This is a genomic window from Nocardia panacis (assembly GCF_003598715.1).
GTDB classification, from domain to species: Bacteria; Actinomycetota; Actinomycetes; order Mycobacteriales; family Mycobacteriaceae; genus Nocardia; species Nocardia panacis.
Window position 1 is genome coordinate 1 of record NZ_QZFU01000016.1, and the last position, 922746, is coordinate 922746.

At 67.3% G+C, this 922746-nt stretch carries 833 protein-coding genes, 7 tRNA genes, 5 pseudogenes and 2 riboswitches (1 of these 847 only partly in view); of the genes and pseudogenes, 371 read left to right on the forward strand and 474 right to left on the reverse strand.

Annotation, left to right across the window (positions count from 1 at the left end; genetic code table 11):
* Positions 1–204: 204 nt before the first annotated feature.
* Positions 205–1248 (reverse strand): alpha/beta hydrolase, encoded by a 1044-nt coding sequence (locus D5S18_RS08235; RefSeq protein WP_120039257.1) that lies wholly within the window; start codon positions 1246–1248, stop codon positions 205–207.
* Positions 1249–1822: 574 nt separating this feature from the next.
* On the opposite strand from D5S18_RS08235, the gene D5S18_RS08240 reads away from it, so the two are divergent.
* Positions 1823–2470 carry a hypothetical protein gene (locus D5S18_RS08240; RefSeq protein WP_120039258.1) on the forward strand — a complete coding sequence of 216 codons (648 nt, stop codon included), beginning with the start codon at positions 1823–1825 and terminating at the stop codon, positions 2468–2470.
* 18 nt (positions 2471–2488) lie between these two features.
* On the opposite strand, the gene D5S18_RS08245 is transcribed toward D5S18_RS08240, so the two are convergent.
* The 4 genes from D5S18_RS08245 to D5S18_RS08260 form a co-directional block, all read right to left on the reverse strand.
* Entirely contained in the window at positions 2489–3175 is a 687-nt protein-coding gene (locus D5S18_RS08245) for a nucleoside triphosphate pyrophosphohydrolase (protein WP_120039259.1), read from the reverse strand.
* Positions 3172–6834 carry a transcription-repair coupling factor gene (gene mfd, locus D5S18_RS08250; protein WP_239003624.1) on the reverse strand — a complete coding sequence of 1221 codons (3663 nt, stop codon included), beginning with the start codon at positions 6832–6834 and terminating at the stop codon, positions 3172–3174. The genes D5S18_RS08245 and mfd overlap by 4 nt, the downstream gene beginning before the upstream one ends.
* Positions 6835–6935: 101 nt before the next feature.
* Entirely contained in the window at positions 6936–7583 is a 648-nt protein-coding gene (locus tag D5S18_RS08255) for a TetR family transcriptional regulator (RefSeq protein WP_120039260.1), read from the reverse strand.
* 181 nt (positions 7584–7764) lie between these two features.
* Positions 7765–8382, reverse strand: coding sequence for a TetR/AcrR family transcriptional regulator (locus D5S18_RS08260; protein WP_239003625.1), 618 nt, complete (start codon positions 8380–8382; stop codon positions 7765–7767).
* A gap of 292 nt (positions 8383–8674) precedes the next feature.
* Here D5S18_RS08260 and D5S18_RS08265 point away from each other — a divergent pair.
* From D5S18_RS08265 to D5S18_RS08290, 6 genes are all read left to right on the forward strand, one after another.
* Positions 8675–8745, forward strand: a tRNA-Gln gene (locus D5S18_RS08265).
* An 80-nt stretch (positions 8746–8825) separates the two neighbouring features.
* The gene (gene glmU / locus D5S18_RS08270; protein ID WP_120039262.1) at positions 8826–10313 is read left to right on the forward strand and encodes a bifunctional UDP-N-acetylglucosamine diphosphorylase/glucosamine-1-phosphate N-acetyltransferase GlmU; all 1488 of its coding nucleotides are present in this window, start codon (positions 8826–8828) and stop codon (positions 10311–10313) included.
* Complete coding sequence (locus D5S18_RS08275) at positions 10313–11293, forward strand: ribose-phosphate diphosphokinase (RefSeq protein WP_120039263.1); 981 nt, start codon at positions 10313–10315, stop codon at positions 11291–11293. Before glmU ends, D5S18_RS08275 begins: the two co-directional genes overlap by 1 nt.
* 124 nt (positions 11294–11417) lie before the next feature.
* The gene (locus D5S18_RS08280; protein WP_120039264.1) at positions 11418–11666 is read left to right on the forward strand and encodes a hypothetical protein; all 249 of its coding nucleotides are present in this window, start codon (positions 11418–11420) and stop codon (positions 11664–11666) included.
* 55 nt (positions 11667–11721) lie between these two features.
* Positions 11722–12042: a hypothetical protein gene (locus D5S18_RS08285; protein WP_120039265.1), complete on the forward strand. Its 321-nt coding sequence runs from the start codon at positions 11722–11724 to the stop codon at positions 12040–12042.
* Entirely contained in the window at positions 12039–12671 is a 633-nt protein-coding gene (locus D5S18_RS08290) for a DUF2461 domain-containing protein (protein WP_120039266.1), read from the forward strand. The genes D5S18_RS08285 and D5S18_RS08290 overlap by 4 nt, the downstream gene beginning before the upstream one ends.
* Before the next feature lie 3 nt (positions 12672–12674).
* Here the strand turns inward: D5S18_RS08290 and egtD are convergent, their stop codons facing one another.
* The 4 genes from egtD to egtA form a co-directional block, all read right to left on the reverse strand.
* The gene (gene egtD / locus D5S18_RS08295) at positions 12675–13643 is read right to left on the reverse strand and encodes an L-histidine N(alpha)-methyltransferase (protein WP_120039267.1); all 969 of its coding nucleotides are present in this window, start codon (positions 13641–13643) and stop codon (positions 12675–12677) included.
* Entirely contained in the window at positions 13640–14530 is an 891-nt protein-coding gene (gene egtC / locus D5S18_RS08300) for an ergothioneine biosynthesis protein EgtC (RefSeq protein WP_120039268.1), read from the reverse strand. The genes egtD and egtC overlap by 4 nt, the downstream gene beginning before the upstream one ends.
* Positions 14530–15867: an ergothioneine biosynthesis protein EgtB gene (egtB, locus tag D5S18_RS08305; protein ID WP_120039269.1), complete on the reverse strand. Its 1338-nt coding sequence runs from the start codon at positions 15865–15867 to the stop codon at positions 14530–14532. The genes egtC and egtB overlap by 1 nt, the downstream gene beginning before the upstream one ends.
* 90 nt (positions 15868–15957) lie before the next feature.
* Complete coding sequence (egtA, locus tag D5S18_RS08310; RefSeq protein WP_120040362.1) at positions 15958–17280, reverse strand: ergothioneine biosynthesis glutamate--cysteine ligase EgtA; 1323 nt, start codon at positions 17278–17280, stop codon at positions 15958–15960.
* Positions 17281–17423: 143 nt separating this feature from the next.
* Here egtA and D5S18_RS08315 point away from each other — a divergent pair, with 143 nt between their 5' ends.
* Entirely contained in the window at positions 17424–18593 is a 1170-nt protein-coding gene (locus D5S18_RS08315) for an aminotransferase class V-fold PLP-dependent enzyme (protein WP_120039270.1), read from the forward strand.
* 63 nt (positions 18594–18656) lie between these two features.
* Here D5S18_RS08315 and miaB read toward each other — a convergent pair whose 3' ends face one another.
* A complete protein-coding gene (gene miaB, locus D5S18_RS08320) occupies positions 18657–20159 on the reverse strand; it encodes a tRNA (N6-isopentenyl adenosine(37)-C2)-methylthiotransferase MiaB (RefSeq protein ID WP_120039271.1) in 1503 nt (500 codons plus the stop codon).
* Positions 20160–20452: 293 nt separating this feature from the next.
* Complete coding sequence (locus D5S18_RS34410) at positions 20453–20944, reverse strand: hypothetical protein (protein ID WP_147403906.1); 492 nt, start codon at positions 20942–20944, stop codon at positions 20453–20455.
* A 237-nt stretch (positions 20945–21181) separates the two neighbouring features.
* Here D5S18_RS34410 and D5S18_RS08325 point away from each other — a divergent pair, with 237 nt between their 5' ends.
* Together D5S18_RS08325 and D5S18_RS08330 are read left to right on the forward strand one after the other, a co-directional pair.
* Positions 21182–22828, forward strand: a complete 1647-nt coding sequence (locus D5S18_RS08325) for a fatty acyl-AMP ligase (protein WP_120039272.1) — start codon at positions 21182–21184, stop codon at positions 22826–22828.
* A 98-nt stretch (positions 22829–22926) separates the two neighbouring features.
* Positions 22927–23433 carry a pyridoxamine 5'-phosphate oxidase family protein gene (locus D5S18_RS08330; RefSeq protein WP_120039273.1) on the forward strand — a complete coding sequence of 169 codons (507 nt, stop codon included), beginning with the start codon at positions 22927–22929 and terminating at the stop codon, positions 23431–23433.
* Positions 23434–23462: 29 nt separating this feature from the next.
* On the opposite strand, the gene pth is transcribed toward D5S18_RS08330, so the two are convergent.
* Both pth and D5S18_RS08340 read right to left on the reverse strand, forming a co-directional pair.
* Positions 23463–24038, reverse strand: coding sequence for an aminoacyl-tRNA hydrolase (gene pth, locus D5S18_RS08335; RefSeq protein WP_120039274.1), 576 nt, complete (start codon positions 24036–24038; stop codon positions 23463–23465).
* Between the two features lie 85 nt (positions 24039–24123).
* Positions 24124–24708 (reverse strand): 50S ribosomal protein L25/general stress protein Ctc, encoded by a 585-nt coding sequence (locus D5S18_RS08340; protein WP_120039275.1) that lies wholly within the window; start codon positions 24706–24708, stop codon positions 24124–24126.
* A 324-nt stretch (positions 24709–25032) separates the two neighbouring features.
* Here D5S18_RS08340 and D5S18_RS08345 point away from each other — a divergent pair, with 324 nt between their 5' ends.
* Positions 25033–26688: a peptide chain release factor 3 gene (locus tag D5S18_RS08345; protein WP_439651094.1), complete on the forward strand. Its 1656-nt coding sequence runs from the start codon at positions 25033–25035 to the stop codon at positions 26686–26688.
* Here the strand turns inward: D5S18_RS08345 and D5S18_RS08350 are convergent.
* Both D5S18_RS08350 and D5S18_RS35610 read right to left on the reverse strand, forming a co-directional pair.
* Positions 26685–27200: pseudogene (locus D5S18_RS08350) on the reverse strand (nuclear transport factor 2 family protein); the annotation flags it as partial. The gene D5S18_RS08345 and the pseudogene D5S18_RS08350 sit on opposite strands and share 4 nt — an antisense overlap.
* A 281-nt stretch (positions 27201–27481) precedes the next feature.
* Complete coding sequence (locus D5S18_RS35610; RefSeq protein WP_120039276.1) at positions 27482–28351, reverse strand: Abi-alpha family protein; 870 nt, start codon at positions 28349–28351, stop codon at positions 27482–27484.
* Positions 28352–28661: 310 nt separating this feature from the next.
* On the opposite strand from D5S18_RS35610, the gene D5S18_RS08360 reads away from it, so the two are divergent.
* Positions 28662–29972 carry a DUF445 domain-containing protein gene (locus D5S18_RS08360; RefSeq protein ID WP_162500972.1) on the forward strand — a complete coding sequence of 437 codons (1311 nt, stop codon included), beginning with the start codon at positions 28662–28664 and terminating at the stop codon, positions 29970–29972.
* Positions 29963–30871, forward strand: coding sequence for an Abi-alpha family protein (locus D5S18_RS08365; RefSeq protein ID WP_120039277.1), 909 nt, complete (start codon positions 29963–29965; stop codon positions 30869–30871). The genes D5S18_RS08360 and D5S18_RS08365 overlap by 10 nt, the downstream gene beginning before the upstream one ends.
* 4 nt (positions 30872–30875) lie before the next feature.
* Here D5S18_RS08365 and D5S18_RS08370 read toward each other — a convergent pair whose 3' ends face one another.
* Both D5S18_RS08370 and D5S18_RS08375 read right to left on the reverse strand, forming a co-directional pair.
* The gene (locus D5S18_RS08370) at positions 30876–31631 is read right to left on the reverse strand and encodes a DsbA family protein (RefSeq protein WP_120040370.1); all 756 of its coding nucleotides are present in this window, start codon (positions 31629–31631) and stop codon (positions 30876–30878) included.
* A gap of 66 nt (positions 31632–31697) precedes the next feature.
* Positions 31698–33497 carry an ABC-F family ATP-binding cassette domain-containing protein gene (locus D5S18_RS08375; protein ID WP_120039278.1) on the reverse strand — a complete coding sequence of 600 codons (1800 nt, stop codon included), beginning with the start codon at positions 33495–33497 and terminating at the stop codon, positions 31698–31700.
* 178 nt (positions 33498–33675) lie between these two features.
* Here D5S18_RS08375 and D5S18_RS08380 point away from each other — a divergent pair, with 178 nt between their 5' ends.
* Together D5S18_RS08380 and D5S18_RS08385 are read left to right on the forward strand one after the other, a co-directional pair.
* Entirely contained in the window at positions 33676–33942 is a 267-nt protein-coding gene (locus D5S18_RS08380) for a Txe/YoeB family addiction module toxin (protein ID WP_120039279.1), read from the forward strand.
* A gap of 226 nt (positions 33943–34168) precedes the next feature.
* Positions 34169–35017 (forward strand): LLM class flavin-dependent oxidoreductase, encoded by an 849-nt coding sequence (locus D5S18_RS08385; protein WP_120039280.1) that lies wholly within the window; start codon positions 34169–34171, stop codon positions 35015–35017.
* 1 nt (position 35018) lies between these two features.
* Here the strand turns inward: D5S18_RS08385 and D5S18_RS08390 are convergent, their stop codons facing one another.
* Positions 35019–35945, reverse strand: coding sequence for a 4-(cytidine 5'-diphospho)-2-C-methyl-D-erythritol kinase (locus tag D5S18_RS08390; protein ID WP_120040372.1), 927 nt, complete (start codon positions 35943–35945; stop codon positions 35019–35021).
* A 166-nt stretch (positions 35946–36111) separates the two neighbouring features.
* On the opposite strand from D5S18_RS08390, the gene D5S18_RS08395 reads away from it, so the two are divergent.
* Genes D5S18_RS08395 through D5S18_RS08405 form a run of 3 tightly spaced genes read left to right on the forward strand, consistent with a single transcriptional unit; the run spans position 36112 to position 39415 of the window.
* On the forward strand, positions 36112–36318 hold the full coding sequence (locus D5S18_RS08395) for a heavy-metal-associated domain-containing protein (protein ID WP_120040374.1): 207 nt from the start codon (positions 36112–36114) through the stop codon (positions 36316–36318).
* On the forward strand, positions 36318–37214 hold the full coding sequence (locus D5S18_RS08400) for a DUF8832 domain-containing protein (RefSeq protein ID WP_120039281.1): 897 nt from the start codon (positions 36318–36320) through the stop codon (positions 37212–37214). The genes D5S18_RS08395 and D5S18_RS08400 overlap by 1 nt, the downstream gene beginning before the upstream one ends.
* A complete protein-coding gene (locus tag D5S18_RS08405) occupies positions 37214–39415 on the forward strand; it encodes a heavy metal translocating P-type ATPase (protein ID WP_120039282.1) in 2202 nt (733 codons plus the stop codon). Before D5S18_RS08400 ends, D5S18_RS08405 begins: the two co-directional genes overlap by 1 nt.
* A 15-nt stretch (positions 39416–39430) precedes the next feature.
* Here D5S18_RS08405 and rsmA read toward each other — a convergent pair whose 3' ends face one another.
* The 4 genes from rsmA to D5S18_RS08425 form a co-directional block, all read right to left on the reverse strand.
* Positions 39431–40312, reverse strand: coding sequence for a 16S rRNA (adenine(1518)-N(6)/adenine(1519)-N(6))-dimethyltransferase RsmA (rsmA, locus tag D5S18_RS08410; protein ID WP_120039283.1), 882 nt, complete (start codon positions 40310–40312; stop codon positions 39431–39433).
* A gap of 16 nt (positions 40313–40328) precedes the next feature.
* On the reverse strand, positions 40329–41516 hold the full coding sequence (locus D5S18_RS08415) for an alpha/beta fold hydrolase (protein WP_239003626.1): 1188 nt from the start codon (positions 41514–41516) through the stop codon (positions 40329–40331).
* A 184-nt stretch (positions 41517–41700) separates the two neighbouring features.
* Entirely contained in the window at positions 41701–42834 is a 1134-nt protein-coding gene (locus D5S18_RS08420; RefSeq protein ID WP_120039284.1) for a resuscitation-promoting factor, read from the reverse strand.
* Positions 42835–43032: 198 nt separating this feature from the next.
* Positions 43033–43860, reverse strand: coding sequence for a TatD family hydrolase (locus D5S18_RS08425; protein ID WP_120039285.1), 828 nt, complete (start codon positions 43858–43860; stop codon positions 43033–43035).
* 84 nt (positions 43861–43944) lie between these two features.
* Between D5S18_RS08425 and metG the strand changes: the two genes are divergently transcribed.
* Complete coding sequence (gene metG, locus D5S18_RS08430) at positions 43945–45504, forward strand: methionine--tRNA ligase (protein ID WP_120039286.1); 1560 nt, start codon at positions 43945–43947, stop codon at positions 45502–45504.
* Positions 45505–45558: 54 nt separating this feature from the next.
* Here metG and D5S18_RS08435 read toward each other — a convergent pair whose 3' ends face one another.
* Entirely contained in the window at positions 45559–46308 is a 750-nt protein-coding gene (locus tag D5S18_RS08435) for an isocitrate lyase/PEP mutase family protein (RefSeq protein WP_120040378.1), read from the reverse strand.
* 123 nt (positions 46309–46431) lie between these two features.
* Positions 46432–47358: a 16S rRNA (cytidine(1402)-2'-O)-methyltransferase gene (gene rsmI, locus D5S18_RS08440; protein WP_120039287.1), complete on the reverse strand. Its 927-nt coding sequence runs from the start codon at positions 47356–47358 to the stop codon at positions 46432–46434.
* Positions 47359–47412: 54 nt separating this feature from the next.
* Here rsmI and D5S18_RS08445 point away from each other — a divergent pair, with 54 nt between their 5' ends.
* Entirely contained in the window at positions 47413–49017 is a 1605-nt protein-coding gene (locus D5S18_RS08445; protein ID WP_239003627.1) for a dolichyl-phosphate-mannose--protein mannosyltransferase, read from the forward strand.
* A gap of 55 nt (positions 49018–49072) precedes the next feature.
* Here the strand turns inward: D5S18_RS08445 and D5S18_RS08450 are convergent, their stop codons facing one another.
* On the reverse strand, positions 49073–49432 hold the full coding sequence (locus D5S18_RS08450; protein WP_120039289.1) for a GntR family transcriptional regulator: 360 nt from the start codon (positions 49430–49432) through the stop codon (positions 49073–49075).
* A gap of 8 nt (positions 49433–49440) precedes the next feature.
* Entirely contained in the window at positions 49441–50745 is a 1305-nt protein-coding gene (arcA, locus tag D5S18_RS08455; RefSeq protein WP_120039290.1) for an arginine deiminase, read from the reverse strand.
* Between the two features lie 155 nt (positions 50746–50900).
* Here arcA and soxR point away from each other — a divergent pair, with 155 nt between their 5' ends.
* Complete coding sequence (gene soxR / locus D5S18_RS08460) at positions 50901–51386, forward strand: redox-sensitive transcriptional activator SoxR (RefSeq protein ID WP_120040380.1); 486 nt, start codon at positions 50901–50903, stop codon at positions 51384–51386.
* Positions 51387–51454: 68 nt separating this feature from the next.
* Positions 51455–51904 carry a GNAT family N-acetyltransferase gene (locus D5S18_RS08465; protein ID WP_239003628.1) on the forward strand — a complete coding sequence of 150 codons (450 nt, stop codon included), beginning with the start codon at positions 51455–51457 and terminating at the stop codon, positions 51902–51904.
* 44 nt (positions 51905–51948) lie between these two features.
* On the opposite strand, the gene D5S18_RS08470 is transcribed toward D5S18_RS08465, so the two are convergent.
* From D5S18_RS08470 to D5S18_RS08490, 5 genes are all read right to left on the reverse strand, one after another.
* Positions 51949–53076, reverse strand: coding sequence for a glycosyltransferase (locus D5S18_RS08470; protein ID WP_120039292.1), 1128 nt, complete (start codon positions 53074–53076; stop codon positions 51949–51951).
* Between the two features lie 133 nt (positions 53077–53209).
* Positions 53210–54208 (reverse strand): GAF domain-containing protein, encoded by a 999-nt coding sequence (locus D5S18_RS08475; RefSeq protein WP_120039293.1) that lies wholly within the window; start codon positions 54206–54208, stop codon positions 53210–53212.
* A 13-nt stretch (positions 54209–54221) separates the two neighbouring features.
* The gene (locus D5S18_RS08480) at positions 54222–56102 is read right to left on the reverse strand and encodes a putative bifunctional diguanylate cyclase/phosphodiesterase (RefSeq protein ID WP_120039294.1); all 1881 of its coding nucleotides are present in this window, start codon (positions 56100–56102) and stop codon (positions 54222–54224) included.
* 533 nt (positions 56103–56635) lie between these two features.
* Complete coding sequence (locus D5S18_RS08485) at positions 56636–57070, reverse strand: effector binding domain-containing protein (RefSeq protein WP_120039295.1); 435 nt, start codon at positions 57068–57070, stop codon at positions 56636–56638.
* Complete coding sequence (locus D5S18_RS08490; RefSeq protein ID WP_120040382.1) at positions 57067–57510, reverse strand: GyrI-like domain-containing protein; 444 nt, start codon at positions 57508–57510, stop codon at positions 57067–57069. The genes D5S18_RS08485 and D5S18_RS08490 overlap by 4 nt, the downstream gene beginning before the upstream one ends.
* 289 nt (positions 57511–57799) lie before the next feature.
* Here D5S18_RS08490 and D5S18_RS08495 point away from each other — a divergent pair, with 289 nt between their 5' ends.
* Positions 57800–58552 carry a uracil-DNA glycosylase gene (locus tag D5S18_RS08495; protein ID WP_120040385.1) on the forward strand — a complete coding sequence of 251 codons (753 nt, stop codon included), beginning with the start codon at positions 57800–57802 and terminating at the stop codon, positions 58550–58552.
* Positions 58553–58561: 9 nt separating this feature from the next.
* Here the strand turns inward: D5S18_RS08495 and D5S18_RS08500 are convergent, their stop codons facing one another.
* The 3 genes from D5S18_RS08500 to D5S18_RS08510 form a co-directional block, all read right to left on the reverse strand.
* Positions 58562–60049, reverse strand: coding sequence for a DUF4246 domain-containing protein (locus D5S18_RS08500; RefSeq protein ID WP_120039296.1), 1488 nt, complete (start codon positions 60047–60049; stop codon positions 58562–58564).
* A gap of 116 nt (positions 60050–60165) precedes the next feature.
* A complete protein-coding gene (locus D5S18_RS08505; protein ID WP_120039297.1) occupies positions 60166–60846 on the reverse strand; it encodes a GAP family protein in 681 nt (226 codons plus the stop codon).
* 31 nt (positions 60847–60877) lie between these two features.
* Positions 60878–61711: an SAM-dependent methyltransferase gene (locus D5S18_RS08510; RefSeq protein ID WP_120039298.1), complete on the reverse strand. Its 834-nt coding sequence runs from the start codon at positions 61709–61711 to the stop codon at positions 60878–60880.
* A 188-nt stretch (positions 61712–61899) separates the two neighbouring features.
* On the opposite strand from D5S18_RS08510, the gene D5S18_RS08515 reads away from it, so the two are divergent.
* The gene (locus tag D5S18_RS08515) at positions 61900–62424 is read left to right on the forward strand and encodes a DUF2165 domain-containing protein (RefSeq protein ID WP_120039299.1); all 525 of its coding nucleotides are present in this window, start codon (positions 61900–61902) and stop codon (positions 62422–62424) included.
* Here the strand turns inward: D5S18_RS08515 and D5S18_RS08520 are convergent.
* Together D5S18_RS08520 and D5S18_RS08525 are read right to left on the reverse strand one after the other, a co-directional pair.
* Positions 62421–63560, reverse strand: a complete 1140-nt coding sequence (locus D5S18_RS08520; RefSeq protein ID WP_120039300.1) for a lipase family protein — start codon at positions 63558–63560, stop codon at positions 62421–62423. The two genes, D5S18_RS08515 and D5S18_RS08520, sit on opposite strands and share 4 nt — an antisense overlap.
* Before the next feature lie 257 nt (positions 63561–63817).
* Positions 63818–64903: an S-(hydroxymethyl)mycothiol dehydrogenase gene (locus D5S18_RS08525; protein ID WP_120039301.1), complete on the reverse strand. Its 1086-nt coding sequence runs from the start codon at positions 64901–64903 to the stop codon at positions 63818–63820.
* Between the two features lie 171 nt (positions 64904–65074).
* On the opposite strand from D5S18_RS08525, the gene D5S18_RS08530 reads away from it, so the two are divergent.
* Positions 65075–65890, forward strand: a complete 816-nt coding sequence (locus D5S18_RS08530) for a tryptophan 2,3-dioxygenase (RefSeq protein ID WP_120039302.1) — start codon at positions 65075–65077, stop codon at positions 65888–65890.
* Positions 65887–67080: a kynureninase/PvdN C-terminal domain-containing protein gene (locus tag D5S18_RS08535; RefSeq protein WP_120039303.1), complete on the forward strand. Its 1194-nt coding sequence runs from the start codon at positions 65887–65889 to the stop codon at positions 67078–67080. Before D5S18_RS08530 ends, D5S18_RS08535 begins: the two co-directional genes overlap by 4 nt.
* A 34-nt stretch (positions 67081–67114) precedes the next feature.
* Here D5S18_RS08535 and D5S18_RS08540 read toward each other — a convergent pair whose 3' ends face one another.
* The 3 genes from D5S18_RS08540 to D5S18_RS08550 all read right to left on the reverse strand — a co-directional run bounded on the left by D5S18_RS08540 (position 67115) and on the right by D5S18_RS08550 (position 69622).
* The gene (locus D5S18_RS08540; protein ID WP_120039304.1) at positions 67115–68158 is read right to left on the reverse strand and encodes a hypothetical protein; all 1044 of its coding nucleotides are present in this window, start codon (positions 68156–68158) and stop codon (positions 67115–67117) included.
* A gap of 88 nt (positions 68159–68246) precedes the next feature.
* Positions 68247–68558, reverse strand: a complete 312-nt coding sequence (locus D5S18_RS08545) for a hypothetical protein (RefSeq protein WP_120039305.1) — start codon at positions 68556–68558, stop codon at positions 68247–68249.
* A 71-nt stretch (positions 68559–68629) separates the two neighbouring features.
* Positions 68630–69622: a helix-turn-helix transcriptional regulator gene (locus tag D5S18_RS08550; protein ID WP_158607840.1), complete on the reverse strand. Its 993-nt coding sequence runs from the start codon at positions 69620–69622 to the stop codon at positions 68630–68632.
* Between the two features lie 118 nt (positions 69623–69740).
* Here D5S18_RS08550 and D5S18_RS08555 point away from each other — a divergent pair, with 118 nt between their 5' ends.
* From D5S18_RS08555 to D5S18_RS08565, 3 genes are all read left to right on the forward strand, one after another.
* Entirely contained in the window at positions 69741–71165 is a 1425-nt protein-coding gene (locus D5S18_RS08555) for an amidase (protein WP_120040387.1), read from the forward strand.
* 223 nt (positions 71166–71388) lie between these two features.
* Positions 71389–71706, forward strand: coding sequence for a hypothetical protein (locus tag D5S18_RS08560; RefSeq protein ID WP_120039307.1), 318 nt, complete (start codon positions 71389–71391; stop codon positions 71704–71706).
* A 106-nt stretch (positions 71707–71812) separates the two neighbouring features.
* Entirely contained in the window at positions 71813–72970 is a 1158-nt protein-coding gene (locus tag D5S18_RS08565; protein WP_120039308.1) for a permease, read from the forward strand.
* 42 nt (positions 72971–73012) lie between these two features.
* On the opposite strand, the gene D5S18_RS08570 is transcribed toward D5S18_RS08565, so the two are convergent.
* Together D5S18_RS08570 and D5S18_RS08575 are read right to left on the reverse strand one after the other, a co-directional pair.
* The gene (locus D5S18_RS08570) at positions 73013–73861 is read right to left on the reverse strand and encodes a GNAT family N-acetyltransferase (RefSeq protein WP_120040389.1); all 849 of its coding nucleotides are present in this window, start codon (positions 73859–73861) and stop codon (positions 73013–73015) included.
* A 52-nt stretch (positions 73862–73913) separates the two neighbouring features.
* The gene (locus D5S18_RS08575; protein WP_203236659.1) at positions 73914–75335 is read right to left on the reverse strand and encodes an MDR family MFS transporter; all 1422 of its coding nucleotides are present in this window, start codon (positions 75333–75335) and stop codon (positions 73914–73916) included.
* Positions 75336–75434: 99 nt separating this feature from the next.
* Between D5S18_RS08575 and D5S18_RS08580 the strand changes: the two genes are divergently transcribed.
* Complete coding sequence (locus tag D5S18_RS08580; RefSeq protein WP_120039309.1) at positions 75435–76079, forward strand: TetR/AcrR family transcriptional regulator; 645 nt, start codon at positions 75435–75437, stop codon at positions 76077–76079.
* Between the two features lie 3 nt (positions 76080–76082).
* Here the strand turns inward: D5S18_RS08580 and D5S18_RS08585 are convergent, their stop codons facing one another.
* From D5S18_RS08585 to D5S18_RS08595, 3 genes are all read right to left on the reverse strand, one after another.
* A complete protein-coding gene (locus D5S18_RS08585) occupies positions 76083–76478 on the reverse strand; it encodes a DUF4440 domain-containing protein (RefSeq protein WP_120039310.1) in 396 nt (131 codons plus the stop codon).
* A 602-nt stretch (positions 76479–77080) separates the two neighbouring features.
* Positions 77081–77494, reverse strand: coding sequence for a VOC family protein (locus D5S18_RS08590; RefSeq protein ID WP_120040393.1), 414 nt, complete (start codon positions 77492–77494; stop codon positions 77081–77083).
* 89 nt (positions 77495–77583) lie between these two features.
* A complete protein-coding gene (locus D5S18_RS08595) occupies positions 77584–78237 on the reverse strand; it encodes an alpha/beta fold hydrolase (protein WP_239003629.1) in 654 nt (217 codons plus the stop codon).
* On the opposite strand from D5S18_RS08595, the gene D5S18_RS35290 reads away from it, so the two are divergent.
* Positions 78227–78409: a hypothetical protein gene (locus D5S18_RS35290; RefSeq protein WP_203236716.1), complete on the forward strand. Its 183-nt coding sequence runs from the start codon at positions 78227–78229 to the stop codon at positions 78407–78409. The two genes, D5S18_RS08595 and D5S18_RS35290, sit on opposite strands and share 11 nt — an antisense overlap.
* Before the next feature lie 24 nt (positions 78410–78433).
* Here the strand turns inward: D5S18_RS35290 and D5S18_RS08600 are convergent, their stop codons facing one another.
* Positions 78434–79078 (reverse strand): dihydrofolate reductase family protein, encoded by a 645-nt coding sequence (locus D5S18_RS08600; protein WP_203236661.1) that lies wholly within the window; start codon positions 79076–79078, stop codon positions 78434–78436.
* Between the two features lie 204 nt (positions 79079–79282).
* Here D5S18_RS08600 and D5S18_RS08605 point away from each other — a divergent pair, with 204 nt between their 5' ends.
* Entirely contained in the window at positions 79283–79534 is a 252-nt protein-coding gene (locus D5S18_RS08605; protein WP_147403907.1) for a type II toxin-antitoxin system Phd/YefM family antitoxin, read from the forward strand.
* Positions 79535–79753: 219 nt separating this feature from the next.
* On the opposite strand, the gene D5S18_RS08615 is transcribed toward D5S18_RS08605, so the two are convergent.
* Together D5S18_RS08615 and D5S18_RS08620 are read right to left on the reverse strand one after the other, a co-directional pair.
* Entirely contained in the window at positions 79754–80269 is a 516-nt protein-coding gene (locus tag D5S18_RS08615; protein ID WP_147403908.1) for a hypothetical protein, read from the reverse strand.
* 192 nt (positions 80270–80461) lie between these two features.
* Complete coding sequence (locus tag D5S18_RS08620; RefSeq protein WP_203236662.1) at positions 80462–81598, reverse strand: MFS transporter; 1137 nt, start codon at positions 81596–81598, stop codon at positions 80462–80464.
* Between the two features lie 158 nt (positions 81599–81756).
* Here D5S18_RS08620 and D5S18_RS08625 point away from each other — a divergent pair, with 158 nt between their 5' ends.
* Positions 81757–82362, forward strand: coding sequence for a TetR/AcrR family transcriptional regulator (locus tag D5S18_RS08625; RefSeq protein ID WP_120039313.1), 606 nt, complete (start codon positions 81757–81759; stop codon positions 82360–82362).
* A gap of 381 nt (positions 82363–82743) precedes the next feature.
* Positions 82744–83007: a hypothetical protein gene (locus D5S18_RS08635; protein ID WP_120039315.1), complete on the forward strand. Its 264-nt coding sequence runs from the start codon at positions 82744–82746 to the stop codon at positions 83005–83007.
* 176 nt (positions 83008–83183) lie between these two features.
* Here D5S18_RS08635 and D5S18_RS08640 read toward each other — a convergent pair.
* The 5 genes from D5S18_RS08640 to D5S18_RS08660 all read right to left on the reverse strand — a co-directional run bounded on the left by D5S18_RS08640 (position 83184) and on the right by D5S18_RS08660 (position 87853).
* Positions 83184–83256: transfer RNA gene (locus tag D5S18_RS08640), tRNA-Ala, on the reverse strand.
* 101 nt (positions 83257–83357) lie between these two features.
* Positions 83358–84608, reverse strand: coding sequence for a divisome protein SepX/GlpR (gene sepX / locus D5S18_RS08645; RefSeq protein ID WP_120039316.1), 1251 nt, complete (start codon positions 84606–84608; stop codon positions 83358–83360).
* Between the two features lie 239 nt (positions 84609–84847).
* Positions 84848–85498, reverse strand: coding sequence for a GNAT family N-acetyltransferase (locus D5S18_RS08650; protein WP_120040400.1), 651 nt, complete (start codon positions 85496–85498; stop codon positions 84848–84850).
* Positions 85499–85510: 12 nt separating this feature from the next.
* Positions 85511–86767 carry a molybdotransferase-like divisome protein Glp gene (gene glp / locus D5S18_RS08655; RefSeq protein WP_120039317.1) on the reverse strand — a complete coding sequence of 419 codons (1257 nt, stop codon included), beginning with the start codon at positions 86765–86767 and terminating at the stop codon, positions 85511–85513.
* A 96-nt stretch (positions 86768–86863) separates the two neighbouring features.
* Positions 86864–87853 (reverse strand): UTP--glucose-1-phosphate uridylyltransferase, encoded by a 990-nt coding sequence (locus tag D5S18_RS08660; RefSeq protein ID WP_239003630.1) that lies wholly within the window; start codon positions 87851–87853, stop codon positions 86864–86866.
* 89 nt (positions 87854–87942) lie between these two features.
* On the opposite strand from D5S18_RS08660, the gene D5S18_RS08665 reads away from it, so the two are divergent.
* The 4 genes from D5S18_RS08665 to mscL (D5S18_RS08680) all read left to right on the forward strand — a co-directional run bounded on the left by D5S18_RS08665 (position 87943) and on the right by mscL (D5S18_RS08680) (position 90332).
* Positions 87943–88554: a 5-formyltetrahydrofolate cyclo-ligase gene (locus D5S18_RS08665; protein ID WP_120039318.1), complete on the forward strand. Its 612-nt coding sequence runs from the start codon at positions 87943–87945 to the stop codon at positions 88552–88554.
* A gap of 96 nt (positions 88555–88650) precedes the next feature.
* Entirely contained in the window at positions 88651–88968 is a 318-nt protein-coding gene (locus D5S18_RS08670) for an FmdB family zinc ribbon protein (RefSeq protein WP_120039319.1), read from the forward strand.
* 86 nt (positions 88969–89054) lie between these two features.
* Positions 89055–89714, forward strand: coding sequence for an SAF domain-containing protein (locus D5S18_RS08675; RefSeq protein ID WP_120039320.1), 660 nt, complete (start codon positions 89055–89057; stop codon positions 89712–89714).
* Between the two features lie 210 nt (positions 89715–89924).
* Positions 89925–90332, forward strand: coding sequence for a large conductance mechanosensitive channel protein MscL (mscL, locus tag D5S18_RS08680; RefSeq protein WP_120039321.1), 408 nt, complete (start codon positions 89925–89927; stop codon positions 90330–90332).
* A 147-nt stretch (positions 90333–90479) separates the two neighbouring features.
* On the opposite strand, the gene D5S18_RS08685 is transcribed toward mscL (D5S18_RS08680), so the two are convergent.
* The 8 genes from D5S18_RS08685 to D5S18_RS08725 all read right to left on the reverse strand — a co-directional run bounded on the left by D5S18_RS08685 (position 90480) and on the right by D5S18_RS08725 (position 99063).
* Positions 90480–91160 carry an MspA family porin gene (locus D5S18_RS08685; RefSeq protein ID WP_120039322.1) on the reverse strand — a complete coding sequence of 227 codons (681 nt, stop codon included), beginning with the start codon at positions 91158–91160 and terminating at the stop codon, positions 90480–90482.
* A 64-nt stretch (positions 91161–91224) separates the two neighbouring features.
* Entirely contained in the window at positions 91225–91899 is a 675-nt protein-coding gene (locus tag D5S18_RS08690; protein WP_120039323.1) for an MspA family porin, read from the reverse strand.
* Between the two features lie 448 nt (positions 91900–92347).
* A complete protein-coding gene (locus tag D5S18_RS08695; protein ID WP_120039324.1) occupies positions 92348–93028 on the reverse strand; it encodes an MspA family porin in 681 nt (226 codons plus the stop codon).
* Between the two features lie 100 nt (positions 93029–93128).
* The gene (locus D5S18_RS08700; protein WP_120039325.1) at positions 93129–93803 is read right to left on the reverse strand and encodes an MspA family porin; all 675 of its coding nucleotides are present in this window, start codon (positions 93801–93803) and stop codon (positions 93129–93131) included.
* A 692-nt stretch (positions 93804–94495) separates the two neighbouring features.
* Positions 94496–95065 (reverse strand): MogA/MoaB family molybdenum cofactor biosynthesis protein, encoded by a 570-nt coding sequence (locus tag D5S18_RS08710; RefSeq protein ID WP_439651095.1) that lies wholly within the window; start codon positions 95063–95065, stop codon positions 94496–94498.
* Positions 95062–96615 carry a S1C family serine protease gene (locus D5S18_RS08715; protein WP_120039326.1) on the reverse strand — a complete coding sequence of 518 codons (1554 nt, stop codon included), beginning with the start codon at positions 96613–96615 and terminating at the stop codon, positions 95062–95064. Before D5S18_RS08715 ends, D5S18_RS08710 begins: the two co-directional genes overlap by 4 nt.
* A gap of 284 nt (positions 96616–96899) precedes the next feature.
* The gene (locus tag D5S18_RS08720; RefSeq protein ID WP_120039327.1) at positions 96900–98369 is read right to left on the reverse strand and encodes a HAMP domain-containing sensor histidine kinase; all 1470 of its coding nucleotides are present in this window, start codon (positions 98367–98369) and stop codon (positions 96900–96902) included.
* Positions 98370–98376: 7 nt separating this feature from the next.
* Positions 98377–99063 (reverse strand): response regulator transcription factor, encoded by a 687-nt coding sequence (locus tag D5S18_RS08725; RefSeq protein WP_120039328.1) that lies wholly within the window; start codon positions 99061–99063, stop codon positions 98377–98379.
* Between the two features lie 333 nt (positions 99064–99396).
* Between D5S18_RS08725 and D5S18_RS08730 the strand changes: the two genes are divergently transcribed.
* The 5 genes from D5S18_RS08730 to D5S18_RS08750 all read left to right on the forward strand — a co-directional run bounded on the left by D5S18_RS08730 (position 99397) and on the right by D5S18_RS08750 (position 104475).
* Entirely contained in the window at positions 99397–102468 is a 3072-nt protein-coding gene (locus tag D5S18_RS08730) for an ATP-binding protein (protein ID WP_120040408.1), read from the forward strand.
* Positions 102465–102869 (forward strand): roadblock/LC7 domain-containing protein, encoded by a 405-nt coding sequence (locus D5S18_RS08735; RefSeq protein WP_120039329.1) that lies wholly within the window; start codon positions 102465–102467, stop codon positions 102867–102869. Before D5S18_RS08730 ends, D5S18_RS08735 begins: the two co-directional genes overlap by 4 nt.
* A 9-nt stretch (positions 102870–102878) precedes the next feature.
* On the forward strand, positions 102879–103253 hold the full coding sequence (locus D5S18_RS08740) for a DUF742 domain-containing protein (protein WP_120039330.1): 375 nt from the start codon (positions 102879–102881) through the stop codon (positions 103251–103253).
* Complete coding sequence (locus D5S18_RS08745) at positions 103243–103875, forward strand: GTP-binding protein (RefSeq protein WP_239003631.1); 633 nt, start codon at positions 103243–103245, stop codon at positions 103873–103875. The genes D5S18_RS08740 and D5S18_RS08745 overlap by 11 nt, the downstream gene beginning before the upstream one ends.
* 168 nt (positions 103876–104043) lie before the next feature.
* Complete coding sequence (locus tag D5S18_RS08750; RefSeq protein WP_147403909.1) at positions 104044–104475, forward strand: hypothetical protein; 432 nt, start codon at positions 104044–104046, stop codon at positions 104473–104475.
* A gap of 513 nt (positions 104476–104988) precedes the next feature.
* On the opposite strand, the gene rpmF is transcribed toward D5S18_RS08750, so the two are convergent.
* Genes rpmF through mrf form a run of 3 tightly spaced genes read right to left on the reverse strand, consistent with a single transcriptional unit; the run spans position 104989 to position 106773 of the window.
* Positions 104989–105162: a 50S ribosomal protein L32 gene (rpmF, locus tag D5S18_RS08755; RefSeq protein WP_120039333.1), complete on the reverse strand. Its 174-nt coding sequence runs from the start codon at positions 105160–105162 to the stop codon at positions 104989–104991.
* 1 nt (position 105163) lies between these two features.
* Positions 105164–105430 (reverse strand): type B 50S ribosomal protein L31, encoded by a 267-nt coding sequence (locus D5S18_RS08760; RefSeq protein WP_120039334.1) that lies wholly within the window; start codon positions 105428–105430, stop codon positions 105164–105166.
* Entirely contained in the window at positions 105427–106773 is a 1347-nt protein-coding gene (gene mrf, locus D5S18_RS08765) for a ribosome hibernation factor-recruiting GTPase MRF (protein ID WP_120039335.1), read from the reverse strand. The genes D5S18_RS08760 and mrf overlap by 4 nt, the downstream gene beginning before the upstream one ends.
* 76 nt (positions 106774–106849) lie before the next feature.
* On the opposite strand from mrf, the gene rpmB reads away from it, so the two are divergent.
* Genes rpmB through rpsR (D5S18_RS08785) form a run of 4 tightly spaced genes read left to right on the forward strand, consistent with a single transcriptional unit; the run spans position 106850 to position 107908 of the window.
* Positions 106850–107086, forward strand: a complete 237-nt coding sequence (gene rpmB / locus D5S18_RS08770) for a 50S ribosomal protein L28 (RefSeq protein WP_120039336.1) — start codon at positions 106850–106852, stop codon at positions 107084–107086.
* Positions 107087–107101: 15 nt separating this feature from the next.
* Positions 107102–107272, forward strand: a complete 171-nt coding sequence (rpmG, locus tag D5S18_RS08775; RefSeq protein ID WP_120039337.1) for a 50S ribosomal protein L33 — start codon at positions 107102–107104, stop codon at positions 107270–107272.
* A 41-nt stretch (positions 107273–107313) separates the two neighbouring features.
* On the forward strand, positions 107314–107619 hold the full coding sequence (gene rpsN / locus D5S18_RS08780) for a 30S ribosomal protein S14 (RefSeq protein WP_120039338.1): 306 nt from the start codon (positions 107314–107316) through the stop codon (positions 107617–107619).
* Between the two features lie 34 nt (positions 107620–107653).
* Entirely contained in the window at positions 107654–107908 is a 255-nt protein-coding gene (rpsR, locus tag D5S18_RS08785) for a 30S ribosomal protein S18 (protein WP_040695439.1), read from the forward strand.
* A gap of 76 nt (positions 107909–107984) precedes the next feature.
* Here the strand turns inward: rpsR (D5S18_RS08785) and D5S18_RS08790 are convergent, their stop codons facing one another.
* Positions 107985–108551 carry a LysM peptidoglycan-binding domain-containing protein gene (locus tag D5S18_RS08790; protein ID WP_120039339.1) on the reverse strand — a complete coding sequence of 189 codons (567 nt, stop codon included), beginning with the start codon at positions 108549–108551 and terminating at the stop codon, positions 107985–107987.
* 248 nt (positions 108552–108799) lie between these two features.
* Between D5S18_RS08790 and D5S18_RS08795 the strand changes: the two genes are divergently transcribed.
* Entirely contained in the window at positions 108800–109261 is a 462-nt protein-coding gene (locus tag D5S18_RS08795; RefSeq protein ID WP_203236664.1) for a hypothetical protein, read from the forward strand.
* Between the two features lie 59 nt (positions 109262–109320).
* Here the strand turns inward: D5S18_RS08795 and purH are convergent, their stop codons facing one another.
* From purH to D5S18_RS08820, 5 genes are all read right to left on the reverse strand, one after another.
* The gene (purH, locus tag D5S18_RS08800; protein ID WP_120040412.1) at positions 109321–110901 is read right to left on the reverse strand and encodes a bifunctional phosphoribosylaminoimidazolecarboxamide formyltransferase/IMP cyclohydrolase; all 1581 of its coding nucleotides are present in this window, start codon (positions 110899–110901) and stop codon (positions 109321–109323) included.
* Positions 110892–111506, reverse strand: coding sequence for a phosphoribosylglycinamide formyltransferase (gene purN / locus D5S18_RS08805; RefSeq protein ID WP_120039340.1), 615 nt, complete (start codon positions 111504–111506; stop codon positions 110892–110894). The genes purH and purN overlap by 10 nt, the downstream gene beginning before the upstream one ends.
* A gap of 289 nt (positions 111507–111795) precedes the next feature.
* A complete protein-coding gene (locus D5S18_RS08810) occupies positions 111796–113382 on the reverse strand; it encodes a cell division protein PerM (protein ID WP_120039341.1) in 1587 nt (528 codons plus the stop codon).
* 61 nt (positions 113383–113443) lie between these two features.
* Entirely contained in the window at positions 113444–114451 is a 1008-nt protein-coding gene (locus tag D5S18_RS08815; protein ID WP_120039342.1) for a DUF5336 domain-containing protein, read from the reverse strand.
* 133 nt (positions 114452–114584) lie between these two features.
* Complete coding sequence (locus tag D5S18_RS08820) at positions 114585–117428, reverse strand: ATP-binding protein (protein WP_120039343.1); 2844 nt, start codon at positions 117426–117428, stop codon at positions 114585–114587.
* A gap of 138 nt (positions 117429–117566) precedes the next feature.
* Between D5S18_RS08820 and D5S18_RS08825 the strand changes: the two genes are divergently transcribed.
* On the forward strand, positions 117567–118517 hold the full coding sequence (locus D5S18_RS08825) for an undecaprenyl-diphosphate phosphatase (RefSeq protein WP_120039344.1): 951 nt from the start codon (positions 117567–117569) through the stop codon (positions 118515–118517).
* A gap of 85 nt (positions 118518–118602) precedes the next feature.
* Here the strand turns inward: D5S18_RS08825 and sucD are convergent, their stop codons facing one another.
* On the reverse strand, positions 118603–119517 hold the full coding sequence (gene sucD / locus D5S18_RS08830; RefSeq protein WP_120039345.1) for a succinate--CoA ligase subunit alpha: 915 nt from the start codon (positions 119515–119517) through the stop codon (positions 118603–118605).
* Positions 119518–119543: 26 nt separating this feature from the next.
* On the reverse strand, positions 119544–120710 hold the full coding sequence (gene sucC / locus D5S18_RS08835) for an ADP-forming succinate--CoA ligase subunit beta (protein WP_120039346.1): 1167 nt from the start codon (positions 120708–120710) through the stop codon (positions 119544–119546).
* Positions 120711–121258: 548 nt separating this feature from the next.
* On the opposite strand from sucC, the gene D5S18_RS08840 reads away from it, so the two are divergent.
* Together D5S18_RS08840 and D5S18_RS08845 are read left to right on the forward strand one after the other, a co-directional pair.
* On the forward strand, positions 121259–122314 hold the full coding sequence (locus D5S18_RS08840) for a M23 family metallopeptidase (RefSeq protein WP_203236665.1): 1056 nt from the start codon (positions 121259–121261) through the stop codon (positions 122312–122314).
* A gap of 153 nt (positions 122315–122467) precedes the next feature.
* The gene (locus tag D5S18_RS08845; RefSeq protein ID WP_120039347.1) at positions 122468–123673 is read left to right on the forward strand and encodes a M23 family metallopeptidase; all 1206 of its coding nucleotides are present in this window, start codon (positions 122468–122470) and stop codon (positions 123671–123673) included.
* A gap of 47 nt (positions 123674–123720) precedes the next feature.
* Here D5S18_RS08845 and D5S18_RS08850 read toward each other — a convergent pair whose 3' ends face one another.
* Entirely contained in the window at positions 123721–126270 is a 2550-nt protein-coding gene (locus D5S18_RS08850; protein ID WP_239003632.1) for a UvrD-helicase domain-containing protein, read from the reverse strand.
* Between the two features lie 413 nt (positions 126271–126683).
* Between D5S18_RS08850 and D5S18_RS08855 the strand changes: the two genes are divergently transcribed.
* Positions 126684–126977 carry a chorismate mutase gene (locus tag D5S18_RS08855; protein WP_120039349.1) on the forward strand — a complete coding sequence of 98 codons (294 nt, stop codon included), beginning with the start codon at positions 126684–126686 and terminating at the stop codon, positions 126975–126977.
* A gap of 142 nt (positions 126978–127119) precedes the next feature.
* Here D5S18_RS08855 and D5S18_RS08860 read toward each other — a convergent pair whose 3' ends face one another.
* Positions 127120–128574, reverse strand: coding sequence for an NAD-dependent succinate-semialdehyde dehydrogenase (locus tag D5S18_RS08860; RefSeq protein WP_120039350.1), 1455 nt, complete (start codon positions 128572–128574; stop codon positions 127120–127122).
* A gap of 237 nt (positions 128575–128811) precedes the next feature.
* Between D5S18_RS08860 and pgi the strand changes: the two genes are divergently transcribed.
* Positions 128812–130449 carry a glucose-6-phosphate isomerase gene (pgi, locus tag D5S18_RS08865; RefSeq protein ID WP_120039351.1) on the forward strand — a complete coding sequence of 546 codons (1638 nt, stop codon included), beginning with the start codon at positions 128812–128814 and terminating at the stop codon, positions 130447–130449.
* A gap of 18 nt (positions 130450–130467) precedes the next feature.
* On the opposite strand, the gene D5S18_RS08870 is transcribed toward pgi, so the two are convergent.
* The 3 genes from D5S18_RS08870 to D5S18_RS08880 form a co-directional block, all read right to left on the reverse strand.
* A complete protein-coding gene (locus D5S18_RS08870; protein ID WP_120039352.1) occupies positions 130468–131235 on the reverse strand; it encodes a nucleoside/nucleotide kinase family protein in 768 nt (255 codons plus the stop codon).
* Positions 131236–131331: 96 nt separating this feature from the next.
* Positions 131332–132954 carry an acyl-CoA dehydrogenase family protein gene (locus D5S18_RS08875; RefSeq protein ID WP_120039353.1) on the reverse strand — a complete coding sequence of 541 codons (1623 nt, stop codon included), beginning with the start codon at positions 132952–132954 and terminating at the stop codon, positions 131332–131334.
* Positions 132941–133591, reverse strand: coding sequence for a TetR/AcrR family transcriptional regulator (locus D5S18_RS08880; protein ID WP_120040418.1), 651 nt, complete (start codon positions 133589–133591; stop codon positions 132941–132943). The genes D5S18_RS08875 and D5S18_RS08880 overlap by 14 nt, the downstream gene beginning before the upstream one ends.
* A gap of 122 nt (positions 133592–133713) precedes the next feature.
* On the opposite strand from D5S18_RS08880, the gene D5S18_RS08885 reads away from it, so the two are divergent.
* On the forward strand, positions 133714–134496 hold the full coding sequence (locus D5S18_RS08885; RefSeq protein ID WP_239003633.1) for a crotonase/enoyl-CoA hydratase family protein: 783 nt from the start codon (positions 133714–133716) through the stop codon (positions 134494–134496).
* A gap of 108 nt (positions 134497–134604) precedes the next feature.
* Here D5S18_RS08885 and D5S18_RS08890 read toward each other — a convergent pair whose 3' ends face one another.
* Entirely contained in the window at positions 134605–135282 is a 678-nt protein-coding gene (locus D5S18_RS08890; RefSeq protein ID WP_120039354.1) for a pyridoxamine 5'-phosphate oxidase family protein, read from the reverse strand.
* A gap of 79 nt (positions 135283–135361) precedes the next feature.
* On the opposite strand from D5S18_RS08890, the gene pdxR reads away from it, so the two are divergent.
* Genes pdxR through D5S18_RS08910 form a run of 4 tightly spaced genes read left to right on the forward strand, consistent with a single transcriptional unit; the run spans position 135362 to position 140010 of the window.
* Positions 135362–136738, forward strand: a complete 1377-nt coding sequence (pdxR, locus tag D5S18_RS08895; RefSeq protein WP_120039355.1) for a MocR-like pyridoxine biosynthesis transcription factor PdxR — start codon at positions 135362–135364, stop codon at positions 136736–136738.
* Positions 136739–136748: 10 nt separating this feature from the next.
* A complete protein-coding gene (locus D5S18_RS08900; RefSeq protein WP_120040422.1) occupies positions 136749–136994 on the forward strand; it encodes a DUF2630 family protein in 246 nt (81 codons plus the stop codon).
* A complete protein-coding gene (locus D5S18_RS08905; RefSeq protein WP_439651096.1) occupies positions 136994–138457 on the forward strand; it encodes a dihydrolipoyl dehydrogenase family protein in 1464 nt (487 codons plus the stop codon). The genes D5S18_RS08900 and D5S18_RS08905 overlap by 1 nt, the downstream gene beginning before the upstream one ends.
* A gap of 38 nt (positions 138458–138495) precedes the next feature.
* Complete coding sequence (locus tag D5S18_RS08910; RefSeq protein WP_120039356.1) at positions 138496–140010, forward strand: carboxylesterase/lipase family protein; 1515 nt, start codon at positions 138496–138498, stop codon at positions 140008–140010.
* On the opposite strand, the gene D5S18_RS08915 is transcribed toward D5S18_RS08910, so the two are convergent.
* From D5S18_RS08915 to cobF, 3 genes are all read right to left on the reverse strand, one after another.
* Entirely contained in the window at positions 140011–140877 is an 867-nt protein-coding gene (locus tag D5S18_RS08915; RefSeq protein WP_120039357.1) for an Fpg/Nei family DNA glycosylase, read from the reverse strand. It abuts the gene before it with no gap.
* Between the two features lie 43 nt (positions 140878–140920).
* Complete coding sequence (locus tag D5S18_RS08920; RefSeq protein ID WP_158607841.1) at positions 140921–141511, reverse strand: Uma2 family endonuclease; 591 nt, start codon at positions 141509–141511, stop codon at positions 140921–140923.
* Positions 141512–141591: 80 nt separating this feature from the next.
* Positions 141592–142332 (reverse strand): precorrin-6A synthase (deacetylating), encoded by a 741-nt coding sequence (gene cobF, locus D5S18_RS08925; protein ID WP_120039359.1) that lies wholly within the window; start codon positions 142330–142332, stop codon positions 141592–141594.
* 15 nt (positions 142333–142347) lie between these two features.
* Between cobF and D5S18_RS08930 the strand changes: the two genes are divergently transcribed.
* The 5 genes from D5S18_RS08930 (at position 142348) to D5S18_RS08950 (ending at position 146138) form a co-directional block, all read left to right on the forward strand.
* Positions 142348–143178, forward strand: a complete 831-nt coding sequence (locus D5S18_RS08930; RefSeq protein ID WP_120039360.1) for a thymidylate synthase — start codon at positions 142348–142350, stop codon at positions 143176–143178.
* Positions 143175–143663, forward strand: a complete 489-nt coding sequence (locus D5S18_RS08935; RefSeq protein ID WP_120039361.1) for a dihydrofolate reductase — start codon at positions 143175–143177, stop codon at positions 143661–143663. Before D5S18_RS08930 ends, D5S18_RS08935 begins: the two co-directional genes overlap by 4 nt.
* A gap of 281 nt (positions 143664–143944) precedes the next feature.
* Positions 143945–144274 carry a cupin domain-containing protein gene (locus D5S18_RS08940; RefSeq protein WP_120039362.1) on the forward strand — a complete coding sequence of 110 codons (330 nt, stop codon included), beginning with the start codon at positions 143945–143947 and terminating at the stop codon, positions 144272–144274.
* A 47-nt stretch (positions 144275–144321) separates the two neighbouring features.
* Positions 144322–145341 (forward strand): Dyp-type peroxidase, encoded by a 1020-nt coding sequence (locus D5S18_RS08945; protein WP_120039363.1) that lies wholly within the window; start codon positions 144322–144324, stop codon positions 145339–145341.
* Positions 145338–146138 carry a family 1 encapsulin nanocompartment shell protein gene (locus D5S18_RS08950; RefSeq protein ID WP_120039364.1) on the forward strand — a complete coding sequence of 267 codons (801 nt, stop codon included), beginning with the start codon at positions 145338–145340 and terminating at the stop codon, positions 146136–146138. The genes D5S18_RS08945 and D5S18_RS08950 overlap by 4 nt, the downstream gene beginning before the upstream one ends.
* Positions 146139–146146: 8 nt before the next feature.
* Here the strand turns inward: D5S18_RS08950 and D5S18_RS08955 are convergent, their stop codons facing one another.
* Entirely contained in the window at positions 146147–146770 is a 624-nt protein-coding gene (locus D5S18_RS08955; protein WP_158607842.1) for a LysE family translocator, read from the reverse strand.
* A 108-nt stretch (positions 146771–146878) separates the two neighbouring features.
* Between D5S18_RS08955 and D5S18_RS08960 the strand changes: the two genes are divergently transcribed.
* The 3 genes from D5S18_RS08960 to D5S18_RS08970 all read left to right on the forward strand — a co-directional run bounded on the left by D5S18_RS08960 (position 146879) and on the right by D5S18_RS08970 (position 148230).
* A complete protein-coding gene (locus D5S18_RS08960; protein WP_120040426.1) occupies positions 146879–147145 on the forward strand; it encodes a GlsB/YeaQ/YmgE family stress response membrane protein in 267 nt (88 codons plus the stop codon).
* Between the two features lie 127 nt (positions 147146–147272).
* Positions 147273–147509 carry a hypothetical protein gene (locus D5S18_RS08965; RefSeq protein ID WP_147403910.1) on the forward strand — a complete coding sequence of 79 codons (237 nt, stop codon included), beginning with the start codon at positions 147273–147275 and terminating at the stop codon, positions 147507–147509.
* A gap of 187 nt (positions 147510–147696) precedes the next feature.
* Positions 147697–148230, forward strand: a complete 534-nt coding sequence (locus D5S18_RS08970; RefSeq protein WP_120039367.1) for a hypothetical protein — start codon at positions 147697–147699, stop codon at positions 148228–148230.
* A 33-nt stretch (positions 148231–148263) separates the two neighbouring features.
* On the opposite strand, the gene D5S18_RS08975 is transcribed toward D5S18_RS08970, so the two are convergent.
* From D5S18_RS08975 to D5S18_RS09005, 7 genes are all read right to left on the reverse strand, one after another.
* Entirely contained in the window at positions 148264–148863 is a 600-nt protein-coding gene (locus D5S18_RS08975; protein WP_239003634.1) for a Uma2 family endonuclease, read from the reverse strand.
* Positions 148864–148976: 113 nt separating this feature from the next.
* Positions 148977–149555, reverse strand: a complete 579-nt coding sequence (locus D5S18_RS08980) for a Uma2 family endonuclease (RefSeq protein WP_120039369.1) — start codon at positions 149553–149555, stop codon at positions 148977–148979.
* A 367-nt stretch (positions 149556–149922) separates the two neighbouring features.
* On the reverse strand, positions 149923–193608 hold the full coding sequence (locus D5S18_RS08985; RefSeq protein ID WP_120039370.1) for a non-ribosomal peptide synthase/polyketide synthase: 43686 nt from the start codon (positions 193606–193608) through the stop codon (positions 149923–149925).
* Positions 193609–193960: 352 nt separating this feature from the next.
* Positions 193961–194710: a precorrin-4 C(11)-methyltransferase gene (gene cobM, locus D5S18_RS08990; protein ID WP_120039371.1), complete on the reverse strand. Its 750-nt coding sequence runs from the start codon at positions 194708–194710 to the stop codon at positions 193961–193963.
* Between the two features lie 72 nt (positions 194711–194782).
* A complete protein-coding gene (locus D5S18_RS08995) occupies positions 194783–195217 on the reverse strand; it encodes a PPOX class F420-dependent oxidoreductase (protein ID WP_120039372.1) in 435 nt (144 codons plus the stop codon).
* Positions 195218–195531: 314 nt separating this feature from the next.
* Positions 195532–196149, reverse strand: coding sequence for a LuxR C-terminal-related transcriptional regulator (locus D5S18_RS09000; protein WP_120039373.1), 618 nt, complete (start codon positions 196147–196149; stop codon positions 195532–195534).
* The gene (locus tag D5S18_RS09005; protein ID WP_120039374.1) at positions 196146–197327 is read right to left on the reverse strand and encodes a sensor histidine kinase; all 1182 of its coding nucleotides are present in this window, start codon (positions 197325–197327) and stop codon (positions 196146–196148) included. Before D5S18_RS09005 ends, D5S18_RS09000 begins: the two co-directional genes overlap by 4 nt.
* Positions 197328–197457: 130 nt before the next feature.
* Between D5S18_RS09005 and D5S18_RS09010 the strand changes: the two genes are divergently transcribed.
* Positions 197458–198504, forward strand: coding sequence for an FtsX-like permease family protein (locus D5S18_RS09010; RefSeq protein WP_120039375.1), 1047 nt, complete (start codon positions 197458–197460; stop codon positions 198502–198504).
* 15 nt (positions 198505–198519) lie between these two features.
* Positions 198520–199236 (forward strand): ABC transporter ATP-binding protein, encoded by a 717-nt coding sequence (locus D5S18_RS09015; protein WP_120039376.1) that lies wholly within the window; start codon positions 198520–198522, stop codon positions 199234–199236.
* Here D5S18_RS09015 and D5S18_RS09020 read toward each other — a convergent pair.
* Positions 199233–200156: a LysR family transcriptional regulator gene (locus D5S18_RS09020; protein WP_120039377.1), complete on the reverse strand. Its 924-nt coding sequence runs from the start codon at positions 200154–200156 to the stop codon at positions 199233–199235. The genes D5S18_RS09015 and D5S18_RS09020 overlap by 4 nt on opposite strands.
* A gap of 141 nt (positions 200157–200297) precedes the next feature.
* Between D5S18_RS09020 and D5S18_RS09025 the strand changes: the two genes are divergently transcribed.
* Both D5S18_RS09025 and D5S18_RS09030 read left to right on the forward strand, forming a co-directional pair.
* Positions 200298–201665, forward strand: a complete 1368-nt coding sequence (locus tag D5S18_RS09025; RefSeq protein WP_120039378.1) for an MFS transporter — start codon at positions 200298–200300, stop codon at positions 201663–201665.
* Entirely contained in the window at positions 201662–202408 is a 747-nt protein-coding gene (locus tag D5S18_RS09030; RefSeq protein WP_120039379.1) for a 3-hydroxybutyrate dehydrogenase, read from the forward strand. The genes D5S18_RS09025 and D5S18_RS09030 overlap by 4 nt, the downstream gene beginning before the upstream one ends.
* On the opposite strand, the gene D5S18_RS09035 is transcribed toward D5S18_RS09030, so the two are convergent.
* Entirely contained in the window at positions 202405–202956 is a 552-nt protein-coding gene (locus D5S18_RS09035; protein ID WP_120040428.1) for an SACE_7040 family transcriptional regulator, read from the reverse strand. The genes D5S18_RS09030 and D5S18_RS09035 overlap by 4 nt on opposite strands.
* A 212-nt stretch (positions 202957–203168) precedes the next feature.
* Here D5S18_RS09035 and D5S18_RS09040 point away from each other — a divergent pair, with 212 nt between their 5' ends.
* The 6 genes from D5S18_RS09040 to D5S18_RS09065 are packed head-to-tail and all read left to right on the forward strand — an operon-like array spanning position 203169 to position 211199.
* The gene (locus D5S18_RS09040; RefSeq protein ID WP_120039380.1) at positions 203169–204752 is read left to right on the forward strand and encodes a carboxyl transferase domain-containing protein; all 1584 of its coding nucleotides are present in this window, start codon (positions 203169–203171) and stop codon (positions 204750–204752) included.
* A gap of 5 nt (positions 204753–204757) precedes the next feature.
* The gene (locus D5S18_RS09045; protein ID WP_120040430.1) at positions 204758–206806 is read left to right on the forward strand and encodes an acetyl/propionyl/methylcrotonyl-CoA carboxylase subunit alpha; all 2049 of its coding nucleotides are present in this window, start codon (positions 204758–204760) and stop codon (positions 206804–206806) included.
* Positions 206803–207963: an acyl-CoA dehydrogenase family protein gene (locus tag D5S18_RS09050; RefSeq protein ID WP_120039381.1), complete on the forward strand. Its 1161-nt coding sequence runs from the start codon at positions 206803–206805 to the stop codon at positions 207961–207963. The genes D5S18_RS09045 and D5S18_RS09050 overlap by 4 nt, the downstream gene beginning before the upstream one ends.
* Positions 207960–208430: a MaoC family dehydratase gene (locus D5S18_RS09055; RefSeq protein WP_120039382.1), complete on the forward strand. Its 471-nt coding sequence runs from the start codon at positions 207960–207962 to the stop codon at positions 208428–208430. Before D5S18_RS09050 ends, D5S18_RS09055 begins: the two co-directional genes overlap by 4 nt.
* Complete coding sequence (locus tag D5S18_RS09060; protein WP_120039383.1) at positions 208427–209248, forward strand: HpcH/HpaI aldolase/citrate lyase family protein; 822 nt, start codon at positions 208427–208429, stop codon at positions 209246–209248. The genes D5S18_RS09055 and D5S18_RS09060 overlap by 4 nt, the downstream gene beginning before the upstream one ends.
* Before the next feature lie 16 nt (positions 209249–209264).
* On the forward strand, positions 209265–211199 hold the full coding sequence (locus tag D5S18_RS09065) for an acetoacetate--CoA ligase (RefSeq protein WP_120039384.1): 1935 nt from the start codon (positions 209265–209267) through the stop codon (positions 211197–211199).
* A 56-nt stretch (positions 211200–211255) separates the two neighbouring features.
* Here D5S18_RS09065 and D5S18_RS09070 read toward each other — a convergent pair whose 3' ends face one another.
* Both D5S18_RS09070 and D5S18_RS09075 read right to left on the reverse strand, forming a co-directional pair.
* The gene (locus D5S18_RS09070; RefSeq protein ID WP_120039385.1) at positions 211256–212281 is read right to left on the reverse strand and encodes an alpha/beta hydrolase; all 1026 of its coding nucleotides are present in this window, start codon (positions 212279–212281) and stop codon (positions 211256–211258) included.
* Between the two features lie 468 nt (positions 212282–212749).
* Positions 212750–214555, reverse strand: a complete 1806-nt coding sequence (locus D5S18_RS09075) for a serine/threonine-protein kinase (protein ID WP_282434838.1) — start codon at positions 214553–214555, stop codon at positions 212750–212752.
* Positions 214556–214800: 245 nt separating this feature from the next.
* Between D5S18_RS09075 and D5S18_RS09080 the strand changes: the two genes are divergently transcribed.
* Positions 214801–216048, forward strand: a complete 1248-nt coding sequence (locus D5S18_RS09080; protein ID WP_120039387.1) for a TetR/AcrR family transcriptional regulator — start codon at positions 214801–214803, stop codon at positions 216046–216048.
* Between the two features lie 276 nt (positions 216049–216324).
* On the opposite strand, the gene D5S18_RS09085 is transcribed toward D5S18_RS09080, so the two are convergent.
* Complete coding sequence (locus tag D5S18_RS09085; RefSeq protein WP_120039388.1) at positions 216325–217437, reverse strand: serine hydrolase domain-containing protein; 1113 nt, start codon at positions 217435–217437, stop codon at positions 216325–216327.
* 190 nt (positions 217438–217627) lie between these two features.
* Between D5S18_RS09085 and D5S18_RS09090 the strand changes: the two genes are divergently transcribed.
* On the forward strand, positions 217628–218044 hold the full coding sequence (locus D5S18_RS09090) for a subtilase-type protease inhibitor (RefSeq protein WP_158607843.1): 417 nt from the start codon (positions 217628–217630) through the stop codon (positions 218042–218044).
* Positions 218045–218200: 156 nt separating this feature from the next.
* Here the strand turns inward: D5S18_RS09090 and D5S18_RS09095 are convergent, their stop codons facing one another.
* Entirely contained in the window at positions 218201–218386 is a 186-nt protein-coding gene (locus D5S18_RS09095) for a hypothetical protein (RefSeq protein ID WP_120039390.1), read from the reverse strand.
* A gap of 153 nt (positions 218387–218539) precedes the next feature.
* Here D5S18_RS09095 and D5S18_RS09100 point away from each other — a divergent pair, with 153 nt between their 5' ends.
* Entirely contained in the window at positions 218540–219823 is a 1284-nt protein-coding gene (locus D5S18_RS09100; protein WP_120039391.1) for a helix-turn-helix domain-containing protein, read from the forward strand.
* 158 nt (positions 219824–219981) lie between these two features.
* Here the strand turns inward: D5S18_RS09100 and mftG are convergent, their stop codons facing one another.
* The 4 genes from mftG to mftA all read right to left on the reverse strand — a co-directional run bounded on the left by mftG (position 219982) and on the right by mftA (position 224660).
* Positions 219982–221415 carry a mycofactocin dehydrogenase MftG gene (gene mftG, locus D5S18_RS09105; protein WP_120040432.1) on the reverse strand — a complete coding sequence of 478 codons (1434 nt, stop codon included), beginning with the start codon at positions 221413–221415 and terminating at the stop codon, positions 219982–219984.
* Positions 221416–221448: 33 nt separating this feature from the next.
* On the reverse strand, positions 221449–222849 hold the full coding sequence (gene mftF / locus D5S18_RS09110) for a mycofactocin biosynthesis glycosyltransferase MftF (RefSeq protein WP_120039392.1): 1401 nt from the start codon (positions 222847–222849) through the stop codon (positions 221449–221451).
* Positions 222850–223044: 195 nt separating this feature from the next.
* Complete coding sequence (mftC, locus tag D5S18_RS09115; protein WP_120040434.1) at positions 223045–224535, reverse strand: mycofactocin radical SAM maturase; 1491 nt, start codon at positions 224533–224535, stop codon at positions 223045–223047.
* Between the two features lie 17 nt (positions 224536–224552).
* The gene (mftA, locus tag D5S18_RS09120) at positions 224553–224660 is read right to left on the reverse strand and encodes a mycofactocin precursor MftA (RefSeq protein WP_120039393.1); all 108 of its coding nucleotides are present in this window, start codon (positions 224658–224660) and stop codon (positions 224553–224555) included.
* Between the two features lie 223 nt (positions 224661–224883).
* On the opposite strand from mftA, the gene mftR2 reads away from it, so the two are divergent.
* Entirely contained in the window at positions 224884–225573 is a 690-nt protein-coding gene (gene mftR2, locus D5S18_RS09125) for a mycofactocin system transcriptional regulator MftR2 (RefSeq protein ID WP_120039394.1), read from the forward strand.
* Positions 225574–225643: 70 nt separating this feature from the next.
* A complete protein-coding gene (locus tag D5S18_RS09130; protein ID WP_120039395.1) occupies positions 225644–226699 on the forward strand; it encodes a ferredoxin--NADP reductase in 1056 nt (351 codons plus the stop codon).
* Here the strand turns inward: D5S18_RS09130 and D5S18_RS09135 are convergent.
* The 3 genes from D5S18_RS09135 to D5S18_RS09145 all read right to left on the reverse strand — a co-directional run bounded on the left by D5S18_RS09135 (position 226696) and on the right by D5S18_RS09145 (position 229470).
* Complete coding sequence (locus tag D5S18_RS09135) at positions 226696–227427, reverse strand: DNA alkylation repair protein (protein ID WP_345789706.1); 732 nt, start codon at positions 227425–227427, stop codon at positions 226696–226698. The two genes, D5S18_RS09130 and D5S18_RS09135, sit on opposite strands and share 4 nt — an antisense overlap.
* Positions 227424–228194 (reverse strand): glutamate racemase, encoded by a 771-nt coding sequence (locus tag D5S18_RS09140; protein ID WP_120039396.1) that lies wholly within the window; start codon positions 228192–228194, stop codon positions 227424–227426. Before D5S18_RS09140 ends, D5S18_RS09135 begins: the two co-directional genes overlap by 4 nt.
* A 67-nt stretch (positions 228195–228261) precedes the next feature.
* The gene (locus D5S18_RS09145; protein ID WP_239003635.1) at positions 228262–229470 is read right to left on the reverse strand and encodes an NAD(P)/FAD-dependent oxidoreductase; all 1209 of its coding nucleotides are present in this window, start codon (positions 229468–229470) and stop codon (positions 228262–228264) included.
* Between the two features lie 162 nt (positions 229471–229632).
* Between D5S18_RS09145 and D5S18_RS09150 the strand changes: the two genes are divergently transcribed.
* Together D5S18_RS09150 and D5S18_RS09155 are read left to right on the forward strand one after the other, a co-directional pair.
* Positions 229633–229992 carry an SPW repeat domain-containing protein gene (locus D5S18_RS09150; RefSeq protein WP_120040441.1) on the forward strand — a complete coding sequence of 120 codons (360 nt, stop codon included), beginning with the start codon at positions 229633–229635 and terminating at the stop codon, positions 229990–229992.
* A 5-nt stretch (positions 229993–229997) separates the two neighbouring features.
* A complete protein-coding gene (locus D5S18_RS09155) occupies positions 229998–230645 on the forward strand; it encodes a TetR/AcrR family transcriptional regulator (RefSeq protein ID WP_120039397.1) in 648 nt (215 codons plus the stop codon).
* Here D5S18_RS09155 and D5S18_RS09160 read toward each other — a convergent pair whose 3' ends face one another.
* Positions 230646–231464 carry an alpha/beta fold hydrolase gene (locus D5S18_RS09160; RefSeq protein WP_120039398.1) on the reverse strand — a complete coding sequence of 273 codons (819 nt, stop codon included), beginning with the start codon at positions 231462–231464 and terminating at the stop codon, positions 230646–230648.
* 137 nt (positions 231465–231601) lie between these two features.
* On the opposite strand from D5S18_RS09160, the gene D5S18_RS09165 reads away from it, so the two are divergent.
* The 4 genes from D5S18_RS09165 to D5S18_RS09180 all read left to right on the forward strand — a co-directional run bounded on the left by D5S18_RS09165 (position 231602) and on the right by D5S18_RS09180 (position 233729).
* Positions 231602–232219, forward strand: coding sequence for a DUF4232 domain-containing protein (locus tag D5S18_RS09165; protein ID WP_158607844.1), 618 nt, complete (start codon positions 231602–231604; stop codon positions 232217–232219).
* A gap of 105 nt (positions 232220–232324) precedes the next feature.
* Positions 232325–233086 carry an SDR family oxidoreductase gene (locus D5S18_RS09170; RefSeq protein WP_120039400.1) on the forward strand — a complete coding sequence of 254 codons (762 nt, stop codon included), beginning with the start codon at positions 232325–232327 and terminating at the stop codon, positions 233084–233086.
* A 27-nt stretch (positions 233087–233113) separates the two neighbouring features.
* Positions 233114–233332 carry a hypothetical protein gene (locus D5S18_RS09175; protein ID WP_120039401.1) on the forward strand — a complete coding sequence of 73 codons (219 nt, stop codon included), beginning with the start codon at positions 233114–233116 and terminating at the stop codon, positions 233330–233332.
* Positions 233319–233729: a type II toxin-antitoxin system VapC family toxin gene (locus tag D5S18_RS09180; RefSeq protein ID WP_120039402.1), complete on the forward strand. Its 411-nt coding sequence runs from the start codon at positions 233319–233321 to the stop codon at positions 233727–233729. The genes D5S18_RS09175 and D5S18_RS09180 overlap by 14 nt, the downstream gene beginning before the upstream one ends.
* 173 nt (positions 233730–233902) lie before the next feature.
* Here the strand turns inward: D5S18_RS09180 and D5S18_RS09185 are convergent, their stop codons facing one another.
* The 8 genes from D5S18_RS09185 to hppD form a co-directional block, all read right to left on the reverse strand.
* Positions 233903–234376 (reverse strand): hypothetical protein, encoded by a 474-nt coding sequence (locus D5S18_RS09185; RefSeq protein WP_120040443.1) that lies wholly within the window; start codon positions 234374–234376, stop codon positions 233903–233905.
* Between the two features lie 145 nt (positions 234377–234521).
* Positions 234522–235712 carry an elongation factor Tu gene (tuf, locus tag D5S18_RS09190; protein ID WP_120039403.1) on the reverse strand — a complete coding sequence of 397 codons (1191 nt, stop codon included), beginning with the start codon at positions 235710–235712 and terminating at the stop codon, positions 234522–234524.
* Positions 235713–235830: 118 nt separating this feature from the next.
* A complete protein-coding gene (fusA, locus tag D5S18_RS09195; protein WP_120039404.1) occupies positions 235831–237933 on the reverse strand; it encodes an elongation factor G in 2103 nt (700 codons plus the stop codon).
* 150 nt (positions 237934–238083) lie between these two features.
* Positions 238084–238554 (reverse strand): 30S ribosomal protein S7, encoded by a 471-nt coding sequence (gene rpsG, locus D5S18_RS09200; protein ID WP_120039405.1) that lies wholly within the window; start codon positions 238552–238554, stop codon positions 238084–238086.
* Positions 238554–238928 (reverse strand): 30S ribosomal protein S12, encoded by a 375-nt coding sequence (gene rpsL / locus D5S18_RS09205; protein WP_014353064.1) that lies wholly within the window; start codon positions 238926–238928, stop codon positions 238554–238556. The genes rpsG and rpsL overlap by 1 nt, the downstream gene beginning before the upstream one ends.
* A gap of 332 nt (positions 238929–239260) precedes the next feature.
* A complete protein-coding gene (locus D5S18_RS09210) occupies positions 239261–239809 on the reverse strand; it encodes a DUF3558 domain-containing protein (protein ID WP_120040445.1) in 549 nt (182 codons plus the stop codon).
* Positions 239810–239840: 31 nt separating this feature from the next.
* The gene (locus D5S18_RS09215) at positions 239841–240365 is read right to left on the reverse strand and encodes a DUF3558 domain-containing protein (protein ID WP_120039406.1); all 525 of its coding nucleotides are present in this window, start codon (positions 240363–240365) and stop codon (positions 239841–239843) included.
* Between the two features lie 113 nt (positions 240366–240478).
* On the reverse strand, positions 240479–241657 hold the full coding sequence (hppD, locus tag D5S18_RS09220; RefSeq protein ID WP_120039407.1) for a 4-hydroxyphenylpyruvate dioxygenase: 1179 nt from the start codon (positions 241655–241657) through the stop codon (positions 240479–240481).
* A 139-nt stretch (positions 241658–241796) separates the two neighbouring features.
* Between hppD and D5S18_RS09225 the strand changes: the two genes are divergently transcribed.
* Entirely contained in the window at positions 241797–242321 is a 525-nt protein-coding gene (locus tag D5S18_RS09225) for an Lrp/AsnC family transcriptional regulator (RefSeq protein WP_120039408.1), read from the forward strand.
* Between the two features lie 6 nt (positions 242322–242327).
* Here the strand turns inward: D5S18_RS09225 and D5S18_RS09230 are convergent, their stop codons facing one another.
* Positions 242328–243302, reverse strand: coding sequence for an NADPH:quinone oxidoreductase family protein (locus D5S18_RS09230; protein WP_120039409.1), 975 nt, complete (start codon positions 243300–243302; stop codon positions 242328–242330).
* 165 nt (positions 243303–243467) lie between these two features.
* Here D5S18_RS09230 and D5S18_RS09235 point away from each other — a divergent pair, with 165 nt between their 5' ends.
* The 3 genes from D5S18_RS09235 to D5S18_RS09245 all read left to right on the forward strand — a co-directional run bounded on the left by D5S18_RS09235 (position 243468) and on the right by D5S18_RS09245 (position 245864).
* Positions 243468–243785 (forward strand): type VII secretion target, encoded by a 318-nt coding sequence (locus D5S18_RS09235; protein WP_120039410.1) that lies wholly within the window; start codon positions 243468–243470, stop codon positions 243783–243785.
* The gene (locus D5S18_RS09240) at positions 243785–244903 is read left to right on the forward strand and encodes a transglycosylase SLT domain-containing protein (protein ID WP_120039411.1); all 1119 of its coding nucleotides are present in this window, start codon (positions 243785–243787) and stop codon (positions 244901–244903) included. Before D5S18_RS09235 ends, D5S18_RS09240 begins: the two co-directional genes overlap by 1 nt.
* A gap of 187 nt (positions 244904–245090) precedes the next feature.
* The gene (locus D5S18_RS09245; RefSeq protein ID WP_203236667.1) at positions 245091–245864 is read left to right on the forward strand and encodes an acyl-[acyl-carrier-protein] thioesterase; all 774 of its coding nucleotides are present in this window, start codon (positions 245091–245093) and stop codon (positions 245862–245864) included.
* A gap of 49 nt (positions 245865–245913) precedes the next feature.
* On the opposite strand, the gene D5S18_RS09250 is transcribed toward D5S18_RS09245, so the two are convergent.
* Positions 245914–247584 (reverse strand): FAD-dependent oxidoreductase, encoded by a 1671-nt coding sequence (locus D5S18_RS09250; RefSeq protein WP_120039413.1) that lies wholly within the window; start codon positions 247582–247584, stop codon positions 245914–245916.
* Positions 247585–247745: 161 nt separating this feature from the next.
* Here D5S18_RS09250 and D5S18_RS09255 point away from each other — a divergent pair, with 161 nt between their 5' ends.
* Complete coding sequence (locus D5S18_RS09255) at positions 247746–248237, forward strand: SixA phosphatase family protein (RefSeq protein WP_120039414.1); 492 nt, start codon at positions 247746–247748, stop codon at positions 248235–248237.
* Between the two features lie 10 nt (positions 248238–248247).
* Here the strand turns inward: D5S18_RS09255 and D5S18_RS09260 are convergent, their stop codons facing one another.
* Positions 248248–248451, reverse strand: coding sequence for a hypothetical protein (locus tag D5S18_RS09260; protein ID WP_120039415.1), 204 nt, complete (start codon positions 248449–248451; stop codon positions 248248–248250).
* 36 nt (positions 248452–248487) lie between these two features.
* The gene (locus D5S18_RS09265) at positions 248488–248658 is read right to left on the reverse strand and encodes a hypothetical protein (RefSeq protein WP_203236668.1); all 171 of its coding nucleotides are present in this window, start codon (positions 248656–248658) and stop codon (positions 248488–248490) included.
* A 154-nt stretch (positions 248659–248812) separates the two neighbouring features.
* Here D5S18_RS09265 and D5S18_RS09270 point away from each other — a divergent pair, with 154 nt between their 5' ends.
* Together D5S18_RS09270 and D5S18_RS09275 are read left to right on the forward strand one after the other, a co-directional pair.
* On the forward strand, positions 248813–249121 hold the full coding sequence (locus tag D5S18_RS09270) for a GNAT family N-acetyltransferase (RefSeq protein WP_120039417.1): 309 nt from the start codon (positions 248813–248815) through the stop codon (positions 249119–249121).
* Positions 249118–250107, forward strand: a complete 990-nt coding sequence (locus D5S18_RS09275) for a pirin family protein (RefSeq protein WP_120039418.1) — start codon at positions 249118–249120, stop codon at positions 250105–250107. Before D5S18_RS09270 ends, D5S18_RS09275 begins: the two co-directional genes overlap by 4 nt.
* A gap of 27 nt (positions 250108–250134) precedes the next feature.
* On the opposite strand, the gene D5S18_RS09280 is transcribed toward D5S18_RS09275, so the two are convergent.
* Positions 250135–250995 carry a helix-turn-helix transcriptional regulator gene (locus tag D5S18_RS09280; RefSeq protein WP_120039419.1) on the reverse strand — a complete coding sequence of 287 codons (861 nt, stop codon included), beginning with the start codon at positions 250993–250995 and terminating at the stop codon, positions 250135–250137.
* A gap of 102 nt (positions 250996–251097) precedes the next feature.
* Here D5S18_RS09280 and D5S18_RS09285 point away from each other — a divergent pair, with 102 nt between their 5' ends.
* Positions 251098–252105: an aldo/keto reductase gene (locus tag D5S18_RS09285; protein WP_120039420.1), complete on the forward strand. Its 1008-nt coding sequence runs from the start codon at positions 251098–251100 to the stop codon at positions 252103–252105.
* A gap of 365 nt (positions 252106–252470) precedes the next feature.
* On the opposite strand, the gene D5S18_RS09290 is transcribed toward D5S18_RS09285, so the two are convergent.
* From D5S18_RS09290 to rplJ, 16 genes are all read right to left on the reverse strand, one after another.
* Complete coding sequence (locus D5S18_RS09290; protein ID WP_120039421.1) at positions 252471–252899, reverse strand: CD225/dispanin family protein; 429 nt, start codon at positions 252897–252899, stop codon at positions 252471–252473.
* A 258-nt stretch (positions 252900–253157) separates the two neighbouring features.
* A complete protein-coding gene (locus D5S18_RS09295) occupies positions 253158–257111 on the reverse strand; it encodes a DNA-directed RNA polymerase subunit beta' (protein ID WP_120039422.1) in 3954 nt (1317 codons plus the stop codon).
* Between the two features lie 104 nt (positions 257112–257215).
* Complete coding sequence (gene rpoB, locus D5S18_RS09300; protein ID WP_120039423.1) at positions 257216–260707, reverse strand: DNA-directed RNA polymerase subunit beta; 3492 nt, start codon at positions 260705–260707, stop codon at positions 257216–257218.
* Positions 260708–261123: 416 nt separating this feature from the next.
* On the reverse strand, positions 261124–261786 hold the full coding sequence (locus D5S18_RS09305; protein ID WP_120039424.1) for a hypothetical protein: 663 nt from the start codon (positions 261784–261786) through the stop codon (positions 261124–261126).
* A gap of 13 nt (positions 261787–261799) precedes the next feature.
* Positions 261800–262504 carry a hypothetical protein gene (locus D5S18_RS09310; protein ID WP_147403912.1) on the reverse strand — a complete coding sequence of 235 codons (705 nt, stop codon included), beginning with the start codon at positions 262502–262504 and terminating at the stop codon, positions 261800–261802.
* 28 nt (positions 262505–262532) lie between these two features.
* Positions 262533–263774, reverse strand: a complete 1242-nt coding sequence (locus D5S18_RS09315; protein WP_120039426.1) for an MCE family protein — start codon at positions 263772–263774, stop codon at positions 262533–262535.
* Positions 263771–265003 (reverse strand): MCE family protein, encoded by a 1233-nt coding sequence (locus D5S18_RS09320; RefSeq protein WP_120039427.1) that lies wholly within the window; start codon positions 265001–265003, stop codon positions 263771–263773. Before D5S18_RS09320 ends, D5S18_RS09315 begins: the two co-directional genes overlap by 4 nt.
* A complete protein-coding gene (locus tag D5S18_RS09325; protein ID WP_439651097.1) occupies positions 265004–266269 on the reverse strand; it encodes an MCE family protein in 1266 nt (421 codons plus the stop codon). It lies immediately after the preceding gene.
* A 1-nt stretch (position 266270) separates the two neighbouring features.
* The gene (locus D5S18_RS09330; RefSeq protein ID WP_203236669.1) at positions 266271–267281 is read right to left on the reverse strand and encodes an MCE family protein; all 1011 of its coding nucleotides are present in this window, start codon (positions 267279–267281) and stop codon (positions 266271–266273) included.
* A complete protein-coding gene (locus tag D5S18_RS09335; RefSeq protein WP_203236670.1) occupies positions 267282–268361 on the reverse strand; it encodes an MCE family protein in 1080 nt (359 codons plus the stop codon).
* Positions 268358–269698, reverse strand: a complete 1341-nt coding sequence (locus D5S18_RS09340; RefSeq protein ID WP_120039428.1) for an MCE family protein — start codon at positions 269696–269698, stop codon at positions 268358–268360. Before D5S18_RS09340 ends, D5S18_RS09335 begins: the two co-directional genes overlap by 4 nt.
* Positions 269695–270459: an MlaE family ABC transporter permease gene (locus D5S18_RS09345; RefSeq protein ID WP_239003718.1), complete on the reverse strand. Its 765-nt coding sequence runs from the start codon at positions 270457–270459 to the stop codon at positions 269695–269697. Before D5S18_RS09345 ends, D5S18_RS09340 begins: the two co-directional genes overlap by 4 nt.
* A gap of 101 nt (positions 270460–270560) precedes the next feature.
* Positions 270561–271355, reverse strand: a complete 795-nt coding sequence (locus D5S18_RS09350) for an MlaE family ABC transporter permease (protein WP_120039429.1) — start codon at positions 271353–271355, stop codon at positions 270561–270563.
* 11 nt (positions 271356–271366) lie between these two features.
* Positions 271367–272431 (reverse strand): ABC transporter ATP-binding protein, encoded by a 1065-nt coding sequence (locus D5S18_RS09355; protein ID WP_203236671.1) that lies wholly within the window; start codon positions 272429–272431, stop codon positions 271367–271369.
* A 252-nt stretch (positions 272432–272683) separates the two neighbouring features.
* The gene (gene rplL / locus D5S18_RS09360; RefSeq protein WP_120039431.1) at positions 272684–273058 is read right to left on the reverse strand and encodes a 50S ribosomal protein L7/L12; all 375 of its coding nucleotides are present in this window, start codon (positions 273056–273058) and stop codon (positions 272684–272686) included.
* 48 nt (positions 273059–273106) lie between these two features.
* Positions 273107–273637, reverse strand: coding sequence for a 50S ribosomal protein L10 (gene rplJ / locus D5S18_RS09365; protein WP_120039432.1), 531 nt, complete (start codon positions 273635–273637; stop codon positions 273107–273109).
* A 433-nt stretch (positions 273638–274070) separates the two neighbouring features.
* Between rplJ and D5S18_RS09370 the strand changes: the two genes are divergently transcribed.
* A complete protein-coding gene (locus D5S18_RS09370) occupies positions 274071–275675 on the forward strand; it encodes a DHA2 family efflux MFS transporter permease subunit (protein WP_120039433.1) in 1605 nt (534 codons plus the stop codon).
* A 33-nt stretch (positions 275676–275708) separates the two neighbouring features.
* Here the strand turns inward: D5S18_RS09370 and D5S18_RS09375 are convergent, their stop codons facing one another.
* The 12 genes from D5S18_RS09375 to D5S18_RS09430 form a co-directional block, all read right to left on the reverse strand.
* The gene (locus tag D5S18_RS09375; protein WP_120039434.1) at positions 275709–275933 is read right to left on the reverse strand and encodes a type II toxin-antitoxin system HicA family toxin; all 225 of its coding nucleotides are present in this window, start codon (positions 275931–275933) and stop codon (positions 275709–275711) included.
* A gap of 32 nt (positions 275934–275965) precedes the next feature.
* Positions 275966–276175: a hypothetical protein gene (locus D5S18_RS09380; protein ID WP_120039435.1), complete on the reverse strand. Its 210-nt coding sequence runs from the start codon at positions 276173–276175 to the stop codon at positions 275966–275968.
* A gap of 277 nt (positions 276176–276452) precedes the next feature.
* Positions 276453–277166 carry a 50S ribosomal protein L1 gene (gene rplA, locus D5S18_RS09385; protein WP_120039436.1) on the reverse strand — a complete coding sequence of 238 codons (714 nt, stop codon included), beginning with the start codon at positions 277164–277166 and terminating at the stop codon, positions 276453–276455.
* A gap of 82 nt (positions 277167–277248) precedes the next feature.
* Complete coding sequence (rplK, locus tag D5S18_RS09390) at positions 277249–277683, reverse strand: 50S ribosomal protein L11 (protein WP_120039437.1); 435 nt, start codon at positions 277681–277683, stop codon at positions 277249–277251.
* Between the two features lie 43 nt (positions 277684–277726).
* A complete protein-coding gene (gene nusG / locus D5S18_RS09395; RefSeq protein ID WP_203236698.1) occupies positions 277727–278569 on the reverse strand; it encodes a transcription termination/antitermination protein NusG in 843 nt (280 codons plus the stop codon).
* A 115-nt stretch (positions 278570–278684) separates the two neighbouring features.
* Positions 278685–279089: a preprotein translocase subunit SecE gene (gene secE / locus D5S18_RS09400; RefSeq protein ID WP_120039439.1), complete on the reverse strand. Its 405-nt coding sequence runs from the start codon at positions 279087–279089 to the stop codon at positions 278685–278687.
* Positions 279090–279182: 93 nt separating this feature from the next.
* Positions 279183–279255, reverse strand: a tRNA-Trp gene (locus D5S18_RS09405).
* Between the two features lie 240 nt (positions 279256–279495).
* Positions 279496–280569 (reverse strand): fused (3R)-hydroxyacyl-ACP dehydratase subunits HadA/HadB, encoded by a 1074-nt coding sequence (locus D5S18_RS09410; RefSeq protein WP_120040454.1) that lies wholly within the window; start codon positions 280567–280569, stop codon positions 279496–279498.
* Positions 280570–280695: 126 nt separating this feature from the next.
* Entirely contained in the window at positions 280696–280866 is a 171-nt protein-coding gene (gene rpmG / locus D5S18_RS09415) for a 50S ribosomal protein L33 (RefSeq protein ID WP_011211653.1), read from the reverse strand.
* 41 nt (positions 280867–280907) lie between these two features.
* A tRNA-Met gene (locus tag D5S18_RS09420) sits at positions 280908–280983 on the reverse strand.
* 76 nt (positions 280984–281059) lie between these two features.
* Positions 281060–281132 (reverse strand) — tRNA-Thr (locus D5S18_RS09425).
* A 199-nt stretch (positions 281133–281331) separates the two neighbouring features.
* The gene (locus D5S18_RS09430; RefSeq protein WP_120039441.1) at positions 281332–281823 is read right to left on the reverse strand and encodes a YajQ family cyclic di-GMP-binding protein; all 492 of its coding nucleotides are present in this window, start codon (positions 281821–281823) and stop codon (positions 281332–281334) included.
* Positions 281824–282000: 177 nt separating this feature from the next.
* Between D5S18_RS09430 and D5S18_RS09435 the strand changes: the two genes are divergently transcribed.
* A tRNA-Tyr gene (locus tag D5S18_RS09435) sits at positions 282001–282083 on the forward strand.
* Between the two features lie 121 nt (positions 282084–282204).
* Here D5S18_RS09435 and htpX read toward each other — a convergent pair.
* Positions 282205–283086, reverse strand: a complete 882-nt coding sequence (htpX, locus tag D5S18_RS09440; RefSeq protein ID WP_120039442.1) for a zinc metalloprotease HtpX — start codon at positions 283084–283086, stop codon at positions 282205–282207.
* A 127-nt stretch (positions 283087–283213) separates the two neighbouring features.
* Positions 283214–284236, reverse strand: a complete 1023-nt coding sequence (locus D5S18_RS09445; RefSeq protein WP_120039443.1) for a polyprenyl synthetase family protein — start codon at positions 284234–284236, stop codon at positions 283214–283216.
* Between the two features lie 108 nt (positions 284237–284344).
* On the opposite strand from D5S18_RS09445, the gene D5S18_RS09450 reads away from it, so the two are divergent.
* The 7 genes from D5S18_RS09450 to D5S18_RS09480 all read left to right on the forward strand — a co-directional run bounded on the left by D5S18_RS09450 (position 284345) and on the right by D5S18_RS09480 (position 292992).
* Complete coding sequence (locus D5S18_RS09450; RefSeq protein ID WP_120040456.1) at positions 284345–285604, forward strand: geranylgeranyl reductase family protein; 1260 nt, start codon at positions 284345–284347, stop codon at positions 285602–285604.
* A gap of 107 nt (positions 285605–285711) precedes the next feature.
* A complete protein-coding gene (locus D5S18_RS09455; RefSeq protein ID WP_203236700.1) occupies positions 285712–286173 on the forward strand; it encodes a DUF3592 domain-containing protein in 462 nt (153 codons plus the stop codon).
* A 122-nt stretch (positions 286174–286295) separates the two neighbouring features.
* On the forward strand, positions 286296–287435 hold the full coding sequence (locus D5S18_RS09460) for a glycosyltransferase family 4 protein (protein WP_120039444.1): 1140 nt from the start codon (positions 286296–286298) through the stop codon (positions 287433–287435).
* A 59-nt stretch (positions 287436–287494) separates the two neighbouring features.
* Complete coding sequence (locus D5S18_RS09465) at positions 287495–288199, forward strand: demethylmenaquinone methyltransferase (protein WP_120039445.1); 705 nt, start codon at positions 287495–287497, stop codon at positions 288197–288199.
* Between the two features lie 100 nt (positions 288200–288299).
* A complete protein-coding gene (locus tag D5S18_RS09470; protein ID WP_120040462.1) occupies positions 288300–292406 on the forward strand; it encodes a bifunctional nitrate reductase/sulfite reductase flavoprotein subunit alpha in 4107 nt (1368 codons plus the stop codon).
* A gap of 62 nt (positions 292407–292468) precedes the next feature.
* The gene (locus D5S18_RS09475; RefSeq protein WP_120039446.1) at positions 292469–292705 is read left to right on the forward strand and encodes a DUF8836 family protein; all 237 of its coding nucleotides are present in this window, start codon (positions 292469–292471) and stop codon (positions 292703–292705) included.
* A 74-nt stretch (positions 292706–292779) separates the two neighbouring features.
* Positions 292780–292992, forward strand: a complete 213-nt coding sequence (locus D5S18_RS09480; RefSeq protein WP_120039447.1) for an Rv3202a family protein — start codon at positions 292780–292782, stop codon at positions 292990–292992.
* An 86-nt stretch (positions 292993–293078) separates the two neighbouring features.
* Here the strand turns inward: D5S18_RS09480 and menD are convergent, their stop codons facing one another.
* The gene (gene menD / locus D5S18_RS09485) at positions 293079–294722 is read right to left on the reverse strand and encodes a 2-succinyl-5-enolpyruvyl-6-hydroxy-3-cyclohexene-1-carboxylic-acid synthase (protein ID WP_120040464.1); all 1644 of its coding nucleotides are present in this window, start codon (positions 294720–294722) and stop codon (positions 293079–293081) included.
* Between the two features lie 187 nt (positions 294723–294909).
* Positions 294910–295356: a DUF6918 family protein gene (locus D5S18_RS09490; protein ID WP_120039448.1), complete on the reverse strand. Its 447-nt coding sequence runs from the start codon at positions 295354–295356 to the stop codon at positions 294910–294912.
* 274 nt (positions 295357–295630) lie between these two features.
* Between D5S18_RS09490 and D5S18_RS09495 the strand changes: the two genes are divergently transcribed.
* The 5 genes from D5S18_RS09495 (at position 295631) to D5S18_RS09515 (ending at position 300660) form a co-directional block, all read left to right on the forward strand.
* On the forward strand, positions 295631–296524 hold the full coding sequence (locus D5S18_RS09495) for a 1,4-dihydroxy-2-naphthoyl-CoA synthase (RefSeq protein WP_120039449.1): 894 nt from the start codon (positions 295631–295633) through the stop codon (positions 296522–296524).
* Positions 296525–296540: 16 nt separating this feature from the next.
* Positions 296541–296933 (forward strand): VOC family protein, encoded by a 393-nt coding sequence (locus D5S18_RS09500; RefSeq protein ID WP_120039450.1) that lies wholly within the window; start codon positions 296541–296543, stop codon positions 296931–296933.
* 316 nt (positions 296934–297249) lie between these two features.
* Positions 297250–298383, forward strand: coding sequence for an o-succinylbenzoate--CoA ligase (menE, locus tag D5S18_RS09505; RefSeq protein ID WP_120039451.1), 1134 nt, complete (start codon positions 297250–297252; stop codon positions 298381–298383).
* 146 nt (positions 298384–298529) lie between these two features.
* Entirely contained in the window at positions 298530–299516 is a 987-nt protein-coding gene (locus tag D5S18_RS09510; protein WP_120039452.1) for an ATP-binding cassette domain-containing protein, read from the forward strand.
* Positions 299517–299820: 304 nt separating this feature from the next.
* Positions 299821–300660, forward strand: coding sequence for an ABC transporter permease (locus D5S18_RS09515; RefSeq protein WP_120039453.1), 840 nt, complete (start codon positions 299821–299823; stop codon positions 300658–300660).
* Positions 300661–300918: 258 nt separating this feature from the next.
* Here D5S18_RS09515 and D5S18_RS09520 read toward each other — a convergent pair whose 3' ends face one another.
* Positions 300919–304371, reverse strand: a complete 3453-nt coding sequence (locus D5S18_RS09520) for an AfsR/SARP family transcriptional regulator (protein ID WP_239003636.1) — start codon at positions 304369–304371, stop codon at positions 300919–300921.
* 43 nt (positions 304372–304414) lie between these two features.
* Between D5S18_RS09520 and D5S18_RS09525 the strand changes: the two genes are divergently transcribed.
* Both D5S18_RS09525 and D5S18_RS09530 read left to right on the forward strand, forming a co-directional pair.
* Positions 304415–304870 (forward strand): SRPBCC family protein, encoded by a 456-nt coding sequence (locus tag D5S18_RS09525; RefSeq protein ID WP_120039454.1) that lies wholly within the window; start codon positions 304415–304417, stop codon positions 304868–304870.
* A 37-nt stretch (positions 304871–304907) separates the two neighbouring features.
* Positions 304908–305780, forward strand: a complete 873-nt coding sequence (locus tag D5S18_RS09530) for a 1,4-dihydroxy-2-naphthoate polyprenyltransferase (RefSeq protein ID WP_120039455.1) — start codon at positions 304908–304910, stop codon at positions 305778–305780.
* A 5-nt stretch (positions 305781–305785) separates the two neighbouring features.
* Here D5S18_RS09530 and D5S18_RS09535 read toward each other — a convergent pair whose 3' ends face one another.
* The 5 genes from D5S18_RS09535 to D5S18_RS09555 form a co-directional block, all read right to left on the reverse strand.
* Complete coding sequence (locus D5S18_RS09535; RefSeq protein WP_120039456.1) at positions 305786–306175, reverse strand: phage holin family protein; 390 nt, start codon at positions 306173–306175, stop codon at positions 305786–305788.
* A 76-nt stretch (positions 306176–306251) separates the two neighbouring features.
* Positions 306252–306848 (reverse strand): Clp protease N-terminal domain-containing protein, encoded by a 597-nt coding sequence (locus D5S18_RS09540; RefSeq protein WP_120039457.1) that lies wholly within the window; start codon positions 306846–306848, stop codon positions 306252–306254.
* Complete coding sequence (locus tag D5S18_RS09545) at positions 306848–307069, reverse strand: helix-turn-helix domain-containing protein (protein ID WP_120039458.1); 222 nt, start codon at positions 307067–307069, stop codon at positions 306848–306850. Before D5S18_RS09545 ends, D5S18_RS09540 begins: the two co-directional genes overlap by 1 nt.
* 133 nt (positions 307070–307202) lie before the next feature.
* Entirely contained in the window at positions 307203–308288 is a 1086-nt protein-coding gene (cds1, locus tag D5S18_RS09550) for an L-cysteine desulfhydrase Cds1 (RefSeq protein WP_120039459.1), read from the reverse strand.
* Entirely contained in the window at positions 308285–308620 is a 336-nt protein-coding gene (locus tag D5S18_RS09555) for a DUF4229 domain-containing protein (protein ID WP_120039460.1), read from the reverse strand. The genes cds1 and D5S18_RS09555 overlap by 4 nt, the downstream gene beginning before the upstream one ends.
* A 181-nt stretch (positions 308621–308801) precedes the next feature.
* Between D5S18_RS09555 and D5S18_RS09560 the strand changes: the two genes are divergently transcribed.
* The 5 genes from D5S18_RS09560 to D5S18_RS09580 all read left to right on the forward strand — a co-directional run bounded on the left by D5S18_RS09560 (position 308802) and on the right by D5S18_RS09580 (position 313081).
* On the forward strand, positions 308802–309011 hold the full coding sequence (locus D5S18_RS09560; RefSeq protein ID WP_120039461.1) for a BldC family transcriptional regulator: 210 nt from the start codon (positions 308802–308804) through the stop codon (positions 309009–309011).
* Between the two features lie 112 nt (positions 309012–309123).
* Positions 309124–309324, forward strand: coding sequence for a hypothetical protein (locus D5S18_RS09565; protein WP_120040468.1), 201 nt, complete (start codon positions 309124–309126; stop codon positions 309322–309324).
* A 291-nt stretch (positions 309325–309615) separates the two neighbouring features.
* On the forward strand, positions 309616–309966 hold the full coding sequence (locus tag D5S18_RS09570; protein WP_120039462.1) for a type VII secretion target: 351 nt from the start codon (positions 309616–309618) through the stop codon (positions 309964–309966).
* Positions 309963–312287: a TPR repeat domain-containing protein gene (locus D5S18_RS09575; protein WP_120039463.1), complete on the forward strand. Its 2325-nt coding sequence runs from the start codon at positions 309963–309965 to the stop codon at positions 312285–312287. Before D5S18_RS09570 ends, D5S18_RS09575 begins: the two co-directional genes overlap by 4 nt.
* Positions 312288–312316: 29 nt before the next feature.
* Positions 312317–313081, forward strand: coding sequence for a hypothetical protein (locus D5S18_RS09580; RefSeq protein ID WP_147403913.1), 765 nt, complete (start codon positions 312317–312319; stop codon positions 313079–313081).
* Between the two features lie 16 nt (positions 313082–313097).
* Here D5S18_RS09580 and D5S18_RS09585 read toward each other — a convergent pair whose 3' ends face one another.
* The 7 genes from D5S18_RS09585 to hemL form a co-directional block, all read right to left on the reverse strand.
* A complete protein-coding gene (locus D5S18_RS09585) occupies positions 313098–313292 on the reverse strand; it encodes a hypothetical protein (protein ID WP_120039465.1) in 195 nt (64 codons plus the stop codon).
* 109 nt (positions 313293–313401) lie between these two features.
* Positions 313402–314370 carry a c-type cytochrome biogenesis protein CcsB gene (gene ccsB / locus D5S18_RS09590; RefSeq protein WP_120039466.1) on the reverse strand — a complete coding sequence of 323 codons (969 nt, stop codon included), beginning with the start codon at positions 314368–314370 and terminating at the stop codon, positions 313402–313404.
* 2 nt (positions 314371–314372) lie between these two features.
* Positions 314373–316004, reverse strand: coding sequence for a cytochrome c biogenesis protein ResB (gene resB, locus D5S18_RS09595; RefSeq protein WP_120039467.1), 1632 nt, complete (start codon positions 316002–316004; stop codon positions 314373–314375).
* Entirely contained in the window at positions 316001–316795 is a 795-nt protein-coding gene (locus D5S18_RS09600; protein WP_120039468.1) for a cytochrome c biogenesis CcdA family protein, read from the reverse strand. The genes resB and D5S18_RS09600 overlap by 4 nt, the downstream gene beginning before the upstream one ends.
* Entirely contained in the window at positions 316792–317397 is a 606-nt protein-coding gene (locus D5S18_RS09605) for a TlpA disulfide reductase family protein (RefSeq protein ID WP_120039469.1), read from the reverse strand. Before D5S18_RS09605 ends, D5S18_RS09600 begins: the two co-directional genes overlap by 4 nt.
* On the reverse strand, positions 317394–318071 hold the full coding sequence (locus tag D5S18_RS09610) for a histidine phosphatase family protein (protein ID WP_158607862.1): 678 nt from the start codon (positions 318069–318071) through the stop codon (positions 317394–317396). The genes D5S18_RS09605 and D5S18_RS09610 overlap by 4 nt, the downstream gene beginning before the upstream one ends.
* A gap of 101 nt (positions 318072–318172) precedes the next feature.
* On the reverse strand, positions 318173–319489 hold the full coding sequence (gene hemL / locus D5S18_RS09615) for a glutamate-1-semialdehyde 2,1-aminomutase (protein WP_439651098.1): 1317 nt from the start codon (positions 319487–319489) through the stop codon (positions 318173–318175).
* Between the two features lie 185 nt (positions 319490–319674).
* Between hemL and D5S18_RS09620 the strand changes: the two genes are divergently transcribed.
* Entirely contained in the window at positions 319675–320055 is a 381-nt protein-coding gene (locus tag D5S18_RS09620; protein ID WP_120040472.1) for a hypothetical protein, read from the forward strand.
* Positions 320056–320095: 40 nt separating this feature from the next.
* Here D5S18_RS09620 and D5S18_RS09625 read toward each other — a convergent pair whose 3' ends face one another.
* The 4 genes from D5S18_RS09625 to hemB form a co-directional block, all read right to left on the reverse strand.
* A complete protein-coding gene (locus D5S18_RS09625; protein WP_120039471.1) occupies positions 320096–320356 on the reverse strand; it encodes a hypothetical protein in 261 nt (86 codons plus the stop codon).
* 300 nt (positions 320357–320656) lie between these two features.
* On the reverse strand, positions 320657–320902 hold the full coding sequence (locus D5S18_RS09630) for a hypothetical protein (RefSeq protein ID WP_120039472.1): 246 nt from the start codon (positions 320900–320902) through the stop codon (positions 320657–320659).
* The gene (gene mce1N / locus D5S18_RS09635) at positions 320902–321402 is read right to left on the reverse strand and encodes a transport-regulating membrane protein Mce1N (protein WP_120039473.1); all 501 of its coding nucleotides are present in this window, start codon (positions 321400–321402) and stop codon (positions 320902–320904) included. Before mce1N ends, D5S18_RS09630 begins: the two co-directional genes overlap by 1 nt.
* A gap of 262 nt (positions 321403–321664) precedes the next feature.
* Entirely contained in the window at positions 321665–322642 is a 978-nt protein-coding gene (gene hemB, locus D5S18_RS09640) for a porphobilinogen synthase (protein WP_120039474.1), read from the reverse strand.
* Positions 322643–322802: 160 nt separating this feature from the next.
* On the opposite strand from hemB, the gene D5S18_RS09645 reads away from it, so the two are divergent.
* From D5S18_RS09645 to D5S18_RS09655, 3 genes are all read left to right on the forward strand, one after another.
* Positions 322803–323591, forward strand: a complete 789-nt coding sequence (locus D5S18_RS09645; RefSeq protein ID WP_120039475.1) for a hypothetical protein — start codon at positions 322803–322805, stop codon at positions 323589–323591.
* Positions 323592–323722: 131 nt separating this feature from the next.
* Positions 323723–326386, forward strand: coding sequence for a hypothetical protein (locus D5S18_RS09650; RefSeq protein ID WP_120039476.1), 2664 nt, complete (start codon positions 323723–323725; stop codon positions 326384–326386).
* Between the two features lie 86 nt (positions 326387–326472).
* On the forward strand, positions 326473–326745 hold the full coding sequence (locus tag D5S18_RS09655; protein ID WP_120039477.1) for a hypothetical protein: 273 nt from the start codon (positions 326473–326475) through the stop codon (positions 326743–326745).
* A 175-nt stretch (positions 326746–326920) separates the two neighbouring features.
* Here D5S18_RS09655 and D5S18_RS09660 read toward each other — a convergent pair whose 3' ends face one another.
* From D5S18_RS09660 to D5S18_RS09680, 5 genes are all read right to left on the reverse strand, one after another.
* A complete protein-coding gene (locus D5S18_RS09660) occupies positions 326921–328483 on the reverse strand; it encodes a bifunctional uroporphyrinogen-III C-methyltransferase/uroporphyrinogen-III synthase (RefSeq protein ID WP_120039478.1) in 1563 nt (520 codons plus the stop codon).
* 73 nt (positions 328484–328556) lie between these two features.
* The gene (gene hemC / locus D5S18_RS09665) at positions 328557–329588 is read right to left on the reverse strand and encodes a hydroxymethylbilane synthase (RefSeq protein WP_120039479.1); all 1032 of its coding nucleotides are present in this window, start codon (positions 329586–329588) and stop codon (positions 328557–328559) included.
* Positions 329585–330976, reverse strand: coding sequence for a glutamyl-tRNA reductase (locus tag D5S18_RS09670; RefSeq protein ID WP_120039480.1), 1392 nt, complete (start codon positions 330974–330976; stop codon positions 329585–329587). The genes hemC and D5S18_RS09670 overlap by 4 nt, the downstream gene beginning before the upstream one ends.
* 3 nt (positions 330977–330979) lie before the next feature.
* Complete coding sequence (locus tag D5S18_RS09675; RefSeq protein ID WP_120039481.1) at positions 330980–331834, reverse strand: redox-sensing transcriptional repressor Rex; 855 nt, start codon at positions 331832–331834, stop codon at positions 330980–330982.
* Positions 331835–332306: 472 nt separating this feature from the next.
* A complete protein-coding gene (locus D5S18_RS09680) occupies positions 332307–332564 on the reverse strand; it encodes a glutaredoxin family protein (RefSeq protein WP_120040474.1) in 258 nt (85 codons plus the stop codon).
* Between the two features lie 353 nt (positions 332565–332917).
* Between D5S18_RS09680 and D5S18_RS09685 the strand changes: the two genes are divergently transcribed.
* Positions 332918–333865, forward strand: coding sequence for an HAD family hydrolase (locus tag D5S18_RS09685; protein WP_239003720.1), 948 nt, complete (start codon positions 332918–332920; stop codon positions 333863–333865).
* Here the strand turns inward: D5S18_RS09685 and D5S18_RS09690 are convergent.
* The 8 genes and pseudogenes from D5S18_RS09690 to D5S18_RS09725 form a co-directional block, all read right to left on the reverse strand.
* Positions 333862–334875 (reverse strand): lysophospholipid acyltransferase family protein, encoded by a 1014-nt coding sequence (locus D5S18_RS09690; protein ID WP_120039482.1) that lies wholly within the window; start codon positions 334873–334875, stop codon positions 333862–333864. The genes D5S18_RS09685 and D5S18_RS09690 overlap by 4 nt on opposite strands.
* On the reverse strand, positions 334872–335963 hold the full coding sequence (locus tag D5S18_RS09695) for an NAD-dependent epimerase/dehydratase family protein (protein ID WP_439651099.1): 1092 nt from the start codon (positions 335961–335963) through the stop codon (positions 334872–334874). The genes D5S18_RS09690 and D5S18_RS09695 overlap by 4 nt, the downstream gene beginning before the upstream one ends.
* A gap of 265 nt (positions 335964–336228) precedes the next feature.
* Entirely contained in the window at positions 336229–336330 is a 102-nt protein-coding gene (locus tag D5S18_RS09700; protein ID WP_003402602.1) for a 30S ribosomal protein bS22, read from the reverse strand.
* A gap of 226 nt (positions 336331–336556) precedes the next feature.
* On the reverse strand, positions 336557–336808 hold the full coding sequence (locus D5S18_RS09705; protein WP_120039483.1) for a helix-turn-helix domain-containing protein: 252 nt from the start codon (positions 336806–336808) through the stop codon (positions 336557–336559).
* A 358-nt stretch (positions 336809–337166) separates the two neighbouring features.
* Positions 337167–338009: a pyrroline-5-carboxylate reductase gene (gene proC / locus D5S18_RS09710; protein WP_120039484.1), complete on the reverse strand. Its 843-nt coding sequence runs from the start codon at positions 338007–338009 to the stop codon at positions 337167–337169.
* 110 nt (positions 338010–338119) lie between these two features.
* Complete coding sequence (locus D5S18_RS09715; protein WP_120040480.1) at positions 338120–339001, reverse strand: sugar phosphate isomerase/epimerase family protein; 882 nt, start codon at positions 338999–339001, stop codon at positions 338120–338122.
* A 77-nt stretch (positions 339002–339078) separates the two neighbouring features.
* Positions 339079–339321: pseudogene (locus D5S18_RS36580) on the reverse strand (Rv0497 family membrane protein); the annotation flags it as partial.
* 1634 nt (positions 339322–340955) lie between these two features.
* Positions 340956–341987, reverse strand: coding sequence for a Ppx/GppA family phosphatase (locus D5S18_RS09725; RefSeq protein ID WP_239003639.1), 1032 nt, complete (start codon positions 341985–341987; stop codon positions 340956–340958).
* A 119-nt stretch (positions 341988–342106) separates the two neighbouring features.
* Here D5S18_RS09725 and D5S18_RS09730 point away from each other — a divergent pair, with 119 nt between their 5' ends.
* Both D5S18_RS09730 and D5S18_RS09735 read left to right on the forward strand, forming a co-directional pair.
* Entirely contained in the window at positions 342107–342922 is an 816-nt protein-coding gene (locus tag D5S18_RS09730; RefSeq protein WP_120040484.1) for a DUF3109 family protein, read from the forward strand.
* A 175-nt stretch (positions 342923–343097) separates the two neighbouring features.
* Positions 343098–343427 (forward strand): hypothetical protein, encoded by a 330-nt coding sequence (locus tag D5S18_RS09735; RefSeq protein WP_120039485.1) that lies wholly within the window; start codon positions 343098–343100, stop codon positions 343425–343427.
* 262 nt (positions 343428–343689) lie between these two features.
* Here D5S18_RS09735 and D5S18_RS09740 read toward each other — a convergent pair whose 3' ends face one another.
* From D5S18_RS09740 to D5S18_RS09750, 3 genes are all read right to left on the reverse strand, one after another.
* Entirely contained in the window at positions 343690–344379 is a 690-nt protein-coding gene (locus D5S18_RS09740; RefSeq protein ID WP_120039486.1) for a response regulator, read from the reverse strand.
* On the reverse strand, positions 344376–345611 hold the full coding sequence (locus tag D5S18_RS09745; RefSeq protein WP_120039487.1) for a sensor histidine kinase: 1236 nt from the start codon (positions 345609–345611) through the stop codon (positions 344376–344378). Before D5S18_RS09745 ends, D5S18_RS09740 begins: the two co-directional genes overlap by 4 nt.
* 418 nt (positions 345612–346029) lie before the next feature.
* The gene (locus D5S18_RS09750; RefSeq protein ID WP_120039488.1) at positions 346030–346452 is read right to left on the reverse strand and encodes a winged helix-turn-helix transcriptional regulator; all 423 of its coding nucleotides are present in this window, start codon (positions 346450–346452) and stop codon (positions 346030–346032) included.
* Positions 346453–346543: 91 nt separating this feature from the next.
* Here D5S18_RS09750 and D5S18_RS09755 point away from each other — a divergent pair, with 91 nt between their 5' ends.
* A complete protein-coding gene (locus D5S18_RS09755) occupies positions 346544–347203 on the forward strand; it encodes an NADPH-dependent F420 reductase (protein ID WP_120039489.1) in 660 nt (219 codons plus the stop codon).
* An 83-nt stretch (positions 347204–347286) separates the two neighbouring features.
* Here D5S18_RS09755 and D5S18_RS09760 read toward each other — a convergent pair whose 3' ends face one another.
* The 7 genes from D5S18_RS09760 to D5S18_RS09790 all read right to left on the reverse strand — a co-directional run bounded on the left by D5S18_RS09760 (position 347287) and on the right by D5S18_RS09790 (position 354986).
* A complete protein-coding gene (locus D5S18_RS09760; protein WP_120039490.1) occupies positions 347287–349383 on the reverse strand; it encodes a CocE/NonD family hydrolase in 2097 nt (698 codons plus the stop codon).
* 96 nt (positions 349384–349479) lie between these two features.
* Positions 349480–350199, reverse strand: a complete 720-nt coding sequence (locus D5S18_RS09765) for a S1 family peptidase (RefSeq protein WP_120039491.1) — start codon at positions 350197–350199, stop codon at positions 349480–349482.
* 276 nt (positions 350200–350475) lie between these two features.
* On the reverse strand, positions 350476–351216 hold the full coding sequence (locus tag D5S18_RS09770) for a phosphoglyceromutase (RefSeq protein ID WP_120040486.1): 741 nt from the start codon (positions 351214–351216) through the stop codon (positions 350476–350478).
* Between the two features lie 71 nt (positions 351217–351287).
* Positions 351288–352172, reverse strand: coding sequence for an ROK family protein (locus tag D5S18_RS09775; protein WP_120039492.1), 885 nt, complete (start codon positions 352170–352172; stop codon positions 351288–351290).
* Between the two features lie 11 nt (positions 352173–352183).
* Positions 352184–352666 carry a type III secretion system chaperone family protein gene (locus D5S18_RS09780; RefSeq protein WP_203236701.1) on the reverse strand — a complete coding sequence of 161 codons (483 nt, stop codon included), beginning with the start codon at positions 352664–352666 and terminating at the stop codon, positions 352184–352186.
* 5 nt (positions 352667–352671) lie between these two features.
* Entirely contained in the window at positions 352672–354042 is a 1371-nt protein-coding gene (gene mshA / locus D5S18_RS09785) for a D-inositol-3-phosphate glycosyltransferase (RefSeq protein WP_120039493.1), read from the reverse strand.
* A 122-nt stretch (positions 354043–354164) separates the two neighbouring features.
* Entirely contained in the window at positions 354165–354986 is an 822-nt protein-coding gene (locus D5S18_RS09790) for an alpha/beta fold hydrolase (RefSeq protein ID WP_120039494.1), read from the reverse strand.
* 89 nt (positions 354987–355075) lie between these two features.
* On the opposite strand from D5S18_RS09790, the gene D5S18_RS09795 reads away from it, so the two are divergent.
* Together D5S18_RS09795 and mscL (D5S18_RS09800) are read left to right on the forward strand one after the other, a co-directional pair.
* Entirely contained in the window at positions 355076–355810 is a 735-nt protein-coding gene (locus D5S18_RS09795; protein WP_120039495.1) for an SDR family NAD(P)-dependent oxidoreductase, read from the forward strand.
* A gap of 130 nt (positions 355811–355940) precedes the next feature.
* Positions 355941–356354, forward strand: a complete 414-nt coding sequence (gene mscL / locus D5S18_RS09800) for a large conductance mechanosensitive channel protein MscL (protein ID WP_120039496.1) — start codon at positions 355941–355943, stop codon at positions 356352–356354.
* Positions 356355–356413: 59 nt separating this feature from the next.
* On the opposite strand, the gene D5S18_RS09805 is transcribed toward mscL (D5S18_RS09800), so the two are convergent.
* Entirely contained in the window at positions 356414–357604 is a 1191-nt protein-coding gene (locus D5S18_RS09805) for a L,D-transpeptidase (protein WP_120039497.1), read from the reverse strand.
* Positions 357605–357662: 58 nt separating this feature from the next.
* The gene (locus D5S18_RS09810; protein WP_120039498.1) at positions 357663–358754 is read right to left on the reverse strand and encodes a UDP-N-acetylmuramate dehydrogenase; all 1092 of its coding nucleotides are present in this window, start codon (positions 358752–358754) and stop codon (positions 357663–357665) included.
* A gap of 39 nt (positions 358755–358793) precedes the next feature.
* On the opposite strand from D5S18_RS09810, the gene D5S18_RS09815 reads away from it, so the two are divergent.
* Genes D5S18_RS09815 through D5S18_RS09825 form a run of 3 tightly spaced genes read left to right on the forward strand, consistent with a single transcriptional unit; the run spans position 358794 to position 360625 of the window.
* Complete coding sequence (locus D5S18_RS09815) at positions 358794–359279, forward strand: DUF2505 domain-containing protein (protein ID WP_120039499.1); 486 nt, start codon at positions 358794–358796, stop codon at positions 359277–359279.
* A gap of 54 nt (positions 359280–359333) precedes the next feature.
* Entirely contained in the window at positions 359334–359852 is a 519-nt protein-coding gene (locus D5S18_RS09820; RefSeq protein WP_120039500.1) for a DUF2505 domain-containing protein, read from the forward strand.
* Positions 359822–360625: a class I SAM-dependent methyltransferase gene (locus D5S18_RS09825; protein ID WP_120039501.1), complete on the forward strand. Its 804-nt coding sequence runs from the start codon at positions 359822–359824 to the stop codon at positions 360623–360625. The genes D5S18_RS09820 and D5S18_RS09825 overlap by 31 nt, the downstream gene beginning before the upstream one ends.
* A 16-nt stretch (positions 360626–360641) precedes the next feature.
* Here D5S18_RS09825 and D5S18_RS09830 read toward each other — a convergent pair whose 3' ends face one another.
* Entirely contained in the window at positions 360642–361217 is a 576-nt protein-coding gene (locus D5S18_RS09830; RefSeq protein WP_120039502.1) for a type IV toxin-antitoxin system AbiEi family antitoxin domain-containing protein, read from the reverse strand.
* Between the two features lie 99 nt (positions 361218–361316).
* Here D5S18_RS09830 and D5S18_RS09835 point away from each other — a divergent pair, with 99 nt between their 5' ends.
* Positions 361317–362081 carry an LmeA family phospholipid-binding protein gene (locus tag D5S18_RS09835; RefSeq protein ID WP_120039503.1) on the forward strand — a complete coding sequence of 255 codons (765 nt, stop codon included), beginning with the start codon at positions 361317–361319 and terminating at the stop codon, positions 362079–362081.
* Between the two features lie 98 nt (positions 362082–362179).
* Here the strand turns inward: D5S18_RS09835 and deoC are convergent, their stop codons facing one another.
* Complete coding sequence (gene deoC / locus D5S18_RS09840) at positions 362180–362860, reverse strand: deoxyribose-phosphate aldolase (protein ID WP_120039504.1); 681 nt, start codon at positions 362858–362860, stop codon at positions 362180–362182.
* A 185-nt stretch (positions 362861–363045) separates the two neighbouring features.
* Here deoC and D5S18_RS09845 point away from each other — a divergent pair, with 185 nt between their 5' ends.
* Together D5S18_RS09845 and purU are read left to right on the forward strand one after the other, a co-directional pair.
* Complete coding sequence (locus D5S18_RS09845) at positions 363046–363585, forward strand: GNAT family N-acetyltransferase (RefSeq protein ID WP_120039505.1); 540 nt, start codon at positions 363046–363048, stop codon at positions 363583–363585.
* A gap of 58 nt (positions 363586–363643) precedes the next feature.
* On the forward strand, positions 363644–364525 hold the full coding sequence (gene purU, locus D5S18_RS09850) for a formyltetrahydrofolate deformylase (RefSeq protein WP_120039506.1): 882 nt from the start codon (positions 363644–363646) through the stop codon (positions 364523–364525).
* A gap of 53 nt (positions 364526–364578) precedes the next feature.
* Here purU and D5S18_RS09855 read toward each other — a convergent pair whose 3' ends face one another.
* The 5 genes from D5S18_RS09855 to D5S18_RS09875 all read right to left on the reverse strand — a co-directional run bounded on the left by D5S18_RS09855 (position 364579) and on the right by D5S18_RS09875 (position 368597).
* The gene (locus tag D5S18_RS09855; RefSeq protein WP_120039507.1) at positions 364579–365598 is read right to left on the reverse strand and encodes an alpha/beta fold hydrolase; all 1020 of its coding nucleotides are present in this window, start codon (positions 365596–365598) and stop codon (positions 364579–364581) included.
* 94 nt (positions 365599–365692) lie between these two features.
* Positions 365693–366007: a DUF2516 family protein gene (locus D5S18_RS09860; protein WP_120039508.1), complete on the reverse strand. Its 315-nt coding sequence runs from the start codon at positions 366005–366007 to the stop codon at positions 365693–365695.
* Positions 366008–366071: 64 nt separating this feature from the next.
* Positions 366072–366734, reverse strand: a complete 663-nt coding sequence (locus tag D5S18_RS09865) for a heparin-binding hemagglutinin (RefSeq protein ID WP_120039509.1) — start codon at positions 366732–366734, stop codon at positions 366072–366074.
* Positions 366731–367276: a helix-turn-helix domain-containing protein gene (locus D5S18_RS09870; protein WP_120039510.1), complete on the reverse strand. Its 546-nt coding sequence runs from the start codon at positions 367274–367276 to the stop codon at positions 366731–366733. The genes D5S18_RS09865 and D5S18_RS09870 overlap by 4 nt, the downstream gene beginning before the upstream one ends.
* Positions 367277–367379: 103 nt before the next feature.
* Entirely contained in the window at positions 367380–368597 is a 1218-nt protein-coding gene (locus tag D5S18_RS09875) for a DUF445 domain-containing protein (RefSeq protein ID WP_239003722.1), read from the reverse strand.
* Between the two features lie 452 nt (positions 368598–369049).
* On the opposite strand from D5S18_RS09875, the gene D5S18_RS09880 reads away from it, so the two are divergent.
* The 3 genes from D5S18_RS09880 (at position 369050) to D5S18_RS09890 (ending at position 372588) form a co-directional block, all read left to right on the forward strand.
* A complete protein-coding gene (locus tag D5S18_RS09880) occupies positions 369050–369736 on the forward strand; it encodes a TetR/AcrR family transcriptional regulator (RefSeq protein WP_120039511.1) in 687 nt (228 codons plus the stop codon).
* Positions 369737–369876: 140 nt separating this feature from the next.
* Positions 369877–371313, forward strand: coding sequence for an ABC1 kinase family protein (locus tag D5S18_RS09885; protein WP_120040492.1), 1437 nt, complete (start codon positions 369877–369879; stop codon positions 371311–371313).
* Between the two features lie 15 nt (positions 371314–371328).
* Positions 371329–372588, forward strand: coding sequence for a saccharopine dehydrogenase family protein (locus D5S18_RS09890; RefSeq protein ID WP_120039512.1), 1260 nt, complete (start codon positions 371329–371331; stop codon positions 372586–372588).
* A gap of 73 nt (positions 372589–372661) precedes the next feature.
* Here the strand turns inward: D5S18_RS09890 and D5S18_RS09895 are convergent, their stop codons facing one another.
* Entirely contained in the window at positions 372662–373384 is a 723-nt protein-coding gene (locus D5S18_RS09895) for a GntR family transcriptional regulator (protein WP_158607845.1), read from the reverse strand.
* 168 nt (positions 373385–373552) lie between these two features.
* Between D5S18_RS09895 and D5S18_RS09900 the strand changes: the two genes are divergently transcribed.
* From D5S18_RS09900 to D5S18_RS09925, 6 genes are all read left to right on the forward strand, one after another.
* Positions 373553–373945, forward strand: a complete 393-nt coding sequence (locus tag D5S18_RS09900) for a hypothetical protein (protein ID WP_120039514.1) — start codon at positions 373553–373555, stop codon at positions 373943–373945.
* Positions 373942–374628, forward strand: a complete 687-nt coding sequence (locus D5S18_RS09905; RefSeq protein ID WP_239003640.1) for a hypothetical protein — start codon at positions 373942–373944, stop codon at positions 374626–374628. Before D5S18_RS09900 ends, D5S18_RS09905 begins: the two co-directional genes overlap by 4 nt.
* A complete protein-coding gene (locus tag D5S18_RS09910) occupies positions 374625–375347 on the forward strand; it encodes an ESX secretion-associated protein EspG (protein ID WP_120039515.1) in 723 nt (240 codons plus the stop codon). Before D5S18_RS09905 ends, D5S18_RS09910 begins: the two co-directional genes overlap by 4 nt.
* Before the next feature lie 87 nt (positions 375348–375434).
* A complete protein-coding gene (locus D5S18_RS09915) occupies positions 375435–376280 on the forward strand; it encodes a PPK2 family polyphosphate kinase (RefSeq protein ID WP_120039516.1) in 846 nt (281 codons plus the stop codon).
* A gap of 103 nt (positions 376281–376383) precedes the next feature.
* Complete coding sequence (locus D5S18_RS09920) at positions 376384–377157, forward strand: DsbA family protein (RefSeq protein WP_120039517.1); 774 nt, start codon at positions 376384–376386, stop codon at positions 377155–377157.
* Positions 377158–377176: 19 nt separating this feature from the next.
* Positions 377177–377743: a vitamin K epoxide reductase family protein gene (locus tag D5S18_RS09925; RefSeq protein WP_239003641.1), complete on the forward strand. Its 567-nt coding sequence runs from the start codon at positions 377177–377179 to the stop codon at positions 377741–377743.
* A 13-nt stretch (positions 377744–377756) separates the two neighbouring features.
* On the opposite strand, the gene D5S18_RS09930 is transcribed toward D5S18_RS09925, so the two are convergent.
* Positions 377757–378893 (reverse strand): S1C family serine protease, encoded by a 1137-nt coding sequence (locus tag D5S18_RS09930; RefSeq protein ID WP_239003642.1) that lies wholly within the window; start codon positions 378891–378893, stop codon positions 377757–377759.
* 133 nt (positions 378894–379026) lie between these two features.
* On the opposite strand from D5S18_RS09930, the gene D5S18_RS09935 reads away from it, so the two are divergent.
* Positions 379027–380079, forward strand: coding sequence for an NAD(P)-dependent alcohol dehydrogenase (locus tag D5S18_RS09935; RefSeq protein ID WP_120039519.1), 1053 nt, complete (start codon positions 379027–379029; stop codon positions 380077–380079).
* A gap of 118 nt (positions 380080–380197) precedes the next feature.
* Here D5S18_RS09935 and D5S18_RS09940 read toward each other — a convergent pair whose 3' ends face one another.
* Complete coding sequence (locus tag D5S18_RS09940; RefSeq protein ID WP_158607846.1) at positions 380198–381532, reverse strand: phthiocerol/phthiodiolone dimycocerosyl transferase family protein; 1335 nt, start codon at positions 381530–381532, stop codon at positions 380198–380200.
* A 92-nt stretch (positions 381533–381624) separates the two neighbouring features.
* Between D5S18_RS09940 and D5S18_RS09945 the strand changes: the two genes are divergently transcribed.
* Positions 381625–382209 carry a TetR/AcrR family transcriptional regulator gene (locus tag D5S18_RS09945; RefSeq protein ID WP_120039521.1) on the forward strand — a complete coding sequence of 195 codons (585 nt, stop codon included), beginning with the start codon at positions 381625–381627 and terminating at the stop codon, positions 382207–382209.
* 42 nt (positions 382210–382251) lie between these two features.
* Here the strand turns inward: D5S18_RS09945 and metE are convergent, their stop codons facing one another.
* From metE to D5S18_RS35620, 4 genes are all read right to left on the reverse strand, one after another.
* The gene (gene metE, locus D5S18_RS09950; protein WP_120040499.1) at positions 382252–384552 is read right to left on the reverse strand and encodes a 5-methyltetrahydropteroyltriglutamate--homocysteine S-methyltransferase; all 2301 of its coding nucleotides are present in this window, start codon (positions 384550–384552) and stop codon (positions 382252–382254) included.
* Positions 384553–384805: 253 nt separating this feature from the next.
* The gene (locus D5S18_RS09955; protein WP_120039522.1) at positions 384806–385702 is read right to left on the reverse strand and encodes a 3-hydroxybutyryl-CoA dehydrogenase; all 897 of its coding nucleotides are present in this window, start codon (positions 385700–385702) and stop codon (positions 384806–384808) included.
* A gap of 256 nt (positions 385703–385958) precedes the next feature.
* Positions 385959–387245 carry an isocitrate lyase gene (gene aceA, locus D5S18_RS09960; RefSeq protein WP_120039523.1) on the reverse strand — a complete coding sequence of 429 codons (1287 nt, stop codon included), beginning with the start codon at positions 387243–387245 and terminating at the stop codon, positions 385959–385961.
* A gap of 528 nt (positions 387246–387773) precedes the next feature.
* On the reverse strand, positions 387774–388082 hold the full coding sequence (locus D5S18_RS35620) for a hypothetical protein (protein ID WP_239003643.1): 309 nt from the start codon (positions 388080–388082) through the stop codon (positions 387774–387776).
* A 380-nt stretch (positions 388083–388462) separates the two neighbouring features.
* Here D5S18_RS35620 and D5S18_RS09970 point away from each other — a divergent pair, with 380 nt between their 5' ends.
* Together D5S18_RS09970 and D5S18_RS09975 are read left to right on the forward strand one after the other, a co-directional pair.
* Entirely contained in the window at positions 388463–389059 is a 597-nt protein-coding gene (locus D5S18_RS09970; RefSeq protein ID WP_120039525.1) for a nucleotidyltransferase family protein, read from the forward strand.
* A 15-nt stretch (positions 389060–389074) separates the two neighbouring features.
* Positions 389075–390097 (forward strand): XdhC family protein, encoded by a 1023-nt coding sequence (locus D5S18_RS09975; RefSeq protein WP_120039526.1) that lies wholly within the window; start codon positions 389075–389077, stop codon positions 390095–390097.
* 9 nt (positions 390098–390106) lie between these two features.
* Here D5S18_RS09975 and D5S18_RS09980 read toward each other — a convergent pair whose 3' ends face one another.
* From D5S18_RS09980 to D5S18_RS09995, 4 genes are all read right to left on the reverse strand, one after another.
* Positions 390107–391180, reverse strand: coding sequence for an ABC transporter substrate-binding protein (locus D5S18_RS09980; protein WP_120039527.1), 1074 nt, complete (start codon positions 391178–391180; stop codon positions 390107–390109).
* Between the two features lie 78 nt (positions 391181–391258).
* On the reverse strand, positions 391259–392053 hold the full coding sequence (locus D5S18_RS09985) for an ABC transporter permease (protein ID WP_120039528.1): 795 nt from the start codon (positions 392051–392053) through the stop codon (positions 391259–391261).
* Between the two features lie 145 nt (positions 392054–392198).
* Complete coding sequence (locus D5S18_RS09990; protein WP_120039529.1) at positions 392199–392942, reverse strand: ABC transporter permease; 744 nt, start codon at positions 392940–392942, stop codon at positions 392199–392201.
* The gene (locus D5S18_RS09995) at positions 392939–393778 is read right to left on the reverse strand and encodes an ABC transporter ATP-binding protein (RefSeq protein WP_120039530.1); all 840 of its coding nucleotides are present in this window, start codon (positions 393776–393778) and stop codon (positions 392939–392941) included. The genes D5S18_RS09990 and D5S18_RS09995 overlap by 4 nt, the downstream gene beginning before the upstream one ends.
* A 403-nt stretch (positions 393779–394181) precedes the next feature.
* Between D5S18_RS09995 and pnuC the strand changes: the two genes are divergently transcribed.
* The 3 genes from pnuC (at position 394182) to D5S18_RS34815 (ending at position 396123) form a co-directional block, all read left to right on the forward strand.
* Positions 394182–394889, forward strand: coding sequence for a nicotinamide riboside transporter PnuC (pnuC, locus tag D5S18_RS10000; protein WP_120040501.1), 708 nt, complete (start codon positions 394182–394184; stop codon positions 394887–394889).
* Between the two features lie 122 nt (positions 394890–395011).
* A complete protein-coding gene (locus D5S18_RS10005; RefSeq protein ID WP_147403915.1) occupies positions 395012–395395 on the forward strand; it encodes a hypothetical protein in 384 nt (127 codons plus the stop codon).
* A gap of 11 nt (positions 395396–395406) precedes the next feature.
* Positions 395407–396123 carry a hypothetical protein gene (locus D5S18_RS34815; RefSeq protein ID WP_158607847.1) on the forward strand — a complete coding sequence of 239 codons (717 nt, stop codon included), beginning with the start codon at positions 395407–395409 and terminating at the stop codon, positions 396121–396123.
* A 42-nt stretch (positions 396124–396165) separates the two neighbouring features.
* Here the strand turns inward: D5S18_RS34815 and D5S18_RS10015 are convergent, their stop codons facing one another.
* The 5 genes from D5S18_RS10015 to D5S18_RS10035 form a co-directional block, all read right to left on the reverse strand.
* On the reverse strand, positions 396166–396957 hold the full coding sequence (locus D5S18_RS10015) for a DeoR/GlpR family DNA-binding transcription regulator (protein WP_203236673.1): 792 nt from the start codon (positions 396955–396957) through the stop codon (positions 396166–396168).
* Between the two features lie 111 nt (positions 396958–397068).
* On the reverse strand, positions 397069–397722 hold the full coding sequence (locus tag D5S18_RS10020; protein WP_120039533.1) for a TetR/AcrR family transcriptional regulator: 654 nt from the start codon (positions 397720–397722) through the stop codon (positions 397069–397071).
* A gap of 120 nt (positions 397723–397842) precedes the next feature.
* On the reverse strand, positions 397843–398709 hold the full coding sequence (locus D5S18_RS10025; RefSeq protein WP_120039534.1) for a carbohydrate ABC transporter permease: 867 nt from the start codon (positions 398707–398709) through the stop codon (positions 397843–397845).
* On the reverse strand, positions 398706–399590 hold the full coding sequence (locus tag D5S18_RS10030; RefSeq protein WP_239003644.1) for a carbohydrate ABC transporter permease: 885 nt from the start codon (positions 399588–399590) through the stop codon (positions 398706–398708). The genes D5S18_RS10025 and D5S18_RS10030 overlap by 4 nt, the downstream gene beginning before the upstream one ends.
* A gap of 1 nt (position 399591) precedes the next feature.
* Positions 399592–400842 carry an extracellular solute-binding protein gene (locus tag D5S18_RS10035; protein ID WP_239003645.1) on the reverse strand — a complete coding sequence of 417 codons (1251 nt, stop codon included), beginning with the start codon at positions 400840–400842 and terminating at the stop codon, positions 399592–399594.
* 158 nt (positions 400843–401000) lie between these two features.
* Here D5S18_RS10035 and D5S18_RS10040 point away from each other — a divergent pair, with 158 nt between their 5' ends.
* The 5 genes from D5S18_RS10040 (at position 401001) to D5S18_RS10060 (ending at position 406110) form a co-directional block, all read left to right on the forward strand.
* Complete coding sequence (locus tag D5S18_RS10040) at positions 401001–401903, forward strand: SIS domain-containing protein (protein WP_239003646.1); 903 nt, start codon at positions 401001–401003, stop codon at positions 401901–401903.
* Positions 401904–402001: 98 nt separating this feature from the next.
* Complete coding sequence (locus D5S18_RS10045) at positions 402002–402967, forward strand: ROK family protein (RefSeq protein ID WP_120040509.1); 966 nt, start codon at positions 402002–402004, stop codon at positions 402965–402967.
* A gap of 212 nt (positions 402968–403179) precedes the next feature.
* On the forward strand, positions 403180–404331 hold the full coding sequence (locus D5S18_RS10050; RefSeq protein WP_120039536.1) for an N-acetylglucosamine-6-phosphate deacetylase: 1152 nt from the start codon (positions 403180–403182) through the stop codon (positions 404329–404331).
* Positions 404328–405260, forward strand: coding sequence for a 1-phosphofructokinase (locus D5S18_RS10055; protein ID WP_120039537.1), 933 nt, complete (start codon positions 404328–404330; stop codon positions 405258–405260). The genes D5S18_RS10050 and D5S18_RS10055 overlap by 4 nt, the downstream gene beginning before the upstream one ends.
* 19 nt (positions 405261–405279) lie before the next feature.
* Entirely contained in the window at positions 405280–406110 is an 831-nt protein-coding gene (locus D5S18_RS10060) for a class II fructose-bisphosphate aldolase (protein ID WP_120039538.1), read from the forward strand.
* A gap of 7 nt (positions 406111–406117) precedes the next feature.
* On the opposite strand, the gene D5S18_RS10065 is transcribed toward D5S18_RS10060, so the two are convergent.
* From D5S18_RS10065 to D5S18_RS10085, 5 genes are all read right to left on the reverse strand, one after another.
* Positions 406118–406402 (reverse strand): DUF3349 domain-containing protein, encoded by a 285-nt coding sequence (locus tag D5S18_RS10065; protein ID WP_120039539.1) that lies wholly within the window; start codon positions 406400–406402, stop codon positions 406118–406120.
* Positions 406403–406417: 15 nt separating this feature from the next.
* Positions 406418–406768, reverse strand: coding sequence for a DUF3349 domain-containing protein (locus D5S18_RS10070; protein WP_203236674.1), 351 nt, complete (start codon positions 406766–406768; stop codon positions 406418–406420).
* A 10-nt stretch (positions 406769–406778) separates the two neighbouring features.
* Positions 406779–407033 (reverse strand): hypothetical protein, encoded by a 255-nt coding sequence (locus tag D5S18_RS10075; protein ID WP_120039540.1) that lies wholly within the window; start codon positions 407031–407033, stop codon positions 406779–406781.
* 8 nt (positions 407034–407041) lie between these two features.
* On the reverse strand, positions 407042–408214 hold the full coding sequence (locus D5S18_RS10080; protein ID WP_120040514.1) for an inorganic phosphate transporter: 1173 nt from the start codon (positions 408212–408214) through the stop codon (positions 407042–407044).
* Positions 408215–408320: 106 nt separating this feature from the next.
* Complete coding sequence (locus D5S18_RS10085; RefSeq protein ID WP_120039541.1) at positions 408321–409844, reverse strand: ATP-dependent DNA ligase; 1524 nt, start codon at positions 409842–409844, stop codon at positions 408321–408323.
* Between the two features lie 95 nt (positions 409845–409939).
* On the opposite strand from D5S18_RS10085, the gene ramB reads away from it, so the two are divergent.
* Positions 409940–411346, forward strand: coding sequence for an acetate metabolism transcriptional regulator RamB (gene ramB / locus D5S18_RS10090; RefSeq protein ID WP_120039542.1), 1407 nt, complete (start codon positions 409940–409942; stop codon positions 411344–411346).
* Here the strand turns inward: ramB and D5S18_RS10095 are convergent, their stop codons facing one another.
* The 3 genes from D5S18_RS10095 to D5S18_RS10105 form a co-directional block, all read right to left on the reverse strand.
* Positions 411347–411775, reverse strand: a complete 429-nt coding sequence (locus tag D5S18_RS10095) for a DUF4254 domain-containing protein (protein WP_120040516.1) — start codon at positions 411773–411775, stop codon at positions 411347–411349. It abuts the gene before it with no gap.
* A gap of 95 nt (positions 411776–411870) precedes the next feature.
* Complete coding sequence (locus D5S18_RS10100; RefSeq protein WP_147403917.1) at positions 411871–412167, reverse strand: hypothetical protein; 297 nt, start codon at positions 412165–412167, stop codon at positions 411871–411873.
* Positions 412168–412588: 421 nt separating this feature from the next.
* Positions 412589–413812 (reverse strand): MFS transporter, encoded by a 1224-nt coding sequence (locus tag D5S18_RS10105; protein WP_120039544.1) that lies wholly within the window; start codon positions 413810–413812, stop codon positions 412589–412591.
* A 74-nt stretch (positions 413813–413886) separates the two neighbouring features.
* On the opposite strand from D5S18_RS10105, the gene D5S18_RS10110 reads away from it, so the two are divergent.
* On the forward strand, positions 413887–414771 hold the full coding sequence (locus tag D5S18_RS10110; RefSeq protein WP_120039545.1) for a TetR/AcrR family transcriptional regulator: 885 nt from the start codon (positions 413887–413889) through the stop codon (positions 414769–414771).
* Between the two features lie 18 nt (positions 414772–414789).
* On the opposite strand, the gene D5S18_RS10115 is transcribed toward D5S18_RS10110, so the two are convergent.
* A complete protein-coding gene (locus D5S18_RS10115) occupies positions 414790–416619 on the reverse strand; it encodes an acyl-CoA dehydrogenase (RefSeq protein ID WP_120039546.1) in 1830 nt (609 codons plus the stop codon).
* Positions 416620–416991: 372 nt separating this feature from the next.
* Here D5S18_RS10115 and D5S18_RS10120 point away from each other — a divergent pair.
* Positions 416992–417325, forward strand: a pseudogene (locus D5S18_RS10120) (transporter substrate-binding protein); the annotation flags it as partial.
* A 58-nt stretch (positions 417326–417383) separates the two neighbouring features.
* Here the strand turns inward: D5S18_RS10120 and D5S18_RS10125 are convergent.
* Positions 417384–418271, reverse strand: coding sequence for an NERD domain-containing protein (locus D5S18_RS10125; RefSeq protein WP_120039547.1), 888 nt, complete (start codon positions 418269–418271; stop codon positions 417384–417386).
* 382 nt (positions 418272–418653) lie between these two features.
* Here D5S18_RS10125 and D5S18_RS10130 point away from each other — a divergent pair, with 382 nt between their 5' ends.
* On the forward strand, positions 418654–419187 hold the full coding sequence (locus tag D5S18_RS10130) for a carboxymuconolactone decarboxylase family protein (RefSeq protein ID WP_120040518.1): 534 nt from the start codon (positions 418654–418656) through the stop codon (positions 419185–419187).
* Between the two features lie 187 nt (positions 419188–419374).
* On the opposite strand, the gene D5S18_RS10135 is transcribed toward D5S18_RS10130, so the two are convergent.
* Complete coding sequence (locus D5S18_RS10135; protein ID WP_120039548.1) at positions 419375–420229, reverse strand: SDR family oxidoreductase; 855 nt, start codon at positions 420227–420229, stop codon at positions 419375–419377.
* Positions 420230–420329: 100 nt separating this feature from the next.
* On the opposite strand from D5S18_RS10135, the gene D5S18_RS10140 reads away from it, so the two are divergent.
* On the forward strand, positions 420330–420740 hold the full coding sequence (locus tag D5S18_RS10140; protein WP_120039549.1) for a winged helix-turn-helix transcriptional regulator: 411 nt from the start codon (positions 420330–420332) through the stop codon (positions 420738–420740).
* Positions 420741–420780: 40 nt separating this feature from the next.
* Positions 420781–421911 carry a heparan-alpha-glucosaminide N-acetyltransferase domain-containing protein gene (locus tag D5S18_RS10145; protein ID WP_120039550.1) on the forward strand — a complete coding sequence of 377 codons (1131 nt, stop codon included), beginning with the start codon at positions 420781–420783 and terminating at the stop codon, positions 421909–421911.
* A 53-nt stretch (positions 421912–421964) separates the two neighbouring features.
* Here D5S18_RS10145 and lpdA read toward each other — a convergent pair whose 3' ends face one another.
* The 12 genes from lpdA to D5S18_RS10205 all read right to left on the reverse strand — a co-directional run bounded on the left by lpdA (position 421965) and on the right by D5S18_RS10205 (position 430630).
* A complete protein-coding gene (gene lpdA / locus D5S18_RS10150) occupies positions 421965–423365 on the reverse strand; it encodes a dihydrolipoyl dehydrogenase (RefSeq protein WP_120039551.1) in 1401 nt (466 codons plus the stop codon).
* Between the two features lie 66 nt (positions 423366–423431).
* Positions 423432–424229: an ESX secretion-associated protein EspG gene (locus D5S18_RS10155; RefSeq protein ID WP_120039552.1), complete on the reverse strand. Its 798-nt coding sequence runs from the start codon at positions 424227–424229 to the stop codon at positions 423432–423434.
* Entirely contained in the window at positions 424198–425394 is a 1197-nt protein-coding gene (locus D5S18_RS10160; protein ID WP_147403918.1) for a hypothetical protein, read from the reverse strand. Before D5S18_RS10160 ends, D5S18_RS10155 begins: the two co-directional genes overlap by 32 nt.
* Positions 425395–425424: 30 nt before the next feature.
* Entirely contained in the window at positions 425425–425856 is a 432-nt protein-coding gene (locus tag D5S18_RS10165) for a hypothetical protein (protein WP_120039554.1), read from the reverse strand.
* A gap of 38 nt (positions 425857–425894) precedes the next feature.
* Positions 425895–426449 (reverse strand): DUF3558 domain-containing protein, encoded by a 555-nt coding sequence (locus D5S18_RS10170; RefSeq protein ID WP_120039555.1) that lies wholly within the window; start codon positions 426447–426449, stop codon positions 425895–425897.
* Positions 426450–426917: 468 nt separating this feature from the next.
* Positions 426918–427181: a hypothetical protein gene (locus D5S18_RS10175; protein ID WP_147403919.1), complete on the reverse strand. Its 264-nt coding sequence runs from the start codon at positions 427179–427181 to the stop codon at positions 426918–426920.
* A gap of 171 nt (positions 427182–427352) precedes the next feature.
* On the reverse strand, positions 427353–427568 hold the full coding sequence (locus D5S18_RS10180) for a hypothetical protein (protein ID WP_120039557.1): 216 nt from the start codon (positions 427566–427568) through the stop codon (positions 427353–427355).
* 74 nt (positions 427569–427642) lie between these two features.
* Positions 427643–427876, reverse strand: a complete 234-nt coding sequence (locus D5S18_RS10185; RefSeq protein WP_120039558.1) for a hypothetical protein — start codon at positions 427874–427876, stop codon at positions 427643–427645.
* 15 nt (positions 427877–427891) lie between these two features.
* The gene (locus D5S18_RS10190; RefSeq protein WP_120039559.1) at positions 427892–429391 is read right to left on the reverse strand and encodes an ADP-ribosyltransferase; all 1500 of its coding nucleotides are present in this window, start codon (positions 429389–429391) and stop codon (positions 427892–427894) included.
* A complete protein-coding gene (locus D5S18_RS10195; protein ID WP_120039560.1) occupies positions 429388–429690 on the reverse strand; it encodes a WXG100 family type VII secretion target in 303 nt (100 codons plus the stop codon). Before D5S18_RS10195 ends, D5S18_RS10190 begins: the two co-directional genes overlap by 4 nt.
* Positions 429687–430013: a WXG100 family type VII secretion target gene (locus D5S18_RS34820; RefSeq protein WP_158607849.1), complete on the reverse strand. Its 327-nt coding sequence runs from the start codon at positions 430011–430013 to the stop codon at positions 429687–429689. Before D5S18_RS34820 ends, D5S18_RS10195 begins: the two co-directional genes overlap by 4 nt.
* 182 nt (positions 430014–430195) lie before the next feature.
* Positions 430196–430630, reverse strand: a complete 435-nt coding sequence (locus D5S18_RS10205) for a hypothetical protein (RefSeq protein WP_120039562.1) — start codon at positions 430628–430630, stop codon at positions 430196–430198.
* 287 nt (positions 430631–430917) lie between these two features.
* Here D5S18_RS10205 and D5S18_RS10210 point away from each other — a divergent pair, with 287 nt between their 5' ends.
* Entirely contained in the window at positions 430918–432963 is a 2046-nt protein-coding gene (locus D5S18_RS10210) for a prolyl oligopeptidase family serine peptidase (protein ID WP_120039563.1), read from the forward strand.
* On the opposite strand, the gene D5S18_RS10215 is transcribed toward D5S18_RS10210, so the two are convergent.
* The 11 genes from D5S18_RS10215 to D5S18_RS10265 form a co-directional block, all read right to left on the reverse strand.
* Complete coding sequence (locus D5S18_RS10215) at positions 432964–433824, reverse strand: alpha/beta hydrolase family protein (RefSeq protein ID WP_120039564.1); 861 nt, start codon at positions 433822–433824, stop codon at positions 432964–432966.
* A 31-nt stretch (positions 433825–433855) separates the two neighbouring features.
* Complete coding sequence (locus tag D5S18_RS10220; protein ID WP_239003648.1) at positions 433856–434488, reverse strand: TetR/AcrR family transcriptional regulator; 633 nt, start codon at positions 434486–434488, stop codon at positions 433856–433858.
* A gap of 292 nt (positions 434489–434780) precedes the next feature.
* A complete protein-coding gene (locus D5S18_RS10225) occupies positions 434781–434981 on the reverse strand; it encodes a hypothetical protein (protein WP_147403920.1) in 201 nt (66 codons plus the stop codon).
* Between the two features lie 44 nt (positions 434982–435025).
* A complete protein-coding gene (locus D5S18_RS10230; RefSeq protein WP_120039567.1) occupies positions 435026–435619 on the reverse strand; it encodes an alkylhydroperoxidase domain protein in 594 nt (197 codons plus the stop codon).
* Positions 435616–436041 carry a hypothetical protein gene (locus D5S18_RS10235; protein WP_147403921.1) on the reverse strand — a complete coding sequence of 142 codons (426 nt, stop codon included), beginning with the start codon at positions 436039–436041 and terminating at the stop codon, positions 435616–435618. Before D5S18_RS10235 ends, D5S18_RS10230 begins: the two co-directional genes overlap by 4 nt.
* Positions 436042–436043: 2 nt before the next feature.
* Positions 436044–437048 carry an LLM class flavin-dependent oxidoreductase gene (locus D5S18_RS10240; protein WP_120039569.1) on the reverse strand — a complete coding sequence of 335 codons (1005 nt, stop codon included), beginning with the start codon at positions 437046–437048 and terminating at the stop codon, positions 436044–436046.
* Positions 437045–437779, reverse strand: a complete 735-nt coding sequence (locus tag D5S18_RS10245; protein ID WP_120039570.1) for an ABC transporter ATP-binding protein — start codon at positions 437777–437779, stop codon at positions 437045–437047. The genes D5S18_RS10240 and D5S18_RS10245 overlap by 4 nt, the downstream gene beginning before the upstream one ends.
* Positions 437772–438647 (reverse strand): ABC transporter ATP-binding protein, encoded by an 876-nt coding sequence (locus tag D5S18_RS10250; RefSeq protein WP_120039571.1) that lies wholly within the window; start codon positions 438645–438647, stop codon positions 437772–437774. The genes D5S18_RS10245 and D5S18_RS10250 overlap by 8 nt, the downstream gene beginning before the upstream one ends.
* Positions 438628–440463: an ABC transporter permease gene (locus tag D5S18_RS10255; RefSeq protein ID WP_120039572.1), complete on the reverse strand. Its 1836-nt coding sequence runs from the start codon at positions 440461–440463 to the stop codon at positions 438628–438630. The genes D5S18_RS10250 and D5S18_RS10255 overlap by 20 nt, the downstream gene beginning before the upstream one ends.
* Positions 440463–441614, reverse strand: coding sequence for an ABC transporter substrate-binding protein (locus D5S18_RS10260; protein ID WP_120039573.1), 1152 nt, complete (start codon positions 441612–441614; stop codon positions 440463–440465). Before D5S18_RS10260 ends, D5S18_RS10255 begins: the two co-directional genes overlap by 1 nt.
* A gap of 103 nt (positions 441615–441717) precedes the next feature.
* Complete coding sequence (locus tag D5S18_RS10265; protein ID WP_120039574.1) at positions 441718–442173, reverse strand: MarR family winged helix-turn-helix transcriptional regulator; 456 nt, start codon at positions 442171–442173, stop codon at positions 441718–441720.
* Positions 442174–442305: 132 nt separating this feature from the next.
* On the opposite strand from D5S18_RS10265, the gene D5S18_RS10270 reads away from it, so the two are divergent.
* Positions 442306–443304 carry an SMP-30/gluconolactonase/LRE family protein gene (locus D5S18_RS10270; RefSeq protein WP_120039575.1) on the forward strand — a complete coding sequence of 333 codons (999 nt, stop codon included), beginning with the start codon at positions 442306–442308 and terminating at the stop codon, positions 443302–443304.
* A 79-nt stretch (positions 443305–443383) separates the two neighbouring features.
* Here D5S18_RS10270 and groL read toward each other — a convergent pair whose 3' ends face one another.
* Both groL and D5S18_RS10280 read right to left on the reverse strand, forming a co-directional pair.
* A complete protein-coding gene (gene groL, locus D5S18_RS10275) occupies positions 443384–445009 on the reverse strand; it encodes a chaperonin GroEL (protein WP_120040520.1) in 1626 nt (541 codons plus the stop codon).
* A 263-nt stretch (positions 445010–445272) separates the two neighbouring features.
* Entirely contained in the window at positions 445273–445572 is a 300-nt protein-coding gene (locus D5S18_RS10280) for a DUF222 domain-containing protein (RefSeq protein WP_120039576.1), read from the reverse strand.
* A gap of 135 nt (positions 445573–445707) precedes the next feature.
* Between D5S18_RS10280 and D5S18_RS10285 the strand changes: the two genes are divergently transcribed.
* Both D5S18_RS10285 and D5S18_RS10290 read left to right on the forward strand, forming a co-directional pair.
* Positions 445708–447756, forward strand: coding sequence for an NAD(+) synthase (locus D5S18_RS10285; RefSeq protein WP_120039577.1), 2049 nt, complete (start codon positions 445708–445710; stop codon positions 447754–447756).
* Between the two features lie 33 nt (positions 447757–447789).
* Positions 447790–448464 carry a suppressor of fused domain protein gene (locus tag D5S18_RS10290; protein WP_120039578.1) on the forward strand — a complete coding sequence of 225 codons (675 nt, stop codon included), beginning with the start codon at positions 447790–447792 and terminating at the stop codon, positions 448462–448464.
* On the opposite strand, the gene D5S18_RS10295 is transcribed toward D5S18_RS10290, so the two are convergent.
* From D5S18_RS10295 to D5S18_RS10305, 3 genes are all read right to left on the reverse strand, one after another.
* A complete protein-coding gene (locus D5S18_RS10295) occupies positions 448465–449181 on the reverse strand; it encodes a Clp protease N-terminal domain-containing protein (RefSeq protein ID WP_120039579.1) in 717 nt (238 codons plus the stop codon).
* A gap of 250 nt (positions 449182–449431) precedes the next feature.
* Positions 449432–450322, reverse strand: coding sequence for a CDP-alcohol phosphatidyltransferase family protein (locus D5S18_RS10300; protein ID WP_120039580.1), 891 nt, complete (start codon positions 450320–450322; stop codon positions 449432–449434).
* Positions 450319–451032, reverse strand: a complete 714-nt coding sequence (locus tag D5S18_RS10305) for a phosphatidylserine decarboxylase (RefSeq protein ID WP_120039581.1) — start codon at positions 451030–451032, stop codon at positions 450319–450321. The genes D5S18_RS10300 and D5S18_RS10305 overlap by 4 nt, the downstream gene beginning before the upstream one ends.
* A gap of 347 nt (positions 451033–451379) precedes the next feature.
* Here D5S18_RS10305 and D5S18_RS10310 point away from each other — a divergent pair, with 347 nt between their 5' ends.
* Positions 451380–452408 (forward strand): beta-ketoacyl-ACP synthase III, encoded by a 1029-nt coding sequence (locus D5S18_RS10310; protein ID WP_120039582.1) that lies wholly within the window; start codon positions 451380–451382, stop codon positions 452406–452408.
* A gap of 3 nt (positions 452409–452411) precedes the next feature.
* On the opposite strand, the gene D5S18_RS10315 is transcribed toward D5S18_RS10310, so the two are convergent.
* Both D5S18_RS10315 and D5S18_RS10320 read right to left on the reverse strand, forming a co-directional pair.
* Positions 452412–453119 (reverse strand): SIMPL domain-containing protein, encoded by a 708-nt coding sequence (locus D5S18_RS10315; protein ID WP_120039583.1) that lies wholly within the window; start codon positions 453117–453119, stop codon positions 452412–452414.
* 36 nt (positions 453120–453155) lie between these two features.
* Positions 453156–453611, reverse strand: a complete 456-nt coding sequence (locus D5S18_RS10320; protein WP_120040522.1) for an SRPBCC family protein — start codon at positions 453609–453611, stop codon at positions 453156–453158.
* A gap of 172 nt (positions 453612–453783) precedes the next feature.
* On the opposite strand from D5S18_RS10320, the gene D5S18_RS10325 reads away from it, so the two are divergent.
* The 13 genes from D5S18_RS10325 to mnhG all read left to right on the forward strand — a co-directional run bounded on the left by D5S18_RS10325 (position 453784) and on the right by mnhG (position 467777).
* Complete coding sequence (locus D5S18_RS10325) at positions 453784–453987, forward strand: hypothetical protein (RefSeq protein ID WP_120039584.1); 204 nt, start codon at positions 453784–453786, stop codon at positions 453985–453987.
* Between the two features lie 43 nt (positions 453988–454030).
* Positions 454031–455698 (forward strand): NAD(P)/FAD-dependent oxidoreductase, encoded by a 1668-nt coding sequence (locus D5S18_RS10330; protein ID WP_120039585.1) that lies wholly within the window; start codon positions 454031–454033, stop codon positions 455696–455698.
* A 25-nt stretch (positions 455699–455723) separates the two neighbouring features.
* Positions 455724–457205, forward strand: a complete 1482-nt coding sequence (locus D5S18_RS10335; protein WP_120039586.1) for an ATP-binding protein — start codon at positions 455724–455726, stop codon at positions 457203–457205.
* Complete coding sequence (locus tag D5S18_RS10340; RefSeq protein ID WP_120039587.1) at positions 457202–457555, forward strand: UBP-type zinc finger domain-containing protein; 354 nt, start codon at positions 457202–457204, stop codon at positions 457553–457555. The genes D5S18_RS10335 and D5S18_RS10340 overlap by 4 nt, the downstream gene beginning before the upstream one ends.
* A gap of 116 nt (positions 457556–457671) precedes the next feature.
* Positions 457672–458040, forward strand: coding sequence for a hypothetical protein (locus D5S18_RS10345; RefSeq protein ID WP_120039588.1), 369 nt, complete (start codon positions 457672–457674; stop codon positions 458038–458040).
* A 97-nt stretch (positions 458041–458137) separates the two neighbouring features.
* Positions 458138–460354 carry an AAA family ATPase gene (locus D5S18_RS10350; RefSeq protein WP_120039589.1) on the forward strand — a complete coding sequence of 739 codons (2217 nt, stop codon included), beginning with the start codon at positions 458138–458140 and terminating at the stop codon, positions 460352–460354.
* A 48-nt stretch (positions 460355–460402) separates the two neighbouring features.
* Positions 460403–461707, forward strand: a complete 1305-nt coding sequence (locus D5S18_RS10355; protein WP_120039590.1) for a hypothetical protein — start codon at positions 460403–460405, stop codon at positions 461705–461707.
* 111 nt (positions 461708–461818) lie between these two features.
* Complete coding sequence (locus tag D5S18_RS10360; RefSeq protein ID WP_120039591.1) at positions 461819–464677, forward strand: Na+/H+ antiporter subunit A; 2859 nt, start codon at positions 461819–461821, stop codon at positions 464675–464677.
* On the forward strand, positions 464674–465057 hold the full coding sequence (locus tag D5S18_RS10365) for a Na(+)/H(+) antiporter subunit C (RefSeq protein WP_120039592.1): 384 nt from the start codon (positions 464674–464676) through the stop codon (positions 465055–465057). Before D5S18_RS10360 ends, D5S18_RS10365 begins: the two co-directional genes overlap by 4 nt.
* 8 nt (positions 465058–465065) lie before the next feature.
* Positions 465066–466637, forward strand: coding sequence for a Na+/H+ antiporter subunit D (locus tag D5S18_RS10370; protein WP_120040524.1), 1572 nt, complete (start codon positions 465066–465068; stop codon positions 466635–466637).
* The gene (locus D5S18_RS10375; RefSeq protein ID WP_120039593.1) at positions 466634–467191 is read left to right on the forward strand and encodes a Na+/H+ antiporter subunit E; all 558 of its coding nucleotides are present in this window, start codon (positions 466634–466636) and stop codon (positions 467189–467191) included. The genes D5S18_RS10370 and D5S18_RS10375 overlap by 4 nt, the downstream gene beginning before the upstream one ends.
* Complete coding sequence (locus D5S18_RS10380) at positions 467188–467448, forward strand: monovalent cation/H+ antiporter complex subunit F (RefSeq protein WP_120039594.1); 261 nt, start codon at positions 467188–467190, stop codon at positions 467446–467448. Before D5S18_RS10375 ends, D5S18_RS10380 begins: the two co-directional genes overlap by 4 nt.
* Positions 467445–467777 (forward strand): monovalent cation/H(+) antiporter subunit G, encoded by a 333-nt coding sequence (gene mnhG / locus D5S18_RS10385; RefSeq protein ID WP_120039595.1) that lies wholly within the window; start codon positions 467445–467447, stop codon positions 467775–467777. Before D5S18_RS10380 ends, mnhG begins: the two co-directional genes overlap by 4 nt.
* Before the next feature lie 162 nt (positions 467778–467939).
* On the opposite strand, the gene D5S18_RS10390 is transcribed toward mnhG, so the two are convergent.
* The 5 genes from D5S18_RS10390 to napA form a co-directional block, all read right to left on the reverse strand.
* Positions 467940–469241, reverse strand: coding sequence for a phosphatase PAP2 family protein (locus D5S18_RS10390; RefSeq protein WP_239003724.1), 1302 nt, complete (start codon positions 469239–469241; stop codon positions 467940–467942).
* Between the two features lie 124 nt (positions 469242–469365).
* Positions 469366–470511: a glutamate--cysteine ligase gene (locus tag D5S18_RS10395; RefSeq protein ID WP_120039597.1), complete on the reverse strand. Its 1146-nt coding sequence runs from the start codon at positions 470509–470511 to the stop codon at positions 469366–469368.
* Positions 470512–470519: 8 nt separating this feature from the next.
* Complete coding sequence (sodC, locus tag D5S18_RS10400; protein ID WP_120039598.1) at positions 470520–471206, reverse strand: superoxide dismutase[Cu-Zn]; 687 nt, start codon at positions 471204–471206, stop codon at positions 470520–470522.
* A 160-nt stretch (positions 471207–471366) separates the two neighbouring features.
* Complete coding sequence (locus D5S18_RS10405; protein WP_120039599.1) at positions 471367–471936, reverse strand: LytR C-terminal domain-containing protein; 570 nt, start codon at positions 471934–471936, stop codon at positions 471367–471369.
* Positions 471937–471957: 21 nt separating this feature from the next.
* Positions 471958–472299 carry a nucleoid-associated protein NapA gene (gene napA / locus D5S18_RS10410; protein ID WP_120039600.1) on the reverse strand — a complete coding sequence of 114 codons (342 nt, stop codon included), beginning with the start codon at positions 472297–472299 and terminating at the stop codon, positions 471958–471960.
* Between the two features lie 237 nt (positions 472300–472536).
* On the opposite strand from napA, the gene D5S18_RS10415 reads away from it, so the two are divergent.
* The 5 genes from D5S18_RS10415 to D5S18_RS10435 all read left to right on the forward strand — a co-directional run bounded on the left by D5S18_RS10415 (position 472537) and on the right by D5S18_RS10435 (position 476398).
* Positions 472537–473127, forward strand: a complete 591-nt coding sequence (locus tag D5S18_RS10415) for a peptide deformylase (RefSeq protein WP_120039601.1) — start codon at positions 472537–472539, stop codon at positions 473125–473127.
* Positions 473117–474082 (forward strand): N-acetylglutamate synthase, CG3035 family, encoded by a 966-nt coding sequence (locus D5S18_RS10420; protein WP_120039602.1) that lies wholly within the window; start codon positions 473117–473119, stop codon positions 474080–474082. Before D5S18_RS10415 ends, D5S18_RS10420 begins: the two co-directional genes overlap by 11 nt.
* Positions 474083–474103: 21 nt before the next feature.
* On the forward strand, positions 474104–474919 hold the full coding sequence (locus D5S18_RS10425) for an exodeoxyribonuclease III (protein WP_120039603.1): 816 nt from the start codon (positions 474104–474106) through the stop codon (positions 474917–474919).
* A 93-nt stretch (positions 474920–475012) separates the two neighbouring features.
* Positions 475013–475657, forward strand: a complete 645-nt coding sequence (locus D5S18_RS10430; protein WP_120039604.1) for a Uma2 family endonuclease — start codon at positions 475013–475015, stop codon at positions 475655–475657.
* Positions 475658–475777: 120 nt separating this feature from the next.
* Positions 475778–476398 (forward strand): TetR/AcrR family transcriptional regulator, encoded by a 621-nt coding sequence (locus tag D5S18_RS10435; protein ID WP_120039605.1) that lies wholly within the window; start codon positions 475778–475780, stop codon positions 476396–476398.
* A 40-nt stretch (positions 476399–476438) separates the two neighbouring features.
* Here D5S18_RS10435 and thiC read toward each other — a convergent pair whose 3' ends face one another.
* The gene (gene thiC / locus D5S18_RS10440; protein WP_239003649.1) at positions 476439–478145 is read right to left on the reverse strand and encodes a phosphomethylpyrimidine synthase ThiC; all 1707 of its coding nucleotides are present in this window, start codon (positions 478143–478145) and stop codon (positions 476439–476441) included.
* Positions 478136–478246: riboswitch (TPP riboswitch) on the reverse strand. Its footprint overlaps the gene before it by 10 nt.
* 140 nt (positions 478247–478386) lie before the next feature.
* Here thiC and D5S18_RS10445 point away from each other — a divergent pair.
* Entirely contained in the window at positions 478387–479169 is a 783-nt protein-coding gene (locus D5S18_RS10445) for a thioesterase family protein (protein ID WP_120039606.1), read from the forward strand.
* A 234-nt stretch (positions 479170–479403) separates the two neighbouring features.
* Here the strand turns inward: D5S18_RS10445 and D5S18_RS10450 are convergent, their stop codons facing one another.
* From D5S18_RS10450 to D5S18_RS10470, 5 genes are read right to left on the reverse strand one after another with little or no spacing between them, the layout of a single operon-like run.
* A complete protein-coding gene (locus tag D5S18_RS10450; RefSeq protein ID WP_120040529.1) occupies positions 479404–480543 on the reverse strand; it encodes a GTP-binding protein in 1140 nt (379 codons plus the stop codon).
* Between the two features lie 48 nt (positions 480544–480591).
* The gene (locus D5S18_RS10455; protein WP_120039607.1) at positions 480592–481362 is read right to left on the reverse strand and encodes an ABC transporter ATP-binding protein; all 771 of its coding nucleotides are present in this window, start codon (positions 481360–481362) and stop codon (positions 480592–480594) included.
* A complete protein-coding gene (locus tag D5S18_RS10460) occupies positions 481349–482389 on the reverse strand; it encodes a taurine ABC transporter substrate-binding protein (protein ID WP_120039608.1) in 1041 nt (346 codons plus the stop codon). The genes D5S18_RS10455 and D5S18_RS10460 overlap by 14 nt, the downstream gene beginning before the upstream one ends.
* Positions 482386–483171, reverse strand: coding sequence for an ABC transporter permease (locus D5S18_RS10465; RefSeq protein ID WP_120040531.1), 786 nt, complete (start codon positions 483169–483171; stop codon positions 482386–482388). Before D5S18_RS10465 ends, D5S18_RS10460 begins: the two co-directional genes overlap by 4 nt.
* Before the next feature lie 2 nt (positions 483172–483173).
* On the reverse strand, positions 483174–484313 hold the full coding sequence (locus tag D5S18_RS10470; RefSeq protein WP_120039609.1) for an LLM class flavin-dependent oxidoreductase: 1140 nt from the start codon (positions 484311–484313) through the stop codon (positions 483174–483176).
* Between the two features lie 103 nt (positions 484314–484416).
* On the opposite strand from D5S18_RS10470, the gene thiD reads away from it, so the two are divergent.
* Positions 484417–485256: a bifunctional hydroxymethylpyrimidine kinase/phosphomethylpyrimidine kinase gene (gene thiD / locus D5S18_RS10475; RefSeq protein WP_120039610.1), complete on the forward strand. Its 840-nt coding sequence runs from the start codon at positions 484417–484419 to the stop codon at positions 485254–485256.
* A 79-nt stretch (positions 485257–485335) separates the two neighbouring features.
* Here thiD and D5S18_RS10480 read toward each other — a convergent pair whose 3' ends face one another.
* Positions 485336–486061, reverse strand: coding sequence for a TetR/AcrR family transcriptional regulator (locus tag D5S18_RS10480; protein WP_120040533.1), 726 nt, complete (start codon positions 486059–486061; stop codon positions 485336–485338).
* A 220-nt stretch (positions 486062–486281) separates the two neighbouring features.
* On the opposite strand from D5S18_RS10480, the gene D5S18_RS10485 reads away from it, so the two are divergent.
* The 5 genes from D5S18_RS10485 to D5S18_RS34420 all read left to right on the forward strand — a co-directional run bounded on the left by D5S18_RS10485 (position 486282) and on the right by D5S18_RS34420 (position 490075).
* Entirely contained in the window at positions 486282–486806 is a 525-nt protein-coding gene (locus D5S18_RS10485) for a DUF3558 domain-containing protein (RefSeq protein WP_239003650.1), read from the forward strand.
* Between the two features lie 28 nt (positions 486807–486834).
* Positions 486835–487248 carry a hypothetical protein gene (locus D5S18_RS10490; RefSeq protein ID WP_147403922.1) on the forward strand — a complete coding sequence of 138 codons (414 nt, stop codon included), beginning with the start codon at positions 486835–486837 and terminating at the stop codon, positions 487246–487248.
* A gap of 30 nt (positions 487249–487278) precedes the next feature.
* The gene (locus D5S18_RS34415; RefSeq protein ID WP_147403923.1) at positions 487279–488490 is read left to right on the forward strand and encodes a hypothetical protein; all 1212 of its coding nucleotides are present in this window, start codon (positions 487279–487281) and stop codon (positions 488488–488490) included.
* On the forward strand, positions 488480–489253 hold the full coding sequence (locus D5S18_RS10495; protein ID WP_120039612.1) for an ESX secretion-associated protein EspG: 774 nt from the start codon (positions 488480–488482) through the stop codon (positions 489251–489253). Before D5S18_RS34415 ends, D5S18_RS10495 begins: the two co-directional genes overlap by 11 nt.
* 105 nt (positions 489254–489358) lie before the next feature.
* Positions 489359–490075: a PDDEXK family nuclease gene (locus D5S18_RS34420; RefSeq protein WP_147403924.1), complete on the forward strand. Its 717-nt coding sequence runs from the start codon at positions 489359–489361 to the stop codon at positions 490073–490075.
* A gap of 115 nt (positions 490076–490190) precedes the next feature.
* On the opposite strand, the gene D5S18_RS10500 is transcribed toward D5S18_RS34420, so the two are convergent.
* Complete coding sequence (locus tag D5S18_RS10500) at positions 490191–491276, reverse strand: DNA cytosine methyltransferase (protein ID WP_120039613.1); 1086 nt, start codon at positions 491274–491276, stop codon at positions 490191–490193.
* A 504-nt stretch (positions 491277–491780) separates the two neighbouring features.
* Entirely contained in the window at positions 491781–491909 is a 129-nt protein-coding gene (locus D5S18_RS36090; RefSeq protein ID WP_282434841.1) for a hypothetical protein, read from the reverse strand.
* A 262-nt stretch (positions 491910–492171) separates the two neighbouring features.
* On the opposite strand from D5S18_RS36090, the gene D5S18_RS10505 reads away from it, so the two are divergent.
* The 3 genes from D5S18_RS10505 to D5S18_RS10515 all read left to right on the forward strand — a co-directional run bounded on the left by D5S18_RS10505 (position 492172) and on the right by D5S18_RS10515 (position 495766).
* On the forward strand, positions 492172–493407 hold the full coding sequence (locus D5S18_RS10505) for a bifunctional glycosyltransferase family 2/GtrA family protein (RefSeq protein ID WP_120039614.1): 1236 nt from the start codon (positions 492172–492174) through the stop codon (positions 493405–493407).
* Complete coding sequence (locus D5S18_RS10510; protein ID WP_120039615.1) at positions 493404–495422, forward strand: glycosyltransferase family 39 protein; 2019 nt, start codon at positions 493404–493406, stop codon at positions 495420–495422. Before D5S18_RS10505 ends, D5S18_RS10510 begins: the two co-directional genes overlap by 4 nt.
* A 158-nt stretch (positions 495423–495580) precedes the next feature.
* Positions 495581–495766, forward strand: a complete 186-nt coding sequence (locus D5S18_RS10515) for a hypothetical protein (protein WP_120039616.1) — start codon at positions 495581–495583, stop codon at positions 495764–495766.
* 127 nt (positions 495767–495893) lie between these two features.
* Here the strand turns inward: D5S18_RS10515 and D5S18_RS10520 are convergent, their stop codons facing one another.
* Positions 495894–497234: a family 1 glycosylhydrolase gene (locus tag D5S18_RS10520; RefSeq protein WP_120039617.1), complete on the reverse strand. Its 1341-nt coding sequence runs from the start codon at positions 497232–497234 to the stop codon at positions 495894–495896.
* Between the two features lie 145 nt (positions 497235–497379).
* Between D5S18_RS10520 and D5S18_RS10525 the strand changes: the two genes are divergently transcribed.
* The gene (locus D5S18_RS10525) at positions 497380–498405 is read left to right on the forward strand and encodes a hypothetical protein (RefSeq protein WP_120039618.1); all 1026 of its coding nucleotides are present in this window, start codon (positions 497380–497382) and stop codon (positions 498403–498405) included.
* Position 498406: 1 nt separating this feature from the next.
* Here the strand turns inward: D5S18_RS10525 and D5S18_RS10530 are convergent, their stop codons facing one another.
* From D5S18_RS10530 to D5S18_RS10560, 7 genes are read right to left on the reverse strand one after another with little or no spacing between them, the layout of a single operon-like run.
* Positions 498407–499021: a TetR/AcrR family transcriptional regulator gene (locus tag D5S18_RS10530; RefSeq protein WP_120039619.1), complete on the reverse strand. Its 615-nt coding sequence runs from the start codon at positions 499019–499021 to the stop codon at positions 498407–498409.
* Positions 499022–499025: 4 nt separating this feature from the next.
* A complete protein-coding gene (locus D5S18_RS10535; RefSeq protein ID WP_120039620.1) occupies positions 499026–499850 on the reverse strand; it encodes an enoyl-CoA hydratase family protein in 825 nt (274 codons plus the stop codon).
* A 9-nt stretch (positions 499851–499859) separates the two neighbouring features.
* Positions 499860–501020, reverse strand: coding sequence for an acyl-CoA dehydrogenase family protein (locus D5S18_RS10540; RefSeq protein WP_120040537.1), 1161 nt, complete (start codon positions 501018–501020; stop codon positions 499860–499862).
* Positions 501021–501025: 5 nt separating this feature from the next.
* Positions 501026–503083 carry an ATP-binding protein gene (locus D5S18_RS10545; RefSeq protein WP_120039621.1) on the reverse strand — a complete coding sequence of 686 codons (2058 nt, stop codon included), beginning with the start codon at positions 503081–503083 and terminating at the stop codon, positions 501026–501028.
* An 8-nt stretch (positions 503084–503091) separates the two neighbouring features.
* Positions 503092–504690, reverse strand: a complete 1599-nt coding sequence (locus tag D5S18_RS10550; protein WP_120039622.1) for an acyl-CoA carboxylase subunit beta — start codon at positions 504688–504690, stop codon at positions 503092–503094.
* A complete protein-coding gene (locus D5S18_RS10555; RefSeq protein WP_120039623.1) occupies positions 504687–505838 on the reverse strand; it encodes an acyl-CoA dehydrogenase family protein in 1152 nt (383 codons plus the stop codon). Before D5S18_RS10555 ends, D5S18_RS10550 begins: the two co-directional genes overlap by 4 nt.
* Positions 505835–507550 carry an acyclic terpene utilization AtuA family protein gene (locus tag D5S18_RS10560; protein WP_120039624.1) on the reverse strand — a complete coding sequence of 572 codons (1716 nt, stop codon included), beginning with the start codon at positions 507548–507550 and terminating at the stop codon, positions 505835–505837. Before D5S18_RS10560 ends, D5S18_RS10555 begins: the two co-directional genes overlap by 4 nt.
* 174 nt (positions 507551–507724) lie before the next feature.
* Between D5S18_RS10560 and D5S18_RS35295 the strand changes: the two genes are divergently transcribed.
* Positions 507725–507874: a CG2302 family histidine operon protein gene (locus D5S18_RS35295; RefSeq protein WP_203236675.1), complete on the forward strand. Its 150-nt coding sequence runs from the start codon at positions 507725–507727 to the stop codon at positions 507872–507874.
* On the opposite strand, the gene D5S18_RS10565 is transcribed toward D5S18_RS35295, so the two are convergent.
* From D5S18_RS10565 to thiO, 6 genes are all read right to left on the reverse strand, one after another.
* Complete coding sequence (locus D5S18_RS10565) at positions 507875–508627, reverse strand: adenylate/guanylate cyclase domain-containing protein (protein WP_120040540.1); 753 nt, start codon at positions 508625–508627, stop codon at positions 507875–507877.
* A 489-nt stretch (positions 508628–509116) separates the two neighbouring features.
* Entirely contained in the window at positions 509117–509920 is an 804-nt protein-coding gene (locus D5S18_RS10570; protein WP_120039625.1) for an ABC transporter permease, read from the reverse strand.
* Positions 509920–510864 (reverse strand): ABC transporter ATP-binding protein, encoded by a 945-nt coding sequence (locus tag D5S18_RS10575; protein WP_120040542.1) that lies wholly within the window; start codon positions 510862–510864, stop codon positions 509920–509922. Before D5S18_RS10575 ends, D5S18_RS10570 begins: the two co-directional genes overlap by 1 nt.
* 162 nt (positions 510865–511026) lie before the next feature.
* Positions 511027–511785 (reverse strand): thiazole synthase, encoded by a 759-nt coding sequence (locus D5S18_RS10580; RefSeq protein WP_120039626.1) that lies wholly within the window; start codon positions 511783–511785, stop codon positions 511027–511029.
* The gene (gene thiS, locus D5S18_RS10585; protein WP_120039627.1) at positions 511778–511987 is read right to left on the reverse strand and encodes a sulfur carrier protein ThiS; all 210 of its coding nucleotides are present in this window, start codon (positions 511985–511987) and stop codon (positions 511778–511780) included. The genes D5S18_RS10580 and thiS overlap by 8 nt, the downstream gene beginning before the upstream one ends.
* Positions 511984–513054 carry a glycine oxidase ThiO gene (gene thiO / locus D5S18_RS10590; RefSeq protein WP_120039628.1) on the reverse strand — a complete coding sequence of 357 codons (1071 nt, stop codon included), beginning with the start codon at positions 513052–513054 and terminating at the stop codon, positions 511984–511986. The genes thiS and thiO overlap by 4 nt, the downstream gene beginning before the upstream one ends.
* A 121-nt stretch (positions 513055–513175) precedes the next feature.
* Here thiO and thiE point away from each other — a divergent pair, with 121 nt between their 5' ends.
* Positions 513176–513871: a thiamine phosphate synthase gene (thiE, locus tag D5S18_RS10595; RefSeq protein WP_239003651.1), complete on the forward strand. Its 696-nt coding sequence runs from the start codon at positions 513176–513178 to the stop codon at positions 513869–513871.
* A gap of 1 nt (position 513872) precedes the next feature.
* Here thiE and D5S18_RS10600 read toward each other — a convergent pair whose 3' ends face one another.
* Positions 513873–514535 carry an NUDIX hydrolase gene (locus D5S18_RS10600; RefSeq protein ID WP_120040544.1) on the reverse strand — a complete coding sequence of 221 codons (663 nt, stop codon included), beginning with the start codon at positions 514533–514535 and terminating at the stop codon, positions 513873–513875.
* Positions 514536–514721: 186 nt separating this feature from the next.
* Between D5S18_RS10600 and D5S18_RS10605 the strand changes: the two genes are divergently transcribed.
* From D5S18_RS10605 to D5S18_RS10615, 3 genes are read left to right on the forward strand one after another with little or no spacing between them, the layout of a single operon-like run.
* Positions 514722–516068, forward strand: coding sequence for a GlnX family signal transduction membrane protein (locus tag D5S18_RS10605; RefSeq protein ID WP_239003726.1), 1347 nt, complete (start codon positions 514722–514724; stop codon positions 516066–516068).
* On the forward strand, positions 516065–517033 hold the full coding sequence (locus D5S18_RS10610; protein WP_120039630.1) for a glutamate ABC transporter substrate-binding protein: 969 nt from the start codon (positions 516065–516067) through the stop codon (positions 517031–517033). Before D5S18_RS10605 ends, D5S18_RS10610 begins: the two co-directional genes overlap by 4 nt.
* Positions 517034–517038: 5 nt before the next feature.
* Positions 517039–519327, forward strand: coding sequence for a serine/threonine-protein kinase (locus D5S18_RS10615; RefSeq protein WP_120039631.1), 2289 nt, complete (start codon positions 517039–517041; stop codon positions 519325–519327).
* Positions 519328–519572: 245 nt separating this feature from the next.
* Here the strand turns inward: D5S18_RS10615 and D5S18_RS10620 are convergent, their stop codons facing one another.
* Positions 519573–520781: an acetate kinase gene (locus D5S18_RS10620; protein ID WP_120040546.1), complete on the reverse strand. Its 1209-nt coding sequence runs from the start codon at positions 520779–520781 to the stop codon at positions 519573–519575.
* Between the two features lie 105 nt (positions 520782–520886).
* Positions 520887–522959 (reverse strand): phosphate acetyltransferase, encoded by a 2073-nt coding sequence (gene pta / locus D5S18_RS10625; RefSeq protein WP_120039632.1) that lies wholly within the window; start codon positions 522957–522959, stop codon positions 520887–520889.
* 145 nt (positions 522960–523104) lie between these two features.
* Between pta and D5S18_RS10630 the strand changes: the two genes are divergently transcribed.
* On the forward strand, positions 523105–523650 hold the full coding sequence (locus tag D5S18_RS10630) for a nitroreductase family deazaflavin-dependent oxidoreductase (RefSeq protein ID WP_120039633.1): 546 nt from the start codon (positions 523105–523107) through the stop codon (positions 523648–523650).
* Positions 523651–523707: 57 nt separating this feature from the next.
* On the opposite strand, the gene fgd is transcribed toward D5S18_RS10630, so the two are convergent.
* On the reverse strand, positions 523708–524718 hold the full coding sequence (gene fgd, locus D5S18_RS10635) for a glucose-6-phosphate dehydrogenase (coenzyme-F420) (protein WP_120039634.1): 1011 nt from the start codon (positions 524716–524718) through the stop codon (positions 523708–523710).
* A 220-nt stretch (positions 524719–524938) separates the two neighbouring features.
* Between fgd and D5S18_RS10640 the strand changes: the two genes are divergently transcribed.
* Entirely contained in the window at positions 524939–525751 is an 813-nt protein-coding gene (locus D5S18_RS10640; protein WP_120039635.1) for an HAD-IIA family hydrolase, read from the forward strand.
* Between the two features lie 8 nt (positions 525752–525759).
* Here D5S18_RS10640 and D5S18_RS10645 read toward each other — a convergent pair whose 3' ends face one another.
* From D5S18_RS10645 to D5S18_RS10665, 5 genes are all read right to left on the reverse strand, one after another.
* The gene (locus D5S18_RS10645; RefSeq protein WP_120039636.1) at positions 525760–526029 is read right to left on the reverse strand and encodes a Txe/YoeB family addiction module toxin; all 270 of its coding nucleotides are present in this window, start codon (positions 526027–526029) and stop codon (positions 525760–525762) included.
* A gap of 3 nt (positions 526030–526032) precedes the next feature.
* Positions 526033–526296 carry a type II toxin-antitoxin system Phd/YefM family antitoxin gene (locus D5S18_RS10650; protein WP_120039637.1) on the reverse strand — a complete coding sequence of 88 codons (264 nt, stop codon included), beginning with the start codon at positions 526294–526296 and terminating at the stop codon, positions 526033–526035.
* Between the two features lie 138 nt (positions 526297–526434).
* Positions 526435–527649, reverse strand: coding sequence for an O-succinylhomoserine sulfhydrylase (locus D5S18_RS10655; protein ID WP_120039638.1), 1215 nt, complete (start codon positions 527647–527649; stop codon positions 526435–526437).
* A gap of 67 nt (positions 527650–527716) precedes the next feature.
* The gene (locus D5S18_RS10660; protein WP_120040547.1) at positions 527717–528133 is read right to left on the reverse strand and encodes a rhodanese-like domain-containing protein; all 417 of its coding nucleotides are present in this window, start codon (positions 528131–528133) and stop codon (positions 527717–527719) included.
* A gap of 14 nt (positions 528134–528147) precedes the next feature.
* A riboswitch (SAM riboswitch) is annotated at positions 528148–528264 on the reverse strand.
* Between the two features lie 34 nt (positions 528265–528298).
* Positions 528299–528742, reverse strand: coding sequence for an Rv0361 family membrane protein (locus D5S18_RS10665; RefSeq protein WP_147403925.1), 444 nt, complete (start codon positions 528740–528742; stop codon positions 528299–528301).
* Between the two features lie 325 nt (positions 528743–529067).
* Here D5S18_RS10665 and D5S18_RS10670 point away from each other — a divergent pair, with 325 nt between their 5' ends.
* The 3 genes from D5S18_RS10670 (at position 529068) to D5S18_RS10680 (ending at position 532581) form a co-directional block, all read left to right on the forward strand.
* Entirely contained in the window at positions 529068–530465 is a 1398-nt protein-coding gene (locus D5S18_RS10670) for an FAD-dependent oxidoreductase (protein WP_120039640.1), read from the forward strand.
* A gap of 51 nt (positions 530466–530516) precedes the next feature.
* Complete coding sequence (locus tag D5S18_RS10675) at positions 530517–531383, forward strand: amidohydrolase family protein (RefSeq protein WP_120039641.1); 867 nt, start codon at positions 530517–530519, stop codon at positions 531381–531383.
* 100 nt (positions 531384–531483) lie between these two features.
* Entirely contained in the window at positions 531484–532581 is a 1098-nt protein-coding gene (locus D5S18_RS10680) for a CaiB/BaiF CoA transferase family protein (protein ID WP_120039642.1), read from the forward strand.
* A gap of 4 nt (positions 532582–532585) precedes the next feature.
* Here D5S18_RS10680 and yczR read toward each other — a convergent pair whose 3' ends face one another.
* Positions 532586–534082: a MocR-like transcription factor YczR gene (gene yczR, locus D5S18_RS10685; RefSeq protein ID WP_120039643.1), complete on the reverse strand. Its 1497-nt coding sequence runs from the start codon at positions 534080–534082 to the stop codon at positions 532586–532588.
* 62 nt (positions 534083–534144) lie between these two features.
* On the opposite strand from yczR, the gene D5S18_RS10690 reads away from it, so the two are divergent.
* Both D5S18_RS10690 and D5S18_RS10695 read left to right on the forward strand, forming a co-directional pair.
* On the forward strand, positions 534145–534399 hold the full coding sequence (locus D5S18_RS10690; protein ID WP_120039644.1) for a hypothetical protein: 255 nt from the start codon (positions 534145–534147) through the stop codon (positions 534397–534399).
* A 67-nt stretch (positions 534400–534466) separates the two neighbouring features.
* Positions 534467–535009 carry a methylated-DNA--[protein]-cysteine S-methyltransferase gene (locus tag D5S18_RS10695; protein WP_120039645.1) on the forward strand — a complete coding sequence of 181 codons (543 nt, stop codon included), beginning with the start codon at positions 534467–534469 and terminating at the stop codon, positions 535007–535009.
* 3 nt (positions 535010–535012) lie between these two features.
* Here D5S18_RS10695 and D5S18_RS10700 read toward each other — a convergent pair whose 3' ends face one another.
* The gene (locus D5S18_RS10700) at positions 535013–537613 is read right to left on the reverse strand and encodes a helix-turn-helix transcriptional regulator (RefSeq protein ID WP_120039646.1); all 2601 of its coding nucleotides are present in this window, start codon (positions 537611–537613) and stop codon (positions 535013–535015) included.
* A gap of 120 nt (positions 537614–537733) precedes the next feature.
* Positions 537734–539023: an adenylosuccinate synthase gene (locus D5S18_RS10705; RefSeq protein WP_120039647.1), complete on the reverse strand. Its 1290-nt coding sequence runs from the start codon at positions 539021–539023 to the stop codon at positions 537734–537736.
* A 314-nt stretch (positions 539024–539337) separates the two neighbouring features.
* Between D5S18_RS10705 and D5S18_RS10710 the strand changes: the two genes are divergently transcribed.
* The 3 genes from D5S18_RS10710 to D5S18_RS10720 all read left to right on the forward strand — a co-directional run bounded on the left by D5S18_RS10710 (position 539338) and on the right by D5S18_RS10720 (position 541948).
* Positions 539338–539994: a hypothetical protein gene (locus tag D5S18_RS10710; protein ID WP_239003652.1), complete on the forward strand. Its 657-nt coding sequence runs from the start codon at positions 539338–539340 to the stop codon at positions 539992–539994.
* Positions 539991–540776 (forward strand): site-2 protease family protein, encoded by a 786-nt coding sequence (locus tag D5S18_RS10715; protein WP_120039649.1) that lies wholly within the window; start codon positions 539991–539993, stop codon positions 540774–540776. Before D5S18_RS10710 ends, D5S18_RS10715 begins: the two co-directional genes overlap by 4 nt.
* Before the next feature lie 326 nt (positions 540777–541102).
* A complete protein-coding gene (locus D5S18_RS10720) occupies positions 541103–541948 on the forward strand; it encodes a glycosyltransferase family 2 protein (protein ID WP_120039650.1) in 846 nt (281 codons plus the stop codon).
* A gap of 257 nt (positions 541949–542205) precedes the next feature.
* Here the strand turns inward: D5S18_RS10720 and D5S18_RS10725 are convergent, their stop codons facing one another.
* The 4 genes from D5S18_RS10725 to D5S18_RS34825 form a co-directional block, all read right to left on the reverse strand.
* Positions 542206–543354, reverse strand: a complete 1149-nt coding sequence (locus tag D5S18_RS10725; RefSeq protein WP_203236676.1) for an FUSC family protein — start codon at positions 543352–543354, stop codon at positions 542206–542208.
* A gap of 3 nt (positions 543355–543357) precedes the next feature.
* Positions 543358–543801 (reverse strand): DUF3151 domain-containing protein, encoded by a 444-nt coding sequence (locus D5S18_RS10730; RefSeq protein WP_120040551.1) that lies wholly within the window; start codon positions 543799–543801, stop codon positions 543358–543360.
* A 1684-nt stretch (positions 543802–545485) separates the two neighbouring features.
* On the reverse strand, positions 545486–545731 hold the full coding sequence (locus tag D5S18_RS34425) for a hypothetical protein (RefSeq protein WP_147403926.1): 246 nt from the start codon (positions 545729–545731) through the stop codon (positions 545486–545488).
* A gap of 2050 nt (positions 545732–547781) precedes the next feature.
* Positions 547782–547928: a hypothetical protein gene (locus D5S18_RS34825; RefSeq protein WP_158607850.1), complete on the reverse strand. Its 147-nt coding sequence runs from the start codon at positions 547926–547928 to the stop codon at positions 547782–547784.
* A gap of 18 nt (positions 547929–547946) precedes the next feature.
* Here D5S18_RS34825 and D5S18_RS10745 point away from each other — a divergent pair, with 18 nt between their 5' ends.
* The gene (locus D5S18_RS10745) at positions 547947–548450 is read left to right on the forward strand and encodes an Rv0361 family membrane protein (RefSeq protein WP_120039653.1); all 504 of its coding nucleotides are present in this window, start codon (positions 547947–547949) and stop codon (positions 548448–548450) included.
* Between the two features lie 106 nt (positions 548451–548556).
* Complete coding sequence (locus tag D5S18_RS10750) at positions 548557–549600, forward strand: fused (3R)-hydroxyacyl-ACP dehydratase subunits HadA/HadB (protein ID WP_239003653.1); 1044 nt, start codon at positions 548557–548559, stop codon at positions 549598–549600.
* A 24-nt stretch (positions 549601–549624) separates the two neighbouring features.
* On the opposite strand, the gene D5S18_RS10755 is transcribed toward D5S18_RS10750, so the two are convergent.
* The gene (locus D5S18_RS10755; protein WP_120039655.1) at positions 549625–551085 is read right to left on the reverse strand and encodes a DUF4185 domain-containing protein; all 1461 of its coding nucleotides are present in this window, start codon (positions 551083–551085) and stop codon (positions 549625–549627) included.
* Positions 551086–551229: 144 nt separating this feature from the next.
* Here D5S18_RS10755 and D5S18_RS10760 point away from each other — a divergent pair, with 144 nt between their 5' ends.
* On the forward strand, positions 551230–551535 hold the full coding sequence (locus D5S18_RS10760; RefSeq protein WP_158607851.1) for an excalibur calcium-binding domain-containing protein: 306 nt from the start codon (positions 551230–551232) through the stop codon (positions 551533–551535).
* Positions 551536–551541: 6 nt separating this feature from the next.
* Here D5S18_RS10760 and D5S18_RS10765 read toward each other — a convergent pair whose 3' ends face one another.
* Both D5S18_RS10765 and fbaA read right to left on the reverse strand, forming a co-directional pair.
* Entirely contained in the window at positions 551542–552663 is a 1122-nt protein-coding gene (locus D5S18_RS10765; protein WP_120039657.1) for a BTAD domain-containing putative transcriptional regulator, read from the reverse strand.
* 27 nt (positions 552664–552690) lie between these two features.
* Complete coding sequence (gene fbaA / locus D5S18_RS10770; RefSeq protein WP_120039658.1) at positions 552691–553725, reverse strand: class II fructose-bisphosphate aldolase; 1035 nt, start codon at positions 553723–553725, stop codon at positions 552691–552693.
* Positions 553726–553916: 191 nt separating this feature from the next.
* On the opposite strand from fbaA, the gene D5S18_RS10775 reads away from it, so the two are divergent.
* Together D5S18_RS10775 and D5S18_RS10780 are read left to right on the forward strand one after the other, a co-directional pair.
* Entirely contained in the window at positions 553917–554564 is a 648-nt protein-coding gene (locus D5S18_RS10775) for a DedA family protein (protein ID WP_120040553.1), read from the forward strand.
* A 14-nt stretch (positions 554565–554578) separates the two neighbouring features.
* Complete coding sequence (locus D5S18_RS10780; protein WP_239003654.1) at positions 554579–555262, forward strand: DedA family protein; 684 nt, start codon at positions 554579–554581, stop codon at positions 555260–555262.
* Between the two features lie 28 nt (positions 555263–555290).
* Here the strand turns inward: D5S18_RS10780 and D5S18_RS10785 are convergent, their stop codons facing one another.
* Together D5S18_RS10785 and D5S18_RS10790 are read right to left on the reverse strand one after the other, a co-directional pair.
* The gene (locus D5S18_RS10785; protein WP_120040555.1) at positions 555291–556379 is read right to left on the reverse strand and encodes a glycoside hydrolase family 76 protein; all 1089 of its coding nucleotides are present in this window, start codon (positions 556377–556379) and stop codon (positions 555291–555293) included.
* Between the two features lie 541 nt (positions 556380–556920).
* Positions 556921–557622: a TrmH family RNA methyltransferase gene (locus tag D5S18_RS10790; protein ID WP_239003655.1), complete on the reverse strand. Its 702-nt coding sequence runs from the start codon at positions 557620–557622 to the stop codon at positions 556921–556923.
* Positions 557623–557770: 148 nt separating this feature from the next.
* Here D5S18_RS10790 and D5S18_RS10795 point away from each other — a divergent pair, with 148 nt between their 5' ends.
* From D5S18_RS10795 to D5S18_RS10805, 3 genes are read left to right on the forward strand one after another with little or no spacing between them, the layout of a single operon-like run.
* Entirely contained in the window at positions 557771–559126 is a 1356-nt protein-coding gene (locus tag D5S18_RS10795) for a sensor histidine kinase (protein WP_239003656.1), read from the forward strand.
* Entirely contained in the window at positions 559123–559773 is a 651-nt protein-coding gene (locus tag D5S18_RS10800) for a LuxR C-terminal-related transcriptional regulator (RefSeq protein WP_120039661.1), read from the forward strand. The genes D5S18_RS10795 and D5S18_RS10800 overlap by 4 nt, the downstream gene beginning before the upstream one ends.
* Before the next feature lie 45 nt (positions 559774–559818).
* Entirely contained in the window at positions 559819–560265 is a 447-nt protein-coding gene (locus D5S18_RS10805; protein ID WP_120039662.1) for a hypothetical protein, read from the forward strand.
* Here the strand turns inward: D5S18_RS10805 and D5S18_RS10810 are convergent.
* From D5S18_RS10810 to clpB, 7 genes are all read right to left on the reverse strand, one after another.
* A complete protein-coding gene (locus tag D5S18_RS10810; RefSeq protein ID WP_439651102.1) occupies positions 560249–560977 on the reverse strand; it encodes a lysoplasmalogenase in 729 nt (242 codons plus the stop codon). The two genes, D5S18_RS10805 and D5S18_RS10810, sit on opposite strands and share 17 nt — an antisense overlap.
* On the reverse strand, positions 560970–562034 hold the full coding sequence (locus D5S18_RS10815; RefSeq protein WP_120039664.1) for a beta-ketoacyl-ACP synthase 3: 1065 nt from the start codon (positions 562032–562034) through the stop codon (positions 560970–560972). Before D5S18_RS10815 ends, D5S18_RS10810 begins: the two co-directional genes overlap by 8 nt.
* A 77-nt stretch (positions 562035–562111) precedes the next feature.
* A complete protein-coding gene (gene pyrE, locus D5S18_RS10820) occupies positions 562112–562687 on the reverse strand; it encodes an orotate phosphoribosyltransferase (protein ID WP_120039665.1) in 576 nt (191 codons plus the stop codon).
* Between the two features lie 2 nt (positions 562688–562689).
* Positions 562690–563496 carry an SDR family NAD(P)-dependent oxidoreductase gene (locus D5S18_RS10825; protein ID WP_120039666.1) on the reverse strand — a complete coding sequence of 269 codons (807 nt, stop codon included), beginning with the start codon at positions 563494–563496 and terminating at the stop codon, positions 562690–562692.
* Between the two features lie 106 nt (positions 563497–563602).
* Positions 563603–564778 (reverse strand): TtfA family protein, encoded by a 1176-nt coding sequence (locus D5S18_RS10830; RefSeq protein ID WP_239003657.1) that lies wholly within the window; start codon positions 564776–564778, stop codon positions 563603–563605.
* Between the two features lie 47 nt (positions 564779–564825).
* Complete coding sequence (locus D5S18_RS10835) at positions 564826–565596, reverse strand: DUF5666 domain-containing protein (RefSeq protein ID WP_120039668.1); 771 nt, start codon at positions 565594–565596, stop codon at positions 564826–564828.
* Between the two features lie 104 nt (positions 565597–565700).
* Positions 565701–568256 carry an ATP-dependent chaperone ClpB gene (clpB, locus tag D5S18_RS10840; protein ID WP_120039669.1) on the reverse strand — a complete coding sequence of 852 codons (2556 nt, stop codon included), beginning with the start codon at positions 568254–568256 and terminating at the stop codon, positions 565701–565703.
* Positions 568257–568477: 221 nt separating this feature from the next.
* Between clpB and D5S18_RS10845 the strand changes: the two genes are divergently transcribed.
* From D5S18_RS10845 to D5S18_RS10855, 3 genes are all read left to right on the forward strand, one after another.
* Positions 568478–569413 (forward strand): NADP-dependent oxidoreductase, encoded by a 936-nt coding sequence (locus D5S18_RS10845; RefSeq protein WP_120040560.1) that lies wholly within the window; start codon positions 568478–568480, stop codon positions 569411–569413.
* Positions 569414–569563: 150 nt separating this feature from the next.
* Positions 569564–570724, forward strand: a complete 1161-nt coding sequence (locus D5S18_RS10850; RefSeq protein ID WP_120039670.1) for an FAD-binding oxidoreductase — start codon at positions 569564–569566, stop codon at positions 570722–570724.
* Positions 570725–570761: 37 nt separating this feature from the next.
* A complete protein-coding gene (locus D5S18_RS10855; protein WP_120039671.1) occupies positions 570762–571544 on the forward strand; it encodes an FAD-binding oxidoreductase in 783 nt (260 codons plus the stop codon).
* On the opposite strand, the gene D5S18_RS10860 is transcribed toward D5S18_RS10855, so the two are convergent.
* The 8 genes from D5S18_RS10860 to D5S18_RS10895 all read right to left on the reverse strand — a co-directional run bounded on the left by D5S18_RS10860 (position 571541) and on the right by D5S18_RS10895 (position 583058).
* Complete coding sequence (locus D5S18_RS10860) at positions 571541–572710, reverse strand: FAD-binding oxidoreductase (RefSeq protein WP_120039672.1); 1170 nt, start codon at positions 572708–572710, stop codon at positions 571541–571543. The two genes, D5S18_RS10855 and D5S18_RS10860, sit on opposite strands and share 4 nt — an antisense overlap.
* A 600-nt stretch (positions 572711–573310) precedes the next feature.
* Entirely contained in the window at positions 573311–573706 is a 396-nt protein-coding gene (locus D5S18_RS10865) for a heat shock protein transcriptional repressor HspR (RefSeq protein ID WP_120039673.1), read from the reverse strand.
* A complete protein-coding gene (gene dnaJ, locus D5S18_RS10870; protein ID WP_120039674.1) occupies positions 573706–574869 on the reverse strand; it encodes a molecular chaperone DnaJ in 1164 nt (387 codons plus the stop codon). The genes D5S18_RS10865 and dnaJ overlap by 1 nt, the downstream gene beginning before the upstream one ends.
* A gap of 30 nt (positions 574870–574899) precedes the next feature.
* Positions 574900–575526: a nucleotide exchange factor GrpE gene (grpE, locus tag D5S18_RS10875; protein WP_120039675.1), complete on the reverse strand. Its 627-nt coding sequence runs from the start codon at positions 575524–575526 to the stop codon at positions 574900–574902.
* Positions 575523–577373, reverse strand: a complete 1851-nt coding sequence (gene dnaK / locus D5S18_RS10880; RefSeq protein WP_120039676.1) for a molecular chaperone DnaK — start codon at positions 577371–577373, stop codon at positions 575523–575525. The genes grpE and dnaK overlap by 4 nt, the downstream gene beginning before the upstream one ends.
* A gap of 235 nt (positions 577374–577608) precedes the next feature.
* Entirely contained in the window at positions 577609–579108 is a 1500-nt protein-coding gene (locus tag D5S18_RS10885) for a dynamin family protein (protein ID WP_120039677.1), read from the reverse strand.
* Positions 579109–579126: 18 nt separating this feature from the next.
* Complete coding sequence (locus D5S18_RS10890; protein ID WP_120040562.1) at positions 579127–581187, reverse strand: dynamin family protein; 2061 nt, start codon at positions 581185–581187, stop codon at positions 579127–579129.
* 119 nt (positions 581188–581306) lie between these two features.
* Positions 581307–583058 (reverse strand): IniB N-terminal domain-containing protein, encoded by a 1752-nt coding sequence (locus tag D5S18_RS10895; protein WP_120039678.1) that lies wholly within the window; start codon positions 583056–583058, stop codon positions 581307–581309.
* A 291-nt stretch (positions 583059–583349) separates the two neighbouring features.
* Between D5S18_RS10895 and D5S18_RS36095 the strand changes: the two genes are divergently transcribed.
* The 6 genes from D5S18_RS36095 to D5S18_RS10925 all read left to right on the forward strand — a co-directional run bounded on the left by D5S18_RS36095 (position 583350) and on the right by D5S18_RS10925 (position 593107).
* Entirely contained in the window at positions 583350–585125 is a 1776-nt protein-coding gene (locus D5S18_RS36095; protein WP_158607852.1) for an Hsp70 family protein, read from the forward strand.
* Positions 585118–588060, forward strand: coding sequence for a LuxR C-terminal-related transcriptional regulator (locus D5S18_RS35630; protein ID WP_239003659.1), 2943 nt, complete (start codon positions 585118–585120; stop codon positions 588058–588060). The genes D5S18_RS36095 and D5S18_RS35630 overlap by 8 nt, the downstream gene beginning before the upstream one ends.
* Before the next feature lie 35 nt (positions 588061–588095).
* Positions 588096–589268 (forward strand): hypothetical protein, encoded by a 1173-nt coding sequence (locus D5S18_RS10910; RefSeq protein WP_120039680.1) that lies wholly within the window; start codon positions 588096–588098, stop codon positions 589266–589268.
* 81 nt (positions 589269–589349) lie between these two features.
* Positions 589350–590708, forward strand: a complete 1359-nt coding sequence (locus tag D5S18_RS10915) for a S1 family peptidase (RefSeq protein ID WP_120039681.1) — start codon at positions 589350–589352, stop codon at positions 590706–590708.
* Positions 590709–590795: 87 nt separating this feature from the next.
* Complete coding sequence (locus D5S18_RS10920; RefSeq protein ID WP_120039682.1) at positions 590796–592121, forward strand: S1 family peptidase; 1326 nt, start codon at positions 590796–590798, stop codon at positions 592119–592121.
* A gap of 110 nt (positions 592122–592231) precedes the next feature.
* Complete coding sequence (locus tag D5S18_RS10925; protein ID WP_120039683.1) at positions 592232–593107, forward strand: NRDE family protein; 876 nt, start codon at positions 592232–592234, stop codon at positions 593105–593107.
* Between the two features lie 47 nt (positions 593108–593154).
* Here D5S18_RS10925 and D5S18_RS10930 read toward each other — a convergent pair whose 3' ends face one another.
* On the reverse strand, positions 593155–593895 hold the full coding sequence (locus D5S18_RS10930; RefSeq protein ID WP_120039684.1) for a DUF8020 domain-containing protein: 741 nt from the start codon (positions 593893–593895) through the stop codon (positions 593155–593157).
* 459 nt (positions 593896–594354) lie between these two features.
* On the opposite strand from D5S18_RS10930, the gene D5S18_RS10935 reads away from it, so the two are divergent.
* Entirely contained in the window at positions 594355–597405 is a 3051-nt protein-coding gene (locus tag D5S18_RS10935) for a (Fe-S)-binding protein (RefSeq protein WP_120039685.1), read from the forward strand.
* Positions 597406–597708: 303 nt separating this feature from the next.
* Here D5S18_RS10935 and D5S18_RS10940 read toward each other — a convergent pair whose 3' ends face one another.
* Positions 597709–598068, reverse strand: a complete 360-nt coding sequence (locus tag D5S18_RS10940) for a hypothetical protein (RefSeq protein WP_120039686.1) — start codon at positions 598066–598068, stop codon at positions 597709–597711.
* Positions 598065–598532, reverse strand: coding sequence for a hypothetical protein (locus D5S18_RS10945; RefSeq protein ID WP_147403927.1), 468 nt, complete (start codon positions 598530–598532; stop codon positions 598065–598067). The genes D5S18_RS10940 and D5S18_RS10945 overlap by 4 nt, the downstream gene beginning before the upstream one ends.
* Before the next feature lie 187 nt (positions 598533–598719).
* On the opposite strand from D5S18_RS10945, the gene D5S18_RS10950 reads away from it, so the two are divergent.
* Together D5S18_RS10950 and D5S18_RS10955 are read left to right on the forward strand one after the other, a co-directional pair.
* Complete coding sequence (locus tag D5S18_RS10950) at positions 598720–600039, forward strand: UDP-glucose dehydrogenase family protein (RefSeq protein WP_120040566.1); 1320 nt, start codon at positions 598720–598722, stop codon at positions 600037–600039.
* Between the two features lie 114 nt (positions 600040–600153).
* Entirely contained in the window at positions 600154–601479 is a 1326-nt protein-coding gene (locus D5S18_RS10955) for a DUF7159 family protein (RefSeq protein ID WP_239003660.1), read from the forward strand.
* An 85-nt stretch (positions 601480–601564) separates the two neighbouring features.
* Here D5S18_RS10955 and D5S18_RS10960 read toward each other — a convergent pair whose 3' ends face one another.
* The 4 genes from D5S18_RS10960 to D5S18_RS10975 form a co-directional block, all read right to left on the reverse strand.
* Positions 601565–602833, reverse strand: a complete 1269-nt coding sequence (locus D5S18_RS10960) for a YibE/F family protein (protein ID WP_120040568.1) — start codon at positions 602831–602833, stop codon at positions 601565–601567.
* Between the two features lie 382 nt (positions 602834–603215).
* Entirely contained in the window at positions 603216–604472 is a 1257-nt protein-coding gene (locus D5S18_RS10965) for a pyridoxal phosphate-dependent aminotransferase (protein WP_120039689.1), read from the reverse strand.
* A 62-nt stretch (positions 604473–604534) separates the two neighbouring features.
* A complete protein-coding gene (locus D5S18_RS10970; RefSeq protein ID WP_203236678.1) occupies positions 604535–605236 on the reverse strand; it encodes an HAD family hydrolase in 702 nt (233 codons plus the stop codon).
* A gap of 73 nt (positions 605237–605309) precedes the next feature.
* On the reverse strand, positions 605310–606647 hold the full coding sequence (locus D5S18_RS10975) for a helix-turn-helix domain-containing protein (RefSeq protein WP_120039690.1): 1338 nt from the start codon (positions 606645–606647) through the stop codon (positions 605310–605312).
* A 283-nt stretch (positions 606648–606930) separates the two neighbouring features.
* On the opposite strand from D5S18_RS10975, the gene D5S18_RS10980 reads away from it, so the two are divergent.
* Complete coding sequence (locus D5S18_RS10980; protein WP_120040572.1) at positions 606931–607380, forward strand: hypothetical protein; 450 nt, start codon at positions 606931–606933, stop codon at positions 607378–607380.
* 124 nt (positions 607381–607504) lie between these two features.
* Here the strand turns inward: D5S18_RS10980 and dcd are convergent, their stop codons facing one another.
* The 3 genes from dcd to D5S18_RS10995 form a co-directional block, all read right to left on the reverse strand.
* A complete protein-coding gene (dcd, locus tag D5S18_RS10985) occupies positions 607505–608104 on the reverse strand; it encodes a dCTP deaminase (protein WP_120039691.1) in 600 nt (199 codons plus the stop codon).
* A gap of 33 nt (positions 608105–608137) precedes the next feature.
* Positions 608138–608686 carry a riboflavin biosynthesis intermediates N-glycosidase gene (gene ybiA, locus D5S18_RS10990; protein WP_120039692.1) on the reverse strand — a complete coding sequence of 183 codons (549 nt, stop codon included), beginning with the start codon at positions 608684–608686 and terminating at the stop codon, positions 608138–608140.
* 87 nt (positions 608687–608773) lie between these two features.
* Entirely contained in the window at positions 608774–609169 is a 396-nt protein-coding gene (locus D5S18_RS10995) for a hypothetical protein (protein ID WP_120039693.1), read from the reverse strand.
* A 555-nt stretch (positions 609170–609724) separates the two neighbouring features.
* On the opposite strand from D5S18_RS10995, the gene D5S18_RS11000 reads away from it, so the two are divergent.
* Together D5S18_RS11000 and D5S18_RS11005 are read left to right on the forward strand one after the other, a co-directional pair.
* Positions 609725–610222, forward strand: a complete 498-nt coding sequence (locus D5S18_RS11000) for a hypothetical protein (protein WP_147403928.1) — start codon at positions 609725–609727, stop codon at positions 610220–610222.
* Positions 610223–610830: 608 nt separating this feature from the next.
* Positions 610831–611919 carry an isopenicillin N synthase family dioxygenase gene (locus D5S18_RS11005; RefSeq protein WP_158607853.1) on the forward strand — a complete coding sequence of 363 codons (1089 nt, stop codon included), beginning with the start codon at positions 610831–610833 and terminating at the stop codon, positions 611917–611919.
* A 132-nt stretch (positions 611920–612051) separates the two neighbouring features.
* Here the strand turns inward: D5S18_RS11005 and D5S18_RS34430 are convergent, their stop codons facing one another.
* Positions 612052–612606 carry a hypothetical protein gene (locus D5S18_RS34430; RefSeq protein WP_147403930.1) on the reverse strand — a complete coding sequence of 185 codons (555 nt, stop codon included), beginning with the start codon at positions 612604–612606 and terminating at the stop codon, positions 612052–612054.
* Between the two features lie 99 nt (positions 612607–612705).
* On the opposite strand from D5S18_RS34430, the gene D5S18_RS11010 reads away from it, so the two are divergent.
* The 3 genes from D5S18_RS11010 to D5S18_RS11020 are packed head-to-tail and all read left to right on the forward strand — an operon-like array spanning position 612706 to position 615397.
* A complete protein-coding gene (locus D5S18_RS11010; protein WP_120039696.1) occupies positions 612706–613023 on the forward strand; it encodes a hypothetical protein in 318 nt (105 codons plus the stop codon).
* Positions 613020–614777, forward strand: coding sequence for an alpha/beta hydrolase (locus D5S18_RS11015; protein WP_120039697.1), 1758 nt, complete (start codon positions 613020–613022; stop codon positions 614775–614777). The genes D5S18_RS11010 and D5S18_RS11015 overlap by 4 nt, the downstream gene beginning before the upstream one ends.
* Positions 614774–615397 (forward strand): LppA family lipoprotein, encoded by a 624-nt coding sequence (locus tag D5S18_RS11020; protein WP_120039698.1) that lies wholly within the window; start codon positions 614774–614776, stop codon positions 615395–615397. Before D5S18_RS11015 ends, D5S18_RS11020 begins: the two co-directional genes overlap by 4 nt.
* Before the next feature lie 164 nt (positions 615398–615561).
* Here the strand turns inward: D5S18_RS11020 and D5S18_RS11025 are convergent, their stop codons facing one another.
* Entirely contained in the window at positions 615562–616065 is a 504-nt protein-coding gene (locus D5S18_RS11025; RefSeq protein WP_120039699.1) for a hypothetical protein, read from the reverse strand.
* A gap of 482 nt (positions 616066–616547) precedes the next feature.
* On the opposite strand from D5S18_RS11025, the gene D5S18_RS11030 reads away from it, so the two are divergent.
* Positions 616548–616621: transfer RNA gene (locus D5S18_RS11030), tRNA-Gly, on the forward strand.
* Positions 616622–617083: 462 nt separating this feature from the next.
* On the opposite strand, the gene dprE1 is transcribed toward D5S18_RS11030, so the two are convergent.
* Both dprE1 and D5S18_RS11040 read right to left on the reverse strand, forming a co-directional pair.
* Positions 617084–618502, reverse strand: coding sequence for a decaprenylphosphoryl-beta-D-ribose oxidase (gene dprE1, locus D5S18_RS11035; RefSeq protein ID WP_239003663.1), 1419 nt, complete (start codon positions 618500–618502; stop codon positions 617084–617086).
* A gap of 326 nt (positions 618503–618828) precedes the next feature.
* The gene (locus tag D5S18_RS11040) at positions 618829–619068 is read right to left on the reverse strand and encodes a hypothetical protein (protein ID WP_120039700.1); all 240 of its coding nucleotides are present in this window, start codon (positions 619066–619068) and stop codon (positions 618829–618831) included.
* 373 nt (positions 619069–619441) lie between these two features.
* Here D5S18_RS11040 and D5S18_RS11045 point away from each other — a divergent pair, with 373 nt between their 5' ends.
* Positions 619442–620035, forward strand: coding sequence for a hypothetical protein (locus D5S18_RS11045; protein WP_120039701.1), 594 nt, complete (start codon positions 619442–619444; stop codon positions 620033–620035).
* 6 nt (positions 620036–620041) lie between these two features.
* Here D5S18_RS11045 and D5S18_RS34830 read toward each other — a convergent pair whose 3' ends face one another.
* Positions 620042–620731, reverse strand: coding sequence for an ROK family protein (locus tag D5S18_RS34830; protein WP_158607854.1), 690 nt, complete (start codon positions 620729–620731; stop codon positions 620042–620044).
* A 517-nt stretch (positions 620732–621248) separates the two neighbouring features.
* On the reverse strand, positions 621249–621599 hold the full coding sequence (locus tag D5S18_RS11055; protein WP_120040578.1) for a hypothetical protein: 351 nt from the start codon (positions 621597–621599) through the stop codon (positions 621249–621251).
* A 124-nt stretch (positions 621600–621723) separates the two neighbouring features.
* Here D5S18_RS11055 and D5S18_RS11060 point away from each other — a divergent pair, with 124 nt between their 5' ends.
* Positions 621724–623160, forward strand: coding sequence for an alpha/beta hydrolase (locus tag D5S18_RS11060; protein WP_120039702.1), 1437 nt, complete (start codon positions 621724–621726; stop codon positions 623158–623160).
* Between the two features lie 14 nt (positions 623161–623174).
* On the opposite strand, the gene D5S18_RS11065 is transcribed toward D5S18_RS11060, so the two are convergent.
* From D5S18_RS11065 to D5S18_RS11085, 5 genes are all read right to left on the reverse strand, one after another.
* Entirely contained in the window at positions 623175–624269 is a 1095-nt protein-coding gene (locus D5S18_RS11065; protein WP_120040580.1) for a methyltransferase, read from the reverse strand.
* Between the two features lie 422 nt (positions 624270–624691).
* Positions 624692–625210, reverse strand: a complete 519-nt coding sequence (locus D5S18_RS11070) for a flavin reductase family protein (RefSeq protein ID WP_120039703.1) — start codon at positions 625208–625210, stop codon at positions 624692–624694.
* Positions 625203–625721: an NADPH-dependent FMN reductase gene (locus D5S18_RS11075; protein ID WP_120040582.1), complete on the reverse strand. Its 519-nt coding sequence runs from the start codon at positions 625719–625721 to the stop codon at positions 625203–625205. The genes D5S18_RS11070 and D5S18_RS11075 overlap by 8 nt, the downstream gene beginning before the upstream one ends.
* A gap of 45 nt (positions 625722–625766) precedes the next feature.
* On the reverse strand, positions 625767–627023 hold the full coding sequence (locus D5S18_RS11080) for an SfnB family sulfur acquisition oxidoreductase (protein ID WP_120039704.1): 1257 nt from the start codon (positions 627021–627023) through the stop codon (positions 625767–625769).
* Between the two features lie 86 nt (positions 627024–627109).
* Positions 627110–628492, reverse strand: a complete 1383-nt coding sequence (locus D5S18_RS11085) for a styrene monooxygenase/indole monooxygenase family protein (RefSeq protein ID WP_120040584.1) — start codon at positions 628490–628492, stop codon at positions 627110–627112.
* A 96-nt stretch (positions 628493–628588) separates the two neighbouring features.
* Here D5S18_RS11085 and D5S18_RS11090 point away from each other — a divergent pair, with 96 nt between their 5' ends.
* Positions 628589–629077 (forward strand): free L-methionine (R)-S-oxide reductase MsrC, encoded by a 489-nt coding sequence (locus tag D5S18_RS11090; RefSeq protein WP_120039705.1) that lies wholly within the window; start codon positions 628589–628591, stop codon positions 629075–629077.
* Here the strand turns inward: D5S18_RS11090 and D5S18_RS11095 are convergent.
* Both D5S18_RS11095 and D5S18_RS11100 read right to left on the reverse strand, forming a co-directional pair.
* On the reverse strand, positions 629074–630483 hold the full coding sequence (locus D5S18_RS11095) for an LLM class flavin-dependent oxidoreductase (protein WP_120040586.1): 1410 nt from the start codon (positions 630481–630483) through the stop codon (positions 629074–629076). The two genes, D5S18_RS11090 and D5S18_RS11095, sit on opposite strands and share 4 nt — an antisense overlap.
* Positions 630480–631697 (reverse strand): acyl-CoA dehydrogenase family protein, encoded by a 1218-nt coding sequence (locus D5S18_RS11100; RefSeq protein WP_120039706.1) that lies wholly within the window; start codon positions 631695–631697, stop codon positions 630480–630482. The genes D5S18_RS11095 and D5S18_RS11100 overlap by 4 nt, the downstream gene beginning before the upstream one ends.
* A gap of 91 nt (positions 631698–631788) precedes the next feature.
* Between D5S18_RS11100 and D5S18_RS11105 the strand changes: the two genes are divergently transcribed.
* Positions 631789–632088 (forward strand): DUF1905 domain-containing protein, encoded by a 300-nt coding sequence (locus D5S18_RS11105; protein WP_120039707.1) that lies wholly within the window; start codon positions 631789–631791, stop codon positions 632086–632088.
* Between the two features lie 24 nt (positions 632089–632112).
* Here the strand turns inward: D5S18_RS11105 and D5S18_RS11110 are convergent, their stop codons facing one another.
* From D5S18_RS11110 to D5S18_RS11120, 3 genes are all read right to left on the reverse strand, one after another.
* Positions 632113–632463: a hypothetical protein gene (locus tag D5S18_RS11110; protein ID WP_239003664.1), complete on the reverse strand. Its 351-nt coding sequence runs from the start codon at positions 632461–632463 to the stop codon at positions 632113–632115.
* Between the two features lie 195 nt (positions 632464–632658).
* Positions 632659–632955 carry a hypothetical protein gene (locus D5S18_RS11115; RefSeq protein ID WP_120039708.1) on the reverse strand — a complete coding sequence of 99 codons (297 nt, stop codon included), beginning with the start codon at positions 632953–632955 and terminating at the stop codon, positions 632659–632661.
* Entirely contained in the window at positions 632942–633166 is a 225-nt protein-coding gene (locus D5S18_RS11120) for a hypothetical protein (protein WP_120039709.1), read from the reverse strand. Before D5S18_RS11120 ends, D5S18_RS11115 begins: the two co-directional genes overlap by 14 nt.
* A 224-nt stretch (positions 633167–633390) precedes the next feature.
* On the opposite strand from D5S18_RS11120, the gene D5S18_RS11125 reads away from it, so the two are divergent.
* The gene (locus tag D5S18_RS11125; RefSeq protein ID WP_120040591.1) at positions 633391–634170 is read left to right on the forward strand and encodes an alpha/beta fold hydrolase; all 780 of its coding nucleotides are present in this window, start codon (positions 633391–633393) and stop codon (positions 634168–634170) included.
* Between the two features lie 119 nt (positions 634171–634289).
* Here D5S18_RS11125 and D5S18_RS11130 read toward each other — a convergent pair whose 3' ends face one another.
* From D5S18_RS11130 to D5S18_RS11145, 3 genes are all read right to left on the reverse strand, one after another.
* Positions 634290–635075: a TetR/AcrR family transcriptional regulator gene (locus D5S18_RS11130; RefSeq protein ID WP_239003665.1), complete on the reverse strand. Its 786-nt coding sequence runs from the start codon at positions 635073–635075 to the stop codon at positions 634290–634292.
* Positions 635076–635179: 104 nt separating this feature from the next.
* On the reverse strand, positions 635180–635941 hold the full coding sequence (locus D5S18_RS11140) for a crotonase/enoyl-CoA hydratase family protein (protein WP_120039712.1): 762 nt from the start codon (positions 635939–635941) through the stop codon (positions 635180–635182).
* A gap of 17 nt (positions 635942–635958) precedes the next feature.
* Positions 635959–637473 (reverse strand): acetyl-CoA acetyltransferase, encoded by a 1515-nt coding sequence (locus tag D5S18_RS11145; protein WP_120040593.1) that lies wholly within the window; start codon positions 637471–637473, stop codon positions 635959–635961.
* Between the two features lie 310 nt (positions 637474–637783).
* On the opposite strand from D5S18_RS11145, the gene D5S18_RS11150 reads away from it, so the two are divergent.
* Together D5S18_RS11150 and D5S18_RS11155 are read left to right on the forward strand one after the other, a co-directional pair.
* A complete protein-coding gene (locus D5S18_RS11150) occupies positions 637784–638893 on the forward strand; it encodes a glycoside hydrolase family 183 protein (RefSeq protein ID WP_439651103.1) in 1110 nt (369 codons plus the stop codon).
* Positions 638894–638959: 66 nt separating this feature from the next.
* A complete protein-coding gene (locus D5S18_RS11155) occupies positions 638960–639604 on the forward strand; it encodes a class I SAM-dependent methyltransferase (protein WP_120039713.1) in 645 nt (214 codons plus the stop codon).
* 18 nt (positions 639605–639622) lie between these two features.
* On the opposite strand, the gene D5S18_RS11160 is transcribed toward D5S18_RS11155, so the two are convergent.
* Positions 639623–640216 (reverse strand): alpha/beta hydrolase family protein, encoded by a 594-nt coding sequence (locus tag D5S18_RS11160; RefSeq protein ID WP_120039714.1) that lies wholly within the window; start codon positions 640214–640216, stop codon positions 639623–639625.
* A 290-nt stretch (positions 640217–640506) separates the two neighbouring features.
* Here D5S18_RS11160 and D5S18_RS11165 point away from each other — a divergent pair, with 290 nt between their 5' ends.
* Both D5S18_RS11165 and D5S18_RS11170 read left to right on the forward strand, forming a co-directional pair.
* Positions 640507–642342 (forward strand): acyl-CoA dehydrogenase, encoded by a 1836-nt coding sequence (locus tag D5S18_RS11165; RefSeq protein ID WP_120039715.1) that lies wholly within the window; start codon positions 640507–640509, stop codon positions 642340–642342.
* Positions 642343–642512: 170 nt separating this feature from the next.
* A complete protein-coding gene (locus D5S18_RS11170) occupies positions 642513–643592 on the forward strand; it encodes a glycoside hydrolase family 183 protein (protein ID WP_239003666.1) in 1080 nt (359 codons plus the stop codon).
* 54 nt (positions 643593–643646) lie between these two features.
* Here the strand turns inward: D5S18_RS11170 and D5S18_RS11175 are convergent, their stop codons facing one another.
* The 3 genes from D5S18_RS11175 to D5S18_RS11185 form a co-directional block, all read right to left on the reverse strand.
* Positions 643647–643880 carry a hypothetical protein gene (locus D5S18_RS11175; RefSeq protein ID WP_120039716.1) on the reverse strand — a complete coding sequence of 78 codons (234 nt, stop codon included), beginning with the start codon at positions 643878–643880 and terminating at the stop codon, positions 643647–643649.
* A gap of 443 nt (positions 643881–644323) precedes the next feature.
* On the reverse strand, positions 644324–644551 hold the full coding sequence (locus D5S18_RS11180; RefSeq protein ID WP_120039717.1) for a hypothetical protein: 228 nt from the start codon (positions 644549–644551) through the stop codon (positions 644324–644326).
* A gap of 484 nt (positions 644552–645035) precedes the next feature.
* Positions 645036–645794 (reverse strand): alpha/beta fold hydrolase, encoded by a 759-nt coding sequence (locus tag D5S18_RS11185; protein WP_120039718.1) that lies wholly within the window; start codon positions 645792–645794, stop codon positions 645036–645038.
* Positions 645795–645988: 194 nt separating this feature from the next.
* Between D5S18_RS11185 and D5S18_RS11190 the strand changes: the two genes are divergently transcribed.
* Positions 645989–646135: a helix-turn-helix domain-containing protein gene (locus D5S18_RS11190; protein WP_120039719.1), complete on the forward strand. Its 147-nt coding sequence runs from the start codon at positions 645989–645991 to the stop codon at positions 646133–646135.
* A gap of 77 nt (positions 646136–646212) precedes the next feature.
* Here the strand turns inward: D5S18_RS11190 and D5S18_RS11195 are convergent, their stop codons facing one another.
* A complete protein-coding gene (locus D5S18_RS11195; protein WP_239003667.1) occupies positions 646213–649218 on the reverse strand; it encodes a VanW family protein in 3006 nt (1001 codons plus the stop codon).
* 1829 nt (positions 649219–651047) lie between these two features.
* Here D5S18_RS11195 and gnd point away from each other — a divergent pair.
* Complete coding sequence (gene gnd / locus D5S18_RS11200; protein ID WP_120040601.1) at positions 651048–652076, forward strand: phosphogluconate dehydrogenase (NAD(+)-dependent, decarboxylating); 1029 nt, start codon at positions 651048–651050, stop codon at positions 652074–652076.
* Positions 652077–652124: 48 nt separating this feature from the next.
* Here gnd and D5S18_RS11205 read toward each other — a convergent pair whose 3' ends face one another.
* Together D5S18_RS11205 and D5S18_RS11210 are read right to left on the reverse strand one after the other, a co-directional pair.
* Positions 652125–653447, reverse strand: coding sequence for a lipase family protein (locus tag D5S18_RS11205; protein WP_120039720.1), 1323 nt, complete (start codon positions 653445–653447; stop codon positions 652125–652127).
* Between the two features lies 1 nt (position 653448).
* On the reverse strand, positions 653449–654699 hold the full coding sequence (locus D5S18_RS11210) for a hypothetical protein (protein WP_120039721.1): 1251 nt from the start codon (positions 654697–654699) through the stop codon (positions 653449–653451).
* A 596-nt stretch (positions 654700–655295) separates the two neighbouring features.
* Between D5S18_RS11210 and D5S18_RS36100 the strand changes: the two genes are divergently transcribed.
* The 4 genes from D5S18_RS36100 (at position 655296) to D5S18_RS11225 (ending at position 657814) form a co-directional block, all read left to right on the forward strand.
* Positions 655296–655427, forward strand: coding sequence for a hypothetical protein (locus tag D5S18_RS36100; protein ID WP_282434842.1), 132 nt, complete (start codon positions 655296–655298; stop codon positions 655425–655427).
* A gap of 80 nt (positions 655428–655507) precedes the next feature.
* On the forward strand, positions 655508–656209 hold the full coding sequence (locus D5S18_RS11215) for a DUF3558 family protein (protein ID WP_120039722.1): 702 nt from the start codon (positions 655508–655510) through the stop codon (positions 656207–656209).
* Positions 656210–656401: 192 nt separating this feature from the next.
* Positions 656402–657013, forward strand: a complete 612-nt coding sequence (locus tag D5S18_RS11220) for a DUF3558 family protein (protein WP_239003728.1) — start codon at positions 656402–656404, stop codon at positions 657011–657013.
* Between the two features lie 144 nt (positions 657014–657157).
* Complete coding sequence (locus D5S18_RS11225; protein ID WP_120039724.1) at positions 657158–657814, forward strand: DUF3558 family protein; 657 nt, start codon at positions 657158–657160, stop codon at positions 657812–657814.
* Positions 657815–657875: 61 nt separating this feature from the next.
* Here the strand turns inward: D5S18_RS11225 and D5S18_RS11230 are convergent, their stop codons facing one another.
* Entirely contained in the window at positions 657876–659210 is a 1335-nt protein-coding gene (locus D5S18_RS11230; RefSeq protein ID WP_203236706.1) for an acetyl-CoA C-acetyltransferase, read from the reverse strand.
* Positions 659211–659380: 170 nt separating this feature from the next.
* Here D5S18_RS11230 and D5S18_RS11235 point away from each other — a divergent pair, with 170 nt between their 5' ends.
* Both D5S18_RS11235 and D5S18_RS11240 read left to right on the forward strand, forming a co-directional pair.
* Positions 659381–660739 carry a 3-oxoacyl-ACP reductase gene (locus D5S18_RS11235; RefSeq protein WP_120039725.1) on the forward strand — a complete coding sequence of 453 codons (1359 nt, stop codon included), beginning with the start codon at positions 659381–659383 and terminating at the stop codon, positions 660737–660739.
* Positions 660739–661605 carry a MaoC family dehydratase gene (locus tag D5S18_RS11240; protein ID WP_120040605.1) on the forward strand — a complete coding sequence of 289 codons (867 nt, stop codon included), beginning with the start codon at positions 660739–660741 and terminating at the stop codon, positions 661603–661605. Before D5S18_RS11235 ends, D5S18_RS11240 begins: the two co-directional genes overlap by 1 nt.
* A 136-nt stretch (positions 661606–661741) precedes the next feature.
* On the opposite strand, the gene D5S18_RS11245 is transcribed toward D5S18_RS11240, so the two are convergent.
* The gene (locus D5S18_RS11245; protein ID WP_120039726.1) at positions 661742–662341 is read right to left on the reverse strand and encodes a TetR/AcrR family transcriptional regulator; all 600 of its coding nucleotides are present in this window, start codon (positions 662339–662341) and stop codon (positions 661742–661744) included.
* Between the two features lie 67 nt (positions 662342–662408).
* A complete protein-coding gene (locus D5S18_RS11250) occupies positions 662409–663569 on the reverse strand; it encodes a glycoside hydrolase family 3 N-terminal domain-containing protein (protein WP_120039727.1) in 1161 nt (386 codons plus the stop codon).
* A 264-nt stretch (positions 663570–663833) separates the two neighbouring features.
* Between D5S18_RS11250 and D5S18_RS11255 the strand changes: the two genes are divergently transcribed.
* The 4 genes from D5S18_RS11255 (at position 663834) to D5S18_RS11270 (ending at position 670152) form a co-directional block, all read left to right on the forward strand.
* A complete protein-coding gene (locus tag D5S18_RS11255; protein ID WP_120039728.1) occupies positions 663834–664301 on the forward strand; it encodes a universal stress protein in 468 nt (155 codons plus the stop codon).
* Positions 664302–664353: 52 nt separating this feature from the next.
* On the forward strand, positions 664354–665445 hold the full coding sequence (locus D5S18_RS11260) for an isochorismate synthase (protein ID WP_120039729.1): 1092 nt from the start codon (positions 664354–664356) through the stop codon (positions 665443–665445).
* Between the two features lie 100 nt (positions 665446–665545).
* Positions 665546–665716 (forward strand): DUF2613 domain-containing protein, encoded by a 171-nt coding sequence (locus tag D5S18_RS11265; RefSeq protein WP_120039730.1) that lies wholly within the window; start codon positions 665546–665548, stop codon positions 665714–665716.
* Positions 665716–670152: a DUF3367 domain-containing protein gene (locus tag D5S18_RS11270; protein WP_203236707.1), complete on the forward strand. Its 4437-nt coding sequence runs from the start codon at positions 665716–665718 to the stop codon at positions 670150–670152. The genes D5S18_RS11265 and D5S18_RS11270 overlap by 1 nt, the downstream gene beginning before the upstream one ends.
* On the opposite strand, the gene D5S18_RS11275 is transcribed toward D5S18_RS11270, so the two are convergent.
* Positions 670132–671304: an acyltransferase family protein gene (locus D5S18_RS11275; protein ID WP_120039732.1), complete on the reverse strand. Its 1173-nt coding sequence runs from the start codon at positions 671302–671304 to the stop codon at positions 670132–670134. The genes D5S18_RS11270 and D5S18_RS11275 overlap by 21 nt on opposite strands.
* Positions 671305–671547: 243 nt before the next feature.
* Between D5S18_RS11275 and pgfA the strand changes: the two genes are divergently transcribed.
* Positions 671548–672690, forward strand: coding sequence for a cell envelope lipid trafficking protein PgfA (gene pgfA / locus D5S18_RS11280; RefSeq protein ID WP_120039733.1), 1143 nt, complete (start codon positions 671548–671550; stop codon positions 672688–672690).
* Between the two features lie 65 nt (positions 672691–672755).
* Here pgfA and D5S18_RS11285 read toward each other — a convergent pair whose 3' ends face one another.
* The 3 genes from D5S18_RS11285 to D5S18_RS11295 form a co-directional block, all read right to left on the reverse strand.
* Positions 672756–673958 (reverse strand): ABC transporter permease, encoded by a 1203-nt coding sequence (locus D5S18_RS11285; protein ID WP_120039734.1) that lies wholly within the window; start codon positions 673956–673958, stop codon positions 672756–672758.
* Complete coding sequence (locus D5S18_RS11290) at positions 673955–674851, reverse strand: ABC transporter ATP-binding protein (protein ID WP_120039735.1); 897 nt, start codon at positions 674849–674851, stop codon at positions 673955–673957. The genes D5S18_RS11285 and D5S18_RS11290 overlap by 4 nt, the downstream gene beginning before the upstream one ends.
* 170 nt (positions 674852–675021) lie before the next feature.
* Positions 675022–676425: a polysaccharide biosynthesis protein gene (locus D5S18_RS11295; RefSeq protein ID WP_439651104.1), complete on the reverse strand. Its 1404-nt coding sequence runs from the start codon at positions 676423–676425 to the stop codon at positions 675022–675024.
* Positions 676426–676562: 137 nt separating this feature from the next.
* Between D5S18_RS11295 and D5S18_RS35300 the strand changes: the two genes are divergently transcribed.
* The gene (locus tag D5S18_RS35300; RefSeq protein ID WP_203236680.1) at positions 676563–678590 is read left to right on the forward strand and encodes an MmpA family trehalose lipid delivery protein; all 2028 of its coding nucleotides are present in this window, start codon (positions 676563–676565) and stop codon (positions 678588–678590) included.
* Here the strand turns inward: D5S18_RS35300 and D5S18_RS11305 are convergent.
* Complete coding sequence (locus D5S18_RS11305) at positions 678587–679753, reverse strand: glycosyltransferase family 4 protein (protein ID WP_120039736.1); 1167 nt, start codon at positions 679751–679753, stop codon at positions 678587–678589. The two genes, D5S18_RS35300 and D5S18_RS11305, sit on opposite strands and share 4 nt — an antisense overlap.
* Before the next feature lie 139 nt (positions 679754–679892).
* Between D5S18_RS11305 and D5S18_RS11310 the strand changes: the two genes are divergently transcribed.
* Complete coding sequence (locus D5S18_RS11310) at positions 679893–680663, forward strand: class I SAM-dependent methyltransferase (RefSeq protein ID WP_120039737.1); 771 nt, start codon at positions 679893–679895, stop codon at positions 680661–680663.
* Here D5S18_RS11310 and D5S18_RS11315 read toward each other — a convergent pair whose 3' ends face one another.
* Positions 680664–680960, reverse strand: coding sequence for a hypothetical protein (locus tag D5S18_RS11315; RefSeq protein ID WP_120039738.1), 297 nt, complete (start codon positions 680958–680960; stop codon positions 680664–680666).
* Between the two features lie 205 nt (positions 680961–681165).
* Between D5S18_RS11315 and D5S18_RS11320 the strand changes: the two genes are divergently transcribed.
* Complete coding sequence (locus D5S18_RS11320) at positions 681166–682611, forward strand: aldehyde dehydrogenase (RefSeq protein ID WP_120039739.1); 1446 nt, start codon at positions 681166–681168, stop codon at positions 682609–682611.
* Here the strand turns inward: D5S18_RS11320 and D5S18_RS11325 are convergent.
* From D5S18_RS11325 to D5S18_RS11350, 6 genes and pseudogenes are all read right to left on the reverse strand, one after another.
* Positions 682608–682811 carry a hypothetical protein gene (locus D5S18_RS11325; protein ID WP_120039740.1) on the reverse strand — a complete coding sequence of 68 codons (204 nt, stop codon included), beginning with the start codon at positions 682809–682811 and terminating at the stop codon, positions 682608–682610. The genes D5S18_RS11320 and D5S18_RS11325 overlap by 4 nt on opposite strands.
* Positions 682812–683153: 342 nt before the next feature.
* Positions 683154–684323 carry a lipase gene (locus tag D5S18_RS11330; protein ID WP_147403932.1) on the reverse strand — a complete coding sequence of 390 codons (1170 nt, stop codon included), beginning with the start codon at positions 684321–684323 and terminating at the stop codon, positions 683154–683156.
* A 191-nt stretch (positions 684324–684514) separates the two neighbouring features.
* Positions 684515–686341, reverse strand: a complete 1827-nt coding sequence (locus D5S18_RS11335) for a phosphoenolpyruvate carboxykinase (GTP) (protein ID WP_120039742.1) — start codon at positions 686339–686341, stop codon at positions 684515–684517.
* Positions 686342–686573: 232 nt separating this feature from the next.
* Complete coding sequence (locus D5S18_RS11340) at positions 686574–688250, reverse strand: hypothetical protein (protein ID WP_239003669.1); 1677 nt, start codon at positions 688248–688250, stop codon at positions 686574–686576.
* Positions 688237–689373 carry a P-loop NTPase family protein gene (locus D5S18_RS11345; protein ID WP_239003670.1) on the reverse strand — a complete coding sequence of 379 codons (1137 nt, stop codon included), beginning with the start codon at positions 689371–689373 and terminating at the stop codon, positions 688237–688239. The genes D5S18_RS11340 and D5S18_RS11345 overlap by 14 nt, the downstream gene beginning before the upstream one ends.
* 95 nt (positions 689374–689468) lie before the next feature.
* Positions 689469–689760, reverse strand: a pseudogene (locus D5S18_RS11350) (SDR family NAD(P)-dependent oxidoreductase); the annotation flags it as partial.
* A gap of 172 nt (positions 689761–689932) precedes the next feature.
* Here D5S18_RS11350 and D5S18_RS11355 point away from each other — a divergent pair.
* From D5S18_RS11355 to D5S18_RS34835, 6 genes and pseudogenes are all read left to right on the forward strand, one after another.
* The gene (locus tag D5S18_RS11355) at positions 689933–691249 is read left to right on the forward strand and encodes a lipase family protein (RefSeq protein ID WP_120039743.1); all 1317 of its coding nucleotides are present in this window, start codon (positions 689933–689935) and stop codon (positions 691247–691249) included.
* Positions 691250–691308: 59 nt separating this feature from the next.
* Positions 691309–692121: a tRNA (guanosine(46)-N7)-methyltransferase TrmB gene (gene trmB / locus D5S18_RS11360; RefSeq protein WP_120039744.1), complete on the forward strand. Its 813-nt coding sequence runs from the start codon at positions 691309–691311 to the stop codon at positions 692119–692121.
* Entirely contained in the window at positions 692118–692831 is a 714-nt protein-coding gene (locus tag D5S18_RS11365; protein ID WP_203236681.1) for an NYN domain-containing protein, read from the forward strand. The genes trmB and D5S18_RS11365 overlap by 4 nt, the downstream gene beginning before the upstream one ends.
* An 11-nt stretch (positions 692832–692842) precedes the next feature.
* Positions 692843–695245, forward strand: a pseudogene (locus D5S18_RS11370) (MMPL family transporter); the annotation flags it as partial.
* Between the two features lie 1590 nt (positions 695246–696835).
* The gene (locus D5S18_RS11375) at positions 696836–697306 is read left to right on the forward strand and encodes an excisionase family DNA-binding protein (RefSeq protein ID WP_239003671.1); all 471 of its coding nucleotides are present in this window, start codon (positions 696836–696838) and stop codon (positions 697304–697306) included.
* A 1-nt stretch (position 697307) separates the two neighbouring features.
* Positions 697308–697472, forward strand: coding sequence for a hypothetical protein (locus tag D5S18_RS34835; RefSeq protein ID WP_158607855.1), 165 nt, complete (start codon positions 697308–697310; stop codon positions 697470–697472).
* A gap of 42 nt (positions 697473–697514) precedes the next feature.
* Here the strand turns inward: D5S18_RS34835 and D5S18_RS11380 are convergent, their stop codons facing one another.
* Both D5S18_RS11380 and D5S18_RS11385 read right to left on the reverse strand, forming a co-directional pair.
* Complete coding sequence (locus D5S18_RS11380; RefSeq protein WP_239003672.1) at positions 697515–697823, reverse strand: type II toxin-antitoxin system Phd/YefM family antitoxin; 309 nt, start codon at positions 697821–697823, stop codon at positions 697515–697517.
* A 43-nt stretch (positions 697824–697866) separates the two neighbouring features.
* Complete coding sequence (locus D5S18_RS11385) at positions 697867–698325, reverse strand: hypothetical protein (protein WP_120039747.1); 459 nt, start codon at positions 698323–698325, stop codon at positions 697867–697869.
* A 202-nt stretch (positions 698326–698527) separates the two neighbouring features.
* On the opposite strand from D5S18_RS11385, the gene D5S18_RS11390 reads away from it, so the two are divergent.
* Positions 698528–699721: a helix-turn-helix domain-containing protein gene (locus D5S18_RS11390; RefSeq protein ID WP_120039748.1), complete on the forward strand. Its 1194-nt coding sequence runs from the start codon at positions 698528–698530 to the stop codon at positions 699719–699721.
* Here D5S18_RS11390 and D5S18_RS11395 read toward each other — a convergent pair.
* From D5S18_RS11395 to D5S18_RS11410, 4 genes are all read right to left on the reverse strand, one after another.
* Positions 699718–700383, reverse strand: coding sequence for a DUF1707 SHOCT-like domain-containing protein (locus D5S18_RS11395; protein WP_120040616.1), 666 nt, complete (start codon positions 700381–700383; stop codon positions 699718–699720). The two genes, D5S18_RS11390 and D5S18_RS11395, sit on opposite strands and share 4 nt — an antisense overlap.
* Positions 700384–700463: 80 nt before the next feature.
* Positions 700464–701087 (reverse strand): response regulator, encoded by a 624-nt coding sequence (locus D5S18_RS11400; RefSeq protein ID WP_239003730.1) that lies wholly within the window; start codon positions 701085–701087, stop codon positions 700464–700466.
* A 49-nt stretch (positions 701088–701136) separates the two neighbouring features.
* Positions 701137–702303, reverse strand: a complete 1167-nt coding sequence (gene macS, locus D5S18_RS11405) for a MacS family sensor histidine kinase (protein WP_120040618.1) — start codon at positions 702301–702303, stop codon at positions 701137–701139.
* Positions 702281–703591 (reverse strand): AI-2E family transporter, encoded by a 1311-nt coding sequence (locus D5S18_RS11410; protein WP_439651105.1) that lies wholly within the window; start codon positions 703589–703591, stop codon positions 702281–702283. Before D5S18_RS11410 ends, macS begins: the two co-directional genes overlap by 23 nt.
* 284 nt (positions 703592–703875) lie before the next feature.
* Between D5S18_RS11410 and D5S18_RS11420 the strand changes: the two genes are divergently transcribed.
* From D5S18_RS11420 to D5S18_RS11430, 3 genes are all read left to right on the forward strand, one after another.
* Positions 703876–705402: an adenylate/guanylate cyclase domain-containing protein gene (locus D5S18_RS11420; protein WP_239003731.1), complete on the forward strand. Its 1527-nt coding sequence runs from the start codon at positions 703876–703878 to the stop codon at positions 705400–705402.
* Positions 705403–705471: 69 nt separating this feature from the next.
* Positions 705472–706518: a lysylphosphatidylglycerol synthase transmembrane domain-containing protein gene (locus D5S18_RS11425; protein WP_120039751.1), complete on the forward strand. Its 1047-nt coding sequence runs from the start codon at positions 705472–705474 to the stop codon at positions 706516–706518.
* Positions 706519–706636: 118 nt separating this feature from the next.
* Positions 706637–706984: a DUF3054 domain-containing protein gene (locus D5S18_RS11430; RefSeq protein ID WP_120039752.1), complete on the forward strand. Its 348-nt coding sequence runs from the start codon at positions 706637–706639 to the stop codon at positions 706982–706984.
* A gap of 6 nt (positions 706985–706990) precedes the next feature.
* On the opposite strand, the gene D5S18_RS11435 is transcribed toward D5S18_RS11430, so the two are convergent.
* On the reverse strand, positions 706991–708676 hold the full coding sequence (locus tag D5S18_RS11435; RefSeq protein WP_239003673.1) for an NTF2-like N-terminal transpeptidase domain-containing protein: 1686 nt from the start codon (positions 708674–708676) through the stop codon (positions 706991–706993).
* A 372-nt stretch (positions 708677–709048) separates the two neighbouring features.
* On the opposite strand from D5S18_RS11435, the gene abmR reads away from it, so the two are divergent.
* Complete coding sequence (gene abmR / locus D5S18_RS11440; protein ID WP_120039753.1) at positions 709049–709648, forward strand: ATP-binding transcription factor AbmR; 600 nt, start codon at positions 709049–709051, stop codon at positions 709646–709648.
* Between the two features lie 26 nt (positions 709649–709674).
* Entirely contained in the window at positions 709675–710115 is a 441-nt protein-coding gene (gene aroQ, locus D5S18_RS11445) for a type II 3-dehydroquinate dehydratase (RefSeq protein ID WP_120039754.1), read from the forward strand.
* A gap of 1 nt (position 710116) precedes the next feature.
* Here aroQ and D5S18_RS11450 read toward each other — a convergent pair whose 3' ends face one another.
* Positions 710117–710578: a nitroreductase/quinone reductase family protein gene (locus D5S18_RS11450; protein ID WP_120039755.1), complete on the reverse strand. Its 462-nt coding sequence runs from the start codon at positions 710576–710578 to the stop codon at positions 710117–710119.
* Positions 710579–710754: 176 nt separating this feature from the next.
* On the opposite strand from D5S18_RS11450, the gene D5S18_RS11455 reads away from it, so the two are divergent.
* From D5S18_RS11455 to D5S18_RS11465, 3 genes are read left to right on the forward strand one after another with little or no spacing between them, the layout of a single operon-like run.
* The gene (locus tag D5S18_RS11455) at positions 710755–711681 is read left to right on the forward strand and encodes an ABC transporter ATP-binding protein (protein ID WP_120039756.1); all 927 of its coding nucleotides are present in this window, start codon (positions 710755–710757) and stop codon (positions 711679–711681) included.
* Positions 711678–712529, forward strand: coding sequence for an ABC transporter permease (locus tag D5S18_RS11460; protein WP_120039757.1), 852 nt, complete (start codon positions 711678–711680; stop codon positions 712527–712529). The genes D5S18_RS11455 and D5S18_RS11460 overlap by 4 nt, the downstream gene beginning before the upstream one ends.
* A complete protein-coding gene (locus tag D5S18_RS11465) occupies positions 712519–712761 on the forward strand; it encodes a helix-turn-helix transcriptional regulator (protein ID WP_239003674.1) in 243 nt (80 codons plus the stop codon). The genes D5S18_RS11460 and D5S18_RS11465 overlap by 11 nt, the downstream gene beginning before the upstream one ends.
* A gap of 26 nt (positions 712762–712787) precedes the next feature.
* On the opposite strand, the gene D5S18_RS11470 is transcribed toward D5S18_RS11465, so the two are convergent.
* Complete coding sequence (locus tag D5S18_RS11470) at positions 712788–713732, reverse strand: NAD(P)-dependent oxidoreductase (protein ID WP_345789758.1); 945 nt, start codon at positions 713730–713732, stop codon at positions 712788–712790.
* Between the two features lie 88 nt (positions 713733–713820).
* Here D5S18_RS11470 and D5S18_RS11475 point away from each other — a divergent pair, with 88 nt between their 5' ends.
* On the forward strand, positions 713821–714171 hold the full coding sequence (locus D5S18_RS11475) for a winged helix-turn-helix transcriptional regulator (protein WP_120039759.1): 351 nt from the start codon (positions 713821–713823) through the stop codon (positions 714169–714171).
* 78 nt (positions 714172–714249) lie between these two features.
* Here D5S18_RS11475 and D5S18_RS11480 read toward each other — a convergent pair whose 3' ends face one another.
* Positions 714250–715365, reverse strand: coding sequence for a glycerate kinase (locus D5S18_RS11480; protein WP_203236683.1), 1116 nt, complete (start codon positions 715363–715365; stop codon positions 714250–714252).
* Positions 715366–715442: 77 nt separating this feature from the next.
* Entirely contained in the window at positions 715443–717014 is a 1572-nt protein-coding gene (locus D5S18_RS11485; protein WP_120040630.1) for an alpha/beta hydrolase, read from the reverse strand.
* Positions 717015–717167: 153 nt separating this feature from the next.
* Between D5S18_RS11485 and D5S18_RS11490 the strand changes: the two genes are divergently transcribed.
* Complete coding sequence (locus D5S18_RS11490; protein WP_120039760.1) at positions 717168–717473, forward strand: GNAT family N-acetyltransferase; 306 nt, start codon at positions 717168–717170, stop codon at positions 717471–717473.
* A gap of 24 nt (positions 717474–717497) precedes the next feature.
* Here the strand turns inward: D5S18_RS11490 and D5S18_RS11495 are convergent, their stop codons facing one another.
* Positions 717498–718259 (reverse strand): lysophospholipid acyltransferase family protein, encoded by a 762-nt coding sequence (locus tag D5S18_RS11495; protein ID WP_120039761.1) that lies wholly within the window; start codon positions 718257–718259, stop codon positions 717498–717500.
* Between the two features lie 87 nt (positions 718260–718346).
* On the opposite strand from D5S18_RS11495, the gene D5S18_RS11500 reads away from it, so the two are divergent.
* The 3 genes from D5S18_RS11500 to D5S18_RS11510 are packed head-to-tail and all read left to right on the forward strand — an operon-like array spanning position 718347 to position 720265.
* Positions 718347–718991 carry a YqgE/AlgH family protein gene (locus tag D5S18_RS11500; protein WP_120039762.1) on the forward strand — a complete coding sequence of 215 codons (645 nt, stop codon included), beginning with the start codon at positions 718347–718349 and terminating at the stop codon, positions 718989–718991.
* Between the two features lie 51 nt (positions 718992–719042).
* Complete coding sequence (locus D5S18_RS11505; protein ID WP_120039763.1) at positions 719043–719555, forward strand: sigma-70 family RNA polymerase sigma factor; 513 nt, start codon at positions 719043–719045, stop codon at positions 719553–719555.
* Positions 719552–720265 (forward strand): anti-sigma factor family protein, encoded by a 714-nt coding sequence (locus D5S18_RS11510; RefSeq protein ID WP_120039764.1) that lies wholly within the window; start codon positions 719552–719554, stop codon positions 720263–720265. The genes D5S18_RS11505 and D5S18_RS11510 overlap by 4 nt, the downstream gene beginning before the upstream one ends.
* Before the next feature lie 51 nt (positions 720266–720316).
* Here the strand turns inward: D5S18_RS11510 and D5S18_RS11515 are convergent, their stop codons facing one another.
* From D5S18_RS11515 to D5S18_RS11525, 3 genes are all read right to left on the reverse strand, one after another.
* Positions 720317–721087, reverse strand: coding sequence for an ABC transporter permease (locus D5S18_RS11515; protein ID WP_120039765.1), 771 nt, complete (start codon positions 721085–721087; stop codon positions 720317–720319).
* Positions 721084–722073 carry an ATP-binding cassette domain-containing protein gene (locus tag D5S18_RS11520; RefSeq protein WP_120040632.1) on the reverse strand — a complete coding sequence of 330 codons (990 nt, stop codon included), beginning with the start codon at positions 722071–722073 and terminating at the stop codon, positions 721084–721086. Before D5S18_RS11520 ends, D5S18_RS11515 begins: the two co-directional genes overlap by 4 nt.
* 130 nt (positions 722074–722203) lie before the next feature.
* Positions 722204–722737, reverse strand: a complete 534-nt coding sequence (locus D5S18_RS11525; protein WP_120039766.1) for an EXLDI protein — start codon at positions 722735–722737, stop codon at positions 722204–722206.
* A gap of 180 nt (positions 722738–722917) precedes the next feature.
* Between D5S18_RS11525 and D5S18_RS11530 the strand changes: the two genes are divergently transcribed.
* Genes D5S18_RS11530 through D5S18_RS11545 form a run of 4 tightly spaced genes read left to right on the forward strand, consistent with a single transcriptional unit; the run spans position 722918 to position 727322 of the window.
* On the forward strand, positions 722918–724588 hold the full coding sequence (locus tag D5S18_RS11530) for a thiamine pyrophosphate-binding protein (RefSeq protein WP_120040634.1): 1671 nt from the start codon (positions 722918–722920) through the stop codon (positions 724586–724588).
* A 21-nt stretch (positions 724589–724609) separates the two neighbouring features.
* On the forward strand, positions 724610–725272 hold the full coding sequence (locus tag D5S18_RS11535) for an SRPBCC family protein (RefSeq protein WP_120039767.1): 663 nt from the start codon (positions 724610–724612) through the stop codon (positions 725270–725272).
* Entirely contained in the window at positions 725269–726288 is a 1020-nt protein-coding gene (locus D5S18_RS11540) for a 3-oxoacyl-ACP synthase III family protein (protein ID WP_120039768.1), read from the forward strand. The genes D5S18_RS11535 and D5S18_RS11540 overlap by 4 nt, the downstream gene beginning before the upstream one ends.
* Positions 726285–727322, forward strand: a complete 1038-nt coding sequence (locus tag D5S18_RS11545; RefSeq protein ID WP_120039769.1) for an aminotransferase class I/II-fold pyridoxal phosphate-dependent enzyme — start codon at positions 726285–726287, stop codon at positions 727320–727322. The genes D5S18_RS11540 and D5S18_RS11545 overlap by 4 nt, the downstream gene beginning before the upstream one ends.
* Positions 727323–727335: 13 nt before the next feature.
* Here the strand turns inward: D5S18_RS11545 and D5S18_RS11550 are convergent, their stop codons facing one another.
* Together D5S18_RS11550 and D5S18_RS11555 are read right to left on the reverse strand one after the other, a co-directional pair.
* The gene (locus D5S18_RS11550; protein ID WP_120039770.1) at positions 727336–728325 is read right to left on the reverse strand and encodes a bile acid:sodium symporter family protein; all 990 of its coding nucleotides are present in this window, start codon (positions 728323–728325) and stop codon (positions 727336–727338) included.
* Between the two features lie 176 nt (positions 728326–728501).
* Complete coding sequence (locus D5S18_RS11555) at positions 728502–728903, reverse strand: SdpI family protein (RefSeq protein ID WP_120039771.1); 402 nt, start codon at positions 728901–728903, stop codon at positions 728502–728504.
* 239 nt (positions 728904–729142) lie between these two features.
* On the opposite strand from D5S18_RS11555, the gene leuS reads away from it, so the two are divergent.
* Positions 729143–731986 carry a leucine--tRNA ligase gene (leuS, locus tag D5S18_RS11560; protein ID WP_120039772.1) on the forward strand — a complete coding sequence of 948 codons (2844 nt, stop codon included), beginning with the start codon at positions 729143–729145 and terminating at the stop codon, positions 731984–731986.
* A gap of 37 nt (positions 731987–732023) precedes the next feature.
* Here the strand turns inward: leuS and D5S18_RS11565 are convergent, their stop codons facing one another.
* The 3 genes from D5S18_RS11565 to D5S18_RS11575 all read right to left on the reverse strand — a co-directional run bounded on the left by D5S18_RS11565 (position 732024) and on the right by D5S18_RS11575 (position 734500).
* The gene (locus D5S18_RS11565) at positions 732024–732818 is read right to left on the reverse strand and encodes a polysaccharide deacetylase family protein (RefSeq protein ID WP_239003676.1); all 795 of its coding nucleotides are present in this window, start codon (positions 732816–732818) and stop codon (positions 732024–732026) included.
* Positions 732819–732864: 46 nt separating this feature from the next.
* Entirely contained in the window at positions 732865–733491 is a 627-nt protein-coding gene (locus D5S18_RS11570; RefSeq protein ID WP_239003677.1) for a polysaccharide deacetylase family protein, read from the reverse strand.
* Positions 733492–733816: 325 nt separating this feature from the next.
* Positions 733817–734500 (reverse strand): SDR family oxidoreductase, encoded by a 684-nt coding sequence (locus tag D5S18_RS11575; protein WP_120039773.1) that lies wholly within the window; start codon positions 734498–734500, stop codon positions 733817–733819.
* Between the two features lie 162 nt (positions 734501–734662).
* On the opposite strand from D5S18_RS11575, the gene ggh reads away from it, so the two are divergent.
* Both ggh and D5S18_RS11585 read left to right on the forward strand, forming a co-directional pair.
* Complete coding sequence (ggh, locus tag D5S18_RS11580; protein ID WP_120039775.1) at positions 734663–736000, forward strand: glucosylglycerate hydrolase; 1338 nt, start codon at positions 734663–734665, stop codon at positions 735998–736000.
* Positions 736001–736070: 70 nt separating this feature from the next.
* On the forward strand, positions 736071–736796 hold the full coding sequence (locus D5S18_RS11585; protein ID WP_120039777.1) for a glycoside hydrolase family 25 protein: 726 nt from the start codon (positions 736071–736073) through the stop codon (positions 736794–736796).
* A gap of 43 nt (positions 736797–736839) precedes the next feature.
* On the opposite strand, the gene D5S18_RS11590 is transcribed toward D5S18_RS11585, so the two are convergent.
* Together D5S18_RS11590 and D5S18_RS11595 are read right to left on the reverse strand one after the other, a co-directional pair.
* A complete protein-coding gene (locus D5S18_RS11590) occupies positions 736840–737640 on the reverse strand; it encodes a hypothetical protein (protein ID WP_120039780.1) in 801 nt (266 codons plus the stop codon).
* 3 nt (positions 737641–737643) lie between these two features.
* Complete coding sequence (locus D5S18_RS11595; RefSeq protein ID WP_120039782.1) at positions 737644–738207, reverse strand: lipoprotein LpqH; 564 nt, start codon at positions 738205–738207, stop codon at positions 737644–737646.
* Between the two features lie 113 nt (positions 738208–738320).
* Between D5S18_RS11595 and D5S18_RS35640 the strand changes: the two genes are divergently transcribed.
* The 4 genes from D5S18_RS35640 to D5S18_RS11615 are packed head-to-tail and all read left to right on the forward strand — an operon-like array spanning position 738321 to position 744011.
* On the forward strand, positions 738321–739853 hold the full coding sequence (locus D5S18_RS35640) for a hypothetical protein (protein WP_239003678.1): 1533 nt from the start codon (positions 738321–738323) through the stop codon (positions 739851–739853).
* On the forward strand, positions 739850–741025 hold the full coding sequence (locus tag D5S18_RS11605) for a proline dehydrogenase family protein (RefSeq protein ID WP_120039785.1): 1176 nt from the start codon (positions 739850–739852) through the stop codon (positions 741023–741025). The genes D5S18_RS35640 and D5S18_RS11605 overlap by 4 nt, the downstream gene beginning before the upstream one ends.
* Before the next feature lie 2 nt (positions 741026–741027).
* Positions 741028–742761, forward strand: a complete 1734-nt coding sequence (locus D5S18_RS11610; RefSeq protein ID WP_120039787.1) for a hypothetical protein — start codon at positions 741028–741030, stop codon at positions 742759–742761.
* Complete coding sequence (locus D5S18_RS11615; RefSeq protein ID WP_120039789.1) at positions 742758–744011, forward strand: CHAT domain-containing protein; 1254 nt, start codon at positions 742758–742760, stop codon at positions 744009–744011. Before D5S18_RS11610 ends, D5S18_RS11615 begins: the two co-directional genes overlap by 4 nt.
* Before the next feature lie 8 nt (positions 744012–744019).
* Here D5S18_RS11615 and D5S18_RS11620 read toward each other — a convergent pair whose 3' ends face one another.
* A complete protein-coding gene (locus D5S18_RS11620) occupies positions 744020–744895 on the reverse strand; it encodes a TIGR03564 family F420-dependent LLM class oxidoreductase (protein ID WP_120039792.1) in 876 nt (291 codons plus the stop codon).
* Positions 744896–744974: 79 nt separating this feature from the next.
* On the opposite strand from D5S18_RS11620, the gene D5S18_RS11625 reads away from it, so the two are divergent.
* Positions 744975–745535 (forward strand): TetR/AcrR family transcriptional regulator, encoded by a 561-nt coding sequence (locus D5S18_RS11625; RefSeq protein WP_203236684.1) that lies wholly within the window; start codon positions 744975–744977, stop codon positions 745533–745535.
* Here D5S18_RS11625 and D5S18_RS11630 read toward each other — a convergent pair.
* The 5 genes from D5S18_RS11630 to D5S18_RS11650 form a co-directional block, all read right to left on the reverse strand.
* Entirely contained in the window at positions 745504–746343 is an 840-nt protein-coding gene (locus tag D5S18_RS11630; RefSeq protein ID WP_120039794.1) for an alpha/beta fold hydrolase, read from the reverse strand. The genes D5S18_RS11625 and D5S18_RS11630 overlap by 32 nt on opposite strands.
* A 47-nt stretch (positions 746344–746390) precedes the next feature.
* On the reverse strand, positions 746391–746687 hold the full coding sequence (locus D5S18_RS11635; RefSeq protein ID WP_120039796.1) for a hypothetical protein: 297 nt from the start codon (positions 746685–746687) through the stop codon (positions 746391–746393).
* A gap of 126 nt (positions 746688–746813) precedes the next feature.
* Positions 746814–747539 carry an amino acid ABC transporter ATP-binding protein gene (locus tag D5S18_RS11640; protein WP_120039799.1) on the reverse strand — a complete coding sequence of 242 codons (726 nt, stop codon included), beginning with the start codon at positions 747537–747539 and terminating at the stop codon, positions 746814–746816.
* Position 747540: 1 nt separating this feature from the next.
* On the reverse strand, positions 747541–749316 hold the full coding sequence (locus D5S18_RS11645) for an ABC transporter substrate-binding protein/permease (RefSeq protein ID WP_120039801.1): 1776 nt from the start codon (positions 749314–749316) through the stop codon (positions 747541–747543).
* A 153-nt stretch (positions 749317–749469) separates the two neighbouring features.
* On the reverse strand, positions 749470–750264 hold the full coding sequence (locus tag D5S18_RS11650) for an LLM class F420-dependent oxidoreductase (RefSeq protein ID WP_120039803.1): 795 nt from the start codon (positions 750262–750264) through the stop codon (positions 749470–749472).
* A 191-nt stretch (positions 750265–750455) separates the two neighbouring features.
* On the opposite strand from D5S18_RS11650, the gene D5S18_RS11655 reads away from it, so the two are divergent.
* The gene (locus tag D5S18_RS11655; RefSeq protein WP_120039805.1) at positions 750456–751532 is read left to right on the forward strand and encodes an ABC transporter ATP-binding protein; all 1077 of its coding nucleotides are present in this window, start codon (positions 750456–750458) and stop codon (positions 751530–751532) included.
* Positions 751533–751573: 41 nt separating this feature from the next.
* On the opposite strand, the gene D5S18_RS11660 is transcribed toward D5S18_RS11655, so the two are convergent.
* On the reverse strand, positions 751574–752089 hold the full coding sequence (locus tag D5S18_RS11660; protein ID WP_203236686.1) for a winged helix-turn-helix transcriptional regulator: 516 nt from the start codon (positions 752087–752089) through the stop codon (positions 751574–751576).
* A gap of 101 nt (positions 752090–752190) precedes the next feature.
* On the opposite strand from D5S18_RS11660, the gene D5S18_RS11665 reads away from it, so the two are divergent.
* Both D5S18_RS11665 and D5S18_RS11670 read left to right on the forward strand, forming a co-directional pair.
* The gene (locus D5S18_RS11665; protein WP_120039809.1) at positions 752191–753360 is read left to right on the forward strand and encodes a thiolase family protein; all 1170 of its coding nucleotides are present in this window, start codon (positions 752191–752193) and stop codon (positions 753358–753360) included.
* A gap of 68 nt (positions 753361–753428) precedes the next feature.
* Positions 753429–754406, forward strand: coding sequence for an o-succinylbenzoate synthase (locus D5S18_RS11670; protein ID WP_120039811.1), 978 nt, complete (start codon positions 753429–753431; stop codon positions 754404–754406).
* 111 nt (positions 754407–754517) lie between these two features.
* On the opposite strand, the gene D5S18_RS11675 is transcribed toward D5S18_RS11670, so the two are convergent.
* Both D5S18_RS11675 and D5S18_RS11680 read right to left on the reverse strand, forming a co-directional pair.
* Positions 754518–755036, reverse strand: a complete 519-nt coding sequence (locus D5S18_RS11675) for a TIGR04338 family metallohydrolase (protein ID WP_120039813.1) — start codon at positions 755034–755036, stop codon at positions 754518–754520.
* Positions 755023–755874: a DUF2786 domain-containing protein gene (locus D5S18_RS11680; protein ID WP_120039815.1), complete on the reverse strand. Its 852-nt coding sequence runs from the start codon at positions 755872–755874 to the stop codon at positions 755023–755025. Before D5S18_RS11680 ends, D5S18_RS11675 begins: the two co-directional genes overlap by 14 nt.
* A gap of 122 nt (positions 755875–755996) precedes the next feature.
* Here D5S18_RS11680 and D5S18_RS11685 point away from each other — a divergent pair, with 122 nt between their 5' ends.
* The 6 genes from D5S18_RS11685 to D5S18_RS11710 all read left to right on the forward strand — a co-directional run bounded on the left by D5S18_RS11685 (position 755997) and on the right by D5S18_RS11710 (position 762808).
* Positions 755997–757289, forward strand: a complete 1293-nt coding sequence (locus D5S18_RS11685; protein ID WP_120039817.1) for an ABC transporter substrate-binding protein — start codon at positions 755997–755999, stop codon at positions 757287–757289.
* Positions 757290–757339: 50 nt separating this feature from the next.
* Positions 757340–758323: a carbohydrate ABC transporter permease gene (locus D5S18_RS11690; protein ID WP_120040642.1), complete on the forward strand. Its 984-nt coding sequence runs from the start codon at positions 757340–757342 to the stop codon at positions 758321–758323.
* Positions 758323–759192, forward strand: coding sequence for a carbohydrate ABC transporter permease (locus tag D5S18_RS11695; RefSeq protein WP_120039819.1), 870 nt, complete (start codon positions 758323–758325; stop codon positions 759190–759192). The genes D5S18_RS11690 and D5S18_RS11695 overlap by 1 nt, the downstream gene beginning before the upstream one ends.
* A gap of 173 nt (positions 759193–759365) precedes the next feature.
* Positions 759366–761675 carry a transglycosylase domain-containing protein gene (locus D5S18_RS11700; RefSeq protein WP_120039821.1) on the forward strand — a complete coding sequence of 770 codons (2310 nt, stop codon included), beginning with the start codon at positions 759366–759368 and terminating at the stop codon, positions 761673–761675.
* Between the two features lie 234 nt (positions 761676–761909).
* Positions 761910–762368, forward strand: a complete 459-nt coding sequence (locus D5S18_RS11705) for a GyrI-like domain-containing protein (RefSeq protein ID WP_120039823.1) — start codon at positions 761910–761912, stop codon at positions 762366–762368.
* An 11-nt stretch (positions 762369–762379) separates the two neighbouring features.
* Entirely contained in the window at positions 762380–762808 is a 429-nt protein-coding gene (locus D5S18_RS11710) for a GyrI-like domain-containing protein (RefSeq protein ID WP_239003679.1), read from the forward strand.
* A gap of 55 nt (positions 762809–762863) precedes the next feature.
* Here the strand turns inward: D5S18_RS11710 and D5S18_RS11715 are convergent, their stop codons facing one another.
* Together D5S18_RS11715 and D5S18_RS11720 are read right to left on the reverse strand one after the other, a co-directional pair.
* Positions 762864–763955 carry an inositol-3-phosphate synthase gene (locus tag D5S18_RS11715; RefSeq protein WP_120039827.1) on the reverse strand — a complete coding sequence of 364 codons (1092 nt, stop codon included), beginning with the start codon at positions 763953–763955 and terminating at the stop codon, positions 762864–762866.
* Positions 763952–764506 (reverse strand): PadR family transcriptional regulator, encoded by a 555-nt coding sequence (locus D5S18_RS11720; RefSeq protein ID WP_120039829.1) that lies wholly within the window; start codon positions 764504–764506, stop codon positions 763952–763954. Before D5S18_RS11720 ends, D5S18_RS11715 begins: the two co-directional genes overlap by 4 nt.
* Before the next feature lie 180 nt (positions 764507–764686).
* Here D5S18_RS11720 and D5S18_RS11725 point away from each other — a divergent pair, with 180 nt between their 5' ends.
* From D5S18_RS11725 to D5S18_RS11745, 5 genes are all read left to right on the forward strand, one after another.
* Positions 764687–765106 (forward strand): DUF5318 domain-containing protein, encoded by a 420-nt coding sequence (locus D5S18_RS11725; protein ID WP_120039832.1) that lies wholly within the window; start codon positions 764687–764689, stop codon positions 765104–765106.
* A 187-nt stretch (positions 765107–765293) separates the two neighbouring features.
* Positions 765294–767963, forward strand: a complete 2670-nt coding sequence (locus tag D5S18_RS11730; protein WP_239003680.1) for a transglycosylase domain-containing protein — start codon at positions 765294–765296, stop codon at positions 767961–767963.
* Positions 767964–768047: 84 nt separating this feature from the next.
* Positions 768048–769769 carry a glycosyltransferase family 87 protein gene (locus D5S18_RS11735; RefSeq protein WP_239003681.1) on the forward strand — a complete coding sequence of 574 codons (1722 nt, stop codon included), beginning with the start codon at positions 768048–768050 and terminating at the stop codon, positions 769767–769769.
* Between the two features lie 191 nt (positions 769770–769960).
* The gene (locus D5S18_RS11740; RefSeq protein ID WP_120039839.1) at positions 769961–771331 is read left to right on the forward strand and encodes a TerD family protein; all 1371 of its coding nucleotides are present in this window, start codon (positions 769961–769963) and stop codon (positions 771329–771331) included.
* Positions 771332–771362: 31 nt separating this feature from the next.
* Positions 771363–772943, forward strand: coding sequence for a TerD family protein (locus D5S18_RS11745; RefSeq protein ID WP_120039841.1), 1581 nt, complete (start codon positions 771363–771365; stop codon positions 772941–772943).
* 261 nt (positions 772944–773204) lie between these two features.
* Here the strand turns inward: D5S18_RS11745 and D5S18_RS11750 are convergent, their stop codons facing one another.
* From D5S18_RS11750 to D5S18_RS11765, 4 genes are read right to left on the reverse strand one after another with little or no spacing between them, the layout of a single operon-like run.
* Positions 773205–773984 carry an HAD family hydrolase gene (locus tag D5S18_RS11750; protein ID WP_120039843.1) on the reverse strand — a complete coding sequence of 260 codons (780 nt, stop codon included), beginning with the start codon at positions 773982–773984 and terminating at the stop codon, positions 773205–773207.
* A 44-nt stretch (positions 773985–774028) separates the two neighbouring features.
* Positions 774029–776434: a phosphoribosyltransferase gene (locus tag D5S18_RS11755; protein WP_120039845.1), complete on the reverse strand. Its 2406-nt coding sequence runs from the start codon at positions 776432–776434 to the stop codon at positions 774029–774031.
* Complete coding sequence (locus tag D5S18_RS11760; RefSeq protein ID WP_120039847.1) at positions 776431–777567, reverse strand: HpcH/HpaI aldolase/citrate lyase family protein; 1137 nt, start codon at positions 777565–777567, stop codon at positions 776431–776433. Before D5S18_RS11760 ends, D5S18_RS11755 begins: the two co-directional genes overlap by 4 nt.
* 13 nt (positions 777568–777580) lie before the next feature.
* Positions 777581–778780 (reverse strand): hypothetical protein, encoded by a 1200-nt coding sequence (locus tag D5S18_RS11765; RefSeq protein WP_120039849.1) that lies wholly within the window; start codon positions 778778–778780, stop codon positions 777581–777583.
* Between the two features lie 142 nt (positions 778781–778922).
* On the opposite strand from D5S18_RS11765, the gene D5S18_RS11770 reads away from it, so the two are divergent.
* The 5 genes from D5S18_RS11770 to D5S18_RS11790 all read left to right on the forward strand — a co-directional run bounded on the left by D5S18_RS11770 (position 778923) and on the right by D5S18_RS11790 (position 782864).
* Positions 778923–779498: a TerD family protein gene (locus tag D5S18_RS11770; RefSeq protein ID WP_120039851.1), complete on the forward strand. Its 576-nt coding sequence runs from the start codon at positions 778923–778925 to the stop codon at positions 779496–779498.
* Between the two features lie 65 nt (positions 779499–779563).
* Complete coding sequence (locus D5S18_RS11775; protein WP_120039853.1) at positions 779564–780637, forward strand: DUF475 domain-containing protein; 1074 nt, start codon at positions 779564–779566, stop codon at positions 780635–780637.
* Positions 780638–780712: 75 nt separating this feature from the next.
* Positions 780713–781300, forward strand: coding sequence for a Tellurium resistance (locus tag D5S18_RS11780; RefSeq protein ID WP_239003682.1), 588 nt, complete (start codon positions 780713–780715; stop codon positions 781298–781300).
* Between the two features lie 101 nt (positions 781301–781401).
* The gene (locus D5S18_RS36255) at positions 781402–781521 is read left to right on the forward strand and encodes a CGNR zinc finger domain-containing protein (protein ID WP_120039855.1); all 120 of its coding nucleotides are present in this window, start codon (positions 781402–781404) and stop codon (positions 781519–781521) included.
* A 122-nt stretch (positions 781522–781643) separates the two neighbouring features.
* Entirely contained in the window at positions 781644–782864 is a 1221-nt protein-coding gene (locus D5S18_RS11790) for a DNA cytosine methyltransferase (protein ID WP_120039857.1), read from the forward strand.
* A 4-nt stretch (positions 782865–782868) separates the two neighbouring features.
* On the opposite strand, the gene dnaB is transcribed toward D5S18_RS11790, so the two are convergent.
* The 5 genes from dnaB to rpsF form a co-directional block, all read right to left on the reverse strand.
* Positions 782869–785145, reverse strand: coding sequence for a replicative DNA helicase (gene dnaB, locus D5S18_RS11795; protein WP_239003683.1), 2277 nt, complete (start codon positions 785143–785145; stop codon positions 782869–782871).
* A gap of 617 nt (positions 785146–785762) precedes the next feature.
* Entirely contained in the window at positions 785763–786218 is a 456-nt protein-coding gene (gene rplI / locus D5S18_RS11800) for a 50S ribosomal protein L9 (protein WP_120039859.1), read from the reverse strand.
* Positions 786219–786238: 20 nt separating this feature from the next.
* Entirely contained in the window at positions 786239–786490 is a 252-nt protein-coding gene (gene rpsR, locus D5S18_RS11805; protein WP_120039862.1) for a 30S ribosomal protein S18, read from the reverse strand.
* Between the two features lie 57 nt (positions 786491–786547).
* Positions 786548–787090, reverse strand: coding sequence for a single-stranded DNA-binding protein (locus D5S18_RS11810; RefSeq protein WP_120039864.1), 543 nt, complete (start codon positions 787088–787090; stop codon positions 786548–786550).
* 97 nt (positions 787091–787187) lie between these two features.
* Complete coding sequence (rpsF, locus tag D5S18_RS11815) at positions 787188–787475, reverse strand: 30S ribosomal protein S6 (protein ID WP_120039865.1); 288 nt, start codon at positions 787473–787475, stop codon at positions 787188–787190.
* Positions 787476–787701: 226 nt separating this feature from the next.
* On the opposite strand from rpsF, the gene D5S18_RS11825 reads away from it, so the two are divergent.
* The 4 genes from D5S18_RS11825 (at position 787702) to D5S18_RS11840 (ending at position 791532) form a co-directional block, all read left to right on the forward strand.
* Complete coding sequence (locus D5S18_RS11825) at positions 787702–789066, forward strand: glycosyltransferase family protein (RefSeq protein WP_120039867.1); 1365 nt, start codon at positions 787702–787704, stop codon at positions 789064–789066.
* A gap of 81 nt (positions 789067–789147) precedes the next feature.
* The gene (locus tag D5S18_RS11830; RefSeq protein WP_147403933.1) at positions 789148–789654 is read left to right on the forward strand and encodes a hypothetical protein; all 507 of its coding nucleotides are present in this window, start codon (positions 789148–789150) and stop codon (positions 789652–789654) included.
* 26 nt (positions 789655–789680) lie between these two features.
* Entirely contained in the window at positions 789681–790799 is a 1119-nt protein-coding gene (locus D5S18_RS11835; RefSeq protein WP_147403934.1) for a sensor histidine kinase, read from the forward strand.
* 76 nt (positions 790800–790875) lie between these two features.
* Positions 790876–791532: a response regulator gene (locus tag D5S18_RS11840; RefSeq protein WP_120039874.1), complete on the forward strand. Its 657-nt coding sequence runs from the start codon at positions 790876–790878 to the stop codon at positions 791530–791532.
* Positions 791533–791725: 193 nt separating this feature from the next.
* Here D5S18_RS11840 and D5S18_RS34435 read toward each other — a convergent pair whose 3' ends face one another.
* Genes D5S18_RS34435 through D5S18_RS11860 form a run of 4 tightly spaced genes read right to left on the reverse strand, consistent with a single transcriptional unit; the run spans position 791726 to position 794619 of the window.
* Positions 791726–792109, reverse strand: a complete 384-nt coding sequence (locus tag D5S18_RS34435) for a hypothetical protein (protein WP_147403935.1) — start codon at positions 792107–792109, stop codon at positions 791726–791728.
* A 34-nt stretch (positions 792110–792143) separates the two neighbouring features.
* Positions 792144–792659 (reverse strand): hypothetical protein, encoded by a 516-nt coding sequence (locus tag D5S18_RS11850; protein WP_147403936.1) that lies wholly within the window; start codon positions 792657–792659, stop codon positions 792144–792146.
* 41 nt (positions 792660–792700) lie between these two features.
* Positions 792701–794323 carry an alpha/beta hydrolase gene (locus tag D5S18_RS11855; protein WP_120039881.1) on the reverse strand — a complete coding sequence of 541 codons (1623 nt, stop codon included), beginning with the start codon at positions 794321–794323 and terminating at the stop codon, positions 792701–792703.
* On the reverse strand, positions 794320–794619 hold the full coding sequence (locus D5S18_RS11860; RefSeq protein ID WP_120039883.1) for a hypothetical protein: 300 nt from the start codon (positions 794617–794619) through the stop codon (positions 794320–794322). The genes D5S18_RS11855 and D5S18_RS11860 overlap by 4 nt, the downstream gene beginning before the upstream one ends.
* A gap of 780 nt (positions 794620–795399) precedes the next feature.
* On the opposite strand from D5S18_RS11860, the gene D5S18_RS11865 reads away from it, so the two are divergent.
* Positions 795400–797139: a cutinase family protein gene (locus D5S18_RS11865; RefSeq protein WP_120039885.1), complete on the forward strand. Its 1740-nt coding sequence runs from the start codon at positions 795400–795402 to the stop codon at positions 797137–797139.
* Between the two features lie 173 nt (positions 797140–797312).
* On the opposite strand, the gene D5S18_RS11870 is transcribed toward D5S18_RS11865, so the two are convergent.
* On the reverse strand, positions 797313–798563 hold the full coding sequence (locus D5S18_RS11870; RefSeq protein ID WP_120039887.1) for a cytochrome P450: 1251 nt from the start codon (positions 798561–798563) through the stop codon (positions 797313–797315).
* A 222-nt stretch (positions 798564–798785) separates the two neighbouring features.
* Between D5S18_RS11870 and D5S18_RS11875 the strand changes: the two genes are divergently transcribed.
* From D5S18_RS11875 to D5S18_RS11885, 3 genes are all read left to right on the forward strand, one after another.
* Complete coding sequence (locus tag D5S18_RS11875; RefSeq protein WP_120039889.1) at positions 798786–799670, forward strand: DMT family transporter; 885 nt, start codon at positions 798786–798788, stop codon at positions 799668–799670.
* A gap of 49 nt (positions 799671–799719) precedes the next feature.
* On the forward strand, positions 799720–800343 hold the full coding sequence (locus D5S18_RS11880) for a class I SAM-dependent DNA methyltransferase (protein WP_239003684.1): 624 nt from the start codon (positions 799720–799722) through the stop codon (positions 800341–800343).
* Positions 800344–800478: 135 nt separating this feature from the next.
* Complete coding sequence (locus tag D5S18_RS11885; protein WP_120039891.1) at positions 800479–801813, forward strand: WS/DGAT/MGAT family O-acyltransferase; 1335 nt, start codon at positions 800479–800481, stop codon at positions 801811–801813.
* 66 nt (positions 801814–801879) lie between these two features.
* Here D5S18_RS11885 and D5S18_RS11890 read toward each other — a convergent pair whose 3' ends face one another.
* The 4 genes from D5S18_RS11890 to D5S18_RS11905 all read right to left on the reverse strand — a co-directional run bounded on the left by D5S18_RS11890 (position 801880) and on the right by D5S18_RS11905 (position 806829).
* On the reverse strand, positions 801880–802431 hold the full coding sequence (locus tag D5S18_RS11890; RefSeq protein WP_120039893.1) for a TetR/AcrR family transcriptional regulator: 552 nt from the start codon (positions 802429–802431) through the stop codon (positions 801880–801882).
* A gap of 205 nt (positions 802432–802636) precedes the next feature.
* Entirely contained in the window at positions 802637–805009 is a 2373-nt protein-coding gene (locus D5S18_RS11895) for a lysylphosphatidylglycerol synthase transmembrane domain-containing protein (protein WP_120039895.1), read from the reverse strand.
* A 202-nt stretch (positions 805010–805211) separates the two neighbouring features.
* Entirely contained in the window at positions 805212–805976 is a 765-nt protein-coding gene (locus D5S18_RS11900; protein ID WP_120039897.1) for an SDR family NAD(P)-dependent oxidoreductase, read from the reverse strand.
* Positions 805954–806829 carry a 2OG-Fe(II) oxygenase gene (locus D5S18_RS11905; protein ID WP_239003685.1) on the reverse strand — a complete coding sequence of 292 codons (876 nt, stop codon included), beginning with the start codon at positions 806827–806829 and terminating at the stop codon, positions 805954–805956. The genes D5S18_RS11900 and D5S18_RS11905 overlap by 23 nt, the downstream gene beginning before the upstream one ends.
* Positions 806830–807335: 506 nt before the next feature.
* Here D5S18_RS11905 and D5S18_RS11910 point away from each other — a divergent pair.
* A complete protein-coding gene (locus D5S18_RS11910; protein WP_120040652.1) occupies positions 807336–808079 on the forward strand; it encodes a GntR family transcriptional regulator in 744 nt (247 codons plus the stop codon).
* Positions 808080–808122: 43 nt separating this feature from the next.
* Here the strand turns inward: D5S18_RS11910 and D5S18_RS34840 are convergent, their stop codons facing one another.
* The 5 genes from D5S18_RS34840 to D5S18_RS11930 all read right to left on the reverse strand — a co-directional run bounded on the left by D5S18_RS34840 (position 808123) and on the right by D5S18_RS11930 (position 813096).
* Entirely contained in the window at positions 808123–808299 is a 177-nt protein-coding gene (locus D5S18_RS34840) for a hypothetical protein (RefSeq protein ID WP_158607856.1), read from the reverse strand.
* A gap of 118 nt (positions 808300–808417) precedes the next feature.
* On the reverse strand, positions 808418–809536 hold the full coding sequence (locus tag D5S18_RS11915) for an NAD(P)H-dependent flavin oxidoreductase (protein ID WP_120039899.1): 1119 nt from the start codon (positions 809534–809536) through the stop codon (positions 808418–808420).
* Between the two features lie 175 nt (positions 809537–809711).
* Positions 809712–810326, reverse strand: coding sequence for a cysteine hydrolase family protein (locus tag D5S18_RS11920; protein ID WP_120039901.1), 615 nt, complete (start codon positions 810324–810326; stop codon positions 809712–809714).
* A 28-nt stretch (positions 810327–810354) separates the two neighbouring features.
* Positions 810355–811926 carry a fatty-acid--CoA ligase FadD5 gene (gene fadD5, locus D5S18_RS11925; RefSeq protein WP_120039903.1) on the reverse strand — a complete coding sequence of 524 codons (1572 nt, stop codon included), beginning with the start codon at positions 811924–811926 and terminating at the stop codon, positions 810355–810357.
* 192 nt (positions 811927–812118) lie between these two features.
* Positions 812119–813096 (reverse strand): MBL fold metallo-hydrolase, encoded by a 978-nt coding sequence (locus tag D5S18_RS11930; protein WP_203236687.1) that lies wholly within the window; start codon positions 813094–813096, stop codon positions 812119–812121.
* A 364-nt stretch (positions 813097–813460) separates the two neighbouring features.
* Between D5S18_RS11930 and D5S18_RS11935 the strand changes: the two genes are divergently transcribed.
* The 3 genes from D5S18_RS11935 to D5S18_RS11945 are packed head-to-tail and all read left to right on the forward strand — an operon-like array spanning position 813461 to position 819985.
* Positions 813461–818398: a type I polyketide synthase gene (locus D5S18_RS11935; RefSeq protein ID WP_120039905.1), complete on the forward strand. Its 4938-nt coding sequence runs from the start codon at positions 813461–813463 to the stop codon at positions 818396–818398.
* A gap of 7 nt (positions 818399–818405) precedes the next feature.
* Positions 818406–818795 carry a hypothetical protein gene (locus D5S18_RS11940; protein ID WP_120039907.1) on the forward strand — a complete coding sequence of 130 codons (390 nt, stop codon included), beginning with the start codon at positions 818406–818408 and terminating at the stop codon, positions 818793–818795.
* Entirely contained in the window at positions 818792–819985 is a 1194-nt protein-coding gene (locus tag D5S18_RS11945; RefSeq protein ID WP_120039909.1) for a cation:proton antiporter, read from the forward strand. The genes D5S18_RS11940 and D5S18_RS11945 overlap by 4 nt, the downstream gene beginning before the upstream one ends.
* Here the strand turns inward: D5S18_RS11945 and D5S18_RS11950 are convergent.
* From D5S18_RS11950 to D5S18_RS11960, 3 genes are all read right to left on the reverse strand, one after another.
* On the reverse strand, positions 819982–820377 hold the full coding sequence (locus D5S18_RS11950; RefSeq protein ID WP_120039911.1) for an RNA-binding S4 domain-containing protein: 396 nt from the start codon (positions 820375–820377) through the stop codon (positions 819982–819984). The genes D5S18_RS11945 and D5S18_RS11950 overlap by 4 nt on opposite strands.
* Before the next feature lie 3 nt (positions 820378–820380).
* On the reverse strand, positions 820381–820956 hold the full coding sequence (locus tag D5S18_RS11955) for a C40 family peptidase (RefSeq protein ID WP_120040657.1): 576 nt from the start codon (positions 820954–820956) through the stop codon (positions 820381–820383).
* Positions 820957–821403: 447 nt separating this feature from the next.
* Positions 821404–821688, reverse strand: a complete 285-nt coding sequence (locus D5S18_RS11960) for a hypothetical protein (protein ID WP_120039913.1) — start codon at positions 821686–821688, stop codon at positions 821404–821406.
* A 174-nt stretch (positions 821689–821862) separates the two neighbouring features.
* Between D5S18_RS11960 and D5S18_RS11965 the strand changes: the two genes are divergently transcribed.
* The 7 genes from D5S18_RS11965 (at position 821863) to D5S18_RS11995 (ending at position 830895) form a co-directional block, all read left to right on the forward strand.
* Positions 821863–823047, forward strand: a complete 1185-nt coding sequence (locus D5S18_RS11965) for a DUF8462 domain-containing protein (protein WP_120039916.1) — start codon at positions 821863–821865, stop codon at positions 823045–823047.
* A gap of 126 nt (positions 823048–823173) precedes the next feature.
* Positions 823174–825129 (forward strand): acyl-CoA dehydrogenase family protein, encoded by a 1956-nt coding sequence (locus D5S18_RS11970; protein ID WP_120040659.1) that lies wholly within the window; start codon positions 823174–823176, stop codon positions 825127–825129.
* Positions 825130–825289: 160 nt separating this feature from the next.
* Positions 825290–826240 carry an alpha/beta fold hydrolase gene (locus tag D5S18_RS11975; RefSeq protein ID WP_120039918.1) on the forward strand — a complete coding sequence of 317 codons (951 nt, stop codon included), beginning with the start codon at positions 825290–825292 and terminating at the stop codon, positions 826238–826240.
* Between the two features lie 229 nt (positions 826241–826469).
* A complete protein-coding gene (locus D5S18_RS11980) occupies positions 826470–826757 on the forward strand; it encodes an Rv0250c family protein (RefSeq protein ID WP_120039920.1) in 288 nt (95 codons plus the stop codon).
* A 593-nt stretch (positions 826758–827350) separates the two neighbouring features.
* The gene (gene sdhC, locus D5S18_RS11985; protein ID WP_120039922.1) at positions 827351–828181 is read left to right on the forward strand and encodes a succinate dehydrogenase subunit SdhC; all 831 of its coding nucleotides are present in this window, start codon (positions 827351–827353) and stop codon (positions 828179–828181) included.
* A 30-nt stretch (positions 828182–828211) separates the two neighbouring features.
* Positions 828212–830143: a fumarate reductase/succinate dehydrogenase flavoprotein subunit gene (locus tag D5S18_RS11990; protein WP_120039924.1), complete on the forward strand. Its 1932-nt coding sequence runs from the start codon at positions 828212–828214 to the stop codon at positions 830141–830143.
* A 2-nt stretch (positions 830144–830145) separates the two neighbouring features.
* The gene (locus tag D5S18_RS11995; RefSeq protein WP_120039926.1) at positions 830146–830895 is read left to right on the forward strand and encodes a succinate dehydrogenase/fumarate reductase iron-sulfur subunit; all 750 of its coding nucleotides are present in this window, start codon (positions 830146–830148) and stop codon (positions 830893–830895) included.
* 58 nt (positions 830896–830953) lie between these two features.
* Here the strand turns inward: D5S18_RS11995 and D5S18_RS12000 are convergent, their stop codons facing one another.
* From D5S18_RS12000 to D5S18_RS12015, 4 genes are all read right to left on the reverse strand, one after another.
* Positions 830954–831091 carry a hypothetical protein gene (locus tag D5S18_RS12000; RefSeq protein ID WP_239003688.1) on the reverse strand — a complete coding sequence of 46 codons (138 nt, stop codon included), beginning with the start codon at positions 831089–831091 and terminating at the stop codon, positions 830954–830956.
* A 202-nt stretch (positions 831092–831293) separates the two neighbouring features.
* Positions 831294–831518 (reverse strand): DUF397 domain-containing protein, encoded by a 225-nt coding sequence (locus tag D5S18_RS12005; protein ID WP_120039930.1) that lies wholly within the window; start codon positions 831516–831518, stop codon positions 831294–831296.
* A 15-nt stretch (positions 831519–831533) separates the two neighbouring features.
* Entirely contained in the window at positions 831534–831731 is a 198-nt protein-coding gene (locus tag D5S18_RS12010; RefSeq protein WP_120039932.1) for a DUF397 domain-containing protein, read from the reverse strand.
* Positions 831724–832647, reverse strand: a complete 924-nt coding sequence (locus tag D5S18_RS12015; protein ID WP_239003689.1) for a helix-turn-helix domain-containing protein — start codon at positions 832645–832647, stop codon at positions 831724–831726. Before D5S18_RS12015 ends, D5S18_RS12010 begins: the two co-directional genes overlap by 8 nt.
* Before the next feature lie 515 nt (positions 832648–833162).
* On the opposite strand from D5S18_RS12015, the gene D5S18_RS12020 reads away from it, so the two are divergent.
* On the forward strand, positions 833163–833360 hold the full coding sequence (locus D5S18_RS12020; protein ID WP_120039936.1) for a hypothetical protein: 198 nt from the start codon (positions 833163–833165) through the stop codon (positions 833358–833360).
* Between the two features lie 238 nt (positions 833361–833598).
* On the opposite strand, the gene D5S18_RS12025 is transcribed toward D5S18_RS12020, so the two are convergent.
* Both D5S18_RS12025 and D5S18_RS12030 read right to left on the reverse strand, forming a co-directional pair.
* Positions 833599–834531 carry a DNA-3-methyladenine glycosylase family protein gene (locus D5S18_RS12025; protein WP_120040661.1) on the reverse strand — a complete coding sequence of 311 codons (933 nt, stop codon included), beginning with the start codon at positions 834529–834531 and terminating at the stop codon, positions 833599–833601.
* Between the two features lie 404 nt (positions 834532–834935).
* A complete protein-coding gene (locus D5S18_RS12030; RefSeq protein ID WP_239003690.1) occupies positions 834936–837686 on the reverse strand; it encodes an FAD-binding and (Fe-S)-binding domain-containing protein in 2751 nt (916 codons plus the stop codon).
* A gap of 118 nt (positions 837687–837804) precedes the next feature.
* On the opposite strand from D5S18_RS12030, the gene D5S18_RS12035 reads away from it, so the two are divergent.
* Complete coding sequence (locus D5S18_RS12035; protein ID WP_120039938.1) at positions 837805–839685, forward strand: ABC transporter ATP-binding protein; 1881 nt, start codon at positions 837805–837807, stop codon at positions 839683–839685.
* Positions 839686–839701: 16 nt separating this feature from the next.
* Here the strand turns inward: D5S18_RS12035 and D5S18_RS12040 are convergent, their stop codons facing one another.
* Both D5S18_RS12040 and D5S18_RS12045 read right to left on the reverse strand, forming a co-directional pair.
* Positions 839702–840697 carry an acrylyl-CoA reductase family protein gene (locus tag D5S18_RS12040; protein ID WP_120039940.1) on the reverse strand — a complete coding sequence of 332 codons (996 nt, stop codon included), beginning with the start codon at positions 840695–840697 and terminating at the stop codon, positions 839702–839704.
* Positions 840698–840721: 24 nt separating this feature from the next.
* Positions 840722–841786, reverse strand: a complete 1065-nt coding sequence (locus tag D5S18_RS12045; RefSeq protein WP_120039942.1) for a DNA polymerase IV — start codon at positions 841784–841786, stop codon at positions 840722–840724.
* A 91-nt stretch (positions 841787–841877) separates the two neighbouring features.
* On the opposite strand from D5S18_RS12045, the gene D5S18_RS12050 reads away from it, so the two are divergent.
* A complete protein-coding gene (locus D5S18_RS12050; RefSeq protein ID WP_120039944.1) occupies positions 841878–842489 on the forward strand; it encodes a DUF1707 domain-containing protein in 612 nt (203 codons plus the stop codon).
* Here the strand turns inward: D5S18_RS12050 and D5S18_RS12055 are convergent.
* Positions 842486–844261 (reverse strand): FAD-dependent monooxygenase, encoded by a 1776-nt coding sequence (locus D5S18_RS12055; protein WP_120039946.1) that lies wholly within the window; start codon positions 844259–844261, stop codon positions 842486–842488. The two genes, D5S18_RS12050 and D5S18_RS12055, sit on opposite strands and share 4 nt — an antisense overlap.
* Before the next feature lie 199 nt (positions 844262–844460).
* Here D5S18_RS12055 and D5S18_RS12060 point away from each other — a divergent pair, with 199 nt between their 5' ends.
* Positions 844461–845624 (forward strand): glycosyltransferase 87 family protein, encoded by a 1164-nt coding sequence (locus tag D5S18_RS12060; protein ID WP_120040665.1) that lies wholly within the window; start codon positions 844461–844463, stop codon positions 845622–845624.
* Here the strand turns inward: D5S18_RS12060 and lon are convergent, their stop codons facing one another.
* Entirely contained in the window at positions 845625–847934 is a 2310-nt protein-coding gene (gene lon, locus D5S18_RS12065) for an endopeptidase La (protein ID WP_439651113.1), read from the reverse strand.
* A gap of 180 nt (positions 847935–848114) precedes the next feature.
* Here lon and D5S18_RS12070 point away from each other — a divergent pair, with 180 nt between their 5' ends.
* From D5S18_RS12070 to D5S18_RS12105, 8 genes are all read left to right on the forward strand, one after another.
* Positions 848115–848636, forward strand: a complete 522-nt coding sequence (locus D5S18_RS12070) for a hypothetical protein (protein ID WP_158607857.1) — start codon at positions 848115–848117, stop codon at positions 848634–848636.
* Positions 848633–849694 (forward strand): PrsW family intramembrane metalloprotease, encoded by a 1062-nt coding sequence (locus D5S18_RS12075; RefSeq protein WP_120039952.1) that lies wholly within the window; start codon positions 848633–848635, stop codon positions 849692–849694. Before D5S18_RS12070 ends, D5S18_RS12075 begins: the two co-directional genes overlap by 4 nt.
* A gap of 64 nt (positions 849695–849758) precedes the next feature.
* Positions 849759–851117 (forward strand): DUF445 domain-containing protein, encoded by a 1359-nt coding sequence (locus D5S18_RS12080; RefSeq protein ID WP_120039955.1) that lies wholly within the window; start codon positions 849759–849761, stop codon positions 851115–851117.
* 51 nt (positions 851118–851168) lie between these two features.
* Positions 851169–851963: a TIGR03084 family metal-binding protein gene (locus D5S18_RS12085; RefSeq protein ID WP_120039958.1), complete on the forward strand. Its 795-nt coding sequence runs from the start codon at positions 851169–851171 to the stop codon at positions 851961–851963.
* 407 nt (positions 851964–852370) lie between these two features.
* Complete coding sequence (locus D5S18_RS12090; protein ID WP_147403937.1) at positions 852371–853054, forward strand: hypothetical protein; 684 nt, start codon at positions 852371–852373, stop codon at positions 853052–853054.
* A 58-nt stretch (positions 853055–853112) separates the two neighbouring features.
* Complete coding sequence (gene lhgD, locus D5S18_RS12095; RefSeq protein WP_120039962.1) at positions 853113–854321, forward strand: L-2-hydroxyglutarate dehydrogenase; 1209 nt, start codon at positions 853113–853115, stop codon at positions 854319–854321.
* A gap of 101 nt (positions 854322–854422) precedes the next feature.
* Positions 854423–854893 carry an SRPBCC family protein gene (locus tag D5S18_RS12100; protein ID WP_120039964.1) on the forward strand — a complete coding sequence of 157 codons (471 nt, stop codon included), beginning with the start codon at positions 854423–854425 and terminating at the stop codon, positions 854891–854893.
* A 10-nt stretch (positions 854894–854903) separates the two neighbouring features.
* Positions 854904–855458 (forward strand): ribonuclease H family protein, encoded by a 555-nt coding sequence (locus D5S18_RS12105; RefSeq protein WP_120040667.1) that lies wholly within the window; start codon positions 854904–854906, stop codon positions 855456–855458.
* Between the two features lie 117 nt (positions 855459–855575).
* Here the strand turns inward: D5S18_RS12105 and D5S18_RS12110 are convergent, their stop codons facing one another.
* From D5S18_RS12110 to D5S18_RS12150, 9 genes are all read right to left on the reverse strand, one after another.
* Positions 855576–856910: a hypothetical protein gene (locus tag D5S18_RS12110; protein ID WP_147403938.1), complete on the reverse strand. Its 1335-nt coding sequence runs from the start codon at positions 856908–856910 to the stop codon at positions 855576–855578.
* 130 nt (positions 856911–857040) lie between these two features.
* Positions 857041–858213, reverse strand: a complete 1173-nt coding sequence (locus D5S18_RS12115) for an MlaD family protein (protein WP_439651114.1) — start codon at positions 858211–858213, stop codon at positions 857041–857043.
* Between the two features lie 5 nt (positions 858214–858218).
* A complete protein-coding gene (locus D5S18_RS12120) occupies positions 858219–859304 on the reverse strand; it encodes an MCE family protein (protein ID WP_239003692.1) in 1086 nt (361 codons plus the stop codon).
* Positions 859301–860392 carry an MlaD family protein gene (locus D5S18_RS12125; RefSeq protein ID WP_120039970.1) on the reverse strand — a complete coding sequence of 364 codons (1092 nt, stop codon included), beginning with the start codon at positions 860390–860392 and terminating at the stop codon, positions 859301–859303. Before D5S18_RS12125 ends, D5S18_RS12120 begins: the two co-directional genes overlap by 4 nt.
* Positions 860389–861387, reverse strand: coding sequence for an MCE family protein (locus D5S18_RS12130; protein WP_120039972.1), 999 nt, complete (start codon positions 861385–861387; stop codon positions 860389–860391). Before D5S18_RS12130 ends, D5S18_RS12125 begins: the two co-directional genes overlap by 4 nt.
* The gene (locus D5S18_RS12135; protein ID WP_120039974.1) at positions 861387–862430 is read right to left on the reverse strand and encodes an MCE family protein; all 1044 of its coding nucleotides are present in this window, start codon (positions 862428–862430) and stop codon (positions 861387–861389) included. Before D5S18_RS12135 ends, D5S18_RS12130 begins: the two co-directional genes overlap by 1 nt.
* Positions 862427–863920: an MlaD family protein gene (locus tag D5S18_RS12140; protein ID WP_120039977.1), complete on the reverse strand. Its 1494-nt coding sequence runs from the start codon at positions 863918–863920 to the stop codon at positions 862427–862429. The genes D5S18_RS12135 and D5S18_RS12140 overlap by 4 nt, the downstream gene beginning before the upstream one ends.
* 3 nt (positions 863921–863923) lie before the next feature.
* Positions 863924–864787 (reverse strand): ABC transporter permease, encoded by an 864-nt coding sequence (locus D5S18_RS12145; protein WP_120039979.1) that lies wholly within the window; start codon positions 864785–864787, stop codon positions 863924–863926.
* A gap of 3 nt (positions 864788–864790) precedes the next feature.
* Positions 864791–865645: an MlaE family ABC transporter permease gene (locus tag D5S18_RS12150; RefSeq protein WP_120039981.1), complete on the reverse strand. Its 855-nt coding sequence runs from the start codon at positions 865643–865645 to the stop codon at positions 864791–864793.
* A gap of 454 nt (positions 865646–866099) precedes the next feature.
* Between D5S18_RS12150 and D5S18_RS12155 the strand changes: the two genes are divergently transcribed.
* Positions 866100–866762 (forward strand): S1 family peptidase, encoded by a 663-nt coding sequence (locus D5S18_RS12155; RefSeq protein WP_120039983.1) that lies wholly within the window; start codon positions 866100–866102, stop codon positions 866760–866762.
* Positions 866763–866816: 54 nt separating this feature from the next.
* On the opposite strand, the gene D5S18_RS12160 is transcribed toward D5S18_RS12155, so the two are convergent.
* Both D5S18_RS12160 and lppU read right to left on the reverse strand, forming a co-directional pair.
* On the reverse strand, positions 866817–868280 hold the full coding sequence (locus tag D5S18_RS12160) for an MFS transporter (protein WP_120039985.1): 1464 nt from the start codon (positions 868278–868280) through the stop codon (positions 866817–866819).
* 111 nt (positions 868281–868391) lie between these two features.
* Positions 868392–869000: an LppU family putative lipoprotein gene (gene lppU / locus D5S18_RS12165; RefSeq protein ID WP_239003693.1), complete on the reverse strand. Its 609-nt coding sequence runs from the start codon at positions 868998–869000 to the stop codon at positions 868392–868394.
* Between the two features lie 167 nt (positions 869001–869167).
* Between lppU and D5S18_RS12170 the strand changes: the two genes are divergently transcribed.
* The 7 genes from D5S18_RS12170 (at position 869168) to D5S18_RS12200 (ending at position 876977) form a co-directional block, all read left to right on the forward strand.
* The gene (locus tag D5S18_RS12170) at positions 869168–869773 is read left to right on the forward strand and encodes a DUF6764 family protein (RefSeq protein WP_120039988.1); all 606 of its coding nucleotides are present in this window, start codon (positions 869168–869170) and stop codon (positions 869771–869773) included.
* 186 nt (positions 869774–869959) lie between these two features.
* Complete coding sequence (locus D5S18_RS12175) at positions 869960–871135, forward strand: serine hydrolase domain-containing protein (RefSeq protein WP_120040673.1); 1176 nt, start codon at positions 869960–869962, stop codon at positions 871133–871135.
* Positions 871136–871451: 316 nt separating this feature from the next.
* Positions 871452–872375, forward strand: coding sequence for a L,D-transpeptidase (locus tag D5S18_RS12180; protein WP_120039990.1), 924 nt, complete (start codon positions 871452–871454; stop codon positions 872373–872375).
* A 337-nt stretch (positions 872376–872712) separates the two neighbouring features.
* Positions 872713–873642 (forward strand): carbohydrate ABC transporter permease, encoded by a 930-nt coding sequence (locus D5S18_RS12185; protein ID WP_203236688.1) that lies wholly within the window; start codon positions 872713–872715, stop codon positions 873640–873642.
* An 86-nt stretch (positions 873643–873728) separates the two neighbouring features.
* Complete coding sequence (locus tag D5S18_RS12190; protein ID WP_239003736.1) at positions 873729–874520, forward strand: carbohydrate ABC transporter permease; 792 nt, start codon at positions 873729–873731, stop codon at positions 874518–874520.
* A 13-nt stretch (positions 874521–874533) separates the two neighbouring features.
* Entirely contained in the window at positions 874534–875862 is a 1329-nt protein-coding gene (locus tag D5S18_RS12195) for an ABC transporter substrate-binding protein (RefSeq protein WP_120039996.1), read from the forward strand.
* 35 nt (positions 875863–875897) lie between these two features.
* Entirely contained in the window at positions 875898–876977 is a 1080-nt protein-coding gene (locus tag D5S18_RS12200) for an ABC transporter ATP-binding protein (RefSeq protein ID WP_120039998.1), read from the forward strand.
* A 227-nt stretch (positions 876978–877204) separates the two neighbouring features.
* Here D5S18_RS12200 and D5S18_RS12205 read toward each other — a convergent pair whose 3' ends face one another.
* Both D5S18_RS12205 and D5S18_RS12210 read right to left on the reverse strand, forming a co-directional pair.
* The gene (locus D5S18_RS12205) at positions 877205–879229 is read right to left on the reverse strand and encodes a M13 family metallopeptidase (RefSeq protein WP_439651115.1); all 2025 of its coding nucleotides are present in this window, start codon (positions 879227–879229) and stop codon (positions 877205–877207) included.
* Positions 879230–879311: 82 nt separating this feature from the next.
* Positions 879312–880079, reverse strand: a complete 768-nt coding sequence (locus tag D5S18_RS12210; RefSeq protein WP_120040002.1) for a helix-turn-helix transcriptional regulator — start codon at positions 880077–880079, stop codon at positions 879312–879314.
* Positions 880080–880104: 25 nt separating this feature from the next.
* Here D5S18_RS12210 and D5S18_RS12215 point away from each other — a divergent pair, with 25 nt between their 5' ends.
* Entirely contained in the window at positions 880105–881838 is a 1734-nt protein-coding gene (locus D5S18_RS12215; protein ID WP_120040004.1) for a recombinase family protein, read from the forward strand.
* Positions 881839–881849: 11 nt separating this feature from the next.
* On the opposite strand, the gene D5S18_RS12220 is transcribed toward D5S18_RS12215, so the two are convergent.
* Complete coding sequence (locus tag D5S18_RS12220; protein WP_120040006.1) at positions 881850–882191, reverse strand: hypothetical protein; 342 nt, start codon at positions 882189–882191, stop codon at positions 881850–881852.
* A gap of 826 nt (positions 882192–883017) precedes the next feature.
* Here D5S18_RS12220 and D5S18_RS12225 point away from each other — a divergent pair.
* The gene (locus D5S18_RS12225; protein WP_120040007.1) at positions 883018–883326 is read left to right on the forward strand and encodes a putative quinol monooxygenase; all 309 of its coding nucleotides are present in this window, start codon (positions 883018–883020) and stop codon (positions 883324–883326) included.
* 5 nt (positions 883327–883331) lie between these two features.
* On the opposite strand, the gene D5S18_RS12230 is transcribed toward D5S18_RS12225, so the two are convergent.
* Positions 883332–884546: a helix-turn-helix domain-containing protein gene (locus tag D5S18_RS12230; protein WP_120040009.1), complete on the reverse strand. Its 1215-nt coding sequence runs from the start codon at positions 884544–884546 to the stop codon at positions 883332–883334.
* Positions 884547–884930: 384 nt separating this feature from the next.
* On the opposite strand from D5S18_RS12230, the gene D5S18_RS12235 reads away from it, so the two are divergent.
* The 7 genes from D5S18_RS12235 (at position 884931) to D5S18_RS12270 (ending at position 888255) form a co-directional block, all read left to right on the forward strand.
* Positions 884931–885224: a hypothetical protein gene (locus D5S18_RS12235; RefSeq protein ID WP_147403939.1), complete on the forward strand. Its 294-nt coding sequence runs from the start codon at positions 884931–884933 to the stop codon at positions 885222–885224.
* Positions 885221–885568, forward strand: a complete 348-nt coding sequence (locus tag D5S18_RS12240; RefSeq protein WP_147403940.1) for a hypothetical protein — start codon at positions 885221–885223, stop codon at positions 885566–885568. Before D5S18_RS12235 ends, D5S18_RS12240 begins: the two co-directional genes overlap by 4 nt.
* The gene (locus D5S18_RS12245; RefSeq protein WP_120040014.1) at positions 885565–885867 is read left to right on the forward strand and encodes a hypothetical protein; all 303 of its coding nucleotides are present in this window, start codon (positions 885565–885567) and stop codon (positions 885865–885867) included. Before D5S18_RS12240 ends, D5S18_RS12245 begins: the two co-directional genes overlap by 4 nt.
* A gap of 121 nt (positions 885868–885988) precedes the next feature.
* On the forward strand, positions 885989–886561 hold the full coding sequence (locus tag D5S18_RS12250; protein WP_120040016.1) for a hypothetical protein: 573 nt from the start codon (positions 885989–885991) through the stop codon (positions 886559–886561).
* A gap of 126 nt (positions 886562–886687) precedes the next feature.
* Positions 886688–887143, forward strand: coding sequence for a hypothetical protein (locus D5S18_RS12255; protein ID WP_120040018.1), 456 nt, complete (start codon positions 886688–886690; stop codon positions 887141–887143).
* Positions 887144–887177: 34 nt separating this feature from the next.
* On the forward strand, positions 887178–887489 hold the full coding sequence (locus tag D5S18_RS12260) for a hypothetical protein (protein WP_120040020.1): 312 nt from the start codon (positions 887178–887180) through the stop codon (positions 887487–887489).
* A gap of 466 nt (positions 887490–887955) precedes the next feature.
* Positions 887956–888255, forward strand: a complete 300-nt coding sequence (locus D5S18_RS12270) for a putative quinol monooxygenase (RefSeq protein WP_120040022.1) — start codon at positions 887956–887958, stop codon at positions 888253–888255.
* Positions 888256–888299: 44 nt separating this feature from the next.
* Here D5S18_RS12270 and D5S18_RS12275 read toward each other — a convergent pair whose 3' ends face one another.
* Both D5S18_RS12275 and D5S18_RS12280 read right to left on the reverse strand, forming a co-directional pair.
* Positions 888300–888653 carry a DUF397 domain-containing protein gene (locus tag D5S18_RS12275; protein ID WP_120040025.1) on the reverse strand — a complete coding sequence of 118 codons (354 nt, stop codon included), beginning with the start codon at positions 888651–888653 and terminating at the stop codon, positions 888300–888302.
* Positions 888654–888662: 9 nt separating this feature from the next.
* The gene (locus tag D5S18_RS12280) at positions 888663–889514 is read right to left on the reverse strand and encodes a helix-turn-helix domain-containing protein (protein ID WP_120040027.1); all 852 of its coding nucleotides are present in this window, start codon (positions 889512–889514) and stop codon (positions 888663–888665) included.
* Between the two features lie 187 nt (positions 889515–889701).
* On the opposite strand from D5S18_RS12280, the gene D5S18_RS12285 reads away from it, so the two are divergent.
* Positions 889702–890301 carry a hypothetical protein gene (locus tag D5S18_RS12285; RefSeq protein WP_345789757.1) on the forward strand — a complete coding sequence of 200 codons (600 nt, stop codon included), beginning with the start codon at positions 889702–889704 and terminating at the stop codon, positions 890299–890301.
* Here the strand turns inward: D5S18_RS12285 and D5S18_RS12290 are convergent.
* Together D5S18_RS12290 and D5S18_RS35655 are read right to left on the reverse strand one after the other, a co-directional pair.
* Entirely contained in the window at positions 890276–890836 is a 561-nt protein-coding gene (locus D5S18_RS12290; protein ID WP_120040029.1) for a DUF4190 domain-containing protein, read from the reverse strand. The genes D5S18_RS12285 and D5S18_RS12290 overlap by 26 nt on opposite strands.
* Positions 890837–890972: 136 nt before the next feature.
* The gene (locus D5S18_RS35655; RefSeq protein ID WP_239003695.1) at positions 890973–891926 is read right to left on the reverse strand and encodes a pirin family protein; all 954 of its coding nucleotides are present in this window, start codon (positions 891924–891926) and stop codon (positions 890973–890975) included.
* Between the two features lie 504 nt (positions 891927–892430).
* Between D5S18_RS35655 and D5S18_RS12305 the strand changes: the two genes are divergently transcribed.
* Both D5S18_RS12305 and D5S18_RS12310 read left to right on the forward strand, forming a co-directional pair.
* The gene (locus tag D5S18_RS12305) at positions 892431–893762 is read left to right on the forward strand and encodes an MFS transporter (protein ID WP_439651108.1); all 1332 of its coding nucleotides are present in this window, start codon (positions 892431–892433) and stop codon (positions 893760–893762) included.
* A 99-nt stretch (positions 893763–893861) separates the two neighbouring features.
* The gene (locus D5S18_RS12310; protein WP_120040031.1) at positions 893862–895433 is read left to right on the forward strand and encodes a glycoside hydrolase family 183 protein; all 1572 of its coding nucleotides are present in this window, start codon (positions 893862–893864) and stop codon (positions 895431–895433) included.
* Positions 895434–895440: 7 nt separating this feature from the next.
* Here the strand turns inward: D5S18_RS12310 and D5S18_RS12315 are convergent, their stop codons facing one another.
* The 9 genes from D5S18_RS12315 to D5S18_RS12350 all read right to left on the reverse strand — a co-directional run bounded on the left by D5S18_RS12315 (position 895441) and on the right by D5S18_RS12350 (position 902043).
* Positions 895441–896298 carry a 5-oxoprolinase subunit C family protein gene (locus D5S18_RS12315; protein ID WP_120040033.1) on the reverse strand — a complete coding sequence of 286 codons (858 nt, stop codon included), beginning with the start codon at positions 896296–896298 and terminating at the stop codon, positions 895441–895443.
* A complete protein-coding gene (locus D5S18_RS12320; protein WP_120040035.1) occupies positions 896295–896945 on the reverse strand; it encodes a 5-oxoprolinase subunit B family protein in 651 nt (216 codons plus the stop codon). Before D5S18_RS12320 ends, D5S18_RS12315 begins: the two co-directional genes overlap by 4 nt.
* Positions 896942–897697 (reverse strand): LamB/YcsF family protein, encoded by a 756-nt coding sequence (locus tag D5S18_RS12325; protein ID WP_120040037.1) that lies wholly within the window; start codon positions 897695–897697, stop codon positions 896942–896944. The genes D5S18_RS12320 and D5S18_RS12325 overlap by 4 nt, the downstream gene beginning before the upstream one ends.
* A gap of 257 nt (positions 897698–897954) precedes the next feature.
* Positions 897955–898992 (reverse strand): sulfate/molybdate ABC transporter ATP-binding protein, encoded by a 1038-nt coding sequence (locus D5S18_RS12330; protein ID WP_239003696.1) that lies wholly within the window; start codon positions 898990–898992, stop codon positions 897955–897957.
* A 110-nt stretch (positions 898993–899102) separates the two neighbouring features.
* Complete coding sequence (locus tag D5S18_RS36105; RefSeq protein ID WP_282434843.1) at positions 899103–899237, reverse strand: hypothetical protein; 135 nt, start codon at positions 899235–899237, stop codon at positions 899103–899105.
* A gap of 146 nt (positions 899238–899383) precedes the next feature.
* Positions 899384–900256 carry an ABC transporter permease gene (locus D5S18_RS12335; RefSeq protein WP_120040680.1) on the reverse strand — a complete coding sequence of 291 codons (873 nt, stop codon included), beginning with the start codon at positions 900254–900256 and terminating at the stop codon, positions 899384–899386.
* Positions 900241–900963, reverse strand: coding sequence for a molybdate ABC transporter substrate-binding protein (gene modA / locus D5S18_RS12340; protein ID WP_239003698.1), 723 nt, complete (start codon positions 900961–900963; stop codon positions 900241–900243). Before modA ends, D5S18_RS12335 begins: the two co-directional genes overlap by 16 nt.
* Before the next feature lie 20 nt (positions 900964–900983).
* Positions 900984–901388 (reverse strand): TOBE domain-containing protein, encoded by a 405-nt coding sequence (locus D5S18_RS12345; RefSeq protein ID WP_120040040.1) that lies wholly within the window; start codon positions 901386–901388, stop codon positions 900984–900986.
* Between the two features lie 94 nt (positions 901389–901482).
* The gene (locus D5S18_RS12350; RefSeq protein WP_120040042.1) at positions 901483–902043 is read right to left on the reverse strand and encodes a TetR/AcrR family transcriptional regulator; all 561 of its coding nucleotides are present in this window, start codon (positions 902041–902043) and stop codon (positions 901483–901485) included.
* A gap of 77 nt (positions 902044–902120) precedes the next feature.
* Between D5S18_RS12350 and D5S18_RS12355 the strand changes: the two genes are divergently transcribed.
* Positions 902121–903035, forward strand: coding sequence for a zinc-binding dehydrogenase (locus D5S18_RS12355; protein WP_120040044.1), 915 nt, complete (start codon positions 902121–902123; stop codon positions 903033–903035).
* 15 nt (positions 903036–903050) lie between these two features.
* On the opposite strand, the gene D5S18_RS12360 is transcribed toward D5S18_RS12355, so the two are convergent.
* Entirely contained in the window at positions 903051–904529 is a 1479-nt protein-coding gene (locus tag D5S18_RS12360) for a CCA tRNA nucleotidyltransferase (protein WP_120040046.1), read from the reverse strand.
* Positions 904530–904616: 87 nt separating this feature from the next.
* On the opposite strand from D5S18_RS12360, the gene D5S18_RS12365 reads away from it, so the two are divergent.
* The gene (locus D5S18_RS12365) at positions 904617–905153 is read left to right on the forward strand and encodes an NUDIX hydrolase (RefSeq protein ID WP_120040048.1); all 537 of its coding nucleotides are present in this window, start codon (positions 904617–904619) and stop codon (positions 905151–905153) included.
* On the forward strand, positions 905150–907804 hold the full coding sequence (locus tag D5S18_RS12370) for a DUF6049 family protein (RefSeq protein ID WP_239003699.1): 2655 nt from the start codon (positions 905150–905152) through the stop codon (positions 907802–907804). The genes D5S18_RS12365 and D5S18_RS12370 overlap by 4 nt, the downstream gene beginning before the upstream one ends.
* 25 nt (positions 907805–907829) lie before the next feature.
* Here the strand turns inward: D5S18_RS12370 and D5S18_RS35305 are convergent, their stop codons facing one another.
* A complete protein-coding gene (locus D5S18_RS35305) occupies positions 907830–908306 on the reverse strand; it encodes a hypothetical protein (protein ID WP_203236689.1) in 477 nt (158 codons plus the stop codon).
* Between the two features lie 145 nt (positions 908307–908451).
* On the opposite strand from D5S18_RS35305, the gene D5S18_RS12380 reads away from it, so the two are divergent.
* From D5S18_RS12380 to D5S18_RS12405, 6 genes are all read left to right on the forward strand, one after another.
* Positions 908452–912267 carry a murein biosynthesis integral membrane protein MurJ gene (locus D5S18_RS12380; RefSeq protein ID WP_120040051.1) on the forward strand — a complete coding sequence of 1272 codons (3816 nt, stop codon included), beginning with the start codon at positions 908452–908454 and terminating at the stop codon, positions 912265–912267.
* A gap of 457 nt (positions 912268–912724) precedes the next feature.
* Positions 912725–913285 carry an RNA polymerase sigma factor SigM gene (gene sigM / locus D5S18_RS12385; protein WP_120040684.1) on the forward strand — a complete coding sequence of 187 codons (561 nt, stop codon included), beginning with the start codon at positions 912725–912727 and terminating at the stop codon, positions 913283–913285.
* 118 nt (positions 913286–913403) lie between these two features.
* Positions 913404–914204, forward strand: coding sequence for an RsmA family anti-sigma factor (locus D5S18_RS34845; protein ID WP_158607859.1), 801 nt, complete (start codon positions 913404–913406; stop codon positions 914202–914204).
* A gap of 83 nt (positions 914205–914287) precedes the next feature.
* Positions 914288–915274, forward strand: a complete 987-nt coding sequence (gene trxB, locus D5S18_RS12395; RefSeq protein ID WP_120040055.1) for a thioredoxin-disulfide reductase — start codon at positions 914288–914290, stop codon at positions 915272–915274.
* A 25-nt stretch (positions 915275–915299) separates the two neighbouring features.
* Entirely contained in the window at positions 915300–915641 is a 342-nt protein-coding gene (trxA, locus tag D5S18_RS12400) for a thioredoxin (RefSeq protein ID WP_120040057.1), read from the forward strand.
* Between the two features lie 202 nt (positions 915642–915843).
* A complete protein-coding gene (locus tag D5S18_RS12405) occupies positions 915844–917031 on the forward strand; it encodes an N-acetylmuramoyl-L-alanine amidase (protein ID WP_120040059.1) in 1188 nt (395 codons plus the stop codon).
* Between the two features lie 61 nt (positions 917032–917092).
* Here the strand turns inward: D5S18_RS12405 and D5S18_RS12410 are convergent, their stop codons facing one another.
* The 7 genes from D5S18_RS12410 to yidC all read right to left on the reverse strand — a co-directional run.
* A complete protein-coding gene (locus tag D5S18_RS12410) occupies positions 917093–917824 on the reverse strand; it encodes a GNAT family N-acetyltransferase (protein WP_120040061.1) in 732 nt (243 codons plus the stop codon).
* Positions 917825–918150: 326 nt separating this feature from the next.
* Positions 918151–919170 carry a ParB/RepB/Spo0J family partition protein gene (locus D5S18_RS12415; protein WP_120040064.1) on the reverse strand — a complete coding sequence of 340 codons (1020 nt, stop codon included), beginning with the start codon at positions 919168–919170 and terminating at the stop codon, positions 918151–918153.
* A 47-nt stretch (positions 919171–919217) separates the two neighbouring features.
* Positions 919218–920171 (reverse strand): ParA family protein, encoded by a 954-nt coding sequence (locus tag D5S18_RS12420; RefSeq protein WP_239003701.1) that lies wholly within the window; start codon positions 920169–920171, stop codon positions 919218–919220.
* Positions 920172–920506: 335 nt separating this feature from the next.
* Complete coding sequence (locus D5S18_RS12425; RefSeq protein ID WP_120040068.1) at positions 920507–920707, reverse strand: hypothetical protein; 201 nt, start codon at positions 920705–920707, stop codon at positions 920507–920509.
* A 398-nt stretch (positions 920708–921105) separates the two neighbouring features.
* Positions 921106–921834, reverse strand: a complete 729-nt coding sequence (rsmG, locus tag D5S18_RS12430; protein WP_120040070.1) for a 16S rRNA (guanine(527)-N(7))-methyltransferase RsmG — start codon at positions 921832–921834, stop codon at positions 921106–921108.
* A 98-nt stretch (positions 921835–921932) separates the two neighbouring features.
* On the reverse strand, positions 921933–922493 hold the full coding sequence (locus D5S18_RS12435; protein WP_439651109.1) for a Jag family protein: 561 nt from the start codon (positions 922491–922493) through the stop codon (positions 921933–921935).
* A gap of 66 nt (positions 922494–922559) precedes the next feature.
* On the reverse strand, positions 922560–922746 hold the 3' end of the coding sequence (yidC, locus tag D5S18_RS12440; RefSeq protein ID WP_120040074.1) for a membrane protein insertase YidC. 926 nt of this gene lie beyond the right edge of the window; the window shows 187 of its 1113 coding nt (coding positions 927–1113); its start codon lies off the right edge, out of view — the gene reads right to left on this strand; its stop codon occupies positions 922560–922562.

Sequence of the window (922746 nt, forward strand, 5' to 3'; positions counted from 1 at the left end):
TGAGCGGTTTGTCTTGGCGGACAAGATCTCTCTACCAGTAGTTCCGCTGTCCTACTCTCATGCCCCCACGCGCACGACAACACGATCCACTTGACACCCAGCCCAACCCACTAACTGAGCGGCATTGGGACTAGGGCCTGAGTCGAAGGGTCTAGCCGAGAACCGCACCGGCGCAACCGACCACCACGCCCGCGAGTCGTTTACCTATGGCGCGGAGTACAGCCCCTGCGCCAGCACCGGCCACGAAGTGTGCAGGTCGTCCTGCCAGTAGCCCCACGAGTGTGTGCCGGTATCGCGGTAGACGAAGGTGGCCGGAATGTTCAACTCGTTCAACCGCTGCTGCATATTGTGGGTGGACCAGTTGACACCCGCCTCGATCACCGCGCCGACCACGACGGTCGTTGGCGTGTCCTCCGGGTCCTCCATGCGGAATTTATTGCCCGGAATATCGTACGCACCCGGAATTCCGGTGCCGGTGGAGATGAAAAGGTTGGTGCCGCGCAGTTTTTCGGCCTGCAGCAGCGGATCGTTGGCCCGCCAGAGCGGACTGTCGTTCGGCCCCCACATATTCCGGGTGTCCCCACCACCCCAGGTTTCCACGGTCAACTTGACCATGCGCTGACCGATGGGATCGCTGACCTGCGCGATACCGCTGTATACCGCGACGCTGCGCCATTTGCCCGGATAGTCGATGGCGAAATTGAGCACCGAGGTTCCCGACATCGAAAGGCCCGCCATGGAATTGACGCCATTGGCGCCGAGTTGGGCATCGATCAGCGGCGGAAGCTCCTCGGCGATATAGGTTTTCCACTTGTTCGGGCCGAGCACCGGATCATCGCGTTGCCAGTCGGTGTAGAAGCTCCACTGGCCGCCGATCGGCTGGACAACATTGACGTCCTTGTCCGAAAGGAACTGCATGGCATCGGTATTGCGCTGCCAGGTCGCGTCGTCCTCGCCGCCGCCCGCGCCGTTGAGCAAATACAGCGTGGGGCGCGGGACCGAAGTGTCGGCGGGACGCAGTACATCGACCGGGATGAAGGCGTCCATGGCCGCGGAGCCGATATAGATCCGCCAATTGCGCTGGTCCTTGACCTCCACCTTCGCGACATACGACCCGTCGGGCGACTTCACCGTGGTCGGCACCGGGTTCGGGTCCGCGGCAGCGCTATCGACTCCCGTACCGATAGACAGTGCGGCCAGTACGGACGCCAGCGCGATACGCGCCCAGGTCCGAGGTTGTACGCCCATCCCCGCTCCTCTCTTCCGCCGAATCGTAGCGGTCCCGGCCGAGGATCCAAACTCCGTCCCAACCCTGGGGATATATCCGGTTCGAGGCGTAATTCTGTGTCGCACTGTGGGTTTGATTGAAATTCGGGCGGCGACCCGTTTTTCGAGGAATTCTGCCCGGGTGCGTCACCCCTCGGTCTCGAAGCTCAGGTTCGCCCCTTCCCGATATGCGCCCCGCCTTGCCCCGAAAGTAGCCCCGTTCTACGCGAGAGTGACAGTCAGTCCTTCGGGAAGCCCACCACGAAGCCGTAGGCGATCAGCACCGCGCTGACGACGCCGATGACCGGGATGATCCACATGAGGTCCATGGCGCGCAGCGTACGCGGCAGGCACCCGTCCGATCCGACGTTCGCGAGATTTTCCCGACCGGGAACCGTTCCGGTTGCGCGCGCGTCTAAACCCTGAAACGCTCGCATACTCCGAACGGAGCGCAGATGGACGAATGTACCAGGGGCGCGGGAGATTTCGTGGCACATGCCACCCGCGCAGCGAACTTGCAGCGATCAATCTCCCACCGGCACCGGAGATTTCGGTGATGCGGCGGCTACTGACGGCAGCGCTGCTCGCCTGCCTGTTGGCGAGCAGCGGATGCGCGGCAGGGAAATCCGATCCGGCCCGATTCGAGGGCATGGCGAAATCCTGTGTGGCACTGACCTATCCGGTCGAGGCGGCGGTCCGGGAATTCGCGGGCAAACTCTATTCGGCCGAGGTGAGCTTCGAGGATGTCGGCGCGCGATACGCGGCGGTCGGCACCGATGCGGCGGGAACCACCTGCTTCGCGAGCTATCCGGGCCGGGCGCAACCGTACCAACCGATCGAGATCGGCGAACCGCGCAGGCGCAAACTCTCGCTGACCTTCAAGATGCTGCTGGGTCCGGATCCGGTCGCCGCGGTCAGGCGCTATTTCGAGGTCAGCCGCGAGCACGACGGCGGCACCCAGGAGGCGGGAATCGGTGAGCAGTCCTATTCGGCGACCAGGGTCACCAATGAGCTGGGTGAGGTGGTCACGGCCTTCCGGATCAGCAATTTCTTCGTCGCCGTCTCCGCGCTGGGCGACAACAACGGCAGCAGGGGCGGGGCCAACTACAAATCGCCGGTCCTGTTCCAGAACTTGAAGTCCGGATCGGAACTGGTCGCCAAGGCATTGGCCACCCATGTGGACGCGGTGGTCGCGGGCCGCTGAGACTCGCGCACGGCGAGTTCAGGCCCAGTACGCACGCCAGTCGGCGGGCGCCAAGGGGATGCGCGCGCCGCGCGCGGCTTCGGCCGCGTCCTCGGCAGCGCGAATGGCAGCGGCGAAAGCCAAGGTGGCCTTGCGCAACCGCTCCTCGGCGCTGTCCGTCCCGCCGAGAACCACGGTGTGCAGGGCCTCGGGAATCAGGTCCTCGGGCAGGCCCGCCTTGGCGCTGCGGGTGCGCACCTTCTCGGCGAGAGCGAGGGCGGGCTGCGCCATGGCGATACCGTCCAGACAGGAGCGGCGCGCCTTCTCCTCGGATTTGCGCTGCTCCCAAGCGCGTTCCTGCGCGGCGATCTTCTCCGCGCGGGAGGCGGCGGCGGGAGGCCGCGGATCCGACAGGTGCGGGCTGCGGTTGACCAATTTGGCCACCAGCGCGGCCGCGACCTCGCCGACGGTGAATTCCCCTGCCGCCTCGGCGATTCGGGAGTGGAACAGCACCTGCAGCAGCAGGTCGCCCAACTCCTCCTTGATGGTCTCGACCTCGCCATGCTGGATGGCGTCGAGCAGTTCGTAGGTCTCCTCGAGCAGATAGGGACGCAGCGAGTCGTGGGTTTGGGTGACCTCCCAGCCGCCGAAGCGCCACAGCCGATCCATTACCTCGACGGCCTCGGACAGATCTGCGGTCAGGCGCGCGAGGGCGTCGTCGCTCATCGGGCCGCCGCGACCTCGGTGGGCACCCGAAGATCCACCGCGCCCTGCGCTTTGCCGTCCAGGGCCAGCAGCAGATCCGCGACGTACTGCAGCAGCACCACATCGCGCACCCGGTCGGCCCCGACGCTGTCGCGCACCCGTGGCAGCGGCAACTGCACGACCCCGCTGGCCGCCTTGTACGCGGCGCTCGGGTAGATGCGCTTGAGCCGCAACTGTTTGGAGTCGGGCAGGTTCAGCAGCGGGGAGATCTTCAACGTCGTTCCGGTGACGGTGATCTCGGTGACACCGTATTCGCGGGCCAGCAGCCGCAGCCTGGCCACCGACACCAGGCGGCCCACCTCGACGGGCAGCGGACCGTAGCGGTCCACCAACTCCTCCAGCACGGCGGCGAGCGCCGAATCGTCCTGCGCGGAGGCGAGTTTGCGGTACGCCTCCAGCCGCAGCCTGTCGCTGGCGATGTAGTCGGGCGGGATGTGCGCGTCCACCGGCAGGTCGATGCGCACCTCCTTCGGCTCCTCGACGGTGATCGGTTTGCCGTCGGCGGCGGCGCGATAAGCCTCCACCGCCTCGCCGACCAGTCGCACATACAGATCGAATCCGACGCCTGCGACATGGCCGGACTGCTCGGCCCCGAGCACATTTCCCGCGCCGCGGATCTCGAGATCCTTCATGGCCACCGCCATACCCGCCCCGAGATCGGAGTTCTGCGAGATGGTGGCGAGCCGGTCGTAGGCGGTCTCGGTGAGCGGCTTCTCCGGCGGGTACAGGAAGTAGGCGTACCCGCGCTCGCGACTGCGCCCGACTCGACCGCGCAACTGATGCAGCTGCGAAAGACCAAGGGCGTCGGCGCGTTCGACGATGAGGGTGTTGGCATTGGAGATGTCCAGACCGGTCTCGATGATGGTGGTGCATACCAGCACATCGAATTCGCGCTCCCAGAAGCCCTGCACAGTCTGTTCGAGCATGTCCTCGTGCATCTGGCCGTGCGCGACCACCACCCGCGCCTCGGGCACCAGATCGCGAATGCGCTTGGCCGCCTTGTCGATCGAGGACACCCGGTTGTGCACGTAGAAGACCTGGCCGTCGCGCAGCAGTTCGCGGCGGATCGCCGCGGTGACCTGCTTGTCGTTGTACCCGCCTACGTAGGTGAGCACCGGGTGGCGCTCCTCGGGCGGGGTCAGGATGGTCGACATCTCCCGAATGCCCGCCAGGCTCATCTCCAGGGTGCGCGGAATCGGCGTGGCGGACATGGTCAGCACGTCGACGTGGGTGCGCAATGCCTTGATGTGCTCCTTGTGCTCGACGCCGAAACGCTGCTCCTCGTCGACCACGACCAGTCCGAGATCCTTCCAGCGGACACCGGTCTGCAACAGGCGGTGGGTGCCGACGACGATATCGACCGAACCGTCGGCCATTCCCGCCATCACCTCGCGCGACTCCGCCGGATCGGTGAACCGGGACAACCCCTTGACGGTGACCGGGAAGCCCGCGACCCGTTCGGTGAAGGTCTGCAAATGCTGTTGCGCCAGCAGGGTTGTCGGCACCAGCACCACGACCTGCTTGCCGTCCTGCACCGCCTTGAAGGCGGCGCGCACCGCGATCTCGGTCTTGCCGTAGCCGACATCGCCGCAGACCACCCGGTCCATCGGGACCGGCTTCTCCATATCGGATTTGACCTCGGCGATGGCCGTCATCTGATCGACGGTCTCGGTGAAGACGAAGGCGTCCTCCATCTCCTGCTGCCAGGGGGTGTCCGCGCCGAAGGCGTGGCCCGGCGCGGCCTGCCTGGCCGCGTAGAGCTGCACCAGCTCGCCCGCGATCTCGCGAACGGCCTTGCGCGCCTTGCGTTTCGTATTCGCCCAGTCGGAACCGCCGAGTTTGGACAGGCTGGGCAGTTCGCCGCCGACGTAGCGGGACAGCTGATCCAGCGACTCCATCGGGACGAACAGGCGGTCCCCCGGCTGGCCGCGTTTGCCCGGCGCGTATTCGATAACCAGGTATTCGCGGCGCGCGCCGCCCACCGTGCGCTCGATCATCTCCACGAAGCGGCCGATGCCGTGCTGATCGTGCACGACCATATCGCCCGCCGTCAGGGCCAGCGGGTCCACCTGGTTGCGCCGCTTGGCGGGCAGCCGTTTGCCCTCGCCCGGCGCGGTGACCCGGTTGCCGGTGAGATCGGATTCGGCGACGACCACCAGACCCGCGTCATCGAAGATCACGCCGTCGTGCAGGGAACCGCACAGCACCCCGACCAGACCCGGCTGGGGTGCTGCGCCTGCCGCCAGCGCGGCGGCGGGCACGTCGGCATCGCCGAGACGCTCCAGAATGCGTTGCGCCGTACCGTGTCCCGCGACGACCACCACCGCGCGGCCGCCGGTGGCGACATGCGCGCGCAGCGAGGCGAAGATGGTGGCGACCAGTTCCTCGGAGCCGCGCGCGGCCGGACCGGCCAGCACCGGCAGCACCACCTCGGCCGGATCGCCGGAGGTGAGCGGGCTCAGCGTCCACCACGGCAGTCCGTTGCGGTTCGCGGCGGCGTGGATATCGGGCAGCGGGCGGTAGGAGGAGGCCGCGAGATCGAGTCCGTGGCCGCCGAGCGGGGCCGCGCCGCCGAAAGAGGCAGCGGTCCAAGAGGCTTCGAGGAATTCCGCGCCGGTGCGCACCAGATCGGCGGCGCGGGTGCGGATCTTCTCCGGGTCGCACAGCAGGATGTGCGCACCCTCGGGCAGCAGGTCGGTGAGGAGTTTGAGCTCGCCGGGCCGCAGCACCGGCAGCAGCGCCTCCATCCCCTCCACCGGCAGACCCTCGGCGATCTTGTCCAGCATCTCGACCAGCGCGGCGTCGGCGGCGTTCTGCACCGCCAGCTCCGCCGCCCGCGCCCGCACGGCGGGGGTGAGCAGCAGCTCCCGGCACGGTGTGGCGAGCACCGCACCCACCTCGAGTTCGGGCAGCGAGCGCTGATCGGCCACCGCGAACGGACGCAGTTCGGTGATCTCCTCGCCCCAGAACTCCACGCGCACCGGATGATCCGAGGTGGGCGGGAACAGATCGAGAATGCCGCCGCGCACCGCGAATTCGCCGCGCTTGCCGACCATGTCGACCCTGGTGTACGCGAATTCGACCAGGCGGGTGAGCAATTGGTCGAAATCGAATCGGGCGCCGACGCGCAGCACGATCGGTTCGATATCGCCGAGGCCGCGGGCCATGGGCTGCATGAGCGAGCGCACCGTGGTGACCACGACCCGCAGCGGCTCCGGAAATACCTCGTCGTGGGGGTGGGCCAGTCGGCGCAGGACGGCGAGCCTGCGTCCGACGGTATCCGCGCCCGGTGAGAGCCGCTCGTGCGGCAGCGTCTCCCAGGAGGGGAACTGCGCGACCGCCCCGCCGAGGATCTCCTGGAGTTCGACCGTGAGATCGTCGGCCTCGCGACCGGTGGCTGTCACCACCACCAGGGGCCGCTTCGCGGCGACGATATCGGCGACGAACGGGCGCACCGCCGACGGAGCCACCAACTCCACGGGTGATTTGCCGAGGAGGCTGTCCACGGTGCGCAGCGCCGAGTCGGCCGCGGCGGCGGCCGCCAAGCCGGCCAGGGGCGGGCGACCGGATTCCGGCGCCGACGGCTTGCCAGGCTCCGCCTGCGAGGGACTATGAGGCATGGGAACGACTCCTGAGCACGGCGTTTCGAGCGGCGAGTCGAGTCTAGTCATTCGGACCGACCGCCCCGACAACCGCCCGGCGCCGAACCGCTACAGGTTGCTCAGGGCACGTAGCGGCGCAGTCGCCGCGCCGCGAATTCGCGGAAGTAGGGCAGTTTCTCGCCGGGCACCAGCGAGGGCAGCAGGAAGTGCCAGGCCCGCTCCATCCTGGTGGCCATCTGCTCCATGGATTCGGTGCCGACCGCGACGATGTGCACGCCGGAGGTGACCTCCTGCAGCAGTACGCCGACGACCTCGGGATCGAGATCGTCCTGCAGATCGCCCTGGGCGATGGCGCGCTCGGCCAGCAGCCGATAGGTATCGCCCCAGGTCTTGGTGATGTTCTCGCCCTGAGCGCCCCGATAGTCGCCGATTTGGTGGGTGAGTTTGAGCATCGCGCCGACCATCGGATCGTTCATCGACAGGTCGGCCACCACGTAGGTGATGCCGATGCAGGCTTCCAGGGCGGGCACCCGAGGGTCGAAAAAGCCCTGGCAGGAGCCGACCAGCCGCTCATTGCCCTGATCGACCACGGCGCGGGCCAACTCCTCCTTCGAGCCGAAGTGGAAGTAGAGGGCGCCCTTGGTCACGTTGGACTGCGAAATGATCTCGCTCAGGCTCGCGTTCGCATACCCCAGCCGCAGAAAGACGTCGGCCGCGCCCGCGAGGACGGAGTCGCGGGTGATCTCCGCGCGCGCTTGCCTAGCCATCAGATCCGCCTGTCATCCAAAAACCAGCCATCCTGAAGTAGACCGACATCCCGGAGTTGACCTACATACCACCCGAACAGCACCCAGAGGATGCGTGAACCGTACCACCAGCCGCCCGCCCACCCGGCAATTCGAGCATTCGGCCCGAGCCCGATAGCAATTCACTGGTTAACACGCGTGGTCAGTCCGAGGAACCGGTCCGCCATTCCGAACTGATGAGCTGGGGGTCGGCCTCCAGATGCTGCAAACCGTTCCAGCACAGATTGACCAGATGCGCCGCCACCACCTCCTTCGGCGGTTGACGTTCGTCCAGCCACCAGGTAGCAGCCGTGGAAACCATGCCGACCAGTCCCTGCGCGTAGAGGGTGGCCAGGCCGGCATCGAAGCCGCGACGCCCGAAATCCCCGGCCAGAATGTGGGCGACCTGGTTCACCGCCTCATTGAGCAGACTCGAGTAGCGCCCCTCGGAGGCGGATGCGGGCTGATCGCGGACCAGGATGCGGAAACCGTCCGTGCGCTCCTCGATATAGGTCAGCAGCGCCAGCGCCACCTGTTCGAGCCGCACCCTGGAGCGATTCTGGGTCAGCGAGGAGGCGATCATGTCCAGCAGCATGGACATCTCCCGGTCCACCACCACCGCGTACAGCCCCTCCTTCCCGCCGAAGTGTTCGTACACAACGGGTTTGGAGACCTGGGCACGCTGGGCGATCTCCTCGATCGAGGTGGCGTCGTAGCCGCGCTCGGCGAACAGCGCCCGGCCGATCTCGATCAGCTGCTGCCGCCGCTGTGTGCCCGTCATACGCGGTCTCGGCGCCCGCGCCTCACCCGAAGACCGCATCTCACCTGAGGACAAAGATCCGCCCCTCTTCCTGCCGGCCCAACTGCATCGTCGCCGTCAACTCTGGCAGACAGACCGATCGGTCGCCCAATGACCCCGAGACCCGCGCAGGCCCAGTTCGCGGGTGCGCGATGGCGGATTCCGGCAGGCGGTTCGACGTAAGGGAGGTAGTCGTGCGAGGATTCATGCCGTGCCTCGGCACAGCGGCGGCTCGGGTCCTCGTCCAGCAGAGCCAGATCCGCCGGTGTGACAATCCGCCGTAGTGTAATGGCAGCACCTCTGATTTTGGTTCAGATAGTTCAGGTTCGAGTCCTGGCGGCGGAGCACACGGCACGCTGAACCACGCACAGCGAACTCAGACCGACCGCGCAGCCCGCTCGATGACAGGCAGCCGAGGGAGATCCATGCCACAGCAGACCGCCGTCGTCGTTCTCGCAGCCGGTGCCGGGACACGAATGCGGTCGAAGACCCCCAAGGTTCTGCATTCATTGGCCGGCCGGAGCATGCTGGCGCACGCGCTGCATGCGGCCGCCGAGATCGACCCCACCCACCTCATCACCGTGATCGGCCACGATCGCGACCAGGTCGGAGCGGCGGTCGCCGAGGTGGGGCACGAACTCGACCGCGAGATCGAATGCACGGTCCAGGAGCGACAATTGGGCACCGGACACGCGGTGCGGTGCGCGCTGGACGCGCTGCCCGCCGAGTTCTCCGGCGACCTGGTCGTCACCTCCGCCGACGTGCCCCTGCTCGACGGGCACACCCTTTCCGCACTCCTCGACGAACACCGCAGTTATCCCGAGCGATCGGCGGTCACCGTGCTCACCTTCGTCCCCGAGGATCCCAACGGCTACGGCCGGATCGTGCGCGACGCCCACGGCCATGTCGTCGCCATCGTCGAACATGCCGACGCCACCCCGCAGCAGGCCGCGATCAACGAGGTCAATTCCGGCGTCTACGTGTTCGACGCCCAGGTGCTGCGCACCATGGTGGCCCGCCTGTCCACCGCCAACGCCCAGCACGAGCTGTACCTCACCGATGTGCTGCGGCTGGCGCACGAGGCCGGACATCCGGTGCACGGCGCGCGCCTGGTCGACGCCGCCAAGGTCACCGGCGTCAACGACCGGGTCCAAATGGCCCATGCCGCAGCCACTCTCAACCGCTACCTGCTCGAGCGCCATATGCGTGCGGGAGTCACCGTCATCGACCCGGCGACCACCTGGGTGGACGCGGATGTGCAGATCGGCCGCGATGTCGTCCTGCGGCCCGGCGTCCAACTGCTCGGCGGCACCGTCATCGGCGAGGACGCCGAGATCGGCCCGGACTGCACCCTGACCGATGTGGTGGTGGGCGAGCGCGCGCAGGTGGTGCGCACCCACGGCACCGGCGCGACCATCGGCGCGGACGCCACCGTCGGCCCGTTCACCTATCTGCGGCCCGGCACCGTGGTCGGCACGTCGGGGAAGCTGGGCGCGTTCGTCGAGACCAAGAACGCCAGCATCGGCGCGCACTCCAAGGTTCCGCATCTGACCTATGTCGGCGATGCCACCATCGGCGAGTACAGCAACATCGGCGCATCCAGTGTTTTCGTCAACTACGACGGGGTGCGCAAACAGCACACCACGGTGGGGTCGCATGTGCGCACCGGAAGCGACACAATGTTCATCGCACCGGTGACCGTGGGTGACGGAGCTTATACCGGAGCGGGTACTGTACTGCGCAGAAACGTTCCACCGGGGGCACTCGCGGTATCCGGTGGACCACAAAAAAACATCGAGGGCTGGGTGCAGCGATTCCGTCCGGGAACGGAGTCGGCACGCGCGGCGGCGGAAGCCATCGCGGCCAATGAGGTATCGAGCAAGGCAATCGAGCAAAAGGATGGCAAACAGTAGTGACCGCGTCATGGATCGATAACCAGAAGAACTTGATGCTCTTCGCGGGACGCGCTCATCCTGAGCTGGCCGAACAGGTCGCCAAGGAACTGGATGTCCACGTCACCCCCCAGACCGCGCGCGATTTCGCCAATGGCGAGATCTTCGTCCGGTTCGAGGAGTCGGTGCGTGGCTCGGACGCCTTCGTCCTACAGAGCTTTCCGGCGCCGCTGAATCAGTGGCTGATGGAGCAGTTGATCATGATCGACGCGCTCAAGCGCGGTTCGGCCAAGCGGATCACCGCCGTACTGCCCTTCTACCCCTACGCCCGCCAGGACAAGAAGCACCGCGGCCGCGAGCCCATCTCCGCGCGTCTGGTCGCCGATCTGCTCAAGACCGCGGGCGCGGACCGCATCATCACCGTCGACCTGCACACCGATCAGATCCAGGGCTTCTTCGACGGCCCGGTCGATCACATGCACGCGCTCATCCAGCTCTCGGAGTACGTCCGCAACAACTACAGCCTCGAGCACATCACCGTGGTCTCCCCCGACGCGGGCCGGGTGAAGGTCGCCGAGAAGTGGGCCGATTCGCTGGGTGGTTCGCCACTGGCCTTCATCCACAAGACCCGCGACCCGCTGGTGCCCAACCAGATCGTGGCCAACCGCGTGGTCGGCGATGTCGACGGCCGCACCTGCATCCTGATCGACGACATGATCGACACCGGCGGCACCATCGCGGGCGCGGTCAAGGTGCTCAAGGAGGCAGGCGCGGGCGATGTCGTCATCGCCGCCACCCACGGCGTGCTGTCGGATCCGGCCGCCGAGCGCCTCGCCAACAGCGGGGCCAAGGAGGTCGTGGTCACCAACACCCTGCCGATCAGCGAGGAGAAGAAGTTCCCGCAGCTGACGGTGCTGTCCATCGCGCCGCTGCTGGCCCGCACCATTCGCGAGGTCTTCGAGAACGGCTCGGTGACGGGGCTTTTCAACGGCAACGCCTGATCGGCCGTAGCTGTCACGGCGGTCGGGACCACGGTCCCGACCGCCGTTTCCTTTATGACCGCCGGTCCGTCTTTTCGATACCCACCTGTCTGATTTCGCGGGCCGGGCGAGGGATACTTGCGGCATGGACACCGATCCCCTCGACATGGATATGGGTGACGACGAGCAGGCCGACGAGATCAGGGAGTACGAGCGCTACATCGAGGATCCACCGCACGACCTGGATATCGCCGACCGGGAAGACCAGGACGAGGGCCGCCTCGGCATCGAGGAGGAACTCGAACAGGAGTGGACCGAGCGCGACGGCGAGGTCGAGGACAATCGTCCCGCCGAGGTCGCGGCCGTGGAGATCGTGAACGACGACCAGCTCTGAGGCGCGCTCGGTGCGCCGTGGTACCCATGTGGTGAACGCACGACAAGGAGATGCCATGAGCACGCCGTCCGGCGCGGAACGCCCACCCGACGACGATCTCTACCCGCCCGACGAGGGTCCGCTGCGGCGGCTCGGCAGGCAGACCATGTCGTTGACCGCCTTCGGGTGCGCCGCGCTGGCCCTGCTGTTCTGCCCGCTGCTGTTCGGACCGGCCGGGATACTGTTCGGCTGGCTCGGACACCACCGGGGCGAATCGCTGGGCAAGTGGGCCGCCCTCACCTCCGTGCTCGCACTGGTGGGCGGCACGGTGCTCGGCCTGCTCTACTACCACTCCGAGCTGCGCGACGGCGGTACCGGAGTAGGTTTCCGGGTATGACGGAATTCCGCGGTTTCCCCTTGGCCGGCCTGGACTTCTACGAGGATCTCGAGGCCGACAATTCCAAGACCTTCTGGACCGCGCACAAGCATGTCTACGACGAATCCGTCCTCGCGCCGATGAAGGCGCTGGCCGCCGATCTGGAGGCGGATTTCGGCACCGCCAAGATCTTCCGCCCCTATCGTGACGTGCGCTTCGCCAAGGACAAGTCGCCGTACAAGACCGCGCAGGGCGCGGTGGTCGGCACCGCGCCGGGCTGCGGCTGGTATGTGCAGCTCGGCGCGGGCGGCCTGTACGTGGGCGGCGGCTTCTACCAGGGTTCGCCCGAGCAGATCGCCCGCTTCCGCACCACCGTGGCCGAGCAGGCGCGCGGCGCCGAACTCGAGACCATCCTGGCCGGTTTGCGCAAGGCCGGGTTCGACGTCGACGGCGAACAACTCAAGACCAAACCCAAGGGCTACGACGCGGACCACCCGCGCATCGACCTGCTCCGACACAAGTCCCTCACCGCGGGCAAGAGCTTCGGCGGCCCCGACTGGGTGGCGACGCCGCGCGCGGGCAAGGAGGTCCGCAAGGCGTGGGAGTCCATGCGGCCCTTCATCGATTGGTTGTCCGCCGTCGTCGGTTAGAACTCAAGCCCTGGCTAGGAGCAGTGCGAAGCGGTGGTCCGGGTCGGTCCAGACGTGGTCGGTGGCGAAGCCCGCCGCGGCGAGTTCCTTCGCCAGGCCGTCGAGGTGGAATTTGGCCGAGATCTCGGTGCGCAGTTGTTCGCCCGCGGCGAAGTGGACGGTCAGGTCCAGCTCGCGCAGGTGGACGGTCATCTCCTCCGTCGCGACCAAACGCATTTCGATCCACAGTCGTTCGGGATCCCAGACCGCGACGTGCTCGAAGCGCTCCGGGCGGAAGTCCGCGCCGAGGCGGGTATTGAGCACGTGCAGCACATTGCGGTTGAATTCGGCGGTCACACCCGCCGCGTCGTCGTAGGCGGGGACGAGCACATTCGGGTCGATCACCAGGCCCGCGCCGAGCAGCAGCAGTTCGCCGGGTTCGAGCACATCCCTTATGCCCGCGAGGAATTCGGCGCGTTCGGCCGGGACCAGGTTGCCGATGGTCCCGCCGAGGAAGGCGATCATGCGGCGGCCGCCGCCGGGCAGGTTGCGCAGGGTGTCGGTGAAATCGCTGACCACGCCCCGCACCGCGAGGCCGGGAAACTCCGCGGCGATCTGCTCGGCCGCGTCGTGCAGGGCGCTGGACGAGACATCCTGCGGCACATATGTTTTCAATGAACCACCGGCGGTGAGCGCGGACAGCAGCAGCCGGGTCTTGGCCGCCGAACCCGCACCCAGCTCCACCAGCGCGTCGACCCTGGCGAGTCGCGCGATCTCCCCCACCACCCGCTCCAGCAGGGCGCGCTCGGTGCGCGTCGGATAGTACTCCGGCAGTTCGGTGATCATCTCGAACAGCTCGCTACCGCGCGCATCGTAGAACCACTTGGGCGGCAACCACTTCGGGCTGGCGGTGAGACCGGTTCTCGCATCGTCGCGCAGCGCGGCGGTGAGGTCCGCGTCGGTCAGGTGGATATCCAGGGTAGGTGCGGTCATTGCGCTTGCCCCTTTCGGAGGACGGAATCGCGCTGGGCGGCCGGATCATTCGGCTCCGCCGCGAGCGGTGTGCTGGACAGCTCGCCCGGTCGGGCGCACACGAGCTGTCTGTCTTCGATGGGTAGCCAGGCGGGATCGTCGTCGTAGGGTTCGGAGGACAGGATGGCCGATTCGGGGGTGAGGAGTGCGTAGAGCGAATGGTGCACCGTTGTGGCCCAGAGGGTTTCGCCGTCGCTGAGCAGGAAGTTCAACCGCGAGGTCGGCGCGTGCGCGAGGATGGCCGCGCACAGCAGCCGCAGCGCCTCGGCCGGTCCCGCGACGAATTCGGCGCGCAGCAGCCGCGCGAGCAGGGTCCACACCGTCGCGGAATCGGTCGGCGATTCGGCGGTGAGCAGTAATTCGGCGGCGAACAGTCCGGCCGAGCCCGCCCGCAGCGCCAGCGCGTCCAGGTCGGCGCAGACCGCGGTGAGCACCGCCCGCCAGTCGGGGACGTGGCCGTTGTGGCTGAAGGCCCACACGCCGTCCACGAATGGCGCGCAGGCCGCGCGCTCCACCGGCATGCCCGAGGTCGCGGAGCGGATCGCGCCGAGTATCCCGCGCGAGACCAACTGCACCAGAACCTCGTCCACCGCCGGATCGGTCCAGATCGGCGCGGCATTGCGATACCGGGCAGCCACCACACGCGGGTGGCCATTGCGCTGCCCCTGCGAACCGGCGCCACCGGAGGCCGGATGCCACCAGGCCGCGCCGAATCCGTCGGCATTCACCCGCGCCCTGCTGCGCATCTCGGCGGGTGCGTAGGACTGCACGCGCAGGGAATGCGTTCCGCGCGTGAGGATTTCCCCGACCGGCAGCGGTGCACCGACGTATCCGATATGGCGGCACATCAGCGCTCACCCGCCCGCAGGTCGCGCGCGAGTCGGAAACCCGCGAAGATCTGGCGGCGGATCGGATGGTCCCAATTGCGGAAGGTGCCTCGGCAGGCGACCGGGTCGGTGCCGAACGAACCACCGCGCAGCACCCGATAGTCCCCGCCGAAGAAGACCTCCGAATATTCCCGATAGGGGAAGACACGGAAGCCCGGATAGGGCTCGAATCCCGAGGCGGTCCACTCCCAGACATCGCCGATGAGTTGGTGCACACCGGCAGGGGAGGCACCCGCCGGATACGCCCCGACCTCGGCCGGTTCCAGGTGGCGCTGACCGAGATTCGCGGTCGCGGCATCGGGTTCGGCCGCACCCCAAGGGAATCGGCGCGACGCCCCGGTCGCGGGATCGAAGCGCGCCGCCTTCTCCCACTCCGCCTCGGTGGGCAGCCGCTTGCCCGCCCACTTGGCGTACGCCTCCGCCTCGAACCAGCAGACATGCAGCACAGGCTGTTTCGGCCGCAGCGGGTGCACGACACCGAAGGCCCGCCGCCACCACTGACCGTCCGAGTCGCGCTCCCAGAACTGCGGGGCGACCAGACCGGCCTCCTGCCGATGCGCCCAACCGCGCTGCGACCAGAGTTCGGACCGCTCGTAGCCGCCGTCGGCCATGAAGGCCAGATACTGCGCATTGGTGATCGGGGCCGCATCGATGGCGTAGGCGGGCAGGTCGACCCGATGCGCGGGTCGCTCATTGTCCAGCGCCCACGGATCGGTCGAGGTGCCCATGGTGAATTCGCCTGCGGGAATGATGATCTCACCGCCGACCGGCATCGAGGCGGTCGGCGGCGGGGCGGCGGCGAGCACGGCGGCGCCGGTCCGCAACTGGTGGGTGGCCAGCATGGTCTCGTCGTGCTGCTGTTCGTGCTGGGCGATCATGCCGAAGGCGAAACCGCCATCGAGCAGCGCCGCGCCGCGCAGCGCACTGGCCCCCAGCACATCCCACACCTTCTCCCGCACCGTCGCGACATAGCCGCGGGCCTGGCCGGGATCGAGCAGCGGCAGCGCCGGACGATCCGCGCGCGCGTGCCGGAAGGCATCGTAGAGATGGTCGATATCGTCGCGAACGGGTTCGCGGCCGCCGACATCGCGAACCAACCACAGTTCCTCTTGATTGCCGATATGCGCGAGATCCCAAACCAGAGGACTCATCAGGCGGGAGTGCTGGGCGAGCAGTTCGGCCTCGTCCAGACAATCGGTGAGGGTGGCGGTGCGGCGGCGGGCTCGGGCGAGCACCTCGGCGATCTCGGCGCGCAGGCGCTCGGTCGCGGCATGGTCGGTGGCGGAGGGGATGGTCATGGCGGAGCTCTTTCCGGGCTGGGGATCGGCCGCGACGCGGCGGTAGCGGAAGCAGAACCTATGCGGCTCCCGGTGGTCCGGGGCCGCAGGTCACGGGCCGCCCGTTCCGTTACCGGATCCGGCGCGACACAGGGCGAACTCCTCGCGCGGCGTGCGGCCGCGGCGACATCGGTGCACGGCGGCGTCCAGTTCCGCCGCGGCGGCCCGCGAGCGCGCATGCCCGGCCGCGAGTTCCAGCAGCGCGACCGCGACCGCGCGAATCTCCGGATCGGCCAGACCGTTTCGGGCCGCGTCCAACCAGCGCCCGGCGACCGGCGCGGCCACCGCCGTCGCCCGCGCCACCAGTTCGGGCGAGGCGAGCAGGGCGTCGAAGAGATGGATCGGCACCGTCCACGCCCCGCCCGGCTGGGCGTCCAGATAGCGGACCTCCAGGTGGCCCGCGGCGCGGACCGGTGGGAAAAGCGTCGTCAGGTGATAGTCGAGATCGTCGCTGTCGGGGCGGCGGCCCACCTCGTCGTCCAGTGCGCCGGAGAGCCAGTCGGCGAAGGTCGCGCCGGGCGGGGCCGCCCAGTCGGACCCGCCATCCGGGCCGCGCACGCACAGCAGCGGCACATCCAGCGCCCAGCGGCCGTAGGAGGCGACCGGATCGGTCCAGTCCTGGACCGGTGGGCGGGTACGGGCAGTGTCCAACCGCAGCCACGCCCGCATGCGCTGCGAGGCCCAAGCGCCCGCGGGCGCACCGCGCAGCGCGGGTGAGCAGGCGAAGGCGGCCACCAACGCCGGACCCATGGCGTAGAGGGCGATCCAGCGGGCCGCGACCTCGGCGCGATCACCGCCCGCGTCCACGCTGACCTGGGTGGCGGCGGTATTGCACATCATCAGCTTGCCGAAGGGGCCGATACCGGCGAAGGAGCGCTCCATCGCGCCGTAGCGCGGCAGGCGAAGCAGGCGTTTGGCGCGGCGATCGGCGTCGGCGGCGGCCGAGACGGTGCGAATGGCGCGGGAATCGAGCAGCACCCGCAGCATGCGGGCGTCGGAGCCGAGTGCGTCGCACAATTGGGACGCGGTGGCGTAGGGGGAGCTCGAGAGTTCGATCTGACCGCCGGGTTCGATGGTGACCCGGCTGCCACCCGGCAGCGGAAGTGCCGGAGATTCGGGGGCGATGGACCTCGGTGCGTACGGTCCGAGAGCGTCCGCCAGGGCGGTGAGCTGGGGACGGGGGGCGGCCGATGGGCCTGCGGCGGAACACTCACCCTGCACCGTGAGCCACTCCAGTTCCGCGCCGATGAGTCGCGGTGGCCCCTGTTTGAAACAGATCTTGCCGATATAGGCCTCGGCGGCGGCGCGGCTGGACAGCTCGCCCGAAGCCGCCGCGCCCGCGACGGGCTGTTGATGTTCGAGCGTGACGGACATGTCGACCTCCATCATGGTGCGCGTCCAATCAGGGTAGCCAGACAGACCGACAAGAAACCGTCAGAGATTTGTGACGGGATGCTTAACAGATATCCCCAAAAGATGGGACGACTGCGCACCTGGCAGGCGGTACGGTCAGCCGCATGCTGGATGAGGTACAGGTGCGCGCCGAGACGCCAGGCGTCGGCGCAGGGCTGGTTTTCCTGGATAGTGCGGGGTCCTCGCTGCCCCCGCGAATCGTCACCGAGACGGTTGTCACCCACTTGCGAAGAGAGGCCGAGGTCGGCGGATATCGCGCCGCGCAGGAGCGGCTCGACGCGCTCGACGGCGTCAAAGCCGCCATCGGCAGGCTCATCAATGCCGCGCCGGCGAGTATCGCCCTGAACGACAGCGCCACCAGGGCGTGGACCGACTTCTTCTACGCGGTGCCGCTGCGGGAGGGCGACCGGATCCTCATCTCCGGCGCGGACTACGCCGCCAATGCCATTGCCGCGCTGCACCGCGCCCGCGCCACCGGCGCGACGGTCGAACCGATCCCGGACGATCCCAGCGGGCAACTCGACCTCGACGCACTCGCGGCCATGATCGACGAACGCGTGAAACTGGTTTCGCTGCTGCATGTTCCGACCAATGGCGGTCTGGTCAATCCCGTCGCCGAGGCCACCCGCATCGCGCACCGCGTCGGCGCGCTGGTGCTGCTCGACGCCTGCCAGTCCACCGGACAGTTGGCCATCGATGTCGCCGAACTCGGCGTCGACGCGCTCTCGGCCACCGGACGCAAATGGCTGCGCGGGCCGCGCGGCACCGGATTCCTCTATGTGCGACCGGATCTGGCGCTGGAACCGCAGCGACTCGACCTGCACAGCGCGACCTGGACCGCACCGCAGGAGTACCGCATCGCCGAGGACGCGACCCGATTCGAATTCTGGGAGTCCGATATCGCCGGACGGCTCGGACTCGGTGCGGCGGTGGAGTATCTGCTCGAGCTGGGACCGGAGCAGGTCTACGCCGCCATCGCCGCGCGGGCGGAGTATCTGCGAAAAGCCTTGCCGGAGATAGCCGGTGTGACGGTGCGCGACCTGGGCGCCCGGCGGGCAGGCATCGTGTCGTTCACGGTGGATGGGCTCGAGTCGACTCGGGTGCGGGATCGATTGGCGGAGCAGGAGATAACCCTCACGGTCAGTCATGCGAGTTCGACACTGCTGGATATGAATAGACGCGGATTGGCCTCGGTGCTGCGGGCCTCGCCGCACGCGTTCGTCAGCTACCCGGAGTTGGATCGGTTCGTCGCGGCGGTGGCCGCGCTGCGGTGAGAGTGGTTGCCGCCGCACGCGATAGGGTGGATCGCGTGCGGCGGCAAGCCATTTCGGTCGCGGTCAGGAGCAGCCGGTTCCGCAGACCGGCGCGGGTTCCGACGCGGGTGCGCCGATACCCGGCAGGCCGAGACCCACACCGATGGGGGCGGTCTTGGGCTTGAGACCCGCCTCGTGCGCATCGCCGGCACGGGTGCGGCGATGCCCGCGCAGCGGGTTGTCCGCGATGAGGTGGTGCGGTGCGGCGGCGGTGATGTCGGCGGTGACGATATCACCGGGGCGCACCGCGTTCTCGCCCGCGCGGAAGTGGACCAGCCTGCCGTCGCGGGCACGACCGCTCATGCGGGCGGTGACGGCGTTCTTCTTCCCGCCGTCGACCACCAGCAGTTCGACTTCGGCGCCGACCAGGGCCTCGTTGTTCTCCAGCGAGATCTGTTCCTGCAGGGCGAGCAGCCGCTCATACCGTTGCTGGACCACCTTCTTCGGGATCTGGTCGGGCATGATCGCGGCGGGTGTGCCCGGCCGGGTCGAGTACTGGAAGGTGTAGGCGCTGGTGAATCGCGCCTGCCGGACCACCTCCAGTGTCTGCTCGAAATCCGCCTCGGTCTCGCCCGGAAATCCGACGATGATGTCGGTGGTGATGGCCGCGTCGGGCATGAGCGCGCGGGCCTTGGCGATGATGTCGAGGTAGCGGGTCTGCCGGTAGGACCGCCGCATCGCCTTGAGGATCCGGTCGGAGCCGGATTGCAGCGGCATATGCAACTGCGGGCACACGTTCGGCGTCTCGGCCATCGCTTCCAGCACATCGTCGGTGAACTCGGCCGGATGCGGGGAGGTGAACCGCACTCGCTCCAAGCCTTCGATGCCGCCGCAGGCCCGCAGCAGTTTCGCGAAGGCGGAGCGATCGCGCTCGATGGTGGGATCGGCGAAGTTGACGCCGTAGGCGTTGACGTTCTGCCCCAGCAGGGTGACTTCGAGGACGCCCTGGTCGACCAGGGCCTGAGCCTCGGCGAGGATATCGCCGGGCCTGCGATCGATCTCCTTGCCGCGCAAGGCGGGCACGATGCAGAAGGTGCAGGTGTTGTTGCAGCCGACGGCGATGGACACCCAGCCGGAGTAGGCGGAGTCCCGCTTGGCGGGCAGCGTGGACGGGAACGCCGACAGCGATTCCAGAATCTCGATCTGGGCGGACTTGTTGTGCCGGGCGCGTTCCAGTAGCACCGGAAGCGCGGCGAGATTGTGCGTGCCGAAGACGACATCGACCCAGGGCGCCTTGCCGAGGACGGTTTCGCGATCCTTCTGCGCCAGACACCCGCCGACGGCGATCTGCATACCGGGCCGGTCCGACTTGACCGGGGCCAGGTGAGCGAGAGTTCCGTAGAGTTTATTGTCCGCGTTCTCCCGGACCGCACAGGTATTGAAAACCACCAGATCCGCGACCGCGCCCGGTTCGGCGGCCACATATCCGGCGTCTTCCAATAGTCCCGACAGTCTTTCGGAATCGTGGACATTCATTTGGCAACCGTAGGTACGGACCTCAAAAGTGCGCGAGCCCATACTCCGCATACTAACCGGTCTCCTGCCATTTGCGCGAGACCGGAAAATTCGTGGCAATTCACCTACCGATGATGAGGCAAACATCGGTACAACACGGGGCATCCTGTGGGTGACAGGCACCGGAGTCACCGAATGTTCACTGGCATAGCACTTTTCGGCCACCGCAATCGTCTACCGGCTTCGATTCCGAGGCTTGCGCGCGCACTATAGGCTATTCCCAGAATTGGCGATATGCAAAGTTCATCGGATCGATTTCTGTTTCCCCTCTTGCGTGGTCGGCAATCGATCCGATACCGTATGGTTCATACCCGGAAGGGAACAAAAACTTCAGAAGCGGCGAGAACTTCGAAAGAGTTGCGAGCGGATTCAAAATTCGCGAACGGGCTCGAATCGGGGCCGGATTCAAAATCCGAGAAATCGCGGCGCGGACTGAAAATCCGATAGCCGAATGCGATGGACGCCGCACCACAACTTGATAGCGGCGATGACTTCGAGCGGCGGACGATCTCAAAAATCGTGACCGCACGCTTCGGGGGCGGATTCAAAATCCGTTGATCCGGCCCGGACTCAAAATCCGGCTGCCCAACCTTCGCCGCACAGAACTCGAGATGGTGGCGAGAGCCTCGATCCCGGTGCCGAGCGATCTGAAAAGTCGCCAACGAACCAGGTCGGGGCACGGACTCAAAATCCGAAGCACCGAGGCCCGGACTCAAAATCCGGTCACCACGGCCACTCGCGAAGTGCGCCCTGACGAGACGAGCGATCTGAAAAGTCGCGATCGAATCGTGGGGCACGGACTCAAAATCCGTCGCACCACCGGCACGGACTCTAAATCCGCGAGCCGGTGCACCCACCACGCCAGGCCCCTCGGCAGCAGCCGAGGGGCCTGGCGGTGCTTCCAGGACTGAACCGCGACCGCCACCCGTACGTGTACGCAGCACCGGCCCTAGCGAAAAGGGGGTTAACACACGGCGGCCGGGCCGGGATAGTGGGAGGGGCCGGGTTGTGTCGGCAAGGTGAGGAGTGCGCAGTTGAGCAGGTTTACCGACGAGATGTACGCGACGGCCCGCACGTCGACGAGGGGTTTGGTGACGGGCGAACCGACCGCGCCGCTGCGCCGGGATTGGGGCGAGATCCATCGCATCGCGCGGCGCATGGCGGGCGCACTGGCCGCGGCCGGAGTCGGCCACGGGGATGCGATCGGGGTGCTCGCGGGACTGCCCTTCGATATCGCGCCCGCCTGCCAGGCCATCTGGATGCGCGGCGCGTCCATCACCATGCTGCATCAGCCGACCCCGCGCACCGATCTGCTGGTGTGGGCGCGCGACACCGAGACGGTGCTGCACATGATCCAGGCGCGGGCCGTGGTGCTCGGGACTCCGTTCGAGGCGGCCGAACAGGTGCTGCGCGAACGCGGGATCACCGTGGTGCGCGTCGACCGACTCGCCGAGGGCGCGGACACCGATCCGCTCCCGACCGCGGAATCCGATATCGCGTTGCAGCAGTTGACCTCCGGTTCCACCGGCTCGCCCAAGGCGGTGCGCATCACGCACGCCAATTTTCACGTCAACGCGCACGCCATGTTCGACCGGGTGAAGTTCCAGACCGCCGACGATGTGATGGTGAGCTGGCTGCCGCTGTTCCACGATATGGGTATGGTCGGATTCCTCAGTGTCCCCATGCAATTCGGTGCCGAGGTGGTGTGCGTGACGCCGCTGGAGTTCCTCACCCGACCGCTGCTGTGGGCGGAGTTGATCCACAAGTATCGCGGAACCGTCACCGCCGCACCGAATTTCGCGTACTCGCTGCTGGCCCGCCGATTGGAGCAGGCCGAGCAGGGCTCGCTCGATCTGAGCTGTGTGCGCTACATGTGGAACGGCGCGGAACCCGTCGACCCGGACACCATGGATCGCCTCGCCGTGGCAGGCGCGCGTTTCGGACTCGGCCCCGCCGCCCTCACGCCGGTCTATGGCATGGCGGAAACCACGCTGGCCGTATCCATTCCGGATCCCGGCCACGGCCAGGTCCTCGACCTGGTGGACGGCGAACTGCTCGAGGCGCTGGGCAAGGCCGTTCCGGTGCAGATCGAGCACCAGCACCAGGGCACGGTGCGCAGACTCCCGACACTGGGCTACCTGGTGGACAATCTGGAGGGCCGAGTGGTCGACGCCGAACGCGGTCCGCTGCCCGTCCGCACCGTAGGGGTCATCGAATTGCGCGGTCCCGCAGTGACTTCCGGATATGTGACGGTCGACGGTTTCCGCGCGGCGCAGGACGCGGACGGCTGGCTCGACACCGGGGATATCGGCTACTTCACCGAGGAGGGCCTGATCGTGGTGTGCGGGCGGATCAAGGACGTCATCATCATGGGCGGCCGCAATATCTACCCCACCGATATCGAGCGGGCCGCCCAGCGGGTGGCGGGCGTGCGGCCGGGCAACGCGGTGGCCGTGCGACTCGACGCCGGGCAGAAGCGGGAGAGTTTCGCGGTGGTGGTGGAGAGCAACGACCATCAGGATCCGGTGGCGGTGCGGCGGATAGAGCACGATATCGTGCACACCGTATTCGCCGAGGTCGGGGTGCGGCCGCGCACCGTGGCGGTGCTCGGACCCGGCGCGTTGCCCAAGACCTCCTCGGGCAAGCTGCGCCGCGCGGCCACCGCCGTACATCTGGGGTGAGCCCGGCATCTGGGTTCACCCGTTTCGCACACCGATGAATTCGCCTAGCACGCGCGGTCTACATCACCGAGACGACCGCGCACCCGAAGGAGCGACCCATGCCCAAACCCGAACTCGATCAGCGCTACAGCTCCCCCGGCGCGCGGCCACCCAAGTGGTCCGAGGTCGAGGCCGTGCTGGTGGCGGCCGAGATGTTCTGGCTGTCCACCGTGCGCGGGGATGGTCGCCCGCACGTCACCCCGCTGCCCGCCATCTGGTACGCCGGTCGCCTGCACATCGCCACCGGCCACGGCGAGCAGAAGGCGAAAAACCTGGCGGCCCAACCGCACTGCGTTCTCACCACCGGCACCGACCTGATGAACAGCGGCCTGGATGTGGTGGTGGAGGGCGCCGCGACTCGGGTCACCGACACCGAGACGCTGAACGCGCTCGCCCAACTGTGGAAGACCAAGTTGAACTGGGACTATCGAGTCGGCGACGGCGAATTCGTCATGGCCGGTGATGTCGTCGCGGGCGTCTATGGCATTACGCCACACAAGGTTCTGGCCTTCGGAAAGGGAGAACCATTCACCCAGACCCGGTTCCGCTTCGAGTCGAGCGAATAGGCGTACTGCTGAACGTAATCGAGCGCCGCTCAGTGCAGCTGGTTCTGCGCGGCCTCGAGGCCGACGCGCAGGACCAACTCGACGGCGTCGGCAGCCTGTTCGACGATCACCGGAACCTCTTTGCGCTCCGGCGTCGCGAACGGCTTCAACACGAAATCCGCCGGATCCTGGCGGCCCGGCGGGCGGCCGATGCCGATGCGGGCGCGGACATAATCCTTGGTGGTGAGCGCCGCGGAAATGGAGCGCAGGCCATTGTGCCCGCCCTCGCCGCCGCCGCGCTTGAGCTTGACGGCCCCGAACGGCAGATCGAGTTCGTCGTGCACCACGATCACCTCGGTCGGGGGCACGGAGAAGAATTTGGCCAGCGCGGCCACCGGCCGCCCGGACAGATTCATATAGGACCGCGGCTTGGCGATCAGCACCTGGCGGCCGTCCAGCCGGGCCTGTAACAGGTCCGCACCGGACTTCTTGTGCACGGCGAACCGGCCGCCGACGCGCTCGGCGAGCACATCGGCGACCAGGAAACCGACATTGTGGCGGGTGCGCTCGTACTCCGAGCCCGGATTCCCGAGTCCGATCACGAGCGCGGGTCCACCCGGGGTCACGCCACCAGGGTTTCCAGCCGGCACTCCTTTGGAGTTTCCAGGCAGCGCGGCGTTCACTCGACCTCCGTGGTTGTGCCGCAGGAGATTATTCGGCGCTCTCGGCCGGGGCCGCTTCCGCCTCGGCGGCCGGGGAAGCGATGACGTTGAAGATCAGGATCTCGGCATCGGTGGCCAGGGTGACGCCCGCGGGCAGCGTGATGGCGCCCGCGGTGATCTGGGTGCCCGCCTCGATACCCTCGACGGAGACCTCGATGGCCTCGGGCAGGTGCAGCGCGTCGGCCTCGATGGACAGGGTGGTCGACTCCTGGGTGATCAGGGTGCCCGCAGCGGCCTCGCCGACCAGGGTGACCGGCACGTCGGCGGTGACCTTCTCGCCGCGCTTGATGATCAGCAGGTCGGCGTGCTCGATGTAGCGCCGGATCGGGTGCACGACAACGGACTTGGTGAGGGCGAGCTGCTGCTTGCCCTCGATGACGAGGTTCAGCACCGCGTTGGTGCCGTGCTCGCGCAGGATCGCCGCGAACTCCTGGGCGTTCACCGAGAGGTGCTGCGGGTCGGCGGCGTGGCCGTAGAGAACGGCGGGCACATTGCCCGAACGGCGGGTGCGGCGCGCGGCGCCCTTGCCGAATTCGGTGCGGACGGTGGCCTCGAGAACGTTCACATCGGACATGGCTGGATCTACTCCTCCGGCTTGCGGCTGTCAGCGGGTGGCGGTAAGGAAAGGGTGGAATTCCCGAACCGCATTGGTCTGCTCGTCGGGCGAAGACCGCGCGGGGACGGCACGAAGCCGGGCCGCGTCGATCACGGTGTCGCAAGGTTGCGAATCACCCTCGCCGAGACAACCCGACCACCATACCGCAAGGACATCGCGCACCCGGAATCGGCACACCACCTGCGTCGAGAGAGTTAGGGGCGGGTGGGGGAAGAGGCACAGGGCGGGTGGGGGGAAGAGGCACAGCGGCGCGAGCCGGGCCGGTCACGTACCCTGGACAGGTTGCCGATCGCTCGTCCCGCCGAAAGGGTGTTGCAGTTGACCGCCTCCAGCCAGGGCGTCGCCGCCGAGGTCGCGCGCAGACGCACCTTCGCGGTGATCTCCCACCCCGACGCGGGCAAGTCGACGCTCACCGAGGCCCTCGCCCTGCACGCCAGGATGATCTCCGAGGCAGGCGCCATTCACGGCAAAGCGGGCCGCAGATCCACCGTCTCGGACTGGATGGAGATGGAGAAGGCGCGCGGTATCTCGGTCAGCTCCACCGCCCTGCAGTTCAACTACCGCGCGGCGGGCTCGGACCAGGACAGTGTCATCAATCTGGTGGACACCCCCGGTCACTCGGATTTCTCCGAGGACACCTACCGGGTGCTCACCGCGGTCGACGCCGCGGTCATGCTCATCGATGCCGCGAAGGGTCTGGAACCGCAGACGCTCAAACTGTTCCAGGTGTGCCGCCACCGCGGCATCCCGGTCATCACGGTGATCAATAAGTGGGACCGGCCGGGTCAGGCCCCGCTGGAACTGCTCGACGAGATCGCCGAGCGCATCGGGCTCACCCCTACTCCCCTATTCCTGCCGGTCGGTATCGCGGGCGATTTCCGCGGCCTGCTGCGGCGCGGTCCCGAGGGCGAGGCGCGCGAGTACATCCGCTTCACCCGCACCGCCGGTGGCGCGACCATCGCCCCCGAAGAGTCACTGACGCCCGAGCAGGCCGCCGCACGCGAGGGCGAGGCGTGGTCCACCGCCGTCGAGGAGAGCGAACTACTCGCGGCCACCGGTCAGGATCACGACCAGGAGATGTTCCTCGCGGGCCAGACCTCACCGGTCATCTACGCCTCGGCCATGCTGAATTTCGGTGTGCGCCAACTGCTGGAGACGCTGGTCGCGCTGGCCCCCGCCCCGGCGGCGCGCGCCGATATCAACGGCAATGCCCGCACCACCACCGATCCGTTCAGCGCGGTCGTGTTCAAGGTGCAGGCGGGTATGGACGCCGCGCACCGCGACAGGTTGGCGTTCATGCGGATCGTGTCGGGCGAGTTCGAGCGCGGCATGGTGGTGACGCACGCGCAGACGGGTCGGCCCTTCGCCACCAAGTACGCGCTCACCGTCTTCGGCCGCGAGCGTTCGACGGTGGACACCGCCTATCCGGGCGATGTGGTGGGTTTGGTCAATGCCACCGCATTGGCACCGGGGCACACGCTGTTCGTGGACAAGAAGGTGGAGTTCCCGCCCATCCCGTCCTTCGCCCCTGAACATTTCGCGGTGCTGCGCGCCAAGAGCGCGGGCAAGTACAAGCAGTTCCGCAAGGCCATCGATCAGCTCGACTCCGAGGGCGTGGTCCAGGTGCTGCGCAACGACATTCGCGGCGACGCGTCCCCGGTGCTGGCCGCGGTGGGTCCGATGCAGTTCGAGGTGGTCACCGCGCGCATGCAGGCCGAGTTCACGGTGGAGACCCAGATGGAGCATCTGGGTTATTCGCTGGCCCGACGCACCGATGCCGCCTCGGCCGACGAATTGGGCAGGCAGCGCGGCGTCGAGGTGTTCACCCGCAGCGACGGGGTGCTGCTCGCGCTGTTCAGCGACAAGTGGCGACTGCAGTACATCGAGAAGGAGCATCCGAAGCTCACCCTCGAACCGCTGGTCGCCACCGCCGACTAGCGCGGTTCGGGAGCGCGCGGCGGCTCCGAACCCGGTTCGCGTTCGACCGAGGCGATACCGTCCTCGCGCGCGATCAAACCCCATCTGCTCGAGGTCAACCGCAGGCTGGGCAGATCGCTGAGCGAGAGCACCACCTCGTAGGTGCGCTCGTAGCCGGTGTGCGCGATCCGCCAGCGGCCGTCGGCGCAGCGCACATAGCGGTCGGTATAGAAGGCCGCGCCCCGCAGCAGCATATTGTGGCCGGGAATCAGCACCGTATCGGCGAGATACCAAGTGCCGCTGGCGGTATCGCCGTCCACATCGATCTCGGGATGATCACAGCGGTGTTCGGTGATGACATGGGGCCCCAGCGTATTGCGCATGAAAGCCAGGAAGGCGTCGCGGGATTCGAATTGCAGGTACTCGCTGTAGGTCGCCGTGGCCTCGGGAATCATGGTGTCGGCGAACTCTTCCCACGATTTGGTGTCGAGCGTGCGCAGATAGCGGAACTTCAGCCTGCTGATGGCGGATAGGTCGGCCCATGTGGGATCGGTGTGCGGACCGGCCTCGCGCCGATCCGCCTCGGCCTGCTCCTCCTGTGTGGCCTGCGACTGAGTCAGCCCGATCGCGTCAGGCGATGTCGCGGCCTGCGCATACCTCGGATCCCGCTCCCCGGACTCGGTCCCGCCGCTTCCCTGATCCATATCTCAACAATCCCATCCGTCGCGCGCCGCCCTAGCCGGATTGCTCGATTTGTATCAGATTGCTATGACAAACGGACGGAAAATCGCCAGGAAAAGCGGTGGCACCCGGGTCAGAGAGTGAAACAGGTACGGCAGAAGTCGGCGCCGAATTCGGTGAGCCGCAGGCTCTTGCGCACGATCTTGGGCGCGCGACCCGCCTTCTTCAGCGCGGCCTCCACCACGGGTTGCACCTCCAGGACCATGTAGCGGCTGAGCACCACCGGATCCTCGGAGGTATGGGTGAGGCCCAGACGGTTCAGGTTGATCAGGTACATGCGGGAGCGATCCGGATAGCGCACCCCGGCCTGTTCGGGCACCGAGGTCAGATCGCCCTGCACCAGCTCCGATCCGATGCCGAGCGGACGATTGGTGCGCACGTCGACCGAGGGTTGCGCACCGTTCTGCGACATGAAACGCAGGATGCGCGCCTCGTCGGGGGCCAACTCGTCGAGGATGCGGTCGTAGGCGGGATGCACGTCCTCGGTGAAGTAGACATCGGCCGAACGGGCCAGCAGCGAATCCCCGCGCCTGCGCAACTCCTCGCCGTTGGCCGAGCGGACCCGCCCGCCCGGCAGCGGGTGCGGCCCGCCGGTGCCATTGGAAGTCGGTACGTAGCTGACGATTTCGCGCACCGAACCCTCGGTGACGCCCAGTGCGCTGCGGGCGATCGAACGCAGCGCGTTACCGGTGCGCTCGGCCAGATCGGTCGAGGATTCGCCGTCCAGCGCGGCCTGGGTGATCTCGCGGGTCACCTCGAAGGTGGTCTCGACGGCCCAGCGACTGCCGCGCACCGCAGAGCCCGCGGCCATCCCGGCGGCGCGGAACACGCCGCGAATGAGCCTGGCCTCATTGCTGATCTGCCGCGATTCGGCATCCGAGCTACGCTCCACGGCGCGGGAACCGGCCCTGGCCACATCCTGTCCGGCCCTGTCGTCTGTCACGTCCTACTCCGATGCCCAAGTGAACGAATCCGTTCACAGAGTATTGCCTGATGGCCGGTCCGGTATGTCGAACCCCCGACCCGCGCCGACCTGCCGCTCACTGTGGTCGCCGTCATTCTCGCCGCCCGTCGAGACCGGTGCGACATTCCGGGGAGCCACTGTGACCGATATCTCCGACACGCGGGCCGTGACTGCGACCATAGGACTGTCTGGGTCGATCGGCGCAGCACACCGGGTCGACCGGTTGACGTAGTGCTACCTTGGGGTGCCGGTGAGGCGGCGATCACCGGTTTATCGGCAGGAGGGTGTCGTGCTAGAGAGCGGGTCCGGAATCCTGCTGGAGTTGGGGACGATCCCGCTGTTCACCGGCATCATCGGCTATATCACCAACTGGACCGGCATCCTGATGCTGTTCCGGCCACTGCGCTTCCACGGTGTGCGGGTGCCCGGCCTGCGGTGGCTGTTTCCCTTCCTGCCCAAGCGAATTCAGGTACTGCCCCTGTTGAGCTACGACGGCCGCCTCGGCTGGCAGGGCATCGTGCCGTCGCGGGCGGACAAGATGGCCAGCATCGCGGTGGACAAGGGCCTGGCCAAACTCGGCAGCGTCGCCGACTTCTACCGCGAGATCGAACCCGACCGCCTCGCCGAACATTTGGCCAGGGTCGCCGACAATCGCATCCACGACATCGTCGAGGAGATCCTGCGCCGCGAACATCCGCAACTCTGGTACAACCTGCCGGTCCAGGTGCGAGATATGGTGCACGCCAGGGTAAGTCAGCAACTGCCCGAGATCCTGCGCGAACTCACCGAGGAACTGGGCAACAACATCGATCAACTGCTCGACGTCAAGCAGATGGTCATCCGCTACTTCCAGGCCCGACCCCAACTGCTCAACCAGTTGTTCCAGGTGCTCGGCGCGAAGGAACTGCGGTTCATGCAGAATTTCGGCTTCTACTTCGGCGCGCCCATGGGTGTCGCGCTGGTCGGCCTGCTGCACGTGACGCACTGGCCCGTCCTGGCGGTGCTGCCGATCGGCGGCATCGTCATCGGCTGGGTGGTCAACTGGGTCGGCATCAATATGATCTTCGCCCCCGCCTACCCGAAGTGGTGGTGCCCGTGGCGGCAGGGCCTGCTCATCAAGCGACAGGACGAGATCACCGCGGGCTACGCCGAATTGGTGTCCTCCGAGGTGATCACGGTGGCCAATATCGGCGACGAACTGCTCAACGGACCGCGCTCGGACCGCACCCAGCAGATGCTCGAGGAGATCCTGCGCCCTGCCGCCGATCGCGCCCTCGGCCCGGCAAGGGGGGCGGTCAAATTCGTGCTCGGCGGCCGCGAATACGACCAATTGTCCGCGACACTGACCAGCGAGGCCATGTCCATCGCGCCGATCGCCTTCGCGGATCCGGAATTCAATGTCCAGCAGGGCAAACAGGTCAACGAGTACATCGCCAAACAGATGGCGGCGCTGAGCCCGCCCGACTTCGTGGAGATGCTGCGCGCGGCGATAAAGCAGGACGAGTGGTTGCTTTTCCTGCATGGCGGTGTGCTGGGCCTGATGGCCGGATACGCTCACATTCTGGTCTTCGGAACGGAAGTGGCAACGGCATGGTGGTAGGCGAATCCGCCGGGGGCGGCGGTGAATCCGCAGATCGTGGCGGTGAATCCGCGGAGCGCGGCGGCGATCTCGAAGCGGCGGATCGCGCGCGGGCGTCATCGCGGGAACTGGTCCGACAGCCCGACCCGACCGCCCCGTCCGGGTCCGGCGGTCCGCTGCGCACGGTGCGCGGCGCGACGGGCGTGGCGCGGGTGGCCTGGAGCGCCGCCTCCGGCGTCACCGCCTGGGGGATCGATACCGCGCTGGGTGTGGCGGGCACGGTGGTCAAGAGCAGTATGGCGGGGACGCCGCCGCGTGAGGTCTTCGCCGAGGCGCAGGCCGAGGTGCGCGAGGCGGTGCGCCGCGCACTCGGCATCGCGGCGCCCGCGGCGGATTCGGATGCCACCGCGGTGCCCACCCTGCGCGAACAGGGGGCGGCGCTACTGCGCAAATCGGCCAATCCGCACGGGGAGCAACTGGATTCGCATCCGGCCTTCGCGAGCATGCTCAGCGAACTGACTCCCGACGAGGCCCGCATCCTGCGTTTCCTGCGCCTCGACGGCGCGCAACCCGCCATCGATATCCGACTCGGTCGACCGAGGGCGCTGGGCGCGGAGCGAATCGTGGCGGGGCTCAACCTGATCGGCGAACACGCCGGATTGCGCTTCCCGAACCGCATCCAGCAGTACCTGACCAACCTGCGGCGGCTCGGACTCATCGAATTCCATCGGGATCCGGTGGACGACCCGCACCGCTATCAGGTGTTGGAGGCGCAGTCGCCGGTGCGAGAGGTGCTCAAGCGCTCCGGATTCGGGACCAAGGTGTACTACCGCAGTATCGCGCTCACCGGATTCGGCGGCGATTTCGTGCAGACCTGTCTGCCGGTGGTGCAGGACGGCCGGGCCTCGGGCACGCAGTGACTTCTCAGCGGGCGGCGGCGATCATCGCGCGCAGGCTGCTCGCCGACAGGTCCCTATTGGGGATCTGCTTGTCGTTGACGAAGACGGTCGGCGTCGCGTTGACGCCGGTCGCGAAGACCTGTTTGGTGTTCTCGCGCAGCGGTTTATCGTATTTGCGGTCGGTGATGCACTGCGCCACAGCGGGATCGGTGTAGCCCGCGGACTTGGCGATCTCGATGAGCGTGGCATCGGGCAGACCCGCGCCGCCCTCGGCGGGCTGCTTGCCGAACAAGCTCTCCAACCATTGCTGATAGTGGCCGGTGCCGGAGCTCGCCACGCAGTAGGAGGCATTGCCCGCGCGGGAGGAGTACTGGTCGGTGGAGGCACGGTCCAGGAAGGTGATGATGTTGTACTCGACGGCGGTCGATCCCTCCTTGACCGCGTCCATCAGGACCTGGCCCGCGTCGCGCTCGAATGCCTTGCAGGCCGGGCATTGCAGGTCCGCCACCAGGCGCACCGTCACCTTGGCGGCGGCCGGGCCGACGCGCACCGCGCCATTGAGTCCGAAGGACCCGCCACCGGCGCTCGCACCGCCCGTCTCGGCGGCTTGGGCGACACCCGCGACGCGGGTGCCGCGCAAGTGCACCAGCGCGCCGACACCGATCGCCCCGACCGCGACCAGCACCGCCACCACCGCGAGCACGATCAACCGCCGATCGCGGCCGGGCCGCGGCGGCGGGGTCGCCTGGTTCGGATAGTCCGCCGGGTTCGGATCAGACACGGACACCACTCCTCGGTCGCCGGATATCTCGCCGGCCAACGATAGCGGTTCGGCCCCTGATCGGTGTCAGACGCCGTCGGCCAATTCCAGCCAGCGCTCCTCCGCCGCCTCTTTCTCGGCGATGAGCTGCTTGAGCTCGGCCCCCAGGGTGATGAGCCGGTCCGGGTCCGTCGCGGCGTCGACGAGTGCGGCGTGCAGCTTGCGCTCCCGCTCGTCGAATTTCGCGATGGCGCGCTCCAGGCGGGTCAATTCTTTGCGGGCGGCGCGGTAAGCGGCGGAATCGGTGGCGGCCGCGGACTTCTGCTCGGTCCGGCGGGTCGGGGCAACGCTCAGCGCGGCGCGGCGCTTCAGATATTCCTCGATGCCGCCGGGCAGGTTGGTGAGGCGGCCGTCGCCGAACAGCGCCCAGGTCGAATCGCAGATGCGCTCGACCAGGTAGCGGTCGTGGCTGATGACGACCAGGGTGCCCGCCCAGTTGTCGAGCAGATCCTCCAACTGCTGCAGGGTATCGATATCGAGATCGTTGGTCGGCTCGTCCAGCAGTAGGACATTGGGCTCCGCCATCAGGATGCGGGTCAACTGCAACCTGCGGCGCTCGCCGCCGGACAGATCGCCCACCGGGGTGCGCTGGCGGGCCGGGGTGAAGCCGAGCCGCTCGGCCAGCTGGCCTGCGGAGATCTCCTTGTCGCCCAGCATGATCCGCTGCGCCACCTGCTGCACGGCCTCCAGGACGCGCAGGTCGGTCGGCAGGTCGTCCAGTTCCTGGCGCAGCCAACCGATCTGGACGGTCTGCCCCTGGATTCGCTTGCCCGAGACCGGATTCCCCTCGCCCGCGAGGGCGCGCAGCAGGGTGGTCTTGCCCGAACCGTTCACACCGACCAGACCGACACGCTCACCCGGCGCGAGCCGCCAGGTCAACTCGTGCACCAACTCTCGGCCGTCGGGCGTGGCCAGGGTGGTGTCCTCGAGTTCGATCACCACGCGCCCCAGCCGCTTTCGCGCGAACGCGGCCAGCGAGACGCTGTCGCGCGGGGCGGGCACATCGGCGATGAGCGCCTCGGCCGCCTCCACCCGGTAGCGCGGTTTGGAGGTGCGGGCCTGCGGACCCCGACGCAACCAGGCCAGTTCCTTGCGGGCCAGATTGCGGCGACGGGCCTCGGAGGCATCGGACTGCCTGGCCCGCTCGGCGCGGGCAAAGATCCAGTCGCCGTAGCCGCCCTCATAGGTCTCGACCTTGCCGCCGACGACCTCCCACGTCCGGGTGGCGATGGTGTCGAGGAACCAGCGATCGTGCGTGACGACCACCAGGGCGCTGCGCCGGGCCAGCAGGTGGGCGGCCAACCACTGCACGCCCTCGACATCGAGATGGTTGGTGGGCTCGTCGAGCACCAGCAGATCCAGGTCGCGCACCAGCGCTGCGGCCAGCGCGACCCGCCTGCGCTCACCACCGGACAGATTGTCCACAATGGTGTCCAGGCCCAGGCCCGCGATACCGATTCCCTCGAGCACGGTGCGGATGCGCGGATTGGCGGCCCACTCGTGCTCGGCCACCTCGTGGTCGGCGAGCGGATCGCGCCCCGGCTCGTCGGCCAGACCGGCCAGCACCACCGATCCCACGCTCGCCCCCTCGGGCAGCACCCCGCGCTGGGTCACCACGGCCATCCGCAGTCCGCCGACCCGGCTGACCCGCCCGCTGTCGGGTTCCTCCAGCCCGGTCAGCACCTCGAGCAGCGTCGTCTTGCCGCCACCGTTGAGCCCGACCACCCCGATCCGCTCACCCTCGTGCACACCGAGCGACACATCCTCGAGCAGCGGTGCGATACCGAAGCTCTTGTGCACCTGCTCCAGGTTGATCAGGTTGGCCATGGATCCTTCCGATTACCTCTAGAAAACGCGCCGCGAACCACACTGGGATGCGTCGCTACCCCCGCGTCAGCGTACCTAGGCGTACCTCCGCCTTCGCTGCGGCCATGCGCAGGGCGTCGGTCAGGACCTCGGCGCTGAGCATCTCGGTCGCCTCGTAATTGTACGTAATCATGTACAACTGCGAGGACGAGCGCGACGGAACCACAGCGGATGGGCCGACTACTTGTGGTGGCAGACCCAGGACCGCGAAGTTCTGAAGCGGATCAACAAACTGATCGAGGACATCACCCGCAATGGGCACGACGGCATCGGCAAACCGGAGCCGCTGCGCCAGAACCTGGCAGGCTACTGGTCGCGCCGGATCACCCAGGAGCATCGGCTCACCTACGCCATCGAAAATGATGATTCAGCCGTCATCATCGCGTGCCGCCACCACTACGAATGATGCGCTACCACCGCAAACCTCCGGAAGCCCTGCAAGGCAAGGATATACGGGTAGATCCGGTGGCCGGTCGGGCGCTATTCGGTTGCGGCGGTTCAGGCACGGCGGATAGGGTGGGGGCACTCTGAAACGGGGCTCTCCGAGAAGTACTGCCGCAGAATGGGAGCCCTACCTCGATGAGGTCTGAGGGGGCGGCGCGATTTGTCGACCCCTTTTTCTCGGAGGAATCATGTATTACGGTGTTGGGCTGCCGATTTCGGATCCGGCGCGGCTGGTCGAGTGGGCGCGGCGGGCGGAGGCGGGACCGTTTCGGACCGTCGGGCTGCTCGATCGGCTGGTGTACGACAATCCGGAACCGCTGATCGCGCTGGCCGTACTGGCGGGGGCGACAGAGCGTATCCGGGTGCAGACGGAGGTGCTGCTGCCGCCGCTGCGCGATGCGGCGCTACTGGCCAAGCAGGTCGCCACCCTCGATCGAATGTCGGGTGGGCGGTTCGTCCTCGGCGTCGGCGTCGGCGGGCGGGCGGACGACCATCTCGCCTCGGGCACGGACCTGCGCACGCGGGGCAAGCGGCTCGATGAGCAGATCGGCCTGATGCGCAAGCTGTGGGCGGGCGAACCGTTCGGCGCCGACTGCGGCCCGATCGGTCCGGCGCCGCTGCGACCCGAAGGTCCGGAAATCCTCATCGGCGCATTCCAACCCGCCGCGCTGGCGCGGATCGGGCGCTGGGGCGCGGGCTTCCTCTGCGCCGCCCCGCCCGCGTGGGCGGGTGGATTATTCGATCGGGCGCGCGAATCGTGGCGCGAATACGGTCGCGCGGGCGAGCCGCGCATCGTCGCGCAGGTCAACGCGGTCCTCGGCGACGATGCGCTGATCGCCGAGGCGCGCGCGGCCATGGGCGGGTACTACGCCCTCAGCGGGCGGGCGGAGTACATGGTCGAGGGCATGCTCACCACACCCGAGCAAGTCCGTGCCGCGGCAAGCCAATTCGCGGATCTTGGGGCGGATGAGCTGATGTTCTACTGCTACGGGAGCGCATCCGAACAGGTGGACCGCCTGGCCGACGCGCTCGGCTGATTCAGCGCCCCGGCGCGTCGACGACGCGCGCGCCGGGGACCGGCCCGGCGGCGGTGCGGATGCTACGGCATACGCCCGCCCCGGCCAGTTCGGCGGCCACCGAGACGGCGGCCTCCTCGCTCTCGCACAGGAATGCGCAGGTGGGGCCGGATCCGGAGACCAGGCCGGCGAGCGCTCCCGCCGTGACACCCGCGCGCAGCGTCCGGCGCAGTTCGGGTTTCAGGGACAGCGCGGCGGCTTGCAGATCATTGCCGAGCAGGGGGGCGAGCCGGCGCGGGTCGCCGGAGGCCAGAGCCTGCATCAGGCCCTGTGGTTCGCCGAGGCGGGGCGGTGTCCCGTTGGCGCGCAGGCGATCCAGTTCGGCGTAGACGGCCGGGGTGGACAGTCCGCCTTTGGCCAGCGCGATCACCCAGTGAAAGGTGTTGCGGGACAACACCGGCAGCAGCCGCTCGCCGCGACCGGTGCCCAGCGCCGTCCCACCCTGCAACGCGAAGGGCACATCGCTGCCGAGTTCGGCGGCGAGCGTGGACAATTCGTCGCGGCCGAGTCCGAGATCCCACAGCTCGTTGAGCCCGACGAGCGCCGCGGCGGCATCGGCGCTGCCGCCCGCCATACCGCCCGCCACCGGAATGCCCTTGTTGATGGCGATCTCCACCAGCGGCGCGCGCCTCGCCAGGTGGGCCAGCCGCACGGCCGCCTTCCACACCAGGTTGGTCCGGTCGGTGGGCACCTGGGCCGCGCCCTCCCCCGTCACCCGCACCGCGAGGGTGGCGGCCGGGGTCAGTTCCAGGTCGTCCCCGAGGGATAGCGCCTGGAAGACCGTGGTCAGGTCGTGGTATCCGTCGGCCCGCAGCTCACCGACGCCGAGGTGCAGATTCACCTTCGACGGCGCGCGCACGGTCACGGGGCTTGGCACAACTGACAACACGAGTTTCAAGAATAATGGGCGCGGTCGGTCGAGGTCGCCCGAAGACCCTGCGCGATCGATCCCGGTGCGGGACACCACTTGCCATCAAATACCTATAGGGGGTATGTTCCGAGTTGTCGGGAACATACCCCCACACCGTATGATCATCGCGAACGAAGGAGCGGACATGTCCACCAGCACCTACACCGTCACCGGAATGACCTGCGGCCACTGCGTCGGCTCGGTCAAGACGGAAATCGGCAAGATCGACGGCGTCACCTCGGTCGATGTCGACCTGGCCACCGGCGCGGTGCACGTCCAGAGCGCCGCCCCGCTGGCCGATGCCGATATCGTCGCGGCGGTCGACGAAGCAGGCTACGAGGTCGCCGTCTGATGCAGGAACGACTCAAGCTCGCCGCGTTCGGCGGCGGGCTGGTCGTGCTGTTCGGCGCGGCACTCGGGATCGGCGCACTGGTAGGCGAGCCCGAGTCCGCGCCGGAACACGACATGGCCACCCACGAAACCCACACCGCGCCCAGCGACGAGACCGGACTGGCGGATTCCCGCTCCGGCTACACCCTCACCGACCTGACCGCACCGACCGCCCCCAATCAGGCCGGGCCGCTACGCTTCCGGATACTCGGCCCCGACGGCGCGGCCGTCACCGCCTTCACCCCGCAGCACGAGAAGAAGCTGCATCTCATCGTCGCCCGCACCGATACCACCGGCTACCGCCACGTCCATCCGGTCATGGACGACGCGGGCGCCTGGTCCATCGACTGGAACTGGTCCGCGCCCGGCTCCTATCGGGTCTTCGCCGATTTCGCGCCGGAGACCAAGTCGGGTCCGCTCCCGCTCACCCTCAGCCGCACCGTCACGGTGGCCGGTCCGGTCGACCTCCAGCCGCTGCCCCCGCCGGTCCGCACGGCGAATGTGGACGGCTACCAGGTGCGCATGGCCGGTGACCTGAGCACCGCGGGCAGTGAACTGCGTTTCACCGTCACCAAGGACGGCGCGCCCGTCACCGACCTCGATCCGTACCTCGGGGCGTACGGTCACCTCGTGGCCCTGCGCGGCAGCGACCTCGCCTACCTGCACGTCCATCCCGAGGGCGAGATCGGCCGCACCCCGCCGGGTCCCGAGATCGCCTTCCACGCGCAGGCCCCGAGCACGGGTCAGTATCGACTGTTCCTCGACTTCTCACACAGGGGCAAGGTGCGCACCGCGGAATTCACCGCCGAGGTGACGGGCGCGCCCGCCGCCGCAGGCGCGCACGGACACGGCCACTGATGTCCGCACCCGCCGAACCGCGCACGATCGAACTGGCCATCGGCGGGATGACCTGCGCCGCCTGCGCGGCGCGGGTCGAGAAGAAGTTGAATCGGATCGAAGGTGTGGCGGCCACGGTCAACTACGCCACCGAGAAGGCGAAGGTCAGTTTCCCGCAATCGGTTTCGCCGGAACGCCTGATCGAGCAGGTGGTCGGCGCGGGCTACACCGCCCGACTGCCCGAGCCGACCGAGGCCGCCGAACAGCCACTGCCCCTGCGGCGGTTGGTGTTCAGCGTCGTCGCGGCGGTGCCGATCATCGCCGTCGCCATGGTGGGGTGGCTCCAGTTCCCCGGCTGGCAATGGGTTTCGCTGCTGCTCGCCGTGCCGGTGGTGTTCTGGGGCGGAGCGGGCTTCCATCGCGCCGCCTACCGCAACGCCCGACACGGTGCGGCCACCATGGACACGCTCATCTCGGTCGGGACCCTGGCCGCCTTCGCCTGGTCGGTGTACGCGCTGTTCGCCGGGCCGGGCGGCGGATCGACCGCCGAGATGTCGGGTATGGGCGGGCTCACGACCGATGGCACGGCGCACGTCTACTTCGAGGTGGCCGCCGGGATCATCGTATTCCTGCTCGCCGGAAAGTATTTCGAGGCCCGCGCCAAATACCGGGCCGGTTCGGCACTGCGCGCACTGCTCGAACTCGGTGCGAAAGAGGTCTCGGTCCTGCGCGAGGATCGCGAAATCCGCGTCCCCATCGCAGAATTGGGCGTCGGCGAGTTGTTCCTGGTTCGCCCCGGCGAGAAGGTGGCCACGGACGGCACTGTGGTGGCAGGGTATTCGGCACTCGACCGCAGCCTGCTGACCGGTGAGTCCCGACCCGTCGACGTCGCGCCCGGCGATACCGTGACCGGCGCGACGGTGAATTCCGGCGGCCTGCTCACCGTGCGCGCCACCGTCATCGGCGCCGAGACCCAACTCGCGCGGATGGCGGCACTGGTCGAGCAGGCGCAGACCGGCAAGGCCCCGGTACAGCGGATGGCCGACGAGGTGGCGGGCATCTTCGTCCCCGTCGTCTTCGCCATCGCCCTGCTCACCCTGAACTTCTGGATCGCGAGCGGCGCGGGCGCGGCCGCCGCGGTCGGTGCCGGGGTGGCCGTGTTGATCATCGCCTGCCCCTGCGCGCTCGGGTTGGCCACGCCGACGGCACTGCTCGTCGGCACCGGACGCGGCGCTCAACTCGGCATCCTCATCACCGGTCCGCAGGTGCTGGAATCCACTCGCCGCATCGATACCGTCGTACTCGACAAGACCGGCACCCTCACCACCGGCGAATTGGCGCTCACCGGAATCGTTCGCGGTGGCGCTGTCGACGACGAGAAGCTACTCGCCCTCGCGGCGTCGGTGGAGTACGGATCACAGCATCCGGTCGCGCGCGCCATCGTCGCGGCAGCGGACGAACATGGGATCGAGCGAACGGCCTTGACGCGGTTCATCGACCATCACGGCCGAGGCGTCCGCGGGCACGTCGACGGGCACGAGGTAGTCGTCGGACGCGCGGCACTGCTCGCGGAGAATTCGATCGAAGTCTGCGACCATCTCGTCGCGGCGAAAGCCGATGCCGAGGCGGCGGGCGATACCGCCGTATTCGTGGCGTGGGACGGCCGCGCCCACGGCGTCCTGACCGTCGCGGACACCCTCAAACCCACCAGTGCCGCAGCCATTTCGGAGCTGCACGCCCTCGGACTGCGGACGGTCCTGCTCACCGGCGACAATGCCGAGTCGGCCCGTGCGGTCGCCGCCCGCGTCGGCATCGACTCCGTCATCGCCGATGTCCTCCCCGAGCAGAAACTGGCCGCCATACAGGATCTCCAGCACCAGGGCCGCACCGTCGCCATGGTCGGTGACGGCAGCAATGACGCCGCCGCCCTCGCCCAATCGGACCTCGGCATCGCCATGGGCACCGGCACCGATGTGGCCATCGAGGCGGGCGATATCACCTTGGTCGCGGGCGACCTGCGCGCCGTGGGCACCGCGATCCGCCTGTCCCGCAAAACGCTGCGCACCATCAAGGGCAACCTCTGCTGGGCCTTCGGCTACAACATCGCCGCCATCCCCATCGCGGCCCTCGGCCTGCTCAACCCCATGCTCGCCGGGGCCGCCATGGCCCTGTCCAGTGTCTTCGTGGTCAGTAATAGCCTGCGCCTGCGCAACTTCCGCTGACGCGCACCGGGACAGTCAGCCCTGTGCCGCCAAGCGGACGAAGGCGGCGGTATCGAGAGTCTCGCCGCGGGCGGTCGGATCGATACCGGCGGCGCGGAGCCGACGCTCCGCCTCGACAGCGGAGCCCGCCCACCCCGCCAACGCCGCCCGCAGCGTCTTGCGGCGCTGCGCGAAGGCGGCATCGATGACCTCGAAGACCCGACCGCGGTGCGCGGCATCCATGGACCACGGCGCTTCGGCATAGCGCTCGATGCGAACCAAACCGGAGTCGACGCGCGGAACCGGCCAGAAGACCTGGGTGCCGATCGCGCCCGCGCGACGCACCGTCCCGAAGAATCCGGCCTTGGCGCTGGGGACGCCGTAGGTGCGGTTGCCGGGTTCGGCGGCCAAGCGGTCGGCGACCTCCGCCTGAACCATGACCAAGGTGGTGGCGATGCTGGGCAGTTCGGCCAGCAGGTGCAGCAGGACCGGGACCGCGACGTTGTAGGGCAGATTGGCCACCAGTGCCGTCGGGGCGGCAGGCAGCTGGGCCGCCGCGACCCGCATGGCATCGGCCCGCACAACCGTGAGCCGATCGGCCAGCGCGGGCGCGCGATCGGTGACCGTCTCCGGAAGGTGCTGTGCCAGTACGGGATCGATCTCGACGGCGATCACCGCCGCCACCACGTCGAGCAGGGCCAGGGTCAGCGAGCCGAGCCCCGGCCCGACCTCGAGGACCGTGTCCGCGCGCCCCACCCCGGCGGCGGCCACGATGCGACGCACCGTATTCCCGTCGTGCACGAAGTTCTGCCCGAGCTGTTTGGTCGGCCGCACCCCGAACCGCTCGGCGAGCACCCGCACCTCGGCGGGTCCGAGCAGTGCGGCGCTGCCGCGCGCGGCGATCTCAGGTTCGGACACCGGAAGAACCTACCAACTACCCGACCTTGGTCAGGAACGCGTCCAGCGCGGCCCACATCCGGTCGTTGAGCTGGGTGTGACGGCCGGTGCCCGGCACGGTGCGGAAGTCGACGCCATTGGCGGCGAACTGGGCGGCCAGCGCGGCATGCAGCGGCGAGGGCACGGTGACATCGGTGATATTGACCAGCAGCAGGATCGGCCGGTCGTATCCGCTCGTGGGGACGGTCAGATAGTCGGTGTAGGCGGTGCGGATCGGCTCCTCCGCCAGCGGACGGGCCAGGATGTCGCCGACGCCGAGCCCTTTGACCCGCCCGATGATCCCGTCGAGGCATTTGGCGCCGACCTCGTCGAGCACCGATTTGCCGAGCGGGGTCAGGTACTGGTCGACATTCACGTCGGGGCGGGCGGCGCGCAGCCCGGCCAGGATGCTCACGAAGAAGCTCATCGCGCCATCGGTATTGGGCAGCACCGGGAAGCCCGGCCCGGTAATGGGGAGCACCTTCTCCACATCGGATTCCGGATCGATGGCGACGGTGCCGCGAAAATCCAACTCGGGCGCGTAGGTCCGCTGCAGGTGACCGGTGCCGAGCGCGGCCTGACCGCCCTGCGAGGCGCCCACCACACCCCAGGTGCGCGACAGTTCGGGATGCGTGGTGCGCGCGGCGCGCAGCAGATCGAGGGTGGCCGTCGCCTCGGTGCGCAGTTCCAGGTACGGGTGCGGGCCGGTATCGAAGGCGCCCAGACCGAGGTAGTCGGGGGCCACCACCGCGAAGCCCCGGTCGACCATGTGCTTGATCAGCTCGTCCTCTTTGTCGAGGATGCCCCGGTACGGATGGCTCGCGGGTTCGGCCTGTCCGCCGCAGCCCGCGCCGAGGCCGCTGGTGCCGTGGTCGTAGGCCATGATCGGCCAGCCGCCCTCCGGTGCGGGACCGGACGGCAGATACAGCGCGCCGCTGGCCGGGAGCGGGGCGCCCGCGGAATTCGTGGTCCAGTATTCGATGACGGATCCGCCGGACATACCGTGCCACCCGTCCGGACGCGCCGTCGCCGAGATCGGCGTCCCGGCGGCCGCGGCGGATGCGGGAATCGACTTGCCCGGCACGGGAACCGGTCCGGCGTGCGCGGGAATCACCTGCGACACAATCGCGCCCGCCGTCAATACCGCACAGGCCACCGTCGCCCGCAACCTCCGAACACCTCGCACCGCACACCTCGCCACTTCGGATCCGACACTGTCCAAACCCGGCGAGTGTACTGATCAACCAGGGCCAGCAACCATTCAGCCACTCTGAAGAGATCTCGATTGTCCGAAAACCGCCGGGGCACATCCGGTTCGCGCGACAAGAACGCGCCGTGCGAGCAAACCGAGCGCACTACCGCGTCGGAACTCAGTCGCCGATCCCGAGCCGACTGGTGCAGGCGGGCCACGCGCCCCACCCCTGCCGCGCCCTGGTGACTTCGGCGATGGCGATCTGCTCCTCCCTGGTCGCCATGTCGGCGCGCGGCGCGTATTTGGTTCCGCCCTGCCGCTCCCAGGTGCCCTGATCGAATTGGATGCCACCGAAATAGCCATTGCCGGAGTCGATACCCCAGTTGCCATTGGATTCGCAACGGGCCAACGCGTCCCAGATCGGACCGTCCTGGACCGCAGGCACCTCGGTGCCGGGTTTGACGCCCTTGCGCACCGTCCTGGGCTTCGCCGTCACCGTGACATTCGAGGAGATCGGTTGGCGGTCCACCTCTTTGCCATTGACCATGGTGACCGCGAAGGTGACGTCCTGAACGCCGGGTGCGCCCGCCGCTTCCACCACCGACCGGCTCATATTCATGGTCGGATCCTCGATGATCGAATCCGGCGGCTCGAGCCGAAGCCCCTTCTCCACCTTGGTCTCGACGCGTTTGCGCGTCACCACGACGCGCATATCGTCGGCGATCGGGGTGTTCGCGGCCGGCTCGACGCTGTCCTGTTCGATGAGCGGAATCCCCGCGGCGGCGAGGAATTCGCCGACGGTGGGCGCGGCGAGGCGGACATCGACCGGATTGCCGAGGCCGTCGAGCAGCGACACATTGTGCGGACCGACGACCCGCACGACCGCCCCGGATATGGGCAGCCTGTCGTCGCGGGCCGCGACGTACATATCCTTGGCGACATTCAACTGCGCGGCCGCCTCCCCCGCCGTGAGGCCCGTGGTCCACACCTTCTCGGGCGCTTTGCCCTCGATGGCCAACTCCACCTGTCTGGCGCGATTCAGCGTGATGATCCCGCCATTGCTGATGGCGGCGGCCAGCGCGGGCACCACCTTGTCGCGGTCGGACACTTCCAGGCCCGCCGCCTTCAGCACACCCCTGACATTGCGCGACATGGTGGTGAACAGCGCCCTCTGCCCGTCGACCACCACCGTCACCGTTTTGCGATTCAGGATCGCCAGGCTCGCGCCGACGATCAGCGTCACCAGCAACGCCGCGATCGCCGCGTACAGCAGCGGCGAGCGGGACTGGTTGATCCGCACGAAGGGGGACATGGTCACAGGACGATAACGAAGGAATCGGCGGTCGACAACAGTCACGTGCGGAGCTGGGCCTTTCGCGATCACGATCGGATATAGACGACGCAGGTAAATCACGAATCAGGACATGCCATGTGACCTGGACCACATCTGATTGTCCAGACCCCCTACCCGGCGCGTCGGATGCGCCGGGTGTGTCGAAGTGCGGAGGTTTCAGATTCCGTAGACGCGGCGCGCGTTCGCGGTACTCAGTTCGGCCAGCTCGACCGGATCCCGATCGCGCAGCTCGGCCAGCGCCCGCATGGTGTACGGCAGGCAGTACGGCTCATTCGGCGCACCGCGGAACGGGTGCGGGGTCAGATAGGGCGCGTCGGTCTCCACCAGGAACTGGTCATCGGGCACCAGCTTGGCCGCCTCGCGCAACTCGTGCGCGTTCTTGAAGCTCACCGTGCCCGAGAAGCTGAGGAGGTACCCCTCCGCGACGCACGCCAGCGCCATCTCGGCGCCCGAGGAAAAGCAGTGGAAGATCACGGTTTCCGGCGCACCCTCGTCGAGCAGCACGGTGAGCAGATCGTGATCGGCCTCACGATTGTGGATCATCAGCGGTTTGCCCACCTGCTTGGCCAACTCGATATGCCAGCGGAAACCCTCGATCTGGGTCTCGATATCCGCGCAGCCCTCCAGCTTTCCCGGCCAGTAGTAGTCGAGTCCGGTCTCACCGATCGCGACCACGCGGGGGTCGGCGGCCAGGCGGGTCAGCTCGGTGCGCGCGGCCTCGTCCAGGGCATCGGCGCGGGTCGGATGCAGCGCGACGGCAGCGAACACCCGATCGTCCCAATGCGCGGCTCGGACGGCCCACTGGGCGGCGGCCAGATCGTCGGCCACGGTGACCACTCGACCGACGCCCACCGCCGCGGCGCGATCCACCATGGCGCGCACCGACTCGGCGTCCTTCGCCCCGCACGCGTCGAGGTGGGTATGCGCATCGACCAGCGGCGCAAGGGGTTGCGGCGGTTCAGGCGCCGGACGCAGCTTGCTCATCGACGGGCTCCCATCGACAGCGCGGTCACTGGGCGGATATTCACGCGGAGCGAGACTGGCACGCGCATTACAGTAGAGGCCACCATGAATGCCGCCGAACGCCCCGCCTTCTACCTGACCACGGCCATCGCCTACCCGAACGGCGCGCCGCACATCGGCCACGCCTACGAGTACATCTCGGCCGATGCCATCGCCCGCTTCAAGCGGCTCGACGGATACGACGTCTTCTTCATGACGGGCACCGACGAACACGGTCAGAAGATGCAGCAGACCGCGCAGGCCGAGGGCATTCCGGTGGCCGAGCTCGCGGCCCGCAACTCCGATGTCTTCGAGGCGCTGGACAAGAAGCTCGATATCTCCTTCGACCGGTTCATCCGCACCACCGACGCCGACCACGAAGTGTCCAGCGTCGCCATCTGGGAGCGCATGCTCGCCAATGGCGATATCTACCTGGACAACTACTCCGGTTGGTATTCGGTGCGCGACGAGGCGTTCTACACCGAGGAGGAGACGACCCTCCGCGCGGACGGCTCCCGCGTGTCCACCACCACCAACACCCCGGTCACCTGGACCGAGGAGTCGAACTACTTCTTCCGCCTGTCGGCGTATCAGGATCGGCTGCTCGCGCTGTACGACGAGCGCCCCGAGTTCATCGCGCCCGCCTCGGCGCGCAACGAGATCGTCAATTACGTCAAGGCCGGGCTGAAGGATCTGTCCGTCTCGCGCACCACCTTCGACTGGGGTATTCCGGTGCCGGGCCATCCGGACCACGTGATGTACGTCTGGGTCGACGCGCTCACCAACTACCTCACCGGCGTGGGCTTCCCGGATACCGAATCGGCCGCCTACCAGCGGTTCTGGCCCGCGAACCTGCACATCATCGGTAAGGACATCACCCGGTTCCACACCGTGTACTGGCCCGCGTTCCTCATCTCGGCCGGGCTCGAGCCGCCGCAGCGGGTCTTCGCGCACGGCTTCCTCTACAACAAGGGCGAGAAGATGTCCAAGTCGGTCGGCAATGTGGTCGACCCCCTGGCCATCGTGGACGAATACGGCCTGGACCAGGTGCGCTTCTTCATGCTGCGCGAGATCTCCTACGGACAGGACGGCAGCTACAGCCACGAGGCCATCGTCGCGCGCGTCAATGCCGACCTGGCCAACGAATTCGGCAACCTGGTGCAGCGCAGCCTGAAAATGGTGGCGCGCGACTGCGGCGCGGCCATACCGACACCGGGCCAATTCACCGCCGAGGACCAGGCGATGCTGGACCGCGCCGCCGAACTGCTGGACCGGTGCCGCACTGAATTCGACGCCCAGCAAATGCATTTGGCGCTGGAAGCGATCTGGCTGACCCTCGGTGAGGCCAATCGCTACTTCTCGGCGCAGGCCCCGTGGACACTGGCCAAATCCGGCACCCCCGAGGATCTGGCCCGCGAGGCCACCGTGCTCTATGTGACGCTCGAGGTCGTGCGCATCGTGGCGCTGCTGGTACAGCCGGTCATGCCGGGTTCGGCGAGCAAGATCCTGGACCTGCTGGCGCAGCAGGGTCGCACCTTCGCCGATATCGGCACCCCGCTGGTGCCGGGTGTGGCGCTGCCGGAGCCGCAGGCGGTCTTCCCGCGCTACATCGAACCGAAGAACTGAGCTTCGGAAGGGCCTGCGGCGCAGGCCCTTCCGAAACCCCTCCAAGGCCCTTCGCTAGCTCCAGCGGGCCAACAAACGCTGCGTCTCGGCCGTCAATGTCCGCTGCAAATACGGCCCGAAGCTGATTCGGCCCACACCCGCCTCGGCCAATTTCGCCTTGTCCGCGACGCCCGGCTGGGCCGCCACGCTGATCGGCAGCGGCAATTCGCCGGTGAGACGGCGCAATTCGGATTCCGGTGCGCCTGCGGGGAACAGCGAATCCGCACCAGCCTCGGCGGCCAAACGCAACCGCTCGATGGCGCGATCGGTGCGGTCTTCCTCCGCGCCGACCCCGCGAATGAACAGGTCGGTGCGCGCATTGATCACGACGTGCACCCCGGCCGCATCGGCGAACTGCCGCAGCGCGCCCACGAAATCCGCGTGCTCCTGCGCCGACCGCAGCCGACCGCCCTCGCGGTGCACCGTGTCCTCGATATTGAGGCCGATCGCGCCTATCTCGAGCAGACCCTCGATCAGTTGCGCCGGTTCCAGCCCGTACCCGGATTCGATATCCACCGACACCGGGACCTCGACCGATTCGACCACCTGCCGCGACCTGGTCAGCACCTCGGCGAAACTCATCCCCTCCTGATCCTTGCGGCCGATCGAATCGGCCATCGGATGACTGCCGATGGTCAGCGCCGAGAACCCGGCCGCCACCGCGACATTCGCCGACCACGCATCCCACACCGTCGGGAATACGCCGGGATCGCCCGGCCTGTGCAGCGCGAGGAACGCCTTGGCCTTACTTTCCAAAGAGGTCATGGAAACGATCATCCTCTCGCCCCGGCGTGAACGTCAGTTCGTCGGCTGCCCCCGACTTGTCCACACAACCCAGTGAGCGCCGCAATCGGACACAGACGTGAACGTCAGTTCGTCGGCTGCCGATCACACGGTCTCTTCGCGCCGCGCTTCCAGCACCGCGTCGTACAGTTCCCGCCGCGAGACCCCCGCCTCGGCGGCGACCGCACCGCAGGCGTCCTTGAGCCGCATCCCGCCGTCGGTGAGCGCGGTGACCTCGGCGACCAGGTCGTGCGGATCGACCGATCTCGGCTGCGCCCCCGCGAGCACCACGGTGATCTCGCCGCGCGCGCCATCGACCGCCCAGGCCGCCAGTTCGGCCAGGGTGCCGCGCACGACCTCCTCGTAGGTTTTGGTCAGCTCCCGGCAGACCGCGGCCCTGCGGTCCGGACCGAGCACCCGCACCGCATCGGCCAGGCAGTCGGCCAATCGGTGCGGCGCCTCGAAGAAGACGCAGGCCCGCGGTTCGGTCAGCAGGGTGCGCAGCCATTCGCGGCGCGCCCCGGATTTGCGCGGTGCGAAACCGTCGAAGCAGAACCGCTCCACCGGCAGGGCCGAAAGGGCCAGGGCCGTCGTGACGGCGGACGGTCCGGGCAAACACGTGATCGACAGTCCGCGTTCGGCGCAGGCCGCGACCATCCGGTAGCCCGGATCGCTCACCGAGGGCATGCCCGCGTCGGTGACCAGCAGCACGGTGCGCCCGTCCTCGATCTCGCCGAGCAGCATCGGAATCCGCGCCGTCTCGACATGGTCGTAGAAACTCACCACCCGACCGGTGATCTCGACACCGAGCGCCTTGGCCAACGCGCGGGTGCGCCGGGTGTCCTCGGCGGCCACGATATCGGCCGTGCCCAGCGCCTCGCGCAGGCGCTGCGAGGCATCGCCGATCTCCCCCATCGGGGTCGCCGCGAGCACCAATCTGCCCGCAGTCCGCTCCACCACCCGCGCTCCCGTCTCACCGCCTGGTATTTCCGGCCATAGCTTAGGCCCTGTGCGCGGCGACCTCGCCGACATGCGCCGTCCTCACCGATGCGCGACCGGCTCCCCGCGACCGCATACCATCGGGGCGTGACCCAGGTGACCGACCAGCGCGCGACCGCACCGTTCGGGGCCGTGCCCGCCAGGTCGAGCCCCGCGCCACTGCGGCCGATCCCGGACTTCGGCCCCACCGATACGCTGCGCGGCTGGCTGGTGACGGCCTTCCTCACCGCCATCGCCGCCGTGACGCGCTTCACTCTGCTCGACTACCCCACCGACGCGCGCACCCCGGTATTCGACGAGAAGCACTACGCGCCGCAGGCGTGGCAGATGCTCACCGGCGGCTGGGTCGAGGACAATCCCGGCTACGGGTTGGTGGTGCATCCGCCGATCGGCAAACAGTTGATCGCGCTCGGTGAGTACCTGTTCGGCTATTCCGGTGCGGGATGGCGTTTCTCGGCGGCCCTCGCGGGAACGATCCTGGTGCTGCTGGTGATTCGGATCGCGCGGCGGTTGGCGCGGTCGACGCTGATCGGCGCCATCGCCGGAATCCTGCTCATCGCCGATGGTTTGACCTTCGTCTCCTCGCGCATCGGCATGCTGGATATCTTCCTGGCGCTGTTCGTCACCGCCGCGTTCGGCTGTGTCATCGTCGATCGCGATCGGATGCGGGCCGCGATGGCGCGGGTCGACGCGGAGGGACGGATCGGACAGACCCCGTGGGGTCCGCGCTTGGGCGTGCGGTGGTGGCGCTTCGGCGCGGGCGTGCTGCTCGGATTGGCCTGCGGCACCAAATGGTCCGGCGCGTATTTCGCGGTCGCGTTCCTGCTGCTGTCGCTCCTGTTCGACTGGTCGGCGCGGCGGGCGTACGGGGTGCGACGACCGTGGGCCGGCATCGTGGTGCGCGACGCGATTCCCGCGCTCTACGGGTTGATCGCGATCCCCATGGCGATCTATCTCGGCAGCTATTGGGCCTGGTACACCAGCGAGACCGGTATCGACCGCTACGCGGTGGGCAATCAGGTGGGCCGCGGCGGCTTGTTCCACCTCGTGCCCGACGCGCTGCGCTCGCTCTGGTACTACCACGGCGAGGCACTGAAATTCCATGAGGGACTGACCAATTCGGCGGGCAACCATCATCCGTGGGAATCCAAGCCGTGGACCTGGCCGATGGGCCTGCGGCCGATGCTGTACTACTACGCCGACGGGGGCGTCACCGGTTGCGGTCAGTCCACCTGCGTCAAGGCGGTCATGCTCATCGGCACCCCTGCCATCTGGTGGGTGGCTTTGCCGGCGCTGGCGTGGATGCTGTGGCGCACCATCGTGCGCCGGGACTGGCGCTACGGCGCGGTGCTGGTCGCGTACGGCGCGGGCATCCTGCCCTGGTTCCTCACGCTGGACCGGCAGATGTACTACTTCTACGCGGTGCCGCTGGCCCCGTTCCTGGCCCTCGGGGTCGCGCTGGTGCTCGGGGATGTGCTCGGTCCGGCCCGACGCGCCGGTGTGCCGCGCAGTCCCACCGGCACCTTCGTTCCGGTCGCGCCCAACGAGCGCTACACGCTCGGCCTGGTCGCGGTCTGCCTCTACCTCGGCTTGGTGATCGCGAATTTCGTTTGGCTGTGGCCGATCCTGACCGCGCTCCCCATCTCGCCCGCGAGCTGGCACGACCACCTGTGGTTGCCCAGCTGGCGCTGAACGGCGCAGCCGCCCGAGATCCCGCGCACGGCCGAAGCGAAAACCCGGACCTGATTCACGATTCGAGCGCGACGGTGATGTAGCGCAGCGCGCTCGCATCGTCCAAACCCAAGCGCCGCACCACCGACACGTACTCGGTGGCGGCCCGCCCGGCCAGGTCGCGAGTCGGATCGCCCGAGGAGGCGATGAACGAACCCTGCCTGCCCCTGGTCTCCACCACCCCGTCGGCCTCCAGTTCGCGATAGGCGCGGGCCACGGTGTTCGGTGCGAGACCGAGTTCGGCGGCCAGCGCTCGGACGGTGGGGATCTTGGTGCCCGCGGCCAGTTCACCGGAGCGGACCTGCCCGATGATCCCGAGCCGCAACTGCTCATAGGGCGGCACCGGCGACTCGTGCGAGACGGTGATGTGGAACATGATCTCTCCTACGCTCCGTCCGGCCCGGACGGATGATCGACCTCGGCGCGGGACAACGGACAGGACAGGCAGCGCGGACCCCCGCGCCCGGATCCGATCTCCGATCCGGGAATGCGTAGCACCTCGATGCCCGCGTCCTCCAGTCGGCCATTGGTCATCTCGTTGCGCTCGTAGGCCACGACCACGCCCGGCGCGAGGGCCAGGGTGTTGTTGCCGTCGTCCCACTGCTCGCGCTCGGCGGTGACGCCGTCCAACCCGGTATCGATGACCCGCAGCTTGCCGATGCCCATCGCCTCGGCCGCCGCGGGCAGGAACGGATCGGGACCACGCATCCCGACCGCACCGTGCCCGGCCCGACCGGCATAATCATCGGTGCGCTGAATCGTGAACGCGCACAGCGAATCCCGCACCGCCGGATACATCACCACGGCATCGGTGTCGACCATGGTGCACACCGTGTCCAGGTGCATGGTGGCCCGATTCTGCGCGATGGGCACCACCAGGACGGTGTGCGCCAGGTCGTCGTCGAAAAGGCTGCGCGCCAACGCTTCCGCACCCGCCGGGGTGGTGCGCTCGCCGACGCCCACCGCCACCACACCGGGCGCGAGCAGCAGCACATCGCCGCCCTCGATGGGGGCGGTGTGCGACTCGTAGGCCCGCCGCACGCCGAGGAAGCGGGGATGGAAGGCGTAGATCAGGTCGGTGAGGGAGGTCTCGCGGGTGCGGGCGGGCAGCGCCAGCGAGGTGATGGCCACCCTCGGCCCGACCCAGAACGAGGAGTCCCTGGTGAACATGAGATTGGGCAGCGGGTCGATGACGAAATCATTGCCATGGTGCATGCGGCGCACCAGCGAGGCCGCGTCCGGACCGAAGGGCAGTTCGTCGAAGGTCATGCCCGCCATGAGGATATCGGCCAACTCGGCGGCGGGGACGCCGCGCAGGTAGGCCGCCAACTCCTCGGCCAGGGCATGGCCGAGGCGGCGCGGATCGACCGCGCCGGTGATGCCCTGCACCCGCGCCGCGCCGCTGGCGGCGAGGGTCTCGGCGAGTAGGTCGGCCAGCAGCAGCACCTCTACGCCGCGCGAGCGCAGGACTCCCGCGAAGGTGTCGTGCTCCTGTTGGGCGCGCTCCACCCACGGGATGCCGTCGAAGAGCAATTGATCGGCATTGCGCGGGGTGAGTCTGCGCAATTCGTCGCCAGGCCGGTGCAGCAGGACCGTACGCAACGCGCCGACCTCGGAGGTCACCGACAGGCCGGGGCGCGACTCGGGGGATACGCGCCGGGCGGTGCCGTCGGCGGGATCGTCTGCCATGCTCCGACCGTAGTGTCCCGCGCCCGCTCGAGCACGGAAATCCCCCCGTTCGGAGCATCGGCCCTGCCTCGGCGTCCCGTGACCGGGCCTGAGTCCGAATCGCACCCGAGCGCACCCTAACCTGAAGTATGGTTGAGATGAATGGAGGAGTGCGCATGTCTACGGCCGATTGGCGAGCGAAGGAACTGACACCCGGTCAGTTGTCCGAGCGTAGCGGAGTCGCGGTGTCCGCGTTGCACTTCTACGAACGCGAGGGCCTCATCTCCAGCCGCCGCACCAGCGGCAATCAGCGCCGCTACACCCGCGAGACGCTGCGCCGGGTCGCCTTCATCCGCATCTCCCAGCGGGTCGGCATCCCGCTCAGCGAGATTCGCTCCGCACTCGACCGACTCCCCGAGGGCCGCACCCCCACTCGACGCGACTGGGAGACGCTATCCACCACCTGGCGCGCCGACCTCGACGACCGCATCGACCAACTGATCCGCCTGCGCGACAACCTCACCGGCTGCATCGGCTGCGGCTGCCTCTCACTGGGCAGCTGCAAACTGGTCAACGAGCGCGACCGCCTCGGCACCGACGGCCCCGGCGCGCGGGTGCTCGACACCCACCTCAACTGCCCGGAGAAGCCCGAAGCCTGCTGAAGCAATCGCTCGCGCGGAACAGGTCATCGCGGCGGACCACCGGGTGCTCGGTCCGGCAGAATGATGTGATGAATGACGTTTCGGCTCTGACCGCCCGCCCGATGACCAGACCGGACTGGACCTGGGTGCAGGAGTGGTTCGAGGACGAGACGCTGAATCGGGAACTGGGTCCCCTCGATACGGAGTGGCTCGACTACGTCCTCGCCGAGACCGAGGGTGCGCAACTGGTGATCGTCGATGGTGACGACAGTCCGGTCGCACTGGTGGGTTGCGCCTGGGACTCGGACCGAAAAGCACACGGCATCACCGATATCGCGGTCGACCCGCGCCGCCGTCGCTCCTCCCTCGGCAGGCACGGACTCGACTGCGCGATACGCTGGTCGGGCCATCCGCCCGCTGCGGGCTGGGTCGCCTTCGTCCATCCGGACAACGCCCCGGCGTTCCGGTTCTTCACCTCGATCGGGTGGAAATACGAGGGTCTCGACGACTCAATGCACCGTTTCTCGTCCCCGAGCTAGGGCCTGTGTCGAATCAACAACTGACACAGCGATATTCGCTGCCCTCAGCGCTCCAGGACTGCGAGCATCCCTTCGACGGCGCGATGCCAGGTGAACTCCTCGGCGCGAATGCGGGCGGCGCGGCGGCGGCCCGCGGTCGGCAGGGCGAGCACCTCCGTCACGGCGGCGGCGAAGGCGGCGGGGTGATCGGCGGCTATCGCTCCGCAGTCGGCGGTGACGATATCGGCGAGGGCCGAGGAGCGGCTGGCCACCACGGGGGTGCCCGCCGCCAGTGCCTCCAAAGCGGCGAGGCCGAAGGTTTCGTGCGGGCCGGGGGCGAGCGAAACATCGGCGGTAGCAAGGAGTTTCGCGACTTCGGTGCGATCGGAGATGAAGCCGGTGAAGTGTACGGCGGGTCGTCCGCCCGGTAGCGGGGACAGGGTGCGGGCGCGGCGTTCCAGGGCTTCGCGGCGGGGACCGTCGCCCGCCACCACGAGACGCACGTCGGTCCCCGCGCGGCGCAGGGCGGCGACCGCCTCGATACTGCGGTCGGCCCGCTTCTCCACCGACAATCGCCCGCAGTGCACCAGGAGGGGTTGGTCCATCGCGCCCAGATCGGCCCGCAGCCGGTCGTCGCGCCTACGCGGGCTGAACAGATCGAGATCCACACCCAGCGGGACCAACTCCACATTGCGCGCGCCGATGCGCTGGAATTCGGCGCGCGCGAATTCCGTTGTGCAGACCACGATGTCGTAGTCCGCGGCGGTGCGTCGATTGGCCACATCGGCGCAGCGGCGGGCCAGCGGACCGGGCAGCGCCTGGCCGAGCAGCCGATCCAGCCGCTCGTGCGAGATCATCACCCCGGCCACCCCGCGCCGCCGCGACCAGCGGCCGAATCCGCGCAGCGTCAACCGATCCGACACCTCGAGCACATCGGGTCGCAGCCCGCTCAACACATCGGCCACCCGATAGGGATCGGCCGCCCGATATCCGCCTGTCCAGGGAATCGCCAAGGCGGGCAGCGTGATCCGCAACGCCCCCGTGGGCAGCACCTCCTCCGCGCGCCTGCTGCCGGGAACAATGAGCACCACCTCGTGGCCCGCCCCCACATATCCTGCGCCGAGGTGATGCAGCGCGGTGCGCAGCCCGCCGGATCGCGGACCGTAGAAGTTCGCCAACTGAACGATGCGCACCTTCGGATCGTCCAGCGATCCGGGTTACCCACGGAACCGTCGCGTACAACGGCCCGTGAACAGCAGTGAAAGAACCACCGAACGGACCGGTCGGGGGCATCTCCGCACCCCGGTGCGGTCGACCCGGCCGGAACTACTCGGCGGCCTCGGGCCAAACCCGCAGCAACCCGTGCCCGGTGATACCCGGCTGCCCGGACCGATTGTGCACCAACTCCGCGCACGCCTCGATCCAGTCGGTTCCGGCGAAGCGAAGACGCAACCGCAACCGGTGCGCCTCGTCGGTGGTGAACTCCGGATCGTCCTTCAGCATCCGACCGCAGACCGCAAGGAAGGCGGCGGCATCGTCGGGGTGCAGGTCGGGGCGTTCGGTGGCCCAGCGTTCCAGCGGCGGGGGCGGTGGTTTGGGCCATTCGTAGATCAGGCCGAAACCCAGTTCCACGAAACCGATTCCGGTGCGCGCGCGGCGGGAGACGGCCCGCATCATGGACAGCGCCGGATCCGGTCGGGGTTCGCGCACATCGGTGACCTCGTGCACGAGGCCCTGGGTGCGCCGCGCCACCGGGTTGGCCCTGGCGATCATCTGGAACCGGCGCACCCGGTCGTCGTCGCCGAGCATGTCGACCTCACCCTGCCAGCGCCCGTCCACCTTCATCTCCCGGACCATGGCCATGTAGTCGATTCGACCGTCGAAGCCGACCATGGTGCCGAAGACCTCCGGCGGCGTGCGGGTGACGCGGACCTCGGCCGGGGCGCGCCGCCAGGCCAGTTCCTCCAAACCCGGCCCGTGCTTCGCCATTTGGGTATCGGCGTCCCAATCCCATGCCGCCGCGCCGCGTCTCGGCGGCGGCGTGGCATCGGCCGCGCCGACCCACACCTGAACGCCGTGCACCGCGCCGAACGCGCAGCGGACCGGAATGCCGAGCACCACCGACTCCTCGGTGGAACACGTTGCAGCGGAGACCGTTTCGACGCAGCGCCGGACGACTTCGAGGATCCGACGGCCCACGTCACCCGGTTCGCGCTGCGCCCGCAGCGGATTCGCCCAGTCGCGCACCCTGACGCCGTCGGCGACCAGCGTGGGTCGCCGCTCATAGCCGAGGGTTTCGATCAGCAGCCAATCATCGTGGGACATGGGCGAAGTCGCCTCACCGAGCGGTTTGGCCGCGACCCACCCTCGGCAGATCGAGTTCCAGCGGGATGCGCCCGACCGACAGGTGCGCCTCCACCTCGTCGGCGGGCATCGGCCTGGCGATGAGGAAGCCCTGCGCGCGGTAGCAGCCGAGGCCGACCAGGGTGCGCGCCGCGACGGGCGTCTCCACGCCCTCGCCGACCACCCCGAGTCCGAACGAACCGGCAAGGCCGATAATGGATTTCACAATGGCCAGATCGTCGGTGCTGGCACCGAGGCGCTGTACGAATCCGCGGTCGATCTTCACCGCGTCGACGGGGAGCGCCTTGAGGTGCGAGAGCGAACTGTAGCCGGTGCCGAAATCGTCGATGGCGATCTGCACGCCCATCCGCTTGAGTCCGCGCAACGTGACCTGGGTCCTGGCCAGATCCTGCACCACGACGTGTTCGGTGATCTCCAGGCAGACCGAACTGCCGTCGATGCCGAACAGCCGCAGGATATCCTCGATCCGCTCGACGAAATCCAGGCTCACCAACTGCACCGGCGAGACATTGATCCGCATCACCACATTGCCCGCCAGGCCGCGCCTGCGCCATTCGGCGAATTGGGCGCAGGCCGAGCGAATCACCCAGCGCCCCAACTCACCCGCGAGGTTGGTGGCCTCGGCCACGGTGACGAACGCGGCGGGCGGCAGCAGACCCCTGGTGGGATGCATCCAGCGGACCAGCGCCTCCAGCGCGACGATCCGGCCGGTGCGCAGATCCACCTCGGGCTGGTAGTGCAGCAGCATGGATCCGTCGGCGACCGCGCCGCGCAGGTTCAACTCCACATCGTCCTGGAGTTCGAATTGGGCGCGCATGGCATCGGTGAATACCGCGACCCCGTTGCCGCCACCGGATTTCGCCGACAGCAGTGCGTGATCGGCGCCGCGCAGCAGATCGGCCACCGTGGTCTCGCCCGGCATGCCGACCGCGACGCCGACGCTGGCCCGCCTGCTCACCGATTCGCCGCCGACGACCACGCGCCTGCCGATGAGCTGCTGAATGCGCACGGCCTCCAGTTCGGCGGCGACGGCGTCCATGGGTTTGGCGGGCACGATGACGAATTCGTCGCCGCCGAGGCGGGCGATCATGTCGTGCGGGTCGAGATGTTCGCGCAGCCGTCCGGACAGGGTGCGGATGAAGTTGTCACCGGCCGTGTGACCCAGGAAGTCGTTGAGCGCCTTGAGGCGATCGAGATCGAGGAAGAAGGTGGCCACCGGACCCGGACTGCCCGGTCGGAGCCGGTCCTCCATATGTTCCAGCAGTGCCCGGCGGTTGGCCAGGCCGGTCAGGTCGTCGTGCAGGGCGATGTAGCGGAGTTGTTCCTCGGCCACCACCCGCGCCTGGAGTTGGGCGAACAGCGCGGCGATGGCCTTGAGGACATTGATCTCCCTGGTGCTCCAATCCCGTTCGCCCGCTTTGACGAAGCCGAGTAGGCCGGTGGGTTCGCCGCGCGAGACCAGCGGGACGGCGGCCGAGGTCAGGTGGGATATCTCCCGGTCCCAGCCGAAGGCTTCGCGCATGGCCGCGCACATGGGCATGGGGCCGGTGAGGATCGGTTCGGTCGCGTGCTCGATCTCGCCGAACAGGAAATGCGGCCGGTCGAAGGAGACCGTGTGCATCGGGTCCGGATTCGGAATCGGTGCGCGCCGCGGCCATTCGGCCATCAGAATGGTTGCGCGTAGTTCGCGATCGGTATGACGCACATAGGCGTAGTCGACATCGAAATGGTCGATCAGTCGGGCCAGCACATCCTCGGTTGCCGCCACCATCGTGGTGGCATCGACACCCATCAGCTCAGAGGCGACCTGGGTCACCAGCGAGTCGAGCGTCCGCCGAGGCACCTTATCTCCCATCGCGCTAACTACGAGTGTCCGCGCCCGACGCCGGAGGCCGCCGATCACGGGCAGTGGCAGCTACCGCTGAGCTCAGGCGCGGCACCACCGTCATGGTCTCATGTCCGGGCGCCACCGGTAAGTCCAGGAAGCGACTCGCGAGTCCGGCCAGTGTATCCGCGAATGTCCGCTGCGGCGGCTGGGTCACCGCGCGAACCGCCGCGCCGGGGGTGCGTCACCGGGCCGCGCTGCTGCGGCGGGCCGCGCCGGGATGGCGGCGCTCGCTGCGAAGGTCATGGTCTTTCCACTCCATTACTGCGCGTCTGGCGCGGTTACGGGCCGTGCGGCTCACGCGTCGTAGCCGGGTGAGCCGCGAGCGGGGCCGGGTGCCTAGGGCAGTATCGTTCATCGGGCAGGAATTGAACAGATATCCGGCAAATATTCCGAAACCCGATGGCGCGCCCCGTTATTTCCCCAGGTCAAAAGGTTGCCAATGGGTAGCGGACAAAACGTGACGACTGGTTTGTTCTACATGAGCAAATGCTCAGCAATGGTCAGACAAGGATCGAAATGAACAATTCGACCGAATCCGGACCGCGCCAAACCTCGACCTCCTCGCGATAAGCCCTGGTGATCTCGGCCGAGGCCGTCGCATCGTCGACCTGCGCCCACACATCCTCCACCGGATCGTGGTAGTCGCCATTCGGGGCAAAGCGCGCGTAAACGCCTTTAGGCACCCGCACCAGCACATCACCGATCGGCACGGCAGCCGGATCCGGATATTCGAAACAGACCAGAGCATTGCAATTGCCCGCCGGATCCGGGACGTACACCGTATGCAGTCGATGCTCGTCACCCGCCCGATCGCGCAGCCGATCCTTCAGGAATTCGATGAGGTCGCTATTGCTCACCTTGAAGCTGGGACGCACCCGCGGCACCACCAAGCCACCGTAGGTGGCCTCGCCCCGCACCACAATCGTGTATGTCATCGCTCCGCTACCGCCAGGTATAGCTCGATCTTGTACGCGTGCGGATAGCACTCGAAATCCCCCGTATGGGTGCGCCGGATCTGATTGTGCTCCTCGGCGTAGGCGATCTGGGTCCACAGGTCGGTCATGACCTGCGGGAAATTGCCGACCGAGGAGAAACGGGCATAGGTGCCGCGCGGCAGGCGCGCCACCAGATGACCGCGGGTGACCTCGGCGAACGAATCGCACTGGTAGCCGACGATCTGCGTGTTGTAGGTGCCCAGGTCAACGGAGAAGTCGGTGTAGGCACTGGCCAGGGGGCCGCCCAGATCCTGGTGCAGCACCGCCGCCCAGGCGGCCTCCAGGTCATGGTCACGCAGTTCCCCGAGCGCACGCTTCGGGCTGCGCACCGGTAGCCCGGCAACCCACGTCTCGTCCCGCTCGACGATGTCAAACTGCATGGAAGGAACTCTCTCGAGGCGAATCCACCGGACCCGCGGCAGGCTGCGCGGTGCATCCGGATCGGTCGGAAAGGCCATGTTATCAACCTCGGCCTGGTCCGAGAGATCACTATTTGTCCTCGATGTTCGACTCTGCGGAATTGGCGTTCCGGCCCTGGACGTCATCCGATTCGAGGGATGATTCGATGCGGCGACGCCGTCCGCGCCGGTGCGGGATGTGTTCGAGAGCACACTCCGGATGGATACTCGGAGCGATTCGCGGACGGCAGCGGCAACGAACGGAGGTCCGATGGAGCAGGCAAGCGCGCGGCCCCTGGTCGTCGCGGGATACCCGGACACCCACTGCCGGACCGTCGCCGAGTTGGACGCGGCCGTCGCCGAATGCCGGGCCTGTCCCCGGCTGGTCGCCTGGCGGGAGAAAATCGCCAGGGACAAGCGCGCCGCATTCCGGGACGAAACCTATTGGGGCCGACCCGTCCCCGGATTCGGACCCCCCGACGCCCGCCTACTCCTCGTCGGCCTGGCCCCGGCGGCGCACGGCGGCAACCGCACCGGTCGTATGTTCACCGGAGACCGCAGCGGCGATGTGCTCTTCGCGGCGCTGCACGCCGTCGGCCTGGCCAATCAGCCCACCGCCACCCACCGCGACGACGGCCTGCGCCTGCGCGGCGTGCGCATCACCGCCCCCGTGCACTGCGCCCCACCCGATAACAAGCCCGCCCCCGACGAGCGCGACCGCTGCCGCCACTGGCTGCGCACCGAACTCGCGCTGCTGGCCCCCACCCTGCGCGTCATCGTGGTGCTCGGCGCGTTCGGCTGGCAGGCTCTGCTCCCGGCACTGGGTGAATCGGGCTGGGAAATCCCCCGTCCCCGACCGAGATTCGCCCACGCCGCCCACCTACTACTCTCCTCGCCGACCCGAAATCCCGTGCACCTGTTCGGTTGCTACCACGTGAGTCAGCAGAATACGTTCACGGGCAGACTCACCCCGGCGATGCTCGAATCCGTACTGACCGATGCGAAGATCGCGGCGGGACTCTGACGCAGCGGTTCAGTGTTCGCAGAGGGAGAATTCCCGTTCGTACATCTCCTCATTGTGTTCGTCGAGGAAGAATTTCCGCTCGCGCATCAGTTGCTCGCGGTATTCCTCGGCCTGGTCGAGGGTCATGGTGGTGGTCGGCGACCAGGGCTGCTGGGGCGGTATGTCGGAGGTCGAGACGATCGGAATCGAGGGTTCGACGAGGAAGAACGCCAGGATCTTTCGATGCCCCGGTCGCGTCGGGTCCGCGAGGCGGAACGGCGCGACGCGGTGCTGGAGGACATTCGGGAAGGCCAGGCAGCGTCCCGCATCGGTGCGCACCGAGCCGAGCAACTGATTCATTTGGTCTTCGTCATCGATGCCGTAGACCTCGCGCACACCGTTGTCGTCGTTCTGTTCGTAGTCCGGATCTTCGATGGCCGCCCGGAAACCGAGCGCGCTGTCGGTGATATTCGCGCTGTCCCAGTAGTAGATGCCGGTCGAGACAATGCGCTCGTTCAGCATGCCCTCGACATGCCAACTCCCGCCGGGATATTCGGGACTCTCGGGAGTGAGGTGAATATTGGCGAGTTTGACGATGACCTGGATTCGATTGCCGCGCAGATCCACCCGAGTATCCGGGCGTGCGGGCGGGCTGAAGGTGGGAGCGTCCGGGACCATCGGGCGACGGGTCTCCTCCCACTCCTCCCAGGCGCTTTCGTACTCGGCCACCGCCGCCTTGTCGTCCCCATCCGAGGGATAGACCGGCTCGTCGGCTTCGTCGTACCAGGAATAGGGATCGACCTCGATGCGCACCGGACGCGGCTGCCGCAGGTCGGTGAGCACCTTCTCGAACAGCGGACGCAGCCGCGCGAAGACCTCGGGCACAACGGCGGCGAGTTCGCGGTGGTCCTCGGGGTGGACATTGTTGATGTAGGAAAGGAAATCGACCGAACCGTCCGCGCCGATCTCGACATCGGTGGGCAACCACTGGAACTTCTCCGACACCGCGTACTGCGCATTTCGGGGCTTCTTCGGCCACGCCGACTCGTCCGTGCCGCTCACCCCGCGCACCCGGCAGAACAGCGACGGATGAACCAGATCCAGCACCTGCCCATTCGAGCCGGGATGCCAGTCCCGCTCCGCCTCGGGCACCTGCTCCAGCACCCGAACCGCCTCCCGCAGCCGGGATCTCAATTCGTCATCGATCAGGCTGTCCGACTGCCACACCCCATCGACCGCGGATACCTCGATACCCGTTCGCTCGTCGCGCAGCTCGGCGTAGTACGCCAATTCGTCCAGCACATAGCGAATCTGCGCCTCGGTCAGACCCTGTTCCGCCGCTTCCCGCGTCCACCTGGCGACGATCTCGGCGTCGTCCTTCTTCACGAACCACTGCGCCTTGGCCCGAATATGCGCGCTCAACCGCATCATTTGCAGTTCCCGCAGCGTGCGCGCCGGGGCGACCGGCAGCCTGTCTGATCCGAAAAAGGGCAGTGGATAAGCAGATCGGTCAGTCATTGTCTCGAATCTCTCATGGTTCCCCGGCGACACCGGGAATACTCGGCTGGGTCGACCGAGACGCGACTCTACGGTCCCGCGCCGACAAGTCCGGAATCGGTTGCCCGCCAATCCGATCAGAAGACGTTCGAGTAATGGATCAGTGCGTCGACGATCAGACCGACACCCACGATCGCGAACAGAATGCGAACCGAGGGCGGACCGTACCGGGCCAACCCGCGGACCAGAAACCGATAGACGCGGCGAGCGCGCAAGGACTTTCGCGTCGCGAGAGCCAGGACAACAACCGGCGGAAACAGGGCCAAGGCGCAATAGGCAACGACTATCAGCGGCCAAATCGCGGGTCGGGGGTCATAGGCCGACAGCATGGCCAACCCGGCCAGATAGGGCACGGCGGTCGGCGTCTTGCCGAGCCCGATCCCGATCCCGGCCAACCCGAGCAGCCACGGGCGGCGGCGCAGTGCCAGCGCCCACGGCGGCGTCGCCGATTCGGCGGGTGGACGCAGCAGCGCCAGCGGGAGCAGCACCAGACCGACCAGCAGTTCGCCGCGATAGCGGATGCCGGGGGTGATCCGGAAATCGAACATATCGGTCAGGAAGTTCAACCCGAGCACGGTCAGCAGCCCGAAGACGGTGGTCACCAGGAAAACGCCGCCGATGAAGCTCAAGCCGCCGGGCACCGGGGAGCGGCGACCGAGACGACTGTCGTACACGACGGCGGTGGTGACGCCGACTACCAGGACATCGAGGGCGTCGAGCAGCGCGAATCCGGTGAGCGCCAGGAGAAGTGTCAGCATCCCCACCGAACCTACTGGACGGTTGCTGAGACTATTTCTTGCGCCCGACACCGCCGACGATGCACTGCCGCACGGGGATCAGCGGGGACAGTCGCGGACCATCCGGCCACCAGTCATCGCACAGCACCAAACCGGGTTCGATCATCTCCAGGGTGCCGAACATGGCCCGGATCTCATCCCCGGTGCGGAATCGACCACTGCCCATCGGGCTGTGCACGAACTTGTCCTCCATCTTCTGGGCCAGTTCGCTCAACTCGGGGGTCTGCGGATCGTAGAAGTGCGCGATGGCGACGAAGGAGCCCGACGGCAGCGCATCGATATAGGTCTGCATGAGCGCGGCCGCGTCCTCGCCGAGGTAGTGGTGCAGCGTGCCGATCTGGAACAGCGCGATCGGCTTCTTGAAATCCAGGTGCTCGCGCACCGTCGGCTCCTTGAGCACCTCGAGCGGCTGGAAGATATCGGCGGTGGCGATGCAGGTGCGGCGGTTGTTGGCCAGCAGCGCCCTGGCGTGCGCGAGCACCATCGGATCGTTGTCCACATAGACCACGGTCGATTCCGGATCGACCCGCTGCACCACCTGGTGGGTGTTCTCGGCCGTCGGCAGTCCCGATCCCAGATCCAGATACTGGGTGATCCCTGCCTCCTTGGCGAGGAAGCGGCAGGCGCGAATGAGAAAATCCCGGTTGGCCCAGGCCAATTCGGCGACGGCCGGGGCGACGGCGCGCACCTGGTCCAGCACCAGGCGGTCCACCTCGAAATTGTCCTTGCCGTTCAGCGCCGCATCGTAGACACGCGCGATGCTCGCGCGGGTGGTGTCGACCCCGACCGGCACCGCGCTCGGATAGGCGGCGAAGGACTCAGACATCGAAAACTCCCCTACGCGTAGGCAATCATCGGCATGTCGAGTCTCCCGCACACCGGCGCTGCGCGGAGGGTTACCCCCACAACCGACGAATCGCCAGGCACACCAAGGCAATTCGACACGAAGACGCGACATCCCCCGTACCATACCGACCATCAGGCCACCTGCGGAATGCCAGATCGGAGCCCGATATGCCCCGTGTGACCCGAATCCTGGACACGGTGGGCAGCCGCCGGATAGCGGTGGCGACACTCACCGCGATCACCGGCGTCTACTACACCTTCGTCGCCTTCACCAACTGCGTGGACACCGACACCAATCGGCGCGGCGTGGCGGCGGTGCTGTCCATGCGCGGCACCATCCACCACGCGGGCGTCGACTGGCGGGCGATCACCGACAGCACTGTCGTCTGGGTCGCCTATGTACTGATCGTCGTCTGGGAATGGCTCATCGCGCTCGTGCTGCTGGCCGCGACGGTGGGGTGGGTGCGCGCCTTCGCCGGGCGTTCGGCGCGGCAGGCCGCCAAGCTGTCCGGTCTGGGCTGGACCATGGCGATACTGCTTTTCGCGGGCGGGTTCCTCACCGTCGGCGGCGAATGGTTCCGCATGTGGGCGAACAAGGAGGTCAACGCCACCGCGGCCGCACTACAGAACTTCCTCGTCGCCTCGGTCGGGCTGATCCTGCTGCATATGCCCGAACGAGCCAAATGGTTCTAGCGACTGCGATTCAGGAAGTCGTCGATCGCAGACCACATCGCCGAATTCAATTGGGTGTGCCTGCCCGCACCGAGGACGGTGCGGAAATCGACGCCGCCCGCGACGAATTGCGCGGCCAGGGTGGCATGCAGCGGGGAGGGGACCATGGTGTCGGTGACATTGGCCAACAGCAGGATCGGTTTGCCGTAACCACTGGTCGGCACCGTCATATAGCAGTTGTAGGCGGCGCGGATCCGACTGTCGGACAGCGATTTCGAGAGCAGATCGCCGATACCGAGATTCGCCACCCGCGCATCGATCGCGGGCTGGCACATGACGCCGATGGAATCGATGATCTCGCGACCGAGGGGACTCAGATAGTCGTCGACCGCCGCGTCCGGCCGGGCCGCACGCAATCCGGCGAGGATATCGGCGAAGAATCCGGCGGTGCCATCCAAACCGGAAATAGCGGGAATGCCGGGTCCTGCGATCGGCAACGCCTTCTCCACATCGGATTCCGGATCGATGGCGATAATGCCTCGGAAATCCAGGTCCGGCGCGTAGGTCTGCTGTACATAGCCGGTGCCGAGCGCGGCCTGCCCGCCCTGCGACGGACCCATCGACACCCAGGTGCGCGACAGTTCAGGATGCGCGGAGCGGGCCGCGCGCACCAGATCAATGGTCGCGGTGGCCTCGGTGCGCAATTCGAGATAGGGATGCGGGCCGGTATCGAACAGGCCGAGGCCCAGGTAGTCCGGCGCGACGACGGCGAAGCCCTGATTCACCAAATGCTGCATCATGCCGTCTTCCTCGGCGGTGAACACCGTATTCGGCGCGGTGGCCGGATCGGATTTCCCGCCGCAGCCCCGGCCGAGTCCGGTGGTGCCGTGATCGAAGGCCGCGATCGGCCAACCGCCGGGCGGCGGCGTACCCGCCGGGACGAACAGCGCGCCACTGACCGGACGCGGCGCACCATCGGAACCCTCGGTCCAGTAGGTGAGCACCGATCCGCCGGACATCCCGTGCCATCCGTCGGGTTGCGCGGATTCGGTCCCGAGCGTTCCCGGCGCGTCCGCCGCGGCCCGACCGCCGCCGACAACAAGGGCCGCACCGGCGGCCACCGCTACCGCGATCCGGCAACCACGGAAAATACCCATCGCTGACCCCTTCGATTCGAATCGGATCGTGCAGGTTCGCACCGCAGCCTAATGGGCGCCGCCTGCGAAGCAGTCCTCAGACATGCGCATGGCCGGAGCGAAGGCGGAGGTACGCCTAATGGGCGCTGCCTGCGAAGCAGTCCTCAAACATGCGCATGGCCGGAGCGAAGGCGGAGGTACGCCTATGCGGGCGACTCAGAATCAATGATCCGAAATCGAAGTGTCAGCGAATCAGCGGCAATTCATGCCGGTTACTTTCAGAGAATGACCACCGAGCGCAGCACGTCCCCGGAATACATGGTGTGGAATGCCTTTTCCACCTCGTCCAAGGTGATGCGCTCGCTGACGAAACGATCCAATGGCAGCCTGCCCTGCAGGTAGAGGTCGATGAAGGTGGGGAAATCCCGCTCCGGCAGGCAGTCGCCGTACCAGGCGGATTTCAGCGCGCCGCCGTGGGAGAAGAAATCGAGCATCGGCATCTCGAGGCGCATATCCGGGGTGGGGACGCCGACGAGCACCACTGTGCCCGCCAGATCACGGGCGTAGAACGCCTGCTCCCACGTGCTCGGATTGCCGACCGCGTCGATCACCACATCCGCGCCGAAGCCGCCGGTCAGTGCCCGCACCGCCGCGACCGGATCCTCGGCCGTGGCGTCGATGACGTGGGTCGCGCCGAGTTCGGCAGCCCACCGCAGCTTTCGCGGATCGCGATCGATGCCGATGATGGTGCGCGCACCCACCAGTCGCGCGCCCGCTATGGCCGCGTTGCCTACGCCGCCGCAGCCGATCACGGCCACCGAGTCGTCGCGCCCGACACCGCCGGTATTGAGCGCCGCGCCCAGACCGGCCATCACACCGCAACCGAGCAGTCCGGCCACCGCCGGGTCGGCGGCCGGATCGACCTTGGTGCACTGTCCGGCGTGTACCAGCGTCTTGTCGGCGAAGGCGCCGATCCCGAGGGCCGGGGTGAGTTCGGTGCCGTCGGTGAGGGTCATCTTCTGGGTGGCGTTGAAGGTGCTGAAGCAGTACTGCGGCCGCCCGCGCCGACACGCGCGACAGGTGCCGCACACGGCCCGCCAGTTCAGGATCACGAAATCACCCGGCGCGACGGATCGCACTGCGGGACCGACACTTTCGACGGTGCCCGCCGCCTCGTGGCCGAGCAGGAAGGGGAATTCGTCATTGATCCCGCCCTCCCGGTAGGTCAGATCGGTATGGCAGACCCCGCAGGCGGCGATCGAGACCACCACCTCCTCGGGACCCGGCTCCGGGATCACGATGGTGGTCAACTCGACCGGCGCGCCCGCCGATCGTGCGATGACACCCCGAACCTGTTGCGACATAAGACCTCCTGTGCATGGATCGCGATGCGCGCATGCGATCGATCTGGCTACGACCGTACGCGAGATGTCCGATCCGGCGGCGCGCGACCGGACCGGACGGCACTTTCGAGACACCGCCCAGCAACCGCGAAACCTCGACACCCGACCGGACCGTCACGCATGATCGAACGTATGGCGCACAATGCTGATCTGTCCCGCTCCACCGAATCCCCGGCTCTCACCTATGGTGCCTACCTGGCGCTGGATGAACTGCTGAATGCGCAGAAACCCCGCTCGGAAGAGCACGACGAGATGCTGTTCATCGTCATCCACCAGGTCTACGAACTGTGGTTCAAACAACTGCTGCACGAACTCGGCCGCCTGCAGAACAAGCTGGAGGCGGGCGACACCCCGCACGCGCTGCACACCCTGCGCCGAATATTGAGCGTGTTCAAGGTCATCGTCGCGCAGATCGACGTACTCGAGACCATGACCCCGCGCCAGTTCACCAGCTTCCGCGCCCGGCTCGACGCGTCCAGCGGCTTCCAATCCGCGCAGTTCCGCGAACTCGAGGCGGTGCTCGGCCGCCGCGATCCGGCGGCGTACGCGCACTATCCGGCCGCGAGCGCGGGCCGCGCCCGCATCGAGGCCGCGATGGCGCGGCCGTCGCTGTACGACTCGTTCCTGCACTATCTGGCCAAACAGGGCTACGCGGTGCCCGCGGAATTGCTGGAGCGGGCGGTGGCGAGTCCCGCCGAGCCCTCACCGGAGATGCAGCGAATCCTGTTGAGCGTCTACACCGATGACGGTGCGGCGGCGCAGGTGGCCGAACGCATCGTCGACCTCGACGAGGGGATGCAGGAGTGGCGCTACCGCCACGTCATGATGGTGCGGCGCACCATCGGCGACAAACCCGGCACCGGCGGTTCCTCCGGGGCGGATTACCTGCGCGACACCCTGTTCCGACCGATCTTCGCCGATCTGTGGGCAGTGCGGAGCCAACTGTGACCACCGTCGAGGAATTGAGCGCTACCCCGAATGCCTTGGCCGCGCACTACTCTCGCTTCCGCGTCGCCGAAAGGCTGCTGCTGACCGGACATTCGCATCAGGCGTGGCCGGATGTCGCGCTGCGCGGTCAAATCGAGGCCTTCTACGATGCCGCCGAGTCGGTGGACCGCAAGTGGGATCGCGCCTTCCGCAAGGCGGACGCGGTACGCGCCGGATTCCGGCGGTTCCTAGCCGATCCCGGTGCCGAATTGGCCCTCGGCGCGAATACGCACGAGTTGGTTGTGCGTTTCCTGTCCGCGCTCGACCTGCGCGCCCGACCCCGCCTCGTCACCACCGATGGTGAATTCCACAGTGTGCGCAGACAATTAGCGCGCATCGCCGAAGCGGACATCGAGGTGGTCCGGGTACCGGCCGCTCCCGTCGATACGCTGGCGCAACGCCTTGCCGCAGCCACCGACGATCGAACAGCCGCCGTCCTGGTGTCGGCGGTGCTGTTCGAAACCTCCCGTATCGTGCCCGGTCTCGACACGTTGGCCACCGCCTGCGCGCGGGTCGGCACCGAGCTGCTGGTGGACGCGTATCACGCCGTTGGCGCGATCCCCTTCCCCCTTTCCGAACTCGGGCTCGACGCTGCCTGGCTGGTCGCGGGCGGCTACAAATACCTGCAACTCGGCGAGGGCAACTGTGTGCTCCGGATCCCGCCGCACGGCCTGGCGCTGCGCCCGGTGATCACCGGCTGGTACGCCGAATTCGGCGAACTATCCGCCGAGAAGGCCTCCGACACAGTGCCATACGCCGCAGGCGCGAACCGCTTCGCCGGCGCCACCTACGATCCAACCAGCCACTACCGCGCCGCGCATGTCTTCGACTTCTTCACCGACCACGACCTGACCCCCGAGTTCCTGCGCCGAATCTCCCTGCACCAGACCGGACTACTGGCCGACCTCTGTGACAAACTCGACGCACCCCCGTCCCTACTCGACCGAGATCGCGCTCCGCGCACCGAATTCGGCGGCTTCCTCACCCTCCACTCCCCCCAGGCCGCCCGCATCCAACGCCGCCTCACCGAGCACGGCGTCCACACCGACAGCCGAGGCCCCCACCTCCGCCTCGGCCCCGCCCCCTACCTCAGCGACACCCAAATCGAATCCGCGGTGGCAGCACTCGGCGAGGTGCTGCGCGAATTCTGAACCAGCTCGCGCCCCAACGGTATTGGCCTTCGGGTTAGTACCAGTTGGGGCTGCGAGAAAGCCAGGTGCTGTAGGCATTGGCAGGTGAGCCGTAGCGCGACTTGATGTAGTTGCACATCCACAGCGCCTGCTCGGCCGGACTGCCCGAATTGGCCGCACGCGCTTGATCGGCAGTCAGACCGTAGCCGCCGTACTGGTTCCCCAAGCTGCCGGCCGTATTCGATTCGCCGTGCCCCAGCGCCTGCGCCAACCCGAGCGCACCGGACGAGGGATTGCGCGCCCTCGGATCGAATCCCGCTTCGCCCATTTCCAGGTGGGCCAGGGCCTCCCATTGCGCGCCGGTCCACCCGAACTGCGCGGCCACCTGCTGCAATGCGGAGCGTGCGTCGCCGCCGACGCCCGCGACACCGGCGGAAAGGAAGTCGGCCGACCCGCCACCGAAATCCGAACCGCCACCGGTCGATCCGCCACCACCCGAGTAGCCGCCACCACCTGAATAGCCACCGCCACCCGTGCCACCACCCCCGCCGGAACCGCCCTTCGGCCTGTGCGGTTTCGATCCATCGATACCGGCTGCGTGCCCGTTGATCTCCGTGCGCGCATCATCGACCGTGTCGCGAACCAATTTCTGGGCATGATTCAGAGCCTCGAAATAGACGGCCTCCTGGCTGGCTGTCAGGGTGTTGCGATCCTTCGGCGGTGACTGCTCGATCGCGAGCGCCTTCTGCAACTTCTTCACCTGTGGATCGATGACTTCCCTGGTCTTCTGGGTGAGTTCGCGGGTCTTCGCCGTGAGTTGTTCGACCTTTGCGTTCTGACGCTGCAATTGCGCGCCGAGCTTTTCGAGATCGCCCGCCTTGTTGTTGTAGGCATCGGTCGATTCCGAACTGTCGACACTGTCACCGAGACCGAGGTCGCGCAGTTGCTTCCCGAAGTCGGGAACGTCCTCGGGTAGACCCTTGCCGAGTGCGGCGCGGGATAACCGGAGGAAATCCTCGACACTCTTGACATAGTCGCTCAGGCCGGCGTTCGCGTATTTGGGCACCTCGAGGGTGATCAGTTCCTCGCTAGATGCCATCTGAGATCACCGCCGCCTAACTCGTTCGGTCCGACAATCCCGAGTATCCCCGACTCCCAACCTCGGAAATACGCCGCGCCGAAGCGGGTCAGCTCGTCGCGCAGGCCCAACCGTTGACCTCCAGCGGCAGCGCTGCCTCGCCCACCGGCATTCCACCATTGCCCGCGCAACGGATGGTGGAGTTGTCACGGCCCGCGATGGTGAAATCACCGACGATGAAGCCCATGGCGGGCGCACCGCCGTCGACCGCGACGCAGTTGCCCATTCCGAGGGCGCGTCCACCGCTGACCTGCGCGGAATCGCAAATGTACTGTTGGGAGTCGTCGGCCGCGGCCACGCCGCTGCCCGCCAGGACGCCCGCTACGGCAATGCCGCATAGTCCGATCGTTCGCAAACGCATGGCATACCTCGCTCTCCGGTATACCCGACCCACCCCTGAACTTACTCCGACCGGCCCGTCTTATTAAGGCGTCAGTAGCAGGCGGCGGGCGGTTCGCCGTCGACGCAGACCAAGAGGCCCTCGTGCACTGCGCGCACCGCCAGTTCGGTGCGGGAACGAACCTGCACCTTGGTGAGGATCCGCTCGACATGGGTGGTGACCGTGCGGACCGACGCGCCGAGGGTCTGCGCGACGCGGCGATTGTCGTAGCCGCGCGCGATGAGCGTGACCACCTCGAGTTCGCGCCAGGTCAGGCGATAGGGCTGCGGTGCGGGGGTGACCACGGCGATCGAGCGGCAGGCCAGGCCGAGTTCGGCGGTCGGGGCGAGCATGCGCACCCGCTCCCAACCGCCGGACTCGTCGCGCCAGCGGAATTCGGCCTGATCGACACCGTTGGCGACCAACCGAATCAGCTGTTCCCGCAGGGAATTCCGCCCCAGCAACGAACCGCCGTCGAGTCTGCGCGCCGCGCTCTGGGTGATCGCCCACAGTTGTCCCGCGCCGAAGGATTCCGCCAATCGGCCCACCGGATCGAGCAGCGCCGCGAGCGTCGGGCCGAGCAGTTCGCTCAGATCGCGCTGTCGGACCGAGGGATAGCGGACATCGACCGTGCTCAGGGTGAGGATTCCGACGCGGCGGCCGTCCGGGGCGAGCAGCGCCAGCCCCAGCCCCTCCCGATATCCGGCGGGCGCGACCAATTCCTGAAAGGTGCGCAGGTCACGACCGCGTCCCGGCACATCGCGAAAACGCAGCGCCTTCGGTTCGTCGAGCAATCCGAGCCTGCGGTATTCGTCCAGGTAGCGGTGGGTGTGCAGGGTCGAAAAGGTGGGGGCGTCGTAGCCGATATTGACCACCGGTCGATACGTCTCGCCGATCGGATCCCACGCGGACAGGCCGCCACCCGCATAGGGCACCAACCCGTGCATGGCCGCCAGCACCGACCGCGCCCGCTCAACCGCCGACAGCGGCTGGGCCGCCTTCGCGGCGATCTCGGCGAGTATGCCGAGGTCCTGGAGCTGCCTCATCGTCACCTCGGAGCCGACCATAGCATCGGGGGCGATGTTTCGGGTACGTCACATTGCGTATGGTTTGCCGACCGCCGAACTCGGAATATGGGATCTGTTCAATTCGAGAGGAAATCCCATGTCCGACAACGAAGAACTGTGCTGGCTGCCCGCGACGGAGCTGTCTCGGCGCATCGCGGCCCGTGAGCTGACGCCACTCGACATCACCGAAGCGGTGCTCGACCGGATCGACCGGATCGATCCCGATCTCAACGCCTACGTCTACCTGCGACCCGATGCGGCGCGCGCCGAAGCCCGGCAGCGCACCGAGGAGATGGCGGGCGGCGCGAAACTCGGTGCACTGCACGGCATCCCGTACAGCGTCAAGGAGGCGCTGCACGTCGAGGGCACCCCGATCACCCACGGGATCGTGGCCAACCGCGCGATGGTCGCCGATCACGACGAACCGGTAGCGGCACGGTTGCGCGAAGCGGGCGGCATCTTCCTCGGCAAGACCAACCTGCCGGAGGGCGGCTACTGCGCCAACTCCACCAACCACCTCTACGGCGCGACCCACAATCCGTGGCAGCACGGCATCACGGCGGGCGGATCCAGCAGCGGGGCGGGCGCGGCCGTCGCGGCCGGACTCGGCCCGATCGCGCACGCCGCCGACGGCGGCGGTTCGATCCGCATTCCCGCCGCGATCAACGGGGTCGTCGGATTCAAACCCTCGCTGGGGCGCGTACCCATCCTCGCCATGCCGAATCGGTTCCTCACCTTCGCCTTCCACGGTCCGATCGCGCGCACCGTCGGCGACGCGGCGCTGATGCTCAATGTCATGGCGGGCTACGACCCGGCCGACCCGCTGTCGCTGCCCACCGAGGAGGTCGACTATCTGGCCGCCTGCGACCGCCGCATCGCGGGCGCGCGCATCGCCTGGTCGCCGGATCTCGGCATCGCCGAGGTCGATCCGGAGATTCGCGCCATTTGCGAGCAGGCCGTCTCGGCGTTCACCGAGATCGGGTGCGCGGTCGAGAGTGCCGCGCCCCAATGGTCGGATCCCGCGCGGGTCATGTGGGAGGCCGTATGGACACCCACCTACTCGGCCATGCTGGACGCCACCGACTGGGACGCGCAGGCGGGTCAGGTGGACGAGCAGTTCGTCGAGGTCATGCGGGCAGGTGAGCGGCTGACCGTCAGGCAGGTGCAGCGGGCCGATGCCGAGCGCGGGCGGATGGTCGACCAGTTCAACGCCTTCATGGGCGATTTCGACTTCCTGATCACCCCGACGACCACCATGCCCTCGCATCCGGTGCACGAATTCTGTCCGGCCCCGCTGCGCGAGGCGCCCCTGCGCGAGCAACTTCTGGGCTGGTTGCTCACCTATCCGTTCAATCTCGTTCCCGCGCCCGCGATCACGGTGCCTGCGGGCTTCACCTCGGCCGGACTTCCGGTCGGTCTGCAAATCGTCGGCAGGATGCGCGCCGACGCCGATGTGCTCGCCGCCGCGGCGGCCTTCGAGCGGCTGCGGCCGTGGGCGCAGCATCGCCCGGTTCTCGCATAGGGCCTTTCTCGGACCGAGCGCAGATGTTCGGCTGCCCCGCAGCCGAATCCCGGCAATGGGCAGTGTGTCGGCGCACTGCCCGATTGGTGCCTTTTCCCGGAGTTCCGGAAAGGGCACCGAAAGGGCATTGGGAAGGCGGCGCGGTCGCGTCACCCTCGAAAGCGGTAAGAGATACCGACTACGCGATCAGGGGTATGGCCCAATGCTCGCAACTACTTTCGCCATGACCATGGTTCTTCTCGCGGTGCCATTCGCGCTCTGGATGGCCGTACGGGTCGGCCGCGCCGATCCCTGCGGCGCGGTGACCACGCACCTATTGGACCTGTTCGAATCCGAACGCGCGCTACGCGGGGACCCGTGGCAACTCGAACCCTCGCACCGCGCTCCCTCCCGCCCGCTCACCCCGGAGCAGGCGCACTGGGAGATGCAGCGCCACCGCACCTGCGGCACCGACCTGTGCCCCATGAAGCACGCCGCCTTCTGGACACTGGTCGACGCCGGACAGACCATTCCGGACCCACGGGCCAGCCGAATCGTCTGAGCGATCCGCGCCGCGACACTCGTCCGCCCGGCTAGAATTCGCCCGAATTGGTCAGCACCCGGTTCGACCGCACGTGAATTCCGCCCCGAGCGAGAAGCGAGGTCGAATGGCCGCCATCGGGCACGCCTTGGCACTCACCGGATCGATGACGTGGGAGATCCTGTGGGCGTTGATCCTCGGGTTCGCGCTCTCCGCGGTCGTGCAGGCGGTGGTGCGCAAAGCCACCATCGCCCGGCTCATGGGCGACGACCGTCCGCGCACCCTGGCCCTCGCGGCCGTCTTGGGCGCGGCGTCGTCGTCCTGCTCGTACGCGGCGGTGGCGCTGGCCCGTTCCCTGTTCCGCAAGGGCGCGAACTTCACCGCCGCCATGGCCTTCCAGATCGGCTCCACCAATCTGGTCGTCGAACTCGGCATCATCCTGGCGCTGCTGATGGGTTGGCAGTTCACGGCGGCCGAGTTCGTCGGAGGGCCGATCATGATCATGCTGCTCGCGGTCCAGTTCCGGATATTCGTGCGGCCCCGGCTGGTCGCGGCGGCTCGACGGCAGGCCGAACGCGGGCTGGCCGGATCCATGGAGGGGCACGCGGCCATGGATATGTCGGTGCCGACCGAGGGCTCCTTCCTGCGGCGACTACTGTCGCCACCGGGGTTGACGGCCGTATCGCGGGTATTCGTGATGGAGTGGGCCGCCATCCTGCGCGATCTGATCCTCGGACTGTTCATCGCGGGCGCGATCGGCGCATGGGTGCCGAATACGTTCTGGCAGGGCTTCTTTCTCTCCGACCATCCGGTGCTCTCCGCACTGTGGGGTCCCTTGATCGGGCCGCTGGTCGCGATCCTGTCATTCGTGTGCTCAATCGGGAATGTGCCGCTGGCCGCCGTCCTATGGAACGGCGGTATCAGTTTCGGCGGCGTGATCGCCTTCATCTACGCCGACCTGCTGATCCTGCCGATCCTGGCCATCTATCGCAGGTACTACGGCACCCGCATGACCATCGTCGTATTCGGCACCTTCTATGCCGCCATGGTCGGTGCCGGATACACGGTCGAAATCCTCTTCGGCACAGCGGGACTCATCCCCACCGAACGCAACGCGACGGTGATGGAAGCCGGAATCCACTGGAACTACACCACCTGGCTCAATATCGTCTTCCTGATCCTCGCCGCCGCTCTGGTGCTCCGCTTCCTCCGCACGGGCGGAATCCCCATGCTGCGCATGATGGGTGGTGCGCCCGATACGAATCACCTTGGGACACAGCCCTAGGCCGGTCTTCCTCGGTGAGTCACCGGCCCCCGACCAAGCCGACTACCGGATCGTCTCGACTTCCCGCACGAGAACCGCCCGCACGTAGAGCAATTGGAAGCCCAGCTTCTGCACATTCTGCTGAGAGGTGGAACCGGGGAGAGTCACCACGACGGCGAGATCACAGCCCGCGGCGGTGGCAGCGTCGATACGGTGGGCCAGCAGGGTGCCCTGTACGCCACGTCGACGGAACTCCGGAAGTGTTGAGGCGCCGCTGAATTGGGCGATACCCTCATAGAGGCGCCGGATCGCGCCACCGGCCGGGACACCGTCGATGGTGGCCAGCGAGGGGACGAATCCACTGGCAGCGCTGGTATCGCTGATCGCGGACCTGGCGGCATCGCGCGAATGTTCCTCGTGCGCGGCCACGCCTCGAATATCCGGTGCGCCGAAACCGTCGGCGACGACATCCAGCCAGGACTCCAGCCCGTCCGAGGCGACATCGGCGACTTCCACGCCCGCCGCCCTCGGCCGCGACTGCCCGTCCAGCCGCAGACCGAGCACGTTCTCGAAACCGACGAGCGCGTAACCGCGCCGGGTCAGCCTGGTCACCAGTTCCGGATCGGCGAGGGTGGACACCTCGAAATTCACCGCCGAATTCCGTTCGGCGAAGGCATTTTCCACCTCGTCGAGCAGCGCGTCCGGGAAGTCGTTGCCCAGCACGCCGACCACCTTGTTCAGCGGAGAACCGGGGCCGACCCAGAGCGCGCGTCCGCTGTCGATCTCGCTGATGACTACCTGATCCGCACGCGTCGCCACCGACCGCGCGGCCTCCTCGAGCAGCGAGCGCTCGGCCCGCTCGATGCGCGTCGCGAGATCGATTCCGACAAAGAGACCAGGGGAATATGACATGTCGACCACCCTGCCATTCCCCTTCGAGAGCGCAACCGATTTTCCGGCCGCGTCACTGTGTCGCGCGGGCCGACCGTTCGAACAGCACCATCGCGATCGTCGGCAGCGCGGCAAGGACGGCCGCGGCCAGCACCCAGGCGAAAGTCGTTGCGAAAGCCGCGGATTGGGCGTGGTCGGCGGTGGGCAGACGACGTTGCAGCACCATCACGAACGCGGCGGTGCCCATCGATCCGCCAACGCGCTGCATGATGTTGAGCTGCGGTGTGGCGTCGGCCAACTGGTCCGGGCGCAATGTCTTCATGGCTGCGGTCATGGCGGGCATGACGGCCAGGCCGATACCGAGTCCGCGCACCACCATGGCGGCGGCCAACAGCCAATAGGACGTGTCGGCGGTGATCAACATGAACGGCACGGTGGCGACGATGCCGACCACACCGCCGAGCACACAGGTGAGACTGCCGACCCGCTCGTAGAGCTTGGTGGACAACACCATGGCGATGGCCGCGCCGACGCCCTGCGGTGCGAGCAGCAGGCCGGTATGCGCCGCATCCTGATGACGCACGATCTGGAAGTACAAGGGCAGCAACACCATCGCGCCGAAAGTGACCGCGCCGAAAGTGAAGGTGGCCAGCGCTGCCGAACTGTAGACGCGATCGGCGTAGAGCCGCAGATCCAGGATCGGCGCGGCGACCCGCAGTGCGTGCCACACGAATATCGCGACGAGTAACGCGCCGCCGATCAGCGGCACGATCACCACCGGGTCACCGATCCCGCGCGAACCCGCCTGCGCCAAACCGTAGGTGACCCCCACCAACCCCATCGAAATCAGCGTCAGACCGCGCACATCGAACGGACCGGCCTGCTCCTCGAAGGTGTCGGCGGGCAGCAACCGCACCGCCAGCACCAACCCGAGGATCCCGATCGGTGCGTTGATCAAGAAGATCCACTGCCACCCCGCGTACTCCAGCAGCAGGCCACCTATGGTCGGGCCGATGATCGGCGTCAACACCATGGGGATACCGGCCGCCACCATCGCGCGCGCCATCCCGCGCCGACCGGCGGTGCGCACCAGGATCAGCTGACCCGCCGGAATCATCAGACCACCGCCGACGCCCTGCACCACCCGCGCCGCGATCAGCACCCACACGTTGCCCGCGAGACCGCAGGCGACCGAGGCGATCGTGAACAGCAGCAGCGCACCGATATACAGCCGTTTGGCCCCGATTCGGCGAGCCGCCCATCCGGTGGCGGGCAACACCGCGGCCTGCGTCAGCAGGTACACGGTGACGATCCACTGCACCGTATCCAGTCCGGTGTCGAACGCGCCGACCAGCGAGTTCAGCGCGACATTGACGACGGTGGCGTCCAGGAAGGCCAGGACCGCGCCGAGGAGCACCACGATGACGGCCCGACGCGCTTGCGGGCTCAGCCCTGGACGCTCGTCGACGTCGGGGGCGGCGTTGGAAGTAGTCACCGCACTATTGTCATCTGATCAGATACTTCAGTCAACCAGTGGGTTGATAAACTCGACAAGCCAGCTGAATCAGTCATCCCAGACAGCTAGACTTCGGTGATGAGCGATACCCAGGAGGACCCCACCGCCCGCCGACCCCGGCGCGCACCGAGCGGCGATCAGCGGCGCCGCGATGCCGAACGCTCCCGTCGAGCGCTGCTACAGGCCGCCCTGGACGAATTCGCCGACAACGGCTTCGATCGAACCCGAATTCAGGACATCGCGGCCCGCGCGGGCGTCAACAAGCAGCTCATCGCCTATTACTTCGGTGGCAAGGAGGGCCTGTACCGGGAGATTCAAACCGACTGGCCCACAAGCGAATCCACCCACAAGGATCCCGAAGCCCCCTTGGCCGAGACGGCCGCCAACTACCTGGCCGCCACCCTGCGCGACCCGCGCCCGGCCCGCCTGCTGATCTGGCGCGGCCTCACCGGCGACGGCATCGAAGACGATTACCTGGACGATGCCGCCACCGTCGAGGCCGACCTGGCCGACCTGCGCGCCGCACAGGCACGCGGCGAGATCGCCCCCGACCTCGACCCGGCCTTCGTCAGAATGGCGCTGATCGCCATCAATCTCGCCCCCGTCTTCCTGCCCCGCTCCACCCTCGAATCTCTCGGGGCAACCCCCGAATCACCGGAATTCCCGGACTATCTCCGCACCCAACTCCAGGCATTGGTCCGCCACCTGGCCGCGCCGGAGTAGTCCTCAGCTATCGGCGAAGGTCTCGTGCAGGTGCCGCCAGAGCACCCGACCCTCGGCACGCACGAAGTAGGCCGTCGATCGGCGCAATATCGCATCGGTGCCTGCGCGCTGAAATTCCGCGTAGCGCACCAGCCCGGACGTCGCCGTGGTCGCGATGGGCACGATCTCGGTGATATCGATGACCAGATCGGGCGTCTTGCCGAATCCGTCCTGGAACAGATTCCGCAGGCCCGCTTTGGTCAGCACCCCACCCACCGGCGTGATCATGGTGAATTCCGGATCGAATCTGTCCAGCAGTGCATCGACCGCGCCCGCTCGATCCGGCGCAGTTCCCGCGAACAGTTCGGTCACCGCGACATGGAAGTCGATGATCTCATCGATGAATCCCTGCGTTTCCATTCCTATTTCCCTCACTATGAGACGCCGACCGGCGTGCCATGCGGGAGATCCTGCCACCCTGTTCCACCAGCCGCGAGAGCCCGATGAGCAGCGCGGACCTCTGGAAATCTCGAGCGCGGTGCGGATCCACTCCAGGCACCCGGCAGCCGGGCGGATACTGTTGGCCGCCAAGGGTTTCGGCCCGACGGGTCTCGGCTTGGAGGTTCGAGTGTCGGTCCAGGGGTTCGTCGAGCGCGGATCGATGTCGACGCACAGCTGGTCCGCGCGACCGTCGCGACCAGAGACGCGGGCCGGGGCCGCACTCCGTTGAGAACCCGCCGCGCGATCGGCGGCGCCAAAGCGGCCACTCACACCACGGACTGAGTGCCTCTAGTGCGGCAATGCCGCCGAGCCGAGGCAAGACATTGCGCTCCCACACGACCGTAGCGATTCAAGCACCGAACCCCGGCTCGCCCACAAGCCCACGCCGGCGAACTGGAGGGTGTCTCTCCCAGCCGACCGGTGGCGATGCGTTCATGAGGTGGCGCACAAAGAAGTAATGGCTCGACCGAATCTTCAACCGCCCGGAATCCTTGAATCCCGATGCATAGTCACTCTGAAGACTATTTGGGCGCAACCAGTTCCAGCGCGATGTTGTCCGGATCGCGGAACTCCAAGATATAGCTGACGCCAATATCCTTGATACCGCCGTGCGCTACACCGCAGGCATCCAGATGCGCTGCGGCAGCTTCCAATTCGGCGAGTGACGCAACGGGGAAAGCGAGATGGTCGAGGCCGACCCGGTTCTCGTCGAATCGGTCGGCACCGACAGGCCGCAGTCCGATCAAACCATGCTCCAGCCGGTAGATCACCCCGCCGTAGAGAAAACTGAGGCGCTCGCGCGTCTCCTGATCCGCGTCGGCCGGGACCTCCAGCGCCACAGGCCAGTCGAAAACCTGCTCGTAGAACGCCCGCGAACGATCGATATCGCACACCGTGAGACGGACGTGAGCAACAGATCCCGTAGCAATCGCCATATCGATCATGCTCGCAGACCGCTTTCCCTACCCGCAGGTTCGTAGCGAACGACCGGCCTGTGGCGCCTCGGCCCCGCAGTATCAACCCGCTAGTCGGCGGTGAAGAAATCCAGCAGGCTGGGAGCCAACGCGTCCGGCTGATGCAGGATGCTGTGGTCTTGGCCGGGAATGGTGCGATGGTCGGCATGCGGGATGGTGTCGCCGAGCTCGGCCGCGGTGGCACGAATCCACGGCTCGCCTAATTGACCGGCAATGATCAAGCTGGGCACCGAGATACGGGCCAAACGGTCGGAGGGAAAGGTCAACTGCGGACCGCAGACAGCCATGTCGTAGGGCAGGCTGTCCGCTTGTGCGGACATGAACGACCACACCGGCGCGGCTTGCATGCCCGCGACCATCTCCGGCGGTACACCAACCTGTTCGGTGAGAAACAGAGCCGTCGCCCCGTCCCGATCGCCCAATGCGATGAGGGCACGCACACGATCGGGCACGTCGGCAGCGGGAAGCGGGCGCGAATCATCGGAGATGTAGGTCGCCTCATAGACCGCCACCCGATCGATCGGCAATCCGCGCATCGCGGCTTCCAGCGCGAGCACACCGCCCGAGGAGTGACCGAAGACTCCGGCCCGACCGCCGACATGCGCGATAACCGCAGCCAGATCGGCGATTTCGTCCTCGACGACGTAGTTGCGGCTGTTGTCCCCGCTTTCACCCCGGCCGCGGCGATCATAGATGACGGCCATCACGTCACTGGCCATAGACTCGGCCAACCCGGTAACAGTGGAGCGGTCGTTGAAGGCCCCCCCCGATGAGGATGACCGGCGCGCCCGCACCGATCGTGTCGACGGCGATCTTGCTTCCATCAGCGGAAGTGACGGTGTGGTGCTCAAAGGTATTGACGGCGTTCATAATTGACTCCTTGATCGGTACGGGTTGTGGTCAGTGCAAACGGAAGGCCAGATGGGTGACCTCCGGCGAATCGATGACATGCAGCCTGCGCAGTTCGATCATCTTGTCGGGCAGGTTGTCGAACAGCCGGGTCCCCTGCCCGAGCAGCACCGGGGCGATGTGCAGGTGCAGTTCGTCCACCATGTCCGCGGCAATGGCCTGAGAGACGATGGAAGCACCCCCGCTGATATGCACACCGAGCGATGTCGAATGGTCATTCCGCTCAGCACATGCTTTTCGGGCCGCTTCGACGGCGACCGCGACGGAATCGACGAAGTAGAAGGTGGTCCCGCCCTCGCGGTGCAGCGGCGACCGGGGACGGTTGGTGACAACGAAAACCGGCGCGTGAAACGGCGGTTCGTCACCCCACGGCTCTTCGCCCGAGTCGAACATGCGCCTGCCCATCACGTAAGCGCCTGCGCGAGCGAACTTGTCGGCAATCAGCGCATCGTCGGCATCCACCAGCCCGCCCTCCATACCGGCCCGCTCGCGCCAGGCGGCGCGCTTGACCGCCCAACTGGTGATACGAAAGAAGCCGTCATCCAGATACGGCGGTTGCTGGGCTCTCAGTCCACAGACGAACCCATCCAATGACAGGGTCATGTCGGTCGTGACGTCGAGTTGGGCGATGGTCATCGCGATGACTCCTCACACTGGGTTGTCAGTTCCTACACCCAGCAGTCGGAGCCGATCCCGAGATTTGAACATCGCTACTTCCTCGGCATGCCCAACCGGGCTTCTGCACCGCAACCGCCGTGCACGATTCCTGCGGCGCAGCCTCATGCATGCTCGAACGCACCACAGCCAGCGACAATCAGAAAGTCTGATTCTATGATTTCCATGACTGCGACCGAGACTGCGCGGAGCATTTCCGCAGTCCTCGATATGGCCGGACAGGGCGAGACAATCCAGGTCACCCGCGGCGGCGAACTCGTCGCGTCGATCGTCCCGCCGCACCGCCCAAACGGGTCCGCCATACTCGACGCCTATGCCGCTATCGAACCCGATCCGGACTTCGCCGCGGAATACGAAGCCGACCACCGACGAATCAACGCACCGATGGAGGCGCGCGACCCGTGGGGCGACGACTGATCCTCGATACAGGCGTGCAGGTGACACCCGAGCGCGGCCGCATCGTGATGCGCAACATCATCGACGCTGACGATGACACCGCATTGTCGGCGACCTCCCCGGCGTGCAGGCACTCGAGCTCTGAAGGTCACCTCGTCTCGACCCCGAATCGACCACAGCTAGCCGAGTTCCACCAGAATGTGACGGCAACCGGCCGATTCCAGCCGATGAACGCCCTATCTACCTGGAACGCTCGGCAATAATCTCAATGCCCTCCGCATCCAAATGGAGCAGGCAAGGCACCAACTCGGAGCTCGTATCCGGCGAGCCGAGCACAGCTTCCCTGATCTGCTCCGCCTGCCCCGAACCTGCCGCCGCGAAGTAGACGTGATCCGGACTGACCAGCCCCACCACCAGCCGATCGGCACCCACCTGCGCGGCAGCCTTCTCATGGAAATCATTGAGCAGGATCACCCCGAAGGCGCCTGGGCCGTCCCGCTCGACAGACACCAGGGTCCCGAGCTCATCATCCCGAAACCCCTTGAAGTTGAGCCCGGACATGAGGTTGTCGAGCGACTCCACAACCAGCTCCTTCAGCTCCTCCTCCCCCATCTTGTCGAATTTGCTCCGCATCAAGTGGGACATGCCGATCCGACCATTCGGCATGGTCGCGACCCTGGCGAACCCGACGTACAGCCTGCCCTCCACCACCGGCAACGTGGCCGTAAGAGGCAACGGCTCGGCTTCCGCTGTCAAACGCCGAGCGTCCTCGGTCCTATCCCGTTCCACGGGCCGCGACAGTACACGTGCGGGCGCACCGATCGAAGATCTCGGTATTCCCCCCGCTGCCACCCAAATCCCCCATCCACGGCGGCACTCGCTCAGAACGGGGAACCGCTCCCGCGCGAGAGCGATTCTCCGTCAGTGGGTCCAGGTTCCCGTCCGATGCTAGTCCTCGGTTTCCGGGACACTCGCGAGGGCGCCGCGGCCGGACCAGACAGCGAGGGTGGCCAAGGCCAGCAGCACTCCGGCGAATATCAGGACCGCTTGCAGTGAGACAGCGTTGACGACCGCGCCGCCCGCCAGTGCGCCGAGGCCAATCGCCAGGTTGAACACCGCGACCCACAGGGCAGAGGCCGCTTCCACCGCATTGGGAGCCGCCGTGATCATCCATGTCTGCAGGCTCACCGACACCCCACCGAAGATCAAGCCCCATCCGATCAGCAGTATCACGGCGCCGATCGGGCCGTGACCGAGCAGCGGGTAGAGCAGTACCAGCACGGTCAGGCCTGCGGCGATACCGAGCACGGTTCGGTGCAGGGCTCGTCCGAGTGTCGCGCCCGCGAGGAAGTTTCCGACGATGCCCGCCGCGCCGAATCCCAGCAGCAGGGGGCCGACGAACGCGGCATCGATGCCGGCTAGCTGTTGCAGGATCGGCCCGACGAAGGTGTAGGCGGCGAAGTGCCCGGTTACGAGGAGGAAGGTGGCCAGGATGCCTGCTCGTGCGCCGGGGTTGCGGAGTTGGTCGGCGAGCTGACGCGGTCCGACCGGTTGCGTGGCGACGAGGGGTGGCAGGACCGCGACCAGGACGAGGCACACCACCAGAGCCAGAATGCTCAGTGCCACGAATGCGAGCCGCCATCCCGCGAATCCACCGAGCGCCGTGCCGAGTGGCACGCCGAGCACGTTCGCGGCCCCGACCCCGCCGAAGATGAGTGCGGTGGCTTTCGACACGGCCTTGTCGGTCACCAGCCGCACGGCCAAGCCCGCGGCGACTGCCCAGAACCCGCCGATGGCGATGCCGACCAGCACCCGAGACGCGAGCAGAATCGCGAAGTTCGGCGCCACCGCGGAGATCGCGTTGGCGGCGGTCATCAGTCCCATCAGCACGACCAGCAACACCCGCCGATCGAGCCGGCCGATGACCAGCGGAACCGCCGGCGCCGCGAGGGCCGCCACGATACTGGCTCCGGTCATCATCAACCCGGCCGTACCCTCCGAGATCCGCAGCTCCGAGCCGACCGGGGACAGCAGTCCGATCGGTAGCTGTTCGGCCGTCACCAACAGGAACGTCCCGACCGCCACTGCGGCCACTGCAGGCCAGCGATTTGTTTGCGGGGCAACGGAATTGGTTGAGTCTTGCGTCGTGGTCAAAGCCACTCCTCCAGTTTGGTAGCGATCGTTCCCATATGGGGCAGCGTAATATGGGAACGGTCGCTCCACAACTGTGGTAGGTTGACGACGTGGCACGCCCGCGGGAGTTCGACGAGCAGGAGGTGGTCGCCAAGGCGACCGCGCTGTTCCGACGGCGCGGCTACCACGCCACCTCGGTCCGGGACCTGGGCGACGAGCTGGATCTCAAGCCGAGCAGCCTGTACCGAACATTCACCGACAAGCACACCCTGTTCCTACGGGCGCTGGACTACTACCGCGCGCACGACTCGGCCGAAGCCAAACGCCGCCTCGAAGCGTCGGGTTCGTGTCGGGAAGCGTTGCGGGACTGGATGATCTGGATGATCAGCGACGCACCCCACGACAATGTCGCCGACGGATGCTTCGTGGTCAACACCGCAACCGAACTCGGCACCACCGACAATGCTGTGCGGGAACGAATCGAGTCCGCTTTCGACGTCACCCGCGACACCCTCGAAGCGGTGCTGCGCCGCGGCCACGCCGCAGGCGAACTGGCACCCGATCTCGATATCGACGCGGCAGTCGAATCCTTATTCACCACGGTTCTGGGCCTGCGAGTCAGAGAACGCGCCCGCCACGAACCCGCCCGACTGCTCGCCGCGATCGACTTCGCCATCCACTCACTCGGCCCGGAACCCAAGCGCCACCGATCCTGAGCTTCCGCACAACGAAGCACAACACGCCCGCGCTACAGCGACGGGTTCCCGCTCGAGGACATCGGGGCGCTGCTCGACGCCGAACCGGACCAGGACGCCCGACAGGAACAGCGACGCGAGGAAGCCTTCGCGACCATGAGCCCAGCCGAACGTAACCGTCTGCATGCCCAATATGAATGGCATGGCCCCACCCGGCAATACCAACGAATCGGATATTCCGAACAGTCGACCTCACGTATCCGAATGGTAAAGATCAACAATCTTCCGCCATCCGCGAATTAGGCTTTACCGGCCGCATTCGTCGCCGAGAGGTCCTGGCTGCGCAGGAACCGATTCGGCATCAATTCGAAGATTCCTCTCGAACAGCACTAAGGGGAAACTATGAACCACAGAACACTCTCCCGCCTTTTCGTCGCCCTCGCGGCCTGCTCGATAATCGCGGCTCCGGTGGCACAGTCCGCCGTCGCAGCCGCGGTCCCGATGCACCATCAGCCACCGCCGGGGTCCGCAGGCCCGCGCGATGACCGCGACTGGCGCGAAGGCGGCCCACCCGACCGGGACCGTCACTGCGACCACAACGGCTACTGGCACAACGACGACAATGACCCGTTCGGACATCACGATGATCGGTGCCCCTCCTGGTAGGCACGCAACCTCGCAGCCCGACCGGCCCCTGAAGGTAACCGGCAGGGGCCGGTCGGCCAGGCAATCCGACAGCGAGTGGTACCTATCACCGCCCGATACGCCGGTGGTGTGCCGTCGATAGGGTTGCCGGCACATGAAAAAGCCCTTCACCTACATCGCGAGTGAAGGGCCTTCGGTGGAGCTAAGGGGAATCGAACCCCTGACCTTCTCGATGCGAACGAGACGCGCTACCAACTGCGCTATAGCCCCGTGCGGCCCCAGGAGGAACCGCGCTGTGCAACTGTAGCAGGGTGGTGGAGCAGATTCCGAATCGGGTGGTTTAGCTGGGGGTTTGGGGGGGGGGGGGGGGATCAGGCACCGCGTCGGAGATCGCCGGAGCGGCCGCGCAGGGCGCGGGCGGCGGCGGGATCGAAGGGGTCGAGGTGTTCGAAGGTGGGGTCCTCGTCGTCGGCGTCGAGGAGGGTGGAGCGGCGGCGCAGGGCGCGGGCGGTGTCGCGATCCATGGTGTCGGCGGCGCGGCGGTCGGGCTGGGAGCCGACGGTCTGCTGGGCGCGGGGGAGGCGGGCGGCGCGGCGGCGGCGGATGTCCTCCTCCATGCGGACCTGTTTGCGGAGGTAGGCGAGGTAACCGATGAGGATGAGGGTGGTCGCGCCGCAGGCCCACCACAGCAGCGGGTTGAGGGCGACGGCGACGCCGCCGAAGATGAGTGCGCTCAGGATCAGACCGAGGACGGCGCGCTGCCGGAAGGTGTAGCGGGCGGCGCGGGCGATGGCGTCGGCCTCGGGGTCGAAGCCGCCGCGGCCGCGTCGGTTGGGCACGAAATCGTCGGGATCCGAGGCGGGAGAATCGGATTCGTCCTCGTCGCGAATGCGGGCCGGTGCGGCGGAACGGACCGGAGGGATGCGGGCTTGGACGGCGGTGGCGGACTCATCCGCCGGTTTCGCGTCATCGGTCGGATGATCGCCGTTGGCTGCGCCACTGTCCTCGGCCGTACAAGGGGCAGCGATCGCACGATCATCTTTGTGCGCACGAACGTCGGCGGTCGCGTGATCGTCGGCGATCGCACGACTGCGCGCAATCACGCGACCACTGCCGGTCGCAGCACCGTCGTCGTTCGCCGCACCGTCCGTCTGGTCGGGATGATCGTCCGTTGAGACGGTCTTGTCGGCCTCGTCCGAGGCGGCGAGCTCCGCTGCGACACCTTGGCGACCCGTATCGACGGCGCGCCGGACCGACTCACGCGAGGTCACGCCCGCGTCGCCGGAGCCCGGCGACGCCACCGCCGCGTCTTCGGCGACCGAAGTGGTCTGCTTGTCCGCCTCGGTGACGGGCTCATCGGCCGATAGCGTCATCCGATCCTCCGCATCATCGCTATGGGTAAACCTTCTCTGCGCGCGGATCGGCTGGTAGTCCGGGTCGCTGTCGTGCCCGGTGGCCGGTCCTTTCTTGGCACGCCGCTTGGATCCGCCGCGATGCAGGACGCGGGTGGCCAGGGCGGCGTCGGTGGTCTGCCGGATCCGCGGATGCCGGTCGGCGAGGATGGGAAACAGGACGAAGACCCAGAGCACGACCAGGCCGATCCACAGGATCGAATTAGGCATCGTCTCCGCACCTCCGTCCCCGCCTGGTTTGTCCGTGCGGCCCGAGTGTCGATCGTGTTCCGTCCTCGGAGCGTCGCTCGGGTCGCCGTCTTTTACCACAGCGTCGACGGTGCAGGACGCACCACCGACGTCCGTAGGTTAGTTCGGCGTGGCGGCAAGTTCCGCCAGGCGCGCCGTGCTCATGCGCCACACCTGTCACACTCCCACCATAAACGCGGCGCGCCGCGGTGTCCGGCGCGTCAGGGCAGGGCGGCCCGCCCCTCTCGAATCAGTCTGTCCAGCACGGTGCCGACGACCTCCTCCACCGTCATACCGACAAGCAGATGATCGCGCCACGCGCCGTCCACATCCAGATAGCGCCGCAGCAACCCCTCCTCGCGGAAACCGACATTGCGCAGCACCGCCTGGCTGGCCAGATTCTCCGGCCGCACGGTCGCCTCGACCCGATGCAATCCGACCTGACCGAAGCAATGGTCCAGGCCGAGCGCCAGCGCCGCCGTCGCGACTCCCCCGCCGCCGAGATCCTTTGTCACCCAATATCCGATCCACGCCGAACGCAACGCCCCCCGCACGATATTCCCGATGGTCAGCTGCCCGGCGAACGCACCGTCCACCTCGATCACCAGCGGGATCATCGCCCCGCGCCGCGCCTCGGCTTTCAGGCTCGACCACAGCGACGGCCAGTTCGACACGTGATTGCGCGCCTCCCACGCACCGCGACCGGTGGGCTCCCAACGTTCGAGATGTTCCCTGTCGCGCAGGCGAGTTCGGCTCCACGCCGCAGCATCGCGCAGCCGCACCGGCCGCAAGCTCACCTCGCCCGCCGCCACCCGGACCGGACCGAGCCGCGCGGGCCATCCCGGATGCTGACCTGCCCGGAAAACGCCCATGGTGTCCACGCCTCAGCCGCGCTGCGACAGGAACGCGACGCGGACCTCGTCGCCGGTGCGGATCTCGGTGTCGTCCGGGTCGATCAGGATCAGGCTGTTCGCCTCGGCCAGGGTGGCCAGCAGATGCGCGGAGCTCGCGCCCGCCCCCAGCGGCTGCACCAGATATTCGCCGGTGGTCTCGTCGCGCATGAGTTGCGCCCGCAGATAGCCCTTGCGTCCGGCCATGGAGCTGATGGGGGTGATGGTCCTGGCCGGGATGATGCGGCGCATGGGATGCCTGCGGCCCAGCGCGATCCGGATCAGTGGTCGCACCATGACCTCGAAGACCACCAGCGCGCCAACGGGATTGGAGGGCAGCAGGAAGGTGGGCACCTCGTCGCGACCGAGGCGACCGAAGCCCTGGACCGACCCCGGATGCATGGCCACCCTGGCGATCTCGAGTTCGCCGAGCCCTTCCAGCGCCTCCTTGACCTGCTCGGAGGCCCACCCGCCGACCGCGCCCGCGATCACCACCACCTCGGAGCGGACCAACTGCCCCTCGACCACATCGCGCAATCGTCGCGGATCGGCGCTGACTATGCCGACCCGATTGACATCCGCGCCCGCGTCGCGCGCCGCGGCGGCCAGCGCATAGGAATTGACGTCGTAGACCTGGCCCGGCCCCGGCGTCCGATCGATATCGATGAGTTCGCCGCCCACCGAGATCACCGACAGTCGCGGACGCGGATGCACCAGCACCTTGTCCTGGCCGACGGCTGCGAGCAGGCCGACCTGCGCCGGGCCGATGATGGTGCCCGCGCGCACCGCGATATCGCCGGGCTGCACATCATCGCCGATGCGGCGCACATAGTCGCCGGAGCGCACCGGCTCGTACACCTTGATCCTGGCTCGGCCACCGTCGGTGAAGTCGACCGGCAGCACCGCGTCGGCCAGGGTCGGCAGCGGCGCGCCGGTGTCGACCCGGACCGTCTGACGCGGCTGCAACCGAATGGGTTGGCGCGAACCCGCGCTCACCTCGCCGACCACCGGCAGCGTCAGATCGACGAGTTCGCCCTCCTCGTTGCGGATTTCGGAACCCGCGGCCGCCACATCGACACTGCGCACGGCATAACCGTCGATGGCGGCCTGATCGAATCCGGGCAGCGGGCGTTCGGTGACGACGTCCTCGGCGCACAGCAGACCCTGGGCCTCGGAGATGGCGACCCGAACCGGCCGGGGCGCGACCGCGGCGGCGGTCACCTTGATCTGCTGATCCTCAACAGAACGCATCCAGCCCTTCCCTGCTTCTCTCGGCACACCCCGGCGGGTGTCCGACGGTGGCTCTCATTCGTACCCGACGGTCCACCGCGCGCGAAAGCCGACGCGTCAGTCGGTCGCCGTCAGCTGCGGATCCCAATCCGGACCGAGCCGATGATGCAGCCACTCCCGCAGGGCGGGGCCGTATTCCTCTCGTTCCAAAGCGAAATCGACCGCAGCACGAAGATAACCGCCGGGGTTGCCCAGATCGTGGCGCGACCCACGGTGGACCACGACATGCACCGGATGCCCCTCGGCGATGAGCAGCGCGATGGCGTCGGTGAGCTGCAATTCGCCGCCCGCGCCCGGTTCGATCCGGCGCAGCGCGTCGAAGATGGCGCGGTCCAACAGGTATCGGCCCGCGGCGGCGAAAGTGGACGGCGCGTCGGCCAGCGCGGGCTTCTCCACCATTCCGTTGACCCGCAACACATTCGGGTTCACCGCGTCCGGGACGGGCGCGACATCGAATACTCCGTACGCGCTCACCTCGTCCTTCGGTACGTCGATCGCGCACAGCACGCTGCCGCCGCGCTTGCGACGCACCCGGCTCATGACATCGAGCACCCCGCAGGGCAGCACCAGGTCGTCGGGCAGCAGGACGGCGATGGCGTCCTCGTCGTCGTCGAGCACCGATTCGACCTGCGCGACGGCGTGGCCGAGTCCGAGCGGCTCCTCCTGCACGACGGAGGCGACATCGAGCAGCGCCTGCGCCTTGCGCACCTTCTCCAGCAGGTGGAATTTGCCGCGCTCGGCGAGGGTGCCCTCGAGCACCAGATCCTCGACGAAATGCGCGACCACACCGTCTTTGCCCGGCGAGGTGACGATCACCAACCGCTGCGCACCGGAATCGGCGGCCTCGGTGGCGACCAGTTCGATTCCGGGGGTGTCGACCACCGGAAGCAATTCCTTCGGCACGGTTTTCGTCGCGGGGAGGAATCGCGTGCCCAGCCCCGCCGCGGGTACGACCGCCGTGCGGAAGCACGACCCTGCGGTGTCCCTCGCGGATCGCGCGGCTTTCGCGACCTTCCCGCCCTGCACCTCATCGGCCTGTGCTGTCATTTGCGTACCCTATCCATCCTCGTTGTTGGATCAGCTTTCTCGAGATCAGCGTCGCCGACGTGGCTCACGCTGAGCTTAAGGTGAACCCTGTGAATGTGCCCGGTGACGGCGGCAAGTACGCGTGGCGGACCGAGATCCGGACCCGACGGCTCGCGGTGCCGCGCGAGGAGCGCGAGCGGGAGGCCGAAGCCCTGGCCGAGGGGGTCGCCGCGCTGAACGCGCACAAGTGGGTGTGCGCGTATATGCCGGTGGGTGCCGAACCGGGTTCGATCGCGATGTTGGACGCGCTGCGCGCGGTCGGCGCGCGGGTGCTGCTGCCGATCACTGCGGCCGCCGGTCCCCTGCTGTGGGCGGAGTACACCGATCGGGACAGCTTGCAGCGGGCCAGGTTCGGTTTGCTGGAACCGACGGGCGCGACCCTGCCCGCCGCGGCGATCGGCTGGGCGGAACTGGTCCTGGTCCCGGCGATGGCGGTGGACCGGCGCGGGGTGCGGCTCGGTCGCGGCGCGGGCTATTACGACCGCACCCTCACCGCCGCTCGGGAGGACGCGCGGTTGGTCGCGGTCGTACGTGACGAAGAACTCGTCGAGCGATTGCCCGAGGAACCGCACGATCAGCGGATGGGGTGGGCGATGACGCCGTTCGGCGGGCTGCGCCGACTGGGCGGGACCGAGGCCGAGGAGAGCTCGAGCGCGGGTTGATCGGCGGCCGACCGTTCCAAGGAATGAAACACCGATTGGCGGTGTTGGCACTGTCGGCGGTAGAGTGCCAGATCGACGACCCAGCGGAGGAACGAAGTGCCTACTTACTCGTACGCGTGCACCCAGTGCGACAACCGCTTCGATATCGTGCAGTCCTTCGCGGATGAGGCGTTGAGCGTCTGCTCGGAGTGCTCCGGGAAGCTGCGCAAGCTGTTCAACTCGGTGGGCATCGTCTTCAAGGGCAGCGGCTTCTACCGCACCGACAGCCGCGGCGGCGGTTCGACCGCCAGCGAACCGGCCAAGTCGTCGGATTCCAGCTCCGCGTCCACCGGCTCCACCGCTGCGGGCAGTTCGGACTCCAGCTCGTCGAGCAGCAGTAGCTCCGCGCCCGCGAGCACCGCCGTGGCCAGCTGATACTCCGGTTTTCCACAGGCTTTTCGCCATCCACATCCGGCCTTTTCCCGGCCGCTGAGGCGTCGCCCGAACCATAGGCTTCGGGCATGACCCGCTCGCTCACCGATCTCGGCCGCACCCTCACCCGCTGGCCCCGTCCGCCATGGGCCGACGCGCTGTTCGTCCGTCGCATCGCCGCCGCGGCCCTGGCCCTGCTGGCGCTCTCCCTCTTTATTCGAGGCAACCCCGCCGCCGAACATGCCGAAGTCGTGGTGGCCGCGCGCGATCTGGCCCCCGGCCACCTCCTCGAGGGGGGCGATCTGAAACTCACCGCACACGCCGCGGGCGCGCTGCCCAGCGGCGCGTCCAGGGAATCCACTCCCCTTCTCGGCGCGACGCTGACCGGAGCGATGCGCGCGGGCGAGATATTCACCGACCTGCGGGTGGTCGGCCCGCGCCTGGCAGGCGTCGCGACCGGGGCGAAGGATGCGCGCATCGTCCCGATCCGGCTGGCCGACAATGCGGTCGCCGAGATCCTGCGGCCCGGCGACAGGGTGGATGTCGTCGCCGCCGAGGACAGTTCCGGTCTCGGCGCCAGACCCACCCGAACATTGGCCACCGACGCGGCCGTGGTCCTGATTTCGGCCGGTGAGCCGAGGAGCCGGGCCGCGCCCGAGCGCATCGTGCTGGTCGCATTGGATGCCGAGCGGGCGACGGTGGTCGCGGGCGCTTCGCTTCGCACCGCGCTGACGGTGGTCTTCCACTGAGACCTCGTCGCCGGTCACGATCGCGAACAGCGCCGACACGTGACGAACGGCGCGGCGCGATCCGATCGGGGTCGCACTTCGACGCGCGACGCCAACCCGGCCGCGATAGTTGCCGAGCATTTGCCTCAGTGGTCAACTAGCATCACAGTTCACCGGCGCGAAACAGCCGAGCACGACTGGTCAACTCCATCGACAGAGGAGATATCGGCAATGCTCAAGGGTTTCAAGGATTTCCTACTTCGCGGAAATGTGGTCGATCTGGCGGTGGCGGTCGTCATCGGCACCGCATTCGTCGCCATCGTCACCGCATTCACCAACGGCATCATCAACCCGATTCTGGCCGTATTCGGCGGCACCGATTCCCTCGGACTCGGATTCCGGCTGGTCTCCGATAAACCGGCCACCTTCATCCAGGTCGGGCCGATCATTACCGCAGCGATCAATTTCGTCATTATCGCGGCGGTCCTCTACTTCATACTGGTTCTGCCCGCGATCGCGGCGCGTAAACGCTTCGTCGCCAAGGACGACTCCGAGCTCACCGATTCGGAGGTGCTGCGCCAAATTCGGGATCTACTGGCCCAGGGGCAGAGCAGCGCGGGCGGGCGGCACGAATCCTGAATCGCGGCGCGGTCCCGGTAGTCGCGGCGTGGCAGTATCGGTGCCGCGCAGCAAATATCGGAAAAGGCCAGAAAATGGCGAGCGGGTCCGGTGCGTATCGCACCGGACCCGACTCACCTATCCGATCGGTAGTCCCCTCCGAACGGATCAGCCGAGGCTGAAGGGCTGACCCCACAGCGTGACCCAGGTGATGACGTTGGCGGTCTCCACCTCCACGCTGACGAAGGCGCGAGCCTGGGCGTAGCCGCCGCAGCCGCTGAGACCGATGGTCTCGTCGGCCCAGGTGACCGAGCCGCTGTTGCCCTTGAACCTATTGCGCTTCTTGTGCGATTCCTGGCCGTAGTCGTCGGCGGTTTCCTGGTCCAGCACGTAGAAGGACTTGGCCTGGCCGGGGCCGAGGCTCAGGTTGCCACCGGTGTTGGCGCTGACATTCGGCTTGACGTTCTGACCGTTGCTGTAGTCGACGGTGCCACCCGCGCCGCCGTTCACGCCGCCGCCCGCGATATTCACCTGGCAACCCACGGTGTAACCGGGGAAGATCTTTCCACCGGCGGCGGAGGAGCCGTCGGAGATGGTGGCGGAAGCGGAACCGGAAACCCAGGCATTGCGGTGCACCGGGGTGGCACCCATGGACGGGCTGATGTTGGCCGACTCGCCGGTGAGGCGGACGGTGACGACGGTGCCATCGGACAGGGTCTTGACGATTTCGCCGCCCGGCAGCGGCACGAAGGTGTCGGCGTTGGCCGCACCGGTGGAGAGCAGGCCAAGGGCCACCGTGGCGGCGGCGCCGAACCCGGCGACTTTCGCCACATTCTTACGGTTGATCATTTGGTATATCCCTCTAGGGTTCGAGTTCGATTCGGCGAGAAGGGTTTTCGATGACAAGGACACGTCAGCCGATGCTGAACGGCATCCCGTAGAGGGTTGTCTTCGAGTAGTCGTTGCCGATGATCTCGACGACGGTGTAGGAACGCGCCTGGGCGTAGCCACCGCAGCCCTGGACCTCGACCTGGAAGTCCTGGTACTCGACGGAGTAGGTGCCGGGCTTGGTGATGTCCTTGGCGTCGATCTGGACGAACTTCACCTGGCCGGGGCCGAGCGACAGACCGAGACCACCGCTGACGCCCGCGGCGGTCAGGCTGGCGTTACCGGAGAGGCTGGCAGAGATCGCGTTATCCGCGATGGACACCTGGCAGCCGATGATGTAGCCGGTGTTGAGCTGCGAAACTCCGTGGGTCGAGGAGTTGTTGGTGCCCGGATCGCCCTTGGGACCATTGGCCGGACCGGCCTTGCCCTCGGGGGTGGCGGTGATATCGGCGACGGCGTTGCCGGAGAGCCAGGCCACGCGGCCCGCGCCATTGGCGGACAGTGATGGCGAGATTACGGCGTGCTCGCCATTGCGGGTGATGGTCACACCCGGGCCGATCTTCTGGCCGTCCGGCAACGGCACGAAAGTATCGGCGTTTGCGGCACCGGTCGAGAACAGGCCCATGGCCACGGTAGCGGCGGCAGCCACTCCCGCGATCTGGACACCGCGGCGCAGACCGGCGGTGCGGTTGTTGCTCATACTTCCCCTCATCAGGTTCTAGCGGCCGGTCACGGTGGGTTCGCCGTGACCGATTGTCCCTTTCAGGTCGACTTGACCCGCTTGGAATGTACTGTCCAGCAAGGAATCATGCCGACCATCTCGTCGAACAACGATCTTGGGTCGCGCCCATCCTAAGGGTTTCCAAGGAAAATCTCAGGATTTTCGCTCGGGTAAAGCCGAAACCCGTGCTATCTCGTGACGATCCCGAAACGATGGCGAACGACGACCGGTGGCATAACGAATCGGCCGCGCTGACCGGGCAACGGACTCGTTAAGTTTGCTGGGATTCGCAGGTTCGTCCACCGTCGGGACGATGGACGAACCACGATCGATGTGGCGTATCTCTCATTTCCGGCGAGCTAACTATCAGCACGACGGGGCCGGTCCACGTCGGTGGCCCGCGATATCCGGGCCACCGATGGGCCGCTCAGCCCAGGCTGAAGGGCTGTCCCCACAGCGTGGTCCAGGTGACAACGCTGTCGGTCTCGAGTTCGACGCTGATGAAGGCGCGAGCCTGTGCGTAACCGCCGCAGCCGCTCAGACCGATGGTCTCGTCGGCCCAAGTGACCGATCCGCTATGCCCGTCGATCTTGTTGCGATGCCGGTGCGCCTCCCGGCCGTAATCGTCGGCCTTCTCCACATCGAGCACCCAGAACGAGGTGGCCTGTCCGGGTCCGAGACTCAGATTGCCGCCGGTATTGGCGCTGACATTCGGCTTGACATTCTGACCGTCGCTGTAATCGACGGTGCCACCCACGCCGCCGTTCACACCGCCGCCCGCGATATTGACCTGGCAGGCGACTGTGTAACCGGGAAACAGCAGCACACTGGGGGCGCTGGAATTATCGGATACCTGTACCGACGCGGTACCGGATACCCACGCATTGCGGTGCACCGGAGTGGCACCCATGGACGGACTGATATTCGCCGATTCATCGGTCAGGCGCACGGTGATCACCGTGCCGTCGGAGAGCGTTTTGGTGAGTTCGCCGCCCGGCAGCGGCACGAAGGTGTCGGCGTTGGCCGCACCGATGGACAGCAGTCCGAGGGCGGCGCTCACGGCGGCGGCGCAGCCCGCGATACGGACGACATGCTTGCGGTTGATCATGTTCGATCACCCCTCTGGGGTTGAGTTCGCCTCAGCGATAAGGCTTTTCGATGAGTTCTTGGACGGCGTGCGGCCGCGCGGACGGGCCGCGGCGGACGGCTCAGCCGATGCTGAACGGCATCCCGTAGAGGGTGGTTTTGTAATGGTGCAGGCCGATGATCTCGACGACGGTGTAGGCGCGTGCCTGGGCGTAGCCCGCGCAACCCTGGATGCCGATTTCGGTGTCCTGGTACTCGATGGAGTAGACGCCCGGCTTGGTGATGTCCTTGGAGTCGATCTGCACCCATTTGATCTGGCCGGGGGCGAGGTCGATCCCGATGGTCGCGCTGACGCCCGCGGATTCCAGGTCGGCATTGGCCGAACCGCCGAGGGATATCGCCGTGTCGGAGATGGAGACCTGGCAGCCGACAATGTATCCGGTATTGACCTGCGAGACACCGCTGGTGGATGAATTGTTCGTGCCCGGCTCACCCAGCGGGCCATTGCCGGGACCGGACTTTCCCTCCGGGGTTTCGGTGACATCGGCTATCGCATTTCCGCTGACCCAGACGACGCGGCCTGCGCCATTGGCGGCCATCGAAGGCGAGATCAACGCGTGTTCGCCATTGCGGGTAATGGTCGCGGCGGGACCGACCCGTTGACCATCCGGTAGTGGCACGAAGGTGTCCGCGTTGGCGGCACCCGTGGAAAGCAGACCCAGAACGACGGCCGTCGCAGCTCCGATACCCGCTATGCGGGCACCGCTGCGCAGACCGTCGGTGCGGTTCGCGCTCATTACTTCCCCTCATCAGGTAAAACTGCCGACCTCGCCCATCGAGGTCGAAGGTGGTCCCTCACGGGCCGACCAGGTTTGCCGCCGCTATGTAGCCGGTTGGTGGCCGGCCTTTTATTTCGGCGCAACGACGTCAGCTGGAAACGGAACCGAGCCGGGTTCCGTCGAGTCGGCGAAAGTGCTTGCCGCCCCGTGCCCGCGGGGTCCCAGTAGTCGAAGGCTCGTGGCGAACATTAAACCGCCGGTAATTGGGCCGCAATGCATGCTTCGGCAAACGTTTGCATGTGATCTGGATCACATCCGAGAGGAGCTATTAATGGGCGGCGTGCATAAATGGCAACAAGAATACCGACCGAAAGGTATTTATCGAGCCGAGAACGACCCGGAAAGGTCGCCGCGCCATACGCGCCGGCATCGTAAATTTATCGCCGAAATCGGCGGCATTTCGCGCATATCACAGCGCTATGAAAAATCCGCTACGGAAATAGCCCGTAGCACGGCGCGCGGTCAACCGTGGTGCGGTGGCACCTGGGAGCGCAGCCATTCATCGGAGGAACCGGCGGTACCGGATTCCGGATCGCGCTCGTCGCGCGTGGTGTCGGGCAGGGCGTCGCCGAAGATCCGCGCCAGCAGCGCGGCCTGCCTCGCCCGGCGCTGCGCCGGGCGAGGATCCTCGGAATGCGGTGCGGTGGAAATCAGTCGTCCAATCCGGACAGCTCGCCGATCACGCGGCTCGCCAGCGGCCCGAGAGTTGCCATACCGTCGCGAACGGCAGCGCGGGTGCCCGGCAAATTCACCACCAGGGTGCTGCCGGAAACCCCGGCCAAACCGCGTGAGAGACCCGCGTCCAGCGAGCCTGCCACCCGGCCGGAGGAACGCAGCGCCTCACTGATGCCGGGCAGCTCCCGATCCAACACCTGGGAGGTGGCCTCCGGGGTGACATCGCGCGGGGACATTCCGGTGCCACCCACCGAGATCACCAGATCGACACCGCCGATGACGGCGGTGTTGAGCGCATTGCGGATCTCCACCTCGTCGGCCCGCACGGAGACCGACGCGTCCACCAGGAAGCCCGCCTCGGTGAGCAATTCGGTGACCAGCGGGCCGAGCGAATCCTCACCCCCATGCGCCGTTCGATCGTCGACGACCACAACCAGTGCGCGCCCCGCGACGGGAGCATCGATGTCCATGGTCCTCACCGTAGCGCCTGGCGCCGACGGCACTTCGCCCGCGCCGAGATGGCGCAGGCCCGTACCCCGCGTCATCGGCCACCGTCCGCGGGCGCTCCCGCGAGGGTCACCTCGACGGTCTTGGGATTGTTGCCCTGGCCGTCGGTGTAGGTGATCTTCACCTTGTCGCCGGGCTGATGCGAGCGCACGCCCGCGGTGAGCGCGTTCCCCGAATCGATCGGGCGATTGTCGAGCCTGGTGACGACGGAACCCGCCGGAATACCCGCCTTGGCGGCCGGGCTGTCCGGGGCGACATCGCGAACCAGCGCGCCCGCCACCTGCTGCGCGCCCTCCGGCGTGCGGGCCACCGTGACACCCAACTGGGCGTAGGTCGCGTGACCGGATTTGATCAACTGGTCGGCCACCCGGCGAGCCTGATCGACCGGGATGGCGAAGCCGAGACCGATGGAGCCGCTCTGCTGCGCGCCCGTATCGCCCGAGCCCATGGTGGCGATGGCGGTATTGATCCCGATGAGTTTGCCCGAGCCGTCGACCAGGGCGCCGCCGGAGTTGCCCGGATTGATGGCGGCATCGGTTTGGATGGCGTCGATCACCGGATTCGCCGCCGGATTCTGCGGACCGCCCTCACCCTGGGTGGAGACGGGGCGGTTCAGCGCGGAGACGATGCCGGTGGTGACGGTGCCGGACAGACCGAGCGGCGCGCCGACCGCGACGACGGACTGGCCGACCTGCAGGTTGCCCGATGAGCCGAGTTCGATCGGCGTCAGGTTGGTCCGGCCTGCGACCCTGATCACGGCGAGATCGGAAACCGGGTCCGCGCCAACCAGATTGGCGCCTGCGCTGGTGCCGTCGGAGAACACCACCGCCATCTTGGCATTGCCGCCCGCTCCGGAGGCGACGTGGTTGTTGGTCAGGATGAGTCCGTCCGAGGAGAGCACGACACCCGAACCTTCGCCGCCCTCGCCCCGATTGCCCGCCACCTTGATGGTGACCACGCTCGGCAACACCTTCTGCGCGACCGCCTGCACCGAACCGGCCGGGGCGGCGGAGGTATTGCTGATATTGGGGCCGGGCGCGTCGAGCGCATTGGTGACCGGCGCGCGATGGTCGTCGCGGGTGACCAGCGCCCCGACCGCGCCGCCGACACCGCCGCTCAGCAGTGCCAGCGCCACCGCACCCGCGACCAGCACGCTGCGGACCGGACGCCGCGGCGGCTGCGCGCCGAAGGCCGCACCCGGCGGCGGGGCGAGCGGGTCGAAGGACATCGGGGCGTACTCCGGACCGGGAAACGGCTGCGTCGGATGATTCGGCGGCCCGTACTGCGGCGACGCGCCCTGCTCCGGACCCGGTGCCGCCCCCGACTGCGGCATCGGACCCGACTGCGGAGGACCGGAAGCAGCCCACGACCCCGACTGCTGGATCGACCCCGGCTGCATCGGATCCGACGGCGGACCCGGCTGCGGTGCGGCGCCCGACTGCTGCGTCAGCGGCCGCGCCCACGGCGGCCGCGCCCCGGCCTGCGGCCCGCCTGCCTGCGGCACACTCTGCGCGGGCAACTGTTCGGTGGGCGACTGATCCGGCGCGCCCGATGGCGTGGACTCCCGGTCCTTCGCATCCTCGGTCATGGACTCCTCGTTTCTCCCTGTCTCCGCCATAGTCTGCTGAGGGCGGCTGAGAGCGGACTGAGACGCGTCTTGCAGTTCTCCGTGACATCGGAGCAACGGACCCGGTCTCGCGCACATCCGGCCGAGAGCACCGGATACATCGTGGACGCTACCACTTTTCCGAATGAAAGTTATTGTTCAGCAAATGAAATCGCTCCCACCCCTGACAAGCCCCCTATGGGCGATTAGATCGGTGCCAGAACGTTTCATCACAGCATTTTTCCAGGTAAGCAGCAATTGTCTAGCTATGATTCCGGCGTCTGGTCGACGGGTGCGGCCGCCTCGCCGGGCAGCACGATCCGCACCTGCGCGCCGCCGCGCGGGGAGGTGTCGATGGTGATGGTGCCGCCGTGCTTGGTCACCACCTGTTTGACGATGGCAAGGCCCAGGCCCGAACCCGGCATCGAGCGCGAGGCCGTCACCCGATAGAACCGCTCGAACACCAACTCCCGCTCGCCGGGCGGAATTCCGGGACCCGCATCGTCGACGGACAGTTCGAGCAAGCCGCGCCCGGTTTCACGCATGGCGACCCGCACCTGCGCACCCGCCGGACTCCATTTGGCGGCATTGTCGAGCACATTGAGCACGGCCCGCTCCAAACCCGCCTCGTGGCCGTAGACGAACCACGGTCGCAATTCGGCGACGAATTCGATGGATCCGCGCCTGCGCCGGGCGCGTTCGAGTGCCCGCTCGGTGACCTCGCCCAGGTCGACCCGCTCGTAGACGTCCTCGGGGGCGTCCTCGCGCGCCAGATCGACCAGGTCGCCGACCAGGGTGGACAACTCCTCGATCTGCGCCATCACATCCGAGCGCAGTTCGGCCATCTCCTCCTCGGGGATGCGGGGCGCGCCGGGGCGGCTGGAGGCGATGAGCAGTTCCATATTGGTGCGCAGCGAGGTCAGCGGCGTGCGCAGTTCGTGGCCCGCGTCGGCCACCAATCTGCGCTGCCGGTCCCTGGATTCGGCCAGCGCCCGCAGCATGGTGTTGAAACTCTCGGTGAGTCTTGCCAGTTCGTCGTCACCCGCGACCGGGATCGGTGTCAGGTCGTCGGTTCTGGCGATGCGCTCGGTGGCCGCGGTGAGGCGAGCGATCGGCCGCAATCCGGTGCGCGCCACCGCCGTTCCCAATGCGGCGGCCAGCACCACACCGCTGCCGCCGACCACGAACAGCAGCCAGGCCAATCGGTCCAGCACCTCCCTGGTCGGCTCGAGTCGCTGCGAGATAACCAGCGTGGATCCGGAATTCAATCGGCGGGCCAATACGCGTTGATTGTCGGCGGTGCGCAGCGAGGAGTTCAGATCGCCGCGCGCGACCGCCAATTCGGGCGTGCCGAGCGGCGGATTGGTTCGCTGCGGCGGAATATAGAGCCGCAGATTCGGGAAGATGAGCGCGACGCCGATATCGTTGGAATACAGCGCGCCAACCAGCAAACCCTGGGGAAAGTCGTAGCGCTCGACATCGTGATCGATCATCGTGGCCGCACGCGTCTCCAATTGCGAATCCACCGACGCGTAGAGCGATCTCGCGACCATGGCGTAGGCGGCGATGGAGGTGCAGGCCACGGCGATGGCCACCAGCGAGGCGGCCAGCAGCGTCACCCGCCAGCGCAGCGAGACCGAGCGGGTCAGCGGCATGGGCGGGCGCAATTCGGCCGGTTCCGGCCGCTGCTGCCCGAGTTCGGCGACCACGGGGCGCCGGGGGTTGGTGCGTGCCATCGCCGACCTACGGCGGGGTCTCGCGCAGCACATAGCCGACGCCGCGCACGGTGTGGATCAGGCGAACCTCGCCCTCGGCCTCGGTTTTGCGGCGCAGATATCCGATATAGACCTCGAGGGCGTTGCCGGAGGTCGGGAAATCGTAACCCCAGACCTCCTCGAGAATGCGGCTACGGGTCAGCACGCGACGCGGGTTCGCCATCAGCATTTCCAGCAGTGAGAATTCGGTGCGGGTCAGGCTGATGGCGCGGGCGCCGCGCGACACCTCGCGGGTGACCGGATCCAGCGACAGATCAGCGAACTTCATCGCCTCCGAGGTCTCGGCCGCGTCGACGGTGGTCCTGCGCAGCAGCGCGCGCAGCCGGGCCAGCAACTCCTCCAGCGCGAAGGGTTTGGGCAGGTAGTCGTCCGCGCCCGCATCGAGTCCGGCCACCCGCTCGGAGACCGAATCGCGCGCGGTCAGGACCAGGATCGGCAGGTCGTCGCCGGTGCTGCGCAGCCGCCTGCACACCTCCAGCCCGTCCAGTCGCGGCATCATCACGTCGAGGACGAGCGCGTCGGGTCGCTGGGCGGTTGCCTTCTCCAAGGCGTCGACGCCGTCCACCGCGAGGTCGACGGAGTAACCATTGAAGGTCAGCGACCTGCGCAGCGATTCCCGGACGGCGCGATCGTCGTCGACTACCAGAATGCGCATGCCACCAGTTTGACCGGCTCGACTGAGAGGCGACTGAGAGGTCCGCTTCGACACGCCGCCCGCGGGCCGAGAGGCGTGACCAGCACGTTTTGCGGGAGCCTTGCGGGGACCCTCGCGGACCATCCATGATTAGGGCGCGAAACTCCTTCTGCCCAGCCAAATTCGAGCAATTGCGGGGCACGAACCCCAGATTGCCGCGGAACGCTCTGGACGGTATGTTCCGTGCGGTAAAAAGAAGACCTCGAGTTGGTTCTGCCGGTTGAATCCAAACACGAACAGCCACATGCGAACCGGGGGGTCACCGGCGATGCGGAGGCGAGGCGACTGAAGCGGATGGAAGCTGCACCGCGATCCTGGCAACTGAGCCTGTCCAACTGGTCGGTCACCCGGAAGGTGGGCATCGTCCTCGTCCTGCCCGTGTTGCTGGCCACCGTGTTCGCCGTGCTGCGCATCAACAACGAGCTGCGGGTCATGAGCCAGCTCGACATCGCCACCGAGCAGGCGGGCATCGTCAGGCCCATCGTCAAATTCAATACCGCCGCCGAACAACTCGCCGTCACCGCGACCGCGTCCTGGGGCAACACCGCCGATCCGCAGACCGATACCGCGCTCGGCAAATTCGATCAGTCACTGGCCGATCTGGAAACCGCGATCCGCAATACCCGCCTGTCGGCCAAGGCGAATCAGGAATTGGCCTCGGCCATCGCCACCGGCACCACCATGCGCAACAGCCTGCGCAACGGCTCACCCGCCATGGTCGGCGAGCAGGCCGATGAGATCGCCGCGCGCGCGGGCAACGCGCTGGCCCTCTCGCCCGCCGTCGACGATCTGACCGTGCAGCGCTACTTCCTGCAGCTGGGCGCGATCCAGACCGCGCGACGCACGCTGACCCAGCAGCGCTTGCTCATCGGCTCGCCGGGCGCGGGCAGCAACCCGAGCGTGCGCCCCCGTGTGCTCACCGCCGCGGGCGCGGAGATGACCGTCATCGGCACGTATTCGATGATCCAGCCGGAGAATTCGAACTACCTGCGCCCGCTGATGGACGCGGTGCAGATCCGGTTGGCCGCCTTCAGCCAGAACATCGGCGACCCGACCGCCAACCCCGCCGTGCTGGAATCGCTGCAGACCAGCGCCGACACCTACGACAAGACCACCGACCAGCTGACCGGTCTGATCGATAAGGCGCTGGCCGAGAGCACCTCCGAAGCGCAGGGCACCGCGCTGCGGGAGACGGCGGTGGTCATCGGCATGCTGCTCGCCGGTCTGGCGCTAGCGCTCGCGGTGGCGCGCACCCTGGTGGTCCCAGTGCGCAGGCTGCGCCGCGACGCGCTCGAGGTGGCGCATGTCAAACTGCCCGAGGAACTCGAGGTCGTCCGCGCGGGCGGCACCACCCCGCAGATCGAGCCGGTGGCCGTCGGCGGGGCCGACGAGATCGGTCAGCTCGCCCGCGCCGTGGACGAAATGCACGAGCGGGCCTTGAATCTCGCCGCCGAACAGGCTCGGCTGCGATTGCAGATCGGCAGCATGTTCGAAACCCTCTCCCGCCGCAGCCAGTCGCTGGTGGAGCAGCAGTTGGCGCTGATCGAGGACCTCGAACGCGACGAGGACAACACCGACCGTCTGCAAACCCTGTTCCGCCTGGACCACCTGGCCACCCGCATGCGCCGCAACGGCGACAACCTGCTGGTGCTGGCCGGAACCGCGCTGCGCCGCGGTCAACTCCAACCGGTGCGCCTGTCGGACATGCTCTGGAGCGCGGTTTCCCAGGTGGAGGACTACCAGCGGGTCGAGATCGGCGCGGTGCCCGACGGTATCGTCTCCGGCGAGCCCGCCGTCGATATCGAACATCTGCTCGCGGAGCTCATCGATAACGCGCTGCGCTACTCCCCGCCGACCACTCCGGTCGCGGTGACGGTGGCGCGGGCGGTGGACGGCGGCTACCTGATCGAGATCACCGACCGCGGTCTCGGCATGGCCGAGGACGATCTGCACACCACCAACGAGCGACTCGCCTCCGGCGGTGAGGTCACCGTCGAAACCGCCCGGCGCATGGGCCTTTACGTGGTGGGCCGCCTGGCCAAACGGCACAGCATCACCGTCGGCCTGCGCCGCACCTCGAATACCGTCCAGCAGTCCGGGATCACCGCGGGCGTGCATCTGCCGGGGGTGCTCGTCGCCACGCAACTCGCGGAAGCCGATCACCCGACCGGCATCCTGCCACCGGTGCTGATCGATACGCCGCGTCCCGAAGCGGCCGGGTCCGACAGCGTTTCGGGGACCCAGCCGAGGACATTGGTTCCGGTGCCCAATCTGCCGTCCAGCGGTCCGGTGCCACTGGCGAGCGGTCCGATCCCGATCGTGACGCCGACCGGCGCGACGGTGTCGGGTGGGGCAGCGCCCCTCGCCGACGTCAGCGGACCGGTGCCGATCGGAACGACTCCCAGTGGCACGCTCTCCCTTTCCGGGAGCGGACCGGTGCCGATCGGTACGACTCCGAGTGGCACGGTGCCTCTTTCCGGCAGTGAGCCGGAGAAGACCGGCTCCGCCACGACCTCCGAGTCGAATTGGTCGATACCGATCGGCGGCGGTGCGGCATCGGCCGGTCCGGTGCCCGCCTCGCCCCTCGCCTCGATTCCGGGGATCGGCGCGACCCGTTCCGGATCGGAGCCGACCAATTCCCCCGCGAGCGGGTCGATTCCGGTGGTTACCGGCCCACCGCGACCGGACTCCGATGCGACGCCATCGCACGGTGGCGAACCCGGCCGCGACGAGGCTCCCTTCGGCCGCACCAGTTCCGGTCTGCCGCAGCGCAGGCCGGCCCGATCGGCCGAGACATCCGGCAGTCCCACCTCCTTCGCGGCCTCGGATGCCGACCCGATGCCGACGGATGTGTGGGCCGAGATCACCGACGAACAGCCGACCGGCCCGCCCCTGTATCGCGCGCGACCGGAAACCCAGTCATCCGAACCGATCTCACCGCGACCGGTGCCGACGCTGAATCGCGGACCGGGTTCGGAACCGGATGATCCGACCCAACCCACCACCGGCACCCGGTTGCAACCGGTGGCCGGGTCCTCGCCGACCCCGATCTATCAGCGCATGGTCTCGGAGTGGCTGGTCGAGCCCGCCGCCACGCAGCGACCCGCCGACACGTGGCGCTCACCCGCCGACGCGGGCTGGATCGCCGCGGCGGACGCGAGTCATCCGACCGCGACCGGGCGCACCGTCGGCGGACTTCCGATCCGGAAACCTGGCGCGCAACTCGTGCCCGGCGGCGTGGATCAGGCCGCGCCCTCGGGCAGCATCCGCGACCCGGAAGAGATCCGCAACAACCTGACCAGGCATCTGAGCGGGGTCCGCAGCGGGCGGGCCAGCGCGCAGTACAACGACGGAGGGCATGCATGACCAACGCCAACAGCACGGATGAAAACCTGAACTGGCTCGTCGCCCGCTTCACCCGTGACGTGCCGGGGGTTTCCCATGCTGTCCTGGTTTCCGCGGACGGCCTGCTGCAGGCCACCAGCCCGCATCTGCCCGCCGATCGGGCCGAGCAACTCGCCGCCGTCACGGCCGGACTGGCCAGCCTGGCGGCGGGCGCGGCGGGACTGTTCGACGGCGGCAAGGTGATGCAGTCCATCGTGGAGATGCAGCGCGGCTACCTGCTGGTCATGAGTGTCGGCAACGGCTCGCATTTGGCGGTGCTGGCCAACAAGTCGCACGATATCGGCCGCATCGGCTATGAGATGGCGCTGCTTGTCGATCGGGTGGGGTCGGTGGTCACAGCCACCGCCCGCACCGCCGTCTGAGCGCGAAAGATGGTCAACCAGTACGGTTCCGGACACCACCGACCAACCACTCGCGTCCGGCCGTACGCCCTCACCTCCGGGCGTACCGAACCTGCGGTAGACCTCCCGCTGGAAGCGGTCATCGAGACCGTCGCCCACGGTGCTCACATCGACTGGCCCCTCGGCGATATCCGAACCGAGATCATTCGACTGGCCGCGCATCGGTTGTCCGTGGCCGAGATCGCGGCACACCTGAATCGACCTTTGGGCATGGTTCGGGTGATGATCGGTGATCTCGTGGTCGACGGCGCGCTGCGCGTGCATTCGACCCTGACCGAACAAGCAAGCTTCGACGAGCGTCGTTCCCTGATGGAGAGGACTTTGCGTGGACTCCGTGCCTTATAGGACGTTAGGGCCCAACGGAACATCCAAGAATGAGGATTCGGACACCAGGGTCGCCTCGACCAAGATCGTGGTGGCCGGTGGGTTCGGCGTCGGCAAGACCACTTTCGTCGGCTCGGTCTCGGAGATCGTGCCGCTGCGCACCGAGGCGATGGTGACGCGCTACTCCGACGGCGTCGACGATCTGGCCGATACCCCGGAGAAGGAAACCACCACGGTCGCCATGGATTTCGGCCGGATCATCCTGCCGGGCAACCTGGTGCTGTACCTGTTCGGCACGCCGGGGCAGCGGCGGTTCTGGTTCATGTGGGACGACCTGATCCGCGGCGCGATCGGCGCGGTGGTGCTGGTCGATACCCGCAGGCTGGAGGACAGCTTCGCGGCGGTCGACTTCTTCGAGGCGCGCAAACTGCCGTTCGTGATCGCGGTGAATCGTTTTCCCGATGCCCCGCGCTTCCCCATCCCCGAACTGCGCGAGGCGCTTTCGGTGCGCGATGGGGTGCCGATCATGGATCTGGACGCGCGCAATGCCAACGAGGTGCGTCAGGCACTGGCCGCCGTGACCGAGTACGCGATCGCGCAGTTGAAGTCGCTGGAGTTCGAGGGTTCGGCCCGAAAGGGCTGAACCGGGTGCGATATTCGGCGCCGATCGAATGCGGGCGCGCGCGATCGCCTCGGGTTCGCCGATGCGGGCATGTCGCGCGCGGGACCGACTTACAGTGGGAGACATGCGTTTCGGGTCACGGCCGGAACGAGACCGGTTGGTTGGGCCAGTAGCAGGGAAGGACCGGACGTGACGCCCGAGCAAGAGGAAGTGCTGCGTGACATCCAGGAGCAGTTGCACGGGCCGGGGCTGCGGGGTTGGCCGCAGTTGGGTACGGATGCCGACGGGCACCACCGCACCCTGGTCGACGGTTTGGCGCTGGCCTTGGATCGGATCGATCGGCTGACCGAGGAGTCGGCGGCGCTGCGCGATCAGGTGGTCGAATTGCGCAGGGAGATCGGCGATTTAGAGATGACGACGGCCGATCTGGATGCGGAGGTCCAGCGGTTGAGCGGGCGCGCGCTGCCGTGGCCGCTGTCGCTGCTCGCGGGTCCGGCGGCGCTGGTCGGCGAGCAGCTGGCCCGATTGGAGGCGGTGCTGGCGGATCTGTCGAATTCCGCTGGGCCGCCGCGGGGTTCCGGCAACGGCACGGCGGCGCCGCTGCCTCGGGCTCGGAGCTAGGGCGGCGAACGTTGATCGACGTGGGCTGCTCGACATAGGCGATCGCACACAGGGTGAACGCGCTGTGTCGTTCCGGCCCGAGCCGGCTTCAACGCGGAATATCCACTGCGGTAAGAGAATTGGATTCGGCGATGTGCCGAGATTTGGCGATGAGCGGGTTCTCACCGGAACCGGGAGAACCCGCCCTCCCGGATGAGACTACCGGCGCACGGTTGCGTTCGCATCTCGGCATGGAGACTTTTCTGGCCGCCAAAAACCAACTCCCAGTAGGTAATTCACGGCGCAGCAATCCTGCCGCAATCGACCGGATCGAAGCGCGCCTTGTGACCGCGAACACATTGATAGCTCGCACATTGCCGATCTCGGCGCACTGACCACTTTGCGTCAGCGCACCGAATCGGTCGATTCGGAGTTGACCTGGCGCGAAATAGTCGCTCTCGAAGCCGATCGGTCGCCACCGGGAGAGTCGCCCGGCACCGATCGGCTTCGAGCCGGTTTGCCCCGGAACCCGATTCAGAGTCGAGTCGGATCGACGACCCCGCGCCGAATCGCCGCGACCAGTCGGCGCGGCACCCGGTATTCGACTCCCGCGACCGTGATCGGCACCAGATCGACCGGTGCGGCCTTCCACTGCGCACGCCTGCTGCGGGTATTCGCGCGCGACATCCTCCGCTTGGGAACCGCCATGTCAGCCCTCCCTGCCGGGCCGCACCCGGCGGCCGTACCTGCGCTCGAACTTCTCCACCCGGCCCTGACTGTCCAGTACGCGATGCGCGCCGGTCCAGAACGGATGCGAATCGGATGTCACATCGACCACGATCAGCGGGTAGGTGTGGCCGTCGGACCACGCCACGCTGCGCTCACCGGTCGCGGTGGACCGGGTCAGGAACCGCTTGCCGGTGCCGGAGTCCTCGAACACCACCGGGTGGTAGTCGGGGTGGATGCCGGATCTCACTTCGCCTCTCCTCTCGAGTTGTACTGTTGCGCGGCACTGTCTTCCAGGGTTTCCCCGGAGTCCGCGCACGGGTCGGCGTGCCATTCGCCGAACGGATCGGGCCAGTGCGCCACCCGTTCGGGCGCGCGCTCTACCAGGCGCAACTCGTCGTCCTCCACCAGCGCCCAGTGCAGGGCGGTCCGGATATCGGCGGGATCGGCGTCGTGCACCAGGACGACCAGCGAGGTATCGCGGTCGCCGAAGGTGTCGTCCCAGCGCAGCGCGGCCAGTGCCCGCCGGTCCGGATCCGCCTGCGCCAGTTCGTCGGGTTCCATGGCGGCCAGCCAGCGGCCCGCCCCGCCGACGCGCAAACCGCCACCCGCCGATTCCAACCAGAGCACCTCATCGGGCTGGGTGGCCAGCCAGATCCGACCACGCGCGGTGACCACCCCGTCGAACAGCACATCCAGCGCCGAGTGCAGGCGTTCGGGATGGAAGGGGCGGCTCGCCGCGAACTCCAGGATCTCGACGCCGAAATCGCTTGTCAGCGGCGGTTGTCCGCGCAACAGCGGGGCGTGGGCATCGAAGACGCGGCCGCGGCGGGCGCGAGTTGGGATGCGGGCGAGCAGGTCCGAGACATGGTCACCCGCGAGGTGGGCGGGATGGTCGAACCAGGCCACCGGCGCATCCGGATTCAGTCGGGTCAGCACGGCGGCGAGTCGACCGCGGTCGGTCGGGTCCGCGGCAGGGCCGAAAGCCAGGACGGCATCGGCGAAATCGACCTGTCCGACGGCTACCTGAGCGACGGTGCGGTCGTCATCGGCGCGTGCCGCACCGCGTTCGGCCAGGGTGTCCTCGCCGGTGGCGTCGGCGAGCCAACTCTCGGCATCCAGGCAGGTCAATACCGCCTCGACGCGAATATCGCGCCCGGCGGGTCCGTCGACTCGGCCGAGTACGCCGGTGACCACCACATTCTCGACGGCCCGGCAGATGGCCTCCGCCTCGAAGGCCGGATCGAGTTCCAGCACTACCCGGCGCACCGAATCGCGGGTGGCGAGCAGGCACAGCAGCGGCAAGAGATCGATGCGCAGCGTGCACGAGGCACAGCCGTGGGCCAGTTCCAACACGGTCTCGATCTCCCGGTCGCCCTCGCGCACGGTGCGGCGCACGATGCCCTCCGACAGTGCGCCGAGATCATGGCGCACCACGACGGTGCCCGGCGTCTGCCCGAGCAGCGCGGCGGTGCGGGCGAGTCCGGCGGCGGCGGGTCCGGAGAACCCGGCGATCAGCACCAGGGGCTTGCGCCGGTCGCCCCCGGACGGGATGGGATCAGGCACGATACCCCTTTCGACAATGGTTTTCATTTACTGGAGCCACACGCTACAGTGTCGAACGACCATTGTCGAAAACGACTATCATCTTCGAAAGGAGGTCGCCGCCATGTCGGCCCACTGCCAGGTCACCGGACGCAAACCCGGCTTCGGCAAATCCGTCTCGCATTCACACCGGCGGACCAGCCGCCGCTGGAACCCGAATATCCAGCGCAAGACCTACTACCTGCCCAGCGAGGACCGCCGCGTCACGCTCACCGTCTCGACCAAGGGCATCAAGACCATCGATCGCGACGGCATCGAAGCCGTCGTGGCGCGGCTGCGCGCCCGCGGCGAAAAGATCTGAGAGAGGACGGTTCCCATGGCATCCAAGGCGACCGAGGTGCGGCCGATCATCAAACTCAAGTCGACGGCGGGCACCGGCTACACCTATGTCACCCGCAAGAACCGGCGCAATGATCCGGACCGGATGGTGTTGCGCAAGTACGACCCGGTCGTACGCAAGCACGTTGATTTTCGAGAGGAACGCTGATGGCAGCGGCATCCGAGAGCAGCCTTCGGGAGGAGCGCTGAATGGCCAAGAAGTCCAAAATCATTCGCAATGACCAGCGTCGCGAGATCGTGGCCCGCTTCGCCGCCCGCCGCGCCGAACTGAAGGAACTCATCGGCAAACCCGCCACCCCGCAGGCACAACGCCTCGCCGCGCAGGCCGAGCTACGCCGCCAGCCCCGCGATGCCAGTCCGGTACGATTGCGCAATCGGGACGCCGCGGATGGAAGACCGCGCGGACATCTGCGCAAGTTCGGCCTCTCCCGTGTACGTGTGCGCGAGATGGCGCATCGGGGCGAATTGCCCGGTGTGCGCAAATCGAGCTGGTAGGCAACCACTGATCTCCTGAGAAGGAACCCGTCATATGGCAGTCAAGCGAGCACCGTCGAAGAAGGTTCGCGCTGAGCAGGCCCGGCGCCCGAAGAAGAACCCGCTCATCGCCGCGGGTGTCGAAACGGTCGACTACAAGGACGTGAACCTGCTGCGCACGTTCATCTCCGACCGAGGCAAGATCCGCAGCCGCCGCGTCACCGGGCTCACCCCGCAGCAGCAGCGGCAGGTCGCCGTCGCGGTCAAGAACGCGCGCGAGATGGCCCTGCTGCCGTTCACCAGCCGCTGACCCCCAAGCGGAAAAGACCCCCGATGGTTCAAACCACCGGGGGTCTTTTTCTCTTGGCACCGAAGGGGTTTCGACCCTACGGGATGGTCAGCACCTGGCCCGGATTGATCAGGTCCGGGTTGTCGATGCCGCTGGCGGCGGCGATCTCCTGGTAGCGGTTGCCGTCGCCGTAGAAGCGCTCGGCGATGGCCCACAGGGTGTCGCCCGGCTCTACGGTGTAGGTCTGGGCGGCGGGCGGCGGCGGAACCTCCTCGGCGGCCGGCTCGGCCACCGGCGCGGCCGGGGCGGGCTCCGGCGCGGGCAGCGGGGTGTCGGTGTTGGTCTCCGAGGCCCACAGCGCGCCACCGTCGGTGCCGTAGAGCACGACATTGCGGTCGGGCTGTACGACCAGACGATCGGCCGAGCGGCCGTTGGTCTCGGTGGACCAGGCCGCGCCGTCACCCTTGTAGAGAACGAAGTTGCCGTCCTCCTGCAGCACCGCGCGCTCGACGCCCTGATTGTGCGTCAGGGTGGACCACACGACATTCCCACCCGGCTCCGACAGCACCAGGTTTCCGTCGGCCTGCAGCGTCAGGGTGTACGCACCGCCGGTGAGGGACTGCCCGAGTCCCAGCTGTTCTCCTACGCGCAGCGTGTCGCCCACGTTGTTCCTTTCGAGAGTTACTGTGCAGAGCATCGAATCCGATACCGCCCGAAGAGCCCTGGCGCGCATCAGGTCCTAAGCTAACGCGAGTGCCGCCGTTGCGGGAGGATTACGCGCAGGGTTCGCGGAAAGTTCACTGTGTGGCGTTCGCTACTGTGTTCGCTTGGCGCACAGACCGGCCGGTGCCCGTGCGGGTTTGCTGCGGGGTCGGCCGAGCGGTGCGGGCAGGCTGGATTAGGGTGGCCCCCATGCAACGGATCTCGCCCGCGCGCGCCGCGGCGCTGTTCGCCACCGCACTGCTCGGCCTCGCCGCCGCAGGTTGCTCCGGCTCGGATAGCGGTGCCGCACAGGGGAATACCGGATCGGCGCGCAGTTCCGCGCCGAGCACCCCGGTCCAGGACACCGGTGCGGGTCTCGGCCGCGACTTCACCGCCGATCCCACAATCGTTGGCGCGCACGCCATTTCCTTCCCGTCGTGGCGAAAGGTGGCCGAGGACAGGATCGCGGTGAACTTCCAGTCGGGCGCGCCGGAATGCTACGGCGTCGACGCCTCGGTCACCGAGACCGACAAATCCGTCACCGTGGAACTGCGCTCGGGCACCCGCCCCGCGGCCGTCGGCCGCATGTGCACCATGGTCGCGGTCTTCGGCACCCTGGAGGTGCCGCTGAAATCCCCGCTCGGACAGCGCCAGGTGCTCAGCGCCGCATAGGACCGAACGAAAACGAGCCCGGCCCAGTGGTTTCCGGGCCGGGCTCGCGACGGCGCGAATCAGTGCGCGAAGTGGCGCGAACCGGTGAGGTAGAGGGTCACGCCCGCCTCGCGGCACAGCTCGATGGTGTCCTTGTCGCGAATGGAACCGCCGGGATGCACAATGGCGCGCACACCCGCGCCGACCAGGATCTGCGGACCGTCGGAGAAGGGGAAGAAGGCGTCCGAGGCCGCGACCGCACCCTTGGCCCGCTCACCCGCCCGCTCCACCGCGAGCTTGCACGAGTCGACCCGGTTGACCTGCCCCATACCCACACCGACCGCCGCGCCGTCGTCGGCGAGCAGGATCGCATTGGATTTGACGGCACGGCAGGCGCGCCAGGCGAATTCGAGATCGCGCAGGGTCGCCGCGTCGGCCGGCTCGCCCGCCGCCAGCGTCCACGCCGACGGGTCGTCGCCCGCCGCGTCCAGGATGTCGCGCTCCTGCAGCAGCGCACCACCGCTGACCGGACGCAGCTCGGCGCCCTTGCGCACGGCGGGATCGGCGATCAGGACCCGCACATTCTTCTTGCGTCCCAAGACCTCCACCGCGCCATCGGCGTAGCCGGGGGCCACGATGACCTCGGTGAAGATCTCGGCCACCTGCTCGGCCATCTCCACCGAGACCTCGCGATTGGCCGCGATGACACCGCCGTAGGCCGAGACCGGATCGGTGGCGTGCGCCTTGCGGTGCGCCTCGGCGATATCCGCGCCCACCGCGATACCGCACGGATTGGCATGTTTGATCACGGCGACGGCAGGCGCGTCGAAATCATAGGCGGCCCGCCAGGCGGCATCGGCATCGGTGTAGTTGTTGTACGACATCTCCTTGCCGTGCAACTGCTTTGCCTGCGCCAGCCCGCGCGCACCGCTACCGGTGTACAGCGCCGCGCCCTGGTGCGGGTTCTCGCCGTAGCGCAGCACCGATTCGCGCTGCCACGTGGCACCGATCCACTCCGGGAACTGCAGCGGCCCTTCCGATTCCGCGCCCGAAGCGGGCACGGCCACATTCGTCATCCAGCTCGCGACCGCGACATCGTAGGTGGCGGTGTGCTGGAAAGCCTTGGCGGCCAAGGCGGTCCGCTCGGCCAGGGTGAAACCGCCGAGGCGCACCGACTCCAGCACGCTGTCGTAGTCGCCGGTCGAGACGACCACCGCGACCGAGGGGTGGTTCTTGGCCGCCGCCCGCACCATGGACGGCCCGCCGATATCGATCTGCTCAACGCACTCGTCGACACTGGCACCGCCGGCCACCGTCTCGGTGAACGGGTACAGATTCACCACCACGAGCTCGAACGCCTCGACGCCGAGTTCGACCAACTGGTCGACGTGCTCCTGCTTGCGCGAATCGGCGAGGATGCCCGCGTGCACCCGCGGATGCAGCGTCTTGACCCGGCCGTCCAGCGTCTCGGGGAAGCCGGTCAGATCCTCCACCTTCGTCACCGGGATGCCCGCGTCGGCGATCCGGCCCGCGGTGGATCCGGTCGAGACCAACTCGACACCGGCGGCGTGCAATCCGCTCGCCAACTCGATCAACCCGGTCTTGTCGTAGACGCTCACCAAAGCCCTGCTGATCGGCCTGCGTTCGCTGGTCACGGAAATACTGCCTTTCGTCCGTCGGAGACAATGCCGCGCGTCGCGACGGCGGCGACAACCTCCGCCAGCAACCGTCGCTCGACAACCTTGATGCGCTCGTGCAGACCGGCCTCGTCGTCGTCGGGCCGCACCGACACCGCCTCCTGCGCGAGGATCGGCCCGGTGTCCACACCCGCGTCCACGAGGTGCACGGTCGAACCGGTGACCTTCACGCCGTAGGCCAGCGCGTCGCGCACCCCGTGCGCGCCGGGAAACGACGGCAGCAGCGCGGGATGGGTATTCAGAATGCGGCCGCCGAAGCGCTCCAGGAACGCCGGGCCGAGGATTTTCATGAATCCGGCCGAGACCACCAAATCGGGCGAGTAGGCGGCGACGACGTCCGCGAGCGCGACATCCCATGCGGCGCGATCGGGAAAGTCGGTGAGCGCCACCCGGAAATGCGGGACGCCCGCCTGTTCGGCGTGTGCGGTGGCCGGGCAATCCCGGTCCACGCCCACCGCCGCGATACGGGCCGGGTAGCCGGGCGCGGCCGCGGCGTCGAGCAGGGAGCGCAGCAGGGATCCGGTGCCCGAGGCGAGCACGACGACAGCGGCCGGTACCGAGGCGGGCACCCTGGTGACATGCGGGGTCGTCAGCGCACTACTCCTGCGTGTAGGTCGAACGGCGGACGAGTACCGCCGCGACTAGGGCCTGTGTCGAAGTCTCATTCGGATGCATCCGTGGCTCAGCTCGTCGCCTGGCAAGGCGGAGGAGTTCCCGATACCGGTGTTGTATCGGGGACGACGACAACGCGGCCAGGCGGCGAGCTGGGCCGCGGAGGCGCCGGATGAGACTTCGACACAGGCCCTAGCGTAGTAGGCCCGCCGGGCGCGATCGTTCCCAGCCCGGCACTGCCCGAATTCAGTGCCGAGCGGCGGGTCCGCTCTCGGGCTGATCGGGCTCGACCACCTCCGCGTCCACAATGTCGGGGGCCTGCTCGGGCGCCGCCCGGGTGCTCAGCGCGGGCTGGTCCGCCACGACTTCGGCGTCGACCAATTCGGCATCGATGAGTTCGGCATCGATGAGTTCATCGTCGCGTTCGTCCTCGGGATCGGGTCCCTCGTGGTCGGGATAGTCGTCGTAGCGGTCGTCCGCGTCGTAGTGGTCGTCCGGGTGATAGTCGTCGTAATCGTCGGCGTAGTAATCCAATTCGTCGTCGGGCTCCGGATCGTAGCGATCGTCGGCCTGCGCGTATCTGTCCGCCAGCGGCGTTACCGGCACCACGAACCAGCGGGCGATCACCAACCCGATATAGCCGGGAACGGCAAGGCAGACGAAGGTCAGCAGCACGAAGAAGGGCAGGTCCGGACCGACCCGGCCGAAATTGCCGAGTTCGCCCCCTGCCGCTTGCGCGCCCACCGCCAACAGCAGCGCCGCCAATGCCGAGGACAGCAGGGTGGCCCACGGGGCGGTGACCCGGTCGTGCGAGGTGCGCGCGCAGTCGAGTCCGCCGAGCGCGCCGACGCCCACCGGAACCACCAGCAGCACCGCCCACCAGCCCGAAGCCGGTCCTTCGGGCAGGACCGCCATGATCGGCACCGCCGGAATCGGCCCGCCGACAACGGAGAACAGCCCGATCGAAGCGGTACCGAACTGCGCGGTCGAACCCACCAGCACCCCCACCGCGAGCAGCACCGCATTCGGCAGATAGCCCAGTGCGAGCACGCTCAGACCGATCGCCCCGGCGGCATTCCCCGCCGACCGGTACATCTCGCCGAGACGCGACCAGTGCGCGAGGAAGGAAAGCACGGTCACGGCCGCCGCACCGGCGAGCAGCCGCAGCGCGGTGCGCCCCGCGAAGTGCGCCCCGACCAGCACCCAGTCGGGCAGCAGCGCGGGCGCGGTCCGCTGCCGCAGGACCCGACCGGCGATACCGACCACTGCCGCGACCAGATGCAGTCCGCCGACCCAGCCGAAGGCGGCCAGTGAATTGGGCGGTTGCAGCGCGACCACGCCGGAAGCGTCCTCGGCGACGGCAAGACAGACCGCAGTGATCAGCAGCGGTCCGGCCAGGGACGCACCGAGAATCCAGCCCAGATCGCGTCGGGTCGCGCCCGACTCCACCGCGCGGGCGCATTCGCGGGCCGCCGCCCACAGCAGCAGCCCCGTCGGCAGCAGGGGCAGCAGGCCGAGCGTCGTCTTCCCGATGACCAGCGGAATCTGATGCGTGGCGAACCAACTCGCCGCGAGCGCGGCCGAGACGCCGCCCATGCCCCCGCCGGAGGTGAGCAGCGCGGCGAGCACCAGGACCGCGAGACCGATGACCGCGAAAGCCGAGGGACGCGCCGCGACGAGCAGCAGCGCCCGGCCCCGCTCGGGGGTCAGCGACAGAAATCCCGGCTCGTCGGCGTCCTCACGCGGGCGCTGTCGCGGCGGCGGACGTAGGGGCGCTCTCGCCGCTCGTGCTTCCTCGGTGCGGCGCACGACCGAATTCCTCTGGGAGCTCATGACATTTCAGCGTGGCAGTTCGCCGGACGCGCCACGGGAGGCGCGCCGCCACCTGATTCGACTACTTGTTCTCGTCGGTGGGACGGAACTGGTGCGTCGCGTCCGCCGCCGGATCGGCACTCTGCTCGGTGCCGAACGGCTGCCCCGACTGCGCGGGCTGCTGAGTCGAACCCTGTTGCGCCTGACCGAAATTCAGCGATCCATACGGCTGCTGCTGACCCGGCTGCGCGGCGCCGTAGTGCTGGCCCGCGGCGGGCTCGGACGGCTGGGCCTGCTGCGGCGCGACACCGTAACCGGCGGGGTAGCCCGCAGGCTGGCCGTAGGGCGACTGCTGGCCCTGGTACTGCTGGGTCGGCGGGGCGTAGCCGGGCTGCTGGGCCTGACCGTACGGGTTCTGCGGCTGCGCCTGCTGCGCGTAACCGGGCTGAGCGTAGGGCTGCTGCTGGCCGTACGGCGACTGCTGGGCGGCGTAGGTCTGCTGGGGCTGCTGGGTCTGGCCGTAGCCCTGCTGACCATAGGACTGCTGACCGTAGCCCGCGCCGTAACCGGCGGGCGCGGCGGGTTTCGGCGCAGGCGCGGTCAGAATGCCCGCCTCGAACAGCAGCGTCGCCACCGCCAGCGCGGCCTGCACGAACACCAGGAACAGCACGACGTACGCGCCCCACTCGAGCTTCACCGCGTCGCCGAGTTTGAAGGACTGGAACAGCAGGCCGAGGAAGCCCGCCACCGACAGCGCCGCCGCGACACCCGTCCAATCCTGTTTGGGCAGCAGCGACAATCCCGCGAGCACGCCGGCCGCGAGCACGATGGTCAGCAGCGGGGAGCCGAAGCCGATGCCGCCGTCGAACAGGCTGACGGTCTTGCTGGTCCGCAGCACGCTGCTGGTGGCGTACGGGAGGAAGCCGAGCAGGAAGTTGATCACGCCGAGCGCGAGCACGCCGATCGTCAGGAAATACGGCAGACCTTTGCCGGTCGCGCTCGATCCGGTACTGGCGCCGCCGAAGGCGGGCTGGGCGGCGGGCGTCGGCGCGGGTGCGTTGTACCCGGAGCCCCCGGTCGGGTATGACATGTCGTCGTCTCCTAGGTCGAGTCGTGCTCTGGCTGATCTTCACGGTCTGGTCTTCGCGACGTCTATCTCGTTCCGACGCTACTGCACTGTTGGCCTCCGGTCATCCTCGACCGACCCGCTTCGCGACCGCGACTCACCTGTTCGGGACCAGGATTCGGTCCGCGTAGCGATGCCAGCCGAATCCGGTCGCGACGAACTCCGCCCGCAGCGTCGCGGCCAACTCCGCCGCCCCGATCGCGTCGCCGCGCGCCGCGCGCAACGAGGTCTCCACGGCCCGCGCGGCCAGCAGCGGAATGCCGTACGCCCTCCCGCGCAAACCGTCGAGCAAGGTCGCGGCCTCCGCCCACTCCCCCTTGACGATGAGCACGTCGGCCAAGTCGACGCGGGCCATGCCCGTGGTCGCGCCCTCGTGTTCGAACGCGGCGCGGCAATAGGATTCGGCCGCGTCGAGCTCACCCGCGGCGCGGGCGACGGCGGCCCTGGTCAGATCGTTGAGCGGCAGGATCTGGCGGTCGTCGAGTCGGCGGGCGTAGCGGTCGGACTGTTCCACCGCCGCCAGCGCGGCGGCGGTGTCGCCGAGGTCGAGCAGCGCCTTGGCCTCATTGCTCAGCCCTCGGGACAGACCGTGCTCGTCATTGGCGGCCTTGTCGAATTCCGCCGAGCGCCGGTAGGCGGCCAGCGCGCCGACGGCGTCGCCCGAATAGAGCAGCGCGGTGCCGAGCGCGTCGGCGAAGGAGGCGGCCTGACTGTCGCGCTCGGCCAGTGCCTCACCGGTGCGCAGGTGTTCGATCGCGGTGCTCAGCCGCGCCCGTTCGATATCGACGATGCCCTGGTAGTAGCGCACCGTCTGCCCCGGTTCGGCGTCACCGAGCGGTGCGGCCACCTCGGCGGCGCGCGCGAGCAGATCGGCGGCCCGCTCCAGTGCTCCGCCCATGAGTTCGTGGAATCCGTAGTGGCTCAGGGCCTGCGCGAGTTCCGCCGGGGGCAGGTCGATGGCGTCCACCACCAAAGCGGAGAAGTGTTTGCGGGCCTCCGGGAACCAGGCCCGCGCCAGCCACGGCACATGCATGGCATTGGCCAGTCGCAGCCCGTCGGCGGCGCGCGGGGTGCCCGGCGCGTGCTCGAGCGCGGCGAGGATATTCGGCCATTCGGCGAATACCGAGGCCACCGCCTCGGCGGCGGCGAAATCGTCCGGCGCGCCCGCGACGGCGACCAAGTCCCGGCACCATGACAGGTGGGCCGCGCGCAGCGCCTCGAGCTCGCCCGCCTCGGCCGCACGGGACAGCGCATAGTCGCGCACCGTTTCCAACAGTGTGAATCGCCTTGTGCCGCTGTCGGATTGGACGGACACCAGGCTGCGGTTCACCAGATCCGCCAGTGCGGGCGCGATATCGCCGACCTCCATGGCGATCCCACCTCCCGGATCGGGCAGCACCGCCTCGGCGGCCTCGAGCGTGCAACCGCCCGCGAAAACACCGAGCCGGCGCAGAACCGCGCGCTCCCGATCCGCGAGCAGTTCATGACTCCAGTCCAAGGCGACGCGCAAGCTGGTGTGTCGCCCGCCGCCCGCGTTGCGCGCCCCGCCGACCAGCAGGCGGACCCGGTCATCGATGCGGGTGGCCAACTGGGCGATGGTGAGCGTCCTGGTCAGTCCGGCCGCCAACTCGATGCCGAGCGGCAGCCAGTCGAGGGCCGCGCAGATACGCACCACGTCTTCGCGTTCGGCGGCGGTGACCAGTCCGCCGAGTCCGGCCCGCTCGGTGAACAGGGCCACCGCGACACCGCGATCCAAGGGACCGAGCGGATACACCGACTCCCCCGGCGCGCCCAGCGGGGCCTGCGAGGTCACCAGAACGCTGGAACCCGTTGCCGTCCGGATGAATTCACGCACACCGCGACGCACATGCTCGGCATTGTCCAGGATCAGCAGCACCTGCGGACCGAACGCGGCCACCGGATCGTCGGTCCCGTCGAGCAGTCCGGCGGATTCCAGCGCGGCCATCCCGGCGGGCGCCACATCGTCGTCCCCGGTGAGCGGGGCCAATTCGACATGAACCACCCGCCGACCGGAATTCGCGGCGGCCCTGGCCAATTCGATCGCGAGCCGCGACTTCCCACTGCCCGCCACTCCGGTCACCGTGATCAGGCCCGGCCGGGCCGAACGCGCACTGAGTGCGGCGAATTCGCGCCCACGTCCGAGAAAGCTGGTGACAGGACCGGTCACCGGCGCTTCCGTCGCCACGCTCCCCGCTGAAACCGGTGCGTCCATGAATAATTCGACACTCGCCGCCGCGCGCAGCGCCGGATCGTGATCCAGGATGCGCATTTCCAGCCTCGCGGTATCCGGCGCCGGATCGACCCCCAGTTCCTCGGCCAAAACCCGACGCAACCGGGCCAGCCGCTCCAGCGCCGCACCCTGCCGACCGCTGCGATACAGCGCCAACGCCAGCAGACAACCCAGCGGTTCGTGCAGCGGATATCGGGCCACCAGAGCGGCCAACTCGGTCACCACCTCGTCCGGCGCGCCGAGTTCCAGATTCGCCTGCAACCCGGCCACGGTGAGCATCAGCCGCCAGTCGTCGAGTCGTTCGCCCTCGATCCTGGCGAACGGGATGGCCCGCAGATCGGCCAGCGCCTCACCGCGCCACAGCGACAGCGCCGCCCGCGCCGACTCCGCGATGACGGGCCAGTCGCCGCCGCGCTGCGCGGTGTGCATGCGCTGGGCGGCCGCCTCGGCGGCGAGCAGATCGGCGACCACCGCCGAGGTCTGATAGCCGGCGGGGGTCCGCGCGATCACCCCGGCGTGCGCGCCGAGCGTGGCCCGCAGCCGCGACACCACCACCCGCAACCGCTGCACCGGGCGCTCGATCTCGGCGCCCCACAGATCCCTGGCCAGCCGCGCATCGGGCACCGCGACCCGATTGGCCAGCGCCAACCGCACCAGTACGGCCCGCTCCAGCGGGCGGTCGATGGCCACGGCCCTACCCTCGGCCCACACTTGCACTGGACCCAACCCCAGTACGTCCACGCCCAAAGCATGGCACGCGGAAAGGGTTGTCGCGGTTGACCTCACCCGGTGGGCGCGACGGCGCGCGACATGCGAGGCTGTTGCACGATGCTGACCTACACCCAAGCCGTGATCATCGGCCTACTTCAAGGCGTAACCGAACTCTTCCCCATCTCGAGTCTTGGCCATTCGGTGCTGGTCCCGGCCTGGATCGGCGGATCGTGGAGCCAACTGGTCACCCAGGGCGACTCCGACAAGGGCACCCCCTACCTTGCCTTCGTGGTCGGCCTGCACGTGGCCACGGCCATCGCGCTGCTCGGATTCTATTGGCGCGACTGGATCAATATCATCGTCGGCTTCTGCACCACGCTGCGCACCCGCCGGATCGAGACCTCGAGTCAGCGGCTGGCCTGGCTGATCATCCTGGCCACGGTGCCGGTCGGTGTGCTCGGTCTGGCACTGGAGCATCCGCTGCGGACACTGTTCGCCAAACCCGTCTCGGCCGGAATCTTCCTGACGCTCAATGGCTTCGTCCTCATCGGCGGCGAGGTGCTGCGCCGCCGCAGCCAGCCGTCGCTGGCCGACTACGGCCGCGCCTTCGCCGAGGCCGAGGCCCGCCACCACGACGAGTCGCGCGGCCTGCCGGTCGATCCGGAGCCCGACAGCGAGACCAGGCTGGCGCGCCTCTCGGTGAAGGATGCGCTCGGCATCGGGGTGGCGCAGACCGGTGCGCTGTTCGCGGGCATCAGCCGCTCGGGCATGACCATGGTCGGCGGACTGCTGCGCGGACTCGATCACGAGGATTCGGCGAAGTTCGCCTTCCTGCTGGCCACCCCGGTCATCCTGGCCGCGGGTGTGCTCAAGCTGCCGACGCTGGCTGGTCCGCAGGGCGAGGGCATCCTGGGTCAGGTGCTGGTCGGCTCGATCGTGGCCGGTGCGGCGGCCTGGTTCGCGGTGAAATTCCTCGAGCGCTACTTCAAATCCAATTCGCTGCTGCCGTTCGCGGTGTACAGCCTGGCCTTCGGACTGGCCTCGGTCATTCGGTTCACACTGTTCTGAGACCGGCACGAATAAGGCCGCCCACCGAATCCGGTGGGCGGCCTTATTGTTTCGCGCGTGGATCAGGCTGTTTCCCGACCGCGGCTCAGGCGGTGATCGAAGCCTTTTCCAGGATCTCGCGGGCCAACGCGGCGGTCTCGGACGGCGTCTTGCCGACCTTCACACCCGCGGCCTCCAGCGCCTCCTTCTTCGCCTGGGCGGTGCCCGACGAACCGGAGACAATGGCGCCCGCGTGGCCCATGGTCTTGCCCTCGGGGGCGGTGAAGCCCGCCACGTAGCCGACGACCGGCTTGGTGACATTGGCCTTGATGTACTCTGCGGCGCGCTCCTCGGCGTCGCCGCCGATCTCGCCGATCATCACGATGAGCTTGGTCTCGGGATCCTGCTCGAACGCCGCGATGGCGTCGATGTGGGTGGTGCCGATGACCGGGTCGCCACCGATGCCGATGGAGGTGGAGAAACCGAAATCGCGCAGTTCGTACATCATCTGGTAGGTCAGCGTGCCCGACTTGGACACCAGGCCGACCGGACCCTTGCCGGTGATATTGGCCGGGGTGATGCCGACCAGCGACTCACCGGGGGTGATGATGCCGGGGCAGTTCGGGCCGATGATGCGGGTCTTGTTGCCCTTTTCCAGGTTGTAGGCCCACGCGTAGGCGGTGTCCTGCACCGGGATGCCCTCGGTGATGACCACCAGCAGCGGGATCTCCGCATCGATGGCCTCGATGATGGCGTCCTTGGCGAACTTCGGCGGCACGAAGGCGATCGAGACGTCCGCGCCGGTCTCCTTGATGGCCTCGGCCACCGTGCCGAATACCGGCAGTTCGACGGCCGAACCGTCCTTCGCGGTGTGCGCGACGGTGGTGCCCGCCTTGCGCGCATTCACACCGCCGACCACCTGCGTGCCCGCCTTCAGCATCAGCGCGGTGTGCTTGGTGCCCTCGCCGCCGGTGATGCCCTGGACGATGACCTTGGAATCCTTGTTCAGGAAGATAGACATGAGTTTTCGTCCCTTACTCGGCCGTCTTATCGGGCGGCAGCCAGTTCGGCGGCCTTGTCGGCGCCTTCGTCCATTGTCTGCGCCAGCGTCACCAGCGGGTGCGCGGCCTCGGCGAGGATCTTGCGACCCTCTTCGACGCGGTTGCCGTCCAGGCGGACGACCAGCGGCTTGGTGGCGGTCGCGCCCAGGATCTCCAGGGCCTTGACGATGCCATTGGCCACCGCGTCACAGGCGGTGATACCGCCGAACACATTCACGAAGACGCTCTTGACCTGCGCGTCGCCCAGGATGACATCCAGGCCCGCCGCCATGACCTCGGCCGAGGCGCCGCCGCCGATATCGAGGAAGTTGGCGGGCTTCACGCCGCCGTGGTTCGCACCGGCGTAGGCGACCACGTCGAGGGTGGACATGACCAGGCCCGCGCCATTGCCGATGATGCCGACCGACCCGTCGAGCTTGACGTAGTTGAGGTCGTTCTCCTTGGCCTTGAGCTCCAGCGGGTCCGTGGCCTCCTTGTCGGCGAAGGCCGCGTGATCGGGATGGCGGAACTCGGCGTTCTCATCCAGGGTGACCTTGCCGTCGAGGGCGAGGATCTCGTTGTCCGGGGTGCGGACCAGCGGGTTGACCTCGACCAGGGTGGCATCCTCGGCGATGAAGACCTCCCAGAGCTTCTGGATGGTCACGGCCGCGGCGTCGAGCACATCGGCGGGCAGGTGGCCCTGCTCGGCGATGGACCGGGCGAAGGCCAGGTCGACACCCTTCACGGCGTCGACGGGCACCTTGGCCAGCCGCTCGGGCTTGGTGGCGGCCACCTCCTCGATTTCCATACCGCCCTCGACCGAGCACATGGCCAGGTAGGTGCGGTTGGCGCGGTCGAGCAGGAAGGAGATGTAGTACTCCTCCGCGATGTCCTTGGCCTCGGCGACCAGGAGCTTCTTCACGATGTGGCCCTTGATGTCCAGGCCGAGGATGTTCTGCGCGTGGGTGAGCGCGTCATCGGGGCCGGCCGCGTACTTCACGCCGCCCGCCTTGCCGCGGCCACCGGTCTTCACCTGGGCCTTGATCATCACGGGCTTGCCGATTTCGACCGCGATGGCGCGGGCTTCCTCGGCCGTATCCGTGACGCGGCCCTCGGACGAGGGAACTCCGTGCTTAACGAAGAGCTCCTTCGCCTGATATTCGAAGAGATCCATGTACTCACCATCTCGTCTGCGTTGCGATGACAACGTCTTTGGTTGGCGGCCCGACGTCGGAAGCGGGTCTGGATCGGACTTTAATCAGTCACATGGACGGCCCAACGGCCACGTACATCCTAAGTGGCGCAGGTCACCGGCTTTTACGCGGATCGGCAAAACCGCTGGACAAGGCTACTCACGAGTAGGAAAAGCGCCCGCGCGGACCGCACGGCAGGTAGAGCGGCCCATGCCCGGACCGAAGCCGGTCAACTACACGCCGTCGTTGTGAACGCGCATCGAATCCCGCGCCGGATCATGGGATATTCCGGTGCGTTACCGTGATCAATCTCACATGTTCCGCCAGATTATCCGGAGCGCTTGCAGACCTCGCAATCGTTTCGTTACCGTTGAGGCGGTCGATGTCACAGCAAGGTCACGACTAGGAGGACGGCAAGCTTGACGCAGCACCCCGCTCCGCAGACGCACCGCCGCAGCCCCGGTGACAAGATAGCCGGCCCTGATGACAAGACGATCGCTACCACTCGCTCTACAAGGTGGCGCACCCGATGAACCCTCGCTCGACCTATGCCCCCGAGCCCACGCATACCGAATTCCGGTACCGCGACGCATATCCCGCCGACGAAGGCGATCCCTATAGTCCCTCGTACTCCGAGGGCGGCGCGCCGGATCAAGCCTGGCCGGTGGCCGACGCCTGGCCGGCCCGCGGCGACTGGCCGGAGGAGTCCTGGGAGGCCGAGGACGACTGGTCCGGAGATTCCTGGAATGCCGAGGATTGGTCCACCGAATCGGCTTCCGACCAACCCTGGACCGACGAGGGTCGCGAAATCGCCACCCCCACTGTGCTTCCCGGCACCCGCCCCGCCCGCCGCGGCGGCGCGCACCGGATGCCCGCCCCGCCCACCGCCCTCAAGGGTCGGGCCGCGGTCGCGGCCGTCGCCGCGGGCGCTTTCGTCGCCGCGGGCCAGGCCGCTATGGCCGCACCGGGCCAGTCCGCGCAGCCGGTCGACTATCAGGCGGGCGGCCAACTCCACGAGATCGCCAACCAATCCGTCAGTACCGTCGATCCGACCGCGAACGCGGAATCGCCGCAGGTACTGAATGTCTCGGCCCCGGCCAATCTCGAACAGTTCAACGACATCCTGCAAAAGGGTCAGAAGTTCGCGCAGGACCTCGCCGCCCAGGAGGCCGCGAAACTGCGCCCGCTGTTCACCCATTTCGCCGCGGGCACGTTTACCTCCGGCTTCGGCGCACGCTGGGGCGTACAGCATCTGGGCGTGGATGTGGCCGCGCCCATCGGCACCCCCATCTACTCCGTCGCCGACGGCACCATCATCGAGGCGGGGCCTGCCGCCGGATTCGGGATGTGGGTGCGCGTCCTGCACGACGACGGCACCGTCACCATCTACGGCCATGTCGACACCACCACGGTGTCGCAGGGTCAGCGCGTCACGGCGGGCGACCAGATCGCCACCGTCGGCAATCGCGGGTTCTCCACCGGACCGCACTGTCATTTCGAAGTGTGGCTCAACGGGGTCGACAAGGTGGATCCGCTGCCCTGGTTGGCTACTCGCGGTATCAGTCTCGGCATCGAGCGCGCCTGATACCCTTCAGACTTCCGAGCGCCGGACAATGCGGTCCGCTCCGCCGTCCCTGCTCAGAGATGTTCGCCCCGACCGACTATCCACACGGCTGCCCGACCGGAGGATGAAAAGCTCTATGCACGTCCAGAATTCCCGCATGGTCCGGTCCCCCCTATGAGCAGAACACGCACCCGCCGCACCGACGGCGGTCAGATCCGGGCGAAGGATCTGATCAGCAGCCTGCAAACCTCCGACGATTGGGCCGCCGAGGAGCCTTGGCCGCGTGCGGATTCCGAACGCGACGAATACGGGTGGCGATCCGGTCGCGAATCCGACTGGGGCGCGGCCGATTCCGAATGGAATGCCGACCAGGGTTTCGGTTGGGAATCCGACCGGTGGTCCGGTCCCGCCGACGCGGGCAGCACCGGCTATTCGGCGTATTCACCTCGGCCCCAAGCATTTTCACACAATACCGGATGGGACGACGATCCCGAACCGTGGTCGGATCCGCAGCATCCGCAGCAGTGGTCGGACCAGCCGGACGATTCGCGAGAGCAGACGCAGGACGCGCCCGAAGACCCGCTGCGCCGGGCCACCAGGGCCTTCATCCCCTCCCGATCCAGACAGGTCGTGCAGCCGCGCAAGGGTGGGGCGCATCGGGTCCCCGCACCGCCCACCGCGCTCAAAGGGCGCGCCGCCGTCGTGGCCGTGGCCGCGGGCGCGGTCGTCGCCGCAGGTCAGAATGCTTTCGCCGGGGTGGGCACCACCTCCGATTCCACCGTCGAATATCAAGCGGTCGGGCAGTCGCGGTCACTCGCGCCGGTCGGCGACAACAATGTCGCACCCGCCCCCAATACCGATGCGCCACAACTGCTCAGCACCGCGAGCCCGGCGAATATCGGCCAATTCAATGACATGCTCGGCAATGGCGCCGCCTTCGCCGAGGAATTGGCCGCCGAGGCACAGGCCAAGCTGCGGCCGCTGTTCATGAAGTTCACCTCCGGCACCTTCACCTCTCCATACGGCCAGCGCTGGGGCGTACTGCATCCCGGCGTCGATATGGCCGCACCGATCGGCACCCCGATCGTCGCGGTCGAGGACGGCACCATTATCGATGCGGGTCCGGCCGCCGGATTCGGCATGTGGGTGCGGGTGCTCGGCGACGACGGCACCGTCACCGTCTACGGCCACATCAACACCGCGACCGTCTCGGTGGGGCAGCGCGTCCTCGCGGGCGATCAGATCGCCACCGTCGGCAATCGCGGCGAATCCACCGGCCCGCACTGCCATTTCGAGGTGTGGCTCAATGGCACCAACCGTATAGACCCGATGCCCTGGCTCGCCACCCGAGGCATCAGCCTCGGACCCGAACGCGACTGAACCTCGGCGAGGGCTCGGGAATTCCGAGCTGACATTCCGCGGCGAGCCTAGAGCTTGACCAGTGTCCGGCTGTACTGCGGAATCAATCGGATCTTGCCCGCCGTACCGAAATCGATGGTGACCGTGGCGAGCGGGCCGAAACCCTCCGCGGCGATCACCCGCCCGAGTCCGTACTTGTCGTCGCTGACCCGATCGCCCACCGCGAGAACGAGATTCGTATTGTTGCGGGCCGCGCCACCGGGGGCGGGCCTGCGCGGGCCGCGCTCGCGCAGACCGGGCCTGGCCTCGGACCAGCCCTCGCCGCGCGTCCAGTCGCGCTCCCCGCCCTCGTCCTGGCCGCGCAGCCCGCGACCGGCGCGGGATCCGGCAGGCTCGAGTCGCCGCCACTGCAGCAGATGCCCCGGAATCTCCTGGAGGAAGCGGGATTCCGGATTGGACACTGGCTGACCCCAACCCGAGCGGACCACCGCGCGGCTGAGGTAGAGGCGCTGCCGGGCACGGGTGATACCGACGTAGGCGAGGCGGCGCTCCTCGGCCAGTTCGGTGGGATCGCCGAGCGCCCGCATATGCGGGAACTGGCCGTCCTCCCAGCCGGTGACGAAGACGACCGGGAATTCCAGCCCCTTGGCCGTGTGCAGCGTCATCATGGTGACCACGCCCGACTCCTCGTCGGGAATCTGGTCCGCGTCGGCCACCAGGGAGACTCGCTCCAGGAAGGCGGCCAGCGAACCCGGATCCGGTGCACCTTCGGCGGCATCGGGCAGCAGGCCCTCGCCGGGGTCCGGCAGCAGACCTTCGGCCCGCGCGGCCTGCGCGTTGTTGTGCGCCTCGGCGCTGAACTCGCGGGCGACACTGACCAATTCGTTCAGGTTGTCCAGGCGCGCGCCGTCCTGCGGGTCGTCGGAGTTCTCCAGTTCGGCGCGGTAGCCGGTGCGCTCCAGCACGGCCTCCACCACACTGCCGACATCCGGATAGTCCGAATCCTCCTGGACACCGGCGGCCCTGATCTCGGCCAACAGTTCCAGGAAGCCCGCGATGGCCCGCTGCGCGCGCGTATTGAGCAGCGCCACCTTGCCTGCGGCGGCATCGCGCAGCGCGGCCGCGAATCCGATACCGCGCTGATCGGCATGGACCGCGACACACGCCTCGGCCCGGTCGCCGATGCCGCGCCGGGGCGTATTGAGGATGCGGCGCATACTCACCGCGTCCTCGGGATTGTCGAGCACCCGCAGGTAGGCGACGATATCGCGCACCTCCTTGCGCTCGTAGAAGCGGACGCCGCCCACCACCCGGTAGGGCAGACCCATCCGGATGAAGATCTCCTCCAGTGCGCGGGAGTTGTTGTTGGTGCGGTAGAACACCGCCACATCGCCGTAGCGGGCCTCGCCCTGATCAACGAGGCGGTCGATCTCGCGGGCCACGAACGACGCCTCGTCGTGCTCGTTGTCGGCGACGTAGCCGACGATCAACTCCCCCGCGCCGGAATCGGTCCACAGCTTCTTGTCGCGGCGGTTCTCATTGCGCGCGATGACCGCGTTGGCGGCCGAGAGAATGTGCTGGGTCGAGCGGTAATTCTGTTCCAGCAGAATGGTTTCCGCATCCGGGAAGTCGCGCTCGAACTCCTCGATATTGCGAATCGTCGCGCCGCGGAAGGCGTAGATGGACTGGTCGGCGTCGCCGACCACGCACAACTCGCTCGGCTCGACCGAGTCGGCCCCCTCGGCGTGGTGACCGACCAATTCGCGCACCAGTATGTACTGGGCGTGGTTGGTGTCCTGATACTCGTCGACCATGACGTGCCGGAAGCGCCGCCGGTAGTACTCGGCGACCTGCGGATGCCGCTGCAGCAGGGCCACCGTCTCGCCGATCAGGTCGTCGAAATCCATGGCGTTGGCCGCACGCAGGCGGCGCTGGTACTCGGCGTAGACGCGGGCCACGAGGGCGGGCAGCTCGGTCTCGTCGGATTCGGCGTCGGCGGCGGCGCGCACCGGATCGATGAGTTCGTTCTTGAGATTGGAAATCGCGGTGGACAGCAATCGCGCCGAATATTTTTTGGTATCGATGTCGAAATCCCGACTGATCATCGTCAGTAATCGGCGGGAATCGTCGGCATCGTAGATGGAGAAATTGGAATTCAAACCCGGCAACAGCGCGGCCTGCGCGCGCAGGATACGCACACAGCTCGAATGGAAGGTGGATACCCACATATTCGTGGCACGCGGACCGACCAGTCCGATAACTCGCTCGCGCATCTCCGCGGCGGCCTTATTGGTGAAGGTGATGGCCAACACCTGGCCGGGGGTGACCCCGCGCGCGGCCAGCAGGTAGGCGATGCGGCGGGTGAGCACCGCCGTCTTGCCCGAGCCCGCGCCCGCCACGATCAGCAGGGGCGCGCCGGTGTGCACGACGGCGGCACGCTGCTGCGGGTTGAGACCATCCAATAGGCGCTCGGCCTCCTCGGCCTTGGCCGCCTCGCGTTCGGCGCGGCGGCGCGCGACCTCCGCGCCGTACGCGGCCGAACCTTCCGCCGCGTACGACGAATCGGACCCGCCGAGAGTCCGGCTCTGGTCCGTCGTGGCCTGGTTCTGGTCCGTCATGCTGTGGGGAGCCACCGTGATGTCCATCGTCCATCCACGCTACCGTCGCGCACCGACAGAGTTGAAGTCCCGTAGGCTGGTTCGCGGTTCGCCCCGCCTCCGCTCCCCGCACGGGCCGCCGGAACGGATGCCGAGAGCGGACCCGCAGGACCCGCCGTTCAGCTGATTTCTAAATAGAAGTGTTTTGCATAGCTACCAGCCCGTGGCAGACTGGCCACATGATCAGCGCTCCATCGAGACACCGGTTGTGGTTATCCCCCGGATATCCCGATCACCGACCTTGTCCCTGAGCGCAAACCATTCTGGGGGAAGTGCGAAACGGCCCGCCAGGTCTTGTTTTATGGTGAAAGAACCGGTCGGTAACGCGTTCGGCTCGTCCGCCGATGCCTGTTCTGACACGAGGAGATGAATAGATGGGCAACCCTGCCACAACGACTGGGTCGGACTCGGCGCTGCCGCAGTCCGAGGCCGAGATCGATAACCTCCGCAAGGAGATCGACCGTCTCGATGCCGAGATCCTCGCCGCTATCAAGCGGCGCACCGAGGTCTCCCGGATCATTGGTCGCACCCGGATGGCCTCCGGCGGTCCGCGTCTGGTGCACAGTCGTGAGATGAAGGTCCTGGAGCGCTTCAGCGAATTGGGCCAGGAGGGCCACACCCTGGCCATGTTGCTGCTTCGCCTCGGCCGTGGCCGCCTCGGTCACTGAATTGCCTTGGCCCGCGCCATTTCGCGCGCGCCGACCCGAGCCGCGGCGCTGACCCGCCGCAACCCGAAAGGCCGCCCCAGGGTGTTCGCACCCCCTGGGGCGGTCGCTTCTTCTCAGGGCCTGCTTCGCAGGATCTCGGCTCTCAGGTGAGGGCGATGTACTTGGTGCTGAGGTACTCCTCGATACCTTCGATTCCGCCTTCGCGCCCGAAACCCGAGGCCTTCACCCCGCCGAACGGAGCGGCCGGATCGGAGATGACGCCCCGGTTGACCCCGACCATGCCCGACTCCAACCCCTCGGCGATGCGCAGCGCGCGATCCAGGTCGCGCGTGTAAACGTAGGAGACCAAACCGAATTCGGTGTCATTGGCGGCGGACAGGCCCTCGGCCTCGGTCTCGAAGCCGATGATCGGGGCGACCGGCCCGAACACCTCCTCGCGCAGGATCCTGGCCTGCGGCGGCACCTCGCTCAGCACGGTGGCCGGATAGAACCAGCCGGGTCCGCCGGGCGCCTTGCCGCCGAGCCGCACCCGAGCACCGGCCGACACCGCGTCCTCGACCAGTTCGGTGACGATGTCGAGTTGCTGCTCATTGATCAGCGGGCCGAGGGTGGTGGCCGGATCCGCGCCGGGACCCATGGTCACCGTGCTCGCCATGGCATCCACCAGCTTGGCGGTGAACTCCTCGCGGACGCTCTCGTGCACGTGGAAGCGATTGGCCGCGGTGCACGCCTCGCCGCCATTGCGCAGCTTCGCCAGCAGCGCGCCCTCGACGGCGGCATCGATATCGGCGTCGTCGAACACCACGAACGGCGCGTTGCCGCCGAGTTCCATCGAGGTGCGCAGCAGGCCGTGCGCCGACTGGGCCACCAGTTTCCGGCCGACCTCGGTGGATCCGGTGAAGGTGAGTTTGCGCAGCCGGGGATCGTTGAGCAGCGGCCCGGTGACCGCGCCGGACCGGCTGGTGGTGATGACGGAGAGCACCCCGTCCGGCAGGCCCGCCTCCTGACAGAGTTGAGCCAGCAGCAGCATGGTCAGCGGCGTCTCCCCGGCCGGTTTGACGATCATGGTGCAGCCCGCGGCCAGGGCCGGACCGACCTTGCGGGTGCCCATGGCCAGCGGGAAGTTCCACGGTGTGATGGCCAAGCACGGACCCACCGGCTGTTTGTGCACCATGATGCGGCCGGTCCCCGACGGCGCGTGCAGGTAGCGGCCGTGCACCCGGACCGCCTCCTCGCTGAACCAGCGGAAGAACTCGGCGCCGTAGCGCACCTCATTGCGGCTCTCGGGCAGCGCCTTACCCATCTCGAGGGTCATCAGCAGCGCGAATTCCTCTGTGCGCTCGATGATCCGCTCATACACGGCGCGCAGGATCTCCGCGCGCGCTCTGGCGGGGGTCGCGGCCCATTCGGCCTGGACGGCGACCGCCGCGTCGAGCGCGCGCACCGCATCCTCCGGGGCGGCGTCGGCGACTTCGGCGAGGACCTCGCCGGTGGCCGGATCGCGCACCGGGAAGGTCGCACCGCCGGTGGCCGCGACCGGCCCACCGATCCACAGTCGCGTCGGGACGGATTCGAGAACTTCGCGTTCGGACACCATGGGGTCAGCCTAGGCCGCCACCCGACCCGCGCGGCCGCCTCGCAGTCGACATCTGTGTGCTGTGTGCGTACTCGTCGCGACTGTGCACAAGTACGGCCATACGAAGCCGCGATAGTACTCCGGCGGACCCCGTTGCGGCACATCGGAAATCTCACCGGGCGCATCGGCCGACGTCGCCGGAAACACGGGTGCGACATATCGTGCGGGGGCTCGGGTCGGTGAGTAATCTCGGCGGACGTGACCAGCGACATCACCGAAGCGGCGGCTTGGCGGAAACTGCACGAGCACCACGGCGCGATCGCCGGACGACATCTGCGCGAATACTTCGCCGAGGATCCCGAGCGCGGGCGCGACCTCGTCATCGAGGTGGGCGATCTGCGCATCGACTACTCCAAGCACCGCGTCACCAGGGAGACGCTCGCGCTGCTGGTCGAGTTGGCGCGCGAGGCCGAGGTGCCCGCCCGGCGCGAGGCGATGTTCCGGGGCGAGCACATCAACACCTCCGAGAACCGGGCTGTCGAGCATATCGCGCTGCGCCTGCCCGCAGGGGAGTCGCTGATGGTCGACGGCGCCGACGCCGGGGCCGAGGTGCACGAGGTGCTGCGCCGGATGGGCGTGTTCACCGACGCGCTGCGCTCGGGCCAATGGCGCGGGGCCACCGGGGAGCGCATCACGACAGTGGTCAATATCGGGATCGGCGGGTCGGATCTGGGTCCGGTGATGGTGCACCGGGCGCTGCGCCACTACGCCGACGCGGGGATCGAGGCGCGCTTCGTCTCCAATGTGGACCCGGCCGACATGGTGGCGGCGCTGCGCGGACTCGATCCGGCGCGCACGCTGTTCATCGTTGCCTCCAAGACGTTTTCGACGCTGGAGACGCTCACCAATGCCACGGCGGCCCGGCGCTGGCTGGTGGCCGCGCTGGGCGAGGCGGCGGTGGCCAAGCATTTCGTCGCGGTCTCCACCAATGCCGAGCGGGTGGCCGCCTTCGGTATCGACACCGCGAATATGTTCGGCTTCTGGGATTGGGTCGGCGGCCGGTACTCGGTGGACTCGGCCATCGGCCTGTCGGTGATGGCCACCGTCGGCAAGGAGCGCTTCGCCGAATTCCTGGCCGGAATGCACACCGTGGACCGGCATTTCGCCACCGCGCCGCTCGAGGCCAACGCCCCGGTGCTGCTCGGTCTGCTCGGTGTCTGGTACTCGAACTTCTTCGGCGCGCAATCGCGTGCGGTACTGCCGTATTCGAATGATCTGGCGCGCTTCCCGGCCTACCTGCAACAACTCACCATGGAATCCAACGGCAAGTCGGTGCGTGCCGATGGCTCACCGGTGCGCACCTCGACGGGTGAGATCTTCTGGGGTGAGCCCGGCACCAATGGTCAGCACGCGTTCTACCAACTGCTGCACCAGGGGACCTGGTTGGTGCCCGCCGATTTCCTCGGATTCGCCGCGCCCACCGATGATCTGCCCACCGCCGACGGCACCGGCAGCATGCACGATCTGCTGATGAGCAATCTGTTCGCCCAGACGAAGGTGCTGGCCTTCGGCAAGACGGCCGAGGAGATCGCCGCCGAGGGCACCGATCCGAAACTGGTGCCGCACAAGGTGATGCCGGGCAATCGCCCGAGCACCACCATTCTCGCGCCCAAGCTCACGCCCTCGGTCGTCGGCCAGCTCATCGCACTCTACGAACATCAGGTGTTCGTGGAAGGCGCGATCTGGGGTATCGACAGCTTCGATCAGTGGGGTGTCGAGCTGGGCAAGCAGCAGGCGCTGGCACTGGCCCCGCTGCTCACCTCGGCGGAAGATCCCGCGCCACTGGACGATTCGTCCACCGACGCGCTCATTCGCTGGTATCGCGCGCACCGCTGAGTGCGACGGACCGGCGCGCTATCGCTCGGCGAGCTGTTCGGCCGCGGCGGTGAAGTGGTGTCCGTTCGCCGCGACGGTGAAGTAGCGGCCGTCCTCGACACACAGCACCAGGTCGGCCCGGACACTGGTGGCGGCGACGAGGTCGGCATTGCGCAGGTCGCTGTCGTCGACCTTGACGCGCGCCTGGTCGAGGGTGCGGCCGCCGCGCAGGTGCCGGTCGAGCAGTCGGGTGGCGAGCAGGTCGCGGGGAGCGTCGAGGTACCAGCACTCGTCCAGGTGCTCGCGCACCGACGACCACGGGGCGAGGTGCGGATCACCGGTGAGTTCGGCATCGAGGAGCAGGTAGTTGCCCTCGGTGATGGCCACGATGTGCTCGGTGAACACGACGCCGCCGGGGACCGGCTCCTCGATGGCTCGGTCGAAGGTGGGCCACGGCACCTCGGCGCCCAGCGGGGCGCGGCGCAGTGCGTCGAGGGCCGCCACATAACCCGCCGCGTCGAAGGTGTCCGGCTCGCCCTTGCGGGCAAGGGCGCCACCCGCGCGCAGTGCCGCGTTCGACAGGTGGAATCCATCCATCGGCGCGATCTCGGCGATCGGCGCGCGGGTATCGAGTGCGTCGCGCTCAGTGGCATTGAGCGCATCGCGCAGTGCCAGGGAAAGGGTGGATTTGCCCGCGCCCGGCGGACCGGCGATACCGAGCAGATAGCGTCCGGGACGCGCGTGCGCCCGCGCCCGCACGCGCTTCGCGAGGACGCTCAGCGGAACTTCGACGTGTGCCTCGGCCACTGAAGCGACTCTACCTGTGTGATGTCGGCACCCCTGCGGTGCGCGGTCTTCCTCGAATAATCGCGCGGGCGCGGTGCGACGCAACGCTGCGCGGGCTCAGGATACGAAGCCGCGCTCGATGATCGGGCCGGTGTTCACCCCGGTCGGTAGCGTGCCGAGCGCGATACCCCAATCGTCGCCGAGCCGGGAGGCGCAGAAGGCGTCGGCGACGGCGGGATGACCGTGCCGGACCAACTGTGCGCCTTGGAGCACCAGTGCCATGAGTTCGACCACCCGACGCGCGCGGTATTCGATGTCGTTCAGATCCGACAGTTCCTTGCCGACGCGGGCAATGGCATCGTCCAGACGCGGATTCGCGCCCTTGGCGAGGGAGACCTCGTTGAAGAACGCCTCGACGGTCTCGGGCTGTCGCCCCATGGCGCGCAGCGCGTCCAACGCCGCGACATTGCCCGACCCCTCCCAAATCGACATGAGCGGAGCTTCCCGATACAGCCTGGGCATGCCGGATTCCTCGGCGTAGCCATTGCCGCCCAGACATTCCAATGCCTCGGCGACCTGGACGGGCGCGCGCTTGCAGACCCAGTACTTGGTGACCGCGAGCGCGATCCGGCGCAGCGCGGCCTCGGCCGGATCGGAGCCGGCCCGGTCGGTGGCGCCCGCGAGGCGCAGCATCACGGTGGTGGCGGCGTCGGATTCGATGACCAGGTCGGCCAGCACATTGCGCATGGCGGGCTGGTCGATCAGCTTCGCGCCGAAGGCTTCCCGATGCCTGGCGTGGTGCACGGCGAGGACGGCGGCGGCACGCATCCCGGTCGCCGAGCCGATGACGCAGTCCAGCCGGGTCATATTGACCATTTCGATAATGGTCTTGACGCCCGCGCCCTCCGCGCCGACGAGCATGCCGGTGGCGTTCTCGTATTCGATCTCGGAGGAGGCATTGGACTTATTGCCCAGTTTGTCCTTGAGCCGCTGGATGCGAATCGGATTGCGGGTGTCGTCGGGCAGTACGCGCGGCAGCAGGAAACAGGACAGTCCGCCGGGGGCCTGGGCCAGGGTCAGGAACATATCCGACATCGGGGCCGAGGTGAACCACTTGTGCCCGACGATGCGGTAGCTGCCGTCCGGCTGCGGGGTCGCGGTGGTGGTGTTGGCCCGCACGTCGGAACCGCCCTGCTTCTCCGTCATCGACATGCCCGCGATCAGACCGGCTTTGGTCGATGGTTCGCGCAGTCCGAATTCGTAGATTCGCGATCCGAGCAGCGACTCGTATCGGGCCGCCAATTCGGGATTGTGGCGCAGCGCGGGCACCACGGCGTAGGTCATGGAGATGGGGCACATATGGCCCGCGTCGGCGGCGCCCCAGGTGTAGAACTTGGCGGCGCGGGCCACATGCGCGCCGGGGCGGTCGTCGAGCCAGGCCGAGCCGTGCAGGCCGTGCGCGACGGCCACTCGCATCAGGTCGTGCCAGTGCGGATGGAATTCCACCTCGTCGACGCGGTTGCCCCAGCGGTCGTGGGTGTGCAGGACGGGCGGATACTCATTGGCCAGTCGGCCCCATTCCTGCGCCGGGAAATCGCCCGCGAGCCGACCCAATTCGCGCACCTCGTCCTCGGCCCAGCCCGCGCCCTCGCGACGCAGGCCCTCGAGCAGCGCGGGGTTGCGCGACATGTCGAACGGCACGATATTGGGCGCCTGGTTGAAGACTTCATGCGTCGGCATCGGACACTCCTGATTCCTGGTGCGCGCCTTGGGCGCTCGATGTTGTGTGCGCGCCGAGGGCGCGCAGGGCGAAGGTGACCAACTGCGGCACAACCGATTCCCCGTGCGGCGCGGCGACCAGCGGACCGACCAGGACCTCTCCGATCGCCCCCACCAGCGCGGCCGCGCTGGTGGCCGGATCCTGTGCGGGCAACTCTCCGCGCGAAACCCCGTCGCGCACTGCCGCTTCGAAAGCGGCGGCGAAGGCGCGACGGAAGTGCAGCCGCTGCGCGTCGACCACGGTGTCCACCGGTTCGACCAGCAGGACATAGGCCAGTTTGGGATTCTTCAAGGCGCGGCCCGCGAAGGTCTCGACCGCCGCGCTGACCCTGGCGACGGCGTCGCCGGTGCGCGCAGCGTCGGTGACCGCGGCGACTTCGCGGGCCACCACCTTGCGGAAGACGGCGGTGACCAGTTCGGCCTTGCCCGCGAAATGTTTGTACACGGTGCCGGTGGCTACTCCGGCTTCGGTCGCGACCGCCGCCATGGACAGGCCCGCGTAACCACCCTCGGCCAGGAGTTTGGTCGCGACCTGCACGATCAACCCGGTCTGGGCATCCAGCCTGGCCTGCACGGCCGGGGTTCTGCGATATGCCACCCAAGAAGTGAAACACGGATTCACTTCTTCACACAAGGGGTGCTCGGGCCGTATGGTCGAGCCGTGACAGCGCCATATGATCGAGCGCCGACAACGCCGCGCCCGGCGAGGAGGACACTCTGGTGAGCGAGCAAACGTCGAATACGATCCCGGCCGTTCGAGTCGAACATTCGGGACCGGTGACCACGGTGATCCTGTACCGCCCCGCCGCCCGCAATGCCGTCGACGGGGCCACCGCGCAGGCACTGGCCGACGCCTTCCGCGCCTTCGACGCCGACCCGGACGCCGCCGTCGCGGTGCTGTGGGGCGAGGGCGGCACCTTCTGCTCCGGCGCCGATCTCAAGGCCATCGGCACCGAACGCTCCAATCGCACCACCGAAAACGGCGACGGGCCAATGGGTCCCACCAGAATGCGACTGTCCAAACCGGTTATCGCGGCGGTCTCCGGCTACGCGGTGGCGGGCGGATTGGAACTGGCCCTGTGGTGCGATCTGCGAATCGCCGAGCAGGACAGCATCTTCGGCGTCTTCTGCCGCCGCTGGGGCGTCCCGCTCATCGACGGCGGCACGGTGCGGCTCCCCCGCATCATCGGCGCCGGTCGCGCCATGGACATGGTGCTCACCGGTCGCCCCGTCGGCGCACCGGAGGCGCTGCAGATGGGGCTGGTCAGCCGGGTCGTCCCGACCGGCGAATCCCGCAGTGCCGCCGAGGAATTGGCCGCAGAACTGGCCGCGCTTCCCCAGACCTGTCTGCGCACCGATCGGATGTCGATGCTGGAGCAGGACGGGCTGGACGAACAAGCCGCGCTGCGCAACGAGTTTCGACACGGGATCACCGCTTTGACGAATGGTGCGGTGGCCGGGGCGCAGCGGTTCGCCGCAGGGGCGGGTCGGCACGGGGCATAAAGTCCAGACCCGCGCATGGCCGGAGCGAAGGCGGAGGTACGCCAACGAACACTGCCGGCGAAGCCGTCCACAGACCTGCGCATAGCCGGAGCGAAGGCGGAGGTACGCCTAGTCGATCCGACTGAGCGGGGTCCGCTGCGCGACCTCGGACGGTGCCGCGATGCCCGGATCGAGGTCGGCCGAGTCGATCGGCGTACCCCACTCCTGGCGCAATGGCAGCACACCCGCCCACACACCGCCTGCCGCGATGTCCTCCGGTTCGTCGTTGGGCCCGCCCGCGCGCACCTTCACCGAAGCCTCGGTCAGATCCAGCGCGAGGACCGCGGTGGCGGCCAACTCCTTCCTGTTGGGGTGGCGCACCCGCGCCCACGCGCCGGGCGCGGTGTGCTCGGTGATGACGCGCAGGCCGTGCAGTCTGTCGGCCGGGTCGGTGAGTTCGGTCGGGCGGCCCCGGACCACCGCCGAGTGGTAGTTCATCGAGAAGTGGAAGGCCGAGCGGGCATAGACCACGCCGTGCACATGGGTGACCGCCACCGAGACCTCCTCGCGCATCGCGGCCCGCAGATTGCCCGCGCCGGTGGATCCGTGCAGGTAGAGGGTGTCCCCATCGCGACCGTAGACGGTGGGGATGACCACCGGGCTGCCCTCGAGCACCACACCGAGGTGGCACAGGACGCCCACGTCGAGCACGGCGTCCAGGACCGCGCGATCTAGGACGGCTTTGGACCGATCGCGGGTCAGGGTGCTGCGGGGTGTCGGTGAGAGCGGGAGGCGTTGGTCGTCCATACTTCCAGATTCGCGACCGGAGTGGCATTCTGAAATAGCCAATTCGTAGCCAAATCAGCAGACCACTTTCGGGGGAACCGTGACCAATCGCTTCGAGGAACTGCCGATCGAACTCGACCGCTCCGGCCTCACGCCGCTGTCGGTACAGGTCGCCGCCGGGCTGCGATCCGCGGCCGCGAGCGGGACGCTGCGGCTGGGGGATCGACTGCCCTCCTCGCGCTCGCTGGCCGATCAGCTCTCGGTGAGCCGGACCGTCGTCGCTGCCGCCTACGACCAACTGCATGCCGAGGGCTGGATCGACGGACGCACCGGTTCCGGCACGTATCTGCTTGCCGCACCGGAGATTACCGAACCGCGACCCACCGCGCCGAAACCGGTCGACACCACCGCCGAGCTGCTCGACCTCGGTCCCGGCGCGCCCTGCGCGGAGATGATCGATCGGGCCGCGTGGCGGCGGGCCTGGCGTGCCGCCGCGGACCGACCACCCCGCACCCGCAAGGATCGCGCGGGCGAACCGGAATTCCGCGACGCCGTCGCCGAACATCTGCTGCGCCATCGCGGACTCAGCGCGGGCGGTGCCACCGTCGTACTCGCCACCTCGGGAAGCAGCGCCGCCGTCACCGAATTCGCCTGCGCCGTACTGCGACCCGGCGATCGGGTCGCCATGGAGGATCCCGGATATCGGCGGGCGGCGCGCGGATTTCGCGAGGCGGGCATGCGGGTGGCGCCGGTGCCCGTCGACGCCGAGGGTCTGCGGGTCGACCGGGTGCCCGAGGATGTCAAGGTGGTGTATTGCACTCCGGCGCACCAGTATCCGCTCGGCGGTCGGATGCCCGCCGCGCGGCGGGTCCGGTTGATCGAATTCGCCAGGCGGCACGGAATACTCGTCATCGAGGACGACTACGACGGCGAATTGCGCTACGACACGGCACCTTTGCCGCTGCTCGCGGCACTCGCACCGGATGTGGTGGTGCACCTGGGCACCACGAGCAAGATCCTGTCCCCCAGCCTCGGCGCCGGCTGGCTGGTCGCGGCCCCCGGTGTCGCCCAGACCATCCTCGACTACCGCAGGCGCACCGGCACCGGGCCGACGCCCGCGGGTCAGTTGGTGCTCGCCGAACTGGCCCGCCACGGCGATCTGGCCCGGCACCTGCGCAAACTGCGCCGCGAGCTGCCGCCGCGGCGCGCACTGCTGGTCGAGGAACTGCGGCGACGCGGACTCGAGGTGCGCGGCGACGACGCGGGTTCGCACGTCGTGGTGCCGCTCGACTCCGCCGCCGACGAGGCGCGCGTCATCGCGGCCGCCCGCAGGCGCGGGGTCTACCTGGTCGGACTCGCGGACCACTACATCGGCGACCCGCACAGCTTCGGCATCGCCCTGGGCTATTCGGCACTGCCCGAATCGGCGCTGGGTACGGCCGCGCGAATCGCGGGCTACTGCCTGGCGCGGTCGTAGCATGGTCGACATGACCGAACAGGACATCCTGGCCCGCATCAAGGAATTGGTCGATCACGAACACACCCTGCGCTCGCAGGCCACCCGAGGTGATCTCGACCCCAAGACCGAACGTCAGCAGCTGGCCGAACTCGAGGTCATGCTCGACCAGTGCTGGGATCTGCTGCGCCAGCGCCGTGCCCGACTGGACGTGGGCCAGCCCCCCGAGAACGCGCAGGCGAATACCGCCAAGCAGGTCGAAGGCTACCTCCAATAGTGGACGAATACGACGTCATCGTGCTCGGCGGCGGCCCGGCCGGGGAGAATGCCGCCGCCTACGCCATCGCGGGGAGTACCCGCACCGCGGCCATAGTGGAGCGGGAACTCGTCGGCGGCGAATGCTCCTACTGGGCCTGCATCCCCAGCAAGGCGCTGCTGCGACCCGGACATGTGCTGGCCCAGGCGCGGGCCATGGACGGGGTCACCGCATCCGGATTGGACGTGGCGCCGGTGCTGCGCAGGCGCGATGCCTTCGTGCACGACCACGACGACACCTCCCAGGTCGGGTGGGCGCACGACAATCGGATCGAGGTCATCCGCGGCACCGGACGGCTGAGCGGACCGCGCCGGGTCGAGGTCGATGGGCGCGAACTGCGGGCGCGGCACGCGGTGATCCTCGCGACCGGGACCACCGCCGTGATACCCGATATCGCGGGTCTGCGCGCAGCACTGCCCTGGATCTCGCGCGATGCCACGAATCTGCACGAGGTGCCGGGTCGGGTCGTTGTCGTCGGCGGGGGTGTGGTCGCGTGTGAGGCCGCGACCTGGTTGTCGGCGCTGGGAGCCGAGGTGACCATGCTGGTGCGTGGCACCTCGCTGCTGGGTGCGAGCGAACCGTTCGCGCGGGATGCGGTGGCCGCCGGGTTGGTCGAGGCCGGAGTGCGGGTGCTGTTCGAGACCGAGCCGGTTCGGGTCGATCGGGCCGAGGTTCGCGATACCGGCGAGGGATGGATTCATGGCGGACCGGTGACGGTTGCGGTGCGGCGCGGCGGCTCGGCTCCTGACGACCGCGCGAGCGACGCGGACGCGGCGGAAATCGTCGCCGACGAGATTCTGGTCGCCGCCGGACGACGGCCCGCGACGGCGGGACTCGGACTGGACAATGTCGGGCTGCCGGAAGGCTATGTCGCCGTCGACGATCAACTCACGGCCGTAGGGGTCGATGGGGATTGGTTGTACGCGGTCGGCGATGTGAATCATCGGGTGGCGCTCACACATATGGGGAAGTACCAGGGGCGGGTGTGCGGTGATGTGATCGCGGCGCGGGCCGAGGGACAGCCGACGACCGGGTCGCGATATGCCGCGAGCGCGGATCACGGGCAGGTGCCGCAGGTGGTGTTCACCGAACCGGAGGTTGCCTCGATCGGATTGACCGAGGCGGCGGCGCGGACGGCCGGATATGCGGTGCGCACCATCGAGCAGGAGATCGGTGTCGCCGGAACCTCGCTGGCGCGCAATGATTTTCGTGGCAGGGCCAAACTCGTGATCGATACCGCGAGTCGGACCATCCTCGGCGCGACCTTGGTCGGACCGGATATGGGCGAGCAACTGCATGCGGCCACCATCGCCGTGGTCGGGCGGGTGCCTTTGGATACGCTGTGGCACGCCGTTCCGGCCTTCCCCGCGGCCGCCGAGTTCTGGCTGCGGCTGCTGGAAGGGCTGCGGTTACCGGAAGGCTGAGGCTGTCGGAAGGGTGAGCGGCTGACTACTATGCGGTAATGGCGGCTCGAACAGATATCGAGACCGCGGCGGGTGTCGTGCGCGGTCATCAGGGGCAGCGCACGCTGCGCTGGCGGTCCATCCCCTACGCCGCACCGCCCGTGGGCGAGCTGCGGTTTCGCGCGCCCCAGCCCGTGGCGAAGTGGGCGGGCGTGCGGGCCGCCACCGAATTCGGTTACGCCGCAATGCAGCATCGCTCCGGGGCGCGGATCGGCCCGCGCACCTTTCAGCCAACCAGCGAGGACGCACTGACGCTGAATGTCGTCGCCCCCGTCGCGCCCGCCGAATCACCCCGCCCCGTCATGGTTTTCATTCATGGCGGCGCGTACCTGATCGGAACATCCGCGCTGGGACTCTATTCCGGCGCGCGACTGGTCGAACGCGGCGATGTCGTCGTGGTGTCGATCAACTACCGGCTGGGCGCCTTCGGCTATGTCGATTTCAGCGAATACTCCAGCGCCGACCGGATTTTCGACTCGAACCTGGGCCTGCGCGATCAAGTCGCCGCGCTCGAGTGGGTGCGGGAGAATATCGCGGCCTTCGGCGGCGATCCCGACAATGTCACCCTCTTCGGCGAATCGGCGGGCGCGCACGCGGTGCTCAGCCTGTTCGCCACCCCGGCGGCGCGGGGCCTGTTCCACCGGGGCATCGCGCAGAGTCCCCCGGCCGACTGGTCGCTCAATGCCGAGGACGCCCGCCTCTTCGCCCGACGCTGCCGCACCGAACTCGGTGTCGCCCCCGAAGCCGCCTCCGATGCGCTGATCCGGGCCGACGCCAACGCGATTCGCCGCGCGGTCGACCGGGCCAATACGGCGGTGAGCCGCGAGCGGCGCGGCGTCTTCCCGCTCGCGCCGCAGGTGGATGGGGTCTTCCTGCCGCGAGCGCCGATCGACGCATTGGTCGCGGGCGCCGCGCACCGACTGCCACTGATCATCGGCACCAATCGGGACGAGGGCACCCTGTTCGACCGGTTCGCCGACGGCCTGCTCACCAAACCCCACCGGTTGCGCGCCGCCATCGGCTCGGACGGCGAATCACGCATCGCCACTGCCTATCCCGGATATCCCGAACATCGGGTCGCGGTGCGCGCGGGCGGCGACTACACCTTCTGGCGGCCCAGTGTCGCGATCATGGAAGGGCACAGTCGCCACGCGCCCACCTACGCGTACCGCTACGATTTCGCGCCGCGCGCACTGCGGCTCGCCCGTCTCGGCGCGACCCACGCCACCGATCTGATCCCGGTATTCGGTGCGACCGACGACGTGTTCGGACGGGCGCTCACCGCACTGGGCGGGCGGCGCGGGCTACGCGCGGTAACCCGCCAGTTCCAGGACAATTGGCTGGAATTCGCGCGGCACGGCGCGCCACTGCCGTCCTGGCCCGCCTATACCGAGCAGCGGCGCACCACGCTGATCATCGACGCGCCCGCGCGCCTGGTAGACGATCCAGAACAGGCGAAACGCCTTGCCTGGCAGGGTGTATCGGCCCCTAGGCTGGCGCAGGCCCTGGCCTAGCTATTTCAGCAGCCTGGACATGCGCCGGTCGGCGAGGATCTTGCCGCCGGTCTGGCAGGTGGGGCAGTACTGGAAGGAGCGCTCGGCGTAGGACACCTCGCGGACGGTGTCGCCGCAGACCGGGCAGGTTTCGCCGGTGCGGGCATGCACCCGCATGCCGGAACGCTTCTCACCCTTGAGTCGGGCCGCGTCCTGGCCGACCGAGCGCGTCACCGCATCGGTCAATACCGTGCGCATCGCACCGTACAGTTCCGAAACCTTCTCCTCCGACAGGGTTTTCGTATTCGCGAACGGCGAAATCCTGGCGGTGTGCAGGATTTCGTCGGAATAGGCATTGCCGATTCCGGCGAGCAGACTCTGATCCACGATCGCCGTCTTGATCCGCTGGGAGGCGCCGCGCAGAATCTCCGCGAACTCGGGCTCCCCCACCTCGAGTGCGTCCGGACCCAATCGCGCGATGCCCGGCACCGCTTTCGGGTCCGTCACCACGTAGACCGCCAACCGCTTCTTCGTCCCCGCCTCGGTCAAATCGAATGCGGGCGTGGCCCCCTCCGGTGTGAAGAAATGCACCCGCAATGCCAACGGCCCTTTTCCCGGTTTCGGCGGCGTGGCGCTCGGCTCATCGATCCACCGCAACCACCCGGCCCGCGACAGATGGGTGATCAGCCACAACTCCCCGGCCTGCATCCCCAAGAATTTCCCCCACCGCCCCGCCCCGGTGACATCGCGCCCCGAAAGCGCCGTCACCGCAGGCTCGAACGTCTTCACCGCACTCAGTGCCGCCACATCGACACGCCCCACCACCGCGCCGACCGCATGCTCCCGCAGGAACTGCGCCAACGCCTCCACTTCCGGCAGCTCAGGCACCCACCCAGCCTACCCACCACCCCTGACGACCACCTCGCGAAGCTCAGCGCCGCACCGACCGCTGCCCGACGATCGCGTTCAGATCCAGCTTCAACGGGAAAGGCTCGGACACCACCACCGTGCCGGAGAGCCGAGGTCCGTAGGTGTATTTGCCGGGCTCTTCCAACGTGTAGATGGTCAACCCCACTTCGTCGCCGTCGACGTCCAGGAGATCGATAACCCAGTAGCAGGCAATGTTATTGGCCGCGTACTCACGTGACTTGACAATGTAGTCGCGCACAGCGGACTGACCGGACGTGGCGACCTCGATCGCCAGCGCGATCTGATCGCTGCGAATTCTGGTCTGTTCCGCCGCCTCGACCGGAATCACCACGATGTCGGGAACTCGGCGGGGTGATCGACCCGAGAACTCGGCCTCTACTTCCGCGAAGGCCTCCCACCCTTCAGGAAGCTGAGCATTGAGCTGTTCGACGGTGCGGCTGAGCGCACGACTGTGCTTCGGTGCTGGGCGAGCGTTCACGAGCAAGAGTCCATTCTCGATCTCGTAACGATGGCTGGTATCGACGGGCAAAGCATCGAATTCTCGCACGCTGATCGGCTCGCCATGAGAGGTGGGCACCCACTCGGCTGTCATCCTGCGTCTCCATCCGTTCGTATCCGAACCCCACCACATCATCGCATCTCAGCAGGTCGAATGAGCGGCGCGCACGGCCGTCACCCCCGGCGCAGGAGGTAGATGTCCATGATCCAGCCTTTCTCGGCGCGCAGGCGGGTGCGGAGGTCGACTATTTCGTCTTCGACCTTGCGCAGGGGGCCTTCGATGAGGACTTCGTCGGGCATGCCGAGGTAGGCGGCCCACCAGATGTGGATATCGTCGCCGCAGAGGTCGGTGAAGGCGCAGTCGGCGTCGAGCATGACGACGGTGGCGGGGTGGCGCAGGCCCTCTTCGCGGAGTTTGCGGCCGGTGGTGATGTAGAGGGGTTCGCCGATGCGGTGCAGAACCTGGCGGTGGCGGGCGGCGAGGGCCTGGATGCTGGTGATGCCGGGGATGACGGTGTAGTCGAAGGTGCACACGCCGCGGGCGTGCACGCGTTCGACCAGGCGCAGGGTGCTGTCGTAGAGGGCCGGGTCGCCCCAGACGAGGATGCCGCCGACGCCTTCGGTTTCGACGAAAGCCTGTTCGAGCAGCAGGGAGCGGGCTTCGTGCCAGTCCGCGACGGCGCGCCGGTAGTCGACGGGATCGCGGTCGCGGGGCGGGTCGGCGATCTCGACGATCCGGTGCGGTTGGGTGGCGTGTTCGCGCAGGATGGTCGCGCGCACGTCCAGCAGTTCCTGTTTCTCGGCGCCTTTTCCGATGACGAAGAAGACCTCGACCTCGCGCATGGCCTTGACGGCCTGCACGGTCACCTGATCCGGATCGCCCGCACCGATGCCGATCACGTAGAGCATGCGCATGCGCCAGAGCTTGCCATGCGTGCCTCGGTAAGGTGGTCAGACGTGGCGACCACCGATACGCAGTACGAGGACCTGCTCCGCTTGGTGCTGGATTCCGGCACCCCCAAGGCGGATCGCACGGGCACCGGCACCCGCAGCATCTTCGGTCACCAGTTGCGCTACGACCTGTCGCAGGGGTTTCCGCTGATCACCACCAAGCGGGTGCACCTGAAATCGATCGTCTACGAACTGCTGTGGTTCCTGCGCGGCGATTCGAATATCGCGTGGCTGCGCGAGCACGGCGTGTCCATCTGGGACGAGTGGGCCGACGCGCACGGCGAACTGGGTCCGGTGTACGGGGTGCAGTGGCGGTCGTGGCCGACGCCCGACGGCACCCATATCGATCAGATCGCGCAGGTGCTCCAGACGCTGCGCACCGATCCCGATTCGCGGCGCATGCTCGTCTCGGCCTGGAATGTCGCGGAATTGGACCGGATGGCGCTGGCCCCGTGCCACGCGTTCTTCCAGTTCTATGTGGCCGACGGCAGGCTGTCGTGCCAGCTGTATCAGCGCAGCGCGGACCTATTCCTCGGGGTGCCGTTCAATATCGCCAGCTACGCGCTGCTCACCCACATGGTGGCCCAGCAGACCGAACTGCTGCCGGGTGATTTCATCTGGACCGGCGGGGATGTGCACATCTACAACAATCATGTCGAGCAGGTGCGCGAGCAGTTGACCCGCGATCCGTACCCGTTCCCGACCCTGCGGCTGCATCCGGCCCCGACCCTGTTCGACTACGGCTACGAGGATGTGGAAATCGTGGATTACCACCATCATCCGGCGATCGCGGCTCCGGTGGCGGTGTGAGAACGGTCGGCCTGATCTGGGCGCAGACTCCGGCGGGCGTCATCGGATTCGAGAACACCATTCCGTGGCGGGTGCCCGAGGATATGGCCCATTTCAAGGAGGTCACCCTGGGGCATCCGGTGGTGATGGGTCGCCGGACCTGGGATTCGCTGCCACCGAGATTTCGGCCGCTGGTCGGGCGGCGCAATATTGTGGTTACCCGTCAAGCCGACTGGTCGGCCGACGGCGCGGAACGGGCCGGTTCGCTTGCCGAGGCACTGGCGCTGGCGGGCGATACCGCCTGGGTCGCCGGTGGTGGCGAAATTTACGCGGCGGCAATGCCTTTCGCCACAGAACTGCTGGTCACCGAGGTGGACGCGCAGCTGGATGGCGATGCTTTCGCCCCCGCGATCGGCCCGGAATGGCAGGCCGACACGCCCGAGCCGTGGCGGGAATCGCGTGGCGGGTTGCGCTTCCGCACCCGCCGCTACACCCGCGCGCACTGACAGCTCGCACCGGAATGTCCGGTTACCGAACAAGACTCGAGCATTCAGCAAATGTTCAGCATCGTTCATGTGGGCGCACAACGCTATTCGGGAATCGAACACGCCGCGCCAAGGGCGGACTGCGCAAACCCGACCCGAAGGGCGAAACGGTCGGGCATACTCCAGGAATACCAGCCCGCGTTGCCCATCGCGGCGGACCGCGCCCGAGGGGCGGCGTCGATTGACGATGTCGATTCGGCACCGGCCGGGAACCGGCCGGTCTGCCCTGCGAAAGGCGGTCCATGGATAAGAAATCGCTCACCGCGGTGGCGCGCCAGCAGTTGAAGCTGGCGGCGACCGCCACGAGCGGACGCAGTTCGCAAACCATCTACGGCGGCCACGCCCATTCGCTGCGCCAGACCGTGGTGGGGCTCACGGCCGGACAGTCCCTGGCCGAACACGACAATGCGGGCGAGGCCACCCTGCTCGTACTCTCCGGCACCCTCACCCTGATCAGCGGCACCAACGAGTGGAAGGGTTCGGCGGGTGATCTGCTCGTGGTCCCCATGGCACGGCACTCGGTCAAGGCGGTCGACGATGTGGCCTTCCTCCTGACGGTCGCCAAACGCTAGCGGGGTGCGCGGGTCTATAGCCGGCTTCGCCTACTAGGCTGGCCCACATGGGTGCGCCGCAGCCGATCCTCGAGCCGCTCACACCGGCGGCACTGTTCCTCGTCGCGACCATCGACGCGGGCGGTGCGGATACGGTCCGCGACCTGCTCGCCGACCTGCCCGGCCTGCGGCGCTCGGTCGGCTTCCGGGTGCCGGGTGCGGGGCTGACCTGCCTGACCTCGATCGGGTCGACCGCGTGGGACCGTCTTTTCGCCGGGCCGAAACCGGCGGGGCTGCACGAATTTCCGGGATTTGCCGGCCCGTTGCACCGAGCCCCCGCCACCCCCGGCGATCTGCTGTTCCACCTCAAGGCCGAAACCCACGACGCCTGTTTCGAATTGGCCACCGCCCTCGGCGACCGCCTCGACGGCGCGGCCCGCTTCGTCGACCAGACCGTCGGCTTCCGCTATTTCGAACAGCGCGACCTGCTCGGTTTCGTGGACGGCACCGAGAATCCGGAGGGCGCGGCCGCGGGCAGCGCGGCGGTCATCGGTCCGGAGGATCCGGAATTCGCGGGCGGCAGCTATGTCATCGTGCAGAAGTACCTGCACGCCATGCCGGACTGGCGGGCACTGCCCGTGGCCGAACAGGAGTTGGTGATCGGCCGGACCAAACTCGAGGATTTCGAACTGGCCGAGGAGATCAAACCGCCGAATTCGCATGTCGCGGTGAATACCGTCTACGACGCGGCGGGCGCGCAGTTGCAGATCGTGCGCGCCAATATGCCCTTCGGCAGCGTGGCCGACGGCGAATTCGGCACCTACTTCGTCGGATACACCTCGACGCCGGAGAAGGTAGAGACCATGCTGCGGCGCATGTTCGAAGGCACCGACGCGGCCTCCCACGACCGCATCCTGGATTTCTCCACCGCCGTCACGGGCACGCTGTTCTTCACCCCGCCCGAGGACTTCTTCGACCGGCTGCCCGAGCCCGCGACAGCGGAGGGCGGGCCGCAGGAGCAGATCATCGATCCGCGCGCCGACGGTTCCCTCGGTATCGGCACGTTGAAAAGGAGTATGCAGCCATGAACAACCTGCACCGCGAACTCGCGCCGATCACCGCCGAGGCATGGGCGTTGATCGAGGAGGAGGCAGGCCGCACCTTCCGCAGGCACAGCGCGGGCCGTCGCCTGGTCGACCTGTCCGGTCCGCACGGCACCGCCTATTCGGCGGTGGGCCTCGGCTATACGACCTCGATCGCTGCCCCGGATGAGGGGGTGCAGGCGCGGCAGCGTGCGGTGGCGCCGCTGGTGGAACTGCGGGTGCCGTTCAAACTGTCCCGCGACGAACTGGACAATGTGGAGCGCGGCGCCCGCGATACGGATCTGGACGCGGTCAAGGAATCGGCCAAGCGCATCGCCTTCGCCGAGGACCGGGCGATCTTCGAGGGTTACGCGGCGGCCGGTATCACCGGAATCCGCGCGGGCACAACGAATCGCCCCGTCAAACTACCCACCGAGCCGGTGCTGGTTCCGGAGGCGATCGCGCAGGCGCTGTCCGCCCTGCGGTTGGCGGGTGTGGACGGGCCGTACTCGGTGGCGCTCAGCGCCGACCTGTACACGGCGGTCAGCGAGACCTCCGATCACGGCCATCCCATCCGCACGCTGATCGAGCGGCTGATTCCTGGCGGCGAGATCGTGTGGGCGCCCGCCATCGACGGCGCGTTCCTGCTCACCACGCGCGGCGGTGACTTCGATCTGCAACTGGGACAGGATCTTTCGATCGGCTACCTGTCCCATGACGCGGAGTCGGTGCACCTGTACTTCCAGGAGAGCCTGACCTTCCTCACCTACACGGCCGAAGCCGCGGTAGCGCTGGAAGCCTGAATATCCTGCTATGCCTCGGCAAGTAGGCGAATACCGAAGCCGATCATGATGGTTCCGGTGATCCGATCCGCCCGGCGGCGGATAGTGGCGCGGCGCAACCAGAGTGCGGCGCGGTCGGCGACCCACACGAGAACACCCAGCCAGACAATGGATTCGGCGAGGAACACCCCGCCGAGAGCGAAGAATGTCAGCGAGGTCGCGCCCGCCGGGACGAAGGCGGGCAAGAAGGCCAGGAACAGGACGCCGACCTTCGGGTTGAGCAGATTCGTCAGCACGCCGACCAGATAGGTGGCGCGCAGGCCGAGCGGCCCGGTGGGGTCGGGCTGCTCGGCTTCTTGGTTTCCGCGGCCGAGGCGCATCCCGAAAGCGGCCAGACCGAGCCAGATCAGATAGGCCGCGCCCGCGAAGCGCAGGATGTCGTAGCCGAGGCGACTCGCGGCCAGCAGGGCGGAGAGTCCGAAGGCCGCCGCCATGATCCAGACGGCCAGACCGCTGAGGATGCCCAGACTCGTCAGCACGCCCGCGCGGCGGCCGCCCCGCGCCGTATTGCGCAGTATGAGCAGGGTATCCGGGCCGGGAGCGAGAATCACCAGGGCCGCGGGAAGGGCGAAGGCGAGTAGTGAGTGCAGCACTCCCACCACGGTAGCCACCACGCGACGCGCCCGGAGAATGTCGCTCCCCCTGCCGGGATGTCCGGCATTCTGTACAGGTCACGCGTCATCGACACGAAGGAGCGAACCATGTGGGGCATCATCTCGATGATCGTCATCGGACTCATCGCGGGGGCGATCGCCCGGTTGCTCGTCCCCGGCAAGGAGAATTTCGGCTGGTTGGGCACGATCGTGCTCGGCGTGATCGGCGGGTATGTCGGCGGCACGGTGGGTAGCCTGGTCTTCGCTCCGCACAAGTTCAGCGTGCATCCGCCGGTGAATCATGCCTTCCTCGGGGCCATCGTCGGCTCGGTCATCCTGCTGCTGGTCTATAAATTCGTGCGTGCGCGCGTCTGAGCGCCCACCTCGACGGCTCCTCGCCCGGTCGCGTTCGCGCGATCGGGCGAGTGCGTTTGCGGCCCATAGGATTTGGGTCTTCCCGACCCGATGCGAACGCGGGCCGTTGCCGGCATGATCGACGGACATGGGTAGACGTCACTCATATACCGGAATGTTGCTGGTCGGGCAGGCGGTGATCATGGCACTGCTGCTGGCCGGTAATTGGCATCCGGTGCGGGCCGCAGTCTATGTCGCGATCTTCGTGGCGACGGCTGTCGGACTCTTCGCCTTGGGGCGGCGCCGCCGCGAGCCCGCCGCACCGCCCGCCGAGGCGCAGGCGCGGCCGCAGGAGGCGACGGCGGGGGTTGCCTCGGACGCCTGATCGTTCGCGAATGGCCCTGCGATACGGGCGGATTCACCCCGCTGCGGGTATGGGAACGTGAGCATTCGCACATGTCCGGGTCGTGGCGGCGGGAGTAGCGTAATGCGGGATGATGCCGCGACGTTCGGGGTCGCAGGCGCATTCGACCTCAGGCGCGCCCGCCTGCCAATTCGATACGGAGGCCGGGATGACGCAGGTTTGTGCGGGTGTGGTGCCGGCTCGCCGTGCGCTCGGCTACCTCGCGATCGGGTTGCTGGTGGTTGCCGCGGCCGGTGCGGGGATGGTGGCCGCCTTCGGTTTCGACCGGCTGTTCACCGGTCTGCTCATCGGATTGGTCGCGGGCGTGGCCACTTTGACGGCCCTGTTCGGCAGAGATTCCGTGATGCTCACCGAACAGGGCATCTTTCGGCGCAATCCGTGGTCCGCGCACAGTATCGGTTGGGACCGGGTGGTGGCGGGTCGTTTCGCCCTCGACGAGCGAGCGCGCTGGACGCTGGCGCTGGATCTGGCGGGCGGCGATGAGCGACACGGCGAACTGGTCCTGCTGTCCATCCCGCCCGTCGTCGGTCCGGTAGCGGGCGCATACGATCTGCGCAAACGCGAACAGGTCACCGAGATACGAGAGATGCTGCGCCACAAACAGATCCCCATCACCGTACTTCCGGAGATCGCGGGCGCACTGCACCACTACTGGCAGATCGCCCCACCGACCACCCGCTGATCCGGCCGCTTGTCTGGTGCGAAATCGCGAAGGTCAGAACGGCAGCAGCGTTCCCGGATCGATGGTGAGCTCGAAGGGATTTCGCAGCGTCACCGATTGCCCGGCGGATACTCGATGGGTCGGCGCATAGCTGCCGTCGACCCCCGGTTCGTAAGCGAAAAGGACCGGTAGCGCTTCATTCGGCAGTTGACCCTTGAACGGATTGATCTCAATGCGCCAGTAATTCGGAATTCCCGCTTCGGCATAGAAGACCGGTTTGAGGGTGTGGTCCTGCAAAGTGGTCGACTTCGATACCACCTCGACCGCCAATCGCACCTGATCGACCGGAATGCCGCGATCGTCGAGTCCGAACGGAAGCGTGCACACGATGAGGTCCGGAATCGGCTCGTCGTCGCCAACCAGCACACCGACACCGACCGCGGCGAAGCAGTCGGAGGGAACGGCCGCGTCTAGAGCTCGCTCCAATCCCTTGATCAGCACCTGGTGCCGGGGTTTGGGTGCGACGTTCACGACGAGTAGGCCATTCAACACCTCATAACGCGATCCGTCATCGGGCATGTGCTCGAGGTCGGCAGCTGTCCAGTAGCCGCCGCGCGGCCGACGATAGTCGGCGGCATGTGTCGGCATAGCCATGGAAACCACCTCCCACCTCGGTTGGCTGATTCACTCTCCGAAGCGATTCTATCCGCTGAGCCCGGCGACCGCTTCGCGTCGAATGCGTTATCCCTGATCTCGCCTGGATTTGCTCACATGGGGATGAGGATGGCCGGATCGAGGGTGAATTCGAAGGGGGTGCAGACGGTGGCGGTCTCGCCGACCGAGATGCGGTGGGTCAGTTCGTAGCTGCCCTCGGGGCCTAGGACATAGGTGAACAGGACCGGGGGGAGTTCGCCGGGGAGGCTTTGTTTGAAGGGGTGGATTTCGCAGCGCCAGAAGTAGGGAACGCCCGCTTCGGCGTAGACGACGGGTTTGATCATGCGATCGGTGACGGCGGTGGCCTCGACCACGACCTCCACGGCCAGCACGACCTGTTCGGCGGGGACGCCGGAGTCGTCGGGATCGATGGCGCTGGAGGTGACGATGAGATCGGGAATCGGTTCGTCCTCGCCGATGAGCACACCGATGCCGACGCCGAGTTCGTATTCGTCGGGCAGCGCCTCGACCAGGGCGCGGCCGAGAGTGTGCACCATGACCTGGTGGCGCGGGCTGGGCGCGGGCGTCACCACCAACTGACCGTGCAAAACCTCGTAGCGCAGCCCGTTCTCGGGCATCTCGTCCAGATGTTTGCTGGTCCAGCGGTCGGTGCGCGGAATCGGTATTGCCATGCCAAATCCACCTCCGACCCGCTCGCACAGGGCCGGTCCCCAAGCGATTCGCGATGATGCTATCGAAGGGCTCACGCAACCGGCACGACGGACCACCCCGGAACCTCCGGGCCGCTAGCGGCTTTCGGCAATCCACATCAGCTATCACACACACGAATCGTCGAAATGCACTGCGCCGGCACGATCAACCACTGCCCCAGCGCGATCACCACCGCGCCGACAGGATCACCACCGCCCAGCAGGATCACCACCGCGCCGACAGGATCGCCACTGCGCCAGCAGGATCGCTACCGCCTCGGTAGGAACGCAACTGCCTCAGTAGGAACGCCGCGGCCGCAGCATGATTGCCGCGGCCGCAGCAGAATCGCTACTGCTCCAGCACGATCCGCACTCCGTCCTCGGCCGCATCGCTCGACTCGCCCGGTGCGACGAACCAGTGCGTGACCTCACCGTCGGCCAGATCATCGCCCGCGGCGCCCGCCGGGAGCACCGACAGCGCACCGGCGGTGGCCGCCGCCAGGAATTCCAGCAGCGCCGTCCGCCCGGAAACCGCGCGGGTGTAGGTGGTGGACTCGTAGTCGACGCGATGTCCGTCGCGCACCCGCACCGCCAGGTCCAGCGCCTCGGTCTGGGTCAACACCTCCGGTGCGCCTGCGGCGAGCAGCACGAATGCCGGATGATCCTCGCCGAGCGGGCGCACCCGGTCCGCGTAGGACACCGGATGTGCCGGGGCCGCGGCCAATTCGTCGCGCACCGCCGCATCCGAGGGCACCAGCCACCGCACCGCGTCGCCACCGGCTGCCGCGGCGATACCGAATCCGACTCCGGCGGAGACGATCTCGGCCTCGGTCAGATCGGCGGCGAACAGGCAGGCCGCGCCCGCCTTCTGCACCGCCCACACCGCGACCACCGAATCCACCGAATGCCCGAGCGCGACCGCGACGGTATCGCCCGGACCCGCGCCGCGCGCGATGAGCGCCCGCGCCAACTGCGAGGAGCGTCGATCCAGCTCGTGGTAGGCGATCTCGCGATCGCCGTCGAGCAGGGCGGGGGCCTGCGGATCGGCCTCGACCACCTCGGCCAGCACCTTGGCCACCGTGCGCGCGCCCACCCAGCCGTTCGGCTCGGGGGTCGAAATCGCCGCGGCGGCACCGGATTCGGCGAGTAGCCGCGCCCGCTCACCGCTGTCGAGGATATCGATATCGGCGACCGGTGCGTCCGGATCGCCGAGCAGCGCCTCCAGCACCCGCAGGAACCGACCGGACAGGGTGGTCACCTCGTCGGCGGTGAACCGGCTGGTCAGGTACTTGAAGGTGAATTCGAGTTTCGCCTCGGCCATGACCAGCAGCGTCATCGGGTAGTGCGTGGCGTCGTTGACGCCGACGCCGGTCACCGACATGCCGTCGATCGAGCTGGCGGCGGTGAGCGCGTCCCGGTCGATCGGGTAGGACTCGAAGACCAGCAGCGTGTCGAACAGCGCGGCCGCGCCAGCCACCCGCTGGATATCGGTCAACCCGACATAGTGGTGGTCGAGCAGGTCGGCCTGCTGACCTTGCAGCGCCCGCAGCGCCTCGCCGATGCTCGCCCGCTCATCGATGCGCACTCGCACGGGCAGCGTGTTGATGAACAGACCGACCATAGACTCGACACCCGGCAGTTCGGCGGGCCGCCCGGAGACGGTCGCGCCGAACACCACATCGCCGCGTCCGGTCAACCGACCGATCAGGATGCCCCAGGCCGCCTGGACCAGCGTGTTCACCGTGACGCTGAGTTCGGCGGCGTACTTGGTGAGTCGCCGAGTCCGGTCCTCGTCGAAAACGATGACCTGCTTGTCGTGTTCGTAGTTCTCCGCCGCACGCGGTTGCGGCGCGAGCTGGGTCGGCTCGTGCGCACCGTCGAGCGCGGCTGCCCAGGCCCGCAGCGAGGCGTCCCGGTCCCGGCCCGCGAGCCAGGTCAGGAAGCCGCGGTAGGGGGTGACACGCGGCAGCGCCGAAGCGTCGCCCCGCACCGCGTACAGCACCAGCAGATCGCGCATGAGCAGCGGCATCGACCACCCGTCGAGCAGGATGTGGTGGGTGGTGATGACCAGGTGCCACTTGGCGTCTTCGGTGCGCACCACGGCGAAGCGCAGCAGCGGCGGCGCGGCCATGTCGAAGTGGGTGGCCCGGTCGGCGTCGACGAGTCGTCGCAGTTCGGGCACCCGCTCGTCGTGCGGCAGGTGGCGCAGGTCGATCTCGCGCCACGGCACCTCCAGGTGGTCGAGCACCACCTGCACGGCCTGACCCTCGGCATCGGTGACGAAGGCGGTGCGCAGGTTCGGGTACCGGTCGGCGATGCCCTGGGCGGCGGTGCGCAGCCGCTCGAGGTCGAGATCACCGCTGAGGTCGATCAGCGCCTGCATGGTGTAGACATCCACGGTCGTCTGGGTGAGCATCGCGTGGAAGTGCAGACCCGACTGGAGCGGCGAGAGCGGCCACACCTCGGAGATGGCCGGGTATTGGCTCTCCCACAGATCGATATCGGGTTGGCCGATCCGCACCAGCGGCAGATCCGACGGTGTCAGACCGCCCGCGGCCGGATCCGTGACGTGGGTGGACAGCGCGGTGAGCGCCGCGACCCACAGGTCGGCCAGTTCCTGCACCCGCGTCTCGTCGAGCAGGCCGCGCGGGTAGGCGAAGGACGCGCCCAACTGCGGTCCGTCCGGCCCGTCGGTGACGATGGCGTTGATATCGACGGTGGCGTTGGCGGGCATGTCGAGATCCATATCGCCGTCGAGGCGACCCAGATCCGCGACGGGCGCCCAGCCGATCTCGGCCAGTTGCTCCGGAACCTCCCCGGTCGAGACCCGGCCCAGATAGTTGAAGCTGATCTGGCCGACCGTGCGCAGCCGCTGGGCGGTGCTCGGGTTCAGGTAGCGCAGCATGCCGTAGCCGATGCCCTTGTCGGGCACCGCGAGCAACTGCTCCTTGACCGATTTCACGATCGCGCCGAGGGCCGCGCCGCCGTCGAATGCCGCGTGCACATCCATACCGGCGAGGTCGAGCAGGACCGGGTAGGCGGTGGTGAACCAGCCGACGGTGCGCGAGAGGTCCGCACCCGCGACGATCTCCTCTTCGCGGCCGTGGCCCTCCATCTTGATCAGCACCGAATCGCCGTCGCGCCAGCGCGCGACCGCCATGGCCAGCGCCGAGAGCAGGCCGTCGTTGACACCGCCCCGGTACCGACCCGGAATCGAGGTCAGCACCGCGTCGGTGACTGCGGCGGGCAGGGTGACCTCGACCCGTTCGACGGTGGCGAAGGTGTCCACGGTCGGATCGAAGGCGCGCGAACCCAACTGCGGGTCCGCCGTCTGGGTGATCTTCTGCCAGAACGGCACTTCCGCGATCCGGGTTTCGGCCGCGGCCTCCGCGAGCAGGGCGTGCGCCCAGCGCCGCATGGAGGTGCCGTTGTCGGGCAGCGCCACCGGCTGACCGGCGACCAACTGCGACCAGGCGATGGCCAGGTCCGGAATGATAATGCGCCAGGAGACGCCGTCGACCACGAAGTGGTGCGCCACGACGAGCAGCACATCGCGCCGCTCGTCGGCGAAGGCGAACCACAGGAACTGGGCCATGACGGCCGCGGCCGGATCGAGTCGGCCCATGGCCGCGTCGAATTCGGCGCTGGCCAGTCGACGCAGTTCGGGCTCGTCGGCGCCCGCGGGCACCTCCACCCGGTGCACCAGTGCCTCGACATCCACCGCGTCGGCGGGCAGCGCCTCGAATGTCCAGGCGTCCCTGACGGTTTCGTCGGTGTTGGGGCGCAGGCGGGCGCGCAGCACCTCGTGGTGGTCGTAGATCGCGCGCACGGTGCCGACCAGGGTCTCGCGGTCGATACCGTCGGGCAGCCGCAGCGCCATCGACTGCGAGAACCGCTGGTAGGCGGAGCCGCTGCCGAGGATCTGCGCCATGATCGGGGTCAGCGGGATGGCGCCGACACCGCCGCCGGGCAGTTCCTCCAGTCGCACCTGCTCGACCGCGCCACCGAGGGTGGCGATCTCGGCGAGCGCGGCCACGCTGCGTCGTTCGAACACATCGCGCGGACTGAAGACCACGCCGCGCGCTTTGGCCCGCGACACCAACTGGATGGACAGGATCGAGTCGCCGCCCATGGCGAAGAACGAGTCGTCCAGACCGATCCGGCCCACCCCGAGCACCTCGGCGAACACCTCGGCGATGATCGCCTCGATTTCGCTCGCGGGGGCACGGAATTCGCGCGGCGCCAGTTCCGGTTCGGGCAGTGCCCTGCGATCGAGTTTGCCGACCGGGGTCAGCGGGATCTCGTCGAGCACCACGATCGCCGCGGGCACCATGTGCGGGGCCAGGCTGCGCGAGGCGTAGTCGGTGAGCGCCGCCGGATCCAGGGTGGCGCCGGAGGCGCCGAGCACATAGGAGACGAGGATGGTCGCGCCCGCATCGGTCTTGCGACCGATGGTGATGGCGAAATCGACGTCCTCGTGCGCGGCCAGCACCGTATCGATCTCACCGAGTTCGATACGGAAGCCGCGGATCTTCACCTGGAAGTCCGAGCGGCCCACATAGTCGAGTTCCCAGGTGATCTCCGGCAGTGCCGCGTTGCCCGCCCGCTCGCCGGGTTCGGCGAACCAGCGCACCACGTCACCGGTGCGGTACATGCGCTCGCCCGCCGGTCCGAACGGGTTGGCCACGAAGCGATCCGAGGTCAGGTCGGGTCGGTTGTGGTAGCCGCGCGCCAGCGCGTCGCCCGCCAGGTACAGCTCGCCCGCGACACCCGGCGGCACCGGGTTGAGTCGACCGTCGAGGATCAGCGCCGAGACTCCGCGCACCGGACGGCCGATGGTGATGTGGTCGCCGGGGGTGAGCGAGGCGTAGGAGCTGATGATGGTCGTCTCGGTGGGACCGTAGGCGTTGAAGTAGCTGCGGCCGGGCGCCCACTTGGCCAGCAGTTCCGGCGTGGTGACATCGCCGCCGACGGAGGTCACCTCGAGGGCGACGCCCTCCGGGTCGACCGTGCCGAGCACCGCCGGGGTGATGATCGTGTGCGTCACCTGCTCGGTGCGCAGCAGTTCGGCCAGATCGGGTCCGCCGATGATGCCCGCAGGCACCACCACCAGCGTCGCGCCGGTGTAGCCCGCGCACACCCATTCCAGCACCGAGGGGTCGAAGCTGGGCGAGCAGATGTGCAGGAACCGGTGGTGCCGCTCGAGCTGGTACAGGTCGGTGGCGACACCGACCAGGCCGCCGAGACCCGAGTGGGTCACGGTGACGCCCTTGGGCAGACCGGTCGAGCCCGAGGTGTAGATGACGTACACCGGATGCCACGAGCGCAGCGGCGCGAGGCGGTCGGCGTCGGTGACCGGATCGCCGGACTGTTCGGCCAGCAGCGTGTCCATGGCCGGATCGTCCAGGCTCAGCCACTCGATATCGTCGGTCAACTGCTCCAGGTGCTCGGTCGCGGTGAGGCCGAGAACCGCGCCGGAGTCGGTGAGCATGTGCCGCATCCGATCCTGCGGGTAGGAGGGGTCGACCGGCACGTGCGCGCCGCCCGCCTTGGCCACCGCCCAGAAGGCGGCCACCATCTCGTAGGAGCGCGGGAAGGACAGGGCCACGATCTTCTCCGGCCCGACGCCGCGGTCGATGAGCACCCGCGCCAGTCGCGAGGAGTACTCGTCGAGTTCCCGGTAGCTGATCGAGCGGCCGCGGTAGCGCACCGCCGTGTGGTCCGGATCGAAGCGCACACCGCGCGCGAGCAGATCCGGCAGCAGGTCGTGGGTGTCCACATCGACACCGCAGACGTGGGTGAGCAGGCTGTACTCGTCCTCGTCCAGCAGCGGCAGGTCGCCGATCGGGATTTCGGGCCGCGCGGCGATACCTTCCAGCAGCCTGACGAACCGCTCGGCGAACACCTTGACGGTGGCGTCGTCGAACAGGTCGCGGGCGAAGGAGAATTCGGCGAACATGCCCGCGCCGCCCGCACCGGATTCCCGAACGGTCAGCGACAGATCGAATTTCGCGGTGTCGACGTCGAAATCGACGGCGGCGACGCTGAGTCCGGGCAGTTCGAATCCGCTCTCGGGCAGGTTCTCGAACGACAGTGCCACCTGGAACAGCGGATGGCGCGCGGTGGAGCGCTCCGGGTTGAGCAGTTCCACCAGTCGTTCGAAGGGCAGATCGGCGTGCGCGAACGCCTGCAGATCCGATTCCCTGGTCTGGGCCAGCAATTCGGCGAAACTCGCCTGGCCGCGCACGTGCGAGCGCAGCACCAGCGTGTTGACGAACATGCCGATGACATCGTCGAGTTCGGCTTCGCCGCGACCCGCGACGGGGGTGCCGATGGCGATGTCGTCGGTGCCCGACAGGCGCGCCAGGAACAGCGCGAGTGCCGCGTGCACCACCATGAACAGCGTGGCGTGCTGTTCGCGCGCGATCTCGGTGAGCCTGGTGTGCAGGTCGGCCTCGATCGGGAACACCACCCGGCCGCCGCGGAAGGACTGCGCCGTGGGGCGGGTCCGGTCGGCGGGCAGGTTGAGTTCGTCGGGCAGCCCGGCCAGCGCGGTGCGCCAGTAGGCGGCCTGCTGCGAGATGAGGCTCTCCGCATCCGATTCCAGGCCGAGGACCTCGCGCTGCCAGAGGCTGAAGTCCGCGTACTGCACCGCGAGCGGCGCCCAACCCGGTTCCACTCCCGCCGTGCGGGCAGCGTAAGCGACCATCACGTCGCGGGTCAGCGGCCCCATGGACCAACCGTCGGCGCTGATGTGGTGGGCCACCAGAACCAGCACGTATTCACCGTCGGCGACCTGGAACAGCTTGGCGCGCAAGGGCACCTGCGCCGTGACATCGAAGCCCGCGCCGATCACCTCGATGATGCGCTCGCGAATGTCCTCGGCCGCCACGGTTTCCGGCGTCAGGTCGGGTACGGCCCGTTCGATCGGCAGGATCACCTGGTGCGCCGCGCCGCCCTGTTCCGGGTAGACGGTGCGCAGGACCTCGTGCCGTCCGATGACATCGGCCACCGCGTGTCGCAGCGCCGCCACATCCAGTCCGCCCGAAAGGCGCACGGCCACCGGGATATTGTTGACCGCCGACGCCGTGTCGAACTGGTTGAGGAACCACATGCGCTGCTGGGCCAGCGACAGCGGAATCCGCTCCGGGCGCGGACCGGCGGTCAGCGCCTTGCGGCCGCCGGATCCGGCATGCTGCTCCACCTTGACCGCGAGTCCGGCCACGGTGGACGCCTCGAACAGCGCGCGCACCGGGACGCGGGCGTCGAGTGCCGCGCCGACCCGTGCCGCGACCTGCGTGGCCAGCAGCGAGTTGCCGCCGAGGGCGAAGAAGTCGTCGTCCGCGCCGACCCGCTCGACACCGAGCACCTCGGCGTAGACCGAGGCGACGATCTCCTCGATCGGGGTGGACGGCGCACGGAAGGCGACGGTCTCGAATTCCGGTTCCGGCAGTGCCTTTCGGTCCAGCTTGCCATTGACGTTCAACGGCAGCCTCGCCAACGCGACGAACGCGGACGGGACCATATAGGAGGGCAGACCCGCCGCCAGCGCCGATTTCACCTGCGCGATATCGATCTGCGCGCCCGCCTCGGCCGGGACCAGGTAGGCCACCAGACGGTCACCGGTCTTCGGATCGGATTTGGCCAGCACAGCGGTCTGCGCGATCTCGGGCAGCGCCAGCAGCGCGGCCTCGATCTCGCCCAACTCGATGCGGAAACCGCGAATCTTCACCTGGAAGTCGGTGCGACCCCGATACTCCAACTCCCCGTTGGCATGCCATGCCACCAGGTCACCGGTCCGGTACATCCGAGCGCCCTCGGTGTACGGGTTGGCCACGAAGCGATCCGCCGACAGATCCGGGCGATCGTGGTAGCCGCGCGCCAATTGCGCACCCGCCAAGTACAACTCACCCGTGACCCCGACCGGCACCGGCCGCAGTCGCGCGTCGAGCACGTAGACCTGGCTGTTCCATTCCGGCGCGCCGATGGATACCGAGTTCCGGTCGGCGGTGCGCACGCGGTGGCTGGTGATGGACACCGCCGCCTCGGTCGGACCGTAGAGGTTGAACAGCTCGATCCGCGAATGCTCGGCCAGGAACTTCTGCGCCAGCGCGCCCGGCAGCGCCTCGCCGATGGCCAGCACCCGCCACAGCGAGGTCGGGAATTCGCCCGCCAGCAGCGCGTCCAGCATCGACGGCACCACGTGCAGGGTGGTCACCCACTCGCGGGCCATCAACTCGTTGAGGTAGGCCGGATCGCGATGACCATCCGGCGCGGCGATGACCAGTCGACCACCGCACGCGACCGCCGACCAGAACTCCCACACCGACAGGTCGAAGGTGGCCGCCGTCTTCAGCAGCACCGCGTCGGCCGGGTCGAGGCCGAATTCGGTGACCTTCCACCGCAATTGGTTCGCGATCGCGCCGTGCGGCACGGCGACGCCCTTCGGGCGGCCGGTCGAACCCGAGGTGAAGATGACGTAGGCGGTATTCGCCGCGCGCAGCGGCGCGACGCGTTGCGCATCGGTGACCGGCGCGGCGGACATCTCGGCGAGATCCAACTCGTCGATGCGCACCACCGGCGCGATCTCGGTGTCGAATTCGGCCTCGGCGTTGGTGAGCACGCAGACCGGCGCCGCCGACTCCAGGATGTAGCCGGTCCGTTCGGCAGGCTGATCCGGATCCACCGGCACGTACGCGCCGCCGGACTTGGTGACGGCGTACATGGCCACGATCAGATCCACCGAACGCCGAATCGCCAACGCCACCCGCGACTCCGGGCCGACACCCAGCGAGATCAGGTGCCGGGCAAGGCGATTGACCTTGGCGTCGAGCTCACCGTAGGTCAGCGTCGCACCGTCGTCGGTGACGAGGGCGACTTCCTTGGGATCGGCCGCGACGGTGTCGTCGAGGATCGAGGCCAGCGTGGCCTCGGCGTCGACCTCGTACCCGGTGGCATTGCGGCGCACCAGCAGGTCCGCGTGTTCGGCGGCGTCGAGCAGTTCGATCTCGCCCACCACCGCGCGCGGGGCGGCCACGATCGCGGCCAGCAGGCGGTGGAAGCGGTCCACGAAGGTTTCCACCGTCGCGCGATCGAACAGGTCGGTCGCGTAGGTGAAGAAACCGGTGATGCCCTCGGGCGCGCCGGCGTCGCCGTAACGGTCGGTGGCGATGAGGTGCAGGTCGAACTGCGACAGCTGGGTGTCGAAGTCCAGACCGGCGACCGTCAGACCCGGCAGTTCCAGACGCGACTGCGTCAGGTTCTGGAAGGAAAGACCCACCTGGAACAGCGGATGCCGTGCGGTGGAGCGCACCGGGTTGAGCACCTCGACCAGACGCTCGAATGGCACGTCGGCGTTGGCGAATGCCTCGATATCGGTTTCGCGCTGCCTGCCGAGCAGTTCGGTGAACGGCTCGTCGAGCGCGATCCGGCTGCGGAAGACCAGGGTGTTGACGAACATGCCGATCAGGTCGTCGAGCGCGGCCTCGCCGCGACCCGCCATCGGGGTGCCGATGGCGATATCGTCGCTGCCCGACAGGCGCGCCAGCAGCACCGCGAGCGCGGTGTGCACGACCATGAACAGCGTCGCGCCCTCGGCGCGCGCGAGTTCGAGCAGCGCCCGGTGGGTTTCGGCGTCCACCCGCAACTCGACCTTGCCACCGGCGAAGGTCTGCACCGCGGGACGCGGCCGATCCGAGGGCAGATCCAGTTGATCGGGCAGTTCCGCCAGCGCCTCGCGCCAGTAGGCGACCTGCTTGGCCGCCAGCGACTGCGGATCCTCCTCGCTGCCCAGCAGCGCGCGCTGCCAGATGGAGTAGTCCGCGTACTGCACCGCCAACGGCGCCCAATTCGGTTCGGTCGCCATCGAACGCGCCGCGTAGGCGGTCATCAGATCCCTGGTCAGCGGGCCGACCGAGGAGCCGTCGCCGGAGATGTGGTGGATCACCAGCGCCAGCACGTATTCGGCGGATTCCAGTGCGGGATCCTCGATTTCGAACAGCGCGACCTTCAGCGGCACCTCGGTGGTCACATCGAAGATGGTCGAGGTGAGCGCCACCACGGCGGCCTCGATCTCCGACGTCGCGACCGCGCGCACCTCGAGTCCCGGCACCGCCTGCGTCGGCGGCAGCACGACCTGCACCGGGCCGGATTCGGCCTGCGGGTAGATGGTGCGCAGGATCTCGTGGCGGCTCACCAGATCCGCGACGGCGGCGCGCAGCGCGGCCACATCGATCGCGCCGGACAGCCGCACCGCGACCGGCACGTTGTAGGCGGCCGACTCGGTATCGAAGCGGTTGAGGAACCACATGCGCTGCTGGGCCAGCGACAGCGGGATCTCCGCCGGGCGCGGACCGGCGGTGAGCGCGACCCGCGCGCCCGCCTCGGTGTGCTGCTCGACCCGGACCGCCAGCGCCGCCACGGTGGACGCCTCGAACAGCAGGCGCACCGGCACCCGTGTGTTCAGCGCCGCGCCGAGCCGGGCCGCGACCTGCGTGGCCAGCAGTGAATTGCCGCCCCAGGCGAAGAAGTCGTCGTCCAGGCCGATGCGCTTGGCGCCTTCGCCGACGCGCAGCACCTCGGCGAAGGTATCGGCGACGATCTGCTCGATCGGGGTGACCGGCGCGCGGAAGACCGCCTTCTCGAAGGTGGGCTCCGGCAGGGCCTTTCGATCCAGCTTGCCATTGGCGTTGAGCGGCAGGGCGGCCAGTTCGATGAGCACCGAAGGCACCATGTAGGACGGCAGTTCGGCGGCCAGCGCGGATTGCAGCGCCCGCTGGTCCAGCGCCGAGTCCGCGACGTCCGACCCGGGCGCCACGTAGGCCACCAGTCGATCGCCGACATTCGGATCGTGGTGTGCCAGCACCGCCGCCGCGGCGATCTCGGGGCGGCGCAGCAGCGCGGCCTCGATCTCGCCCAACTCGATGCGGAAACCGCGAATCTTCACCTGGAAGTCGGTGCGACCCCGATACTCCAACTCCCCGTTGGCATGCCAAGCCACCAGGTCACCGGTCCGGTACATCCGAGCGCCGGCGTCGCCGAACGGATCGGCGAGGAACCTGTCCGCGGTCAGGTCGGCCCGGTCGTAGTAGCCGCGCGCCAATTGCGCACCCGCCAAATACAACTCACCCGGAACCCCGACCGGCACCGGCCGCAGTCGCGCGTCGAGCACGTAGACCCGGCTGTTCCACTCCGGCGCGCCGATCGACACCGACACCTGATCGGCGTCGGTGACCAGGTGGCTGGTGATGGACACCGCCGTCTCGGTCGGACCGTAGAGGTTGTACAGCGCGGCCGCGTTGTCGCGGCGGAACCGCTGGGCGGTGGCCGCGGGCAGCGCCTCGCCGATGGCCAGCACCCGACGCAGCGTGTCCGGCAGCGCCCCGCCCGCCGCGGTGAGCAGCGCGTCCAGCATGGACGGCACCGCGTGCAGGGTGGTGACTCCGGTCTCGCGCATCAGGTCGTTCAGGTACGCCGGATCGCGGTGGCCGTCGGCCGCGGCGATGACCAGGCGGCCGCCGCAGACCGCGGCGGTCCAGAACTCCCACACCGACAGGTCGAAGGTCGCGGCCGTCTTCAGCAGCACCGCGTCCTGCGCGCCCAACTCGAATTCGGCCGTCTCCCACAGCAACTGGTTGACAATCGCGGCATGCGACACCGCGACGCCCTTGGGCTGACCGGTGGAACCCGAGGTGAAGATGACATAGGCGGTATTGCCCGGCCGCAGCGCGCCCGCGCGCTCCGTCGGCCGCACCGGCTCGCCCGAGAGCGCGTCCAGGTCGAGCGTGTCGATCCGGACCACCTCGGCGGCCGCCGTCTCGAAAGCGTCGCGCTCGGTGCTGAGCACGCAGACCGGAGCCGAAGTCGAGAGGACGAACTCGGTCCGCTCGGCGGGCTGATCCGGATCGATGGGCACATACGCCGCACCGGATTTCGCCGCCGCGTACATGGCGACCACCAGATCGGCGGAGCGGCGGATGGCCAGCCCCACCCGGTCCTCGGGGCGGACGCCGCGTCCGATCAGGTAGCGCGCCAAGCGATTCGCCCGCGCGTCCAACTCGGCGTAGCTGAGTTCGACTCGACCGTCGGCGGTCTCGGCGACCAGCGCCACGGCCGTCGGATCGGCGGCCACCGAAGCGTCGAGCAGCGAGACCAGTGTGGCCTCGGTGTCGACCGCGTGCGCGGTGTCGTTCCAGGCGCTGCCGATCTGCTCGGTCTCCTCGGCGGAGAGCAGATCGATCGCGCCGACCGGTGCGGTCGGGTCGGCCATCACCGCATCGAGCACCCGCACGAACCGGTCCGCGAAGCCCTGCACCGTGGCCTGGTCGAACAGGTCGATGGCGTAACCGAATTCGGTGACGATCTCGGCGGGGGTGCCGTCCTCGGCGTAGCGGTCGTAGAGGGTGACGTGCAGATCGGTCTTGGCCAACTGCGCGTCGAAGTCGACCGCGCTCACGGTCAGACCCGGCAGTTCGAAGACGGTCTCGGCCAGGTTCTGGAACGAAAGACCCACCTGGAACAGCGGATTGCGCGCGGTGGAGCGCACCGGGTTGAGCACCTCGACCAGACGCTCGAACGGCACATCCGCGTTGGCGAAGGCCTCGAGGTCGCGCTCGCGCACATCGGCGAGCAGTTCGGTGAAGGTCGCGCCGCCCTCGACCCTGGTGCGGAACACCAAGGTGTTGACGAACATGCCGATCAGATCGTCGAGTTCGCGCTCACCGCGACCCGCGACGGGAGTGCCGACGGCGATATCGTCGGTGCCCGACAGGCGCGCCAGCAGCACCGCGAGCGCCGCGTGCACCACCATGAACAGCGAGGCGTTGTTGGCCCGCGCCAGTTCGCGCAGGCGGGCGTGGCGCTGCGGATCGATATCGAAGCGAATCGCCTTGCCCTGGAAGGACTGCGCGGGCGGGCGCGGCCGGTCCGCAGGCAGTTCCAGCTGGTCGGGCATGCCGGCCAGCGCCTTGGTCCAGTACGAGACCTGCTGGGCGGCAAGCGATTGCGGATCGTCCTCGGCGCCGAGCACGGCGCGCTGCCACAGCGCGTAGTCGGCGTACTGCACCGGCAGCGGCACCCACTGCGGCACATCGCCGCCGACCCTGGCCACGTAGGCGATCATCAGGTCGCGGGCCAGCGGCCCCATCGACGAACCGTCCGCGGAGACGTGGTGCACGGTGAATGCCAGCACGTGCTCATCGGCCGCGATCCGGAACAGCGAGACCTTCAGCGGCACCTCGACGGTGACATCGAAGGTGGTCAGCGCGAATTCGATGACCTTGCCGACCAGTTCGGACTCGTCGATATCGATCGGGGTCAGCGCGACCGCCGAATCGGCGACCGAACCGATCACCTGGTGCGGGCCGTCCGCCGAGGACGGGTAGGTGGTGCGCAGCACCTCGTGCCGCGCGAGGACATCGCCGATCGCCAGGGTCAGCGCCGCCACGTCCAGCGTGCCGGACAGCCGCACCGCGAGCGGGATATTGTCGACCGCCGAAGTGGCCGTGTCGAACTGGTTGAGGAACCAGTAGCGGCGCTGGGCGGGCGAGAGCGGGATTTGCTCGGGCCGCTCCCCCGCCACCAGGCGCGGCCTGCTGCGACCGGATCCGGCCGCCCGCTCGACCCGCGCCGCCAGCGCGTACACATTCGACGCCTCGAACAGGTCGCGCACCGCGAGCTGGGTGTCCAGTGCCGCGCCGAGCCGCGCGGTGACCTGGGTGGCCAGCAGCGAGTTGCCGCCGAGTTCGAAGAAGTCGTCGTCCAGGCCGACCCTGGCGACACCCAGCACATCGGCGAAGGTGTTGGCCACGATCTCCTCGATCGGGGTGACCGGGGCGCGGAACACCTTGGCCTCGAACACCGGCGCGGGCAGCGCCTTTCGATCGAGTTTGCCCGATGCGTTGAGCGGGAACGCGTCCAGCAGCACGAAGGCCGACGGCACCATGTACGAGGTGAGCTGACGACCGAGCGCGGCGCGCACCGCGTCGAGATCGATGGCGCGCTCCGGCTGCGCGACGAGGTAGGCGACCAGTTGGTCGCCGATGCGCTCGTCGCCGCGCACCAGCGCGACCGCCTGGGCGATCTCGGGCAGCCCCGTGAGGGCCGCCTCGATCTCGCCGAGTTCGATGCGCAGACCGCGCAGCTTGACCTGGAAGTCGGTGCGGCCCAAGTACTCCAGCTCGCCATCGGCGGTCCAGGCCACCAGGTCGCCGGTGCGGTACATGCGCTCGCCCGCACCGAACGGGTTGGCCACGAAACGATCCGAGGTCAGATCGGGGCGGGCCACATAACCCACCGCCAACTGCGCGCCCGCCAGGTACAGCTCGCCGGGTACGCCGACCGGAACCGGACGCAAACGCGAATCCAACACATAGACACGGGTATTGAACACCGGAGCACCGATCGGCACCGACGTCCGATCCGCATCGGTCACCTCGTGGAAGGTGACGTCTACCGCCGCCTCCGTCGGACCGTACAGATTGTGCAGTGCCGCGCCGGTCAGCCCGCGCAGACGCTGCGCGGTCGGGCCGGGCAGCGCCTCACCCGAGGCGAAGACATTGCGCAGACCGGTGCATTCGGCGGCCCGCTCGTCGGCGACGAAAACCGACAGCATCGAAGGCACGAAGTGCGCCGTGGTGATTCGCTCCTCGGTGATGATCCGCGCCAGGTAGGCGGGATCGCGATGCCCATCCGGACGGGCGACCACCAAGCGCGCACCGACCTGCAACGGCCAGAAGAACTCCCACACCGACACATCGAACGTCGCCGGAGTCTTCTGCAACACCGCATCACCAGCCGACAAACCATACACCGACTGCATCCACACAAGACGATTCACAATCGCCCCATGACTGACCGCCACACCCTTCGGACGACCCGTCGAACCCGACGTGAAAATGACATACGCCGTACTCGAAGGACGCACCTCGTATTCGGTGAGCGGCGCATCCGACAGTTCGGACAGGTCCAGCTCATCGATGCGCACCTGCTCGACCCGCGTGGTGGCCAGATCCTCGCCCGAGGTCAGCACGCAGACCGGCTGTGCGGTCTCCAGGATGTAGTCGATGCGCTCGGCCGGGAACTCCGGATCCAGCGGCACGTAGGCGCCGCCCGCCACCGACACCGCGTACATGCCGACCACCAGGTCGATCGAACGCCGCATACCAAGGGCCACATAGGAATCCGCGCCGACACCGGTCTGCCGCAGCCAGCGGGCCAAACGGTGCACCCTACCGGCGAACTCGACATAGGAGAGAGTTGTCCCCTCGAAGATGACAGCAGGCGCGTCGGGAGTCCGCGCCACCTGCGCCTCGAACATCGTCACCAGCGTCGCATTCGAATCGACCGGGTGCGACGTGGCATTCCACTCCGCGACCAACCTGGTCTGTTCGGCCGCGTCGAGCAGATCGATATCGCCGATGGCGACCGACGCGTCGGCCGTCACCGCGCCGAGCAGCCGCACCAGGCGCTGCGCCACCGTGGCGATGGTGTCCGCGTCGAACATATCGGTGGCGTAGACGAATTGGGCGATCATGCCGTCGGGCGTGCCCGCCGCGTCGAGCTGATCGGCCAGGTTCAGGTGCAGATCGAACTTGGCGGTGACCACGTCCAGCGGCAGACCCGCCACCTCGAGTCCCGGCAGTTCGAACGCGGCCTCACCGGTGTTCTGGAACGACAGCATCACCTGGAACAGCGGATGGCGCGCCTGCGAGCGGGCCGGATTCAGGATCTCCACCAGTCGCTCGAACGGCAGATCCGAGTGACCGAACGCGGCCAGATCCGATTCCCTTGTCCGCGCGACGAATTCACCGAAGGTCTGGGCCGGATCGACCGCGCTGCGCAGCACCAGCGTATTGACGAACATGCCGATGGCGTCGTCGAGGGCCGCCTCACCGCGACCGGCGACGGCGGTGCCGATGGCGATATCCGCGCCGCCGGAGAGCCGGGCCAGCAGCGCCGCGAAGGCCGCGTGCACCACCATGAACAGGCTCGCGCCGTTCTGGCGGGCCAGTGCGTTCAGTTCGCGCACCAACTGCGCGTCCAGCGCGAAGTCGTAGACGCCGCCCTGGTTGGAGGCCACGGCGGGGCGCGGACGATCCGAGGGCAGGTCCAGCTGATCGGGCAGATCGGCCAGGCTGCGCGACCAGTAGGCCACCTGCTGGGCGATCAGCGATTCGGGATCCTCCTCCGAACCCAGTGTCTCGCGCTGCCACAGCGCGAAGTCGGCGTACTGCACCGGCAGCGGCGCCCAGCCGGGCGCCTCGCCGCGCGAGCGCGCCGCGTAGGCGATCATCACGTCGCGGGCCAGCGGACCCACCGACCAGCCGTCGCCGGAGATGTGGTGCACCACGAAGACCAGCACATGCGTGGGCGGCTGCGATCCGTCCATGGACCCGGCGACGCGGAACAGCTTGGCGCGCACCGGAACCTCGGCGGTGACATCGAACCCGGTCAGCACCAGTTCGCTGATGCGGTCGCGGATCTCGGTCTCCGACACCGTGATCGGGGACAGGTCCAGGGTTTCGCGGCCCGCGGGCTGCACCACCTGCACACCTTGGCCCTCGGCGGTCTCCGGGTAGATGGTGCGCAGCACCTCGTGCCGGTCGATCACATCGGCGACCGCCCGACGCAGCGCGTCGGTGTCGAGGTCGCCGGTGAGCCGGACCGCGAGCGGGATGTTGTTGACCGCGGTCTGGTTGTCGAAGCGGTTGAGGAACCACATGCGCTGCTGGGCCAGCGAGAGCGGGATGCGCGCCGGGCGCGGACCCGCCACCAGTTCGCGGCGGCGGCCGGTGCCCGCCTGACCCTCGAGACGCGCGGCCAGCGCGGCCACGGTCGGCGCCTCGAACAGCGTGCGCACCGGCACCCTGGCGTCCATGGCCGCGCCGATGCGGGCCACCACCTGGGTGGCGATGAGAGAGTTGCCGCCCAGTTCGAAGAAGTCGTCGTCGCGGCCCACCGCGCGCTCGTCCTCGGCCGAACCGAGTCCGAGCACCTCGGCGAACACGCCGGCGACGATCTCCTCGATCGGGGTGGCGGGCGCCCGGAATTCCCTGGTCTCGAAGGCGGGTTCGGGCAGTGCGCGCCGATCCAGCTTGCCGTTGGCATTGAGCGGCATGGACTGCAGCGCCACGATGGCGGCGGGCACCATGTACGAGGGCAGGCACGCGGCCAGGTGCGCACGCAGTTCGTCCACATCGATGGCGGACTCGGCGGCGGGCACCGCGTAGGCGACCAGTCGGTCACCGGTGTGCGGGTCCGAACGCACCAGGGCCACAGCTTGGGCGACCGAGGCGTGTCCGGTGAGCGCGGTCTCGATCTCGCCGAGTTCGATGCGCAGACCGCGCAGCTTCACCTGGAAGTCGGTGCGACCCCGGTAGGTGATCGCGCCGTCCGCGCCGCGCACCACCAGGTCGCCGGTGCGATACATGCGGGTGCCTGCCGCGCCGAACGGGTCGGCCACGAATCGATCCGAGGTCAGATCCGTCCGCCCGACATAGCCGCGCGCCAATTGCGCACCGGCCAAATACAATTCGCCCGCCACACCCGGCGCTACCGGGTGCAGACGCGAATCCAGCACGTACGCGAGGGCATTCCACACCGGAAGACCGATCGGCACCGCCCCGCTCACCTCGGCGGGTGTCGGGCCGTGCGTGGCGTGCACGGTGAATTCCGTCGGGCCGTACAGGTTGTAGAGCTCGGCGTCGCTGACCCGGCGGATGGCGCGCACCGCCTCGGCGGTGAATGCCTCACCGGCCACGAACAGCAGCCGCAGCGAGGCCAGCGCCGCGCGACCGGTTCCGGCCGCCTCCGCGCTGCTCGCGAACACGCTCAGCATGGAGGGAACGAAGGAGGTCATGGTGACGCGCTCGGCGGCGATCACCTCGGCCAGGTAGACCGGATCGCGATGGCCGTCCGGACTCGCGACCACGATCCGGCCGCCGGTGCTCAGCGGGCCGAACAGCTCCCACACCGACACGTCGAAGGTGGCCGGGGTCTTGAACAGGACCACGTCCTGCGCACCGATGCCGTACGCGCCGGTGATCCAACGGATCTGGTTCACCACCGCGGCGTGCGGCACCGCGACGCCCTTGGGGCGGCCGGTCGAGCCGGAGGTGAAGATGACGTAGGCCGGATGTTCGGGCCGCAGCGGTGCGAGGCGCTCGGCGTCGGTCACCGGTTGGGCCGAATGATCCGACAGGTCGAGTTCATCGATCACCAGTGTGGGCAGCGCACCGCCGTTGAATCCGTCGCGGGCGGTGGTCAACACGCAGACCGGCGCGGCGGTGTCGAGTACGTACTCGATCCGCTCGGCGGGCTGGTCCAGATCCAGCGGCACATAGCCGCCGCCCGCCGCCTGCACGGCGTAGGCGGCGATCACGAAGTCGATCGAACGCCGCAGGCCGAGGGCGACAAAGGTTTCCGGTCCGACACCGGCCGCGATGAGCCGGTGCGCCAAGCGGTGCACCTTCGCGCCGAATTCGGCATAGGTGAGCGCGGCACCGGTGGCCGGGTCGATCGCCGCGACCGCGTCCGGCGTGGCCGCCGCCTGCGCCGCGAACTCGTCCACCAGCGTGCCCACCGCGCCGAGCGAATGCGCGGTGTGGTTCCAGCCGCGCAGTGCCTGCTCGGCCTCGCGGCGCTCCAGGATGTCGATATCGCCGACCGGCCGATCCGGCTCGGCGACGATCGCGCGCAGCACCCGGTCGAACCGCGCGCCGAACTCGCCGATGGTGGCCGGGTCGAAAAGGTCTGTCGCGTAGATCAATTCGGCGGTGATACCGCCCGAACGGCCACGCTCCGACAGCGACAACTGCAGGTCGAACTTCGCCACATCGATGGGCAGTTCCACCGCGCTGACCGTCACTCCCGGCAGCTCGAGCACGTTCTGACCCAGGTTCTGGAACGACAGCATCACCTGGAACAGCGGGTGCCGTGCCTGCGAGCGGGCCGGGTTCAGGATCTCCACCAGCCGCTCGAAGGGCAGATCGGCGTGGCCGAAGGCGGCGATATCGGTGGCGCGCACCGAACGCAGCAGATCGGTGAAGGTCGCGCCGCCCTCGACCGGAGTGCGCAACACCAGGGTGTTGACGAACATGCCGATCAGATCGTCGAGCGCGCGCTCACCGCGGCCCGCGACCGGGGTGCCGATCGCGATATCCGCCTCGCCGGACAGGCGCGCCAGCAGTACGGCCAGCGCGGCATGGGTGACCATGAACAGCGTCGCGCCGCGGGTGCGGGCGAGTTCGGCCAGCCCGGCGTGGGTCTCGGCATCGATCTCGAAGGTGTGGATCGCGCCGCGACCCGAGGCCACCGCCGGACGCGGCCGGTCGGCGGGCAGGTCCAGTTGATCGGGCAGGCCGCGCAGCGCCTGCGACCAGTAGGTGATTTGTTCGCCGATGACCGAACTCGGATCGTCCTCCGCGCCGAGCACCGCGCGCTGCCACAGCGCATAGTCCGCGTACTGCACCTCGAGCGGGCGCCACGCGGGTTCGCCGCCGTCGACCCGCGCGCCGTAGGCGACCATCACATCTCTGGTCAGCGGACCCATGGAGAATCCGTCGGCGGAGATGTGGTGCACCACCAGCGCCAGCACGTGTTCGGTGGGGCTGATCTCGAAGAGCCGCGCCCGGAACGGCACCTCGGCGGTGACGTCGAATGCCGTCAGCACCAGTTCCGAAAGCTGAAGCGGCAGTTCGGATTCGGTGACCTCGACCGGACTCAGATCCGGGATGACGCGCCCGGTGGGCACCCTCACCTGGTGGGCCGTGCCGTCGATCTCCGGGTAGTAGGTGCGCAGCGATTCGTGGCGGGCCAGCACATCGGCCACCGCGATCTGCAACGCCTGCCGGTCCAGCAGGCCCGACATGCGCACCGCGGCCGGGATATTGTCCACGGCCGATTCCGGATCGAACCGGTTGAGGAACCACATGCGCTGCTGGGCCAGCGACAGCGGCACCAGTTCTGGCCGCTGCTGGGGCACGAGTGGCGCACGCTTGCCCGCGCCGACCCGCGATTCCGCGCGCGCCGCCAGCGCCACCACGGTGGACGCCTCGAACAGTTCGCGCACACCGAGGTCGGTGTCCAGCGCGGCCGACAGTCGCGCCGCCACCTGGGTGGCGGTCAGCGAATTGCCGCCGAGGGCGAAGAAGTCGTCGTCGAGGCCGACCCTCGCCAAGCCGAGCACCTCGGCGAAGGTGGTGGCCACGATCTCCTCCACCGGCGTGGTCGGCGCGCGGAACACCGCGGCCTCGAACACCGGCGCGGGCAGCGCCTTGCGATCCAGCTTGCCCGAGGCGTTGAGCGGGAACTCCGCCAGCACCAGCAGCACCGAGGGAACCATGTAGGCGGGCAACTGCCTGCCCAGATCCTCGCGGACCAACTCGGTGTCGAGCGGAACATTCGACGCGGCGATGACATAGGCGACCAACTGATCGCCGGTGTGCGCGTCGGAGCGGACCACCACCACGGCCTGGGCGATCTCGTCGAGCGCGGTGAGCGCCTGCTCGATCTCGCCGAGCTCGATGCGCAGGCCGCGCAGCTTGACCTGGAAGTCGGTGCGGCCCTGGTATTCCAGCTCGCCGTCGGCGGTCCAGGCCACCAGGTCGCCGGTGCGGTACATGCGCTCGCCCGCACCGAACGGGTTGGCCACGAAACGATCCGAGGTCAGGTCCGACCGCGACACATAGCCGCGCGCCAGTTGCGCGCCCGCCAGGTACAGCTCGCCCGCGACACCGACCGGAACCGGCCGCAGCCGCGAATCCAACACGTAGACACGGGTATTGAACACCGGGGCACCGATCGGCACGGTCTCGGCGTCGGCATCGGTCACCTCGTGGAAGGTGACGTCGACCGCGGCCTCGGTCGGGCCGTACAGGTTGTGCAGCGCCGCGCCGGTCAGCTCGCGCAGGCGATGCGCGGGCTTGGGCGGCAGCGCCTCACCGGAGGCGAACACCAGCCGCAGCGAATCGCACTGCGCCGCCGCGGCATCGGCCACGAAGACGGCCAGCATGGAGGGCACGAAGTGCGTGACGCTGATCCGCTCGGTGCGGATGATCTCGGCCAGGTAGGCGGGATCGCGATGCCCATCCGGACGGGCGACCACCAAGCGCGCACCGACCTGCAACGGCCAGAAGAACTCCCACACCGACACATCGAACGTCGCCGGAGTCTTCTGCAACACCGCATCACCAGCCGACAAACCATACACCGACTGCATCCACACAAGACGATTCACAATCGCCCCATGACTGACCGCCACACCCTTCGGACGACCCGTCGAACCCGACGTGAAAATGACATACGCCGTACTCGAAGGACGCAGCGGCGCAATCCGATCCGCGTCGGTGACCGGCGTCTCGGACAGCCCGTCGAGATCGAGCAGGTCGATGCGCACCTGGGCGGTGTCGATGGCGAGGTCCGTGCCCGAGGTGAGCACCGTGACCGGATCGGCCGTGGCCAGAATGTATTCCGTGCGCTCGGCCGGATGATCCGGATCCAGCGGCACGTACGCGCCGCCCGCGACGGTCACGGCGTACATGCCGACCACCAGGTCCAGCGAACGCCGCATACCCAGCGCCACCGACGATTCCGCGCCGACGCCGCGTTCGATCAGCCAGCGCGCCAGGCGATAGACGCGCGAGCCGAACTCGGCATAGGACAGAGATGTCCCCTCGAAAGTGAGCGCCGTCGCTTCGGGGGTCCTGGCCAGCTGCGCTTCGAACAGCGACACCAGCGTCGCGGCGGTGTCGATCTCGCGCGCGGTGTCGTTCCAACCGGAAACCAGCAGCTCCCGCTCGGCCGCGTCGACGAGTTCGAGATCGCCGACGGCCGAATCGGGTTCGGCGGTCATCGCGGTGAGCACCCGAACCAGTCGGTCGGCGATGCGACGCACGGTCGCCTCGTCGAACAGGTCGCGCAGGTAGCCCGCGCGAATCCGCAGCCGCGAATCCAGTTGCGCGATAAGGGTCAGCGGGTAGTGCGTGGCATCGGTCGCGTCCAGACCCACCACGGCCATACCGTCGATATCGGCGGCCTGCGCGCGCAGACCCTCGGCATCGACCGGGTAGGACTCGAAGACCACCAGGGTGTCGAACAGGCCGCCCACACCGGTGGCGGTTTGGATATCCGCCAGACCCACATAGTGGTGGTCGAGCAGATCAGCCTGCTCGCCCTGGGTGCGAATCAGCAACTGGCGCACCGATTCCGCGGGCGCGACGCGCACCCGCACCGGCACCGTGTTGATGAACAGGCCGACCATGTTCTCCACACCCGTCAATTGGGCCGGGCGGCCCGAGACGGTGGTGCCGAACAGGACATCGTCGCGACCGGTCATCCGACCGAGCAGGATGCCCCACGCGGTCTGGAGCACGGTGTTCGGGGTGACGCCCAGTCCGGCGGCCAGCGCGGTCAATCGACCGGTGCTCGCCTCGTCCAGGTCGAACAGGTACTCACCCGACAGCGCGGTGATCTCGCGCCCGGCATCGGGACGGGCCAGCAGCGTCGGCTCGGCGATCCCGTCGAGCGCGCGGGCCCACGCCGCCAACGAGGCCGAATGATCCTGCTGCGCGGTCCATTCCAGGAAATGCCGGTAGGAGCGCGGCGCGGGCAGCACCGAGGTGTCGGCGTGCGCGGCGTAGAGCACCAGCAGATCGCGCATGATCAGCGGCATGGACCAGCCGTCGAGCAGAATGTGGTGGTTGGCCACCACGAACTGCCAGCGATCGGTATCCGATGGGCCGTCCGGGCCTGCCGCTCCCGCCGGATCCAATGGGGCGTCCGCGGGTCCCTCCGTGGTTACGCGAGCTGCCGCCTCCGGGCCTGCCGCTCCCGCCCTGGCCACCTGAATGAGGGTGAATCGGAGCAGCGGCGGCGCGGTCAGGTCGAAGCGCCGCATCCGGTCGGCGGCGATCAGATCATCGGCCTCACCGGATTCGGTGCGGTCGTGCTCGGCCCAGGCGACCCGAACATTGTTGAGCACCACCTGCACCGGGTTGCCCGCGGTGTCGGTCAGGAATGCGGTGCGCAGGTTGTCGTAGCGATCGACCAGCGCCTGCGCGGCCGCGTGCAACCTGGTCGGATCCACCCGGCCGGTGAGGGTGAGCACCGCCTGCGCGGTGTAGACATCCACCGAACTCGCGGCGAGTTGCGCGTGGAACAGCAGACCGGCCTGCAATGCCGAGAGCGGCCAGAGCTCGGCCAGTGTCGGGAAGCGCCGCTCCCACACCTCGATATCGCGCTGCGCGGTGCGCACCAGGGCGAAATCGGACGGGGTGTGCCCGCCCGCGCCGGTCGAATTGGCATGGCGGGCCACCGCTTCCAGCGCCGTGGTCCACAGCTCGCCGAATTCGCGCACCTCGGCCGCGCTCAGCAACGTGGTCGGGTAGCCGATCTGCGCGGTCAGCTTGTCACCGGCCACGATGGCGTTGATATCCAGCGCGGCCATGGCGGGCGTATCCGCGTCATAGGAGCCCGCGAGATCGGCCAGGTCGGCGGCCGGGATCCAGCCGAAGCCGCGCAGCGCCTCCGGCACATCGCCGTCGCCGACACGGCCCAGGTAGTTGAAGCTCACCTGCCCCGGAAGCAGCGCGGGCAGTTGCGCTTCGGTCTGCGGGTTCAGGTAGCGCAGCATGCCGTAGCCGATGCCCTTGTCCGGCACCGCGAGCAACTGCTCCTTCACCGCTTTGAGGGCGGCGCCCAGCGCCGGACCGCCGCTCAGCGCGGCGTCGACATCGATATCGGCCAGGTCGAACCGGACCGGGAACATGGTGGTGAACCAGCCCGCGGTGCGCGAGAGATCGGCGCCGGGCACGACCTCCTCTTCACGACCGTGACCCTCCAAGCGGATGAGCAGGGCGTCATCGGTGCGCGAACCCGCTTTGCGGGCCCGCCATTTCGCGGTGGCCAAGGCCAGCGCGGTGAGCAGACCGTCGTTCACGCCACCGTGGAACAGGGCGGGCACGGTGGTCAGCAGGGCCTTGGTGACCTCGGCCGACACCTCGACACGCACCTTGTCGAGCACACCGGAGACATCCACCGCCGGATCGAGCGCACGCGCGGTGAGCAGCGGATCGGCGGTGTCGACCACGGTGCGCCAGTAGTCGAGTTCACCCGCCCGCTCGACCGCGGCGCGCTCGAGCGCGTGCGCCCAGGTCCGCATCGAAGTGGCGGGAGCGACGAGTTCGGGCTCCTGACCGGCGGTGAGTCGACCCCACGCGGTGACGAAGTCCGGCACCAGGATGCGCCAGGTGACGCCGTCCACCACCAGGTGGTGTCCGACCACGATCAGGCGGCCCATCCGGTCGGCCTCGACCGGTTCCAGCCACACGAACCGAATCACCACGCCCGCAGCCGGATCGAGCCGGTCCAGCGCGGCATCCAGTGCGGCGGCGGCGATTTCGGCGAGATCGTCGGCGGCCGTGAACGCCACCCGATCGATGAGCGCGTCCACGTCGACGGTGCCGGGCGCGGTGGTCTCCAGCACCCAGTCCTCGCCGGCGCGCAGCAGGCTCGCCCGCAGCATGTCGTGCCGATCGATCACCGCGCCAACAGTTCTCGCGATACCCGCGCGGTCGATGCCGACCGGCAGCTCCAGCGCCATGTGCTGGTGGAACCGACCGAAGGACCCCGGCCGCTCCGCCATGAAACGGACCACCGGCGTCAACGGCATCCGACCGACGCCGCCACCCGGCAGCTCGGCCAGCACCGGCGCCGCCTGCGCACCGGGCTCCGCGGTCGCCGCGACCGCGGCCAATCCGGCCACGGTGCGCTGTTCGAAGACGTGGCGCGGTGTGATGACCACCCCGCGCGCCTTGGCCCGCGACACCAACTGAATCGAGACGATGGAATCGCCGCCGAGCGCGAAGAACGAATCGTCGACGCCGACCCGCTGCACACCCAGCACCTCGGCGAACACCTCGGCGAGGATGTGCTCGACCGGTGTGCGCGCGGCGCGGAACACCACCTCGGTGGCGAAGACCGGTTCGGGCAGCGCCTTTCGATCCAGTTTGCCCACCGGGGTGAGCGGCACGCGGTCGATCACCATGATCGACGAGGGCACCATGTAGGCGGGCAGACGCGCTTCGACATGTCCGCTCAGCGCCGCGACATCGATCGCATGACCCTGCGCCGCGACAACGTAGGCCACCAGCGAGACCGCGCCCGCGGAATTGCGGTGGCCCAGCGACACCGCGAAGTCCACGCTCGGATGCGCCGCCAGCGCGGCGTCGATCTCGCCGAGTTCGATGCGGAAGCCGCGCACCTTGACCTGGAAGTCCGAGCGGCCGACGTACTCCACCTCGCCCGCGGCGGTCCAGCGGACCACATCGCCGGTGCGGTACATGCGCGCGCCGGGCACGTGCGGGTTGGCCACGAAGCGCTCGGCGCTCAGCCCCGACCGCGCGTGGTAGCCGCGCGCCAACTGAACACCCGACAGATACAGCTCACCCGCGACACCCACCGGAACCGGTCGCAGCCGGGCATCCAGGATGAGCGACTGCATACCGCGGATCGGCCCGCCGATGGTGACCCGGTCGCCCGGCGTCAGCGCATCGGAGATATTGGTCATGATGGTGGTCTCGGTCGGACCGTAGCCGTTGTGGAAGCTACGACCCGAAACGTCGGCCGTCGCACCCCATTTGGCGACCAGATCGGCGGGCACGTTCTCCCCGCCCGCCACGATCACCCGCATACCGCTCAGCGCGGCCGAATCCAGCGAGGCCAGCACCGACGGCGTGAGGAAGGCGTGGGTGACCCGCTCGCCGCGGATCAGCTCGGCCAGTTCCTCACCGCCGTAGACGCCGGGCGGGCAGACCACCAGGGTGCCGCCGCCACCGATGGCCAGCAGGAATTCCAGCATCGACGCGTCGAAGCTCGGCGAGGCGAAATGCAGTGCGCGCGTGTCGGAGTCGACCGCGTACCGCTCGTTCTGCTCGGCGCGGAAATTGGCCAGACCCGCGTGGCTGACCACCACGCCCTTGGGCACACCGGTGGAACCGGAGGTGTAGATGACATAGGCGGCGTGCTCGGGGCGCAGCGGGCGCACCCGGTCCGCGTCGGTGACGGCCGCGCCGTCGAATCCGTCGAGCACCAGTTCGTCGAGCACCAACCAGTCCACCGAATCCGGCAGTTCGCCGCGCACCGACGAAACCGTCAGGCCCACCGGCGATCCCGAATCGGTGACCATATGGGCGATGCGGTCGGCCGGGTAGGCCGGGTCGACGGGGACGAAGGCCGCGCCGGATTTGGTGACCGCCCACTCCGCGAAATACGAATCCGCCGAACGGGGCACGGCGACCGCGATCAGATCCTCGGCACCGATACCGCGCTCGATCAGCAAGCGGGCCAGGCGATTCGAGCGCTCGTCCAACTCGCCATAGGACATAGCTGTCCCCTGGAAGATGACGGCGGTCGCTCGCGGATCGATCGCCGCGGCCTCGGCGAGCAGGTCGGGCAGGGTGCGCGCGGGCACGGCCGGTGCGCCGAAGCGGGCGATGAGCTCGGTCCGTTCGGTCGCGTCCAGCACATCGATCGCGCCGACGGCGACACTCGGATCGAGGGAGATGGCGTCGAGCACCCGCACCCAGCGATCCACGATCGCGGCCGCGGTGGCCGCGTCGAACAGTTCGGTGGCATAGGTCAGCGCCAGCGTCATCGCGCCGCCGGTGCTCTCCGAAAGGGTGAATTGCAGGTCGAACCGCGCCACCTGCTCCTCGATATCCAGCGCGGACACCGAGAGATCGGGCAGTTCGAACGCGGTCCGGTCCAGGTTCTGAAAGGCCAGCATGACCTGGAACAGCGGATTGCGCGCCTGCGAGCGCTCGGGGGCCAGCAGTTCCACCAACCGCTCGAAGGGCACATCGGCGTGACCGAAGGCGTCGAGGTCGGTGCGGCGGACCCGGCCGAGCAGGTCGGCGAAGGATTCACCGCCGTCGATCCCGGTGCGCAGCACCAGGGTGTTGACGAACATGCCGACCAGATCATCGAGCGCCTGCTCGCCACGACCCGCGATCGGGGTGCCGACGGTGATGTCGTCACCGCCGGACAGGCGCGCCAGCAGTACGGCCAGCGCGCTGTGCATGACCATGAACAGCGAGGCCCCGCGCGAGCGCGCCAGCGTGTCCAACTCGCCGATCAGTGCGGCGGGCAGCTCCCGACGCAGCGTCGCGCCGCGCAGCGAGGCCACGGCCGGACGCGGGCGGTCGGTGGGCAGCGCCAACTCGTCGGGCGCGCCGTCGAGCGCGCGCTTCCAGTAGCCGACCTGCTTGGCCATCAGCGAGGACGAATCCTCTTCGCTGCCAAGGACTTCCCGCTGCCAGATGGCGTAGTCCGCGTACTGGACCGCCAGCGGAGCCCAGCCGGGCGCACTGTCGCGCGTGCGCGCGGTGTAGGCGATCATCACATCGCGACCGAGCGGACCCATCGAGAAGCCGTCGCCCGCGATGTGGTGCACCACCACAACCAGCACGTGCTCGGTCTCGCCCACCCGGTAGAGCCGGGTGCGCAGCGGAACCTCCTCGGCCACATCGAATCCGGCGAGCGCGAATTCGGTGACCGCCGCGAGCAGCGCCCCGGATTCCACCGACACCGGGTGCAGATCGAGCGCGATCTCCTCGGCGGGCACGATGAGCTGCACCGGGATGCCGCCGTGCTCGGGGTAGCGGGTGCGCAACGATTCGTGCCTGCGCACCACATCGGCCACGGCCAGACCCAGCGCCTCGATATCGAGCGCACCGGTGAGCCGGATGGCCAGCGGCAGGTTGTAGGCCGCCGAGGTGGTGTCGTACTTGTTCAGGAACCACATGCGCTGCTGCGCGAACGACAGCGGCACCAGATCCTCGGCGCCGCGCGCACGCGCCACCAGGCTCGCCCGCGCCTCGCCAGTATGCGACTGCACCCGCGCCGCGAGGGCTTCCACCGTGGGCGCCTCGAACAGCGCGCGCACCGGAACCGTCGCACCCAGGGCCGCGCCGATCCGGGCCACCACCCTGGTGGCGATGAGCGAGTTGCCGCCGAGTTCGAAGAAATCGTCGTCGACGCCGACCTGCTCGAGGCCGAGCACCTCGGCGAAGACCGAGGCCACCGTCTCCTGCACCGGATCGCTCGCCGCGCGGAACGCCTTGGCCCGCACCGCGGGCGCGGGCAGCGCGCGCCGGTCCAGTTTGCCGTTGACGGTCAGCGGGATCCACTCGAGCCGCACGATGGCCGAGGGCACCATGTAGGAGGGCAGCGAGGCGGCCGCGGCCGCACGCACCGCGTCCAGATCCGGCGCGGTATCGGGTTCGGCGACCACATAGGCCACGATCCGCTGATCGCCCGGCTGATCCTCGCGCACGACGACGGCCGCCTGGGTGATCTCCGGCTGGGCCAGCACCGCGGCCTCGATCTCGCCGAGTTCGATGCGGAAGCCGCGCACCTTGACCTGGTCGTCGGCGCGGCCGAGGTATTCCAGTTCGCCGTGCCGGTTCCAGCGCGCCAGGTCGCCGGAGCGGTACAGGCGCGCACCGGGATCCAGCGGATCGGCCACGAAGCGGGTCGCGGTCAGGTCCGGACGGCCGAGGTAGCCGCGGGCCAATTGCGGACCCGCGACATACATTTCGCCCGCGACACCCACCGGCACCGGCCGCAGCCTGGCATCGAGCACATACACCCGCAGCCCGGCGATGGCCCGGCCCACCACGCTGCCGGAGGCGGCAGCGATGGTCGCGGCATCGAGCGCGCGGTAGGACACGTGCACTGTGGTCTCGGTAATGCCGTACATATTGACGAGCAGGGGCGTTCCGTCCGCGACGCTCGCGGCGCGGCCATCAGACCCGTCCGCGATGCTCGCAGCGCGGTCAGCCGGCCCGGCGCCGTGGCGGGCAGTCCAATCCGCCAGGCGACGCAGTTCCAGCGCCTCACCGCCGAAGACCACGTAGCGCAGCGCGAGCGGTTCGGCGTCGGCGGCGGCATTGCGATCGGCCTCGGCCAATTGGTAGAAGGCCGACGGCGTTTGGTTGAGCACGGTGACCCGCTGCTCGCGCAGCAGCTCGAGGAACTGCTCGGGCGAACGCGAGGTGTAGTAGTCGACCACCACCAGCGTGCCGCCGAACAGCAGCGGACCCCACAGCTCCCACACCGAGAAGTCGAAGGCGTAGGAGTGGAACAGCGTCCACACGTCGTCGGGGCCGAAACCGAAGTCGCGATCGGTATTCGCGAACAGCCGCACCACATTCCGGTGCGCGACCGCCACACCCTTCGGGCGGCCGGTCGAACCGGAGGTGTAGATGACGTAGGCGACGTGCTCCGGATGCAGCGCGCCCAGGCGATCGGCGTCGGTGATGGGCGCGTCGTCGGCGTCCTCCACATTGCCGGTCTCCACCGCGAAACCGCCGACCTCGATCAGCGGCAGCCCGGCGGGCAGTTCGACCTGCACGGCGGCGTCGATGATGACACCGGTCGGCGCGGCATCGGCGAGGACGTAGGCGATGCGTTCGGGCGGGTTGGTCGGATCGACCGGCACATAGCCCGCACCGGTCTTCACCACCGCGAGCAGCGCGACCACCAGGTCCAGCGAACGCGGCAGCAGCACCGCGACCAGCGACTCCGGACCGGCGCCGTCGGCGATCAGCCTGCGCGCCAACACATTCGCGCGGCGGTCCAATTCCGCGTAGCTCATCGCATCGTTGCCGAAGCGGGCGGCGATGCGATGCGGATAGGCGGCCACGGCGGCGTCGAACAGGTCGACCAGCGTAGTTCCCGGCTCGGCGAACAACCCCCTGCCCGCATCGGTGCCCGAAGACACCCAACGCTGCGACACATCCAGCCGCTCGGCCTCGCCGAGCAGATCGATATCGCCGATGGCGACGGCCGAATCCTCCACGACCGCACGCAGAATGCGCACGAACCGCTCCGCGAAGGCGACCACGGTCTGCGGATCGAACAGTTCGGTGGCGTAGGTCCACGACATGGCCAACCCGCCGTCGCGCGCGGCGCCGACGGTCAACTGCACGTCGAATTTCGACATGCCGGGATCGAATTCCAGCGCGGCGATCGAAAGTCCCGGCAGCTCAACCGAATCCATCGCGGTCGCGGAGGCGGCCTCGAAGGTCAGACCGACCTGGAACAGCGGGTGGTGCGCCTGCGAGCGGACCGGGTTGAGGGCGTCGACCAACTGCTCGAACGGCACATCGGCGTGCGCGAAGGCGGACAGATCGGTGCGCCGCACCTGCTCGAGCAGGTCGGTGAAGCGGGCCGCGGGATCCACGGCGGTGCGCAGCACCAGGGTGTTGACGAACATGCCGACCAGGTCGTCGAGTGCGCGTTCGCCGCGCCCCGCGATCGGGGTGCCGATCGCGATATCGGTGCCATTGGACAGGCGTCCCGTCCACGCGGCCAGCGCCGCGTGCACCACCATGAACAACGTCACCCCGCGGGCGCGGGCCAGTTCGGCGAGTCCGGCGTGCAGTTCGGCGTCGATCGAGAAGGCGTGTGTCGCACCGAGATTGCTCGCGACCTCCGGACGCGGGCGATCGGCGGGCAGTTCGATCTGCTCGGGCAGATCGCGCAGTTGCTCGCGCCAGTAGCCGATCTGCTTGGCGGCCACCGAATCCGGATCCTCCGGCGTGCCGAGTACGGCGCGCTGCCACATCGTGTAGTCGGCGTACTGGACATCCAGCGGCGTCCACGCCGGGATCTCCCCGCGCATGCGCTCGGTGTAGGCGAGCACGATATCGCGCAGCAGCGCGCGCAGCGAGTAGCCGTCCGCGCTGATGTGGTGCATGACGAGCACCACGACGTGATTGGTCTCGTCCAGGCGCAGCAGGTTCGCGCGGAAGGCGATCTCGGTGGTCACGTCGAAGTGCGCGCTCGCCAGTTCGACCACCCGCGCGGGCAGTGCCGCGGCCGACACCGTCTCCGAGGGGAGCCGCAACCGCATCTCCGACACCGGAAGCACCCGCTGGTAGCCTTCGCCGTCGACCTCCGGGTAGACGGTGCGCAGCGCCTCGTGCCTGGCCAGCACATCGGCGATGGCGGCGTGCAGTGCGGTGGCGTCGATGGTTCCGGTGAGCCGGATGGCGACCGGAATATTGTTGACCGCGCTGGCCTGATCGAAGCGATTCAGGAACCACATGCGCTGCTGCGCGAGCGAGAGCGGCACCAGTTGCGCCATCTCGCCGCCGGGCAGTTGGACCGGCGCGGGCCGCTCCTGCGGCTCCAGCGGGATCCGACCGCCCTGTCCGGCGGCCGATTCCACGCGAGCCGCCAAGGCGGCCACGGTGGGCGCCTCGAACAGCAGGCGCACCGGGATATCGGCGTCGAGCGCGGCGCCGAGGCGGGCCGCCACCTGGGTGGCGATCAGCGAGTTGCCGCCCAGCTCGAAGAAATCGTCGTCCAAGCCGACCTGCGCCGTGCCGAGGACCTCGGCGAACACGCCCGCGACGATCTCCTCGACCGGAGTGGACGGAGCGCGGAACACCTTGGCCTCGAATACGGGCGCGGGCAGCGCCTTTCGATCCAGCTTGCCGGAGGCATTGAGCGGGAACGCGTCCAGCACCACGAAGGCCGAGGGCACCATGTAGGCCGGAAGCCGCTGTGCCAGTACACCCTTCACCGTGTCCAGCTCGAGCATGCGATCCGGATCCTGGATGAGGTAGGCCACCAGCTGATCGCCCGTGCGCTCGTCGACGCGGACCAGCACGACCGCCTGCGCGATGGCCGCCTGCGCGGTGAGCGCGGCCTCGATCTCGCCGAGTTCTATGCGAAGACCGCGCAGCTTGACCTGGAAATCGGTGCGGCCCAAGTACTCCAGCTCGCCATTGGGCGTCCAGGCGACCAGATCGCCGGTGCGGTACATGCGCTCGGCGGCGTCGAACGGGTTGGCCACGAAGCGGTCGGTGGTCAGGTCGGGGCGGGTGACATAGCCGTGCGCCAACTGGACACCGGCGAGGTACAGCTCACCCGGTACACCCACCGGAACCGGCCGCAAACGCGAATCCAACACATAGACACGGGTATTGAACACCGGAGCACCGATCGGCACCGACGTCCGATCCGCATCGGTCACCTCGTGGAAGGTGACGTCTACCGCCGCCTCCGTCGGACCGTACAGATTGTGCAACCGCGCGCCCGTCAGCTCGCGCAGACGCTGCGCCGTCTGCGCGGGCAGCGCCTCACCGGAGGCGAAGACATTGCGCAGGCAGGCACAATCGGCCACTCGATCCTCGGCGACGAAGACCGAGAGCATCGACGGCACGAAGTGCGCCGTGGTGACCCGCTCGTCGATGATCAACTGCGCCAAGTAGGCCGGATCGCGATGGCCGTCCGGCTTGGCCACCACCAGGCGCGCACCGACCTGCAAGGGCCAGAAGAACTCCCACACCGACACATCGAAGGTGGCCGGGGTCTTCTGCAACACCACATCGTCGGCGGCCAACCCGTAGGCGGCATGCATCCAGACCAGGCGGTTCACGATCGCGGCGTGCGAGACCGCAACACCCTTCGGCCGACCGGTGGAACCCGAGGTGAAGATGACGTAGGCGGTATTCGCCGGGCGCAGCGGCCGGTGCCGGTCGGCATCGGTCAGCGGCGCGGCGGAGAATTCCGCCAGGTCGAGCAGGTCGATGCGCACCTCGCGCCCGTACTCGGCGCCGAGGTCGGCGCCGGAGGTGAGCACCCGCACCGGACCCGCGGTCTGCAGGATGTAGTCGACGCGCTCGACCGGGAAGTCCGGATCGACCGGGACGTACGCGCCACCGGCGACGTTGACCGCGTACATGCCGACGACCAGATCGATCGAGCGGCGCATGGCAAGGGCCACATACGATTCCGGCCCGACGCCCGCCTGCTTGAGCCAGCGCGCGAGCCGATGCACCCGACCCGCGAACTCGGCATAGGACAGAGAAGTCCCCTCGAACGTGACGGCCGTCGCCTCGGGCGTCCGCGCCACCTGCGCTTCGAACATCGAGACCAGCGTCGCCGCCGCATTCCCCTCGACCGCCGTGAGCGCGGCATCGATGGGGAATTCGGTCTCGTTCCACTGCGCCAGCACCTGCCCGCGCTCTTCGGCGTCGAGCAGTTCCAGATCACCGACCGGGATATCGGCCCGCTCGGTGACACCGCGCAGCACCCGCACGAACCGGCCCGCGAACGCGTCGGCGAAATCGGCGTCGAAAAGGTCGGTGGCATAGAGCAGTTCGGCGTCCATCGAACCGTCCGCGCCCGGCACCTCGCTCAGCGTGAGCTGGAGGTCGAATTTGGCGGTCGGCGAGTCGATGCCGAGTTCGGACACGGTCAGACCGGGCAACTCAATGGTGGTACGGCCCAGGTTCTGGAACGACAGCATCACCTGGAACAGCGGATGGCGCGCCTGCGAGCGGGCCGGGTTGAGCACCTCGACCAACCGCTCGAACGGCACATCCGCGTGCGCGAACGCCTCGAGGTCGCGCTCGCGCACCTGCGCCAGCAGCTCGGCGAAGGTTTTCGCCGGATCCACCTCGGCGCGCAGCACCAGGGTATTGACGAACATGCCGACCAGATCGTCGAGCGCCTGCTCACCGCGACCGGCCACCGGAATACCGATGGCGATATCGTCGCCGCCGCTCAACCGCGCCAGCAGCGCGGCATACGCGGAGTGCACGACCATGAACAGCGTCGCGCCGTGCGCGTGCGCCACCCGGTTGAGGCCGTCGATCAGCTCGCCCGGCACCCGGAAGCGGTGCGTGCTCGCGCTGTAGCTCGCCACGGCGGGCCGCGGCTTACCGGGCAGGCGCAGTTCGTCGGGCAGACCGGCCAGCGCGCGCGTCCAGTAGTCGAGCTGCTGGGCGATCAGCGAGGTCGGATCGTCCTCGCTGCCGAGCGTATCCCGCTGCCACAGCGCGTAATCCACGTACTGGACGGCCAGTGGCGACCAGCCCGGCTCGGATTCGGCGGTGCGCGCCAGGTAGGCGGTCATCAGGTCGCGGACCAGCGGACGCATCGAGAAACCGTCGGCCACGATGTGATGCACCACGACGGCGAGCACGTGGTCCTGCGGGCCGAGCTGGTAGACGCGCAACCGCACCGGCGGCTCGGCGGTCACATCGAAGCCCGAGGTGACGAATTCGTAGAGGACGCCGAACAATTCGTCCTCGGCAGCGGGCGTGACCGCGATATCGACCGGAGCCTTGGACGCCGAGAGCACCTTCTGGTAGGCCAGTCCGGCCTGCGACGGGTAGATGGTGCGCAACGACTCGTGCCTGGCCACCACATCGGCCACCGCACCGCGCAGCGCGACCATATCCAGCGCGCCGCGCAGCCGCACGGCGGCGGGAATGTTGTTGGCGGCCGAATCGGCGTCGAACCGGTTCAGGAACCACATGCGCTGCTGAGCCATCGACAGCGGCGGGAACTCCGGCCGCGGCCGGGCCGTGAGCGGTTGGCGCGCACCGTGTCCCACACGGGACTCCACCCGCGCGGCCAGTGCCGCCACGGTGGGCGCCTCGAACAGGGCGCGCACGCCGATCTCGGCATTGAGCGCCGCGCTCAGCCGCGCGATGACCTGGGTGGCGACCAGCGAGTTGCCGCCCAGTTCGAAGAAATCGTCGTCCACGCCGACGCGATCGACACCGAGCAGATCGCCGAAGATCCCCGCGACGATCTCCTCCACCGGAGTCGATGGCGCGCGGAAGACCTTGGCCTCGAACACCGGCGCGGGCAGCGCCTTTCGATCGAGTTTGCCCGAGGCATTGGTCGGGAAGGCGTCGAGCACCATCAGTGCCGCCGGAATCATGTATCCGGGCAGCGATCCGGAAAGGCCCGCCTTCACCGCATCCGGATCGAGAGTCGAATCCGGTTCGGCGACAAGGTAACCCACCAGCTGTTCGCCCGCGTGCGGATCGGTGCGCAGCACCACCACCGACTGGGCCACGCCCGGCAGGGCCAGCAGCGCGGCCTCGATCTCGCCGAGCTCGATGCGCTGACCGCGCAACTTGACCTGGAAGTCGGTGCGGCCCAGGTATTCCACCTCACCCGCAGCGGTCCAGGTGACCAGGTCGCCGGTGCGGTACATGCGCTCGCCCGATCCGAACGGATTGGCCACGAACCGATCCGCCGTCAGATCCGGGCGGCCCAGGTAACCCCGCGCCAACTGAACGCCCGCGAGATAGAGCTCACCCGCGACACCGGGGGCGACCGGGTGCAACCGGGCGTCGAGCACGAAAACCTTGGTGTTCCACAGGGGTCGACCGATCGGCACCGAGACGGTGTCGGTCGCGGTGACCTCGTGATAGGTCACCTCCACGGCCGCCTCGGTGGGGCCGTACAGGTTGTAGAGCGAGACACCGGTCAGTTCGCGCAGGCGCGCGGCGGTCTGCGCAGGCAGCGCCTCACCGGAGGCGAAAACGGTGCGCAGCGAGGAGATGGCGGCCGCGTCGCCGTCATTGCCGAGCATGGAGACGAACACCGACATCATCGACGGCACGAAGTGCGCGGCGGTGATGCCCTCCTCGGCGATGATCCGCGCCAGGTAGGCCGGATCCCGATGCCCGTCCGGTTTGGCCACCACCAGGGTCGCGCCGACCTGCAAGGGCCAGAAGAACTCCCACACCGAAACATCGAAGGTGGCCGGGGTCTTCTGCAGGACGACATCGTCCGGACCGAGCGGGTACCGCCCCTGACCCCACAGCAGCCGGTTCATCACCGACCGGTGGCTCACCGCGACACCCTTGGGGCGACCGGTGGAACCCGAGGTGAAGATGACGTAGGCGGCATTGCCGGGCAGCAGCGGGCGCACCCGCTCGTCGTCGTCGATGGGCGCGCCGCTCAGCGCGACGAATTCCGGTGTGGCATCCAGGGATTCGAGAGTCACGGTGGTGACCGCGCCCTCGGCGGCGAACCCGTCGCGTTCGGTGGTCAGCACCAGGTGCGGACGCGCGGTCTCCAGGATGTGGTTGATGCGGTCGCCGGGCTGATCCGGATCCAGCGGCACATAGGCCGCACCGGACTGCAATACCGCGTACATGGCGATCACGAGTTCGGTCGAACGCCGAATCGCCAGGGCCACACGGGATTCCGGACCGGCGCCGGTGGAGATCAGATAGCGGGCCAAGCGGTTGACCCGCTCCCGCATCTCGCGATAGGTCAGCCGCTCGTCGGCGAAGACCAGCGCCTGCCCGTCGGGAGTGGCGGCGGCCTGGCGATCGAACATCGAGACCAGCGTCTCGACCGGCACCGGACGCGCCGTGTCGTTCCACTCGATGACGACGCGAGCGTGCTCCTCCGGGGAGAGCAGATCGATATCGCCCACCGCGATATCGGGATCGGCGAGCACCGCCGCGAGCACCCGGTCGAGCCTGCGCGCGAACTCCGCGACCGTCGGCTCATCGAAAAGATCCAGCGCGTAGGAGAATTCGGCCGACATACCGGTCGACTCGCCCTGCGCGTCGCGCGACTCCTGCAGGGTCAGTTGCAGATCGAACTTGGCCAGGCGGGCGTCGTAGTCGATGCCATTGACCGACAGACCCGGCAATTCCAGGCTGGCCTGTCCGATGTTCTGGAAGGCCAGCATGACCTGGAACAGCGGATGCCGCGCCTGCGAACGCGCCGGATTGAGCACCTCGACCAGTCGCTCGAAGGGCACATCCGAATGCGCGAAGGCATGCAGATCGGTCTCGCGGGCCGCGCCGAGCACCTCGGCGAAACTGCGCGCGCCATCAATCTCGGTGCGCAGCACCAGCGTATTGACGAACATACCGATCAACTCGTCGAGCGCGGCCTCACCGCGACCCGCGACCGGGGTGCCGATCGCGATATCGCCGGTGCCGCTCAACCGCGCCAGCAATACCGCCAGCGCGCTGTGCATGACCATGAACAGGGAGGCGTTGTAGCGGTGCCCGAGTTCGACCAACCGCTGCTGGGTCTCGGCGGAGACGACGAACGGATAGGTGCCACCGTGATAGCTGGCGACCGCCGGACGCGGACGATCCGACGGCAGCACCAGCTCATCGGGCAGATCCGCCAATTCCCGCCGCCAGTACTGGATCTGGGAGGACACCAGCGAGGCGGGATCGTCCTCGGAGCCGAGGACCTCGCGCTGCCACAGCGCGTAATCGGCGTACTGGACCGGCAACTCGGCCCAGGCAGGGGCCTCCCACGAGGTGCGTGCCGCGTAGGCCACCATCACATCGCGGGCCAGCGGACCCATGGACCAACCGTCGGCGGAGATGTGGTGCACCACCATGCCGAGTACGTACTCGGATTCGCTGATCTCGAAAAGCCTTGCGTGCAAAGGCACTTCGTTGGTCACATCGAAGGCCATGGAGGCCAGCTCGACCAGATGGTCGATCAGGGTGGCCTCGCTGACCTGGAACGGGGTCAGGTCGGGCACGATCTGGGCCGCGTCCAGGACGACCTGCACCGGACCGTTCTCGGTCTCCGGGAAGACGGTGCGCAGCGACTCGTGCCGGTCGATCACATCGATCACGGCGACCTGCAGCGCGGCCACATCCAATTCGCCCGTGAGCCGGATGGCCACGGGGATGTTGTTGACCGCCGAATCCGTATCGAAGCGGTTCAGGAACCACATGCGCTGCTGGGCCAGCGACAGCGGCACCCGCTCGGGCCGCTCCCTGGCCACCAGCGCCTGCCGCGCGCCCGCGCCGACCTGCGACTCCACCCGCGCGGCCAACGCCGCGACCGTGGTGGCCTCGAACAGGGTGCGCACCGGAACCCTGGTATTGAGCGCGATACCGAGTCGCGCGGAGACCTGGGTGGCGATCAGCGAGTTGCCGCCCAGTTCGAAGAAGTCGTCATCCACACCGACCTTGGCGACGCCGAGCACCTCGCCGAAGATCTGCGCGACGATCTCCTCGATCGGGGTGGTCGGAGCGCGGAAGGTGCGCACCTCGAACACCGGCGCGGGCAACGCCTTTCGATCCAGCTTGCCCGAGGCGTTGAGCGGGAACTCCGCCAGCACCACGAACGCCGACGGCACCATATAGGCGGGCAGCGTGTTGTGCAGCGCCGCCCTGATGGCATCCGTATCGGCCGGAACCTCGGCGGGTACGAGATAGGCGACCAACTGATCGCCCGCGACCGTATCGATCACGAGCACCACGGCCTGCTGCACCGAGGGCAGCTCGAGCAGCGCCGTCTCCACCTCGCCCAGTTCGATGCGCTGACCACGGAACTTCACCTGGAAGTCGGTGCGGCCGATGTATTCCAGCACACCGTCCGCGCCCTCGGCGGGCGCGGTCCAGCGCACCAGGTCACCGGTGCGGTAGAGGCGACCACCCGCCGCGCCGAACGGATCGGCGACGAAGCGCTCCGCGCTCAGATCCGCGCGCCCGTGATAGCCGCGCGCGACCTGCGCACCACCGAGGTACAGCTCACCCGGCACACCGACCGGCACCGGTTGCAGGCCCTCGTCGAGGACGTAAGCCTGCGCGTTCCACACTGGACGCCCGATCGGCACCGAAGTCGGCTGTGTCTCGGTGATCGACCACGCGGTCGCGTGCACCGCGAACTCCGTCGGCCCGTAGAGGTTGTGCACACCCGCGGTGCTGAGTTTGCGGAACGCGCCGACCGTCGCGGGCGGCAGCGCCTCACCGGCGACGAGCACCGCACGCAGCGAAAGGCATTCCGCCACCGACGCGCTGCTCGCGAACACCGACAGCATGGAGGGGACGAACGAGGTCATGGTGACCCGGTACCGCTCGATGACCTCCGAGAGGTAGATCGGGTCGCGATGCCCGTCCGGCACCGCGATCACCATGGTCGCGCCGACCGCGAGGGTGCCGAACAGCTCCCACACCGAGACGTCGAAGGTGACCGGGGTCTTCTGCAGGATCACATCGAGTTCATCGATGCGGTACTGCTCGGTGATCCAGGCGATCTGGTTGAGCACCGAGGCGTGGCTGACCGCGACGCCCTTCGGGCGACCGGTGGAACCGGAGGTGTAGAGCACGTAGGCGGTATTCGCCGCGCGCAGCGGGCCGCGCCGCTCGGCGGGCTCGATCGGCTCGTCCGAGTACTCGTCCAGGTCGATATCGTCTACGAAAAGCACCGGGCAGCCGTCGGTTTCGACATCGTCGGCCCGAGTGGTGAGCAGACACACCGGATTCGAGCTGCGCAGCACGTAATCGGTGCGTTCGGCCGGATGATCCGGATCGATGGGCACATAGCCACCGCCCGCGGCCATGGTCGCGTAGATGGCGACCAGCATGTCGATCGAGCGGCGAATACCCACCGCCACCAGCGATTCCGGACCGACGCCCTCGGCGATCAACTGGCGCGCCAACCGATTGACCCGCGCGGCGAACTCCGCGTAGGTCAGTTCCACGGCATCCTCGCCGCCGGAGCGGTCCGCCGGATCGAAGATCAGCGCCGTGCGCTGCGGCCGCCGCTGTACCTGATCGGCGAACAGATCCAACACCGACGCGACCTCGGGAACCGGGTGCGCGGTACCGTTCCAACGGCCGAGCACGATGGAACGCTCTGCGGCATCAAGGATTTCGAGATCGCGCACCCGCGTGGTCGGCGCGGCCACGACCGTTTCCAGCACCCGCAGGTAGCGGTGGCCGAACTCGGCCACCGTGGCCGCGTCGAACAGATCGGTGGCATAGGAGAGCACGGCCGACATCCCCGCGGGCTCGCCCTGCGCGCCGCGCTGCTCGGTCAGCGTCCATTGCAGGTCGAATTTGGCGATATCGACCTCGAGCTCATCGGCCTTGACCGAGACATCGGCCAATTCCATGGTGACGTGCGAGAGCTCCTGGAACGACAGCATCACCTGGAACAGCGGATGCCTGGCCCGCGAGCGCGTCGGGTTGAGCACCTCGACCAGCCGCTCGAACGGCACATCCGCGTGCGCGAACGCCGACAGATCGGTGTCGCGGGTGCGCGCGAGGAATTCGGCGAACGGCTCGGCCGCCTCCACCCGCGAGCGCAGCACCAGGGTATTGACGAACATGCCGATCAGGTCGTCGAGCGCGGCCTCACCGCGACCGGCGACCGGGGTGCCGATCGCGATATCGGCGGTGCCGCTCAACCGCGCCAGCAGCACCGCCAGCGCGCCGTGCAACACCATGAACAGCGAAACACCCTGCGCCCGAGCCAGAGCGGCCAACCGCACGTGCAGTTCGGCATCTATCTCGAAGCCGACCCGGCTGCCGCCGAAGCTCTGCACCGGCGGACGCGGGCGATCGGCGGGCAGATCCAACTGATCCGGCAGACCCGCCAAAGCGCCACGCCAGTAGGCGATCTGACGCGCGGCCATGGACTCCGGATCCGATTCCGCGCCGAGCAGTTCGCGCTGCCAGATGCTGTAGTCCTGGTACTGCACCGGCAGGGGCGCCCAACTGGGAGCCTGCCCCTGCGTGCGCGCCAGGTAGGCTGCGGCCACATCGCGGGCCAGCGGGCCGAAAGAGACACCGTCGGCGGCGATATGGTGCACCACGATGGCGATGGCGTATTCGGGCACACCGTTGCTGCGGTCCGTCACCTGGAATACGCGCACCCGAATGGGCAGTTCGCGCGTCACATCGAAGCCGGTCGCCGCGAATTCGGTGAGCACACCGGTCAACCGGGCCGCGTCGATGGCCTGCGTCGCGATATCGAGAGCCACGTCCTCGATCGGCACCAACTGCTGATAGCCGCCGTCACCGGATTCGGGGAAGATGGTGCGCAGCGCCTCCTGACGCGCCAGCACATCGAGCAGCGCGGGTTGCAGCGCGTCCACCTCGACATGACCGCGCAACCGCACCACGAACGGCAGGTTGTAGGTCGGCGAGGTCGGATCGAACCGATTGATGAACCACAACCGCTGCTGCGCGGGCGAGAGCGGCACCCGCTCCGGACGCGGCCTGGCCACCAGCGGCGGACGCGAACCCGTTGCGGGCGTGGCATTCTCGGCGCGCATGGCCAATCCGGCCACGGTGGGCGACTCGAACAGCGCGCGCACACCCAACTGCACGCCGAAGGCCGCGCCGAGCCGCGCCATCACCTGGGTGGCGACCAGCGAGTTGCCGCCGAGATCGAAGAAATTGTCATCGATGCCGATGCGTTCCTGACCGAGCACCTCGGCGAAAACACCGGCCACGATCTGCTCGGCCTGGCTGCGCGGCGCGCGGTAACTCACCGCACCCGCCGCGAACACCGGCTCCGGCAACCCTTTTCGATCCAGCTTGCCGGAGGTGTTGAGCGGGAACCCGTCCAGCACCATGACCGAGGCGGGCACCATATAGCTGGGCAACCGCTCGGCCGCAAATCTGGTCAACTCGACCGGGTCGATCGAAAGTCCCGGCGCGGCAACCACATAGGCCACCAACTGCTGCCCGGTGACGGTATCCATCACCAGCACCGCCGACTGGCTCACGGCGGGATGGGCCAGGGTGACGGTCTCGATCTCGCCCAACTCGATGCGCTGACCGCGGAACTTCACCTGGAAGTCGGTGCGACCGATGTACTCCAGGGTGCCCTCGGCATTCCAGCGCACCAGGTCGCCGGTGCGGTACATCCGCGCACCGGAGTCCGAGAGCGGGTTCGCGACGAACCGATCCGCCGTGAGATCCGCGCGGCCGCGATAGCCGCGCGCCAATTGCCTACCGGCCAAATACAATTCGCCCGGCGCGCCGATCGGGACCGGACGCAGCAGCCCGTCGAGGACATAGACCTCGACATTCCACTCCGGAATACCGATCGGCACGCAGACCGTATCGGCGGCCGTGGCCTCCCAGTAGGTCACCGAGACGGCGGCCTCGGTGGGGCCGTACAGGTTGTGCAGACCGGCCTCGGTGCGTGCGCGGAACGCGGCGGCCGTCTCCGGCGGCAACGCCTCACCGATCACGAAAACCGCGCGCAGCGTGGCACATTGGGCGCGGGTAGCGTGCGCGGCGAAGACCGTCAACATGGACGGGACGAAATCGGTCACGGTGACGCCGTGCCGCTCGATCAACTCGGCGATGTAGAGCGGGTCGCGATGCCCGTCCGGTGAGGCGATAATCAGTTTCGCGCCCACCAGCAGGGGCAGGAAGTAACCCCACAGCGAGACGTCGAAGGTGGTCGCGGTCTTCTGCAAGTAGATATCGGCGGCCGTGAGCCGATACTCGTCGAGCATCCACAGTTGCTGATTGACGATCGCCTCGTGGGAGACCGCGACACCCTTGGGGCGGCCGGTCGAACCCGAGGTGTAGATGACATAGGCCGTATTCTCCGGCCGCAGCGGGGCGAGCCGATCGGCATCGGTCACCGGCGCGGTGGAATACGCCGACAGATCCAGCGTGTCCAGATCCATCCGGCGCACCGAATCCGGCAGTGCCAGACCGTCATCGGAGACGGTCAACACGCAGACCGGTGTCGCGGAATCCAGGATGTAGGCCGTGCGCTCGGCCGGATGATCCGGATCGATCGGCACGTACGCGCCACCGGCCTTCAGCACCGCGTGCATACCGACGACCAGCTCCAGCGAACGCCGCATCCCCAGCGCCACCAGCGATTCCGGGCCGACGCCATCGGCGATCAGATGCCGGGCCAAACTGTTGACCCGCGCGTCGAATTCGGCGTAGGTCAGCGTCTGCCCCTCGAAATCGAGGGCGATCGCGTTGTCCGACTCCGGATTTCGCGCGTCGAGCAGCGCCGCGAGGGTGGTCTCGGGCACCGACTGCTCGGAATCGTTCCACTGCGTGAGGGTCAACTCCCGCTCGGCCGCGCCCGCGAGCTCCAGCCCCCAGACCGGGGCGTCCGTGTCGGCCTTCAGGAAGCGCTCGAAGAATTCGAGGAAACGCTCGTGCTGGCGTCGGGTCTCGGCCTCGGAATACAGGTTCGGGTTGGTCTCGAAGTCGATGCGCGCGCGCTTGAAACCCTCGGACTGATAGAAGTTGACGCCGAGATCCTCGATGCTGCCGGTGGACAGCACCACCATGGTGCCGACCATATCGCCCATGGCGACCTGATCCTGGAACAGCATGATATTCACCCAGGGGCCGAAGAACTCCCTGGTCACCACGCCATCGCCCGCCGCGTCGCGGCGAATGTCCTCGTGGCGGTAGCGCTGGTGACGCAGCGCGCCTGTTACCTCGACCTGGACCTGCTTGAGCACATCGGCCACGGTGGTGCCGCGATCGATCCGCAGACGCAGCGGCACGATATTGGACGACACACCGCCCGAGCGGCGCATGACCGCCGTGGTGCGCGCGGTCACCGGCAGGCTCAGGATCACATCCGTGGATCCGGTCCACTGCGCCAGATATCCGGCGAAAGCGGCGAGCAACAACCCGGCCGGCGTCGAATCATGGCGTGCCACAGCCGCATTCAGCAGCTCATTGCGCTCGTCGGAGAGCAGTTCGCTGCTGATGGTGTTCAGTGGCGCGGGCGCCGCGGACCGACCGACCAGACTGGTCCCGTCCTCCAGACCGGCGACCCGCTCGGCCCAGTACTTCTTGTCCGACTGGAATCGGGAGCTGTCCCGATAGGCCATCTCCTGCTCGTAGAGCGTGTGCAACTGCGCGGCATTCGACGGGGCGGGCTTTTCGCCCTTCAACACTGCGGTGTACCAACCGGCGAGCAAGGCCAGGTTGGTGACCGCGCCGTAGCCGTCCATCGCGATGTGGTGCGCGCGCAGGTACAGGTACCAGTGATGGTCGCCGAGTTGCAGGGCGCCGAACCGCATGAGGCGGTCCTCGAGCAGATTGACCGGGGTGCTGTACTCGGCGCGCATCCACGCCATGGCCGCCGCCGCCGGGTCGGCCTCGCCGCGCAGGTCGACGTAGTAGATCTTGTCCCGATCCACGATCGAGTAGTCGATCCACTGATGGGGCTGGCCATCGATCTCGACGATCGACAGCATGCCGGTGCCGCGCTCCTCACCCGCGCTGATCAGCGATACACGCAGCACCTCCAAGTCGAGATCGCCGTGCAGGTCGACATACTGCGCGATATTGATCGGTACCTGCGGGTCCAGTAGCTGCGCATACCAGATGCCCAGCTGCGCCGGGGACAGCGGGAACGGCTCACTCGACTCCCTCGAAGCAGCCTGCGCCCGTTCGTCACCAGTTTCGCCGTTTCCGCCGAAATCCCGCCGGTCCAACCGTAACCTCGCTTCTGGAACACCACGCAAGCGCTCCCCGACAACACTCGGACCGGATGCGCGCGGCTATCGCACGGCATTCGGTCTCGGAGTGCAGAACTCATCAATCAGGCAAAAATGTCCATTGGCACTATCCGTTGGCCAGGTAGGTCTTGTTACATGGTCCCGCCAACGCCCGTGCCCCACCGCCGAGTCGCGTCGGGTTCTTCGCTGCTGATCACCGACCCAATCTACCGTTGCCGACCGGACCCGACCAACCACCCCTCATAGCCGTTGCACATCATGCCAGGCGGGCAATGTTTCAGGGCTTGACAATTCGCATTGTTGCCAGCGTCACACTCATTCGGCGGGATCAAGGGTGGCGCACGCGGGCCGGATCGTATAGATGGGATCGGGTGCAGGACAAGGAGTCCGAAAGGGCCCGGCCCACCAGGATCACCGCGGCCTGCTGCAAACCGGCCCGCTCGACCTGATCCGCGATATCGGCGAGGGTGCCGCGCAGGATCCGCTGCTCGGGCTGACTCGCGCGATAAACCACGGCAACCGGACAATCCCGACCGTAATCCTGCGCCAACTCCTCGGCCAGCGACCTGGTCTTGGTGATGGCCAGGTGCAATGCCAGCGTGGCGCCCGTACGCGCGAAATTCGCCAGCGCCTCACTGTCCGGCATGGCGGTGGAACGCGCCCGCATCCTGGTCAGCACCACCGACTGCACCACCTCCGGCACCGTCAGCTCCGTACCGAGCACGGCCGCCGCCGCAGCATAGGCGGGGACACCCGGCGTGACATCCCACGGGACGCCATGGGAGTCCAAGCGGCGGGTCTGCTCGGTGAGCGCCGAATACAGCGACGGGTCACCGGAACACAGCCGCGCCACCTCTTTACCCTCCCGATGCGCACGCACCAGGTGGTCGGTGATGACATCCAGATCCAGATGCCGGGTATCGATCAGTTCCGCGTCCGGCGCGCAGTGCGCGAGCACCCCCGAATCCAAATACGTTCCCGCATACAGACACACCCGCGCCCGCCGCAACAGTTCGACCGCGCGCACCGTCAGCAGATCCGCCGCGCCCGGCCCGGCCCCGATGAAGTGCACCGTCATGGGCCGCAGCCTAGTGGGCGCTGTCGGCGGCCTTTGAACCCGCGCACGGCCGGAGCGAAAGCGAAGGTACGCCTATTCTCCCGATCCGACCGCGTCGAAGTGCGCGATCACCTTCGTCGGCCGCAACCGCACCACCAGCTCCCCCGGCACCCCATTGCGCTTCCCGAACTCCTCGGCCCGATCCGCCCCCATATACCGACCCCCGAGAGCCGTTGCCGTCCTGACCAATTCGTCCGGATCCTCCGAAACCGTCACCGTCCCGATCACCTGCACCGACGGATAGGGCAGCGCCTCGACATCCACCACCATCGCCACCTCACCCCCACGCTGAAACGCCCGCCCCTTCAACGACTCTTTCCCCGTATTGAAAACCACCTCATCCCCCTCCACCACAAACCACACGGGCGTAACCCGCACCCGCCCATCCCCCAACCCAACCGCCACCTTCCCGGTCCTCGTCCCCTCCATCAAAAACGCCCGAACCCGCTCATCAGCCAGTGAAGTCATAGGCAGAGACTACGTACCTCCCCATTCCCCGCCCAGCCATCAATGCCCGTGTCGCGGTGACCCCGATCCCCAAACACAGCGGTGGTGCCGCGCACATGGCACGGCACCACCAAAGGTTCGTCGAGTCAGATGATCCCGAGATCGGAGATCGACCTGGCCGACAGCGCACTGTGAAACCAACTCTCGATCTGCATCGGGTCAGCTCAGCTGGCATGTGGACCGAAGTTGGCGACGGGGTCGACAGATATCGACCTGCGTGCGGAATTGGTCCGAAAGTCCTGGGCGTGACCCGATTCGGGACATGAGTACCGGGGTTAGATCGCGCCCTGTTCGCGGGCTCGGGCTACGGCGGAGGTGCGGGAGCGGACGCCTAGTTTGGCGTAGATGTGGACGAGGTGGGATTTGACGGTGGTCTCGCTGAGGAACAGCTGTTTGGCTATCTCCCGGTTGGAACGGCCGTCGGCCACCAGGCGCAGGACCTCGATCTCGCGGGGGCTGAGGGTGGTGTCGGCGCGGCGGACCCTGGTCATGAGTTTGGAGGCGACGGCGGGCGAGAGGACGCTCTCCCCCGCGGCGGCCGAGCGCACCGCGGCGAGGAGTTCGGGGGGCGGGGTGTCCTTGAGGATGTAACCGCAGGCTCCGGCCTCGATGGCGCTGAGGATATCGGCGTCGGTGTCGTAGTTGGTGACCACCAGGACGTTCGGGGGGTCGGGGAGGGCGCGCAGGTCGGCGGTGGCCTCGACGCCGGAGCGGCCGGGTCCGAAACTCAGGTCCATGAGCACCAGGTCGACGGGGGTGGTGGCGCAGAAGGCCACGGCCGCTTCGGAAGTGGGGACATCCCCGAGCACCCGGATATCGGCGCTACCGTCGAGCAGGGCGCGCAGACCGGCGCGGACGATGGCGTGATCGTCGGCGAGCAGCAGGCGAATCATCGGCCCGCCGCCGCGTCGTCGCGCTCCGGGGCCGCGGATTCGAGCGGAAACGACACGGTGACCGCGGTATGCCCCGGTTCCGACTCCACCGCCATGGTCCCACCCTGCTGTTCGACGCGCCCGCGCATGGCCGCCAACCCGAACGACCCGCTCGGCGTGCGGTCGAGTACGGCCGGGTCGATGCCGATCCCATTGTCGACCACGTCGAGATGCACCTCATCGGCTTCGTAGGTGAGGGTGAGCCGCATCAGATCGGCCTGCGCGTGCCGCACCACATTCGCCACCGCCCCCTGGGCGATGCGCACCAGCGCCGCCTCCACCGGCATCGGCAACCGCTCGGGTGCCCCCTCCACGACGAGTTGCGTGCGAAGTGCGGGTCCTTGCGCCCGCGCGCAGATCCGCTCCAATGCCTGTGCCAGCGACTGCCCCTCCAATGCGGCAGGCGCCAATTCGGCGATGAGTCTACGGGTTTCGGCCAGGTTCTCCGCCGCTGTCTCGCGCGCCAACCGAATCTGGTGCAGCGCGGGATGATCCGGTGCGCCCTGTTCGGCAGCGTGCAGCAGCAACTGAATACTGCTGAGACCCTGCGCCACCGTGTCGTGGATTTCCTGAGCCAACCGCTCGCGCTCACCGAGTTTGCCCGCGGTGCGTTCCCGCTCCGCGAGAGTGGCTCGAGCATTGAGCAATTCATCGATGAGCCGCTGCCGCTCGGCGGACTCCCGGAACAGCGCCTGATATCCGAGGGCGATACCCACCGCCACGGCCGCGCCGATCACCGGCCCGATCACCCCGCCCACCGACCAGCCGCGCTGCACTCCGTAGCCCAGTACGGACACGACGGTGGCGGCGAGGACGGCGAGCAGGCTCCAGGGCCGGTTCATCAGGTGCAGATAGAGAAAGAACAGTCCGAACGCGAGGTAGATGGCATCGGGCGCGACGAGGACCAACCCGAGCCAGAGCACGGTGAGCAGCACCAACCACTGCGGTATCCGGGCGCTGAACCAGCGGCCGGTGAAGTAGACGGCGAGAAAGACCGCGATGAGCACCGCCGTCGCGATCGGATGCGGTGCGCCCGGCAGTATGCCGCGCACCGCGACCACCGCCGCCAGCGCCGTCACCAGCACATGCAGACCCACGTGCAGGGCGGTGAAGACAGGGGTGAGCGGCGACGAGTGCACCCTGTCAGCTTATGTGCGGCTATTCGAGGGGCATCCATCGAAAGGTGTAAACGGCACCCCACCGTTCTATGGTGGGCATCTCCTTCGCGCGCTCGATGGCCGGAGGGCGCGGCACGGCGAGAGTGGAGCCATGTTCGTCGCACTTCGAGATCTGCGGGCCGCGCGTGGCCGCTTCCTGCTCATCGGGCTGGTCGTCACGCTGGTGGCGCTGCTGGTCAGCTTTCTCAGCGGCCTCACCGCCGGACTCGCCCATCAGAACATCTCCGCCATCGACGGGATTCGCGCCGACGCGATCGTCTTCGCCGAATCCGGATCGAAACCGTCCTTCGACACCTCCGCGCTGACCGACGAACAGGTCGAGCAGTGGCGCGGTGGGAATGGTTCGGTGGCTCCGCTCGGCATCAGTCACGCACAGGCGACCGGATCCGGCGCACCCGCTCAGGTGGCGTTGTTCGGCGGGCAGGGCGGAGCCTTTGGCAATCACCCGGCAATCGAACCGGGTTCGGTGGTGCTGAGCGCGGGCGCGGCCAAGGCGACCCACGCCGCGGCAGGCGACCGCGTCACCATCGACGGCCATGCGTTCACGGTCGCGGCCGTCGGCGCGGACGACTGGTACAGCCACACCCCGGTCATCTGGTCCACCCTCGATGACTGGCACATCGTGCACCCGCGCGGCGGCGCGGCCACCGTCCTGGCGGTCTCGGATGTCCCGAATATGGCCGCCCGCAATACTTCCGCGCACACCACGACGACCACCGTCGCCGGATCGCTGTCCGCTTTGAGCGCCTATCAAGCCGAAAACGGTTCCCTCACTTTGATGACCGTTCTGCTGTTCGCCATTTCCGCGCTGGTCATCGGCGCTTTCTTCACGGTGTGGACGGTGCAGCGCCAACCCGATATCGCCACCCTCAAGGCGCTCGGCGCGACCACGGGATCGCTCGTGCGCGATGCCCTTTCCCAAGCCGCCGTCGTTTTGACGGCGGGTGTGGCGCTCGGACTGAGCATCACCGCGACAGCGGCGGCACTCATGGGTGACGCGCTGCCCTTCGTGTTGAGTCCGGCGACCACACTGCTCCCGGCCGCCGCCTTGATCCTGCTCGGCCTGCTGGGCGCGGCCTTCGCGCTGCGCTTCCTGTTCACCACCGACCCGCTCACCGCCCTCGGCGCGAGCCGCTAGATCGAAACCGGGGAAATACCAGTGCTTTCCATCGAAGACATCACCCTCACCTACCCGGATGGCGCCGATCGTCTGACCGCCCTGGACCGAGTGGACCTGAGGGTCGGCGCGGGTGAGATCGCCGCCATCACCGGCCCCTCCGGCTCCGGCAAGTCCAGTCTGCTGGCCGTCGCCGCCACTCTCATCCGCCCCGATTCCGGCCGCGTCGTACTCGAGACACCGGATGGCGCGGCCGATCTCACGCGACTGACGCGCCGCGAGGCGGCCGCGCTGCGGCGCACCGGTATCGGCGTCGTCTTCCAGCAACCCAATCTGATTCCGGCTCTGACCGCCCTGGAACAGTTGCAGGCCATGACCCATCTGGGCCAACGCCTGTGGACCCCGCGCGCCGAGCGGCACAAAACCCGTTCCAGGGCAGCGGATCTCCTCGACGCCGTCGGCCTCGCCGAGCACGCGCACAAGCGGCCCGCCCAGCTCTCGGGCGGTCAGCGGCAACGCGTGAATATCGCGCGCGCCTTGATGAACAATCCGTCCCTGCTGGTCATCGATGAACCAACCAGCGCACTGGACACCGAACGCGGTTCGGCCGTCATCGATCTCATTCTCACCATGGCCGACACCCATCGCGCCGCGACCCTCCTGGTCACGCACGACCCCTCGCACCTGCATCGCATGACCGCCGTCTACCGCATGACCGATGGCCGCCTGTCCCCCAGCCCGGTCAGGATTTAGGCGAGTCCGAGCAGCGCCGGGCGCTGCGCTACCACCTGGGCGCGAATGGCATCGACGACGGCCGCGACCTCGGGGCGGCGCAGCGTTTCGGTGCGGGCGACCATCCAGTAGGTGAGGCGCACGGAGACCTCGGTGGGCAGCACGCGCACGAGATCGGCGTGGCGATCGGCCATGAAACACGGCAGCAGGCCCAAGCCCGCAGCCGCGCGGGTGGCCTCGACATGGACGAAAACATTGGTGGAGGTGACGGATTCGCGCATGGCGGGCGCGAAGGTGCGGGCGAGATCCAAATCGTCGACCTGGAGCATGGAGTCGATGAAGTAAACCAGCGAGTGATCGATCAGGTCGCCCCGATCGCGCGGAGCGCCGTGCGTGCGCAGGTATTCGACAGAGCCGTAGAGCCCCAAGCAGTAGTCCCCGAGTCGAATCGCCTTGGCGCGGTGCACCTGTGGTTCGCCGACCATGACCTCCAGGTCGAGTCCGGTCCGCTGCTGGGAGACGCGGCGGGTGACGGCGACGATCTCCACCGCTACCTCGGGATGATGCCGCTGCACCTGCGCGGCGGCCGGCGCGGCGATGTAGGCGCAGAAACCGTCGGTGGCCGAGATCCGGACGACGCCCCGCAGCACCTGATGCTCGCAACCACCGAGCGATCCGAGGGCCGCCTCCACCGCCTCGGCCGCGACCAGCGCCGAATGCCCGAGTTCGGTGAGTTCCCAGCCGCCGCCGACCCTGGTGAGCACCCGTCCGCCGAGCGCCTCCTCCAGCGCGGCCACCCGGCGCGAGATGGTGGTGTGGTTGATGCCGAGTTCGGCTGCGGCGGTGACGAATCGGCCGGTGCGGCCGACGGCGAGCAGGACGAGCAGATCGTCCGCGTTCGGTCGGCGCGGCGACCCCCGCGACGATCCCGAAGACACCATGTGTGCATTATTGCAGATGCCTCGTGCGAATCTGCCTCTTGCGGCAAAGAGAATCTGCACGAATACTCTTTCCAACCACGATTCTGTGGGGGCCATCACATTTGATGTCCGTTGTGGCCCGGATCATGAAGGAGTAGTTCGATGAGCGTGCGAGATACCTTCGCGCCCACCAATTTACGAAGAGTGGTCGCGGCTTCCATGGCGGGCACGGTCGTCGAATGGTACGAGTTCTTCCTGTACGGCACGGCGGCGACGCTGGTGTTCAACAAGGTCTTCTTCAAATCCGGCGGCAGCGAACTCGACGGCATCCTGGCCGCGTTCATCACCTACGCGGTGGGTTTCGCGGCCCGCCCGCTGGGCGGTGTGGTCTTCGGCCACTACGGCGACAAGTACGGTCGCAAGAAGCTGCTCCAGTTCAGCCTGGTCCTGGTGGGCGCCTCCACCTTCCTGATGGGCTGTCTGCCCACCTACGGCCAGGTCGGCTACCTGGCCCCGACCCTGCTGGTGATCCTGCGCTTCGTCCAGGGTTTCGCGGTCGGCGGCGAGTGGGGCGGCGCGGTGCTGCTGGTGGCCGAGCATTCTCCCAGTCGCAGTCGCGGATTCTGGGCGAGCTGGCCGCAGGCGGGTGTGCCGATGGGCAATCTGCTCGCCACCATCGTGCTGCTCACCCTGACCACCACCCAATCCGACGCGGCCTTCCTGTCCTGGGGCTGGCGGGTGGCCTTCTGGCTCTCGGCGGTGGTCGTGCTGATCGGCTACTACATTCGCACCAAGATCAGCGACGCGCCCATCTTCAAGCAGGCCCAGCAGGAGGCCGAGCAACTGAAGAAGACCTCGCTCAGCGTGGTCGAGGTGCTCAAGCGTTATCCCCGTGGCGTTTTCACCGCGATGGGCCTGCGTTTCGGCGAGAATGTCGTGTACTACCTGGTGGTCACCTTCTCCATCACCTACCTCAAGACGCAGGTGCACGCCGACACCAAGAACATCCTGTGGTGGCTGTTGATCGCGCACGCGGTGCACTTCGGCGCGGTGCCGCTGGCCGGGCGCTTGAGCGACCGATTCGGTAGGCGTCCCGTCTATTTCGTCGGCGCGCTCGCGGCGGGCACCTGGGGTTTCTTCGCCTTCCCGATGATGGACAGCCGCAACTACGTCTTGATCATCGGCGCGATCATCATCGGTCTGATCTTCCACGCCCTCATGTACGCCGGTCAGCCCGCGCTCATGGCGGAGATGTTCCCGACCAGGATGCGGTATTCCGGTGTCTCCCTGGGCTATCAGGTGACCTCGATCGTGGCGGGTTCGCTCGCGCCGATCATCGCCGTGCGACTGCTCGAGGATTACAGGTCCTCGGTCCCGATCGCCTGGTACCTCGCCGCCTCCGCCTTCATCACCCTGATCGCGGTGGTCGCCGCCAAGGAGACGAAGGGTATCGCGCTCGAGGATATCGACCGCGCGGACGCCGCGTACACCGAGAACCTTCCCGCCGGCGCGGCAGCGGTCGCCAAATGACCGACCTATCGGGCCGCAGCGCCTTGGTCACCGGCGGCGCCAGTGGTATCGGCGCCGCCTGCGCCAAGGCGTTGGCGGCGCGCGGGGCCACCGTCACCATCGCCGATGTGGACGACATCGGGGCCAAGCGCCTGGCCAAGGAGCTGGACGGAAAGGCTTGGGCGGTAGATCTTCTCGAGGTCGAGGCCCTGGAATCGCTGAGCCTCGAAGTGGATATCCTGGTCAATAACGCCGGGGTGCAGCGCATCGATCCCATTCAGGATTTCCCGCCCGAGCAGTTCCGCCGGATCCAGACCCTGATGGTGGAGGCGCCGTTCCTGCTCACCCGCGCCGCGCTGCCGCACATGTACGCGCGGGGCTACGGTCGGATCATCAATATCTCGTCGGTGCACGGACTTCGGGCCTCGCCGTACAAGGTCGCCTATGTCACCGCCAAACATGCCCTGGAGGGTTTGTCCAAGGTGACGGCGCTGGAGGGCGGTCCGCACGGTGTCACCAGCAACTGCGTCAATCCCGGCTATGTGCGAACCCCCTTGGTGGATAAGCAGATCGCCGATCAGGCTCGCACGCACGGCATTCCGGAGCAGGAGGTGCTGACCCGAATCCTGTTGACCGAGAGCGCGATCAAACGTCTGGTCGAACCGGAGGAGGTGGCCGCGCTGGTGAGTTGGCTCACCGCGCCCGAGGCGGGCATGGTGACGGGCGCCTCGTACACCATGGACGGCGGCTGGAGTGCTCGCTAGGCGAGCGCCGCGACCGCCATCTCCCGCAGCACGGGTCGCGCCTTGGCCGCCACCCCCGCCGAGGCGCTGTGGGGTGTCGAGTTGAGCAGACCGAAGGCGGCGTGGGCGCGCACCCGCGCCGCCTCCTCGGGCAGCTCCGAATGGACCTCGCGCAGCACCCCCACCCACACCTCGACGTATTCGCGCTGGGTGCGCCGGATCTCCCGGCGGGCGGGGGCAGGCACATTGTCCAGGTCGCGGTCCTGGATTCGGATGAGTTCGGGTTCGCCGAAGGCGAAGTCCAGGTGGAAGTCGATGAGTCCGGTCAGCACCTGCTCGGGCGTATCCCGCTGCGCCACCACGGCCCTGCCGCCGTCGAGCAGTCGGCGACTGACCCCGACCAGCAGTTCGACCAGCAGCGCCTCCTTGTTCGGGAAGTGCCGGTAGACCGCGGGGCCGCTGATCCCGGCGGCGGCGCCGAGGTCGTCCAAGCGCATGCCGAGGTATCCGCGTTCCGCGATGAGCCGGGCGCCCGCCGCGAGCAATTGTCTGCGGCGCTCGGCCTTCATCTGTTCGCGCCGGGTGGTCGCGGCCGGTTCGATCCTGGTCACCGCCGTTCCTCTCCGTGTCCTGGATGTCCGTGTCCTCGATATCCTGGCGTTCTGGACATCTCAGTTAGTCAAGGTTAACCTGGATTCCAGTTATCGGCCACTAACTGAGGGCAGCATCTCAGGCACGCACCCGAATCAGCCGCGAGGCTATCGGTGGAAAGGCAAGCGGGATGACACATACCGAACTCCTCGACAATCGCAGCGCGCACCGCGCGCTGGTCGAGGACCTGCGCGCACGACTAGCCACCGCCGCACTCGGCGGCCCGGCCAAGTCCAGGCAGCGCCATGTCGCGCGCGGCAAACTGCTGCCGCGCGAGCGGGTCGACGAACTGCTGGATCCGGGCAGCCCCTTCCTGGAGCTGTCCCCACTGGCCGCCACGGGAATGTATGGCGACGACTGCCCCGGCGCGGGCGTCATCACCGGCATCGGCCGGGTCTCGGGGCGCGAATGCGTCATCGTGGCCAATGACGCCACCGTCAAGGGCGGCACCTACTACCCGATGACGGTCAAGAAGCATCTGCGCGCCCAGGAGATCGCGCTGCAGAATCAGTTGCCCTGCATCTACCTGGTCGATTCGGGTGGCGCGCATCTGCCGCACCAGGACGAGGTCTTCCCGGATCGGGAGCATTTCGGCCGCATCTTCTACAACCAGGCCACCTTGAGCGCCAAGGGGATCGCGCAGATCGCGGCGGTGCTCGGCTCGTGCACCGCGGGCGGGGCGTATGTGCCCGCCATGAGCGATGAGGCCGTCATCGTGCGCAATCAGGGCACCATCTTCCTCGGCGGTCCGCCGCTGGTGAAGGCGGCCACCGGCGAGGTGGTCACCGCCGAGGAGCTCGGTGGCGGCGAATTGCATTCGCGCACCTCGGGTGTCACCGATCACCTGGCCGAGGACGACCGCGACGCGCTGCGCATCGTGCGCCGCATCGTCGCCACCCTCGGTCCGCGCCCGGACAGCCCGTGGGAGGTGCTGCCCGGCTCCGAGCCCGCCCGTCCGCACGAGGACCTGTACGACGTGGTGCCGGTGGATCTGCGCACCCCCTACGACGTGCACGAGGTCATCGACCGAATCGTCGACGGGGAGCACGGTTTCCACGAATTCAAGGCCGAGTACGGCAAGACCTTGGTGACCGGGTTCGCGCGCATCCACGGCCACCCGGTCGGCATTGTCGCCAACAACGGCGTCCTGTTCGGCGAATCCGCCATGAAGGGCGCGCATTTCATCGAACTGTGCGACAAGCGCAAGATCCCGCTGCTGTTCCTGCAGAACATCACCGGCTTCATGGTCGGTCGCGACTACGAGGCGGGCGGTATCGCCAAGCACGGCGCGAAGATGGTCACCGCCGTCGCCTGCGCGCGGGTGCCCAAGCTCACCGTGGTCATCGGCGGCTCCTACGGCGCGGGCAACTACTCCATGTGCGGGCGCGCGTATTCGCCGCGCTTCCTGTGGATGTGGCCCAATGCTCGAATCTCGGTGATGGGCGGCGAGCAGGCGGCCTCGGTGCTGGCCACCGTGCGCGGGGATCAACTCGACGGCAACGGGCAGCCGTGGTCGGCCGCCGACGAGGAGGCGTTCAAGGCCCCCATCCGCGAGCAGTACGAGAGCCAGGGCAATCCCTACTACTCCACCGCCCGCCTCTGGGACGACGGCGTCATCGATCCCGCCGATACCAGAACCGTGCTCGGACTTGCCCTTTCGGTGTGCGCGCAAGCGCCGCTCGAACCCGTTTCCTACGGCGTCTTCCGGATGTGATCGCGATGATGAACAAGAACCATCCCGTCCGCTTCGACACCGTGCTGGTCGCCAATCGCGGTGAGATCGCGGTGCGCGTCATTCGCACGCTGCGCGCCATGGGAATTCGATCGGTCGCGGTGTACAGCGACGCCGACGCGCAGGCCAGGCATGTCAGGGAGGCCGATACCGCGGTCCGCCTCGGTCCGGCCCCCGCGCGCGAAAGCTATTTGGATATCGAGAAGGTGGTGGACGCGGCGGTGCGCACCGGCGCGCAAGCCGTGCATCCCGGCTACGGATTCCTTTCCGAGAACGCCGCGTTCGCCGCCGCGCTGGCCGCCGCCGATATCGTCTTCCTCGGTCCGCCCGCGCGGGCCATCGAGGTCATGGGCGACAAGATCGCGGCCAAGACCACGGTCTCGGCCTTCGGTGTCCCGGTGGTGCCGGGTCTGGCCCGGCCCGACCTCACCGATGCCGAGTTGATCGAGGCGGCGACCGAGGTCGGCTATCCGGTGCTGGTGAAGCCGTCGGCGGGCGGCGGCGGCAAGGGTATGCGCCGGGTCGACGATCCGGCCGGACTGCCCGCCGCACTGGTCGGTGCCCGCCGCGAGGCGGCCTCGGCCTTCGGTGACGACACCCTGTTCCTGGAGCGTTTCGTCACCCGACCCCGGCATATCGAGGTGCAGATCCTGGCCGACGAATTCGGCACTGTGGTGCACCTGGGCGAACGCGAATGCAGTTTGCAGCGCAGGCATCAGAAGGTCATCGAGGAGGCCCCCTCACCGCTGCTCGACGCGGCGACCAGGGCCAGGATCGGCACGGCCGCCTGCGATACCGCGCGCAGCGTGAACTATGTCGGCGCGGGCACGGTGGAATTCATCGTCTCGGCCGATCGTCCGGACGAATTCTTCTTCATGGAGATGAATACCCGCCTGCAGGTGGAGCATCCGGTCACCGAACTGGTCACCGGCATCGACCTGGTGGAGTGTCAGGTGCGGGTGGCCGCCGGTCAGAAGATCGCGGTGGCCCAGGAGGATATCCGCCTGGTCGGGCATGCCGTCGAGGCGCGGGTGTACGCCGAGGATCCCGGTCGCGGCTTCCTGCCGACCGGCGGGCCGGTGCTGGCACTGTCCGAGCCGAACGGCGAAGGCGTGCGCGTGGATTCGGGCCTGGCGGTGGGCACCGTGGTCGGCAGCGACTACGACCCGATGCTGTCGAAGGTCATCGCGCACGGTCCCGACCGCGCGGCGGCGCTCGCGAAACTCGATCGGGCACTGGGCGATACGGTGCTGCTCGGGGTCACCAGCAATATCGAGTTCCTGCGCTTCCTGCTGGCCGATCCCGACGTGGCGGCGGGCAGGCTAGACACCGGACTGCTCGATCGCCGGGTCGGCGATTTCGTCCCGGCTCCCGCAGGCACCGCCGAATTACTTGCCGCAGCGGCCCGGCAGTGGCTGCCGCGCTGGCCGAGCGCGCCCGTCGACCCGTGGCAGGTGCCCTCGGGTTGGCGACTCGGCGCACCCGCCGCCACCGCGGTCCGGTTGACGGCGGGCGAGCGCACCGAGCACGTCTACCTGACCGGCTCCCCCGACGCCGCCGTCGCCAGGGTCGGGGAAGGCGAATCCGTCACGTTCACGGCCGCTTTCACCGATTCCGGTCTGGCGCTGACCATCGACGGCGTGCGCCGCGAATACCGGGTCGCCGTCGACGGCGAACACCTCTGGGTGGCCGGACCTTCCGGTATCGCACTGCTGCGCGAGGTCGCCGAGGCCGATGTGCGCGGCGGCGGTGAGCACATCGGCGATGCCGAGATCCACAGTCCCATGCCGGGTTCGGTGATCGCCGTCCCGGTCACGACCGGGGACGCGGTGGCCGCGGGCGATCCGATCGTGGTCGTCGAGGCCATGAAGATGGAGCATTCGCTCACCGCCCCGGTCGCCGGAACCGTCGAAATCCTGGTGGAACCGGGTGCGCAGGTGCGTCTGGACCAGGTGCTGGCCCGCATCGTCGCCGCACCCGAGGACACCGCGCCCGCGAATGCCGAAAATACCGAGCGAGAAGGAACTTCCGCATGACCGACTTCCTGTCCACCGGCACCCTGCCGGAGGAATACCGCGAACTGGCCCTGACCGTGCGCGATTTCGCGAACCAGGTCCTCGCGCCGGTGGCCGCCGAACACGATGCCGCGCATACCTTCCCGTACGAGGTGGTCGCGGGCATGGCCGAGATGGGCCTGTTCGGTCTGCCCTTCCCCGAGGAGTACGGCGGCATGGGCGGCGACTATTTCGCCCTGTGCCTGGCCCTCGAGGAGCTCGGCAAGATCGACCAGAGCGTGGCCATCACCCTCGAGGCGGGCGTCTCGCTGGGCGCCATGCCCATCTACCGCTTCGGCAATGAAAAGCAGAAGCAGCAGTGGCTCCCCCTCCTGACCAGCGGGCGCAACCTCGCGGCCTTCGGCCTGACCGAACCCGGCGCGGGATCGGACGCGGGTGGCACCCGCACCACCGCCGTCACCGACGGCGGCGAGTGGATCATCAACGGGTCCAAGCAGTTCATCACCAACTCCGGCACCGATATCACCCGCCTGGTCACCGTCACCGCGGTCACCGGCCAGACCGGCGGCAAGAAGGAGATCTCCACCATCCTGGTGCCGACCGACACTCCGGGATTCGTCGCCGAACCGGCCTACAACAAGGTCGGCTGGAACGCCTCCGACACCCACCCGCTCAGCTTCACCGATGTGCGGGTGCCCGAGGAAAACCTGCTGGGCGAACGCGGTCGCGGCTACGCCAACTTCCTGCGCATCCTCGACGAGGGCCGCATCGCCATCGCCGCGCTCGCGGTCGGCGCGGCCCAGGGCTGTGTGGATGCCAGCGTGCGCTACGCCAAGGAGCGCGAGGCGTTCGGACAGGTCATCGGCCGCAATCAGGCCATCGCCTTCAAGATCGCCAGGATGGAGGCGCGCGCCCACGTCGCCCGCACCGCCTACTACGACGCCGCCGCACTCATGCTGGCGGGCAAACCGTTCAAGAAGCAGGCCTCGATCGCCAAGCTGATCGCCAGCGAGGCCGCCATGGACAATGCCCGCGACGCGACCCAGGTCTTCGGCGGCTACGGTTTCATGAACGAATACCCAGTCGCCAGGCACTACCGGGATTCCAAGATCCTGGAGATCGGCGAGGGCACGACGGAGGTGCAGCTGATGCTGATCGGACGGGAGCTCGGCCTGTGAGGCGCGTGGTCCAGCGCGGACTGTGGTTCGAGGAGTTCGAGACCGATGTGGTCTACGAGCACCGCCCCGGCCGCACCATCACCGAGGCGGACAATGTCCTGTTCACCACGCTGACGATGAACACCCAGCCGCTGCATCTGGATGCCGCGTTCGCCGATGCGCAGCCTCCGTTCCAGCAGCGCCTGGTCAATTCGATGTTCACCCTGTCCACGCTGGTCGGGCTGTCGGTGGCGCAGTTGACACAGGGCACCCTGGTCGCCAATCTCGGTTTCGGCGCGATGACCCTGCCCAAACCGCTGTTCCACGGCGACACCATGTACGCCGAGACGGTGGTCACCGCGAAGCGGGAATCCAAGAGCCGTCCCGGCGAGGGCGTGGTGACCTTTGCCCACACCGCGCGCAATCAGCACGGCGATATCGTGGCGACCGCCGAGCGCAGCACCCTCGTCCTGCGGCGGCCCGCATGACCGAATTCGCCGGACCCGCCTGGCTTTTCTGCCCCGCCGACCGGCCCGAGCGCTACGCGAAGGCCGCGGCGGTCGCCGATGTCGTCATCCTCGATCTGGAAGACGGTGTGGCACCGGCCGACAAGGCCGCCGCGCGCAAGGCGCTGGTCGAGACACCGCTGGATCCGGCCCGCACCGTGGTGCGGGTCAATGCCGCGGGCACCGAGGAGCAGGTCCGCGATCTGGCGGCGTTGGCCGCCACCGGGTACCGGCGACTCATGCTGCCCAAATGCGAATCGGCCGAACAGGTCACGGCGCTCGACGGGTACGAGGTGATCCTGCTGATCGAATCGCCGTTGGGTGCGCTGACCGTCGAACGATCGGTGCGGGCGGACAACGCGATCGGTGTCATGTGGGGTGCGGAGGATCTGGTCGCCGGACTCGGCGGCAGTTCCAGCCGCACCGCCGAGGGCGGGTATCGCGAGGTGGCCCGCCATGTTCGGTCCACGGTGCTGCTGGCCGCCAAGGCGTACGGCCGTCTCGCGCTCGACGCGGTCTACCTCGATATCCGCGATCTCGACGGGTTGCGCGCCGAGACCGCCGACGCGGTCGCGGTGGGCTTCGACGCCAAGGTCGCCATCCACCCGAGCCAGGTGCCGGTCATCGCCGAGGGCTACGCCCCGTCCGAGCAGGAGATCGCTTGGGCGCAGCGCGTGCTCGCCGCTGCGCCCGAGCATCGCGGGGTGTTCGCCTTCGAGGGCACTATGGTGGACGCCCCCGTGCTGCGGCACGCCGAACAGACCTTGCGGCGCGCGCCGCGCGGGAGACAGCAGCACTAGTTCAGGAGGATTTGCGGTGCAACCACAGTGGGTGCCCACCGAACAGGGTATCGCCGAGGCGAAGCTCACCGACTTCGCGAAGTTCGTCGCGGCCCGCACGGGCACGACCACCTCGGACTACCGCGAGCTGTGGCAGTGGTCGGTGCGCGATCTGGCCGGCTTCTGGGGCGCGGTCTGGGACTATTTCGAACTCGGCCCCATCGCGGGCGAGGTGCTGGCGAATGCGGAAATGCCAGGTGCGCAGTGGTTTCCGGGCACCACCCTGAACTATGTCGACCAGGTGCTGCGCCAGGCCCGCACCGACCGGCCCGCGATCCTGCAGGCCCGCGAGGACGGCACCGTCGCGGAGGTGTCGTGGTCGGAATTGCTCGGCCGGACAGCGGCGCTCGCCCACACCCTGCGCTCGCTCGGCGTCGAGTCGGGCGACAGGGTGATCGGCTACCTGCCCAACATCCCCGAGACCATCGTGGCCTTCCTGGCCACCGCGAGCCTCGGCGCGGTGTGGAGCGCCTGCGGCCAGGACTATTCGCCCAAGGCGGCGCTGGACCGACTCGGGCAATTGGAGCCGAAGGTGCTGATCACCGCCGACGGCTACCGATTCAATGGCAAGCAGCACGACAAGCGCGCCGATATCGCCGCGCTAGCGGACGGATTGCCGGCGTTGGTCGCAACGATCGCCATATCCCAACTGGGACTGGAAGTTCCGAACAGCACCGGATGGGCCGAGGCCACAGCCGATCAGGATGCCGAACTCGTCCCCGAGCAGGTCGCCTTCGACCATCCGCTGTGGATCGTCTTCTCCTCCGGCACCACCGGACTGCCCAAGGGGATCGTGCACGGACACGGCGGCGTCGTGCTCGAACACCTCAAAGCCCTTGTGCTGCAAACCGATATCGGCCGCGAGGACACCTTCCTCTGGTACACCAGCCCCAGCTGGATGATGTGGAACTTCCAGATCGCCGGACTGCTGGCGGGCACCACCATCGTCACCTACGACGGCAGCCCGGCCTATCCCGCACCGGATGCCTTGTGGCGCATCGCCGCCCAGGTCGGCGCCACCGTCCTGGGCACCAGTCCCGGCTATGTGCTCGGCTGCATCAAGGCGGGCGCGGTGCCACGCACCGAACACGACCTGTCCCGACTGCGCACCGTCGGCATCACCGGCGCGACGCTGCCCACCTCCTCGGCACTGTGGCTCGGCGCGAACATCGGCGAACACGTGCAGATCAACTCGATCAGCGGCGGCACCGATGTGGTGTCGGCCTTCATCGGCGCCGTACCCACCGTCCCGGTGTGGCCCGGTGAGCTGTCCGCACCGCTGCTCGGCGTGGCGCTCGACGCCTTCGATGAGAAGGGCGCCTCGGTGCGCGGCGAGGTCGGCGAACTGGTCATCACCGAGCCGATGCCGTCCATGCCGGTCCGCTTCTGGCGCGACGAGGACGGAAAGCGTTATCACGACGCCTATTTCGACGACTTCCCCGGCGTCTGGCGCCACGGCGACTGGATCACCATCACCGAGCGCGGCAGCATCGTGGTGCACGGCCGTTCGGATTCGACGCTGAACCGGCACGGCATCCGGATGGGCAGCGCCGATATCTACCAGGCCGTCGAACAGCTGCCCGAGATCGCCGAGGCGCTGGTCATCGGGGCCGAACAGCCCGACGGCGGTTACTGGATGCCGCTGTTCGTCACCCTCGCCCCCGGCGCGGAACTCACCGAGGAACTGAAGGCGCGCATCGTGGGCGCCATTCGCACCGAGGTCTCCCCGCGCCACGTCCCGGACGAGATCATTCTCGCACCGGGCATTCCGCACACCAGGACCGGCAAGAAGCTCGAGGTGCCGATCAAGAAGCTGTTCCAGGGCGCCGAGGCCGCCCGCGTGGTGGAGCGCAGTGCGGTGGACGATCCGGAGCTGCTCGACTGGTACGCCGCCGTGCGACCGGGTAGGTAGACAAATCGGCCCGCCACCCGAATTCCGGGTGGCGGGCCGATCAGTCTGTCAGGGGATCAGGAGACTCCCATACCCTCCGCGAGCACCGGCCAGGAAGCGGGCAGGGTCCGCTCCCACAGCGGCCAGTTGTGGGTGCCGTCCGAGAACTGGTAGGTGGCCGGAATATTCAGCGATTCCAGGCGATTCTTCAGATTCGCGGTGCAGGTGTTGGTGGCGGCCTCGATGAGCATCCCGGCGCCCAGGTTGATCGAACCCGAAACCGGGCCGCCCTCGGTCATGTAGGTCTCGACATCCTTCGCGGCGGGAATGCCGCTGCCGCTGGCGATGAACAGCTTGGTGCCGCGCAGCTTCTCCGCATTGACCACCGGATCGTTCTGCGCCCACAGCGGGCTGTCCGTCGGACCGTACATATTCTTGGTGTCGCCGCTGGCCCAGGTCTCCACGGCCAGCTTGACGAACTTCTGCCCCATCGGATCGGAGGTCTGCGCGCAACCGCTGTAGGCGGCGACGGACTTCCACAGCCCCGGCTTGGCCTCGGCCAGCGCCAGCACCGCCGTACCCGAGGTGGACAGGCCCGTGAGCGCGTTGACACCCGAGGACCCGAGGGTGCTGTCGAGCAGCGGCGGCAACTCCTCGGTGAAGAAGGTGCGCCACTTGTTCATGCCGAGCACCGGATCGGCCTGCAACCAATCGGTGTAGTAGCTGCCGCGCCCGGCCAGCGGCTCGATGATATTGATCGGCTTATCGCCCAGCCAGTCCAGCGCCTTGGTCTTGTCGTGCCAATTCGCGGTTCCCTCACCGCCGTCCAAGCCGACGAGCATGTAGAGGTTCGGCGCGGGCTTGGATTCGTCCACCGGCCGGTGCACATCGATCGGGATCTCGCGATCCATCGCCGCCGAGTACACCTTCAGATGCCAGAGCCGCCCCTCCTTGGTGACCGAAGTCACCGACGACGACTTGGTCGCATCCGCCGTGGCGACCCCGCCGAAGAGGCCTGCGGTCAGTGTCGCCGTCAACGCCAATGCGGCGGCCTTGGCCACGGCGAACGTCGCACTCCTTCGGAGAGTGGATCGTCGCGTCATTCGTATCACTCCTCAAACATTGGCGGCGCGCTTCCGTTCCGCTATGTCCTCCGGAAGATCCGAATCGTTACAGCGTTCGCCGGAGGCCGCCGACTCGGTAATGTAAGATCCCGCCGATCGATTGCGCGATCGGCTCGACAATTCGGGACAGTCACCGCGATCGCCGTTGGCACGCGCAGGTCACCGGGCCGATGGCGGCCCACAGAGACGAAAGATGCGGGCGGGGTAAAGCTTCCCGCTCGGGGCTGCACCAGAGTTCACGCACACAGGCCGTGGTGACCATGACGTGGCGGATGGATCGGCTTCGCGCCACGGGAAACCCACCGCATCAGCCTATTGTCAGGACCACACCTCCAGTAGCCCGATTTCTAGGGTCATGGACACGCTACCCTACCGCGCACCGGCGCACGTCGCCGGGTCTCTTCCGGCCGCACGGTGCCCACGAATCCCGGTGCGACGCGGCCGTTTTCAGCGACGCGCGTGCAACCAGCGCGCGGTGCGGCGGGAGATGGCCAGCAGCAGCAGGAACGCCGCGAACAGCAGCACCACCATGCCGGAGTCCTCGAAGATCCGCAGGTGCCGGACATAACCCCAGGTGATCTCCAACAGCGACTTTCCGATGGTCGCGAGGCAGCCGAGCACCACGAGCGTGCGGCCGCCGCGCCGCCGCAGCGCCAGGGCGAGCGCTCCCGGCAGCAGGAACAACGCCATCACCGCGTACCCGGCCAGCGGTTCGATCGCCTCGAATCGCGCGACCTGCCGCGCCGATGCGGCGCCCGCGAACCACATCGACCACACCGCCTCGGCCCGCATCGCGGCGTACATCCCCAGGACGAACGCCAGCACCACCACGGTCCATGCGGTGAACGCACCTGCCGATCGCGAACCCGATCCGGCCTGCGCGGGTCGCGACGCCGTATCCCGGCCTACGACAGGACTTTTCCCTGGCGTCGCCGGATTGTCCCGCACACCGGCCTCTTTGCGTGCAGCCGGGACATCCCCGGCCTTGCGCGCGGCCTCCTGTCGGCCAGGAGACTGCCGCGCGCCTTCCAGATTCCGTGCGGCATAAGGGTTCCCGGTCACAGCCGCGTTGCCGACGGGGAGTCCGCCACCCGCGACCCGACCCGGATTCGTCCGGACGACTCCGCCCGCGGCGTGGCCCTGTGCACCACCGACCGCATGCTGTCCCGTGCCCCGGCCACCGGGAACCTGCGGGAATCCGCTCTGCGCGGCACTGGTGGGAGCGGGTGCGCCACTTGCCAACCGGGGCGCGCCCATCGAATTCCCGGCCATCGCCTGCGCGGTCCGATGCGGATTCGCGGCATGCCCCGGCCCCATCGACGCACCGGTCTGCCCCGCTTGGGAATTCCGATGCGGGGGAATGTGCACCCCCGGCAGGTGGTGCGCGGGACCGAGCATGGTCGGCGCGCGCCGCGCCGCCTGCGCCCCGCTCAGCGCCGCCCGCGCCGACGCCACGAATTCGGTGCAACTGCCGAATCTTTCGGCGCGAGACTTGCCCATGGCACGGGCGATGACGGCATCCAGGGCGGGAGGCAGGTCCGGGCGACCGAGCGGGGGAACAGGACGGGAGAGGTGTCCGGTGATGACCTGACCCGGATTGTCCCCCGCGAAGGGCGCGGCGCCGGTGAGCAAAGCGAACAGGGTGCAGGCGAGAGAGTACTGGTCGGCCCGATGATCGACGACCTCGCCGGAGAGCTGTTCGGGAGAGGCGAAAGCCAGTGTGGCGGTGAATGTTCCGGTGACCGTCAGATGCGTGTTGGAATTCTGGAGCCGCGCGATGCCGAAGTCGGTGAGCACGGCCCGCTCCGCCCGGCCCGCCGCCGGCGCGGCCAGCAGGATATTGGCGGGTTTGATGTCGCGGTGCAGTACGCCCTGCGCGTGGGCGTAGTCCAGCGCCTCGGCGGTGTCCTCGACGATGCGCAGGGCGCGCTCCACCGCCAGCGTGCGAATATCGAGCCGGGCCGCATCGATACCCTGCACGTATTGCATGGCGATCCACAGGTGGCCGTTGTCCACCCCGCGATCGTGGATACCGACAATGCCCGGATGATCCAGTCGTGCAACGACATTGGCCTCCCGGTCGAAACGCGCCCGCATCTCCGCATCCGAGGAGACCGACCGATTCAACAGCTTGAGCGCCACCATGCGCGGCAGCCGCGGATGCCGCGCGAGGAACACCGTCCCCATTCCGCCCTGTCCGAGTACGCCTTCGATGACATACCCGGCGAACGTCGCGCCTACCTCGACTTCCACACGAAACCTTCCGGCCGACCAACCGTCGCAGCATAGCCGCCTGCGAGGGGTCGCGTCAGCGTCGATCTCTTCCATCCGGGACAAGTCGCGCGGGGTGGTCCGCGTCAGCCGCCCAAGGAATTCCGGGCCTGCGCGACCGGTCGGTGTCGCGGATCGGCCGCCGCGAACCAGCCATCGGCGTGTTGCCCCGAACACACCGCGACCTGGGGAAACTACGCCCCCACCAGGTCGTTACCATTGCTCGCATGAGTGTCGACAATCGCCGAAAGGCACGCGAGGCGAACCTCGGCGACCCGGCACCCGGGGAGGTGCGCCGCCGACCGAAGAATCGCCGCGCGCAGATCGCCGCCGCCTCGGCGGCCGCCTTCGGCGCACAGGGCTACCACGGCGTCAGCATGGACGATATCGCCACCGGCCTCGGCATCAGTTCGGCCGCGCTCTATCGGCACTATCCGAGCAAATACGCACTGTTCCACGAGGAGCTGATGCGGGTGGGCCGCGCCATGACCGACGCGGTCCGGCTACCCGCCGAGTCCGAGCGGCACACTCCCGAGCAGCGCCTGCGCCAGGTGCTGGAGGCCCTCATCGCGGCCACCATCGACAATCGTGCCACCGTCACCCTGGTGCGCTGGGAGGGCCGCTATCTCGAACCCGCGGACCAGGCCCTGCTCAACGAGCAGCAGTCCGCCGTCCTCGGCGTGCTCGGCACGCAACTGCACGAACTGCGCCCCGAACTCGACACCAACGAGCTGCGGCTGCTGCGCGCGGCCATGCTCAGCGCCGTCACCAGCATCGCCGACCATCACGCCGCACTGCCCGCGAAATCCATTGCCCGCCTGCTGGCTTCGACCTGCTGGACCCTCGCCCTGGCCGTGCTTACGCCGGAACGTCCCGGCCCCATCGCCCCCGCCGCGCTCGAGATCCCGGATTCGTTCAAACACGAACTGCTGCTGCACAAGGCGGTCCAGCTATTCCACGACCGCGGCTACCCGAATGTCAGCGTCGAGGAGATCGCCACCGCCGCAGGGCTTTCCGCCGCCTCGGCCGTCTATCGCTTCTATCGCGGCAAGAGCGATCTGCTCGCCGCCGCGTTCCGTCGCGCCGCCGAGCGGGTCTCCGGTGCCATCGGCCCCGCGGTCGCCGCCGCCACCAGTTGCGAGGGCGCACTCGTCTCGCTGATCGACCAGTACGTGGCGGGGTCGTTCGCCGAGCGCGACCTCAGCTTCGTGTATTACACGGAGTTCCAACACGTTCCGCCGGAGGAACGCACCGTACTGCGCAATATCCAGCGGCTCAGCGTGGAGGAATGGGCGCGGCTGCTGCGCGAGGTGCGCCCCGAACTCTCCCCCGCCGAGGCTCGATTCCTCGTGCACGCGGGTTTCGCGCTGGTGGTCGATCTCGGCCGGTCCTTCGGCAATGAGCCGCTGGCCGATCAGGACCGGGTGCGCCTGCTGGTGCAGTCGGCCCTGTTCGGACGTCCGGCCCTGACCTAGGGCCAGGGCCCTTTCTCGGGACTTCGAGACAGGACCCGGGTCGGGCTGCCGGGGCGTGCCCCTTCATCAGCGCCCCGGCAGACCCGTGCGATCGACCGGCCCTGGTCGACCACCATTCGGTTGGTCCGATGCGCGCCGCTGAGGATCGGCGGCAGGCGCATACGCTCGACGCTAGGGGTGTCCGGACCCGCGCACATCAGGGTCGGGCCGACCCGATTGCTGATATTTCGCGGCGTCAATGCCCCTTGCGGGATGGCCGAAAGTTCATCGGCCCGGTCATGGACACAGCGCGTGGCCCACCATCGCGAGGCGGTCCGGGTTGCCAACTTCCTGACTGTTGAAGGCGAACGTCACGGCCAACCCCTGCCGGGTCACCCCGGACAGCGTCGAGAACCCGTGAATACCCCCGCTGTGACCGAAATATTCCACACCGCACGGCAATTGGACTCGACCGATACCGAGCCCGTACTGTGCCCCCGGTCCCTCATCGATCGGCACGCCATCGAGCATCTGCGCCAATTGCGCCCGCGGCACCACCCGCCCGGCCAGCAGCGCGGTGAGGAAGCGATTCACATCCGCGCCCGTGGAGACCAGCGCGCCCGCGCTCCACGGCACCGAAGGTTCGATACGCGAGACATCGGTGACCTTCCCGTTCACCGTCTCGTATCCCGTCAGGTGCGGCCCGCGAATCTCCCGCTCCCCGGCAGGCGGAAGGTAGGTGTCCCGCAATCCGAGCGGCTCCAGGATCCGGCGCGTCAACTCGTCGGCATATGTTGCGCCGGTGACCTTTTCGATCAGCATCCCGGCGACGATGTAGTTCGTATTGCTGTAGCGGTATTTGCTGCCCGGCGCGAATTCCGCCGGATGCTCGAGCGCGACCGCGACCTCCTGCTCGGGTGTCGTCGGTCGAACCGTCCCGAGCTCGTCCACCCTGGGATCGTCGGGGAGATCCGGAATACCGCTCTGGTGCCGCAGAATCTGGCGCACCGTGATCCCCCGCCCGTCGATCCCATTCCCCCGCAGCAACCCCGGCAGATACGTCTCGATCGGCTCATCCAGCCCGATCTTCCCCTCCCCCACCAATTGCATGATCACCGCACTGGTAAACGTCTTGGTGACACTGCCGATCCGCACCCGCCACGCTTGATCCACCGAAAGCGGCACCCCCGCCGCTCGGTCCCCAACCCCACTGGCCCGCACCACATCCCGGCCGTTCTCACTCACCGTCGCCAACCCCCCTGGCGCCCCCGCCCGCACCACCCCATCAACATCCCCCTGTACCTTCTCCATTCGCTCCCCCGTGATCGACTCCGCGACCCCCACCGACCCCCCCCACCCCACCAACCCCCAACCAAGCGCCACCACCCCGATACCCGCCAAAAGTCGCATACCCGCACGATAACCCGCACCACCCCCCACCACATCAGGGCCAACCCTGACTTCCCTCCCCAATCCTCCAGAGGTGATTTTTATTTCCCGCAGGGAACGTGTTCGATTAAAAATTTTCGGCAATATCGAAGTCGAGGGACCGCACTATTCTCGGTGGGCGAGATGGTATCGAGGTATGAAAGAGGGACGGATGAGCGTTGCAATTCGGATGATTGGGGTGGGGATCGGGGCAGCGGCATTGACGATGGGGGTGGCGGGGCCGGTGCAGGCGCAGTCGGGGATCATTGGGCCGTCGGCGTTCACGTTGACGGTCGGGGAGGGCGAGGCGATCGGGACGGCGGCGAATCAGCGGACGGTGTGGTTGGTGTGCGCGCCGACCGTATTCGGCACCCATCCGAAGTCGGGGCAGGCATGCGGTGAGCTTGCCGAAGCCGCAGGCAATTTCGACAAGCTCAAGGGACGCGGCACCCGATTCTGTCCGTTCGTCTACCGCCCTATCACCGTTTCCGCGCAGGGCGTTTGGAACGGGACGAAGGTGTCCTGGCAGCACAAGTACGCGAATTCGTGCGAGCGCGAGAACACCGACTCGTTCGTCTTCGACTTCTGAGCGGCGGCGGCGCGGAGCGGGCTACCAGGCCTTCCCGCCGCGATCAACGGCGTGCCCGCCGCGAAGCAGGTCTTCGCGGCGCACGCCGCGGACCGTCTTCGGTGTGGAGCCCCGATCGTGCCGAATCCCCGTCGGCGCCAAGGGGACCATGACCGGTCATCGCGGCGCCTGCCGGGCGCAGTAGGCGGCGGCCGCCAAGTACTGGCGGCAGTGCGCGCCGTGACCGCCGTGCACCGTGAGTAGGAAACGCGCGCGGTCGTAGTCGAGACCGAGCGGCTCTTCGGTGCAGTCGCGGCCTTGGATCAACCACAATTCCCTGATATCCGAACGCAATACATCCATCTGTTCACCTCCTGTCGCAATTTCGGGCTTCTCGCTACGGTTTCGGGTGCGGCTCAAGCCTGCTCTCGCGACCGGCGTGCGGACCAGCCCCGAATGCGGATAATTGCGAGTACTTTTCGGTGGTATCGATCCGCGACGCGGAAGGGGGATCCTATGGTGGAGGTGGACTGGACGGGCAAGGATGTGCTCGCACTGCGCGCGGCGATGCGGCGGAGCCGATCGGAATTCGCGCGTCTGGTGGGGGTCACCCAGCGCACCGTGATCTTGTGGGAGAAGGGCCGCACGGCTCGCATGCACGCCGCGAGTCAACGGCTGCTCGACCGGGTGCTCTCCGAGGCCGATTCGGTCGTCGTCGCGCGTTTCGAACGCGCGATCACCGCGGGCCGCAGCCCGGCCATCGACAAGGAAGTCGAGGATGACGACGTGAACAGGCGAGAACTGCTGGCCTGCCTGGGCGCGGGCCTCGCGGGACCGGCGGCGGCCCTGCTGGCGAACGAGCCCGAGAAGATGCTGGCCGCGTTGGACGCGGGTTCGATCGGCGAGCGCAGGCTCGGTCTCCTGGAGGAATCGGCGGAGGCGCTGGGCCGCACCGTGATCCGCGTCCCACCGCACGAGCTATTGGCCGACACCGTCGAGCAGTTCCGCACGGTGCGCACCATCCTGGTCGACCGGCAGGCCACCCACCACCAGGTCCGATTGGTGCGAACGGCGGGCAGGTTGGCCAATGTGGCGGGCGAGATCCTGTTCAACGAGGGCGATTTCGAGCACGCCCGCCGGTGGTACGGCACGGCCATGCACGCCGCGCAGGATATCGGCGACCGCTCCTCGGAGGATTTCGCGCTCGCGGGCCTGGCATACCTGCCGACCTACGCCGACAAACCACGCGAGGTGCTGAATCTGCTGGCCCCGCGCCTGGCCGAGAATCCGCGCCGCGGCGCGGCGGCGGCCTGGCTCTGGGGTATGGCGGCGCGGGCGCATGCGAATCTCGGCGACGCGGCGCAATTCGAGCACAGTATTTCCCGTTCTGCCGATGCGCTGGACGGCCTCCCCGATTCCGAACTCCCCCTCGGCATCTTCTCCTACCGCCGGGAGAAGCTGGCTTTCTACCGCGCCATCGGCTACGCCCAACTGGGCCGCGCCGAGGAGACAGCGCGCGCCGCCGCCGACGCACTGGCCCACTACGATCCGCGCGAGACCACCGAGCCCGCGCTGGTCCGCCTCGAATATGCCACGGCGCTACTGCATGCCGGGGAGATAGAGCACGCCTGCGCCGTGGCCACCGAGGCCATCACCGACGCCCACACCTACCTGGGGTTGACGGTCGGCAAGCGCGCCGCGCGCTTCGACGACGAACTGGGGCGGCGACGCGGCCGAGCGATCACCGAGTGGCGCGAGCGGGCTCGACCCGCGCTGCTCCCGAACCGCGCTGCGGTATAGGGCGATCCGCTCGAGCGCGCCGGTGCCGAACCTTCCCCGAGTCCGGCACCGGCGCGGCGCCGGCGGCCGGGACGGCTCCCGGCCACTCCGGCATCCAGCGTACTTGTCCTCGGCTCCCTGTCCGGCGGTTCGGCTTCGAATTCCGATAGCGGCCGAAATCAGCTAAGCCCCAGCCATTGCGCCGCCCGCTCGGCGATGAGGGCCACCGTGGCGTGCGGCCCACGACTCAATGGCACCGGCGCCACCGACAGATCCACCACGAACAACCCGTCCACCCCGCGCACGGCGCACCGGGCGTCGACCACCGCCAGGGCGTCGCCCTCGGGACCCATCCGGCAGGTGCCCGAAAGATGCTGTGAGGTACCAAGTTTCGACATCAGCCAGCTATCGTTTCCGGGTGAACGCCCCGCAGGCGGCGGATCGAGCGGTGTGACACCCATACCGCGCAGCACCGCATCGGCCACCGCGACACCCGCGCGCAACCGAACCCGATCCGCTTTTGCCGACAGATAGCCGAAGTCGATCAGCGGCGGATCATCCGGATGCCCGGATCGCAATCGCAGCTCCCCACCGGATCGCGGCCGCATGGCCGCCACCCCGACCGACCCGACCCCTGGCCGGAATCGCACCGTGTACGGCCGAATCTCGATATCGTCCAGGGCCAACACGTATTCCAGCGGCACGGTCGCGGAATCCGCGGCCGCGCCATATTCGAGACCGATCTCCGGATGATCCACACACCATGCCCCGACCGGCGCGGCCGCGACCACCTCGATCCCGAACGCCCGCAGCTCATCCGGCGGCCCGACACCCGAACGCATCAGCAGCGCCGCCGATTCCACCGCCCCGGCGCACAGCACGATCCGACCGGCCGACACCATCTCGACCAGACCCGCACGCCGGACTTCCGCACCGATCGCCCGCGCACCGCGAAAGACTATGCGCGTCACCATCGCATCCGCGACTACGGTCAGATTCGGACGCGTCGACGCGGGCAGCAGATAGGCGCTCCCCGCATCCATCCGCACCCCATCGGCGATATTGCACGGCACCCGCGCCACTCCGGTCGCGGCAGCATCGACCCCATTCAGATCCGGAATCTCCGCAAACCCCAGCCCCACCGCGGACTCCGCGAATTCCAGACTGGTCGCGACCGGATCGGCGACGCGACGCACCGGAATCGGCCCCTCGGTCCCGTGCTCGGGCCGAACACCGAAATCGAGGTCGGACTCCATCCGCCGATAGGCGGGCAGCACCGCCTCGAACGACCACAGGTCCGAACCCGCCGCCGTCGACCACGCGGCGAAGTCCGCGGCGGAGGCCCTCGCGAAATACCCCCCGTTCACCACCCCCGACCCGCCGATAACCTTGCCGCGCACAATATTTCCTGAAACACCGGGGGCGAGCGTCACCGGATACCGCCACAACCACGGCGCATCGGGCTCCAAGGGCAGCCGTGTGGCCGAACGCAACTCCAACTGCGCCGAAATCCCTGCCTCCAGCAGCACTACCTGATGGTCCGGATCAGCGCTCAGTCGTGCGGCGAGCACGCACCCTGCGGTGCCACCGCCGATGACGAGCGTATCGATCACCGTGGATACGGCGCGGCAGCGCATCACGCGGATTCAGCGCGGCGGCGCAGTGGGCTTGAGCGCCTCGACACTGCGGGCGCGAAAGGCCCCGACCCACAGTCCGGTGCCGTAGGCGATATCGTCGAGCCGCTTGTAGGCGACGTAGCGCACCGGGTCGAGCCCGCCCGCGTCGCGGTGGGTGAACCAGTCGGCGAGTCCGTCGGCCAGCGCCATGGTGACCGCGATGCGCCGAATCCGCCTGGACGCCAGCATGGCCAGCAGGGTGACCGGCCAGTAGTGTCGGCACATGGCCGAGGCCATCCGCCAGATACCCGCCACGAATCCGCGCGTCAGGTACAGCGCGGCGATGCGGGTGGAGTTGTCGACACCGGTGAAGACGCGCCGCAGCCGGACCAGCGCGGCGACCAGGGTGAGTATCGCGCCGATGAGTCCGCAGCGGGTCAGCGTGCCAAACAGCACGGCCGCCAGGACCGTCCAGGACGGCACCTGAAGCGGCGAGACCATCCCCTTGTGCCGAGCGCTGAGCGGCGCGGCCCCGGTGCCGTAGAACATTTTTCGACCGAACCAGGCCCGGAAGGACACCCGGTGGTCGTGCGCGACATGGGCGGCGGGTTCGTAGCGCAGCCGCCAACCCGCGCCCTCGAGCCGCCAGCACAGATCGACATCCTCGGCGACGTGCATGGATTCGTCGAAGCCGCCCTCGGCCAAGAGCGCTCGGCGGCGCACCAGCAAAGCCGCGCTCGGCACGTAGGACACCATTCCCCGCGATTGCACCGCCGCCTCGCGCCGCCCCAGATCCAGCGAGGATCTGGTGTGTTCGTAGCGGGCCAGCGTATTGGATTCCGGGTCGAGCGCCACGATGCGCGGCGCGACCAGTGCCACCTCCGGATCGCTGAAATGTCCGAGCATGACCTCGAGCCAGCCGCTGCGCGGCACCACATCGGAATCGAGGAAGGCGACGAACTCGGTTGTCGCGGCCCGCAATCCGGCATTCCGGGCGGCGGCGGGACCCTGTTTGCGATCGTGGCGCAGCACGGTGACCCGGCATCTGGTGCCGCGATTGCGCGGGATCTGGACGGGCTGGTCGGAGCCGTCGTCGACCACGATCACATTGTGTCCGCGCAGCGCTGCCAGCAGCCGGGCCAGACCGACGGCATTGTTGTGCAGCGGCACGATGACGGTGACATCCTCGGGCGAGGGGAGCAGGCGCGGACGCGGATTGCCGACTCCGGCGTCGAGCAGCCTTCTGGCAACAACGGCGGATTTCGGGCCGGTCACCTCGAGATAGCCGTCGCCGATCATCTCGGCGGCCTCCGGGGCAAGTCTCAGCAACCGCGCGGGCGAACCTCCGATGAGGATCCGTCCCCCGGAGTATGCGCGAACCCGTGGATCGATCCGCACCCCGAATCCGTCGGGCAGGCGATCATTGCGCATTCCAGGCATGCTAGGCGGAGATCGGCGCGCAGGCATCATCGGCTCGGTAAAAAGGACAGAATTCCGTCCGAAACCCGCTCGGGGCGGCCGCATTCGCGAGCGGCGCGTGCCCGACGGTCGCCGGAGCAACCCAGCGGATGCTCGGCAACCAGTCGGCAACTATTTGACGCGCGCACTACCGGTTGGCGATTCGTCTCATGCCAACGGACTCTCCGCGCAGGCTCGCGCCGGTTGGCGAACCGTCAGCGTCAAGGGCACCGGTCCGGCGCCGGCCGGTCGCCGCTGCGGCCGCGAATGATCCACCGCGGACCGGGGAATCGTACGCCCGACAGCCGCGAGCGCCGCCTCTCCGTAGCCCTGGACGCATTCCGGATCGGGTCCGTCCACCGGCAACCCGGTGAAGAATTTCGCCGCCATGCACCCGCCCCGGCAGGAGTCGTAGTGCGCGCAACCCGAGCACGCACCGCCGCCGCTGGGCACCCGCAATCGGGTGAACAATTCCGAATCGGTCCACACCTGCCGAAAACCGCCGTCCGCCACCACATTTCCGGCCAGGAACTTGTCGTGGATGGCGAACGGGCAGGCGTAGACGTCGCCCACCGGATCCACCAGACAGACCACCCGCCCCGCCCCGCACATATTCAGACCGGGCAGCGCCGAACCGAAGGCGGAGAGATGGAAGAACGAATCACCGGTGAGCACACCCTCGCCATTGCGCAGCAGCCACTCGTAGAGGTCGCGCTGCTGCTCCTGAGTGGGATGCAACTCGTCCCACACGTCCGCACCGCGACCCGACGGCCGCAACCGCGTCAAGCGCAGTGTCGCCCCGTATCTTTCGGCGATATCCCGGAACTGATCCAGTTGGGGGATGTTGTGGCGGGTGGCCACCACCGAGAGCTTGGCGTCCGCGAAGCCCGCTGCCGCGAGGTTCTCCAATGCGCGAATCGCCATATCGTAGGAGCCGGGTCCGCGCACCGCGTCATTCACCGCGGCGTCCGCCCCGTCCAGCGAGATCTGCACGTCCACATAGTCACTGGCGGCCAGCCGCGCGGCCACCGCGGGTGTGATCCGAACCCCGTTGGTGGAGAACTTCACTCCGACGTGATGGCTGGTCGCGTAGTCGACCAGTTCCCAGAAGTCGGACCGCACCGTGGGTTCGCCGCCGCCGATATTCACATAGAACACCTGCATCCGCTCGAACTCGTCGATCAGCGCCTTGCACTGGTCAGTGCTCAGTTCGCGCGGATCGCGCCGCCCCGAGGAGGACAGGCAGTGCACGCAGGACAGGTTGCAGGCGTAGGTCAGTTCCCAGGTCAGGCAGATCGGCGCGGCCAGACCGGATTCGAACTTGTCCACCAGTCGCGAACCGCGCGGCTGCGCACCGGTGGGCGTCGAGATCGCCCGCACCGCAGGTTGTTTCGGGGCAGTGGTGGTGAGCATCTGCGAGTCGGCCAATTGCGCGAGCGCGCGCTCGTAGGGTCCGGCCGACGCATCGGCCACGCCCGCAGCCCGCAGCGCGGCGCGGGCCGACGCGGATTCCCCCAAACCGCGCACGATCTCGACCATGCGCGGACTCTTCAGGAATGACAGTTGGCGGGTGCCGAAGTGATAGAGCAGCGCGCCGAACGGTTCCGGACGCAGCGCCACCCTCGGGTGCAGTTCCCACCGGGCATCGAGGTCGAGCATGGTCGCCTCCGTCGCGCTCAGTAGACGCCGCACATGCCGTCGATCGAGACCTCCTCAACGAGGCTCTCCTCGATCAGGTCCGCATCCGCGACCTCGTTGGTGGCGGGAATCACGTACTCCGACATGGCAACCTCCGAGTCAGGCTTGGCGACTACCCGATGTAGCGCCGATCACACGATAACGTCAGGGACTGACAAAATGGAACGCCTCCGTACAAATCCCTTTCGGCCGCCGACGCGCTCGCGATCGTCGCACCCGCGGCCACACGCCCCGACCGGCCGACCCGACGGCGCTCTAGACTGCCGGATGGAAAACAGCTGAACGGAATGTGACGGGTGAGCACCCGCGATGGTCGAGGTGGAGTGGGAGTCGAACGGATGCAGGCGAACCGGGGGCGGTGTGCGTAACCAGGGCGGACCGGGAAATCCCGCGAATGCGACCCTCTCCGAGGCCGAGATCGTGGAGGCGGCGCTGCGGGTGGTGCGCGAGGACGGAGTGGCCAAACTCTCGATGCGGCGACTCTCACGCGAACTAGGCGTCTCACCGATGGCCCCCTACTACTACGTCGCCGACAAACGCGAGCTGCTGGATCTGGTCGCGGGTGCTGCGCTCACCGGAGTGCGAACGCCCCCACCGGAATCCGGCACCTGGCAGCAGCGGCTGCGCCAACTCGTCGACCAGATCGATGAGAAGTTGCGCAAACATCCGGGCCTCGGCGATGTGCTGATCGAGCAGATGCTGGGCAAACAGCTGGATTTGATCGCGTCGGTAATGCAGATATTGTTCGACGCGGGCTTCACCGACCGCAATGTGCTCGCCGCCTACGCGACGATCCACACCTACCTGTTCGGCCGCAGTCGGGTGAATCCGCGCGACCGCTCGGCCCCCGCCGACGTCACCCTCCCCGATTCGGTGGCCAGGGCCATCAAATACATGCCGGACCTGCGCGGCAGGTACTCCTACGACTTCGGTATGGATGTTCTGGTCGCCGGACTCGAGGCGCAGCTTGTCCGGCAGGCGAGCGCCGACGTACGATAAAACTGCAACACGTTCTAGTTTTGCCGCTGATTCCATCCGGCCGCACCGCGGACCGGCCCGAGAGGACGACATGACCACAGTCGAGGTTCCGCACGGCTCGCGTTCGGTCGTGCTGCGGGTTGCCGCGGTCATCGCCGAGACCATCGACGCACGATCACTGGTCTTCGATGTGCCCGAGGACCAGCGCGCCGAATTCACCTACCGGCCGGGCCAGTTCCTCACCCTGCGCATCCCGAGCGAGCGCACCGGCTCGGTGGCTCGCTGCTACTCGCTGGCCAGCTCACCCTTCACCGACGACCACCCCAAGGTTACCGTCAAACGCACCGTCGACGGCTACGGCTCGAACTGGTTGTGCGACAACCTCAAAGCGGGCGACGAGATCGAAGTCCTCCCGCCCTCGGGTGTTTTCACACCCGAGAACCTCGACGCGGACCTGCTGCTGTTCGGCGCGGGCAGCGGGATCACCCCGGTCATGTCCATTCTGAAATCGGCGCTGGCCCGCGGCAACGGTCGCGTCGTGCTCGTCTACGCCAACCGGGATCCCGAATCGGTCATCTTCGCCGCCGAACTGCGCGAGCTCGCCGATAAACATCCCCAGCGGCTCATCGTGATTCACTGGCTCGAACAGCTCCAGGGCCTGCCCACCGCCGACGGCCTGGCCACCCTGGTGCGCCCCTACGCGCAGTTCGAAGCCTTCCTCTGCGGGCCGAAGCCCTTCATGGACCGGGTGCACGACGCACTGGCGGGCCTCGACGTCCCCCGCTCGCGCACCCACGCGGAAATCTTCAATTCCCTTGCCGGAGACCCGTTCGCCGATCGGGCGCCGGTCGAGGTGAGCGATGCGGAGGCCGCCGACGCCGCCACCGTCGAGGTGGAACTCGACGGCGAGATCCACACCCTGCGCTGGCCGCGCCGCCAAACGCTGGTCGACATCATGCTCGCCGAAGGTATCGACGTGCCCTACTCCTGCCAGGAGGGCGAATGCGGCTCCTGCGCCTGCACCGTCCTGGAAGGCAAAGTGGCGATGGACAATTCGGAGATCCTCGATCCCGAGGATATCGAGAACGGCTACATCCTGGGCTGCCAGGCGCATCCGGTCACCGACCGCCTGCGCATCCAGTTCTAGCGAGTCGCCGCGCGGTAGTGCGCGCGCTCGGCGGGCGTCAGATGCTCGGTGGCGTAACTCAGTGCGGTACGGCCGAGTTCGGCGGCGTGCTCGTCCAGGAAGCCGATCAGCAGCCCCCGATCGACGCGCTTACCCACCTCGCGCAGCATCCACCCCAGCGCCTTCTGGATCAGATCGCGCCGATCGTCGAGCAGCCGTTGCGCCAGCGCGAAGGTGGTCGAGGCGTCACCCGCTTTGATGAAGGCGAAGCTCGACAGCAGCGCCACCCGCCGCTCCCACAGCGAATCCGCTCGGGCCAGTTCGAAAAGCAGGTCACGCGGCCGATCGAGCAGCCACGGGCCGACGATATTCTCCGCCGAGACGTCGACCAGATCCCAATTGTTCACCCGGCCCCGCCGCACCGCCGCGAGATAGGACTCCACTATTCGCGCGCGGGCGTCCGCATCGAAGCCGCGCGCCCCACTGGCCCTGGCGAATTGGGTGTTGAGAATGACCAACCCGACGAAACGCTCCTCATGCGTCGGGGAATCGAGCAGGGCATCGACCTGGTCGAGTGGAAGGGCCGCGAAGCGTTTCGCGACCGCCCGCGATTCGGGCACCCGCACACCGAGGAAAACATCGCCCGCACCGTATTCCCCCGGACCGGTTTTGAAGAATCGCCGAAACTGGACGGCGGCATCCGGATCGGCGATCTCGGCGAGCGCCGCGGCCACCTCGGCCGCCGTCACCGCGGGCCGAACTGCGCGCCCAACACCCGCCCCGACTCGTAAACCGCCGCGCCTGCGGGCAATTCGCCGGGCCTGCCGCTATTGAAGACCGTGACCGAACCATTGCCGGTGGTGGGGCGGCCCAGCGCGTCCATGCGCCGAATCGTCTGCGCCGCCACGGCCTGGGCACTGTCGAACAAACGCACCGAATCCGGCAGCGCCGCGACGATCGCATCGAGCACCAGCGGATAGTGGGTGCACCCGAGCACCACACCCTCCACATCGGCCGACGTCTGCGCGGCGGCCGATTCGATCGCCGCGCGTGCCGCCGCCAAATCGCCGCGATCGATCGCCTCGGCCAAGCCGGGACACGCCACCCCGACGACCTTCGCATCCCCACCGAAACGGGCGATCAGATCGGCCTGATACCTGCTGGCCGTGGTGGCCACCGTGGCCCACACCGCGACCGAGGCGCAGGCCGCCGCGGCCGGTTTGACGGCGGGCACCGTACCGATGACCGGAACCTCGGGACCCAGTTCGGCCCGCACATGTTCCAGCGCCGTCACGCTCGCGGTATTGCACGGCAGCACAACGACCTCCGCGCCCCACTCCACCGAGCGCTTCGCCGTACCGACCACCCGGTCGATCGTCCACTGCTCCGGCTTGGGTCCCCAAGGCATGCCGTCCGGATCCAACTGGAGCAGCAGATCCACATCCGGGCGCAGCTTGCGCAGCCAGGACGCGGTCGGGAGCATGCCGAGACCCGAATCGATGAGCGCGACGATCACCAGACAACCGTATTACAGGCCGCCGAGCGCCCGCATCCGGATCGGCAGGCCATCCGGGGGAGGTCTCTCAGCTGGGTGTGAGCACCTCGGTGAGCTCGGCGCCCGCCGCGATCTTGGCCCTGGCCTTCATGACCTGCGCCGTCATCCCCGCGCCGACCACACCGGTGAGTCGGCCATCCCTGGCGTAGTAGGCCAGGAAGCGGCGACCGTCATCGGCCGCGATCGTGACCGCGTCGGTGGCGGCCGGCGTCCCGAGCGCCTGAATCTTCACGTCGTACTGATCGCTCCAGAAGTACGGAACCCGCGCCATGGTCGGCGGCTCGGCCCCCATCAGCGCACAGGCCACCAGACGCGCCTGCTCACCAGCACTGGTCCAGTGCTCGACCCGCTTGCGGACTCCGGTGTCGTGCAGCCACGCCGCCACATCGCCCACCGCCCACACACCGCCCACCGCGGTGCGGCCCACCTCGTCGGCGAGGACGCCACCGCCCGCCGCCGGATCGGCCAGGGGGATACCGGATTCGGTCAGCCAGTCCGTCGCCGGGCGGGAGCCGACGCCGATCACCACCAGGTCGGCGGGCACCTCGCTTCCGTCGGACAGGCGCGCGACGCGCACCCGGCCGCCTTCGCCCAAGAGAGTGTCCAGTCCGGTATCGCAGCGCAGATCGACACCCTCGGCCCGGTGCATGCGGGCAATGAGCGCACCCACCTGCGGCCCCAGCACACCCGCCAATGGCGTCGGCTGCGGCTCCACCAGGACCACCTCGACCCCGCTCGCGCGGAAACTCGCCGCGAGCTCACAGCCAATGAAACCCGCACCGACCACCAGAGCCCTTGTGGCATCGGCCAATTCGTCCCGCAGCGCATCCGCCTCGGCATACGCGCGCAGCACATGCACACCCGCCAGGTCGGGCAGACCCGGCAGGCGGCGCGGACGCAACCCCGTGGCAATGACGAGCTGGGCGTACTCGAGCTCGGATCCATCGGCCAGAGCGATCCGTCGGGCGGCGGTGTCCACTCCGGTCGCGGCCGTATCCAGGCGCAGCTCGATGCCTTTGTCCGCGAAGAACTCGGCCGGACGCAAGGTGGTGTCATCGGTTTCGCCGCGCACGAACTGCTTGGACAGCGGCGGGCGGTCATAGGGCAGACGCGCCTCGTCACCGATCAGGATCAAACCGCCCTCGTAACCGGCGCGGCGCAGCTCCTCGGCGGTGCGCAATCCGGCCAGTCCGGCGCCGACCACGACGATCGGGGCCGCGTTCTCGATTGATGACACGTTGCCAACCGTAACGGCCACTTGCCGCCGCACGAACGTGACCCCCGTCACGTTTCAGTAGTCGGTGAATAGCGGCGGAATCGTGCCCGAATGGGTATTGATCGGGCGGTCAATCAGGTCTATACCGAAGGCAGAACAGATTCCGAGCCCAAGGAGGCACACATGTTCAGCGAAAGTCGAGCACAGCACCTATTGATGACGGTGCTGGGCGTGTTCACGGCGCTGTCCCCGATCTGGGTGACCCACAGCAACAAGGCCATGTGGTCACTGATCGTGCTCGGCGTGCTCATCGCGCTGGTCGGACTCGGCCAAATGGCGCGCACCCTCGGCACGATGGGCGATTTCGCCGGCGCGATCCTCGGTGTGCTGCTATTCATCTCCCCGTGGGTGATGAACTTCGCGACGGACTACAAGGGCGCATCCTGGACGGCATGGGTGGTCGGAGTGGTGACGGCGGCGGCCGCACTGGCGGCGCTGCCGATGGTGGCGGGGCGCTTCGGCAAGATGGCTCCCCATCACTGACGCACATGCGCGGACCCCATCGGGCCGCATCCGGTGAGCACGGTCGAACCGGGCGTCGCCGCTCCGCCAAGGTGGACGGCGACGCCCGCCAACTCATCCTGGACGCGGCCGAGAAACTTTTCGCGGCACAGGGTTTCGATGCCACCGCGACGGCGGCCATCGCGACCGCCGCGGGCGTGCCCAAGGGATTGGTCTTCTACTACTTCCCCACCAAGGACGCCATCCTGTCCACGCTCATGGCCGAACGGGTGCCCAAACATCCGATCGACGACATCGGGACCGTGGTCGCCCCCGGAGATCCCGCCGCCAGCCTGGTGAACCTGGACGCGGCGATCAACCTGCGCGACCACCACTCCTCGGTGCTGCGGGTCATCATGTGGCGCGAGGCCGACACCCACCCCGATGTCCGCCGCCAACTGCGCCGACTGCGCGATCAACTGCTCGACGTCACCGTGCGGGTGCTCCAGGCCAGCGCACCGCAACCCGTTCGCCCCGGCACACTCTCGGCCTGCGCGGCGGCCTGGGTCTCGGCCATGTTCACCATCTCCAGCACCGATCGGCTGCACGCCCTCGACGGCATCCCCATCCCGAGCGCCGAGGAGATTTTCAATGTCGCACGGGTGGTCGCGGCCGGGATGACCCAACTGGGTTGACTATGTCGCGGTAAGGAAGTCCAGCACATCGGGTATGAAACGGCCATATCCGATCACGCCCGTATGCGTGGCACGCGGGTAGATGACCAAGCGCGAGTCAGGAATCCGATCCGCCGTACGCCGGAAATTCGCCACCGAATAGTAGGCGTCGCGCTCGCCGCCGATCACCAATGTCGGCGCGGTGATCTTGGCGAGCCTGCCGCCGATATCGAATTCGTGCTCCGCGCGGGCGAAACACACCGCATCCGCCGGATAGCGCGGCCGCCCGAAGGGATCGAGCAGCCACTCGGTCAGCGCGGCCGTGCGGGTTCGCACCACCGAGGCGAACAGTCCACCCGCCATCAGACGCATCGCGCGCCTGCCCTCCGCGGCGGCGGCCCCGTAGCGCAGCCGCGCGGTTCGGCAGGTCCGCTCCAGGCGATATCCGGCCGAGACCACCACCAGCCTGCGCACCTCGGCCGGATAGTCCGCGGCCAACTGCAAACCCAACGCACCACCCGAGGACAGGCCGAGCACATCCACCGGCCCACCGAACTCCGCCGCCAACGCCTCCGCGTGCTGCCCGGCGATATCGCGCATCGTGGTGCCGGGGGCGGTGCCCGGCGCGCGATGCACCGCGTACACCCGGAAGTGCCCGGCCAGCGGCGCGAGCATGCGGATCTCCGCATCGCGCAGCCAACCCCGAGGATTCGCGTGCTCGCAGATCGTCGGACGCAGAAACACCAGCGGCCGCCCGCTACCGAGCGCCAGATACGGCAGCCGATGCGACAACACACCGGTGGCCGCCCCGAGTGCGGCGGCAAGGCGAGATGTGCCCATTGCTTCCTCCGACTTCGACATCGAATACCGCGTGGACCACAGCCGACCGATGCGATGGTCGGCCGCTACACCGTAGTGCGCACCGCCCGCACCCCGACTCCCAGCCACGCCGCACCGGATTGCTCTACTGTGGGTTTATGCGGCTCACGGCAGTGGCCGTCCTCGCTTTCGCCGCCGTTGCGACGGCATGCGGGTCCGGCTCCAACTCCTCGCCCGGCTCCCTCACGCAGCCCGGCCCCTCCACCCCATCCGCCGTCGCGACTCCGGGCGGCTCGCAACCAGGCCCGAGCAGTGCGCCAGGCTCGCCCGATCCCGCCGCGCCCTCCCCTGAGCGGCCCGTATCCGCCTGCACCACAAGCAATCTGACAGTCACCCTGGGTCGACAGGAGGGCGCGGCAGGCCACATCTACGCCCCGCTCGTCTTCACGAACTCGGGCACGGAAGCCTGCACCATCTACGGCTATCCAGGCGTCTCACTCGCCGCGGGCACGCCGACCGCCACCATCGGCCCCGGCGCCGCCAGGGATACGGCGGAGGGCGCGCAAACCGTCACCCTCGCGCCGGGCGCGTCCGCGCAGGCCACCATGCGCTACACCCAGGCGGGCAACTACCCCTGCGAGCGCACCAAGGCCACCGCCCTGCTCATCTACCCGCCGGACCAAACCACCGCCATCGCAGTGCCATTCACCGCCGACGCCTGCACCGCACCGCCGGTCGCGCTGCTCACGATCGGATCGGTCAAGCCCGCCGCTTGACGCGCGGTAGCCGAATTCGGCTGTGCGCCAAGCAGACAGCGCTCACTTGACGATCGCGGTCACCCACCGCTTGCCGCCGACTCCGACAAGGTGTAGTAGTTGGGCATGAGTACCGTACTGGTGACCGGTGGCACCGGAACGCTCGGCCGACACCTCGTCGCCCGACTGTGCGACAAACACGAGGTCCGCGTGCTCTCCCGCCGCCCCGGCGCGGGCACCCACGTGGGCGACCTGGTGACCGGCGCGGGTCTGGCCGACGCCGCAGCGGGCGCGGACATCATCGTCCACGCCGCCTCCGACTTCCGCTCGATGGGCCGCGTGGACCTCGCCCAAACCGAACAGCTCCTCCGCCACGCGACCAACGTCTCCCACCTGCTCTACGTCTCCATAGTCGGCATCGACCACATCCCGATGCGCTACTACCGCAACAAACTCGCCTGCGAAGACCTCATCGCGAAAAGCGGTGTCCCCCATACGATCCAACGCGCCACCCAATTCCACGAACTGATCGCCTGGATCCTGCACACCGTCGAGGGCTGGCCCATCGCCCCCCTCCCCCTCGATTTCCTCTTCCAACCGGTGGCCGCCGCCGACGTAGCCACCCACCTGGCCGCCCTCGTCGACACACCCCCGCAAGGCCGCGCCCCCGACTTCGGCGGCCCCGAAACCCAACCCCTGTCCCAACTCCTCGCCACCTGGCTGCGAACCCACCCCGGCCCCCGCCACCCCCTGAATCTCCCCCTCCCCGGCAAAACCGCCGCCGCCTTCCGCGCAGGCCGAAACACCTGCACCCCCCACCCCACCCAACCCTGGTCCGAATACCTCGCCACCACCCCACCCCCGGCCTACACCCTCCGCCGCCACTGAAGGGACGTCTGCCAGTAGCATTGGAATATGACTGCTGCGCGCGACTACTCGGAACTTCACGCGCTCATCGATCGCCTCAGCCCGAGTCAGGCCGATGAGGTGCAGCAGCATGTCCTACGGCTAGTCAAACCGCTATCGTCCCGATTCTCCGTGCTGCGCACGTTCGATGGTCCGGCCACCAATCTCGGTGCTCGCGCCAAGGAAGTCTTGCGCCAGGAATTCGGCGGCAGCGGTGCTGATCGTTGATACCGGGCCGCTCGTCGCACTTCTCAATTATCGCGATGCCGATCACGGCCGGTGCGCAGATCTACTGATCAGCCGAACCGACCAATTCGTGCTGACACCCTACGTGGTCACCGAAGCGTGCTATCTCCTGTGCAAGAAGGTCAGCGCCGAGGCGGAAATCAATCTTGTCAGGGCGATCGCGGCAGGTGATATGACTCAAGCCGATACGACGTCCGCCGATTTGGCGCGCATGGCGGAACTGATGTCCCAGTACCGGAGCTTTCCACTCGGTATCGCCGACGCCTCGGTAATCGCCCTCTCCGAGCGCCTCGGACTGACCGACGTAGCCACACTGGACCGCCGACATTTCCACGCCATCAGACCCCGTCACACCAACGCCCTCAATCTGCTCCCCTGATCGAGCCGAGCCGCTACAAATCCCACCCCGAAAACGCGAGTGGCACCGCCACTGAAGGCCCCGCCCCACTAGTCGGTCACTTTGGGATGTCCCGTCCCCGCGTAGGTGATCCATGCCGTCCGATGCTCGTCGTCCACGAGCGGGAGGCGCCACCCGATCACCGCGCTTCGGGCTCATCCCTCCGCCTTCGGGATCGGCACCGGACCGAAGTCGCCCTCAGGGTTTTGCCGCACCAATTCCATAAGGACCGGATCCGCGTAGATCTCCGCGCTATTTCGCCATTGATCCAGCAGTGTCGCCACCGGTGCCAGATTCTCGAGCGCCGCCGCACCCTGCGTCACCTCGACCAGGTCGACCAGGAACTGGTCGATATCGGCAGCGGGCAGGAAAACAACCCAAGGAACGGCGTCCGGCAACACCGCACGTACGGCATCGGCGCCCAAGCGCCTGACCATCCCGGCCAGCAACCTCGCGGTGAAGTCCACCACGGTGCCTTCGGCATCCAGTTGCTCGACTCGCATGAGCGCCAGATCGCCCGCGTCGCGACGACGAAGCCGCAGCGCACGCACCTTATCGAGCAGGCCGGCGGTCATAGCCGGTTTATGTAACAGGTCGCTGAAAGGCACAACACTGTAGGCGTAGCTCATGACATCCACACTACTTAGGATGTCAGGCGAAGTCCAAGCTCACAGGCGGGCACGGGAATCAACGGCTCCGAAAACGCGAGTGGCACCGCCCCTTTCGGGACGGTGCCACTCGACTTACGGCGTTGCCACCGCGGCGTCGGTCAGATCACTTGACGATCTTGGTGACGCGACCGGCACCAACGGTGCGGCCACCCTCGCGGATCGCGAAGCGCAGGCCCTCTTCCATGGCGATCGGCTGGATCAGCTTGACGCTCATCTCGGTGTTGTCGCCCGGCATGACCATCTCGGTGCCCTCGGGGAGGGTCACGACGCCGGTCACGTCGGTGGTGCGGAAGTAGAACTGCGGGCGGTAGTTGTTGAAGAACGGGGTGTGGCGGCCACCCTCGTCCTTCGACAGGATGTACGCCTGGCCCTCGAACTCGGTGTGCGGGGTGGTGGTGCCCGGCTTGATCACGACCTGGCCGCGCTCGACATCTTCGCGCTTGATGCCACGAACCAGCAGACCGACGTTGTCGCCGGCCTGGCCCTGGTCGAGCAGCTTGCGGAACATCTCGATACCGGTGACCGTGGTCTTGGTCGTGGTCTGACGGATGCCGACGATCTCGACTTCCTCGTTCACGTTGATCACACCGCGCTCGACACGACCGGTGACGACGGTGCCACGACCGGTGATCGTGAACACATCCTCGACCGGCATCAGGAACGGCTTGTCGGTCTCACGCACCGGGTCCGGGATGGACTCGTCGACGGCGTTCATCAGCTCGACGATCGACTCGGTCCACTTCGGGTCGCCCTCGAGCGCCTTCAGGCCGGAGACGCGGACGACCGGAGCGTCCTCGTCGAACTCCTGGGCAGCCAGCAGTTCACGGACCTCCATCTCGACGAGCTCGAGGATTTCCTCGTCGTCGACCATGTCGGACTTGTTCAGCGCGACCAGGATGTAGGGCACGCCGACCTGACGGGCCAGCAGCACGTGCTCGCGGGTCTGCGGCATCGGGCCGTCGGTGGCCGCCACGACCAGGATCGCACCGTCCATCTGCGCCGCACCGGTGATCATGTTCTTGATGTAGTCGGCGTGACCCGGCGCATCGACGTGGGCGTAGTGGCGCTTCTCGGTCTGGTACTCGACGTGCGAGATGTTGATCGTGATGCCGCGAGCCTTCTCCTCCGGCGCCTTGTCGATCTGATCGAATGCGAAAGCCGCATTCAGATTCGGGAACTTGTCAGCCAGCACCTTGGTGATCGCTGCGGTCAGCGTGGTCTTGCCGTGGTCGACGTGACCGATGGTGCCGATGTTGACGTGCGGCTTCGTCCGCTCGAACTTCGCCTTCGCCACTGGTATGTCCTCCTGGACTGTCTGGTGCGTGCGTTTGCAGCAGTGCGGTTGTTACTTACTGGGGTCGTACGGACTCCCGGCTATTGGGGCAAGTGTCGCACCTGCCCCAATATGCGAATTACTCGCCGGTCGCCTTGGCGATGATCTCCTTCGACACGTTGGCCGGAACCTCCGCGTACGAGTCGAACACCATGGAGAAGTTCGCTCGGCCCTGGGTCTTGGACCGCAGGTCACCGATGTAGCCGAACATCTCCGAGAGCGGAACCAGCGCCTTGACGACACGGGCACCACTGCGTTCCTCCATGGCCTGAATCTGGCCACGGCGGGAGTTCAGGTCGCCGATCACATCGCCCATGTACTCCTCGGGCGTGGTGACCTCCACCGCCATGAGCGGCTCGAGGATCACCGGACCGGCCTTGCGGGCCGCTTCCTTCAGTGCCTGCGCACCCGCGATCTTGAACGCCATTTCCGAGGAGTCGACCTCGTGGTAGGCGCCGTCGAGCAGGCTGGCCTTCACGTTGACCAGCGGGTAACCGGCGAGGACACCGTACTGCATGGCGTCCTGGATGCCCGCGTCCACCGAGGGGATGTACTCCTTCGGGACGCGACCACCGGTGACCTTGTTGGCGAATTCGTAGGTCGCGCCGTCCTCGCCCGTGAACGGTTCCAGGGCGATGATCACGCGGGCGAACTGGCCCGAGCCACCGGTCTGCTTCTTGTGGGTGTACTCGTGCTTCTCGACCGTCTTGGTGATGGTCTCGCGATAGGCGACCTGCGGCTTGCCGATATTCGCCTCGACCTTGAATTCGCGCTTCATCCGGTCGACGTAGATGTCGAGCTGGAGTTCGCCCATACCGCCGATGACGGTCTGGCCGGTCTCCGCGTCCAGCTTCACGTTGAAGGTGGGATCCTCCTCGGCGAACTTCTGGATGGCGGTGCCCAGCTTCTCCTGGTCGGCCTTGGTCTTGGGCTCGATGGCCACCTCGATGACCGGGTCCGGGAAGGTCATGGACTCCAGCACGATCTGATTGTTCGGATCGCACAGGGTGTCGCCGGTGGTGGTGTCCTTCAGGCCGATGACCGCGTAGATGTGGCCCGCCTGCACCTCGGGAACCGGGTTCTCCTTGTTGGAGTGCATCTGGAACAGCTTGCCCAGCCGCTCCTTCTTGCCCTTGGTCGAGTTGATGACCTGAGCACCGGAATCGACATGGCCCGAGTACACGCGCACGTAGGTCAGCTTGCCGAAGAACGGGTGCGTGGCGACCTTGAACGCGAGAGCCGAGAACGGCGCGTCGATGCTCGCGTCGCGGTGGATGATCTCGTCTTCCTTGCCGGGGACGTGACCGTCCGCGCCGCCGTCGTCCAGCGGGGTCGGCAGGTAGTCGATGACGGCGTCGAGCATGGGCTGCACGCCCTTGTTCTTGAACGCCGAACCGCACAGCACCGGGTAGAGCTCGGAGTTGACCGTCCGCTTGCGGATGGCGGCCTTGATCTCCTCGATCGAGAGCTCCTCGCCACCGAGGAACTTCTCCAGCAGCGCGTCATCGGATTCGGCGACGGCCTCCAGCAGTTCCTGGCGGTACTCCTCGGCCCGATCCTTCAGATCGGCCGGGATCTCCACGACCTCGTACTGCTCACCGAGCTTGGTCTCGCCCCGCCAGACCTTGGCATTCATCTCGACCAGGTCGACGATGCCCTCGAAGGTGTCCTCCGCGCCGATCGGCAGCTGGATGACCAGTGGCCGGGCACCGAGGCGTTCCTTGATGGTCCGCACGGTGAAGTAGAAGTCCGCGCCGAGCTTGTCCATCTTGTTGACGAAGCAGATGCGCGGGACGTCGTACTTGTCGGCCTGCCGCCAGACCTGCTCGGACTGCGGCTCGACACCTTCCTTGCCATCGAAGACGGCGACAGCGCCATCGAGCACGCGCAGCGACCGCTCCACCTCGACGGTGAAGTCGACGTGGCCGGGGGTGTCGATGATGTTGATCTGGTTGTCGTTCCAGTAGCAGGTGGTCGCGGCCGACGTGATCGTGATACCGCGTTCCTGCTCCTGGGCCATCCAGTCCATGGTGGCTGCGCCATCGTGGACCTCACCGATCTTGTAGGTGATACCGGTGTAGAAGAGGATGCGTTCGGTTGTGGTGGTCTTACCGGCATCGATGTGGGCCATGATGCCGATGTTGCGGACCTTCTTCAGGTCGGTGAGCACGTCCTGTGCCACGGAAATCTTCCCCGCTCGTAGCTAGTTGGGATCTTCGGGTACGAGACCCGGTGTCGGGTCATCACTATGTCAACGCCGGATGTGGCACCGAAGTGCCACCGCCGACTGTGTGCCTTCCGGCGCCGACACATGTGACGGGCCGGACCGCAATCACCAGCGGTAGTGCGCGAAGGCCCGGTTGGATTCGGCCATCTTGTGGGTGTCCTCACGACGCTTCACCGAAGCGCCCAGACCGTTGCTCGCGTCCAGCAGTTCGTTGGCCAGACGCTCGACCATGGTCTTCTCGCGACGGGCGCGGGCGAAGTTGACCAGCCAGCGCAGCGCCAAGGTGTTGGCGCGGCCCGGCCGCACCTCGATCGGCACCTGGTAGGTCGCGCCGCCGACGCGGCGGGGCTTGACCTCGAGCGAGGGCTTGACGTTGTCGAGCGCGCGCTTGAGGGTGACGACCGGATCGGTGCCGGTCTTCTCGCGCGCCTGCTCCAGGGCGCCGTAGACGATGCGCTCCGCGGTCGACTTCTTGCCGTCCAGCAGGATCTTGTTGACCAACTGGGTGACCACCGGCGAACCGTAGACCGGGTCGTTGATCAGGGGACGCTTGGGAGCGGGGCCCTTGCGTGGCATTAGCTCTTCTCCTTCTTGGCGCCGTAGCGGCTGCGGGCCTGCTTGCGGTTCTTCACACCCTGGGTATCGAGGGAGCCACGGATGATCTTGTAACGCACACCGGGGAGGTCCTTCACACGACCGCCGCGCACGAGCACCATCGAGTGCTCCTGCAGGTTGTGGCCCTCACCGGGGATGTAAGCCGTGACCTCGACCGCGCTGGTCAGGCGAACACGCGCGACCTTGCGCAGCGCGGAGTTCGGCTTCTTCGGGGTCGTGGTGTACACGCGGGTGCACACGCCACGACGCTGCGGGCTCCCCTTCAGGGCCGCGGTCTTGGTCTTGGCGACCTTGTCGCGGCGACCCTTGCGGACCAGCTGGTTGATGGTTGGCATAGACCGGCTTTCCTTGTTTGGTTCTAACGCGGTGTCAGGAACTTCATGTCTGTGTTCAATTGGCCTCGCGCGCCGGAGCCTGCCATTCGGCCGTCCGTCGTTCACGACGCTTTCATCGAGCGTTCGCTCGCACGTCCGTCCACGTTCCTCGCGTCCCGAGGTCGGGCGTGTCGCGCGAGAAACGCAGCCCTTTTTCCGGGCACGCCGGTGGGATCGGCCGCTTTCGCTGGCCTACGCTTTCGCACGAACTTGCCCGGATGGTGCCGGGCACAGCGAACCAGAGTACTCGCGGCAGCGGAGCAGGGTCAAAGCGGGGGTCCCGAGAACCGCTCTCACCTGGCCAGATTGAGTGTGAGCTCGACCAGCTTTCGGGCCGAGGCGCACGGATCGGGATGGGCCGAACCGGCGCGATAGTTGATCCACCAGCCGACGATGCCGGTATCCGGCGCGGCGGCGCTGATACCGCACGAATCCGGATCATTGGGTCTGCGGGTCTCGAGGCCGAGACTCTCACCGAAATTCACATTGGCGGTGCTGTAGCCGAGCCGGTCGTTATTGGCCTTCTCATTGGTGAGCGAGCCGTTCTCGTACCAGTTGAGGGTGGCCATGGCATTACCGCCCGGCGCGCCCAGCACATCCCACATGCACACCGCGCCGTAGAACGACGACTGCGCGTAGGAACCCTTGCCACCGATGATCTCCGCGATCTGGTCGAGGGTCACCGCCTCGCATTCGCGCAGCAACTTGTCGAATTTGGTATTGACCGAATCTCCCGCACCCGCCGCCTGCGGCGTGCCCCGCACAGTCTGTCCACACCCGACGACCGTGCCCCCGACCGCGAGCAACGCGGCAACCACGGCCGCGCCTCGCCGCGCGCGCATCCGAATACCGCGCCGATCCATCTCCCGCCCCCTACTTCAACCGCTGCACGGTGAGCTCGGCCAATTTGCGCATCAAGTCGCACGGGGAGACGCGCCCCGTGGTCCGCCCGGTCTGCATGGACCATTCGAAGAAGTCGTCGTCCAGTTGCACCGCGAGATCGCAGACCGTGCCCGTGGGCTCCAGCGCCTGGAAACCCTGCCGCCCGGCGACCTCGATGGTCTCCGGGCTGCGGCCCTGGGTGGTGACCCAGGCCCGCTCCCGCGCGATGGGACTGCCCCGGTAGGAGGCGAAGGTGACGCTGGGCGAACCGAGTCCGGCCGACTGCCAGTTGCAACCGACGGAATTCCTGCGCACCTGCGAGATTTGCGGTACGCCCGCGGTGGCCCTCACCTCGTCGTCGGTGACATGTCCGCATTCACCGACGAAGGGGCCGAGCGCGGCGACCTTGCGCGGCGGGCGGATCGGCGCGTTGGTGGAATCACCGCTGTCGGAGCCGCAGGCGGACAGCGCCACCACCAAGGTCGCCGCGAGGGCGATCGCCGACTGGATCCGCATACCGGAACTCTACCGACAGATCGCCGCGCGCCACCGGGCGTGCCGTGGCCGGGCCGACCGCCGCGCGGTCGGCCGGGATCCCGTGACCGGTCGGACCCCGGCACGCCGACCGGTCACAGGTTTCCGCGCGCCTCCTGCTCGCGTTCGATGGCCTCGAACAGGGCCTTGAAGTTGCCCTTGCCGAAGCCGAGGGAGCCGTGCCGCTCGATCAGTTCGAAGAAGACGGTGGGGCGGTCGCCGATCGGTTTGGTGAAGATCTGCAGCAGGTAACCATCCTCGTCGCGGTCGACCAGGATGGCGCGGCTCTGCAATTCCTCGACCGGGACACGGACATGGCCGATGCGCTCGCGCAGTTCGGGATCCTCGTAGTAGGCGTCCGGGGCGGTGAGGAATTCGACGCCTTCCAGGCGCATGGCGTCGACGGTGGCCAGGATGTCATTGGTGGCCAGTGCGATGTGCTGAACGCCGGGTCCGCGATAGAAGTCCAGGTACTCGTCGATCTGCGAGCGCTTCTTGGCCACGGCGGGCTCATTGAGCGGGAACTTCACCCGGTGGTTGCCATTGGCCACCACCTTGCTCATGAGCGCGGAGTAGTCGGTCGCGATATCGTCGCCGACGAATTCGGCCATATTCGTGAAACCCATGACGCGCCGGTAGAACTCGACCCACTCGTCCATCCGGCCCAATTCCACATTGCCGACCACGTGGTCGATGGCCTGGAACAGGCGCTTGGGGCGGCCGGGACGCGGCTGCAACACCGATTCGCGGACGATGTAACCGGGCAGGTACGGCCCGTCGTAGCGGGAGCGGTCCACCAGCGTGTGCCGGGTGTCGCCGTAGATGCCGAGTGCGGCGGAGCGGACGGTGCCGAATTCATCGGTCTCGTCATGCGGTTCGACCTCGACCCGCGCACCGTGCTCGCGCGCCCATGCGACGCAGCGGTCCACATCGGGCACCTCGAGCGCGATATCGACAATGCCGTCGCCGTGGCGGTCGTGGTGGGAGATCAGCGGGCTGTCCGGATCGACCGCACCCTTGATGACGAAGCGGGCCGCGCCGCTGCGCAGCACGAAGGATTTGTGGTCGCGATTGCCGGTCTCGGGACCGGAGTACGCCTCGAGGCGCATCCCGAAGGCGGATTGCAGAAAGTGGGCGGTCTGTGTCGCATTGCCGACCACCCAGATCAGCGCGTCCCAGCCGAGGACCGGAAAGGGGTCGACACTGTCGTCGTGATCGACCAATCCGACTAGTTTGCGCAGCTCACCTTGGGTGGGCAGTTGCTCGATCGTCATGGGACCAAGTAATCGTCATCGGCCGTGGATAGGCAATATCGCGACATTTCGGTAGACACTCTGGCGAATTGGACTAGCTGGCCCCCTCCCGTGCTGGACAATTTGACTAGTATGAGCTGGACCACACAGGAGGACCCCGATGTCACGCTCACCGGCGAAACTCGACGAACTCGATCTCGCCATCCTCGCCGCCATGCACGAGTACCAGAAGGCCGGAATACTCGAGCTGTCGCGGCGCACCCGCGTGGCCAGAGCCACCGTGCAGTCCAGGATCGGACGAATGGAGGAGTCGGGGGTCATCTCCTCCTATGATCCCCAAATAGATGTCACCGCAGCCGGTTTCGACGTGCAAGCCTTCGTCACCCTGGAGATCGCCCAGGGCGCGCTCGATACGGTGGCCGCCGAGCTCGCGGCGATAGCCGGCGTGCTCGAGGCGTACGCGACCACCGGGTCCGGCGATGTGCTCTGCCGTATCGGCGCGGATTCGCACGCCGGACTGCAAGCCGTGCTGTTGAGCATCGATCGCACCAGCTCGGTGGTGCGATCGCACAGCGTCATCGTGCTGTCCACGGTGGTCGCGCATCGAACATTGCCGCTGCTGCGCACACTGACGCCGACCGGAACCAGCAAAGCCCCCGCGTACCGCGAGCTACGCGAGGGCTGAGCGGACTCAGCGCAGACCGACCACGACCTTGCCGGTGGCCGTGCGATTCTCCAGCGAGGCCACCGCGGCGGCCGCCTGCTCCAAGGGGTACAGCACCGGCTGCGGCGGGGCGATCGCACCTGCGGCGAGCAGCGGCGCCACCTCGGCCCACTGCTCGGCCAGGTAACCGGGGTGGTTCATCACCCATTCGCCCCAGGCCGCGCCGACGACCTCGACATTCTTGAGCAGCAGTCGATTGACCTTCACGGTGGGGATCTCGCCCGCGGTGAAGCCGACGACGAGCAGGCGGCCACCGGAGGCCAGTGCGCGGACACTGTCGGTGAAGCGGTCCCCGCCCACCGGATCGAGCACGATATCCACCCCGCGCCCGCCAGTCAGCTCGCGCACCGCCGCCAACCAGCCCTCGGCCAGGACCACATCGGTGGCCCCGTTGGCGCGCGCGACCGCCGCTTTGGCCTCGGTGCTGACCACCGCGATCACCCGGCCCGCGCCGAGCGCCGCCGCCATGCGCAGCGTGGCGGTGCCGACACCGCCCGCCGCGCCGTGCACCAGCACGGTCTCCCCCGCGGCGAGGCGGCCGCGATTGCGCAGGCAGAAATGCACCGTCAGATCGTTGAACAGGATGCCTGCCCCCGCCTCGAGCGAGATATTGTCGGGCAGCGCGAACACCATCGCGGTCGGAACCACCGCGACCTCGGCCATGGCATTGCCGAGCAGGGTCAACGCCACCACCCGATCGCCTCGGCGCACGTGGGCGTCGGCGGGCGCCTCCCGCACGATTCCCGCGACCTCGCCGCCGACGACGAACGGCAGTTCCGGTTTCATCTGGTACAGCCCGCGCGACATCAGCACGTCGGGAAAGGCGACCCCTGCCGCGTGCACGTCGATGACCACCCCGCCGGGATAGCCCGCCGGTTCCGCGATATCGACGACCGCGATCGATTCCGGACCTTCGAGCCTGCTGATCTGGGCTGCGCGCATGTGTCGACCTCTTTCGTCCGCTCGGCGATCCGACCTCGCCGAAGACACCTGCCAACCTAAAACACCGCGCGGCCACCGCGCCGCCCGCACCCCGAACCCTGTCCCCCTGAACCGATTCCGGCTATGCTTGCCCGGACTTCAGGCGGGCGGGAAGGGGGATCTTCCATGGCGGAGCAACAGTCGGTGACGGGTGTCCAGGTGGATACGGGCGTCCTGCGCATCTTCGCGAAAAACCTCGGCGACGAGGCCAATAGCATTACCGATCTCAAAGCGGGCGACGAATTCGGCGCGGCCGCAGGCGCGCTACCCGGCACCGAATTCGGCACGGCGGCCAAGCAGGCGGGTGAGGCGGCGAGCAACTGCCTGACCCGCATCGGCGAGCGCTTCACCACCCTCGCCGAGAGCATGCACAATGCCGCGGGCGCCTACGACCAGAGCCAGGATGATTTCGCCACCAAGCTGAAGACGATCGGACTGCGGTGATGGCACTCACCATTCCGGATATCGAGCAGTGGAATCCGCAGGCGCTCGCCACTGCGGGCACCCACGCCAAGACCGTTTACGAAAAGCTCGACGGCGCAGAGCAAAAGGGCATCACCGACACCCAGGGCTTGAACTGGAACGGCGCGGCGGGCAACGCCGCCGCCGAGCGGATGAATACCGAGAAGACGCGCGCCTCCGAGGTCAGCAAGGCTTTGCAGGAGTTGGAGACAGCCTTCACCAGCCAGGTCGACAATCTAGCCAATGCCAAGAGCAAGGTGCTGCAACTGCGCGATCAGGCGCGCGGCGACAGCGCGCATCCCGGTCTGGAAGTACTGCCCAATGGCACTGTCTCGGCGGCCGCACGGATCGCGCGGCTCGGCCCCGACGCGAGCGACAAGGTGGTCCTGCAGGAGGAACTGGCCGCCGCCCAGTGGGAACACCAGATCACCAACGCGCTCGCCGAGGCGGAGAAGGTCGCCACCGCCGCACAAACCGCGGTGAGCACCGCGGCGGGCAAACTCGACGCCGCCTACGGCGGACTCGGCGATCCGAAATCCGTGGCCCCCGCACCGAATACGCGGACCGCTCCCACCGCCGTCACTACTTCCGCAGCAACTTCGGAATCCAAATCCAGCTACTCGACGGGCGGTGGCGGCTCCCAGCATCACGGCAGTTCCGGCGGCAGCGGCTACGGCGCGCCCTCGGGCGGCGGCGTCCCCTCCAGTGGCCGCGTCTCCACTGCCCCGCTGCCCGCGCCCACCGGCGATATGGCCGACTGGATTCGCAAGGCCAAAGAGGAACTGATCAAGATGGGCTACAGCCCGGATCAGATCGATGAGCGAGCGCTGGCGCTGATCATCGAGAAGGAGTCCGGCGGCAACCCGCTGATCGTCAACGAGTGGGACAGCAACTGGGTGGCGGGCCATCCGTCCAAGGGGCTGATGCAGACCATCGACAGCACCTTCGACGCCTACAAGGCCGACGGCCACGGCAATATCTTCGACCCGGTCGACAACATCATCGCGGGCACGCGCTACGCCATAGCCACCTATGGCTCGCTGTCGAATGTGCCCGGCGTGGTCGCGGTCGACAGCGGTCAGGCCTATCAGGGTTACTGATTCGCGTAGGGCGACCGGAGCGATATTCAGAAGCGACCGGAGCGATATTGCGGCGCGCTCGAGCGTGCGATGGCATAACTATGGGTAGCGACGACTCGACGCGAGCATGCTCGACCCGACCCGTAGAGTCGTCTATCAAGCACCGCACGAAGTACGCGGCACCACGTGCAGCGAGGGAGTAGCACCAGTGTCATTCGATCAGCCACTCGCGCCGCTTCCCCCAGAGGGCATGGGTTTCGCCGCGGCGTGGCCCGTCCGGGTGGGCGATGTGGATCCCTACGACCGCCTGCGCTTCGACGGCGTGGCCCGATATCTGCAGGACATCGCCTGGGAGGAATTGCATCGCACCTTCCTGGCCCGGACCGATCCCAATTGGATCGTGCGCCGCACCGTCATCGATGTGGTGCGCCCCATCCTGTGGCCCGATGAGGTGCACCTGCTGCGCTGGTGCTCGAGCATGTCCACCCGCTGGTCCAATATGCGGGTCCGGATCACCAGCGACAAGGGCGGTCTGATCGAGACAGAGGGCTTCTGGATCAATATCAACGGCTCCACCAATATGCCCACCCGCATCAGCGACGAGGGCCTGGCCTACCTGGCGCGATCCACCGAGGAGACCAGACTGCGCTGGCGGCCCTACCTGACCGACGCCACACCGCCGGAATCGGATACCGATCTGCCATTCCCGGTGCGCGCCACCGATATCGACCAGTACAACCACGTCAACAACGCCTGCTACTGGCAGGCGGTCGAGCAGTTCCTGGTCGAATATCCCAAGCTGCTGGCCGCGCCGCACCGGGCGGTGATCGAGTACATCGCGCCGGTGTGGGCGCGCCAGCACGTGACGGTGCGCAGCCGCTACGAGCCCGGCGATGTCACGGGGCGGCCGATGCTGCGGTTGTGGTTCGTGGTCGGGGATATCACCACCACGGTGGTGCGGGTCATGCCACTGCCGAATTGAGTCGCTGCCCCGACATCGGCCGCCGCTCGACCGATGCCGGGACCAGGGCCTACCCCCTGGCGGCCTCGAGCAGATCCTCGCGAGAGGTCAGCTTGACCCGCGGTCGCCCGGCCGACTTGCCCGCCGCCTTCTCCGCCTGGTCGATGGCGCGCCAGCCGTCCCGATCCACCAGATCGGCATTCCGTTGCGCGAGCAGCGTTTTCAGCGCCGCCCGATCGCCCTTCGGCGCGGTGAGTCGACCCGCCGTGAAATCGGTGATCACCTGCTCCACCGTCTCCTCGGCGTCGACCCGGTTGGAACCGATCACCCCGCGCGGACCGCGCTTGATCCACCCGCTGACGTACACGCCGGGCAGCGGCGCGCCATCCGCCCCGATGACCCGGCCATGCTCGTTGGGCACCACGCCGCGCCGATCGTCGAACGGCAGATCCGGCACCGGCTCGCCGCGATATCCGATGGACCGCAGCACCAGCCCGGCCTCGACGCGTTCGGTTCGGTCGGTCGCGCGGGCCACCAATTGGCCGTTCTCCTCGACCAATTCGTTGTGCGCGAAATCCGCGGATGTCACCGCGTCGGCGCCGTTGAGCGCGGTGGGCGCGGCGAGGTAGCGGAAGACGATGCGGCGGTGGGCCGGATCGCGCCGCGCCTGCGAATACTCCACGGCCAGGTTGTATTTGAGCCGCAGCGCGGGCTCGGCCTCCGGATCCTCCAGCAGGGCTCGACTACCCGCGTCGAGCGTCGTCTCGGCCGCGTCGATGACGATATCGACACCCTTCAGGTGACCGAGGGCAAGGAATTCCGGCGAGGTGTACGCGGCTTGCAGCGGTCCGCGCCGACCCAGCACGACCACTTCGCGAATATTGCTCTGCCGCAACGCCGCCAGCGCGTGATCGGCGATATCGGTCTTGGCCAGCTCCTGTGGGTCCATCGTGAGCACCCGCGCGACATCGAGGGCCACATTGCCGTTGCCGACGATGACCGCCCGCTCCCCCGACAGGTCGAAGACGTGCTCCGCGTAATCGGGATGACCGTTGTACCAGGCGACGAATTCGGTCGCGGAATGGCTGCCCGGCAGGTCCTCGCCCGGCACACCCAGGCGCCGATCGGTGGACGCGCCGACCGCGTAGATCACCGCGTGGTGGTGGGCCAGCAGTTCCTCGTGCGAGATGTGGGTGCCCACCTCGACATTCAGGTAGTACTGCAGCGTGTCGCGGCGGAAGGCCGATTCGAACATGCCCGAGACCAGTTTGGTCTCGGGATGGTCCGGCGCGACGCCCGCGCGCACCAGGCCCCACGGCGTCGGCAGCCGATCGAACATCTCCACCTGCGCATCGCAGCGCCGCAGCAGATCCTCGGCGGCGTAGCAGGCGGCCGGTCCCGCGCCGACGATGGCGACCCGCAGCGTGCCCAACTCCTTGGGTGGGCGGACCGGCGCGAGGATCGGATCGAAGTTCGTCTCCAGCGGGTGCCGTTCGAAATAGGCGGCGTTGACATCGCGGAAGCGCGCCAGCGACGCGATCAGATCGTCCTCGGCGAAGATCGCCTCGACCGGGCAGGCGTCGACGCAGGCACCGCAGTCGATACAGGTGTCGGGGTCGATGTAGAGCATTTCCGTGGTCGCGAACTCCGGCTGATCCGGGGTGGGGCGGATGCAGTCGACCGGGCACTCTGGAACGCAGCTGGCGTCGTTGCAACAGCGCTGCGTAATGACGTAGGCCATAGTGTGCAGATCCTCGAAAAGGTACGTGGGCTGGGCTCCCGCAGCCGGGGTCGCGGGGCGCCGGATTGTGACGCACCTTTCAGTTTGCCTCGAGTGTGTTACAGACCTCCGCGCCGGAGGGGTTTAATCGGACGCCGTCCCGGAAGCATTACCGTAGCGCTATGGTGCGGACCCTGATCCTGATGCGGCACGGTAAATCGGCGTATCCCGAGGGTGTGGGCGATCACGAGCGGCCGCTGGCACCGCGCGGGCGACGCGAGGCCGGATTGGCCGGGCAGTGGCTGCGCCGCACGCAACCGCCCATCGACGCGGTGCGCTGCTCGACCGCCACCCGCACCAGACAGACCCTGACCGCCACCGGAATCGATGCGCCCGTGGTCTACGAGGCCGGAATCTACGAGGCAGCGCCGCGCGCGCTGATCGAGTTGATCCAGCTCGGCGACGATTCCGTCGAGACACTGCTCGTCATCGGGCACGCGCCGGGGATGCCGTGGACGGCTTGGGAATTGGCCGGCAATCGGGATTCCGACCAGGCGGTGGAGCTGAGCCGCAAATTCCCGACCTCCGCGCTGGCAGTGCTGGAATTCGACCGGCCGTGGGCCGATATCGACGCGGGCACGGGCGAACTGGTGCGCTTCCACATCCCGCGCTGAGCCTGCCCCGCTACTTCAGCAGCTTGCCTCCCGCCACAGCGACCACGCCGAGCACCACCAGCAGCACGAAGGCGGCGAATCCGCCGAACAGCCACCAGACGACGCCGAGCGCGACCACGAAGGGGGCGGCGGCGACGGCCGCGATCACCGGGGATTCCTTGACGGTCTCCAGGGCGGAACGCGCCCGAATCCGCTTGATTTCCTTACCAGGCATGGCATCCAGCGTATGCCGGAAATCCGGTTTTCGGGCTCAGTGTCTCGAGTGGCCGCCCAGCGAGGCGGTGATCACGGCGGGAGGCGTCCACGAGGCCAGTAGATTCGCGCGCTCCTGCGGGGTCAGGTGGTGCCTGGCCCACATCCGTTGCGCGTTGCGGCGGCACGCGGAAACGAGCTCGGGCGCGGTGCGGTAGCGCAATCCCATGACATTTCTCCTTCTCGAGCCTGTCATTGTCGATCCGCCGCGCCACGGCGCGCGAGAGGTACCCGATGATCTCTACGGGTTCCATATACGACCGTAAAGGCGTCGTGAGTACGCTGCGGGAAGCACCCACGGCATTCCGGAAGGAGCACCCGCCATGACCGAAGCGGCACAGATCGAGGTCGGCGACAACCCGGCGGAGCAGCGTTACGAGATCCGCTACGACGGCGCGCTCGCCGGATTCGCCGAATACGAGGAAATAGGCGACGAGACGGTATTCGTCCACACCGAGGTGGACAGCGCCTTCGCGGGTAAGGGGCTCGGCGGCATTCTGGCCAAGGGCGCGCTCGACGATGTGGTGCGGCGCGGCCGGGTGATCCGGCCGCTGTGCCCGTTCATCAAGTCGTGGCTGGACAAGCATCCGGAGTACGACGCGCAGGTGATCGGGAAGGGCGTCATTCGGTGAGTGATCTCGAGGCCGCGCCGGGCTGCGACGTCTGCGAGCCCTCCCCCGGTCCGGGTCCGGTGGCCGAGCGCTATCCGGCGCGGGAGGTGCCGCTCGGCGGTGTGCGCGGCGTCTTCGTCGAGCGGGTGCTGCCGCAGCGCGATCTGCCGACCGTCGGGGCGTGGTGCTTCCTGGACCATTTCGGTGCGCCGACACTCACCAAGACCGATGCGCCCCCGGATATCGATCCGCACCCGCACATCGGCCTGCAAACGGTGACCTGGCCGTTCGAGGGCCGCATCCGGCATCGGGATTCGGTGGGTTCGGAGGTGATGATCGAACCGGGCCAGCTCAATCTGATGACCTCGGGTCGCGGCATCGCGCATTCGGAGTACGCCGACCGCGCCGCGCCCGCGGGTCACGGACTCCAACTGTGGATCGCCCTGCCCGGCAGCAACACCGGCATCGAACCCCACTTCGAACAGCATCGCGAATTGCCCGTCTACACCGCGCCGGGCCTGCGCGCCACCGTACTCATCGGCACCCTCGCGGGCCTGACCTCCCCGGCCGTCGCCTACACCCCGATCGTCGGCGCCGATATCCGCCTCGAACCCGGCGCGAAGGTGCGCATCCCGCTCGAGAACCGTTTCGAGCACGCACTTCTCGTGATCGACGGCCAACTCACCGCCGACGGTCACGAACTCGCGCCGGGTCCGCTGCTCTACCTGGGCACCGACCGCGAAGACCTGGTCCTGAGCAGCACCGTCGGCGCGCACTTCGCCCTGATCGGCGGTGAACCCTTCGCCGAGGAACTGGTCATGTGGTGGAATTTCGTCGGCCGCACCCACGAGGAGATCGCCACCGCCCGCGCCGACTGGGAGCGCCACGACACCACCCGCTTCGCCGATATCGCGGGCCACCCACCGACCCAACGCATCCCGGCCCCACCCCTGCCCCCGCTGCACCTCAAACCCCGCAAACGCCGAATCGGCCCGAACCACCACTGAATTCGGCTGCCGATCCCACCCCGGTGCTCAGCTAGAGGCATGTCCCGCCTCGGCGGTCAGCGTTTGAGTGCCGATGACACGCAGCAGGTCCAGACGCTCGGCCGCGTCGGTGCCGGGGAGCGGCAGGTACACCAGGAGGCGCTGTTGGGCGTTCGGGGTCAGCAGTGTCTCGCAGGTGCACGCGATGAGGCCGACCTCCGGGTGAGCGATGCGCTTGACGTCCGAAAGGCGCACGGCCACCTCGTGTTCGTCCCATAGCGCGGCGAATTCGGTGCTGGCGGAACGCATGAGCGCGATGTACTCGGTGACGTCGGCGTCGCCCGCGCGGCGCGCGGCGGTGGCCCGCAGATCGGCGACATGTTTGCGGCCCAGCCGATCCCAGTCCTCCTGTGGGAAGGCCGACCGCGACTCCGGTTCGACGAACCAGCGATAGGCGTAGAACCGCTGCCATCCGCGCAGCAGCGTGTTGTCGCCGACCAGCAGGGTGTGCATGCGGTTCTGCACCAGCGATTCGCCCAGATCGGTGATCACCGTGGCGGGCGCGTCGTCGAGTTTGGCGAGCAGATGCATGATCCCCGGCCCGACGTGCCGGTCGGCGCGCGAATGCGCGGGGGCCGGATGACCGACCAGGTGGTACAGGTGGTCGCGCTCATCGGCCGAGTAGCGCAGCGCCCTGGCCAGCGCGTCGAGCACCTGCACCGAGGGGCGAGGGCCGCGCGACTGCTCCAGACGGGTGTAGTAATCCGTGGACATACCGGCCAGCATGGCGACCTCGTCCCGGCGCAGACCGGGGGTTCGCCTGCGCGCGCCGGGCGGTAGCCCGACCTCCGCCGGGGTCAACTGCTCGCGACGTCTGCGCAGGAAATCGGCCAGTTCGGGGCGATCCATACCCGTAACTCTCCCGGAGACCCGCGCCATTTGCCAGGGATCGGCGATCCCCCGATGAACAATCTCTGCCGCGGCCCGCGATCATAGGACAGGCTCTATTGCATGACGCAGACGATCCCCTCAGTCCAACTCGGCAGCACCGGTCCCCGTGTCGGCCGCATCGGCCTCGGCGCGATGGGCATGTCCGGTATGTACGGCCCCGCCAGCGAGGTCGAATCAGTGGCCACCGTGCACGCGGCACTCGATTCCGGAGCCAACCTGATCGATACCGGCGATTTCTACGGCATGGGCCACAACGAGATGCTGATCGGCCGCGCCATCGCCGAACGGCCCCGTGACGAAGTTGTCCTGAGCGTGAAGTTCGGTGCGATGCGCGGCCCCGACGGCGCTTTCGTCGGCACCGACGGCCGCCCCGCCGCCGTGCGCAACTTCCTGTCCTACTCGTTGCAGCGGCTGGGCGTCGACCATATCGATGTGTACCGCCTGGCCCGGCTCGACCCGAATGTCCCGATCGAGGACACCATCGGGGCCATCGCCGAACTCGTCCAGGCGGGTTATGTGCGCCATATCGGACTGTCCGAGGTCGGTCCGGACACCATCCGGCGCGCCGCCGCCGTGCATCCGATCGTGGATCTCCAGATCGAGTACTCGCTGATCTCGCGCGGTATCGAGGACGCCATCGCGCCGACCTGCCGTGAACTCGGTATCGGCATCACCGCCTACGGTGTGCTGTCCCGAGGTCTGCTCAGCGATTCGGTGCGACCGGGAACCACCTTCGCCCCCACCGATTTCCGCGCGCACAGCCCGCGTTTCCAGGGCGAGAACCTGGATCGGAATATGCGACTGGTCGACGCGCTGGGCGAGATCGCCCGCGCGCGTGGAGTTTCGGTGGCGCAATTGGCCATCGCCTGGGTGCTCACCCGCGGCGCGGATATCGTGCCCATCCTCGGCGCACGCACCACGGCGCGCTGGGCGGAAACCGTTGGCGCGCTCGATATCACCCTCACCGCAGCGGAATTGGCGGCCATCGAGGCCGCGGTGCCCGCCGATCAGGTGGCGGGCGAACGCTACGCGAGCGCGCAGATGGCCATGCTGGACAGCGAACGCTGAGACGCATTCAGGAGGGCGCGAATCGCGCCCTCCCGCGCGGGCAACGGATCAGCGGCGAACGAACACCGCCGAATTTCCGGATATGCCGAGCAATTCCGAAATATTCGCCAATGGTGAATCACCACCGGACATCGACGTCGGAGAAATATCCGCCCTAACGGCCACCGGTCGACCGGCAGGCCCGCTCCCCCGACGACGCCGATATCGCTTGCAGGACACGACGTTCCACAGCAGCGCGCAGTACGCGCAACCGCCGCCTGAACCCCATCTCCGTCGCCATCATGTACTACCTCTCGTCATATTCGGTATCCCGACGGTAGCAAGGACCACCGACAATCGAAACCGAATTTCGGCGATTGGTACGCCTACGTGGTTACCGACTGAGCGGCAAACGCGAAGATCACCACGACCAATCCGATCGCATTGGCGACGGTCGTTGCGATCGCCCAGGTCTTCGCCTTGTTCGAGGATTCGACGGCGCCCTGGTAATCGCCCATGCCCCACTTGGATTTCACCTGGTTGGCGAACACTACCGAAGTGATACCCAATCCGAGACCGATAAACCCGCAGAAGAACAGGCCGAACACCGTGGCAATGATGGCCCACGCCAAGTGATTCGGCGGCATCTCGCCCTGCGGCTGCTGATATCCGGGCTGATATCCACCCGGTTGGGGATATCCCGGCTGATATCCGCCCGGCTGCGGATATTGCGGCTGAAATCCCGGATCCTGCGGCTGGCCGCCACTATTGGGGTACGGCTCATTGGGCCAGCCAGGGGTCTGCCCATATGTCATGAAAAGCACTCTCCTTCACGCGAGGAGGAATGTCCGATTCCCCCCTCGCCGAGCAATCTAGCGCCCCACAATCCCGCAGTCGAATCGACTCGCGGAATCGAACGCCGGTACCGGAGTTACCCCACCGCATTCCTCGCGAAACGCGAACGGCCCCCGCATCTTTCGATGCGGGGGCCGTCCTTGCTCTAGTGCCTGATGGGCACTGCCTGCGAAGCCGCCCATAGCCCCGCGCATGCCGGAGCGAAGGCAGAGGTACGCCTAGCGGTAGTCGCTGAACCCGTAGTCGTCCAGCGGCACGGCAGCACCGGTGGTCTGGCCGAAGCTCTCCGGGCTGTAGTAGGTGTCGTCGTAGGACGGCACCGCGTACGCCTGAGCGCGCGCCTCCTCGGTGGGCTGCACCTGGATGTTCCGGTACCGGTTGATACCGGTACCCGCCGGGATGAGCTTACCGATGATCACGTTCTCCTTCAGGCCGATGAGCTTGTCGGAGCGGCAGTTGATCGCCGCGTCCGTGAGCACACGGGTGGTCTCCTGGAAGGAGGCCGCCGACAGCCACGAATCGGTGGCCAGCGACGCCTTGGTGATACCCATCAGCACCGGACGACCCGAGGCGGGCTCCCCGCCCTCGGCGACGACGCGACGGTTGGCCGCCTCGAACTCCGAGCGCTCGGTCAGCGAGCCGGGCAGGAACTCCGTCGCACCCGAATCGATGATCGTGACGCGCCGCAGCATCTGCCGGACGATGACCTCGATGTGCTTGTCGTGGATGGACACACCCTGCGACCGGTACACCTCCTGGACCTCGTGGACCAGGTGGATCTGCACCTGACGCGGACCCATCACGCGCAGCACCTCGTGCGGATCGGCCGCACCCTCGAGCAACTGCTGGCCGACCTCGACGTGGTCGCCGTCGGAGAGCAGACGCTCGGAGCCGTCGTCGTGCTTGAACACGCGCAGCCGCTGCCGCTTGGAGAGCTTGTCGTAGACAACCTCTTCGCCACCGTCATCCGGGATGATGGTGATCTTGTAGAAGCGGTCGTCGTCCTCCATGCGCACCCGACCCGAGACCTCCGCGATGGGGGCCTTGCCCTTGGGCACGCGGGCCTCGAACAGTTCCTGCACACGGGGCAGACCACCGGTGATGTCGTCACCCGCGACACCACCCTGGTGGAAGGTGCGCATGGTCAGCTGGGTACCGGGCTCACCGATGGACTGGGCGGCGACGATGCCGACGGCCTCGCCGATATCGACCAGCTTGCCGGTGGCCATCGAACGGCCGTAGCAGACCGCGCAAACGCCGGTGCCGGTGGTGCAGGTCAGCACGGAGCGGACCTTCACCTCGGTGATACCGGCATCGAGCAGCGCCTCGAGCGCCGGATCACCCAGGTCGTGACCCTTCGACACGATGACATTGCCCTTGGCGTCGACCGCGTCGGCCGCCAGGGTGCGCGCGTAGGTGGAGGTCTCCACATGCGCGTCGCGAATGAGCGAGCCATCGGCCTGCTTCTCCGCGATCGGCACGATGATGCCGCGCTCGGTGCCACAGTCGGTCTCGCGCACGATGACATCCTGCGAGACGTCCACCAGACGACGGGTCAGGTAGCCCGAGTCGGCGGTGCGCAGGGCGGTGTCGGCCAGACCCTTTCGCGCGCCGTGGGTGTTGATGAAGTACTCCAGCACCGTCAGGCCCTCACGGAAGGAGGACTTGATCGGCCGCGGGATGAACTCACCCTTCGGGTTGGTGACCAGGCCCTTCATACCGGCGAGGGTACGGGTCTGGGTGAAGTTACCGGTCGCGCCCGAGTCGACGATCGTGATGATCGGGTTGTCGGCCGGGTAGTGCGCGCGCAGCGCCTTACCGACCTCCTCGGTGGCCTCCTGCCAGATCTTGACCAGGGCGTTGTTGCGCTCCTGGTGGTCCAGCGCGCCGCGCTGGTACTTCTTCTCGATCTGGTCGGACTGCGCCTCGTAGCGCTCCATGATCTCCGCCTTCTCCGGCGGCACCAGCACGTCGGACATGGAGACGGTGACACCGGAGCGGGTGGCCCAGTAGAAGCCCGCGTCCTTGAGCTTGTCCACGGTTTGCGCGACCACGATCATCGGGTAGCGCTCGGCGAGATCGTTGATGATCGTCGCCTGCCGCTTCTTGGGCATGGGCTCGTTGATGAACGCGTAGTCCACCGGGAGCAGCTCGTTGAACAGCACCCGACCCAGCGTGGTCTCGGTGGTCCACGCGTCGCCGCGCTGCCAGCCCTCGGGGAACAGCTCCGCCTCGACGTCCTTGGGCGGACGCTGTTCTGTCAGCCGGACCTTGATGTTGGAGCGCACGGTGAGCTCGCCGCGATCCACGGCCATCTGCGCCTCGGCGGGCGAGGAGTAGACGCCGAATTCCGGCTCGTCCTTGGTCGCGGGCCGGTACTCGCCCTTCGCGCCCTCTTCCAGGCGGGTCAGGTAGTACAGGCCGGTCACCATGTCCAGGCGGGGCATGGCGAGCGGGCGGCCCGAGGCGGGCGAGAGGATGTTGTTCGACGACAGCATCAGGATGCGGGCCTCGGCCTGCGCCTCCGCCGACAGCGGCAGGTGCACGGCCATCTGGTCACCGTCGAAGTCGGCGTTGAACGCCTCACAGACCAGCGGGTGCAGCTGGATGGCCTTGCCTTCGACCAGCTGCGGCTCGAAGGCCTGGATACCGAGGCGGTGCAGGGTGGGCGCGCGGTTGAGCAGCACCGGGTGCTCGGCGATGACCTCTTCGAGGACATCCCACACCTGGGAGCGCTGCCGCTCCACCATCCGCTTGGCGGACTTGATGTTCTGCGCGTGGTTCAGGTCGACCAGGCGCTTCATCACGAACGGTTTGAACAGCTCCAGCGCCATCAGCTTGGGCAGACCGCACTGGTGCAGCTTGAGCTGCGGGCCGACGACGATGACCGAACGGCCCGAATAGTCGACGCGCTTACCGAGCAGGTTCTGGCGGAACCGGCCCTGCTTGCCCTTGAGCAGATCCGACAGCGACTTGAGCGGACGGTTGCCCGGTCCGGTGACCGGACGGCCGCGGCGGCCATTGTCGAACAGCGCGTCCACGGACTCCTGCAGCATCCGCTTCTCGTTGTTGACGATGATCTCGGGGGCGCCGAGATCGATCAGTCGCTTGAGGCGGTTGTTGCGGTTGATGACGCGGCGGTACAGGTCGTTCAGGTCGGAGGTGGCGAAGCGGCCACCGTCGAGCTGGACCATCGGGCGCAGTTCCGGCGGGATCACCGGGACCGCGTCGAGCACCATGCCCATGGGCGAATTGCCATTGGCCTGGAACGCCGCGACCACCTTGAGTCGCTTGAGCGCGCGCAGCTTCTTCTGGCCCTTGCCGCTGCGAATGGTTTCGCGCAGGTTCTCGGCCTCGGCGTCGATGTCGAAGTTCTCCATCAGCTTCTGGATGGACTCCGCGCCCATCGCGCCGGTGAAGTACTCGCCGTAGCGGTCGATGAGCTCGCGGTAGAGCACCTCGTCCACGATCAACTGCTTGACCGACAGCTTGGTGAAGGTGGTCCAGATCTCCTCGAGCCGGTCCAGCTCGCGCTGGGCGCGGTCGCGCAGCTGACGCATCTCGCGCTCGCCGCCGTCCTTGACCTTGCGGCGGACGTCGGACTTGGCGCCCTCCTGCTCGAGTTCGGCCAGATCGGCCTCGAGCTTCTGGGCGCGGGCCTCGAGGTCGGCGTCGCGCTGATCGGCGACGGCCTTCTTCTCGACCTCCATCTCGGCCTCGAGGGTGGACTGCTCGTTGTGGCGCAGTTCGTCGTCGACGCCGACGATGACGTAGGCGGCGAAGTAGATGATCTTTTCCAGATCCTTCGGGGCCAGATCGAGCAGGTAGCCCAGGCGCGAGGGCACGCCCTTGAAGTACCAGATGTGGGTGACGGGAGCGGCCAGTTCGATATGGCCCATCCGCTCGCGGCGCACCTTGGCGCGGGTCACCTCGACGCCGCAGCGCTCACAGATGATGCCCTTGAAGCGCACGCGCTTGTACTTGCCGCAGTAGCACTCCCAATCCCTGGTGGGACCGAAGATCTTCTCACAGAACAAGCCATCCTTCTCCGGCTTGAGCGTGCGGTAGTTGATGGTCTCCGGCTTCTTCACCTCACCGTAGGACCACTGGCGGATGTCTTCTGCGGTGGCCAGGCCGATCCGGAGTTCATCGAAGAAGTTGACGTCTAGCACGTAACTTCCTTTCCCCTGTTCGGGTCGAATTCGAGCAAAAGTTCACTGGTTACCGAACGCGGAGGCCGAATGTCGTTGACGAACAACGACATTCGGCCCACCACCTAGTTGGCCAAATCGTCGACGGTGGCCGCTTCGTTCCGGGACAGGTTGATGCCCAGATTGGCGGCGGCCCGCTCCAGATCCTCGTCCTCGCCCTCGCGCAACTCGATCGCCGCACCGTCGGAGGACAGCACCTCGACATTGAGGCACAGCGACTGCAACTCCTTGAGCAGCACCTTGAACGACTCCGGAATACCCGGCTCCGGGATGTTCTCGCCCTTGACGATCGCCTCGTAGACCTTCACGCGGCCAACGACATCGTCGGACTTGATGGTCAGCAGCTCCTGCAGCGTGTAGGCCGCGCCGTAGGCCTGCATGGCCCAGCACTCCATTTCGCCGAAACGCTGACCACCGAACTGCGCCTTACCACCGAGCGGCTGCTGGGTGATCATCGAGTACGGACCGGTCGAACGGGCGTGGATCTTGTCGTCGACCAGGTGGTGCAGCTTCAGGATGTACATGTAGCCGACCGCCACCGGGTACGGGAACGGCTCGCCGGAGCGACCGTCGAACAGGATCGCCTTGCCGTTCTCGTCGACCATGCGCTCACCGTCGCGGTTGGGCAGGGTCGAGGCGAGCAGACCGGTCAGCTCCTCCTCGCGCGCACCGTCGAACACCGGGGTGGCGATATTCGAGTCGGCGGGCGCGCCGAGCATCTCCTCGGGCAGGTTCTTGGCCCACTCGGGTTCGCCGTCGACCTGCCAGCCCGCCTTGCCGATCCAGCCGAGGTGGGTCTCCAGGATCTGACCGATATTCATACGACGCGGCACGCCGTGGGTGTTCAGGATGATGTCGACCGGGGTGCCGTCGGGCATGAACGGCATGTCCTCGGTGGGGAGGATCTTGCCGATGACGCCCTTGTTGCCGTGGCGACCGGCGAGCTTGTCGCCGTCCTGGATCTTGCGCTTCTGCGCCACGTACACGCGCACCAGCTCGTTGACACCGGGGGGCAGGTCGTCGTCGTCCTCGCGGGAGAAGACCCGGATGCCGATGACCTTGCCGGACTCGCCGTGCGGCACCTTCAGGGAGGTGTCGCGCACCTCGCGCGCCTTCTCGCCGAAGATCGCGCGCAGCAGCCGCTCCTCCGGGGTCAGCTCGGTCTCGCCCTTCGGGGTGACCTTGCCGACCAGGATGTCGCCGTCGCGGACCTCGGCACCGATGCGCACGATGCCGCGCTCGTCCAGATCGGCGAGCACCTCATCGGAGACATTCGGGATATCCCTGGTGATCTCCTCGGCGCCCAGCTTGGTGTCGCGGGCATCGATCTCATGCTCCTCGATGTGGATCGAGGTGAGGACGTCCTCCTCCACGAGGCGCTGCGACAGGATGATCGCGTCCTCGTAGTTGTGGCCCTCCCACGGCATGATGGCCACGAGCAGGTTCTTGCCCAGCGCCATCTCGCCGTTCTCGGTGCACGGACCGTCGGCGAGCACCTGACCGTGCTCGACCCGCTGACCCTCGTCCACGATCGGACGCTGGTTGGAGCAGGTGCCCTGGTTCGACCGGTTGAACTTGCGCATCCGGTAGGACTTGCGGGTGCCGTCGTCGGCCATGACGGTGACGTAATCGGCCGAGACCTCCTCGACCACGCCCGCCTTCTCGTTGACCACGACATCGCCCGCGTCCACCGCGGCGCGCAATTCCATGCCGGTGCCGACCAGCGGCGACTCGGAACGGATCAGCGGCACGGCCTGACGCTGCATATTCGCGCCCATCAGTGCGCGGTTCGCGTCGTCGTGCTCGAGGAACGGGATCATGGCCGTGGCCACCGACACCATCTGGCGCGGCGAGACGTCCATATAGTCCACCTCGGCGGCGGCGACGAACTCGACCTCTTCACCGGCACGGCGCACCAGGACGCGGTCCTCGAGGAACCGGCCGTCGGCGTCGACCGGCGAGTTGGCCTGCGCACGGATGTGGCGGTCCTCCTCGTCGGCGGTCAGGTAGACGACATCGTCGGTGACCCGACCGTCGATGACCTTGCGGTAGGGCGTCTCGATGAAGCCGAACGGGTTGACCCGCGCGTACACCGACAGCGAGCCGATCAGGCCGATGTTCGGGCCTTCCGGGGTCTCGATCGGGCACATGCGGCCGTAGTGCGAGGGGTGCACGTCGCGGACCTCGAGGCCCGCACGCTCACGGGACAGACCGCCGGGACCCAGCGCCGAGAGGCGACGCTTGTGGGTCAGGCCCGAGAGCGGGTTGTTCTGGTCCATGAACTGCGAGAGCTGGGAGGTTCCGAAGAACTCCTTGATCGCGGCCACGACCGGGCGGATGTTGATCAGGGTCTGCGGCGTGATGGCCTCGACGTCCTGGGTGGTCATCCGCTCGCGGACCACACGCTCCATCCGGGACAGACCGACCCGGATCTGGTTCTGGATGAGCTCGCCGACGGTGCGCAGGCGACGGTTGCCGAAGTGGTCGATATCGTCGACCTCGACCGGCACCTCGGCCCCGCCCGGCGCGGTCATCATCTTGTCACCGGAGTGCAGACGCACCAGGTACTCGATGGTGTTGACGATATCTTCCTTCGTCAGCACCGAGCCGGTGACCTGCTCGCCCAGGTGGATGCCGAGCTTCTTGTTGATCTTGTAGCGACCGACGCGCGCCAGGTCGTAGCGCTTCTCCTTGAAGAACAGGTTCTCCAGCAGGGTCTGCGCCGACTCCTTGGTCGGCGGCTCGCCCGGACGCAGCTTGCGGTAGATATCGAGCAGCGCCTCGTCCTGGCCCGCCGTGTTGTCCTTCTCCAGGGTGGACATCATGATCTCGGAGAAGCCGAAGCGCTCGTGGATCTCTTCCGCGGTCCAGCCCAGCGCCTTGAGCAGCACGGTGACCGGCTGACGACGCTTGCGATCGATGCGCACACCCACGGTGTCGCGCTTGTCGACGTCGAATTCCAACCACGCGCCGCGGCTCGGGATGACCCGCACGCTGTGCAGATCCTTCTCGGTGCCCTTGTCGACGGAGTGATCGAAGTAGACGCCCGGCGAACGGACGAGCTGCGAGACGACCACACGCTCGGTGCCGTTGATGATGAAGGTGCCCTTGTCGGTCATCATCGGGAAATCACCCATGAAGACCGTCTGGCTCTTGATCTCGCCGGTGTTGTTGTTGATGAACTCCGCGGTCACGAACAAGGGGGCCGCGTAGGTCATGTCCTTGTCTTTGCACTCGTCGATCGAGGCCTTGACCTCTTCGAAGCGCGGATCGGAGAAGGACAGGGACATGGAGCCGGAGAAGTCCTCGATGGGCGAGAGCTCCTCGAGCACCTCCTCCAACCCACCGACTAGGCCGACGTCACCACGAGCGGCGGCCCGCTCGCGCCATTGCGGCGAACCGATCAACCAGGCGAACGATTCCGTTTGAAGATCGAGAAGACCCGGTACCTCCAAGGGCTCGCGAATTTTCGCGAAAGACACCCGCTTAGGGGCTCCGGGGATTCCGGCAACTGCCTTGGTCTGGGTGGAGACTGCCAAGATGCGTCCTTCCAGCACCTCACGCGCGTCGCGTGGTGGTCCGCGACCGTCGCTTGTCTGCTACGTTCAGATTCTCGCTGGTCACGTCCCACATGAACCCGAAGCAGCAAGCAGCGGAAGTAACACCGGAAGGGTGAACTTACGTGTGCAAATCGAGGTATGGACAGGAGGCAGCCAGCGCAACGTCCAAACTTACACCCGTACATACGGGAGTGTCAACATACCACCCGTGCGGCCTCTCACGTGGCGGGCGCGCCGAGGTCGAATTCGCTGGCTGCGCGATGACTCGAGCCGCTTGAAGCCACTGTGACAGTTGCCGCTGTTGTGAATAGCGTGACGTGTCCGAGGAAACTCGTCAAGTGGCGGACGGTCGACCGAGTCAGACGCCGCCACACCCGAGATCGACTGTCCCGCTGGAAGATCACCCCGAAACATCACGGCGTTGGCGGCCGCACCACCGGTCGATCCGGGATCTCGGCGGCCAACCAGTGGCCACCGACCTTCTGCATGCGCACCAAGATCGGTCCGGTGGCGCTCGGCTGGGACTGACCGTCCTTCGTCGCGCTCACCACCAGGTTGACCAGCAGTTCGGCATGGTCGTCGGTGAGCATCGTGACCCCGGTCGGACCCGGTTTGGCGGCGGCGACCACCTTCGCCTGCGCGAGCGCGGTGAAGGTGGTGTCGGCGTACTTGTCGAATTCGGCCAGCATGGCGCCGGTGAGCACCTCGTGCAGCCCGGCCCGGTAGGCGTCGAGATTCTTGGCGTCGGTCGAGTAGATGGTGGTCAGGGCATGCTCGGCGGCGGCCTTGACCTCCTGGGTGGACGCGCTGTCCAGGAAGGCGTGATTGGCGGCGTCCACACCCGGCCGGAAGGCGGCCGCGGTCGCGAAACCGGCGAGCACGATCGCGGCCCCCGACATGATGGCGACGCGGAACCAGGGGTTGCCGGGGCGCGAGGTGGGGGCGGGGGCGGGGGCGGGGGCGGATTTCCGCGCGGCGCGTGGCTCGCGTCCGGCGACGCGGACAGGGCGGCGCTGGGTTGTCTCGGCGGGCCTGCGCTTGGAGGTGACCCGGTTGACCGGTCGGCGTGCAGTCATCGGTTGGGTCCTCCTACGAACCGGGCTTGGGCGCGGCGGGCGGGTTCCCCGGAACAGCGGGCTGCGGCGCTTGATTCGCGGGCGGTGTTCCCTGGTTCGCGGGCGGCGCCGCCGGACTGGCCGGAGCCGCGTCCGCGCCGAGGGGCACCGGATTCTCGAGCGAGGCCACCTGCTCGGCCTTCCAGATATCGCCGACCTTCACCATGTTCAAGCTCCAGGTGTAGCGGTAACTGGCGGGCGGCTGGTCCTTCCTGGTCTCGGTGACCCGCAGCACTACCAGCGCCGCGGCGCGGTCCAGCTCACTGTCCAGTTCGGTCAGCGCCGAGCCGACCACCTTCGAGGTCGTGTTCACCGCGGCCGAGACCATCTCGGCCTCGATCCTCGGCTGATTCTTGGTCGCCGAATCCAGCAGCGCACCCGCCATGGACGAGCGCTGCGTGGCGGTGGTGCCCGGTACATCGGCGAGGTTGGTGGTGGTCATATTCAGCGCGGTCTGCCGGGCGCCGTCCAGCGCGGCCTCGCGCGCGGCGGCGCGCGGACCGTCGGTGAAGAAGGCCGCGCGCGCCCAACCGATACCGAACCAGCAGGCGGCCGCCAGTGCGAGCACGAGCGCGACCCCGACGACGATCGTCGCGACGCGACGCGCGTCGAACGGGCGCGCCGCCGCAGGCACCGGGTCCGGCGGCGCCTCGGCGGTCTTGGTCATATCGATGCTCACGCGAGACACCTAACGTGGTCGGGCCTGGTCACCGCTTCGGTGTGACTCCCATGAGGGTGGCCAACTGGATGGCGATCGGGCTCAGGTTCAGCTTCTCCGGATCTGTCTTCGGCACCGAATCCCACGGCTGGACGATACTGGGATCGGCCAACTCGGCCCGTGCGCCGCCGCGCACCGCCGTGGGATTGCCGAACGGCACGGTGCACTTCGCGTCCTTGTTGAACGGGAAATCGTCGCGGGTGTCGTCGAAATTCGGATCGCGCGCCTTCATCTCGGCCAGGATCCGCTGGGTGCCCTCGTAGCCGACCGTACACGCGGGCGGGTTGTTGGTTTCCAACACCAGGCCGAAATGACTGGTGTTGTCGCCGGGGGCCGTCGCGGACGCGCCGACCGACAACTGCGGCAACATCTGCAGCAGCGGTCGGACCGCGTAGAACTTCGGGGAGATGGCCAGCATGAGCTGACGCAGATTGGTCAGATCCTCGGTCAGTGCGCCACCGCTCTCCTTCAGCAGCGCCTGCACCTGCGCGCCCGCGTCCTTGCCGGTGCCGATGAGCCTGCGAATATCCGGATCGTTGGCGCGCAGTTGCGCGGTGAGCTGGTCGAGTCCGTCGCTGAAGCGGCGGATCGCGTCCGACTGGTCGGCCTGGGCGCCCAGGGCGACCCTGCCGTCACGGATCAACCGAATCGTCTGCGGCAAGGTGTCGTTGAAGGTGGCGGTGAACTTGTTGAGCGAGTCGACGAGGATCTTCAGATCGTCGCCCTTGCCGTCCATCGCCTTGCCCAGTTCGGTGACCGTGGTGTTGAGCGCGTTGAGGTCGACGGTGCTGGTGAAGGTGTCCACACTCTGCACCAGTGTCTGCACCGGCACCGGCGTGGTCGCGCCGTGGATCACCGACCCCTCGCGCAGGTACGGGCCGTTGTCGGTATCCGGTTGCAGGTCCAGGTACTGCTCGCCGACGGCGGATCGGTTGGCCACCACGGCCTTGGCCGTATTCGGGATCCTCGGTGCGTCCGAATTGACGGCGAGATCGATGAGCACGCCATCGGAGGTGAGTTCGACATCGCTGACCCGACCGACCGGAACTCCGCGATAGGTGACCTCCGCGCCCTTGTATATGCCGCCGGTCCGATCCGAAGCCACCTGGACCCGATACTGGCCGAAGCCGAACATCTGCTCCAGCCGGATATAGCGCGCGCCGACGAAGACGACGCCGACCACCGCGATGATCACGAAGGCCACCAACTGCCAGCGAACGAGACGGCTCATCGCGGGGCCACCCCCAACTGCTCCAGAATCCGGCCGAGCGGATCACGCGGCAGCCCCGCCGCCGGGGCCACCGCCATATTCGGTGGCAGCGGCAGCAGCGAGACCGTCGGCCAGCCGGGTCGCGGACCATTGCCGTTGTAGTACGGATTGGACGGATTCACCGGCACCTCGGGACCGGTCGGCGGAATATAGACCGGATCCGGTTTGCCCACACCGAGATTGCTGAGCGTCACCCCGATCTGCAGATCCACCGAGAGCCAGGTGTTCACCGCGCCGCCGAAGGTGCTCTCCAGCGCCGAATCCGGGAACGGGTAGGTGGGGATCAGCGGGAAGGCCGTCACCAGATCCGGTGCGGCCCTACCCAATTCCTGCAGGGTTGGGCGCAGCGAGGTGAGGTCGCGGATCAGGTCGGTCTTGGCGGTCTCGAGGATGTCGAAACCCGCCTGCCCGACCCGGTCCAACTGGCGCAGCAGCCCGATGAACTGCGGGCGCTGCTCGTCGAGAATCTTTATGCCCTTGGGCAGTTCGTCGAGGATCTTGCCGATCTGATCGTTCTGGGCCGCCACCCGCCCGCCCAGGGTGTTGAGACCGTCGAGGGCGGTGGTGATGTCGTCGACCTGCTTGTTGAGGCCGGTCACCAACTGTTCGGTCTGCTCCAGCAGTGAGCGCACCCTGGTCTCGCGACCGCCGAGCGTCTTGTTCAACTCGGTGACGATCGGCGTCAGATTGGCCACGCCGCCGCCATTGAGCAGCAGCGACAGTGCGCCGAGTATCTGTTCGATCTCGGTGGCATGTCTGGTGCGGCTCACCGGGATGGTCGCGCCGTCGCCGAGCTTCTTCGCTTCGGGTTCCTCGGTCGGCCGGACGAGTTCGATGAACTTCTCCCCCAGCAGATTCGTCTGTTTGACCTCGGCACGCGCATTGGCGGGCAGATCGACCGAGGAGTTGACCAGCGCGCGCACGCTGGCCGTCCAGCCGTTGCCCGCCAGGCCGATCGTCTCCACGCGCCCGACCGGAACGCCATCCACCTTGACCGCGGACTGCGGCACCAGATCGAGCACGTCGTCGAATTGGATGTCGAGGTGCATCGGGTGCGCGCCCACATCCGCGCCACCGGGCAGCGGCACGCTGTAGATGCCGTCCGCGGCGCAGCCCGTCAACAGCAACCCGGCCGTGGCCAGTGCCGTAGCGCCCGCCGAAGCGCGTCGAATTCCCTTGCGACACAGCATCTATCGACCACCCCCCTGGGACGGCGGCAACTGATCCGATGGCGTGCCCCCCACCGTGCCCGGCACCGGAGCGCGCTGCTCGTTCTCACCGCTGAGCAACCCGAACGGTAGGATCAGCGTCGGCGTCTTCACTCCGGCGGTGATCTGGTCGGTGATCTCCTTGCAGTGATCCAGAATCGGTCGCATCTGCCTGCCGATGGCCTCGAACTTCGGATCGCCGGGCCGCAACTTGCTCAGGTCGAGCATTCGGCACACCACGCCGAACGGATCCTGCAGATCGGTGAAATTGGCCCGCATATCGAGGGTTCCGGATTCGCCGTTGTGGACATTGATCAGATTGCTCAGCGCCAGCGGCACTACCGGCAGCGCCGCGGCCAACTGATCGCGCTGATCGGCCAGCGTCTTGGTGAGCGCGGTGAGCGCGTCGGCATTGCCGTGCAGGCGATCCCGATTGTCGTCGACGAATCGCGCGACATCGCCGAGCGCCACCGACAGCAGCCGCAGCGCCTCGCCCAGATCCTGACGCTCCGAGGCCAGGAAGCTCGACAGATCGGCCAACTGGGTATTGAAGGTCCGCACCTGCTGATCGTTGTCGGCCAGCATGGTGACGAACTTCTGCAGATTCTTGACGGTATCGAAGATATCGCCCCGCGCGTCGGCGAAATACTTTGCCGCACGTGACAATTGGGTCAGGCTATTGGCCAGCGCCTCCCCGTTGCCGGACAGGTTCGCCGCCGAGGTGCGCAGCAACTGATTCACCGCGCCTCGGGAGTTCGCGCCATTGGGTCCGAGCGCGTCGGACAGTTCGGTGATGCTCTTGTACAACCGGTCCACCTCGACCGGCGTCGCGGTGCGATCGCGCGGAATGGTCGCCGTGCGAGCCATTTTCGGTCCACCCTTGTACACCGGCGTGAGCTGGATATACCGATCGGAGACGATCGACGGGGTGATCTGGGCGGCGCGCGCATCGGCGGGCACATCGTAGGAGCGGTCCACGCTCATGACGACCTTCACCTGATCGCCCACCGGATCGACCGAATCCACCTTGCCCACCGGCACACCCAGGATGCGCACATCCGAACCCTGGTAGATGCCCACGGAGCGATCGAAATACGCGGTGATCGTCGTCGTGGTGAGTCGGTCGAACATCCACCACAGCACCCCGACCGCGACCAACGCGGCCACCAGCACCAGCGCGATGGCCGTCTTCGCGCCGCGTCCCGAATTACGCAGCGCGCCAAGGGGATCCTTGCGCCAGTTCGCCACCTCAGTTACCTCCCACAGTGCGCACCGGCGGCCGGTCGCCGGGCACCTCGGGCAGTGCGGGCGGGATCAGATTGACGATCACCGCGTCGAACCAGCGGCCGGTGCCGAGCACATTGGCGTACAGCCCGTAGAACGGCCCGGCCAATTCGAGCGTCTTGGAGATGTTCTGCTGGTTGGCATTCAACATCTCGATGGATGTCTGCAAATTCTTCAGCGCCGGGCCGATCTGCTGCTCGTTGTCGTGCACCAGCGCGGACAGCTCGGCGGCGACGGTCTTCGCGCCCGAAAGCAACTGCGCGATGGACTGCTGCCGAAAGTTCAGCTCGGTCAACAACTGACCGCCCGAACCGAGCAGCTTCTCGAACTGCGCGCTGCGATCGGCGAGCACCCCGGTGACCCCGCGGGTGGCGGCGAACAGCTTCTTCAACTCCTCGTCGCGCTTGGCCAGCGTCTCCGACAACCGGGCCACGCCATCGATGGAGTTGCGGATCTCCGGCGGCGTGGTCTCGAACGCCTCCGACAGCACCCGCATGCTGTCGGCCAACTGGGCCGTATTGATCTGGTCGATATTCTGGGCGGCATCGCTGAAGGCGTCGATCACGTCGTATGGGGAAACCGTGCGCGACAGCGGAATCGGCGCACTCGGATCGGCAGGTTTGGACCCCTTCGGATCCAGTGCCAGATACTTCTGCCCGAGCAGGGTCTTGATCTGGATGGAGGCCGTGGTCTCATTGCCGATCCAGGCATCCTGGGTGCGGAATTCCACCCGAACCCGATCACCCGCCAGCTTCACCTCCGAGACCGCACCCACCTTCACACCGGCGATGCGCACCTCGTTGCCCTTCTTCAGCCCGGCCGCCTCGGAGAATTCCGCGATGTACTTGGTGCCTGCCCCGATGATCGGCAGCCGATCCAGGAAGAAGGTCGACACCGTCACCAGCAGCACCACGCCGAGTCCGAGAACACCCATGAAGGCGGGGCTGCGCCGCCCCAGCAGTATCCGGTCGTCCATTCAGTGACCTCCCTTACCACTGCAACGCGGCGCGGGGTTGGTGTAAACCGGCTGATTGACCGTCGGCAGGTCGGCGGGCAGGTTGAGCTGCGGCGCCGCGACCGCGCCCGGCCCGACGACGACGTCGATACCGCACAGATAGAACTGGAACCACGACCCGTAACTGGCCGCGCGCCCGAGCCTTTCCATCTTCAGCGGCAGATTCCTCAGCGCCTCGTTCACCTCGTCGCTGCGATCGTTCAGGGTGCCGGTGAGCTGATTCAAACCCGCGATGGACCCCTGCAGCGTCGGACGCACCGGCACCAGCAGGTCGGCGGTGGCCGAGGCCAGGTTGCCCAGGGAGCTCACCGAGCGGCCCACCGTATCGCGCTCGGCAGCCAAACCGCTGACCAGCGCCTCGGTATTGACGATCAACTGGTCGAACTGATCGTCGCGCTTGTTCACCGTATCCAGCACGGTGGTCAGGTTTTTCACCAATTGACCGATGACGGCGTCCTTGTCGGCGATCCGGTTGGTCAGATTCGCCGTGGTGGTCACCAGGTCGTGAATGGTGCCCTGCTCCCCCTGGAAGACCTGCACGATCTCGTAGGAAAGCTTGTTCACATCGTCGGCGGTGAGGGTGCGGAACAGCGGCCGGAACCCGTTGAACAGCGTGGTCAGATTGAGTGCGGGACGGGTCTGCGCCAGCGGAATCGTCGCGCCGCCGTTCAACTTTCGCCCCTGTGCGCCCGCGCCCTGCTCCAGCGCGATATACCGCTGACCGACCAGGTTGCGGTATTTGATGGTGGCGATGGTGGAGGCGGGCAGCCAGTCGCGGTCGGTGATCTCGAAGGCCACCTCCGCCTGCCGCCGATCCACGATCCGCACCGCGGTGACCTTGCCGACTCGCACGCCTGCCACCCGCACCTCGTCGCCCGGATTGAGCGAGGTGACATCGCTGAAGCGGGCCTTGAACGCGGTGCCGCCGCCACTGTAGTTGGCGATGGACAGCCCGAGGAATACCGTCGCCACCACGGTGACCACCAGGAATATGGCGAGTTTGGTCAGCGGCCCGCCCATGCCGCGCAGTAGCTGTCTCATCGCACGCTCACCTCGCTGCCGCGCAGGGCGGGCGCGCCGATCCGGGTGATCCAGGACGGCACGTCGTCCGCCGGAACCCCTTGCGCCGCACCGTAGATGACGCCGAGCGTGTGCTGCTCGAGCGGGGAGCCCACCGAGGTCGGCGCCGCGGCGGGGTAGGCGCTGAACTGCGCGGGCGCGAGTTTGCCCGTCTCCAGATCGCCGGGATTGCGGGAGGGCACCGCGTAAGCGCCGTCATTGTTGGCGCCGCCCGCGTACTGCCCCGGATCGGTGCCCGGTGTCTCCGGCACACACCACGGCCCCCTGGTATCGAGCCAGCGCGGCTCGTCCTGATTGGGCAGGTATTTGCCGCGAGTATTGGTCAGCAGAATGCTCACCCTGGATCCGGGACGATCGGTGCCCTTGCCGAAAATGGCGTCGATGCGCGGCTTCATCTGCGCGAAATTGGCCAGGGCACAGGCATAACTCGGCGAATAGTAGGCCAACTGCTCGAGCAGCGGCCGCGAATCGGCCGCCAGATCGACGATATTGTCGCGGTTGGCCGTCAGGAAATCGGCCGTCGTGGCCGAGGCGGGGGTGAGCACCGTGTAGAGCGCGTCGATATCGGTGCGCCGCTGCACGATGGTGGCATTGGTGGTGCGCAGATTGTCCAGTGCCTCGATCAACTGCGGCAACGCATCCGAATAGGTGGCCGCCACCTTGGCGAAGCTGCGCAGATCCTGCTGGATGTCCGGCATCACGCCATTCAATTCGCGAAAGATGGTGTCCAATTTGTCCACACTCTCGCCGAGGGTGAGCCCCTGCCCCGCGAGGGCCTGCGCCAGCGAACCGAGCGTCTCGGCCAGATCCTGCGGCGGAATCGCCTGCAATACCGGCAGCAAATCGTCGAAGAGCTTGCTCAATTCGATGGAATTGCCGCTCCTGTCCTGTTGCAGGGTGACACCGTCGACCAGTTTGCCATTCGGCGCGTCCGGAATGACCAGATCCACATACCGCTCGCCGAATAGCGTCTTGGGCAGCAACCGGGCGGTGGTGTTCGCCGGAATCTGTTGCGCCTTGGCCGGATCGATCGCGAGATGCAGCGTCACCCGGCCTGCCGCGGTCTCGCTCGAACGCACCTCCCCGACCGAGACGCCGCGCGCCTTCACCTCGGCATTGCGGGTCAGCGCGTTGCCGACCGTATCGGTGATCACGTCCACCCGGACGGTCCGCACGAAATCCTTGTTGTAGATGGCGATCGTCGACCAGATGAAGACCGCCACCACCACGAAGAACACGATCCCGAGCAGCCGCACGCGCAGCTTCTCGGTCGCGCGCCAGGCCTGCACCCCGCTCACCCGGCCACCCGCACCGTCGTCGTGGTGCCCCAAATGGCCAGGCTGAGAAAGAAATCCAGCACGTTGACCAGCACGATCGCCGCGCGCACCGCCCGACCCACCGCCACACCGACCCCCGCAGGACCGCCGGTCGCGTGGAATCCGTAGTAGCAGTGCACCAGGATGATCACGAACGCGAAGATCAGCACCTTGAGGAAGGAATAGAGCACATCCTCCGGTGGCAGGAACAGGCTGAAGTAGTGGTCGTAGGATCCGCTCGACTGCCCGTTGAACCACACGCTGATCTGCCGCGAGGCCAGGTAGGTGCCAAGCAGACCGACGACGTAGAGCGGGATGACCGCGACGAATCCGGCGATCACCCGGCTGGTGACCAGGAATGGGATGCCCGGCACCGCCATCACCTCGAGCGCGTCGATCTCCTCCGAAATCCGCATCGCCCCGAGTTGCGCGGTGAACCCGCACCCCACTGTCGCCGAAAGCGCGAGCGCCGCGACAAGGGGCGCGATCTCGCGGGTGTTGATGTAGGCGGTCAGGAAGCCGGTGAAAACCGAGGTGCCCAGCGCGTCAAGCGCTTTGAAGCCCTGCAGACCGACCACCACGCCGACCGAACCCGACATCACCACGATCACGCCGATGGTGCCGCCGATCACCGCCAGCGCGCCGGAGCCGAAGGTCACCTCGGCCAACAGCCGCATGACCTCCTTGCGATAGTGCACGGCGGTGCGCGGAATCCAGGCGATGGCCCGCGAGTAGAACGCCATCTGCTCGCCCGCCCGATCCACCACTTTCAGCGGCGCGCGCACGATTTCGGCTGCCCGGCGGGTCGTCTTGGCGAGCACCGGGTTTCGGTATGTGGTTGCCACTATGCACCTTTAGCCGGGACGACCTGCAAATACACCAGGGTGAGAACGAGATTGACGAAGAACAGCACCAGGAACGTGATCACCACGGATTGGTTCACCGCGTCACCCACGCCTTTCGGTCCGCCTTTGGGATGCAGCCCCTTGTACGCGGCGATCACACCGGCGATGACCCCGAAGACCAACGCCTTGATCTCACCGATCCACAGGTCGGGCAATTGCGCCAGCGCCGAGAACGAGGCCAGGTACGCGCCCGGCGTCCCGCCCTGCAGCAGCACATTGAAGAAATAGCCGCCCGCGATGCCGACCACCGACACCAGGCCGTTGAGCAGCAGCGCCACCAGCGTCATCCCGAGGACGCGCGGCACCACCAGCTTCTGGATCGGATCAACGCCGAGCACCTCCATGGCGTCGATCTCCTCGCGAATGGTGCGCGAGCCGAGGTCGGCGGCGACCGCCGAGCCGGCCGCGCCCGCGATGATCAGCGCCGTCACCACCGGTGCGGCCTGCTGCACGGTGGCAAGCACACTCGTCGCGCCGGTGAACGATTCCGCGCCGAGCTGTTTGACCAGCGAACCGGTCTGCAGTGCGACGACCGCGCCGAACGGGATGGCGACCAGGGCGCTGGGCAGGATCGAGACACTCGCGATGAACCACGACTGCTCGATGAACTCGCGCAACTGGAACGGCCGGCGAAAGATCTTGCGCACCACGTCGATGAAGAGCGCAAAGATATTGCCGGCCTGGGCAAATCCCGACTCGAGCGGTGTCAGGAGTCGGGCCAGGGTCGAATCCACGATCGCAGATGTTACCGGCTAGTCGGGTTGTTTTGCGTGCTACCACCGGGATATCCCGCGAGGTCACCGCCGTTATAGGCGATTACCTGCGTGTCGTCATTGCTGTCGAGTGAATCGCGAATCGCCGCCTGCGCGGCGGGCGGCAGCGTGTGCATGATCTCGCGGACCCGCTCCTTGCGCCGAATCACGCCCTGCCGGACCGGCATTCCGGGAGTCGCGCGCATCTGCGGAATGATGCCCTCGACCTCCTCCGCGCCGCCGTGATGATGACCCGCGTCGAACATGGCCTGCTCGCGGGCCATGGTGGCCTCGTCCTTCTCCTCGCTCATCCCGATCGGACCCTGCATCCGACCGTTGAGGAACTGCTTGACCACCGGTTCCTCCGAGGTGAGCAGCACCTCGCGCGGGCCGAACATCACCAACTGCCGCCGGAACAGCATGCCGATATTGTCCGGCACGGTGCGGGCCAGATTGATGTTGTGCGTGACGATGAGGATGGTGGCGTCGATCTGGGCGTTGATATCGATGAGCAACTGGCTCAGATACGAGGTGCGCACCGGATCCAGGCCGGAGTCGGGCTCGTCGACCAGGATGATCTGCGGGTCGAGCACCAGCGCGCGGGCCAGTCCGGCGCGCTTGCGCATACCGCCCGAGATCTCGCCGGGCAGTTTGCCTTCCGCGCCGAGCAGACCCGTGAGCTCCAACTTCTCCATGACGATCTGCTTGATCTCGGCTTCGGTCTTCTTGGTGTGCTCGCGCAGCGGGAAGGCCACATTGTCGAACAGATTCATCGAGCCGAACAGCGCGCCGTCCTGGAAAAGCACACCGAACAGCTTGCGAATCTCGTAGAGCTGCTTATTGGTGCAGGTGGTGATGTCGGTGCCGTCGATGAAGATCGAACCGCGCTCCGGGCGCAACAGCCCGATCAGCGATTTGAGGAAGACGGATTTACCGGTGCCGGAGGGGCCGAGCAGCGCGCTCACCTCCCCGGCGGGCAGGGTCAGCGAGACGTCCTGCCAAATGCGCTGGGATCCGAAGGATTTGGTGACACCCTCGGTCCTGACTTCGACGCCCACGCCAACCTCCACATTTCTCAGCGAGCCGACCACCGGGGCAGACCGCGCGGCCGGGTCGGCGGTGTAGCACATCACAGTGGGTGCGGTCACTGTAACCCATGCACTCGAGGCGGCACACCCCCAACTTGACTGAAGAGTAACCACGAATCGGAGGTGCTAATAGGGATTCGGTGTGGTGTCGAGACAAAAACGAGCGGGCGGCTCCCCAAAGGGAACCGCCCGCTCGGCGAGTCGTAATACGCGCGCGGCGAATTACTTGACGGAGACCTTCGCGCCCGCCTCTTCCAGCTTCGCCTTGGCGGCCTCGGCGGCATCCTTGGCAACCTTCTCCAGGATCGCCTTCGGGGCGCCCTCGACCAGGTCCTTGGCTTCCTTCAGGCCCAGGCCGGAGACGATCTCGCGGACCACCTTGATGACCTGGATCTTCTTCTCGCCCGCACCCTCGAGGATGACGTCGAACTCGTCCTGCTCCTCGACGGCCTCGACCGGCGCGGCGCCGACGGCGGCGACGGCGACCGGAGCGGCGGCGGTGACCTCGAACTTCTCCTCGAACTTCTTGACGAAGTCCGACAGCTCCAGCAGGGTCATGTTGCCGAAGGTCTCGAGCAGTTCTTCAACGTTGGCCATTGTTGTGTTCCTTTCGGTAGTGGGTGTCTATGGGATGCGGGCCGAGAATTACTCGGCGCCGCCCTCGGTCCGCTTCTTCTCCTCGAGCGCGGCGGCCAGGCGGGCCACCTGCGATGCGGGAGCGGCGAACAGACCGGCGGCCTTGGCCAGATTGCCCTTCAGGGCACCGGCCAGCTTGGCCAGCAGGACCTCACGGGTTTCCAGGTCGGCGATGCGCTCGACCTCGGCCACGGACAGCGCGGCGCCGTCCATGTAGCCGCCCTTGATGATGAGGGCCTTGTTGTCCTTCGCGAAGGCCTTGATCGCCTTCGCGGCCAGCACCGGCTCGCCGGTGATGAAGCTGATCGCGGTCGGTCCGACGAACAGGTCGTCCAGACCCTCCACGCCCGCCTCGGCGGCGGCGCGCTTGACCAGGGTGTTCTTGGCGACGGAGTACGTGGCGTCGGCACCGAGCGCGCGACGCAGTTCGGTCATCTTGCCGACCGACAGACCGCGATATTCGGTGACCACGGTGGCCGTGGAGCTCTTGAACTGCTCGACGATCTCCGCGACCGCGGTGACCTTCTCAGCTTTTGCCATGCTTCGCCTCCTCTCTGGTGATCGGGTTCGTATTCCAACTACCGACCGTCGATCTCCAGGGCCTTCCGAGGATCCGGCGACAAAACAAACGCCCCGGACGCAAGCGTTCCGGGGCGCACAAGAAACGATGCGGGACGAACCCGTCTCGAATCCCAGCCACGGTCCTGCCTGCGTGGGCCGCCGGCAATGTCGCCGGACCTTCGACCGCACCCTCACGGGAACGGCGACCAACGGTCTTCGGTAGAACGGATTGGGTAGTCGTCAAAACGACAACTGACGCACAGCGTACCCCGCCCCTTCACCCTCTGCCAAAACGGGTCTCATTCGACGCCGGAATCACCATGAGGCAGCTCACATTTCACCATCGACTGTGGCTGAAGTCGCGGAAAGAAAGTGTTACTGGCGGTGACATTTACTGCTTCACTTGCGAAGCATGGCAACCTCCCTAGTCGAGCCACCGGCGCTGCTGGAACGACGATCCCGGCGATACCTCGCCCTGGCCGTGCTGTGCCTGGCCGAACTGCTCGTCGTCCTGGACAACACCATCGTCAATGTGGCGCTGCCCTCCCTCGGAGTGCAGCTGGCCACCGGCGTCAGCGGCCTGCAATGGGTCGTCGACGCCTACACCCTCACCTTCGCGGGCCTGCTGCTGGCCTTCGGCAATCTCGGCGACCGCTACGGGCGACGGCTGGTGATGATCATCGGACTCACAGGCGTCGGCATCATGTCGATGGCAGGCGCACTGGCCCAATCCATGGGCGCGGTCATCGCCGCGCGCGCCGCCATGGGCGTCTTCGCCGCCGCCGTCTTCCCGGCCACCCTCGCGCTGATCATCAATATCTTCACCGAACGCCGCGAACGGGCACTGGCCATCGCCGCGTGGACCGCCATGGCGGGTTTCGCCATCGCCATCGGGCCGATCTCCGGCGGCTGGCTGCTCGAACACTTCTCCTGGGGTTCGGTCTTCTGGATCAATGTGCCGGTGGCCGCCGCGGCCGTATTGGCGGCGCTGCTGTGGGTGCCGCAATCGCGTGCGGCACAGGTGGGTCGGCTCGATCTGCCCGGCATCGCGCTGTCCATCGCCGGTATCACGCTGGTGGTGTGGGCCATTATCGAAGGCCCGCGCTACGGGTGGGGATCGCTGGTCATCCTCGGCGCCGGGTTGCTCGGGATGGTATTGCTCGCCGCCTTCGTCATCTGGGAATTACGCACGGCCGCACCGGTTCTCGATATGCGGCTGTTCCGCGATCGACGCTTCTCGCTGCCCGCGCTTGCCATCGCGATCGGCTACTTCTCCATGTTCGGCTTCCTGTTCCTGATCACCCAGTACTTCCAGGGTGTGCGCGAGTACACGCCGCTCGAATTCGGTATCGCCTCGCTGCCCTTCGCCTTCGCGGTGGGGCTCGGCGCGCCGATCGCCACACTGCTCGCCCACCGATTCGGCGCCACGCCCGTCATCGTGGTCGGCCTGCTCGTCATGGGGCTCGGCTTCTATCTCGGCGGTCAAGTGACGGTAGCGAGCCCATACCTCACCGACGTGCTGCCCTCCATGGTGTCGATGGCGCTCGGTATCGCGATCGTGCAGGGTCCGGCCACCGAATCCATCATGGGCGCATTGCCTTTGGACGAGGCGGGCGCGGGCAGCGCCGTCAATGACACCACCCGCGAGATCGGCGGCACCCTCGGCGTCGCGGTCCTCGGCTCCATCGTCGCCTCCTACTACACCACCACCATCGCCCCGAAAGTCGACGCCATCCCGGCCACCCTCATGACCGAACGGGAAAAGGGTTTCGTCAAATCCAGCCCCCTCGGCGTCCTGGAAATGCGCACCCGACCCCTCCCCGCCTTCCTGGAGTCACAGCGCGAAACCCTCATCACCGCAATGAAATCCGCCGCCCTGCACGGCTCCCACACCGCCTCCTTGGTCGCCGCCGCGGCAGTCCTCGTCTGCGCGGCAGCCGTAGCGATCTTCCTCCCCTGGGGTCCCCCCGAAACCGAATCCATCCTCCTCGGCCGGCGCAAACCCGCAGGCTCGTAGCCGAACTCGACGTCAGCGGCATAAACACTCTGCTCAGAGCAGTTTGACGAACTCGTCCACGGTCATTCCGATCGTTGTCAGGATTCCGCGCAGGGTGCCCTTTGCCATGTCCTTGGATCCATGCACCGGCACCGAAACTACGCGGCCATCGGAATGACCCACGATGTGGTGACTTCCACTAACTCGAACAAGCGACCAGCCAACCTTCTGTAGGGCCCGAATCACCTTGGTAGCGGGCACAGAAGGCACAGGCGGCATCGACTCCCCTTGATGCTTATAAGTTCGAGTGATCAGGCGACTTCGAGGGTCACAGTGATTTCGGGTGGCGGCCCAACGACATCCAACAGCGCGATCAGCCCCGCGCGAAGATCCGCGAGCGCCGCCTCTTGGCTATCGCCCTCACCGAATGCCGCGACGCCGGGACGAAGCGTGGCGGCAGCGCACCACACTCCATCTTCATCCCGCTCCAAGCTGTAAGGAACGTGAACTACGCGGCTCATGGGATCAACTCTACCGGTGGTTCGCACCCTGCCCTACTGACGCCGGCGAACTCCCGCCATCGCGCGACCCATGCGGCATTGCGAATCTCATTCCAGTTACGACCCCTGACCACCTGCGGAATCGAGACGCTTCCTGCCAGAGCCAGAAGATCGGGCACTTCCGCCTGACTGTTCATATCCCTCCCGTCACTATGTCCGAGCCGGGGATGGCCGACGGTGAAATGCCGCGAGGGCGGGAACGCATGATGCGTTCCCGCCCTCGCGGTGTGATTCGCGCTTACGCGTCCTCTTCGAGGAGGTTGCGGGTGCGGTTCGGGTCCACCGGGATGCCCGGTCCGGTGTTCGTGGAAACCGTCACCTTCTTGACGTAGCGGCCCTTGGCGGTGGAGGGCTTGACACGCAGGATCTCGTCCAGCGCGGCGCCGTAGTTCTCCACCAGCTTGGCGTCGTCGAAGGACGCCTTGCCGATCACGAAGTGCAGGTTGGCCTGCTTGTCGACGCGGAAGTTGATCTTGCCGCCCTTGATGTCGTTGACGGCCTTGGTCACATCGGTGGTGACGGTGCCCGTCTTCGGGTTCGGCATCAGACCGCGCGGGCCGAGGACACGCGCGATACGGCCGACCTTGGCCATCTGGTCGGGGGTGGCGATCGCGGCGTCGAAGTCCAGCCAGCCGCCCTGGATCCGCTCGATCAGATCCTCCGCGCCGACGGCGTCCGCACCGGCGGCCTCGGCCTCGGCGGCCTTCTCACCGGCCGCGAACACGATGACGCGGGCAGTCTTACCGGTGCCGTGCGGCAGGTTGACGGTGCCGCGGACCATCTGGTCGGCCTTGCGGGGATCCACACCGAGCCGCACCGCGACCTCGACGGTCGCATCGGTCTTGGTGGTGGCGGTCTCCTTGGCCAGCCGGGTGGCGGCCAGCGGGGAGTAGAGCTTCGTGCGATCGACCTTCTCGGCCGCGGCGAGATACGCCTTGCTTCGCTTTGCCATGATTGTCTGTCCTTAAAGTACTTGGTTCAGAAGTGGTTCACGGGTCTGGCCGACCCTCCCACCTGGTGGTGCGGGACGCGCCTCAGGCCTCGACGGTGATACCCATCGACCGGGCGGTGCCCGCGATGATCTTGGCCGCCTGATCGAGATCGTTGGCGTTCAGATCTTCCATCTTGGTCTTGGCGATCTCACGGACCTGGTCCATGGTCACCTTGGCGACCTTGGTGCGGTGCGGCTCGGCCGAACCCTTCTGCACACCGGCGGCCTTGAGCAGCAGCCGAGCGGCGGGCGGGGTCTTCAACTTGAAGTCGAAGGACCGGTCCTCGTACACCGAGATCTCGACCGGGATGACGTTACCGCGCTGCGACTCGGTCGCCGCGTTGTACGCCTTGCAGAACTCCATGATGTTGACGCCGTGCTGACCGAGCGCCGGACCCACGGGCGGGGCCGGATTCGCCTGACCGGCCTGGATCTGAAGCTTGATGATCCCGGCGAGCTTCTTCTTCTTGGGGGGCATCTTTCGTTCCTAGGTGTGTGTCGTCCTTGCGGTTTGCAAGCTGTTAAATCTTCGCGACCTGCGTGAAGGCCAACTCCACCGGGGTCTCGCGGCCGAAGATCGACACCAGCACCTTGAGTTTCTGCTGTTCGGCGTTGACCTCGGAAATGCTGGCGGGCAGCGTCGCGAAAGGACCGTCCATCACGGTCACCGACTCGCCGACCTCGAAATCGACCTCGATGACCGGCTTGGGGGCCAGATCGGTGGCGGCCTCGGCGTTGGCGGCCTGGGCCGCGGGCTTCTTCTGCTGCTGCGCGGCGGGCACCAGGAACTTCACCACATCGTCGAGCGACAGCGGAGAAGGACGCGAAGTCGCGCCGACGAATCCGGTGACACCGGGGGTGTTGCGCACCGCGCCCCACGACTCGTCGTTGAGTTCCATCCGGACCAGGATGTAGCCGGGCAGCACCTTGCGGTTGACGTGCTTGCGCTGCCCGTTCTTGATCTCGGTGACCTCTTCGGTCGGCACCTCGACCTGGAAGATGTACTCCTCGAGGTCCAGGTTCTGCACGCGGGTCTCGAGGTTGGCCTTCACCTTGTTCTCGTAGCCGGCGTAGGAGTGGATGACATACCAGTCGCCGGGAGCGCGGCGCAGCGCCGCCTTCATCTCGGCTACCGGGTCGGCCGGTTCGGCATCGATCGGGGTGGCCGCGACGGCCGGGTCGATCGGCTGCTCTTCGGTTGGATCCGCTTCGGCCGGATCCGCTTCGACCGGGGCGGGCTCGGCAGCGGACGCGGATTCGGCCACCACGGCGTCGTCTTCGGTCGCGTCATCGGCGGAGGTGGGCTCCACCACCGCGTCATCGACCGGGAACTCGTCGTTTGTGTCGTTCTCCGGGGTGCTCACTGCGGCACTCGCTTCCTGTGTCGTCACGTACATCCTCTGCGTGCCGGGTCGGGCGCTGCGGAGGCAACCGCACGTCCGCCCCGAATCGGCTCACCGGCTTCGGCGTCGAAAAGTCCTAGCCGAACAGCCAGTTGACACCCTTGATGAACGCCAGATCCAACCCGCTGATGTACGCGACCATGAAAATCACGAACACCAGAACAACGCTCGTATAGGTGACCATCTGCTTCCGGTTGGGCCAGATCACCTTGCGCAGTTCGGCGATCACTTCCCGCAGGAATTTGATCAGCCGCTTGAACGGGTTGCCCGTTCCGGTGCGCTTGGCCTTGCCGGCAGTCTTGTCCGCCTTGCGCGAGGAGGTCTCCGGCCGGTCGAGGGTGGCGATCGCGCCGGTCTCGGCGGCCGAGGACGAACGCGTCCGCCGAGCGGACCGCTTGCCGCTCGGGCGAATCGCTGCGGCGGTGTCGTCGCCCTCGTCGGTCGCATGCGCGCCGTGGCGAAGATCCCGCTCGTCGCTCACGCTTGCTCCTCGCTTCGCTCGGCATCGGCGCGGCGTGCTGCGCGATGTGCTCGCTCGCTCACGTCGATCCTTTCTCGTCGCTGGCTTCCAGGGCAGGGGCGACAGGACTTGAACCTGCAACCTGCGGTTTTGGAGACCGCTGCTCTGCCAATTGAGCTACGCCCCTTCGGTTGAACGATCATGCTGTCCAACCACATTCACCTTATTCAATTAGCCGGGCCAAAGCCCCAACAACTGGCTTCACACAATACGCGCGCCGCTCCGGCGGTGACCGGCCCCGTCGGTATCGACCGAAGTCGATACCTGGAACCAGCCCCAAGGAGCAGCGCGCAGCGGCTGGTGACCCCAGAAATCCGAGTGTACGGTACCGCCTACCGCATTCGCCAATCCGGGGCAGCCGCGCAGGTCAGGCCAACTGCACCGTGGCGGTCGCGCGGCCGAAGATCTTCTTGCCGCCCGATTTCGCGACAATGGCCACCACGGCGGTGCGCGTCTCGGGATCCATCGACTTGATCTTGCCGGTGTATTCGATCTCGGCCGCCTGGTCCACGCCGACGTACACCGGGCTGGTGAAGCGGACGTTGTATTCGCGCACCGCACCGGGATCGCCGATCCAGGAGGTGATGAAACCGCCGCCAAGGCCCATGGTGAGCATGCCGTGGGCGACCACGTCGACCAGGCCGACCAGCTTGACGACCTCACCGCTCCAGTGGATGGGGTTGGCGTCGCCGGAGACGCCCGCGTAGTTGACCAGATCGCCGCGCGTCAGGCGCACCACGCGCGTGGGCAGTTCGAAGCCCTCGGCGACATCCTCGAAGCGCGGGGCGCGAGTGACGGGCGCGATCTGCGGTGCGACGGTGACCGGGACGGGCGGCGGCTCCACCGGCGGGGTGCTGCGCGGCTGATGTCCGGGTTCGTCCGGGCCGATGCCGTGCATGAGGACGTTGCGCACGGCCTTGTTCAGATTCGGGTCGATATCGCCGCCGCTGCGGCCGACGAGGGTGGTGTAGGTGGTGAGCACGAGTTCGTCGTTCTGGGCGGTGACGATGTTCTTGGTGACGATGATGTCGCCGCCGAACGCCTGCCGGAACGAGTGCAGGTAGACATCGCAGGTGAGCTGGTCGCCGACGCGGATGGGCCGGTGGAATTCCAGGATCTGGTCGGTCTGCATGATCTGGCTCAGGTCGTAGCCGGTGACGATCTGCTCGAACAGCTTGCGCTGGGCCAGGATTCCGACGAGCGAGATGAAGGTCAGCGGGGCGACCAGGCCCGAGTAGCCGTATTCCTGGGCGATGTCCTCATCCCAGTGCACCGGGTGGTAATCCTGCACCGCGCGGGCGTATTCGCGCACCTTCTCGCGGCCGACCTCGTAGTAGTCGTCGACGCGGTAGTGGTGACCGACCATGGCCGCCGCGTGCGCCGCCGCGTCGAAGTCCCCGGCTTCGCCCGGATGGACCGCTTCGTCTGTACCGGTGTTGATTGTCACGGGAGGGAACTGTACCCATGCGCCTCGGTCGCGCTCATCCGGCTCTACCGCAGGGCGCCCGACCTCGAAAATGACAAAGGGGCCGGACTTTTCGTCCGACCCCTTTGTGCGGCGTCTGTATCAGCGAGATTCGCGGTGCGCCCGGTGCGTTCCGCAGTTCGGGCAGAACTTCTTCAGCTCCAGCCGGTCCGGGTCGTTGCGCCGGTTCTTCTTGGTGATGTAGTTGCGATGCTTGCACTGCTCGCAGGCCAAGGTGATCTTTGGCCGGACATCGGTGGACTTCGCGGCCACGACTTTCCTTCTTTCCGGTACCTGGTTGCTTAATCGGTTTGTGGTAGCGATGGCCGGACTTGAACCGGCGACACAACGATTATGAGTCGTTTGCTCTACCGACTGAGCTACACCGCCACGTGGACGCATTGCGATGGTGCTGCGCCCAACCCTACATAGCGATGCCGAGTCGGTCACCACCGGCAATCCGGCGAGCCCCCTAACGGAATCGAACCGTTGACCTTTTCCTTACCATGGAAACGCTCTGCCGACTGAGCTAAGGGGGCGCGACTACATCCGCACCGATCTCGATCTCCTCGAGAACCGGGGCGGTGAAGCCTTGAACGAGGTTACACACTCCTCGTGCCGACTACCAAACCGCCTGATAAAGCCCTATTTTTCCGGACCGATTCCGCAGCGGGGCCACGCGCCTGGCGTACCTCCGGCCGCGCGCGGGTTCAAGGACAGCTTCGCCGGCAGCGCCTCTCAGCGGTAGTTGACGAATTGCAGCGCGATCCCGAAATCCTCGCCCTTCAACAGCGCGATCACGGCCTGCAGATCATCGCGCTTCTTGCTGCTGACCCGCAGCTCCTCGCCCTGGATCTGCGCCTTGACGCCCTTGGGACCCTCATCGCGGATCTTCTTGGAGATCTTCTTCGCGTGCTCGGTATCGATACCCTGCACCAGCGTCCCGGTGATCTTGTAGATCTTCCCCGAGGCCTGCGGCTCGCCCGCATCGAACGCCTTGAGCGAGATATCGCGGCGGATCAGCTTCTCCTTGAACACATCCAGCGCCGCCTTCACCCGCTCCTCGGCCTCGGCGGTGAGCACGATCTTGTCCTCGCCCGACCATTCGATCTTCGCGCCGGTGTTGCGGAAGTCATAGCGGGTGCCCAGCTCCTTCTCCGCCTGATGCAGGGCGTTGTCGACCTCCTGACGATCGACCTTGCTCACGACATCGAAAGACGAATCAGCCACGCTGCGCTCCTGTCCAAACGGTTCGAAGAGGGTTACCGAACGCCGAGGGGAATCCGGCACGTCAGTTGTACCCGCAAGCCAGACGTTAGTCCCGTCGCACGGCCGTTGCCCAGCCGGTTTGCATTTCGGGGGGAGGTTCGATGTATTCTTCTCACCGCACGAAAACAGTGCGCGAACGGCAGGTTGCCCGAGCGGCCAATGGGAGCAGACTGTAAATCTGCCGGTGAAAGCCTACGTAGGTTCGAATCCTACACCTGCCACCGTCGTTCGCTGAAAGAGCCTCATCCGCGCAAACGCGGATGAGGCTCTTTCTCGTTTTGTCGCGCGAGGGCGCGATCCGGTTGTGGCGCAACCATATTCACCCGATAGCTGCCGGTTCGCTCAGTAGCGATGATCACCGCCTGCCATCTGCTCCAGCCGGGCGATCCGATCGGCCATCGGGGGGTGGGTGGAGAACCAGCGGGCGGCACGCTCACCCGCGCGGAACGGGTTGGCGATCATCAGATGCGACTGGGCCGTCAACTGCGGTTCCGGCGGTAGCGGCGCGGCCTGGACGCCGCGTTCCAGCTTGCGCAGGGCCGAGGCCAAAGCCAAAGGGTCGCCGGTGAGTTCGGCGCCGGATTGGTCGGCCTGGTATTCGCGCGATCGGGACACGGCCAGTTTGATCAGTCCGGCCGCGATCGGACCGAGGAGCGAAACCAACAGCACACCAAGGAAATTCGGGCCTTCGCCCTCGCGATTGCCGCCGAAGGCCGAGGCGAAGAACGCGAGATTGGCCAATCCGGAGATGACGGCGGCGAGCGCGCCCGCGATGGAGGAGATCAGGATGTCGCGGTTGTAGACGTGGGAGAGCTCATGGCCGAGCACCGCCCGCAATTCACGCTCATCGAGCAGTTGCAGGATGCCGCTGGTACAGCAGACCGCGGCATGGCGCGGATCGCGTCCGGTCGCGAAGGCATTGGGCGCGTTCGTCGGGCTGATGTAGAGCCGGGGCATCGGTTGGCGGGCGGCGGTGGCCAGCTCACGCACGATCCGGTAGACCACCGGGGCCTCCAACTCGCTGACGGGCTGGGCGTGCATGGCCCTGAGTGCCAGCTTGTCGCTGTAGAAGTAGGCGTAGGCATTCATACCGACGGCGACGAGGATGGCCAGCACGAGTATCACCGGGCTGCGGAACATGGCCCCGGCGAACACGATGAGGGCCGACAGGCCGACCATCAGCCCGAACGTCTTGAGTCCATTCGCATACCCGTGCCCGTGCATACGTCTCCTTGCCCACGCCCCGGCTGCTGTCCTGTGCCGCGCCGCCGATACCGAACGACGAGCGCCTTACACCTGACAAACGATAGGAGCCCACTCCGGAGTTCCGCGACGGACTCGACCTCGGTGCCTATCCGACGCGTTCGATGGTGTAACGCACCAGAGACTCCAGCGCCTCATTCGCCGGCCCCTGGGGCAGCGCGGCCAGTTCCGCGTGCGCGAGATCGGCGTAGCTCTGCAACTTCTCCTTGGCCAGCAGCATGCCGCGCGACCGCGAGAGCAGCTCGAGGGCGGTGTCGACCTCCGCATCCGTACGCAGCGGGCGGGCCAGCAGCGCCCGCAGCCGATCGCCCTCCGCACCCTCCTCGCGCAGCGCGTACAGCACCGGCAGGGTGTGCACGCCCTCGCGCAGATCGGTGCCCGGCGTCTTGCCGGACTGCTCGGAGGCCGAGGAGATATCGATGATGTCGTCGGAGATCTGGAAGGCGGTACCGACGGCGTCGCCGAGGCGGGCCAACCGCTCCACACTCTCCGGATCGGCCCCCGTGAAGGTGCCGCCGAATCTGCCGCAGGCGGCAATCAACGATCCGGTCTTCTCCCACACCACCCGCAGGTAGTGCTCCACCGGATCCTCGGAATCGCGCGCCCCCATGGTCTCTCGCATCTGACCGGTGACCAGTTCGGCGAAGGTCTCGGCGATGACGCGCACCGCGTCCGGCCCCAGGGTGGAGGTCAGGCGCGAGGCGTGCGCGAACAGGTAGTCGCCCGCCAGGATCGCGACACTGTTGCTCCAGCGCGAATTCACGCTCTGCGCGCCCCGACGCATAGGGGCCTCGTCCATCACGTCGTCGTGGTACAGCGTGGCCAGATGCACCAACTCCACGACGGTGGCGGCGGTGATCAGGTGCGGATCATTGGGGCGCGGCCCGAACTGGCCGGTCAGGACGGTGAACAGCGGTCGGAACCGCTTACCGCCCGCCTTGGCCAGGTGCAGCGCCGCCTGCTGCAGGAATTCCTCCCCGTCGGACAGTTCGGCGACCAACAGCTTCTCGACCTGTTCCAGGCCGTTGCGCACCGTAGCGGCGAGCTCCGGATCACCGAGTTCCACCCCGGCGACCACCGTATTCTGCGCACTCACAGCCGATGTGCTCATCTCTTCTCCCAGCGCCGCTTCCGACCCCACGGTAGAGAACCTAGCGTGTCCCCGCATGAAGGCCCCATGAACACCGTCACTGCGGCGCGGGGTGACAGGATGGATCCCATGGGTTCACCGGAGGAAAATCCCGCGGCGGCGCTGCCCGACCGGGTCGAGGTGCTCGTGGTCGGCGCGGGGCCCGCGGGCTCGGCCGCCGCCGCCTGGGCCGCGCGCGCCGGACGCGAGGTGCTCTTGCTCGACGCCGCGGTCTTCCCCAGGGACAAGACCTGCGGCGATGGCCTCACCCCCCGCGCCACCGCCGAGTTGGAGCATCTCGGCCTCGGCGAATGGGCGCGCTCGCATACGGTGAATCGCGGGCTGCGGATGGCCGGATTCGGGCGCGAGGTGGAGTTGCCGTGGCCCGGCGGCGGCTTCCCGAAATACGGAAGCGCCGTCCCCCGAATCGAACTCGACGACAAGTTGCGGCGCACCGCCGAGACCTCCGGCGCGCGCGTGATCGACGGCGCGAAGGTGGTGGATATCACCAAGGAGGGCGACCGGGTCGCGAGTGTGACGGTGCGGACCGCCGAGTCGACCCACACTGTCGCCTGCCGAATCCTGGTGGTGGCCGACGGGGTTCGCTCCCCCATCGGCAAAATGCTCGGCCGCACTTGGCATCGGCGCTTCGCCTACGGCACCGCCGCGCGCGCCTATATGAAATCCGCGCGCAGCGATGATCAGTGGATCACCTCGCACCTGGAATTGCGCAATCCTCAGGGCGAACTGGTGCCGGGGTACGGCTGGATCTTCCCACTCGGCAATGGCGAAGTGAATATCGGCGTCGGATCGCTGGCCACCGAGCGGCGGCCTGCGCATGTCGCGCTCAAACCGCTGCTGGAGCACTATGTCGAGTCGCGCAGGCCGGAGTGGGGGCTCGAAGGCGAGCCGCGCGCGGTGGCCTCGGCACTGCTGCCGATGGGTGGCGCGGTATCGAATGTGGCCGGACGCAACTGGGCGCTGGTCGGCGATGCCGCGGGCTGCGTGAACCCGCTCAATGGCGAAGGCATCGACTACGGCCTGGAAGGCGGACATCTGCTCGCCGACCTGCTGGACGAGCCGAATCTCACCGCCGTGTGGCCGCGACTGCTGCGCGCCCGCTACGGGCGGACCTTCTCGATGGCGCGGCGGCTGGCCGGGTTGGCCACCCATCCGCGCACGGTGCCGCTCGGCGGGCCGCCGGTCATGCGGTCGAAGGTTCTGCAGCGCACCGCGGTTCGCGTAATGGGCAATCTCGTCACCGACGAGGATGTCGATTTCGTCGCGCGCGCGTGGCGCACTGCGGGGCGCGCCTCGATGCGCATCGACGGACTGCCCCCCTTCGCATAGAAATGGTCGAGCACAGAAATGGCCGAGCCGGGAAGTAGCCTGTTGCGGTGGCGGAAACCAGGCAGTCCGAGAGGCGGCGACCAGGACTGCTGCGCAGGCTCGAACGGGTGACCGCCGCCGAAGTTCCCCCTTCCGAGACCGCGCGCCAACGGCGACTGCGGCGGATCGGAAACGGCGTGCTGTGGACGGCGGCGGTGGTCAGCGCGCTGACCGTGCTGCTGGTGCTGGCCGCTTGGCGCAACGACTACCTGATCGGCTCCGACAAGGGCGTGGCCACCGCCGAGGTGCTCTCCGCGGGGCGGCTGCGCTCGGCGGTCATGTACGTCACACCGGACGGGCGCTCGCACAATCCGAAGGTCGGTGTCCTCTACCCGACCAACCTCACCGCCGGTGAGCGCATCAATGTCGAATACTCGCGCAGCGATCCGGATCTGGTCCGGGTCGCCGGACGCGATGTCCGGGTAGCCGTACCCCCGGCCCTGTCGGTGCTCGCGGTGAGTTGGGGTTTGGCGCTGCCCACCGTGTGGGTGCTGCGCCGCCTGCGCCGCAGGCCCGAGCCACGCCCCTAGGCGTACCTTCGCCTTCGCTGCGGCCATGCCCACTCGGCCGCGCCCGAAGCGTTCGCCGGAACTTTCCGTGGGCTTCATGTTGGTGTCGGGGGACGGCGCGGTGCGGCGGCCACGCTGGGGGCGTGCGAGTAGCGATCGTCGCGGAGTCGTTCCTGCCGAATATGAATGGCGTGGTCAACTCCGTGCTGCGGGTGCTTGACCATCTGGACCGCCACGGACACGACGCGATGATCGTCGCGCCGGACACCGTGCGCGGGCGGCCGCCCGCGCCGCGCCGGTATGAACGCTTCCCGGTGCATCGGGTGCCTGCGGTCATGGTGCCGAAGATCAGTTCGCTGCCGGTCGGGCTACCGCAGCCCGCGATCACCGCGGCGCTGGCGGATTTCGACGCCGACGTGGTGCACCTGGCCTCGCCGTTCCTGCTCGGAGCGGGCGGGCTGGCGGCGGCGCTGCGCCTGGATCTGCCGAGTGTCGCGGTGTATCAGACCGATGTGGCGGGCTTCGCCAAAAGTTACGGCCTCGGGCTCGCCAGTCGGGCTGCCTGGGCTTGGACGCGCCGCATCCACGAGGGTGCGACGCGCACGTTGGCGCCGTCCACCGCGGCGGCCGAGGATCTCGCGCGCCACGGCATCCCCAGGGTGCACCGCTGGGGGCGCGGGGTGGATATCGCTCGATTCACCCCGTCGGCGCGCACACCGGAGTTGCGCGAGCGCTGGTTGGGCGGGCGCAAGCTGCTGGTCGGCTTCGTCGGCCGACTCGCGCCGGAGAAACATGTCGACCGGTTGGCGGTGCTCGCCGCGAATCCGGAGATCCAACTGGTCATCGTCGGTGCCGGGCCGGAGCGGGGCAAGCTCGCGAAGCTGCTGCCCGACGCGATATTCACCGGCGAACTCGGCGGCGACGAACTGGCGCGGGCGTACGCGAGCCTGGATGTGATGGTGCACCCCGGCGAGCACGAGACGTTCTGTCAGGGTGTGCAGGAGGCTCTGGCCTCGGGTGTGCCGGTGATCGGACCGGACGCGGGCGGGCCGCGGGATCTGATCGCGCACTGCCGCAACGGATATCTGCTCCCGGTGGACCGTTTCACCGAACTGCTGCCCAGTGCCGTTGCCGCGCTGCGGGATCCGGCGCTGCGCACCAGATTCGCGGGCGCGGCCCGCAAATCGGTGCTGTCGCGGACCTGGCCCGCCGTCTGCGCCGAGTTGATGGGGCACTACGCCGAGGTGACGGGCGCGGGACTCGCGCTGCCGCACACCGCCTGATCGCCGCCGCGACCCGATACAGCGTCACGGGATACAGGGCGGGCGGATAGCCTCGTGGGGTGGCGAAAACTGACTCGGCCTGTGCCTCGCTGGACAAGCGACCGCGCGAGGTCGCGGCGATGTTCGACGGCGTCGCGAAGCGGTACGACCTGACCAATACCGTGATCTCCCTGGGTCAGGACCGGTACTGGCGCCGCGCGGTGCACCGGGCGGTCGCGCCGCGCCCCGGCGAGCGGATTCTCGACCTGGCGGCGGGCACCGGCATCTCCACGGCCGACCTCGCCAAATCGGGTGCCTGGTGCCTGGCGGCTGATTTCTCCAAGGGCATGTTGGCCGCGGGCAGCTTCCGCGAGGTGCCGATGGTCGCCGCGGACGCCACCGCGTTGCCCTTCGCCGACGATTCCTTCGACGCGGTGACCATCTCCTACGGTTTGCGCAATATCTCCGACACCGACGCGGCACTGCGGGAGATGCTGCGGGTCACCAAACCCGGCGGTCGGCTGCTGGTGTGCGAATTCTCCACACCGATCGTCCCGGTGTTCCGGACCGTGTACATGGAGTATCTGATGCGGGCGCTGCCTCGGGTCGCTCGCACTGTGAGCAGTCATCCGGATGCCTACATCTACCTGGCCGAATCCATCCGGTCCTGGCCCAATCAGCGGCGACTGGCCGCGCGGATCGCCGAGAGCGGCTGGTCCTCGGTGCGGTGGCGCAATCTCTCCTTCGGCATCGCGGCCATGCACCGGGCCTACAAGCTGGGTTGAGGCGTCCTCACCGCCGGAAATCTCGACGATGAGGCGGAACGTCACCTATACCTAACGCGCGGTAAACCCGGCGCAATCGGCGCTGCGCATGATCGGTGCCATGGCGGATTCGGTCACCGCGCCCGGTGCGCGCACCACCCGGACCGCGTGCTCGTACTGCGGTGTCGGCTGCGGCATCACCGTCGAGACGCGGCCCGACGCGTCGGGCGCGCCCGTCATCGCGAAGGTCACCGGTGATCGGCTGCATCCGGCCAATGCCGGTCGGCTCTGCACGAAGGGCGCGACCCATCCGGAGTTGATGCGCGCGCCGGGTCGCATGACCTCGGCCTACCTGCGACCCGATCGCGCCGAGCAGGCGCGGCCCGCGACGGTGGACGAAGCGGTGCGGGCGGCCGCGACGCGATTGCGGGCCATCCTCGACGAGCACGGTCCGGATGCGATCGCGCTCTATGTGTCGGGCCAAATGTCGCTGGAAGCACAGTATTTGGCGACGAAACTGGCCAAAGGCTATGTGCGGACCAAACATATCGAGGCGAATTCGCGCCTGTGCATGGCCAGTGCGGGCACCGGCTACAAGCAGTCGCTCGGGGCGGACGGCCCGCCCGGTTCCTACGACGATTTCGAGCGGGCCGACCTGTTCTTCGTCATCGGCGCGAATATGGCCGACTGCCACCCGATCCTGTTCCTGCGCATGGCCGAGCGCCTGCGCGCGGGCGCGCGCCTGATCGTGGTGGATCCGCGCCGCACCGACACTGCGGCCAAGGCGGATCTGTTTCTGCAAATCGCGCCGGGCACGGATCTGGCGCTGCTCAACGGCCTGCTGCATCTGCTGCTCGAAAACGGTGATATCGACAAGGATTTCATCGCCGAGCACACCGAGGGCTGGGCGGCGATGCCGGAATTCCTCGCCGACTATCCACCGCATCGGGTGGCCGAACTCACCGGTCTGGCCGAACAGGACATTCGCACGGCCGCGCGGTGGATCGGCGCGGCGGGGGAATGGATGTCGCTGTGGACCATGGGGCTCAATCAGTCCACACACGGCACCTGGAGCACCAACGCACTGTGCAATCTGCACCTGGCCACCGGCGCGATCTGCCGTCCCGGCAGCGGACCGTTCTCGCTCACCGGTCAGCCCAATGCCATGGGCGGACGCGAAATGGGTTATATGGGACCGGGTTTGCCCGGTCAGCGCAGTGTGCTGGCCGCGAAGGACCGCGCCTTCGTGGAGGCGGCGTGGGATATCGAGCCGGGTAGCGTCCGCAGCGAGGCCGGACCGGGCACCATCGAGATGTTCCGAGAGATGGCCGAGGGGCGCATCAAGGCGGCCTGGATCATCTGCACCAATCCCGTAGCCAGTGTGAGCAATCGGAAGACGGTGATCGCCGGGTTGGAGGCCGCCGAACTGGTGATCGTGCAGGACGCCTTCCGCGAGACCTCGACCACCGCCTACGCCGACATACTGCTGCCCGCCACGCTCTGGGCGGAATCCGATGCGGTGCTGGTGAATTCGGAACGCACCGTCACCCTGGCACAGCAGTCGATCGAACCGGCGGGTGCGGCGGTGCCCGATTGGCGACTCATCGCCGCGCTCGCCACGGCGATGGGTTTCGATGGTTTCCGATTCGATTCCGGCGCCGAGGTTTTCGAGGAGATCAAGCGCTTCGCCAATCCGGCCACCGGCTACGACCTGCGCGGTATGAGCTACGAACTGCTGCGCGAGGGACCCATGCAGTGGCCGTGTCCGGATTCGGATCGACGGCGCAATCCGGTGCGCTACCGCAATGACGGGGTGAGTCAGCACACGCACCTCGACGCCGAGGGGCGGCGACCCGCGCTGGCCTTCGCGACGCCGAGCCGCCGCGCCGTGTTCTGGCCCCGTCCGCATCTGCCCGCCGAGGAACTGCCCGACGACGACTACCCGTTCGTGCTGAATACCGGTCGGCTGCAACATCAGTGGCACACCATGACCAAGACCGGCCGGATCGACAAGCTGAATCGGCTCACCGGCGAACCGTTCGTCGAGGTGCATCCCGAGGACGCCGCACGGCTCGGGATACGCGCGGGCGACCATCTCGAGATCGCCTCGCGCCGCGGCCGGGCCGTACTCCCGGTGCGCATCGACGACCGGGTGCGAGTGGGCGACTGCTTCGCACCGTTCCACTGGAATGACGAACAGGGCGAGTACTTGACCATCAACGCGGTGACCAATGACGCGGTGGACCCGTTCTCGCTGCAACCCGAGTTCAAGGTGTGCGCGGTCGCGCTGCGGCGGGTGACGGGTATTGCCGAGCCCGTCACCGAGGCGCCCCTCGAATCACCGTTCACCGCAGCGGGTTCCACCCATCCGCTGGCCGCGACGCTCGGATTGGACGCGGGCAGCACGCCGACGCTGAGCGAGGGCGAGCGCACCTACCTGAGCGGCTATCTCGCGGCGCTGCACGCGATTCCCGGCACCGGCCTGCCCGTATTGCCCGATACCGCGCCCATTTCGCCGCTGAGCAGGTTGTGGATCGATGGGCTGCTGGCCGGAATGTACTCGCGGGCAGCAGGTTCGCCCGAACAAGCCGAGGAAGTCCCGGCGCGGCGGGTCACGGTGCTGTGGGCCTCGCAGACCGGAACCGCCGAGGAATTCGCGGCGGCCGCCGCCACCCGGCTCGGTGCGGCGGGATTCGCGCCGCACCTGCTGGAGATGGACTCCTGCGACCTGTCCGCGCTGACCGGTGACACCCTGGTCATCAGCAGCACCTTCGGCGACGGCGGCGCACCCGACAATGGCGCGGACTTCTGGACCCGCCTGGACGACAGCGCTATTCGACTGTCCGGGCTGCGCTACGCGGTATTCGCCCTCGGCGACTCCTCCTACGACGATTTCTGCGGACACGGACGTCGGCTGGACGAGGCGCTGGCCGCGCGGGGCGCGCTGCGGCTGCTGCCGCGCGTGGACAGCGAACCCGATTGCGGCGAACCGGCCGCGCGCTGGCTCGACGAGGTGGTCGCCGCGCTCACCGGAACCGTCGAGAACCCGACACTGTCCGGGGCAAGCACTCAACCGGCCGTCCGCACTATTGAGCAGGCTCCGGCTGTCTTCACGCGCACCGCGCCACTGCTCGCCCCGCTGATCCGCAATGAGCGACTGTCCGTGCCGAACGCACCGAAGGAGGTGCGCCGCTTCGGATTCGAGCTGCGCGGGCACGCGGTCGGCTACGAGGTCGGCGATTCGCTGGGCATCTATCCCCGCAATGACACCACGCTGGTGGACGAATGGCTGACGGTGACCGGACTCGACGGGCGGCGCGCGGTCGAGGTCGCGGGTCGGGAGATGCCGCTGGCCGCCGCGCTGGCCGACCATTACGACATCACCAAGGTCGGCCACGATCTGCTGAGCTTCATCGCCTCCCGCAGTGTCACCTCCAAAAATGGCGACGCGAACCTGGCCAAACTGTTGCGCCGGGACAACCGCAACGAACTCGACAACTATCTGTGGGATCGGCAGGCCGTCGACGTGCTGCGCGAATTTCCGGTGCGGGCCGATCTGGTCGACTGGCTGACCGTCCTGAAAAAGCTGCGACCGCGCCAGTATTCGATCTCCTCCAGCCCGCTGGTCAGCCCGCACGAGGTGGAGGTGACGGTGGGCGTGCTGCGCTACGGCCGTCCGGCGCGCGGCGGGGTGTGCAGCACCTACCTGGCCGACCGCGCCGCCGACGAAGTGCCGATCTTCCTGCAGCGCGCCCCGCATTTCCGGCCGCCGTCGGATCCGTCGGCCCCGATGATCATGATCGGCCCCGGCACCGGAATCGCGCCCTTCCGCGGTTTCCTGCACGAGCGCCGGGCACTCGGCGCGACCGGCCGCAACTGGCTGTTCTTCGGCGAACAGCACGCGGCCACCAATTTCTACTACCGCACCGAACTGGAGGAGATGTTCCGCGGTGGCTTCCTCAACCGCTTGGACCTGGCCTTCTCCCGCGACCAACGGGAGCGGATCTACGTGCAGCACAGGATGATCGAACACGGGGCGCAACTGTGGTCCTGGCTGTGCGACGGCGCGCACCTGTACGTCTGCGGCGACGCGAACAGGATGGCGCGCGATGTGGACGAGGCGCTCCTACACATCATCCGCGTACACGGCGATCTCGACACCGACGCGGCCCTGGCGTATCGAAAGTCGCTGGTGGCGAACAAGCGCTACGTCCGCGACGTCTACTGAACGGTGCCTGCCGATATCAACCCGTAGCGGCGAAAGCGCCTGGAAAAGCGGAGAATTGGTAGATGAAGGGCGATCGGGTGGAGATCGTCGTCGATATCGGCGGCAGTACTCGCGACTATGAAGTTTCCGCGACCAGAGCGGGTCGACGGGTCGAAGTGCGCATCGCGCGCGGCGTGGTGGAGGTCAGCGAGGTGACCAGATCCGGGACGGCGGTGCGCACCGCGCGTTTCCTGGCGGCCCGCACGCTGGCGCTGGTGGAACATCCCGCGAATGGAGCGGCCCCGGTAGCCGACGAGTGAACCGGTTGCCGAGCCGCTCGGAGCGGCGCATGCTCGGTGGTAGCCGCGCTACCCACCCCGACCGAGGAGCGCCGATGACCGATCGCAGCAGCCGGCGCGTCCTGGATTCCATCCCGGAGGCCGATTTCGCCGAACAGTCCGTCCCCGCGAACCCGAACGACGAGACCGAACTGAACGAGGCGCCGGAGCAATCGGTGCACGCTCGCGACGCCTTCGACGCCGACCCGGCCGACCTGGTCGAACAGTCCATTCCGGCGCCGATGGACGACGAACCGGACCGGGACTGACGGTATCGATTCGCGGCGCTCACGGGTCCCTCCGTGGTCACGCTCCGCTACCGCCTCCGGTCCCGTCGCTCACGCTGCGGGCGGGCTCAGTCGGCGATGCGCGCCCGCACCGCGGCATGCAGCTCGCGCAGACTGGATCGCTCGGTGGCCACTTCGAGCACCCGCATACCGTGCGCGTGCTCGGTCAGTGCGACGGCCAACTGCTGCGGGTCGAGCTGGCGGTGCGGAATCCGATAGGCCGCGCACATCGCCGCCAGATCCATGCCGTGCGGTGTGCCGAACACCCGCTCGAAGACGCCCGCGTACTGCGGATCGCCCTGTTCGAGCAGTTCGAAGATGCCGCCACCGTCGTCATTGGCGACCACGATGGTCAGGTCGGCGGGCCGGGGCTCACCGGGGCCGATCAGCAGTCCGGACGCGTCGTGCAGGAAGGTGAGGTCGCCGATGAGGGCGATGGTGCGACCGCGATGGTGCAGCGCCGCGCCGACAGCCGAGGACACGGTGCCGTCGATTCCGGCGACACCGCGATTGGACAGCACTTTCACCCCGCGTTTGGGATGGGCGACCAGGGCGGCGTCGCGCACCGGATTGGACGCGCCGAGCAGCAGTTGATCGCCCTCGCGCAGCGCGTCCATGACCACGGCGGCCACATGCAGTCCGGTGGGCTTGGGGTGGCGGGCCAGTTCGGCACGGACGACGCGGTGGGCGTTGTCGTTGAGGTCCGCGCAGTGCGCGAGCCACTGCGCGCGGGGCGCGCCCGCGACGATCGCGCGCGTCCCGGTGCCGAGCACATTGCCCGACACATCGGGCCAGCGCGGACCGGTGGTGAGCGCGAACACCCGCACCTCGGGATCGGAGAGCACCTTGGCGACCTGCCGATGCAGAGTCGGTCTACCCGTAATGACGGCCTGTTTGGGCCGCAGCAGCGGCAGGGCCAACGGATGCAGCGCGGGACCGTGCATCGGGGCGGTGGGCTCGGCGACGGTGGGCAACACCGCCAACTCCGGCCGCAGGCCCGCACCGTGGCCGGAGATGACCACCGTGTCGGGCGTCAGGTCCAGGTCGAGCGGGACATCGAGGGTGGCGTACTCGGTGCGGGTCCACGGGCTGTCCTCGGCGCGACCCGCCGGGGCCGATTCACCGGGCAGCAGGTCGGGAACCAGCGGCTCGCGCAGTGGAATGTCGAAGTGCACCGGTCCGGCATTGCCGGAGCGGGTGCCGCGCGCGGCGGCCAACACCCGACAGACGGCCGAGCGCCACTGGCTGTTCTGATGACCGTAGGGCGCGGCGTCCTCGGGACACCGCTCGACCTCGGCCAAGCCCAGGCTGATGTTGGCCCGCACTTGGCTGCCGAACAGACCGAACTGCTCGACGGTTTGATTCGCGCCGGACCCCAGCATCTCGTAGGGGCGGTTGGCGCTGAGCACGATCAGGGGCACCCGCGCGTAGTTGGCCTCCAGCACGGCCGGGCCGAGATTGGCCACCGCCGTACCCGAAGTCATCACCACCGGGACCGGTAGTCGACTGGATATCGCCAGGCCGAGAGCCAGGAATCCGGCGGTCCGCTCGTCGATGCGCAGATGCAACCGGAGCCGACCGACCGCGTCGGCCGCCTGCAAGGCGAAGGCCAACGGGGCGTTGCGGGATCCGGGGCACAGGACGACATCGCGCACGCCACCGCGTACGAGTTCGTCGACGACGACCTGCGCCTGTGCTGTTGACGGGTTCACCACCCCAGCCTCCCAGACGGACGTACGGTCGGCGGCGTCACCCTGCTCACACCGAGCCGCCCCGAGCCGCCGGACGAACCGGGTTCGGATACCGGCCCCGGACGCGACCGGCGCGCCGCATCGGGAAAGCCGCCGCGGGCAACGGCTTCCGACAATGCGACGCGCTCGACGCGCACGGCGCGCGAAATCAGTTGGCGTGCCGCTGGATCAGCTCGCCGACGCGGGGCAGCGCCTCGATGACGTGCTTCTTGGCCGAGTTGCGCATGGAGGAGTACACCTTCTGCAGCGCGGGCCGGGTCGAGGCGTTGGCGCGCTCGTCGGTGACCACGAGCAGGGCCTCGGCCACCTCGTCGGACTTGCCGGTCAGCAGGTCGGCGAAGCTGCCGCCGCCGTTGGCCGCGAACTCCTGCCAGAACGGCTCCAACTGGGCAACCAGCTTGGGGGCCAACGAATCCAGCAGATCCGGCACGATCGACGGGCTGATCTTCTTGACGGCCGCGTATCCACCCTTCACAGCCAGCCCGGACGCACCACCCTTGTCCGAGACCTCGGCGTTGAGAACCTCAACGGCGTCGGCAAGGAAGGCCGGGCGCTTGGCCGCATCGAGCAGGGATTCAGACAGTGCTGCAACCACTTTCAGGTTCCTCCGGATAGATTCGATGAACGAGCAGCCGCAACTATACGCACCGCCACGCGGCGGCTCGCGGCGCTCACCCGCTAAATGCGCGTAGGGATGCCTCCGATACCGCGCCGCGCCAGGCCCCGACCGGCGTTTCGGGGTGTTCGAAACGCAAATCGCCCTGCTCATCGCATAATTCGGCCGCGCGAACGCCGCGTTCGGGGCGTGACCTATTTGTAATTGATATGCCGCCGAAGTCCCGCTCGCGGTCGCGAGAATAATCGCGGGGGTGACGTTCAATCCGACGCTGTGGCGGTCGATCCCCGGATTCGAGGACCTGACCGATATCACCTATCACCGGCACGTGGACCAAGGCACCGTGCGGGTCGCCTTCGACCGGCCCGAGGTGCGCAATGCCTTCCGCCCGCACACTGTCGACGAGCTGTATCGGGTGCTCGATCACGCCCGGATGTGCTCCGATGTCGGCGCGGTGCTGCTCACCGGCAATGGGCCGAGCCCGAAGGACGGCGGCTGGGCCTTCTGTTCCGGCGGCGATCAGCGCATCCGGGGCCGCAGCGGCTATCAGTACGCGAGCGGCGAAACGGCGCAGACCGTCGATCCGGCGCGCGCGGGCCGTCTACACATTCTCGAAGTGCAGCGACTGATCCGCTTCATGCCGAAGGTGGTCATCGCCCTGGTCAATGGTTGGGCCGCGGGCGGCGGGCACAGCCTGCACGTGGTCTGCGATCTCACCCTGGCCAGCCGCGAGCACGCCCGGTTCAAACAGACCGACGCCGATGTGGGCAGTTTCGACGGCGGCTACGGCAGCGCCTACCTCGCGCGCATGGTCGGGCAGAAGTTCGCGCGGGAGATCTTCTTCCTCGGTCGCACCTACACCGCCGAGGAGATGCACCATATGGGTGCGGTCAACCATGTCGCGGACCACGCCGAACTGGAGAATGTCGCCCTGGAGTGGACCGCCGAGATCAATGGGAAATCACCGCAGGCGCAGCGCATGCTGAAGTATGCGTTCAACCTGCCCGACGACGGCCTGGTCGGCCAGCAACTCTTCGCGGGCGAGGCCACGCGAATGGCCTATATGACCGATGAGGCCGTTGAAGGGCGCGACGCGTTCCTCGAGAAGCGTCCACCGGATTGGACCCCCTACCCCTGGTATTTCTGACAGCGAAGGCTCACCGATGGACATCCTGAGCAGCCGAGTCCTGCTGCGTCCCGCCGACTACGACAAGACCCTCGCCTTCTATCGCGACGGTCTCGGGCTGGCCGTGGCGCGGGAGTATCCGGGCGGCACCGTCTTCTTCGCCGGACAGTCGCTGATCGAGGTCGCGGGCCACGGCGCGACGGGCAACCCGTCGGCGTTCGACGGCGCGCTGTGGCTGCAGGTGCGCGATGCCGCCGACGCGGCGGCGGAGTTGGCGCTCAAGGGAATTCCGATCGAGCGCGCCCCGGTCCGGGAGGCGTGGGGGCTGGTCGAGATGTGGGTGCGCGATCCGGACGGGGTGTCGATCGTCCTGGTCGAGGTCCCGACCGAGCATCCGCTTCGGCGGGATTCACGCTGGTCGGCGGGCTGATCGCGGCCCGAAACGCGGTGAATGGGCGATAGGCCGGGTTGCCAAGCGCGGGCGCGGCGAGGACGATAGCCCACGATGCCTCCCCGACCGCCGCTGTCCGAGGTGGCCGCCGCTGACCATCGTCCGACGAGGGAATCGCTGTCTCGATGCCTGGCCTGCCAGAACCCCATGCCGCGGCGGTGGCCGCGGTCTCGTCGCGCCACCCCAGCAAACCGCCGGGTCGCCGACATGACACCATCGCAGGGATGAACGAGCGCATGAGGCACCGGGCGCCGGGCAAGGAGGGGTCGTGACCAGAACGCTGCGGACCCTTCCCATGCCCACCGGATCCGGTGTCGGCGACGTCCTGCCCCACCTGCGCGAAGCGCTCGACAGCAATGGTCCGGCCTGGCTGCCGATCCCCACCTCCGACCGCCGCGAGGCCCGTCGCCTGAGCGACGCTCTGGCCCCCGGCGAACCCATCGGTGACGAGGTGGCGCTGGTCGTCACCACCTCGGGCACCACGGGCGTACCCAAGGGCGCGCTACTCGGCGCGGCCGCGCTGCGCGCCAGCGGCACCGCCACCCACGAGCGCCTCGGCGGACCGGGTAGCTGGCTGCTGGCCCTACCCACCCACCACATCGCGGGTATCCAGGTGCTGCTGCGCAGCATCCTCGCGGGCACCGAACCCACCGTGCTCGACGTCTCCGGCGGTTTCCTGCCCGAGGCGCTGGCCGGGGCCATCTCCGGGATGCGCGGTGAACGTCGCTACACCGCGCTGGTGCCCACCCAACTCATCAAGGCCCTGGACGCGCCTGTCGCCACCAAGGCCCTCGCCGAGCTGGACGCGGTCCTGATCGGCGGCGCGGCCACCCCGCTGCCCGTCTACGAGCGCGCCCACGAGGCCGGGATCAATGTGGTGCGCACCTACGGGATGAGCGAGACCTGCGGCGGTTGCGTCTACGACGGAACCCCGCTGACCGGCGCCGAGATTCGCCTGGAGGACGGCCGGGTGCTGCTCGGCGGCCGGATGCTGGCCCACGGCTACCGCGGCATGCCCGATCACCCCGCCTTCGCCGAACCGGGTTGGTTCCGCACCGACGACGCGGGCGCCTTCGTGGACGGTCGGCTCACCGTCACGGGCCGCCTGGACGAGGCCATCATGACCGGCGGCCTGCTGGTCATCCCGCAGGTGGTGGAGGCGGTGCTGATCACCCATCCCGCCGTCAGCGAATGCGTGGTGCTCGGTGTGCCCGATGAGCGGCTCGGTCAGCGGGTCGCCGTCGCGGTGGTGCCCGCGCGCAATGCCGTGCCCACCCTCGACGAGTTGCGCGACTTTGTCATCCGGGAACTCGACCCGATCGCCGCACCCCGCGAATTGATGCTGGTCGAGGAGATTCCGCTGCGCGGTCCCGGTAAGCCGAACCGGGCCGAGCTGCGCGAATACCTGCTCGCCGATTCCGCCGGGTAGGCGTACCTCCGCCTTCGCTCCGGCCATGCGCGGCTCTGCGGACAGCTACGCAGGCAGCGCCCATTAGGCGTACCTCCGCATTCGCTGCAGCCGGCACGCCACCGCCACGCAAGACCCGTGCAAGTCGCGGCACGCAGTGTTGCCGCATGACTTCTTACCCACCTGATACGGCGCTCGCCGTCGAGGCCGATCGCCTGGTCAAGGTGTTCGGGGAACAGCGCGCCGTGGACGGGGTGAGCCTGGCGGTGCCGCGCGGCGCGGTCTACGGCGTGCTCGGACCCAATGGCGCGGGCAAGACCACGACCATCAAAATGCTGGCCACCCTGCTGCGACCGGACGGCGGCAGTGCCCGCATCTTCGGCCACGACGTGGTCGCCGAACCGACCGCGGTCCGCTCACTGGTCGGTGTCACCGGGCAGTACGCCTCGGTGGACGAGACGCTGACCGCCACCGAGAATCTGATGATCTTCTCCCGCCTGCTCGGCATGAGTAGGGCCGCGGCCAGGCGGCGCACCGCCGACCTGCTGGAGGAATTCAGCCTCATCGAGGCTGCCGACAAACCGCTGGCCAATTTCTCCGGCGGTATGCGCAGGCGCCTGGACCTGGCCGCAAGCCTCATCGCCACCCCGCCGCTGCTGTTCCTCGACGAACCGACCACCGGACTCGACCCGCGCACCCGCACCCAGATGTGGGAGACCATCCGTCGCCTGGTCCGCGAGGGCGCGACCGTACTGCTGACCACCCAGTACCTGGACGAGGCCGATCAACTCGCCGACCGGATCGCCGTCATCGACCACGGCCGGGTGATCGCCGACGGCACCGCCGACGAACTCAAGGCATCGATCGGCGGCTCCGCACTGCACCTGACACTGACCGAGCGCACCCACCTGGATCAGGCGCGCCTGATCATCGGGGAGGTGCTCGACGTCGAAGCGTCGATCACCCCTGAGGCCGGACGGTTGACCGCACCGCTTCGCGACCCGAATGCCACCGCCGATCTGCTGATCCGGTTGCGGGAGCACGGTATTCCGATCGAGGAGATCACCGTCACCAAACCGAGCCTCGATGAAGTCTTCCTGACCATCACCGGCCACCCGGCCGAGGACACCGCATCCGAGAGGAGCCCGGCGTGAACGGGTCAGCTGCGGAGGCGGTAGCGAAGCGTAACCACGAAGCAAGCCCCGTTCAGGCCACAAGGAACCCCGCGTGAACGGGTCAGCCGCGGAGGCGGTAGCGAAGCGTAACCACGAAGCAAGCCCCGTTCAGGCCACAAGGAACCCCGCGTGAACGGGTCAGCCGCGGAGGCGGTAGCGAAGCGTAACCACGAAGCAAGCCCCGTTCAGGCCACAAGGAACCCCGCGTGAACGGGTCAGCCGCGGAGGCGGTAGCGAAGCGTAACCACGAAGCAAGCCCCGTTCAGGCCACAAGGAGTAGAGCATGACCACGCTGACCGCACCCGAGACGAGCACGGCACCGCGCACCGCGCGCCCGATTCCGACGGCGAACAATCGAATCTCCTTGCGGCAGACCGCGGCCACCTCGCTGACCATGGCCTATCGCGGTCTGCTCAAGATCAAGCACAATCCGGAGCAGCTCTTCGATGTCACCGTGCAGCCGATCCTGTTCACCGTGCTGTTCGCCTATATTTTCGGCGGGGCGATCTCGCACAATGTGCACGACTACCTGCCGACGCTGATTCCGGGCATTCTCGTGCAGACGGTGGTGCTCACCTCGGTCGTCACCGGCACCCAATTGCGCGAGGATATGGACAAGGGCGTCTTCGATCGCTTCAAATCCCTGCCCATCGCCCGCATTTCGGCGCTGGCGGGGGCGCTGCTCGCGGATATGGTCCGCTACGGGCTGGCCACGGCGCTCACCATCGTGGTCGGATTGTGCCTGGGCTACCGCCCCGAAGGCGGCGTCTTCGGGGTCGTACTGGCCGCGCTGGTCGTGGTGTTCTGCTCGTTCGCGGTCAGTTGGATCTGGGCGCTGGTCGGCGTGACAGGTCGCAGTGCCGCAGGCGTGCAAGGGCTTTCGATGATGATCATGTTCCCGCTGACCTTCATGTCCGGCGCGTTCGCGCGGGTGCAGACCATGCCGGGCTGGCTACAGGGCATCAACAAGGTGAATCCCGTGTACTACATGGTCAATGCCTGCCGGGAACTGATGAACGGGGGCGACTACGCGGCGGATCTGACCTGGTCGCTCTTGGGCGCGGTGGTGGTCATCGCGATCTTCGCGCCGCTGGCGGTGCGGGCGTACATGCGACGCGCGTGAACCGTCGCGACGAGGGGTGAAATGCCGGGCGGCCCTGTACCGTCCGGCATTTCCGTAGGACCGCAAGGGCGAAGACCCCCAGGGGTGAAACGAGATGCCAACCACAGAACACGATGCGGGGGTCTTCGTCACCTATTCGGTGAAGACCCCAATTGTGTGAAGCATGCCATCAACCACATGAAGCGGGGGTCTTCGTGGCTTACCCTACTGTGCCGCAGTCGAATTCGGAGGGGATTCGCGATAGTGCCGAGCCGAAGTTCAGCGCTCGATTCGAATCTCACCGAGCAGTTCCAGGATTCGCGCGGCCGCGTCGCGGCGGCGAACAAGGGCGGCTCGCTCGATGGCCGCCCGCATCCGATCCGCGCCGACGCGTTCGCGGGCCGCCTCGACGTGCCGGGACCGCAACATCGTCGGAAAGTCCTGTCTGGCATTGATTCTCCCGGACAGCGTGAGCAACTCCAGTCCGGTCTCCTGATCGCGGGCGGTGCCCACCAGATGTGCACCGATCGTGACGGCGGCCGCGCCGATCTGCGGGAGATCGCTGATGAGGCTCAACGGCCCGAGGGTCGCGGCGATCAGGCCGTCCAGCATCGGGTCGAAAGCGTGCGGCGCACCGTAGAGCGCCTCCGCGTCGAGCGCACCGCAGGCGAACATCACCCCACCCGGTCCGGGACCGAGCATCTGCTGGGGCCAACCGAATACGTCCAGGGCGCGCCGATACAGGCGCAGTCCGCTATCGATCCGCGCGCGCGCGAGTTCGAGTTCGGCGTAGGCGGCGACGAGAGTGGCCATCAGCGGGTTGGCGCGCGCGACCCCCTCCCCCATCAACTCCTCGAACTCCGCCGCGCCGACCGCCGCGCGAATCTCGCGCTCCGCCTCGTCGAACGCACCGCAGCCGACCAGCGCTCCCGCCATCATGCCCGCGTTCTCGATCGCCTCGTTGACCGCGCCGAGCGCACGCAGCGGACCGATGGCGCGCCGGTAGTGCTCAACCGCCTCCGAATAGCGCCCCACCTGCGAATACACCGAGGCAAGGTGCCGCAGCACCGCCGAATGACCCCAAATATCACCGGGACGCATGGCCCGAATCGCATTCTCCGCGTCGATGGTCGAGCCGAGCACATCGCCGAGGTTCTCCCGCCCGTTGGCCCGGATGATCAGCGCCGCCGCCTTGGTATCGGGATCCTCGGAACGGGTGCCCATCGCGATCGTCCGACTGACCGCGAGGGCCGTGGGCGGCGCGAGCACCACGGTGGCGAAGAAGTGCAATACGGGCAGAATCCCGGTGCGGCCGCGCATCAGCCTGCGCAGCCGGGTCCGCAGGCGCGTCAGCCTGCGAATATCCCCCCTGATGACCGCCAAATGCATGAAGAACAGCACGTAGGTGGCGATCTCCTGATCGGCGGTGGGCGGATGGGGCCGCGCCGCATCGGGTTCCAGGTCGAGGATGCGCGCGTACCAGGCCGTGACCTCCTCGTGCGCACCGCGGATCACCCACAGGAATCCGATCACGGGAAAAATGCTGTAGGCCGCGTTGCCGTCACCGGTGTCCACGGCGCGGCGCAGTGCCGCGAGCAGGTTGTCCAGTTCCGCGCCGACCGCGTTCGTGGCCCCGACCTGATCGGTGGTGGTTCGGCCCGCGGCCGTCCAGTGGTTCGCGGCGACGACGACGAAATCGCAGGCCCACTGCACCAGGTTGTCCAAAACCAGATCGCCCTCGCCGGGTATGGCGGCCAACTGTTCCTCGCCGTACTCGCGGACCGTCTCCAGCATGCGATAGCGGAGGGTGTCGCCGTCGTCGAGCACGGTCAGCAGCGACTGATTGACCAGGCCGTCCACCGCCGCGGGCACATCGTCGAGATCCGGTCCCCCCGCGACCGCCGCCGCGGCGTCGAGGCCGAAACCCGCCGGGAAGCGGCACAGTCGCCGCAGCGCCACCTGCTGCGGCTTGTCCAACAGATTCCAACTCCAGTCGATCACCGAATGCAGCGTGCGGTGTCGCGCGGGCGAACTGCGGTCGGTATTGAGCAGCAGGGCGAACCGGTCCTGCAGCCGCGTATTGATCTCGGCGACACTCATGGTGCGCACCCGCGCTGCGGCCAATTCGATGGCCAGCGGCAGACCGTCCAGTGTGTGGCAGAGTCGGGCGATCTCGCCGGGATCGAGGCGCGCACCCGGTCGGACCGCGCGCGCCCTGGCCGTGAACAACTCGGTGGCCGGTGAGCCCGCGGCATCGATGGCCAGGGGCGGCAGCGGATAGACCGCCTCGGCGGTGATCATGAGCGGCGCCCGGCTGGTGGTCAGCACCGTGAGCCGATCGCAGGATCCGATCAGATCGGCGACCACCACGGCCACCGCATCGATCAGATGCTCGCAGTTGTCCAGGATGAGCAGTGTCGGGCGGACACCGAGCGCCTCGCGCAGTCGTCGCCCGAAATCCGGCGGTGGCGCGCCCCGCAGCGCCGCATTGTCCAGTGCGCGGTCGCCGAGTCCGAGTGGTGCGCCGATCGCGGCCTCGATCTCGAGGCGCGCCTCCTCCCCTTCCGAACGCACCGAGGCCAGTTCCACCAGCAGCACCGAGAAGCGTCCCGCCGCGCACGACCCCAATTCATTGGCGATCCTGGTCTTTCCGGATCCGCCGGGACCGAGCACGGTGGTCACGCGCGAAGTGTCGAGCAGCGCGGTCAGTTCCGCGAGGTCGTTCTCCCGGCCGAGCAACGCGTTGGGCGCGGCCCGCAGACCGATCGAAGGGCGGGTCTGTTCCGTCGGCGGGTCACTCGAGCTGAATTCCGCTGCAGCCGGCCCGGATTCGACACCCAAAAGGTGCGATATCGCGGCGGGATCGGCATTTTCGCGGACATCCGCTGCCTGCGCCCGCTCCTCTCCCCGCAGGATCGCGGTATTCAGATCGACCAGCGCCCGTCCCGGATCGGCGCCGAGTTGATCGGCCAGTCTGCGGCGGAAGGCCGCGAAACATTCCAGCGCCTCATTCGGTCGACCGGCAGCGGTCAAAAGGCGCATCAGGGTGTGATGTGCCGGTTCGTCGAGAATATGTTCCGCCGCACGGGATTTGGCCAGGCGCAGCGCGCCCGCGAGATCGCCGCGCAACTCGCGGGCGGCGAGTTCGAGTTCATCGAGATCCTCGCGCAGCCGAGCGGCGGCGAAGCGCAGTGCGTCGGCCACCTCGCCGTCGGGGAGATCGGCGGCAGGTTCACCGCGCCACAGCGCCCTGGCCTGCTCGATGGCCGACAGGCTTCCCGCGGCATCACCCGCCGCGCGACGCTGCGCGGCGGCCGCGGACAACCGATGTGCCAGCGCGAGATCCACCGCATCCGAGGACAACGTCAGTCGATAGCCCGCCGGGCCGATCTCCAACGCACCGTCGGGCAGCGCGGCGCGCAGGCGCGAGACCTGAGTGTGCAGGGCATTCATCGGTGCGCGCGGCGGACTCGCGCCCCACACCTCGTCGATGAGGGCCTGCGCGCTGCGGCTGCGACCCGGATGCAGGGCCAGCGCCGCGAGCAGCAATCGGGATCGGGTGCCGGGCAGCGCGGCGAGCGCACCGTCGCGACATAGCGCGATCTCGCCCAGCAGGGCCACCACGAGCGAATCACCTGCGGGCGTCGAGGCTCGACTGCCACCGACGTGGCCGCTTATCTCCGGATACATCCCGCGCTCATCGTATGCGACCAGCACCGGGAGGGTTGTCATAGATTCTTGCTCTCAATCACTTGATGCGGCCTACGCTGGCGCCATGGCTGAGTTCGAAGTGGTCCGGCAGGCCGTCATCTCGGCCGAGCCATCGCGCGTGCACGGTCTGATCGACGACTTCCACCGGTGGAGCATCTGGTCACCGTGGGAGGACATGGACCCGCAGATGCTGCGCACCTTCTCCGGCGCGGACGCCGGGGTCGGCGCGAAATACGCCTGGAGCGGCAATCGCAAGGTGGGCAGCGGGAAGATGGAGATCCTGTCCAGCACCGACCGCGAGATCCTGCTCCGATTGGAATTCGAGCGCCCGTGGAAGGCGACCAACGAGGTCACCTTCACCCTGGCGCCCAACGGTCCGGCCACGGAGGTGACGTGGCGGATGCGCGGCGAGCGGCGCGGGCTGATGGGTCTGCTCACGCTGGTCATGCCGATGGATCGGATGATCGGTCGCGATTTCGAGAAGGGCCTGGCCCGGCTCCGGCAGGCCGCCCAGAACTGAACGAACCACCCAGTACCGAACGAACTACGCTGCGTGTATGGCTACCGCAGCGCAATGGATCGAGGGCGCACGGCCCCGCACCCTCCCGAACGCGATCGCACCCGTCATCGCCGGAACCGGGGCCGCAGCCGCCTACGATGCCGTGAACTGGCCCAAGGCCGTTCTCGCGCTGCTGGTTTCGCTGGCGCTGATCATCGGGGTGAATTTCGCCAACGACTATTCCGACGGAATTCGCGGCACCGATGAGGTGCGGGTCGGCCCGGTCCGGTTGGTCGGGCAGAAGTTGGCCGCGCCCAAGCAGGTTCGCACCGCCGCGTTTATCAGCATGGGGATCGGGGCCGCCCTCGGATTGCTGCTCGCCCTGCTCACGGCCTGGTGGTTGGTGCTGGTCGGCGCGGCCTGCCTGGCGGGGGCGTGGTTCTACACCGGCGGCAACAAGCCCTACGGGTATCGGGGGCTCGGTGAGGTCTCGGTCTTCGTCTTCTTCGGTCTGGTCGCCGTCCTCGGCACCGAATACGTGCAGGCCGAACGGCTTTCGTGGGTCGGGCTCGGCATGGCCGTGGCCGTCGGCTCCTTCTCCTGTGCGGTGCTCGTCGCCAATAACCTGCGCGATATCCCCACCGACACCGAATCCGGAAAGGTCACCCTCGCGGTAAAACTCGGCGATCCGCGCACCAGAGCGCTGTATCTCGCGCTGGTCGCGGCGCCGTTCGTGATCAGCATCGCACTCATCGCGAAGACACCATGGGCACTGGCCGGTCTGGTGGCAGTCCCGTTCGCGGTTCGGGCCGCCGCGCCGGTGCGCACCGGCGGCAGCGGGCCGAAACTCATTCCCACGCTGCGGGATACCGGCCTGGCCATGCTGGTGTGGGCGCTCGCCACCGCGCTCGCCCTCGGCTTCGGGAGCTGAACGGCTCAGCGCCGATCGGGGATCAGCAACTCCAGCACCCAGTTCACCACCGAGATGATCACGGCCCCGATGATCGCGGTCCAGAAACCCTCTACCCGCAAACCGTATTCGTTGCTGACCGCCTCGGTGATCTTGGCGGTCAGCAGCAGCATCAGCGCGTTGATCACCAGCAGGAACAGCCCCAGGCTGACCACCACCAGCGGGAGCGACAGTATTCGCACTATCGGCTTCACCAGCGCGTTGACAATGGTGAACACGAGCGCGATGCCCAGGACCACCAGGATTTTCACGCCGGTGCCGCGATCGACCGGGCTCAGGATCTCGATCTTGTGAACCCACGCGGCCGCGAGCCAGATGGCGACCCCATTGATGATCAGCCGAAGCACAAGCGTCATGGGGCCAATGCTAAAGGCAGCGAGACCGCCGTAGGGGGTTGAATCGCAACCGCTGGCGATACTCGCTGCCTACCCCTCAAGCCGCGTCGTCGAGCAGCGCGTGCACCCTGGTGCGCAACACCGCGATCGACTCCGCACCGCCGAGCAGCCGCTCGGTGGTCGCGTTCGGGGCGCGCAGAATGCCGAGCAGCAGATGCGCCGATTCGATCGCGCCGTCCTTGCGGGCCAGCGCCTCGCGCAGCGACAGTTCCACCACCTTCTTCGCCTCACGGGAGAAGGGGATGTGCCCGTACTTGGCGGGCGTGAAACCGAAGGGACCGCGCCGCCCCCGCTCGGCCGGGATCGGCCGGTCCAGCGCGTCCGCGCCGAAGGTTGCCTCCAGACTCTCGCGCACCGCATCCAGATCTATCCCGATGGACCGCAGCGCCTCGGCGTCCTCCGCGCCCAGCGGTGCGGCCGCATTGTCGGCGCCGACCGTTGGCTGCAACGCCGCTACTACGCCGTCATGGGTGATACCGGCCTGCTCGAGCAGCGCCAGCAATTCCGGATCCCCCTCGGCGAGCAGGCCGAGCAGCACATGCTCCACCTCGATGCGCGGGGAACGCAGCGCCCGCGTCTCCTCCTGCGCGATGACGATCGATGTGCGCGCCGTCCGACTGAATCGCTCGAACATCAGCGGTCCCCGCCTCTCCTGTTGTGCTTCTGATGTACCGCCTGCTTGCTGACCTCGAGCGCGTCCGCGATCGCCTGCCAGGACCAGCCCTGGGCACGGGCGTTGCCGACCTGGATGGCCTCCAGGCGCTCGAGCAGCCGACGCAGTGCGAGGACCGCCCGCAGCCCGACCCGTGGATCGGGGCTGCCCGCGGCCGCCGCCAGTGTGGTTGCCTCTGTCATATCGTCAATTTAAATTGACGATCGCGGCGGTGTCAACGAAAATTGACGCATCTTCGCCGAGGGCGAAACGAAACACGCCCCGCCCTCGGATCACTCCGGAGGACGGGGCGTGCGGCCCGAACAATCGGCCCGATCAGCCGGACCAGGAACCCGTGGCGAAGAACTTCTCCAGCACCGCCGTCGGCTCACCCAGGTGCAGATCCCGCTCACGCACCCACTCGTCGCTGAAATATGTGTCCGCGTAGCGGTCGCCCCCATCGCAGAGCAGCGTTACCACACTGCCCGCGCGTCCCTCGGCCAACATCTCGCCGACCAACGCGAACACGCCCCACAGATTCGTGCCCGTCGACCCACCCACCCGACGGCCGAGCACCGCACTGGCATGACGCATCGTCGCCAACGAGGCGGCGTCGGGAACCTCGATCATCCGATCCACCACCTGACCGACGAACGACGGCTCCACCCTCGGCCTGCCGATCCCCTCGATCCGCGAGGGCATCCCGGTCTGATATCCGGCGTCGGCCGTCTCGTAGCCGCCGTAGAACGCCGAATTCTCCGGATCCACCACCGCCAACCTCGTCGTATGCCTGCGATAGCGGATATAGCGGCCGATGGTCGCGCTCGTACCGCCGGTGCCTGCGCCGACCACAATCCACTCCGGCACCGGATTGGGCTCCAGCACCATTTGCTGAAAGATGGACTCGGCGATGTTGTTATTGCCGCGCCAGTCGGTTGCCCGCTCGGCATGGGTGAACTGATCCATATAGTGGCCGCCGCATTCGCGAGCCAGCCGCGCGGCCTCGGTGTACATATCCGGCGGACGCCCCACGAAATGACAGCGACCGCCCTGCGCCTCGATCAGCGCGATCTTCTGCGGTGACGTGCTGGCGGGCATCACCGCCACGAAATCCAAACCGAGCAACTTGGCGAAATACGCCTCGCTCACCGCGGTCGACCCCGACGACGCCTCGACCACCGTGGTGCCCTCGGTAATCCAGCCATTGCACAGGGCATACAGGAACAGCGAACGGGCCAGCCGATGCTTGAGACTGCCGGTGATATGGGTGGACTCGTCCTTCAGATACAGCTGGACATTCCATTGCAGCGGCAGCGGATAGCGAATCAAATGCGTATCCGCGCTGCGCTGCGTGTCGGCGTCGATCAGACGAACCGCGTTGTCCACCCAGTCGCGCGGGGTGCTGTGATCACAGAACCTCATGCGTCCGGACCCGTTTCACCGCGCAACCTCGCCCGCAATTGGGCCTTGTCGCGGCGACGCTTCTCGTCCACCTGCGCGATGTCCTCATTCACCCGCGCCCGCAACCGCTTGAACAGCGTCAACGACAGCGGCAACGCGATGATCAACGCGAACAGAATGGCCACGATCATTGGGATATCGACCTGCACGGCCCTGGCCAGCAGCCAGATCACCACCGCGAGCACGGCGACGAGTCCGAGCCGGGCCAGCGTGTAGAGCGCGAGATTGCGCGCCAGCCGCTTGCCCGCGCCCTGCGGTCCGGGAACACCTTGCGGTGGAGTTGCGTCACTCACGCTGATCAGCCTATGCGACGACTTTGCCGGACCCCGGCGCAGACCGCGCCACAAGGGCCGTTCCGTATCCGTTTTGTCTATTACTTCCCCTTTACCAACAGTAGGTGGTTCGAGTACCTAGGGGTTTCAGTGCAACGATGACGCCACTGATGAGGGAACTGTCGAAACGGAGAGGTTAGCTATGACTGCGATCACCGTCGGCGGCCAGGACACCCTGCTGACACCGGGCCAAGTGGCTGCCATGTTCCACGTCGATCCCAAGACCGTCACCCGCTGGGCGCATGCCGGGCGTCTGGGGTCGTTGCGCACACCGGGCGGACATCGCCGCTTCCGGGAGTCCGAGGTGCTGCAACTGCTCAAATCGCTCACCACCGAGGCCACCGCGCACTGAGATCGCGGGCGCGGGTCCACCCGGCCCGCGCTTCCCGCGCGCCCCGGATTTCCTCTCCGCGCTACGCCGACGGCACCCACGCGACTACCCTCGATAGCAGGAGGTGAGCGACGTGACGTACCTGTTGGCACTCATCGCGGTAGTGACAGTCGCGGTGCTGTGCTGGAAGGCGTTCGGCCCCGAGAAAGCCGCCGGACCCGCCCAACACACCCGCTCACCCCGCAACAAGGTCCTCGGCCCCGACGACGACCCCGAATTCCTCTGGCGCATCTCCCGCCAACATCGCGACGGAGACGGTCCCACCGATCGCTGACCCCCGTCCAGCGCCCTTTACCGGTCACCCGGTCGAATTCGATTGCCCCGGTTCATACTCGCCACAACCCTTTTCGACGAGCCGGCGGCGAACGGCTGCTGCACAGTCCGGATGCGCAACAACGCATTCCATCATCCACACCCACCCATCCGGACACGGCATCATTGGTCCACCCCAAATACCATGAGCGACATGCCATCACAGCATCGCATCAACCAACATTCTCTCAGCGGCTAGTATGTCGGGCGGGGGACATCGGGCCTCCGATAGTTGGGTGCGCGAGGGGGGAAGATGGCCGATAGCCTCAAGGTCGATCTGGACGAGTTGAATCGACTGAGCGATACCGTGCGAGACCTCGCCCGCGAGGCCGGCGAGATCAAATGCGCGAAGGGCGCCGTGGCGGCGTTCGGTGCGGGTAAGCCCGGCGGAGTCATGACCTCCCACGAGGCAGCGATCACACTCACGAAATCCCTGCTGCACGAGGCATTGATTCCGGGCGCGAAGGCACGCCTCGCGGGCATCTCCGAGGCGATGTCGCACGCCGCGAAGTCCTATCGAGGTCAGGACGAGCGATTCCGTGATCAGCTGGCGACCACCTTCCGCGACGATTCCGGCTCGTGGACCGCGGAGGCCGCGAAATGAGCCTGACCCCCGATCAAATCCGCAGTTGGCGCCCGCACGACCTGGTCGAGGTCGCGGCCGAATGGAACAACCTGGCAGACAACCTCGACGAGGTGTTCAAGAAGTACGCCGACGCACTGGTCCGCACCGGCGACGGCGGATACTGGGAGGGCAACACCGCTCAGACCGCACAGCAAACCGCGCAGGACGACAAGAAGCACGTCGGAACCATGACAGAAGACGTGCGCGAACTGGCGAAGCTGCTCAACGACAATTGGTACACCATCGAGGCGCCGCTGCAGCGAGCGAAGGCGGCATTGGATGGGTTGGCGGCGCACAATTGCGAACCATCCGGGAAACAAGACGTCTATTTCTACAGCGTCCTGGTCGAATCGATGATGATCAACGGCAAGACCTTCGCCGAGTTGCCGGAGGCAACCAAGCAGGAGATCCGGCAACTCGCGGCGGATCTCCACCATGCCGCCGAGACCGCGAAAACGGCCGACGATAATCTGCGCCAACAGCTCGACGCGAAAGCGGAAGCTCTACCCGCGGCATTCACGAGCGCCGCGGCGCTGGGGCCGGACCAGGCCAGGTCGGATGGTCGCGATCTCGTCAACGGAACAATGAGCCCCTATGAGCTGCAACGACTTATCGACGCGGGCACGTTGTCGCCGGATCAGATCCGCACCCTGCAGGCGGGCGACGCGGTACACGTGACCGCGTCGAGCATGGAGTACATGACCGAGGTGGCCCATTCCCTGGACGGCAAGAGCCCCAAGGAAATTCAGCAAATCATGGACAAGCTGCCGCCGGAAGGCCGTCAGGCACTGGCCAATAGCCTCCAACTCGTTTCCAATGATCGAGTCGACGGTGGCCCGGCAGGCAAAGGTGGCTTCGACAGGTTGCCTGCCAAGGTCAAGGATTCCCTTACCCGCAAAGATCTGGTCACCGAGGGCATCGACTACCGATCGGGAAACAAGTCGATCAAGCTCAATGGCGTCGCCGACAACCAAGCGATCGCCGGCATCGTGGCGGCGGGCGATGATCGCTACAAGCAGGGCAGCACCCTGGACAACCACCTGATGGATGTCGGTCGCCAGTACTTGGACGCCCAGGTCAAACATGAGCGGAACCCGAACCGGGACTTCGAGTTCTTCAGCGCGGATGGTTACTCGCCCAAGGACGGGCGCGTCACCGAGCCGATCTTCCAGGCCGCGGGCCAAGACAAGTTTGCTGTCGAAACTGCCGTCGTCGACAAGGCGCACGGTAAAGACTTCGTGACCGAGGTGCTGACGCACACCTGGTCGGATCATGGAGCGGCCGCGTCCACCCTGTTCAAATTCAACGATGGTGACGCCGACGTGACGGATCCGAACAACAAGGTCGACGTCGCGACGGCCACCCGCACCGGGCACATCATGAGCAAGGTCGCCGAATACGCCGCCACCGACGACCAGTGGAAGAAGTTCGCCGACACCGGGGACCACCACTCGGTCGGAGAGAAGAATCCGGACCTGGTGCGGACTGTGTCTCGAAGCATGTCGCCGTACATCGACTCGCTTGTTGACGAACCGAAGCGGGAGCTGCCCGGATTCCGAACGCACACCGACGACAACAAGAGCTGGATCGACCCGGACGGCAACCGAACATATCGGGGTGCGGAGCGCGTTTTTGCTCTGATGAATACCGATAAAGCGGCCAGTGAGCAGTTCACGGGTGCTGCGATGGATCGAATACTGCAGAACGAGAACGACTATGCCCGCGATCCCCATCGCCGTGGCGCCGAGGGCGCCCTGGCGACGGCGGGGCGGATCAACGGACTCATGGATCGCGGGCTGCAAGACGGCATCCAGGCGTCCAACGACGCACAGCACGATATCGCCAAGGAAGCCTACGATCGCAAATCCCACGTCTACGATGCATTGAAGTCCGGGGTCCAGTTCAGTGCCACAGCAACCAGCTTGGTGAACCCAGCGCTTACCCCCTTCACCGAGGCCACCAAGAGCATCATCGACGGCGGTGGCGATGTGTTCAAATCCGCCATCATCGGCTCGGCTCCCTCGGACGCGGACGGCGCGAAGCTCGCCCCACCGAATTTCTCGCAACGCAACTACGAGGTGCTGGCCCGGACCGCCATTCCTCCCGAAGTGCAAGCGCATTTCTACGATCTTTTCGACAACGGGAAACTCAAGCCATGGGATCAACTTCAGGGCGATGGAAGTAATACGCGGCAAAACATGAGCAATGATGTCGACGAGATGATGAATATGGTTATGAATCCTCAAATCTTCCGCAATGCGTACGACGACGTTACCCGCACGGCCGCCAGGCCCAAATGAAGACTGGACGCTACGGTCTTACTACTTCCATGACTGCCCTCACGTTGACCCTCATCTGTGGCTGCTCGTCGAACACCACTGCTCCGGCGGATACGAAACCCAAAACTGTGGCGAATATCGCCTACACCGAAGTGTGGTCCGCCGACACCGGTATTGACCTCTTCTCACGCGGCGCGGAACTAGTCCGCGCCACGAGCGAGGCCGGGTACCTCACGCAATTCGCTGGTGTAGACAAGTCGTATCCGGGCTACAACCGGGCAGTGGGTGCGCCGGTGTCGTGGCATGACGAGGACAAATCGGAAAAGCTGGCCTGGTCCAACCCCGTCGACCCGGTGATACCCAAACCGGGTACCTTCTACAACCACATCACCGACTACGCGGCGAGTGATACACAGATTACGGCCAGTGTGTGCAGCTACGGCATATCGGCGGTAGCCAGTACACGTCCCGCTTCGACTCAGGTGTTGAACGACGCCGTGCAGATTCACCTGTCCAATTACGCGCCGACGCCGGGCGTAGCCGGAATTCCGGATATTGATCCGACGAAACGGGATCCGCGCGGCCACCGGGTTCCGACATGGAATGTTTTCGGCACCTGGACTGTCGCCCGGATCAAGTTCCATACACGCGACTCAATCCCTGCCGGATGCACGGACTGGTGGCAGCAACAGTTCCCTGACTTCATCAGGTCACCGAACTACAATTTCCTCACCGCACCGCCCGGCTACCAGCCACCAGTCCACCCTATCGTTGAGCAGTACCCCGAATGGATCGGCCCCTCGGCCAGCGGATAACCGTAGACTTTCCTACCTAATTCGAGGCTGACCCAGGGCTGGAAAAGGACGCGCGCTGCGGGAGATCGCGATGGGAAACGATGCCCTCGCTCCGGAATGTGCGCCGACCAGACTTGCTGACCAACTGACGCAGCAGCGCCGTGGCGGCCGGTACCTGATCGTCGGGCAGCGCCTCGGCGAGTCGGAGCAGTTCGTCATGAGCGGCACTCATGGTCACAGTGTAATTCCGATGTCCCGCGGCACGCTCACTGCGTACCGACGTCGCCCGACTCCGATATCTCCTATGCCGGAATAGTTCGGAAAGCGCCGTTGGAAGACCTCTAGTTCAGCCCCGCGTACGAGTGCAGACCGCTCACCACGATGTTGATGATGAACAAGTTGAAGAGCATGGCTACGAAGCCGGCCACGTTGATCCATGCCGCTTTGGTGTCGCGCCAACCGGAGGTGGCGCGGGCGTGGAGGTAGGCGGCGTAGAGGACCCAGGCGATGAAGGAGCAGGTTTCTTTGGGGTCCCAGCCCCAGGGGCGGCCCCAGGCCGCTTCGGCCCAGATCGCGCCGAGGATGATGCCCGCGCTGAATAGGGGGAAGCCGATGATGGTGGTTTTGTAGGCGAGGCGGTCCAGGGTTTGGGCATCGGGGAGGCGGCGGGCGACGCGGCCGAGGGGGTTGGCGGATTCCGCGCCGTCGGGTTGGTGCAGCCGGTAGAGGAACAGCAGGCTGCACACGCCGGAGAAGAGGAAGATGCCGCTGCCGACGCTGACGATGGTGACGTGCACGGGCAGCCAGTACGACTTGAGGGCGGGCACCACGGGGGCGGCGTCGGCGTAGAGCACGGTGCCCGCGAGGAACATCAGCAGCAGCACCGGCAGCAGCAGGAAGACGAACATGGACCGGTACCGGCGATCACGCAGGAAGATCAGGCCCATGACCATGGCGGCGCCGGTGGCCATGGTGACGAATTCGTACATGTTGCCGAGCGGGAAGCGGTGGGTCGCGAAGCCGCGCAACACGATCGCCGCGATATGCAGCAGCACCGCCACGTGCAGCACCGAGAAACCCATATTGCCGTAGCGTTCGCCGAGCGGCGTCGGCAGCGGTGTGTCGACCCGCCCCGGCAGGGCCGGATCGGGTGTCGGGCCGCCCGCGCCGACGAGTTCGCGTTCGACGACCTTCTTGGTTTGCGCGGCGGCGTACTGCACGATCAGCAGCACCAGCACGAGCGCGTACACCACGATCGCGGTTTTGAACGCGAAATCGCTGTAGCGGGCCAAGGTTTCGTCGATCGGCATGGTTATTCTCCCGTGGTCGGCGCCGGCGTGGTGTCGAGCAGTCGGTCTCGGAGGCGATCGAATTCGCTGCCCCAGCCCGCCTGGTCGCTCCTGGCCAGCCCACCCATTTCTACTACACTATGTCGTTGGTCAACGGTACCCGCCGGGGTGGCGCGCAACCAGATCCGGCGCCGCCGCACGACCAGCGAGACCAGCAGCCCGCCCAGCATGGCAATGGCGCTGACCAGCACCCACTGCTGTGCGGGATCGTGCGAGACCTGCAGATTCACATATTCTTTCGCACCATCGAAGGTCACCTTCGTGCCATTGGGCAGGGTGGCCGACTCACCGGGCCGCAGGTTCACCCTGGCCTCCTTGGTCAACCGGCCTTGGCGGACCATCTCCTGATCGAGCCCGAAGATCGATTGCGGTTTCCCGGTGTCCAGGCCGGTGTCGCCCCGATAGATGTCGACGGCGACGGCCGGATCGTCCATGCGCGGGAAGGCGGAGGTGAGCAAACTGCCGTGCATGAATGCCTTCGGCGCGAACAGACCCTCGATGGCGATCTGATTCTTGCGCCGCTCCTGTTCGGTCGGATACATACCGCCGGGCGGGTCGATGCGCAGCGCGCCGCTGGACAGGAAGGTCCGCGCGTCATCGGGCCGCCACTGCATGGTCTCGGTGCGAGTCTGCCCATTGGGGAAGGTGACGGTGAAGGTAGGCGCGAAACCATGCCCCTGCAGGTAGAGCCGGTCCCCCGCGACGCGCAGCGGATGGTTCACCTGGATGGTGGTATCGCGCCAGTGGTTGTCGCGCAGATCGTTTCCGGCCTGGTAGGCGATATTGGAGGTGAACATCTCGGCCTGACCGGAATCCAGGTAGTCGGCCTTGAAATCCTTGACGCGCACGCAGAGCGGGGTCATCCCCGTCCCGTCGTTCACATTGCCCGCTTTGAACGAGTCGAACACCGCGGGCGAGGTGGTGCAGAAGCCCGGTCCGTCATCGGCGATGACGATGACATTGCCCTCGTAGCCGAACAGCTTGCCGAGGGCGAAGGTGACCAGCACCCCCAGCAGCGAGACGTGGAATACCAGATTCCCTAATTCGCGCAGGTAGCCCTTCTCCGCCGACAGCGTGACCTCGCCGTCCCGATCGCCCGGTCGCACCGCGACCCGCCAGCCGCGCAGCCGCGAGCGCGCCTGCGCGATGACGTCCTCGGGCGCGAGCGCAACCTCGACGCGATGATGGTGCGGCAGTCGAGCGAGGTTGCGCGGCACCCGGACCGGCGGCGTGCGCAGCGCCCGATAGTGGTCGTAGATGCGCGGCACCACGCAGCCGACGAGCGAGATGAACAGCAGCGCGTAGATGGCGGTGAACCAGAAACTGCCGAAGACGTCGAACAGTTGCAGCCGGTCCATCCACGGCCCGAGCGTGGGCCGGTCGGCCAGGTATTGGGCCACCTTCTGCGGGTTGAGACTGCGCTGGGGCAGCAGCGCGCCGGGAATCGCACCGAGCGCGAGCAGGAACAGCAGAACCAGCGCGGTTCGCATGCTGGTGAGTCCGCGCCAGGTATTGCGCAACAGGGCGAGGAGTCTGCCCAGCGGCGATTGCCGCGGCATCGGCGGACGAATGTCGGGTTGGTCGAGCACGGTCATATCGGCAAGGTCACCTCGGAGATGAACCCATCGCGCACCCATCCGACGAACTGATCCCACGCGCCGGTGACCAGCGCGATACCCACGGCGACGAGCAGCAACCCGCCGATGACCTGAATGGTGCGCGAATGCCGACGCAACCAGCCGACCCCGCGCAATGCGCTGGCCGACCCGAAGGCGAGCACGATGAACGGAAGTCCGAGGCCGAGACAGTAGGCGACGATCAGCGCGACGCCGCGCACCGCCGTGGTCCCCTGTGTCCCCGCCGAGACGGCGAGCACACCGGACAGCGTCGGCCCGAGGCATGGCGTCCAGCCCAGGGCGAAGACCGCGCCGAGCAGCGGCGCGCCCGCGATGCTGGTGAGTCGGCGCGGCTCCATCCTGGTGTCGCGCTGCAATGCCGGAATCAACCCGATGAACACCAACCCCATCACGATGGTGACCACGCCGCCGACGCGTTGCAGCAGTTCACGATTGACGTTCAGGGTTTGGATGACACCGAATACCGTGGCGGTGGCCAGCACGAACACCACGGTGAATCCGGTGACGAACAGTCCGGCCGCACCAGCCACCCGCGCCCTGCCGCGACCCCGTTCGCCGTTCACCTGGGTGACACTGGCGGGCGGAGCTTCCGCACCGACCAACCCGGCCAAATAGGACAGATATCCGGGCACCAACGGCACCACGCACGGCGAGGCGAAGGACACCAGCCCCGCCAGCAGGCAGGCGCCGAGCGCGAGCAGCAGCGGCCCGGTGGCCGCCGTCTGCTGGAAGGTGTCGCCGACGCTCATCGGCCCTCACCCGCCAACTGCTCCACCACCGGTTGCAGATCCTGCGCCAGCAGCGGACGCAGGTACACCGCGGCCACTCGATGCTGCCGATCGAGGATCAGGGTGGTGGGGATGACGCTGGTCGGGAAGTTGCCGCCGAGGGCGAGCAGGCTCCGCATGGCCGGGTCATAGAGGGAGGGGTAGCCGACGTGATTGCTGACGACGAAGTCCTGCGCCTTGTCCTGCTGGTAGTCGCGGACATTGATACCGAGGAAGGCGACACCGCGATCCTTGGTCGCGGTGTAGACCTGTTCCAGCGCGGGGGCCTCGCCTCGGCACGGACCGCACCACTGACCCCACAGGTTGAGCACCACCACCTGGTCGCGGAAATCATCGACGGAGATGGTCTTTCCCGCCGTCATCAGATCGGGTCCCGACAGCGATCCGATGGTGCCGCGACTGGACGGCGGATCGTAGCGGATCTCGGTTTTGCCTCCGGGAGAGACGAATTCGAAGGTGCCGCCATTGGCCACCGCGTCCTGTCCGGACGTGCACCCGGTCAGCGCGACGGCCAGCGCCGCGCAGGCGGATGCGACGCGGATCAGGGCGGTGGCGCGGCTCATGCGCCGTGCACCGAGGGATCCGAGCCGCCCGCGGGTTCGGAATAGACGATATCGACGAGCGTATCGCCTTGGTAGACAAGCGAAGTCAGCGAAGCAAGCGAGCACTGCCGGTGACGCGGATCGTGCCAGAGCCGCTGTCCCTGCAGGAAGCGGCGCAGCGTCCACACCGGCAACTGATGCGAGACCAGCACCGCCTCATGTCCGGCGGCCTCCACCCGCGCCTTGTTGACCGCTGCCAACATGCGGTGCGCGATCTGCAGATACGGCTCGCCCCAGGACGGGGTGAACGGGTCGCGCAGCTTCCACCAGTGCCGCGGCTTGCGCAGCGCGCCGTCGCCGACCGAGACCCGCAGACCCTCGAAGGTATTGCCCGCCTCGATGAGGTTCTCGTCGGTGCGGATGGACAGGCCGTGCGGCCCGGCGATCGGCTCGGCCGTCTCCTGTGCGCGCTGCAGCGGCGAGGCGATCACCAGCGCGATATCGTGATCGGCCAGCGCGCGCCCCACGGCGGCGGCTTGGGCGCGGCCCGTCACCGAGAGACTGAATCCGGGCAGGCGACCGTAGAGGATGCCTTTCGGATTGTGCACCTCACCGTGGCGCAGCACGTGCACGATCGTTTCCACCTGGGCGGCAGGCGCACCGGATACAGCCCGCGCAGCGGGCCTACCGGACACAGCCCGCGTGGCGGGCTCGGCGGATTCGGAAGCGTCTGTGCCGATCGGCTTCTCGGTCTCCGATCCGGCCGATGGCCCGGTCTCGGTGTCGTGCTCGGAACTCACGCGGATCCTTCGGGGGTGGCGGCCGCGGCCGCTTGCGCGGCGGCGGGCATGGCGGCGGCAATTCGGTCGAACGCGTTCTCGTCGAGCGCCGCGGAGACGAACCACGCCTCGTACGCGCTGGGCGGACCGTACACACCCGCATCCAGCAGCGCGTGGAAGAAGTCCGGATAGCGCCAGGTCTGACTGGCTTTGGCGCCCGCGTAGTCGGTCACCGGACGGTCGGCGAAGAACACGCTCACCATATTGCCCGCGAACTGCACCTGATGCTCGACCCCGGCGGCGCTCAACGCCTCGGTGAACAGAGCACCCAACCGGCGCGCATTGCGATCCAAGGCCGCGTACACCTCGGCGTCGGCGGCGCGCAGAGTCGCCAGTCCGGCCGCGACCGCGACCGGGTTACCCGAAAGGGTGCCCGCCTGGTAGACCGGTCCGAGCGGAGCCAGTTGATTCATGATCTCGGCCCGTCCGCCGAAGGCCGCGGCGGGCAGTCCGCCGCTCATCACCTTGCCGAAGGTGTACAGATCGCCCGCGACACCCTCCACGCCGAACCAGCCCGCGGCGCTGACCCGGAAGCCCGTCATCACCTCGTCCATGATGAGCAGCGCGCCGTGCGCGGCGGTGAGCTCGCGCAGACCCGCGTTGAATCCGGGCAGCGGCGCGACAACGCCCATATTGCCTGCGGCCGCCTCGGTGATCACGCAGGCGATCTGCCCGGGATACTCGGCGAAAGCGGCGGCGACGGCATCCAGATCGTTGTAGGGCAGCACGATGGTGTCGGCCGCCTGCGCGCCGGTGACGCCCGGCGAGGTGGGCAGACCCAGCGTCGCCACACCCGATCCCGCGTCGGCCAGCAGCGCGTCCACGTGACCGTGGTAGCACCCCGCGAATTTGATGACCTTGCCGCGACCGGTGTAACCGCGGGCCAACCGCACCGCGCTCATGGTGGCCTCGGTGCCGGAGTTGACCAGCCGCACCCGCTGCACCGGCGCGACCCGCGCGGCGATGGCCTCGGCCAGGTCGATCTCGGCCTCGGTCGGCGCGCCGAAGGACAACCCGCCCGCCGCGGCCCGCTGGACGGCCTCGACCACAGCCGGATGCGCGTGCCCCAGAATCATCGGACCCCAGGACGACACCAGGTCCACATAGTCGTTGCCGTCGGCGTCGACCAGCGTGCAGCCATGTGCGGAAGCAATGAATCGCGGTGTGCCGCCGACGGATCGGAAGGCGCGCACCGGGGAGTTGACCCCACCGGGGATCACCGAACTCGCCCGATCGAAAAGTTGGGCCGAAACCGGTACCGACGACCTGGTCACGCGCGGAGAAGAACTCACGCGATCCAGTCTGTCAGCCCGCCGAATCGGAGTCGACGACAGGGTGTAGTGGAGTGACCCACGCCGCAACACGCCGAACCGGATTGTGCGCGATTTCGATCATCGCGCGAGCGCCGATGCGTAAGGTTGCCCAGCGTAAACAGGGCGCTGGGATGTGGGAGGGTCTAATGCGGATCATTCTCGGAACTGTCGCGATCATCGGCGCGGCGTTGACGGCGCTCACCGCCGGATCGGGTATCGCGGCGGCGGCCGAACCCGTCGGCCAGCCGGATCGGATCGGGTTGCGCCTGAATCACGCGGAGACCGCCGGTCTCGCCGACGGTCCGCTGCCCGCGCTGGTAGCCATGGTCGTCCCGGTGAACCGGATGGGCGCGGGACTCGAGCCCGACACCCAGATCTACCGCGACGACAGCGGCGGGGTGCACGCCTCGCTGCGACAGATCTTCCTGGAGGCGGCCGCTCATCCGGACGGCTCGGTCACCGTCTTCCTGAATGCGCCCGGTTCCCGCGACGGGCGCATCCTGGACTTCTATCAGAACTGGCGCTGAACGGATCCCCGCTTGACGAATCCGTCGACGCCGCAGGGTTTTACGTGTACATGCAGGGTGCGGCGGGCAGGATCCTGTGCAACATGCACATGAAGGAGTTGTAGGGGCCCGCCGAACCGGTCTCCGGCACGAAATCCAGGATCGGCCGCGCCTGCTCCGCCGTCGAATTCGGCTGCGCCGTCGACACCTGAACCGGCTCAGGGGCTCCGGGATTCGCACTCGCGCCACCCGCGCCCGCTCCCACGCCGAGCGCGATCATTACCGCGACACCCGCACCGATCCGACCGAACAACGACTTCACCAGGTCTACCCTTCGTTTGCTTTTCTTGAATCCGTGAGCGGTCGAAATCTTAACGGCCGCACGGATATTCCGAATGTTCGCCAATGCGCCGCGAACACGTGCACGCTACCCGTGGGCGGGGTCGCGGCGGTAGGGGGCCGCTGGTCACAATTCGGATCCACCGCACCGGAAATCCATCTATCGATTCGGCGATCCTTCTCGGCGCCACCGAATCCCGGTGCTCGGGGCAGCAATCGACAGCGTGCTAATCCACCGCGGCGAAATCCGAGCAATCGCGCGGCGGACCCGCTGGTTCCGCCGTCAAGCCCGAATGGTTCGGATACCGCGCGCCATCCCATCGATCGCGGCGATACCCGCGACCACGACCAGCAACCCGGCCAGCAGCAACCACGGTGGCGCGTAGCGGGTGGAGGTGTAGGCCGGGATATCACCGGCGGCGGCGAAGACGGTGGAGTGGGTGCCCGCGCGCCAACTGACAACCGCGACAACCAGGCAGATCGCCGCTACCACCGCATCGACCAGGACCACCGACCACTTCCGCACCATCAACTCCGTTCTCCGCTCGACTCGCCGTCGGGAGCGGGCACCCGCGCCAGGGCGGTGCCGAGTGCGTCGCGCAGACCGCGATGATCCTTGGCCCACGCCTGCACCAGCGCACCGTCGACCAAGCGCAGCCCGATGCCCTTGCGTCTGCGCGGCACCCCGGTGAGTTCACCGAGTGCGCGCGCCGACTCCCACTCCTCATCATCCCTGGCGTGCTCATCGCGTTCGGGCAGCACCTCCGCGATGGTGCGCAGCGGCAGGGTCTCGGCGCCCGAGCGCAGCGCGTCATCGGTGAGGGCGACGCTGACATGTCTGCGCCCGGCGATGACCTGCAAAACAACGAATCCCGCCAGCAGGACGGCACAGAAGGCAAGGGCGAACCAGTGGATATCGGTGCCGGTCGCCACCTCGATGACCAGAACGAGCAGACACAGCAGCGGCCCGTAGGCGACGCTGCGCCAGCGCGCGCCGGGCTCGGCGAACAGCACCGACTCAGCACTCACCGGGCGACCCGGTCACTGTTGCGCTCCGCGCCGGGCCTCGCGACTCGGCGCCACGGTGAATACCTCAGCGCGACAAACTCGGCAGCAGTAGCACGGCAATGGTGAGCAGGCCGAATACGATCAGCAGACTCAGTACGACCAATTCCCGTCGCACGCTGTGCGGCTGTGGAATGACCACGCGCATTGAAGCCTCCGATCATCCGGCTGACCACCCACCACCGGTAAATCCGTCCACTGTGACAACCCTCACCATACCTGCGGCTCAGGCCACCCAGTGCGCGGCCTCCGTCGCCCAATAGGTGAGCACGAAATCCGCGCCCGCCCGTCGGATGCCGAGCAGTGATTCCAGAATGGCCGCGCGCCGATCGATCCAGCCGCGTTCGGCGGCGGCGGTAATCATCGAGTACTCGCCGGAGATCTGATAGGCCGCGACCGGAACCGTCGAATTATCGGCGACCTCGCGCAGGATATCCAGATAGGACATGGCGGGTTTGACCATGACGATATCCGCGCCCTCGGCCAGGTCCAGTTGGAGTTCGTGCAGGGCTTCGCGGCGATTGGCGGCGTCCTGCTGGTAGGTGCGGCGATCGCCCTGCAGGGAGGAACCGGCCGCTTCGCGGAACGGACCGTAGAAGGCCGAGGCGTATTTGGCGGTGTAGGCCAGGATGCCGGTATCGGTGCGGCCGATTGCGTCCAGACCCCGGCGGATCGCGCCGACCTGGCCGTCCATCATGCCGCTGGCGCCGAGCAGGTCGGCACCCGAATCCGCTTGGGCCAGCGCCATTTCCACATAGCGGTGCAGGGTGGCGTCATTGTCGACCGCGCCGTGGGCGTCCAGTACGCCGCAGTGGCCGTGATCGGTGAACTCGTCGAGGCAGGTGTCGGCCATGATGACCGTGGCATCGCCCACCTCGTCGGCGAGGGCGCGCAGGCCGCGATTGAGGATGCCGTGCGGGTCGCTGCTCTGGCTGCCGATGGCGTCTTTGTCCTCCGGGCGGGGGACGCCGAACAGCATGAGTCCGCCGACGCCCGCCGTCACCGCCTCGACCGCCGCCTTGCGCAGCGAATCCATGGAGTGCTGCATCACACCGGGCATCGACGCGATCTCGCGCGGTTCGTCCAAGCCGTCGGCGACGAACATGGGCAAGACCAAATTCCTTGGCTGCAAAGAGGTTTCGGCGACGAGGCGGCGCAGAGCCGGGGTGCGGCGCAACCGTCGCGGACGATCCATTCCGGTCATATTCGCGAGCCTACGCCGCCGCGCACACCTCGAACCGGCCGGCCCGAGCGGCTGTGCATGGCTCGAATGAATGTGAACAGGCCGTGTGTCACCGACAGGGCGCGCGATCCCCACCGAGGGCGCATACTTCAAATCGGACGCGGAACCTCCGGGGGCAGTCATGATCGATCGGCAGACCGACGCCTCGCTGGCACGCGCCGCCGACTTCGAATCGTGGGCGGCGGTCGCACTGGCCCAGTGGTGGCCGCTGCTCACCGGAGGGCTGCCGCCGCCATCCACCACGCTGCGGTCTTGGCGCGCCCTCGACGGCGCGGCACTCGAGTTCCGCGTGGGATTCATCGCGCGCAAGATGGCCGAGGCGACCCTGATGCCCTTGGCGCGCAAGGCATTCCACGAACTCGGCATGACACCCGACGAGAACGAGTGGCGGCAGTCCAGGGGCAAGCACCTGGTGGGCGATACTGCGGACGCGCTGGTGCGGGTGCGCTTCTCCGATACCGCGCATACCGTCTTCATCAGACTGGAGAGCAGACCCTGCCGGGTCTCGCGCGAGGCGGGCCTGCGCCTGCTCGGCATGCCGGACGAGAACCTCCCCTTCCCGATGCCCACGGTAGGCCCGCTCGATATTCGGGTGGCGCGCAACAGCGCCCGCCATCTGTTGACCCAACACGGCGCGAGCCCGGCCGATCCGAACGACCCTTTTCAGCTCGGACCACCGGACCAGGTCTTCGATGTGGGCTGGGCCTATATCTTCCCGTGGTCCACCGCGTCCTGGTACGAGCAGGGCGCGCCGCCGCGATTGCCTGCCGAGAGCGGCGGCCCGATCGCGGTGGTCAAGCACACCGGCCACACCTGGATGCTGCGCGGTATCGGCGGTTTCGACACCCAACTCGCCGACTACGCCCGCGAACAGGGCATTCGGCACACGATTTCGTATCCGGCCGAATAACCATCCCGCCCGGTTTGTAGAATTTCGAAACCAACTGGTGCGCAACATTTTCCATCGGCGAATTGCGGTGACGACACGCCGAGCGCGGCGGCAGAATGCGTGCGGAGGTTTTGCCGGAGCGAAGGAGCCAGATGACACCGTCCACGACGCCCGCCGCGCACGCACTGCTGCTGCGGCTCGCAGGCAGATTGCCGGACGGGTTGCTCACCGAGCTGCGCTACAGCCTCGCCCTGGACGATCTCGCCGGGGTGGCGCGGGCCGTCATCCGGGTATCTGAGCGCTTCGGCGTGCGGGTGGCGCGCGCGGATCACGTTCTGCTGGAACGGATTCTGGATACACCGGGCGGCGCGGCCGGGACGCGAGTCGCGGCGGAGGCGCCGACGGCGGCGCAGTACCGCTTCCGCCCGATCGCGGGACGGGACCTGCCCGCCCTGGATCTGACCGGCGACTGGTCCGGAAGCCGCGAATTCGCCGACACCCCCGTGGATTCCGTGGACGCGGCACTTTTGAACACGATCGGGCGGCACGCGGGCGTTGTCGGAGTGTGGCGGACGTGGCGATATTCCGCGACGGAAGTCGACGGTGCGGCGAAGCGGGTGTACCTGGTCGAGCTGCGAGATCCGCTGCGCCCCTGGGCGATAGCCGCCGAGGCGGCGGCCCGCCTGCACGGTGCGGGCGAGCCGGAGGCGCAGGTGGAGGTCTATGGGTCGCGGGATCCGCTGCCGCTGTATCACCTCGCGGCGCGCGCGGGCGCGGCATTGCTGTGGGCGGCGACGAATATCGCGGTGCGCCTTCCCGGCGCCTACGCCGATCCGGAACCTCGAGTCACTGTCGGGCAGCGTCCGGATCATATCGACGGCCCGCTCCACTATCTGCGCACCGCGCCGATCGTCCGCGAATCCACTTGTCGCGCACGGGATATAAAGCAACCGAATCGCGGCGCCGTGGTGCCGATGACCCTGCGCACCGACGGATACTGGGTGTGGCCCGAGGCGGCGGCCTACTATCTCGACCGCCACGGCGCGGCGCCCGATCCGGAATTCCTGGCCCACCTGCGCGGCGCGGGTCCGCCACCGGAATTCGTCGACGGCGTGGCACTGTTCCGCGCGGCCCTCGCGGCCCGGAATCTGCTGGGCGATACCGCGATTCCCCAACCGTCACGAGACGAAAAGGTAGCGCACCGGTTCGCCGCCATCGGACCGAGGACGCTTCGCGCCGGATGGTGGCGCATGCCGCAGCGGCTCGATCTCACCGACCTGTCCGACTACGTCGGATTGCACCGCATGCTGCTGGATCCGGTCGACAGCGCGGTGGTGGCGACCGTGGCCGCCCTCCCCGGCACGGCGGCGCTGTGGCGGGCGTGGCGACTGCCCGCGGACCAACCAACGCGCCACGGCGCCCGGTGCTATCTGGTGCAACTGGACTCGAATGCGCAACTGCCGCCCCGACGTTCCCACACTCCGGAGGAGGCATTGGCCGGTCAGGTCAACCTGGCCATGGTGCGTGCCGGTGAACACAATGGGTTGACCGGTATCTACCGCAGCGGGAAGCCGCTGACCGCCACACAATCCGCGGTCCGCGCGCACGGTGCGCTGCTGTGGACCCGCCGGGAGTCGCCGCCGCTGCCGGGCGGTCCGATCGGGCAGATCCTCGCCCGAGTCCCCTCGCCGTTCCCGTTGGACGAAATCCTCGAATTCCGTCGCGAATCGGTCGCGGCGCAGTCGCGCACCCCGCTCGCGCCGTTCCGGGACGAACTGCGCCGCAACCGATCCATGACGAGGGAGGTGCGCAGACCACCGGACTCGGCGCACGCTCCGCACCTTTCCCCGCTGACGCTGCCGGATCCGCTGCCACCCGGCGTGCTCTGGCCACAGGCGCGCGCGGGCAGCACCGAATCGCGAGTGCCGCGCCGCCCGCTGTTCGTTGGCGGACAGACGAAGGCCGATTTCGATCGAACCGACCTCGCGGCGGCGTCCGCCGCCGCGACCGACGCGCTGATCCGGTGGTGGCCCGCAGTGGCCGAATCCTGGCCTGACCCGCGAATCATTCGACGGCACTGGCAGATTAGAAAACATCGAGTTCGTGTCGTGTGCACCGTGCGGCGCGAACTCGACGATATCGAGGCGGGAATCCGCACCCTCATGCGCGCCGTCGACCTGCTCGCCGAACGGGGAATCTCCACCGACAATCAGGGCGACTACACGGTTTTCGACGATGTCATCGACGATCACCGGGCGGAGATGTTCGGGACCGTCGATCGCCACGATATCGCGGTCTCGGTCGGCGGCGGACCGCAATCGGCGGGTCGAAGCACTCCCCTATTCCAAGTCTGCGTTTCGGGACGGTGGCGCAAACTTCCCGCCGCCGTGCCGACCTCCTGGCTCGCGGAGGTCGAATACCTGCCCTTCGCACCGGCCTACCCGATCGAATATCTTTCCCGCACAATCGATTCCGCCCCGGTGGCAGCCTTCGAGGAGTTTCGCCGCCCGACCACTCCGCTCCCACCCGCGCCGGTCGGGGTCGCCGAATTCCTCGCCAACTACCGGGCCGCCCCGACTCCCGATCCCCTTGATCCGGCGCTCGGCGACGGCTTCCACCGCAGGACCTTCGACTTGAAGGAGTATCTCGAAAAGGAACGAAGCACCCGCAAAGCAACCCGCCGCACCGGCGGCGGCGGTAGCGGAGGTGGGGGTAGCGAAACCTCGAGTTGGTTCGTCGGGGATCTCGGCACGAGCCAATCCAGTTGCGGCGGCGGTGCCAACTGTGGCGGCGGGGGTGGGGGCGGCGGCGATTGAGTCGACCGTCGGAATCTGTCGGTGCCCGGCGATATACTCGAAGATGTGTTCGAGGGGGTTGAACACATTCGCGATGGGAGGATCTCGTGCCCAAGCCCGCCCCGGTCGTCATCGACGGCCCCTATGCGCCGCTGCTCAAACGACCGCTGCCCGCCGGACGTCCACGCTCCTGGTATGTCACCCACAATCGGCGGCTCAAGGCCATGCGGCTGGCCATCGCCCTACTGGATTCGGGTACCTATCGGGCCAGCCAGGCCGATAACGAGAAAATCCGCCGCACCGCGGATCTGGTCGGCATTCGCCCGCCGTCCAATCTCACCTGCCGCCTGGTGCGCGACATGATGCGAACCAGGCGCTGAGGACCGCGGCCGAGCACGGCAGGTAACCACGGAGGGACCCGCGAGCGCCGCAATCAGACACCGCGGCGTGAGCGACGGGACCGAAGGAGGCAGCGCAGCGTAACCACGAAGGAACCCGCGAACGCCGCGAGTCAGAAAGAGCACGCCCGCACCGGATTCCGGTGCGGGCGTGTGGTCAGCGGCTGCGGCGGCTCTTCTTGCGCGGCGGCGGCAGCAGCCCCTCGGCGCGCAGTCGGGCCGCGTGTTCGGCCAGTGCCTCCACCAGCGGACCCACCTGCGCCACCTCGGGCTGCACATCCACCCGCAGTCCGAATTCGATGGCGGTCTCGGCGGTCTTGGGGCCGATGCAGGCCACGATGGTGCGCGCGTGCGGTTTGCCCGCGATGCCGACCAGATTGCGCACCGTCGAGGAGGAGGTGAACAGCACGGCGTCGAAGCCGCCGGTCTTGATCATCTCGCGGGTCTCGGCGGGTGGCGGCGAGGCGCGCACCGTGCGGTAGGCGGTGACGTCGTCGATCTCCCAGCCCCGGTCGCGCAGGCCCTCGGCGAGGGTTTCGGTGGCGATGTCGGCGCGGGGCAGCAGCACCCGGTTCACCGGGTCGAAAACGTCGTCGTAGGGCGGGAAGTCGGCCAGCAGACCCTCCGAGGACTGCTCCCCGCTGGGCACCAGTTCCGGATTGATGCCGAAGGAGCGCACCTTCTCGGCGGTGGCCTCGCCCACGCAGGCGATCTTCACACCGGAGAACGCGCGCGCGTCCAGACCGAATTCGGCGAACTTCTCCCACACCGCGCGCACCGCGTTGGTCGAGGTGAACACCACCCACTGGTAGCGGCCGTCGACCAGGCCCTTCACCGCGCGTTCCATCTGGGCCGGGCTGCGTGGCGGCTCGACGGCGATGGTCGGCACCTCCATGGGGATGGCCCCGTGGGTGACCAGCCGCTCGCTCATCTCGGCGGCCTGATCCTTGGTGCGCGGCACCAGCACGGTCCAGCCGTACAGGGCGCGCGACTCCCACCACGACATCTTCGAGCGGCCCGCGACGGCCTTGCCGACCGTCACCACCAGCGGGCCGACCAATTCGGATGCGGCGCTGTTCAGTGTGGCCAGGGTGGCCTCGATGGTGCGCTGCTGGCGCGTGGTGCCGCGCACGGTGACCGCCACCGGGGTCTGCGGGGCCATACCGTGCTCCACCAGTGCGCTCGCCGTCTCGGCCAGATGACCGGAGGTGGCGTGCAGGACCAGCGGGCCGGGTGCGGCGGCCAGCGCCGCCCAGTCCACCTCGCCGCGCACATCGGCCTCGGTGTGGCCGGAGCCGAGCGCGATTCCGGCGTAGCTGGGCACGGCGGAGGCGTTGGGCAGGCCGGGCAGCACCTCGAACACCATGTGCGCGCGGGTGACGGCGGTGACCTCGGCGATCACCGAATCGGTGGTCAGCGGATCGCCGGCGACCACGCGCACCACATCGTGTCCGGTGCGGGCCTCGGCGATCAGCGTCTTGGCCACCTCCGCCGGTTCGCCCAGGGCCGGGCGCACATCCACCGGGCTGCTGCCGTCCGGCTCCTCGGGGACCTCGATCCCGATCAGGGCCAGCACGCCCTTGTCCACATCGGGATCGGTGAAGGCCAGTGTCGCGCGCCCGAGCACCTCGCGGGCGCGCACGGTCAGCAGCGCCGGGTCGCCGGGTCCCGACCCGACGAAAAGAATCCGACCAGGATGCTTCTTGGTCGCTCGACTCACGACAGCACCTCGCTGACGTTCGAGGCGGTCGTGTCCGAAGACGCGGTGTCGATGATTCGCTCGCTGCGCTCACTCATTGGAGGTTCTCCATCGGACTGGAATTGGCAAAGTTCTGTGACCCGGTGTCGGGCTGTGTCGCGCCCAGCAGCTCACGGGCGCCCATATCGAGCAACTCCGCGGCCAACGCGCGGCCCAGCGCCGCCGCATCGTGCGGTGCGCCGACCACGGAGGCGCGCAACACCTCGGATCCGTCCACTGCCGCCGCGCAACCGCGCAGCGACAGCTCGTCGACGACGTGTCCGTCGTCGTCGAGCGATTCGACGACCTCGGCCAGCGCGCCGACCGGGGCGGTGCACCCCGCCTCCAGCGTGGCCAGCAATGCACGCTCGGCCAGGACGGCGGCTCTGCTGGCCGCGTCGTCGAAGGGTGCCAGCGCCGCCACCAGCGCCGGGTCGTCGCTGCGGCATTCGACGGCCAGCGCGCCCTGTGCGGGTGCGGGCAGCATCTGCACCGGCTCCAGCGACTCGGTGATCGCGTCGGTCCGACCGATTCTGGCCAGACCGGCCCTGGCCACTACGACCGCGTCGAGTTCGCCCTCGGCGACCTTGCGCAACCGGGTGTCCAGATTGCCGCGCAGCGGCACGATCTCCAACCCCAGCCCGAGCGCGCGCAACTGCGCGGCCCGGCGCGGAGCCGAGGTGCCGATGCGCGCGCCCGCAGGGAGTTCGCCGAGCACTAGGCCGTCGCGGGCGACGAGCGCGTCGCGCGGGTCCTCGCGAGCGGGAATGGCCGCGATGGTGAAACGCGGATCCGCCGCGGTGGGCAGATCCTTGTAGGAATGCACGGCGATATCGATGTGGCCCGCGATCAGTTCATCGCGCAGCGCGGAGGTGAACACACCGACACCGATCCGCTCCACCGGGTCGGCGGACAGATCGCCCGCGGTCTTGACGACCACCAGTTCGGCCGGATGCCCGGCGGCGATCAGCGCGTCGCGGAAGATGCCCGCCTGCGATAAGGCCAGCAGGCTGCCCCTGGTGCCGATGCGCCACGGCGACCGCGTGCCCGCGCTCGTCACATCGTCCTCCTTGTGCACCATCGTCATACCTGCTGCTCCTGATCGTCTCCGCGATGTCCGGCGGTGAAGTCGTCGGTCGGCTCACCGATCGCGCCGACCTCCGTAGGTGCGGCGACCGCTTGCGCCGCACCGGGTTTGAGTTCGAAAAGCTCGCGCAGCGCCTCGGCGTAGCTGTCGCCGCCCGGTGTGGAGGCCAACTGTTTGACGCGCACCGTCGGCGCGTGCAGCAGTTTGTCGACCACGCGACGCACCGTGCGCGCGACCTCGTCGCGTTCGGGATGGGCCAGACCGGGCAACCGCGAATCCAGGCGCAGCAGTTCGGCTTCGACCACCTCGGCGGCGCGCTGACGCAGCGCGGCCACGGTCGGGGTGACCTCGGCCATCCGCTGTCCGGCAAGGTATTTGGCCAGTTCCTCGGCGACGATGGCGCGGGCCGCCGCGGTGTCGGCGGCGGCCGCGCCCGCGGCCGGATCGCGCTGCAGGGATTCGATATCGATCACGGTGACCTCGGGCAGGCCGGCTACCGCGTGTTCCACATCGCGGGGCAGGCCGAGGTCGCAGAAGACGAGCGGTCTTGTGGCGGAGCGGTTTTCGCTGCTCAACGCGCGATGCACATCGGCGAGGCCGACCACCGCGCCGACCGCGCCGGTACAGGTGAGCACCAGGTCGGCGGCGGCCATGGCCTGCGGCAGCCGCGACAGCTCCATGCCCTCGGCGGCGGATACGCCGTGCGAGAGCGCGGTCTCGGCGAGCCGCTCGGCGCGCTGCGCGGTGCGATTCACCACCAGGATCCGGCGCACGCCCGCGCGGGAGAGGTGCGCCACCGACAGTCCGCCCATCGCACCCGCACCCACCACGACCGCGGTGCGGCCGGTCAGGTCGCCGAGCACCTGCCCGGCGCGATCGAGCGCCACCGAGACCACCGAGGCCCCGGCCCGGTCGATCCCCGTCTCCGCGTGCACCCGTTTGCCGACCCGCAGTCCGTGCTGGGCCAACTCGTGCAGGGTGCGTCCGACGGCCTGCTGCGCGTCGGCCGAGGCGTAGGCGCCGCGGATCTGGCTGAGCACCTGCTGTTCGCCGACCACCATGGAATCCAGGCCGCTGGCCACCGCGAACAGATGTTCGGCGGCGGCCTCGCTGTAGCGGACATAGGCGTGCTTGGTCAGATCCGGCAGCGGTAGACCCGAATGTTTGGTGAGCAGCTCGCCGATCTCGGCGAGGCCGCCGTGGAAGGCGTCCACCACCGCGTACACCTCGACGCGGTTGCAGGTGGACACGATCATCGCCTCGGAGACGTGGCTGGAGGCCAGCAGGCGGTCGATCAGCTTGGGGCGGTCGGTATCGGTGATCGCGACCTTCTCCAGCACCGACACCGGCGCGCTCCGATGCGAAATCCCGACTAGCAGAACACTCATGCCCTAAACCACCGATCCCTTGCTGGAAGGCTCCGTTGCCGAATGGGATGTTGTCGAATGTTTCGTGGACGTACGGCCGTGCTTGAGCACGGGATGCGCGGGCGCGGCGTGCGAGGGCGGAACCCGGTGCGCGATGCGACCCGAGGAGACCGCGTGCACCACCTCCGACAGCGCCGCCTCGGCGGGCGCTGCGGCGTTGCGCGCCGTCTCGAACGAGAGCAGTTGCAGTTCGACGGCGAGATCGACGCGGCGCACCTCGACGCTGCCGGGCACGTTCAGCTCACAGGCGGCGAAGCTCAGAATCGACTGGAGCCCGGCGGCGACCAATCTGTCGCAAACGTCCTGGGCCGCCTCGTCGGGCACGGTGAGCACCGCGATGGTGGGCGCGAGCGCGGCAACCGATCCGATCAGCTCGGCCACGTCGCCGACGACATATCCGGCCACCTCGCGCCCGATCACCTCGGGATCGCTGTCGAACATGCCGACCACACTGAATCCGCGCCGCTGGAAGCCGCCGTAGCCGACCAGCGCGCGACCGAGATTGCCCGCACCGACCAGCACGACTCGATGCCCCTGGGACAGGCCGAGCACATCCTCGATCCTGGTGTGCAGCTTCACCACGTCATAGCCGACACCGCGCACGCCGTTGGGGCCGAGAAATGACAGGTCCTTGCGCAACTTCGCCGAATTGACACCCGCCGCGACAGCCAGTTCCTCACTCGATACGATGGCAACACCGTCGTCGGCCAACATGGCGAGGACCCGAAGGTAAGCGGCCAACCGCGCCACCGTGGCCTGCGGGATGTCCTTCTGCAGAGCCCTGGAGACACCGCTCGGCGCCTCATGCTGCTCTGTCACGTCGTCGGCTCCTCGTCCGGCCCGAGCGCGGTCCGGGTCGTCGGTCGACCCGGCTTCCGGAAGGCGGTCCGGTGCCGTCGGTCGATGTTTCGGATTTCAGGGGTGGGTTCGCGACCTCGGCACTGCGGGTCGCGTGCCACCACCGTAACCGCTTGTGAAGCCCTGCACAAAGTCGGTGAATTGCGGCTCAGTAATTATCGGCCGCGCTTCGGTTGCCTGTTCGAGGCCTGCGGTGTCCCGCACCGAAACGGCCGGGACTTGCGTCTTCGGCTCGTGCGCTTCGGCCGCCGCGCGGCGAGACGGCAGCGAATCTCGCTCGGACGACTCGCTCGCGGCGGGGTGGGCGTGCGGCAGAGGTGACCGTGGAATGTGGTTCATGTCATCTCCGGCGGGGTGGGGTCCTCGGTGGGCGCGGTAGGTAAATCATCCACCGCGATGCCGGGATTTCGCGGGAGGCGGGCGGTTTGTTCGGTCAGCTCAGGTCGGCGCGCAGGCGGGATTCGTCCACGTCGAAATAGCTGTGTTCGCGACCGTCGAGCAGCACCACCGGGAGACGGTCGCCGAATTCGGCCCGCAGCGCGGGATTGGTCGACGCGATCTCGTCCACATCGATGGCGCCGGGTTCGATCCCGAAATCGGCGCAGATGCCGCGCAGTTGATCCAGGGCGCGCACGCACAGGCCGCAGCCCGCGCGGGTCAGCAGGGTCACCGAATGTGTGGGATTGGTCATGACAGCCATTAAATCCCGCCCGGACAAACCACCCGGCGCCGCCGAGTCGGTATGGCTGTCACTCGATCCGGTTAATGTGGACGTGGTTCGCGCGACGGGCGGAGGTACTGGTGCCGGAACGATCGAAAGAGGCCCGCGGTTCGCGGGCCGGGGATTCGGGGGCGGCTGATTCGGTGTCGGCCCGTGCGCATTCGACTAGCGAATCCGAGCGGCCGGAATCGTCGGACGTGAAAACATCGGGCTCATCAACCGGCTCGGCATCGACGGGCACGGAATCCGCTGCGACAGGCGGGAAGTCGGGTTCCATCGCGGGCCGATTCGGGGAATTCCCGGCCCGCTGGGGCCGGGGCGCGATCGGGCAGAGTCTGCAAGAGCAGTTGGCGCGGATCTCACGCAGCCCCTTCGGGCCGAGCGAGGAGGAGGTGCGGGCCAATGTGGCGGGCGAGGCCAGCGCCGACGCGGCGCTGGCGCTGCACGACGCCGAACTGGCCACCGCCGAGGCGCAGCCGGAGGCCCCGCGCGATCTCACCGCGGCCGCCTTCTTCGATGTGGACAACACGATGGTGCAGGGCGCCTCGATCGTGCACTTCGCGCGCGGACTGGCCGCGCGCAAATACTTCAAATCCGCCGATCTGGTCGACATGGCGTGGAAGCAGGTGAAATTCCGGGTCACCGGCAAGGAGAACAGCACCGATATGGCCAGCGGCAAGGAGAAGGCGCTCGCCTTCATCGCGGGCCGCTCCACCGCCGAATTGGCCGCACTCGGCGAGGAGATCTACGACGAGATCATCGCCGACAAGATCTGGCCGGGCACCCGCGCGCTGGCGCAGATGCATTTGGACGCGGGCCAGCAGGTGTGGCTGGTCACGGCCACCCCGGTGGAGTTGGCCCAGGTGATCGCCAAACGCCTCGGCCTCACCGGCGCGCTCGGCACGGTGGCCGAGAGCGTGGACGGCAAATTCACCGGTCGCCTCGTCGGCGATATCCTGCACGGCCTCGGCAAAGCACACGCGGTGCGCACCTTGGCGATTCGCGAGGGGCTCAATCTCAAACGCTGTACCGCCTACTCCGACAGCCACAATGACGTGCCGATGCTGACACTCGTCGGCACGGCCGTGGCCATCAACCCGGATTCGGATCTGCGCGAGGTGGCCAAGAATCGCGGCTGGGAGATTCGCGATTTCCGCACCGGACGCAAAGCCGCCAGGGTCGGCGTGCCCACGGCATTGGTATTGGGCGCGGCGGGCGGCGCGGTGGCCGCGGTGATCAGCCGCCGCCGCGAAGGCGGAGGTACGCGCTAGCCGGTAAAAGCGTTGCGGCGCTTGGTGAGCAGTTTGTACAGGGTCTGCTGGATGTTCTCGCGGACCTGATCGGTGACCTCGAACATGCTCATCGGGTCGTCGGCCGCCTCGGGTTCGTAATCCGTTGTGGAAATGGGGGTTCCGAATTCGATGTACCACTTGGACGGCAGCGGCACCGCACCCAGCGGACCCAGATGCGGGAACAGCGGCGTCACCGGGAAGTACGGCAGTCCGAGCAGCCGGGCCAGCGGCTTGATATCGGCCAGTTTCGGATAGATCTCCTCCGAACCGACAATGGCGCAGGGAATGATGGGCGCGCCCGTACGCACCGCTGCGGCCACGAATCCGCCCCGGCCGAAGCGTTGCAACTTGTATCGGTCGGCGTAGTTCTTGCCGATGCCCTTGAAGCCCTCCGGAAAGACACCGGTGAGTTCGCCGCCGCGCAGCAGGCGTTCGGCATCGGGACGGCAGGCCAGGGTGTGTCCGGCCTTGCGGGCCAGCACCCCGAGGACCGGCAGTTCGAAGACCAGGTCGGCGGCCAGCAAACGCAGCGCCCGCTGTTTGGGGTGCCGGTCGTGCACGGCCAGTTGCAGCATCAGACCGTCCAGCGGGAGGGTGCCCGCGTGATTGGCCACGATCAGCGCCGCACCCGCCTCGGGGATGTTCTCCATACCACTGACCTGCACCCGGAACCACAGCTGCGACAGCGGCCGCAGCGCGGGCAGCAGCAACGATTCGAGCAGGTGCTCGTCGAAGCCGAATTCGTCGACCTGGTAGTCGCCGGTGATCCTGCGGCGCGCGAATTCCGCCGCCCGCGTGATCGTCTTGCCGATCTCACCCCGGATCGCATCCGAGATCGATTGCGGCGCTTGCGGTTCGACAGCGGCCAACCGGTCCGACAGTGAGGTCACCGGCGCGGGCTCACCGCCCGATGGCCAGCGCCGCGCCGCCGGACGCGGCCGCGGCTCCGGTAGGTCGTGCAGGTGGATGACCTTCGCTACCTCGTTCATGACTGTGCTCCCGTACCGGCCCCGACCAGGCCGAGCAGTTTCCGTTCCGCCACATCGATCCAGCCGGGATCGATGACGGGCCGCAGCGCTGCGCCCCCGATGTAGTCGTCGAATGCCTGCACCGTCGTCCAGCGCGGATGGAAGCCGAGCTCGGTGCGCATGCGAGTGGTGTCCAGCCCGCAGCCGAAATGGAAATAGTCGAGCTGCTCGCCGGTGAACTGCCGCAGCACCGGCCCCATCAGAACCCGTCCGGCGGTGCGGAACAGGATAAACGGGATCGGCAGTTCGAGACGTCCGGCGCGCCGCACCGCCTGCGACAGGGCCAGCGCGCCATCGCCCGCGATATTGAACGTGCCGCCGCGACCGGCCGACGCGGCCTCGGCCAGCGCCGCCACCGCGTCCTCCTCGTGCACGAACTGCAGGCGGGCATCGCGGCCGAGAACCGTCGGGGTGAACGGGGGACGCAGATACTGCGCGCCACGACCCGCCATCCGCGGACCGACGATCGGCGCGAATCGCAGAATGGTCGCCGCGATATCGGGCCGTCGTCGCGCCAAACCCCGGACGAATCCCTCGATTTCGATCATGTCGCGCGCGAACGAACCACTCGGCGGGGTGCGCGCGCTCATTTCCTCGGTGAATTTCGCCGGATCCTGCGCGCTGGTGCCGTAGATCGCCGAGGAGGAACGCACCACGACCCGGCGCACCGACGGCGTCTTCTGACAGACGGCCAGCAACTGCATGGACCCGAGCACATTGAGGTCCTTCATCACCGCGCGACCGCCGCCCGACGGCGGGCGGGTGAGCATACCCGCGTGGATCACCGTATCGACGTTGTTTCCGCCGATCACCTTGCGAATCAAGGGATTTCGAATATCGGCCCGGACGAGTTCGGCGCGGCCCATGCGGCGGCGGAGCTCCGGACCGGGGGTCATGGTATCGACGGCGATGACACGTTCGATCCGGGTGTCGCGCACCAGGCGGGCCACCGCATTGCCACCGAAGAAGCGGCTGGCACCGGTCACGAGCACCACCCGAGGTGCGTTGTCGATCGCCCGCGTCTGGTCGATAACGTCAGAATCCACCACCGGATCCCACCTGCTCTATTGATGTTCTCGTGGCCCCCTGATCCCATTCAGAGTAGCCGCTGTCACGGGTGACCCCGAGGGTATTTACCAGCTTCTAACGATGACTTCAATCACCCGAAACAGACATTGCCGCCGCGATGCCGCAACTAATTTCGAATCCGAAATATGGGATGAAAATTCATGGCGCTGTGACGGTGCACACACGTCCCGGAAATACGAACAGGCCCGCCACCGTGACGGTGGCGGGCCTGCCGCTCAGGCGCGCTTACTTGCCGAGTTTGCGACGCTGAACACGCGTGCGGCGAAGCAGCTTGCGGTGCTTCTTCTTCGACATACGCTTGCGGCGCTTCTTGATCACAGAACCCATAGGGTTGTTCCTCGCGTTCTCTCTACTCGGCACGCACGCCTTCACGTACGTTCGTTGTCGGTCGTTCGGCAAGCCTCACGCCCCATGTCCGCGCCGCCGGGAACCACGGTGCACCGCAGCGGTGCCCGGCGGCGGGCGAACACGAACCGAGGGTTCATCGTACCGGCTCGTCTCGATCCGGCACTATGCAGGGGTGCGGGGCTTGACCGGCCTGATTCGACCGACCTCAACCAGCATCGAAGTAGGACGTCTCCAGATAGTCGTGCACCGCTTTGGCATGAACCCGGAAGGATCTGCCGACCCGCACCGCGGGCAGCTCGCCGGAATGCACGAGCCGGTACACCGTCATCTTGGAGACCCGCATGAGACCGGCGACCTCGGCGACCGTGAGGAACTGTGTTCCGCCGCCTAGTACGGGCTGAGCGCCCCGACCGCCCGGTGCACCGGCACCGGACGACCCGCCATTATTAGCCGACATCTTGTTCGAAGACATCATCGCACCATTGACCTCCGGCACGTCCGCGCCGCCGGCTTCCCCACCGGCGGAACAGACACGCACGTGCTCCTTGAAGCTTAGCGGGGCCAGTGGGATTACTGCGACGGGTGTGAGAAATCGGGTTTTCCGATTGAGAACCGACCGGTCATCGGACCGATGCGCGATGTTTCATTCACCGCCCACCGGAGCGTTTTCCGGATGGCGAGAGAGTTATCCCTCCACACCGCTGTGTCTGATTGCGGCGCTCGCGGGTCCCTCCGTGGTCACGCTGCGCTACCTCCTCCGGTCCCGTCGCTCACGCCGCGGTGTCTGATTGCGGCGCTCGCGGGTCCCTCCGTGGTCACGCTGCGCTACCTCCTCCGGTCCCGTCGCTCACGCCGCCCTGTTCTGCAGAACGATCCTTCGCGGCGTGCAGTGCCTCGTAGAAAGCCGAGCGGACACCGCCGCGCTCGAGTTCGCGCACGGCCGCCGCGGTGGTGCCCGCGGGCGAGGTGACCGCAGCGCGCAGCTCGACAGGGCTCTGATCGGACTCGTCGAGCAGGGCGGCCGAGCCGACCATGGTCTGCACCACGAGTTCGGTGGCGATATCCCTGGACAGGCCGAGACCCACGCCCGCGTCGATCATGGCCTCGGCGATCAGGAAGAAATAGGCCGGACCCGAACCGGAGACCGCCGTCACGGCGTCCATCTGGGATTCGGCGACGGTGGCTACCCGACCGACCGCGCCGAGCATCTCGGTGACCTGAGCCAGTTGCTCGGCATTCACATACCGACCCGGCGCCACCACGCACATGCCCTGACCGACCAGCATCGGCGTATTCGGCATGACCCGCACCACCGGGAATCCGGCGGGCAGCGGCCGCTCGAGTCGGGCCGTCGGCACGCCCGCGGCAAGCGAGACCAGCACCTGGTCCCCGTCGCCGCCGATGACGGCCTTGCTCAGATCGGTCAGCACCGCGTCCACATCGCCGGGTTTGACGGCGATGACCACCAGGTCCGCGCCGAGCGCGGCATCCTCGACCGATTCGGTGACCCGCACCTCGAATCGGCTCGCGAGCTGGGTCGCCCGGTCCGCGTGGGGCTCCACGATGACCAGATCCTTCGCCGCCCGCCCGGATTCGAGCAATCCGGCGACCAACGCCTCACCGATCCGACCGCCGCCGATCACCGCAATCCTCGTCATGGGATTCAAGACTAATGGGCGCAGCAGACGAAGCCGTCCGTCGCCCCGCGCATGGCCGGAGCGAAGGCGGAGGTGCGCCTGGACGGCACACCCGCGAACTGTTCAGTCGGTCAGTCGCGCCCCGCGTGCGAATGCTCCGGCGCCTCGGTAGGGGGTGTGTCGGCGGACCCACCCAGATGGGTGCGGGCGAACTCCAGGGTGCGGCGCAGCATGGCGACACGCTCGGTGGCGGTCCGCGCGTTCTGGGTATTGATCTCGGCCACCGCGTGACCGGTGAATCCGGTGCGAACCAGCATGGCGCACACCTCGGCGCACGGCTGGGCGCCCTCGCCGGGAATCAAATGTTCGTCATGGGCCGCGCCGCGTCCGTCGGCCAGATGCAGGTGTGCCAGGCCGTTTCCCATGCGCGCGGCCAGCGCCAGCGGATCCGCGCCCGCCGTGGCCGTATGCGACAGATCGAGGGTGTAGTGCCGGAAACCCGTGTCGGTCGGATCGAAGGACGGGCTGAAGGCCGTCACCGCCAGGCCGGGGCCGCCGCGCTTCTCGAGGCGTTTCACATCCGCGCCGCGCCGAAACAGGGTGTCGGCGCGCATGGGGAACATATTCTCCACCGCGACCCGCACCGGACTCGCCTCCTCGAGCTCACCCACCTGATCGGCGAAATTCTCGGCGTAGCGGCGCTGCCACCGGAACGGCGGATGCACCACCACGGTGTCCGCACCGAGCGCCTCGGCGGTGTGCACACTGCGTACCAGCTTGGCCGCCGGATCCGCGCCCCAGACCCGCTGCGAGATGAGCAGGCACGGCGCATGCACGGCCAGCACGGGCACACCGTACTTGTGCGCGTACGCCTGCACGGTGGCAATGCTCTGGCTTGCCGGTTCGGCCCACACCATCAGCTCGATGCCGTCGTAGCCGAGTTCGGCCGCGTAGCGGAAGGCGGCCTCCGCGTTCTGCGGATACACCGAGGCCGTGGACAGGCCGACCAGGATCGGCGCGGCGGAACCCGCCGGATCCTGTTCGCGCGTGCCGCCGGCCTGTTCGGAATTCCCCACAGCCGCTCCCTGACTCAGTTGGTGCTGAGTAGGAAGGCTAGCGGCCCCAGCGTGACGAAGCTGCCGACGACCACCGCGATGACCGTGGACAGGATGTCGTCGGTGCGACGCAGGATGCGAACCAGAGCGACCAGACCGAGGATCACCACCATGGCCAGGGTCAACGCGACCCACGGCAGCATCTCCCACATGCGCTCGAAACCCTTGAACAGCAGCATGCCCGCGACGGCGGCCCCTACGCTTTGCCCGCCGAGGATCAACCACTGCTTGCGATTGTCGGCCTCGGTGGGTTTGGCGACGCGGGCGCGGCGACTGGCGGAGCGGCCGGGGCGCGGGGACTCCGGTTCGGCCTCGTCCGCGACGTCGTCGACATCCTTGCGCAAGCTGACCGAGGCGTAGACCTCGGTCCTGTTCTCGTCGGCGAAATCGTTGTCGGCGGCGCGACCGCGCTTGCCGCGGCCCTTGCGCCCCTCAGCGGCGCGCTCGGCCCGGTCCACCCCCTCGCGCATCAGGTCGCCCGCCACCGTGGGGCCGGACAGCAGTTGCTGATCCTGGCTGGCCAGCGACCAAGCGGCCGTCATACCGCCGGTCTGCGGTGGCGGCTCGGGCGATTCGGCGGACTTGTGCCTGCGCGCGGACCACGCAGGCAGCGCGGATCCCCGCCTACCGTTTCGTCGATCCGAATCGCCCTGCGGCGCTTCGGGATTCGATCCGCGTGACCAGTCACGCTGCTCCGGGATCTCGCCCGAGCGCGGCGCGCCGGCCCTGGACCGATCCCGCTGCTCGGGGATGCCACCCGACGGGGGCGCATAGCCGTTCGGCCCGAACTCGGGCGCGCGACCTGCCGGGTCGGCCCCCGGAGTGCGCCTCCCGAACTCCGGAACCCGGCCCTTCGCGTCGAACTCCGGTGCGACGCTGTTCGCGCCGAACTCGGATACCCGACCATTCGGACCGAACTCGGGTGCACGGCCAATCGAGCCAAGCTCGGGCGCACGGCCAATCGAACCAAGCTCAGGCGCACGGTTGCTCGCTCCGAACTCTGGAGCGCGACCGTTCGGCCCGAACTCGGGCGCGCGCGGCATGAACTCCGTCGCGTGACCATTCGCACCCAACTCCGGACCGCGACCATTCGCACCGAACTCTGGGCCGCGACCATTCGCACCGAACTCGGAGCTGCGACCATTCGCACCCAACTCCGGACCGCGACCATTCGCACCGAACTCGGGTACACGACCCGGACCGAATTCCGGCGCATGACCATTCGGGCCGGGCGTGCGGCCGGGCAAGGCGGTTTCGGGCGCACGAGCGGGTTCGGCGATCCGACCCATCGGCCCCGACTCCGGGGCACGACTATCCGGGGCGAAACCGCCCGCCGCCTCCGCGGCCTCCTTCGCGCGGCGACGCGCGGCGCGACCGCCCGGCTTCGGCTCCTCCGGCGCGAATTCCGGCGGGGTCTCCCGCAGCGGACGCGCCTGCGCGGCACCCTCGATGGTTTCGGGACGATGCCTGCGACCGCCGAAACCCTCCGGCACGTCGGGCGTGCCGAGCGGGTTGTACATGGTGATCGGACCCGACATCGGCGAATACGCCACCGGGGCGGGCTGTTCCGGCCCACCGTAGGGAACCGGTTCGGGCGCTTGATAATTCGTGGCCGCGCCGGGAGCGGCGGAATGGGGCGCCGCGGGCGCGGACGGGTCCTCGGCCGCCTCGTCCTCGGGGGCGGCGTGCGCGGAATGACCGCTGCCGACCCGGATGACGGGCAGATCGCCGGTCAGTTCGGCGACCGAGATGCCTCGGCCGCCGCGCCTGCGCCTGCCGCCGCTCGCGGCGGGGGCCGCGCCCTGCTGACCGTTTCGGGCAAGCAGTTCCGCGACCGAAAGCTGTTTCTCACTCACGAAGGCACAACTCCAATCGGGCCCGATAGGGGCGCGCCGCCACCCGGTTCCTGGCGGTCGTCGGCCGCCGGGCCGGGGGTGCACTTGGCGGTGGGTCCGCCGTTCATATCGGTATCCAGTTTGCGCAGGATCAGCCCTTCGCGCAGCGCCCACGGACAAATTTCCAGGGTGTCGAGCGATAGTGCCCGCATACTCGCCTCCGCGACCAGCGCGCCGGCCACGAGCTGCTGCGACCGATCCGAACTCACGCCCTCCAATTCTGCACGGTCGGCGGCCGTCATTCGGGAGATGAACGCGATCAGTTGGCGCAGACCGGAACTGGTGAGGGTGCGGCGCACCCTGGTGCCCGCCGCCGACGGCGCGGCGCCGGTGAGTCGGGCCAGCGAGCGGAAGGTCTTGGAGGTGCCAACGGCCAGGTCGGGCTTGCCCGGTTCGATGAGTTGTTTGGCGGGGGTGACCAATTCGGCGTCGAGCCAGTCGCGCAGCACCGCGATGCGGCGCTTGCCGGGCGGATCCTCGCGCAGCCACTCCCTGGTGAGTCGGCCCGCGCCCAATTGCAGCGAGACCGCGACATCGGGGGCCTCGTCCGCGCCATTGGTCATTTCCAATGAGCCGCCGCCGATATCGAGGTTCAGGATGCGGCCCGCACTCCAGCCGTACCAGCGGCGCACCGCGAGAAAGGTCAGTCTCGCCTCGTCGACGCCCGCGAGCACCTCGAGATCGACGCCGCTCTCGCGGCGGACCCTGGCCAGCACCTGTTCGGAATTCGTGGCTTCCCGCAGCGCCGACGTAGCGAAAGGCATGAGCTCCACGCACCGGGACGTCTCCGCGATGCTGGCGAATTCGGCCACCGTATCGATGAGTCGACGCGCACCCGCCTCGGTGATCCGCCCGTGGCTGTCCATGTTCTCCGAGAGTCGAAGGGTGGCCTTCGTCGAACTCATCGGCATGGGGTGACCACCACGATGGGCGTCCACCACCAGCAGGTGCACGGTATTGCTTCCGACGTCGAGTACCCCTAGCCGCACAAAGAACACGGTACTGGGTCGGCCGCCGCAACAGGTCACGCGATCGAACTGTTAGCGTCTCGCCTGTGACGGTAGGCGCATCCGGTAAGTCCACTCCCCGGCCCCGACCAGCGGGAAAGATCGATCCGAGCCCCGAGGTCGATCTCGATTTTCCCCGCGAGTGGATCGAGTTCGTCGATCCAGCAAATGACGAGCATCTGATCGTGGCCGACCTGACGTGGCTGCTGTCGAAGTGGACGTGTGTCTTCGGCACGCCCGCCTGCCAAGGCATCCTGGCCGACCGTCCCGACGACGGCTGCTGCTCGCACGGCGCGTTCCTGTCCGACAAGGACGATCGCAGACGGTTGCAGCAGGCTGTGAAAATGCTCACTGCCGAGGACTGGCAGCTCATGGGTGAGGCCCGCGACGCCGACGGGAAGATCGGTAAGAAGGGCTATCTGGAACTGGATGACCTGGAGGACGAGCCCGCCCTGCGCACCCGCCGCCACGAGGGTGCGTGCATCTTCCTCAATCGGCCGGGTTTCGCGGGCGGGGTCGGCTGCGCGCTGCACCGGATGGCACTGCGCAAGGGCATCGAGCCGCTCGAGGTGAAGCCGGATGTGTGCTGGCAGTTGCCGATCCGCCGCACCCAGGACTGGGTGGACCGCACCGACGGGGTGCAGATCCTGCGCACCGTGATCACCGAATACGACCGGCGCGGCTGGGGTCCCGGCGGTCTGGATCTGGACTGGTACTGCTCCGGCTCCCCCGACGCGCACGTCGGCGCGCGCCCCGTGTGGCAGTCCTACGCCCCCGAACTGAAGGAACTGCTGGGCGAACCGGCCTACGACGAACTGGCCCGACACTGCAAGCGACGCGAAGGTCTGGGACTCATCGCCATCCACCCGGCCACCGTGCACGCCGACCGGATGCGCACGGCCGACCAGACGGCATAGCTGTGGGAGAGCCGATCGGTCGGCCCAACAATGGCAGAGCCGACCAGACGGCATCACCGCGGCAGAGCCGACCGGTCAGCCCAACCGATCGGACCGCCTGATCGAAGGCGGAGTTGCCCGCCGGGTCACACGACGGTAGTGCGCACTTCACCGGAATACGGTTCGATATGCGGTTATGTCCAAAAAAGTCCTGACCCTCGCGACCCTCGCCGTCGGAGCGGCACTCACCGCGCCCGGCCTCGCGCATGCCGAACCCGCCGACACCACCAAATTCTCCGATCGCACGGCGGAATTCGTGAACTTCTCCGACCCGGCCGCGATCAACGCGCAGGCGCAGGGCAAACAGCTCATCGTGAGCCCCTACGGCACCCGCAACACCATCGCCTGTCGCGGCGACGGCGCGGCCGTCCCCCTCTATGACTGCATGCAGGAGGACGCCTTCGGGTGGATCACCCTGAACAAGCAGGACACGCCGCTGGGCACCGCCTGGGTGCACATCGTGTGACCACTGATCCGGGTCCGGTGCTGTGTTTGATCTGCGGCCTCCCGGTGACCTACGTGGTCACGCTGCGCTACCGCCTCCAGCCACGTCGCTCGGCCGCGGTGTCCGATCTGCGGCCTCCCGGTGACCTACGTGGCTACGCTGCGCTACCGCCTCCAGCCACGTCGCTCGGCCGCGGTGTTCGATCTGCGGCCTCCCGGTGACCTCCGTGGCTACGCTGCGCTACCGCCTCCAGCCACGTCGCTCGGCCGCGGCCGGGCCCGGATCACGCCTCGAGCTTGTATCCCAGGCCACGCACCGTCACCAGGTGTTCCGGCTTGGCCGGATCGCCCTCGATCTTGGAGCGCAGCCGCTTGACGTGCACATCGAGGGTTTTGGTGTCGCCGACATAGTCCGCGCCCCATACCCGGTCGATGAGCTGACCTCGGGTGAGCACCCGGCCGGAATTGCGCAGCAGGTATTCGAGCAGGTCGAATTCCTTGAGCGGCAGGGTGACCGGTTTGCCGTTGACCAGCACCGTGTGCCGATCGACATCCATCCGCACCGGACCGGCCTCCAGCACGCCGGATTCACTGCCGCCATCCAGATCGTCGCCCGCGCCGCGCCGCAGCACCGCGCGGATGCGCGCGATGAGCTCACGCGCCGAATAGGGCTTGGTCACATAGTCGTCGGCGCCCAGTTCCAGGCCGACCACCTTGTCGATCTCGCTGTCGCGGGCGGTCACCATGATCACCGGAACACCGCTGCGGGTGCGCAGTTGCTTGCACACATCGGTGCCGCTCATACCGGGCAGCATCAGATCCAGCAGCACGATATCCGCGCCGGAGCGATCGAATTCGGCGAGCGCGGAGGGTCCATCGCCGACCACGGTGACCTCGAATCCCTCCTTGCGCAGGAGAAAGGCGAGCGGATCGGCCAGCGACTCCTCATCCTCGACGATCAGAACACTCGTCATCTGCGTGCCTCCACACCGTTGGTTCGACCCGGCCCCATGGGACGCGGGCTTATTTCTCTCGTGCCCACTGCGGATTCGGCGGAATCCTCATCACCGTCGGTCTCGTGGTGGGCGGGTATTCGCAGGGTGAATGTCGATCCGGTCCCCAGTTTGCTCCACAGGGTGATCTCACCGTTGTGGTTGGCCGCCACATGTTTGACGATAGCCAGCCCGAGGCCGGTGCCGCCGGTGGCGCGCGAACGGGCCTTGTCGGAGCGGAAGAATCGCTCGAACACCCGCTCCTGGTCCTCCTTGGCGATACCGATACCGCGATCGGTGACGGCCATGGCCACATGATCGCCGCGCAGCGAGCGGCTGACCGAGACGTGCGAGCCGGGCAGTGAATAGGCGATCGCATTCTCCACCAGGTTGGACAGGGCGGTGACCAGCAGCGTCTCATCGCCGAGCACCTCGAGGCCGCTGGGCCGGTCGGTGCTGACGGTGATGCCCGCGGCCTCGGCGGCGGTGCGGGACCGGTCCACGGCCTGGTTGACCACGGTGTCCACATCGACCACCGACAGGTCGGGCAGTTTCTCCGCACCCTGCAGGCGCGAGAGCGCGATCAACTCGGTGACCATCTTGCCGAGGCGGCGCGATTCGCCGAGGACCCGCTGACCGAAGTGCCGCACCGCGTCCGGGTCGTCGGCCGATTCCAGCAGTGCCTCGGCCAACAGGCTCATCGCGCCGACCGGCGTCTTGAGTTCGTGGCTGACATTCGCCACGAAATCGCGGCGGGTGGCCTCCATGCGGGCCTGTTCAGAATCGTCGTCGGCGAACAGAACGGTGAAGTTGGTCTCCTCGCGCGAGAGCGGCCTGGCCACCCCGCGCACGGCGATGCGGCTGCGGCCGGGCATCGGATTCTTCGCGGTCAGGTCGAATTCGGCGGATTCGCCGGAGGCCAGCACCTTCTCCACGGCGGCCCAGGCGCGCTCGTCGAGCAGACGGTTGCGGACCAGGCCCAGTTCCTCCGCGCGGGGGTTCACCAGCACCACGTCGCGGTACTCGTCGACGACGGCGATACCGCTCTCGGAGGCGAGCACGATGAGGTCGAGCACCTGGGACATGGTGAGCCCCGATTCGGCCTGGCGGCGCGCGGCCTGCCTGGCATTCATGTAGGGGATCAGTAGCCCGCCGACTGCCAGACCTACGACGGCCGCGACAACTGCCAGCAGCACGGTCTGGGGAACACTCACAGTTGAATCGTACGATCGCCGACCGACGCGCCGAGCACAGGTACTCGAAGTTTCACGCAGGTCACAGGCGATTGTGCCACCGTTAGCCTGCCGTTCACGCTCTGTCCGCCTCTCCGCGACTTTTGCCGGTCGTAAGTGCCTCGACTGTCGGTCACCGGACCTGCGGTTGAGCAACACTCGACCTTTGGGCGTTCCCGGTGAGTTACCCGGACTCTCACGAAATCAGTTGTTACGTCGAATAGTCAGGGGCTGCTCCAATTCGTCGGCACCCGCCGCCATGGCGGCAGTCACTGTGCGTCCATCCGCCTCCCCGCGACTTCTGCCGGTCGTAGTGCCTCGACTGTCGGTCACCGGACCTGCGGTTGAGCAACACTCGACCTTTGGGCGTTCCCGGTGAGTTACCCGGACTCTCACGAAATCAGTTGTTACGTCGAATAGTCAGGGGCTGCTCCAATTCGTCGGCACCCGCCGCCATGGCGGCGGTCACTGTGCGTCCATGTTTGTCTACCCAGTCACCGAGGGCGTAGAGGGGGATCAACAGGTCCGTGCCCGCGGTGGTGAGTCGGTATTCGACGCGCGGTGGGGCCTCGGCGTAGCGGTGGCGCTCGACCAGGGCCATCCGTTCCATGCGGCGCAGGGTCTGGGTGAGCATCTTCTTGCTGATGCCGCCGATGGCCGCGCGCAACTCGCCCGGACGCATCGGACCCTCGCGCAGCGTGTACACCACTACCGGCAGCCAGGAGTTGCCGAACAGGTCGACGCCGAGTCGGGCCGGGCAGTCCGCCTCGTAGTCGCCGTAGGGCGGTAGGAACTGAATCGGTTCGGCCTGGTCGAGCGTCATTGATCCCACTATGCCAAGCCGTTGGGCACCCGCGGGTGCCTATCGGGGTGCCTAGTTTCTCGAATGTTGTTCTCTCGAATGAGGAGTTGAGATGCGAATCGGGATCATCGGTGCCGGCGCGATGGCGCGGGCATTGGGTGCGGGGTGGGTCGCGGCCGGGCACGAGATCCGCGTCGGTGCGCGTGATGTCGGCGCGGCCGAGGCGGCGGCACGGGAACTGGGCGGCGCGCGGGCCGGAACCATCGCCGCGGCGGTGGATTTCGGCGAGGTGCTGCTGCCGGCCATCCCGCCGAGCGCCTGGGATGACGTATTGCGTTCCGCACCGGAGGGATTCACGGGCAAGGTGCTGATCGACTGCTCCAACGCGTTCATTCCGGACGCGGCCGCGGGCGAAGGGATGACGGCGTTCGTGCTCAGCGAGGAGGCGGTGCCCGAGCGCATCGCGGCGAGTGTGCCGGGCGCGAGCGTGGTGAAGGCGTTCAATCTGTGCGCGGCGGAGGTATGGGCGTCGCCCGCACGGGAATTCGAGGGTCGCCGACTCGGGGTCCCGCTGTGCGGTGACGAGAACGGTGTGCGGGTCGTCTCGGGGCTGATCGAGGATCTGCGACTGCGACCGATGCCCGCGGGTGGACTGCACCAGGCCAGGTATTTGGAGGCGATGTCGGTGCTCGTGGTCGGGCTCTGGTTCGCCGGACATGATCCGCGCGCGGCGCTGCCGCCGCTCGACGCCGCGTTCGCCGAAGTCGACTGAGCCGAAATCAACCGGGCCGAGATACCGGAAGGGCGTCTTCGTGCGACGCCGTTGTCGCGCGAAGACGCCCTTCGAATCCGCCACTACCAGCCGGGATTACCGCGCACCGGCAGGTTGACGAAACTCGGGCGGGCCGGGTCGAGTTGCAGGTGCTGCGGGCGCAGACCGGTGTCGAGCAGCAGTGGGAGGACGGGCAGGCCCTTCGGGAAGTTGCCCGCGTAGACGTCCACGCGCAGCCGGTGGCCGGGTCGCAGCACCGCCTCGGTGGCGGGCAACGCGATATCCAGCGTGGTCGCCTCCCCCGGCACGGTCGGCTCGCGCCGGTCCAATGAGGTGAACGCGCGCGGATCGGTGTAATCGCCACTGGCGGAGCGAGAACTGTTGGCCTCGTCGACCTGCCGCAGCGAGGCCATCAACTGCCCGGAGGACAGCACACTCGAACGCCCGTCCGGCGCGACATCGTTCACGGTGACGACCCAGTAGCCGTCGGCCGCGTCCTGAACGGTATTGAGCCGCACCGCGATCGGACCCGACAGGTCGGTCGCCTCGGCGACCGGTTCGCTGGTGAAGGTCAGTCCGTTGAGTTCCTCGACGCGGGAATCCTTGGCGCAGCCGTCGATGATCGACAGCGCGCCCGCGCTGCCCTGCGCGGCGTCATTGGAGCACAGGCTGGTCAGCCCCGGTGCGACGGTGAGCCGCGCGTCCTCGGAAGTGGCCGTGCCGCTGAGGGTTCCGTCGTAGCCGCTGTTGGCGGTGCCGCTGCGGGCGGCGGACAGGTACATCCTGCGGTACTCGGCCGCGTCGGCGCCGGTGGCCGAGGGTCCGAAACCGCCGCTGGTCACCCAGCCGCCGCCCTGCTGCCGCAAGGTCACCGGACCGAATCGGTCGATCCCGTTGTCGATGTCTTTGAGCCACTTGTCGAACCAGGCCCGCTGCAATACATCCAGCCGCGGCGGCAGGCCGGGTTTGCCGTATTCATTGCCCGAATTCACGTGGTAGGTATTGCCCATCAGCAGTTGCTTCTGCCCTGCGGGCAGCGGAATCTCGTTGTAGATCTTGGATTCCGAATAGGTGAACAGATCGTGCCAGCCGCCGGTGACGAAGGTGGGCACCTGGATTCGGCTCGGCTCACCGAACCAGGCCTGACGCGGCGCGGATCCGTCGGTGAGCAGTTCCTTGGCGCGCGTGTCGAGATCGTCCACCTTGGTGGCGGTGTAGACGTTGAGCAGCACGTCCATGAAGGTCAAGGGATCTCGGGCGCGGTCGGCCAGCCAGCGGGTGTCGAGGCGTCCGTCGAGCGCGGCGGCCAGATCGGGAATCAGCTTGAGCCCGTTGATCGCGGTGAGCCACAGCGGAATGAAATTGAATCCGAAACCGCCACCGGGGGCGAGTACATCGTCCACCAGATCGCTGCCCGGCACCACCGGGAAGATGGCGCGCAGCGCGGGCGGGCGCTCGGCCGCGACCTGCACCTGATTGATCCCCGAATAGGAGATGCCGTTCATGCCGATGCGACCGTTGGACCACGGTTGCCGAGCGGCCCAGTCGATCACCTCGACGGTGTCGCGCTGCTCGCGTTGGCGCAACATATCCCAAACCCCTTGGGAGAAACCGGTTCCGCGCACATCGACGACGACCTGGGTGTAGCCGCTGCGAATCAGTTGCCGGTCCACGGTGAAGTTGCGCAGTTCGCCGCCGCCGAATGCCTTGGTCATATCGGTGACGCCGGACAGCGGGGTGTCGCTGAAGTCGATCTGTCGGAAGAACTCGAGCAGCGCGTCGGAGAGTCCCGGAATGGACTGCGCGTGATCGGCGAGGTTGGAGACGAGCTTGGTGTAGGGCGTCAGATTGACGACGGTGGGTGTCGGCGTATCGATCGGGCGGCCCGAATCGTCCGCTGGGTGATAGACATTGCCCTTCAGAACGGTGCCGTCGCTCATCGTGATCGGGACATCCCAGTCAATGAACACTCGCGGATACTGTTGCGGCCCATCGTGGGTCGCGGTCCAAGCGGCCCCGGCGGCGCCTCCATCGGGGCCGGTCGAGATCGGGACTGCGGAATCCGGGGTGGGGGCCGCCGGATCCGAGAGGGCGGGGGCCGCCGAGGCTCCGGAGGCGAGGAAGGGGACGAGCACCGCGGCGACGACGGTCGCCACGGTGGCCCGCAACGCGTACTTCATCGGACGTGATCCACCTCTCGTACTGGTCGGACGTCCGAAAGCTAACATACTTACCTGTCGGTAAGAAACCCGAGTAACATCAACGCATTCGGCCGGTCAGAAGGGTTTGAAACCCGAACCCGGACCGCCCGCCCGATCGATATCCCCCAGGACCAGCGCCATCGTGGTCGACAACTCGGGCTGATGCAGCAGATCCCCGCCGCCCTTGCACAGCGGCAGCGGCACCGTCACCGGCCCCGCCTTGAAATCCGATCCGGCCACCACCATCCCGACCAACCGATCCCCGGCCAACACAGGCGCGCCGGAATCACCGTGATTGGCGCAGACCTGACTGCGGAACCAGGCCCGCTTGGTCTCCCACGCGACACCGCAGGTGAAACCGGTGGTGCGGCCGTTCTTGCAGACCGTATCGCCGACCTTCGGCGGCTCGCCGACCCCGTTGATCACCGACTGCGCAACCTGCCGGGTCGGCGTCACCCGCGCCGGATCGAATCTGACGACGGCCCAGTCATTCTCGGCCGATTTGGCCGCCACCACACCCAATGTGCCCGACTTCGGCGAATATTCGGCCGCCACCCGCATACCGACCTCACCGCAGTGGCCCGCGGTCAGCCCGACCAGCGTATTCGTCTTGTCGAAACCGATTGCGGTGAGCGTGCATTCGCTGACCGTGTCCGGCTCGGAGGTCTCGATGAACAGACCGGAGCCACCGCCGAGCACGGCGGGACCATCCACCGCCGCCGCCGGACCCGCGCCCAGTGCCGGGGCGGCCGCGAGCAGCGCCGTCGCCGCGAGCCATCGACCGAGCCGAGCCATCACTGCCACCACGCACACTCTTTTCGCTCACCCGGACCCGCCGGAGCGTACGAGCAGGCCCCGCACCGCGTACCCCCGGCGCGGCGGACCGAAATCCCCCCTGGCAGAAAGCATCTCAACGGCCGAACAAGCTCATCGACGCTGGCGAGGGTACCAAGCCGGACCGAATGGCGGCCAGTCACCGACGAAGACCGTGAGCAGGTCGTGACACAACACCCCGAACACGACACTGCGCCGCAACCGGAGCGGCTGCGGCGCAGTGGATTTCGCGGCGGGCTACGATCGGCCGCCCTGATTGGCGACGGCGGCCGCGCCCGCGGCGGCAGCCGCCGGATCCAGATACTCCGCCGCACGCACCGGACGCAGATTCTCGTCCAGTTCGTAGCGCAGCGGGATGCCGGTGGGGATATTCACACCCGCGATATCGGCATCGGAGATACCGTCCAGATGCTTGACCAGCGCGCGCAGCGAATTGCCGTGCGCGGCGACCAGCACCGTCTTGCCCGCGCGCAACTCCGCGGAGATGGTCGACTCCCAGTACGGGACCATCCGATCGACCACATCGAGCAGGCACTCGGTCTTGGGCACCTCGATACCCGCGTAGCGCGGGTCGCCGGTCTGGCTGTACTCGTCGGCGGCGTCGATGGGCGGCGGCGGGGTGTCGTAGCTGCGCCGCCACAGCATGAACTGCTCATCGCCGTACTCGTCGCGGATCTGGGCCTTGTTCTTGCCCTGCAGCGCACCGTAGTGCCGCTCGTTGAGCCGCCAATCCCGCACCACCGGAATCCAGTGCCGGTCGGCGGCGTCCAGGGCGATATTGGCGGTGCTGATCGCGCGGCGCAGCAGCGAGGTGTAGACGATATCGGGCAGCACACCGTGCTCGGCCAGCAGTTCCCCGGCGCGTTTGCCCTCGGCGATGCCCTTGTCGGTCAGATGGACATCCACCCAGCCGGTGAACAGGTTCAGCGCGTTCCATTCGCTCTCGCCGTGGCGCAGCAGCACGAGGGTGTACGTCATATGCGCCATTGTTGCAGGTCCGCTCGACGCGGGTGGCATCGGCGAGGTGGGAGGTCCCTCCGGCGATGGGCTCAGTCCGCCATCTCCGCGAGCACCCCCGCGCCGACGAGGGTGGCCCCGTTGGTGATTCGGGACCGCACCACCCGCAGTCGATCGAGGAAGCGCAACCGGGCGTGCTTGGTCACGGCCGCACGCAACGGTGTCCACAGTGGTTCGCCGGACTGCGCGAAACCGCCGCCGACCACCACCACCTCGACATCCAGCAGGGCCGCGGCCGAGGCAATGGCCTGACCGAGCGCGGTGCCCGCGCGATCCAGGGCGGCCAGCGCGATCGCATCACCGTCGCGGGCCGAAGCCGCCAAATCCTCCCCCGTCCTTCCGGACCAACCCTGCTCCCGCGCCCAGCGCGCCGAGGACATGCCGCTCGCCACCGCCTCCACGCAGCCGACCCCGCCGCAGCCGCACGGCGCCGCCCAGCCGGGCACCACGATATGACCGACATGCCCGGCATTCCCGGTGCGGCCCAGCGCGACTCGACCGTCGAGCACCACACCGCCGCCGATTCCGGAGGAGACGGTCATGGCCAGCCCGTCGGGCACACCGCGCAGCGCGCCCGACCGGTGTTCGGCCAGCGCCAGGCAGGCGCCGTCGATCGCCAACCGGACGCGGGCCACCGGGAACAGGTCCTGCACGGCGGCGACCAGTGCGAACCCGTCACACCACTCCGGGATGTTCAGCGGCATGATCACCCCGCGCGGCACATCGACCGGCCCCGCCGCACCGATGCCCACCGCGTCGACCCGCCGGGTGTCCGCCACCGCGCGCAGCAGGTCACGACACGCGGCCCACACATTCGCGCTCGGCACGGCGACCTGCCGCACTTCTCGCACCCGGCCTGCGCGCACCACCCCCGCCGCGAATTTGCTCGCACCGATATCGAGCGCGATCACCGTCATCGCGCCTGCGCTCAGGGCTGGTCGGATTCGATGAGATGCGCGAAGGCCCGCAGGTTCTTCAGCGATTCACCGCGCTCGACCCGCCACCGCCATTCCTTGCGAATGGATTCGGCGAAGCCCAGTTCCAGCAGCACATTGAAATCGGCGTCGACCGCCTCGAGCACCTGACCGAAGACCCGATCCAATTCGTCAGGTGTGACGGCATGCGCGGCGATCCGGCCGACCAGGTAGATATCGCCCACCCGGTCCAGGGTGTAGGCGACGCCGTAGAGGCGGCGGTTGCGGCGCAGCAGGAATTTGTAGACGCCCTCGAAGTTCTCGTCGGGTCGGCGGCAGACGAAGGATTCCACCCGCACGCTGTGCTTGCGCGCGGTGAGCATGACGGTGGTCTCGAGTTTGCGCTCACCCGGCAGGACGACCACGAAGGTCTCTTCGCTCGGGTGGGTGTACTCGATCTCCCGCGCGCGCAGGGTCTCCTCGATGACTCCGATCATCGCGCTCACTGCCGCACTCCCGTCCTGCGCCGCCACAGCGCCCGCGACCTGGCCTGACCGCCTTCGCCGAGCGCGCGCTCCAGGCTAACCCGCTCCCCGAGCGCACGGGACAGGTCGTGATCGACGCGGTAACTGTCGATGGCCGCCGAATAGCTCGCCAGCAGGCCGTCGGCGGTGTGCGCCCAGGAGAAATTGGCGGCGTGGGCCTCGGCGCGGCGACCCATGCGGCGCAGGCGTTCCGGATCGGCGAACAGGTAGGTCAGCGCGTCGGCCCAATCGGGGATGCGGTGGCCGGGGACCAGCAGACCGGATTCGCCGTCGCGTACGGCGGTGCCGAGTCCACCGACGTCAGCGGCCAGGACCGGGGTGCCGCTGGCCTGCGCCTCGATGGCGACCAGACCGAAGGATTCGTTGTAGCTGGGCACCGCGACCAGGTCGGCGGCGCGATACACCTGGACCAGCCGGTCCGGCGGCTGCGGCGGCAGGAACGTGACGCTGTCGGCGATGCCGAGCGCGCGCGCCAGTTCGATCAGCGCGTCGGGCCGCTCCAGTCCGGTGCCGGACGGTCCGCCGACGATCAGCACCCGCAAAGCTCCCGGATCCCGACGCAGCACCTCCGCCGCCGCGGCGACCAGCACGTCGGGGGCCTTCAGCGGCTGGATGCGGCCGACGAAGGCGACGATCTTCTCGTGCACCGGAAGACCCAATTCGGCTCGCGCGGCGGCCTTGGCACCGGGGGAATACCGGGTGAGGTCGGCGCCGGGCGGCACGATATCGATGCGGCCGGGCGCGGCGGCGTACAGGTCGACCAGTTGCGCGGCCTCGTCGGCGGTATTGGCGACGAGCCGATCGGACTGCTCGATGACCTGCTTCTCGCCGATCTCGCGGGTCTTCGGCTCCGGCAGGTCGCCCGCCGCCAGCGCGGCGTTCTTCACCGCGGCCAGTGTGTGCGCGGTGTGCACCAGCGGCACCCGCCAGCGCTCCTTGGCCAGCCAGCCGACCTGACCCGAGAGCCAATAGTGCGAATGAATGAGGTCGTAGTAGCCGGGCTGCTGCCTGGCCTCCTCGCGCAGGACTTCGGCGGCGAACGGGCACAGCTGGGTGGGCAGATCGTATTTGTCCAGCCCCTCGAACGGGCCTGCGACCACATTGCGCACCAGGACGCCGGGCGCGGCCTGCTGGACCGGCGGGAGGTGCGAGGAGGTGGCGCGGGTGAAGATCTCCACCTCGGTGCCGCGTGCCGCCAGTTGCCGGGCGGTTTGCAGCACGTAGACGTTCATGCCGCCCGCATCGCCGGTGCCGGGTTGCGCCAGCGGTGAGGTGTGCACCGACAACACGGCGATCCGACGGGGCCGTACGTCCGGGCGTTGACTCACATATCCATAGTGCACGGTGGATCGACGGACTCAGGCACTCCTACCGTCGGCAGTGACAGCCATCACAGCACTGTGGTGAGTGCGCTCACGCCCGATAACGCAAGAGTTTTACCGCCGTCGAGTCAAAGTCGTTCGACGAATCCGCTCACCTCGGCCACGAAACGCGCTCGATCCTCCAGGAACAGGCCGTGCTGCGCACCCTCCCAGAACGAGGCGTGCGCGTGCGGCGCGGTTTCCAGGATGTAGCGGGCGTTCTCGATCGGGACCACCGGATCGGCCGTCCCGTGCAGCAGCAGCACCGGAATATCGAGGGCGCGCAGGGTTTCGGTGTTGTCGACGGTTCGGTAGAACAGTGCCTTGCGCACCGAAGGCGCGGTCGCCAGGCTGGCGCCGAACAGCCGCTGCGCGTCCACACCCCGGTCCGCACCGGGGCCGGTATTGGCATTGCCGAACGCACCGAAGGCGCGCACCGCGCGGCCCGCGCTCTCCTCGAATACACCCGGAATCGCCGCCTGCATGGCCGAACCGGTGGCCGCGCCCGGCACACCGCGGCCGATATTGGCCATCGATCCGGAGTAGATGACGCCCGCTACCGCACCCGCGCCATAGGCGCTCAGGTAGTCCGAGAGCACGATCCCGCCGTAGGACCAGCCCAGCAGTACCGCACCCGAGGTGATGTCCTCGGCCGCCAGCACCGCCGCCACATCGGCGGCCCAGTTCTTCGGATCGTCGTAGCCCGTCTCGGGCGCGCCCGAATAGCCGTGCCCGCGCAGATCGACCGCGATCACCCGGAACCGCTCGGCCAGATCCTCGGCCGCACCGCCCCAGCAGCGCAGGTTCGCCGACCACCCGTGCAGCAGCACCAGCGGACGACCCGCGTCGGGTCCCGTCACCCGATAGACGATTGAGGTCCCGTCAGCGCTGATCGCTTCCCGTATAGCCATGACGCCCAGGCTAGCGATATCCGTGGCGGTCCTCGAGAGAAGAAGGCCACACCGCCGGGGTGGGGGCTTTGTCTTTAGGATTTGCCACTATGAGCACTCGCACCGCCGTCGTCACCGGAGCCAGTTCGGGTATCGGAGCAGCCACCGCCCGTACCCTCGCCGCACAGGGGTACCACGTGGTCGTCGGCGCCCGCAGACTCGACCGACTGCGCGCGCTGGCGGCCGAGATCGGCGGGACCGCACTGGAACTCGACGTCACCTCCGACGAATCGGTGCGCGCCTTCACCGAAGCCGTCCCGCAGGTGGACGTGCTGGTCAACAATGCGGGCGGCGCGAAGGGTATGGCCTCGGTGGCCGAATCCGACCTCGACGACTGGCGCTGGATGTGGGAGACGAATGTGCTCGGCACCCTGCGCATGACCAAGGCGCTGCTGCCCAAACTCGTCGACTCCGGCGACGGGCTCATCATCACCATCACCTCCATCGCCGCGCTCGTCCACTACGACAATGGCGCCGGCTATACCTCCGCCAAGCACGCGCAGGGCGTGCTGCACCGCACGCTGCGCGGGGAATTGCTCGGAAAGCCGGTGCGGCTCACCGAAATCGCGCCCGGCGCGGTGGAAACCGAATTCTCGCTGGTGCGTTTCGACGGTGACGCGGAACGGGCCGCCAAGGTGTACGAGGGCATCGACCCGTTGGTCGCGGGGGATATCGCCGAGATCGTCGGATTCGTGGCGAGCCGACCCGCGCACGTGAATCTGGATCAGATCATCGTCAAACCGCGCGATCAGGCGGGGGCCGGTCGTTTCGCGCGACGTTCCTGAATTACGCGGCCGGACATTCGATTTCGCGAATGTCCGAACTTTCGCGTATGTCGTGAATTAGACGTGCCGCGACGCAGCCGTTAGCCTCTGGTGTCCGAAACATTGGTACACCGGATTGGAGTCAGCGGAAATGCTCAAGGGGTTCAAGGATTTCCTCATGCGCGGCAATGTCATCGACCTGGCGGTGGCCGTGGTCATGGGCACCGCGTTCACCGCCGTGGTCACCGCGGTGACGAAGGGGATCGTGAACCCGCTGCTCGCCGTGCTCGGCGGCAGCAATGAGCTGGGCCTGGGCTTCCAGCTCGTGGCCGACAAGCCCGCCACCTTCGTCGCGGTCGGCCCGATCATCACCGCGATCATCGATTTCGTCATGATCGCCGCGGTCCTCTATTTCCTGCTCATCCTCCCGATGAAATCCCTCCAGAACCGCTTCGCCACCCCCAAGAAGTCCGAACCCACCCAAACCGAACTTCTCCTCGAAATCCGCGACCTCCTCGCCGCCCGAGCCGAATCCACCGCCCCCGAAGCAAATTCACTCCGCTGACGCGAAATCGAAAGCGGCCCGCGATATCTCGCGGGCCGCTCACATTCGAATTCCGATTGTCACGAACCCGGCTTGGCGGTCAGGGCGGACATGGATTGCCAGGTGGGCCAGTCGATGGTCCAGTCGTAGAGGTCGCCGTCGGCGGCGGACATGGGGATGGAGGTGCCGGTCACCTCGACCGGATCGCCGTAGAGGGCGGTGGGGAAATAGGACTGGGCATCGGAGGGGGACAGGTTGATACAGCCGTTGGTGACATTGGCCGAACCCTGGGACGCCACCGATTCCGGATTGGCGTGGATGAACTCGCCGTTATTGGAGATGCGGACCGCCCACCGCTCGCGCACATTGGTGTAGAAGGGCGGATTCGACATGAGGAAGTCCTCGTACTTCTCGGTCACCACGTGCACACCGGAGCGGGTCACATTGCGCGCCACATTGCCCTCGCCGTAGCTGACCGCGAAATCGAAGATGGTCTGCCCGTCGCGCACCACCTGCATGCGGTGGCTAGGCGCACTCGCCTTCACGATCTGGCTGCGGCCGATCCGGAAATCCGAGGTCAGATCGGTGTACCCGTAATTGCCGCCGCCCAGGTCCAGACCATAGAGTTTGGCCGCGACGTGCACGGTGGTGCCGGGCGCCCAGTATTCCTTGGGCTTCCAATGCAATCGGGAGCCGTTGTCGTCCGGGAACCAGGCCCACGCGCCCTCGGTGGGTGGTTCGGTGGTGACGGTGAGTGCCTTCTCGACCGCGGCTTTGTTCGTCACCGACGCCTTGAATTGCAGAATGATCGGGGCCGCGATGCCGACCTCTTGATTGTCGGCGATATTGATGGTCGCGGGGACGGTGTTCTTCGGCGCGAGCGTCGTGAAACCGCCCTCGATCGGGATCGGCTTGTGATCGCTGCCGACGGCGGTGCCGCTCCAGGTGTAGCTCGCGTCGTAGCCCAGCGCCTCGGTGATCTTAAAGGTGCGGCGGTCCGACGAAAGCTCGCCCGTGACCTGCTTGCCCGCGGCATTGGTCAACGCGATCTGGTCGATGGTGCCGTCGGCGACCGATACCGAGGCAGGCGCGGCCGGATTCACGTTCTGCGCCTTGTCGGCCGGGGCCAGGGTGACCTTGGCGACCGGGGCCGCGGCGGCCGGGTTCTCCTTCTTGTCGCCCGCAGTGCCGCCACACCCCGCGACCAGGGCGATCACTGCGACAAGCGCGAACGAGGCGGCCGCTCTCCGGCCCGCTGGACGAATGCTCACTTTTTCGAATCTACGGGAGCGCGCCGCAGGGCCGTATCGCGCGAGCGCGCTCTCACCCCTAGAGCCGCACACCGACCATGACCGGCTCGGGCTCGAGTTCGATGCCGAATCGATCCGCCACACCGGCCCGCACCGTCCTGGCCAGCGCGATCACGTCGGCGGCCGTGGCAGCGCCCCGGTTGGTCAGCGCGAGCGTGTGTTTCGTGGACAGGCGCGCGGGCGCGTTCGCGCCAGGGTAGCCCTTGGCGAACCCGGCCCGCTCGATCAGCCAACCTGCGGAGAATTTCACCCCGTCGACTGCCGGATAAGTCGGAATCGTGAGATCGCCCACATAGTCGGCGATCGCGGCCCGCACCCGCGCCGCCCGCTCGTGCGGGACCACCGGGTTGGTGAAGAAGGATCCGGCGCTCCAGGTGTCGTGATCGGTCGGGTCGAGCACCATGCCCTTGCCCGCGCGCAGGCCGAGCACCGCCGCCCTGACCTCGGCGGCCGGGCGCGAGTGCCCCTCCCGCGCCCCCAACGCGGCGGCCAGTTCCCGATAGCGCAGCGGTGCGCTCGCACCGGTGGGATCGAGTCCGAACTCGACGGCCAGCACCACGGCGGCCTCGCTGTGTTTGAGCAGGCTGGTGCGATAGCCGAGGCCGAGTTCCTCGGGGGCGACCCAACCGATCTCGCCGGTCGTTCGCTGCAGCAACCGCACCCGGCGCAGCGATCCGGCCACCTCGACGCCGTAGGCGCCGACATTCTGCACCGGCGTCGCCCCCGCGGAACCCGGTATGCCGGAAAGGCATTCGAGTCCACCGAAGCCCGCCGACACCGACGCGGCCACCACCGCGTCCCAGTCGGCGCCCGCCTCGGCGCGCACCCAATCCGTGCCGAACTCGATACCCGCGGTGGCGACCCGAACGACCACGCCGTCGAAGCCCGCATCCCCGATGAGCAGATTCGAACCACCCGCCAGCAGCAGCAGCGGGATATCGGCGGCGTCGAGGGCGCGCACCGTGGCCGCGAGCGCCTCGGTGCTCGCGCAGGTCGCCACCGCGGCCGGACCGCCGACCCGCAGCGTGGTCAGCTCCGCCAGCGGCGCCTCGGCACGCACCTGCGCGCCGGTCGCGGCCAGCAGCGCGCACAGTCGGTCCACCGACACCACCCGAGAAGTTCGCACAGCCAGACGGTAGCCTGTCCGATCATGGCAACCCGCTTGGCGTTCACGGCCCGATACGCCCACTCGATCGACGCCGTCCACGCGGCGTTCGCGGACGAGCAGTACTGGAAGGACCGCATCGCCGAGGTGGGTGGCCCCAATGCCCGGCTCGACTCGTTCGTCGCCGAGGGTGGCCGAGTCCGCGTCGAACTGGTGCAGGCCATCGCCGCCGAATTGCTGCCGCCCGCCATCACCGCCGTGCGCCCTGGCGACCTGATCATCCCCCGCGTCGAGACCTGGACCGGCGACTCCGGGGTCTTCGAGGCCAGAGTCGATGGCGCGCCCGCCGAGGTGCGCGGCACCCTGTCGCTCAGCGCCGACGGCGCGGGCACCCTCGCCACCGCCGAGGGCACCATCGAGGTGAAGGTTCCGCTGTTCGGCGGCAAGATCGAGTCCGCCATCCAGGAGCGTCTGGTCGAACTGCTCGGCAACGAAGAGGAATTCACCAACGGCTGGCTCGCCCAGCGGTAACCACCCGCCCGCCGCGCGGCGCGCGGGCGATCCGCTCGCGTAATCTGTCCCCTCATGGCACGCCGACTCGACTACTCAGCACGGTATCCGCTGCACACCAACCAGGAGCTCTACGCGGCCTTGTCGGACCGCGACTACTGGGAGGGGCGGATGGTCGCGATGAACCATCTCGCACCCGGCAACGTGGTGGTCGAGTTCGCGACGGACGATTCCGGTATTGAGGTCGTGCTCAACCATGTGCTGCCCCGCGACATGCTGCCCGAGTTGGCGCAGCAGGTGATGCGCAAGGACATGATCATCACCCGCAAGGAGAGCTACGGCCCATTCGGTCCGGAAGTCACCGGCAAGTATTCGGCTGCCATCCCGGCCGGACCCGGCAGCCTCGGCGGCAAGATGCGCCTGTTCCCCACCGAGACCGGCTGCACCCTGCGCTACTCCTCGGAGGCGAAGGTCTTCATCCCGATGCTCGGTCCGCGCCTCGAGCAGATGATGCTGATCAACCTGACCGACCTGTTCCGCGCGGAGGCGGAGTTCACCAAGCAATGGCTGGACGACCGGATCCCGGCCAACTGAGCAGACCCGTCGGGGCGATCACCAGGGGCACCACGGGCGTCAATCGGCTGCGCCGCAGCGACCGCTGGTTGAGCAACGACGGGTTGGTCACCGGGCGGTTGCGCGCGGCGACCGATCCGCTGGTGGTCGATCTCGGCTACGGCGCGAGCCCGTGGACCACCTTCGAGTTGGCGGATCGGCTGCGGCGGGTGCGGCCGGATGTGCGGGTGGTCGGGTTGGAGATCGATCCGGCGCGGGTGGCACCCGGCCGCGACGGTGTCACCTTCGCGCGCGGCGGATTCGAATTGGCCGGGCTGCGGCCGGTGCTGGTGCGGGCCTTCAATGTGCTGCGGCAGTATCCGGAGGCGGCGGTGCCGGGAGCGTGGGAGACGGTGCTGTCCCGACTCGCGCCGCAGGGACTGCTGGTCGACGGGACCTGCGACGAGTTGGGGCGGCGCAGCGCCTGGGTGCTGCTCGACCGCGACGGCCCGGTCTCGTTGACGTTGGCCTGGGATCCGTTCACGGTGGCGCGACCATCCGATCTCGCCGAGCGACTCCCGAAAGTGTTGATTCACCGCAATATTCCCGGCGAAGGTGTGCACGATCTGCTCGCCGCGGCCGATCGCGCGTGGGCGCACGCGGCGCCGCTGGCCGTCTTCGGGCCTCGGGTGCGCTGGCGGGCGGCGGCGGAGATGTTGCGGGACAGCGGATTCCCGGTTCGGACGTATCGACGACGAATGCGCGACTGCGTGCTGTCGGTCCCCTGGTCCTCGGTCGCGCCGCGCGAAAGATAAGCCCGGCGCGAGCGTTTCAGAAACCGGCGATCGAGCGGGCCACCCGATCGGCGGCGCGTGGCGTCAACACCTCGATGGCCCGCAGTTCGTCGACGGTGCAGCGGCCGATGGCCAGCGCGTCCCCGATCACCTCGTCCAGCGAGGTCTGCCCGATCTCCGATTCGGCGAGGTCGAGCACGGTGCGCAGCGGCGTGGTCACCAGGAACGGGCCTGCCGATTCGGCTTCGATATCGCGCAGTCGCCGCCGCAGCACCACCAGCCGCGCCGTCAGCGGCGGCCTGCCCGCACCGACCGACAGGTGCAGGAAGCGCGGCCGCAGCCGTCCGAGCCCGTGCAGATCGGCGGCGCTCTGATGCGAGACCACGGCGGCGCCGTCGAACCAGGCCGCCCACATGGCGTATTCGTCGAGTGGGCCGCTGGGGAATTCGGCCAGCCGCAAGAGTCCGACCCCGGCCCGCAACACCGACCCGTCGCAGATCCCGGCTTGAACCAACCCGGCGCATCCGGTGCGCAGCGCCTGCCTGGTGGTGAAGTATCCGGCGTGTCGCCCCGCGTATCGCCGCAGCACCCGCCACCCATCCGACTCGGACATGCCCCCAGGCTAGCTCGGATGCTTGTGTCACATGTCACATTCGAACCCCTCACGGCGTCCTCAGAGCGAGCACAGAAAGTTCGTGAAGAATCGTTGCTCATGACGACGCAGGCACCCGCGCAACCCGGCCGGAACAGGACCGGGCGCATCCTGGTCATCGCCATCGCCATCGCCGTGGTCGCGGTGCTGTTGGCGACCGCGCTGGTCGGTGGCGAGATCTATGCCAGACGCTCGGTATCCGGGTGCATCAGCTCCCAATTCGAGCGCGAGATGGGCTCCAAGATCGACGTCCGTTTCGGGACCAAACCGCTGCTCATCACCTGGCTCGACCACAAGGTGGGCGAGGCGACCGTCGATACCGCCGATTCCAAATTCGGTCCGGCGGTCGGGATGGCGGTCCATGCCAACTTCCGCGATATCGAACTGTCCGGCGGCGCGCAGGGCGGCGGGGTGATCGGCAGTTCGTCGGCCCATGTCACCTGGAACAACGATGGCATCAGGCAGACCCTGGGCGGACTGGTGAGCGGAGTGCGTTCCTCCGCCGCCGACGGCAGGCTGACCCTCGATGTGCTCGGCGGGCTGGCCCAACTCCAGGTGCGGCCGGAGATCCGCAATGGCGCGGTGCAGGTGGACACCACATCGGCCCGCCTGCTCGGCATCGGGGTGCCCACCGAACTGGTCGCGGGCATCGTCGATGTCTTCACCAAGAGTTTGCAGAGCTATCCGCTCGGCCTGCAGGCCACCGAGGTGCGGGTGACCGATGACGGTATCGTCGCCGAACTCGCGGGTGGTCGCACCGACCTGACCCCGGCGCCCTCGGGGACCCAAACCACCGCGCAGGCCGGTATCCAGGCCGGTTGCTAGTCCGAAACACGGTGCGGCACGCGATGATTCGATCGGGCGGACCTACGCCTTCGCTCCGGCCGTGCGCAGGTTGGAGCAGGCCGCGCCGACAGCGCCTTTCAGGCCGGGAATCCGTCCAGCACCGCGCGGGATTTCGACAGGCCCAGGCGCGTCGCGCCCGCGGCGATCAGTTCGGCCGCCGCGGCGGCGGTGCGAATACCGCCGCTGGCCTTGACCCCGAGCCTGCCGCCAACGGTCTCGGCCATCAACCGCACCGCGTGCACACTGGCCCCGCCCGCCGGATGGAACCCGGTGGAGGTCTTCACGAAATCGGCGCCCGCCCGCTCGGCGGCCCGGCACACCTCGACGATCGCGTCATCGGGCAGGACGGCCGATTCGATGATCACCTTGAGCAGCGCCCGGTCACCCAGCGCCTCGCGCACGGTGAGGATATCGGCGAGCACCGCACCGTATTCCCCGGCCAGGGCCGCGCCCACGTCGATGACCATATCCACCTCGGCCGCGCCCTGGTCCACCGCCAACCGCGCCTCCGCGCCCTTGACCAGCGAATGGTGTTTCCCGGAGGGGAAGCCCGCGACGGTGGCCAGCACCGGCCCGCCGGTGCGCAGCGGCAGCATGGCCGGGGAGACGCACACCGCGAACACCCCCAGTTCCCGCGCCTCGTCCACCAGCGCGGCCACCTCGGCGGTGGTCGCCTCCGGGGCCAGCAATGTGTGATCGATCATGGCCGCCACCGCAGCCCTGGACGGCAGGGCCGCGACCTCGGCCCTGGACGGCATCGCATTATCTGCCACGGGGTCAGAGTCTGGCACACCCGGCGTGAATTCCATTGCGCGCCTCGGGCGCTTCGCGCACACTCGTACTGCGGCGGCCGCACGGTGGTCGAGCGTCCAGTAGTCGAGTTGCCGGGCAGGTCGCGAACGGCGCATTCGGGTGGCCCCTGCGGTCGGGAGGAGAGGACACGGTGCTGATCCGTCGCGAACGCACCGGGGACGCCGCCGCCATCGCCGCGGTGCACCGCAGCGCGTTCGGCCCGCAATACCCGCACTCCGATCCGGACGCGCGCGAACCCATCGATCCCCCCGAGGTCGATCTGGTGCCCCGGCTGCGCAGCGATCCGAGTTGGATACCGACCCTGTCCCTGGTGGCGGTCGAATACGACGAGGTCATCGGCCACCTGTGCCTGACCCGCGCCGCGGTCGGCCCCTATCCGGTGCTTGCCCTCGGCCCGATCGGCGTCCTGGCCGATCACCAGGGCGTCGGTATCGGTTCCGCCCTCATGCACGCCGCCCTCGGCGCGGCCGACGCGCTGGACGAACCACTGGTCGGCCTGCTCGGCAGCCTGGATTACTACCCGCGCTTCGGCTTCGTCCCCGGTGTCCGCGTCGGCATCACCCCCGATGAACCATCCTGGACCACACATTTCCAGGTGCGCACGCTCACCGCCCACGACGCGCAGATCGTCGGCGAATTCCATTACGCGGATCCGTTTTACGAACTCTGATCCCGCGCGCGCCAACCCGAGTCCCGGCAGCGGGTCCTGCATCGGGGAGGATGAAACGATGAGCTCCTCCCCCGACGACCGCCGCTTCGTGTTGACCCTCGGCTGCCCGGACCGTCCCGGCATCATTGCCGGGATCACCTCGTTCATCGCCGGATTCGGCGGCTCGATCGTGGAGGCCGGATACCACTCCGACGTCGAGACCGGCTGGTTCTTCACCCGGCAGGCGATCAAGGCCGAGACGGTGCCGTTCGGACTGGACGAGCTGCGGCAGCGGTTCGCGCGGGTGGCCGCCGAACTGGGTCCGGAGACGGAGTGGCAGCTACTCGACTCGGGAGCGCGCCGTCGCGCGGTGCTGCTGGTCAGCCGGGACGGGCACTGCCTGCACGACCTGCTGGGTCGCGCGGTGAGCGGCGAACTGCCCGCCACCATCGAGGCGGTGATCGGCAACCATCCGGATCTGGCCGAACTGACCGCGGCGCACGGCGTGAAATTCCACTACGTGCCGTTCCCCAAGGATCCGGCCGAGCGCGGCCCTGCCTTCGAGCAGGTGCGCGCGCTGGTCGACTCCCACGATCCGGACGCGGTGGTGCTGGCCCGCTTCATGCAGGTATTGCCCGCCGAGTTGTGCGCGCACTGGGCGGGCCGGGCGATCAATATCCACCACAGCTTCCTGCCCTCCTTCGTCGGCGCGCGACCCTATCACCAGGCTTTCGCGCGCGGCGTCAAGCTGATCGGCGCGACCTGCCACTACGTCACGGCCGAACTGGATGCCGGACCGATCATCGAGCAGGACGTCACTCGGATCGATCACTCCGACGATGTGCGCGATATGGTCCGCCAGGGCCGCGATATCGAGCGTGTGGTGCTGGCGCGCGGGTTGCGCTGGCATCTGGAGGGCAGGGTGCTGGTGCACGGCCGCCGCACCGTGGTGTTCTCGTAGTTCTTCTCCAAGCGTTCTGCTCCAAGCGCGCGACCAAGATTCGCTCCGACCCGTCAGCCCGCGACCTCGACCCCCCGATGGACGGCCGCGAGGACTCGACTCAATTCCTCGTTGAACCGCTCGTAGCCTTCGACATTGCCCAGGTGCCCGGTCCGCAACACCTCGTAGCGCACCAGACTTCCCGCTTCGCGCAGCAGTTCGGCGATGCGCTCGGCATGGACCGGCGGGGTCATATCGTCGAGGGAGCCCGCGAGGATCGTGGTGGGCACCACCAGGTTTCGCGCGGCATCGCCCAGGTCGAGTTCGGCGAGCAGCGCGCCGAAGCGGGCGCGCACCAGCGCCGGGCATGAGCGCACGATGTTCTGACCGAAACTGCGCGCGTCCGCGCTCGCCTCGAGGCTCATGACCTGGCGCGCGAGCACCCAGCGCACCGGCGCGAGCGGCGGGAACAGCAGCGGGGCGCTCAGCGCGAGCCGACCGATCCGGTGCGGCAGCGGCAGGCGCAGGCCCCACGGCAGCGGCCGATTGAGCAGCGGCACCACCGTGGTCTCGGCGAGCAGCCGGTCCGGCGCGGTATTGGTCAGCAAGACCGCCAGCGCTTGGCGGGCGACCCGCTCCGGGTAGCGTCCGGCCCACGCCTGCAGGGTCATCCCGCCGAGGCTGTGGCCGACGAGGACCGCCCGCTGACCGGGTCGCAGTGCCGCCGCGAGCACATCGGCGAGATCGTCGGCGAGCAGGTCGGTGCTGAGCGGGCTGTCGCCGAATTCGCTGGCGCCGTGACCGCGCTGGTCGTAGGCGATGACCCGGTACTGTCCCCCAAACGCGTTGATCTGCGCGTTCCAGTATTCGATGGCGCAGCTCCAACCGTGGACCAGCACGATGACGGGCCGGTCGGCCGATCCGTAGGCGTGCACCCGCAGTTTCGTGCCGTCACGGGTGGTCAGCGGGATGACCTCGTGCGGCACGGTCGGCGGGTTGAACGCCGCCGTCGCGTAGGTGCGGGTGCGCAGGTCGGCGCGGTGGGCATCGAGCAGCTCCCGCAGACGAACCGGCATGGGCAGGGTTGCGCGCATCGGACACTCCTTTGTGTTACTGCTCGATACAGTAAACCCGATTCGCAGCGCGCCAGCTAGCGCGAACACCCTCGAAACGTTGGAGGTATTCCGACTACCAGCGCGGACCGCGCTGAATCTCGTCCACCTTGGGACGCACGTCGGCCAAATAGATGCCGGTCGCGATGATCGCGAACAAACCCAGGAACGGCAACGAGAAGCCGAGGAACAGCATCGCCACGAGCACCAGCGTGGCCGCCGTCAGAATGCCGGACCAGATGGGTTTGGTGAGCTTGTCGACGGCGGTGAACGCGTCGGCCCGCTGCCGGACCGCGTGGATCAGCGCGAAAATCGTCGCACCGAGCGCGCCCAACCAGATGACCAACACGATGAGCTGAGTGAATCCGTGCGCGATGTTCACCCCATCCATGATAGGAGCAAGCACCCCGCGCACCGGAGGCGCGCGGGGTGCTGCTCACCATCCTCGACAGGCGTCAGTCCTGCTTCGGCGCGGCCTTCTTGGCCGGGGCCTTGCGCGGGGCGGCCTTCTTGGCGGCGGGCTTCGCCTCCGCATCGACCTCGGCGTCCGCTTCGGCTTCGGCAGCCGGGGCGGGCTCGGTCTCGGTGATCACCTCGATGACCTCGGCCTCGACCACCGAGTCGACCGGCGCGGCCTCGTCCTCGGACTTGGCGGGACGACCGAAGATCTCGTTGACCCGGCCCAGGACATCCTCGGCACGGTGGGTCGCGTCCTTGTACAGGTTCTCGACCTGCTCGATGCGCTCCTCGACCAGGTGGTTGGCGCGCAGCCGCTCGGCGGTCTCCTCGCCGCGCACGGCGAGGTCGGAGTACAGGTCGAGCAACTGGTGGTAGTACCGGTCGGCGAGGGACCGCAGTTCCTCGGCGGTGAACTTCTCGCGCAGTTCGGCCAGGTCCTCCGGGAGTTCGGAAGGCAGGCCGCTCAGCCGCTCGCGCAGCGATTCGAACTGCGTCTGCGCATCGGCGGGCACGTTGGCGAAACGCTCGCGGACCTCCTCGACTCGGCCGGTGCGCTCGCGAACCTGGGTGACCACGTCGACGACGGCGGAGTAGAGGGCATCACCCGCACCGAGGGTGGCGTAGAGCGGCTTGGCGGCGGTGGGGTTCCTGTCGGTCATGGTTGTTGCCTCTCCTGGCGTGAGGGAGTGTCGGATGTGCTGTCCGGGTTTTCGGATGTGCTCGGAACATCGGTGTTCCGGTCGCGTCCCCCCGAATCGCTCGCGGCCGCGCCGGTGGCTGAGGCCGAACCATTCTCACGGCGGAACGATTCGTAGATGTCGAGCAACACCTGCTTTTGCCGTTCCGTGATACCGGTATCGGCGAGCAGGGCGTCACGGAACGGGCCGTGCGGGCGCTGCTCCAGATATCCGGCCTTGACGTAGAGGACCTCCGAGGACACCCGCAACGCCCTGGCGATCTGCGCGAGCACCTCGGCGGAGGGATTGCGCAATCCGCGCTCGATCTGGCTGAGATACGGATTGCTGACCCCCGCCAGCTGGGCGAGTTGACGCAGCGAGACTTGCGCGGCCTCCCGCTGCGATCTGATGAAACCTCCGATGTCGTGCGCCGCTCCCGCGACGCGCCCCCCTAGTTCGCCGGCGGCCGATCTCTCGGTCGTAGTTCCGGTGTACTCGGCGGAAACCTCGGGCTGGTCTGCCATCACTCACCTTCTGGCGGTTGTACGTGTCCAATTCTAGGCCGGAGTGCTAACTCTTGCAAGCAGTCTGTTAGCACCCCGTCGGCAAACTTCCGGCGGCGACGCCTCAGCCGCCGAAGGTCAGGTAGGAGATCGTGTAGATCAACAGTCCCGCAATGGAACCCACCACGGTGCCGTTGATCCTGATGAACTGCAGATCGCGACCGACCTGCAATTCGATCTTGCGGCTCGCCTCGTCCGCATCCCACCTGGCAACCGTATCGGTCACCAGCGTGGTGATCTCCTGTGCGTAATTCCCAGCCAGGTAACGCGCACCCCGATCGATCCACCCGTCGACCTTGTCGCGCACCTGCGGATCATCGCGCAACCGCGCGCCGAGCTGCTCGATATTCTCGGCGACCTTGCGGCGCAGCGTCGAATCCGGATCATCGGCCGACTCCAGGATCAGCCGTTTCGCCGCGCGCCAGGTGGCCTCGGCCATCCCGGTGATCTCCTCGCGGCCCATGATCTGGGCCTTGATCCGCTCGGCCTTCTTGATGGTGGCCTCGTCGTGCTGCAGATCATCGGCGAACTGCTCGAGGAAGCGATTGGCGGCCAGGCGCAACTCGTGCTCGGGATTGGAGCGCACCTTCCAGGTGAACTCCACCAGCTCGCGATAGATCCGTTCGGACAGCAGCACATTGACGAACTTCGGCGCCCACTGTGGCGCGTCCCGATTGACGATCTTGTCGATCGTCTCCTGACTTTCCAGCGCCCACTGATGCGCGCGCTCGGCGAGCATGTCCAGCAGCGGCAGCTGCCGATTGTCGGCGAGCAGTTCGGCCAGCACCCGACCGATCGGCGGACCCCACTGCGGATCGGCGATCCGTTTGACGATCGTATTGTCGATGATCTGCTCGACATCCTCATCGCGCAGCACCCCGACCACCGCGCGCAGAATCGTGGAACTCTCCTGCGCCACCCGCGCCGCATGCGCCGGATCGGCCATCCAGCGTCCCACCCGCCAGGAGATCCGCGCCGATTCGACCTTCGCCGAGACCACATCGGGGGCCAGGAAGTTCGTGCCGACGAAACTGCCGAGGCTGGCCCCGAGCTGATCCTTCTTCTTGCGGATGATCGCGGTATGCGGAATCGGCAGGCCGAGCGGATGGCGGAACAGCGCCGTCACCGCGAACCAGTCGGCCAGCGCGCCGACCATCCCCGCCTCCGCGGCCGCGCGCACGAATCCGACCCACCCCGCGCCCAAACCGCGCGATTCCAGCCAGCGGCAGGTCAGGTAGATCACCGCCGCCACCGCGAGCAGACCGGTGGCCACGGCCTTCATCCGGAACAGGTCGCGTCGCTTGTTGGCCTCGTCGAGCACGGTCGCCAAACCGAGCGGCTGCGGCGCGGGGGCCTGCGGCACATCCAGCACGGCGGTGTTGCCGGGGGATTTCTCCATGTCCTCCATTCTGCGGTCATCGCGGGCTCGGGCTCGCGCGCCCGAGGTGTCCGCCACGCGAAATGCGCTCGGCCGAGATGTCCGAGACGCGAAATGCGCGCGGCGGTGCGGCGAATTCGCCCGGTGACGCGCCGAATTTCTGTGGTTCGCGCCGCATCGGCCACCAAAGGCGCATATCCATCATTGGCGGCACCTAAGCTGGTGGAGCCGCGAGGGCATCGTGCGCGCGGCGGCACAATCTCCAAAAAGCCCGCACCCACCCACGAGCGAGGGAGCCCACGCTGTCCACCGAAGACCTTGTCGACATCGGCGAGCGAGCCGAGCGTCCGTCGGCGGTGCGCGGCGGCCGGATGGACGGCCGCAAACGCCGGTGGCGTCAGCACAAGATCGACCGCCGCGAGGAACTGGTCGACGGCACCATGGCCGCCATTCGCGCGCGCGGCTCCGGTGCGGGCATGGATGAGATCGCTGCCGAGATCGGCGTCTCCAAAACCGTGCTCTACCGATACTTCTCGGATAAGAACGACCTGGTGCACGCCACCATGGAGCGTTTCATCGAATCCACCCTCATGCCTCGGGTGTACGAGGCGATCAGCATCGCCGACGCCGACGAGTATCAACTCGTGCGTTCGGCGCTGGCCGCCTATGTCGGCACCGTGGACGAGGATCCCGAGGTCTACCGCTTCATCATGGGCAACGGTTCGGCCGATCAGTCCTCGCTGGCCGAATTCGAGAAGCTGTTCGCCGAGGTGGTGGCGGCGGTCATCGTGGACAGGGCGGGTTCGCGCGGCATCCAGACCGACGGCGCGCTGCTGTGGTCGTATGTGCTGGTCGGCGGCATCCAGTTGGCCACGCACTGGTGGACCACCGACAAGGAGATGTCGCGCGAGGAAGTGCTCGACTACCTGACGATGATGGCCTGGAGCGCGATCGAGGGGATGGCCCGCGCGAATGGTTCGCGCGAGATCTTCAACGCGCAGGAGCATCTGCTGCCCGAACCGAACTCCGCCGAGAACTCCTGAGTCACCCCCGCTAGCTGGGGTGCTAGCAAAAGTTTGGCCGCAGGCTCGACATCGCGGTTTCCTTGGCTACTCTGAACCCGAGCGGTGCGACGCGGGGGCTGCGTCACCGCGTGCGCGTCGGCACCAACGGAGGTACCTCGATGGCGAAGCATGTACCGACGTCCCGGCTTGCTCGGGGCACCAAGCTGGGCGCGGTGGCGGCCGGTTCGGTGCTGCGCACCCAGCGCGCCAAACTCTCGATGCGCGGCCGCTCGCAGCGGGTGAAGGCCAAAATGGCCGAGGAGTCCATGCTGCGCACCACCGAACAGGTGGTCATGGTGCTCGGCACCATGAAGGGCGTGGCCATGAAACTCGGCCAGATGATGTCGGTGCTGGATATGGATCTGGTGCCGCCCGCGCATCGCGAACGCTTCCAGCAGCGGCTCGCGGTGCTGCGCAATGCCGCGCCGACGGTGTCCTTCGAGGCCATGCGCCGGGTCATCGAGGAGGATTTCGGCGCACCGCTGGAAACGGTGTTCGCCGAGTTCTCCCCCGAGCCGGTGGCCGCGGCCTCGATCGGTCAGGTGTATCGGGCCACACTGCGCGACGGTCTCGATGTCGCGGTGAAGGTGCAGTATCCGGGTATCGACGCGGCGGTGCGCGCGGACCTGAAGAACCTGGCCATGTTCCGGCGCATCCTCCAGTCGGCCATGCCGTGGATCACGCCCGCCGTACTCGACGAGCTGCGCCTGAATATGGAGGGCGAACTCGACTATCGGGCCGAGGCCGCCACCCAGGCGCAGATCGCGGCGCTCTACGACGGACATCCCTTCATTCGGGTGCCGCGCTCGTTTCCCGAGATCAGTTCCACCAGGGTGCTCGTCAGCGAATATCTGCCGGGCCTCGGCTTCGAGGAGATCCGCGCGCTGCCGCGGCCCGAGCGGGACCGGGTCGGCGAGATCATCTACCGGTTCTATGTCGGCTCGCTGTTCACCTTCAACGAGTTCTGCGGCGACCCGCATCCGGGCAATGTGCTGCTCTGCGAGGACGGACGGGTCGGCTTCCTCGACTTCGGACTGTTCAATCGGATGGATCCCGAACATGTGCGCTTCGAAACGATCTGCCTGCGCGCGGCGGCGGAGGATCGCGCGGAGGATCTGCGGCAGTTGATGATTCAGCGCGGCGTCATCGATTCCCCGGACGAGATCGGCGCCGAGGAATGTCTGGAATATGTGCTGTCGGCCTCCGAATGGTGTCTGATCGACGAGGAATTGACGATCACGCCCGATTTGGCCAGTGGCGCTTTCCTGCTCGCCGTCGATCCGAGGGCGAGTGATTTCGCGGGGATGAAGCAGCAGAATCTGCCGCCGGAACACCTGTTCTCGCGCCGGGCCGACTTCCTCACTTTTGGCATGCTGGGGCAGTTGCGGGTCACCGCGAATTGGCATGCCATCGCGCGCGAATGGCTCTACGATGAGCCGCCGGTCACCGAACTCGGTCTGGCCCACCATCGTTGGTTGGCCGACAATCCGCCGCCCACCCCCAAACCCGCGCGCACCAAGCAGCCCGCCAAGAAGCGGGCCGCGCGCAAAGCATGATCGGAAAGTAGTGGTATGGCAGACATCTCGAACGACCGCGAATTCGATATCGCACTGTTCGGCGCGACCGGTTTCGTCGGCAAGCTCACCGCCGAATATCTGGCCGAGCACGCACCGGAGGGCACGCGCATCGCACTGGCCGGTCGGTCACTGGACAAATTGTCCTCGGTGCGCGCGGGTGCGGGTGCGCGCACCGCGAATTGGGAACTGATCGAGGCGGATTCGGGGGACCGCGCTTCGCTGGACGCGCTCGCGGCACGCACACGGGTCGTGGTCACCACGGTCGGACCGTACCTTCGTCACGGGATGCCGCTGGTGGCCGCCTGCGCCGCGGCGGGCACCCACTACGCCGACCTGACGGGTGAGCCGCCGTTCGTGCGCGCGGCCATCGACGAGTACCAGGACGAGGCCGTCCGCACCGGGGCGAAGATCGTGAACTCCTGCGGATTCGATTCGATTCCTTCGGATCTGAGCGTGTATCACCTGTATCGACGCACGGTCGCCGACAACAGCGGTGAACTCACCGACACCACCCTCATCGCCGCGCTGAAGGGCGGCTTCAGCGGCGGGACCATCGCCTCGGGCCGGGCCGTGATGGAGGCGGTCGCGGCGGATCCGACTACGGGCGCGATCCTGGCCCATCCGTATTCGCTCAGCCCCGACAAGGCGAGGGATCCCGATGTGGGCCGCCAGTCCGATCAGGCGTTCATGCGGGCGGCCGAGATCCATCCGAGTCTGGACGGCTGGGTGGGCACCTTCCTCATGGCCTCGCACAACACCAAGATCGTGCGCCGCAGCAATGGTCTGCTCGGCTGGGTGTACGGCAAGAACTTCCGCTACCGCGAGGTGCAGAGCGCGGGCGCGGCCCCGATCGCCCCGCTGGTGGCCGCGGGCTTGGCGGGCGGGATCGTGGCCGCCGCGGCGGTGGGCGCGGTGCTGTCGCGGGTCGAGGTCGGACGCAAACTGCTGGACCGGATGCTGCCCGAACCGGGCACCGGCCCGAGCGAGCAGACTCGCCGCGGCGGCTGGTTCACCATGAAGACCTACGCGCACACCACCTCCGGCGCGAAATACCTGGCCACCTTCGCCGGCCAGGGTGATCCCGGCTATCAGGCCACCTCGGTCATGCTCGGCGAGAGCGGACTGTGCCTGGCCTTCGATACCGATCGACTGCCCGAGGCCGCCGGACTGCTCACCCCGGCGACGGCGATGGGCGAGGCGCTCACCGAGCGGCTGCGCACCGCCGGGATGACCATCGAGGTGGAGCGGGTCTGAGGATGGACGCCTCGGCGCGGCGGTGCGATGAATCTCGCGCGGCGCTCGATGAACGCACCCGCCGCGAATCGAGTCAGTGCCAATCCTGGTGGAACAGCCAGCGTCCCGACGGGAACACGATCTCGTCCACCTGGATGACGCCGCCGTCGGCCGCGTAGCAGGTCAGTTCGTGAATCAGGACGGCCGAAGGTGTGCCGAGGCGCAGCGATTCGACTTCCTCGGCGGTGGCGAGCCTGGCGCGCATCCGACCGCGGGCGCGGACCGTGCGCTGCCCGGTGGCGACGGCCGGATCGCTCGGCAAATACTCGGCGACAAGCAGTTTCGGGGCGACGGCGGCGAGATTCGGCGGATACCAGGAGATCGCCAACTCGGTGCTGCCGGATTGGCTGGTGGCCAGCCGCTTGCGCATGATCACGACCCCCTCGGCAGACAGACCCAGGACTTCGGCGATATGTTCGGGCGGGACGGCCATCGTGGCCGCCAACACCGTCATCTCGGGTGATTCGAGATATGGGGTGCCGTAATGCCCTGTGCGGCCGTTGTGTTCGGATTCCACCGGCGACAGCGCACGATCGGCGACATAGGTGCCCGACCCGCGCCGCGACTCGACGATCCCCTGCCTGCGCAGCGTATTCAGCGCCTTGGCCGCCGTGGGGCGGGCCACCCGCCAGCGCGCGGCCAGCACCCGTTCGGAGTCGACCTCGTCGCCCACCACCAGCTCGCCGCGCTCGATCCGGTCCCGGATATCGTGGGCGATGCGCAGATATTTCGGGAGTACCGCTTCGAATTCGGGCACAGGACGCCTCGTTCTGTCTGGCAACCGTCACCTACTTCCCGAAGTCTAACAACGCCGCCTGTCCCGCCACACCGGCCGGGACACCCCTGTGGCACAAGCGGATATCGCGAGAGCACACCCCGGTAGAGTGCTGCGCAACGGTACGGCCGAGTGGAAGGGGGACCCCGGATGCCAATGCCGGAGATAGGACAGGTCGCGGCGCGAGAACTGTACGCGGCGGCCACCGAAGCGGGCGGGGCGGACAGGTTCGAACTTTCCGGGGATGTCGCCGAGCGGCTCGCGGCGGCTTGCGACCAACTGGTTCGGGACCTGCAGCAGGCCAAGGCGACCGGTCATCTCGTGACCCAGGTGCGCGGGTTCCCGAATCTACCTACCGGACAGGGCCTCTCGCGCGGTTTCACCGCGAAAGGCGGCCAATTGCTCGATCTGCTCACGGCATTCCAGGAGACGGCCCTGCTCTACAAGGCTGCCTACTTGGCCGCAGCGCAGCGACTCACCGCCGCGGACGCGGCCAACAGCGCCGCGCTCGCGTTGATCGCCGATCATCTGGAGCCGTCGTGAACGATCCGAACGGCGGCCCGGCGGGCGAGGCGCGGGCGAACGCCGAACGGCTGCGCACCCTACTGACGACCGAATCATCCAGCGCCGCGACTGATCCCGCGTACGCACCCGAACGCGAGCATTTCGGCGGCTACGACCACCGCGAGATCTGGGACCTGGTGCGCGAGGAGCTCGATCCGGCCGCGCTCGGCGCCGTCGCCGCGGGGTGGCGCGCCGCCGCCGACGCCCTCGCCGCGGCCTTCCACACCTTCTCCGACAGCACCGACCGCGAATTCGCGCACTGGGCGGGCCGATCCGCGACGGCGGCGCGCGCGGCCACCCGCGAATTCGTGCACACCGGTGCGGAAGCATCCGAGGCGTCGCGGGCGATACAGCGATTGATGGAACTCAATAGCGATGCCGCACAGACCATTCGCACCGCACTCGCGCCGCCGCCGGAGTACCGGCCGCTGACCGATCCGGCGGCCGAGGTGGCGCACGGCGGCCGACGCCGCATGGAATACGACATCGCCGCGGCCGCCGCGCAGGCCGACGCACAGGACACCATGACCTACCTCTACACCCCCACCATGCCCGCCACCGGCGACCGCGTGCCGCGCCTGGGCAGCCCGCCCGCCACCATCGCCCCCAATCCGGACCCGCCGCATACCGGTCCGCCCAGCGGCGGAGGCGGCGCGCGGTGAAATGGGTGCTCACCCCGGACGAATTCACCCACGTCTGGGCCAACGAAACCGGCCTCGAACGCCGCCCCTACCCGATCAACCTGGTGCAGGCCAATACGGTGCGCACCGAAAACGATTACACCGCACTACGTTTGCCGCAGCGCTTCGGGAAGCACGCCGATCCCGAGCTCACTGCGGCGCTCACCCTGTGCACCAGACGCGACGCCACCGCGCTCACCGTGTCCGGAGTGCGCGCCCCCCGCGCCCCGCACACCGAGCAAGATGAGCGGACTCTCGCCTTCGCCGCCGCCATCGACAATCACGCGGCCATCCTCATCGCCACCCCGGATTTCGTGACCGTGCTGATGGTGCACACCCGCGCCCTCGGCGAACATCTGGTCGCGATCATCGGTTCGGCCCCCGCCGGGCGGCTCGCCCCGATGCGCGAACCGCAGGAAGCGGTGCTCGGCCCGGATCGCGCGCCCGCTCCCGTCGCCGATCCGCCCGCGGGCGCGGATCACTTCCGCCACACCCTGTGCCAACCCGTCGACGGTCGCGGCTTTATCACCGTCACCGTCGATCCGGACAATCCGGTCTCCCCGGCCACCCGGCACCGCACCTGGCTCGACTTCACCGGCGACGGACGCTACCTGCTCACCACCGCGCAGGAGATGGCGCTCACCCCGATCTCCGACACCGATTTCGCCGCGGAACTGCTGCGCCTGGCCCATATTCGCTGATCCGACCCGCGCGTCTCGTCGATCATTCGCCGGTGCATCAACCCTGTCCTGCGCGACTTCCGCCCGAACGCGTGATAGTTCTGGGAGATGACCACTCACTGGTCGCGTCCCGCCACCAAGGCCCTGCGGGCCGACGGCTTGCGGATCGCGGAGCTGGATACTTCGGGCACGCCCGGTTTCAAGGGCGGCAAAAAGGCGGGGAAGGAGCTGCTGGCCGAACGCACGGGCGTGCTGTCGGACCTGCAGGAGAAGCTCTACGCCAACGGCCGCTCCGGCGACCCCCGCAATGTGCTGCTGGTGCTTCAGGGCATGGACACCGCGGGCAAGGGCGGTATCGTGCGCCACGTCATCGGGTCCGTGGATCCGCAGGGCGTGGACCATGCCGCCTTCGGCCCGCCGACCACCGAGGAGAAGCGCCACCACTTCCTGTGGCGCATCCGCAAGCAACTGCCGCGCGGCGGCCAGCTCGGCGTGTTCGACCGGTCGCACTACGAGGACGTGCTGGTGGTGCGGGTGCACAATCTGGTCGCGCCCGAGGTGTGGGGCAAGCGGTACGCCGAAATCAACGCCTTCGAAAGGGAATTGGTCGACGAGGGCGCCACACTGGTCAAGGTGGCGATGTTCGTCTCGCTCGACGAGCAGAAGAATCGTCTGCGCGAGCGGTTGGAACGACCGGACAAATTCTGGAAATTCAGTCCGAACGATATCGAGGAGCGCGCCTTCTGGCCCAGCTATCAGCAGGCCTACCAGGTCATGCTGGATCGCACCAGCACCGATTGCGCGCCCTGGTATGTACTGCCCGCCGACAACAAATGGTTCTCCCGGCTGGCGGTGACCGAACTGCTCATCAACGCGCTGGAGGGGCTGAAACTCGATTGGCCTGCGGCGCGATTCGATGTGGCCGAGCAAACGCGGCTGCTGGATCGTTCCTGATAGCGGGTGCTCCCACAGGCCGGACGCGCCGGGAATGCTTTCCGGAACTACCATCGTGTCGGCAGGCAACCCGCAGGCGAGCGAAAGGCGTGGTGAACGCACGGTGAGCAAGAATCCGGGTCGGAAAAAGAGTGCTGCGCTGACCAAGGTGCAGGGCGCCGACCGAAATCGGACCATCCTCATTCAGGTCGCGGTCGCCGCGGTGCTGATCGGCCTGGTCGCCGCGATCGGCGTCGGTATCGCGATCAAGAAGGCCCGCCGCGACGATCCCGGCCCGACGCCGGAGATCGCCGCGAGCAAGAGCACCACCGAACTCGCCGCCTCCATCACCGATACCGGGGCCATCCGGTTGAGCAAGCCGGGCGCGAAGGTCACCGTGCGCATGATCGCCGACCTGCAGTGCCCCGCGTGCAAGACCTTCGAGGGCGCCAACTCGCAGGTGCTCGAGGACACGGTGAAGTCCGGCACCTCCGCGATCGAATACAACATCATCTCGTTCCTGGACCAGGCCTCGGGCGGCACCGAGTACTCCTCGCGCGCGGCGAACGCAGCCTACGTCCTGGCCGGAACCGATCCGACGAAATTCCAGGATTGGCTCGCGCGCATGTACGCCCAGCAGCCGCCCGAGGGCGCGACGGGTCTGCCCGACAGCACGATCATTCAGATCGCCAAGGACGCGGGCTACAACGACGCCGATATCACCAAGGACATCACCGACCGCAAATACGACAAATTCGTGAAGGCCCGCACCAAGGACGTCTTCGCGACCGGGGTCAAGTCCACCCCGACCGTGTACATCAATGGCAAGCAGCTCAGCGGTCAGGCCATGGCGGGCGGGCTCGGTCCGGCCATCCAGGCCGCTGCGGGCGCGCAATAGGCAGGGTCGGGAGACGAGTGTGAACACGGCAGCGGCGCGCGCAGGCTGGATAGTGCTGATCGGGGGGCTCGCGGGCTGGCTCGCGGCCGTCGCGCTGACCATCGAGCGCTTCAAACTGCTGGTCGATCCGAGCTACACACCCTCGTGCAGTATCAATCCGATCCTGTCCTGCGGTTCGGTGATGGTGACCGAGCAGGCGGCCGTGTTCGGATTCCCCAATCCGATCATCGGCGTCGTCGGATTCTCGGTGGTGGTCACGCTGGGTGTCCTGGTGGTGGCCGGTGTCGGTCTGCCGCGCTGGATCTGGGGCGGGCTGTGGCTCGGCACCGTCTTCGGTATCGGCTTCATCTGCTGGCTGATCTTCGAGAGCCTGTACCGGATCAACGCGCTGTGCCCGTACTGCATGGTGGTGTGGACGATCATCGCCCCGCTGTTCGCGGTGGCCACCGAACAGACCTTCGGCGGGACGCGCGGACCGCTGCGGGTGCTGGCCGAATGGCGCTGGACGCTGGTGGCGCTGTTCTACGCGGTGGTGGTGGTGCTGATCTTCCTGCGTTTCCAGGACTACTGGCTCTCGCTGGTCTGACTCGGGTTTCGGATCAGCTCGGTGTGCCGAGCGCGAGGACCACGGCGACGGTGCGCGGCAGGCCCGACCCGGCCGCGGCGACTCCCAAGCGCACCGTCTCGCCGGGTTTGCGCACATTGATCGCGGCGCGCAGCGCACTCGCCGTGGTGATGGCGTGGCCGTCGAGTTCCGTGATCACCTCGCCCTCGGTCAGACCCGCCACCTGCGCGGGCAGACCGGACACCGCCACATCGATGCGCGCACCCCACGGCGCGTCGGAGACCAGCACACCGAGGGTGGCCGTCGGACCGATGTGCACCGTATCGGTCGGCGCGCCGGAGCGGATCTGCTCGACGACGCGCATGGCCACATCGATCGGCACCGCGTAACCGCTCGGCGTGCGCCCGGTCGCCCGTCCCGCGTCACCCGAGGCGGCGGCCACCACCCCCACCACCGCTCCGCCCCGATCGGCCAGTGCGCCGCCGGACTGGCCCGAACTCACCGCGGCCGCAACCTCGAGCATGCCGCGCAGGGGTTTTCGGCTCATATCCGCGGCATTGACCGCGACAATGGTGCTGTTCAGATCGGTGACCGTGCCGCCGACGGCGGTCGGGGTGCCGCCCGCGCCGCCCGCATTGCCGATGGCCAGCACCTCGTCGCGCACCCGCAGATCGGCGGAGGCGCCGATGCGGGCGGTCGTCAGGTCGGCCGCGCCCGCCAGTTCGAGCAGCGCGATATCGGCGGCGGCGTCGTAGCCGAGCACGGTGGCGGCGTAGCTGCGGCCGTTCCCGACATCGGTGACCTTGACGGTATCCGCGCCCTTGACCACGTGATGGCTGGTGAGCACCTGCCCTTCGGCGGTGAGCACGATCCCGGACCCGGCCGCGCCGAGGCCGAAGGGCCGGGTGGAGGCATTGATATGCACCAGCGCCGGATCCACCACGGCCTGCACATAGCCGGGATCCAGCGGGGCCGAGGCCAGCGTGATCGGGGCCGCGCGGTCATCGGCGGTGAATTCGGGCACCCCGCCGCGCAAGCCGAGAAATGCGGCCAGTGCCAGCAGCGCGGCGACAAGAAGGGCCAGGACCCGACCGCCGCCGGAGGTTCGCCTGCCGTCGTCCATGGCGCTCCCATCGTCGACGACGCTGCCGAATTCCCGCAGCGCATCCATTGTCGCCGCAGACGCGCCACCGCGATCGGGAATCGGCCATCGCGGGCCGGACCCACATCCGAGGCACCGCTACGACCTGGGCGAATCCGCCCCCGGTCGACAATGGCATCCATGCGGCGGTAGGCATAGAAGCATGACCACCGCTGCTGCCTATGCCATCACCGCGCCCGACGGCTCCTTCGAGAAGGTCTCCATCGAGCGGCGCGACCTGGGTCCGCACGACGTGCTGATCGACATCAAATACGCGGGCATCTGTCACTCCGATATCCACACCGCCCGCAACGAATGGCACGGCACCAGCTACCCGTGTGTGCCCGGTCACGAGATCGCGGGGCTGGTCGCGGGCGTCGGCTCCGCGGTCCAGAAGTTCAAGATCGGCGACCGGGTCGGCGTCGGCTGCCTGGTGAACTCCTGCGGCAAATGCGGCCCGTGCCTGGCCGACGAGGAGCAGTACTGTCTCAACGGCCCGATCTGGACCTACAACAACCCGGTCGAGGAATCGGTGCAGGTGGGCGGGATCACCTTCGGCGGCTACTCGACCGAGATCGTGGTGACCGAGCAGTTCGTGCTCTCGATACCGGAGGGTATCGGCCTGGATGTGGCCGCGCCGCTGCTGTGCGCGGGCGCCACGCTCTACTCGCCGCTGCGGCACTGGGAGGCCGGGCCGGGCAAGCAGGTCGCGATCATCGGCATGGGCGGCCTCGGCCACGTCGGGGTGAAGATCGCCGCCGCCATGGGCGCGGAGGTGACCGTGCTGAGCCAGTCGCTGCGCAAGCGCGAGGACGGCCTGCGCCTCGGGGCCTCCCACTACCACGCCACCAGCGACCGCCAGACCTTCCGCGAACTGCGCGGCCGCTTCGACCTCATTGTCAATACCGTCTCGGCCGACCTGCCGATCGACGACTACCTGAAGCTGCTCTCGCTCAACGGCACCATGGTGCTGCTCGGTCTGCCCGACGCCGCACTGACGGTGCGGGCCAACACCCTCGCCACTCGCCGCCGCGCGCTGGCGGGCTCGATGATCGCGGGTATCGCCCAGACCCAGGAGATGCTGAATTTCTGTGCGGCGCACGGGATCGGCGCGGAGATCGAGGTGATCTCCGCCGACGAGATCGACGGCGCGTACGACCGGGTGATGGCCAGCGATGTGCAGTACCGCTTCGTCATCGACGTGGCGACGATGTGATCGGTCGTCTTCCGCTGCCCGCATCGGGCAGCGGAAGACGGTGCGGGACGGGCATTGTCGCCGATGGGCGTAGCCGCCCGAAAGCCCGCGCACGGTCGGAGCGGAGGCGAAGGTACGCCTAGTCGGCCAGTACTGTCGCGCACACCCGGTCCAACCGGGCGACGAGGGCGGCACCGAGATCGGCCATCCAAGGGTGGCCGTATTCGGCCGAGTCGTACTCCATTTGGATGGTCAGCCGCTCGCCCACGGTGAATACCGACAGTTTGGGCGGCATCCCCGGTGCGACGGCGTAGATGTCGTCGCGCACGAACCGCAACTCGTCCGGCAGCGAATGCGCTTGCACCAGACCCATATTCGACAGGGCGAAGGTGGGCGGCGCGCCCAGGATCGCGGCGGTGAACGCGTCGAGCGGCTCCTGCGAGGCACGCAGGAACAGCGCCGGGAACCGAGTATCCTTGGCGACCCGCATCCCCTCGGCCACCTCACGGCCGAGCGCGATCGGGTCATCGTCGCGATCCACCGCGACCAGCGTCCCCGTGCCCGACGCGCAGTTGACGACCGTCTCGGCCGCCACCCTCGGCCACAGTTCGTAGCGCAGATCGACCGCGTGCCCGCACATCAGCGGCAGCTTCCCGGCGCCGGGCGTCAGCCGATCGCGCACGGCCGCCAGTGCCACGCCGGTGAGTAGGCTGTTGACCGAGATCCCGTGCTGCCGAGCGGTATTCATGAGTTCGGTGGTGCGTTCGGGGCTCAGCTCGATGCGGCGCAGTCCGAGTCTGCCGCAGGGGTCGTTGCTCACACCGCCCGTGGGGAGGCGCCGAGGCGCGTCCGAAGGCGCCATGGCCGCGGCCCCGGCGCGCACGCCCGCGAGGAACAGTTCGATCTCCGCCCGCGTGGTGACCTCGGCGAGCCGAATATCGACCGCGCCCGGCAGTTGATCGGAAAAGGTTCGCGGCAGCGGGATTCCCGCGACGTAGGCGGTGTAGCGCCGCCACATCTGCTCCAGCAGCGCGAAGGCCGAGCGGCCGTCGGCGATGCCGTGGTGGATGCTCAGCACCACCTGGTCCACACCGTCGCGGCGCAGCACCTGCGCCTGGAACAGGCCCGCGTCCCAGTCCGGCCGGGAGTTCGTCAGCCGCCGGTATTCCTCGGGTCCGCCGTCGCGCACCGCGAACGGTACGCGGTAGTCGTCATCGATGCGGAAATGCGGTGCACCGTTCACCTCGACGACCCGGCTGCGCAGCAGTGGATGTCCGGCGGCCAGATCGGCGAGCACCTGCCGCAGGATGTCGGGGTCCAGGGCGCCGCGCACGGTGGTGCCGATATAGAGCGGCAGGCCGAGGACGGGCACGCTGCCCAGGTGGGGCGCGGCCGCGAGGAAGTAGGCGGACTCGAACGGGGAGAGCGGACGCTGGGTGGCCATGGTGTCACTTCCGGGTAGATGTTCGGACACGCCCACCATATAGATGTTTCAAACGCTTGTCACAAACAATGTATGAAACGTAAGTCACAAACGTACGTTTGCCGTACTGCTACTCTGGCGAAGTGGGAACCCGAGAAGATCTACTCGTCGCGGCCAAGCAGTGTCTGGCCGAACGCGGCTACGCGCGCACCACGGTCCGCGATATCGTCGCCGCCTCCGGCACCAACCTGGCGGCCATCAACTACCACTTCGGCACCCGCGACAAGCTGCTCAATCAGGCCATGCTCGAGTCGACCGCGACCGCGGTGCACCAGATCTTCGTCTCGCTGCCCGAGACGGCGGGCGGCGATCCCGCCGCCCGCCTGGATGCCTTCTGGCACAAGCTCATCGCCTCCTTCGAGGCCGATCGCGCGCTGTGGACCGCCAATGCCGAGAGCACCGCGCAGGCACTGCACAATCCGGAGATCCGCGCGGAATCCGCTGCAGCACAACGCGATGCGCGCGTCGGACTATCGAACGCACTGGGACAGGCCGACCTCCGCATCGGCAGCATCCTGAACCTGCTCATCACCGGCGTACTCATCCAGTGGCTCATCGACGCAGACAACGCGCCGACACCGCAGGATCTGTCCGCCGGATTGCGCGCGCTGGTCGACATGATCGGCCCGGCGCGCACCGAGGCCGAAACGCCGCCCCAAGACAGTTGAAAACAGAACCGGCCGAGCGGATTTCCCGCCCGGCCGGATCGACTACTCCGCTGCCACCCTGCGCCGCAGCCGCCTGGCCGCCGCCACCAGATTGCGCAGCGAAGGCTCCAACTGCCAACCGTGCCTGGTCTTCAGACCGCCATCCGGATTGGCCCACAACCGATCCGGGGTCACCGCCTCGGCGGCGGCGGTGAGCAGCGCATCGAGTTCGTCGATATCGGGGATGCGCGCCGAACGACTCTCGTACACACCGGGTCCGACGCCGTGACTCAAACCGTGACCGGAGGCGCTGTCGGATTTGAGCGCGCGCAGCACCCACTCGATGGACCTGGTCGCCACGATCGCGGTGACATCGGCATCGAGTTCCTCGATCGCCTCGACCACCTCCGCGCGACCGGAATAGCCGATATGCGTGTGGATTTGGGTGTCCGAGCGCACCCCGGAGGTCGCCAGCCGGAACGCGCCGACCGCCCACCGCAGGTATTCGGCGCGCCCCGGCGCGCGCAACGGCAGCATCTCCCGGATAGCGGGCTCATCGACCTGGATGATGGCGATACCCGCGCGCTCGAGATCGGCCACCTCGTCGCGGATCGCCAGCGCCACCTGATCGGCGGTCTCGTGCAGCGGCTGATCCTGCCGAACGAACGAACGCGCGATCATGGTGACCGGCCCGGTGACCATACCCTTCACCGGGCGGTCGGTCAGCGACTGCGCGTAAGCCGTCCACCGCACCGACATCGGCTCGGGCCGCGCCACATCGCCGTAGAGGACCGGCGGGCGCACACACCGCGACCCGTACACCTGCACCCACCCGAAGTGCGTGGTGGCGAAGCCGTCCAGCAGTTCGGCGAAGTACTGGATCATGTCATTGCGCTCGTGCTCGCCGTGCACCAGCACATCGAGACCGATATCCTCCTGCAACCGGATGGTGGCCTCGATCTCGGCCTCGATGCGCTTGCCGTACTCGTCGAAGGACAGCTTGCCCTGCCCCAGGTCGTGGCGGGCCTGCCGGGCGCGATCGGTCTGCGGGAACGAGCCGAGGGTGGTCGCGGGCACCGGCGGCAGATTCAACCTGGCCTGCTGCGCGGCGCGGCGCACCTCGTAGGGCTCGCGCGCCCGCATCTCCCTGGTAATGGCGTACACACGCTGGCGCACCGCGTGCTTCTGCTTGAAATGCACCTCGGTCGGGCGCTTGCGCCACCGATCCGACGGACCCTCGGTCAACGCCTTAGCAAGCGAGACCACCTCGCCCACCTTCTGTTTGGCGAAGGCGAGCCGATCGGCGACACGACCGTCGATCTCGTACTCGACCAGCAGGTCGTAGGGCACATGCAGCAGGGTCGTCCCGGTGGAGACCACCAGATCCGGACACACCTGCGCGAGCGCGTTCAGGTACTGCAGCGTCACGTACCGGTCCGCGCGCCACACATTGCGTCCGCTGATCACGCCCGCGTACAAGCGCTTGCGCCGAATACCCGGCACCGCGGCCAATGTCTCCGGCTCGATCCGATGATCGGCCAGGTCCAGGCCGATCGCCTCCACGCCCGTCGCCGCCAGAATCCGCAGCGCCGGACCGAAATCGCCGTACTGTCCGGTCACCAGCATGCGCGGCCGCAGCGGGGCCGTCGAAAGCTGTTGATACGCACGCTCGAACGCGGCCAACTCGGCGGGAGTGCGATCACTGGTGAACGCGGGCTCATCCAACTGCACGCAGGTGGAACCGCGCTTGGCCAGGATCTCGAACAGTTCCTCGTACACCGGCAGCAGCTTGTCCAGCAGGCTCAGCGTGTCGAATTCCGTCTCACCGGGGACCTGCCCGGCCTTGGCGAGCAGCAGCAGCGACACCGGACCGAGCACCACCGGCCGCAATTCGATATCGCGCGCCTTCGCCCGATCCCACTCGTCGAGCAGCGCCCCTGGATGCAGCGAGAACTCGGTGTCCGCGTCGAGCTCGGGCTGACGGTAGTGGTAATTGGTATCGAAGAAACGCACCAACTCCAGCGGCGGCAGATCCGGCCGACCACGCGCCATCAGGAAGTAGAAGTCCAGCGGATCCATACCCTCCCGAAACGGCTCGAACCGCTTGGGCACCGCACCGAACAGCAGCGCATTGTCCAGCACATGATCGTAGAAGGAGAACGTATTACCGGGGACCTGAGTCAAGCCGGTAGCAGCCAATTCATTGAACTGCCGCTCTTGAATCTCCCGCCCCACCGCCAGCAATTCGTCGCGCGAAATACCCCCGTGCCAGTAGGACTCCAAGGCCCGCTTGAGTTCCCGATGCGGTCCAATCCGCGGATAGCCTAGAACGCTCGACCCGAACCCATCGCTGACATTCACCATGAGCGGGAACACTCCTTCCGAGCTGCCGGTCCTCGACCTCTTCGCAGCCTAAGCCCGGTAACGCCACACACCGCCACGATCCGACGACGTGAACCTCTTTTGATGTGCGAGCACCCGACCTCTGCTCGGCGAATCTACGCAACGCAACAACTGATTTCGCAAGGGCCGGGTAACTCACCGGGTACGCCCGAAATCGGCACCGCACCCCAACCGCCGGCACGCGTACAAACGCGAGACGGCACTCAGCCGCGCGCTAAATACGCGGAGAGGCGGAAGCGGTGGCGGGCGAGTACTGATAGAAGCCGGCGCCGGTTTTTTTGCCCAGCAGGCCTGCCTCGACCATGCGCATCAGCAGCGGGGGCGCCGAGTACAGCGGCTCCTTGAACTCCGAGTACATGGAATCCGCGATCGACTTCACGGTATCCAGGCCGACCAGGTCGGTCAGTGCCAGCGGACCCATCGGGTGGGCGCAGCCGAGCACCATTGCCTTGTCGACGTCTTCCTTTGTGGCGAAACCGGATTCGACCATTCGGATGGCGGAGAGCAGGTACGGCACCAGCAGCGCGTTGACCACGAAACCGGAGCGGTCCGCCGAGCGCACCACCTGCTTGCCCAGCACCTCGGCGGCGAATGCCTCGGCCCGCTGGGAGACCGACTCGCTGGTCTTCAGCGTCGTCACCAACTCGACGAGGGGCAGCACCGGAACCGGGTTGAAGAAGTGCATGCCGATGACCCGCTCCGGATTCGCGGTGGCCACCGCGATCTTCATCAGCGGGATGGAGGAGGTGTTCGAGGCGAGCACCGCGTTCGGGTCGGTGACCACCTTGTCCAGTTCGGCGAAGATGGCGGTCTTGACGTCCTCGTTCTCGAGCACGGCCTCCACCACCAACTGGCGGTCGGCGAAATCGCCCAGATCGGAGGTGAAGCGCAGCCGCCAGGCGGCCTGCTCGCGTTCGCGCTCGGTGATCTTGCCGCTGCTCACACCGCGATCCAGCGAACGCAGGATGCGGGCGCGGCCCGCGGCGGCCAGCTCGCGGGTCTGCTCGTAGACCAGCACGTCCACATGCGCCCTGGCACACACCTCGGCGATACCCGCGCCCATCTGTCCGGCGCCTATCACGCCGACGCGTTGAATCTTGTCGCTGCTCACGTCCCGCTCCTGCTGGTTGAAAGTGGCTTCGGTGGCTGAAAGGGAAGGTCGCCTCCGGAGTGTGAGCGCCTTCGATGGACCAAGGTATAGGGATGCCCTCCCCACTGGGGCTGTTCAGCGGGAAGGGCGGGTGAGCCGTTGCCGGGAGCGCCGCTCCGCTCCCGGCAACCGCTCGGGATTCGAATGCTCGAGCATTCGATGGTTCGTGCCGACTCAACGGAATCGAGAGTCGTGCTGAGGGCGTGCGGCCCAGAACTCAGTGGAACTGGCCCTCTTCGGTCGAACCCCGCAGCGCCGCGGTGGAGGTGTTGGGGTCGACGGTGGTGGCGATCAGGTCGAAGTAGCCCGCGCCGACCTCACGCTGATGCTTGGTGGCGGTGTAACCGCGCTCCTCGGCCGCGAACTCGCGCTCCTGCAGGTCGACGTAGGCGGTCATACCCTCGCGGGCGTAGCCGTAGGCCAGGTCGAACATGCCGTAGTTGAGCGAGTGGAAGCCCGCCAGGGTGATGAACTGGAACTTGAAGCCCATCGCGCCCAGCTCCTTCTGGAACTTCGCGATGGTCGCGTCGTCCAGGTGCGCCTTCCAGTTGAAGGACGGGGAGCAGTTGTAGGCCAGCAGCTGGTCCGGGAACTCGCTGCGGACAGCCTCGGAGAACTTCTTGGCCAGCTCCAGGTCCGGGGTGCCGGTCTCCATCCAGATGAGGTCGGCGTAGGGGGCGTAGGCCTTGGCACGCGCGATGCAGGGCTCGATGCCGTTCTTCACGCCGTAGAAGCCTTCGGCGGTGCGGGTGCCGTCCAGGAACGGACGGTCGCGCTCGTCGACATCGGAGGTGATCAGGGTGGCGGCCTCGGCGTCGGTGCGCGCGATGATGACCGACGGCACATCGGCGACGTCGGAGGCCAGACGCGCGGAGGTCAGGGTGCGGATGTGCTGCTGGGTCGGGATCAGCACCTTGCCGCCCAGGTGGCCGCACTTCTTCTCGGAGGCGAGCTGGTCCTCCCAGTGCACACCCGCGGCGCCCGCGGCGATCATGGCCTTCTGCAGTTCGTAGGCGTTCAGGGCGCCACCGAAGCCGGCTTCGGCGTCGGCGACGATCGGGGCCAGCCAGTTCGCGACGGAGGTGTCGCCCTCGACCTTGGCGATCTCGTCGGCGCGCAGCAGCGCGTTGTTGATGCGGCGGACCACGGCCGGAACCGAGTTGGCCGGGTACAGCGACTGGTCGGGGTAGGTGTGACCGGAGAGGTTGGCGTCACCGGCGACCTGCCATCCGGACAGGTAGATGGCCTTGAGGCCCGCGCGGATCTGCTGCACGGCCATATTGCCGGTCAGCGCGCCGAGGGAGTTGATGTAGTCCTCGTTGTTGACGAGATCCCAGAGGATCTCCGAGCCGCGGCGAGCCAGGGTGCTCTCCTCGACGACGGTGCCCTGGAGCTTCGACACCTGCTCCGCGGTGTAGTTGCGGGTAACGCCCTTCCAACGCGGGTTGCTATCCCAATCCTGCTGGATTTCCGCGGCGGTCTTCGGGGTGCCGGTGGTCGACATCTCTGACTCCACTTCTCTGGTCGGTCGGTGCCCCACGGTCGAGTTCGACTCGAACTGCTGGAGCGGCAATTTGCAGGCTTGCTAGGCCCATGGGGTGTACTTCCACACGATGGCACACAGCGAAATAGCCGTCTACCTGTTGCAAATGTGAATCTTGGCTAGGTTTCCACCCCGCTTTGCCAAGTTTGCAAAATTAGCGGGCACATTGCACGCCCGAAATCTACCGACTGGTAGCTCTGACATGCGGTTTCAGCGTAACGCCCGTACTGTTAGATCTCGTCGCCCTCCCCGACCTCCACTCCCCCCACACTTCTTCTTGTGATCACATTCACAAGCGAAGGCACCCGCCTACCCATGTGTCCCCCGACACCCAGGCGTCGTCGATCCGCCGCGATGGACTTTCCTCCCCATAAGGGATTGACGTTCATCGCGACCACATAGATACTGGACCCGTCCGTAGCACAGCGTCTGCGGAAAGTAAGCCCTGGGAGCTCTCCGGACGGTGAGTCGCCTGGGGCTTTGCGCATTTCAGCGCACTTCGCGCACGGTCACCATGTCTTTCACCTCGCGTCGGAACTGCCCACCCTTGCCATAGGCCCAAGCGATCACATCGGGCAGCCACAGCAGCGGTTCATCACCGCCACCGGTATGTCGATAGGGGAATCCACTCCCCGATGCGGAATCGAGCGCATTTCGGAGCACCTCGCGGTCGCGCCTGTCCTGACCACACGATTCGATCCACAACTGGCGGACTCCGAGGTCGTCGAGGCGGACCGCCATGGCCGCCAGCGCCGCATCGCGCGCGGATCGCTCGGGCTGGCCGACCAGCTCGACCATCTGCAACTCGGCGCGCAGTCCAAGCGACAACACGCCGCGAACAATGGTCGCGGCTCGCCGACTGTCCTGTGACATGTGAATCCGCGACGATCTCGGTGCGCGCAACTCCTTCAGCGCCTTCCGCGCATCGGCCAGTTCGCCGGAGCCAACTAGGACGGCGCAGATCATGTAGTCGCTACGGCGTGACTCATCCATGAACGCATGCATCCGCTTCCCCCTTCGCGACTCCCCGTGACGCTGCCGCAACCGACGGCGATGCGGCGCTAACAGGTTATGTCAGCGCGTCTGAGCAAATGCCGGCGCAGGCCCGACAGCACATCGGGTGGTTTCTAACACTTTTCGGTCACCCGGTGGCAACCGGAACCGGTTACCGTCTAGCCATGGCAGGCCGCGCGGGGGCGTTCGGGTTCGGGTGTGTTGGGGTGGTGCTCGCGGCGGGGGCCGGGACTCGGTATGGGATGCCGAAGGTGCTGGCGGAGGGGGGTGCTTGGTTGCGGGGGGCGGTGGCGGCGCTGCGCGGGGGTGGGTGTCGGGCTGTGATCGTGACGTTGGGGGCGACCGGGCCGGATGTGGCGGCGGTGGGGTTGCCCGAAGGGGCGCGGGGAGTGTGGGTCGCGGAGTGGGCTACGGGAATGGGGGCCTCGGTGCGGGCCGGGTTGCGGGCGGCGGCGCGCAGCGGGGCCGAATATGTGGCGATCATGCCGGTGGATACGCCCGATGTGGGGGCCGAGGTGGTGGCGCGGGTGATCGCGGCGGCGATCGATTCGCCAACGGGTATGGCGCGGGCGGTGTTTCGGAACACTCCGGGACATCCGGTGGTATTGGAAAAACGGCATTGGGAACCGGTTTATTCGGCCGCGCAAGGAAATTCCGGTGGGCGGACCTATTTGCGCGGCAACAACGCTATGGTGTGCGTCACGTGCGACGATCTGGCGACGGGCAGCGACCGTGACTACCCGACCACGACCGCACGCTGAGCGGAGCGAGAACTGATGCGCGACATCGTCGACGACCTACTCCGGCTGTGGCATTCGGGCCGGATGGGTGGCCTGGCCACCATTGTGCGCACCGTGGGGACCGATTCGTTTCCGGTGGGTTCGGCGCTGCTGGTCGGCCCCGACGGCGCCGCGCACGGCACGATCGGCGGCGGCCCACTCGAGGAAACGGTGTACGAGGCGGCATTTCAGGCCGCACGCATCGGCAGGCGCGGCTTGCAGCGCTACAACGTGGCCATCGGTCGCGAGGTCGGCTCGCTCGGCGAGGGCACGGTGGATATCTTCATCGAACCGTTCTCCCGCCGCGATTTTCCCGAATTCCCCACCGTCGCCGCCGAAATCGCGGCGCATCGGCAGATCACCGTATTCACCGTCGTCTGGAACTCGGACCCGGATGTGATCGGTCAGCATCTGATCACCGACAAGCGGCACGCCACCGATCTCATCGCGCTACCGGAATCGGATGTGTTCGTCTGCTCCTTCGCGCCGCCGCCGCGGCTGATCATCTTCGGCGCGAACGCTTTCGCCGCCGCGCTCACCACCCAGGCCAGGATGATCGGCTACCGGGTCACCATCTGCGACGCGCGCCCCGACTTCGCCTCGGCCAGTGCCTTTCCCGGCGCGGAGGTGGTCTCCGATTGGCCGCATCGGTATTTGAACTCGCTCACCGCCGCGGGCGAGATCGATGCGGGCACCGCGATGGTGGTGCTGTCGCACGATCCGAAGTTCGAGATCCCGCTACTCACCATCGCTTTGCGACTACCTGAGCTGGGTTATCTTGCCGCACAGGGTGATCCGATCACCCATGCGCGACGGATGGAGGATCTGCTCGCCGGCGGGTTCGACGAGACCACCTTGGCGCGCCTGCACTCCCCCGCGGGCCTCGATATCGGGGCGCGCACCCCGGCCGAGGTCGCGGTATCGATCACGGCCGAACTGCTGGCCACCCGCAGCGGCCGGTCCGGACGCGCCCGTTCCGATCCGGCGGTGCCCAAAGCCCCTGCCCGCATGGGGCTTTGATACTTCGCGCTATTTCAGCTCGGAATGTTCGGCGAAGACCTCGCGCAGGATCGACAGGTCGAACAGCCGCTCGGATCGGATATCGATCTTGGCGCTGCGCAGGGCCGCGAGATTGTGCTCGATCAACTGATCGGTCATGGTGAACAGCCCGTTGGTCTTGGTTTCGGCGGTGGCGACCAGCGTGTTCTGGGAGATGGCCTGCTTGTTCTGCACGGCGAGGTCCAGTTTCTGATCCTTGCCGTAGACCTCGACGGCGAGCCGCGCGGACTGCGCCGGATCCGCCACCGCGTCGCGCCAACCTTTGATCTCGGCGATCAGGAACGCTTTGAGCCGGTCGCGCTCGTTGTCGATGGTGGACTGTTTGACGGTGATGGTCTCCGCGACCAGGGGCAGATCGTAGTCGGCGAAGAGGAAGTTGGTGTTGTCGAATCCCTTGTCGGACAGGGTGATCGGCTCATTGGTCAGGTAGCTGACCCAGCCGTCGACCTCGCCGGTGGTCAGCGGTGTCGGATCGAATTGCGCGGGCACGATAGTGACGTCGCCGGGTTTCATCCCGTTGGCCGACAGCAGGGCATTGAAGATCAACTGGTTGGTGTCCTGCACGCCGATCCGGCGGCCCTTCATCTCCTGCGGATTGCGGATCGGTTTGGCGGCGGAGGAGACGAGGCAGAACGGACTCTTCTGATAGGTGGTGCCGATGATCTTCGCGGGCAGACCCTCCAGGACGGCGGGCGCGGTGGTCTGCGGCGCGGACATGCCGATCCACACCTTGCCGGTATCCAGGCCCGCCTCCACCGAGGTGCTAGCGGCGCCGCCCGCCACCAGATTCACTGAACCGAATCCGGCCGCCTTGTAATAGCCTCTGGAATCGGCGAAGTACTCGCCCGCGAATTCGATATTCTTCAGCCACGAAAGCTGCACCGCGACCGCCCCGAATTTCGATCCGTCCGCCGATGAGCCGCCTCCGGAATCGTCACCGGAGCCGCCGCACGCGGTCAATAGGCCGCCCAGTGCGGCTCCGGTCAGCGCGCAGTAGCGGAGAAAGGCTCGACGATCCGGTTTGGTGCTGTGCACGGGTGTCATGGGCCGAATGTAGGTGGGTTTCGTGTCGAATTCTCCGCTTTCGCGCTCCGGACGGGAGTTTCCGGCGGGTCGGGAATTTCAGCTTCCGGCCTGCGGGGCGAATCGCGCCAGGACCAGATTCTCCAGTACGCCGACAAGTGCGTACAGCGCCACCGATACCAGTGTGATCAGCACGATCGATGCCCACAGTCTGCTGTACTGGAAGGTGGGGATGGCCCGGATCAGACTCGCGCCCAAACCTGTTCCGCTGCCCAGCCATTCGCCCAGGAGCGCACCGATGAGCGCGCCCGGCACCGAGATCCGGGCTGCTGCGAATATCGAGGGCAGCGCCGCGGGCGCCGCCACCATCCGGAGCCCGGTCCAGCGTGAACCACCATAAGCCGCAACGAGATCCAGCGCCTGCGTGGGGGCGTCGCGCAATCCGGACATGATCAGCACCAATGCCGGGAAGAACACCACGATAGCGGCGAGCACCGTCACACCGAGCACGCCGCGTCCGAAGACCAGCACGATGACCGGCGAGAGCGCGACCAGCGGCACCGAGCGCAACAGCATGGCCACCGGCAGGAAGGTCTGCTCCACCGCCGCGAACGAGACGAACAGCGCCGCGACGATCAGCGCCATCAGCATCCCCGCCGCGAATCCGATCGCGGCATCGCCGAGCGTGATGCGCAGATCGTCGAGTATCGCGGCACGCACGGTGGGTGCGCCCGGCGCGGTCACCAGGTAGCGCCAGATATCGGCGGGCGTCTTGCCGACTCGCGGGCCTACCTGGGGGAATGCCTTCAGGAAGACGACCCAGATGAGCACCATCAGCAGCAGCGAGGTGATGAGCGGGAACAAGAAGCGCAGGATCCGTCGCAGCACGGTCACTGTTTGGCCCCTCCGTGCGAGCGGCGCACCAGCAGGGTCAGGCTCGGTCGAATGCAGCGGCCGGGGCGCGAAGTCCAGGTGAATGGACCGCTGTCGGCCGTAATCCCCTGCAGTACAACAGAACCCATTCTCGAACGACAGCGTTTCATCGCGCCTCCCTCGTCCACGGCGCGACCGAACGGGCCAGCAGCGCCACCACCGCGTACCCGACGCCTGCCAGCGCGGCCGCCGCCAATGCCATCCCCCAGGTGCGCGGGACATTGTAGGCCGTCTGCGCCGCCGTGAGCGCGACGCCGATACCGCTGTCCACCCCACCCAGGTATTCGCCGATGATCGCGCCGAGCACCGCCGACGGCGCCGCGATCTTCAAGGCCGCGAACATCTTCGGCAATGCCGCGACGGCCTGCACCCGCACCAGCCGCTGCCACCGTCCGCCACCGTAGGCGCGGACCAGATCCAGACTGGCCGCGTCGGCCGAGCGCAAGCCCGCGACGGTGCCGACCATGGTGGTGAAGAAGCAGTAGATCGCGGCGAGGAAGACGGTCGGCGTGCGACCGCCGAAGACCACCAGAATGATCGGCCCGAGCGCCAAAAGCGGTGTGCAGTAACTGAGTATGGCCAACTGGGTGGCGACGACCTCGATCGGCGGCGCCAGCACCACCAATACGGCCAATCCGATCGCGAGCGCGTTGCCCCAGACGAAGCCCCGCAGCGCGCCGAGCGCCGTGATCCGGAAGTTCGGGCCGTAGAGGCCCCACCCGTCGGTGTACATGGTGTGCAGCACCTGCCATGGGCTGGGTATCGCGCCGCCTGCCGCGCCGAGTGCCGCCGCGAGCCACCACAGCGCGATCAATCCGAGGACGCCCGCGACGCCGCCCAGCCGCCTCACGCCTGCTTCCGATCCGCTGCGGCGCTCACGGTTTCGGCCATCGCGGCGGTCCCGAACAGCAACTCCGACAGGTAGTCGCACACCCGATGGAATTCGGGCGCGCGCATGATCTCGGGCAGTCGCGGCCGCGGCAGCTCGATCCGCACCAGTTCCAGCACCCGGCCGGGGCGCGGACTCATTACCGCCACCACATCGGAGAGGAAGACCGCCTCGGCGATGCCGTGGGTGACCATCAGCGTGGTGGCGGGCTGCTCGGTCCAGATGCGCAGCAGTTCCAGGTTGAGGCGTTGACGGGTCATATCGTCGAGCGCGCCGAACGGTTCGTCGAGCAGCAGCACCCTCGGCTCGACCACGAGTGCCCGCGCGATCGAAACCCGTTGGCGCATACCGCCGGACAGTTGCGCGGGCTTGGCCTTCTCGAAACCCTCCAGGCCGACGAGGCGGATCAGGCCTGCCACGCGCGCCGGATCGACCGGCAATCCGGCGACTTGCAGGGGCAGTTTGATATTCGATTCGACGGTGCGCCACGGCAGCAGCGCCGCGTCCTGGAAGGCGATACCGAGTTCGTGGCAGCCCCGCGCCTCGGCCGGGGTCTCGCCATTGATCAGCGCCCGCCCCGCAGTGGGGCGCTCCAGGCCCGCGAGGATGCGCAGCACGGTGGATTTGCCGCAGCCCGACGGGCCGAGCAGCGCGAGGAACGCGCCCTGCTCGGTGCGCAGATCCACCGAATCCAGCGCCCGCACCGTTCGTCTGCCGACCTTGAAGGTTTTGGACAGTCCACTGATGTGTATGCCCTTGCCTGCTTGCGCCCCCGCCGCCCCCGGATCCGTGCCCATCAAGCCAGATTAGAAGGACCGGTTGGGCTGATATCGGGAATGGTGGGCGCGGATAGCGCAATCGTTACGCCGCAACCTAATTCCGCAGGATTTGCGGAGCGATTTCTGCGGCGTTCGCGGGTCCCTCCGTGGCTACGCTGCGCTACCGCCTCCGGTCCCGTCGCTCACACCGCTGAGTGAAATTTGCGGCGCTCGCGGGTCCCTCCGTGGCTACGCTGCGCTACCGCCTCCGGTCCCGTCGCTCACACCGCTGAGTCAAATTTGCGGCGCTCGCGGGTCCCTCCGTGGCTACGCTGCGCTACCGCCTCCGGTCCCGTCGCTCACACCGCGGGTATACGAACAATCTCGGTTCCGAGATTCCGCCGCCCGGATGAAAACGGATACCTTCTTCGTTGCACAGCAGATGAACCCCATCGTCGCGCTGTTGGACGCCAAACTGCACATCGCGGGATCGGAGATCCTCTGGCGCGAGGTTGTCGGCAATGGTTTCGGGGTGGCCTCGGCCATCGGCGGGACGCGGCGACGGGTGTGGGCTTGGCCGGTGGGTATCGCGGGCAACGCGCTGCTGTTCACCGTCTTCGTCGGCGGGATCTTCCAAACACCGCAGCATCTGAATATGGCGGGCCAGGCCGGGCGGCAGTTGATGTTCATCGCGGTCAGCGCATACGGGTGGTGGCAGTGGCATCGGTACGCGCGCCGCGAGACCGGGCTGGAGCATCGCGGTGTCGAACCGCGCTGGGCCAGCACCCGCGAACGCCTGGTCCTCGTCGGCGCCATGGTGGCGGGCACGGTGCTGTTCGCCCAACTCTTCGCCGCGCTCGACTCCTACGGTCCGTGGGCCGAAGCCTGGATCTTCACCGGATCCCTCCTCGCCACCTACGGTATGGCACGCGGCTGGGCGGAATTCTGGCTCATCTGGATCGCCGTGGACCTCGTCGGCGTCCCCCTGCTTCTGAAAGCGGGCTACTACCCTTCCGCCGCACTGTATCTCGTGTACGCGGGCTTCGTCCTCTGGGGCTTCACCGTCTGGTCCCGCGGTCTGCGCAGTTCAACCCCCGTAAATCCCTTGCAGGACAGCCCGATTGGCGCTAGCCGTGCCGAGCGTCGTTGACCCATCCGGGGGTTTGCCGGATCGTCACCCGAGGGGTATCTTCTCCGTTGTCAAGCTTCATCGAATCACAGTTCTGTTTCGATAGGGGGAGAGTCATGACACATCCCATCTCCGATGTCCGAGTGGACATGCTGGAACGTCGGATGGACACCGTTGAATCCAATCTGTCGCTGACCAGCGGTGTAGGACTGGACGCGCTCAGCAAAGCGTCCGCTGCCAAACACGCGCACGAGCACAGCATCGAACTGATCACAGCATTGCAGAAGGATCTAGAACTCCAAGGCGGAACCCGCCACACCGTAGTGCCGCCCGCAGACAATGAGACGCTGGGCAAACACACCGACATCCTGAATGAGCACACCGGAAGGCTGGACGACCACACGAGGATGTTCGAATCGTTGACCAGCACAGTCGATGATTTGGCAGCCCGCCTCGAGAAGGCTGAATCGGCGCTCACCTTGGAAGCGCTGCTGCGCAAGCACTTCAACAATCCTGCCAAGAATTGAGGCGGCTCCGAATGACCCAACTCGCGACCCGCGTGGATCTGCTGGAGGATCGAGCCGACGGGCTCGAAGCGGAACATGTGCATCTGAGAAATCTGTGCATGATCGCGACCAGCAACGCGACACTTGCCCTGCAAGCCCATGAGCAGAACACCAAAATGCTCCAGGCATTGCACAACAATCAGGTCGAATACGGCTCCACTCTGCGCGTGCACACCAGGCAACTGGAGGATCAGAAGTCGATCCTCGACAAGCACACGCGGCAACTTGATAAGAACACAGAAACGCTCGACGCATTGGTCAACGAGGTCGGCGGCGTTAAGGAAACCGTAAGCGGCCTGGAGAAGACGGTCGGCGGCCTGGAAACGACCGTCGGCGGCATTAACGAGACCGTAAGCGGCCTGGAAAAGACCGTCGGAGGCCTGGAAACAACCGTCGGCGGCATTAACGAGACCGTAAGCGGCCTGGAAAAGACCGTCGGAGGCCTGGAAACAACCGTCGGCAGCATTAAGGAAACTGTAAGCGGTCTGGAGAAGACCGTCGGCGGCCTGGAAACAACCGTCGGAGGCCTGGAAAAGTCCGTCAACGGTCTGGAAACAACCGTCGACGGGTTGAAAGAGCGCTTCGACACGTTGGAATCGACCATCGGCACCCGCTTCGATATGGTCGAATCGACGGTGCTCACACTGGAAACACTGCTGCGCAAGCACTTCAACGACCCAGCCAACTAGACCGATGGGGCCGCGGACGTCCGCGCCCCATCGCTCGGGATATCAGACGACGTCGACGCGCAGGCCGGTGGCGCGCAGGGCGGTGAGGGCGGTGGGGTCGGCGGCGGCATCGGTGATGAGGAGGTCTATATCCTCGAGGGCGCAGATGCGGGCCAGGGCGGTTTTCTCGAGTTTGTCGGCGGTGGCGACGACTATGACGTGGTGGGAGCGGCGGACCATTTCGGTGTTGACGCCCGCCTCGTCGAGGTGGCGGCATTGGGCGCCGCCCGCGGCGGAGATGGCGTTGACGCCGAGAATCAGTTCGTCCAAATGTAATTCGGCGAGGGCGCGTTCGGCGAGGGGGCCGTGTAGCTCGTAGGATTCGCGGCGGGCGACGCCGCCGAGGCAGATGGTGCGCAGGTGCGGGCGCAGCACCATCTCGCCCGCGATATTGAGGGCGTTGGTGACGATGGTGAGCTGGTCGTCGGCGGATTTACCGAGATCGGGGCGGCCCGCGAGGGCGCGGGCCACCGCCGTGGTGGTGGTGCCGCCGTTGAATCCGACGACGGCGCTCGGATCGACAAGTGCGGCAGTGTATTCGGCGATGCGCTGTTTGGCTTCGCCGCCGCTCTGGCGGTAGCGGGTGGGCAGTTCGTAGGCGACGGAGGTGGCCACCACGCCGCCGTGGGTTCTGGTGGCCAACTGCTGTTCGGCGAGGGCGGTGAAGTCGCGGCGCACCGTGGCCGGGGAGACGCCGAGCCGCTCGGCGGCCTCCTCCACCGAGAGTCGACCGGAGTCGGCGAGCAGTTCCAGTAGCCGGTTCCAGCGCTGCGGTCGATCTATGGGTGCGGTCATCGCGCGCCGCCGTCACCTGGTATTTCGCTTGCCACGCGAACAAGTATGCCCACCGGGCGACGCGCACGGGCGCGCAATGCCCGGCGCGCGTCGTCGCGGCGGAGCTGCGCCTCAGCCGACCGCCAGTCCGGAATCGACGAAATACCTGATCTCTCGGCATATTTCGTCCAGTGACGGTTCGGCGTCGGGCCTGGTGGACTGCACCAATTCCTGGGCCAGCGAACTCACCGCACCGATGAGCGCCAGTATGAACAGGTCGAAGCGGCGCGGCGGGATCTCGCCTCGGCGCGCGGCCCGTTCCACCTCGCCGACCAGCAGCGCGGCCAGTACCCGCCGCTGTTCGCTGCGCCAGTTCTCCACCGCTTGGCTGACCCCCACCACCTCGACGTGGCAGACCCGCGCGGATCGGCGGTCGGCGCAGGTGACCTCCAGGTAGGCGCGGAATCCGCGCACGACCCGGCGGGCGATCGGCTCGTCGGCGGCGGCCGCGAGTTCGGCGGCGACCCGCTCGTTGGCCACCGCGCTGGTCCGGTTCACCAGCGCGATGAGCAGGGCTTCGCGGCTGCCGACGTCCTCGTAGAAGCTGCGGGTCGAGACATTCGCGGTGGCACAGAGCCTTTCGATCGATGTCGCACCGTATCCCCTGGTGCCGAACAGTTCCAGGGCGGCGTCGAGCAGACGCGTGCGCCGCCGCGCGACCCGCTGTGCTCTGGACAGTCCGCCATAGCTGCGATCTCGGATCGCGACACTACCCTCACCCAACATCCTCGACTGCCTTCCCGGATAGGCGAGGCCGGCGGGCGGCACACGGTTCCGGCAAACCGAGAGCGAGACTCTCCATGGTGTGCCGCGCGCCAGCCGGCTCCTATCCCGTTGTGTCCTAACCTATTTCACACTCCCCGCAGTCAATCCGGCGACGAGCCGCTTCTCGATGAACGCGAAGAGGATCACCACCGGGACGATGCCCACCGTCGAGATCGCGAACACGTACTGCCACGCGGTGTCGTACTGTCCGACGAATTTGGTGAGCGCCACCGACAGCGGTTGATTTTCCGGCGTGGTCAATACGACCAGGCTGGCGGCGAATTCGTTCCAGCAGGAGACCACCACGAAGATGGTCGCGGTGACTATGCCGGGCCAGACCAGCGGTAGGGACACCCTGGTCAGGATTTGGAAGCGGTTCAACCCGTCGAGTTGGGCCGCCTCCTCTATCTCCACCGGTATTCCGGCGAAGAAGCTGTGCATGATCCATACCGCGAACGACAGGTTGAACGCGGCGTTGACCAGGATCATGGCCAACCAGGTGTCGTTGATGCCGAGTGCGAAGAACTCCCGAATCAAGCCGGTGACCAGCACCGTCGGCTGCAGCATCTGGGTGATCAGCACCAGTCCGAGGAAGACCGTCTTGCCCGGAAACCGGTGGCGCGCGGTGTGATGCGCCGCCGGGATGGCCACCAGCAGGACCAGCACGGTCGCGCAGACCGAGATGATGATGGTGCTGGCCAGGTTGAACGGCAGTGGCGTCTCCGGGGTGTGCCACATGGTGGCGTAGTTGTCCGGATGCCAGGTCTCGGGCAGGTAGGTCGGTGGGATGCGCAGGATCTCGGCGCGGCTCTTGAGCGAGCCGAGCACCATCACCAGGTAGGGCGCGAGGAACAGCAGCGCGATCACCGCACCGACGGCGGTGAGTTCCCAGCGCCTGCGTCGGGCGCCTTCGGTAGCGCTGCCGGTCGGCAGCCGGTGCAGGGTCATCCGTCCACCTGCCGGGTCGGTTTGATGACCTTGACGTAGATCGCGATGATCACGATGATCAGCGCGAAATTGAAGACGCTCATCGCGGCGGCCGTATCTATGTGCTGATTCTGTCGAATCAGCTTGAAGGTCAGGGTCGTTGTGGTGTCGGCGGAGAATCCCGCGATGCTGCCGGTGATCACCTGGAGGATGGGCAGCGAGTTGAACGCGTTGATGATATTGATGATGGTGGCCACCGCGATGGCCGAACGCAGTTGCGGCAGTACGAGATAGCGGTAGCGCTGCCACGCGCCCGCGCCGTCGATCCGCCCGGCCTCGTCGATCTCGGCCGGAATGGCTTGCAGCCCGGCCAGAATCGTGTAGGTGGTGAAGGGGATGGAGACGAAGACGGCCACCAGGATGGCCACCAGGAATGCCGGTGTGGGCTGTTTGGTGAACCCGTAACCGCGGTCGAGCAATCCGAGGTCGACCAGCAGCCGGTTGGCGATGCCGACATCCGGGTCGAGCAGGTAGTAGAAGATGCTGGTGGTCATGACCACCGAGGCCGCCCACGGCACCAGGATCGCCATGCGCACGGCGGTGCGGCCGGGGAAGTCCTTGTTGAGGAATTGGGCCAGGGCCGCGGAGATCAGCAGGGTGATCCCGACGACCGCGACCACCCAGATCACCGTGTGTACCAGCACCGCGCCCAGTTCGGAGATGCCGAACAGCGCACGATAGTTCTCCAGTCCGCCCGCGCCGCGGTCTTCACCGTAGGCGCTGAGCTTGCGGGTGCTGGTCCACACCATATAGAGGGCGGGGAAGGCGACGATGGCCGCGATCAGGACCAGCGATGGTCCGATCCAGGGCAGCGCCGCCAGCGTTCCCTTGCTGCGTCGCACGTTATTTCGCGGCGTCCGCGATCCGCGCCAGGACCTGCGCCGGATCGGTGCCCTGGCCGATGGTGCCGATCTGCTGCCGGATCGCACCCTGCGCCTTGGCCCAGTTGGCGTTGTTGCTGGGGTAGAACTTGGCGGCGGGCAGGGTGGGGCCGAAGGCCTTGGTCACCGGATCGTCGGCGAGTTTGGCGGCGGCGGAGTTGGTGATGGGGATGAAGCCTTCGCGCTGCACGAATTTGGCGTAGACGTCGGCGGTGTAGAAGAAGCTCAGGAACTTCTTGATGCTGTCGGCCTTCTTGCCGTCCTTCTTGAAGGCCATCAGGTGGTCGGCCACGCCGAGGGTGACCGGCTCGCCCGCCTTGGTCGGAGTCGGCGCGGTGGCGTACTGCAGGCCGGGATTCTTGTCCTTGATCTGGCCGATGGTGGGCGGCAGGCCCTCGATCATGCCGATCTTGCCCTGGATGAAGGCGTTGATCACATCCTTGCGGTCGGTGGCGCCCGGATTGGGTTGGGTGGCACCGGAATCGATCATCGCCCGCATGGCCTGGACCCCCTCGAGATTCTGCGGGGAGTTGATGGTGAGCTTGTCGCCGTCGGCCCAGTTGCCGCCCGCGCCGAAGGTCCAGATGGAGGTTTCGCCCTGGGCCTCCTCACTGCCGAGGGGCAGGCCGTAGCCGGAGACGCCGCCGCCGAGGGCCTGGATCTTCTTGGCCGCCTCGGTGAGCTCGGACCAGGTCTTGGGCGGCGCCGCGATGCCCGCCTTGGTGAACAGGTCCTTGTTGTAGAACAGGGTGCGGGTGGAGGCGAACAGCGGCAGCGCGTATTCGGTGCCGTTGAGCGAGGCATTCTTCTTGAAGCCCGGCTGAATATCGGCGAGCACCTGATCGGAGACGATCTCGGAGGCCGGGAAGAGTTGGCCGTCGCCCGCGAAGCTGGCGTAGGCGTCGATATTCAGGATGTCCGGTGTGGTGGACTTGGACTGGAGTTTGGTGCGCACCACGTCGTTGATCGAATTCCAGGACTCCATCTGAAGATTGACGGTGATGCCCGGATTCGCCTTCTTGAAGTCGGCGATGATGCCGTCCCACAGCGTCTTGGTTCCGGTGGCGCCGTCGCTGTAGACGGGGGCGAGGAAGTTGATCGTGGTATCCGAGTCGCCGGAGTCCTTGGACCCGAACCCGCACGACGAGGTCGCGAGCACCACGCTGGCCGCCAGTGCTACCCCGGCCACTATGCCGTGGAGTGGTCTGTTCACGAGCAGAACCTTTCAAAATTGGCACACCCCACACCACCGAACCGCCGATGATGTAGCGAACGATCGTATTGACCGCCAATGTAGACCCAATAGTGATCGAATGTGACCGATTTGCTCGGAAAGTTGACATGAACGATCACCGGGCGGATTCTGTTCGTGTGCCTGAAAACCCAGCCCCCCACTTAGCCGCAGAGATCGCCACCCAGCCCGACGACTGGACCCGCGCCGCCACGACCGCCGCCGAGTACAAGGCCGTGCTGCCACAGCCGGGCGAGCGCGTGGCCGTAATCGGCTGCGGCACCTCACTTTTCATGTCCCGCGCGATATCCGCCCTGCGCGAGGGCTCCGGCCACGGCCTGACCGACGCCTGGCCCGCCAGCCAGGTCCGCTTCGGCCGCGACTACGACCGCTACCTCGTCATCTGCCGCTCCGGCACCACCACCGAGGTGGTCAATGCCATGCGCCGGATTCCCGACGGCGTGCCGCGCACCGTCATCTGCAGCAGTCCCGGTACGCCTGTGCTCGATCTCGCCGACCCCGTCCTGATCCAGGAGGTCGACGAAAAGTCCGTCGTACAAACACGTTTCGCCACCACGGCGCTGGCCATCCTGCGCTGGCATCTCGGCGAGGATCTGCATCCCGCCATCGCGGCGGCCCGCGCCGTCCTCGCCGAGGATCCCGCCGAATCGCTCGCCGCCGTGCGCCGGGCCGAGCAGATCAGCTTCGTCGGGATGGACTTCGCGGCCGCCATCGCCGATGAGGCCGGACTCAAACTGCGCGAATCCTGCCAATCCTGGACCGAGGGCTACCCCGCCACCGAATGGCGCCACGGCCCGATCAGCATCGCCGCACCCGGCCGCGCCGTGTGGGCTTTCGGACCGCTGGAACCCAATTTCGCCGCCGATGTCGCGATCACCGGCGCACATCTCGAGCACCGGGATATCGATCCGATGGCGGATCTGGTCCGGGTGCACCAACTCTGCGTACTACGCGCCGCCGACCTGGGCCTGGACCCCGACCATCCGCGCAGCCTGGCCCGCTCGGTGGTCCTGGACCGGTGATCTCGGCCGTGCCGCCCGCTCCCGAGGCCCCGCCGGGCGCGCGCACCGGAACCACCGGTCCGACGACAAGTCCGGCGCGGGCCGCTACTGTGCCGGAAATGGGAATGGTACGGCCTGCGAACGATCCACCGGCGATCCCACTCGAACTGCCGCCGGAGGCGTTGGTGCTCGGTATCGATGTCGGCGGCACCACCATGAAGGGTGAGATCACCGACGCCGCGGGTGCCGTACACGCGGCCGGTGTCATCGAAACACCGAAGGGTCTGGCCGCTTTCGACGCCATGACGGCGCTCGGCGATCAACTCCTCGGCGAATTGTCCACCGAGCAGCGCGCTCTCGTGGCGCGCGCCGCCGTCATCCTGCCCGGCATTGTCGATACCGCGCGCGCCATCGCGGTATTCAGCAGCAATGTCGGCTGGCGCGATGTGGTGATCGGCGACCGGTTCAGTGCCCGCTGGGGTATGCCGGTGCTGATCGATCACGATGTCACCGTGGGGGGTTGGGCCGAGTGGCGCTTCGGCGCGGGGCGCGGCATCGACGATGTGTGCGTGCTCATGATCGGCACCGGGATCAGCGGCACGCTCTCGGTCGGTGGCAGGCTGGTGCGCAGCGCTTTCGGTCAGGCGGGCGAATACGGGCACATCCCGGTCCGCTATCCGGATGGATTACCCTGCCCCTGCGGCAATATCGGCTGTGTGGAGACCCTGGCCTCCGGCGCGTCGGTCGCGCGCGCCTATTCCACCCGCACCGGGCACGAAACCAAAGGCGCGGCCGAGGTTTTCGCGCTGCTCGACACCGATCCCGATGCCGAGGCGGTGATCTCGGACGCGGTGCACGCGCTCGCCGACGGACTGATCGGCGTGGTGCACGCGGTGTGCCCCCGACTGATCGTGCTCGGTGGCGGTCTGGCGGGCGCGGGCGCGGCGCTCACCGAACCGCTGCACCGGGCCATCGCCGAGCGGCTGCGCCTGGTGCCGCCGCCACAGGTGGTGGTCGGCGAGTTCGGTGCGCGCGCCGGTTTGATCGGCGCGGCCCGCTTCGCCCGGTGTGGAATCGTGAGATGAATCGCCCCGGTTCGGTGCGCGCCGACGGATTCCGGGACCTCCGTACCGCATTGGTGTGCCGTCGCGATGAGGGCGACGGTAGCCTGTGCGGTCAGGGGCGTGAGCGACGGGACCGCAGGAGGTAGCGCAGCGTGACCACGAAGGGACCCGTGAGCGCCGCCAATCGGTCCCGGCAGCCGCCGGGACGTTCATCGGAAGCAGGGGTGAGTGCGATGAACCCGAATACGGTACGGGGGCGGATCGTTTCGGCGTCCGCCGAGCTGTACGACGGGGTGATCTCGATACTCGGCGAGCGGATCGCCGAGGTGGCGCCGTTCGCGCAATGGGTTGCCGCGCACCCGGATTCACCGGTGCCGAGCTATGCGGGCACGGTGCTGCCCGGCCTGGTCGACATTCACAATCACGGCGGCTTCGGCCACCGCTTCGACACGGTGGATCCCGAGCAGGCGCGGGGCGCCGCGCAATTCCACCGCTCGCGCGGGAGCACCACGGTGGTGGCCTCCGTGGTGACGGGTCCCGGCGCCGAGATGGTCGCTCAGGTCGCGACGCTGCGTGAGTTGGCACAGCAGGGGATCATCGGCGGAATCCACGCCGAGGGGCCGTTTCTCGCGGCAGCGCGCTGCGGGGCGCAGGACCCGCGCTATCTGCGCGATCCCGATCTCGAACTCACCGAACAGTTGCTCGCCGCGGCGGGCGGCCACCTGCGGGTCATGACGCTGGCTCCGGAACTGCCCGGCTATGACAAAGTGGCACAGCGCCTTTCCGACAGCGGCACCGTGGTGGCGCTGGGCCACAGCGATACCGACTTCGCGCGCTTCCGCGCCGCGCTGCGGCCCGGCGGCCCCGCCGCACTCGTCACGCATCTGGCCAATGGCATGCCGCCGCTGCACCACCGCACACCCGGCCCGGTCGCCGCCGGTTTGGTCGCGGCCGCCGACGGCGCCGCGGTGGTCGAACTCATCGGTGACGGCGTCCATGTCGATTCCGGTTTCGGCGCCTTGGTTTTCGCGGCGGCGGCGGGTCGGGTCGCGCTGATCACCGATGCCATGCAGGCCGCGGGGATGCCCGACGGCGACTACGTCCTGGGGCCGCAACGGGTGCGGGTCTCGGGTGGTGTCGCGCGCATCGCCAACGGTTCGATCGCGGGCGGCACCAGCACCCTGCTCGACGGGTTGAGCTGGGCCGTCAATAGCTGCGGCGTCCCGCTGCGCGCGGCGGTGTGCGCCGCCACCTCGGTGCCCGCGCGCGCCGCCGGACTCACCGAAGTGGGCGATCTGCGGCCCGGTCTGCGGGCCGACCTGCTGGTCGTCGACGCGGATCTCCGGTTGCGACGGGTCCTCAGTAGGGGACAGTGGTTGTCGTGATCCTCACTGTGACAATGAATCCCGCCTACGACATGACCTACCGGGTCGAACGGTTCGAGCGGGGCCAGGCGCACCGGGTCCGATCCGTCGAGCAGCGCATCGGCGGCAAAGGCATCAATGTCACCAGGGTGCTCAATCAGCTCGGCAAGTACGCGCGCGCCACGGGTTTCAGCGATCATGCCTTCGCCGCGGCGGCCGAGTTGGAGCTGCCGGTGGATTTCGTGCACGCCCTGCCCTGGGTGCGCCGCACGGTGGTGGTCAGCGAATCGGTGGACGGCACCGCGACCGCGCTGTGGGAGCCGGGCGCCCGCGTCACCAACCCGCACGCGGCCGAGCAGCTCGCGGTCCGGGTGGCCGGACTGCTGCCCGATATCAATGGTCTGGTCATCTCCGGGTCGCTGCCCGGCGGTGTCGATCCGGGGCTGCCCGCCGAGATCGCCCGCACCGCCGTCGCGGCGGGCGTGCCCACGGTCTGCGATGTGGACGGCGAGGCGCTGCGCCGGGCCGCGCGGATTCCGGGTGTCGTGCTGATGCCCAATACCGATGAGTTGCGACGACTCACCGCGTCCATGCCGGATTCGCCGCGCGCGGTGGTGGATTCGGTGCGTCCGCTGTTCGCGCACGGTGTGCGCGCCGTGGTGGCCACCCGCGGCGCGGAGGGGATGGTGCTGGTCACCCCTGAGGGGGCCTGGTCGGCCCGACTGCCCGAACCGCTGGCCGGAAATCCCACCGGCGCGGGCGATTCCGCGGCGGCGGCGGTCATCGCGACACTGTCGGAGTCGAAGGATCCGGATTGGTCGGTCGTGCTCGCCGACGCCGTCGCCACCTCCGCCTCGGCCGTGGTGGTGCCGGTGGCGGGCGAGATCGACCGCGCCCTGCGGGATCGGCTACTACCGACCGTCATCATCGAGAACCTAGCTGCCCCATGATCGTTCAGGAGTTCGCACCGTGCCGTTGACACCCATCCCCGAACTGCTCGCCGCCGCGAGACCCGGTGGTCTCGGCGCGTTCAATGTGATCACCCTGGAGCATGCCGAAGCCATCGCTGCCGCCGCCGAATCGGTGGAACGCCCCGTGGTGCTGCAACTTTCGGAGAATACGGTGCGCTATCACGGCGCACTGGCCCCGCTCGCGCTGGCCTGCCTGCGCATCGCGGCCGACTCCACCGCGCCGGTCGCGGTTCATCTCGACCACGCCACCGATGCCGAACTTGTCCGCGCCGCGGTGCAACTCGGCATCGGCTCGATCATGTTCGACGGCTCGACCATGGACTACATCGTGAATGTGGCCGCCACGGCCGATATCGCCCGCTGGTGCCATGCCAGAGGGGTGTTCGTCGAGGCCGAGCTCGGGGAGGTCGGGGGCAAGGACGGCGCGCACGCGCCGGGTGTGCGCACCGATCCGGATGAGGCCGTCGCCTTCGTCACCGATACGGGCGTCGACGCCCTCGCGGTGGCGGTGGGGTCCTCGCACGCCATGCGCGATCGCACCGCCGAACTCGACAATGAGCTCATCGCCCGGCTCGCCGCGAAGGTCCCGGTGCCGCTGGTGCTGCACGGATCCTCCGGTGTGCCCGACGCGGGTCTGCGCGCGGCCGTCGCACACGGCATGAGCAAGATCAATATCGCGACCCGACTCAATGTGCTGATGTCGCAGGCGATTCGGGACACCCTCGGCGACGAGATCGCCGACCCGCGCAAATATCTCGGCCCGGCCCGCGCCGCGGTGCGGGCCGAGGTGGCCCGCTTCCTCGAGCTGCTCGCCGCACCGCAGCGGTAGATCCGAATTAGTCCTGACTCGGCCACGTGTGTTCGTCCAGGCGCACGCGGACGCGGGCGATATCGGATTCGGCGGGGAGTTCGTTGGTGATTCTGGTGATCATCACCTGGATGTCGGTGCGGTCGACGGGGTGCGGGGCGGTGGTGAGCAGTTCCTCGGCGATCTGGCGGACCTCGTCGTCGGAGAGGCGGCGGCGCAGCAAGGCCAAGAGGGGGATGTAATCGGATTCCGGGATGCCCTCCGGGTATCCGGCCCGCAGCCATTCGATGATGGCGTTCAGGAAGGGCGGCATGGGAAAGCCTCCGGGTCAGTCGGATTCGGGCAGGGGCGCGGCCAGCGGCCAACCGCCCGCCGCCAGATGGGAGGCGACGCGCGCCACATCCTGCTCGCCGGGGTGTTCCTTGGCTACGCGGGCGATGGCGGATTCGATCTCGGTATGGGCGATGTGACGACCCTCCCGCTCGCGCACCAACTCCTCGGCGATGGTGACCACCTCGTAGTCGGTGAGATGCCGGTGCAGCACCGCGAACAGCGCGACGTAGTCGGCTTGCGGCACGCCCTGCGGATACCCGGCGCGCAACCAGCCGATGACCCGACCGAGCACACCCGGCCTCGGCTGCGGTGCGGGTTGGGGGGATTGCGGAAGCTGCTCGGTCAACTCGGTCCCCTCACGCCTGTCCGAAAAGATGGATGCCGAAGTGCGTGGCGATGAATGCCTTGGCGGTGTACAGAATGCCGACGGCGATGGCCAACAGCACCATGGCGAAGCACAGCATCGCGCCGGCCAGCGCCGGATAGCCGCGCCGCTCCCCGGAATAGAGTCGCACTCCGAGCGCGAAGACGCTCGGCAGCCCGGCGCCCAGTACGAGCGCGGCCAGCAGCACCTTCCACAGCTCGCTGAGGTTCGTGATCAAGGTGTGCACGCCGCCTCCTAAATCTGCGCGGGCGCGGCATTGGCGGCTTGCGTGCCGCCACCGGGCCACTCGTTGACATTGTCGCCGGTCACCGCGTCCCGCCGCGACCGCAGGTAGATCAGTGTCGACAGCGCCACCAGTAGGGCGAACACCACCAGCACGCCGAGCAGACCGCCGAGCAGGTGCGCGATGGCCCAGCAGATCGCGCCCGCGACCCCGGCCAGCGGCAGGGTCAGCCCCCAGGCCACCACCATCCGCCCCATGACGCCCCAGCGCACCTCCGCGTGCTTGCCCAGGCCGGTGCCGAGGATCGAGCCGGTCGCGGTCTGCGTGGTGGACAGCGGCAGGCCGAAGTGCGCGGAGCTGAGAATGATGGCCGCCGATGCGGATTCGGCGGCCAAGCCCTGCGGTGAATCGATCTCCACCAGGCCCTTGCCGAGGGTGCGGATGATGCGCCAGCCGCCGAGGTAGGTGCCCAGGGCGATGGCGCAGGCGCAGGCCGCCATGACCCACAGCGGCATATCGTCGTTCTGCCCCAGGGTGCCGTGCGCGACCAGCGCGAGGAAGATCACGCCCATGGTCTTCTGCGCGTCGTTGGTGCCGTGGGCCAGCGAGACCAATGCGGCCGAACCGATCTGCCCCCAACGGAATCCCGCGCTGACCCGCTGCTGGTCGATCCCCCTGGTGATCCGGTAGACCGCCCATGTCCCGATGGCCGAGACCGCGGCGGCGACCACCGGCGCCAGCACGGCGGGCAGGATGATCTTGGTGACCACGCCGTCGGCGCCGGATGCCCAGATCACCCCGTTGAAGCCGAGCGCGGCGATGGTGGCCCCGATCAACCCGCCGAACAGCGCGTGCGAGGAACTCGACGGCAGACCGAACAGCCAGGTCAACAGGTTCCACAGAATCCCGCCGACCAATCCGGCGAACACGATGATGAGCAGGTCGTGCCCGTGCACGGCATCGAGTCGGACGATGCCCTTGGCCACGGTGGCGGCGACGGCGACCGACAGGAACGCCCCCAGCAGGTTGAGCGCGGCCGAGAGCGCGACGGCGATCTTGGGCCGCAGCGCGCCGGTGGCGATGGAGGTGGCCATCGCATTGGCGGTGTCGTGGAAACCATTCGTGAAATCGAATGCGAGTGCCGTGATGATGACGATCAATAGAACAAGTAGTTCACCGGTCACCCCCATAGTGTGCGATACCGCCCGCATCGATTGCCAAACGGTTGCCCAATGCTGGGTGGCCGCGACGATGCGCTAGCGTGAAGATTTATCGACCGCGCGGCACTGTTCAGCGCAGACCTTCCGGGAGCAGGGCGCGCACCGCGCCGATGGTGTCGGCTGCGGCGGGATCCTTGTCCGGCCGGTAGCGCACCACCCTGGCGAAGCGCAGCGCGACACCGCCCGGATAGCGCGGGCTCGCTTGCACACCGTCCAGCGCGATCTCCACCACCAGTTCCGGACGCAGGTACACCGTGTACTCGTCGCGACCGCGTTCGTGGCGCGGGAATTCGGCGGTCTGCCACTGCAGCAGTGCGTCGGTGAGACCCTTGAAGGTCTTGCCGACCATGACCGGCTCGCCCGTCTCCGGATCGCGCGCGCCCAGATGCAGATTCGACAGGTACCCGGTGCGGCGGCCGTATCCCCATTCCGCGCCGAGCACCAGCAGATCCAGGGTGTGGGTCGGTTTGATCTTCTGCCAGGAGCGGCCGCGGCGGCCCGCCGCGTAGGGCGCGGTGAGCGATTTGATCATGACACCCTCGTGTCCGGCCTCGAGGGCGCCGTCGAAATATTCGGCGGCGGTCTCGGCATCGGGTTCGAGCAGCGCGGGCATGGTGTGCGCGGCCGCGACCTTGGTCAGCGCGCGGCGCCGCTCGGAAAGCGGCGCGTCGAGCAGATCGGCGCCGTCCAGGTGTAGGCAGTCGAAAAAGTAAGGGTGCAGGAGCAATTCGCGGGTGTTGCTTACATCCGCGAAGCGGCTCATGGTCTCCTGGAAGGGGCGCGGACGACCGGAGTCGTTGAGCGCCAGCGTTTCTCCATCGAGGACGACGCTCTCGCAATCCAGGCCGGCGACCAATTCGACCAGTTCGGGCACGCCCGAGGTGATATCGCGCAGCGTCCTGGTGAATACCCAGACCCGAGATCCGCAGCGATGCACCTGGATTCGCGCGCCATCCATCTTCAACTCGACGCTCACCGCGCCGTCCAACTCGGCGAGCGCCTCCTCGAGCGACGCGCCAGGGGAGGCCAGCATGGGCTGGATCGGGCGACCCACCGTGAGCCGGAACCGCGCCAGCTCCGCCGCACCGCCCCGCATGGCCGCCGCCGCGGTGATCGGCAACTGACCCGAGAGCATGTAGGCGCGACGCACCAGGTCCACCGGGACCGCGGCGGCCTGCGCGAGGGCCTCGGCCACCAGCGCGGCGAGCGCGCCCTGCCGCAGTTCGCCCATCAGCAGGCGCAACAGGAATTCCTGCTCGGCTTTGGTGGCCGCCTGCCACAGCGCGCCGAGGACTTCCTTGCGGCGCGTGGCCGAGCCGGCTCCGGAGAGCCCGGCCAGTTCGGTGAGCACGGCGTCGACCCGCGCGACCGTCAATGCCGCCACCTCGGCGGGCGCACCGTCGAGTCCGGTCACGGTGCGCCAGCCCGCGCCGATGCGGCCCTGCAACAACTCGCCGGACACCCACGCCACGACGGCAGGCACCTCGTCGACCGCGGCAGCGCCGATCAGCTCGGCGAGCGCGGCCGTCTTCGCCTTGCGCGACCTGGTGGCCCGCACGGCTTCCGAGGCGGAGACGACGGCGGTGAACAGCACGAACTAGACGGTATCGCGCCCCTGTGACACCCCGCGGGGATCCCACCTGCTAATTCGACATTGGCAGGAATGCGAAATCCCCATAAACTGGACGAATGGCCAAGACATATGTCGGCGCGCGGCTGCGACAGTTGCGCACCGAGCGGGGGCTGAGCCAGGTCTCGCTGGCCCAAAAGCTGGAGATCTCGGCCAGCTACCTCAACCAGATCGAACACGACGTGCGCCCGCTCACCGTACCGGTGCTGCTGCGCATCAGCGAAGTCTTCGGTGTGGACGCCACCTTCTTCTCCTCCCAGGACGACACCCGGCTCATCGCCGAACTCCAGGAAGTGGTGCTCGATCAGGAATTGGGCATCGAGGCCGACACCCAGGAGATCGCCGATATGGTCTCCGCCCACCCCAGCATGGCGCGCGCCATGGTGAGTATGCACCGGCGCTACCGCAACACCTCCGCCCAGTTGGCCGCGGCCACCGAGGACCGCTTCGCCGACGGCTCCGGCAGCGCCGCCATCAGCAAACCGCACGAGGAGGTGCGCGACTACTTCTACCAGCGGCAGAACTACATCCACGAATTGGACACCGCCGCAGAGGAATTGACCGCACGCATCCGCTTCCACGGCGGCGATGTGCACAGCGAGATCGCGCGCAGGCTGCGCGCGCACGATGTGCGCATCGTCGAACGCATCGACCTCGGCAATGGCGTGCTGCACCGCTACGAACCGCAGACCAGGCAGCTCGAGATCGCCCCGCACCTGTCCGGCGGCCAGCGCACCTTCAAACTCGCCGCCGAACTGGCCTACTTCGAATGCGGCGATCTGCTCGAGAAGCTGGTCGAGGAGGGCAATTTCGCCTCCGAGGACACCCGCAAACTGGCCATGCTCGGCCTGGCCAACTACTTCGCGGCGGCGACTGTGCTGCCCTACACGCACTTCCACGAAGTGGCCGAGGATTTCCACTACGACATCGAACGGCTCTCGGCCCTGTTCACCCAGAGCTACGAGACCATCTGCCATCGGCTTTCCACTCTGCAGCGGCCCAAACTTCGCGGGGTGCCGTTCTCGTTCGTGCGGGTGGACCGCGCGGGCAATATGTCGAAACGCCAGTCCGCCACCGGATTCCACTTCTCCTCCAGCGGCGGCACCTGTCCGCTGTGGAATGTGTACGAGACCTTCGCCTATCCGGGCAAGATCATGACCCAGATCGCGCAGATGCCCGACGGTCGCAAATACCTGTGGGTGGCGCGCACCGTCGAGCGGCGCGCCATCCGCTACGGCCAGCCGAGCAAGATGTTCGCCATCGGTCTCGGTTGCGAACTGCGGCACGCGGGGCGGGTGGTCTACGCCGACGGGTTCGACCTCGACGAGGTCAAACCCACCCTCATCGGCGCGGGCTGCCGAGTCTGCGAGCGCGCCAACTGCCCGCAGCGCGCCTTCCCGCCGCTGGGCAAGACACTCGATATCAGTGAGCACCGCAGCTCCGTCTCCCCATACGTGCTGAAGTAGCTAGTACACGAACTCGTAGCTCGGCAACCTGCGCAGACCCGCGCTCACCTCGTGCACCAAATCCTCGTAGCCGATGGCCAATTGGGCCAGTCGGTCCCAGGCGGCGTGGATCGCCCATTCGGGCTCGGTGTAGAGGGCGGCGTGGGCGGCGACGGAATATTCGGCCAGGCGGTCCACCACCGTGCCGACGCTCTCGGTGTGCATATGCGCGCCGCCGGGCGGCAGCGGCAGTTCGACCGCGACCCACCGGTCGATATCGTGCACGATGCGGGTGCGGTGGGTGTCGATCGCCACGACGGCAACGGTTTTGGCGTGCGGGCGATGCTTGTGCAGGCCCGCGAGCAGATACGCGGAGTCGAGAACGGGGTGGCCGCCGCGCGGCGCGATACGCACGGCGTCGAGCACCTGTTCCTTGGTCGGCAGTTCCATGGGATAACCCCTCTGGTTGGGCGGATGGTGGCGGCGCGGCGGAAGGTGGGTGGGATCTGCGAATTCGACTCGGGGATAGGAGATTTCGGCCCGTTTCAACTTCGGTTCCGGCCCGAGCGTCGATTCGGGCGACGACGGCCGGGGCCGCTGTCCCACGGATGTTCGAGCGCGATCAACCCGAGAACCTCCAGCGCGGTGAGCCCCACCCGCTCGGCGAGTTCGGCCAGCCACTGCGCGGCATCGGCGGCTTGGATGGCGGCGGCGGCCTGTTCGGTGCTGAAGGCGCGCCCGCGCAGGTAGGACACCACCCAGCGGTCGTCGCCGACCCGCCGGGCCTGGTGATTCGTGTGATCGCCCGTCAGCCAGACCCGATCGACAACGTGCACCGCCATATTCGCCAACCCCCTGCCATCCCGCCGTGCGGGACTGGCCGAAAAGCCCCCGCCTGTTTGATGCACACGCACAGTAGGTTGGCTCGCCGAGGTCGTCAAGTGTACCGACGGACGGTTCGCAAATGGCGAGCGATCGACCCGAAATGACTCGCACGCAGTACTTTTCCCGAACCAGCCGACCGACGGTTCGCGCCCCGCAACGCACCCGTCCGGCAGCCGACCTTCGTAGGTGGCGTCGGCATCCAGGGGTGCCGCCAGGGGCGGTTCGGGAGATTGGTGACGAATTCGCCGAATCGCCGCAGGTCGGGTCGACGACCCGCGCCCGCGTGCCCGAGAGCTACCCGATTCGAATCGTCACGGTACGCGGCGAGGGGCGGTGCGATCCCGCACCACCCCTCGAATTCCACTGCCGCGCAACCGTCTACTCGACACCGCGACGGAGCCGGATCCCGACGAACGTGAGCACCAGCGCCGCCACCAGCAGCAGGGCCAGGGTCCAGGCCAGCACCGAGAATCCGTGCGGTGCGGCGGCGGAGGCGACGATCGGACCGGCGGTGGCACCGACATAGAAGCTGAACATCGCGACAGACGTCGCGGCGGCGCGTGATTCGCCACCGAACCGCCCTGCGCTCTGCAGGACCGCGGGGGCGATGGTGCCGAGGCCGCCGACCAGCACCGCGAGCAATACGGTGAGCACGGCCAAGTGGGCGCCCTCGAAGGTGGCCACCACCATCGCCGCGGCGGCGATGACGACGCCGAGCATGATCTGTCCGTGCAGCGACAATCGCGACAGCGGGACGGCCAGTAGCGGCAGCGCCACCATGACCGGCAGTGCGCCCGCCCGCAAGGTCAGCAGTTCACTCGAACCCTTGACCAGGCCGGTCAATTCGATCCCGGTGTAGACCCCGACCATCACCGCCATACTCAGCGCGCCCGCCGCAAGCATGGGTAGTAGCGGCCGGATGCGCAGTATGGCGGGGATGGCGGCGTAGCTGTGCCGCAGCGGTTTGTCCGCGCCGGTCGGGGCGTCGTCGAGCATGACCGCGCGCAGCGCGAAGGCCAGTGCCGCGAAAAGCACTGCGGAGCCGAGGAATACGGTGCGCCACGGGAAGGCGGCGGCCACCGTCTGCGAGACGATCTGCGCGATGACCGTGGCGGCCAGGAATGACGTGGCCACCGACATGGTGACGACCGCGCGATGCGCGGGTTCGATGCGGGTGGCGACGTAGGCCATGATCGCGGGCGGGATGGATCCAACCACCAGCCCCTGTGCGATGCGCAGCCCGATGGCCACCGGCACATCGAAGGCCAGACCGGTCAATAGGGTGACCACTGCGGCGACCAGCATGCCGGTCAGCAGGACGCGGCGGTGCCCGAAGCGATCAGAGAGCGGGCCGAACAGGACGAAGCCGCCCGCGTAGCCGAAGGCGAAGGCGCTGATGATCCAGGTCATGGCGGCCGAGCCTGCGCTCCACTCCGCGCGCATGGCGCTGAACAGGGGAATCGGTGTGTACATCTGGCCGGTGGCCAGGAGGGCGGACAGGACGAAGACCGGCAGGGTGCGCGCGGTGTGCGCGCGGGCCGAGAGGCCGGTGGCGGCGACCCGGACCGTCGTGGCCGGAGCGTGGAATGTCGGCGATGCCATGCGGAGAACGCTACGGTCGAGCCGATCCGTTGTCAACCAAATAGTTGGTTTGAGACGGTGGTAGAGTCCACTCCATGACCACAAGTCGCAGTGCCGCGACCTCGAGCAGCGGTGACACCGCCTCCGGCGACGCGCCGACCAAACGCAGCGACGCGACGCGGCAGGCGCTGCTGCGCGCCGCGCGGGACGAATTCGCCGAATACGGCCTGGCGGGCGCGCGCGTGGATCGCATCGCCGAGGCCGCCGGGGTGAACAAGGAACGCATCTACGGCCTTTTCGGCAGCAAGGACAAGCTATTCGACGTCATCATCGTCGAGACGCTGCAGGAGTTCATGGCCATCGTCAATCCGCTGGCCGAGACCGATCCGGGGCGCTATGTGGCCAAACTGTTCGACTACCACAACAGCAATCCGCAACTCATGCGATTGATGCTGTGGGAGGCGCTGCACCGGGGCGATGACGCACACGATGTCGACGGCTGGCGCGCCCACCACTACGAGGCCAAATTCGAGCGCGCCAGTTCGCAATTCGGCGTCAGCAAGGAAGACGGCGGCCGCGTGCTGCTCGCGCTGTGCGGATTGTCGAACTGGAATCTCGCTGTGCCGCAGACGGTTCGAATGCTACTGGGGCCGGAGGCGGCCACCGACAAGACGGCCACGCGGGATTTCATGGCGAAATTCGCCAGAGCGGCCATGACGAGCTCCGATCTGGTGGTGCGCCAGGATATTCCGTCGGACGAGCCGGCCGGGGAGCCTGCGCCGGTCAAAGAGCTGACCGATCCGGTGGACCGCGCCGCCGAACGCCTGCGCACCGCGCAGCTCGCCGTCGACGCGGCCCGCGAACAACTCGCCGACGCATTGCGCGCGGCCAATGCCGAAGGGGCCGGCGCCAATCAACTGGCCCGACAGGTCTCCGGCACCCTCTCCCGACCCGTCGTCCTCAAGCTGCTGGCCGACTAGGACCTGAGCCGGTTCGGATCAGAAGGCGGCTTCGTCCAACCGCATGATGTCGTTGTCGAGTGCGGCCAGCACCGCCTTGGTCGCCGACAGTCCGGGCAGCACATTCTTCGCGAAGAAGCTCGCCACCGCGACCTTGCCGGAATAGAAGGCCCGGTCCTGCTCCCTCGCGCCCTCGGCCAGGGCCGCGGCGGCGACCTCGGCCTGCGCCAGCAGCCGCCAGGCGATGAGCAGATCGCCCACCGCGAGCAGCAAGCGCACCGAACCGAGCCCGACCTTGTACAGCTCGGTCGGATCCTGTTGGCCCGCCATCAGATATCCGGTGAGCGAAGCGGCCATGGCCTGGACATCGGCGAGCGCGGTGGCCAGCAGCTCCCGCTCGGCCTCGAAGTGGCCCGTCCGCGCCTGCAGGAAGGCCGCGATCCGCCCGGTGACATGGCCGATGGCCACGCCCTTGTCCCGAATGATCTTGCGGAAGAAGAAGTCCTGCGCCTGGATGGCGGTGGTGCCCTCGTAGAGCGAGTCGATCTTCGCATCGCGAATGTACTGCTCGATCGGGTAGTCCTGGAGATATCCGGACCCGCCGAGGGTTTGCAGCGATTCCGTCAGGTACTGGTAGGCGCGCTCGGAGCCGACGCCTTTCACGATCGGCAGCAGCAGATCGTCGACCCGGTGCGCCAATTCGGCATCGGCGCCCGAAACCAACTGCGCCACATCGGCATTCTGATGGGCTGCGGTGTAGAGGTAGATCGCGCGCAGACCTTCGGCGTACGCCTTCTGCATGGCCAGCGAACGCCGCACATCCGGATGGTGCGTGATCGCGACCCTGGGCGCGGCCTTGTCCGCCATCCTGGTCAGGTCCGCGCCCTGGATGCGCTGCTTGGCGTACTCCAAAGCGTTCAGGTATCCGGTGGACAGCGTGCCCGCGGACTTGACGCCCACCATCATTCGCGCGTTCTCGATCACCTTGAACATCTGCGCGATGCCGTTGTGCACCTCGCCGACCAACCAACCCTGCGCCGGACCCTGCGGCCCACCGAAGGTGAGTTCACAGGTGGGCGAGGACTTCAGGCCCATCTTGTGTTCGACATTGGTGACATAGACGCCATTGCGGGTCCCCAATTCGAGGGTCTGCGAATCGAAAAGGTATTTGGGCACATAGAACAGCGACAGGCCCTTGGTGCCGGGACCCGCGCCCTCGGGACGGGCGAGCACCAAATGGAAGACATTCTCGGCGGTGTCGCCGACATCGGCCCCGGAGATGAACCGCTTGACGCCCTCGATATGCCAGGTGCCGTCGGCCTGTTCGATCGCCTTGGTGCGCCCCGCGCCGACATCGGAACCGGCGTCGGGTTCGGTGAGCACCATGGTGCCCTGCCAACCGCGCTCGAATCCCGCTGTGGCCCAGTGCCGCTGCTGTTCGGTGCCGACCTCGTAGAGGACGGCGGCCATGACCGCGCCCATTCCGAAGAAGCTCGCCGACGGATTGGCGCAGGTGATCATCTCGTTGACCGCCCAGACCAGTGCGGCGGGCGCGGGTGTGCCGCCCATTGCCTCGGGCAGGCCGAGACCGGCCCAACCGGACTCGCGCACGGCCGCGACGGTGCGCGCGAGCGGTTCGGGCACCGTGATCTCGTGGGTGGCCGGATCGAAGCGCACCGGGTCGCGGTCGGCGGCGGCGAAGGATTGCGCGACCGGCCCCTCCGCCAGCCGCTTGACCTCGCCCAGGATCGCGTGCGCGGTCTCGGAGTCGAGATCACCGTAGGCGCCGGTGTCGAGGAGCTTGTCCAGTCCGAACACCTCGAACAGGTTGAACTCGATATCCCGGACGTTCGCCCTGTAGTGACCCACGGGTCCTCCTGCTCTCGACGACCCTGCTTTTGACGCCACACAGGGTCTCTTGACGACGTACAAACGAAGCGTGCCGCACCGCGTTCCCGCTACGCAACCGTAGGCGAATCGAGGCGCTCGCGCGTCGGTGAACATCGGATCACACAGGTTCACCCCGCGGTAACCGGCAAAGTTCACGCGCCGGAAACACCGGCAATCGACTCGTCATCGAGAGACATTCCGGTGCAACAACTTCCGGATACCGTTCGCAGCACGAACTCCGCGGCGTATACAGCCCGGTGCACAACCCCCAACCGGGGGAAGCCTGCGGATTTCGTCGCGGCGCACACGCGCCGCCGAATCGCCCGAAAGCTAGTTCGGCGGGGCTGCCCCATGTCAGAAATCCGTGCCATCCCGCGCCCGCGCCCGCGGCGGGCGCTGCTCGCGCCGACGGCGCTCACGCTCGCGGGACTGTTGCTGAGCGCCTGCGGAGCCAGGGATGACGCCGCGTCCGGCGTCCGCGCGGTCCTGCGTCGACACCGGGCGCGACACCATCAGGGTGGGCTCGCCGCACTCGCTGTCGGGCACCATGGCCATCTCGGAGATCACCGTCGCCAATGCCACCGAACTGGCGGTGGATCAGATCAATGCCGCGGGCGGTGTCCTGGGCAAGAAGATCGATCTGGTGCTGGAGGACGGCACGTCCGATCCCAAGACCTTCGCCGAAAATTTGCGGAGTCGGTAGGAAAGCGCTGTGATTCGTGATGGCGCTCAGGGAGTTTCGCTCAGCACCCCGCTTGAAGCGGCCAGCATTCGACCGGGCGGTAGGGCGGCGGGGATGGGGTGGGGCGCACGGAGGTTGTTTGAGTGGGCGTCGGGTGGGCCGGGTTGGTGACCCAGGCGTTGATGATGACGCCGCCGATAATGAGCATCCCGATGACACCGATGGCGGCGACGATCCAGGCCGCCGCGGTCTGGCCGCTGCTGCCGGGGCCGGGAGTCGCGGGTTCGCGCGCAACCACTTCGCGGGCGATGGTGCTCGGGGATTCGGGGACCACCTCCTCGAATCCGTCGGCGATCAGATCCTCGCGGGTCGGCGCGCCCTCCGCCACACCGAGGGCGGCACAGGCGGACAGGACGCGATCCGCGGTCCAACTGCGCGGCCCCGCCGAGAACCCTTCGAGGTAGATGCGCAGATCGGTGGGGTCGGCGGCATTGCCGATGACCACGTCGCGGCCGGGGCGCAGATTGGTGCGGGCCGGGCGCACCACCACACCGCGCAATGGCACCAAAACCACTGCGCCGCAGATATCTCCGGCATCCAGCAGCGCCCGCTCCAGCGCACCGCGGACCTCGAAGACGGACTGCTCCAGCTCATCGGACGGGCTGCCGGTGCGGGTGTCGTCGAAGTCGGCGGGCGTATCGCTGATGACCCATTCGCCCGCACCCGAAATGGTGAGTATGCCGCTCTGTCGGCGCTTGAAACCGAGTACGTGCAGCACCGTGAGTCCGCGCGGGGTGAAGACCACCGCGCTCACCCGACGCTTGCCGCGCGCATCCCCGACCCGTAGCTCGACCAGTGCCAGCGAGGGGGTGGGATATTTGCGCAGACAGTCCACGAATTCCTGTTCCGCGCCGGACAATTCCGCCCCGGTCTTGACCCGCACGAGCATCCCGAAAACCCCTACCCGAACCCGAATTCCGACGCCTGTGGCGCGAACGATCCCTCGTTCGCGCGTCGGTACTGATAATGACCTGGTATCCCGACACGGGCTACCCGAAACACCGGATCCGACGCACCCAATTCCCTGACGAACCGACCGGTATGCCACGGAATGTCCACTGACACACCCACCCTGGTACATGTACCGCCGCATTCGCTGCGGCCATACGCGAGTTCAAGGAAGGCCCCGCCGGCAGCGCCAACTAGGCGTACCTCCGCCTTCGCTGCGGCCATGCGCGGGATTGTGGACGGCTGCGCCTACTAGGCTCACCCTGTGGCGGCGGTGCCGCCCGCAACGGCGAGGAAAAGGCGGATAGTCCATGGTTTCGGCGCTGCGACCGCGTATCTCCCCCGGCAGGCTCCGGGAGCTCGGCCCCGTCAATTGGGTTGTATGGCAGATCCTTTCGCGCGCTGCGGGCACCTCCGACGCGCACCTGTTCAGCACACTGGGCCGCACCGGCGGCCTGTTCCGCGGCTGGCTGCACTATTCCGGCCGACTCATGCCGGGTGGCCGCCTGCCCCGACACGAATCGGAACTCGTCATTCTCCGAGTGGCCCACCTGCGCGACTGCGACTACGAAACCGACCACCACATCCGCCTCGGCCGCCGAGCCGGGGTGACACCGGAAATCCTGGACCGGCTGCGCCAGGGACCGCAATCCCCCGACTGGTCGGCCAACCACCGCGCCTTGCTCGCGGCCGTCGACGTTTTGGTGCGGACCCGCGATATCGATGACGCCACCTGGACCGAACTATCCACCCACTACGACGAGCGCACACTCATCGAAATCGTGCTCCTAGTAAACCAATACGAGGGTCTGGCCTGCACCATCACCGCATTGCGGATCCAGCGCGACGGGGTTTAGGCGTACCTCCGCCTTCGCTCCGGCCATGCGCAGGTCTATGGACGGCCTTCGCCGACAGCGCCCATTCGGCGTACCTCCGCCTTCGCTCCGGCCATGCGCAGGTCTATGGACGGCCTTCGCCGACAGCGCCCATTCGGCGTACCTCCGCCTTCGCTGCAGCCAGGCGCGGGTTTTTGGACGACTGCGCCTATTCGGCCAGCGCAGCGCGGAAGACCTCGACCGCCGGGGTGCTCGGACGACCGAGCAGCTTCTGCAAATCACCGGAGTCCACATCCAGGATGCCGGTGCGAATTCGGTAGTCGGCGTCGGCGAGGACTTCGGCGTAGCCGTCGGGGATGCCCGCCGCCCGCAGACCCGCCTGGTAGTCGGCCTGCGAAAGGTCTTGGTAGCGAACCTCTTTGCCTGCGGCGCGGGAAATCTGCGCCGCGATCTCGGCGTGGGTCAGCCGCTCGTCGCCGCCGAGTTCGTAAACGCGACCCGCATGCCCCTCGGTGGTGAGCACTTTGGCGGCGGCATCGGCGTAGTCGGCGCGGGCCGCGCCCGCTACTCGACCCGAACCGGCCGCACCGGGGAGTACACCCGTCTCGACCACGTGCGCCAGACCGCCGGTGTAGTTCTCCCAGTACCAGCTATTGCGCAGAATCGCGTGCGGCACGGTCGAATTCGCCAGCACCTCCTCGGTGCCCCGGTGTTCCTGCGCGAGCAGCAGCGGATTCTCCAGCGCCTTCGGAATGCTGGTGTAGGCGAGCAGCGATACGCCCGCGCGCTCGGCCGCGCGAATCACATTGGTGTGCTGGGCGATGCGCGCACCCATCTCGCTGCCGGAGATCAGCAGCACGCGATCAACCCCGGCCAGCGCACGATCCAGCGCGGCGGCATCCCCATAGTCGGCCTGGCGGATCTCGACACCGCGCGCGGCCAGGTCGGCCACTTTCCGCGGATCGCGAACCACAGCGATCACGCCGGTAACTCCGTCGCGCAACAGCGCCTCGACAACGAGACGACCCAGGTGGCCGCCTGCCCCGGTGACTGCGATTGTCATGACTTACCTCCGTGAGTAGTGACGATCTCGATAGCACTAACTATTCGTAAGCACTATGCCTACGGTAACTACTGCCGTCAAGTTCGGTACCATCTACACCATGAGTATCCGGCAGAGCGAGTCGACAGAACACGAGTCGACAGAGTCGGATCCCACGCTCGAGGCCGATGTCTTCGCCAAGAACTGCACCTCGCGCCCGGTCCTGCAGAATGTGGCGGGCCGCTGGGGCATCCTCGCCCTGGTCGCGCTGCGCGAGAGTCCGTACCGATTCGGCGCACTGCGCCGCCGGGTAGACGGCGTGAGCGAGCGCATGCTCTCCCAGACCCTCCAGGCGTTGGAACGCGACGGCATGGTGCACCGCACTGTGCACGAAACCATCCCACCCCACGTCGAATACACCCTGACCGAACTGGGCGCGCAGGTCGCCGCGCAACTCGAGGGCCTGGTCCAGGTGATCGAGCGGAATATGGACCGGGTGCGCGAAGCCCAAGCCGACTACCACCGCGCCTGACTCACGATTCCTTAACCCGCCGGACGGCATTCTCGACGCCATGAGTGTCGTGACAAGTCGTTCGCCCACACCGACCGTGCCCGTCGCGCGCCCGTCCGGTCGCAGCCGGATCTCCGCGCTCGATACCGCCAGGGGGCTCGCGGTCATCGGCATGATCTCCGTGCACACCCTGGACTTTCCGGAACTCACCTGGTCCGATCCCGCCCACTGGTACGGCATTACCCAGGGACGCTCGTCGATCCTGTTCGCCGTCCTCGGCGGCGCCTCGCTGGCACTCATGACCGGCCGCACCCGGCCACCCACCGGCCCCGACCTATTGACCGCGCGACTGCGGGTCATCGTGCGCGCGGTCCTGCTGTTCGCCCTCGGCGGACTGCTCATGGCGACCACCACCAGCGTCGCGGTCATCCTGGAGTACTACGCGGTCCTGTTCGTGCTGGCCGTGCCGTTCCTCACCTGGCGACCGCGGCGATTGATCATGGCCGCCATCGCGTGGGCGGTGGTCATGCCCACCCTCGTTTGGGCTATCGCGGGCGTGCTCCCCGCCGAGACCCTGAGCACCGGCGGCATCGTCGAACTCGCCTTCACCGGAACCTATCCGGCCTTCCTCTGGGTGTCGTTCCTGCTGCTGGGCCTGGCCATCGGCCGCAGCGACCTGAGCGCGATGCGCACCCGCAGGCTGCTACTCGGCTGGGGTTCGCTCGCCGCATTCCTCGGCTACAGCATCGCCTGGGTGGCCACCTACTTCTGGGGTCCGACGGCGGAGCAGTGGCAGCGCTTCGACGCGGCAGCCACGGACCAGGGCGCGGCCCGACCGCAGCTGGGATTCAATTTCCTGCTCAATGCCGAACCCCATTCCGGCACCACCTTCGAGATCATCGGCTCCGCGGGTGTCGCCGCCGCCATAATCGGCCTGCTGCTACACCTCCCGCCGATGCTGACCCGAATCCTGGCCCCGCTCACCGCGATCGGCCTGATCCCGCTCAGCATCTACACCGGACATGTGGTGTCGCTGGCCATCTGGGATCCGGAGATGGGCACGCCGAACTTCTTCTTCGCCTCCATCGGCGTAGCCGTGATCGCCGCGTGGGTATGGACCAGGCACTTCGGTCGCGGCCCGATGGAGCGACTGATGACCAGGATCACCAACGCCGCCGTGCGCGTGCCATAACGAAAAGGGTGGCGTCCAATCCATTTCGGATCGGACGCCACCCTTCTACCGGATCAGAAGTTGATCATGTGCCCGGCCAGACCGTGGAAGGCCTCCTGCAGGGCCTCGCTCAAGGTCGGGTGGGTGTGCACATTGCGGGTCAGCTCGTTGACCGTCAGATCCCACTTCTGGGCCAAGGTCAGCTCCGGCAGCAACTCCGACACGTCCGGACCGATCAGGTGACCGCCGAGCAGCTCACCGTATTTCGCGTCGGAGATCAGCTTGACGAAACCGGTCGGATCGCCCAAACCGTGCGCCTTACCGTTGGCCATGAACGGGAAGCTGGCGACCTTCACGTCGTAGCCCTCGTCGCGGGCCTGCTGCTCGGTCAGACCGAAGCTCGCGACCTGCGGCTGACAGAAGGTGGCGCGCGGCATCATGCGGTAGTCGCCGAGCGGCAGCGTGGGCGCGCCCGCGATGGTCTCCGCAGCCACCACACCCTGCGCCTCGGCCACATGCGCCAGCTGCAGCTTGGCGGTGACATCGCCGATCGCGTAGATATGCGGAACATTGGTGCGCATCAGATCGTCGATGACGATCGCGCCGCGCTCCAGCGCCACACCCGTATTCTCCAGGCCGTAGCCCTCGACCCGCGGGGCGAAGCCGACCGCCTGCAGCACCTTGTCCACCGTCACGGTCTCCAGCGCACCGGACTTGTTGTCCTTGATGGAGACGGTGACCTTCGCGCCGTCGTCCTCGATGGACTGCACGGCCGCGCCGGTGCTGATGGTGATGCCCAGCTTCTTGTACGCCTTGGTGATCTCCTTGGAGACATCGACGTCCTCATTGGGCAGCGCGCGATCCAGGAACTCCACGATGCGCACGTCGACACCGTAGTTGCGCAGCACGTAGCCGAACTCCATGCCGATCGCGCCCGCGCCGACGATCAGGATCGAACCCGGCAGGTCGCGGGTGAGGATCTGCTCCTCATAGGTCACCACATTGGCGCTGCGCGAGGTGCCCGGCAGCAGCTTGGTGACGGTGCCCGCCGCGATGATCGCGTTGGCGAAGGTGATGGTCTCGGTGCCGCCGTTGTTCAGCGCGACCGAGAGGGTATTCGCGTCGACGAAGGTGCCCTTGCCGTCGAACTCGTCGATCTTGTTCTTCTTCATCAGGAAGTGGACGCCCTTGACCCGGCCATCCGCCACCTTGCGGCTGCGATCGAACGCGGCCCCGAAATCGAAGCTCACCTCACCGGAGATGCCGAAGGTCTTGGCCTCCTTGGTGAAGATATGCGCCAGTTCGGCATTGCGCAGCAGCGCCTTGGACGGGATGCAACCCACATTCAGGCACACCCCACCCCAGTACTTCTGCTCCACGATCGCGGTCCGCAGACCGAGTTGCGCCGCCCGAATGGCGGCGACGTAACCGCCGGGACCGGCACCGAGAACGACTACGTCGTAGTGGGAAGTCACGCCCCGAGCCTAACGCCGCCCACCCGCGCGCAACCACCCGTCCCCCACCTGGTGGTGATATCCGGTTCACCACACTTCGGTGTCCGCGTCCAGACGCCTGCGCGCCTTGTCGAACCATGCGGCGAACTGAGCGGTCAAGTCCTTCGGGGTGGTGGGGCGGATACGGAGGCGATCGATGGTCTGCCACTCGGTGTAGCGGCCGTCGTCGGTGATATCGCGCCATTCCACGAAGTGCAGCGGATCGGTGCGCGACAGGAGCGGACCCAGATACAGCGCGGCACTGCCGCCGCCATCCGACGGACGGCCGATGAGTTTTCGATAACTGTCGCGCAATTGGGTGCGACGGGAATTGTCGAAGTGGGCGTCGCGGTCGTCCAATACGTCCTGGCGATGGAATTCGGCCTGCGGTTCTCGCCCTGGCTCCGCAGGAAGCAGGCGATGCACTATGCGCGCCGGGAGATGATCCGGGTGGCACAGGCGCAACCGGATCGGGCCGTCCGCCTCGGCTGAGCACGTCTGCGACAACACTGCGGCCGAAACCTCGTTGCGGACACCGAGAACACGGTATCGACGGGCCGTTCCATCGTTGGTTTTCGTTGTGCCACCGACGATTTCGATGCGGACATCCGAAGCTTGCAAGACCTCGAAGGCTCGGACGATGTCCATCAGGTCATCTCGCGAATAGTTCGCGCGAACCCGCGCCGCATGCCGACGATAGTCCTCAACGAACCGGAAGCGGCTCTGGAAATGCAGTGGACGCGGGAACCTATCCCGTCCGTCATCCAGCCATAGTGCGGCGAAATCATCCGGCTCCCACGACCATTCGAGGCCGTCACCGGTCATGGTCGCCGCCGAGCACGCCATCGGGGAGTGTCCTGGGTTCCTCACCCAGCAGTTCGCGCGTGTTGTCCATATTCTTCAGATAGTCGGGGCTCTTGTGTTCCTTGCCGTCCTCACCCTTGCCCTGGGCCGCGCCGGGAGCCATTCCGCCGGGAACTCCCGCGCCACCCGGCTTCGCTTGGGCCGCGACGGGAGACATGGTCGGTTTGCCGGATTGCGGCTGCGGAGGGACCGGGACACCGGTCGCCACGCGCGGAGCAGGAGTGCGATTCGGCGCGCCGGGGCCGACACCCGTTGTGGTCCTGGGAGATCCGCCAGACCGTATCCCTGGCGTGGGTGTGGCCGAACCGGATGATGCCGGCGAGTTCGAGGTTGCCTGCTGCGTGGCGGTTGCACTCTGTGGTGTTTGACCGGTTCCGGTCGGCGCGGTCTTCGTTGTGTCCGAAGGGCTTTGCGCCTGGCTGGGGTTGGTCGCGGTCGATCCGGCAGGCATCTCGCCTTTGCTACCCGACGAATCCCCTTGCTTCCCAACGCCATCCGCGGCAGTCCCCGCGCCATCCGCTGTCGGCCCCGGCTGACCGGAATGCGAACCCGTTCCTCCTGGCGGCTGCGAACCCCCTGGACCCGGCCCACCCGTCAGCGGAATGTCCGCCGGATCAGCCAAGTTCTGCGGCTTCGGCAGCACGGGCACCGAATGATCCGCCGTCGCGAACCGCGCCACATACGCATCCCGCATCTTGTCCTGCGCAGCCGAAATATGCTCGTTGCGATCATTCTCGAAGCGGCTGCGCATGAATGGCCACGCGTCAGGATTCCACCAGCGCGGGTTGTCCGCGATCGTATCGACGGCCTTCTTGGTATCGACCGAGGCCTGCGCGGCATCACCGATAAGCCTGTTGAGCGTATTGAACGCACCCGAAAGTTGGTCGGCACTGGTCGTATAGCGGACGATCGCCCGCTTCGATGCCTCCGCCGCCTGCCCCTCCCAAGCCTCCGCGACAGCACTCATCATCCGCTGCTGAAACTCCCGCAGACCATCGGACCACTTCTGCTGCGCCCGCTGAAAAGCCGCAGCGGCATTGTGCGCCTCGGTGGTCTCGACCGATCCGAAAGCGTCCTTCAACTTCACCCGGTCATACCACGGCGGATTCTCGGTCTTCGGAATCCGAGGCGGTTCAGTCCCTTGCATCGTCCTCCCCCTTCCCAGAGCTCTTGGAAGTCACTTCGGCAGTTTGTCGATTCTGGCGGCTTCGGTGTGGAAGCGATCCGCGAAGTGCCGATCCTGTTCGATGTAGCGGTCGCGCATCGCTGCGAAGAGTTGGCGAATCTCTTCGACCGCATGCGCGTTCTCCGTCAGCACCGTAGCGAAGCTGTTGCCGTCTTCCTGACCCATTGCCTTTTTGCGGAAGCGTTCCGCCATGGCCGGCGCCGAAGTGAGCAACGAATCGGGATGATCGCCGAATCCCCACAGGTTGATGCCCGCGACGTATTTCATCTCACTCTGCACATCAGCAATCACATGATCCACAAAGTGGGCGCACTCGCGGTCGATCCGCGCGAACTCCTCCGGGCTCATCCGCAGATTCAATCTACCCTCGGCGGCCTCGGCTATCAGTCCCGCGAGCTGCCCAGGCTTCTCTTGGTCGGCCATGTCGCGAATTCCTCTCTTCCAGAGTCGAATACCGATACTTACGCGCTGGCGGGCATGCTGGGAGCTATCTTCTCAGCCACCCCACGGGCCAGTTCACACGCATCAGTTTTCGACGTGCTCGCATAGGGCGGATTGTTGAGCAGAAACTCCAAGGTGCCGCCCTTCATATCCACATTGACCCAACACGCCTCGCTATCATCGGGCCGCCTGGTTGATACGGCCGACCGTAGGCCGATGGTGAAATCACGCGTATCCGGGAACCCCTTGGCGCGCACCATGCCCAACGTGAGGTTGGTCGCGGTAATCCCAACGGTATAGCCGCTCGGCTTCACCCAGCCACAGCCGCGCCACTTGATGCCGCCACTACCGTCGAATACCTTCGGGCTGGTTGGTTCGAGACTCAGCGATTCCATGACAGTCGCCGGGATGTCCTTGCACGGATCGAACCCCTGTGGAACATCCGCTGCGACGGCGGGCCGATCCTTACCCGGCCCCGAGGACGAGGAACCCCCACTGTCACTGCACCCCGCGACGACAACCACCGCCGCAACGGCAAAGACAGTGGCCCGCACCGCTTTAGACCTACCAGTCATCCACACCCCTTCACGCGCCCCCGCATCGGTACTCGGCCGGAGGTAGACCCCGAATACTATGCGCAGACCTTACCGCCGCCCACGATCGGACGACAAGGAACACGCCAGGATCCGGCACCCCCTGCCACTCCGAGCCGCAACCGAGGGGCGCGAGTCCCCAACCTCACCCGATTCGCCACGGCACCAACAGATTCCGCAGAACGTAGCCTTGCGCCACAAGTGCGGCCAACCTTGTCGGTCCATGTTCCAGCCGCTTCGCCATAGTCGACGCAACCGGGCATCGAGTCGCGAACTACAACTGGTCGCCGTCGGGTGTCCAGCCTTCATATTCGGTGCCGACGAGATCGCCGCAGAATCGTCCCGGCAGTTCGGTTTGTCGGCTCGGGAAGCATCCCGTTTGCGGACGAAAACCCGGCCGCTCCGAATAGAAGTTCAGAGCAGCCGGACTCTCGCAATACACCTACGCCGCTAGGACGCGCGGTTGAGCCTTGCTGCCAACCAGTCGGCGTGCGGGCCTCTCACCTCGCACGACACCTCGGCGACGGGCGCGGGTTCGGGCGCGGGGTCTGGTAGCTGCGCGCGTCCCAGCTTCCGAAACTCCGCATAGGTGAGCGGGGCAGTGCCGTTCCCGGGCCACCAGCCCGGCGGATTGGCGAAGCTGACCAAGGCGGCGAATACGTCGGCGAAATCGATCTGCCGATTCCCGCGCGCCGAGGCCTCACCGGCAGCCAAATGTAGAAGAGTCACCAGTCCCGGAGCAGCCGGGTCCACAGTCACCCGGCACTCATCCTCACTGTGTTCCATCGTCGGATTCTTTCCTTTTCTCCGTCCCGCCGAATCATTCGACGCGGATGATTTACGTCGGGCTCAACGCTGGACCTCCGAGGCGGACAGGAGTTGCGGTCAATCGCTGTCGGATGTCCAGCCTTCATATTCGGTGCCGGCGAGGTCGTCGCCGCCGAACCGCCCCCGCAGTCCGGTTGTCGACTCGGGGAGCATCGCGTTGCGGTCGGTGTTGAAATCCGCGAACATCTGATCCAACTTCTTGCCGTATTCCTCGCTGATGGTCCAACCCGCCTCCTCGGCGGTGCGGAATACCTTTCCTGCTTTCTCTTCCATAGCGTGTCCTTTTCCGGTTTCCCCAGCCAATGATTCGCATCGGGTTCGGCGAGTCGCTGGGGCAGACAAGAGGTTTATGACCGGTCGCCGTCGGGCGTCCAACCTTCGTATTCGGTGCCTGCGAGGTCGTCGCCGCCGAACCGCCCTGGCAGTTCGGCTGTCGGCTCGGGCAGTACTGCGTTGCGGTTGGCGTTGAAGTCGTCGAACATCTTCTGCACCTCGCTTCTCTCCTCTTCGCTGAGGCCCCAGCCCGCTGCGGCCACCTCTTCGGGAGAGTAGAAGATCTTTCCTGCTTTTTCTTCGGGCATGTCTGCTGTCCTCGGCTAGCTTTCTCTCATCTGGATGATGATCCGCCCCGTTTTCGGGTCGGTGAATTTATTCAACACATCGAAATTCGTCCCCGATTTGAACAGCACTTCCAACTCCTGAGGGGCATTGGAGTAGTGGCCGACGTATTTTCCGTGGACGGAGACGATCTGGTATTCGACTTCCCGTTCACCTTTCATCGCGGCCTCGGCGGTCGCCGAGGAGGAGGTGAATCCCTTCTCGGTGCTGACACCGCCGATTTTGTACCTGTCGAGAACATCCTGCGGGAGGGTGGTGCGCCGGGTGACCATGCCCTGGTAGTCGGGCAGTTTGTCCAGTGTGGCGTTGAGCTGATCGGCGCGGACCTGCTGTTCGACGCTCAGGTTCCCGCTGCGCAGGCCCGCGTTGAGGTCGTAGGCGCCGCCGCCGGTGTAGTCGGCGAGTGCGGTCTTGTCGGCGGGGGCGAGATCGATCTTCGGGATCCCTTCCGGGTGTACGACCGGTTCGAGGTCGACCGGCTTCTTCGGCGTCGGGGTCTTCGCCTTCTCTGCCAGTTCGGCGATCCGCCGCACTTCCCGCTCATTTTTGGCGATATCGATCTCGGTTACAACGCCCTTGGCGATGCCTTGTTCGAACTTCCATTCCTCGATGAGGGTTTTGATCGGCTTGGCGAAGCGGGCGGCGATCTGCACCGCCCGCGCGGAGGCGACCGCGACCCCGATACCGAAGGTGACGGTGCTCAACGCGATACCGATGGCATAGTTGATCGCCAACTCTTTGAGCAGTTCCTCGCCGAGCTGCTCGAGTTCCTTCTTCAATGCCGCCCGCAGGGCATCGAGGGCTTCGCGATGGTGCTGGGCCGAGATCCCGAGCTCACTCATCCCCGCGATCACGTCTTGCACGGCGGTCTTCAAATGAGCGAGGTCTTCGCCGATGAACGCGACCTCGGGGCTGCGCACCGAGCCGTCGAACTGATCGATGGCCGCCGCCAGCGCGGCGGGGAATGCGGTGATGCGCGGGTCGGCGGCGATGTCGTGCCAGGTTGTGGCGATATTCGACAGCTTTCCCGCGTTGCCGTCCGGGACGATGATGCCGATCTTCGCTACCAGCGCGAGGGCCTCCTGTAGGCCGGATCCGGGTCCGCCCGCGCTGGGCAGCGGATACCGACACGTGGTGACGGGTGGGTACAGGCTCGGCTTGGTCGGTGCGGCCCCTTTCGCACCGGTGGTGGCGTTGTATTCGGCGGTGGCGTGGTTGAACCCGGCCTGATTGATCAATCCGGCGTAGTTCCCGGTGGCGCCGGCGATATTGGTGACCGCGAGCAGCAGAGTTTTGGCGCGGGCATCGTAGGATTCTGCCCATTTGCGGGCTTCCTCGTAGGATCCGCACATGTCGCCGCCCTCGTCGAGGCGCGGATAGTACGAGTCGACGCAGGCGAAGAAGTCACCGGCCGCGGTATTCAGTTTCTTCGCGATGTCGTAATAGGTCGCGACGTCGATGACCAGCGACGCGGTCATCGACCGAACACCTTCATATTCATCGCGCACACATCGCTGTAGTGCGCGTGGGCAGTACGTGCGGCCTCATGCATCGCGTCGACGCCCGCGCGAATCTCGGCCACTCCCTTCGCCCAGTCCTGGTGGGCCTGAACGTGCATGGCCGCGGACGCGCCGCTCCACTCGCTGTGCAGCGCGCGGACCCGTGTGTCGATGCCTTGCAGCGATTCATCGAGGAATCCCAGTAGCCCGGCGACCTTCGCGGTGACCTGGTCCAGATGCTCCAGATCGACCCGGTAGACAACATCGTCACCGCTCATGGCAGCACCAGGCTGGACATGTAGTTGCGCTGCACCTCGGCGCGGCGGGCGTCGACCGCGGCCACCGCCTCGGCGCAGGCCCCGAGCGCGGTCGCCAGTTCTTTGAGCGCGTCGAAAGCGGCGAGCGCACCGCGATGCACCTGCTCCCAGCCCGCGCCGTAGGCGTCGGCGGCCGTACCGCGCCACGATGCGCGCAGGCCGCGCACCTCGGCGTCGGCGGCGCGGAATCCCTCCATCAGCGCCTGTGCGGTCGCGACGATGAATTCGCCTGCGCCGCGTACGGATTCGGGCACCATCGCGAACTCCGTCGATGATGCGACCATGCCGACCTCCTGCTTCCCGAGTGGGTTGTGCCCTGTATTCCTGGACACCCCTCGACCACGAAAGGCGCCATCCGAACCGGTACCGCTTACTTCTCGACCGCAACCAGCGGCAATGGCCACTGCCACCGCCACGAGAACCACCACCCGGAGCACGTCGGACCTGCTCATCGCCGAGCACCCGGTCATGCCTCGACCCTCCGGCGCACGGGTACTCGCCGTCGTCCGGTGGATAGCTCCGCGACCAGGTCCTCGTAGCCGAAAGCGGCCTCGGCCAACTCTTCCCACGCATCCCACAGCTCGTCCCCGCCCGCATCGCGCGAAGCGACAGCGGCGTACGCGGTCCGTTGCGCGACCCTGTCTACTACTGCCCCAACGGATTCCGTATGCAATGCCCAAACCCCGTCGAGGGCGGGCGGGCGCGATTCGACCCACCGGTCGATCCGATCGACGAGTTCGCGTTCGAGGCTGAGGCTTTCGCCGATATCGCAGCGCGAGTCACCGATCCGGGACTCGTGCAGCACGGTCAGCATCCGCGCCCAGCGCAGCAGTGGATGTTCCGGAACCTGTTCGCCGCGGCAAGCCCGGAGTAATTGGTCGCGGGATGGAAATGGATTCATGGTCGAGCAAGCCCCCTTCTTGTGTGCGATCTCGCGCGGGCACGAAGGGCGAGGAGCCGGTATCGCGTCCGCAGCCGAGATCAGACACCTGGCCGCCATCGAAGGAAAGGGGTTCGGGAAAAGTGGTCGAAGTGGGGTATATGCCCAGGACACGACCCTCGACAGGGGCTCGCGGCGACCCGCGCCCGCGGCGGATATGTCCCGAATCGGATCGGCGGAACATGACGGTTCTCACAGCGGGTTGGGGTTGAGGTGGACTCGAACGGGAGGACGGCGAGAATGTGGGGATGAGTGGCGTTGACGAGAGCGTGACGGACCCCTACCTCTGGCTGGAGGAGGTCGCCGACGAGCGGTGCCTGGATTGGGCTCGTGCCCGCAATGACGTGGTGGTGGACCGTTTCGCCTCCTCGCCCCGGTTCACCGAGACGCAGCGCCGCATCCTGGACATGCTCGACACCGACGCGAAGATCGCCTATCCGGGCCGTCGGGGCAGTTGGCTGTACAACTTCTGGCGGGATGCGGATCATCCGCGTGGCCTGTGGCGGCGGACCACCTTCGAGGAGTACGCCAAGGACGCCCCCGACTGGGATGTCCTGATCGATCTGGACGCGCTCGCCACGGCCGAGGACGAGAACTGGGTGTGGGGTGGGGCCGGCGTGCTGCGCCCGGCGCAGAATCGCGCCATGATCAGCCTGTCGCGCGGCGGTGCGGATGCCAAGGTGGTGCGCGAATTCGACTTGGAGACAAGGCGATTCATCGAACAGGCGGACGGCGGCTACTTCCTCCCCGAGGCGAAGTCGCAACTGAGCTGGATCGATATCGACAATGTCTATGTCGGAACGGATTTCGGTGCCGGTTCACTGACCGACTCCGGCTATCCGCGCATCGCCAAGCGTTGGCGGCGCGGCGCCCCGCTCGCGGATGCCGTGACGGTGTACGAGGGCGCGGCGGGCGATGTCGCCATCTCCGCCGGTTACGACCGAACCCCGGGCCATGAGCGGCATTTCGTCGGCCGCGCCACCGACTTCTTCAATGAGGAGCTGTACCTCCTGGAGTCCGATGGCGCACTGATACGGGTGGACACCCCGACCGATGCCGGCACCTCCTGGTACAAGGATTGGCTCACGATCCGTCTGAAGTCGGACTGGGAGGTGGCGGGCCGGACCTACCCGGCGGGCGCGCTTCTGGTCGCGGATCTCAAGGAATTCCTCGATGGTGCAAGGGATTTCGAGGTGCTGTTCACCCCGGACGAGCACACTTCGCTGCACGGCTACGGCTGGACCGAGAACCATCTGCTGCTCATCACCCTGCAGGATGTGCAGACCAAGCTGTCGGTGCTCACCCCCGGCGTGGATGGTTGGACCAGGGCGCCCCTCGCCGATTCCCCATCGATGGCCACCACCAGCGTGCTGAATCTGGATCCGCTGGAGGGCGGCGACGAATTCATGCTCAGCACAAGCGGTTTCACCACGCCGGGCACGCTGCTGGCCGGTTCGGTGGGCGGCGCGACGACCCGACTCAAGCAGGAACCCGGCTTCTTCGACGCCGACGGTATCGAGACCGAACAGTTCTTCGCCCGCTCCGAGGACGGAACCATGGTGCCGTACTTCGTGATTCGGCACCGCGACCATCGTGATACGCCGCGTCCCACGGTGATGTCGGGTTACGGCGGTTTCGAGGTCTCGCGCACCCCCGCCTACAGCGGTGCGTCGGGTATCGGCTGGTTGGAGCAGGGCGGCACCTGGGTGACCACCAATATCCGCGGCGGCGGCGAATACGGCCCGCAGTGGCACACCTCGGCGCAGAAGGCCAACCGGCACAAGGTGTACGAGGATTTCGCGGCCATCGCGCGGGATCTGGTGGCGCGCGGCATCACCACGCCCGAACAGTTGGGCGCGGTGGGCGGCAGCAATGGCGGCCTGCTCATGGGTGTCATGCTGACCCGCTACCCGGAACTGTTCGGGGCCATCGTGTGCCAGGTGCCGCTGCTGGATATGCGGCGCTACCACCTGCTGCTGGCGGGCGCGTCCTGGATGGCGGAGTACGGTGACCCGGACAACCCGACCGAATGGGAGTACATCTCGAAATACTCGCCGTATCAGAATGTTCGGGCCGATGCGAAGTATCCGCCCATCCTGCTGACCACCTCGACCCGCGACGACCGCGTGCATCCCGGTCATGCCCGCAAGATGGCGGCGCTGCTGGAGTCGCAGGGTCATCGGGTCTGGTACCACGAGAATATCGAGGGCGGACACGGCGGCGCGGCCGACAACAAGCAGTCGGCTTTCCAGGCGGCGCTGATCTATGAGTTCTTCTCGGAACTGTTGAGGTGACTAGCGATCGCGCAGCCATTTCTCGATCCGGTCGATGGTGGTGGCGGGCTGCGCGATCCATCCGTTGTGCCCCAGCGGTTCCGGCTCCCGCCACCAGGTGAGCTCCGCATTCGGCATCTTCGACACCAAATGCTCGGCCGCGCCCTCGGGAGTCAGGTCGTCGCCGGTCACGGTGATGGCGAGGACGGGCAGTTTCAGCCGGGACACGCGCTCCTCGTAGTCGATATCCGCACCGAGCGGGACGAAGCGTCCGGTGCGGGCGAGCCGGGCCCAATCCGAGATGAGCACCTTGGACTGTCGTCCGAATCCGGTCTGTCCCAGGCGATCTCCCGGCCAGAAACCCGCCAGGTTGGCCGTCAGCGAGATGGCGGCGGTGCCGAAGAGCATGCCGGGACCGGACAGTCCCCGGTAGCCGCGATGGTATGGGGTGCCGGAGGCGATGAGGATCAACCCGCCGAGGCGGCCGCGCACCCGCGCGGCGTAGAGCACGGCGAGCTGTCCGCCCATGCTGTGGCCGAGCAGGTAGGGAGTGCTGTCCGGGAAGCGGTCGCGCACCACCTCGAAGATGGCCGGAAAGTCGACCGAGACCAGTTCGTGGTAGCCGTAGGTGCTGGTGGCGCTGGGTTTGGGGCGGCTGTCGCCATTGCCGCGCAACTCGCCGATGGCCACGTCGAAGCCGCGCCGGGCCAGTGCGAGCGCGAAACCCTCGTAGTATCCGGCGGGTACGCCGAGGCCGGGCGCGATGACCACGGCGGCGCGCGGCGCGTCGGGGGTGACCGGATGGCGGTGCGTGCCCGCGGCCGGGAGCAGCCGCACCGGGACCGAACTTCCGTCCGGCATCTGGATCGGAACCGTCTCCATGCCGCGAACGCTACTACGGCCATGCGCGGGTTTAAGCTCCGACGGCTCCGACGATGACACGACTGAGCACCCGGATGACATCGTCGAGTGGTGCGCGCGGACTCGCGCCGCTCCACGAGTCGACGACGTAGTTGACCGCGCCGATCACCGCGAGCACCCGCATCTCGTAGTCGCCGGGCGGGATCTCGCCGTGCATGGCGGCGTTCTTGGCCGCGCCCGCGAGCAGTTTGCCCCACACCCGGCGCAGCTCGAGCCGGAACTTCTCGATCTTCGGCCCCGCGCCGACCACCTCGACCAGCGCGACGCGGGCCTTGCGCGGATCCGTGCCGATCGCCTCGATGTAGGCGCGCACCGCGGTATCAATGGTGTCGACGGCGCTCGCATCGGATTTAGCCTCCAGGGCTGCCGCGACCGCCTCGCGCGACTCCCTGTCGATGCGCTCGTAGATCTCGAGCAGCAGCGATTCGCGGCCGTTGAACTCCTCGTAGAACTGACGCGAGGAGAGTCCGGCGTCCTTACAGATCGCGCCGACCGAACTGGTGGTGTAACCGTCGCGCGCGAAGACCGTCAGGCCGGATTCCAGAAATCGCGCGCGTCGTTCCCGTTGCCGGTCCGCCACGGGCAACCCGGCATACATTCGTCGCGTATTCGCATCCTGTGACATTGGGGCAGACAATACCCAAGCCGATCCCCGCCTCGACATGGATCCGGGTGTTCGCTTCAACCATTGTGAACTCTCTAGTTTGCCGAAAGTTGGCCGCCCAGTGGTCGACTCGCCATTTATCGGCCTTCGACCCCGCGCACCCCACGTCACCACGGGTTTGCCATAAATATGGATCGTGACCGATCGATCGGTATCGGATAATTTAGAGGAATATTCTAGAATTATTTAGGCCCGCCGGAACGGCAAACTAATACCACGGTCCGGATTTGTCGGCCGACGCAATTCGAGAGAATCAGTCGCGCCGGAAACGACGCACGATCGTCGACCAGCCGACGATATCGATCACCAGCGCCACGAAGCCGATGACCACCAGAATGACGAAGGCCGCCCCCGCCCAGTGGATGTCGAAGGCGGCCACCACCGCGGCGGGCGCGGCGAGCCCGAAGGCCACGCGCCAGGTGAGCTTGGCTGGGTAATCAACCGCCACCACCACAGCTTCCTCCTCCGCCGCCGCCTCCGCCACCCCCGCGGCTCGAATCAGCCGGTGACCTCGGGTTCGCCCAGGCTGAGCATCATCCGGTTGGCCCAGGAGAAGGAGGCGGTGGACAGCACCAGATCGTGAATCTCGGTATCGCTCAGGCCCAGGGCGCGCAATCGATCCAGGTGCGCGGGTTGGGCTCGGGGTGGTTGCGCGGTGAGTGCGGTGACGAAATCGATGATCGCGTCCCAACGTTCATCGATGCGCACGTCGGTTCCGGTATCCAGGAGGCGTTGGACGTCCTCGGTGCGCTTGGCCAACTGGGCGGTGAAGCGGGAGTGCACCGAGGCGCAGTACACGCAGCCATTGTGTCGGGAGGTGACCGTGGCGGCCAATTCCCGTTCGGCCCTGGACAATCCGTCTCGACCGTAGAAGATCTCCCGATCATTGGCACTGCGCTCGGCGAGCACTTCGGGGTTGCGGGCCAGCAGACGGAAGTATGGACTCTCCCCGCGTTGCCCTTCCAGCAGGGGACGCTGCGCGGCATCGGCGTCGGCCAGGCGAATGGGTTCCACCCAGGGCACCCAGTCCAGCTCGTCCAGGGTGAATCCCGTTGGCCGCCTGTCCGGTTCGACCTCGCGCACCTCGCTCATGCGGCACCTCCGAGCAGTGTGAGGCCGGCGAGCAGCCGAACCTGGTAGTTGACGTAGCCGACGAGTTGGGTGAGCGTCACGATGTCGTGTTCGCTCAGACCTGCGGCGGCGAGGGCGGCGATATGGGCGCGGGTGCTGGTCGCGGGTGCGGTGGTGAGGCGTTCGGCGTGGTCCAGTGCCGCATCGAGCGTCGCATCCGAATCTCGCTCCGCACCTGCTATTTCCGAATAGTGTCGGGCGAGCTCCGGCGCACCCGCGAGGGTCGCGACGCGGGCCGCGATGACGGCCGAGCGCTCCCGGCCGAAGGCCACCTCGCCCTCGAACAGCGCCTCGTATACGCCCTGCGTATGCGCGACCACGGTGGGTCGCGACTGCCGGATCGGAACGGCCGATCCGAGCACCTCGTCGATAATGTCTGTCACCGTCAACCTTTCGCCCGCCACCCGAGGCGCGGGGCGACCTCGGTGGCGATGAGTTCGATGGACCGCAGGGTCGCCCGCTGGTCCGGATCTATCGGATGGATCTGCACAATGAGGTCGGTGGCGCGGGCGGCAGCGGTATCGGCGGCCAGTTGTTCGACCACCTCATCGGGTGTGCCGAGATAGGAATCGCGCAGCACCTGCGCGACGGTCGAGGCGATCTCGGGCGTGCCTGCCGTCCGCAGATGATCGAGGAAGCGCCGCGCGCCGCGCTCGGCGTGGCGCGCGACGGATTCCGCGTCGTCGGCCACGAAAACCGTTCGGGACGCACCGATTCGGGGCTCGACCTTCTTCGGTAGGGCGTCGAGGTATGCCTCGATCAGCGGCCGTTGGATCGCGTCGATGCCCGCATCCGGCGCGGCGGGATCACGCGGCTGCGTTCGGGAGAGCAGCAGTCCCGCACCCGCCTTCCCGGCCCGCTCGGCACCGGCAGTGGAGAAGGTGGCGTGCCAGACGCGTTCGCGCAGGTTCGCGGCGGGCGGATGCAATCGGCGCCCCGGCAGCAGTTCGGCATTGTCGAGCGCCGCCGAGACAACCCGCAGCTTCTCGGCGTAGACCTGCTGCCGGTCTCCCGCCTGGCCGAACAGCTCGAACGAACTCCTCGAACCGCCACTGCCGAAGCCCAATTCGAGTCGACCACCGGACAGGGTGTCTAGCACCGCGGCGTCCTCGGCGACCCGGATCGGATCCTCCAGCCCGAGGGTGAGGATGGCGGTGCCGAGCCGAATCCGGGTATTCCTGGCCGCCGCGTGCGCCAGGAACACCAGCGGGGCGGGCAGACCGCCCTCGGCGGGATCGACGTGATGCTGCGCCACCCAGGCCGTGTCGTAGCCCAGGCTTTCGGCAAGGTCGAACTGCGCCAATGCGTCTCGATAGACTTCGGCCGCGCTCTGCCCGTCGTCGTGGCGCACCAGGCGGGTGAACAGGCCGAGGCGCTTCGGGGTGGTCATGAGGTCACCTTTCCCAGGTATGCGTCGCGGACCCGAGGATCGTCGAGCAGTTCCGCCGCCGTGCCGCGCAGCACGATCTCGCCGCCGCGCAGCACATAGCCGCGGTGCGCGATGGACAGCGCCAACTCGGCCTGCTGTTCCACAATGAGGATGGCCAACCCCAATTCCCGGTTGAGCCTGGCGATTTCGTCCAGCACACGGTCCACGAACAGCGGTGAGAGCCCCATGGTCGGCTCGTCCATGCAGACGAGTCGGGGTTTGCTCATCAGCGCCCTGGCGAAGGCCAGCATCTGCTGTTCGCCGCCGGACAGCGTGCCCGCCTGCTGACCGCGCCGCTCGCGCAGGCGTGGAAAGTGCTCGTAGAGTTCGGCGGCTCTGGCCGCGAGCGCCGAGCGGCGCTCCTTGCGAATGTAACCGCCGACGTAGAGGTTCTCCTCGACGGTCATGGCCGGGAAGACGCGCCGCGCCTCCGGCACCGAGGCCAGACCGGCCGCGATACGCGCGGGCGGCGCGGTCGCGGTCAGTTCGACGCCATTGACGCGGACCGCGCCCGAACTCGGCCGCAGCAGGCCGAGCGCGGTCTTCATGGTGGTCGATTTGCCCGAGGCATTGCCGCCGAGCAGCGAGACCATCTCGCCGGGACGCACGACGATCGAAACCTTGTCAAGCGCGCGGGACGCACCGTAATGCACTGTCACTTCATCGAATTCGAGGATCGGATGCTCAGACATCGGCGACCGCCTCTTCGGTGCCGACACGCCTGCGGCCCAGATATGCCTCGATGACACGGGGATCGGCTCGCACTTGGGCGGGCGCGCCCTCGGCGATGATCCGCCCCTCATCGAGCACGATCACCCGATCCGAGAGCGCGTTGACCAGTTCGAGTTTGTGCTCCACCAGCACGATGGTGTGTCCGGCCGCCTTCAGTTCGGCCAACTGCGCGCCCACCTCTGCGGTCTCGGATTGGTTCATACCGGCCGCGGGCTCATCGAGCAGCAGCAGGATCGGTTGCAGCGCGAGCGCTCTGGCGATCTCGGTGCGTCGCCTGTTGGCATAGGACAGGGTGTGGGCGAGCTGGTCGGCGCGCGGACCGAGTCGTTCGGCGAAGCGGGACAGCTGGGTGTCCACCTCGGCCTCGGCGTGCAGGCGTTCGGCACGCACGGCCGGTGTCGGGATCAGAGCCAATGCCAGTTCGGCGAGCAGCGGCAACCACCGCAGCACCGGGAACCCGGCCAGTCCGCGCCACGGCTGTGCCGCCCGCAGCGCGGTATGCAGGCCGACCGAAATATTCTCGCGCACCGTCAGATTCCCGAAGACGCGCCCGTTCTGGAAGGTTCGCGCGATACCCGCCGCCGCGGCCGCCTCTTGACTACCCGGCCGCAAACGAACCCCACCGACCCGGATCTCGCCCGCATCCGGGCGCAACACCCCGGATACGAGGTTCACCGTAGTCGTCTTCCCGGACCCATTCGGCCCGATGATCGAAACGAATTCCCCTGGAGCGACGGACAATTCGACACCATCAACGGCCTGGACACCGCCGAATGCCTTGCGCAACCCCGTCACGGTCAGCACCGGTTCATGCGGCGACTCGGACACGATCCCTCCTCACCAGAACTCCCTGCGGTCGGAACCGAATGAACAGCAGCAGCACCACCCCGTACAGCAGAATGCGCAACTCCGGTGTGAGCCGTAGCGCCTCGGGCACCCCGATCAACACCGCGGCGCCCACTACCGCGCCATAAGGCGATCCGGTGCCGCCGAGCACCAGGATGGTCACGATCAGCAATGACATGGGCAAGTTGAACACCGACGGATCGATATAGCTGTATTGGTGGGCCAGCAACGCGCCCGCGATCCCGGAGAATAGCGCGGCAAGCGCGAAGGCCAGCGCCTTGTAGTCGCGGACCGGCACACCGGAGGAGCGCGCCGCGATCTCATCGGCCCCCACCGCCCGCAGCGCCACCCCCAGCCGAGAGTGTTGAATCCCGACGATCACCGCGACCACGAGCGCCAACACCGCCAGGTCGAGCAGGAAAACCTGGGTGCCAGAGGTGAATTCGTATCCGAACAGCGTCGGCACCGGAATACCGAAGATGCCGTAGCTGCCGTTGGTGAGCGATTCCCAGTTGCGGATCACCGCCACGATCACCATGCCGATACCCAGCGTGGCGATGGCCACGTAATGCCCATTGAGCCGCCACAGCGGCGCGGCGAGCACCGAGGACACCACGGCCGCCACCACGCCCGCGACCGGCACCGCGGCGAGGAATGGCCAACCGTGATCAACGGTGAGGATCGCGGAGGTATACGCGCCGATGGCGATCGGCCCGGCCTGCCCGATCACCAACTGCCCGGCCGACCCGGCCACCAGCGTCATCGAGACCGCCACAATGGCGTACACGATGATCTGGGTGCCGACAACCACGGCATAACTGTCGGCCACCAGCGGAACCAGCACGGCGGCAACAACAAAGGCCGCCACCGCGTGCCACCGGCGAATCCGCAGGGGCCGCCCGGCACCGAGGAAGGTCCCGGTCATCGGTTCGGCCGCGAGCGCGGGCGCCTTGGCCAGCAGTCCGCCGGGCCGCAACACCAGGAACGCGACCAGCACGCCGAAGGTGATCAGATCCCGGTAGCCGTCGCCGAAGAGGTAGATGCCGTAGGCCTCCACCAATCCGAGGACGAGTCCGCCGAGCACCGCGCCCGGAATCGAGCCGAGTCCGCCGATGGTGGCCGCGACGAATCCGGTGAGTCCCGCCGCTGATCCGCTGGTCGGCGAGATATTCGAGTTGTAAAGGCCGACAAAGATTCCCGCCAGTCCGCCGAGTCCGGAGGCAATGGCGAAGGCCAGCACCTGGATTCGGCCGACACCGATCCCCATCTGCGCGGCGGCGTCGGGATCCTGCGCGGTGGCCCGAATGGCCAATCCGAATCGGCTGAAGCGCAGGAATCCGCCCAATCCCACCATGACCGCGACGGTGATGGCGAGCATGACCAGGTCGGAGGTGCCGAAGCGGACGCCGCCGAGCCGAAAGTTATTGGTGGGCAGCACCGCCGGGAACGGCCGGGTATCGGGTCCGAAGATGAGCTGCGCCAGGTTCTCGATGATCAATCCGGCCGCCACCGTGGCGAGCAGGGCCGCGATGGCCGGGGCGCGGCGCAGCGGATGCACCGCGAACACATTGATGGCGACGCCGACCAAGGCTGTCACCGCGACCACCAGCACCGTGGCCAACCACAGCGGCGCACCCTGCTGGGCGATCAACCACCACCCGAGCACCGATCCGAGCGCGAACACCGCGCCGTGCGCGAAATTGATGACATTGGTGACGCCGAAGATGAGGGTGATCCCCACGGCCAGCAGCGCGTACGCGTTGCCGTGGATCACGCCCGCGATGAGCGTGTCGACCATCAGCGATTCCCGGTCGGTACGAAAGCGCCCGCGCGCAACACGAGTTCACGCGGTGTCACCCCGCGCGGGCGACGGGTCTGCTGATCGAAGCCGAAGGTGCCCAAACCGATGCCGTAGAACTGGGTTTCGGTGCGCAATCCGTCGAGGATGCCCTCGCGGGTGGCCCCGCTCTTCTGCGCCGCCTTGATCAGCACCTTCAGCGCGTCATAGGAGTAGACGTTGAAATCGCCGGGATCGGTGTGGAACTTGGCGCGGAAGCGAGTGACGAAATCCTGCACCTTCGGATCCGGATCCGCCGGGCTGAAGACGCCGTTGACGATATCCCCTTCCCCGGCCGGTCCGGCGAGCGAGATGAATTGGGGCGTGTTCTGGCCGCCGAAATACGGCCCGGTGAAACCGATATCGCGCAGCTGCTTGATGACCAGCGCGCCGTCGGGTCCGTAACCGAGGTGGACGAACGCCTCCGGATCGGCCTGTCTGCCCTTGATCAGGACGGGTTTGAGATCGGTGGAATCGGGCAGGATCGGCGAGGAGTAGGCGATCTCGATCCCCTTGTCTTTGGCGTACTTCTCGAAGTATTGGAAAGCTTGTTTGCCCCAATCGGTTTCGAGGTAGACCACCGAAACCCGCTTGGCCTTCGCGCGCACCCACTCCGCATTGCGCTCCTGAAATACGTCCAGTGTGATGGACGGACTCCACGAATAGTCGCCCGCCTTGGTGAAATCGACGGCGGAATTGGTGAATCCGTACTGCACGAGCTTGCCCCGGTTGTAGACCGGCGAGGCGGCGATGGAGGCGGGCGAGGAGAAATCGCCCAGTTCGGCGATCACCGAGCGATCATTGACGAACTTGGTGGCGATCGGCACCGTCTGCTTGGGATCGGATTGTGAATCCTCCCATTTCAGCGCGACCTTCCTGCCATTGATCCCGCCCGCGCCGTTCACCTCGTCGAGCGCCAGTTCGAAACCCTGCTGCCAGAGCCTGCCGTACTCGGCGGAATTTCCGGTCCTCGGCCCGGATACCCCGAAATACACGGTATCCGAGGCATTTTCGGATCGGGTGCCGCAGGCCGCGACCGAACCTGCGGTCGCGACGGCGACGAGTACCCCGGCGGCGAATCGAAATGCGCGCCGGGACGGGGACTTGCTCATTTGCGTTATTTCCTCACGGGATCGGGCCGCAGATATCGGTGGCCCTCCGCCGCAACGCTAACAGCGCGCAATGATCCGGCAAATCCTTCGAATCAGGCTGAGATTAACGGAGTTTCGGATCTTCCGGGATGGCCTCGAGGAAGTCGGCGCAGCGGGTGAGCAGTTCGCGCAGCGCGGCATGTTCGGTCGCGGTGAATTCGGCGGCGAGCGCGCGCTCGACCCCGACCGGTCCCGCATCGGCCTCGGCCAGGACCCGCTCGCCCGCCGGGGTGAGTCGGGTCTCGAGCACATTCTTGTGCCAGGCGTGCTGGTGGCGTTCGACGAGATCGCGGTCCTGGAGGTTGGCCAGGATCGTATTCATGGTCGGGGGCGTCACCCCGCACAGCCGGGCCAGTCCGGCGGCGGAGATGCCCGGATTCTCCTCCAGGAACAGCAGCGCCGAATACTGCGGCACCGTGAGCCCCGCCGGCTTGAGCGCCGCGGCCTTGGCGGCCTGGAGGGCACGCTCGGCGCGCTTGATGAAGCTGCCGAGGCGCTCGGCTACGGGCATGGGGGTCATGCAGGCATCGTATCCACCCGTCGAATCATTCGAGTCTTGACGATTATTAGAGTTCTAATCTACGTTCGTGTCAGTTCGATCATTCGGGCACACATGGTCGACGGGCCAGTCGACACAATGAGAGGTAGGACCATGTCCCACAAGCCGCGCCGGAGCATCGCGACCCTGGCCACGGCCTGCGGCCACGCGGGCGAGCAGGCCATCACCCCCGCCGCCGCCGAGAAACCGCAGCTCGCCACCGCCTACACGCTCCCGAGCGACCGCGCCTACCCGGAAAGCATCACCGTCGACGCCAAAACGGGCGCGACCTACGTCAGCTCGTACCTCACCGGCGAGGTCTTCCGCGCGGCGCCGAACACGGACGCGGCGGAGATCTTCCTGCCCGCGGGCGCGGAGGGACGCAATACGGCCAATGGCGTGAAGGTCGACCCGGCCGGGCGACTGTGGGTCATCGACTCGACGAAGGGCGTAGCCGTCTACGACACCTCGACCCGCGCGCTGCTCGCGCAATTCGCCGCCACCGGGACCGACAGATTCTTCGTCAACGACCTGGTCTTCACCCCGGACGGCACCGCCTACCTGACCGACAGCGTCCGCCCGGTCCTCTACCGCGTCACCCCCGCGCAATTCGACACCGCGCGCGCCAATGGCGGTCACGGCGACCTCATCGCCGCCTTCGACCTGGGATCCGCACTGGCTCCGCACGCACCCGACGCCTACAACCTCAATGGCGTGGTGGCCGATGCCGCGGGCCGCTACCTGCTGGTCGTCGATATGACCGGCGGCGACCTCTACCGGGTCTCGCTCGCACCCGGCGACAACGCCCCCATTCGCAGGGTGACACTGCGCGGCGACGATTTGAAGGGTACCGACGGTATGGAGCTGCGCGGCGAAACCCTGTGGGCCGCACAAAACTCCGCCAATGCCATCAGCCGCTGGCACATCGGCGACGACGGCGCGAGCGCCACCGAGGAGCAGCGGTTCACCGATCCGGGCCTGGCCATCCCGACCTCGCTGGTGCACCGGGGTGACGAATTGCTGGTCGCCGCCTCGCAATTCGACAAGGGCGGCCCGTTCGGCCCCGGCACGCCGAATCGCCCGTTCCGGGTGCTGAAGGTCTCGGGCATCTGATCCTCCCGAAACGCCGGAAGCCGGCCCACCCGAGGGTGGACCGGCTTCCGGTTCGCAAGGGGTTGCCGAGCGGCAGGACTCAGAAGTCCATGCCACCCATGCCGCCGGTCGGGTCGCCCGCGGGAGCGGCGGCCTTCTCCGGCTTGTCGGCCACGACGGCCTCGGTGGTGAGGAACAGCGCGGCGATGGAGGCCGCGTTCTGCAGCGCGGAACGGGTCACCTTGACCGGGTCGGCGACGCCGGCGGCCAGCAGGTCCTCGTATTCGCCGGAGGCGGCGTTCAGGCCGTGGCCCGCGGGCAGGTTGGCCACCTTCTCCGCCACCACACCGGGCTCGAGGCCCGCGTTGAACGCGATCTGCTTCAGCGGCGCGGACAGCGCCACCTTCACGATGTTGGCACCGGTGGCCTCATCGCCGGTCAGGCTCAGCTTCTCCAGCGCGGGAGCCGACTGCAGCAGGGCCACGCCGCCACCGGCGACGATGCCCTCCTCCACGGCGGCCTTGGCGTTGCGCACGGCATCCTCGATGCGGTGCTTGCGCTCCTTGAGCTCCACCTCGGTAGCCGCGCCCGCCTTGATGACCGCGACGCCGCCGGCCAGCTTGGCCAGCCGCTCCTGCAGCTTCTCGCGGTCGTAGTCCGAATCCGACGCCTCGATCTCGGCCCGGATCTGCGCGACCCGACCCTTGATGGCCTCCGCGTCGCCCGCACCCTCGACGATGGTGGTCTCGTCCTTGGTGACGACGACCTTGCGCGCCTGGCCGAGCAGCTCCAGGCCCGCGGTCTCCAGCGAGAGACCCAGCTCCTCGGTGATGACCTCGCCACCGGTCAGGATGCCGATATCGGCCAGCTGCGCCTTGCGACGATCACCGAAGCCGGGGGCCTTGACCGCGACGGACTTGAAGGTGCCGCGGATCTTGTTGACCACCAGGGTGGACAGGGCCTCGCCCTCCACGTCCTCGGCGATGATCAGCAGCGGCTTACCGGCCTGGATGACCTTCTCCAGCAGCGGCAGCAGATCCTTGACGGTGGAGATCTTCGAGCCGACCAGCAGGATGTAGGGATCCTCGAGGACCGCTTCCTGACGCTCCGGGTCGGTGACGAAGTAGCCCGAGATGTAGCCCTTGTCGAAGCGCATGCCCTCGGTGAGCTCGAGCTGCAGGCCGAAGGTGTTGGACTCCTCGACCGTGATGACGCCTTCCTTGCCGACCTTGTCCATGGCCTCGGCGATGAGCTCGCCGATGGACGAGTCGCCCGCGGAGATTCCGGCGGTGGCGGCGATCTGCTCCTTGGTCTCGACCTCCTTGGCCGAATCCAGCAGGGCGGTGGTGATGGCCTCGACGGCCTTCTCGATACCGCGCTTCAGACCCAGCGGGTTCGCACCGGCCGCGACATTGCGCAGGCCCTCGCGCACCAGTGCCTGGGCGAGCACGGTGGCGGTGGTGGTGCCGTCGCCCGCGACGTCATCGGTCTTCTTGGCGACCTCTTTGACCAGCTCGGCGCCGATCTTCTCGTAGGGGTCCTCCAGCTCGATCTCCTTGGCGATGGACACACCATCGTTGGTGATCGTGGGGGCGCCCCACTTCTTCTCCAGGACAACGTTGCGACCCTTCGGGCCCAGCGTCACCTTGACCGCGTCGGCGAGGCTGTTCAGACCCCGCTCGAGACCGCGACGGGCCTCTTCGTCGTACGCAATTGTCTTGGCCATTGCGTTGGAATCCTCCACATGTATATGGGGCTGACACGCAGGACGACCGCAGGTTGGGATCGTCCCAGTTACGCCGGCCAGGTTCGGTGCCCGCGACGGACGACCGAGGGTGTCGATGGAACCCGGTCTCACCGTCCCGACCCTGGCACTCACAGGTCGAGAGTGCCAAAGCCATTTTTAGCACTCACCGATGGCGAGTGCAAGGTCCCTGTGGATAGGTTGAGCGGTCGGCTTACCTCAGACCGCGCGGCGGTCGGCCCACCTCAGACCGCGCGGCGGTCGTCGACCCGGAGCACCAGTGCGACGAAGGCGTCGGCGCGACGTTCCTCCGGGGAGCGCGGCTCGCCGGTGTCCACGGTGACCAGTTCGGCATCGTGCAGGAGCAGTTCGGCCTCGACGCGCATGATCGCGCGAATGAACGGCGGCGCCACCTCGGGGGGCAGGTCGCCATTGATGATGTATTCGCCGTCGGGACCCGATTCGGTGGAGACGTACAACAGAGCCCGCATCAAATCCGCGCGCCGCTCTCCTGCGATGAGGTCGGCGTCTCTGTCATCCGCCATAGCCACATCTTAGCTATCCCCGATTCCCGGTCCGGAACGCGACCGCCCGGTATATCCGAGGCCGGGCGCGGGGTCCGAGTCGGGCGTAGATTTCAGCGCAGCACCTCCGTGGTCGACCCGCCGAGAGGGGACGCCGTGCCCGCACTGCCGTTCGACTCGCTCTACCGGCACGGTTTCGCGCGGGTCGCCGTCGCGGTGCCGCGGGTGCGGGTGGCCGATCCGGCGTTCAATGCCGAACAGACCATCGAGTTGGCCGGGCTGGCCGCCGCCGACCACGCGGTGCTCACCGTCTTCCCCGAACTCGGCCTGTCGAGCTACACCGCCGAGGACCTGTTCCACCAGGACGCGCTGGACGACGCCGTCACCACCGCGCTGCACGCGGTCGTCGCGGCCAGCGGCGACCTGGATACCGTGCTGGTGGTGGGCGCACCCGTGCGGGCACAGGGGCGACTGTTCAACTGCGCCATCGCGATCCGGCGCGGCGCCGTGCTCGGCGCGGTGCCCAAGAGCTACCTGCCGAACTATCGGGAGTTCTACGAGAAGCGCCAATTCGCGGCCGCCCGCGAGGTTTTGGACGACCACGCGACCATCGCCGGGCAACGCGTCCCCTTCGGCGCCGATCTGCTGTTCGAGGCCACGAACCTGGACGGGTTCACCATGCACCTCGAGATCTGCGAGGACGGCTGGGTTCCCCTGCCACCCAGCGGATTCGCCGCGCTCGCGGGAGCCTCGGTGCTGGTGAACCTGTCGGCGAGCAATATCGTCATCGGGAAGGCCGACTATCGGCGCGCGCTGTGCGCCTCGCACTCCGCCCGCTATCTCGCGGCATACCTCTATGCCGCGGCCGGACACGGGGAGTCCACCACCGATCTGGCCTGGGACGGTCAGGCGCTGGTGTGCGAGAACGGGGAATTGCTCGCCGAGGGCGCGCGTTTCACCGACGAACCCCGATTGGTCAGCGCCGATATCGATCTGCGCCGCCTCGCCGCCGATCGGATCAGGACCACCAGTTTCGCCGACAATGTGCACGACCACCGCGAGCGCCTGATCCGCCTGCGGCGCATCGCCTTCGAACTGCCGGTGCCCACCCGCCCGGTCGGGCTGCGCCGGGAGATTCCCCGCTTCCCCTACGTACCGAGCGATCCCGCCGCCCGCAATGAGCGCTGCGCCGAGGTGCACCACATTCAGGTGGAGGGGTTGACCACACGGGTGCGCGCCACCGGATCCCGGCACCTGATCATCGGTGTCTCCGGCGGTCTGGATTCCACCCAGGCGCTGATCGTGGCGGCCAAAACCATGGATCGGCTCGGTCTGCCGCGCGCCAATGTGCTCGCGTACACCATGCCCGGCTTCGCCACCAGCACCCGCACCCACGCCGACGCCCATCGGTTGATGGCCGCGCTGGGCGTCACGGCGGGCGAGATCGATATCCGTCCATCCGCCGAGCAGATGCTGCGGGATCTGGATCATCCTGCCGCGCACGATATTCCGCAGTACGACACCACCTTCGAGAATGTGCAGGCGGGCGAGCGCACCTCACATCTGTTCCGGCTGGCCAACCATCACGGCGGTTTGGTCGTCGGCACGGGCGATCTGAGCGAACTCGCCCTCGGCTGGTGCACCTTCGGCGTCGGCGACCACATGGCGCACTACAGCGTGAACGCCTCGGTGCCAAAGACACTGATCAAATATCTCATCGCCTGGGCGGTGGACACCGACCAGTTCGGCGCGGCGGCGGGCGAGGTGCTCTCCTCGATTCTGCGCACCGAGATCTCACCCGAATTGATTCCCGCCGCGGATGATTCGGCGCCCGGCCAGCGCTCGGAGGACACCGTCGGCCCCTACGAGCTCCAGGACTTCCACCTCTACTATCTGCTGCGCTTCGGCTACCGGCCCAGCCGCATCGCCTACCTGGCCAGGCACGCCTGGTCCGATCCCGAGCGCGGCCACTGGCCCGACCTGGTGGAGCATCGCGGCGCCTACGATCTGCCCACCATCAAATACTGGCTCGCCGAATTCCTGCGCCGCTTCGTGCGGACCAGTCAGTTCAAACGCTCCACCCTGCCCAACGCGCCCAAGGTCGGCTCGGGCGGATCGCTGTCCCCGCGCGGGGATTGGCGCGCGCCGAGCGATGCCTCGGCGGCCGCCTGGCTCGACGAGCTCGCGCGCGATGTTCCCGACTGAAAACCACAGTCCTACAGGGCCTATCGTTGCGGAGTGAGTGAAGCACCCGGCTGGCAGGCCATCGACGCCGCGCTGCGACCGCTGTACGGCCAGACCCGACCCGCGCACTGGGGGACCGTACAACCGTATTCGCTCGGTGGCCCCGATCCGCTCGACGGTGTCAGCGCCTACCCGCGCTCCGAACCCGTCCCGCACTGGCACTACATCGGATACGGACTGTCCGAATTGCACGAGAAGGAGTGGGACGACCCGAACATCTCGGGCTGGGGTTTCGAATTCACCTTCCGGCTGGCGCGTCGCCCCGAGGAGAACGATGCCCCGAATTGGCCTGCGGGATTCCTGCAAACGTTGGCGCGCTATGTGATTCAGTCGGGCAAGTGGTTCGAACCCGGCCACACCATCAAGGCCAACGGTCCGCTGGACCCCGAGCGCGCCGAATCCCGGATCCAGGCGTTCGCCTTCACCGTCGATCCCGAACTCGGCGCGATCGACACCCCCCACGGAAGGCTGCGCTTTCTGCAAGCCGTCGGCCTGACCATGACCGAATACCGGGCCGCGCTGGGCGGCAAGGCCATCGACCTGCTGAGCACCTTGGAATCGCGAATCCCGCTGCTGTGCACCAACCTCGACCGCGACTCGCTGGTTTCCGAGCCCAAACCGCAAGCAAGCTGGCCGATGTGGGGCGGCGGACTGCGCGGTCGCGGCTGATCACTCGGCGACGATACCGGCCAGCATTCGCGCCAGACTCGCCTCGGCCGCCGCCTTATTCAGGCCGAGGTCGCTGAGTGTGCCCGAACCGTTCTCGAATTCGAGCAGAGCGAGCAGGATGTGCTCGGTGCCGATGTAATTGTGGCCGAGCCGCAGCGCCTCGCGGAAGGTCAATTCGAGCACCTTGCGGGCCGGTGCGCCGAAGGGAATGATCGGCGGAATCTCCGCCGACGCCTCCGGTAGCGCCGCGGCGGCCGCCTCGCGCACCGCGTCGGCGGTGACACCCTGTTCGACAATCTGCTTGTACGCCAAGCCTTCCGGCTCGCTCAGCAGCGCCAGAATCAGATGCGGCGGGTCGATCCGATCATTGCTCGCGGTCTGCGCGGCTTGCTGGGAAGCCATCACGACCTGTCGGGCGCGCAGGGTGTATCGGGCGAAACCCGCATTCGGATCCAGGGCCGCGGCGGGATCGCCGCCGCCCTTGGGGACGAAGCGTTTCTGCGCGGCCTGCTTGGTGACGCCCATGCTGGCCCCGATATCGGTCCAGGACGCGCCGGAGCGCCTGGCCTGGTCCACGAAGTGGCCGATCAGGTGATCGGCCACTTCGCCGAGGTGATCCCCGGCGACCACGGCGTCGGAGAGTTGTTCGAGCACATCGTCGGGACGGGCCTTCTTGATGCCTGCGATCAGATCGTCGAGGCGAATATCGAATGTCATGCGTCAACGATAGGTTGACGATCCGTGATCGTCAATGCTTGGTTGACGCCACATCGAATCACGCCTGTCCACTCCGCGATACCGACGAGGCCGCATCATCGACACCGGCTGCGGCCCGCGGCTTCATTGAGCAGAGCGGCAGAATGCGGCTTCATCAACACCGGCCACGAGGGCGCTCATGGCGCGAGCGCCTCATCGCGCGGCCTTGCCGAATCGGTCGCAGGGCCACGAAACACTCAGTACCGCAATATTATTCGGCTCGTTGCCGACTACCGGGGCGACGCAGTCGCAACCGCGCGCTCGAACCCTTGATGGTCGGTCGTCTGATGACCGGTCGCCTGCGGTCGGCCCGGCGCTGGGCGCGCCGCTCGGCGGGCTTGTGCTGCCAGGTCTCCGGGCGCGCGGCGACCCAGCGCTGCGAATGCCAGGCGAACGGGATGTGCCCCAGGTACAGCAGGACCAGCACCAGCAGCAGGATGATCGGGTAGGTCACCAGCGCCGCCGCCGCCAGCGCCACCAGCACCAGCAGTCCGGCCGCGGCCTGCGGCGCGACCGAGACCGACTTCATGGCCAGGGTCGGAATGGTGCTCACGGCCAGTGCCGCCGCGAACAGCGTCCACGCCGCGGTGACGTAGAAGCCGTCCCACCAGCCGTCCCCGAATTGGACCGAGATGGCGACCGGAACCATGGCGATGAGCGCGGCGGCGGGCGCGGGCACCCCGACGAAGTACTCCCGTGACCAGTCGGGGCGGGTGTCGTCGTCGAGCAGGGTGTTGAACCGGGCCAGCCGCAGCACCAGGCTGACGGCGAAGACCAGCGCCACGATCCAGCCCGCGCTCTCCTTTTGCAGTTGCGCCACATAGAGGATGAGGGCAGGCGCGACGCCGAAGGAGATGGCGTCGGACAGCGAATCCAGTTCCGCGCCCATCTTGGTGGTGGCGTCGAGCATCCGGGCCAGGCGACCGTCCAGGGTGTCGAGCACGGCTGCCGCGCCGATCATGGCCAGCGAGATGTCGAACCGGCCGTCCAGTCCGAATTTGACCGCCGACAGACCGGCGCACAGCGCCAGGATGGTCACCACGCTCGGCAGCAGCAGAATGCTGCGTCGCCTGCGCTTGGGAGTGGATGCGGCCTCGATCATGGCAGGACGGCCAACACGGTCTCGGCCCCGATGGTGCGCTGGCCGGGCCGGACGAGCAGTTCGGTGCCCACCGGGAAGTAGGTGTCCACGCGCGATCCGAAGCGGATCAGGCCGTAGGTGTCGCCGATGGTGAGTTTGTCGCCGGGGCGGGCCTCGCACACGATGCGGCGCGCCAGCAGCCCGGCGATCTGCACGACCACGATCCGCTGGCCGGATTCGGTCTCCAGGACCACGCTGTTGCGCTCGTTCTCGGCGCTGGCCTCGGGCAGGTCGGCCGAGCGGAATCTGCCCGCCTGATGCAGCACCTGACGCACGATGCCCGAGACCGGGACCCGCTGCACGTGCACATCGAGGACCGACAGGAAGATGCTGACCCTGGGCAGCGGTTCGGTGCCCAGGCCCAGTTCCGCGGGGGGAGCGGCGGTGTCGACCAACGCGATCTCGCCGTCGGCGGGCGCGACGATCACGCCGGGACGGTTGGGCGGCACCCGATGCGGGTGCCGGAAGAAGCCGGCGCAGATCGCGGCCGTCGCCAGGCCCGCGCGGCGCACCCACCGACGACGGCCGCCGAGCACGGCGACCGCGAGGGGTGCGGCGACGAAGGGCAGCCCGGCGGGGTGCAAGGGGGGGATCGCATTGCGCACCAGGTCAACGGTGTGGCCGAGGCCGGTGCGGTCGGGCGTGCCGGGCGGGGTGGGGCGGCGTGCCACAGGTTCCTACTTTCCTGTTCCTGACATAACTGAGGCGAGCGTTCACACACTACGCCGCGCGGACCGTCGGCCGGTCGCGCCCTTACCAGGCACAACATCGGTACCACCGGTCCCGCTTCGGACAAGGGTTCACGCGGCGTACAGCAAGCGTTGCGCTAGCAGGCGTATACCGCAAATGTGAGCATAGGCACTCGACGCCGTGATCGTCGGGCTAATATGAGGGGGCCTCATGTCTACGGCACCGTAGGCACGGGCAGATTGAGTTCGCCGAAGCTTTCGGTCCTCCGGCCGAGCCGGCGCCGGACCGCGAGGTTCGGTGAGGATCGCGACAACATAGGAGACGGACCATGGCTGCTCGCATCGCCCGGACCGCAGGGCAAGAGCACACCGCGATCCTCGGGCTCGGCGTCTACCGCCCGGCCCGTGTGGTCACCAATGCCGAGGTGGCGGGTCCGATCGACTCCAGCGACGAATGGATTCGCACCCGCTCCGGCATCAAGACCCGCCGCTTCGCCTCGAAAGAGGAGACCATCCGCAGCATGAGCGTCGCCGCGGCCCGCGGCGCGCTGGAATCGGCCTGCGTCGCGGTCGACCAGGTCGACTGCGTCATCGTGGCCACCTCCACCCATCTGCTGCTCACCCCGGCCGCGGCCCCGCAGATCGCCACCGAACTGGGGATGAACGGCGCGGCCGCCTTCGATATCTCGGCGGGCTGCGCCGGGTTCTGCCACGCGCTGGCCGTGGCCTCGGATCTGGTGCGGGCGGGCACTTCGCAGCATGTGCTGGTGATCGGCGTGGAGAAGCTCACCGACACGGTCAACCCGCGCGACCGCTCCACCGCGTTCCTGTTCGCCGACGGTGCGGGCGCCGTCATCGTGGGTCCGGCCGCCGAACAGGGCATCGGCCCCACCGTCTGGGGTTCGGACGGCACCCAGAGCCACGCCATCCGCCAGGACAAGGACTGGATCGAATTCTTCGACGAGATCGAGGAGAAGGGTCTCGCCGCCGTGCGGCCCTACCTGGCCATGGAGGGCACAGCCGTATTCCGCTGGGCCGCGCACTCGTTGGAGAAGGTGTGCCGCGACGCCATGGACCGCGCGGGCCTCACCCCCGAGGATATGGACGCGATGATCCCGCACCAGGCCAATGGTCGGATCATCGAGATCATGGCCAGGACGCTCAAACTGCCCGAGCACTGCGCGCTGGCCAACGATATCGAGGAGACGGGCAACACCTCCGCCGCCTCGATCCCGCTGGCCATGGAGGCGCTGCTGCGCAAACAGCAGGCCCAGCCCGGCGATACGGCGCTGCTCATCGCCTTCGGCGCCGGGCTGTCTTATGCGGCCCAGGTCGTGAAACTGCCCGCCTGGCAGTAATTCTCAGCCGAGCGCCCAGGTGACCTTCACGGTGAAGGTCACCGTTTGGGTGCCGGGCTCGAGCGAGAACGCCTCCGGCGCGGCCGGACTCGGCTGGCGCTGATTCTGCCCGCCGGTCTCATCGATGGTGACGACCGCGCCGAGTGCGCGCCCGGCGAGCACCGCGTACTGCTCGGCGCGCGCCTTGGCATCGGCGAACGCGCGGGCGCGGGCGTCGGAGATGAGTTTGGAATTGTCCTCCAGCGCGAAGGACACACCGCGCACCCTGGTCTCATTGCCGCCCGCCTTGGTCGCGCCGTCCAGGACGGCCGAAGCCTTCGGCAGATCGCGCACCACCACGTGCACCATGTTCGCGGCGCGATAGCCGGTGACGACGCGACCATCCGGACCGTACTGCGGTTGCACGGAGATATCGGCGGTGCGGATGTCCTCGCGGGCCGCGCCCGCCGCGACCATGGCATCGGTCATGGCGCGGGCGCGCGCATCGGCGGTGGAGATGGCGGCGGAGACATTGTCGGCGGTGGCCTCCACGCCCAGGTCGGCATTGAGGGTGTCGGGTGCGCCGCGCACCTGGCCGGTGCCGACCACGGTGACCTCGCGGTCGGTGTGGGCGGGCTCCGCCGCCCGGCCACAGCCCACGAGCAAGCAGCCCACGAGCAAGCCGCAAACGCCCGCCACAGCGGCGGCCGTGCGACGTGTCCCGATGCGCATATCGCGGAACCTACCCGTGCCCGACCGCCGCGCGGGTCAGCCGCGCTCGACGGCGGCCTTGATCCGGTCCAGGGTCTGGGTCATCCCGCGAATCAAATCCGCTTCGAAGGCCTTCTCGCCGCCGAGGGCGATGTCGATCACCTTGCGCACCGGGCCGGGGATTCCGCTCGGCGCGACCTCGCGGCGCTCGGTGAGCCGGGTGCCGGATTCGGTGGGCTCGAGCAGGTAGCTCCAGGTGGTGCGGTTCTCGTTCATGCGAAAGGCGAAGGCCCGGTTGGGATCGAAGGCGACGATGCGCGAGGAGGTTGGCCAGTACTTCTTGCCGTCACGATTCAGATTGAGGGTCCAGGTGCCCGCCGCGGGCGCGCCCAGCGGCATCATCCGCACGCACTGGGGGCTGAACTCCGGCATCCGCCGCAGATCGGAGACGACGGACCACACCCGCTCCGGCGGCGCGTCGATATCGATGGCGACTTCGAGATTGTTGGGCACGACTGCCTCCATGTGGTGCAAGCGAGCGATACGGCGCACATCTTAATCGGGAAGGCAGTTGCGTCACATTTTTGCATGTTGCGACCCTGCGGCGGTAATGCCCGGCGCACAATTCTGATAGATCAAGCAAGACACGCCACCGGCTTTCCGTACCCACGTGAGGTGATCGGCCGTGAAACTGCGCTCCCTCCTCCATCGAAGGCAGTCGGAAAAGCTGCCCCTCCTTCCCGAAGCCGAGCTTTCCGAATCCACCGACGCATCACTGCGCGCCGTGTTCGCGTCGCGCGAAAAAAAGAAGACCCGTGCCGCAGAGGAAAGACTGGAACGCCTGCTCACCCCCACCGAACTCGATCTGGTTCGGGAACACCGACTGTGAATGGGCCGCGACACGCGGACCATCGAGGATTCATACTTTCCCGGTGAGCTCCCCCAGCGCCGGTAAACCGGCCATCCTCAGCGTCGACGACGATCCGGGCGTCTCCCGCGCGGTGGTGCGTGATCTGCGCCGCCGCTACGGCGCGGAATATCGGATCCTGCGCGCGGAATCGGGTCCGCAGGCGCTGGAGGCGCTGCGGGAGATGAAATTGCGTGGCCAGCCGGTTGCCGTGCTCATCGCCGACTATCGGATGCCGGGTATGGACGGTATCGAATTCCTGGAGCAGGCCATGGATCTGCACCCCTACGCCCGGCGGGTGCTGCTCACCGCCTACGCCGACACCAGCGCCGCCATCGATGCCATCAATGTCGTCGACCTGGACCACTACCTGCTCAAACCGTGGGACCCGCCGGAGGAGAAGCTCTATCCGGTGCTCGACGGCCTGCTCGACGCCTGGCGCTCCAGCGAGCAGCGTCCGGTCCACGAGACGAAGGTCATCGGCAATCGCTGGTCGCCGCGGTCCTCGCAGGTGCGGGAATTCCTGGCGCGCAACCAGTTGCCCTACCGCTGGTACGTCGCCGACGAACCCGAGGGCACGCGACTGCTCGAGGCCGCGGGGGCCGATCCGGTGAACTGCCCGGTGGTGATCACCTCGGGCGGGCAGGCGCTGGTGCAGCCGACCGATGGCGAACTGGCCGAACATGTCGGCCTGTCCACGACGCCGACCGGCGAGTTCTACGACCTCATCGTCGTCGGTGGCGGCCCGGCCGGGCTGGGCGCGGCCGTGTACGGCGCTTCCGAGGGTTTGCGCACGGTGCTCGTCGAGCGGACCGCGACCGGCGGCCAGGCCGGGCAGAGTTCGCGCATCGAGAACTACCTCGGCTTTCCCGACGGCGTCTCGGGAGGGCAGTTGGCGGACCGGGCGCGGCGGCAGGCCGCGAAATTCGGCGCGGAGGTGCTCACCACCCGCGATGTCGTCGGGCTCGAGGTGAACGGTTCGGCGCGCACGGTGCGTTTCGCCGACGGCGGGCGACTGTGCGCGCATACGGTCATCATCGCCACCGGCGTGGACTACCGCAGGCATCCCGCACCGGGCGTGGACGAATTCACCGGGCGCGGAGTGTATTACGGCTCGGCCATGACCGAGGCGTTCGAATGCGCCGATCGCGACGTCTACATTGTGGGTGGGGCGAATTCGGCCGGACAGGCCGCGGTCTTCCTGTCCCGCAACGCGAAAACGGTGCACCTGGTGGTGCGCGCGGACACGCTGGAGAAATCCATGTCGCACTATCTGATTCAGCAGATCGCGCAAATTCCCAATATTCGGGTGCGCGCCCGCACCGAGGTCGTCGCCGCCCACGGCGACGATCATTTGACTCAAATCATCTTGCGCGACAACGAATCCGGACTCGAGGAGAAGGCCGACACCGAACGGCTGTTCCTGTTCATCGGCGCGGCGCCGCAGACCGATTGGCTCGACGGGGTGATCGAGCGCGACGCGGCCGGATATGTGCTGGCCGGTCCGGATCTGATGGTCGAGGGCGAACGTCCCGCGGGCTGGGAGCTGCCGCGCCCACCGCACCATCTGGAGACCAGCGTGCCCGGCGTCTTCGTCGCCGGCGACGTCCACGCCGATTCGGCCAAACGGGTCGCCTCGGCCGTGGGCGAGGGCGCGATGGCCGTCATGCTCGTGCACCGGTACCTGGCCTGACGGCCGCGAAGGAAAGGCTGGGAAAATGACCTCCAAGGAAACCGCGGACCGCACCAGCCGACTCGTGTGCGATCCGGCGGAACTGCGCTCGCTGTTCCTGTTCGAGAAGCTCGACGAGCCGCAGTTGGACTGGCTGTGCCGCGACGGGCGCATCGAATACATCGAGCCCGGCAAGGTATTCGGCGAGGGCGATCCGGCCACCTGCTTCTACGTGCTGATGGACGGCGAGGTGGTGCTCACCAAACTCTCCGGCGGCACCGAGATCGAACTGGTGCGCACCGACCATCGCGGCGCGTACGCGGGCGCCTGGATGTCCTATATCGGGGACCGGGTCGAGCAGGTCTACAACAGCGCCATGTACGTCAGCCGAAAGTCGCGCTTCTTTGTCATCGAGGCCGCGACCTTCGCCGAGATGGTGCAGCAGTGGTTCCCGATGGCGGTGCACCTGCTGGAGGGCGTGTTCTTCGGCAATCGGAACTTCAACGCGCGCATCGGCGAACGCGAGCGGTTGCTCGCGCTCGGCTCGCTGTCGGCCGGTTTGACCCATGAGCTGAACAATCCGGCCGCGGCGGCGGTGCGCGCCACCGCGGGCCTGCGCGAGCGGGTGGCCGGGATGCGGCACAAGCTGGCCATGATGGCCGACGGCAAATTCGAGCCGAAATCCCTGGTCGCCATGGTCGGTTTGCAGGAGGAGGCGGCCGCGCAGGTGGCCAAGGCCCCCGAGCTGACGCCGATGGAGGCCGCCGACCGCGAGGATCTGCTCGGCGACTGGCTCGAGGAGCACGGTGTCGAGGACGCCTGGAATCTCGCGCCGACCTTCGTGCAGGCCGGACTCGACACCGCCTGGCTGGAGAAGGTGTCCGCCACCCTGGACGAATGCTCGGACAAGGTGTTCCAGGGCGCGATCCGCTGGTTGAACTACACCATCGAGACCGAGCTGCTGATGAACGAGATCGCCGATTCCACCACCCGCATCTCCTCGCTGGTGGACGCGGCCAAGCAGTACTCGCAGATGGATCGGGCGCCGTTCCAGGTGTGTGATGTGCACGAACTGCTCGACAGCACCCTGGTCATGCTCAGCCGCAAGATCGGCGACGGCATCGAGGTGGTCAAACAGTACGATCGCAGCCTGCCGCCGGTGCCGTGCTACGCGGCCGAACTCAACCAGGTGTGGACAAACCTGATCGACAATGCGGTCTACGCCATGGGGGGTGCCGGTACGCTCACCCTGCGCACCCGCCGCGAGAACGAGTGCGCCGTAGTGGAAATCGGCGATACCGGGCCGGGTGTGTCCCCCGAGGTGCGCAGCCGGATCTTCGAACCGTTCTTCACGACCAAACCGGTGGGTGAGGGCACCGGACTCGGGCTCGATATCTCGTTCCGGATCGTGGTGAACAAGCACGGCGGGGATATCCGACTCGAATCCGCGCCCGGTGACACCAGATTCGCGGTGTGGCTGCCGCTGCACCGCGCGGCCGCGGAATCCGACCAGGAGGAGCAACAGTGACACAGGAGATCGAGGGAATCGACCCCGCCGTGCCGCCGAGCGGACCCGGTTGTGTGGAATGCGAAGCGGCGCAGGGGTGGTGGGTGCATCTGCGGCGGTGCGCGCAGTGCGGGCACATCGGCTGCTGCGACACCTCCCCCGCCCAGCACGCCAGCAAGCACGCCGAGCAGACCGGCCACCCGTTCATTCAAAGCTTCGAACCGGGTGAGGAGTGGTTCTGGAATTTCCGAACCGAGCAGATGTACGGCGGTGGCCCGGAATTGGCTCCGCCGCACAATCATCCGATCGAACAGAGCGTCCCCGGACCACGCGAGCGAGTGCCCGCCGACTGGCGTTCCCATACGCACTGAGTTGCGTCCCGTACACACTGGCGGGTGCGTACGGGGAGAGGGACGCCGGATTCGGTAGGCTGCTGCCGATCGCGCCGGGGGCACCGGCGTCCCGACCACCATTGTGAAAGCACGCGATGAAGCCTTATCTCGTCACCGTCCTGGCGGCCGGGGCGCTGGCAGCGGCGCTGGCCGGCTGCGGAAAATCCACCGACAACAGCACCGACGCCAATGGGTTGCGCACGCCCGGCGCGTCATCGGGCTCCGCGTCGACCCCGAAGGCGGGGTCCGCGGCGGCTTCGAAGATCACCTGCGGCGAATTCAAGTCGATGAACGAGGCCGCGGAGAAGTCCGTGATCGAGCAGATCCTGGCCGAACATCCGGACAGTTCCTTCGCGGGGAGCCCGAATGTCGCGCTCGGCACCGCCAAACTGGTGTGCCTGTCGGCGAGCGCCGCCGACACCCCGGTCGCGGTAGCGGCCAAGATCGTCGGCAAAACGGGCTAGGGCTACCTGTGTCATCGCGCCGGCCTACGCAAGTCCGAGGGCAGCTTCGCAGGCAGCGCCAGGGCCGGGACTGCTTGACACCCGGCAGAATGGCACGGTGGCAGAACTAGCGCTCACCGCTCGCTTGAATTCCTCGGCGGCCGACGCCCGACGCGGCGTGGTCCGACTGCATCCGGAGGCGCTCACCGCGCTCGGGTTGCGGGAATGGGATGGGATCGCGCTCGTCGGGGCGCGGCGTACGGCTGCCGTGGTGGGGTTGGCGCCGGCGGGCACACCGGCGGGTGTGGCGCTGCTCGACGATGTCACGCTATCCAATGCCGGGTTGCGCGAGGATGCCACGGTGCTCGTCGCCCCGGTCACCGTGTATGGCGCGCGCCAACTCTCGGTCAGTGGTTCGGTGCACGCGACCCGCACCATCGCGGCGGCCACGCTGCGACAGGCGCTGCTCGGCAAGGTGGTGACGGTGGGCGATACGGTCTCGCTGCTGCCGCGCGATCTCGGCCCCGACATCAGTTCGGCGGCGGCCAGTCAGGCGCTGTCCCGTGCTTTCGGTATCGCGTGGACCACCGAATTGCTGACCGTCACCGGGATCGATCCCGGCCCCGGTCCGGTGAGCGTGCAGCCGAATACGGCCGTGGCGTGGGGTGCGGGGACGGTGGCGGCGCGGGATGCGGCCGATGCCGCGATCCCGGCGGCGGAGCAGCCCGCGGCCGCGCTCGCCCCGCCGATCGCCCGGCACAGCGGATCGTGGACGCCCGCCGTCACCGTGGCGGAGTTGGCCGGGATGCAGGGTCAGGCCGCCAAACTCACCGAGTGGCTCAGCCTGGCCCTCGATGAACCGGAACTACTCAAAACCCTCGGCGCCACACCGCATTTGGGTGTGCTGATCAGCGGGCCGGCGGGGGTCGGCAAGGCGACGCTGGCCCGCGCGGTCAGCGCGCCGCGGCGCATTGTCGAACTCGACGGACCCACCGTCGGCGCGACCGAGCACGGTGCGCGGCTGCGGCAGGTGGCGGCCGCGGTCGCCGAGATCGGTTCCGGACCGCGCGGCATCCTGCTCATCACCGATATCGACGCGCTGCTGCCCGCCCAGTCCGAGCCGGTGGCCACGCTCATTCTCGATCAGTTGCGGGCGGCGGTCGCCGAACCAGGGGTGGCCTTCCTGGCCACCACCGCCCATCCGGCCGATATCGATGCCCGGTTGCGGACGCCGGAGCTGTGCGATCGGGAACTGGCGCTGACACCGCCGACTGCCGCCGTGCGCCGCACCCTGCTGGAGGCGCTGCTGCGCAAGGTGCCGACCGAGGATCTCGCACTGGAGGAGATCGCCTCGCGCACACCGGGTTTCGTGGTGTCGGATCTGGCCGCGCTGTGCCGGGAGGCGGCGCTGCGGGCGGCGTCGCGGGCGAGCAGGGAGCAGGCCGAACCACGGCTGGCGCAATCGGACCTGTTGGGTGCGCTGCAGGTCATCCGGCCGCTGTCGCGGTCCGGTATGGAGGAGTTGGCCATCGGCAGTCTCGGCCTCGACGATGTCGGCGATATGGCCGAGACGAAGCAGGCATTGACCGAATCGGTGCTGTGGCCGCTGCGGCATCCGGATTCCTTCGCCCGTCTGGGTATCGAGCCGCCGCGTGGCGTCCTGCTCTACGGTCCGCCCGGCTGCGGCAAGACCTACCTGGTGCGCGCATTGGCCGGAACCGGCCATCTGAGCGTGCACGCGGTCAAGGGCGCCGAACTGATGGACAAGTGGGTCGGCTCCTCCGAGCGGGCGGTGCGCGAATTGTTCCAGCGCGCCAGGGATTCCGCGCCGTCACTGATCTTCCTGGACGAGATCGACGCCTTGGCCCCGCGTCGCGGGCAGAGCACCGACTCCGGTGTGGCCGACCGGGTGGTCGCCGCGCTGCTCACCGAACTCGACGGGGTCGAACCGCTGCGCGAGGTGATCGTCCTCGGCGCGACCAACCGGCCGGAACTGATCGATCCGGCGCTGCTGCGGCCGGGCCGATTGGAGCGGCTGGTTTTCGTGCCGCCGCCGGATGCCGATGGGCGGCACGCGATCCTGCGCACCGCCGGGAAGTCGGTCCCGCTGGCCGCCGATGTCGATCTCGGCGTGCTCGCCGGTGAGCTCGACGGGTATTCGGCCGCCGACTGCGCGGCGCTGCTGCGTGAGGCGGCGCTGGCGGCGATGCGGCGCGATGTCGAGGCGGCCGATGTCACGGCCGCCGATCTGGCGGCGGCGCGGGCGGCGGTGCGGCCGTCGCTGGATCCGGTGCAGGTGCAGTCGCTGCGGCGCTATGCCGAGAACCGCGGCTGAATCGCGTTATTGACCCATTTCGAACAAACCCACGGGTATGTTCGGCAGGTGCGTCGGATCGGCGAGGCGGTGGACACGCTCGCGGCCTTCCTGGGAGCCGCGGTCGCCGGTGTGGCCTTATTCCTGCCGATCGCCTTCACCTGGACCAAGGAGACCACCCCGTACCGCATCGCCAGCCTGATGAACAGCGTCCCGCGCGGCGCGGCGATCGCGATGATCGTCGCGGTGGCGGCGGCCGTCGTGGTGACCACCTTCACCAGACCCGCCGCGGCCTGGCTGCTGGCGATGGTCGGGGCGTTCGCGCTGTTCGTCAATCACATCGTGGGGCGCAATGTCTCCGATCCCGACCTGCTCACCACGCAGAACTTTCTGGACTCGCTGTGCGCGGGCACCCTGCTGGGCGCGTTGGGCGCGGCCGTCATGCGCCGACCCGCACCGGCCGCCGCCTACACCGTCGGTGTCGCGGGCTTCTTCGTCTTCGGCGACCTCGCCGAACTCCTCGATATCGCCGACCGCGACCCGATGACGGTGCTGGAGACCCCGCCGCGCTGGCTCATCGCCGCCGCCCTGGTCCTGCTGGTGATCGGCACACTGCACAATCGCGCCAAGGAACCACCCGGCCAGGGGCGCGGGGCGGTGGAGCTGCCGATCGCCCCGATCGTGGCGGCCATGGTGCTCGCGCTGGTGGTGCTGGTCGCCTCGGAATGGCTCGCGCGCCAGATCCAGAACACGCCCGACGCATCGCATGTCATCGATATCGGACTGGCCGTCGCGGCCACGGTCGCGGCGGCCATTGTCGCCGCCATGCTGCTGCCGGGCCGCGACGGATACGGCGTATTCCTGGCGGTGGGTCTGGTGGCGGCGGCCGAGGCGATCGGTGCCGCGCCGCGACCGCCGTGGAGTGTGCTGGTCCTGCTGGCGCTCACCGCGTTCGGACTGTTCGTCGGGCTGCGACTGCCCTCGATGACGGTGGCCTCGATACTGGTGATCGGACTGTGCGTCTACGCCATGCTGCTGCCCGATGTACACGACAACAATGTGCTGCACGCGACGGGCAGTTCCGCGCTGGCGCTCACCGCGGGCTACTGCTGCGGCGCGGCCCGGCCGCGCTACGCGCCGAGCGGCGTGCTCGGACTCGTCGCACTGTATCTGCCCTCTGTCGTCAGCGCGTTGCCGCTGGACCGATCCACCTGGCCCGCCCCCGACGCGAACGCGCACGGCACCCGACTCGGCGGCACCGCGCTGGCCATCGCGATCGGCTGTGCGGTGGGCACGGCCGCGCTGCACCGCATTCGACCGCCCTATCGCCCCAAACCGAAACCGGTGCCGGACGAGAGGTTTGCCGACACATAGCGAGATCGGCGCGACATGAGGTGCGCCATAGCCGCTCGTGACGCGAAACCACCAGGGATTACCTAGGATTGTCCTGCACCACCCCGACCGTCCGACCCGCCGGAGTGAAGTTTGCTCGCAATCCTGCTCGCACACGCGATCGCCGCGCTCGTCGCGCCGCTGTGCGTGCGGGCCTTGGGACGCAACGGGTTCTACCCGCTGGCACTGGTCCCGCTCGGCGGTCTGGGCTGGGTCATCGCGAATTGGGGCCGCACCCAAGAGGTTCGGGTGCCGTGGGCGCCCACCGTTTCGATGAATATCGACCTGCGCTTCGATTCGCTCGCCGCCATCATGTGCACACTGGTCCTCGGTGTCGGCGCGCTGATCGTCGCCTACTGCGCGCGCTACTTCGAGAACGACGAACCTCGGCTCGGACTGTTCGCCGCCCAGTTCATCGGCTTCGCCGGGGCCATGTTCGGGCTGGTCACCAGCGACAATATGGTGCTGCTGTTCATCTTCTGGGAAGCGACGACGGTGCTGTCGTTCCTGCTGGTCGGCCACAATGCCGAACAGGCCGTCAGCCGCCGCGCCGCCATTCAGGCGCTGCTGGTCACCGGGGCGGGCGGCTTGGCCATGCTGGTCGGGATCATCATCATCGGCGAACGCTGCGGCAGCTACCTGCTCTCGGACCTGCTCGCCAGGGCGGACCTGCCGACCGGAACCGCGGTGCACGTCGGGGTGGCGCTCATGCTGGTCGGCGCGCTCAGCAAATCCGCCATCGTGCCGCTGCATTTCTGGCTGCCCGGCGCGATGGCCGCGCCGACACCGGTCAGTGCCTACCTGCACGCCGCCGCCATGGTGAAGGCGGGCGTCTACCTGGTGGCCCGGCTCGCGCCGATCTTCGCGTCGAGTCCCGCATGGCATCCGCTGGTGCTCACGCTGGGCGTGACCTCCATGGTGCTGGCGGGGCTGCGGGCGATGCAGGTCACCGATTTGAAGCTGCTGCTGGCCTTCGGCACGGTGAGTCAGCTGGGATTGCTCATGGTGCTCACCGGAATCGGGACACCGGAGGCGGCGCTGGCGGGGACGGCGCTCATCGTGGCGCACGCGCTGTTCAAGGCGTGCCTGTTCATGGTGGTGGGGATCATCGATCATGCGGCGGGGACACGGGATCTGCGGGAGCTGTCCGGGGTCGGGCGGCGCGCGCCGGTGCTGTGCGGGATCGCCGCGGTGGCGGCGGCAAGTATGGCCGGGATACCGCCGATGCTCGGATTCGTCGGCAAGGAGAGTGCGCTGGACGCGATTCTCGGGGCGGAGAATCTGGCACAGCCCGCGCGGATCGCGCTGTGCGCGGGCGTGGTGTTGGGGTCGGTGTGCACGGTCGGCTACAGCGCGCGGTTCGTGTGGGGCGCGTTCGCGACAAAAGAAGCTGTTCCGGTCCTGGCCGCCGATCACGGTGCGGCGCAGCCGAAGACGCTCGTGGCGCGGGTGTGGCATCGGCCGGGAGTGTTGTTCGTCGCCGCGCCCGCGATTCTCGCGGCAGGCAGCCTGGTCGGCGGCCTGTCGGCCGGGTGGGACGACACGCGATTGACACCGTACGCGGAAACTCTTCCCGGAGAGCTGGATTCGCATCTGGCGCTGTGGCACGGCTTCGGCACGCCGCTCATGCTGACCGTGCTGGTCATCGGATTCGGTGCGGCGCTGTTCGCGATTCGGGACCGGTTCGCCGAATCCCCGCACCCCAGGCTCGGCAATGCCGACCGCGCCTACGACGCCACCCTGCGCGGCATGGACCGGCTCTCGCTGCGCATGACCAGGGCCACCCAGCGCGGCTCGCTGCCGCTGAGCCAGACCACCATCCTGCTCACCCTGCTCGTGCTGCCCTCGGTCATGCTCGCCACCGGTTCCCGCGCGGGAGTCGGGCTGCGGCTGTGGGATTCGCCGTTGCAGGCGGTGATCGGCGCGCTCATGATCGCGATGGCCCTGGCCGCCACCACCGTGCGCAATCGCCTGGCGGGTGTGCTGTTCGTCGGCGTCACCGGCTACGGGTGCGGTGTGCTGTTCGCCCTGCACGGCGCACCGGATCTGGCGCTGACCCAGTTCCTGGTCGAGACGCTGACGCTGGTCATCTTCGTGCTGGTGCTGCGCGCCTTCCCGGCCGAGTTGGAGGCGGGCCGCACCGCGTCGTTCAAGAAGCGCAGGGCCGTACTGGCCGCGCTGGTGGGCATTGTGGTCGCCGGACTCGGCGCGTTCGCGCTCGCGGCCCGCTCCGCAGCGCCCATCTGGCCGCGAATACCGCCCGCCGCATACGAATTCGGCGGCGGCAAGAACGCGGTCAATGTGCTGCTCGTCGATATTCGGGCCTGGGACACCCTCGGCGAGATCTCGGTGCTGGTGGTCGCGGCGACCGGTGTGGCCTCGCTGGTCTTCCGGCATCGGCGCTTCGGCGCGGTGGCGCGCGCGGTGGAGGCGCCCAACTATCGACCGGATCTGGTGAGCTGGCTGCCCGCGGGTCGACTGCTCGATCGACGCTACCGTTCCGTCGTCCTGCAGATCACCACCCGGCTGGTCTTCCCGACCATCATGGTGCTGTCGGTGTACTTCTTCTTCTCCGGCCACAACGCGCCCGGCGGCGGATTCGCGGGCGGGCTCACCGCCGGATTGGCGCTGGTGCTGCGCTACCTCGCGGGCGGGCGCTACGAACTCGGCGAGGCGCTGCCGGTGGAGGCCGGACATCTGCTGGGGGCCGGGTTGGCGCTGGCCGCGGGCACCGCCGCCGGGTCGCTACTGCTCGGCGCACCGCCGCTGTCCTCGGCGGTGCTGTCGGTGACGGTGCCGGTGCTGGGGCAGATCAAATTCGCGACCGCGTTGTTCTTCGATCTCGGCGTCTATCTCATCGTGGTCGGGTTGGTCCTCGATGTGCTGCGCAGCCTCGGCGTCCGTTTGGGCACCGAACTGGAAGCCGAAGCACCGAAAGGGGATTCGCGATGACTTCCAATCTGACCCTGCTGATCGTGATCGGCGCGCTGGTCGCCTGCGGGGTGTATCTGATCCTGGAGCGCGCCGTCTCCAAGATGCTGCTCGGCATGATCCTGTTCGGCAATGCGGCGAATCTGCTGGTCATCATGGTCGGCGGCCCCTCGGGGCGGCCACCCATCCTCGGCAGTGCGCATCCCGTGGTCGAAGGGATGGCCGATCCGCTGGCCCAGGCCATGGTGCTGACGGCCATCGTCATCACGATGGGCATCGCCGCGTTCGTGCTCGCCCTCGCCTATCGCTCATTCGCGTTGACCACCACCGACCAGGTGGAGAACGATCCGGAGGACACCGAGGTCGCGGGCAGGCGCGCGGGCGAGGATCCCGAACGGTGAGCGGCGCGATGAGCGTGCTGACGCCGCTGCCGGTCTTGGTTCCGCTGCTCGGTGCGGCGCTGACGCTCATCGCCGGGCGCAAACCGCGCACCCAACGCGCGGTGACGCTGCTCGCGCTGAGTTCGGAGGTGATCGTCAGCGGGTGGCAGCTGTATCTGGCCGACCGGGACGGTATTTCGGTGCTCCAGGTCGGCGACTGGGAGACGCCGATCGGGATAACCCTTGTGGTGGACCGACTTTCGGCGGCCATGCTGGTGGTGTCGGCCATCGTCATGCTGTCGGTAATGGTCTACGCGGCCGGACAGAACATCCGCGACGGGGACGACAAGCAGCCCACATCGATCTTCCAACCCACCTATCTCGTTCTGAGCGCGGGGATTTCGCTGGCCTTCCTGGCCGGGGACCTGTTCAACCTGTTCGTCGGATTCGAGATCCTGCTCGGCGCGTCCTTCGTACTGCTCACCCTGGGCGGCACCCGCGACCGGATCCGGGCGGGTGTGTCGTATGTGATGGTGTCGATGGTGGCGTCGCTGATCTTCCTGTGCGGCATCGCCTTCGCCTACGCGGCGACGGGCACCCTGAATATGGCCCAGTTGGCGCAGCGCATGGACGCGGTGCCCGGTGGGGTGCGCACGGCCGTGTGCGCGGTGCTGCTGGTGGCCTTCGGCATCAAGGCGGCCGTCTTCCCGCTGTCGAACTGGCTACCCGACTCCTACCCCACCGCGCCCGCGCCGGTCACCGCCGTCTTCGCCGGACTGCTCACGAAAGTCGGTGTGTACGCGATCATTCGGACCAGTACGCTGCTGTTCCCCGACGGACACTTCGACAGGCTGCTCATGGTCTGCGGGCTGCTGACCATGCTGCTGGGGATCTTCGGCGCGATCGCGCAGAACGATATCAAGCGATTGCTGTCGTTCACCCTGGTCAGCCATATCGGGTACATGATCTTCGGCATCGGGCTGGCCACCAGGGAGGGGTTGGCGGGCGCGATTTTCTATGTGGCGCACCATATTCTGGTGCAGACCACACTGTTCCTGGTGGTCGGGCTGATCGAGCGGCAAGCCGGATCGGCCTCGCTGCGTCGACTCGGCGGACTCGCCGCCGCCAGTCCGGTGCTGGCCCTGCTGTTTCTGATACCCGCACTGAATCTCGGTGGCATACCGCCTTTTTCGGGATTCATCGGCAAGTTGGCGCTATTGCAGGCGGGTGCGGCGGACGGCAGCGTGCTCGCCTGGGTGCTGGTCGGCGGCTCGGCCTTGACCAGCCTGCTCACGCTGTATGCCGTCGCGCGCGTTTGGAGCAAGGCGTTCTGGCGACCGCGCGCCGACGCGCCCGAGGGGCATCTCGCCGCCGCGGCCCCGCCCACGCTGGTCGAGGACGACACCGATGTGCGCTACGACGAACGCGCCGATCCGGGCCGAATGCCCGCGCTCATGCTCGCCGCCACCGCGGCGCTGGTCGCGGTCGGCTTGGCGCTGACCGTCTTCGCCGGGCCGCTCTTCGGCGTGGCCGATCGCGCGGCGGCCGACCTGCGCGACAGATCGGTGTATATCGGTGCGGTGCTCGGTGGTTCGTCATGAGACGACTGCTGCCGGAGCGGAGCACACTGGTGCAGATCGGTGTGCTGAGTTGGCTCGCGGTGGTCTATGTCGCGCTCTGGGGCGACCTCAGCGTCGCCAATGTCCTCGCCGGCCTCGCCATCGGCGCGGTGATCATGCTGGCGCTGCCGCTGCCCAGGCTTCCGGTGGCCGGTCGGGTGCACCTGCTCTCGCTGATCCAGCTCATCGCGGTGAGCGTCTACTACGCGCTCGAATCCAGTTTGCAGATCGCGTGGTTCGCCATTCGGCCGGCGCCGCCGCCGATCTCGGGCGTGCTGCGGGTGCGTCTGGCCATCAAATCCGATCTGGTGCTGGTGCTGTGCACCGACCTGCTCAATGTCATTCCGGGCACCATGGTGCTCGAGATCGACCGCGAGCGCCGTCTGGTCTACGTGCACGTCCTCGATGTGAGCAGCGAGGCCGCCGTCGCGCATTTCCACCGCACCACACGACGTTTGGAACAACTGCTCATCGACTCATTCGAGCGACCCGCCGAATGGGACGACACCGCATGGCAGAAGGAGGGCACGTCGTGATCGTCGTCGCCGTCATCGCGGCAATCCTGTTGTCGGCCGCCGCGATTCTCACCGCGTATCGCATTCTGGTCGGGCCGAATACGCTCGACCGGGTGGTCGGCATCGATTCGCTCATGGCCATCGCGGCCTCCGGTCTCGCGGTGTGGGCGGGCTACACCGACGACGCCACCGTCGTTCCCGGCATCGTCGCGCTCGCGCTGGTCGGCTTCCTCGGGTCGGCCGCCGTCTCCCGGTTCCGGGTCAGGGACGACCGATGATCGTGCTGGAATGGATCGCGGGCGCACTGATTCTGACCGGATCGACACTGGCCCTGACAGCCGCCATCGGACTGGTGCGCTTTCCCGATATCTTCTCGCGCATGCACGCCGCGACCAAACCGCAGGTCGTGGGGCTGATCATGGTGCTGATCGGCGCGATCATCGAATTGCGCGGGCACGGGAATGTGTGGGCGCTGGCCCTGGTCGGCCTGTTCACCCTGCTCACCGCGCCGGTCATCGCGCACCTGCTCGGCCGCACCGCCTACCGCGAACAGCGACACCGCGACGGGCTGCTGCGGGTCAACGAGCTGGGCGACGAAATCGACTGAATCACAACGGGAACCGGAGGGGTGGGACGCTGTCGTACAGCCCACGCACCGTCGACGCTCTCCTCCCACCCCGGTGTCGCGCGTCCACCGTCGCGGTCGGACCTGCCCGGTACTGCGTTGGGCCGCAGTCGATTCCAGGCCCGCCCCGGACTCGGCGAAGGGCTACGCCCGAATCATCTCCCGCGCTTGCGCACTATCCCGATCGCCAGCGAACCAGGTGGCATGGAAGGCCGCGATGACCCCGGCCAACAGCGCCAGCACCACCGTCCCGGCGAGCACCGGATAGTCCGCCATCGCCACCGCGAGGTAGCGGTAGGACAGCAGCAGCACCGCGAGCACCACCACACCGAGCCCGACCAGACGAATCCGGAACCAACCCCAACCGCGCGCCGGATCGCGCAGCACGGATTCCACGGTGAGGCACAGCACCGCGCCCGCCACCAGGTCCACGCCGTAGTGGTAGCCGAAGCCGAGGGTCGCCGTCAGCGTGGCCAGCAGCCAGAACGTGCCGAGCACCCGCAACCACACGGGCGCAGGCCCACCGTCGAGCGAGCGGCGGGTATGCAGGAATACCGACAGCGCCCACGCCGTGTGCATGGACGGCATGCAATTGCGCGGGGTGTAGGCGTCGAATGGCATGGCCGTCGGACTCCGGTCGATGGGCGGCACCACATTCGGCCAGAAATTGCCCAACTGGAGGCCGTGACCGGCCGAACCCGCCGCGAACATCGGACCGACCACCGGGAACAGAACATAGATGAGCGGCCCCACCAACCCGAGCACCAGGAAGGTGCGCACCAGATAGTGCCGCGGCCACACGCCGGCGCGCACGACACCGCGCAACTGCCAGACCGCGACCACGATCGCCGCCACCGGCAGTTCGATATAAACCCAGTGCAGGATCGCGGAGACCACCGGTCCGAGTTCGTCGAGCAATCGACCGAGGACCCACGACGGATCGCCCAGCGCGTGATCGGCCAGCATGGCGTAGTGATCGAAGACGGTGGGCCTGGTCACCACGGTGATGTGCAGCCAAACATCGCCGACCTTGGTGGCCAGAATGAGCAGCGCGCCGAGCGCGGCGGCGTGCAGTGCGTTGCGGCGCTGCACGCCTTGCCGGCGCAGCGCGGCCAGCACCGCGATCCCGGTGAGCACCCACACCGGACCGTTCCCGACGGCGAACGGCGCACCGTGTAGCAGCCGAACGGTGACCCACACCGCATCGATACCGATCGCCGCGCCGAGCGCGATGAGCCTGCTGCGCAGGGGAATCCCCACCAGCGCCAGAATCAGCCCCGCCCACGGCACCGACATCGATTTCGGGGTGCCGACATAGTCGTGCCACACACTGCCGAGCGGACCCTCATAGTCGTGGCCGATCGAGACCACCTGAAGCACGATGAGCAGCAGCGGCACCGCGGCCGCGCCCAGCCGGATCCAGGTTCGCGCACTCCGCGCCCGCACCTGCTGGGCGACGCTGCCTGCGGCCTTTCCCGGATCTTCGACGAGCACTCAGCAATAGTAAACGTCGCATGAACTGCATACCCGTTGCCGGTTGACGGGGGTCGACCAGTTAGTGGCGCCGATACTAAGGGTTCAATTCCCTGACCAGTGCGTCCACCACCGGAACCAGATCGCCCTGCGCCGCCGCCGCGACCCGACGCTGCCGCTGGTAGGAGGCGCCGCGCTTCGGGATGTCGGCGACCAGGGCCAATTCCTTGGCGCAGCCGAGCCGATCCGCCACGGGCTCGAGCCGATTCAACATATCGGTCAGATCCTCGGTGACCAATCGCTCATTGCTGTCGGCGTCGGTGATGATGATCGCATCCAGCCCATACCGCGCGGCGCGCCATTTGTTCTCCTGCACATGCCACGGCGGCAATGTCGGCAGCGTTTCCCCGCTTTCCACCCGGCGATCCAAATCGACCACCAGACAGTGGATCAGCGCGGCCACCGCCGCCAATTCGGTGCGGGTCGGCACCCCATCGCAAATGCGCACCTCGATGGTGCCCCATTTCGGCGAGGGCCGGATATCCCAGTGCATCCCGCCGAGTTGTTCGAACACACCGGTTTTCAACTGGTCGTACACGAAAGATTCGAACTGCGACCAGTTCTCGAACTGGAACGGCAGACCGGCGGTCGGCAACTGCTGGAACATGAGTGTGCGATTGCTCGCGTATCCGGTATCCGAACCCGCCCACATCGGCGAGGAGGCCGACAGCGCCAACAGATGCGGATGCGCCATCAGCAGCGAGTTGAGAATCGGAAAGACCTTCTCGCGGTGCGAGACCCCGACATGGACGTGCACACCCCAGATCATCATCTGGCGGCCCCACCACTGGGTGCGCTCGATCAATTCGTCATAGTGCGCCGAGCGGGTGAGCTGCTGCGCCGACCACTGGGCGAATGGATGTGTGCCCGCGCAGAACAGGTCGACGCCGAGCGGATCGGCGGCGTGCCGCAGCGCGTCGAGGGTGCCGCTCAGATCGTCCACGCATTCGGCGACCGTATTGTGCACGCCCGTAACGATTTCCACGGTGTTGCGCAGCAATTCCTTGGTCACCTGCGGGGTGCCGTCGGGGGCGCGCAGATCACCGACCCGATCGAAAACCGCCGCTGCGGTGTTGGACAGATCGCGCGTGACCTTGTCGACGAGCGCGATCTCCCACTCCACACCTATCGTGGGCCGGGGCGAACCTTTGAATGGGACTGTTGCGATTCGTGCCCCGGCCATGGCGACCTCTACTGGATGACGCCGCAGGCGACGCGGCCTCCCGCGTCGCCCGTGGCTAGCGTGGAATCGTCCGGACCCGCGGCGCCATCGGCGCGGACGTAGCGACTGGGAATGTTGCCGAAGTTATCCGCATCGGCGTGAATGATCAGAGCCCGACCCTTGAGATCCTCCAGGGTCACCGAGTCGGTGGTGGTGATCAGCTTGGCCTGTCCGTCCGCGCGCACCTCGAGGGAGGTCAGATCGCCGCTGGAGGGATGGGTGTTGGCGCTGCCGACCTGCAGGTGGCCGCCTGCGGACAGGAACTCACCCGCCGGACCGCCGGTGGGGGCCACCGAATTCGGCTCGCACTTGCCGACCTGGTGAATGTGGAACCCGTGGAAACCGGGGCGCAGACCATGCGCCTCGACGGTGACCTGCAGGTGCCCGCCGTCCTTGACGATATTGGCGGTGGCGACCGCCTGACCCGCCGCATCCTTCAGGTCGACCTTGTAGCCGGAACCGGCACTGCCCGACTCCTTGGCCGAACCACTCGCACCGCCCGCGGGCTGAGACGAACCCGTCCATGTCGGCGGGGTCGTTCCCTTCACGTCACTGGACTCCTGGCTGTTCGAGCAGCCTGCGAGACCGAGGACCGCGATTGCGAGCACCGGGGTCACAGTCCGCCAGGACGGGCGACGAGTTGTGGACGGGGCCATCGGGGAACTCCTTTACGAGTCCGAGTTTACGAGCAGAGCTTGGTGTACACGATCGTTACGGGACAAGATGATGCCACGCCCGCCGTGTCGCGCCATGACAGGGCCGTGTCGCGAGATCCCGAGTCGGCGCGGCGTTGTTATCGCGCCAATCGCCGACCGCTCAGTTTCCCGTCACAATGACGACGACACCGGGATTCGGATCGGAGAATCCACTGCCCTTTTGTTGGGCCACCGCACCGAGTTCATCGGCGATGGCGAGCGCAGCTTCCCGCTCACCCGGTGAAGTGCCGTAGAACACAGTTGTTTTCGTGAGATTCTCACCCGCGTAGTTGCCGCTGGAGGCGTTGGTCCAGCCATCGGCGCTGAGCTGTACCGCTGTCTTGCCCGCCAGCCCGGCGACCATGCTGTTGTTGAGCACCCGCACCGGAATCGAATGATTCACCGACGCAGGACCACTCGACGCACTCGGCGGCAATGCCGATGCGGGCGTGGGGATTACCGGCGGCGGACTCGGCGGCGGCGCGGGCGCGGCCACGGGGGTCGACGGCTTCGCCGGGGCGGGCGCGGCCACCGCCGAACTGCTGCTCGGCGCACCCGTTCCGGAACTGTCGGCATCGGACTTCGACAGCGACATCGCACCCAGACCGCCGAAGACGATGGCCAGCGCGATCAACACCATGGCGAGCGCGCGCAGCGGCGGGCCGCCGGAGGGCGCATTCGGGTTGTTCACAGTACGAACCCTAGCCGCACATCACACCTGAAACCCGAGACGCCGCGCTGCCCTCGCCTTCTGTCTGCTCGCGCGGAGCCTGCGCAACCGCTTCACCAGCATCGGATCCACCGCGAGCGCCTCCTGCCGATCCACCACCGCATTCAGTACCTGGTAGTACCGGGTGGGCGACATGGAGAACAGTTCGCGAATGGCCTCCTCCTTGGCGCCCGCGTACTTCCACCACTGCCGCTCGAAGGCGAGGATCTCCTGCTCGCGCGGGCTCAGGCCCGAATCGTCGGGGGCATCGGTGACCTGTGCGGCTGCGGGGGCCGCGTTGTCCACGGGGGCGTCTTCGAGATTCCGAGCCGCTGCGCCGTCCATCTTGCTCCCTCGCCGAGTAACCACCTGACGAAAAAATGCTTGTACGTCGCGGATCATTGAACCATGGGTCAGCGACGTTGCCCGCCCCACCGCACGGCGTGTTCGGCTACCGACCGGCAGGGCGTGTTGCCGGGTGGGTGGCCGCGGATTCTATGCGACGGGACCGGAGGAGGCAGCGCAGCGTAACCACGGAGGGACCCGCGAACGCCGCAAATTCGACTCAGCGATAATTGCCCTATGGCAATCCTCCCCATCGTGATCGTCGGTGACCCGGTCCTGAACACTCCGACCGAGCCGGTCACCCAGACCCCGGAGGAACTGGCCTCGCTCATCGCCGATATGTACGAGACGATGGATGTGGCCAATGGCGTGGGGCTGGCCGCCAATCAGGTGGGGGTGTCGCTGCGGTTGTTCGTCTACGACTGCCCGGAGGTCGACGGCGACGGCACGGCCAAACGCCGCCGAGGTGCGGTGATCAATCCGGTGCTGGAGACCTCCACGATTCCGGAGACCATGCCCGACCCGGACAATGACGAGGAGGGCTGCCTGTCGGTCCCCGGCGAGGGTTTCCCCACCGGCCGGGCCGACTGGGCCAAGGTCACCGGCACCGACGAGCACGGCAAGCCGGTGCAGGTCGAGGGCAAGGGCTTCTTCGCCCGCATGCTCCAGCACGAGGTCGGCCACCTCGACGGCTACCTCTACGTCGATGTGCTGGTCGGGCGCAATGCCCGCGCCGCCAAGAAGGCGATCAAGCGGAATGGCTGGGGTACACCGGGACTCACCTGGATCCCCGGCACGGTGGCCGATCCGTTCGGTCATGACGACTGATCTGCCCGATATCCCGCTCGGCCGTCGGGTGGTGCTGCGCTATCTGCTGCCCGCGGGATATCCCCAATCGATGACCGATGTGATCGGGGAACTGGTCGGCCTGGATCCGCTCACCGTGCGCGGCGCCGACGGAACGACCATCGCGGTCGCATCCGATCGGGTCGTCGCACTGAAAGCCTTGGGTCCCAGGCCCATTCGCACCGCCGAGATCCGGACGCTGGAGTCCGCCGCCGCCGACGCCTGGCCGGGCGTGGAGCACGCGTGGATCGACGGATGGTTGGCGCGGGCGGGCCACGGTGTTACGCGGCGCGCGAATTCGGCTGTGCCGCTGGGGGGTCCGGGATCACCGACCCTCATGACCGGGGAGACCTTGGCGCGGATCGAGCAGTGGTACCTGGCGCGCGGGCTCACACCCCAACTGGTGCTGCCCGATCGCCTCGCCTCCGCACCACCCGGATGGTCGACCAACGGGGAGACCACGGTGCTCGCGGTCGACCTCGACAATGTCGTACTGCCGCAGGGGCCGTCGATGGTGCGCGTCGCCGACGCGCCCGATGCGGCCTGGTCCCAGTTGCACCGGTCGCAGGGGGAAGAGGCGGTACCGGAAGAGATTCCGGGATCGTTCGAGGTTCTCACGGCGGTGCGCGACGGTATCGCGGGCTACGCCTCGCTCGGGTTGCCCGCGCCGATCACGGTGGGCCGCGCCGCGGTGACCGGCGCCTCGGATGGGCGGCAGTGGGTCGGGTTGTCCTGTCTGGCAGTCTCCGTCGCGCATCGCAGGCGCGGGCTCGGCACGCTGGTGTGCGCGGAACTGCTGCGCTGGGGGCAGGTGCGCGGAGCCACCCACGCCTACCTTCAGGTCGAGGCGGACAATGCCGGGGCGTTCGCGCTGTATCGGGAGATGGGGTTCATGGAGCACCACACCTATCGGTACGCCGCACCCGGTGTCGAATAAATCTGTGCAGAGAGGCTTTTCGTGCGTCTGGCAACCTGGAATGTGAATTCGATCCGCACCCGGATGGATAGGGTGGCCGCCTTCTTGGACCGGCAGGACATCGATGTGCTCGCCATCCAGGAAACCAAATGCCGCGATGATCAGTTCCCGTACGAGCGTTTCGACGAACTCGGTTACGAGGTGGCGCATTTCGGCGTGAACCAGTGGAACGGCGTGGCCATCGCCTCCAGGGTGGGACTCGCCGACGTGCGGCACGCCTTCCCCGACCAGCCGGGCTTCGACAAGGACGCGAGCGAATCCCTGCTCGCCGCACCGGTGGTCGAATCCCGCGCCATCGGAGCCACCTGCGGCGATGTCCGCATCTGGAGCCTCTACGTCCCCAACGGTCGCGCCCTCGACGACCCCCACTACACCTACAAGCTGGAATGGTTGGCCGCCTTGCGCACCAACGCCGCCCAATGGCTGGCCACCGATCCCGCCGCCCGCATCGCCCTCGTCGGCGACTGGAATATCGCCCCCACCGACGACGACGTCTGGTCCCCCGCCTATTTCGCCGAGAAGACCCACACCTCCGCACCCGAACGCGCCGCGTTCAACGCCATCCTCGAGGCCGGTTTCACCGACGTCGTCCGCCCCTTCACCCCCGGCCCCGGCGTCTATACCTACTGGGACTACACCCAGCTCAGATTCCCGCGAAAAGAGGGTATGCGCATCGATTTCACCCTCGCCTCACCAACTTTGGCCGCCCACGTCACCGACGCCCTGATCGACCGAGACGAACGCAAGGGCAAGGGCGCCAGCGACCACGCCCCGGTGATCGTGGAAACCTCCGATTAATCGGGCAGCTCGATCGCCTCAACGGGAGCGGTGATCGCCGCGTAGGCTCACCTTCGACCGAAGGTCAGACTCGAGCTGCCGCGAGGAGCGAAGGTGTTCGAAGCGATCGACTGGGAGTGGTTGCGGAGTTCGATGGACGCGCCCGAGGTCACCCTCGAGGTCTACGCCGGTATTCCCGAAGATCTCGGTCGCCGGATCGAGGTGGTGGATGGGCGGATCATCCGCTGCGAATCTCCCGGCCCGGCCCATCAAATCATTCAGCACAACCTGGTGTCGGCCTTGCGTGACGCGGTCAAGCAAATGGATGCAGGCGATCAAACCTTCCACAAGGTGGTCGGTGATATCGATATGCTCATCACCGAGGTTCCCCGGCTGCACTATCGACGGCCCGATGTCGTCGTTTACCGCTGTATCGAATTCGATCGCGGGCGCTGGCACCGCAAACCCTATGCCACCGATTGCCTGCTGGTGATCGAGATCGTCTCGCCGGGCACGGTTATCACCGACACTCGCGACAAGCTCGCCGAGTACGCTCAAGCGCGGGTGCCCCACTATTGGATCGTCCAGATGGCGGGCAACGACGGTCAAGCGGTATCCATCGAACGTTTCCGGCTGACCGTGTCCGGCAAGTACATTTCCGACGGCGTCGCATTGCGCGGCACCACCTTGCATGCCATCGACATCATCGACCCTTTCACCTCTCGCGTCACTTGGGAACAACTCGACGACGGAATCTAGCGCTGTCACGATATTTCATTGCAGCAGAATCGAATCCGCAGACGCAGCGACTCCACCTCTCGATATGACCAGAGAATTCGCGTGAGGCGGAATGGGTGGGGTCGCTGATACGTTGGGGGGATGGGTAGCGAGTCGGGGGTGCGGGCGCGGGCTCGGCATTTGGGGCCGGGGCGGCGGCGGCCGCAGGTGCTCGATGCGGCGCTCGAGATCGCGGTGGCGGAGGGGATCGCGGCGGTGACCATGGCGGCGGTGGCGGAGCGGATGCAGGTGACGCGGCCGGTAGTGTACGCGTGTTTCGCGGATCGGGTGGAGCTGCTGGGTGCGCTGCTCGAACGCGAGGAGAAGTACCTGATCGACGGGTTGCGCGAGGTGCTGCCCGCGCGGGATGTCGATGCCGACGAGGCGGTGTTCGTGGCGGGTTTCCGCGCGCTGCTGGTGAAATCGGCGGCCCGCCCGGCCGCGTGGCGGCTGCTGTACGGCAATCCCGATCCGGCCGTGGCGAATTCGTTCGGCCGGGGCCGCGCCTTGGCGGTGGAGCGTTGCCGCCAATTGCTGCGCCCCACGCTGCGCGCCTGGGGTATCGAGGACGCGGACCGCAAACTCCCGGCCCTGGTGGAACTCTGGGTCTCGGCGGGTGAGGGCGCGGTCCGAACGCTGCTCACTGGAGAACAGGATTGGACTCCGGAGGCGCTCGGCGCCTTCGTCGGCTCCGCTGTCTATCGCGCCCTGCGGCACGCCTGAAAACCGGTGGCGCCGAGGGGATTCGGCGCCACCGGGCCGATCAGGAGACGACGGGGAGATAGACCTGATTGCCGGAGTCGGCGAATTCGGCGGATTTCTCGGCCATGCCGGCATCGATGGCTTCGAGGTCGGTGAGGCCGTTGCGTTCGGCGTAGTCGCGGACATCGGCGGAGATGCGCATCGAACAGAACTTGGGACCGCACATGGAGCAGAAGTGCGCGGTCTTGGCGGGTTCGGCGGGCAGGGTCTCGTCGTGGTATTCCCTGGCGGTATCCGGATCCAGAGACAGCGCGAACTGGTCGCGCCAGCGGAATTCGAAGCGCGCCTTGGACAGTTCGTCATCGCGCGCCTGCGCGTGCGGATGCCCCTTGGCCAGGTCGGCGGCGTGCGCGGCGATCTTGTAGGTGATGACGCCGACCTTCACATCATCGCGATTGGGCAGGCCGAGATGCTCTTTCGGGGTGACGTAGCAGAGCATGGCGGTACCCGCCTGCGCGATGATGGCCGCGCCGATGGCGGAGGTGATGTGGTCGTAGGCCGGGGCGATATCGGTGGCGAGCGGCCCGAGCGTGTAGAAAGGGGCCTCCTCGCACAGCTCCTCCTCCAGCCGCACATTCTCGACGATCTTGTGCATCGGCACGTGGCCCGGACCTTCGATCATCACCTGCACACCATGGGATTTCGCGATCTTCGTCAACTCGCCGAGGGTGCGCAGTTCGGCGAATTGGGCGGCGTCATTGGCGTCGGCGATGGATCCGGGCCGCAGGCCGTCGCCGAGGGAGAAGGTCACATCGTAGCGGGCGAGGATCTCGCACAGTTCGGCGAAGTTGGTGTACAGGAACGACTCTCGATGATGGGCCAGGCACCACGCCGCCATGATGGACCCGCCGCGCGAGACGATTCCGGTGACGCGCTTGGCGGTGAGCGGGATGTAGCGCAGCAGCACGCCCGCGTGCACCGTCATGTAGTCGACACCCTGTTCGGCCTGCTCGATCACGGTGTCGCGGTAGATCTCCCAGGTCAGCTTGGCCGGATCGCCGTTGACCTTCTCCAGCGCCTGATACATCGGCACGGTGCCGACCGGGACGGGCGAGTTGCGCAGGATCCATTCGCGGGTTTCGTGAATGTTCTTGCCGGTGGACAGGTCCATGATGGTGTCGGCGCCCCAGCGGGAGGCCCACACCATCTTCTCCACCTCCTCGGCGATGGAGGAGGACACGGCCGAGTTGCCGATATTGGCATTGATTTTGACCAGGAACTTCTTGCCGATGATGGTCGGCTCCAGTTCCGGGTGCCGGTGATTGGCCGGGATGACGGCGCGGCCCGCCGCCACCTCCGCGCGCACCAGTTCGGGTTCGACCTCCTCGCGCGCGGCGATGAAGCGCATTTCGGGGGTGATGAGACCCGCACGCGCCCAGGATAATTGGGTGCGCGGTCCCTCGATCTCCCGACGTTCCCAGCCGTCGCGCAGCTTCGGTAGGCCCGCTTCCAGGTCGATGGCGGCGGCGGTGTCGGTGTAGGGCCCCGAGGTGTCGTACACGTCGAAGTGCTCACCATTGGTGAGGTTGATCCGGCGCACGGGAATGCGCAGGTCATCGACCTCCCGATAGTGCTTGGCGCTGCCCTCTATCGGGCCGGTGGTGACAGAGTCGACGGTGTCGACAGAGTTGGACGCAGTGGCGACGGAGTCGCCCCGATTGGACACGGTGGCGACAGAGTCGCCCCCATTGGACGCAGTGGTGCCCATGTATTCCTCCCTACGCCGGCATTACCCGGTCAGGTTCATACGGTCGACGGCCCGGTAGCCGTCCTCTCAGCCCGCTGGTGCGAGCCCCCGTTGGCAGTGAAACTTCCGCGCCCGACCTTACCCGTCCCGGATTCGTTCGCGCGGGCAGATCGGGTCGACTCGACCGTCGGGCGCGGGGATCGGGCGAGTAGCGTCGCCGATGGTGTGACGAAATGCCCTGGTCGGGCTTGGTGTAGGAGGTGTGGTGGAGGGTTTCTATCTCCCCGAGGGCGATGGCCGGTTCCTGGCTACCGAATTGACGCGGGGGCCGTGGTCGATGGATGCGCAGCATGGCGGGCCACCCGCGGCGTTGCTGGGGCACGTATTGGAGGGGTGTGCGCCCAGGGAGGAATTTCGGATCGGTCGGGTCGCGGTGGAGATTCTGGGACCGGTCCCTTTGGCGCAGGTGCGGGTGGCTGCGCGGGTAGTGCGTCCGGGGCGAAGCGTCGAGATGCTGGAGGCGACGCTGGAGAGCGAGCGGGGGCTGGTGATGCGGGCGGTCGCTTGGCGGTTTCGGGTGGCGGAGGGGCAGGTCGAGGTGCCCCCGGCGTTCGCACCGAATGAGCGGCGGCCCGGACCAGAGCGGGAGAGTTCGGAGTTTCCGACCGCCCATGCCGTGGGATTCCACAAGGGCCTCGAATATCGGTTCGTCAGTGGATCTTTCACCGAGCCGGGGCCTGCGGTGTGTTGGATGCGATTGCGGTATCCGATTGTCGCGGGGACGACGCCGAGCCCGTGGGAGCGGGTGCTGGTGGCGGCCGATCACGGGAATGGAATCAGTTCGGTATTGGGTTGGGACAGCTATGTTTTCATCAATACCGATCTGACCGTACAGTTGCATCGAATGCCCGAGGGCGAATGGGTGTGCCTGGACGCGGTCACACACGCGCAGCCGGAGGGGGTGGGGCTGGCCGAATCGGCCCTCTTCGACGAGAAGGGGCCGATCGGACGCTCGACACAGACGTTGCATCTGGCGCGACGCTAGTCGCGACGCAACCTCTGACCCTGATCGCCGGATTGGACTCGAGGGCCGAGACGCGGCCCACGCCCCCTCATCGGCGCGCGGGCCGCGTCATCGGCACAATCACTGCGAAACCTACCGTCCGGCAGCATTTTCCGCGCGGTGAGCGGGGAGGCCCGAACGTCGCGAACAGTGTGAATTCCGACATACCCGACACCGACTTGCTATCGACCGAACGATCGATGACCGCGCGCGTGCTCAGGCGTGATTGTGCAACTCTCCCCAGGACGGGAAAGGGTCGGGGTATTCGGCCCAAATGGCGGGTCCGGCCGCGAATTCGGCATCGGTGAGCAGCGCGTCGTCGAGAAGTCCGCGCACCCGCGCGCCGTCGAGTCTCACCCCGATGAACACGATCTCCTGTCCGGCAGGCACTTCCAGCGCGGACCACCAGGCGGCCGGTTCGAAGGTCAGGTTGGGACCGGCCTGCGACCAGATGGCGGCCAGGTCGGATCGACTGGCGAGCCAGCAGAAACCCTTGCTGCGCAACATGCCGCGCAGCTGCCCGAGGGCGTGCTCGAGCCGCTCGGGATGGAACGGTCGCTCGGCGGTATAGGTGATGCTGCGAATACCGTACTCCTCGGTTTCGGGTGTATGTCCACCCGCCAATTCCTCGGCCCAGCCATCGGTTTCGGCCGCGAGGGCCGGGTTGTAGCGGCCGGTGTCGAGCACCTGCGCGAGGTCGACGACGCCGTTGACGGTGCGCAGCACGTGCGCGCGCGGGTTCATCCGGCGCACGGTGGCCTCCACCGTGCCCGCCGCGGTTTCGCCGACCAGATCGGTTTTGCTGATCAACAGGACATCGGCGAATTCCACCTGGTCGACCAGCAGGTCCGCGATGGTGCGGGTATCCCCTTGTCCCGCTTGCATATTCCGTTCGGCGAGCCCCTGCCCGCGCGCGATCTCGCCGAGGAAGGTCACCGTGTCGACCACCGTCACCATGGTGTCCAGTCGGGCGATATCGCCGAGTTTGAATCCGTCCTCGAATTCCCAGTCGAAGGTGGCGGCCACCGGCATGGGTTCGGAGATGCCGGTGGACTCGATGACCAACTGGTCGAAGCGGCCCGCGCGGGCGAGTTCGCCGACGGCCTCGAGGAGATCTTCGCGCAGCGTGCAGCAGATACAGCCGTTGGTGAGTTCGACCAGCTTCTCCTCGGTGCGGTCCAGATGGCCCTGACCCGCGACGAGGGCGGCGTCGATATTGACCTCGCTCATATCGTTGACGATCACCGCGACCCGGCGGCCGTCCCGATTGGCCAGGATGTGGTTGAGCAGCGTCGTCTTGCCCGCGCCGAGGAATCCGGAGAGCACGGTGACGGGCAGCGGGGGGCGGGTTGTCAGAGTCACACGCTAATGATAACCATTTTCATTTACCGGCGAGGGTCCGGGTCAGACCGCAGCCGACTTCACCGCCTTGGCGATCTCCCGCCGCGCGGCCAGGAATTCAGGCGAAGCACGCAGTTCGTCCGGATCGACCCCGGTCCGCGGCAGCTCGACCGGCAACTCCAACGCGATCCGGCCCGGTCGCTTGCTGAGCACCACCACCCGCGAACCCAGGAAGGCCGCCTCGTCGGCACTGTGGGTGACGAAGACCGACGTGCGCCCCGACCCGACCGGACGCAGATCCTCCTGCAGCCGTTCCCTGGTGAGCGCGTCCAATGCCGCGAACGGCTCATCGAGCAGCAGCAGCGAATGCTCGCCCGCGAGTGCGCGGGCGATGGCCACCCGCTGCTGTTGACCGCCGGAGAGCTCCCACACCCGCCGAGCGGCGGTGTCTTCGAGCCCGACTCGGCCCAGCAGTTCCGCGCGCCGCGCCGCACGCCGATCACGCGGCACCCCGGCGTATTTCAGCGCCAGATCGACATTGCCGCCGACACTGCGCCACGGGAACAGCCGCGGCTGCTGGAACACCATGCCCGCTGTGCGGCCCGGTGCGGGCGCGCTCCCGGACACCTCGATCCGCCCCTCCGTCGGCGTCTCGAACCCGGCGATCAACCGCAGCAGCGTACTCTTCCCGCAGCCGGAAGCGCCTACGAGAACCAGGAATTCACCCGCCGCGACGCTCAGATCGACCGGTCCGAGCGCCTGCACGGCACCGTACCGATGCGAAACCCGCTCGATGCGAACACCTGTCTCGGTCGCGACCTCAACCGATACCATTCGGCAGCCCCCACACATAGATCGATTCCCGAATCCGCTCGACACTCGGCGCGGCCTCGATCTGCCGCTGTCCCGCTAAGAATTCCGCCGCGCTGCGCAGACTGTCCGCCAGTTGACCGACCGCACCCTCGGTCCCCAACCATTCGCGCGAGACCAGTTGCTCCCCGGTCAGGAACACCGCCTGCCGCAACTGCTGAGCCGCATCCGCCTGCGTGGTCCCGATCTCGGCCGCCACCCTCCGCGCCGCCACCTCGGGCTGCTCGTGAATGGTGCGTAGGGCGCGCGATTGCGCCCGCCGCCAGATATCGACCACATCCGGATGCGCCTTGGCGAATTCCGTTGCGACAACACCCAAATCGAGCGTCGGCTTACCCGCAGCGGCCAATTCGCGACTGGTGAGGAGTGTCTTGCCGCCCTTGCGCAACTGATCCAGGGTGGGCAGCCAGGTGTAGACGGCATCGATATCGCCGCGCTCCCAGGCCGCCAGCGCTGCCTGCGGTTGCAGGTCGACCAGCTTTACCTCGTTGGCGCTCAATCCATTTCGGTCCAGCGCGGCCAGCAGGCTGTAGTGTGCGGTGGAGGCGAACGCGGTGGCGATCCGCTTGCCGCGCAGCGCGAGAACCGAATCGATACCCGTACCCTCCCGCGCCACCAGCGCCTCGTTGTCCCCGGCGACATCGAGGATGAAGGCCACCTGATACGGGATATTCAGCGGTGCGGACAGTCCGCGCGCCACCGGACTCGAACCGGCCGTGCCGAAGTCGACCTGCCCGGCCAGGAAGGCGGTGTTCACATCCGCGCCCGAATCGAACTTGATCCATTTGATGTTGTAGCCGGGCAGCTCCTGCTCCAACCACCGAGTGTTCTTGACGATCAGGTCCCCGCTGGGCAGCGTCTGATAGGCGATGCGCAGGGTCGGTTTGCTCGCATCGGCTCCGGAGTGGTCGATGGCGCATCCCGTAGCAGCGCCCGCGAGACCGATGGCCACCGCGACGGCCGCCGCGAGCGCCCGGAGGCGGCGTGTCATATCTTTCCTCTCCATGGGGCGGCACGCCTCTCGATCGCGCGCAGCAAACCATCGATGACCAGGCCGGAGATCCCGATGGCGGCGATGCCGACCAGGACGACGGGCGTGTTGTTGTAGTTGCTCGCGTCCTTCACCACACCGCCGATGCCGGGCATTCCGTTGAACAGCTCCGCCGCCACCACCGACGAATAGGCCAAGCCGACAGCGAGTCGAATACCGGTGAACGTCTCGGGCAATGCCGCCGGAACCACCACATCCCGGATGACCTGCCCGCGGCCGGCCCCGAGCGCCCGCGCCGCCTCGATCAATCCGACCGGAGCGGCCGACACCGCCGCCGCGGTGGCGATGGCCGCGGCGGGCATGGCGGCCAGCGCCAGCAGCGTCACCTTGGGCGCCTCATCGATGCCGAGCCAGATGACCAGCAGAAAGAAATAGGCCAGCGGCGGCAGGGTGCGCAGAAAGGTCAGCCACGGCTCGAGAATCGCGCGCAACCAGCCGACGGTGCCCATGGCGATCCCCAGCCCGACTCCGGCGACAGTTCCGATCAGCACACCGGCCAGCACCCGGCGCAGCGTCATGTACAGGTGCTCCCACAGCAGGTAGCCCTGATATCCGCGCACCCCGTCGCGGGTGGTGGACAACTGAATCGCCGTGCGCCACACCGTGATCGGGCGCGGGACGAAGGTCTCGCCGCACCAGCCCGCCGCGGCGAGCACCTGCCACGCCAAGACGAAGACCGCGACCGACAGCAGCGGCAGCGCGATGAGTCGAACCCGCGCCATCGCTATAGCGCGGAGACCGCGCGCGGCGCGGGTGCGACCGGTTCGGCCGGATGCCGCCACACCCCGCGCGCCGCCAGCCGAGGCAGCACACCCTCGCCGAACCAGTACGCCTCCTCCAGGTGCGGATACCCGGACAGCACGAATTCGTCCAGGCCGAGGGCGTGATATTCGAGAATGCGCGCGGCGACCTCGTCGTGACTGCCGACCAGGGCGGTTCCGGCGCCACCGCGCACCAGGCCGATTCCGGCCCACAGGTTCGGGTAGATCTCCAGATTCGCGCCGTCACCGTTGTGCAGGGCCAGCATGCGACGCTGCCCTTCGGATTCGCTCTTGGCCAGGGATGCCTGGATCTCGGCCACTTTGGCGGGCTCGAATCCGGCGAGCAGCCGATTCGCCTCGGCCCAGGCCGCCTCCGAGGTGTCGCGGGTGATCACGTGCAGCCGGATACCGAAGCGCACCGTGCGGCCCGCCTGCGCTGCCAACTCCCGAATCCGGGCGATCTTCGCCGCCACCTGCGCGGGCGGTTCACCCCAGGTCAGGTAGACCTCGGTATGTTCGGCGGCGATGGCGCCCGCGATGGGTGAGGACCCACCGAAGTAGATGGGCGGCACCGGATTCGGCGGTTGCGCCAGCGTCGCCTTCTCGACGCGCAGATGTTTGCCGTCGAAGTCGACCGTCTTCCCCGCCCACAGCCCGCGCACGATCTCGAGGAATTCGCCGGTCCGCTCGTAGCGGGCGTCCTTGTCCAGGAAGTCGCCGTAGGCGCGCTGTTCGCGGGATTCGCCGCCGGTGACCACATTGAGCAGCAGCCGACCGCCGGTCTGTCGCTGGTAGGTGGCGGCCATCTGCGCGCCGAGCGTCGGCGAGAGGAATCCGGGGCGGAAGGCCACCAGGAATTTCAGGCGCTCGGTGCGCTGACTGATCATCGCCGTGGTCAACCACGCATCCTCGCACCACGCGCCCGTCGGAGTGAGCGCGGCCTCGAAACCGACCGCCTCGGCGGCCGCCGCGATCTGGGACAGGTAGTGCACACTCGGCGGGCGATCGCCCGCCGACGACGTAGCGCCCGCGCCGTGACCGCCGCCGACGACATCGCGGCTGTCGCCGTTCGTGGGCAGGAACCAGTGGAAGGTGAGCGACATTCGTCCATCGAACCGGCGCACGGCCGACCCGAACAGGAATGCGATCGGTCAGATTCCAATCTCGGGTCGGCGGGGTCGGGTCGCTGTCGCGTAGGGTCGGGTCGTGCGACTGCTTCCCCTTCCCGCTCCCGGTCAGACCCCGGTTCGCGTACTCACCATCGCGGGCACGGATTCCGGGGGCGGCGCGGGCATCCAGGCCGACACCAGGACCATGGCAATGCTCGGGGTGCACGCGTGTGTGGCCATCGCCGCGGTCACGGTGCAGAACTCGTTGGGCGTCAGCGGATTCCACGAGATTCCCGCGCAGGTGGTCGCCGATCAGGTCCGGGTGGTCGCCGCGGATATCGGCATCGGCGCGGCCAAGACGGGCATGTTGGCCTCCACCGCGATCATCGAGGCGGTGGCCGGGGTGTGCCGGGAGGTCGGGCTCGGCCGCGACGGCACGATTCCGCTGGTGGTGGATCCGGTGGCCGCCTCCATGCACGGCGATCCGCTGCTGCACGCGGAGGCGTTGGCGGCGGTGCGACACACACTGATCCCGCTGGCCACCGTGGTGACACCGAATCTCGACGAGGTCAGGCTGATCACGGGGATCGAGGTCCGCGACGCGACGACCGCGCGGCAGGCCGCCGAGGCGCTGCACAAATTGGGCGCGCAGTGGGCCATCGTGAAGGGCGGGCATCTGCGCTCAGCGCCGGTCAGCACCGACGTGCTCTACAACGGCGACAAATTCTACGAATTCACCGCGCCGCGCATCGACACCCGCCACGATCACGGCGGCGGCGATACGCTGGCCGCCTCGATCGCTAGCGCCCTCGCGCACGGCTACTCGGTGCCGGAGGCGGTGGAATTCGCCAAGGAGTGGACGCGGCGCTGCCTGGAGGCGTCCTATCCGCTCGGCAGCGGGCACGGTCCGGTCTCGCCGCTGTGGCGGCTCCGCTGAGCTTCCGCGCGGCGAACTTGTCGGCGGCGTAGTCGAGGAGTCGCAACGGCACAACGCGGTTTCCCGCTGTGAATAACAGCTACCTTGGTGAAAAGGCAAGGTGCAGGGGCAGGTTGGGGTTGATCGTCACCCCGTGCAGGCGGGAGTTGGCCTGTGCGATGGCGGCGATGACCTCCGCGAGATAGTCGACGAACCGCTCGATCGACATGGCCCGCGCCCTGGTGCGGTTGACACCGAGCCACCAGTCGGTGGCCGAGGCCACCGCCCCGAAGACCGAATAGGCGATCAGTTCGGCGCTGTCCACATCGATCGAGTCGTCGCCGAGCGCGGCCGTGCACAGTTCGGCGGCCCGGCGCGCCGACAGCCGCGCCGATTGCAGCGCCCGCTCCGAATCGCTGGCCTGCTGCGCGAAATGACTGTGCAGAATGAAGCGGAACACATTCGGATGCCGCTGCACCGCGAGCGCGTACTCGGCCGCACCCCGGCGCACCAGATCCCGCGCGGAATCATTCGTCAGATCAATACTGGCGACAACCCGCTCCCACAAACCTTCGCGGACCCGATCCACAATCGCGTTGTAGAGATCGGACTTGTCCTCGAAATGCCGATACAGCTTTGGTTTCGCCGCACCCGCCTCCCTGGCGATATCCCCCATACTCACCTCGGGACCGCAGCGATCCAGCGCCCGGAAGGCGGCATCGACGAATTCGTGGCGCACCTGGCGTCGATGTTCGCGCCACCGCTCGGTCCGCGCATCCGTGCGGCGCGTCGTCGGGTGCTCGGCGGCGCGGCCGCTGCTGGTCATAACCACGGAATCGTACGCGAGGCCGGACATTTCGGTCGCGAGATCGTGGAATCGCCACGTACAGTTGGGCGCCCGTCAGAGCGGGACATCGACGGTCTGTTCCTTGCCCTCCGATCGCGGGCGGCGGTAGGGTCTGCGCATAACATTGGGGGCTTACCTCCGGCTGGGTACCGATGCGGGGGCGCGCGAAGGGGTGCTGATGACTGGTAGGTCCAGGGCGGTGCGGGCCACCGTGTTCGCGGCTGCGGCGATAGTCGTTGTCGCGGGGTGCAATGGCGGTGGCGACTCGGCATCCGGCGGACAGAAGAAGCCGACCGTGGCGGCCGATGTCCCGAAGGGGTTTGACCCGTGCAAAGACATCCCGAAGAGCTTGATGGATTCACAGGGATTCATCGCCACCAGCCGGAAGGACACCGATGGCGGTGGCGGCATCATGTGGCGAGGATGCGGGTGGGTGAACGATAGCGAATACACAGTGAGCATCACGACTACCAACATCACGCTGGACATGGTGCGTGCGAAAGGTTTTCGCGATCCGCAGGAGTTCATGATCGGCGGTCGTCATGCGATGACGACACACCAGTTCAAGGATGACGGAGCCTGTATCGCCGACGCGGAGATGAAGGGCGGCAGCCTGGAAATCCTACTCGATGTACCCCCGAGCGCGAGCGCGGCGGGCGATGCATGCCAGTTGGCACATTCGTTGTTGGAGAAGATAAGCCCCCTCATGCCGGCCACGGCGTGAGGGGAATCGAGCGTGATGGAGAATGAACATGGCCGATCAGTTCGATTTGATAGCCGAAGCCAAATCCGGTGCACTGTCGGTGCGAATGAGTCCTGAGGAATTCGCAAGAATTGACCACGAATGTAGGCGATTCGTGAAAGAGACAATTCGTGAAGTACAGAACGATATGCGTGAGATATCCAAGATTGACAAGTGGGGATTCGGTGACCATCCCGACTCGAAGCTGACTTCCGCACCCACGATGGCGAGAAGGTTTCGAGAGAAAGCCATGGGCCAGCCCGACGGAAACGACTTCTACACAATACTCGAGGAACACAAGTCGGCAGTCGAGAGTATCCGCCAACTATTCGGCGCAATGCGCGACCGTTACATTGCGCAGGACAGCACGTTGGCTGCTCGATTCAAAGCCGAATCGGAGCGACTCGGCAATCCGATAAAATAGTCGACAGCTAATAATCCAGGGAGGGGCCAGATGTCCGGGACGGAACCACCGCAGATCCCGAAAACCGAAAACCCGCCGTGGTATCAGCGTGTGGAGTTGAAGAACGCCTTCGACCCGATCGACACAACGCTCGCCCATGACGCGGCCGGTCGCTACCGCCATGCGGAGCAGAAATGGCGAGAGGGTTTGGACACCTTCCAACAGCGTCTGATCAAATCAATCGCCGAGGCGTGGGAAGGAGAGGCAGCCGAGGCCGCGAAGAAGTCCATAGTGCACTACGCGACCGACGCCGACCATCTTACCGATTCTTTCAACACACTCAACAAGCTCGTCAGCGATACGGCACAGTCTTCGTCCGACACAAAGAAGGCAGTGGACCAGATCGCGGACAACCCTCGATGGTGGAACCACAATGCTTGGCCGTTCTTTCGTAGCCGGTTCGAAAATGAACGGGACGAGCACATCGCGGCCGCGCAGGACAAAATGCGGGACTCGTATATCGCGCAATTCGCGACCGCGGATCGCTCGATACCACTGCTGGGGCGTCCGATAGATATTGCCAATCCGATAGATATTCCCCAGACGAGTGGGTATGGTCCGGGTGGTTCGCGTTCGCAGGCGGAGGGGACAGGAACGCACGGCACGGGTTCCACCGGCCCGGGAGCAGCGACGGATAGCCGTGGTAGGCAGGAAGATTCGCCCGGCACCAAGAACGAGCAGTCCGTTTCGCCGACCGCAGTGAATCCGACGCAGGCGCAAAGCTCTTCGGATGCAACGAAAACCGCACCGACCGGCACCTCTCAAACAACACCTGCGGGCACCACCGCGCAGCCGACGTCGCCGAACTCGCCTACTCTGTCGCCCGCCTCACCTTCACCAGGATCGGCTACGCCAGGTGCCCGCACCGGAGTTCCCTCCGTAAACCCCAGGTCGACAACAGGTTTCACGCCGGGCTCCCCCGGCACGTCGGGTCGCCCTCAGCCGCCCCGCACCCCGACCGGCATTCCCGCGCAACAACCCCAAGCCGGTAAACCCACAATGGCGCCGGCCGCACAGGCTCGACCTGGTCAATCGGGAGCTCCCGGTGGCATGGCCCCCGGCGCGGCCCAGGGCAAAGGCGAGGACGGCAAAGAGCACAAGACCCCCGACTACCTGAAGAATATGGACAACACTCGCGAACTGCTGGGTGCGGAACCCAGAACGCTCCCCGGCGGCGTGCTCGGCGGCGATCATGACCAATGACCTCGAATGGTCCTGGGAGACTGACGATTTCGCCGCACTGTGGTTGAGCGAGGCGCAGGACAGGTTCCCTCGTCCACTGTATTCTCGCAGCCGCTTCCAGTACGCGGAGGACTGTCAGGCGCATCTGGCGCGGGTCCGCGCGAACTATTCGCAAGATGACCTGATCGACATCAAGCGGGCCTTCGAGGTGGTCACCTCTTCCGATGTGCGCATTGAAATCCGTGGCGGCACAACGAAGACCAGCGATGGTAGCACCCGCCAATATCGAATCCTCGGTGTCCGCAACGAGGTTTCGGCCGCGGTCCTGTCGCAAATCACCACCTACGAGATCGCCGGTCCGATCCGCCTGCGCCTGTGTCACCCGGACCATCTCCCGGCCCGCATTGTGCATCGCATGGTTCCGGCGGAGCCGGGGCGGCAACCGCAGGCCGAATTCCACCAGCAGGACATCATGGGTGACCGCGACCCGTACTTCGATGATTCCCGCCGCGCGCGATTGCGCGACAGGTACCGCGAATTCGTCGGCCGCCCCGCCGACGGCGGCGGCAGCGCGGCCCTCTACGTGGGTCCTTTCGCGGCCGAGGCCAATCCCCTGCATTTCGTGGAGTGGCGCGATATCACCGAGGACGGCCGCTACACCGAACTGCGGACACTGGACCGCATCCGCATCCGCCCCACCACCCCCAAAGATCTGGCAACCCACTTCGCCACCTGGATCGACAAGGCTCGCGACCGTCTCAGCGCGGACGCCGACGTGTGGTGATCGGCACGAACGTGAACGCGTGCCACAAAATTCGTAGCAACTCCCCTGGTCTATTCGCCGGTGAGCTGCCTTTCAATTCCCGCCGTTCTCGGGCAAACTATCACTATGCCCGCTCAGGATGATGCTCGTGAACAACAGATGCTCTGGATGTTTAATCTGCGGGTGCCAGATGGCCGAACGCGCGGTGGTCTCGATGCAGTGCTAGAGCTGGACAACCACCCTTCACCGATCCCGTTCGAGCTCAAGTCGACGACCGGTGATTCGGTTTCAACCGTGCGCGACTTCAGTCCAGAGCATATTTCCAAATGGGAACATCTTCATTGGCTGTTTGCCTTCTACAAAAAAGATGCGACGACGTTGCGATACTGCTACTACGCATCACCGGCAGACATGTCCGACTGGATCAAAGATAAAGAAAAGTATATTCAGCCAGATTTCGTCCTGGCACAGCAGGCACCTCAAAGAATTACCGACGGCGACCTGGATATAATTTTCGGAAATGGAACTTCATTCTCGAAAAAAGATGCGCAACGAATCATGAAGAATCAATGGTCGAAAGAAAAATACTCCAAACATGCAGACCTCCCTGGAGGCAGATACTCGCGTGACGCCATGCTCGCCCTACTCCGAGAGCGGTGCGAGTATGTCATCCGCCGAGGAGCCACTCTGAACAACCCCCATATTCCCGAACGCTATCTGGAAAGCCGCGTTGATCGAATTTTCGATGATCATGCCGCGACGGTCCGGAGGCTCGTGCGACGATACATCGACTTACGTGCCGATAAAATCGCGATCGACCAAAACCTGCCGACAACACCCTAGAGGCTATTTGAGCGAATCAACGAGAGGCTTCGCGTGGCGATGGTTCGTCGAAAGGTCGACGAACCCGCCTCCGCGTCATGAAGACGACACCGGACCACAGACGCGCTACCGTCGATCAAGCTTCAAACGCGGCGGCCACTGATGACGCCACGGCGTAACCCATCGGCGGCGGAACAGCGTTCCCGAGTTGACCTAGTTGCATGTACGTCGCGCCGTCGAATGGCCAATCTTCCGGGAAGCCCTGCAAAACGGCGACATCCTGGACTGACAGTCTGAAGTGTCCATTGTTTGCCACGTAGGCACGCGCTTTTTCACGGGTGGCCGCAACACCATTGGGCCATATTTGCAAGGCCTCGAATGTGCGCTGCGCCGCAACGCTGTTGAGAATACTTGTGGTATGGCGCGGACCGGTCAACGAACTCCGGATCGTCGGCGAAAGAGCATCGAATCCTATATCGGGAAGGCCGAGCGCCTCACGTGCGCCCATACAGCGTTCAAGGTTTTCGGTGAATTCCAGTTGGCTGTCACCCCAGCGGTGGGTAGCCGCAGGCGGAACAAAACGAACCGCGTCCTTTTTGCGCGCAAATCCAACAAAAACGACTCGGCGCCGAATCTGCGGAACCCCGAAATCCTCTGCCCGCAGCATCAACATCTTGATGTGGTATCGATAGCTGAGCATGTCAATTATTTGACTCTGCACATATGGAGCGAACTTCTTCGAGGCGAGCGCAGGAACATTCTCTGCCACGAATGCGCGTGGCTTGACCGCGCGGATGCATCGCACCAACTCTGGCCACATATCGCGAGTATCATCGGCACCCTTTTGTCTTCCAGCAATGGAGAACGGCTGACACGGCGGGCCACCGTGAACAATATCCACTTCACCACTCAGGCTCGTCCACTTGGCAGAAGTAACGTCACCATCCTGGTTGCCGTTGACAACCCAGTTCGGACGAGCACGCTTCAAGGTTTCTGCGGCGTGCCCGAGTATTTCGTATGAGGCAACATGAGAGAACCCAGCACGATCGAAACCCAAGTCCAAACCTCCACCACCGCTGAATAGAGAAAGGGCACGCAACCTATTCGACTCCCGTTGTGGCATGAGGTCATAGGGATCGAGTTTCGGCACATTAATCTCGTGCAGAGGCTCTACCTCTCCCTGGATGGCGCGCAATTTGGCCTCACGCGATTGCACAGACATCTGGCGGAACGCTTCACGCTGACGCGCAGTGAGTTTCCGTGGTTGGTGATGGGGATTCGTCGACCGAATACGAGAGGGCACGACAGAGTCCAATTGGGCATCGGCGTCAATCTCTTCGGCTCCAGCATCACCAGCTTTTGGCTCACGTTCACCACGTATAGTCGGCGTCTGTCCGTCGACTGCGTTTCGTCTGCCCATCCGAACCCTTCCTAGTGAACGCCAAGTTCGGCATGCTCCGGAATTGCCTAAGCCTAGTGCAAGGCACCGACAACTATCGCCAGTCCTGCTGCTACCTCGTGAGGCCGGACCGTCCTCGCCCAGCCACCGCGAACTGGACTGCGACAAGATTAGGTGACCGGTTGGCCTGCCGCTTCGCCGGCACGGTCGAAACCAGACTGTGCACATTGCACGCGCTGATTTGTCAGGTGGCACGGGCCAGGTCCTCATCATGATAATCCCGGCGGCGACTCCACCGCTGATTTCATCAACAACACGGTGTCCTGGTCAGCGAGCACGACGGCGCGCCGGAGTGGGTTCGGCCAGAACACCATTGGCTGTGCGCGCCACCGCCTGCTTGAGCCGGTGCAGGATCGGGGTCAGTTCGAAGTCGTGAATACCTTCCAGTCGCGCCATTTTGGTGGTCACCTAGCGGTGCAGGTCGTGTGCGGTCGCGACGTTGAGCACGGTGTGCAGGTTGGTCGGTCCGGATATGGCGGCGGTATAGAGGGTTTCGTCGTGTTCGGCGATGGCCTGCCCGATCGCGTCGAGCCGCGCGGGCGCCGATCGAGCGAACCCGTTCCGCGGCGGATACCCGATATGAGCTGATCAGCGGCTCACCGGAACCTCACAGCCAGAGCCCAGCCGGGGGCCGGCTGGGCTCGACAGGGTGGGGGCCATGACCGAAACCGCGACCGCCGGGCACCGGGCGGAGATTTCCGAGCCGGTGTCCGTGCCCGTGCTCGACGTCGTCATTCCCGTCTACAACGAAGAGACCGATCTAGGGATCTGTGTGCGGCGGTTGCGTGCGTATCTACGCGACGGATTCCCTTTCCCGGCCAGGATCACCATCGCCGACAATGCCAGCACCGATGCCACGCTGCAGGTGGCGCGGTTGCTCGCGGCGGAGTTCGACGATGTGCGGGTGGTGCATTTGGACGCGAAGGGCCGCGGGCGGGCGTTGCGCGCGGTCTGGGAGCATTCCGACGCGCAGGTGGTCGCCTATATGGATGTCGACCTGTCGACGGATCTGAACGCGCTGCTGCCGCTGGTGGCCCCGCTCATCACCGGCCATTCGGATCTGGCCATCGGCACCCGGCTCAGTTCGGCCTCGCGGGTGGTGCGCGGCCCGAAGCGCGAGATCATCTCCCGCTGCTACAACCTGCTGCTGAAGGCCTCGCTGCAGGCCCGCTTCTCGGATGCGCAGTGCGGATTCAAGGCCATGCGCACCGAGGTGGCGCGGCGGCTGCTGCCGCTGGTGCGCGACGGCGAATGGTTCTTCGACACCGAACTGCTGGTTTTGGCCGAGCGGGCCGGGCTGCGCATTCACGAGGTGCCGGTGGACTGGATCGATGATCCGGACAGTCGGGTCGATATCGTCGATACCGCGCGCAAGGATCTGCTGGGTATCGGTCGCCTGCTGCGGGCGCTTTACACCGGTGCGCTGCCGCTGGACGAGTTGCGCCGGGCGGTCGGTCGCGAACCGCTGGTGCCCGGCGTCCCGCTCGGCATGGTGGGGCAACTGGTGCGCTTCGCCATCGTCGGTGTGCTGAGCACCCTGGCCTACCTGCTGCTCTATGTCCTGCTGCAACCGTTGACGGGCGCGCAGGCGGCGAACTTCCTGGCGCTGTTGACCACGGCGATCGCGAATACGGCCGCCAATCGCGCCTTCACCTTCGGCGTGCGCGGCAGCGCGAAGGCCGTCTCGCATCAGGTGCAGGGCCTGCTCATCTTCGGCGTCGGGTTGGCGCTGACCAGCGGATCGCTGTTCGCGCTGCATCATTGGGCTCCGCAGGCGGAAGTGCATCTGGAGCTGTTCGTCCTGGTCTTGGCGAATCTGCTCGCCACACTGCTGCGTTTCGTGGGGCTGCGCTGGGTTTTCCGTAATCCTCGCCCGGCGCAGGTGCGCGAATGACCGCGACCCTGTCCGCGCCGGAGACGGCCCCCGCGCCGGTGCCCGCGCGTCGAATCAATTGGGAGAAGCCGGCTCTGGCGGTATTGCTGCTCGGCACCGGCATCGCCTACCTGATCAACCTCGGCGCGAACGGCTGGGCCAACTCGTTCTATTCCGCTGCGGTGCAGGCGGGTTCGGAGTCCTGGCAGGCCTTCTTCTTCGGTTCCTCCGATGCCGCCAATTCCATCACCGTGGACAAGCCGCCCGCCTCGCTATGGCTGATGGAGCTGTCGGTGCGGCTGTTCGGGCTGAGCAGTTGGAGCATCCTCGTGCCGCAGGTGCTGCTCGCGGTGGCCTCGGTGGCGGTGCTGTGGGCGGCGGTGCGACGGCCGTTCGGGCCTGCGGCCGGGCTGATCGCCGGCCTGGTGCTAGCGCTGACGCCGGTGGCGGTGCTGATGTTCCGCTTCAACAATCCGGACGCGCTGCTGGTCTTCCTGATGACCGCGGCCGCCTGGGCGATGGTTCGCGCGGTCGAGGACGGCCGCTGGCGCTGGCTGGTCCTGACCGGTGCGCTGATCGGATTCGGTTTCCTGACAAAGCAATTGCAGGTGCTGCTGGTGGTGCCCGCGCTGGCGCTGACCTATCTGATCGCCGGTCCGCCGCGACTGGGCAAGCGCATCGCGCAATTGTTCGCGGCGGGTGCGGCGATGGTCGTGGCGGCGGGCTGGTGGCTGTTGGCGGTGGAGTTGTGGCCCGCGGGCTCCCGACCGTGGATCGGCGGCTCCCAGCACAATTCGATCCTGGAGTTGACCCTCGGCTACAACGGTCTGGGCCGGCTCAATGGCAATGAGCACGGCAGTGTCGGTCCGGGTGGCGGCGAGATGCCCGCGCGCGGCGGCGGCATGTGGGGCAGCCCCGGAATCACCCGACTGTTCGAACCGGCGCAGGGCGGTCAGATCGCCTGGTTGATCCCGGCCGCGCTGGTCGGCTTGGTCGCGGGAATCCTGCTGTGCGGCAAGGCATCCCGCACCGATGCGCGGCGGGCCTCGCTGATCCTGTGGGGCGGTTGGGCTCTGGTGACCGGCCTGACCTTCAGTTTCATGGCGGGCATCTTCCACCAGTACTACACGGTGGCGCTGGCGCCTGCCGTGGCCGCGTTGGTCGGCGCGGGCGCGATCATGGGGTGGCGCGGGTGGGACCGCAGGTGGGTGCGACTGTTCGCGGCGCTCGCGGTCGGCCTGACGACGGCGACATCCTGGTTGCTGCTCAGCCGCGGCAGTCATTTCGTGCCGTGGCTGCGCTGGGCGGTGCTCATTGTCGGCGCACTGGCCACGGTGGCGATTCTTTGGCAGGTGCTGCGCCGCGGGACCCCGCGCCGCTGGATGGCCGCCCTCGCGGTGGCTTGTGCTTTCGTCGGTCTCGGCGGCCCGACCGCCTACGCGATCGACACCATCGCCACCTCCCACGCCGGCGCGATCCCGAGCGCCGGACCCAATGTCGGCCGCTTCGGTCGCCCCCCGCTGCTGAACGGCGATCTTCCCGGCGCTTTCCCCGGCCGCGCACCGAACGGGCACGGCCCCGGCCGTCCGGGACAACCTCCCGGTCAACAGGGGCAACCTGCCGGTCGGCCCGGCTATTTCGGCGCTGCGGGCGGCCTCCTCGATGCCGCGAAGCCCAGCGACCGCGTCGTAGCACTGCTCGAACAGCAGGGCGCCGACTACACCTGGGTCGCCGCGACGGTGGGTTCCAATAGCGCCGCGGGTTTCCAGCTCGCGACCCGGTTGCCGGTCATGCCGGTGGGCGGATTCAATGGCAGCGACCCGTCACCCACCCTCGCGCAATTCGAACGCTATGTCGCCGACGGGAAGATCCACTATTTCCTCGGCGGCGGCCGGGCGGGCGGGGAGACGCCCTTCGGCGAGGCGGCTTTCGGCGCTGCATCGACCAGTCGGGAGATCACCCAGTGGGTGGAACAGCGTTTCACCGCGACGACGGTGGACGGCGTCGTGCTCTACGACCTGACCGCCCCCAAGTAGCGATTCGGTGACCCGCACCACGTTCACCGCGGAATGAAATGACTACCGGCCGTGTGACATCCCATGAATGGGTGTCCGCGGCCGGTTTGTCACGAACCGTAATCGACAGGTGCGGCCGGGATTTGACGTGTCACCCGAGTGGTGTCATGCTCCCGAGAATGAACGATCGCCTGAAACTCGTTTTTCCGTGGATGGAGTCGTTGCCGGAATCGGCCCGCGCGCAGTTCGTCGGCGACTTTCTCGAGAATTGGCGCGGCAGTCTGGATGTCGCGCGCATGCGGCGGCTGAGCGCCACCGTGGCCACCTGGCGCGGCACCGCCCGCTCCTACGCGGGATCGCAGTAGTCGCTCGCCGATCTCACGGCGGCCGCGCACGATAGCCCCGCGCCGCGGCGAACCGGGCTGCGCGCCGGGCGATTCCGGTCCGACCTGCGATCACGCTTCGATCGGATCCGGTAACAGCGGTGCGGCATTAGGGTTGCGGCTCGGTCTCGGCGCAGATATCGGCGGAATCGAGCACCGCGCAGTCGAGCGCCGGTCGCACGGGTCGATAGTCGGCGGACACGCCGCCATCGGCGATCAGGCGGGTGTAGGCGGCCACGGCGTCGGTCGGATTCCTGGCCAATGTCGGATCATTGAGCACATCCACCGTGTAGAGCCCGAATCGGGGCGTGTAACTTCCCCATTCGTAGTTATCGGTGAGGCTCCAGTAGTTGTAGCCGATGATCTTCATCCCGTCGGCGACCGCGCACTGTATCCAGTACAGAGTGTCGCGAAGGTGATCGGAACGGGTGTAGCCGTCGGGGCGCGGCTTTCCGTTCTCGGTGGCCATGCCGTTCTCCACCACGAAAAGTGGCCGATCCGGAAATAGTCGCGAATAGTGGCGCAGCGCATAATAGATACCCTGCGGTTGCACCGGCAGCTCCCAGATGGGCGGCCCGTCCGCTCCCCCCTGTGTGGCCGGATCGTCGGGAGATCGCTGCGCGAAATAATAGTCGACGCCGACGAAATCGATTTTCGGCCCGATCCGATCGACCAGTTCCTGATTCACCTGCACCTCGGCCCCGGCGACATAGCCGATATTGCTGGTGACCATGGCGGTCGGCTGACAGCGGTGAATGGTGTCGTAGATCGCGCTGTGCGCCTGCGCGATTCGATCCAGCATGGCGGGCGCTTCGCCGCCGGAGATGCCGCCTATCCGCAATTCGGTGCCGATGTAGGCGGCGGGCTCGTTGAAGGTGACCCACAGCGGATCGCGAGCGGCATAGCGGTTCACCACTTTTCGCGCGTTGACCAGCCAGTCCTCCACCATGCCCTGATTGCGCCAGCCGCCGCGATCCCACGCCCACCCCGGATACACCCAGTGGTCCAGGGTGATCATCGGCCGCATACCGGCCTCGATGATGCGGGCCACCAGATTGTCGTAGAACCCTAAGGCCGCCTCGTCCCAGCCCTGTGGCTGGGGCTGCACCCTGGCCCATTCCACGCTCATCCGGAACACCCGCGCGCCGAGTTCGGCGGCCAGGTCGATGTCGGCGGCGTAGCGGGTGTGGAAGTCGACCGAATCGCGGAGTTCGTCGACGGCCGCGCCGGAGGCGATATAGCGGGTCCAGTTGCTGTCGGGCGCATGGCCTTCGGCTTGGAAGCCCGAACAGGACACACCCCACAGGAACTCCCGCGGCAGTGGCGATACCGGCGGGGTGGGCGGCACGGCGGCGGGGGCGAGCGGCGGAACGGCCTGTGCCACACCGGGAATCAGCAGCGCGGCGGCCGCAGCGGCAAGGGCGGGCAATTCGCGGCGGCGGATCGGCATGGCCCTCCTGTCCGACAACGTCGCCGGTCAGCTTAGCTGGACGGTTGCTGCAACCCTCGCAGATGCGCACCGACGCGCGGAGGTTTTTCCCCACGGCCCGCGTGCGGACTGGACAGCGTCAAACCGGGCCGATAGCGTCGCCGCCATGAGCTTGGGGCAGTACCCATTCCTGGATGCCGTCACCGATTTCGCGGGGGCGGTGCGAGCCGAGGACGGGTCCGGCTCCGAACAGGCGCATCGGCGCATGCTGGCCGCCTTCCCGGATGCCGCGCCGGACGAACTGGCCGCCGCGGCACCGGAACTGGCCGCGTTGCTGTCCGCACTGCCGCCCGGCCCGCGCGCCAATATCGCGGTGGTCGTCGGCGCGTGCGTGGAGCGCGGGGCCGATCCGCTGCCCTGCGCCGGACCGGTCTTCGAGACCTTCGCCACCGCGCTGGACGACGCACTGGATTTCGTCGATCAGTGGACCGAGGCCGCGGGCGAGGAAGACCTGCCCGATAACGAGACCCAGCCCGATCCGGCGCTGCTGGCCCGCTTCGGTCACCGCACCACCCTGGCCTGGTTCACCCTCTCGGATTGGGAGCGCGCGGCGCTGGCCCTGCTCCAACATCCCGATGTGCGCGCGAATTTCGACGGCCGCGAGCGGTTGCGCGAATTGCACGAGGAACTGATCGAGACGGCCGACTGGTGGAGCAAGGGTCTGGAGTACGCGCTGCTGGTCCTCGACGACGAACCTCTCATCGCGCTGCACCGCGAGTCGGGCACCGGATACCGGTTCCGGATGAGCGGCCTCGCCGACAATTTCCAACTGCACACCCTGCTGGCCGACGCGCTCATCGGCGGCGGACACCTCCCTGGCGAACCGCCGTCGGCCGAGGCGGCGGCGGTGTGCCGGGACGCACCGGGCCAGGTCTCCACCCGCGGCTCGTTCAATCTGGTCGCGCCGAGCGGGGAGTGGATCTGGAACGAGGGCACGCCCTCGGATATCCCGGTGCTCGACGGCACCCGCCTGCTCGTCCTCGATCCGGAGCCCTACCAGCGCAGTTGGCGCGGCGGCCGCTACTTCCCCGAGATGGTCGGCGAGTTGACCCTCGAAGGGGTGCTGCCCGCCGAGGAGTCCGCGCGCTGGTTCGCGCACGTCGCCCCCGCCAAGGGGCCGACGGAGCAGTAACTCAGCCTTCGGGATACAGCGCGGCGTGCAGGGTGGCCGCCCACTGCTGGATGATGTCCTTGCGCCGCGCCGAATCGTCGGTGAGCACATTGGCCAGCCCGAGCCCGCGCGCCAGATCCATGGTGGCCTGTACCAGATGGTGGGCCACCGGGTCGCGATCGTCGACACCGAGCGCCTCCACCGCCCTGCGGTGCGAGACGCGACCGAATCTGGCCTCCAACGGCACGATTCGCTCGCGCAGCACCGGGTCGGCGGCCGCGTACGTCCACACCTGCAGTGCCGCTTTGAACAGCGGGCTGGTGTAGGACTCGACCAACCCGCGCACCACGGCGTGGGTGCGCGCCACGCCGACGGTGGTGGCGTCGAGCAGGGCCGCCTCCTGCTTGGCCTGGGCGGTCCTGGTGTCGAACATGTACTCCAGCGCGGCCGTGATCAGATCCTCGCGGGTGGGGAAGTGGTGCTGGGCAGCGCCACGTGACACCCCGGCCCGCTCGGCGACCACGGCCACGGTGGCCGCCGCCCAGCCGAGTTCGGCCAGGCAGTCGATGGTCGCCTCGAGCAGGCGCTGCCGAGTTGCTCGGCTGCGGTCCTGCTTGGGTTCGTGGGGTGTCGCCATGGCGTTATTCTGCCCTGTTCGGCGTGGCCGCCACGTCGGCCGCTACCGCCCAGCTCGCCGGGCGACGCTGCAGAAAGGCCATCATGCCCTCGTGCACCTGCGCGGTGCCGAAGAAGGCGGCCGAGCGGCGGGCCAACTCCTCGGCGGAAGTGTCGAATTCGGCGAGGATCGGCGCGTTGACCAACCGTTTGGCCTCGGCCAGCCCCTGCGGTGCGCCCTTGCGCAATTCGGCGCAGAGCCGGGCGATCTCGGCCGCAGGATCGGCGACGGCCGCGGTCACCAGGCCGATGCGGGCGGCCTCCGCGGCGTCGAACCGCTCACCGGTCAGGTAGTAGCGGCTCGCCGCGCGCGCGTCCATCCTCGGCAGCAGGCTGAGCGAGATCATGAACGGGGCCAACCCGATTCGCACTTCGGTGAGCGCGAAGGAACTGGCGGGTCCGGCCACCGCGATATCGCAGGCCGCCACGATGCCCATACCGCCCGCCCTGACATTGCCATCGATCTGCGCGAGCACCGGTTTCGGAATCTCGACCAGCCGCCGCAGCACTGCGATCATCAGCCTGGTGCGCTCGTCGGCGGCGACGGCCGGATCGGCATTGCCCGCCTCGGTGAGGTCGGCGCCCGCGCTGAAGGTATTCCCGGTGTGCGCCAGCACGATCGCGCGCACCGCCGGATCGGCGGCGGCGCGATCGAGTCCGGCGCGGAATTCCCGAACCAGCTTGCTGGAGAGCGCATTGCGGTTGTGCGGGGAGTCCAGTGTGAGCGTCGCGATTGCCGCATCCACCGAATAGCGCACGAAAGGCACCGCACCACCGTCGTTCTCGGTCATCGACCCTCCTCAGTAGGACTTGGGCAGGCCGAGCGAGTGCTGGGCGACGAAATTGAGCACCATCTCCCGGCTGACCGGCGCGATGCGCCCGATCCGGGCCGCGGCGAGCATGGCGGCCAGACCGTACTCCTTGGTGAGGCCGGACCCGCCGTGGGTCTGAATGGCCTGGTCCAGCGCCTTGATACTGGCCTCGGCGGCGGCGTACTTGGCCATATTCGCGGCCTCGGCCGCACCCATCTCCTCGCCCGCGTCGTAGAGGGTCGCGGCCTTCTGCATCATCAGCTTGGCCAGCTCCACCTCCACCTTGACCTGGGCCAGCGGATGCGAGATACCTTGGTGCGCACCGATCGGCGACTTCCACACCGTGCGCTCGCGCGCGTACTCCACGGCCCGATCGATGGCATAGCGGCCCATGCCGACCGCCATGGCCGCGCCCATGATGCGCTCGGGATTGAGTCCGGCGAACAACTGCATCAGCGCCGCGTCCTCCTTGCCGACCAGCGCGTCGGCGGGCAGGCGGACCTCGTCGAGGAACAGCGTGAACTGATGGTCGGGCTCGATGATGTCCATCTCCTGCGGCGTCTTCACGAAGCCGGGGGCGTCGGTCGGGACGATGAACAGCGCGGGCTTGAGTTTGCCGGTCTTGTGATCCTCGGTGCGCGCCACGATGAGCACCGCCTCGGCCTGATCCACCCCGGAGATGAAGATCTTGCGGCCGGTGAGCAGCCAATCGTCACCGTTGCGGTGGGCGGTGGTGGTGATCTGGTGCGAATTGGAGCCCGCGTCGGGTTCGGTGATGCCGAAGACCATCTTGGCCGACCCGTCGGAGAGTGTGGGCAGCCAGGTCTGCTTCTGGGCGTCGGTGCCGTAGCGGGTGATGATGGTGCCGCAGATGGCCGGCGAGACCACCATGAGCAGCAGACCCGCGCCCTGCGCGGCCAATTCCTCCATCACCAGCGCCAATTCGTACATGCCCGCACCGCCGCCGCCGTACTCCTCGGGCAGGTTCACCCCGAGGAAGCCCAGCGCGCCCGCCTCGGCCCACAGTTCGTCCAGCGGTTCGTTGCGGCGCGCCTTGGGCAGGACGTAGTCGCGGTAGTTGTATTTGGCGGCCAGCGCGGCCACGGCGGCCCGCAGCGCCTTCTGCTCTTCGGATTCGATGAAGCTCATCGGATTCACTCCTGGGTTTCCGGGTCGAGCACCGCGAGTACGGCGCCGACATCGACCTGCTGACCAACGCTGACATTGAGGGCGGTGAGCACGCCTGCGGCGGGGGCGAGGATCTTGTGCTCCATCTTCATGGCCTCCAGCCACAGGATCGGCTGACCGGCCGCGACCCGCGCGCCCGCCTGCGCCCCGAGCCGAATCACGCTGCCGGGCATGGGCGCGAGCAGCGATCCCAGGGCCACCTGATCGGCCGGGTCGGTGAAGCGGGGCAGCCTGCGCACGCTCACCGGACCGAGCGCCGAATCGACGCACACCAGCTCACCGTAGCGGGCGACCGCGAAATCCCTTCGGACACCGCCGGATACGCCGAGTACGACGCGTTCGGGAGTGGCCTCGATCAGCTCGAGCCCCGCCGATCCGTCCACTTCGACACCGCCCCTGGTGAACCGGTATCCGATCTCGTGCACACCGCTGACCCGGCTCTCGTACCGCTTCTGCTGCGACTGCGCAGGCAGGTTGCGCCAGCCGCTCGGCAGAGGGCCGCCCACTCGCGCCGCACGGCGGTTGGCCGCCGCGTCGGCCAATGCCGCCGCGACAATGCTCAGTCGCTCATCTTCCTCGCTCGCCAAAGGTGCTGCGAGAGTGGATAATCCATGTGTCTCGAAGAAGGCCGTATCGGTGTCGCCCGCGAGGAAGGCCGGGTGGCGCAGCACCCGCACCAGCAGCTCCCGGTTGGTCACCAGACCGTGCACGCGCGCGCGGCGCAGCGCGTCGGCCAGCAATCGCGCGGCCTCGGCGCGGGTTTCGGCGTAGGAGATGACCTTCGCGAGCATCGGGTCGTAGTGCACGCCGACCACCGAACCGTCCACCACACCCGAGTCCAGACGCACGCCCGACCGGTCCAGCAGATCGAATTCCGCTGCCACCATGGGGATTTCGATACGGTGCAGGGTGCCGCTCTGCGGCTGCCAGTCCTGTGCGGGATCCTCGGCGTAGAGGCGGACTTCGATCGAATGTCCGCGCATGGCCGGCGGTTGCGCGGGCAGCGCCGCACCGGCGGCGACCGACAGTTGCAGCCGGACCAGATCCAGTCCGGTGGTGCATTCGGTGACCGGATGTTCCACCTGGAGACGGGTATTCATCTCCAGGAAGAAGAATTCGCCCGCCTCGTCGGCCAGGAATTCGACGGTGCCGGCTCCGGTGTATCCGATGGCCTCCGCCGCCAGCCGCGCGGCTTGGAAAAGCCGCTCGCGCATGCTGTTTCCATTGGCGATGCGCGCGACCCCTCCGTGGTTACGCTCCGCTACCTCCTCCGGGCCTGACGCGCGCATCGCGTGTCCGATACGCTCCACCAGCGGCGAGGGGGCTTCCTCCACCACCTTCTGATGTCGGCGCTGAATGGAGCATTCGCGCTCCCCCACCGCCCAGGTGACACCGTGCGCGTCGGCCATGATCTGCACCTCGATATGGCGACCCGTGGCCAGGTAGCGCTCGCAGAAGACGGTCGGATCGCCGAACGCGGATTCGGCTTCCCTACTGGCAGCGGCGATTTGGTCGTCGAGCTCGGCCAACTCGCGCACCACGCGCATACCGCGACCGCCGCCGCCCGCCGACGCTTTGATCAGCACCGGCAGGTGCGCCTCGGTCACCTCGGCGGGATCGAGTTCGGCCAGCACCGGGACGCCCGCGGCATCCATCAACTTCTTGGCGGCCACCTTCGAGCCCATCTGCTCGATGGCCGCCACGGGCGGCCCGATCCAGAGGAGGCCCGCGTCCTGCACGGCGCGCGCGAAATCCGCGTTCTCGGAAAGGAATCCGTAGCCGGGATGGATGGCATCGGCACCCGCCGCCCGCGCGGCGGCGATCACCGAGTCGCCACGCAGGTAGGTCTCGGCAGGCGTGTTGCCCGGCAACCGGACGGCCGTATCGGCCTCGACGACATGCGGGGAGTCGGCATCGGCGTCGGAATAGACCGCCACGGTGCCCAGCCCCATGCGCCGACAAGTGGCGAATACCCGGCGCGCGATCTCGCCGCGATTCGCGACCAGAACCTTCGAGATTTCCACTGGGTGCCTCACATCCGGAAGACGCCGAAGCCGTCGGCACCCTCGATCGGGGCATTGTGGATGGCCGAGAGCGCCATACCCAATACCGTCCTGGTGTCGCGCGGATCGATCACGCCGTCGTCGTAGAGGCGGCCCGACATGAACATGGCCAGCGATTCCGCCTCGATCTGCGCCTCCACCATGGCGCGCATACCCGCGTCGGCCTCCTCGTCGAAGGGCATACCGCGCGATTCGGCGGCGGCGCGGCCGACAATGGAGATGACACCGGCCAATTGCGCACCGCCCATGACGGCGGACTTCGCACTGGGCCAGGCGAATAGGAAGCGCGGATCATAGGCCCGCCCGCACATGCCGTAGTGACCCGCACCGTAGGACGCGCCGATGAGCAGCGAGATATGCGGCACCTTGGAATTGGAGACCGCGTTGATCATCATCGCGCCATGCTTGATGATGCCCTTCTGCTCGAATTCCTTGCCGACCATATAGCCGGTGGTGTTGTGCAGGAACAGCAGCGGCGTATTCGACCGGTTGGCCAGTTGAATGAACTGGGTGGCCTTCTGCGACTCCTCGGAGAACAGCACGCCGCGCGCGTTGGCCAGGATGCCGACCGGATAGCCGTGCAGCTCCGCCCATCCCGTCACCAGGCTGCCACCGTAGAGCGGTTTGAATTCGTCGAAATCCGAATCGTCGACGATGCGCGCGATCACCTCGCGCGGATCGAAGGGGATCTTCAGATCCGAGGGCACGATACCGAGCAATTCCTCCTGGTCGTACCGCGGTTCGACGATTTCGGCGCGCGGACTCGGCCCCTGCTTGCGCCAATTCAGCCGTTTGACGATCGAACGTCCGATCCGAATCGCGTCCGGCTCGTCGGCGGCCAGGTAGTCGGCCAGACCGGAGACGCGGGCGTGCATATCGGCGCCGCCCAGCGATTCGTCATCGGATTCCTCGCCGGTGGCCATCTTGACCAGCGGCGGACCGGCGAGGAAGACCTTGGAGCGCTCCTTGATCATGACCGTGTAGTCGGACATGCCGGGGATATAGGCCCCACCCGCCGTCGAATTGCCGAAAACCAGTGCGATGGTGGGTATTCCGGCGGCCGAGAGCCGGGTCAGATCGCGGAACATGCGACCGCCCGGCACGAAGACCTCTTTCTGCGTCGGCAGATCCGCGCCACCCGATTCCACCAGCGCGATCACCGGAAGCCGGTTCTGCATGGCGATATCGTTCATGCGCAGGTTCTTGCGCAGCGTCCAGGGATTGGAGGTGCCGCCGCGCACCGTCGGATCGGGCGCGACGATCAAACATTCGACGCCCTCGACAATGCCGATCCCCGCGATCACGCTCGCGCCGACATGGAATTCGCTGCCCCAGGCGGCCAGCGGACACAGCTCCAGGAAGGGCGCATCCTCGTCGACGAGCAGTTCGATGCGTTCGCGCGCGGTGAGCTTGCCGCGCTTGCGATGCCGCGCCACCTTCTCCGGGCCGCCGCCACCGATATTCTTGGCGAACTCGGCGTCGACCTCGGCGAGTTTGGCCATCATCGCCTCGGCCGCCGCCCGGTACTCCGCGGTATTCGGATCGAGCGCGCTGCGCAGCCTCGTCATGACTGATACCCCAATCGCTTCGCGGCCAGGCCGGTCAGAATTTCGGTCGTACCGCCGCCGATACCGAGGATCCGCATATCACGGTACTGGCGTTCGATCTCCGATTCGCGCATATAGCCGAGTCCGCCGAACAATTGCACGGCCTGATTGGCCACCCATTCCCCCGCTTCCACGGCGGTGTTCTTGGCGAAACAGACCTCCGCGATCAGATCGGTCTCGCCGGCGGCCGACCGCTCGGCGAGCGTGCGGGTGTACACCCTGGCGACATCGATGCGGCGCGCCATCTCGGTGACCGTGTTCTGCACGGCCTGCCTGCTGATCAGCGGGCGTCCGAAGGTCTCGCGCGCACGCACCCATTCCAGGGTCAGATCCAGGCAGCGCTGCGCACTCGAATACGCCTGCACCGCCAAACCCACCCGTTCGCTGACGAACGCGCCCGCGATCTGCAGGAATCCGGAATTCTCCGGTCCGACCAGATTCTCCACCGGCACCCGCGCGTCCACATAGGACAGTTCGGCGGTGTCGGAGGCCAGCCAGCCCATCTTCTCCAGTTTGCGGCCGACGGTGAATCCCGGGGTGTCCTTGTCGATGATCAGCAGCGAGACGCCGCCGGAACTCGGCCCGCCGGTGCGCACGGCGGTGACCACGTAGTCGGCCCGCACACCGGAGGTGATGTAGGTCTTCGCGCCATTGACCACATAGTGGTCGCCGTCGCGGCGCGCGGTGGTCCGCAGATGCGAGACATCCGAGCCGCCACCGGGTTCGGTGATGGCGAGCGAACCGATCCGCTCCCCCGCGAGGGTCGGCCGCACCCAGCGCTCGATCTGCGCGGTATCGCCCGCGGCGATGATGTGCGGCACCGAGATACCGCAGGTGAACAGCGAGGCGAACAGCCCGCCCGACGCGCCCGCCTGGTGGAATTCCTCGCAGACGATGAGCGCGTCCACCGGGTCGCCGCCCGCGCCGCCCGCCGACTCCGGGAACTGCGCGCCGAGCAGGCCCAGCGCGCCCGCCTTCTGGTGCAGTTCGCGCGGGATCTCCCCGGACCGCTCCCATCCGTCGAGCTGGGGCAGCACCTCGCGTTCCACGAAACCCCTTACCGTGGCGCGTAATTCGCGTCGTTCGGGGGTGTCCCACACCTTGGTCATGCCAGCAGCTCCCTCGGAATGTCGAGGTGGCGGGACCGCAGCCATTCGCCGAGTCCCTTCGCCTGTGGATCGAATCGGGCCTGGTAGGCCACGCCCTTGCCGAGCAGGTCCTCGACAATGAAATTCACCGCGCGCAGATTCGGCAGCACGTGGCGGGTGACGGTGAGCGAATCCGTCTCGGGCAGCAACTGTTTGAGCCGGGTGACGGTGAGCGTGTCGACCAGCCAGCGCCACTGCGCCTCCTCGCGCACCCACACGCCGATATTGGCATTGCCGCCCTTGTCGCCGCTGCGGGCCATGGCGATCGCGCCCAGCGGGGCGCGGCGGGTCGCGCCGTGCGGCCAGGGTTGCGGCAGTTCGGGTTCGGGCACCTCGACCAGTTCCCTGGTCTGCGCCGCCGGGTCGATATCGACCCGCGTGCCGTCCGGGAGCACCGCGATATGCGGCACCTGCGTCGCCTCGACATAGCCGGGCGTATAGACGCCGTAGGGCGATCCGTTGCCGGGCAGGGTGGTGAAGCTGCATCCGGGATAGCTCGCCAACGCCAATTCGACCGCGACATTGGCGAAGGCGCGTCCCACCTTGTTCGGGTCCGGATCGCGCACCACACAGCGCAGCAGCGCGCTGGCCTGCTCCTCGGTCGCGGCATCGGGCCGGTCCAGGCGGGCCAGGGTCCAACTCAGCTCGGCCGGACGCACCGGCAGCCAGGCCTCCAATTGCCGCTGTGCCAGTTCGGCTTTCGCCTCGATATCGAGTCCGGTGAGGATGAACTCCATCTCGTTGCGGAAGCCGCCGAGGGTATTGAGCGAAACCTTGAGGGTGGGCGGGGGCGCCTCGCCGGTGACCGCGTCGATGCGCACCCGATCGGCGCCCGCCGCGGACAGGCGGATGCTGTCCAGGCGGGCCGTCACGTCGGGACCGGCGTAGCGCGCGCCCTGGATCTCGTACATCAACTGCGCCGCGACGGTATCCACCGTCACCGCGCCGCCGGTGCCCGCGTGCTTGGTGATGACACTGCTGCCGTCGCGACGGATCTCGGCGATCGGGAAACCGGGGCGGCCGAGGTCGGCCAGTTCGGTGAAGAAGGCGAAATTGCCGCCGGTGGCCTGGGTTCCGCATTCGACCACGTGGCCCGCCACCACCGCGCCCGCGAGCGCGTCGTAATCGGTGCGGCCCCAACCGAAGTGGGCCGCCGCCGGGCCGAGGACCACGGAGGCGTCGGTGATCCGGCCGGTCACCACGATATCCGCGCCCGCGTTCAGACAGGCCACGATGCCCCACGCGCCGAGATAGGCATTGGCGGTCAGCGGTGCGCCGAGGCCCAATTCGGCCGCGCGGCCGGTCAGGTCGTCGCCTTCGACGTGGGCGATCTTGGCGTCGAGTCCGAGACCGGCGGCAACCTTGCGCAGTTGTTCGGCCAGTCCGGCGGGATTGAGTCCGCCCGCGTTGGCGACAATGCGCACGCCGCGTTCGAGCGCCAGCCCGAGGCAGTCCTCGATCTGGCGCACAAAGGTTTTCGCGTAGCCCAGGTTCGCGTCCTTCATTCGGTCGCGACCCAGGATCAGCATGGTCAACTCGGCGAGATAGTCGCCGGTGAGCACATCGAGGCGCCCGCCTTCCAACATCTCGCGCATGGCGGCGAATCGGTCGCCGTAGAAGCCGGAACAGTTGCCGATTCGGATCAGATCCGGATCGGCGGTCAGCGCACTCATCAGGGATTTGCCTCCTGTACGGAGCCGGGGGCGACCACTGCCGCCCCCGGTGCGGTCCACGTTCCGGAGTCCAGCATCACATCCGACTTCCAAAAAAGCAAGCACGCGTGCTTGTTAATTCGCGCCTTGCGATCCGCGCGGGGGAGCCACCTTGCAGGATGACAAAATCGAGGGGTGAACGCAGCGGTTATCGTCCTGTTCGCCCTCGCCGGATTCCTCCTCGGCGGGGCCTATACGACATGGAAGACCTCGCGCAGGCTGTCGATCTCGCTCGGCGTGTGCGCGGTCCTCGCCGCGGTCGGCGCGGTGCTCTGGATGCGGTAACTACGCTCCGGACAACCGGAAGATCCGCAGGTCCTCGGGCACCCCGCTCAGCGGCGCGGCGAAGAAGCTGCGCCGATACGGTTTGGCCACCAGGCCCAGTTCGGCCAGGGTCGGCTCGTCCAGCCCGTCGAGGGTGGCCTCGGAGAGCATGGTGTTGCCATTGCCGCCCGCCTCCATCACCCGCGCCGCGATCGTGACATCCACCCCGAGCCAGTCCCCGCCGATCTCGCGCGGCGACCCGGTGTGCAGACCGATCCGCATGCGCGGCCGGTAGCCGTTCACCTCCACCTCACCGAGGGCCGCTTTGGCCGCGATGGCCGCGCGAACCGCCGGGTCCGCCGACGGGAATACGGCCATCACGCCGTCGCCCATCCGCTTGACGACCTGCCCGCCGCGTTCGGCGATCGGCGGTTCGATGGCCTTGGCCACCCGCCGCAGCAGATCCAGGGTGGCCTCATCGCCTGCCGAGAGCGACCAGCGAGAAAAGGCCACCAGGTCGGTGAACATGACAGTTACCTCTTGGCTACCTTTGCCGCGCCCCATTCGCTCGAGCATCGCCTGCCACACCTGCAGTGCGCCGAAACCGATCTCGCGCGCCGCGCTCGGGGTGTCGCCGACCAGTTTGTCCGCCGCGCGGGCCACCGCGCGGGCGCCGCCGGGGCCGGTGACCGACAGCGGATCGCCGAAGGCCGGATCGCCCGGCAGCAGTTCGCGCCCGCGCCGCAGCACGCCGATCAGGTCCCGCTGATTCATCAGGGTCGACAGCGGACGCGAACGGCGCGCGGCCCGGCGCTCGACCTCTTCCAAGGGGATGACGACCTCCGGCTGCTCGTCGCCCGGTATCGCCCCGGATTCTGCACCGCCGGAAGGTGTTCGACTCACGGGTGAAGGGTATCGCAGCCGCTCGCGGGTCGGTTCGTCGCTGATGATCGCCACCGTCGTACCTCTCATCGGACGGAGCGGGCACGCCATTGGGTCCGCCGATGGGTAACGCTTTGGTTGCTGAGCCGATGCTAGCGGCGGCCGCAGCCCCGATGCTGCGATCCGCGTCACATCGCACCCGATGTTTACGCAACGCTACCGTTTGGAAACACCAGCGGCCCGGTGTGAAGGGGAATCACACCGGGCCGCCGGCCGCACCGCCGCCGGGCAGTGGCGGGCGGTGGTCGGATACGCGGCCTCCCGACAAGGCAGGCGTATCCACAACCCGAGTGGCGAGGGAGGGCAACTCGGGCCGTCTAATCAGGCGTCGCGCTTATTCACCACCACCAGCGCCGCGCCGAAGACAATGGCCACGAAGGCCGCGAAATAGATCAGGCTGACCCAGGGTCCCCAGTGCCAGTAGCTCGAATCGGCCGCCGTGCCCAGGAATCGGTCCGCGTTCTTGAAGGGCAGGAACACCTCGATGTTCTTGCCGTACTTGCCGAAGGCACCGACGATCGGCTCCACCAGCACCGGCCACACGATCAGCAGACTGATCGCGCCCGCCGACTGCCGCAGCAGCGCACCGACACCCACCGCGAGGAAGACCGTGAGCGCCACGAAGATCGGCACCGCGTAGAACACGCGCAGACTGCCGTTCGACAGGCTCAGCGTCTGGCCGACCACGTCATTGGTGACGCCCTTCAGGATGAAGAATCCGAGGAAGGTGAGCACCGCCGAGAGCAGCGCGCCGCCCACCGCGATCATGGCCGCCTTGGTGGTGAGCACCAGGCTGCGATTCGGCATGGCCAGGAAGGTGGATTTGATGGTGCCGAAACGGTATTCGTTCGTCACCGCCAGGGTGGCCAGGATCATGATCAGGATGTAGCCGAAGCCGGGAATGATCGGCGCGGCGCCCATGATGCCCAATCCGGCCAGGGCGTTGTCCGCGTTCGGCGGCGGTGCGCCGAGATCGGGCCTGCTCTCCCAGGTGCTGTGCGCGACATTGAGCAGCAGGCCGAACAGCGCCGTGATGCCCAGGGCGAAAACAACTGTCAGCACCGCACACCACAGGGGCGAGCGAGTCGAGGTGAGCTTGATGCGCTCCGCAGCCAATACGCCCATCAGAGTGCGCCTCCCATCACCAGATCCGCGCCTTCGCCGTGGTATTGCACCGCGCCGCCGGTCATCCGCATGAACGCCTCCTCGAGGGAGGCGCGCTGCGGCGCGAGCTCGAACAGCGTGATGTCATTGGCGCCCGCCAACTTTCCGACCGCGTCGCTGGTGGTCGCGGCGACCACCAGGGCCGGACCGTCCTGGCCCGCACCGTCCTCGCGGACTGTCATCCCATTGGAGGTGAGCAGGCTGCGCAACTGATCCAACTGTGGACTGCGCACGCGCACCGAGGATTCCGAGGCGCGCTCGACGAACTCCTGTGTGGTGGAATCGGAGATCAACTGACCCCGGCCGATGACGACGAGATGTTCGGCGGTGAGCGCCATCTCGGAGAGCAGGTGACTGGAGACCAGCACCGTGCGCCCCTCGGCGGCCAACCGCTGCATGAACCGGCGGATCCACAGGATGCCCTCGGGATCCAGACCGTTGACCGGCTCGTCGAACAGCAGCACGTGCGGATCGCCGAGCAGCGCGCCCGCCAACCCGAGCCGCTGCGACATGCCCAGGGAGAAGCCGCCCGCCGGTTTGCCCGCCACCTCGGACAGGCCGACCAACCGCAGCACCTCCTCCACCCGCGACATGGCGAGGTCATTGGAGGCGGCCAGCCATTGCAGATGCGCGCGGGCCGACCTATTGGGATGCACCCATTTGGCGTCGAGCAGCGCACCGACGGTGCGCAGCGGATGGGTCAGCTCGTGGTAGGGCTTGCCATCGATGAGGGCGGTGCCACCGGTGGGGCGATCCAATCCCAGGATCATCCGCATCGTGGTCGACTTGCCCGCGCCGTTCGGACCGAGGAAGCCCGTCACCTGTCCGGGATGGACGGTGAAGGACAGATCCTGAACCGCGACGGTCTGGCCATAGTGTTTGGTCAGTCCCCTCAGCTCGATCATGCGGTCCAGCATTCCGCATATTCGGCGGCCGCGCGTCAATAGAAGGTGCCGAATTCGATCATCCTCGAGGATGACTCGGACCCCTACCGCACCCCTGCCCCGGTAAACGGGGGTGAATCGGACATCGCGCCAGGTTCCCGGCCGTTGAGCTCGCGGGGAAACTCAGCGTGCGGGCGAGGACGCCTGCGCCCAGAAACGCTTCGGAATGCGCCCGGCCCGACGCGCCAGCCGACCGGCCCGCACCGCGTCGGCCATCGCCGCGGCCATGAGCACCGGTTCCTGCGCCCTGGTGACCGCCGTGGCCAACAGCACCGCCGAACAGCCCAGTTCCATGGCCAGGGCGGCATCGCTGGCGGTGCCGATCCCCGCGTCCAGGATGACCGGCACACCCGCCGCCGCCGCGATCATCTCGATATTGTGCGGATTGCCGATGCCGAGTCCGGTGCCGATCGGCGCGCCCAGCGGCATGACCGCCGCGCAGCCCGCCTCCTCCAGCCGCCGGGCCAGAATCGGATCGTCATTGGTGTAGGGCAGCACGACGAAACCCGCGTCCACCAATTGTTCGGCGGCATCGAGCAATTCGAGCGGATCGGGCAGCAGGGTGCGCTCGTCGGCGACCACTTCCAGCTTGATCCACTTGGTGTCGAGTGCCTCGGCGGCGAGCTGCGCGGTGAGCACCGCCTCGGCCGCCGTGCGACAACCCGCCGTATTCGGCAGCGGTGCGATACCCAGTCGTTTGAGCAGATCGAGCACACCGGTGCGGCCCGCCGCGTCCACCCGCCGCATGGCGACCGTGGTCAGCTCGGTCCCGGAGGCGAGCAGCGCCTCCTCCAGCACCGACAGGCTCTCCGCGCCGCCGGTGCCCATGATCAGCCGGGAACCGAACTCCCGGTCCGCGATGCGCAGCAGGTCCTCAGCCACCTTGCACCGCCGTCAGGATCTCCACCGACCAGCCGCGCCCGACCGACTCGTCCCAGCGCGATTTGGGGAAGACCGCGCCGTCCACGGCCACCGCGACCCCACGGGTGGGCAGGTCGAGCCGGGTCAGCAGGTCGCGCACCGACAGCGGTTCGGCGAACTCGTGCGCGCTCCCGTTCACGGTGATCCCGATCGGAATACTCATCGAACTCCTCCTGCGAGTGACGAAAAACGCTGCGGGGCGGCCGATGCCACCTCCGCGAGACCGGCGCCGCCGAGTTCGGCGCAGACCGCGTCGGCGGTCAGTGCGACGGCGAGCATGCCATTGCGCCCATGACCGGTGGCCGCGACCACCCGGTCGGACAGGCGGCCGAGCAGCGGCAGATTGTCCGGGCTGCCCGGACGCAGACCCGCACTCGCCTCGGCCAGTTCGTAGTCGCCGATACCGGGCAGGACGGCCTCGGCGTCGGCGATCAGATCGCGCACACCGGCCACGGTGACCTCGGTGTCGCCTGCCTCGTATTGTGTCGCGCCGATGACCAGGCCGTCCGCGCGCGGCACCATATAGACGGGGCGGCCGTGCACCCTGGCCCTAATCACCCGCTGCGGCGGCGGCGCGACACCCGGCCTGCGGCGCAGGCGCAGGATCTCGCCCTTCACCGGGCGCACCGGCAGTTCGGGCCAGAGCCGGGCCGAGGCCGATCCGGCGGCCAAGACGATCTGATCGTGCGGCAGGTCGGCCAGGTCGGTGACGGTCTCGGCGCGCGACTCGACTCCCGCATCGGCGCAGGCGCGACGCAGTGCGCCTACCAGGCGGCGATTGTCGATGGCGGGTTCGGCGGGGGCCAGCAGGCCGGCTCGGACGGTGCGCGCGAGGGCCGGTTCCAGCGCGCGCACGGCGGACCGGTCCAGCAGGCGCAGGTCGTGACCGCGACCGCCCACCCAATCCGCGACGGTGCGCAGGTCGGCGGCGTCGGCGGCATCCAGCGCGACGGTGAGCGTCGAATCGGCCACGAAGACATCGATCCCGGTGACCCGCTCGAGCCGCGCCGCGAACTCCGGCCAGTGCGCCAAAGCGGCGGCGCCGAAATCGAGGACTCGATCCTCGCCCGGCCAGCCCTCCGACAGCGGGGCCAGCATGCCGCCCGCGACCCACGAGGCGCCGGTGCCGGGGGCGGGATCGAACAGCGTCACCGACCATCCCGCTGCGGCGGCCCGCCAGGCCGCGCCCAGACCGATGGCACCGCCGCCGACGACGGCCACTGTCCGCATGCGCCTCACCTCTACCACTCGATGCGCGACCGGCGGACCGACCGATGATCCGCGAGGGGGCATGTCGGGTCCGCCCGCCGCTCGTTCGCATCCCAACGTTAGCGCGGCTACGGTCGAGCACGTGCAACCGTCCCATTCCCACCGCGGCGCCACGCCCGGACAGCGCCTGACCTCGGCGCGGCTGTATCTGTGCACCGACGCCCGGCGCGAGCGGGGCGACCTGGCCCAGTTCGCCGAGGCGGCGCTCGCGGGCGGGGTGGACATCATCCAACTGCGCGACAAGGGTTCGCCGGGCGAGGCCCGCTTCGGCCCGCTCGAGGCGGGCGCGGAACTGGACGCGCTGGCCGTGCTGAAAGCGGCCACCCACCGGCACGGCGCGTTGCTCGCGGTGAACGATCGGGCCGATATCGCGCACGCCGCCGGAGCGGATGTGCTGCACCTCGGTCAAGGGGATCTGCCGCCCCGGCACGCCAGGCGGATCGTCGGGCCGGAGGTGGTCATCGGTCGGTCCTCCCACGATCGCGATCAGGCCGAGCTCGCCGCCGTCGACCCGGACATCGACTACTTCTGCACCGGCCCGGTCTGGGACACGCCCACCAAACCCGCCCGCGCGCCCGCAGGGTTGGACCTGGTCCGCGCCACCGCCGACGCGCGTCCGACCCGCCCCTGGTTCGCCATCGGCGGTATCGACGGGGAGCGCCTGCCCGAGGTGCTGGCCGCGGGCGCGACTCGAATCGTGGTCGTGCGGGCCATCACTCGGGCCGAGGATCCCGAAGCCGCCGCCCGCGCACTGAGATCCGCGCTCCCAACCGACTGATTCAGGAGAGCAACTGCGCCCTGGTCACCGCCAAACCACCGGATTCGACGGCGGCGGAATCGGATTCGAGCAGGTGCGCGTAGTCGCCCGGTCCGCGCAGGTCGGTGTGCAGCCAGAGGAAACCGCGGTCGGCGAGATCGACGGTGCGCGGCAGCAGCCGCGCCAACCTGGCGGAATCGGCCAGTTCGACCAGCGACAGCCGGGCGGGAGCGGCGCGCAACCCTGGCCACGCCGCCGCGAAACCGGGATGCAGCGGCCGGGATTCGACCTCGTCCTCCGGAATCCACGCCAGTGCGGTGGATTCCAGATTATGCGTGGTGGGCAGGGGGCGTTCGGCGTCGGCGATCACCGTCGTATAGGTCCAGCCGCTCGGCGCGGACGCGGTGACCCGCTCACCACGCACGGTGATCGCGTCGGGCTTGATCCCCGTTTCCTCCCATGCCTCGCGCACGGCCGCCAGCACCGCGCTCTCGTCGCTGTCGCGCGCACCGCCGGGCAGCGCCCAGGTATCGCCCTGATGGCTCCACGGCGCGCGATGCTGCAAGAGCACCGCCGAACCACCCCGTGCCAAGGGGGCGCGCAGCAGCAGACCGGCCGCGCCGAAGCGGCCCCAATGCCGCACTCCGTTCGCGCCCAGCGCCCAGCCGTCTCCGTCACCACGCATCACATCCACCTCACCAGCCGCTGCGGCAGCGAGCACCGGGGGGCGTTTTCCACCGCACGGCGCCCGCAGAACCACAATAAACTTCCGCAACAACGCAACGGGCGGCCCTCGGGCCGGTACGGTGCGCGAGGGGTCGTCCTCGGCGGTGGGAATGCCGAGGCAGCGGCTCAGACTGGAGAGGTGGACATGGCGCTCGTCGAGCAGCAGCCCCCGACCACGCAGCGGGCCGAGGCGGGATTCTTCCGGCCCGCCGCACTGCGCGGGCAACTCGACCCGGCCGACTTGCGCGCGTTCGTGAAGTCCTCGCCGGGGCGGCTGATCGCGATGGGTCTGCTGCTCATCGCGCTGTGCCTGGCGGCGGGCGCGACGACGGCGGCAACGGTCAGCGACCGTCAGCATGCCCTGGACGTGCTGCTGGAGGAGACCGAGCCGGACGCGCAGAGCGCCCATCACCTCTACACCTCGCTGTCCATCGCGGACGCGGCGGCCAGCACCGCCTTCATCGCGGGCGGACTCGAGCCGCAGGCGGTGCGCGATCGCTACACCCAGGCGGTCGGCGAGGCGGCGGCGGATCTGGTCGCCCAATCCGGGCACGGGCCGAGCGCGGCCGATCCCGAGGTGCGGCTGCGCACCGGAATCGCCACCGGTCTGCCGGTGTACACGGGTCTGGTGGAGACCGCCCGTGCCAATAATCGCAGCGGATATCCGGTCGGCGCGGCGTACTTGAGCGAGGCGTCCAACCAAATGCAGACCAAACTGCTGCCGATGGCCCAGGATCTGGCCGATGCCCGTTCCGCCGCGGTGAACACCGCCCAGCGCAATCACATTCGCCCGCCGTGGCCCGCGATCGTGCTGCTGTTGCTGGCGTTGATCGCGCTGGTGCTGGTGCAGTGGGAGTTGGCGCGGCGCTGGCGGCGGGTATTCAATCTCGGTCTGCTACTGGCCTCGGTCGGGATATTCGCGCTGCTGGCCTGGACGGTCGCCGCAGGCGCCATCTCGGCTTCGGCGATGATCGAGGGCCGCGACGAGGGCGCCGTCCCGTATACCCGGTTGACGCAGAGTCGCATCCTGACCCAGCAGGCACGCTCGGCGGAAACGCTCAAACTGGTGCGCCGCGACGCCACCGGCGACTACGACCGCACCTACGAGGCGAGTATCAATCGACTGACCGAACTGCTCGCGGGTTATCCCAAGAACGCGCCCGCCGTCGGGGATATCGCCAATGCCCGTGTGGCGCTGGATCGTTGGCGCTCCGCGCATCAGCGCATGAACGACACCCTGGCGCGCGGCGACTATACGGGCGCGGCCGCGGTGGCCACCGGCCCCGGCGCGGCCGACGCCGCCGCACAGGTGGCCACGCTGGACTCGGCGCTGGACAAAGGGCTCGGCGTGACGCGAACCACGTTGCGCGACAATATCTCCGAAGCCGCCCGGATCCTCGACTTCCTCTCCCCCGGTGCCTTCGCACTGGGCATCCTGGCCGCATGTTATGTGGCGATCGGCCTGTGGCCCCGACTCAGGGAGTATCGATGAGACGTGCCCGCGTCATCGCCGTGGTTGCCGCGACCGCCGCACTACTGGGCGGCTGCGCCAAATCCGAAGGACCCGCCACGCCCGCGCGCGCCGGCTCGTACACCGAGATGCCGCTGCCCGCCCAGGCCGTGCCGATCCTCACCAATTCCCCACTGCCCCCGGTGAATCAGAGCCGGTGCGGCGATCCGACGGCCAGTCTGCGACCCGCCGCGACCGGCGGTCCGACCCTCGACGCGATCCGCGCGCGGGGCAGGCTGGTGGTCGGCCTGGACACCGGAAGCAATCTGTTCAGCTTCCGCGACCCGATCAGCGGCACGGTCGTCGGCTTCGACGCCGATATCGCCCGCGAGGTCGCCCGCGACCTGCTCGGCAATCCGGACCTGATCGATTTCCGCACCATCGGCTCCGGCGACCGGGAGCAGGCGCTGCAGAATCACACCGTGGACGTGGTGACCAAGACCATGACCATCACCTGCGAGCGCCGCCAGAAGGTCACCTTCTCCACGGTCTATCTGCGGGCAGGCCAGCGGGTGCTGGTGGTGCGCAATTCCGGGATCAACGGCATGGCCGACCTGGCGGGCAAGCGGGTGTGCATCGTGCGCGGCACCACCTCGCTGGACAATATGCGTCGCGGCCAGCCCGCCGCCACCGTGCTCACCGTGCCGAGTTGGGCCGACTGCCTGGTGGCATTGCAGCAGCGGCAGGTCGACGCGGTCAGCACCGACGACGCCATCCTGGCCGGTATGGCCGCGCAGGACCCGTACACCGAATTGGTCGGCGGCCCGATCAGCTCCGAACCGTACGGCATCGGCATCTCCAAAGGCAGCGACGATCTGGTGCGCGCGGTGAACGGCACGCTGGACCGCATCCGAGCCGACGGCACCTGGAATCGCCTCTACCGGCAGTGGTTGCAAGCCGTGCTCGGTCCCACCCAGGGGCCGCCCGTTCCCACTTATCAGGACTGACACCGATGACCCAGCCGCAGCCCCCCGGCCAGGAACCTCCCGAATCCGGTTCCGGGGCGCAGCCTTCCGTCGATCCGTCCTCGGCCGCCAAACCCACCGAACTCAATCCGGGCCGGACCGAATCGGCGATGAATTCCGGTGCGACCGTGCGAACTTCGGGACGCAGCCGCTCGGGTCGGGCGCGCGGCGCTGTCCGCAGACTCGGCGCGGGTCTGGTGCCCATCCCCGCGGTGCCGCCGGTCGATCCGCGCACGGCGGTGCTCGACGATCCGGTGGTCGCCGAGGGCAGGCGGTTCTGCTGGCGCTGCGGCAATCCCGTCGGCAGGGCCAGTGCCACCCGTCCGGCCACCACCACCGGCGTGTGCAAAACCTGCGGCGCGCCATACGATTTCCGGCCCTCACTGAACGAGGGCGATACCGTCGCGAGCCAATACGAGGTGCAGGGCTGTATCGCGCACGGTGGACTCGGCTGGATCTATCTGGCCGTCGATCGCAATGTCAACGACCGCTGGGTGGTGCTCAAGGGCCTGCTGCACTCCGGCGATGCCGAGGCTCAGGCGGTGGCGCTTGCCGAACGCCAATTCCTCGCGGAGGTGGCGCATTCCAGCATCGTCAAGATCCACAACTTCGTCGAGCACACCGATCCGGACGGCGCGCCGGTGGGCTATATCGTCATGGAGTACGTGGGCGGGCGCTCGCTGCGCGATATCCTCGACACCTACACCCGGCCCGCGCGCATGCCGGTCGCCGAGGCCATCGCCTACATCATGGAAATCCTGCCCGCGCTGGACTACCTGCATTCGATCGGCCTGACCTACAACGATCTGAAACCCGACAACATCATGGTCACCGAGGATCAGGTCAAACTCATCGATCTCGGCGCGGTGGCCACCGTCGAATCGTACGGAAACCTCTATGGCACCAGGGGTTTTCAGGCACCGGAGATCGCCAAGACCGGTCCGACGGTGGCCTCGGACATCTACACCGTCGGTCGCACCCTGGCCGTGCTCACGCTGAACATGCCGATGGAACAGGGCCGCTACCTCGACGGCATCCCCGAACCGCAGGACGAGCCGACGCTACGCCGCTACGAGTTCTTCCACCGACTACTCCTCTGCGCGACCGATGCCGACCCGGCGCAGCGTTTTCCATCGGCCCGCGCCATATCCGCGCAACTCGCCGGGGTGTTGCGGGAGATCCTGTCCATGGAGACCGGGGCCGAACATCCCCAACTGTCCACGGTTTTCAGCCCGCCGCGCGGCACCTTCGGCACCGAGGAATTGATCAGCCAGACCGACGCCTATGTCGACGGGGAGGCCCGCAGCAGTCGACTACGCGCGGCGGAAGTCGTCGCGGCACTGGCCTTCCCGCTGCTCGATTCGACCGATCCGGCGGCCCCGCTGCTGGCCGCGACCATGCATCCCGATCCGGCTCAGGCGCTCGACGCCATTCGCGAGGCCCGCGAGCGCGCCGAGAAGGACACCGAAAACGCCCCCGCGACACTGGATCTCGAACTCACCCTGGCCGAGGCGCGGGTCAGGCTGGATCTGGGCGAGGCGGCGGCCGTACTGCATCTGCTGCAACGCCTGCCCGAGCGACGCGACTGGCGCGTCGACTGGTACACCGGCCAGGCCCAACTGCTCGAACTCGACTTCGAGCCCGCTTTCGCCGCCTTCGACGCGGTGCTTCGGGTGCTGCCCGGCGAGATCGCCCCCAAACTCGCCCAGGCCGCCACGGCGGAACTGATCCTGCAGAACTGGGAAGCACCAGAACCCGAGCTCTGGCGCGACTACGCGACCACCCTGTACCAGACCGTGTGGCGCACCGACCGCGGCGCGGTGAGCGCGGCCTTCGGCCTGGCCAGACAGCTCGCGGCAGCCGATCGGGTGCCGGAGGCGGTCGACGCCCTCGACCAGGTGCCCGCCACCTCCCGCCACTACACCACCGCCCGGATGACGGCGGTGCTGCTCCTGCTCACCGCCGCCCCCGTGGCCGAACTGGCGGAGGCCACCCTGCACATCGCGGCCTCGCGGATACTGAGCCTGCCGCCGGGCGAAGGACGGGCGGTGCAGATGCGGGTGCTGGTGCTCGGTGCGGCCCTGGCCTGGTTGCAGGCGGGCAATACGCCGAAACGCCCCGACGCCAGGCTGTTCGGCAATCCGTTCGACGAGCGGGACTTGCGAGCGGGCACGGAGGCGGGGCTGCGCACGCTTGCCCGAGGCGCGCCCGGTCGTCAACATCGTTACGCCCTGGTCGATTTGGCCAATACCATGCGCGCCAAGACCTGGATGTGATGGCGGGGATGGCCCGGTCGGGAGGGAAGTGCGGCCGACCGGGCCGGAATCGGTCGCGGCACGAGTGGTGACCGCAATCCCGTCTCCGCCACAGGGTGTCCAATGGGCAGTCGGACACCGCGGGTTGTGGCGAGGGCTATGGGGAGCCCAGTGGCGGAGCATCGGGTTCGACTACTGGGCGCACCCCGCGAACCGATTCGGGACCCATCCTCGCGGGACGACAATGAGTATTTCGTGAAGGAGCTTCAGTCCTGGATCACCAGCGCCAACGCGGCCCGCGCGATGGCCAACTCCTCATTGGTCGGAACGACCAGCACCGCGACGGGCGCGTCGTCCGGCGAAATACGCCGTGCGACACGGTCTTTCGCGACATTGCGCACCGGATCGACCGCGATGCCGAAGCGTTGCAAACCCGCCAGCGCGTCGGCGCGCACCGCCGGACTGTTCTCGCCGACCCCGGCGGTGAAAGTCAGGACATCCACACCGCCCAGGTCGATCAGGTATGCCCCGAGATAGTGCCGCAACCGGTGGATGTAGACGTCGTAGGCCAGTCGCGCCGCCGGATCACCCGCATCGATCAATTCCTGTAGCGCGCGGAAATCATTGACACCGGAAAGTCCCTTGAGTCCCGAATCCCGGTTCAGCAAGGCGTCGACCGCATCGATATCCAGTCCGGCCGAACGCATCAGATGCGGAACGATACCCGGATCGAGATCGCCGGAGCGGGTGCCCATCACCAGCCCCTCCAGCGGTGTGAGACCCATACTGGTATCGATCGGCCGACCACCCCTGATGGCCGAGGCGGACGCGCCATTGCCCAGGTGGAACACGATCTGATTCAACTGCGCCGGTTCGCGTCCGAGGAACTGCGCGACCTGCCCGGAGACGTACTCGTGCGAGGTGCCATGGAATCCGTAGCGGCGAATACCGTGCGCGGCAGCGACTTTCGCATCGATGGCGTAGGTCTTGGCGGCGGCGGGCAGCCCGTGGAAGAAGGCCGTGTCGAATACCGCGACCTGCGGCACCCCCGGCAGCAGCGCCCGCGCGCTGCGAATACCGGCCACATTCGCCGGATTGTGCAGCGGCGCCAGCACCGACAGCTCATCGATGGTGGCCAGCACCTCGTCATCGATCAGCGTGGGTCGGTAGAACACCTCGCCGCCGTGCACCACCCGATGCCCGACCGCACGCAGTCCGGCCCGCGTCAGATCCCGTCCCGTGCGGGCGAACATCTCGAAGACCAGCCGCAATCCGGCGCTGTGATCGGCGATCGGCTCGCGCTGCTCGATCCGCTGCCCGCCCGTGCGATGTTCGATCCCGCCCTCCGGCTCGCCGATGCGCTCGACGATGCCCGCGGCCACGACCTCGCTCGTACGCGGGTGCAGCAGTTGATATTTGATCGAAGACGATCCGGAATTGAGCACCAGCACCGGATCATCGGTCCCGAGGTCCATCACGTCTCCTGCCCCGGTCGCGCGCACCGCGACCCGCACACCTTCCGCAACCGCCCGTGCGGGGCGATTGTTCCGACGAAACCGTGAATGTGCCGCATCGAACACTCAGCCGTTCTGGGCCTGAATCGCGGTAATGGCAACGGTATTGACGATGTCGGCGACCAGCGCGCCGCGCGAGAGATCATTGACCGGCTTGCGCAACCCCTGCAGCACCGGGCCGATCGCGATGGCGCCCGCACTGCGCTGCACCGCCTTGTAGGTGTTGTTGCCGGTATTCAGGTCGGGGAAGACGAAAACCGTTGCCCGTCCGGCGACTTGGGAATCGGGCAGCTTGGTGTTGGCCACCGTCGCATCGATCGCGGCGTCGTACTGGATCGGCCCCTCGACCGGTAGTCGCGACGCCCGTTCGCGCACCAGCTTGGTGGCCACCCTGACCTTGTCCACATCCGCGCCGCTGCCCGATTCGCCGGTCGAATAGGACAGCATGGCCACCCTGGGTTCGATGCCGAACCGGGCGGCGGTGCCCGCCGAGGAGATCGCGATATCGGCCAACTGCTCGGAGGTGGGATCCGGAACCACCGCGCAGTCGCCGTAGGCGAGCACCCGATCCGCCAGACACATCAGGAACACGCTAGACACCGTCGAGACGCCGGGCACCGTCTTGATGATCTCGAACGAGGGCCGAATGGTATGCGCCGTGGTGTGCGCCGCACCGGAAACCATGCCGTCGGCAATGCCCAGATGCACCATCATGGTGCCGAAATACGAGATGTCGGTGACGGTTTCGCGGGCGCGCTCCAAGGTCATCCCCTTGTGCGCGCGCAACCTGGTGTACTCCTCGGCGAACTGCTCGAGGTATCGGCTGGTGCGCGGATCGAGCACCTCGGCAGCGCCGATATCGACACCCAGTTCCGCCGCGCGCGCCCGCACCGCCGACTCGTCACCGAGGATGACCAGGTCGGCGATCTTGCGCTGCAGAACCCGACCCGCCGCGCGCAGGATGCGATCATCACCGCCCTCGGGCAGGACGATGCGCCTGCGATCCGCGCGCGCCCACTCGATGAGCTGATATTCGAACATCTGCGGAGTGACCACGCCGCTGAGCGGAACCTCGATGCGGCGCAACAGCTCCGGAGCGTCCACATACTGCTCCATCAGGGCCAGCGCGGTATCCACCTTGCGTGGACTGCCCGCCGCCATCCGCCCCCTGGTGTTGTGCACGGCACTCGCCGTGTCGTAGGTGCCCAAGGCCGTGGTGAGGATCGGCAGCTTCGGCCGCAGCCCGCTCATGAGTCGGGCCACCGCCGGATGCGGCAGCATGCCACCGTTCATGATGATGCCCGACAGCGACGGAAACCCCTCCGCCTCATGGGCATTCACCACGCTGAGCAGTACATCGGAGCGGTCGCCCGGCGCGATCACCACTACACCGTCCACCAGCCGTTCCAGGATGTGCTCCGCGGTCATCCCGCCGACCATCACGCGCAGTGCCTCGCGCTGCAGCAATTCCGGGTCGCCGCTGTACATCTCGCCACCGATCGCCGTGCACAACTCGGCCATGGTCGGCGCGATCAGCAGCGGCACCTCCGGCAGCGACCACACCGGGACGCCGAAACCGGCCAGCACGGCCCGGATCTCGTTCAACCGGTCCGGATCGCAGCGGTTGGCGATGATCGCGGCGAGTTGGGCGTGCTCGTGCGCCAATTCGCTCGCACACAGCTCGGCGAGGTGCTTGACCTCCTCCGGGGTGCGGCCCGCACCGCGCAGCACCAACAGCATGGGCGCGCCGAGATTGGCCGCGATGCGGCCGTTGAAACGCAACTCGCTGGGGCTGGCCACATCGGTGTAGTCCGAACCGATCACCACCACCGCGTCGCACACCTTGGCCACCTCGTGGAACCGCAGCACGATCTCGCTGATCGCCGCATCCGGATCGGCATGCACATCCTCGTAGGTGACCCCCACCGCCTGCTGATAGTCGATATCGGCGGTGCTGTGCTCGAGCAGCAGTTCCAGGATGTAGTCGGGTTCGGCGGTGGAGCGGGCGATCGGCCGGAACACCCCCACCCGCGCGGTGGTCGCGCACAGCATCTGCAGCACGCCGAGCGCCACCGTCGACTTGCCGGTGTCCCCCTCCGGCGAGGCGATGTACACGGTGGAAGGTGCGTTGTCGGCCATAGTCGTGAGCTTAGGCGTACCTCCGCCTTCGCTCCGGCCGTGCGCATGTTCAGGGCGACTTCGCCGACTGCACCCATGGTGAACCTACCGCTACCAGCACCGCCGGAGGAGACGGCGATCACGCGACACCGCTATAGTCCCCGCCATGGCCGAGCAATTCCCGACCCGCATGTGGGGTTCGCGCACGAATGCCTTGGCCCGCCTTGCCAACCGGTTCGCCGCGACACCGGTGGGCTCCTGGGTCATCCGCAAGCTCACCCCGCTGGACCGGGCGGTGCTCGAACGCACCGACGCCAAATACACCGTGCTCGGGCCGATCGGCGCGCCCGTCATCCTGCTCACCACCGTCGGCCGCAAATCCGGGCAGCCACGCACCGCACCGCTGCTGTACGTGCACGACGGGGCGGTCCTGTACGTCGTTGGCAGCAATTTCGGACAGGCGCACCATCCCGCGTGGACGGCCAACCTGGCCGCCGAGCCGACGGCCACCGTGGCCATCGCGGGACAGCACATCCCGGTGACGGCCGCGCGGGTGACCGATCCGACCGAGCAGGAGACGATCTTCGCCCGCTTCGTCGAGGTCACCGGCGCGTACGCCGCCTATCGCGAGCGCACCACCCGCGATCTGCGCATCTTCGCACTGCGCCGCGTCCGATCCACCGACGCGCCCGCTGCTCCGACACAGCCCTGACCCGCCCAGCCACGAACCGTACCGACAACGCCCGGTCCGAGACGCCGAGACAGGGCCTCAGCCCAGGGCGCGCAGGCGCGGAGCCAGATCCCGCTCGAACAACTCCAGGAAGCGCCGCTGATCCTGCCCCGGCCCGTGGAACACCAGGTGGTTGAGACCCGCATCGATGTAGGGCTTGATCTGCGCCACGGCCTCGTCCGGATCGCTCGCCACGATCCACCGCTTGGCGATCTGCTCGATCGGCAGCGCGTCGGCGGCGGCCTCCATCTCGATCGGATCGGTGATCGAATGCTTCTGCTCGGCGCTCAGCGACAGCGGCGCCCAGAAACGCGTATTCTCCAGCGCCAGTTCGGGATCGGTGTCGTAGGAGAGTTTGATCTCGATCATCCGATCGATCTGATCGATACTGCGACCGGCCTTGGCCGCGCCCTCGGCCACCGCGGGCAGCAACTTCTCGGTGTAGAGGTCCATCCCCTTGCCCGAGGTGCAGATGAAACCGTCACCCGCGCGTCCCGCGTAGCGGGCCACCAGCGGACCGCCCGCCGCGATGTAGACGGGGATACCGCCCTTGGGCACGTCGTAGATGGACGCGCCGACCGTGCGGTAGTACTCGCCGTCGAAATCGGTGCGCTCACCGGTCCACAGTGCGCGCATGAGCGCCACCGCCTCGCGCAGCCGGGCGAAACGCTCCTTGAATTCCGGCCATTCACCGGTGTAACCGGTGGCGATCTCATTGAGCGCCTCGCCGGAGCCGACACCGAGCATGACCCGGTTCGGGTACAGCAGCCCCATGGTGGCGAAGGCCTGCGCGATAACCGCCGGGTTGTAGCGGAAGGTCGGGGTGAGCACCGAGGTGCCCAGCATGATGCGTTCGGTGCGCTCGCCCACCGCCGCCATCCAGGCCAGTGAGAACGGCGCGTGACCGCCCTTGTGCCGCCACGGCTGGAAATGGTCGCTGACGGTCGCGCTGTCGAGGCCGTGCCGTTCGGCCAGAACCGCGAGCTCCACCAGTTCGCGGGGGCCGAACTGTTCTGCCGATGCCTTGTAACCGAGCTTGAGTTCGCCCATGTGCCTTACTCCTAAAGGTCGGTGTCGACTCTTTGTCCGAAGGTAGTCAACCGCGCGGCGGGCGGCGAATATGCCCGAATTCGCGGGGTTTGTCGGGCCGCCGCCCCGGCGTCGGGGCCCAATTGGATTTGCGGCGCTCACGGGTCCCTCCGTGGTCACGCTGCGCTACCGCCTCCGGTCCCGTCCCTCACGCCGCGGTTGTTGCGACCGTCAGGTATGTATGACGGATACTCAGGTGGTGACTGCAGCAGAACCGATTTTGTCTTACCTCACGGACATGGATGGCGTCTTGGTCCACGAGGACCACCTCGTGCCCGGTGCCGACAAGTTCCTGGCCGAACTGCGCGCGAACGAGACGCCGTTCCTGGTGCTCACCAACAACTCCATCCGCACCCCGCGCGACCTGCAGGCCCGCCTGCGCCACACCGGACTCGATATCCCCGAATCGGCTATCTGGACCTCGGCGCTGGCCACCGCCACCTTCCTCGACGAGCAGCGCCCCGGCGGAACCGCCTACGTGGTGGGCGAATCCGGACTCACCACCGCGCTGCACGAGATCGGGTACGTCCTTACCGACAGCGATCCGGACTATGTGGTGCTCGGGGAGACCCGCACCTATTCCTTCGAGGCGATCACCACCGCCATCCGGCTCGTCGAGCGCGGCGCGCGGTTCATCGCCACCAACCCGGACCCCACCGGCCCCTCCCGCGACGGTTCGCTGCCCGCAACGGGCTCCGTCGCCGCCCTGATCACCCGCGCCACCGGCCGCGAACCGTACTACGTCGGCAAACCCAACCCCCTCATGATGCGCTCGGCCCTGCGCCGCATCGGCGCCCACTCCCAATCCACCGTCATGATCGGCGACCGCATGGACACCGACGTCGTCGCGGGCCTGGAGGCAGGCCTGCGAACCATCCTGGTCACCTCCGGCATCTCCAGCCGCGAATCCGTCGAACAGTTCCCCTACCGCCCGACCATGGTGGTCGATTCGGTGGCCGACCTGGTCGGCAGCACACCGAATCCGTTCACTTAGACCATTTCTCAGTCGTCGTAGTGCGAACCCACCTGCACCACAACGATTTCCGTGTCTGTCACGTAGTAGACGAGCCGATGCTCCTGCGTAATCCGTCGCGACCAGTGCCCGGCAAGGTGGTGGCGCAACGGCTCGGGTTTGCCGATGCCCTCGAACGGATCGCGCAGGGCGGCATCGATCATCTTGTTCGCGCCCTTGAGGACTGCCCGATCGATGCTGAGCGATTCGCGGTAGGACTTCCAACCCTGGGCAGTGAACGCGAGTTTGCGATCCGGCACCGATCAGTCCGCATCGGGATCGATGAGGGCGTGGGATTCGGTGCGCCCCGCGCGCGCGTCCTCGGCCGACCTGAGCAATCTCGCCCCACCGTGTGTCCGCAGCACGTAGAGGGTCTCCATGAGCGAGTTGTAATCGCTCTCGGCCATCAGTACGGCGTTCTCGCCGCTCTTGCTGACCACGGTCACGGTGTCGTGGTCGTCGTTGACGGCGCGGACCAGGTTGAACAGATCTTGGCGCACGGTCGATATCGGAAGCGCCTTGCTCATCACACAACCCTCTCGCAAAACAACCCCCTTTGAAGTCGTACAACTTATTGTACGACACCGTAGCGCGCTACGGTCGGCACGCGCAATACCGATCCGCCGCGCTCGCGCTCGCCATCGCCTGAAATGCGATGAACCCGGTCAGGCCAGTGCCTGGTCCAGATCGCCGAGGAGGTCTTCGACGTCCTCGAGGCCGAGGGAGAGGCGGACGACGCCGTCGGTGAGGCCGATGCCCGCGCGGCCTTCCGGCCCCATGGCGCGGTGGGTGGTGGTGGCCGGGTGGGTGATGAGGGTTTTGGCGTCGCCGAGGTTGTTGGAGATATCGACGATGCGCAGCTGGTTGAGCACCTCGAAGGCGCGTTTCTTGGCCTCGTGCTCGGGGGCCGCCAGCTCGAAGGTGACGACGGTGCCGCCGCCGGTCATTTGGGCGGTGGCGAGGGCGTGCTGGGGGTGGGATTCCAGGAACGGGTAGCGGACCCAGCTCACGGCGGGGTGGGCTTCGAGGAAGCGGGCGACGCGCAGTGCGGATTCGGTGGACTGGCGCACCCGCAGCGGCATGGTCTCGAGGCCCTTGAGCAGGGTCCAGGCGTTGAACGGGCTCAGTGCCGGACCGGTGTGGCGCATGAGGGTTTTCACGGGGCCGTCGATGTAGTCGTGCGCGCCGAGGATGGCGCCGCCGAGCACGCGGCCCTGGCCGTCGATGTGTTTGGTGCCGGAGTAAACCACGACGTCCGCGCCCAGTTCGAAGCCGCGCTGCAGCAGTGGGGTGGCGAAGACGTTGTCCAGCACCACCTTCGCGCCCGCGGCATGGGCCAGTTCGCTGACCCGACGCACATCGACCAGGGTCTGCATCGGATTGGCGGGCGTCTCGAAGAACACGGCCTGCGTGGGCACCGACAGCGCCTGTTCCCACTGGTCCAGGTCCTCGCCGTCGACGAAGACGGTCTCCACGCCCCAGCGCGGCAAAATCTCCTCGCACACCACGAAGCAGGAGCCGAACAGGCTGCGCGCGGCGACGAGTCTGTCGCCCTTGCCGAGCAGCGCGCCGAGCGCGGTGAATACCGCCGACATGCCGCTGGCGGTAGCGAAGGCCGCCTCGGCTCCGTCGAGCAGCCGGATGCGCTCCTCGAACATGGCGACGGTGGGATTGCCGTACCGGGAGTAGACGAAATGCTCGACCTCGCCGGTGAACGCGGCCTCGGCCGCCTCGGCGCTCTCGTAGACGAATCCCGATGACAGGTACAGCGCCTCGGAGGTTTCCTCGAAGCCGGAGCGGCGCAGACCGCCGCGCACGCCGAGAGTCGCGGGGCCGACGCCCTCGGGCAGCGGCCTGTTGAACGCACCACCGGTGATCATGCCAACCTCCCGCACGAAATCACTGCCGCACCACGGGAATTCGCGCGGCCAACGGAACGTGTCGCGCTCACGACTGCCGCCAGGGCAAACCGGAGGCCCGCCAACCGGCGCCGCCGCGGTGACCGGAGGCGTCGAGTCCGCCCTCGAATCCCTCCGACACGTTGAATGCGGGTGCGATACCGAGGGCGGTCGCGGTGGTGGCCGCATGCGCGGACCGCTGACCGGAGCGACACAGGAAGACGACGGGCGCGTCGGCGGGGCGCTGTTGCAGCGCGGCGACGAGCTGATCGGCGAAGGCCGGATTGCGGGCGCCCGTGCCGTCGACCCATTCGATGAGCACGGTGGGTCGCTCGATCGAGCTGGTATCCGGCACGCCGACGAATTTCCATTCGGCTTCGGTGCGCACATCGATCAGGATCGCGTCCGGATGCTCCCGCAGCAGCTCCCACGCCTGCGCCGCGGTGATATCACCGGCGTAACTCAATTGGACCTCCTCGGAATCCACGCTTGCCGCGCCCGGGTCCGGCGCACGGCCAGGTCGTCACCCGGAGCACCCCACCGTGGCGGAGGGTTGCCGACCAGCAGAGCCGGGGCTTGACGCTGGTTCTCATGACCTCCGAATGAGGATGGCTGGCGCGGGGTCACCGTGTCAATTGCAGACCTGCCACTTCTGGCCTGTCCTGGTGAGATTCCAGGTGCCCGGATGTTCGGTGTCGGCGAATTTCACGGTGACGCTCACCTTGGCCCGATCGCCGTCGGCGGTCGGATTCTCGATCTTGGTGACACTGACCGCCTGCCCGCTCTGGCGTTGCGCCAGCGGGGAATGCTTCGGATCGAAGTCCTTGCACACGGTTCCCGCCGCGCCGACGCCGTCGGTGTTGTTCACACCGTCGACGAATTCGCGGACCGCGCCCGCGATCCGATCGGCGACTGTGACATTTTTCTCAGCGGGTGCGAGCAGTCCGCCGATGACGATCGCCACCAGCACCGCGACCGCGATGATGCCCGCCGCGATGAAGGGTTTCATCGATCGGCGATCGGTCTGGTCGATCTCGATCGGGGGTTCGTCGGACGGGGTTCGCTGGTCGGTCATGCACAGATCATCCCTGGTGGGCGTGCCGATACCGGATGCGGGCCGCCGCCGGTTCGATCGGTCGCCCGAGCCGCCCATCCCCGATCATGGCGCGAACTTTCGGCCATCGCCGCGAACTCGGCGCGCATACTGGGAGGCGCGCAACCGCCGTAGGGCCGGTCCCGAGGGCACCGATAGAATCGCCGAACCGCGGCCTGCGGTCATAGCCGCCCGGCAGACGTCGCGACCGGAGCGTCCGCAGCGGGTACGTCGAGTTAGCCTAGGCTAATCAAGGGTTAGAACCGACGTCATTAATGTTCTCGAAACCGTAAGGGTGCGCGTAAAGATGACCGAACAGAGTGCCGACACTCAGGCGGCCCGCCCGCTCCGCATCGCCATCGTTGGCGCGGGTCCGGCAGGCATCTACGCCGCCGACGCTTTGATGAAATCCGACGCGGATGTGTCCATCGACCTGTTCGAGCGCATGCCCGCCCCGTTCGGCCTCATCCGTTACGGCGTCGCACCGGACCATCCGCGTATCAAGGGCATCATCACCGCCCTGCACAAGGTGCTCGACAAGCCGCAGGTGCGCCTGCTCGGCAATATCGACTACGGCGTGGACATCAACCTCGACGATCTGCGCGCGTTCTATGACGCGGTGATCTTCTCCACCGGCGCGAACGCCGATCGCGCACTGGGCATCGCGGGTATCGACCTGGACGGTTCCTACGGTGCCGCCGATTTCGTCTCCTGGTACGACGGCCACCCCGATGTCCCCCGTACCTGGCCGCTGGAGGCGGAGAAGGTCGCGGTCCTCGGCGTCGGCAATGTGGCGCTGGACGTGGCGCGCGTGCTGGCGAAGACCGGCGACGAACTGCTGCCCACCGAGATCCCGCCGAATGTCTACGACGGACTCAAGGCCAACAAGGCGATCGAGGTGCACGTCTTCGGCAGGCGCGGCCCGGCCCAGGCCAAGTTCACCCCGCTCGAACTGCGCGAACTGGACCACTCGCCCACCATCGAGGTCATCGTCGATCCCGAGGACATCGACTACGACGAGGGTTCCGAGGCGGCGCGCAGGCATTCCAAGCAGGTCGACATGGTGTCGAACACCTTGGAGCAGTGGGCCATTCGCGACCAGGGCGACCGCCCGCACAAGCTGTTCCTGCACTTCTTCGAATCGCCCGCCGAGGTGCTCGGCGCCGACGGCAAGGTGGTCGGCCTGCGCACCGAGCGCACCCAACTCGACGGCACCGGCAATGTGAAAGGCACCGGCGAGTTCAAGGACTGGGAGGTGCAGGCGGTCTATCGCGCCGTCGGCTACCTGTCGCAGAACATCACCAACCTCCCCTTCGACGACCAGGCGGGCACCGTGCCCAATGAGGCGGGTCGCGTGCTGCTGGACGAGAACGCCGACGGGGCTGCCCGCTACCTGGCCGCCACTTATGTCACCGGCTGGATCAAGCGCGGCCCGGTCGGTCTCATCGGCCACACCAAGGGCGATGCCAACGAGACCGTCGCCTGCCTGCTCGACGATGCCCCCGCCTTCGCCCCGGCGCCGCAGCCTGAACCCGCGGCCGTCACCAAGTGGCTGGAGGACAAGGGAATTCCGTTCACCACCTGGGACGGCTGGTACCGCCTCGACGCGCACGAACGCGCCCTCGGCGAGCCCGAGGGCCGCGAGCGGGTGAAGGTCGTGGAGCGCGAGGACATGCTGCGCGCCAGCGAGCCGCACAAGATCTGAGATCCGGGGCAACGGTCAGCGGAATAGTCGGCGCTGAGGCATTCTGTACAAGTGTTCGATGCCCATGTCCACATCATCGATCCGCGGTTCCCGCTGATCGAGAACGAAGGCTACCTGCCGCCGCCGTTCACCGTCGCCGACTATCGGAAACGCATGTCGCGCTACGACATTGCGGGCGGTGCGGTGGTCAGCGCCTCGTTCCAGGGCAACGACAAGACCTTCCTGCGGGCCGCGCTGGCCGAACTGGGCGCGGACTGGGTCGGGGTGATCGCCCTGGACCCGGACGCCACCGACGCCGAGATCGTGGAACTGGACCGGATCGGCGTGCGCGGGGTGCGTTTCAACCTCAAGCGGGCCGCCGCCGATATCGCCCAGATGACGTTGAGCGCCCTGCGCGCGCACGAGTTGGTCGGCTGGCATGTCGAGGTGTACATCGAGGGGTCGATGCTGGCCTCGCTGCAGCCGGTCATCAGCAAACTGCCGGTGTTCTGCGTCGATCATCTCGGCATGTCCGAGGAGAGCCTGCCGTACCTGCTGGAGTTGGTCGACAATGGCGCGCGGGTGAAGGCGTCGGGATTCGGGCGGGTCGCCATGGATGTCGCACAGACGCTGCGCCGCGTGCACGCGGTGAATCCGCGTGCGCTCATGTTCGGCACCGATCTGCCCGGCACCAGGGCGGGGCGGCCGTTCCGTTCCGCCGATGTGGATCTGATCTGCGATGTCGTCGGGGTCGATATGCGCGCGGTGCTCGAGGACAATGCCCGCGAGTTCTACCGGTTGCCCGCGCGGGAGCGGGCCGAGGATCCGCAGCCCACCCTGCCGCTGCATCGGGTCTATGAGCCGACGCTGCCGCTGCGCCGCGTGGACCTGCCCAAACCCGAACCGGCCGATACGATTCCGTTCCCGGTGATCGAATAGCGCTCCCGGTCCGCCCTGGACACGGCGCCGCGTTGTTGTCATATTGTCAATATCCACGGCAGCGCAGCCGCGGGACAGCAACGATGAACCGAGGTAGGGCGTGAGCACACCATCCAGCACCAGAACGGGTCCGCTCGCGGGCGTCAGAGTGGTCGAACTGGCCGGTATCGGCCCCGGACCGCATGCGGCGCTGCTGCTGGCCGACCTCGGGGCGGAGGTGGTCCGGGTGCAGCGGCCCGGTCTGCTGCCCGGCTACATGGAGCGCCCGCAGTGGCGGGGCCGCACCATTGTCGAGGCCGACCTGAAGGATCCGGCGCAGATCGAGCAGGTTCTCGGACTCATCGAGAAGGCCGATGTGCTGATCGAGGGTTTCCGACCCGGTGTCACCGAGCGCATGGGTCTCGGCCCGGATATCGCGCTGGCCCGCAATCCGCGCCTCGTCTACGGCAGGATGACGGGCTGGGGCCAATACGGACCGCTGTCCGACCGCGCGGGCCACGACATCAACTACATCTCCCTCACCGGCATCCTGCACGCCATCGGCCGCGCGGATGAGCGGCCGGTCCCGCCGCTGAATATGGTCGGCGATTTCGGCGGCGGCTCCATGTTCCTGGTCTTCGGTATCCTCGCCGCGCTCGTCGAACGGCAGACCTCCGGCGCGGGGCAGGTCATCGACGCGGCCATGATCGATGGGGCGCTGGCCCTTTCGCACATGATCTGGGGTATGCGCGGTATGGGGCTGTGGTCCGACAAGCGCGGCGCCAATCTGCTGGATACGGGCATGGCCTTCTACGACACCTACGAGACTGCCGACGGCAAGTACATGGCGGTCGGGGCGATCGAACCGCAGTTCTACGCGGAACTGTTGCGCGGCTTGGCGATCGATCCCGAAGGACTACCCCACCAACTCGACCCGAACGGTCAGGCGCAACTGAAGGAGCTTTTCGCCGCACGGTTCAAGACCAGGACCCGCGACGAGTGGACGGCCGTCTTCGAGGGCACCGATGCCTGCACCACACCGGTGCTGACTTTCGAAGAGGCCGAGAAGAATTCGCATATCAACGCCAGGGAGGGGCTCATCGACATCGAGAATGTCGTCCAGCACGCGCCCGCGCCGCGCTTCTCCCGCACCCCTGCGGGTCGGCCGACACCGCCGCCCACCGAGGCCACTCCCCTCGAATCTGTCTGGGCTGATTAGCTTTTCAGTACAGGATGAGCGGATTCAGCGGGTCGGCGGCGCGCGGAGTGAGGGCATCGTAGGCTGCGGCGATGCCCTGCACCGCGAGCCGCAGATCGTGCTCGTGGTGGGTGAACGGCAGCCGCAGGAAGCGTTCGAACGCGCCCTGCACGCCGAAACGCGGTCCGGCAGCGAGCAATACACCATGATTGGGCGCGGTGGCCGCCAACGCGGTGGAGACCGGCGCGGGCATTTGCGCCCACACCGACATACCGCCCGCGCAGTCGGCGATCTGCCATTGCGGCAGATATTCGCCGATCGCGGCACTCAATGCCGCTCGCTGTGATCGCAACTGTTCGCGACGTCGCGCCAGGATGTCGTCGGCCCGACTCAGTAGATCCACCATGGCCAACTGATCCATGACCGGGGTGCCGAGGTCCACCGTTGAACGGATGCCGAGCAGTTTGGTGATCAACGCCTGGTTGGTGCGAATCCAGCCCACGCGCAGACCACCCCAGAACGACTTCGACGCCGAACCGATGGTGATCACCTCGCCGCCCTTGGCGAACGCGGCCACCGGCAGCGGCATATCGCCGTCCAGATTCAGGTCGACCATGGATTCGTCGATGACGATCGTCATCCGGGTCTCGCGGGCGATGGCGGCGAGTTCGGCGCGGCCCGCCGAATTCATCAGCAGGCCGGTCGGATTGTTGAAATCGGGCACCAGATAGGCCAGCGTCGCGGCGGTTTGCCTTGCGGCGCTGCGTATTCCATCCAGATCCCAACCGTCCGCAGGCAGTTCGGGACGGACCGGCACCGGAATCGGGCGGGCGCCGACATCGCGAATCGCCTCGATGGCATTGGGATAGCTGGGGTGATCGATCAGCACCCTGGCGGCGGGCGACGCCAACACATTCAGCAGCAGGCGCAGTCCGTGCTGCGCACCCAAGGTGACCAGGATCTGATCCGGTTCGGTGGGCAGGCCGCGCTCGGTGTAGCGGCGGGCCAGCGCCTCGCGCAGCGCGACGATACCGACCGGATCCATGCCGTGCGTGCCCAGATAGGCCGGAATGCCTTCCAGGGCAAAGGAATACGCCTCCTCCATCTCCGCAGGGGCGGCCATCGCCGCATAGGTCATATCGACCGTGGGCACTTCGGTGTGCGGCATCGTCGCCATGATGCCCCTGGTCGGCTTCATTCCGTCGTGGGTGACGGCGGGCGGCAGGGCCACCGTGCTGCGCGAACCCTGCCTACTGATCAGGTAGCCGTTCTCGCGCAGCAGGGTGTAGGTGGAGGTGATGGTGGTGCGGCTGACACCGAGGGTGCCCGCCAGATCGCGCTCGCTCGGCAGCGCGACACCCAGCGGGGCGCGGCCGTCGTGGATCAGCAGTCGAATACCCTCGGCCAGCGCCAGGTAGGCCGGGCGGGCCGGGCGACGCACCTCGCCCCGCTCATCGGCCGTATTTCGCCAGCGGCCCAAATCCCTGGCCAGACCGGCCGCTCCGATCACCCTTGTCGCCATACGGTCCAGTATTGCCGCAGTGGATATTTATTGGCAAGGCCAGTCGGGCGCAGGCTGGCCATATGGAAGCCCTGCTCACCCTCGCCGCCGTCATCGCCTTCGCCTATGTGGTCCGGCACTACGCGCCCGCCAAGGGCTCCGCTCTCCCGCCACGACCCTCCGCGCAGAACGGGGGCCGGTCATACTACGAGGAGCAGCGCCGATACTCGGACCTGACCGCCATCTATGGTCGCGCCGACTGCCCCGAATACGGAATCGATGAATCCAGCACCCGAGACAAGTCCAGTTACCGAAAACTGGCCCCGCCGTGCCACTAGTTCGACCACATCGGACCATGTCCGGGCCGTGTCGGGCCGTGTCGGTCTCAGAAGGCACACTGACCGGATGAGCTTCGCCGCGACACTGTTCGACACCGAGATCGGATACTGCGCCCTCGCCTGGACCGAAACCGGCATCTTCCGATTTCAACTCCCCGAGGCCACCCGCGAAGCCACCCGCACCCGAATCCTGCGCCGCCACAACGGTTCCGAGGTGGTCGAGACCGAACCGCCCGCCCCGATCACCGCGGCCATCGCGGGAGTTCGCGCCCACCTTTCCGGCTCGCTCGACTCGCTGCGCTGGATTCCCTTGGACACCACCGCGATTCCGGAATTCCACAACGCCGTCTACACCGTCACCCGCGCCATAGATCCGGGCAGCACCCGCACCTACGGACAACTCGCCCACCGTATCGGCCACCCCTCGGCCGCCCAAGCCGTCGGCCAAGCCCTCGGCCGCAATCCCATCCCCCTGCTCATCCCCTGCCACCGAGTCCTCGCCGCCGACCACGCCCTGCACGGCTTCTCCGCCCCCGGCGGCCTCACGACGAAACTGAATCTGCTGACCATCGAACGCACCGCGGGCTTCGGCGAACCCACGCTGTTCTGAGGGCTAGCTCCCCGCCTCGCCCCGCATGAGCGCGGCGAGCGATTCCCGGTCCGTCACATCCATTTTGATGCACGCACGGTAGAGGTGGCCCTCGACGGTGCGGACCGAGACGGTGAGGCGGTCGGCGATTTGACGGTTGGACAAACCGGCCGCGACCAGGTTGGCGATCTCGCGTTCGCGCGCGGTGAGCGGCAGTGGTTGCGCAGCTTGGCGCAGGGCGGGGGTGGCGGCGCCACCGCAGGCGGCAGCCAGGCGGTTGGCGGCGGCGGCGGATTCCAGCAGGCGGCGACGGTCCCCGGCCCGCTCGTGCGCGGTGGCCGCTTGGGCGGCGGCGTCCGCGGCGGACAGCAGGACGCCCATGCGCTCGAATTCGGCTGCGGCGGTGTCGAGTCCGGATCCGTCGTGGGCGGCGAGCGCGACGGCGTGCCGGGCCTGGGCCTGCACCAGTCGACCGTCCACCTTGGCCGCCAGGTCGGCGAGGCGTCCGGCGACGGAGGTTTCGCCGAGGCGGGCGGCGGTGTGCAGGGCAATGGCCTCGATGGCGTGCTGCTGCCCGCGGGCGGCGGCATCGGCCGCGTTCATGGCCAGGCGCACGGCCGGGGTGACGGTGCCCTCGGCGGCGGCCAACCACGCTTTGGCCAGTTCGATCTGCGGTTCGTATACCGCGGTGTGCCTGCCGTGGCGCGCGGCGGCCTCGGCGATGGCCTCGGCGGCCTCGGTGCAGCGGCCCAGCGCCGAATACGCTTCGGCCAGTCGGATTCTCGCGGGCAGCATCCAGGCGGCGGCCCCTTCGGCGTGCAGTGCGGCCAGCGCCTGCTCGAGGTGTTCGATCCCGTCGAGGAAGCGACCGCCCGCCACATCGGCGGTGCCCTGCAGGATCTTCGACATTCCCCACGCCAGATACTGTCCGGGCGAGGAGTAGCCGAAATACGAGGTGGCGCAGCGCCGCGCGGCTTCCAGATCACCGGTGAAGGTCAGGGCGAGCACCTCGGCGTGCGCGGACATGAACAGGTTCAAGCCGTCGATATGCGCTTCGACATCACGGCCGCGCGCCGCGTACTCGCGCGCCGCCTCGCCGCGCCCCATGAGTGCGAGCGCGAGCCCGCCTCCGAAAGCCGCCCACCACACCGCCCAAGGCGGCGCGTCCGGCATCGAGATGACGCTCTCGGCCAGGGTGAAACCCTCGTCGAGCCGATTCTCGTTCGTCGCGCACGCGGAGGCGAGACCGGTGAAGATGGCGGCGATCCTGGGGTGGACGGCCTTGCCGCGCACCAGGTCCAGCACCTCGTCGGCGCGGTCGGCATCGCCCATCGCCCACAGCAGATTCGCCACCCTGGTGCTGCCCCAGCGGGCCAACTGCACCTGGTTCAGCTGGTCCGGATCGAAGCTGGCCAGGGTGCGTTCGGCCTCGATGCGATGTCCCTGCCACAGCAGCGCGCGGGCCAAGAGGTCCGCGGCCTCCACACCGCCCTGCCGTTCGACGGCGGCGCGCGCGAATCGTTCGCCCAGGGGCAGATTCGCCAGCGCGATGGCGTCGGCCGCCGAGGCGACGAACAGTTCGAGATCGGCGGATTTATCGCTGTCCAAAGCCAATTCGGCGAGGCGGATGCGGTCGGCGGCGGAATTGATGGGCCGCTCGCGCAGCGAGGAGTACAGCCGACCGCGCAGCCGCCGCGCCGAGGCGATACCGAGCCTGCGCCGGATGACCTCGCCGAACAGCGGATGGTTGTAGCGGACGATGAGCTGGTGGGAGTTCTCCACCACCCGGATGACGCCCCGATTCTCGGCCTGCTCCACCGCCTCCTCACCCGCCAACCCGGCCAGCACATCCAGGTCGATCGGCTCGCAGAAGGTGAGCAGTTCCAGCACCCGCAGCACCGGTTCGGGCAGTTGCTCGACCCGATCCTCCAGCAGCGCCGCCAATTCCGAAGTGACCGCCGCGCGTCCGCGCAACTGCCACACGCCATTGACCTGCCGCAGCGAACCGGCCTCCAGCGCACCCTCCACCAAATGCCTGAGGAATAAGGCATTTCCGCCGGAGGACTCCCACATCAGGTTGGCGGTGAAACCCTCGAGCTGCCCGCCGAGCATGGATTCGACCAGGTGCACGCTCTGCCGCTGGGTGAACGGGCGCAGGTCGATCCGCAGCAGATGCCCGTCTTTCCACAGCGAGGTGACCGCGTCGGGCACCTGGACCCCGCTGCGTACCGTGACGACAATGTGGGCGGCCTTGTCTATCGCCAATTGCAGTAGCAGCGTGGCCGAGAGCTGATCGAGCAGGTGCGCGTCGTCGACACCGATGATGGCGTGCCCGTCGGCGAGCAAGGCTTCGCGGGCGGCGGACATGAAGGTGACCGGATCGTGCGCCGTGTAGACGCCGACCATATGCGCGAACACCCCGAGCGGAATGCTGCGCGCCGATTCGGTGCCCGCGACCCAGCGGGTATTGCCGCCGATCGCCGCGGTGGCCTGTCTGGCCAGCGTGGTCTTACCGACGCCCGCGTCTCCGGTGAGCACCACACCCACATGCTGTGAGCCGGTGAGTGCCGCACGGATTGCCTCGAATTCGCTCTCGCGCTCGATCATCGGCCAGTTCCGAGCCATGGCTCAACTCTAGGCCCTGACCGATCATGTTGTAGCCGAGGGACCGAGGTGAGCGCGGGTTTCGGCTCAGTGGGCGCCGCAGGCGAAGCCGCCCGCAGACCCGCGCACGCAGCGAAGGCCCTACCCGAGCACGTCGTGGCGCACGATGGTCTGATCGCGGCCGGGGCCGACGCCGATGCAGGAGATGCGCGCGCCGGACAGTTCCTCGAGTCGCAGCACGTACGCCTGCGCGTTGGCGGGCAGATCCTCGAAGGTCTTGGCGCCGGAGATGTCCTCCCACCAGCCGGGCATCTGCTCGAAAATCGGCTTGGCGTGGTGGAATTCGGTCTGCGTGGTCGGCATCTGCTCGACCCGCTCGCCGTCGATCTCGTAGGCCACGCAGATCGGCACCGTCTCCAGACTGGACAGCACGTCGAGTTTGGTGAGGAAGTAGTCGGTGATGCCGTTGACGCGGGTGGCGTAGCGGGCGATGACGGCGTCGAACCAGCCGCAGCGTCGGGCGCGCCCGGTGGTGACGCCGACCTCGCCGCCCGCCTTGGCCAGGTACGCGCCGTGCTCGTCGAACAGTTCGGTCGGGAACGGGCCGGAGCCTACGCGGGTGGTGTAGCACTTCAGGATGCCCAGCACCGTGCCGATCCTGTTCGGCCCGATGCCCGCGCCGACGGCCGCGCCGCCGGAGGTGGGATTGGAGGAGGTGACATACGGGTAGGTGCCGTGGTCGACATCGAGCAGTGTGCCCTGCGACCCTTCCAGCAGCACCGTCTCACCGCGCTCGAGCGCCTCGTTGAGCTTCAGGCGGGTATCGGCGATGCGGTGCTTGAAGTGCTCGGCCTGGCCCAGCACCTCCTCGACGACCTGTTGCGGGTCCAGAGCGCGGCGGTTGTAGATCTTGACCAGCACCTGATTCTTGAATTCCAGTGCGGCCTCGACCTTTTGGGTCAGGATCTTCTCGTCGAGCACATCGGCGACGCGGACGCCGACGCGGGCCACCTTGTCCTGGTAGCAGGGGCCGATACCGCGCCCGGTGGTGCCGATCTTCTTATTGCCGAGGAAGCGCTCGGTGACCTTATCGATGGCCACGTGGTACGGCATGATCAGGTGCGCGTCGGCCGACAGCAGCAGCCCGGAGGTATCCACGCCGCGCTCCTCGAGCCCGGACAGTTCGGCCAGCAGCACGCCGGGATCCACCACCACGCCATTGCCGATGACGTTGGTGACGCCGGGGGTGAGGATGCCGGACGGAATCAGGTGCAGTGCGAACTTGGACCCGTTGGGCAGCACCACGGTGTGGCCCGCATTGTTGCCGCCCTGGTACCGGACGACCCATTGCAGCCTGCCACCGAGTAGATCGGTCGCTTTGCCCTTGCCCTCGTCGCCCCACTGGGCGCCGATCAGGACGATTGCCGGCATGGAATCTCCTACGAGTTCGACAGGCAACACCCCGCGTGTTGCAGCTACCTGCCGTGCAGAGGCGGTGGCCGGAAGCACAGTCTAGCCGACGCGTCGGGAACCTCATCCGAGCGGTTCAGGTCGTAGGCTCGACAACCGGTGGCCGAGCAACGGTGCGGCGGCGGACAAGTATCCGTCCGGTGACGACCATGTCGCCGGTGCGCCGCCCGGCTATGGTTGCACCCGAATGAGGCATTACGTGGCTGGCGTGGTGGTGGTCGCCGCGGACCAGTTGGCCGATGGTGTCGGCCGGACCGAGGAGGGTGTACCGCAGTTTGAGTACCCACGTTCTCCGCTGCGACGGCGCACCGGTCCCGATCGCACTGGCCGCGCAGCCGATGACCCAGACCGACGCCATTCCCGATACCGGCACCATCGACGAACTGCTGCCGGTGCTCGCCGCCGACAGCCTGCCCCGGCTGATCGTGCTCGGCGAGGACGCCGCCCTGGCCACCGTGCTCACCCATCTCATGCGCACCGAGCGCCTGCACGTCGAGATCGGATATGTGCCGATCGAACGCACCCAGGGTTCGCGCGTCTATCAGGTCGGCAGCGGCAACGCGGCGGCCAAACTCGCGCTCGAGGGTCGCGCCCAACAGACTCCCCTCATCCGCGACGATCGCGGTACTGTTCTGGTCGGTCGCGCCGTGCTCACCGGACCCGGCGGCGGCAAACTGGAGGGGGAGGCGTATGTCGATGACGCCCAACTATTTTCGGGCAGGGTGCGAGCCATGTATGTGTCGCCGACACTGGAACTGCCCGGCGTGAGCGCCGCAGTGGGGCACGGACTGCTCAAGCGCAGGCTGGCGGGGCGCGCGGCGCAACTCGGCACGCCGGGGGCGCTGGTCACCCGCGACGGCGTGCGCGCCGAACGCACCGTGCCGCGGTCGAGTTTCTATCGACATCACGAACCCTGGCTGCTGGTCCGATGAGGTTCGCGCAGGCCGGACCGCATCGCCCCGGTGGCGCGGTGCGGCCGAGTCCGATCTTCCTGCTCGTCGTCATCGGCGCGGTCGTCGGCGGCGCGCTCGCCTGGGACGCGCCGCTCACCTCGACGCAGGCCAAGATCGGCGTCTTTGTCATGGTGGTCTTCGGCTGGATCATCTCGCTGTGTCTGCACGAGTTCGCGCACGCCTATATCGCGTGGCGGGCGGGCGATCGGGAGGTGGAGCTGCGCGGCTATCTCACGCTCAACCCGCTCAAATACAGTCACCCGCTGCTCTCGATCGTGCTGCCGATGGTGTTCATCGCGCTGGGTGGGTTCGGTCTGCCCGGCGGCGCGGTCTATGTGCACACCCAGAATTTCAGCCCGCGCACCCAGCGACTGATCAGTCTCGCGGGTCCCGCCGTGAACGCGGTGTGCGCGGTGGCGCTGCTGTTGACGGTGCGCCTGGTCGGGACCTTCCACACGCACACCGCTTTCTGGTTCGGACTGAGTTTCCTTGCCCTGCTCCAGATCTCGGCGACCCTACTGAACATCCTGCCGATACCCGGCCTGGACGGCTACGGCGTGCTGGAGCCTTCGCTGAGCTATCAGACCAGGCGCACGCTCGAACAGTTCAAGGGCTTCGGCATGCTCCTACTGTTCGCGCTGATCTTCACACCGTCGGTGAACCACTACTTTTTCCAATTGGTTTACGGCCTGTTCGAGTTGTCGGGGGTCCCGAGGGAGTGGGCGCAATTAGGTAGTTACCTGGTGCGCTTCTGGCTCTGACCTCCCGGGAAGACGCCGGTCCCGTGATCGGATAATCTACCTGGGTTGGATCAGTCAAGCGTGTCTAAAGAGGTATTTACCAGTAGGTTTCACTGACGGCTGCGAGACGGCCGCAACCGTGCGGCAGCGCGCGGGCCGCCGGCGGAGCACGAAAGGCCCCCCGCTGGACAGGATGCGCGCGGCACGGCATTATCAGCGCCGGTTATATCCGCGCACACGGCAATGCGGCCTCCGGTTCACCGCCCGAAACCCCTCCACCGGTGAATTCGCGCGCGCCCATTTCGGAACACCCATCTCTGAAAAGCTTCGAAACGGAAACAAATCCGATGATTGAACCCCAACAGCCGACGCTGTCGGTCGTGATCCCCGCGTTGAACGAGGCCGACTCCATCGAAGGCTGCCTGCGCCTGCTCGTCGCCCAAGAGGCGATCGACGAGGTGATCGTGGTCGACAATGGCAGCACCGACGGCACCCCCGAGATCGTGCGCACCTTCGCCGCCACCAATCCCAAAGTGGAAATCATCCACGAGGCCCGACGCGGCATCCCACCGGCCCGCAACGCCGGATTCGACAAGGCCCGCGGCGATATCATCGCCCGCACCGACGCCGACACCCTTGTCAGCGCGAATTGGGGCCGGGTCATCCGCGACTATCTCGACACCCACCCGGAGACCTCGGCGGTCGCGGGCCTGTGCACCTACCACGATTCGCCGATCGGCTTCCTTTTGAAGTTCGGCCTGTGGATCCAGCACCGGCGCGGCAAACTCGGCGGGCAGATCGGCAATCTCTACGGCCCCAATATGGCCCTGCGCCGCACCGCGTGGGAGCAGGTCCGCGAGGACACCCAGGTGCGCATCGATGTCGCCGAGGACCTGGACCTGGCGCTGTGCCTGTCCAAGCGCGGCCTGCGCATCGACCAGGTCGAACAGATGCGCGCCCAGACCTCCGCGCGGCGGCGGCGCACCAGTCCGGGCCGCTGGTGGAAATTCCAGATGATCGGCCTGCGCACCCTCGCCGACCACAACTTCGGGGTGACCCGCCAGGCCCGCGCCATCGTGGTGGCGTCCTGGGCCTCCCACACCATCCAGTGGCCCATCTACCGGTTCTGGGATTTCGATCGGAAACGTTTCGCGCTGCGACCGGGCGTCGAACGAGTCTCCGCCATCGGCTGAACTGCCGGTCGCCCGGTCCGAAGACCCGGACCGGGCGACCTTCCCCTTCGCCGACTACGTCCCCGCCCCTACCCCGCACGGCCACCACACCACTATGGCCGGAGGGTGCTGCGCCGTCTGGCGAAGTACCGACCGCGATTACCCCTCGCAGAACGCGGTCACAGGAGAAAAATATGTCCGCACAAGGTCGGGAACACGAGTAGCGGGCTACCCCAAAACACCCTGCAGTACCTGCCCCGACCAGGGCGGCTACTCGATCAATCCTCCGGTGCGACAAAGGGATGCGGCACCGTCGGCGGCAGCAGCGCCATCGCCGAGATCCGCTTCACCCCGCACACCTGCATCAGATCCACCAGTGTCGAACGCACCTGCGCGAACACCACATGCGCCGAAAGTCCGGCCCCCGCGACCAATTCCGGACGCGCCAACTTGGCCACCGAACGCAGCACCCTGGCCGCCTCCGCCTGATCGGGCTGCTGACCGGGATCGGCCAGCATCATCCGGCGCAGCACATCCACCGCCTCGCCCAACCGCTCCACCAGATCGATCAGGCGCGGATCCAGGATCTCGTCGTCCTGCACCAGCGTGCGGGAACGCCGCAGCAACACACGGGTATTGCGAATGGCGTTGTCCAGCGGGTCGGCGGTGGCCTTGATCCGCTCCAGTCGAGCCCGAGAATTCCAATACAGCGGCGAGATCCGGATGATCTCGCGGCCACCCTCGAGCGCCGAACGCAACGCATCGATCTTCGACTGGGTGGCGCGCGCCGAATCCAGGGCCGCGCGCACCTGGTCCGCGTCCTGAGCCAGCAAGCCCTCCGCGCACCGCGTCAGCGACTTGCCCATCACACCCAACACATCGGCGGCCTCCTGGCGGGCGCGCCGCACCGGATGCAGCGGAATCGAGGCCACCACCACCACACCGACCAGACCGCCGACCAGCGCGTCGATCATGCGCGAGAGCCCGCCGCCATTGCTCGGCGGCATGAGCGTGGCCACCAGCACCGCCGAACCGGCCGCCTGCATGGTGATGATCGACCCGCCGTCGAGGAATACCGCCAGCGCCATGGCGACCGCCACCACCAGCGCGATCTGCCAAACACCCGTACCCGCCCTGGTGATGAACAGATCCCCGATACCGATCCCCACCGCGACACCGACCACCAACTCCACCGAGCGGCGCAGCCGCGCGCCGAAGGAGAGACCGATCGACACCACGGCCGCAGTCGGCGCGAAAAACGGCTGCGGATGACCGACCACCACGTGCGCCACGAACCAGGACAGCGCCGCACCCAGCGCGCACTGCACGATCGGCAGCGCCGACAGGCGCAACCGCGACCACGACGCGCGCAAGGTTTCGATACTGCCCGCCGTCGCGACGCCGACGCGGGAATTCGGGTCGATCAAGTGTCAGTCGAGGCCGAGTTCGACGGCGGCGCGCGGGTCGCAGTCCTCGAGCAGATCCAGGCAGCGGGCGTATTCGTCGGTCTCCTCGATCAGCTTCGCGGCCCGCGCCAGCGCGCCGACACTGCGCAGGAACCCGCGATTGGGTTCATGACTCCACGGGACCGGCCCGAAACCCTTCCACCCATTGCGGCGCAGCAGGTCCAAACCGCGGTGATATCCGGTGCGCGCGAACGCGTAGGCCGCCATCACATCGTGATTGATCGCCGACTCCTGCGCCTCCCCCCGCGCCAGCGCGGCCTCGGCCAGGGCCGCCCACGCCACCGACGCCGCCGGATGCGCCGCCGCCACCCGCACCGGATCGACATTGTCCAGCAGCGCCTCCTCCGCATCGGGAATCTCCGGCAGCAGTACCGGTTGCGGTCCGAGCAAATCACCGAACGAGGTCATGGGCTTCATTCTGCACGCCCACCCCCACCCCGGCGACCGCCGACACCCACCACCGGAAACGCGCGTCCACATTCGCCGCGGTGACGAGCGGGGTTGCGCTCCGGCCATGCGCGGAGTTTTGGGACGGCATAGCCGGCTGCGCCCATTAGGCTTGCCGTCGAGTTCGAACGTTCCGCCTTCAAAAGGGGTAGTAGGTGTCCGACAAGAAAGACGAGAAGAACCCGGCGTCCAATGTCGCGCGACCGGCCGATGAAGCACGCTCGGCGGCACCCGCGACCCCGAACCCCGAATCCGGCACCCCATCGGCCGCTCCCACCACCCCCTTCCCGCGCCCCATCGCGGGCCGCGCGGCCGCCAAGGGCGAGCCCGCAGGAACGTCGAAGAACTCACCCCAAACCTCCACTCCGACAAGCCAATCCCCCGCTCCGGACGAGCAGCCCGGTCAAACACCCTCCAGCCGAACCCAGCCCGGCGGCACCGCCGAAACCGTCGCGATCAAGCGAAATGGGCCGGGATCGCCGCATGCGACGACCGTTCGCGAGCAGGTGGTGCAGGGTGACGCCGCGGGCGGAGCATCGCCCGCCGGGGACGCCTCCGCACAAGGTTCAGGCCCCTCCGGGAACGCAGAGCAGCGGGGCGCGGCGAACTCTCCGACCGAAACCACCGGACGGGGCGGTCCCAATCCCGTTGGCGGACAGGCAAAAGGCCCCACTCCGGGCGGTAATACCTCGAACAGCGGTGCGACACAAGGCAATCGCTTCCAACCGAATGCGCCGACCGTTCGGCAGCAGATCGTACCGGGCGCGCCTTCGGTCGGCACAACCCGCACCCCCGCAGCGGTCACGAAACCCGCAGGCCCGCAAAGCTCAACCACCGCCCCGACCGGTACCCGCCCCGGCGGCAACCCTGACCAATCCCCCAGTGGGGCAAGCGATTCGGCCGCCGACAAGGCAGGCCGCGCAGCCGTTCCGACCGGCGGCACAGCGGGACTCGGAAACCGACGGCCCGACGCGGGAGTGCGCGTACACGAATCCGGCCGCACGCCGATCGAGAGCGCTATGGCGGGCGATGGAACCGACGACACCGGCGGAGCCGGATCACGAAGCGGGGCCTCGCCTACCGACACAAAGGCCCGCGAGGGAGCGGGAGCCGCAAGCGGTGCGGCGCAAGCCAATCGGGGCGAATCCGATCGCGCACCATCCACCGGCGGCACGGGCGCGGACCGCCGTACTCCTGGCGCCAACGCAGCAGGCGGACCAACTGCCGCAGGTGCGACTGCCCGCAGTGGTGCGGGCTCCGCTCGCACGGACAGCCGCTCCGCAACGGAAGGCTCGGCCGGCACGCCGCGGAATGCGGGTACGCCCGGCGAACCTCGGTCGGCGGCAGACGCAGCCGGGAATGCGGGTACGCCCGGCCAACCCCCGTCGACGACAGGCGCAGCGCGGCAAGCTGGTACGGCCGGCCAACCTCCATCGACGACAGGCGCAGCGGGGACACCGAGCACTACCGGTCAACCCCCGTCGACGACGGGTGCAGCGAGGCAAGCCGGTACGGCCAGCCAACCTCCATCGACGACAGGCGCAGCGAGGCAAGCCGGTACGGCCAGCCAACCTCCGTCAACGACAGGTGCAGCGGGGACACCGAGTGCCGGCCAACTTCCGCAGGCAGCAGGCACGGCGAGGGATCAGGCAGGCGCGCAAACAGGCCGAAGCGCCACCAACCCGCCTGCCGGAGCCAGCGGCGCGCCCGACAGCAGCCGAGATGCGGCGAGCGGCGGGACCACGCCTGCCGCTCGAGCCGCGACGAGCGGCGGGACCGCGCCTGCCGCGACTTCGGCTGTGCCCGGCCCGGTATCGAGCAAGGGCACCGGGCCACAGATAGGCAGTGCCCCATCGGCCAACAGCGCCACGGTGCGCGGCGGATCCGGCACCCAACCACGAACAGCCGCCGAACAGAGTGCAGGGCAAGCAGATTCGGGCCGAGACTCGGGAGTCGCAGGCGGCTCGGTCGCGCCCGGCGCAGCTTCGAGCAAGGACGTCGGACCGCAGGCAGGCAGTGCCCCATCGGCCAACAGCGCCACGGTACGTGGCGGATCCGGCACCCAACCACGAACAGCCGCCGAACAGAGTGCAGGGCAAGCAGATTCGGGCCGAGACTCGGGAGTCGCAGGCGGCTCGGTCGCGAATCGCGGATCCGGCGCACCCACCGGGAACACGACGGTGCAGGGTGGCGACCGGCCGGGGCCAGGCGCGAAAGCTGATCGAGGTACCGCAGGCGGACCGGCCGCCACACCGATCGAGTCCGCGACAGCCAAACCCGGTGCAGGGCAAGCGGGGCCGAGTGCCGGTGCCGGTGCCGGTGCCGGTGCCGGTGCCGGTGCCGCGAGCGGATCAGCTGCGGCTCGCGGATCCGGTGTGCGTACAGGGAGTGCGACCGAGATTCTCGGATCCGGCGCACCCACCGCGAACACGGCGCAGCAGGGTGGCGACCGGCCGAGTTCAGGTGTGAAAGCTGATCGAGGTACTGCGGGCGGACCGGCCGCCATGCCGATCGAGTCCGCGACGCGGTCGGAGAGCCCCGCCAAACCTGGTGCAGGGCAAGCGGGTGCGGGTGCCGGTGCCGGTGCCGGTGCCGGTGCGGCGAGCGGATCAGCTACGGCTCGCGGATCCGGTATGCGTCCGGAGAGTGCGACCGGGCAGGTTGGGGACCGAACCGGTTCGGGCGCGAACGCCGGCTCGGCGGGTGATCCGGAGACGATGGTGATGCGGGCGGTCCCGCCTTCGGGGCGCGCACCCGAGAACACCGTGCCGGGGTCGGACGACAAGACCATGGCGATGCCGATCGTGCCCAACCCCGCCGAGGCGCGGACGATGGCCTTGCCGATTCAGCGACCCGATTGGGCGACGCAGCGAATCAATATGGCGGACAAGGGCTCCGGAGGCAGGCCGGGCGGAACCGATAGAGTCCCGCCGACAGCGGCGCCGCCCACCAAGCCGCCGAGCACGCCGCGACCCGCCGCCGGTCCGCGCCAGCCGGGCTCCGGCCCGAAACAGCCGGGCCAGCAGGGTCCTTCGGGTCCATTGGGCGGGGCGCCCGGCACTGCGGGACCGAACGAGCAGGCTTCGCCGGGTGCACCCGGTGCGCTACGCGGATTCGCAGGGCAAGGTCCCGCGGGGCCGCTCCGGAGCGGGCAGCGTCCCGGAACTCCACAGCAGAGCGATTCCACTGCGCAACAGGGAAATTCCCCGCAGCACCAGAACAACCAGGGTGCGGACCCACAGCAGGGCAATGCAGCGCAGTCCGACAGTTCGACACGACCGGATAGCGCACCGCAGGGCACCCCCGCCGATCAACACGGCGGCGGGTCGAAACAATCGGACGGCGGCCCGGCGCAACAACGCGGCCCGGCGGGCTCCCGGCAGAGTGGCGGTACACAGCCGGGCAGCACAGCACAGAAAAGTGCCGCCGCGCTGAACCAGGGCGGCACGACCGGCGATTCGGCGCAACTGCGCAATAACGCAGGCTCTCGGCAAGGCGGCGGACCGGCACAGCAAAGCGCCGCCGTGGGCCAGGGCAGTACGACCGGTGATTCGGCGCGACAGCGCAACAATGCGGGTCCTCGGCAAGGCGGCGGACCAGCACAGCAAAGCGCCGCCGTAGGCCAGGGCGGCACAACCGGGCAGCTACGCGGTCCCGCTCAGGGCGGGACAATCCAGCAGAGCAATATTGATGCGCCGCAGGGTGATTCGGCACAGCAGCGCGGCGGGGCAGGCGCTCGGCAAAGTGGCGGCACACAACCCGGATCAACGGCGCGGCAAGGCGCCGCCGCACTGAACCAGGGCGGCGCAGTTGGACAGCAACGCGGTTCCGGACCGGCCAGGCAGGGCAATGTCGGTGCGCCGCAGGGTGGTTCGACCCGGCCGGGCGGCTCGCCGCACAGTGGCGTTCCAGCGGCCGATTCGGCTCGAAAGGGTGCGGCCTCACCGCAAGGCGCGGCGACAGGGCAGCAGGGTCCGGATGCGCCGAAGCAGGGCGGCGGTGCGGAGCAGGGTGCGCCGAAGCAAGGCGGCGGTGCGGGTCAGCAGGAACCGGCGGGCCGGGGTGATGCGCAGGGTGATGTGGCGCACGGTGCGCAGCCGCGAGTGATGGCGGCCCCGCAGAAGATTGAGCCGCCGCAGGATGGGGTCGAGAAGGAGCCATCGGCGGCGCGGTCGAAGCGGTGGGTCTGGCTGGTCGCGGGGGCGGCGGCTTTGGTGGTCGTTTTGGGTGTCGTGGTGGTGACTTTGGTCACGCGCGGTGGCGGGGATTCGGCGGAGGCGAAGGTGCGGGGGGCGATCGGGGATTACACCGCGGCGCTGGGCAAGGGGAATCTGGCAGCATTGCAGCAGACGACGTGTGGGCCGCTGCACGACTTCTATAAGGGCATTCCGCCGGAGCAGTTCGCGAAGGTGTACCGATTGTCGGTGGACCGCAAGAATATTCCCATTGTGGACAATGTCGATACGGTGCGGATCACGGATAATAAAGCGATCGCACAGGCCGTCGTGTATACCGATGCGGATCCGTCGAAGCGCACCGCGCGCACCTTCGATTTGCAGCGCACGCAGGACGGTTGGAAGGTGTGCGATCCGTCCTCGGCGGCCAAGTAACCGAGGGCGGCAACGGTTCGACTATCCGGTCATGCGGATCACACCTACCTGGTCAACAGACCGGTTGGCCAGTAGCATGGCTCGGATCATGGGCAGGGATACGATTGTGGCAGAGCCGGAATCCGAGCGGTTGGTACGGACTGCGACGCTGGCGGGACGACGTTTTCGGGTTCTCGATCATTACGAGGTGGGCCGGGAGAAGGTGCGCGAATTCGCTCGCGCGGTCCAGAGCTACCACGGCGCGCATCACAGCGAGGAGCAGGCTCGCACGCTGGGCTACCCCAGCCTGATCGCTCCGCCCACTTTCGCCTCGGTAATCGGTCTGACCACCACCAGGGCGCTGCTGGATACGGTGCTCACCGAATACGATTTGTCCCAGATTCTGCAGACGGACCAGGTTTTCGAGACCTTCCGCCCGCTGGTGGCCGGTGATCGCATCACCACCGACATCATTATCGAATCCATTCGCCAGTACGGCGACAATGACTTCATCACCGTGAAGTCGGTGCTGACCAATCAGCGCGACGAGGTCGCCCTGATCGGTCAGACCACGATCGTGGCCAGACGCGGTGCGGAGATCGACCCGGATCTCACCGAATTGGTCTCGAGCATCATGATGCACACTCCGCCGAATAAGCCAGCGGGACAGCCTGATTCGGAGGTACTCCGCGAATTCGGTGACACCACCATGGATTTGGTGGTCGACTCGGCGGCGGCTCCGGTGCATACCCTGCCCCGCTTCGGCGATCTCGTTGTCGGACAGGAACTTCCGGCGGCAACAGCGCAGGTGACCCGCGGTGACCTGGCCAACTACTCCGGCGTGTCCGGCGATCCGAATCCGATTCACTACAGCGAGGCGGCGGCGCGTTTGGTCGGACTGCCGACGGTGGTCGGGCACGGCATGCTGTCGATGGGCTTGGCCGGGGACTACCTGACCTCCTGGCTGGGCGATCCGACGGCGATCGAGAAGTTCAGTGTGCGGCTGTCGAGTTTCGTCGCGGTGACCAAGGACAAGGCGAGCGTCATCGAATTCACCGGCAGGATCAAGTCGTTGGATCCGGTCCGGCGCACGGCGACCGTCGTGCTGAACGGAACCTCGGAGGGGCGCAAGATCTTCGGTCGCGCGGTCGCCGAAGTCCGTCTGACATAGGGTCGCTCACCTAACCGGTTCTGCTCACAGGACCGCGGCGTGCATCAAGTAGACGTTGTAGTCACTCCACGTCGAGATGGTGAAGTACAGGTCCGATCCGGTGGACCACGGATGGATGAATCCGCCGTACAGTTCCGGATAGTCCGCGACCCGCACGGTCGGGGTCGGATCGGACCACAGCCCCTGCGGCGTCTGCGCTTCGCGCACCACGATGGCCGTGCGCACGGTATCCAAATAGCTCATCTGCCAGATCTTCCTGGCGGCGTCGAAGCGCACCGACAGTTCGCCGACGGTCCCGTCGACGATCGAACTCGCCGCCGCGAAACCACCGACCGGGGTCCAGTTTCCCTCCCGCCAGTACTGGTAGGCGGTGGTATTGAGCAGTTGGTCCTTCGGCACGCGCGCCAAACCGACCTGCCCGAGGCGAGTATTGGGCGTACCGAACAGGTAGACGTAGTCGCCTTGCGGAACCATCGCGCTCACTTGGAAATTCGCCAGCCCGAAGATATTGTCCCAGCGCGCGTAGGGGTCTTTGGTCCAGGTCTGGCCGTGATCGTCGGAGTACGCGATACCGCCGTAGTTGGTGTAGAAGGTGCCGGGCAGGCTGGTCCAGGTGCGAATCGACATGTAGCTCAGGTACTGTCGCTCGCCGATCGCGAAGCCGGAGGTGGGGATGGTGGTGATCTCCACATTGTCGAGTTTGCGGCTGGAGAGCACTTCGGCGGCGTGACAGCGGCCGTCGGTGACCATGCGGTCGAGCACCATGCCGTGGCCGAGGTCGCGATCGGTGCTGAAGCCGAGAACATTGCTGCGCCAATCGGTTCCCATACCGCCGGGCGGATGGAATTCGCGGCCGATGGTGTCGCCGAAGGCCACGGCGATCTCACCCGGCGCGCTCTCCCACATGATGCCGAGATCGGTGCCCTGGACCTGCCAGCGCTTGTCGGTGCGGTTCACCGAGTTCGCGCCGGTCACCTTGGCGACCTCGCGGACCGCGCCGATGCGCGGCGCGGGCCGGATCGGCGCCTGCGCCGCTGCCTCGATAGGGGGTTGCACGGGCGGGGGCGGCGGTGCGACATTTCCCGGATCGGGCGCCGGACCGGGCAGCGCGAAATAGAAGGGTTTGGGATTCAACAGGATTTCGGGGATCCCGAGCTGCTGGGCCAGACTCGGCGGCGGAGCGGGCAGATCGGTCAGATCCGGGCACGGGTTGGTGCAGGGATCGGGCGGCAACTCCATCCGGGTGCGGACGGGCGTGGGCTCCTCGGAACGCGGCGGCACGACGGTGACGGCCGGATACGGAACGGGCACCTCGACCTTCTTGGGCACCAGCGATTCATGGGTCGGCACCGGATCGCTCGCGCACGGGCCGACGCCCACCGGACGCACCGGCCCACCGACCGGATCGGCGGAGGCGGGTCCGCCGACCAACGCGCCGACCCCCAGCACCACCGCGCCGCACGCGGCAACGAGTCGCCTAGCCATGGGAAACCCCTCGATTCCGTGGGCAGTTCACGAACCAGCGAGTGACCATACCGGCTGGAAATGATTCAGGAGGCGCGACGCGCGAGATTGCCGCGTGACGCGACCCGGACGGACAAATCTCCCTACAGGGCGCACGATGGTGTGGTGAAGGTTCTGCGAATACTCCCGGCGCTGTGTGCCGCGACCCTGGCATTGACGGGTGCGCTCGCCCCGACCGCCATGGCACTTCCCACCGCGACGGTCATCTCCACCGACGAACCCGGCCGCTCGGCGGATGTCGACCCGCACCCCAAGCGCGAGAAGTCCGGCGAAAATTCCAATGCCCCACGCTATTTCACCGATTGCAGCCAGGTGCGCATCTACCATCGCGGCCCGCTCTACCGCGGCGACCCGCAGTACAACCCGGCGCTGGATCCGGACAATACCGGCGTCGACTGCGGCGGCTACTGAACCGAACTACGAGATCGCCTGGAACACCAGCACGGTCCCGCCGATGCGAATCGAATCGCCATCGGCGAGCAGGGCGCCGTTGTCGATCGGCAGATCGTTGATGAACACGCCATTGGCCGAATGCAGGTCCTTGATGAGCAAACCGGCTCGGCTCGGCATGATGTGCGCGTGATAGCGGCTGGCCTTCGGGTCGTCGAGGACCAGGTCGTTATCCGTCATGCGGCCGATACGTAAGCCGCCCCTGGCGATTCGCACAATGCGCCCGTCGGGCATACGCAATTGTCCGCTGCGGACCGCGCGCGGCATCTCGGTGACCGTCTCGGTCATGGCGGCGGCCATGCGCTCGGCGCGCTTCATCTCCAGGGTGGACAGCGGCTCCTGGCGCAACACCTTCTGCTCCAGATCGATGAGGGCCGGACTGGGATCGATCCCCAATTCCTCGGCCAGCACCGTGCGCACCCGACGGCAGGCCTCCAGCGCGTCGGCTTGGCGACCGGACAGATACAGCGCGGTGATCAACTGCACCCAGAACGGTTCGCGCAGCGGGTTCTCCGTGGTCATGGCGACGAGTTCGCCGATGACCGAAGACGCGCGCCCACAGGCGATTTCGGCGTCGATGCGGGCCGAGGTGGCCAGCAGCCGCTCCTCGTCCATGGCGGTGGCGAAGCCGTCGGCGAATTGCAGTCCGGCCAGGTCCGACAGGGCGCGGCCCGACCATTCGCGCAGCGCGGCACCGAACAATTGGCCTGCCGCCGCATGATCCCCGACCTCGGCGGCTCTGGCCCCGGCCTCACGGGCGGCCTCGAATCGGCCGAGATCGCATTCGTTCTCGCTGATTTCCAGCCGGTAGCCCGAGGATTCGGTGCGCAGCACCGACGCCGCATCCTCCACACCCGAATTGCGCAGCGCCTTGCGGATATTCGAGACGAACACCTGCAGGCTCGAGTTGTAGGCGTCGGGTGGGTCCTCGCTCCACACCATATCGGCGAGGGCGGCCGAGCTCACCGCGCGTCGCCGATTGACGGTGAGCGCGGCGAGCAGAGCCCGCGGCTTGGGTCCGCCGAACGCCACCGGCTCACCGCCGATGAACAGGCGCACGGGCCCGAGCACGCGCACATCCAAACTCATGGGCTCTCAGCCCCTTGGGTTTTCGGGTCAGGCGCTGATCGACCGTCCCGCGGACTTCAGATCATTGCACGCCTCAACGACACGCGCCGCCATCGAGGACTCGGCCTTCTTCAGGTAGGTGCGCGGGTCGTAGGTCTTCTTGTTGCCGACCTCGCCGTCGATCTTCAGCACACCGTCGTAGTTGGCGAACATGTGCCCCGCGATCGGACGGGTGAACGCGTACTGGGTGTCGGTGTCGACGTTCATCTTCACCACGCCGAAGCGCAGCGAATCCTCGATCTCGGACTTCAGCGAGCCGGAGCCGCCGTGGAAGACGAAGTCGAACGGCGCACTACCCTGCGCCAGACCGAGTTTGGCCGCCGCGACGCGCTGCCCCTCGGCCAGCACCTCGGGACGCAGCACCACATTGCCCGGCTTGTACACACCGTGCACATTGCCGAAAGTGGCTGCCAGCAGGTACTTTCCGTTCTCGCCCGCGCCGAGGGCGTCGATGGTCTTCTCGAAGTCGCGCGGGGAGGTGTAGAGCTTGTCGTTGATCTCGGCCTCGACGCCGTCCTCCTCGCCGCCGACCACGCCGATCTCGACCTCGAGGATGATGTTGGCCGCCGAGGTGGCCTTCAACAACTCCTTGGCGATTTCCAGATTCTCGTCGATCGGGATGGCCGAACCGTCCCACATGTGCGACTGGAACAGGGGCAGACCGCCCGCGTTGACCCGCTCCTGCGACAGCGCGATGAGGGGCCGGACGAAGCCATCGAGCCTGTCCTTGGGGCAGTGATCGGTGTGCAGGGCGATGGTCACGTCGTAGCGGGCCGCCACCACGTGCGCGAACTCGGCCAGCGCCACCGCGCCGACCACCATATCCTTCACACCCTGGCCGGAACCGAATTCCGAACCACCCGTGGAGAACTGGATGATGCCGTCGCTGCCCGCATCCGCGAAGCCCTTGATAGCGGCATTGATCGTCTCCGACGACGTGCAGTTGATGGCCGGGAAAGCGAAGGCATTCGCCTTGGCCCGACCGAGCATCTCGGCGTAAACCTCCGGAGTCGCGATGGGCACTGTGAAGACCTCCGTGTGTGCGTCAAGAGACAATTCCGTCAGCTCATAGCGTAGGCCAGCGCCCCAAGAGGCGAACACCACAGTGCGGCACGCGAGCCAAATCGGATACAGGTACCCTGGGCCGGGTGATTGCGCTGGCTGCTACCGATGCGGTGACGAGCAACCTTGCCCTGCCCCAGTTGCTGGATCCGATGTACCTGCTCACCGAGAGTTCGCTGAAGAGCGCCGTTCTTCCCGCGATCCTGGTGATCGTCTTCATCGAGACCGGCCTGTTGTTCCCGCTGCTGCCGGGCGACTCGCTGCTGTTCACCGGCGGACTGCTGTCCGCGCAGACACCGCATCCGGTGTCGATCTGGGTGCTGCTGCCCGCCGTCATCGTCACGGCCTTCCTCGGCGACCAGTCCGGATACTGGATCGGCAGGGCGATAGGCCCGGCCATCTTCCGCAAGGAGGACACCCGCTTCTTCAAGAAGCACTACATTGTCGAGACGCACGCCTTCTTCGAAAAACACGGGCCGAAGACCATCATCCTGGCCCGCTTCGTCCCCATCGTGCGCACCTTCATGCCGGTGCTGGCCGGGGTGTCGAAGATGGACTACCGCAAATTCGTCGCCTTCGACATCGTCGGCGCGATCCTGTGGGGCGGCGGCGTCACCGTCCTGGGCTATTTCCTCGGCAATGTGCACTTCATCGCCAAGAACATCGAGGCCATCTTCATCCTGATCGTGCTGATCTCGATCCTGCCCGGCATCGTCGCCGTCGCCAAGAAGCTGCTCAACCGGGACAAGGCCGCCCCGAGGGACGGTGAACTGACCACCCCGAACGAACACACGCGCTGAGCCCGGTGTCGGTAGTGCAGTCGTCTTTGGCCGTAGGCAGTTTCGATCCGCTGGTCTCCGCGGGTCCCGTCCTGGTGTGGACGGTGGTGCTGACCTTCGTCTTCCTGGAGTGCGCGGTCATTCTCGGGCTGTTCCTGCCCGGCGACTCCATGCTCATCACGGCGGGCATCGTCCTGGCCTCCAACGGGGCCCATCAAAGCCAGGTGTGGGCGCTGTCGGTCGGCACCATGCTGGCCGCCATCGCGGGCAACCAGGTCGGCTATGTCATCGGGCAGCGCACCGGACACCACATCGTGGCACGCAAGAACGGCCGGTATTTCAACACCCGGAATCTGCGCAAGGTCGCGGAGTTGCTGCATCGGCACGGATTCCTCGCGGTGCTGGTGGCACGCTGGATCCCATGGGTGCGCACGCTGTGCCCGACGGTGGCGGGCGCGGCCGGGATGGACCATCGCCGCTTCACCATCGCCAGCACCATCGGGGCGATCATCTGGGCGCCGGTGCTGCTGCTCATCGGCTACTACGCGGGCGGCTTCCTGGAGAAGGTGCGGTGGTTGATGCCGGTGGTGATCGGCACGCTCATCGCCGGATTGGTCATCGGGACCGTCCTCGGCATTCGGCATTACCGCCAGGAGATGCGCAAACCGGCCGAGGAGTTCGACCTCGAGACCACCGCCGCCTGCGACGGCGAAAAGTAGCACACACAGCCCGGCGGGCGTCGGAAATTCACAGCCCGGCGGCGCTGACCAGATAGGCCGACTCCATCAGCAGCCACCCCGAAAGCTGAACGGACAGATCCCGTTCCGGGACCCGCGAGGCGGACACCGATCCGCCCTCGGTGAATCGCCCCGCGCCCGCGCTGCCACCGGGCAGGGTGGCCGATTTCTGCCAGTTGTGCCCGAACAGCGGCTCGCCCTCCACCTGGAGCCGGTTGGCCCACGCGGCCTTGGCCGAGGCGCGCACGATCGCCGCGGCTTTGCGGCGGTCGGCCCGCTGCTCGCGGTCGGCGCCCGGCAACATCAGCGCTACCTGCGCCAGGTTGCGCACCAGAATCCCGTTGAACAAGCCCCCGTCGCCACCGCCGCCGCCATCGACGACGCCATTGGTGGTGAGCTGCCCCTCGACGACCGTCAGCAGCCGATGCACCCGTTCGAGGTGGCGCGCCTCTCCGGTATGCATGGCGACCTCCGTCTCCAAGCCGAGCACCACGCCCTGGCAGTAGCTGAAGATCGCGCGCTCCATCTCGCCCGAGGGCAGGTGGATGCCGTCGAAGATGAGCCCCGTGCGCGGATCGCGCAGCGTGCCGTCGAGCCAATCGGCCATCTCCTGGGCTCTGGCGTGATGACCGAGCCGAGCCAGCGCGATCCCCGCAGGTCCGTTGGCAGGGGTATTGAAGAAATCCGAGCCGACCCGCCACGGCAGCCCGCCGCCGCGTTCGGGAGCCCAACCCTCGTAGAGCGGCTTCTCCAAGGCGACCAGCGCGCCGCGCGCCTCGGTGATGCGCTGGGTGCGCACCGCGCGTTCCAGAGCGATCGCCAGCCAGGCCATATCGTCGTAGTAGCGGTTGGTCCAGCCGGTGAGATTGCGCAGGCGATGCGAACGGGTCAGCGCGCGAAGACGTTTGCGGCGCGCCGGAGTGGGTTGCCGGTTGGCGGCGTCGACCGCGCAGTCGATCAGATGCGCCTGCCACCAGTAGTGCCAGTGCGCGAAGCCGCGCTCGCGCTTGGTGGCGGGCCAGCCGACCACACCCAATTCCGTTCCGGGACAGGCCCACAGGGCGCGCAGATGTCGGGAGGCAATGGCCGACTCCGCCATATCGGCGCGTTCGGACCACACCTGCGTCGTCGGTTCGGTCCAGCCGCGCGCCCGCGCCGAACTCGACTGATCCGGCAGTGCACCCGGACGGTTGGGCACCGACCTTCGCCGATCGGAGACCGCCTCCGGCTTGGATGCGCCCCCCGACAAATCGGATGCCGTCCCGAGCCGATCGGACGCTCCTCCTCGCCGATCGGACGCTGCCTCCCGCCGATCGGACGCTGCCGTAGGCGTATCGGCGCCTGCCTCGTGCCTATCGGGTGCCGATTCCGGCCGATCGGACGCCGCCCCTGACATATCGGATACTGCCTCTCTCCGATCGGAAGCCACCCCTGGAGTAGCGGTCGCCGCCCCTGATCGATCCGACGCTGCCCCCGGCCGATTGGACGCCGCGGCTGGAATATCGGACGCGGCACCGGCCCGTTTCTGTCGTTTCGGGCCGCTGCGCGAGGTCATGGGTCAATGGTGCCAGTTTTCCACGATGTTTCGTGCCCGATTTGTTACTCGGCCGAGGCTTTCTCGTCGGCGGCTGTGCGCCCGCTCACCATGCGGCGGACAGATCGGCATGCTGTCGGATCCAGGCGTGCATGGCTATTCCGGCGGCGACACCGGCGTTGATACTGCGCGTCGATCCGAATTGCGCGATCGAAACCGTCATGGCCGCAGCATCTTTCGCATGTTCGGTGACCCCTGGTCCCTCCTGGCCGAATAGCAGCAGGCAGCGGCGCGGCAGCCGAGCGGTCTCCAGCGGTATCGCCCCCGGCACATTGTCCACCGCGACCACGATCAGATCCTCGGCCGCGGCGAACTCCAGTAATTCCGCGATGCCCGAATGGTGATGTATGTGCTGGTAGCGGTCGGTGACCATGGCCCCGCGCCGATTCCAGCGGCGGCGGCCGACGATGTGCACCGCCGCCGCGGCGAAGGCATTGGCGGTGCGCACCACGGTGCCGATATTGGCGTCGTGTCCGAAATTCTCGATGGCCACATGGAAGGGGTGCCTGCGCCGGTCGATATCGGCGACGATCGCGTCCCTGCGCCAATATCGGTAGGCATCGACCACATTGCGCCGATCCCCGCCCGCGAGCAATTCCGGATCGAGGCGGGGATCTGCCGGCGGCGGGGCCCCGTATTCCGCTTCCCACGGACCGACCCCGTGCGGATGTTCACCCCATTCGGTCGGACCCGCCGCATCGTCTTCCGAGAGCGAGTCGGCGGTTTCGTCGGGCGGTGCGGAGATCACTCGGTCGATGCTAAGCCCTGTCTCGGGGGCTATCGCGCACCCGGCCCGCCCGAAGCTACCGGATGTGGGCATGGTGTGGCTGGCACCACCATGAATGGGGCGGACACCACAATCGAATCGAACAGGCGCGGCGACCACTATGAACGATATGACCGAGACCCACCTGGCACCCACCGGCGCCTCGGACACCCCCGCCGTGGAATCCGGCGCTCGGGTCCGCACCATCGCGAACGCTGTTCTGCGCGCACCGTTCACCGCGCGCACCTGGAAGGAAATCACCTATCTCATAGCGGCTTTCGTACTCGGCGGCCTGGCCGCGGGCTGGGGCTGGATCGCGGGCAGCGGCGGGCTGCTCGCCGCGTTGACCATCGTCGGGATCCCGCTACCCGCCGTGCTGCTGCTCGCGGGCCGATACTGGGCCAAGGTCTATCGCGAACTCAGCCGCCGCCTGCTCGACACACCGGTCGCCGAACCACGACCGTTCGCCCCGCGCCCCGGCCTGTTCGGCTTCCTGCGAGACGCGTTCGCCGATATCCCGAGTTGGCGCGCACTGCTGTTCCTGTTTCTCCAGGTGATAGTCGGCATCGTCGGCGGCTGGTCCCTGTTCGTCGGCGCCTTCGTCGCGGTCATGCTGGCGATCTCGCCGATCATCTGGCAGTTCTTCCCCTCCATCGACAATGCGGGGCGCCGCTCGCTCATCCAGTTCAACGCCTTCTACGCCGACAACTGGCTCAGCGTGCTGGTGTTCTGCGTCCTCGGCGTGCTCGGACTGTTCGCGGTGCCGTGGGTGGCGCGCGCGCTGTGCCTGCTGCATCGACTGCTGACCGTGCTGCTGCTCGGCCCGACCGAAGGCGACCAGCGGGTGACCCGGTTGCGGGAGAGCAGGCAGGCCGCAGTGGACGACGCGACGGCCACCCTGGCCAGGGTTGAGCGCGATCTGCACGACGGCACGCAGAATCGTCTGGTGACGATCGCGATGACACTGGGCCGCGCCGAGGAGCGAGCGGCGACGGGAGCCGACACGGGCGCGCTGATCTCCGACGCCCGCGCCTCGGCCAAGGAGGCGCTCACCGAGCTGCGCGATCTGGTGCGCGGAATTCATCCCCCCGCACTGGATTTGGGGTTGGGACCGGCATTGGAGACGCTCGCGGCGCGCTCCTCGATCCCGGTCGAGCTGCGGGTGAACCTGCTTCAGCGGCCCGGCCCCGCCGTGGAGGCCATCGCCTACTTCGCGGTCGCCGAACTGCTCACCAATGTGGTCAAGCACGCGCACGCCGAACGGGCGTGGGTCTCGGTGCTGTCCGACAATCGCGGCGCGATCACGGTGACGGTGCGCGACAACGGAATCGGCGGCGTGCTGCCACCGGGACACTCCACCGGGGGCAGCGGACTCGCGGGCCTGGCGACGCGCGCGAGCGCCGTCGACGGCACACTCACCGTGCACAGCCCGACCGGCGGACCCACCGTGGTGACGCTGGTGCTGCCCGTGAACGACCCGCGATGAGCGCGCTGCGGGTGGTCATCGCGGAGGACAGCGCCATCCTGCGCGACGGACTGGCCGCGCTGCTCGCCGACCACGGCCACCGGGTGGTGGCCGCGGTCGGGGCGGCGAGCGGTCTCGATGACGTTGTCGCACAGCACAATCCGGATGTCGCAGTGGTGGATGTGCGGATGCCGCCCACCTTCACCGACGAGGGGTTGCTGGCCGCGATCGAACTGCGGCGCAAATATCCGCGCACCGGTGTGCTGGTCTTCTCGCAGTGGATCGAAACCCGTTACGCCACCGAACTTCTCGCCAACGGCGCGGGCGGAGTCGGCTATCTGCTCAAGGATCGGGTCGCCGATGTCCGCGAATTCGTCGACGCGCTGATGCGGGTCGCCACCGGCGGCACCGCACTGGACCCGGAGGTGGTCAGCCAATTGATGGGAGCGTCCCGCCAGCAGGATTCGCTGGCGCGCCTGACCCCGCGCGAACGCGAGGTGCTGGAGTTGATGGCGCAGGGACTGTCCAACAGCGCCATCGCGGCGGCGCTCACCGTCACCGAGCGGGCGGTGGAGAAACACATCGGCAATATCTTCACCAAACTCGATCTGCCGCCGTCGGAATCACAGCATCGGCGGGTACTGGCGGTACTGCGTTTGAAGGGATGATCCGGGCCGACGGGCGGGTTTATCCTGGAGGTCTGGGAGGTCGATGTGGACCACTCGCGCATACTCCGCACCGTGCTCGCCGTCAGCGCCGGGTACCTGATCATCCTCGCGTGCTGGCTGGGTTGGCTGGTGCGCTACACCCCGCCCGATACCGTTCCGTATCAGATTTTCGCACTGGTCGGCCTGTTCGGCTCCGCGCTCGGGCTGGGCATGCTGCTGGCCGCGCGACCGTCGAAGGCCGATCGCAAGCTCTGGCGCGACGGATTGGAGGGGTGGGCCACCATCGAGGGCGCGCACCCGATCGAACGCACCGACCATCACACCACACTCACCGAATTCGATCTGGAACTCACCGTGCCCGGTTCGGAAAGTTACCGGGGCACCATCGTTTTCGATGTCACCCCGGCGGACAGTTCGCGGCTGACGGTGGGTGGGACCATCTCCATCCGGGTCGATCCCGAGAATCGGGACCGGATCATTGTCTGCCTGTGACGGCGTCGGGCCGGCTCGCGTGCACTCGCGCATCGATCAGCAGATATTGGGCGGCGGCGTAGGTGATGAGGATGACGCCTTCGGTCACCCGACGCGTCCGGTCCCCACGCGCGAACAATCGGCGCAGCACGATCAAGCCGTCCGACACCGTGAACAGCAGCGCGCCCAGACCGAGCCTGCTGCGCGGGTCCGATCCCGGAATATTGAGGCCCGCAACAGTTTTCGCCTCGGGCGCTAGATCGGGGTCGGAGGCGAGCACGGCCGCCGTCCCCAGGGTTGCGCCATACACGGCCAGCGGCACCGCCAATCGCGGCGCGCGCGACCGCAACAGACCCGCCGCACCCAGCCACGCCGCCGCGCGCGGCAGCGCGATCTCGGCGCGCGCCCGAGCGCCGCGCCGCCGCCACAGCGCCGCGTAACCGAGCTGCATCAGCGCGAAAAACGAAGCGCCACCGATCAATCGACGATCATCATCGGGATCGATCAGCAAGACGTCACCGACGGCCGCCGCACCGAGCGAGCCGATCAGCAGGGCGCGATCGGGCTGGGAGACGTGCGCGCCGGAGGTGGCCAGATCCACCGCGAGCAAAGGCATGAGCAGCGGTTTGGCCAACCACTGCAAGCGCTCCCGACTGGTGACCGCACCGTAGACGGTCACCGCCGCGGCGGCGACGTAGCCGATGCGGAAAGGCCGCACCCGCCGCTCAGACACCGAAGCTCGGCTCCCTCGGCGCGGGCGGCAGGGTGACGACCTGGCCCGCGTAGCTCAATCCGGCCCCGAAGCCCAGCAGCAGCGCCAACTGACCGCCCTTGGCCTTACCCGTGACCAGCATCTCCTCCATGGCCAGCGGAATCGAGGCGGCCGAGGTATTGCCGGTGTTCTCGATATCGTTGGCCATCGGGATATCCTCGGCCAGGCCCAGATTCTTCTTCATCAACTCGTTGATGCGGGCATTGGCCTGATGCGGGACGAAGACCTCGATATCCTCCTTGGCCACCCCCGACACCTCCAGCGCGGTGGACAGCGCGCGCGGCAAAGTGACGGCGGCCCAACGGAATACCTTCGGCCCCTCCATCCGCAGCGACATCCGACCGATCGGGTCCAGCGCCGGATCGCTGCCCTGCATGGCCTGCGCCCTGCGCATGTACTCCAGGAAGTCGACATCCTGGGCGATGGCGGCGGCATGCTCGCCGTCGCTGCCCCACACCGTCGGCGAGATGCCATTGTCCTCGCTCGGGCCGACGACCACCGCGCCCGCACCGTCGCCGAAGATCATCGCGGTGCCCCGATCGGTCGGATCCAGGCCGACCGTCATCGTCTCCGCGCCGATGATCAGCACATACTCCGCCGAACCCGCGCGAATCAGATCCGCCGCCACACCGAGGCCGTAACCGAAACCACCGCAGCCGGAGGTCAGATCGAAGGCCGGAATACCGTTCATGCCCAGGTCGAAGGCGACCTGGGGCGCGCCGTGCGGGGTCAGGGTCAACCAACTGGAGGTGGCGAAGATCAGCGCGCCGATCCGCGACCGATCCACACCGCTATTGACCAGTGCCCGCTCGCCCGCCGCCGCCGCGATGCTGCGCAGCGTCTCGTCCCCGCTGATCCAGCGGCGATTGCGAATACCGGTGCGCTCGAAGATCCACTCCGGTGTCGAATCGAGCATCTCGCAGACCTCGGCATTGCTGACCACGCGCCGGGGGCGATAGGCGCCGATGCCCAGCATCGCGACGTTCTGCCGGCTCTTGTTGATTGCAAGGCTCACCACGGTGTGACACTCGACCCTTCACGGAATGAACGATTGACCAGCGTCCAGGCTAGCCCAACGCGGACCGGGGACCGCCGTCAGCTCAGGGCCAGATCCCGCAGTCCGAGAATCGAGCGGTATTCCAAACCCTCGGCGGCGATGACCTGGTCGGCGCCGGTCTCGCGATCCACCACGGTGGCCACCCCGACCACGGTCGCTCCCGCCTCGCGCAGCGCCCGCACCGCGGTGAGCGGCGAATTGCCGGTGGTCGTCGTGTCCTCCACCACCAGCACCCGCTTGCCGACGATATCCGGCCCCTCGATCTGACGCTGCATACCGTGCGACTTGGCAACCTTGCGCACCACGAAGGCGTCGATCGGGCGACCCGGTGCGTGCATCACGGCCAGCGCCACCGGATCCGCGCCCATCGTCAGACCGCCGACGGCGTCGAAATCCCAGTCCGCCACCAGTTCGCGCAGCAGCTTGCCGATCAGCGGCGCGGCACTGTGGTGCAGGGTGGCGCGACGCAGATCGACGTAGTAGTCGGCCTCTTTCCCGGAGGAGAGCGTGACCTTGCCGTGCACCACTGCCAGCTCGCGCACCAACGCGGCCAATCTTTCCCGGTCCGCGGCGGTGCCCGCGTCGGTACGCCGGTCTGTTGCCTGATCGATCATGTCTAAGTCCTTCCGCGTGCGTTGAACAGTCCGCGATTGAGTCGGGACGCCAGGGAGCGCGGGATCAGCCCTGCGACGGTGGTTATCGCCTTGTACTGCACACCGGGCACGCTGATCACCCGGTTCTTCTCCAGATCGCTCAGCGACCCGGCCACGACCTGGTCCACACCGAGCCAGAGCGGTTTCGGCAGCGCCGACATGGCGATACCGGCCCGCTGATGGAATTCGGTGCGCACGAATCCGGGACACAGCGCCTGCACCCGGACCCCGGTTCCGGCCAGACCGCCCGCCAATCCCTCGGTGAAGGATACGACGTAGGCCTTGGACGCCGAATACGTCGAGCCGCGTCCCGGAATCAGTCCGGCGACGCTGGCCACATTCACCACCGACCCCTTGGCCGCCGCGATCATCGCGGGCAGCGCGGCCCTGGTGAGTTGCAACACCGAAGTGACGTTGACATCCAACTGCGCCTGCAAATCCTGCGGCGACAGCGTCCAGAATTCCCCGGAATGCGCGAAACCCGCGTTGTTGACCAGGAATTCGAGTCCATCGGCGGCCCTGGCGGCCACCCGATCCCTGGCCGCGTCCTGCGCCAGATCCGCGACGAGCACTTCCGAGCGGGTGCCGTAGCGGCGTTCGACCTCGGCCGCCAACTCCGATAGTCGGGCCTCGTCGCGAGCGACCAGCACCAGGTCGTAGCCGAGGGCGGCCAACCGGGTGGCGTAGCCGTGCCCGATCCCGGAGGTGGGGCCGGTGATCATCGCCACGGGACGCACTGCCCCCGGCAGGCGGGCGGGTTTTTCGGTCATGACGGCTCGAATCGGTAGCTGCGGGCAATGGACGCGCGGCACTGCGTCTTGCGCTGCCGCGCGGGTGTCGAGCTGTGGGGTCGCGATCCGGTGGGACGCGGCCCCATCACTTGGGCACGGGTCCCTGGTATGGGCGGAAGCCGGGATGGAACGGGCCGCCTGCCTGTTCCGGCGCGGCGGGCTCGTGCGGGCGCGGGACCGGGCGCTGCTCGGCCTCGGGCACCCAGTCGTCCTCGTCGTCATCCGGCCAGGTGTCGGCCTGCCATTCGGCGCGGGCTTTGGCGCGCGCGTCCGGAACCACGGCCAGCGACGGGCGGCGCGGGGCATCGCGGTCGGCCGGGTCCATCCGGGGTTCCGGACGAATCTCGTCGGCCGGGGCGGATCCGCCGGACGGGTGGCGGTCCTCGGACCGTAGGTCAGGGCTGTGCTGGTCCCCTAGTGGACGGCGATCCTCGACCGGGCGGCGTTCCTCGACCGGGTGCCGTTCCCCGACCGGACGGCGATCCTCAGCCGGACGGCGTTCCTCGGGGCGGCGGTTCTCCTCGGCGGGACGCTGCTTGTCGAAGGTGCGCTGCGGCGCGAATTCCGCACGGTCGGCGGCGAATTCGTCGGACTCCTGACGCGAACGGGGCGCCCGGCCCGAATCGGGCGACGGTTCGGGCACGCGCGAGTCACTGACCGGGGGCAGCACATGCAGCAGACCCGACAGCCGCAGCACCGAATCGATCGCCGACTCCCAATCGCGCGACGCGGTGCCGACCGAGAGCATGCCGAGAGTCCAGTTGCCCTCGCTCCACAGCATCTGCACCGCATCGGGCAGCGTCTCGATGAAGGCGACCATGCGCTGATCGACGGCGTGCCTGGCGATCTCCGGATTGGTGGCGAACACCACCCGATCGCCGATCGCGCCGAGCAGTTCCAGGTCGGCGTCCTTGGGTGGGGAGGCGGTCTTGAGCCGCATGTCGATATCGATATCGGAGCCGATCTGGCGGCGCACCGCCACCAGCGTCGCCGAATCCTCCAGGTCGAACAGGACGAACTTCTCGCCCTTGCGCACACCGGAGACCACATCGACCGCGGACAGGTAGCCGAGTTTGGCCAGCGCGCCGCGCCGCCAGGTGGAGGCGAGGGCGGGTTCGACCGAAACATAGGTGTAGGCCTGGGATTTCGCCCACACCTGCCGGGCATGCCCGGTCCGCTGCCGCTGCTTACGATCGAAATAGAGCAGCACGATCGCACCTATCAGCGCGATCGTCGCCAACCCGAACCACATTGCCGTCATCGCCGTTTACCCTATCCAGCCGTTCGAGCGAATGCCCGGCACCGCGCTCATTTCGGTTCGCCGGTAAGTGAAGTACTAATGATGACCCGCGCCAGAATCGAGCCGTCGGCCGCCTTGTCTCCCTGCACCACCACGACATCGCCGACCTTGAGATCCTTGGCCCGCGCGGCGGTGGCCGAGACCACCGAGGTCTTGTCATCGGTGCGCACCGTGACGGCCGGGCCGATCAGCGAATTGACGGTAAGGGTGCCACCGGCGTTATTGGAGATGGTGCCCATGGTGGTGCCGGACAGCTCGAGCCCCCCACCCAGACCGGGCAGACCAGGGGAAACCGAGGGCGGGGGCACCGCTTGACGCGGGGCGCTCGGCGCGGGTTGGCGCGGGGCCGAGGTGAGGGGCGCGGCGGCGGGTGTGGAGCCGTTCCCACCACCCAGCGTCATCCCGACCACGAGTCCGATGACACCGACCAGCAACACCACGCCGAGGCCGAGCGCCACCCACAGACCGGTATTGCGCTTGCGCGGCGGCTCCGGTGCGACGGTGGGCGCATTGGCGACACCCAACGGCTCGCCGTAGCCGGTGGGGTTCGCGCCCCATTGGGATTCGTGCGTCGGCAACACCCTGGTGGCCTCGGGCGGCGGCGCCGTCCACCCGCTGAACTGCTCCACCGTCGGATACATCGAAGGGGCGGGTTGGCCGTAGGCCTCGGCGTATTCGGTGGTGTGGGCCGACTCGAACCCGCTCCGGCCGGGAGCGGCCAGATGTTCGGTCGGCGCGTCCTCCGGCCGCTGCCCCCAGGGATCCTTCGGGTTCGTCATGCGTCCAGAGTAGGTTGTCTTCGTTTTGCCGCGCTCGCGGCGCGACGCCCCAGCGGCGAAGATCCACCGCCCCGGCCTGCTCGGGGCCGGGGCGGCAACGGGATTCAGCGGCCGACGATGAGGCCGTCGCCGTCGGAGCTGACGCCGACCTTGACGGTGTCGCCGTCCTGGACCTCGCCCGCCAGCAGTTCCTTGGCGAGGGTGTCGCCGATGGACTGCTGGATCAGCCTGCGCAGCGGGCGCGCGCCGTAGACCGGGTCGTAACCGCGCACGGCGAGCCAGAAGCGGGCCGAATCGCTCACGTCCAGCGTGAGCCGCCGCGCACTGAGGCGGCGCTGCAACAGGTCGAGTTGGATATCGACGATCCGCTCGAGCTGCTCCTCGTCCAGGGAGTGGAACATGACCACATCGTCGAGGCGGTTGAGGAATTCCGGTTTGAAGGCCGCGCGCACCGAGCCCATCACGAATTCCCGATCGCCGCCCGCGCCCAGGTTCGAGGTGAGGATGAGGATGGTGTTGCGGAAGTCCACCGTGCGGCCCTGACCGTCGGTGAGTCGGCCCTCGTCCAGCACCGCCAGCAGGATGTCGAACACATCCGGGTGCGCCTTCTCGATCTCGTCGAACAGCACCACCGTGTACGGGCGGCGCCGCACCGCCTCGGTCAGCTGACCGCCCTGGTCGTAGCCGACGTAGCCGGGCGGAGCGCCGACGAGCCGGGCCACCGAATGCTTCTCGCTGTACTCGCTCATATCGATGCGGACCATGGCGCGCTCGTCGTCGAAGAGGAAGTCCGCCAATGCCTTCGCCAGTTCGGTCTTGCCGACGCCGGTGGGGCCGACGAACATGAACGAGCCGGTGGGCCGGTTCGGATCGGCCACGCCCGCCCTGGCCCGGCGCACCGCGTCGGATACCGCCTGCACGGCCTCGGCCTGGCCGACCACGCGACGGTCGAGTTCGGCCTCCATGCGCAGCAGCTTCTGCGTCTCGCCCTCCATCAGGCGACCGACCGGGATACCTGTCCAGGCCCCGACCACCTCGGCGATATCGTCCGGGCCGACCTCCTCCTTGAGCATCACCTCGCCGTCACCGGCCGTCGCGGAGGCCTGCTCGGCGGCGGAGAGCTCCTTCTCCAATGCGGGGATGCGGCCATAGCGCAGTTCGGCGGCCTTGCCCAGATCGCCGTCGCGCTCGGCCCTTTCGGATTCTCCGCGCAGGGATTCCAACTGCTCCTTGAGGATTCGGACCTGGTCGATGGCCTTCTTCTCGTTCTGCCAGCGGGTGGTGAGCTGGTTGAGCTTCTCGCGGTCGTCGGCCAGTTCCTGGCGCAGCTTCTCCAGCCGGGCCTTGGATGCCTCGTCGGTCTCCTTGCTCAGGGCGACCTCTTCGATCTCCAGCCGCCGCACCGCGCGCTCGACCGCGTCGATTTCCACTGGGCGCGAATCGATTTCCATGCGCAGCCGCGAGGCCGATTCGTCCACCAGGTCGATGGCCTTGTCGGGCAGGAAGCGGGAGGTGATGTAGCGGTCGCTGAGCGTGGCGGCGGCCACCAGCGCCGAATCGGTGATCCGCACGCCGTGGTGCACCTCGTAGCGGTCCTTGATGCCGCGCAGGATGCCAATGGTGTCCTCGACCGACGGTTCGCCGACCAGCACCTGCTGGAATCGGCGCTCCAAGGCCGCGTCTTTCTCGATGTGTTGGCGATACTCCTCGAGCGTGGTCGCGCCGACGAGGCGCAATTCGCCGCGCGCCAGCATCGGCTTGATCATATTGCCCGCGTCCATCGCCGATTCGCCGGTCGCGCCCGCGCCGACGATGGTGTGCAGCTCATCGATGAAGGTGATGATCTGGCCCGCGCTGTTCTTGATGTCCTCGAGGACGGCCTTGAGGCGCTCCTCGAATTCGCCGCGATATTTCGCGCCCGCGACCATCGCGCCCAGATCCAGCGAGACAACGGACTTGCCGCGCAGCGATTCCGGGACATCGCCCGCGACGATGCGCTGGGCCAGCCCCTCCACGATGGCGGTTTTACCGACGCCGGGTTCGCCGATGAGTACCGGGTTGTTCTTGGTGCGGCGGCTCAAAACCTGGACCACGCGCCGGATTTCGGTATCGCGGCCGATGACCGGGTCGAGTTTGCCCGCGCGCGCGGCGGAGGTGAGGTCGGTGGAGTACTTCTCCAGCGCCTTGTAGGTGCCTTCCGGATCCGGACTGGTGACCCTGGCGCTGCCGCGCACGGCGGTGAACGCCTCGCGCAGCGCGTCGGGCGTCGCGCCGCGCTTGTTCAGCAGCATGGTGACATCGGAGTCGCCCGCGGCCAGTCCGACCATGACGTGCTCGGTGGAGATGTACTCGTCGCCCATTTCGGTGGCCAGCGCCTGGGCGGCGGTGATCGCGCCCAATGCCTCGCGCCCGAGCTGCGGTGTGGTGGTCGCGCCGGTGGCGCGGGGCAGTCGGTCCACCATGTCTTGCGCCTCGCGGCGCACCGTCACCGGATCGACGCCGACGGCCTTCAGCAGGGGGGCGGCGATGCCGTCGGTCTGGTCCAGCAACGCCACCAGCAAGTGCGCCGGACGGATCTCCGGATTGCCCGCGGCCGAGGCCGCCTGGAGGGCGGCGGTGAGTGCCGCCTGAGTCTTGGTGGTGGGATTGATCGAGTCCACAGTCACCTTCCTACTAGTCGTTTTCCGCAGTGCCTACCCGGTCCAACGTTGGAAAGGTTGAGTCTGTTCCGCTCAACTTTATTGTGTCGCGGATCACTGCCGACGCTACGCCGCGACACCACCGAAGGGGACTAATCATCGGGTCCTCGGCAGTTGCATGCCTACGATGACCCTGGCCGTTGGTTGATGCATCACTTGTCAGTGCGATGCGAGGAGAGATGATGCGCGCGATCGTGGTACGGAACTTCGGAGCCACACCGGAACTGGCCGATATGCCGCTGCCCGAACCCGGACCGGGCCGGGTGCGAGTCCAAATCGAGGCGGCAGGTGTCAACCCGTTCGATCAGCGCATGGCCGAGGGATATCTCGAAGGCATTATGCCGCACGATTTCCCGATGATCCTCGGCGTCGACGGCGCGGGCGTCATCGCCGCGGCCGGACCCGGCGTCCATCGATTCGCGGTGGGTGAGCGGGTGGTGGGGAAATTCCTGTATCCGCCTGCGGGCCACGGTTCGTTCGCCGAATTCTCGATCGCCCCCGAGGACGGCGCGCTGGTGCCGATACCGCAGGGCGTCTCGACCGTCGCCGCGGCCGCCCTGCCCACCGCGGGCACCACCGCGCAGGATCTCGTCGACGCCGCCGCGATCAAACCCGGACAGACGGTCCTCATCGTCGGCGCGACCGGTGGCGTCGGCTCATTCCTGGTGCAGTTGGCCAATATCGCGGGCGCACAGGTGCTGGCCACCGCGCGCGCGGCGGCCGCCGACCAGGTGACCCGCCTCGGCGCGGCCGAAACCATCGACTACACAGCGGGTTCGGTGACCGACCAGGTGCGCGCGCTGCGCCCCGACGGTATCGATGCGCTCTTCGACCTGGTCAGCCCGCCCGAAAAACTCGCCGAGCTCACCGATTTGGTGCGCTCGGGCGGCGCGGTCTATTCGATTATCGGCGCCGCCGACGAAACCGCGCTGCGCGAACGCGGAATTACCGGCGGAAATCTCGTATCCTCCAGCGGCGCATCGGAATTGGCACGACTGCTGGCGCGAGTGGCCAATGGCGACGTGGTGGTGCCGATCGAGGGCACCATCCCCTTGGAACAGGCGCCGACCGCCATCGGGGCGGGCGGCGCGCGCGGCAAAACCGTGCTCACCCTCTGAGCCCCGAGCACCCGACGGGCAACCGACCGGTCGGGTGGGCAGGGCGATCCGCGCCGGGCCACGGCATTTTCAGGAATACTGGTCGGCGGGGGACCGCCGGTTACGGATAGGTCGCCGGGCAGCAGTCAGAGGGAAAGGAAGCTCCACGTCGTGGATGCGCGTTCAGCAGCGCTGGTCCGCGCCGATTTCCGCGCGGTCACCGAATCGCCGGGCGGAACCGAGCGGTTGATCGGCGCCTTCTATGGCCACCTGTTCGCCGAGAGTCCGGCACTTCGCGAACTGTTCCCGCCCGCCATGGATATGCAGCCCAAGCGGCTGGTGACGGCCATCCAGTATGTTCTCGATCACCTCGAGGATTGGGGTCGAGCCCAGAAATTCCTCGAGCAACTCGCCCGCGACCACCGCAAGTACGGTGTCGAGGCCGCCCACTACGACGCGGCGGGACGCGCGCTGGTGGCCGCGATGCGCACATACAACGGCGGGGCGGCGTGGTCGCGCGAACTCGACGAGGGCTGGGGCGATATCGCCATCCTCATCTCCGCCTCCATGGCCATCGGCGCGAATTCCGATAAATCGCAACCCTTTTGGGAGGCGACAGTGGTCGGCCACCGCAGGGTGCTCGAGGATTTGGCCATCGTGCGACTGCAAACCGAGACCCCGGTGCCGTATCAGGCGGGTCAATACGTCCCCGTCTGCCTGCCGCAGCGACCCAAGATGTGGCGCTATTTCTCGCCCGCCATTCCCTCCAATCCCTACGGGGAGATCGAATTCCACGTCCGAAAGGTGCGCGGCGGCTGGGTCAGCCCCGCCATTGTCAACGAGACCCGAGTCGGGGACCGCTGGCAGATCGCGGGACCCCTCGGCGGCCTGCATGTCGACCGGGACAGCGGGCGCGATGTGCTGCTGATCGGCGCGGGCACCGGAATCGCGCCGCTGCGTGCGCAACTCATCGAGATGGGGCAGCGCGGCATCAATCCCCGCGTGCACTTCTTCATCGGCGGCCGCTACCCCTGCGACCTGTACGACGTGGAGAATATGTGGCAGCTCTCGCAGAGCAATCCGTGGCTCACGGTGGTCCCCGTCTGCGAGCACAAGACAAATCCGTGGTGGTATCCCCACCCACCCAACGACGCCCCCTACGGTATGCACCGCCGCCTCATCGGCAATCTCGGCGCGGTGGTGGCCAGCTTCGGCGCGTGGGCCGACCGCCAGATCCAGATCTCCGGTTCGGCCCGCATGATCGCCGACACCCGCCGCGCCCTCATCGCGGTCGGCACCCCGGAATACGCCATCGCCGCCGACCCGGTGTAATCGGTGCGACCACAACACCATTGAACACAGGTGACAAATGACAATCGATCCGAGCGTGCTCGGCAATGGCCTGGGACACGAGCCCGAATGGACCGCGACCGTCGTCGGGCATCACCGGCTGCGCCATGATCTGGCGGTGATCCGCCTCATCGGCGAATTCGTGCCGTTCACGGCGGGGCAATCCGTCGAGGTGCAGGTGCCGCGATTGCCGGGGCTGCGGCGCAGGCTGTCCCCCGCGCTGCCGCCCTCACTGGACGGCAAACTGGAATTCCACGTGCGCACCGTGCCGGGCGGCTGGTGCAGCGGATCGATCGTCGCCGAGACCGCGCCCGGTGACGAATGGCGCATCGCCGCACCGCTGGGCACCTTCCTCATCGATGCGGCGGGGCCGGATGTGGTGATGGTGGCGGGCGGAACCGGCCTGGCCCCGATGCGGGCGCAGATCCTGGAATTGGCACGCAAACCGCGACAACCGAATACCTATCTGTTCCTCGGCGGGCGCTCGCCGCGCGACCTGTACGCGGCCGATATGCTCGTGCTGCTCGCCGAGGAATTGCCTTGGCTCACCGTGATTCCCGTGGTGGAGTCGCAGGACGATCCGCACTGGGCCGACGAATGGTACGAGCGCGCGCGCGTCGATGTCGGCTTCGCGGAGGACGAACTGCTGCTCGGCACCCTCGCCGAGGTGGTCGGCTCGCACGGCGCGTTCGACGATCACCAGGTGTTCGTCTGCGGGTCCCCCGCCATGACGAGGGCAACCGTCGACCGCCTGATCGCGACCGGCACTCCCCCGGAACTGATTCAGTACGAGGGGATTTAGAACAGCGGGTCGTGGCGGATGTTCTTCGCCGGGGTGCCCGCGGCCATCAATCGGAACTTGGTGGTCTGCACCATCGAAGGCGATCCGGCGATCTGCACATCCCGATCCGACCAGGGACCCGCGGCGGCGACCACCTTCCCGATCTGCCCGGTGATCCGGGGTTCGAGTCCGGGCGGATCGGGTCGCAGCGCATCGGAATCCGAGTACCACCACGGGTTTTCCGCGCTCTCGGCGACCGGTGTGACGGTGAGCCACTTATTGGCGGCGGCCAACCGGCCGAGCAGCGGCAGGTCGTAGAGGTCGCACGGGTGGTGGCCGCCGACGAACAGGTGCACCTTCGGATTGGCCCGCCGCCGCGCCATCGCGATCAATTGCGCGCGCAGCGGGGCGATTCCGGTGCCGCAGCCGACCATGAGCAGTCTGCGCTTGGTGTTGCGCGGGACGCCGAGGCCGCCGAGCGGGGAGCCGAGCAGCCACTGTTCGCCGACCTCGGCGCGACCCACGATGGCCGGGCTGACCCAGCCGCCGAGGACGCCGCGAATGTGGAATTCGATCTCGCCCTCCGGACCGGCGGGTACGGCCGGTGAGAGATAGCGCCACATGCGGGGACGCCCCGGAATCTGCACGCTGAGATATTGGCCCGCGGCGTACCGCATCGGCTGATCCAGGCGCAGTCGCACGATCGACAGATTGCGCAGCACATCGCGGCGCTCGAGCACCGTACCGGTCCAGACCGCCGGGGTGGCCTCCTGCTCGGCCGCGCCGATCATGGTGTCGCCGATGATGGTCAGGCCCGCGTCCCAGGCGCGGTCCACCTCGTCGGTCCACATCTCGCTGCCCGCGAAGGCGCGGATGGCGGATTTGAGCGCGACGGCGACGGCCAGGTAGTGCGCACGCTGCACCCCGTATTTTCGGTGGTCGCGGCCCAATTGGGCGAGGAAGGGCAGGAGTTCGTCGGGCTCCTCCAGCCGGTCGAGCGCGTAGGCGATGGCCTTGACCAATCTGTCGCGCTGGATATCCATCGCGGCCGGGAATAGTTCGCGCAGGTGCGGATGGGCGGTGAAAAGGATCGCGTAGAAGGATCTGGCCAGGCGCTGCGTGCCGTCCTCTGTCGCGGCGACCGCCTTGAACGTGGTCCGAATCAAAGCGACGGTCCGCGAATCCATGTGCGCTACAACCCCATTTCGCATCGAACACAAAACTGTGCCGGCGAGTGTGGGTGCTGCGGACACTCGACAGCAGCCGTTGCCACCGAGTGTAGGGGAGGTTTGCCGGTAGCGGAATGCTCGATCCGAACCTTGCCGGTGTAATTCGATGGTGATACGAGAGAACCCGGTGTTAAACAAACTGAAAGATCGTTATCTAGCACGAGATCGGGTGTTCGAAGCATGAATTCGACTGCCCCACTATGCAAGACTCATGCGGAATCATCAATTATAGCTATCATCTAGCAATCTCAATGACTCGGCGTATTTCACCGCATCATCGCGGCGCCGACCCCTACTGTCGAACATTCGCGAGGCCACTCGGCAATCTCGATACCGAACGGAATGTTCCGAGTGTCGAATAGCGGCTGATACCAGGCCGATTCGCGCGAACCCGGACCGATTCGACCCATAACACGATCATCCGACCACCGCCCGGCAACGGGTTTGCCGACCGGTGTCGGACGCGGTTGCGACACATTTCCCGGCCGAAAACGCCAACGGGCCTCGGGAATCCGCTCCTGACGAAGCGGCCCCGAGGCCCGAAGTGCCTACCGAGGCTCAGGTACGGCGATTACGCGGCTGCCACACCACCAGCGCGGTACTGCGCTGCGGAACCGGATGATAGGCCGTGCGAAGCCGATCCAACTCGGCGCGGGCCTCGATCAACTGCTCGCGAAGCGCCTCCACCTCATTGGTCAGATCGATAATGCGTTTGATGCCTGCGAGATTGACGCCCTCGTCCTGGGACAGCCGCTGCACCTCGCGCAGCAACTCCACATCCCTGGTCGAATAGCGCCGCCCGCCGCCCGAAGTGCGTTGCGGCGTCACCAAACCCAGGCGGTCATAGGTGCGCAGCGTCTGCGCGTGCATACCCGCCAACTGAGCCGCCACCGAGATCATGAAGAACTCGGCCCGCGACGGCCCACCGGCCGCCTGGTTCGGATCTGTGGACATCACGCACCTGCCCATCCCGCACGGGGATCGAACCCACTGGCCTGCTCGGCCTGTGCGTAGTTCTGCAACGATTCGGTGGCCGCCTCGTCGAGCTTCTGCGGAACGGCCACCTTCACCGTCACCAGCAGATCACCCGCACCGCCACCGCGCTTGGGCACACCGCGCCCACGCACCCGCAGAATGCGGCCGTCGGCCGTGCCCGGCGGCACCTTGACCCCCACCCGACCCTCCAGGGTCGGCACGGAAACCGTGGTGCCCAACACCAATTCGGCGTAGCTCACCGGCAGCACCAGGGTCAGATCGTCGCCATTGCGGCCGAAGACCTTGTCCTGGTTGACATGCACCGTAACGAACAGATCACCCGACGGCGCGCCGCGCAGACCCGCCTCGCCCTGACCCGCCAACCGGATCCGCTGCCCGTCACCCACGCCCGGCGGAATCCGGACGGTGATGGTGCGGGTGCGGTTCTGGATGCCGCTGCCGGTGCAATCGACACACGGGTCGTCGATGATCGAACCGCTGCCGCGACATTCGTCACACGGCTCGCTGAACCCGAACGCGCCCTGATTGCGGCTGATCACGCCCGCGCCATTGCAGATCGGACACACTCTCGGGCTGGTGCCCGGCTTCGCGCCGCTGCCATGACAGGTGGTGCACGGCGAGGGGCTCGTCATCCGCAGCGGCACCGTGACACCCTGGGCCGCCTCGCGGAAGCCCAGTGTGGTCTCGGTCTCCACATCGGCGCCGCGCCGCGGCCGACCACCGGCGGTGCGGGTGCCGCCCCGGTTGAACAGGCCACCGAGCAGATCGCCCAGGCCGCCGTCGCCCGCCTGCGCGCCACCGAAGATATCGCCGAGATTGAACTCGCTGGAGAACCCGCCGCCGGGACCGGGAGTGAAGCCACCCCCGGTGCGCGGATACCCGCCCGCGAACAGCTTGCGGGTCTCGTCGTACTCCTTGCGCTTGGCCGGATCCGACAGCACGGCATGCGCCTCGCTGACGGCCTTGAAACGCTCCTCGGCCTGCGTATCACCCGGATTGGCATCGGGATGCAGATCCCGCGCCAGCTTGCGGTACGCCTTCTTGATCTCGTCCTGCGAGGCGCTGGAGGAGACGCCCAGCTCCTTGTAGAAGTCCTTTTCGATCCACTCCCGCTGACTCACCGAGCATCTCCTCCTCTCGCAGTGGGGGAATTATTCGTGGGGTACGTCGGCATCACCGGATGCCTCTGTCTGTGCGGTGGCCAGATCGGCAGCCTGCGCCATATCCGCCACACCGTCTGTCACCCCGACGAGCGCGTGCCGCAGCACCCGCTCCCCGAGGCGGTACCCCTTGCGCATGACCAGGCCGAGCACCGGATCGTGACCGGAGCCCTCGTGCTGCACGGCCTCGTGCAGGGTCGGATCGAAGGGCTCACCCTCCGCGCCGAACTGCTCGAGACCCTGCTTGCGCAGCGCGTCGGCCAGTTTGTCGGCCACGCCGCGCAGCGGGCCGGACTCCAGATCGCCATGGGCGCGGGCCCGGTCCAGATCGTCGAGCACACCCAGCAATTCCGAGACCACCGCGGCCTTCGCCGAGTCGACGGCGGCCTTGCGGTCGCGTTCGACGCGGCGACGGTAATTGGTGTATTCGGCGGTCAGGCGCTGCAGGTCGGCGGTGCGCTCGGCGAGTTCACCGGACTCGGCTTCGGCCGGTATCTCGATCTCCGGGGCGGCCGAGCCGTTCTCGGCCGCCTGCTCCCGGATCTCGCCCGTGTCGGGATCAATCCTGCGATTGTCGACCACGGTGATCGGCTCCTGTTCGGAGTGGCCCTGTGTCACTTCTTCTCCGTGTCGACCGGTTCGTCCACGACCTCGGCATCCACCACCTGGTCATCGGCGGCGGCCGAAGCCGCGGCGCCGTTGCCCGAGGCCGCCGACTCCTTGGCCGACGCCTCGTAGATGGCCTGCCCCAGCGCCTGCGACTCGGTGGCCAACTTCTCCACCGCCGCCTTCACCTTGGCGATATCGGTGCCCTTCAGGGCCTCCTTCGCCTCGGTGACCGCCGCCTCGACCTTGGTCTTCACCTCGGCCGGGACCTTGTCCTCGTTGTCCTTGACGAACTTCTCGGTCTGGTGCACCAGCGATTCGGCCTGGTTGCGGGTCTCCGCCTCCTCGCGCCGCGCCTTGTCCTCGGCGGCGTGCTGCTCGGCGTCCTTGACCATCCGGTCGATCTCCTCCTTGGACAGGCCGGAGCCGTCCTGGATCTTGATCGTGTTCTCCTTGCCGGTGCCCTTGTCCTTCGCGGTCACGTGCACGATGCCATTGGCGTCGATATCGAAGGTGACCTCGATCTGCGGCACACCGCGCGGAGCCGGCGGGATACCCGTCAGCTCGAAGGAGCCCAGCAGCTTGTTGTGCGAGGCGATCTCGCGCTCGCCCTGGAACACCTGGATCTGCACCGAGGGCTGATTGTCATCGGCGGTGGTGAAGGTCTCCGAACGCTTGGTCGGAATGGTGGTGTTGCGCTCGATGAGCTTGGTCATCACGCCACCCTTGGTCTCGATACCCAGCGACAGCGGGGTCACATCGAGCAGCAGGACGTCCTTGACCTCACCCTTGAGCACACCGGCCTGCAGGGCCGCGCCGACCGCGACGACCTCGTCCGGATTCACGCCCTTGTTGGGCTCCTTGCCGCCGGTCAGTTCGCGCACCAGATCGGTGACGGCGGGCATGCGGGTGGAACCGCCGACCAGCACGACATGATCGATATCGGACACCTTGATGCCCGCGTCCTTGATGACGGACTGGAAGGGCGCGCGGGTGCGATCCAGCAGATCGGAGGTGATCTTCTGGAATTCGGCCCGGGTCAACTGCTCGTCGAGGAACAGCGGGTTCTTGTCCGCGTCGACGGTGATGTAGGGCAGGTTGATCGAGGTGCTCTGGCTCGACGACAGCTCGATCTTGGCCTTCTCGGCGGCCTCGCGCAGCCGCTGCATCGCCATCTTGTCCTTGGTCAGGTCGATGCCGCTGGTGCCCTTGAACTTGTCGACCAGCCACTGCACGACCCGCTCGTCCCAGTCGTCGCCACCGAGGTGGTTGTCACCGGAGGTGGCGCGGACCTCGACGACGCCCTCGCCGATCTCGAGCAGCGAGACGTCGAAGGTGCCGCCGCCCAGGTCGAAGACCAGGATGGTCTGCTCTTTGTCGCCCTTGTCCAGGCCGTAGGCCAGGGCCGCGGCGGTGGGCTCGTTGACGATGCGCAGGACGTTCAGGCCCGCGATCTGCCCGGCCTCCTTGGTGGCCTGCCGCTGGGCGTCCTCGAAGTAGGCGGGGACGGTGATGACCGCGTCGGTGATCTCCTCACCGAGGTAGGCCTCCGCGTCGCGCTTGAGCTTCATCAGCACCCGCGCGGAGATCTCCTGCGGGGTGTACTTCTTGCCGTCGATGTCGACGGACCAGTCGGTGCCGATGTGCCGCTTGACCGAGCGAATGGTGCGGTCGACATTGGTGACCGCTTGATTCTTGGCCGGTTGCCCGACCAGGACCTCACCGTTCTTCGCGAAGGCGACGACCGACGGGGTGGTGCGCGATCCCTCCGAATTGGCGACCACTACCGGCTCGCCGCCCTCCAGGACGGCTACGACCGAGTTCGTGGTCCCGAGGTCGATTCCGACCGCACGAGCCATGGTTCCTCCTAAGTATTGACCTGAACAATCTGTGTCGGTGCGGGGCGATCCGTCCGGACGGCCCGCTCACGAGACCTCGCCCCAAGCACCTCGCGGAGCACGGTCCCAGCAACGCTGAGCGTGGTCGGCTCAATCCTGCCTCCGCACCGGGCGGGAGTCAACCTGAAACTTGAGTCGAATCCACTCAACCTTGTCGGAACGCTCAACGGACGACCCGCGCGAATAATTCCCGTGACTATTCGGCGAGCAGATCCAGTGCGCCCTCCGCACTGCGGGCGGCGGTCAGACAGGCCGCCGTCGTCAATTGGTCGGCCAGCGGATGGCGGGCGCGTGTGCGCCACTTGCGCACGGCAGCCACCGCGCGCTCGCGCTGCACGGCCGGTGCGGCATCGGCGGGTAGGCCCAGGCGCAGATGGGTCGCGATACCCGCGCCGCCGATGAGGCGGTGCAATTCGGTCATATCATCGGCGGGCAGGATCAGCTCGGCGGTGCGCAACCGACCCAGTAGGCGCAATTCGGCAAAACCGTGCACATCGGCGAGCAGGGTGCGCACCTGCGGCAGCAACTCATCGGCGACCGGGCCGGGATGGGCGGTCAACACCGCGGCGACCGTATTCAGGGCGGAATGGGCCTTCAATTGGTCCGCGCGCTGGGCGAATTGGACATCGAGCACCGAACGCAGCTCGTCGATGCCACTGCGTGCGGTCAATTCGGTGGCCAGCGTGGCGGAATCGCGCACACCCAACCGGATCAGCGCGATCGCCACCCGAATCCCGAACAGCCCGAAGCGATCCGCCAACTGCGCCCGCAACTCGGGGTCGACCGGCAGCCGAATATCGGGCCGGGCGAAACGATCCGCCGACAGAAGGGCGACCGACAACTCCTCGACCGGGACCGAGGCCAGCGCCTCGAACGCGGCGAACTCCTGCTGACGCAGCGTCGCCGCGGCGAAAGCCAGCAGACCGGCCACCGGGATCACCGCCTGGCACAGGCCCGTTCGGCCCAACTCCGCGGCGAAGCGCACCGCTTTCTCATTGGCCGAATGCAGCGCGTCTATACGCCCGGCGCCGAGTTCGTCCGCCCGCGAGATCACCCCGACCACACCCAGCGGGCCGCCCGCGCCCGGACCGGCGGCGATGCGCTCGAGCATGGTGATATCGGCGGTGTCGAGGCGACGCAGCAGATACACGACCGCGTCCGCGCCCGGCACCGTCGCATCGGTGAGCAGGCGTTCGGTGCGGTGCGAAATACTGTGCGAGAGCGAGGAAGTGCCCGGAGTGTCGATAATCGTGGTCTGCGCCAGGGCGGCGGCGGGCCACTCCACCTCGAGGTGATCGACCTCGTGCGGACCCGGTCGGGGACGCCACGCGAGTCGGGTCAGCTCGAAACTCAGGCCGCCCGCACCGCGCCGGACCACCACATTCGCCCGATCCCCGTCCGGGGCGTACGCGGTGACGCTCGGTGTCGAACCGTAGCGGTACCGGGTCACGATCCTGGTGCACTCGGTCGCATCCGTGGGCGCGATATCCTGTCCGACAAGGGAATTCAGCAGCGTCGACTTGCCCGCCTTCAACGAGCCCGCCAGCGCGACCCGCAGCGGCTGATCCAACCGCCGCGCGCACCGCTCGAGCGCCGCACTCGGCCCCGGTTGCCCGGCGAACACCTGCCGCGCCGCCGCCACCAGCCGATGCGCCTGCGCCACGACACCCGGCGACCGCTCCGGCTCGGCTCTCATCCGCTCAACCTTCGTCACTCATCCATGGTCAACACCCTCCCCGTGCGGGCCGCCGACCACCGGCGCGACGCGTTCGCGCGCGCCGCCGGACGATACCGCGACCTGCGCCCCGACCGCAGCCCCCACCCCGAACTCGGTGCGTGTGACCTGCCGTGGCGACGGATCGACCGCACCGTTGCGATCTATCACCTGCGCCTCGATCCGCGGCGACATCGCACCGCCGACCCCGGCGGTGCGGCTGGAGTGCTCGAGCGCGGGGGTTTCGTAGGCACCCATCGAGGCGGCGAAGCGGCGCAGGGCGGCGACGGTGTGGAGTTGGCGTTCGAGGAGGGTGATGCGCTCGGCGCGGCGGGCGGCCGCCATGGTGGCGGCCTCTTGGGCGGCGCGCAGGGAATCGTCGATCGAGCGCAGCCCGCGTTCGGCGACGCCGGTGAAATGGTCGCGCAGGGCGCGATGGATGCGGTGCAGGCGGTCCTTGGATTCCTTGCCCGCCTGGAAGGCGACATCGTCGAGGAAGCGGCGGACGGCCTGCTTGGCCTCGGCGCGTCTGCGCAGCAGCCTCGCATGCTGCTCGTCGCGGAATGCTTTGCCGCCCAAGATGACTCCGGCACCGATGGAGATGGGGTTGAGCATGGCGAGGCCCGCGAGGGTGCTCGCGAGACCGACCATGAGCACGCCGCCGTATGAGCCGCGCATGCCGATCAGCACCTTGCTCACCAGGCCGATATCCGGCTCCAATGCGGCCAAAGTTCCCGCACCCGAGCGACTTTCCGCGATCTGCGCCTCGGGGTCCACATCGGGGAGTTCGACCGCACCGATCTCGGCGAAATGCGCGGCCACCCTCTCCGCCAACCGGACACCCCTGGCGTGCACGATGAGCAGATTATCACCCAGCGCGAGATCAATTGTGCCGCTGAGCCATTCGGCGATTCGCTCCCAGTGCCTACCCGGATCGTTGGCATCGATCCATTCGTCGGCAGCGGCGGCGATACCGCGAAGACGTTCCCGCAGATCGTGATCGACATCGCCCGCCAGGTCGGTGATGCCGTCGGCGAGCGTCTGCTGCCACGCGGCGGCGCGCCGCTGCAATTGTTCGGCCGCGCTCTTGGCCGACCGGAGTTCACGCACCGCCGCCGCACCCTGCCCCGGATCGCGCAGCGCCACCAGTTCACTGCCGAGTGCGAGCGCCAAATGCTCGGCCGCCGAATGGATATCACGCGCCACGGCGGCTCGGGTCGCCACCACATCGCGCGCCAGGACCTGCTCGCGCAGATAGTCGTACAGCGGACCGAATCCGGATTCCCGGCCCAATTGCGGATCCTGCGAGCGCATCGCGTGCTCGCGCAATGACGCCGACACCGGCAGAACCGACACCTCCAGATTCGCCCGCGCCAAGTGCCCCCGGTCCGCCGCACAGACCTGCCGCCAATGCGGGTACAGATCGATCTTCCCGAGCAACAGCGCGGTCGCCGGACACAACTCACGCACCTGACGCAGCAACGCGAGTTCCGGTTCGGTCAACTCCGTCGACGCATCCGAGACCACCAGCACCGCGTCCGCCGCCGAGGCCAACCCGAGCACCGTTGCCGCACCGGTACTTCCGTGCCCACCAACCCCCGGCGTATCGATCAGCACAATCCCGTCGGCCAGCAGCGGATTCGGCAACCGAACCTCGAGCCGAACAATGTGGCGCCCCCGCGCATGCGGCGACCGCGCCGAGACACTCCCGATCTCCTCGATCGGCACCGCGACCCTGATCTGCCCGCCGGTCGCATCGGCCGCCGCCAACACCAACTCCGCCGCGGGCCGCACCCCATGGGACAGCAGCGTGGTCACCGTCGTGGTCGCGTCATCCCCAACCGGGCAGATATCCACATTCAACAGCGCATTGATGAACCGACTCTTCCCCTGATCCACCAACCCGGCCACCACGATCCGCCGCCGCGGATCCCGAACCCGCTCCCCCGCAGCCACCAAACTCTCCACCAAATCCCCCCGCCCGGCCCCCCGAGCCACCCCGATAGCCTCCTCGAGCGCCGCCGACAGCGCTCCCGCCGAACCCCCAGCCGAAGCCCCCATCACGCCCTCTTCCACTTCAGATCAATTCAACTCGGTGCTGACATCGGTCGGTTCATTCGCACCACCCGCAATCCAAAGCCGTCGTCCTATCCACCGATCCGGCACTGTGCTCACTCATTTCAATGCAGTTCGAATCCGCCGTGCCCTTGCCCACCACCGCCGATCTCGCCGCCCGCGTGCGCATCCCCGTGCACCCCGCCGTGCACACCCGTATCCAACCCGGACCCGAACGCACTCGAAACATCCACCGCGGACCAGGTATTCGCGGCCGCGTCGATGGTCGATGCCACACCCGTGTGCAATCCGCCCCCAATCCCGGCCCCGGTATCCACAACCCCGTGTGCGGCGCCGCCCACACCGGCCCCGCCGAACGCTCCACCTGCGGCACCGACGGCGGAACTCAGGCCCGAGCCGAGATCGGCTCCACCGTGGATCGCCCCGCCAATTGCGCCGGACGTTCCGGATTCCAGCCCTGCCCCCACTTGCGCACGACCGTCGACACCCGCGCCGAAAGCCGATGCGAGACCTGTCCCCAGGTGCGCACCGCTGTCGATACCCCCACCGATCCCACTGGAGATTCCCGCTCCCAAACCAGTTCCACCGTGCACACCGGTATCCACCGCCCCGCCAATACCTGTGGACAACCCGGTTTCCACACCACCGGCAACCCCCGATGCCGCGTGCAGACCGCTATCCACAGCACCTGCGACATCTGCGGATACCCCGGTCCCGAAAGCACTCCCGACCTGCGCGCCTGCACCGAGTCCGCTCGAAAGGCCGGTATCGAGACCAGAACCGGCCTGTACACCGCCGCCGATCGCACTCGACAGCCCACTCGAGACATGGCCGCTCACACCGGCTCCGGTATCCACAGCGCCGTGCAGACCGTCCGACAAGCTGCCACCAGCCTGTGCACCAACATTCGCTGCACCCTGGAGCCCTGTGGACAAGTCGGCGCCTATCTGCCCGGCAGCCTGGATTCCGGACGAAACTCCGGTGTCGAACTGGGTGGCGGCAGTGGTCGCGCCCTGCAGACCGGTCGACAGATCAGCGCCGAGGCGGGCTCCGGCATCCACAACGCCTTGCAGCCCTGTGGACAGACCGATAGCTGCCTCTTGCATGCCGCTGGAGAGATAGGCGCCGGTATCCACAGCGCCCTGCGAGCCGATGCCGATATGGGCACCGGTGTTCACGGCGCCCTGAATGCCTGTGGCGAGATCGCCTCCGGTCTGGATGCCCGTGTTCAGGTCGCCGCCGAACTGCGCCGCGGTGTTCACCGCGCCGAGAACGCCTGCCGACAGGCCGGTGGCGAGGGACGTTTCGAGGCCGCTGACGGCTTGGGCGCCCAGGCCGAGAGCACCGTTGAGGCCCGCAGCGAGGTTCGCGCCCGCTTGGGAGAAGCCGTCGAGGCCGAGATCGGCCGCGGTGTGCAGGCCGCTGCCGATGGTCGAGTTCAGGTCGAGACCGGTTCCCGCCTCGGCCGCCGCGCCGGTTTGGACAGCCGCGCCCAGATCGAGCCCCGCGCTCGAGCCGAGCCCGACGCTGGAATTGAGGCCCGCGGTGGAGTTGAGGCCCGCGGTGGAGTTGAGGCCCGCGGTGGAATCGGCGCCAACGCCGACACCCGCACCGACGCCGAGGCCCGCACCAGCACCGACGCCCGCGCCGGCCGCGACGATGGCCGACAGTTGGGAACCTCCGGCGATGAGGGCGGATTCGGCGACCATCGGCGCGACCGCGGCGATGTCCTCGGGGGTGACGGCGCCGAGTCCGGCGGTGGCGAGCGCCTCGGTGGGATTGGCGCAGTACCCGACGGCGGCATCGGGATGGCGCAGCAGGTTGAGGATGAACTCCAGAATCGCGTTGGGTGTCACCGAGAATCATCTCCTCCACAGGGGCGGACCAACCCGATCCGCTGTCGTTGAAATGAATTTCACGCTAGGTAGCCGGCTCGTTACGGCGAAACGGGGTGCACCCCTACTCCCCGTCGGATGCGGCGGTTAGGGACGCGGTTGGGATTAGGGGAATTTCCCCGAACCCACCCCCAATCGGTAACGGCGGCCCCCCAGCAACCGACAGATGTGTACGGGTCGAACGACCGACCAGGCCGTTCCGTACTACACAGCGACCACCGGACCACACAGTTCTCGAACGGGGTTCTCGTAATGACAGAGCGTCTGGCGCTCGGCATCACTGTCGGAGCGTCGAATTCGGTTGCCGTGGCGGCCGCGGGGGAGGGCGATGGCGAGACCGGTCCGGCGCGCGGCGGTACGGTCCGCGTCCGTCCGAGCGCACTGAGCCTGACCTCCGGCACCCCCGCTCTGGTCGCCCCGACGGGCGCCGCCGTGGTGGCGGACTTCCTGCACCGGGTGGGCGATCCGGTGGATATCCGCACCGACGACGGCCGCGCCTATCGCGCCGCCGACCTGGTCGCCACCACCGTGACCTGCCTGATCGACGAAATGACAAGGCGCACCGGATATTCCGCATCCACGGCCGTGGTCTGCCATCCGGCGTGGTGGTCGCGCCACACCGTCGAGGCGCAGCGGACCGCCCTGGCGGAGGCGGGTCTCGACGAGGTCACCCTGGTCCCGGAGCCTGCGGCGGCGCTGCGCTGGCTGGCCGCCGCGCACGGCCCCCTCGAGGATGGCGCGACGGCGGTCTACGATCTCGGCGCGTCCGGCCTGACGATCTCGGTGCTGCGCACCGGCGAACAGTCGGGTCCACTCGGTGCACCGCTGCGCAGCACCGACATCGCCGGGTCCGAATTCGATCTGCTCACCATGCGCTATGTGCTGGCTAATGCGATGGGCGGAAATGATTTCGACCCGTTCGATCCGGCCCTGGAACGCGAATTGTCCGCTTTGCGGGCAAGATGCCGGAATGCGAAGGAAGAGCTTTCCATAAATACCGCGACCGTGGTTCCGGTGCGGTTGGGCGGGGGCGCCGAGCAGATCCGCCTGGTCCGCGACGAGCTCGAGGAGATGCTGCGCGGACCATTGTCGGCCGGCGCCGATCTGCTGCGCGAGGCGGTGCACCGCGCCGGATTGGGCATCGGCGACATCGATCGCGTATTGCTCACCGGCGGCGGCGGATCCATACCGCTGGTGGCCGAACTGATCTCGAGCGAATTCGGTCTCGAGGTCGTCGCCGCACCGCAGCCCGCGCAGACCTCCGCCCGCGGCGCGGCCCTGCTCGCCGCCGACCTGGCGACGGCCGCGCGGACCGACGCCCTGCCCGCCGCGCTCGCCATCGAACCCGCAGTCGAACCGGAAGCCACTCGGTTCCAGCCACTTTCCCGCGAGCCGCGGTTGCCCGAGACCCCGCAGCGCCGTCGCCGACTCACCACCAGGCAGCGGGCCGCCATTGTCGCGGGTGCGGCCGTCGCCATCGGCGTGCTGACCACGGGCACCCTCGCGGTCGGCACCGGCGCCCAATCCGGCCCGAATCCCATTCCCGTCGCGCGGAATACGACACCCGCACCGGACGGCGCCCGGGTCGCGGCGACCAGTCCGACTCCGAATGAGCCCGACCGGAATCCGGATCCGATGACAGCGGGAAGTCCGAGACCGAATGTCACACAGCCGGTCTCCACATCCGATCGGACTGTCGTTGTGCCCGCGAACAATCCACAACCATCCACAGCCGCCGATCCTGGTGCTCGAGATCCATCCACAAGTGAGCAGTCCCCACCTGCCAATCCACCGCCGAATCCCCGGCCCAACCCGGCACCCAATCCCCAGCCCAACCCGGCTCCGAATCCTCAGCCCAACCCGGCTCCGAATCCCCAACCCCCGTATCTGCCGCCTGCGCCCCCACCCCCGCCGACCCTGCCCTCCCCGCCGACGCTGCCACCGGTGCAGAATCCGGTCGATCCGGGCAGCATGTTTCCCTCCGGCCTGCGCGTGCCGCCCGTGATTCCGGGAGGCAACGGTGGCTGAGTTCGCCTTCGAGACCCTCCCCTCGGCCCGCGAGATCTTCCGCGAATTGGACAGCGCCGACCACGAACCCGCGATATGCCTGATCCGTGGACGCTCCGGCACCGGCAAGTCCACCCTGCTCGGCGCGATCCGCAACCGCCTGCGCGAGGGCGGCCTGGTGACTCGCGACACCCCGTTCGAGGCGGGCAGGACCGCCGACCAGGCGCTGGTTGTTGACAATGCCCACACGCTGACCGCGGCCGAACTCCAATCCCTGTGCGCCACCGTGGAATCGGGCACGACGACGGTGATAGTCGCGAGCAGGCCGCGCCCGCACCAGCCAACCCTGCGCGCCCTGGCCGAGGCGGTGGCGCGGCGCGGCCGGGTGGTGGACCTGCGTCCGCTCGGCATCGCCGATATCGCCCCGTTCGCCAGGGAACTCGGCATGACGGTGCCGCGTCCGGTGGCCCAACACATCCATCGCCAGACCGACGGTATTCGCGGCGGTGTGGTCGCCGCGCTGACGGCCGCCTGCTCGACCCGACTCGACGCGGGCATCCGCGCCGTCGACGCGGCCGTGCGCGCCTGGACCCGCACCGTCCTCGACGACACCGAACCCGATCTGCTGGAGACCCTCGTCATCGCCACGACCGGCGCGGGCCTCGACGCGGGCGAGCTCACCGAGGTGCTCGGCGTGGAATCCGGTGTGGCGCAGGACCTCATCGATCGCGCCAGGGCCTGCGCACTGGTCACCGACGCCGATCTACTGCTGGCCCCCGCCGTCGCACCGCTGCGCACCCTGCTCGGCGAGCGCCGCTTCGTCGGCGTGCAGCGCAGGTTGCTGGCCGCGCGCCTCGACGCGGGTCTGCTGCGCGACAACACCGCGCTGCTGCTCGCCGAATCCGGGGTCCGAGACCGCCGACTCGCCGAATTCCTCACCGCCACAGCGGAGAAAGCGGGCCGCGACGCGGCGCGCTACTACGCGGCCGCAGCCGCGGCGGGTGCCGCCCCCGACGAGATCGCGCTGCGCTGGGCCGAGGCCGCCGCGCGCATCGGCGACGGCGCGACAGCCATGCGCCTGGCCGAACCGATGCTCGCCCGTCGCGATGTCCCCACACCGGATCTCGCCGCCGCCGTGCGCATCTGCGCGGCGGTACTGACCCGCCGCGGCCTCGTCGACCGCGCCGCCCAGCTCTACACCTGGCTCGGCCCGAACCGCGTCGGCGCGGACTGGGCGGTCGGCGCCACCGTCCTCTCCCTGGCAGGCGACCGCACCGGCGCCCAGACCCTATCCACCTACGCCGGTCACTGGCCCCCCACCGCCGCCACCGCACAAGCCGGTCTCATCGCCACCGCATTGGCCCGCACCATAGGCGAAACCACCGATGCGTCCGGCACTCTCGGCGTGCCGGAGTCAGGCGGCAGGAATGGTCTGCCGCCTCGAGCCAACGGCCGAGACCGCGTGCCGACACCGGCCGTCGGCGGCAACGGAACACCACGACCAACCGTGCGCGATGGCGCCGCAGGGCGATCCGGCGGCGAGCCAACCGGTTTCACCACGGCCAACCCGCGTTCCCTCGGCGGAACAAACACCGCCGCAACGCGATCGACAACCGAGCCAACCGGGTTCACCACGGCCATGCCTGCCATCAACCCGCACCCGATCGGCGACACGACACGGGCCGGCAACGAACCCACCGGCTTCACCACAGCCATGCCCGCGATCAGCCGAGACCCCTCGCGCCGCTTCGACGGCACGAACGCATCCGGCGGCGCCACGAGTTTCGCGACCGCCGGGCAGTCCATCAACCACTTCCCAGCCCGCCCCCTCGGCGAAACAAACACCACCGCAGCCATTTCCGCGCTGATCCAAGCGACCCACGCCGACGCGAGCGTCGGTCTGTTCCTCCCCGTCACCGCCGTCGCCACGGCGACCCTGCTGTGTCTGAGCGTCGGTGCACCGCACCGCGCCGAGGACGCGCTGCGTCGGGCGACGGCGAATGGCGCGCGGTCACCAGGGGTTCAGGTGCTCATCGCCTGGACCGCCATGCTCGGCGGCGACGAGCAATCCGCTGCGGCGGCACTGGCCGCTCTCGACCCGAATGCCCTCGATATCCGCGATCAACTGCTGGCTCACGCGGTAGCGGTGGGGTTGGCGCGGCGCGGCGGGGACCATGCGGCGCTGGTTCGCGCGTGGCAGGCGGCCTGTCCACTGTTCGACGACGTGAACGCCGATCTGTTGGCCCTGCTGCCGATCGGCGAACTGTGGTTGGCGGGTATCCGGCTGCGCGATGAGCGCCGCATCGCCCCGCTGGTCGATGCGGCGCTGGCACTGCTGCGTCGCCTCGGTGATCCGCCCGCCTGGGCCAATGCCTTCCACTGGTACGGGGTGCAGGCCGCCATCGCGCACGAGAGTCCGCAGGAGTTGCTGCCGCACGCGCACGCGCTGCGCGCCGCCGCCGAGGCGGGGGATCGGCACGCGACCCTGTTGGCGGCGGCGGGTCGGACCTGGGTGCTGGTGTTGCGCGGTCAGGTCGACGCCGCGGCGGTGCGGGCGGCGGTGGCTCAATTGAGCGAGATCGGTCTCACCTGGGACGCGGCCCGGTTGGCCAGCGAGTCGGCGCTGGCCGCCGCGGATTCCGCGACCGCGACCGTGCTGCTCAAACTGGCCAGAACGGTGCGGGCCGAGGCGCGACCGATGCAGCGCCCGGTTCCGGCGGCGACCGCACCCGAACCCGCACCGCAGGACGGTTCGGTGCTCAGCGAGCGCGAGCGGGAGGTGGCCGAACTCGTTCTGCTCGGCCTGACCTACCGGGAGATCGGCGCGCGGCTGTACATTTCGGCCAAGACGGTCGAGCATCATGTCGCGCGCATTCGGCGGCGGATCGGTGCTCGGTCCCGTTCGGAGTTATTGTCGATGCTCCGCGCCATGGGACACGGCTCGCTGCTGGTGTGAGTTCCCGGCGCGCCGGCCGAAGCGAGGTATTGAGGATGGCCACAGGTGTGGGCCTGCGCATCGCCGAGGATGTGTGCACGGCGTCGATCGTCAGCGACACCGACGAGCCGCGCTACATCGTCCGCGAGTCCGTCCTGCACATGTCCGAGGACGGTGACACGGTTCTCGGTGGACCCAAGCCCGAGGGGTACGGCCATTCGGTCACCGGGTTCGTGCAGGCGATCGGCGATCCGACGGGTATCACCGTGGACGACGGCGAGGCGTATCGGCCGGAGGATCTGGTCGCGACGGCGCTGTACTGCCTGATCAATCTGACGGCGGATCAGTTGGCGGGTTCGGCCGAGTTCTTCGCCGCGCATCCGGCGTCGTGGCCTGCCGAGTACGTGCAGTCCCTGCGCGAGGCCATGGACTATCTGGGCTTGCGCTCGGTGGTGCTGATCAATGAGGGTGATCTGCCGAGCAATACCGATCCGCTGGCCGCGTTGGGCGCGGGCGGTGCGGCCGATATCGGCCAATCCGTGGCCTACGACGCCGCGCGTGCGGCATTGGCCTCGGTCCTGGCGACGCCTGCGGGTGCGACGCCGCCCGATCCGAGCACCGCCGAGAACTCCACCATCGACACCGTGGTCTTCCCCGCGGTGAATACCGAACGCCCGCAGGCGTATTCGGCGGCCATCCCGGTGGCGGGGCCTGCCACCGAGGCCGTCACGGTGGCCGGTGTCCCCGAGGTGCACCCTGCCGAACCGACCCCCGCGCCCACCCCGCGGAAGGGCAGGCGCACCCCGTTCCTGATCGGTATCGCCGCCGCGATCGGCTTGGCACTCGGCGCTTTCGGCGTCGCCATGGTGTTGCGCGCCCGGCACGAGACCCCGGCCCCGCCCATTCGCGACGCCCGCTCCGAGATCTCGGTGACCCCGACTCCCGCGCCGCCGCCCCCACCGCCGACCACCACCGTCGAACCGACCACCACCACGCAACCGCCGCGGGTGTGGACGCCGGATCCGACCACCACCGTCGAGCCGCCGCCGCCACCTCCGCCGCCGCCCACGACGACCACCCCACCGCCCACCACCACGACGACGCCGCCACCGACGACAACCAGGTATCGACCCCCGACCACCACCCGATATCCGCGTCCGCCAATGACTTTCGAGCCTTGGCCGGAATTGCCAGGGGCGCCGCCGTTCCCAATCCCCGGCATGGGATGATTTCACGGCGCCCCGCCCCGGTTTGTGCCTTACAGTGGTCGCACGAATGAGCGGGCACATCGGTGCCGACGAAGGGACTCCATGCGCAAGTTGGTGGCGCGTCGCGCCGCGGTCAAGGCAGCCACGCTCGCCTCGACCGTCATCCTCGCCCCGGTAATCGGAATCGGCCTGGCACAGGCGGATACCGCGACGCCCGCTCAACTGTCGGAATCGAAGCTGCCTCCCGAACTCGTACAGGCCATCTCCCGCGATTTGAAGATGAGCGCGGGCGAGTATCTGAGTCGCGCCGCCAAGGCGCAGCAGCTCAGCGACTACGCGCGCGGATTCCGTTCGGAGCGGCCGGAATCGTATGCGGGCGCCTGGATGGGCACCGACGGCAAGCCCACCATCGCGGTCACCTCAGCCGACGCGGCCAAGATCGCCGCGGCCGACGGCTATCAGACCAAACTGGCCCCGATCTCCGCCGACAATTTGGAAAACTCACTGATGCAACTGAATCAGTGGGTTTCGAGTCTGCCGCGCGAACTCGCCGAGGCCATCAATAATGTGGCGATCGATTTTCTCAATAGCCAACTGGTGGTGAGCCTCGCCAACACCCCCGCCGGACATGTGCTCAATCTCCCCACGCTGATCGCCAATGTGAAGGTCGTCCTCGGCCCCGGTGGCGGCGGCCCGGTGGAGCGCCGCCCGATGGGTGGCGATACCTACATCAGCGCCCCCACCTCGCTCAAGGACGCCTCGCTCAAGGCCGTCGATGTCTGTTCGTTCGGCTTCAACAGCGTGGACGCCGCAGGCAACGCGCTGAATATCAGTGCGGGGCACTGCAATCCGAATCTGGGCAAGGGCGACGGACAGGCCACGGTGTATCTGCCCAATGTCAAGGACGTCGCGTCCAGCCCGGAGTTGGGCACCTTCGTGCACGGCAGGCTCGGCGGTCCGAGCGCGCTGGACTATTCGGTCATCAAGCTCAATGATCGCGCGGTTCGCGCCGGAATGGATCAGCCGTCGGTGCGCGGCGCGAATGGCACCACGCTCTCGGTCACCGGCATCGCCGATCCGGTCACCGGCGCGCCCGTCTGCAAATCCGGCCAATCCTCCACCTTCACCTGTGGTTTCGTGGTGGCCGACAGGGTGGAGACCCAGTTGTTCACCGCCGAGGGCGAGAGCAAGGTGGTGCGCGGGTTCGCCAGTTCGGCCTGCACCCTGGGCGGGGACAGCGGCGGCGCGATCGTCACCGGCACGCTGGCTCTCGGTATCACCAGCGGGTCCAACGCGGCCGACGCTCCCGACTGCAACGAGGCCAATGTGGCGCTCGCCCAGTACGGCGGCACCGCCACGCTGGGTATTCCGATCCGCGCCATCCTCACCGATATCGACGCCGCCGCGGGCGGCGGCCTGGGCAGCGGCATCTCGGTGCGCACCCGTCCCATCGCGAGCTGAAACATATCCATCCACCGGTGTGCCACTCACTCCACAGGTGAACGTGGATAAGTAGGCATACCGGTCCGAACCCCATATAGTCTGGACATGCTCCTGCCACGTAAAGGTCAACTCCGATCCGCTGCGCGACAGACCGGGATCCGCAAATCCCTCGTTGCCGGCGCGGCGGCACTTCTCCTGTTCGGCCCCACCGCGGCAGTAGCGCACGCCGAACCCGATCCGGCCCCCGCCCTACCCCCCGAGCTGATCGCCGCGGTCGTCCGCGACCTGCGGATCTCGCCCGAGGAGTATCTGCATCGCGCCGAGGCCGCCCAGCAGGTCGCCGCGTTCGCCACCACGGCGCAGCGGCAGTTCCCGCAGGTGTTCGCGGGCTCCTGGCTCGACGACGCGGGCCGCGCCGTGGTCGCGCTGGCCCAGGGCGCGGGCAATGACGAGGCCCGCAAAGCCGCGCAGTCCGCCGGTTTCGAGGTCCGCAATGTCGCCAAGAGCGAGACGACGCTGCGCGGCGAGAAGACGGCCTTCGAGAACTGGCTGGGCGCCCAGCCCCCCGAGATCGCGAACCTGGTGCGCGGCGCGGTGGTCGACACGGTCAACAACTCCATCGCGGTCCGGGTCGATAAATCGGGCTTGCCGATGCCGAGCTTCATCGATCCGGCCAGGGTCATCGTGATGCCCGCGCCGCCGCAGGCGGGCGAGCCCATCGCGGCGGTTCCGGTGGCCGGTGCGAACAATCGCGGCCCGCTCGCCGCGGGCGATGGCTACCTGTCGATGTCGAACCGGCTGAGCCTGCGCTGCTCGCTCGGCTTCAACGGCACCGACCGCAATGGCAATGTGGTGAATATCAGTGCGGGCCACTGCAATCCGGATATCCCCGCCGCGGGCACCCCGGACGCGGCCTTGGCCGTGGAGATGATCGGCGACCACAAGGGCATCGCCCTGGGCCAATTCCAGAAGTCGGTGCTCGGCGCGCAGGACTACTCGATCATCCGCATCAACGACGACAACCGGGACCGCTTCGGCAACAACCTGGTCCGGGTGCCGAACGCGGCCCCGATCGCCGTGGAGGGTGTGGCCACCCCGGTGATCGGCGCGCCGGTCTGCAAGTCGGGTTCGCGCACCGGTTTCAGCTGCGGTGTCATCAACGCGGTAGACCAGACGGTCCAGATCGGTGAGCGGCAGCAGACGCAGAGCTTCTCCGCCAACATCTGCGCCCTGCCGGGTGACAGCGGCGGCCCCGTGGTCACCGGTCGACTGGCCCTCGGCATCTCCAGCGCCTCCTCGGTGGCCGACTACCCGATCTGCGAGATCCCCAACATCCTCGGCGCGCTCACCGGCAATGTGCCGCAGTTGTTCGCGCAGCCGCTCAGCGTGGTGCTCTCCGACAATCCGGGTCTGTCGGTACGCACCAACTGATCCACGCCACCAACTGATCTCGACGCCGAAAGGGCCGACTGCCAACGCGGTCGGCCCTTTCGCTGTCACTTCCACCGACATCCCCCGCTCGGTGCGGCATTCTGGATGACATGTGTTTGGTGTTGGTCGGCTGGCGGGTGCATCCGGAATATCGCTTGATCGTCGCCGCCAATCGCGACGAGTTCTATCGCAGGCCCGCCGAATCCCTGCGCGGGTGGCCGGAGGTTCCGGGTCTGCTGGCGGGTCGCGACCTCGGCGCAGCCGACCGCGCCGAGGCCGATCCGCCCGGCACCTGGCTGGGTTTGCGGCGAGAAACGCAGGGCCGCAATCGATTCGCGGCCGTAACCAATGTGCGCGATCCGAAGGATGAACGGGCCGACGCGCATTCGCGCGGCACGCTGCTGATGAACTTCCTGCGCGGTGACGGCGAATTCCCGAGTCCGGAGAAGTACCTGCTCGATATCGCGGACGGACCCGACGACTACAACGGCTACAACCTGATGGTCTCCGACCTCGACACGCTCTGGTGGCACACCAATCGCGGCACCGGGCGTCCACAGGAGCTATTTCCGGGCTTCCACGGGCTCGCCAACGGATCGGCGGTGGCTTCGGCGGGTCCGAACCCCGGCGATGCGGAAATCACCGCGTCACAGCCCGTTTGGCCCAAGGTGCGTTCGGGCCTGACGGCGCTGCGCACGGTCGTCGGGACCGAGCCCGCCGCGATGGATCGCTATTTCGCGCTTCTCAGCGACCGAACCAGAGCCCCGGACGAACAATTGCCCAATACCGGAGTGGGTCTGGCGCGCGAGCGCGGACTCTCGGCCCGATTCATCGCCGACATCGCGCACGGCACCCGCGTCAGCACGGTCCTGCTGGTGCGGACCGACGGCTCGTTCACCATGGCGGAGCGCACCTTCGGTCGCTTCGGCAAGCCGCGCGGCGCACGGGAAGTCGCCGGGGCACTGGATCTTCCTGCCGCACAATGACGATCGGCCCGTCCCCCGGAGGGAACGGGCCGATCGGCGGTGCTGAATCAGTTCTGCGGCGCGGGAGCGGCCGCAGGGGCAGCGGCGGGCGCGGCAGCCGGCTGCGGCTGGTCGGCCCACTGGCTGGTGCCGGGTGCCGCGTTGAAGGTGTTGAGCAGCTCCATGCCCGCGGCGACCAGGGTCGGACCACCGGCGACGATGGTGCCGAGGATGCCACCGACACCGGCGCCGGGGAGGCCGCCGGTGATGCAGCCGGCAACGAGAGTGATGACACAGCCTGCGACGAAGCCGATGGCGGTGCCAATGAAGCCGCCGACGGCCGTGGCCAGGCCGAACTTACTGGCGAATTCGTTCTGGGCGCGCTGGTTCTCCATCGGCGAGGCGATCGGCTTCACCTGGATGGCGCCCGGCTGGGTGGCCACCTGCATGCCCTCGGGCTTCTGCGGGACGATCTCGAGGACAGTGTCGTCCTGCTTGGCGACCGCTTTCACCGGAATCTCGATGCCCTCGACCTTGTAGTCGAGGGGGAAAGAGATGAGGGTCGCGCCCTTGTCGTCCTTCACGTTGGCGATCTGAGTCTTCGGCGCCTCGGGGGTCGCACCGTCCTGCTCGGTGATCGCGAAGGTGCCTCCCTTGACCGACGCGACGATGGTCTTGTCAACCAGCTTGACGGAGTACTTCACCCCCTGGTCGGCAGCAGGCGCGGGGTCGGCGTGCGCGGTCCCCAGGCCGATGGTCACTGCACCGATGGCCATCATGGCAGCCGCGGTGGTGCTGCGGAGTTTCATTCAGTTTCCAATCCATCATCAGGTTGTCCACGGGCCGTCACCGCCACGCGAGAACTCATGCAACCCAGGGCGATACACCCCGGACCTCCCCGAGCAGTGGTGGAAAACGACACGGCAAACAGAAAACGAGGCTGAGCGTAATCGAACGGAGACCTGGATGCGAGATCAGTAACAGATCGAGTCCGATTTGGCCTATTCCACGTGACCTGAGGTTTTGTGGCGCCGGTTACCCCATTTGCCGTGGTAGAAGATCTTCCCAACCAGAGATGGGTTCGAAATCGGTGATATAGATCACGTTTCTTATCCGCGTCAAGACCCCATAAGAGGGGGCATATTTCTCGGTCAATCGTACGATGAGCGGGGGTTATTACCGGCGGGTAACTTACCGCCAGTTAGGATACGAGCCAGTCGGGCGGCGCTCTCGTCGTCCCCGTGTTGCCTCTAAAGAAAGGTCGCGACATGAATGCCCTGACAGTGTCGCTGGGCACGATTGGTGTGGCGTACACCCTCCTGGCTTGGGCCTCGTTCGCGGGCGGCGTCGACAAGATGGCGCGCTCGATCATGCTCGGCCAGCCCGCACCCGATCGTTGGCGGCCCTTCTTCCCGCGCCTGAAAACGATGATCATCGAATTCCTGGCCCACACCCGGATGAACAAATTCCGCACGGTGGGCTGGGCGCACTGGCTGGTCATGATCGGCTTCCTCGCCGGATTCATCCTCTATTTCGAGTCGTACTTCCAGACCTTCGACCCGGAATTCCACTGGCCGATCATCGGCGGTTGGGGCATCTACCACCTCCTGGACGAACTGCTCGGCATGGCCACCTTCGTCGGTATCGCCGTGCTGATCGTCATCCGGCAGCTCAACCATCCCCGCGTCCCCGACCGACTGTCCCGATTCAGCGGTTCGCGCTTCGCGCCCGCCTACGTCATCGAGACCATCGTGCTCATCGAGGGACTGGGCATGGTGCTGGTCAAGGCGGGCAAGATCGCCACCTACGGACACGCCGAAGTGTGGTCGGACTTCTTCACCATGCAGGTGGCCAAGCTGCTGCCCTCCAGTGTCGCCATGGTCTCGGTCTTCGCCTTCATCAAGATGGTGTCCGGCAGCACCTTCCTGCTGCTCGTCGGACGCAACATCAACTGGGGCGTCGCCTGGCACCGGTTCGCGGCCTTCCCCAATATCTACTTCAAGCGCGAGGACGACGGCTCGGTCGCACTGGGCGCGGCCAAGCCGATGATGTCCAAGGGCAAGCCGGTCGATATGGAGACCGCCGACCCGGACACCGACACCTTCGGCGCGGGCCGGGTCGAGGACTTCTCCTGGAAGGGCTGGCTGGACTTCACCACCTGCACCGAATGCGGTCGCTGCCAATCCCAGTGCCCTGCCTGGAATACCGGTAAACCGCTCTCGCCCAAGCTGCTGATCATGTCGCTGCGCGACCACGGCGTCACCAAGGCGCCCTACCTGCTCGCGGGTGGCCGCAAGGACATGGGCGGCGACGAGGTCGGCCTCCTCGACGCCGAAGGCAAGCCCAACGAGGCGGCGCTGGCCAAGATCTCACCGGCCGCGCGGGACGAGGCCGAACGTCCGCTGGTCGGCGGCGCGGAGGTCAACGGGATCATCGACCCCGAGGTGCTGTGGAGCTGCACCACCTGCGGCGCGTGCGTCGAGCAATGCCCGGTCGATATCGAGCACGTCGACCACATCATCGATATGCGCCGCTACCAGGTGCTCATCGAATCGGAATTCCCGTCCGAGCTGGCAGGTCTGTTCAAGAACCTGGAGAACAAGGGCAACCCCTGGGGACAGAACTCCAAGGACCGGCTCAACTGGATCAACGAACTCGATTTCCAGATCCCCGTCTTCGGGCAGGACGCCGAGAGTTTCGACGGCTACGAATATCTGTTCTGGGTCGGCTGCGCGGGCGCCTACGAGGACCGCGCCAAGAAGACCACCAAGGCGGTCGCCGAACTGCTCGCCACCGCGGGCGTGAAATTCATGGTCCTCGGCGCGGAGGAGACCTGCACCGGCGACTCGGCCCGCCGCGCGGGCAACGAATTCCTGTTCCAGCAGTTGGCGCAGCAGAACATCGAGCTGTTGAACTCGGTATTCGAAGGTGTCCAACAGCGGCGCAAGAAGATCGTCGTCACCTGTGCGCACTGCTTCAACGCGCTCAACAACGAGTACCCCCAGGTGGGCGGCACCTACGAGGTGGTGCACCACACCCAGCTGCTCAACCGACTGGTGCGCCAGAAGCAGCTGATTCCGGTGGCCTCGGTCTCGCAGAACGTCACCTACCACGACCCCTGCTACCTGGGCAGGCACAACAAGATCTACAACGCGCCGCGCGAACTCATGGCCGCCGCAGGCTCCACCCTGGTGGAGATGCCCCGGCACGCCGAACGGTCCATGTGCTGCGGCGCGGGCGGCGCCCGCATGTGGATGGAGGAGCAACTCGGCAAGCGCATCAATGTCGACCGGGTCGACGAGGCGCTGTCCACCTCCCCCGCCAAGATCGCCACCGGCTGCCCCTTCTGCCGCGTCATGCTCACCGACGGCGTCACCGCGCGCCAGGAGCAGGGCGAGGGCGAAGGTGTCGAGGTCGTCGACGTCGCCCAGCTCATGCTCGACGCCATCGACCGCGTCGAACCGGCCACCCTGACCGCCAACCTCACGGTCATCCAGGAGCCCAAACAGGCCACCCCCGAACCGGTCTCGGAACCCGAACCGGAACCGGTCGCCGAGGCCGCACCCAAGGCGGCGCCCACCGGCGGTGGGCTCGGCATGAAGGGTGCGGGCAAAGCGCCCGGCGGACTCGGCATGAAGGGCGCCGCGAAGGCGCCCGGCGGCGGGCTCGGCATGAAGGGCGCGGCCAAAGCGCCCGGCGCCAAAGCCGAAGCGCCTGCCGACGAGGCCCCCAAGGGTCTCGCCATGAAGGGTCCGGCCAAGGCACCCGGCGGACTCGGGATGAAGGGCGCGGCCAAAGCACCCGGCGCGAAACCCGCCGAAACCGAGACTGCCCCTGCGGTCAAGGGCCTCGCCATGAAGGGTCCGGCCAAGGCGCCGGGCGGACTGGGCATGAAGGGCGCGGTCAAGGCGCCGGGAGCGAAAGCCCCGGCCGCCGAATCCGCCACTCCCCCCGCGCCTCCCGCTAAGGGCCTCGGCATGAAGGGCGGCGCGAAAGCCCCCGGCGGTCTCGCGATGAAGGGCGCTGCCAAAGCCCCCGGCACCGCCAAAGCCCCTGAACCCAAAGCCCCCACCGAACCGGCGCCCGAACAGGTTTCCCCCACCGAGACCAAGCCGACGGTGCCCGCCAAAGGCTTGGCCATGAAGTCCGGCTTCAAACGTCCCGGCCCCAAGGCCCCCCAACCCCCAACCCCACCGGAACCCACCGCAGAATCGGCCCCCGAGGAACCAACCGATTCCCACGGCACCCCGCCACCCCCCGCCAAACCAGGCGGCCTCGGCTTCAAATCGGGCGCCAAGGCCCCCGGCCGCAAGAACTAACCCCCACTGAGCCCCGGATCCAAGCCAGATCCGGGGCTCACCCATTTCCGCCCAACTCAGGCACCATTGTCTCCGGACATCGCACCAATCCGGGAGGTTCCGATGACAAGCGGCCTAGCCGATCTCGATCCCGAACACACACGGCGAATTCGAGGCGAGTGAAACTCGCCCCGGCCGTTGAGGTACAAGACGCGAACCGACAGGCAGTCGCGACCATGCTTCGACATCTCCGAGAAAGCAACGCGGACCTGTCTCCCGAAGCCATGCGAGGAGCTTGGCACTGAGGCCACCGACTACTGGCTGCTACTCGGTCTCCTTGGGATGCCCTGGTTGACAGCGTTCCAATAGAACCCGCCCTGCGGTTTTGCTGCCTTTCGGCGCGTGTTCGACGAAATACCAGAGGCGACCGCTGTCGGTGAACTTGTATTGATAGCGCACGTAGGTTTGGCCGGCGTAGGTGCCGTACCGAAGCTTCCCTTCAAGCGGATACATCCTCGGCGTCCGTTGCTCGGGCGCGCGGGTCAGCGTCTCCCAGGCGTCCACCATCGCGTTGCGCGCGGCGGCGACGCAGTCGATCCAACCTTTCTGCGCTTCGGAGGAAATGAAAACGAGTGCGTACTCGGCACGCTTGAGCGGGCGCGGCACATCTCGCTGTTTGGTCATCCGATATCGCTCGGATTCGGTACGGGGACAGGTTCTTTCAGATAGTGCAGATCGGAGCCGTCGACCTGGATCGTCGGATCCGCATAGGCGGTCGCGGTATCGCGCCAGGCCGCCAAAGTGGTGGTGAGCGTGTCCAGGCGGCCGAGGGACAAACCCGCTCGGGCCTGGTTGAGGAAATCCGCGACAAACTCCGGGCGCTCGTCCTCGGGCAGCAGTTCGATCCACGGGAACGCATAGGTCAGTTTGCCGACCAAACGGGTCAATACATCGTCGTCCATGGCCAGTGAAAGCAGCAGTGTCAGCGAACCGAGAGTCTGCTCGGTCGCCAGGGCGGCTTCGGCGTCGGTCAACCGCACATCCGGCGCCGAGCGGCGGACGAGCGTTATCTCCCCGCTCGTTTCCATTGCTTCGATGACCCGATTCGGATCACGTAGGAACTCCGACCACGTCGCTGTCGCACTCATACGTCCTGTATATCAGAACTAGTTCTGATATTCGACCCGTTTGGTTCGGGCAGTGTGAAGGGCGACATACTGCTCGCGAAGCAGGAACGGGCGGGTGTGAGGTGGGTCGCCTGCTGTACATCCGATGTTGGAATGGGTCTTGCTTCAGGGTTGGGGTGTGGCCATCGCGGGGGCCTACCAATCGATCATGCGATGCACTGTCTTCGGAACCGGGTACCTGGGGGCCACGCATGCGGCGTGTATGGCCGAACTCGGACACGATGTGGTCGGGGTCGATATCGATCCCGGCAAGGTGGCGAAGCTGTCCGACGGGGTGGTTCCGTTCTATGAGCCGGGGCTCGAGGAAGTGTTGCGGCGGAATCTGGAGGCGGGGCGGCTGCGGTTCACCACCTCGTATCCGGAGGCGGCCGCGCACGCGCAGGTGCATTTCCTCGGGGTTGGCACACCGCAGAAGAAGGGCGAGTACGCGGCGGACCTGAAATATGTGCACGCCGTGGTGGATTCACTGGCCCCGCTGCTGGAGCATCCGTCGGTGATCGTCGGCAAGTCGACGGTCCCGGTGGGCACGGCGGCCGCATTGGGCGCGCGGGCGCGGGCGCTGTCTCCGGCGCAGGTCGAGGTGGCCTGGAATCCGGAATTCCTGCGCGAGGGTTTCGCGGTGAAGGACACCCTGCACCCGGACCGCCTGGTGCTCGGCGTGGACCGCGAGCGAAACTCGGCCAGGGTCGAGGAATTGGTGCGCGAGATCTACGCCGACCTCATCGCCGACGAGGTGCCCTTCCTGCTGACCGACCTGGCCACAGCGGAATTGGTGAAGGTCTCCGCGAATGCCTTTCTGGCGACCAAGATCTCGTTCATCAATGCGGTCTCGGAGGTGTGCGAGGCGACCGGCGCGGATGTCACCGTGCTCGCCGACGCGCTCGGCTACGACGCCCGGATCGGCCGCCGATTCCTGAACGCGGGCCTGGGTTTCGGCGGCGGCTGCCTGCCCAAGGATATTCGCGCGTTCATGGCCCGATCGGGCGAGTTGGGGGCCGATCACGCGGTCGCGTTCCTGCGCGAGGTCGACAACATCAATATGCGTCGCCGCACCAAGATGGTGGATATGGCGACGCGGGCGGTGGGCGGTTCGCTGCTGGGCGCGAATGTGGCGGTGCTCGGCGCGGCGTTCAAACCCGAATCCGATGATGTGCGTGATTCGCCCGCGCTGAATGTGGCGGGCATGATCCAACTGCACGGCGCGGTGGTCACCGTGTACGACCCGAAGGCGCTGGAGAATTCGCGGCGGGTGTTCCCGACGTTGAACTACGCGACCTCGGTGGTGGAGGCGTGCGAACGCGCCGATGTGGTGCTGGTGCTCACCGAGTGGAATGAGTTCACCGCGCTGCGACCGCGGGATCTGGATCGGGTGGTGCGCGGGCGCTCGATCATCGACGGTCGAAACTGTCTCAATCGAGCCACCTGGCGTGCCGCGGGATGGGTATACGCGGGACTCGGCACCCCGTAGAGTTCCCTGGCAGCCGTCCTGCCTTACATATGGTCGGTCTGCGACGGTAGGGTCCGTGGAGCGGGTCCAGCGCTGACTCGCAGATCGCGCAGTGGGAAACGAGATGGGCAGCTGATGAGTTCGGTTCTGGGAGTTTCGGTGGGGGCCGGTGCCGTACGCATGGCGCGGCCGCACTCCGGCGATCCCCGCGGACCCATCGGGGCGCACGCTTTCGATCTGCAGAACATCCCCGTATCCGGCCATTCCCCAGCGGAATTGGCGGCCGAGGCCATCGGTGTCACCCTGGCCGCCGCGCCCGGCCCGACGACGACCGCCATCACCTATCGCGGCGAGGAGCATGCCAGGGGCATTCGCGCCGCCATGGCCCGCCAGCAGATCACCGATTACGAACTGGTGCCCGAGATCGCGGCGGCGCTCGAATTCGCCGAGGCCATCGGCGCTTTGCGCGGTATCGGATCGCTGGTCGTCTACGACCTCGGCACTTCCGGACTGTCGGTGAGCGTGGTGGATGTGCAGACCCGCGAGGTGCGTGCCGTCGAACGCACCAGCGATATCAGTGGCGACTACTTGGATTCGCTGATCCGCGAACAGCAGATCGCCTCGGGCCGTATCGCGCATCCGCAGGATCCGGCGGGTTTGGCCGCGTTGGACGGATTGTGTCGCGAGGCCAAGGAGCAGTTGTCCAGCAATACCGCGGTGGCGCTGCCGAGCGAGCAGGGCCTGGTCCTGTTGGCGCAGGAGAACTTCGAGGCGCTGATCATGCTGGCCATCGAGGGGTCGGCGCGGATGACCAGGGAGGTGGTGGTCCGTTCCGAACGCGGGGTGCAGGGTGTGCTCGCGATCGGTGGCGGCGCGCGGATCCCGCTGATCGCGCGGGTGCTCGAGCATTGGATCGGTGTCCCCGTCATCGTGCCGGAGAGTCCGGAGACGGTAATGGCGCGCGGCGCGGCCCTTTTGGCGCGTCAGGTGCGACCGGTCCGGCAGGCGCCGCCGCCGCCCGGTCCGCTGCCGTCGGAGGACGAGTTGTCCCCCGCGTGGCTCGCGGCCCCGCCCAAGAGGGGGCGCAGGCGCGAACTGAGTGCCGCGGTGGTGACGGTGAGCGCGCTGGCCGTGGTCGCCGCGATCGGTTTGGGCCTCGGGTACGGCCCGCAGGTGCTCACGAAGGATTCGCAGAGTTCGGATCATTCCAGCATCACCTCGACCACCACCCCGCCGCGGACCACCACCGCCGAACCGCAGATCGCGGTCTCGGTCGCGCCCACCACTTCCGAGAGCGAGGCTCCCGCCGCCCCGCCGCCGCGCTACGTCACGACCACCACACCGCCCCCGCCCACTCCGGGGCCGAATACCATTGTGGTGCCGGGCCTTCCACCGATCGTGATCCCGCCGGAGATCTTCCCCGGCTTCCCGCCACCACCGCCGGGACCGCCGCCGCACTAGGGCCTGTGTCGAACGCCGCCCGCGCCGACTGGCTCCACACCCACAGTCAGTGCCGCGCATAGCCGGAGCAAAGGCGGAGATACCCCTACGCCCGAGCGTGCCGCGCATGACGCGGCGGCGGGGTGGGCCGACCACCGAAGGGGCGGGCCAGCACAACGGCGATGGCGGTGGTCAGCGGCACCGAAAGGGCAAGGGCGATACCGCCGACACAGGATCGGGCGATCTCGATGCCGACGGCGTCGCCGGTGAGTACATCGCGAAATGAGCGGCCCGCCACGCTGAACAGCAGCAGCAGCGGCAGCGCGCCGCCAGCGTAGGCGAGTACGAGGGTGTAGACGGTGCTGGCGATGTGGTCGCGGCCGACGCGCATGGCGGCGGTGAAAATCTCGCGGCGGGAGGCGGATCGGTCGAGGGCGGCGAGTTCGAAGGCGGCCGATGCCTGGGTGATGGTGACATCGTTGAGTACGCCGAGCGAGCCGATGATGAAGCCCGCCAACAGGAGTCCGGTAATGCTCACATGCTGCAAGTAGGTGGCGACGTTGGTGTTCTGTTCCTCGGAGAACCCGGTGAGGTGGGTGATCTTCAGCGCCACCCAGGACAGCAGCGCCGCGACGAGCATCGAGGTCAGCGTGCCGAGCAGGGCGGAGCTGGTGCGCAGGTTCACCCCGTGTGCCAAATACAGCACGGCGTAGAGGATTGCCGCGCCCGCGACCAAGGCGACGGGGATGGCCGGTTTGCCGTCGAGCAGGGCGGGCAGCATGAAGACGACGAGAACGGCGAAGGCGAGTCCGAGTCCGAGGACGGCGCGCAGTCCGCGCCAGCGCGCCACCGCGACGACCACGACGACGAAGGCGAGCGCGATCAGGGTGAGCGGCAGTCCGCGCGCGTAGTCCTCGAAGGAGTAGAGCGGCACTCCGCTCGGGTCGGCCTGCCGGATGACGCGGAGTTTGTCGCCTGCCGCCAGGTCGGGTTGGCCGGGTCCCGGTGCGACCTCGAACAGGGTGTGGCTGCCCTTGTGCGGTCCGGATTCGATGGCGATGACGCTGCGCTGGCAGTTGTAGCCGCTGGTGCGGGGTGGTTCGGGTCGGTCGAGGAAAACCTTGCCCTGCGAAGAGCTTCCGCATGGACCCACGTCTTGGTAGACGACCGTGCCTGCCTCGGTCTGTACCGCGCCGCCGCCCGCGTTCTGCATGGGTAACGGGATGTCGATGTGTTGACTGCTCGGCCACAACCAGATCGCCGCGCCGACGATGAGGACGCCGATGGCGATGAGCAGTCCGATCACCACTTTGGCCGCGGTGGCGCCGATCTCGATCGGTCCGTCGTGGTGGTGATGATGGTGGTGGTCGTCCAGTTGGGCGCGGTCGCGCCTTTCGCCTCGCTCGCTCACCGGGCTCCCTACCTGTTCGTCGCGTGTCGGCTGCGAGCTTAAGGGATCTGATTTTCAAGATCGGCTCGCAGGGGCGCGAGGGGGAGAAGTAGAGGGGGCGGCGGAGAGCAGGGGGATGTCTCCGCCGCCCGCAGGTCGGCGCCCAGGGGGGTAGGCGGCCTGACCTGAGGCCAGGTTGCTCAGGGGGGTAAGCAACCCGACCGGGCACTCGAAGTGCCGAGAGCTACTGTACACAAAAGATCGTCTTTTGCGCTAGATCAGTATCCAAAACTCGCTATATCCGGACCCGGAGTATGTTTCAAGTCCGAAACCGGGGCGATTCAGTTGCTCGACGCCATGCTGGGGACTACTGCCGATAGCTGGCCAGGAAGTTGCCGAAGCGTTCGATGGCGACCGCCAGATCACGCGCCCACGGCAGCGTGACGATCCGCAGATGGTCGTGGTTGGGCCAGTTGAAACCGGTGCCCTGCACCATCAGGATCTTCTCCGACAGCAGCAGATCCAGGATCAGCTTCGAATCGTCGTGGATCTCATACACATTCGGATCCAGCCTGGGGAAGGCGTAGAGCGCGCCGCGCGGCTTCACACAGGAGACGCCCGGAATCATATTGAGCCGCTCCCACGCCACATCGCGCTGTTCGAGCAGCCGACCGCCGGGCAGGATCAGATCCTCGATGCTCTGATGACCACCGAGCGCTACCTGAATCGCGTGCTGCGCGGGCACATTCGGGCACAGCCTGGAGGAGGCGAGCAGATCGACGCCCTCCAGGAAGCCCGCCGCGTGCTCCTTCGGACCGGTGATGGCCAACCAACCGGAACGGTAGCCCGCCACCCGGTACGCCTTCGACAGACCGTTGAAGGTGAAGCACAGCAGATCCGGGGCCAGCGTGGCCAGCGAGATGTGCTTGGCGTCGTCGTAGAGGATCTTGTCGTAGATCTCGTCGGCCAGCAGCAGCAGACTGTGCTTGCGCGCCAGATCCACCATCTGCTGCAGCACCTCGGCCGAGTACACCGCCCCGGTCGGGTTGTTCGGATTGATCACCAGCAGCGCCTTGGTGCGCGGGGTGATCTTGGATTCCAGATCGGCGATATCGGGCTGCCAACCATTGGTCTCATCACACAGGTAGTGCACCGGAGTGCCGCCCGCGAGGCTGGTCATGGCCGTCCACAGCGGATAGTCCGGGCTGGGGATCAGGACCTCGTCGCCATTGTCGAGCAGGGCCTGCATGGTGATGGTGATGAGTTCGGAGACGCCATTGCCGAGGTAGACGCTGTCCACATCGAGTTCCGGGAATCCGGGCACCAACTCGTAGCGGGTGACGATGGCCCGCCGCGCCGAGAGGATGCCCTTGGATTCGGAATAGCCCTGCGCGTAGGGCAGCGCGGCGATGATGTCGCGCATGATCACATCGGGAGCGTCGAAGCCGAAGGGGGCCGGGTTGCCGATATTGAGCTTGAGGATGCGGTGCCCCTCGGCCTCCAACCGCGCCGCGTGTGCGTGCACCGGGCCACGAATCTCGTAGACGACGTTCTGCAGCTTCGTGGATTGCTCCAGGACGCGCGGCGGGTGATGCGGTAGATGACTTGGGCTCACCTGTCCCATGGTGCCATCAGGCGCAAGAGGTTAATCCAGGTCACACCCGCTTTGCGGCAATCAGCCCGCAATCAGGCGGCCACGCGATCCGACGCGCCGAGGACGGCGCTCGTGACGAGGTGCAGTTGCCGCACCCCCGGATCGGTGAGCGGCGGCACGAGCAGGGTCGGCATGCCGACCTCGACCGCGACACCGTCGCGGGAGGGGCGATCGCCCACCATGAGGGTCGCACCCGCGCGAGTGCCGAGTCGGGTCAGGATCAGGCGGAAGATCGCGGGATCGGGTTTCTGCATACCCTCCTCGCCGGAGAGCGCGAAGGCATCGATCGCGTCGAGCAGCCCCGCCCGGTCGAAACAGGGGCGGACATCGAAGTGGATATTGCTGAGAACACCTATCTTGCAACCATTTTCCCGCAGCATCGCGATCGCCTCGGCCGCGTCCGCGGCGAAATCGTTGTAGGTCGGATCGGAGTCGACGGCGAAAAGGGCGTCGGCGACCTCGGTGTCGAGCCGGGCGGCGGCGAATACCTCGTAGTAGGTCTGTCGATGCCGTGCGGCGCTGGTATTGCCCTGCGGCGATTGCAGCCGATTCGGTTGCCCCGCCGCCGCCCGAATCCGCGCCAGCAGCGCATCGGCCGCCGCCGGGTGATGGGCACGGCCCGCTCGCCGTAGCGCCTCGCTCGCCCAACCCCTCGGGGTCAGTTCCGAAACCAGGGTGCCGCGCCAGTCGAAGACGACCGCGCGAATGCACTGCGCACGTGAGTGTATGGGCATGATGCCGATACGCTATCGACAAGATCGCGCGGCCATCGACCCGGGGCATCCCCCGGATCGATGGGCCTCGCGGTCAGGAACTCGGACCAGGCGGAATCCCCTTCGCGGCCGTGGAATCACAGAATTCCTCGATCCGCTCATCGAGTCGACGCGCCTGCACCGCATCGCGGAAATCCGGACCCGCGATCCTGCGGCGAACCCTGGTCAAGCGCTCCTCCAACTGCGCTATGCGCTTGTCCTCGGCCAGGCCGAGCACCGGTTGCAGCGCCTCGGCCGCGCCGTCGAGACTGCCGTTCAGCAGATGCGCGGCCGCGTTGTCCACCCGCGCAAGCGATTCCGCACCATAGGAACGCTGCTCGGAGGGACCGGTCGAGTAGAGCTCGATCGCCCGCTGCGTCGCGTCGAGCGCCAACTCCGCCTGACCGAGATGGATGTAGGTGGCGCCCGCGTAGTAGTGACTCTTGGCGTCATTGAATCCGAAAACCCCGCCGACCTCGTCGTGCAACGTATCGGCCAGCGACACCTCGCGCGCCACGGCGGCCGCGCGAATACAGCGATCGGCATCGGCATCGCTGCCCAATTTCGACCAGATCCTGGCCTCGATATTGAGCAAACGCACCTTCGCCGTGGCGGACTCGGCATACTCCTGTCCGCTCTGGGCCAGCACCACCCCGCGCCGCGGCCGCTCCGACCAATATTCGATCAGCGCGTGCATACCGCGGATCCAGGCGCGTAATCCGTTGTGTCCGCACAGCTCCGAATACGCCCAGGCGGCGCGCACCTGCTCACCCGCGGCATCGAAATAACCCAAATCGGTACTGGCATTGGCCAGCAGCCCCGACAGGCTGCCCGCCAGCAGGTACAGATGGCTGGTATCCGCGGGCCGCTGATGGCCCTCCAGCAGCCGGTACACCCGGCGGCGCACGCGCAGCATCTCCACCATCATCGGTACGGGTGGAATGTGCACATAGTCGTTCGCGATCCGCCTTACATCGGCGTCGAGTTGATCCAATGTGGTCGCCCCGACATTGGTACTCTCCGCCTGGCCTGCGTGTTCGCTGGCCTCATGGGCAGCTGCCATGATCAGATCCCTCTCCGAAATCCCTGCTAACGCATCACCTCTCATCGCACCGGCATCTATGAGAGCCAATAGGTCCGCGTCGCTCGAGTAAGGGGCGTGCCGCAACTGCCCGGCACGCGCGTCCATTCCGGACACGGGTGGACGATCGACTACGGGCTGATCGATCATCGCGGCGAACCGTGCCCGCACCACATCGTCGGACCTGGCAAGGGATGTATCCAAGGCAGCCTGATTTATCGGACGCGGGTGGACACGCGCACCGCCTGCCTCCCACTTCGATACCAGGCGTTCGTGCACACCGAGGTGTGCGGCGAACTCCCGGATGCTCATGCGCTTGGCATCGCGAAGGGCACGGGCCTCTCGTCCTGACCACTCCCTGACCACGATGTCATCCCTTCCGAACGAACTCTTTCTCCAGGGTACGAGTGCCGTGTGAGACCGGCCACAGGACAAACCTTTCCACTATCAAATCCGGCGGCCACATTGGGATTTCGCCAACGCGGACACCGACGTAACCGGTGGGGCAGCGGAAGGGCAGTGAAAGGCGGGCATGGCGGCCTTACCGGTCGGCCGACCACAGCGGACCCTTGTAGGCGGAGGCAAGGAGTTCGCCGTGAATGTGGAGAAGCTCAGAACGGTCGACGATTGGGTGGCCTACTACCGACATGAGTTCGGGCTACCGGTTACCGAACGTGGCGGATTCGTCATGTTACCCATCACCGGCCGGATCTGTGTAGTCCATCTGCCGACCGCAAGAGCCGAAAAGGTCAGGGCCGCATTGGAACAGCAGGGGACCTGCGGCCCGATGCTCGCCAGGCAGATCCGATGGAGTTTTCTCGCCGAACCGGACAGCAAGCCCGGTGCACAGGTATTGGAGGTACTCAACCGGCTCGATATCGGAATACCAGCCGTCGGCAGCGCCGTAATGCTGCCGACCGGACTCGGCCGCTGGACCAGAGAAGGGTGCTTCTGGGTCACCGCGCCGAGTCGCGGCGATACGCTCCCACCGCTGTCCGTCCTCATTACGACGGCGCTCGCGGTGGGAGCGGGCGACGGAGACTGACCGGGATCGGTCTCCGTGGTCGCCCGGCGCTCGGACCGAGCCGCTTCCGCCCCATTCTTGGCAGTCGACGGGGCGGAATCGGTCGGGGTTCGTGCGCCGGGCAAGGCCGTGTCCGAGACACGGCCTATCGGCTGTGCGCGGCTTCTATCGCCACCGATGGCAGGGGGAAGTTCATATAGGAGCGCGAGGGAGTCGGCCCGCGCTGACCCTGGTACTTCGACCCCACCGCCGCGCTTCCGTAGGGATGTTCGGCCGGGCTGGTCAACCGGAGCAGGCAGAGCTGGCCGATCTTCATACCCGGCCACAGCGTGATCGGCAGATTGGCCACATTCGACAGTTCCAGCGTGATGTGACCGCTGAAACCCGGATCGATGAAACCGGCCGTGGAGTGGGTGAGCAGACCCAAACGACCCAGACTCGATTTACCCTCCAGGCGGCCCGCGAGGTCATCGGGCAGGCTGCACACCTCGAGCGTCGAACCGAGCACGAATTCGCCCGGATGCAGCACGAATGGCTCGCCGGGGGCGGGTTCCACCAAACTCGTCAGTTCGTCTTGACGCTGCGCCGGATCGATATGGGTATAGCGGGAGTTGTCGAAGACCCGGAACAAACCATCCAGGCGCACATCGATACTCGAAGGCTGAATGAGGTTCTCCAGCAACGGCGCAACCCCGAGACGCCCAGCGGCGATCTCCGCACGGATGTCACGATCGGAAAGCAGCACGACTTCGAGCCTAGCGTCCCGGGTCCAGGCATTTCATTCGGGCCGCAGGAGCTGTCTGACCGCCATCAGGGCGAAGCCCAGCAGGTTCTCGCCGCGCCAGGCTTTGGGGTCGGCCGCTCTCGGGTCGTCGGCCGACAGACCGATGCCCCACACCCTGTCGAGAGGGCTTGCCTCGACCAGGATCCGATCCTCGGTGCCGAGCAGGTACTCGCGTAGGGCTTCGTCCTGGCCGAACTTGGCGGTGTTCGCTTCGACAACAATTCGGAAGCTGTTCGCCTCCCATATCGCCGAATCGAATCCTCGCACCTGTCTGCCGAGGGCCTTGACCTGTTTCGGATGGTCGGTTGTCAGGATTTGGCCCGCGGTGTCCCTGTCTCCGAAAAGGGTTGCCTTGCGCCACATCATGTAGTGCTCGGCGGTTGGGAAGTGGTGGTCGTCCAGGTCGAATTCGGCGGGCCACCATTGGGATAGGCACCACTTGCCCTGGCTCCTGCCTGGTTGGTGGCCCCAGAAGTAGAGGTATTCGACCTCGTTTCCTGCCCGGATGTAGTCGATCAGGTCCGGTCGCGAGCGCGGGGTCATGGTTCAGTCTCGCTGAGAGTTGTTGGGGCGGCCAGTTTTTATCGACGCTTCGAGTCGAACGTTCGTCACCGCCCCGTCGCCCTGAACTCAGGGTCGTGGGAACTCCGGATCCTCGTCGGCTGCGGAAGCATCGGCACGGTCATCGGGGCGGCGCAGCTCTGGATGTGTCGCGCGACTGCGGGTGATCCAGTCACGGGCATCTTCGGCCGTTTCCAGATCCACGTTCGCGTACTCGGCCAGTTCGGCGACGGTGTACGGCGGATCGCGATGCGGCAGTTTGGACAGCGCGCGGACAGTCGTGGACCTGCGCATATCGATGGCGATCCGATCGAGGGACGGCACCGCCCACTCGAGCGCAGGCGAATCGGAATCCGTCGCACCCGCCGCCCTCTTCCGGCGTGCGACCTCGGCTAGTTCCGCCGACGCTTCGGCAAGCATGGATGTCATATCCGTCAGCCAGCGATCGTAGTCGTCGTATTCCACCGGGCAAGCATCGCTGCCATGAATTCGATTGTCCAGGGGCACTTTTCGCCATCGGCGCGCCATTCGAGACACGCTCCGGAGGTGCCGGATCTCATTCGATTCGAACCATCGAGCGGCCCGGAATGAATCGGTGCCGGGACCTGAACTCGGTCGATCCGTACCGACCTTCGTGATACGAGGCGCCACTGGGTGATTCGCGAGCGCCACGCACATACGTTGCCACGGTGATTCGAGTGCCGTCGTACGCCCAATCCGAGCAGCCAACACCGCCTCCCCGCCCCGCAAAAGCCCTCTCCACAACATCTCCGTCACACCCTCTCCCAAATCCGTGATCACCCTCGCTACTCCATCGAGCACCTGTCCAATTGCGCCCTTCGCAGGTTCGCAAAATCTCGCCCAGCGCAAATCAATCCGCGCCCTATGGTCCTGTTATCTCGTCCTGGTACGTGGATCCGACACCGAGTCGCGACTTGCATCGGTCGACCCGATGGACGCATCCGCTGTCATCGATGGGGTTGTGGACGCCCGAGACAAAATGCCACTACCGTCGTGCGCATGGGAGACAGTGGGGGGTCTAGCGGAGCTGGTCGAAATCTTTCGATTGTACCCGATGACGCAGTAGCCTATTTTTCCGAGGAAGAGATCACTGATATCAGGAGTCGGTCGATCAGGTTGAGTACGGGCGAGGAACGTGATGCGATTCGCCTCGCAGAATCATGGGAGGCACATGTCGAGAAGATAGATCGAGACAGGTCGCTCCCCTGGTCGGATCGCACTGTTTGGAATGAATACGATCTGTGCGCCGCCCTGCTCATCCGGGATCGATTGGAAAGCGCCATCCGCAAACTTCCCGAGCCGGTTGCTTCCAAGATGAACAGTTATGCCACCGGAGCCGACGAGAGATTCATGTCCATCACTGTCGAAGATTCAGGAAAACGCATGGCAGCGGTCGCAAAAATTGATTTGGCGGGGCAGGGGTGGTGGTGGTTTCGTATCCCCGATTCCGGTCCGATCATCGAGGATCTAGCTCGCTGGAGCCGATTCGAGGAGTAATAGGCACCGGTCTCGATCTACGTCGGAGGAGACCACTCCTTCGAATGCCTCCAAATCGGTGTTAATCCGATGACATCGTGAATCCATACGATGCCGGAACCTCGATGCTGGTCGGTGCTTGCTCCCGATTGGCATCCCTTCTGCGAGAGATTCAGGCCAACGTCCGAAACTGCTGTGCTTCTTTCTCGAAACCCTGCCGAACACGCGCACCTCGACGAAGCAGAAGCCGAACTACAGAAGGTGGAATCCGAGCGCCAGGTTCAATTCTCCTGGAGACGCCTACGACGATGGGTATGGCGGATCTATTCATGCGTTTCGGCAACAATCCGCACCAGTTCGTTTCGACCGAGAACCATATGGCACCGCAGCGGCACCCCGGACATGGAATTACTTGTAGTTTGCCCACCCAACGCTTGCGGTAGGGACCATTTTGGCCAACCGCGCGACGCTTACGCATTGATGCGCTAGATAATACTCAGCAACTCCTCAATATTGTGATGTCAGTCACAATAACACCCTCACCGGCGCCCGGGGGCGAGGTACATTCGCCGCATGTCGATAGCGCAAATCGCCTCGGCATCAATCCTTTTCGCCTCCAAGGAGTTGCCATGAGTCTCGACGGCCACCGCTCCGTCACTGTCGTTGACGGGTATGTCCCGGTGATCGACCTGTCGGCAGCGAACAAGCAGGACATCGCACGCGCCGTCGGCGACGCCTGTACCCAGTCGGGGTTCTTCGCCATTGTCGGGCACGGTGTCGCGCACGACCTGATCGATCGGATGTATGCGATCACCCGGAAGTTCTTCGAACTTCCTGCCGCGCAGCAAGCAACGGTCGTGAGCGGTCCGGGCACCTGCGGACTGCGACCGGGTGGCAGTGCCGCCAAGAGCGCGGGTATGGACGCACCGCCGGACCTGTGTGATGTGTTCACCGCCAACGTGCTGGGTGATCGTGGGCACGCGGACCGGATGCGGTTCGGCACCGACACAGATCCGTGGACTCGGGCCAACCTATGGCCCGACACCCCAACGCGATTCGAACAGACCTGGCTGGACTACATGGCCGCCATGGAGACGCTGGGCCACCGGTTGATGCGGCTGTTCGCCCTGGCATTGGGGCTCGACGAGACCTTCTTCGACGACAAGGTCGACGAACACATCTCGGCGATCGTGGCCAATTTCTACTACCGGCAAACCGATTCGCCCGCCCCCGGCCAGTTGCGGCGCGGAGCGCATACCGACTGGGGTGTGTTGACCATCCTGTACCAGGACGATATCGGCGGACTGCAAGTGCGCCAGGAGGGCCGCGGCTGGCGTGACGTGCCGTTCGTGCCGGGGAGTTTCATCATCAATATCGGTGACATGATGGCGTTCTGGACCGGCGGGCACTGGGTCTCCACCCCGCACCGCGTGCTCAATCCCGGTGCGGGACAGGACAATACCCGCCTATCGATACCGTACTTCTACCTGCCGAACCAAGACGCGCCGGTGCGGCCGGTGACGAGGCCGGGCGATCCCATCGACACGCACGCTACGACCCCCCGGCCGGTGGTACCGGGAAAAGTTGGCCGCCACCTACTCCTGATCGGGCCAGGCCGCTGCGTACCCAGCAGTCGCAGCGGCCGCGGATCTGGAGCATGGTTGCTGCGGTCCCCTGCCGACGGCGTTTGGTCCACGGTCACTGTGGTTGCTACATAAAAGGATTAGGAACGGCTCGCCGGCGATCGTTTCGCTGCTCGACCTTCAGGTGAGGCAGCACATCAACATCGAAACTCGGGAACGCACTACCGGATGCAAGTCGACTTATCCTGCGGTGCATTACTTTCCGAATCACACAAGCCAGCCGTCGCGGCGCTTTTGCTCGAAGTACTCGTCGTCGTCATCCCAGTCCGCGGGTTCGGGATTCCGTTTCGGGCGCTGAACAGAAGGCGGTCCCATTGTCCGGGGCACATTCGACGGCGAAGTGGTCTTGCGACCTGGAGATGCCCACGGATCGGGTGCTGGTTCCGTAAATTGCTGCGGTAGTTGCTTTTCTGCTGCGGATGGCTTTGCCGGCGCGGCATCTTCCGGTAGGGGTTGGACCAGCGCATCGGTCTTGCGGTCGCGTTGGGCACGAAGTCGAGGGTCTTTTTCGATTCGGTCAACCGCGACCGCGACGGACTGCCGAGCATCGGCGAGAGCTGTTGCGTGTAGGTGCACAACCGTGTCAAGCAGGGTATCGGCATCGAGGCCGCGGCCCGTGTCGGTAAGTCTGATCCTGTGCAGGCTGCCGTCCGCGCAGACCTCAACCGTGACCGCACCATCCGGTAGCGACGCACTGGCGCGGTGTTTGAGCGAGGCCTGCAATTGGTCGATATTCCCCGTCAATGGATCAAGATCAAACATTGAGTCATCCCCCTTTCAGATTCATCTAGCCTATAGTGGCTTGGGATTGCACACCAGCAGGATCGGTTGGGTTTCCCGGCCGTATCGGAGGGGCGGGCCGTGGATTCGCATGACATCTTTTTTCTCGACCCGGTCGCGGTCCGCGCGATGGCAGACGGGATGGGGACCGCGGGTGCGGAGATCCGCGTAATCGGCAGAGGCGGTGCGATTGCCGACGGCGTAGCCGACGGGCTTCCCGGCGCCACTATGCCGACGACCCTGCACACCGTGGCCCGACGTGCCGATGCCGCAATGGGGGCCGTGGCGAGCGCGTTGCTGGAAATGGGTGGTATCGCAGTCGGTGCGCTCATCACCTATGAACAGCAGCAAGAACAGGTGGCCGCAAAGATCAACGATGCGGCCGAGACCGTGCGATGAGCGACCATCTGACCGTGGACCAGGTACTGGCCTGGAGGCCGGAACGCCTTGTCACACAAGCAAATGAGTGGGATCGGCAAGCAGGCGAGCTGCGGATCCACATGGAGGCCCAAGCGCGCGCGGTCGACAGCTCGCACGAAGCCTGGCAGGGCGGTGCGGGTGATGCGATGCGCGAGCGGTTCATTCGAGTCAATGACAAGGCCACCATGGTGCGCGGGGCATTGGAACGCGGCCGTGATGCCGCCAAGGTCGCGAGCCTGAACTTCACCACCGCCAAAAGCCTGATGGCCGCAGAGAAACGGACGGCTGAAGGCAAGGGGCTGGAGGTCCACGTTGACGGCACCTGTGTCATCACCGAGCAGAAGAAGCAGTACGTCTACTCGGCGGTGAACGGCGACGCGGACAACTACAGCACCGCGATCGCGGCACTGACCGTCGACTGCGACGCACAGACCGCCGTGATGAAACGCCTGTTGAATAACGCCGCGCAAGTCGACATCGACGCGCGGCAGGCCATCAACAACGCCTTCACCGATCTCCCCACTGCCGAATCCTTCGGCAACGCGACAACTCCCAAAGCCGAGACGAAGCAGCCACCGAAAGACGGTGCCCCGAAGCAGAACCGGCAGTGGTGGGATTCGCTGACCCCTTCCGAACAGGAAGCCGTCATCAAGACGCAGCCCGCGTCGGTAGGCAACCTCGATGGCCTCCCTGCCGATGCGCGGGACCGGGCCAACAGGACGGTCCTCACCACCGAGCAGACTCGGTTGACCAACGAGGTCAACGACCTGACCAGCAAGTTCAACGAGATAAAGGACCCGTCCTCTCGTGAATGGACCGAGACCTATCGGGCACTCGAGGACAGCAAACGCCGCAAAGCCGATGTGGACAAGGTCAGCGACGTGTTGAACGACAAGTCGAATCAGCCGCACAAGCTGCTGTTGCTGGACACCACCTCGGGTCGGCAGGTACACGCGGCGGTGGCGACCGGCGATCCGGACAAGGCGGATCACATCTCTGTGACCGCACCCGGATTGGGCACAAATATCCGCGAATCGCTCGGGGGCATGGTCGGGGAGGCCGACAGGCTGAGGGATGAGTCCCAAAGGCAGTTGGAAAAGGCAGGTAGGCTCCACGAAACTGTCTCCACGATCGCTTGGATCGGCTACGACGCACCACAGAAGGACCCCGACATAGTGAATGTTGGATTCGATGCACGGGCGAAAGAAGCTGCCAAGCCACTCGCGAACTTCTATGAGGGACTTGATGTAGCCGGTGCCAAGAACGATCCACATATCACTGCCCTCGGACACTCATATGGATCGCTCGCGACGAGTATGGCTTTGCAACAGAAGGCCGGTGGCGTCGATGACGTGGTGTTCTACGGCTCGCCAGGGCTGGGCGGTCATATACCGTCGGCCGAGACTCCGATTTCGATATGGGGCTTGAATGATGTTGTGCGGTCGCCTGCCGATCTGGGCTTGCAAGACCATCACGTCTACGAGATGACCGAGAAGAATGATCCGGTCGGCTATTTCAATTCGTTTGGGCGGACTCCGCATCTGATGCCGTGGGTGACGCATCTGGGAACCGATCAGATCACTATCGACAACCGGGTCTACACCGGTGCCGAGGGTCATGCGGAATATCCGCGCACCGATCCGGCCACCCACAATCTGCATCGTTCGGGATACAACCTGGCCGCCGTGGTCGCCGGCATTCCCAACAACGCAATCAACCCACCGAGCCAATGACACGCAGATTCAGCGCGTTCCAACGAGTCGCCCTCGGCGTTGCCGCCCTGGGCACCGCCGCAATGCTGCTACTGATCGGATGGACTGTCGTGAACATCCACGATCCCTACCCGCATACCGACGCGAAGGAAACCGCCGAGGCGGCACAGCGGCTTCGAAGCCTGCCACCCTTGGAAGACGCGGAAACCGAGCTCGAGAATATCGTGCAGCAGGTCGGCGCCGCAGCGACCGAACTCATTCCGGGAATGAAATGGCAATGGAACAGGGAACTTACGCGGTCCTACTGTACGGCGCCCTATGATCAGACCAACGGCAGGATCTCCTACCTTCGGCACTACTATTCCGACACCCCGATTCCGGATGAGATATGGCCGCAGCTCATCGAACGCGTTCGAGTGATCGTGGCAACAGTGGGAGCAACCACCCCCGATATCATGCAGGACAGATCCGGGACCGCGAGCAGTCCGGGAAATCATGACGTGTGGTTCTCCAATCCCACCACCGGTACCACGATAACGGTCGGCACTCAACAGGCGTCAGTTATCACAGGAACTGTAGGCTGCCATCTGCCGAAGGATGGGTTCAATTCGCCGACCCCCACGCCCAAGTCGACTCCTTGAGCTGTAGGCGGTGGATCCACGCACACTCGAGTGGTCGACTTCCAGTTCCGCTTCATCAACACTTCAATTCGCAGCACAAAAATTGTGCAGAATATGCATACAGCCCGGCATGATTCGCTGCCACGGAATTCGAGGGCGTTACAACCTCCGGTCGTCAGAAACATTCAGTCACCAATGAACCATAAGTAGCCATGTTTATCGATCGCGGACTGGGCCGCTCGCCGCAACACCGAGAACAACTCCTCTCCCCTCTCATTTCGCGCCTTCATGGTTTCCAATTCATCAAGGAAGAATTTCAACTGATACGAATTGAACATAGTGTCGGCGTACATATGAATACCTCTCGTCATCGAGCCGAGAGAAGTATCCAGAACCAATTCGAATAGCGTCTGCGCCGGAGCTCCTGAAATAGACTCCATTCTTCCGTGATTCATATCTTGAACTACGATGGTGATACCCACTTGTACTCCCATATCGGAAATATGTTCATAATAGATCTCGCGCTCGGCGCTATCTGCGGACTTCTGAGCGGCTGCCTCCGTGGGGTAGCGCTCTAGCTTGCCGGAGAGCGGACTGAGGACCGGACGGTACTGACCGTCTGCGCCAACGAAGTGTGCAGTGAAGTAGAGAGTGCCCTCGGTGCCGTTGCGCCGCTTTGTAGTCGCCACAGCAAGTCTCCCGAAACGTCGATGGATAGACGGGGGTTGACGGCTCACCGACCGGTATCGGTCTATTTGCCGTGCGGGTCGCGTCTTGCTCATCCATCTGACGCCCCTGTGTCTGGCCGGGACACAGGTTCTCGTTGGCAAGGGTAGCGAGGCCACCGGAGCCGACGCAGCGAGATACGAATCATGTGCCGACACGAACATTCTCAGCAACCATCCCACTGGGGGCGCTGCTGGACAGTTTCGAAAGGGGTCGTTCGAGGAGACTCGGCGCGGCAGTTTTGGGAAAATCTGGGAAAATCCGCCGGACGGAGAACCGTCGAAACCCGTCGAAACAGACCGAATGCCCTCCCGCCACAGGGCCTCACCGACGCTCCCGGACACCCCGACCGATTCACCGTATCCGCTGGTCAACGGCCTATGCACGGGGAAACTTGCGCCGGGAGCCGGGGCTGCTGGTAGAGTCGTGGCGACCCTCGGGTCAGGCCGATGTAGTTCAATGGTAGAACTTCTGCTTCCCAAGCAGACAGCGCGGGTTCGATTCCCGTCATCGGCTCCACGAAATACATTGGTCGACAAGCAAACTCATTCCGGGCCATCGAGGCCGAGCAGACAACTGTCGCCTCCGAGTTCTTTAGCGATACCCTCCGAAGCCGCCAATTCCGCCACAGCCAGGTGCCCGGCTGCGCCGAAACCGGCGGCCTCGAATTCGCGCGGGTGATTGCGGGAGCCTTCCGCGCCGGTGCCAGTCGAGTGTGCCGCACAAACAGGGCCTCGTACTGGACACACCCTCGTTTGCGGACGTGCGACGTCACCATCGGCGGGGTAGGCCCTGTTCACGCAAATCCCCGCACCCCAACATACAGACGCTTGCGAATAGTGTTGGGCCGCGATCCCTGTCCAACTATCCACGCCGCGAACCCGGCGAGGGATTCCTCATCCTTCGCTGCGTCCGACAGACCCAGCGAACTCGCGCCGAGCCGCGTAACGGCACGCGAAAACCGACTATTCGTCAGTGCTATCAGGTTGTCAGTGACCTGCCCCGAACCGGCTTGTCATCGACCAGCCGCAGTCGCCGTGCCAGATCCGAGACAAACACCTGTTCCGGGTCGGCGGCGTCTCGTACCCTGCGCCATTCTTCGAGCCGCGGATACATAACTCGGATCGTTTCCGGTGTGGTGCGTGACTCCTTGGCGAAGTAGAGGCGACCACCCGCATCCACCACCCGCTGGTCGAGCTCGGTGCAGAACTCGTGCAATCCTGCCTTCAACGGGAAATCCAGGCTCAGCATGAACCCGGGATGTGGCCATGACAGCGGGGCGCGACTGCTCGGCCCCATTCGCTTGAACACGTTGAGAAATGATCGATGACCCGAGTGCGCGATCGCCCGGACCGCCTCGGCCAGTTGGTCTTCGGCGCCGTACGGCATCGAGAACTGATACTGCAGAAAGCCACGCCGACCGTAGCCGCGGTTCCACTCCCCAAGCAGGTCCAGGGGATGAAGGAACTGGGTGATGTTCTGAATCAGGCCTCGGCCGCGCTTGGCGAAGGTGCGGTGGGTGACCTCGCCGCCGAGGCGGATGGTCAGGTTGTTGACCATGCCGTTGGGGAGGACATCGGGAACCGTGAACAGCTGCGGCGCATGGAAATACAGCGGATTTCTGCGTAGTTTGGTGGGCAATTGATCGAGTGTGGCAAGGTTGCCGCGGCTGAATCCCGCGCGACCGAGCCGCGGGCCGATGCTGATGGTGTCGGGTACTGCCACCGAGTACTCGTAGCCGTCGTCGGAACCGCCGGTCAGCAGCTCCATCGTTTGGTCGAGGTTGTCGGTGCGGTCGCTGTCGACGAGGAAGTACGCGGTTTCGGTGTGCTTCATCCTGATTCGGGCGCGCACTACGATGCCCGTCAAGCCCATTCCACCCACCGTGGCCCAGAACAGATCCGCATCGAGCCCGTCGGGTCCGATCGTCCGAATCTCACCCTCGGCGGTCAGCAGGTCCATCGACAGCACGTGATTGCCGAAACTGCCTTGGGAATGATGGTTCTTGCCGTGGATATCGGAGGCGATCGCACCGCCGATGGTGACCTGCCGAGTGCCCGGCAGCACCGGAACCCACAGTCCGTGCGGCAGGGCTGCCCGCATCAACGTGTCCAGGCTGACGCCCGCCTCGACGTCGGCCACACCGCCATCCGGGTCGATCGTGTGGATGCGGTCGAACGCGGTCATGTCGACGACGAGACCGCCGCCGTTCTGCGCCGGGTCGCCGTAGCTGCGCCCCAGCCCTCGGGCGATGACACCGCGTGGCCCCGCCGCACGGACAGCCTTGGCGATCGTGTCGATATCGGGAGTGGAAAGCACCTGCGCGACAGTCGGTGCGGTACGGCTCCAGCCGGTCAGTGGACGTTGGTCGATCACCGATCCCCCATTCGTGAAATGCACGTCCGCCACCGTAGCGGCTGATTGGCCGCGTCGTGTCCTGCGTCCCGCAGTTCTGCCGCCTCTTCAAGTGGAGCCGACTCGTAAGCTGGGGCATCGCAGGTCCGGACGTTTGGCGTGTGCCCGCTTGGGCGATCTCATGGATTCGGTCTCGGATGGGCTCGCCGTCGGTCCCGTTCGAATTCGACCGCGCCGGCGGTCGAGTCGCATGCTTTGTTCGAATTCCGCACGTGTAGCGCATGATCCGCGTGCCAACGCGGACGTTCGGATCCGCCCAGTTCAGAATTGATTGGGCGGGGTCAAGCACGCGCCAAGATGCGCACCGCGGCTTAGACTCGGTCTGGGGTTTCGGTTCCATCCCCTTCGGAACCGAAACCCCTCGGCTGTTCGGTGGGCTCGCCGAGGGCGGGCAGGAGGGTGAGGCGGGCCGGTTTGCGGGGGAAGGGGTTGTGCGGGGCGGAGCAGACCTCGACCGGGGCGGAGAGGTTCTTGGCCAGGGTGGCCGGGTGTAGGGCGCGCGCCTGCGCGTAGGAAACGTCGCGGTCGTGGCGACGGTCTGCGAATCGCATGGGTTCTCTCCTCGCTGCCGGTACTGGATATCTTTCCCGACAACACCCCTACCAGCGTGATTTTCGGGTCCGACACCCGCGATTGGATTTCGGGCGCTGCCGGACACCCGACCGGGAGGAATTCCGCCGTACCGGGCCACCTTCGCCGAAGACCGCCCTGCCTGCAAGTGAATTTTCGTGTCCGGCAGGCGGTCCGAGGTGCGGGAACGCGGCCGGTGACACGCCGGGGGCGGGCGGACTACCAGCGTCGATCCATATTTCCGCACCGGAGCGCCGCCGACAAGTGATACAACATTTCACTAGCACCGAGCGGTGCGGAGCCGACAGATCCACGCGCGCAGCAGATCTCACGCCGAGCAAGCCGAGGGAGCCCATGAACCCCCTACCGGACTACAACCGCACGATTCCCGCTGCCTGCGGCCGGGCGATCACCCTCACCATCGCGCAGGGCCGGGGCCGTCTCACCGATGGTCAGGGCGCGGGTCACGTGCTGGCCACCGAGCAGGCGCACAAACTGCTCTCGGCGCTGCGAGCCATCGATCGGCAGGCTGCCGAAATGCGCTACGCGGCGGCCAGCGCTGTCCTGGACGAGCACACTCCGTTCTGGATCCCGCTGGACGCCGAGCGGGTCTTCGAGGCGATCTCCCCGCGTCCGAGGTTGATTCGCACCGACGGCACGGCGGTGGAACTCGAGGCTTCCGAGGCGCGTCGGCTCGCGCGCACCTTCCTGGAGATCGCGGCGACGGCCGCCCGCTCCCGCTACACCGCCGCGGTCGACCTGATGAACGCCATGGCCGCCGCCGAGGCCGCCGCACCGTATTCCGGCGATTCGCGGGCGCTGCGCCACCCGATGCGGGTGCGGCTCTATGTCGCCGAGTTGGATCGCTGGGTGGAGCGAAAGCCATTCCGTCTCTCGCCGGGTGCGGGTGTGCGAATCACGCTGCGGCGCGCGCGAAGAACGCGATGAGTGGACCTACGGCGCACGCCGCTCGAATAGGCGGGTGCGAGCGGTATCCAAGGCACGGGAGACCGCGCCGACGAGTACCCCGTCCGCTCCGAGCGCGCTGGCGACGATGCGGGGTCGCAGCGGCCCGAGTTCGACCATGCGGTCGGCGATGGCGGCTTCGAGCGGCTCGAGATTGTGTCCGATTCCGCCGCCGAGGACGATCAATTCCGGATCGAGAATGGCCGTGACCGCGGTGATGAGCGCGCCGATGCGCCGTCCTTCGGCCGCGACGACGGCGCGGGCGGTGGGGGCGCCCGCTGCGGCGGCGGCGAAGATCTCCTCCACCGATCCGGTCTGTAGGCCTGCCAGTCCGGCGGTGTGTGCGATTCCCGCTGCGGCGGCCACGGTTTCGGTCATGCCGCGGGCGGCGGCATCGGGGGTGGTGTCGGCGTCGACGGCGGGTAGGAAGGAGACTTCCCCTGCCGCACCCCCTGCCCCGACATACAGTTCGCCATTGATGACGATGCCCATTCCCACCCCGGTGCCGATGGAGATGAGCACGAAATCCCGCAGACCGGTGCCCGCGCCGCGGGTGAGTTCGCCGACGGCCGCCAGGTTGATGTCGTTCTCGATGGCGGTGTCGACGGCGAGTGCGGCGCGCAGGTGCTCGACGAGTCCGGCACGTCCCCACCCCGGCAGGTTCGGGGCGTAGTCCAATTGTCCGGTGCGGAGTTGAGCACGCCGGGACTTCCGATGACGGTGTAATCGACGCTTCCCCAGTCGATTCCGGCGTCCGAGGCGACCTTGTCGGCGAGGGTGCGCACTCGCCGCACCAGCTCGGTCCCCGAGCGCGCGGTGTTGCGCACCTGCCTGCGCCCGATGAACTCGCCCCGTAGGTCGGCGATGGCGAGCCGAATCCAGTTGCGGCCGATGTCGATTCCGGCGACGACCCCGGCGCGCACGTTCACGTCGTAGATGGCGGTGGTCGGTCCGGGGCGTCCGCCGAGCGAGCCGACCAGGCGCACCAGGTCGGACTCCGCCAACCCCGAAAGCGCCGCCGACACGGTGGGTTTGGAGAGTCCGCTGGCCTTGGCCAACTCCTCGCGCGAGGCAGGCCCGTTGACGCGCAGGTGGTCGAACAGCCACCGCTCGTTCATGGTGCGCAGACCGGCGCCGTCCTGGCCGTCTCGGTGGCCATCGATTCGATGGCCAGACGCCCGACGGCCCGCCTGATTCACTCCGACTGGGTCCAGGCGGCCACCGGCATTTGCAGGAACACCCCGAAATCCTCCAGGTCGACCACCTCGGCGATGCGGTCGTGCAGCATATCGGTGCGCTGCTGACGATCCCTGGCGCGGCTCTCGAAATACTTGGACCGCACCTCGATGACGACCTCCATGGAGCAGCGGTCGTACGGGCCGTGCGGGCGGAAACGCAATTCCACATCGCCGGGCTGGAGGTCGCCGTCGTAGGGCTCCTCCGGACATTCCACTGCCGCCGAGACGATAGGGGGAAGTTCATCGGCCAGCTTGCGCAGCGTGGCCTCGGGGATATGGGGAGCGTAGGTCACCTCGACTAGGGGCACGCGGCCAGCATAGCCGGCTCGCGCGCCGACCGGCACCGTCAATTCCGGCCAGTACTGCGGGGTGAGTGCGAATAGCTCACCGGGGTGATGTGCGCACGCGACGCACGCCCCGAGGATCTGCGATATGGCATCTCGAATCCTGCACGCGGCGGTCACGGCCGGGCTCTGCGCCCTGTTCGCCACGGCCTGCTCACCCACCGCGCCCGCCACACCTCGACTCGACTGGAAGGCCTGCCCTGAGAAGGCCGAATTCGATTGCACCACTGTGCAGGTCCCGGTGGATTGGGCCAAACCCGCAGGGCCGAAACTGGATCTGGCGCTGATTCGACACCGTGCCACCGACGCCGAACACCGGATCGGCGCACTGCTCTCGCTGCCGGGCGGGCCGGGCACCTCCGGGGTGGATGAGATCCTGGCGGGCCACAAGTTCTCGCCCGCCCTCGAGGCTCGGTTCGACATTGTCAGCCTCGATCCGCGCGGGGTGAAACGCAGCAATCCGATCCGCTGCGATGCCGCGTTGGCGGCGTATCAACCGAACCTGGTACCCGAACAGGGTGGTCGGCTCGACGAAATCCGTGACTACGCGCAGGCTCTCGCGCAGAGCTGCCGGGACTTCACCGGACCGCTCATGGAACACCTCGACGCGGTGAGCGTCGCCAAGGATGCCGACGCCGTGCGCGCGGCTCTCGGCGCGGACAAGGTCAGTATCTACAGTCGGTCCTACGGAACCATGGCGGCTCAGGAGTACGCCGAACTGTTCCCGAAGCGCATCCGCGCCATGGTGTTGGACAGCGTCGACGATCACAGTCTCGACGGGCGCGGATTCGTGGAGACCCAGGCGTCGGCCGCGCAGGATTCCTTCGAGGAATTCGCCGGATGGTGCGCGCGGGAGACGGCGTGCGCGCTGCATGATCGAGACGTGCACGCGGTCTTCGACGGGATCTATTCCAGGGCCGTCGCGGGCACGCTGCGCGACCCGCAGAAGCCGGAGAAACGGCTCGACCCCTCGGATTTGAGCACCGCCGCCACCAAGCGCCTTTTCCACCCGGACTGGGCGAAGCTGGCCGATGATCTGCGCGGTCTCGCCGATCAGCCACCGGCCGAGGCCCTCGCGCCGACGCCGATGCCGCGCCCCTCGGGTCAACCCGCGCCTTGGCCGGGTGTGATCGCCTGCTCCGATTGGCAATTCGATCTTCCCGATCAGGCAAGCTGGGAAGCGGAATGGCGGCGGCAGAATGCCGTCGCACCTACCCTGCGCGCCCACTTCGCTTGGGCGGGAGGCAGTATCTGCTCCGGTTGGCCGATTGCCGCCACGAATCCGCCGCACCGCCCGAATGTCGCGGACGCGCCGCCGATTCTGGTGCTGAGCTCACGCCATGATCCGTCCACACCGCATGAGTGGGCGGTTCAGGTCACCGCGCAGACCTCCGGTGCGAAAATGCTGACCTATGACGGGTGGGGGCATTCGGTCTACGAGCGATCCGCCTGCACCACCGGTGCGGCCGATGCCTACTTCCTCGGGCTCACCATGCCGACGGCTACGAATTGCCCTGCGGCGTAAAGCCCCCTGAGCGATCAGCCCGATACTGCCAAGCGCCACAGCGAAGTTGTTTCGGCTCGGCGGGCGGCATACAGCGGATCGGCGGTGTTGCGCGATCTGCTGTGGCGCGGTTTGGTGTCGAGCCGGTCGACGACGCGCAGCCCTGCCGCCTCGATCCGCGCCAATAGTTCGGCGCGCGAACGTAATCCGAGGTGTTCGGCGAGGTCGGACATGACGAGCCAACCTTCACCGTCCGAGGTGAGATGTCCGGGCAGCCCGGCGAGGAATTCGCACAGCATGGTCGAATCCGGGTCGTAGACCCCGCGCTCCAACAGCGAAGCCGGCTGGCCGGGCAGCCAAGGTGGATTGCAGACGATCAGGTCGGCACACCCCTCCGGATACAGTGTCGGACCGACGATCTCGACTCGCTGGGACAGACCCAGTCGCCCGATGTTCGCCCTGGCGCAATCCAGGGCGCGCAGGCTGCCGTCGGTGGCTGTGATGCGTTGGCACCCGCGCCGGGCCAGGACGGCCGCCAAAACACCTGTCCCGGTGCCGAGATCGAAGGCGCGCCGCGGCGCGGACTTCCATGGCGCCGCAGCGACCAGATCCACGTATTCGCCTCGGACAGGCGAGAATACGCCGTAGTGGGGGTGGACGCGGGCGCCGAGCACCGCCACCTCGACACCCTTCACCCGCCACTGGTGCGCGCCGAGCACTCCCAGCAGTTCGGTGAAGGAGATGACCCGACTCGCGCCGGGTGGTCCGTATGCCGCACGACAGGCCTGCCGCACGTCTGGGGCGCGCGGCAGGTCCAGGCAGTAGTCCGCGTCGAGCAGCACCACGAGCATTTCGAGCAGGCGCGACCGCTCCCGGCGCGCCGCCCGCTCCTCGTCGAAGGTGTTGCCGCTGGGGCGTCCGGTCCGACGCTCGATCCGGCGGCGCAGGGCGTTCAGCAGTTGGCGACCATTGTGGAAGTCACCGCGCCACAGCAGCACGGTGCCGGCCCGGACGAGTCCGTAGGCGGTGTCGGCGCCGGTGCGATCATCGACGACTCTCGGTTCTTCGCGAACGGAATCCTCGCGGGCCGAACCGTCGATATGTTCTTCGGACCAGGCAATGGTGGGCAATCGGGGCACTCCTCGTCGGCGAACGCTCAGGATCCGAAGAGCACTCCGCGGTGGAATGCGGTGGCGCGAACCGCGTGCGTCAGCACGAATTCCGCGGCGAAGTGCGGATATCGCCGTTGTCCGGCTTCCTGCCCTTGCCCACGCTCACACCTCCCGATACCGAAGCCACCTCTGTCGCGAGTTTATCGACCGCACACCGGTATCCGCTCCATTCTTTGGTAGCTACTTATCCGGTGTGGACATAATCCCTTCGAGGGATTGACAATGGGTGATCACCACTAGTGTTCTGCGAAAGCATTCAGCTATCACCGCTGTTGAACCTGCGGCATCGGCCCGCAATGCGCGGCAGGGGCGGAAGTCGCGACCCCACCTGGCGTGGAGCAGGTGCGGGATGCCGGATCCGGCCCGTATCCCCCGAGATGTCATCCCGCGACGCGCGTGGCCTCCACGGCGTGCATGCGACGAAATCGGCTCCCGTGGAACACCAGCGGATCCACGTCCGCACGTGCCGCGAGCCGGTGAATGCGCAGGATGACCACCGTGTGGTCGCCCGCGGGCACCTGCGCCTCCGGCACACCCTCGATCCAGGCCGACGCACCGTCGACGAACAGCGCCTCGCCCGAGCCGCGATGCACCCGCAGACCGGCGAACCTGTCGCCCTCGCGGGTGCCCAGCGAACGCGCCGCGTCCTGCTGGTCGGTGCCGAGCAGGCTCAGGCCGAGATGGGTGGCATCCGCCAGCCGCGGCCACGTCGTGGACGTATTCTGCACGCAGAACGACACCAGCGGCGGATCCAGGGAGACGGGAACAAAGGTGGCCACCACCAAACCGTGTGGTATGCCGCCGATTTCGGCACAAACGGCAACGACCCCGCTGGGGAAGTTGGCGAAGGCTCGGCGCAACCCCGCACCGTCGGCCGGAAATTCGAACAGCTCATGCATGATTCGCGACCTCTCCGCCCGATACCTTCGAAGCCAAAGCGGTGAGGACCGGGCGCCATCGACCAGCATACCGTTCGATCGCGCCGTCCTCGGAAAAAGTACGGTCCGAAAGATAGAGGCCGGGAAGTGCCGTGGTGGCACCGATCTCGGTCAAAACGGGTTTGAGCAGCAGGTCCGGTGCGAGCGCGTGCGTCGGCCCGGCGCCGAGCATGAGCGGGACCGCCACCACATCGGCCAGTCCGGTCCCGCCGTCGAACTGCTCGAGGAAGAGTTTGAGCAGTCCGGTATAGGTGGCCTTGAAGGTCGGGCTGGCGAAGATCGCCACCTGCGATTCGCGCACCGTCCGCACCGCTTCGGCGACAGCGGGATCCCCCCAGCCGAGCAGGGCCGGTCCGAGTGTCACCAGATCGAGGACGGTCGGTTCGGACTGCGGCGCCAATGCGGAAGCGAGCAGTTTCGCCGCAGTCAGCGTTCGCGAGGCCGGTTTCGGATTGCCGACAACAACAGTCACAGCGGTCACATTCGTATCCTCTTCGTCTCCAGGTGATTCGACGCGTCAAACAACCCCGTGCCAGGGCGGCGCGGTATCGTGCAGCAGCGCCCGGCCCAGATGCTGGTACTTCCAGCGCACCGGATCGTGCAGGGTGTGCGTGCGCGCATTGCGCCAGAAGTGGTCCAGATTCAGATCCGCTGCGGCGCTGCGAGTTCCACCGAGCTCGAACAGTGCCGCAGGCACCTCCAGTGCGGCGCGGTCGCCGAGCACCCGAGCCGCCGCCACGGCGAGCGAGGCTCGCGCCACGAGGGACGCCTCCTGGTCGGCGGCATCCACCGCCGCACCCGCCGCCGCGAGTGCGGCCTCGGCGGCGGTAACCGCCACCGAGAGCTCACCGAAGCGCTGCACAAGCAGGGGATCGTCGATGGCACGTGCCACGTCCGCCTCGAACCAAGGGCGGGTCTTGGTGCGGACGAATTCGATTGCGGCGGTGAGCGCGCCGCGAGCGATGCCCGCGTCGATCGCGGCGTGCAATAGTTGGGCGAACGCGCCGTAGGCCGTCGGCGCGGCGACCGCCGGGGCGCGTTCGATCACCTGATCTCGGCGCACCACAACGTTGTCCAAGCGCACGGTGCCGCTTCCCGTGGTGCGCTGGCCGATTCCGTTCCAGTCGTCCTCGATCCGAACACCGGGCGCGTCGACGGGCAGGAAAGCGATGTACTCCCCCGCCGCCAGACCGGAGCGGCCCTCGGGATCGTCGAGGCGGGTCAGCACGGCGAGCACATCCGCGAAAAGCGATCCGGTGCAGTAGAACTTGGCCCCGTCGACGCGGAATCCATCCTCCGCCGGGCGCAGCGTGGTCGAGATCTCGGCGACCGTGGCTCCGCCGCGCTCGGATTGCGCGTTGGCGATACGCGCGCCGTCGAGAACGACGCCGAAGTAGTGCCGCCGCTGCGCCTCGGAGCCCGCCAGTCGCACGAGGTTCAGGTAGACGAAGTGGCTGTGCGGTATCTGCGCGATATTCGGATCCGCCGCCGCCAGTATGCGAATCAGCTCGGCCACCACGCTCGGCGGGAGTCCGGCGCCACCGTATTCGGCGGGCACGCTCGCGGCGAGCAAACCGCTCGCCGCGAGCCGTGCCACCTGCGCGTGCGGCAGGATCCGATCTCGGTCCCGCGCGGCCGCCCCCGACGAGAAGTCGGCCGCGAGTTCGCGGACACTTGCCAGCGCCGCCGCCGCGCCGTCGATTCTGACAGCTGAAACCCTGGACCGCACCTCGAAATTCGCGGAGACCTGCTCGGCGATCTGCTCCGTGGTCATTGTCGCTCCATCGGTCGGGGGCCGGTCTCTACTTCAGCATCCGTCGCCCGGCCGGGACGAGGGTTTGAATCGGTGGGATCGGATCCTCAGGCGTCGACCAGCGGCGCGTAGCCGGATCTGGCAAAGCGGCCCGCCGGAGCGAAACGCGCCAGGATCCGCGCGGCGTCGGTGCCGGTGACGCCGGTGAGGAAATCGTGTGCCGCGCGCTGGGAATCGACCGCGAGGAAGGGCTGCGGGCGGTGCAGCAGCCCGACCAGCGCGGTGGCCGCGCGCGGGTCGACCGAGGCCGCCGCGAACAGATCACCGCCGATATCGGCGAATTCGGGATCACCGAGGAACAGGCGGGTCACCTTGTTGGCGGCGTCGGCGCGCCCGGCGAGGAAGGCGCGGTATTGCGACTCGATCCAGTCCGCGTCGAACGCCTCCTGATGCACCGCCGCCGCGGCGACCAGCCGCTGCGCCTGGATCAGTCCGCTCTGCGCGCCTTGACCGGCGATCGGATCGTAGGAAATGGCGGTGTCGCCGAGTGCCGCCACGGGATGTCCGCCCGCCGTGCGCCCGAGTCCGGCCCGGACCACGGGCCGCACCGCACCCTTCAGCCAGGAATGCGGGTCGTCCGCGATCACCTTGGTGGCCAATACTTCCGGCAGATCCCAGTCGATGAAGTCGCGGTAGAGCTGCTGCACGATGCGATGCGCCGACTCGGCCGAATCCGCTGCGGCGAAACGGGTTTCCCATTCGCTGCCCGGCTTGGCCCAGCCGAGGAAGGCCCAGCTCGGCCCGGCGTCCTTGTGCAGATACGGACCCCACCAGCCCTCGCCCTGATCGGCGAGGATCGAAAACCCGCTGTGCGCACCGCCTACCGGACTGCGATGAGCGAAAACATCCGCGCCGTGACCGAGTCCGGTAACGGTCACCGTCAGCAGGCGACGCTGTGGCGCGTCGTACGGGGTGCGCGCGACATCGATGGGGAACAGGTCCGAGAGTCCGCCGCGTCCGGTGGCGACCAGCGTCAGATCATTCGCCGCGGCGATCGGATCCAGCGTCTCCGGCGTCACCGCGGCGACCACGAATTCGCCGCCGCGCTCGCGAAAGGCGGTGAGCCGCTCGTCGGCCTTGAGCCTGGTATCCACCGCCACACCCGCGTAGCCCTCGAAATTGCCGTCGAATTGGATCAATTCGGCCCGATCCGGGCCTGCGATGCGGACGCTGAGCCCGGTGTGGCGCGGCGCGCGTGCGGTATAGGCATCGAGGCCGAGCGCCGCCTCCGCCTGCTGGGTTTCCCCGAATTCGAGCGCGGTGCCGGTGGCGGGTCCGTCATCGCGCAGGGCACGCTGGTCGCGGTCGCTGTAGAGGGTCACGGCGAAGCCCGCGTCGAGCAGACCGAGTGCGGCGGTGACGCCCGCCTGTCCGGCGCCGACTACCGCGGCCGCGCGGGTGGAACGGGATGCGGAATTCTGCGAAGTCATATCGGAATTCTCCGGATCGATCCGGGTGCGCGGCAATGTTGCGATCACCGAGAATCGATTGTCCGCCGAATTTCGGCGGTGCCGTACCATTCGGCCATGTCGTTCACCGTCACCGTCCCGACCGGAAATCCGGCCGACCAGTATCGAGAGCTCGCCGAGCAGGCCCGCGCGCTGGTGGCGGGCGAGTCCGACCGCATCGCGAATGCGGCGAACCTGTCCGCACTGGTGTATCACGCACTGCCCGAGCTGAATTGGGTCGGCTTCTACTTCTATGACGGCCACGAACTGGTCGTCGGCCCCTTCCAGGGCAAACCCGCCTGCGTGCGGATAGCGCTCGGCCGGGGCGTCTGCGGCGCCGCCGCGCACACTCGGGAGACCCAGGTGGTCCCCGATGTGCACGCATTTCCCGGACATATCGCCTGCGACGCGGATTCGCGCTCGGAAATCGTCGTCCCGCTGGTACGTGACGGCGAATTGATCGGCGTATTCGATATCGACAGCCCGAAACCGGGCCGTTTCGCGGAAACGGACCGGTTCGGAATAGAAGCCATCGCCGAGATATTCGTGAATTCGTTGCCGAACTAGGGCCGCGATATGGCGTCCGACAGTGCCGTCGAGGCCGGGCCACCGAGTCGATATCGCGCACCCCGATGCTCGGCGGGCAGTCGGTCGCCCGCGCCGAATAGCGCGTTGCGCAGCGTTCCCGGCACGTAATCCGTGGCGTAGACGCCTCTTTCGGTGAGGACCGGCACCACATGCCGGACCACGTCCGCGAAACTGCCGGGGGTGATGGCGTAGGCGAGATTGAACCCGTCCAGGTCGGTCTCCTCGACCCACTCCTGCAATCGATCGGCCACCGTCGCTCCGGAGCCGACGAAAACCGGTCCCATACCGCCGATTCCGGCCCAGCGACCGATATCGCGCACCGTCCACTCGCGACCGTCGTCGTCGAATTCACGGAAGGCGGCGACGGCGGACTGGATGGCATTGCTGTGCACATCGCCGATCGGATCGTCCAGGTCGTAGCGGGACAGGTCGATCCCCATCCATCCCGACATGAACACCAACCCGCCCTCCACACTGGCGTAGGACAGGTATTCCTCGTGCTTGCGGTGCGCCGCCTCGTCGGTGGTATCGGTGATGATGGTGGCCAGCCCGTAGACCCGAGCCGCGTACGGATCGCGCCCGGCCTCGACCAGGGCGGTACGGATCCGTGAAACTGTCTGAGCGACAACTCGTTTCGAAGGTCCGCCGAGGAAGATCGCCTCGGCATTCTCGGCGGCGAAGCGGACACCGCGCGGCGAGGCGCCCGCCTGATAGATCACCGGCGTCCGCTGCGGCGACGGCTCGGACAGGTGAATGCCGGGCACCGTGTAATGGGTGCCGCGATGCCCGATGTGATGCACCTTCGCCGGATCCACATAGATGCCGCGTTCGGCGTCGCGCACCACCGCGTCATCGGCCCATGACCCCTCCCAGAGCTTGTAGAGCACCTCCAGGTATTCATCGGCCTGGTTGTAGCGCTCGTCGTGGTCGAGTTGATCATCCGCGCCGAAATTCCTTGCGGCCGAAGGTAGATAGCCGGTGACCACATTCCAACCGACCCGACCGTTGGTGAGGTGGTCGAGCGTGGACAGCCGCCGAGCGAAGGGGTAGGGATGTTCGAAGCCGGTGCCGGTCGTGATACCGAACCCGAGGTGTTCGGTGACCGCCGCCATGGCCGAGACCAGCAGCAGCGGATCGGCCACCGGAATCTGCGCGCCTTGGCGCAGCGCGGCAATGTCGTTGCCGCCGTAGACGTCATAGGTGCCGAGCACATCGGCGATGAACAGTCCGTCGAAGCGACCGCGCTCGAGCAGTTGGGCCAGTTCGGTCCAATAGGCAAGCTCCTTGTACCGGTGCGATTGGTCCTCCGGATGCCGCCACAGCCCCGGCGACTGATGCGCCACGCAGTTCATATCGAAGGCGTTGAAGCGAATTCGACGGCTCATCGGACTGCCTGCGCCGCGCGCTCGCCCGCGCTCCACCCGAAGGGCAGCGCCGCGCCATTGAGCAGGTGATCACCGATCGCCCGCGCCTTCTGGATGGCGGGATTGTGGACCGCGAGCGTTCTGGCGTTGCGCCAGTGCCGATCCAGTCGCAGACCCTCCGAGACAATCGACGCACCACCTACTTCGAACAGCAGGTTGGTGGCGGGCAGCACCTGATCGATGACCGCGAGCTGTGCCTGCGCCGCGGCGAGTTCCACCGCGTTCAAGGCTGTTTCGTCGGTCGCGCCGTGTGCGAGGACCTCATCGAGCTGTTCGGCCACCGCGAGGACCACGGCTCTGGCCGCGAATGCGGCCGCCGAGAGTCGACCGATCACCTGCTGCACCAGCGGATCTCGCCTCGGGATCGCGGCGGCGTGGCTGAAACTTCGGGTGCGGGTCGAAACCCAATCCCGCACATCCCGTTCCGCGCGCTGGGCGATACCCGCCAGCGCGGCCAGCTGAACGAGCTGAAGGTAGGAGGTGGCGTAGGTGGGGCCGGGCGCACCGTAGCCGGGGCCGAGGATATCGGTGTCGGCGACCGCGACGGCGGCGAATTCGGTGGTGCCGCTCGCGGTGAGTCGCTGGCCGAAACCGTCCCAGTCGTCGTGCCGGACCACCCCGGCCGCCTCGGCGTCGACCAGCAGGGCCACCCGCTCGCCGTCGCGATCGGCGGCCACCACGATGTGATCGGCATACAGCGTTCCGGTGCTGTAGTACTTCACGCCGTCGAGTCGCCAGCCCGCGCCGTCGCGGGTCAGCCGGGTCCGATAGCGGTCGACGGCGCCGACACCCGGTTCGGTCGTGGCATTGCCGACCACCGCGCCCGCCGCCACCGCGCGCAACCAGTGCTCGCGGGTGGGTCCCGACGCGGCCAGCAGTTGATCCTCCACGAACGAGTAGTGCACGCGCAGCGCCTGCGGCAGGTTGGATTCGGCGGCGGCCAGGTCGATGAGCAGCCGGAACAGCTGCCGCACCGTCGCGCCGCGGCCGCCGAACTCGACGGGGACCCGCAGGGCGCCGAAACCCGCCGCGCGCAGCCAGTCCAGTTGCTCGTGCGGCAGTGTCCGGTCGATCTCGCGCTCGACCGCCCCCGCCGCGATGCGCTCGAAGATCGGCCCGAAGATCGCATCGAGCGCGGCGTCGGAGGTGGTGGCTGGTGCCTCGATGGATGTCATGGCCCCACGATGACGCAGGTCGGCGCGGCGCTCACCGGTTGTGCGCAGCCGGATCGAAACACCTGTCGGTGGGTTTGACTACAGTCGGGGCGTGGCTGGATCGCGATATTCGTTTACCGCCGAGGTGTGGGAGCACAACGGCGGCTCGTGGCATTTCGTCTCCCTACCCGAGGAGATCGCCGACGAAATCGAGGAGCGCTACGCCCACCTGGCCAATGGGTGGGGTTCGGTGCGGGTCACCGTCTCTATCGGGGCCACCAGTTGGTCCACCTCGCTGTTTCCGGACAAGGCCAGGGCCACCTACATCCTCCCGGTGAAGAAGTCTGTCCGTACGGCGGAGGATCTGGTCGCCGGATCCGAGGCCGAGGTCGAGTTGGCGGTGGCGCTTTAGTGAGACTCCGAAACAGGGCCTAAGTTACTGCGGTTTGCCCACGCACTGGGCGACGATCTTCTCCTGTGCGGCGCGGACCTTGTCGGCATCCTTCGCGTCCATGCCGAAGGTGTTCGGGTCGGCGGCCTTCCTGTCGTACTCGTCGCTCACCATCAAGCGCAAGCCGTCCTGCGAAATGCCCTCCACCACATAGAGTTTCGCAGCACAATCGGTCAGGTTCCGATCGTGCATACCCTTCTTGTACATCGAGTCCGACAGGTCGGCGGCCGTCACGTCGGGCCGTGAGTTCCCGCCGCACGCGGTGAGCAGCGGCACGGCGGCCAACGCGGCCGTGAACAGGAGTATCCGCACCCTTATCCCTTCGTCGGAATTCATCGAATCGGCCATGATCATGCCGCATGTACGGCCATTGCGAAATGCCGAATAGTCGCTGCCCGCAAAGCTGTTGGCAGACCGCGCACGGCCGGAGCGAAGGCGGAGGTACGCCAACCGGCGCTGCCTGCGAAGCAGTCCGCAGACCTGCGCATGGCCGGAGCGAAGGCGGAGGTACGCCCTTTGGTTCACAGCGGATCACAGGTCCATGGCGGCGCGCAGTGCGGTATCCAACCGCTCCAACACCTCCGTATCGGTCTCGGCGACCCGCTCGGCCAGCCAGCCGCGATAGATGCGACCGATATTGCCCGCGTGCACCCACCCGTGCGGCGCCAGCTGAACCGCAAGGATGTCCTGCGGATCCTCGGCCATCACCTCGGCCGCGATCAGCCACGGACGCGGCGATTCGTGAATGCCGTCGCTGCTGATGAGCACAATCGTGCGCTGCCGAGTGAAGCCGTGCGGGTGGTAGGTCCAGAGCTCACCCCTGCGCACGCAACTCCTCTTCGGCGGCGGATAGTTCTGCCTCGTCGGCGGCGGCCAGCGACCCGACCTCCCCGATCGGACCGACCCCCGTCCGCACGGCCTCCCGCCTGGCGGCCCGCGAGATCCAAGCCGACGGGGACATGCCCGCGCGGGCGGCCGCCTGTTCGGCGAAGGACCAAGCGGCAGCGTCCAGCGAAAGGGTGACCTTACGCGTTGCCATACCATTTATCGTACCGATGCCCGGCTGAATCCGCCTTGTTCACTGTTCGAAGTGTGAACTGCCCGAACCAGGGCAACTCGGCCCCCTTCGCGGTATGGACTGCCACTACCCGACTTCGATCCCTTGGCGGACGACTCGATCCATTCGCGGTACGACTCGGAGTCGCTCCGGGCGACTTCGCCGGCGGTACGCTCGACCCAGATGAATCACCCTGGATGGCGCATATGGCACTGAACTACCACCGTGTCGGCGCGGGCGAACCCTTGGTCCTCGTGCACGGCATCGGCAGCCACTGGCAGGTATGGGAGCCGCTTTTCGCCACGCTCACCGCATCTTTCGAGGTGATCGCGCTCGACCTGCCCGGTTTCGGCGCATCGACCCCGCTCGAACACACGACGGTCGACGCGCTCACCGACTCCGTCGCGGAATTCCTTGCGACGCAAGGGATCGAGCACCCGCACGTGGCGGGCAACTCGATGGGTGGGCTCATCGCGCTCAACCTCGGCGCCCGCGGTCTGACCCGCTCGGTCACCGCATTCTCACCGATCGGATTCTGGGACCGACCCGGCCGAATCTGGTGCCAACAATCCCTCGGACGGTCGGTGCGGTTGGCGCGCGCCCTCCGCCCCGCCCTTCCCACGCTATTCGGCAACGCCGCAGGCCGCACCGCCCTACTCGGCCTGGTCTTCGGCAAGCCGTGGGCCATCACCCCGCAGATCGCACTCGCCACCGCGCACGGCGCGATCGACGCACCAGGTTTCGCCGAGGGACTCGCATCCTTCGACTCCGCGCGACTGTCCGAAACATCCGCGCTCACAAAGATTCCCGTCACCATCGCCTGGGGTTCGCGCGACATACTGCTCACCTACGTCACCCAGAGCAGACGCGCCAGGACGATGCTGCCGAGCGCACGACACCTCACGCTGCACGGCAGCGGACATACGCCGTTCTACGACGACCCAGCCGCCTGTTCCGCCGTGCTCTTGGACGCCCTCGAGCACTGAACTGCGGCGCAGGGCTGACTCGGTCGACGGGGGGAAGAACCGTCCAACCTCACCCACACCGGACAGAAGTGAGCCACGGGAAGGTTCGCGCGCCACGTGGCCGCGTCGAGCAGGGTGGCCTACTGGGCGGTATCGAGGAGGGTGTCGGGTGTCGCGGCGCCGAGGAGGATGCGGGCCGCGTTCTGCCAGCGGCGCTGGAGGATTCGAGTGCGATCGACTCGGCCGGTGAGCAGCGCGCGCATCGCCAGTCCGGACATGATCTCGATGGTGAATTCGGTGATGGTGGGCACCCGCGGGTCATTCGGGAACTCCGCGCGGAAGATATCGCGGACCGTGGTGTACATGAGTGCGAAGAGACGCTCTTCCAGTGGAAGGAAGGTGGCGAGCAGTTCCGGGTCGGTGCGCGCGCCCACCCAGATCTCCAGGGCCGCAAGGAAGGTCGGTCCGGTGAACATGGCGCTGGACAACTCGACCGCCGCCGCCAACCGATCCCCTGTGGGCGGGATGGCCGCCAATTCGCTTGCCAGTTGAGCGGATCGGCGCGCCGCGAGGAATTCCACCACCCCGGTCAGCAGATCCGCCTTGGTCGGAAAATGATGCTGCAACGTCCCGCGCGGCACCCCGGCCCGCTTCTGCACCGCCAGGGTCGTCGTCCCCGAATATCCCGCCTCGACCAGCCCCGCGACTGCCGCCTCCAACAGCCGCGTCCGCATTCGCTCGCGCCGCTGCGCCTGCGTTTCACGCACCCGCTCAGCCAAGAACCACGCCCACGTCTGCGTCTGCGTCTGCGTCTGCGTCTGCGTCTGCGTCTGCGTCTGCGTCTGCGTCTGCGTCTGCGTCTGCGTCTGCGTCTGCGTCTGCGTCTGCGTCTGCGTCGTGGATGGTCGCGGCGAATCCTTGTTCACCGCAATACCGAATCGCCGCGAGGGCGTCGCCCGGCGACAGGGGTGTCCCGATCGCATCGGTCGAATCGAGGCGATCGGGGGTCACCGCGACGGGCGACATGTGACTACTGTCCTTGCCAGCGCGGCTCGCGCTTCTGCGCGAAGGCCAGTGCGCCCTCGGCGGCATCTTTGGAAACCAGTGCGGGCAGCGCGACTTCGCCCTGTTTGGCGAAACCTTCGCTGACGGACCAGTCCGGGGATTCGTCGATGATGCGTTTGCTCGCCGCTACGGCGAGTGGGGCGGCGGCGACGATTTCGGCGGCCAACTCCAGGGCGACCGTGAGGGATTCGCCGGGTTCGGTGATCCGGTTGACCAGGCCGAGTTGGTAGAGGCGTTCGGCGGAGATGCGTCCGCCGGTGAGGGCGAGTTCGGCGGCGGTGCTGCGTGGCAGGCGCTGGGTCAGGCGCAGCACACCGCCGCCCGCCGCGACCAGTCCGCGTTTGACCTCCGGGATTCCGAATTGGGCGTTGTTCGCGGCAACGATGAGGTCGCCCGCCAGCGCCAATTCGAAACCGCCCGCGAGGGCGAACCCTTCGACTGCCGAAATCATCGGCTTGGCAGGTGGTTTCGCGGTGATGCCGAGCGGGCCGCGTTCGGTGATCGGCATCTCCCCGCGCGTGGCCGCGACGAGATCCATTCCGGCGCTGAATGTTCCGCCCGCCCCGGTGAGGACGAGCACGCGCACGCCTGCATCGGCCTCGAAGGCTTCGACGGCGGCCTGGATGGCGCGGGCGGCGGCCGGATCGATGGCATTGCGGGCGGCGGGACGATTGATGGTCAGCACGGTGATCGCGTCGCGGCGTTCGATCAGAACCGGGTCGGTCATGAATGCTCCTCGGGTGTTCAGTGCAGGGTGATCCGGTCGGGTGCGGCGATATCGGCGGGCGCGCCGAGCGGATCGCCGTCGACGCAGGCGGCGACGGTGTCGGCGTCGGATGCTCGCACCAGTATGCGGGCGCCCGACGGTGTGCGGGCGCTGATCACCACGGCTTCGGGTTCGTCGACGTGCTCGGGCGCCGGACCTTTGCGGTACACCGCGGTGTATGCCTCGATTTCGACCGGACCGCGATAGTTCGGATCCGAATCGCGGTGTGCCGAAAGCACTTCCGGTTCGAGTGCCCGGAATCCGGCGGCGGGTGGCCGCCCGGAATAGACGCCAACGGCGTGTTTGGTCGCGTACCAGCCGAGCGCCGTTGCCAGACCGTAGGATTCGGGGTCCTCGCGCAGCATTCCGGCCAGGGTCGCGATGGCATGGGTGGTGTAGTTGTTGCCCGGCCCGCCCGCGAAGGTCAGTCCGCCGGTGACCGACAGCGGTCGCGTCGGATCGTCGATCGGCAGACCGAGCTCGGCTGCGGCGATCTGCACCGCGACCGGGAAGCAGGAGTACAGATCGAGGTGCGCGACGTCATCGATACCGATACCGGCCGCGCGCAGTGCGGCCCGACCCGCGGCGGCGATGGCGGGTGCGGCGGCCATATCGGCCCGCTCGGTGACAAACCACTCGTCGGCGGCGACCGCCCCGGCATGCGGGAAGATCCAGCGCTCATGCGGCACGCCTGCCGCATCGGCGGCTTGCGCGCTGCAAAGGACAAGTCCGGCACCGAGATTCACCGACAGGTTGGCCACCAGCAGTTTCGGGTACGGCGTCGACACCATGCGGTTGGCCGCCGAGGGTGTGCACAATTCGGCGGCCGTGCGCTCGACCGGCTGCCAAGCGTACGGATTGCGCGCGGCGATGCCGGACATCCGTGACCAGAGCGCGCCGATCCGGTCGAGGTGCGCGTCCTCGGTCGCGCCGAGTCGGCCGCGCAGTGCCGATTCCATCAGCGCGTAGAAATACACCGGTCCCCACATTCCGGCGGCGGTCTCCATCTCCGAATTCGGTGGGCGGTCCGAACCGATGGTCATATCGGGCGCGGCAGCGTCGGACTGTTGCGGCCAAGTCAATTCCGCGCCGGTTCTGGTCGCGCCATTCCAGGCGGCTACCGCCTCCGCGCCGGCAATGAGGGCAATTTCGCAGCGACCGGCCACGATATCGCACGCGACGGTATTGACGAGCCGTTGCGGCGCGTCACCGCCGAAGCGCACCGACTGGAGGGTGCGCTGGGGTTCGATGCCGAGTTCGGCCGCGATCAGTGCGCCGAAATTCGGATACGGCCTGGTCACCGGGGCCACTGCGGCGATGGTGTCGGCGGTGCGCAGCAGTTTGTCGCCGGTGCCGCTGTCCGCGCCCGCGCGGCGCAGACCGCGGGCGGCCAACTCGACCGGTCCCGGTAGTCCGGCCTCGCCGGTGCGGTGCACGACCTGACCGGCGCCGACCAGGACCGGGGTGCGCGGATCCATTCCCGCGGGCAGCATGGGACCTCCGTTCACGGACTCATACCGTCAGTACTGACGGTTACTTTCGTACGATTAGAGCAGACCCCTCCCGGCGAGGCAATGCCCCGAATGATCCGCCGCCGCAGGCAACTTCACCGCATCGCGCCAACCACATTTCCGGATACGGAATTCAACCGGCACCGCGTTTCGCAAAAAACCGGGACAAGCCGCCAAATTCCACCCGGCGACTGTTAGCATCTTGTGCGATTGCCAGCCGGTCGAAAAGTAGTGCGAGACACTGCGAGATGGTCTGTGGATCGCACCCGAGAAACGGGAAGGCTCACAGACTTTGTCCAGGACCGCGAAATTCCTGCTTTCGATGCTCGCGGGCGGCGCCGCGCTACTGCTGACCGCCACCACCCCCGCCACGGCGAACCCCAATGCCATCAACCCGATTCCGGTGCTCAACGGCACGGCCGGGTTGCCCAATCTGGTGGGTCGCACCAGGGCGGTATTCCAGGTGACAGGGATGGCCAGCCCCAACAACACCGAGTCCTACAACGTGCTCGGCACCGACCTGGGCATCATGTGGGACAACGGCGCGGGCGAAATGCTCACCGCCTTCGGCGACAGCGCGGGCCTCGGCCTGCCCAATCTGCTCGCGGGCAGCATTTGGGCCTGGCGCAGCAATATCCTGATGCGCAGCCACACCCACAACCCGGCCGATGGCATCTTCTTCGACAGCGTCGTTCGCGATGTCTTCGGCCAGGCCCGCGATCTGATTCCCAGCCCGAAGATTCCCTTCATCGAGATCAGTCGCATCCCCACGGCGGGTATCGCGGTCAACGGTGTGCAGTACATGAGTCTGATGTCGGTGCGGAGTTGGGACAACGTCGGCCAGTGGACCACCAACTTCTCCGGTCTGGCCGCTTCGGCCGACAACGGCGAAACCTGGGCCGATCTGGCATTCACCCGCCGACCCAATGAGGGCGGCCACGCCAACTTCCAGATGAACGCCTTCCTGAAGGACGGCGGATTCGTCTACGAATACGGCACCAGGTCCGGCCGCAACAATGCGGTGCATCTCGCGCGGGTGCCCGAGAACGATATTCAGAACCTCGACGCCTACGAGTACTGGACGGGCCAGAACTGGTCGCACCGGGGCGATGTGAACGCGGCCGCCCCGATCATGGGCGGAGTCGGGGAACTGTCGGTCATGTACAACGCCTACCTCGGCCAGTATCTGGCGTTGACCACGGATCCCTGGAATTCGGTGGTCATGCGGCGGGCCTCGAGTCCGACCGGTCCGTGGAGCGAGCCGGAGGTGCTCATCGACACCCGCGAGCTACCCGCCGCCTACGCGCCGTCGATCTTCCCGTACCAAACCGGGCGTGACCTGTACTTCCTCACGACGGTGCACAATCAGTACAACGTCATCCTGATGCGCACCGCGCTGTAGTCGCCCCGCGAGCCCGGACCTCGAGCGTTCGTCTTCGAGGTCCGGACCCGCAATAGACTCGAGCACATGGATGCGGCCGAGTGGGACACGCGCTACGCGCAGAGCGAATTGGTGTGGGGCGCACCGCCGAACAGCACGGTGGTCGAACATGTCTACGGCTTGAACCGGCGCACCCAGTCGCCGTCGGAACTACCGCGCGCCCTGGACCTGGCGTGCGGTGAGGGCCGCAACAGCCTGTGGTTGGCCACGCACGGCTGGCAGGTGCACGCCGTGGATTTCTCCCAGGTCGGTATAGATAAAGGACGCACCGTCGCCGCGCGGCTGTCGCGTTCGGTGCGCGCCAGGATCACCTGGCAGTGCGCCGATGTCACCGATGTGGTCGCGGCGGGCGTCACCGGCCCGTACGAGTTGATCCTCATGGTCTTCCTGCAACTGCCGCAGGAGCTGCGGCGCGCCACCGTCCGCACCGCCGCCGCCCTGTTGGCTCCCGAAGGCACTCTGCTCATCCTCGGTCACGACACCACCAACCTGACCGACGGTTTCGGCGGTCCCCAAGATCGGGCCGTCCTGTTCACTCCCGATGACATTCGCGCCGACCTGGGTCCGCTGTCCTCCCGCATCGCCATTCAAACCGCGGACCGCGTCTTGCGTCCTACCGAAGGGCGCGATGCCATCGACGCGTTGGTCATCGCCACGCGCAGGCCGCAGTAGCGCCGAAAATGGGCAGTCCTACTCGGACCACCGCCGCAGCCACGGCGTCACGGTCTGTCCGATGACATCGAATCCGGAGCGGAACGCGTGTGCCTGACCGGGTATCACCCGCACCTCGGCGGCGTCGGCGGCATCCGGGATGCCGAAGGGATCGCTGCCGCCATTGATCACCACCACCTCGATGCCTGCCGCCAGCAGTTCGTCGCGGCGGGTCCGTTCGGGCTTGCCGGGCGGATGCAGCGGGAATGACAGCGCGATCACGCCGCGCGCCGCGGCGAGTTTCGCAGTGCGGCACGCGACCCGCGCACCATTGCTGCGACCGCCTTGAATCAGTGGCGCGCCTTTGACCTTCGGCCGCAGGGCCGCGACGATCTCCAACCACGCCTCGTCCTGTTTGACCGACGAGCCCGGCGCGCGCCTTCCGGCGACCCGGTAGGGCTGTACCACCCGCGCCACCGCGCCGCCCAGTGACAGCGCCGAATCGCGCACCGCCAGCAAATCTTTCGCCTCGACCCCGCCGCCCGCGCCATGGGTGAGCAGCAGAAGGAAGGTCGGTCGCCGCGGCTTGTCGAATTCGATTTCCGCAGGTCCAGCGCCCGTTTCGATTCGCACACCGCACCCTACCGCCGTCGGCGCTTCCGACCGCTCGCGCAGCGCCCGGATCGAGCGATTGCCGGCGGGATGCGCGCTGCTGCCCGCGCGCCGGGCAGGCCCGATTCGAGTTGTTCGTCTCATCACATTTGGCCGTATCGGCCTTGGCCGAGCCCATTACCCGCCGGTAATATGGCGCATAAGTTACCCGCGAGTAGCATGTCCGACTCCGGTACGGCTACCCGGTGGCAACAACGGGCGGGAACGGCACACAACCGACCGCACCAACTCAACGGAGAGTGAGTACTGACATGGGCCACTACAAATCCAACGTGCGCGACCTGGAGTTCAACCTCTTCGAGGTGCTGGGCCTGGGTTCGCTGCTCGACAGCGGCGCCTACGGCGACCTGGATACCGACACGGTCAAAGAGATGCTCAACGAGGTGCGTCGCCTGGCCGAAGGTCCGCTCGGTGAGTCCTTCGCCGACGCCGACCGCAACCCGCCGGTCTTCGACCCGAACACCCACTCGGTCACCCTCCCCGAATCGTTCAAGAAGAGCTACCGCACCATCCAGGACGGCGGCTGGGACAAGCTGGGTGTCGCCGAGGATCTCGGCGGCCTGAACATCCCCCGCCCGGCCTACTGGGCCATCGCCGAACTGATCCTCGGCGCGCAGCCCGCCGCCTTCATGTACGCCGCGGGCGCGGGCTTCGCCAATATCTTCTACAACAACGCCACCGAGGAGCAGAAGGGCTGGGCGAAGATCGCCGCAGACCAGGGCTGGGGCGCCACCATGGTGCTCACCGAGCCCGACGCGGGCTCCGATGTGGGCGCGGGCCGCACCAAGGCGATCAAGCAGGCCGACGGCTCCTGGCACATCGAGGGCGTCAAGCGGTTCATCACCTCCGGCGACTCCGATGACCTGTTCCCGAACATCATGCACCTGGTGCTGGCCCGTCCCGAGGGCGCCGGACCGGGCACCAAGGGGCTGTCGCTGTTCTTCGTGCCGAAGTTCCACTTCGATCATCAGACCGGCGAATTGGGCGAGCGCAACGGCGCTTTCGTCACCAATGTCGAACACAAGATGGGCCTGAAGGTCTCGGCCACCTGCGAGGTCACCTTCGGCGGACACGGCGTGCCTGCGCAGGGCTGGCTGGTCGGCGAGGTGCACAATGGCATCGCGCAGATGTTCGAGGTCATCGAGCACGCGCGAATGATGGTGGGCACCAAGGCGATCGCCACCCTTTCCACCGGCTACCTGAACGCACTCGAGTACGCCAAGCAGCGCGTCCAGGGTGCGGACCTGACCCGGATGACCGACAAGGCCGCTCCGCGCGTCACCATCACCCACCACCCGGATGTGCGGCGCTCGCTGACCATGCAGAAGGCATACGCCGAAGGTCTGCGCGCGGTGTACCTCTACACCGCCTCGCATCAGAACGCCGATGTGGCGCAACTGGTCTCGGGCGCGGATCCGGAGCTGGCGGCGCGCGTCAACGATCTGCTGCTGCCGATCGTGAAGGGCGTCGGCTCCGAGCGGGCCTACCAGTACCTCACGGATTCGCTTCAGACCCTTGGTGGTTCGGGCTTCCTCCAGGACTACCCGATCGAGCAGTACATTCGCGACGCGAAGATCGACTCGCTCTACGAGGGCACCACCGCCATCCAGGCGCAGGACTTCTTCTTCCGCAAGATCGCTCGCGATCGCGGTGTGGCGCTGGCCCACGTGGCGGGCCAGATCCAGAAGTTCATCGACTCCGAAGCGGGCAACGGCCGCCTCAAAGGTGAGCGCAAACTGCTCGCGACCGCACTGGAAGATGTGCAGGGCATGGCCGCCACCCTGACCGGTCACCTGATGGGTGCCCAGCAGGACGCCAATGAGCTGTACAAGGTCGGACTCGGTTCCGTACGCTTCCTGCTCGCGGTGGGCGACCTGCTCATCGGCTGGCAGTTGCTGCGCCAGGCCGAGATCGCCATCAAGGCGCTCGACAAGGGCGCGACCGGCGCCGACCAGGCGTTCTACAGCGGCAAGGTGGCCGTCGCGCAGTTCTTCGCCCGCAATGTGCTGCCGGAGCTGACCGCCACCCGCGCGGTGCTGTCCAACCTGGACAACGACATCATGGAGCTCGACGAAGCGGCCTTCTGAGCCCAAACGTGAAGGGTCCCGTCCGGATTCGGACGGGACCCTTTTTCGTCACGGTACTTGTTCACCGGATCTCTTGATACACCTTCGGTTTCACATGTGACGGGACGTGCGCGCGATCTGCGGGCACAATGGCCCTGATCGTGCGCCGTTCGCCGGAAGGGATGATCTGGATGAATCTGTTCGCTCTCACCAGAATCGGCGGGCTCGCCGCGGCGCTATCCCTCGCGGCCGCGGGCATCGCCGGGGCCGATCCCAATCTGGTCATGCCAATACCGGTGCTCAACGGTATTCACGGACTGCCGCAGCTGCCGGGACCCGCCAAGGCCGTCTTCCAGGTCACCGGTATGGACAGCCCCAATCAGACCCAGAACGTCAATGTGCTCGGCACGGACCTCGGCATCATGTGGGACGACGGAAACGGCCGCATGCTCACCGCCTTCGGCGATACCGCGGGACTCGGCCTCCCGAACCTGCTCGTGGGCAGCATCTGGGCCTGGAGCAGCAACGTCCTGTTCCGCAGCGGGACCCACGACCCTTCCGGTGGCATCTTCTTCGACGGTGTGGTGCCCAATCCCCTTCCGAGCCCGAAGATTCCGGGTATCGAGATCAGCTTCATCCCCACCGCGGGGATCTCGGTGGGCGGTGTGCAGTACCTGAGCATGATGTCGGTGCGCGACTGGGGCGAACCCGGCCGGTGGGAGACCAACTTCTGCACCCTCGCCGCCTCCGCCGACGGCGGGCAGACCTGGGGGCAACTGCCCAGCACCCGCCGGGCCAATGTCGATGGATTCGAACGGTTCCAGCAGAATGCTTTTGTCATTGACGGTGGATACATCTACCGGTACGGGACGCCTGCGGGTCGCCGAAACGCTGGATTCATCTCGCGCGCACGGGAATCCGATATCGCCAATATCGACGCCTACGAGTACTGGGACGGCGGAGCCTGGCGGGCGGGCGATGCCAGGGCCGCCGCGCCGATCGTCGGCGATGTCGCCGAACTGTCCGTGATGTGGAACGAATATCTGGGCCGCTTCGTCATGTTGACCACAGACGGGGCCAATTCCGTTGTGCTGCGGACCGCTTCGGCACCGCAGGGACCATGGAGCGAACCTCGGGTGCTCATCGACGGCCGCGCTCTGCCTTCGGCCTACGCGCCGATGATCTTCCCGTATCAAACCGGTGGCGACCTCTACTTCATGGTCACCCAGCATCAGCAATACAACGTCATCTTGATGCGTGCGCCGCTGTGAGGCGGAAAAAGCGGCCCGGACGTCTCCGGGCCGCCCTCTCCGTGCGGTACGAGATCAGTGGCCGCCACCCGAGCTGCCGGTCATTATCAACGTGATCAGCGGGATGAGGACCGCGGAGGAGCCGGAGCTGACGGAGCCGGCGCCGCCGGTGCCCGCCGTCCCTTCGGCCGCGGTCTGGGCCGGCTGCGACGGCTCGAGCGGGAGCACCGCGGCCGAGGCCAGCCCCGAGCCAGCGGTGACGATTCCGGCCGCAGCGATCGCAACGCCGAACACACGCAACTTGTTCATCAAGTCTTCACTTCCTAGGAGACGCTCACCGGCCAAAGTCGGATAGCCGGTAGAACACGTTCTAGCACGAGACTTCGAGAAATCCAGTGGTACCAGCGAAAATGGGACTTAAGACCCTAATTGCTGAAGATTTGCGAATCGAGCAGAACGTGTTTTGCAGAGCGAATCATCCAGGTGGAGTTTCCCGGCCGTACGCATTCGGTCCCGCTGCGCGGTAGCCCTACCCGTCGCAGCTTATCGAAAACGGAATCCACATTCGCCCGGCAGTGCGTTCGCCACTCTGCGCCACGAGCGGCGATCGACTGGCCACAATGTGACCGGCCCCCTACCAATTGGAAGTAACAAACAGCGGTTTCGAAACGATCGCGTGTGGCGCTCGGGATCCACCGAAAACGCCGAAGCGGCCCGAACTCGTGCCGGGCCGCTTCGCGTTGGTCTGCGGACTACCGACTCGTTGCCCTAGCCCCGCCGGAGCCGCTGCTGAGCGACTTCACCAGATCGGGAAGGAACTTGCTCGACCCCGTACCAGTCGGGTCCTGCTCACCGGGGGCGATGATTTCCTGCACCTGCGGAGTTTCCAGCGGAACCACCGCGGCCGAAGCCAGCCCGGTTCCCGCACCCAGAATCCCGGCCGCGATAATCGCCACACCGAACACACGCAACTTGCTCATCTAACCTCTAACTCTTTGGGATGATCCGTGCGACCCATGGGTCTCGATTGTCGACAAAGGTTTTTCTACCACACCGAAACAAATATCCACTCCCAGGAATGGGAAATGAAACCGCCTTCAATTAGAGTGCCCCCGATCCTGGGGTGGCGGGATCGGTTGCTACCATTGCCCCTCGATGCGCGAACCGCCTTCGAGAATTCCGATCTCAACCGCGTATTGATGTCTTGACAACCTGACTCTGGGTACTCTATTCGCGAACTCGATTGCCAGTCTTTCTTGGGGAAAGCAGTTGGGACCGGCCACGAAAATTCCCTGCGCTACCCTTCATCACGCCGACGGAGTCGACCGCGTTCACAAGCGCGGAAACATTTGGATCCAGCAGATTTCTGATACCAAGCAATCAAGACCGATAACTCCCAGCATTTCCCTGCCGCGACCGCCTTCGGAGGGAAGCCGAGCTGATCGTCCACCTGGAACCAGGGCATCAGCGCGCTCCCGCGCTCACCTCGCGGTCGATCGCCTCGGCGAGCCGCTGAATGTGCCCGTACCGCAGGTAGTCCTCGGTGTGGCGACCGTCGGCCAGATAGCCGCGGGCGTAAGCGACCGCACCTCCCCAGGTCCGCCAATTGGCAGGCGACCACCACTGCTGTAGTTGCCGCTGCACCGCGACATCGACGAGGCTCTGTCCCCAGCGCAGCACCGCGCCGGGGTTGGCCAGGCTGAAGTATTCGGTGAGGTCGGCGATCGACCGCAGCGGACTGCCCGCCGGAAGCGCCGTGATCGGATCTCCCTCGGCGGCAGCCCAGTACGCGGGCATCCCGAGAACCTCCCGCTGCCCGGCGATCCCGTAGCCGCCCGGATCGTCCCCGACGCATTCCCCTTCGGGCCGCAGCGGATCGGCGATCAGCGCACAGGCGACCACATCGAGCTGTGGCAACTCGCCGCGCCCGATCTCGGCGGCGACATTCCCGGCGATGGCCGCTCCCTGGGAATATCCGGCCAGCACAACCCGATTCGGGGTGGATTCGATCGCCTCGATGAGCAATCGCCGCCCCTCCGCCACACTGTCCGCATAGGCGACGTCGCGACCGTAGTCGGCCGGATACGGGATCATGCGCGGCGCGAACAGCTTCGGGTCCAATGTCTCGGCGAAGGCCCGGCACACGCCCTCACCGTCCGGATTCCAGGTGCCGCCGACGATGCAGACATCGAACACCTCCCGTCTCGACCGGGGTACGACCATGGACTGCTCCCTTCATAGGCGGGTGTGAACTACGCGAATACCACTGTGGCACCGCCAGTTTCGAATCAGCTGAGATCAGGCGCGGATCTGGGGACACGCCGCGGGGGATCGGCGGGCGCGGATTGGCCGGGTGGGTCGCGATGGCGCGGCCGAGATCGCGGCGGATGGGATTCGGATATCCGTAGTCCACCAGGTTGGGGGTCAGTACGATTCAGCGCTTCGAGAATGGCGAACGCTCACCGGATATGCCACAGCTACACGCGCTGTGCGCGGCTTTGCGCATTCCGATGCGCGAATTGGTCGCCAGGGCGCTACGCGATGTGGAGCACCCCGAACAGTAGGGATGCTCGACTGCCGAACCCGATTCAAGCGCACCATGGATCGGGCGCATCGGCGATCCCGCTTCCCACCGCCGCGCCTACTCGCACTTGACCACCGGTATCGGGTCGTATTTGACCGTCCTTGTGTGGCGCGAGATCTCGCGTCCCGTGCGGTGATCGGAGATGACCCTGGTATCGGAGATCGTGAAGCCCGGCGCACCCTCCGAGGCGATGCAGTCGTGCCCCTTCGCCAGCTTGACCGTCTGCGGTTCGGTGGGTTTGGACTTCTCGCCGGTGATCGACTCGACATCAACCGTCTTCACGCCCCACAGCCGCACGGTGATCTCCGAATCCGAGGCCGAGGTCTCGATATAGATGCCATTCGGAGTGTTGTTGCGGAAACGCAGATCGATCGCGCCATCGAAGACGGTGGCCTCGCGCGCGGCTGGATAGCGCGAGATGTAATAGCTGTGCTCGGTGTGGCCCGCGTCCTCGAGCCCCGCGAAGTAGGCCGCGTTGTAGAGGGTGGTCGCGAACTGGCTGATCCCGCCGCCGACGGCCGTGCTCGGCCTGCCGTGATCGATGATGCCCGACTCCACATAGCCCTCGGCGGTGCCGCGCGGACCGGTGAAATCGTTGAGCGAGAAGGTATCCCCCGGTTTGATGATCGCACCGTCCACCTTGCGCGCCACGGTGCGGATATTCACCCCGGACGGTCCGCTGAACCCGCCGGTCGTGAATTGACCCATCACCTCGGTGATGTTCAGCCCCTGCGCCGCCTCGGTGGTGAGTTTCGGATCGGCCTTCTCATAAATCGCCGGTGCCGTGCGCTGTTGCGCCACAATCAGATTCGGCAGTTGCTCGAGCGATTTGGGCCAGTTCACCTTGTCGCCGACCACGGCGGGAACCACCTTGGCCGCACCCGCGGCGAAGCTGAACCCGGCATCCTTCGGCTCGACCTCGGAGGCGCCCAACTGCGGAGCCAGCAAACCGATCGCAATATCCTGCTTGAAGCTGGGGGCCAGACCGCCCTCCCCATTGGGGATGAAGGTGAGGATCGAGGCGATCTGCGCCGGATCCAATCTGGCCTCGGCACCCTTGCCCGCGAACACAATTGGCGCGGAGACGGCCGGTACGGCGAAATCGCGCATGGCCCGATCCACCGATTCCGGGCGCACCGTCATCGGCGCGGCGATCTGCGGCAGATCGAGTCCGCCCCCGAGCATCCAATCTCGCACGATCTGCTTGCGGGCCGCGTCGACATCCAGCACTCGCCCCGGAACCGGTGGCACCGCAACGGGTTTGGCGCCCTGGAAAATCACCGTGCCCTCCACGGTCGGTCGGTCGTGCACGCGCAGCGCGGCCATCTGACGATCCAGCGCCGCACTGTCCACGGCGCTGACCACCGGCACGGTGTGGGTCTGCAACAGCGACAGCACCCTGGTGAACGGATTGAGCGGCTGACCGCCGATCCGCGACCAGGTGGCGGGCCAATCGAAATCCAGACCTGCCGCATTCGGCACCAGCGTGGACCGCATATCGCCGATGGTGACCGGAATCTCCCTGGTGGAACGCGATTCCAGGGCCGCACGTAGTCGCGCGTCGGCCGATCCCGGATTCATCCCCCCGATATCGACACCCGCCACGACGGTGCCGCGCGGCACCGATCCCGAAGTCAACAGCAGATCCGCCACATAGACCAAGCCTCCGACCACGGCCAGTGCGCCGACCGCCAAGCCGATCCGCTTGGTCAACGGTCTTTTCAGCAGCGGGGTGTGCGGAGTCTCGACACGCGGGGTACGGGCGGCATTCCAGCGGTCCGCCGGAGTTGGTTGCTCATCCTTCGCGGATCTTCCTCGACGCGAACGCTTCCGAGGACGCTCGGAGCTGTCGGGCGATTCGGATTGCTCGGTCTCCGATGCGTGCACATCCGTTGACGCCACATCCGCGGTCGCTACCGTGTATGCCTCGGTCGGTGCGACATCCGCCCGAGTCGCCGCGTACGCCTCGGTCGGCGCCACGTCCGCCGGAGACGCCGCCGTATGCACCTGGGTCGATGCCACATCTGCCCGAGTCGCCGCCGCGTACACCTCGGTCGATGCCACATCTGCCCGAGTCGCCACGTACGCCTCGGTCGGGGCCACGTCCGCCGGAGACGCTGCCGTATGCACCTGGGTCGATGCCACAGTTGCGCGGGTCGCCGCCGAATATGCCTCGGTCGACGTCACCTCCGCGCGGGACGCGGCCGAATACGCCTCGGTCAATACCACATTCGCGCGGGATGCCACCGGATAAACGTCGGTCGGTGCCACCTCCGGGCCTGACGCCACCGGATAGACCTCTGTCGGCGTCGCATCCGCAGGGATCTCCGCGATGTGTGCCTCGGTCGGTGCGACATCTGCGGGAGTCGCTTCTGTATAAGCGCTGTTCGCTGCCACATCTGCGGCGACCGCTTCCGTGTGTGCCTCGGTCGCGGCGGTATACGCCGCAGTCGATGCGCCATATGCCTCGGTCGCTGCCGCATTCGTCTTGGTCGATGCGGCTTCGGCCGATTTCACATCTTCAGCCGAACCGAACTCGAAAGGCGCACCGGCACTACCGGATTCGACAGACCAATCCCGCACCCGACCCGACTGCCCTGTCGTGACATCGTAGGCTGCGGATTCCGCGCGCCGCGCCGATTCGACAGGCTCACCCGCAGGTTGCTCCCGCTGCCGCACCGACGCTGCCGACTCGATCGGCGGCGCTATCGGGCGCATCGGTTCGGTGACCCCACCCGACTCGACCGGCCCGCCCCGACGCCGCACGGGCAGCGGCATCGTCGGCATATTGTCGACACTCCACCCTGGACCTTGCACCGGAAGCTGCTCGGTCACGGGATCATTGGCATCGAATGCCCGGAATGGTTGCGCCACGGCCCCGTTCGACTCCGCCCGGCCAAACGCATCCCAAGACGACTCGGCCGTATCGCGCGGCGCGCGCGCCTCCCGCCGAATCGAGTCCTGGAGACCCACCGACCCCGAATCGCCCATGCTACCGAGCGAATCCGTCACCGGTGGGACGTCACCGGTCGCTACCGGACCGATCGCCTCTTCGGGCCTCATGGGAACATCCCCCTCGTCGGCACGGGCAGACCTAGCCTCATCACGGGGTGGCGTGGGTACACCCCCATCTCGGGGCCACGCAGGCGCAGTCTCAGCACGCGGCGAGCCAGGCACGCCCTCATCGCGCGAAAACCCCTGCGGCACCGCCTCTTCACGAGGCCACATGCGCCCACCGGCGTCGTGGGGCCACACCTGCGCCGTCTCCTCACGAAGTGACATGGGTACAGCCTCATCACGGGGCGAGCCGGGCACAGCCCCATCACGAGACCACGCAGGCACACCCTCATCACGGGGCCACGCCGACGCAGTCTCAGCACGCGGCAAGCCGGGCACACCCTCATCACGCGAAAACCCCTGCGGCACAACCTCATCACGAGACCGCTTCCGCACGCCGTCCTCGTGGGGCCACGCGGGCGCGGTCTCATCACGCGGCGACATGGGCGCGGCGTCATCACGAGGCGACAGGGGCACGACCCCATCGCGAGACCAGGTGCGCACACCCTCATCACGGGGCCACGCAGGGGCAGTCTCAGCACGCGGCGACGTAGGCACAACCTCATCACGAGGCCACATACGCACACCGCCGTCGTGGGGCCGCTCGGGCACCGTCTCATCGCGCGCCGACATAGGTACAGCCTCATCACGGGGCGAGCCGGGCACAGCCCCATCACGAGACCACGCAGGCACACCCTCATCACGGGGCCACGCCGACGCAGTCTCAGCACGCGGCGAGCCGGGCACACCCTCATCACGCGAAAACACCTGCGGCACAACCTCATCACGAGGCCACATGCGCCCACCAGCGTCGTGGGGCCACACGGGCACCGTCTCATCGCGCAGCGACACAGGTACAACCTCATCGCGGGGCGATCCGGGCACGACCCCATCGTGAGACCAGGTGCGCACACCCTCATCACGGGGCAAGGCGGACGCAGTCTCATCGCGCAGCGAGCCAGGCACACCCTCATCACGCGAAAACACCTGCGGCACAACCTCATCACGAGGCCACATCCGCCCCCCGCCGTCGCGGGTCCACGTGGGCGCGGTCTCGTCGTGAGATGACATGGGCGCGGCCTCATCGCGCGGCGACATAGCTGCAATCTCATCGCGGGGCGATCCGGGCACAGCCCGATCGCGTCCTCCGCTGCGCGAACTCCCCGATACCCCGGCCGGGCCGGTGACATCCTCGGACTGCACGCCCGGCCCCATATCGCGGGGCGGGATTGCCCCCTCGTTTCCACGCGGGTTCTCCGCCAACGGCGCATGCTCACGCACGCCCCGACCGCGCGAGTCCGCAGACCGTCTGCCCCGCGCAGGGCCGATCAGCTCCTCCGGCCACATGGGCAACGCCGGATCGGCGCCGCCGCGCGAATCCCGTGTCTCGGGTTCCTGCGCCGGTTCGGGCCGCGTCTGTTCGGGACTCCCCCCGTCCGGCGTGATCCGGTTCGATTCGAGCAGCCGCCGCAGTCCGACCTCACCCGCATTCTTTCGGTCGCGGCGCCTGGCAGTCGACTCGCTCGTCACGAACCGTCCTCCACGCTTTCAGTTGGCTTCCGGTCGCGCACAGCGCGCGACCGCCGCCCAGAATAGTTGCCGCTACGGGGGCGCGCCGTTGCCGCCACCGCAATGCGGCGTATCGGGCGCATCGTGGCAGTGAAAGCCCCGCGTAGTTGCCGGGTCGGGGGTCTGGCAACTGCGCGGGGCAACCCATTTATCGGTGTCGCGTTCGGCGCGTTACAGATGCCCGCCGACATGATCGGGGATCGACGCGGGACAATCGTGCTCGACTCTCGCCACACGGCTCGGACTGAACGAGGGAGATGGATGGTATGCAGCTGGGAATGATCGGCCTCGGCCGAATGGGTGCCAATATCGTGCGCCGCATCGTCGGGGATGGGCACACCGCCGTCGGCTACTCGCGGAATGCGGAACAGATCAAGGAGTTCGCCGACGAACTCGGCGACAGCTTCCAGGGCGCCACGGATTACCCGGCGTTCATCGCACTGCTGGAGAAGCCGCGCATTGTCTGGGTGATGATTCCGGCCGGTGCGACGGGTGCGGTGATCGAGCGGATCGCCGAACTGCTGGAGCCGGGCGATATCATCATCGATGGCGGCAACAGCCGCTACCACGAGGACGTCAAGCGGGCGAAGGCGTTGCGGCCCAAGGGCCTTCACTATCTGGATATCGGCACTTCCGGCGGCGTGTGGGGTCTGGAGCGCGGCTACTGTCTGATGGTGGGCGGTGAGGCGGAGTCCGTCGCGCATATCGAACCGCTGCTCAAGTCCATCGCTCCGGGTGTCGCGGCCGCCGAGCGCACCCCTGGCCGCACCGGTGAGCCGTCACCTGCCGAGCAGGGTTACCTGCACTGCGGTCCGGCGGGCGCGGGTCATTTCGTCAAGATGGTGCACAACGGTATCGAGTACGGCGCGATGGCCGCCTACGCCGAGGGCTTGAATATCCTGCACAAGGCCAATATCGGCAAGGAGCGCGATGATCAGCACTCGGCCGAGGAGACCCCGCTCGACAATCCCGAGTACTACCAGTACGACATCGACGTTCCCGAGGTCACCGAGTTGTGGCGGCGCGGTTCGGTGGTGGCGTCCTGGCTGCTGGACCTGACGGCGGGCGCGTTGCACGCCGATCCGGCGTTGGAATCCTTCGGCGGCCGGGTCTCCGATTCCGGTGAGGGTCGCTGGACCGTCGATGCCGCCATCGATGAGGGTGTGCCCGCGCCGGTTTTGTCGGCGGCGCTGTTCGCCCGCTTCTCTTCGCGCGGTGAATCGCTCTACGCCGACAAGGTGCTCTCCGCGATGCGCAAGGCGTTCGGCGGCCACAACGAGTTGCCGTCTAAGTGACCGAATCGGCCCTCGCTCAACCGTTTTCGGCGGGCGAGGGCCGATCTGTCAGTCGAACTGCCGGTCGATCCAGTCGATGGTCTGCATGCCGAACAGGTCGGCGCCCCATCCGTAGAGGTCGGTCAGCATGCGGGTCATGGAGCAATCGGTGGGCTCGTAGGTGACGTCCGTGCCGCGTTCGCGATAGGTTTCGGCGAGATCCCTGGATTCCTGTGCGGGCACCAGCGACATGAACGAGTCGTCCTTGGCGCAGGAGGCGATGAGCACCTTGGATTTCGGGGTGCCGGAGCGGCCGAGGACATTGTCTTCGAACGCCTGCTGGAAATCGGGTTCGTCGGCCGGGCCGACCCCGGAGGTGAACAGTGTGCGCAGCGGTAGCAGGGGCAGCCCGAAGTAGGCGGGGGTCTGGCACTGGGTTCGGAAGAAGTCGGCGATGCCCCGCCCCGCCGGGGTCAGCTTCTCCTCGACGCGCATCTGCGGGTAGGCGGGCTCCATGCCGAGCAGGGTGGCCAGCGCGAATCCGGAGCCGACCGAGCCGTCGGCCACGCGCAGGAAGTTGCGGGTGTTGACGACCATGCCCTCGAGCACGGTGGATTTCACCGCGAGTTCGGGCGCGTAGGCGGGGGCGAGTTCGGCGGAGAAGGCCGCGCCGACACCGCCGCCCGCGATGCCGAACAGTGCCACCTGCGCCTGCGGATTCAGTCCGGCCGGGCGGTGGTGCAGGGCCGCGCGGATGCCGTCGAGTTGGGCGTGCGCGGCGAATTTGCCCGCGAAGACGCCGTGCGGGTTGCGGTCGGCGTCATTGCCGACGTCGGAGATCATCACCGCGTAACCCTTGCCGAACATGAGCGCCAGCGGGCCGAGCGCGGACCAGGACGCGCCGTCGAGCGGATCGCCGCCGGTCCACTGGGTGCTGGGATGGCAGGACCAGCCGACGCTGTCATTGGCCTCCTGGTAGGAAATCAACCGCTTTTGGTCGGCGGGTTGACCGTCCTTGGGGATCATCAGGATCCCCGTACTGACCGCCGGGGTGCTGCCGTCGACTCCGGTGGTGACGTACATGAGTTTGTACGCCTCGACGTCGGGCGGGGTGACCCCGCCGAACATGACATCGACCTTCTTGGCCTTCAGCAGCGTCCCCGGCTGTTCCGATCCGGTGAGCGCGGGTTCCCGATAGAACGGGTCGTTCGCGGTCAGCGCCTGAAAGGCCTGGTCCGGCGTGGCGATTCGCGCGCCGGTGAATTGACCGACCACGAAGCCGTTGAAAACCTGACCGAGGCTCGGCGTGCCGGTCTGCGGTTGCGCTGCCGCGGTTCCCGTGCCGAGGACCAGTGCGGCGAGCGCCGCGACGACTAGCTTCCAACGAGTCATCTCAGCTCGCCTCCACCTTCACTTCGTGTGCCGCGGATTCGAGCAGTTGCGGCATATTCAGCAGCGGCCGCTTGGATTCCAGCTGCTGCTCGTAGGGCACGCGCATGGCGGCTTCCAGTGCGGGCCAATTGTTTTCGACCTGTCCGCGGTATTTGGGCAGCAGTTCGGTGGTGATGTAGTCCCAGCGCGCGTCGAATTCCGACCAGTTCCAGTCCGGCAGCGGCAGGGTGAGCAGTGCGGGCCGACCGTCGGGCGTGGTGAAAGGGATTCGCGCGGGGTGGAATTCGCGCATCGGCACCACTGCGGCGACGGAGGGTGAGCCTGCCGCACCGGTCAGGTAGGTGATGGCCTCGCCGATCTCGCCCTTGTAGGAACGCACTTCGTCCCACTGCGCGCCGACCGCCCACTGCTGCTCGCGGCGCAGCAGCACGGCATTGCCCGCGGCGATGCGATCGGGATCGCCGGAAGCAACCTCGCGCCAGGCGGACATGATGTCGGCGCCGAACAACCCGGCGGCCATGAATTCCGACAGCGCGGGCAGACCCGCCGTGACGTAGGCGTCGTGCATTGGCATCAGGTCCGAGAAGATGTTCTTCTGCATTACCAGGATCATCCCGATGATGTAGTTCAGATCCTCGGGTGTGATCCGCGATCCGGCAGTGGCCAGGGCACTGAGTCCGCGCGGAAGTCGCTGCGCGACTTGCGGTCCCGCCGCATTGGTCACCGCGCCCACCACGCCGCGCGCGGCCTCGGCGATACCGGGCAGCGAGTAGAGGGCGCCCATGAGTTCGAAATCGACCAGCCCGCCGCCGAAGTCGGCGCCGACCTGTCCGCCCATGCCCGCCCACTGCAATTCGCGGTGGGCCAGTTGCAGATCCTCGTAGTAGCGGTAGGAGCGAATCAGGTTGTCCCGGTTGGCCGCTACGCCCGCGCGCGGATTCCACGAGCGCAGATCTATTCCGGCCTTGCCGGTGGCGTCGACCAGCCAGTACTGGTACAGCAGCGCGGCATATCGGGTCGGCGCGACGCCCTCGGCCCTGGCCTGATCCAGCAGCCGACCCAGTTCGGCGTGGTCGTAGGGCAGGTCCGGATTCACTCCGCCCGGCGCGCTCGCGGCATTCCGGTTGGTCAGCGGCAGGTCGAGGTAGCGGTCGATTTCGCTCGCGTGCGCGGAACCGGTGCTCGCGAGGCCGAGGGCGATCGCTGCGGTCAATGCGGCCGCCCCGGCCCGCATTGCTTTTCCAATACGCATCAGCAGTACATCCCTCCAACGACAAAGCACGCGCGATCACGATTCGATTTACCGCCGAGGGCAGAACCGGGGTCCGAGCCGGAAATGGCATGGCAGACCGCATTATCTGGGCGGCACAGCAGGTAACGAATACGTAAACACACAGTTCACGGCGCAGGCAACAGGGTTCGCACACTGGGCGACCTGTCGCGGGAATCACAAATTGCTGCAAAGTTGCTGATCAATGCACGCAATACTTGAATAAATCCCAACGAGGGAATTATGAGACATATCACCGCCGACAACCGGAGCGGCGACCAGAGATCGCCACCGATCGACATCGACCTCTTCGAACGAGCAAGACTCGAGGTCAGCAACCCGCTACCGTCCGCGAGCGCCGGTTCGAACGGACAACCTCTAGCACAGCTCACGAGCACCCGCCGAAGTCGACTTACCAATAGAGGGAACAACCTGGTGACGCGCTGGCCCTACTCTAATCAAGTGCTGTCGGATTGCCCATGAAAATTGGTTCGTAACAAGCGGACCCGAGCGATCGACATGTCCCACAGAAAAGATCGCTACCGGACAAAATTGTCCACTACCGAGGGAGACGCATCGTGGGTTCCGCAGACTTGATGACCTGGCTGTCCGAGGGCTACCTCAGCGGCGACCCGATCCGCTACCCGCTGTACGTGGCCATGATGTTCCTCAGCATGCCGTTCCAACTGTTGACCGGACATGGGTTCTGACCGACCCGGTTGGCTCCCCCGAGCTACGACGGCTCGTCGATCTTCCATGAAAAAGCCTGACAGGTAAAGGAACTCGATAAATGAAGATCAGCGCGTCCAAGCAGTTGATCGTCGCCGTGACCTGCGGCGCGGCACTGCTGCTCAGCGCATGCAACGAGGACGTCACCCCCACCAAGGGCGCGACAGGCTCGACGGCATCGACCAGCGCCGCGGCGGGCGCGCCCACCACGGCCAAGGCGGAGGGTGGCTCCGCCACGGGGAACACCCCCACCGAGGCCGGCGGCAACGGCGGTGGCTCCGCCGCGGGCAACACGCCCACCGAGGCCGGTGGGAACGCGCCGACGACCAAGAAAGCCGCCCCGGTCTCGGACGAACCTTGGGACCCCTGCGCGATCATGGATCCCAACGTCAGCGCCGCAGGCTTGAACACGTCCACCAAAAAGCGGCGAACCGAGAACCTCAACTACCCACTCGAGAACTCCTGCCAGTGGCTGACCAACGATGGCAGGTTCGAAGTCATCATCGAATCGCTCGGCAGGAAGTGGGGTGATTTGAAGCCCGGCAGCTACGAGAATCTCCGGCGAATCAAGATCGATGGTCGGAACGTGATGATCTTCAACGCGGCCCAGGACGGCAACCACATCGGCTGCATCATCAGCACCGAGGTCTCGTACGGGACGGTTGACTACGTGTTGCGCAGCCATGACCTCAAGCCGGCTCCGGACGCCTGCGATGTCGGCCAGGCCATCGCGGTCAAGTTCAGCAAGAACCTCCGGGATTAGCCGACGAAGAAGGGTGGCACCCGGCCGATTCCGGCCGGGTGCCACCCTTCGGAACCGCCAAGGCGAACGCAAGGAACCCGATAGATGAAGATCAGCGCGTCCAAGCAGTTGATGGTCGCCGTGACCTGTGGCGCGTCGCTGCTGCTCAGCGGCTGCAACGAGGAAATCGTCCTGCGTAGTGAGACGAGTTCGATGACAGCAGCGCCGAGCCCGACGACCGCCGCGCCGACGACCGCGCCCAGTACGACGACCGCCGCGCCGAGTACGACGACCGCGCCGGATTCGACGACTACGCAGCCGCACCCGATCACCACGACCAGGCCCAACCCGTTCCCGGAAACCACCCGCACCGAACCCACGACGACCACCACCACGACGGTCGTTGTCGATCCGGCGTCCTGGGATCCCTGCGCAATCCCGTCCGGCTCCATCGCGGCCGCAGGGTTGGACCCGGCCACGAAAGAACGCAGGAGCCTCCCCAACCCCCGCGCATGGGGATGCCAGTGGTTGTCGAGCGATGGCAACTACGAGCTGCTCATCGAGACCGACGATCGGACAGTCGATGAGATAGCTCAGTCTCCCAAAGTCGTGAATGTCCGGCGGATCGCGTTCTTCGGCAGACGAACGATCGTCTTCAACGCGCGGCAGGACGGCAATAACATCGGTTGCCTGTTGGCCACCGAGACTTCCTTCGGAAACGTGCTTTTCACCGCGCGCAAGCACGCGGATCAGCAGCCGGAGCAGGAGCCATGCGACGCCGTTCAGCAGTTCGCGGGCAAGTTGGGCATATCCCTGCCGTCATAGTCGGCGACACGAAAAAGAGTGGCACCAGCCCGATTCCGGCCGAATGCCGTTCAACTGCTGACCGGACACGGGTTCTGACCGTCCGGAGCCCTGAGCGCTCGTCGATCTGTTGTGAACAGCCTGAAAAGTAAAGGAGCTCTACAAATGAAGATCAGCGCATCCAAGTACTTGGTCACCGCCGTGACCTGCGGCGCGGCACTGCTGCTCAGCGCGTGCAACGAGGACGTCACACCCACGAAGGGAACGACAGGCGCAACCAGTTCGACGAGCGCGCAGGCGAATGCGCCCACCACGGCCAAGGCCGATGGCGGGTCCGCCCCGGAGACCACGCGCACCGATTCCAGTGGCGGCACGCCTACCACCAAAACCGCCACACCGGTCTCGGACGAACCCTGGGATTCCTGCGACATTCCATCCGCCGACATCTCTGCCGCAGGGTTGAATCCTGGCTCGAAAGAACGGAACAAAAACCCCAACTCCCCCGCACCGGGCTGTCATTGGCTGTCATCCGATGGGAAGTACGAGTTGCAAATCAACACCGACGATCAGACAATCGACCAGATAGCACAGTCCCCCAAAGTCGTAAATGTCCGGCGGACCAATTACTACGGCAGGCAAATGATCGTCTTCAACGCGCGCCAGGACGGCAACCACATTGGTTGTCTGCTGGGCCTGCAGACCTCATCCGGAAGCGTCGTGTTCACCACGCGCAAGCATGGCGATCAGGCGCCGACACTCGAACCCTGCGCCGCCGTACAGGAGTTCATGGGCAAGTTGGGCAACAAGAATCTGCCCGCATAGCGAGCGGACGAAAAAGGGTGGCACCCGGCCGATTCCGGCCGAATGCCACCCTCGAGTCGTTTCAGCGCTCCAGGATCGCCACCACGCCCTGGCCGCCCGCGGCGCAGATGGAGATGAGCGCGCGCCCGGACCCCTTCTCCGCCAACATCTTCGCGGCCGACGCGACAATGCGCCCGCCGGTCGCGGCGAACGGGTGACCCGCGGCCAGCGAGGACCCGTTGACATTGAGCCTGCTCCGGTCGATGGACCCGAGCGCGCCGTCGAGGCCCAGCCGCTCCTTGCAGTACTGGTCGGACTCCCACGCCTGCAAGGTGGCCAGCACCACCGAGGCGAACGCCTCGTGGATCTCGTAGAAGTCGAAGTCCTGCAACGTCAACCCGTTTCGGGCCAGTAGGCGCGGCACCGCGTAGGTGGGGGCCATGAGCAGCCCGTCCGGGCCGTGCACGTAGTCGACCGCGGCAACCTCACTGTCGACGAGAGTGGCCAGCACCGGCAGATTGCGCTCGGCGGCCCACTGCTCGCTCGACAGCAGCACCGCCGAAGCGCCATCGGTGAGCGGGGTTGAGTTGCCCGCCGTCATGGTGGCCTCGCCCAGTTTGGTGCCGAAGACCGGCTCGAGCGTGGACAGCTTCTCGATCGTGGAGTTCGGGCGCAGGTTGTCATCGCGGGTCAGGCCGAGGAACGGGGTGACCAGGTCGTCGAAGAAGCCGCGATCGTAGGCGGCGGCCATATTCCGGTGCGACAGGTAGGCCAGTTCGTCCTGGGCTTCGCGGCTGACGCCGAACTCCTTGGCGGTGATGGCGGCGTGCTCGCCCATCGACATTCCGGTGCGCGGTTCGGCGTTGCGCGGGATCTCGATGCCGACCATATTCGGCCGCAACCGACCGACCAGCTTCACGTAATCCCGGTTGGAGCGGGCGCGATTGGCGTCGAGCATCCATTCGCGCAGGGATTCGCTCACCCCGATCGGCGCGTCGGAAGTGGTGTCGGTGCCGCCGCCGACACCGGCCTCGATCCGACCCAGCGCGATGGCGTCGCCGACGGTGACGATCGATTGCAGGCCGGTGCCGCAGGCGAGTTGGAGATCGTGTGCCGGGGTGTAGGGGGAAAGCGTGCTGCCGAGCACGCTTTCGCGCACCATGCCGTGCTCGCCGACCCGCTTGAGCACCGCGCCGCCGACCACCATGCCCAGACGTTCGCCCTGCAGACCGAACCGGCTGACCAGACCGTTCAGCGCGGCGGTGAACATGTCCTGATTGGAGGCGTGCGCGTACTTGCCGTCGGAGCGGGCGAACGGAATGCGATTGCCGCCGACGATCGCGACCGGGCGGGCGGTCTTACCTGGTTGGGCGGTGGTCTTCGCCGAACGGGTCTTCGTTGTCACTCGAGTCTCCATGGTCTCGTCGGTGCGGGTCCGGCGGCCCGTGTCGGTGTGCACTGCACACAGCTGCATTGCACACCGACCGGCGCCACGTCGCGTTGTTTACATTAAACTTACTCTGGAGTAAGTTCATTGTCGACACCGGGACCTGAACGCCGCACGTACACACAGAAAAGGTAGGAACAGTGGCAGCCAGCAAGAGTAAGGGCGCTCCCAACCTCTACGGATCGTTCATCCATTCCGCGCCCGGCGCATTCCTCGCAGGCAAACTCGGCCTGCCCAAGCCCGAGACGCTGCGCCGCTACGCGAAGGGCGAGCCGCCGCTGCCCGGCCCTGTCCTGCTCGGCGGCAAGGGCCGCACGGCCGATGCCATCCGAAACCTGCTCTCGGACTACACCTTCGCCGAAACACCGGTCCCCGGCACCAAATACGGCGCGCTCGTCTTCGACGCCACCGCCATCGCCTCGATCGATGAGCTGGCCCAACTGTTCGAATTCTTCCAGCCCGCCATGCGCGGCATCGCCGCCTCGGGCCGGGTGCTGGTTGTCGGCACCACCCCGGAATTGGCCGCGAGCGTGCAGGAGCAGATCGCCCAGCGCGCGCTCGAGGGCTTCACCCGCTCCGTCGGCAAGGAGCTACTGCGCGGCGCCACCGCGCAGCTGGTCTACCTGCACCCGGAGGCGTCCGCCTCGGCCACCGGGCTGGAATCCACACTGCGCTTCCTGCTTTCGGCCAAATCCGCCTTCGTCGACGGACAGGTCATCCGCGTCGGCAAGGACGACGCCACCGCCCCCGCCGACTGGGATCGCCCACTCGAGGGCAAGGTCGCCGTGGTCACCGGTGCGGCGCGCGGTATCGGCGCGACCATCGCCGAGGTGTTCGCGCGCGACGGGGCCAAGGTCATCGTCGCCGATATCCCGGCCGCGGGCGAAGCGCTCTCGGCCACCGCGAACAAGGTCGGCGGCACGGCGCTCGCGCTGGATGTCACCGCGCCCGACGCCGCCGAGAAATTGGCCGAATTCGCCACCGAACGCTTCGGCGGCATCGACATCATCGTGCACAACGCGGGCATCACCCGCGACAAGCTGCTCGCCAATATGGACGAGGGCCGCTGGAAGGCCGTGCTCGAGGTGAATCTCGCCGCGCCGCACCGGATTACCGAGGGCCTGGTGGCGCGCGGCGCGCTCAAGGCAGGCGGCCGGGTCATCGATGTGTCCTCCATCGCGGGCATCGCGGGCAACCGCGGCCAGACCAACTACGGCGCGTCCAAGGCGGGCGTCATCGGCATGGTCGATGCCGAATCGCCCAAGTTGGCCGAGCACGGCATCACCATCAACGCCGTCGCGCCCGGCTTCATCGAAACCGCCATGACGGCGGCCATCCCGCTCGGCACCCGCGAGGCGGGTCGGCTGCTCAGCTCGCTCTACCAGGGCGGTCAGACCGTCGACGTCGCCGAGACCATCGCCTACTTCGCAGGCCCGGCCTCCAATGCGGTGAGCGGCAACGTGGTTCGCGTCTGCGGTCAGGCACTGATCGGAGCATGATGACCCAGACCATCACCCTCACCGAACCACCCAAGCACGCAGGCCTTTTCGTGAAGGCCGCGCTGGGGGCCGTTCCGGTGCCGCTGATCTCGGCGCGCAAGCCCACCCTGCCCGACCGGGTGATCCGCATGCAGGGTTACCGGGTCGACCCGGAGCACCTGGGGGCCTACTGCAAGGCCACCGGACTGCGCTTCGGCGACGCGCTACCGCTGACCTACCCGTTCATCCTGTCCTTCCCGCTGGCCATGCAGTTGGTGGTGGCGCGCGACTTCCCGTTCGTCGCGGTGGGCGCGGTGCACGCGAACAACCTCATCGAACGCGCCCGCGAGATCTCGGTGAGCGAACCGCTGGACTTCACCACCCACATCGCGAACCTGCGCGAACATCCGAAGGGTCTGCTCGTCGACGCGATCACCTCGGTCAATGTCGGTCGGGAGGAGGTTTGGCGGCAGGTCACCACCTTCCTGCACCAGCAGCGCACCTCGCTGTCGGATCAGCCGAAACCCGCACCGCAGCCCGAGCAGGCGCCGCCACCGCCCCTGCGCACGCTGCGGGTGGACCAGCGCACCATCAACCGCTACGCGGCGGCCTCGGGCGATCACAACCCGATCCACATCTCCACCTTGGGGGCCAAGGCATTCGGCTTCGGGCGCACGATCGCCCACGGCATGTGGTCTGCCGCGGCGATTCTCGGCGCCATCGAGGGCCGGATACCCGAAAAGGCCACCTACGCGGTCAAATTCGGCAAGCCGATCCTGCTGCCCTCGACGGTCAATGTCTACGCCGACCACGTCGAAGGCGGATGGGACCTGGCGCTGCGCCATCCCCGCAAGGGATATCCCCATTTGACCGCCACCATCAGGTGAGTCCAACGGTGTGGGTCGCGATGCGCTGCCCACACCGCTTCCCGGTCAGCAGTCGCCGCAGCACCCGTCGGCCGCGGGCGCGGCCCGCAGGCTCGAATTCGATTGGCGCAGTAGCTCATACGCCTCGGCGATATCGCTATTCGGCCTTCTTGCGCCCGGCCAGGCCGCTCCAGGCCAGATCGTCGAGCAGGTCCACAGCTTCGGATACCTCGATCCGACCGCTCGCCACCCGATCGGCGATGGCCTCGCCCGCACCGATGACGGCGACCGCGACAATATCGAAATTGGTGCCCGGTTCCGCGTGTTTCGCACTGGATTCCAGGAGTTTGGCCGTGAGCTCGATGACCCGCTCGCGCGCGTTCTCGATCTCCGAGGCGAAGGCCTGCTGCCCGATCGCCTGGCGGTAGAGCACATGCCAGGAGTGGCGGTTGTTGTCGACGAAGCCGAGGAAGCCCTCAAGCGCGGTGCGCAACTGCTCGTGCGGGCTGAGCAGCGGATTGCCCGCCGGGGCCACCGACTCGATGAAGCGCATACCCTCGCGCTGGATGCAGGCGCGGAAAAGTTCGTCCTTGGAGCCGTAGTACAGGTACAGCATCGGCTTGGAGATTTTCGCCTCGGCGGCGATGGCATCCATCGAAGTATCGTGGAAACCCTTGCGCGAGAAGACCTCCACCGCGGCGTCGAGCATCTGCTGCTCACGAACCGCCCGAGGAAGTCGCTTCGTTCCGCCCGCCATCACTCTCCTACCGCATGGTGAAGCCCTTATATTACTCCAAGGTAAGTTTCGGCAGACGTTTTTGCTGCTAGCAACCCAGCGGCACATCCTTGAAACGCGCCAGCCGGATGACCGAATCGTCCACCCGCGACATGGGCAGTTTGCCCGAAGCGACGGCCCGCTCCAATCGGTCCAGCACGCTGGGCACCGCATCGGTGGTGATCCACAGCGCACTGTCGGCACCCGCCTCGAGGGCCGCCTCCACCGCGTCCTCGATGGACATCCGCGCGGTGATCGCGGCCATACCGCCGAGATCGTCGGTGAAGATCGGACCCTGCAGCGGCTGCGCACCATAGCCGGAACCCTCGCGCACCAGGCGCATCACCTCCGGGCTGATGCTGGCGGGCACATCGGGTGCGGTCAGTCCCGGCACATCGAGGTGGCCGACCATGACCGCCGCACCCGAATCGATCAGGTTCCGGAACGGCACCAGATCCGACTGCTGCAATTGCTCCAGCGGCGGTGTGCGGACCGCACCGCGATGCGAATCACCCGATCCCGAGCCGTGACCAGGGAAATGCTTCATCACCGTGCCGACGCCGACTTCGCGCATCGCACGGATGTAGGCCTCGGCATAGCGGGTGACCACATCGGGGTCATCGGAGAAGGAACGATCGCCGATCACCGCGTCATCGGGTTCGCCGCTGACATCCACATCGGGGGCGAAATCGACGGTGACACCCAGATCCTTCAGCGCCCGCCCCCTGGTCAGCGTGGCCCGGTAGAACTCGTCCGGACTCATCGTCTGCGCGGTCACCCGCGCCGAGGGCGCGGCGCCGATCAGATCCTTGACCCGCGAGACCCGGCCGCCCTCCTCATCGATCGTCACCATGAGCGGAGCCTTGGCGGCGGCCTTGACCTGGACGATCTGCTTCTCGGCGAGCAGCGCGCGATCGGTCCATCCGCCGACGAAGATGCCGCCGACACCTTGGTCGCGCACCACCCGCGTGGCATCGGCGGCGCCCGTCACACCGACGGTCAACAACTGGGCCAGCTTCTGGCGGGTGGTGAAGCGCGCGAGATACGCACTGCGGCAGTCGCCGCCTGCGCCGGTCACCGGGGTGGCCGATTTCACCGCGCTGGTGGGCGCGGCGGCTGTCGTGGTGGTGGGTGATTTGTCACCACCGCTGGAACACGACGTCGCGACGGCGGCCAGCAGCGCGAACAGCGCGAGGGGCGTCTTCCGCATGGGACCCCACCGTAATGCGCGCGCGGGTCGGCCGCGCGGGCGGGTCCCCGCGCACCGGAATTTCGGCAAATAGAATTGGGCGGCAGCACTATTCGAAGCGTGCACCGGATTCTCGGAAACAGTCGAATCGCCCGCGTGCCGGGGCGAATACATTCTGCGACAACGGGTATTCTTGAATATGTAGCCGTGCGGCTGCCCCCGCAGTGAAAGCTACACAGCGAAGGCAACACAGCGAATGCTACGGCGCGTTCCCAGGAGGTCGCCATGCCCTGCGATCTGATGCTCATCGCCTACGACGGATCCGAAAACGCCAAGCGGGCCATCGAATACGCCGGGCGTTTCCTCAGCGCGAACCGAGCCGTCGTCGTCACCGCCTGGGAGCCCATGGTGCGCCAAGCCGCCCGGCTGTCCGGGATATCGGGTGTCATGCAGCCGGAATGGCTGCCCGACGAGGAAATCGAGGACATCGCCTACGTCGACGCCAAGGCCATCAATACCGAGGGCGTGCGGCTGGCCAAACTCGCCGGACTCAATGCCGAGGCGCGCACCGCCGAATGCGCGAGCACCGTCTGGAATGCCATCGTCGAATGCGCCGACGATCTCGATGTCGACATCATTGTCGCGGGTACGCGCGGCGCCACCGGAATTCGCGCCCTGCTGCACAGCAGCGTCGCCGACGCGGTGCTCAAACACTGTCATCGGCCCGTGCTGGTGGTGCCTCCCGGAAAGTGAGAGCGGTCTCGCTCGCCCCGAATCAGTAGAAGTATGGGGCTAGGGTTTTGGCATGTACGGATTTCTGCTCGCCCAGCCCGCGGGCGTGCTGCGGGCCTCCGGACTGCGAGCGGCCTACGACGACCCCGCACGCGCCGTCGCGGCGCTGCGGTCGGGCGCGGCGGAGCTGATCGTCGGCGCGCTGCCCTTCGACCCGCGCCGCCCCGCCGCCCTGGCCCAGCCGGACCGGGCCGAACACACCGCGGGTCCCTGGCGGCCCGCCGCGGTGCCGGACCTGCCCCCGGTGCGTGTCGTCTCCGAATTGCCCAGTCCCGCAGAACATGTCGCGCGAGTGACCAAACTCGTCGAACAGCTCGACGATCCCGCGCGACCGCTGCGCAAGGTGGTCGCGGCCCGCTCGGTCCTGGCCGAGGCGCAGGCGCCGCTCGATCCGGAACTCACCGCCGCCCACCTGCTGGTGCGACACCCGAAGGCCAATGTGTTCGCGGTGGACCTGACGCCATCGGGCCGGGCCGCCGCACTGGTCGGAGCCACCCCGGAGGTGCTGGTCACCCGGCAGGGCGACACCGTCACGCTGCGACCACTCGCAGGCACCCTGCCGCGCAGCACCGATCCGACCGTCGACGCGCAGCAGGCGCGAGAACTATTCGCCAGCAGCAAGAATCGGACCGAACACGCCTACGTCATCGACTGGATTCGGGAGCGGCTCGCGCCGGTCTGCCGGGAACTGACCATCCCGGACGGCCCGGAATTGGTCAGCACCAATGAGGTCTGGCATCTGGCCACGCCCATCACCGCCACCCTGCGGCAGCCCGCGCCGACCGCGCTCGAATTGGCCGTACTGCTGCATCCGACACCCGCCGTCTGCGGCACGCCGACCCAACTGGCGTTGGACACCATCATCGAATCGGAGCCGGATCGCGGCTTCTACGGCGGCGCGGTCGGCTGGTGCGACGCGCGCGGGGACGGGACCTGGCTGGTCGCCATCCGCTGCGCCGAGATCTCCGGCGACGGACGCGCCGTGCGGGCCTTCGCGGGCGGCGGGATCGTGGCGGCCTCCGATCCGCACGCCGAACTCGACGAGACCACCGCCAAACTGCGCACATTCCTCGGCGGATTGCGGTGCGCGGCGCCGGAGAACTGAGACCCGGCACCGGCCGATCGACGGGCTGCGAGCACACCCGACCCGACGGTCCTGCTAGGTTGGCCCGGAATGTGCCTGCATCGAAGTATTGGAGTGCGCGATGAAGTTTGCCGTCCCCGGTGTTGCCAGCGCGGTCGTCGGCGGCCTCTTGGGCGTGGCCTCGGTCTTCCTGATCACCATGGCCGTCGAACAGAACTCCGTGCCCACTATCGATCGCAGCGGTGACAAGGACTCCTCGCTACTCAATGACGTGCAGTACGGCAGCCGCTGATTCCAGCCGCAGCCGCAGCCGCCGCGCACACCGCGCCACTGGGCCGAGGCTGGTTCGCCGGATCCGTTGTCGCGGCATTCCTGCTCACCTTCCTCCAGGCACCGGGCCTGACCGTCGCCGACACGAAATACGATCTGGCCCAGAACCCCCTCGGCTTCCTCGAACGCGCCGCGCATATGTGGAGCAGTCAGGCACCCATGGGTCAGGTGCAGAATCAGGCCTACGGCTACTTCTTTCCGCACGGCGCTTTCTTCTCCGTCGGACATCTGCTCGGGATACCCGCGTGGATCACCCAGCGTGTCTGGTGGGCGCTGCTGCTGCTCGCCGGATTCTGGGGCATCATCCGGCTCTGCGAACTCCTCGGTATCGGCGGACGCGGCTCCCGCGTCATCGCGGGGCTCACCTTCGCGCTCGCACCCCGCGTGCTGACCACCCTCGGATCCATCTCCTCGGAGACGCTGCCGATGATGCTCGCGCCGTGGGTGCTGCTCGCCCCGGCCGCCCTCGGCGTACGACGCCGTCAGCAGGCGCGGAGATTCGGCGGGGCGCGATCGCCTGCCGGAAGTGCGCTGGCATTGGCGCTCATGGGGGCGGTCAACGCGGTGGCGACGGTGGCGGCCTTCCTGCCCGCGCTGCTGTGGTGGGGGTCCTACCGGCCCTCGCGGCGATGGTGGCGATTCACGGCGGCGTGGGTGCCGCTGCTGGTGCTCGCGACCTTCTGGTGGGCGGTGCCGCTGCTGCTGCTCGGCAAGGTCAGCCCGCCGTTCCTCGACTACATCGAATCCTCCGGTGTGACAACACAGTGGGCCGCGCTGTCGGAAGTGCTGCGCGGCACCGACAGTTGGACACCCTTCGTCTCCCCTGAGCGGATCGCGGGCGCGGTGCTGGTCACCCAACCCGCCGCCGTCCTGGCCACCGGGTTGCTCGCGGCGGCGGGTATGGCGGGACTCGCCATGCGGTCCATGCCTTTTCGCGGCCGACTCACGTTGATCCTGCTCGTCGGGATCGTCGGGATCTGCGCCGGGTACGCCGGTCAACTGGGGGGCCTGTTCGCCGAATCGGTGCGCGTATTCCTCGATTCCGGTGGTGCGCCGCTGCGCAACGTGCACAAGCTGGAACCGCTCATCCGCATTCCGCTGGCACTCGGGCTCGCCCACCTGCTCGGCCGGGTGCCGCTGCCCGCCTCGGTGCCGATGCCGGTGTGGCGCAACGCTTTCGCCCATCCCGAACGCGACCGGTCCGTCGCGCTGGCCGCGCTCGTCCTGGCCGCGTTGACGCTGTCCACCTCACTGGCCTGGACCGGGAAACTCGCCCCGCGCGGAGCCTACGACCGCGTACCCGCCTACTGGCAGCAGACCGCGGATTGGTTGGCCGACAACGCCGCCGACACCAGGGCGCTCGTCGTCCCTGGCGCACCCTTCGGCAGCCAGATCTGGGGACTGACCCGCGACGAACCGCTACAGGCACTCGCCGGCACCCCGTGGGCGATTCGCGACTCGGTGCCTCTCAACCCACCCGGCACCATCCGCGCCATGGACTCCGTCCAACGCCTCATCGCCGACGGCCGCCCCTCCACTGGGCTGGCCCGCACCCTCTTCGACCAGGGCATCGGAATCCTGGTGCTGCGCAACGACCTCGACCCCGAAACCTCCCGCTCCACCCGGCCCCTCCTGGCCCACCAGGCCATCGAGCACTCCCCCGGCATCACCAAGGTCACCGAGTTCGGCCCACCCGTCCGAACTTCCGTCCTGGCCGACGATCTCGTCGCCGACGGCGACCTGCGGCCCACCTATCCCGCCATCGAGATCTATCGCGTCCTCGGTGCCCAACCCGGTGCACCGGCCGAAATCCACAGCGGCACTGGCGCGCCCATCGCATTTCCCGGCGCCTATACGGTCCCGCTCGCCGATGTCCACGCTGTCCAAGGCGGACCCGAGGTCCTGGAAAGGCTCAACCGCACCGCGCATGGCGCACCACGTGATCGCACCACCGATTCCGAATGGGGCCAACCCGACGTTGTGGGACCGCAGCGGCCCACCGATGCGGTTGGCGACGGCGCGACCGAAACCGGCGGTCGCGGACAGCGGGTGCCCGCCCGAAATGGTTCGGAGGAGATAGGGCCTCGGGTTTTGGCGGCGGATGCGGCACGGGCCGGGGTGCGGGTCGACGGGGTGGTGCTGACCGATACGCCGATGGATCGGGAGGCGGATTTCGGGCAGGTCGACAATCACAATTCGGCGCTGCGGGGGCCGGGGGATCCGCGACGGACGCACAATTTGGCGCCGGATTACGCGGTGCCGGGGGCGGAGTTGGTGGAAGGGGAGTGGTCGGGGGCGACGATTACGGCTGCCAGTTCCGCAGCGGATGCGACGCAGATCGGAGGGACCGCGCCGGGAAGTTCGACGGCGGCAATGGTCGACGGGGATCCGTCCACCGCCTGGATCAGCAATGGCGCGGAACGCGCACTCGGGCAGTGGGTTCGGTTGGATCTGGATCATCCGATCGGGGCCGGGTTGCTCACCCTCACCACCAGCACCGCAGCGATCGGCGATCCGGTGCGCTGGGTCGCGGTGGCGACCGAGAACGGGACGGTTTCCGCGCTGATACCGAAACCCGGTGCACCGGTGTCGATTTCGCTGGCACCAGGTCGCACCCGTTGGGTTCGGATCACCGCGATGCACACCGAGCGCGGCACCCGCGGCGGTCAGTTCGGTATCAGCGAACTCACGCTCGACGACTACACCAACCGTGCGGAACCGGTGCGCGTGGATATCCGCCATCGCACCGTACTTCCGGCACCCCCGGCGGGCGCCACCGTGCGCGGCTGGGACCTCGGACAGGAATTTCCCGGTCGCAGTGCCTGTTTCGACGCGCCGGATCGAGTGCGCTGCCACAAGGGACTAGCCCTCGCCCCGGAGGAATCGGGCACCTTCGAACGCACTTTGTCCGTGCCCGAATCGATGACCGTCGCCCCGGAGTTGACCGTGCGCACCCGACAGGGTCCGGCACTGGCCGCGCTGCTCACCGACCACGACCGCCCGGTGGCCCGCGGGCACGGCGATGTCGGCGATCTGCGCGGTTCCGCCTTCGCCGCCACCGACGGCGATCCGCGCACCGCCTGGACCGCGCCCGAGGATTCGGTGCGCCAAACAACCGGCGGCAAACCGACTCTCACCCTTGAGCTGCCCGCCCCCACACTGGTGACCGGACTCGAACTGACCCCGTCGCTCGGCGGCCTGCCCGCCGCACCGATTTCGGTAGCTGTCGACCTCGGCGCGGGTCCGCAAGTGCGCGAACTGGAACGCGGTGCGCCCACCCGAATCTCCTTGCACCCGACGGTCACCGACCGCATCGAGGTCAGCCTGCTCGACTGGCATCCCGTACTCGACCGCACCGCACTCGGATTCATCCTCACCCAACCCGCGGGCCTGGCGGAGATCAATGTCCTCGGCCCCGACTACCCGCCGCCCGCCTCCCCCGACCGACTCATCACCATCCCCTGCGCCACCGGACCTGTCATCGCACTCGGTGGACGCGCCCTGCATACCAGTGTGACGGCGACCGCCGCCGAATTGCGTTCCGGCGCACCGGTTCCGGCCCGTGTCTGCACGAACCCGGACGCGACGGACGCTTTCGATATCGCCCGAGGCCGCGCCGAGGTCACCGTCGCCCCCACGGAACTGTTCTCCGTCGACCGCCTCCAACTGAATCGCAACGACCTCCCGGTCGCACCGGACCTGGCGGCGCCGGCCGATACCAACCTGCTCGTTCTCCCTTTGAGCACCAATGTCGGCTGGCAGGCCCGCACTGCCGACGGCCACTCGCTGTCCCCCATCGTCGTCAATGGTTGGCAGCAGGCATGGTTGATCCCGGCAGGCGTCACCGGCCCGATCACCCTCTCCTTCCCCATCGACCGCTGGTACCGCCTCGCCATCTTCGGCGGCCTGCTCCTGCTGCTCCCCCTCCTCTACTTCGCCTTCCCGCGCCGCCACCGCGCCACCGCCCTGCTGAGCCGGTTGCGCCTGCGAAAAACCACAGCGGCACAAGATATTCCGGAGTCGATCGACTTCCCCGAGGCCGATCCGGCTTCCGCACAGCGCACGTGGGGAAATCGCACGGTCGGCGCGCTCGCCCTGATCGCGGCCGCCACGATCATCTCCGGCCCGATCGGGTCGGCGATCGCCGTCACGGGTCTAGTGGCCTACTACTTCCTTCCCCGCCACGCGCCGACAACATTGGCCGCCCTCGCGGGTATCGGCACCGCCGTATCCGCGGCCGCGCTGTCGACCGGCCCTTGGCGATTCCCGCACGGCTACATGGGCGGATCGCTGTGGGCGCAGTTCCCCGCGCTGGTCGCGGTCATCGCGGTCGGCCTCGCCGCACTCCCACCGGCGCGCGGTCGACTCCGGCTGCCGCTACCGCGCAAGGATCGGTGATTCGCGCACCCGGCGTCGATCCCATCGACGCGCCAGACGCCGGGCGGGATCCTCGATGAAGGCGTAGCTCGCCGCCGCCACGGGCAGGGTGAGGCCGATCGTGAGTGCCAGGACGTAACCGAAATTCCCTTGGAACGGCAGGATCCCGAAAACGGGGAAGACGATGGAGAGTATGGCCAAGTGCCAGAGGAAGATTCCGTAGGACCAGCGGCCGAGGGTGGCCGCCGTTCGGGATTCGAGCCGGCGGCGCGGGCGGTTGTCGAGGATCAACGGGGCGAGTAGGCAGAAGCCGATCAGTGCGCCGAAACCCATTTTGGCGACGTACTGCCATGGATGCGCGCGGGTCAAACCCATTGGGCCTGCGAGGTCGGTGGCCGACAGCAGGAAGGCGACGAGGGCGATGGTCCACAGCAGCGGCCGATTTCGGAGTATCCGGCGCAGTCGCGACTGCGAGTGGGCACTGTCGGCGAGTTCGGCCAGGAGCATGCCCGCGGCGAACCAGGGCAGATAGCCGGGCAACCAGTTGTCGGCGTGGATGGCGTCGGGCGTCGGCACGGGCAGGAAGTTCCAGCCCAGGCACAGTAGACCGAATGCGAGCACCGCGCGGGCGCGCCAGCGCGCGGCCGGTCCACGCAGCCACCGCATCGCGAAGGCAAGCAGCGGCAGTGCGAGATAGAAGGCGACCTCGACCGAAAGACTCCACATCTGAGTAAGTCCGTCGGTGAGCGTGAGCGGTACGAAAACCTGGAGCAGCGCGAGATTGGCCAGCCATACTCGAAACCCGGCCGTACCCGCCGCATTGGGAAGCAGCACCAGCACCGCGACCACCACCGCCCAATACGCCGGCAGAATCCGCGCCGCTCGATGACGCAGGTAATGGCCGACCGAAGGTGCGCTCCCGATTCCGCGCGCGGCGGCGGCGTGCGGCCGCCAGAGCAGAAATCCGGAAAGTCCGAAGAACACGGCGACCGCCATATCGAAGCGGCCCCAGATCCGACCGAACACCGGCGTATTTGTCGCACCGGTTTGAAAGGCGACATGGGTGAGCAGCACACCGAGCGCGGCCATTGCGCGCATACCCTCGAGCGCGGGCACGAATGGCCTGGTTCGGTCCGCGATTGCGGGAACGGGTGCGGTCGCGGTGGCTGTCATCGGGCTCCAGTCTGCTGCACCGGGGAACAATGGTCGCGAACCGGGGCCGAATGGTGAGAATGTCGGTATTCACATTCCGGGTTAGACTCGGGCGATTCTGCGCCGAATCCGGCCTCGGCACCGCATGGTGCGCGGCCGGGCTGTTAGTGTCGGGGCTCACGAGCGCCGCAGTGGGTCCGGGATCAGCAGTCGCTGGAGCCACGGCTTGCCGGAACCACACGTGCTACGACGAGGAGTGTTTGCATGGCACTGAGTGCCGGTACCAGAAGGACGGTCGCCTGCCTGCTCATAGGTTTCGGCGCGCTGCTGATCGCCGTCGCGATCATGGTGCCCACCTACACACTCGGCAAGCTGGCCAAGACTCCCCTCAACCTGGAGATCACCACGATCGCCGCCAACCAGCCCGGTGAGGAGAGCCTGGTCCTCGACGCGAAATCGCTGACCGCGTCGGATGGTTCGGCCAAGGTCGACAAGGATGTGCCCCTCGTCTCCCAGCGCTTCCTCACCATCGAGGACCCCTCCGACGCCGACGAGATGACGGTGCAGGCGGGTCAAACGCTGCGCCGCATCGATAAGCAGGGCGATACCGGCCTGCTCACCGCGACCATCGACCGCGTCACCATCTCCCGCAAGTCCGGTGAGCCGGTGGACAAAGACCCCAACGGCGCGATCGCGGTGAATGTGGACAAGCAGTTGCAGAGCGTGCTGGATCCGGTGCAGCACAGTGGTTTGCAGTACCGCTTCCCGATCGGCACCGAGAAGAAGGACTACCCGTACTTCGATCTGAACGCGCGAAAGACGTTCGATATCAAGTACATCGAGCAGGCCGAGATCAATAATCTCGAGGTCTACCACTTCCAGCAGACCGTCCCGGTGACGAATCTGAACGACGTCTACCCGACGCCGACCAGCAAGCTCAGCCTGCCCGCCAAGAAGTGGGGTGTGGAGGGCGAGGGCGATATCACCATGTACCGCTTCTACACCAACACCCGCGACCTGTGGGTCGAGCCGGAGACCGGCACGGTGATCAAGGGCGGCGAGCAGTTGCACCTTTTCTACGCCCGCACCGGCGACAAGCCGGAGGTCACCGCACTGAAGTCGCACCTGGTCTTCGATGAGAACACCATCGAATCGCAGATCTCGGTGGCCAAGGACAATATGGACAAGCTGTCGCTCTACGCCCGTACCCTGCCGATCGTGGCGGGCATCGTCGGCGCGATCCTGCTCATCGGTGGGATTGTCCTCGCGGTGCTGGGCGGCGGTTCCGCCGGAGCTTCGGCCCGGCGCGGCGGCGGTCCGGTTCCGGCCGGGGCGGGTCAGCACCGACCGTCCGCGGGTCCCTACGATCCGCCGACCGAGAAGATCGACATCTCCAAACAGCCTTAGCGTGTGTCGAATTCGGCCCCCGGTGTGTGCACCGGGGGCCGAATTCGTTTATCCACAGGAGAGATTCATCGAGCGCGCACCGCCTCGCGCCAGGTAATGCGCGATCCGGTGTGCAGAATGCTGCGCGCGTAGATCTTGGCAGCCACCATGGCCACCAAACCACAGGCGAGCACCATGAGCAGCAGCGAACCCGCGATCTCCCCCGGCCGCGCCACGCCGGCCGCGATCCGAATCGGCATGACGAAGGCCGACAGCGGCGGGATCCAGGTGAGTACCTTGCCGAGGGTATTGTCCGGCTCCGAGATCACCGTGATGCCAACGAAGTACGAGGCCATGATGACCAGCAGCAGCGGCGCGGTCGCTCCCTGCACCTCCTCCTGCCGCGACACCAGCGAGCCCGCCGCGGCGTACAGCAGCGAGTACAGGAGATAGCCCAGGATGAACCAGGCCAGGGCCGCCAGCAGAATGCCCGCCTCGGTCCAACTGAAGGTGATCAGTCCGGCGAAACTGCCCGCCACCGAACCCACCGCGCCGAGCACCACCACCTGTAGCAGCGCCGCCGCGCCTATCCCCAGCACCTTTCCCCACATGAGTTGGAGCGGCCGAATTGTGGCCAACAGCAATTCCACAACGCGGCTGGACTTCTCCTCCACCACTCCGATCGCAACATAGACACCGAAGCTGATCACCGACATCACCAGCAGGATCAACACCACCCACGACATGCGCACCCGCTCGTCGTGATGCGGATCGACCGGTTGCAGAGTCTGTACGGCGACCGTCGCCTTGCTTACCGCGCCCAAGACCGCGGTTTTGTCGGCACCGACCGCGCTCAGCGCCTGATTCAACGCGACGGTGCGCACCACCGAGGTGAGCACCGCGCTGACGGTCTCGTCGAGCGATTTGGCCACCACGGCCGTATAGGCGCCCGCCCCGGAGCCGACCAGCGCCACATCCGCCGCACCCTTCGAAACCTCCTGGCGGGCTTGCTCATCCGAGAGATCGGCGTGTACCCGCACCTCCAGACCCGCCGCCTTGCCGGTCTCGGGCAGTTGCGCGGCGACGGCGGCGAGCGGACCGGTGACGGCGATATCGACGGTGCGCGGCCCCTCCTTGTGCACCAGTGCGTAGATCACCGCCGCCGCGACGATCCCCAGCGCCGTGATCAGCAGACCGATGCGATACGCCTTGGTCCGCACCTGAGCCAGGAATTCGCGCCGAACCACCAGGCCGACGGCCCGAAGATACTGGGCATCGGGCCGTTTCACGAGGCCACCACCTCTCGATACAGCTCGCTCAGCGAGGGTCGGTACGAGGCGAAGTGGCGCACGGGGCCTGCCGCCAGCGCCCTTTCGAGCACCAACTGATCATCCACACCCTCATCGAGGGAAAGTACGAGGCGCCCGCCATCGCGGGTCTCCGATCCCAGCACGCGCACGCCCGGAATGTCCTGCGCCCAGGTCGCCGGGGCGTCGGACACCGAGACCGCCAAGCGGCGCTCACCGCGCGCCCGCAACTCGTCCACCGCCCCGACCGCGCGCATCCCACCGGAGACGATGATGCCCACCCGATCGCACAATCGCTGCACCAGCTCCAACTGGTGACTGGAGAACATCACCGGCACACCGGCTTCGGCCTGTTCGCGCAGGACGCCGCTCATCACATCCACCGCCACCGGATCCAATCCGGAGAACGGCTCGTCCAGGACCAGCGCGATCGGCCGGTGCACCAGCGCCGCCGCCAACTGCACACGCTGCTGATTGCCCAGGCTCAGCGCCTGCAGGAACTGGGAGCGCTTATCGGCGATGCCGAGCCGCTCGGTCCAGCGCGCCACCTCGGCGGTGGCCTCGGCGCGCGCCATTCCGTGCAATTCGGCCAGGTAGGTGAGTTGTTCGCCGACCCGCATCTTGGGGTAGAGGCCGCGCTCCTCCGGCATGTAGCCGAAGCGGCGACGCAGCGCGAAATCGACCGGCGCACCGTCGAATCGGACCACCCCGGCGTCGGCGGCCAACACCCCGAGCACAATGCGCATGGTCGTGGATTTGCCCGCGCCATTGCTGCCGACGAAACCGAATATCTCGCCCGCGCCGACGGTGAAACTCAGCTCGCGCAGCGCGGTGACGGCACCGAACCGTTTATCGAGCCCGGCTATCTCCAGCACCCGCGACCACCTCCGCGCATCTCGACATTCCGCCAATGTATACGGCCGATTCGGTGGAGAATCGCTACCCGCGATCGTCGCGAACCATGCCGGCCTCCGATGTGCGTCTCGGTTCGAATTATCTTGTACTGCACCACCATTCCGCGATCGAACGGGAGAACCGCCCACCGCTAGCGCGAATCACTTCCGGTTTCAGCGGAATTCGCGGACCCGCTGCGCAACACGGTGATCGTCACCAGCGATGTGGTCACGGCGGTGAGACATACGGCGGTGAGAATCAGGGCGGGCACCGAACGGGCCGCAGCGAGCAGCACGATCACCTGCACCATCAATCCGAGCCACGTGATGGCGGCGGGCGAGGTGCGATCGGCGGCTATCGCCGACAGCAACGCCCCTTGCAGCACAGCGAGAATCGCGCCATTGAGCGCGAACAGCCACAGCATCCCCTGGATCGGTGCGTAGTCCCGCCCGGCCAGCAGCGGCGCGAGCGGTGCCGCGACCGCCGCCCCCACCACCGCGACGATCCCGATGCCGAACAGCACCGCCAGCGCCTCCCGCACCGCGCGCGCCGAATGCGTGGGCTGCGCCATCCTCGGATACAGCACCACCCCAACCGCCTGCGGCAGCCAGAACGCGATCTTCGCCGCGATGGTCCCCAGCGCGTACCGGCTCGCATCGGCCTCGTCCAGCACTATCCGCGCCACGATCAAATCCGCCGACTGCAATGCCATGAGCGCCGCCTGCACCTGCGCGGCCCGCAGCACCGGCAGCACATCCGCGATCCGCGCACGCGGATTGTCGGAGTTGTCCACAGCCGAACCTCGACTGCCTGCGGTGGTATCGCAGCTGTCCACAGCTGAATCGCGGCCATCCACAGCCGTACCGCGCCCCTCCGCAGCGGTATCGAGACTGTCCACAGTCGAATCGCGACTTTCCCCTGGCCGGTGCGCCGTCTGCCTGCTGGAATGTGCCGCTTCCTCAACAGTTGTCGAAGGGCCGACGACGAAGCGGGCGTAAGCAGCCGAAAGCGCGATGCCCGCGGCTGCGGCCCAGAGTGCGGCAGCCGCGCCGCCGCCGAGGGCCAGCGTCGCTACGGCCGGGACCACCCTGGCGACTCCGGCTACCCCGAGCACGATGGCAAGCGTGCGAAACCTTCTGCTGCCCTGAAGGATTCCCTCCTCGCCCGCGAGCAGCACCAGTGCGGGGGCGGCGCCGAGGGCGGCTGCCGACGATGCCGCGCCGACATTCAATAGAAGCGTCACCGGGAGGATCAGCACTGCCGCCGCGACGGCGACCAGAACCGCGCATCGCAGGCCCAGGCCGCGCAGTCGGGCGATACCCGTACCGAGGACCAGTTCCCGCGCGACTACGTTCTGCAAAGCGAGCGCGGGTACCGCGCACAGCAACTGCACCGCAAGCAGGCTGGCGAATTCGCTGTATCCGGCGACACCGAGCCAGCGCCCGGCCAGGAGCTGCAGCAGATAGCCCGCCACATTGGCGACCATCGCTCCGCCCGTCACCAACGTCAGATCCGCCACCACGGGAAGTCGACGGACACCAGACACACGACCCATCGTCCCTCATCCGCGGCGCGACGCGGTGACCGGCACACCATCGATCCCCAACCATCCACACCCCGCTGTGCACAACCTGCGCACACCATTGCCCCGAGCGGTGGGGATGAAGCCGACGGAACGTAGGGTGCACAGACGTGAACGACGGCGAGCGGGGGCGGAGCCGGGGGGCGCGCTGGGCGCCCGCCGGGTATAGCGCGCTGCTGGCGGGGATTGTCTTGGGGCCGCTGGGACGGCCCGGATATCTGCTGTTGCGGGATGCGGTCAGTACGCCGAGGTCATACCTCACCGATTCGGCGCTCGGGTTGGGAGATGCTGCGCCGCGCGCGGTGCCGCAGGACGCGGCGCTCGCGGTGATATCCACTGCCGTGGATGGCGGGGTGGTCGTCAAGGTCGTGCTGTTCGGCGCGCTATGGCTGGCCGGGTGGGGCGCTGCGGCACTGGTCCGGGAACTGCTTCGGGTCTCGATCGGCCCGCAGTTGGTCGCGAGCACGCTCGGCATCTGGAATCCGTATATCGCCGAGCGGCTGCTGCAAGGACATTGGAGCCTGCTGACCGGATACGCCGCACTGCCGTGGATCACGCTGTCCGCGTATCGGATTCGTCTCGGCACGGAAGAGCCGCTGCGCGCTTGGGCGATACTCGGCGGCTGTTTCGCGGCGGCGGGGCTGACACCCACCGGAGCCATTCTCGGCGGATGCGTCGCGCTGATCCTCATCGGCCGCCGCAACCTCATCGGTGCTTTCGCGCTACTGGCCGCCGCCTGCGCGCCATGGTTGATGGCCACCGCACTCTCCGGTGCGGGCGCCGACCCCTCCGACCCGACCGGTATCGCCGCCTTCGCCGCCCGCGCCGAACCGGGACTCGGCACGCTGGGCAGCCTCGCGGGTCTCGGCGGCATCTGGAACGCCGACGCTGTACCTGCATCCCGGACAACCATTTTCGCGGTGGTCGCCACGGCGCTGCTGCTGCTCACCGTGGGATCCGGACTCCGAAGCCTCGCCTTCCCCGGATCACGCGTGTCGACCGCCGCCCTCGGTCGCTTCCGCTCGGCCCGGCAGCATTTGGACACGGGTGAGCTGCGGGGTGCGGCTCACCTCTGGATTCGGCGTCGCTCCTGCGGCGAAGCGGCTACCGGAACAAACGAGCCCGCTCCGGGATCAAGCGCGGTTTCGGAGTCCAGCAGGATTCCTCTCCGCTCGTCGCCCGGCAAGGCGGACGAGGAGCCGGCGCACGGGTTGTTTCGGCAACGACAACGGGGCCGGGCTGCGGCGGCACTCGAGGCGACCTCGAGACAAGACCTGGACCTCGCCTACGTCTACCGTGCGCTGCTGATACTGGCCGCCATCGCGATCCTGCTGCCCGCACTGGGCGCAGCCCCTTGGGGCAGGCAGGTTTTGGAGTGGTTGGTCGCCAACATTCCCGGCACCGGCCTGCTGCGTGACACGCAGAAATACGTTGCCCTGGCCCTCCCCGCCTACGTCTTGTGCGCCGCGGCCGGTGCCGATGCACTCACCCGGCGCCGCACGGCGTTCGGCGCGCGCACCCGCCAATTCTCCCGAATGATCTCGGCGGTTTTCGCGACCCTGCTGATCCTGCCGCTGCTCGACCTGGCCTGGGGCGCGCTGGGCGCGATTCACTCGGTCACCTATCCCCGCGACTGGTCACAGGTCGCCGAAAAGATCGACGGGCCAGGCGATATCGCGGTGCTCCCCGGCGGCATGTTCCGAAAGTTCTACTATAGCGGCTCAGCCCCCGTACTCGATCCGGCCCCGCGCATGCTCCCGCGCGACGTACTACAGACGGGCGAACTCCCCGTGCGCGGCCACACCGTCACAGGCGAGGGGACCCGCGCCCGCGAGGTGGAAACCGCACTGCTCCAGGGTGATTCACCGACACACCTGGCCCGGCTGGGAGTCGGCTGGGTCCTGGTGGAACACACCACTCCCGGCCCGCTCGGCGCTTCCGCCAATACCCTGGCCCAACTCCCCACCGTCTACTCAGGTCCGACCCTCACCCTCTATCAGGTCCCCGCCCCCGTCGAGCGCCCCTCCGCCCCAACCACCCACCGCTACTTCGCGTATGCCGCCCACCTCCTGTGGGCCGCTCTCCTCGTCCTGGCGGCAATCGCCGCGATCAGCCTCCGCCGCCCCCCAATGCCCTAGGGCGCAGGTGGAATCAACCCGGAGCGATACTCCCCGCGCGCGGCCGAGGCCAGCACCTCGTACACCCCGTTCCCCGTTTGCTCCCAAGAGAATTCGCGAGCCCGCGCCCGCGCCTTCTCCCCCATCACCGTGCGCGCCCCGTGATCGGTGAGCAACTCGGCGACGACCTCGCCGAGTTGGCCGACATCGTCGACAAGCTGGCCCGTCACCCCGTCCACGATGGAGTCGGTGAGCCCCCGTGAGCTGCGGTAGCCGACGGTCGCGACGCCGTGCTGGGCCGCCTCGATGACAGCGAGCCCCCAACCTTCCTTGCGGGACGGCAGCACGTGCACCCAAGCACGGGAGAGCAGTTCGTGTTTGCGGTGTTCGTCGACGTGTCCGTGGAAGGTGACCGCGTCGGCGATGCCGCGGGCGGCGGCGTCGGCGCGCAGGTTCTCGGCCCACCAGCCGTCGCCGATGACGTCGAGGCGCAGGCCGGGAATTCGCGCGCGCAGGCGGGCCACGACCGCCAAGGCGTCCTCGATCTGCTTGTGCGGCACCAGGCGCGAGAGCACCACCAGGCACGGTGCGGCCGAACGGGTTTCGACGGCCCCGGTGGATACGGTGTCGGGCACGGGCTCGGCGCCGTTGCGGACCACGGCGATTCGCGCGCGGTCCACGCCCAGTGTCGCCAATTCCTCGGCGGAGGGCAGGGAGACGGTCAGGTATTGGTTGCGACGATGTACCCGTGGCGAAAGTCGGGATTCGATCCACCAGCCGATCCGGCCGACCAGCCGCCCGGCCACCGGCCACTGTTCGCGGTGTCCGTGGTGCACCAGCACCACCGAGGGCGCGGCGCAGGCGAGGCCCGCGAAGAAGGGGATGCCGTTCTGGGTGTCGATGACCGCGTCGGGGCGCAGACCGCGCAGCGGACCGATCCCGCAGCGGCCCAGTGCCAGCGCGATCAGCGCCCGCGGATAGACGGTGAAGCGCCCGCCGCCGCGGCTGATCTCGATGCCATCGAGGTGTTCGCGCCGGGGTGCGCCGGGATATCCGGCCGTGCGCAGGGTGACCTTGACGCCGCGCGCGGCCAGTTCGGCCCCGACTCGTTCGAGGTAGCGCTCGCTGCCGCCGCCCTGCGGGTGCCCGGTGTCACGCCAGCAGAGCAGGAGGACTTCGCGCACAGTGGAGCTTCTCTCGGGTCGGCAGAGCGAACGGATATCGCGCTACACCATAGTCGGCGGGGTGGGTATCGGACGCGCAAGCCCGATTCGCCCGGCCTTCGCTACCGCCCCACCGGGGCGCTGTGCGAAACTCTGCGCCGTGCTCCGCGTGTCCACGCCCGTCAGCTTCGCCCGCCGCGCGACGCTGCGCCGAACGCTCCGGCTGCTCGGCAGCTTCCGCCACGAGCAGACCGATCCGGCGCTGTTCTACGGCGGTATCGCCGCCGACAGCGCGGAATTGATCGCCGATTGCTACGCCGACCTGACCGGGCGCACCCTCGCGGGCGCGACGGTGCTCGATGTCGGTGGCGGCCCAGGGTATTTCGCCGACGAGTTCGCGACGGCGGGCGCCCGCTATATCCCGGTCGAGCCGGATCCTTCGGAGTTGCACGCGGCCGGACTCGCGGTGGCGGGCGCGGTGCGCGGTTCGGGGATGGCGCTGCCGTTCCGCGATGACGCGGTCGATATCTGTTTCTCCTCGAATGTGGCCGAACATGTGCCGCACCCGTGGGCGATGGCCGAGGAGATGGTCCGGGTGACCAGGCCGGGCGGGTTGATCGTGCTGTCGTACACGGTGTGGCTCGGGCCGTTCGGCGGGCACGAGACCGGCCCGTGGCACTATCTGGGCGGTCATTTCGCCGCGCGCCGCTATCAGCGCAAATTCGGTAGACCGCCGAAGAACCGGTTCGGCGAATCGCTGTTCGCGGTGCGGGCCTCGGCCGGATTGCGCTGGGCCGGTGCGACTTCCGCCGAGGTGCGGGCGATCTTCCCGCGCTACCACCCGCATTGGGCCTGGTGGGTGGTGCGGATTCCGGTGCTGCGCGAGTTCCTGGTGAGCAATCTCGTTGTGATAGCTACCAAAAGGAAGTAGCTAGAGCCAGCCGCGCCGCCATGGGCGCCTACCGCACATTTCGCGCATGGGTTGCGCCCATGGCGATTCCTGGATGGCCAGGCCGACGGTCTCCAGTGTGGTGAGCCCGACCTGGTCGGCCAGCGCGCCTACCACCGCGACCGCCTCCGCCGCCTGTATCGCGGCCGTGGCCTGTTCCAGGGTCAGGGTGCGGCCCGGCAGGAACGACACCACCCAGCCGCCACCGCCGACGCTTCTGGCTTGGTGTTCGGTCTGATCGCTGGTCATCAGTGATCGACCGACAACTTGCAACGCCATGACACTCCCCAACTGCGGTATCGGTTCATGAATCGTGCGAGCTGATCAGTAGCCCAAATCATGCCCCGGCCGAACCTGGAACGCAATAGTGCGTTCTACGGAAAGCGAACCGACAGGTTGGAATTCACGCAGGTCAGAGACTTGCGCGCTGGTTATATTGAAACATGTTACAGACAGTGGGGCCACAAAACTGTAACGTGTTCTCATGCATTACGACAGCTTGTTCATCGGCGGCCGGTGGACCGCGCCGTCCGGCTCCGAGCGACTCCAGGTCATCTCACCGGCCACGGTCGAGCCGGTGGGCAGCGTCCCCGCGGTGACCCGCGCCGATGTCGACGCCGCCGTGGCCGCCGCCAGAGCGGCATTCGACTCCGGCCCGTGGCCATCGACACCGCCCGAACAGCGCGCCCAAGTGCTCACCCGCGCGGCACGACTGATCGAGCAGCGCTCAGCCGATCTGCTGGCCGCGCTCACCGCGGAGATGGGCGCGACGCAACTGATCGGGATGACACTCAACCAGATCCCCGCCGTCGCCGCGCTGGACACCTACGCGGAATTGGCGAAATCCTTCCCCTGGAACGAGACTCGCAGCGGCATGTTCGGCACCTCGCGCGTCTCGCGCGAACCGCTCGGCGTGGTCGCGGCCGTCACCGCGTGGAATGTCCCACTGTTCCTGGCCGCCAACAAGTTGGCCCCGGCACTGCTCGCGGGCTGCACCGTGGTGCTCAAGCCCGCACCACTGACACCGTTGTCCGCCAACATCATCGCCGATATCTTCACCGAGGCCGGACTGCCGGAGGGCGTCCTTTCGGTGCTGCCCGCCGAGGCCGACGTTGCCGAATACCTGATCGGCCACTCCGGCGTGGACAAGGTGACTTTCACCGGCAGCACCGCCGTCGGCCGCAGGATCGGGGCCATCGCCGCCGGAGCGCTGAAGCGGGTCTCACTGGAACTCGGCGGCAAGTCCGCGGCAATCCTGTTGCCGGATATGGATATTGCCGCGAGCATGCCGGTGCTGGCCTTCGCCGGTCTGATGAACAGCGGACAGGGCTGTGTGGCGCAGACCCGAATCCTGGCCCCGCGCAGCCACTATGCCGAAATGCTCGACGCGCTGGTCGAATACGTCAAGACCATGCCGGTCGGCGATCCCACCGACCCGAGTGTGCAACTGGGACCGCTGATTTCGCAAAAGCAACGCGAACGGGTCGAAGGCTATATCGAGAAGGGCAAGCAGGAAGGCGCGCGACTGGTGCTGGGCGGCGGGCGCCCGGCCGGACTGGAACGCGGCTGGTATGTCGAACCGACGATCTTCGCCGATGTCGACAACCGCTGCACCATCGCGCAGGAGGAGATCTTCGGACCGGTGCTCTCGGTCATCCCCTACGAGACCGAGGCGCAGGCCATCGCCCTGGCCAATGACTCGGTGTACGGGCTGGCGGGCTCGGTCTGGACACGCGATATCGAGCACGGCGCGGATATCGCGGCCAAGGTGCGGACCGGAACGTACGCGATCAACTGGTACGCGTTCGATCCCGGTTCGCCCTTCGGCGGCTACAAGAACTCCGGTCTGGGCCGGGAGAACGGACCCGAGGGGCTCGACGCGTTCTGCGAGCAGAAATCGCTGCTCATGCCGCTCGGGTGGACCGGTTAGTTCTCCGGCATCACAACCCGCAGCACGGACTCGCCCGCGTCTGGCGCGTCGACCACGTCGACGCGCCAGCCGGGAGGCAGTACGGCCTCGAGGCGGCCCGCGGCGCGGCGCAGCGGCGTGCTCACGGTCGAATCGATGCCCGCGAGCGTGTCCAGGGTCATATCATCCGATGCGGGGACACCGGTCTCCAGATCGGTCATGGTCCAACCACCTCTCGCGCGTCGATATCTTCGTTTGACCGCCGGTCGGGGCAGCGGAGCCACGAGTCGATATGGGAAGTAGTTCAGTCGATCAGCTAACACTTAGCAATCGGACGGTTCTGCCCTGAGACACAGAACACAGCCACAGCATAGGACACTTTCGCGCAGACGGAGCACAGCACGCAACTACCCCAATTCCCAGGGCGGCAAACCTGATCCCGCAATTGCTCAGCACAGTCGAAGTTCCGACGACGCGTACCACTACCGCGCACCGCAACACCGTAAACACCTTCGCGACACACCGAAGCCGCCGATGGTCAGCAACTCATCGGCGGCCGACGCTCAGTGCGCGGGGTGTGACTCCAGGAACCAGCGCAGGGCGACGGCGACACCCGCTTTGCCGGAGCTCGGGTGGTCGAGCGGGCCGAGGTCGGTGATCGGCGCGTCGACTCCGTTGCGCCCCAGGTCCGTTCGACACTGCGCCGAATTGTCCTGCGCCACATCGGTATCGGCGGAGGCGGTGTAGAGCCGGATCGGGAAGCGCGGGGTCCAGTCCCGGCACGAGGCATCGGCGGTGCGCAGGGCGTCGGCGAAGGGACCGCTCGGGTCGCGCAGCAGATCGAATGCCTTCGGGGTCAGAAGGGCATCGAGGGGCGGCAGGGTCTGGGCGATCTCGACATCGGAATGCGAACCGTCGAAGAGGGATTCGATACCCGCGGCGTAGGGCGCGCGGAAAAGTTCCTCGGGGGAGCGGTAAATCGGGTGCAGTCGATTCCAGGCCACCAGCGTGTAGGAGATGTAGAGGGTGCCGGAGACGGGGTTGATCCGATTGTCCAGCAGCGCGGGCAATTCTGCGGCGCGCACGGCGTACGGGCCGCTGATGGCCGCGACGGCGGCGGGCCGGAATGCCGAAACCGAATCGTTCTGAAGGGCGCGAGCGAGGGCCAGCGCCGCCGGACCGCCCTGCGAGAAACCGGAGATCTCGAGTTCGGGACGCAATGGACGATTGATGGACTCGGCCTGAATTCCGGCCGCGCGCACCATATCCAGCGAGGCGGTGGTCTCGGAGGGCAGATCGAGATAGGGGTGCGCGCCGGGTCCGGCACCGAGACCCAAGTAGTCGGGCGTGATCCCGGCGAAACCCGCCGAGGCGAAAGCCAGGGTGGCCGCGAGATCCCCGCTGTGCTCGGCCACCGAAGGCGCGTCGGCTTTGGCGAACATGGTGCCGTGCTCGAAGACCACCCCGGTCAGATCCCGATCGCCGCTGATGGGCACCGCCAGCAAACCGCTCGCCGTCGTCGCCTGACCGCGCGAATCCACCGTGTCGTAGACCAGGCGATAGGTTTCCACGCCGTAGCGCACCGCGGCGGCGTCGAACCCGGTGTCGCCCAGTTCCTTCGCCACGTCAATCGGGGAATACGTATGCACCGACTCGGCCCGTACGAGCCGCCCCCGTTCCGAATGCTCGGCGCGCGGCGCCGAATCCGCCTGCGCCGCACAGCCTGTCACCAAACCGGCGATCAAAAGCCCGGCGGCCGCGCACGCCCCTAATGCCCTCGAGGGCGTCCAACCTGTCATGATCCCAGCTCACCGGTCGACCGCACAGGGGTCAATCGCGCCGCGGGGTGAATCGCGCTCCCCCCTGGGTATGAGTACACCGACGCCCGCGCCGTAATCGGCGCGGGCGTCGGTGTGTCTCGGGATCAGGCCAGGCGCTGCTTGAGCGATTCGAACTCGTCGCGAATGCCGGAAGGCAGTCTGTCGCCGATGAACTCGAACCACTCCTCGATGAGCGGTAGCTCCGCGCGCCACTCCTCGGCGTTCACCGCCAGGGCCTCGTCCACATCGGCGGCCTGCACATCCAGCCCCGCGAGGTCGAGCTGGGCGGCGGTGGGGACATTGCCGATCGCGGTCTCGGCGGCCTGCGCACCGCCCTCGATCCGACCCACGATCCACTCCAGCACGCGGGAGTTCTCACCGAAGCCGGGCCACAGGAAGCGGCCGTCGGCGCCGCGCCGGAACCAGTTGACGTAGAAGATCTTCGGCAGCTTCGCCGCGTCGGCGTTCTTGCCGAGATTGATCCAGTGGCCCAGGTAGTCGCCGACGTGGTAGCCCATGAACGGCAGCATGGCCATCGGGTCGCGGCGCACGGAGCCCACCTTGCCCTCGGCCGCCGCGGTCTGCTCGGAGGACAGCGTCGCGCCCATGAAAACGCCGTGCTGCCAATCGAAGGATTCGGTGACCAGCGGGACGGTGGTCTTGCGCCGCCCGCCGAACAGAATCGCCGAAATCGGCACACCCTGCGGGTCGTCCCATTCCGGGGCCAGGGTGGGGCACTGCGACATCGGCGTGCAGTAGCGCGAATTCGGGTGCGCGGCAAGGGTTTCCGTCTCGCGGAGAATCCAGTCGTTACCCTTCCAATCGATCAGGTGATCGGGCTCGCCCTCGAGACCCTCCCACCAGACATCGTTGTCATCGGTGCGCGCGACATTGGTGTAGACGGTATTGCCCGCCTCCATCGTGGCCATCGCATTCGGATTCGACGAATGATTGGTGCCCGGCGCGACACCGAAGAATCCGAATTCCGGATTCACCGCGTAGAGGCGACCATCGGCGCCGAAGCGCATCCACGCGATATCGTCGCCGAGGGTTTCCGCGCGCCAACCCGGCACGGTCGGCTGAATCATCGCGAGATTCGTCTTACCACATGCGCTCGGGAACGCCGCCGCAATGTAGTACGCCTTGTTCTCGGGGGAGATGAGCTTGAGGATCAGCATGTGCTCGGCCAACCAACCCTCGTCATGGGCCATGGCCGAGGCGATACGCAGCGAGTAGCACTTCTTGCCGAGCAGCGCGTTGCCGCCGTAGCCCGAGCCGTAGCTCCAGATCTCGCGCGCCTCGGGGAAGTGGGTGATGTATTTGGTGTCGTTACAGGGCCACGGCACATCGGCCTGACCGGCGGCCAGCGGCGCGCCCACCGAATGCAGCGCCTTCACGAACGGGCGGTCGGTGCCCAACTTCTCCAGCGCGGCCGTGCCCATGCGGGTCATGACGCGCATGGAGACCACGACGTATTCCGAATCGGTGATCTCGACGCCCAGTTTCGGATCGGCGGCACCGAGCGGACCCATGCAGAACGGCACCACGTACATGGTGCGGCCCTTCATCGAGCCGCGGTACAGCTCGGTCATGGTGGCGCGCATCTCGGCCGGATCGACCCAGTTGTTGGTCGGACCCGCGTCGGCCTCGGCCTCCGAGCAGATGAAGGTGCGCGATTCGACCCTGGCCACGTCGGACGGATCGGACAGGGCGAGGAAGGAGTTCGGCTTCTTCTTCTCGTCGAGCTTGCGGAAGGTGCCCGCGGCGACCAACTGCCCGGTCAACCTATCCCATTCGGAATCGGAACCATCGGCCCACACCACCCGATCGGGCTGGGTGAGTTCCGCGATTTCTTGTACCCAGGCGAGTAGTTCCCTGTGCTCGGTCGGCGCGTCGGATCCATGAAGACCAGGAATGGTCGCTGAGGTCATGAAAACTCTCCTGAGATGGGCGGAGCGCGATGCTGGCCCGGCATCGAGCGCCACCATTGGCGGGATGGCGACCGCTACGACCTATATGCGCTGCCGAACCGGACGGCGAGCACGGACTGAAGCGGACGCCCAGGTTCCTGAGTAGAGGTTAACGCGATGTGACCGTCGGAACGGAATCGGGTTGCTCACATAAGCCATTTCCGTCGAGGTGTGCGCTAAACCACAAAGTAATCTAATTAACACTCGAATCCCGGCGATCCAGACAATCGATATCGCGGCGGCAAGCGGCCAGTTGTCCCGGTTGTTCCGCGGCCATCCGCCGTAATCGGACCTCCAATTCGGCCACGCGACGATCGGTTTCCACCATTGCCGCCGCGCTCGCGCGCACCACCCGATCCGAGAGCGCCGTCTCGATTTCCACCAGCGCCGTGGTGACCCGCTGCTCGAGCTGCGCCTTCACATTGACCAGCGCCTCGGACATCCACTGCCGAACGTGGTTTCGGTCGGCCACCTGACCACGCGCGCGCACCACCCAGGCCGCCGCACCCGCGCCCAGCAGCAGCGTCACCGGCACGCTCGCCACCTCCAACGCGGGCACCAGCGACAGCGGCGACACCAGCAACCGACCCAACCCGACCCCGGCCGAGGCCCCCAGGGCAATCATGAGGTGATCTTCGACACCGCGGTGGCGCGGATCCGGCTCCGCACCGACGCGCGGGGCGGGATCGCGACGACGATAGGGGGTGGGCTCCGCGGGCGAGAGCTCGCCGACCCGATGCGTCAGCGGTTCACCGACCCCATGGGTCGATGGTTCACCGACCCCATGGGTCAACAGCTCGCCTGCCCGGTGGGTCAACTCGGCCGAGCGCTGCTCGATCTCGGCGTCCACCTGACCGGTCAACTCGGTCACCGCGTGCTGCAAACGCTCGGGATAGTCCCGGAATTCGCGGCGCCGCAACCGGTCGAGTTCGGCGCGGGCGGACGCGTGCAGGGCGCGCACCCGGCTGCCGGCCTCGGTCAGCAGGTCGACCCGCGCCAGGTGCAACTGGCCGCGCAGCGTGGACAGGGCGGTGGTGCGGCCGCCGTCGCGACCGGCCAGCAGCCTCGCCCGCTCCTCGCGCAGGCGGCCCGGTTCCGCACCGGAACTCAACTGCCGCACCTGATCCTCGACGCGGGCGCGGGTCTCGGCGATGACCCGCGCGGTGATCGCCGCAGCGCGCTCGGCGTCCACCGTGTCCGCGCCCGTGGCGGCGGCGGTGAGGCGGGCGTGCAGCGCGCCGAGTCCGGCGCGGTCGATGAGGCCCGGATCGCCGGTGCTGCGCCCGGCCACCGCGAGTCGACCGGATACGGGCAGGATCTCGAGTTCACCCAGGCCCGCCGCGGTCAGCGACGCCCGGTCGAGTTCGAGCACCGAACGCCAATCCTGGTGTGCGTGAATGCCATTCATCGCCAGTATCAAATGCGTCCCGCTCCGGTGCAGCCGTCGCAGCGCCCGCAGCGTATCGCCGCCGAGGGCGCTGCCCGCATCCAGCAGGATCAGCGCGACCGGGGCCTGCGTCGCCGAGGACGCTCCGGTGATCTCCACGGCGGCCACGGCGTCCTGGACCGGATCTCCGAGCGCGATGGTGGGTTCGTAGCGGGCCAGCTCGGTGCGCAGCAGGGTGGTGTTCGCGTCATCGGGACCGATCAAAGTGACCGCGCCGGAACGGGATCCGGCGCGCACCGCCTTCAGCAAGGCCATACCCTGCGGATTCCACCGCGCCACAACGGCTTCCAGCTCCGGGTCCAGCTCGCTCGAAGGAGATGGCGGATTCGACCGCGCCGCACCGGGATCGGCGATCGGCTCGGTCACCTCCCGGCCGTCGGGCGCGCCGAGCCGCGGCGCCCCGGTCTGCTCAGAGTCCGGCACCGCTCAAACGATCCCATAGTCGGATGTAGCCGTTGTGCACCCGCAGCGCGGCACGGCGTGCGGCGGGCGACATCTCCCCGGACACCACCGCCCGCCAGCGGGTGGCGCGGGCGATCGCGTCGTCGGCGTCCACCGGGGACGGATTGGCGTAACCCGCGGCCAGATGGGCGACATCCGGGCAAGCCAGCCCCGCGCACAGGCCCAACCAGCTCGCCTGGTCGCCCGCCAGGAAATCCTCCAGCAGCGCACGGCCGTGACTATCGGGCGAGGGGATGGCCCGAGCGGCCAAGCGGGTCAGGGTGTCGAGCAGGTCGCCGCCGCGCAGCGCCTGCACCCGCTCGTAGCGCAGATGCACCAGATGGTGCAGTGGCTCGACGCCGCTGGCGGCGTACAGCAACTGCAGCAGCGAGGTGGGTGCGATATCCGGATCGTGGCGCACGGCGGTGAGCGCGCACGCCACGCCGTACAGATCCCAGCGGCTCAGCAGTTCGACGCGTTCGGCCACGTCCGGACCCGCCGCAGGGGAGGTGAACAGCTCGGGGGAGAGCGTGAACGCCGGATCCGCAGTGACCGCATGCCTTCTCAGGGTGACCAGATCGGCCGCCGTCACCACACCCGACCTGGTCCGCGCCGCCAGCGAGGCGATCACCGGCAGTGTGGACATGCCCAGATCCCGACCGATCCGATCGGCCGCGACCACCGCGTCGGCCCAGCGCGAACCCACCGAATCGGCCTTGTTGAGCACCACCACCGTGCGCGCGGCGGGCAATTCGCCCAGCACCCTGCGGTCGGCGGCGGTCGGCGTGCCCGCCAGCACGTAGAGGACGATATCGGCGTCCAGCACCGGATCGGGAGCGCCCGGCGCGTCCACCGGATCGGTCTCCAACGCCGACATGAGCGCCAGCGCGCCCAGCAGGGTGCTGCGCCCGGAATGGGCGCGACCCGCCACCTGGATGCGCGGCAGCCTGCGCCATTCGGTCACCGCCGCGCCGACGTGATCACCGAGTCGGGTATCCGCGCCACCCGCGACCATCAGGTCGTTCAGCAATCGCTGCATCCGGTCGCCCTCGCGACCGGGCAGGCCGCGCGCGCGCATCTGCCCCGATCCCATCTGTGCGGCCATCGCACCCCCTATCACGCGGCGCAATTGTTACAGATCACGGCCGCGCGCTCAGCTACCACTGAAGTATTTGTTGGCGGTGCGCACCGCCCCGGCGCCTCGAACGGACCGGCGCGCAGGATGCCCGCGTTGTTGATCAGTAATGTCCAGCCTGCCTGACGCGCCGTGGAACTCCGCCAACCACTCGGCCCATTGCGTGGCATTCGTCACATCGAGCACGCCCGTGCGGATGAGTCCGCCCGTGCCGTTCACCTCGCCCACGAGCCTGCTCAGACCCACCTCGTCGATGTCGTAGGCGCCGACCTGAAAGCCCCGCGCGGCGAAAAGCAGCGCGGTGGCCCGGCCGATTCCGGCCGCGCCACCGGTGATGAACACCGACGGACCGGTCATATCCGCAGTCTAGTGCCGGGCCGCCCAACGGCCTCGGGGTTCCCAGACCGGCTCGAGTTGACCTAGTCTGATCGGATCGTCGCGGCCAGACCCGGTGCGCGGCATGGCGTTTCGGCCTCGAGCACTGCCGCGCGGCAGCTCCGGCCCGAGAAGACTCGATGAGGAGGGTGCCATGGCGGCCGTCGAGTCGGCAACCGGTAGCAAACCCCTGCTGCCGAGCAGCGATCCGTTCTATCGGCCGCCGCGAGATCTCGCGACCGAGTCGCCGGGCGCCATCCTGCGCAGCCGCCAGGTCGAACTGGCCCTGTTCGGACTTGTCCCGCAGCGGGTCTCGGCCTGGCAACTGCTCTACCGCAGCTGCGATCTGCACGGCACACCCGAGGCCGCCGTCACCACGGTCCTGCTGCCGCTGGGGGCCGACCCGCGAGAAATGCGGCCGCTGCTGGCCTTTCAAACCGCGATGGACGCCGTAGCCGAGACCTGCTCCCCCTCCTACGCTTTGCGTCGCGGCGCGGACGCGTTCGGCTCGGTGACCCAGTTCGAATGGCTGCTGCTGGCCAACGCGCTGCGCCGGGGCTGGGCGATCAGCATCGCCGATCACGAAGGCCCGCACGGGCATTTCGGCGCACCACGCGAACCCGGATACCGCACGCTCGACGGCGTGCGGGCCGCGCTGCGCTTCGCGCCCCTCGGTCTGGCCCCCGATACACCGGTGGCGGTGTGGGGATATTCCGGTGGCGGCATGGCGAGCTCGTGGACAGTGGAGATGGCCCCCGACTACGCGCCCGAGATCGATATCGTCGGCGCGGTATTGGGCGCGCCCGTCGGCGATCCGGGCCAGGTCTTCGTGCGACTCAACGGATCCCGCTTCGCCGGACTGCCCACCATCGTGGTGGCCGCGCTGCGCGGGCTGTATCCGGTGCTCGGCGCGGTCATCGACGAACTCGACGCCGACGGGCGACGCATGGTCGCCCGCGCCGCGCGCGCCACACCGACACTGGCCGTACTCGCCCTGGCGGGCCGCCGCTTCGACGACCACCTGCCGCGCCCACTCGCCGAGGTGCTCGCCACGCCGGAACTGCGGCGCGTCTTCGACGAGCTGCGCCTGGGCAATTCCGCCCCGACCTGCCCGGTGCTGGTGGTGCAGCCGGTGCACGATCAGGTCATCGACGTCGAATGCGTCGACGGCCAGGTGGCGCGCTATCGCGGCGGCGGCGCGGCCGTCACCTACGTGCGCGACCGACTCAGCGAGCATTTCTCGCTGCTCCCGCTGGCCACCCCGCTCAGCCTGAACTGGCTCGCCGACCGCCTGGCCGGTGCGCCGGTCCGCGACGCGGGCACCCGCACGGTGTGGTCGGTCGCGGCCTCGACATCGGGGCTGCGCGGACTGTGGACGATGGCCGAGACCGCGCTGCTGGTCGCGCTCGGGCGTCCACTGCGTCAGGAGTCGGCACCGACGGCGCGGATTCCCCGCGTGCGCGCCGCCTGAGCGGCCGGGAGGGCGGCAGCGCGCGGTCGAGTGCGGCGCTGATCGTCCAATGCTGGACAATGGACGGCGTGAACGACGCCGCCAACCACACTGCCGAGTCGGTTCCGGGCCCGCCGTCCACAGCATCGGCCGGTACGGCCGAGGCGGCTCGCCCGAATTCCGGCTCGCGCCTCTACCCGAGGGTGACGAGCTTCCGCTCCCGCCGCGGGGCACTCACCCCGACCCAGCAGCAATCCTGGGATCGCATGTGGCCCGTCATCGGCCGCGAGGTCGCCGACGCGCCACTGGACGCCGCCGCCTGGTTCGGCAGATCCGCCCCGCTGGTCGTCGAGATCGGTTGCGGCACCGGCACGGCCACCGCCACCATGGCGCAGGCCGAACCGCACCTGAACCTGATCGGTATCGAGGTGTACCAGCCGGGGCTGGCCCAGCTGGTCCAGCGCGTCGAGCGCGAGGCGATCCCGAATATCCGGTTGCTGCGCGGCGATGCCGTCGACGTACTGGAAAACATGATTGCCAAAGGTTCGCTCACCGGGGTGCGCGTCTTCTTCCCCGATCCGTGGCCCAAAGCGCGCCACCACAAGCGCAGGCTGCTGCAGCCCGCCACCGTCGCCCTCGTCGCCGATCGGCTCATGCCCGGCGGGGTGCTGCACGTGGCCACCGACCACGCGGAGTACGCCGAGCAGATCCTGGAGGTCGGATCGGCCGAACCCCAGCTCATCGGCCTGAACGAGACCACGGGCGGGGTGAGCGCCGAACACCGCGACACCGCCCCGATCGGATTCGAACGCCCCGTCACCAAATTCGAGGGCAAGGCACATCGCGCAGGTAGCACCATCACCGAGCTCATATGGGGGAAGATCGACTCATGAGCGTCAGCGAGATGGCCCACCAGGTGGCCGATGTTGCCGGGGAGGTGCACGCGAACGTACCCGAGGGTATGAATCCGGCGCCCGACGTGCGACGCGTCCTGCTGGTCTGGGACGCACCCAACCTGGATATGGGCCTCGGCGCCATTCTCGGCGGACGCCCCACCGCCGCCTACCGCCCCCGCTTCGACGCGCTGGGCCGCTGGCTGCTGGCCCGCACCGCCGAGCTATCGGTCGGCAGCCCCACCAGGGTCGAACCCGAGGCCACCGTCTTCACCAATATCGCCCCCGGCACCGCCGATGTGGTGCGGCCCTGGGTGGAGGCGCTGCGCAATGTCGGCTACGCGGTCTTCGCCAAACCGAAGATCGACGAGGACTCCGACGTCGACGCCGATATGCTCGCCCACATCGAGATGCGCCGCCGCGGCGCCGGACTCGCGGGCATCATGGTCGCCTCCGCCGACGGTCAAGCCTTCCGCGAACCACTCGAGCGCATCGCCGCCGCGGGCGTGCCCGTGCAGGTGCTCGGCTTCCGCGAGCACGCGAGTTGGGCCGTCACATCCGATACCCTCGAATTCATCGACCTCGAGGACATCCCCGGTGTGTTCCGCGAACCGCTGCCCAGGGTGAGCCTCGACTCGCTGCCCGACGAAGGCGCTTGGCTGCAACCGTTCCGTCCGCTGTCCGCGCTGCTCACCTCACGCCCCGCCTAAGGAGTCGCTTAGTGTTCACACGCTGGGGCGATCTGGTCTACAAACTGCGTTTTGCCGTCATCGGCATAGTCGGTGCCGCCCTATTGGCCTTGGGCGCGTACGGATTCGGCGTCGAAGACCGCCTCAGCTCCAGCGGATGGGACGATCCCACCTCGGAATCGGCCAAGGCCGCCCATATCGCCGACGGCGCCTTCGGGCGCGACCACCTCAGCGATGTGATCGTCTTCTACACCGCGCCCGACGGCAAGACGATCGACGACCCGCAGTGGAACAGCAAGATCATCGAGAACCTGCGGACACTGCACACCCAGTATCCGGACGAGATCGACAAGGTCAACGGCGCCTACTGGAAGATCGACGACAAAACCCCCACCCTGGCCTCGACCTTCGGGTCCAAGGACAAGAAGTACGCCTTCGCCTCGATCGCCATCGTCGGCAACAACGACAGCGATATGGTGCGCAACTTCCGCAAGGTCAAGGACGCCTTCTACATACCGGGCGTCGACGTGCAGGTCACCGGCCTGCAAGCGGTCGCGGGCACCCTCAACGACACCATCGCCAGCGACGCCAGGCGCATGGAGTTGATCGCCATCCCGGCCGTCGGGATCCTGCTGTTCTTCATCTTCGGCGGTATCGTCGCCGCCGCGCTGCCGCTCATCGTCGGCGGGCTGACGATCATCGCGGCCAACGGCATCATCATGGCCATCACGCAGTTCACCGAGGTGAACTCGTTCATCTCCAATGTCGTCTCGATGATCGGCCTCGGCTTGGCCATCGACTACGGGCTGTTCATCGTCAGTCGCTTCCGCGAGGAACTGGCCGAAGGCTATGACACCCGCGCCGCCGTGCGCCGCTCGGTCGTCACCGCGGGCCGCACCGTCGTGTTCTCCGCGACCATGATCATCGCCAGCCTCGGCGGCATGCTGCTGTTCCCGCAGGGCTTCCTCAAATCGATCGCCTACGGCTCCATCGCCACCGTGGCGTTGGCCGCCCTCACCGCCATCACCATGCTGCCCGCCATGCTGGCCGTCCTCGGCCCGCGGGTGGACATGCTGGGCCTCAAACGATTCCGCCGCACCAAAACCGCCGAAGAGGTGGAGAACGGCATCTGGGGCAAGACCACCCGCTGGGTGATGCAGCACCCGCTCAAGATCGCCATCCCGCTGTGCATCGTGCTGCTGCTGCTGATCATTCCGGTCAAGAATCTGGCCTTCGGCGGTATCAACGAGCGCTACCTGCCACCCGACAACAAGGTGCGCGTCGCGCTGCAGAACTTCACCAAGGTCTTCCCCATGAAGAAGACGGACCCGGTGCAGTTGGTCATGGTGTCGGACAACAGCCAGGACGTCGGCAAGGTCTGGAAACAGGCCCAGCAGGCCCCCGGCCTGATCGGCACCTTCGAAGCGCCCTCCCAGTCGAACACCGACAAGACCATCTACCGCACCAGCGCCACCCTGATCGACTCCGAGAAACCCGACGAGACGATCGACTACCTGCGCTCGATGGACATACCCGACAACGTTCAGCTCTACGTCGGGGGCCAGCCCGCCATCCAGAAGGACAGCATCGACACGCTGCTGGCACGCATGCCATGGATGATCGGCATCGTTCTGCTCGTCACCACGCTGCTGATGTTCCTCACCTTCGGCTCGCTGGTGCTGCCCATCAAGGCCGCGCTCATGAGCGCGCTCGGATTGGGTTCCACCCTCGGCATTCTCACCTGGATCTTTATCGACGGACACGGGTCCGGACTGCTCAACTTCACCCCGCAGCCGATCATGTCGCCGGTCCTGGTGCTCATGATGGCGGTGATCTATGGCCTCTCGGTCGACTACGAGGTCTTCCTGCTCTCCCGCATGGTCGAGTCCAGGACCAGGGGCGCGTCCACCACCGAGGCGGTGCGCGCGGGCACCGCGCACACCGGCAACATCATCACCGCCGCCGCGCTCATCCTGCTCGTGGTCACCGGCGCGTTCGCCTTCTCCGACCTGGTGATGATGAAGTACCTCGCCTACGGCATGGTCGCGGCACTGTTCATCGACGCCACCCTGCTGCGCATGCTGCTGGTGCCCGCCACCATGAAACTGCTCGGCGACGACTGCTGGTGGGCACCCAAGTGGCTCAAGAAGATCCAGGAGAAAGTCGGACTCAGCGAACCCGTCCTCGACGACGAGATGCCGGGCAATGCCGAAGTCGTCGACCTGGTGAAGACCACGCCCGTCACCGACCCGGTCACTACGATCATGCCCGCGCTCGGCAGCACCAAGAAGTCGCCGCCGCGCAAGCGCAGCATTCACGAGATCGAATCGTCCGCGCCGACCGTGCGGTTCGATAGGATCAAGACCGCCAAACCTGTTGTGACCAAGCATGATCCGACGCGGCCCATGCCGCCGCAGACGGTAGTCGCGCCCGAGGGCGTCGAGAATGCCGCTGCCGGTGGCGAATTCAGCGCCGGCTCGGACCAATTCGGCACTCCCCCGAATCAATCAGGTACTGCGCCAGGCCAATTCAGTGCGGCACCAGGACAATTCGGCACAGGATATTCGGGCGCCGCAGGCGAGCCTGGTGCTCGCCCCGGCGAATTCAGGAGCGCCCCCGGCGAGTCCAATGCCGCCTTCGGTGAATTCCGGATCAATCCGGTCGAGTCCGGTACCGGCCTCGGCGAATTCAGGAGCGCCCCCGGTGAATTCGGCCCCGGTCAAGGCGGATTCGGCGCAGCGAACGAGCCACCGGCACGCGCCTCCTATGGTCCGCCTGCCGAACCCCGCGATTCCTTTGGACCGCAGGCCGAAACGCCCGCTCGCGACTTCTACGGCACGCCCGTGGAGCGCGACACCTACGCGGCGTCGACCGAATTCGCGGCCGCTGATGCGGACGCCGCCATGGCCGCGGCATTGCGCAATGGCGACTTCAGCGCCTGGACATCACCCTCGGATACCGTGCGCTCCAACGAATTCCCGACTCGCACCACCCCGCCGGGCGCGACCAAGCCGCCGGCACCGCCGCGCACGGTTGCCCCCGCACCCATCCCACCCGCCCCGCTGACCAATACGGACCGCGGCGGACAACCCAATCCCCCCGCCACCGAACCGATGGCGCGCGAGGACTATCCGAACACCTTCGACCAGGATTCGTCCGCCCACAACCTCCCCCCGAATTCCCTTCCGGCGGACCACCTTCCGCCCGCACAGCGCCCGATCGCGCCCCCGCGCTCCGCGCCGCAACCCGGCAACCAGCCGCGCGTCCTGCCGCCCCATTCGGGTCCGCAGCCCACCGATCCGGCGGGACGCGGCCAGTCCGGACCGCAGCCCGCGGGACGCACCCACCCCTCGGGTCCACAGCCCATCAACCGGATCCAACCTCCCACTTCGGGTCCACAGCCCATCGACCCGACGGGACGCATCCAGCCTCCCACCGCCGGTCCGCAGCCGATCGATCCGCGCAATCTGCCGCCGAACCCGGCACCGCGCCCGATCCAGCCCAGCCCCCAACGCGGCGAACAGTTCCGTGCCCCCCAGCCGATGCCCCCGAACCCGCCGCACCCCACCCAGCCGGGCTACCCCACACCTGATTCGGCCATCCGCAGGCAGCCGATCAACCCGGCTCGCCCCCTTCCCCCCACTCAGCCGCCCGCACCCCAAAACGCGCCCGGCCAACCAACCCCGCGCATCCTCCCCCCGCGCCCGACCACTCCATCGACCGACGCCACCACCCCGGTCCCCCCACAACCCCAAACCCCCGAACCCGAACCGGACAACGGCCCCCACACCAGCCGCAGCAGCATCGAAAGCTGGATGGCCGAACTCCGCTCCTCCCGCCGCGCCACCCCCCGCGACGAAGGCCGCCACCACAACAACGACGGCCGCACCGTAAGCGTCAACGAACTCCTCCGCCGCCGCGACAACGAGTAGCCGCCGCCGCTGGACTCCGGGGCCGAGTCCAGCGGACCAGCACACCTCCTACGTTGCGTTTAATTCGAATATTTCGTATATTTCGACTAGGAGGTGATCGGGTTGAAGGTAAACCAACGGTCCGGAATGACCCCAGAAGCCGGACCCAACGGGACAGAGCAGGCGAACCAGGCCCTCTGCCAACTCAATCGGATCCTCGACTCGGATTCCAGTGGGTCCGACGTCACGATCCGCGTCGAAGCGGACGATCGGATCGTGACGGTGTCACGCACGGTTGCCGAGGTGCTGCGTCAAGTCCTTGCCAATACAGCGGCAGGCCAGGCAGTCAGTGTTGTGCCGATGCATGCCGAGTTCACTACCCAGCAGGCTGCCGACATACTGAACGTCTCGCGACCATATTTGGTGAAGCTGTTGGACGCCGGTGAAATCGAGTACCGCAAGGTTGGCTCGCACCGCCGTATAAAGGCGGCTTCCCTAGCCGCCTATCGACACCAGTCCGAAGTCGAAAGCCGTAGGGCGGCAGACGAACTGACCGAGCTCACCGAGGAGATGGGGCTTTACTGACTTGGCATTCACCGTGGTGTATGACGCGAATGTGCTGTACCCATCGGCCTTCCAGTCGCGGCATCGCTGCTTCGTCGCTGACGAACTGCTGCCGCCGGTCGAGCTTGAAAGCCGCAAGACGGCAGATGAACTCAGTCTACTGACCGAGAAGATGTCGCTCTACTGACACGGACTGCCATAGTGCGACGGGCAGCCGGTGACTCAGCCGTCATGCCTGGCTCGTAGACGTGCTCGCCTCGCGGTTGGCGGCCGCGTCTTGGTCGGCGCGGAATAGGTCGAGGTCGACCGCCGGGGCATCGCGGGACTTCGCGGCGAAGTCCGCGCGCGTCACGAAACGACGGCGCGGCAACGGGGTCAGCTCGGCGGTCCGGTGACCATCGCGGGTCACGATGAAGGAGCGGCCGTGTTCGACCGCATCCAGGATCGCTTCGGATCTGTTGCGGAGGTCGGCCTGCGTGATCTCGGGCTGAAGCGGCATCACACAGGTTAACCAATGCGGCGAGTTGTGCTGCCGCATGAACCAGCGGATTCGGAGCGCTCTTCGGACTGCTCGGCCGTGTCTAAGGGATCGCGGCGTGGGTGCGGGTTTGGTGGAGGACGGCGGAGAGGATCGTGGAGCGGGGTGGGAGGCGCAGCAGGGCCGGGGTGGGGGTGGCGGCCCAGTGCCAGCCTTGCGGGGAATCGGTGCAGGGGAGCATGAGGTTGCGGCCTGCGGGGACGATGGTGACGGCGTGGACGGCGAGGGCGCGGCGCAGGGGGACTTCGACAGGCAGCGCCGGGGCGGGTGGGGTGACCAGGAAGGTCCAGGTGCGGTCGCCCGGATCGGCGACCACGGGGGCGATGTAGTCGCAGTCGAGGGCGGCCAGTACCGGGGTGCCCAGAGCGGCGGGCATCACCACCGCGCTCAGCACGGATCCGGTGGCGATCATCGGGCGGCCCGCGACCAGTTGAACCGGCAGGCCGAATTGGTAACGCAGCAGATCGACAATGTCATGCGGAGATCGACACAACTCGAACATCGGGGTCAGTCCTCCCGTACCGGGGGCGAGGTGGGCTGCCGCACCCCCTGTGCATTCTCAAAGTTGCAGAAAGTCAAAGTTGCAGAAAGGCAACGGTATTCCAGCGACAGGGGAACCAGTCGTACGCAATGTCCCACTTTTGGGCTCCGCGATCACCTACCGTCGTACCCTGAAACCCAGATTTAACAAAGGGATTGGGCAAATGGACGATTCGTCGATCGGGATGCGCATTCGGCAATTCCGCGGCAAGGCCCTCACCCAGCGTCAGCTCGCCGACCAGGCCGGGGTCAGCGTGGACCTGGTGCGCAAGCTGGAGCAGGGCGGACGGCAGACAGCGTCCATCGCGAGCCTCCAAAAGCTCGCTCGCGCACTGGATGTCGACATTTCGGACTTGATCGGCAAGCGTCAGGGGATACCCTCGGGCAACCCGGATACCGGGATTGTCGCCATCCGCCGCGCGCTCACCCCGGTGGACGACCTGCTCGCCGAGACCCGCGAGGAGGAGGTCGTCGAACTCGAGGAGGCGGCGCGCGCGGTGGCCTATGCCTGGGGTGCGTACTGGGCGGGACGCTACGAATTGCTCACCACCATCCTGCCTTCGGGTCTGATTCAATTGCGGGCCTCGGTGCACGCGGCCGATCCGGCCACCGCCCCCGCCGCCAACGAATTGCTGGCCCGCATGTACTGGGTGACCGGTTGCACCCTGGTGCATTTGGGGCAGACCGATCCCGCGTTCCTGGCCATCCGGTCGGCGCTGACGGCGGCCGAACTGGGTCGTGATCCCTTGCTGCTGGCCATGATTCGCGGCTCTGTCGGTTGGCAACTACTGGTGCAGGGCCGCTACGAGGAGGCGCGCGGGGTGGCGCTCACCGCGGCGGCGCGCCTGGAACCCGTCGGCGAGGTGAGCGCACCGCAGCTGTGCGCCTACGGATCGCTGGTGCTGCTCGGCGCGACGGCGGCCGGGCGCGAGCAGAAGGTTCCGCAAGCCCTGAGTCTGATCGAGACCGCCTCGGAGGTGGCCGGGCGCGTGGGCATGGACCGCAGGGACTACGAAACCTATTTCGGTCCTTCACAAGTCATCATGCAGACGGTGGATGTGAATATCTCCAGCGAGCGCTATCCCGAGGCGCTGGCCGCCGCGCGGGCAATGCCGGCCAATGGCGGCGGACTCCCCCAAGCCTCCCGTGCCCGCCACCTCACCGATACCGCCGTGGCGCTGGCCCGCACCGGTCGCCACGAGCACGCGCTGAGCACGCTGCTCAATGCCGAGCGGGTCGGCGGCGCGGACTGGATCAAATATCAGGCGCTGCCCCGACACATCGTGTCGGAACTGCTCGATCACGATCGGAAGATGCCGCTGCGGGCCTTCGCCTCACGTTTGGGTGTACCGGGCTAACTTCCAATGAGCTTGCGCCACTGCGCCATGAACGGGTGCTTGGCGGTGATCGACCCGAGCCGAACCCGCCCGTGCACGACGAGGTGCAGCGGGCCGATGGGCGGGCCGGTGCGCACCTTGTTGTTGACCGTGGAACCGATCAGGTCGACGCCATTGAGGTCGACGGTGGCGGCGGGGGGCACGATCAAGGTGAGCGAGCTCATCACATCGTCGATGCGCAACTCGACCACCTGCGTGGACATCACCGCCTCGGTGAAATCCAGGGTGACGCCCGCCAACCAGTTGTTCAGGTGCAGGGTGGGCGCGACCTGCCATGGCCCGCGCCGGGTGACGCCGGACATGCGGCTGCGGATGACATTGCCCGCGGCGACGGGCTGGGCGGGCGGTTTGGCATAGGCGGGCTGGGCGAACGGCCGCGGCGGCGCGGGTTGACCGATCATCCGTACACCCGGCAGATCGACCAGGACGGCATTGAGTTCACCCCGCGTTTTGGCGGCCAAGGCGGTGTCCATCCGCTCGGTGAACTCGCCCAGCGACAGCATGCCCAACCCGACGGCACGCTGCAGTAGCCCGCCGACGTGTTCGCGTTCGACGTCGGAGACTCGCAGCTCCCTGTCACCGACCGGGGGCAGCGCGCCATTGGAGAGATCGGGAGCGCCCATGTCACCGAGATTACCCATGGGAGCCCCCGCGCGATATCGGGGCAATCCCGGATTTACCGCGTCGAAATCGGTGATCCCGGTCACTCCAAGCCCTGTTCGATCGCGTACCGCGTCAGTTCGACCCGGTTGGCGAGCTGGAGTTTGCGCAGTGTGGCCTGTACGTGGTTCTCGACCGTGCGGTGACTGAGCCCGAGCCGCGCCGCGATCTGCTTGGCGGACAACCCTTTCGCCACCATGCGCAGCACCTCGGTCTCGCGGTCGGTGAGGGCGGGTTGGTCCGGTTGCGCGGGCGCGGTGGCCATGCGCCGGTACTCGCCGAGCACCAAACCGGCCAAACCCGGCGTGAACACCGGTTGTCCGGCCGCGGTGGCGCGCACGGCGGCGGCGAGTTCGGCGGCCGACGCGCTCTTGACCAGATATCCGCAGGCCCCGGCCTTGATCGCATCGAGAACATCGGCGCGTTCGGCGGAGGCCGACAGCACCAGCACCCGGCTGTCGGGCGAGACGCGCAGCACCTCGGCGGTGGCCAGCGCGCCATTGCCGTCGGGGAGCTGCATATCCATCAGCACCACCGTCGGCCGCACCGCGCTCGCTCGCCGGGTGGCGGCCGCGACACCGTCCGCGGTGGCCGCGACCTGGAATCCGGCCTCGGCCAGATCGCGGGACACCCCGTCGCGCCACATCGGGTGGTCGTCCACCACCATGACCGAAATCTCCTCGGCCGCAGCATTTTCCGTCAACATACGCCTCCCGTCACGATCGCGGAACCCGGAATTCCCACTCGGCGCCCTCACCACCGTCGGCCTCGGTGAGCAGCGCGGCCGTACCGCCGAGCGCCGCGACGCGCTCGATGATCGATCGCGAGACACCCATCCGACCTTCGCTCGCTGCCTGCGCCAACCTGCCCGCCGGGATCCCGACCCCGTCGTCGCGCACGCTGACAATCAACTCGTCACCGGTATCTTCCAGCAGCACATAGGCTTTCGCACCGGATCCGGCGTGCAGCGCGACATTGTCGAGCGCATTGGCCACGGCGGCGGCGAGCTCACCCGCGACCCAGCGCGACACCAGCACCGGATCACCGGGGGCCGAGACGAATACCGAAGGTGTGGCGTGCACACTCAACAGTGGACGCAGATCCACCTCGGCCGCACCGGAATCCGGACGCGGTCCGGTCTCGGAGACCAGCATGCGCAGCGCCACCTCCTGCTCGCCGGCGCGCTGCGCCAATTCCACAGTGGGGCCGCCTATTTCGGTACCGCGCCGCTTGATATAGCTGAGCACCTGGAGCACTCCGTCGTGCACCTGACGCGACAGTCGCTCGCGCTCCTCGGCCGCCGCGGTCATGCGCACCGCGCGCTGCAACTGCTCCTGGGCGCGTCGGGCGGTATCGGCGGCCAAACCGAGCGCCAATCCGACCGAGACCAGAACGGGCACGGTCGCATCCGTCCACACGTCCTGCCCCCACTGATCGCGCACCGTGAGCGCGACCGTGGCGATCAACAGACCCGAAAGACAACCGCCGACCGGGCCGAACAGGATTCCGGCCGAGATCACCGCATTCGCCGACCACAGCGTGGTCGGCAGCGTCTGATGACCGTGATACCAGCCGTAATCGGCGACCAACCGGGTGGACGCCATCAGCGCGATGACCACGATATGGTCCCCGAGCACCACCCACCCGCGCAGCCGCCGCGCCGATTCGGGAAAACGCCACTGCGACAACAGCAGTGCCGATATCAGCGACCACAGCGCCAGCGACGCGACCAACACCCAGCTCAACCGTCGACTGTGATAATGCGACACCGAGGCGATCTGCTGCCCGATCGCGTAGAGCAGTGTGACCAACCGCAGCGCCTGCGCCGCCCGCCACAGCGGCGCGGCCGCGATATCGGGTTCAGCCGTTCGAACGGGTGCCATCGGATTCGCCTGCCGCGGCACCGGATTCGTGTTCGACGGAATTGTGCGTCGGGACGGATTCGGATCCGCCCGCAGGCTCGAGCATCTCCACATCGCGCGGCTGATCCGGTTCGGCCTCGAACATCCTCGTCCCCGTATGCAATTGCTGGTACACCTCTTCCGGATTGTCGGCGAGCAGCGAGCGGATCGCGGTATTCAGCACGGCCACCATCGGCACCGCCATCAGACCGCCGCCGATCCCGCCGATCACCACGCCCGCCGCGATGGCCAGCACCACCGCCAGCGGATGGATGCTCACCGCGCGACCGAGCAGCAGTGGTTGCAGCACATGACTTTCCAGCTGCATCACCGCGACGATGATGCCGAGCACGATCAGCGCGGTCACCCAGCCCTTGGTCACCAGCGCGATGAATACCGCGATGGATCCGGCCAGGAACGCGCCGATGATGGGGATGAACGCGCCGACGAAGACCAGCGAGGCCAGTGGCAGCGCCAGCGGCACCGACAGGATCGCCAAGCCCGAGCCGATACCCACCGCGTCCACGGCCGCCACCACCACGGTGGCTCGGACGAATCCGACCAGTGTCCCGAAACCCAAGCGGCCCGCGGTGCGCACCCGGTCCCGGTGCGCGGTGGGAATCAGCCGGGTGACGAACTCCCAGATCTGATCGCCGCCGAAGAGGAAGAAGATGAGGATGAAGAAGGTCAGGAACGCGCCGGTGAGAATGTGGCCGATCACCGTGGCGGTGGCGAGGGCGCCGCTGGTCAGCGCGTCCTGATTGGCGCGAATGGTCTTGACGATGGTGTCGCCCGCGTTCCGGATCTGCTCATTGCTCAGATGCAGTGGTCCGTTGATCAGCCAGTCCTGGATGGCGTGAATGGAATGGGTGACCTCGTCCGACAGTTGCGGCACGCCCGCGATGAACTGTTCGACAACGAAGGTCATGATGCCCGCCACCACCCCGAGCGAGCCGACCAGCGCCACGAACACCCCGAGCGAACGCGGAATGCCGAGCCGATTCATCGCGTTCACCAGCGGCGCGAGCAGCGCGGCCGCCAGCAGCGCCAACGCCGTCGGGATAACCACGGTGTTCAACTTCTGAATCAACTGCCACACCGCGAACGCGGCCCCGAAGATGATCAGCAGTCGCCAACACCATTCGGCCGACATCCGCACCAGCGGATGCACGGCATCCGCCGCCACCCACCCCTTCGGCACGGCCCACCGACTCTCCGCCGTCGCCGAGCGCCGATCAGAAGCTGGACTGCTCACCTTGGGGTCGGTCACCCTCGCGAGCCTAATGCCACAGCGGCGAAGCCTCCTCAGACCGCGCACGGCCGGAGCGAAGGCGGAGGTACGCCTGGTAGCCCTTGGGCGATACCTCCTCGAACCTGGCGCCGACCGCATCGGCGCGGTTGTCCGGTGCGCACTGCGCGCCGGTAGCGTGTTGTCCCATGTGGCTGACCTTCTGGGGTCCATGGACGACGGACACCCGCGCACCGACTGCGGCGCGCGGCCGCTGAGCAACCATGCAGGAGCTATCGCAGAACTTGCAGGCCGTCAAGCAGACGATGCATACGCGTTGGCCGCTGTATTTGGCGTCGATGCTGTTGGCCAATGCGTTCGGTGCGGTGCTGGTTTGGGCGTTCATCCGGTACGGGTTGCCGGTTCCGGAGGGGTCGGCGCCGGGTGTGCGGGATCTGGGGTTATTCGTGCCCGGCCTGATCTTCGTGGTCGGCGGGCTGCTCAGCGTGGCGGCTTCGGCGTTCATGCTGCGTCCGGTCATGCGCTGGCAGCTGCGCGGCGGGGCGCCCAGCAGGCAGGAGCAGATGGCGGCGCTGCACGCGCCGCTGCGGCAAGCGATTCTGCATCTGGGTCTGTGGTTGGTGGGCGGCGCGATTCTGGCGGCGCTGATCATCGTCAATGAGCCGAAGTTGGCGGCGACGGTGATCGTCACCGAATGTATGGCCGCTACAATCGTGTTCGGGTTCACCTACATGCTGGGCGAGCGAATTCTGCGGCCGGTGGCCGCCGAGGCGCTCACCGCGGGCAGCTTCGATCACACCCTCACCGCGGGCGTCGGCACCAGAATGGCCATGACCTGGGGGATGGGCACCTTCGCGCCCGCCTTCGCGATCGTGCTGCTGTGCATCACGCAGATCTCCTCGGATGTGAAGTTCAGCGCGACCTCGCTGGCCATCTCGATTCTGCTGCTGTGCGGGGTGGTGATCTCCCAGGCGTTGGCGCTGTCGATGCTGACGGCCTCCAGCATTTCCGATCCGGTCCGCCAATTGAGCCAGGCCATCGACCGGGTGCAGGCGGGGGCGCGCGATGTGCAGGTCGCGGTCTTCGACGGCAGTGAAATAGGGCTGCTGCAAGTGGGATTCAATCGGATGATGGAGGAGGCGGCCAAACGCCGTCATCTGCAGGAGTTGTTCGGTCAGCATGTCGGGGAGGATGTGGCGCAGCGGGCGCTGGATTACGGCACCGAATTGGGTGGGGAGACGCGTTTCGTCGCGGTGCTGTTCGTGGATATGGTCGGTTCCACCGCGACGGCGGCCGAACATCCGCCCACCGAAGTGGTCAGCCTGCTCAATGAATTCTTCCGGATCGTCGTCGATGTGATCGATCGGCATCACGGGTTCGTCAACAAATTCGTCGGCGATGCCGCGCTGGCCATATTCGGCGCTCCGCTGGACCGCCCCGACGCGCCGTCCGCGGCCCTGGCGGCGGCGCGTGAGCTGCGCGAAACCCTGCGCGAGGTGCCGGGTCTCGATATCGGTATCGGCGTCTCGGCCGGGCTGGCGGTGGCCGGGAATATAGGTGCGGCGAATCGTTTCGAATACACGGTGATCGGTGACCCGGTGAACGAGGCCTCCCGATTGACCGAATTGGCCAAGGATCAGCCGGGCCGGGTGCTGGCCTCGGGCAGCGCACTGTATTTCGCCGAGGAATCCGAGCAGCGGCAGTGGATTTCCGGCGATGAGGTGCAATTGCGCGGCCGACGCCGAAAGACCGTGCCTGCCTGGCCGAAGGACGACGCTTCCGAGGCGAACGGCGACGATACCGGCCTGGAATCGGTCGATTCGTTAGGCTGACCGCGTGCCTCGGCGAATAAGTACGGATCCGCGCGCCCTGCCGCGCGCACGGGCGCGGCGGTAAGCGGCATGCCGGGGCCGGGCCGGGGCCGATACCGGTGGGTCCGCTGGGTGGTCGGTGCGGCTCTGCTCACCCTGTTGATCGGCGAGGGCTGGTATCTGTGGCCGCGCCTGCACGAGTCCTGGCGCAAGCTCACCGAGCTGTACTGGGCCTGGGTGCTGGTCTGCGTCTGGATGCAGGCGCTGTCGATGAGCGGCTACGCGCGGGTGCAGAAGCGGCTGCTGCACGCGGGCGGTGTGCAGGTCGATCAGCGTCGATCCGTCGCGGTGGTCTACGGCGCGACCGCGATGGCGGTGACGCTGCCCGCCGGGCAGGTGTTCTCCACCGCGTTCACCTATCGGCAGACGCGCCGCTGGGGTGCGAGTCCGATCGTGGCGTCGTGGCAGTTGGTGTTCTCCGGTGTGGTCGCCGCGGCCGGGCTCGCACTGCTCGGTGTGGGTGGCGCGGTGCTGGTCGGGGATCGGGTCGGGCCGTTTCAACTGATCGTCTCGCTGGCGGGGGTGCTGGCGCTGGTGCTCGCGGGTAACTACGTCTCGCGCAATCCGGGCGCACTGGAGTCGACGTTGCGGTGCGTGCTGGCGGCAGTCAATCGGGTGCGCCGCCGCCCGGCCACCGCGGGTGCGGACAAACTCGCCGAGACACTGAGCCAGTTGGAATCGGTCCAGCTGGGCAAACGCGACGGCCTGGCGGTGGCGGGCTGGGCGGTGGTGCACCGGTTCGCGGATGTGGCCTGTCTGGGCGCGGCCTGCTACGCGGTGGGGGCGGATCCGAAACTGGCCGGGTTGTTGCTCGCGTTCACGGCGGGTAAGGCGGTCGGCTCGATTCCGTTCGCGCCCGGCGGCATCGTCTACGTGGACGCGACCCTGATGTACGGGCTCACTGTCGGCGCGGAATTGCCGGTCGCGCAGGCGGTCGCGGCGGCGTTCATGTACCGGCTGGTCAGCTTCGTGCTGGTGGCCATTATCGGCTGGATCGTCTTCGCGTTCATGTTCCGCACCTCCGACGCCACCGACGCCCAGTACGAGCAGGAATTCGAGCAGCGCCGCACCCGCTAGTGTTCGATCTCTCTCCGATCCGAAAACTGGGCTCTACCAGCCGGTTGCGTGGCCGCGCCTGCGAGTTCGGCGGTGTCGCGGGCCGGTTCCGCAAGCCCGCCCGATTACCCTTTCGAGGGTGAAGAGATTGGCGCCGTTGGCAGTCGACGCACTGCTGGTCATCCTGTTCTGTGCGATCGGCAGGCGCAGTCATGACGAGGCGGTGCTGGCGGGCATGCTACGCACGCTGTGGCCGTTCGCGACCGGGCTCGCCATCGGCTGGGCGGTGGTGCTGGTGAATCGGTTCCCGCGAACGGCGCTGTGGCCCAGCGGAATTCTGATCTGGTTCAGCACTCTGGTCGGGGGCATGGTGCTGCGCGTGCTCAGCGGTCAGACCATCGCGCTCAGCTTCGTCGGCGTGGCGGCGGCGGTGCTCGCGCTGTTCCTGCTGGGTTGGCGCGGTGCGGTGAAAGCGCTCGAGCGGTAGCCGAATTCACTTGTCGCGGTCGGGGGTGGCCAGTGACTGCAATAGTCGCGCGGCCATGCGCGAGGTGGCGTTCTCGGCGTCGATATCGTTGATGTGAATGGCGAAGGCCAGGTCGCCGAGGGTGGCCACGAGCCAGCCGTCCGGACCCGCGGTGGCGATATATCCCGTGACGTCGCGATAGGTGCGCACCGTGGTGAACTCGGGCCGATCGGTCGATTCGCGGTACATGGCGCGCAGCCGATCCTGCACCTGCGGGGACAGCGGACCGAGTTGCGCCTCGGTGGCGCCGGGGCGGCCCACCTCGATCATCGGCGCGACGACGCCGCCGCGCGCGGCCGACGCCGCCGCGATGGCCATCCCGTAGGGGCTGGCCAGCACCGCGTCGCTGCCGCCGCCCTGCCGCACCTGTTCGGCGCTGCGCCCCGCGACGGTGATCCGCCCGGTGACCTCGTCGAGGCCGGGCACCTTGAAGTCGACGCCGATGCCGAGGGCGGTGGCCGCCTCGGCCGCATCCTGAACCGAAATATCCTGCGGCGCTTTGCCTTTGTTCACCGCGGCGATATTGCGGAACAGTTCGAGCATGCCGCCGACGGGGTAGAGCCCGGTGAAGGCGACCGATCCGTGCTCGCTGGCCTGACTGTTCTGCGCGACCGCGACGATCGCGCCGGTGGAGGGCTGGATGGCCACGATCGAGGCGGGGGTGCCGACGCTGACCACCGCGTCCTCGGCGGCGCGCTGGAGTTTCTGATCCAGGGTGGCGGCGATATCCGGGCCGGGTGGCCCCTGGTAGCCGGCGGGCTGGCCGACATAGCGACCGTCCTGTTCGAAGAGTTGCACGCCCCAGCCGGAGTGCTGGGTCTGACTGTCCTCCTGGACCTTGCGCAGCGCGTCCAGCATCGGTGACCAGACTCGCCGGTCGGCGGCGATGAGCCTGGGCTGTTTCTCCAGGACCGCACCGGGCACCGCGGCGAGTTTCGGCTCCAGGATCGCGAAATCCCCTTCGCGCAGGTTCACCGCGACGATCGGTTTGCCCTGCGAGGTGGCCAACTGTTCGAGCAGCGCCGGTCCGGTGATGAGCGGGGCGACCGGTTCGATGGCTTTGGCCAACGCGTCGGTGGACAGCACCGGATCGGTGACCCGCGCCGGATCGAGTTTGACCACATTGATGACCTGTTCGGTCATCAATGGCTGGCCGGTGTAGTCGATGACCTTGGGTGCGGGCGTCGGCATGGTGCGCACCAGGCGCACGGTGCGATTGTGGTCGAGTTGCGGCATGACGACGGCGGGATCCCAGGAGATGCGCCAGCCGATGGCGAGCTTGCGAACATTGCCCTTGAGCGAGTAGTTCCAGTTGCGCTTGTCCCCGAAGTTCCACGCGACATCCATGCTGAAGATGGCGGATTCCCGGTCCAGCGAGATGAATTGGGTCTTCTTGTAGTCGACCTTGCCGGGTTGCAGGCCCGCGAACATTTGCTTCAGCGTTGCCGACGCGGCGCTCGGATAGGACGTGAGTTGGGCCGCGTCGGCGTAGTTCTGGTCATCGAGCAGGCCGGTGAACCGTTCGACGACGGCCTCGGCCTCACTCGTTCTGTTCTGCAGTCCACACGATCCCATCGCAAACGTGAGCACCGCCGCACCCATGAGTGCCAACGCGCCCCGGACGCGGAAGCGGCGGGATCCCCACACATCCATGTCGCCCACTCTTCACTCTTGTCACTCCAGTAACAAGACCACCGTACCTGAATCGGACCTACTCGCGGCCTGGTCGGCCGACGAGGACCTTACCCGTGCTCAGCATGTCAATTCTGCCCGATAAGGCGCGCTTTCCCGCCGAACGCGGCCGACCATAGCGTTGCCCATACCTCGGACCGACAAACCGCCCAGCTACGCTACCGGCCGCGCCCCCCGGTTCTCGCACGAGGGGGCTCGATCGGCGTTTTCCGATGCGACCAGGGGTGATTCCGCGATTTTCCGCGTTCGCGCGCAGCAGAATTCCACCGTGATATTTCGACGTAATCTTGTAATCACTGAAATAAACGCAGCACAGTAAGTAGGTGATCACCCATGAGGCATCCCCATCGCGGTCGCGGTTTCGGACGCACCGGCGGTTGGCAACAGGCCGACCTCCCCGAGACCACCGATGCCGCCGACTGGTTCGCCGGAAGATTGCCGGAGAACTGGTTCACGGGCAGGCCCGAACTCGAGATCGATCGCGACGAGATCGTGGTCATCGGTGAGCTCGCCTTCGACAATCCGGAAACGACAGCGGGCACGGAAGCGACCGATACCGACACCTCGGAACTCCCGACGGCGACAAAAGAGGGTCTGATCGCCCGATTCCGGGAAACCACCCGCCCGGCGCGCATGCGGATCGCCGACGAGGCCCAGCACCGCTACGGGCGCAGCGTCGCCTGGGGCGTCAGCGTCGACGGCAAGCGAATCATGTTCACGCATTTGGCCGTGCCGGTCATGACCCGGCTGCGCCAGCCCGAACGCAAGGTGCTCGATACCCTGGTCGACGCCGGTGTGGCCCGCTCCCGCGCCGACGCGCTGGCCTGGACGGTCCGACTCGCGGGCGAACACGCCGAGGACTGGCTGGCCGAACTGCGCGATGCCATGCGCAAGGTCGACGATCTGCGTTCGGAAGGTCCGCGCGGGCTGTAATAGCGGACCGGGATAGGGTCGCATCCATGGCGGAAACCGGCCCGATCCTGGTCCTCAACGGTCCGAACCTCAATATGCTCGGCATTCGGCAGCCCGAGGTGTACGGGGCGGCCACACTCGAGGACGTGGTGGAACTGTGCCGCGAGACGGCGGCGCGCTTCGATCGGGAGATCGTGGCCTTCCAGTCGAATTCCGAAGGGGCGCTGATCGATCGGATCCATCGGGCGCGGGGCGCGGAATCGGCCATCGTCATCAATCCCGGCGGACTCACCCACACCTCCGTGGCACTGCGGGACGCGCTGGTCATCCCGGAACTCCCCATCGTCGAGGTGCACATCAGCAATGTGCACGCGCGCGAGGAGTTCCGCCACCACTCCTTCCTCTCCGCGATCGCCACCGCCGTGATCGCGGGCATGGGTATTCAGGGCTACGCGGCCGCCATCGAATTCCTGGCCCGCGCTGTGTGATTCACCCAATACGGAAGACGGGGAAGCCCGGCGCGATGGCGGCCAGTTCCGCATCCGAGGCGTCCTTGGTGACGCCATCGAAGAAACGGCCGACCTCCCAGCCCCACTTGCGCAGGTAGTGCCGCAGCACCGGAATCTTGTCGGCATCGGCGACCTCGACGGCGGTGAAGGTCTCGACGCGGCGACCGAGCCGCAGTTCACCGGCGCCCGCCACCCGCAGGTTGCGCACCCACTGGGTGCGGCCGCGCGGGGCCACGAGGTAGCGGGCGCCGTCGTCGTCGATCAGCAGGTTGACCATGGTGGTGCGCCATTCGCCGCTCTTGCGTCCGCGTACGGCGAGCAGCCGCGAACCCATGACGCTGATTCCGAGCTTGGGCAGCCAGTTGGCCAGGCGGTTCATGATCGGGTCGAGCCCCGAAGGGCCGATGTAGCGAGTGGCCGCGGTCTGTGTCGTGGTGGTCATTGATCTTCTCCCTTGTGAGCGCTGCTCTCTGTTGTGAACAACTCTCGCACAACGTCACCCCTCCGTCAAGAGCACTGCTCTCATTTTCCGAATCCCCACTCGGTCGATCGCATTGTGGCGATGAAATGTAGTAGATATGCTACGAAGAATCTGAAACCCACAACGGAGGGACGAGTATGACCGTGGGTGAAGACGTCGCGATAGACGTCGAGCGGCTGCGCATGCGATACGGCGCGCGAGATGTCTTGCAGGACGTCACCTTCCAGGCCCGCAGCGGGGAGGTGGTGGCACTGCTCGGACCGAACGGCGCGGGCAAGACCACCACCATCGAGATCCTGGAAGGTTTCCGCAAACCATCGGCGGGCCGAGTCGAGATCCTCGGCACCGATCCGACGCGCGGCGGCGAGGATTGGCGGGCGCGCATCGGAATCGTGCTGCAATCCTGGCGCGATCACGGCAGATGGACCGTGCGCCGACTATTGGCCCACCTCGGCGCCTACTACCGGCCCTACAGTGCCAACGGCGTTCAACGCCCCTGGAACACCGACGAATTGATCGAAGCCGTCGGACTCACCGAACAGGCCGGGCAGCGGATCATGACACTGTCCGGCGGACAGCGACGCAGACTCGATGTGGCCATCGGCATCGTCGGCAAGCCCGAGCTGCTGTTTCTCGACGAACCCACCGCGAGCTTCGATCCGCAAGCCCGGCGCGAATTCCACGACCTGGTGCACCGGCTCGCCGACGACCACCGCACCACCATCCTGCTCACCACCCACGACCTGGACGAGGCCGAGAAACTGGCCGACCGCATCCTGGTGCTCGCGGGCGGCCGGATCATCGCCGACGGCTCGGCCGACGAACTGTCCCGGCGCATCGCGGGGGAAGCCGAGGTGCGCTGGACCCGAGACAGACAGCGCTACGTGCACAGCACCGCCGAAGCCACCGAATTCGTCCACGAACTGTTCAAGCAATACGGCGCGGCGATCGGGGAACTCGAGGTGCGCCGCGCCTCACTGGAAGACACCTATATGACGCTGGTCCGGGACTTCGAATCCGGTCACACGACCGAGGTGCGCACACTCGAGGAGGTCGGGCGATGAATCCGCGCATATCTGCGATCCGGCTCGGAATCGCCAGGGGCGGAATCGAATTGCGCCAGGCACTGATCAACTCCGAAGACCTGTTCTCCCTGCTGTTCCTGCCCATGGGCACGGTGGTGGCCATGTTCTTCATGCGCGGACACACCTTCGGCGGGACCGGCATCGGCCTGGGCACACTGGCACTGCCCAGCATCCTGGGCATGCTGGTCGGCTTCAACGCCACCATGCTCATGGCGCAGGTCCTGGTCCTCGACCGCGAGGACGGAACCATGTTGCGCGCCAAGGCGACTCCCAACGGCATCCTGGGCTACCTCGTCGGCAAGGTGGTCACGGTATCGGGCTCGGTGCTGGTCCCGTTCGTCGTGGTGCTCATCGCGGGCCTGATCATGATCGGCGGTACGGATCTGCGCGGTCCGGGATCCTGGCTGCTCCTGATCGGGACGGTTCTGCTCGGATTGCTGGCGACGCTACCCATCGGGGCCGTCGTCGGATCGGTGCTGTCGAGCCCGCGCAGCCTCGGACTCCTCGGCCTGCCGATCATGGCCCTCGGCGCCGTCTCGGGCATCTTCTACCCGATCACCGCGCTGCCCACCTGGTTGCAGGTGATCGGCCAGATCTTCCCCATCTACTGGATGGGGCTCGGCACCCGCGCGGCCATGCTGCCCGACGCGGCCGCGGCCGTGGAGATCGGCGCGTCCTGGCGGCACTGGGAGACCGGAGCGGTGCTCGGCGTGTGGGCCGTCCTCGGCCTGAGTCTGGCGCCGATCCTGTTGCGCCGCATGGCCCGCAGGGAGTCCGGCGGCAGGCTCGCCGCGCGCCGTGATAGGGCTATGCAGCGTGCCTACTGAGGTCATCTACAACCGGATCGCCATGCTGCGCGCCGAACGCGGCATCTCGCGGCGGGAACTGGCCGAGGCGCTCGGCGTGCACTACCAGACCATCGGCTATCTGGAGCGCGGCGAGTACAGCCCGAGCCTGCACCTGGCGCTGCGCCTCGCGGCGCACTTCGAGGTGGCGGTGGAGGTCATCTTCTCCACCGCCCCCTTCCCCCGGTTGGGTTCGAACGTCGAATCCGCCTGAGTCAGGCGGTATCCGATCTGCCTGACTCAGGCGGGCCCCCCGGAGATCACCTCATACACGGGCACCGCGCGGCCCTCCTGCTCGCTCGCCGCGATGGCGCGCCGCCAAAGCCCTTGCGAGGCATGGGAGAGCGTGGCATCGACGCCGACCTCCTCGCTGGCCTCGATAATGTGCTGTGCACCCGCGTCCATCATGCGCAGACCCGCCTCCGTTCCCCAACCGCCGACCTTGGCCGCCGCCGCGAATTCCTCGATGAAGTGCGGATATGCCTGAGTGGCGCGCTGCACGTACGGGAGGAACTGGTCGATCTGATGTCCGGAACGCTCGATCACGGCGAAAGCCTGATCCAAAGCCAGCATCCACGGATGGAAGACGATCAGACCCGCCTGGTAAAAGATCTGCGCCAGACCGTCGTCCGCACCCAGGTACTCCTGCGGACTCAGTGGACTCAGCAGGATGGAGACGGCGTCGAACACCTCGCGCGGACCGCTGTAGAAGATGTAGGAGGCCGGATGCGTCAGGTTGTCGCCCGCCGACATGACGCCGCCGGAAATGAACCGTGCCCCATGCGATCGCACCCACTGCGCACCTTCGCGGGCCCGCACAGGCGAATCGGAGGACAGATTGGCGATCACCTTGCCCGCCAAATGATCTCGCGCCTGGCCGAGCACGTCGTACATGGCGGCGTAGTGGGTCAGGCTGATCACGATCAGTGCATTGGCGTCCAACGCCTCGGCGACGGTCGCCGCCCTGCGCGCGCCCAATTCGACCATGGCGTCGACCTTTTCGGGGCTGCGGTTCCATACCGTCACCTCGGTGCCCGCCGCGAGGAAGGCTCGGACCATGGCCTGCCCCATCGGGCCGAGGCCGAGCACGGTTACGGAATGTGCGGTGTTCGCGGTGTTCGCCGACATGTGCTGCATTTCCCTTCGGGTCTGATTTCGGATGCTGCGCGCCGAATCCATGGTCATCACCGCAGGTAGAGTCGGGAAGACCGCACATTCGGGTGCGGTTGCTTACCTCGAGGTTCGAAATATGGTCACAGGGAGTGCGCGCGCGATGAACGGTGATGCGGATCACGCGGAGGTCTGCGGCATGTCACTGGCGATCGATGTCGTCGGCGGCAAATGGAAGATGCACCTGATGTGGGTGCTTGGTGACGGTCCGCAGCGCTTCGGCCGGATCCGCGCCCTGCTCGACGGTGTCAGCGAGAAGGTGCTCACCGAGAACCTGCGGCAACTCGAAGCCAGCGGTGTCGTGCACCGGGAGATCTACCCGGAAATCCCGCCCAGGGTCGAATACTCGCTCACCCCGCTCGGCGAGCAGTTGCGGATGGCCCTGCATCCGCTCGAGGAGTGGGCCGACCGCAATCGCGCCCAACTCACCGGGCAGATGGTCGAGTCGGCATAGTGAAGTGATGCCAAGAGGAGCAAGCACGCACCGGAGACACTAAAGGGATCGCGGACGGCGGGACGAATCGTGCTGCGTTCAAAGATGATCGGCGGCCAGTTTCGCACCGATGCGCTCGAGTAGCTCGGCGGCATGCGTCATGGACAGCGTCGAATCCGGTTGCAGGTCGGTAAGGGTGTAGCAAGCGGCGAAACCGGCCGCTTCGATCTCGGGTCCGGTGAGCAAGGTTCGGCCCGCGACCGCCAGTACGGGAATCCCTGCGGTGCGGGCCATTCGGGCGACGCCGATCGGGGCCTTGCCGTGCAGGCTCTGGGGATCGAGCGAGCCCTCGCCGGTGACGACCAGGGTGGCATCGGCGAGCAGGGTTGGGAAATCCAGGAGTTCGAGGATCAGCTCGATGCCGGAGCGGACTTCGGCGTGCAGGAGGGCGAGTGCGCCGTAGCCGGTGCCGCCCGCCGCGCCCGCGCCGGGGGTTCCGGCGTAGCCCGCACCGGCCAGGCGCGACCAATTGGCCAGTGCCGCTTCCAGAAGCGTCATATCTTCGGCTGTCGCGCCCTTCTGTGCGGCATACACCGCGACCGCGCCCTGCGGACCGAGCAGCGGGTTGTCGACATCGCAGGCGAGGGTGAAGCGCGCCCCTGCGATGCCGGGATGCATTGCGGCGCATTCCAATCGGGCGGCATCCAGCAATGCCGCTCCGCCCATTGACAATTCGCGGCCCTGCGCGTCGAACAGGCGCGCCCCCAATGCGCGCAGCATGCCCGCGCCGCCATCGGTGGAGGCGCTACCGCCGAGACCGAGCACGATATTCGTGCGACCGTCCTCCAGCGCGTGGCCGATGACCACCCCGAGGCCCTCGGTGCCCGCACCCAGCGGATCGAACTGTCCGCCGGGCAGTTTCGCCAATCCGACCACCGCCGCCAACTCGATGACGGCCGTATCGCCCCGCACCGCGTACGAAGCGGACGCGTCCACACCCGTCGGCCCCGGCGCGGTCAACGAGATCCGCTGCCAACCGGCCGCCACGAACGCGTCCACCGTCCCGTCACCGCCATCGGCGACGGGGACCTCGCGAATCTCCGCCCCCGGCGCCACACCGGCAATCCCTGCCGCCAATGCCGCGGCCACCCCCGGCGCATCCAGCGATCCCTTGAACTTGTCCGGTGCGAGCACCACTCGAGGCACAGCCGTCATCACGCCGACCATTGTGGAACGCGATCGCACCTACCGCAGCGCAACCACTCCGCGAACCGCCGCACACCCCCGCGTGGTCAGCGCAGCGGCGCCTGCTCGGCGCTGACGACCGCTACGGTCCCGGTCCGCAGGTACTCGACCACCGCGTCGTCGACCACCGTGTTGTGGCGACCGAACGCGCCGTGGTCGCCGCCCTCGACGGTGATCAGGGTGCCACCGAGCGCACGGGCCATCGCCGGACCGCCCGCATAGGCGGTGAGCGCATCGTGTTTGCTTTGCAGCAGAAGCGGTTTGGTTCGCAGACCGGCACCCGTGAGGGGGACTGGAGTGGCCACCGCGGGCCACCCGCCGCACGCCAGACCGGAGCGCACCAGGTCGGCTCGCGCATCCATGGCATTGCCACCGGAAACGATGGTGCCGACCGCGGCGCCGACCAGTTCGAGACGGCCGTGCACGGTGTTCTCATTGCAGGTGATGGCGGAGAAGACGAAGCGTCCGGTGGGGTCGGAGCCTGCCGCGCCCGCGATGGCCTGCAGCCGACCCACATTCGTCGGATCGGCGACCAGATCGGCCATCGCTCCCGCCAGGATGGGCCAGAAGGTGCGGGAGTAGGAGGCGACCGAGGTCGCACCGAGCAGCGGAACCTGCGCCGACGCACCGCCGGAGATCAGGGCGCGCAGCAGGTTCTGCACCTTGCCTGCCTGTTCCATACCGCTGTTGAAGCCGTCGCGGGCGATCTGGGCGAGTGGTTCGGGCAATGTGCCGGGCAGGTCGGCTACGGAGGCGGGCGGCGGGGTCAGGTTGGCGTACCAGCCGCCGCCCTGCGCGGCGACCAGACGCACCCAGGTCTGATAGACCTGCAGCGCGGTATCGCCGAGGTGATAGTCGTCGCGATGGTCGGCGATCCAGGCGAACAGGTCGTCGAGACGCGCTTTGCTCGCCATCTGCTGCTGGGCGAATTCCTCGGTCCAGACCCAGTCGGGATTCACGTTGGAGTCCAGCACCATTCGCTCGACCCGCTGCGGGAACAGCGAGGCGTAGACCGCGCCGAGGTAGGTGCCGTAGGAGGTGCCCAGGTAGCCGATGCGGTCCAAGCCGAGGGCGGCGCGGACGGCGTCCAGGTCGCGCGCGGTGTTCTCGGTGGTGATGGTGTCGAGGTAGCCGGGTTGGTCGGCATCGCAGGACTTCTTCATGCTCTCGCGACTGCCGCCGCCGAGCGAGACCCGTTCCCCGCTCGACCCTTCGGCGGTGGCGCCGCAGCGCAGCGGTGTGGCCCAGCGCAATCCGCGCGGCTGCACCGCGTACCTGTCGTAGTGCGTCAGTTCGCTGGGCATGACATCGACGCGCCGCGCCCAGAAGTCGAGCGCGTCCGCGCCGGGGCCGCCGGGATTGGTGAACAGCGCGCCGCGCCGCCCGCCGATGGCGGCGATCCGGCTGACCGTCACCTCGATGCGCGGTCCGTCGGGATCGGTGTAGTCCATCGGCACGCCCACTGTCGCGCACTCCGCTCCCCTGTCGGCCTGGACCGCGCCTTCCGGGCACGCGCCGAATACCGGCTGCGGCGCCGCGGCGGCCGTTGCGGGGATGAGCGCACCCAACCCGACGGCCAGTGCGGTGAGCACTCGCGAAAAGGACCGGGTCCTAGGCATTTCCGCACCTCCGAGCAGTGGTGGGCGCGGTGGCGCATCCGGGCCGCCCCACAGCATTCTGCGCATCGCGCGCCCGGTAGACAAGTCCGACAGCCGATTTCGAGATGGCGTCGGATGACCCGGATGTCGGCGCGCGGTAGTAGCGTCGCTGCCATGCCGACCGAGATCCGGGACAATATCGCGCTGGAACGCTTCGAGATCCACGTCGACGGCACGTTGGTCGGCTATACCGATTATCAGGACACCGCCGCCGAGCGCGCGTTCGTGCACACCGAGATCCACGGCGCGGGTACGGGTTACGGCCACGAGCTCATCGAATCGGCGTTGAACGCCACCGGGGTCGAGGGTCTGGGTGTGCTGCCCATGTGTCCGTTGGTCCAGCAGTTCGTGGAGCAGCGGCCCGAGTATCTGACGATGGTCCCGCACTGGGCCAGAGATCAACTCGGACTGTCACAATAGCGTTTTCGAAATACCGAATCCGAATCAATATGCGGCACAGGCTCCATCGAGCGCGACCTGCAGGTCGGTGCGCACCAGCCGCGCGATATCCGCGGGCCGCGCGGGCAATTCGGTGATCGGCACGCCGAAATGGAAGCTCGCCGACCTGGCCTGCTCCTTGGTCGGCTCGACACCGGGATCGGTGCGCGGACCGTAGCTCAAACCCATGCTCACCAGCACCGGCTCCGCCCCGAGTCGCCGCGCCCGGAACGCGATATGCCCGATCCCGCTGCCCACCGCCTGCACCACCGCGGGATCGACATCGTTGCAGGTGCCCTCCGGGAACACCGCGAGCCCGTCACCGTCGGCGATCCGCTCGGCGCAAATATCCATCATGCGCTGACCTGCCGCGTTGACCGCGCGGATGCCGTGATCCTTACCCCGGAAGACGGGGATGCCGCCCATCATGTCGATGCGGCGGCGGCGCACTGGTTCGGCGAAAAGCTCATCCTTGGCCAGCACCCGCACCCGCCCGATGACCCGGCGCAATTCGCTGCGCCAAGCCGCCGCCGCGACCGTGTAGGGATCGTTCTCGGAGAGGTGGTTGATGGCGATGAGCAGTGGCCGCCGCTGCGCGATGACCTCGCGCAGCGCCTCGCGCGCACCGGCCGCGTAGGAGATCCTGGGAAAATACCGCCGGGCCAGCAGCGCGTAGGCACCCCATGCCTGCAGTCGATTCTGCTGGTGCGAGCGATAGAAATCGTAGACCGCGTCAACATTTTCGAGGAGAACCTCGGGCCGTTCCATGGCCGCACTGTAACCCGATCCAATTCCGCCGCCGTCATCTCGGTCGCAAAAACGGCGCGCGGCCGCGACAACTGCGATGATGTCTGGGTGGCACGCGCAGATGACCCGGATGATCGGAAGACTCGCGGCGGGCACGGCGACCGCGGGCGGCGCGACTTCCGGCACGGCGAGCAGGTGGTACGGGCGGGCACCCTCCTGGTGTCGGCGACGGATCTGGTGGAGCCGACCTTCCGGCGCACCGTCGTCTACATCATCGAACACAATGACGCGGGCAGCCTGGGTGTGGTGCTGAACCGCCCGAGCGACACCCCGGTCCAGGATGTCCTACCGCGCTGGACCGAGGCGTCCGCGCCGCCGCGCACCCTGTATATCGGCGGTCCGGTCAAGCGCGACGCCGCGCTGTGCCTGGGCACCCTGCGGGTCGGTGTGAATATCGACAAGGTGTCGGGCCTGCGCCGGGTGGACGGCCGGGTGGTGCTGGTGGATCTCGACGCCGATCCGGAGCGGATCGGCCCGCTGATCGAGGGTCTGCGCATCTTCGCGGGCTATGCCGGATGGACCTTCGGTCAACTGGAGGGGGAGTTGGCCAATAACGACTGGATCGTGCTGTCCGCGTTGCCCTCCGATCCGATCGGCGCCGACCGCCCCGACCTGTGGGCGCATGTGTTGCGCCGCCAACCGCTGCCCCTGTCGCTGCTCGCCACCCATCCGATCGAGTTGGAACGCAACTAGGTATTGAACCTTTCCCCCGCGTGAAACCGTGGGATGAGCGGGAGGTGAGCGATGCCGGAGAGTCCGACCGACGACCTCATGCGGGTGCTCGTGGACGAGCACGCGTCGGCGCTGTGGCGCTACACGCTCGGATTGGTGCGCGATCCGGGCCGAGCCGAGGACATCGTCCAGGAGACCCTGCTGCGCGCCTGGCAGCGGCCGAGGGTGCTCGATCAGTCGGAGGGGTCGGCGCGGGCCTGGTTGTTCACGGTGGCCAGGAATCTGGCCGTCGACGAGTATCGCAGCGCCCGCCACCGGCGCGAGTTCGGCACCGACGCGCCACCGGAGCGATCGGCGCCGGATCAGGTCGACCGGGCCATGGACGGCTGGCTCATCGCGGACGCCTTGAGCAGGCTCAGCGTCGACCATCGGGAGGTGATCGTGCGGGCCTACTATCGCGGCCTGTCCACCGAGCAGATCGCGACGGAGCTGGAGATACCTTCGGGCACGGTGAAATCCCGGATGCACTACGGCATGCGGGCGTTACGGCTGGCACTACAGGAGATGGGGGTGACGAACCAATGACGGAGATCGCGACCGGTCGCGATTCGGGCGACCGCTACCTCACCTGGGATGCGCCGTATGTGCTCGGCTCCCTCACCAGGGACGAGCGCGTGGAGTACGAGGCGCATCTGTCCGGTTGCCCCGAATGTCGGGCCGGGGTGGCCGAATTGGCCGGGCTGCCCGGTCTGTTGGCGCTGGTGGATCCGGGCACGGCGCTCGCCATGATCGAGCCGACCGAGGAGCTGCCCGCCCCGGAACTGCTGCCGCGGCTCACGCTCGAGGCCGCGCGTCGCCGCAGGCGCGGCCGGTGGGTGGCGGTGGGTTCGGCCATCGCGGCCGCGGCCGCCGCGGTGGCCATCTCGGTGCCGGTGGTCGCCTCGGTCACCGCCTCGCACACCCCGACCGGCACCGAACAGGTCTTCGCCGAGCGAGCCATGCAGGCGGTCGAGTCCTCGCCGGTCTCCGCGAGTGTGAAACTGATTCCGTATCGGGGAAAGACGCGCGTGGTGATGACCTGCGACTACGGCCCGAGCGATGAGCAGTACAGCTGGAAGTTGACGCTGCTGGTGCATCGGGCGGACGGTCAGCAGGAGGTATTGGGCGAGTGGCCCGCCGGTCCCGGCACCGAATTGACCATCGACCGAGTGGTCGACACCGCGCCGAGCGGCATCGCCTCGGTCGAGATCAAGCGCGTCGACACCGGCCGGGTTCTGCTCACCGCGACGATCTGAACCCCCGCCGGGAATGGCGAGGGTTCGGATCCTGTTGTGTTCGAGCCTGATTCAGTTGCTCTGCTTGCGGAAGACCGAGGTCGACCAGGCGTAGCCCACGATCGCGATACCCGCGCACCAGGCCAGTGCGATGATGCCGCTGTTGCCGATCGGCGTGCCCATCAGCAGGCCGCGCACGGTCTCGGTGAGCGGTGTGAACGGCTGGTATTCGGCGAACTGGCGCAAACCCAGCGGCATGGTGTCGGTGGCGACCAGCCCGCTGCCGAAAAAGGGCAGCATGAGGATCGGGAAGGGCAGATTGCTGGCACTCTCCGGATTCGGCGCGACCAAGCCCATCCCCACCGCGAGCCAGGACAGCGCCAAACTGAAGAAGATGACCAGACCGAAGACCGCCAGCCAGTCGACCACATCGCCGCTGGGCCGCCAGCCGATCGCGAATCCGACCGCCATCATGAAGCCCACCCCGAGCACGGCCTGGATCATCGCGCCGATCACATGTCCGGTCAGCATGGACGACGGCGCGATGGCCATGGTCCGGAATCGGTTCACGATGCCTTTGCTGGTGTCGGTGGCGACCGAGACCGCGACCCCGGCGGTGAGGTAGGCGGGCACCAGCAGCAGCATGCCGGGCACCACGTAGTCGACATAGTTTCCGCCGGAGGACTTCTCGAGCGCGCCGCCGAAGACGAAGCGGAATACCACCAGCAGGATCGATGGCATCACGATCATCGAGAAGGCCATGGCCGGATAGCGTTTGAAGTGCAGCAGATTGCGCCGCAGCATGGTGGCGGAATCGGTCAGCACCAGGGTCGCGGCGCTCATCGGGCCATCTCCTTGTCCATGGTCGTGTTGCCGGTGAGAGTCAGGAATACATCGTCGAGATTGGGGGTGTGCACCGACAGGCCCGCCACCTCGATGCGCTCGTAGTCGAGCCGATCCAGTACGGCGCGCAGGGATTTCACCCCACCGTCGCTCGGCACCGCCAGCGTGAGATCGTCGGCGTTGACGTCGTCGTCCTCCTCGTTGAGCACGCGGGCGGTGCCGAGGGCGGCCGAGGCGGCCGCGAGCGCGGCGCGGTCGGCGAATTCGAGGCGGATATGTCCGCCGGGCACCAGTCGCTTGAGTTGGGCCGAGGTGCCCTCCGCGACCAGTCGGCCGTGGTCGAGCACCGCGATCCGGTCGGCGAGTTGGTCGGCCTCCTCGAGGTACTGGGTGGTGAGGAAGACCGTGACGCTGTAGTCGCGGACCAGGCCGCGGATGATGTCCCAGATGACCCGCCTGCTGCGCGGATCGAGTCCGGTGGTGGGTTCGTCGAGGAAGATGACGCGCGGATCGCCGACCAGCGTCATGGCCAGGTCGAGGCGGCGCACCATACCGCCGGAGTAGGTGGAGGCGAGTTTGTCGCCCGCGTCCACCAGGTCGAAGCGCTCGAGCAGGTCGGCGGCCAGCCGTCGGGTCCGGCTGCGCGGCAGGTGGTGCAGATCGCCCATCAGGTGCAGGTTCTCCCGACCGGTGAGCAGTTCGTCCACGGCGGAGAACTGTCCGGTGACCCCGATGGTCTTGCGCACCTCGCGCCGCTGGTTGATCAGGTCGTAGCCGCCGACCCTGACCTCGCCGCCGTCGCAGGAGATGAGAGTGGACAGGATCTGGACCGTGGTGGTCTTGCCCGCGCCGTTGGGGCCGAGCAGCGAGAATATCGTTCCCTCGGGGACCGTGAGATCGATGCCGTCGAGCACGGTGTGCTCGCCGTAGGATTTGCGCAGCCCGAGCGCCGAGATGGCCGGTGCGCGGTGGTGGCCGTTGGTCATGGCCGGACCCTTCCAATTCATAGTTGAGTGCGAATAAGAGCATGTTTCAGCCGCACCGCCCCCTCAGGGGTACGGCTTGTGCTTGGGTTTATTCGCTTGTGCCCGAAGGATGTTCGGTTGGATTACTTGGTCAGATATCGAGATCTTCGATATGCGGATGTTCGGCGAGATCGGCGACCCTGCGGTAGAGGCGATCCGGAATCCGGCCCTCGAGATCCGGGATGGCGTCCACGATCTCCATGGTGAAATCGCCCCACTCCTGGTCGCTGACGCCGATCAGTGTGCGACGCCAGTTCTTCCAGTCGCGCCAGTTGGTCATGCCGGTGATACCGGCGTCGGTCGGATACTCCGACCACTTGGCGAGGCGGGTGTGCAGCACGAATTTGCCCTTCCGGCTGCGGTAGACCTTGTAGGTCTCGCTACGCTCGTCATCGACGTCGTGCAACTCGCCGAGCAGCGCGCCGGAGAAACGAACCTGTCGGGCTCCGTAGTGACCAACCCTGAGGACGACCTCTTCGTAGCCCTCCTGCCTGCCCTCCTCGAGCTCGATGAAACGACGCAGCGCTGTCACCACCGCGCCCGACAGGTTGCCGCCGACCAGTTCCTGCGCACGCTGGAACAGTGGCAGATCGTCGTCGGCGACATAGATCGTCTTGTTGGGCATGAACTCACTATACGTAGATGTATACGTACACGCAAGAGGCGAGTTTCCGGCGCGATTCATCGCGTACCAAGTATTTGCCCGAAGGGTTGAACCGCACACCGATCCGGCCCGTATCTCACGGTGTACGCGGAAGTGACCGTGGGCGCCGGACGCGCCGGCGGTCGGCAACTAGGAGCGCCGATGGCGGACAGGGTCGTCGATTATCTGGTGCGCGAGATCGCGGCCCTCGGCGTGCGACACCTCTTCGGCGTCGACGGCGCGAATATCGAGGACCTCTACGACGCCGTCTTCGACAGCTCCGGCGCGCTCACCGGCATCGTCGCCAAACACGAATTCTCGGCCGCGACCATGGCCGACGGCTACGCCCGCAGCACCGGCGCCCTCGGCGTCGTGGCCGCCACCTCCGGCGGCGGAGCGATGAATCTCGTTGCCGGACTGGCCGAATCGTTCACCTCGCGGGTTCCGGTGCTGGCCCTGGTCGGCCAACCGCCGACCACGCTGGAAGGCAAAGGCGCCTTCCAGGACACCAGCGGCAGCGCGGGCGCCATCGACGCCGTCCGCCTGTTCGGCGCGATCTCGCGCTTCTGCGCCAGAATCGACGCCCCCGCCGCGCTGCCCGACGCGCTGGATCGAGCGATCGGCGCGGCCCGGCGCGGCGGACCCGCCGTCCTGCTGCTGCCCAAGGATGTCCAGCAGTCCGACGCGAGCGCACTGCCGCCGGTCCGGCCGCGCACCCACGCCGCGCGACAGGACGCGGGGGCGTTGCCGAAGGTGCGCGCGGCACTGCGGGCGGCGACGCGCACCGGCAAAGTGGTGCTCATCGCGGGCGACCAGGTGGCCCGCGACAATGCCCGCACCGAATTGGCGCGGCTGGCCCACGCATTGGACGCTTCGGTCGGTGTCGCCCCCGACGCCAAGGACGTCTACGACAATGCCGATCCCGGATTCCGGGGTGTGGCGGGCAGCATGGGTCATCCGGAATTGACCGAGGCGCTGCGCGCGGCCGAACTCTGCCTGCTGGTGGGCACCCGGATGCCCGTCACCGCGCGCACCGGACTGGATCAACTCCTCGGCGATATCGCGGTGGCCAGTATCGGTGTCGCGCCGCCGCACCTGCCGGCCCTGCACGCCTCCAGCACCGATCTGGCCGTCACCCTCGCCGACCTGGCCACCGAATTCGCCGGCGCCCGTACGCAATCCGCGCCCACCGCACCGCATCCGCCGACACCGCTCGCGGTGCCGCCCGCCGACGGTCCATGGCCGCGCTATCGGGAGATCATCGAAACCGTCGCGGCCGAACTGCCCTCGGGCACCGATATTTTCGCCGACGCGGGCAATACCGGGGCCGCCGTGGTGCATCACCTGCCGGTCTCGCGGGGCGCCCGATTCGTGGTCGCGCTGGGCATGGGCGGGATGGGATACGCCTTCGGCGCGGGCATCGGATCCGCGTTCGCCCGGCATCAGGGTCCCGACGGGGTGCGCCGCACCATCGTCATCGCGGGTGACGGTGCATTCTTCATGCACGGCATGGAGATTCACACCGCCATCGAACACTCGCTGCCCATCACCTTCCTGATCCTGAACAACAACGCGCACGCCATGTGCGTCACCCGTGAACAGCTCTACTACCGGGATCGCTACAGCTTCAACCGATTCCGACCCGCGCATCCCGGTGCGGGCGTCGCGGCCATGTTCCCGACGCTGCCCGCCCGCACTGCCCGGACCGTCGACGACCTCGCCGCCGCACTGCGACAAGACGCCGAAAGCACCGGGCCGTCCTTTATTTCCATCGATTGCGATCCGGATGAGATCCCGCCGTTCGCACCGTTCCTGGCGGCGGTCCCGTCGTGAACATCCCCCAAGGAGCACCCAGTGACCCTCAGCAACCCGCTACCCGCGCTCAGCGACATCCCCGACACCATCGCGGGCGTCCTGCGCATCGAGAACTCCGACCGGGAGGCGACCACCCCGATCATCATGGACATGCTCCGCTCGGTGTACCCGCACGAGCAGGTCTTCGGCGAATTCTGCCCGGTACAGGGCTATATCGCCGCACCACCACGCGAAGTGTGGGAATACCTGGCCGACACCCGCTCGCTGGAGGAATGGACCTATAGCCTGCGCGGCTTCACCGCGACCGAGGAACCCGGCCTGTGGTTGGCCCACGACCGTCTCGGCGACAGCACCGAGATCTACACCAGGACCGTGGCGAATGCCGAGGCGATGACCGTCGACTACCACTGCGCCTGGGACCAGGGACAACACCTGTGGATGATCTACCTGATGCGGGTGATCGACGCGCAGGCGGTGCTCGACAAGCCGGGTTCGGTTGTGCTGTGGGTGAATTGCCGCCACCCCTTCTACGACCACAACCCGTATCCGGAGACCGCGCCCGCGAAAAGGCCGGTGTGGGTGGGTGATTTCTGGGATATGTTCGCGGCAGGTCACCAACTGGAACTGGACAACCTCAAGGCCATCTGCGAATACCGCGCCGCGCACGGTCTGGCGATCAAGCCCGATTGGATGCGGCGATGACGCTCGTGCCGGTCAGCCTGGTCGATGTCGCCAGTTACCTTCCCGGCGAACCGGTGCCGACCGAATACTTCACCCGGTTCGCGCGCTCGGAGCGGATGGCCAAGAACGTCATGTTCCGCGCACCGAAGGGCCGCCACCACATCGGGCGCGAGCAGACGGCCGTCGACATGGTCGAGCGCGCCGTCCAGCCACTCGTGCGACGGCATGGGGCACAACTGCTTTCCCGTGTCGATGTACTGCTCACCCACACCCAACTGCCGGACAATCCGGTGCTCGGCGCCGGTCCGGAAATCGCGCGCCGACTCGGCATCCGACCCACCCACGTCTACGACGTGCACAATGGCGGCTGCGCGGCCTTCGTGCACCTGATGGCACTGGCGAGCATGATCCTGCGCACCACCTCCGCGCGCACCGCGCTGATCGCGGTCACCCAGAACTGCGCGGGCACCGTCTTCACCCAGACCGATATCCGCAATCTCGCCCAGGCCCCGGTGCCGGGCGACGGTTGCGGGGTCGGGCTGCTGGTCAAGGGCGAGGGGGCCCCGATTCTCGACACCGAATGCCGCACCTATCCCGAATTCGCCGGGGATATGGGCTTTTCCACGCACGGCACCCGCAAGTACTGGGAACCGGGCGAAGGACAGGTGTGCGTGAGCTTCACCGAATCCAAGATCACCAAGGTATTCGCGCGCGGCAATCGACTGGTGCCGGAGGTGGCGCTCGCCGTGTGCGAGCGGATCGGCGTGAAAGGGCGCGATATCGACACCCTCGTCACCAATCAGCCCAATCGGCTGTTCCTGCGCAACTGGCACGACGCGCTGGAACTACCCGCCGAACGTCACCCCGACACCTTCGATACCTGCGGAAACCTTTTCGCCGCTGGTATTCCGGTGACCCTGGACACGGAGAATCGGGCAGGCAGGTTGCGCAACGGGTCGGTGGTGCTGCTGGCGGCCTTCGCGCACGCGGGCGATTTCGCGGGCGCGGCCGCCGTGCGGTGGGGAGCCGCCGCATGACGCTGCGGCTGCCCGACGACACCCACCCCTCGGTGCGTCACCGCGTGCTGCGGCAGCAGGCGCGCTTCGATCTGAGCCTGAGCGAGAATCCGTTTCCGCCACTGCCTTCGGTATTGATCGCGGTCAACAAGGCACTGGCACAGGCGAATCGATATCCCGAATTCCTGCCGCGCCGGTTGCCTCGGCTCATCGCCGGACGCGTCGGTGTGGGCGAGGACCAAGTGGTGGTCGGATCGGGGGCGACCGGGGTGGCCTTTCAGATCATGCAGGCGTTGACCGCACCCGGCGCGGGCATCGTCTACGGCGCGCCGACCTTCGACGGGTATCCGATCATGGCCGAGATGGCCGGGTTGGCGGCCGTGCCGGTGCCACTGGACGCGTTCGGAGATCAGGATGTCCCGGCCATGGCTCGAGCCATCGATGGCCGCGCCGGGCTCGCCATCGTATGTCGACCGCACAATCCAACGGGAACCGTCTTGTCCGCCAACGAAATAGGTGCGTTCCTGGGTGCGGTGCCGTCGCACGTCCCGGTCGTACTGGATGAGGCGTATGCCGAGTTCCTCGCGCCCGCCGACCGGATCGATACACTACGACTGCTCGACCGATACCCGAATCTGCTTGTGCTGCGCACCTTCTCCAAGGCATACGGATTGGCGGGGCTGCGCATCGGCTACTGCTTCGGCGCCCGCGAGCCGATCGAGCGAATTCGCAGGCTGCAATTGCCGTTCGGGGTGAGCGCCGCGGCCATGGCGGCGGTCGACGCCTCCTATGCCGCCGAGACCGAACTCCGCGCGCGCATCGCCCGCATCACCGCCGAACGCGAGGCGCTGCGAGACGCGCTGTGCCTGCGTGGTTTAGCGATACCGCGCAGTCACGCCAACTTCCTCTACCTGCCGGGACCGGGTGTCGCCACCGCACTGCGGCGGGCCGGGATCACGGCCAAGGCGTATCCGGACGGCAGCGCGCGCGTCACCGTCGGCGATCCGGCCGCCGACCGGGCGGTCCTGGTCGCACTCGAATCGCTGCCTCGCTGAACGTGCCGGCGCCTCAGGCCGTTTCGGCCAGATCCGCCGCCGCGTCACGCGACCAGCGCTGCGCCAATACCGCGCAGGTCATCAGCTGGATCTGGTGGAACATCATCAGCGGCAGCACGATCAAGCCGATCGGCTGCCCCGCGAAAAGCACCGTGGCCATGGGCAATCCGGTGGCCAGACTCTTCTTCGACCCGCAGAAGACGATAACGATCCGATCCCCGCGATCGAAACCGAGCGTGCGACCGATCAGCGCCGTCAACCCGAGCACGATCGCCAAGAGCACGGCGCAGACCGCGGCCAGGGCGACAATGCGCCACGGCGAGAGCATATGCCAGATGCCCTCCACCATTCCCGCGCTGAACGCGCTGTAGACCACCAGCAGAATCGAACCCCGATCGACCAGTTTGGTGGGTTCGGCATAGCGGCGCAGCAGACCGATCACCTTGGGCCGGATCAGCTGACCGATCAGGAACGGCACCAGCAATTGCAGCACGATATCCACGATCGAGGAGACCTCGACATTCGCCTCGCCCGTGGTGTTCATCAGCGCGATCACCAGCAGCGGAGTCACGAAGACGCCCAGCAGATTCGAGGTGGTCGCACTCACGATCGCGCCCGGCACATTGCCTTTCGCGATGGAGGTAAATGCGATCGAGGACTGCACCGTGGACGGGACCAGACACAGGAACAGCAGACCGGTGTACAGATCATCGGTCAGCACATGGGGTTTGAGCACCGCCGCGGCCAAGCCGAGCAGCGGGAACAGCAGGAAGGTGCAGCCGAGCACCACCAGGTGCAGCCGCCAATGCGTCAGACCCGCCAGCGCCTCGCGCGGGGACAGCCGAGTGCCGTAGAGCAGGAACAGCACCGCGATGGCGATCTTCGTCGCCCAGGCCACCACCTCCGCCCCGGTGCCTCGGGCGGGGAAGACACTCGCGACCGCGACCGTGGCAAGTATCGCGAGGATGAACCCGTCGATGGACAGCTTGCTCAGGAATCGCACGGACTCACGCTAACGGTGGCGGCCTCGCGCCGAGTGATCAACCTCGCAGCAACTAGGCGTACCTCCGCCTTCGCTCCGGCCATGCGCAGGTCTGCGGACAGCTTCGCAGGCAGCGCCAGTTGGCGTACCTCCGCCTTCGCTCCGGCCATGCGCAGGTTCAAGGGCGGCGGTGTTTGTCAGGCGCCGCACGCATCGCGCAATGAGCACGCGCCGCAGGAGCTCCCGCAACCGCCCGCGGCGGGAACGGGGGCGAGCCGGGCCGCGGCCGCAGCCGCCGCGTTCGCGCCGCTGCCGAGGGTGAACACCGCGAGCACGCCCACCACGATCGGCACCGCGAGCGCGAGCGGACCGGAGGCGACGTAGGTGACCAGACCGCCGGCGAACAGCAGTGCGCCCGCCGCGACCGAGGTGGGGGCGGCGACGCGATTGGCCAGGCGGAAGCTCTCGACGCTGGCGAGGGCGGCCTCGGTGTGCACACCGACGAAGCGGTTGCGCGGCAGCCGACCCGTCAGCCCGAGCAACCCGGTGGCGATGGCCACCGCAGCCAGTACGAACAGGACTAGAGCGACGACGAACACCGAATCAGGCTAACGCACCGACTCCACCGCGCCGCCGTGGTGTGGCACACCCTTATCAAGCGCGGTGTGGCACACCCTTTCAAGCGCGGTGTGGCACACCCTTTCAGGTCCGGTGTGGCACACCTTTCAAACACGGCGTGACACAGGCGGGCGCGGCCCTTGGTAAATCCGGTTGGGGGCACGTTCTACCCTGATAGGCGAAGTTTGTCGAGGATCGGCGCGAACAAGAAGGCAGGACCGTGCAGGACACCCGTGCAACCGAGAGCGATGTACCCGAGCACCGGTACAGCGCGGAGCTTGCCGGCCGCATCGAGCGCCGGTGGCAGCGGACGTGGAACGAGCGCGGGACCTTCCACGCGCCCAATCCGGTAGGTCCGCTCGCGGGTCCCACCCCGGCCGACAAACTCTTCGTGCAGGACATGTTCCCGTATCCCTCGGGCGCGGGTCTGCATGTCGGTCACCCGCTCGGCTATATCGCCACCGATGTATTCGCGCGCTTTCACCGCATGCACGGCCGCAATGTGCTGCACGCGCTGGGTTACGACGCGTTCGGCCTGCCCGCCGAGCAGTACGCGGTGCAGACGGGCACGCATCCCCGGATCACGACCGAAGCGAATATGGCCACCATGCAGCGCCAGTTGGATCGGCTCGGCCTGGGCCACGACAGACGTCGCTCATTCGCGACCACCGATCCCGAGTACTACCGCTGGACGCAGTGGATCTTCCTGCGCATCTACAACGCCTGGTACGACGAGGACCTGCGCCGCGCCCGCCCGATCGCGGAACTGGCCGCCGAATTCGCCTCCGGCGTGCGCCACACCCCCGACGGCCGCGCCTGGGCGGCGCTGAGCCGGGCCGAGCGCGACGCGGTGCTCGATTCCCATCGCCTGGTCTATCAGACAGATTCGATGGTCAACTGGTGTCCCGGTCTGGGCACGGTGCTGTCCAACGAGGAGGTCACCGCCGAGGGCCGCAGCGAGCGCGGCAACTTCCCGGTCTTCCGGAAGCGGTTGTGGCAGTGGATGATGCGCATCACCGCCTACGCGGACCGCCTGGTCGACGATCTGGACCATCTGGACTGGCCCGAGAACGTGAAGTCCATGCAGCGCAACTGGATCGGGCGTTCGCGCGGCGCGCAGGTGCGTTTCGATTCTCCTGCGGGCGCCATCGAGGTGTTCACCACTCGACCCGACACCCTCTACGGCGCGACCTACGTGGTGCTGGCGCCGGAACACGACCTGGTCGACGGGTTGGCCGCCGCGCAGTGGCCTGTGGGCACTGATCCGCGCTGGATCGGCGCGTCCGCGAATCCGGTGGAAGCCGTTGCGGCCTACCGCAAGTCGATCGCGGCCAAATCCGATCTGGAACGCCAGGAGAGCAAGGAGAAGACGGGCGTCTTCCTCGGCGCGTACGCCACCAACCCGGCCGATGGCGCGGCCGTGCCGATCTTCATCGCCGACTACGTGCTCAGCGGCTACGGCACCGGCGCGATCATGGCGGTGCCCGGTCACGACCACCGCGACCACGAATTCGCGGGTGCTTTCGGGCTGCCCATCGTCGAGGTCGTCGCGGGCGGCGATATCACCGCGGGCGCGCACAGCGGCGGCGGCGAGATCGTGAATTCGGGCTTCCTGAACGGTCTTTCGATCGAACAGGCCAAGGCGGCCATGATCGCGAAACTGGAGGCCGACGGCCACGGGCGCGGCACCATCCAGTACAAGCTGCGCGACTGGCTCTTCGCCCGCCAGCGCTACTGGGGCGAACCGTTCCCCATCGTCTACGACGAGCACGGCGCACCGCACGCGCTGCCGGAATCCATGCTGCCCGTACGGCTTCCGGAACTCGACGATTTCGCGCCGGTCACCTTCGACCCGGACGACGCCGGATCCGAACCGTCCCCGCCGCTGGCCAAGGCCACCGACTGGGTCCATGTGGAGCTGGATCTGGGCGAGGGACCCAAGCGCTACCGCCGCGACACCAATGTCATGCCCAACTGGGCGGGCAGTTCCTGGTATCAACTGCGCTACGCCGATCCCACCAATGCCGAGCAGTTCTGCGCCAAGGAGAACGAGCAGTACTGGCTCGGCCCGCGCACCGGCGAGCACGGCCCGCAGGATCCGGGTGGCGTCGACCTGTACGTCGGCGGCGTCGAACACGCGGTGCTGCACCTGCTGTACTCGCGCTTCTGGCAGAAGGTGCTGTTCGACCTGGGCGATGTCTCCGGCAGCGAGCCCTACCGTCGACTGTTCAACCAGGGCTACATCCAGGCGTTCGCCTACACCGATGAGCGCGGCGCCTACATTCCCGCCGCCGAGGTCGTCGAGCGTGGTGGCAAATTCTTCTGGACCGATGCCGAGGGCGTCGAGGCCGAGGTGTTCCAGGAGTACGGCAAGATCGGCAAATCACTGAAGAACGCCATCTCCCCCGATGAGATGTGCGACCTGTACGGCGCCGATACTTTCCGCTTCTACGAGATGGCGATGGGTCCGCTGGACACCTCCCGGCCCTGGGCCACGAAGGATGTCGTCGGCGCGCACCGCTTCCTGCAGCGGCTGTGGCGGCTGGTGGTGGACGAGGAATCCGGCGCGGTCCGGGTCACCGACGCCGCACCCACCGACGAGACGCTGCGCCTGCTGCACCGCACCATCGCGGGCGTGGACGAGGATTTCGCCGCGATGCGCGACAATACGGCGGGCGCGAAACTCATCGAGCTGACCAACCACCTCACCAAGAACTATCCGGCCGGCGCGCCGCGCGCGGTGGTCGAGCCCGCGGTGCTCATGCTGGCTCCGCTGGCCCCGCATATCGCCGAGGAACTGTGGGAGCGCCTGGGCCACAACGCATCCCTGGCGCACGGCCCGTTCCCCGTCGCCGATCCCGCACTGCTGGTCGAGGATTCGGTCGAATACCCGATCCAGGTGAATGGCAAGGTGCGCAGTCGGATTCAGGTGCCCGCCGACGCGGACGCCTCCGCCATCGAGGCCGCGGCCCTGGCCGATGAGCGCATCGCCGAACTGCTCGGCGGGGCCGCACCGCGCAAGCTCATCGTGGTTCCCGGCAGACTCGTCAACATCGTCGCGTGAAAGACGGTGGCGGCGAAGGAATTTCGCCGCCTCCGCCTCAGCGCGGGGGAGCCAGCACGTCGTTGAGCGTCACCATGGACAGCTTGCGCTCGGTGATGATGTCCACCAGTTGCGGATAGCAGTGGGTGACTGCCGGGGCGTTGGCATGTCCGATGACGATGGTCTGCGGATTGAAATACTTACGGGCACACTCGATCAGGTACTCCTCGGTGATCACCCCGGAATCCGAGAGCGATCCGTACCACATGGTGGGCACCGTGTAGCCGAGGTCGGCGGCCACCTTGTCGACGGTGGCATTGTGTCGACCGTAGGGCGGGCGGAAATACGGTGTGCCGTCGGTGCCGAAATTGTCGCGCAGGAAATTCTTGGACCGCTCGAGCTGGGACTTGATCCCCGCGGTCGAGAGTTTGGTCAGGTCGGCGTGATCCCAGGTGTGGTTGCCGAGTTGGATCTGACCCGAATCCACCAGCGGCCGCAGCGCGTTGCGATGGATGGTCCAGGAATCGTAGTAGGCGGTGACGAAGAAGGTGAAGCGCGCGCCCGTATCCTTGGCGAACCGGATGTACGCGCCCACCACCTCGGGACTCGCACCATCGTCCACCGTGAGCGCCATGCAGGCGCCATTGCCGGGTAGCGCCGTGATGGTCGCCGCCGGGATCGGAGTCTTCGGCCCGCCCGGCGGCGGGGGTAGCAGCGGCGGGGGCGGGGCAGGCGGGAGCAAATTGCCCGCCGAACCACTGCCGATCGGTTCGCCCTCGGCGACCGACGTGCACCCCGTGAGCGCCACCGCGGCACCCGCGGCCAGCAGCGACAAAATCCGGCGTCTATCCACTCGTAAAACCTGACCTAGCTCGACCTGCGTTGTGGCATCGGGATTCTCACCCCGGAGGTATTAAGACATCATTAAGGGTGACCAACCGCAGGTCCCGCTCGCGCAGAATCTGCCCGTACTCGCCGAATACGCGGGTCACCGAGAGCTGATTGGCGTGCCCAAGGACAATCGCGCCCTGGTTGAACGATTTACGCGCCATCTGCGCCACCACCTGCTCGGTGACGATCACGCCATCACCGATCACACCGCTCCACAGGGTCGGCACCGTGTAGCCGAGATCCGCGGCGACCCGGTCGACCGTCGCGTTGTGGCGGCCGTACGGGGGGCGGAAATAGGGCGTGCCATCCGTGCCGAAGTTGTCCCACAGCCAATCCTTCGCCCTCCGCAACTGCGACGCGACAGCGTCGGCCGACAGTTTCGTCAGATCCGGGTGATCCCAACTGTGATTGCCGACCTGCACCTGCCCCGAATCCACCAGCGGCCGCAACGCGTCCCGATGGATCCGCCACGACTCGTAGTACGCGGTCACGAAGAACGTCAGCCGCGCCCCCGTGTCCCGCGCGAACCGCAGATAAGCGCCAAGCACTTCCGGATTCGCCCCGTCATCGATGGTCAATGCCATCGCATTCCCCGGAATCGGCAGCGAACTCAACACCCCCGGACCGATGGGCACCCGCCCATCCGGCGGCGCGCCCCCCGGAGTCCCACCACCCGACCCCGTGAATATCGGATCCCCCCAAGCAACGCCACCACCAGCCAAAACCCCGGCTGCTCCCGCTGCGACAACCCCGAACAAACGCCGTCTATCCAACCCAAACCGGCCTAACTCGACATGACCGAGATCACGCCGCACTGATGCGATACATCATCCGCACCCTACCCACCGCAGGTGACGAAGTCCCGAATTACTTCCAACGGCGAGCACAACTCCGCCCGCCGGGTACATCGCCGGACCCTCGACCACCGTCCGCCCGCCGCATCCAGTTCACAGCCAGAGGTCAGCGGGGGCGGAGGGTTATTTCGGTGGGGTGGGCGTCGGGGGGTGTGGTCAGGGCCTGGTGGATGGCTCGGGCGACGGTTTCGGGCTGAAGGTATTTGGTGGGGTCGTAGGGGCGGGATTCGTGGGCGTGGACGGCGCGCTGCATGTCGGTGGCGGTGCGGCCGGGGTAGATGGAGGTGACGCGGAGGGTGGGTTCTTCTTGGCGGAGGGCGTCGGCGAAGGCGCGCAGGCCGAATTTGCTGGCGGCGTAGGAGGCCCAGCCGGGGTTGGCACGTTGGCCCGCGCCTGAATTGACCAGGACCACATGGCCGTTCGCGGTGCGGAGAGCGGGGAGGAGGAGGCGGGTCAGTTCGGCGACGGCGATCAGGTTGGCCTCCAGGGTTTTTCGCCACTGGTCGACGGTGGAGTCGGCGATGGTGTCCAGATCGGCGACGCCCGCGTTGTGGATGAGAACGTCGAGGCGTTCGATGCCCGCGGTGGCGGCGGCCACGGCCGAGTAGTCGGTGAGTTCAACGGGCCAGCCTGTGGCAGTGGGTAATTCGGCGAGGACGGGTGCGAGGGCGGCGGGGGTGCGCGCGCCGAGCAGCAATTCGTAGTCGGGGTGGAGGGTGCGGGCTATCGCGGCGCCGAGGCCGCGGCTCGCCCCCGTGATGAGGGCGCGTGGTTTCGAGGTCGCGGTCATAGGGTCACCGTATCCCTCACGCGGTAAGGCACGCCTGATGGGCACGTAGCGTCGCCGACGCCCGCGACGATTAACGCCTACATGACGGGGTATGTGCAGGGGATTGGTTCGGCGACTGTGGGGGCGCGAGCGTACCTACCGGTGACATCGCAGAATAGGGGGGTGGCACATCCAGGTTTCACTCCGACGCAGTTGGCGGCGCGCGCCGCCTACCTGCTGCGCGGCAATGACCTGGGCACGATGACCAGTGCCGCGCCCAGACTGTATCCGCATATGTGGAGTTGGGATGCCGCGTTCGTCGCGGTCGGTTTGGCCCCGCTCAGCGTCGAGCGGGCGGTGACGGAGTTGGACACGCTGCTCTCGGCGCAGTGGAAGAACGGGATGATCCCGCACATCGTCTTCGCCAACGGTGTGGACGGTTACTTTCCCGGCCCGGCCCGGTGGGAGTGCCGCACCCTCGCGGCGAATGCCCCCGACGGTCCCGACACCTCCGGTATCACTCAGCCGCCGGTTCATGCCATCGCGGTGCAGCGCATCCTCGATCATTCCCGCCGACACGGTCGCAGCACGCGCGCGGTGGCCGAGGAGTTCCTCAACCGCCGCTGGTCGGATCTGCTGCGCTGGCATCGCTGGTTGGCGCAGGCCCGCGACCCGAAGGAGACGGGCCGCATCACCCTGTATCACGGTTGGGAGTCCGGGATGGACAACTCGCCGCGCTGGGATCGCGCCTACGCCAATGTGATTCCCGGCGAGCTGCCGCCTTATCGACGCGCCGATATCGCGGTGGTCACCGATCCCACCCAGCGGCCGACCGACCGCGAATACGACCGCTACCTATGGTTGGTCGAGCAGATGCGCCGCGCCAACTATGACGATTTCCAACTGGCCTCGACGATGAGTTTCGCGGTCGAGGATGTTTTCGTGACCGCGATCTTCGCCCTGTCGTGCGAGGTGCTGGCTCAGATCGGCGAGGAGTATCGCCAGCCGAATGCCGAGGTGCGCGAACTGTATTCGTGGGCGGATCGGTTTCGTGCGGGGGTGCTCGCCACCACGCAGGCCCGCACCGGAGCGGCCCGCGATTTCGATGTGCGCCTGCAGCGCTGGATCACTACCGAGACGCTGGCTGTCTTCGCGCCGCTGCTGTGCGGTGGGCTGCCGCGCGAGACCGAGCGCACTCTGTTGCGACTTTTCGAGGGTCCGCGCTACTGCGGGCATCCGGATCTGCGTTACGCGCTGCCGCCTTCGGCCTCGCCGGTGTCGAAGGATTTCCGTCCGCGCGAGTACTGGCGCGGCCCGGTGTGGCCGGTGATGAGTTGGTTGTTCTCCTGGGTGTTCGCCCGGCGCGGTTGGGCCGAACGCGCCTACATGCTGCGCGCCGAGGGTCTGCGTCAGGCGGGTGACGGCAGTTTCGCCGAGTACTACGAACCGTTCACCGGCGAGCCGCTCGGCAGTATGCAGCAGTCGTGGACGGCGGCGTGTGTCCTGGACTGGCTCGGTTGAGCAACCGTTTCGCAAACGCCACGTGTGAAACTCTGGTCACAGCCGCAACAGCCGGCTATCGTCGAACCCCATGGATACCCATGGTCGGAGCATTACCCTGCGACGTCGTGTTTCCGTACTGTCCCTGATCGCCCTCGCCGGCATCCTCCCCGCGACCACCGCGGCGGCCACCCCGACCGGACCGGATGTGTCGTCCTGGCAGCACATCGACGGCAGACTCATCGACTGGTTCTCGGTCAAACGCGCGGGCCACGATTTCGCGATGCTCAAGGCCACCGAGGGCCTCGGCTACGTCAACCCGTACTTCATCCCCGACAGCCTGCTCATGCGCACGGCAGGCGTCGCCCGCGGCACCTACCACTTCGCCAGGCCGAGCCTGCCGCCGGAACCGCAGGCCGCGCTCTACGCCGCGGTCGTTCTCGGCCAGAACGGCCCGCTCGATCTGCCGCCGGTGCTCGATCTGGAGGATTCGGGCGGCCTCGCACCGGCCGCGCTCATCGACTGGACCCACCGCTACCTGAATACCGCACGGGCGCTGACCGGTCGCCTGCCGATCATCTACACCTATCCCAATTTCTGGAAGACGGCGATGGCCGACAGCGCCGAATTCACCCGCTACCCGCTGTGGATCGCCGACTACCGCGGCAATGAGACTCCGGAGGTGCCCGGCGGCTGGTCGACCTGGACCTTCTGGCAGACCACCGACCGCGGCAGCATTCCCGGCATCCAGGGCGGGACGGATCTCAATGTCTACAGCGGGGCGCAGGGCGATTTCCTCCACTTCGCCAATATGTGAACGAATCCGCCACGCCCGCAAGGGATGTGGCGGATTCGCTTGCTCACGCATTGACGGCGAGAACGAGGACGACCTCCTGCTCGTCACCGGGCAGGTAGCGCACCTGAACGATCCGACCGACCTGCACCTGACCAATCGCGGTGGGCGACAAGAACTTATTCACCCGCGTCGCGAATATTGTTCCGTCCGGCCGGGTTACAGCGAGCTCGAGTTCGACCTTGGTGTGGCCGTCGCGAATCTCGCCGGGCACCGCCAGTTCGCGCACCACCGCCTGCGCCGCGACCCCGCGCGCGGCGATATCCAGTTTCGCCGGGGTAGTGAACCCTTTGCCGATCATGGCCGCGTTCATCGCCTGCTGCGCCGCCGCGCGGTCGCCGGACAGGTCGATCTCGACCCGGTCGCGGTGGTCGGGGCGATAGCGCACCGGCAGCACCACACCGGGTTGCAGCAGCGATATTTCCGTCAGCGGCACAATCATTTTCGCGTGGGCATCGAAGGTCTCGCCGTCCGCGCCCTCCACACTCAACTCGATCCGCACCTGCGGTTGATCATTGACCGTCAGCCCGGTCTGCCGAAATGACCGGATGGTGCCCAGCCCGACCGGAGCCTGCCGGAACTCCCCGCTATTGCGGCCCGTCAGCGCCTGCAGGAGACCTTCACCGGTGAAAGCGAAAACCATGGGCAGCACGGTGACCGCGACGATCGGCAATGCCAACTGCGGACCGACCCAACCGCCACCGATATCGAACGGATCATCGCCGGTGTAGGTCAGCCCGTGCCAGATGTAGTAGCCGATCGCCACCACGGCCAGGGCGACGGCCACCCAGCGGATTCTCGAGCGCATGACTCATCCGCCGACAATGGTGGAGCAGGCGAAGGTGATATCGAATTTCTCGGTCTTGACCCCTGCCATCGGATTGGCCGCATCGATGCCGCCGATGCCTTCGCCGGTGATGTGGTAGGTGTTGCCGTCCTTGCTGAGCTTGGCCGAACCGCCAGGGGCGCCATTGCCGTAGCCGAGGGCCAAGGGCTGACCGTTGGCGCCGCCCTTGCTGCCCGCGATGGCGACGGCCTGCACGGTATCCGAGCCGGTGATGGTCGCGCCCACCGAGAGGTTGCCGTAGGTGGCATTGCCGGTATCGGTCAGGGCCAGGGCCAGGTTGCCGCCCTGTTTGGCGCAGTTCGTCTGGAAATTGCCCTCGAGGGCCTTGCCGTCGATCGATGCGGCGGACTTTCCGCCCGCCGAAGGTGCGGGCGCGGCCGAGGAACCCGCCGCCGAGGAGGTGGCTGCCTGCGCGCTGCTGCTGCTCGAACTGGACTTGTTCGAGTTGTCACTGCACCCGGTGAGGAGAAGCGCGACGGCGGCGGAGGCGGTGACTGCGGTGACGGCCAAGCGGATCGACGTATTCATGAGGAACCTCGCTTCGTGCCGGCCCGTGGATCGAGCCGTTGGGCTCACGGTAGGAACCCACCCGCCCCTACCGATCACGGGTTTCGCCGCTGCGACTCCGTTAACCTGGACGAATGCGAAGATCGCGCGCCATGGTGCTCGACGAGGTATGGCGCGGACTCACCGGAGTGGAGGCGCTCAGCGGACCACATGGCGGCCCCCTGCGACGCACCGTCAAACTCATCGTCGACCCGCTAGTGCTGCGTCCCGTCCAGTTTCCGGCCTGCGCCGGTCCGACCCTCACCGCCGACGGCGCACTGCTGCTCACCGCCCGCCTCAATGCCGCCGCCGACGCTCTGGCCGCCACCGCCGCCTGGTTCACCCTGCTCAAACAGGTGCGTCGGGCGCTGCGCATCACCTCGGGCAACCCGCAGGACCGCTATTTCCAGCGCTGTTTCGAACTCGCCACCCAGTCCGGAATGCCGGACCCGGTCCGCGACCGGCCCGTCGCCGAGGCCGCGCTGCGCGATATCCACGACAATTCCGCCGGACGCACCACGCAGGCGCTTAGGGAGTATCTGGGGGACCCGGTGCGGGCGCGAGAACTGACCGAATTGTTGGAGGTGGCGTGGGGGCGGCGGCCCGGCTCCGAAATTCCTTCCCGGAAGAATGAATCCGGGTTCGCCGAACTGCTAGACACCTGTCCGGATGGCCGGGCGGAATCGACGTTGGATGGGCTACTGGCCGCCCACGCCGGGACGCATTTCGGAATTAGACTGTGGCACAGCGATTTTCTCGAATCGGAAGCACTCGGCGCCCGCGATCTCGGACTCACCGCGCATCCGCTGCCTCGTCGCCCCGATGTGGGTGCCACCGCTTCGACGGCCGACCTCGGCATCGCCTTCGACCGCACCATATTCGAACGCATATTCACTGTGCTACAGGGATCGAGCGAACGCGCCGATCTACCCTCCGTCCCGGACCTCGTCACCACCGAGGTCGCGCGGAGCTGCGCGCCGTGGGCATTGCTCGATGAGACGCTTCGGGTCGCGGCGACGGCGGGAGTCTTTCTGGCGGTGGGACTTTCGCCTTTCGGCAGTACCGATCGGGCGAGCGCCGGTCCTGGTATCGGCGAAACTGCCGCGCATCGCGTGATCAACAGCCGGTGGCGGCGGGAAGGGTATGTCCTGCAGGCGCGTCGACTCGCCATTGATACCTCCCTGGCCACTACGGTGATTCGAGAGCCCGCCCCAGGCGGAGTAGCCGGTGCTGCGCCCGCCAAGATGACCAAAGTGCTTGTGCAAGCGAGTCTTTCGGCTGGCGTTGCGACAACCACAGAGACACTCGCGGGTGCCGATTCGACTTCCGCCGGCGAGCCGGATATCGAAACATTCAGTGGCGCCCTAGCTGCCGGTTCCGAAACATCCACTCCTTCAGTACCATTCGGCCCGCTGACGGCTATCGCAGCGGAATTGCGCGCGCCTTGGCGGCTCTACCTGCGCAGGCTGTGGGTGCGCCTGCACGGCCGCGATGTCCGAGAGAACTCGGTATCGGATGTAGGCGAACTGTGGAACCTCTTGGATGGCGTGGCCCGCTCGGTCATCCTCGATCACCGCATGCGAGTCAAACGAGCCCTCAGCGTCACCGCCCCGGAGATTCGACAATGACAACGGCGCACCTCCGACGCGACCCCGCAGGTCTGCTGATCATCACCCCACCCGACGCGCCATTGGTCACCGACGCGGAGCCACCCCTGGACACCTTGGTCCTCGAGGTATTCGGCGGACATTTGACCTGGAGTCTCCTGAGCGGACAACAGATTCCGGCCGCCGTCCTGGACGATACCGACCTCGCCCAGGACTGGCTGTGGGCGATCTACGGCGAGGCCGTCGCGCTCACGATCGCGGACCTCGAAGCGGGCGGGTCGGCATCGACTGCCGAATCCGGCAGGGCCGGAATCGAAGTGGTGGTCGACGCAGGCCGGCCGGCCCTGGCTACAGCGGCACGACGGTTGGCCTACGCGCACTGGGCGGCACGCTGGTGGCCCGCCTCGACTCTCGACGCGATCACACCGCTCGACGGCGGGTTGTTGGCGCAGGAGATCGCCGAACTGACAACCGAATGCGAGGCACTGGTCGACGGTGCGGACGCGATGGTCGAGGAGGTCGAGCCGGTGCGCGCCGCTCGGGCGAACGACTACGCACTCGCCGCCGGCGAGCTGAACACAGCGGAATTCACCCTTGCCACCGGCACATCTGGATGGGACTGGCGACGCTGCCCACCCGGCCTGATCGATGCGGCAGAACAGGCCGTCACCTGGGAGTTCATCCGGGAGCGCGGGCTCAGTACGGTACGCGTCACCGCCGTGGCGGCGCCGGGGATGACGGCAACCCCCATGCCCGCGACCGGCCTGGAACCAGAGCCGAAATATCGAACAGCGCAGGCGTCGGGGAAAGCCACTACCGAAACAGCGGGTGTCGCATCGTCATCGGAGAACGCATCGACGCGGGAGATTCCGGCGGCGGCACCGACGGGTGCGGTTCCCGCACACCTGCGACCTCGGGCGCTCGTTCGAACGGCGACAGGGCTGGCCGAGGCGGGACTGATGTTGGAAGGCGATGCGTGGACCGGGGCGGCCATCGCGCCACCGGGCGCGGAATCCGGTCTCACCGTGGATGTTTACGTGCCCGGACTCGCCGCATTCGGCGCGGGCGAGGCAGGAGAGCGGCAGCAGGTGCGGGAGTTCGCGTTGGATCGACTGCGTGGGGCGCGGGAGAATCGTCCAGACGGGCACCTGCGTACCGAGATCGCCGCAGCAGCAGCGGATTCGGATTTCTGAAGGTGAACCGATCCGAAGGGGACGCGCTGCTGACGGCGGGTGCGCAGGCGTATGGGCGGGGCGAGATCGCCGAGGCGCTGCGCATTTTCGAGTTCGTGGCCGCGACCACCGAAGGGAATGCTCGGATCGCGGCGGTGGTGAATGCGGCAAGTGTCTACGACGAGCTCGGGCGGCATACCGAGGCCATCGACCGGTATCGCGCGGCGCTCGCCGAAATGCCGGACAGCGCTACGGAATTGCGCGCGGGCGCGTTGATCAATATGTCGCAGGCGCAGCAGCATCTGGGCGATCTCGATGGGGCCTATACCGCGCTGACGCTGGCGCGCGCCCTGCTGGCCGACGCCGAGGAACTGGGCACGCTGCGCACCGCCTGCCTGCTCTCGCTCACCGCGGTGGCCATGCATCGGCAGCAGTGGGAGCCCGCGCTCCAGATGTCGACCGAATCTCTCGATGCCGCACTGTGTTTCGCACCGCACCTGGCGGGACACGCGCTGATGAATATGGCGGGCATCCACTTCGAGACCGGCCGCCACGACCTGGCCGATGATTTCGCGGCTCAAGCCTTGGCCGCTTTCGAGGCGGCCGAGGACCGCAATGCGGTCGCCGAAACCCAACAGAATCTCGCCATCATGCGCATTCGCGCCGACCGCTCCGACGCCGAGGACTACCTGCTCCCCAGCCAGGAGTACTTCGAGCACGCCGGTTTCGGGCACCGCGCGGGCATCGGCCTCAAACTCCTGGGCTTCCTGGCGGAGGGCCACGCCGATCCGCACCGCGCCCGCGCCCTCTACCACCGAGCCCTCACCTACTTCCTGGAGACGGGTGCGAAACTCGACGCCGCCGACATCCGCATCCGCCTCGCCACCCTCCTCTTCACCGCCGAACCCGCCTACCCACCGGACGACGCGGTATTGCCGAGCGGAGACGCATCCGCGCTTACCGAGCGCATCGGCAGCGAAAGCAAAGCCCCCGGCAGCGCAACAAGCCATGACGTGGCATCCGCACCGCCGCCAAGTGGAAAGGAGTCCCCGTCCATAGACGCCCGGACCGCACGCGAAGGCGACTCGCCCACGAGCTCGCAGGTCGACGGCGAAGGCAATACCGCGGCCGAGGACCTGCCCGGCACGGTCGCCTCTCAGTTGAATGAGGCAAGCGCGTTGCTCGCGGCAGCGCGGCATACTTTCGCGGAGCTCGGGCTCGGATTGCACTGTGCGCAGTTGGATTTCTGGCATGCGGCACTGCTGGATTCGTTGGGGGTGTGGGATCGGGTGGTGTCGGTGGCGGCGGTGGATTTGGCGGTGCCCGCGGCGCTGGCGATCGATGCGGTGCGGTACACCATGCCCAGTGGGCGGCAACGGGATCGGTGGCATCGGGAGATCGCGGATCCGGCGCTGCGGTTGGCGTTTCGGTTGGCGCACCGGTGCGGTGACGTGGAGTTGCTGACCGACCTCATCGCGACCCGCTGTGCGGGGACGACATTGCATGTCGATCGGACCGAACACGCGGCGAGCCTGCGCATTCCGCTGGATATGGTCGAGCCGCCCCCGCCGCGGTCCAGCGCACCGCCGCTCGGATCGGCACTGGCGGCGGTCGCGGCAGGGGCGGGTTTCCCGGTGCCGCCACCGCCGAGGCTGGCCATCGCGCCCGACGGGCATATCGCCCTCGCCGCCTACATCACCGCGGCGGAACAGCGCTACGGCCGCGCCATTCGCAGTGATCGGACGATTTCGGCATGAATGCCCCAACGGTGCTGGTGCGCATGGCCGACGCGGGCGATCTGTATGTCTCGTGGCGGTGGGTCGACAGCGAGGTGCGCGGAATCGGGCGGACTCCACAGGACTCGGTCGCCGAAGCCCTACGCGACCTCGATGCGGCGCTGCCCGACCCCGGCGCGCCGGGCAGTCTCGAAAAGGCGCTCACCTGCGGCGCGTTCGCCGACCGATCAACTGAATATCAACTGGCCAAGTCTCTTTCGCGTACCTTCCTCCACGCAGAACTGGCCGAGCAGATCTCCGCCCACTACCGCTGCGGACGGCGTCCGCACCTCAGGATCCAGCCCGCCCCGCGCGTCGCAAGGGTCCCGTGGGAACTCCTCGCCCTGCATCCGGAGACCCGGCTCATCGACATGGCCGATATCAGCCTGCTCGCCCCCGCGGCCATTGCCGCCGATCCCTCGAGACGAGCGGACACCTGGGCGCAAACCCGCGACCTGCCGGTGGTCGCGGTACTCGATCCCCGCATCCCCGGCTTCCGCGCCGATTCCGCACTCGGCTCGGTACTCGGCCGGATGACAACGAACGCACCACTGCCCCGGCAGATTTCACGCTACGCGGCAGAGGGTCGCCTGATTCCGGAGATCACCGACCCGGTGGAGGCGTTCCGCCGCACCGATCTCGACCGCGACTGGCTGAGCACGGCCCTGTGTAAAGGCGCGGCCCGCCTGCTCTACGTCGGTCATGTGACCGCCGCGCCACCCGAATCCGGTCGCAGCGAATACTCCGAACTGCACCTGTCCTGCACTGCGGACACCCTAGGATTCGCCGCCCCGACCAGAACCCACCGCCCGTTCTCGGCCAAGGACCTATTGCTGGGCACCTACACACTCGCAGCCGAACCCTCTGCGGGACCGGATATTTGGCCGATCCCCGGCCGGGTGGCACTGATCGCCTGCGAGAGCGGCGGCGATCTGCGCTGCACCGAGACACTCGGCCTGGTCGGCGCGCTCCTGGACGCGGGCGCTCGACTGATCACCGCCACTCGATGGCCGCTGCCGACCGATCACGCCTTCCATCGCGTCGCGGGCCTCGCCGAGGATACGGTTCCGCTGCAAAATGCCGTCTGCGCCGTGGATTCCGCACACGAACAGGATGATCCGCTTGTCGCACTGGCGGATTGGCAGCGCGAACAGCTCAACGCGTGGCGCGAGAAGGGTGCGATTGCGCATTCCCCACTGCTGTGGTCGGCCTTCGCGAGCATCGCCGTGTAGCGGCGGTCTCACCGCGCGGGTATGCGTGATGGCCGCGAGCGGGACAATTCTCCGGCCAGTTCCAGTGTTCTCGCTTTCTCCTCGGCATCGCCGACCAGGCTGACCAGCAGGTCGGTCGCGCCCGCGGTGGCGTACGCGTCGATGGCGGCGGCGACGGTTTCCTCGTCCCCGGCGACAACGGTTTCCGCGACGTTGCGCTGGCCCTGGCGGTCGAGCAGCGCTCGGTAGCCGGCGAGATCGGAGGCGAAGCCGAGCAGTGCCGCGACTTCCGCGCGGACGGCGTCCGGTCTGTTCGTCACGCTCAGCATCACCGACGCGACGACGCGCGGGGCTTTCGCGACGGCGTCGATTCGCGGGCGGATATGGTCGGCGATCGTCGCCGGTGTCGTCCACACGGTGACGGTGCCGTCGGCCAGTTCGCCCGCGATGCGGAGCATGACCGGGCCGAGTGCGGACAGCAGCACCGGCGGTGGCTGCACGCTCGGCAGTTGCAGGTGACCGGCACCGGACAATTCGGTGCGCAGCGCGGTCAGGTACTCGCGGGTGTGCCGGGCGGGCCGGTCGAAGGACATGCCGTAGACGCCTTCGATGAACGGCTTGTGACTCGGGCCGACGCCGAGGGTGAACCGGTTTCCGGTGGCCGCCGCGACCGTGAGTGCCTGGGCGGCGAGCGCGATCGGGTGGCGTGGGTAGGTCGGCACGACGGCCGTGCCCAGTTCGATTCCCGGCACTGCCGCCCCGACGAGTGCCGCGACGACGAGCGGGTCCCACGTCAGAACCTGATTGAAGAACACGCTGCTCAGCCCGTGTTCGGCGGCGACACGCACCTGCTCGATCCGGGTTTCGATATCACATGGATCTCCGGCGTACAGGCCGATCCGCATGACCCCTCCAAGGTGAATTCTAGATTCCGCTTACCGGACGATAGCATAAGCTGAATCAGAGATTCCGGTTGATGGGAGCGTGGAAGTGCGGGCGGACGCGCGGCGCAACCGGTCGGCGATCACCGGCGCAGCCCTGCGGCTGGCAGCCGAGCGGGGCGAGGCCGTATCGATGGAGGACATCGCACGGGTGGCGGGCGTCGGCGTCGGCACGCTGTACCGACACTTCCCGGACCGACGAGCCCTGCTCGAGGACATCGCGGTCGACACCCTGCGAGAACTGATCGAGGCCACGCGCGCGCAGGTCGGCCGGGCCTCGGCCTGGGAGGCGCTGCTGCGAGTAGTGGAACTCTGCGTGAGTTTGCCGCTGGCACTGATCAAATCGCTGCTCACCAACGAACCCGCACACCCCGACCTCCCCGAACTGGAGGCACAGGCCAACGCGCTGATCGCCGAGATCGCGGCGGCCGCACAGCGCGAGGGCGACTTGCGCACCGACATCCCGCCGACGGAGGTGGTGCGAGTGCTCAACGTGGCGCTCTGCCGCTGCGGCGCCAGGGTCGACGATCATCTGACCCGCGTCGTGTTGGACGGTCTGCGCGCGGCGCCGCTCAGGCGCGGTGGTCGAGCAGGTGTCGCATGAGGTGGCCGGTCAATGCCTCGGGCGCCTGCTCCGGAATCCAATGCGAGACATCCTCGAGCATCTCGAACCGGTACGGCCCGGTGACATAGTCCCGTGCCGCGAGGGCCGCGGTGGAACCGACCGCCGAATCCTCGGTGCTCCACACGTAAAGCGTTGGCACCGAGACTTTTTCGATCGGGCCTGCGAGGTGCATGGCGCGATACCAGTTGAGTGCGGCGGTGAGCGCACCCGGTTCGGCGAGCCGGGTCACATACTCTTCGACGCGCTCCTGCGGGATCTTCCATTCGAATATCCGTCGCAGTCCGGCGGCATTGTCGGCGAGCAGGGCGCGCTCGGCGACGCGCGGCTGTCGCAGCAGGTGAAAGTAGCGGGAGCGCTGGGCCTGGTCGGGATCGGTGTCGAGTGCCCGGCGGAAGGCAGTGGGATGCGGGATGGACACCGCGGTCAGGGTGCGCACCCGCTGCGGATGCGTCGCCGCGAATTCCCACGCCACGGCGGCGCCCCAATCGTGGCCGACGAGATCGAATCGCCGCCAACCGAGTTGGTCGGCCATGGCGGCGACGTCGGCGACGAGTTCGGCGCTGCGGTAGTCGTCCATCCGCTCGGGCCGCACGCCGGGGGAGTAGCCGCGCTGATGGGGCGCGACCGCCCGGCATCCGCCGCCGCCGAGGGCGGTGAGCTGGAACTCCCATTCCAGGCCCGATTGCGGGAAGCCGTGCAGCAGCAGCACTTCCCGCCCCTCATCCGGACCTGCCGCGAGCGCGTCGAAGGTGCCTGCCGCGGTGGGAATCTCGATGTGTTCGATCACCCGGCCGACTCTAGGACACAGGCCCTGGGCCTGTGTGAGATCAACGGTCAGTGGTCGTCGTAGTGCCCCTCGTGGGCCGCGTGCCGGTGGCCGTCGTGCAGATAGTCCACATGGTCGCCGTGCTGGACGGCGACATGTCCGCATCCCTCGCCGTGTACGTGATCGTGGCCGGGGTGTTCGACGTGGCCGGTGGGTTCGCATTCGTCGTAGTGGCCGTCGTGTTCGCGGTGCAGATGCCCGTCGTGGGCGTAGTCGACGTGGTCGCCGTGCGGTACGGCGGTATGCCCGCAGTCCGGGCCGTGGTGGTGTTCGTGTTCGGTGTGCTCAACGTGTGCCGTGGTCATGGGTCAGCACCCCTTTCTCGCACAGCTCGCCAAGTAGTGGATACCCAAAACACTAGTTGATGCGCATGGCTGCATGTAGCTGTGCGGTTGCTTTTCTCGATTCGCCGCGGATTCGAACGCGGAGGATCACAGCACGTCGGAGAGGAAACGGCGCAACCTGGGCGTCTGGGGATCGTCGAACAGGGCGTCGGGGGTCCCGGTCTCCACCACGCGGCCCGCGTCCATGAAGAAGACGCTGTCGGAGACGGTGCGCGCGAAACCCATCTCGTGGGTCACCACGATCATCGACATACCGCCCGCCGCCAGATCCGTCATCAGCGCCAGCACACCCTTGACCAATTCGGGATCTAGCGCCGAGGTGGCCTCGTCGAAGAACATGATCTCCGGCCGCATGGCCAGCGCCCGCGCGATGGCGACCCGCTGCTGCTGCCCGCCGGACAATTGCGCCGGGCGCGCGTCGGCCTTGTCCCGCAGACCGACCACTTCGAGCTGCTCCAACGCGAGGGCGCGGGCCTGCTCCCTGTCCAGTCCGCGCAATTTGCGCGGTCCAAGCGCGATATTGTCCGCGACGCTGCGGTGCGGGAACAGATTGAAATGCTGGAACACCATACCGATGCGCCTGCGCAACCGATCCGGATTCTCGGTGAGCACCGATTTCCCGTCGAGCAGCACATCGCCCCGATCGGGTTCGTGCAGTCGGTTCAGCACCCGCAGCAGCGTGGACTTCCCGGACCCGGACGGGCCGATGACGGTGGCGGTCTTTCCGGCGGCGACGTGAATATCGATACCGCGCAGCACATCGTTGTGGCCGAGCCGCAGGTGCAGATCGGTTCCGGTGAGCGAGGCACTCATCTCAGCGCCCTTCCGTGACGGCGGACTGTTCGACAGGTTCGGCGGGCCGGTCCGGCCCGGTCCGCATCCGCCGGTCGATGTAGTTGACCAGGTGGGTGAGCGGAATGGTGAGCAGCAGGTAGACCAGGCCCGCCGCGACCAGCGGCGACAGATTCCCGGTCTGGGCGTTCAGGTCGCGACCCACCGCGAACAGTTCGCGCTGGGTGGCCAACAGACCCAGGAAGTAGATCAGCGAGGAGTCCTTGATGAGCGCGATGAACTGATTCATCAGCGCGGGCAGCACCCGGCGCACACCCTGCGGGATGACCACCAGCGTCATTGCCTGCCGGTAGCCGAACCCGATGGCGCGGGCCGCCTCCAACTGACCGGCCTCCACCGACTGGATGCCGGAACGGAAGATCTCGCCGATGTAGGCGGCGGCCAGCAAAGCCAGCGCGAGCGCACCCAACCAGTACGGATTGTTGCCGGTGACATTGCGCACCACCGGACCGACACCGAGCCCGATCACCAGGATGATGACCACCGCGGGCAGACCGCGGAAGATATCGGTGTAGATCCGCGCGGGCCAGCGCAGCCAGCGGGTGCGCGAGATACCCGCCACGGCGAGCAGCATGCCGAGTATGGTGCCGATCACGCCCGAAACCAGTGCGAGGATAAGGGTGTTCGGCAATCCTGTCTTCAGCAGCTCGGGAAAGGCCTTGCGGTACAGCGACCAATCGAGGAACGTGTCCTTCAGTTGCGCCAGTGTGGATTTCGGCGCGGCGGCCTGCGTCTCACCCGCTTTGTGCTGTGCCGCGATGGCGGCGAAATCGGGGAGCTGCGGTATCGGCGCCGCCTTGGAGCCCGGTTTCCAGCCCGGAGGCAGTTGGCGCGGCACCCAGTCGGCGTAGAGCCGAGCATAGGTGCCGTCCGCGATCACCGCGTCCAATCCGCTGTTGAGCGCGTCGATCAGCGGTTGATTGTTCTTGCGCACCGCGTAGCCGACGAAGTTGTCCAGGCTGAAGGTGTTCTGGGCGATCGAGGTGCCGTCACCGGGTTTGATCGCACCCTCCGCCTGCGCCGACGGCGCGACCCAGACGTCGACCTGTCCGGACTTCAGGTTCGCGTAGGCGGTGTTGTAGTCGGGGAACTTCACCGGGTCCAGGTGCAATTGGTTGACCACGTAGTCGTCCTGCACCGTGCCCTGCACGACCGCGATCCGGGTGCCCCGGCCCAGATCCGAGAAACCTTTGACGGCACTGCCATTGGGCACGACAAGGGAGAAGTAGCCGAAGTCGTAGCCATTGGTGAACCCGACCAGTCGCCTGCGCTCCTCGGTGGTGGTGATGTTGGAGGATCCGACATCGAAGCGTCCGCCCGCCACCTGGGACAGCAGCGGCGCGAATTCGGTGCCGGAGAATTCCACTCGCAGACCGAGTTTCGCGCCGATGGCGGCCAGCAGCTCATTGTCGAAGCCGGTGTAGCTGCCGCTCGAGTTGACGCAGATGCTCGGCGGGGCGTCCGACAGCGTGCCGACGCTGAGCTTGCCGGGGGTGATCAGACCGAGCTTGGCGGTGTCGATATTCGACAGCGGCGCCGTCTCGGCGGTGGTGTAGGTGTCCACACCCGCGCCCACGGCGGCGCCCAGATTGGTCGGCGCGGCGGAGGCGGCGCTCACGCCGGGCGGCGAGCACTGGTCCCGCGTCTGGGTGGCGCCGCACGCCGTGGCCGCGATACCGGCCGCCAGCAATATCACGGCGAAAAACGCGTGCGAGCGCAAACGGGACAGACGGGCCATGACCGGCAAGCGTAGCCGCGCCCGACCTGCAATTTTGCGGCTACCCCTGACTCGGGGCAGGCGTGTCCCGGCGCAGCGGGGCGGGCGGGATTCGGATCACCGCGATCCGAATCCGCCGCCGCGCGCCGCGAAATCCCAGCGGCCGAAGCTGTTTCAGGCCAGTCCGCGTACGGGCTCGGGATTGACCTCGTCGCGCCAGCGAATCGCCTCCAGCACGGTGCTCAGGTCGTAGTCCGGACCGCTCGTCCCCACCGTGAACAGGGTGACCCCGGCGTCGAGATACTCCCGCGCCTTCTCCAGACCCGGCCACTGCGACGACCGCTCGATATCCCGCTCGTCGGTGCCGACGTCCGCGCAATGCTCGGCCAGCACCTTGTTCTTGTGCGCGAGCGCCTCCGGCGCGAGGAAAGCATGCCAGATATCGCCGTACTCGGCGACCAGGCGCAGCGTCTTCTTCTCGCCCGCGCCGCCGATCAGGATCGGTATCTGGCGCACCGGCTGCGGAGTCAGCCGCGCCAACCTGGACTGGAGCCGGGCCATGTACTGCTTCAGCAGCGCCAAACGGCTTCCCGCCGTGCCGAATTCGTAGCCGTACTCGGTGTAGTCGCGCTCGAACCAGCCCGCGCCGATGCCCAGGATCAACCGGCCGTCGCTGATGTGGTCCACCGTGCGCGCCATATCCGCGAGCAGGTCGGGATTGCGGTAGCCGCCGCCGGTGACCAGTGCGCCGATCTCCACCCGCTCGGTCTGCTCGGCGAAGGCGGCCAACATGGTCCAGCATTCGAAATGCGCGCCGTCCGGATCGCCGGTGAGGGGGTAGAAGTGATCCCAGTTGAAGACGATGTCGACACCCGCGTCTTCGGCGCGCAGCACCGCGTCGCGGAGGAGTCCGTACTTCGGTGCGTGCTGCGGTTGTAGCTGAACGCCGATCCGAACCGGACGACTCATGCGCACTCCTCGTTTCGTCGGATTTTTTTCGTCGGATCATGCCGGGGATTCCGCATCTCGATCACGAGGCTACTCACACAGCGGTTTTCACGCACGACGGGCGCGCGCGAGGCGCGCCGAGTAGGATCGCCGACACCCTTGTACTCGGATCGTCCGGCACGTTCCTGCCGGTGAATGGGATGTGATCTGTCATGGCCACTGTGACCTTCGAAGGCGCGACCAGGCTCTACCCCGGTTCCGTCAAACCCGCCGTCGATCAGCTGAATCTGGAGATCGCCGATGGCGAATTCCTGGTCCTGGTCGGCCCGTCCGGCTGCGGGAAGTCCACCTCGCTGCGCATGCTCGCGGGCCTGGAGGATGTCAATGGCGGCCGAATCCTCATCGGGGCCAACGATGTCACCCACGCCGAACCCAAAGAGCGCGATATCGCCATGGTGTTCCAGAATTACGCGCTCTATCCGCATATGACGGTCGCGGAGAATATGGGCTTCGCGCTGAAACTGGCCAAGGTGGCCAAGGCCGAGAAGGACCGTCGCGTCCAGGAAGCGGCCAAACTGCTCGACCTGGAACCGTACCTGGATCGCAAGCCCAAGGCGCTGTCCGGCGGTCAGCGTCAGCGCGTGGCGATGGGTCGGGCCATCGTGCGTCAGCCGCAGGTGTTCCTGATGGACGAGCCGCTGTCGAATCTCGACGCCAAATTGCGCGTGCAGACGCGCACCCAGATCGCGCAGTTGCAGCGTCGCCTCGGCACCACCACGGTTTACGTCACCCACGACCAGGTCGAGGCCATGACCATGGGCGACCGGGTCGCGGTGCTGAAGGACGGGCTGCTCCAGCAGTGCGCCACGCCTCGGGATCTGTACCGGAATCCGGCCAACGCGTTCGTGGCGGGCTTCATGGGTTCGCCCGCCATGAATATGTTCACGCTCCCGGTCAGCGACGGGGCGGTGCGCCTGGGCCGGCACGCCCTGCCGGTGCCGCGCTCGGTCGGCGATTCCGTTTCGGGCTCGGTGCAGGTCGGCGTGCGACCCGAGCATTTGGAGATCGGCGCGGAGGGGATCGAGATGGAGGTCGATGTGGTCGAGGAACTCGGCTCCGACGCCTACATCTACGGCCGCACCGTGACCGACGGCTCCGGCAGCGCGGGGGAGACCATCGTGGCGCGGGCGGATTGGCGCAATCCGCCGGCGAAGGGCACCAGGGTGCGGTTGGCCACCGATCCGGAGCACACCTACTTCTTCGGTGTGGACGGGCAGCGTCTCAACTGACCGGTCCGCACTGAGCTGAAGCCGGGCGCGTGTGCCCGGCTTCAGCGTTCGGATCGCTTGCGCGTCTTGACCCAATCCCGATTCAGTCGTACGCCGAGATCGTCCAGGGCGACCTCGCGTCCGCCCGCGCTGCGCATCTGCACCCGCACCGGATCGCCGGTGGCCTCCTCGACCAGTTGCAGCGGGGCCGGGCCGGGTTGCAGATACGCGTCGCCCCATTGCATCAACCCCATCACCACCGGCAGCAGATCGCGTCCCATCTGGGTGAGCACGTATTCGTGCCGGGTCCGCTTGCCCTGTTCCCGATAGGGGCTCTTGACCAACAGTCCGGCCTCGGTGAGTTTGCGCAGTTGCGCGGCGGCGGCGGCATCGGTGATGCCGACGCGTCCGGCGAATCCGTCGAAGCGGGTGGTGCCGTAATACGCCTCGCGCAGGATCAGCAGCGACGAGCGCGTGCCCACCAGCTCGAGCGCCTTGGCGATCGAGCATTCCTCCGGTTTCCACGAGTTCAGATCCGCGAGTGGACCCTCCATCACTGCTGCCATGACGCACATCATAGTCGAGTCTGACTTTCCAAAACTAAGGCCAGGTAGGTAGTCTGACTATATAAATACAGAGTCAGACGGGCAGTCGGACTCTCGATCCGAAAGGAAGCACCATGCCAGACGCGGTGATTGTCGAGGCGGTGCGCACACCCATCGGCCGGGACAAACCCAACGGCGCGCTGCACGCGGTGCATCCGGTCGACCTGCTCGCGCACAGCCTGCGCGAGGTGGTGACCCGCAGCGGCGTCGATCCCGAACAGATCGACGATGTCATCGGCGGCATCGTGACCCAGGTCGGCGAGCAGGGTTCGAATATGACCCGGCGCGCGGCACTGGCCGCGGGACTGCCGGAATCGGTGCCCGCCACCACCGTCGACCGCCAGTGCGGCAGCAGCCAGCAGGCCATCCACTTCGCCGCACAGGGGGTTATCGCAGGGGCCTACGACATCGTCATCGCCGCGGGCGTGGAATCCATGGGACGGGTTCCCATGGGGGCCAATATGATCGGCGCGCAGGACGGCTCGGGCGTCGGATTCGCCGAACGCTATCCCGAGGGCTGGGTCGGTCAGGGGATCAGCGCCGAACTCATCGCCGCCGAATGGGGCCTCACCAGAGCCCAACTGGACGAATTCGCCCTCGGCAGCCACGAAAAAGCCGCGCGTGCCACAAAAGACGGCCTGTTCGCCGCCGAACTGGCCCCGATCGCCGGACTCGAAACCGATGAGGGCATCCGCGTCGGCAGCACACTGGAGACGCTCGCCAAGCTGAAGCCCGCCTACTACGACCCGGCCATGCAGGCCCGCTTCCCGCAGATCGGCTGGGAGATCACCGCCGCGACGGCCAGTCAGGTCAGCGATGGCAGCGCGGCGGTGCTGATCATGTCGGGCGAACGCGCCGCCCAACTGGGGCTGCGACCACTGGCCCGACTGCACACCTTCGCCGTGGCAGGCGACGATCCGATCATGATGCTCACCGGAGTCATACCCGCAACCCGAAAAGTGTTGCAGCGCGCGGGCCTTCGCATGTCCGATATCGACCTCGTCGAAATCAACGAGGCGTTCTCGCCCGTCGTCCTGGCCTGGGCGCGGGAACTGGGAGCCGACATGGACCGGGTCAACGTCAACGGCGGCGCGATCGCCCTCGGCCATCCGCTCGGCGCGTCGGGCGCACGGCTGGCCACCACGCTGGTGCACGCCATGCGGCAGCGCGGCGCCCGCTACGGCCTCCAAACCATGTGCGAGGCCGGAGGATTGGCCAACGCGACCATCTACGAGCTGCTCTGAGCGACGGTGGCGCCCGCCGAGCGGGCGCCACCGTCTCCAAAGCGCAGGGCGCGATTATGCTTGCGCCGATGAGCGAGCCGATGACCAGCCACGTCTACGCGATTCCGATGCGAACCCGGTTTCGCGGGATCACCGTGCGCGAGGGCATGTTCCTCGAAGGACCGCTCGGGTGGGGCGAATTCTGCCCGTTCCCGGAATACAACGACCGTGAGGCCGCCGGATGGCTGGCCACCGCGCTGGAGCAGATGCGGGTCGGCTGGCCCGCGCCGGTGCGCGATCGCATACCCGTCAATTGCACCGTGCCCGCGGTGGATCCACAGCGGGCACATGCGATCGTCACCGCGTCCGGCTGCCGCACCGCCAAGGTGAAGGTCGCCGACCATCCCGACTCGCTGGCCGAGGATCTGGCCAGGGTGGCGGCGGTGCGCGACGCGCTCGGCCCCGGCGGCCGGATCCGCGTGGACGCGAACGCTGTCTGGGATGTGGCTACCGCCATCGACCATATCCGCCGCATCGACCGCGCCGCAGGCGGTTTGGAATACGTCGAACAACCCTGCCGGACCATCGAGGAGTTGGCCGCCGTGCGCCGCAAGGTGACGGTCCGCATCGCCGCCGACGAATCCATCCGCCGCGCCGAGGATCCGCTGCGGGTCGCCGTGGCGGGCGCGGCCGATATCGCCGTCCTGAAATGCACCCCGCTCGGCGGCGTCCGGCGCGCGCTGCGGGTCGCCGAGGCCGCGGGACTGCCCTGCGTCGTCTCCTCCGCCTTGGAGACCAGCGTCGGTCTCGCCGCCCAACTCGCGCTGGCGGGCGCGCTCCCCGAACTCGACTTCGCCTGCGGTTTGGGCACCCTCTCGCTGCTCACCGGCGATGTCGTCCCCGATTCGCTGCGCCCGGTCGACGGCTACCTGCCCGTGCCGCGCACTGCCCCCACACCCACCCCCGAACTCCTCGCCGAATACCGTCACCCTGACGCGGCTCGCACCATTTGGTGGCAAGAGCGCCTGGCCCGCGTTCTCCCCCTTGCGGAGTCACTGGCGCACTAACCCGGACTTCTGTCCACGACCATTCTCATCGAAAACTGGGCGACCGCCGAGCGCCGCAGCTCGTGAATGGCAGTTACGCAGTTGGACAAGTTCTTTCGCGCTACAGGGGGATCAACCGACCTTGGCGCCGCAACCCAGCAGGGCCGTGCGCAACAACAGTGCCGCCTCCGGTCCGATGATGCCGTCGACCAACTCCACGTACCTTCCGCAGAATTCCGGACCGTGCGGAGCCGCCGCGCCGGGAACGGGGTCCAGATGATGAGCCACCTCGTGCAGGATGACGAATTCCCGCAACGCCCAAGCGGTTCCGCCGGTCGATAGGGGTACGGCCAACATGGCGGCATCGGATTCGTAGTGGGCGGCGGCGCTGCCGGCGCGGGCGCGGACCCGCAGCGGCGCGGCGGCGCGATCCCATTGCGCGCGAACCCAATTGAGAGCCAGCACCGCGTCGACGTAGGTCTGGACCGAAGCCACGGCGGCGAAGCGGCGCTCCACCGGCAGGGTCAGGCGCGAACCGTACGCCTCGACGGTGCGTTCGCCGTACTCGTCGGCCCGGTCGAACATGGTGCGCACCAACTGTTCGGCGTCGTAGACCTTGGCGCGCTGCCCGTCGCGACTAGGCACAGCCATCGGATCCGCCGGTGAGCTGTCCGCGCGCCGCGCCCAACTCGGGAGATCCGCCCAGTCGGGCGGCGCGGCCCGCCCGATCGCCCGCTCTGCGGGCCGCCGCCGAATGACCCGCCGAGGCCGACGGTCCACGCCAGGTGCCGCGCGCCTCGGAATTGCGGATGTAGAAGTCGGAGAGTTCGATCTCCTTGTCGCGCAAGGCCAGTGCGGTGCTCGTCGAGCTCGCGGGCTCGGCCTGTGCCTGCGCCCGCACCTCCTGTCCGACCTCGGCGAGGCGCGCGCCGATGCGGGAGGCGAAGGCCATCTGGAAGTTCAACCGCGCCGTCACCGCCGCGACGGGGGCCTGCACCCGGCGACGCACCTTTGCGCCCCAACGTTTTTCGACCACGACCTTCTCGACCGTCGCGGTGCGGTACCGCCCGGATTTGATGTACTCGTCCGAGGCGCGCACCATCTGCACCAGCAAGCTGGTGTAGAGCGCCGCGCAGGTGTCGATATCGCTGTCGAACCCGTAGGCGTACACCTGCGTGGAAGTGCGGGCAACATCACAGCGCACGTCATTGGCGTGGGCGATGGCGACGAAAAGCGCCACGTAGGTGCGCAACCCCTTCTTGCCGGATTCTCCGATCGGGATCACCCGCTGTACGGGGGTGGCCCGCCGCTCCCGCACCGCGACGTGCGCACGGGCCACTGCCAGGTCGATCGCGGAGCGAGTGGCCAGGCGCTGAGCCGCCGTGAGGAAGGCCTCGGCCTCGTGCGGATTGTCGGTGGACTCGGCCTGGCGCAGCAGTCCACCGATGCGCGTGAGCATCCGATCGGGTACCGCGTTCGGCGAGGACATCGCCTGCCAGACTAACCAGAGTTTCCAGCGCAATTCCGACGAGGCCGGGTGACACCATGTATCTTGCGTTGTGCACCGGCAGGGTGTGCCGCTGCTCACGTCTCGATCCTGGAGTGTCCGCGATGGCCTTGAAGAAGTCCCTACGTTCGTCGCCCGTCCCGCGCGCCGCGGTGGTGGCGGCGGCGGTCGCGTTGCTGACCCCGATCTTCGCCGCGTGTTCGAGCGACAGCGGTGGGAGTCCACAGAGCCAGAACCTCACCGATCGCGGCCCCATCACCTACGTCGAGGGCAAGGACACCACCGAAACCGGTGCGGTCAAACAGCTCATCGAGCGCTGGAACGCGGCCCACCCGAACGAGCAGGTGACGTTCAAGGAGCAGTCCAACGACGCCTCCCAGCAATACGACGACCTGGTCGAGCACATGCGCTCCAAGCAGTCCGGCTACGACGTGGTTGCCCTCGACGTGCCGTGGACGGCGGAATTCGCGGCCAAGGGCTGGATTCAGCCGCTGCGGGATTCCTTCGCCATCGACACCTCGGCCCTGCTCTCCCCGCCGGTCGCCAGCGCCACCTACAACAACACCCTGTACGCGGCCCCGCGAAACACCAACGGCGGCTTGATGTTCTACCGCAAGGATCTGGTCCCCAACGCGCCCAAGACCTGGAAAGAGCTGCTGTCGCAGTGCCAGATCGCCAAGGACAACAACATCGGTTGCTACGCGGGACAATTCGCCTCCTACGAGGGCCTGACGGTGAATACCGCCGAGGTGATCAACGCCTTCGGCGGCAGCTTCGTCGGCGCCGACGGCAAGAAGCCGACGGTCAATACCCCGCAGTCGAAAGCGGGCCTGAAGACTCTCGTCGATGCCTACAAGAACGGTGATATCCCCAAGGAGGCCATCACCTTCAAGGAGCCGGAGAGCCAAAACGCCTTCGCCCAGGGCAAATTGATGTTCCTGCGCACCTGGCCGTCGTTCTACGGTCCGGCCGGAGCCGAATCCTCGGTCGTGAAGGATAAATTCGGTGTCGCCCCGCTGCCGGGCGAGAACGGTGTCGGCGCGTCCACCCTCGGCGGCTACAACGCCGCGATCAGCGTCTACTCCAAGCACAAGGCCACCGCACTGGATTTCCTGCGCTTCCTGATCAGCGAGGATGCCCAGCACATCGTGGCGGCCGGCGCGCTGCCCTCGGTGCGCGCCTCCCAATACGACGACCCGGCCCTGATCGCCAAGATGCCGTACCTGCCCGCGCTGAAGGAATCCATCTCCAGTGCCGTGCCGCGCCCGGTCACCCCGTTCTATCCGGCGGTGTCCAAGGCCATCCAGGACAACGCCTATGCCGCGCTCAATGGCAACAAGTCGGTCGACGACGCCATCACCGGGATGGAAAAGGGCATCCAAGCGGCCGGATCGTAGGCTGAACGAATGTGTGACGGACCCGACCAACCGGTAGGAGTGAGTTGACGGTGGCGGATCCTTCGGGAACGACCGGACGGACCTCGGCACTGGCCCTGGAACTGCGGCGCTCGGGGCGGGCTTGGCTCTTCGTGGCCCCGGTGTTGCTGGCGCTGGCCGTGGTCGTCGGCTATCCGGTCGTACGCGCGTTGTGGATGTCCTTCCAGAAGGACTCCGGGCTCGATCCGGCGACGGGCATGTTCGTCGAGGGCGGCGGCGCCGGATTCTCCAATTACACGCACTGGCTGTTGCAGCAGTGCCAGGTGGCCGGTGAGACCACCTCCTGCCCGACCGGCAACCTCGGTTCGGCGTTCTGGGGGTCCATCGGGATCACGCTGTTCTTCGCGGTCATCACGGTGACGCTGGAGGCGAGCATCGGCCTGGGCATGGCCATGGTGATGGGCAAGAGTTTCCGCGGCCGCGCCCTGCTGCGCGCCGCGGTGCTCATTCCGTGGGCCATCCCCACGGCGGTCACCGCGCGGTTGTGGGAGTTCATGTTCCAGTACGACGGCGTGGTGAACCGGGTGCTCGGCACGCACATCCTGTGGACCACCGATCCGTGGTTCTCCCGGATCGCGGTGATCGTCGCCGATGTGTGGAAGACGACCCCGTTCATGGCGCTGCTGCTGCTGGCCGGACTCCAGGTCATCCCGGCCGACGTGTACGAGGCGGCCAGGGTGGACGGCGCGACGGCGTGGCAGCGATTCACGCAGATCACCCTGCCGCTGCTCAAACCCGCCCTGCTGGTGGCGATCCTGTTCCGCAGCATGGACGCGCTGCGACTGTTCGATCTGCCCGCCATCATGACGCTGGGCAATCCGAATACCCGCACCCTGTCGATCCTGGTGGTCGATCAGGTGCGGCAGGGACCCAACAGCGCGGCGGCGCTGTCCACCCTCACCTTCCTGCTCATCTTCGCGGTGGCCTTCGTGCTGGTGAAGGTGCTCGGCGCGAATGCGGTGCGGACCCAGGAAGAACAGCGGGAGGCGCACTGATGGCAACCACTACCGCACCCGTGGCGGCGGTCCCGCTGCTGAAGCGACTCGGCTCGCTGCGCATCTACCTCGGTGTGCTGATCGTGCTGGTGTGGGGTCTCGGCCCCTTCTACTGGATGGCCGTGACGGCGTTCCGCGACGAGCGCTACACCTTCGACAACACCCCGTGGCCGACCCATCTCACCCTGGACAACTTCCGCAACGCCTTCGACACCAGCCGCGGCAACAACTTCGGGCGCGCGCTGGTGAACAGCCTGATCATCGGTTCGATCACCACGGCCATCGCGCTGGTGCTCGGTATCTTCGCCGCCTACGCGCTGGCGCGCATCGGCTTCCGCGGTAAGTACGTGGTGTCCGGGTTGATCCTGAGCGCCTCGATGTTCCCGGTGGTCGTGCTGGTGACTCCGCTGTTCCAGCTGTTCACCGATCTCGGCTGGATCGGTCGGTACCAGGCGATGATCATCCCGAATATCTCCTTCGTCCTGCCGATGACGGTGTACGTGCTGTCCTCCTTCTTCGCCGAGCTGCCGTGGGAGCTCGAGGAGGCGGCCCGCATCGACGGCGCCAGCAAACTCCAGGCCTTCCGGCTGGTCATGTTGCCGCTGGCCGCGCCCGCCGTATTCACCACGGCCATCCTGGCTTTCATCGCCGCGGTGAACGAGTACCTGCTGGCCCGGCTGCTCTCCAGCGACGCGACGCAGCCGGTGACGGTGGCCATCGCGGGTTTCTCGGGCAACGATCCCAAGGCCATCCCGTACACCGCGATCATGGCGGCGGGCACCATGGTGACGGTGCCGCTGGTGATCATGGTGCTGCTGTTCCAGCGCCGCATCATTTCCGGTCTGACCGCGGGCGGCGTCAAGAGCTAGACAGGGTCCAAGCGGGTAGCGCGGTTCTCCCCGCGCTATCCACAGGGCGCTGTTACTATCCCCCGGCCCGGTGAACGGAGCGGTAGAGTCGAGCCCGTCGTGCTCTTTGTTGGCGAAACGTTCCGAATTCTTTTCCCCGATGCAGGTGGGTTTTTCCGACGCTCCGGAAGGAGATGATCGTGAGCTCGTTTCGCAGGCGGCGAGATCGCGGGCAGAGCGGAGCCGATGCCGGTCCCGATGCCCGATCCGGCAATACCTCCTTCGTCGCGGGCTGGCAGGCGCGACGCGGCGCGGCCCCATCCACCGGTCCGGCGCGAATGTCGCGGCGGCGCGAGGGTTTTCGCGGGAAGCCACCGGTTCCGGGGCCGGGCAGGCGGGAGTCGACCCGAGCCGAGCGAGTGCGGCGGCTACTGTTGGCACTGTTCGTCATCTTCATCGTGCTGCCCGGCCTGCTGTCCGTGCTGGCCTACTGGAGCGCGGAGATCCCGGCCCCCGAATCGGTGCAGACCAAGCAGGTGGCCACCATCCTGGCCGCCGATGGCGCCACCGTCCTGGCGAAGGTCGTTCCGCCGGACGGCAATCGGACGCCCGTCCCGCTCAGCGAGGTTCCGCCATCGGTGCGCGACGCGGTGATCGCGGCCGAGGACCGCAACTTCTACACCAATCCCGGCTATTCGACCTCCGGATTCCTGCGCGCGGCCCGCGACAACCTGCTCGGCCGGGAGGACGCGGGCGGCGGCTCCACCATTACCCAGCAATATGTGAAGAACGCCTTCCTCGGTTCCGAGCGCACGCTCACCCGCAAGATGCGCGAGTTGATCATCGCGGCCAAGATGGCCCGGCAGTGGAGCAAGGACGATATCCTCGCCGCCTACCTCAACACCATCTATTACGGCCGCGGCGCGTACGGCATCGCGGCGGCGTCGAAGTCGTACTTCAACAAGCCCGTCGCCCAGCTCGGCCCCGCCGAGGGCGCGGTGCTCGCGGCCATCATCCGCACCCCGTCGCTGCTCGATCCGGAGACGCACCTGTCCGATCTGCGGGCGCGATGGAGCTATGTACTCGATGCCATGGTCGAAATGGGCAAGCTCGCCCCGGCCGAGCGGACGGCGCTGAGTTTTCCGACCATCGTGCCGATCGGCGAGGCAGGCGACGATGTGGTGGCGCGCGGCCCCGAGGGCCTCATCCGCACCCAGGTGGTCCGCGAACTGCGTGCCTCCGGCATCAGCGAGCGCGAACTCGACACGGGCGCACTGCAAATCACCACCACCATCGATGCCAGGGCCCAGCAGTCGGCGCTCGGCGCCGTGCGCGAACGACTCGACGGTCAACCGCCCGAACTGCGCTCGGCCGTCGTCTCGATCGACCCGCGTTCGGGCGCGGTGCGCGCCTATTTCGGCGGCTACGACGGCATCGGCTACGACTTCGCCCAGGCCCCGCTGCAAACCGGTTCCGCCTTCAAGGTTTTCGCGGTGATCGCGGCACTGCAGCAGAGCATTCCACTCTCGCGCGTCATCGATAGCGCCCCTGTGGTGGACCAGAATGTCACGATCACCAATGTGGACGGCGAGTCCTGCGGTCGGTGCAGTATCGCCGAGGCGCTCAAGCGCTCGCTCAATACCAGCTTCTACCGGTTGACCATGTCCATGGCCGACGGCCCGCGAGCCATCGCCGACGCGGCCCATCAGGCGGGTATCCCCAAGACCATTCCCGGCGTGGCGGGTGAGACGCTGACCGAGAACGGCGAGCGCCCGTACAACGGAATCGTGTTGGGGCAGTACCTGGTTCGCCCGATCGATATGGCCTCGGCCTATGCCACCATCGCCGGTTCCGGTGTCTACCATCAGCCGTACTTCGTGCAGCGGGTGCTCACCGGCGACGGCCGGGTCCTGCTCGATCGCGGCGGCCCGGATCAGCGGGTCGGTCAGCAGCTCCCGCCCGGTCAGCAGCGCATCCCGGCGGGTATGGCCGATGCCACCATGGCGGCCATGCTGCCCATCGCGGCCTACTCCAACGGTCACACCCTCGCGGCGGGCCGCCCCTCCGCCGCGAAGACGGGCACCACCCAACTCGGCGAGACCAAGGCCAATAAGGACGCCTGGATGGTCGGCTTCACACCCTCGCTGTCCACCGCGGTATGGATCGGCACCGAACAATCCCAACCGATCCACAACGCGCGCGGCGCGGATATCTACGGCTCGGGTCTGCCCTCCGATATCTGGAAGCAAACCATGGACGGCGCGCTCGACGGCACGCCGGTGGAGCAGTTCGCCGCCGCGCCCCCGCCCCCCGAACCACCGAGCCCGCCCCCCGCGGGTCCGTACGACATCTTCAACCAGCAACCCGCGCCACCACCGCCACCGCAGCAGGCACAACAGCCCTACATCATGTTCCCGCCCCCGCCCGCACCGGCGCCGCCCGCGCCCGCCCCGCCCAAACAGGTGGAGATCTTCCCCGGGCTGAGTATTCCGGTGCCGGGCTGAGCGTGATTGCTACCACCACGCCCGTGCGAAGCGATCACATGGGAGCATCGTTGGCAGCATCCGTTTGGCAGCGTCGTATCCCGAACCGCGACAACCCCCGGGCCGGCACCACCGCAACGGTGCCGATGCGGAAGGATGGGCGCTGGACAGCGACAAAAGCGGCGGACCGGGGCGATAGTCTGCGAGCCACGGGGCGCCGCCATGGAAGACAGACGAGACATAGGGGCTACGCCGGTGGATTTCAATGTCGTTGACAAACCCGAGACGCTGGTCGCCGGGACCGTGCTGCGCAGCCCCGCGCTCGCGGTCGAGGGTCCGCGCCGCGCGAAGGTGGAGGAGGCATGGAAGCGCAATCTGGCGCGTCGGCTGCCCGGTCCGCCGACCACCGCGTACGTCGATCACGCGCCGGAGATCAACTCGTATCTGACGCATATCGTCGGCTACCGCTGTCGCACCCTGGATGACCTATTACCCGGCGATGTCCTCGCCAGAGTGCCGGGGGGCCGCTTCGCCCGCTTCATCGCCTCGGGTGACGATCTCGGCGACACCATCGTGGCCATCTGGCGCGCGGTGTGGGATGCCGAAGCGGCGGGTCGCTTCACCCGGTCCTACGCGGGCGACTGGGAACACTATCCCGACACGAGGACCGTGGAGGTCTTCGTGGCACTGGCGGATGATCAGGTCGACGGGTAGGAACGAGAACTGTGGTGGACTTCGAGATCGTCACCTTGGACGAGAGCCTGATCGCGGGACTGACGATTCCGCTGGCGGGCCGCGAGGTGACCGCGCGCGACCTGGATCTGGTCAACTTCACCTGGGACCGCTACCTGTCCCGTGAAAAGAGCCAACAGCGGGTCGCCGCCTACATCGGCCAGAACGATCACGCCGTGGCCGTGCTCGGATATGAGGTATCCGGCCTGGCCGAACTGGACCCCGGCGATGTGCTGACCCGAATCCCCAAGGGGCGCTACGCCAGATTCGTGGTTTCCGACAAACCCTACGACCTGCTGCGCACCGCATGGGCGCAGGTCGCGAAGGCGGAGAGCGCGGGCACCATCACCCGCTCGCACACCGCCGAGATCGAGCGCTACACCGGACCGACCTCGGTCGAGGTGTACGTCTCGCTGGACTGAACGACGATCGGGCCGAAGGCAAGTACCGCCCTCGGCCCGATCATTCGCACAGATTCTATTCGGCTCCGATAATGAATGCCTCGAGCTGCGCGCGCGCGATATCGTCGGGCAACTGCCGCGGCGGGGACTTCATCAGGTAGGCCGAGGCGGGCAGGACCGGTCCGCCGATACCGCGATCACGGGCGATCTTGGCCGCGCGCACCGCGTCGATGATGATGCCCGCCGAATTCGGCGAATCCCACACCTCGAGCTTGTACTCCAGGTTCAGCGGCACATCGCCGAAGGCGCGACCCTCGAGGCGCACATAGGCCCACTTGCGATCGTCGAGCCAGCCGACGTGATCGGACGGGCCGATGTGCACGTCGTTCGCGCCGAGCTCCTTCTTCAGGTTGCTGGTGACCGCCCTGGTCTTGGAGATCTTCTTGGACTCCAGGCGCTCGCGCTCGAGCATGTTCTTGAAGTCCATATTGCCGCCGACATTGAGCTGCATGGTGCGGTCGAGCTGCACGCCGCGATCCTCGAACAGCTTGGCCATGACCCGGTGGGTGATGGTCGCGCCGACCTGGCTCTTGATGTCGTCGCCGACGATGGGCACACCCGCCGCGCGGAACTTCTCGGCCCACTCCGGATCCGAGGCGATGAACACCGGCAGCGCGTTGACGAAGGCGACACCCGCGTCGATGGCGCACTGGGCGTAGAACTTGTCCGCCTCCTCGGAGCCGACCGGCAGGTAGGAGACCAGCACGTCGACCTTGGCCTCGCGCAGGACCTTGACCACGTCGACCGGCTCGGCCTCGGACAGCTCGATGGTCTCGGCGTAGTACTTGCCGATGCCGTCGAGGGTCGGGCCGCGCTGCACCACCACATCCGCCGGGGGGACGTCGGAGATTTTAATGGTGTTGTTCTCACTGGCGAAGATGGCCTCGGCCAGGTCGAAGCCGACCTTCTTGGCGTCGACGTCGAACGCGGCGACGAACTTCACATCGCGCACATGGTAGGGGCCGAACTTCACATGCATCAGGCCCGGCACGGTCGCCGACGGGTCCGCGTCGCGGTAGTACTGCACGCCCTGAACCAGCGAGGAGGCGCAGTTGCCGACGCCGATAATGGCCACGCGCACTTCGGTGGCATTCTCGAGTTCACTCATGGCCGATATTTCCCTCTTTCTGTGGTGCCGCCTTCGTCGATTGCCCGTTCCGCGGCAATCAACTCGTTGAGCCAGCGCACTTCGCGCTCGCTTGATTCCAGTCCGAGCTGATGAAGCTGGCGGGTGTAGCGATCCAGCGATCCGCTCGCCTTCTTGATCGCCTCCCGCAAACCCTCTCGGCGCTCCTCGACCTGACGCCGCCTGCCCTCGAGGATCCGCATCCGCGCCTCGGCGGGGGTGCGGCTGAAGAAGGCGAGGTGTACGCCGAAGCCGTCGTCGGTGTAGTTCTGCGGGCCGGTGTCGGCGAGCAGCTCCTTGAAACGCTCATGGCCCGCCGAGGTCAGCCGGTAGACCCGGCGCGCGCGCCGGGTGCTGCCGAGGGCGTCCTCCTCGTCGATCAATCCGTCGGCCTGCATGCGGCGCAGCGTCGGATAGAGCGACCCGTAGGAGAAGGCCCGAAACGGTCCGAGCAGGCCGGTCAGCCGCTTGCGCAGCTCGTAGCCGTGCATGGACGCCTCGAGGAGCAGCCCGAGAATCGCCAGTTCGAGCATTCGAGCCTCACCTCTTCCCTCGGACCCGACTCGAACGAACCGGGCGGAATCAAACCGGCCGGACTTCTGAACAGACCTAACAACTGGATGCGATGACCCACTATATCGCAGCGATACATCCGAACAATACTCGCCAAGGAGCGGCGGCGGGCCGCAACCGGCACCGCTACTCTGGTTCTCGTGCGAAATCAGCGGCAGGTCGTCGACTACGCGCTCCGGCGCAGGTCGCTGCTGGCTGACGTCTACGCGGGCCGCGTCGATGTCGCCTCGGTGTGCGACGCGAACCCGTATCTGTTGCGCGCGGCCAAGTTCCACGGCCGGGGGAGTGAAGTCACATGCCCCATCTGCCGGAAGGAACAGCTCACCCTCGTAAGCTGGGTCTATGGCGAAGGTCTCGGCCCCATGTCGGGTTCGGCCCGCACCCCCGAGGAATTGACCCGTCTCGCCGAGACCCGCGAGGAGTTCTCGGTCCACGTCGTCGAGGTATGCCGCAGCTGCAGCTGGAATCATCTGGTGCAGTCCTACGTGCTGGGTTCCACGCCCACGCCTACCCGCCGCAGGGCGGGCACCAGAGCCAACCGGCGCACCGTCGCCGAATGATGTGCCCGATCATCCGCGAGGGTGAGCCGAGTGCCAGCAGTGTGTCCGCCGCGGTCCGCCGGACCGCACCGCATGCAGACCGTCACGAGTTATGGAGACCTTGTCAGTGAATCCTTCCCCCTACGGCGATCAATCGCGCGGCCGTAACCAGCGAGGTTCACAGCCTGGTCCCCAACAGAATCCGAATATGCGGCCCGGACCGCCCCAAGGAGCGCGACCGGGTCCGCCGCAGGGCGGGCCGCGACCGATGGGCGGCCCCGGCGGGCAGCCGCCGCGTCGACCGGGTCCGCCCCCGCAAGGCGGGCGCCCGCCGCAGGGCATGCCGCCGCAGGGTGGCGCTCGCCCGCCGCAGGGTGGTCGGCCGCCCCAAGGTGGGCCGCCGCCGCAGGGCGGGCGTCCCCCGCAGGGTGGTCGGCCGCCGCAGGGCAGGCCGCCGGTGCAGGCCACCCAGAAAGTGGTGAACGAGGCCGCCGCGCAACGCAATCGGCCCGCTGGGCCGAGTACCGGTCAGCGGCCCGCCCAGCGCGCCGATACGGGTGAGCGCCCGGCCGCGCGGCGCGAGGGCGCCAATACCGGCGAGCGCCGGGCACAGAGCGGCACCCCGTCCGGTCCGCCGCCGCGGCGCGGTGGCGGTTCGGGCGGGGGCGACGGCTCGGGCAAGCGTCGCCCCGGTAAGAAAAAGAAGTCCGGCTGGCGCTGGGTGCGTCGGGTCGGTTATGTCTTCCTGGCATTGACCCTCGTCGTCGTGGCGGCCGGTGTCGTCGCGTTCACAACGGTCTCTGTACCCAAACCGGGCGATCTCAAAGCCAATCAGGTCGCCTCGATCTTCGCCGCCGACGGCAGTACCGTGCTGAGCAAAGTCGTTCCGCCGGAAGGCAATCGGACCGAGGTGACGATCGACCAGATCCCGCCGCACGTCCGCAATGCCGTCATCGCCGCCGAGGACCGCGACTTCTACACCAACCCCGGCTTCTCCATCAGCGGGTTCGCCCGCGCCGCGCGCGACAACGTGCTGGGCCGCGAGAGCGCGGGCGGTGGCTCCACCATCACCCAGCAGTACGTGAAGAACGCGCTGGTCGGCGACGAGCACTCCTATGCCCGCAAACTGCGCGAGCTGGTCATCTCGGCGAAGATGGCCAACAAGTGGAGCAAGGACGAGATCCTCGTCGCCTACTTGAACACCATCTACTTCGGGCGCGGCGCGTACGGTATCGACGCCGCCGCCAAGGCGTACTTCAACAAGCCGGTGTCGGAGTTGACGCTGGCCGAGGGCGCGATCATCGCCGCGGTCATTCGGCAGCCGTCGGGTCTGGATCCGGAGAAGAATCCGACCGGCGCCAAGGAGCGCTGGGGCTACGTGCTCGAGGGCATGGTCAGCAATGGCGCGCTCACCGAGGCCGATAAGGCCAAGCAGCAGTTCCCGCAGGTGGTCCCCGCCGCCTCCACCCGCGACAAGACCAAGGACAACGGTCCGGAGGGTCTGATCAAAACCCAGGTGCTGAAGGAGCTTTCGGCCGCGGGCATCAGCGAGCAGGAACTCAACACCCTGGGCTTGCAGATCACCACCACCATCGACCCGAAGGCACAGCAGGCCGCGGTCGACTCCGCCCGCAAGGTGATGGACGGCGAACCCGACCAGTTGCGCACCGCCGTGGTCTCGGTGGATCCGCACAGCGGCGCCGTGCGCGCCTACTACGGCGGTGAGGACGGCCAGGGCTACGACTTCGCCAATGCCGGTTTGATGCCGGGCTCCTCGTTCAAGGTCTTCGGTCTGGCCGAGAACCTGGCCCAGGGCAAGCCGCTCTCGCAGCTGTACGACAGCTCGGCGGTCACCGTCAATGGCATCAAGATCACCAACGTCGAGGGCGAGCAGTGCGGTATGTGCACCATCGCCGAGGCACTGAAGCGTTCGCTCAACACCAGCTTCTATCGCATGGAGCTGGATATGCAGAACGGCCCGCAGAAGATCGCCGACATGGCGCACAAGCTCGGCATCCCGGACACCATTCCGGGTGTCGGCAAGTCGCTGGTCGAACCCGACGGCTCCCCGCCGAACAACGGCATCGTGCTCGGGCAGTACCAGTCCCGCCCGCTCGATATGGCCTCCGCCTACGCCACCCTGGCGGCCTCCGGCGTCTACCACGCGCCGCACTTCATTCAGAAGGTCGTCGCGTCCGACGGTCAGGTGCTGCTGGATCGCGGCGATGTCGCGGGTGAACGTCGCGTCGAGGCGGCGGTCGCCGACAACGTCACCGACGCCATGAAGCCGATCGCCGCGTATTCGCGCCATCACGAGCTGGCGGGTGGCCGCGTATCGGCGACCAAGACCGGTACCGCCCAGCTCGGCGACACTGGTGAGAACCGGGACTCCTGGATGGTCGGCTACACACCTTCGCTGTCCACGGCGGTGTGGGTCGGTACCCCCGACGGCACGAGACTGCGAAATGCCAACGGCACCATGATCTACGGCTCGGGTCTGCCCTCCGATATCTGGAAGGCCACCATGGACGGCGCGCTGAAGGGCACGCCCAACGAGAACTTCCCGAAGCCTGCGGCGATCAAGGGCCAGGCGGGTGTCCCGGCCTGGACCGCTCCCTACACCCCGCCGTCCTCCAGCGAGGTGCCGCTGCTGCCCCCGGTCGTCGTCGCGCCGACCCAGATCGACACCCCGTTCGGCCCCATCCAGATTCCCGGCCTCCAGCCGAATCCAAGGGTCCAACCGCAACCCCAGCCGCAGCGCTCGGAGCAGTCCCACGACAACGATCCGGGGCCGCTTCCCGGCCAACCGGTGGCCCCCTCCGAGAGCGCGAGTCCTTCGGCCAGTGGAGCGCCCAAGCCCGGCCGCAACAATCGCTGACGGGCGGATCGCGGTGCACCGTAGGAGATGTGCGGGACCGGGGGTTCCGAGGCCGGTCGGGCGGGACAGGTAACCTCGGGTGCCGTGACCGATCAGCAGGTGGCGGATCAGCGGGTGGCGGGGGGCGGACCGCAGGACGTCCTGTTGGCGGCGGACGGGCGGCGGTATGTGTCGCCCGCACCCTTGGCGCGGGATCTGCGGTCGGCGGATGCGCGGGATCGGCCCAGCCGCAATGATTCGCTGACCTCGCAGCTGAGTTCGGTGATCGGCGGGCCGGTGGGCGATCACGCGCTCATCGGGCGGGCGCGGTTCTGGACGCCGGTACGGGTGCTCATGCTGTTCTCGGTGCTGTTCCTGGCCTTCGGCTGGTTCGGGAAGGCGGGCTGTCTGCAGCAGACCACCACCGCCGAGGGCGCACTCACCCTGGACTGGAACAACAGCCGCCAATACGTGGCCATGTGCTACTCGGACACCGTGCCGCTCTACGGCGCGGAGCGGTTGAATGAGGGCGCGTTCCCGTACAAGAAGGCGTGGGTCGAGAAGAACCCCGACGGCACCGCCGAGATCAGATATATGGAGTACCCGGTGCTGTCCGGGCTCTACCAGTACCTGTCGATGCGCATCGCCAAAATGTGGGACGCGTTGCCGCTGCCGGGCGCGCTCCAGGTGGTCATCTATTTCAATGTGGTGGCCGTCGGTTTGGCGCTGGCCTGGCTGATCACCGTCTGGGCCTCGGCCATGATGTGCGGGCGGCGGATCTGGGACGCCGCCCTGATCGCCTGCTCACCGCTGGTGATCGCGCACATCTTCACCAATTTCGACGCGCTGGCCACCGCGTTGGCCGCGACCGGTCTGCTGGCCTGGGCGCGCAGACGGCCGGTCCTGGCCGGTGTGCTGCTGGGTTTGGGTGGCGCCGCGAAGCTGTATCCGCTGCTGCTGCTCGGCCCGATCGTGGTGCTGTGCCTGCGCGCCGACCCGATGGCCCACCCGCACCGCCAGGCCATGCGGTTGCGCGATATCGACGGTCTGCCCGCCCTGGGCCGCTGGCTGCGCGAGACCCCGTACCGGACCGCGATATTCGCCACCCGCCCGCTGGGGTCGGGCGTACTGACCGTCGGCGCGGCACTGGGCACCTGGGCCGCGGTGAACCTGCCGATCGCCCTGCTGTTCCGGCCGGGTTGGCGGGAGTTCTTCCGGCTCAATACCGCCCGCCACGCCGATCCGGACTCCCTCTACAACGTGATCACCTCGTTCACCGGTTGGGCCGGATTCGACGGCGACCTGGGTCACGCGGAGCAACCGATCGTGCTGAACATGGTGTCGCTGCTGGCCTTCGTCACCGCCTGCGTGGTCATCGCCTATATCGGTCTCACCGCGCCGCGCCGTCCCCGCCTGGCCCAGCTGTGCTTCCTGGTCATCGCGGCCTTCCTGCTCACCAACAAGGTGTGGAGCCCGCAGTATTCGCTGTGGCTGGTGCCGATCGCGGTGCTGGCGCTGCCGCACCGCCGCATCCTGCTGGCCTGGATGACCGTCGACGCGCTGGTCTGGGTGCCCCGCATGTACTACTACCTCGGACTGGACCACAAGGGCCTGCCCGAGCAGTGGTTCACCGCGACGGTGCTGGTGCGCGATCTCGTGGTCGTCGGGCTGTGCGCGCTGGTGGTGTACCAGATCTACCGGCCCGCAAGCGATCTGGTGCGGCGCGATTTCGTGGACGATCCGATCGGCGGCGTTGTCGATGGCGCGCCCGATCCGCGGCGCCCCTGGTTGCCGGAAGGGTTGCGGCCCCGGCTCGCCCGCGTCTGATCGTGGCGCGCGAAATCGGGCGCGACTCGCGCGGTTCCGGTTGCCGATTCGCAGTTGAGAGCACGAATCCGCCCCTGCGACAGTCGATCACGGTGGGGAGGGTGCGCGCCCATCGGTCGGTGGGGCACTGGCGGTGTCCGATACGCGACGTAAAGTGACTAGTGAAGGCACCGACAAGCGAAGGGTCGAACTTGTCCGCAACACTCGTGAAGGGCCAGAACGGTCCGCTGACCGTCTCCGATGTGGTGATCTCCGTACAACTCTCGGCACCGGCGGATATCTCCGCGTTACTGGTGACCGAGGCGGGGCGGGTCCGTTCCGACGCGGATTTCGTCTTTTTCAACCAGCCGGCCGGTCCCGGCGTGAATCTGCGCCCCGGTCCGGCCGGGCAGCCCGCCGCGCTCGCCGTGTCGCTGCAGGCCGTGCCCCCGGAGATCGCGCAGATCCGCGCCGTCATCACCCTCGATGATCAGTCGGGCGAATTCGGTCGACTGCCCGCACCTGCCGCCTATATCGCCGATGCATCGGGAAATCAGCTGTACGAGTACCGAATCGAGGGCCTGAGCAGCGAATCGATCGTCATCGCACTGGAGCTGTATCGGCGGCAGGGCGGTTGGAAGGTGCGCGCGGTCGGCCAGGGCTACGCGGGCGGATTCTCCGATCTCGTCACCGATCACGGCGTGAATGTGGATGCCCCACCGCAGCAGGCGTATTCGCCGCCCCCCGCCCCGAATTACCCGCCCCCGCAACCGGCGCCGCAGTACGCGCCCACCGGTGGCTACCCACAGTCCGATGCCGGGGTGGTATCCAATCCCGGATATCCCGGCCCCGGCTACGCGCCGCCCGGCCAGGGTTATCCACCTCCCGGCCCCGGCTATCCGCCGCCCGGCCCCGGCTACCCGCCGCCCGGCCAGGGTTATCCTCCTCCCGCACAACAGGTTCCGCCGCCGGCGGCTCCGGCCGCGCTGCATCCGGCCGGTCCGGTCAGCCTGTCCAAGGGCCAGCGGGTCACCCTCCGCAAGGAGGGCGGCGCCGCGCTCACCTTCGTGAAGATGGGCTTGGGCTGGGATCCGGTGCGCAATCGCGGCCTGTTCGGCAGCCGCACCATCGATATCGATTTGGACGCCTCGGTATGCATGTTCGCCGATATGAACCTGGTGGATGTCTGCTACTACGGCCAGCTCACCTCGAAGGACGGCTCGATCCGCCATCAGGGCGACAACCTGACAGGTGAGGGCAGCGGCGATGACGAGGTCATCCTGGTCGATCTCACCAGGGTGCCCCCGCATGTCAACAACCTGGTGTTCATCGTCACCTCCTACAAGGGCCACAGCTTCGAACAGGTGCACAACGCCTACTGTCGCCTGGTCGACGGCGGCAACAATTCCGAGCTGGCGCGCTATTCGCTGGCGGGCGGTATGCCGTTCACGGCTGTGGCGATGGCCAAGGTCTATCGGGTCGGCCAGGAGTGGAACCTCGAAGCGCTGGGTGAGGGCTTCCAGGCGAAACATCCCGGCGAGGCGGTGCCGCAGCTCGGACGCTTCCTCACCCACGCGGGCTGAGGCGGGTCGGGTTTTCTCGGGGAGTGGCAAGATGATTCGACTCGGGGCGGGCCAGAATATCGGTCTCAGCGCGGATATTCTGGTCTTCACCGCGCGAGCGGGTGTGGCGCTGGATCTTTCGGCTCTGGTCGTCGGCCCTGCCATGCGGGTCTTCGGTTCCGAGGGTGTGGTTTTCTTCAATCAATCCCACACCGCCGGGGTCGAACTCGATGGCACCGCGATCACCATTCGTCTGGAACGGGTGCGTGCGGATGCGCAGGCGGTGCTGCTGGTGGTCAGCCCGGATCGCGCCGACGAACTCGGCACCCTCACCGCCGCCCTATCCGAAAATGGTGTTCCACTGGCGGAATTCGTCACCACACCCGCCTTCGGGGAGACGGCGCTGATCTGTCTGGAGCTGTATCGCCGGGGTGGCGGCTGGAAGGTACGCGCGGTCGGACAGGGCTACAGTGGCGGTTTGGGCGTGCTGTTCGCCGCCCATGGCGTGGAGGTCGATGAGGCGCCGTCCACGGGGCCTCGGCAGTCGAGCGGGTCTCCGACTTCGAGCGGCACCACACCTGTCGGCGCGAATCGAGCCGACACATTCGAGTCCACTGGCGCGCAGGCGGATTCCGAGGTGGGCTTCGGGTTGCAACGACTGTGGATGATCTTCGAGGATGCGGCGCGGTCGGCGGCGGCCTTGAAGTCGGCGCGCACGTACGCGGCGGACCGCTTGGATCAGGAATTGTCCGCCGCCGTAGCGGATCCGACGACCAGGAATACCCCTGCGGCGGAACAGATGCGACGCGCGGCCCAGCGACGCGGCGACGAGTTGATCGCGGTCGCCGAGAGCAACCATCTGCGCGACAGCGAGCAACTACAGAGCGAATTGCGGCGCGCGCAGGAGCTGCTGCCGCCCGCGCTGGCGTCCTGGGACGCGCCGTCGTGGGACGCGCCGCACCGGCCCGGCGACGGTATCCGGCTCGGCGAGCTGTATTCGTTGGCACATGGGCGTTTGCGGGTCCCCTACTGCGTGCCGGTGCCGCTGAGCAGGCCGCTGTGGGTGGCGGCGGAGTCGGCGGCGACGGTCGCGCCCGTTATCGGCGCGCTGCTCACCAGGCTGGTGGCCGCGACCCCGGATCGCCGCACCGTGGTGGATATCGTCGATCCCGCTCGCGCGTGCACCGGGTTCCTCGGGTTGTTCACCGCGACGCTGGGTGGTCCGCCGGTGACCGACCGCGCCGATATCGGCGAGCTGATCGACGCCAGGGCGAAGGCCGCCGAGATCGCCGAATTATCCTATCGCAGTGGGTTTCTCACCGCACCCGCGGAACATCGCATCCTGCTGCTGGTCGATTTCCCACACGGATTCGAGGTATCCGAATTGGACGCGCTGGCCGCCCTATTGACCCGCGCGGAACCATTCGGGCTCTCCACGCTGATCGTCGGCGCCGACCCCGAGGACGACACCGACGAAGTGGTCGCCGCCGTGGCCCGTGCGGCCCATCGACTGCCCACCGTCGAGGGCACGCCGGTATTCGATCCGTGGACGCGCAATCCCTGGTTGCTCGATCTGGACACGCTGCCGAGCGAGCCGCATCGAAGATCGCGCCTGCTCCGCAACAACCACTAGACAGCGCACGGACCCGCGTCGAGATTCGATAGCCGGAAAATTCAGTGGAATCGGCAACGCGTTCGGTTCTAGCCTGCGGCTATGAGTATCGAAATGGGAATGGCGGCGATCAGCCGCGAGTTATCCGCGCAGCGGTGTCGGAAATGCGGTGTGCGGGCCGGTTACGGGGAGGCCACCTGTCCCCGGTGCGCGGGCTTCGGCGATCACTTCGTCGAACGTCCGCTCGCTTGGCTTGTGCGATGAGAATCGCTGTCACCCCGGCTATTCGGGAATTCGCTCGAGGAACCAGTCGACGATTTCCGCCCCGGCGCGAATGCCGGAGGCTCGGGTGACGGTCAGGCTCGGATGGGTCCAGCCGAGGTATTCGAGTTCGCCGTGGCGCGGGCGGATGGCGGCGTCGGCGGCGCGCAGCATCGGGGCATCGAGCGCGCCGTCACCCGCCGCGAATACCGGTGCGTCATCGGACAATTCGCCGCTCTCGCGCAGTCTGCGCACCACCTCGGCCACGGCGCGGCCCTTGTCCACGGCCGTGGGGATGGTGTAGATCTTGCGCCCCTGCCGGGAGACCCACCATCCGCGGCCCCGGCACCATGCATCCCATTCCGCCACGAAATCTTCCGGTATCAAGCCGGGTTTCGCCACCAGGTAGACAAAGAGCCGATCCGCGATGCGGAGCGTGTCCACCCACGAATCGCTCACCCGGTCCCGCAATCTCGCTTCTATCTCGGCCAGTTCCGCACCTGTTCGCACCTGCCTGTCGATAGTGGTGCGCCAGCGCGCATCGGCCACCCCATCCACGAGAATGGTGCCGCCATTGCTTGTGATCGCGTAATGCCAAGGTGCGCCCGGTAATTGGACTCGTTTGAACTGCTTCACGGTGCGGGTGGTCACCGGGACCACCGCGACGGAAGCCGACAGCGCCTGCAGTCGCAGCGCCGCGTCCCTGGTCATATAGGACAGTGGCGCACCGTCCAATTGCTCGACACAAACCACCGGTAGCGCGGCCATCTCGGTCTCGAACGCGCGCCGCGAGTAGATCATGGTCCGATCCAGATCGGTGGCGATGAGAGCAGGCCGGGGCCGCGTCACCGGACCTCCTTGATCAGCCCCATACAGGAGTACCCGAGGTCGGGCGCCACCTCGACGGGAACGCCCCGAGCAGCCGCGAGCAGCCGAATATGCGCGTGCTCGGGGGCGTCGGCCGCCCGCACCAGCACCCGCCACGGCACCCGCCGCAGCAGCACCCGAGTCGTCTCGCCCACACCGGGTTTCACGAAATTCACCTCGGAGATGCCGTATTCGGCCCGCACCGCCGCGACCGAGGCCAGACCGGACCAGGTCGGCGTCCGGTCCAACGCGCTGATCGCGGTGACCTCCTCGGCAACCTGTAGGCGAACCGAGGGGAATTCCGCAGCGACCGTATCGAGGAAGCGGGCCGACACATCCTCGGCCGCCAACTTCCGATAGAACTTCGCCCCGTGGAACTCGCCGGGACCGATCAGCGTGTCATTCAGCACGGTGCGCGAAACCAGCCCGGACACCGTCGAATTCAGGCCTGCAGAGGGGATCAGGAAGTCGTCGCGGGTGCCGAAGGTGCGCACACAGTGCCCCGGATCGGCCACCACCGCCAGGTCATCGGAGAATCGCGCACCCCGATATCGGGTCAGCGCCGCGCTCAACTCCCGCGCGATGGCCCCCTTGCCGGTCCAGCCGTCGACAAAGACCACCGATGCCGGGTCATGCTGCCGCGCTAGATAATCCAACGCGGCCGTATCGATCCCGCGACCGCGCACAATCGATATCGCGTAGTGCGGGGCCTCGATCCCGCGCGCGGCCAACCACCGTCGCAGCAGAATCCCGATCGGCGTCCCGGCCCTGGCCAACGAGGCCAGCACGACGTCCGCACCCCGTTCGGTGACAATCAGTTCCGCCAGTGTGCCGACGGCCAACGCCACCCGCCGCGCCGTAGCCGCGAGCATCTCCTCGAACAGCGCCCGATATTCCGCGTCGGGCCGATACTCGATCGGCAAGGACTCGGCATAGTGCGCCACCCCGGCCTGCGCCCGCCGCTCGCGCACCTCGACCCCAGCCTCGAGGTCGATTCCGGAGAGATCCTTCAGCAGCCAGGAAACCTCGTGTGCCGCATAGGATCCGAACCTCGGCCCGTGCAGCGGGCCGCCCGAGCGGGCTGTCCGCGGGGCGGCGACGCGGGCGGCGCGCAGCGTGCGGGGATCGGCTTCGGGGAGCACCGCGACGAGGACATCGGAGCCCGCGGCGGTGAGTACGTCGACCAGACCGCCTGCCGCCGTGAGTTTCACGGTGTCGGCGGGGGTATCGATGACAACGAGCAGCAGGGGAGAGGTGGTGGGGCGGGACGGGCCGCCGATCAGCCAGTCGGATTCGGCAGGCCAATCGGCGTTGTAGAGGTAGCGGGGTTCGGTTTCGCCGGGTTCGGGGGCGTGGAAGCGGAAGCCGCGGCGGAGCGGGTAGCCGGGTTCGTCCAGGACGTAGGCGGGGGAGCGGGTGGTGGTTTGGAAGCGGGTCGCGATACCTGCGGCGGCGAGGCCCGCGGCCAACCGCAGCGGGAGGTACATCAGCTCTTCGTGGCCGAGCACGATGACGGGGCGATTCGGGGCCAATTCGGTGCGCAGTGCGCCCAGTGCGGCTCCGACGGCGGTTTCGAAGGCGGCAGTGTCGGAGTCGAGGATGCCGTGGCGTCCGCCTTCGGGAACCCCGGCGGGCCAAGGCAGTTCGCATCGAGCGTAGGAACCGCGCCGCGCGGCGCGGGGATTCAACGCGGGCTCGGGGAGTTCGGCGACGGCGGCCACCAACCCGTCGGGCAGCACCGTACGGCCCGAACCCAAGCAGACGGTGTCGATGCGCGCACCGAGTTCGGCGGCGGCGGACACGAATTCGGTCCGGTCGTGCCCGTCGCGCATATCGACCAGCGTGGCCAGCACGTAGTGGGTGCGCGGGGCGAGGGCGTGCAGCGCGCGCAGCGCGTCGAGTGCGGTAGCGCCGGTGGAGATCTCGTCATCGACCAGCACCAGCGGGAGATCGTTGAGGAAGATGGCGGCCGGGGCGGGTTGGAGCAGGTGGGAGGTGGCGTGCGAATGTCCCTCCTCGAATCCGGCCAGCGTCGCGGCGGTCGGCACCGCTCGACGGGTCGAGTGCAAGTAGCAGCGCGCGCCGATCCGAGCCGCCACGCAGTGCCCCAGACCCGTTGCCGTTTCCGCGAATCCGAGCACCACCGCGGGCCGGTCGCCGAGCACCGCACGGACGAGGTCACCGAGTCGATGTCCGGCGTCGAGCACCAGGCGCGGGTCGGCGGGCAGGTGTTTGCCGAGCACCGTGGAGACGAGCAGGTGCGCGCGGCGCGGATTGCGGCGCAGTCCGGGTTGGATCAGCGCGTCGACGGCGAGTTCGGCACGCGCCCTGTCGTGCAGACGCAGACCGAGAGTGCGGGTGGCCCAAGGTATCTCGACGGTCATCCGACCGCCGCGGCGGTAAGCAGTTCGGCGAAGGACACCTCGCGCCGCGCGACCCCGAACACCCTGGCGCGCAACAGGGTGCGGCGTGCCCAATTCCGATGCGGGCGCATCTCGTTCATCTTGTTGGCGTAGGCGGAAGCCGCGACCCCGCCGTCCGCGCCGCGCAAGATCTCGCAGGCGTCGGTGTATTCCTCGTGCGTCACCACCGACATGGCGTGCACCGCCGCCACCTGCCCCGGATGGATGACCGTCTTGCCCTGCATCCCATTGGCCCGGTCCAGCGCGATCTCGCGCAGCAACCCGTCGGCCTCCCGCCCCCGGTGTCCGGCGAAGTACTCCCACACCGGCCCGGTGATGACGAATCCGCTGCCGTCGGCGCGACCGAGGTAGTTGACGATATCGGCGATGACATCGGCCACCACCCGCACGTCGTAGACGGTGCGTTCCCGATCGCGGCGAATTCCGAAGGCGGAGCACAGATCCGTCGCGCCGACCCGCACCGCGAGCACCCGCTCCCGATGCCGGTCGAGCAGCCGGGCGATCCGCAGCAGCTCCCGGTCCCTGGTCTCGCGGTGCACCAGCACGGGCGATTCGAGGACCGGCATCCCGTAGAGGGGGCGCTCGAGCATATCGGCCGCCTCGTTCAGCGCCGCAAGATATTCCGGACCGCGCACGGCGGTGAATTTCGGGAAGACGAACCCGGTCAGCGCGGCCGCGCCCGCACCGAGCGCACCCGCGATCTGCCGCACCGCCTCCGGTTCGCGCACCCGCACGAACAGCAGCGGATTCGATTCCTCCGATGCGGCGAGCAGATCCAGCGCCCGCACCGCCTGTCGCTGCGCGGCGGGCGCCTCGCTGTCGGGAACCGCGTCCTCCAGGTCGATCACCATCGAGCACACCCCGCGCGCCGCGCCGCGCTGAATGCCGCGCACCAGATCCGGTCTGGTGGCCGGGGCGTAGAGGGTGGCCCCGAGCGCGACGGCGAGCAGTTCCCGATCGTGGCGATCCACAACGGGTTCGGGTTGCTGGTGAAACAGCTCGCGCAGCCGCGGACCCTGAACCTGCCGAAAGTGCCGCAGCGGCAGCCGTTTGCGCAGGGAGACCGTCGGCCGGACGGCGAAACCCGCGGTCATCGGCGACCCATCCTCATTGTCTTCGTTGCCCCGTTTGCTTTCTCATGCGCTCGACCACACCCGCCACGAATCCGGTGACCGAATCCAGTTCCGTCACATAGGCCAGGTAATCGGGGTGAGGGCCGGTGAGCCGCTGCACGCTGCGCTCGACCCTGGCGGCCTGCGCGTCCAGCGCCGGACCCCACTCGGCGGTGTGGCCGCCGCCGTGGGCGAGCATGCGCGCGTCGCGCAATCGGAATCGCGCGGCCTCGGCGAAGCGCTGCGGGTCGGCGCGCACCTCGCGCAGCAGGGTGAGCCGCTTGGTCACCGCGTCGACCGAATGGTCGGCCGCGCCGAGATGCTCGCGGGCGGAGGTGATCAATTCCAGTGCCTGCTCCGGGTCGTCCTCGGACAGTGCCGCACCGGCCCGGTCCAGTGCGGACTGCGCGGCGGCCATAGCGACACTGCTTTCCCGCCCATTGTTCGCCAGATCGTCCGAATTCGCAGCAGCGAATTCGCGCAGCAGTGCGGAGTAGGCGGGATCGAGCCGGTCGGCGCGGGTCCGCGCGGCACTGAGTCGGGTGCGTGCCGAGGCTAGCGCGGTGGTTGCCTTCGCACGCTGAGAAGGGGCGTGCGCCAAGACATCCGATAATTCGGCTGCGGCGGTCGTCAGGCGTCGCGCGGCGTCGCGACGGGCGAGCGCGCCCGCCGCGGGATCGGCCGATGTGATCATCGCCTCATCCACCGCGAGCAACGCCGCGCGCACCGAGGGGTATCGCGCGTACGTGGAGTTCGCGGCCTCCTCCCGCACCCTGGCGGCCGGCACGGCCGCTTCGGCGACGAGCCGGGGTATCGAATCCAGCACCGCGACCGCCTCTTCCAGCGGACCTCGATTGCCCTGGTAGAAACCGTCGACGCCGCTCGAAGCCCGCGCCAACTGCCGCAGCACCGCCTCCGCGCGCGCTTCCCCCTGCGGCGGAACCGATTCCGCCGCCAACTCCTCGTTCATCGCGAGATACGCGCCCGCGGCGGCATAGCAGACCGCACGCACCGGCTCCCAGCGCGCGCCGATTCCGCGCTCCGGAAAGACCTGGTCCGCGGCCTCGGCACCGGCTTGCGCCGCGCTCTGCCGTCGGTCCATATCCAGGAAGGCGGCGGTGAGCGCATCCCGAATGCGTTGCACCCATTCGGGATTGTCCGGGGACCGGAACCACCCGCGCCTACGGCCTGCCACCCACCCGATCGTAGGAGATCGGGGCGAGTGCTCGAATCCCGTGCGAGCTATTCCAGCTGGAAGCTATTACTGTCGGAGGTCGAACCCGGCGTTCCGGACACGGTCGGGTTCCGTACAGGCAACACGATCGAAAGGAAACGGCATGGGTGTCAGTTTGTCGAAGGGCGGCAATGTCTCCCTGACCAAGGCCGCGCCGAACCTGACAGCGGTGACGATCGGCCTCGGGTGGGATGTCCGCACCACGACCGGCTCCGATTTCGACCTCGACGCCAGCGCCATCGCCGCCGGTCAGGACAAGAAGGTCCTCTCGGACAAGCACTTCGTCTTCTTCAACAACCTTCGCTCGCCGGAGGGCACCATCGAGCACACCGGCGACAACCTGACCGGTGAGGGCGACGGCGACGACGAGGCGATCAATATCGACCTGGCCAATACCCCGCCCGCCATCGACAGCATCGTCTTCCCGGTCTCCATCTACGACGCCGACGCCAGGGGCCAGTCCTTCGGCCAGGTGCGCAACGCCTACATCCGCGTCGTGGATCGCAGCAACGGCACCGAATTGGCGCGCTACGACCTCTCCGAGGACGCCTCGACCGAGACCGCCATGGTGTTCGGCGAGCTGTACCGCAACAGCGGTGAGTGGAAGTTCCGCGCCATCGGCCAGGGCTACGCCTCCGGTCTGGCGGGCATCGCGCGCGACTACGGCGTGAATGTCTAGCACCAACTGATCTCGGGACCCGGCGACGGGTCCCGAGTCATGTCCGCCGAATCGAAAGGCTCCCAATGATTCTGCGCATCTTCGGCCTCTCCGCCGTCATCACGGTGCTCTCGCTGATCGTCGCGCTGATCTACGGCGGGCCGACAGGTATGGCGCTGTGCGCGATCCTCGGCATCCTCGAGGTGTCGCTGTCGTTCGACAATGCCGTCATCAATGCCACCGTGTTGGAACGGATGAGCGCGTTCTGGCAGCGGATCTTCCTCACCGTCGGCGTCGTCATCGCGGTTTTCGGTATGCGCCTGGTATTTCCGCTGGCCATCGTGTGGATCACCGCGCGAATGGATCCGCTGCGCGCACTCGACCTCGCCCTCAATCCGCCCACCGATGGCAGCAAATCCTATGAGCAGTTGCTCACCGACGCCCATCCGCAGATCGCGGCGTTCGGCGGCATGTTCCTGGCGCTGCTGTTCCTGAACTTCATCTTCGAGGAGCGCGAACTCACCTGGCTCAGTTGGCTGGAACGCCCGCTGGCCCGCGCGGGCAAACTCGAGATGCTCTCCATCGTGGTCGCGGGCGGCGGCCTGCTGGCGACCGCGGAATTCCTTGCCCCGGAAGGGGTCAAGTCGACCGTGCTCATCGCCGGACTGCTCGGCATGGTCACCTACATCGTCATCGACGGACTCGGCTCGATGTTCCAGACCGAGGACTCCAACGGCCCGTCCAAACTCACCAAGGCCACCGGCAAGGCGGCCTTCTTCCTGTTCCTGTATCTGGAGGTGCTGGACGCGTCGTTCTCCTTCGACGGCGTCATCGGGGCCTTCGCCATCACCTCCGACCCCATCATCATCGCGCTCGGGCTCGGACTCATCGGAGCCATGTTCGTGCGGTCCATCACCGTTTTCCTGGTGCGCAAGGGCACCCTTTCGGACTACGTCTACCTGGAACACGGCGCGCACTGGGCCATCGGCGCCCTGGCCCTGATCCTGTTCCTGTCCATCGGGGTGCACATCAATGAAATCCTCACCGGCATGGTCGGTGTGGCCTTCATCGGCGCGGCCATGCTCACCAGCGTCATCCGCAACCGGCGCGAGGACAGCCAGAATCGGCAAGGCGATCCCACACCCGCGCCGGTAGGCTGAGCACCGGCAATGATCGAGGGGCGGCGGCTGTTCTTCCAAGGAGGAGCCGCCGCCGGTCTTTCGAGGGGAATCCCGTTGGCGACCAACCATTCCGGCGACAGGGCCAAAACGGTGACCCTGACCAAGTTCACGCCGAGCATCAATCTCACCAAACCCGGTGATCGCCACGGCGTGATGCGGGTCGACCTCAACTGGTCCGCCGAGGTCAGGCGCGGGCTGTTCCGCAGGCCGGTCGCCATCGCCCTCGGCCTCGGCTGCCTCTACGAACTCGCGGACGGGGCGAAAGGCGTTGTCGAGGTGGATCGTCTCGGCTCGCTCGAGGCCGAACCCTTCATCCGACTCGATGAGGCGACTCCCGGTGGCGAGAGTCTGCGCATCGATCTGGAGCGGCCCGAATTGTTCCGGCGCATCCTGCTTTTCGCCAAAGGTGATGCGGATGCCCCGAATTGGGCGGCCGCCGATGGTGTGGTGACATTGCACCCCACCACCGGCCCCGCCGTGGAGGTGCGTTTGGACGAGCCGGTGCCGAGCGCGCGCTCGTGCGCCATCGCGCTGCTACAGAATCCGGGTCAGGGGATCACGGTGCATCGCGAGGTGCACTATGTCGACGGGGCGCATCGAGAGTTGGATCGCGCCTATCAGTGGGGGATGGACTGGGACTGAGTCGGTGCCGCCGGATAGGACTCCGAGCCAGGGCCGATGTCCCGACTCGGTTGCGGCGCCCTCGAACTATTCGGCTCCCCCCAACGCGCCCTGATCAAAGAATGCAGCCGCCCCGCCGCTACCTCGACACCTCCCGAGGAAACGCCCGCCGCTGGTGCGATATGACAATCTGCGGCAACCGCGCCAAAAGCGCCGCCTTCCGCGCCCGACACGGAGATTGACCCCCGCCCGCACAGAAAGCGCCCGCCCGGTCGCTCCGGCATAGTGGCCGCCTGTGACGATTCGAGGAGAAGTTCCGCATCGCCACGGCGGCCAACGCGGCAATCGGTCCGAAGGAGAAAGCGTGACGCGGCGCACATTCGCGGATCTGTTCAGCGGAGCGGGCGGCATGAGCTACGGCTTTCACGCCGGCGGGTATGAAGTCGTCGGAGCTGTCGATGCCCAGCTGGGCAAACCGAGCAGCGGGCCGGGCGCGCTGGAATGCAACCGCACCTACGAAGCGAATATGGGTGTCACGCCGCATGAACGGAATCTGGCAACCCTGACCGGTGCGGAGCTTTCCGACCTTCTCGAGCCGGCACTCAATGGCCGCGAGCTCGACGTGCTGAGCGCCTGTCCCCCGTGCACCGGTTTCTCCAGGGCGAATCCCAACAACCATGTCAGCGATGATCCGCGCAACTCGCTCATCATCCATGTGGCCGACTACGTTGCCGCACTTCGGCCCGGCATCGTCGTCATGGAGAACGCGCGCGAACTTCTCATGGGGAATTTCCGTTCCCATTTTCTGGAGTTCGAACATCGATTGAGGTCGATGGGGTATCGGGTTCATTCCGGCGTGCATATGCTGTCCCGATACGGAGTTCCACAGAAGCGAGAACGGTCGCTCGTCATAGCGGTTCGCGCGGATCATGAGCTACACACCCTCGAGGAACTCTGGGAGGGAACGGAAATAGATCCGGACGCATTGACAGTCCGCCGCACAATCGGTCACCTGCCCCCACTTTCCGCAGGCGAGTACGACCCGAACGATCCGATACATATCAGCCCGAATTCCGGCGTGAACACGCACCGCAGACTGCATGCGATACCGCACGATGGCGGATCCTGGGCGGATCTCCGCTTCCGGCCCGATGCCGCCGAGTTGCTGACACCCGCGATACAACGCAGCATCGCCGCAGGAAGACTCGGTTCACATCCGGATGTCTACGGCCGCATGTGGTGGGACAGACCCGCGCCGACAATCAAACGCGAATGCTCGCACTTCGGAAACGGGCGATACAGCCATCCAGAACAGGACCGTCTCTGCACCGTCCGAGAGATGGCCCTGCTGACCGGATTCCCCGACACCTACGAGTTCCGAGCACGCGCATTGTCCAATATGTACCGACATATCGGCGATGCGGTCCCCCCAATTATCTCCTACCAACTCGCCGCCGTCGCCGACTGGATATTCACCGGAGAACGCCCCGAAATCCGGACCGCCCTACTACCCGGCACCCATTTGACCCCGGCCGATCTCGTATCACCGAACGGGCGACTTCCATTCGAGCAGATAGCTGTCTGAGGATTCAGCCTCGGGCCATGTCCACGAAGCGGCTCAGGTGAAGTTGGTGGGCGACGGTGATGGTGGCGGTGGGGCCGTTTCGGTGTTTGCCGACGATCAGGTCGGCTTCGCCGCCGCGGGGGTCGTCGCGTTCGAAGGCGTCGGGGCGGTGCAGCAGGATGACCATATCGGCGTCCTGTTCGAGGCTGCCCGATTCGCGCAGGTCGGAGACCATGGGGCGTTTGTCGGTGCGCTGTTCGGGGCCGCGGTTGAGCTGACTGATGGCGATGACCGGGACCTCGAGTTCCTTGGCGAGGAGTTTGAGGTTTCGGGAGAAGTCGGAGACCTCCTGCTGGCGGGATTCGACTTTCTTGCCGGAGGTCATCAGCTGGAGGTAGTCGACCACAACGAGTTTCAGGTCGTGGCGCTGTTTGAGGCGGCGCGCCTTGGCCCGGATCTCCATCATGGTGAGATTCGGTGAATCGTCGACGAACAGTGGCGCCTCGCTGATTTCGCTCATCCGCCGCGCCAGCCGCATCCAGTCGTCGTCGCTCATTCGCCCGGATCGCATATCCCCCAGCTTGATCTTCGCCTCGGCCGAGAGCAGGCGCATCACGATTTCGGTGCGACTCATCTCGAGGGAGAAGATGACGCTGGCCAACCCGTGCTTGATCGAACAGCTCCGCATGAAATCCATACCGAGGGTGGAGTTGTGGGTCGGCACCATCGCGGGACCTGCGAGGTAGAGGTGGTCGGGATTGTCGACCTCGACGCAGCGCACGGGGACACTGTCGATGCGACGCACCTCGACGATGCGGCGGACATCCGACGGCGCGGCACCGGACCCGCGATGCTCCTTGTGCGACAGCGCTTTTCGATACAGGCCGAATACATCGTCCTCGGTCGCGAAGGTCAATGTGTGTGCGGTGGAGGAACTTTCGGCTCGGCTGGTGGACAATAGGCAGCTATAGCCGAATCCGACAATCAACTCGCGCACCTCGAGGGCGAATCGCCGATCGGTGGTCGTGAACCGCACCGACCCGCCGTCGGTGACCGTGCCGCCTGCATCGAGCAGCCCCGCGAGCAACGCCCTGCGCTGCGCCTCGGACCCGCGCAGGTATGGCAGCGGAATATGCTCGCGCTCCAGCGCACCGGCGTTGTCGAGGTCGAATCCCTCGGCTTCGATCCGAATCAGGATCTCGGGATCGCGCGTGTCGCCGCCCAACCACGCGCCGAGCGCGTATGGCGGCGTGGGCAATTCGCCTGCGGGAAGTTGGAGCGGGCGAGTGTTCGCGACGACATGGTCGCGGCCCATGGTGCGGGCGATTTCGGCCGTGGTGCGGACAGCGGCGACGGTGCGCCGCTTCCGGTCGGCAGCGCGACCGCCGTCGGTCTCGGTGCGCCACTGATGCTGTTCGTCCGCGACGAGCACTGTCCCATCGGAGAATTCGACCTCGTAGCAGGGACGCCCGTACATGATCCCGGTCGCGGCGACGACGCGGGTGACGCGGCCGTCGGCGTCGAGGAGTTCGGCGCCGACGCGAACCTCACCCATGGTGGTCCAGCCCGTCGGCGTCGGCAGCGGGGTGTCGAGCGCCAGCGCCTTACCGACACCGGGTCGCGCCGCGACGATGATCATCTGGCCCGGATGCAGTCCGTTGGTGAGTTCGTCGAGTTCGGTGAAACCGGTGGGGACGCCGAGCGAGATACCGCCCCGGCTGGCGATGGAGTCGATCTCGTCCATGGTCGGTTGCAGGAGTTCCTCGAGGGGGAGGAAATCCTCGCTGGTGCGGCGCTCGGTGACCTCGTAGACCTCGGCCTGGGCGCGGTCCACCACCTCGGCGATGTCCTGCCCGTCGGCGCCCGCGTAGCCGTATTGGACGATGCGGGTGCCCGCCTCCACGAGGCGGCGCAGAATCGCCTTCTCCGCGACGATCTCGGCGTAGTAGCCCGCGTTCGCGGCGGTGGGCACGGTTTGGGTGAGGGTCACCAGGTACGGCGGACCGCCGATGCGTTTGAGTTCGCCGCGCCGATCGAGTCCGGCGGAGACGGTGACCGGGTCGGCGGGTTCGCCGCGCCCGTAGAGATCGAGGATGGTGTCGTAGATGGCCTGATGCGCCGGACGGTAGAAATCACCGGGGCGGAGGGCCTCGATGACGTCGGCGATGGCGTCCTTGCTCAACAGCATGCCGCCGAGGACGGATTGTTCGGCCGCCATATCGTGTGGCGGCTGCCGCCCGAAGTCCTCGCCGGGCGGTTCGGGGGGGAAATCCGTGCGTCCACGGTCATCGGTGGTGGTCACCAGGCTCGACCGTCCTCTCTACCCCACGATCGGGTTGCACCCATCGATGAACCCGTTGTACCTCGCGGCTACGACATTGTCGCCGACCCGAGCCGGCAAACGCCCTGGCACGCGCCGAACGATGCGGTGCCGGTGGCTGTTCGACGACAATGCGACGAACCTAGGCGACCGGATGCGCGGTCGCCAAACCGGTCTGTGCACATAGCTGTGGATAAGTTGGGGACTGTTCACCGAACCGTGTGCACCCCCTGTGGACAACTTGGGGAAAACCCTGCTCATCCCAAGGAGTTCCGCAGATAGATGCGGCATTCTCGGCCGGTGCGCGTGTGGATAAAGAAAGGTGCGGCGTGTCGGCCAAGTTGAACGGCCGGGCGTGTTGGATTGAACAGCTTGCCACGAGCCTATGAGCCGGATCACATGGCGGCCGGTCGGTTCTCGTAGTCATCCACAGGTCGAATAACCGGAGGTAATACGACCATTCGACGCGCCGTGATCTCCACGACATGCCGGGAACCACACGCAAGCAAACTGTCAGCTACCGCACGAATTCCACCGAGAAAATGCGCAGCCGAAAGCCACTCTTGCCGAAAACAAGAGTGGCTTCGACCGATACCGAACTAGCCGGCCGCGGCGACCGAAAGATCGACCTTGGCGACCACATCGGGGTGCAGATGCACCGCGATACCGTGCTTGCCGATCGTCTTGATGTGCGCCTTCGGCAGCTCGATGCTGCGCTTGTCGACGACGGGGCCACCCGCCGACTTGATGGCCGCGGCGACATCCGACTGGGTCACCGAGCCGAAGAGCTTGCCGGTGCCCGCGGTCTTCACCGTCAGCGCGACGCCGGTCAGCGCCTCGATGGCCTGCTTGAGCTCATTGGCGTGATCCAGATCGCGGACCCGGCGGGCTTCCTGCGCCCGACGAATGCCCTCGACCTGCTTCTGCGCGCCCCGGCTGGCGACAATGGCCAGCCCGCGCGGCAGCAGGTAGTTGCGGCCGTAGCCGTCCTTGACCTCGACGGTGTCGCCGGGGGCGCCGAGGTTGTCCACATCTGCGGTCAGAATCAACTTCATGGTGTGTGCGCCTCCCTTGCTCAGCGAGCCGTCGACACGTAGGGCAGCAGCGCCACCTCACGCGAGTTCTTCACGGCGATGGCGATATCACGCTGGTGCTGCACGCAGTTGCCGGTGACGCGGCGGGCACGGATCTTGCCGCGGTCGCTGACGTACTTGCGCAGCAGCGTGGTGTCCTTGTAGTCGATCGAGACAGTGCCGGACTTGCTCTCCTTGCAGAAGGTGCAAGCCTTCTTCTTCAGCACCTTTTCGCGCGCGGGCGCTTTAGGCATGGTGTTCTACTCCGTAAGTTCTTGTGGCCCGAAATATTCGGGCCGGTCAGTGCCGTCTCAGAACGGCGGTTCGTCATCCATGCGGCCGCCCCCGAAAGAGCCTGCCGCGGGCGCATTGCCCCAAGGGTCGTCCTCGACGGGGCGGGAGCCGCCACCACCGCCGGTGTTGTTGGCGGGCGCGTATCCACCGCCGCCGCCACCGCCCGAGAAGCCGCCGCCCCCACCACCACCGCGACTGGTCTTGTTGACCTTCGCGGTGGCGTAGCGCAGCGACGGGCCGACCTCGTCGACCTCGAGCTCGACGACCGTGCGCTTCTCACCCTCGCGGGTTTCGTAGGAGCGCTGCTTGAGTCGTCCGCTCACGATCACGCGGGAACCCCTGGTCAGACTCTCGGCGACATTCTCGGCCGCCTCGCGCCAAATATTGCAGCGCAGGAACAGCGCCTCGCCGTCTTTCCACTCGTTGGTATTGCGGTCGAATACGCGCGGAGTGGACGCGACGGTGAAATTCGCCACCGCAGCGCCTGCGGGCGTGAATCGAAGTTCCGGGTCGGCCGTCAGGTTTCCGATGACGGTGATGACCGTGTCGCCTGCTGCCATATTGGGTTCCTCCTGCTAGGTGTGCGGTCCGCGTCTCGCGTGTCGCGCTAGAGCCTAGAGACAGGCACCGACGCGCACGAGGCCGCGAGCCTCGCACTCACTTGTCGTGGCGCAGAACCTTGGTGCGCAGCACCGACTCGTTGAGACCGAGCTGGCGATCGAGCTCACTCACGGTGGCGGGCTCGGCGGTCAGATCGACCACGGCGTAGATGCCTTCGGCCTGCTTGCGGATCTCGTAGGCGAGACGACGGCGACCCCAGATGTCGACCTTGTCGATCTTGCCGCCATCGGTGCGAACGACGCTGAGCATATTGTCGAGCGACGGACCGACGGTGCGCTCGTCCAGGCTCGGGTCGAGGATGACCATCACTTCGTAATGACGCACGGACCAATCACCTCCTGTGGACTAGGAAACGGCCACGGACGGTCCGTGGCAGGAGGGTCGTTGCGTCAGCAACCCGACAAGGCTACATGAACGCCCGGTGAGCAGCGAAATCGATCCCTTTCGCGGGGGACTACCGGCATTGGACCCCACCGGGCTCAGGGCCTGTGTCGAAGTCTCATCCGGCGCATCCGAATGAGACTTCGACACAGGCCCTAGTGTGGTGCCCATGCCGACCGGACCCGCCGCCGCGTTCACCGGGCGAGACTCGCGGCGCGCACTGCTGGCCGCGGTCGCGGTGCTGCTCTGCGGGTTGACCCTGGCACTGGCCTACGCGAACAAGGCGCGCTGCGCGGGTGCGCCCTTCGAATCGGACGGGCGCAGCACGATATTCGATCGGATCAAGGATTCCGACGTCTGCTACTCCGATATCCAATTCCTCTGGATCGGACGCGATATCGACCGCCACGTCTTCCCGTATGTGGACGGCGACATCACCGAGGACGGACAGCTCGTCGGCGGCGCGGTCGAATATCCGGTGCTGAGCGGATTTCTCATGTGGTTGGGTGCGATCGGATCGGCGACCGACGCCGAATTCCTCGCCCACTCCGCACTTCTGCTCGCACCCTTCGCCCTTTTGACCGCGTGGATGCTGGCCCGGCTCGGCGGACGGGCGGCACTGCTGTGGGCGGCCGGTCCGCCGCTGGTGCTCTACGCCTTCCACAATTGGGAACTGCCGGTAGTGTGCTCGGCGGTCGCAGCCATCTACGTGATGACGGTCCCGACCCGATATTCGCTGCGCGCCAGGGGAATCGCGGCGGCGGTGCTGCTCGCACTCGGCTTCTGCCTCAAGCTCTATCCCGGCATCTTCGTGCTGCCGCTCATCGCCTACATCTATACCGGCGGCCCCGGCCGAGCGCGAGATGTGAAGGGCGCGGCGATGACCGCCGCCGCGGCCGCCGGGACCGTTGTCGCGGTGAATCTGCCATTCGCGGTAGCCGGATACGACGGGTGGCGCGCCTCGATCACCTTCCAGCAGTTGCGTCAGGCCGATATCACCACCAATTCCATTTGGTACTGGGGGTTGCGGCCGCTATTCGCCCCCGATGCCGAGGGAGAGGCGGCCTTTCAGCATGTCGTGTCGGTAGTCTCTCCCCTGCTGGTGCTTTCGTCGTTCGCGCTGGCGATGTGGTTGGGATGGCGACGATTCGGCAGCACCGGCGAATTTCCCTGGCTCGGGGTGAGCGGGGCGATGCTGTGCGGATTCCTGCTGCTGCACAAGGTGCATTCACCGCAGTACACGCTCTGGTTGGTGCCGTTCCTGATATTGCTCGCGGTGCCGTGGCCGCTCATCGCGGGATACCTGGTGGCCGACGCCGCCATCGGGATCGGCGTCTTCCGCTACTTCTACGTGCTCGGCTCCGGGGCGCCGGGGGCCGAGCAGATGGAAGCGGTGGTGCAATTCGGGGTGTGGGGGCGAGCGCTGCTGCTCGCGGTGTTCTTCGTGGTGTTCCTGCGGGTGCCCGCGCGCGGCGTGCGACCCGATCCGCCGCCGCTGCCGCGCTACGATCCGGGCGAACTGGTCCCCGTTTGAGCCGGGTGGAGCGGCCGATTCCACCCGCGCTCCACCCTCGGGTGGTGCTGTCGCACACGGCGAAAGCGCAGGGTAATGGGTATGAACCAGCAGAACCTGCTCACCGCCGTCGCCGTACTCGCCATCCTCGCCTGGATCATCTACCGCCAGAACCAATGGCGCGCCTACGATCCGGCGCGCATGTGGCGCATGCCGCTCATCCTCGGGGCGATCGGTGCGTTCATCTTCCTGCGGACCACCCAGTTGACCGACCTGAGCACGCTCGACATCACACTGCTGGTCTTCGAGGGCGCGCTGTCCCTCGCGATCGGGGCGACCATGGGTGCGATGTCGCGCTTCGGGCGGGACCGGCAGGGCGGCCTGCTGGTGCGGACCGGTCCTGCGGCATCGGCGCTGTGGTTGGTGCTGATCGTGGTGCGGGTCGGCATTGATATCGCCGCCGTCGGCCACGGGGCGGCGGCGGTCACCTCGACCGGGGCGATCCTGGTGCTGCTCGGGGTGAACCGGATCGGGCGCATCGTGGTCATCACCCGGCGCAGCGAGCGGTTGACCGGGGCCGAGCCGCTGGTGCCGACCGCCGCGCGGTGACGGGGCCGGGTGTGGATACTGTCCGCATGGTCGAGCGTGCGCCGGGACCGACGGGGCTGACCAGGCTGGTGCGCCTGGTCGGCCTCGTCGGCACGCTCAGTTTTCTGCGCCACACCGATCTGAGTGTGGTCGTCCTGGTGCTGGTCGGTGCGGGCGCGGCGGCGTGGCTGGTGTGGGCGGTGATCCCGGCGCGGTGGCCCGGAATCGATCACGGGGCGCTGGTGGTGCTGGTGCTCTGCGGCGGGGCCACCGTCGCCCAATTCGACGGATCGGCGGCCATGGCGCTGGTCGCGGTCTTCGTGGCCTTGGCCGTACAGCGATATTCGATCCAATTCGGTGCGGTGATCGCGGTTTTGGCGGCCGTCGCTGTCAGCGGTTCCGCACTGGTCGCGGGGATGTCGTTGCCCAAACTGCTCGGAATACTCGGGGGCGTGGCCGTGGTTTCCCTACTTGCCCTGAGCCGTAGGCAGTTTCGGGTCACCGCCGAACAGAACCGACTGCTGGTGGCGCAGAGCAGGCAGATTCGCGACGAGCGTGATCGGGCGGCGGCGCTGGCCGAACGCGGCCGCATCGCACGCGAGGTCCACGACGTTCTCGCCCACACCCTGGGCGGTCTGGTGCTGCAACTCGACGCGGCCGACGCCCTGCTGGAGGCGTGCCAGACCGGACGTGCCGCCGAAAAGGTGCGCTCCTCCAGGGAATTGGCCGCCGCCGGACTCGCCGACGCGCGCCGCGTGGTCGGCGCGCTACGCGCCGAGAGCATCGATCTGTCCACCGAACTGGAAGCTCTCGCCGCGCAACACCGCGACTCCGGTGGTCGGGCGCGACTCCGAATCGAAGGCTCCACCGACCATCTCGGCGAACAACTCGCCCTGGCGCTGCAGCGCGCCGCCCAGGAATCCCTCACCAATGCTCGAAAGCACGCCCCCGACACGGAGGTGACGCTGCACTTGCTCATCACCCCCGAAACGGTCGCGCTAACCGCGACCAACTCACTGCCCAACCGGACCGGACTGCTCTCGGCCACCGGACTCGGCGCCGGACTGCTGGGTATGCGCGAACGCATCGGCGCCTTGGGCGGCACTGTCGACGCCGGAAAGGTGGGTGACACATGGTCGGTGCGCGTCTCGGTCCCGCGCCGATGAGCATTCCGCCCGCTTCCGCCGCGCCTGCGAAGGTCGACCCCGGAATTCCTCGGATGCCGGAAAGGAGCGCGGCGAGGTGAGTGATGGTGCGGGGCAGCGGATTACGGTGGTGGTCGCCGACGATCAGACCATCGTTCGGGAGGGATTGACCACCGTTCTCTCGTTGCTGCCCGATATCGAGGTCGTCGGCGAGGCCGCCGATGGCGCCGCGGCGGTGGAGTTGGTGGCGCGGCACGCGCCGAATGTGGTGCTGATGGATTTGCGCATGCCGGTGCTGGACGGTGTCGCGGCAACGGCGGCGATCGCGGCCGCACACCCCGAGACGGCAGTCCTGGTTCTGACAACCTACGCCGACGACGAATCCATCGCGGGCGCCCTACGGGCAGGAGCTCGCGGCTACCTGACCAAGGATGCGGGACGCCGCGAAATCGCCACGGCGATAAGGGCTGTCGCAGGCGGTCAAGCAACCTTCGCCGCCGAGGTCGGGCAACGACTGGTCGCCGCCCTCTCCGCCCAGCCCGCCACCCCTAGCGCAGTCGAATTCGGACTCAGCACAAGAGAACTCGACGTTCTGTCGCTAATTGCCAAGGGCCGCAACAATTCCGAAATCGCAAAGGAACTATTCATCGGCGTAAGCACCGTCAAGAGCCACGTCAATTCACTGTTCGCCAAGCTCCAAGTCCGTGACCGCGCCCAAGCAATAACCCAAGCCCACCGAATGGGCCTCGGCTGACCCTCACCTCAACGGCGGATCGGGAAGCGCCGCACCGCAATCGCGACTTTCGCAGGCACCACCTGCGGTGGCGAAGCCGACCTGATCGTCGGCAAACACCGAAACGGTCCCACCGCCACCATCACCGTCGCCCACCAACCCCACCTGAGCCGCTTCGTGGACATGGCCCGAGGCCGAAATCTCAGCCCTGGACTCAGCGGTCGAGCCAACCCTGGCGGTTGCGGTCGGCAAAGTACTGGTCGTCATCTTCCTCGAAGTTCCGCTGCTGCTGGACATTTTCGGTCTCTCGCCGCGCCTTGTTCGCCTCGACGAAGGTCGAGGTCGCTTCGAAACTCGGGTCGGCGCGTAGTTCACGCATGGCGTCGTCGAACCGGGGTTGCTTGTCGAGGATCGCCGCTTGATAGGCGGCGAGGATGGTGGCCTCGTCATGGACGGTGATCGAGAGCAACCTGTTCTCGGCGTCCACTGTCACGCGAATGCCGTTGACGACGCCGACACCTCGGATCTGCTGTAGGGCTTGTTGAGCGCGTTGCACTTTCGCGCCTAGTTCATCGAAATTATTGTGCCTTATAGACATTCATCGAACCTTTGTCGAATCCGGTTGCTGGGGTTCAGGATGCTGGTTTGATAGTTGTCGGCTGGGGCGTTGTCGCGCCCAAGCCTTCGTACGGGAAGCACGGTGAGGCTCCCGTGACGCTCAGCCAACCATCGCCCAACTCAGAATCCCGCAGAATGAAGGAGTAGTGGTCCAGGGTGGCTAAACCGGCAATTGTTGTGGTGGCCTCGGGATCCAGCCTCCAGCCCCAGTTTGTCCAGGTACGTTGCAACAAAGCGAAGGTGCCGGCGACCTGCCCGTGGGGGACTCCGACTACCCAGTAGCTTGCCTGAATCTGGTGAGGACCGCGTTCCTGGTACCCGTCATAGCATGGCACCGGCCCTGCCGGTTCGAGCGGGGAACCGGGGTCAGGTCTGTCGGATTGCATCGAGAATCCGAGCCCGGTGGCGTCGGCCGTCTTCTGCAGATAACTGAATATCTGTTGACGGGCAGCTTCTTCCGTGAGTGAGTGGTCCACTGAGTTTGTCTCCTTGCGTGTGCCGCATCCGGCCGCGAGCAGCGTCATCGTCACAGTCGTCACGACAGTGAGCGCTCTGAGCCACATATTCGGCATCATTTCATCGACGGGTTGCGGCCAGCGATGATGTCGCCGAGATTGACCAGGGACTTGCAGGGCTTGCCGTTGTTGATGTCCCAGTACTGACTGTGCGCGTCGAGGCTGTAGTCCACAACAGGGGTGGCATGACCGGGATCAGAGGCGAAGGTCTGCGCTCCGAATTCCGAGGTCATCGGGTCCGCACCATACGGTTCCAATGCCACGGCGATGTCGATGGCATCGTTCTCCGCTTGGGTCGCAAATATACGTTTCGCCACCTGATCCTGCGGGACACCCGTCAGGTGGAAGTCAGAGGCGTGGTCGACTGTCGTACCGGGGCTGGCAACCAGCGCCACCGAATCGGCGTTGAGGGTGCGCCCGTGGGCGGCGGCATCACCGGTCAGGGTTGTGCCGTAGCTGTGGGCGACGATTGAGTTGTACGACGGAATACCGTTGTGGGTGGCCCGCAGACCATCCTGAAACCGATCGAGTGACGCCGCGCCCGCATCGGCATACTTGACGTTCGATGCGTCATCCGGATCATTATCGAACGGGTTGAGTTGCTGTCCGAGGTTCACCGGATCGGGCGGCGCGTCGTATCCGAACCAGGCGACCACCGCGGGGTTTCCGGCACCGCTGATCATGGCGGCATCGCGCATGCGCTGGCACCGCAACATGTCACCGCCCATCTTTGCCGGCTTCGATCCTGTACCGGGCACATACGTCGACACATGGTCGGCGGCATCGGGATTGCCGATCGCAATGGCAGTATGCGCATTGCGTCCTGTCTGGGTATCGAGCAACATCAAATACCGGTCGGGTCCGTTGACGCCGGCCGCGATGGTGCGAAGATCGTCGAGTTTACCTTTGACAGCGGGATCACCTGCTTCGGCGCGCGCCAGTTCGTCTTGGAGCTTCAACCGGTTGTAGTGGTCGCGGTCGGCTACCGGCAGACCGTCCCGGTTGCCGAGATACTGATCGTGTTGGAACAGTGCGTCTTTCTCGGCCGGGGTCAGAGTCTCCCACAATTCGCGCAACTGCTTCGGATCGGTCGGCAGTTGCCGCGGATCATCCACATAGCGTTGTATCTCGGGTCGGATCGCGACATCCGGTGTCTTCTCGTAGTTGCCGAGGAGTTGGAGATCATCGGAGATCGCGTTCGCCGCCAGGTTTTCGGTGTCGATGAATTGGGTGAGCAGGGTCTTGATGCGTGTTTGGAACCCGGCCGCGTCACTGTCGAGGTTCTGCTGGAGGGCAGCGGCGGTGACGTCGTTGCCCGGAACCTTCGGCGGGGTCACATTGCCCAGTGGGTCCACCGCCATACCCTTGGGTGGCAACTCGACGTCGAGGATACGGATCAACGCAGTCCGATAATTGTCGAGTTCGACTCCTCGAGTGGTGAAGTGGTCGGCCAGTGTGACAATCGTTTCGCTGAGATGGTTGGCGGCAAGCTTGTTCGACATCTTGCGAACCGACACCGACGCAGCGGCATCCCCCTCCCAATGGTCCATCGCGTTGTCGACCGAGCGGTTCATCTGCTCGACCGCCGCAGCGAAGGTATCGTCGTTCGACATCAGCCTGGCCGCGAAGGCCAGCATCGACCGCGGATCACAGCCCCGTACATGATCGATCGTTGTCATCGGCCCTGCTCACCGGAGAGATACTTGCGCAACTGCTCGGCGAAGGCCTGATCCACTCCGTCATAGGTCAGCACGGCGGCCTTCGTCGCCTCCGACATCTGATGAAAGTTCCCGGCCATCAACCCATAGGCTTTGCCGACCGCTTCGGCGACTCGGCCGCCAAGATCCTGGATCGGCGAGTCGGGCATCACGAGCGTCGGTTCGATTCTGATCTGTTCGATCTTCTGCGCATGCCCGGCAAAATCGCTGCTGAGGCGATGCAACACGTCCAAGTCGGCCTTGAGCATATCGGCCATGATGAGCCCCCTAACAAGAATAGTGCATTCCACAAACGGATGCCGAACTAGCGAAACCCGTTCCCGCCCAAGACATCATCGCACAGTTGTCAGTAGCCGCAGCAACTCGCGCACGCACTCGAAACGACAGAAACCTTGCTGGTCAGCAGGACCTCTCGAACGGAAAGCACGGTTGCTGCGTGGCAAACGGCCGCGCAGGAACAACGGCCGACGGCACGACGGTGGTGTGGAACGGCCTGTCGGAAGACCTCACGTGGGTGAGGGTCAGCACGACCAACAGGATGACCGCACCACCCAGAAGCGCCCCCAGTGCCCACAGGATCGGCGTGGGCGATGTACTGCGGGAGCCGTGAAAGTACGGGGACCTGCATCGACCCCGCCGGGGAGCGCGGCGGTCGGTGAAACGGCCGTACGAACCCACGCAATGCCCTCCCAACGAACGTCCGCTTCGAGAATGCTGCTGTACAGCCTCATATCCCATGACGGAAGTATGGGGTACGAGACCGACACGATCAGCGAGTCGCGGTGTCGAAGTAGGAGCCGCCCCGAAAGCGATTGACCACAGTGGATTTCCGACGAGCGGTGATCCATTCCACTCAATAGCAGTTGTGCAGGATTTTGCCAACCATTAGGGGGCGCACCCGCATTAGGGGGAAAGCCCTAAAGGATCCGGGTTCGGGTAACGAGGGGTAGATCAGCCGCGACGTCCCCGATGACAACTTGGGCCTGCGGGGGAAATGACCCGCGGGGCTCATCCGTTGATGGAATGGGGATCTGGACATGGCATTTCGCCAGTTCTTCGCGCAGCCGCGATATCGCATCGCCACCGCGCTCGGCGCGCTGACCGTTTTGGGCACGGTGGCGGGTGTCGCCGCGGTGTGGACGCCGTCCACACCGCAGGCGAGCACACCGACGCAGCTGCGCGCTTCGGTGACCGAATGCCATGACATGGTGACCATCTCGGTCGCCGGTCGCGGCGACACTCCGTCGGCGGCGACGACGAAACTGCTGGTCGGACCCAATGGTGAGGAGTTGCCCGCCGCGCTGTCTGGTGATCACAGCAGCCACTGGGTGGATCCGGTGGTCAACGCGCCCGCCGACCAGGTCGGTCCCGGCTCGTACGCGGCGGTGTACATCGCGTATCCGGCGAATATGGCCACCTACGAGGATTCGGTGAATGCCGGTGTCACCAATACCGAGCAGGTGATGCGGGAGATCTCCAAGGCGTGCCCGGCCACCAAATTCTCCATCGTCGGCTACAGCGAGGGCGCGGATGTGGTGCGCCGGGTCGCCATGCAGATCGGTCATCAGCAGGCCGACAAGGACGGGAAGTACGGCATCGTCGACCCGTCCGGTGTGGTGGGTGTGGTCATCCTCGCCGACAGCGGGCGCAAGGCGGGGGAGGGGCCGTTCATCGGCGCGAAGGATCCGAATCATCCGGATGGTTTCGATCAGCGCTACCAGGACGGGACCAAACCGGTCGCCGGTCAGGGCGCGCTGCCGGGCAATAGCGGTGATTTCGGTTCGTTGAACGGTCGTATCGCCTCGTTCTGCTCCGATGGGGATCTGACCTGCTCGGCGCCGCAGAATATCTCGCTGCTGCAATTGGCGGTCAATGTCGGCAGGCAGGTCAACGCGGACGCGCTCGAGCGCGACGGCTTGAATCCGGCGACCGGCCAGGATGTGGCGGTGACCCTCGGTCGCATCGCCATGGCCGCCTTCGCCGATATCGCCGCGCAGCCGAACTGGATGCAGAGCGACGAGACGTTCCTGCAGGTGCTGCTGCGGGTCTCGGATCCGGCCTACAAGCCGGGGCAGGCGCCGAAACCCGCGGTCAAGGCCGACGCGATCGCGCAGAACGATATGTCGCCGCTGGCCTACCTGCCGCAGAAGGTCTTCAATGAGATCGTCGGTTTGATCGTGACGAATCAGAACACGATCCCGGTGATCCTCAGCGACCCCTATCAGCAGACCCTCGGCCCGAATGCCACCGGACATCACTTCGACTACTGGCGCGATGCCGACCCGGCCAATGGCAAGCCGCTGACCTCCGCCGAGTACGCGGCGGCCTGGCTGACCCACCTGGCGAAGGAAGCTCAGGCGGGCAAGAAGATCGACGCCAATGCCAAACCGCAGCAGACCGATGTCGAGGCGGTGTACAAGGCGGCGGCCGACGCGTCGGCCCCGAAGGATCAGCCGAGCAAGTCCGCGACCGCCACGCCGACGGCCCCGGTTCCGGCCAAGGCCACGACTACCGGTTCGGCTCTGCCGACCACCGTAGCGCCCACCGGATCGGTCCAGCCGACCACCACGGCGCAGGCTCAGCCCACCACGACGCAGCCGGGCGGACAGCCGACGACGACGCAGGCCCAGCCGACGACGACGGCACCGCAGTCCACCACTACTGCCCCGTCCGCCGCGCCGATCGCGACGGCCGCGCCGACGACAACCCAGGCCCGGCCGACCACGACTGAGGCCCAGCCGACCACCACCGGCGCCGCACCGACCACCACAAGGTAGCGGCACCCCACCCCCGCGCACCGTCGGCCTCCCGGCCGACGGTGCGCGGTCGTCTGTCGACCTCGCCCGGTCGAACTCCGCACGCACCGCCGATCACCTCGCGTCGGCGCACAGAACCGCCGGACGCGATGCGACCGAACAGCACGCCGAAACGCTTGACCTCTCACCGCGTTTCACGGCAGCGGCAAAGGCGCCGACGCCGGAAACCGCACCGGCAACCCGGTCAGCGCCCGATGAAACGGTCCGGGCCGCCACGCCAATTCCTCGGGCCGCACCGCCAACTCCAATTCCGGTATCGCGTCGAGCAATTGGTCGATCGCGTCCTGCGCGATCAGATAGGCCATCGAACTGGCCGGGCAAATGTGCGGGCCTGCTCCCCAGGCCAGATGCGCCCGATTCCCGGCATGGGCCCCGGTCCCGATCCGGGGATCGGTATTGCAGGCCGCCATGCTGATGACGACCGGCTGGTGAGCGGGCAGCCAGACACCCTCGATCAGGACGGGTTGTTTGGGGAAGCTGATGCAGAAATTGGCCATGGGCGGGTCGTTGAAGAGGACCTCGTCGACGGCGTCCCTGGTGGAGAGGCTGCCGCCGAGAACGCTGCCGCCGAAGCGCTCGTCGGTGAGGATGAGCAGCAAAGTGTTGCTGATGAGGTTCTGCTGGGGTTCGATGCCCGCGCCGTAGAGGGTGGCGAGTTGGTGCACCATCTCGGTGTCGTCGAGGGCGGCCGGGTGCCGCAGCATTCTGGTGGTGACGTCCTCGCTCGGGTGGGCGCGTTTGTGCAGGGTGAGTTCCAGCAGCGCGTCGACGAGCATCTTGTTGCCGGGACCCGCGTCGACCCCTTCGAAGATGGCGGCCATCCCTTTGGCGGCGCGCGCGGCGATCTCGTCCGGACAGCCGAGCATGGCGTTGAGCACCGCGAAGGCGAGCGGAAAAGCGTACTGGCGCACCAGATCCGCCGATCCGTCGGCGCAGAAATCGTTGATGAGGGGGATGGCGAGCCGCTCGATGGTGCCGTGCAGACCGAACAGGTCGACTCCGTCGAAGCCCGCGGTATTGGTCTGGCGGTACCGCGCGTGTTCGGGGCCTGCGTTGCGCAGGGCGTTGGGTCGCCATTGCATCATCGGCAGCACCGGGCACTCGGGCGGGATGTCGCGCTGCCAGGTGCGCGGGTCGGCCGGGAAGTGGTCCGGATCGTTGAAGATCTGGACCGCGACGTGGTAGCCGAGCACCAGCGTCGCGGGTACGCCGGGCGCCAGCTCGACGGGCGCGAGGGATCCGTAGTGGGCGCGCATCCCTCGATACGCGGTGTGCGGGTCGGCGGCGAATTCCGGGGTGTACAGGGGGACCCTGGCGACGTCGGTGTCGAAGGGCGAACTCGGTGCGACCGGGCCGGACTGGCCGGGCGCGGACGGTGACGTCATGCGAAACTCCAGGCGGTCGAACGACTTTGCCCCGTGAGCGTAGACAGTCGCCGACGCGTCCCGCACCGAATTGATCTTCCGTACTGGGACGTCGGGTTCGACGCGAATAGCCGGCGTGCACGGATCGTTGTGTCCTGGCATGGGGATATCTCGGCGCTATTCATGGGACGACAAGGGTGGAAGGCTGGTGGCCATGCCCGACTGGACAATTGGAGCCCCGCGATGACCAGGCGCGGCTGGACGCTGTTTTTGGCCATGGGCGTGATCTGGGGCGTGCCCTACGCCATGATCCGGATCGCGGTGCGCGATCTGGACCCGCTGACGGTGGCTTTCGGCCGCACCGCGCTGGCCTCGGCGATGCTGCTGCCGATCGCGCTGTATCGCGGGGAACTCCTTGTGGCCCTTAGGCGGTGGCGTCCGCTGCTGGCGTACACACTCGTCGAGATCACCGGGCCGTGGCTGCTGATCGGGTTCGCCGAGAAGACGCTCAACAGTTCCACGGTCGGTCTGCTGCTGGCGGCGGTGCCGCTGATCGCGGTGGTGTTCGTGACGGTGCGTGGACATGATCGCGTCGACGGCCGCCGGGTGCTGGGTCTGGTGGTCGGGTTCGCGGGTGTCGCGGTGCTGGTCGGCTTGGATATCGATCTGTCGAATCCGGCGGCGATCGCGGCTATCGGGGTGTCGGCGGTGGGCTACGCGATCGGCCCGATCCTGATCAATCGCACGCTCGCCGATCTGCCGACCTTCGGCGTGGTGACGGGTTCGCTGCTGTTGGCCACGGTGATCTACGCGCCGTTCGCGGCGTGGCACCGGCCCGTCCACATCACCGCGCCCTCGGCCTGGTCGGTGCTGGGGTTGGCCGTGATCTGCACGGCGGCCGCCTTCGTGGTGTTCTTCGCGCTGATCGCCGAGGTGGGGCCTGCCAGGGCGACGGTGATCACCTATATCAATCCGGCGGTGGCACTGGTTCTCGGTGTGCTCGCGCTGGGCGAACCTGTCACCTTGGGCATTGTCATCGGGTTCCCGCTGGTGATCGTCGGATCCATTGTCGGCACCGCGAAGGCGAAACAGGCCGCGCACGCCGAGCCTGCGCCGGTGCCCGATTGAGTCGCGACGGCCATTCGCCCGGCGGTGCCGCACCCGGCATGATGGGCGGGTGAGCGAACCGGCCGATGTGTCCACCACCCGAAACGCCTACGACGGGGTCGCCGAGATCTATGCCGAGATGACCGCGAATCTCATGGCGTACAAGCCTTTCGATCGGGCGATCTTCGCGGTCTTCGCGGAGTTGGTCGGTGCGGGTCCGGTCGCCGATATCGGCTGCGGGCCGGGCCGGGTCACCGCGCATCTGGCCGAACTCGGACTCGATATCTTCGGGATCGATCTGTCGCCGCGCATGATCGAGTTGGCGCGGGAAAGGCATCGGGGTCTGCGTTTCGAGGTGGGGTCGATGGAGCGGCTGTCCATCGGTGCGGCGGAGTTGGCCGGACTGGTCGCTTGGTATTCGATCATTCACCTTCCGCCGGAACGGGTTCCCGCCGTCCTCGCCGAATTCCACCGCGCGCTGCGACCGGGCGGCTTCGCACTGCTGGGCGGATTCTGTTCCGAGGATTCGGTGCGGCCCTATGACCACCGCGTCACCACGGCCTACCGCTGGTCGCCGGATCTGCTCGCCCGCGCGCTGACCGAGGCGGGTTTCACCGAATACGCCAGACTCACCCGCCGCGCCGAGGCGGACGAGCGCTCGCCGCATATGTACCTGCTGGTAACAAAGGATTGACGATTCGCGCCGCGCGGGATCGTACGGCCGGGTAGATTTGGCACCATCGCGCAAGAATTCTCGCCGCGCGGGCCGTCCGACACCGTCGTCGATGCACTCTGCAGACTCCCACCACGCCGCCAGGGGGCGACCATCATGGAGTTCGTTTCGCCGATCGATGCCGTATTCCTGCTCGCCGAATCCCGCGAGCATCCGATGCATGTGGGCGCGGTGCAACTATTCGAGGCCCCCGAAGACGCGGGTCCCGATTTCGCCCGACGCACCCACGAAACCCTGCTGGCCCAAAGGGCATTCGATCCCACCTTCCGCAAGAGGCCCGCAAAGCTCTGGGGCACACCGCAATTGGCGTGGTCCGCGGAGGAGGAAGTCGAACTCGAATACCATCTGCGGCACAGCGCCCTGCCAGGTCCCGGCCGCATCGATCAATTGCTCGAACTGGCCTCCGGCCTGCACAGCACACTGCTGGACCGGCACCGCCCGCTGTGGGAGATCCACCTCATCGAGGGCGTCGGCGGGCGCTTCGCCGTCTACGCCAAGATGCACCACGCCCTGATCGATGGGGTTTCCGCGCAGCGCCTGCTGCAACGCACCCTCAGCGCGGATCCGACCGATACCGAGATCCGGGTGCCCTGGCACCTACCCCGCAGGCTGCGCACCCCGCACGGCCGGTCCGGCCTGGCCCGAAAGGTGTTGTCGGCGGCCCGTTCCGCACCCACCGCGCTCGGCCTGGCCCGCGATGTCCTGCTGCGTCAGCAGTTGACGCTGCCCTTCGCCGCGCCGCGCACCATGTTCAATGTGCCGATCGGCGGAGCGCGCCGCTGCGCGGTGCGGTCCTGGCCGCTGGAGCGGATCCGCCAGGTGCGCAAGGCCACCGGCGCGACGGTCAACGATGTGGTGCTGACCATGGCCGCGGGCGCGCTGCGCGCCTACCTGCTCGAACATCACGCCCTCCCGGACTCCTCGCTCATCGCCATGGTGCCCATGTCGCTGCGCGAGGAGGACGACAACCAGGACTGCGGCAATAAACTCGCCGCGATCCTGTGCGATCTGGGTACCGACGAACCCGATCCGCTCACCCGATTGCAGACCATTCGTGCCTCGATGCTGCGCAGCAAACAGGTCTACGCCACGCTCTCGCCGCGCCAGTCGATGGCATTGTCGGCGCTGATGCTCAGCCCGCTGGCGTTGAGCCTGCTGCCCGCACTGCTCCCGCTGGCGAATCCGCCGTTCAATATCGTCATCTCGAATGTGCCGGGTCCGCGCGAACCGCGCTATTGGAATGGCGCGCGTTTGGATGCGTCCTATCCGATGTCGATCCCCTTCGACGGCCAAGCCGTGAACATCACCCTCACCACCACCGCCGACAATCTGGATTTCGGCATTGTCGGGTGCAGGCGCAGCGTGCCCGGATTGCCGCGGCTGCTCGATCATCTGGAGTCGGCGCTGGTCGAACTCGAGGCGGTCGGCTAGCGAAATCCGTTGCGGCTCAGGCGAATGAGCATCATGCCGCGAGCGGAGGCGAAGACGGAGCTCATCTCAGGACACCCTGGCGATCAGCCCCGGACCCACCAGTTCGGTGAACCGCTGATACGCCTGCTCTGCCGTGACGGGCGGATCGGCCTCGGCGATGGCGCCGAGCAATCCGACCACACCCCAGGCCAGGAACGTGATGGTGCTGGATAGTTCGACCTCGTCGAGTCCGAGCCGCCCGGATAGCTGTTCCGTGAGGATCTCGGCAACCATGCGCTGGGTGGCGCGTAGTAGCACGCCGCTGCTTTTGCGCCCCAGCAGCGCCCGGTACACCTCGGGATGTTCGGTCGCCAGGCGGAACAGGGTGGCGATGGGTGCGAGCGGTTCGGCGCTGGCCCGTTCCGAGCGGGCCGCGATCACCGCCGCGCGCAGATATTCGCCGCTGCTCACCAGGAGCAGGTCGTCCTTGTCCCGGAAGTGGGCGTAGAACGTCGAGCGTCCGACATCGGCGTGGGCCAGGATGTCGCGCACGGTGATTCGCTCGTAGCCGCGTTCCAGCATCAATTCGATCAAGGCGCGATGCAGCACGCTCTTGGTCCGGTGCACCCGCCGGTCCATGGTCCTCCCAAACTGTTCCCCGACCGGGACGGTCGGTTCGTTCCACGGGGAACCAACCGCATCGCTCCGGTTCTTCCGATGCCTCCTCCGATCGCGCACACCTGACCGGAAATGAACAACATTCTGGTACATGCCATCTGAACGATCCGATCCGGGCATCCCGACACGGATAACCGGGTGAATCGCGGCGGAGAAGCGGATGAGACTAGATGAGATCGCGGGCGGTTAGCCAGCGCATCGTCCACCAGCCGACGAATACGGGCAGCCAGCAGGTGAGCACTCGATACAGCAGCACCGCGGGCACCGCGATCTCGGCGGGCAGTCCGAAGGCGGCCAGGCCGCCGATGAGCGCGGCCTCGACCGCGCCGACGCCGCCGGGGGTCGGCGCGGCGGAGGCCAGCGTGCCGCCGATCATGGTCACGATGGTGACGGTGATGAAGGTGGTGCCGCCGCCGAAGGCCTCGACACTGCCCCACAGTGCCAGCGCCTGGCCGAGGGTGAGGGCCGCGCAGCCGAGGATGATGATCGAGAACCGCTTGGGATCGCGAGCCAGCGCCGCCAGCTCGCGCAGCACCTCCTGCAATTGCGGTCGCAGCGAATCGCGAAGCCAGCCACGCAGTTTCGGCACCAACAGGCAGGTGCCGACAATACCGACGCCGATCCCGGCCAGCAGATACAGCACGGTGGGATCCGGCACGATATGGCCCAGATTCGCCGACGTTCCGGCCAGCACGCTGAAGATGAGCAGCAGACTGACGTGGGTGATGACCTGCACCGCCTGCTGCAAGGCCACCGCAGCGGTGGCCCGCACCGCGCCCAGTCCGCCCTTCTGCAGGAAGCGCACGCTCAGCGCCAGACCGCCGATGCGCGCCGGGGTGGTGGTGGCGGCGAAGGTATTGGCCACCTGCATGATCACCAGGTTGCCGAATTTCACGGTGCCGGAGGCGCAGGCCCACAGCGCGGCCGCCGTGCCGACGTAGGTCAGGGTGGAGGCGGCGAAACCGAACAGCGCCCACCACCAATTGGCGGTGCGCAGTTGGCTGAAGAAAGTCGGCACCTGGCTGATGAACGGATAGGCGACATAGACCAGGGCGACCAGCAGCACCAGCTGAATGATCTGATTGCGACTGAACCGGGTGAGCTGTTCGGCCTGGATTCGGTCCCGCCCGGTCTGGACGCCCACCTCCGCCCGCGCCGCCGAAACCGCCGCGCCCCAATCCGGAAAGGCAGCGCGCAAACCGGAGGGCATGGCGGACTTGATGATCCGACTCGACGCGCTCAGCACCGCCGCCTCGCCGATGGTATCGATGGCCGCGCGCACCGCGACCTGCGCGCCGAACAGCGCCGTGGTCGACACCAGCAGTTGCGCGACATCCGAATGTATCTGGGCATCCGAGGCCCCGTATTCCGCCGCCGCGAACCCAGTGAACAGCGCGGTGCCATTGGCGATGCGGATCTCGGTGGGACGCAGTTCGCCATGCGAGATCTGCTGGGCGTGCAACGCGCTCAGCGAGGTCCACACCGCGGGCAGCACATCGGAGGGCAGCTCGTTGATCGGCATACCCTTCGGACAGGTGTGCGCGTAGAGCATCCAGCCGCGATCCAGCGCCGCCACCGCCACCGGCGCGTGCGCGGACAGTCCCAGATCGTTGATGGCCAGCGTCATCAACGCGCGATGTTCGACGGCGCGGTGCATGGACCCGTGCAGTGCCGCCGTCTCGCTGCTGCGGAAGGTCAACCAGCGCCACAGAATGCGCAGCGCACCGTGACTGCGCTGATTGCGCCCGTACATGTCGATCACCAGGGAGCGTTCCGGCCCGTCGACCGTCGCGTTGAGCACCAGCGGCCCCGGCCCGGCGGGCCGCACCACGGAGAACGCCGTCACCTGGTAACCGCGCCTGGCCAGCACCCGCGCCGCCGCCTCCAGCGGCACCTCCAACGCGGGTGTGCCGACCAGCAGCACGATCACCGCCCCGACCAGCCAGCCGACCGCGAGCCCCAACATGGCCCGCGCGGGCACCACCAGGCTCACCACCAGGTGGATCGGCGCGAAGGCCAACAGCACGAACCACATCCAGCGCCGCGGCCGCGTCGGCAACCACGGACTCGACACCGTGATCATGGCCGCGATCATGGCGATCCAGCGCGGATCATCGAGGAACTGCGACACGAAGGTATCGAGCCGATCGGGCACCTGCAGATGCCATTTCGGCGCGGACAGACCGGTGCCCGTGATGGACAGCAGCAAGACCGCCACCACACCCGCCGCCGCGAACCCCGCCAGCAGCTTCCACTGCCTGCGGACGATCAACTCCACCAGGAGGGCGAAAGGCACCGCCAGAATGGCCAAGCCGTAGATCAGGTAGATCAGATTCGACTGATCCGGATCGAGGAAGCCGACGATATAGGAGACCGAACGCTCCAGTGCGAGCCATTCCGGCCGGGTGATCAGCGAACCCGCGACGACCACAGCCAACCACAGCGCGGCCAGCACCACCCGGATGATGTCACTGGTCCGCCGGGTCAGCGGTTGTAGCAGGCTGCCCGTGACCGGGATGTCCCGCCCGTCGACTCGCATGTCGTTTCGGCACTTTCGATCGAGTTGAAGCTGCGTTCGCCCTCGCCACACCTCGCGCGAGCCCGGTCGGGGACGATCCCGCCGCGGCTCCTGTGAGTATGTAGGAGACCGACGCGCACGATACACACCAACACGCCGATCGACCGGACACCTGGTCAGAGGCGTCTTTCACGTCACGGGATGCCGGATGTGTGCCATTTCACTACTGGAGCGCGTGCCTGCCCTCCGGCTCCGGGGCCTCGACGCCGACACCGAAGACATCGCCCGTCATGGCGCCCGCGTCGAGTTCGGCGATGGCCCGCACGACCCGCTCGGTGGGCACCAGGGTCGGAAAACTATTGGGCGCCAGGGCGTTCACCCGGACGCCGAATTCGGCGAATTCGTCGGCGAGATTGCGGGTGAGCTGATTGAGCGCCGCCTTGGACGCGCCGTAGACCGCCTGCCCCCGATACACTTCCGAACCCGAAATACTCGACACATTCACGACATTGCGATTGCGCGACCGATTGACCGCATCGTCGTGCACCCAGCAGCGCTGCGCCAACCGCGCCGCCAACCGCAGCGGCACACCGACATTCACCGCCATATGCGGGTAGAACTCGTCCAGGGCGCTATCCCCGTCGACCACGCCGCGCGGCTGCAACCGCACATAGGCGGCATTGTTGACCAGCAGATCCACCCCGCCGAAGCGGGCCAGCGCCAGATCGACCACCCGCTCGATCTCCCCCGGTTCGAGCAGGTCGGCGCGGAGGACGTGCACGCGCGAATCATTGTCCGCCAGTTCGGCCTCCGGTTCGAACGGATCGACGAACCACTCCTCCTGCGACGGCGCGGCCGGGGTGCGGGTGCGGCAGACCGCGATGATGTCGTAATGGCGGTAGTAGGCGCGGCAGAAAGCGTCGCCGAGCAGGCCGCCCGCCCCGGTCAGCAGGCAGACCCTGCGCTCACCAGTACTCAATGCGATCATCTCCCCAGCGTTGGACGACCTCGGATTTCGGGCGATGCAACCACATCACCGCGCTGTTGCGCGGGCGGGTGTTGCCGCCCGCGAAGGTGTGCCACGTGCGCGGCGTGCACTCGAACATGATGAGCGAATTATCCAGCGGCGGCACCAGCAGCGGCTGCTGGGTGCCGTCGCCGATGTACTCGTAGAGCGCGGTCTCGCCGCCGTCGCCCTGCTGCCAGCCGGGATTGGCCAGATAGAACAGCACCGCGACCGCGCGCATCGTCTCGCGCGCGGGGACGCCGTCGGCACGTGCGCCGTTTTTGATGCCCACCGTGGCGTCGGACAGGCGCACCTCGGCCGGACCGGGCGCCTCGCCGGGAAACCAGGCCGGGTTGAGGTCGTTGTGCGGCCAACCGTAGGGGCTGCCCGGCGGGTGGTGGTGCAGGGAGCCGTCCATATCGCCGGTCGCCCGCACGCGCGCCACCCGCGCGATGAGGTCGTGCCATTCACGGGAGGTGAACAGGGCCAGGGGTCCGTCGCGCAGTCCGGCCAGCGAGAAACCCTCGGCGCTGTAGTTCGCCGAGACCGGAACGAAGGCGTCGGCCCGCTCGCGCCGCAGTCGCGCGAATTCCTCGGCCATGCGGGCGTAGAACTCCGGCACGAAGACATCGCGGGCGTAGACGTGCGGGAAGGGTTTGCTGCGGCGCACCCACCGCCGATGCGCGAACAGATTCGCGAACCACTGCGGCACTGCCGCCGCTGTCGTCTCCTGCGCCGCCGCGATCTCCTGCGGCATGGCCGCTGTCATTTCCTGCGCGGCCGCCGCTGTCATTTCCTGCGGCGCCGCCGCTGACGGCACCGAGTCCTCCGTCACCGTATCTCCCTCCCGGATGAGCTCCCCGCGATCCTATGCGGTTCGGGCGGGTGCGTATTTCCCACCCGAAGACGGGAAATCGTCTGAGACAGTTTGCTCCATCGATGCCGGACCGGCGCGGAGCCGGCCGACGTACACCACCGCGAGCGTCGAAGCGGACAACCTCGCACCACCGCCCCGGCGCGCGGCGCGCCCGCCCGATATCGAGGGCGATTCATATCCGCTATGCATCATCGCCACCCGCGGATCGCCGTGCGCGCTAACCGGATTGCCGAGCAGCCCGGCGAGCCGAGGAATCGAGGCGTCATACTGTGGCATCGATTTCACTATCGCGCAGCCGCATTCACTCGCAGGCCCGAACTCGCCCGCGCCATCCGAATACCGGTGCGGCGCTATGGAATGACTCAGCTCACAGTTTGCTGTGAGGCGACTGACTCCGCTGCGCCGCACCGACCGAGAGATTAGACTGTCTGGGACGTGAAATGCGCAGTGGGAAGGTGAATCTGATGGGGTCCCAAACGGTGGTCGCCGATGTCGCCGACGAATTGGCGCGCCGGGTCGCCGTGGGGGAGTACCGGCCCGGCGACCTGATGCCATCGGTCCGCCAGGTCGCCGAGGAATTCGAGATGAACCGCGCTACAGCGCAATTGACGCTCGGCAGGCTGGAGTCCTACGGGTTCGTGGAGGCCAGGCGCGGCAAGGGTTTCACCATTCGCGATGTGCGCGAGGCGGGCGGAATCGACGTCTACCGGCATCTTTTCCGCTATTCGATGCCGCGCCCCGAGCTGGCGGTCGAGATGTTCCGCGATATCGTCGAGGTCGAGCGCGGCATCGTGATGGCGGCGCTGCTCGCCTACACCAGGGGCGGATACGGCGGCGCGGCCGAATTCAAGGCCGAGATCGATGAGCTCGAAGCCCTTGCCCGGCTGGAACATCCGAATCTGGCCGGTATGCTCGCCCGCGAACTCGGCATGGTGCGCGCACTGCTGGGCAGGCTCGGCTGGAGTATGCAGCGCGCCATCCTCAACTCCATCGGCGCGATGGTGCTCGAGGTGCCCGAGGCGGTATCGGCCTACTTCGCGGGCGCGCCGGATCTGCACGTGCTGGTGTGGCGCGCGCTGGCCGCCGTGTGGGATGCGGGCAGCGGCCCATCCCCGACCCAACTGGCGCTGTTCGAGGATCTGTTCGGCAAGTACCACGCCAACGTGCTGGTCCGCTTCGCCGAGTTGCTCGGCGCGGACCGAAGCTGAAGCACCGGTGGGGGCGGCACTTTCGTGCCGCCTCGCCTAGGGCCTAATGGTGCTGCACCGCCGCCGCGCCCGCGACGACCAGCGCCGCGATGATCAACAGGCCCATGGTGGCGACAATGATGAGATTCCGGATCGGCGGCTGCTCGGCCTGTGCCAGGTCGGGACATGTTTCGGTCTCGTGCTCATCGCTCGCGCACTCCGGGTTAGTGCACGGATACATCCTTACCTCCCAACCGGATTCGGATCCGGATCCGGGTCCGCACTCCGCGATGAGCGAGCCTAGCAATGCGGTCTGTGGGGCGGGTGCGCAACCACCGCCTAGACCGGGCCTGACGCTGTCAGCCGTTCAGTTTGCCGAGTCGATCGCAGGCCGCGACGTACTCCTCGACGAGCCGCGCCACCACCTCGGCGGAGCGCTCCACCCGGTTGAGCAGCCCGACCACCTGGCCGACCGGATTGAAATTGACGTCCTTGGCGGCCTCCGGATAGCGATGGCCGCGCTTGACGCCATCGAGGGCGACCATCATCTGCAGCGGCATGGGCAGTGGATCGGGAGTGTCGGCGCGCTCCCACGCATCGGTCCACTCATTGCGCAGCATGCGGCACGGCTTGCCGGTCCAGGAGCGGGAGCGAACGGTGTCGTGGCTGGTGGCGTCGAGATAGGTGCGCATCTGGGCGGGCGGCACATTGGCCTCCTCCACCGTCAACCACAGCGATCCGGTCCACGCGCCCTGCGCGCCCATGGCCAGCGCCGCCGCCACCTGACGACCATTGGCGATACCGCCCGCCGCCAGCACCGGCACTTCGCCCACCGCGTCGACCACCTGCGGCCACAACACCAGCGAGGACACCTCGCCGCAGTGCCCGCCGCCCTCGGTGCCCTGGCACACCACGAAATCCAGTCCGGCGGCCTTGTGGTTGAGCGCGTGCTTCACCGAACCGCACAGCGCCCCGATAAGTCTGCCCGAATCCTGTACCTGTGCCACCACATCCGGCGGCGGCGTCCCCAGGGCGTTGGCCACCAGCTTGGCCTTGGGGTGGCGCAGGATCGCCGCGAGCTGCGGGGCCGCGGTGGTGGCGGTCCAGCCGAGCAGTTCGCTGTGGTGCTCGCCGTCGGGCAACTGCGGGACGCCGTGCTCGGTCAGCAGCTTTTCGGCGAAGTCCCGGTGACCTTGCGGAACCAGTTGCGCGAGTTCGGCTTCCAGTTCCTGCGGGGTGAGCCCGTCCATGCCCTGGCCCTCATATTTGGACGGAATGACCAGGTCGACGCCGTACACCCCGTGCACGTGCGCGTCCAGCCAGGCCAGCTCCACCTCGAGTTCCTCGGCGCTGAATCCGACCGCCCCGAGGACGCCGAGGCCGCCCGCATTGCTGACCGCGGCCGCCACGTCGCGGCAGTGCGTGAAGGCGAAGAGGGGGAATTCGATTCCCAGCCGCTCGCAGATCTCGGTTCGCATCGGTGCGGACCTCCCTGGCCCTAGAACTCGTTACAGAATCATGCCCGTCGATCCCGTCGCGTTCCACCGCTTATCGCCATATACCTCTGCAATGGAACGGTCCGGGTCGACTCGATCACTTCAACAGTAACACGTTCTATTTTCCCGGGAGGGTTGTCGAATCGACGCCGTCGAATCAACCGGTGCGGGTGCCGCGAATCAGCTCGAGCACCGCGGCGGCGGTGCGGCATCCCGCCGTCACGAGCTCCAGATTCGCCAACGAGGTTCGATGCGCCTCCGGTGTCATGGCGGTGACGCAGTCCGCCACCGGATGCACCTGGAACCCGAGATCGGTCGCGTGTCTGGCGGTTTGCTCGACCGCCAGATTGGTGGCGACACCGGTGAGGAAGAGGGTGCCGATACCCCGCTCGGTCAACCAGCCCGGCAGACGACTGCCCGCGAGCGCGGACAGTTTCTGGGTATCGAAGATCTCGCGCGCCTGACCCGTCATCTCCGGAATCAGCTGGCTGCCGGGCGCATTGGGCCGGAACTCGGTCTGCGCCGCGCCGATCGAGCGCATGATCCCGGTATTGCGCACCAGTTCGCCCTCGCCGATGGGCACGATGAACCGGGTGAAGACCACCGGCACCTCGCGTTCGCGCGCGGCCCGGTGGAAGGCGGACGCCCGCGCCACCACGCCGCTGCGCGCCACCGGATCGCCGAGCATCGGCCCGAAGAATCCCTCCGGGCGAACCATATTCACCTGCCAGTGCACGGCGAGGACCGCGGCGCGAATTCGTCGGCTCGCCATGAGCCGACGATACCGCGCCCGAGCGCGCTCAGGAGGAATAATCCTTGCGCAGTTGGACTTTCACCACCTTGCCGCTGGCATTGCGCGGCAGCTCCGCCACCAGCACCAGATCCTTCGGATGCTTGTAGCGGGCCAGATTCTCGTTGAGGAACGGCGTCAATTCCGGCAGGGTGAGCGGATTGTCGGGATCGGCGAGGGCGACCACCGCCACCGGCACCTCACCCCATTTCTCGTGGGCGCGACCGATCACGGCGGCCTCCCTGATCTTCGGGTGGGCGAAGAGCACATTCTCCACCTCGGCGCAGTAGATGTTCTCGCCGCCGGAGATGATCATGTCCTTCTTGCGGTCCACCACCCAGAGGAAGCCCTCCGCGTCCTGGCGCACCAGGTCGCCGGAGTGGAACCAGCCGCCCGCGAACGCCTCCGCGGTGGCCTGCGGCTTGTTCCAGTAGCCCGCCATGAGAGTCGGCCCGCGGTAGACGATTTCGCCGATCTCGCCGGGGGCGACATCACGCATTTCGTCATCGACGATGCGCGCCGCGATGGTGGGGATGGGCTTGCCGACCGAACCGAGTTTGCGCAGCGCGTCCTTGCCCTCCAGCACACAGGTGACCGGCGACATCTCCGTCTGCCCGAAGACTGCGACGTTCACCGCGTTCGGGAAGCATTCCGCCATGGCGCGCAGCACCGTCTCCGAGGCGGGGGCCGCGCCCCAACTCAGCACGCGCAGTGCGAGATCGCGCTGTTTGACCGTCGGATGGTCGCAGATGAGCTGCCACTGCGCGGGCACACAGAAGGCCGAGCTGGCGCGCTCGCGCTCCAGCGCGTCCAGATACTCGCCCGCGTCGAACGCGCCGAGCGGATGCAGCACCGTCTTCGCGCCGAGCAGGAAAGCCGGAGCGAGACTGCCCAATCCGGCGATGTGGAACAGCGGTGAGGCACACAGGCCGATGCCGTCCTGATCCATCTGCAGGGCTCGAATACAGGTCAGCGCTTGGGCATTCATATTCGCATGCGACAGCACCGCGCCCTTGGGACTGCCCGTGGTGCCGGAGGTGTACATCACCAGCGACGGCGTGTCCTCCGGGATATCCAGCGGCGCATGCGGTTCCCCGCCCTCGGCGAGGGCCTCCTCGAAGCCGAGCATGCCGTCCCCACTCGGCCCGCCGATCACGAAACACGACGTCAACTCGGGCCTTTCGGCGCGAACCGCCGCTGCGAGCGGACGCAGCGCCGTATCGGTGACGATCGCCCGCGCGCCACTGTCGGCCGCGATATAGGCGACCTCGGGCGGGGTAAGCCGGAAATTCACCGGGACCGCGAGCGCGCCGAGGGCATTGATGCCGAAGATGGCCTCCAGGTACTCCGGATGGTTCAGCGCCAGGATGAGCACCCGGTCGCCGAAGCCGACACCGCGGCGGGCCAGCGCGTCGGCGAAACGCTGCGACCGCTCGTGCAACTGCCGCCACGTGGTGTCCACACCGCGAAAACGCAGCGCGACCGCGTCGGGGCGCATGGTCGCGTGGGTGGCGATCTGGTTGTTCCAGTGGTTGCGCCGCGATCGGATCGGCTCCTCGAAGGCCTGGGCGGGAACGGTCATTCCGGACTCCTCTCGGACCGCCCGCCACCCGGACGGGTCGGCCTGGCAGCAGACTAGCAATTAACTTAATCCGCCATCAAAGGATTCTGGATTATCGTTCCAACGCCAAGGTGCCACTCAGACCTGCGACTTTTCTGGACATACCGATTGGTCCTATGCGAATAGCGACTCACTTAGTCGGTGCAGGACACGTTACGTCAGTGACTTTCGCGCCCGCGCCGCCACCGCACTGTAATCGTGACCCGCGATGACCTCGATAGCACCCGGCAGCGCGTGCAGGCGATGGATCGTGGCGAAGGTGGCGACGCGGTCCGCGTCGAACAGCTCGCCCGGCATCGGGGCCTTCTCGCGCAGCATCTCGATCTGAAGCCGATTCCACACCGCGTCGCCCGCGAGCAGCACCCGTGAACCGTCGTCCACCGCGAGCAGGACCCCGAGACTGCCCGGAGTGTGCCCGGCCAGGTCGACCAGCACGACCGCGCCGTCACCGAACAGATCGAGGCTGCGCGGGAAGCTCAGCACCGGGATGTCCTCCAGGGTGAACCTGTCGAAGGCGCGCCCCCGTAGCGGGCCGCGCGCCACGCCGATCGGCGGGTGCTGACCGCCCAGCGCCCATTGGTATTCCGCCTCGGGCAGCCGCACCGGGATGGACGCGGGCAGTTCCAGCAGACCGGAGACATGGTCCCAGTGCAGATGGGTAGGCAGTACGAAATCAATACTGTCGAGCGGGATCTCGCGCGCGGCCAGCGCATCGGCCAGACCGAGCACCGGCTTCTCCGGAGCGACCAGCAGCGGGATCGGGAACGGTAGCTCGGGCAGCACCCGCTCGTGCACGCCGGAGCACAGCGCCGGGTCGACCAGGATGCGCGCGCTCGGATGATCGATAACGAAGGCCGACATGGTCATTCGTAGTTCGCGCAGACTGCGCGCACCCTCGGCGACAATGGTGGTCGGCGCGGACATCGACGCCTGGGCGAGCACCGTCAAGCGGACCGAATTCGTGGCCGCCGGAGCGGGTTTCACCTCGATAGCGGCGAGCAGCGCGGCATCGGGGCGGCGCGGACGCAGCAGTCGGGGCGGCGTCGCGGCCAGGGCCGTGCAGCAGCGCAGCACCGTGGGCCAGGTGGGGGTCCGGTCGTGGCGGGTATTGCTCGGCGCGGATTCGGGCACCCGCCCACGGTACGCGCAGGCCCGCGCCGCCGGTCGACAACGCGGTAGCCGACAGACAGCGGAAGGGCTGCGCGACTCCGCACTCCCTACCCCTGAATCTCAGGCATAATCGCGGACGTCCCTTGCACGGCGGCGACTACTGCCCGGATCCGGGTAGGGAGGGTGGCGCGATGCGAACCGAACCCGTTGACACCGATATTCCCGCAACTGTCGAGCTATTCCGCAGCGCCCCTTGGGGTGACCCGCGCGACAGCCATACGGTGCGCCAATTATCCTGGTGTACCGTGCCTTTCGCAGTTGAGCCGAGCCGCGACACGCTATCCGGCAGCACCGTCCCCGCACCGATCGAGCACCGCGCGATGCGATGAACGCGCCACCGCACGCATCGAACCCGCCGGTATCGATCATCGGAATCGGCTGCAGGCTGCCCGGCGCGACAGGCGCCACCGAACTCTGGGAGTTGCTGAGCGCGGGCCGCCCGGTCATCGGCGACCCGCCTGCCGGTCGGATCGGCCGCCCCGGCGGCTATCGCACCGACCTCGAGTGGTTCGACAACGAATGGTTCGGCATCGGCCAGCGTGAGGCCGCGGGCATGGATCCGGGCCACCGCCTGGCGCTCGAGGTCGCGGTCGAGGCGCTCGACGATGCCGGAATCGGCCATCGCGCACCGGGTTCCGGTGCGGCCGTCATCTTCGGCGGCACCGAGGAGACGCACCTGCCCGACGGTCCGGCCAATCGCCTCTCCAGAGCGCTGGACCTGCGCGGACCGAACTTCATGGTGGACAGCGCCCGCACCTCCTCACTGGCCGCCGTCGAACTCGCGGTCCGCATCCTCGCCGATCCGGGCGTGCCCTTCGCCATCGTCGGCGGCGTCACGCTGATACCGCACACCGCGCCGGAGCACGGCCCGTGCGGCGAGGGCGGCGCGGCGATCATCCTGTGCCGCACCGCCGACGCCCACCGTGACGGGCACCGCGGCTACGCCGAGATCGCCGCGATAGCCATGGGATCCGACGGCCGCGCCGACGGACCAACCGCCCCCGGTGGCCGCCATGTCATCCGCACCGCGCTCGCCCGCGCCGCCCTGCCCCCTTCGGCCATCGACTATCTCGAATACCACGGCGGCGGCCCGCATTCCGCCGACACCGCCGAACTCGACGCGTTGGCCGCCGTTTTCACGCCGCTGTCCACCGCACCCCTGCGGCTCGGCTGCACCCACACCACCTTCGGCCACCTGGAAGCCATGGCGGGGATCACCGGCCTCATCAAGGCCGCCCTCGCCGTCCATCACGCCGTCATCCCGCCGAATCCGCCGCCCCACAGCACAAATCCGGTCTTCCGCCAACCCGCCGTCCCCACGCCGTGGCCGACTCCGCACCGCCACGCCGCGGTCAACTCCTGCACACCCGGCGGCACCATTGTCCACGCCATCCTGCGCGCCCTCCCGGACCCGACCGTCCGCCCCGCGAGCCCGCCCTATCTCATCCCCTTCACCGCGCACACCCTCCCCGAACTCCGCACCACGGCCGCACATTTGGCGGACCACTTCGCACGCTGCGATGGCGCGGCACCCGCCGAGCGCGCCACCGCGTCGGCGCACCGGCGGGCACCCGACATCGCGCACCCTGACAGCGCACGACCATCGACGGATCTCGCCATCGCGACGCAGGACCGCCGCCCCGCAGAGCCTTCGAGCCTGCGCCATCCGACCTCGGGCGGCGCACAACCCGAGGACCAGGTTCTCAGGCCCGAGCGGCGCGGCGAAATTCCGAGCGCGGGATCTCCGGCAGCGACGGCGCTACCTGCCCGGTATGGCGCACGGCCCGAGCCGACAACAATCGGTGTCGGGGCCGCAGGTACGGAATTCGGTTCCGATGAAACCGAATTCCAGGGTGCTGTGGCCGCGGTGGGCCGGTTGGTTCCCGAAGGTGTGCGGGCCGTGGTGCTCGCGGAAGATCGCGGCGAGGCCATCGCGCGATTGCGGCGGTTCGCCGAGGGGGACGATCGAGCGGTCGTCGCCGGGCCGGTCGCCGGGATTCGGCGTGGCGGAGTGGTTTTCGTATTCTCCGGCGAGGGTGCGCAATACGCGCGGATGGGCCGGGGGCTGGCGGCGCGGTGGCCGGTGTTCGCCGAGGCGGTGACCGAGGCGGCGGCGGCGATCGTGGCGGGCGGTGGGCCTCGGGTTTGGACCCCGCGACACGGGTTCGCGCTCGGTGCCGGGGTGACACCGGAATTCGCGCAGCCCGCGGTCTTCGCGTATCAGTTCGGGCTGGCGGCGCTGCTGCGCGCTTGGGGCGTGCGGCCGGACGCGGTGGTGGGGTATGGGCTCGGCGAGGTGGCGGCGGCAACTGTCGGAGGGGCGCTGACACTGCGGGACGCCGCGCGAGTCGCGGTGTGGCGCGGGCGGATTCTGGCCCGGCTGGCGGGTTCCGGCGCGGCGGCCGTGCTGGCGGCCCCGGTGCGGCGGGTGCGGACCCTGGTCGAACCGCTGCGCGCCGAGGTGGGGATCGCGGCGGTGCACGGGGCGGATGCGGTGGTGGTCGCCGGATCGCCGAGGTATCTGGACGCGCTGCTGCGGCGGGCGGAGCGCCGCGATATCCGGGTCGCTCGACTCGCGCCGGATCGGGTCCGGCACGGCCTGCGGGTCGCACCGTTGCTGCCCGAACTGGTCGCGGCACTGTCGGACCTCGCACCAACCGAGCCGCATACTGCCGTCTATTCGCCTACCCGCCAGGGGAACCCACTCATGGACGCGCGGTTCTGGGCCGATAACCTCACCGGCACCGTGGAATTCGACCGGGCGATGGGAGACCTTGTCGCCAACGGCTTTTCGACGGCCCTGGAGATCTCGCCGCGCCCGCTGCTGCTCGAATCACTGCGCGCCTACCCGGAATTGCGCGACGCCGCCTACCCGACCGCCGATGCAGACGACGAGTCGGCCGCCCTGCTGACCGGTCTGGCCCGCTTGCACGCCGAGGGCTACCCGCTGGACTGGACGGCGCAGGGACCGCTCACCGCCGCGGCGCCGCGCAGGCACTGGAATCGTCGCCGCTTCCCGCTGCCTGCGGCGACCGAGCACATCGAGATCTCCTGGGCGGCCGAGGATCTCACCGATCACGTCATCCTCGGCGCGCCTGCGGTGCCCGCCGTGTTCTGGCTGCGCCGCCTGCTCGAATTGACCCGCACCGGCAACCCGCCCGCCACCGCGGTGGCCGATTTCGTGGTGCACGAACGCCTGGCGCCTGGCGCACTGCCCGGCGTGAACTATCACCGGCACGCGGACGGAAGTGTGCGGGCGGAGGCCACCGGCACCGGGGCGCTGGCTTCGACCCGGCCCGCCGGTGGGCCAACGCCCGCCGATATCGTCGCATGGATGCGGCTGGTGGACGGTAATCGTGCAGGTCATCACCGTATGCGCGGCATCGCGCCCGACACTTTCTACGACGCGCTGCGCCTGCGACACCTCGAATACGGCCCGCGTTTCCGCCCGCTGCGCGCCATCGCGGTCGGACGCGACGGCGGCGCGGACGGATTCGGCGCGGTCGGATTCTTCGATGCCGCACCGCTGCACAGCGCCGCCACCCTCGACGGCTGTCTGCAACTGCTCGCCGCCGCGGCCTATGACGAACTGCCCACCGACGGTGTTCCGCTGCCGATAGTCATCGAATCCGCCTGGGTTTCCGACGCTTCCGATCGCGTCCTACTCGAAGCGCACGCCTTCGTCAGACAGCGGACCGCGACGGGATTGCGCGGCGATGTCATCGCCACCGATCAGCACGGCGCGCCCGCTGTCGCACTGCTCGGCGTGCACGTGCGCTATGCCAGACTCGGCGCGGGCCGCACCATCGATATCGCGCTGCCCCCGGTGGTTCCCGCATCGGAAGTGCCGCTGCGTCAGGAGATCTGGCGTCCGGTCGAGCTGCGACCACCACCGGCCCGCGCCGAGCGCGCCCTCGTCATCGGCGCCTCGCCGGAGGCCATCCGCCTCGCCGAAGCGCTCGATCGCCTCGCCCCCACCGAACGTGTGGTGCGCGAGCCGGATACGGCCGCCGCCATGGTCGCCTCGCTGCTCGCCGACCATCCGGCGACGGCGGTGGTGGTCGTCTGGCCGCACCGCCGCACCGCGCACGTGCCGGACGCGATCGCGCCTTCCGACGAAATCGCCACCGTGACGGCAGTCCTCGAACTGCTCCGCACCATCCACAGCGCCACCGCGACCGGCGCGGTCACCGTCGTACTGCCCGCCGCCGCCCTCGATCCCCACGGCGGCGGCTCCGCCGTCCCCATGGCCCTCGCGGGTTTGATCCGCTCCCTGCAACTGGAAACCTCGCGCCCCATCCGCCTGGTCTGGGATGACCACCATCGCGACAGTGTCCGGCACATCGCCGAAATAGCCACCGCGACGCCGGATTCCGCCACGCCATCGAGCCGGGGCGCAACGAAGGACACGCCGCCCGAGGAGGTGCGCCTCACTGCGGGTTCGGGTTCGGCGCGCCGTTTCACGGCGGTCCGGCCCCGCTCGACGACGCCGATCGCCATCGATCCGCACGGCACCTATGTGGTCACCGGCGGTCTCGGCGCGTTCGGCGCGATGACGGTGCGCTGGCTGCTCGACGCGGGCGCGCGGGATGTGGTGGTGTTGACGCGCGCACCCCGACCGCTGCCCGCCCTGCTGGACGGTATGGAGGAGCGGATCGTCGTCATGCGCTGCGATGCGGCCGATCGAGGCGATCTCGGCTACGCGCTCAACGATATTCGGGAGACCTGCTCGACCATTCGCGGCATTGTGCACGCGGCGGGCACCCCCGATGACGCCCCCTTCGCCGAACTCACCCCGCAGCGGCTGGCCGCCGCCTTCGCGCCCAAGCTCACGGCGGCGCGCAATCTCATCGACCTCACCGCGCGCGACGCCATCGATTTCATCCTGCTGTATTCCGCGGCGGTCGGTGCGACGGGTGCACCGGGTCGGGCGGCGAGCGCCGCCGCGAATGCCGCCATGGACGCCTTGGCGCTGGCGCATCCGGACCGTCCGGTGCACAGCATCGGCTGGTCGGGCTGGGCGGTTACCGAGCAGGCGCACCGGGCCGGTGACCTGCTCACGCAAATCCTCCGCTATCCCGGTCCCTACCTGCTGGTCCTCGATGCCCCACCCGATGATCCACGCCTGTCCACCCGCTTGGCCGACCTGCTCGCCGGTGAGATCCCGGCGCCGGAGGCGGGCACGGATCTCGCGTCCCGCCCGGTCCGGCAGCCGAACCACCCCGCCCGATCCATAGGTGAACAACGCGCAAACAGTTCATGATGGTGCGATGACAACCGACACCATCTCCGTGAAGTGGAAGGACGAGCCCGAGGAGCACGACTACCCCGCGGCCGCCGACTACCTGGAACTACTGGCCCCGAAGAAGGTCGTCGACGAGGTCGTCGAGCGGCTGCGCAAAGCGCCCATCGTCTACAAGAAGGCGAAGGACATCCTGCGCGCCGCGCAGTTGGAACTGGCCTCGGCCGAGAATCCCTATGTGCGCAAGGATCTGATCAAGATCAATGACCGGAAGTCGCTCTCACCGATCCTGCTGGTGCGCGGCGACTTCCGCACCGGGGTGCCGATGACCATCGCCGACGGCTACCACCGGGTATGCGCGATCCACTGGGCCGATGAGAATATCGAGATCCCGGCCAAGATCGCCGACCTGCCTTGACCTTCTCCACCCTCGCGCTGGTCATCGCACTGGGATTGTTCGGGCCGATTCTCGCACTGCGCGTGCGGTGGCATCTGCCGGTCATCCTGGGCGAGTTGGTGGCCGGAATCGTGTTCGGCGCCACCGGCTTCGGCGTACTGCACTACTCCGATCCGATCTTCGTTTTCCTGGCGGATATGGGTTTCGCCGTGGTGATGTTCGTGGCGGGCACCCATGTTCCCGTGCGGGACTCGGCGGTGCGCTCGGCGCTGGATTCGGGCGCACTGCGCGCGGTGCTGGTCGGCGTACTCGCCGCGGCGGGCGGTTTCGGGATAGCCCGCTGGTTCGATACGGGGCACGGGGCCATCTACGCGGTATTGATGGCCTCGTCCTCGGCCGCCCTCGTCCTACCGATCATCGATGCGCTGCCGCTGAAGGGTAAAGATTCGGTGGCGCCGCAGGGTAAGCCGGTGCTGGCATTGACCGCGCAGGTCGCCATTGCCGATACCGCGTGCGTGGTGGCATTACCGCTGGTCATCGATCCGGCGAATGCCGGTCGCGCCGCGTTGGGCGCGCTGGCCGTCGCCGGCTGCGCCGTCGCACTGTATTTCCTGCTGCGCCGGCTGGAGGAGTCCGGCACTCGCCGCCGGATCCACAAGGTTTCCGAGGACCGATCCTTCGCCCTGGAATTGCGGGGCAGCCTCGCCATCCTGTTCGCCCTGTGCGCGGTGGCCACGCAGACCCATGTCTCGATCATGTTGGCGGGATTCGCCGCCGGACTCGCGGTGGCGGCGGTCGGTGAGCCGCGCCGAGTGGCCAAACAGCTCTTCGCCATCAATGACGGATTCCTCGGACCGCTGTTCTTCGTCTGGCTCGGTTCCCGATTGAACCTGCGCGACTTCGGAACTCATCCGCGCTTGATCCTGCTGGGTCTCGCCCTCGGCCTCGGCGGGGTCCTGGTTCATCTGGCCACCCGACTGATCGGGCAACCCTTCGCCTTCGGTGCGCTCGCCGCCGCGCAGATCGGTGTGCCCGTAGCGGCGGTCACCGTTGGCACGCAATTGCATATTCTGGTGCCCGGTGAGGCCGCCGCCCTCATGCTCGGTGCGCTGTGCACGATCGCGGTCGCGGCCTTGGCGACCAGTCGAATCGCGGCGCGAAACTCATCCGATACCGAAGGTCCGCAGCAGCGAAAACCGGTGCACGACTAGCGATTGTCGTGGCCGAGCAAACGATCGGTCTCGCGCCGTTCCCGTTTGGTTGGTCGACCGGAACCGCGGTCTCGCTGGGGCAACGTAGCGAGAACTTCCCGAGGTGGGGGTGGGGGACTGCGGTCGATCATGCACTGGGCGGCGATCGGTGGGCCGACGCGTTTGGTGATGACACGCTCCACGATGACAATGCGCTCGGTTCCGCCGCTGCGGATACGCACCTCGTCGCCGGGGCGGACGGGTTGGGCCGGTTTGGCGGTGGCGCCATTCACCCGAACATGGCCGCCGCGACAGGCTTCCGCCGCCGCGGAGCGGGTTTTGAACAGCCGCACCGCCCACGTCCAGGAATCGACGCGGGCCTGGGCGACGGGACTTTGTTCGGCAGGGGCCACCCGTCAGGCGGGGATGCGGCGCGCGGTGACGATATCGTCCGGGTGCAGCGAGGTGTAGGACACCGGCTCACCGGTTTGAACGGCATTGAGCAGCTTGCCATCTCCGGCGTAGATGCCGACATGGCCGCCGCCATTGGTGATCACGATATCGCCGGGCTGCAGGTTCTGGAAGGCGATCGGCTGGCCGACGTGGGACTGCTCGAAGCTGGTGCGGGGCAGTTCCACACCGGCCTGGCGGTACGCCCACTGGACGAGGCCGGAGCAGTCGAAGTTGTAGGGACCCGCGGCACCCCAGGAGTACATGGCGCCGACCTTGGTCTTGGCGGCATCCAGGGCGACGTGGCCCGGCGAACTCTCGAAGGGGTTCGGGAGGGCGTTGAAACCCTGGAAGCCGGGGATGCCCATCTGCGCGGGCAACGCCGGAGCCGGGGCGTTGAGCGTGTCGTTGAGCTGCTTGACCTGCTGCTCGAATTCCGGGGGGACCGGAATATCGAAGTTGCCGACGCCGGGCACATTGAGCGTGGCTGCTTGGGCCGAGAGAGCGGGGAACGCCCCCGTCGTGACCGCCGCGGCACCCATCACCAGTGCGCCCTTGACGGAATTCGGTAGCCGCGAATCCCGTTGCAAGCTGTGCTTACCCACCGAGCTGCATCTCCGATCTTGCTGCTCACCCGCCGACCGGATTGTCGAGCGACCCGAACGCGGCCGCGCGAAATCACCGAAGACGAACCGGTACTCCCGGCATGACAGCCGGAAAACGTTGGCCCGACAGCCATTTGGCGGTAACCCAGTGGCGTCGCTCCTCTGGCGAAGCGGCTGCCCTCCACTAAGTCACGAGAAGATTACGGTGCCGCGCGCCTGTTGTCCAGCGCACAGCTCGCCGAAAAACCCATCGAATCGGCGGCGGGAACAAACCCGCAGGGCAGACGGGTTCGGCATCCGACACGCCGATGGGTAACGACGCGGTCTCGACTTCGTTATCGGATCGAGAACCGGAAACGTTTCACAATGACCTCGGGGCAGAACCTACTCCGAGGGTCGGACATCCCGATCCCGCTCGGCGAGCGCCGCTTCCAGCTCGGCGATGCGGCGGCCCGCCGCCGCCAGCTCGATCTCCAACTGTCCCAGCGCCATCACCAGCGGCCCCACCGCGAGATCCGCGACCAGTTGCGGGTCGTCCATGCCCTGGTCGATGGCCCGCAGGATGTTCGAGCGGATGACATTGGCCACCCGCGCCCCGGCCGGAATGTTCCAGGATCTCACCACCTCGGCAGAGGTCTCCGGGGTCTCCGGCGTGCGCTCCTCGGACATGCCGCTCCATTCTGGTCGACCGGAATCGCCCTCAGCGTAGAGAATCGCCGCCGATGCGCGCACCCGGATATCGGAAGACCCAATGGGCGCTGCCGCCCTTGAACCTATGCCCGTCTAGGACACTCGCTAGATCAACCGATACGCGGCTCGACGGAGGCGCTACGGTGTTCGGGCATGGACCCCGTGCGGAATCCGTATGCACCCGGCGCAGGCCAGCGTCCGCCCGAATTGGCCGGGCGCGACAGACAACTGAGCGCCTTCGACATCGTGCTCGAACGTATCGCCAGGGGCAGGCCCGAGCGCAGCGTCATGCTCACCGGCCTGCGCGGCGTCGGAAAGACGGTGCTGCTCAACCAGCTTCGCTCGGCGGCCGTCTCGCGCGGGTGGGGCACCGGCAAGATCGAGGCGCGCCCCGATCAGGAGTTGCGCCGCCCGCTGTCCTCGGCGCTGCACATGGCCGCGCGCGCCATCGCCACCGCGCACCACAATCCGGAGCGGGTGGACGATTTCCTCGGCATTCTCAAGGCATTCGCGCTGCGGGCGACGGCGGACAAGGGGATGCGCGAGCGCTGGCAGCCCGGTATCGATGTCCCGGCCGTCACCGGCCGCGCCGATTCCGGCGATATCGAGATCGATCTGATCGAACTGCTCAAGGAGGCAGCGGGTCTGGCCGCCGATATCGGCGTCGGGATCGCCCTGTTCATCGATGAGATGCAGGATCTCGGCGCAGCCGATATCTCGGCCATCTGCGGCGCCTGCCACGAATTGAGCCAGGACGCTTCGCCTTTGATCGTGGTGGGCGCCGGACTGCCGCATCTGCCCGCCGTGCTGTCCGCGTCCAAGAGCTATTCGGAGCGACTGTTCAGCTATCACCGCATCGATCGGTTGGACCGCGCGGCGGCCGATCAGGCCCTGATCGCGCCCGCGGACCGCGAGGGGGTGAAGTTCACCGACGAGGCGCTGCAAGCGCTGTACCACAAGGCCGACGGCTATCCGTATTTCGTGCAGGCGTACGGAAAGGCGGTGTGGGATCAGGCGCCGGCGAGTCCGGTCACCGCCGAGGATGTCGAGGTGGCCGCGCCCGCCGCCGAGGAGGAGTTGGCGGTCGGTTTCTTCGGCTCCCGCTATGAGCGGGCCACCCCCGCCGAGCGGGAGTACATGCGCGCCATGGCCGATCTGTCCGGCGATGACGGCCCGGTCGCCACCTCGGCGGTGGCCGCCGAACTGGGACGCAAACCGGCTTCGCTGTCGCCCGCGCGGGACGGTCTGATCAAGAAGGGTCTGATCTATTCGGCCGAGCGCGGGGCCATCGGTTTCACCGTTCCGCATTTCGGCCGGTACTTGCGCAGCGTCTCCTAGGCGAGAATTCGCCTGTCTACCAAGATCAATAGAAATCAGTAGAAATACCTCGACGTGTGACCTACCCGCCGGTAACAAACTTCCCTACACTCGAATGTGATCCGGATCACGTTCGAGGAGGACATCATGGCGATCAGCGCGAAGGTCGACGCCACCGAGGCGCAGTCCAGGGCACTCGTCGAGGAATCCCGCGAAAGCACCTGGGCCAAGCCCTCATTCGCCAAAGAGATGTTCCTCGGACGCTTCCGGCTCGATCTGATCCACCCGTATCCGCGACCCGACGCCGCCGATGCCGCACGCACGGAGGAGTACCTGGCCCGGCTGCGCCCCTTCTGCGAAACCATCGACGGCGCCGCCATCGAGGCCGAATCCCGTATCCCGCAGGAATATGTCGCCGAACTGGCCCGCCTCGGCTGCTTCGGACTGAAGATCCCGAAGGAGTATGGCGGACAGGGACTCTCACAGGTCGGCTACAACCGCTCGCTCATGCTGGTCGGCTCGGCGCATCCCAGCCTGGGCGTACTGCTGTCCGCGCACCAATCCATCGGCGTCCCGGAACCGCTCGAACTCGCGGGCACCCCTGAGCAGAAGGCCGAATTCCTGCCCCGCTGCGCGGCGGGCGCGGTGAGCGCCTTCCTGCTCACCGAACCGGACGTCGGCTCCGATCCCGCCCGCATGGCCTGCACCGCGACGCCCACCGCGGACGGCGCGGCGTATCTGCTCAATGGCGTGAAGCTGTGGACGACCAATGGCGTCGTCGCCGAACTGCTGGTGGTGATGGCGCGGGTGCCCAAGAGCGAAGGGCATCGCGGCGGTATCTCCGCCTTCGTGGTGGAGGCGGATTCGCCGGGTATCACGGTGGAGCGGCGCAACGCGTTCATGGGTTTGCGCGGTATCGAGAACGGCGTGACGCGAATGCACGACGTCCGCGTGCCCAAGGGCAATCTGATCGGCCGCGAGGGTGACGGCCTCAAGATCGCCCTAACCACGCTCAACGCGGGTCGGCTGGCGATTCCCGCGCTGTGCACGGCCGCGGCCAAATGGTCGCTGAAGATCGCCAGGGAATGGAGCGGACAGCGCGTCCAATGGGGCAGGCCCGTCGGCGAGCACGCCGCCGTGGCGGCGAAGATCTCCTTCATCGCCGCGAGCACCTACGCGCTCGAGGCCGTCCTCGACCTGTCGGCGACCATGTCCGACGAGGATCGCAATGACATTCGCATCGAGGCGGCGCTGGCCAAACTGTGGGCCAGCGAGATGAGCTGCCGAATCGCCGATGAACTGGTGCAGATCCGGGGCGGACGCGGCTACGAGACCGCCGCCTCGCTGCGCGCCCGCGGCGAACGGGCGGTCGGCGCCGAGCAACTGCTGCGCGATCTGCGCATCAATCGCATCTTCGAGGGATCCAGCGAGATCATGCGCCTGCTCATCGCCCGCGAGATGGCCGATGCCCACATGACGGCGGCGGGCGCGCTGGTCGATCGCGACGCCGATCTCGCGGCCAAGGCGAAAGCGGCGGTCGGGGCCTGCGGCTTCTATGCCAAATGGTTCCCGCAACTGGCCATCGGCCCCGGCACGACGCCCGGCTCGTTCGCCGAATTCGGGCCGCTGGCAAAGCATCTGCGGTTCGTCGAGCGCGGCGCGCGCAAACAGGCCAGATCGCTGCTGTACGGGATGGCCCGCTGGCAGGCCGGACTGGAGTATCGGCAGAACTTCCTCGGCCGGATCGTCGATATCGGCGCGGAACTGTTCGCCATGGCGGCGGTGTGCGTGCGGGCGCAATCCCAGCGCGCGGCGGGCGAACTCGAGGGCCGCGCTGCGGGAGAACTGGCCGATATCTTCTGCCGCCAGTCCAGGATTCGGGTGCGTCGACTCTTCGCGGCACTGTGGGACAACACCGACGACGATGATCACGCCATGACCCGACGGGTGCTCGAAGGCCGCTACCGCCGGCTCGAGGACGGAGTGCTCGATCCGAGCGAGGGCACCGGGCCGTGGATCGCCGAATGGCAGCCGGGTCCGTCCACCGAGGCGAATCTGCTGCACCCATTCCTGCCTTCGACCAGGGTGGACAGCCCTCTCTAACGAAATCTAGCCTTCGAACTAGCAAGGGGAAGATTCGACAATCGAGTCGATCGCCCGCACCAGTTGGACAACGTGTCAATAACGGCGGGTATGGCGGGTTAACGCGCGGGAAATCACCCCCGACAACCGGGCAACGACCTCCGCACCCTTGGAGCAGCCAATGTCGAGGACTCCCGCCCCCGCCTTCGACGACCACCGCGCCACGGTGGCCGCCGACGACGGCGTACCCCTCGCGGTCCGCACCCTGGGCGCGGCCGACGCCTCGCGCACCGTCGTGTTCGTCCACGGTCACTGCCTGCGCGCCGAATCCTGGACCTTCCTGTGCGATCAACTACTGCGCCACTGGGATTCGGCGACCAGGATGGTCTGCTACGACCATCGGGGACACGGCGCGTCCGGCACCGCCGACGCCGAGACCTACACCATCGACCAGTTGGCCCGAGATCTGGACGCCGTGCTGCGCACCATGGCGCCCAGCGGCCCGATCCTGCTGGTCGGCCATTCGATGGGCGCCATGGTGGTGCTCGCCTACGCCCGCATGTTCCCGGAGACGATCGGCGCGCGGGTGGTCGGCGTCGCGCTCATCGCGGGCGCGGCCAATGGGCTCACCGAGGTCGGACTCGGCCGATTCCTCAATCGGCACGCGGTGCGCTCGCTACAGGCGGCGGTGACCCGCGCGCCGCGAATGATGCAGGCGTCGAAGCGGCTGTCGCGTCGACTCTTCGAACCCGTCATTCGGGAGGCGAGCTTCGGCTCCGGTCGCGTCGGCCCACGCGTGGTCGCGCTGGCCACGGCCATGCTCAACGACACCCCGCTGCTCACCATGACGAGCTTCCTGATCTCGCTGCGCAGCTTCGACGAGACCGCGACGCTGCGCGGCCTCGGCCGGATTCCGGCGCTGGTGCTGGCGGGTTCGGCCGATATCGTGGTGCCCTTCGCGCATTCGGTGGTGCTGGCCTCGCAGTTGGCCGGGTCCGAATTGGTGCGGATCGAGGGGGCCGGGCACAGCGTGATCCTGGAACGGGCCGAGGAAGTGGCCCGCGCGGTCGTCGCGCTGGCGGACCGGGCCTGGTCGGCGCGCCCGGGACCGGAGTTCGCGACCGCTGGCTAATTTCCGGGAAACCGTGACCCTCCTCGGCAACGCCGATTCGCCGGGATACAGCAATACCCGAGCGAATTTCCGACTTCCCGGCAGCGACGAGCCAATTCTCCGATTCTTAGGTACTGTGTTGTAGATCACGATGTGTGGTGAGTCACAAGGTTTCGCGTCAGCAAACCAAGTACACCCGCGCGCTGACTCACCAGCTCGCGTGCACCACCGAGAAACACAGGAGGTAACGATGACTCGCAGCGAAATCGCGGAACTCCGCTACAACGTCGGCCAGCTCCGGCAGTCCATCGGCGCGCTGCGCAGCCATTACGGCGACGCCAACACCGTGCGCCGACTCGAGAACGACCTCGAACGCCTCGTCATCGATGCCGAAGAGTTCGAGCAGTCGCCCCCACCCGTACCCGCCCGTCGCGCACAGGAGACCATCTACGTGCCCGACAGCAAATCCGACGAGGCCGCGTGGATGGGCGCGCAGGACGAGGGGCTCGGCTTCCACTCGCGCCCGCGCACCAAGTAGTCCCACCCAAACTCCCCGTGCCGCGACACCGCCGTCGCGGCACGGTCGTATCTGTCGCGGCTACGCGCTCCGCGCCTGCCGAACTCCCCGTGGCTGTCGAATTTGCCCAAGGGTCCCGCTGCGCGCGCCCGGATGCGCGGTTGTTGCCTGCCGCCGCGGCGCGACCCGCTCGCGGTGACCGAGCACGGGCCGACCGGTCGCTTCCCCGCTCGACGAGTCGCCCGCATCGCGCGGACGAATCTCCCCGCCCGATACCCGTATCGCGCCTGTCGAATTCACCGCCTCGTATCCGGATTGTCCTGCGTCGCACGGATATCCGAGCAGCCAATCGATAGCGCCGGTACACCCGGCGAATCATGATCCGCATCCTTGTGCGCGTCCGCGCCCGCCGAGGGCGCACTCCATTGTTTGCGGTCGGTTCACCACATCGCGAAATCGTCGAATGTGGCGCAAATCACTGGCATTCGGGCGGTCCCGCTTTACCGGGACCCTGCTCACGCGCGCTCGGGGGTGTCGTATGGTGCTCAGCATCACATTCGATTGCGGAGGTAATGAATGACCACCCGCACTGCAGATCAGCGAGGCATCCACCCGTGAGTGCCGCACCGACCGTCGCCCCGAAAACGGGAACCGGAGTATTCAGCAAGACCAGGGCCGCCCTCGGCGCGCGCACACTGCGCACCGACCGGTGGTGGGTGCCACCGCTGGCCACGGTGGTCGGGCTCGCGGCCTTCGTCGTCTACGCGACCATCAGATCCTATGTGCGCACGGCGTACTGGGTGTCCGACTATCACTACCTGACGCCGTTCTACTCGCCGTGCGTCAGCACCGATTGTGTGCCGGGGGCCAGCCATTTCGGCCACTGGTTCGGACATATCCCGGCCATTCTGCCGCTGGGTTTCCTGGTGCTGCCGTTCCTGCTGCTGTTCCGGCTCACCTGCTACTACTACCGCAAGGCGTACTACCGCTCGGTGTGGTTCTCCCCGCCCGCCTGCGCGGTCGCCGAACCGCACGCCAAATACACCGGCGAGACCAAACTGCCGCTGATCATCCAGAACGCGCACCGCTACTTCTTCTATGTCGCGGTGCTCGTCGCACTGATCAACACCTATGACGCGATCATCGCCTTCCACGGCAAATCCGGCGGTTTCGGTTTCGGGCTCGGCAATCTGGTGCTGGCCGGAAATGCGTTGCTGCTGTGGGCATATACGCTGTCCTGCCATTCCTGCCGTCATATCGCGGGCGGCAGGCTCAAGAACTTCTCCGCCCATCCGGTCCGCTATTGGTTCTGGACTCAGGTCTCCAAATTGAATACCCGGCATATGACGCTGGCCTGGACCACCCTCGGCACCCTGGTGCTCACCGACTTCTACGTGATGTTGGTGGCGAGCGGGACGATCTCGGATCCGCGATTCATCAACTGACCCACCACTACTTCCAGGAGTATCAGCGGCATGCCAGAAGTGGAACGGCACAGCTACGACGTCGTAGTGATCGGTGCGGGCGGCGCGGGACTGCGCGCGGTGATCGAGGCCAGGGAGCACGGACTGTCCGTCGCGGTGGTGTGCAAATCGCTGTTCGGCAAGGCGCACACCGTCATGGCCGAGGGCGGCTGCGCGGCCTCCATGGGCAATGCCAATGAAAAGGACAGTTGGCAAACCCATTTCAAGGACACCATGCGCGGCGGGAAATTCCTGAACAACTGGCGCATGGCCGAATTGCACGCCCAGGAGGCGCCCGATCGGGTATGGGAGCTGGAAACCTATGGGGCGCTGTTCGATCGGACCCCCGACGGCCGGATCAGCCAGCGCAACTTCGGCGGCCACACCTATCCGCGCCTTGCCCATGTGGGCGACCGCACCGGCTTGGAACTCATCCGCACCATGCAGCAGAAGATCGTCTCGCTGCAACAGGAGGATCACGCGGAAACCGGCGACTATGAATCGCGCATCAAGGTTTTCGCCGAATGCACCATCACCGAATTGCTCAAGGACGGCGACCGCATCGCGGGCGCGTTCGGCTACTGGCGCGAATCGGGCCGTTTCGTTCTCTTCGAATCGCCCGCGATCGTGTTGGCCACCGGCGGTATCGGCAAGTCCTACAAGGTGACGTCGAATTCCTGGGAGTACACCGGCGACGGGCACGCGCTCGCGCTGCGGGCGGGCGCGACGCTGATCAATATGGAATTCCTCCAATTCCATCCCACCGGTATGGTGTGGCCGCCCAGTGTGAAGGGCATCCTCGTCACCGAGGGCGTGCGCGGCGACGGCGGCGTACTGAAGAATTCCGATGGCCGGCGGTTCATGTTCGATTACATCCCACCGGTTTTCAAGGGTCAGTACGCCGAGACCGAGCAGGAGGCCGACCAGTGGTTGCGCGATAACGACTCCGCGCGCCGCACCCCGGATCTGCTGCCGCGCGACGAGGTGGCCCGCGCCATCAATTCCGAGGTGAAGGCCGGTCGCGGCACCGAACACGGCGGGGTTTTCCTCGATATCGCCTCGCGGTTGCCCGCCGAGGAGATCCGGCGGCGACTGCCCTCCATGCACCACCAGTTCCTGGAGCTCGCGGATGTGGATATCACCCGCGAGCCGATGGAGGTCGGCCCGACCTGCCACTACGTCATGGGCGGGATCGAGGTCGACCCGGATACCGGCGCGGCCACGGTCGCGGGCCTGTTCGCGGCGGGGGAGTGTTCGGGCGGTATGCACGGCTCCAATCGCCTCGGCGGCAACTCCCTGTCGGACCTGCTGGTCTTCGGCCGCCGAGCCGGACTCGGCGCCGCCACCTATGTCGAGGGGTTGGCGCAGCGGCCCACTATCGCCGACGCCGACCTCGCCGCGGCGGCGAAAGCGGCGGTCGCGCCGTTCGATCCGCCCGCGAGCGGTGCGGGCGAGAATCCCTACACCCTGCACACCGATCTGCAGCAGGCGATGAACGACCTGGTCGGCATCATCCGCAAGGAACACGAACTGCACACCGCCATCGCGAAACTCACCGAACTGCGCGCCCGCTACGACACGGTGCTGGTGGAGGGACATCGACAGTTCAATCCGGGCTGGCATCTCGCACTCGATCTGCGCAATATGCTGCTGGTCAGCGAATGTGTCGCGCAGGCGGCCCTGCAGCGCACCGAAAGTCGCGGCGGCCACACCCGCGACGATCATCCCGCCATGGATTCGGGCTGGCGCGGCAAACTGCTGGTGTGCTCCATCGATCCGGCGACAGCCACGGCCGCGGTGCCAGAGGTGCGGGTGCTCCCGGAGGATCAACTCCCCATGCGCGCCGATCTACTCGCCCTGTTCGATCTGGGCGAACTCGAAAAGTACTATCCCGCCGCCGAACTCGCCGGACATCCGGGGGCGGCCACGGAAGGTGAGGCGTGAGAATGGGTTACGACGCCAAATTCCGCGTCTGGCGCGGCGATCCCGACGGCGGCGACCTGCGGGACTACACCGTCGAGGTCAATGAGGGCGAGGTGGTCCTCGATATCATCCATCGGCTGCAGGCCACCCAGGCCCCGGATCTCGCGGTGCGCTGGAACTGCAAGGCGGGCAAGTGCGGATCGTGTTCGGCCGAGGTCAACGGTCGGCCACGGCTGCTCTGCATGACCCGCATGTCCACCTTCGCCGAAGATGAACTCGTCACTGTGACGCCGATGCGAACCTTCCCGATCATTCGGGACCTGGTCACGGATGTGTCGTTCAACTACGAGAAGGCCAGGGAGATCCAGTCCTTCACGCCGCCACCGGATCTGAAGCCGGGCGAGTACCGGATGCGTCAGGTGGATGTGGAGCGCTCGCAGGAGTTCCGCAAATGCATCGAATGCTTCCTGTGCCAGGACACCTGTCACGTGGTGCGCGACCACGAGGAGAACAAGAATGCCTTCGCCGGACCGCGTTTCCTGATGCGGGTGGCGGAATTGGAGATGCATCCGCTGGATGTGGCCGACCGACGCGAACAGGCCCAGCAGGAGCACGGACTCGGCTACTGCAATATCACCAAATGCTGTACCGAGGTCTGTCCCGAGCACATCAAGATCACCGACAATGCGCTCATCCCGCTGAAGGAGCGGGTGGTCGACCGCAAATTCGATCCGGTGGTCTGGCTGGGCAATAAGCTCTTCCGCCGCGAGTAGCCCTTCGAACAACCGGCCGGAACATCCGGCCGGTTGTTTCGGCGCACCCACGCACGAACTAGAGCAGTGCCACCACACCGACGGCGACGGCCCAGACCAGCAGCCCGACCAACAGCGCCGACAGGTAGGACCCGGTGAGGATGAATACCCCCACCCCCGACACCCCGAAGAGCAGCACGACGATCAACCGTTCCACCCAGTCGCCCGGCCGCAATTTCCGGTACCGGGGAACGGAATTCTTCAGTCCACGGTCCACAAAAACAGGGCTACCCGGCAGTACCGAGCGCCAAACACCTTTCCGTGGCCGAATCTGCGTCGATTCGTGATTTGCGTACCTCCGCCTTCGCTCCGGCCATGCGCGGGTCCGATCCGGGACCGGACCCGCCGCCGCGCCCGCGCTACTCGGGGCGATCGAACTCCCCGTCCTGTACACCCGCCACGAAGGCCGTCCACTCGCTCGGGGTGAAAATCAGGGCCGGACCATCGGGATCCTTGCCGTCGCGCAGGCCGACATGCCCCTCGGCGAGCATGGCCACCTCCACGCTCTCGCCATCGGCGGACTCGCCCGCCCGCTGCCACACGGCGGTGGCCAAATCGATATTCGCGCCGCTATTCATGCCCATTGATCAACCGCTCCTTCAGATTTCGCCGATCATGACCGCCGCGGTGAACACATCCCATTGCTCCCCGGAGAAGACGAGGGCGGGACCCGCGGGATTCTTGCTGTCGCGCATACCGATGCGACCATTGGCCAGATGCGCCACCTCCACGCAGTCCTTGGAGGCGCCGCTGCGCGTGCTCTTGAACCACTTCGCCCGCGCCAGTTCACTATTCATGCACATACTCCTTCGCCAGTTGTCGGAGCAGATGTCTGCTTGCCTGGATATCGAGTGCGCAGCGCCGCAACCGCTCGTGCGCGAGGTGGTACCGCCGGACATCGGCCGGTCTTTCGAGGTAGAGATCCCCGGTGAAACCCTCGACATAGACCACCGGTGGCTCGACCGGCTGCCCCCGCCCGTCCGCCCCGAAATCCAATACCGTGAACGGACCGGTGGCATCCCCCAGGGGGATGCCCGCCGTGAACGGCAGGATACGCAGGGTGAGGTTGGGGCGCGTACTCAAATCGGCAAGATGGCGTAGCTGCGCCGCCATCACTCTAGCGCCGCCGACCGTTCGGCGCAGCACCGATTCATCAAGAACCACATCGAGATTCGCGGGGGCGACCGGACGGGTCAACAGCGCCTGGCGCTGCATCCGCAATTGCACCCGGCGCTGCACCTCCTGCTCGTCCTGCGACCCACCCAGCCGGATCAGCGCCCGCGCGTAGTCGGCGGTCTGCAACTGCCCGAGCATCACCTCGGACTGGTAGGCGGTGAGTTTGGCGGCCCACGCCTCCAAACCCACATAGATCTCGAAGGTTTCCGGAATCAGATCGCCGTAGGCATGCCACCAACTCTTCACCGCGGCCTGCTGCGCCAGACCCGTCAACCCCTCGGCCATCGCATCCGGAATGCCGTAGATGCGACACAGCGCCCGCACATCGATGGTGCGAATGCGATCGGCCTGCCCCTTCTCCAGGCGCTGCAAAGTGCTTGCGCCCCACTCCATCAGACGCGAGGCCTCCGCGATGGTCAACCCCGCCTGCGCACGCCAATCGCGCAGGTGCCTGCCCAATTGACGACGGGGCAGGGTGGACGAGGGTTGCTCCTCGCGCTCCGTCTTCGGTCCCGCATTTGCCGATCTCGCTGACACAGCACGCTCCGTTCTGTGCTCGGCTGACGCCGCCTGCTCGAAATGCGCGCCCGAACGATTCGCTCGACTCACCGATCTCACTCGGGCACAGGGCGATTCATGAACCATCTTGGGCGGGGAAACAACAGCTCCCACCCATAATGGAGAATATTCCTCCCCCCAATGGGTTTTGTGCTGGGAATTCGCGCCAATTCTGCAGACTTGGAAAAACCATGCCTTTTGGGGCCGATCCTGTGGTGTGCTGAGAGTGTGCCCGGAGCGGAGCGCACCGTCCCCCCGCTCCGCGAAATCTCCGGGCACGCTTCACCAGTCGCCACGCAGGAACGAGGAGTCATGGCTGTACACGTCATAGGGTCGTCGTTGATGACCAGCGATTCATCTCCGCATCGGGCATCGTCGGCGCGGCCGACCCGACCGACGCGGAGCGCAGGACACGAAGGTCGGGCGCCTGCCTACCTACCCGGCCACACCCGCACCGACACGGTCGACGGCCGAACCCCTTGGGAGGCCGAGTAATGCCGGTGAACACCACCGACCTGCTCATCTGCGGCCGCGATCCAGGCCCGATCAACACCCGGCAGGCGCACACCGCGATGCAACTGCATCTCGACTGCACGGTCGACCGGTGCAAGGTGCGGCGGCGTGCCAGGACCACACTGGTCGAGGCGGGCAAATGCGTGCTCGACGAGCGGGCGTTGCGCTATCCGGTCTAGACGCTGCCGAGCGCCGGAGGCGGTAACGAAGTGTCACCACGTAGGCCACCGGGAACCCGCAAAACAAACACTGCGGTAATCCCTTGGTGGGCACGGTGATTCGCGATCCAATCCCGGTGGGTCGCGGATCGGCGCCCACCGTGATCGACGCCGGATTCCAGCGGCGCTCGATGATCGACACGGGGTGCGCTCGCAACCGCGGTGTGATCGGGATCGGATCTCTCGATGCGATCGGCGATCAGTGCCAGGTGTGATCGGTCAGCGGGGTGCGCGGCGCGAATTTGGGGCGGTGGGCCTGGCCGCTGATCTCGAGTAGGCGCACGGCTCGATAGCGGTGGGGGCGAAGGGGTTCGAGGTATTCGACCATTTCGTCGTCATCCAGCGGGCGACCGAGCAGGGTCCAACCGACGATCGCGGCCAGGTGATAGTCGCCGACGGACAGCGCGTCGGGGTCGCCGAAGGCGCGCTGGGCGATCTCGGCCGCGGTCCACACACCGATGCCCGCGACACCGCACAGCCTGCGAGTGGCCTCGACCGGATCGAGAGCGGCGGTGCGCTCCAGGGATTCGGCCACGCGGGCGGCGCGCACGAGGGTCTGTGCGCGCTGCGGGCCGACATTGGCGCGGTGATAGGCCCACGAGGGGATGCGCCGCCAGGTTTCCGCGTCGGGCGCCAGCAGCAGACCCTGCGCCGCAGGACCGGGCGCCGCGGTTCCGAAGCGGCGCACCAGGGTTCGCCAGGAGGTGCGCGCCGAGACGGTGTGCACCTTCTGCTCCAGCACGGCGGGCGCCAACGCCTCGAAGACCAGTCCGGTGCGCAGCATGCGCAGGCCGGGGTGGCGACGGTGCGCCTCGACGAGTTTCGGATGTTCCGGCGCGAAATCGGCGACATCCTCGTCCAGGCACAGCATGCGGTCGAGTCCGTCGAGGAATTCGGCCGCGCCCGGCCCCCATGCCGCCGCGTCGACCTCCCGCTGATGACTCTGGCGCAGCCGGTAGGTGACCGGACCCGATGGCATGCGGGAGGCGTGCCAGTGCGCGCCATCAGGGGTATCACGATGACACGGGTCACCCGCGCCGCGCCGCAGCGGGGCCAGCGTGGCCGCCAGATCGATCGGCCGCTCGACCGCCACGACACGGCGGTGGGCGCTCTCGATCGCGACGCTCGTCATCGGCACCATTCTTCCCCGCCCATCCCGCGCCGCGAACGTCGGGTTCCGAATTTCCCGAATTCGCCTATTGCACGACGAATTTCACATAACGGATATACCGATTAGATATAACACCATGATGTCTCCGATTTTGTAACGTGACGCGGAAATGCGGCGATATCGCACCCGATCGGCAAACAGCCCGAACGGGCCACGACGGAGGTATTCAGTGATCACCAACCTGCTAAATTGGCTGCTCGCCGCCTGGGGCACTGTGTCCGCGGGTAGCTCCGGGTACCAGATCCCGCCCGGCACGCTCCCCTTCGGCAGCTGAGTCCGGTGACTCGGCGGCTGAGCACTCGGCCGCCGAGCCACCGTCGGGCCGCGGGCTCCGATCGCCGCCCCGTCGCGGACCGGCGGATCAGTCAGCGCCCCAACAGGTACTGAGCCAGATGCCGACCCCGCCGGCCTGCCAGTTCCGCCGCCTGGGTGCGGCAGGAGAATCCGTCGGCCAGCAGGACCGCCTGCGGGTCGGCGCGCAGCGCGGGCAGGAGACCGTTCTCGGCGACGGCCGCGGAGATCCCGTATTTGCCTCGGCGCATGCCGAAGTTTCCGGCAAGTCCGCAGCATCCGGTGATCTCGGTCACCGTGGCGCCCGCCCGTTCCAGAATTTGCCGGTCCGCCGCGCAGCCCAGTATCGCGTGCTGATGACAGTGCGGCTGCACCACCACCGCATCGCCGGTCCGGTCCGGCGGCGTCCATTCCGGATGCGCGGCGAGGAATTCCGCCAGGGTGCGCACCGAGGCGGCCACGGCGGCGGCGCGCGGATCGTCCGGCAGCAGTTCCGGCAGATCCGAACGCAGCACCGCCGCACAAGATGGTTCGAGGCCGATGACGAGTCCGCCCGCGGCGACGTGTTCGCTCAGCGCCTCCACTGTGGCGCGTAACCGCTTGCGCGCGCCCGCGAGCTGGCCGGTGCTGATCCAGGTCAGGCCACAGCAGACGCGGCGCTCGGGGATCCGCACCCGATAGCCGAGCCCTTCGATCAATTCGACAGCGGCGGAGGCGATTCCCGGATCGAACGCATCGGTGAACGTATCGATCCACAGCATGACCTCGGGTTCGTCGCCCGGCGCCTGCCGCCGGCTCCGGCGGAAACCTCGCGGCGCCAGCCGCGGTACGTCTCGATGGCCATCGATACCCGCGGCGCGCAACCCGAGCTTGCGCAGCCACGGTATTGCCGCGAGTGCGTTGACGGTCTTGGGAATTCGCGTGGCGAGCGCGAGCCAGCGCGGCAACTGTCCGAGACTGTAGTGATCCAGCGGACGCGGTCGGCGCCGGTAGCGGCGGTACAGCGCCTCCGATTTGTAGGTGGCCATATCCACGCCCGCCGGGCAGTCCGAGCGACATGCCTTGCAGGACAGGCACAGATCGAGGGATTCGGCCACCGCCGGATCCGACCAGGGGAGCGCGCCGCGCACCACTTCCTGTAGCACGCGGGCACGCCCACGGGTGCTGTCCTTCTCATCGGCCGTGGCGAGATAGGACGGACACATGAAATCGCCTGCCGCGCGGCATTTTCCGACACCGACGCAGCGATGCACGGCGGCGCCGATATCGCCGCGATCCTCCGGGAACGCGAAACCGCCCGCGCTCGGAATCTTCCGCAGTCCGGCGAGGCGCAGATCGGCATCGAGCGGGCGCGGATCGACCAGTACACCGGGATTGAGCACATTGTCGGGATCGAAAAGCGCCTTATATCCGGCAAATACCTCCAGCACCGCCGGGGAGTACATGACCGACAACAGTTCCGAGCGGGCTCGTCCGTCACCGTGTTCACCCGAGAGCGATCCGCCGTAGCCGACGACCAGTTCCGCCGCGTCGAACAGGAAGGCGCGAAAACGCCGCGGCGCGTCGGCGATCGGCAGATCGAGGCGGACATGGATACATCCGTCGCCCATATGGCCGTAGAGCAGGCCGTCCACACCGTGCTGTCGGGTCAGGTCGGCAAAGTCCCGCAGGTAGTCGCCGAGGCGTTCGGGCGGAACCGCCGCGTCCTCCCAGCCCGGCCAGGCCGCTCGACCATCCGGTGTGCGCCCCGCCAGCCCGGCGCCGTCGGCCCTGATTCGCCAAAGTGCCGCAGCCGCAGCGGAATCGGTGATAATCCTGGTATCGAGTGCGGCGACCGATCGACGAAGCCGCGCCGCCTTGGCGGTCGCGTGCGCCGCGCTCACCCCGGCCAGTTCCACGAACAACCACCCGTCCCCGCGCGGCAGCTCGGGCACCGCCCCGCGATGGGCACGCACCACATCGACGAGGCGCGCGTCGATTCCTTCCACCGCGAGTGGCGCACAGGCCATGACGGCGGCGATATCGTCCGCGGCCGCGGCGATATCGGGATAGCCGAGCACCGCGAGCACCGTCGCACGCGGCAATTCCACCAGGTCGACGGTGGCCTCCAGCAGCACACCGCAGGTGCCCTCGGATCCGACGAAAGATTTCGCCACGGCCGAATTTCGTTCCGGCAGTAGATGTTCCAACCCGTATCCGGATGCCTGGCGATCGAATCGGCCCAAATCGGTCCGCAGTGTCGCCAGATTGGCGCGGGTGAATTCGGCGAGTCCCGCTACGGCGGACAGGTCATTGGCGAGGATTCGCTGCGTGCCGGTCCCATCCAGGATGCGCAATTCCCGCACCGTATCGGAGGTGCGCCCCCAAGCCACGGCCCGCGGCCCGCAGGCATTGTTTCCGATCATGCCGCCGAGCGTGCACCGATTCTGGGTGGACGGGTCCGGCCCGAATCGCAGCCCGTGCGGACGCGCCGCCGCCTGCAACCGCGAGAGCACGACTCCCGGTTGCACCCGCGCGACCCGCCGCGCCACATCGATCTCGGCGATGCCATCCATATACCGACTGAAATCGAGCACCAATCCGGACCCGATCGCATTCCCGGCCACCGAGGTCCCCGCCCCGCGCGCCGTGACCGAAATCCCTTCGGCCCTGGCGAATTCGAGCACCACACCGATATCGGCCGCGCTGCGGGGAAATATCACCGCCTCGGGCAGCACCCGATAGTTCGACGCGTCGCCGGAATATTCCACCCTCCTGCGCATCGACCCATCCACGACCCCATCGATCCGCCCGACCAGCGCGGACACCATCCGACCCTCGCCCATCCCGTCAGCCTAGGCCGTGCCCATTACGCCGACGGGGAAATACTTGTCCTCAATATTTGTTGAGGTTCTAGTGTCGGCGGGGGCGGATTGAATGATCCGCAGCGCGGAAGGACGGCTAATGAGTATCGAATCGGTGGCGTGGAGCCAGTTGTATCGGCAGGCGCATGCGCCCGAGGATCGCCGTGGTTTCAGTCGAGCCACAGCGCGACGAATCCTGCGTTTCGCGCGACCCCATCGAGGGCCGCTACTGGGGTTCTTGGTGCTCAGTGTGGTGTCCGCGCTGTTGGCGGTGGCCAATCCGGTCCTGGCCGGGCGGGTGGTCAATGACATCGTGGGGCATTCCGCACCCGGTTCGGTGGCGACACTCGCGGCGATCATCGGGTTGGTCGCGGTGCTCGATGCCGGACTCGGCGTTGTCATCCGATGGTTGTCGGCGCGGATCGGCGAGGGCCTGATCCTGGACCTGCGCACCGCCGTATTCGATCATGTGCAGCGCATGCCCATCGCCTTCTTCACCCGCACCCGCACCGGCGCGCTGGTCAGCAGGCTCAACAACGATGTGATCGGCGCGCAGCGCGCCTTCAGTTCCACACTGTCCGGGGTAGTCACCAATATCGTGACGCTGCTGCTCACCCTCGTCGTCATGATCCGGTTGTCCTGGCAGATCACCCTGCTCGCGCTGATCCTGCTGCCGCTGTTCATGCTGCCCGCGCGCCGCATCGGGGACCGGGTCGCGGGTATCCAGCGCGAGGCCGCCCAACTCAATGCCGCCATGAGCACCCAGATGACGGAGCGTTTCTCCGCGCCGGGTGCGACGCTGGTGAAACTGTTCGGCAGACCAGGGCAGGAATCGGCCGAATTCGCGCTGCGCGCGGGCCGGGTCCGCGATATCGGCGTGCGCACCGCCATGTTGCAGACCGTCTTCGTCACCGCGCTGACGCTGGTCTCGGCGCTCGCGGTGGCGCTGGTGTACGGACTCGGCGGTTGGTACGCGCTGCGCGGCCAGTTGGACGCGGGCGCCGTGGTGGCGCTCTCGCTGCTGCTGACCCGCCTCTACAGTCCGCTCACCGCGCTGGCGAGTGCCCGCGTCGATGTCATGTCGGCGCTGGTGAGTTTCGAGCGAGTCTTCGAGATCCTGGATCTCGAACCGCTCATCCAGGACGCACCCGGAGCGAAACCCGTTCCGGCAGGCCCGGTTTCGGTCGAATTCGATAATGTGAGCTTCGCCTACCCGGCCGCCGACAAGGTGTCGCTCGCCTCGCTGGAGGATGTGGCGACCCTGGATACCCGAGGCGGGGTCGAGGTGCTGCACGGCATTTCCCTGCGCGCCGAGCCGGGTCAGATGATCGCGCTCGTCGGCTCCTCCGGCGCCGGGAAATCGACCATCGCCCAACTGGTTTCGCGCCTCTACGAGGTGGATGCCGGCGCGGTCCGACTCAACGGCGCCGATGTCCGCGAACTCACCGCCGAGTCCCTGCGCGACACCGTCGGTCTGGTCACCCAGGACGGTCACCTCTTCCACACCACGGTCCGGGAGAATCTGCTGCTCGCTCGCCCCGAGGCCACGGAAGCCGAACTCTGGGACGCGCTCGAGCGCGCACGCCTACATGACCTGGTCACGAATATGACCGACGGCCTCGACACCGTGGTCGGTGAACGCGGCTACCGCCTCTCCGGCGGCGAACGCCAACGCCTCACCATCGCCCGCCTGCTGCTCAAGCAGCCCCGGGTGGTGATACTCGACGAGGCCACCGCCTCCCTCGACTCCACCTCGGAGGCCGCCGTCCAGGAGGCACTGGCCGAGGCGCTCGCGGGCCGAACCGCACTGGTCATCGCGCACCGGCTCTCCACCATCCGCAATGCCGACCGGATCCTGGTCATCGAGGACGGCCGCATCGTCGAGAGCGGCCCCCACCTGGAACTGCTCGCCGCCGAGGGCCGCTACGCGGAGCTCTACCGCACCCAGTTCGCCGACGAACCCGTCACCGCCGCCGCATGAGGCCCGCGTGGGGAATTCAGAACTCGCCCGCCACGCCGAGGATGGTGCGGCCGGAGTGGGTGCCCGCGTGCAGCGCGCGGAGCACCTTCTCGGCCTCGGTGATCGGGGCGTAGTTCTCCAGACGGGAAAGGTGCTGGGGGCGGAGTTCTTTGCCGAGTTCCGACCACAGGTCGCGGCGGCTGTCGATGGGGTGGAAGGCGGAATCGATGCCCAGCAGGGCGACGCCGCGCAGGATGAAGGGCAGCACCGTGGTCGGTAGGTCCGGGCCACCGGTCAGGCCGCTGGCGGCGACCGCGCCACCGTAACCGATCGCGCTGAGCACGTAGGCCAGGGATTTACCGCCCACGCTGTCCACGGCGGCTGCCCAGCGGGCGGTGCTCAGCGGGCGCGTTTTGGCGGCCGGATCCTCCGGCAGGCGGCCGATCACCTGGTTCGCACCGAGTTCGGCGAGCAGATCGGCGGCGTCGGCCTTACCGGTGGAGGCGATCACCTCGAAATCCAGGCCGGAGAGAATATCGACGGCCACACTGCCCACCCCACCGGTCGCGCCGGTGACGAGCACCGCGCCGTCGCCGGGAGTGAGCCCGTGATCCAGCAGGGTTCGCACGCTGAGCCCTGCTGTGAAGCCCGCGGTGCCGAGGGCGGCGGCATCCCGCAGATTCAAGGTGTCGAGCTTGACCACCCATTCGGCGGGCACCCTGGCATATTCGGCGAAGCCGCCATTGCGGGAGACGCCGATCTCGTAGCCGTGCGCGATCACCGGATCGCCCGGCGCGAAATCCGCCACCTCCGAGGCGTGCACCTCGCCGACGATATCGATGCCGGGCACGATCGGATATCCGCGCACCACGCCCCCACCGGGCGTGATGGCCAACGCGTCCTTATAGTTCGCGCTCGTGTAGTGCACCTTGATCGTGACCTCGCCCGGTCCGAGGAAATCCTCGCCGACCCGCTGACGCGTGAGCACGATCCCGCTGTCCGACTCGTGTGCCACCATCGCCCAGAAGTCCATGCGACGAGCATACGAGCCGGGATCTCATCGCGGGTCGAGCTCGAGCCGCACACCGAGCAGCCGCACCGGCCGATCCAGTTCGAAACGATCCACGATGCGCAGGGCCACCGCCACGATCTCGGACACGTCGGTGGCCGGCGCGGCCAATTTCTCCTGTTTGCTGCGGGTATAGAAGGTGTTGGTGCGTACGGTGACCGACACCCGGATCGGGACGCGCCCCGCCGCGACCATCTCCGCCGCCACCTCACCCGCCAGCCTGGCCACCTGAGCGCGGACCTGCGCCCGCTCGGTCAGATCGTGCGGAAAGGTCTCGGATTTGCTGCGCCCCACCGGAATCCGAGGTTCGGTGCGCACCTCGGTATCGCCCTTGCCGCGCCCGAGCACCCACAGGTACGGGCCGGTATTCGGCCCGAATTCGGCGGCGAGGCGGCCCCGGTCGGCGGCCATCAGATCGCCGACAGTGTGATAGCCGAGTTCGGCGAGCCGGGCCGCGATCCGGTTCCCGACACCCCACAGCGCGTTCGTCGGACGGTGCGCCATCACCTGCGCCCAGTTGGCGGCGGTGAGTCGGAACATGCCCGCCGCGGCGGCGATATTCGGTTCGGCCGAATCCTTGTGCGAGGCTTTGGCGAATCCGGTGGCCAGTTTGGCGGTGAGTTTGTTGTCGCCGATGCCGATGGCGCAGGTCAGTCCCAAGGTCGCGACGGCGGTGCGGATCTCGGCGGCCAATGCCTCGGGATCGTCGGTGTCGACGGCCGAGAACGCCTCGTCCCACCCCCACACCTCCACCTGTCCGGGGAAGGTGCGCAGCAGCGCCATGACCTCTTCCGAAGCCGCCTCGTACGCGGCCATATCCAGGGGCAGGAAGATCCCCTCCGGGCATTTGCGCAGGGCCGAGCGCAACGCCATACCCGCCCGCACCCCGTAGGCCCGCGCCGGATAGGACGCGCAGGTGACGACCTTGCGCGATTCGGTCGGATCGCCATTGCCGCCCACGATCACCGGAAGTCCGCGCAGTTCGGGATGGCGGCGGAATTCCACCGCCGCCTGGAACTGATCGAGATCCACGTGCAGCAGCCACCTGGGCATATACCCGTTCTTACCTGATGCAGCGGTAGCACCGGACAGGTATCCGCCGCGCGTCGTAGGATTCGACAGACTCTCAGCGAGGGGACAACCGATGGCCGAGTCCGAGAACAACCTGCCGATTCCGGCGCCCGAACGGGCACCCGCCGGGATCGACGATCTCGCGCGCGAACAGACCGCCGAGCGGCTGCGCTTCGCGCTGGAGCAGGGCCGCTTCGATGTGCTCGAACTCGATCGACGCCTGGTCGTGGTCTATGCCGCTCGGACGGCCGCCGAACTCGCCGCCGTGACCGCGGACCTGCCCGCACTCACCGATATCGCGCCCGTGGAATTGCGCACCAAATCCGGATCGCGGACCAAATCCGGGCGCTGGATCGTGCCGGATCGGATCGTGGTCGAGGCCACTTCCGGGCCGGTCCACCTCGATTTCACCGACGCATTCTGTCCGCATGCCGAGGTGGCCGTCCAGGTGAGTATCCGGTCCGGCTCGCTGCGCCTGACCGTGCCGCGCGGCTGGCAGATCAATACCGATCGCGTCGACATCACCAGCGGCAAGATCCGCGACGAACTGACCGCGCCCGCGCTGCCGCATCTGCCTTTGCTCCACGTCGAAGGGCAGGTCGGCTCCGGCTACATCCTCGCCGAGAATCCCGAACCGCCCCGACGCTCGTTCTGGGCGTGGTTGCGCCGCCGCCCGGCGGTTTAAGCCGATCGCGCCGCGACCGGATCGGCCTCGGACCGTTCCTCTTTCGCACCCAGACCGGTGATCACCCGCAGCACCGAAGGCAGCGACGACGGATCCAGACCGCGATCGGAGCGGGCGGCGACAATCATGTCCGGCCGCACCAGCAGTGCCCCGCCCGCGGGCAATTCGGTGCGAGCGCACCAGGATTCGACGGGAAGCTGATCCACCGAGATCTCGATGCCCGTTTCCTGCCGCGCCGCGGCCGCCGCATCCCGCCACTCGTCCGCCGGACCCGCCACCAAGAGCGCGAATCCGGTCGCGGGCAGGTCCAGAGTAGAAACGCGCTCCTCCGCATCGATCCACAGGTGCGGGACGCGGGTGCCGACCTGACCGGTCAATTCCGGGACATGCCCGGCCGACTCGCCGCCGAACACCGGCGGCTGAGCGACGTGGCCGGAGGAGGCAACGGAGTGTGACCACGCAGGCCACCGGGAAGCCGCCGAATCGAGTACCGGCGGCTGAGCGACGTGGCCGGAGGAGGCAGCGGAGTGTGACCACGCAGGCCACCGGGAGGCCGCCGAATCGAATACCGCGGTGGAGGCATAGCGGAACTGGCTCATGACCACCCCGAAATCGAGCTGTCGGGCCAGTTCGTCGGCATTGTTCTCGGTCGCGATACCGTAGCGGGTGGCGAAATCCTCACCGAGATAAGCCTGTTCGGCCGCGACGAAAGCCTGCGGTTGCCGCTCCGCCGTATAGCTGTGCAGCAGAGCGGGACCCGCCGTTCCGGCGAGGACGGACGCGATCTTCCACACCAGGTTGTGCGCGTCGGCGATTCCGGTGTTGGCGCCGAAACCGCCCCACGGCGAATGCCGGTGCGCGGCATCGCCCACCAGGAAAACCGGACCGCGCCGGTAATCTCTCGCCACGAAAACCCCCGTGTCCCAGGCGCTTTTGGCGAGCACCTCGACCGCGATATCCGAGATACCGATGGCGGCGCGAATCAGGTCGACGCAGCGCTCATCGGAGAAGTCGGCCGGAGATTCGCGTTCGGGATCGTATTCGATATGGAAGGTCCACTCGTCGGTATTGTTCTTGGCCAGAATCAGGCAATTCACTCGGTCATTGCGAATATCGCACTGGCTGAAGGATTCCCCGCCGAGCACACCGGTCAGGTCCACCCGCGCGAAGGCATTGATGTAGTGGGTCCGCGGTCGCAGGGTCCAGCCGTCGATACCGAGCCGCTGCCGGATCGGACTGTTCGCCCCGTCGGCGGCGATCAAATAGTCGGCGTGAATGCTGCTCTCGCCCTGATTGTCCCGCACTTGAGCGACAACGCCCCGCTCATGCACCGTGAAGTCGGTCAACTCCGTGCCGAAATGCACATCGCCGCCGCGTTCGCGCAGCACGTCGGCCAGCGCGGGTTCGAGCAGCACCTGGGGTGCGAAGCAGAAGCCGCTGGGGCTCGCGGCGGCGTTGGCCATCGCGGCGCGCAGCTTGCCGAGATCGAGTCGCGTCGCGGAGGCGATGGTCGCGCCCTGGCGCGCACCACCGAAAACGCCCGCCCGCAACGCCTTCGCACCCACCTGCTCGACCCGGCGCTCGACACCGACTTGACGGAACATCTCCATGGTCCTGGTGTGGACGCCGCGCGAGCGAGGCAGCACCGAGGCGTGCTCCCTGCGTTCGACGAGAACGTAAGGGACACCGTGATGTTCGAGGAACAGTGCGGTCGACAGTCCGACCAGTCCGCCGCCGGCGACGAGGACCGCGGTGCGTTCAGTTGAGGTCATGGGGAAATCGTGGATGTGCGGACTTGCACCGGGCTTGCACGGCGATGTCATACGCGGCAAACCGGGCGGCTCATGGGCGCAAGGGTGCGCCCGTCGCGATGTTTGGGTAGGTTGATTCCTCGTGCGCGATTCCCGTTCGCTGGAGTTTCCACGCACGGGCCCAGCGCTCTACCTGCTTGCCATCGGTGCGGTGCTGTCGATGGTTCTCCTCTTCACGACCGTCGACCCCTGGATGAATCGAGCCGGGATCCTCGCGGGCGGCCTGGATGTGCATGTCTACCGCGACGGCGCGCTCAAAGTCCTGCGCGGCAACCCGCTCTACACCGAGGAGAGCATCTTCGGGCTGTTCTACACCTACACGCCGTTCTCCACGCTGGCCTTCCTCCCCATCGCGGCCGTGCCGTGGTCGCTGGTCACCAATACCGCGCTGATCCTGAACCTGCTGATCCTCTTCGCCTGCGTCCTGCTGTGCTGGCGCATCCTCGGCTACCGCATCGATGGCAGGCTCGTGCTGCTCAGCGCGCTGCTCGCCCTCATGTGCACCTTCCTGGAACCGGTGCGCACCACACTGTTCTACGGCCAGATCAACCTGCTGCTCATGGCGCTGGTGCTGTGGGATTTCGCCCGTTCACCGGGCAGTAGGCTGCGCGGACTCGGCGTCGGACTCGCGGCGGGCATCAAACTCGTTCCACTGTTCTACGTGACGCAATTCGCGGTGCTGCGGCAATGGCGCGCGGCCGCGACGGCGGTGGTCACCTTCGCCGGATCGGTGGCGCTGGCCTGGTTGGTGCTGCCCGCCGATTCGCGCGAGTACTGGACCGACACGTTCTTCCAGTCCACCCGGATCGCGCCGGACGGTCATCCCGCCAATCAGTCCATTCGCGGCGCGCTCGCCCATCTCGCCCGACAGCAGCAGGCCCAGGTGTGGCTGTGGCTGCTCATCGCGATACCGGTCGCCGTGCTGAGTCTTTTCGTCGCGGCGGCGCTGTACCGGCGCGGGGAGCGACTGCTGGCCGTCACCGTGTCGGGGATGGCGGCCTGCACGGTCTCGCCGTTCTCGTGGAGTCACCACTGGGTGTGGTTCGTCCCGCTGTTCGTCTATCTCGTGCACCGTGCCACCCGACAGAGTTGGTGGTGGGTCGTGATCGCCGGGCTCTACGCGGCCCAGGGCGCCTGGACCTGGCGGTGGAGTCCGGACTGGGTGGTGGTCGGACTGTATATGTTCCCGCCGACCTGGTCCGTCGCGCCGCTCCTGATGAACGGCTGCATCCTCGTCTTCGCCGGAGTCCTCATCGGGTCCTGCGTGCTGCTGCGAAGACAGCCGCGCACCCTCCCGAGGGAGGATGCGCGGCTGCCGTCCTGATCAGGCGGTCGCCGCCAGATCCAGCGCGGGCTCGGCCACCGGCTCGATGGCATAGGCCAGGATCTCGGCGACCTCCGCCACCGGACGGACCTCGAGCGCGTCCAGCACTTCGGCGGGCACCTCATCCAGATCCGGCTCATTGCGGGCCGGAATGAACACGGTCTTCAACCCGGCGCGCTGCGCGGCGAGCAACTTCTGCTTCACCCCGCCGATCGGCAGGACCCGACCATTCAGCGTGACCTCACCCGTCATCCCGACATCCGCGCGCACCTGACGACCCAGGGCCAGCGACACCAGCGCCGTCACCATGGTGACACCCGCCGACGGACCGTCCTTGGGCACCGCGCCCGCCGGGAAGTGGATGTGGATATTGCGATCGAGCACCTTCGGTTCGATACCGATCTCCGCCAGATGCGAGCGCACGTAGGTCAGCGCGATCTGCGCCGACTCCTTCATGACATCACCCAGCTGACCGGTCAGGGTCAGCGAACGCTCACCCTCGGCGGCATTGGCCTCGATGTAGAGGACATCGCCGCCCACGCCCGTCACCGCCAAGCCGGTCGCCACACCCGGCACCGCGGTGCGCTCCACCGAATCGGGCATGAAGCGCGGCTTGCCCAGGTAGTCCTTCAGGTCGCCGAGACCGATGGTCAATTGCTCGGTAGCACCTTCGGACAGTCGGGTCGCCGCCTTGCGCAGCGCCTTGGCGATCAGGCGCTCCATCTGCCGGACTCCGGCCTCCCTGGTGTAGTTCGCCGCGATCTCGCGCAGCGCCTCCCCGGTGATCGACACCTCGGCGCCGGTCAGCGCGTTGCGTTCCAACTGACGCGGCACCAGGAAGTCACTGGCGATGGCCACCTTGTCGGCCTCGGTGTACCCGTCGACCGTGATCAACTCCATGCGGTCCAGCAGCGGGCCGGGGATGGTGTCCATGACATTCGCGGTCGCGATGAACAGCACATCCGACAGATCCAGGTCCAGATCCAGATAGTGGTCGCGGAAGGTGTGATTCTGCGCCGGATCCAGCACCTCGAGCAGCGCCGCCGCCGGATCGCCGCGGAAATCCGAGCCGACCTTGTCGATCTCGTCCAGCAGGACGACGGGATTCATCGACCCCGCCTCCTTCATGGCGCGCACGATCCGACCCGGCAGCGCCCCCACATAGGTGCGGCGGTGACCGCGGATCTCCGCCTCGTCGCGCACACCGCCCAGGGCGACCCGGACGAACTTGCGACCCAGCGCCCGCGCCACCGATTCACCCAGCGAGGTCTTGCCGACGCCGGGCGGACCGACCAGCACCAGGACCGCGCCGGAACCGCGACCGCCGACCGACTCCAACCCGCGCTGGGCGCGACGGGCACGCACGGCCAAATACTCGACCATGCGATCCTTCACCTCGTCCAAACCGTGGTGATCGGCGTCCAGCACCGCACGCGCGGCCGAGACATCGGTGGAATCGGTGGTTTTCACCGCCCACGGCAGTTCCAGCACGGTATCGAGCCAGGTGCGGATCCACCCCGACTCCGGACTCTGATCGCTGGCGCGCTCCAGGCGGCCCACCTCGCGCAGCGCCGCCTCCCGAATGTGCTCGGGCAGTTCGGCCTGTTCGACGCGGGTCCGGTAGTCCTCGGCGCCGTCCGGCTCGTCCTCGCCCAATTCCTTGCGGATCGCGTTGAGCTGCTGGCGCAGCAGGAACTCCCGCTGCGAGCGCTCCATGCTCTCGCGGACCTCGTCGCTGATCTTCTCCGAGACCTCGGCCTCGGCGATATGGGCCTTCGTCCACTCGATCAGCGTGGTCAAACGCTGTGCGGGATCGGGGGTTTCGAGCAGTTCCCGCTTCTGCTCCGCCGTCAGGTACGGCGCATAGCCCGCGGTGTCGGCGATGGCGGACGGCTCGGTCAACTGATTGACCGCGTCGATGATCTGCCACGCCTCGCGGCGCTGCAGCACCGAGACCACCAGCTTCTTGTACTCGGCGGCCAATTCCTTGGTTCGGCCGTCGGCGGCGGGCGCGTCGACCGGTTCGGCCTCCACCCACAGGGCGGCGCCGGGGCCGGTGACCCCGTGCCCGATCCTGGCCCGGCGCTCCGCCTTCAACACCGCGGCGGGCGCGCCACCACGCATTCGCCCGACCTGCTCGATCGTCGCCACCACGCCGTAGCTCGCGTACCCCTCGTCGAGTCGCGGCGCGATCAGCACCTGACCCGCCTTGGCGGCGCGCGCGGCATCGATCGCGGCCTGCGCGGACTCGTCCAACTCGATGGGCACGACCATGCCCGGCAGCACGATCGGATCGGTCAGGAACAGCACCGGCAACTTCTGAGGTGTAGTCACATCGACCCCTTCCAAACTTGAGCGTCACCAACTCAACCCCCACCCCACCCCCTTTGTTCCACACCTCCCACGAAGTTCGCTCAGGGCGAATAGGCGTGCGGGCTGATTCCGCGTCGGTGTGGGGTGAAGTGGCGGATAGGGATGAGGATGGGCGGTATGCGGGTTCGGGATTTGGGGCAGGCGGCGGGGGTTTTGGGCGGGTTGGTGGGGGTGGTGGGGGTGCCCGCCTGGGTGGCGGGGCAAGTGCCGGAGCGGGTGGCTGTGGCGGGGGAGCGGGTTGAGGTGAGCGCGGCGGGGGAGTCGCCGGATACCGTCGGGTTCGGTGGGGTGGCGGGGTGGGAGCGACGCACGACAGGTGACCGCGGCACGGCGGTGCTGCGCGGGCCGAGTGGGGTGGTGCTGCTGGTCACGGTGGCCAACGGGGTGGAGGATTTCGAGCGTGCGGCACGGTGGCGGCGCGAAATGCTCGGATTGCAGGCGTTCGACGCCGAATTCGATGGGGGTGCGGTGACTAATCCGGGCGGGTTCCACGGATACACGTGCAAGGCGGTGCAGGCGGCCGGGGTGTGCGCGGTGGTGGGCAAGGACAACCTGGTGGTGACTGTGGCGCTGGCGGGACGCGATGCGACGCCGGGTGCGCTGGCCCCGATCGTGGACAGTTTGCGGGTGGCGTCGTGAGGTGGTGGCAGGCGGGGTCGGCGCTGTTCTGGGTGTATGTGCTGTCGCTGCTGATCGGGTGGGCGGCACTCATACTGCAACTGCTCGGCGTGTTGGCGGCGACGGGTGTGCAGGTGGCGGTCGGCACGCCGTTCGCAGTGGTGACGCTGCTGGTGTTCGGCTGGCTGATCGTGCTGCTGGACCGGCTCCGGGCACGCACGGTGATCCGGGGCGGCATGATCATGGGCCTGCTGTGGGGCGCGCTGGCCGGTCCCGGTCTCGCGCTGTTCGCCAACGACCGAATGATGCGGATCATCCAGGGTCTGGCGGGCGAGAGTTTCGCCGACAGTTGGCAGGCGCCCATCTCGGCGACGATCGTCGAGGAGGGGGTGAAGGGGCTCGGGGTGTTCACGGTCGCCTGGTTGGGGCGCGGGGTGTTCGTGCGCCCGATGCAGGGTCTGCTGCTCGGCGCCTGCACCGGGCTCGGTTTTCAGGTGGTCGAGGATGTCATCTATTCCGCGAACGCCGGGGTGGCCTCGGCCGAGGGCGGCGCCGCGCCCGCGATCCTGGTCGGGGTGGTCCGGTTCGTCGCGGGTCTGGCCTCGCACTGGATGTTCACCGCGTTCGCCGGGATCGGCATCGTGCTGGCGGTGGCCCGCCGCGATTGGGCGATGCCGCGCCGGATCGGGGTGCTCGCGGCCTGGTATCTGCTGGGCTGCGCACTGCATTTCGGTTGGGACGCGCCGGGTCCCGACGGTCTGGAGAATCTGCTGATCGTCGTCAAACTGCTCGGCTATATCGTGGTGTTCGCGGCGGTGTATGTCTGGGTGCTGCACACGGAGCGGGTCTGGCTGCGTGCGTTGACGCCGTTCGCCGCGGCTCGCGGCTTGGCCCCGGCCCCGGAGCTGGCGACGCTGGTCACCCGCCGCAGCCGCCGCCGCGCTCGCAAACTGATCCCGGTGCCGAAATGGCAGCAAACCCGCAGGCAACGCTGGTTGCTGGACGAACTCCAGCGCCTCGGCACCCTACCGCTGGACCGGCTCATCCCCACCGGCCCGATTCTCGAAGCGCCACGTTGACACTGCGGAGAGCGCAATGGAAGTGTGAGCCGGGCCAGCCGCCTCGACCAGGGAGACCCCAGCGATGATCACACTCGGCGCGGGCGTGTTCGTCGATTGGGAGTCGCTGACCGGTCAGTCGAAGCTGGTGGTCGATCTGATCAGCTTCCCGCTCTTCGCCGCGCTGGCGGGCTGGCTGACCAACTGGACCGGTGTGCTCATGCTGTTCTGGCCGGTGCGGTTTCGTGGTGTGCGGGTTCCGGGGTTGTCGGTGCTGTACCCGTATATGCCGCGCCGCATGCAGGTGCTGCCGACCTTCTCCGGCGACGGGACCAGGGTGGGTTTCCAGGGCTTCATTCCGGCCCGCGCCGAGAAGATGGCCAGTATCTGCGTGGACAAGGCGCTGCTGCGGATCGGCAGTCCGCGGGATTTCATTCACGAATTGGATCTGGAGGCGATCGCCGACTACATCGCGGTGCTGGCGCATCAGGAGGTGCCCGCGCTGGTCGACGAGGTGATGCTGCGGGAGAATCCGGATCTGTGGCGCGGGGTGCCGCGCACCCTGCGGCAGCTGGTGTATCAGCGGGTGGAGCGGGAGTTGCCCGCGCTGTGCCGTCGAGCCTTCGAGTCGCTGGGCGACAATGTCGATCAGCTCATCGATATCAAGGGTTTCGTTATCCGCTATCTGCGCGCGAATCCGACGATCCTGAAGGATCTGACCACCACGATCGCCGCCCCCGAGTTGCGGTTCATGGTGCGGATCGGTTTGCTCGGCGCGCCGTTCGGATTGCTGCTGGCACTGTATATGAGTGTGCACCACCGCATTCCGGTGTTCGGCTGGGTGCCGGGCTGGGTGATTCTGCTGCTGAGCGCGGCACTGATCGGTGTGCTGGTGAATGTGATCGCGATCAAGATGGTGTTCGAACCGGGCGATCCGCAGCCGCGCTACCGCTACCTGTGGCGGCAGGCGCTGTTGGCCAAGCGGCAGCCGCAGGCGGCGCAGGATTTGGCGCATATCCTGGCATATCAGGTGTTGACCCTGCCGAATTTGGCCACCGAACTGCTTTCGGGACCCAATGGCGACAAGACTCGTCAATTGTTGGAGCGTTTGATCTCCGAGGAGATTCATCGTCAGCTCGGGCGCACCACCTCCGTGGTCAGGGCGGCGTTCGGGCGACGGCAGTTCGACAATCTCGGTCTCGGCGCGGCGGGCACCGCGGTGACGAATCTGGCGCCCGCGCTGGTCGAGGACGAGGATTTCGCGCGCGAGCAGGCCAAGCAGATCGATGATTTCGCAGCCCGCAAGTTGCGGCAGTTGAGTCCGGGCGAGTTCATGGAGATGTTCTATGCCTCGGTCGAGCAGGACGCGTGGCTGCTCTACCTGCACGGCGCGGTGCTGGGCCTGATGGTGGGCGCCGTACATCTGATTCTCTTCGGCTGGTAAATACAAGCACGCGTGCTTGCATTTTTATGGGGCCGCTGCGAAGCTGACACCATGGCCGACATCAACGCGCTACTGGCGGATTACGCCGCGGAATGCGCGGATCTGGACCGCATCCTCGCCCCGCTCACCGCGAGCCAGTGGGGCGCCGCGACCCCCGCACCCGGCTGGACCATCGCCCACCAGATCGCCCACCTGGCCTGGACCGATGAGGTGGCGACCTGCGCCGCGACCGACGCGGACGCCTTCGCGGCCCTGGTCACCGCCGCCGCGCCGCGCGCGCTGAGCTTCGTCGACGAGGCGGCCGAGCAGATCGCCGTCGACCCGCCCGCCGATATCCTGGCGCGCTGGCGCGCTGGACGCACCGCACTCGACGCCGCACTGCGCGCGGTGCCGGAGGGGCACAAACTGCCCTGGTTCGGACCGCCGATGAGCGTCGCCTCGATGATCAGCGCCCGCATGATGGAGACCTGGGCGCACGGGCAGGATGTGGCCGATACCTTCGGGATCGTCCGCACACCCACCGCCCGACTGCGCACCGTGGCCCATATCGGCGTGCGGACCAGGAACTTCGCCTATTCGGTGCAGGGAAAATCCGCTCCCGCAACGGAATTCCGCATCGAACTGGACGCACCGGACGGCGAGGTGTGGACCTGGGGACCCGCCGACGCGCCCCAGAGCGTGCACGGACCCGCCCTCGACTTCTGCCTGCTCGTCACCCAACGCCGCCACCCCGACGATCTGGCACTGCGGGCCATCGGCGCGGATGCGGCCGAATGGCTGACCCTGGCCCAAGCTTTCGCCGGACCGGCGGGCACGGGGCGGGCAGCGGGTCAGTTCGCCGAATAGGCGCCTGCGGCGAAGCCGCCCTCAGACCTGCGCGAAGCGGAGGTATGCCCGACCCGATCGCGACAATCCTGTCGCGACAAGCAGGACGCCGACGAGCGCCAAACTTGGGTGCGCCGTACGTGCGACATTTCGGACGCCGTTGGCCGGGGTGTCTCGAGTGGCAGTCGAGAATGACGCTCGTCGACATCGGAGGATTTACCCAACCTTCGGCGGGTGGAAACCTGAATGACCGATGCTCTGTTCAATTTGGCCGGCCTCCTGGGGGAACTCACCGAGGTAGCCGCAGATGATTGTGATCTCGATCGCATGCGAGCGGCGGGGTGCGCGCCGCACCCGGTAGCCTCGTGTTGGCTTTCAATGATGCGGGCCGCCAAGTGCATGGCATTCAGGCGGAGGAGGAACGCATCATGTCAGCCGCACCGGTCCAGATCGCGCGCCACACCGCGGTCGTTCTCGCAGCGGGCGCCAGCCTCGGGCTCACGGTGGCCGCCGGGTCCTACATCAGCAACCAGATGGTCGGCGCACAGCAGTCGCTGAGCGGTAACCGCACCGCGCCCGCACCCACCGCGCCGCGCGAATCGGAGCCGGTGCGCGCCGAGACGGTACTCGCGCTCGACAGTCGTCCCCTGCCCGGTCACGTCCGGCCCGTCGCGCTCCCCGAGGCCGTGTCGCCGTACCCGCAGCGGCCCGAGATCACCGAAGCCGCAGTCCCACCGCATGATTCGGCCACCCCGCCGCCGGAGGCCACGCCGTGGCTTGGCGTGCGGGTGCCGCTCGGCCGCGCCTATGTCGGCGTGCTGGTCACCCCGGAACACGCGGGCGTCCTCGATCTGACGCTGCACACCGACGCGCTCGTACCGGGCGGCCGGTCCGGGAATACCAGCCTGCACACCGAGATCGATGCCGGTCGCGGTGCGGTCTCGGTGGTGTTCTCCGATCCCGCGCTCGGCGAGCACGCCTTTCGACTGAATCCGACCCCAGCCCGACAGGCAGTCGGCACCTCCACCGAAACCGCCGATCCGGCAGCAACTTCCGCCGCTCCGCAGCACGGCGGCGAGGAGTGGGGCTCGATCCCGGCGCTGCGAGCGTAAGCGGAACCAATCCCGACTTACCGGCCCCGCGCCCGCACGGAAAGTACTGTGTGGGCACATGTATGACTACTGCGTCATCGGCGGGGGAATTGTCGGCATCGCCACCGCGCGCCGCATTCTGAAGCAGCATCCGGGGGCGGATCTGCTTGTGTTGGAGAAGGGTCCGCGGTTGGCGGGTCAGCAGACCGGGCACAACAGCGGCGTCATCCATTCGGGCATCTACTACGAGCCGGGCAGTCTGAAGGCGCGGCTGTGTCGTGAGGGGGCGGCGCGGACCAAGGAGTTCGCCGCCGCCCACGACATCCCCTTCCGTACCTGCGGAAAACTGCTGGTGGCAACGGATTCGGCCGAGTACGCGCGCATGATGGCGCTCTATGAGCGCTCGGTCCGCAATGACGTACAGGTCGAGTTTGTCGATGCCGCCGACCTGCGGCGCCGCGAACCGCGGATCACCGGTGTCGGCGCGCTGTTCGTCCCGGATACCGGCATTGTCGACTACACCAGAATCACCGAGGCCCTGGCCGAGGAGGTCCGGGCGGCGGGCGGGCGCATCCAACTCGCCGCCGAGGTCACCGCGATCGACGAATCCGCCGACGCCGTCACGATTTCCGGCCCGACCGGCCGGTGGACGGCGCGCACGCTGGTGGTCTGCGCGGGTGTCCAGGCCGATCGTCTGGCCCGGTTGGCCGGTGTGCGCACCGATTTCCGCATCGTGCCCTTTCGCGGCGAGTACTACCAGTTGCCCGCGGCGCGCGCCGATCTGGTGCGAACCCTGATCTATCCGATCCCGGATCCGAGTCTGCCCTTCCTCGGCGTGCACCTGAGCCCCACCATCGACGGTGCGTTGACAGTCGGCCCGAATGCCGTGCTCGGCATGTCCAGAGAGGGCTATCGCAAGGGCAGCTTCGACGCCCGCGATGTCCGCGACATCGTGGGTTTCCCAGGGATGCGCCGGGTGGCCCGCCGCTACTTCGCCACCGGGTTGCGCGAGCTGCGCAACTCGCTGTTCAAGGGCGGCTACCTGGCTGAATGTCGCAGGTACTGCCCGGAATTGACGATGGCCGACCTGCGGCCGCGCGAGGCGGGCATTCGCGCCCAGGCGGTGTTGCGCGATGGCACCCTGGTGCACGATTTCATGATCGAGAGCACCGCGCGCACCGTGCATGTGCTCAACGCCCCCTCGCCCGCGGCGACCTCGGCGCTGCCCATCGCCGACCATATCGTCGAGCGGATCACCGACCGGGAATCTCCGGCAAACCCTCAATAAAGAGGAAATCTGTAGTATTTTTGTCCGAGCCGTGGCACCCGCGGCGGCGCGACACCGACACCTCCCCCGGCGGGTCGTGCGGCAGGCGATCAGGAGGGCCGATGGGCCGCATCAGGTACGCGAGTGATGTCGGGGCGCCCGTCGAGGTGGCCTTCACCTACGCCGACAACGCACAGTTCGTCCCCGAGTGGATGGCGGGCGTCACCCGTTTCACCCCCAGCGGCGACCAGGACTGCGGACTCGGCGCGACCTATCACGCCGCCGTGCGTCTCGGCCCGTGGCGCACCACCCTGGACTGCGAGATCACCGAGTACCGACGCAATGCCGTACTCGCGTACACGCTGCGCGGCCGCCTGTCCGGCACGCTACGGCTGCGCTTCGATCCGCTCGGCTACGGCCGCGCGGCACTGACTTCCGAAGCGGAGTACGCTGCCCCGCGAGGGCTCCTCGCCAGGCTGTGCGGCGGGCTCGTCGATGCGGCGGTGCGTACCGCGCTGCGCCGCACCGAATCCCAATTGCGAAGGGAGATAGAGGAATTCCACGGTACCGATCTTGTCGGCCGGATTGCGTAGGGTGGCGGCCATGATCATCGTGAGCACCGACGGATCCTGCTTGCGCAATCCCGGCGGCGCCATCGGCTGGGCGTGGGTCAATCACCAGGGTTCCGCGCAGAGCGGCGGCGCGCCGACCGGAACCAACCAGATCGCCGAACTACGCGCCGTCCTCGAAGCCGTCCAGGCCCATCCCGGTCCGGAACCGCTGCTGATCGAGAGCGATTCGCTCTACGCGATCAAATGCGCCTCGGAGTGGCTGTCGAGTTGGCGACTCAATGGTTGGCGCACCTCGGGCGGCGGCACCGTCAAGAACGCGGAGCTGATCAAGAGCATCGACCGGGCCATCTCCGGCCGCCCCGGTCCGGTCCGCTTCCGCTGGGTGCGCGGCCATGTCGGCAACTATTTCAACGAGCAGGCCGACACCCTGGCAGGCGCCGCCGCCCGCGCGGCCGCCCTCAGCATCGCCGACTACGACGACGAGCTGGTCATTTCCGCCCCGGACGACCTACCCGAGCAGACCACCCGACCGCGGGCCGCGGGGAAGACGGTCGCCGCGACACCTCAGGCGCTCACGCTGTTCTGAACCGTCGCGCGCGACCGTAGTCGGCCCGCCCGAGCGACCCCCGGCAAGTTGTCACCCGCCGGGGGTCGCTCGGTTCCGTGCGGCACGGCTACTGCGAACCGGCGGAGCCGATTCGACTCAGTTACCCGATTGCGGCGCGGAACGATTCGGCGCGGGCTGCGAATTCTGGCCCGGCGCGGGCTGATTCGGTACCACGCCTTGATTCGGTGCCACAGGCTGATTCGGCGCCGCACCCTGATTCGGTGCCGCGGGCTGATTCGGTGCCGCACCCTGATTGGGTGCCGCGGGCTGATTGGGACCTGCGGGCTGATTCGGATCAGCAGGCTGATTGGTCGCGGTCCGACCGACATCCTGCTGCCCCGGCACCGGCACGCCGCCCGGCATACCCGGACCACCACTGAGCAGCGGCGAACCCATTTTGTCGGCCAGCCATCGACCATCGACGCGACGCATCGTCACATTGAGCACCACCAGCGCCCGGTCGGCCCCGCCCTGATCGGTGAAGTTGCTGCGGGTCTGGATCATCGACATGATCACCTGCGCCGAATCCTTGTCGCCGGACTCGTATCCGCAGTCGACCTTGTCGGTCGTGGAACGCACCTTGGAACGCACCATGGATTCCTTGAGGTACTTGTCCGCGCTGTCCATCTGGGTGAGGAACTCGCCGGTCGACTGCGATTTGATCCGGGTGAACCAGCCGTCGATATCGCTGTCGTAGTTGTAGATCGAGATATCGCGGCCGAGGGCGCAGGCGGCGCTCAGCGCGCCGTCGCGGGCGGCGAGTTGCTCGTCACGGTCGTGCGCCTGCCGATAGAACACCACCACGGCGGTAATCGCGGCCACCAGCAGCACACCGGCGACGAAAGCCGCGATCACCGATCCGACGCCGATACGACCGGCCTCCGACAACGCGGATCGCTTCGACCGAACATCGGAATCCGCCGCGCGCTGGGTCGGCCGCTTCTTCGCCACAGCGGACTCTTCGACGACGGTCGCACGGCCCTCGGAGTCGGCTGCCTTCTTTTCACCTACTACCGCAACGGGTTCGGCGGCAGCCCCGTCGGCATCGACAGACTTCGTGCCATCGACCACCGACTTATCGGACTCTGCCGCAGCGTCTTCGGTACCGGCCGCAGCGTTCTCGGCGACAACCGCAATGTCTTCGGCGTCAACCGCAGGCTTCCCGGCCTCAGCTGCAGCGTCCTCAGCGACCACCGCAGTCTTCCCGGCGTCAACCGCAGCGTCCTCGGCGTCAACCGCAGGCTTCCCGACCCCAGCCGCAGCGTCCTCAGCGACCACCGCAGTGTCTTTGGCGTCAGCCGCACCGGCCTCGTCAGCCGACCCGGACTCCTTCCCCGCGGACGCGCCCTGCGCCACCCCCTCCGATGACGCGTCGGATTCGGTGTCCTCGGGCCGCGCGTGGTCCTTACCGGTCGCGTCGTCGGTAGGCATCGATATTTCCTGCACTTTCCCGGCGCGCGGGCCGCGCGCCGATCGGCCGACCGGCTCGCGGGACCGAGCCGGTTCGCTTTCCTCGGCGAGTATGCCCGGAGGCGGGGGTTACCGCAGGTCCGGGTCGAACTCACCGCACCGGGGGCAGGGTCCGCTCGTTGGGATCCACACCGGGCGGCATATGCGCGCCATTATTGGGCACGTCGGGTCGGGGAGCATTGGCCGCGCCGCGGATTTCCTGTCCGGGGGGCGGGTTGTCGCAGTAGTTCCAGCGGGGCAGGGTGCCGTCCTGGACGACCTCGTTGCGGATGCGCTGGGAGTTCGGATAGGTGCAGAAGGGGCGCAGCCAGATGTCGAGGATGGCGTGGAATTCGCCGTCCCAGGCGGGTACCCCGAGTGCGTCGGCTCCGACGGCCAGCGACGGGAACAGTGCGCGCAGCGCGGGCGCGCGCAGTTGGGCGGCCTTGGTGATGGCGGCGAAGTTGGCGGCGAGGCTGGTGATGGGGTCGGCGGTGCGATCGAGGACCGCGCCGAGGGTCCGCATCTGCTCGGGCGCGGAGTCCAGGATGGCTCGCAGTTCGGCGTTGGCATTGTTGAACTGCTGGAACAGGGTGCCGGAGTTGCGGGTCAGTGTTTGCAGATCGGGCTGGGCGTGCGAGGTGGTCTCGGTGATGGTACGCAGGTTGTTGAGCAGATTGCTGGTCTGCGGCAGCAGATTGTCCAGGCCCGCGGTGGCCAGGCTGATGCCGTTGACCAAGCCGCGCAATTGATCCGGGCCTGCGCTGAGCGCGGTATCGAGCTCGTTGAGGATGACGCCGAATTTCTCCGGATCGACCTGTGCGATGAGCGCGCTGGAATCGTCGAGGACCGACCACACCGGGGTGGGTGTCTTGATCCTGGCGGGATCGAAGCGCACCACCGAGCCGTCGCCGAGGTACGGTCCGCGGTCGGTGCCGGGACGGAAGTCGATGTACTGTTCGCCCGCACCGGACAGCGCCTGCACCGCGATATCGGTATCGACCGGGATGCGGTATTTGCTCTCGATCTGGGCGACGGCGGCGATGGCCTGTCCGCGGTCGACCAGCCTGATCTCGGAGACCTTGCCGATCCGGTAGCCGCGCAGGGTCACATCGTTGCCGGGCTGCAGCCCGCCGGAGCGGTCCAGATTCACGGTGACGGCGTAGGTGGAGCGCATCGGATTGACCCGCATGACGCTCACCATCAGGTACGACGCGCCGACGACCAGCACGAGCACCAGTCCGATATTCGACAGGACGATCTTGCTTTTCAGCAGTTTGGACAGTCTGCTCACCGGTGACCCCCCTGAACCCTGGACTGCACCACCTGCAGCACCTGGATCAGGCTGCCCGCGAAGTCCTGCAGATCATTGAGATCCTGGAGTTTGCCGTGTTCGGGATCGGTGAGCGCGCTCAGGTCCAGGCTGGTGGCGTAGGCGAAGATGGCGAAGCTGCTGCCGCGGAAGGTGGCGTCCACCTTGGGGCGGATGGTGTGCATTCGGTCGAGCAGGGTGCCGAAATTATCTCCGGTGCGGGCGATGGCGGCCATGAGCTCCTTCGTGTTGTCCAGGAGACTGGCCAGTTGCGGTCCGGTGGTGTCGGCGTAGTCGCCGAGTGCGGCACTGGCGGTGGAGATCTTGCCGAGCAGGTCGCCGAGGTTGCGGTTGTTCTCGGCGATGGCGCCGATCATCTGCGGCAGCGAGTCGGCGACCTGGCCGAGTTCGGCGCGGCGGGTCTGCAAGGTATTGGCCAGCCCGTTGAATTGGGCCAGCACCTCGTCCACGCGCGCGGAGTTGGCATTCAAATTGCCGACCACACTGGTCATTTGGGTGAGGACGTGGGCGAGTTGTTCGCCGCGGCCGCCGATGATGGAATCGAGTTCGGTGCCCAGTTTGGTCAGGCTCGCGATACCGCCGCCGTTGAACAGCAGCGAGACCGAGATGAGCAGTTGCTCCACGGTCGCACCGGCCGAGGTCTGTTCGATCCGGTCCCCGGATTTCAGTATGGCGGCGCCCGGTTCGGCCTTCGGTTTGGACACCGCGATGAAGACATCGCCGAGCGGGGTGGCCTGGCGCAGCTCCGCCGTTGTGCCCCTGGGCAATTCGATATCCTTGCGGATGGTCAGGTCGACGATGGCCTTGAAGTTCTTGGTCCGGATATTGGAGACGACGCCGACATCGGAGCCGCCGATCTTCACCTTCGCCTGTTCGGGCAGGTTCAGTGCGTTGTCGAATTCCGCTGTGACGGTGTAGGTCTCGCCGGACAGACCCGGCTTGGGCAGCGGCATCCTCTCCACCGTCAGCCCGCAGCCCGAGACGGCGCCCACCGCCGCCACCGCTGTCAACGCCATGGCGGCCCGCCGTATGCGCGCGCTCACTTGGTCAGTCCGAGCAATGCGGCGGTCAGACCGTAGTCCGGCCCGAAATCCTGCATATCGCCGGTGCGGCAACCGTCGGCCCGCATCTGGACCCGCTCGCAGAACAGGCTCACCACCTCACCGGACAGGGCGGTGCCGACGAGCGTGTGCAGGCGGACGAAGCGGCCCTGGCGGTTCATCATATTGTCGATGTTCTGCATGAGCATGGGCGCGACATCGACCACCTCGGTCATACCGGCGGCGTTGGCGCGCAATTGATTTGTCACATTGGTGAGTCCGGTGAGCGAACCCGACAGCCTGTCCTGGTATTGCGCGAAGGCGCCGCTGGTATTGGCAAGGAAGCCGTTGAGCTGATCGAGCGTGGCGCGCAGACCGGGCGCCTGATCGGCGAGCAGACCGGTCATCTGGGTGGCACGATTGCTGAAATCCCTTACCGCCTGGTCATTTTCGGCGAGCATGGTGGTGAGCTCGTTCAGTTTGACGATGATGCTCGCGACGGCGTCCTTATTGTCCAGGCCCACTTTCAGCGCCGAGGAGAGCGCGTTGAGGGTGTCGCGTATCTTCGCGCCATTGCCGTTGAGCATCGGATAGAGCACCCGCCCCGACAGCGGGCCGAGCCCGTCCTGTCCCGGTTCGGGTTTGAGCGCGGCCGCGAACTGATCGATGGTCTTGATCATCGTGTCGAGTTCGACCGGGGTCCTGGTCTTGCCGAGCGGCAGATGCGCGCCGTCCTTCATAACATCGCCCGCCGTGTAGACCGGGGTCAGCTCGATATGCCGATCGGTGACGATGGACGGCGAGACGATCGCCGCCATGGCGTCTTTCGGGATCTTCACCTCCTTGTCGACCGACAGGTGCACCTCGATCATGGTGCCGCGCGGCACGATCTTGTCCACCTTGCCGACCTGCAGCCCGAGCACCGTCACCGGATTGCCCTCGTACATACCGGCGATATTCTCGAAATCCGCGGTGATCCGAATCGTGTTGCCCAGCGCGCTGTCCACCGAGGCGGGCAGTATCGAGCAACTGCCGAGCCCGAGGGCCAGCGCCCCGATTCCCACGGCGCGCGCGACGGTCCGCTTCCTCATCCCTGGCACCCCTCGATCACATTGGCGAAGCACAGCCAGTTGTCCGGGAACAGCCACGGCAGACCGACGGTGCCGTACGGACCGTTGCCGCCGTAGGCATTCGACAGGTAGCGCACCGTGGGCGGCATGATGGACAGCAGGCGGTCGAGATTGTCCTTGTTCTTCTGCAAACCCTCGGCCATGGTGTTGAGCTGATCGATGGTCGGCCCGAATTGGCCGCCGTTCTGATCGCCGATCTGCTGCAGCTCACGGCTCAGCCGGGCGATATTGTCCAGCAGTTCGCGCAGCAGCGTCTGCCGTTGCATCACCCGGTTGGCGATGGCCTCGCCCTGGGTGATCACCAGCAGCACGCTGTTGCGGTTGTCGCCCAGGATCTTGGTCACGCGGTCCAGATCCTTGAGCAGCCCGTCCACCTGAGCCTTGCGGTTGTCGATCACCTTGGCCAGCGCGCCGACGCTGTCGAGCGCCTGCGCCACCAGCGCGGGGGAATCACCCATCTGCTTATTGATCAGGTTCAGCGATTCGGCCAGCTTCTTGGTGTCGAGCTGTGCGAATTTCGGCGTGCCCTCCTGCACCACATCGGCCAGATTGTAGGGAACGGTGGTGTTGGACAGCGGAATTCGGTTGCCTTTGAGTCCCGAGCCGTCACCGGGCTCCACATCGACGAAGCGCGCGCCGAGCAGGGTGGCCATCTTGATCGACGCCTTGGCGTCCGCTCCGAATCGCACCTCGCTGTTCACATTCAGGGTGAGCAGCACATGCGAACCCTCGAGCTTCGCGGCGGCCACCTGCCCCACCATGATCCCGGCGACATTCACCTTGTCGCCCACCTTGATCCCTGCGGCCTGCACGAATTCGGCGTCGACGTGCTGTTGGCCGACCCCGATCAGCTTGTAGGCGCTGGAGATCAACACCAGCACGAGCACCAGAGCCGCGCCTAGGATGCCGACCCAGAAGTGGCGATTGCTGTTGAAGCGCGCGCGCAGTCTCGTCATCACGGGTGGCACACCGCCGAATGCCCGTTCCCGCCGATCTGCGAGGTGAGTCCGCGCGGGAACAGGATGCCGTAGAGCGAGATGTCCAGACCGCAAAGGTAGGCGTTGGCGTAGCCGCCCTCCGAGACGTGTCTGCCCGCGTCGGAAAGAATATTGGGCAGGTCGATGGCCGCCTGATCGAGTTTCGCGCCATTGGCCAGCAGCAGCGACAGCGCGGCGGCGGTGGAGTTCTGCGCGGTGACCAACTTGGGCTGGATGGCGCCGACCATATCGACCAGTGAGCCAGTGGCAGCGGCGATTTGAGTGGTGGACCGCAACAGCGACTGCCCCTGGTCGTAGAGTCCGCCGATGAGCGCGCGGGTTTGGGTCACCAGGGTCTCCAATTCGTCGCCGCGCTTGGCCAATCCCCCCATGACGCCGGAGAGGTTGGCGATGACCTCGGACAGGATGGTGTCGCGGCGCTGGAAATCGGTGGCCAGCGTGGCGGCCTGGGTGATGAAGGAGCTCAGCGAGACACCGTCGCCCTGCAGCGCCTGAATGAACGACTCCGACAGGTTGTTCACCTGCTCGGGCGCCAGCACCTGGAACAGGGGCTGGAAACCGTTGAGCAGGGCCGAGACATCGAACGACGGTTCGGTCCGATCCACCGGGATGCTCGCCCCGTCTTTGAGCGGGGTGCGCGCGGGCGCGGCGCCCGGCGCGAGCGCGACATAGCGCTGGCCGATCAGATTCTGGTACCGCACCAGCGCTTTGGTGTCGTCGTAGAGTTGCTGATCGCGCTGGATCACGAAGGTCACCTTGGCGACCGACTTGCCGAGTTTGGGATCGCGGGCCAGCGCGATGGTTTCCACCTTGCCGACCCGTACGCCCGCCACCCGCACGTCATCACCCTCGTGCAGGCCGAGCACATCGGTGAAAGTGGCGGTGTAGGTGTTGGTTTCGCCGGTGACGACGCGGGCCAGCGTATTCCACACCAGCACCGTCACCAGGACCGCCACTATGGCGAACAGCCCGAAGCCGAGCAGCGGCTTGCGAATACTCATCGGCCCGAACCCTTTTCGGCCACCGTCATGGTCCCACCCTTCAGAATCGTGTTCAGCAGCAGATATTCGGCCGCATTCGGTCGATGACCGAGCAGGGCCCACATCGCGTCCTGACCGCGCAGCGCGATCGGACCGGCTGCGGGGACGGCGGGCGGAGGTTCCTGAGCGGGCGGGAGCAGACCGGGCGGCAGCATGGGGATCAGTCCGCCCAGCGGTGTGCCCGCGAACGGATTGGGCACACCGGCGAATCCGGGGATGATCGGCGCGAGTCCGGTGATGCCGGAGGCGAAGTGCCCGCTCGAATCCGGCACGGTGATACCGGGAATCGAGGGCAGGCCGGGCAGCGGCAGCACCGGCGGCAGCCCGGCCGCCGAATCCAACGCGCGCGGTTTGAGCTTGTCGGGGAGTTGGCCGGGATCGGCCTCGGCGGGGGCGGTGTAGCAGCTCGGCCCCGGCAGGTCACCGTAGCGAGGGCAGTCGGCCACCGTGTACGGGCGGAACGGGGTCAGGGAGATCCCCGCGTTCCAGACCATCTGCTGCTGCGGACCCCAGGTGAAGGTGGTGTCCAGCTTGCCGAGGCTGTTGTTCAGGCTGAGCAGCGCCCTGGTGATGGCATTCGGGTCCGCGCTCAGCGCGCCGAACATGTCGGAGGTGCCCGTCGTAACCTGTTTGCCCACATCGGGATTGCGGGCGAACAGGTCATTGACCTTGTCCACCGTCGCGCCGGTGCCGGTCAGCAACGCCATCAGCTCGTCGCGGCGATCGGCGATGGTCCGCGCGGTCTGCACCGAATTGCCCAGTACGTCGAACAGTTCCGGCGCGGACTGATTGAGCGCACGGAACGAGTTGGCGAAATTATCGAGCTCACCACCCAGATCCGGCACTGCGCCGCGCACACCCGCGAGCCAATTGTCCAGGCGCTCAATGGTCGAGCCCGGCATCCGGCCGCTGCCATCCAGCGCCTGGGACAGGGTGCCGAGCACCCGGCCGAGTTGGATCGGATCGATGTGGTCGAGGATGCCGCGCACCGTGGTCAGGGTGTCCTGCAACGCGATGGTGCCCGCGCTGCGATCCTCCTCGATGACCGAACCTGCGTGCAGGAACCGCTCGCTCGGCCCGTTGAACACCAATTCCACCGAGGTGACCGCGAACAGGTTGCTCGGCACCACGCGGGCGGTCACGGTGGCCGGGATATCGCCCGCGAACTCCGGCTTCATAGCGATATGGACCTGCTGCTGTTCACCTTTCGCGGCGACCGACACCTCCCGCACCGCGCCGACCAGCACGCCGCGGAACTTCACATCGGCATCCTCGGGCAGACCGTCGCCGGTGGTGGTGAGATTCGCGGTGACCTTCACATTCTCCTGGAACGCGCCCCGGTAGCGCGCCAGCAGCAGCGCGAGCACCACCGCGAACACCAGCAGTCCGCACACGCCCGCGATGAGCAGTTGGCGCATCGTCGGACCGCGCCCACTCGGATCGATGATCATGCGCTACCCCGAGATCCGGATGCCGGGGTTGATCCCCCAGATCGCCAGTGTCATGAACAGATTCGCGAAGACCACCGCGATGATGCACATCTTGATGGCCCGGCCCGCCGCGACACCGACGCCCTCCGGACCGCCGGAGGCGAAGAAACCGTAGTAGCACTGGATGAACGTGGTGATCGCGACGAACAGGATCGCTTTGATCAGCGAATAGATCACATCGGTCGGAATCAGGAACTGATAGAAGTAGTGCTGGTAGGTGCCGCTGGGCGTACCGCCGATGGCCCGCACGGTCAGCGAGCAGGAGATGTAGGCCATGGCCAAGCCCAGGCAGTACAGCGGCACGATGGCCACCATGGCCGCGAACATCCTGGTGCTGATCAGGTAGGGCAGGGGACGGATCGCGATCGACTCCAGGGCGTCGATCTCCTCGGAGATGCGCATCGCGCCCAACTGTGCGGTGAACCGGCAGCCCGCCTGCGCCGCGAAGGCCAGTGTGGCCAGCAGCGGACCCAGTTCGCGCGTGGTGGCGAAGGCGGAGATCGCACCGGTGATCGGGCTGAGCCCCAACAGATTCAGCGAGTTGTAGCCCTGCAGGCCGACCGTCATCCCGCCGAAGGCGCTGAGGATGACCACGACGCCGATGGTGCCACCGCCGACGACGAGATTGCCGTTGCCCCAGGTGACATCCGAGAGCAGCCGCCAGACCTCCTTCGGATAGTGCTTGAGCGCCAACGGAATCGAGCCGATCGAACGCAGCAGGAAGAAGACCTGGTGCCCGATTCTGGCCATCCAGTCGATCGGGGCCTGCGAGCCGCGCCGCAGCGCGCGCAGCGGTCGCAGCAGTGGGGGGACATAGGTGGCGGACATGACTCAGGCCACCTGCGCCGGGAATACGGCGTTGTAGATCTGGGTGATGATCAGGTTGACGCCGAAGAGCATGAGCGCCGAGGAGACCACCGCCGAATTCACCGAATTGGCGACGCCGCCGGGACCGCCGCGGGTGTTGAGTCCGGTATCGCAGGCGATGATCGCCGCGAGCAGGCCGAAGATGAGCGATTTGATCAGCGCGACCAGCAGGTCGCGCGTCACCGCGAAGGAGGAGAAGGTGCCGATGTAGGAGCCGGGGGTGCCGTTCTGGAAGAAGATGTTGAAGACGTAGCCGGTCAGGAAGCCGACGAAGACCACGAATCCGCACAGCAGCACCGAGACCAGCATGGCCGCGCCGAGGCGGGGGGCGACCAGTCGGTGCATCGGATCGACACCCATCACCTTCATCGCGTCGATCTCCTCGCGAATGGTGCGCGAACCGAGGTCGGCGCAGACCGCGGAACCGACCGCGCCCGCGATCATCAACGAGGTGACCAGCGGCGCGCCCTGCTGAATGATGCCCAGACCATTGGCCGCGCCGATGAAAGAGGTCGCGCCGACCTGTCCGGCCACCGAGCCGACCTGAATGGAGACGATGACGCCGATCGGAATGGCGACCAGCAGGGTGGGCGCGGCCGAGACACTGGACATGAACGCGCACTGGCGAATGAATTCGGCGAACGGGAAGCGTCGCCGGAAGATTGAGACGACGAGTTCGGCTATCGCCGCGAATCCCATCCCGATCTGACGACCGAAGGTTTCGATGGAACGCTTGGGATGGGCGTCCAAATAGGTCTTCGTCCAATCGACCGCGATGCCGAAGCGCGAACCTCTTGGTGGACTCTCGGTCGACTGCACTGGCTAACCCCTCTCGACGCCGGTTGCCCGCCCCGACGACTCGTTCGCTTGACGCACCTTACTACGGAGTAGTGCGTAACACACTCCTGACATGTGATCTCGGTCATAGATTCACAGCACACTGAATGTCCCGGTAGGACGCGGAACACATCCGTTGGCGCACAACCCAAAACGCGGGCCGATCCCCTGGTACACCTCACAGTCGAACTGCCTTATCCCCAACTCGCCCGATGGCCGAATTCGGCTAATTACCCGGAATGCGTTCATTGAAATTATGACCGAAATGGGAAGTGTTCGCGCACCGCGAGTTTCGCCGACGAAACACCGCACACCGAGCATCCGATCAACATTGCAATAGCGTCGAGCTATTGATTTCCCGACGCGCCAGGGATCGAATACTGACACGATGGGGCCGACAGGTTGATATGGTGCGGCTTCCTACCTCTGGAGGGACATGTTCAGAAAACTCGCCAAGGCGGCGACAGCCGCCTTCGCCGTCGCCCTCGGGGCGGCGCTACTCGGAACAGGGACCGCGCAGGCAGCGGGTCCGGTCATCGGTGGGGGATCGGGCATTGTCATCGACAACCAATTCGAATGCACGGTCACCACCGTCGGCTACGACGGCGCGGGCAGACTCGTCGGGCTCACGGCCGGTCACTGCGGTGAGGCGGGCTCGCTGGTCACCGCCGAGGCCAATCGCGGCGCGGGCGTCATCGGCCGCTTCGCCTACGCCAACCACGACCTGGACTACGCCGTCATCCAATTCGACCCGGACCGGATCACCCCGGTCAACACCGTCGGACGGGTCACCATCACCGGACTCGGCGCACCGGCCCAATTCCCGCAGATCGTCTGCAAAGAGGGCAGGACCACGGGCAATACCTGCGGCATCAGCTGGGGCGATGTCTTCCAGTCCAATGTCGAGACCTGGTCGCAGATGTGCGTCGTCGAGGGTGATTCGGGCGCGCCCGTCGTCGTCGGCACCACCCTGGTCGGCATGGTGAACGCCTATCTCGCGGTGGCCTGCTTCGGGCCGGAGGTCGGCACCAATATGAGTGCGATCCTCGGTGATATCAATGCCCGCGGCGATGTCGGGGCCGGATTCACTCCGATCTGATCGATCTGTCCCTCGAATACCTGGCGTGAGCGGGCCGTTTCGGTCCGCTCACGCTTATTCGTCCTCGGCTTCGGCGCCGTGCAGCGGGGCGAGTGCCGGACCGGCGACCCCGCACTGCGGTGCGCACTCGACGCTGTCCAGATGCGGCGCATGGGGTTTCGGGCGCAGCAGCACCGCCGCGAGCAGCGCGCCTGCCAGCAGACATCCGGCGCAGATCCAGACCGCGATCGGGAAGCCGCGAGCCAGCGCGTCGGGATCCGACAGCGATCCGGAGATGCCCGCCAGACCGGGCAGGGCGGCCACCGCCAGCAACTGGGCGGTGCGGGCCACGGCATTGTTCACCCCCGAGGCGATCCCCGCCTCGCTCGACGGGACTGCGCCGAGCACCGCCCCGGTCAGCGGGGCGACCAGCGCCGAAAGCCCGAGTCCGAAGACGAGCACACCCGGCAGCACATCGGTGAGGTAGGAGGTGTCGCGGCCGATGCGCAGCATCAGCAGCAACCCCGCCGCCGCGAGCAGCGGACCGATCGTCATCGGGATGCGTGGACCGTGCACCTGCGCCCACCGACCCGCGGGCGCGGACAGCACCAGCATGAGCAGGGTGATCGGCACCGTAGCCGCGCCCGACAGCAGCGGCGAATACCCGGCCACCACTTGCAATTCCAGCACCAGCAGGAAGAACACGCCGCCGAGCGCGGCATAGACCGCGAAGGTGACCAGGTTGGCCGCCGTGAACACGCGGGAGGCGAACAGCGCGGGCGGGACCAGCGGATGCGGGCTGCGCAGCTCGATCACCACGAAGACGGCGAGCAGCACCACGCCCGCGATGATCAGCAGCGGACTGGAATCGATCAGCCCCAGCGTGAGCGCGCCGAGCGCGCAGGCCACCACCACCGCACCCGGAATATCCAGGCGGCCGGTCGAATTCGGGTCCCGACTCTCCGGCACGTGGCGCAGCGTCACCAACACCACCACCACCGCCAACGGCACATTGAGCAGGAAGATCGAGCGCCATCCGGCCAGATCGATCAGCCATCCGCCGAGGAACGGACCCAGCGCGCCCGCGACCCCACCGAATCCGGACCACAGACCGATGGCCGATCCCTGATCGCGCTGATCGATCGAGGACGAGATGAGCGCAAGACTGCCCGGTGTGAGCATCGCGCCCGCGATGCCCTGCAGAATCCGCGCGACCACCAGCATCTCGATATTCACCGCCGCACCGCACAGCACCGAGGCGAGCGCGAATCCGATTGTGCCCCACACGAATACCTTGCGCCGACCCAGTCGGTCGCCCAGTGAGCCGCCGAGCAGGATGAACGAGGCCAGGGTGAGGGTGTAGCCGTTGAGCGTCCACTGCAGGCCCGCCACATCGGTCCGCAACTGCGCACCGATGCGGGGCAGGGCGATATTGACGACCGTGGCGTCGAGCATGGCCACCGCCGAACCGAGGATGGTGGCCAACAGAATCCAGCGACCGGTGGCCGATCGCAGCCGAGGAAGCTCCGGACTCGTCACATCTGCCAACCTAGTACGCGCTGCCGACGAAGTCGTCCGCAAACCGCGTATAGCCGGAGGTACGCCTAGGCATGGGTGCGACACAACCAGGGGTATGCGAGAAACGACCGGCTACAGATCCTGGACGCAGACCACGAACTTGCGTTCCTTCTTCACGAAGCCGCTATTGCCCGGTCCGCAACTGCTCACATCGGTGGCGTTCTGCTGGATCTTGATGACCTTGACGCCGTCCTTGACCGTCGCGCCGCAGTCGATGCGGCGGGCGATATCGCCGCCGACATCCATGCAGCCGCCCACCACCCAGTCGATGTCGAGGCAGAACGCGCCCTGCTCGATACCGTTCACGGTCTCCACGTAGTAGCTGTCGCGGTCGCCGACGCACTGCGAACTGCGCTGGGCCTTGCCGATGACGCGGTAGTTGGAATCCTGGCTGCCGCAGGTCGCCTTTGTGATGGTGGCGTCGTCGGTGCTGCCGCCGAGGGTTACACAATCGCCCACTTCGGCCTGGAAATCCGTTTTCCCGCCGGGGGTCTTGCCGGGGCTCGGTTTGCCAGGGGGCGGTTTAGGGGTGGCCGAGATCGCGTCGACCGTGCGGCCGCCTTCCGGCAGGGCGTGACCGCTGACGGTGGATCCGCAACCCGCGAGCACCATCGCCGAGCACGCGGCCGCGGCGGCCACCGCCGCGCGCCGCGCCCACCCCCGATCGAATTGTCGAGACACCAGTCCTCCCACGCCACCTGTCACGCCATGAATACACCATCGTCCATCCGACGTCGAGTCGGCGACCCGACCCGCTTGCTTTCCGTTTATTGGGCGGGCCTGCGGAATCCCGGCTCCGGCAACCGATCTGGGTAGGGTTGGTTGGCGAGGCGCGAGAGGAGTCCCGAATGAAACCGATCCAGGTGTTGTTGTGCTCCACCCTCGCGCTCGGATTATCGGTCGCCGCACCCGCGCTCGCCTCGGCCGCGGACCTGTACTGCGCCGCCGACGCGGGCACGGACATCACCCTGGTCAACGGACCCGCCGCGTGCCGAGCCAGGACGGATGCGCGCGGTCAGGCACGGGCGGCCGGCTATGACGGTGTCGGCTACGCCGAGGCAACCGAGGGCGCCTCGGCGCTCGGCATCGGGATCGCGGGCGGGCGCGGCGCCTCCGACGCGGCGGGCGGGATTCCCGTCGCCCTCGGTATCGGCCCCGACGCGGTGGCCACGACCTCGCTGACCGAGCCGGTCGCGGCGCCGCCGGGAGAGGCGGTATCGCCCAGCGGGCCGAGGCCCATCGAAATACCGGTCACCCCTTCACCTTTCGCCATCACCATCGCCTTCGGCGGTTCGTACGCCATGGTTTCGGCGACCGAGCGCGCGGTAACCTGCCTCGGCGCGGGCGCCCTCGCCTGGGATGCGGGCACCGGACGCGCCTGTCTGGCCACACCTTTCGGCATCTGGCAGCGGACGAGCCCGACCGACGAGGCGCGGGTCGCGTCGCAGCACTGAGGCGAACTCGCCGGGCCGCGCATCGATCCCGCTAATTTGTCGCTATCGACAAGTGGGGAGTACTCGGGCGCTACTCTGAGATTCCACCCCGCAGGGGACCCCCGATCAGGAGGTGCAGCCATGGTCGCCGCCCTTCAACCCTCGGATTCCGCCGAATTCCGTGCGACGCCGCCCGCGCCGCGGGAGATGCTGGTCGATCCGCGCTTCATCCGCCTGGCCGACCACTTCTTCGGCACCTTCACCCAGCGCAGTCGGGGCGGCGGCGCGCTCGCCGTCTACCTCGATGGTCGCCCCGTGGTCGATATCTGGGCGGGGTGGGCGGCCAGGGATCGCCGCTGGTCGGGCGAGAATGTGACGCTGACCTTCTCCACCGGGAAGGGTGTGGCCTCCACGGTGGTGCACCGTTTGGCCGAGCGCGGCCTGCTCTCCTACGACCTGCCCGTCGCCGAGTACTGGCCGGAGTTCGCCGCGCACGGCAAGGCCGAGATCACGGTGCGCGATGTGCTGGCGCACCGGGCCGGGCTGCATCGGGTGCGCGGGCTGGTGCCGGGCCGCGAAGGCATCCTCGACTATGACGCGGTGGTGGCCGCGCTGGCCGACAGCCCGGCCGATCCGCGCCGGGTCCGGTCCTCGGGCTACCACGCGATCACCTTCGGCTGGTTGGTCGCCGAGATCGTGCAGCGGGTGACGGGGGAGTCGTTCACCGAAGTGGTGGCGCGGGAGATCGCCGCGCCACTGGGTACACCCGAGTTCTGGTTCCGGGTGCCACCTGCGGAGCGGTATCGGATCGCCAAGATCTTCCCGCACCTGAGTCCGCCGGGAATCCGCTGGAATACCGCGTCATCGGTGCTGTCCTGGGTGCGTCCCGCGCGCGGACTCGCCGAGGCGGGTATGCCGGAGAGTTTCGACGAACTGGTGCGCGACCCGCGGGTGCACGACGCGGTCATGCCCGGCTGGAACGGGGTCTTCTCGGCGCGGGCGCTGGCGCGCATGTACGGTGCGCTGGCCAATGGCGGTCGCATCGATGACCTGCGCTTCCTGCGTCCGGAGACACTGGAGCAAATGGGTCGGGTGCAGCCCTGCGAGGGCCGCGACTATGTGCTCGGCCTGCCGCTGCGCTTCACCCTCGGCTATCACCGCCCCGTGCTCATGTCCAAGCAGCAGCCGCGAAAAGCGTTCGGCCATTACGGAATCGGCGGTTCGGGCGCCTATGCCGATCCGGAGACCGGTATGGCGATCGCCTTCGTCACCAATCGACTCGGCAATGCCGCCACCGCACTCGGCGATGCCAGGCTGGCCCGATTGGCCGCTATCGCCCAGCACACGGTGCGCCGGATCAAGCGACTCGACCCCGCGGACTGAGCACATACGAGTGATTTACCTCACCAATATGTTTCGGTGCGCGGCAATAGCCAGAGGCCGCACCGGCGCCCGTCCTCCGGCACGCACCGCCTTGACCGGCGAGTATCGCGAATCACGATGCCCCGCAAGGCGATAGTGGCACATCGCACACCGAACGGTCGGCCCGTATCAAGGGCGAATGGCGCTGGATTCCTGTCGGTCCCGGACGGTAGGAATGACGCAGGGTCGGGCCGTCAAAATCCGCGGGGCGCTTCGAGCAGGCCCCGTACCAGGGAAAAATCTGCAGTTCTCGCGCGCGCGTGCGGAGCGGGATGGAATGGACGAGAAACCTATGCGTATCGCCGCGAACAACAGAACGAAGTCGCTCTCCTCAGGGGATCGGCGGCTATCGCGCCGGCTGCGGCAGGGCCTGTTGTTAACCGCGGCCGTCACCGCCGCGGGCGCGGTCGTCAGCGCCCCCGCTCAGGCCGATATCGGTCTGCCGGGCCTGTTCGGCTCCGGATCGGCGGGCACCGCGCCCCAGGCGCCGCAGGGGCCGAATTTCGCGCCCCCGTCGATCAATATCGCCGACGGCGACACCGTGGGCGTGGCCCAGCCGATCGTCATCAACTTCAAGGAGCCGGTGGCCGATCACGCCGCGGCCGAGAAGTTCATCAAGGTCACCTCGTCGAAAAAGGCTCCGGGCCACTTCTATTGGCGCGGCGATCAGCAGGTTCGCTGGCGGCCCAATGAGTTCTGGCCGGACAACACCGATGTCAAGGTCGAGGCGGGCGGTACGGTCAGCAGCTTCCGCATCGGCGACGCGGTGGTCTCCACCGCCGACGACACCACCCACGAGATGACCATCACCCGCAATGGCGAGGTGGTCAAGACCATGCCCATCTCCATGGGCAAGACCAAGCACGAAACCCCCAACGGCACGTATTACATCGGCGAGCAGTTGCGCAAGATGATCATGGACTCCTCCACCTACGGCGTCCCGGTCAGCGCTCCGGAGGGTTACAAGGTCGAAGTCGAATACGCCTCGCGCATGTCCAACAGCGGCATCTTCGTGCACGCGGCCCCGTGGTCGGTGGCCCAGCAGGGCAACTCCAATGCCAGCCACGGCTGCCTGAATGTCAGCACCGAGAATGCCAAGTGGTTCTTCGACAACGTGCACCGGGGCGACCCGGTGGTCGTGCAGAACACCAAGGGCGGCACGCTCAGCACCAGCGACGGCCTCGGCGACTGGAACGACTGACACCCCAAGCCCGACCCCGAGCCCGCCAGCTCGGAGAAGTTCATACGCAGTTGGCCGATTGGTCCGCCGATTTCCCATACGGCGGATCAATTGTCCGTTTACGCTCCCGAAAGGCCGTAGCGCTCCGGCGAGGCCTGAGCACGACAAGTGATTTCGGGAGAATATGGGAAACTCGTCGGGTGCGCCCACCGCTGGGCAACCCAGTGCATCGTCTGCCGGCTACGACAAGGCATCCGACGAGGGGGGCGGAAACGCGGGCGCCATGGCGTCCGGAAAGTTCAGCGTGTCGGCGCTTTTCGTTAACCGATCGTTTGCTCGCATCCGTAGAGTCTCCGCCGTGCGAACTAGTCCGGAACGAGTCCTGCCCCAGCAACAGGGGCGTGGTCTGCGCAATCGACCCTGGTCGGACTACGCGCTGTTCCTGATTCTCGTGGTGCCGAACCTGGTGCTGCTCGGTCTGTTCGTCTATCGGCCGCTGCTGGACAACATTCGACTCTCGTTCACCGACTGGAATATGTCGGACCCGTTCGTGAACTACGTCGGACTCGACAACTACATCGAATGGTTCGGACGCGCCGACACCTGGCAGATTGTCGGCAACACCGTCATCTTCACCGTGGCCGCCGTCGTCGGCAGCATGGTGCTCGGCCTGGTGCTCGCACTGCTGCTCGATCGAAAACTGCGGGGCCGCAACCTGGTCCGTTCGGCCATCTTCGCGCCGTTCGTCATCTCCGGCGCGGCCATCGGCGTCGCCTTCCAGTTCATCTTCGATCCGAGCTTCGGCCTGGTGCAGGATGTGCTGCATCGACTGGGCGTGAGCCAGGCGCCCGACTTCTACCAGGATCCGCACTGGGCGCTGTTCATGGTGACCGTCACCTACATCTGGAAAAACCTCGGCTACAGCTTCGTCATCTATCTGGCCGCGCTGCAAGGAGTTCGGACCGAACTGCTCGAGGCCGCCGAGATCGATCGCGCGAGCCGCTGGACCACCTTCCGCCGAGTGCTGCTGCCACAACTGCGCCCCACCACGTTCTTCCTGTCCATCACCGTGCTGCTCAACTCGCTGCAGGTCTTCGACATCATCAATGTGATGACCAGGGGCGGACCGATCGGCACCGGCACCACAACCATGGTCTATCAGGTGTATCTGGAATCGTTCCGCAATTTCCGCGCGGGCTACGGCGCGACGGTGGCCACCATCATGTTCGTGGTGCTGCTCGTTGTCACCCTGGTCCAGGTTCGCATCATGGATCGGAGCGAGCAGTGAGCACCCTGACAGTGAAATTCACAGGCCAACAGGCGATTTCGTACCGAAACCAGCAGAGGCTGGTGACCGCGCTCGGCTACGCCGCCATGGTGTGCGTACTGATCATCGTCGGCGTCCCGCTGTTCTGGATCCTGATCACCTCGTTCAAGGCGCGCCCCGATATCTACACCCAGCCCGCGGTCTACTGGCCGCACAGCTGGCATCCGGAGAACTACAAGGAGGCGACGACGACCCTGCCGTTCGCCACCTTCCTGCGCAACTCCGTCATCATCACCGGGGTCATCTCCCTGGTGAAATTCGTGCTCGGCGTGCTCAGCGCCTACGGGCTGGTCTTCCTGCGCTTTCCGGGCAAGAACCTGCTGTTCCTGGCGATCATCGCGGCGCTCATGGTGCCCAACCAGATCACCGTCATCTCCAACTACGCGCTGGTGGCCCAGCTCGGTTGGCGAAATACCCTGCAGGGCATCATCGTTCCGCTCTGCGGCGTCTCCTTCGGCACCTTCCTCATGCGCAACCACTTCCTGTCGCTGCCCTCGGAGGTGATCGAGGCCGCCCGAATGGACGGCGCGAACTGGTGGCGACTGCTCACCAGGGTGGTGCTGCCCATGTCCGGACCGACCATGGTCGCCTTCGCCGTGGTCACCCTGGTCAACGAATGGAACGAATACCTCTGGCCGTTCCTGATGGCCGACGACTCGCGGGTGGCCACCCTGCCGGTCGGCCTGACTCTGCTGCAGAACACCGAGAACCCGAGCGTCACCAATTGGGGGCCGGTGATGGCGGGCACGCTGCTGACCATGCTGCCCATCCTCATCGTCTTCCTCGTCCTGCAACGACACATGATCAAGGGCCTCACCTCCGGTGCGGTCAAGGGATAACAGGAGAAACCACGTGTCCAGTTCCAAATTTCCGACGCTGTCGCGGCGCGGGTTCATCGGCATCGCGGGCGCGGCCGCCGCGGGCGTCGCGCTCACCGCGTGCGCGGGTGGCGGCGGTGGCTCCAAACAGGGCGGCGACGCCAACACCATCAACTTCTGGTCCAACCACCCCGGCACCTCCAAAGACCAGGAACTCGAGCTGATCAGCCGCTTCCAGGCCAAATTCCCGGACCTGAAGGTGAAGCTGATCGACGCGGGCCGCAACTACGAGGAGGTCGCGCAGAAGTTCAATGCCGCGCTCTCCGGCGGCGACCTGCCCGACGTCGTCGTGCTCTCCGATGTCTGGTGGTTCAACTACGCGCTGACCGGCGCCATCGAACCCCTCGACGGACACTTCGGCGACGCGGGCGTCAAACTCGACGACTACGTCGACTCGCTGGCCTCGGACTACCTGTTCAACGGCAAGCACTACGCCCTGCCGTACTCCCGCTCGACCCCGCTGTTCTACTACAACAAGGATGTCTGGGCCAAGGCCGGACTGCCCGACCGCGGCCCCAACAGCTGGCAGGAATTCGACGAGTGGGGTCCCAAACTCCAATCCGTCGTCGGCGACGGCAAATTCGCGCACGGCTGGGGTGACGCCAAGAACTACCTGGCCTGGACCTTCCAGGGTCCGAACTGGACCTTCGGCGGCGCCTACTCCGACCAGTGGAAGCTGAAGTTCAACGATCCGGGCACCATCGCCGCCGGAAACTACTTGCGCGACAGCATCAACGTCAAGAAGTACGCGGCCATCCGCCCCGCCATCGCCACCGATTTCGGCACCGGCGTCATCGCCTCCACCATCGCCTCCACCGGTGATCTGAAGGGCATCAAGGCCAACGCCGACGGCAAACTCGCCTTCGGCACCGCCAACCTGCCGCACCCGAGCGGACCCGGCGTCACCACCGGCGGCGCCGGCCTGGCCATTCCGGCGCGCATCTCCGATCAGCGAAAAGTGAACGCGCTCAAGTTCATCGAATTCCTCACCAATCCGGAAAGCACCGCCTACTTCTCCCAGGCCACCGGATACATGCCGGTGCGCAAATCCGCGGTGAGCAATCCGAGCGAGGTCGAATTCCTCGCCAAGAACCCGAACGCCAAGGTCGCCATCGACCAGTTGCCGCTGACCAAATCCCAGGACTACGCCCGCGTCTTCCTGCCCAACGGCGACCAGATCATCGGCACCGGACTCGAGCAGATCGGCCTGCAGAACAAGGACGTGGCCTCGGTCTTCGCCGATGTCACCGGTCAGCTCCAGCAGATCTACGACCGGCAGATCGCGCCCAAACTGCCCAAGTAAGCACCACCAACCCAGTACGAGGAGACCGGATCAGCATGGCGACAGTGCAGTTCGAGGGTGTTACGCACCTGTACCCCAGTGCGCCCACCCCCGCCGTCGACAAGCTGGACCTCGATATCGCCGACGGGGAGTTCATCGTCCTCGTCGGCCCCTCGGGGTGCGGTAAATCGACCAGCCTGCGCATGCTGGCCGGACTCGAATCGGTGGAATCCGGGCGCATCCTGATCGGCGGCACGGATGTCACCGGACTGCCGCCGCGCGCCCGCGATGTGGCCATGGTCTTCCAGAGCTACGCGCTCTACCCGAACATGACCGTCGCGGAGAATATGGGCTTCGCGCTGCGCAACGCGGGAATGAACAAGGCCGACACCATGACTCGGGTCCACGAGGCGGCGCGAATGCTCGAACTCGAACCGCTGCTGGAACGCAAACCGGCCAAACTCTCCGGCGGGCAGCGTCAGCGCGTGGCCATGGGCCGCGCCATCGTGCGCAGGCCGCAGGTGTTCTGCATGGACGAACCGCTGTCCAACCTGGACGCCAAACTCCGGGTCAGCACCCGCTCACAGATCGCGGGCCTGCAGAAGCGGCTGGGCACCACCACCGTCTACGTCACCCACGATCAGGTCGAGGCCATGACCATGGGTGACCGGGTCGCGGTGCTGAAAGACGGTTTGCTGCAACAGATCGCCGCGCCGCGCGAACTCTACGACGACCCGGTCAACACCTTCGTCGCCGGATTCATCGGCTCACCGGGGATGAACCTGCTCGAGGCCCCGGTGCGCGACGGCGCGGCCGAACTGGGCGAGCTGCGGATCCCGCTGCCCACCGGACTCGCGGCGGGCGCGCGGATCATCGTCGGCATCCGACCCGAATCCTGGGAGGTGACCACCGAGGACACGGGCCTGGCGGTGGACGCCGAACTGCTCGAGGAACTGGGCGCGGAATCCTTCGTCTACAGCCACGGGGTCACCGAGCAGTGGACCAGCCGCACCGGCAGAGTGGTGGCACGGGTGGACCGCCGCTTCCGGGTGGCGCTCGGCGACCGACTTCGGTTGCGGCCCAAGCTCGACGAGGTGTTCTTCTTCGACGCGGTCACCGAGGAACGCCTCCGCTGAATCCCCCGCCGGGGACCGGTCGTCCCCGGCGGTATTTGATTCGCGGCCTCCCGGTGGCCTGCGTGGTGACACTTCGTTACCGCCTCCGGCCCCGGCGCTCGGGGTGTCTGATCTGCGGCCGAGCGACAGGGCCTACGTGGTGACACTTCGTTACCGCCTCCGGCCCCGGCGCTCGGCCGCGGTGCGATGGGCGCCCGCCCCAGGGCGGCGGGCGCTCATCTGTGCGACTACCAGATCTTCACGCGCTCAGCGGGATCCAGATACAGCGCATCACCGGGTGTCACCTCGAACGCCTCGTGGAACGAATCGAGGTTGCGCACCACACCATTGCAGCGGAACTCCGGCGGCGAGTGCGGATCCACCGCCAAACGGCGAATCGCCTCCTCGGTGCGAGCCTTGGTGCGCCAGACCTGCGCCCAACCGAAGAACACCCGTTGCAATCCGGTCAGGCCGTCGAGGACCGGGGAATCGGCATCGCCGAGCGAAATCCGGTACGCCGCCAGGGCGATCGAGAGCCCGCCGAGATCGCCGATATTCTCCCCGATCGTGAACTCGCCATTGACGTGATGCTCATCGGAGAGCGACTTGGGCGAGAACTCGCTGTACTGGGCGATCAAAGCCCCGGTGCGCTTGCCGAATTCGGAGCGATCGGCATCGGTCCACCAGTCGACCATATTGCCGTCGCCATCGTATTTCGCGCCCTGATCATCGAATCCGTGACCGATCTCGTGCCCGATCACCGCGCCGATCCCGCCGTAGTTGGCGGCATCGTCGGCGTGCATATCGAAGAACGGCGGCCGCAGGATCGCGGCGGGGAAGACGATCTCGTTCATGCCGGGGTTGTAGTAGGCGTTGACCGTCTGCGGGGTCATGAACCACTCGTCGCGATCCACCGGGCCGCCCAACTTGGCGAACTGCCGATCGTGTTCGGCCGCATGACCATTGCGATAGTTGCCGACCAGGTCGCCCGCATCGATGCGGACGGCCGAATAGTCGCGCCACTTGTCGGGGTAGCCGATCTTCGGGGTGAACTTGCCCAGCTTCGTCAGCGCCGCGGCCCTGGTGTCCGCGCCCATCCACTCCAGATCCGCGATATTGCGGCGGTATGCCTCCTGCAGATTGGCCACCAACTCCACCATGCGGGCCTTGGCCTCCGGCGGAAAGTGCTCGGCCACATACAGTTTGCCGACGGCCTCGCCGAGCAGATCCTCGACCAGGCCGACACCGCGCTTCCAGCGCTCCCGATTCTCCTGCGCGCCGGTGAGGGTGCGGCCGTAGAAGTCGAAGTTGGCCTCCACCAGTTCATCGGTGAGGTAGGGGGCGCGGGCGCGCAGCACGCGCGCCGCCGCCCACGCCTTCCAGTCGTCGAGGGATTCGCTCGCCCACGCCTGACTGAAGGCGCGCACGTAATCCGGTTGGCGGACCACTATTTCGGCGAAGAGTTCCGGACCGGTGCGATCGAGACCCTCGGCGAGTGCGGAAGTCCAAGCTGTCCAGTCGAATTCGGGATTCTCGGCGCTCAGGTCGGCGAAAGTGGTGAGGTTGTAGGTCAATTCGGCGTCGCGGCGGCGCACCACATCCATGTGCCCCGCGGCGAGTTTGCACTCCAGTTCGAGGATGCGCGCGCCGACCGTGTCCACATCCTGCGGCAGCAACTCGGCGATGCCCGGATAGCCCGCGGCCGAGCGGAACAGACCCGTCAGGTAGTCCAGGTATTTGGCCCGGATCTCGGCGTATTCGTCCTGGCGGTAGTAGCTCTCGTCGGGCAGGCCGATACCGGACTGCGGGACGTGCACCAGGTAGCGGCTGGAATCCTTGTCGTCGGTATCGACATAGAAACCGAGCGCGCCGCCGATCCCGGTGCGCTGCAAGCGCCCGAGCAGTGCGGCGAACTCTGAACGATCGGTGATCGCGGCGAGCTGCGCCAACTCCGCCCGGATCGGCTCCAGACCCGCGGCGGCGACCGCCTCGGTATCCATGAAACTGGCGTACAGGTCGCCGATCTTGCGGGCGTCCGCATCGGTCTCGCCCCGCGCCCCCGCCTGCTGGATGATCCGCTGCACATCCAGTTCGGCCTGGTCGTAGATGGCGCGAAACGCACCGTCGACCGCCCGGTCGGCCGGAATCTCATAGGTGTCCAACCACTTGCCGTTCACATGCGCGAACAGGTCGTCCTGCGCCCTGATGCGCTCGTCGCGGTGGGACAGGTCGATACCGGAGGGCCTGATCAGCTCGGAAGTCACGCAGTCCAGTATGCCGACCCGCCTCGACCCCCACCCCGTGTTCCCAGCCACCGGCGGGACGGAAACCGGTCGGATGGCCAGGAGGCTCGGTTCATGGATGCTCCGTTTCTTGGAGCACGGGGTCCGGGGCAGAGTTCGCGTGCGATGGGCGTCCGGCTGTGAGTGCGCAGAGAAGTTGAAGGTTCGCCGCGGCGGCGGATCCGGTGGGGGCGCTGTAGATCATCATCGTCATATCGGGGTCGTCGGGAGCGCGCATGGCCACATAGTCGAGGGCGAGCTCGCCGATCTGCGGGTGGCGGAATCGTTTGCGGCCCCTGGTTTTCGCGTGCACGGTGTGGGAGGCCCACAGGCGACGGAAATCGCTGCTGGCCAGGGAAAGTTCACCGACGAGACCGGCCAGTCGCGGATCGTCGGGGCGGCCCGCGTCGAAACGCAGGTTCGCCACGGTGTCACGGGCCTTGGTCTCCCAGTCCGGGTAAAGGTCGCGAGATGCTTCGTCGAGGAAGACCAGGCGGGCCATATTGCGCTCGGCCGCCGCGAGTGTCGGAAAGTCGGCGATCAGCAGGCGGGCCTGCTCGTTCCAGGCCAGCACATCGAGCCGCCTGCCGATGATGTAGGCCGGAACGGACGACAGCGCGTCCAGGGCCTGCCGCAGTTCCGACCCGACCTGCTGCGGTCGGCTCGGTCGCTTCCGCGCCGCGGCGGGTTTGGCGAGGTTGTGCAGGTGAGCGCGTTCATCGGCATCGAGTCGCAAGGCACGGGCGACGGCATCGAGCACCTCCGGCGAGACATTGCGGGCGCGACCTTGCTCCAGGCGCTTGTAGTAGTCGACGCTGACCCCGGGCGAGACGTTAAATATACACTACATCCCTATTGTGGTTGTCATGAAACGGACCGTAGCCCGCAAGGAACCTGCCTGGTTGGTGGAGATCAACGCCGTGTTGGCCGATGCGGTGGTTGATATGGACCCGTCGCACTGGGTGTACGGGTATGTGCGTATCTCTCGGGATGAGAAGGATCGCGCCGAGGGGGTACAGCTCCAGGCCAAGAACGAGGTCGCCTACGCGGCCCGCACAGGGCTGGCGCTGGCGCGGATCCTCTGCGACAACGATCTGTCGGGGGCGGACGCGGACCGTCCGGCGTTGCGGGAAGGACTGGCATTGGTGGCTTCCGGCCCGTCGAAGATCATCCTTGCCCGCGATGTGGCGCGGTTGACTCGTGATTACGACCTGGGCAACGAATTGATGAAGCTCGGACGCGACAAGGGGGTGCGGTATGTGTTCATGAAGGACAGCGAATACGACCTGGCCACCGGTGCGGGGCGGAAGAACTTCATGGTGAAGGTCGCCGAAGCGGCGGAGTATCGGGAGACCAACACCGAGAACCTGTTGGACCGGATGAGCGAGGAAGCCGCGAAGGGGGTCATGCAGGGTGGTTCACGCCGATTCGGGTACGGGAAAGTCGTTGGTACGCACCCGATCACCGGTGAGGACATCCTCGACCGGTACGCGCTGCGCGCCGAGGAGGTGGCGGTGCTGCACGAGGGCCGCGACCGGACGATCAACGGCGAGAGCCAGACCACGATCATCACCGACTGGAACAAGCGCGGGATCACCACGTCCAAGGGTGGGCAGTGGAGGGTGGGCAAACTGGCCGATCAGTTGTTGCTGGAGGCGTACGTGGCCTACGACCTGGGAGAACATGCCGACGTGAACGGGCAGCGCTGCGAATGCTTGAACAACCCGGAGGGCAACGGTATCCGGGTGCACGAACGTACCGGTACCCGGCACCGCGCGCAGTGGCCCGCCGTGTTCACCCGCGCCGAGCACGACGCGATGCGGGTCGCGCTCTCGGCGCACCGGCGCGCGAAGGACCCGGATCGTCCGCGTCAACGCAACGGGGAATACGAACTGACCGGGTTGGTCGAGTGCGGCGGCGTGTGGCCCGAGGGCAGTGAACGGGCCGGGCGGAAGTGCGGGAACTGGATGGTGGGCGCGATGCTGCAACGGAAGCGCAAGGACGACACGATCAACGTGCAGCGCCGGTATGTGTGCCGGGCGAAGGACGCGACGAAGGTGGTGTGCGGGTGCGGGAAGGTGTTCCGCGACGCGGGCGCGGTGGAGATGTACGTGGCACAGCAGGTCATCGCCGCTCACGAGAACCCGCAGATCCTGGCGCGTCTGGATCGGGGGAACGATAACGCCGAGCGTATCGCGCAGCTACAGCAGCGGATCGAGACCGCGGCCGGGAATCTGGACGCCGAGACCGATCGACGGACCGAGGTGTTGAGCGGGGCGCGGGACCAGGACGACCTGCGGGTCCTGGAACGCACCATCGCGGGACTGAAGAAGACACTGAAAGACCTTCGCGGCGAACAGGACTCACTGCGCGGTGCGCAAGCCCTCGCAGCGCTGGCCGACATCGGGTCCACGCCGGGAGAGTTGCGCAAGGCATGGGACACGAAGGGATCGCGGTGGCGACACGAGGCGACCGCGCGGCTGATCGAGAAGGTCGTCATCAAACCTGCCCGCGTCTACGCGGCGAAGTGGGTGGACCAGAACGGCAAGACATGGCGGTTCGACAACTCGAGCGTCGAGATCATCTGGCGCGAGCTGTGATCCGGGTCGTCTCATGCCGCCTCGTCGGCGTCGAGGGTGTTCAGCGCGTTGCGCAGGAACAGCGCGAGCGACTCGATCACAGCCGGGTTCTCGATACCCGCCGGCAGGCCCTGCCGAAGACGGCTCTCGGCCACCAGGCGGCGGGTCTGCTCACTGGTCGGCCCCACCCACATACGTCCCTTGGCGTCCGCCGCGTCGCGGGCAGCGGCGTTCGCGGGCGCAGGGGGTCCGCACGTGCCGAACACGGTCCGATCGGCGGTGTCATCGCCGCCGCTGTCGGAATTCGGAGTGTCGGCCGCGACCGTCTCCACGTGGGTGTCGGACCGGCGGATTCCGGTGGGATATCGCGTCATCAATGCACCTCCGAGTGAATACCAAGCGTTCGGTGTGCTCTCGGTGGAGAACGCTCGAGGTATGGATTTCGGACACCTGTGTACTGCTGGCGGCACCCTCTGATTTCGACACTCACGCATCATGAATTTGCCGTCGCGACCACTCCCGTCAGGGCGCTACAGTCCCTGTCGCCGTTCCTGTTTAGGGGACCCTCTCTGGCGTTTGTGTCGCATGAAGTGCTTCCCGAATACGCCGGAAAGGGGCAATGGCGCTAGTTCGTGTCGGCCGGGTGCGGATGCATTCGATATGGCATCGTCCACTCGCTTTCAGGGTCGGCTTCGGTCGAGAATTTCTCGAGCTGGTAACGGACCCGTTGTGACGTGTCGACGCTCGGTCGTGGCGTGGCGTGGTGTTGCGTGTGGTTTTCGGTGTGGTCGTCGGTGTCTCGTTCCCTGTGGCGATCAGGCCGCTACACCCGGAGGTGGCCGGATCGCCTGGTCGCGGCCATGTTCTCGCGCGTCGCGTCGTCCAGGGTCATACCCCGGCAGGGATATATTCGCGAAGGGCCGGGTGTGGGGTGAGGGTCCGGCGCGGTGGCGACGACGCGATTACCGGACAAGTCTGTTGCAGCGACCACCTCGCGGCGGTGCACATCGCTATAGTGCTCCTGCTTTTCACCGCTCGAACATGGCTGTGCCGCAGATATTTAACGGTGTCGGCTGACTTGATGCGCTGTGCACAGGGTTCCCTCGCGAGCGGCGGTCATCCTGCGAACGGCAGGGGTAGGGTGTGACAGATGCAGCGTGCGCCCGAGTTTCGGGTGGTGTCGACACCGAAGGGGCTCCGATGTTCGCGCTAGTTGTCCGGTTCGATCTGATCGATGCCGAGAAGGCGATCGCTTTCGACAAATTGGTCGCCGAAACGGTAGCCGCGATTCGTGAATCCGAACCGGGCACATTGGTTTACGCGACCCATGTGGTCGAGGATGAGCCGCTGGCGCGGGTGTTCTATGAGGTGTACGCCGACCAGGCGGCGCATCGGACGCACGAACAGCAGCCGCACACGCGCCGGTTCCTCGATGAACGCCACCTGTACACGGCGGGCGTCAGGGTCGAGTTCCTGACACCCTCGGCGGAGAAAGGGCTTCCCGCCTGAGAGGTTCACACCGCCCTGGTGATGCCGCACCAAGCGGCGAACCCGGCTACGGTGTCGGTTCGGCGGGCTTCGGCGCGGGCAAGGGCGCGGATGGTTTCGTGCACCATCGGGTTGTAGCGGGTCTGTGCGGGCGCGATGGTTCGCGCTGCGGCGAGTGCATCGAATGCGCTGGTCCGATCGCCATTCAATAGGTACGCGCGCGATACGTCGATCCAATGCATACCGACGCGCTCCTTGGGCATGTCGGCCGGAATCACGAGTGCCGATGCCCGGTTCAACGCCTCGATAGCGTCCAGACCTTCAACCGCTAGCGCGACTGACCAGATACCGACATTGGTGGGGCCGAATGTCAGGATGGGGTCGAGGCCATCGGCTCCCAGTCGATTGGCGGACTCCCTGGCCTCGGCCAAATGCGCGTCGGCCAGACTGCGGCGACCGGACCGTGCGGCAGCGAGCCCGGATTGCAGGTGCAACCCACCCCAGCTGACAAGGTCCCCGCGATGTCCGGCCACCAACCGCGATTCGATACTTGCCCTACAGCTTTCGAGGTATTTCAACGCCGCGTTCCAGTTACCTCCGGAGGTGAGTATCGCGGCGCGCTGAAACTGGCTGGCCGCCATCCACACCTGGTGGCCGGATTCGTTCGCGGCCCACGCCATTCGTTCGATCGCGATGGTCGCGAGGTCGGCGAATCCGAGTTTGTGCGCGAGACTGTGGGAGCTGTAGTACAGCTCGCACAGCATGACGAACGCTCGATCGCGTTCAACGCCCGTACTGCGATGAACCGCAGCCCGAACCTCGGGCAGCAGCGTCGGCAGTTGCGCACCGAGCTTCTGGAATGACGCATTTCGTCGAGCGCGCCCGATGTCGGCGACATCGAGTTCGATCTCAGCCAGCGGGCGAATAGTTGTCACCGTTTCGTCCGGGTCGAGATCATATGCGGCGAGTTCGGCGCGAACCGCGCCGATAGCGGTATATGCCTCGGTATCACGACCGGCGGCGGGCGGGTACGGCTGCCCGGTCAGATCGGCGACCGAACAGTGCAGCGCCTTCGAGACGGCTGCCAGGAATGCGGGAGTCGCGGGCACCCGGCCCTGTTCGACTTGCCTTACCAAGCTGGCGGAAAGGTTTGACCGGTCAGCCAGTTGCGGCTGAGTCAGTCCGTTCAGCTTGCGGCGCTCGGCGACACGGGCTCCAACACCACGGCGATCCTCGGTCATGGCTCATTGTCGCCCGAATCGTATTGCGGGAGTAACAAGTTTCTTGTTAGTTCGCCATTCGATACCGGACTGTTGACCACCTGCAAAAGCTGCCAAGAGTTTTGTTAGTTCATGGCTGAACAATGCGCCAACCTTTCCGGTCAAGCACCCGTTCTCTAGTGATCAGGATCACCCCGGCAGGTATCGACCCAGCAGCGCGACCGGCCGATGCCAAACAGCACTGCCGCTCGACGGCGGGGCCGCCGAATTCGTGGCGTACGACCAGAAAGGGGCTCGACTTTGAATGGCGATTTGAAGACCCCGCAAATTGGACCACCGCACGGCGGCAACGCGACCACCGCCGGCGGCGGCGGGCCGCAGGCAGTCGGGTTCGTACGAACTCGAGTGTCGGGGTCGCACGCGCCCAGGCACGCGGTCGAAGTGCAGCGCCACGCGCTGTCGCTGGGGTATCAGTACGTCTACACCGTGCGACCCCCGCAGGATGCTCCCGATCCGATCGGATACGCCCTGGGCATAGCGGCGGGGCTGAATGTGGCCGCGATAGTGGTCTATGACCTCGCACAGGTGGACGATCAACCGGCGCGGGTATGCGAAGACTTCGATCTGGAAACTGTTTGCCCCGCAACAACATGGGCGAAGGTCGCGCGACCGGCACCGGCCGAGGCGGGTGCGCCGTGATCGGCGACACCACGATCGTGACACCGCCCCTCGTCTGTGGGTACGCCGATGTGGAGTTGGCCCACGAGCAGATGCGCACCCATCGCGCGTGCCGGATCGTCCGGTGCGCGTGGAAAGCGGCGGCGTACTACACGTTGGTGGCTGCGGGAAGACTCACGCCGCAGTCGTTGACCCCGCGCGAGCGGGCGGCGGCACGGGGAATCGAGTTCCCGCCGCTGGACAGCGACCCGCCCAACAGCGGCGGACCGACGTATCGAACGCTGCGTGAAGTACTCGACAAACTGTCGGAATTGGCGCTTCCGACTTCGGGGGCGGATGGCAACGGCCATCCCGAGAACCCTTGACGGACGCGACCGAAAGCGCCGGGACGAGCGAACATCGCACCGAGGTGGACGGTTGGCAGGCGGTCTGGCAGCTCGACCATCACTGCATTCGAATGATGTTGGTAGGCAAGGTTTCCGATGCAACCCCGCTGATGTCGGTCGCAGTCCCGACCGCTGCGCCCGACCTGGCGCAGATGCGTGAGCGGTTCCCGAAACTGTCGCGGCTGTGGGAGGCGGTGCGGCATGAGTACTGGGCGGAATTCCTTACACCCCAATATCATTCGCGCGCCCGAATGTCGGGCAGCTCCGAAGGTCGATAGGCCGTAGGTCGCCACCGAACCGCCCTGTCCCGCACACACCTCGGGATAAGGCGGTTCTCCGGTCTCCAACCCGAATGAAAGGCGGGAATGTGAGGAACATCGATGAAGGGCGACGTGTGCGATGAGCCTGCCGACCGGCGATGAGTACGGCCGTGGTCGTGACCGCTGGGCCGAAGACGACTGGGTTACCCGATTCCTGGTGGACTGGACGCCGGAATGGGGCGTGCTGGTCTACCACAGAGACGACGCCGGGCGAAGCTACCCATCGGCCGTCTACGGGCCATATTCGGAGGACGAAGCGCGCACACTGGTCGAACAGCCGAACTTCTACATCAAACCGCCTGGTGACCAGTACCAGACCGGCCGTCGATTGATTCCTTGGCGGCCGGGCAAGCCAAAGCCCTACCGGCCCGGACTGATGACCGACGATTCGGACAAGGACTTACGTCTGCTGACGATCGGCCGAGCCCGTCTCGGCCATCACGCTCTGGTCCGCGCGGTCGTATCGAACCATGATCGGCCGGAGCTTCCGGGTGCCAACCCCGCCTCCGGGGTGAGGCGTTCGCATCTGCCACAAGAGGTCGTTGGTGCTCACCGCTTCATCGGTTCGGTCGACTCACTTTCGAAATACCTTAGGCTGCATCGGATTCGGCGGGAAGTTCCCGGTATTCGACTACACCACGACAAAATGTGATGTAGATCACATATTGGAACGGTGACTGGAACACCCGCGTCCAAGTAGGCGAATGAAAAACCCTATCCCAGAATACAACTCAACAGTCGCCGATGGCACATACATCGCAACACTCGGGGGAAGACCATGAATCACACGAAACTCGCCACCGCTGCCTTGATCGCAGCGACGATTGCCGCCGTCATCAGTTCCGCGCCAACAGCTTCCGCGCAGCAAGTGTGGGGAGCGTGCGGTATCAGCACTCCTGAAGACAAAGTTGTTGCAAACTACAGCAAAGCGCGGTTGACCTGCGGTAATACCGGCTACGGATTCCGGCACATCCAAACCAAGCACGGCGAGGAGTGGCAAGGGCTGGCAGCGATCGAAAACCGCAACTGGCGCGACATCGCCGACATGGCGATCAGCAAATCGTTGGATACCCCCGACCTCGTTGTCCCGCAAGGCGCTAGAACCTGTTACTCAGGGCAGATATACTTGGTCAACCACGTCAACGGGCAGATCGCGAAAACCGTCGAACCCACAGTCATCGTCGATAACGGCATCATCGTCACTGCATTCCCTGGAGGTAAATGTCGTGCCTAGCTCGCACCCCACCACAGCCGAGCTGACACAATCGGTGATCGCGGCAGGCCGCGAATGGCAGGTGGAGATCTCGTCGTCGGATCAGGGCTTGCGGATCACCGGCCGCAGCGGCAAACAGCTTGATGTGCCGATCGAGTTCGCGGTCACGGGCGATGACCTGTACGCCTACTACGTCGAAGTAGGTAAGTCCCGGCTCTATCCCGAAGACCAGAAATGGCAACAGTGGCAATCGCTGATGTCCACCCATTTGTTGGAAGCGCTGCACGAACTCGATCGGCATGAGGCGCCTTGCGTCATCACCGTCGGCACGACGGGGTTCACCGCAACACCCCGGCAGCTCAACTAACGCAATCACCCTGGTGTGAGTCATAAACGTTTCTGTCCCACACCAGGGCCAATCTGGCCGGATCGGTCGCGGATTTCGTCATACGCACCTGACCGATGCATACGGGGAAATGGGATCTTCTTCCCGCGCAGTTTGGTAGTGCTTAACCGATATGTCACCCCGGCCAAGAGGGCGAGTTCCTCGCGCCGCAATCCCGGAACCCGCCGTTGACCCCCGAAACCGGTGGTGCCGATGTCCTCGGGTCGCAGCTGCGCTCGGCGAGCCTTGAGGAATTCGCTGAGCTGTCGAGGACGATCCATACCGCCCAGCCTCCCAGATCACCCGCCTCGTCTGCCTGGTCCTATCGGACCCAGGCAGGAGCGATCCGGGTCGATCGGAGCACTGGGTGCGACAGTTTCGCGGCGACACCATGGACATCGTTCGCAACACCGAACGTCACCACCAATTCCGATCAGGAGCCAGTCGAATGTCGAATACCTTGACCGTCATCGCCGAATTCACCGCCAAGCCCGGACAGGAACAGCGTCTGCTGGACGAGTTGACGGCGATGATCGCCCCCTCCCTGGCCGAGGACGGTTGCCTCGCCTATCAACCGTATTCGCACCCGACCCACCCGGATCGGGTCATCCTCGTGGAAGAGTGGATCGATGCCGCGGCATTGGAGCACCACTTCGCGCTCCCGCATTTCCAGCACGTGGCCGCGGTCCTGGAAGGAATCCTCGCCCAGCCCTTCACGCTGCGCCGCCTGAACGAAATCCGGGCGTGACGGTGAAAGCCGCGGCGTGAGAACGTAATTCGGTCGGAACCTCCTCAGATCACTCGGGATATCCGATCGAATTCGCCTGCCAGCGCGCCCGCGACGAATGCGGTCCATTCGGCCGGAGTGAAGATGAGGGCGGTGGGGCCGTGGCGGAGCGTGATGCGGCCGTCGGAGCGGGCGCGGGCGTGCAGGCGGTGCGGGTCGCCCGCGAGATGGCGCAGGAATGCGGTCCATTCGTGGTCCGAGACGACGATGATGGGTTCGTCGGCCGGGCGGTTGGTCGGATCCCGGCGGTATTTGCTGTCCCGGATGAGCACCGCGGCTCCGTCGAACCTGACCTCTACGCACTGGTTTCCATTATTGGAACGAGACGAGGTGAACCAGCCGGTCGCGGTGGTGGCCATGCGCGGATTTTACAAGCGGGCATTTCTCCTGATCAGCGCCAATGTCTCGGTACGCGTCAAGGATTGTTCCAGTGCGCGCAGGTACGCGAAGCCCAGATCCCGCACCCGATCCGGGTCGTCCACCGACCCACCGAACACCGCGCCCTCGGACCAACCGAATGTCGGCAAACGCTCGCCAGCGAAGTCGATCAGGTGAAAACTCGAGCCGCCGAGGGTCGCACCGGCCTGCGCGTCGAACGGGATGACCCGCACCTCGATGTGCTCGTGCGTCTCGATCAATTCGGCCAACCGCTCCAACTGCCCGCGCAGCACCTTCGGCCCGCCGGTCTGCTGCAGCAGGGTGGCCTCGCCGATCACCGCGGTCAACTCCACCGGATCCGCGCCGCGCAACCGCTCCTGCCGCCGCATCCTGATGGCCACCAACTGATCCACCTGCACCGGGCGAATCATGACATCGGCGCTGATCAAAGCCCGTGCGTAGGACTCGGTTTGCAGCAATCCCGGCACCACCAGGCTGTCGTAGCTGCGAATGCTCTGCGCGCCGTGCTCCATGCCGTAGAGCCGCTGCAATTCCGGACCGATGAGCGCCGAGGACTTGGCCCACCAGCCGCGCTGCTTACTCGCCTCGAGCAGGGCGAGCAGTTCGGCGGACTCCTCCCGGTCCACCTCGAGCAGTTGCAGCACCGGGCCGATGGTGGTGGAGGTCAGCACGCGGCGCCCCTTCTCCACATGCGACCAGTTGGCCGGGGTGAAGCCGACGCGTCGGGCGAAGGTCGCCGAATCGAAACCGCGGGCCTCCCGCAATTCCCGCAGCCGCAGCACCAGCTCCCAGCGCGCGACGGTGGGTGAAACAGGTGCCATTGGGGGGATGCTACGCCCGGTTGGTCGGTAGGGGGTTCTCAGCGAGAAATCGGGACAACATCGCAGGTAGAACGCGTTTGACACCGGTGTGTGACTATTGTCATGCCCGGTCTGTCCGGCTAGGGTTCGTGTCGCGGTCGGTTCCTCACTTACGCACGCCTCACCCGACACGAGACGAGGTTCGCCCATGAGCACGTCCCGCACCGAAGGCAGCAGCACGCACGACCCGGAGAGCGAACTTCCCATCTCGGACGGCGAACTTCCTCTTTCGGACGGCGATTTTCCTACGGGTAGCGATACCGAATCGGACAGCCCGGCCGCGACATTCGACTATCTGGCCGTGCACGATGCGCTGGCCCGCTGCCGCCGCTATCGCAAGGAGTTCGGCCTCTACGCCATAGTCGATCCGGTGCTGGGGCGCATCCTGCTCGAGGTCGGCGCGGTCGGGGCCGTCGTCATGCCCGCCGGACTCGGCGAGCGGGTCCGCGATCGACTGGATCCGGCGGGGCCGATCATCGCCCACCCGCGCTCGCGGCGCTGGACCTTCCTGACCGGTCCGGCCGACCAATCCTGCCTGGACAGCGCCCTATTCGCCGAACTATTCCGGGTGTGCGCCTCGGTGGCGCTGCCCGGCACCAGGGTGGTGCTGCCCTCACCGACCGATGAGCGCGGCGGCTACCGCAACTGGGTGGTGGCGCCCGAAGCCGACCGGCGACCGACGCAGGCGGCGGTCATCGCCGCCACCCGATACTGCGCCGACGCTAGCGGGGCGCGGGCGTCAAAGTGACGCTGTAGCGGTTCTCCAGGGTGGTGCCCCAATCGTCCTGGCACTGCTGAATTTTCGCCTGGTCGTTATCGGCCTTGTTGACGCAGTCGACGAAATCCTTCGCACCGGAATTGATGTAGAGGTGGTAGAAGACCACCGTGAGGGCGATCGCGCCGATCAGACCGAGCCCACCGGTGATCAATCCGGCGATGGCCATACCGCGTCCGCCCGCATCGGCCTTGGTGATCGCGATGAACCCGAAGATCAGCGCGAGGACGCCGAACAGATAGCCGCCCGGCACACCGACGACGGTGACGGTGCAGATGATCGCGAGGATGCCCAGCACAAGCGCGGTGATGGCCAGACCCTTGTTCTGCGGCGGCCGCCCATAATGCGGGAACTGCCCCGGACCCGAATACTGACCGGGACCCGGATACGGACCCGGATACTGGCCGGGCGGCGGGTACTGACCCGGCGGCGGGAATTGCCCTGGCTGCGGGTACCGACCCGGCTGCGGTTGCGGCTGCCCCTGGTCATCGGGCGGGTACTGGGACATAGGGGGAGTTCCTCTCGATCGCTGCCGCCCCGGACGCGCACACCGGTCCGCCGACCGGACCTACGGCGCGGGGACGGAACGCGCCTGATCGACCATGGCTTGATCTGTCTCGAAACCGATCGTAACCACGCGGGGGCTATTGAGCGCCGAGCCGCGCGTGCATCTCCCACACCAGGATCTCCGAGGGACGACGCGCGCGGATCCGCTGACCGCCCGATCTGGTGAGGCGGACCGCGTCGCCCTCGTAGAGCGCGCCGACACCCTCCATCTCCACCTCGCCGCGCGCGACGAACAAATGCAGATAGGGCGCGTCGGGAAGTTCGATCACCTCCGCGATCGATCGACCGCGTCCCGCGGCCGAAGGCGCACCGGTCGCCGAATCGGCAACCGCCTCGACCGAATTCATGCCCGCCGCGGTCGAATCGACACCACCGGTGGTCGATTCGACACCGCCGATGATCAATCCGGTGCCGCCCCCGGCCAATTCCACCGCCCCGGTAGCCGAATCGACACCGCCCGAACCCATTCGGGCCACATGGAACGCCGAATGGCTGCTGGCTATCGCGATGGCGGTGCGATCGCGATAGCGGGGCAGACCGGAGGCCACCGTCACCAGAGCGCCTGCGGCCAACTGGTCGTCGATCTCCAGTTGCTGGTAGCCGGGAGTGCGCCCGGACTCGTCCGGCACCACCCACATCTGGACGAAATGCACCGGCTCGTCGTGGGCGGGTGCGCCGGACATGTGCCAGGAATCGTTCTTCTCCGAATGCAGAATGCCCGTGCCCGCGCTCATCCGCTGCGCCAACCCCGGATAGATGACCCCGCTGTGCCCCAGCGAATCCTGATGCACCAGCGAACCCGTCAGCACCCACGTGACGATCTCCATATCGCGGTGCGGATGGGTTTCGAAGCCCTGACCCGGCGCGACGACGTCCTCGTTGTTGACCAGCAGCAGGCCGTGATGGGTGTTGTCCGGGTCGTAGTGCTCGCCGAAGGAGAAGGAGTGCTTCGAATCCAGCCAGGAGACCCTGGTTTTCATCCGATCGCCCCCACGGTGCACATCGATGTGCGGTGTCGTGAGTGTGGACATCGGGTCCTCCTCTCCGGACCGTGCACCGAGCGCCGCTCGGGGTGGGAGCGGCAGTGAACATTGTCCCGCACCCGGCATTTTACGCGAGCGACCTGTGGGTGAACGCGAGGCGAGCAGTACCGACCGGTTAATCGAATCGGGGACGTCGCGGACCTCCTACCGGCGCCCATCCAGCCGCGACGCCGATGCCGGATCGGACACCGCGGCCGAGCGACGCGGCCGAAGGAGGTAGCGGAGCGTGACCACGCAGGCCGCCGGGAGGCCGCAAAATCGGACACCGCGGCCGAGCGACGCGGCCGAAGGAGGTAGCGGAGCGTGACCACGCAGGCCGCCGGGAGGCCGCAAAATCGGAAACAGATGGGGCGCAGGAGGTTCCGGAGGCGCCGCGCCCGATCCGAGCGTCCACTCGGCGAACGATGCCGCGAATCGCCTCGGGCCGAGCCGAGGATTTGCCGGATCTCACCGACGCCGATGCGCCGCGCGCGGGCACGGTAGCCTCACGGCGTGCCCCTTGGTCGCCCCGACAGTTCCACGCCCGCAGCGGAGCGGCCGATCTCGCTGCGCACCGCCCTGCGCGCACCCGGCGTGGCGCGACTGGCGCTGGTGCGCTTCACCGGTCAATTCGGCGACGGCATGTTCCAGGCCGCGCTGTCGGGGGCGATCCTGTTCAATCCCGAGCGACAGACCGATCCGCTGGCCATCGCCGCCGGATTCGCCGTGCTGCTGCTGCCCTACTCGCTCATCGGCCCCTACGCGGGTGCGCTGCTGGACCGCTGGGATCGGCGCATGGTCCTGCTGGTGGCCAATGTGTTGCGGACGGTGCTCATCGCACTGGTGGCGGTCGGCCTGCTGGCCGGAGTCGGCGCGACACCGCTGCTACTGCTCGCGCTGACCGCCGTCGGCATCAACCGGTTCGTGCTGGCCGGAGTCTCGGCCGCACTGCCCCGCGTGCTCGACGAACACTGGCTGGTGGCCATGAACTCGGTGCTGGCCACCGTCTCCTCCGGTTGCGCGGGCGCGGGCGCTGCGGCCTCGGTGGCGATCATCGGCGGTATCGGCGCGGGGGATTTCGCCTCCGCCGTCGCGGTGGGCGCCAGCGCCGCCGGATCGATCCTCAGCGCGGTCCTGGCCGTCGGATTCGGACCCCGCCTGCTCGGACCCGAACCCGGCCACGCGCGCTCCGGCGCGGTGCGCGCCATCGCGACCGGATTGCGCACCGGCGCGCGAGCGGTGTGGGAATCCGGCGAGGTGACCACCGCGATGATCGGCATCGGCGCGCACCGGGTCGTCTTCGGGATCAACACCCTGATCATGGTCCTGGTGCTGCGGCAGACGCCCACCGACGGCACCGGACTCAGCAGCGGACTGCTCGGCTTCGGAGTGGCCATCGGATGCACGGCCGCGGGCATGCTGGTCGCCGCCGTCGTCGCACCGCTGCTCATTCCGCGCCTCGGCAGGCCGCGCACGGTGCTCACCGGCCTGGCGCTGGCCACCCTGGTACAGCTCACGCTGGTCACCGCCTCGGCCGTCGCGAGTTCCCAAGCGCACCAGCTGCTGCTCGCCGGGGCGTTCCTGCTCGGCCTGGCAGGCCAGATCATCAAACTCACCGGCGACGCCACCCTCCAGATCGATATCGACGACGACCGCCGCGGCCAGGTCTTCGCCCTGCAGGACACCGTCTTCAATATCGCGTTCGTACTGGCCGTCGCGGTGACGGCGCTGCTGATCCCGGCGAGTGGACGCTCACTGCCGGTGGTCTGGGTGGGGGCCGTAATCTATTGCGCCGGAATGGCGGCCGTCGTCCTCAATACCCGCCGACACGCGGCGCGGCGGTAGCGGCGAATCCCAGTGCCGGTCGGTCGCTTTCGCGGCGGCGCCGGTGGAGTTCGCGCACCTCCCGCGCGGGCGGGTCCGGATCGGGTATCTTCACCCCTCATGGGAAGCCGTTGCGCGCCCGCATGGTTCGGTGTGCTGCTCGCGGGGTTCACCGCCCTGCCCGCGCCCAGCGCGTCGGCCGAGCCGCATCCGTGGCAGCCGCCGCCGGTGAATGCCTGCGGCGAAACCGGTTTCGACCCGCTCGCCCGCGAACCCGATCCGAATCTGCCGCCGCAACCGCCGGTTCAGGTACCGCCCCGCATCGATATCCCCATCCCGGTGCCCGAATTCACGCCGGTCCCGGTGCCCGACCCGCCGCAGGACAACACCCGCATCGTGCCGGAGCCGCTGCCCGAGGACCCGTGCCGCAATCCGTGCCCTGATATCCGGGATACGCCCGTACCCGATCCGCCCGCCGATCCCGCGTCGACCGCGCCCGAGGACGGGTCGGGATCCTCGGGTTCCGACTCATCCGGGTCCGGCTCATCCGGTTTCGGCAACCTGTTCCGTTTCCCGCAGATCGAGATCCGCCCGGAGATCGAACCCATCCCGTATCCGGTGCCCGGCGGGCCGGGGGATCCCCCGCAACCCGCGCCGCCGCCGCTGCTGCATCGTCCCCAACCGGGTCCGGCCGCGCCGCCGACCGCACTGCCGCAGGTGGAATCGGTCGACCTCGTCGGTCAGGTGACCGGGCACGGATCTATCAACCGGACCGATATGCGCTGGCAGGTCGACGGCACCGACCTCGGGCTGATGTGGGAGAGCGAACCGGGGAAGGTCGCGGTCATGTTCGGCGACACCTTCGGCGACGGCTGGCAGGCGGGCACCGTCGGCGGACCCGACTGGCGCAGCAATGTGCTCGGCTACAGCAGCAACCGCGACCTGTCCGCGGGTCTGGTGCTCGACACCATGGTGCAGGACAGTCGCTGCCACGCCACCGAACTGCTCGGCAGCCGCAAGATCAAGAACTGGGAGACCACCACCATCCCCACCTCCGGATTCGCGCTGGGGAATCGGCAGTACCTGAGCTATATGTCGGTCAATCACTGGAGTCGGATTCCCGGCCTGTGGTCCACCAACTTCGGCGGCATCGCCTACTCCGAAGACGGTGGCGACACCTGGATCAAGGATCAGCACGCGCACTGGGACAACCTGTTCGGACTCGGCCGCTTCCAGGTCGCGGCCATGGTGCCCAAAGGCGACTACGTCTACATGTTCGGCACCCCCAACGGGCGCATCGGGATGATCGGTTTGGCGCGCGTCCCCAAGGACGAGGTGCTCAACAAATCCGCCTACCAATACTGGGTCAACGGCTCGTGGGCGCCAATCGTGGAGACTTTGGCGACACCGCTGGTCCCCGGAATCGCGAGCGAGCTGTCCATCCGCTACGACGCGGCCGCCGACCTGTGGCAGATGACCTACCTGGACACCGCGCGCGGCGCGATCGTGCTGCGCACCGCCGCCGCCCCCCAGGGTCTGTGGTCCGATGAGGTGTCGCTGGCCGATACCGGCGACTACCCCAAGGCGTACGGCGGCTTCCTGCATCCGTGGTCGACCGCGACGGACCTGTACTTCACCATGTCGGCCTGGGATACCTACAACGTGTATCTCATGCACGCCAAGTTGCGCTGATCGAAGCTCACCCGACAGCGCGGAAACGGAGCACCTGCCCCGGCCTGGCCTGCGCCACCGCGTCGATATCGGCATCGATGACCACTGCGGGCACCGGATATCCGCCCGAGATCGGGTGATCGGCCAGGAAGATCACCGGCTGTCCGCTGGGCGGAACCTGGATCGCACCGAGTGCCACACCCTCCGTGGGCAATTCGCCCTCGCGCGCGCGGCGCAGCGGGGGGCCGGCGCGGCGGTCGAGACGTGCGCCGATACGGTCGGTATCGGGGGAGATGGTCCACTCGCCGACGAAGAGGGCGGCGGGATCGGCGAACCAGTCCTCGCGCGGGCCGAGACGCGCGGACACCACGAGCGGAGCCGCCGAAGGCATTGGCAGCGGCGCGAATTCGACGATCGGATAGGTGGGGGGCAAGACGCCGACCGGGAGTTCGTCACCCGCACGCAGCGGCTCGGGACCCAAACCGGACAGCGTGTCGCGGCTGCGCGAACCCAGCACCGGCGCCACATCGATCCCGCCGCGCACGGCCAGATAGCTGCGCAACCCCGTGGCGCAGTAGCCGAGCCGAAGCCGCTGTCCGGCCGCGAGTTCCAGCACACTGGCATGGCCGACGGGAACTCCGTCCACCATGGCAGGGGCGGGCGCGCCGGTGACCGCGATCGTCTGATGTCCGCGCGCCCGCAGAACCAACCCGCCGAGCAACACCTCGATGACCGCCCGGTCCTCCGGATTGCCGACCAGCCGGTTGGCCAACCGGAAGGCCCCGCGATCGGCCGCGCCCGAGGGACCGACACCGGAGCCGAACCAACCGGGCCTACCCAGATCCTGAATGGTGGCGAGCGGTCCGACCGCCTCGATGATGATCATGGGTCGACCTGCTCGAACCGCACCGGCGTCCCGGCCCGAATCAGCGCGGGCGGATCCCGATCCACCTTCCACATCTTCACTTCCGTCGTACCGATCAACTGCCACCCACCCGGCGAACCGCACGGATAGACGGCACTGAAACCCCCTGCGAGAGCGACCGACCCGGCCGGAATCGCCGTGCGCGACTGCGCTCGCCTCGGGACGGTCAATCGGCCGTCCGGCGACTCGAGATAGCCGAATCCCGGCGCGAAGCCGACGAACGCACAGCGCCACACCGTCCCCGTATGCGCCGCGATCACCTCGGCTCGCGACATCCCCAGATGTTCGGCGACCTCCGCCAGATCCACCCCGTCATATCGCACCGGAACCACCACCGGATCCGCAAACCCCTTGCCCGCCAATGTTCCACGGGAAACATCGCGCGAATTCACTGTGGCCGCAACCACATCCATTCGCCGTAGCAACTCTCGTCGCACCACATCTACGTCACGTGTCGAAACGATCGTCACCAGAATGGTTTCGAGCGCGGGCAGGAAATCCTCGATCCCGGAGATCGGACTGTCCCGCAAATCCGCCGCCAACACGGCCACGGCAACCCGACTTCCCGGAACCACCAGCAGCGCCCGATCACCCGCGGGCCGAATCATGCGAACGATTCGATCGGAACGCCCGCCTCGGTGAGGGTTTCCCGGATACGGCGGGCCATCTCGACCGCGGCGGGGGTGTCGCCGTGCACGCAGAGGCTGGTGGCGGCGACGGGCACCGAACCGGAACCGTCCGCGATGCGGACAGTTCCGGAGACGGCAATGGAAACCGCCTGGGCCACCGCCTCTTTGGCGTGCAGGACCGCTCCCTCGGTGCCGCGTGGGACCAGTGTGCCCTCGCAGGTGTAGGCGCGATCGGCGAAACCCTCTCCGACGAACGGAATTCCAGTCGCGGCCGCGGCCGACGCCAGCGCGGTGCCCGCCGGGCCGAGCAGGGCCAAGCCGCCACCGAAGTCGATCATCGCACCGACCACGGCATCGGCGAGGGCGCGATCACTCGCGGCGGCGTGATACAGCGCGCCATGGGGTTTCACATAGCGCACCCGATCACCCGCCGCCCGCGCGAAGCCCTCCAGGCTGCCGAGTTGATAAAGCACCTCGTCACGAGCCTCGGCGGGGGAGAGGGCGATCGCCCGACGACCGAAGCCCGCCAGATCCCGATAGCCGACATGCGCGCCGATCCGCACCCCCTTCGCCACCGCCAGCGCACAGGTGCGGCGCATGATCGACGGATCGCCCGCGTGGCAGCCGCAGGCGATATTCGCGCTGGTCACAATGTCGAGCATGGCGGCATCGTCCCCCATCGACCACGCGCCGAATCCCTCGCCGAGATCGCTGTTCAAATCCAACGGCATCCTGGCTCCTCCTCGGGCTGTGTGAAGTGAGCGAATCATGTCACGACGCGGCTCTTATCCGACAAGGTCGAACACCGCACTGTTGTGCGTAATCGAACACCGCACTGTTGTGCGCAACCGAACACCGCGCGGCCGTATCAACAGTGCGAGACGCTGTCCATATCTCGAAGTTTTGTCGGATGCGCGGCGCGTGGCAAGGCGCTGCCGCGACGGCGAGCCTGCCGAACGAAAGGCGGGAGTTTCGAGGGTGTCGGTATTCAGCAAGGGTAGACGTGCACCTCGGTGGCCTTGACCGCGAAGTGGACCGGTAAACCGGGGGTGAGATCCAGTTCGGCCACGGCGGCGGGGGTGAGGTCGGCGGCCAGGCCGGGGGAGCCGTCCGGGCGATCCGCGCCGCGCACCCGAATGATGCCGCCACGATCGGCGAGTTCGGCGATACGCACCCGAAAGGTGTTGCGCGGACTGCCTTCCGGCGGTTCGAGATGCACCGCGACGGCGGTCGGCGCGAATACGGCCGCCACCCGGTCGCCCGCCCCCCACTGCCCGTCCACCCGACCGTGCACCTCCACACCATCAACCAGAACGGACCCGGCACTCGCGGTCGCGGCGACGCCCACCAGCAGATTCACCCCCGCCACCCTGGCCGCGAATCCGCTGCGCGGTCGCGCCAGCACGGTGCTCACCGGACCCGATTCGACCACCCGTCCGGCCTCGATGACGACCAGTCGGTCCGCCAGGGTCAACGCGTCGATGATGTCGTGGGTCACCAGCACCGCTCCGCAAGTGGCCTCGGTGCCGCGCAGCACCCGCCGCAGCAGCGCACGCATGGCGGGTGCGACCGCCACATCCAGCGCCGCCATCGGCTCATCCAGCAGAATCAGGTCCGGTCGCACCGCCAATGCCCTGGCCAACGCGACCCGCTGCGCCTGTCCACCCGACAGCTGCGCCGGCCTGCGCCCGGCCAACTCCACCGCGTCCACGGCCGCCAACCACTCCCGAGCCACCACCCGCGCCCCCGCCGCCCGCATCCCACCGCTGCGCGGCCCGAACGCCACATTCTGCGCCACCGTCAGATGCGGAAACAGCAGCGAATCCTGTGCCAGCAGCGAGATTCCGCGCCGGTGCGGCGGCACCGCGACGGCTCCCGCGACATCCGTCAACATCCGCCCCCCGAGCCGCACATATCCCGCATCCGGCCGCAACAACCCGGCGATCACATTGAGCAGCGTCGATTTCCCGGCCCCATTCGGCCCCAACACCGCCAACACTTCCCCTGCCGCCGCCGTGAGTTCCACGTCGAACCCTCGATCATCCAGCCGCGCAGCAACTTCCAATCCGTGCCCCCGATCAATCGGCCCACTCGCCCCGGATCGACGCCGCAGCCACGCATCCCGATCGATACGCATCACCGCACCACCGCGAGTTTCACGTCGAACCCTCGATCATCCAGCCGCGCGGCAACTTCCAACCCGTGCTGCTTGTCAATCGGCGCACGCACCCCGGACCGACGCGGCATCCGCACGCCCCAACCGATTCGCATCACCGCACCTCCGCGAGTTTCACGAGAACCCCCGATCATCCAGCGCGGCAACCTCCAACCCACATCCCGATCAATCGGCGCATTTGCCCATGCCCCGGTTCGCCGCAACATCCGAGCGTCCCGATCGATTCGCACTACCGTCGCCATCACGGGGCCGCTCCCGGCTCGGATCGAGTACTACCGCGCAACCATTCGCGCAGCGTCGGCCGTGTACTGCGCAACCCGGTGCCCGGCACGGGACCGGTCCTGCGGTAGGCGATCAGCACGATGAGCGCCGCCGCGAGGACGAGCAGCAGCGAAAGTGTCACCGCCGCATCGGGATCGGCTTCGCGCTGCAGGTAGATCTCGAGGGGGAGGGTTCGGGTTCGGCCCTGGAGGCTGCCCGCGAAGGTGAGGGTCGCGCCGAATTCGCCGAGGGCGCGGGCGAAGGACAGAACCGCGCCGGACAGCAGCGCGGGACGCAGCAGGGGAAGGGTGACGCGGCGCAGGACCGTGGTCGGGCGCGCACCGAGGGTCGCGGCGAGCTGTTCGTAGCGGCTGCCCGCCGTGCGCATCGCCCCTTCCAGGGTCAGCACCAGAAACGGTAGGGCGACGAAGGTTTGGGCGAGGATGACGGCGGTGGTGCTGAAGGCGAGGTGAATTCCGGCCGCCTCCAACCGTTTTCCGAGCAGCCCGTGCCGCCCGAAGGTGTACAGCAGTGCGATGCCGCCGACCACCGGCGGCAGCACCAGCGGCAGCAGCACCAGCGCCCGCAGCAGCGGTAGCCACCGGGCCCGCGAGCGGGCCAATACGGCGGCCATCGGCACACCGAGCAGGACGCACAGCGCAGTGCTCGCGGTGGCGGTGCGCAGGCTCAACCACAGCGCCTCCCGCGAGGCGGCGGTGGTAACGGCGGTGTGGAAGCGCGACCAGTCGACGCTTTCGGTCAATGCCACCAAGGGCACCACCACCAGCGCGAAACCGACCGCCGCCGGAAGCAGCAGCCAGCGCGGCAGCCCGGAACTCACGGCGCGCCGAATCCGGCCCCCTGCAAGGCCGCCCGCCCCTTCGGTCCGGTGACCAGATCCTCGAAGGCGTGGGCCGAGGCACCGTGCGGCGTATCCCGCAGCACCGCGATGGGGTAGGTGTTCACGGCCGCCGCGGCTTCCGGGAACGCCACGGTGCTCACCTTCGCGCCCGCCGAGGTCGCGTCGGTGACATAGACCAGTCCGGCGTCGGCCTGACCGGTGGTGACCTTGGTCAGCACATCGGTCACCGCCGCCTCCTCGCTGACCGGTTTCAGGGCGATCCCGGCCGCGTCGGTGATCTTCTTGGTGGCCCGCCCGCACGGCACCGGCGCGGCGCACACCACCAGTTGCAACCCCGGCTGGGTCAGATCCCCCAGCCCCGCGAGATGTTTCGGATTGCCGGGCGCGGTGACGATGGTCAGCACGTTGTTGGCGAAGTTCCGTGTCGCCTCGGTGATGCGGCCACCCTTGACAGCGGTCTCCATGGTGACCGGATCGGCGGCGGCGAATACGTCCGCGGGTGCGCCCTGATTGATCTGGGCGGCCAGATCGGAGGAGCCCGCGAAGGAGAACTGCACGTTGACGCCCGGATGATCGGCCTCGAACTGCCTGCCCAGGTCGGTGAAGACCCCCTTCAGCGAGGCCGCCGCGAACACCGTCACCGTCTCGCTCGACGACTTGTCGGCAGCACCGCAACCAGCCAGCGCGACCGCGCCCACCGCCAGGACCGCAGCGAACCTTAGACCCCGTCGCCCGCGGTCTCCACCACCACCGTGGTCGCCTTGACGCTGGCCGTGGCCACGCTGCCCGGCTCGAGTCCGAGTTCGCGCACCGCGTCGGCACTCATCAAGGAAACCACTGTGAACGGTCCGCATTGCATCTCCACCTGAGCCATCACGGCATCGGTCACCACGCGGGTGACCAGGCCGGGAAACCGATTTCGTGCCGAACTGGCACTGCCGAGGCGAGTCCGCGGCGTGCGCGCCTGCTCGACCGCCAGCGCCGCCAGTTCGCGCCCGTCGATGACCAGTCGCCCCGCACCGTCCTTGGACGCGGTGAGGGTGCCCGCATCGATCCAGCGCCGCACGGTGTCATCGCTGACGCCGAGCAATTCGGCCGCGTCACGGATCCGCAGGTTCGCCACCGACTGAGCTTATGTCCGCAAACACGGAACAACCAAGCAAGTTCCGCCGCGAATGCGGATATTCACCGCCCCAACTCGCTGATCCGACCACCTGTCACCGCGCGACGGTGACGAGGATCATCGCGGCGGCGCGGGCATCGCGGGCCGCGGATCCGGTGTGGTCGACGAGTCCGCGCGCTTTGACGCCGTTGTAGAGCAGCAGCAGTTGCCGCCCCGTGTCGAGCGGGTCCGTGGCGCCCGCCTGCGCGGCCAGCTTCTCGAACACCTCGAGCATGCGGTCGTCGTGGGTGGTGAGGGCGCGGTGAGCGGGGTGGTCGGCGGAGAGGAACGACGCGGCGCTGTTGATCAGGATGCAGCCGTGATACGCCTGGTCGGGCAGGTTCGTGCCGAGGAGGTCGAACGGCGCCGACACGCGCTCGAGTGGGTCGTCGCGCCGCTCGAGTTCGGCGTCCAGTTCGGTGAACCATTCCTCGCTCGCCGTGCTCAGCACCGTGTCGATCAGCGCGTCCTTGGATTCGAAGTGCGCGTACACGGTGGGTTTGGCCACGTTGGCCCGTGCGGTCACGGCGTCGACCGATACGCCGAAGCCCTCGGCGTAGAACAGTTCGCGGGCGGCGGTCAGCAGTCGATCGCGGGCGGAGGGGCGCGGCACCATGTCTTGATTCTAACTGGTTAGTTCAGTCTGCTAACCTCGGCGCTGATCTAACTGGTTAGTTCAATCGGAGGTGCAGGATGCGCGCTTTGGTCTACGACCCCGCCGCTGAGTTCGGCGTGCGTTTCGATGAGGTCGACGAACCACGACCGGAAAGTTCGCAGGCGGTGATCGATGTCCAAGCCGCTGCCGTGAACTTCGGGGAGCTGGCATTCACCGCCAGGCAACTGCGACCGGGGCAGGTATTCGGCAAGGATGCGGCAGGTGTGGTGGCGCGTGCCGCGGCCGATGGATCCGGACCGGCGGTCGGGACACGGGTGACCTCATTCGCCGGGACGGGTGGCTGGGCCGAGCGCCGGGCCGTCGACACCGCCGATCTCGCCGTGATCCCCGACGCGGTCGATCCGGCGGCGGCCGCCGCCGTCCCGGCCGCCGGTGTCACCGCGCTGCAGGCGGTGCGCCGACTCGGGCCACTGCTGGGCCGTCGCGTGTTGATCACCGGAGCGTCCGGAGGTGTCGGCCGGTACGCCGTCCAACTGGCGGCACGCGCGGGCGCCCACGTCATCGCCTCGGTCGGACGACCCGAACGGGGCGCGGGTCTGCGCGAACTCGGGGCCGCCGAAGTCGTATCCGGGTCGACCGTTCCGGACGAGCCGGTCTTCGGGGTGCTCGACAACGTCGGGGGCGCGGTGCTGACCGAGGCGTTCGCGACGCTGGAAGACGGCGGTCTGGCGCTGTCGATCGGAAAGGCCGCGCGCGAGGACACGGTCATCGATTTCGAGCAAATGCGGATGCGCGGCGGAATCCGTCGGTTGGAGCCCTTCACGGTCTCGGGCCCGTTCGGCCGCGACACCGGCTATCTGATCGAGCTGCTGAGCACCGGTTCCCTCGATCCACAGCTCGGCTGGCAAGGATCGTGGCAGCGTGTTCACGACGCGGTCGACCTGCTGTTCAGTCGCCAGGTTCAGGGCAAAGCCGTACTGACGATCGACTGAGCGATCGCGCCGATCTCAAGCCTGCTGGGCGCGCCACCATTCCCGCAGCGCGTCCTCGGCCTCCTCGTGCGTCATCGGCCCGCGATCGAGGCGCAACTCCTTGAGATAGCGCCACGCCTTGCCGACCTCCGGTCCCGGCGGCAGCCCGAGCAGCTCCATGATCGCGTTGCCGTCCAGATCGGGGCGCACCCGATCCAGATCCTCCTGCTCCTGCAACCGGGCGATGCGCACCTCGAGATCGTCGTAGGTGGCGCGCAGGGCGGCAGCGCGACGCTTGTTGCGGGTGGTGCAGTCGGCGCGCACCAGTTTGTGCAGTCGGGGAAGCAACTCGCCCCCGTCGGTGACGTAGCGGCGCACCGCCGAATCGGTCCACTGCCCCTTGCCGTACCCGTGGAAACGCAGATGCAGGAAGACCAGCCGCGCCACGTCCTCGGTGAACTGCTTGGGATACTTCAGCGCCCGAAACCGCTTGCGCACCATCTTCGCGCCGACCACCTCGTGGTGGTGGAAGCTGACCCCGCCGCCCGCCTCGTTGCGCTTGGTATCGGGCTTGCCGATATCGTGCAGCAGCGCGGCCCAGCGCAGCACCAGGTCCGGATCGCCCTCCTCCTGGTCGATGGCCTGCTCCAGCACCGTCAGCGAATGCCAGTACACATCCTTGTGCTGGTGGTGCTCGTCGATCTCCAACTTCATCGCGGGCACCTCGGGCAGCACCAGCTGGGCCAGTCCGGTCTCGCACATGATGTTGATGCCGTCGATGGGATGCGCGCCCCCGATGAGCTTGTCCAATTCCGTGCGCACCCGTTCAGCGGTGATGCGCTCGATCTCGCCCGCCATCTCGGTGATCGCCGCACGCACCCGCGGCGCCAACTCGAAGCCGAGCTGGGAAACGAAGCGGGCCGCGCGCAACATGCGCAGCGGATCGTCGTTGAACGAATCCTGCGGCGCCGCAGGCGTATCCAGCACACCCTCGAGCAGCGCGTCCAGACCGCCGAGCGGGTCGACGAAGGTCAACGCGCCGTCCGCGCCGATCCGCACCGCCATCGCGTTCACGGTGAAATCGCGGCGGACCAGATCGCCCTCCAGCGTGTCGCCGAAGGTGACCTTCGGATTGCGCGAGACCCGGTCGTAGCTGTCGGCGCGGAAAGTGGTGATCTCCACTTGCTGATCGCCCTTGGCCGCGCTCACCGTCCCGAACGCCAGACCGCCGGTATCCCACAGATGATCGGCCCAGCCGCGCAGTATCTCCTGCACCGCCTCGGGCCGGGCGTCGGTGGTGAAATCGAGGTCGGTGCCCAAACGTCCGAGCACCGCGTCGCGCACACTGCCGCCGACGAGGTACAGCGCGTGCCCGCGCGCGGCGAACAGCTCCCCCAACGGCGTCAGCACGTCCGAAACGTGCCCGAGCGTCGACTGCGCCCCGGCCAGCAGACGGGTACGGCGATCGAGCGCTGCGTCTTCGGTCTTCGGGGAAACCGACTTGGGCGAAACCACGGACAAGCAGCTTAGCCGGGACCCCTCGCCCCGGCCGAGGGCCGGTAGATGCGCGGGTCCGGCAGGCCAACCCAGTAGGATTGCTTGGTGTCTCCGGCCGATCGTGCGAACAGTAGACGCCGCCAGCCCCGGCGCCGCGGTTCGGCCGCCAGCGCGGCGAAACCGCGCATGCGCACCGTCCGCGAAACGTCGGCGGGCGGCCTGGTCGTCGAGGGCCTGGACGGTCCCCCCGAAAAGCGCAGCGCGGCACTCATCGGCCGCACCGATCGACGCGGCAGGCTGCTGTGGTCACTGCCCAAGGGGCATATCGAAGAGGGCGAGACGGCCGAGCAGACCGCGATCCGCGAGGTGGCCGAGGAGACCGGCATCAAGGGTGTGGTGGTCGCCGAACTCGGCAGCATCGACTACTGGTTCGTCACCGAGGGCCGTCGGGTACACAAAACCGTGCATCATTATCTGCTGCGCTCGGTCGGCGGCGAACTGTCCGACGCGGACGTGGAGGTCACCCAGGTCGCGTGGGTTCCCCTGAGCGAACTGGGTTCTCGGCTCGCCTACGCCGACGAGCGCAGGTTGGCCGAAATGGCGAATCGACTGATCGACCGGATGGAGACCGGCAAGCGATGACGCGTGGACCGCGCACACCTGTTCGGCTCATCGTGGCGGTTCTGGCCATGATCTGCGCCGTCGTGCTGCCCGCCGCGACGAATATCGGGCAGGCGCGCGCGGAAACGCTGTTCGCCGACCAGAATTCCGCCAACGCGCCCACCGCGCCGAAATTCCTGAAACTGTCGCTGGATTCGGTGACACCGACCGCCGTGACCGCCAATAGCGATCCGCTGCTGACGGTTTCGGGCACCGTCACCAATATCGGGGACCGCGTCGTCGACGATGTGAGCATCCGCATCCAGCGCGGCGCGGCCATCGCCAACCCGAGCAGCCTGCGCGCCACCCTGCGCTACGACCAGGTCAACTACGAGGTGGTCGGCCCGTTCGAGGATATCGCCCAGCGCATGCAGCCGGGTCAGCGCAAACAGTTCACCCTCAGCATCGCGCTGCGCCAAAGCGGGCGCGGCTCATCGCTGGATATCACCAAACCCGGTGTGTATCCGCTGCTGTTGAATGTCAACGGCGAACCGGCCTACGGCACCCAGGCCCGACTCGACGACGCCCGATTTCTACTGCCCGTGCTGGGACTGCCCGCCAATCCCGGCGGGTCCGATACCGCGCCGGTGCCGCCGCCCGAAGGCGCGGCCGTCGCCACCACCCTCATCTGGCCGCTGGCCGATCGGCCGCGCATGGTCGCGGGCCAACCCGGCACGGTCGATCGGCGGGTGGAACTGGTCGACGACGAACTGGCCGCCTCCTTCGGCAAGGGCGGGCGACTGGATCAACTGGTCGGTGCGCTGGAGTCGGTGGTCGGCACTGCGGGCGGACGGGAGAAATCGACCGTCGCGAGTTCGGTCTGCGTGGCCGTCGACCCGGATCTGCTGCTCACCGCCCAGGCCATGACCAAGGGCTACCGGGTGCTGGCCAGCCCCTCCGACCCCGGCGGCGCGACCAGGCAGGGCACCGGCGCGGACCAGGCCCAGACCTGGCTGGACCGGATGCGCGCGCTGGCGGCCTCGATGTGCACGGTGGCGCTGCCGTTCGGCCAGGTCGATCTGGCCGCGCTGGCCGCCGCGAACGATCCGGACCTGTCGGCCAGGGCGCTCAACGCGCCCGCCGATATCGTCGACGCCGTCCTGGCCACCCATTCGGTGCGGGGCGTGAGCCTGCCCGATTCCGGCAGCATCGACTCAGGTGCGGGTCTGCTGCTGCGCGGCCACGGATTCACCACGGCGGTACTGGCCGATAGCGCGGTCGCCCCGCTCGGCGCCGGATCCGCCACGCAGGCCGTGAGCCAATCCCTCCCGGAATCGACCGCCCCCGAACTGGTTCGACTGCCCGATACCGGCGGCCCGGTGCCGCCGCAGCCCGAACCGACGACCACCCCCGGCGCGGCGCCGCCCGCGCCCGCCGACTCGGCGCTACACGTGGCCACCTTCGATATCTGGTCGGCCACCGCGCTCGCCGCCATCGGCTCCAATCCGCCCACCCCGTCGTTCACCCCGTCGAAGGTTCGCTACGACGTCGCCATAGATTCGCGGGCCGCGCGTCTGCAGGACGCGCTCGGCGCCATCTCGTGGCCCGCCCTCGAACCCCAGGCAAACCGGCCGCGCTCGCTGCTGCTCATGCCGCCGCAGCAGTGGGGAGCCAACCGGGACGAGGCGATCACCCTGCTGCGCCACCTCGACCTGCTCGCCCGCAACGGTCTGTCCGCGCCGCGCCCCTTCGCCGAGCTCGTGGCAGGCCCGCCCGACGCGCAACCCTACGAACTGGACTACCTCCCGCAGGCCCAGCAGGACGCGACCCCGGACCGATTCGTGCTGCCCGTGCGCGATCAGGCGACCCGACTCACCGCATTGCAGCGGGCGATGGTCGAGGTGCCCGAGGTCGAACCGACCCCGCGCAATTTCCTCACCCCGCTGCGCGACGACCTGATCCGCACCATGACACTGTCCGATCGCCGCGCGAACGACAGCGCCCAACCCGACACCTTCGCCCAGCGTCGACTCGACCAGACCACCGATACTGTCGACACGCTCTACCGCGGCGTGACGGTGCTTCCACCCGGCGGTGTCTACACCCTCGCCTCCGAACAGAGCCCCTTGCTGCTGGTCGCGCGCAACACCCTGCCGGTGACCATCCGCATCCGCTTCCAGATCGCGGCGCCGCCCGAGACGAAGATCACCGATATCCGCGAACAGCAGTTGCCGCCCAACGGCACCCGCTCGTTCCAGATCCCCACGGTCGTCACCGACAGCCGCAACCTGGTCATTCCCATCTCCCTTACCACGCCCGACGGCGTGGCCCTCGGCACCGCCACCTCGGTATCGGTACGTTCGAACGCCTATGGTCAAGCGTTGGCCATAATTACAGGATGTGCCGGACTAGTTCTGCTGCTGCTGGTGGGCCGCCGCCTGTGGCGACGGTTCCGCAAGCAACCCGATCCGGCCGACGAGGGGTTGGACACCGACACCCGACGCCGGGTCAATAGGTATCGGCGTGCGCGCAAGCGAGTGCTGCGACAGCAGGAGCAGACCGAGCAGCAGGGGCATATCCGACAGCAGAGCCACAGCCGACGGCAAGGCCACGAACCAATGGGCGCACCCGTGATCGAGACGGTGCCGCCCACCGACCGGGCGCGGGAGTCCCGCAAGACACAGGAGGCGTGATGAGCGACGAGGAATACCCCGCTCATCACGCTCGACCGGGCGACCGGCCCGAACCCCCACCGGCCCGCCGCGCGCCCGCCGCCCCGTGGGAGCGGGGCGGCGCACCCCAACCCGACGACCCGCGTCGCCCGCAGCCCCGCCGCCTGCCGCCCCCTTCCGGTCCGCTGCCGCCCGCCTCCGGCGCCATGCCGCAGGTTCCGCCCCGACCGGTTCCGCCACCATCCGGACCCATGCCGCCCGTGGCACGACCCGGATCAATGCCGCCTTCCGGGCCGATGCCGCCGGTCGCCCGGCCCGGATCAGTGCCGCCTTCGGGGCCGATGCCGCCGGTCGCCAGGCCCGGCCCGCCCGCCTCGGGGCCGATTCCGCCGGTCGCCAGGCAGCAATCACCCGCTTCGGAACCGATGCCGCAGATCACCCGGCGCATGCCGCCCCCGCATCCGGCCTCCGGACCGATGTCGCCGGTGCCGCCGCCGTCCGGACCCATGCGTTCGGTACCCAATCAGCCACCATCGGGTGGCTTTGCGCGTCAGCCCGCGCCGCCGCGTCCGCAGCATCCGGGCCAGGGCCAGTACCCGGCGCAGCCGTATCAGCAGCATCCCGGTCCGCCCGGATATCCGAGCCGACCCGGTCCACCACCGAACCGGATGCCGCCACCGCAGTACGACACGCCACGGCCGCATTACGACACGCCACCGCCCCGGCACTCCAGGCCCGTGGTCGAACGCGCCGAATCACCCGCCGATCGCACGGCCACCGGCGAACTCCCGCGCACCGAGGCGCCGGTTCGGGCCAAGGCGCCCGCCAAGCCCTCCAACTCTCGCCTGGTGCGGGACTCCGGCTCGATCGCCATCGCCACCCTGACCAGCCGCATCACCGGCTTCATCAAGTCGCTGCTGCTGCTCACGGTGCTCGGCCCCGCCGTGGCCAGCGCGTTCACCTCGGCCAACCTGATCCCGAACATGATCACCGAACTGGTGCTGGGCGCGGTGCTCACCGCCATGGTGGTGCCCACCCTGGTGCGCGCCGAGGCCGAGGACGACGACGGTGGCGTCGCCTTCGTGCGCAGGCTGGTGACGATCGCCTTCACGGTCCTCGCCGTGGCCAGCGTCCTGGCCACGGCCGCCGCACCGATCCTGGCGGGCAAGGTCTTCCTGTCCTCCGACGGCCGGGTCAACACCCAACTCACCACCGCGCTGACCTTCCTGCTGCTGCCCGCCATCCTGTTCTACGGCATGTCGGCGCTGCTCATGGCCATCCTCAACACCAAACAGGTGTTCCGGCCCGGCGCGTGGGCGCCGGTGTTGAACAACATGGTGGTTCTGCTCGTCCTGGCCGTCTACGCGCTCACACCGGGCGAGATCACCCTCGACCCGGTCCGGATGAGCGATCCGAAACTGCTGGTCCTCGGGGTGGGCGTCACCCTCGGCGTCCTCACCCAGGCGGCGAGTCTGCTGCCCGCGATCCGACGCAACCGGATCGATCTGCGCCCGCTGTGGGGTATCGACAACCGGCTCAAACAATTCGGGAAGATGGGCGTCGCCATCATCCTGTACGTGCTGATCAGCCAGGTCGGTCTGGTCGTGGCCAACCACATCTCCTCGGCCGCCGACGAGGCCGGTCCGGCGATCTACGCCAATGCCTGGGCGCTGCTCCAGGTGCCCTACGGCGTCCTCGGTGTCACCCTGCTCACCGCGATCATGCCGCGACTGAGCCGCAATGCCGCCGCCAACGACACCCCCGCGGTGGTCGACGACCTTTCCGTCGCCACCCGACTGACCATGATCGCCATGGTCCCGATCGTCGTCTTCATGACGGTGGCCGGACCTCAGGTCGGCGAGGCGCTGTTCGGCTACGGGCGCTTCAGCGAGAATGCCGCGCGCCTCGGTCACGCGGTGAGCTGGTCGGCCTTCGCGCTCATCCCGTACGCGCTGGTGCTCATCCACCTGCGCGTCTTCTACGCCCGCGGGCAGGCGTGGACGCCGACCTGGATCGTCCTCGGCATCACCGCCGTGCGGCTGGTGCTCTCGGCGCTGGCCCCCGTCATCGCGAGCGATTCCAGCCAGGTCGTGCTGCTGCTCGGCTTCGCGACCGGCATCGGATACGGCGCGGGCGCGCTGATCGGCGGCTGGCTGCTGCACCGCAGCCTCGGCGATCTGCGGATGGCCAATGTCGGCCGGACCGTCACCAGGGTGCTGCTGGCCTCGCTGGCGGGCGCGGCCGTGATGTTCATCTTCGACCGGGTGGTCGGACTGGACCGGCTGCACGGCGGACCCGGTGCGCTGCTGCGGATCTCGGTCTCGGCCGTCATCATGTTCGCGGTCGCCTTCGGCCTCATGCGCCTGGCCGGGATCCCGGAGGTCGTCGCCATCACGGTGGCCATCTCGCGGCGGCTCGGCTTCACCCCGCCCGCACCCGATCTGGATCTCGAGGGTCCGGTCGAGGACGAGTACGCCACCCAGGTGCTGCGGCGTCCCGACATCTACGGCTATCCGGCATTCGACCCGGTCATGGACACCCAAACCATGGTGTTGCCCGTGATCCGACCCGATGCGGTTGACAACACCAGGGTGGGGCAGTTCCCGTACCCTGTTCGGCATAGAAGCACAAGTGGCGATTTCGCCGGAACTTCGATACCTCAGGGCGAAGGAGGAACGAGGGTGAGCGACGACGCGGTGAGCGGCGCACCGGCCGCCGATTCCGCTGCGGGCGGGCTGTCCACCGACGTCCCGCCCGGCACCGGAGCGGCAGGCAAGTCGTCCAAGTCCGCTATCGAACCCGATACCGGTCCGCCCGATCCCGTGGATCAGGAGCCGGAGCACGAACCGGACCCGGTCTACGACACCGGTATGCATCCGGTCGGCACGCCGCAACTACCGCCGATGGCGGCTGTGCCGCAATCGGCGGGGGAGGGGTCCGCGCAGCGGCGCACTCCCCGCGGCCCCAAGCTCATGCCGGGCGCGTCGGTGGCGGGCGGCCGCTACCGACTGCTCGCCGATCACGGCGGGGCGCGCGGCCTGCGGTTCTGGCAGGCGCTGGATATCAAACTGGACCGCGAGGTCGCGCTCACCTTCGTCGACGCCGACCAGAAGGCGGGCGACAACGCGGGTCACGACGGCCCGCAGGCCATCCTGTCGCGCACGCTGCGCCTGGGCCGGATCAATTCGCCGGGTCTGGCCCGCGTCCTGGATGTGGTGCGCGGCAGTTCCGGCGGCGTCGTGGTGGCCGAGTGGACGCCGGGCCGCTCGCTGCGCGAGATGGCCGAGACGGTGCCCTCACCCATCGGCGCGGCCCGCGCCATCCGCGCGCTGGCCTCGGCCGCCGAATTGGCCCATCGCGGCGGTGGTTCGCTGTCCATCGATCATCCGGATCGGGTCCGGATCAGCGCCACCGGTGACGCGGTCCTCGCCTTCCCCGGCACCCTCGCCGATTCCGACGCGCAGTCGGATGTGCGCGGCCTCGGCGCGATGCTCTACGCGCTGATCACCGCCCGCTGGCCGATACGCACCGGCGGGATGGCGGGCACCGCCGCCACCATCGGTGGCCTGCGCCTGGCCGATTTCGGCCCCGACGGCACCCCCGTCGAACCGCGTCAGATCCGGCCCGAGGTGCCGTTCGAGATCTCGGCGGTCGCGGTGCGTTCGTTGGAGTCCAACAAGGGCGTGCGCACCGCGGCCACCGTGCAGCACGTGCTGGAGCAGGCCTCGGTCGTCGATCAGAAGACCGATTTCATTCCGGTGCTGCGGCTCGGTCAGCGGCAGGCCCATCCGGACGAGTCGCTCGCCGATCCGGAGTTGCTGGCCGCCGAGCGGGAACGCTCCCAGCGCATGATGTGGATCATGGTCGGGCTCGGTGTGCTGGCCGCGCTGGTGGTCGGCGTGATCATCTGGTGGATGGTCAGCGTCTTCGCGCCGGGTTCGGCCGACGCGCCGCTCAACGAGCAGCGCAATATCGGCCTCACCAGCGCCGCCGTCGCACCCGCGCCCGCCCCCGGCGGCGCACCCGCCCCCGGTCCGGCGACGGGTGTTCCGGTGCCCGTCAGCTCGGTGTCGGTGTTCTCGCCCGAGGGCACGCCCGACGGTCCGGGCATGGTGGGCGCGGTGGTGGACCACGATCCGGCCACCATGTGGCGCACCGATCAGTATTTCCAGCAGTTCCCGGCCCTGAAGAAGGGTGTGGGGATCATGGCGACGCTGCCGAGTCCGGCCAAGCTGACCAATGTGGCGATCACCTCGCCCAGTGTCGGCACCACGATCGAAATCCGTACCTCGCCAACGGCTTCCCCGACGCTGGACCAGACGCAACTGATCGGTTCGGCCCGGCTGGGCGACGGGGTCACCGATATCGCGGTGCGCGCCGATCAGGCGGCCCGGTTCGTGCTCGTGTGGATCACCGGCCTCGGGAACTCCGGTGGTCAGTTCCAGTCGGCCATTGCGGAGATCCGTTTCGACGCGGCTCCCTGAGGTCAAAGGCTCCGAGCGCAGGCCACTGCCTGCCGAGTTCGACGCGGCCCCAACCATTTTGCCGCAGTGTCTGATTTCGCGGCCTACGTGGTCACACTCCGCTCCCTGCTCCGACCGCGACTTTGCCCGCTCCGTTCGCCGGTGTCGCCACCCGGCCCGGTTCGTCGGTGTCGACCCCCGCGGACCCGAAATCCCTTCTGGTTCTTCCGGTCCCATCCGTGCCGTCAATGTTGCTGCGGCATCGACACGGACGATATGATTTGCCTCGCGCTCTCGAGCAAGGGGAGCTTCCCCGGATCTGTCCACTCGGTCCAGGATGCTGCGAAGAATTGGTGGTGATCACGCACGCCCGTCGCCGCCGCGAGCGCTATTCGAGGGGTTGATCTTGTCGTCGGAACGGAACGAGAATTTCCGCGGGGCAGCGGTGCGCGCGACCGCGCACCGCGAGCGCTCGTTCATGCTCGACGAGCTCACCGATATCGAGTTGCTGCGCGCGCATGTCGACGGGCGTCGCCACGCCTTCGCCGAATTGCTGCGCCGCCACAACGATCACCTCTGGCAGACCGCGCTGCGCACCTCCTATACCCGCGACGACGCCGCCGACAGCCTGCAGGACGCGCTGCTGTCGGCCCATCGCACGGCGGGTTCGTTCCGGGCCGAGGCCGAGGTGCGCAGTTGGTTGCACGCGATCGTGGTCAATGCCTGCCTGGACCGGATCCGACGCAACAAGACCAGGTACGCGGTCTCCCTCGATCCGGAGACCATGCCCGAACCCAGCGACGACAGAGACGATTTCGCGGAATTGGAGATGTCGCTGGTGGTGGATCGAGCGCTGTTCACCCTGCCGCCCGATCAGCGGACCGCGCTGGTCGCCATCGATCTGGAGGGGTATAGCGTATCGGAGGCGGCCGCGATGCTCGGGGTTCCCGAAGGCACCATCAAGAGCCGCTGCGCCCGCGCCCGTCAGCGGCTGCAAGAACGTTTGGATTTTCTGCGCGATCCGGGGAACCGGAGGTAGTCGAGATGCGTCATTAATAGTGACGAACCAGTGGGCGATGCGTATCACTGGACGATGAACACAGCCTCGATACCCGGGGCTGGTTCGCCGCGATATCAGCTGAGAAGACGGAGGTGCGATGGCGACCCGGTCCGTGCCGCAGCCCCCGTTCTCCGCTGAGCTCCTGGCCGATCTGCACGCCGACAATCTCGCACCGCAGTTGCGGGCCGACCTGCTGCCCGAGGTCGAGCGCGATCCGGAGGCGCTGCGCATCCTGCGCTCCCTCGACGATGTCACCGCCGAATTGCGGGCGCTGGGCCGCGAGGAGCGCGTCATCCATCCGATGCCCGCCGATGTGCAGGCCCGCCTGGCCCATTTTCTCGACTCGATGGCGGCCGAGGAGCCCACCGATCGGGTGGCCACCGTGCATCGGTTGCCGGGCGCCACCGTCCTCCCGGTCGAATCCCCTTCCGCCGAAGGCCATTCCGTACCCCCTCCGGCCCCGATCGACCTGACCGAGCGCCGCGGCCGCCGATTGCGTTGGCTCGCCGCCACCGCCGCGGGGGTCGCGGTCCTGGCCTGCGCCGCGCTCGCCATCTCGGTCTCCCGCTCCCGTCCCGACAGCCCCCCGATCGCCCAGCAGCCCACCACCCAGTCCGGCGCGGCGTCCACCGAACTCACGCCCGCCGCCGCGCTCACCGCCCTCGGCCGCCACGATGTCACCGGCCCGCTGGGCAGTCCCGCCGCCCTCACTCGCTGTGTCCGCGCGGCAGGCTACGAACGCACGGTCCTCGGCTCCACCAATTGGACCTACCGGGGTGGTGACGCGGTTCTCATTCTGCTCACCGGCCCCAATACCCCGAAGATCACCGCACTCGTCGTCGGAATCGGTTGCACCACCGGCGATCCGCAGACCAGGTACAGCACCGATATCGGCTGAGGCAGGGCCTATGCCGGGGAACAACAGCGTTTACCCTGTTGTTGATCGACACGTCCCCAAGTTCTCGCATTCGGAAGGGTCCCATGAGCACGCCAGTTCGCGACCTGATCATTGTCGGCTCCGGCCCCGCGGGCTATACCGCCGCCATCTACGCCGCGCGCGCGGAACTCGAGCCGCTGGTCTTCGAAGGCACCCAGTTCGGCGGTGCGCTGATGACCACCACCGAGGTCGAGAACTTTCCCGGTTTCCGCACCGGCATCATGGGTCCCGATCTCATGGAGGAGATGCGCGAACAGGCCAAGCATTTCGGCGCGGAGATCCGCTCCGAGGATGTGGACGCCATCGACCTGAGCGGCCCGATCAAGTCCGTCACCGTGGGCGGCGAGACGCACCGCGCCTACGCGATCATCCTGGCCATGGGGTCGGCGGCCCGCTACCTGGGCATTCCGGGTGAGCAGCGGCTGCTCGGCCACGGTGTGAGCGCCTGCGCCACCTGCGACGGTTTCTTCTTCCGCGGTCAGGACATCGTGGTGGTCGGCGGCGGCGACTCCGCCATGGAGGAGGCGACCTTCCTCACCAAATTCGCCGCGACGGTGACGATCGTGCACCGCCGCGAGGAGTTCCGCGCCTCCCGCATCATGCTCGAGCGCGCCAAGGCCAACGAGAAGATCCGCTTCGTCCTCAACAGCGAGGTCGTCGAGGTCAAGGGTGCGTCGAGCGTCTCCGCCCTCACCCTGCGCGACACCCGCACGGGCGAGGTCTCGGAACTGCCCGCCACCGGCATGTTCGTCGCCATCGGCCACGATCCGCGCAGCGAACTCGTGCGCGATCAGGTCGCCTTGGACGACGAGGGCTACGTCACTGTCGAACACCCCGGCACCGCGACGGGTGTCGCCGGCGTCTTCGCCGCGGGCGACCTGGTGGATCACACCTACCGGCAGGCGATCACCGCGGCGGGCACCGGCTGCCGCGCGGCCATCGACGCCGAGCGCTGGCTGCGCGAGCAGGGCGATATCACCGACAACACCCTGGACCACGCGGGCCAACCGGTCGCCGTGCCCGCCAACTGATTTCGCCCCGCACAGGAGTAGAACCATGGCAGATTCCGCTGCCCACCAGAACACGGTTACCGTGACCGACGCCTCCTTCGCCGACGACGTGCTGCTCAACGACAAGCCCGTACTCGTCGATTTCTGGGCGGACTGGTGCGGCCCGTGCAAGATGGTCGCCCCGGTGCTGGAGGAGATCGCCGTCACCCACGCCGACAAGCTGGTGATCGCCAAGCTCGATGTGGATGCCAACCCCGAGACCACGATCCATTATGAGGTCCAGTCGATGCCCACTATGCTGCTGTTCCGCGGCGGCCAACCGGTCAAGGCGATCGTCGGGGCCAAGGGCAAGGCAGCCCTGCTGCGCGAGTTGGCGGAGTTCCTCTGAGCCAGGCGGAGATCCGCTGAAGAGGTAGGGTCACGGCGTCAAACGCCGCCGAGATCCAACGACGCGCCGTAGGATGCCTGGGCACGGGATTGCCGAATTCCGGTCCGGGTCTGAGACAATCGACCACGCTCCGGTCGTGCGCAGAGGTGTATCTCTCGCATGGGTGGGTACCCGGAATCTCGGAAGGAAAGGGCTCTCACGCATGCACCGACTTCGTCACGGCGATACCGGTCCAGCCGTAGCAGAGGTTCGGAGCACCCTGGCAAGTCTCGGGTTCCTGCTCGCGCACGGCACCGATCACGCCGAGGCGCAGTATTGGAAAGATACCGAAGCGTCTTTCGACCACCATCTCGATTCCGCGGTGCGCGCCTTCCAGCAGCACCGCGGACTGCTGGTAGACGGGGTTGTCGGCCCGGCCACCTATCGCGCGCTGAAGGAAGCGTCCTACCGCCTCGGCGCGCGCACGCTGATCTATCAGCTCTCCGCCCCGCTCTACGGCGACGATGTGGCCACCCTGCAGCGAAGATTGCAGGATCTCGGCTTCTATGTGCACCGCATCGACGGCTACTTCGGCCCGCACACCCATGACGCGCTCTCGGCCTTCCAGCGCGAGATCGGCCTGTCCGCCGATGGGATCTGCGGGCCGGACACCCTGCGCTCACTGGATCTGCTCGGCGCGCGTGTCACCGGCGGCAACCCGCACCGCATCGCCGAGGAGGAGGTGGTGCATCGGGCCGGGCCGCAGCTCACCGGTAAGCGGATCGTCATCGATCCGGGTCTGGGCGGGCCGGATCGGGGCTGGGGTGTCCCCACCGAATTCGGCGATGTCTACGAGTCGGAGATCCTGTGGGATCTGGCCAGTCGCCTCGAGGGCCGCATGGCCGCCACGGGGATGGAAACCTTCCTGTCCCGCCCATGGGGTGCCAATCCCAACGACGCCGAGCGGGCCGACACCTCCAACGCCTTCGACGCCGACCTGATGATCTCGCTGCGCTGCGCCACCAATCCGAGTCCGTCGGCCAATGGCGTCGCCAGTTTCCATTTCGGCAATTCGCACGGTTCCACCTCGATGATCGGCCAGGTGCTGGCCGGTTTCATCCAGCGCGAGGTGGTGGCACGCACCTCCCTGCAGGACTGCCGCACCCACGCGCGCACCTGGGATCTGCTGCGGCTGACCAAAATGCCGACGGTGCAGGTCGATATCGGTTATCTCACCAACGAATACGACGGTGGGGTGCTCACCAATCCGCGGATGCGGGATGTGATCGCCGAGGCCATCCTCATCTCGGTCAAGCGGTTGTATCTGCTCGGCCAGGACGACCAGCCCACGGGCACCTACACTTTCGCAGAACTGCTGGCCGAGGAGTTGGCCGCGGCCGACCGCATGTAGTCGCCGATCCACCGCAGGTGCCCCGTCGATTCGGCGGGGCACCTTCTCGTCGCCCGACAGGTTATCTGGCGCCCGCTCGGGTCGGCGCGCTCATGGACGCGGCGGCGAGCAGTTGATCGAGTGCCCGCTCCACATCCTCCTTCCATCCGTGATCGGAGTTGAGCTCCAGGCGCAGCCGGGGGAAGCGGTGATGCGGTGCGATCACCTCGAATCCGCAGTCCTCCAGGAAATCCGCGTCGATCATGCAGGTCTCGGGGGAGCATTCGGCGGTGGCGCGGGAGGCCAGCGGGTCACGCTGCGGCGAGTCGATCCGCTCCAGCAGCCGCATCGACCCGGCGGCGCGCTCGGTCAGCGCGGTGGCCGGGGGAGCGAGCCGGATCCCGAACGCTTCCAAAGCGCGCACGCCGCGCCGGACCAGATCGGCCACCACGGCTTGAATCAGCCGATGGGGGAGATCGGTGTCCCGGTGCGGGAATTCGGCGCGCAGCGTGGTCAGCAGGATCGCGTCCGGGCTCACGGGGGAGGTGGGGAACAGGCCTGCGCGCGGCACGACGCGCGGCGGGGCGTAGAGCGCGCACCCGGCGGCCGCGCCGTCGACGGAGGCGACCTGACCGCACGAACCCCATTCCAGCATGACCGTCGACAGCCATGCCTCCTTCTCGAACACGGGATCGCTGAAGCCGCGACAGTCCGCGGCGATCGCCGGATCCATCTCCCAGAACACGCATCGCCGGGCGTGTGCGGGCAGCATATCCAGACCGCCGAGGGTCAATGCTGTGACGCTGGTCGACACCGCTCTGCTCAGCCTCCAGCCATTCGATTCGTTCACGCGCTCGCCGCCTGCCCGGCGACGAGCCCCGGCGGGTGTGCGGCGGGCGGATATTCGGTTCGCTCGCCGCGTCGGTTCGCACCCGCGTCGGTACTTTCTCGCCAGCAAGAATATGCGATCAACGAGAACCCGCCTCATTCCACGTCACTGTGCTGTTGGGTCAGGTGTGATGTTCGATGATCGCCGCGCATTTCTCGTGGTGGCGCGCCCGCGCGATTCATCGTCACAGTGACGCTTCTTCGCCTGGTGCCGGATCATCGGAACACCGAGCCGATTCGGCCCGATTTTAGCTACGAACCGAGCTGCCCCTGCATCAGTTCGTAGATACGCTCCAGATCCTCGAGCGATCCGAATTCGACGACGATCTTCCCCTTGCGTTTACCCATGCTCACGACCACGCGGGTATCGAAGGAATTCGACAACTTATCGGCGACCTTCTGCAAACCCGGCATCTCGATCGGCTTGCGGCGGGGAGCGGGCTCCTCGTCGGCATCGAGCAGGCGCGCAGGCTCCCGATTCGCCAACATGACCGTTTCCTCGGTGGACCGCACCGACATACCCTCGGCCACAATGCGCTTGGCGAGCTCCTCCTGCGCGGCCGCACCGGCCTCCAGACTGAGCAGCGCCCGACCGTGCCCGGCCGAGAGAATGCCACTCGCGAGTCGACTCTGCACCGAGACCGGGAGCTTCAGCAGCCGAATCATATTGGTGATCACCGGACGCGAACGCCCGAGCCGCCGAGCCAACTCGTCGTGGGTGACGCCGAACTCCTCCAGCAGTTGCTGATAGGCCGCCGCCTCTTCCAGCGGATTGAGCTGGACCCGATGAATATTCTCCAGCAGCGCGTCCCGCAGCATGGATTCGTCGGCGGTCTCCCGAACAATGGCCGGGATCGAGGTCAGGCCCGCCTCCTGGCAGGCACGCCAGCGCCGCTCGCCCATGACGAGCTGATACTTGTCGGTGCCCTCCAGACGGCGCACCACGATCGGCTGCATCAGTCCGAACTCACGAATCGAGTGGACCAGCTCGCCGAGCGCCTCCTCCTCGAAGTACTGGCGCGGCTGCTTGGGATTGGCCTCGATCTGATCGGTGCCGATCTCGCGGTAACTGGCGCCGCCCGCCGCGAGCTCCGTCGCCTCCTCGGGCAGATCGGGGACGCGATGCAGATAGGCCGAAGCCGGTTGCGGGCCAATCGGATCCAGACCCATCACACTGGCCGCCGAGGCGCTGAGCCCCGGCGCGACCTCGGGTGCCGTCGGAATCAGCGCGGCCAGGCCGCGCCCGAGTCCGCCCTTCTTTGCCTGACTCATCGCCTACCGGCCCCTTCCTCGTTGCCAACCACCGCCGCTACCGCGACTCACGCCGCGCCGTCCGCGCCATCTCGGCGAGCCAGCGCACGCGCGGCCATTTCGCGACCCGCGTCGAGATAACTCATCGCGCCCCGCGAACCGGGATCATAATCGAGCACCGTCATGCCATAGCCCGGCGCCTCGGACACCTTCACACTGCGCGGAATCACCGAGCGCAGCACCACATCTCCGAAGTGAGCGCGCACCTCCTCCGCGACCTGATCGGCCAATTTGGTCCGGCCGTCGTACATGGTGAGGATGACGGTGGACACATGCAGTTCCGGATTCAGATGCGACTGCACCAGGCCGATATTGCGGAGCAACTGCCCCACCCCCTCCAGCGCGTAGTACTCGCACTGAATCGGGATCAGCACCTCCTTGGCCGCCACCATCGCATTGACGGTGAGCAGACCCAGCGACGGCGGGCAGTCGATCATCACGTAGTCGATGTCGTACCCGGCGATATTCGCCTCCTGAATGGCCGTCTTGAGACGACCCTCGCGGGCCACCATGGAGACCAATTCGATTTCGGCGCCGGCCAGATCGATGGTGGCCGGAATGCACAGCAGCCGCTCACTGTGCGGGCTCTGCTGAATCGCCTCCTTGACCGACACCTCACCGATCAGCAGTTCATAGCTGGACGGAACACCGGAGTGGTGATCGATACCGAGGGCGGTGCTGGCATTGCCCTGCGGATCGAGATCGATTACCAGCACGGTCATTCCCTGATGCGCCAACGCGGCGGCCAAATTGACCGCGGTGGTTGTCTTCCCGACACCACCCTTCTGATTGGCGATGGTGATGATGCGCTGCTCATGCGGTTTCGGCACTGTCACCTTTCCTGGATGCAAGATCTGACTGGCGCGCTGAGCCTCCGCGGCGATCGGGGTCTCACTGGGGGAGATATGCCCGAACGGCGTACTTCCGAAGGTATCCGTGTCGACGCTGCTGGAGTCCAGCATCCCCGGCACTCGGGACGCTGTTTCCCGTGAAACATTCGTCGGCCCGTTCGACATTAGACAGCTCCTAACCGAGAACTCCAGATCACGCGCGACCGACGAAGGCGTCGGTGCCGTGTCGTAAACATCTGTGTCGGAGGGAACATGATGCTCAATCGGAACCCGCGGCGACCGATCGACCGAGCGGAGCTCTCGCCGCTGTGACACTCACGTGGGGCCCACGCTCACGCCCGACGCCCCATAGCTTGCCAGCCCCGAGCGCGATTAGAAAGCTGAATCGCGGCACGCCGCATCCGACACGCAAATCTGTCCGAATTCGACGCACCCCTACCAATGTTTCACGGGAAACGCCGACCCGTCTCGACGCTCAATCCCACCGCGCCACCGAAGATTTGGTCGACCAGGATCGAAGCACCGGACTCGATGTCGGAACAATCAACGAGCGAGGATGCGGTCTGCAATGTTCCACGGGAAACAACGTCGCCGCCCGTCGCCCCGCCAAACCTCTTGCCGGTACGCCGATTAGCGAACAGCCCCATTCCGCCCACCCAATACCATCCCGGACCGCACTTCAATCAGACGGGCACATAACCAGATTCAGCAGCCACACCCATCGCCCATCACGGCCATCTCCGACCATGTCCACACATTCAACATGTCACCGTGACGAATCACGCCTGACTGAGGGGGCATCCCAATAGCCGACTCGATGTCGCCTTGATGGCGATGCCGCGATCGGGCGGTGCTGCGGAAGCCGCGATCGGGCGGTGCTGCGGAAGCCGCGATCGGGCGGTGCTGCGGAAGCCGCGATCGGGCGGTGCTGCGGAAGCCGCGATCGGGCGGTGCTGCGGAAGCCGCGATCGGGCGGTGCTGCCCGGATCGGCTGGCCGATCCGGGCTAGCAGCCAAATGTGAGGGCGAGGGGGTGGGGGAGTGGACTACCGACCCTTGCGGGCGATCCGACCGCTCTTGACGCGCTCGATGCGACGCAGCGGTCCGCGTTCGGATCGGGGTAGCCGCTCGGCACTGACCACCACCGTGGGGGTTTCGAGAAGGCCGACTCCGCATTCGAGTACCGAGGCGTGGCCCGCCCCGGCGCGACTCAAAGCTTCGGCGTCGCGCTCGATTTCCTCGGCCGCGCTCACCCCCTTGAGTGCCAACATTCGCCCGTGGTCGCGGAGCAGCGGCAGCGACCACTGCGCCAGCTTGGCCAGGGGAGCGACGGCGCGCGAGGTCACCACTTCGGCGCCGCCCGCTTCTTTCAGCACCCCGGATTGTTCGGCGCGGCCGCGCACGACGGTGATGTCCAGTCCGACCGCCTCGATGAATTCGCTCAGGAAGACGGTGCGGCGCAGCAGTGGTTCGACCAGGGTGATCCGGAGGTCCGGCCTGGCGATGGCGAGCGGGATGCCGGGAAGTCCGGCGCCGCTGCCGATATCGACGACGGTCGCGCCCTCGGCGATCAATTCGCCGACCACCGCGCAGTTGAGGATGTGGCGGTCCCAGAGGCGGGGGACCTCTCGCGGTCCGATCAGTCCGCGCTCCACACCGGAGGTCGCGAGGACGGCGCAGTAGCGCCGGGCGAGATCCAGTCGGTCACCGAAGATCGTCGCGGCGACGGCCGGCTCGGCGGGCGACGCGGCGGCATCTCGTTCCACGTGAAACATCCTTCCGAGAAATATGGAAAGGGCCCCCGGTCCGAAGACCAGAGGCCCTATCCAACCATCCTTTGTTCGGCCGCCAAAGATGGCGTCCCCGAACGCTTTCAGGAGGGCACGACCACCACGTGTCGATTCGGCTCCACACCCTCGCTCTCGCTGGAGACTCCGTCGACCGCCGCCACCGCGTCGTGCACGATCTTGCGCTCGAACGGCGTCATCGGGGCCAGCGGCTCCGGCGCACCGGATTCCAGCACCCGCTGCGCGGCGGCGGTGCCCAGCGCGCTCAGTTCGGACCGACGGCCGGCCCGCCAGCCCGCCACATCGAGCATGAGCCTGCTGCGCACTCCGGTGGCCTGCTGCACGGCGAGCCGGGTCAGCTCCTGCAGCGCGTCCAGCACCTCGCCATTGCGGCCGACGAGCTTGGACAGATCGCGACCGCCGTCGATGCTCACCACCGCTCGATCGCCCTCCACATCGAGATCGATATCGCCGTCGAAGTCGAGCACGTCGAGCAACTGCTCCAGGTAGTCGCCCGCGATCTCCCCCTCCTCGATGAGGGCTTCCTCGGTATCGCCCGCGGCGTCCGCGACATCCGCGACGTCCGAGTCGGTCCCTGTCATCGTCGTCGCCACTGTGGCGTCCCCTCCGTCGGTCTCAACAGTCATTTGATTTCCTTCATCTGCTCATCGCGGTCGCGCACCGAGCGCCGCCCGCGATTCACCGGATCCGTCTCAGCGTCGCCGCTTCTGATTCGCGCGGCCGCGGTTGCCCGGACGCCGCTGCCCGCTCGACCGGCGCTGCCCGCTCGACTTCGGGGCGCGCGCGGCTGAGGTGCCATTCGTCGACGGGGCGTCCTGCAGTTCCTCGGCATCTTTCAGATTCGCCGGATCGACCGCGGCGTCCTCGAGTTGGGTCGCC

Coding starts and splice junctions, on each gene's coding strand:
- D5S18_RS08235 (WP_120039257.1), bottom strand. CDS start 1,248: ATGGGCGTACAACCTCGGACCTGGGCGCGTATCGCGCTGGCGTCCGTA.
- D5S18_RS08240 (WP_120039258.1), top strand. CDS start 1,823: ATGCGGCGGCTACTGACGGCAGCGCTGCTCGCCTGCCTGTTGGCGAGC.
- D5S18_RS08245 (WP_120039259.1), bottom strand. CDS start 3,175: ATGAGCGACGACGCCCTCGCGCGCCTGACCGCAGATCTGTCCGAGGCC.
- mfd (WP_239003624.1), bottom strand. CDS start 6,834: ATGCCTCATAGTCCCTCGCAGGCGGAGCCTGGCAAGCCGTCGGCGCCG.
- D5S18_RS08255 (WP_120039260.1), bottom strand. CDS start 7,583: ATGGCTAGGCAAGCGCGCGCGGAGATCACCCGCGACTCCGTCCTCGCG.
- D5S18_RS08260 (WP_239003625.1), bottom strand. CDS start 8,382: ATGACGGGCACACAGCGGCGGCAGCAGCTGATCGAGATCGGCCGGGCG.
- glmU (WP_120039262.1), top strand. CDS start 8,826: ATGCCACAGCAGACCGCCGTCGTCGTTCTCGCAGCCGGTGCCGGGACA.
- D5S18_RS08280 (WP_120039264.1), top strand. CDS start 11,418: ATGGACACCGATCCCCTCGACATGGATATGGGTGACGACGAGCAGGCC.
- D5S18_RS08285 (WP_120039265.1), top strand. CDS start 11,722: ATGAGCACGCCGTCCGGCGCGGAACGCCCACCCGACGACGATCTCTAC.
- D5S18_RS08290 (WP_120039266.1), top strand. CDS start 12,039: ATGACGGAATTCCGCGGTTTCCCCTTGGCCGGCCTGGACTTCTACGAG.
- egtD (WP_120039267.1), bottom strand. CDS start 13,643: ATGACCGCACCTACCCTGGATATCCACCTGACCGACGCGGACCTCACC.
- egtC (WP_120039268.1), bottom strand. CDS start 14,530: ATGTGCCGCCATATCGGATACGTCGGTGCACCGCTGCCGGTCGGGGAA.
- egtB (WP_120039269.1), bottom strand. CDS start 15,867: ATGACCATCCCCTCCGCCACCGACCATGCCGCGACCGAGCGCCTGCGC.
- egtA (WP_120040362.1), bottom strand. CDS start 17,280: ATGTCCGTCACGCTCGAACATCAACAGCCCGTCGCGGGCGCGGCGGCT.
- D5S18_RS08315 (WP_120039270.1), top strand. CDS start 17,424: ATGCTGGATGAGGTACAGGTGCGCGCCGAGACGCCAGGCGTCGGCGCA.
- miaB (WP_120039271.1), bottom strand. CDS start 20,159: ATGCGGAGTATGGGCTCGCGCACTTTTGAGGTCCGTACCTACGGTTGC.
- D5S18_RS08330 (WP_120039273.1), top strand. CDS start 22,927: ATGCCCAAACCCGAACTCGATCAGCGCTACAGCTCCCCCGGCGCGCGG.
- D5S18_RS08340 (WP_120039275.1), bottom strand. CDS start 24,708: ATGTCCGATGTGAACGTTCTCGAGGCCACCGTCCGCACCGAATTCGGC.
- D5S18_RS08365 (WP_120039277.1), top strand. CDS start 29,963: ATGGTGGTAGGCGAATCCGCCGGGGGCGGCGGTGAATCCGCAGATCGT.
- D5S18_RS08375 (WP_120039278.1), bottom strand. CDS start 33,497: ATGGCCAACCTGATCAACCTGGAGCAGGTGCACAAGAGCTTCGGTATC.
- D5S18_RS08385 (WP_120039280.1), top strand. CDS start 34,169: ATGTATTACGGTGTTGGGCTGCCGATTTCGGATCCGGCGCGGCTGGTC.
- D5S18_RS08395 (WP_120040374.1), top strand. CDS start 36,112: ATGTCCACCAGCACCTACACCGTCACCGGAATGACCTGCGGCCACTGC.
- D5S18_RS08400 (WP_120039281.1), top strand. CDS start 36,318: ATGCAGGAACGACTCAAGCTCGCCGCGTTCGGCGGCGGGCTGGTCGTG.
- D5S18_RS08405 (WP_120039282.1), top strand. CDS start 37,214: ATGTCCGCACCCGCCGAACCGCGCACGATCGAACTGGCCATCGGCGGG.
- D5S18_RS08420 (WP_120039284.1), bottom strand. CDS start 42,834: ATGTCCCCCTTCGTGCGGATCAACCAGTCCCGCTCGCCGCTGCTGTAC.
- D5S18_RS08425 (WP_120039285.1), bottom strand. CDS start 43,860: ATGAGCAAGCTGCGTCCGGCGCCTGAACCGCCGCAACCCCTTGCGCCG.
- metG (WP_120039286.1), top strand. CDS start 43,945: ATGAATGCCGCCGAACGCCCCGCCTTCTACCTGACCACGGCCATCGCC.
- D5S18_RS08435 (WP_120040378.1), bottom strand. CDS start 46,308: ATGACCTCTTTGGAAAGTAAGGCCAAGGCGTTCCTCGCGCTGCACAGG.
- rsmI (WP_120039287.1), bottom strand. CDS start 47,358: ATGTCGGCGAGGTCGCCGCGCACAGGGCCTAAGCTATGGCCGGAAATA.
- D5S18_RS08450 (WP_120039289.1), bottom strand. CDS start 49,432: ATGTTCCACATCACCGTCTCGCACGAGTCGCCGGTGCCGCCCTATGAG.
- arcA (WP_120039290.1), bottom strand. CDS start 50,745: ATGGCAGACGATCCCGCCGACGGCACCGCCCGGCGCGTATCCCCCGAG.
- soxR (WP_120040380.1), top strand. CDS start 50,901: ATGTCTACGGCCGATTGGCGAGCGAAGGAACTGACACCCGGTCAGTTG.
- D5S18_RS08465 (WP_239003628.1), top strand. CDS start 51,455: ATGAATGACGTTTCGGCTCTGACCGCCCGCCCGATGACCAGACCGGAC.
- D5S18_RS08475 (WP_120039293.1), bottom strand. CDS start 54,208: ATGTCCCACGATGATTGGCTGCTGATCGAAACCCTCGGCTATGAGCGG.
- D5S18_RS08480 (WP_120039294.1), bottom strand. CDS start 56,102: ATGGGAGATAAGGTGCCTCGGCGGACGCTCGACTCGCTGGTGACCCAG.
- D5S18_RS08485 (WP_120039295.1), bottom strand. CDS start 57,070: ATGACATACACGATTGTGGTGCGGGGCGAGGCCACCTACGGTGGCTTG.
- D5S18_RS08490 (WP_120040382.1), bottom strand. CDS start 57,510: ATGCAGTTTGACATCGTCGAGCGGGACGAGACGTGGGTTGCCGGGCTA.
- D5S18_RS08495 (WP_120040385.1), top strand. CDS start 57,800: ATGGAGCAGGCAAGCGCGCGGCCCCTGGTCGTCGCGGGATACCCGGAC.
- D5S18_RS08500 (WP_120039296.1), bottom strand. CDS start 60,049: ATGACTGACCGATCTGCTTATCCACTGCCCTTTTTCGGATCAGACAGG.
- D5S18_RS08505 (WP_120039297.1), bottom strand. CDS start 60,846: ATGCTGACACTTCTCCTGGCGCTCACCGGATTCGCGCTGCTCGACGCC.
- D5S18_RS08510 (WP_120039298.1), bottom strand. CDS start 61,711: ATGTCTGAGTCCTTCGCCGCCTATCCGAGCGCGGTGCCGGTCGGGGTC.
- D5S18_RS08515 (WP_120039299.1), top strand. CDS start 61,900: ATGCCCCGTGTGACCCGAATCCTGGACACGGTGGGCAGCCGCCGGATA.
- D5S18_RS08520 (WP_120039300.1), bottom strand. CDS start 63,560: ATGGGTATTTTCCGTGGTTGCCGGATCGCGGTAGCGGTGGCCGCCGGT.
- D5S18_RS08525 (WP_120039301.1), bottom strand. CDS start 64,903: ATGTCGCAACAGGTTCGGGGTGTCATCGCACGATCGGCGGGCGCGCCG.
- D5S18_RS08530 (WP_120039302.1), top strand. CDS start 65,075: ATGGCGCACAATGCTGATCTGTCCCGCTCCACCGAATCCCCGGCTCTC.
- D5S18_RS08540 (WP_120039304.1), bottom strand. CDS start 68,158: ATGGCATCTAGCGAGGAACTGATCACCCTCGAGGTGCCCAAATACGCG.
- D5S18_RS08545 (WP_120039305.1), bottom strand. CDS start 68,558: ATGCGTTTGCGAACGATCGGACTATGCGGCATTGCCGTAGCGGGCGTC.
- D5S18_RS08550 (WP_158607840.1), bottom strand. CDS start 69,622: ATGAGGCAGCTCCAGGACCTCGGCATACTCGCCGAGATCGCCGCGAAG.
- D5S18_RS08555 (WP_120040387.1), top strand. CDS start 69,741: ATGTCCGACAACGAAGAACTGTGCTGGCTGCCCGCGACGGAGCTGTCT.
- D5S18_RS08560 (WP_120039307.1), top strand. CDS start 71,389: ATGACCATGGTTCTTCTCGCGGTGCCATTCGCGCTCTGGATGGCCGTA.
- D5S18_RS08565 (WP_120039308.1), top strand. CDS start 71,813: ATGGCCGCCATCGGGCACGCCTTGGCACTCACCGGATCGATGACGTGG.
- D5S18_RS08570 (WP_120040389.1), bottom strand. CDS start 73,861: ATGTCATATTCCCCTGGTCTCTTTGTCGGAATCGATCTCGCGACGCGC.
- D5S18_RS08580 (WP_120039309.1), top strand. CDS start 75,435: ATGAGCGATACCCAGGAGGACCCCACCGCCCGCCGACCCCGGCGCGCA.
- D5S18_RS08585 (WP_120039310.1), bottom strand. CDS start 76,478: ATGGAAACGCAGGGATTCATCGATGAGATCATCGACTTCCATGTCGCG.
- D5S18_RS08590 (WP_120040393.1), bottom strand. CDS start 77,494: ATGGCGATTGCTACGGGATCTGTTGCTCACGTCCGTCTCACGGTGTGC.
- D5S18_RS35290 (WP_203236716.1), top strand. CDS start 78,227: ATGACGGCCATCACGTCACTGGCCATAGACTCGGCCAACCCGGTAACA.
- D5S18_RS08595 (WP_239003629.1), bottom strand. CDS start 78,237: ATGGCCGTCATCTATGATCGCCGCGGCCGGGGTGAAAGCGGGGACAAC.
- D5S18_RS08600 (WP_203236661.1), bottom strand. CDS start 79,078: ATGACCATCGCCCAACTCGACGTCACGACCGACATGACCCTGTCATTG.
- D5S18_RS08605 (WP_147403907.1), top strand. CDS start 79,283: ATGACTGCGACCGAGACTGCGCGGAGCATTTCCGCAGTCCTCGATATG.
- D5S18_RS08635 (WP_120039315.1), top strand. CDS start 82,744: ATGAACCACAGAACACTCTCCCGCCTTTTCGTCGCCCTCGCGGCCTGC.
- sepX (WP_120039316.1), bottom strand. CDS start 84,608: ATGCCTAATTCGATCCTGTGGATCGGCCTGGTCGTGCTCTGGGTCTTC.
- D5S18_RS08650 (WP_120040400.1), bottom strand. CDS start 85,498: ATGGGCGTTTTCCGGGCAGGTCAGCATCCGGGATGGCCCGCGCGGCTC.
- glp (WP_120039317.1), bottom strand. CDS start 86,767: ATGCGTTCTGTTGAGGATCAGCAGATCAAGGTGACCGCCGCCGCGGTC.
- D5S18_RS08660 (WP_239003630.1), bottom strand. CDS start 87,853: ATGACAGCACAGGCCGATGAGGTGCAGGGCGGGAAGGTCGCGAAAGCC.
- D5S18_RS08675 (WP_120039320.1), top strand. CDS start 89,055: ATGACCCGCTCGCTCACCGATCTCGGCCGCACCCTCACCCGCTGGCCC.
- mscL (WP_120039321.1), top strand. CDS start 89,925: ATGCTCAAGGGTTTCAAGGATTTCCTACTTCGCGGAAATGTGGTCGAT.
- D5S18_RS08685 (WP_120039322.1), bottom strand. CDS start 91,160: ATGATCAACCGTAAGAATGTGGCGAAAGTCGCCGGGTTCGGCGCCGCC.
- D5S18_RS08690 (WP_120039323.1), bottom strand. CDS start 91,899: ATGAGCAACAACCGCACCGCCGGTCTGCGCCGCGGTGTCCAGATCGCG.
- D5S18_RS08695 (WP_120039324.1), bottom strand. CDS start 93,028: ATGATCAACCGCAAGCATGTCGTCCGTATCGCGGGCTGCGCCGCCGCC.
- D5S18_RS08700 (WP_120039325.1), bottom strand. CDS start 93,803: ATGAGCGCGAACCGCACCGACGGTCTGCGCAGCGGTGCCCGCATAGCG.
- D5S18_RS08710 (WP_439651095.1), bottom strand. CDS start 95,065: ATGACGCGGGGTACGGGCCTGCGCCATCTCGGCGCGGGCGAAGTGCCG.
- D5S18_RS08715 (WP_120039326.1), bottom strand. CDS start 96,615: ATGACCGAGGATGCGAAGGACCGGGAGTCCACGCCATCGGGCGCGCCG.
- D5S18_RS08720 (WP_120039327.1), bottom strand. CDS start 98,369: ATGGCACGCACCAACCCCCGGCGCCCCGTGGTCGCCGAACTCGGGCAG.
- D5S18_RS08725 (WP_120039328.1), bottom strand. CDS start 99,063: ATGCGCATTCTGGTAGTCGACGACGATCGCGCCGTCCGGGAATCGCTG.
- D5S18_RS08730 (WP_120040408.1), top strand. CDS start 99,397: ATGGAAGCTGCACCGCGATCCTGGCAACTGAGCCTGTCCAACTGGTCG.
- D5S18_RS08735 (WP_120039329.1), top strand. CDS start 102,465: ATGACCAACGCCAACAGCACGGATGAAAACCTGAACTGGCTCGTCGCC.
- D5S18_RS08740 (WP_120039330.1), top strand. CDS start 102,879: ATGGTCAACCAGTACGGTTCCGGACACCACCGACCAACCACTCGCGTC.
- rpmF (WP_120039333.1), bottom strand. CDS start 105,162: ATGGCGGTTCCCAAGCGGAGGATGTCGCGCGCGAATACCCGCAGCAGG.
- mrf (WP_120039335.1), bottom strand. CDS start 106,773: ATGAAAACCATTGTCGAAAGGGGTATCGTGCCTGATCCCATCCCGTCC.
- rpmB (WP_120039336.1), top strand. CDS start 106,850: ATGTCGGCCCACTGCCAGGTCACCGGACGCAAACCCGGCTTCGGCAAA.
- rpmG (WP_120039337.1), top strand. CDS start 107,102: ATGGCATCCAAGGCGACCGAGGTGCGGCCGATCATCAAACTCAAGTCG.
- rpsN (WP_120039338.1), top strand. CDS start 107,314: ATGGCCAAGAAGTCCAAAATCATTCGCAATGACCAGCGTCGCGAGATC.
- rpsR (WP_040695439.1), top strand. CDS start 107,654: ATGGCAGTCAAGCGAGCACCGTCGAAGAAGGTTCGCGCTGAGCAGGCC.
- D5S18_RS08795 (WP_203236664.1), top strand. CDS start 108,800: ATGCAACGGATCTCGCCCGCGCGCGCCGCGGCGCTGTTCGCCACCGCA.
- D5S18_RS08810 (WP_120039341.1), bottom strand. CDS start 113,382: ATGAGCTCCCAGAGGAATTCGGTCGTGCGCCGCACCGAGGAAGCACGA.
- D5S18_RS08815 (WP_120039342.1), bottom strand. CDS start 114,451: ATGTCATACCCGACCGGGGGCTCCGGGTACAACGCACCCGCGCCGACG.
- D5S18_RS08825 (WP_120039344.1), top strand. CDS start 117,567: ATGCTGACCTACACCCAAGCCGTGATCATCGGCCTACTTCAAGGCGTA.
- sucD (WP_120039345.1), bottom strand. CDS start 119,517: ATGTCTATCTTCCTGAACAAGGATTCCAAGGTCATCGTCCAGGGCATC.
- sucC (WP_120039346.1), bottom strand. CDS start 120,710: ATGGATCTCTTCGAATATCAGGCGAAGGAGCTCTTCGTTAAGCACGGA.
- D5S18_RS08840 (WP_203236665.1), top strand. CDS start 121,259: ATGAACCCTCGCTCGACCTATGCCCCCGAGCCCACGCATACCGAATTC.
- D5S18_RS08845 (WP_120039347.1), top strand. CDS start 122,468: ATGAGCAGAACACGCACCCGCCGCACCGACGGCGGTCAGATCCGGGCG.
- D5S18_RS08850 (WP_239003632.1), bottom strand. CDS start 126,270: ATGACGGACCAGAACCAGGCCACGACGGACCAGAGCCGGACTCTCGGC.
- D5S18_RS08855 (WP_120039349.1), top strand. CDS start 126,684: ATGGGCAACCCTGCCACAACGACTGGGTCGGACTCGGCGCTGCCGCAG.
- D5S18_RS08860 (WP_120039350.1), bottom strand. CDS start 128,574: ATGGTGTCCGAACGCGAAGTTCTCGAATCCGTCCCGACGCGACTGTGG.
- D5S18_RS08875 (WP_120039353.1), bottom strand. CDS start 132,954: ATGCCGACGCATGAAGTCTTCAACCAGGCGCCCAATATCGTGCCGTTC.
- D5S18_RS08890 (WP_120039354.1), bottom strand. CDS start 135,282: ATGGACGACCAACGCCTCCCGCTCTCACCGACACCCCGCAGCACCCTG.
- D5S18_RS08900 (WP_120040422.1), top strand. CDS start 136,749: ATGACCGAACAGGACATCCTGGCCCGCATCAAGGAATTGGTCGATCAC.
- D5S18_RS08910 (WP_120039356.1), top strand. CDS start 138,496: ATGGCGGCTCGAACAGATATCGAGACCGCGGCGGGTGTCGTGCGCGGT.
- D5S18_RS08920 (WP_158607841.1), bottom strand. CDS start 141,511: ATGACAGCCGAGTGGGTGCCCACCTCTCATGGCGAGCCGATCAGCGTG.
- cobF (WP_120039359.1), bottom strand. CDS start 142,332: ATGCGCATGCTCTACGTGATCGGCATCGGTGCGGGCGATCCGGATCAG.
- D5S18_RS08930 (WP_120039360.1), top strand. CDS start 142,348: ATGCGTGCCTCGGTAAGGTGGTCAGACGTGGCGACCACCGATACGCAG.
- D5S18_RS08940 (WP_120039362.1), top strand. CDS start 143,945: ATGGATAAGAAATCGCTCACCGCGGTGGCGCGCCAGCAGTTGAAGCTG.
- D5S18_RS08945 (WP_120039363.1), top strand. CDS start 144,322: ATGGGTGCGCCGCAGCCGATCCTCGAGCCGCTCACACCGGCGGCACTG.
- D5S18_RS08950 (WP_120039364.1), top strand. CDS start 145,338: ATGAACAACCTGCACCGCGAACTCGCGCCGATCACCGCCGAGGCATGG.
- D5S18_RS08960 (WP_120040426.1), top strand. CDS start 146,879: ATGTGGGGCATCATCTCGATGATCGTCATCGGACTCATCGCGGGGGCG.
- D5S18_RS08965 (WP_147403910.1), top strand. CDS start 147,273: ATGGGTAGACGTCACTCATATACCGGAATGTTGCTGGTCGGGCAGGCG.
- D5S18_RS08970 (WP_120039367.1), top strand. CDS start 147,697: ATGACGCAGGTTTGTGCGGGTGTGGTGCCGGCTCGCCGTGCGCTCGGC.
- D5S18_RS08975 (WP_239003634.1), bottom strand. CDS start 148,863: ATGGCTATGCCGACACATGCCGCCGACTATCGTCGGCCGCGCGGCGGC.
- D5S18_RS08980 (WP_120039369.1), bottom strand. CDS start 149,555: ATGGCAATACCGATTCCGCGCACCGACCGCTGGACCAGCAAACATCTG.
- cobM (WP_120039371.1), bottom strand. CDS start 194,710: ATGACGGTGCACTTCATCGGGGCCGGGCCGGGCGCGGCGGATCTGCTG.
- D5S18_RS08995 (WP_120039372.1), bottom strand. CDS start 195,217: ATGACTTCACTGGCTGATGAGCGGGTTCGGGCGTTTTTGATGGAGGGG.
- D5S18_RS09000 (WP_120039373.1), bottom strand. CDS start 196,149: ATGATTCGCCTGCTGCTCGCCGACGATCACGCCATCGTCCGCGCCGGT.
- D5S18_RS09010 (WP_120039375.1), top strand. CDS start 197,458: ATGTTCGTCGCACTTCGAGATCTGCGGGCCGCGCGTGGCCGCTTCCTG.
- D5S18_RS09020 (WP_120039377.1), bottom strand. CDS start 200,156: ATGGTGTCTTCGGGATCGTCGCGGGGGTCGCCGCGCCGACCGAACGCG.
- D5S18_RS09025 (WP_120039378.1), top strand. CDS start 200,298: ATGAGCGTGCGAGATACCTTCGCGCCCACCAATTTACGAAGAGTGGTC.
- D5S18_RS09030 (WP_120039379.1), top strand. CDS start 201,662: ATGACCGACCTATCGGGCCGCAGCGCCTTGGTCACCGGCGGCGCCAGT.
- D5S18_RS09035 (WP_120040428.1), bottom strand. CDS start 202,956: ATGAAGGCCGAGCGCCGCAGACAATTGCTCGCGGCGGGCGCCCGGCTC.
- D5S18_RS09040 (WP_120039380.1), top strand. CDS start 203,169: ATGACACATACCGAACTCCTCGACAATCGCAGCGCGCACCGCGCGCTG.
- D5S18_RS09045 (WP_120040430.1), top strand. CDS start 204,758: ATGATGAACAAGAACCATCCCGTCCGCTTCGACACCGTGCTGGTCGCC.
- D5S18_RS09050 (WP_120039381.1), top strand. CDS start 206,803: ATGACCGACTTCCTGTCCACCGGCACCCTGCCGGAGGAATACCGCGAA.
- D5S18_RS09060 (WP_120039383.1), top strand. CDS start 208,427: ATGACCGAATTCGCCGGACCCGCCTGGCTTTTCTGCCCCGCCGACCGG.
- D5S18_RS09070 (WP_120039385.1), bottom strand. CDS start 212,281: ATGACGCGACGATCCACTCTCCGAAGGAGTGCGACGTTCGCCGTGGCC.
- D5S18_RS09080 (WP_120039387.1), top strand. CDS start 214,801: ATGAGTGTCGACAATCGCCGAAAGGCACGCGAGGCGAACCTCGGCGAC.
- D5S18_RS09085 (WP_120039388.1), bottom strand. CDS start 217,437: ATGCGACTTTTGGCGGGTATCGGGGTGGTGGCGCTTGGTTGGGGGTTG.
- D5S18_RS09090 (WP_158607843.1), top strand. CDS start 217,628: ATGAGCGTTGCAATTCGGATGATTGGGGTGGGGATCGGGGCAGCGGCA.
- D5S18_RS09095 (WP_120039390.1), bottom strand. CDS start 218,386: ATGGATGTATTGCGTTCGGATATCAGGGAATTGTGGTTGATCCAAGGC.
- D5S18_RS09100 (WP_120039391.1), top strand. CDS start 218,540: ATGGTGGAGGTGGACTGGACGGGCAAGGATGTGCTCGCACTGCGCGCG.
- mftF (WP_120039392.1), bottom strand. CDS start 222,849: ATGCGCAATGATCGCCTGCCCGACGGATTCGGGGTGCGGATCGATCCA.
- mftC (WP_120040434.1), bottom strand. CDS start 224,535: ATGCTCGACCTCGATGCCCGGTGGGAACTGCACCCGAGGGTGGCGCTG.
- mftA (WP_120039393.1), bottom strand. CDS start 224,660: ATGTCGGAGTACGTGATTCCCGCCACCAACGAGGTCGCGGATGCGGAC.
- mftR2 (WP_120039394.1), top strand. CDS start 224,884: ATGGTCGAGGTGGAGTGGGAGTCGAACGGATGCAGGCGAACCGGGGGC.
- D5S18_RS09130 (WP_120039395.1), top strand. CDS start 225,644: ATGACCACAGTCGAGGTTCCGCACGGCTCGCGTTCGGTCGTGCTGCGG.
- D5S18_RS09150 (WP_120040441.1), top strand. CDS start 229,633: ATGTTCAGCGAAAGTCGAGCACAGCACCTATTGATGACGGTGCTGGGC.
- D5S18_RS09155 (WP_120039397.1), top strand. CDS start 229,998: ATGCGCGGACCCCATCGGGCCGCATCCGGTGAGCACGGTCGAACCGGG.
- D5S18_RS09160 (WP_120039398.1), bottom strand. CDS start 231,464: ATGGGCACATCTCGCCTTGCCGCCGCACTCGGGGCGGCCACCGGTGTG.
- D5S18_RS09165 (WP_158607844.1), top strand. CDS start 231,602: ATGCGGCTCACGGCAGTGGCCGTCCTCGCTTTCGCCGCCGTTGCGACG.
- D5S18_RS09170 (WP_120039400.1), top strand. CDS start 232,325: ATGAGTACCGTACTGGTGACCGGTGGCACCGGAACGCTCGGCCGACAC.
- D5S18_RS09175 (WP_120039401.1), top strand. CDS start 233,114: ATGACTGCTGCGCGCGACTACTCGGAACTTCACGCGCTCATCGATCGC.
- D5S18_RS09185 (WP_120040443.1), bottom strand. CDS start 234,376: ATGAGCTACGCCTACAGTGTTGTGCCTTTCAGCGACCTGTTACATAAA.
- rpsG (WP_120039405.1), bottom strand. CDS start 238,554: ATGCCACGCAAGGGCCCCGCTCCCAAGCGTCCCCTGATCAACGACCCG.
- rpsL (WP_014353064.1), bottom strand. CDS start 238,928: ATGCCAACCATCAACCAGCTGGTCCGCAAGGGTCGCCGCGACAAGGTC.
- D5S18_RS09210 (WP_120040445.1), bottom strand. CDS start 239,809: ATGCGCGCGCGGCGAGGCGCGGCCGTGGTTGCCGCGTTGCTCGCGGTC.
- D5S18_RS09215 (WP_120039406.1), bottom strand. CDS start 240,365: ATGCGGATCCAGTCGGCGATCGCCCTCGCGGCGACCTTGGTGGTGGCG.
- hppD (WP_120039407.1), bottom strand. CDS start 241,657: ATGACGATCGAGCAACTGCCCACCCAAGGTGAGCTGCGCAAACTAGTC.
- D5S18_RS09225 (WP_120039408.1), top strand. CDS start 241,797: ATGTCACGCTCACCGGCGAAACTCGACGAACTCGATCTCGCCATCCTC.
- D5S18_RS09230 (WP_120039409.1), bottom strand. CDS start 243,302: ATGCGCGCAGCCCAGATCAGCAGGCTCGAAGGTCCGGAATCGATCGCG.
- D5S18_RS09235 (WP_120039410.1), top strand. CDS start 243,468: ATGGCGGAGCAACAGTCGGTGACGGGTGTCCAGGTGGATACGGGCGTC.
- D5S18_RS09240 (WP_120039411.1), top strand. CDS start 243,785: ATGGCACTCACCATTCCGGATATCGAGCAGTGGAATCCGCAGGCGCTC.
- D5S18_RS09250 (WP_120039413.1), bottom strand. CDS start 247,584: ATGGCCTACGTCATTACGCAGCGCTGTTGCAACGACGCCAGCTGCGTT.
- D5S18_RS09255 (WP_120039414.1), top strand. CDS start 247,746: ATGGTGCGGACCCTGATCCTGATGCGGCACGGTAAATCGGCGTATCCC.
- D5S18_RS09260 (WP_120039415.1), bottom strand. CDS start 248,451: ATGCCTGGTAAGGAAATCAAGCGGATTCGGGCGCGTTCCGCCCTGGAG.
- D5S18_RS09265 (WP_203236668.1), bottom strand. CDS start 248,658: ATGGGATTGCGCTACCGCACCGCGCCCGAGCTCGTTTCCGCGTGCCGC.
- D5S18_RS09270 (WP_120039417.1), top strand. CDS start 248,813: ATGACCGAAGCGGCACAGATCGAGGTCGGCGACAACCCGGCGGAGCAG.
- D5S18_RS09280 (WP_120039419.1), bottom strand. CDS start 250,995: ATGGATCGCCCCGAACTGGCCGATTTCCTGCGCAGACGTCGCGAGCAG.
- D5S18_RS09285 (WP_120039420.1), top strand. CDS start 251,098: ATGACGCAGACGATCCCCTCAGTCCAACTCGGCAGCACCGGTCCCCGT.
- D5S18_RS09290 (WP_120039421.1), bottom strand. CDS start 252,899: ATGACATATGGGCAGACCCCTGGCTGGCCCAATGAGCCGTACCCCAAT.
- D5S18_RS09305 (WP_120039424.1), bottom strand. CDS start 261,786: ATGACTGCACGCCGACCGGTCAACCGGGTCACCTCCAAGCGCAGGCCC.
- D5S18_RS09315 (WP_120039426.1), bottom strand. CDS start 263,774: ATGAGCCGTCTCGTTCGCTGGCAGTTGGTGGCCTTCGTGATCATCGCG.
- D5S18_RS09320 (WP_120039427.1), bottom strand. CDS start 265,003: ATGCTGTGTCGCAAGGGAATTCGACGCGCTTCGGCGGGCGCTACGGCA.
- D5S18_RS09330 (WP_203236669.1), bottom strand. CDS start 267,281: ATGGACGACCGGATACTGCTGGGGCGGCGCAGCCCCGCCTTCATGGGT.
- D5S18_RS09335 (WP_203236670.1), bottom strand. CDS start 268,361: ATGAGACAGCTACTGCGCGGCATGGGCGGGCCGCTGACCAAACTCGCC.
- D5S18_RS09345 (WP_239003718.1), bottom strand. CDS start 270,459: ATGGCGTTCTACTCGCGGGCCATCGCCTGGATTCCGCGCACCGCCGTG.
- rplL (WP_120039431.1), bottom strand. CDS start 273,058: ATGGCCAACGTTGAAGAACTGCTCGAGACCTTCGGCAACATGACCCTG.
- rplJ (WP_120039432.1), bottom strand. CDS start 273,637: ATGGCAAAAGCTGAGAAGGTCACCGCGGTCGCGGAGATCGTCGAGCAG.
- D5S18_RS09370 (WP_120039433.1), top strand. CDS start 274,071: ATGGCAACCTCCCTAGTCGAGCCACCGGCGCTGCTGGAACGACGATCC.
- D5S18_RS09375 (WP_120039434.1), bottom strand. CDS start 275,933: ATGCCGCCTGTGCCTTCTGTGCCCGCTACCAAGGTGATTCGGGCCCTA.
- D5S18_RS09380 (WP_120039435.1), bottom strand. CDS start 276,175: ATGAGCCGCGTAGTTCACGTTCCTTACAGCTTGGAGCGGGATGAAGAT.
- rplA (WP_120039436.1), bottom strand. CDS start 277,166: ATGGCAAAGCGAAGCAAGGCGTATCTCGCCGCGGCCGAGAAGGTCGAT.
- rplK (WP_120039437.1), bottom strand. CDS start 277,683: ATGCCCCCCAAGAAGAAGAAGCTCGCCGGGATCATCAAGCTTCAGATC.
- htpX (WP_120039442.1), bottom strand. CDS start 283,086: ATGCACGGGCACGGGTATGCGAATGGACTCAAGACGTTCGGGCTGATG.
- D5S18_RS09445 (WP_120039443.1), bottom strand. CDS start 284,236: ATGAGCACATCGGCTGTGAGTGCGCAGAATACGGTGGTCGCCGGGGTG.
- D5S18_RS09450 (WP_120040456.1), top strand. CDS start 284,345: ATGGGTTCACCGGAGGAAAATCCCGCGGCGGCGCTGCCCGACCGGGTC.
- D5S18_RS09470 (WP_120040462.1), top strand. CDS start 288,300: ATGGCGGATTCGGTCACCGCGCCCGGTGCGCGCACCACCCGGACCGCG.
- D5S18_RS09475 (WP_120039446.1), top strand. CDS start 292,469: ATGAAGGGCGATCGGGTGGAGATCGTCGTCGATATCGGCGGCAGTACT.
- D5S18_RS09480 (WP_120039447.1), top strand. CDS start 292,780: ATGACCGATCGCAGCAGCCGGCGCGTCCTGGATTCCATCCCGGAGGCC.
- D5S18_RS09500 (WP_120039450.1), top strand. CDS start 296,541: ATGGACATCCTGAGCAGCCGAGTCCTGCTGCGTCCCGCCGACTACGAC.
- menE (WP_120039451.1), top strand. CDS start 297,250: ATGCCCACCGGATCCGGTGTCGGCGACGTCCTGCCCCACCTGCGCGAA.
- D5S18_RS09510 (WP_120039452.1), top strand. CDS start 298,530: ATGACTTCTTACCCACCTGATACGGCGCTCGCCGTCGAGGCCGATCGC.
- D5S18_RS09515 (WP_120039453.1), top strand. CDS start 299,821: ATGACCACGCTGACCGCACCCGAGACGAGCACGGCACCGCGCACCGCG.
- D5S18_RS09520 (WP_239003636.1), bottom strand. CDS start 304,371: ATGACAACCCTCCCGGTGCTGGTCGCATACGATGAGCGCGGGATGTAT.
- D5S18_RS09525 (WP_120039454.1), top strand. CDS start 304,415: ATGGCTGAGTTCGAAGTGGTCCGGCAGGCCGTCATCTCGGCCGAGCCA.
- D5S18_RS09530 (WP_120039455.1), top strand. CDS start 304,908: ATGGCTACCGCAGCGCAATGGATCGAGGGCGCACGGCCCCGCACCCTC.
- D5S18_RS09535 (WP_120039456.1), bottom strand. CDS start 306,175: ATGACGCTTGTGCTTCGGCTGATCATCAATGGGGTCGCCATCTGGCTC.
- D5S18_RS09540 (WP_120039457.1), bottom strand. CDS start 306,848: ATGTTCGAGCGATTCAGTCGGACGGCGCGCACATCGATCGTCATCGCG.
- D5S18_RS09545 (WP_120039458.1), bottom strand. CDS start 307,069: ATGACAGAGGCAACCACACTGGCGGCGGCCGCGGGCAGCCCCGATCCA.
- cds1 (WP_120039459.1), bottom strand. CDS start 308,288: ATGAGGTTCTGTGATCACAGCACCCCGCGCGACTGGGTGGACAACGCG.
- D5S18_RS09560 (WP_120039461.1), top strand. CDS start 308,802: ATGACTGCGATCACCGTCGGCGGCCAGGACACCCTGCTGACACCGGGC.
- D5S18_RS09570 (WP_120039462.1), top strand. CDS start 309,616: ATGGCCGATAGCCTCAAGGTCGATCTGGACGAGTTGAATCGACTGAGC.
- D5S18_RS09575 (WP_120039463.1), top strand. CDS start 309,963: ATGAGCCTGACCCCCGATCAAATCCGCAGTTGGCGCCCGCACGACCTG.
- D5S18_RS09580 (WP_147403913.1), top strand. CDS start 312,317: ATGACTGCCCTCACGTTGACCCTCATCTGTGGCTGCTCGTCGAACACC.
- D5S18_RS09585 (WP_120039465.1), bottom strand. CDS start 313,292: ATGAGTGCCGCTCATGACGAACTGCTCCGACTCGCCGAGGCGCTGCCC.
- ccsB (WP_120039466.1), bottom strand. CDS start 314,370: ATGCCGATCGACGAAACCTTGGCCCGCTACAGCGATTTCGCGTTCAAA.
- resB (WP_120039467.1), bottom strand. CDS start 316,004: ATGACCGTGCTCGACCAACCCGACATTCGTCCGCCGATGCCGCGGCAA.
- D5S18_RS09600 (WP_120039468.1), bottom strand. CDS start 316,795: ATGAGCGTCGGCGACACCTTCCAGCAGACGGCGGCCACCGGGCCGCTG.
- D5S18_RS09605 (WP_120039469.1), bottom strand. CDS start 317,397: ATGAGCCGCGCCACCGCCCTGATCCGCGTCGCATCCGCCTGCGCGGCG.
- D5S18_RS09620 (WP_120040472.1), top strand. CDS start 319,675: ATGCGGATCATTCTCGGAACTGTCGCGATCATCGGCGCGGCGTTGACG.
- D5S18_RS09630 (WP_120039472.1), bottom strand. CDS start 320,902: ATGGTGCGGAAGTGGTCGGTGGTCCTGGTCGATGCGGTGGTAGCGGCG.
- hemB (WP_120039474.1), bottom strand. CDS start 322,642: ATGACCGGAATGGATCGTCCGCGACGGTTGCGCCGCACCCCGGCTCTG.
- D5S18_RS09645 (WP_120039475.1), top strand. CDS start 322,803: ATGATCGATCGGCAGACCGACGCCTCGCTGGCACGCGCCGCCGACTTC.
- D5S18_RS09650 (WP_120039476.1), top strand. CDS start 323,723: ATGACACCGTCCACGACGCCCGCCGCGCACGCACTGCTGCTGCGGCTC.
- hemC (WP_120039479.1), bottom strand. CDS start 329,588: ATGACGATGGTGCACAAGGAGGACGATGTGACGAGCGCGGGCACGCGG.
- D5S18_RS09670 (WP_120039480.1), bottom strand. CDS start 330,976: ATGAGTGTTCTGCTAGTCGGGATTTCGCATCGGAGCGCGCCGGTGTCG.
- D5S18_RS09680 (WP_120040474.1), bottom strand. CDS start 332,564: ATGACCAATCCCACACATTCGGTGACCCTGCTGACCCGCGCGGGCTGC.
- D5S18_RS09690 (WP_120039482.1), bottom strand. CDS start 334,875: ATGAACGAGGTAGCGAAGGTCATCCACCTGCACGACCTACCGGAGCCG.
- D5S18_RS09700 (WP_003402602.1), bottom strand. CDS start 336,330: ATGGGTTCTGTGATCAAGAAGCGCCGCAAGCGTATGTCGAAGAAGAAG.
- D5S18_RS09705 (WP_120039483.1), bottom strand. CDS start 336,808: ATGTCGGCTAATAATGGCGGGTCGTCCGGTGCCGGTGCACCGGGCGGT.
- proC (WP_120039484.1), bottom strand. CDS start 338,009: ATGACGAGGATTGCGGTGATCGGCGGCGGTCGGATCGGTGAGGCGTTG.
- D5S18_RS09735 (WP_120039485.1), top strand. CDS start 343,098: ATGTCCAAAAAAGTCCTGACCCTCGCGACCCTCGCCGTCGGAGCGGCA.
- D5S18_RS09740 (WP_120039486.1), bottom strand. CDS start 344,379: ATGACGAGTGTTCTGATCGTCGAGGATGAGGAGTCGCTGGCCGATCCG.
- D5S18_RS09750 (WP_120039488.1), bottom strand. CDS start 346,452: ATGACGCTCGACCAGGCCGAACCGATTCAGTTCCTACCGCCCTACGGC.
- D5S18_RS09755 (WP_120039489.1), top strand. CDS start 346,544: ATGCGAATCGGGATCATCGGTGCCGGCGCGATGGCGCGGGCATTGGGT.
- D5S18_RS09760 (WP_120039490.1), bottom strand. CDS start 349,383: ATGAAGTACGCGTTGCGGGCCACCGTGGCGACCGTCGTCGCCGCGGTG.
- D5S18_RS09765 (WP_120039491.1), bottom strand. CDS start 350,199: ATGGCTCGGCTCGGTCGATGGCTCGCGGCGACGGCGCTGCTCGCGGCC.
- D5S18_RS09770 (WP_120040486.1), bottom strand. CDS start 351,216: ATGACGTACACCCTCGTGCTGCTGCGCCACGGCGAGAGCGAATGGAAC.
- D5S18_RS09775 (WP_120039492.1), bottom strand. CDS start 352,172: ATGACGGTGATCGCGCTCGATATCGGTGCGAGCAAATTCGCGGCGGGG.
- D5S18_RS09780 (WP_203236701.1), bottom strand. CDS start 352,666: ATGATCGGAGTCATCGAGGAGACCCTGCGCGCGCGGGAGATCGAGTAC.
- D5S18_RS09790 (WP_120039494.1), bottom strand. CDS start 354,986: ATGGCTATACGGGAAGCGATCAGCGCTGACGGGACCTCAATCGTCTAT.
- D5S18_RS09795 (WP_120039495.1), top strand. CDS start 355,076: ATGAGCACTCGCACCGCCGTCGTCACCGGAGCCAGTTCGGGTATCGGA.
- mscL (WP_120039496.1), top strand. CDS start 355,941: ATGCTCAAGGGGTTCAAGGATTTCCTCATGCGCGGCAATGTCATCGAC.
- D5S18_RS09815 (WP_120039499.1), top strand. CDS start 358,794: ATGGCAACCCGCTTGGCGTTCACGGCCCGATACGCCCACTCGATCGAC.
- D5S18_RS09820 (WP_120039500.1), top strand. CDS start 359,334: ATGGCACGCCGACTCGACTACTCAGCACGGTATCCGCTGCACACCAAC.
- D5S18_RS09825 (WP_120039501.1), top strand. CDS start 359,822: ATGGCTGGACGACCGGATCCCGGCCAACTGAGCAGACCCGTCGGGGCG.
- D5S18_RS09830 (WP_120039502.1), bottom strand. CDS start 361,217: ATGTCCGAGTCGGATGGGTGGCGGGTGCTGCGGCGATACGCGGGGCGA.
- D5S18_RS09835 (WP_120039503.1), top strand. CDS start 361,317: ATGACGACGCAGGCACCCGCGCAACCCGGCCGGAACAGGACCGGGCGC.
- deoC (WP_120039504.1), bottom strand. CDS start 362,860: ATGCCGTCCAGGGCCGAGGTCGCGGCCCTGCCGTCCAGGGCTGCGGTG.
- purU (WP_120039506.1), top strand. CDS start 363,644: ATGAGCTCCTCCCCCGACGACCGCCGCTTCGTGTTGACCCTCGGCTGC.
- D5S18_RS09855 (WP_120039507.1), bottom strand. CDS start 365,598: ATGCGCGCAACCCTGCCCATGCCGGTTCGTCTGCGGGAGCTGCTCGAT.
- D5S18_RS09860 (WP_120039508.1), bottom strand. CDS start 366,007: ATGGATGGGGTGAACATCGCGCACGGATTCACTCAGCTCATCGTGTTG.
- D5S18_RS09865 (WP_120039509.1), bottom strand. CDS start 366,734: ATGACCGACAGGAACCCCACCGCCGCCAAGCCGCTCTACGCCACCCTC.
- D5S18_RS09870 (WP_120039510.1), bottom strand. CDS start 367,276: ATGGCAGACCAGCCCGAGGTTTCCGCCGAGTACACCGGAACTACGACC.
- D5S18_RS09875 (WP_239003722.1), bottom strand. CDS start 368,597: ATGAAGGCCGTGGCCACCGGTCTGCTCGCGGTGGCGGCGGTGATCTAC.
- D5S18_RS09885 (WP_120040492.1), top strand. CDS start 369,877: ATGGCGAAGCATGTACCGACGTCCCGGCTTGCTCGGGGCACCAAGCTG.
- D5S18_RS09890 (WP_120039512.1), top strand. CDS start 371,329: ATGGCAGACATCTCGAACGACCGCGAATTCGATATCGCACTGTTCGGC.
- D5S18_RS09900 (WP_120039514.1), top strand. CDS start 373,553: ATGCCAATGCCGGAGATAGGACAGGTCGCGGCGCGAGAACTGTACGCG.
- D5S18_RS09915 (WP_120039516.1), top strand. CDS start 375,435: ATGACCACTCACTGGTCGCGTCCCGCCACCAAGGCCCTGCGGGCCGAC.
- D5S18_RS09930 (WP_239003642.1), bottom strand. CDS start 378,893: ATGGATGCGCTGCGGGAATTCGGCAGCGTCGTCGACGATGGGAGCGCC.
- D5S18_RS09935 (WP_120039519.1), top strand. CDS start 379,027: ATGACCACCGCTGCTGCCTATGCCATCACCGCGCCCGACGGCTCCTTC.
- metE (WP_120040499.1), bottom strand. CDS start 384,552: ATGGTGAATGTCAGCGATGGGTTCGGGTCGAGCGTTCTAGGCTATCCG.
- aceA (WP_120039523.1), bottom strand. CDS start 387,245: ATGTCGACCACCGGCACCCCGAAGACCGCCGCGGAAATCCAGCAGGAT.
- D5S18_RS35620 (WP_239003643.1), bottom strand. CDS start 388,082: ATGGTCGAGCTGGTCGGCCAGCCCGAGCGATCCGCGCGCGATGCGGCG.
- D5S18_RS09970 (WP_120039525.1), top strand. CDS start 388,463: ATGGCAGGCCGCGCGGGGGCGTTCGGGTTCGGGTGTGTTGGGGTGGTG.
- D5S18_RS09975 (WP_120039526.1), top strand. CDS start 389,075: ATGCGCGACATCGTCGACGACCTACTCCGGCTGTGGCATTCGGGCCGG.
- D5S18_RS09980 (WP_120039527.1), bottom strand. CDS start 391,180: ATGACACCCGTGCACAGCACCAAACCGGATCGTCGAGCCTTTCTCCGC.
- D5S18_RS09995 (WP_120039530.1), bottom strand. CDS start 393,778: ATGGGCACGGATCCGGGGGCGGCGGGGGCGCAAGCAGGCAAGGGCATA.
- pnuC (WP_120040501.1), top strand. CDS start 394,182: ATGAACCCCATCGTCGCGCTGTTGGACGCCAAACTGCACATCGCGGGA.
- D5S18_RS34815 (WP_158607847.1), top strand. CDS start 395,407: ATGACCCAACTCGCGACCCGCGTGGATCTGCTGGAGGATCGAGCCGAC.
- D5S18_RS10015 (WP_203236673.1), bottom strand. CDS start 396,957: ATGACCGCACCCATAGATCGACCGCAGCGCTGGAACCGGCTACTGGAA.
- D5S18_RS10020 (WP_120039533.1), bottom strand. CDS start 397,722: ATGTTGGGTGAGGGTAGTGTCGCGATCCGAGATCGCAGCTATGGCGGA.
- D5S18_RS10025 (WP_120039534.1), bottom strand. CDS start 398,709: ATGACCCTGCACCGGCTGCCGACCGGCAGCGCTACCGAAGGCGCCCGA.
- D5S18_RS10045 (WP_120040509.1), top strand. CDS start 402,002: ATGGGAATGGTACGGCCTGCGAACGATCCACCGGCGATCCCACTCGAA.
- D5S18_RS10050 (WP_120039536.1), top strand. CDS start 403,180: ATGAACCCGAATACGGTACGGGGGCGGATCGTTTCGGCGTCCGCCGAG.
- D5S18_RS10065 (WP_120039539.1), bottom strand. CDS start 406,402: ATGCCGCCCTTCCTGAACGCCATCATCGAATGGCTGCGGGCCGGATAC.
- ramB (WP_120039542.1), top strand. CDS start 409,940: ATGGCCAAGACATATGTCGGCGCGCGGCTGCGACAGTTGCGCACCGAG.
- D5S18_RS10095 (WP_120040516.1), bottom strand. CDS start 411,775: ATGGAACTGCCGACCAAGGAACAGGTGCTCGACGCCGTGCGTATCGCG.
- D5S18_RS10100 (WP_147403917.1), bottom strand. CDS start 412,167: ATGGCGGTGCACGTTGTCGATCGGGTCTGGCTGACGGGCGATCACACG.
- D5S18_RS10105 (WP_120039544.1), bottom strand. CDS start 413,812: ATGGCATCGCCGACATTCCACGCTCCGGCCACGACGGTCCGGGTCGCC.
- D5S18_RS10110 (WP_120039545.1), top strand. CDS start 413,887: ATGACCACAAGTCGCAGTGCCGCGACCTCGAGCAGCGGTGACACCGCC.
- D5S18_RS10125 (WP_120039547.1), bottom strand. CDS start 418,271: ATGCTCGTGCGGGTCAAGACCGGGGCGGAATTGTCCGGCGCGGAACAG.
- D5S18_RS10135 (WP_120039548.1), bottom strand. CDS start 420,229: ATGACAATCGCAGTCACCGGGGCAGGCGGCCACCTGGGTCGTCTCGTT.
- D5S18_RS10140 (WP_120039549.1), top strand. CDS start 420,330: ATGAGTATCCGGCAGAGCGAGTCGACAGAACACGAGTCGACAGAGTCG.
- D5S18_RS10145 (WP_120039550.1), top strand. CDS start 420,781: ATGAGTGTCGTGACAAGTCGTTCGCCCACACCGACCGTGCCCGTCGCG.
- D5S18_RS10155 (WP_120039552.1), bottom strand. CDS start 424,229: ATGGCGTGCTCGGCGGCGACCATGACCGGTGACGGCCTCGAATGGTCG.
- D5S18_RS10160 (WP_147403918.1), bottom strand. CDS start 425,394: ATGCAAGGGACTGAACCGCCTCGGATTCCGAAGACCGAGAATCCGCCG.
- D5S18_RS10165 (WP_120039554.1), bottom strand. CDS start 425,856: ATGGCCGACCAAGAGAAGCCTGGGCAGCTCGCGGGACTGATAGCCGAG.
- D5S18_RS10170 (WP_120039555.1), bottom strand. CDS start 426,449: ATGACTGGTAGGTCTAAAGCGGTGCGGGCCACTGTCTTTGCCGTTGCG.
- D5S18_RS10180 (WP_120039557.1), bottom strand. CDS start 427,568: ATGGAAGAGAAAGCAGGAAAGGTATTCCGCACCGCCGAGGAGGCGGGT.
- D5S18_RS10185 (WP_120039558.1), bottom strand. CDS start 427,876: ATGCCCGAAGAAAAAGCAGGAAAGATCTTCTACTCTCCCGAAGAGGTG.
- D5S18_RS10190 (WP_120039559.1), bottom strand. CDS start 429,391: ATGACCGCGTCGCTGGTCATCGACGTCGCGACCTATTACGACATCGCG.
- D5S18_RS10195 (WP_120039560.1), bottom strand. CDS start 429,690: ATGAGCGGTGACGATGTTGTCTACCGGGTCGATCTGGAGCATCTGGAC.
- D5S18_RS34820 (WP_158607849.1), bottom strand. CDS start 430,013: ATGGTCGCATCATCGACGGAGTTCGCGATGGTGCCCGAATCCGTACGC.
- D5S18_RS10205 (WP_120039562.1), bottom strand. CDS start 430,630: ATGAATCCATTTCCATCCCGCGACCAATTACTCCGGGCTTGCCGCGGC.
- D5S18_RS10210 (WP_120039563.1), top strand. CDS start 430,918: ATGAGTGGCGTTGACGAGAGCGTGACGGACCCCTACCTCTGGCTGGAG.
- D5S18_RS10215 (WP_120039564.1), bottom strand. CDS start 433,824: ATGGAGACGGTTCCGATCCAGATGCCGGACGGAAGTTCGGTCCCGGTG.
- D5S18_RS10220 (WP_239003648.1), bottom strand. CDS start 434,488: ATGTCACAGGATGCGAATACGCGACGAATGTATGCCGGGTTGCCCGTG.
- D5S18_RS10230 (WP_120039567.1), bottom strand. CDS start 435,619: ATGAGCGAGGTGCGCGAGGTCGAACCGGACAGGCGGCCAACGGGATTC.
- D5S18_RS10240 (WP_120039569.1), bottom strand. CDS start 437,048: ATGACCACCCCGAAGCGCCTCGGCCTGTTCACCCGCCTGGTGCGCCAC.
- D5S18_RS10245 (WP_120039570.1), bottom strand. CDS start 437,779: ATGTCTGAGCATCCGATCCTCGAATTCGATGAAGTGACAGTGCATTAC.
- D5S18_RS10255 (WP_120039572.1), bottom strand. CDS start 440,463: ATGGTCGACACGCTCATCGCGGGCGTGATCCACGGCAACGCGTACGCG.
- D5S18_RS10260 (WP_120039573.1), bottom strand. CDS start 441,614: ATGAGCAAGTCCCCGTCCCGGCGCGCATTTCGATTCGCCGCCGGGGTA.
- D5S18_RS10265 (WP_120039574.1), bottom strand. CDS start 442,173: ATGACCCCCATGCCCGTAGCCGAGCGCCTCGGCAGCTTCATCAAGCGC.
- D5S18_RS10270 (WP_120039575.1), top strand. CDS start 442,306: ATGTCCCACAAGCCGCGCCGGAGCATCGCGACCCTGGCCACGGCCTGC.
- groL (WP_120040520.1), bottom strand. CDS start 445,009: ATGGCCAAGACAATTGCGTACGACGAAGAGGCCCGTCGCGGTCTCGAG.
- D5S18_RS10280 (WP_120039576.1), bottom strand. CDS start 445,572: ATGGCGGATGACAGAGACGCCGACCTCATCGCAGGAGAGCGGCGCGCG.
- D5S18_RS10295 (WP_120039579.1), bottom strand. CDS start 449,181: ATGACATTCGATATTCGCCTCGACGATCTGATCGCAGGCATCAAGAAG.
- D5S18_RS10300 (WP_120039580.1), bottom strand. CDS start 450,322: ATGATCGAGGCCGCATCCACTCCCAAGCGCAGGCGACGCAGCATTCTG.
- D5S18_RS10310 (WP_120039582.1), top strand. CDS start 451,380: ATGGCTGCTCGCATCGCCCGGACCGCAGGGCAAGAGCACACCGCGATC.
- D5S18_RS10315 (WP_120039583.1), bottom strand. CDS start 453,119: ATGCGCATCGGGACACGTCGCACGGCCGCCGCTGTGGCGGGCGTTTGC.
- D5S18_RS10335 (WP_120039586.1), top strand. CDS start 455,724: ATGACCTCCAAGGAAACCGCGGACCGCACCAGCCGACTCGTGTGCGAT.
- D5S18_RS10345 (WP_120039588.1), top strand. CDS start 457,672: ATGAAGCCTTATCTCGTCACCGTCCTGGCGGCCGGGGCGCTGGCAGCG.
- D5S18_RS10365 (WP_120039592.1), top strand. CDS start 464,674: ATGACTTCCAATCTGACCCTGCTGATCGTGATCGGCGCGCTGGTCGCC.
- D5S18_RS10370 (WP_120040524.1), top strand. CDS start 465,066: ATGAGCGTGCTGACGCCGCTGCCGGTCTTGGTTCCGCTGCTCGGTGCG.
- D5S18_RS10375 (WP_120039593.1), top strand. CDS start 466,634: ATGAGACGACTGCTGCCGGAGCGGAGCACACTGGTGCAGATCGGTGTG.
- mnhG (WP_120039595.1), top strand. CDS start 467,445: ATGATCGTGCTGGAATGGATCGCGGGCGCACTGATTCTGACCGGATCG.
- D5S18_RS10395 (WP_120039597.1), bottom strand. CDS start 470,511: ATGGCCGGGGCACGAATCGCAACAGTCCCATTCAAAGGTTCGCCCCGG.
- sodC (WP_120039598.1), bottom strand. CDS start 471,206: ATGGCCCCGTCCACAACTCGTCGCCCGTCCTGGCGGACTGTGACCCCG.
- napA (WP_120039600.1), bottom strand. CDS start 472,299: ATGGACGGCGCAGCGGCTCGGAATCTCGAAGACGCCCCCGTGGACAAC.
- D5S18_RS10415 (WP_120039601.1), top strand. CDS start 472,537: ATGGCAATCCTCCCCATCGTGATCGTCGGTGACCCGGTCCTGAACACT.
- D5S18_RS10420 (WP_120039602.1), top strand. CDS start 473,117: ATGACGACTGATCTGCCCGATATCCCGCTCGGCCGTCGGGTGGTGCTG.
- D5S18_RS10435 (WP_120039605.1), top strand. CDS start 475,778: ATGGGTAGCGAGTCGGGGGTGCGGGCGCGGGCTCGGCATTTGGGGCCG.
- thiC (WP_239003649.1), bottom strand. CDS start 478,145: ATGGGCACCACTGCGTCCAATGGGGGCGACTCTGTCGCCACCGTGTCC.
- D5S18_RS10455 (WP_120039607.1), bottom strand. CDS start 481,362: ATGGTATCGGTTGAGGTCGCGACCGAGACAGGTGTTCGCATCGAGCGG.
- D5S18_RS10460 (WP_120039608.1), bottom strand. CDS start 482,389: ATGACACGCCGCCTCCGGGCGCTCGCGGCGGCCGTCGCGGTGGCCATC.
- D5S18_RS10465 (WP_120040531.1), bottom strand. CDS start 483,171: ATGGCGCGGGTTCGACTCATCGCGCTGCCGCTGCTGTCGGTCGCGGTC.
- D5S18_RS10470 (WP_120039609.1), bottom strand. CDS start 484,313: ATGTCGCTCACCTTCCACTGGTTCCTGCCCACGAACGGCGACAGCCGC.
- D5S18_RS10480 (WP_120040533.1), bottom strand. CDS start 486,061: ATGACCAGCAGCGGCCGCGCCGCCGAGCACCCGACGACGCGCCGCACG.
- D5S18_RS10490 (WP_147403922.1), top strand. CDS start 486,835: ATGGCCGATCAGTTCGATTTGATAGCCGAAGCCAAATCCGGTGCACTG.
- D5S18_RS34415 (WP_147403923.1), top strand. CDS start 487,279: ATGTCCGGGACGGAACCACCGCAGATCCCGAAAACCGAAAACCCGCCG.
- D5S18_RS10495 (WP_120039612.1), top strand. CDS start 488,480: ATGACCAATGACCTCGAATGGTCCTGGGAGACTGACGATTTCGCCGCA.
- D5S18_RS34420 (WP_147403924.1), top strand. CDS start 489,359: ATGCCCGCTCAGGATGATGCTCGTGAACAACAGATGCTCTGGATGTTT.
- D5S18_RS10500 (WP_120039613.1), bottom strand. CDS start 491,276: ATGTCTGTGCAATCGCGTGAGGCCAAATTGCGCGCCATCCAGGGAGAG.
- D5S18_RS36090 (WP_282434841.1), bottom strand. CDS start 491,909: ATGGCGCGACTGGAAGGTATTCACGACTTCGAACTGACCCCGATCCTG.
- D5S18_RS10505 (WP_120039614.1), top strand. CDS start 492,172: ATGACCGAAACCGCGACCGCCGGGCACCGGGCGGAGATTTCCGAGCCG.
- D5S18_RS10510 (WP_120039615.1), top strand. CDS start 493,404: ATGACCGCGACCCTGTCCGCGCCGGAGACGGCCCCCGCGCCGGTGCCC.
- D5S18_RS10515 (WP_120039616.1), top strand. CDS start 495,581: ATGAACGATCGCCTGAAACTCGTTTTTCCGTGGATGGAGTCGTTGCCG.
- D5S18_RS10520 (WP_120039617.1), bottom strand. CDS start 497,234: ATGCCGATCCGCCGCCGCGAATTGCCCGCCCTTGCCGCTGCGGCCGCC.
- D5S18_RS10525 (WP_120039618.1), top strand. CDS start 497,380: ATGAGCTTGGGGCAGTACCCATTCCTGGATGCCGTCACCGATTTCGCG.
- D5S18_RS10530 (WP_120039619.1), bottom strand. CDS start 499,021: ATGGCGACACCCCACGAACCCAAGCAGGACCGCAGCCGAGCAACTCGG.
- D5S18_RS10535 (WP_120039620.1), bottom strand. CDS start 499,850: ATGACCGAGAACGACGGTGGTGCGGTGCCTTTCGTGCGCTATTCGGTG.
- D5S18_RS10540 (WP_120040537.1), bottom strand. CDS start 501,020: ATGAGCTTCATCGAATCCGAAGAGCAGAAGGCGCTGCGGGCCGCCGTG.
- D5S18_RS10550 (WP_120039622.1), bottom strand. CDS start 504,690: ATGACGAGGCTGCGCAGCGCGCTCGATCCGAATACCGCGGAGTACCGG.
- D5S18_RS10555 (WP_120039623.1), bottom strand. CDS start 505,838: ATGACCAAGGTGTGGGACACCCCCGAACGACGCGAATTACGCGCCACG.
- D5S18_RS10560 (WP_120039624.1), bottom strand. CDS start 507,550: ATGAGTGCGCTGACCGCCGATCCGGATCTGATCCGAATCGGCAACTGT.
- D5S18_RS10565 (WP_120040540.1), bottom strand. CDS start 508,627: ATGAATCAGCGGGACCTGATCGGCGTGCTGCGGCGCGGGCGCGAACTG.
- D5S18_RS10570 (WP_120039625.1), bottom strand. CDS start 509,920: ATGGGCGTATTGGCTGCGGAGCGCATCAAGCTCACCTCGACTCGCTCG.
- D5S18_RS10575 (WP_120040542.1), bottom strand. CDS start 510,864: ATGATCGAGCTGAGGGGACTGACCAAACACTATGGCCAGACCGTCGCG.
- thiS (WP_120039627.1), bottom strand. CDS start 511,987: ATGAGTATTCCGATCGGGATCACCGTGAACGGGAGCGCGCACGAGTTC.
- thiO (WP_120039628.1), bottom strand. CDS start 513,054: ATGCGGACAGTGGCCGTCGTCGGCGGCGGTGCCATCGGTCTGGGCGCG.
- D5S18_RS10600 (WP_120040544.1), bottom strand. CDS start 514,535: ATGCGTGGTGACGGAGACGGCTGGGCGCTGGGCGCGAACGGAGTGCGG.
- D5S18_RS10605 (WP_239003726.1), top strand. CDS start 514,722: ATGGCGCTCGTCGAGCAGCAGCCCCCGACCACGCAGCGGGCCGAGGCG.
- D5S18_RS10610 (WP_120039630.1), top strand. CDS start 516,065: ATGAGACGTGCCCGCGTCATCGCCGTGGTTGCCGCGACCGCCGCACTA.
- D5S18_RS10615 (WP_120039631.1), top strand. CDS start 517,039: ATGACCCAGCCGCAGCCCCCCGGCCAGGAACCTCCCGAATCCGGTTCC.
- D5S18_RS10620 (WP_120040546.1), bottom strand. CDS start 520,781: ATGGACCTCGGGACCGATGATCCGGTGCTGGTGCTCAATTCCGGATCG.
- pta (WP_120039632.1), bottom strand. CDS start 522,959: ATGGCCGACAACGCACCTTCCACCGTGTACATCGCCTCGCCGGAGGGG.
- D5S18_RS10630 (WP_120039633.1), top strand. CDS start 523,105: ATGGCCGAGCAATTCCCGACCCGCATGTGGGGTTCGCGCACGAATGCC.
- fgd (WP_120039634.1), bottom strand. CDS start 524,718: ATGGGCGAACTCAAGCTCGGTTACAAGGCATCGGCAGAACAGTTCGGC.
- D5S18_RS10640 (WP_120039635.1), top strand. CDS start 524,939: ATGACGGATACTCAGGTGGTGACTGCAGCAGAACCGATTTTGTCTTAC.
- D5S18_RS10650 (WP_120039637.1), bottom strand. CDS start 526,296: ATGAGCAAGGCGCTTCCGATATCGACCGTGCGCCAAGATCTGTTCAAC.
- D5S18_RS10655 (WP_120039638.1), bottom strand. CDS start 527,649: ATGATCACCGGTGGTGCGTTCAACAGGCCGCTGCCCGAGGGCGTCGGC.
- D5S18_RS10665 (WP_147403925.1), bottom strand. CDS start 528,742: ATGACCGACCAGCGAACCCCGTCCGACGAACCCCCGATCGAGATCGAC.
- D5S18_RS10670 (WP_120039640.1), top strand. CDS start 529,068: ATGACCGAACAGAGTGCCGACACTCAGGCGGCCCGCCCGCTCCGCATC.
- yczR (WP_120039643.1), bottom strand. CDS start 534,082: ATGGCGACAAGGGTGATCGGAGCGGCCGGTCTGGCCAGGGATTTGGGC.
- D5S18_RS10690 (WP_120039644.1), top strand. CDS start 534,145: ATGGAAGCCCTGCTCACCCTCGCCGCCGTCATCGCCTTCGCCTATGTG.
- D5S18_RS10695 (WP_120039645.1), top strand. CDS start 534,467: ATGAGCTTCGCCGCGACACTGTTCGACACCGAGATCGGATACTGCGCC.
- D5S18_RS10700 (WP_120039646.1), bottom strand. CDS start 537,613: ATGGCTCGGAACTGGCCGATGATCGAGCGCGAGAGCGAATTCGAGGCA.
- D5S18_RS10705 (WP_120039647.1), bottom strand. CDS start 539,023: ATGCCGGCAATCGTCCTGATCGGCGCCCAGTGGGGCGACGAGGGCAAG.
- D5S18_RS10715 (WP_120039649.1), top strand. CDS start 539,991: ATGAGGTTCGCGCAGGCCGGACCGCATCGCCCCGGTGGCGCGGTGCGG.
- D5S18_RS10720 (WP_120039650.1), top strand. CDS start 541,103: ATGATTGAACCCCAACAGCCGACGCTGTCGGTCGTGATCCCCGCGTTG.
- D5S18_RS10730 (WP_120040551.1), bottom strand. CDS start 543,801: ATGACCTCGTTCGGTGATTTGCTCGGACCGCAACCGGTACTGCTGCCG.
- D5S18_RS10745 (WP_120039653.1), top strand. CDS start 547,947: ATGGCGGCCCCGCAGAAGATTGAGCCGCCGCAGGATGGGGTCGAGAAG.
- D5S18_RS10755 (WP_120039655.1), bottom strand. CDS start 551,085: ATGGCTAGGCGACTCGTTGCCGCGTGCGGCGCGGTGGTGCTGGGGGTC.
- D5S18_RS10765 (WP_120039657.1), bottom strand. CDS start 552,663: ATGAGTTTGGATGTGCGCGTGCTCGGGCCCGTGCGCCTGTTCATCGGC.
- D5S18_RS10775 (WP_120040553.1), top strand. CDS start 553,917: ATGTACCTGCTCACCGAGAGTTCGCTGAAGAGCGCCGTTCTTCCCGCG.
- D5S18_RS10785 (WP_120040555.1), bottom strand. CDS start 556,379: ATGGCGGAGTCGGCCATTGCCTCCCGACATCTGCGCGCCCTGTGGGCC.
- D5S18_RS10795 (WP_239003656.1), top strand. CDS start 557,771: ATGACCGAGACCCACCTGGCACCCACCGGCGCCTCGGACACCCCCGCC.
- D5S18_RS10800 (WP_120039661.1), top strand. CDS start 559,123: ATGAGCGCGCTGCGGGTGGTCATCGCGGAGGACAGCGCCATCCTGCGC.
- pyrE (WP_120039665.1), bottom strand. CDS start 562,687: ATGATCGATCAGGCAACAGACCGGCGTACCGACGCGGGCACCGCCGCG.
- D5S18_RS10825 (WP_120039666.1), bottom strand. CDS start 563,496: ATGACCGAAAAACCCGCCCGCCTGCCGGGGGCAGTGCGTCCCGTGGCG.
- D5S18_RS10830 (WP_239003657.1), bottom strand. CDS start 564,778: ATGACGGCAATGTGGTTCGGGTTGGCGACGATCGCGCTGATAGGTGCG.
- D5S18_RS10835 (WP_120039668.1), bottom strand. CDS start 565,596: ATGACGAACCCGAAGGATCCCTGGGGGCAGCGGCCGGAGGACGCGCCG.
- D5S18_RS10845 (WP_120040560.1), top strand. CDS start 568,478: ATGCGCGCGATCGTGGTACGGAACTTCGGAGCCACACCGGAACTGGCC.
- D5S18_RS10855 (WP_120039671.1), top strand. CDS start 570,762: ATGACAATCGATCCGAGCGTGCTCGGCAATGGCCTGGGACACGAGCCC.
- D5S18_RS10860 (WP_120039672.1), bottom strand. CDS start 572,710: ATGGATTCGCGGACCGTCGCTTTGATTCGGACCACGTTCAAGGCGGTC.
- D5S18_RS10865 (WP_120039673.1), bottom strand. CDS start 573,706: ATGTCCACAGATCCGAACCAGGCGGCCGGTGGGCCGTCGCGGGCCGAG.
- dnaK (WP_120039676.1), bottom strand. CDS start 577,373: ATGGCTCGTGCGGTCGGAATCGACCTCGGGACCACGAACTCGGTCGTA.
- D5S18_RS10885 (WP_120039677.1), bottom strand. CDS start 579,108: ATGAGAGCCGAGCCGGAGCGGTCGCCGGGTGTCGTGGCGCAGGCGCAT.
- D5S18_RS10890 (WP_120040562.1), bottom strand. CDS start 581,187: ATGGGGGCTTCGGCTGGGGGTTCGGCGGGAGCGCTGTCGGCGGCGCTC.
- D5S18_RS36095 (WP_158607852.1), top strand. CDS start 583,350: ATGACAGAGCGTCTGGCGCTCGGCATCACTGTCGGAGCGTCGAATTCG.
- D5S18_RS10910 (WP_120039680.1), top strand. CDS start 588,096: ATGGCCACAGGTGTGGGCCTGCGCATCGCCGAGGATGTGTGCACGGCG.
- D5S18_RS10915 (WP_120039681.1), top strand. CDS start 589,350: ATGCGCAAGTTGGTGGCGCGTCGCGCCGCGGTCAAGGCAGCCACGCTC.
- D5S18_RS10920 (WP_120039682.1), top strand. CDS start 590,796: ATGCTCCTGCCACGTAAAGGTCAACTCCGATCCGCTGCGCGACAGACC.
- D5S18_RS10925 (WP_120039683.1), top strand. CDS start 592,232: ATGTGTTTGGTGTTGGTCGGCTGGCGGGTGCATCCGGAATATCGCTTG.
- D5S18_RS10930 (WP_120039684.1), bottom strand. CDS start 593,895: ATGAAACTCCGCAGCACCACCGCGGCTGCCATGATGGCCATCGGTGCA.
- D5S18_RS10935 (WP_120039685.1), top strand. CDS start 594,355: ATGAATGCCCTGACAGTGTCGCTGGGCACGATTGGTGTGGCGTACACC.
- D5S18_RS10940 (WP_120039686.1), bottom strand. CDS start 598,068: ATGACCAAACAGCGAGATGTGCCGCGCCCGCTCAAGCGTGCCGAGTAC.
- D5S18_RS10945 (WP_147403927.1), bottom strand. CDS start 598,532: ATGAGTGCGACAGCGACGTGGTCGGAGTTCCTACGTGATCCGAATCGG.
- D5S18_RS10950 (WP_120040566.1), top strand. CDS start 598,720: ATGCGATGCACTGTCTTCGGAACCGGGTACCTGGGGGCCACGCATGCG.
- D5S18_RS10955 (WP_239003660.1), top strand. CDS start 600,154: ATGAGTTCGGTTCTGGGAGTTTCGGTGGGGGCCGGTGCCGTACGCATG.
- D5S18_RS10965 (WP_120039689.1), bottom strand. CDS start 604,472: ATGGGACAGGTGAGCCCAAGTCATCTACCGCATCACCCGCCGCGCGTC.
- D5S18_RS10970 (WP_203236678.1), bottom strand. CDS start 605,236: ATGCCCATACACTCACGTGCGCAGTGCATTCGCGCGGTCGTCTTCGAC.
- D5S18_RS10975 (WP_120039690.1), bottom strand. CDS start 606,647: ATGAGCATCCGGGAGTTCGCCGCACACCTCGGTGTGCACGAACGCCTG.
- ybiA (WP_120039692.1), bottom strand. CDS start 608,686: ATGACCCCGCGCTCGCGACCGGACCTGATCGACTACATCCGGGCAGGA.
- D5S18_RS11000 (WP_147403928.1), top strand. CDS start 609,725: ATGGGAGACAGTGGGGGGTCTAGCGGAGCTGGTCGAAATCTTTCGATT.
- D5S18_RS11005 (WP_158607853.1), top strand. CDS start 610,831: ATGAGTCTCGACGGCCACCGCTCCGTCACTGTCGTTGACGGGTATGTC.
- D5S18_RS34430 (WP_147403930.1), bottom strand. CDS start 612,606: ATGTTTGATCTTGATCCATTGACGGGGAATATCGACCAATTGCAGGCC.
- D5S18_RS11015 (WP_120039697.1), top strand. CDS start 613,020: ATGAGCGACCATCTGACCGTGGACCAGGTACTGGCCTGGAGGCCGGAA.
- D5S18_RS11020 (WP_120039698.1), top strand. CDS start 614,774: ATGACACGCAGATTCAGCGCGTTCCAACGAGTCGCCCTCGGCGTTGCC.
- D5S18_RS11040 (WP_120039700.1), bottom strand. CDS start 619,068: ATGCGATTCGCAGACCGTCGCCACGACCGCGACGTTTCCTACGCGCAG.
- D5S18_RS11045 (WP_120039701.1), top strand. CDS start 619,442: ATGAACCCCCTACCGGACTACAACCGCACGATTCCCGCTGCCTGCGGC.
- D5S18_RS11060 (WP_120039702.1), top strand. CDS start 621,724: ATGGCATCTCGAATCCTGCACGCGGCGGTCACGGCCGGGCTCTGCGCC.
- D5S18_RS11070 (WP_120039703.1), bottom strand. CDS start 625,210: ATGCATGAGCTGTTCGAATTTCCGGCCGACGGTGCGGGGTTGCGCCGA.
- D5S18_RS11080 (WP_120039704.1), bottom strand. CDS start 627,023: ATGACCACGGAGCAGATCGCCGAGCAGGTCTCCGCGAATTTCGAGGTG.
- D5S18_RS11085 (WP_120040584.1), bottom strand. CDS start 628,492: ATGACTTCGCAGAATTCCGCATCCCGTTCCACCCGCGCGGCCGCGGTA.
- D5S18_RS11090 (WP_120039705.1), top strand. CDS start 628,589: ATGTCGTTCACCGTCACCGTCCCGACCGGAAATCCGGCCGACCAGTAT.
- D5S18_RS11095 (WP_120040586.1), bottom strand. CDS start 630,483: ATGAGCCGTCGAATTCGCTTCAACGCCTTCGATATGAACTGCGTGGCG.
- D5S18_RS11100 (WP_120039706.1), bottom strand. CDS start 631,697: ATGACATCCATCGAGGCACCAGCCACCACCTCCGACGCCGCGCTCGAT.
- D5S18_RS11110 (WP_239003664.1), bottom strand. CDS start 632,463: ATGAATTCCGACGAAGGGATAAGGGTGCGGATACTCCTGTTCACGGCC.
- D5S18_RS11120 (WP_120039709.1), bottom strand. CDS start 633,166: ATGGCAACGCGTAAGGTCACCCTTTCGCTGGACGCTGCCGCTTGGTCC.
- D5S18_RS11125 (WP_120040591.1), top strand. CDS start 633,391: ATGGCACTGAACTACCACCGTGTCGGCGCGGGCGAACCCTTGGTCCTC.
- D5S18_RS11140 (WP_120039712.1), bottom strand. CDS start 635,941: ATGACCGACCCGGTTCTGATCGAACGCCGCGACGCGATCACCGTGCTG.
- D5S18_RS11145 (WP_120040593.1), bottom strand. CDS start 637,473: ATGCTGCCCGCGGGAATGGATCCGCGCACCCCGGTCCTGGTCGGCGCC.
- D5S18_RS11155 (WP_120039713.1), top strand. CDS start 638,960: ATGGATGCGGCCGAGTGGGACACGCGCTACGCGCAGAGCGAATTGGTG.
- D5S18_RS11165 (WP_120039715.1), top strand. CDS start 640,507: ATGGGCCACTACAAATCCAACGTGCGCGACCTGGAGTTCAACCTCTTC.
- D5S18_RS11170 (WP_239003666.1), top strand. CDS start 642,513: ATGAATCTGTTCGCTCTCACCAGAATCGGCGGGCTCGCCGCGGCGCTA.
- D5S18_RS11175 (WP_120039716.1), bottom strand. CDS start 643,880: ATGAACAAGTTGCGTGTGTTCGGCGTTGCGATCGCTGCGGCCGGAATC.
- D5S18_RS11180 (WP_120039717.1), bottom strand. CDS start 644,551: ATGAGCAAGTTGCGTGTGTTCGGTGTGGCGATTATCGCGGCCGGGATT.
- D5S18_RS11185 (WP_120039718.1), bottom strand. CDS start 645,794: ATGGTCGTACCCCGGTCGAGACGGGAGGTGTTCGATGTCTGCATCGTC.
- D5S18_RS11195 (WP_239003667.1), bottom strand. CDS start 649,218: ATGAGGCCCGAAGAGGCGATCGGTCCGGTAGCGACCGGTGACGTCCCA.
- gnd (WP_120040601.1), top strand. CDS start 651,048: ATGCAGCTGGGAATGATCGGCCTCGGCCGAATGGGTGCCAATATCGTG.
- D5S18_RS11205 (WP_120039720.1), bottom strand. CDS start 653,447: ATGACTCGTTGGAAGCTAGTCGTCGCGGCGCTCGCCGCACTGGTCCTC.
- D5S18_RS11210 (WP_120039721.1), bottom strand. CDS start 654,699: ATGCGTATTGGAAAAGCAATGCGGGCCGGGGCGGCCGCATTGACCGCA.
- D5S18_RS11215 (WP_120039722.1), top strand. CDS start 655,508: ATGAAGATCAGCGCGTCCAAGCAGTTGATCGTCGCCGTGACCTGCGGC.
- D5S18_RS11220 (WP_239003728.1), top strand. CDS start 656,402: ATGACAGCAGCGCCGAGCCCGACGACCGCCGCGCCGACGACCGCGCCC.
- D5S18_RS11225 (WP_120039724.1), top strand. CDS start 657,158: ATGAAGATCAGCGCATCCAAGTACTTGGTCACCGCCGTGACCTGCGGC.
- D5S18_RS11230 (WP_203236706.1), bottom strand. CDS start 659,210: ATGGAGACTCGAGTGACAACGAAGACCCGTTCGGCGAAGACCACCGCC.
- D5S18_RS11240 (WP_120040605.1), top strand. CDS start 660,739: ATGACCCAGACCATCACCCTCACCGAACCACCCAAGCACGCAGGCCTT.
- D5S18_RS11245 (WP_120039726.1), bottom strand. CDS start 662,341: ATGGCGGGCGGAACGAAGCGACTTCCTCGGGCGGTTCGTGAGCAGCAG.
- D5S18_RS11250 (WP_120039727.1), bottom strand. CDS start 663,569: ATGCGGAAGACGCCCCTCGCGCTGTTCGCGCTGCTGGCCGCCGTCGCG.
- D5S18_RS11255 (WP_120039728.1), top strand. CDS start 663,834: ATGCCCTGCGATCTGATGCTCATCGCCTACGACGGATCCGAAAACGCC.
- D5S18_RS11260 (WP_120039729.1), top strand. CDS start 664,354: ATGTACGGATTTCTGCTCGCCCAGCCCGCGGGCGTGCTGCGGGCCTCC.
- D5S18_RS11265 (WP_120039730.1), top strand. CDS start 665,546: ATGAAGTTTGCCGTCCCCGGTGTTGCCAGCGCGGTCGTCGGCGGCCTC.
- D5S18_RS11275 (WP_120039732.1), bottom strand. CDS start 671,304: ATGACAGCCACCGCGACCGCACCCGTTCCCGCAATCGCGGACCGAACC.
- pgfA (WP_120039733.1), top strand. CDS start 671,548: ATGGCACTGAGTGCCGGTACCAGAAGGACGGTCGCCTGCCTGCTCATA.
- D5S18_RS11295 (WP_439651104.1), bottom strand. CDS start 676,425: ATGGGTCGTGTGTCTGGTGTCCGTCGACTTCCCGTGGTGGCGGATCTG.
- D5S18_RS11315 (WP_120039738.1), bottom strand. CDS start 680,960: ATGGCGTTGCAAGTTGTCGGTCGATCACTGATGACCAGCGATCAGACC.
- D5S18_RS11320 (WP_120039739.1), top strand. CDS start 681,166: ATGCATTACGACAGCTTGTTCATCGGCGGCCGGTGGACCGCGCCGTCC.
- D5S18_RS11325 (WP_120039740.1), bottom strand. CDS start 682,811: ATGACCGATCTGGAGACCGGTGTCCCCGCATCGGATGATATGACCCTG.
- D5S18_RS11335 (WP_120039742.1), bottom strand. CDS start 686,341: ATGACCTCAGCGACCATTCCTGGTCTTCATGGATCCGACGCGCCGACC.
- D5S18_RS11345 (WP_239003670.1), bottom strand. CDS start 689,373: ATGGCCGCACAGATGGGATCGGGGCAGATGCGCGCGCGCGGCCTGCCC.
- D5S18_RS11355 (WP_120039743.1), top strand. CDS start 689,933: ATGGCGGCCGTCGAGTCGGCAACCGGTAGCAAACCCCTGCTGCCGAGC.
- trmB (WP_120039744.1), top strand. CDS start 691,309: ATGGACGGCGTGAACGACGCCGCCAACCACACTGCCGAGTCGGTTCCG.
- D5S18_RS11365 (WP_203236681.1), top strand. CDS start 692,118: ATGAGCGTCAGCGAGATGGCCCACCAGGTGGCCGATGTTGCCGGGGAG.
- D5S18_RS11380 (WP_239003672.1), bottom strand. CDS start 697,823: ATGCGGCAGCACAACTCGCCGCATTGGTTAACCTGTGTGATGCCGCTT.
- D5S18_RS11385 (WP_120039747.1), bottom strand. CDS start 698,325: ATGTTCGAGTTGTGTCGATCTCCGCATGACATTGTCGATCTGCTGCGT.
- D5S18_RS11390 (WP_120039748.1), top strand. CDS start 698,528: ATGGACGATTCGTCGATCGGGATGCGCATTCGGCAATTCCGCGGCAAG.
- D5S18_RS11395 (WP_120040616.1), bottom strand. CDS start 700,383: ATGGGCGCTCCCGATCTCTCCAATGGCGCGCTGCCCCCGGTCGGTGAC.
- D5S18_RS11400 (WP_239003730.1), bottom strand. CDS start 701,087: ATGGTGGTGGACGACCACCCGATGTGGCGCGACGGGGTGTCCCGCGAT.
- macS (WP_120040618.1), bottom strand. CDS start 702,303: ATGGCACCCGTTCGAACGGCTGAACCCGATATCGCGGCCGCGCCGCTG.
- D5S18_RS11420 (WP_239003731.1), top strand. CDS start 703,876: ATGCATACGCGTTGGCCGCTGTATTTGGCGTCGATGCTGTTGGCCAAT.
- D5S18_RS11425 (WP_120039751.1), top strand. CDS start 705,472: ATGCCGGGGCCGGGCCGGGGCCGATACCGGTGGGTCCGCTGGGTGGTC.
- D5S18_RS11435 (WP_239003673.1), bottom strand. CDS start 708,676: ATGGATGTGTGGGGATCCCGCCGCTTCCGCGTCCGGGGCGCGTTGGCA.
- abmR (WP_120039753.1), top strand. CDS start 709,049: ATGAGGCATCCCCATCGCGGTCGCGGTTTCGGACGCACCGGCGGTTGG.
- aroQ (WP_120039754.1), top strand. CDS start 709,675: ATGGCGGAAACCGGCCCGATCCTGGTCCTCAACGGTCCGAACCTCAAT.
- D5S18_RS11450 (WP_120039755.1), bottom strand. CDS start 710,578: ATGACCACCACGACACAGACCGCGGCCACTCGCTACATCGGCCCTTCG.
- D5S18_RS11455 (WP_120039756.1), top strand. CDS start 710,755: ATGACCGTGGGTGAAGACGTCGCGATAGACGTCGAGCGGCTGCGCATG.
- D5S18_RS11460 (WP_120039757.1), top strand. CDS start 711,678: ATGAATCCGCGCATATCTGCGATCCGGCTCGGAATCGCCAGGGGCGGA.
- D5S18_RS11470 (WP_345789758.1), bottom strand. CDS start 713,732: ATGACCATGGATTCGGCGCGCAGCATCCGAAATCAGACCCGAAGGGAA.
- D5S18_RS11475 (WP_120039759.1), top strand. CDS start 713,821: ATGAACGGTGATGCGGATCACGCGGAGGTCTGCGGCATGTCACTGGCG.
- D5S18_RS11480 (WP_203236683.1), bottom strand. CDS start 715,365: ATGACGGCTGTGCCTCGAGTGGTGCTCGCACCGGACAAGTTCAAGGGA.
- D5S18_RS11485 (WP_120040630.1), bottom strand. CDS start 717,014: ATGCCTAGGACCCGGTCCTTTTCGCGAGTGCTCACCGCACTGGCCGTC.
- D5S18_RS11490 (WP_120039760.1), top strand. CDS start 717,168: ATGCCGACCGAGATCCGGGACAATATCGCGCTGGAACGCTTCGAGATC.
- D5S18_RS11495 (WP_120039761.1), bottom strand. CDS start 718,259: ATGGAACGGCCCGAGGTTCTCCTCGAAAATGTTGACGCGGTCTACGAT.
- D5S18_RS11505 (WP_120039763.1), top strand. CDS start 719,043: ATGCCGGAGAGTCCGACCGACGACCTCATGCGGGTGCTCGTGGACGAG.
- D5S18_RS11510 (WP_120039764.1), top strand. CDS start 719,552: ATGACGGAGATCGCGACCGGTCGCGATTCGGGCGACCGCTACCTCACC.
- D5S18_RS11515 (WP_120039765.1), bottom strand. CDS start 721,087: ATGAGCGCCGCGACCCTGGTGCTGACCGATTCCGCCACCATGCTGCGG.
- D5S18_RS11520 (WP_120040632.1), bottom strand. CDS start 722,073: ATGACCAACGGCCACCACCGCGCACCGGCCATCTCGGCGCTCGGGCTG.
- D5S18_RS11525 (WP_120039766.1), bottom strand. CDS start 722,737: ATGCCCAACAAGACGATCTATGTCGCCGACGACGATCTGCCACTGTTC.
- D5S18_RS11530 (WP_120040634.1), top strand. CDS start 722,918: ATGGCGGACAGGGTCGTCGATTATCTGGTGCGCGAGATCGCGGCCCTC.
- D5S18_RS11540 (WP_120039768.1), top strand. CDS start 725,269: ATGACGCTCGTGCCGGTCAGCCTGGTCGATGTCGCCAGTTACCTTCCC.
- D5S18_RS11545 (WP_120039769.1), top strand. CDS start 726,285: ATGACGCTGCGGCTGCCCGACGACACCCACCCCTCGGTGCGTCACCGC.
- D5S18_RS11575 (WP_120039773.1), bottom strand. CDS start 734,500: ATGACCGCGACCTCGAAACCACGCGCCCTCATCACGGGGGCGAGCCGC.
- D5S18_RS11585 (WP_120039777.1), top strand. CDS start 736,071: ATGGATACCCATGGTCGGAGCATTACCCTGCGACGTCGTGTTTCCGTA.
- D5S18_RS11590 (WP_120039780.1), bottom strand. CDS start 737,640: ATGCGCTCGAGAATCCGCTGGGTGGCCGTCGCCCTGGCCGTGGTGGCG.
- D5S18_RS11595 (WP_120039782.1), bottom strand. CDS start 738,207: ATGAATACGTCGATCCGCTTGGCCGTCACCGCAGTCACCGCCTCCGCC.
- D5S18_RS35640 (WP_239003678.1), top strand. CDS start 738,321: ATGCGAAGATCGCGCGCCATGGTGCTCGACGAGGTATGGCGCGGACTC.
- D5S18_RS11605 (WP_120039785.1), top strand. CDS start 739,850: ATGACAACGGCGCACCTCCGACGCGACCCCGCAGGTCTGCTGATCATC.
- D5S18_RS11615 (WP_120039789.1), top strand. CDS start 742,758: ATGAATGCCCCAACGGTGCTGGTGCGCATGGCCGACGCGGGCGATCTG.
- D5S18_RS11620 (WP_120039792.1), bottom strand. CDS start 744,895: ATGCGGATCGGCCTGTACGCCGGAGATCCATGTGATATCGAAACCCGG.
- D5S18_RS11635 (WP_120039796.1), bottom strand. CDS start 746,687: ATGACCACGGCACACGTTGAGCACACCGAACACGAACACCACCACGGC.
- D5S18_RS11640 (WP_120039799.1), bottom strand. CDS start 747,539: ATGAGTGCCTCGCTCACCGGAACCGATCTGCACCTGCGGCTCGGCCAC.
- D5S18_RS11645 (WP_120039801.1), bottom strand. CDS start 749,316: ATGGCCCGTCTGTCCCGTTTGCGCTCGCACGCGTTTTTCGCCGTGATA.
- D5S18_RS11650 (WP_120039803.1), bottom strand. CDS start 750,264: ATGAGTCGTCCGGTTCGGATCGGCGTTCAGCTACAACCGCAGCACGCA.
- D5S18_RS11655 (WP_120039805.1), top strand. CDS start 750,456: ATGGCCACTGTGACCTTCGAAGGCGCGACCAGGCTCTACCCCGGTTCC.
- D5S18_RS11660 (WP_203236686.1), bottom strand. CDS start 752,089: ATGATGTGCGTCATGGCAGCAGTGATGGAGGGTCCACTCGCGGATCTG.
- D5S18_RS11665 (WP_120039809.1), top strand. CDS start 752,191: ATGCCAGACGCGGTGATTGTCGAGGCGGTGCGCACACCCATCGGCCGG.
- D5S18_RS11670 (WP_120039811.1), top strand. CDS start 753,429: ATGAGCGAGCCGATGACCAGCCACGTCTACGCGATTCCGATGCGAACC.
- D5S18_RS11675 (WP_120039813.1), bottom strand. CDS start 755,036: ATGGCTGTGCCTAGTCGCGACGGGCAGCGCGCCAAGGTCTACGACGCC.
- D5S18_RS11680 (WP_120039815.1), bottom strand. CDS start 755,874: ATGTCCTCGCCGAACGCGGTACCCGATCGGATGCTCACGCGCATCGGT.
- D5S18_RS11685 (WP_120039817.1), top strand. CDS start 755,997: ATGGCCTTGAAGAAGTCCCTACGTTCGTCGCCCGTCCCGCGCGCCGCG.
- D5S18_RS11695 (WP_120039819.1), top strand. CDS start 758,323: ATGGCAACCACTACCGCACCCGTGGCGGCGGTCCCGCTGCTGAAGCGA.
- D5S18_RS11700 (WP_120039821.1), top strand. CDS start 759,366: ATGATCGTGAGCTCGTTTCGCAGGCGGCGAGATCGCGGGCAGAGCGGA.
- D5S18_RS11715 (WP_120039827.1), bottom strand. CDS start 763,955: ATGAGTGAACTCGAGAATGCCACCGAAGTGCGCGTGGCCATTATCGGC.
- D5S18_RS11720 (WP_120039829.1), bottom strand. CDS start 764,506: ATGCTCGAACTGGCGATTCTCGGGCTGCTCCTCGAGGCGTCCATGCAC.
- D5S18_RS11730 (WP_239003680.1), top strand. CDS start 765,294: ATGCGGCCCGGACCGCCCCAAGGAGCGCGACCGGGTCCGCCGCAGGGC.
- D5S18_RS11745 (WP_120039841.1), top strand. CDS start 771,363: ATGATTCGACTCGGGGCGGGCCAGAATATCGGTCTCAGCGCGGATATT.
- D5S18_RS11750 (WP_120039843.1), bottom strand. CDS start 773,984: ATGATCTACTCGCGGCGCGCGTTCGAGACCGAGATGGCCGCGCTACCG.
- D5S18_RS11755 (WP_120039845.1), bottom strand. CDS start 776,434: ATGACCGTCGAGATACCTTGGGCCACCCGCACTCTCGGTCTGCGTCTG.
- D5S18_RS11760 (WP_120039847.1), bottom strand. CDS start 777,567: ATGACCGCGGGTTTCGCCGTCCGGCCGACGGTCTCCCTGCGCAAACGG.
- D5S18_RS11770 (WP_120039851.1), top strand. CDS start 778,923: ATGGGTGTCAGTTTGTCGAAGGGCGGCAATGTCTCCCTGACCAAGGCC.
- D5S18_RS11775 (WP_120039853.1), top strand. CDS start 779,564: ATGATTCTGCGCATCTTCGGCCTCTCCGCCGTCATCACGGTGCTCTCG.
- D5S18_RS36255 (WP_120039855.1), top strand. CDS start 781,402: ATGCAGCCGCCCCGCCGCTACCTCGACACCTCCCGAGGAAACGCCCGC.
- rplI (WP_120039859.1), bottom strand. CDS start 786,218: ATGAAGTTGATTCTGACCGCAGATGTGGACAACCTCGGCGCCCCCGGC.
- rpsR (WP_120039862.1), bottom strand. CDS start 786,490: ATGCCTAAAGCGCCCGCGCGCGAAAAGGTGCTGAAGAAGAAGGCTTGC.
- D5S18_RS11810 (WP_120039864.1), bottom strand. CDS start 787,090: ATGGCAGCAGGCGACACGGTCATCACCGTCATCGGAAACCTGACGGCC.
- D5S18_RS11825 (WP_120039867.1), top strand. CDS start 787,702: ATGCCGACCGGACCCGCCGCCGCGTTCACCGGGCGAGACTCGCGGCGC.
- D5S18_RS11830 (WP_147403933.1), top strand. CDS start 789,148: ATGAACCAGCAGAACCTGCTCACCGCCGTCGCCGTACTCGCCATCCTC.
- D5S18_RS11835 (WP_147403934.1), top strand. CDS start 789,681: ATGGTCGAGCGTGCGCCGGGACCGACGGGGCTGACCAGGCTGGTGCGC.
- D5S18_RS34435 (WP_147403935.1), bottom strand. CDS start 792,109: ATGTCTATAAGGCACAATAATTTCGATGAACTAGGCGCGAAAGTGCAA.
- D5S18_RS11855 (WP_120039881.1), bottom strand. CDS start 794,323: ATGACAACGATCGATCATGTACGGGGCTGTGATCCGCGGTCGATGCTG.
- D5S18_RS11860 (WP_120039883.1), bottom strand. CDS start 794,619: ATGGCCGATATGCTCAAGGCCGACTTGGACGTGTTGCATCGCCTCAGC.
- D5S18_RS11865 (WP_120039885.1), top strand. CDS start 795,400: ATGGCATTTCGCCAGTTCTTCGCGCAGCCGCGATATCGCATCGCCACC.
- D5S18_RS11870 (WP_120039887.1), bottom strand. CDS start 798,563: ATGACGTCACCGTCCGCGCCCGGCCAGTCCGGCCCGGTCGCACCGAGT.
- D5S18_RS11875 (WP_120039889.1), top strand. CDS start 798,786: ATGACCAGGCGCGGCTGGACGCTGTTTTTGGCCATGGGCGTGATCTGG.
- D5S18_RS11885 (WP_120039891.1), top strand. CDS start 800,479: ATGGAGTTCGTTTCGCCGATCGATGCCGTATTCCTGCTCGCCGAATCC.
- D5S18_RS11890 (WP_120039893.1), bottom strand. CDS start 802,431: ATGGACCGGCGGGTGCACCGGACCAAGAGCGTGCTGCATCGCGCCTTG.
- D5S18_RS11895 (WP_120039895.1), bottom strand. CDS start 805,009: ATGCGAGTCGACGGGCGGGACATCCCGGTCACGGGCAGCCTGCTACAA.
- D5S18_RS11900 (WP_120039897.1), bottom strand. CDS start 805,976: ATGATCGCATTGAGTACTGGTGAGCGCAGGGTCTGCCTGCTGACCGGG.
- D5S18_RS11910 (WP_120040652.1), top strand. CDS start 807,336: ATGGGGTCCCAAACGGTGGTCGCCGATGTCGCCGACGAATTGGCGCGC.
- D5S18_RS34840 (WP_158607856.1), bottom strand. CDS start 808,299: ATGTATCCGTGCACTAACCCGGAGTGCGCGAGCGATGAGCACGAGACC.
- D5S18_RS11915 (WP_120039899.1), bottom strand. CDS start 809,536: ATGCGAACCGAGATCTGCGAGCGGCTGGGAATCGAATTCCCCCTCTTC.
- D5S18_RS11920 (WP_120039901.1), bottom strand. CDS start 810,326: ATGGCGAGCCGACGAATTCGCGCCGCGGTCCTCGCCGTGCACTGGCAG.
- fadD5 (WP_120039903.1), bottom strand. CDS start 811,926: ATGACCGTTCCCGCCCAGGCCTTCGAGGAGCCGATCCGATCGCGGCGC.
- D5S18_RS11935 (WP_120039905.1), top strand. CDS start 813,461: ATGAACGCGCCACCGCACGCATCGAACCCGCCGGTATCGATCATCGGA.
- D5S18_RS11940 (WP_120039907.1), top strand. CDS start 818,406: ATGACAACCGACACCATCTCCGTGAAGTGGAAGGACGAGCCCGAGGAG.
- D5S18_RS11955 (WP_120040657.1), bottom strand. CDS start 820,956: ATGGGTGCCGCGGCGGTCACGACGGGGGCGTTCCCCGCTCTCTCGGCC.
- D5S18_RS11960 (WP_120039913.1), bottom strand. CDS start 821,688: ATGTCCGAGGAGCGCACGCCGGAGACCCCGGAGACCTCTGCCGAGGTG.
- D5S18_RS11965 (WP_120039916.1), top strand. CDS start 821,863: ATGGACCCCGTGCGGAATCCGTATGCACCCGGCGCAGGCCAGCGTCCG.
- D5S18_RS11970 (WP_120040659.1), top strand. CDS start 823,174: ATGGCGATCAGCGCGAAGGTCGACGCCACCGAGGCGCAGTCCAGGGCA.
- D5S18_RS11975 (WP_120039918.1), top strand. CDS start 825,290: ATGTCGAGGACTCCCGCCCCCGCCTTCGACGACCACCGCGCCACGGTG.
- D5S18_RS11980 (WP_120039920.1), top strand. CDS start 826,470: ATGACTCGCAGCGAAATCGCGGAACTCCGCTACAACGTCGGCCAGCTC.
- D5S18_RS11990 (WP_120039924.1), top strand. CDS start 828,212: ATGCCAGAAGTGGAACGGCACAGCTACGACGTCGTAGTGATCGGTGCG.
- D5S18_RS11995 (WP_120039926.1), top strand. CDS start 830,146: ATGGGTTACGACGCCAAATTCCGCGTCTGGCGCGGCGATCCCGACGGC.
- D5S18_RS12005 (WP_120039930.1), bottom strand. CDS start 831,518: ATGGGCATGAATAGCGGCGCGAATATCGATTTGGCCACCGCCGTGTGG.
- D5S18_RS12010 (WP_120039932.1), bottom strand. CDS start 831,731: ATGAATAGTGAACTGGCGCGGGCGAAGTGGTTCAAGAGCACGCGCAGC.
- D5S18_RS12020 (WP_120039936.1), top strand. CDS start 833,163: ATGCCGGTGAACACCACCGACCTGCTCATCTGCGGCCGCGATCCAGGC.
- D5S18_RS12025 (WP_120040661.1), bottom strand. CDS start 834,531: ATGACGAGCGTCGCGATCGAGAGCGCCCACCGCCGTGTCGTGGCGGTC.
- D5S18_RS12030 (WP_239003690.1), bottom strand. CDS start 837,686: ATGGGCGAGGGTCGGATGGTGTCCGCGCTGGTCGGGCGGATCGATGGG.
- D5S18_RS12035 (WP_120039938.1), top strand. CDS start 837,805: ATGAGTATCGAATCGGTGGCGTGGAGCCAGTTGTATCGGCAGGCGCAT.
- D5S18_RS12040 (WP_120039940.1), bottom strand. CDS start 840,697: ATGGACTTCTGGGCGATGGTGGCACACGAGTCGGACAGCGGGATCGTG.
- D5S18_RS12045 (WP_120039942.1), bottom strand. CDS start 841,786: ATGCCCAGGTGGCTGCTGCACGTGGATCTCGATCAGTTCCAGGCGGCG.
- D5S18_RS12050 (WP_120039944.1), top strand. CDS start 841,878: ATGGCCGAGTCCGAGAACAACCTGCCGATTCCGGCGCCCGAACGGGCA.
- D5S18_RS12055 (WP_120039946.1), bottom strand. CDS start 844,261: ATGACCTCAACTGAACGCACCGCGGTCCTCGTCGCCGGCGGCGGACTG.
- D5S18_RS12060 (WP_120040665.1), top strand. CDS start 844,461: ATGGTTCTCCTCTTCACGACCGTCGACCCCTGGATGAATCGAGCCGGG.
- D5S18_RS12070 (WP_158607857.1), top strand. CDS start 848,115: ATGCGGGTTCGGGATTTGGGGCAGGCGGCGGGGGTTTTGGGCGGGTTG.
- D5S18_RS12080 (WP_120039955.1), top strand. CDS start 849,759: ATGATCACACTCGGCGCGGGCGTGTTCGTCGATTGGGAGTCGCTGACC.
- D5S18_RS12085 (WP_120039958.1), top strand. CDS start 851,169: ATGGCCGACATCAACGCGCTACTGGCGGATTACGCCGCGGAATGCGCG.
- D5S18_RS12090 (WP_147403937.1), top strand. CDS start 852,371: ATGTCAGCCGCACCGGTCCAGATCGCGCGCCACACCGCGGTCGTTCTC.
- lhgD (WP_120039962.1), top strand. CDS start 853,113: ATGTATGACTACTGCGTCATCGGCGGGGGAATTGTCGGCATCGCCACC.
- D5S18_RS12100 (WP_120039964.1), top strand. CDS start 854,423: ATGGGCCGCATCAGGTACGCGAGTGATGTCGGGGCGCCCGTCGAGGTG.
- D5S18_RS12105 (WP_120040667.1), top strand. CDS start 854,904: ATGATCATCGTGAGCACCGACGGATCCTGCTTGCGCAATCCCGGCGGC.
- D5S18_RS12110 (WP_147403938.1), bottom strand. CDS start 856,910: ATGCCTACCGACGACGCGACCGGTAAGGACCACGCGCGGCCCGAGGAC.
- D5S18_RS12125 (WP_120039970.1), bottom strand. CDS start 860,392: ATGAGGAAGCGGACCGTCGCGCGCGCCGTGGGAATCGGGGCGCTGGCC.
- D5S18_RS12130 (WP_120039972.1), bottom strand. CDS start 861,387: ATGACGAGACTGCGCGCGCGCTTCAACAGCAATCGCCACTTCTGGGTC.
- D5S18_RS12135 (WP_120039974.1), bottom strand. CDS start 862,430: ATGAGTATTCGCAAGCCGCTGCTCGGCTTCGGGCTGTTCGCCATAGTG.
- D5S18_RS12140 (WP_120039977.1), bottom strand. CDS start 863,920: ATGATCATCGATCCGAGTGGGCGCGGTCCGACGATGCGCCAACTGCTC.
- D5S18_RS12145 (WP_120039979.1), bottom strand. CDS start 864,787: ATGTCCGCCACCTATGTCCCCCCACTGCTGCGACCGCTGCGCGCGCTG.
- D5S18_RS12155 (WP_120039983.1), top strand. CDS start 866,100: ATGTTCAGAAAACTCGCCAAGGCGGCGACAGCCGCCTTCGCCGTCGCC.
- D5S18_RS12170 (WP_120039988.1), top strand. CDS start 869,168: ATGAAACCGATCCAGGTGTTGTTGTGCTCCACCCTCGCGCTCGGATTA.
- D5S18_RS12175 (WP_120040673.1), top strand. CDS start 869,960: ATGCTGGTCGATCCGCGCTTCATCCGCCTGGCCGACCACTTCTTCGGC.
- D5S18_RS12180 (WP_120039990.1), top strand. CDS start 871,452: ATGGACGAGAAACCTATGCGTATCGCCGCGAACAACAGAACGAAGTCG.
- D5S18_RS12190 (WP_239003736.1), top strand. CDS start 873,729: ATGGTGTGCGTACTGATCATCGTCGGCGTCCCGCTGTTCTGGATCCTG.
- D5S18_RS12200 (WP_120039998.1), top strand. CDS start 875,898: ATGGCGACAGTGCAGTTCGAGGGTGTTACGCACCTGTACCCCAGTGCG.
- D5S18_RS12215 (WP_120040004.1), top strand. CDS start 880,105: ATGAAACGGACCGTAGCCCGCAAGGAACCTGCCTGGTTGGTGGAGATC.
- D5S18_RS12220 (WP_120040006.1), bottom strand. CDS start 882,191: ATGACGCGATATCCCACCGGAATCCGCCGGTCCGACACCCACGTGGAG.
- D5S18_RS12225 (WP_120040007.1), top strand. CDS start 883,018: ATGTTCGCGCTAGTTGTCCGGTTCGATCTGATCGATGCCGAGAAGGCG.
- D5S18_RS12230 (WP_120040009.1), bottom strand. CDS start 884,546: ATGACCGAGGATCGCCGTGGTGTTGGAGCCCGTGTCGCCGAGCGCCGC.
- D5S18_RS12250 (WP_120040016.1), top strand. CDS start 885,989: ATGAGCCTGCCGACCGGCGATGAGTACGGCCGTGGTCGTGACCGCTGG.
- D5S18_RS12255 (WP_120040018.1), top strand. CDS start 886,688: ATGAATCACACGAAACTCGCCACCGCTGCCTTGATCGCAGCGACGATT.
- D5S18_RS12270 (WP_120040022.1), top strand. CDS start 887,956: ATGTCGAATACCTTGACCGTCATCGCCGAATTCACCGCCAAGCCCGGA.
- D5S18_RS12275 (WP_120040025.1), bottom strand. CDS start 888,653: ATGGCCACCACCGCGACCGGCTGGTTCACCTCGTCTCGTTCCAATAAT.
- D5S18_RS12280 (WP_120040027.1), bottom strand. CDS start 889,514: ATGGCACCTGTTTCACCCACCGTCGCGCGCTGGGAGCTGGTGCTGCGG.
- D5S18_RS12285 (WP_345789757.1), top strand. CDS start 889,702: ATGAGCACGTCCCGCACCGAAGGCAGCAGCACGCACGACCCGGAGAGC.
- D5S18_RS12290 (WP_120040029.1), bottom strand. CDS start 890,836: ATGTCCCAGTACCCGCCCGATGACCAGGGGCAGCCGCAACCGCAGCCG.
- D5S18_RS35655 (WP_239003695.1), bottom strand. CDS start 891,926: ATGTCCACACTCACGACACCGCACATCGATGTGCACCGTGGGGGCGAT.
- D5S18_RS12310 (WP_120040031.1), top strand. CDS start 893,862: ATGGGAAGCCGTTGCGCGCCCGCATGGTTCGGTGTGCTGCTCGCGGGG.
- D5S18_RS12315 (WP_120040033.1), bottom strand. CDS start 896,298: ATGATCATCATCGAGGCGGTCGGACCGCTCGCCACCATTCAGGATCTG.
- D5S18_RS12320 (WP_120040035.1), bottom strand. CDS start 896,945: ATGATTCGGCCCGCGGGTGATCGGGCGCTGCTGGTGGTTCCGGGAAGT.
- D5S18_RS12325 (WP_120040037.1), bottom strand. CDS start 897,697: ATGCCGTTGGATTTGAACAGCGATCTCGGCGAGGGATTCGGCGCGTGG.
- D5S18_RS36105 (WP_282434843.1), bottom strand. CDS start 899,237: ATGCGAATCGGTTGGGGCGTGCGGATGCCGCGTCGGTCCGGGGTGCGT.
- D5S18_RS12350 (WP_120040042.1), bottom strand. CDS start 902,043: ATGGTGCCGCGCCCCTCCGCCCGCGATCGACTGCTGACCGCCGCCCGC.
- D5S18_RS12355 (WP_120040044.1), top strand. CDS start 902,121: ATGCGCGCTTTGGTCTACGACCCCGCCGCTGAGTTCGGCGTGCGTTTC.
- D5S18_RS12370 (WP_239003699.1), top strand. CDS start 905,150: ATGACGCGTGGACCGCGCACACCTGTTCGGCTCATCGTGGCGGTTCTG.
- D5S18_RS12380 (WP_120040051.1), top strand. CDS start 908,452: ATGCCGCCACCGCAGTACGACACGCCACGGCCGCATTACGACACGCCA.
- sigM (WP_120040684.1), top strand. CDS start 912,725: ATGCTCGACGAGCTCACCGATATCGAGTTGCTGCGCGCGCATGTCGAC.
- D5S18_RS34845 (WP_158607859.1), top strand. CDS start 913,404: ATGGCGACCCGGTCCGTGCCGCAGCCCCCGTTCTCCGCTGAGCTCCTG.
- trxB (WP_120040055.1), top strand. CDS start 914,288: ATGAGCACGCCAGTTCGCGACCTGATCATTGTCGGCTCCGGCCCCGCG.
- trxA (WP_120040057.1), top strand. CDS start 915,300: ATGGCAGATTCCGCTGCCCACCAGAACACGGTTACCGTGACCGACGCC.
- D5S18_RS12405 (WP_120040059.1), top strand. CDS start 915,844: ATGCACCGACTTCGTCACGGCGATACCGGTCCAGCCGTAGCAGAGGTT.
- D5S18_RS12415 (WP_120040064.1), bottom strand. CDS start 919,170: ATGAGTCAGGCAAAGAAGGGCGGACTCGGGCGCGGCCTGGCCGCGCTG.
- D5S18_RS12420 (WP_239003701.1), bottom strand. CDS start 920,171: ATGCTGGACTCCAGCAGCGTCGACACGGATACCTTCGGAAGTACGCCG.
- D5S18_RS12425 (WP_120040068.1), bottom strand. CDS start 920,707: ATGGGGCTGTTCGCTAATCGGCGTACCGGCAAGAGGTTTGGCGGGGCG.
- rsmG (WP_120040070.1), bottom strand. CDS start 921,834: ATGTTTCACGTGGAACGAGATGCCGCCGCGTCGCCCGCCGAGCCGGCC.
- D5S18_RS12435 (WP_439651109.1), bottom strand. CDS start 922,493: ATGACTGTTGAGACCGACGGAGGGGACGCCACAGTGGCGACGACGATG.